General features: G+C 65.8%; 842 protein-coding genes, 6 tRNA genes, 1 other RNA gene, 11 pseudogenes and 3 riboswitches (2 of these 863 running past the window's edge). Of the genes and pseudogenes, 363 read left to right on the plus strand and 497 right to left on the minus strand.

All coding sequences use genetic code 11. The annotated features are described in order from the left end of the window. From ACSFB7_RS01280 to ACSFB7_RS01305, 6 genes are all read left to right on the plus strand, one after another. On the plus strand, positions 1-550 hold the final stretch of the coding sequence (locus ACSFB7_RS01280; RefSeq protein WP_435466318.1) for a dipeptide ABC transporter ATP-binding protein. 1,328 nt of this gene lie to the left of the window's left edge; the window shows 550 of its 1,878 coding nt (coding positions 1,329-1,878); its start codon lies off the left edge, out of view; its stop codon occupies positions 548-550. A gap of 81 nt (positions 551-631) precedes the next feature. Then, entirely contained in the window at positions 632-2,185 is a 1,554-nt protein-coding gene (gsiB, locus tag ACSFB7_RS01285) for a glutathione ABC transporter substrate-binding protein GsiB (RefSeq protein ID WP_435466320.1), read from the plus strand. Positions 2,186-2,265: 80 nt separating this feature from the next. Then, complete coding sequence (gene gsiC, locus ACSFB7_RS01290) at positions 2,266-3,186, plus strand: glutathione ABC transporter permease GsiC (protein WP_435466322.1); 921 nt, start codon at positions 2,266-2,268, stop codon at positions 3,184-3,186. A gap of 10 nt (positions 3,187-3,196) precedes the next feature. Beyond that, positions 3,197-4,123: a glutathione ABC transporter permease GsiD gene (gene gsiD / locus ACSFB7_RS01295; protein ID WP_435466324.1), complete on the plus strand. Its 927-nt coding sequence runs from the start codon at positions 3,197-3,199 to the stop codon at positions 4,121-4,123. Positions 4,124-4,141: 18 nt separating this feature from the next. Continuing rightward, positions 4,142-5,230: a P1 family peptidase gene (locus ACSFB7_RS01300; RefSeq protein ID WP_435466326.1), complete on the plus strand. Its 1,089-nt coding sequence runs from the start codon at positions 4,142-4,144 to the stop codon at positions 5,228-5,230. A 16-nt stretch (positions 5,231-5,246) separates the two neighbouring features. Further along, positions 5,247-6,065, plus strand: a complete 819-nt coding sequence (locus ACSFB7_RS01305; protein ID WP_435466328.1) for a M55 family metallopeptidase — start codon at positions 5,247-5,249, stop codon at positions 6,063-6,065. Between the two features lie 15 nt (positions 6,066-6,080). On the opposite strand, the gene ACSFB7_RS01310 is transcribed toward ACSFB7_RS01305, so the two are convergent. Next, positions 6,081-7,679, minus strand: a complete 1,599-nt coding sequence (locus ACSFB7_RS01310) for a methyl-accepting chemotaxis protein (RefSeq protein WP_435466330.1) — start codon at positions 7,677-7,679, stop codon at positions 6,081-6,083. Between the two features lie 409 nt (positions 7,680-8,088). Between ACSFB7_RS01310 and ACSFB7_RS01315 the strand changes: the two genes are divergently transcribed. The 7 genes from ACSFB7_RS01315 to ACSFB7_RS01345 are packed head-to-tail and all read left to right on the plus strand — an operon-like array spanning position 8,089 to position 14,633. Then, on the plus strand, positions 8,089-9,867 hold the full coding sequence (locus ACSFB7_RS01315; protein ID WP_435466332.1) for a nitrite/sulfite reductase: 1,779 nt from the start codon (positions 8,089-8,091) through the stop codon (positions 9,865-9,867). Then, positions 9,864-10,259, plus strand: coding sequence for a DUF934 domain-containing protein (locus tag ACSFB7_RS01320; protein ID WP_435466334.1), 396 nt, complete (start codon positions 9,864-9,866; stop codon positions 10,257-10,259). The genes ACSFB7_RS01315 and ACSFB7_RS01320 overlap by 4 nt, the downstream gene beginning before the upstream one ends. Before the next feature lie 21 nt (positions 10,260-10,280). Next, positions 10,281-10,901 carry a phosphoadenosine phosphosulfate reductase domain-containing protein gene (locus ACSFB7_RS01325; protein ID WP_435466336.1) on the plus strand — a complete coding sequence of 207 codons (621 nt, stop codon included), beginning with the start codon at positions 10,281-10,283 and terminating at the stop codon, positions 10,899-10,901. Positions 10,902-10,944: 43 nt separating this feature from the next. Further along, positions 10,945-11,898, plus strand: coding sequence for a sulfate adenylyltransferase subunit CysD (gene cysD, locus ACSFB7_RS01330; RefSeq protein WP_435466338.1), 954 nt, complete (start codon positions 10,945-10,947; stop codon positions 11,896-11,898). Beyond that, entirely contained in the window at positions 11,898-13,235 is a 1,338-nt protein-coding gene (locus tag ACSFB7_RS01335) for a sulfate adenylyltransferase subunit 1 (protein WP_435466340.1), read from the plus strand. Before cysD ends, ACSFB7_RS01335 begins: the two co-directional genes overlap by 1 nt. 40 nt (positions 13,236-13,275) lie before the next feature. After that, positions 13,276-13,605, plus strand: coding sequence for a ferredoxin FdxA (fdxA, locus tag ACSFB7_RS01340; protein WP_093240594.1), 330 nt, complete (start codon positions 13,276-13,278; stop codon positions 13,603-13,605). After that, a complete protein-coding gene (locus tag ACSFB7_RS01345; protein ID WP_435466342.1) occupies positions 13,563-14,633 on the plus strand; it encodes an NAD(P)/FAD-dependent oxidoreductase in 1,071 nt (356 codons plus the stop codon). Before fdxA ends, ACSFB7_RS01345 begins: the two co-directional genes overlap by 43 nt. Here the strand turns inward: ACSFB7_RS01345 and ACSFB7_RS01350 are convergent. Beyond that, positions 14,630-15,940 (minus strand): aspartate aminotransferase family protein, encoded by a 1,311-nt coding sequence (locus tag ACSFB7_RS01350; protein WP_435466344.1) that lies wholly within the window; start codon positions 15,938-15,940, stop codon positions 14,630-14,632. The two genes, ACSFB7_RS01345 and ACSFB7_RS01350, sit on opposite strands and share 4 nt — an antisense overlap. 115 nt (positions 15,941-16,055) lie before the next feature. On the opposite strand from ACSFB7_RS01350, the gene ACSFB7_RS01355 reads away from it, so the two are divergent. Then, a complete protein-coding gene (locus ACSFB7_RS01355; protein ID WP_435466346.1) occupies positions 16,056-16,793 on the plus strand; it encodes a TetR/AcrR family transcriptional regulator in 738 nt (245 codons plus the stop codon). On the opposite strand, the gene ACSFB7_RS01360 is transcribed toward ACSFB7_RS01355, so the two are convergent. Then, positions 16,780-18,690: an adenylate/guanylate cyclase domain-containing protein gene (locus tag ACSFB7_RS01360; protein ID WP_435466348.1), complete on the minus strand. Its 1,911-nt coding sequence runs from the start codon at positions 18,688-18,690 to the stop codon at positions 16,780-16,782. The genes ACSFB7_RS01355 and ACSFB7_RS01360 overlap by 14 nt on opposite strands. A 357-nt stretch (positions 18,691-19,047) precedes the next feature. Here ACSFB7_RS01360 and ACSFB7_RS01365 point away from each other — a divergent pair, with 357 nt between their 5' ends. Next, positions 19,048-20,385: a purine-cytosine permease family protein gene (locus ACSFB7_RS01365; RefSeq protein WP_435466350.1), complete on the plus strand. Its 1,338-nt coding sequence runs from the start codon at positions 19,048-19,050 to the stop codon at positions 20,383-20,385. Here the strand turns inward: ACSFB7_RS01365 and thiD are convergent. Continuing rightward, positions 20,330-21,178, minus strand: a complete 849-nt coding sequence (gene thiD / locus ACSFB7_RS01370; protein ID WP_435466352.1) for a bifunctional hydroxymethylpyrimidine kinase/phosphomethylpyrimidine kinase — start codon at positions 21,176-21,178, stop codon at positions 20,330-20,332. The two genes, ACSFB7_RS01365 and thiD, sit on opposite strands and share 56 nt — an antisense overlap. A gap of 140 nt (positions 21,179-21,318) precedes the next feature. Between thiD and ACSFB7_RS01375 the strand changes: the two genes are divergently transcribed. The 7 genes from ACSFB7_RS01375 (at position 21,319) to ACSFB7_RS01405 (ending at position 26,929) form a co-directional block, all read left to right on the plus strand. Next, positions 21,319-22,413: an FAD-dependent oxidoreductase gene (locus ACSFB7_RS01375; protein ID WP_435466354.1), complete on the plus strand. Its 1,095-nt coding sequence runs from the start codon at positions 21,319-21,321 to the stop codon at positions 22,411-22,413. Next, a complete protein-coding gene (thiS, locus tag ACSFB7_RS01380; protein WP_187109749.1) occupies positions 22,410-22,613 on the plus strand; it encodes a sulfur carrier protein ThiS in 204 nt (67 codons plus the stop codon). Before ACSFB7_RS01375 ends, thiS begins: the two co-directional genes overlap by 4 nt. A gap of 22 nt (positions 22,614-22,635) precedes the next feature. Further along, positions 22,636-23,451, plus strand: coding sequence for a thiazole synthase (locus ACSFB7_RS01385; protein ID WP_435466356.1), 816 nt, complete (start codon positions 22,636-22,638; stop codon positions 23,449-23,451). Further along, the gene (thiE, locus tag ACSFB7_RS01390; RefSeq protein WP_435466358.1) at positions 23,448-24,383 is read left to right on the plus strand and encodes a thiamine phosphate synthase; all 936 of its coding nucleotides are present in this window, start codon (positions 23,448-23,450) and stop codon (positions 24,381-24,383) included. The genes ACSFB7_RS01385 and thiE overlap by 4 nt, the downstream gene beginning before the upstream one ends. Before the next feature lie 5 nt (positions 24,384-24,388). Continuing rightward, positions 24,389-26,542, plus strand: coding sequence for a TonB-dependent siderophore receptor (locus ACSFB7_RS01395; protein ID WP_435466360.1), 2,154 nt, complete (start codon positions 24,389-24,391; stop codon positions 26,540-26,542). Positions 26,543-26,625: 83 nt separating this feature from the next. Continuing rightward, positions 26,626-26,701, plus strand: a tRNA-Asn gene (locus ACSFB7_RS01400). Positions 26,702-26,853: 152 nt separating this feature from the next. Continuing rightward, positions 26,854-26,929 (plus strand) — tRNA-Asn (locus ACSFB7_RS01405). A gap of 71 nt (positions 26,930-27,000) precedes the next feature. Here ACSFB7_RS01405 and ACSFB7_RS01410 read toward each other — a convergent pair. After that, positions 27,001-27,318, minus strand: coding sequence for a YnfA family protein (locus tag ACSFB7_RS01410; protein ID WP_435466362.1), 318 nt, complete (start codon positions 27,316-27,318; stop codon positions 27,001-27,003). Between the two features lie 370 nt (positions 27,319-27,688). On the opposite strand from ACSFB7_RS01410, the gene ACSFB7_RS01415 reads away from it, so the two are divergent. After that, positions 27,689-28,090, plus strand: coding sequence for a GreA/GreB family elongation factor (locus ACSFB7_RS01415; protein ID WP_435466364.1), 402 nt, complete (start codon positions 27,689-27,691; stop codon positions 28,088-28,090). A gap of 385 nt (positions 28,091-28,475) precedes the next feature. Continuing rightward, a complete protein-coding gene (locus ACSFB7_RS01420) occupies positions 28,476-29,396 on the plus strand; it encodes a CsgG/HfaB family protein (RefSeq protein WP_435466366.1) in 921 nt (306 codons plus the stop codon). Positions 29,397-29,445: 49 nt separating this feature from the next. Here ACSFB7_RS01420 and ACSFB7_RS01425 read toward each other — a convergent pair whose 3' ends face one another. After that, a complete protein-coding gene (locus ACSFB7_RS01425; RefSeq protein WP_435466368.1) occupies positions 29,446-29,850 on the minus strand; it encodes a GFA family protein in 405 nt (134 codons plus the stop codon). 87 nt (positions 29,851-29,937) lie between these two features. Between ACSFB7_RS01425 and ACSFB7_RS01430 the strand changes: the two genes are divergently transcribed. From ACSFB7_RS01430 to ACSFB7_RS01440, 3 genes are all read left to right on the plus strand, one after another. Beyond that, entirely contained in the window at positions 29,938-30,927 is a 990-nt protein-coding gene (locus tag ACSFB7_RS01430; protein WP_435466370.1) for a helix-turn-helix transcriptional regulator, read from the plus strand. A gap of 172 nt (positions 30,928-31,099) precedes the next feature. Continuing rightward, complete coding sequence (locus ACSFB7_RS01435) at positions 31,100-31,795, plus strand: response regulator (protein ID WP_435466372.1); 696 nt, start codon at positions 31,100-31,102, stop codon at positions 31,793-31,795. Between the two features lie 4 nt (positions 31,796-31,799). Beyond that, positions 31,800-33,665: a sensor histidine kinase gene (locus ACSFB7_RS01440; RefSeq protein WP_435466374.1), complete on the plus strand. Its 1,866-nt coding sequence runs from the start codon at positions 31,800-31,802 to the stop codon at positions 33,663-33,665. A gap of 15 nt (positions 33,666-33,680) precedes the next feature. Here ACSFB7_RS01440 and ACSFB7_RS01445 read toward each other — a convergent pair whose 3' ends face one another. From ACSFB7_RS01445 to ACSFB7_RS01465, 5 genes are all read right to left on the minus strand, one after another. Continuing rightward, positions 33,681-34,022, minus strand: a complete 342-nt coding sequence (locus tag ACSFB7_RS01445; RefSeq protein ID WP_435466376.1) for a hypothetical protein — start codon at positions 34,020-34,022, stop codon at positions 33,681-33,683. A gap of 18 nt (positions 34,023-34,040) precedes the next feature. After that, on the minus strand, positions 34,041-35,525 hold the full coding sequence (locus tag ACSFB7_RS01450) for a DegQ family serine endoprotease (protein WP_435466378.1): 1,485 nt from the start codon (positions 35,523-35,525) through the stop codon (positions 34,041-34,043). A gap of 100 nt (positions 35,526-35,625) precedes the next feature. Next, positions 35,626-36,954, minus strand: a complete 1,329-nt coding sequence (locus ACSFB7_RS01455) for an ATP-binding protein (protein WP_435466380.1) — start codon at positions 36,952-36,954, stop codon at positions 35,626-35,628. Beyond that, positions 36,951-37,610 carry a response regulator gene (locus ACSFB7_RS01460; RefSeq protein WP_435466382.1) on the minus strand — a complete coding sequence of 220 codons (660 nt, stop codon included), beginning with the start codon at positions 37,608-37,610 and terminating at the stop codon, positions 36,951-36,953. The genes ACSFB7_RS01455 and ACSFB7_RS01460 overlap by 4 nt, the downstream gene beginning before the upstream one ends. Positions 37,611-37,661: 51 nt before the next feature. After that, entirely contained in the window at positions 37,662-38,432 is a 771-nt protein-coding gene (locus ACSFB7_RS01465) for an IclR family transcriptional regulator domain-containing protein (protein WP_435466384.1), read from the minus strand. 131 nt (positions 38,433-38,563) lie between these two features. Here ACSFB7_RS01465 and pobA point away from each other — a divergent pair, with 131 nt between their 5' ends. Next, positions 38,564-39,745, plus strand: a complete 1,182-nt coding sequence (gene pobA / locus ACSFB7_RS01470) for a 4-hydroxybenzoate 3-monooxygenase (protein ID WP_435466386.1) — start codon at positions 38,564-38,566, stop codon at positions 39,743-39,745. Here pobA and ACSFB7_RS01475 read toward each other — a convergent pair. From ACSFB7_RS01475 to ACSFB7_RS01490, 4 genes are read right to left on the minus strand one after another with little or no spacing between them, the layout of a single operon-like run. Then, positions 39,742-40,164: an SRPBCC family protein gene (locus ACSFB7_RS01475; protein WP_435466388.1), complete on the minus strand. Its 423-nt coding sequence runs from the start codon at positions 40,162-40,164 to the stop codon at positions 39,742-39,744. The genes pobA and ACSFB7_RS01475 overlap by 4 nt on opposite strands. Positions 40,165-40,179: 15 nt before the next feature. Next, entirely contained in the window at positions 40,180-40,539 is a 360-nt protein-coding gene (locus tag ACSFB7_RS01480) for a VOC family protein (RefSeq protein ID WP_435466390.1), read from the minus strand. Next, the gene (locus tag ACSFB7_RS01485; protein ID WP_435466392.1) at positions 40,518-41,429 is read right to left on the minus strand and encodes a helix-turn-helix transcriptional regulator; all 912 of its coding nucleotides are present in this window, start codon (positions 41,427-41,429) and stop codon (positions 40,518-40,520) included. The genes ACSFB7_RS01480 and ACSFB7_RS01485 overlap by 22 nt, the downstream gene beginning before the upstream one ends. Positions 41,430-41,458: 29 nt before the next feature. Beyond that, on the minus strand, positions 41,459-43,789 hold the full coding sequence (locus ACSFB7_RS01490) for a xanthine dehydrogenase family protein molybdopterin-binding subunit (RefSeq protein WP_435466393.1): 2,331 nt from the start codon (positions 43,787-43,789) through the stop codon (positions 41,459-41,461). Positions 43,790-44,028: 239 nt separating this feature from the next. Between ACSFB7_RS01490 and aat the strand changes: the two genes are divergently transcribed. The 3 genes from aat to ACSFB7_RS01505 are packed head-to-tail and all read left to right on the plus strand — an operon-like array spanning position 44,029 to position 46,400. After that, entirely contained in the window at positions 44,029-44,784 is a 756-nt protein-coding gene (gene aat / locus ACSFB7_RS01495) for a leucyl/phenylalanyl-tRNA--protein transferase (RefSeq protein WP_435466395.1), read from the plus strand. After that, entirely contained in the window at positions 44,781-45,530 is a 750-nt protein-coding gene (locus ACSFB7_RS01500) for an arginyltransferase (protein ID WP_435466397.1), read from the plus strand. Before aat ends, ACSFB7_RS01500 begins: the two co-directional genes overlap by 4 nt. A 30-nt stretch (positions 45,531-45,560) precedes the next feature. Further along, entirely contained in the window at positions 45,561-46,400 is an 840-nt protein-coding gene (locus ACSFB7_RS01505; protein ID WP_435466399.1) for an IclR family transcriptional regulator, read from the plus strand. A gap of 86 nt (positions 46,401-46,486) precedes the next feature. On the opposite strand, the gene ACSFB7_RS01510 is transcribed toward ACSFB7_RS01505, so the two are convergent. The 8 genes from ACSFB7_RS01510 to ACSFB7_RS01545 form a co-directional block, all read right to left on the minus strand. Beyond that, a complete protein-coding gene (locus tag ACSFB7_RS01510; protein WP_435468044.1) occupies positions 46,487-47,707 on the minus strand; it encodes a serine hydrolase in 1,221 nt (406 codons plus the stop codon). Between the two features lie 117 nt (positions 47,708-47,824). Beyond that, positions 47,825-49,363, minus strand: coding sequence for a 2-isopropylmalate synthase (locus ACSFB7_RS01515; RefSeq protein ID WP_435466401.1), 1,539 nt, complete (start codon positions 49,361-49,363; stop codon positions 47,825-47,827). A gap of 51 nt (positions 49,364-49,414) precedes the next feature. Then, complete coding sequence (leuA, locus tag ACSFB7_RS01520) at positions 49,415-51,118, minus strand: 2-isopropylmalate synthase (RefSeq protein ID WP_435466403.1); 1,704 nt, start codon at positions 51,116-51,118, stop codon at positions 49,415-49,417. Positions 51,119-51,325: 207 nt separating this feature from the next. Further along, positions 51,326-52,150 carry a CDP-diacylglycerol--serine O-phosphatidyltransferase gene (gene pssA, locus ACSFB7_RS01525; protein ID WP_435466405.1) on the minus strand — a complete coding sequence of 275 codons (825 nt, stop codon included), beginning with the start codon at positions 52,148-52,150 and terminating at the stop codon, positions 51,326-51,328. A gap of 182 nt (positions 52,151-52,332) precedes the next feature. Continuing rightward, complete coding sequence (gene ilvC / locus ACSFB7_RS01530) at positions 52,333-53,349, minus strand: ketol-acid reductoisomerase (protein ID WP_093240696.1); 1,017 nt, start codon at positions 53,347-53,349, stop codon at positions 52,333-52,335. Positions 53,350-53,398: 49 nt separating this feature from the next. Beyond that, the gene (locus ACSFB7_RS01535) at positions 53,399-53,671 is read right to left on the minus strand and encodes a DUF4282 domain-containing protein (protein WP_435466407.1); all 273 of its coding nucleotides are present in this window, start codon (positions 53,669-53,671) and stop codon (positions 53,399-53,401) included. 55 nt (positions 53,672-53,726) lie between these two features. Then, positions 53,727-54,218, minus strand: coding sequence for an acetolactate synthase small subunit (gene ilvN / locus ACSFB7_RS01540; protein WP_187109719.1), 492 nt, complete (start codon positions 54,216-54,218; stop codon positions 53,727-53,729). 142 nt (positions 54,219-54,360) lie between these two features. Then, entirely contained in the window at positions 54,361-56,145 is a 1,785-nt protein-coding gene (locus tag ACSFB7_RS01545) for an acetolactate synthase 3 catalytic subunit (protein WP_435466409.1), read from the minus strand. A gap of 281 nt (positions 56,146-56,426) precedes the next feature. On the opposite strand from ACSFB7_RS01545, the gene ACSFB7_RS01550 reads away from it, so the two are divergent. Genes ACSFB7_RS01550 through ACSFB7_RS01575 form a run of 6 tightly spaced genes read left to right on the plus strand, consistent with a single transcriptional unit; the run spans position 56,427 to position 59,881 of the window. Next, positions 56,427-56,993, plus strand: a complete 567-nt coding sequence (locus ACSFB7_RS01550) for an RNA polymerase sigma factor (RefSeq protein ID WP_435466411.1) — start codon at positions 56,427-56,429, stop codon at positions 56,991-56,993. Further along, positions 56,990-57,412: a DUF3619 family protein gene (locus tag ACSFB7_RS01555; protein ID WP_435466413.1), complete on the plus strand. Its 423-nt coding sequence runs from the start codon at positions 56,990-56,992 to the stop codon at positions 57,410-57,412. The genes ACSFB7_RS01550 and ACSFB7_RS01555 overlap by 4 nt, the downstream gene beginning before the upstream one ends. 57 nt (positions 57,413-57,469) lie before the next feature. Further along, positions 57,470-58,276 (plus strand): DUF3106 domain-containing protein, encoded by an 807-nt coding sequence (locus tag ACSFB7_RS01560; protein WP_435466415.1) that lies wholly within the window; start codon positions 57,470-57,472, stop codon positions 58,274-58,276. 12 nt (positions 58,277-58,288) lie between these two features. Continuing rightward, positions 58,289-58,855, plus strand: a complete 567-nt coding sequence (locus ACSFB7_RS01565) for an RDD family protein (RefSeq protein WP_435466417.1) — start codon at positions 58,289-58,291, stop codon at positions 58,853-58,855. Then, entirely contained in the window at positions 58,852-59,259 is a 408-nt protein-coding gene (locus tag ACSFB7_RS01570; RefSeq protein ID WP_093240718.1) for a diacylglycerol kinase, read from the plus strand. Before ACSFB7_RS01565 ends, ACSFB7_RS01570 begins: the two co-directional genes overlap by 4 nt. 31 nt (positions 59,260-59,290) lie before the next feature. Further along, the gene (locus ACSFB7_RS01575; protein WP_435466419.1) at positions 59,291-59,881 is read left to right on the plus strand and encodes an LOG family protein; all 591 of its coding nucleotides are present in this window, start codon (positions 59,291-59,293) and stop codon (positions 59,879-59,881) included. Between the two features lie 50 nt (positions 59,882-59,931). Here ACSFB7_RS01575 and ACSFB7_RS01580 read toward each other — a convergent pair whose 3' ends face one another. Both ACSFB7_RS01580 and ACSFB7_RS01585 read right to left on the minus strand, forming a co-directional pair. Continuing rightward, complete coding sequence (locus ACSFB7_RS01580) at positions 59,932-60,270, minus strand: P-II family nitrogen regulator (protein ID WP_013540975.1); 339 nt, start codon at positions 60,268-60,270, stop codon at positions 59,932-59,934. Beyond that, entirely contained in the window at positions 60,267-61,964 is a 1,698-nt protein-coding gene (locus ACSFB7_RS01585) for an NAD+ synthase (RefSeq protein ID WP_435466421.1), read from the minus strand. The genes ACSFB7_RS01580 and ACSFB7_RS01585 overlap by 4 nt, the downstream gene beginning before the upstream one ends. Before the next feature lie 19 nt (positions 61,965-61,983). On the opposite strand from ACSFB7_RS01585, the gene ACSFB7_RS01590 reads away from it, so the two are divergent. After that, the gene (locus ACSFB7_RS01590; RefSeq protein ID WP_435466423.1) at positions 61,984-63,159 is read left to right on the plus strand and encodes a GNAT family N-acetyltransferase; all 1,176 of its coding nucleotides are present in this window, start codon (positions 61,984-61,986) and stop codon (positions 63,157-63,159) included. 114 nt (positions 63,160-63,273) lie between these two features. Here the strand turns inward: ACSFB7_RS01590 and ppa are convergent, their stop codons facing one another. Then, the gene (gene ppa / locus ACSFB7_RS01595; RefSeq protein ID WP_056518061.1) at positions 63,274-63,801 is read right to left on the minus strand and encodes an inorganic diphosphatase; all 528 of its coding nucleotides are present in this window, start codon (positions 63,799-63,801) and stop codon (positions 63,274-63,276) included. A gap of 254 nt (positions 63,802-64,055) precedes the next feature. On the opposite strand from ppa, the gene ACSFB7_RS01600 reads away from it, so the two are divergent. Genes ACSFB7_RS01600 through ACSFB7_RS01635 form a run of 8 tightly spaced genes read left to right on the plus strand, consistent with a single transcriptional unit; the run spans position 64,056 to position 74,449 of the window. Next, positions 64,056-66,572, plus strand: coding sequence for a sodium-translocating pyrophosphatase (locus tag ACSFB7_RS01600; protein ID WP_435466425.1), 2,517 nt, complete (start codon positions 64,056-64,058; stop codon positions 66,570-66,572). Between the two features lies 1 nt (position 66,573). After that, a complete protein-coding gene (locus ACSFB7_RS01605; protein WP_435466427.1) occupies positions 66,574-66,942 on the plus strand; it encodes a nuclear transport factor 2 family protein in 369 nt (122 codons plus the stop codon). Between the two features lie 51 nt (positions 66,943-66,993). After that, positions 66,994-68,895 carry a YhgE/Pip domain-containing protein gene (locus tag ACSFB7_RS01610; protein WP_435466429.1) on the plus strand — a complete coding sequence of 634 codons (1,902 nt, stop codon included), beginning with the start codon at positions 66,994-66,996 and terminating at the stop codon, positions 68,893-68,895. Between the two features lie 48 nt (positions 68,896-68,943). Beyond that, positions 68,944-69,672: a MerR family transcriptional regulator gene (locus ACSFB7_RS01615; protein WP_435466431.1), complete on the plus strand. Its 729-nt coding sequence runs from the start codon at positions 68,944-68,946 to the stop codon at positions 69,670-69,672. 5 nt (positions 69,673-69,677) lie between these two features. Further along, on the plus strand, positions 69,678-71,099 hold the full coding sequence (locus ACSFB7_RS01620; RefSeq protein ID WP_435466433.1) for a TolC family protein: 1,422 nt from the start codon (positions 69,678-69,680) through the stop codon (positions 71,097-71,099). Beyond that, positions 71,099-72,091, plus strand: coding sequence for an HlyD family secretion protein (locus ACSFB7_RS01625; RefSeq protein ID WP_435466435.1), 993 nt, complete (start codon positions 71,099-71,101; stop codon positions 72,089-72,091). Before ACSFB7_RS01620 ends, ACSFB7_RS01625 begins: the two co-directional genes overlap by 1 nt. Positions 72,092-72,110: 19 nt before the next feature. Next, positions 72,111-73,295 (plus strand): ABC transporter permease, encoded by a 1,185-nt coding sequence (locus ACSFB7_RS01630; protein ID WP_435466438.1) that lies wholly within the window; start codon positions 72,111-72,113, stop codon positions 73,293-73,295. After that, entirely contained in the window at positions 73,295-74,449 is a 1,155-nt protein-coding gene (locus ACSFB7_RS01635) for an ABC transporter permease (protein ID WP_435466440.1), read from the plus strand. Before ACSFB7_RS01630 ends, ACSFB7_RS01635 begins: the two co-directional genes overlap by 1 nt. On the opposite strand, the gene ACSFB7_RS01640 is transcribed toward ACSFB7_RS01635, so the two are convergent. Further along, positions 74,446-75,075 (minus strand): TetR/AcrR family transcriptional regulator, encoded by a 630-nt coding sequence (locus tag ACSFB7_RS01640; RefSeq protein WP_435466442.1) that lies wholly within the window; start codon positions 75,073-75,075, stop codon positions 74,446-74,448. The genes ACSFB7_RS01635 and ACSFB7_RS01640 overlap by 4 nt on opposite strands. 129 nt (positions 75,076-75,204) lie before the next feature. Here ACSFB7_RS01640 and ACSFB7_RS01645 point away from each other — a divergent pair, with 129 nt between their 5' ends. Beyond that, positions 75,205-76,047: a metal-dependent hydrolase gene (locus ACSFB7_RS01645; RefSeq protein ID WP_435466444.1), complete on the plus strand. Its 843-nt coding sequence runs from the start codon at positions 75,205-75,207 to the stop codon at positions 76,045-76,047. 1 nt (position 76,048) lies between these two features. On the opposite strand, the gene ACSFB7_RS01650 is transcribed toward ACSFB7_RS01645, so the two are convergent. The 8 genes from ACSFB7_RS01650 to ACSFB7_RS01685 all read right to left on the minus strand — a co-directional run bounded on the left by ACSFB7_RS01650 (position 76,049) and on the right by ACSFB7_RS01685 (position 83,624). After that, positions 76,049-76,630 carry a hypothetical protein gene (locus ACSFB7_RS01650; protein ID WP_435466446.1) on the minus strand — a complete coding sequence of 194 codons (582 nt, stop codon included), beginning with the start codon at positions 76,628-76,630 and terminating at the stop codon, positions 76,049-76,051. A gap of 235 nt (positions 76,631-76,865) precedes the next feature. After that, the gene (locus ACSFB7_RS01655; protein WP_187109700.1) at positions 76,866-77,102 is read right to left on the minus strand and encodes a hypothetical protein; all 237 of its coding nucleotides are present in this window, start codon (positions 77,100-77,102) and stop codon (positions 76,866-76,868) included. Then, positions 77,089-77,460: a hypothetical protein gene (locus ACSFB7_RS01660; RefSeq protein WP_435466448.1), complete on the minus strand. Its 372-nt coding sequence runs from the start codon at positions 77,458-77,460 to the stop codon at positions 77,089-77,091. Before ACSFB7_RS01660 ends, ACSFB7_RS01655 begins: the two co-directional genes overlap by 14 nt. Before the next feature lie 17 nt (positions 77,461-77,477). Continuing rightward, positions 77,478-78,389 carry a DUF6999 family protein gene (locus tag ACSFB7_RS01665; protein ID WP_435466450.1) on the minus strand — a complete coding sequence of 304 codons (912 nt, stop codon included), beginning with the start codon at positions 78,387-78,389 and terminating at the stop codon, positions 77,478-77,480. Beyond that, complete coding sequence (locus tag ACSFB7_RS01670; protein WP_435466452.1) at positions 78,373-80,295, minus strand: iron-containing redox enzyme family protein; 1,923 nt, start codon at positions 80,293-80,295, stop codon at positions 78,373-78,375. The genes ACSFB7_RS01665 and ACSFB7_RS01670 overlap by 17 nt, the downstream gene beginning before the upstream one ends. 4 nt (positions 80,296-80,299) lie before the next feature. After that, positions 80,300-81,247: a fatty acid desaturase gene (locus ACSFB7_RS01675; RefSeq protein WP_435466454.1), complete on the minus strand. Its 948-nt coding sequence runs from the start codon at positions 81,245-81,247 to the stop codon at positions 80,300-80,302. Then, positions 81,231-82,040 (minus strand): sterol desaturase family protein, encoded by an 810-nt coding sequence (locus tag ACSFB7_RS01680; RefSeq protein ID WP_435466456.1) that lies wholly within the window; start codon positions 82,038-82,040, stop codon positions 81,231-81,233. The genes ACSFB7_RS01675 and ACSFB7_RS01680 overlap by 17 nt, the downstream gene beginning before the upstream one ends. A gap of 9 nt (positions 82,041-82,049) precedes the next feature. Continuing rightward, positions 82,050-83,624 carry a phospholipase D family protein gene (locus ACSFB7_RS01685; RefSeq protein WP_435466458.1) on the minus strand — a complete coding sequence of 525 codons (1,575 nt, stop codon included), beginning with the start codon at positions 83,622-83,624 and terminating at the stop codon, positions 82,050-82,052. Positions 83,625-83,755: 131 nt separating this feature from the next. Here ACSFB7_RS01685 and ACSFB7_RS01690 point away from each other — a divergent pair, with 131 nt between their 5' ends. Beyond that, positions 83,756-84,310, plus strand: coding sequence for a peroxiredoxin (locus ACSFB7_RS01690; RefSeq protein ID WP_435466460.1), 555 nt, complete (start codon positions 83,756-83,758; stop codon positions 84,308-84,310). Between the two features lie 55 nt (positions 84,311-84,365). Then, positions 84,366-85,799, plus strand: coding sequence for an aldehyde dehydrogenase family protein (locus ACSFB7_RS01695; protein WP_435466462.1), 1,434 nt, complete (start codon positions 84,366-84,368; stop codon positions 85,797-85,799). 19 nt (positions 85,800-85,818) lie between these two features. Here the strand turns inward: ACSFB7_RS01695 and ACSFB7_RS01700 are convergent, their stop codons facing one another. Next, the gene (locus tag ACSFB7_RS01700; protein WP_435466464.1) at positions 85,819-86,748 is read right to left on the minus strand and encodes a ZIP family metal transporter; all 930 of its coding nucleotides are present in this window, start codon (positions 86,746-86,748) and stop codon (positions 85,819-85,821) included. An 11-nt stretch (positions 86,749-86,759) separates the two neighbouring features. Next, complete coding sequence (locus ACSFB7_RS01705; RefSeq protein ID WP_435466466.1) at positions 86,760-87,395, minus strand: superoxide dismutase; 636 nt, start codon at positions 87,393-87,395, stop codon at positions 86,760-86,762. A gap of 194 nt (positions 87,396-87,589) precedes the next feature. Here ACSFB7_RS01705 and ACSFB7_RS01710 point away from each other — a divergent pair, with 194 nt between their 5' ends. From ACSFB7_RS01710 to moeA, 5 genes are all read left to right on the plus strand, one after another. Beyond that, positions 87,590-88,309: a hypothetical protein gene (locus tag ACSFB7_RS01710; RefSeq protein ID WP_435466467.1), complete on the plus strand. Its 720-nt coding sequence runs from the start codon at positions 87,590-87,592 to the stop codon at positions 88,307-88,309. 86 nt (positions 88,310-88,395) lie between these two features. Then, the gene (locus ACSFB7_RS01715; RefSeq protein WP_435466469.1) at positions 88,396-89,673 is read left to right on the plus strand and encodes a serine hydrolase domain-containing protein; all 1,278 of its coding nucleotides are present in this window, start codon (positions 88,396-88,398) and stop codon (positions 89,671-89,673) included. A 54-nt stretch (positions 89,674-89,727) separates the two neighbouring features. Further along, entirely contained in the window at positions 89,728-90,891 is a 1,164-nt protein-coding gene (gene moaA / locus ACSFB7_RS01720; protein WP_435466471.1) for a GTP 3',8-cyclase MoaA, read from the plus strand. 14 nt (positions 90,892-90,905) lie between these two features. Continuing rightward, positions 90,906-91,547, plus strand: coding sequence for a molybdenum cofactor guanylyltransferase MobA (gene mobA / locus ACSFB7_RS01725; protein WP_435466473.1), 642 nt, complete (start codon positions 90,906-90,908; stop codon positions 91,545-91,547). Further along, positions 91,544-92,860 carry a molybdopterin molybdotransferase MoeA gene (gene moeA / locus ACSFB7_RS01730; RefSeq protein ID WP_435466475.1) on the plus strand — a complete coding sequence of 439 codons (1,317 nt, stop codon included), beginning with the start codon at positions 91,544-91,546 and terminating at the stop codon, positions 92,858-92,860. The genes mobA and moeA overlap by 4 nt, the downstream gene beginning before the upstream one ends. Positions 92,861-92,873: 13 nt before the next feature. On the opposite strand, the gene rnhA is transcribed toward moeA, so the two are convergent. Further along, positions 92,874-93,359: a ribonuclease HI gene (gene rnhA, locus ACSFB7_RS01735; RefSeq protein ID WP_435466477.1), complete on the minus strand. Its 486-nt coding sequence runs from the start codon at positions 93,357-93,359 to the stop codon at positions 92,874-92,876. Between the two features lie 23 nt (positions 93,360-93,382). Then, a complete protein-coding gene (locus ACSFB7_RS01740; RefSeq protein WP_435466479.1) occupies positions 93,383-94,153 on the minus strand; it encodes a class I SAM-dependent methyltransferase in 771 nt (256 codons plus the stop codon). Here ACSFB7_RS01740 and gloB point away from each other — a divergent pair. Further along, positions 94,152-94,931 (plus strand): hydroxyacylglutathione hydrolase, encoded by a 780-nt coding sequence (gene gloB / locus ACSFB7_RS01745; RefSeq protein ID WP_435466481.1) that lies wholly within the window; start codon positions 94,152-94,154, stop codon positions 94,929-94,931. The two genes, ACSFB7_RS01740 and gloB, sit on opposite strands and share 2 nt — an antisense overlap. Further along, a complete protein-coding gene (locus ACSFB7_RS01750; protein ID WP_435466483.1) occupies positions 94,928-96,553 on the plus strand; it encodes a transglycosylase SLT domain-containing protein in 1,626 nt (541 codons plus the stop codon). Before gloB ends, ACSFB7_RS01750 begins: the two co-directional genes overlap by 4 nt. Before the next feature lie 43 nt (positions 96,554-96,596). Here ACSFB7_RS01750 and ACSFB7_RS01755 read toward each other — a convergent pair whose 3' ends face one another. The 8 genes from ACSFB7_RS01755 to dnaX all read right to left on the minus strand — a co-directional run bounded on the left by ACSFB7_RS01755 (position 96,597) and on the right by dnaX (position 104,096). Beyond that, positions 96,597-97,793 (minus strand): low temperature requirement protein A, encoded by a 1,197-nt coding sequence (locus ACSFB7_RS01755; protein ID WP_435466485.1) that lies wholly within the window; start codon positions 97,791-97,793, stop codon positions 96,597-96,599. A gap of 86 nt (positions 97,794-97,879) precedes the next feature. Beyond that, positions 97,880-98,710 carry an ABC transporter permease gene (locus ACSFB7_RS01760; RefSeq protein ID WP_435466487.1) on the minus strand — a complete coding sequence of 277 codons (831 nt, stop codon included), beginning with the start codon at positions 98,708-98,710 and terminating at the stop codon, positions 97,880-97,882. Further along, the gene (locus tag ACSFB7_RS01765; protein WP_435466489.1) at positions 98,710-99,525 is read right to left on the minus strand and encodes an ABC transporter ATP-binding protein; all 816 of its coding nucleotides are present in this window, start codon (positions 99,523-99,525) and stop codon (positions 98,710-98,712) included. Before ACSFB7_RS01765 ends, ACSFB7_RS01760 begins: the two co-directional genes overlap by 1 nt. A 44-nt stretch (positions 99,526-99,569) precedes the next feature. Beyond that, positions 99,570-100,607: an ABC transporter substrate-binding protein gene (locus ACSFB7_RS01770; RefSeq protein WP_435466491.1), complete on the minus strand. Its 1,038-nt coding sequence runs from the start codon at positions 100,605-100,607 to the stop codon at positions 99,570-99,572. Between the two features lie 136 nt (positions 100,608-100,743). Continuing rightward, positions 100,744-101,136, minus strand: a complete 393-nt coding sequence (locus ACSFB7_RS01775; RefSeq protein WP_435466493.1) for an MAPEG family protein — start codon at positions 101,134-101,136, stop codon at positions 100,744-100,746. A 48-nt stretch (positions 101,137-101,184) separates the two neighbouring features. Continuing rightward, positions 101,185-101,775 carry a recombination mediator RecR gene (gene recR, locus ACSFB7_RS01780; protein ID WP_187109678.1) on the minus strand — a complete coding sequence of 197 codons (591 nt, stop codon included), beginning with the start codon at positions 101,773-101,775 and terminating at the stop codon, positions 101,185-101,187. Positions 101,776-101,782: 7 nt separating this feature from the next. Next, a complete protein-coding gene (locus tag ACSFB7_RS01785) occupies positions 101,783-102,115 on the minus strand; it encodes a YbaB/EbfC family nucleoid-associated protein (RefSeq protein ID WP_007836669.1) in 333 nt (110 codons plus the stop codon). 100 nt (positions 102,116-102,215) lie between these two features. Continuing rightward, on the minus strand, positions 102,216-104,096 hold the full coding sequence (gene dnaX / locus ACSFB7_RS01790; protein ID WP_435466494.1) for a DNA polymerase III subunit gamma/tau: 1,881 nt from the start codon (positions 104,094-104,096) through the stop codon (positions 102,216-102,218). A gap of 181 nt (positions 104,097-104,277) precedes the next feature. Here dnaX and ffs point away from each other — a divergent pair. Next, an RNA gene (gene ffs / locus ACSFB7_RS01795) (signal recognition particle sRNA small type) lies at positions 104,278-104,374 on the plus strand. Positions 104,375-104,466: 92 nt separating this feature from the next. Here ffs and ACSFB7_RS01800 read toward each other — a convergent pair. From ACSFB7_RS01800 to ACSFB7_RS01810, 3 genes are read right to left on the minus strand one after another with little or no spacing between them, the layout of a single operon-like run. Further along, positions 104,467-105,705 (minus strand): TIGR03862 family flavoprotein, encoded by a 1,239-nt coding sequence (locus ACSFB7_RS01800; protein ID WP_435466496.1) that lies wholly within the window; start codon positions 105,703-105,705, stop codon positions 104,467-104,469. Continuing rightward, positions 105,702-108,959 (minus strand): UvrD-helicase domain-containing protein, encoded by a 3,258-nt coding sequence (locus tag ACSFB7_RS01805; RefSeq protein ID WP_435466498.1) that lies wholly within the window; start codon positions 108,957-108,959, stop codon positions 105,702-105,704. The genes ACSFB7_RS01800 and ACSFB7_RS01805 overlap by 4 nt, the downstream gene beginning before the upstream one ends. After that, a complete protein-coding gene (locus tag ACSFB7_RS01810; RefSeq protein WP_435466500.1) occupies positions 108,956-111,601 on the minus strand; it encodes a PD-(D/E)XK nuclease family protein in 2,646 nt (881 codons plus the stop codon). The genes ACSFB7_RS01805 and ACSFB7_RS01810 overlap by 4 nt, the downstream gene beginning before the upstream one ends. Before the next feature lie 158 nt (positions 111,602-111,759). Between ACSFB7_RS01810 and trxA the strand changes: the two genes are divergently transcribed. Next, on the plus strand, positions 111,760-112,092 hold the full coding sequence (trxA, locus tag ACSFB7_RS01815) for a thioredoxin TrxA (RefSeq protein ID WP_042578306.1): 333 nt from the start codon (positions 111,760-111,762) through the stop codon (positions 112,090-112,092). A gap of 182 nt (positions 112,093-112,274) precedes the next feature. Then, on the plus strand, positions 112,275-113,540 hold the full coding sequence (rho, locus tag ACSFB7_RS01820; RefSeq protein WP_081266259.1) for a transcription termination factor Rho: 1,266 nt from the start codon (positions 112,275-112,277) through the stop codon (positions 113,538-113,540). Positions 113,541-113,594: 54 nt separating this feature from the next. On the opposite strand, the gene ACSFB7_RS01825 is transcribed toward rho, so the two are convergent. Continuing rightward, complete coding sequence (locus ACSFB7_RS01825; RefSeq protein WP_435466502.1) at positions 113,595-114,662, minus strand: oxidoreductase; 1,068 nt, start codon at positions 114,660-114,662, stop codon at positions 113,595-113,597. Positions 114,663-114,843: 181 nt separating this feature from the next. Between ACSFB7_RS01825 and ACSFB7_RS01830 the strand changes: the two genes are divergently transcribed. The 3 genes from ACSFB7_RS01830 (at position 114,844) to ACSFB7_RS01840 (ending at position 118,260) form a co-directional block, all read left to right on the plus strand. Then, on the plus strand, positions 114,844-115,113 hold the full coding sequence (locus ACSFB7_RS01830) for a type B 50S ribosomal protein L31 (RefSeq protein ID WP_007836661.1): 270 nt from the start codon (positions 114,844-114,846) through the stop codon (positions 115,111-115,113). 76 nt (positions 115,114-115,189) lie between these two features. Continuing rightward, entirely contained in the window at positions 115,190-116,920 is a 1,731-nt protein-coding gene (locus ACSFB7_RS01835) for a hypothetical protein (RefSeq protein WP_435466504.1), read from the plus strand. Beyond that, complete coding sequence (locus ACSFB7_RS01840) at positions 116,917-118,260, plus strand: MATE family efflux transporter (protein WP_435466506.1); 1,344 nt, start codon at positions 116,917-116,919, stop codon at positions 118,258-118,260. Before ACSFB7_RS01835 ends, ACSFB7_RS01840 begins: the two co-directional genes overlap by 4 nt. A 9-nt stretch (positions 118,261-118,269) precedes the next feature. Here ACSFB7_RS01840 and phoR read toward each other — a convergent pair whose 3' ends face one another. Genes phoR through pstS form a run of 7 tightly spaced genes read right to left on the minus strand, consistent with a single transcriptional unit; the run spans position 118,270 to position 124,918 of the window. Continuing rightward, positions 118,270-119,607 carry a phosphate regulon sensor histidine kinase PhoR gene (gene phoR / locus ACSFB7_RS01845; protein WP_435466508.1) on the minus strand — a complete coding sequence of 446 codons (1,338 nt, stop codon included), beginning with the start codon at positions 119,605-119,607 and terminating at the stop codon, positions 118,270-118,272. 44 nt (positions 119,608-119,651) lie between these two features. After that, positions 119,652-120,344 (minus strand): phosphate regulon transcriptional regulator PhoB, encoded by a 693-nt coding sequence (phoB, locus tag ACSFB7_RS01850; protein WP_007836652.1) that lies wholly within the window; start codon positions 120,342-120,344, stop codon positions 119,652-119,654. 27 nt (positions 120,345-120,371) lie between these two features. Beyond that, positions 120,372-121,073: a phosphate signaling complex protein PhoU gene (gene phoU, locus ACSFB7_RS01855; RefSeq protein ID WP_187109659.1), complete on the minus strand. Its 702-nt coding sequence runs from the start codon at positions 121,071-121,073 to the stop codon at positions 120,372-120,374. Between the two features lie 15 nt (positions 121,074-121,088). Next, entirely contained in the window at positions 121,089-121,868 is a 780-nt protein-coding gene (gene pstB, locus ACSFB7_RS01860) for a phosphate ABC transporter ATP-binding protein PstB (protein ID WP_435466510.1), read from the minus strand. A 13-nt stretch (positions 121,869-121,881) separates the two neighbouring features. Next, the gene (gene pstA / locus ACSFB7_RS01865) at positions 121,882-122,766 is read right to left on the minus strand and encodes a phosphate ABC transporter permease PstA (protein WP_435466512.1); all 885 of its coding nucleotides are present in this window, start codon (positions 122,764-122,766) and stop codon (positions 121,882-121,884) included. Further along, on the minus strand, positions 122,763-123,845 hold the full coding sequence (pstC, locus tag ACSFB7_RS01870; RefSeq protein ID WP_435466514.1) for a phosphate ABC transporter permease subunit PstC: 1,083 nt from the start codon (positions 123,843-123,845) through the stop codon (positions 122,763-122,765). The genes pstA and pstC overlap by 4 nt, the downstream gene beginning before the upstream one ends. Positions 123,846-123,880: 35 nt before the next feature. After that, a complete protein-coding gene (gene pstS, locus ACSFB7_RS01875; protein WP_435466516.1) occupies positions 123,881-124,918 on the minus strand; it encodes a phosphate ABC transporter substrate-binding protein PstS in 1,038 nt (345 codons plus the stop codon). 249 nt (positions 124,919-125,167) lie between these two features. Here pstS and ACSFB7_RS01880 point away from each other — a divergent pair, with 249 nt between their 5' ends. Next, positions 125,168-126,688: a Ppx/GppA phosphatase family protein gene (locus ACSFB7_RS01880; protein WP_435466518.1), complete on the plus strand. Its 1,521-nt coding sequence runs from the start codon at positions 125,168-125,170 to the stop codon at positions 126,686-126,688. On the opposite strand, the gene ACSFB7_RS01885 is transcribed toward ACSFB7_RS01880, so the two are convergent. From ACSFB7_RS01885 to ACSFB7_RS01895, 3 genes are read right to left on the minus strand one after another with little or no spacing between them, the layout of a single operon-like run. Beyond that, the gene (locus ACSFB7_RS01885) at positions 126,685-127,146 is read right to left on the minus strand and encodes a SixA phosphatase family protein (RefSeq protein WP_176801147.1); all 462 of its coding nucleotides are present in this window, start codon (positions 127,144-127,146) and stop codon (positions 126,685-126,687) included. The two genes, ACSFB7_RS01880 and ACSFB7_RS01885, sit on opposite strands and share 4 nt — an antisense overlap. 19 nt (positions 127,147-127,165) lie before the next feature. Then, positions 127,166-129,487 (minus strand): polyphosphate kinase 1, encoded by a 2,322-nt coding sequence (ppk1, locus tag ACSFB7_RS01890; protein WP_435466520.1) that lies wholly within the window; start codon positions 129,485-129,487, stop codon positions 127,166-127,168. After that, on the minus strand, positions 129,484-130,365 hold the full coding sequence (locus tag ACSFB7_RS01895) for a GNAT family N-acetyltransferase (protein ID WP_435466522.1): 882 nt from the start codon (positions 130,363-130,365) through the stop codon (positions 129,484-129,486). The genes ppk1 and ACSFB7_RS01895 overlap by 4 nt, the downstream gene beginning before the upstream one ends. 144 nt (positions 130,366-130,509) lie before the next feature. Between ACSFB7_RS01895 and ACSFB7_RS01900 the strand changes: the two genes are divergently transcribed. The 4 genes from ACSFB7_RS01900 to ACSFB7_RS01915 all read left to right on the plus strand — a co-directional run bounded on the left by ACSFB7_RS01900 (position 130,510) and on the right by ACSFB7_RS01915 (position 133,412). Next, positions 130,510-132,189 (plus strand): FAD-dependent oxidoreductase, encoded by a 1,680-nt coding sequence (locus ACSFB7_RS01900; RefSeq protein WP_435466524.1) that lies wholly within the window; start codon positions 130,510-130,512, stop codon positions 132,187-132,189. A 42-nt stretch (positions 132,190-132,231) separates the two neighbouring features. Continuing rightward, positions 132,232-132,495, plus strand: a complete 264-nt coding sequence (locus tag ACSFB7_RS01905; RefSeq protein ID WP_435466526.1) for a UBP-type zinc finger domain-containing protein — start codon at positions 132,232-132,234, stop codon at positions 132,493-132,495. 99 nt (positions 132,496-132,594) lie between these two features. Continuing rightward, a complete protein-coding gene (locus ACSFB7_RS01910) occupies positions 132,595-133,299 on the plus strand; it encodes a glutathione binding-like protein (protein WP_435466528.1) in 705 nt (234 codons plus the stop codon). Between the two features lie 36 nt (positions 133,300-133,335). Continuing rightward, positions 133,336-133,412: transfer RNA gene (locus tag ACSFB7_RS01915), tRNA-Pro, on the plus strand. 166 nt (positions 133,413-133,578) lie between these two features. Here ACSFB7_RS01915 and ACSFB7_RS01920 read toward each other — a convergent pair. The 3 genes from ACSFB7_RS01920 to ACSFB7_RS01930 form a co-directional block, all read right to left on the minus strand. Next, a tRNA-Arg gene (locus ACSFB7_RS01920) sits at positions 133,579-133,655 on the minus strand. After that, on the minus strand, positions 133,646-133,936 hold the full coding sequence (locus ACSFB7_RS01925; protein WP_435466530.1) for a hypothetical protein: 291 nt from the start codon (positions 133,934-133,936) through the stop codon (positions 133,646-133,648). The genes ACSFB7_RS01920 and ACSFB7_RS01925 overlap by 10 nt, the downstream gene beginning before the upstream one ends. 358 nt (positions 133,937-134,294) lie before the next feature. Further along, complete coding sequence (locus ACSFB7_RS01930) at positions 134,295-134,555, minus strand: hypothetical protein (RefSeq protein WP_435466532.1); 261 nt, start codon at positions 134,553-134,555, stop codon at positions 134,295-134,297. 154 nt (positions 134,556-134,709) lie between these two features. Between ACSFB7_RS01930 and ACSFB7_RS01935 the strand changes: the two genes are divergently transcribed. Next, positions 134,710-135,024: a hypothetical protein gene (locus tag ACSFB7_RS01935; protein ID WP_435466534.1), complete on the plus strand. Its 315-nt coding sequence runs from the start codon at positions 134,710-134,712 to the stop codon at positions 135,022-135,024. A gap of 12 nt (positions 135,025-135,036) precedes the next feature. Here the strand turns inward: ACSFB7_RS01935 and ACSFB7_RS01940 are convergent, their stop codons facing one another. Together ACSFB7_RS01940 and ACSFB7_RS01945 are read right to left on the minus strand one after the other, a co-directional pair. Beyond that, on the minus strand, positions 135,037-135,891 hold the full coding sequence (locus ACSFB7_RS01940; RefSeq protein ID WP_435466536.1) for a fumarylacetoacetate hydrolase family protein: 855 nt from the start codon (positions 135,889-135,891) through the stop codon (positions 135,037-135,039). 45 nt (positions 135,892-135,936) lie between these two features. Beyond that, the gene (locus tag ACSFB7_RS01945) at positions 135,937-136,914 is read right to left on the minus strand and encodes a VOC family protein (RefSeq protein WP_435466538.1); all 978 of its coding nucleotides are present in this window, start codon (positions 136,912-136,914) and stop codon (positions 135,937-135,939) included. A gap of 134 nt (positions 136,915-137,048) precedes the next feature. Here ACSFB7_RS01945 and ACSFB7_RS01950 point away from each other — a divergent pair, with 134 nt between their 5' ends. The 3 genes from ACSFB7_RS01950 to ACSFB7_RS01960 all read left to right on the plus strand — a co-directional run bounded on the left by ACSFB7_RS01950 (position 137,049) and on the right by ACSFB7_RS01960 (position 138,600). Beyond that, positions 137,049-137,771: a GntR family transcriptional regulator gene (locus ACSFB7_RS01950; RefSeq protein WP_435466540.1), complete on the plus strand. Its 723-nt coding sequence runs from the start codon at positions 137,049-137,051 to the stop codon at positions 137,769-137,771. A 125-nt stretch (positions 137,772-137,896) separates the two neighbouring features. Beyond that, positions 137,897-138,469, plus strand: a complete 573-nt coding sequence (locus ACSFB7_RS01955; RefSeq protein WP_435466542.1) for a DUF4865 family protein — start codon at positions 137,897-137,899, stop codon at positions 138,467-138,469. Next, on the plus strand, positions 138,466-138,600 hold the full coding sequence (locus ACSFB7_RS01960; protein WP_435466544.1) for a hypothetical protein: 135 nt from the start codon (positions 138,466-138,468) through the stop codon (positions 138,598-138,600). The genes ACSFB7_RS01955 and ACSFB7_RS01960 overlap by 4 nt, the downstream gene beginning before the upstream one ends. Before the next feature lie 24 nt (positions 138,601-138,624). On the opposite strand, the gene ACSFB7_RS01965 is transcribed toward ACSFB7_RS01960, so the two are convergent. Then, positions 138,625-139,476 carry a LysR family transcriptional regulator gene (locus tag ACSFB7_RS01965; protein ID WP_435466546.1) on the minus strand — a complete coding sequence of 284 codons (852 nt, stop codon included), beginning with the start codon at positions 139,474-139,476 and terminating at the stop codon, positions 138,625-138,627. Between the two features lie 116 nt (positions 139,477-139,592). On the opposite strand from ACSFB7_RS01965, the gene ACSFB7_RS01970 reads away from it, so the two are divergent. Further along, positions 139,593-140,738, plus strand: a complete 1,146-nt coding sequence (locus ACSFB7_RS01970; protein ID WP_435466548.1) for a DSD1 family PLP-dependent enzyme — start codon at positions 139,593-139,595, stop codon at positions 140,736-140,738. Positions 140,739-140,866: 128 nt separating this feature from the next. Next, positions 140,867-142,144 carry an acyl-CoA dehydrogenase family protein gene (locus ACSFB7_RS01975; RefSeq protein ID WP_435466550.1) on the plus strand — a complete coding sequence of 426 codons (1,278 nt, stop codon included), beginning with the start codon at positions 140,867-140,869 and terminating at the stop codon, positions 142,142-142,144. Between the two features lie 63 nt (positions 142,145-142,207). Here ACSFB7_RS01975 and ACSFB7_RS01980 read toward each other — a convergent pair whose 3' ends face one another. Both ACSFB7_RS01980 and ACSFB7_RS01985 read right to left on the minus strand, forming a co-directional pair. Beyond that, positions 142,208-142,522: a hypothetical protein gene (locus tag ACSFB7_RS01980; protein WP_435466552.1), complete on the minus strand. Its 315-nt coding sequence runs from the start codon at positions 142,520-142,522 to the stop codon at positions 142,208-142,210. A gap of 421 nt (positions 142,523-142,943) precedes the next feature. Beyond that, positions 142,944-143,777 carry a crotonase/enoyl-CoA hydratase family protein gene (locus ACSFB7_RS01985; RefSeq protein WP_435466554.1) on the minus strand — a complete coding sequence of 278 codons (834 nt, stop codon included), beginning with the start codon at positions 143,775-143,777 and terminating at the stop codon, positions 142,944-142,946. A 92-nt stretch (positions 143,778-143,869) separates the two neighbouring features. On the opposite strand from ACSFB7_RS01985, the gene ACSFB7_RS01990 reads away from it, so the two are divergent. Continuing rightward, positions 143,870-145,735 (plus strand): PhoX family protein, encoded by a 1,866-nt coding sequence (locus ACSFB7_RS01990; protein ID WP_435466556.1) that lies wholly within the window; start codon positions 143,870-143,872, stop codon positions 145,733-145,735. 25 nt (positions 145,736-145,760) lie between these two features. Continuing rightward, positions 145,761-146,150 (plus strand): DUF488 domain-containing protein, encoded by a 390-nt coding sequence (locus ACSFB7_RS01995; protein ID WP_435466558.1) that lies wholly within the window; start codon positions 145,761-145,763, stop codon positions 146,148-146,150. Position 146,151: 1 nt separating this feature from the next. Here the strand turns inward: ACSFB7_RS01995 and ACSFB7_RS02000 are convergent, their stop codons facing one another. Further along, complete coding sequence (locus tag ACSFB7_RS02000; protein WP_435466560.1) at positions 146,152-146,760, minus strand: glutathione S-transferase; 609 nt, start codon at positions 146,758-146,760, stop codon at positions 146,152-146,154. Between the two features lie 129 nt (positions 146,761-146,889). On the opposite strand from ACSFB7_RS02000, the gene ACSFB7_RS02005 reads away from it, so the two are divergent. Next, positions 146,890-147,348, plus strand: coding sequence for an Lrp/AsnC family transcriptional regulator (locus ACSFB7_RS02005; RefSeq protein WP_435466562.1), 459 nt, complete (start codon positions 146,890-146,892; stop codon positions 147,346-147,348). 345 nt (positions 147,349-147,693) lie between these two features. Here ACSFB7_RS02005 and ACSFB7_RS02010 read toward each other — a convergent pair whose 3' ends face one another. Next, positions 147,694-148,596: an SDR family oxidoreductase gene (locus tag ACSFB7_RS02010; protein ID WP_435466564.1), complete on the minus strand. Its 903-nt coding sequence runs from the start codon at positions 148,594-148,596 to the stop codon at positions 147,694-147,696. 166 nt (positions 148,597-148,762) lie between these two features. Here ACSFB7_RS02010 and ACSFB7_RS02015 point away from each other — a divergent pair, with 166 nt between their 5' ends. Next, positions 148,763-149,659 (plus strand): CoA transferase, encoded by an 897-nt coding sequence (locus ACSFB7_RS02015; protein WP_435466566.1) that lies wholly within the window; start codon positions 148,763-148,765, stop codon positions 149,657-149,659. Between the two features lie 24 nt (positions 149,660-149,683). On the opposite strand, the gene ACSFB7_RS02020 is transcribed toward ACSFB7_RS02015, so the two are convergent. Beyond that, positions 149,684-150,604: a hypothetical protein gene (locus tag ACSFB7_RS02020; RefSeq protein ID WP_435466568.1), complete on the minus strand. Its 921-nt coding sequence runs from the start codon at positions 150,602-150,604 to the stop codon at positions 149,684-149,686. 37 nt (positions 150,605-150,641) lie between these two features. After that, positions 150,642-151,547: a DMT family transporter gene (locus ACSFB7_RS02025; RefSeq protein ID WP_435466569.1), complete on the minus strand. Its 906-nt coding sequence runs from the start codon at positions 151,545-151,547 to the stop codon at positions 150,642-150,644. 275 nt (positions 151,548-151,822) lie between these two features. On the opposite strand from ACSFB7_RS02025, the gene ACSFB7_RS02030 reads away from it, so the two are divergent. Together ACSFB7_RS02030 and ACSFB7_RS02035 are read left to right on the plus strand one after the other, a co-directional pair. After that, a complete protein-coding gene (locus ACSFB7_RS02030) occupies positions 151,823-152,203 on the plus strand; it encodes a tautomerase family protein (RefSeq protein ID WP_435466572.1) in 381 nt (126 codons plus the stop codon). Positions 152,204-152,220: 17 nt separating this feature from the next. Continuing rightward, the gene (locus ACSFB7_RS02035; protein WP_435466574.1) at positions 152,221-152,904 is read left to right on the plus strand and encodes a DUF1294 domain-containing protein; all 684 of its coding nucleotides are present in this window, start codon (positions 152,221-152,223) and stop codon (positions 152,902-152,904) included. 2 nt (positions 152,905-152,906) lie between these two features. On the opposite strand, the gene ACSFB7_RS02040 is transcribed toward ACSFB7_RS02035, so the two are convergent. Beyond that, complete coding sequence (locus tag ACSFB7_RS02040; protein ID WP_435466576.1) at positions 152,907-155,303, minus strand: YgiQ family radical SAM protein; 2,397 nt, start codon at positions 155,301-155,303, stop codon at positions 152,907-152,909. A gap of 154 nt (positions 155,304-155,457) precedes the next feature. Here ACSFB7_RS02040 and ACSFB7_RS02045 point away from each other — a divergent pair, with 154 nt between their 5' ends. Continuing rightward, on the plus strand, positions 155,458-156,399 hold the full coding sequence (locus ACSFB7_RS02045) for a bifunctional helix-turn-helix transcriptional regulator/GNAT family N-acetyltransferase (protein WP_435466578.1): 942 nt from the start codon (positions 155,458-155,460) through the stop codon (positions 156,397-156,399). A 130-nt stretch (positions 156,400-156,529) separates the two neighbouring features. On the opposite strand, the gene ACSFB7_RS02050 is transcribed toward ACSFB7_RS02045, so the two are convergent. The 4 genes from ACSFB7_RS02050 to ACSFB7_RS02065 form a co-directional block, all read right to left on the minus strand. After that, positions 156,530-157,312 (minus strand): 3-hydroxybutyrate dehydrogenase, encoded by a 783-nt coding sequence (locus ACSFB7_RS02050; protein ID WP_435466580.1) that lies wholly within the window; start codon positions 157,310-157,312, stop codon positions 156,530-156,532. 43 nt (positions 157,313-157,355) lie between these two features. Next, positions 157,356-158,105 carry an acetoacetate decarboxylase gene (locus tag ACSFB7_RS02055; RefSeq protein WP_435466581.1) on the minus strand — a complete coding sequence of 250 codons (750 nt, stop codon included), beginning with the start codon at positions 158,103-158,105 and terminating at the stop codon, positions 157,356-157,358. 78 nt (positions 158,106-158,183) lie between these two features. Beyond that, positions 158,184-159,389, minus strand: a complete 1,206-nt coding sequence (locus ACSFB7_RS02060) for a patatin-like phospholipase family protein (RefSeq protein ID WP_435466583.1) — start codon at positions 159,387-159,389, stop codon at positions 158,184-158,186. Between the two features lie 65 nt (positions 159,390-159,454). Next, a complete protein-coding gene (locus tag ACSFB7_RS02065; protein WP_435466585.1) occupies positions 159,455-159,904 on the minus strand; it encodes a CHRD domain-containing protein in 450 nt (149 codons plus the stop codon). Between the two features lie 118 nt (positions 159,905-160,022). Between ACSFB7_RS02065 and ACSFB7_RS02070 the strand changes: the two genes are divergently transcribed. Then, positions 160,023-160,574 (plus strand): DUF924 family protein, encoded by a 552-nt coding sequence (locus ACSFB7_RS02070; RefSeq protein WP_435468046.1) that lies wholly within the window; start codon positions 160,023-160,025, stop codon positions 160,572-160,574. A 283-nt stretch (positions 160,575-160,857) separates the two neighbouring features. Here the strand turns inward: ACSFB7_RS02070 and ACSFB7_RS02075 are convergent, their stop codons facing one another. Further along, positions 160,858-161,781 carry a YihY/virulence factor BrkB family protein gene (locus tag ACSFB7_RS02075; protein WP_435466587.1) on the minus strand — a complete coding sequence of 308 codons (924 nt, stop codon included), beginning with the start codon at positions 161,779-161,781 and terminating at the stop codon, positions 160,858-160,860. 81 nt (positions 161,782-161,862) lie between these two features. Here ACSFB7_RS02075 and ACSFB7_RS02080 point away from each other — a divergent pair, with 81 nt between their 5' ends. The 4 genes from ACSFB7_RS02080 to ACSFB7_RS02095 are packed head-to-tail and all read left to right on the plus strand — an operon-like array spanning position 161,863 to position 164,563. After that, a complete protein-coding gene (locus tag ACSFB7_RS02080) occupies positions 161,863-162,459 on the plus strand; it encodes a chromate transporter (RefSeq protein ID WP_435466589.1) in 597 nt (198 codons plus the stop codon). Beyond that, the gene (locus tag ACSFB7_RS02085) at positions 162,456-163,055 is read left to right on the plus strand and encodes a chromate transporter (RefSeq protein WP_435466591.1); all 600 of its coding nucleotides are present in this window, start codon (positions 162,456-162,458) and stop codon (positions 163,053-163,055) included. Before ACSFB7_RS02080 ends, ACSFB7_RS02085 begins: the two co-directional genes overlap by 4 nt. 40 nt (positions 163,056-163,095) lie before the next feature. Beyond that, positions 163,096-164,064, plus strand: a complete 969-nt coding sequence (locus tag ACSFB7_RS02090; RefSeq protein WP_435466593.1) for an aldo/keto reductase — start codon at positions 163,096-163,098, stop codon at positions 164,062-164,064. Between the two features lie 22 nt (positions 164,065-164,086). After that, positions 164,087-164,563: a DUF3237 domain-containing protein gene (locus tag ACSFB7_RS02095; RefSeq protein WP_435466595.1), complete on the plus strand. Its 477-nt coding sequence runs from the start codon at positions 164,087-164,089 to the stop codon at positions 164,561-164,563. Positions 164,564-164,581: 18 nt separating this feature from the next. Here ACSFB7_RS02095 and ACSFB7_RS02100 read toward each other — a convergent pair whose 3' ends face one another. Next, a complete protein-coding gene (locus ACSFB7_RS02100; RefSeq protein WP_435466597.1) occupies positions 164,582-165,265 on the minus strand; it encodes a Crp/Fnr family transcriptional regulator in 684 nt (227 codons plus the stop codon). A 92-nt stretch (positions 165,266-165,357) separates the two neighbouring features. Next, positions 165,358-165,882 (minus strand): GNAT family N-acetyltransferase, encoded by a 525-nt coding sequence (locus tag ACSFB7_RS02105; RefSeq protein WP_435466598.1) that lies wholly within the window; start codon positions 165,880-165,882, stop codon positions 165,358-165,360. Positions 165,883-165,956: 74 nt separating this feature from the next. Here ACSFB7_RS02105 and ACSFB7_RS02110 point away from each other — a divergent pair, with 74 nt between their 5' ends. Then, positions 165,957-166,547, plus strand: coding sequence for a helix-turn-helix domain-containing protein (locus tag ACSFB7_RS02110; RefSeq protein WP_435466599.1), 591 nt, complete (start codon positions 165,957-165,959; stop codon positions 166,545-166,547). A gap of 124 nt (positions 166,548-166,671) precedes the next feature. Then, a complete protein-coding gene (locus ACSFB7_RS02115) occupies positions 166,672-167,874 on the plus strand; it encodes an NAD(P)/FAD-dependent oxidoreductase (RefSeq protein ID WP_435466601.1) in 1,203 nt (400 codons plus the stop codon). Positions 167,875-167,881: 7 nt separating this feature from the next. Here ACSFB7_RS02115 and rlmB read toward each other — a convergent pair whose 3' ends face one another. The 4 genes from rlmB to ACSFB7_RS02135 are packed head-to-tail and all read right to left on the minus strand — an operon-like array spanning position 167,882 to position 170,931. Continuing rightward, entirely contained in the window at positions 167,882-168,628 is a 747-nt protein-coding gene (gene rlmB / locus ACSFB7_RS02120; protein ID WP_093240947.1) for a 23S rRNA (guanosine(2251)-2'-O)-methyltransferase RlmB, read from the minus strand. Positions 168,629-168,673: 45 nt separating this feature from the next. Continuing rightward, on the minus strand, positions 168,674-169,654 hold the full coding sequence (locus ACSFB7_RS02125; RefSeq protein ID WP_435466603.1) for a hypothetical protein: 981 nt from the start codon (positions 169,652-169,654) through the stop codon (positions 168,674-168,676). A gap of 4 nt (positions 169,655-169,658) precedes the next feature. Beyond that, positions 169,659-170,159 carry a hypothetical protein gene (locus tag ACSFB7_RS02130; protein ID WP_435466605.1) on the minus strand — a complete coding sequence of 167 codons (501 nt, stop codon included), beginning with the start codon at positions 170,157-170,159 and terminating at the stop codon, positions 169,659-169,661. A gap of 49 nt (positions 170,160-170,208) precedes the next feature. Continuing rightward, a complete protein-coding gene (locus tag ACSFB7_RS02135; RefSeq protein WP_435466607.1) occupies positions 170,209-170,931 on the minus strand; it encodes an ABC transporter ATP-binding protein in 723 nt (240 codons plus the stop codon). 36 nt (positions 170,932-170,967) lie between these two features. Here ACSFB7_RS02135 and ACSFB7_RS02140 point away from each other — a divergent pair, with 36 nt between their 5' ends. Continuing rightward, entirely contained in the window at positions 170,968-171,600 is a 633-nt protein-coding gene (locus ACSFB7_RS02140) for an arylesterase (RefSeq protein ID WP_435466609.1), read from the plus strand. A 107-nt stretch (positions 171,601-171,707) separates the two neighbouring features. Here ACSFB7_RS02140 and ACSFB7_RS02145 read toward each other — a convergent pair whose 3' ends face one another. Together ACSFB7_RS02145 and ACSFB7_RS02150 are read right to left on the minus strand one after the other, a co-directional pair. Continuing rightward, entirely contained in the window at positions 171,708-171,911 is a 204-nt protein-coding gene (locus tag ACSFB7_RS02145; RefSeq protein ID WP_056521727.1) for a hypothetical protein, read from the minus strand. A 116-nt stretch (positions 171,912-172,027) separates the two neighbouring features. After that, positions 172,028-173,221, minus strand: coding sequence for a PLP-dependent transferase (locus ACSFB7_RS02150; RefSeq protein ID WP_435466611.1), 1,194 nt, complete (start codon positions 173,219-173,221; stop codon positions 172,028-172,030). A 95-nt stretch (positions 173,222-173,316) separates the two neighbouring features. On the opposite strand from ACSFB7_RS02150, the gene ACSFB7_RS02155 reads away from it, so the two are divergent. From ACSFB7_RS02155 to ACSFB7_RS02170, 4 genes are all read left to right on the plus strand, one after another. Further along, positions 173,317-173,655: a DUF5713 family protein gene (locus tag ACSFB7_RS02155; protein WP_435466613.1), complete on the plus strand. Its 339-nt coding sequence runs from the start codon at positions 173,317-173,319 to the stop codon at positions 173,653-173,655. Between the two features lie 74 nt (positions 173,656-173,729). Beyond that, positions 173,730-174,593, plus strand: coding sequence for a helix-turn-helix domain-containing protein (locus ACSFB7_RS02160; protein ID WP_435466615.1), 864 nt, complete (start codon positions 173,730-173,732; stop codon positions 174,591-174,593). Positions 174,594-174,653: 60 nt separating this feature from the next. Further along, a complete protein-coding gene (locus ACSFB7_RS02165) occupies positions 174,654-175,103 on the plus strand; it encodes a VOC family protein (RefSeq protein WP_435466617.1) in 450 nt (149 codons plus the stop codon). 59 nt (positions 175,104-175,162) lie between these two features. Beyond that, positions 175,163-176,113 carry a methyltransferase domain-containing protein gene (locus tag ACSFB7_RS02170; protein WP_435466619.1) on the plus strand — a complete coding sequence of 317 codons (951 nt, stop codon included), beginning with the start codon at positions 175,163-175,165 and terminating at the stop codon, positions 176,111-176,113. A gap of 21 nt (positions 176,114-176,134) precedes the next feature. Here the strand turns inward: ACSFB7_RS02170 and ACSFB7_RS02175 are convergent, their stop codons facing one another. The 20 genes from ACSFB7_RS02175 to ACSFB7_RS02270 all read right to left on the minus strand — a co-directional run bounded on the left by ACSFB7_RS02175 (position 176,135) and on the right by ACSFB7_RS02270 (position 196,742). Then, positions 176,135-176,659 (minus strand): phosphoribosyltransferase, encoded by a 525-nt coding sequence (locus ACSFB7_RS02175; RefSeq protein WP_013542102.1) that lies wholly within the window; start codon positions 176,657-176,659, stop codon positions 176,135-176,137. A 17-nt stretch (positions 176,660-176,676) separates the two neighbouring features. Continuing rightward, entirely contained in the window at positions 176,677-178,008 is a 1,332-nt protein-coding gene (locus tag ACSFB7_RS02180; protein ID WP_435466621.1) for an adenylosuccinate synthase, read from the minus strand. 23 nt (positions 178,009-178,031) lie between these two features. After that, entirely contained in the window at positions 178,032-179,192 is a 1,161-nt protein-coding gene (locus ACSFB7_RS02185) for an ATP phosphoribosyltransferase regulatory subunit (RefSeq protein WP_435466623.1), read from the minus strand. Positions 179,193-179,236: 44 nt separating this feature from the next. Then, positions 179,237-179,425: a DUF2065 domain-containing protein gene (locus tag ACSFB7_RS02190; RefSeq protein ID WP_124462163.1), complete on the minus strand. Its 189-nt coding sequence runs from the start codon at positions 179,423-179,425 to the stop codon at positions 179,237-179,239. Positions 179,426-179,438: 13 nt separating this feature from the next. Further along, positions 179,439-180,338: a protease modulator HflC gene (gene hflC, locus ACSFB7_RS02195; RefSeq protein WP_435466625.1), complete on the minus strand. Its 900-nt coding sequence runs from the start codon at positions 180,336-180,338 to the stop codon at positions 179,439-179,441. A 17-nt stretch (positions 180,339-180,355) separates the two neighbouring features. Next, entirely contained in the window at positions 180,356-181,726 is a 1,371-nt protein-coding gene (hflK, locus tag ACSFB7_RS02200; protein WP_435466627.1) for an FtsH protease activity modulator HflK, read from the minus strand. Positions 181,727-181,800: 74 nt separating this feature from the next. Beyond that, a complete protein-coding gene (hflX, locus tag ACSFB7_RS02205; RefSeq protein ID WP_435466629.1) occupies positions 181,801-182,970 on the minus strand; it encodes a GTPase HflX in 1,170 nt (389 codons plus the stop codon). A 54-nt stretch (positions 182,971-183,024) separates the two neighbouring features. Next, positions 183,025-183,270: an RNA chaperone Hfq gene (gene hfq, locus ACSFB7_RS02210; RefSeq protein ID WP_012747311.1), complete on the minus strand. Its 246-nt coding sequence runs from the start codon at positions 183,268-183,270 to the stop codon at positions 183,025-183,027. Positions 183,271-183,434: 164 nt separating this feature from the next. After that, entirely contained in the window at positions 183,435-184,778 is a 1,344-nt protein-coding gene (gene der / locus ACSFB7_RS02215) for a ribosome biogenesis GTPase Der (protein ID WP_435466631.1), read from the minus strand. A 60-nt stretch (positions 184,779-184,838) separates the two neighbouring features. Further along, positions 184,839-185,981 carry an outer membrane protein assembly factor BamB gene (bamB, locus tag ACSFB7_RS02220; RefSeq protein WP_435466633.1) on the minus strand — a complete coding sequence of 381 codons (1,143 nt, stop codon included), beginning with the start codon at positions 185,979-185,981 and terminating at the stop codon, positions 184,839-184,841. 7 nt (positions 185,982-185,988) lie between these two features. Then, a complete protein-coding gene (locus tag ACSFB7_RS02225; RefSeq protein WP_435466635.1) occupies positions 185,989-186,681 on the minus strand; it encodes a YfgM family protein in 693 nt (230 codons plus the stop codon). A gap of 6 nt (positions 186,682-186,687) precedes the next feature. Beyond that, complete coding sequence (hisS, locus tag ACSFB7_RS02230) at positions 186,688-187,998, minus strand: histidine--tRNA ligase (RefSeq protein ID WP_435466637.1); 1,311 nt, start codon at positions 187,996-187,998, stop codon at positions 186,688-186,690. Positions 187,999-188,013: 15 nt separating this feature from the next. Next, positions 188,014-189,291, minus strand: a complete 1,278-nt coding sequence (gene ispG, locus ACSFB7_RS02235; RefSeq protein ID WP_435466639.1) for a flavodoxin-dependent (E)-4-hydroxy-3-methylbut-2-enyl-diphosphate synthase — start codon at positions 189,289-189,291, stop codon at positions 188,014-188,016. After that, entirely contained in the window at positions 189,288-190,244 is a 957-nt protein-coding gene (locus ACSFB7_RS02240) for a helix-turn-helix domain-containing protein (RefSeq protein ID WP_435466641.1), read from the minus strand. Before ACSFB7_RS02240 ends, ispG begins: the two co-directional genes overlap by 4 nt. Continuing rightward, positions 190,237-191,091, minus strand: coding sequence for a type IV pilus biogenesis/stability protein PilW (gene pilW, locus ACSFB7_RS02245; RefSeq protein ID WP_435466643.1), 855 nt, complete (start codon positions 191,089-191,091; stop codon positions 190,237-190,239). Before pilW ends, ACSFB7_RS02240 begins: the two co-directional genes overlap by 8 nt. Continuing rightward, a complete protein-coding gene (rlmN, locus tag ACSFB7_RS02250) occupies positions 191,088-192,248 on the minus strand; it encodes a dual-specificity RNA methyltransferase RlmN (protein WP_435466645.1) in 1,161 nt (386 codons plus the stop codon). Before rlmN ends, pilW begins: the two co-directional genes overlap by 4 nt. A 21-nt stretch (positions 192,249-192,269) precedes the next feature. Further along, complete coding sequence (gene ndk / locus ACSFB7_RS02255) at positions 192,270-192,695, minus strand: nucleoside-diphosphate kinase (RefSeq protein WP_435466647.1); 426 nt, start codon at positions 192,693-192,695, stop codon at positions 192,270-192,272. 152 nt (positions 192,696-192,847) lie between these two features. Continuing rightward, positions 192,848-194,692, minus strand: coding sequence for a pseudouridine synthase (locus ACSFB7_RS02260; protein WP_435466649.1), 1,845 nt, complete (start codon positions 194,690-194,692; stop codon positions 192,848-192,850). Beyond that, positions 194,689-195,588, minus strand: a complete 900-nt coding sequence (scpB, locus tag ACSFB7_RS02265; protein WP_435466651.1) for an SMC-Scp complex subunit ScpB — start codon at positions 195,586-195,588, stop codon at positions 194,689-194,691. Before scpB ends, ACSFB7_RS02260 begins: the two co-directional genes overlap by 4 nt. Positions 195,589-195,716: 128 nt before the next feature. Then, complete coding sequence (locus tag ACSFB7_RS02270) at positions 195,717-196,742, minus strand: RluA family pseudouridine synthase (RefSeq protein ID WP_435468048.1); 1,026 nt, start codon at positions 196,740-196,742, stop codon at positions 195,717-195,719. A gap of 23 nt (positions 196,743-196,765) precedes the next feature. On the opposite strand from ACSFB7_RS02270, the gene ACSFB7_RS02275 reads away from it, so the two are divergent. Beyond that, positions 196,766-197,572 (plus strand): outer membrane protein assembly factor BamD, encoded by an 807-nt coding sequence (locus ACSFB7_RS02275; protein WP_435466653.1) that lies wholly within the window; start codon positions 196,766-196,768, stop codon positions 197,570-197,572. Positions 197,573-197,665: 93 nt separating this feature from the next. On the opposite strand, the gene ACSFB7_RS02280 is transcribed toward ACSFB7_RS02275, so the two are convergent. Together ACSFB7_RS02280 and ACSFB7_RS02285 are read right to left on the minus strand one after the other, a co-directional pair. Continuing rightward, on the minus strand, positions 197,666-199,726 hold the full coding sequence (locus ACSFB7_RS02280; protein ID WP_435466655.1) for a DNA repair helicase YoaA: 2,061 nt from the start codon (positions 199,724-199,726) through the stop codon (positions 197,666-197,668). Beyond that, positions 199,723-199,926: a DUF465 domain-containing protein gene (locus tag ACSFB7_RS02285; RefSeq protein WP_306878395.1), complete on the minus strand. Its 204-nt coding sequence runs from the start codon at positions 199,924-199,926 to the stop codon at positions 199,723-199,725. Before ACSFB7_RS02285 ends, ACSFB7_RS02280 begins: the two co-directional genes overlap by 4 nt. 107 nt (positions 199,927-200,033) lie before the next feature. Between ACSFB7_RS02285 and ACSFB7_RS02290 the strand changes: the two genes are divergently transcribed. Then, positions 200,034-200,804, plus strand: coding sequence for a PP2C family protein-serine/threonine phosphatase (locus ACSFB7_RS02290; protein WP_435466658.1), 771 nt, complete (start codon positions 200,034-200,036; stop codon positions 200,802-200,804). A 16-nt stretch (positions 200,805-200,820) separates the two neighbouring features. Here ACSFB7_RS02290 and ACSFB7_RS02295 read toward each other — a convergent pair whose 3' ends face one another. The 9 genes from ACSFB7_RS02295 to ACSFB7_RS02335 all read right to left on the minus strand — a co-directional run bounded on the left by ACSFB7_RS02295 (position 200,821) and on the right by ACSFB7_RS02335 (position 212,262). Beyond that, positions 200,821-201,486: a hypothetical protein gene (locus ACSFB7_RS02295; RefSeq protein WP_435466659.1), complete on the minus strand. Its 666-nt coding sequence runs from the start codon at positions 201,484-201,486 to the stop codon at positions 200,821-200,823. Further along, a complete protein-coding gene (gene zapE / locus ACSFB7_RS02300) occupies positions 201,483-202,583 on the minus strand; it encodes a cell division protein ZapE (RefSeq protein WP_435466661.1) in 1,101 nt (366 codons plus the stop codon). Before zapE ends, ACSFB7_RS02295 begins: the two co-directional genes overlap by 4 nt. Positions 202,584-202,587: 4 nt before the next feature. Continuing rightward, a complete protein-coding gene (gene lpdA, locus ACSFB7_RS02305; protein ID WP_435466663.1) occupies positions 202,588-204,018 on the minus strand; it encodes a dihydrolipoyl dehydrogenase in 1,431 nt (476 codons plus the stop codon). A gap of 15 nt (positions 204,019-204,033) precedes the next feature. Then, complete coding sequence (locus ACSFB7_RS02310) at positions 204,034-204,498, minus strand: GNAT family N-acetyltransferase (RefSeq protein ID WP_435466665.1); 465 nt, start codon at positions 204,496-204,498, stop codon at positions 204,034-204,036. A gap of 16 nt (positions 204,499-204,514) precedes the next feature. Further along, on the minus strand, positions 204,515-205,771 hold the full coding sequence (gene odhB, locus ACSFB7_RS02315; RefSeq protein WP_435466667.1) for a 2-oxoglutarate dehydrogenase complex dihydrolipoyllysine-residue succinyltransferase: 1,257 nt from the start codon (positions 205,769-205,771) through the stop codon (positions 204,515-204,517). Positions 205,772-205,825: 54 nt separating this feature from the next. Further along, a complete protein-coding gene (locus tag ACSFB7_RS02320) occupies positions 205,826-208,702 on the minus strand; it encodes a 2-oxoglutarate dehydrogenase E1 component (protein ID WP_435466669.1) in 2,877 nt (958 codons plus the stop codon). A gap of 179 nt (positions 208,703-208,881) precedes the next feature. After that, positions 208,882-210,819 (minus strand): propionate--CoA ligase, encoded by a 1,938-nt coding sequence (locus ACSFB7_RS02325; RefSeq protein WP_435468050.1) that lies wholly within the window; start codon positions 210,817-210,819, stop codon positions 208,882-208,884. 117 nt (positions 210,820-210,936) lie between these two features. After that, on the minus strand, positions 210,937-211,542 hold the full coding sequence (locus tag ACSFB7_RS02330) for an isochorismatase family protein (protein ID WP_435466671.1): 606 nt from the start codon (positions 211,540-211,542) through the stop codon (positions 210,937-210,939). Positions 211,543-211,554: 12 nt separating this feature from the next. Beyond that, entirely contained in the window at positions 211,555-212,262 is a 708-nt protein-coding gene (locus ACSFB7_RS02335) for a TetR/AcrR family transcriptional regulator (protein ID WP_435466673.1), read from the minus strand. A 122-nt stretch (positions 212,263-212,384) separates the two neighbouring features. Between ACSFB7_RS02335 and ACSFB7_RS02340 the strand changes: the two genes are divergently transcribed. Both ACSFB7_RS02340 and ACSFB7_RS02345 read left to right on the plus strand, forming a co-directional pair. After that, on the plus strand, positions 212,385-214,007 hold the full coding sequence (locus tag ACSFB7_RS02340; protein ID WP_435466675.1) for a 4-hydroxyphenylacetate 3-hydroxylase family protein: 1,623 nt from the start codon (positions 212,385-212,387) through the stop codon (positions 214,005-214,007). A 10-nt stretch (positions 214,008-214,017) separates the two neighbouring features. Then, positions 214,018-214,812, plus strand: coding sequence for an alpha/beta hydrolase (locus ACSFB7_RS02345; RefSeq protein ID WP_435466677.1), 795 nt, complete (start codon positions 214,018-214,020; stop codon positions 214,810-214,812). 21 nt (positions 214,813-214,833) lie between these two features. Here the strand turns inward: ACSFB7_RS02345 and ACSFB7_RS02350 are convergent, their stop codons facing one another. Then, on the minus strand, positions 214,834-215,883 hold the full coding sequence (locus ACSFB7_RS02350) for a PQQ-dependent sugar dehydrogenase (RefSeq protein WP_435468052.1): 1,050 nt from the start codon (positions 215,881-215,883) through the stop codon (positions 214,834-214,836). A 322-nt stretch (positions 215,884-216,205) separates the two neighbouring features. Here ACSFB7_RS02350 and ACSFB7_RS02355 point away from each other — a divergent pair, with 322 nt between their 5' ends. Beyond that, complete coding sequence (locus ACSFB7_RS02355) at positions 216,206-216,781, plus strand: C40 family peptidase (RefSeq protein WP_435466679.1); 576 nt, start codon at positions 216,206-216,208, stop codon at positions 216,779-216,781. Between the two features lie 86 nt (positions 216,782-216,867). Here ACSFB7_RS02355 and lpdA (ACSFB7_RS02360) read toward each other — a convergent pair whose 3' ends face one another. From lpdA (ACSFB7_RS02360) to aceE, 4 genes are read right to left on the minus strand one after another with little or no spacing between them, the layout of a single operon-like run. Further along, positions 216,868-218,673 (minus strand): dihydrolipoyl dehydrogenase, encoded by a 1,806-nt coding sequence (gene lpdA / locus ACSFB7_RS02360; protein WP_435466681.1) that lies wholly within the window; start codon positions 218,671-218,673, stop codon positions 216,868-216,870. Next, positions 218,670-219,263, minus strand: a complete 594-nt coding sequence (locus ACSFB7_RS02365; RefSeq protein WP_435466683.1) for an Ntn hydrolase family protein — start codon at positions 219,261-219,263, stop codon at positions 218,670-218,672. Before ACSFB7_RS02365 ends, lpdA (ACSFB7_RS02360) begins: the two co-directional genes overlap by 4 nt. Then, positions 219,260-220,921, minus strand: a complete 1,662-nt coding sequence (gene aceF, locus ACSFB7_RS02370; RefSeq protein ID WP_435466685.1) for a dihydrolipoyllysine-residue acetyltransferase — start codon at positions 220,919-220,921, stop codon at positions 219,260-219,262. Before aceF ends, ACSFB7_RS02365 begins: the two co-directional genes overlap by 4 nt. A gap of 51 nt (positions 220,922-220,972) precedes the next feature. Continuing rightward, the gene (gene aceE, locus ACSFB7_RS02375; RefSeq protein WP_435466687.1) at positions 220,973-223,687 is read right to left on the minus strand and encodes a pyruvate dehydrogenase (acetyl-transferring), homodimeric type; all 2,715 of its coding nucleotides are present in this window, start codon (positions 223,685-223,687) and stop codon (positions 220,973-220,975) included. Positions 223,688-223,906: 219 nt separating this feature from the next. Between aceE and ACSFB7_RS02380 the strand changes: the two genes are divergently transcribed. The 5 genes from ACSFB7_RS02380 (at position 223,907) to ACSFB7_RS02400 (ending at position 230,739) form a co-directional block, all read left to right on the plus strand. Next, positions 223,907-226,447 carry a PAS domain-containing sensor histidine kinase gene (locus tag ACSFB7_RS02380; RefSeq protein WP_435466689.1) on the plus strand — a complete coding sequence of 847 codons (2,541 nt, stop codon included), beginning with the start codon at positions 223,907-223,909 and terminating at the stop codon, positions 226,445-226,447. Further along, positions 226,444-227,076 carry a response regulator transcription factor gene (locus ACSFB7_RS02385; RefSeq protein WP_012747279.1) on the plus strand — a complete coding sequence of 211 codons (633 nt, stop codon included), beginning with the start codon at positions 226,444-226,446 and terminating at the stop codon, positions 227,074-227,076. The genes ACSFB7_RS02380 and ACSFB7_RS02385 overlap by 4 nt, the downstream gene beginning before the upstream one ends. A gap of 76 nt (positions 227,077-227,152) precedes the next feature. Beyond that, positions 227,153-228,004 carry a bifunctional methylenetetrahydrofolate dehydrogenase/methenyltetrahydrofolate cyclohydrolase FolD gene (gene folD / locus ACSFB7_RS02390; RefSeq protein WP_435466691.1) on the plus strand — a complete coding sequence of 284 codons (852 nt, stop codon included), beginning with the start codon at positions 227,153-227,155 and terminating at the stop codon, positions 228,002-228,004. Positions 228,005-228,009: 5 nt separating this feature from the next. Next, a complete protein-coding gene (locus ACSFB7_RS02395) occupies positions 228,010-230,067 on the plus strand; it encodes a M3 family metallopeptidase (RefSeq protein WP_435466693.1) in 2,058 nt (685 codons plus the stop codon). Between the two features lie 30 nt (positions 230,068-230,097). Then, complete coding sequence (locus ACSFB7_RS02400) at positions 230,098-230,739, plus strand: glutaredoxin family protein (RefSeq protein WP_435466694.1); 642 nt, start codon at positions 230,098-230,100, stop codon at positions 230,737-230,739. 21 nt (positions 230,740-230,760) lie between these two features. On the opposite strand, the gene rpiA is transcribed toward ACSFB7_RS02400, so the two are convergent. Next, positions 230,761-231,483: a ribose-5-phosphate isomerase RpiA gene (gene rpiA / locus ACSFB7_RS02405; RefSeq protein ID WP_435466696.1), complete on the minus strand. Its 723-nt coding sequence runs from the start codon at positions 231,481-231,483 to the stop codon at positions 230,761-230,763. A 40-nt stretch (positions 231,484-231,523) separates the two neighbouring features. Here rpiA and ACSFB7_RS02410 point away from each other — a divergent pair, with 40 nt between their 5' ends. After that, entirely contained in the window at positions 231,524-232,603 is a 1,080-nt protein-coding gene (locus tag ACSFB7_RS02410; protein ID WP_435466698.1) for a quinone-dependent dihydroorotate dehydrogenase, read from the plus strand. A gap of 19 nt (positions 232,604-232,622) precedes the next feature. Here the strand turns inward: ACSFB7_RS02410 and ACSFB7_RS02415 are convergent, their stop codons facing one another. From ACSFB7_RS02415 to uvrB, 13 genes are all read right to left on the minus strand, one after another. Further along, complete coding sequence (locus tag ACSFB7_RS02415) at positions 232,623-233,336, minus strand: phage holin family protein (RefSeq protein ID WP_435466700.1); 714 nt, start codon at positions 233,334-233,336, stop codon at positions 232,623-232,625. A gap of 60 nt (positions 233,337-233,396) precedes the next feature. Continuing rightward, positions 233,397-233,693 carry a glycine zipper domain-containing protein gene (locus ACSFB7_RS02420; protein ID WP_187109536.1) on the minus strand — a complete coding sequence of 99 codons (297 nt, stop codon included), beginning with the start codon at positions 233,691-233,693 and terminating at the stop codon, positions 233,397-233,399. A gap of 158 nt (positions 233,694-233,851) precedes the next feature. Next, entirely contained in the window at positions 233,852-234,961 is a 1,110-nt protein-coding gene (locus tag ACSFB7_RS02425; protein ID WP_435466702.1) for an NAD(P)/FAD-dependent oxidoreductase, read from the minus strand. 379 nt (positions 234,962-235,340) lie between these two features. After that, positions 235,341-235,415 (minus strand) — tRNA-Val (locus ACSFB7_RS02430). Positions 235,416-235,490: 75 nt separating this feature from the next. Continuing rightward, positions 235,491-236,198 carry a DNA polymerase III subunit epsilon gene (gene dnaQ, locus ACSFB7_RS02435; RefSeq protein WP_435466704.1) on the minus strand — a complete coding sequence of 236 codons (708 nt, stop codon included), beginning with the start codon at positions 236,196-236,198 and terminating at the stop codon, positions 235,491-235,493. A gap of 12 nt (positions 236,199-236,210) precedes the next feature. After that, a complete protein-coding gene (gene fdx, locus ACSFB7_RS02440) occupies positions 236,211-236,549 on the minus strand; it encodes an ISC system 2Fe-2S type ferredoxin (RefSeq protein ID WP_013542153.1) in 339 nt (112 codons plus the stop codon). Between the two features lie 9 nt (positions 236,550-236,558). Then, positions 236,559-238,418, minus strand: coding sequence for a Fe-S protein assembly chaperone HscA (gene hscA, locus ACSFB7_RS02445; RefSeq protein ID WP_435466706.1), 1,860 nt, complete (start codon positions 238,416-238,418; stop codon positions 236,559-236,561). A 5-nt stretch (positions 238,419-238,423) separates the two neighbouring features. Further along, the gene (hscB, locus tag ACSFB7_RS02450) at positions 238,424-238,942 is read right to left on the minus strand and encodes a Fe-S protein assembly co-chaperone HscB (RefSeq protein ID WP_435466708.1); all 519 of its coding nucleotides are present in this window, start codon (positions 238,940-238,942) and stop codon (positions 238,424-238,426) included. A 63-nt stretch (positions 238,943-239,005) separates the two neighbouring features. Beyond that, positions 239,006-239,329: an iron-sulfur cluster assembly protein IscA gene (iscA, locus tag ACSFB7_RS02455; RefSeq protein WP_007828190.1), complete on the minus strand. Its 324-nt coding sequence runs from the start codon at positions 239,327-239,329 to the stop codon at positions 239,006-239,008. A gap of 1 nt (position 239,330) precedes the next feature. Then, positions 239,331-239,744 (minus strand): Fe-S cluster assembly scaffold IscU, encoded by a 414-nt coding sequence (gene iscU, locus ACSFB7_RS02460; RefSeq protein ID WP_124462626.1) that lies wholly within the window; start codon positions 239,742-239,744, stop codon positions 239,331-239,333. A 50-nt stretch (positions 239,745-239,794) separates the two neighbouring features. Beyond that, the gene (locus ACSFB7_RS02465; RefSeq protein WP_435466710.1) at positions 239,795-241,015 is read right to left on the minus strand and encodes an IscS subfamily cysteine desulfurase; all 1,221 of its coding nucleotides are present in this window, start codon (positions 241,013-241,015) and stop codon (positions 239,795-239,797) included. 77 nt (positions 241,016-241,092) lie between these two features. Then, positions 241,093-241,629 (minus strand): Fe-S cluster assembly transcriptional regulator IscR, encoded by a 537-nt coding sequence (gene iscR / locus ACSFB7_RS02470; protein ID WP_093237517.1) that lies wholly within the window; start codon positions 241,627-241,629, stop codon positions 241,093-241,095. 232 nt (positions 241,630-241,861) lie between these two features. Next, entirely contained in the window at positions 241,862-243,979 is a 2,118-nt protein-coding gene (uvrB, locus tag ACSFB7_RS02475) for an excinuclease ABC subunit UvrB (RefSeq protein WP_435466712.1), read from the minus strand. 105 nt (positions 243,980-244,084) lie between these two features. Here uvrB and ACSFB7_RS02480 point away from each other — a divergent pair, with 105 nt between their 5' ends. The 4 genes from ACSFB7_RS02480 to ACSFB7_RS02495 all read left to right on the plus strand — a co-directional run bounded on the left by ACSFB7_RS02480 (position 244,085) and on the right by ACSFB7_RS02495 (position 248,177). Then, positions 244,085-245,281: an amino acid aminotransferase gene (locus ACSFB7_RS02480; RefSeq protein WP_435466714.1), complete on the plus strand. Its 1,197-nt coding sequence runs from the start codon at positions 244,085-244,087 to the stop codon at positions 245,279-245,281. A 157-nt stretch (positions 245,282-245,438) separates the two neighbouring features. Next, positions 245,439-246,890 carry a polyhydroxyalkanoate depolymerase gene (locus ACSFB7_RS02485; protein WP_435466716.1) on the plus strand — a complete coding sequence of 484 codons (1,452 nt, stop codon included), beginning with the start codon at positions 245,439-245,441 and terminating at the stop codon, positions 246,888-246,890. 22 nt (positions 246,891-246,912) lie between these two features. Then, positions 246,913-247,542 carry an RnfABCDGE type electron transport complex subunit B gene (locus tag ACSFB7_RS02490; protein WP_435466718.1) on the plus strand — a complete coding sequence of 210 codons (630 nt, stop codon included), beginning with the start codon at positions 246,913-246,915 and terminating at the stop codon, positions 247,540-247,542. Continuing rightward, the gene (locus ACSFB7_RS02495; RefSeq protein WP_435466720.1) at positions 247,539-248,177 is read left to right on the plus strand and encodes a LysE family translocator; all 639 of its coding nucleotides are present in this window, start codon (positions 247,539-247,541) and stop codon (positions 248,175-248,177) included. The genes ACSFB7_RS02490 and ACSFB7_RS02495 overlap by 4 nt, the downstream gene beginning before the upstream one ends. 16 nt (positions 248,178-248,193) lie before the next feature. Here the strand turns inward: ACSFB7_RS02495 and yedA are convergent, their stop codons facing one another. Further along, positions 248,194-249,111, minus strand: a complete 918-nt coding sequence (gene yedA, locus ACSFB7_RS02500; protein WP_435466722.1) for a drug/metabolite exporter YedA — start codon at positions 249,109-249,111, stop codon at positions 248,194-248,196. A 116-nt stretch (positions 249,112-249,227) separates the two neighbouring features. Between yedA and ACSFB7_RS02505 the strand changes: the two genes are divergently transcribed. Then, the gene (locus tag ACSFB7_RS02505) at positions 249,228-249,725 is read left to right on the plus strand and encodes an Lrp/AsnC family transcriptional regulator (protein WP_435466724.1); all 498 of its coding nucleotides are present in this window, start codon (positions 249,228-249,230) and stop codon (positions 249,723-249,725) included. Here the strand turns inward: ACSFB7_RS02505 and ACSFB7_RS02510 are convergent. The 7 genes from ACSFB7_RS02510 to scpA are packed head-to-tail and all read right to left on the minus strand — an operon-like array spanning position 249,715 to position 258,607. Beyond that, complete coding sequence (locus ACSFB7_RS02510) at positions 249,715-250,209, minus strand: VOC family protein (RefSeq protein WP_435466726.1); 495 nt, start codon at positions 250,207-250,209, stop codon at positions 249,715-249,717. The genes ACSFB7_RS02505 and ACSFB7_RS02510 overlap by 11 nt on opposite strands. Then, positions 250,206-251,240, minus strand: coding sequence for a biotin synthase BioB (gene bioB / locus ACSFB7_RS02515; RefSeq protein ID WP_435466728.1), 1,035 nt, complete (start codon positions 251,238-251,240; stop codon positions 250,206-250,208). Before bioB ends, ACSFB7_RS02510 begins: the two co-directional genes overlap by 4 nt. Beyond that, positions 251,240-253,288, minus strand: a complete 2,049-nt coding sequence (gene accC / locus ACSFB7_RS02520) for an acetyl-CoA carboxylase biotin carboxylase subunit (protein WP_435466730.1) — start codon at positions 253,286-253,288, stop codon at positions 251,240-251,242. Before accC ends, bioB begins: the two co-directional genes overlap by 1 nt. A gap of 20 nt (positions 253,289-253,308) precedes the next feature. After that, on the minus strand, positions 253,309-254,853 hold the full coding sequence (locus tag ACSFB7_RS02525; protein ID WP_435466732.1) for an acyl-CoA carboxylase subunit beta: 1,545 nt from the start codon (positions 254,851-254,853) through the stop codon (positions 253,309-253,311). Between the two features lie 60 nt (positions 254,854-254,913). Further along, the gene (gene meaB / locus ACSFB7_RS02530) at positions 254,914-255,912 is read right to left on the minus strand and encodes a methylmalonyl Co-A mutase-associated GTPase MeaB (RefSeq protein WP_435468054.1); all 999 of its coding nucleotides are present in this window, start codon (positions 255,910-255,912) and stop codon (positions 254,914-254,916) included. A gap of 44 nt (positions 255,913-255,956) precedes the next feature. After that, positions 255,957-256,430, minus strand: coding sequence for a GNAT family N-acetyltransferase (locus tag ACSFB7_RS02535; protein ID WP_435466734.1), 474 nt, complete (start codon positions 256,428-256,430; stop codon positions 255,957-255,959). 14 nt (positions 256,431-256,444) lie between these two features. After that, a complete protein-coding gene (scpA, locus tag ACSFB7_RS02540) occupies positions 256,445-258,607 on the minus strand; it encodes a methylmalonyl-CoA mutase (protein ID WP_435466736.1) in 2,163 nt (720 codons plus the stop codon). 130 nt (positions 258,608-258,737) lie between these two features. Here scpA and ACSFB7_RS02545 point away from each other — a divergent pair, with 130 nt between their 5' ends. After that, positions 258,738-259,385, plus strand: coding sequence for a GntR family transcriptional regulator (locus ACSFB7_RS02545; RefSeq protein WP_435466738.1), 648 nt, complete (start codon positions 258,738-258,740; stop codon positions 259,383-259,385). A gap of 17 nt (positions 259,386-259,402) precedes the next feature. On the opposite strand, the gene ACSFB7_RS02550 is transcribed toward ACSFB7_RS02545, so the two are convergent. The 3 genes from ACSFB7_RS02550 to ACSFB7_RS02560 form a co-directional block, all read right to left on the minus strand. Continuing rightward, the gene (locus ACSFB7_RS02550) at positions 259,403-260,188 is read right to left on the minus strand and encodes an IclR family transcriptional regulator (RefSeq protein WP_435466740.1); all 786 of its coding nucleotides are present in this window, start codon (positions 260,186-260,188) and stop codon (positions 259,403-259,405) included. Between the two features lie 238 nt (positions 260,189-260,426). Beyond that, positions 260,427-261,479, minus strand: a complete 1,053-nt coding sequence (dusA, locus tag ACSFB7_RS02555) for a tRNA dihydrouridine(20/20a) synthase DusA (RefSeq protein WP_435466742.1) — start codon at positions 261,477-261,479, stop codon at positions 260,427-260,429. Between the two features lie 6 nt (positions 261,480-261,485). Further along, positions 261,486-261,959 (minus strand): hypothetical protein, encoded by a 474-nt coding sequence (locus ACSFB7_RS02560; protein ID WP_435466744.1) that lies wholly within the window; start codon positions 261,957-261,959, stop codon positions 261,486-261,488. Between the two features lie 294 nt (positions 261,960-262,253). Between ACSFB7_RS02560 and ACSFB7_RS02565 the strand changes: the two genes are divergently transcribed. Further along, positions 262,254-262,493, plus strand: a complete 240-nt coding sequence (locus ACSFB7_RS02565) for a hypothetical protein (RefSeq protein ID WP_435466746.1) — start codon at positions 262,254-262,256, stop codon at positions 262,491-262,493. 6 nt (positions 262,494-262,499) lie between these two features. Here ACSFB7_RS02565 and ACSFB7_RS02570 read toward each other — a convergent pair whose 3' ends face one another. Further along, on the minus strand, positions 262,500-263,117 hold the full coding sequence (locus tag ACSFB7_RS02570; protein WP_435466748.1) for an alpha-ketoglutarate-dependent dioxygenase AlkB family protein: 618 nt from the start codon (positions 263,115-263,117) through the stop codon (positions 262,500-262,502). Further along, the gene (locus ACSFB7_RS02575; protein ID WP_435466750.1) at positions 263,114-263,980 is read right to left on the minus strand and encodes a hypothetical protein; all 867 of its coding nucleotides are present in this window, start codon (positions 263,978-263,980) and stop codon (positions 263,114-263,116) included. Before ACSFB7_RS02575 ends, ACSFB7_RS02570 begins: the two co-directional genes overlap by 4 nt. A gap of 868 nt (positions 263,981-264,848) precedes the next feature. On the opposite strand from ACSFB7_RS02575, the gene ACSFB7_RS02580 reads away from it, so the two are divergent. Both ACSFB7_RS02580 and ACSFB7_RS02585 read left to right on the plus strand, forming a co-directional pair. After that, on the plus strand, positions 264,849-265,130 hold the full coding sequence (locus ACSFB7_RS02580) for a DNA methyltransferase (protein WP_435466751.1): 282 nt from the start codon (positions 264,849-264,851) through the stop codon (positions 265,128-265,130). A gap of 59 nt (positions 265,131-265,189) precedes the next feature. Beyond that, positions 265,190-265,453, plus strand: a complete 264-nt coding sequence (locus ACSFB7_RS02585) for a pyocin activator PrtN family protein (RefSeq protein ID WP_435466753.1) — start codon at positions 265,190-265,192, stop codon at positions 265,451-265,453. Between the two features lie 36 nt (positions 265,454-265,489). Here ACSFB7_RS02585 and ACSFB7_RS02590 read toward each other — a convergent pair whose 3' ends face one another. Together ACSFB7_RS02590 and ACSFB7_RS02595 are read right to left on the minus strand one after the other, a co-directional pair. Then, positions 265,490-266,008 carry a hypothetical protein gene (locus tag ACSFB7_RS02590; protein ID WP_435466755.1) on the minus strand — a complete coding sequence of 173 codons (519 nt, stop codon included), beginning with the start codon at positions 266,006-266,008 and terminating at the stop codon, positions 265,490-265,492. A 736-nt stretch (positions 266,009-266,744) separates the two neighbouring features. Continuing rightward, complete coding sequence (locus ACSFB7_RS02595; protein WP_435466757.1) at positions 266,745-268,166, minus strand: MFS transporter; 1,422 nt, start codon at positions 268,164-268,166, stop codon at positions 266,745-266,747. Between the two features lie 139 nt (positions 268,167-268,305). On the opposite strand from ACSFB7_RS02595, the gene ACSFB7_RS02600 reads away from it, so the two are divergent. Continuing rightward, positions 268,306-269,232: a LysR family transcriptional regulator gene (locus ACSFB7_RS02600; protein WP_435468056.1), complete on the plus strand. Its 927-nt coding sequence runs from the start codon at positions 268,306-268,308 to the stop codon at positions 269,230-269,232. 84 nt (positions 269,233-269,316) lie between these two features. On the opposite strand, the gene ACSFB7_RS02605 is transcribed toward ACSFB7_RS02600, so the two are convergent. The 4 genes from ACSFB7_RS02605 to ACSFB7_RS02620 all read right to left on the minus strand — a co-directional run bounded on the left by ACSFB7_RS02605 (position 269,317) and on the right by ACSFB7_RS02620 (position 273,432). Beyond that, positions 269,317-271,173: a sensor histidine kinase gene (locus tag ACSFB7_RS02605; RefSeq protein ID WP_435466759.1), complete on the minus strand. Its 1,857-nt coding sequence runs from the start codon at positions 271,171-271,173 to the stop codon at positions 269,317-269,319. Between the two features lie 177 nt (positions 271,174-271,350). Continuing rightward, positions 271,351-272,154 carry a helix-turn-helix transcriptional regulator gene (locus ACSFB7_RS02610; RefSeq protein WP_435466761.1) on the minus strand — a complete coding sequence of 268 codons (804 nt, stop codon included), beginning with the start codon at positions 272,152-272,154 and terminating at the stop codon, positions 271,351-271,353. Between the two features lie 28 nt (positions 272,155-272,182). Next, positions 272,183-272,962, minus strand: a complete 780-nt coding sequence (locus ACSFB7_RS02615; RefSeq protein WP_435466763.1) for an acetoacetate decarboxylase family protein — start codon at positions 272,960-272,962, stop codon at positions 272,183-272,185. 74 nt (positions 272,963-273,036) lie between these two features. Continuing rightward, positions 273,037-273,432, minus strand: a complete 396-nt coding sequence (locus ACSFB7_RS02620) for a response regulator (RefSeq protein ID WP_435466765.1) — start codon at positions 273,430-273,432, stop codon at positions 273,037-273,039. Between the two features lie 169 nt (positions 273,433-273,601). Here ACSFB7_RS02620 and ACSFB7_RS02625 point away from each other — a divergent pair, with 169 nt between their 5' ends. Further along, a complete protein-coding gene (locus tag ACSFB7_RS02625) occupies positions 273,602-273,988 on the plus strand; it encodes a response regulator (protein WP_435466767.1) in 387 nt (128 codons plus the stop codon). 5 nt (positions 273,989-273,993) lie between these two features. Here the strand turns inward: ACSFB7_RS02625 and gabT are convergent, their stop codons facing one another. From gabT to ACSFB7_RS02640, 3 genes are read right to left on the minus strand one after another with little or no spacing between them, the layout of a single operon-like run. After that, positions 273,994-275,298 carry a 4-aminobutyrate--2-oxoglutarate transaminase gene (gabT, locus tag ACSFB7_RS02630; RefSeq protein ID WP_435466769.1) on the minus strand — a complete coding sequence of 435 codons (1,305 nt, stop codon included), beginning with the start codon at positions 275,296-275,298 and terminating at the stop codon, positions 273,994-273,996. 27 nt (positions 275,299-275,325) lie between these two features. After that, complete coding sequence (locus tag ACSFB7_RS02635) at positions 275,326-276,576, minus strand: serine hydrolase domain-containing protein (protein ID WP_435466771.1); 1,251 nt, start codon at positions 276,574-276,576, stop codon at positions 275,326-275,328. A 14-nt stretch (positions 276,577-276,590) separates the two neighbouring features. Then, complete coding sequence (locus ACSFB7_RS02640) at positions 276,591-277,517, minus strand: GntR family transcriptional regulator (protein ID WP_435466773.1); 927 nt, start codon at positions 277,515-277,517, stop codon at positions 276,591-276,593. A gap of 165 nt (positions 277,518-277,682) precedes the next feature. Here ACSFB7_RS02640 and aptA point away from each other — a divergent pair, with 165 nt between their 5' ends. Genes aptA through ACSFB7_RS02685 form a run of 9 tightly spaced genes read left to right on the plus strand, consistent with a single transcriptional unit; the run spans position 277,683 to position 288,670 of the window. Then, the gene (aptA, locus tag ACSFB7_RS02645) at positions 277,683-279,068 is read left to right on the plus strand and encodes an omega-aminotransferase AptA (RefSeq protein ID WP_435466775.1); all 1,386 of its coding nucleotides are present in this window, start codon (positions 277,683-277,685) and stop codon (positions 279,066-279,068) included. A 41-nt stretch (positions 279,069-279,109) separates the two neighbouring features. After that, positions 279,110-280,201, plus strand: coding sequence for a C45 family autoproteolytic acyltransferase/hydrolase (locus tag ACSFB7_RS02650; RefSeq protein ID WP_435466777.1), 1,092 nt, complete (start codon positions 279,110-279,112; stop codon positions 280,199-280,201). A 29-nt stretch (positions 280,202-280,230) separates the two neighbouring features. After that, complete coding sequence (locus ACSFB7_RS02655) at positions 280,231-281,829, plus strand: ABC transporter substrate-binding protein (protein ID WP_435466779.1); 1,599 nt, start codon at positions 280,231-280,233, stop codon at positions 281,827-281,829. 16 nt (positions 281,830-281,845) lie between these two features. Continuing rightward, positions 281,846-282,790, plus strand: a complete 945-nt coding sequence (locus ACSFB7_RS02660) for an ABC transporter permease (protein WP_435466781.1) — start codon at positions 281,846-281,848, stop codon at positions 282,788-282,790. Positions 282,791-282,792: 2 nt separating this feature from the next. Further along, positions 282,793-283,611 (plus strand): ABC transporter permease, encoded by an 819-nt coding sequence (locus tag ACSFB7_RS02665; protein ID WP_435468058.1) that lies wholly within the window; start codon positions 282,793-282,795, stop codon positions 283,609-283,611. After that, on the plus strand, positions 283,608-285,278 hold the full coding sequence (locus ACSFB7_RS02670) for an ABC transporter ATP-binding protein (protein ID WP_435466783.1): 1,671 nt from the start codon (positions 283,608-283,610) through the stop codon (positions 285,276-285,278). The genes ACSFB7_RS02665 and ACSFB7_RS02670 overlap by 4 nt, the downstream gene beginning before the upstream one ends. Further along, on the plus strand, positions 285,275-286,270 hold the full coding sequence (locus ACSFB7_RS02675; protein WP_435466785.1) for an alpha/beta hydrolase fold domain-containing protein: 996 nt from the start codon (positions 285,275-285,277) through the stop codon (positions 286,268-286,270). Before ACSFB7_RS02670 ends, ACSFB7_RS02675 begins: the two co-directional genes overlap by 4 nt. 7 nt (positions 286,271-286,277) lie before the next feature. Beyond that, positions 286,278-286,916, plus strand: a complete 639-nt coding sequence (locus ACSFB7_RS02680; protein WP_435466787.1) for an FMN-binding negative transcriptional regulator — start codon at positions 286,278-286,280, stop codon at positions 286,914-286,916. A gap of 23 nt (positions 286,917-286,939) precedes the next feature. Continuing rightward, positions 286,940-288,670: a hypothetical protein gene (locus tag ACSFB7_RS02685; protein WP_435466789.1), complete on the plus strand. Its 1,731-nt coding sequence runs from the start codon at positions 286,940-286,942 to the stop codon at positions 288,668-288,670. 27 nt (positions 288,671-288,697) lie between these two features. Here the strand turns inward: ACSFB7_RS02685 and ACSFB7_RS02690 are convergent, their stop codons facing one another. Continuing rightward, a complete protein-coding gene (locus ACSFB7_RS02690; RefSeq protein WP_435466791.1) occupies positions 288,698-289,108 on the minus strand; it encodes a PaaI family thioesterase in 411 nt (136 codons plus the stop codon). A 130-nt stretch (positions 289,109-289,238) separates the two neighbouring features. On the opposite strand from ACSFB7_RS02690, the gene ACSFB7_RS02695 reads away from it, so the two are divergent. Both ACSFB7_RS02695 and ACSFB7_RS02700 read left to right on the plus strand, forming a co-directional pair. Then, entirely contained in the window at positions 289,239-290,798 is a 1,560-nt protein-coding gene (locus ACSFB7_RS02695) for a cation:proton antiporter (RefSeq protein WP_435466793.1), read from the plus strand. A 472-nt stretch (positions 290,799-291,270) separates the two neighbouring features. Further along, positions 291,271-292,482 carry an NHL repeat-containing protein gene (locus ACSFB7_RS02700; RefSeq protein WP_435466795.1) on the plus strand — a complete coding sequence of 404 codons (1,212 nt, stop codon included), beginning with the start codon at positions 291,271-291,273 and terminating at the stop codon, positions 292,480-292,482. A 116-nt stretch (positions 292,483-292,598) separates the two neighbouring features. Here ACSFB7_RS02700 and ilvB read toward each other — a convergent pair whose 3' ends face one another. Continuing rightward, positions 292,599-294,380: a biosynthetic-type acetolactate synthase large subunit gene (gene ilvB / locus ACSFB7_RS02705; RefSeq protein ID WP_435466797.1), complete on the minus strand. Its 1,782-nt coding sequence runs from the start codon at positions 294,378-294,380 to the stop codon at positions 292,599-292,601. A gap of 65 nt (positions 294,381-294,445) precedes the next feature. Between ilvB and ACSFB7_RS02710 the strand changes: the two genes are divergently transcribed. The 6 genes from ACSFB7_RS02710 to ACSFB7_RS02735 all read left to right on the plus strand — a co-directional run bounded on the left by ACSFB7_RS02710 (position 294,446) and on the right by ACSFB7_RS02735 (position 299,579). Further along, on the plus strand, positions 294,446-294,940 hold the full coding sequence (locus ACSFB7_RS02710; protein WP_435466799.1) for an Lrp/AsnC family transcriptional regulator: 495 nt from the start codon (positions 294,446-294,448) through the stop codon (positions 294,938-294,940). Positions 294,941-295,337: 397 nt separating this feature from the next. Beyond that, on the plus strand, positions 295,338-295,970 hold the full coding sequence (locus ACSFB7_RS02715) for a hypothetical protein (protein ID WP_435466801.1): 633 nt from the start codon (positions 295,338-295,340) through the stop codon (positions 295,968-295,970). A gap of 232 nt (positions 295,971-296,202) precedes the next feature. After that, positions 296,203-297,015, plus strand: a complete 813-nt coding sequence (locus tag ACSFB7_RS02720) for a TSUP family transporter (RefSeq protein ID WP_435466803.1) — start codon at positions 296,203-296,205, stop codon at positions 297,013-297,015. A 194-nt stretch (positions 297,016-297,209) separates the two neighbouring features. After that, a complete protein-coding gene (locus tag ACSFB7_RS02725) occupies positions 297,210-298,298 on the plus strand; it encodes an NAD(P)/FAD-dependent oxidoreductase (RefSeq protein WP_435466805.1) in 1,089 nt (362 codons plus the stop codon). A gap of 32 nt (positions 298,299-298,330) precedes the next feature. Next, on the plus strand, positions 298,331-298,840 hold the full coding sequence (locus ACSFB7_RS02730; protein ID WP_435466807.1) for a hypothetical protein: 510 nt from the start codon (positions 298,331-298,333) through the stop codon (positions 298,838-298,840). A 22-nt stretch (positions 298,841-298,862) separates the two neighbouring features. Beyond that, positions 298,863-299,579, plus strand: a complete 717-nt coding sequence (locus ACSFB7_RS02735; protein WP_435466809.1) for an aspartate/glutamate racemase family protein — start codon at positions 298,863-298,865, stop codon at positions 299,577-299,579. A gap of 65 nt (positions 299,580-299,644) precedes the next feature. Here ACSFB7_RS02735 and ACSFB7_RS02740 read toward each other — a convergent pair whose 3' ends face one another. Further along, a complete protein-coding gene (locus ACSFB7_RS02740) occupies positions 299,645-300,445 on the minus strand; it encodes a MetQ/NlpA family ABC transporter substrate-binding protein (protein ID WP_435466811.1) in 801 nt (266 codons plus the stop codon). 234 nt (positions 300,446-300,679) lie between these two features. Further along, positions 300,680-301,657: an OmpA family protein gene (locus tag ACSFB7_RS02745; RefSeq protein WP_435466813.1), complete on the minus strand. Its 978-nt coding sequence runs from the start codon at positions 301,655-301,657 to the stop codon at positions 300,680-300,682. Positions 301,658-301,834: 177 nt separating this feature from the next. Here ACSFB7_RS02745 and ACSFB7_RS02750 point away from each other — a divergent pair, with 177 nt between their 5' ends. From ACSFB7_RS02750 to ACSFB7_RS02765, 4 genes are all read left to right on the plus strand, one after another. Continuing rightward, a complete protein-coding gene (locus tag ACSFB7_RS02750; RefSeq protein ID WP_435466815.1) occupies positions 301,835-303,016 on the plus strand; it encodes a serine hydrolase domain-containing protein in 1,182 nt (393 codons plus the stop codon). A 373-nt stretch (positions 303,017-303,389) separates the two neighbouring features. After that, on the plus strand, positions 303,390-303,662 hold the full coding sequence (locus ACSFB7_RS02755) for a hypothetical protein (protein ID WP_435466817.1): 273 nt from the start codon (positions 303,390-303,392) through the stop codon (positions 303,660-303,662). A gap of 131 nt (positions 303,663-303,793) precedes the next feature. Continuing rightward, a complete protein-coding gene (locus tag ACSFB7_RS02760; RefSeq protein ID WP_435466819.1) occupies positions 303,794-304,804 on the plus strand; it encodes a hypothetical protein in 1,011 nt (336 codons plus the stop codon). Further along, the gene (locus tag ACSFB7_RS02765; RefSeq protein WP_435466821.1) at positions 304,801-305,856 is read left to right on the plus strand and encodes a hypothetical protein; all 1,056 of its coding nucleotides are present in this window, start codon (positions 304,801-304,803) and stop codon (positions 305,854-305,856) included. The genes ACSFB7_RS02760 and ACSFB7_RS02765 overlap by 4 nt, the downstream gene beginning before the upstream one ends. A 125-nt stretch (positions 305,857-305,981) precedes the next feature. On the opposite strand, the gene ACSFB7_RS02770 is transcribed toward ACSFB7_RS02765, so the two are convergent. After that, a complete protein-coding gene (locus ACSFB7_RS02770; RefSeq protein WP_435466823.1) occupies positions 305,982-306,581 on the minus strand; it encodes a DUF308 domain-containing protein in 600 nt (199 codons plus the stop codon). 182 nt (positions 306,582-306,763) lie between these two features. On the opposite strand from ACSFB7_RS02770, the gene ACSFB7_RS02775 reads away from it, so the two are divergent. After that, positions 306,764-308,266 (plus strand): HD domain-containing phosphohydrolase, encoded by a 1,503-nt coding sequence (locus ACSFB7_RS02775; RefSeq protein ID WP_435466825.1) that lies wholly within the window; start codon positions 306,764-306,766, stop codon positions 308,264-308,266. A gap of 189 nt (positions 308,267-308,455) precedes the next feature. Next, entirely contained in the window at positions 308,456-308,836 is a 381-nt protein-coding gene (locus ACSFB7_RS02780) for a VOC family protein (protein WP_435468060.1), read from the plus strand. 27 nt (positions 308,837-308,863) lie between these two features. On the opposite strand, the gene ACSFB7_RS02785 is transcribed toward ACSFB7_RS02780, so the two are convergent. Then, a complete protein-coding gene (locus tag ACSFB7_RS02785; protein WP_435466827.1) occupies positions 308,864-309,496 on the minus strand; it encodes a TetR/AcrR family transcriptional regulator in 633 nt (210 codons plus the stop codon). A gap of 81 nt (positions 309,497-309,577) precedes the next feature. On the opposite strand from ACSFB7_RS02785, the gene ACSFB7_RS02790 reads away from it, so the two are divergent. Both ACSFB7_RS02790 and ACSFB7_RS02795 read left to right on the plus strand, forming a co-directional pair. Continuing rightward, positions 309,578-310,237: an O-methyltransferase gene (locus ACSFB7_RS02790; protein WP_435466829.1), complete on the plus strand. Its 660-nt coding sequence runs from the start codon at positions 309,578-309,580 to the stop codon at positions 310,235-310,237. Between the two features lie 15 nt (positions 310,238-310,252). Beyond that, positions 310,253-311,116: an SDR family oxidoreductase gene (locus tag ACSFB7_RS02795; protein ID WP_435466831.1), complete on the plus strand. Its 864-nt coding sequence runs from the start codon at positions 310,253-310,255 to the stop codon at positions 311,114-311,116. A 339-nt stretch (positions 311,117-311,455) separates the two neighbouring features. Here ACSFB7_RS02795 and ACSFB7_RS02800 read toward each other — a convergent pair whose 3' ends face one another. The 3 genes from ACSFB7_RS02800 to ACSFB7_RS02810 form a co-directional block, all read right to left on the minus strand. Then, entirely contained in the window at positions 311,456-312,352 is an 897-nt protein-coding gene (locus ACSFB7_RS02800) for an HNH endonuclease family protein (RefSeq protein ID WP_435466832.1), read from the minus strand. Continuing rightward, positions 312,349-314,541 (minus strand): AAA family ATPase, encoded by a 2,193-nt coding sequence (locus tag ACSFB7_RS02805; protein ID WP_435466834.1) that lies wholly within the window; start codon positions 314,539-314,541, stop codon positions 312,349-312,351. Before ACSFB7_RS02805 ends, ACSFB7_RS02800 begins: the two co-directional genes overlap by 4 nt. A gap of 329 nt (positions 314,542-314,870) precedes the next feature. Further along, positions 314,871-315,764 carry a LysR family transcriptional regulator gene (locus ACSFB7_RS02810; protein WP_435466836.1) on the minus strand — a complete coding sequence of 298 codons (894 nt, stop codon included), beginning with the start codon at positions 315,762-315,764 and terminating at the stop codon, positions 314,871-314,873. Positions 315,765-315,856: 92 nt separating this feature from the next. On the opposite strand from ACSFB7_RS02810, the gene ACSFB7_RS02815 reads away from it, so the two are divergent. Beyond that, positions 315,857-316,648, plus strand: coding sequence for an NAD(P)H-dependent oxidoreductase (locus ACSFB7_RS02815; protein WP_435466837.1), 792 nt, complete (start codon positions 315,857-315,859; stop codon positions 316,646-316,648). A 4-nt stretch (positions 316,649-316,652) separates the two neighbouring features. On the opposite strand, the gene ACSFB7_RS02820 is transcribed toward ACSFB7_RS02815, so the two are convergent. The 4 genes from ACSFB7_RS02820 to ACSFB7_RS02835 all read right to left on the minus strand — a co-directional run bounded on the left by ACSFB7_RS02820 (position 316,653) and on the right by ACSFB7_RS02835 (position 321,583). Next, positions 316,653-318,746: an alpha/beta hydrolase domain-containing protein gene (locus tag ACSFB7_RS02820; protein ID WP_435466839.1), complete on the minus strand. Its 2,094-nt coding sequence runs from the start codon at positions 318,744-318,746 to the stop codon at positions 316,653-316,655. A 61-nt stretch (positions 318,747-318,807) separates the two neighbouring features. After that, positions 318,808-319,773: a Bug family tripartite tricarboxylate transporter substrate binding protein gene (locus tag ACSFB7_RS02825; protein WP_435466841.1), complete on the minus strand. Its 966-nt coding sequence runs from the start codon at positions 319,771-319,773 to the stop codon at positions 318,808-318,810. A 47-nt stretch (positions 319,774-319,820) separates the two neighbouring features. Beyond that, positions 319,821-320,195 carry an AtuA-related protein gene (locus ACSFB7_RS02830; protein ID WP_435466843.1) on the minus strand — a complete coding sequence of 125 codons (375 nt, stop codon included), beginning with the start codon at positions 320,193-320,195 and terminating at the stop codon, positions 319,821-319,823. Then, entirely contained in the window at positions 320,192-321,583 is a 1,392-nt protein-coding gene (locus tag ACSFB7_RS02835; RefSeq protein WP_435466845.1) for an acyclic terpene utilization AtuA family protein, read from the minus strand. Before ACSFB7_RS02835 ends, ACSFB7_RS02830 begins: the two co-directional genes overlap by 4 nt. A gap of 88 nt (positions 321,584-321,671) precedes the next feature. Between ACSFB7_RS02835 and ACSFB7_RS02840 the strand changes: the two genes are divergently transcribed. Both ACSFB7_RS02840 and ACSFB7_RS02845 read left to right on the plus strand, forming a co-directional pair. After that, entirely contained in the window at positions 321,672-322,589 is a 918-nt protein-coding gene (locus ACSFB7_RS02840; RefSeq protein WP_435466847.1) for a LysR family transcriptional regulator, read from the plus strand. Between the two features lie 88 nt (positions 322,590-322,677). Beyond that, positions 322,678-323,823, plus strand: coding sequence for an aromatic ring-hydroxylating oxygenase subunit alpha (locus ACSFB7_RS02845; protein ID WP_435466849.1), 1,146 nt, complete (start codon positions 322,678-322,680; stop codon positions 323,821-323,823). A gap of 25 nt (positions 323,824-323,848) precedes the next feature. Here ACSFB7_RS02845 and ACSFB7_RS02850 read toward each other — a convergent pair whose 3' ends face one another. After that, entirely contained in the window at positions 323,849-324,532 is a 684-nt protein-coding gene (locus ACSFB7_RS02850) for an FABP family protein (RefSeq protein ID WP_435466851.1), read from the minus strand. A 33-nt stretch (positions 324,533-324,565) separates the two neighbouring features. Beyond that, positions 324,566-325,534, minus strand: coding sequence for a Bug family tripartite tricarboxylate transporter substrate binding protein (locus ACSFB7_RS02855; RefSeq protein WP_435466853.1), 969 nt, complete (start codon positions 325,532-325,534; stop codon positions 324,566-324,568). A gap of 365 nt (positions 325,535-325,899) precedes the next feature. Between ACSFB7_RS02855 and ACSFB7_RS02860 the strand changes: the two genes are divergently transcribed. The 3 genes from ACSFB7_RS02860 to ACSFB7_RS02870 all read left to right on the plus strand — a co-directional run bounded on the left by ACSFB7_RS02860 (position 325,900) and on the right by ACSFB7_RS02870 (position 329,042). Beyond that, positions 325,900-326,289: a DUF427 domain-containing protein gene (locus ACSFB7_RS02860; RefSeq protein ID WP_435466855.1), complete on the plus strand. Its 390-nt coding sequence runs from the start codon at positions 325,900-325,902 to the stop codon at positions 326,287-326,289. Between the two features lie 90 nt (positions 326,290-326,379). Beyond that, complete coding sequence (locus tag ACSFB7_RS02865; RefSeq protein ID WP_435466857.1) at positions 326,380-327,372, plus strand: DUF2157 domain-containing protein; 993 nt, start codon at positions 326,380-326,382, stop codon at positions 327,370-327,372. Next, positions 327,369-329,042 (plus strand): GDYXXLXY domain-containing protein, encoded by a 1,674-nt coding sequence (locus ACSFB7_RS02870; RefSeq protein ID WP_435466859.1) that lies wholly within the window; start codon positions 327,369-327,371, stop codon positions 329,040-329,042. The genes ACSFB7_RS02865 and ACSFB7_RS02870 overlap by 4 nt, the downstream gene beginning before the upstream one ends. Before the next feature lie 22 nt (positions 329,043-329,064). On the opposite strand, the gene ACSFB7_RS02875 is transcribed toward ACSFB7_RS02870, so the two are convergent. Continuing rightward, positions 329,065-329,718: a TetR/AcrR family transcriptional regulator gene (locus ACSFB7_RS02875; RefSeq protein WP_435466861.1), complete on the minus strand. Its 654-nt coding sequence runs from the start codon at positions 329,716-329,718 to the stop codon at positions 329,065-329,067. Between the two features lie 153 nt (positions 329,719-329,871). On the opposite strand from ACSFB7_RS02875, the gene ACSFB7_RS02880 reads away from it, so the two are divergent. From ACSFB7_RS02880 to ACSFB7_RS02915, 8 genes are read left to right on the plus strand one after another with little or no spacing between them, the layout of a single operon-like run. Continuing rightward, complete coding sequence (locus tag ACSFB7_RS02880; RefSeq protein WP_435466863.1) at positions 329,872-330,723, plus strand: uracil-DNA glycosylase family protein; 852 nt, start codon at positions 329,872-329,874, stop codon at positions 330,721-330,723. Positions 330,724-330,731: 8 nt separating this feature from the next. Then, the gene (locus ACSFB7_RS02885) at positions 330,732-332,357 is read left to right on the plus strand and encodes a GMC family oxidoreductase (protein ID WP_435466865.1); all 1,626 of its coding nucleotides are present in this window, start codon (positions 330,732-330,734) and stop codon (positions 332,355-332,357) included. 25 nt (positions 332,358-332,382) lie between these two features. Beyond that, entirely contained in the window at positions 332,383-332,703 is a 321-nt protein-coding gene (locus ACSFB7_RS02890) for an NIPSNAP family protein (RefSeq protein ID WP_435466867.1), read from the plus strand. A gap of 52 nt (positions 332,704-332,755) precedes the next feature. Further along, positions 332,756-333,808, plus strand: a complete 1,053-nt coding sequence (locus ACSFB7_RS02895) for a BMP family ABC transporter substrate-binding protein (protein ID WP_435466869.1) — start codon at positions 332,756-332,758, stop codon at positions 333,806-333,808. A 16-nt stretch (positions 333,809-333,824) separates the two neighbouring features. Continuing rightward, on the plus strand, positions 333,825-335,378 hold the full coding sequence (locus ACSFB7_RS02900; protein WP_435466871.1) for an ABC transporter ATP-binding protein: 1,554 nt from the start codon (positions 333,825-333,827) through the stop codon (positions 335,376-335,378). Further along, positions 335,375-336,424: an ABC transporter permease gene (locus ACSFB7_RS02905; protein WP_435466873.1), complete on the plus strand. Its 1,050-nt coding sequence runs from the start codon at positions 335,375-335,377 to the stop codon at positions 336,422-336,424. Before ACSFB7_RS02900 ends, ACSFB7_RS02905 begins: the two co-directional genes overlap by 4 nt. After that, positions 336,421-337,323, plus strand: a complete 903-nt coding sequence (locus ACSFB7_RS02910; RefSeq protein ID WP_435466875.1) for an ABC transporter permease — start codon at positions 336,421-336,423, stop codon at positions 337,321-337,323. Before ACSFB7_RS02905 ends, ACSFB7_RS02910 begins: the two co-directional genes overlap by 4 nt. A 26-nt stretch (positions 337,324-337,349) precedes the next feature. Further along, on the plus strand, positions 337,350-338,855 hold the full coding sequence (locus ACSFB7_RS02915; protein WP_435466877.1) for an amidohydrolase family protein: 1,506 nt from the start codon (positions 337,350-337,352) through the stop codon (positions 338,853-338,855). A gap of 7 nt (positions 338,856-338,862) precedes the next feature. Here the strand turns inward: ACSFB7_RS02915 and ACSFB7_RS02920 are convergent, their stop codons facing one another. Next, the gene (locus tag ACSFB7_RS02920) at positions 338,863-340,749 is read right to left on the minus strand and encodes a CocE/NonD family hydrolase (RefSeq protein WP_435466879.1); all 1,887 of its coding nucleotides are present in this window, start codon (positions 340,747-340,749) and stop codon (positions 338,863-338,865) included. A 257-nt stretch (positions 340,750-341,006) separates the two neighbouring features. Here ACSFB7_RS02920 and ACSFB7_RS02925 point away from each other — a divergent pair, with 257 nt between their 5' ends. Continuing rightward, positions 341,007-341,426: a hypothetical protein gene (locus ACSFB7_RS02925; protein ID WP_435466880.1), complete on the plus strand. Its 420-nt coding sequence runs from the start codon at positions 341,007-341,009 to the stop codon at positions 341,424-341,426. A 59-nt stretch (positions 341,427-341,485) separates the two neighbouring features. Here ACSFB7_RS02925 and ACSFB7_RS02930 read toward each other — a convergent pair whose 3' ends face one another. Both ACSFB7_RS02930 and ACSFB7_RS02935 read right to left on the minus strand, forming a co-directional pair. After that, positions 341,486-341,905 carry a hypothetical protein gene (locus ACSFB7_RS02930; protein ID WP_435466882.1) on the minus strand — a complete coding sequence of 140 codons (420 nt, stop codon included), beginning with the start codon at positions 341,903-341,905 and terminating at the stop codon, positions 341,486-341,488. 140 nt (positions 341,906-342,045) lie between these two features. After that, positions 342,046-342,867 carry an APH(3'') family aminoglycoside O-phosphotransferase gene (locus ACSFB7_RS02935; RefSeq protein ID WP_435466884.1) on the minus strand — a complete coding sequence of 274 codons (822 nt, stop codon included), beginning with the start codon at positions 342,865-342,867 and terminating at the stop codon, positions 342,046-342,048. 108 nt (positions 342,868-342,975) lie between these two features. Here ACSFB7_RS02935 and ACSFB7_RS02940 point away from each other — a divergent pair, with 108 nt between their 5' ends. The 4 genes from ACSFB7_RS02940 to ACSFB7_RS02955 all read left to right on the plus strand — a co-directional run bounded on the left by ACSFB7_RS02940 (position 342,976) and on the right by ACSFB7_RS02955 (position 346,104). Continuing rightward, entirely contained in the window at positions 342,976-343,368 is a 393-nt protein-coding gene (locus tag ACSFB7_RS02940) for a VOC family protein (RefSeq protein ID WP_435466886.1), read from the plus strand. Positions 343,369-343,433: 65 nt separating this feature from the next. Beyond that, entirely contained in the window at positions 343,434-344,300 is an 867-nt protein-coding gene (locus ACSFB7_RS02945) for a hypothetical protein (RefSeq protein ID WP_435466888.1), read from the plus strand. A gap of 113 nt (positions 344,301-344,413) precedes the next feature. Then, entirely contained in the window at positions 344,414-345,457 is a 1,044-nt protein-coding gene (locus ACSFB7_RS02950) for a PAS domain-containing sensor histidine kinase (RefSeq protein WP_435466890.1), read from the plus strand. 14 nt (positions 345,458-345,471) lie between these two features. Next, positions 345,472-346,104 (plus strand): response regulator, encoded by a 633-nt coding sequence (locus ACSFB7_RS02955; RefSeq protein WP_435466892.1) that lies wholly within the window; start codon positions 345,472-345,474, stop codon positions 346,102-346,104. Between the two features lie 28 nt (positions 346,105-346,132). On the opposite strand, the gene ACSFB7_RS02960 is transcribed toward ACSFB7_RS02955, so the two are convergent. Continuing rightward, on the minus strand, positions 346,133-347,881 hold the full coding sequence (locus tag ACSFB7_RS02960; protein ID WP_435466894.1) for a carboxylesterase/lipase family protein: 1,749 nt from the start codon (positions 347,879-347,881) through the stop codon (positions 346,133-346,135). Positions 347,882-348,081: 200 nt separating this feature from the next. On the opposite strand from ACSFB7_RS02960, the gene ACSFB7_RS02965 reads away from it, so the two are divergent. The 3 genes from ACSFB7_RS02965 (at position 348,082) to ACSFB7_RS02975 (ending at position 350,073) form a co-directional block, all read left to right on the plus strand. Beyond that, the gene (locus ACSFB7_RS02965; RefSeq protein ID WP_435466896.1) at positions 348,082-348,438 is read left to right on the plus strand and encodes a DUF2845 domain-containing protein; all 357 of its coding nucleotides are present in this window, start codon (positions 348,082-348,084) and stop codon (positions 348,436-348,438) included. Positions 348,439-348,500: 62 nt separating this feature from the next. Beyond that, positions 348,501-349,187, plus strand: coding sequence for a class I SAM-dependent methyltransferase (locus tag ACSFB7_RS02970; protein ID WP_435466898.1), 687 nt, complete (start codon positions 348,501-348,503; stop codon positions 349,185-349,187). A 55-nt stretch (positions 349,188-349,242) separates the two neighbouring features. Next, positions 349,243-350,073 carry an AraC family transcriptional regulator gene (locus tag ACSFB7_RS02975; RefSeq protein ID WP_435466900.1) on the plus strand — a complete coding sequence of 277 codons (831 nt, stop codon included), beginning with the start codon at positions 349,243-349,245 and terminating at the stop codon, positions 350,071-350,073. Positions 350,074-350,080: 7 nt separating this feature from the next. Here the strand turns inward: ACSFB7_RS02975 and ACSFB7_RS02980 are convergent, their stop codons facing one another. Next, the gene (locus tag ACSFB7_RS02980) at positions 350,081-350,752 is read right to left on the minus strand and encodes an MSMEG_1061 family FMN-dependent PPOX-type flavoprotein (RefSeq protein ID WP_435466902.1); all 672 of its coding nucleotides are present in this window, start codon (positions 350,750-350,752) and stop codon (positions 350,081-350,083) included. A gap of 102 nt (positions 350,753-350,854) precedes the next feature. Here ACSFB7_RS02980 and ACSFB7_RS02985 point away from each other — a divergent pair, with 102 nt between their 5' ends. Beyond that, entirely contained in the window at positions 350,855-351,643 is a 789-nt protein-coding gene (locus tag ACSFB7_RS02985; RefSeq protein WP_435466904.1) for an AraC family transcriptional regulator, read from the plus strand. 36 nt (positions 351,644-351,679) lie between these two features. Here ACSFB7_RS02985 and ACSFB7_RS02990 read toward each other — a convergent pair whose 3' ends face one another. Then, the gene (locus ACSFB7_RS02990; RefSeq protein ID WP_435466906.1) at positions 351,680-352,216 is read right to left on the minus strand and encodes a GrpB family protein; all 537 of its coding nucleotides are present in this window, start codon (positions 352,214-352,216) and stop codon (positions 351,680-351,682) included. A gap of 83 nt (positions 352,217-352,299) precedes the next feature. On the opposite strand from ACSFB7_RS02990, the gene ACSFB7_RS02995 reads away from it, so the two are divergent. From ACSFB7_RS02995 to argE, 3 genes are read left to right on the plus strand one after another with little or no spacing between them, the layout of a single operon-like run. Next, positions 352,300-353,019, plus strand: a complete 720-nt coding sequence (locus tag ACSFB7_RS02995; protein ID WP_435466908.1) for an alanyl-tRNA editing protein — start codon at positions 352,300-352,302, stop codon at positions 353,017-353,019. Between the two features lie 3 nt (positions 353,020-353,022). Continuing rightward, positions 353,023-353,964, plus strand: coding sequence for a DMT family transporter (locus tag ACSFB7_RS03000; protein WP_435466910.1), 942 nt, complete (start codon positions 353,023-353,025; stop codon positions 353,962-353,964). Positions 353,965-353,983: 19 nt separating this feature from the next. Continuing rightward, positions 353,984-355,105 carry an acetylornithine deacetylase gene (gene argE, locus ACSFB7_RS03005; RefSeq protein WP_435466912.1) on the plus strand — a complete coding sequence of 374 codons (1,122 nt, stop codon included), beginning with the start codon at positions 353,984-353,986 and terminating at the stop codon, positions 355,103-355,105. A gap of 5 nt (positions 355,106-355,110) precedes the next feature. On the opposite strand, the gene ACSFB7_RS03010 is transcribed toward argE, so the two are convergent. Both ACSFB7_RS03010 and ACSFB7_RS03015 read right to left on the minus strand, forming a co-directional pair. Continuing rightward, the gene (locus tag ACSFB7_RS03010) at positions 355,111-355,638 is read right to left on the minus strand and encodes a cupin domain-containing protein (RefSeq protein WP_435466914.1); all 528 of its coding nucleotides are present in this window, start codon (positions 355,636-355,638) and stop codon (positions 355,111-355,113) included. Then, a complete protein-coding gene (locus ACSFB7_RS03015) occupies positions 355,635-356,378 on the minus strand; it encodes an NAD-dependent epimerase/dehydratase family protein (protein ID WP_435466915.1) in 744 nt (247 codons plus the stop codon). Before ACSFB7_RS03015 ends, ACSFB7_RS03010 begins: the two co-directional genes overlap by 4 nt. A 92-nt stretch (positions 356,379-356,470) precedes the next feature. Between ACSFB7_RS03015 and pdxR the strand changes: the two genes are divergently transcribed. Then, positions 356,471-357,901 (plus strand): MocR-like pyridoxine biosynthesis transcription factor PdxR, encoded by a 1,431-nt coding sequence (pdxR, locus tag ACSFB7_RS03020; RefSeq protein WP_435466917.1) that lies wholly within the window; start codon positions 356,471-356,473, stop codon positions 357,899-357,901. Positions 357,902-357,907: 6 nt separating this feature from the next. Here the strand turns inward: pdxR and ACSFB7_RS03025 are convergent, their stop codons facing one another. Then, positions 357,908-359,005 (minus strand): hypothetical protein, encoded by a 1,098-nt coding sequence (locus tag ACSFB7_RS03025; protein ID WP_435466919.1) that lies wholly within the window; start codon positions 359,003-359,005, stop codon positions 357,908-357,910. 135 nt (positions 359,006-359,140) lie between these two features. Between ACSFB7_RS03025 and ACSFB7_RS03030 the strand changes: the two genes are divergently transcribed. The 4 genes from ACSFB7_RS03030 to ACSFB7_RS03045 all read left to right on the plus strand — a co-directional run bounded on the left by ACSFB7_RS03030 (position 359,141) and on the right by ACSFB7_RS03045 (position 367,530). Continuing rightward, complete coding sequence (locus ACSFB7_RS03030) at positions 359,141-362,332, plus strand: hypothetical protein (protein ID WP_435466921.1); 3,192 nt, start codon at positions 359,141-359,143, stop codon at positions 362,330-362,332. Further along, positions 362,329-364,038, plus strand: a complete 1,710-nt coding sequence (locus ACSFB7_RS03035) for an SWIM zinc finger family protein (RefSeq protein WP_435466923.1) — start codon at positions 362,329-362,331, stop codon at positions 364,036-364,038. The genes ACSFB7_RS03030 and ACSFB7_RS03035 overlap by 4 nt, the downstream gene beginning before the upstream one ends. A 285-nt stretch (positions 364,039-364,323) precedes the next feature. Beyond that, positions 364,324-366,285 carry a reverse transcriptase family protein gene (locus tag ACSFB7_RS03040; protein ID WP_435466924.1) on the plus strand — a complete coding sequence of 654 codons (1,962 nt, stop codon included), beginning with the start codon at positions 364,324-364,326 and terminating at the stop codon, positions 366,283-366,285. Positions 366,286-366,327: 42 nt separating this feature from the next. Beyond that, positions 366,328-367,530: a serine hydrolase domain-containing protein gene (locus ACSFB7_RS03045; protein WP_435466926.1), complete on the plus strand. Its 1,203-nt coding sequence runs from the start codon at positions 366,328-366,330 to the stop codon at positions 367,528-367,530. 283 nt (positions 367,531-367,813) lie between these two features. Here ACSFB7_RS03045 and argC read toward each other — a convergent pair whose 3' ends face one another. Further along, positions 367,814-368,746 carry an N-acetyl-gamma-glutamyl-phosphate reductase gene (gene argC, locus ACSFB7_RS03050; RefSeq protein ID WP_435466927.1) on the minus strand — a complete coding sequence of 311 codons (933 nt, stop codon included), beginning with the start codon at positions 368,744-368,746 and terminating at the stop codon, positions 367,814-367,816. Positions 368,747-368,869: 123 nt separating this feature from the next. Here argC and ACSFB7_RS03055 point away from each other — a divergent pair, with 123 nt between their 5' ends. The 7 genes from ACSFB7_RS03055 to ACSFB7_RS03085 all read left to right on the plus strand — a co-directional run bounded on the left by ACSFB7_RS03055 (position 368,870) and on the right by ACSFB7_RS03085 (position 375,727). Continuing rightward, the gene (locus ACSFB7_RS03055; protein WP_435466929.1) at positions 368,870-369,757 is read left to right on the plus strand and encodes a LysR family transcriptional regulator; all 888 of its coding nucleotides are present in this window, start codon (positions 368,870-368,872) and stop codon (positions 369,755-369,757) included. 345 nt (positions 369,758-370,102) lie between these two features. Further along, on the plus strand, positions 370,103-371,206 hold the full coding sequence (locus ACSFB7_RS03060; RefSeq protein ID WP_435466930.1) for a GNAT family N-acetyltransferase: 1,104 nt from the start codon (positions 370,103-370,105) through the stop codon (positions 371,204-371,206). After that, positions 371,203-372,054: a PA4780 family RIO1-like protein kinase gene (locus ACSFB7_RS03065; protein ID WP_187109441.1), complete on the plus strand. Its 852-nt coding sequence runs from the start codon at positions 371,203-371,205 to the stop codon at positions 372,052-372,054. The genes ACSFB7_RS03060 and ACSFB7_RS03065 overlap by 4 nt, the downstream gene beginning before the upstream one ends. A 22-nt stretch (positions 372,055-372,076) precedes the next feature. Continuing rightward, a complete protein-coding gene (locus ACSFB7_RS03070; protein WP_435466933.1) occupies positions 372,077-373,030 on the plus strand; it encodes an ABC transporter substrate-binding protein in 954 nt (317 codons plus the stop codon). 46 nt (positions 373,031-373,076) lie between these two features. Next, the gene (locus tag ACSFB7_RS03075) at positions 373,077-374,300 is read left to right on the plus strand and encodes a GAF domain-containing sensor histidine kinase (protein ID WP_435466935.1); all 1,224 of its coding nucleotides are present in this window, start codon (positions 373,077-373,079) and stop codon (positions 374,298-374,300) included. 39 nt (positions 374,301-374,339) lie between these two features. Then, positions 374,340-375,194, plus strand: a complete 855-nt coding sequence (locus ACSFB7_RS03080) for a GNAT family N-acetyltransferase (protein WP_435466937.1) — start codon at positions 374,340-374,342, stop codon at positions 375,192-375,194. Then, positions 375,191-375,727: an SET domain-containing protein gene (locus ACSFB7_RS03085; protein WP_435466939.1), complete on the plus strand. Its 537-nt coding sequence runs from the start codon at positions 375,191-375,193 to the stop codon at positions 375,725-375,727. Before ACSFB7_RS03080 ends, ACSFB7_RS03085 begins: the two co-directional genes overlap by 4 nt. Before the next feature lie 11 nt (positions 375,728-375,738). Here ACSFB7_RS03085 and ACSFB7_RS03090 read toward each other — a convergent pair whose 3' ends face one another. The 10 genes from ACSFB7_RS03090 to ACSFB7_RS03135 form a co-directional block, all read right to left on the minus strand. Further along, complete coding sequence (locus ACSFB7_RS03090; protein WP_435466941.1) at positions 375,739-376,077, minus strand: DUF1090 family protein; 339 nt, start codon at positions 376,075-376,077, stop codon at positions 375,739-375,741. A gap of 53 nt (positions 376,078-376,130) precedes the next feature. Continuing rightward, the gene (locus ACSFB7_RS03095; protein ID WP_435466943.1) at positions 376,131-376,538 is read right to left on the minus strand and encodes a RidA family protein; all 408 of its coding nucleotides are present in this window, start codon (positions 376,536-376,538) and stop codon (positions 376,131-376,133) included. Between the two features lie 129 nt (positions 376,539-376,667). Next, positions 376,668-377,201: a vWA domain-containing protein gene (locus tag ACSFB7_RS03100; RefSeq protein ID WP_435468062.1), complete on the minus strand. Its 534-nt coding sequence runs from the start codon at positions 377,199-377,201 to the stop codon at positions 376,668-376,670. A gap of 116 nt (positions 377,202-377,317) precedes the next feature. Beyond that, positions 377,318-378,406, minus strand: a complete 1,089-nt coding sequence (locus ACSFB7_RS03105) for a magnesium chelatase ATPase subunit I (RefSeq protein WP_435466945.1) — start codon at positions 378,404-378,406, stop codon at positions 377,318-377,320. Continuing rightward, positions 378,403-382,221: a cobaltochelatase subunit CobN gene (gene cobN / locus ACSFB7_RS03110; RefSeq protein WP_435466947.1), complete on the minus strand. Its 3,819-nt coding sequence runs from the start codon at positions 382,219-382,221 to the stop codon at positions 378,403-378,405. The genes ACSFB7_RS03105 and cobN overlap by 4 nt, the downstream gene beginning before the upstream one ends. 4 nt (positions 382,222-382,225) lie before the next feature. Then, positions 382,226-383,290: a cobalamin biosynthesis protein CobW gene (gene cobW / locus ACSFB7_RS03115; protein WP_435466949.1), complete on the minus strand. Its 1,065-nt coding sequence runs from the start codon at positions 383,288-383,290 to the stop codon at positions 382,226-382,228. Positions 383,291-383,430: 140 nt separating this feature from the next. Beyond that, positions 383,431-384,108 carry an energy-coupling factor ABC transporter permease gene (locus tag ACSFB7_RS03120; RefSeq protein WP_435466951.1) on the minus strand — a complete coding sequence of 226 codons (678 nt, stop codon included), beginning with the start codon at positions 384,106-384,108 and terminating at the stop codon, positions 383,431-383,433. A 41-nt stretch (positions 384,109-384,149) separates the two neighbouring features. Beyond that, complete coding sequence (locus ACSFB7_RS03125) at positions 384,150-385,709, minus strand: PepSY domain-containing protein (protein WP_435466953.1); 1,560 nt, start codon at positions 385,707-385,709, stop codon at positions 384,150-384,152. A gap of 8 nt (positions 385,710-385,717) precedes the next feature. Then, entirely contained in the window at positions 385,718-387,904 is a 2,187-nt protein-coding gene (locus tag ACSFB7_RS03130) for a TonB-dependent receptor (protein WP_435466955.1), read from the minus strand. Between the two features lie 133 nt (positions 387,905-388,037). Next, positions 388,038-388,313: riboswitch (cobalamin riboswitch) on the minus strand. 80 nt (positions 388,314-388,393) lie between these two features. Further along, the gene (locus ACSFB7_RS03135) at positions 388,394-388,615 is read right to left on the minus strand and encodes a hypothetical protein (RefSeq protein WP_435466957.1); all 222 of its coding nucleotides are present in this window, start codon (positions 388,613-388,615) and stop codon (positions 388,394-388,396) included. Between the two features lie 138 nt (positions 388,616-388,753). Here ACSFB7_RS03135 and ACSFB7_RS03140 point away from each other — a divergent pair, with 138 nt between their 5' ends. Continuing rightward, positions 388,754-389,158: a hypothetical protein gene (locus ACSFB7_RS03140; protein ID WP_435466959.1), complete on the plus strand. Its 405-nt coding sequence runs from the start codon at positions 388,754-388,756 to the stop codon at positions 389,156-389,158. A gap of 34 nt (positions 389,159-389,192) precedes the next feature. Here the strand turns inward: ACSFB7_RS03140 and ACSFB7_RS03145 are convergent, their stop codons facing one another. The 3 genes from ACSFB7_RS03145 to phbB all read right to left on the minus strand — a co-directional run bounded on the left by ACSFB7_RS03145 (position 389,193) and on the right by phbB (position 393,503). Further along, the gene (locus ACSFB7_RS03145) at positions 389,193-390,911 is read right to left on the minus strand and encodes a cation:proton antiporter domain-containing protein (protein ID WP_435466961.1); all 1,719 of its coding nucleotides are present in this window, start codon (positions 390,909-390,911) and stop codon (positions 389,193-389,195) included. A 387-nt stretch (positions 390,912-391,298) separates the two neighbouring features. Then, the gene (locus ACSFB7_RS03150) at positions 391,299-392,642 is read right to left on the minus strand and encodes a dicarboxylate/amino acid:cation symporter (protein WP_435466963.1); all 1,344 of its coding nucleotides are present in this window, start codon (positions 392,640-392,642) and stop codon (positions 391,299-391,301) included. Between the two features lie 123 nt (positions 392,643-392,765). After that, positions 392,766-393,503 (minus strand): acetoacetyl-CoA reductase, encoded by a 738-nt coding sequence (gene phbB, locus ACSFB7_RS03155; protein WP_435466965.1) that lies wholly within the window; start codon positions 393,501-393,503, stop codon positions 392,766-392,768. A gap of 195 nt (positions 393,504-393,698) precedes the next feature. On the opposite strand from phbB, the gene ACSFB7_RS03160 reads away from it, so the two are divergent. Both ACSFB7_RS03160 and ACSFB7_RS03165 read left to right on the plus strand, forming a co-directional pair. Next, positions 393,699-394,346, plus strand: a complete 648-nt coding sequence (locus tag ACSFB7_RS03160; RefSeq protein WP_435466967.1) for a DJ-1/PfpI family protein — start codon at positions 393,699-393,701, stop codon at positions 394,344-394,346. Next, the gene (locus tag ACSFB7_RS03165; protein ID WP_435466969.1) at positions 394,343-394,879 is read left to right on the plus strand and encodes a CinA family protein; all 537 of its coding nucleotides are present in this window, start codon (positions 394,343-394,345) and stop codon (positions 394,877-394,879) included. The genes ACSFB7_RS03160 and ACSFB7_RS03165 overlap by 4 nt, the downstream gene beginning before the upstream one ends. On the opposite strand, the gene ACSFB7_RS03170 is transcribed toward ACSFB7_RS03165, so the two are convergent. The 9 genes from ACSFB7_RS03170 to ACSFB7_RS03210 all read right to left on the minus strand — a co-directional run bounded on the left by ACSFB7_RS03170 (position 394,866) and on the right by ACSFB7_RS03210 (position 404,980). Then, on the minus strand, positions 394,866-395,531 hold the full coding sequence (locus tag ACSFB7_RS03170; protein ID WP_435466970.1) for a DUF2894 domain-containing protein: 666 nt from the start codon (positions 395,529-395,531) through the stop codon (positions 394,866-394,868). The two genes, ACSFB7_RS03165 and ACSFB7_RS03170, sit on opposite strands and share 14 nt — an antisense overlap. Positions 395,532-395,562: 31 nt before the next feature. Next, positions 395,563-396,210 (minus strand): OmpA family protein, encoded by a 648-nt coding sequence (locus ACSFB7_RS03175; protein WP_187109423.1) that lies wholly within the window; start codon positions 396,208-396,210, stop codon positions 395,563-395,565. Beyond that, complete coding sequence (locus ACSFB7_RS03180) at positions 396,210-398,996, minus strand: DUF802 domain-containing protein (RefSeq protein WP_435466974.1); 2,787 nt, start codon at positions 398,994-398,996, stop codon at positions 396,210-396,212. Before ACSFB7_RS03180 ends, ACSFB7_RS03175 begins: the two co-directional genes overlap by 1 nt. Positions 398,997-399,006: 10 nt before the next feature. Beyond that, a complete protein-coding gene (locus tag ACSFB7_RS03185) occupies positions 399,007-399,762 on the minus strand; it encodes a DUF3348 domain-containing protein (protein ID WP_435466976.1) in 756 nt (251 codons plus the stop codon). A gap of 142 nt (positions 399,763-399,904) precedes the next feature. Continuing rightward, positions 399,905-400,912 carry a tripartite tricarboxylate transporter substrate-binding protein gene (locus tag ACSFB7_RS03190; RefSeq protein ID WP_435466978.1) on the minus strand — a complete coding sequence of 336 codons (1,008 nt, stop codon included), beginning with the start codon at positions 400,910-400,912 and terminating at the stop codon, positions 399,905-399,907. A gap of 44 nt (positions 400,913-400,956) precedes the next feature. Beyond that, the gene (locus ACSFB7_RS03195; RefSeq protein ID WP_435466980.1) at positions 400,957-401,826 is read right to left on the minus strand and encodes an HpcH/HpaI aldolase/citrate lyase family protein; all 870 of its coding nucleotides are present in this window, start codon (positions 401,824-401,826) and stop codon (positions 400,957-400,959) included. After that, positions 401,823-403,004: a CaiB/BaiF CoA transferase family protein gene (locus ACSFB7_RS03200; protein ID WP_435466982.1), complete on the minus strand. Its 1,182-nt coding sequence runs from the start codon at positions 403,002-403,004 to the stop codon at positions 401,823-401,825. Before ACSFB7_RS03200 ends, ACSFB7_RS03195 begins: the two co-directional genes overlap by 4 nt. 22 nt (positions 403,005-403,026) lie before the next feature. Beyond that, on the minus strand, positions 403,027-403,935 hold the full coding sequence (locus ACSFB7_RS03205; RefSeq protein WP_435466984.1) for an HTD2 family dehydratase: 909 nt from the start codon (positions 403,933-403,935) through the stop codon (positions 403,027-403,029). Positions 403,936-403,942: 7 nt separating this feature from the next. Beyond that, positions 403,943-404,980 carry a tripartite tricarboxylate transporter substrate binding protein gene (locus ACSFB7_RS03210; protein ID WP_435466986.1) on the minus strand — a complete coding sequence of 346 codons (1,038 nt, stop codon included), beginning with the start codon at positions 404,978-404,980 and terminating at the stop codon, positions 403,943-403,945. 92 nt (positions 404,981-405,072) lie between these two features. Here ACSFB7_RS03210 and ACSFB7_RS03215 point away from each other — a divergent pair, with 92 nt between their 5' ends. After that, positions 405,073-405,984, plus strand: coding sequence for a LysR family transcriptional regulator (locus ACSFB7_RS03215; protein WP_435466988.1), 912 nt, complete (start codon positions 405,073-405,075; stop codon positions 405,982-405,984). Positions 405,985-406,545: 561 nt separating this feature from the next. Here ACSFB7_RS03215 and ACSFB7_RS03220 read toward each other — a convergent pair. The 3 genes from ACSFB7_RS03220 to yghU form a co-directional block, all read right to left on the minus strand. Next, on the minus strand, positions 406,546-406,854 hold the full coding sequence (locus ACSFB7_RS03220; protein WP_435466990.1) for a 1-deoxy-D-xylulose-5-phosphate synthase: 309 nt from the start codon (positions 406,852-406,854) through the stop codon (positions 406,546-406,548). 62 nt (positions 406,855-406,916) lie between these two features. Beyond that, positions 406,917-407,507 (minus strand): NADPH-dependent FMN reductase, encoded by a 591-nt coding sequence (locus tag ACSFB7_RS03225; protein ID WP_435466991.1) that lies wholly within the window; start codon positions 407,505-407,507, stop codon positions 406,917-406,919. 17 nt (positions 407,508-407,524) lie between these two features. Beyond that, positions 407,525-408,403, minus strand: coding sequence for a glutathione-dependent disulfide-bond oxidoreductase (gene yghU / locus ACSFB7_RS03230; RefSeq protein ID WP_435466993.1), 879 nt, complete (start codon positions 408,401-408,403; stop codon positions 407,525-407,527). Positions 408,404-408,433: 30 nt separating this feature from the next. Between yghU and ACSFB7_RS03235 the strand changes: the two genes are divergently transcribed. Beyond that, positions 408,434-409,072, plus strand: a complete 639-nt coding sequence (locus ACSFB7_RS03235; protein ID WP_435466995.1) for a glutathione S-transferase family protein — start codon at positions 408,434-408,436, stop codon at positions 409,070-409,072. Positions 409,073-409,108: 36 nt separating this feature from the next. Here the strand turns inward: ACSFB7_RS03235 and ACSFB7_RS03240 are convergent, their stop codons facing one another. Then, a complete protein-coding gene (locus ACSFB7_RS03240) occupies positions 409,109-410,287 on the minus strand; it encodes an acetyl-CoA C-acetyltransferase (protein ID WP_435466997.1) in 1,179 nt (392 codons plus the stop codon). Between the two features lie 42 nt (positions 410,288-410,329). Then, on the minus strand, positions 410,330-412,090 hold the full coding sequence (phaC, locus tag ACSFB7_RS03245; protein ID WP_435466999.1) for a class I poly(R)-hydroxyalkanoic acid synthase: 1,761 nt from the start codon (positions 412,088-412,090) through the stop codon (positions 410,330-410,332). A gap of 113 nt (positions 412,091-412,203) precedes the next feature. Here phaC and ACSFB7_RS03250 point away from each other — a divergent pair, with 113 nt between their 5' ends. Further along, positions 412,204-412,530 (plus strand): hypothetical protein, encoded by a 327-nt coding sequence (locus ACSFB7_RS03250; protein WP_435468064.1) that lies wholly within the window; start codon positions 412,204-412,206, stop codon positions 412,528-412,530. On the opposite strand, the gene pgeF is transcribed toward ACSFB7_RS03250, so the two are convergent. From pgeF to ACSFB7_RS03265, 3 genes are read right to left on the minus strand one after another with little or no spacing between them, the layout of a single operon-like run. Further along, positions 412,462-413,241 (minus strand): peptidoglycan editing factor PgeF, encoded by a 780-nt coding sequence (gene pgeF, locus ACSFB7_RS03255; RefSeq protein WP_435468066.1) that lies wholly within the window; start codon positions 413,239-413,241, stop codon positions 412,462-412,464. The two genes, ACSFB7_RS03250 and pgeF, sit on opposite strands and share 69 nt — an antisense overlap. Before the next feature lie 15 nt (positions 413,242-413,256). Beyond that, entirely contained in the window at positions 413,257-413,895 is a 639-nt protein-coding gene (gene maiA, locus ACSFB7_RS03260) for a maleylacetoacetate isomerase (RefSeq protein ID WP_435467001.1), read from the minus strand. 22 nt (positions 413,896-413,917) lie between these two features. Next, positions 413,918-414,832, minus strand: coding sequence for a tetratricopeptide repeat protein (locus ACSFB7_RS03265; protein WP_435467003.1), 915 nt, complete (start codon positions 414,830-414,832; stop codon positions 413,918-413,920). Between the two features lie 148 nt (positions 414,833-414,980). Here ACSFB7_RS03265 and ACSFB7_RS03270 point away from each other — a divergent pair, with 148 nt between their 5' ends. The 4 genes from ACSFB7_RS03270 (at position 414,981) to ACSFB7_RS03285 (ending at position 417,398) form a co-directional block, all read left to right on the plus strand. Beyond that, positions 414,981-415,682, plus strand: a complete 702-nt coding sequence (locus tag ACSFB7_RS03270; RefSeq protein WP_093237409.1) for a fumarylacetoacetate hydrolase family protein — start codon at positions 414,981-414,983, stop codon at positions 415,680-415,682. A 25-nt stretch (positions 415,683-415,707) separates the two neighbouring features. Further along, a complete protein-coding gene (locus tag ACSFB7_RS03275) occupies positions 415,708-416,259 on the plus strand; it encodes an NUDIX hydrolase (RefSeq protein WP_435467006.1) in 552 nt (183 codons plus the stop codon). An 8-nt stretch (positions 416,260-416,267) separates the two neighbouring features. Then, positions 416,268-416,756, plus strand: coding sequence for a CreA family protein (locus tag ACSFB7_RS03280; RefSeq protein WP_435467008.1), 489 nt, complete (start codon positions 416,268-416,270; stop codon positions 416,754-416,756). A gap of 138 nt (positions 416,757-416,894) precedes the next feature. Then, positions 416,895-417,398: a murein hydrolase activator EnvC family protein gene (locus tag ACSFB7_RS03285; RefSeq protein ID WP_435467009.1), complete on the plus strand. Its 504-nt coding sequence runs from the start codon at positions 416,895-416,897 to the stop codon at positions 417,396-417,398. 56 nt (positions 417,399-417,454) lie between these two features. Here the strand turns inward: ACSFB7_RS03285 and ACSFB7_RS03290 are convergent, their stop codons facing one another. Then, complete coding sequence (locus ACSFB7_RS03290) at positions 417,455-419,371, minus strand: hypothetical protein (RefSeq protein WP_435467011.1); 1,917 nt, start codon at positions 419,369-419,371, stop codon at positions 417,455-417,457. Between the two features lie 260 nt (positions 419,372-419,631). On the opposite strand from ACSFB7_RS03290, the gene ACSFB7_RS03295 reads away from it, so the two are divergent. Next, positions 419,632-419,895 (plus strand): hypothetical protein, encoded by a 264-nt coding sequence (locus ACSFB7_RS03295; RefSeq protein ID WP_435467013.1) that lies wholly within the window; start codon positions 419,632-419,634, stop codon positions 419,893-419,895. 8 nt (positions 419,896-419,903) lie between these two features. On the opposite strand, the gene ACSFB7_RS03300 is transcribed toward ACSFB7_RS03295, so the two are convergent. From ACSFB7_RS03300 to ACSFB7_RS03385, 18 genes are all read right to left on the minus strand, one after another. Beyond that, the gene (locus ACSFB7_RS03300) at positions 419,904-421,529 is read right to left on the minus strand and encodes a phospholipase D-like domain-containing protein (RefSeq protein ID WP_435467015.1); all 1,626 of its coding nucleotides are present in this window, start codon (positions 421,527-421,529) and stop codon (positions 419,904-419,906) included. Positions 421,530-421,599: 70 nt separating this feature from the next. After that, entirely contained in the window at positions 421,600-422,691 is a 1,092-nt protein-coding gene (locus tag ACSFB7_RS03305; protein WP_435467017.1) for a M35 family metalloendopeptidase, read from the minus strand. Between the two features lie 153 nt (positions 422,692-422,844). Next, positions 422,845-423,075 carry a hypothetical protein gene (locus ACSFB7_RS03310; RefSeq protein ID WP_435467019.1) on the minus strand — a complete coding sequence of 77 codons (231 nt, stop codon included), beginning with the start codon at positions 423,073-423,075 and terminating at the stop codon, positions 422,845-422,847. Between the two features lie 72 nt (positions 423,076-423,147). After that, positions 423,148-423,720 carry a sigma-70 family RNA polymerase sigma factor gene (locus tag ACSFB7_RS03315; protein WP_435467021.1) on the minus strand — a complete coding sequence of 191 codons (573 nt, stop codon included), beginning with the start codon at positions 423,718-423,720 and terminating at the stop codon, positions 423,148-423,150. Positions 423,721-423,737: 17 nt separating this feature from the next. After that, the gene (locus tag ACSFB7_RS03320; RefSeq protein ID WP_435467023.1) at positions 423,738-436,535 is read right to left on the minus strand and encodes a filamentous haemagglutinin family protein; all 12,798 of its coding nucleotides are present in this window, start codon (positions 436,533-436,535) and stop codon (positions 423,738-423,740) included. 135 nt (positions 436,536-436,670) lie between these two features. Next, on the minus strand, positions 436,671-437,663 hold the full coding sequence (locus ACSFB7_RS03325) for a FecR family protein (protein ID WP_435467025.1): 993 nt from the start codon (positions 437,661-437,663) through the stop codon (positions 436,671-436,673). A gap of 30 nt (positions 437,664-437,693) precedes the next feature. Beyond that, positions 437,694-438,254: an RNA polymerase sigma factor gene (locus ACSFB7_RS03330; protein WP_435467027.1), complete on the minus strand. Its 561-nt coding sequence runs from the start codon at positions 438,252-438,254 to the stop codon at positions 437,694-437,696. 10 nt (positions 438,255-438,264) lie between these two features. Continuing rightward, positions 438,265-439,017: a TonB C-terminal domain-containing protein gene (locus ACSFB7_RS03335; RefSeq protein ID WP_435467029.1), complete on the minus strand. Its 753-nt coding sequence runs from the start codon at positions 439,015-439,017 to the stop codon at positions 438,265-438,267. 198 nt (positions 439,018-439,215) lie between these two features. Next, positions 439,216-440,163, minus strand: a complete 948-nt coding sequence (locus tag ACSFB7_RS03340) for an NADP-dependent oxidoreductase (protein ID WP_435467031.1) — start codon at positions 440,161-440,163, stop codon at positions 439,216-439,218. Positions 440,164-440,249: 86 nt separating this feature from the next. Beyond that, positions 440,250-440,966 (minus strand): TetR/AcrR family transcriptional regulator, encoded by a 717-nt coding sequence (locus ACSFB7_RS03345; protein ID WP_435467033.1) that lies wholly within the window; start codon positions 440,964-440,966, stop codon positions 440,250-440,252. Positions 440,967-441,186: 220 nt separating this feature from the next. Beyond that, entirely contained in the window at positions 441,187-442,035 is an 849-nt protein-coding gene (locus ACSFB7_RS03350; protein ID WP_435467035.1) for a bifunctional helix-turn-helix transcriptional regulator/GNAT family N-acetyltransferase, read from the minus strand. A gap of 152 nt (positions 442,036-442,187) precedes the next feature. Then, positions 442,188-442,883, minus strand: coding sequence for a hypothetical protein (locus tag ACSFB7_RS03355; protein ID WP_435467037.1), 696 nt, complete (start codon positions 442,881-442,883; stop codon positions 442,188-442,190). Next, a complete protein-coding gene (locus ACSFB7_RS03360) occupies positions 442,861-443,118 on the minus strand; it encodes a hypothetical protein (protein ID WP_435467039.1) in 258 nt (85 codons plus the stop codon). Before ACSFB7_RS03360 ends, ACSFB7_RS03355 begins: the two co-directional genes overlap by 23 nt. A gap of 182 nt (positions 443,119-443,300) precedes the next feature. Beyond that, positions 443,301-444,050, minus strand: coding sequence for a DUF4303 domain-containing protein (locus ACSFB7_RS03365; protein ID WP_435467041.1), 750 nt, complete (start codon positions 444,048-444,050; stop codon positions 443,301-443,303). Between the two features lie 147 nt (positions 444,051-444,197). After that, complete coding sequence (locus tag ACSFB7_RS03370; protein ID WP_435467043.1) at positions 444,198-444,575, minus strand: DUF4288 domain-containing protein; 378 nt, start codon at positions 444,573-444,575, stop codon at positions 444,198-444,200. A 94-nt stretch (positions 444,576-444,669) separates the two neighbouring features. After that, positions 444,670-445,023, minus strand: coding sequence for a hypothetical protein (locus ACSFB7_RS03375; protein WP_435467045.1), 354 nt, complete (start codon positions 445,021-445,023; stop codon positions 444,670-444,672). Between the two features lie 30 nt (positions 445,024-445,053). Further along, complete coding sequence (locus ACSFB7_RS03380) at positions 445,054-445,473, minus strand: hypothetical protein (protein WP_435467047.1); 420 nt, start codon at positions 445,471-445,473, stop codon at positions 445,054-445,056. After that, the gene (locus tag ACSFB7_RS03385) at positions 445,470-446,255 is read right to left on the minus strand and encodes a tRNA-uridine aminocarboxypropyltransferase (RefSeq protein ID WP_435467049.1); all 786 of its coding nucleotides are present in this window, start codon (positions 446,253-446,255) and stop codon (positions 445,470-445,472) included. The genes ACSFB7_RS03380 and ACSFB7_RS03385 overlap by 4 nt, the downstream gene beginning before the upstream one ends. Before the next feature lie 70 nt (positions 446,256-446,325). On the opposite strand from ACSFB7_RS03385, the gene ACSFB7_RS03390 reads away from it, so the two are divergent. From ACSFB7_RS03390 to ACSFB7_RS03415, 6 genes are all read left to right on the plus strand, one after another. Further along, positions 446,326-448,341 (plus strand): sensor histidine kinase, encoded by a 2,016-nt coding sequence (locus ACSFB7_RS03390; RefSeq protein ID WP_435467051.1) that lies wholly within the window; start codon positions 446,326-446,328, stop codon positions 448,339-448,341. 13 nt (positions 448,342-448,354) lie between these two features. Next, the gene (locus tag ACSFB7_RS03395) at positions 448,355-449,575 is read left to right on the plus strand and encodes a helix-turn-helix domain-containing protein (protein WP_435467053.1); all 1,221 of its coding nucleotides are present in this window, start codon (positions 448,355-448,357) and stop codon (positions 449,573-449,575) included. A 47-nt stretch (positions 449,576-449,622) separates the two neighbouring features. Then, entirely contained in the window at positions 449,623-450,303 is a 681-nt protein-coding gene (locus ACSFB7_RS03400; RefSeq protein WP_435467055.1) for a Vgb family protein, read from the plus strand. A gap of 146 nt (positions 450,304-450,449) precedes the next feature. Next, entirely contained in the window at positions 450,450-451,244 is a 795-nt protein-coding gene (locus tag ACSFB7_RS03405; protein WP_435467057.1) for a DUF899 domain-containing protein, read from the plus strand. 7 nt (positions 451,245-451,251) lie between these two features. After that, the gene (locus tag ACSFB7_RS03410) at positions 451,252-451,905 is read left to right on the plus strand and encodes a hypothetical protein (RefSeq protein WP_435467059.1); all 654 of its coding nucleotides are present in this window, start codon (positions 451,252-451,254) and stop codon (positions 451,903-451,905) included. A 125-nt stretch (positions 451,906-452,030) separates the two neighbouring features. After that, positions 452,031-454,046, plus strand: a complete 2,016-nt coding sequence (locus ACSFB7_RS03415) for a lactonase family protein (protein ID WP_435467060.1) — start codon at positions 452,031-452,033, stop codon at positions 454,044-454,046. Between the two features lie 36 nt (positions 454,047-454,082). Here ACSFB7_RS03415 and ACSFB7_RS03420 read toward each other — a convergent pair whose 3' ends face one another. The 5 genes from ACSFB7_RS03420 to ACSFB7_RS03440 form a co-directional block, all read right to left on the minus strand. Further along, positions 454,083-454,937 carry an alpha/beta hydrolase gene (locus ACSFB7_RS03420; RefSeq protein WP_435467062.1) on the minus strand — a complete coding sequence of 285 codons (855 nt, stop codon included), beginning with the start codon at positions 454,935-454,937 and terminating at the stop codon, positions 454,083-454,085. A gap of 154 nt (positions 454,938-455,091) precedes the next feature. Continuing rightward, a complete protein-coding gene (locus tag ACSFB7_RS03425; protein WP_435467064.1) occupies positions 455,092-456,489 on the minus strand; it encodes a trypsin-like peptidase domain-containing protein in 1,398 nt (465 codons plus the stop codon). 12 nt (positions 456,490-456,501) lie between these two features. Further along, a complete protein-coding gene (locus tag ACSFB7_RS03430; RefSeq protein ID WP_435467066.1) occupies positions 456,502-456,966 on the minus strand; it encodes a YbaB/EbfC family DNA-binding protein in 465 nt (154 codons plus the stop codon). 28 nt (positions 456,967-456,994) lie between these two features. After that, entirely contained in the window at positions 456,995-457,672 is a 678-nt protein-coding gene (locus ACSFB7_RS03435; protein WP_435467068.1) for a S1 family peptidase, read from the minus strand. Positions 457,673-457,857: 185 nt separating this feature from the next. Further along, complete coding sequence (locus ACSFB7_RS03440) at positions 457,858-470,364, minus strand: filamentous haemagglutinin family protein (RefSeq protein WP_435467070.1); 12,507 nt, start codon at positions 470,362-470,364, stop codon at positions 457,858-457,860. Positions 470,365-470,651: 287 nt separating this feature from the next. Here ACSFB7_RS03440 and ACSFB7_RS03445 point away from each other — a divergent pair, with 287 nt between their 5' ends. Beyond that, a complete protein-coding gene (locus ACSFB7_RS03445; protein ID WP_435467072.1) occupies positions 470,652-472,136 on the plus strand; it encodes a lactonase family protein in 1,485 nt (494 codons plus the stop codon). A 10-nt stretch (positions 472,137-472,146) separates the two neighbouring features. On the opposite strand, the gene ACSFB7_RS03450 is transcribed toward ACSFB7_RS03445, so the two are convergent. From ACSFB7_RS03450 to ACSFB7_RS03465, 4 genes are all read right to left on the minus strand, one after another. Continuing rightward, positions 472,147-473,133, minus strand: coding sequence for a FecR family protein (locus ACSFB7_RS03450; RefSeq protein WP_435467074.1), 987 nt, complete (start codon positions 473,131-473,133; stop codon positions 472,147-472,149). 14 nt (positions 473,134-473,147) lie between these two features. Continuing rightward, positions 473,148-473,693 carry an RNA polymerase sigma factor gene (locus tag ACSFB7_RS03455; protein WP_435467076.1) on the minus strand — a complete coding sequence of 182 codons (546 nt, stop codon included), beginning with the start codon at positions 473,691-473,693 and terminating at the stop codon, positions 473,148-473,150. Between the two features lie 7 nt (positions 473,694-473,700). Beyond that, positions 473,701-474,327 (minus strand): secretin and TonB N-terminal domain-containing protein, encoded by a 627-nt coding sequence (locus ACSFB7_RS03460; protein WP_435467078.1) that lies wholly within the window; start codon positions 474,325-474,327, stop codon positions 473,701-473,703. A 218-nt stretch (positions 474,328-474,545) separates the two neighbouring features. After that, positions 474,546-475,559 carry a zinc-dependent alcohol dehydrogenase family protein gene (locus ACSFB7_RS03465; RefSeq protein WP_435467080.1) on the minus strand — a complete coding sequence of 338 codons (1,014 nt, stop codon included), beginning with the start codon at positions 475,557-475,559 and terminating at the stop codon, positions 474,546-474,548. Positions 475,560-475,707: 148 nt separating this feature from the next. Between ACSFB7_RS03465 and ACSFB7_RS03470 the strand changes: the two genes are divergently transcribed. From ACSFB7_RS03470 to ACSFB7_RS03485, 4 genes are all read left to right on the plus strand, one after another. Then, entirely contained in the window at positions 475,708-476,613 is a 906-nt protein-coding gene (locus ACSFB7_RS03470; protein WP_435467082.1) for a LysR family transcriptional regulator, read from the plus strand. A 39-nt stretch (positions 476,614-476,652) separates the two neighbouring features. Continuing rightward, a complete protein-coding gene (locus ACSFB7_RS03475; protein WP_435467084.1) occupies positions 476,653-477,009 on the plus strand; it encodes a hypothetical protein in 357 nt (118 codons plus the stop codon). A gap of 60 nt (positions 477,010-477,069) precedes the next feature. Further along, positions 477,070-478,413 carry a DUF6891 domain-containing protein gene (locus ACSFB7_RS03480; RefSeq protein WP_435467086.1) on the plus strand — a complete coding sequence of 448 codons (1,344 nt, stop codon included), beginning with the start codon at positions 477,070-477,072 and terminating at the stop codon, positions 478,411-478,413. Positions 478,414-478,497: 84 nt separating this feature from the next. Further along, positions 478,498-479,382 (plus strand): alpha/beta fold hydrolase, encoded by an 885-nt coding sequence (locus ACSFB7_RS03485; protein WP_435467088.1) that lies wholly within the window; start codon positions 478,498-478,500, stop codon positions 479,380-479,382. A 58-nt stretch (positions 479,383-479,440) separates the two neighbouring features. Here ACSFB7_RS03485 and ACSFB7_RS03490 read toward each other — a convergent pair whose 3' ends face one another. Beyond that, the gene (locus ACSFB7_RS03490; protein WP_435467090.1) at positions 479,441-479,809 is read right to left on the minus strand and encodes a FlxA-like family protein; all 369 of its coding nucleotides are present in this window, start codon (positions 479,807-479,809) and stop codon (positions 479,441-479,443) included. A gap of 125 nt (positions 479,810-479,934) precedes the next feature. Between ACSFB7_RS03490 and ACSFB7_RS03495 the strand changes: the two genes are divergently transcribed. The 3 genes from ACSFB7_RS03495 (at position 479,935) to ACSFB7_RS03505 (ending at position 483,108) form a co-directional block, all read left to right on the plus strand. Next, complete coding sequence (locus ACSFB7_RS03495) at positions 479,935-480,291, plus strand: hypothetical protein (protein WP_435467092.1); 357 nt, start codon at positions 479,935-479,937, stop codon at positions 480,289-480,291. A 16-nt stretch (positions 480,292-480,307) separates the two neighbouring features. Continuing rightward, on the plus strand, positions 480,308-481,522 hold the full coding sequence (locus tag ACSFB7_RS03500) for an acyl-CoA thioesterase/bile acid-CoA:amino acid N-acyltransferase family protein (RefSeq protein ID WP_435467094.1): 1,215 nt from the start codon (positions 480,308-480,310) through the stop codon (positions 481,520-481,522). A gap of 131 nt (positions 481,523-481,653) precedes the next feature. Further along, positions 481,654-483,108, plus strand: a complete 1,455-nt coding sequence (locus tag ACSFB7_RS03505) for a lactonase family protein (RefSeq protein ID WP_435467096.1) — start codon at positions 481,654-481,656, stop codon at positions 483,106-483,108. A gap of 36 nt (positions 483,109-483,144) precedes the next feature. On the opposite strand, the pseudogene ACSFB7_RS37790 reads toward ACSFB7_RS03505, so the two are convergent. Next, a pseudogene (locus ACSFB7_RS37790) lies at positions 483,145-483,258 on the minus strand (hypothetical protein); the annotation flags it as partial. Positions 483,259-483,416: 158 nt separating this feature from the next. On the opposite strand from ACSFB7_RS37790, the gene alkB reads away from it, so the two are divergent. From alkB to ACSFB7_RS03535, 5 genes are all read left to right on the plus strand, one after another. Next, complete coding sequence (alkB, locus tag ACSFB7_RS03515; RefSeq protein WP_435467100.1) at positions 483,417-484,064, plus strand: DNA oxidative demethylase AlkB; 648 nt, start codon at positions 483,417-483,419, stop codon at positions 484,062-484,064. A gap of 5 nt (positions 484,065-484,069) precedes the next feature. Further along, complete coding sequence (locus ACSFB7_RS03520) at positions 484,070-485,893, plus strand: ABC transporter ATP-binding protein (protein WP_435467102.1); 1,824 nt, start codon at positions 484,070-484,072, stop codon at positions 485,891-485,893. Between the two features lie 127 nt (positions 485,894-486,020). Further along, positions 486,021-487,694 (plus strand): alpha/beta fold hydrolase, encoded by a 1,674-nt coding sequence (locus tag ACSFB7_RS03525; protein ID WP_435467104.1) that lies wholly within the window; start codon positions 486,021-486,023, stop codon positions 487,692-487,694. A gap of 63 nt (positions 487,695-487,757) precedes the next feature. Beyond that, complete coding sequence (locus tag ACSFB7_RS03530) at positions 487,758-488,387, plus strand: LysE family translocator (protein ID WP_435467106.1); 630 nt, start codon at positions 487,758-487,760, stop codon at positions 488,385-488,387. Between the two features lie 96 nt (positions 488,388-488,483). Continuing rightward, the gene (locus ACSFB7_RS03535; protein ID WP_435467108.1) at positions 488,484-489,440 is read left to right on the plus strand and encodes a S1C family serine protease; all 957 of its coding nucleotides are present in this window, start codon (positions 488,484-488,486) and stop codon (positions 489,438-489,440) included. Here ACSFB7_RS03535 and ACSFB7_RS03540 read toward each other — a convergent pair. After that, a complete protein-coding gene (locus ACSFB7_RS03540; protein ID WP_435467110.1) occupies positions 489,413-489,808 on the minus strand; it encodes a DUF1090 domain-containing protein in 396 nt (131 codons plus the stop codon). The genes ACSFB7_RS03535 and ACSFB7_RS03540 overlap by 28 nt on opposite strands. 300 nt (positions 489,809-490,108) lie before the next feature. Here ACSFB7_RS03540 and ACSFB7_RS03545 point away from each other — a divergent pair, with 300 nt between their 5' ends. After that, complete coding sequence (locus ACSFB7_RS03545; protein WP_435467112.1) at positions 490,109-491,245, plus strand: MerR family transcriptional regulator; 1,137 nt, start codon at positions 490,109-490,111, stop codon at positions 491,243-491,245. Here ACSFB7_RS03545 and ACSFB7_RS03550 read toward each other — a convergent pair. Both ACSFB7_RS03550 and ACSFB7_RS03555 read right to left on the minus strand, forming a co-directional pair. Beyond that, positions 491,137-491,865, minus strand: a pseudogene (locus ACSFB7_RS03550) (hypothetical protein); the annotation flags it as partial. The gene ACSFB7_RS03545 and the pseudogene ACSFB7_RS03550 sit on opposite strands and share 109 nt — an antisense overlap. Positions 491,866-491,907: 42 nt before the next feature. Continuing rightward, entirely contained in the window at positions 491,908-492,525 is a 618-nt protein-coding gene (locus tag ACSFB7_RS03555) for a DJ-1/PfpI family protein (RefSeq protein ID WP_435467114.1), read from the minus strand. Positions 492,526-492,625: 100 nt separating this feature from the next. On the opposite strand from ACSFB7_RS03555, the gene ACSFB7_RS03560 reads away from it, so the two are divergent. Together ACSFB7_RS03560 and ACSFB7_RS03565 are read left to right on the plus strand one after the other, a co-directional pair. Beyond that, complete coding sequence (locus ACSFB7_RS03560) at positions 492,626-493,960, plus strand: aminotransferase-like domain-containing protein (RefSeq protein ID WP_435467116.1); 1,335 nt, start codon at positions 492,626-492,628, stop codon at positions 493,958-493,960. 43 nt (positions 493,961-494,003) lie between these two features. Next, the gene (locus tag ACSFB7_RS03565; protein WP_435467118.1) at positions 494,004-495,302 is read left to right on the plus strand and encodes an alpha/beta hydrolase family protein; all 1,299 of its coding nucleotides are present in this window, start codon (positions 494,004-494,006) and stop codon (positions 495,300-495,302) included. A 16-nt stretch (positions 495,303-495,318) separates the two neighbouring features. Here ACSFB7_RS03565 and ACSFB7_RS03570 read toward each other — a convergent pair whose 3' ends face one another. Further along, positions 495,319-495,693: a VOC family protein gene (locus tag ACSFB7_RS03570; protein WP_435467120.1), complete on the minus strand. Its 375-nt coding sequence runs from the start codon at positions 495,691-495,693 to the stop codon at positions 495,319-495,321. A 214-nt stretch (positions 495,694-495,907) separates the two neighbouring features. Here ACSFB7_RS03570 and ACSFB7_RS03575 point away from each other — a divergent pair, with 214 nt between their 5' ends. After that, positions 495,908-497,107 carry an MFS transporter gene (locus tag ACSFB7_RS03575; protein WP_435467122.1) on the plus strand — a complete coding sequence of 400 codons (1,200 nt, stop codon included), beginning with the start codon at positions 495,908-495,910 and terminating at the stop codon, positions 497,105-497,107. A gap of 57 nt (positions 497,108-497,164) precedes the next feature. Then, complete coding sequence (locus ACSFB7_RS03580) at positions 497,165-497,920, plus strand: SDR family oxidoreductase (protein WP_435467124.1); 756 nt, start codon at positions 497,165-497,167, stop codon at positions 497,918-497,920. Between the two features lie 13 nt (positions 497,921-497,933). Here the strand turns inward: ACSFB7_RS03580 and ACSFB7_RS03585 are convergent, their stop codons facing one another. The 10 genes from ACSFB7_RS03585 to ACSFB7_RS03630 all read right to left on the minus strand — a co-directional run bounded on the left by ACSFB7_RS03585 (position 497,934) and on the right by ACSFB7_RS03630 (position 509,174). Beyond that, positions 497,934-499,826, minus strand: coding sequence for an NHL repeat-containing protein (locus ACSFB7_RS03585; RefSeq protein WP_435467126.1), 1,893 nt, complete (start codon positions 499,824-499,826; stop codon positions 497,934-497,936). Positions 499,827-500,045: 219 nt separating this feature from the next. Next, complete coding sequence (locus ACSFB7_RS03590) at positions 500,046-500,300, minus strand: hypothetical protein (protein ID WP_435467128.1); 255 nt, start codon at positions 500,298-500,300, stop codon at positions 500,046-500,048. Between the two features lie 8 nt (positions 500,301-500,308). Further along, complete coding sequence (locus ACSFB7_RS03595; protein WP_435467130.1) at positions 500,309-500,848, minus strand: YbjN domain-containing protein; 540 nt, start codon at positions 500,846-500,848, stop codon at positions 500,309-500,311. Positions 500,849-500,873: 25 nt separating this feature from the next. Continuing rightward, positions 500,874-501,818 carry a peptidylprolyl isomerase gene (locus ACSFB7_RS03600; RefSeq protein WP_435467132.1) on the minus strand — a complete coding sequence of 315 codons (945 nt, stop codon included), beginning with the start codon at positions 501,816-501,818 and terminating at the stop codon, positions 500,874-500,876. Then, positions 501,815-502,564, minus strand: coding sequence for a hypothetical protein (locus ACSFB7_RS03605; RefSeq protein WP_435467134.1), 750 nt, complete (start codon positions 502,562-502,564; stop codon positions 501,815-501,817). Before ACSFB7_RS03605 ends, ACSFB7_RS03600 begins: the two co-directional genes overlap by 4 nt. Before the next feature lie 10 nt (positions 502,565-502,574). Then, positions 502,575-504,362: a putative porin gene (locus ACSFB7_RS03610; protein ID WP_435467135.1), complete on the minus strand. Its 1,788-nt coding sequence runs from the start codon at positions 504,360-504,362 to the stop codon at positions 502,575-502,577. Positions 504,363-504,438: 76 nt separating this feature from the next. Continuing rightward, positions 504,439-505,185 carry an energy transducer TonB family protein gene (locus ACSFB7_RS03615; protein ID WP_435467137.1) on the minus strand — a complete coding sequence of 249 codons (747 nt, stop codon included), beginning with the start codon at positions 505,183-505,185 and terminating at the stop codon, positions 504,439-504,441. 10 nt (positions 505,186-505,195) lie between these two features. Continuing rightward, on the minus strand, positions 505,196-505,606 hold the full coding sequence (locus ACSFB7_RS03620) for an ExbD/TolR family protein (RefSeq protein ID WP_093237370.1): 411 nt from the start codon (positions 505,604-505,606) through the stop codon (positions 505,196-505,198). Positions 505,607-505,619: 13 nt separating this feature from the next. Continuing rightward, the gene (locus tag ACSFB7_RS03625; RefSeq protein WP_435467140.1) at positions 505,620-507,428 is read right to left on the minus strand and encodes a DUF2341 domain-containing protein; all 1,809 of its coding nucleotides are present in this window, start codon (positions 507,426-507,428) and stop codon (positions 505,620-505,622) included. A 66-nt stretch (positions 507,429-507,494) separates the two neighbouring features. Further along, positions 507,495-509,174, minus strand: coding sequence for a ShlB/FhaC/HecB family hemolysin secretion/activation protein (locus ACSFB7_RS03630; RefSeq protein ID WP_435467142.1), 1,680 nt, complete (start codon positions 509,172-509,174; stop codon positions 507,495-507,497). 411 nt (positions 509,175-509,585) lie between these two features. Here ACSFB7_RS03630 and ACSFB7_RS03635 point away from each other — a divergent pair, with 411 nt between their 5' ends. Beyond that, entirely contained in the window at positions 509,586-510,152 is a 567-nt protein-coding gene (locus tag ACSFB7_RS03635; RefSeq protein ID WP_435467144.1) for a thioredoxin family protein, read from the plus strand. Positions 510,153-510,501: 349 nt separating this feature from the next. Further along, complete coding sequence (locus ACSFB7_RS03640; RefSeq protein ID WP_435467146.1) at positions 510,502-510,636, plus strand: hypothetical protein; 135 nt, start codon at positions 510,502-510,504, stop codon at positions 510,634-510,636. Positions 510,637-510,647: 11 nt separating this feature from the next. On the opposite strand, the gene ACSFB7_RS03645 is transcribed toward ACSFB7_RS03640, so the two are convergent. The 4 genes from ACSFB7_RS03645 to ACSFB7_RS03660 form a co-directional block, all read right to left on the minus strand. Then, positions 510,648-510,887 (minus strand): putative hemolysin, encoded by a 240-nt coding sequence (locus ACSFB7_RS03645; RefSeq protein ID WP_435467148.1) that lies wholly within the window; start codon positions 510,885-510,887, stop codon positions 510,648-510,650. Positions 510,888-510,939: 52 nt separating this feature from the next. After that, positions 510,940-511,680 carry a response regulator gene (locus ACSFB7_RS03650; protein ID WP_435467150.1) on the minus strand — a complete coding sequence of 247 codons (741 nt, stop codon included), beginning with the start codon at positions 511,678-511,680 and terminating at the stop codon, positions 510,940-510,942. A 152-nt stretch (positions 511,681-511,832) separates the two neighbouring features. Next, complete coding sequence (locus ACSFB7_RS03655) at positions 511,833-512,243, minus strand: OsmC family protein (RefSeq protein WP_435467152.1); 411 nt, start codon at positions 512,241-512,243, stop codon at positions 511,833-511,835. 51 nt (positions 512,244-512,294) lie between these two features. Beyond that, positions 512,295-513,203, minus strand: a complete 909-nt coding sequence (locus ACSFB7_RS03660; protein ID WP_435467154.1) for a LysR family transcriptional regulator — start codon at positions 513,201-513,203, stop codon at positions 512,295-512,297. Between the two features lie 92 nt (positions 513,204-513,295). On the opposite strand from ACSFB7_RS03660, the gene tam reads away from it, so the two are divergent. Next, entirely contained in the window at positions 513,296-514,087 is a 792-nt protein-coding gene (tam, locus tag ACSFB7_RS03665; RefSeq protein WP_435467156.1) for a trans-aconitate 2-methyltransferase, read from the plus strand. Between the two features lie 2 nt (positions 514,088-514,089). Here the strand turns inward: tam and ACSFB7_RS03670 are convergent, their stop codons facing one another. Then, positions 514,090-514,515, minus strand: coding sequence for an organic hydroperoxide resistance protein (locus ACSFB7_RS03670; protein ID WP_435467158.1), 426 nt, complete (start codon positions 514,513-514,515; stop codon positions 514,090-514,092). 60 nt (positions 514,516-514,575) lie between these two features. Beyond that, a complete protein-coding gene (locus tag ACSFB7_RS03675) occupies positions 514,576-515,613 on the minus strand; it encodes an alpha/beta fold hydrolase (protein WP_435467160.1) in 1,038 nt (345 codons plus the stop codon). Positions 515,614-515,889: 276 nt separating this feature from the next. On the opposite strand from ACSFB7_RS03675, the gene ACSFB7_RS03680 reads away from it, so the two are divergent. The 3 genes from ACSFB7_RS03680 (at position 515,890) to ACSFB7_RS03690 (ending at position 519,651) form a co-directional block, all read left to right on the plus strand. Beyond that, positions 515,890-517,278 (plus strand): ATP-binding protein, encoded by a 1,389-nt coding sequence (locus ACSFB7_RS03680; RefSeq protein WP_435467162.1) that lies wholly within the window; start codon positions 515,890-515,892, stop codon positions 517,276-517,278. Positions 517,279-517,378: 100 nt separating this feature from the next. Continuing rightward, entirely contained in the window at positions 517,379-519,175 is a 1,797-nt protein-coding gene (locus ACSFB7_RS03685; RefSeq protein WP_435467164.1) for a cytochrome c biogenesis protein DipZ, read from the plus strand. 95 nt (positions 519,176-519,270) lie between these two features. After that, positions 519,271-519,651, plus strand: a complete 381-nt coding sequence (locus tag ACSFB7_RS03690) for a hypothetical protein (RefSeq protein WP_435467166.1) — start codon at positions 519,271-519,273, stop codon at positions 519,649-519,651. 458 nt (positions 519,652-520,109) lie between these two features. On the opposite strand, the gene ACSFB7_RS03695 is transcribed toward ACSFB7_RS03690, so the two are convergent. Further along, positions 520,110-520,364: a hypothetical protein gene (locus ACSFB7_RS03695; protein WP_435467168.1), complete on the minus strand. Its 255-nt coding sequence runs from the start codon at positions 520,362-520,364 to the stop codon at positions 520,110-520,112. Positions 520,365-520,594: 230 nt separating this feature from the next. Here ACSFB7_RS03695 and ACSFB7_RS03700 point away from each other — a divergent pair, with 230 nt between their 5' ends. After that, the gene (locus ACSFB7_RS03700; protein ID WP_435467170.1) at positions 520,595-521,773 is read left to right on the plus strand and encodes a GGDEF domain-containing protein; all 1,179 of its coding nucleotides are present in this window, start codon (positions 520,595-520,597) and stop codon (positions 521,771-521,773) included. A 25-nt stretch (positions 521,774-521,798) separates the two neighbouring features. On the opposite strand, the gene ACSFB7_RS03705 is transcribed toward ACSFB7_RS03700, so the two are convergent. From ACSFB7_RS03705 to ACSFB7_RS03720, 4 genes are all read right to left on the minus strand, one after another. Then, on the minus strand, positions 521,799-522,167 hold the full coding sequence (locus tag ACSFB7_RS03705; protein WP_435467172.1) for a hypothetical protein: 369 nt from the start codon (positions 522,165-522,167) through the stop codon (positions 521,799-521,801). 137 nt (positions 522,168-522,304) lie between these two features. Further along, positions 522,305-522,580 (minus strand): hypothetical protein, encoded by a 276-nt coding sequence (locus ACSFB7_RS03710; RefSeq protein ID WP_435467174.1) that lies wholly within the window; start codon positions 522,578-522,580, stop codon positions 522,305-522,307. Between the two features lie 236 nt (positions 522,581-522,816). Beyond that, positions 522,817-523,056 carry a hypothetical protein gene (locus ACSFB7_RS03715; RefSeq protein ID WP_435467176.1) on the minus strand — a complete coding sequence of 80 codons (240 nt, stop codon included), beginning with the start codon at positions 523,054-523,056 and terminating at the stop codon, positions 522,817-522,819. Between the two features lie 76 nt (positions 523,057-523,132). Beyond that, on the minus strand, positions 523,133-524,356 hold the full coding sequence (locus tag ACSFB7_RS03720; protein WP_435468068.1) for a diaminopropionate ammonia-lyase: 1,224 nt from the start codon (positions 524,354-524,356) through the stop codon (positions 523,133-523,135). Between the two features lie 113 nt (positions 524,357-524,469). Here ACSFB7_RS03720 and ACSFB7_RS03725 point away from each other — a divergent pair, with 113 nt between their 5' ends. After that, positions 524,470-524,955 (plus strand): Lrp/AsnC family transcriptional regulator, encoded by a 486-nt coding sequence (locus tag ACSFB7_RS03725; protein ID WP_435467178.1) that lies wholly within the window; start codon positions 524,470-524,472, stop codon positions 524,953-524,955. A 46-nt stretch (positions 524,956-525,001) separates the two neighbouring features. On the opposite strand, the gene ACSFB7_RS03730 is transcribed toward ACSFB7_RS03725, so the two are convergent. Genes ACSFB7_RS03730 through ACSFB7_RS03740 form a run of 3 tightly spaced genes read right to left on the minus strand, consistent with a single transcriptional unit; the run spans position 525,002 to position 527,471 of the window. Next, entirely contained in the window at positions 525,002-525,802 is an 801-nt protein-coding gene (locus ACSFB7_RS03730; RefSeq protein ID WP_435467180.1) for an aldolase, read from the minus strand. 10 nt (positions 525,803-525,812) lie between these two features. Then, entirely contained in the window at positions 525,813-526,463 is a 651-nt protein-coding gene (locus ACSFB7_RS03735; RefSeq protein WP_435467182.1) for a glutathione S-transferase family protein, read from the minus strand. 15 nt (positions 526,464-526,478) lie between these two features. Further along, entirely contained in the window at positions 526,479-527,471 is a 993-nt protein-coding gene (locus tag ACSFB7_RS03740; RefSeq protein ID WP_435467184.1) for a Bug family tripartite tricarboxylate transporter substrate binding protein, read from the minus strand. 96 nt (positions 527,472-527,567) lie between these two features. Here ACSFB7_RS03740 and ACSFB7_RS03745 point away from each other — a divergent pair, with 96 nt between their 5' ends. Further along, positions 527,568-528,098, plus strand: a complete 531-nt coding sequence (locus ACSFB7_RS03745) for a helix-turn-helix domain-containing protein (protein ID WP_435467185.1) — start codon at positions 527,568-527,570, stop codon at positions 528,096-528,098. A gap of 6 nt (positions 528,099-528,104) precedes the next feature. Here the strand turns inward: ACSFB7_RS03745 and ACSFB7_RS03750 are convergent, their stop codons facing one another. Beyond that, positions 528,105-528,536: a GNAT family N-acetyltransferase gene (locus tag ACSFB7_RS03750; RefSeq protein WP_435467187.1), complete on the minus strand. Its 432-nt coding sequence runs from the start codon at positions 528,534-528,536 to the stop codon at positions 528,105-528,107. 50 nt (positions 528,537-528,586) lie between these two features. Beyond that, complete coding sequence (locus ACSFB7_RS03755; protein WP_435467189.1) at positions 528,587-529,465, minus strand: LysR family transcriptional regulator; 879 nt, start codon at positions 529,463-529,465, stop codon at positions 528,587-528,589. A 72-nt stretch (positions 529,466-529,537) separates the two neighbouring features. Here ACSFB7_RS03755 and ACSFB7_RS03760 point away from each other — a divergent pair, with 72 nt between their 5' ends. The 3 genes from ACSFB7_RS03760 (at position 529,538) to ACSFB7_RS03770 (ending at position 532,153) form a co-directional block, all read left to right on the plus strand. Continuing rightward, positions 529,538-530,074: a GNAT family N-acetyltransferase gene (locus ACSFB7_RS03760; RefSeq protein WP_435467191.1), complete on the plus strand. Its 537-nt coding sequence runs from the start codon at positions 529,538-529,540 to the stop codon at positions 530,072-530,074. Positions 530,075-530,077: 3 nt separating this feature from the next. Continuing rightward, positions 530,078-531,592, plus strand: a complete 1,515-nt coding sequence (locus ACSFB7_RS03765; protein WP_435467193.1) for an MFS transporter — start codon at positions 530,078-530,080, stop codon at positions 531,590-531,592. Positions 531,593-531,784: 192 nt separating this feature from the next. Further along, entirely contained in the window at positions 531,785-532,153 is a 369-nt protein-coding gene (locus ACSFB7_RS03770) for a DUF3761 domain-containing protein (protein ID WP_435467195.1), read from the plus strand. A 67-nt stretch (positions 532,154-532,220) separates the two neighbouring features. Here ACSFB7_RS03770 and ACSFB7_RS03775 read toward each other — a convergent pair whose 3' ends face one another. Continuing rightward, positions 532,221-532,589, minus strand: a complete 369-nt coding sequence (locus ACSFB7_RS03775) for a hypothetical protein (RefSeq protein WP_435467197.1) — start codon at positions 532,587-532,589, stop codon at positions 532,221-532,223. Between the two features lie 849 nt (positions 532,590-533,438). Here ACSFB7_RS03775 and ACSFB7_RS03780 point away from each other — a divergent pair. Next, entirely contained in the window at positions 533,439-533,627 is a 189-nt protein-coding gene (locus ACSFB7_RS03780; RefSeq protein WP_435467199.1) for a hypothetical protein, read from the plus strand. A 91-nt stretch (positions 533,628-533,718) separates the two neighbouring features. Here ACSFB7_RS03780 and ACSFB7_RS03785 read toward each other — a convergent pair whose 3' ends face one another. The 5 genes and pseudogenes from ACSFB7_RS03785 to ACSFB7_RS03805 form a co-directional block, all read right to left on the minus strand. Next, positions 533,719-533,994 carry a hypothetical protein gene (locus ACSFB7_RS03785; protein WP_435467201.1) on the minus strand — a complete coding sequence of 92 codons (276 nt, stop codon included), beginning with the start codon at positions 533,992-533,994 and terminating at the stop codon, positions 533,719-533,721. A gap of 269 nt (positions 533,995-534,263) precedes the next feature. Next, positions 534,264-534,656, minus strand: a complete 393-nt coding sequence (locus tag ACSFB7_RS03790) for a YadA-like family protein (RefSeq protein ID WP_435468070.1) — start codon at positions 534,654-534,656, stop codon at positions 534,264-534,266. Beyond that, positions 534,651-537,278, minus strand: a pseudogene (locus ACSFB7_RS03795) (YadA family autotransporter adhesin); the annotation flags it as partial. The gene ACSFB7_RS03790 and the pseudogene ACSFB7_RS03795, both read right to left, overlap by 6 nt. 258 nt (positions 537,279-537,536) lie before the next feature. Next, positions 537,537-537,632 (minus strand): annotated as a pseudogene (locus tag ACSFB7_RS03800) (ESPR-type extended signal peptide-containing protein); the annotation flags it as partial. 133 nt (positions 537,633-537,765) lie between these two features. Then, positions 537,766-538,063 (minus strand): annotated as a pseudogene (locus ACSFB7_RS03805) (IS3 family transposase); the annotation flags it as partial. A gap of 185 nt (positions 538,064-538,248) precedes the next feature. On the opposite strand from ACSFB7_RS03805, the gene ACSFB7_RS03810 reads away from it, so the two are divergent. From ACSFB7_RS03810 to ACSFB7_RS03820, 3 genes are all read left to right on the plus strand, one after another. Continuing rightward, entirely contained in the window at positions 538,249-539,412 is a 1,164-nt protein-coding gene (locus ACSFB7_RS03810) for an ABC transporter substrate-binding protein (protein ID WP_435467203.1), read from the plus strand. 248 nt (positions 539,413-539,660) lie between these two features. Continuing rightward, a complete protein-coding gene (locus ACSFB7_RS03815; RefSeq protein ID WP_435467205.1) occupies positions 539,661-540,092 on the plus strand; it encodes a hypothetical protein in 432 nt (143 codons plus the stop codon). Between the two features lie 110 nt (positions 540,093-540,202). Continuing rightward, the gene (locus tag ACSFB7_RS03820) at positions 540,203-540,715 is read left to right on the plus strand and encodes a hypothetical protein (protein ID WP_435467207.1); all 513 of its coding nucleotides are present in this window, start codon (positions 540,203-540,205) and stop codon (positions 540,713-540,715) included. A gap of 21 nt (positions 540,716-540,736) precedes the next feature. Here ACSFB7_RS03820 and ACSFB7_RS03825 read toward each other — a convergent pair whose 3' ends face one another. The 8 genes from ACSFB7_RS03825 to ACSFB7_RS03860 all read right to left on the minus strand — a co-directional run bounded on the left by ACSFB7_RS03825 (position 540,737) and on the right by ACSFB7_RS03860 (position 547,061). Further along, entirely contained in the window at positions 540,737-541,153 is a 417-nt protein-coding gene (locus ACSFB7_RS03825) for a hypothetical protein (protein WP_435467209.1), read from the minus strand. A 332-nt stretch (positions 541,154-541,485) separates the two neighbouring features. After that, complete coding sequence (locus ACSFB7_RS03830; protein WP_435467211.1) at positions 541,486-542,214, minus strand: TetR/AcrR family transcriptional regulator; 729 nt, start codon at positions 542,212-542,214, stop codon at positions 541,486-541,488. 216 nt (positions 542,215-542,430) lie between these two features. After that, entirely contained in the window at positions 542,431-543,312 is an 882-nt protein-coding gene (locus tag ACSFB7_RS03835; RefSeq protein WP_435467213.1) for an amidohydrolase family protein, read from the minus strand. Next, entirely contained in the window at positions 543,312-544,226 is a 915-nt protein-coding gene (locus tag ACSFB7_RS03840) for a VOC family protein (protein ID WP_435467215.1), read from the minus strand. Before ACSFB7_RS03840 ends, ACSFB7_RS03835 begins: the two co-directional genes overlap by 1 nt. 13 nt (positions 544,227-544,239) lie before the next feature. Next, positions 544,240-545,136 (minus strand): fumarylacetoacetate hydrolase family protein, encoded by an 897-nt coding sequence (locus tag ACSFB7_RS03845; protein ID WP_435467217.1) that lies wholly within the window; start codon positions 545,134-545,136, stop codon positions 544,240-544,242. Positions 545,137-545,146: 10 nt separating this feature from the next. Next, entirely contained in the window at positions 545,147-545,542 is a 396-nt protein-coding gene (locus tag ACSFB7_RS03850; RefSeq protein ID WP_435467219.1) for a RidA family protein, read from the minus strand. Between the two features lie 17 nt (positions 545,543-545,559). Further along, positions 545,560-546,657, minus strand: coding sequence for an Ldh family oxidoreductase (locus tag ACSFB7_RS03855; protein WP_435467221.1), 1,098 nt, complete (start codon positions 546,655-546,657; stop codon positions 545,560-545,562). After that, positions 546,654-547,061 carry a cupin domain-containing protein gene (locus ACSFB7_RS03860; protein ID WP_435467223.1) on the minus strand — a complete coding sequence of 136 codons (408 nt, stop codon included), beginning with the start codon at positions 547,059-547,061 and terminating at the stop codon, positions 546,654-546,656. The genes ACSFB7_RS03855 and ACSFB7_RS03860 overlap by 4 nt, the downstream gene beginning before the upstream one ends. 109 nt (positions 547,062-547,170) lie before the next feature. Between ACSFB7_RS03860 and ACSFB7_RS03865 the strand changes: the two genes are divergently transcribed. Beyond that, entirely contained in the window at positions 547,171-547,845 is a 675-nt protein-coding gene (locus ACSFB7_RS03865) for a GntR family transcriptional regulator (RefSeq protein ID WP_435467225.1), read from the plus strand. A gap of 20 nt (positions 547,846-547,865) precedes the next feature. On the opposite strand, the gene ACSFB7_RS03870 is transcribed toward ACSFB7_RS03865, so the two are convergent. From ACSFB7_RS03870 to ACSFB7_RS03880, 3 genes are read right to left on the minus strand one after another with little or no spacing between them, the layout of a single operon-like run. Continuing rightward, positions 547,866-548,834, minus strand: a complete 969-nt coding sequence (locus tag ACSFB7_RS03870) for a Bug family tripartite tricarboxylate transporter substrate binding protein (protein ID WP_435467227.1) — start codon at positions 548,832-548,834, stop codon at positions 547,866-547,868. A 13-nt stretch (positions 548,835-548,847) separates the two neighbouring features. Further along, positions 548,848-549,618, minus strand: a complete 771-nt coding sequence (locus ACSFB7_RS03875; protein WP_435467229.1) for an ABC transporter permease — start codon at positions 549,616-549,618, stop codon at positions 548,848-548,850. Continuing rightward, a complete protein-coding gene (locus ACSFB7_RS03880) occupies positions 549,615-550,337 on the minus strand; it encodes an ABC transporter ATP-binding protein (protein WP_435467231.1) in 723 nt (240 codons plus the stop codon). The genes ACSFB7_RS03875 and ACSFB7_RS03880 overlap by 4 nt, the downstream gene beginning before the upstream one ends. A gap of 166 nt (positions 550,338-550,503) precedes the next feature. Here ACSFB7_RS03880 and ACSFB7_RS03885 point away from each other — a divergent pair, with 166 nt between their 5' ends. The 3 genes from ACSFB7_RS03885 to ACSFB7_RS03895 are packed head-to-tail and all read left to right on the plus strand — an operon-like array spanning position 550,504 to position 553,911. Continuing rightward, positions 550,504-551,514: an ABC transporter substrate-binding protein gene (locus ACSFB7_RS03885; RefSeq protein WP_435467233.1), complete on the plus strand. Its 1,011-nt coding sequence runs from the start codon at positions 550,504-550,506 to the stop codon at positions 551,512-551,514. A gap of 43 nt (positions 551,515-551,557) precedes the next feature. After that, a complete protein-coding gene (locus ACSFB7_RS03890; protein WP_435467235.1) occupies positions 551,558-553,174 on the plus strand; it encodes an FAD-dependent monooxygenase in 1,617 nt (538 codons plus the stop codon). A gap of 5 nt (positions 553,175-553,179) precedes the next feature. Then, the gene (locus ACSFB7_RS03895; protein WP_435467237.1) at positions 553,180-553,911 is read left to right on the plus strand and encodes an SDR family NAD(P)-dependent oxidoreductase; all 732 of its coding nucleotides are present in this window, start codon (positions 553,180-553,182) and stop codon (positions 553,909-553,911) included. A gap of 54 nt (positions 553,912-553,965) precedes the next feature. Here the strand turns inward: ACSFB7_RS03895 and ACSFB7_RS03900 are convergent, their stop codons facing one another. The 45 genes and pseudogenes from ACSFB7_RS03900 to ACSFB7_RS04115 form a co-directional block, all read right to left on the minus strand. Continuing rightward, a complete protein-coding gene (locus ACSFB7_RS03900; protein WP_435467239.1) occupies positions 553,966-555,495 on the minus strand; it encodes an ankyrin repeat domain-containing protein in 1,530 nt (509 codons plus the stop codon). Between the two features lie 520 nt (positions 555,496-556,015). After that, positions 556,016-558,598, minus strand: coding sequence for a hypothetical protein (locus ACSFB7_RS03905; RefSeq protein WP_435467241.1), 2,583 nt, complete (start codon positions 558,596-558,598; stop codon positions 556,016-556,018). A 3-nt stretch (positions 558,599-558,601) separates the two neighbouring features. Further along, the gene (locus tag ACSFB7_RS03910; RefSeq protein ID WP_435467243.1) at positions 558,602-559,930 is read right to left on the minus strand and encodes a hypothetical protein; all 1,329 of its coding nucleotides are present in this window, start codon (positions 559,928-559,930) and stop codon (positions 558,602-558,604) included. Between the two features lie 93 nt (positions 559,931-560,023). Further along, a pseudogene (locus ACSFB7_RS37795) lies at positions 560,024-560,164 on the minus strand (competence protein CoiA family protein); the annotation flags it as partial. Further along, positions 560,164-561,366: a Druantia anti-phage system protein DruA gene (locus tag ACSFB7_RS03915; RefSeq protein ID WP_435467245.1), complete on the minus strand. Its 1,203-nt coding sequence runs from the start codon at positions 561,364-561,366 to the stop codon at positions 560,164-560,166. The pseudogene ACSFB7_RS37795 and the gene ACSFB7_RS03915, both read right to left, overlap by 1 nt. Next, positions 561,363-566,615 carry a DEAD/DEAH box helicase gene (locus ACSFB7_RS03920; protein ID WP_435467247.1) on the minus strand — a complete coding sequence of 1,751 codons (5,253 nt, stop codon included), beginning with the start codon at positions 566,613-566,615 and terminating at the stop codon, positions 561,363-561,365. The genes ACSFB7_RS03915 and ACSFB7_RS03920 overlap by 4 nt, the downstream gene beginning before the upstream one ends. After that, complete coding sequence (locus tag ACSFB7_RS03925) at positions 566,608-567,537, minus strand: hypothetical protein (protein ID WP_435467249.1); 930 nt, start codon at positions 567,535-567,537, stop codon at positions 566,608-566,610. The genes ACSFB7_RS03920 and ACSFB7_RS03925 overlap by 8 nt, the downstream gene beginning before the upstream one ends. Before the next feature lie 128 nt (positions 567,538-567,665). Continuing rightward, positions 567,666-569,618 (minus strand): DUF3732 domain-containing protein, encoded by a 1,953-nt coding sequence (locus tag ACSFB7_RS03930; RefSeq protein WP_435467251.1) that lies wholly within the window; start codon positions 569,616-569,618, stop codon positions 567,666-567,668. Further along, positions 569,615-570,130, minus strand: coding sequence for a three component ABC system middle component (locus tag ACSFB7_RS03935; RefSeq protein WP_435467253.1), 516 nt, complete (start codon positions 570,128-570,130; stop codon positions 569,615-569,617). Before ACSFB7_RS03935 ends, ACSFB7_RS03930 begins: the two co-directional genes overlap by 4 nt. Further along, positions 570,127-571,338, minus strand: a complete 1,212-nt coding sequence (locus ACSFB7_RS03940) for an ABC-three component system protein (protein ID WP_435467255.1) — start codon at positions 571,336-571,338, stop codon at positions 570,127-570,129. Before ACSFB7_RS03940 ends, ACSFB7_RS03935 begins: the two co-directional genes overlap by 4 nt. A gap of 131 nt (positions 571,339-571,469) precedes the next feature. Then, positions 571,470-571,601 carry a hypothetical protein gene (locus tag ACSFB7_RS03945; RefSeq protein WP_435468072.1) on the minus strand — a complete coding sequence of 44 codons (132 nt, stop codon included), beginning with the start codon at positions 571,599-571,601 and terminating at the stop codon, positions 571,470-571,472. 120 nt (positions 571,602-571,721) lie between these two features. After that, positions 571,722-572,054, minus strand: a pseudogene (locus tag ACSFB7_RS03950) (TrbI/VirB10 family protein); the annotation flags it as partial. Between the two features lie 169 nt (positions 572,055-572,223). After that, the gene (locus ACSFB7_RS03955; RefSeq protein ID WP_435467257.1) at positions 572,224-572,361 is read right to left on the minus strand and encodes a hypothetical protein; all 138 of its coding nucleotides are present in this window, start codon (positions 572,359-572,361) and stop codon (positions 572,224-572,226) included. A 16-nt stretch (positions 572,362-572,377) separates the two neighbouring features. Next, the gene (locus ACSFB7_RS03960) at positions 572,378-572,605 is read right to left on the minus strand and encodes a hypothetical protein (RefSeq protein ID WP_435467259.1); all 228 of its coding nucleotides are present in this window, start codon (positions 572,603-572,605) and stop codon (positions 572,378-572,380) included. 204 nt (positions 572,606-572,809) lie between these two features. Beyond that, positions 572,810-573,055 carry a DUF2274 domain-containing protein gene (locus ACSFB7_RS03965; RefSeq protein ID WP_435467261.1) on the minus strand — a complete coding sequence of 82 codons (246 nt, stop codon included), beginning with the start codon at positions 573,053-573,055 and terminating at the stop codon, positions 572,810-572,812. Continuing rightward, positions 573,052-574,323 (minus strand): TraB/TrbI/VirB10 family type IV secretion system protein, encoded by a 1,272-nt coding sequence (locus tag ACSFB7_RS03970; protein WP_435467263.1) that lies wholly within the window; start codon positions 574,321-574,323, stop codon positions 573,052-573,054. The genes ACSFB7_RS03965 and ACSFB7_RS03970 overlap by 4 nt, the downstream gene beginning before the upstream one ends. Further along, positions 574,320-575,330: a P-type conjugative transfer protein TrbG gene (gene trbG / locus ACSFB7_RS03975; RefSeq protein WP_435467265.1), complete on the minus strand. Its 1,011-nt coding sequence runs from the start codon at positions 575,328-575,330 to the stop codon at positions 574,320-574,322. The genes ACSFB7_RS03970 and trbG overlap by 4 nt, the downstream gene beginning before the upstream one ends. After that, on the minus strand, positions 575,327-576,040 hold the full coding sequence (gene trbF, locus ACSFB7_RS03980) for a conjugal transfer protein TrbF (protein WP_435467266.1): 714 nt from the start codon (positions 576,038-576,040) through the stop codon (positions 575,327-575,329). The genes trbG and trbF overlap by 4 nt, the downstream gene beginning before the upstream one ends. Before the next feature lie 25 nt (positions 576,041-576,065). Next, positions 576,066-577,439, minus strand: a complete 1,374-nt coding sequence (trbL, locus tag ACSFB7_RS03985) for a P-type conjugative transfer protein TrbL (RefSeq protein WP_435467268.1) — start codon at positions 577,437-577,439, stop codon at positions 576,066-576,068. Next, a complete protein-coding gene (locus ACSFB7_RS03990) occupies positions 577,436-577,711 on the minus strand; it encodes an EexN family lipoprotein (protein WP_435467270.1) in 276 nt (91 codons plus the stop codon). The genes trbL and ACSFB7_RS03990 overlap by 4 nt, the downstream gene beginning before the upstream one ends. A 12-nt stretch (positions 577,712-577,723) precedes the next feature. Next, the gene (gene trbJ / locus ACSFB7_RS03995; protein ID WP_435467272.1) at positions 577,724-578,488 is read right to left on the minus strand and encodes a P-type conjugative transfer protein TrbJ; all 765 of its coding nucleotides are present in this window, start codon (positions 578,486-578,488) and stop codon (positions 577,724-577,726) included. Then, entirely contained in the window at positions 578,485-580,935 is a 2,451-nt protein-coding gene (gene trbE, locus ACSFB7_RS04000) for a conjugal transfer protein TrbE (protein WP_435467274.1), read from the minus strand. The genes trbJ and trbE overlap by 4 nt, the downstream gene beginning before the upstream one ends. Positions 580,936-580,945: 10 nt before the next feature. Then, positions 580,946-581,230: a VirB3 family type IV secretion system protein gene (locus ACSFB7_RS04005; protein WP_435467276.1), complete on the minus strand. Its 285-nt coding sequence runs from the start codon at positions 581,228-581,230 to the stop codon at positions 580,946-580,948. Further along, entirely contained in the window at positions 581,227-581,559 is a 333-nt protein-coding gene (locus ACSFB7_RS04010) for a TrbC/VirB2 family type IV secretion system protein (protein WP_435467278.1), read from the minus strand. Before ACSFB7_RS04010 ends, ACSFB7_RS04005 begins: the two co-directional genes overlap by 4 nt. Then, positions 581,556-582,605 (minus strand): P-type conjugative transfer ATPase TrbB, encoded by a 1,050-nt coding sequence (gene trbB / locus ACSFB7_RS04015; RefSeq protein ID WP_435467280.1) that lies wholly within the window; start codon positions 582,603-582,605, stop codon positions 581,556-581,558. Before trbB ends, ACSFB7_RS04010 begins: the two co-directional genes overlap by 4 nt. After that, entirely contained in the window at positions 582,589-583,065 is a 477-nt protein-coding gene (locus ACSFB7_RS04020) for a CopG family transcriptional regulator (RefSeq protein WP_435467281.1), read from the minus strand. The genes trbB and ACSFB7_RS04020 overlap by 17 nt, the downstream gene beginning before the upstream one ends. Beyond that, on the minus strand, positions 583,062-585,065 hold the full coding sequence (locus ACSFB7_RS04025; RefSeq protein ID WP_435467283.1) for a conjugal transfer protein TraG: 2,004 nt from the start codon (positions 585,063-585,065) through the stop codon (positions 583,062-583,064). The genes ACSFB7_RS04020 and ACSFB7_RS04025 overlap by 4 nt, the downstream gene beginning before the upstream one ends. A 282-nt stretch (positions 585,066-585,347) precedes the next feature. Continuing rightward, positions 585,348-586,235 carry a LysR family transcriptional regulator gene (locus ACSFB7_RS04030; RefSeq protein ID WP_435467285.1) on the minus strand — a complete coding sequence of 296 codons (888 nt, stop codon included), beginning with the start codon at positions 586,233-586,235 and terminating at the stop codon, positions 585,348-585,350. Between the two features lie 85 nt (positions 586,236-586,320). Beyond that, positions 586,321-587,088 (minus strand): amino acid ABC transporter ATP-binding protein, encoded by a 768-nt coding sequence (locus ACSFB7_RS04035; protein ID WP_435467287.1) that lies wholly within the window; start codon positions 587,086-587,088, stop codon positions 586,321-586,323. Then, positions 587,085-587,735 (minus strand): amino acid ABC transporter permease, encoded by a 651-nt coding sequence (locus ACSFB7_RS04040; protein WP_435467289.1) that lies wholly within the window; start codon positions 587,733-587,735, stop codon positions 587,085-587,087. Before ACSFB7_RS04040 ends, ACSFB7_RS04035 begins: the two co-directional genes overlap by 4 nt. A 102-nt stretch (positions 587,736-587,837) precedes the next feature. Next, complete coding sequence (locus tag ACSFB7_RS04045; RefSeq protein ID WP_435467291.1) at positions 587,838-588,668, minus strand: transporter substrate-binding domain-containing protein; 831 nt, start codon at positions 588,666-588,668, stop codon at positions 587,838-587,840. A gap of 33 nt (positions 588,669-588,701) precedes the next feature. Continuing rightward, positions 588,702-589,682: a Bug family tripartite tricarboxylate transporter substrate binding protein gene (locus tag ACSFB7_RS04050; RefSeq protein WP_435467293.1), complete on the minus strand. Its 981-nt coding sequence runs from the start codon at positions 589,680-589,682 to the stop codon at positions 588,702-588,704. Positions 589,683-589,703: 21 nt separating this feature from the next. Next, positions 589,704-590,867, minus strand: coding sequence for a pyridoxal-phosphate dependent enzyme (locus ACSFB7_RS04055; protein ID WP_435467295.1), 1,164 nt, complete (start codon positions 590,865-590,867; stop codon positions 589,704-589,706). A 107-nt stretch (positions 590,868-590,974) separates the two neighbouring features. Beyond that, positions 590,975-592,174, minus strand: coding sequence for a M24 family metallopeptidase (locus ACSFB7_RS04060; RefSeq protein WP_435467297.1), 1,200 nt, complete (start codon positions 592,172-592,174; stop codon positions 590,975-590,977). Between the two features lie 7 nt (positions 592,175-592,181). Further along, positions 592,182-593,006, minus strand: coding sequence for an IclR family transcriptional regulator (locus tag ACSFB7_RS04065; protein WP_435467299.1), 825 nt, complete (start codon positions 593,004-593,006; stop codon positions 592,182-592,184). A 247-nt stretch (positions 593,007-593,253) separates the two neighbouring features. Then, positions 593,254-595,014 (minus strand): DUF3363 domain-containing protein, encoded by a 1,761-nt coding sequence (locus ACSFB7_RS04070; protein WP_435467301.1) that lies wholly within the window; start codon positions 595,012-595,014, stop codon positions 593,254-593,256. 663 nt (positions 595,015-595,677) lie between these two features. Next, positions 595,678-596,199: a S26 family signal peptidase gene (locus ACSFB7_RS04075; RefSeq protein ID WP_435467303.1), complete on the minus strand. Its 522-nt coding sequence runs from the start codon at positions 596,197-596,199 to the stop codon at positions 595,678-595,680. Further along, positions 596,196-596,645 carry a DUF2840 domain-containing protein gene (locus ACSFB7_RS04080; RefSeq protein ID WP_435468074.1) on the minus strand — a complete coding sequence of 150 codons (450 nt, stop codon included), beginning with the start codon at positions 596,643-596,645 and terminating at the stop codon, positions 596,196-596,198. Before ACSFB7_RS04080 ends, ACSFB7_RS04075 begins: the two co-directional genes overlap by 4 nt. A gap of 65 nt (positions 596,646-596,710) precedes the next feature. Continuing rightward, on the minus strand, positions 596,711-596,974 hold the full coding sequence (locus tag ACSFB7_RS04085) for a chromosome partitioning protein ParB (RefSeq protein ID WP_435467305.1): 264 nt from the start codon (positions 596,972-596,974) through the stop codon (positions 596,711-596,713). Beyond that, positions 596,971-597,705, minus strand: coding sequence for a ParA family partition ATPase (gene parA, locus ACSFB7_RS04090; protein ID WP_435467307.1), 735 nt, complete (start codon positions 597,703-597,705; stop codon positions 596,971-596,973). The genes ACSFB7_RS04085 and parA overlap by 4 nt, the downstream gene beginning before the upstream one ends. A gap of 140 nt (positions 597,706-597,845) precedes the next feature. Next, positions 597,846-598,733 (minus strand): replication initiator protein A, encoded by an 888-nt coding sequence (locus ACSFB7_RS04095; protein WP_435467309.1) that lies wholly within the window; start codon positions 598,731-598,733, stop codon positions 597,846-597,848. 42 nt (positions 598,734-598,775) lie between these two features. Next, positions 598,776-599,072: a helix-turn-helix transcriptional regulator gene (locus ACSFB7_RS04100; RefSeq protein WP_435467311.1), complete on the minus strand. Its 297-nt coding sequence runs from the start codon at positions 599,070-599,072 to the stop codon at positions 598,776-598,778. A 92-nt stretch (positions 599,073-599,164) separates the two neighbouring features. After that, positions 599,165-599,701 (minus strand): DUF2285 domain-containing protein, encoded by a 537-nt coding sequence (locus ACSFB7_RS04105; protein ID WP_435467313.1) that lies wholly within the window; start codon positions 599,699-599,701, stop codon positions 599,165-599,167. Between the two features lie 13 nt (positions 599,702-599,714). After that, positions 599,715-599,966, minus strand: coding sequence for a transcriptional regulator domain-containing protein (locus tag ACSFB7_RS04110; RefSeq protein WP_435467315.1), 252 nt, complete (start codon positions 599,964-599,966; stop codon positions 599,715-599,717). A gap of 102 nt (positions 599,967-600,068) precedes the next feature. Beyond that, entirely contained in the window at positions 600,069-600,410 is a 342-nt protein-coding gene (locus ACSFB7_RS04115; RefSeq protein ID WP_435467317.1) for a DUF2958 domain-containing protein, read from the minus strand. Between the two features lie 131 nt (positions 600,411-600,541). Here ACSFB7_RS04115 and ACSFB7_RS04120 point away from each other — a divergent pair, with 131 nt between their 5' ends. Further along, positions 600,542-600,826 (plus strand): helix-turn-helix domain-containing protein, encoded by a 285-nt coding sequence (locus tag ACSFB7_RS04120; protein ID WP_435467319.1) that lies wholly within the window; start codon positions 600,542-600,544, stop codon positions 600,824-600,826. A 73-nt stretch (positions 600,827-600,899) separates the two neighbouring features. On the opposite strand, the gene ACSFB7_RS04125 is transcribed toward ACSFB7_RS04120, so the two are convergent. The 3 genes from ACSFB7_RS04125 to istA all read right to left on the minus strand — a co-directional run bounded on the left by ACSFB7_RS04125 (position 600,900) and on the right by istA (position 604,435). Next, positions 600,900-601,241 (minus strand): DUF2958 domain-containing protein, encoded by a 342-nt coding sequence (locus ACSFB7_RS04125; protein ID WP_435467321.1) that lies wholly within the window; start codon positions 601,239-601,241, stop codon positions 600,900-600,902. Between the two features lie 903 nt (positions 601,242-602,144). Further along, positions 602,145-602,897: an IS21-like element helper ATPase IstB gene (gene istB / locus ACSFB7_RS04130; RefSeq protein WP_435467323.1), complete on the minus strand. Its 753-nt coding sequence runs from the start codon at positions 602,895-602,897 to the stop codon at positions 602,145-602,147. Beyond that, complete coding sequence (istA, locus tag ACSFB7_RS04135; RefSeq protein ID WP_435467325.1) at positions 602,894-604,435, minus strand: IS21 family transposase; 1,542 nt, start codon at positions 604,433-604,435, stop codon at positions 602,894-602,896. Before istA ends, istB begins: the two co-directional genes overlap by 4 nt. A gap of 590 nt (positions 604,436-605,025) precedes the next feature. Between istA and ACSFB7_RS04140 the strand changes: the two genes are divergently transcribed. After that, positions 605,026-605,781 carry a hypothetical protein gene (locus tag ACSFB7_RS04140; RefSeq protein ID WP_435467326.1) on the plus strand — a complete coding sequence of 252 codons (756 nt, stop codon included), beginning with the start codon at positions 605,026-605,028 and terminating at the stop codon, positions 605,779-605,781. Positions 605,782-605,914: 133 nt separating this feature from the next. Here the strand turns inward: ACSFB7_RS04140 and ACSFB7_RS04145 are convergent, their stop codons facing one another. The 12 genes from ACSFB7_RS04145 to ACSFB7_RS04200 form a co-directional block, all read right to left on the minus strand. Further along, a complete protein-coding gene (locus ACSFB7_RS04145) occupies positions 605,915-607,111 on the minus strand; it encodes an MFS transporter (protein ID WP_435467328.1) in 1,197 nt (398 codons plus the stop codon). Between the two features lie 11 nt (positions 607,112-607,122). Beyond that, positions 607,123-607,836 carry an arsenical resistance protein ArsH gene (gene arsH / locus ACSFB7_RS04150; protein ID WP_435467330.1) on the minus strand — a complete coding sequence of 238 codons (714 nt, stop codon included), beginning with the start codon at positions 607,834-607,836 and terminating at the stop codon, positions 607,123-607,125. Continuing rightward, the gene (gene arsB, locus ACSFB7_RS04155) at positions 607,826-608,884 is read right to left on the minus strand and encodes an ACR3 family arsenite efflux transporter (RefSeq protein WP_435467332.1); all 1,059 of its coding nucleotides are present in this window, start codon (positions 608,882-608,884) and stop codon (positions 607,826-607,828) included. Before arsB ends, arsH begins: the two co-directional genes overlap by 11 nt. Before the next feature lie 4 nt (positions 608,885-608,888). Further along, on the minus strand, positions 608,889-609,377 hold the full coding sequence (locus ACSFB7_RS04160; RefSeq protein WP_435467334.1) for an arsenate reductase ArsC: 489 nt from the start codon (positions 609,375-609,377) through the stop codon (positions 608,889-608,891). Beyond that, a complete protein-coding gene (locus ACSFB7_RS04165) occupies positions 609,374-609,883 on the minus strand; it encodes an arsenate reductase ArsC (RefSeq protein ID WP_435467336.1) in 510 nt (169 codons plus the stop codon). Before ACSFB7_RS04165 ends, ACSFB7_RS04160 begins: the two co-directional genes overlap by 4 nt. Then, entirely contained in the window at positions 609,876-610,376 is a 501-nt protein-coding gene (gene arsN2, locus ACSFB7_RS04170; RefSeq protein WP_435467338.1) for an arsenic resistance N-acetyltransferase ArsN2, read from the minus strand. Before arsN2 ends, ACSFB7_RS04165 begins: the two co-directional genes overlap by 8 nt. 10 nt (positions 610,377-610,386) lie before the next feature. Then, positions 610,387-610,866 carry an ArsI/CadI family heavy metal resistance metalloenzyme gene (locus tag ACSFB7_RS04175; RefSeq protein ID WP_435467340.1) on the minus strand — a complete coding sequence of 160 codons (480 nt, stop codon included), beginning with the start codon at positions 610,864-610,866 and terminating at the stop codon, positions 610,387-610,389. A gap of 11 nt (positions 610,867-610,877) precedes the next feature. Then, on the minus strand, positions 610,878-611,201 hold the full coding sequence (locus ACSFB7_RS04180; RefSeq protein ID WP_435467342.1) for an ArsR/SmtB family transcription factor: 324 nt from the start codon (positions 611,199-611,201) through the stop codon (positions 610,878-610,880). A 211-nt stretch (positions 611,202-611,412) separates the two neighbouring features. Beyond that, entirely contained in the window at positions 611,413-612,039 is a 627-nt protein-coding gene (locus tag ACSFB7_RS04185; RefSeq protein ID WP_435467344.1) for a superoxide dismutase, read from the minus strand. Between the two features lie 168 nt (positions 612,040-612,207). Next, the gene (locus tag ACSFB7_RS04190; RefSeq protein WP_435467346.1) at positions 612,208-612,645 is read right to left on the minus strand and encodes a chromate resistance protein ChrB domain-containing protein; all 438 of its coding nucleotides are present in this window, start codon (positions 612,643-612,645) and stop codon (positions 612,208-612,210) included. Further along, on the minus strand, positions 612,626-613,861 hold the full coding sequence (locus ACSFB7_RS04195; protein WP_435467348.1) for a chromate transporter: 1,236 nt from the start codon (positions 613,859-613,861) through the stop codon (positions 612,626-612,628). The genes ACSFB7_RS04190 and ACSFB7_RS04195 overlap by 20 nt, the downstream gene beginning before the upstream one ends. Positions 613,862-613,875: 14 nt before the next feature. Further along, positions 613,876-614,862 carry a chromate resistance protein ChrB domain-containing protein gene (locus tag ACSFB7_RS04200; protein ID WP_435467350.1) on the minus strand — a complete coding sequence of 329 codons (987 nt, stop codon included), beginning with the start codon at positions 614,860-614,862 and terminating at the stop codon, positions 613,876-613,878. Between the two features lie 65 nt (positions 614,863-614,927). Here ACSFB7_RS04200 and ACSFB7_RS04205 point away from each other — a divergent pair, with 65 nt between their 5' ends. Beyond that, positions 614,928-616,190, plus strand: coding sequence for an MFS transporter (locus tag ACSFB7_RS04205; RefSeq protein WP_435467352.1), 1,263 nt, complete (start codon positions 614,928-614,930; stop codon positions 616,188-616,190). Between the two features lie 99 nt (positions 616,191-616,289). Beyond that, entirely contained in the window at positions 616,290-616,454 is a 165-nt protein-coding gene (locus ACSFB7_RS04210) for a hypothetical protein (protein WP_435467354.1), read from the plus strand. An 8-nt stretch (positions 616,455-616,462) separates the two neighbouring features. Here ACSFB7_RS04210 and ACSFB7_RS04215 read toward each other — a convergent pair whose 3' ends face one another. The 13 genes from ACSFB7_RS04215 to ACSFB7_RS04275 all read right to left on the minus strand — a co-directional run bounded on the left by ACSFB7_RS04215 (position 616,463) and on the right by ACSFB7_RS04275 (position 628,385). Further along, positions 616,463-617,593 carry a nickel/cobalt efflux transporter gene (locus ACSFB7_RS04215; protein WP_435468076.1) on the minus strand — a complete coding sequence of 377 codons (1,131 nt, stop codon included), beginning with the start codon at positions 617,591-617,593 and terminating at the stop codon, positions 616,463-616,465. A 214-nt stretch (positions 617,594-617,807) separates the two neighbouring features. Beyond that, positions 617,808-618,155 carry a DUF6488 family protein gene (locus ACSFB7_RS04220; protein ID WP_435467355.1) on the minus strand — a complete coding sequence of 116 codons (348 nt, stop codon included), beginning with the start codon at positions 618,153-618,155 and terminating at the stop codon, positions 617,808-617,810. 25 nt (positions 618,156-618,180) lie between these two features. Beyond that, positions 618,181-618,984 carry a HupE/UreJ family protein gene (locus ACSFB7_RS04225; protein WP_435467357.1) on the minus strand — a complete coding sequence of 268 codons (804 nt, stop codon included), beginning with the start codon at positions 618,982-618,984 and terminating at the stop codon, positions 618,181-618,183. Positions 618,985-619,036: 52 nt separating this feature from the next. Then, a complete protein-coding gene (locus ACSFB7_RS04230; protein ID WP_435467359.1) occupies positions 619,037-620,275 on the minus strand; it encodes a TolC family protein in 1,239 nt (412 codons plus the stop codon). Further along, a complete protein-coding gene (locus ACSFB7_RS04235) occupies positions 620,272-620,574 on the minus strand; it encodes a DUF3240 family protein (RefSeq protein WP_435467361.1) in 303 nt (100 codons plus the stop codon). The genes ACSFB7_RS04230 and ACSFB7_RS04235 overlap by 4 nt, the downstream gene beginning before the upstream one ends. Further along, positions 620,567-623,671 (minus strand): efflux RND transporter permease subunit, encoded by a 3,105-nt coding sequence (locus ACSFB7_RS04240; protein WP_435467363.1) that lies wholly within the window; start codon positions 623,669-623,671, stop codon positions 620,567-620,569. The genes ACSFB7_RS04235 and ACSFB7_RS04240 overlap by 8 nt, the downstream gene beginning before the upstream one ends. Position 623,672: 1 nt before the next feature. Next, positions 623,673-624,800 carry an efflux RND transporter periplasmic adaptor subunit gene (locus ACSFB7_RS04245; protein WP_435467365.1) on the minus strand — a complete coding sequence of 376 codons (1,128 nt, stop codon included), beginning with the start codon at positions 624,798-624,800 and terminating at the stop codon, positions 623,673-623,675. Between the two features lie 80 nt (positions 624,801-624,880). Next, a complete protein-coding gene (locus ACSFB7_RS04250) occupies positions 624,881-625,369 on the minus strand; it encodes a hypothetical protein (RefSeq protein WP_435467367.1) in 489 nt (162 codons plus the stop codon). Beyond that, entirely contained in the window at positions 625,366-625,641 is a 276-nt protein-coding gene (locus tag ACSFB7_RS04255) for a metal-sensing transcriptional repressor (RefSeq protein WP_435467369.1), read from the minus strand. Before ACSFB7_RS04255 ends, ACSFB7_RS04250 begins: the two co-directional genes overlap by 4 nt. A gap of 137 nt (positions 625,642-625,778) precedes the next feature. Beyond that, positions 625,779-625,904, minus strand: a complete 126-nt coding sequence (locus ACSFB7_RS04260) for a YHYH domain-containing protein (RefSeq protein WP_159273336.1) — start codon at positions 625,902-625,904, stop codon at positions 625,779-625,781. 127 nt (positions 625,905-626,031) lie between these two features. Further along, the gene (locus ACSFB7_RS04265; RefSeq protein ID WP_435467371.1) at positions 626,032-626,907 is read right to left on the minus strand and encodes a DUF4238 domain-containing protein; all 876 of its coding nucleotides are present in this window, start codon (positions 626,905-626,907) and stop codon (positions 626,032-626,034) included. Between the two features lie 66 nt (positions 626,908-626,973). Continuing rightward, the gene (locus ACSFB7_RS04270; RefSeq protein ID WP_435467373.1) at positions 626,974-627,552 is read right to left on the minus strand and encodes a hypothetical protein; all 579 of its coding nucleotides are present in this window, start codon (positions 627,550-627,552) and stop codon (positions 626,974-626,976) included. After that, entirely contained in the window at positions 627,549-628,385 is an 837-nt protein-coding gene (locus ACSFB7_RS04275) for a hypothetical protein (protein WP_435467375.1), read from the minus strand. Before ACSFB7_RS04275 ends, ACSFB7_RS04270 begins: the two co-directional genes overlap by 4 nt. 283 nt (positions 628,386-628,668) lie before the next feature. Between ACSFB7_RS04275 and ACSFB7_RS04280 the strand changes: the two genes are divergently transcribed. Further along, positions 628,669-631,089 (plus strand): NACHT domain-containing protein, encoded by a 2,421-nt coding sequence (locus ACSFB7_RS04280; RefSeq protein WP_435467377.1) that lies wholly within the window; start codon positions 628,669-628,671, stop codon positions 631,087-631,089. Positions 631,090-631,138: 49 nt separating this feature from the next. Here the strand turns inward: ACSFB7_RS04280 and ACSFB7_RS04285 are convergent, their stop codons facing one another. The 8 genes from ACSFB7_RS04285 to ACSFB7_RS04320 are packed head-to-tail and all read right to left on the minus strand — an operon-like array spanning position 631,139 to position 636,023. Next, the gene (locus ACSFB7_RS04285; protein ID WP_435467379.1) at positions 631,139-631,999 is read right to left on the minus strand and encodes a metallophosphoesterase; all 861 of its coding nucleotides are present in this window, start codon (positions 631,997-631,999) and stop codon (positions 631,139-631,141) included. Beyond that, complete coding sequence (locus ACSFB7_RS04290) at positions 631,996-632,448, minus strand: HAD domain-containing protein (protein ID WP_435467381.1); 453 nt, start codon at positions 632,446-632,448, stop codon at positions 631,996-631,998. The genes ACSFB7_RS04285 and ACSFB7_RS04290 overlap by 4 nt, the downstream gene beginning before the upstream one ends. A 31-nt stretch (positions 632,449-632,479) precedes the next feature. Next, positions 632,480-633,424, minus strand: a complete 945-nt coding sequence (locus ACSFB7_RS04295) for a metallophosphoesterase (protein WP_435467383.1) — start codon at positions 633,422-633,424, stop codon at positions 632,480-632,482. A gap of 1 nt (position 633,425) precedes the next feature. Continuing rightward, the gene (locus ACSFB7_RS04300) at positions 633,426-633,950 is read right to left on the minus strand and encodes an HAD domain-containing protein (RefSeq protein ID WP_435467385.1); all 525 of its coding nucleotides are present in this window, start codon (positions 633,948-633,950) and stop codon (positions 633,426-633,428) included. 20 nt (positions 633,951-633,970) lie between these two features. After that, positions 633,971-634,354 (minus strand): DUF2384 domain-containing protein, encoded by a 384-nt coding sequence (locus tag ACSFB7_RS04305; RefSeq protein ID WP_435467387.1) that lies wholly within the window; start codon positions 634,352-634,354, stop codon positions 633,971-633,973. 32 nt (positions 634,355-634,386) lie between these two features. Continuing rightward, positions 634,387-635,217, minus strand: a complete 831-nt coding sequence (locus ACSFB7_RS04310) for a metallophosphoesterase (RefSeq protein ID WP_435467389.1) — start codon at positions 635,215-635,217, stop codon at positions 634,387-634,389. 30 nt (positions 635,218-635,247) lie between these two features. Beyond that, a complete protein-coding gene (locus ACSFB7_RS04315; RefSeq protein WP_435467391.1) occupies positions 635,248-635,688 on the minus strand; it encodes a hypothetical protein in 441 nt (146 codons plus the stop codon). Between the two features lie 2 nt (positions 635,689-635,690). After that, entirely contained in the window at positions 635,691-636,023 is a 333-nt protein-coding gene (locus tag ACSFB7_RS04320; protein ID WP_435467392.1) for a hypothetical protein, read from the minus strand. 147 nt (positions 636,024-636,170) lie between these two features. On the opposite strand from ACSFB7_RS04320, the gene ACSFB7_RS04325 reads away from it, so the two are divergent. Continuing rightward, on the plus strand, positions 636,171-636,479 hold the full coding sequence (locus ACSFB7_RS04325) for a helix-turn-helix domain-containing protein (protein ID WP_435467394.1): 309 nt from the start codon (positions 636,171-636,173) through the stop codon (positions 636,477-636,479). A gap of 316 nt (positions 636,480-636,795) precedes the next feature. Here ACSFB7_RS04325 and ACSFB7_RS04330 read toward each other — a convergent pair whose 3' ends face one another. Both ACSFB7_RS04330 and ACSFB7_RS04335 read right to left on the minus strand, forming a co-directional pair. Further along, positions 636,796-637,029, minus strand: a complete 234-nt coding sequence (locus tag ACSFB7_RS04330) for a hypothetical protein (RefSeq protein ID WP_435467395.1) — start codon at positions 637,027-637,029, stop codon at positions 636,796-636,798. A 201-nt stretch (positions 637,030-637,230) separates the two neighbouring features. After that, entirely contained in the window at positions 637,231-637,539 is a 309-nt protein-coding gene (locus ACSFB7_RS04335) for a DUF736 domain-containing protein (RefSeq protein ID WP_435467397.1), read from the minus strand. Positions 637,540-637,727: 188 nt separating this feature from the next. Between ACSFB7_RS04335 and ACSFB7_RS04340 the strand changes: the two genes are divergently transcribed. Then, complete coding sequence (locus ACSFB7_RS04340; protein ID WP_435467399.1) at positions 637,728-638,024, plus strand: hypothetical protein; 297 nt, start codon at positions 637,728-637,730, stop codon at positions 638,022-638,024. A 17-nt stretch (positions 638,025-638,041) separates the two neighbouring features. Here the strand turns inward: ACSFB7_RS04340 and ACSFB7_RS04345 are convergent, their stop codons facing one another. The 3 genes from ACSFB7_RS04345 to ACSFB7_RS04355 form a co-directional block, all read right to left on the minus strand. Beyond that, positions 638,042-638,503, minus strand: a complete 462-nt coding sequence (locus ACSFB7_RS04345; RefSeq protein ID WP_435467400.1) for a thioesterase family protein — start codon at positions 638,501-638,503, stop codon at positions 638,042-638,044. Between the two features lie 293 nt (positions 638,504-638,796). Continuing rightward, on the minus strand, positions 638,797-640,824 hold the full coding sequence (locus ACSFB7_RS04350; RefSeq protein WP_435467402.1) for a ParB/RepB/Spo0J family partition protein: 2,028 nt from the start codon (positions 640,822-640,824) through the stop codon (positions 638,797-638,799). Positions 640,825-640,901: 77 nt separating this feature from the next. Beyond that, the gene (locus ACSFB7_RS04355; RefSeq protein ID WP_435467404.1) at positions 640,902-641,729 is read right to left on the minus strand and encodes a DUF932 domain-containing protein; all 828 of its coding nucleotides are present in this window, start codon (positions 641,727-641,729) and stop codon (positions 640,902-640,904) included. A gap of 542 nt (positions 641,730-642,271) precedes the next feature. Here ACSFB7_RS04355 and ACSFB7_RS04360 point away from each other — a divergent pair. Then, the gene (locus ACSFB7_RS04360) at positions 642,272-643,090 is read left to right on the plus strand and encodes an NYN domain-containing protein (RefSeq protein WP_435467406.1); all 819 of its coding nucleotides are present in this window, start codon (positions 642,272-642,274) and stop codon (positions 643,088-643,090) included. A 128-nt stretch (positions 643,091-643,218) separates the two neighbouring features. Here the strand turns inward: ACSFB7_RS04360 and ACSFB7_RS04365 are convergent, their stop codons facing one another. Next, positions 643,219-643,971: a hypothetical protein gene (locus ACSFB7_RS04365; protein ID WP_435467407.1), complete on the minus strand. Its 753-nt coding sequence runs from the start codon at positions 643,969-643,971 to the stop codon at positions 643,219-643,221. A gap of 344 nt (positions 643,972-644,315) precedes the next feature. On the opposite strand from ACSFB7_RS04365, the gene ACSFB7_RS04370 reads away from it, so the two are divergent. Further along, entirely contained in the window at positions 644,316-645,281 is a 966-nt protein-coding gene (locus ACSFB7_RS04370) for a hypothetical protein (RefSeq protein WP_435467409.1), read from the plus strand. A gap of 61 nt (positions 645,282-645,342) precedes the next feature. Here ACSFB7_RS04370 and ACSFB7_RS04375 read toward each other — a convergent pair. Next, a pseudogene (locus tag ACSFB7_RS04375) lies at positions 645,343-645,648 on the minus strand (DUF2817 domain-containing protein); the annotation flags it as partial. A 269-nt stretch (positions 645,649-645,917) separates the two neighbouring features. On the opposite strand from ACSFB7_RS04375, the gene ACSFB7_RS04380 reads away from it, so the two are divergent. From ACSFB7_RS04380 to ACSFB7_RS04390, 3 genes are all read left to right on the plus strand, one after another. After that, on the plus strand, positions 645,918-647,156 hold the full coding sequence (locus ACSFB7_RS04380; protein WP_435467411.1) for a hypothetical protein: 1,239 nt from the start codon (positions 645,918-645,920) through the stop codon (positions 647,154-647,156). Between the two features lie 55 nt (positions 647,157-647,211). Continuing rightward, on the plus strand, positions 647,212-647,652 hold the full coding sequence (locus tag ACSFB7_RS04385; RefSeq protein ID WP_435467413.1) for a hypothetical protein: 441 nt from the start codon (positions 647,212-647,214) through the stop codon (positions 647,650-647,652). Positions 647,653-647,852: 200 nt separating this feature from the next. Further along, positions 647,853-648,191 (plus strand): helix-turn-helix transcriptional regulator, encoded by a 339-nt coding sequence (locus tag ACSFB7_RS04390; protein WP_435467415.1) that lies wholly within the window; start codon positions 647,853-647,855, stop codon positions 648,189-648,191. Positions 648,192-648,484: 293 nt separating this feature from the next. Here the strand turns inward: ACSFB7_RS04390 and ACSFB7_RS04395 are convergent, their stop codons facing one another. The 3 genes from ACSFB7_RS04395 to ACSFB7_RS04405 are packed head-to-tail and all read right to left on the minus strand — an operon-like array spanning position 648,485 to position 651,355. After that, on the minus strand, positions 648,485-649,417 hold the full coding sequence (locus tag ACSFB7_RS04395) for an electron transfer flavoprotein subunit alpha/FixB family protein (RefSeq protein WP_435467417.1): 933 nt from the start codon (positions 649,415-649,417) through the stop codon (positions 648,485-648,487). After that, positions 649,414-650,169, minus strand: coding sequence for an electron transfer flavoprotein subunit beta/FixA family protein (locus ACSFB7_RS04400; RefSeq protein ID WP_435467419.1), 756 nt, complete (start codon positions 650,167-650,169; stop codon positions 649,414-649,416). The genes ACSFB7_RS04395 and ACSFB7_RS04400 overlap by 4 nt, the downstream gene beginning before the upstream one ends. A gap of 16 nt (positions 650,170-650,185) precedes the next feature. Beyond that, complete coding sequence (locus ACSFB7_RS04405) at positions 650,186-651,355, minus strand: CaiB/BaiF CoA transferase family protein (RefSeq protein WP_435467421.1); 1,170 nt, start codon at positions 651,353-651,355, stop codon at positions 650,186-650,188. 225 nt (positions 651,356-651,580) lie between these two features. Between ACSFB7_RS04405 and ACSFB7_RS04410 the strand changes: the two genes are divergently transcribed. From ACSFB7_RS04410 to ACSFB7_RS04445, 8 genes are all read left to right on the plus strand, one after another. After that, positions 651,581-654,400: a helix-turn-helix transcriptional regulator gene (locus tag ACSFB7_RS04410; RefSeq protein WP_435467423.1), complete on the plus strand. Its 2,820-nt coding sequence runs from the start codon at positions 651,581-651,583 to the stop codon at positions 654,398-654,400. A 245-nt stretch (positions 654,401-654,645) separates the two neighbouring features. Continuing rightward, positions 654,646-655,785, plus strand: coding sequence for an acyl-CoA dehydrogenase family protein (locus tag ACSFB7_RS04415; RefSeq protein WP_435467424.1), 1,140 nt, complete (start codon positions 654,646-654,648; stop codon positions 655,783-655,785). Between the two features lie 23 nt (positions 655,786-655,808). Beyond that, on the plus strand, positions 655,809-656,999 hold the full coding sequence (locus tag ACSFB7_RS04420) for a lipid-transfer protein (RefSeq protein WP_435467426.1): 1,191 nt from the start codon (positions 655,809-655,811) through the stop codon (positions 656,997-656,999). Further along, on the plus strand, positions 656,996-657,436 hold the full coding sequence (locus tag ACSFB7_RS04425; RefSeq protein ID WP_435467428.1) for a MaoC family dehydratase N-terminal domain-containing protein: 441 nt from the start codon (positions 656,996-656,998) through the stop codon (positions 657,434-657,436). Before ACSFB7_RS04420 ends, ACSFB7_RS04425 begins: the two co-directional genes overlap by 4 nt. Before the next feature lie 20 nt (positions 657,437-657,456). Continuing rightward, the gene (locus tag ACSFB7_RS04430) at positions 657,457-657,873 is read left to right on the plus strand and encodes a MaoC family dehydratase (RefSeq protein WP_435467429.1); all 417 of its coding nucleotides are present in this window, start codon (positions 657,457-657,459) and stop codon (positions 657,871-657,873) included. Positions 657,874-657,899: 26 nt separating this feature from the next. Then, positions 657,900-658,724, plus strand: coding sequence for an SDR family NAD(P)-dependent oxidoreductase (locus tag ACSFB7_RS04435; RefSeq protein WP_435467430.1), 825 nt, complete (start codon positions 657,900-657,902; stop codon positions 658,722-658,724). 85 nt (positions 658,725-658,809) lie between these two features. Further along, the gene (locus ACSFB7_RS04440; RefSeq protein ID WP_435467431.1) at positions 658,810-660,693 is read left to right on the plus strand and encodes a feruloyl-CoA synthase; all 1,884 of its coding nucleotides are present in this window, start codon (positions 658,810-658,812) and stop codon (positions 660,691-660,693) included. Positions 660,694-660,739: 46 nt separating this feature from the next. Continuing rightward, complete coding sequence (locus ACSFB7_RS04445; protein WP_435467432.1) at positions 660,740-661,723, plus strand: Bug family tripartite tricarboxylate transporter substrate binding protein; 984 nt, start codon at positions 660,740-660,742, stop codon at positions 661,721-661,723. 45 nt (positions 661,724-661,768) lie between these two features. Here ACSFB7_RS04445 and ACSFB7_RS04450 read toward each other — a convergent pair whose 3' ends face one another. The 3 genes from ACSFB7_RS04450 to ACSFB7_RS04460 all read right to left on the minus strand — a co-directional run bounded on the left by ACSFB7_RS04450 (position 661,769) and on the right by ACSFB7_RS04460 (position 665,171). Then, positions 661,769-663,346 carry an AMP-binding protein gene (locus ACSFB7_RS04450; RefSeq protein ID WP_435467434.1) on the minus strand — a complete coding sequence of 526 codons (1,578 nt, stop codon included), beginning with the start codon at positions 663,344-663,346 and terminating at the stop codon, positions 661,769-661,771. Between the two features lie 16 nt (positions 663,347-663,362). Next, positions 663,363-664,208: a sulfatase-like hydrolase/transferase gene (locus tag ACSFB7_RS04455; RefSeq protein ID WP_435468078.1), complete on the minus strand. Its 846-nt coding sequence runs from the start codon at positions 664,206-664,208 to the stop codon at positions 663,363-663,365. A gap of 87 nt (positions 664,209-664,295) precedes the next feature. Further along, a complete protein-coding gene (locus ACSFB7_RS04460; protein WP_435467436.1) occupies positions 664,296-665,171 on the minus strand; it encodes a LysR family transcriptional regulator in 876 nt (291 codons plus the stop codon). A 433-nt stretch (positions 665,172-665,604) separates the two neighbouring features. On the opposite strand from ACSFB7_RS04460, the gene ACSFB7_RS04465 reads away from it, so the two are divergent. From ACSFB7_RS04465 to ACSFB7_RS04495, 7 genes and pseudogenes are all read left to right on the plus strand, one after another. Beyond that, complete coding sequence (locus tag ACSFB7_RS04465) at positions 665,605-666,570, plus strand: agmatinase (protein ID WP_435467438.1); 966 nt, start codon at positions 665,605-665,607, stop codon at positions 666,568-666,570. Between the two features lie 16 nt (positions 666,571-666,586). Continuing rightward, positions 666,587-667,381, plus strand: coding sequence for an ectoine/hydroxyectoine ABC transporter ATP-binding protein EhuA (gene ehuA / locus ACSFB7_RS04470; protein WP_435468080.1), 795 nt, complete (start codon positions 666,587-666,589; stop codon positions 667,379-667,381). Between the two features lie 20 nt (positions 667,382-667,401). Further along, a complete protein-coding gene (ehuB, locus tag ACSFB7_RS04475; protein ID WP_435467440.1) occupies positions 667,402-668,229 on the plus strand; it encodes an ectoine/hydroxyectoine ABC transporter substrate-binding protein EhuB in 828 nt (275 codons plus the stop codon). Positions 668,230-668,259: 30 nt separating this feature from the next. After that, positions 668,260-668,904, plus strand: a complete 645-nt coding sequence (ehuC, locus tag ACSFB7_RS04480; RefSeq protein WP_435467442.1) for an ectoine/hydroxyectoine ABC transporter permease subunit EhuC — start codon at positions 668,260-668,262, stop codon at positions 668,902-668,904. Then, a complete protein-coding gene (ehuD, locus tag ACSFB7_RS04485) occupies positions 668,904-669,575 on the plus strand; it encodes an ectoine/hydroxyectoine ABC transporter permease subunit EhuD (protein ID WP_435467444.1) in 672 nt (223 codons plus the stop codon). The genes ehuC and ehuD overlap by 1 nt, the downstream gene beginning before the upstream one ends. Before the next feature lie 10 nt (positions 669,576-669,585). After that, the gene (locus ACSFB7_RS04490) at positions 669,586-670,551 is read left to right on the plus strand and encodes a DUF6282 family protein (protein ID WP_435467446.1); all 966 of its coding nucleotides are present in this window, start codon (positions 669,586-669,588) and stop codon (positions 670,549-670,551) included. 490 nt (positions 670,552-671,041) lie between these two features. Continuing rightward, a pseudogene (locus ACSFB7_RS04495) lies at positions 671,042-672,125 on the plus strand (IS630 family transposase). 293 nt (positions 672,126-672,418) lie between these two features. Here the strand turns inward: ACSFB7_RS04495 and ACSFB7_RS04500 are convergent. Continuing rightward, positions 672,419-675,226, minus strand: coding sequence for a winged helix-turn-helix domain-containing protein (locus tag ACSFB7_RS04500; RefSeq protein ID WP_435467448.1), 2,808 nt, complete (start codon positions 675,224-675,226; stop codon positions 672,419-672,421). Between the two features lie 95 nt (positions 675,227-675,321). Between ACSFB7_RS04500 and ACSFB7_RS04505 the strand changes: the two genes are divergently transcribed. Genes ACSFB7_RS04505 through ACSFB7_RS04545 form a run of 9 tightly spaced genes read left to right on the plus strand, consistent with a single transcriptional unit; the run spans position 675,322 to position 684,904 of the window. Further along, positions 675,322-676,461 (plus strand): acyl-CoA dehydrogenase family protein, encoded by a 1,140-nt coding sequence (locus ACSFB7_RS04505; RefSeq protein WP_435467450.1) that lies wholly within the window; start codon positions 675,322-675,324, stop codon positions 676,459-676,461. 29 nt (positions 676,462-676,490) lie between these two features. Next, positions 676,491-677,678: a lipid-transfer protein gene (locus tag ACSFB7_RS04510; RefSeq protein ID WP_435467452.1), complete on the plus strand. Its 1,188-nt coding sequence runs from the start codon at positions 676,491-676,493 to the stop codon at positions 677,676-677,678. A gap of 1 nt (position 677,679) precedes the next feature. Continuing rightward, positions 677,680-678,852 (plus strand): acyl-CoA dehydrogenase family protein, encoded by a 1,173-nt coding sequence (locus ACSFB7_RS04515; RefSeq protein ID WP_435467454.1) that lies wholly within the window; start codon positions 677,680-677,682, stop codon positions 678,850-678,852. 3 nt (positions 678,853-678,855) lie between these two features. Next, positions 678,856-679,980, plus strand: a complete 1,125-nt coding sequence (locus tag ACSFB7_RS04520; protein ID WP_435467456.1) for an acyl-CoA dehydrogenase family protein — start codon at positions 678,856-678,858, stop codon at positions 679,978-679,980. A gap of 25 nt (positions 679,981-680,005) precedes the next feature. Continuing rightward, the gene (locus ACSFB7_RS04525) at positions 680,006-680,998 is read left to right on the plus strand and encodes a Bug family tripartite tricarboxylate transporter substrate binding protein (protein WP_435467458.1); all 993 of its coding nucleotides are present in this window, start codon (positions 680,006-680,008) and stop codon (positions 680,996-680,998) included. Positions 680,999-681,012: 14 nt separating this feature from the next. After that, positions 681,013-681,948, plus strand: a complete 936-nt coding sequence (locus ACSFB7_RS04530) for an SDR family oxidoreductase (RefSeq protein WP_435467460.1) — start codon at positions 681,013-681,015, stop codon at positions 681,946-681,948. Position 681,949: 1 nt separating this feature from the next. Further along, positions 681,950-683,113, plus strand: a complete 1,164-nt coding sequence (locus ACSFB7_RS04535) for an acyl-CoA dehydrogenase family protein (RefSeq protein ID WP_435467462.1) — start codon at positions 681,950-681,952, stop codon at positions 683,111-683,113. 19 nt (positions 683,114-683,132) lie between these two features. Beyond that, positions 683,133-684,116, plus strand: coding sequence for an acyl-CoA dehydrogenase family protein (locus tag ACSFB7_RS04540; RefSeq protein WP_435467464.1), 984 nt, complete (start codon positions 683,133-683,135; stop codon positions 684,114-684,116). Continuing rightward, entirely contained in the window at positions 684,116-684,904 is a 789-nt protein-coding gene (locus ACSFB7_RS04545; protein WP_435467466.1) for a crotonase/enoyl-CoA hydratase family protein, read from the plus strand. Before ACSFB7_RS04540 ends, ACSFB7_RS04545 begins: the two co-directional genes overlap by 1 nt. Positions 684,905-684,970: 66 nt before the next feature. Here the strand turns inward: ACSFB7_RS04545 and ACSFB7_RS04550 are convergent, their stop codons facing one another. The 4 genes from ACSFB7_RS04550 to ACSFB7_RS04565 are packed head-to-tail and all read right to left on the minus strand — an operon-like array spanning position 684,971 to position 691,120. Next, complete coding sequence (locus tag ACSFB7_RS04550) at positions 684,971-685,978, minus strand: NAD(P)H-dependent flavin oxidoreductase (RefSeq protein ID WP_435467468.1); 1,008 nt, start codon at positions 685,976-685,978, stop codon at positions 684,971-684,973. A gap of 4 nt (positions 685,979-685,982) precedes the next feature. After that, positions 685,983-687,773 (minus strand): acyl-CoA dehydrogenase, encoded by a 1,791-nt coding sequence (locus ACSFB7_RS04555; protein ID WP_435467470.1) that lies wholly within the window; start codon positions 687,771-687,773, stop codon positions 685,983-685,985. A 3-nt stretch (positions 687,774-687,776) separates the two neighbouring features. Continuing rightward, on the minus strand, positions 687,777-689,330 hold the full coding sequence (locus ACSFB7_RS04560) for a long-chain-fatty-acid--CoA ligase (protein WP_435467471.1): 1,554 nt from the start codon (positions 689,328-689,330) through the stop codon (positions 687,777-687,779). Positions 689,331-689,347: 17 nt separating this feature from the next. Continuing rightward, positions 689,348-691,120 carry a long-chain fatty acid--CoA ligase gene (locus ACSFB7_RS04565; protein WP_435467473.1) on the minus strand — a complete coding sequence of 591 codons (1,773 nt, stop codon included), beginning with the start codon at positions 691,118-691,120 and terminating at the stop codon, positions 689,348-689,350. A gap of 191 nt (positions 691,121-691,311) precedes the next feature. On the opposite strand from ACSFB7_RS04565, the gene ACSFB7_RS04570 reads away from it, so the two are divergent. Next, the gene (locus ACSFB7_RS04570; RefSeq protein ID WP_435467474.1) at positions 691,312-691,896 is read left to right on the plus strand and encodes a DUF2889 domain-containing protein; all 585 of its coding nucleotides are present in this window, start codon (positions 691,312-691,314) and stop codon (positions 691,894-691,896) included. Positions 691,897-691,920: 24 nt separating this feature from the next. On the opposite strand, the gene ACSFB7_RS04575 is transcribed toward ACSFB7_RS04570, so the two are convergent. Next, entirely contained in the window at positions 691,921-692,802 is an 882-nt protein-coding gene (locus ACSFB7_RS04575; protein ID WP_435467476.1) for a LysR family transcriptional regulator, read from the minus strand. A 123-nt stretch (positions 692,803-692,925) separates the two neighbouring features. Between ACSFB7_RS04575 and ACSFB7_RS04580 the strand changes: the two genes are divergently transcribed. The 10 genes from ACSFB7_RS04580 to ACSFB7_RS04625 all read left to right on the plus strand — a co-directional run bounded on the left by ACSFB7_RS04580 (position 692,926) and on the right by ACSFB7_RS04625 (position 700,641). Beyond that, entirely contained in the window at positions 692,926-693,303 is a 378-nt protein-coding gene (locus ACSFB7_RS04580) for a YybH family protein (RefSeq protein ID WP_435467478.1), read from the plus strand. An 11-nt stretch (positions 693,304-693,314) separates the two neighbouring features. Next, the gene (locus tag ACSFB7_RS04585) at positions 693,315-694,301 is read left to right on the plus strand and encodes a zinc-binding dehydrogenase (protein WP_435467480.1); all 987 of its coding nucleotides are present in this window, start codon (positions 693,315-693,317) and stop codon (positions 694,299-694,301) included. A 36-nt stretch (positions 694,302-694,337) separates the two neighbouring features. Beyond that, positions 694,338-694,832 carry a YybH family protein gene (locus ACSFB7_RS04590; RefSeq protein ID WP_435467482.1) on the plus strand — a complete coding sequence of 165 codons (495 nt, stop codon included), beginning with the start codon at positions 694,338-694,340 and terminating at the stop codon, positions 694,830-694,832. A gap of 14 nt (positions 694,833-694,846) precedes the next feature. After that, positions 694,847-695,272, plus strand: coding sequence for a DoxX family protein (locus tag ACSFB7_RS04595; RefSeq protein ID WP_435467484.1), 426 nt, complete (start codon positions 694,847-694,849; stop codon positions 695,270-695,272). 39 nt (positions 695,273-695,311) lie between these two features. Then, positions 695,312-696,262: an NmrA/HSCARG family protein gene (locus tag ACSFB7_RS04600; protein WP_435467486.1), complete on the plus strand. Its 951-nt coding sequence runs from the start codon at positions 695,312-695,314 to the stop codon at positions 696,260-696,262. Positions 696,263-696,273: 11 nt separating this feature from the next. After that, a complete protein-coding gene (locus ACSFB7_RS04605) occupies positions 696,274-697,287 on the plus strand; it encodes a zinc-binding alcohol dehydrogenase family protein (RefSeq protein ID WP_435467488.1) in 1,014 nt (337 codons plus the stop codon). Beyond that, positions 697,284-698,339 carry an NADPH:quinone reductase gene (locus ACSFB7_RS04610; RefSeq protein WP_435467490.1) on the plus strand — a complete coding sequence of 352 codons (1,056 nt, stop codon included), beginning with the start codon at positions 697,284-697,286 and terminating at the stop codon, positions 698,337-698,339. Before ACSFB7_RS04605 ends, ACSFB7_RS04610 begins: the two co-directional genes overlap by 4 nt. A gap of 123 nt (positions 698,340-698,462) precedes the next feature. Then, positions 698,463-699,512 carry an AraC family transcriptional regulator gene (locus ACSFB7_RS04615; protein WP_435467492.1) on the plus strand — a complete coding sequence of 350 codons (1,050 nt, stop codon included), beginning with the start codon at positions 698,463-698,465 and terminating at the stop codon, positions 699,510-699,512. 176 nt (positions 699,513-699,688) lie between these two features. Further along, positions 699,689-700,375: an alpha/beta hydrolase gene (locus ACSFB7_RS04620; RefSeq protein ID WP_435467494.1), complete on the plus strand. Its 687-nt coding sequence runs from the start codon at positions 699,689-699,691 to the stop codon at positions 700,373-700,375. Between the two features lie 164 nt (positions 700,376-700,539). Further along, the gene (locus ACSFB7_RS04625) at positions 700,540-700,641 is read left to right on the plus strand and encodes a helix-turn-helix transcriptional regulator (protein ID WP_435468082.1); all 102 of its coding nucleotides are present in this window, start codon (positions 700,540-700,542) and stop codon (positions 700,639-700,641) included. 49 nt (positions 700,642-700,690) lie between these two features. Here ACSFB7_RS04625 and ACSFB7_RS04630 read toward each other — a convergent pair whose 3' ends face one another. The 12 genes from ACSFB7_RS04630 to ACSFB7_RS04685 form a co-directional block, all read right to left on the minus strand. Continuing rightward, a complete protein-coding gene (locus ACSFB7_RS04630; protein ID WP_435467495.1) occupies positions 700,691-701,941 on the minus strand; it encodes a tyrosine-type recombinase/integrase in 1,251 nt (416 codons plus the stop codon). 192 nt (positions 701,942-702,133) lie between these two features. Further along, positions 702,134-702,210, minus strand: a tRNA-Pro gene (locus ACSFB7_RS04635). Between the two features lie 26 nt (positions 702,211-702,236). Further along, positions 702,237-702,692, minus strand: a complete 456-nt coding sequence (locus ACSFB7_RS04640) for a MerR family transcriptional regulator (protein ID WP_435467497.1) — start codon at positions 702,690-702,692, stop codon at positions 702,237-702,239. Between the two features lie 64 nt (positions 702,693-702,756). Then, a complete protein-coding gene (locus ACSFB7_RS04645) occupies positions 702,757-703,128 on the minus strand; it encodes an integration host factor subunit alpha (RefSeq protein ID WP_435467499.1) in 372 nt (123 codons plus the stop codon). 2 nt (positions 703,129-703,130) lie between these two features. Next, positions 703,131-705,572, minus strand: coding sequence for a phenylalanine--tRNA ligase subunit beta (gene pheT, locus ACSFB7_RS04650; protein ID WP_435467501.1), 2,442 nt, complete (start codon positions 705,570-705,572; stop codon positions 703,131-703,133). Between the two features lie 58 nt (positions 705,573-705,630). Beyond that, entirely contained in the window at positions 705,631-706,707 is a 1,077-nt protein-coding gene (gene pheS / locus ACSFB7_RS04655; protein ID WP_435467503.1) for a phenylalanine--tRNA ligase subunit alpha, read from the minus strand. 114 nt (positions 706,708-706,821) lie between these two features. Further along, a complete protein-coding gene (gene rplT / locus ACSFB7_RS04660; protein ID WP_007832499.1) occupies positions 706,822-707,181 on the minus strand; it encodes a 50S ribosomal protein L20 in 360 nt (119 codons plus the stop codon). A gap of 24 nt (positions 707,182-707,205) precedes the next feature. Further along, positions 707,206-707,409, minus strand: a complete 204-nt coding sequence (rpmI, locus tag ACSFB7_RS04665; protein WP_007832497.1) for a 50S ribosomal protein L35 — start codon at positions 707,407-707,409, stop codon at positions 707,206-707,208. A gap of 154 nt (positions 707,410-707,563) precedes the next feature. Further along, complete coding sequence (gene infC, locus ACSFB7_RS04670; RefSeq protein WP_187114405.1) at positions 707,564-708,187, minus strand: translation initiation factor IF-3; 624 nt, start codon at positions 708,185-708,187, stop codon at positions 707,564-707,566. 101 nt (positions 708,188-708,288) lie between these two features. Then, positions 708,289-710,196: a threonine--tRNA ligase gene (gene thrS / locus ACSFB7_RS04675; RefSeq protein ID WP_435467505.1), complete on the minus strand. Its 1,908-nt coding sequence runs from the start codon at positions 710,194-710,196 to the stop codon at positions 708,289-708,291. 397 nt (positions 710,197-710,593) lie between these two features. After that, positions 710,594-711,925 (minus strand): isocitrate lyase, encoded by a 1,332-nt coding sequence (gene aceA / locus ACSFB7_RS04680; protein ID WP_435467507.1) that lies wholly within the window; start codon positions 711,923-711,925, stop codon positions 710,594-710,596. Positions 711,926-712,131: 206 nt separating this feature from the next. Then, entirely contained in the window at positions 712,132-712,545 is a 414-nt protein-coding gene (locus ACSFB7_RS04685) for a gamma-glutamylcyclotransferase family protein (RefSeq protein WP_435467509.1), read from the minus strand. A gap of 35 nt (positions 712,546-712,580) precedes the next feature. On the opposite strand from ACSFB7_RS04685, the gene ACSFB7_RS04690 reads away from it, so the two are divergent. After that, complete coding sequence (locus ACSFB7_RS04690; protein WP_435467511.1) at positions 712,581-713,504, plus strand: DMT family transporter; 924 nt, start codon at positions 712,581-712,583, stop codon at positions 713,502-713,504. Between the two features lie 155 nt (positions 713,505-713,659). Next, complete coding sequence (locus tag ACSFB7_RS04695) at positions 713,660-714,109, plus strand: SWIB/MDM2 domain-containing protein (RefSeq protein WP_124459573.1); 450 nt, start codon at positions 713,660-713,662, stop codon at positions 714,107-714,109. Positions 714,110-714,149: 40 nt separating this feature from the next. Here ACSFB7_RS04695 and ACSFB7_RS04700 read toward each other — a convergent pair whose 3' ends face one another. Further along, positions 714,150-714,929: an AraC family transcriptional regulator gene (locus tag ACSFB7_RS04700; protein WP_435467513.1), complete on the minus strand. Its 780-nt coding sequence runs from the start codon at positions 714,927-714,929 to the stop codon at positions 714,150-714,152. A gap of 121 nt (positions 714,930-715,050) precedes the next feature. Here ACSFB7_RS04700 and ACSFB7_RS04705 point away from each other — a divergent pair, with 121 nt between their 5' ends. After that, on the plus strand, positions 715,051-715,347 hold the full coding sequence (locus tag ACSFB7_RS04705; protein ID WP_435467515.1) for a hypothetical protein: 297 nt from the start codon (positions 715,051-715,053) through the stop codon (positions 715,345-715,347). Here the strand turns inward: ACSFB7_RS04705 and ACSFB7_RS04710 are convergent. After that, positions 715,310-717,037, minus strand: coding sequence for a thiamine pyrophosphate-binding protein (locus ACSFB7_RS04710; protein WP_435467517.1), 1,728 nt, complete (start codon positions 717,035-717,037; stop codon positions 715,310-715,312). The genes ACSFB7_RS04705 and ACSFB7_RS04710 overlap by 38 nt on opposite strands. A 94-nt stretch (positions 717,038-717,131) precedes the next feature. On the opposite strand from ACSFB7_RS04710, the gene ACSFB7_RS04715 reads away from it, so the two are divergent. The 9 genes from ACSFB7_RS04715 (at position 717,132) to ACSFB7_RS04755 (ending at position 726,352) form a co-directional block, all read left to right on the plus strand. After that, a complete protein-coding gene (locus ACSFB7_RS04715; RefSeq protein ID WP_435467519.1) occupies positions 717,132-717,788 on the plus strand; it encodes a TetR/AcrR family transcriptional regulator in 657 nt (218 codons plus the stop codon). A gap of 141 nt (positions 717,789-717,929) precedes the next feature. Beyond that, a complete protein-coding gene (locus tag ACSFB7_RS04720; RefSeq protein WP_435467521.1) occupies positions 717,930-718,925 on the plus strand; it encodes a tripartite tricarboxylate transporter substrate binding protein in 996 nt (331 codons plus the stop codon). A gap of 32 nt (positions 718,926-718,957) precedes the next feature. Beyond that, positions 718,958-719,731, plus strand: coding sequence for an ABC transporter permease (locus tag ACSFB7_RS04725; protein WP_435467523.1), 774 nt, complete (start codon positions 718,958-718,960; stop codon positions 719,729-719,731). Positions 719,732-719,771: 40 nt separating this feature from the next. After that, the gene (locus tag ACSFB7_RS04730) at positions 719,772-720,776 is read left to right on the plus strand and encodes an ABC transporter substrate-binding protein (protein ID WP_435467525.1); all 1,005 of its coding nucleotides are present in this window, start codon (positions 719,772-719,774) and stop codon (positions 720,774-720,776) included. A 54-nt stretch (positions 720,777-720,830) separates the two neighbouring features. After that, positions 720,831-721,610 (plus strand): ABC transporter ATP-binding protein, encoded by a 780-nt coding sequence (locus ACSFB7_RS04735; RefSeq protein WP_435467527.1) that lies wholly within the window; start codon positions 720,831-720,833, stop codon positions 721,608-721,610. Between the two features lie 5 nt (positions 721,611-721,615). After that, positions 721,616-723,049: an enolase C-terminal domain-like protein gene (locus ACSFB7_RS04740; RefSeq protein WP_435467529.1), complete on the plus strand. Its 1,434-nt coding sequence runs from the start codon at positions 721,616-721,618 to the stop codon at positions 723,047-723,049. Between the two features lie 51 nt (positions 723,050-723,100). Next, positions 723,101-724,264 (plus strand): Gfo/Idh/MocA family protein, encoded by a 1,164-nt coding sequence (locus ACSFB7_RS04745; protein WP_206174280.1) that lies wholly within the window; start codon positions 723,101-723,103, stop codon positions 724,262-724,264. 13 nt (positions 724,265-724,277) lie between these two features. After that, positions 724,278-725,465: a dihydrodipicolinate synthase family protein gene (locus ACSFB7_RS04750; RefSeq protein WP_435467532.1), complete on the plus strand. Its 1,188-nt coding sequence runs from the start codon at positions 724,278-724,280 to the stop codon at positions 725,463-725,465. Between the two features lie 8 nt (positions 725,466-725,473). Continuing rightward, a complete protein-coding gene (locus ACSFB7_RS04755) occupies positions 725,474-726,352 on the plus strand; it encodes a sugar phosphate isomerase/epimerase family protein (RefSeq protein WP_435467534.1) in 879 nt (292 codons plus the stop codon). Between the two features lie 331 nt (positions 726,353-726,683). On the opposite strand, the gene ACSFB7_RS04760 is transcribed toward ACSFB7_RS04755, so the two are convergent. Then, positions 726,684-727,679 (minus strand): sialic acid TRAP transporter substrate-binding protein SiaP, encoded by a 996-nt coding sequence (locus tag ACSFB7_RS04760; RefSeq protein ID WP_435467535.1) that lies wholly within the window; start codon positions 727,677-727,679, stop codon positions 726,684-726,686. 247 nt (positions 727,680-727,926) lie between these two features. On the opposite strand from ACSFB7_RS04760, the gene ACSFB7_RS04765 reads away from it, so the two are divergent. The 3 genes from ACSFB7_RS04765 (at position 727,927) to trhA (ending at position 730,704) form a co-directional block, all read left to right on the plus strand. Then, on the plus strand, positions 727,927-728,451 hold the full coding sequence (locus ACSFB7_RS04765; RefSeq protein WP_435467537.1) for an O-acetyl-ADP-ribose deacetylase: 525 nt from the start codon (positions 727,927-727,929) through the stop codon (positions 728,449-728,451). 196 nt (positions 728,452-728,647) lie between these two features. After that, positions 728,648-730,045 carry a glycerophosphodiester phosphodiesterase family protein gene (locus ACSFB7_RS04770; RefSeq protein WP_435467539.1) on the plus strand — a complete coding sequence of 466 codons (1,398 nt, stop codon included), beginning with the start codon at positions 728,648-728,650 and terminating at the stop codon, positions 730,043-730,045. Between the two features lie 35 nt (positions 730,046-730,080). Continuing rightward, positions 730,081-730,704 carry a PAQR family membrane homeostasis protein TrhA gene (gene trhA, locus ACSFB7_RS04775; protein WP_435467541.1) on the plus strand — a complete coding sequence of 208 codons (624 nt, stop codon included), beginning with the start codon at positions 730,081-730,083 and terminating at the stop codon, positions 730,702-730,704. 42 nt (positions 730,705-730,746) lie between these two features. Here the strand turns inward: trhA and ACSFB7_RS04780 are convergent, their stop codons facing one another. Both ACSFB7_RS04780 and bla read right to left on the minus strand, forming a co-directional pair. Further along, positions 730,747-731,361 carry a DUF4337 domain-containing protein gene (locus ACSFB7_RS04780; protein ID WP_435468084.1) on the minus strand — a complete coding sequence of 205 codons (615 nt, stop codon included), beginning with the start codon at positions 731,359-731,361 and terminating at the stop codon, positions 730,747-730,749. A gap of 100 nt (positions 731,362-731,461) precedes the next feature. Then, positions 731,462-732,352, minus strand: coding sequence for a class A beta-lactamase (bla, locus tag ACSFB7_RS04785; protein ID WP_435467542.1), 891 nt, complete (start codon positions 732,350-732,352; stop codon positions 731,462-731,464). A gap of 177 nt (positions 732,353-732,529) precedes the next feature. Between bla and ACSFB7_RS04790 the strand changes: the two genes are divergently transcribed. The 6 genes from ACSFB7_RS04790 to ACSFB7_RS04815 all read left to right on the plus strand — a co-directional run bounded on the left by ACSFB7_RS04790 (position 732,530) and on the right by ACSFB7_RS04815 (position 739,092). Further along, a complete protein-coding gene (locus ACSFB7_RS04790; protein ID WP_435467544.1) occupies positions 732,530-732,871 on the plus strand; it encodes an ArsR/SmtB family transcription factor in 342 nt (113 codons plus the stop codon). A gap of 40 nt (positions 732,872-732,911) precedes the next feature. Continuing rightward, the gene (locus ACSFB7_RS04795) at positions 732,912-733,445 is read left to right on the plus strand and encodes an SRPBCC family protein (RefSeq protein WP_435467546.1); all 534 of its coding nucleotides are present in this window, start codon (positions 732,912-732,914) and stop codon (positions 733,443-733,445) included. 275 nt (positions 733,446-733,720) lie between these two features. After that, a complete protein-coding gene (locus ACSFB7_RS04800) occupies positions 733,721-735,787 on the plus strand; it encodes a LamG-like jellyroll fold domain-containing protein (RefSeq protein WP_435467548.1) in 2,067 nt (688 codons plus the stop codon). A 12-nt stretch (positions 735,788-735,799) separates the two neighbouring features. Then, positions 735,800-736,090 carry a hypothetical protein gene (locus ACSFB7_RS04805; RefSeq protein ID WP_435467550.1) on the plus strand — a complete coding sequence of 97 codons (291 nt, stop codon included), beginning with the start codon at positions 735,800-735,802 and terminating at the stop codon, positions 736,088-736,090. Between the two features lie 8 nt (positions 736,091-736,098). Beyond that, the gene (locus ACSFB7_RS04810) at positions 736,099-738,213 is read left to right on the plus strand and encodes a phosphocholine-specific phospholipase C (RefSeq protein WP_435467552.1); all 2,115 of its coding nucleotides are present in this window, start codon (positions 736,099-736,101) and stop codon (positions 738,211-738,213) included. A 102-nt stretch (positions 738,214-738,315) separates the two neighbouring features. Further along, positions 738,316-739,092, plus strand: coding sequence for a DeoR/GlpR family DNA-binding transcription regulator (locus tag ACSFB7_RS04815; RefSeq protein ID WP_435467554.1), 777 nt, complete (start codon positions 738,316-738,318; stop codon positions 739,090-739,092). A 12-nt stretch (positions 739,093-739,104) separates the two neighbouring features. Here ACSFB7_RS04815 and ACSFB7_RS04820 read toward each other — a convergent pair. The 3 genes and pseudogenes from ACSFB7_RS04820 to ACSFB7_RS04830 form a co-directional block, all read right to left on the minus strand. Beyond that, positions 739,105-740,052: pseudogene (locus tag ACSFB7_RS04820) on the minus strand (Bug family tripartite tricarboxylate transporter substrate binding protein). A 62-nt stretch (positions 740,053-740,114) separates the two neighbouring features. Further along, on the minus strand, positions 740,115-741,059 hold the full coding sequence (locus ACSFB7_RS04825; RefSeq protein ID WP_435467556.1) for a hydroxymethylglutaryl-CoA lyase: 945 nt from the start codon (positions 741,057-741,059) through the stop codon (positions 740,115-740,117). Continuing rightward, a complete protein-coding gene (locus ACSFB7_RS04830) occupies positions 741,052-742,203 on the minus strand; it encodes a CaiB/BaiF CoA transferase family protein (RefSeq protein WP_435467558.1) in 1,152 nt (383 codons plus the stop codon). The genes ACSFB7_RS04825 and ACSFB7_RS04830 overlap by 8 nt, the downstream gene beginning before the upstream one ends. Positions 742,204-742,358: 155 nt before the next feature. On the opposite strand from ACSFB7_RS04830, the gene ACSFB7_RS04835 reads away from it, so the two are divergent. The 8 genes from ACSFB7_RS04835 to ACSFB7_RS04870 all read left to right on the plus strand — a co-directional run bounded on the left by ACSFB7_RS04835 (position 742,359) and on the right by ACSFB7_RS04870 (position 749,886). After that, positions 742,359-743,258 carry a LysR family transcriptional regulator gene (locus ACSFB7_RS04835; RefSeq protein WP_435467560.1) on the plus strand — a complete coding sequence of 300 codons (900 nt, stop codon included), beginning with the start codon at positions 742,359-742,361 and terminating at the stop codon, positions 743,256-743,258. Positions 743,259-743,292: 34 nt separating this feature from the next. Continuing rightward, a complete protein-coding gene (locus tag ACSFB7_RS04840) occupies positions 743,293-744,033 on the plus strand; it encodes a glutamine amidotransferase (protein ID WP_435467562.1) in 741 nt (246 codons plus the stop codon). Between the two features lie 121 nt (positions 744,034-744,154). Beyond that, on the plus strand, positions 744,155-744,793 hold the full coding sequence (locus ACSFB7_RS04845) for a CDP-alcohol phosphatidyltransferase family protein (protein ID WP_435467564.1): 639 nt from the start codon (positions 744,155-744,157) through the stop codon (positions 744,791-744,793). A 39-nt stretch (positions 744,794-744,832) separates the two neighbouring features. Beyond that, positions 744,833-745,408, plus strand: a complete 576-nt coding sequence (locus ACSFB7_RS04850; RefSeq protein WP_435467566.1) for a glutathione S-transferase family protein — start codon at positions 744,833-744,835, stop codon at positions 745,406-745,408. An 89-nt stretch (positions 745,409-745,497) separates the two neighbouring features. Beyond that, positions 745,498-747,900, plus strand: coding sequence for a penicillin acylase family protein (locus tag ACSFB7_RS04855; RefSeq protein WP_435467568.1), 2,403 nt, complete (start codon positions 745,498-745,500; stop codon positions 747,898-747,900). Positions 747,901-747,904: 4 nt separating this feature from the next. Further along, on the plus strand, positions 747,905-748,552 hold the full coding sequence (locus ACSFB7_RS04860) for a histidine phosphatase family protein (RefSeq protein WP_435467570.1): 648 nt from the start codon (positions 747,905-747,907) through the stop codon (positions 748,550-748,552). 51 nt (positions 748,553-748,603) lie between these two features. Beyond that, positions 748,604-749,566 carry a DnaJ C-terminal domain-containing protein gene (locus ACSFB7_RS04865; RefSeq protein ID WP_435467572.1) on the plus strand — a complete coding sequence of 321 codons (963 nt, stop codon included), beginning with the start codon at positions 748,604-748,606 and terminating at the stop codon, positions 749,564-749,566. 2 nt (positions 749,567-749,568) lie between these two features. Beyond that, complete coding sequence (locus ACSFB7_RS04870; protein WP_435467574.1) at positions 749,569-749,886, plus strand: chaperone modulator CbpM; 318 nt, start codon at positions 749,569-749,571, stop codon at positions 749,884-749,886. Positions 749,887-749,922: 36 nt separating this feature from the next. Here the strand turns inward: ACSFB7_RS04870 and ACSFB7_RS04875 are convergent, their stop codons facing one another. After that, positions 749,923-751,662, minus strand: a complete 1,740-nt coding sequence (locus ACSFB7_RS04875; RefSeq protein WP_435467576.1) for a dipeptidase — start codon at positions 751,660-751,662, stop codon at positions 749,923-749,925. Between the two features lie 182 nt (positions 751,663-751,844). After that, positions 751,845-753,581: a dipeptidase gene (locus ACSFB7_RS04880; protein ID WP_435467578.1), complete on the minus strand. Its 1,737-nt coding sequence runs from the start codon at positions 753,579-753,581 to the stop codon at positions 751,845-751,847. A gap of 58 nt (positions 753,582-753,639) precedes the next feature. Here ACSFB7_RS04880 and ACSFB7_RS04885 point away from each other — a divergent pair, with 58 nt between their 5' ends. Beyond that, a complete protein-coding gene (locus ACSFB7_RS04885) occupies positions 753,640-754,215 on the plus strand; it encodes a DNA-3-methyladenine glycosylase I (RefSeq protein WP_435467580.1) in 576 nt (191 codons plus the stop codon). Positions 754,216-754,308: 93 nt separating this feature from the next. Here ACSFB7_RS04885 and ACSFB7_RS04890 read toward each other — a convergent pair whose 3' ends face one another. From ACSFB7_RS04890 to ACSFB7_RS04900, 3 genes and pseudogenes are all read right to left on the minus strand, one after another. Then, on the minus strand, positions 754,309-754,662 hold the full coding sequence (locus tag ACSFB7_RS04890) for an alpha/beta hydrolase (protein WP_435467582.1): 354 nt from the start codon (positions 754,660-754,662) through the stop codon (positions 754,309-754,311). Between the two features lie 164 nt (positions 754,663-754,826). Then, a pseudogene (locus ACSFB7_RS04895) lies at positions 754,827-755,017 on the minus strand (carboxyvinyl-carboxyphosphonate phosphorylmutase); the annotation flags it as partial. Between the two features lie 10 nt (positions 755,018-755,027). After that, a complete protein-coding gene (locus ACSFB7_RS04900) occupies positions 755,028-755,948 on the minus strand; it encodes a tripartite tricarboxylate transporter substrate binding protein (RefSeq protein WP_435468086.1) in 921 nt (306 codons plus the stop codon). 292 nt (positions 755,949-756,240) lie between these two features. Between ACSFB7_RS04900 and ACSFB7_RS04905 the strand changes: the two genes are divergently transcribed. Continuing rightward, on the plus strand, positions 756,241-757,755 hold the full coding sequence (locus ACSFB7_RS04905; RefSeq protein WP_435467584.1) for a short-chain fatty acyl-CoA regulator family protein: 1,515 nt from the start codon (positions 756,241-756,243) through the stop codon (positions 757,753-757,755). Here ACSFB7_RS04905 and ACSFB7_RS04910 read toward each other — a convergent pair. From ACSFB7_RS04910 to gcvA, 4 genes are all read right to left on the minus strand, one after another. Beyond that, positions 757,697-758,551 carry a hypothetical protein gene (locus ACSFB7_RS04910; protein ID WP_435467586.1) on the minus strand — a complete coding sequence of 285 codons (855 nt, stop codon included), beginning with the start codon at positions 758,549-758,551 and terminating at the stop codon, positions 757,697-757,699. The two genes, ACSFB7_RS04905 and ACSFB7_RS04910, sit on opposite strands and share 59 nt — an antisense overlap. Positions 758,552-758,784: 233 nt before the next feature. Then, positions 758,785-759,534 carry a hypothetical protein gene (locus ACSFB7_RS04915; RefSeq protein ID WP_435467588.1) on the minus strand — a complete coding sequence of 250 codons (750 nt, stop codon included), beginning with the start codon at positions 759,532-759,534 and terminating at the stop codon, positions 758,785-758,787. Beyond that, positions 759,531-760,202 (minus strand): DUF1345 domain-containing protein, encoded by a 672-nt coding sequence (locus tag ACSFB7_RS04920; RefSeq protein ID WP_435467590.1) that lies wholly within the window; start codon positions 760,200-760,202, stop codon positions 759,531-759,533. The genes ACSFB7_RS04915 and ACSFB7_RS04920 overlap by 4 nt, the downstream gene beginning before the upstream one ends. Positions 760,203-760,226: 24 nt before the next feature. Next, positions 760,227-761,207: a transcriptional regulator GcvA gene (gene gcvA / locus ACSFB7_RS04925; protein WP_435467592.1), complete on the minus strand. Its 981-nt coding sequence runs from the start codon at positions 761,205-761,207 to the stop codon at positions 760,227-760,229. A gap of 96 nt (positions 761,208-761,303) precedes the next feature. On the opposite strand from gcvA, the gene ACSFB7_RS04930 reads away from it, so the two are divergent. From ACSFB7_RS04930 to ACSFB7_RS04940, 3 genes are read left to right on the plus strand one after another with little or no spacing between them, the layout of a single operon-like run. Beyond that, positions 761,304-762,758, plus strand: a complete 1,455-nt coding sequence (locus ACSFB7_RS04930; RefSeq protein ID WP_435467594.1) for an amidase — start codon at positions 761,304-761,306, stop codon at positions 762,756-762,758. A gap of 12 nt (positions 762,759-762,770) precedes the next feature. Further along, a complete protein-coding gene (locus ACSFB7_RS04935) occupies positions 762,771-764,093 on the plus strand; it encodes an MCT family MFS transporter (protein ID WP_435467596.1) in 1,323 nt (440 codons plus the stop codon). 10 nt (positions 764,094-764,103) lie between these two features. Continuing rightward, the gene (locus ACSFB7_RS04940) at positions 764,104-764,226 is read left to right on the plus strand and encodes a hypothetical protein (protein ID WP_435467598.1); all 123 of its coding nucleotides are present in this window, start codon (positions 764,104-764,106) and stop codon (positions 764,224-764,226) included. Positions 764,227-764,276: 50 nt separating this feature from the next. On the opposite strand, the gene mmsB is transcribed toward ACSFB7_RS04940, so the two are convergent. Genes mmsB through ACSFB7_RS04965 form a run of 5 tightly spaced genes read right to left on the minus strand, consistent with a single transcriptional unit; the run spans position 764,277 to position 769,430 of the window. Continuing rightward, a complete protein-coding gene (gene mmsB / locus ACSFB7_RS04945) occupies positions 764,277-765,173 on the minus strand; it encodes a 3-hydroxyisobutyrate dehydrogenase (RefSeq protein WP_435467600.1) in 897 nt (298 codons plus the stop codon). Between the two features lie 44 nt (positions 765,174-765,217). Beyond that, positions 765,218-766,333, minus strand: coding sequence for an enoyl-CoA hydratase/isomerase family protein (locus ACSFB7_RS04950; protein WP_435467602.1), 1,116 nt, complete (start codon positions 766,331-766,333; stop codon positions 765,218-765,220). 27 nt (positions 766,334-766,360) lie between these two features. Next, the gene (locus tag ACSFB7_RS04955; protein ID WP_435467604.1) at positions 766,361-767,515 is read right to left on the minus strand and encodes an acyl-CoA dehydrogenase family protein; all 1,155 of its coding nucleotides are present in this window, start codon (positions 767,513-767,515) and stop codon (positions 766,361-766,363) included. Continuing rightward, positions 767,512-767,910 (minus strand): lysozyme inhibitor LprI family protein, encoded by a 399-nt coding sequence (locus tag ACSFB7_RS04960; RefSeq protein WP_435467606.1) that lies wholly within the window; start codon positions 767,908-767,910, stop codon positions 767,512-767,514. Before ACSFB7_RS04960 ends, ACSFB7_RS04955 begins: the two co-directional genes overlap by 4 nt. Continuing rightward, complete coding sequence (locus tag ACSFB7_RS04965; RefSeq protein WP_435467608.1) at positions 767,907-769,430, minus strand: CoA-acylating methylmalonate-semialdehyde dehydrogenase; 1,524 nt, start codon at positions 769,428-769,430, stop codon at positions 767,907-767,909. Before ACSFB7_RS04965 ends, ACSFB7_RS04960 begins: the two co-directional genes overlap by 4 nt. A 173-nt stretch (positions 769,431-769,603) precedes the next feature. Here ACSFB7_RS04965 and ACSFB7_RS04970 point away from each other — a divergent pair, with 173 nt between their 5' ends. Further along, a complete protein-coding gene (locus ACSFB7_RS04970; protein WP_435467610.1) occupies positions 769,604-770,515 on the plus strand; it encodes a LysR family transcriptional regulator in 912 nt (303 codons plus the stop codon). 68 nt (positions 770,516-770,583) lie between these two features. On the opposite strand, the gene ACSFB7_RS04975 is transcribed toward ACSFB7_RS04970, so the two are convergent. Next, entirely contained in the window at positions 770,584-770,760 is a 177-nt protein-coding gene (locus ACSFB7_RS04975) for a hypothetical protein (protein ID WP_435467612.1), read from the minus strand. A 29-nt stretch (positions 770,761-770,789) separates the two neighbouring features. Here ACSFB7_RS04975 and ACSFB7_RS04980 point away from each other — a divergent pair, with 29 nt between their 5' ends. From ACSFB7_RS04980 to ACSFB7_RS04995, 4 genes are all read left to right on the plus strand, one after another. After that, on the plus strand, positions 770,790-771,575 hold the full coding sequence (locus tag ACSFB7_RS04980) for a winged helix-turn-helix domain-containing protein (RefSeq protein ID WP_435467614.1): 786 nt from the start codon (positions 770,790-770,792) through the stop codon (positions 771,573-771,575). A gap of 88 nt (positions 771,576-771,663) precedes the next feature. Continuing rightward, positions 771,664-772,917: a YadA family autotransporter adhesin gene (locus ACSFB7_RS04985; RefSeq protein WP_435467616.1), complete on the plus strand. Its 1,254-nt coding sequence runs from the start codon at positions 771,664-771,666 to the stop codon at positions 772,915-772,917. A gap of 478 nt (positions 772,918-773,395) precedes the next feature. Continuing rightward, on the plus strand, positions 773,396-774,238 hold the full coding sequence (locus tag ACSFB7_RS04990) for a helix-turn-helix domain-containing protein (RefSeq protein ID WP_435467618.1): 843 nt from the start codon (positions 773,396-773,398) through the stop codon (positions 774,236-774,238). Positions 774,239-774,313: 75 nt separating this feature from the next. Next, positions 774,314-775,483, plus strand: a complete 1,170-nt coding sequence (locus ACSFB7_RS04995; protein WP_435467620.1) for a pyridoxal phosphate-dependent aminotransferase — start codon at positions 774,314-774,316, stop codon at positions 775,481-775,483. Between the two features lie 7 nt (positions 775,484-775,490). Here ACSFB7_RS04995 and ACSFB7_RS05000 read toward each other — a convergent pair whose 3' ends face one another. The 4 genes from ACSFB7_RS05000 to ACSFB7_RS05015 all read right to left on the minus strand — a co-directional run bounded on the left by ACSFB7_RS05000 (position 775,491) and on the right by ACSFB7_RS05015 (position 779,491). Continuing rightward, positions 775,491-776,567: a DUF4241 domain-containing protein gene (locus ACSFB7_RS05000; RefSeq protein ID WP_435467622.1), complete on the minus strand. Its 1,077-nt coding sequence runs from the start codon at positions 776,565-776,567 to the stop codon at positions 775,491-775,493. A 16-nt stretch (positions 776,568-776,583) separates the two neighbouring features. Then, the gene (locus ACSFB7_RS05005) at positions 776,584-777,975 is read right to left on the minus strand and encodes a CoA transferase (protein WP_435467624.1); all 1,392 of its coding nucleotides are present in this window, start codon (positions 777,973-777,975) and stop codon (positions 776,584-776,586) included. Positions 777,976-778,047: 72 nt separating this feature from the next. Next, entirely contained in the window at positions 778,048-778,686 is a 639-nt protein-coding gene (locus ACSFB7_RS05010; protein ID WP_435467626.1) for a 3-oxoacid CoA-transferase subunit B, read from the minus strand. A 1-nt stretch (position 778,687) separates the two neighbouring features. Then, on the minus strand, positions 778,688-779,491 hold the full coding sequence (locus ACSFB7_RS05015; protein WP_435467628.1) for a CoA transferase subunit A: 804 nt from the start codon (positions 779,489-779,491) through the stop codon (positions 778,688-778,690). A gap of 93 nt (positions 779,492-779,584) precedes the next feature. Between ACSFB7_RS05015 and ACSFB7_RS05020 the strand changes: the two genes are divergently transcribed. After that, on the plus strand, positions 779,585-780,151 hold the full coding sequence (locus tag ACSFB7_RS05020; protein WP_435467630.1) for a LuxR C-terminal-related transcriptional regulator: 567 nt from the start codon (positions 779,585-779,587) through the stop codon (positions 780,149-780,151). A 184-nt stretch (positions 780,152-780,335) separates the two neighbouring features. Here the strand turns inward: ACSFB7_RS05020 and ACSFB7_RS05025 are convergent, their stop codons facing one another. Beyond that, on the minus strand, positions 780,336-780,809 hold the full coding sequence (locus ACSFB7_RS05025) for a GNAT family N-acetyltransferase (RefSeq protein WP_435467632.1): 474 nt from the start codon (positions 780,807-780,809) through the stop codon (positions 780,336-780,338). A gap of 180 nt (positions 780,810-780,989) precedes the next feature. On the opposite strand from ACSFB7_RS05025, the gene ACSFB7_RS05030 reads away from it, so the two are divergent. The 6 genes from ACSFB7_RS05030 to ACSFB7_RS05055 all read left to right on the plus strand — a co-directional run bounded on the left by ACSFB7_RS05030 (position 780,990) and on the right by ACSFB7_RS05055 (position 785,171). Further along, on the plus strand, positions 780,990-781,136 hold the full coding sequence (locus tag ACSFB7_RS05030; RefSeq protein WP_394476943.1) for a hypothetical protein: 147 nt from the start codon (positions 780,990-780,992) through the stop codon (positions 781,134-781,136). Between the two features lie 83 nt (positions 781,137-781,219). Beyond that, on the plus strand, positions 781,220-781,690 hold the full coding sequence (locus ACSFB7_RS05035; RefSeq protein ID WP_435467634.1) for an ASCH domain-containing protein: 471 nt from the start codon (positions 781,220-781,222) through the stop codon (positions 781,688-781,690). Between the two features lie 66 nt (positions 781,691-781,756). Continuing rightward, the gene (locus ACSFB7_RS05040) at positions 781,757-782,869 is read left to right on the plus strand and encodes a T6SS immunity protein Tli3 family protein (protein ID WP_435467636.1); all 1,113 of its coding nucleotides are present in this window, start codon (positions 781,757-781,759) and stop codon (positions 782,867-782,869) included. Positions 782,870-782,949: 80 nt separating this feature from the next. Continuing rightward, complete coding sequence (locus tag ACSFB7_RS05045; RefSeq protein WP_435467638.1) at positions 782,950-783,957, plus strand: hypothetical protein; 1,008 nt, start codon at positions 782,950-782,952, stop codon at positions 783,955-783,957. A 4-nt stretch (positions 783,958-783,961) separates the two neighbouring features. Further along, on the plus strand, positions 783,962-784,561 hold the full coding sequence (locus tag ACSFB7_RS05050; protein WP_435467640.1) for a hypothetical protein: 600 nt from the start codon (positions 783,962-783,964) through the stop codon (positions 784,559-784,561). Then, a complete protein-coding gene (locus ACSFB7_RS05055) occupies positions 784,551-785,171 on the plus strand; it encodes a hypothetical protein (RefSeq protein WP_435467642.1) in 621 nt (206 codons plus the stop codon). Before ACSFB7_RS05050 ends, ACSFB7_RS05055 begins: the two co-directional genes overlap by 11 nt. Positions 785,172-785,192: 21 nt before the next feature. On the opposite strand, the gene ACSFB7_RS05060 is transcribed toward ACSFB7_RS05055, so the two are convergent. The 13 genes from ACSFB7_RS05060 to ACSFB7_RS05120 all read right to left on the minus strand — a co-directional run bounded on the left by ACSFB7_RS05060 (position 785,193) and on the right by ACSFB7_RS05120 (position 800,591). Beyond that, on the minus strand, positions 785,193-786,158 hold the full coding sequence (locus ACSFB7_RS05060; RefSeq protein WP_435467644.1) for a Bug family tripartite tricarboxylate transporter substrate binding protein: 966 nt from the start codon (positions 786,156-786,158) through the stop codon (positions 785,193-785,195). A 46-nt stretch (positions 786,159-786,204) separates the two neighbouring features. Further along, positions 786,205-786,585 carry a VOC family protein gene (locus ACSFB7_RS05065; protein WP_435467646.1) on the minus strand — a complete coding sequence of 127 codons (381 nt, stop codon included), beginning with the start codon at positions 786,583-786,585 and terminating at the stop codon, positions 786,205-786,207. Beyond that, positions 786,582-787,565 (minus strand): hydroxymethylglutaryl-CoA lyase, encoded by a 984-nt coding sequence (locus ACSFB7_RS05070; protein ID WP_435467648.1) that lies wholly within the window; start codon positions 787,563-787,565, stop codon positions 786,582-786,584. Before ACSFB7_RS05070 ends, ACSFB7_RS05065 begins: the two co-directional genes overlap by 4 nt. Beyond that, a complete protein-coding gene (locus tag ACSFB7_RS05075) occupies positions 787,562-788,734 on the minus strand; it encodes a CaiB/BaiF CoA transferase family protein (protein WP_435467650.1) in 1,173 nt (390 codons plus the stop codon). Before ACSFB7_RS05075 ends, ACSFB7_RS05070 begins: the two co-directional genes overlap by 4 nt. A 116-nt stretch (positions 788,735-788,850) precedes the next feature. After that, the gene (locus ACSFB7_RS05080) at positions 788,851-789,627 is read right to left on the minus strand and encodes a magnesium transporter CorA family protein (RefSeq protein ID WP_435467651.1); all 777 of its coding nucleotides are present in this window, start codon (positions 789,625-789,627) and stop codon (positions 788,851-788,853) included. Then, positions 789,624-790,352 (minus strand): phospholipase D-like domain-containing protein, encoded by a 729-nt coding sequence (locus tag ACSFB7_RS05085; protein ID WP_435467653.1) that lies wholly within the window; start codon positions 790,350-790,352, stop codon positions 789,624-789,626. Before ACSFB7_RS05085 ends, ACSFB7_RS05080 begins: the two co-directional genes overlap by 4 nt. A gap of 1 nt (position 790,353) precedes the next feature. Then, positions 790,354-795,600 carry a DNA repair ATPase gene (locus tag ACSFB7_RS05090; protein WP_435467655.1) on the minus strand — a complete coding sequence of 1,749 codons (5,247 nt, stop codon included), beginning with the start codon at positions 795,598-795,600 and terminating at the stop codon, positions 790,354-790,356. A 12-nt stretch (positions 795,601-795,612) separates the two neighbouring features. Next, on the minus strand, positions 795,613-796,158 hold the full coding sequence (locus tag ACSFB7_RS05095) for a TFIIB-type zinc ribbon-containing protein (protein WP_435467657.1): 546 nt from the start codon (positions 796,156-796,158) through the stop codon (positions 795,613-795,615). Between the two features lie 13 nt (positions 796,159-796,171). Continuing rightward, positions 796,172-798,340 carry a flotillin family protein gene (locus ACSFB7_RS05100; RefSeq protein ID WP_435467659.1) on the minus strand — a complete coding sequence of 723 codons (2,169 nt, stop codon included), beginning with the start codon at positions 798,338-798,340 and terminating at the stop codon, positions 796,172-796,174. A 61-nt stretch (positions 798,341-798,401) separates the two neighbouring features. Next, positions 798,402-799,052 (minus strand): ubiquinone biosynthesis protein, encoded by a 651-nt coding sequence (locus tag ACSFB7_RS05105; RefSeq protein WP_435467661.1) that lies wholly within the window; start codon positions 799,050-799,052, stop codon positions 798,402-798,404. A gap of 34 nt (positions 799,053-799,086) precedes the next feature. Continuing rightward, complete coding sequence (locus ACSFB7_RS05110) at positions 799,087-799,446, minus strand: hypothetical protein (protein ID WP_435467663.1); 360 nt, start codon at positions 799,444-799,446, stop codon at positions 799,087-799,089. Further along, the gene (locus tag ACSFB7_RS05115; RefSeq protein WP_435467665.1) at positions 799,443-800,159 is read right to left on the minus strand and encodes a PspA/IM30 family protein; all 717 of its coding nucleotides are present in this window, start codon (positions 800,157-800,159) and stop codon (positions 799,443-799,445) included. Before ACSFB7_RS05115 ends, ACSFB7_RS05110 begins: the two co-directional genes overlap by 4 nt. Before the next feature lie 15 nt (positions 800,160-800,174). After that, entirely contained in the window at positions 800,175-800,591 is a 417-nt protein-coding gene (locus ACSFB7_RS05120) for a YjfI family protein (protein ID WP_187109236.1), read from the minus strand. 140 nt (positions 800,592-800,731) lie between these two features. Between ACSFB7_RS05120 and ACSFB7_RS05125 the strand changes: the two genes are divergently transcribed. Together ACSFB7_RS05125 and ACSFB7_RS05130 are read left to right on the plus strand one after the other, a co-directional pair. After that, entirely contained in the window at positions 800,732-801,652 is a 921-nt protein-coding gene (locus ACSFB7_RS05125) for a LysR family transcriptional regulator (protein WP_435467667.1), read from the plus strand. Further along, positions 801,649-802,863, plus strand: a complete 1,215-nt coding sequence (locus tag ACSFB7_RS05130) for a hypothetical protein (RefSeq protein ID WP_435467669.1) — start codon at positions 801,649-801,651, stop codon at positions 802,861-802,863. The genes ACSFB7_RS05125 and ACSFB7_RS05130 overlap by 4 nt, the downstream gene beginning before the upstream one ends. Positions 802,864-802,890: 27 nt before the next feature. On the opposite strand, the gene ACSFB7_RS05135 is transcribed toward ACSFB7_RS05130, so the two are convergent. The 11 genes from ACSFB7_RS05135 to adh form a co-directional block, all read right to left on the minus strand. Further along, the gene (locus ACSFB7_RS05135; protein ID WP_435467671.1) at positions 802,891-803,511 is read right to left on the minus strand and encodes an ANTAR domain-containing response regulator; all 621 of its coding nucleotides are present in this window, start codon (positions 803,509-803,511) and stop codon (positions 802,891-802,893) included. 4 nt (positions 803,512-803,515) lie between these two features. Beyond that, complete coding sequence (locus ACSFB7_RS05140; RefSeq protein ID WP_435467673.1) at positions 803,516-804,664, minus strand: transporter substrate-binding domain-containing protein; 1,149 nt, start codon at positions 804,662-804,664, stop codon at positions 803,516-803,518. 86 nt (positions 804,665-804,750) lie between these two features. After that, positions 804,751-805,458 carry an ABC transporter ATP-binding protein gene (locus ACSFB7_RS05145; RefSeq protein WP_435467675.1) on the minus strand — a complete coding sequence of 236 codons (708 nt, stop codon included), beginning with the start codon at positions 805,456-805,458 and terminating at the stop codon, positions 804,751-804,753. Continuing rightward, positions 805,455-807,248 (minus strand): ABC transporter permease subunit, encoded by a 1,794-nt coding sequence (locus ACSFB7_RS05150; protein ID WP_435467677.1) that lies wholly within the window; start codon positions 807,246-807,248, stop codon positions 805,455-805,457. Before ACSFB7_RS05150 ends, ACSFB7_RS05145 begins: the two co-directional genes overlap by 4 nt. Positions 807,249-807,258: 10 nt before the next feature. Next, complete coding sequence (locus ACSFB7_RS05155) at positions 807,259-808,092, minus strand: branched-chain amino acid ABC transporter permease (RefSeq protein WP_435467679.1); 834 nt, start codon at positions 808,090-808,092, stop codon at positions 807,259-807,261. A gap of 30 nt (positions 808,093-808,122) precedes the next feature. Continuing rightward, positions 808,123-809,283 (minus strand): substrate-binding protein, encoded by a 1,161-nt coding sequence (locus ACSFB7_RS05160; protein WP_435467681.1) that lies wholly within the window; start codon positions 809,281-809,283, stop codon positions 808,123-808,125. A gap of 68 nt (positions 809,284-809,351) precedes the next feature. After that, a complete protein-coding gene (locus tag ACSFB7_RS05165) occupies positions 809,352-810,236 on the minus strand; it encodes a nitrilase family protein (RefSeq protein WP_435467683.1) in 885 nt (294 codons plus the stop codon). 183 nt (positions 810,237-810,419) lie between these two features. Then, the gene (locus tag ACSFB7_RS05170; RefSeq protein WP_435467685.1) at positions 810,420-810,629 is read right to left on the minus strand and encodes a TOBE domain-containing protein; all 210 of its coding nucleotides are present in this window, start codon (positions 810,627-810,629) and stop codon (positions 810,420-810,422) included. A gap of 54 nt (positions 810,630-810,683) precedes the next feature. Next, a complete protein-coding gene (locus tag ACSFB7_RS05175; protein WP_435467687.1) occupies positions 810,684-812,021 on the minus strand; it encodes a DUF2325 domain-containing protein in 1,338 nt (445 codons plus the stop codon). Positions 812,022-812,097: 76 nt separating this feature from the next. Continuing rightward, on the minus strand, positions 812,098-812,475 hold the full coding sequence (locus ACSFB7_RS05180; RefSeq protein WP_435467689.1) for a DUF779 domain-containing protein: 378 nt from the start codon (positions 812,473-812,475) through the stop codon (positions 812,098-812,100). Between the two features lie 79 nt (positions 812,476-812,554). Further along, entirely contained in the window at positions 812,555-814,075 is a 1,521-nt protein-coding gene (adh, locus tag ACSFB7_RS05185) for an aldehyde dehydrogenase (RefSeq protein WP_435467691.1), read from the minus strand. A gap of 244 nt (positions 814,076-814,319) precedes the next feature. Here adh and ACSFB7_RS05190 point away from each other — a divergent pair, with 244 nt between their 5' ends. The 5 genes from ACSFB7_RS05190 (at position 814,320) to ACSFB7_RS05210 (ending at position 820,275) form a co-directional block, all read left to right on the plus strand. Further along, positions 814,320-816,221 carry a sigma-54-dependent Fis family transcriptional regulator gene (locus ACSFB7_RS05190; protein WP_435467693.1) on the plus strand — a complete coding sequence of 634 codons (1,902 nt, stop codon included), beginning with the start codon at positions 814,320-814,322 and terminating at the stop codon, positions 816,219-816,221. 21 nt (positions 816,222-816,242) lie between these two features. Continuing rightward, entirely contained in the window at positions 816,243-816,638 is a 396-nt protein-coding gene (locus ACSFB7_RS05195) for a gamma-glutamylcyclotransferase family protein (protein ID WP_435467695.1), read from the plus strand. Positions 816,639-816,706: 68 nt separating this feature from the next. After that, positions 816,707-817,549, plus strand: coding sequence for a class I SAM-dependent methyltransferase (locus ACSFB7_RS05200; protein ID WP_435467697.1), 843 nt, complete (start codon positions 816,707-816,709; stop codon positions 817,547-817,549). 244 nt (positions 817,550-817,793) lie between these two features. After that, complete coding sequence (locus ACSFB7_RS05205) at positions 817,794-819,392, plus strand: OpgD/OpgG family glucan biosynthesis protein (protein WP_435467699.1); 1,599 nt, start codon at positions 817,794-817,796, stop codon at positions 819,390-819,392. 127 nt (positions 819,393-819,519) lie between these two features. Further along, positions 819,520-820,275, plus strand: a complete 756-nt coding sequence (locus ACSFB7_RS05210) for an SDR family oxidoreductase (RefSeq protein WP_435467701.1) — start codon at positions 819,520-819,522, stop codon at positions 820,273-820,275. 4 nt (positions 820,276-820,279) lie between these two features. On the opposite strand, the gene ACSFB7_RS05215 is transcribed toward ACSFB7_RS05210, so the two are convergent. Further along, entirely contained in the window at positions 820,280-820,690 is a 411-nt protein-coding gene (locus tag ACSFB7_RS05215) for an FKBP-type peptidyl-prolyl cis-trans isomerase (protein ID WP_093237242.1), read from the minus strand. A gap of 145 nt (positions 820,691-820,835) precedes the next feature. Here ACSFB7_RS05215 and eat point away from each other — a divergent pair, with 145 nt between their 5' ends. From eat to ACSFB7_RS05240, 5 genes are all read left to right on the plus strand, one after another. Beyond that, the gene (eat, locus tag ACSFB7_RS05220; protein ID WP_435467703.1) at positions 820,836-822,248 is read left to right on the plus strand and encodes an ethanolamine permease; all 1,413 of its coding nucleotides are present in this window, start codon (positions 820,836-820,838) and stop codon (positions 822,246-822,248) included. Between the two features lie 7 nt (positions 822,249-822,255). Continuing rightward, positions 822,256-823,650: an ethanolamine ammonia-lyase subunit EutB gene (locus ACSFB7_RS05225; protein WP_435467705.1), complete on the plus strand. Its 1,395-nt coding sequence runs from the start codon at positions 822,256-822,258 to the stop codon at positions 823,648-823,650. Further along, positions 823,647-824,429, plus strand: a complete 783-nt coding sequence (gene eutC, locus ACSFB7_RS05230) for an ethanolamine ammonia-lyase subunit EutC (protein ID WP_435467707.1) — start codon at positions 823,647-823,649, stop codon at positions 824,427-824,429. The genes ACSFB7_RS05225 and eutC overlap by 4 nt, the downstream gene beginning before the upstream one ends. Positions 824,430-824,508: 79 nt before the next feature. Next, the gene (locus tag ACSFB7_RS05235; protein ID WP_435467709.1) at positions 824,509-825,060 is read left to right on the plus strand and encodes a cysteine hydrolase family protein; all 552 of its coding nucleotides are present in this window, start codon (positions 824,509-824,511) and stop codon (positions 825,058-825,060) included. A 256-nt stretch (positions 825,061-825,316) separates the two neighbouring features. Further along, on the plus strand, positions 825,317-826,579 hold the full coding sequence (locus ACSFB7_RS05240) for an HAD family hydrolase (RefSeq protein WP_435467711.1): 1,263 nt from the start codon (positions 825,317-825,319) through the stop codon (positions 826,577-826,579). A gap of 18 nt (positions 826,580-826,597) precedes the next feature. Here ACSFB7_RS05240 and ACSFB7_RS05245 read toward each other — a convergent pair whose 3' ends face one another. Both ACSFB7_RS05245 and ACSFB7_RS05250 read right to left on the minus strand, forming a co-directional pair. Continuing rightward, positions 826,598-827,005 (minus strand): VOC family protein, encoded by a 408-nt coding sequence (locus ACSFB7_RS05245; RefSeq protein ID WP_435467713.1) that lies wholly within the window; start codon positions 827,003-827,005, stop codon positions 826,598-826,600. A gap of 18 nt (positions 827,006-827,023) precedes the next feature. After that, positions 827,024-827,776: an SDR family NAD(P)-dependent oxidoreductase gene (locus tag ACSFB7_RS05250; RefSeq protein WP_435467715.1), complete on the minus strand. Its 753-nt coding sequence runs from the start codon at positions 827,774-827,776 to the stop codon at positions 827,024-827,026. A gap of 137 nt (positions 827,777-827,913) precedes the next feature. Between ACSFB7_RS05250 and ACSFB7_RS05255 the strand changes: the two genes are divergently transcribed. Beyond that, a complete protein-coding gene (locus tag ACSFB7_RS05255; RefSeq protein ID WP_435467717.1) occupies positions 827,914-828,801 on the plus strand; it encodes an AraC family transcriptional regulator in 888 nt (295 codons plus the stop codon). 28 nt (positions 828,802-828,829) lie between these two features. On the opposite strand, the gene ACSFB7_RS05260 is transcribed toward ACSFB7_RS05255, so the two are convergent. The 3 genes from ACSFB7_RS05260 to ACSFB7_RS05270 are packed head-to-tail and all read right to left on the minus strand — an operon-like array spanning position 828,830 to position 832,750. Further along, entirely contained in the window at positions 828,830-830,215 is a 1,386-nt protein-coding gene (locus ACSFB7_RS05260; RefSeq protein WP_435467719.1) for a c-type cytochrome, read from the minus strand. Continuing rightward, positions 830,212-831,984: a GMC family oxidoreductase gene (locus tag ACSFB7_RS05265; RefSeq protein WP_435467721.1), complete on the minus strand. Its 1,773-nt coding sequence runs from the start codon at positions 831,982-831,984 to the stop codon at positions 830,212-830,214. Before ACSFB7_RS05265 ends, ACSFB7_RS05260 begins: the two co-directional genes overlap by 4 nt. 13 nt (positions 831,985-831,997) lie before the next feature. Next, the gene (locus ACSFB7_RS05270) at positions 831,998-832,750 is read right to left on the minus strand and encodes a gluconate 2-dehydrogenase subunit 3 family protein (protein ID WP_435467723.1); all 753 of its coding nucleotides are present in this window, start codon (positions 832,748-832,750) and stop codon (positions 831,998-832,000) included. A 163-nt stretch (positions 832,751-832,913) separates the two neighbouring features. On the opposite strand from ACSFB7_RS05270, the gene ACSFB7_RS05275 reads away from it, so the two are divergent. Then, the gene (locus ACSFB7_RS05275; protein WP_093237232.1) at positions 832,914-833,495 is read left to right on the plus strand and encodes a peroxidase-related enzyme; all 582 of its coding nucleotides are present in this window, start codon (positions 832,914-832,916) and stop codon (positions 833,493-833,495) included. A 304-nt stretch (positions 833,496-833,799) separates the two neighbouring features. On the opposite strand, the gene ACSFB7_RS05280 is transcribed toward ACSFB7_RS05275, so the two are convergent. The 3 genes from ACSFB7_RS05280 to ACSFB7_RS05290 form a co-directional block, all read right to left on the minus strand. Then, complete coding sequence (locus tag ACSFB7_RS05280; RefSeq protein WP_435467725.1) at positions 833,800-835,551, minus strand: phosphoethanolamine transferase; 1,752 nt, start codon at positions 835,549-835,551, stop codon at positions 833,800-833,802. A 70-nt stretch (positions 835,552-835,621) separates the two neighbouring features. Continuing rightward, on the minus strand, positions 835,622-836,191 hold the full coding sequence (locus ACSFB7_RS05285; RefSeq protein ID WP_435467726.1) for a phosphatase PAP2 family protein: 570 nt from the start codon (positions 836,189-836,191) through the stop codon (positions 835,622-835,624). Further along, on the minus strand, positions 836,178-836,882 hold the full coding sequence (locus ACSFB7_RS05290; protein WP_435467728.1) for a phosphatase PAP2 family protein: 705 nt from the start codon (positions 836,880-836,882) through the stop codon (positions 836,178-836,180). The genes ACSFB7_RS05285 and ACSFB7_RS05290 overlap by 14 nt, the downstream gene beginning before the upstream one ends. 142 nt (positions 836,883-837,024) lie before the next feature. On the opposite strand from ACSFB7_RS05290, the gene ACSFB7_RS05295 reads away from it, so the two are divergent. Together ACSFB7_RS05295 and ACSFB7_RS05300 are read left to right on the plus strand one after the other, a co-directional pair. Beyond that, on the plus strand, positions 837,025-837,699 hold the full coding sequence (locus ACSFB7_RS05295) for a winged helix-turn-helix domain-containing protein (protein ID WP_435467730.1): 675 nt from the start codon (positions 837,025-837,027) through the stop codon (positions 837,697-837,699). Continuing rightward, on the plus strand, positions 837,696-839,048 hold the full coding sequence (locus ACSFB7_RS05300; protein ID WP_435467732.1) for a sensor histidine kinase: 1,353 nt from the start codon (positions 837,696-837,698) through the stop codon (positions 839,046-839,048). Before ACSFB7_RS05295 ends, ACSFB7_RS05300 begins: the two co-directional genes overlap by 4 nt. A gap of 11 nt (positions 839,049-839,059) precedes the next feature. On the opposite strand, the gene ACSFB7_RS05305 is transcribed toward ACSFB7_RS05300, so the two are convergent. The 4 genes from ACSFB7_RS05305 to ACSFB7_RS05320 form a co-directional block, all read right to left on the minus strand. Further along, positions 839,060-839,761 carry a M949_RS01915 family surface polysaccharide biosynthesis protein gene (locus ACSFB7_RS05305; protein WP_435467734.1) on the minus strand — a complete coding sequence of 234 codons (702 nt, stop codon included), beginning with the start codon at positions 839,759-839,761 and terminating at the stop codon, positions 839,060-839,062. Positions 839,762-839,767: 6 nt separating this feature from the next. After that, positions 839,768-840,190: an acyl-CoA thioesterase gene (locus ACSFB7_RS05310; protein ID WP_435467736.1), complete on the minus strand. Its 423-nt coding sequence runs from the start codon at positions 840,188-840,190 to the stop codon at positions 839,768-839,770. Then, entirely contained in the window at positions 840,187-841,077 is an 891-nt protein-coding gene (locus tag ACSFB7_RS05315; RefSeq protein WP_435468088.1) for a DMT family transporter, read from the minus strand. Before ACSFB7_RS05315 ends, ACSFB7_RS05310 begins: the two co-directional genes overlap by 4 nt. A gap of 182 nt (positions 841,078-841,259) precedes the next feature. After that, positions 841,260-842,042 carry an SDR family oxidoreductase gene (locus ACSFB7_RS05320; protein WP_435467738.1) on the minus strand — a complete coding sequence of 261 codons (783 nt, stop codon included), beginning with the start codon at positions 842,040-842,042 and terminating at the stop codon, positions 841,260-841,262. 140 nt (positions 842,043-842,182) lie between these two features. Here ACSFB7_RS05320 and ACSFB7_RS05325 point away from each other — a divergent pair, with 140 nt between their 5' ends. After that, positions 842,183-843,880, plus strand: a complete 1,698-nt coding sequence (locus ACSFB7_RS05325) for an electron transfer flavoprotein-ubiquinone oxidoreductase (protein ID WP_435467740.1) — start codon at positions 842,183-842,185, stop codon at positions 843,878-843,880. Here ACSFB7_RS05325 and ACSFB7_RS05330 read toward each other — a convergent pair. The 4 genes from ACSFB7_RS05330 to ACSFB7_RS05345 form a co-directional block, all read right to left on the minus strand. After that, on the minus strand, positions 843,865-844,332 hold the full coding sequence (locus ACSFB7_RS05330) for a hypothetical protein (RefSeq protein ID WP_435467742.1): 468 nt from the start codon (positions 844,330-844,332) through the stop codon (positions 843,865-843,867). The two genes, ACSFB7_RS05325 and ACSFB7_RS05330, sit on opposite strands and share 16 nt — an antisense overlap. Before the next feature lie 38 nt (positions 844,333-844,370). After that, positions 844,371-844,613 carry a hypothetical protein gene (locus ACSFB7_RS05335; protein WP_435467744.1) on the minus strand — a complete coding sequence of 81 codons (243 nt, stop codon included), beginning with the start codon at positions 844,611-844,613 and terminating at the stop codon, positions 844,371-844,373. A gap of 64 nt (positions 844,614-844,677) precedes the next feature. Beyond that, complete coding sequence (locus tag ACSFB7_RS05340) at positions 844,678-844,956, minus strand: hypothetical protein (protein ID WP_435467746.1); 279 nt, start codon at positions 844,954-844,956, stop codon at positions 844,678-844,680. An 80-nt stretch (positions 844,957-845,036) separates the two neighbouring features. Beyond that, complete coding sequence (locus tag ACSFB7_RS05345) at positions 845,037-845,906, minus strand: NHL repeat-containing protein (RefSeq protein ID WP_435467748.1); 870 nt, start codon at positions 845,904-845,906, stop codon at positions 845,037-845,039. 167 nt (positions 845,907-846,073) lie between these two features. On the opposite strand from ACSFB7_RS05345, the gene denD reads away from it, so the two are divergent. The 4 genes from denD to ACSFB7_RS05365 all read left to right on the plus strand — a co-directional run bounded on the left by denD (position 846,074) and on the right by ACSFB7_RS05365 (position 850,019). Then, the gene (gene denD, locus ACSFB7_RS05350) at positions 846,074-847,093 is read left to right on the plus strand and encodes a D-erythronate dehydrogenase (RefSeq protein ID WP_435467750.1); all 1,020 of its coding nucleotides are present in this window, start codon (positions 846,074-846,076) and stop codon (positions 847,091-847,093) included. A 45-nt stretch (positions 847,094-847,138) separates the two neighbouring features. Next, entirely contained in the window at positions 847,139-848,113 is a 975-nt protein-coding gene (locus ACSFB7_RS05355; RefSeq protein ID WP_435467752.1) for a TRAP transporter substrate-binding protein, read from the plus strand. A gap of 90 nt (positions 848,114-848,203) precedes the next feature. Further along, positions 848,204-848,716: a TRAP transporter small permease gene (locus ACSFB7_RS05360; RefSeq protein ID WP_435467753.1), complete on the plus strand. Its 513-nt coding sequence runs from the start codon at positions 848,204-848,206 to the stop codon at positions 848,714-848,716. A 10-nt stretch (positions 848,717-848,726) separates the two neighbouring features. Further along, a complete protein-coding gene (locus tag ACSFB7_RS05365; RefSeq protein WP_435467755.1) occupies positions 848,727-850,019 on the plus strand; it encodes a TRAP transporter large permease in 1,293 nt (430 codons plus the stop codon). 12 nt (positions 850,020-850,031) lie between these two features. On the opposite strand, the gene ACSFB7_RS05370 is transcribed toward ACSFB7_RS05365, so the two are convergent. Then, the gene (locus ACSFB7_RS05370; protein WP_435467757.1) at positions 850,032-850,811 is read right to left on the minus strand and encodes an AraC family transcriptional regulator; all 780 of its coding nucleotides are present in this window, start codon (positions 850,809-850,811) and stop codon (positions 850,032-850,034) included. 97 nt (positions 850,812-850,908) lie between these two features. Between ACSFB7_RS05370 and ACSFB7_RS05375 the strand changes: the two genes are divergently transcribed. The 7 genes from ACSFB7_RS05375 to ACSFB7_RS05405 all read left to right on the plus strand — a co-directional run bounded on the left by ACSFB7_RS05375 (position 850,909) and on the right by ACSFB7_RS05405 (position 859,000). Next, positions 850,909-852,105 (plus strand): MFS transporter, encoded by a 1,197-nt coding sequence (locus tag ACSFB7_RS05375; protein ID WP_435467759.1) that lies wholly within the window; start codon positions 850,909-850,911, stop codon positions 852,103-852,105. A gap of 87 nt (positions 852,106-852,192) precedes the next feature. Then, positions 852,193-852,708, plus strand: a complete 516-nt coding sequence (locus tag ACSFB7_RS05380) for a L,D-transpeptidase Cds6 family protein (RefSeq protein ID WP_435467761.1) — start codon at positions 852,193-852,195, stop codon at positions 852,706-852,708. A gap of 112 nt (positions 852,709-852,820) precedes the next feature. After that, entirely contained in the window at positions 852,821-853,384 is a 564-nt protein-coding gene (locus ACSFB7_RS05385) for a hypothetical protein (RefSeq protein ID WP_435467763.1), read from the plus strand. A gap of 34 nt (positions 853,385-853,418) precedes the next feature. Next, positions 853,419-853,509, plus strand: a riboswitch (glycine riboswitch). A gap of 12 nt (positions 853,510-853,521) precedes the next feature. Then, positions 853,522-853,633: riboswitch (glycine riboswitch) on the plus strand. Between the two features lie 47 nt (positions 853,634-853,680). Continuing rightward, positions 853,681-854,853, plus strand: coding sequence for a glycine cleavage system aminomethyltransferase GcvT (gene gcvT, locus ACSFB7_RS05390; RefSeq protein ID WP_435468090.1), 1,173 nt, complete (start codon positions 853,681-853,683; stop codon positions 854,851-854,853). Between the two features lie 63 nt (positions 854,854-854,916). After that, complete coding sequence (gene gcvH / locus ACSFB7_RS05395) at positions 854,917-855,288, plus strand: glycine cleavage system protein GcvH (protein ID WP_435467765.1); 372 nt, start codon at positions 854,917-854,919, stop codon at positions 855,286-855,288. Between the two features lie 51 nt (positions 855,289-855,339). Then, the gene (gene gcvP / locus ACSFB7_RS05400; RefSeq protein ID WP_435467767.1) at positions 855,340-858,249 is read left to right on the plus strand and encodes an aminomethyl-transferring glycine dehydrogenase; all 2,910 of its coding nucleotides are present in this window, start codon (positions 855,340-855,342) and stop codon (positions 858,247-858,249) included. A 19-nt stretch (positions 858,250-858,268) separates the two neighbouring features. Beyond that, positions 858,269-859,000 (plus strand): Crp/Fnr family transcriptional regulator, encoded by a 732-nt coding sequence (locus ACSFB7_RS05405; RefSeq protein WP_435467769.1) that lies wholly within the window; start codon positions 858,269-858,271, stop codon positions 858,998-859,000. Here ACSFB7_RS05405 and ACSFB7_RS05410 read toward each other — a convergent pair. The 3 genes from ACSFB7_RS05410 to ACSFB7_RS05420 form a co-directional block, all read right to left on the minus strand. After that, positions 858,943-860,541 carry an alpha/beta fold hydrolase gene (locus ACSFB7_RS05410; protein ID WP_435467771.1) on the minus strand — a complete coding sequence of 533 codons (1,599 nt, stop codon included), beginning with the start codon at positions 860,539-860,541 and terminating at the stop codon, positions 858,943-858,945. The two genes, ACSFB7_RS05405 and ACSFB7_RS05410, sit on opposite strands and share 58 nt — an antisense overlap. 98 nt (positions 860,542-860,639) lie before the next feature. Then, a complete protein-coding gene (locus ACSFB7_RS05415) occupies positions 860,640-861,548 on the minus strand; it encodes a DUF3014 domain-containing protein (protein WP_435467773.1) in 909 nt (302 codons plus the stop codon). A gap of 116 nt (positions 861,549-861,664) precedes the next feature. Then, positions 861,665-862,777 (minus strand): DUF2855 family protein, encoded by a 1,113-nt coding sequence (locus ACSFB7_RS05420; protein WP_435467774.1) that lies wholly within the window; start codon positions 862,775-862,777, stop codon positions 861,665-861,667. Between the two features lie 50 nt (positions 862,778-862,827). On the opposite strand from ACSFB7_RS05420, the gene ACSFB7_RS05425 reads away from it, so the two are divergent. Then, on the plus strand, positions 862,828-863,448 hold the full coding sequence (locus tag ACSFB7_RS05425; RefSeq protein WP_435467776.1) for a TetR/AcrR family transcriptional regulator: 621 nt from the start codon (positions 862,828-862,830) through the stop codon (positions 863,446-863,448). Here ACSFB7_RS05425 and ACSFB7_RS05430 read toward each other — a convergent pair. Both ACSFB7_RS05430 and ACSFB7_RS05435 read right to left on the minus strand, forming a co-directional pair. After that, entirely contained in the window at positions 863,423-864,100 is a 678-nt protein-coding gene (locus tag ACSFB7_RS05430; protein WP_435467778.1) for an alpha/beta hydrolase, read from the minus strand. The genes ACSFB7_RS05425 and ACSFB7_RS05430 overlap by 26 nt on opposite strands. 13 nt (positions 864,101-864,113) lie before the next feature. Then, complete coding sequence (locus tag ACSFB7_RS05435; RefSeq protein ID WP_435467780.1) at positions 864,114-865,166, minus strand: NAD(P)H-dependent flavin oxidoreductase; 1,053 nt, start codon at positions 865,164-865,166, stop codon at positions 864,114-864,116. Positions 865,167-865,268: 102 nt separating this feature from the next. Here ACSFB7_RS05435 and ACSFB7_RS05440 point away from each other — a divergent pair, with 102 nt between their 5' ends. The 3 genes from ACSFB7_RS05440 (at position 865,269) to ACSFB7_RS05450 (ending at position 867,922) form a co-directional block, all read left to right on the plus strand. Further along, positions 865,269-866,234 (plus strand): hypothetical protein, encoded by a 966-nt coding sequence (locus ACSFB7_RS05440; RefSeq protein WP_435467782.1) that lies wholly within the window; start codon positions 865,269-865,271, stop codon positions 866,232-866,234. 31 nt (positions 866,235-866,265) lie between these two features. Further along, positions 866,266-866,946 (plus strand): helix-turn-helix domain-containing protein, encoded by a 681-nt coding sequence (locus ACSFB7_RS05445; protein WP_435467784.1) that lies wholly within the window; start codon positions 866,266-866,268, stop codon positions 866,944-866,946. A 73-nt stretch (positions 866,947-867,019) separates the two neighbouring features. Then, positions 867,020-867,922 (plus strand): DMT family transporter, encoded by a 903-nt coding sequence (locus ACSFB7_RS05450; RefSeq protein ID WP_435467786.1) that lies wholly within the window; start codon positions 867,020-867,022, stop codon positions 867,920-867,922. A gap of 16 nt (positions 867,923-867,938) precedes the next feature. Here ACSFB7_RS05450 and ACSFB7_RS05455 read toward each other — a convergent pair whose 3' ends face one another. Both ACSFB7_RS05455 and ACSFB7_RS05460 read right to left on the minus strand, forming a co-directional pair. Beyond that, positions 867,939-869,240, minus strand: a complete 1,302-nt coding sequence (locus tag ACSFB7_RS05455) for a UDP-N-acetylglucosamine 1-carboxyvinyltransferase (RefSeq protein ID WP_435467788.1) — start codon at positions 869,238-869,240, stop codon at positions 867,939-867,941. Between the two features lie 212 nt (positions 869,241-869,452). After that, positions 869,453-874,618 (minus strand): autotransporter domain-containing protein, encoded by a 5,166-nt coding sequence (locus ACSFB7_RS05460; protein ID WP_435467790.1) that lies wholly within the window; start codon positions 874,616-874,618, stop codon positions 869,453-869,455. A 123-nt stretch (positions 874,619-874,741) separates the two neighbouring features. Here ACSFB7_RS05460 and ACSFB7_RS05465 point away from each other — a divergent pair, with 123 nt between their 5' ends. Both ACSFB7_RS05465 and ACSFB7_RS05470 read left to right on the plus strand, forming a co-directional pair. After that, positions 874,742-875,026, plus strand: coding sequence for a hypothetical protein (locus ACSFB7_RS05465; RefSeq protein WP_435467792.1), 285 nt, complete (start codon positions 874,742-874,744; stop codon positions 875,024-875,026). Between the two features lie 61 nt (positions 875,027-875,087). Beyond that, entirely contained in the window at positions 875,088-875,504 is a 417-nt protein-coding gene (locus ACSFB7_RS05470) for a GFA family protein (protein ID WP_435467794.1), read from the plus strand. Positions 875,505-875,547: 43 nt separating this feature from the next. On the opposite strand, the gene ACSFB7_RS05475 is transcribed toward ACSFB7_RS05470, so the two are convergent. Next, positions 875,548-876,348 (minus strand): alpha/beta hydrolase, encoded by an 801-nt coding sequence (locus ACSFB7_RS05475; protein ID WP_435467796.1) that lies wholly within the window; start codon positions 876,346-876,348, stop codon positions 875,548-875,550. A 190-nt stretch (positions 876,349-876,538) separates the two neighbouring features. On the opposite strand from ACSFB7_RS05475, the gene ACSFB7_RS05480 reads away from it, so the two are divergent. Next, the gene (locus ACSFB7_RS05480) at positions 876,539-876,970 is read left to right on the plus strand and encodes a hypothetical protein (RefSeq protein WP_435467798.1); all 432 of its coding nucleotides are present in this window, start codon (positions 876,539-876,541) and stop codon (positions 876,968-876,970) included. A gap of 38 nt (positions 876,971-877,008) precedes the next feature. On the opposite strand, the gene ACSFB7_RS05485 is transcribed toward ACSFB7_RS05480, so the two are convergent. The 3 genes from ACSFB7_RS05485 to ACSFB7_RS05495 all read right to left on the minus strand — a co-directional run bounded on the left by ACSFB7_RS05485 (position 877,009) and on the right by ACSFB7_RS05495 (position 880,454). Beyond that, positions 877,009-877,236 (minus strand): hypothetical protein, encoded by a 228-nt coding sequence (locus ACSFB7_RS05485; RefSeq protein ID WP_435467800.1) that lies wholly within the window; start codon positions 877,234-877,236, stop codon positions 877,009-877,011. 463 nt (positions 877,237-877,699) lie between these two features. Next, on the minus strand, positions 877,700-879,022 hold the full coding sequence (locus ACSFB7_RS05490) for an MFS transporter (protein ID WP_435467802.1): 1,323 nt from the start codon (positions 879,020-879,022) through the stop codon (positions 877,700-877,702). A 31-nt stretch (positions 879,023-879,053) separates the two neighbouring features. After that, the gene (locus ACSFB7_RS05495) at positions 879,054-880,454 is read right to left on the minus strand and encodes an amidohydrolase family protein (protein ID WP_435467804.1); all 1,401 of its coding nucleotides are present in this window, start codon (positions 880,452-880,454) and stop codon (positions 879,054-879,056) included. An 84-nt stretch (positions 880,455-880,538) separates the two neighbouring features. Here ACSFB7_RS05495 and ACSFB7_RS05500 point away from each other — a divergent pair, with 84 nt between their 5' ends. Together ACSFB7_RS05500 and ACSFB7_RS05505 are read left to right on the plus strand one after the other, a co-directional pair. Continuing rightward, a complete protein-coding gene (locus tag ACSFB7_RS05500) occupies positions 880,539-881,489 on the plus strand; it encodes a LysR family transcriptional regulator (protein ID WP_435467806.1) in 951 nt (316 codons plus the stop codon). A 165-nt stretch (positions 881,490-881,654) separates the two neighbouring features. Then, the gene (locus tag ACSFB7_RS05505; RefSeq protein ID WP_435467808.1) at positions 881,655-882,056 is read left to right on the plus strand and encodes a hypothetical protein; all 402 of its coding nucleotides are present in this window, start codon (positions 881,655-881,657) and stop codon (positions 882,054-882,056) included. Positions 882,057-882,115: 59 nt separating this feature from the next. Here ACSFB7_RS05505 and ACSFB7_RS05510 read toward each other — a convergent pair whose 3' ends face one another. From ACSFB7_RS05510 to ACSFB7_RS05565, 12 genes are all read right to left on the minus strand, one after another. Then, positions 882,116-883,327: a DUF1501 domain-containing protein gene (locus ACSFB7_RS05510; RefSeq protein WP_435467810.1), complete on the minus strand. Its 1,212-nt coding sequence runs from the start codon at positions 883,325-883,327 to the stop codon at positions 882,116-882,118. A 161-nt stretch (positions 883,328-883,488) separates the two neighbouring features. Continuing rightward, positions 883,489-885,078: a DUF1800 domain-containing protein gene (locus ACSFB7_RS05515; RefSeq protein WP_435467812.1), complete on the minus strand. Its 1,590-nt coding sequence runs from the start codon at positions 885,076-885,078 to the stop codon at positions 883,489-883,491. 5 nt (positions 885,079-885,083) lie between these two features. Continuing rightward, positions 885,084-885,563 (minus strand): hypothetical protein, encoded by a 480-nt coding sequence (locus tag ACSFB7_RS05520; RefSeq protein WP_435467814.1) that lies wholly within the window; start codon positions 885,561-885,563, stop codon positions 885,084-885,086. A gap of 120 nt (positions 885,564-885,683) precedes the next feature. Continuing rightward, positions 885,684-886,358 carry a DsbA family oxidoreductase gene (locus ACSFB7_RS05525; protein ID WP_435467816.1) on the minus strand — a complete coding sequence of 225 codons (675 nt, stop codon included), beginning with the start codon at positions 886,356-886,358 and terminating at the stop codon, positions 885,684-885,686. Between the two features lie 46 nt (positions 886,359-886,404). After that, the gene (locus ACSFB7_RS05530) at positions 886,405-887,814 is read right to left on the minus strand and encodes an MFS transporter (protein WP_435467818.1); all 1,410 of its coding nucleotides are present in this window, start codon (positions 887,812-887,814) and stop codon (positions 886,405-886,407) included. Between the two features lie 34 nt (positions 887,815-887,848). After that, the gene (locus ACSFB7_RS05535) at positions 887,849-889,750 is read right to left on the minus strand and encodes a bifunctional sugar phosphate isomerase/epimerase/4-hydroxyphenylpyruvate dioxygenase family protein (protein WP_435467820.1); all 1,902 of its coding nucleotides are present in this window, start codon (positions 889,748-889,750) and stop codon (positions 887,849-887,851) included. A 134-nt stretch (positions 889,751-889,884) separates the two neighbouring features. Next, complete coding sequence (locus ACSFB7_RS05540) at positions 889,885-890,649, minus strand: alpha/beta fold hydrolase (RefSeq protein ID WP_435467822.1); 765 nt, start codon at positions 890,647-890,649, stop codon at positions 889,885-889,887. Continuing rightward, the gene (locus ACSFB7_RS05545; protein WP_435467824.1) at positions 890,646-891,872 is read right to left on the minus strand and encodes a multidrug effflux MFS transporter; all 1,227 of its coding nucleotides are present in this window, start codon (positions 891,870-891,872) and stop codon (positions 890,646-890,648) included. Before ACSFB7_RS05545 ends, ACSFB7_RS05540 begins: the two co-directional genes overlap by 4 nt. After that, positions 891,869-892,315, minus strand: coding sequence for a carboxymuconolactone decarboxylase family protein (locus ACSFB7_RS05550; protein WP_435467826.1), 447 nt, complete (start codon positions 892,313-892,315; stop codon positions 891,869-891,871). Before ACSFB7_RS05550 ends, ACSFB7_RS05545 begins: the two co-directional genes overlap by 4 nt. Beyond that, positions 892,312-893,529 carry a 3-carboxy-cis,cis-muconate cycloisomerase gene (gene pcaB, locus ACSFB7_RS05555; protein WP_435467828.1) on the minus strand — a complete coding sequence of 406 codons (1,218 nt, stop codon included), beginning with the start codon at positions 893,527-893,529 and terminating at the stop codon, positions 892,312-892,314. Before pcaB ends, ACSFB7_RS05550 begins: the two co-directional genes overlap by 4 nt. Before the next feature lie 16 nt (positions 893,530-893,545). Further along, positions 893,546-894,379: a shikimate dehydrogenase family protein gene (locus tag ACSFB7_RS05560; RefSeq protein ID WP_435467830.1), complete on the minus strand. Its 834-nt coding sequence runs from the start codon at positions 894,377-894,379 to the stop codon at positions 893,546-893,548. 27 nt (positions 894,380-894,406) lie between these two features. Continuing rightward, a complete protein-coding gene (locus tag ACSFB7_RS05565) occupies positions 894,407-895,330 on the minus strand; it encodes a shikimate dehydrogenase family protein (protein ID WP_435467832.1) in 924 nt (307 codons plus the stop codon). 200 nt (positions 895,331-895,530) lie between these two features. Between ACSFB7_RS05565 and ACSFB7_RS05570 the strand changes: the two genes are divergently transcribed. Continuing rightward, positions 895,531-896,131, plus strand: partial view of an IclR family transcriptional regulator domain-containing protein gene (locus tag ACSFB7_RS05570; protein WP_435467834.1) — the 5' portion only. The gene runs 185 nt beyond the window's last position; only the first 601 of its 786 coding nucleotides appear in the window; its start codon is at positions 895,531-895,533; its stop codon lies off the right edge, out of view.

Consider the following 896,131-nt stretch of genomic DNA (forward strand, 5'->3'; position numbering starts at 1 on the left):
AGCGCAGCAGCGCGTGGACTGGCTGCTGCAGAAGGTCGGCCTGCCGCCCGAGGTGGCGCAGCGCTATCCGCACGAATTCTCCGGCGGCCAGCGCCAGCGCATTGCCATTGCACGCGCCTTGGCGCTGAACCCGAAGGTGGTGGTGGCCGATGAATCGGTGTCCGCGCTGGACGTGTCGATCCAGGCGCAGATCGTCAACCTCATGCTCGACCTGCAGCGCGAGCTGGGCGTGGCCTTTCTCTTCATCTCGCACGACATGGCGGTGGTCGAACGCATCAGCCACCGCGTGGCCGTGATGTACCTGGGCCAGATCGTCGAGATCGGCCCGCGCCGCGCGGTGTTCGAGGCACCGCAGCACGCCTACACCCGCAAGCTGATGGCGGCGGTGCCGGTGGCCGACCCGTCGCGCCGCCACAAGCCGCGCGCGCTGCTCGAAGGCGAGATTCCCAGCCCGATCCGCGCGGTCGGCGACGAGCCCGATGTTCCGCCGCTGGTGCAGGTCGCGCCCGGCCACTTCGTGGCACGGCATGCCATCGGCGGCGCTTTCTGAGCCTCCGACCTTCTGAACCCGAACCGTTTTTCATCCCGCAGGCCCTCCTGCTTTTTTCCACGAACCGACTGGAGTTCTTCCATGAAGCAACCTTCTTCCTCCCTGCGATGGGCATCCGCACTGCTGGGCCTGGCCGCCATTGCCGCTTCGGGCACGGCGCTGGCCGCCAAAGACGTGGTGCTGGCCATCGGCTACCAGCCGGAAACGCTGGACCCGTACAACACCAACACGACCATCACCACGGCCGTGACCAAGACCTTCTATGAAGGCCTGTTCCAGTTCGACAAGGACCTGAAGGTGCAGAACGTGCTCGCCGAGAGCTACGACGTGTCCAAGGACGGCCTGGTCTACACGATCAAGCTGCGCACCGGCGTGAAGTTCCACGACGGCACCGACTTCAACGCGGAAGCCGTGAAGGTCACGCTCGACCGCGTGCTCAACCAGGACAACAAGCTGCTGCGCTACAACCAGTTCAACCGCGTCGGCAAGGTCGAGGCAGTGAACCCCAGCACCGTGCGCATCACGCTGAAGGAGCCCTTCGGCCCCTTCATCAACTCGCTGGCCCATGCATCGGCCGCGATGATCTCGCCGACCGCGCTGAAGAAGTGGGGCAACAAGGACATCGCCTTCCACCCCGTGGGCACGGGCCCCTTCGAGTTCGTCGAATGGAAGCAGACCGACGCGGTCAAGGCGAAGAAGTTCGACGGCTACTGGAAGAAGGGCTACCCGAAGGTCGACAACCTGCAGTGGAAGCCGGTGCTCGAGAACAACACGCGCGCCGCCATGCTGCAGACCGGCGAAGCCGACTTCGCCTTCCCGATTCCCTACGAGCAGGCCGAGCTGCTAAAGAAGAGCGACAAGCTCGAAGTGGTGGCCTCGCCTTCGATCATCACGCGCTTCCTGGCATTCAACATGCTGCAAAAGCCCTATGACAACCCGAAGGTGCGCGAGGCCATCGGCTACGCCATCAACAAGGAGGCGCTGGCCAAGGTCGCGTTCGGCGGCTATGCCTTCCCCGCGCAAGGCGTGATGCCGCAGGGCGTGAAGTTCGCCGAGAAGATGGCGCCCATTCCCTACGACGTGAAGAAGGCCAAGGAACTGCTGGCCGAAGCCGGCTACCCCAACGGCTTCGAGTCGGTGCTGTGGAGCGCCTACAACAACACGACCAGCCAGAAGACGATTCAGTTCGTGCAGCAGCAGCTCGCGCAAGTGGGCATCAAGCTGCAGGTGCAGGCGCTCGAAGTGGGCCAGCGCACCGAGCTGGTCGATGCATGGCCCGACGCGAAGACGGCCAAGGTCCGCATGTACTACACGGGCTGGTCGTCGTCGACCGGTGAAGCCGACTGGGGCCTGCGCCCGCTGTTCGCTTCCGAGTCGTGGGCACCGAAGCTCAACAACATGTCGTTCTACAAGAGCGACGTGGTCGACGGCGCACTGGCCAAGGCGCTGGTGACGGTGGACGACAAGGAAAAGGCAGCGCTGTACAAGACCGCGCAGGACGAGATCCGCAAGGACCTGCCGCGCGTGCCGCTGGTGACCGAGCAGAACCTGTCGGCGCACGCCAAGCGCCTGTCGGGTGTGTTCGTGATGCCCGACGCGAACATCAACATCGACGCCCTCGCGGTGTCGAACTGATCGCGCGCTCTTCGTTTCCTGACTGACTGTCCGGCGGGCGGCGGCCTCCTGCTGCCGCCCTTTCGCGACAACCGTACCCCATGCTGAATTACTTCCTCAAACGACTGTTGGGCCTGATCCCGACACTGCTCATCGTGGCAGTGCTGGTGTTCCTGTTCGTCCACATGCTCCCCGGCGACCCGGCGCGCCTTGCCGCCGGACAGGACGCCGACGAGCAGACCGTGGCCATGGTGCGCCAGGAGCTGGGCCTCGACAAACCGCTGCCACAGCAGTTCGTGAGCTTCTTCACCCACATGGTGCAAGGCGACTTCGGCACATCGATCCGCACGCGGCGGCCGGTGTCGACGGAGATTGCCGAGCGCTTCTTCCCGACGGTGATGCTGACCATCACCAGCATGGTGTGGGCGGTGATCTTCGGCATGGGGATCGGCATCGTCTCGGCGGTGTACCGCAACAAATGGCCCGACCGGCTGGGCATGACGCTCGCCGTGTCCGGCATCTCATTCCCGGCATTTGCCCTGGGCATGCTGCTGATGCAGATCTTCTCGGTCCAACTCGGCTGGCTGCCCACCGTGGGTGCCTCCACCTGGAAGCACTACATCCTGCCCTCGATCACGCTGGGCGCGGCCGTCGCGGCCGTGATGGCGCGCTTCACGCGCGCATCCTTCGTCGAAGTGATCCAGGAAGACTTCGTGCGCACCGCGCGTGCCAAGGGCGTGCACGAAACCAGCGTGGTGTTCAAGCACACGCTGCGCAATGCGCTGATTCCGGTGGTCACGATGATGGGCCTGCAGTTCGGCTTTCTGCTGGGCGGCTCCATTCTTGTGGAGGCGGTCTTCAACTGGCCGGGCCTGGGCCGCCTGCTGGTGGACGCGGTGCAGATGCGCGACTACCCCGTCATCCAGACGCTGGTGCTGCTGTTCTCGCTCGAATTCATCCTGATCAACCTCGTGGTCGATGTGCTGTACGGCTACATCAACCCGACCATCCGCTACAAGTGAGCAAGCAGCCATGACGCAAGCTACCGGCGTGCCTGCCGAATCCATCGTTCCACTGTCCCCCGTTGCCGTTGCGCTGACCGCCGGCAAGGTCCGCACGCCCTGGGGCGAATGCTGGCGCCGCTTCAAGAAGCAGCCGCTGGGCATCGTGGCGGCCATCTTCGTGCTGCTGCTGGTGCTCATCGCGGTGTTCTCGCCGTGGATCGTGCCCTTCGACCCCGAGAACTTCTTCGACTACGACATGCTGAACAGCGGGCCTTCGGCCACGCACTGGTTCGGCGTCGATCCGCTGGGCCGCGACATCTTCAGCCGCATCCTGGCGGGCACGCGCATCTCGCTGGCGGCCGGCTTCCTGTCGGTGCTGGTGGGCGGCTTCATCGGCACCGCCTTCGGCCTGCTCGCGGGCTACTACGAAGGCTGGTGGGACCGCATCGTGATGCGCATCTCGGACGTGCTGTTCGCCTTCCCCGGCATCCTGCTGGCGCTGGGCGTGGTGGCCATCCTGGGCAGCAGCATGACCAACGTGGTGGTGGCGGTGTCGGTGTTCAGCGTGCCGGCCTTTGCGCGCCTCGTGCGCGGCAACACGCTGGTGCTCAAGCAGCAGACCTACATCGAGGCCGAGCGCAGCATCGGCGCATCGGACTGGACCATCATCGTGCGGCACATCCTGCCGGGCACCATCTCGTCGATCGTGGTGTATTTCTCGATGCGCGTGGGCACCTCGATCATCACGGCGGCCAGCCTTTCGTTCCTGGGCATGGGCGCGCAGCCGCCGACGCCCGAGTGGGGCGCGATGCTCAACGAAGCACGCGCCGACATGGTGACCTCGCCGCATGTGGCGCTGTTCCCCAGCCTGGCCATCTTCTTCACCGTGCTCGCCTTCAACCTGCTGGGCGATGCCCTGCGCGACGCGCTCGATCCGAAGATCGACCGCCAGTAAGTTCTTCTTTTTCTCTTCATGGCTTCCACGACGCAGACCCCGCTGCCCACCGCCCTGCCCTTCATCGGCCACCTGCTCCAGGGCGAACGCAACACCATCACCGATGTCGCGGGCGTCACGGTCGGCCACCAGACGCTGGACGACGGCGACGTGCAGACCGGCGTGACGGTCATCCGGCCGCATGCGGGCGACGCATTCCGCGACAAGGTGCCGGCGGCAGCGGTGGTGCTCAACGGTTTCGGCAAGAGCGTGGGGCTGGTGCAGCTCGCCGAACTCGGCGTGCTCGAAACGCCGATCGCGTTGACGAACACCTTCTCGGTCGGCACCGTGGGCACGGCGCAGATTCGCCAGTGCGCTGCCGCCAACCCCGAGACCGGACGGGCGCTGCCCACGGTCAATCCGCTGGTCTTCGAGTGCAACGACGGCTTTCTGAACGACATCCAGCGGATGGCGGTGACGGAGGCCGACTACCTGCGCGCCTTCGACACCGCCGCCGCCGACTTCGCGCAGGGTTCGGTCGGCGCGGGGCGCGGCATGTCGAGCTTCCAGCTCAAGGGCGGCATCGGCAGCGCCTCGCGGCGGGTGTCGTCGCGCGACGGCGGCCTGCACACGGTCGGCGCACTGGTGCTGGCCAACTACGGGCGCCAGCCGCAGATGCTGCTGGCGGGCCATGCGGTCGGCGAGCGGCTGGCAGCGCTGCAGGCATCGCGCAACGCCGCGGCTTCGGGCGAACCCGAGAAGGGCTCGATCATCATCGTCGTCGCCACCGACGCGCCGCTCGATGCGCGCCAACTGCGCCGGCTCGCGCTTCGCGCGGGCGCAGGGCTGGCCCGCACGGGCTCGGTCTTCGGCCATGGCAGCGGCGACATCGTGCTGGCTTTCTCGACCGCCTACACCGTGCCCGACCGCATCGAGCGGCCGATGCCGGCCGTGGCGATGCTGCACGACGGGCTGCTCGATGGGCTGTTCCAGGCTGCGGCCGACAGCACCGAGCAGGCTATTCTTCATGCGCTGTGGCGCGCGACGCCCGTCACGGGCCGCGACGGCAACCACCGCGCCGCGCTCGGCGAGTTGCTGCCGGCGTCTTCCCTTTCACCCCTCGTCTGAGGAAACCCTTCGCCCCATGAAAGTCCTGATCTCCACCGACATCGAAGGCGTTGCCGGCGTCTACCACCCCGAGCAGACGCGCCAGGGCAATCCGGAATACGAACGCGCCCGCCTGCTGATGGCGCACGAGGCCAACGCGGCCATTGCCGGTGCATTCGACGCAGGCGCCACCGACGTGCTGGTGAACGACTCGCACGGCGGCTTTCGCAACATGCCGCCCGACGTGCTCGATGCGCGTGCGCGCGTGGTGCAGGGCAAGCCGCGCTACCTGAGCATGGTGGCGGGCGTGGATGAAGGCGTGGACGCGGTCTGCATGGTGGGCTACCACTCGCGCGCACAGGGGCGCGGCATCCTCGCGCACACGATCAACGGCTTTGCCTTTGCCGGCATCTGGTTCGGCGAGCAGGAGCTGGGCGAAGCCGGCGTCTATGGCGCGCTGGCCGGCGAGTACGGGGCCCCGGTGGTGATGGGCAGCGGCGACGACGTGTTCATCGCCGAGAACCGGCCGCTGTTTCCGCACGCGACCTTCGTGCAGACCAAGCGCGCCACGGGAAACAACAGCGGCGTGTCGCTGTCGCCCGAGCAGTCGCGGCATGCGATTCGCGCGGGGGTTGAAGAGGCACTGGCTGCGCGTGCCAATGCCAAGCCGCTGGTTTTCAAGGGACCGCAGACCGTCAGGCTGCGCTGCCAGTCGCCCGCGCTGGCCGACCTGTTCTGCCAGTGGCCGAACTTCGAGCGCGTCGACGGCGTGACCTTGCGCTTCACCGCCGAGACGGTCGAGGCGGCAGTGCGCATGCTGAACTGCTGCTCGGCGATGTCGACGATGCTGCGCTGAAGCGCAGCTCGACGATCAGCCCGCGTAGCCCAGGGCCGGGGCTGCGCTCCGGCCGCCTTGGCCGCCCTGCTCCAGTTTGAACTCGCCGACGATCTTCGACAGGCTGCCCGCCTGTTCCTGAAGCGACTGCGCGGCAGCCGAGGCTTCTTCGACCAATGCAGCGTTCTGCTGCGTCGCCTGGTCCATCTGCGTGATGGCCTGGTTGATCTGCTCGATGCCCGAGGTCTGCTCCTGGCTCGCCGCGCTGATCTCGCCCATGATGTCGGTCACGCGCTTCACGCTGCCGACGATCTCGTCCATGGTGCGGCCCGCATCGGCCACCTGCCTGCTGCCCTCCTCGACCTTCTCGACGGAGTTGCCAATCAGCGTCTTGATCTCCTTGGCCGCTGCGGCCGAGCGCTGCGCAAGGCTTCGCACCTCGGAGGCGACCACCGCGAAGCCGCGCCCCTGGTCACCGGCACGGGCCGCTTCGACGGCTGCATTCAGCGCCAGGATGTTGGTCTGGAAGGCGATGCCGTCGATCACGCCGATGATGTCGACGATCTTCTTCGACGACGCATTGATCGAGCCCATGGTGTCGACCACTTGCGACACCACGCTGCCGCCCTTCACCGCCACTTCAGAAGCGGACGTAGCCAACTGGTTGGCCTGGCGCGCGTTGTCGGCGTTCTGCTTGACGGTCGAGGTGAGTTCCTCGATGGATGCGGCGGTCTGCTCCAGTGAACTCGCCTGCGCTTCGGTGCGCGACGACAGATCGTGGTTGCCCATCGCGATCTGGGTGCTGGCGGTCGAGACGTTCATCACCACGCCATGCACCTGCATCAGCGAGCCCTGCAAGGCCGAGCGCATCAGGTCCAGGGCACGCAGCAGGCGGCCGGTTTCGTCCTTGGCGTAGCCCGACTGGGGTGTGCCCGTCAGGTCCATGTCGGCAATCGCCTCGGCAATGGTTTCGGCACTGCGCAACGGTTGCGTGATGCTGCGTGCCAGCAGCCACGCCAGCAGCGCGCCCAGGACCAGGCTCACGGCGGAGCAGACGATCAGCAGCGTGCGGGTCTGCGCCTGCAGGTCGTTGGCGCGGGCGGCGGCGGCATCGAGCTGCTCGCGCTGCATGTCCACGACCTGCTGCACGCCGGCCAGATAGCTGGTCGACGTGGGCTGGAACTGTTCCTCGAATGCACGGCTGGCGCCAGCCAGGTCGCCGACCTGCTTGAGCTTGCTCACTTCTTCGCGCGAAGCCAGGTAGGCCTTGCGCAGGTTGCCGACCTTCTCGAACAGCTCGCGCTCGGCGGGCTTGACCAGCTTGGTCTCGATGAATTTCTGCAGCTCGGTAGTGTCCTTGATCGACTTGGCGGTTGCGGGCGCGAAGTACTCGATCAGGCTGGTGTCGCCGCTCTTGGCGATGGCCGCCGCGCGCTGCACGCCCGAGGTGGTGTGGCGCAGCCAGTCGGAGCCCGCGCGCTCGGTCTTCACGTTGTCCTGGATCATGGCGTCGATCTCCAGGCTCAGTTGCTGCAGCTTCAGCACTGCCGCAACGCTGGTGGCCAGAAAGAGCGCCAGGATGGCGCCCAGCACGATGGCAAGGCGCTTGCCAATCGAGACATTGCTCAAGAACATGATCGAACTCCAGAACGCAAGGGAAACGGAAAGACGGGCGCAAGAGGCGCGGCGCCGTCGAAGCTGAAAGAAAAGAGCGACCCCGTGGCCGCTCTCCATGGCTGGATATCGGCAGCCCGGGTGAAAACTTTAGGCAGGCGCCATCCAAGCGCGTTGCAGCCTGCCGCCCACCTGCCTGCCGAAACCTCGTTCTGTTCCTAGAATTCCCGGGTCAGCCGGCCCCACGCCGGCGTCCGCGCCTTATCCGGAATAAGCATCCAACCGTCCGGAAACCCGCATGGGCATTGGTGAATATGCTTATCCGGATAAGGCGCGAACCAAAAAATAGTTTGTTTCCATAAGGCCCGCTTTCAGAATCTCGGCTTCTTGCTGGGGCGCTGGACGCACTGCACTTCAAGACACACGCACGATGTACCAATACACAGAATTCGATCGCCAATTCGTTCACCAACGGGCTGCCCAGTTCCGAGACCAGCTCGAGCGCTGGCAAAAGGGCCGCCTGCACGAGGACGAGTTCCGCCCGCTGCGGCTGCAAAACGGCTGGTATGTCCAGCGCTACGCGCCGATGCTGCGCGTGGCCGTGCCTTATGGCGAGCTGTCGAGCCGCCAGTTGCGCGTGCTGGCAAAGATCGCCCGCGAATACGACGAGCCCGAAGCCGAGGTCTACAAGAAGGCCATCGAGACGCAGGGCCTGCTCGGCAGCCTGAAGCTGCCCACCCACTACGCCCATTTTTCGACGCGCCAGAACGTCCAGTTCAATTGGATTCCGCTGGCCAAATCAGCCGACGTGATGGACCTGCTGGCCTCGGTCGACATGCACGGCATCCAGACCAGCGGCAATTGCATCCGCAACATCACCAGCGACGAACGCGCCGGCATTGCCATCGACGAGATCGCCGACCCGCGCCCCTTCGCGGAAATCATGCGCCAGTGGAGCACGCTGCACCCTGAGTTCGCGTTCCTGCCGCGCAAGTTCAAGATCGCCATCACCGGCGCCACCGAAGACCGTGCCGCCACCGGCTGGCACGACGTGGGCCTGCACGTGGTGAAGAACGAAGCCGGCGAAATCGGCTTCCGCGTGCAAGTCGGCGGCGGCATGGGCCGCACGCCGATCATCGGCACCGTGCTGCGCGAGTTCCTGCCCTGGCAGCAGATCATGAATTACCTCGAAGCGGTGATCCGTGTCTACAACCGCTATGGCCGCCGCGACAACATCTACAAGGCGCGCATCAAGATCCTGGTGAAGGCCGAAGGCCAGCGCTACATCGACGACGTGGACGCCGAGTACAAGCAGATCCTCGAACACGACGGCGCACCGCACACCATCACGCAGGAAGAGTACGACCGCGTGGCCGCCTCCTTCGTGCCGCCGACGCTGGCCACCCGCGTGCTGCAAAGCGCCGAGAAGACCGATGCCGAGCTGCGCACCCACGCCGCCGACGACGTGCAGTTCGCCCGCTGGCTCGCCCGCAACGTCGCGCCGCACAAGAACCCCGCGCTGCGCGCCGTCACGCTGTCGTTCAAGCGCCTGAAGCAGGCGCCCGGCGATGCGTCGGCCGACCAGCTCGACACGCTCGCGCTGCTGGCCGATCGTTTCTCGGCCGGCGAAGCCCGCGTGACGCACGACCAGAACGTGGTGTTGCCCTGGGTGCATGCCGAAGACCTGCATGCGCTGTGGCTCGCCGCGCGCGAAGCCGGCTTTGCCAGCGCCAACGTGCACCTGCTGACCGACATGATCGCCTGCCCCGGCGGCGACTTCTGCGCGCTGGCCAATGCGCGTTCGATCCCGATTGCCGAAGCCATCACCGAGCGTTACCAGGACCTCGACGAACTCGACGACCTGGGCGAGATCGACCTGCACATCAGCGGCTGCATCAACTCCTGCGGCCACCACCACAGCGGCCACATCGGCATCCTGGGTGTCGATAAAGACGGCAAGGAGTGGTACCAGGTCACGCTGGGCGGCTCGGACGGCTCCGCGCTCAGCGGCACGCCGCAGGCCGGCAAGGCGGTCGGCCCCTCGTTCTCGGCGGCCGAAGTGCCGGGCGTGATCGAGGCCGTGCTCACCACCTACCGCGACACCCGCGAAGGCGGCGAGACCTTCATCGACACGCTGCGCCGCGTGGGGCCGGACCCGTTCAAGGCCGCGGCCAACGGTGCGCGATTCAAGGTGGAGGAAGCAGCATGAACAAGACTTTGAACATCCTTGCCGCCGAAGACCACATCGACGACGGCGACCCGAAGGTGCTGCAACTGGCCAATGATGCCGATCCGCTCGCCATCGAGGTGTGCCTTGCCGACATCGAACGCATCGACCTGAACTTTCCGAAGTTCACTGATGGCCGCGCCTACAGCCAGGCCTTTTTGCTGCGCCGCCGCCTGGGCTTCACGGGCGACATCCGCGCCACGGGTGACGTGTTGATCGACCAGTTGGTGCAGATGGAGCGCACCGGTTTTTCGAGCGCCGTGCTGAAGGAAGGTGTGGACGCCTCCGACGCGCAGCGCCAGTTCGACCGCTTTTCCGCCTTCTACCAAGGCGACGCGGTGCAGACCGCGCCGCACTTCGCGGCCGGCAACTGAGCCCGTACGGAAATCTTCGACATGAGCATTGACCTCGCACGCATCAACACCGACCTCGGCCGCAACGCCGAAGGCCTGGTGGACTGGGCCATCGGCCTGGGCCAGCCCGCAATCATCACCACCAACTTCCGCCCTTTCGAGGCGGTGATCCTGCACATGGTCACACGCGCCAAGCGCGATGTTCCCGTGGTCTGGATGGACAACGGCTACAACACCGAAGCCACCTACCGCTTTGCCGATGAAGTGACGAAGCAACTGGGCCTGGACCTGCACATCTACCTGCCGCGCCGCTCGCGCGCGCATCGCGAAGCTGTGGAAGGTGCGACGCCGGCGCTCGACGATCCGCGCCATGCCGCTTTCACCGAAGAAGTGAAGCTGGAGCCCTTTGCCCGCGCGCTGCGCGAGACGGCACCGAAGGTCTGGTTCACCGCACTGCGGGCCACCGACACGGCCGTGCGCGCGCAGATGGACCCGGTCAGCGTCAACCCCGACGGGCTGATCAAGGTCGCGCCGCTGCTGCACTGGTCGTCCAAGGAGTTGTACGAATACTGCGAAGCGCATGGCCTGCCGAACAACTTCGACTACGTGGACCCGACCAAGGGCGAAGACAACCGCGAGTGCGGCTTGCATCTCTCGCATTGAGCGCCAACGCCTCACCGACCTTCCGCATTCAGCACACCACCCGATGAACGCCCGTACCGAAACCGAATTGCTGCTGCCGCACATGCACTCTCCCGCGCACCTGTCCAACACGCACCTGGATGCGCTGGAGGAAGAAACCATCTTCATCCTGCGCGAAGTGGCGGCCGCCTTCGAGCGCCCCACCCTGCTGTTCTCGGGCGGCAAGGATTCGCTGGTGCTGCTGAAGTGCGCGGAAAAGGCTTTCGGCGTCGGCCGCATTCCCTACCCGTTGCTGATGATCGACACGGGCCACAACTTCCCCGAAGTGACGGCCTACCGCGACCAGCGCGCCAAGGAACTGGGCGCCGAGCTGATCGTGCGCAATGTCGAAGACTCGATGAAGCGCGGCACCGTGCGCCTGGCGCACCCGGGCGAATCGCGCAACGCGCACCAGTCGGTGACGCTGCTCGAAGCGATTGAAGAATTCCGCTTCGACGCGCTGATCGGCGGCGCCCGCCGCGACGAAGAAAAGGCGCGCGCCAAGGAACGCATCTTTTCGCACCGCGACTCTTTCGGCCAATGGCAGCCCAAGGACCAGCGCCCCGAGCTGTGGACGCTGTTCAACACGCGCCTTGCCCCAGGCGAGCACTTCCGCGTGTTCCCGATCTCGAACTGGACCGAACTCGACGTGTGGCAATACATCGAGCGCGAACACGTCGGCCTGCCGTCGATCTACTACACGCACAAGCGTGAAGTGGTCGAACGCCGTGGCCTGCTGGTGCCCGTGACCGAGCTGACCCCGCCGCGCGACGGCGAAACCGTGCAAGTGCGCGACGTTCGCTTTCGCACCGTGGGCGACATCACGACCACCTGCCCGGTCGAGAGCCTTGCGGCCGATGCCGGCGACGTGGTGCTGGAGACGCTGTCGGTTGACGTCAGCGAACGCGGCGCCACCCGGATGGACGACATGACCTCCGAAGCATCGATGGAAAAACGAAAGAAAGACGGTTACTTCTGATGAGCGCGACGACTGCAATCCCCGTCACCACCGACATCCACGGCGACACCGGCACCGCCCTGCGCTTCATCACCTGCGGCTCGGTCGACGACGGCAAGAGCACGCTCATCGGCCGCCTGCTGGTGGACAGCAAGACCGTGCTGCAGGACCAGCTCGCCGGTGTGCAGCGCGGCGGTGAAACCGACCTGGCCCTGCTGACCGACGGCCTCTCGGCCGAGCGCGAACAGGGCATCACGATCGACGTGGCGTATCGCTACTTCTCGACCGCCAAGCGCAAGTTCATCATCGGCGACGCGCCGGGCCATGAGCAGTACACACGCAACATGGTCACCGCCGCCTCGGCCGCCGATGCCGCCGTGGTGCTGGTCGATGCGACCAAGCTGGCCTGGGCCGCCGAAGTGGAAGACGGCACCGTGGTCAAGCGCGAGCTGCTGCCGCAGACGCGCCGCCACACGCTGCTGGCCCACCTGCTGCGCGTGCAGTCGATCGTGTTCGCGGTCAACAAGCTTGACGCCATTGGCGACGCGGGCCTGGCCTTCGAGCGCATCTCGACCGCGCTGAACGCCTTTGCCGAAGCGGCCGGCGTGCAAGTCGCGGGCATCGTGCCGATCTCCGCGCTCAAGGGCTGGAATGTGGCCACGCGCCATGCCGACTGGGTCGGCTACGAAGGCCCAAGCCTGCTCGAACTGCTCGAAGACCTGCCGGTCACCGCGCAGGACGAGGCCGTGCCCTTCGCCTTCCCGGTGCAGTGGGTCGAAAAATTCTCTTCCTCGGCCGACACCTCGCAGGGCCGCCGCGTGTTCTGGGGCCGCGTCGCCTCGGGCCATGTGGAACCCGGCCAGCGCGTGACCGTGCTGCCGAGCAATCAGACCGCCACCGTCGCCCAGGTGCTGAGCCACACGCGCCAGCCGAAGTCGGTGCATGCGGGCCACAGCGCCGGCATCGTGCTCGACCGCGAAGTCGACGTGTCGCGCGGCGACTGGCTGCTGGCGCCCGAGGCTTTCGAGCCAGTGCGCGAGATCACCGCCACCGTGGCCTGGCTCGACGACGAGCCGCTGGTCGCGGGCCGCGTGTACTGGGCGCTGCAGGGCCACCGCTGGGTCAAGGCCAAGGTGGCGCGCATCGTCGACCGCGTGAACATCACCACGCTCGAATCGGAGCCCGCCACGCAACTGGAAGCCAATTCCATCGGCGACGTGGTGCTCGCGCTGCAGCAGCCGCTGGCCGTGCTGCCCTTCACGCAATCGCGTGCGCTGGGCTCCCTTGTGCTGGTCGATACGGCCTCCCACAAGACCGCTGCTGCCGTGCTCGTGCAGCCTGCCGCCGCAAAGGCCTAAAATCTCGGGTTTTCCCCGACCCACTGACGTTAAAAGACAAATGACCCACGTCGTCTCCGAAGCCTGCATCCGTTGCAAATACACCGACTGTGTGGACGTTTGTCCCGTGGACTGCTTCCGCGAAGGTCCCAACATGCTGGTGATCGACCCGGACGAGTGCATCGATTGCGCGGTCTGCATCCCCGAATGCCCGGTCAACGCGATCTACGCCGAGGAAGACCTCCCGGCCAACCAGATCGCCTTCATCAAGATCAACGCCGAGCTGGCCGTCGCCGACGGCTGGAAGAGCATCACCAAGCGCAAGCCCGCACTGCCTGATGCCGAAGAGTGGAAAGACAAGACCGACAAGGTTGGGGAGCTGGTGCGCTGAACCAGCCCACCGCGCCCGTCGAAACCGACGCACTGATCGTCGGCGCCGGCCCTGTCGGGCTGTTCCAGGCCTTTCAACTCGGCCTGCTTGAGATCTCCTGCCACATCGTCGATGCACTGCCCGCCGCTGGCGGCCAGTGCGTGGCGCTGTATGGCCACAAGCCCATCTACGACATTCCCGGCACGCCCGTGACCAGCGGACGCGAACTCGCGCAATCGCTGTTGCAGCAAGTCGCGCCGTTCAAGCCGCAGTTCCACTTCGGTGAGCAAGTCGCCACGCTGGCCCGCCAGGACGATGGCCGGCTGCTGATGACCACGTCGGCCGGCACGTCTTTCCTGGCGAAGACCGTGTTCATCGCGGCGGGTGTCGGGGCTTTCGTGCCCAAGCGCATTGCCGTCGAAGGCATCGAGCGTTTTGAAGGCGCATCGCTTTTCTATCACCCCGATTCGCTGGACCGCTTCGCCGGCCAGACGGTGGTGGTCAACGGTGGCGACGACATCGCGCTGGAAACCGCCATTGCCCTCACGAGCACGGCCAGGCAAGTCACGCTGGTTCACCGGCGCGACGGCTTCCAGGCCGATGAAGCCACCGTCGCATCGATGCGTGCGCTGGTCGCTGCGGGCAAGCTGGCCTTCAAGGTCGGCCAGCCGACGGCCTTCGACGGCAAGCAACTGCAGATCACCACGCCCGACGCCACCACCGTCGACCTGCCGCTCGACGCACTGGTCGCCTGTCTCGGCATTTCTCCGCGCCTCGGCCCGATTGCCGAGTGGGGCCTGGAACTCGAGCGCAAGCAGGTGCCCGTCGACACCGAGAAATACGAAACGCGCGAGCGTGGCGTGTTCGCGGTGGGTGACATCAACACCTATCCGGGCAAGAAGAAGCTCATCGTCTGCGGCTTCCATGAAGCCACGCTGGCCGCCTGGGGCGCCACGGCCATCGTGTTCCCGGGCAAGGCCGTGCCGCTGCAGTACACGACCACCAGCACCCGCCTGCACGAACTGCTGGGCGTGACCGTTCCGCGCTAGGCAGTTGCCGCTGCCGCCAGCAGCGGCCGGTACTCGCCGATGAAGCTGCCGATGGCCGCGACGAAACGGTCGATGTCCGCATCCGTCACCGGCAACGACAGCACGACAAAACCGCGTGGCGAGGTGTAGATGCCCTGGCCGATCAGGTGAAAGAACAGCAGTTGCCGCAGGCGCCCGTCGACCACCGCCAGGTCTTCGGACCGCAACACTTCGCCCTTCGCGAAATGCGCGTTCATCAGCGAACCCACGCCGGTGAACTGCATGACCACGCCCTCTTTGGCACACAGCGCGTTGAGGCGCGCGCGCATGGCGTCGCCCCTATCCGCCAACTCGCCGGCCGCCTCGGGCGTGAACAGTTTCGTCAGGCCCGCATAGCCAGCCGCCATCGTCATCACGTTGTTGTTGAAGGTGCCTGAGTGCGCGAGCGGCCCAGTGCGCGGGTCGAACAGCGCCATCACGTCGCGGCGCCCGCCGAATGCGCCGAAGGACATGCCGCCGCCGATGTACTTGCCCAGCGTCGTCAGGTCGGAGCGGATGCCCAGCTTGTTGGCCAGCCCATGCGGCGCCAGGCGTGAGGTCATGACTTCGTCGAAGACCAGCAATGCGCCGACCCGCGTAGCCCCGTCACGCAATGCCTGCAGGAAGTCGAGGCGCCCCGGAATGCAGCCGCTCGCACCCTGCATCGGCTCGACCAGGATCGCGGCGATCTCCGGGCCATGCGCATCGATCTGCTCGCGCGCCGCCTGCGCATCGTTGTAGGGCAGCACCAGAAAGTCGAAAGGCACCGTCGTCGGCGACGGCTTGGCGCCAAAGCCCAGCACGCCGCCGTGATAGCCGCCGGAGAACACCACGACCTTGCGGCGCCCCGTGAAGTGCAGCGCGGCAGTGAGCGCCATCAGGTTCGCCTCGGTGCCCGAGTTGGTGAAACGCAGCTGCTCGACCTGCGGAAAGCGCTCACAGATGGTTCGGGCCAGCTTCCCTTCGAGCAGGTTGTGGCCCGTGAGGTTGATGCCGCTCTTCATCGCCTCGATGACCGCATCGCGGATCTCCGGCGCCGAGTGGCCGTAAACGCCGGCCGTGTACTCGGCGATGAAATCGGTATAGCGGTGGCCGTCTGCGTCCCACAGCGCAGCCCCCTCGCCCCTGGCGATGGTCAGCGGAAACGGTGCGTAGAACAGCACCGAGCGGCTGTTGGCGCCGGGCATGTAGCGCGCCTGTTCCTCGAACTGGCGCAGGCTCGCCGGGTTGCTGTCGGTGAAGCGCTGGTGCGCCTTCTCAAGGGCCTTGTCGATCGCGGTGTCGGTCATGGAAGATGTCCTCTCGATGGTGGTGCGCCCGGGCGTTTGCGGCGCGTTTAATTGATCAATGCTCAATTAATATTATTTATACGATTAATTGATCGACTGCACAATGGCGGCTTCCATGAAAAAAACACCTGCCAAGCCCCCGCCCAGGACCGCCGGTCGCCCCGCGGGCGGCGCTGCGTTGACCAAACAGCGCATCGCCGAAGCGGCGCTGGAATACATCGACGAGTTCGGCCTCGGCGCATTCAGCATGCGCGAGATCGCGACGCGGCTGGGCGTCTATCCGGCCACGGTGCACTGGCATGTGAGCACGCGCGAGGCGCTGCTCGCCGAAGTGGCAGCCACGGTGATGGCCCAAGTCACACCGCCAGCAGGCAAGCTGACATGGCAGGCATGGATCGCCGAACTGTTCCGCCGCTGCCGCGCCACCGTGCGGCGTCACCCGAACGTGGCGCAATTGCTGGGCGCCCAGTTGGTGTCGAACGGCAGCCTGCCGATCGAGCTGGTCGAGGGCGTGCTGGCAGTGCTGGTCGAAGCCGGCTTCGAGGGCGAATCGCTGCTGGAGGCCTACAACTGCGTGGTCGCGGCCATGCTGGGCTTCGTGACGATGGAGTTCTCGCCCCTGCCCTGCGACAACACGCAGGCCTGGGCCGAGGAACTGCGCGAGCGCGTCCACACGATTCGCCCGCTCGACCACCCGGTGCTCACGCGCCACCTGCCGTTGCTGGCCAACAAGGCCTTCATCGTGCGCTGGGACAACGGCACGACGGTGCCGCTGGACAGCAGCTTCGAGCGGCATGTGCAGATCACCATCGACGGACTGGAAGCCTTCGCCAGCAGGGTCAGGACGGCGTAGGCTCCACCAGCTCGTAGAGCACCATCCGCGTCTGTCGCCCGCGCAGCTCCACCAGTTCCTCGATGCGGCGGGTGGCGAGCCGCCCTTGCAGCCCCGCGAACGTTTCCTCCGAAATCAGCGTGCGCGTGCCCAGTTGCTTGTTGGTGCCTTCGATGCGGCTCGCGACGTTGATCACATCGCCCAGGGCCGTGTACGACAGGCGATCGCTGGAGCCGAGCACGCCCGCGACCGCGAGGCCCGTGTGGATGCCGATGCGCGTGCGGAACTCATGCAAGCCTTCGCCGCGCCACTTCTGGTTGAGTTCGTTCATCTCGGCGTGCAGTTCCAGCGACGCCACGCAGGCCTGGTACTCCGCATCCGGCAAGTCGGCCGGCGCGCCCCACAGCACCATGATGCCGTCGCCCATGAACTTGTCGACCACGCCGCCATGCCGCGCGAACACGCGCGTGGCGAGGTTGAAGTACTCGGTCAACTGGTGCATCAGCACATCGGCCTGCATCGATTCCGAGATGCTGGTGAAGCCTTCCACGTCGGTGAACATCGCGGTGATGCGGCGCGGCGAACCGCTGGGCGCGAGCGTGTGGCCTTCGGCGATGAGCTGCTTGATCACGTCCACCGGCACGAACTTGCTGAAGGCCTTGAGGCTGCGCGCGGAATCGTCCAGCGCCTGGTTGAGGTGCTGGATTTCGAGCACCCGGCTCTTCTCGAGCGGGAGGTTGTCCAACTCCAGCCGCCCGATGCGACGGGCGGTGTGCGAGAGGTTCTCGATCGGCGCGGTCACCAGCTTCGACAGGCGCAGCGAAATGAAGAGCGCCATGGCCAGGAAGCTCAGCGTCAGGAGCAGCGACCAGAGCACGTTGCGATGCAGGCCGCCCAGCAGTGCGTCTTCGGGTTCCCAACTGACGAGCCGCCAGCCCGTCGCCGCAATGATCGATGTCTGCACCCGGTAGCGCTCCCCGTCGTGGTCGAGGGTGAAGGCCGTGTCTTCGGTCCAGCCCCGGCTGCCGTTGGCCAGCATGTGCGCGTGCAGCGCGCCGAGCACGCCACCCTCGGGGTCTTCCAGCACGCGGACCGCATGGGGCTGGTCGCCGCGCGCGATCACGTGGTGGTCGGCACTCAGCAACGCGCTGTGGCCATGGCCGGTGCCGCCGAACAGCCGCACCAGGCTGGAGAGATGCCCCAGCGACACGTCGGCGGCCACCACCAGCGTCTGGGGCGCGCCTTCGTCGTTGCGGCGGAGGCTCGGCCGCGCGTGGCTGATGCCGAGTTCTTTTTCCGCGGGCAGCATGAAAGGCGCGGTCCATACCGCGTGCTGCGCCTTCTCGGCCTGCAGGTACTCCTCGTCTTGCGTCGGGTCGTCGTCGCTGCGAAAGGCCTCGATGCGGGTCGTTGCATAGCGCTGCCTCGGGTCGCTGTCGCCGTCTGAATCGGGTGGCTGCTTGTATTCCCACGTCTCCGTGCTGAACGTCGGGTCGCGCAGGACCTGCCGCACCGCCGGCACGGGCTGGCGCAGCGCCATCATCTGGTGGCCGTCGTCGCTGGTCACGCCGATGCTGTCGATCTCGGGCGTCTGCTCCAGCGCGGTCCAGAGCAGTTCGGCGGTCTGGTCGCCGTCATGGCCCGCCGGATGCAGGCTGGGCGTGTGGGCGATGGCGCGCACCAGCGCTTCGGTCTTGGCGAGGAAGGCCAGCACGTTGTCTTCGACCCGGTCGTGGTTGACCTTGTGCGCCGACTCGCCGACCTTGGACACCAACTGCTCCGCCCCCCAGTAGCCGAAAGCCACCAGCAGCAGCGATTGCACCAGCGCGACGGCGCAGATGATGGTGCCGACATCGACCCTGAAGCGCCGCATGCGCGTTCGCGAAGTGTCGGGGCCGGCCGGCGAAGGCCCTGCCATGTCCGAGCGCCTGAAATCATCACCTGCCATACGGTGTTCCTCCCACGCATTGAAACGCGCGCTTCCCTTGTTATTGGCCTTGATTTTCTCCCGTCCGCAGTATGGCCATGGCGCGCGCGGCGGCGCACTTTCCGGCAAGGGATAAAATCCGCCCCGCGCCGCAGTTCGCTGCGGTGCATTGCTAGGGGTGTCGAGCCGGAATCCGTTCCGGGGCTGACTGAGAGAGTCCCTTTGAACCTGACTGAGGTAATCCTCGCGCAGGGAAGCTGGTCCGGCGGCCTGTCGCGTTGTCTCGCGCGACGGCCGAGCCGCTGGAGCCTCGCCCACCTGCCAAACCTTTTGCACTGGAGCAAACGGATGGCACACGACAACAACAACGAATCTTCCCGCGCCAACGAGGCGCTCACGCCGCTGCCTGCGTCCAAGCGCGTCTTCGGCTGGCACGACCACGCCTCGCTGTGGTTCAGCCTGGGCGTCGGGCTGCTGGTCATGCAGATCGGCGCCTACCTGGTGCCGGCGGTGGGCACGCGCGACGCGGCCATCGCGATCGTGCTGGGCTCGTGTCTCGGCGCCGGCCTGCTGGCCTGGACTGCGCGCCTGGGCTGCGAAAGCGGCCTGGCCAGCGCGGGCCTGATGCATGCCACCTACGGCAGCGCCTTCGCGCGGTTGCCGGTGCTGCTCAACATCGTGCAACTGGTGGGCTGGACCACCTTCGAGCTGGTGATCATGCGCGAGGGCACGCAGGCCATCGGCCAACTGGCTTTCGGCCCGTCGCTCGGCTCCTTCTGGGGCGGCGTGCTGACCACGCTGCTGTGGGGCGCGGTGCTGCTGGCGCTGCTTGCAGGCTCGATGGTCAAGCTGGTGCGGCGCTTCGTCAGCCGCTTCGGCCTGCCGCTGGTGGTGCTGTCGTTGCTGTGGCTCAGTTGGCAGTTCGCGACGCGGCTGCAGGCCAAGGGGCTGGACGCCTTCTGGGCGCGGCCGGGCGACGGCAGCATGGGCATGTTCGGCGCGCTCGATCTGGTGATCGCGATGCCGGTGTCATGGCTGCCGCTGGTGGCCGACTATGCGCGGCACGGCAAGCGCAGCGCGGGTGGGCTGGGCGGCGCGTTCAGCGGCACATGGATCGGCTACGCACTGGCCAACATCTGGTGCTACGCGTTGGGCGTGATGGTGGTGAGCGTGGCCGAGCCGGGCGTCAGCCTCGTCACCGCGTTGCTGCTCGCGCAGGGCGGGCTGGTGGCACTGGGCCTGATCCTCATCGACGAACTCGACAACGCCTACGGCGATGTCTACTCGGGCTCGGTCTCCACCCACAGCCTGCTGCCGCGCTGGAGCGTGCGGCGCTGGGGCCTGCTGCTGGCCACGCTGTGCATTGCGCTGGCGCTGGTGCTGCCGATGCACACGCTCGAACCCTTCCTGCTGCTGCTGAGTTCGGTGTTCGTGCCGCTGTACGGCGTGATCCTCGGACGCCTGGGCAGTGGGCAGTCGGTGGTGGTGACGACCGGCACGCGCCAGGTCGACTTCAGCGCAGCGCTGATCTGGATCGCCGGCATCGCGGCGTACCACGCCCTTGCCAAGTGGGCGCCGCAGCTCGGCTCGGCGCTGCCGACGCTGGCTGCGACCTTCGTGCTTGCGTGGCTCAGCCGCCCGTCACGGGCAGGCGGTACGTCGGCACTGGCGCAAAGCCGTGGTTGAGCGGACCATGGCCCGCGCCGATCTGCACGTTCGCGCCGGCGGCCATCGCGCCGAGGATGTACGTGCGCGCCTTCTCCACTGCCTCGGGCAAGGCAAAGCCCAGTGCCAGATGCGCCGCGATGGCGGACGACAGCGTGCAGCCGGTGCCATGCAGGTTGCGGCTGGCGATGCGCTTCGAGGCCAGGCGTTTGCGAGCACCGCCGGACTGCAGCAGCACGTCGACCACGTCGTCGCCCGGCAGATGTCCGCCCTTGAGCAGCACAGCCTTCGCGCCGAGCGCCAGCAGTTCATCGGCGGCGCCATCGAGCGCATCCACCCCGTCGATGGCATGGCCGATCAGCAAGGCCGCCTCGTCCAGATTGGGCGTGACGACCAGCGTGCGCGGGAACAGCTCGCGCACCAACACCTGCACGGTCTCGGCGGCTATCAAACGGTCGCCGCTGGTGGCAACCATGACCGGATCGAGCACCACGTTCTTCAATTGATAGCGGTCGATGGCCCAGGCCACGACTTCCACCACCTCGGGCGTATGCAGCATGCCGAGCTTGACGGCATCGACGCCGATGTCCTCGACCACCGCCTGGATCTGCGCCTTCAGAAAATCGGGCGGCACGCCGTGAATGCCCGACACGCCCAGCGTGTTCTGCGCGGTGAGCGCGGTGATGGCCGTCATGCCGTAGCAGCCGAGGGCCGCGAAGGTCTTGAGGTCGGCCTGGATGCCGGCGCCACCGCCGCTGTCGGAGCCGGCGATGGAGAGCACGCGTGCGTAGCGCTGGGTAGGTCCTTGGGTCATGCCGAAAATTATCGGCGACCTGCCTTGCCTTGCTCCCGCCCCTTCCGGGGGAGGGCTGGGGTGGGGGCACGCGGCGTCTCCATCGGGCGCTCTGCCTGCCCCCATCCCAACCTTCCCCCAGAGGGGGAAGGAGCAAGACCATGAACCTGCCATTTCAATCAGTCGCCATCCTCGGCGCGGGCCTCATGGGTCGGCTGCTGGCGGTCTCGCTGGCACAGGCCGGCTGCAAGGTCGACCTGTACGAAGCAGGCAGCGCCGATGCCGAAGGCGCGGCGGCGCGCGTGGCCGCCGCCATGCTCGCGCCGCTGGCCGAATCGGCCGTGGCGCCGGTCTCGGTCGTGCGCATGGGGCAGCACGCGCTATCGCGCTGGCCCGAACTGCTGGCCTCGCTGGCGCAACCAGTGTTCTTCCAGCGCGAAGGCACGCTGGTGCTCTGGCACCGGCAAGATGCCGCCGAAGCCTCGCGGCTTGCGCGTGTGCTCGCCACGACCGGTGCGCAGGTGCCCGAACTCGCACCGATGCAGACGCTCGACGCGGCAGCCATCGCCACGCTGGAGCCTTCGCTGGGCCAGCGTTTCGCGCAGGGCCTGTTCCTGCCAGGCGAAGGCCAGCTCGACAACCGCGCCCTGCTTGCGTCGCTGCTCGCCACCTTGCAGGCGAGCCCGAACGTCCGCCTGCACTGGCAATCGCCGCGCGCACCGGCGGACTTCTCACCGGGTCAACCGGGCCAGCCCGACTGGGTGATCGACTGCCGCGGCCTGGGCGCCAAGCCCCAGTGGCAGGCGCTGCGCGGCGTGCGCGGCGAAGTGATCCGCGTGCATGCGCCCGAAGTGACGCTGAAGCGCCCCACTCGCCTCGTGCATCCGCGCTATCCGCTCTACATCGCGCCCAAGCCCGGCAACCTCTTCGTGATCGGCGCGACCGAGATCGAGTCGGACGACATGTCGCCCGCCAGCGTGCGCTCCACGCTCGAACTGCTGAGCGCTGCCTACGCCGTGCACAGCGGTTTTGCCGAAGCACGCATCGTGGAGATCGCCACCCAATGCCGTCCCACGCTGCCCGACAACCTGCCGGCCATCCAACAGCCGCAGCCGCGCGTGCTGCAGATCAACGGCCTGTACCGCCACGGCTTCATGATCGCGCCCGCCCTGCTCGACGCCACGATGGAGCTGCTCTCGCACGGCCACGCCACGCTCGCGCGCAGCTTCGGCATGGCGACCTCCGACAACGCATGACGATGAACATCCTGATCAACGACAAGCCCTTTGCGCTGCCCGACAGCGCCACGCTCACCGATGCGCTGGCCGCACTGAATGCCACGCCGCCGTTTGCGGTGGCCGTGAACCGCGAGTTCGTGCCGCGCTCGGCCTACGCGGCGCGCACGCTGCAACCCGACGACCGCATCGAGGTGATTCGCCCTGTGACGGGCGGCTGAACGAACGATGGAGACAACACCCATGACGAACAACACGAACGATCCCCTGGTCCTCTACGGCGAGACTTTTCAAAGCCGGCTGCTGCTCGGCACCGCGCGCTACCCATCGCCGGACCTGCTCGAAGCGGCTGTGAAGCGTGCCAAGCCCGCGATGCTGACCGCCTCGCTGCGCCGCCAGACAGCAAACCAGGGCTCGGGCAACAGCGACCTCGGCAACGGTTTCTGGGAACTGCTGCGCAACCTGGCCGTGCCGGTGCTGCCCAACACCGCCGGCTGCCACAGCGTGCAGGAAGTCGTCGCCACCGCGCAGATGGCGCGCGAGCTGTTCGACACGCCATGGATCAAGCTCGAATTGATCGGCGACGACTACACGCTGCAGCCCGACACGCTGAACCTTGTCGATGCCGCATCGCAACTGATCCGCGACGGCTTCAAGGTGCTGCCCTATTGCACGGAAGACCTGGTGCTGTGCCAGCGATTGGTCGATGTCGGCTGCCAGGCCGTGATGCCCTGGGCTGCACCCATCGGCACAGGCCGCGGGCCGATCAATCCCTACGCGCTGCAGGTGCTGCGCGACCGGCTCAAGGTGCCGATGCTGGTCGATGCGGGCCTCGGTCTTCCGTCGCACGCCTGCCAGGTGATGGAGTGGGGATACGACGGCGTGCTGCTCAACACGGCAGTCGCCTTGGCGCAGGACCCTGTGGCCATGGCTGGTGCTTTCGCCGATGCCGTGCAGGCAGGCCGCACGGCGTATCGCGCCGGCGCCATGGCCGCGCAGGACGCGGCGCAGCCGAGCACGCCAGTGCTCGGCACGCCCTTCTGGCACCACGCGCCATGAGCACCACTCACGACGCCCGCGCCATTGCGCACGCCATCGTCGCGGCCCACGGGTTGCGCTTCGGTGCCATCACCTCGGCGCCTGTCAGCGCGCCGACCTTCTATTCAGACGATGCGGTCTATCGCGGCGCCAAGCAGGCCTGCACGGCCCTTGGCTTCATCGAGATCGATGCCGAATGCCTTGCCCACGCCTGGCGCGCGCAAACCGAACGGCTCGGCCAGTTCGATGCGGCGCTGTGGCCCGACAGCCTGGCCGACTTCGGCCTGCGGCCGTTTCCGCCCGCTGCACGCGACGATGCCTTTCCGCCCTGCCCCGAACGGCTCGGCCTCTACGCCGTGTTGCCCGATGCAGCATGGGTGGGCCGCATGGCGCGCGCCGGTGTGCCGACCGTGCAGTTGCGCTTCAAGTCCGACGACGCGGCCGCCATCGAACGCGAAGTGCGCGCGGCCGTCGAGGCCGTGCAAGGCACCAGCGCCCTGCTCTTCATCAACGACCACTGGCAAGTGGCCATCGCTGCAGGCGCCTATGGCATTCACCTCGGGCAGGAGGACCTCGATGCGCTCTCGCCTGAAAAGCTGCAGCAGTTGCGCGCTTCCGGCCTGCGCCTGGGTGTCAGCACCCATGGCTACGCCGAGATGGTTCGCGCCGATGCCGTGAGCCCGAGCTACATCGCGATGGGTGCGGTGTACCCGACGACGCTCAAAAGAATGGCAACAGCACCGCAGGGCGTGGCCCGGCTCGCGGCCTATGCGCGCCTGCTGCGCGGCTACCCGCAGGTCGGCATCGGCGGCATCGACGCCGTGCGACTGCCCGAAGTGCTGGCCACCGGCGTCGGCTCGGTCGCCGTGGTGCGCGCGCTGGTCGCGGCCGAAGACCCCGAGGCCACGGCCGCGCAATGGATGGCCGCCCTGGGCGCCGCCGCAGGCAACTGAACAGAATGAACCAACGACTCCTCCCTTCCCTTTCATCCATCCAGCCGCTCTCTCCCGTTTCACGTGCGATCGCCGTTGTGTTTCTTGCGACCGTTTGCAGCGCACATGCGCAGCAGGCGTCGCTGCCCGAAGTCACCGTCAATGAAGGCGCGGCCGCGCCGCAAGCGGACATCAGCGGCTTCGGCGACGTGCCGCTGCGCGAGCTGCCGATCTCGGCCACGGTGATCGACAGCAAGCAACTGCGCGCCAGCGGTGCACGCCGGCTGGCTGACCTCACGCAGTTCGACGCATCGGTCACCGACGCCTACAACTCCGCCGGTTATTGGGACTACCTGACGGTGCGCGGCTTCGTGCTCGACAACCGCTTCAACTACCGGCGCGAAGGTCTGCCGATCAGCGCGGAGACATCGATCCCGCTGGACAACAAGGAACGCGTCGAAATCCTGCGCGGCACCAGCGGCATCCAGGCCGGCACCAGCGCGCCGGGCGGGCTGGTCAACTACGTCGTCAAGCGGCCGACCGAGCAGGACCTGCGCGTGGTGCGCATCGAAACCACCAGCCGCGGCAGCGTGCTGGGCGCCATCGACCTTGGCGGGCGCTTCGGCGAAAACCGCCAGTTCGGCTACCGGCTCAACGTGGCGAGCGAGAACCTCAAGCCACTGACACACGACCTCGACGGCAACCGCAACCTGTTCTCGCTCGCGGCCGACTGGCGCATCACGCGCGACTCGGTGCTGGAGTTCGAGATCGAGCAAAGCCGCAAGACGCAGCCGAGCCAGAACGGCTACAGCCTGCTGGGCAGTGTGCTGCCCGCGCCGGTCGATCCGCGCATCAACCTCAACAACCAGCCGTGGTCGCAGCCCTCGGTGTTCAAGGCAGTGACGGGCACGGTGCGTTTCAGCCAGGCGATCAACACCGACTGGCGCTGGAGCGCGCAGATCGGCCAGCAGCGCCTGAAGAGCGACGACCGGCTGGCCTATGCCTTCGGTTGCACCGCCGAAGGCAACTACGACCGCTATTGCTCCGACGGCACCTTCGACGTCTACGACTTCCGCAGCGAGAACGAGCGCCGCACGCTGACCGCGGGCAGTCTCAACCTCAAGGGCAACGTGATGACCGGCAGCGTGCGGCACGAGCTGGGCTTCGGCCTGCTGCAAAGCCGCGTGCGCAACCGCTTCCAGAACCAGGCCTACAACTACGCGGGCACCGGCAACATCTGGGCCACGGCCATGGTGCCGCCGAACCCCGACGCCACCACGCCGCAGACCAACCGCGATGAGCGCTCGACCGAGCTCTCGGTGCAGGATGCGATCCGCTGGAACGACCGCTTCACCACCTGGCTCGGTGCGCGCCACACGCGGCTGGATCGCAGCAGCATCGGCAACGACGGCTCGAACCCGACCGGCTACAAGCAGGGCGTGACCACGCCGTGGCTCGCCGCAAGTTTCGCTATCCAGCCGGGGTTGCTCGCTTATGCAAGCTGGGGCCGGGGTGTCGAATCGCAGGTCGTGCCGAACAAGAGTTCGCAGTACAGCAATGCCGGCCAGGCGCTGCCCGCGCTGCGCTCGCGCCAATGGGAACTGGGCCTGAAGGGTGGCAACGATGCCTTCAACTGGCAACTCGCGTGGTTCGACATCTCGCGGCCGATGACCAACCTCGACCTGTGCAGCGGTCTTTGCGAAGTGCGCAACGATGGCCGCGCGGTGCATCGCGGCCTCGAAGCCGGCGCGCAGTGGAACCAGGGGCCCTGGCGTGTCGGCGGCAGCGTCACGCTGATCGATGCGAAGCGACGCGACAGCGTGGCCAATCCGGCGCTCAACGGCCAGTCGCCCACCAACGTGCCCAAGCAGGTGTTGCGCGCACAGACCGCCTACCGCTTCGCATCGGTGCCGGGCCTTGAACTGGCGGGGCAGCTTTCGTATGAAGGCCGCCGCAACGTGCTGCCCGATGGCTCTGTCACGCTGCCTTCATGGACGCGTGTCGATGCCGTGCTGCGCTACGACACGAAGATGCGCGGTGCCAATGCGACCTGGACGCTGGCGGTCGACAACCTGTTCGATCGGCGCTACTGGAAGGAGTCGCCCTATCAGTTCAGCCACGTCTATCTGTTCCCGGGTGCGCCGCGCACTTTGCGTCTCGGGTTGAGCATTGCGCTTTGAACACAACGCACGCCGGAAATTTAGCGGGGCAGTGACGCGCAGTTGAGAAGGCCCAAAAAACCACGCTATAATCTAAGGCTTGTTCCTCGATAGCTCAGTTGGTAGAGCGCCGGACTGTTAATCCGTAGGTCCCTGGTTCGAGCCCAGGTCGAGGAGCCACTACAAGCCGCAAGGCAACTGGATGCCCCGCTATTCAAACGTAGCGGGGCATTTTCATTTGCGGCTTCGCGACGAACATGCATTGCTTCTTGAAAAAATGAAGTCGTCGTGTCCGGAATCGACAATTTCATTGAATATAATTTAAGGCTTGTTCCTCGATAGCTCAGTTGGTAGAGCGCCGGACTGTTAATCCGTAGGTCCCTGGTTCGAGCCCAGGTCGAGGAGCCAAAACAAACCCTCGTGGTTCTTGGATGCCCCGCTACTCACAAGGTAGCGGGGCATTTTCTTTGGTGCCTCGCCTATCGCGGCTGGAACGCGATCAGCCCCATGCCGACAAAGCACACCGCGACGCCTGCCACGTCCCACGGTGTCGGTCGAATGCCGTCGACGGCCCAGAGCCACGCGATCGCCACGCCGATGTACACGCCGCCATACGCCGCATAGACGCGACCCGCTGCCGCGTCATGCAGCGTCAACAGCCACGCGAAGGCTGCAAGGCTGATGGCTGCCGGCACCAGCAGCCAGGCCGAACGATCCTGCTTGAACCAGAGGTAGGGCAAGTAGCAGCCGACGATTTCCGCGAGCGCTGTCGCCACATAAAGAAGAAAGGTCCGCATTCGCCGATTGTGCGGGCCGCTTCATGCGCATCGCTCTTCAGCTCTTTGCGCTTATCGGCAAGGCACGTGAGGCCATTGCTTGATGGCCCTATCCAGCACACCTACACTCGTTCGAATGGTCTTCCCGTCCTCGTCCCGCAAACACCCTGCATGCGCAGCCCTGCCCTTGGCAGCGGCCGGCCGTCGCGCGGGTGCTGTCGTTGCGGCGGCCACGACGGCCATCCGACGTACCTCCGCACTTTCCTGAGCCCGGCGGTCCGCTACTTCCCTTCTTGTTGCGCGAACCATTGACCGCCGGGCACCCTCCGCGCGGTAGCGACTTCGCCTGTTCCACTTCGCAGGGCGGCGTCGCATTCAATTGGAGTGCTTCATGCTTGCAACCATTCACGGGGAGCGCACGCTCACCGAACTCGACGTCGCCCGTCTCAACAAACTGAACGGCAGCCAGCTTCCGCCGGTGCTTGCGGATCTTCTGGATCTGGCGGAGGTCCTGCCATCGCGCGAGGTGCCCGCGGACATCGTGACGATGTACTCGCAGATCGAAATCGAAGACCCGGCCACGCATCAGACGCAGAAGATCACCCTCTGCTACCCCGCCGACGCGGAGCCTGCGTCCGGCTTCATCTCGGTGCTCTCGCCCGTGGGCATCGGCCTGCTCGGCGTGAAGGCCGGCACGCTGGCGCGGTGGCAGATGCCCAACGGCGCGCAAGGCGCGGCGCGCGTGGTCGCGATTCTTTTCCAGCCCGAGGCCAGCGGCGACTACACGACCTGAGACGTGGCGCGCGCCCACCGTGACGCGCATGTTTTAAAAAGTTTCCTGAGTAATAATCGCCACGCTCCGCTTGCCACCCCGGGCAATTTCCTGTTCGGCGTTGGGGCTGGAGCGACCGAGGAACGGGTTGCTGGACACCCCGCACATCCCCGTTTCGGACACTGGTCGAAGAGCCCCCGCGGTAAAGGGCCACCCGACCAGGCCACGCACGCAAGACCATGACTTTCGGCACTGGTGTGCCGGGCTCCCGGGCCGTATCGTCGCGCGGCCGTTGGCGGCGCGTCGGATCGGGAGGTCGTGCAGGCCCCCTGCAGTTCCCTCTTCGGTTCTCGACGCGTGATGCCCGCCACGGGCACCGCATTGTTTTCACTTGATAGATCGGGACATGGCTTTTTCTAAACTCTCTCTCGCGAGCGCGCTCGCCGGCCTGCTGGTCCTTTCGGGCTGCCAGACGATGGACATGCAAATGGGCAGCCAGTCGGCCAAGACCGTGGCCACCGGCAGCGCGGCCGGCGCGGCCACTTCGGGCGAAAGCAGCCAGCTCGAGCGCTGCGACTCCCCGCTGGGCACCGTCTCGCTGATCGAGAACGTGAATGCCGGCTGGTACACGGTGCTCACCGGCGAATACAAGCTGCCGCCCACCGCCAACCTGCTGCGCCTGCTGGTGCAGCAATCGAACTGCTTCGTGGTGGTCGAGCGCGGCGCCGCCGGCATGAACGCCATGACGCGCGAGCGCGCGCTGATGCAGTCGGGCGAAATGCGCGGCGGCAGCAACTTCGGTCGCGGCCAGATGGTGGCGTCCGACTACGGCCTGTCGCCCGAGATCGTGTTCAGCAACAGCGACGCCGGCGGCATCGGCGGTGCGCTCGGTGGCCTGGTGGGTGGTGGCCGTGGCCGCGCGCTGGCCCAGCTCGGTGCCAACCTGCAGACCAAGGAAGCCAGCGCGCTGCTGACGCTGATCGATAACCGCTCGGGCGTGCAGGTCGCTGCGGCCGAAGGCAGCGCGTCCAAGACCGACTTCGGCGGCTTCGCCAACCTGAGCGGCATCTCCGGCGCTGGCGGCATCGGTGGCTACACGCGCACCCCGCAAGGCAAGGTGATCGCGGCCGCCTTCATGGACGCCTTCAACCAGATGGTTCGTTCACTGCGCAACTACAAGGCGCAGACCGTGCGCGGCCAGGGCCTCGGCGGCGGTGGCCGCCTGGGCGTGGACGGCAGCGCAGCGCCGTCGCAAACCTCGGCGCCGAGCACGTCCAAGGGACGCCGCACCAGGCAGCAGCAACAGCAACAGCAACAACAGCAGTAAGCACACAAACGGGTCCGCCGCCGGCCGACCCGCCGCCTTTGCCTGCAATTCAGAGGTGGCGGATTTCCGCCGGCTGCTCGAACCAGTTGTTGTTGCGCCCGTCCATGTAGCGAACGGGCGCCGTTGCAAGCTCTTCCAGCGTCGCGTCGTCCAGGCAGGCCACGTTCACGCTGACATACGCACCGCCGATTTCGGGAACATTGCCACGCCCGAACGGCCGGATGCCGCAGTGCCTGCAGAACAGGTGCTCGGCGCTGCGCGTGTTGAACTGGTAGCTCGACAGATCCTCTTCTCCCGACACCAGCGTGAAGGCTTCGGGCTTCATGGTCACGCCCCATCCCCTGGCCTTGGTGCAGATGGAGCAATTGCATTTGCCAGTGCCTTCGGCAAGATCGATCAGCGCCTGAAAGCGCACCTTGCCGCAGTGGCAACTGCCGTTGTATGTCTTCTTCATGGGTCGTGTCCGTTGGATTGAAAGAGACGCCAAGGCTACGGGCCATTGCGGACAGATGCTGTCCTCGATCACAGGCATCATGCGGACATGCTGTCTGCCTCCGCACGCCTGATCCGGCTTCTTTCGTTGTTCCAGGCCCAGCGCGCATGGACGGGCGCGGGCCTGGCCGCCCGGCTCGAAATCACCGAGCGCACCTTGCGCCGCGACGTCGATCGCCTTCGCAGCCTGGGCTACACGGTCGACTCCACCTCCGGCGTGGCCGGCGGCTACCGGCTGGGCGCAGGCACCGCCCTGCCCCCGTTGATGCTCGAAGATGAAGAGGCCATTGCCGTCGCGCTCGCCCTGGGCAACCCGGCCGGCTCCGCGGGCGACATCGAGAACGCATCGATGCGCGCACTGGCCAAGCTCGAACAACTGATGCCGCCCCGCCTGCGCCGCCGCCTGGACAGCGTGCGCTCGTCGGTGGTGCCGGTGGCGCGTGGCAAGTCGTCCGTGCGCCTGAAAGCCGTCGCCTTCCTGGCCGAAGCCTGCACCGACCGGCTCGTGCTGCGCTTCGGCTACCGCGACCACAACGACACCGCCACCGCCCGCACGGCGGAGCCGCATCGGGTGGTGCAGACGGGGCAGCGCTGGTACCTGCTGGCCTGGGACACGGTGCGCGAGGACTGGCGCACCTTTCGCCTGGACCGCATCGTCGAGCCCGAGCCCACCGGCGCCCGCTTCACACCCCGCAGGCTGCCACACGGCGATATGGCGGCCTACATGGCGCACGCGCTCGACGTGTCGCCCTACCTGCATCACGCCAGCGTCGTGGTGCATGCACCGCTCAAGGCGATCGAAGCCCGGATGGGCTGGGTGGGCGGCGTGCCGCAGGCCATCGATGAAGGGTCCACGCGCATCGCCACCGGCGCCAACTCGCTCGACGGGCTGGCCGTCTGGCTCGGCTGCCTGGGACACGACTTCGAGGTGGAGTCGCCCCCGGAGCTGGTCGAGCACCTGGCGCGCGTCGCCGAACGGCTCGGCAAGGCGGCGGCGCGCCAGCCCGGAAAAGCCGCGCTCCGCCTCCCCCATCTATAGGATGTGCAGGGGTCCGACCGGACCCTACCCTCGGCGTCATTCAGCAAAACGCCCGCCAGGGAATCTCCATGCGCATCGCCTTCCCGTCCTGTATGAGCGCATACAGCTTTCCCGCATCGGGCATCCCCTTGCGCGCCTTCCAGGACAGGCTCGATCCACGCCGGGCGGGCGCATGACGATGGCGACACAGGTCGCGCTGGTCGAGGACGACACCGGCATGCGCGAGCGCATCGCGCGGGTCGTCGATGCAGACCCGTCGCTGACCCTGGCCTACAGCGCCTCCAACGCGCTCGACATCCTGGCCTGGCTGGTCGACAACCCGGTGGACGTGCTGCTGGTCGACCTCGGCCTGCCCGACCACCCCGGCCTGCAGGTCATCAGCCAGTGCCGCCACATGCAGCCGGCGTGCGCGGTGATGGTGCTGTCGATCTTCGGCGACGAGGCCAACATGGTCCAGGCCTTCGAGGCCGGCGCCAGCGGCTACCTGCTCAAGGACGGCACCGAAGCCGACCTGGCCACCCACATCCGCCATCTGCGCGCGGGCGGCTCGCCCATGTCGCCGGTGATCGCGCGGCAGTTGCTGCGCCGCTGGCAGACCCGCGCCGGCACGCCGCCTGAACCCGTCGGTGCCCGGCCCTCCAGCGCCGCGGCCTATGGCGCCAGCACGGCGTCCGAGCGCCTGTCGCCGCGCGAGTTCGAGGTGCTCGACCTCGTGTCTCGTGGTTTCACCTATGTCGAAGTCGGCGTGCAGATGGGAGTCTCGGCGTCGACCGTCCAAACCCATATCCGCAATATCTACGGCAAGCTGGATGTGCACAACAAATCGGAAGCCGTGTTCGAGGCCCGCAATCTCGGCTGGCTTCCCTAGTCCCGTGACAGCCGGGGGATTCCATCGCCTGCTGCTCACGGTGCTGCTGCTGTTGGCCGCATTGATGTGGCATTCCGCGCATGCGGCCAAGGCCGCCCAGGCAATGGACGTGACCTCCGCCAAGGCCACCCTCGAACCCGATGGCCTTCCCGCCCAGGTGCGCCGCGTGCAACTGCCGTTTCGCTGGGACCACGAGTTCCCGGGCCTTGGCGGCAGGGCCAGCTACCGCATCGACCTGCCCGCAGCGGCGGTGCCTGCCGGCGAACCTTCAGCCCTGCTGCTGTCGGGCGTGGGCAACCAGGTGGCGGTGCTGTTCAACGATGCCCTCGTCGCCAGCTTCGGCACGCTGGGCGATCCCGAATACGACGCGGCCAAGGGCAACCAACTGGTTCCCGTGGCGGCCGCCCTGCACCGCGAGGGCCAGGCGCAGGCGCTCGTCATTCGCACCACCATCCAGCGCCAGCGCGGTGCAGGGCTGGCCAGCATCCGCTACGGCACCGAGGCCTCGCTCGCATCGCTCTACCGCGAGCAGCAGAACTGGCGCAACACCTCGGCCATCGTCTATGCGGTCAGCCTGCTGCTGATGGGCGGCATGGCCGGCGGCCTGTGGCTGCGCCAGCGCGATGCGCTCTACGGCTGCTTCGCGCTGGCCGCGCTGTCGGGCGTGACGCGCAACCTCGACCGCGTGTGGCCCGAGGTGCCGGTGCCATGGCCGCTCTGGGGCGCGGTGGTGGCCGTTTGCTACGCAATGCACATCGGCCTCATCGCGCGCTTCGTGCTGCTGGTGCTGGACCGCAACCCGCCCTGGCTGGTGCGCTCGATCTACACCGCGCTCGCGCTGTCGGTGACGCTGGCCTGCGCCTCCTTCGCCTTTGCGTTGCCCAAGCTGTGGACCGGCGGTCTCGTCGTCCTGCAGGCGATCAGCATCGTCTGCCTGCCCTATGTGATCCATGGTGCGCTGGTGGCGCGGCGGCGCATCGCGGGCGTGCTGATGGCCGCCGGCACGCTCGCCATCCTGGCCGGCGCGCACGACCTGCTGCTGGTGCGCATGGGCCTCTTCGGCGGCGCCTACTACACGCTCACGCCGCATGCGATGTTCTTCTTCGTGATGATCCTGGCCGGCCTGGTGGTCGAGCGCTACAGCCGCACCGTGGCCGACTACGGCGCGCTCAACGCCAACCTCGCGGCCCGCGTCGCCGAGCGCGAAGAGCAGTTGCGCGGCGCCTTCGAAACCGTGCGTCAGCAACAGCAGGAACAGGCGGTGCTGCTGGAGCGCCAGCGCATCATGCGGGAGATCCACGACGGCGTGGGCTCGCAACTGGTGGGCCTGCTCAACGTGGTGACCCAGGCCACGCCCGACCGTGGCGTGGTCGAGGAACACGTGAAGCTCGCGCTGGACGAAATGCGCATGGCCGTTGATTCGCTGCAGCCCACGCACGACGACCTGCCGACCGTGCTGGCCACCTTGCGCTATCGCCTGCAACCGCGCCTGGACGCCGCCGGCATCGAGCTGGTGTGGGACGTCGCCGTGATCCCCACCGTCGCGCCCTTCGCCGCGCAGGCGGCCCTGCAACTGCAGCGCATCCTGCTGGAAGCCTTCACCAACGTGCTCAAGCACGCATCGGCCACGCGCATCGTGATGCATGCGAGCTGGCATGGCGACGAAACACCGCCGCTGGTGCGCATCGTGCTCACGGACAACGGACGTGGCCTGCCTGCAGCACCCGCAAGCGGCCGGGCGACGGGGCACGGCATCACCAACATGCGGGCACGCGCCCAGTCCATCGGCGCGCGGCTGCACATCGAAACCGCCGACGAGCGAACGGGCGGAACGCGCGTGCTGCTCGACTGGCCCTGCGTGCTGCCCTGACGGGTCGCTGCTGCGTCAGCGCAGCGCAAACGCAAGCGTGACCGCGCCCAGCGCCAGCAGTGCCAGTCCGGCAATAAAGACCATCTCGCCCCAGGCCTCCAGCCGTGCACCCGATATGCGCGTGCGCATGGAGATGAAAGACAGCAACGCGCTGGCCAGGAAGACCAGCGCGTCGACAGCCAGCAAGCGATCGATCAACAGCCGCATGTCGTCGCGCGGCCCGAGGTGGCCGATCGACATCACGGTCATGCACACGCCGATCATCGTGGCCGACGTGGGCAGGATGTGCGCTGAAAGGCCGCCGGCAGGCGCACGCTCCTGGATCACTTCGTGCGGCAGCTTGCCAGGCGGCTTCATCCGACCGTAGCCCTGTCGTCAACCAATTCGGACGGGCACGAAGATCTTGTCTTCGCCGCGCTGGATCAGCAGCGCCACCGACTTGTTGGTGGCCTTTGCCACCACTTCGCGCACCTGCTCCAGGCTCTGGGCCGGCGTGCCGTTGATGGCCAGCAGCACGTCGCCTGCCTGCACACCGGCCTGCGCCGAGGGGCCCGCCGCGTCTTCGATCAGCAACCCGCTTTCAACGCCGGCTTCACGCTTTTCCTGCGGCTGCAGGGGGCGCAGCGCCAGGCCCAGCTTGCCCTGGCCCGTGGCGGTGTCGGCCTTCGCGACCTGCGCCGGCTTGTCGCTGGCGTCGCCGAGCTTCGCCTGCAGCTCCTGCCGCTCGCCCTGGCGCCACACTTCGAGCGTGACCTTCTTGCCCGGCGCCTGCTGGCCGATCACCGCGGGCAGGTCGCCCGAAGACACGATGGCCTGGCCATCGACCTTGCGGATCACGTCGCCCGCCTTCAGGCCCGCCTTGTCGCCGGGGCCGCCCTTCTCGATGTTCGAGACCAGCGCGCCCTCAGGCTTGTCGAGCTTGAACGAATCGGCAAAGGCCTGATTCACTTCCTGCACCGCCACGCCGAGGCGGCCGTGCGTGGCCTTGCCGGTGGCGACGATCTGGTCCTTCACCTGGATCGCCACGTCGATCGGAATGGCGAACGACAGGCCCTGGTAGCCGCCGCTGCGGCTGTAGATCTGCGAGTTGATGCCGACCACCTCGCCGCGCGTGTTCAGCAGCGGGCCACCGGAGTTGCCGGGGTTCACGGCCACGTCGGTCTGGATGAAGGGCACGTAGCTGTCGTCGGGCAGCGAGCGGCCCTTGGCGCTGACCACGCCGGCCGTCACGGTGTTCTCGAAGCCGAAGGGCGAGCCGATGGCCAGCACCCATTCGCCGACCTTCAGGTCCTTGGTGTTGCCCAGTGCGAGCACCGGCAGGTTCTTCGCGTCGATCTTGAGCACGGCGATGTCGGTCTTGGCATCGGCACCGAGCACCTTGGCGCGGAACTCGCGGCGGTCGGTCAGCTTGACGGTGACCTCCTTCGCGTCCTTCACGACGTGGGCGTTGGTGATGATGATGCCGTTCGGGTCCACGATGAAGCCCGAGCCTTCGGCGCGCACCGGCACGTCGCGTTGCTGCTGCTGACCGCGCGGGTTCATCTGGCCCTGGAAGCGGCGGAAGAACTGGAACATCGGATCGTCGGGGTCCATGCCCTGGATCTCGGCGGCGGCCTGGTCGTCCGAGGCCTTCATGGTGCCGGTCACGCTGATGTTGACCACGGCCGGGCCGTCACGCGAGGTGATGGTCGAGAAGTCGGGCAGCGTGACCATGGCCGCGGGCGCCGACGTCGTGGCGGTGGTTGCCGGTGCATTCACGGCACGGGCGCTGGTGTAGGCACCGGCACCGACGGCGCCGATCACACCTGCGCTCGCCAGTGCAATCACCAGGGCGCGGGGCGAAGTCAGACGGGTGTTCATTTGTCGGTTCCTTTCAATGCGTATGGACGCAAACACGATGAAAGGAATGTCGTTGCCCTGACTTAAGCGCCGCTTAAACGGCGCTGCTTTCGCCAACGCCTCAGGCGTGCACCGGAAAGCGCACCCGCACGCGCAGGCCGCCCAGGCTCGGCGAGGCGTCGAGCGCCACCGTGGCGCCGTGCAGCTCGGCAATCGACTTGACGATGGCCAGGCCCAGGCCGCTGCCCGGTGCCTGCGTTTCGCCCGAACGGTAGAAGCGATCGAGCACGCGCTCGCGCTCGGCCTCGGGCAGGCCCGGACCGCTGTCTTCGACGCTGAGCTCGACCGCGTCGTCGAGCCGGGCGATGCCGATGTCGACACGGCCTTCGAGGGGCGTGTACTTGACCGCGTTCTCCAGCAGGTTGCGCAGCAGCATGCGCAAGGCCTCGGACTGGCCACTGACCACGGCGACATCGGCATGGTTGATGCCGATGTCGATGCCGCGCGCCTGCGCGGCGGCCACGGCGTCGGACACGGCCAGGCGTGCGACCTCGGACAGGTCGACTGGCTCCGGCTTCGCACCGGCTGCCATGCTGGCCTCGTGGCGGGCCAGCGCGAGCATCTGCTCGACCAGTCGCGTGGCGCGGTCGATGCCTGCGACCAGCCGGCTCACGGCGAGGTCTCGCGATGCACCATCCGGCGCGCGCTGCAGGCCCTGTACCTGCAGCTTCAGCGCCGCGAGCGGAGACCGCAACTCATGCGCCGCATCGGCGACGAAGTGCTTCTGCGCATCGAAGGCATGCCGCACGCGGTCGAACAGCAGGTTCAGCTCCTGCACCAACGGTCGCACTTCATCGGGCAGGTCTTCTTCGCTCACGGGCGACAGGTCGTCCGCCTGCCGCGACGCCACCTGCGTGCGCACACGTGCCACCGGCGCAAGTGATCGGCTCACGACCCACCACACAACCAGCATCAGCAAGGGCGCCATCAGCGCCACCGGCGCGATGGTTCGCAGCGCCAGCGTGCCGGCCATGCTGCGCCGCGCCGCCATGTCCTGCGCCACCTGGATCACCAGCCCGCGCGTCTGCATCGAGAACACACGGTAGGTGGTGCCGCGCGCATGCACGTCGGCAAAGCCCAGCACCGCGAGCTGCGGCAGCGCGGCCTGCTCGGCCGACTCGAAGACGCGCACGCCGTCAGCGGTCCACACCTGCACGACGAAGTCGAAATTCTGTTCGCCGCTGCCGATGCCGCCGACAGCCGCGCTCGGCGGCAGGCCCGAGCGCAATGACATCGCCATCTGCTGCATGTGGTAATCGAAGATGTCGTCGGCTTCGCTGAGCACCGTGCGATAGGCCACGAGCGCCTGCGCACCCGCGGCCAGCACGATGGCCGCGAGCAGGAACCACAACAGCCGCGCGCGCAGCGATCCGGTCAGGCTGCGCCTCATACCTTCGGCACCATGTAGCCGACGCCGCGCACGTTGCGGATCAGTTCGGCACCGAGCTTCTTGCGCAGGCCATGCACGTACACCTCGACGGCGTTGCTGCTGATCTCGTCTTTCCAGCTGTAGAGTTTTTCTTCGAGCTGCGCCCGCGAAAGCACCATGCCGGGCCGCGCCAGCAGCGGCTCCAGCACCGCCCATTCGCGGGCCGAGAGCACGACAGGCTGGCCGCCCACCGTGACTTCGCGCGTGGCCGGGTTGATGCTCACGCCCATGTGCTCGTACACCGGCTCCGCGCGGCCCGCGGCGCGGCGCAGCAAGGCGCGAATGCGGGCCAGCAGTTCATCGAGGTCATAGGGCTTGAGCACGTAGTCGTCGGCACCGGCGTCGAGCCCTTCGATACGCTGCTGCACCGAGTCGCGCGCAGTGGCGATCAGCACCGGCATGCGCTGCTTGCGCGCGCGCAGGTTGCGCAGCACCTCCAGGCCGTCGCGCCTGGGCACGCCCAGGTCGAGCATCACGAGGTCGTATTGCTGGGTGCGCAATGCCGACTCGGCGGCCTCGCCGTCTTTCACCCAATCCACCGCGTATTGCTCGGCGCGCAGCAGGTCGAGCACGGCCTCGCCGATCATCACGTCGTCTTCGAGAAGCAGGAGTCGCATGGTTGTGTTCCGTTTTCAGGCTTCGAGGCAGAGCTTGCGGCGAAGTTCAGTTCAGAGCAGGGAGCGGACCTCGCGCGCGGCCTCGAACAGCAGCGGCAGCATGTCGCGCTGCAAGGCCTCTTCCTGGTAGCGCGTGCCCGACAGCACCACGTTGAGCGCGGCCACCGTGTGGCCCTGCATGTCGCGCAGCGGCACCGCCAGCGCCTGCACGCCAAGCTCGTGTTCTTCGCTCGCGAAGCAATGGTCGTCCTTGCGTGCGCGCGCGATCAGTTGGCGCAGGCCGCGCGCCAGCGTCACGGTGTGCGGCGTCAGCCGCGCGAGGTGGCGGCCCTTGAGCCACTGCGTGAACTGGGTGGGCGGCAAGGCGGCCAGCAGCACGCGGCCAGTGGACGTGGCATGGGCCGGCAGCCGCGCACCAAGGTGCAGGCCATAGGCCAGCACGCGGGTCGGCGTGCCGTAGCTGCCGCTGCGCGCGACGATCACCACCTCTTCGCCGTCGAGCACCACCGCGGAGAACGATTCACCGGTCTGCGCCGCGAGCCGGTTCAGCGTGGGCTGCAACGCACGCGGCAGGCGCGACGAGGCCAGGTAGCTGCCCGAGAAACGCAGCACCTTGGGCGCCATCCAGAAATAGCTGCCATCTGTTTCGAGATAGCCCAGATGGGCCAGCGTCAGCAGGTGCCTGCGGGCGGCGGCCCGCGTGAGGCCGGCACGCTCGGCGGCCAGGGTGGCATTGAGGCGCTGGCGCTCGGTGTCGAAGCTCTCCAGCACCGCCATTCCCTTGGCAATGCCCTCGATGAAATCAGCCTTGGCGATGGTCATTCGTGGTTCTGTCGAAGTGTTTGCGCGATCATCGCGCACGCGTTCGCATGATCGCACAGAGCCTCGCACACCGCCGCGCCAAAACGCCGGGTGCGCCCTACGCTCAGCAAAACCATCCCGGAGACACGAACATGCGCACCCAGGTCGCCATCATCGGCGCAGGCCCCGCCGGCCTTCTGCTCGGCCAATTGCTGCACAAGGCAGGCATCGACAACGTCATCGTCGAACGCCAGAGCGGCGACTACGTGCTGGGCCGCATCCGCGCCGGCGTGCTGGAGCAAGTCACGATGGACCTGCTGGCGCGTGCCGATGTCGACACCCGCGCCAAGGCCGAGGGCCTGCCGCACGAAGGCATCGAGCTGCTGTTCAAGGGCGCGCGCCATCGCATCGACATGCACGGCCTCACGGGCGGCAAGCAGGTCACGGTGTACGGCCAGACCGAAGTGACGCGCGACCTGATGGAAGCACGCACGGCCGAGGGCCTTGCCACCATCTACAGCGCGGCGAACGTCAGCCTGCACGATTTCGATTCGGCCAGGCCGCGCGTGCGCTACGAGAAGGACGGGCAAACACACGAGATCGAATGCGACTTCATCGCCGGCTGCGATGGCTACCACGGCGTGAGCCGCGCGAGCGTGCCGGCCGATGCGATTCAGACCTACGAGAAGGTCTACCCCTTCGGCTGGCTGGGCGTGCTGGCCGACGTGCCGCCGGTGTCGCACGAGTTGATCTACGCGAACACCGAGCGCGGCTTTGCGCTGTGCAGCATGCGCAGTGCCACGCGCTCGCGCTACTACGTGCAGGTGCCGACCGAAGAGCGCGTTGAAAACTGGAGCGATGAAGCCTTCTGGAACGAACTGCGCGCGCGGCTGGACCCCGAGGCCCGCGAACAACTGGTGACTGGCCCTTCACTCGAAAAAAGCATCGCGCCGCTGCGCAGCTTCGTTGCCGAGCCGATGCGCTTCGGCTCGCTGTTCCTGGCCGGCGACGCCGCGCACATCGTGCCGCCCACCGGTGCCAAGGGGCTGAACCTTGCGACCGCCGACGTGGGCTATCTCTCGCGTGCGCTCGAAATCTTCTACAGCGAAAAATCGGCCTCGGCACTCGACCGCTACTCCGACCTCTGCCTGCGCCGCGTGTGGAAGGCCGAGCGCTTCTCGTGGTGGTTCACCTCGCTGATGCACCGCTTTCCCGAAACCGGCGCCTTCGGCCAGAAGATCCAGGAAGCCGAACTCGACTACCTGGTGCACTCGAAAGCGGCGTCGACCGCGCTGGCAGAAAACTACGTCGGCCTGCCGCTCGAAGACTTCTAGGCGAGCGGCGTCGCGGGAACGCTGCGCCCTTCGAGCGTGGCTTTCATCGCCTGGCCGCCCTGCACCATCATCGGCTCGATGTAGGCGGCCCATGTGTCCGGCAGCACATCGGTGATCCAGACGAAGCGCGTGCGCCCTTCGCCCTGTGCGAACACCTGCGCCGATGCATGGTGGTGGCTGGCCTTGCCGTCGGTGACGGTGTAGGCCAGGCGGCGGTTGGCCTCGTCGAGGCCGACCAGCATCTCGCGCGCCACGAGGCCGTTGGCAAAGCTGACGATGCGGGCGCCCGTGCCGTCGAGCTTGCATCCGGTCAGAAAGCCCGGTGCCAGGCGCGTGTGCACGGCGCCGAAGTCGCGCAATGCATCCCACACCTGCGCCACATCCGCCTCGACGATGAATTCCTTGTAGATCGTTGCCATGGTCTTGCGCGCGCCTCAGGGGCAGACGGCCTCGACGTTGTTGCCGTCCGGATCGATCAGGAAGGCCGCGTAGTAGGTCGGGCTGTAGTCGGCGCGCGGACCGGCACCGCCGTTGTCGGTGCCGCCGGCCTTCAGGCCCGCCTTGTGGAAGGCCGCGACGGCCTTGTGGTCCTTGGCACGGAACGCGATGTGGGTGCCCGGCCCCTTCGCGCCCTTGGCCGCATAGAGCCACAGCGCAGGCGCTTCGGCCGGGCCGATGCCCGCATAGCTGTCGTCGTGCGAACCCAGCACATGGCCGAGTGGCGCAAGCGCTGCCTCGTAGAAACGGCGGCTTGCGGCGAGGTCCGCGACTTTCAATCCGATGTGGTCGTACATGATGGCTTCCTGCTCGATGTGTGAATCAGGCGGTCATCATGGAAGAGCGCGGCGATGCGGTCTTGGAAAATCTTGCGGTCGCCCTTGGCGGCCTGCCGAAAGCCGCGTGGCGACACGCCGGCCGCACGGTGGAAGGTGCGCACGAAATTGCTGAGGTCGGCAAAGCCAACGTCGAAGGCCACGTCGGTCACGGGGCGCTCGTCGTCCGCGAGCAGGCGCGCGGCGTGGCGCAGCCGGGAGCGCACGAGGTATTGGTGCGGCGTTACGCCGAGCACTTGCGAGAACAGGCGCAGGAAGTGGAACGAACTCAGGCCCGCTTCGGACGCGGCGCCGTCGAGGCCGATGTCGTCGTGGGAGTTGGCGTCGATCCACATGGCCGCATCCACCGCGCGGCGACGGTCGCGCGCACCAGCGGATTGCAGCGACGACGGCTTGCCGCGCCCGCCCACCACTTCGACAAAACGGCTGGCGAACCACATGCCCAGTTCGTCCAGTCCGACATCGCTCTGGCCCTCGGCCGCGACCTGGGCGAGTTCGCCCAGCACCATGAGTTCAGGCAGCGGCGGCAGGCCGGCGGTGCGCCAGGTGCGCTGGTCGCCGCCGATCAGGTCGACGAAACCGGGCGACAGGTGAAAGGCCAGGCATTCGTCGCCGCAGATGTGATGGTCGTGCGTGCAGACGTATTCGTCGCCCGGGCAACCCACCAGCACCGAGCCGGCGACCAGCTCATAGGCGTTGCCGCGCGTGCGATAGCCGAAGCTGCCCTTGCGCACGTACGAGACCGAGTAGTCCGTGTGCACCTCGGTGAACGGCTGCGCACCGGGGCCCGCGTCGCAGCGGTAGCTCGATACGCGGATCGGGTCGGTCTGCAGTTCGGTGGTGACGAGCATCGCGTTTCACCCTGCGGCGAGCGTTCTTCCTAGTCGACGGTCTGCATGGCCTGCCAGACGCGCGACGGGCTCAGCGGCATGTGCAGGCGCGGTGCCCGCGTTGCCAGGCCGTTGCGGGCGAAGGCATCGGCCACCGCATTGACGATGGCCGGCGTCGCACCGATGGTGCCGAGTTCGCCCACGCCCTTCACGCCCAGCGGGTTGTTGGTGCACGGCGTCGATTCGTCCATTTCCATGTTGAACATGGTGCTGACGATGTCGGCACGCGGGGCGGCGTAGTCCATCAGGCTGCCGGTGACGGGCTGGCCGGTTTCATGGTCGTACACCACCTGCTCGTACAGCGCCTGCCCGATGCCCTGCACCGCACCGCCTTCGAGCTGGCCGCGCACGATCATCGGGTTGATGACGCGACCCACGTCGTTGACGGAGCTGTAGGCCACCACGCTGATCTCACCGGTGGGCGGGTCGATCTCGATCTCGCAGATGTGGCAGCCGTTGGGCCAGGTCGGGCCGGCCACGGTGCTGGTGGAGTCCACGAAGATTTCGCGCTCTGGCTGCTTGCCGGCGAGCGTGAAGAGGTCGAGTTCGAGGTCGGTGCCGGCCACGGTGAAGACGCCGCGGCTGTAGGTGATGTCGTCGAGGGCGGCTTCGAATTCCTGCGCTGCGAGTTCGCGTGCCTTGTCGATGGTGCGCTCGGCGCCGATGCGCACGGCCGAGCCACCGGTGAACAGCGAACGCGAGCCGGCGCTGCCGAAGCCGTCGCCGCGGTCGGTGTCGCCGAGCACCACGCGCACCTTGTCGATCGGCACGCCGAAGGCATCGACCGCCAGTTGCGCGAGCGACGTGGCAATGCCCTGCCCCATGGCATTGACGGCGGAGAACACCTCGATCACGCCGTCGGCCTGCACCGAGACCGTGACGCGCTCCTCGAACACATTGCCGCCCGTCCATTCGAGGAAGGTGGCGATGCCAAGGCCGCGATGCTTGCCGTGGCTGGCTGAATCGGCCGCGCGGGCCTCGAAGCCCTCCCAGTCGGCGAGCGCCAGTGCCTGGTCCATCACCGACTCGAAATTGCCGGTGTCGTAAGTCTGCGCCATCGGGTTCTTGTACGGCATCTGCTCGGGGCGGATGAAGTTGCGCCGGCGCAGCACGATGCGGTCGATGCCGGTCTGGCGTGCGGCCTCGTCCATCAGGCGCTCGATGGTGAAGATGGCTTCGGGGCGGCCCGCGCCGCGGTAGGCGCCCGTGGGGGCGGTGTTGGTGAGCACGGCCTTGAAGTGGAAGTCGATGGTCTGGATGTCGTAGACGCTGGTCTGCACCCAGGGGCCGATCAGCAACTGGATTGCGACGCCGGTGCCGGTGGCATAGGCGCCCACGTTGGCCAGCGTCTTGATGCGCAGGGCCAGGATCTTGCCGTTGGCGTCGAGCGCCATTTCGGCACGCGCTTCGATGTCTCGGCCGTGCGCGCTCGACAGGAATTCTTCGCTGCGGTCGGCCACCCACTTGACCGGTCGCTTGACCTGCAGGGCTGCGAAGGCGACCGCGATGTCTTCGGGGTAGGCGCCGGTCTTCATGCCGAAACCGCCGCCCACGTCGCCCACCACCACGCGCACTTTTTCCTTGGCAAGGCCGATGGCCGCGCACACGGAATCGCGCACGCCCGAAGGCATCTGCGTGCTCATGCGGATCGTGAGGCGATCGGTCTCGGCGTCGTGCGCCGCGAGCACCGAACGCGGCTCGATGGTCAGCGCGACCACGCGCTGGTTGTTCACGTCGAGCGCGACCACATGGCTGGCCTTTGCAAAGGCGGCGGTTGCGGCCTCGCTGCTGCCGTGCCGCATCTCGGCGGCGATGTTGCCGGAGGCTTCCTCGCACAACTGTGGTGCATCTTCGGCCGTGGCGCTTGCGAGGTCGACCACCATGGGCAGGTCTTCGTAGTCGACCAGGATGGCTTCGGTCGCATCGCGCGCCTGCTGGATCGTGTCGGCAATGACCGCTGCCACCGCCTCGCCGACGAAGCGCGTGCGCTCGTGGGCGATGGCATGGCGTGGCGGGCTGGCGCTGTCGGTGCCGTCCGCGCGCTTGAAGCCCGCGGCCCCCGGCATGGGCTTGACGCCGGCCGTGGCCAGGTCGGCACCGGTGATCACGCGCAACACGCCGGGCATGGCGGAGGCCGCGCTGGTGTCGATCGAGAGGATGCGTGCGTGCGGGTAGGCGGAGCGAAGAAAAACGAGATGCGCCTGGTCGGGGAGCGTGACGTCGTCTGTGTAGTGTCCGGCACCTGCCAGCAGGCTTTCGTCTTCGAGGCGGCGCACCGCCTGGCCGCTGCCGAAGCGCGTGGGGTTGGGTTCAGTGGTCAACGTGGTCCTCTTGTGCTGGTCCCCGGCGCGAAACACATGCCTGCCGGATCCGCTTTGGGTGCTGCGAATGCAAGCTGTGCACTATATGGTCTTCGACGGGTCTTGTGGGTGTGTCGTGCCAACGGTAGCAACGCCCGGGCCTCAGTCTGCTGGACCGACCCGTGACGTACGCAATTTTCCCTCAACTGGATTCAGCTTTTTGCGAAGCCGTTTTAGCGAAGCCGTGTATACCTACGACCATGCAACAACTGCCCTGGCTCGAACCCGGAGATGCCCTGCCAGACCCCGCCTCGGCGTGGGGCGTGGCCGACCCTGTGCCCGGCCTTCTCGCGGCCGGCGGCGCACTGGATGTCGATACTTTGATGCAGGCCTACAGCCACTGCGTCTTTCCGTGGTTCAGCGAAGACCAGCCGATCCTCTGGTGGAGCCCGGACCCGCGCATGGTGCTGCAGGTGGCGCAGTTCAAGCTGCACCGTTCGCTTCGCAAGACCCTGACCCGATTTGCGGAAACGCCCGGCTGCGAGGTGCGCATCGACCATGACTTCGCCTCGGTCATCGAGGCCTGTTCGCGCTCGCCGCGCGTGGGCCAGTCGGGCACCTGGATCGTGCCGGACATGGTGAAGGCCTATACGAATTTGCACAAGGCCGGCCATGCGCACAGCGTCGAAACCTGGATCGATGGCAAGCTCGCGGGCGGCCTGTATTGCGTGGCACTGGGCCGCGCGGTGTTCGGCGAATCGATGTTCACCCGCCAACCCGATGCCTCGAAGATCGCGCTGGCGGCGCTGGTGTCGCTGTGCCGGCACTTCGGCGTCCAGATGATCGATTGCCAGCAGAACACCGCCCATCTGGCGAGCCTCGGCGCCCACGAGATGGCACGCAAGCGCTTCGTCGCGCATGTGGCGGCCGCGCGTCAGCAAGAGGCCCCACGGTGGCGATTCGAGCCCGTATACTGGAACGAACTCCTGTCCGCGCGACCTCCTCTTTCGACGTGACGCACCTCAAGGATCTCCCGCTTCACACGCTGCAGTTCTATGCGACGGCGCCCTATCCCTGCAGCTATCTGCCGGATCGCCAGGCCCGCTCGCAGGTGGCCACGCCCAGCCACCTGATCCACAACGACGCGTATTCCGACCTCGTGCTCAGCGGCTTCCGCCGCAGCGGCATGTTCACCTACCGCCCCTACTGCGACGGCTGCCGCGCGTGCATCCCATTGCGGGTGCTGGCGAACGAATTCCGTCCCACGCGCAGCCAGCGGCGTGCGGTGAAACAGCATTCCGACCTGCAGGCGCGCGTGCTCAAGCTCTGCTTCATGCCCGAGCACTACCAGCTCTACCTGCGCTACCAGAACGGTCGCCACGCAGGCGGCGGCATGGACCACGACAGCATCGACCAGTACACCCAGTTCCTGCTGCAAAGCCGGGTCAATTCGCGGCTGGTGGAGTTTCGCGAAACGCTGCCCGACGGCAGTGCCGGTGCGCTTCGGATGGTTTCCATCCTCGATGTGCTGAACGACGGCATTTCAGCCGTCTACACCTTCTATGAGCCCGACACGAGCGCTGGCTACGGCACCTACAGCGTGCTCTGGCAGATCGAGCAGGCGCGCAAGCTCGGCCTGCCGCACGTCTACCTCGGCTACTGGATCGAGCAAAGCTCGAAGATGAACTACAAGGCGCGCTTTTCCCCCCACGAAGTGTTGGTGGATGGACACTGGCAGGCATCAGGCGATTTCACAAGGTAAAATGGCGCTCGGTCATCACCGCACAGCGCCATGAGAAAAAACCAATCCGACGTTCCCGCCGTTCCCGTGATCCAGGTGATCGAGCGGATGTTTTCGCTGATCGATGTCCTGGCATCGCGCGAGGAAGCCATTTCGCTGAAGGAGATCAGCGAAAAGACTGGGCTCCATCCTTCCACCACGCACCGCATCCTCAATGACCTGGCGGTCGGCCGCTTCGTCGACCGGCCCGAGGCCGGCAGTTACCGGCTCGGCATGCGCCTGCTGGAGCTGGGCAATCTGGTCAAGGGTCGCCTCAACGTGCGGGACGCCGCGCTGGGCCCGATGCGCGAGTTGCACAAGCTCACGCAGCAGCCCGTCAACCTGAGCATGCGCCAGGGCGACGAGATCGTGTACATCGAGCGCTCCTACAGCGAGCGCTCGGGCATGCAGGTGGTGCGCGCCATCGGTGGGCGGGCCGCCCTGCACCTCACATCGACCGGCAAGCTGTTCCTGGCAGCCGACGATCCGCAGCGCGTGCGCAGCTACGCAACGCGCACGGGCCTCGCTGGCCACACCCGCAACAGCATCACGCAACTGCTGGCGCTCGAACGGGAACTGTCGAAGGCACGCCAGTACGGCATTGCCCGCGACAACGAAGAACTCGAACTGGGTGTGCGCTGCATGGCCGCCGGCATCTACGACGACCAGGGCAAGCTGGTGGCGGGCCTGTCGATTTCCGCGCCGGCCGACCGGCTGGACGAAGGCTGGCTGCCCAAGCTTCAGGCGACGGCCAATGAAATCTCGGGGGCGCTCGGGTTCAAGGACGGGATGTCCGCCACGCCAGCCCCTGCGGCGGGCAACAGCTCTTCGGCAGCGGGCACAGGTGCCTGATCGGCCCCTTCGACCTGGGGCATCCATCCGGTCAAGCAAATAAAAAGGCCCGCGATGCGGGCCTTTTTATTTCTTCTAGACGTCTCTCAACCAGCAACCTGGAAGCTGGCGTTGCGCGAGGAAACCGCCGGCGAACCCACAGCATGCGTGGCCTCGACCCAGCGACGCACGCGCTCCGCATCGGCAATCCGGCTGAATTTGCCGGCCGAATCCAGGAACACCATGATCAACTTGCGCCCGGCAACCTTGGCCTGCATCACAAGGCACTGGCCGGCTTCGGAGATGTAGCCCGTCTTCTGCACGCCGATTTCCCAATCCGGGCTCTTCACGAGGCGATTGGTGGTGTTGAACTGCAGCACGCGGTTGCCGACCTCGACCTGGTACTCAGGCGACGTGGAAAGCGAGCGCACCGTGGCATCGGAGTAAGCGGCATTGACCAGCAGCGCCAGGTCTTGCGCGCTCGACTGGTTGCGGCTCGACAGGCCGGTGGGCTCCACATAGCGCGTGTCCTTCATGCCGAGCATCTTCGCCTTGGCATTCATGATGCTCACGAAGGTCGTCAGGCCCCCCGGGTAGGTACGGCCCAGCGCGTGTGCCGCACGGTTTTCGCTCGACATCAGCGCCAGATGCAGCAGTTCGCCGCGCGACAGCGTGGTGCCGACCGTCAGGCGCGAGCTGCTTCGCTTTTCGGTGTCGACGTCGTCCTGGGTGATGGTGATCAGCTCTTCGTTCGGCAGATGGGCTTCACTGATGAGCAGGCCGGTCATCAGCTTGGTGAGCGATGCAATCGGCAGCACGGCGTGGTCGTTCTTGCTGAACAGCACCTCATGCGTGTCCTGGTCGATCACCAGTGCAACGCTCGACTTCAGGTCGAGCACGTCGTCGGTGCCATGCAAGCCAGCCATCTGGCCGAAGGACTGACGGGCAGGCGCCTCGACGCGCACAACCGAGCGGCGCTGCACGGCCACCACGGTCTTGCCATTCTTCTTGTGGATGGTGGCAACCACATTGCGGCCACCACGAACGGTTTTTTCTGCTCTCTCAGCCTTTTCGGCGCGGCCGCCGCGCTTGGCGACAACAGCCGTAGCGCCACGTGCAGCCTTGGCCGATGCAGTGCGCTTGACCTCGACCGGCACCGGACCCTTCGCCTTCTTGGCGACGGCGGTCTTGGCGGCGGTGGGCTTTTCTTTCTTCGCTGCCTGGGCGCCAGGCAGCAAAAACGCCGTGGCACAGAGCGCGACGGCGATGAATTTGAACGCGGGTAGAAACCGCTGGCTGGAAACTCGGCGGAGACGGGCTTCAGGCATTAATAAATCTCCAGCGGCGACAAACGAGAACCGCAGTGTATCGAAATCAAAAAAGACACGCAATATCAGTTACTTGCATCCTCTTCTTCAATCGAATACCAAGGAACGCCTGAAAACCTAACCTTGCGCTGCAACTCTCTCAGCTTGGCTCTGTAACTTGTTGAGCGCACTCAAATAAGCTTTAGCCGAAGCGACCACGATGTCCGGGTCTGCGCCCACACCGTTGACCACCCGCCCTGCGTTTTGTAACCGGACTGTAACTTCTCCTTGGCTTTCCGTCGAGCCACTGATGGCGTTTACAGAGTAAAGAACCATCTCGGCGCCGCTCTTGACGTGCGACTCGATCGCCTTGAGGGAAGCATCGACCGGGCCATTCCCGTCGGACTCGCCGGTCACTTCCTTGCCCTGGACCGTGAAAACGACCTTCGCCTGGGGGCGCTCGCCGGTTTCGCTGTGCTGGGAGAGAGAAACGAAAGCAAACTGCTCACCAACGTTCGACACCTCTTCCGCGCTGACGAGCGCGAGGATGTCTTCGTCAAAAATTTCGGACTTGCGATCGGCCAGCTCCTTGAAGCGCGAAAACGCTGCGTTGATGTCGGCCTCGCTGCCCATGGTCACGCCAAGCTCATTCAGGCGCTGCTTGAAGGCGTTGCGGCCGCTGAGCTTGCCCAGCACGATCTTGTTGGCGGCCCAGCCCACGTCTTCGGCCCGCATGATCTCGTAGGTGTCGCGCGCCTTGAGCACGCCGTCCTGATGGATCCCCGAGGCATGCGCGAAGGCGTTGGCACCCACCACGGCCTTGTTGGGCTGCACGACGAAGCCGGTCGTCTGGCTCACCATGCGGCTCGCGGCCACGATGTGCTGGGTGTCGATGCGCAGGTCGAGCCCGAAATAGTCCTTGCGGGTCTTGACCGCCATGACGACTTCTTCGAGCGAGCAGTTGCCCGCGCGCTCGCCCAGGCCATTGATGGTGCATTCCACCTGCCGCGCGCCGCCGATCTTCACGCCGGCCAGCGAGTTCGCCACCGCCATGCCGAGGTCGTTGTGGCAGTGCACCGACCAGATCGCCTTGTCGCTGTTGGGCACGCGCTCGCGCAGCATCTTGATGAAGTTGCCGTAGAGCTCGGGAATGGCGTAGCCGACGGTGTCGGGCACATTGATGGTGGTGGCGCCTTCGTTGATCACGGTCTCGATCACGCGGCACAGAAAATCCGGGTCGCTGCGGTAGCCGTCTTCGGGACTGAACTCCACGTCGGCCACCAGGTTGCGCGCAAAGCGCACGGCCAGCTTGGCCTGTTCATGCACCTCGTCGGGCGACATGCGGAGCTTCTTTTCCATGTGCAACGGCGAAGTCGCGATGAAGGTGTGGATGCGGCCGCGTGCCGCGCCCTTCAGGGCCTCGGCTGCCCGCGCGATGTCGCGGTCGTTGGCGCGAGAGAGGCCGCACACGGTGGCGTCCTTGATCACATCGGCAATCGCCTTGACGGCTTCGAAGTCGCCGTTCGAGCTGGCGGGGAAGCCGGCTTCGATGACATCGACCTTGAGCCGCTCCAGCTGCTTGGCAATGCGCATCTTCTCGTCGCGCGTCATCGAGGCGCCGGGCGATTGCTCGCCGTCGCGCAAGGTGGTGTCGAAAATTATGAGTTGGTCAGTCATCGTGAATCTCCTTTGTTCGTTTCCACCTTGCGCACCCCGTGAAGGGCAGCGTCAGGCGACTTCAACCGCCGATTGTGCGCTGTGCGCGCCTCGGCTCCGGGCCCGCTCCACGCCCGAGAGGATGGCCTTGAGCGATGCCGAGATCACATTCGCGTCAATGCCGACACCGAACAGGGTCTGCGTCTCATCGATGCGCAACTCGAGGTACGCCACCGATTTCGCGTCGGCACCGGCGCCGATGGCGTGCTGGTGGTAGTCCATCACGCGCACCGTATGGCCGGTGGCCTTGTTCAGTGCCTGCGTGAAGGCATCGATCGGTCCGTTGCCGCGGCCTTCGATGGCGCGAGTCTCGCCGTCCCAGGGCAGGTCGCCACGCAGAACCACGGTGGCATTGGCGCCCTCGCCCTCTTCCTCGATCACGCGGTGCTGCAGCGAGTGGGCGGTGTCGATGCCGTATTCGCGCACGAAGAGATCCCAGAGATCTGCCGCTGTGAGCTCCTTGCCGGCCACGTCCATCACGCGCTGCACGGTCTGCATGAATTCCATCTGCAGGCGACGCGGCATCTCGATGCCGTATTCGCTTTCGAGCAGGTAGGCCATGCCGCCCTTGCCAGATTGGCTGTTGACGCGGATCACGGCTTCGTAGCTGCGGCCCACGTCCTTCGGGTCGATGGGGAGGTAGGGCATGTCCCAAATGTCCCCGTCCTTGCGTGCGGCGAAGGCCTTCTTGATCGCATCCTGGTGCGAACCCGAGAACGAGGTGTAGACAAGGTCACCCACGTACGGGTGGCGCGGATGCACCGGGATCTGGTTGCAGTGCTCGACCGTGGCGCGAATCTCGTCGATGCTCGAGAAGTCGAGCTCGGGCGATACGCCTTGCGTGTAGAGGTTGAGCGCAACGTTCACGAGGTCGAGGTTGCCAGTGCGCTCACCGTTGCCGAAGAGGCAGCCTTCGATGCGCTCGGCGCCAGCCATCAACGCCAGTTCGCCTGCCGCCGTGCCAGTGCCGCGGTCGTTGTGCGGGTGCACGCACAGCACGATGGAGTCGCGGCGTGCAAGGTTGCGATGCATCCACTCGATCATGTCCGCAAAGATATTCGGCGTGGAATGCTCGACCGTGGTGGGCAGGTTGACGATGCACTTGCGCTCGGGCGTCGGCGCCCAGACGTCGGTGACCGCATCGACGACGCGCTTGGAAAAGACCACGTCGGTGCCCGAGAACATTTCAGGCGAGTACTGGAAGGTCCACTTCGTGGCCGGCTGCTTGGCGGCGAAGTCGTTGAACATGCGCGCGTGGCTGCTGGCGAGTTCGACGATCTGGTCTTCGTTCATACCGAGCACCACGCGGCGCATCACCGGGGCCACGGCGTTGTAGAGGTGGACGATGGCGCGCGGGGCGCCTTGCAGCGATTCGAAGGTGCGGGCGATGAGGTGGTCGCGTGCCTGCGTCAACACCTGGATCGTCACGTCGTCGGGAATGCGGTCTTCCTCGATGAGCTTGCGCACGAAGTCGAATTCGACCTGCGATGCGGAGGGAAAGCCGACTTCGATTTCCTTGAAGCCGATGGCCACCAGGGTCTCGAACATGCGCATCTTGCGGGCGATGTCCATCGGCTCGACCAGCGCCTGGTTGCCATCACGCAGATCGGTCGACAGCCAGATCGGGGCCTTGGTCAGCACGGCATCGGGCCAGGTGCGGTCCTTGAGGCCGATCGGGGCGAATGCGCGGTATTTGGCTTGAGGTTGCTTGAGCATGTCGATTTCTCTGTGATGGTTGGTAATCAACCAGCAACCCCAAAAACAAACGGCCCGTTGCTGGTGCGAACGGGCCGTGGTGAGGGATTTGCGCGTGCGCTACCGTCTCCGCCCGTGAGGGAGGGCTAGTAGGGCCAGCAGCGAAATCTTGGTCATGAGGGTTGCGAATGTAGCACAGCCTTTGCGGGCCTGGGAAGGCCCGGTGCCTCAGTTGTGCAGGCCGCGCTCGTCAGGTTCTTCGGTCGACGTGCTGATCACGCTGGCCGGCTGGCCCTTGGCCTTGCGCCAACCGTAGACCACATAGCCGCTCAGGCCATAGATCACGAAGAGGCTGAACAGCACGGTCGGCGGATGGATGTTGATGACGGCGATGCCGAGCGCGATCAGCACGATCGCGGCAAAGGGCACGCTCTTCTTCATCTGGATGTCCTTGAAGCTGTAGAACGGTGCGTTGGTGACCATCGTGAGACCCGCATAGAGCGTGAACGCGAAAGTGACCCAGGTGATCTGCGTCCACGAGAGATACAGCACCTCGCCGCCACGCTTGCCCCACTCGTCCACCAGCCAGATGAATCCGGCCACCAGTGCTGCAGCCGCAGGCGACGGCAAGCCCTGGAACCAGCGCTTGTCGACCACGCTGGTGTTGACGTTGAAACGCGCCAGCCGCAGTGCCGCGCAGGCGCAGTACACGAAGGCCGCAATCCAGCCCCAGCGCCCGAGGCCCTTGAGCGACCACTCGTAGGCGATCAGCGCAGGCGCGGCGCCGAACGACACCATGTCGGACAGCGAATCCATCTGCTCGCCGAACGCGCTTTGCGTGTTGGTCATGCGCGCGACGCGGCCATCGAGGCTGTCGAGAATCATCGCGGCGAACACGCCGAGCGCCGCGAGATCGAAGCGCGCGTTCATGGCCATCACGACCGAATAAAAACCGCCGAACAACGCCGCCAGCGTGAACAGGTTCGGCAGGATGTAGATGCCCTTGCGGCGTTTGCGCGGTTGCACCTCGTCGGGAACCGTATCGTCATGCATTGAATTTGCCTCCGTCCCTCATGGGCACTGCGCGGTCAGCTATCCATTCGATAGCATCTTGATCTGTGAGTCGCATGGTTCGCAGTGTAGTTCAGGGGATGCTTTGCCCCCGTCAAACAAAAGGGCCACCGCGACGGGTGGCCCTTGGGAAACGGGTGCCGAAGCACCCTTTGCCAGCAGGATCAGTTGCGGGTCTGGTCGACCAGCTTGTTCTTCTTGATCCAGGGCATCATCGCGCGCAGCTTTTCGCCGACCACTTCGATCTGGTGCTCTGCACCCAGGCGACGGCGGCTGATCAGCGTGGGCTGGCCGGCGGCGGCTTCGAGCACGAAGCTCTTGGCGTATTCGCCGGTCTGGATGTCCTTGAGCACTTGCTTCATGACCTTCTTGGTCTCGTCGGTCACGATGCGCGGGCCCGTGACGTACTCGCCGTATTCGGCGTTGTTCGAGATCGAGTAGTTCATGTTGGCGATGCCGCCTTCATAGATCAGGTCGACGATGAGCTTGAGCTCATGCAGGCATTCGAAGTACGCCATTTCGGGGGCGTAGCCGGCTTCCACCAGCGTTTCGAAACCAGCCTTGATCAGCTCGACCGTGCCGCCGCACAGAACCGCTTGTTCGCCGAACAGGTCGGTCTCGGTTTCTTCGCGGAAGTTGGTCTCGATGATGCCGGCCTTGCCGCCGCCGTTGGCGGTGGCGTAGCTCAGCGCGAGGTCACGCGCCTTGCCGGTCTTGTCCTGGTGCACGGCCACGAGGTGGGGCACGCCGCCGCCTTGCGTGTACGTGCTGCGCACCGTATGGCCCGGGGCCTTGGGAGCGACCATCCACACGTCGAGGTCGGCGCGCGGCTGCACGAAACCATAGTGCACGTTGAAGCCGTGCGCGAAGACGAGCGAGGCGCCTTCCTTGATGTGTGGGGCCACGTCGTTCTTGTAGACGTTGGCGATCTGCTCGTCGGGCAGCAGGATCATGACCACGTCAGCCGACTTCACGGCATCGGCGACTTCGGCGACCTGCAGGCCGGCCTTGCCGACCTTGTCCCACGAAGCACCACCCTTGCGCAGGCCGACCACGACCTTGACGCCGCTGTCGTTCAGGTTCTGCGCATGCGCGTGACCTTGCGACCCGTAACCGATGATTGCGACCGTCTTGCCCTTGATGAGGCTGAGATCCGCGTCCTTGTCGTAGTAAACCTTCATATGCGTCTTTCCTATTTAATCTCTGGCACCCCCAAGGGGTGCCGTTCACTCACAGTTGGCCGGAAGAATTCCGGTCCTTCATTTGCTGATTGATCGACACGAGGTTGTCGTGAATGCGGAACAGCAGGATCAGCAATTCGCTGTAGACGCGAACCATGATCGCGCCGAAAACCAGAATGGCGAGGCCGGTAAGAACCCCTCTGAGGCCGCCGCTGAAAAGCGCGCCGACCCCGGAAACCAGTACCACCAGCAGTCCCAGGAAATACAGTATCCGGATGACGATGGGGGTCACCATCTTGTCGAAGCCCAGCAAGTCTTGCATTACCTTCTCCTCATGTCGTGTTGATGAACGATGAAACTGAGGGGATCTTCACCCCCTACACGCGCAGGATGCGCTCGCCGCGCCCGATGCCGCTGGCACCGGTGCGGACAGTCTCGAGGATAGCGCTACGGTCGATCGCTTCCAGAAAAGCGTCGTTCTTGCCGTGGTCGCCGGTGAGTTCGATGGTGTAGCTCTTGTCGGTCACGTCGATGATCCGGCCTCGAAAAATCTCGGCCATGCGCATCATTTCTTCGCGCTCCTTGCCCACCGCGCGCACCTTCACCATCATGAGCTCTCGCTCGGTGTAGGCGCCTTCGGTCAGGTCGACAACCTTCACGACTTCGATGAGGCGATTCAGGTGCTTGGTGATCTGCTCGATCACGTCGTCGGAACCGGCAGTGACGATCGTCATGCGCGAGAGGCTCGGGTCCTCGGTCGGCGCAACGGTCAGCGATTCGATGTTGTAGCCACGGGCCGAGAAAAGGCCCACCACGCGGGAAAGAGCACCCGGCTCGTTTTCCAGCAGCACTGCAATGATGTGTTTCATGTTTGCGCGACTCCTCTTTTCGCCTACGCGGAAGCTTTCGCTTTCGCCGCCCTCCCCCGCGCACGGTAATGCGCGGGCTTGGCGGGCAATAGATTCGTCAGTAAGAGTTGAACGGACTAGCGAACGAACAAGGGAACCGGGATCAGAGATCCTCGGAACCCAGGAGCATCTCGGTGATGCCCATGCCGGCCTTCACCATCGGGAACACGTTCTCGGTGGGGTCGGTACGGAAATCCATGAACACCGTGCGGTCCTTGAGCTTGCGTGCTTCGCGCAGCGCAGGCTCCACGTCTTGTGGACGCTCGATCAGCATGCCGACGTGGCCGTAGGCCTCAGCGAGCTTCACGAAGTTGGGCAGCGCGTCCATGTAGCTGTGGCTGTAGCGGCCGGAGTATTCGATCTCCTGCCACTGGCGCACCATGCCCAGGTAGCGGTTGTTCAGCGAGCAGATCTTGATCGGCGTGTTGTATTGCAGGCAGGTGGAGAGTTCCTGGATGCACATCTGCACCGAGCCTTCACCGGTGATGGTGAACACTTCCGAATCGGGCTTGGCGAGCTTGATGCCCATGGCGTAGGGAATGCCCACGCCCATGGTGCCCAGGCCGCCCGAGTTGATCCAGCGACGCGGCTCGTCGAAGCGGTAGTACTGCGCGGCCCACATCTGGTGCTGGCCGACGTCGGACGTGATGTAGGCATCGGCGTCCTTGGTCATGTTCCAGAGCGTCTCGACCACGAACTGCGGCTTGATCACGTCCTTGTTGCCGCGGTCGTACTTGAGGCAGTCGCGCGAGCGCCATGCTTCGATGGTCTTCCACCAGTCGGCCAATGCGCCGCCGTCGGGCTTGGTCGTGCTCTCGCGGATCATCGAGATCAGTTCGGTGAGCACGTCCTTCACGTCGCCGACGATCGGAATATCGACCTTCACGCGCTTGGAAATGCTCGACGGATCGATGTCGATGTGGATGATCTTGCGTTCGTTCTGCGCGAAGTGCTTGGGGTTGCCGATCACGCGGTCGTCGAAGCGCGCGCCCACGGCCAGCAGCACGTCGCAGTTCTGCATCGCGTTGTTGGCTTCGATGGTGCCGTGCATGCCCAGCATGCCGAGGAACTTGCGGTCGCTCGCCGGATAGGCACCCAGGCCCATCAGCGTGTTCGTGACCGGGTAGCCGAGCATGTCGACCAGCGTACGCAGCTCGTTGCAGGCATTGCCCAGCAGCACGCCGCCGCCGGTGTAGATGTACGGGCGCTTGGCCGTCAGCAGCAACTGCAGTGCCTTGCGGATCTGGCCGCCGTGGCCCTTGCGCACCGGGTTGTACGAGCGCATCTCGACCTTGTCGGGATAGCCGGCGTAAGGCGTCTTCTTGAAGGAAACGTCTTTCGGCACGTCCACCACCACCGGGCCCGGACGGCCGCTGCGTGCAATGTGGAAGGCCTTCTTCATCGTCATGGCCAGATCCTTCGGATCCTTGACGAGGAAGTTGTGCTTGACGATGGGGCGGGTGATGCCGACCGTGTCGCATTCCTGGAAAGCATCGAGGCCGATGGCTGCCGTTGGCACCTGGCCCGAGATGATCACCATCGGGATCGAGTCCATGTACGCGGTCGCGATGCCGGTGACCGCATTGGTCAGGCCGGGGCCGGAGGTGACCAGCGCCACGCCGACTTCACCAGTCGCACGTGCATAGCCGTCGGCCGCGTGGACTGCCGCCTGTTCGTGGCGCACCAGCACATGCTGGATGGTGTCCTGCTTGTAGAACGCGTCGTAGATGTAGAGAACCGCGCCGCCGGGATAGCCCCAGACGTACTGAACGCCTTCGGCCTGCAGTGCCTTGACCAGCACTTCAGCGCCCATGAGTTCTTGCGTGGCATTGCCGGCGCCGGAAGACGCAGCGGCTGCGGAGATGATTTCCGCCTTTGAGATTTCCATGATCAACCTTTGTCTATTTCGGGAACGAAATACCTTGGGTGCCCCTTGCCAACCCTTGTGAGGTCGCGCCAGGACTTGAGGCCATAGCCATGAGCGGACTGATGTTCCGCCGGACCTTGACCCGTTTGCCTTTTGACTTGCAGCGCGGATTATGACATTTCCGCGCGTTCAGATTCGCTTCAGCTGTCGTGTAAAGACACAAAGGCATAATCGCCGACGGTAAACATACGCGATCGCTAGACACCTCTTCCCCATGCGGCGCGCCCTGCGCCCCTTCTCGCTTGGCCACTGAACAAGAACTCTCCGACTTCCTGAAAAGCGTCGAACGACGCGCTTTCAAGCGCTCGGTCTATCACGTGCGGGACGAAGAAGCGGCGCTCGACATCGTGCAGGACAGCATGATGAAGCTGGCGCAGCACTACGGCGACAAGCCGGTCAACGAACTGCCGATGCTGTTCCAGCGCATCCTGTCGAACTGCACGCTCGACTGGTTCCGCCGCCAGAAAACCCGTCGCGCCCTTTTCTCCAATCTCAGCGACTTCGAGTCGGTCGACGACGACGGCGATTTCGATCTGCTGGAGAACTTCGTCTCGCCCACCGACTCTAGGGAAACGGAGAGTGCCGAAGACACGACCCGCCGCGCCCAGGTCTTCCACGAGATCGAGGAACAGATCGCGGCGCTGCCGGGCCGTCAACGCGAGGCTTTCCTGATGCGTTACTGGGAGGAAATGGACGTTGCCGAGACGGCCGCCGCGATGGGCTGCTCCGAAGGCAGCGTCAAAACCCATTGTTCGCGAGCCGTTCACGCTCTCAGCAAGGCGCTCAAGGCCAAGGGAATATCGCTATGAACACTAAGGTTCCAACCTCTTCATCCGCCGCCGAAGATCAGTTCGGTCAGCGTCTGGCTGCCCGCCTGTCGAGCGGCAACCGCGAGCTGTCGCACGACATCGGCGAACGCCTGCGCGTAGCCCGCGCACAGGCCGTGGCCGCGCGCAAGCTGCCGCCGCAGTTGCGCGCTGCACCTGTCGTGGTGCAGTCGGGCCGTACGCTCACGCTGGGCGGCAGTTGGTGGACCCGCATCGGTTCGGTGGTGCCGCTGATCGCGCTCGTGGCCGGACTCATCACCATCAGCGTGATGCAGGACGACGACCGCGCTACCGAACTGGCTGAAGTGGATTCCGCGCTCCTCACGGGTGACTTGCCCCCTGCTGCCTATACCGATCCCGGTTTCGCCCAATTCCTGAAGGCCGACAGCGCCTCCGACTGAACTTTCACCGAACGAATGCGACGCCGCTCCTCCCCCAGCGCAAACACTCCCCGCCCGTTGCGCCCGCTCCCGGCGGGCGCAGTCGTTTGGGCAGGCGCGCTTGCAGCCGCGGCTTTCAGCCTGACGCTTGCCAGCGCCCAGACCCGCCCCGAGGCGGCGGTCAAGGCCGCAGGCAACCCGGCATCGGCCGCCTCTTCCGCGGCTGCCACCAGCCCCAAGGCTGTTTCTCCAACCAAGCCGCTCTGGAGCGAACTCACCGCAGAGCAGCAATTGGCCCTCAAGCCGCTGGCTCCGCACTGGAACACGCTGAACGCCGGGCAAAAGCGCAAATGGCTGGCCCTGTCGCGCAATTTCGCAAACATGTCGGCCGACGACCAGGTCACGCTGCACAGCCGAATGATCGAATGGGCTGCACTGAGCAACCAGCAACGCACCCAGGCTCGCCTGAATTTCGCCGAGGTCAAACGCATCCCGGCCGATGAGCGCAAGGCCAAATGGGAGCAATACCAGGCCTTGAGCGAAGAAGAAAAGCGCAAGCTCGCCGAGCGCGCGCCAACCAAGCCACGCGGCGCGGCCATTCCGGTGCGACCGGTTTCTTCCCAGAAACTCGTGCCCGTGCCGGCTGTCACGCCTGGCGGACAGCACACGCCGAGAATCCTGCTGGCACCACCTCCGTCGCCGCCCGCCCCGACGACGATCATGGTTGCAACCCCGCCGGAACGCACGCCAGCGACGGCCACGCCCGCGGTCGTCATCGTGCCGGCAGCGCCGGCACCCGCCAACGTCACGTCCCCACCGGTCCCGGCGGAAGCCCAGGTGCCAGCGCCCTCTTCGGCGACCGAGCCGCCTTCTTCCGCCCCCTGATCCAAGGCTTCGATGGTTTCCAGTACGCCCGAGGCTTCGGGATCCAATCAGCCCGTTTCGCCCGTTCCTCCTTCAGCCAGCGCTCCTGTTTCGATAGTGCCCAGCCTGTGGCGTCGCATGGCCTGCTGGCTCTATGAAGGCATGCTGCTCTTTGCGGTGGTGTTCGTTTCGGGCTGGCTGTTCAGCACGCTGGGCCAGATGCGCGACGCCATGGACTCGCGCCGGCACCTGTTCCAGGCGTTCCTGTTCGTGGTGTTCGGCGTGTACTTCGTCTGGTTCTGGGCCAAGGGCCAGACACTCGCGATGAAAACCTGGAACATCCGCATCGTCGACGTCCAGGGCCACCCCGTCAGCCAGCGCCGCGCCCTCGCGCGCTACCTGCTGAGCTGGGTCTGGTTCCTGCCGCCACTGGCAGCCATCGCCCCCTTCAAGCTGTCGGGCGGCGAATCGACACTCCTGATCTTTGGCTGGGTCGCCGTCTGGGCCCTGCTTGCACGCTTTCACCCCGACCGCCAGTTCTGGCACGACGCCTGGGCCGGTACACGGCTTGTCACCTCCCAACCGATGAGCCGCCGATGAGTGCCTTGCCCAATCTCCCCGATCCCGCCGTCAACCCGCAGAAGGCCCGCAAGGGTTTCGAGCGCGTCTGGCACGCCACGCTGATCTCGCTGCACGGCCTGCGCGCCGGCTGGAGCGAGCCCGCCTTCCGCCAGGAAGCCGTCCTGTCGATCGTGATGATCCCGGCCTCTTTCTGGCTCGGGCGCAGTTGGGTCGAGGTGGCGCTGCTCGCGGGCAGCGCAATCCTGGTGATGATCGTCGAGCTGCTCAACACCGCCGTGGAAGCCGCCATCGACCGCATCGGCCCCGAATGGCACGACCTCTCCAAGCGCGCCAAGGACATGGGCAGCGCAGCCGTGCTGCTCTCGCTCACGCTGTGCGGTGGCATCTGGGCGGCAGCGCTCTGGCAACGCTTCGTGTCATGAGAAGGCCCGCCAGCTGCGGCATGATGGCGGGATGAATCCTGAATTTTCGATCTGCGTGTATTGCGGCTCGCGTCCCGGCGAGCGCCCCGAGTTTTCCCAGGCCGCGCAAGCGGTCGGCCAGTGGATCGGCCAGCACGGCGGCCAACTGGTCTACGGCGGCGGTCGCACCGGCCTGATGGGCACGGTGGCCGAGGCCACCCGCCAGGCCGGCGGCCGCGTGGTCGGCATCATTCCCAAGGCGCTGGTCGACAAGGAGCTGGCCAACCCGCTGTGCGACGAGCTGCATGTGGTCGACACCATGCACGAACGCAAGGCCATGATGGGCGAGCGCGCCGATGCCTTCGTTGCGCTGCCGGGCGGCATCGGCACTTTCGAGGAATTGTTCGAGATCTGGACCTGGCGCCAGCTCGGCTATCACGACAAGCCCACCGGCATCCTCAACACCGCCGGCTATTACGACGGCTTGCTGGGCTTCCTGGCGCACAGCGTGCGCGAGGGCTTCATGGGCGAATGGCAGATGGAGCTGATCCGCACCGGCACCGACGCGACCGAACTGCTGACGACATTGCGCGCTGAAGTGCCATTGCATCCGCGCGAAGACAGGTTGTCGGAAAACCTCTGACGCCTGCCTTCAACGACAAAGCCCCCGCAAGGGGGCTTTTTTGCGCCTTGTCAGACTGCGTTTTCGTTCTCTTCGCCAGTGCGGATGCGCACGATGCGCTCGACGGCGGTGACAAAGATCTTCCCGTCGCCGATTTTCCCGGTGCGTGCGGAATTGACGATGGCCTCGATGCAGCGCTCCACGTCGCCCTCGTTGACGACCACTTCGACCTTCATCTTGGGCAGGAAGTCGACCACGTACTCGGCGCCGCGGTAAAGCTCGGTGTGGCCCTTCTGGCGGCCGAAGCCCTTGACTTCGGTCACGGTCAGGCCGGTGACGCCCACTTCGGCCAAGGCCTCGCGCACGTCCTCGAGCTTGAAGGGTTTGACGATGGCGGTGATCTGCTTCATGGGTTTTGTGCTCCGGCGGTTTCGTTGAATTTGCTGGTGATAGGGTAACGCCAATCCTTGCCGAAGCTTCGATGGGTGACCCGGATGCCTACCGGCGCCTGGCGCCGCTTGTATTCGTTGATCCTGATGAGCCGCGCAACCCGTTCGACCACCGCGCGGTCGTAGCCCGCGGCAATGATCTCGTCAATGCCCTCGTCGTCCTGCATGTAGCGTGCCAGGATGCCGTCGAGGATGTCGTAGGGCGGCAGGCTGTCCTGGTCCGTCTGGTCGGGCCGCAGCTCCGCGCTCGGGGGACGGGTGATGATGCGCTCGGGAATCGGCTCGGTGCCTGTGCCGTACGGATCGTGGACATTGCGCCAGCGCGCCAGAGCGAACACGGTGGTCTTGAGCAGGTCCTTGATGACCGCAAAGCCACCCGCCATGTCCCCGTAGAGCGTGCAATAGCCGGTCGCCATCTCGCTCTTGTTGCCGGTGGTCAGCACGATCGATCCGAACTTGTTCGACAGGCCCATCAGCAGCGTGCCGCGGATGCGGGCCTGGATGTTCTCTTCGGCCGTGTCCTCGGGCTGCCCCTTGAACTCGCCGGCCAGCGCGTCCTTGAAGGATTCGAAGGTGTGCCTGATCGAGATTTCGTCGTAGCGCACGCCAAGCCGCCCCGCCATGTCGCGCGCGTCGATCCAGCTGATGTCCGCGGTGTAAGGCGAAGGCATCATCACCGCGCGCACCTTGTCCTTGCCCAGTGCATCGACGGCGATGGCAAGCACCAATGCGGAGTCGATGCCGCCCGAGAGCCCCAGGATGGCGCCCGGAAAGCCGTTCTTGCCGACGTAGTCGCGCACGCCCAGCACCAATGCGTCCCAGAGCTGCGCCTCGGCCTCGCGTGGGGCCGCGATGGCGCCGGGCTCGGCCATGATGCCAACGCCGCCCTGCGCCGCTCGCTCGAGCTGCGCAAACACCACCTGCTCGCGAAAGCTCTCGGCCTGCAAGGCCACCGCGCCATCGGCCTGCAGCGCGAAGGAGGCACCGTCGAACACCACCTCGTCCTGCCCGCCGACCAGATGCGCGTAGACCAGCGGCAGACCCACGGCACGTGCCCGGTCGGCCATGCGCGCCACACGCTCGCCTTCCTTGCCCACGTGATACGGCGATGCATTGATCACCGCCAGCACCTCGGCGCCGGATTCGCGGGCCAGCTCGGCCGGCTGGTCGAACCATGCGTCTTCGCAGATCAGCAGGCCGACCGAGACACCGCCCGCCTCGAACACGCAGGTGCCCTGCCCCGGCGTGAAATAGCGTCGCTCGTCGAACACCTGGTAGTTCGGCAACTCGCGCTTGGCGTAGGTCTCGAGGATGCGGCCTTCCTTGATCACGCTGGCCGCGTTGTGGCGCCTCTGCACCGCCACCGACCGGCTGCGCAGGCTGCCGCCGGTCGGATGCCCCACCACCACGACCATGTCTTTGAGGTCGGCCAGCGCAGTGGCAATGCCTTTCACGGCATCATCACAGGCTTCGGTGAAGGCGGGACGGAGGAACAGGTCCTCCGCTGCATAGCCGGCAATCGAGAGTTCCGGCGTCAACAAAAGGCGCGCGCCTTGCGCATGCGCAAAGCGTGCGGCGTCGACGATCTTTTTCGCGTTGCCGACGAGGTCGCCCACCACAAAATTGAGTTGCGCGATGGCGAGCTTGAGCGTCATACAGAAGGAAGAAAAAGGCTTGAACGATTATGTCATTCGGGTTCTGGCGTCGCCGTCGGACGTGAGCCCGCAAGCCTGGAACGCGCTGCTGGCCGCCGAGGCCGAACCCTCGCCGTTCATGCGCCACGAATATCTGTCGGCACTGCATGAAAGCGGCAGCGCCTCGCCCGCCAGCGGATGGATGCCGCAGTTCGTGACGCTGTGGCGCGGCAAGCGGCTCGAAGCGGCCTGCCCGTTCTACATCAAGGACCATTCCTACGGCGAGTACGTCTTCGACTGGGCCTGGGCCAACGCCTACGAGCAACACGGCCTGGCCTACTACCCCAAGGCCGTGGTCGCGGTGCCTTTCACCCCGGTGCCCGGCACGCGGCTGCTGGCGCGCAACGCCGAGAGCCGCACGCTGCTGGTGCAGGCACTGGTCGCCCTGTGCAAGCAGGAAGAACTGTCGTCGCTGCACCTGCTGTTCGGCGCCGACGCGGACATCGCCGCCTGCACCGAAGCCGGGCTGATGCTGCGCAACACGGTCCAGTTCCACTGGACGAACGTGGCCCCCATACCCGGCGGCGAAACGGCCTACCCCGACTTCGACGCCTTCCTCGCGAGCCTGGCCCACGACAAGCGCAAGAAGATCCGCCAGGAGCGCCGCAAGGTGGCCGATGCCGGCGTGAGTTTTCGCTGGTCGCGCGGCGCCGACATTTCCACAGCCGACTGGGATTTTTTCTACCGCTGCTACGAACGCACCTACCGCGAGCACGGCAATCCGCCCTACCTCACGCGCGACTTCTTCCAGCGCATGGCCGACACGATGCCCGAGGCTTGGCTCCTTTTCATCGCCGAGCGCAACGGCAAGCCCATGGCCTCCAGCCTGATCGCCCTCTCTACACAAGAGGACGAGGCGCTCGTCGCCTACGGCCGTTATTGGGGAGCATTGGAGCGCGTCGACTGCCTGCATTTCGAGGCCTGCTACTACCAGCCGTTGGCGTGGTGCATCGCGCATGGCGCGAAGCGCTTCGAGGGCGGTGCCCAGGGCGAGCACAAGATGGCGCGGGCGTTGATGCCGGTGAAGACGACCAGCGCGCACTGGCTGGCGCATCCGGCGTTCTCGGATGCCGTGGAGCGCTTTCTCGAACGCGAGGGCGCGGGCATCGAAAACTACATGGACCACCTGGGCGAACGCAGCCCGTTCAAGGCTTAGGTTCGCCCCAGGTTTCACGCACTTCGTGTCGCGTCAACTCCCTCGATCGGGAGCAGCACCCGCAGCCCGGCAAAGCCGGTTCCGCGGTGCTCAACGAATCACGAAGATGCGGATTTACTTCTTGTACGCCGCGATGCCGTCCAGGATTTCCTTCTTGGCGGCGTCGATGCCTTCCCAGCCCAGCACCTTGACCCACTTGCCGGCTTCCAGGTCCTTGTAGTGCTCGAAGAAGTGGCTGATGGCCTTCAGGCGCATCGGGTTCACGTCGTCGACCGACTTCCAGTGGCTGTAGATCGGCAGCACTTTGTCGGTGGGCACGGCCAGCACCTTGCCGTCGACGCCGGCTTCGTCTTCCATCATCAGGATGCCGAGCGGACGGCAGGGCACCACCACGCCGGGCAGCAGCGGGTATGGCGCGATCACCAGCACGTCGACCGGGTCGCCGTCGCCCGACAGCGTCTGCGGCACGTAGCCGTAGTTGGCGGGGTAGTACATCGCCGTCGTCATGAAGCGGTCGACGAAGATCGCGCCGGACTCCTTGTCCACTTCGTACTTGATCGGATCGGCGTTCATCGGGATTTCGATCACGACATTGAAGGCGTCGGGAACGTTCTTGCCGGGGGAGACTTTGTCGAAGGACATGACGTTTTTCGAGTAGTTGAAAAGTATGAGAGGGACGGGGACAAACCCTGAGTTTACTTTCCGTGTCACGGCGCGGTCGCACACGCCCGCGTTTTTGCCTGTAAATTGCAACCGTTGGCCAATCGGCTCCGCACCTCGGTGCAGCGAGCTTCGAGGAAGCAACGCGACGGAAAACCTGGGTCCCGTACGCGTTGCGCGCAGGATCCATGCTGTCCGTCTCCACAAGTCGCAACGAACGAATGGAGAAGCAAAGCATGATCGGCAACACCCCCCTGATACTGGCAGTCGTCTGCGGCCTCGTGGCCGTGGGCTATGGTTTCTGGGCCCGAAGTTGGATTCTTGCCAAGGACCCGGGCAACGCGCGAATACAGGAAATCGCCGCCGCGATCCAGGCCGGCGCCTCGGCCTACCTCGCCAAGCAATACACCACCATCGCGGTGGTCGGCATCATCCTGGCGATCCTCATCGGCCTGTTCCTGGACCTGACCACGGCCGTGGGCTTCATCGTCGGCGCCGTGCTCTCGGGCGCCTGCGGCTTCATCGGCATGAACGTGTCGGTGCGCGCCAATGTGCGCACCGCACAGGCGGCCACGCACGGCATCGGCCCGGCGCTCGACGTGGCGTTCCGCGGCGGCGCCATCACCGGCATGCTGGTGGTGGGCCTGGGCCTGCTGGGCGTCTCGGGCTTCTACTGGTTCCTGGCCGGCAGCACGCCAACGGCCGACCACAGCCTGGCGGCCATCCTCAACCCGCTGATCGGCTTTGCCTTCGGTTCCTCGCTGATCTCGATCTTCGCGCGGCTGGGCGGCGGCATCTTCACCAAGGGCGCCGACGTCGGCGCCGACCTGGTGGGCAAGGTCGAGGCCGGCATTCCGGAAGACGACCCGCGCAACCCGGCGGTGATTGCCGACAACGTGGGTGACAACGTCGGCGACTGCGCCGGCATGGCCGCCGACCTGTTCGAGACCTACGCGGTCACGCTGATCGCCACCATGGTGCTGGGCGCGCTGATGGTCACCGGGGCGCCGACCAACGCGGTGCTGTACCCGCTCGCGCTGGGCGGCGTGTCGATCATCGCGTCGATCATCGGCTGCTTCTTCGTGAAGGCCTCGCCGGGCATGGTCAACGTGATGCCGGCGCTCTACAAGGGCCTGGCGGTGGCGGGCATCCTGTCGCTGATCGCGTTCTGGTTCGTCACCAGCTGGATCATTCCCGACAACGCGATCGCACCCAGTGGCAGCCAGCTCAAGCTGTTCGGCGCCTGCTTCGTGGGCCTGGCGCTGACGGCCGCGCTGGTGTGGATCACCGAGTACTACACCGGCACGCAATACAAGCCCGTGCAGCACATTGCACAGGCCTCGACCACGGGCCACGGCACCAACATCATCGCGGGCCTGGGCGTGTCGATGCGTTCGACGGCATGGCCGGTGATCTTCGTGTGCATCGCGATCCTGGCTTCGTACTCGCTCGCGGGCCTCTTCGGCATTGCGGTGGCCGCCACCTCGATGCTGAGCATGGCCGGCATCGTGGTCGCGCTCGACGCCTACGGCCCCATCACGGACAACGCCGGCGGCATTGCCGAAATGAGCGACCTGCCCGCCAGCGTGCGCGCCGTGACCGACCCGCTCGACGCGGTCGGCAACACGACCAAGGCCGTGACCAAGGGCTACGCCATCGGCTCGGCCGGCCTCGCCTCGCTGGTGCTGTTCGCCGACTACACCCACAAGCTGGAGAGCTTCGGGCTGAACATCAGCTTCAACCTGAGCGACCCGATGGTGATCGTCGGCCTCTTCATCGGCGGCCTGATCCCCTACCTGTTCGGCGCGATGGCGATGGAGGCCGTGGGCCGCGCAGCCGGTGCGGTGGTGGAAGAAGTGCGCCGCCAGTTCCGCGAGATCCCCGGCATCATGGAAGGCACCGGCAAGCCCGAGTACGGCAAGGCCGTGGGCATGCTGACCGGCGCGGCCATCAAGGAAATGATGATCCCCTCGCTGCTGCCGGTGGTGGTGCCGATTCTTGTCGGCCTGCTGCTCGGGCCGAAGGCACTGGGCGGCCTGCTGATGGGCACCATCGTCACGGGTCTCTTCGTCGCCATCTCGATGTGCACGGGCGGCGGCGCCTGGGACAACGCCAAGAAGTACATCGAAGACGGCCACCACGGCGGCAAGGGCTCCGAGGCGCACAAGGCGGCCGTTACGGGTGACACCGTGGGCGACCCCTACAAGGACACCGCCGGCCCGGCCGTGAATCCGCTGATCAAGATCATCAACATCGTGGCGCTGCTGATCGTGCCGCTGGTCGTGAAATTCCACGCCGGTGATGCGGCGGCTGCCGTGCCCACCAAGGTGGAAACGCCTCCGGCCGTGACCGCGCCCGCCGCCATGGCACCGGCCACCACACCGGCTGCAACCATCGCCTCGGCGGCCGTGACGGCCACCGAAGCCGCCGCAGTGAAGGTCGAGAACGGCGTGGTGAAGTTCTACTTCGCCAGCGCCAGCGCCGAGGTCGCGCCCAATGCCAAGGAAGCATTGGCCGACGTCATCAAGGCCGTGCAAAGCGGCAGCACCGTGCTCGTGAGCGGCTACCACGACGCCAGCGGCGACCCGGCGAAAAACGCCGAACTCGCCAAGCAGCGCGCGATGGCCGTGAGCGAGGCGCTCAAGGCGGCCGGCGCGCCCGAAGACAAGATCGAGCTTGCCAAGCCCGAGCAATCGCAGGCCGACGGGCCGCCTTCCGAAGCCCGCCGCGTGGAAGTCAAAGTAAAGTCCTGAGATGCCCACTGCCGCACGACTCGAATCCTTCATCGCCGCTGTCGAAGGCGGCGCGCATGCCCAGGCCATCGAGGACTACTACACCGAAGACGCCACCATGCGCGAGAACCAGGCCGAACCGCGGCGCGGCCGCAGCACGCTGGTGGCGCAGGAAACGGCCGTGCTCGCGCGCACCGAGTCGGTCACCAGCACCTGCGTGCGGCCGGTGCTGGTGAACGGCGACCATGTGGCGATTCACTGGGTCTTCGAGTTCAGCTTCAAGGACGGCGGCGCAATGCGCATGGAAGAGATCGCGTGGCAGCGCTGGGAGGGCGAGCGCATCGCCGAGGAACAGTTCTTCTACGACCCGGCGCAACGAAAGCCGGGCTGAAGACTTTGCACGCACCCATCGCCATGGCGCTGAAGACCGTCTGAGAGCCCCATGCGATACCTCCGCGCACTGATCACCGGCACGCTGACCATCGCGCGCGCCGAACTGGCGATCGTTCGGCGTTTTCCGCGCATCCTGCTGGCCGTGGTGGCCGTGGGCGTGGTGCCGGCCATCTATGCGCTGATCTATCTCACGAGCGTCTGGGACCCGGCCGGCCACACGGCCGACCTGCCCGCGGCCATCGTGAACGAGGACCGCGGCGTCACCTACATGTCGCACTCGGTCAACGTCGGCGACGAACTGACGCGCACCCTGCTCGCCAAGCGCGCCTTCGGCTTTCGGGTGATGACCGATGCTGCGGCCGCGCACGCCGAGGTGCGGCGCGGCACGCTGGCCTTTGCGCTGTTCATTCCTGCCGACTTCAGCGCCGACGCGGTGCCGGGCACCCAGCGCGGTGCCGGGCAACTGGTGGTCTACACCTCGGAAGGCAACAACTACAGCTCGGCCGGATTGGCCCGCCGCTTCGCGGGCGAGCTGGGCCACCAGGTCAACGAGATGCTCAACGAGCAGCGCTGGGGCCTGGTGCTGAACGCGGCCTCCGGCTCGCAGGCGCGGCTCGACAAGCTCAAGCAGGCGCTGCTGGAGCTGCGCGACGGCAGCCAGGCGCTTGCCAACGGCGCTGCCCAGTACAGCGCCGCGGCTCAGCAGGTCGGCGGCGGGTTCAAGCAGGTCAACGGCGGCATCCGGACCATCCAGTCGAAGCTGCCGGCCGACGCGGACCTGCGGGCGCTCAAGAGTGGCGCGCAGCAGCTCACGGCCGGCCAGCACGAACTGGGCAGCGGTCTCGCGCAGATCGGCGACGGCCTCGAGCTGCTCAACGGCGGCGCCGGCCAGTTGGGCGACGGCGCACGCCGGTTGCAGAAGGAATCGGCCGACATTCCCTTCGTCGGCGACCGCCTCGCCAAGGGCGCCGGAGAACTTGCCGCCGGCGCGGACAAGCTGCACGGCGGTCTCGGACAGGCACAGGCCGCACTGGGCAAGGCAGAAGAAGGCAACCAGAAACTTGCCACCGGCGCTTCGGCCCTCGAAGGCGGCGTCAGCAAGCTCACCGATGGCATGGGCGCGTTGTCCGCCGGCATCCGCACCATGGCCGGCAAGCTGCCTGAAGACCGCAAGCTCGACGAATTCGTTCAGGGCGGCGCGCAACTGGCGCAGGGCGCGCAGCGGCTGCTGACCGGCGTGCGCACCATCGAAGCCGCTCTGCCCGCTTCCATCACCCGCATCCAGGGCAGCGCCTCGGGGCTGGCCGACTCGGTCGAGCCGAAGGTCGAGGTGGTGGCGCCGGTGGCCAACAACGGCAGCGCTTTCGTGCCGAACATGGTGTCGGTCGCGTTGTGGATCGGCGCCGTGATGGCCGGCTACCTGTTCAACATCCGCATCGTGCTGGTGGACCACACCCACTATCCGAAGCTCGCAAAGGCCCTGGGCAAGATCACCGTGCCGGCGCTCATCGTGCTGCTGCAGGTGGCGCTGGTGCTGGCCACGCTGCTGGGCGTGCTGGAGGTGCAGGCGCCGCGGGTAGGGGCGCTGGCGCTCACGATGGCGCTGGCCTCGCTGGTGTTTTTGGTGGTGCTGTTCGCGATCCTGCATGTGTTCGGTGATTTCGGCCGCATCCTGACCGTGCTGCTGCTCACGCTGCAGTTGTCCGCCGGTGGCGGCGTGTTGCCGGTGGAACTGTCGGCCGGCTTCTTTCGCACCGTCCATAGCTGGCTGCCGTTCAGTTGGGTGGTGCAGGCCTTCCGCGCCGTGATGTTCGGCGCCTTCGACGACGGGTGGGCGCATGCCTGCGGCGTGGTGGTGCTGTCGGGCGCGGTGGCTGTCGGACTGATGGCGATCTTCGGCAAGTGGAAGGAAGTGCTGCTGCCGGACTACAAGCCGACGATCCAGGTTTGAGCAGGCCCGGGTTATGCAACATTTTCGATGTCACATAGAATTTGTCGAATGACCGCACCCGCCAAGCCCACCGCCGATGCCACCCAGGAGCTCTCCATCGAGGCCCTGGCAGCGCGCACAGGCGTCACGGTGCGCAACATCCGCGCCTACACCACGGCGGGGCTGCTGCCGCCGCCCAGGCTGCGGGGCCGCCTCGGGCTGTACGGGGACGACCATGCGCAGCGCCTGGCGCTGATTCGCGAACTGCGCGACCAGGGCTTCGGCATCGAGGCGATCCGCCGCATCTTCGGGCGCGCCCCGGCCTCGGCCTGGGGCGATCTGGTTGCCGTGGCGCGTTCCGTATCGGGCAGCCTGTTTGCCTCGGAAACGCCGGTCGTGGTGTCAGCCAAGGCACTCGCCGTCAAGTGGAAAGGCCAGATGACGCCCGCCCTGCTCGTGCGCGCCGCCAAGGCCGGCCTCATGCGCGAACTGCCCGACGGCCAGGTGCAGATGCTGAGCCCCGCGCTCGGCCAGATCGCGGAGCAACTGGCCGCCCTCGGCCTGCCGCTCGAAGAAGTGATCGGCATGCAGGAAACCATGGCCCGCACGCTGCGAACCACCGCGCGCCATTGGCTGCGCACGCTGGCCGACAGTCTTTTGTCGGGCGATGCGATCGACGCCGAACGCACCGCCCAACTGCTTGAAAAGGCGCGGCCGCTGGCCACCGGCGCGGTGCAGGCCGCGTTCCCCGTGATCCTGCAGCAAGAGCTCGACGCCCTGCTGCGCAAGGCCGCCTGAACCCGATGACAAGCCCCCGCCACGCCCTCCTCCACACCCTGCTGCTGTTGCCGGCCCTGGCCGGCGGCGCGGCCTTCGCGCAAGCCCGCGGCGACACGCTGGCGCTGAGCTTCGACGCGGCCCGCGCCCGCATGATCGAGCGCTCCGACAAGCTGGCGGCCGCGCACGCAGCGGTCGAATCCAAGGAGCTGCAGAGCCAGGGCCTGAAGGGCCTGGGTGGCCCGTCCATCAGCGTCTCGGGGCTGGCCTATGCGTACAACGCCAACCTGAACCTCGACCTCGATCCGCTCAACCAGAAGCTCGGGCAACTCGGCCAAGCGCTGCCGTCGCCCATCCAGGGCCTCATCTCGCAGATGCCGATTCCGCAGCTGCCCAACAGCTACACGATCAACCGGCACGACACCGGCTCCAACGCGTCGATTTCGGCGATCTGGCCGATCTACGTCGGTGGCGCGACGGACGCGGTGCGCGGCTTCGTGTCGGCGCAAACACGCGAAGCACAGGCCGATGCCGACCAGGCCGGCCACGAGGTCGACACGCTGCTGGTGCAGCGCTACTTCGGCGCCCAGCTCGCGCAGCGCGCGGCCACGCTGCGCGCGCAGGCCGAACGCACCATCGCGCAGCACGACTCGGCCGCGCAGAAGATGCTCGCGGCCGGTGTGATCTCGCGCGTGGAGCGCCTGCAAGCCAGCGCCGCGTATGAAGAAGCGCGGCGCAACGCGCGCAAGGCCGAGAACGATGCGGCACTGGCCGCCGTGGCGCTCGCGCGCACGGTGCGCGCCGATGGCAGCGTGGCACCGCAAACACCGCTCTTCCTCATCAGCACGCCCATCGAGCCGCTGGGCTACTTCATCGACTCGGCGCTCACGCGCCACCCGGGGCTGGACAAGGTCGCGGCCAAGAAGTCGCAGGCCGAGCAACTGCATGAAGGCGAAGAAGCCTTGCGCCGCCCGCAGGTCATTGCCTTCGGCACGCGCCAGATCAAGGGCAGCAACGCCGACTGGGTGGCCGGCCTGGGCGTGCGCTGGACGCTCTATGACTCCGTCGACCGCGACGCGCTCTCGGCCTCTTCGATGAAGAAGGTCGAGCAGGCCGAACGCACCGACGCGCAGGCGCGCAGCGACATCTCGCTGCTGGTCGAGCGCAACTGGCGCGCGCTTGAAAACGCGCGGCGCCAGTACCTGGAAATGAAGGCCTCGGTCGAGCTGGCGCAGGAAGTCGTCAAGCTGCGCACCTCGGGCCTGCGCGAAGGCACGAGCACCACGCTCGATCTGATCGACGCCGAAACCAATCAAGCCAAGGTGCTGACCGAGCGTGCGCAAGCCGCCAACGACTACGTGCAGGCGCTCGCGCAACTGCTCGAAAGCGCGGGCCTTTCCGACAAGTTTTCCGACTACATCGCGCGCGCCGACGTGAGGGTGAATTGATGATGAGTGCCAAGACCCGAAAACTGATCGCGATCCTCGCCGCCCTGCTGGTGCTGGCGCTGCTCATCTGGGGCTTCTGGCGCGCGTCGCAGCCCGCGCCCGAGGTGTTCCAGGGCCAGATGGAAGCGCGCGAGACCGACGTGGCCGGCAAGGTGACGGCGCGCATCGCCGAAGTGCTGGTGAAGGAAGGCGACCGCATCCCCGCCGGTGCCGTGCTGGTGCGCATGGACAGCCCTGAGGTGCGGGCCAAGCTCGCGCAAGCCACCGCCGCCGAACAGGCCGCGCAGGCCGTGGCCGAGAAGGCGCAGAACGGTGCTCGCCCGCAAGAGGTCGAGATGGCGCGCATGCAATGGCAGCGTGCCGAAACCGCGGCCCAACTGGCGCAGACCTCGTTCCGCCGTGTCGACGGTCTGGCCCGTGAAGGCCTGGTGGCCGACCAGAAACGCGACGAGGCCGAAGCCAACTGGAAGGCCTCGCGCGACGCCGCCATCGCGGCAAAGGCGCAGTACGACATGGCGCGCAGCGGCGCCCGCCCCGAAGACAAGGCCGCGGCCAGTGCGCAGGCACGCCAGGTCGCCGGTGTGGTGGCCGAAGCCGAAGCTGCCAAGGCCGAAACCGAATTGCGCAGCCCCGTAGGCGGCGAAGTGGCCAAGGTGCTGGCCAAGGTCGGCGAGCTGTCGCCGCAGGGCGTGGCGGTGGTCACGGTGGTCGACCTGAGCGACCAATGGGTGGTGCTCAACGTGCGCGAAGACCGGCTCGCCCGCTTCGCGCTCGGCAACGAATTCGATGCACGCCTGCCCGCGCTGGCGAGCGACGGCAACAAGCGCGAGGCCCGCTTCAAGGTCTACTACAGCGCCGTCATGCCCGACTTCGCCACCTGGCGCGCAACGCGCGGCGGTGCCGGCTTCGACGTGCGCACCTTCGAGGTTCGCGCGCGGCCGCTCAAGCCCATCGAAGGCGCACGCCCCGGCATGAGCGTGCTGGTCGACTGAGCCCGCACGGCGCCGCCCGATGAGCCTCCGAGGCTTTTCCGCAGCCAGTGCCCGGCGCGAGTTCTCGCTGCTGCGCACCCGCCCCTGGGATCTGGCCATGATCTCGTGGGTGCCGCTGCTCGCGGTCTGGCTGATCTGGTGGATCTTCTCGGCCGGCCTGCCCGAACGCCTGCCGATCGGCGTGCTCGACCAGGACCACTCGGTGCTCTCACGCCAACTGGTGCGCTTTCTCGATGCCACGCCCGGTTTGCGCGTGGTGCGGCAGTTCGACGACGAAGGCGCGATGTCGCGCGCGCTCACCAGCGGTGCGGTCGATGCGGCGGTGCAGTTGCCGCGCGACCTGAGCCGCGACGTCAAGCAGGGCCGTGTCGGCCAGGTCCTGCTGCTGCACAACGCGCAGCTCGGCACGCATTCGAGCCTGATCCAGCGCGACGTGCGCACCGCCGTCGGCACCGTGTCGGCCGGCGTCGAACTCACGGTGCGCAACAAGCGCGGCGAATCGATGACGTCGGCGCGCGTGAGCATGGAGCCGATCAAGGCGAGCATGGTGGCGCTGTTCAACACCTCGACCGACTACGAACAATTTCTTGGCGCCGCGCTCATTCCGGCGCTGCTGCACATCCTGGCGATGACGGCCGGCGCCTGGGCCGTGGGCCGCGAGCTGCGCGACCGCAGCATCGCGCAGTGGCTCGGCGCCGCGCCGCGCTGGCACGAGGCGCTGGCCGCGCTGGCGGGCAAGCTCGCGCTGCCGTTCGCCAGCCTTTCCGCGGTGGGGATCGCGGCGATGCTGTGGATCACGGCCGGGCGCGGATGGCATCCGGTCGGCTCCGTGGGGTGGACGCTCTTTGCGCTGGTGGTGTTCCTTGCGCTGTCGATCGCACTGGGTGCCTTTGCCGCCAGCCTCACGCGGTCGTTGCGCACGGCGCTGTCGGCCACCGGCTTCATCACCGCGCCGGCCTTCGCGTTCGGTGGCGTGGGCTTTCCGCTGGTCGCTATGCCGTTCTTCGCGCAGGCGTGGGCCAACCTGCTGCCCTACACGCACTACATCCGCGTGCAGATGGAACAGTTGCAGATGGGCGCGCCGCTTGCCTACTCGGCGGCGACACCGCTGTGGATGGTGCTGGGCACGGCCGTGCTGCTTGCCGTGTCGGCCCGTGCGCTGGTGCGCGCCGCCGGGGCGCCCGACACCTGGGGTGGCCGCTGATGACGAACGATGCGAGCCGCACCCGCCTGGGCGCCGCCTGGCGCGACACCGCGCTGGCGGTGCTGCGCGACAAGGGCGTGCTGCTGATCATGCTGCTCGCGCCCATCATCTACGGCTTCTTCTACCCGTGGCCCTATGGCACGCAGGCGGTGACGCGCGTGCCGGTGGCAGTGGTCGACCAGGACCACAGCGGGCTGTCGCGGCAGATCGCGCGCTTTGCCATGGCCAATCCGCGCCTCGACGTGCGGATGGTCACGGCCGATGTGCACGAGGCGCAGCAGGCGCTCTGGCGCGGCGATATCGAGGGCTATGCGCTGCTGCCGGCCGACCTCAAGCGCAACGTGTTGCGCGGCACGTCGGCGGTGGTCACCATCGAGGGCAACGGCGCCTATGCGCTGCTGAACAAGGCGGTGCTGTACGGCTTCTCGGAGGCGGTCGGCACGGTCTCGGCGGGTGTCGAGATCCGCAAGCTGCAGGCCGGCGGCCAGAGTGCGATTCAGGCGGCGCGCAGCCGCAGCCCGCTCAACACGCAGCTCGTCGCGCTGTTCAACCCGACCGAAGGCTATGGCAGCTACGTGGTGCCGGCAGTGGCGCTGCTGATCCTGCAACAGACGCTGCTGATGGGTGCCGCGATGCTGGCCGGCACCTGGGCCGAGGCCGGGCGGCTGCGCGCTTCCACGAGTGCGTGGCTGGGGCGCCTGGGCGCGCTGTCGGTGTTCGGGGTTCTCAGCGGCCTCTTCTACTTCGGCTGGGTGTTCTTTCTGCAGGACTACCCGCGCGGCGGCAATCCGTGGGGGGCGCTGGTCCTGCTCGTGTTCTACGTGCCTGCGATCTGCACGCTCGGCCTGCTGCTGGGCTGCTGGTTCCGCGATCGCGAACGGGCCTTGCAAGTGCTGCTGTTCACTGCATTGCCAATGGCTTTCTTATCGGGCTTCTCGTGGCCTGTGGAGGCGTTGCCAGAGCCGCTGCAGGTGCTGCGGTGGGTCTTCCCGAGCACCTCCGGCATTCAGGCCTCTTTGCGCCTCAACCAGATGGGTGCGCCGCTGCATGACGTGCTGCCCTATCTGGCTGTGCTGCTGTCGTTGACGCTCGCGGGGCTGCTGACGCTGTGGCTCGCCGCCACGCCGCGCGCCGCCGACAAGAAGCGCCTTTAACGCTGGCTCTCGGCGGCCACCGCGCGCACCAGCCGCGTGGCCGCACCGACCAGTTCGCGCAGATCGCCTGCACGGTCCTGCTCGATCGACTGCAGCACCAGTTCATTGATGCCGCCGACCACCGTCATCGCCATCTCGTTCGTCAGGTGTGCTGCCGGGCCGTCCGCGCCACCGCTGCTGTTGATCGCGATCTGGATGAAATTGGCGATCTCGTCGTTCACCCGGCGGCGCACCACCAGGCCCGGCATGCCCAAGCCCAGGATCTCGACGAAGAGCGTGCGCAGCAGCACCGGGTCTTGCGCCAGATAGTCGAAGTACGCGGTCATCGCCTGCTCCACCTGCGCATGCCAGGGCTGCACAGGGTCGAAAGCCTCGCTCACCGCCTGCAGCGCGAGCCGGCTCGCGGTTTCGTAAAGCGCGATCAGGCACTCGGTCTTGGTGCTGAAGTGCTCGTAGAACGTACGGCGCGAGACGGCGGCCTCGCGCACGATGTCGGCAATGGTGGTTTCGGCATAACCCTTGGCTGCCACAGCCTGCGCCATGCCCTGGAGCAGGCGGGCGTAATGTTCGTTGGCCGGGCCTTCAGCAGGCTTGGTGTCGGCCTTTTTTTCGATGGTTGTGCTCATGAATGGCACATTTTCCTACGTTTCGGTACTTGACAGTACCAGTCTGCGATTGCACCATGGCGGCACTCGGTACGCAGTTGTACCAATCGTCCATCCCACGCATCCCGTGCCTTTTCGAGGATTGTTTTCATGACTGAACTCGTTGTCCGCCGCCTTCTGATCGATCTGCAATCGCCGTTTGCCCGCGACTGGTGCGGCGGCGATGCATTCTCGACCGCTTTCTTCAACGCCCTGTCGATGAGTTTTCCTTTCGGCGAGCAGTTCTTCATCGACGCCGTGCGCGACGCAGTGGCGACCCTGCCCCCCGAGACACAGGAAAAATACCGCGCCGACGTGCGCGGTTTCATTGGCCAGGAAGCCACGCATCGCCGCATCCACTCGCTGTTCAACGCCCATCTCGAAAGCCAGGGCCTGGTGGACGGCTGGACCGCGCGCGCCGGCAAGCGCATGACCTTGATGGAAGGCGCCGATCCGCGCCATGCACTGGCGGTGACCGCCGCCACCGAGCACTTCACCGCGATGTTTGCCGAATGGCTGCTGGCGCGGCCCGAAGTGCTCGACGGCGCCGAGCCCCGCCTGCGCACCATGTGGCTGTGGCACAGCGCCGAGGAGCTGGAGCACAAGAGCGTCGCCTTCGACATCTACAAGGCCGCGGATGGCTCCGAGGCCTGGCGCAAGCGCTGGTTCCGCCGCGTGACGCTCATGTTCCTCGGCGACCTGATGCACCAGACCGTCGACAACCTGCGCCACGAAAAGCAGTTGTGGAAATGGTCGACCTGGAAGAGCGCCGCGCGCATCCTGTTGAGCCGCAATGGCCTGCTGCGCGGCAACCTGAGCGGCTGGCGCAGCTACCTGCGCGCGGACTTCCACCCGGCGCAGCAAGACAGCAGCCTGTCGACCCGCTGGCTGGTGGACAACCGCGCGCAGTACACGCCGGTGGGCGCCGCGCCCGAAGCGGCCGCCGCCCGGTAAATCAGAAAAAGGTGGCGCGGTGCGTGTCGCCGCGGCCGGCCTGGTCGGGGCGCAGGTTCAGGTCATGCAGGGTGTCGAAGTCCGACGGGGCGTCGGGCACGCGCATCACCACTTCCAGCTCATGCATCGACGTCACCCAGCGGCCGGCCGGCGATTCGGCCGGTTCGTCGTTGGCGAACACGCCGTCACGGATGTAGAGCGTTTCGCCTTCAGGGCGCTCGCCATGAAGCTCGATCAGGCGCGCGATCGAGAAGTTGTACGTCACCAGCTTCTCGCGCGTCTTGCGGTCCTTGCCACCGCAGTTGAAGGAGCCTTCAGCGGCGATGACGATGCAGGAGCCGTCGACGCCCCCGTCCACGTCGATCTCGTTGCCCGAACGCCAGATGGCGTTGGGCAGGCGCACCCGGACCTTGTCGATCACGAGGTCACGTTGCTTGTTGAGAGTGCCCAGGGGCGGGACGAGCGAACGCAACTGCCGCAGTCGCTCGGCGAAGTTGTCGTCCATCAGGAATTCGACATGATGGGTCGCGCTGCCGGATGAGCGCTTGACCACCTGCATGACGACATGGCGCGGCTTGCTCATGGCTGAACCCCTTTGCGAGCGTTGTGATCCGCGCCCGATGCGGGGCGCCAATGGCTTTGCTGCAAATTCATTGGAAATCGACTACAGATTAGAACTTTAGAATAAATGCAAATTGATGCATCATTTGTTTCCAACTGTATATCGATTGGGCCCGATGTGGAAGCCAATCGGCGACAAGCTCGCGCGGAAATGTCGCCAAAACGTCTCCCCGCTGTGATAGCAGGAAGAGCGTTGTTTATTCCGCTGCCAATGCCTCGTCGAGCGCCTTGCACGAAGGCGCGCAAACCGTCTGGGATTTTCCGAGCACCTGGCGGGTGCGCAGTTGCGAGCGAATGCGGTGCTTGCCGCACATGAAGCAGGACATGGTCGCGCCGCTGAACGACGCCGAGGCGCGAAATGGCGAACCCGGCGTCTTGGTCTTGTAGCGCAGGCCGTCCGCCACCACTGCCGTCTTCACTTCACCCTTCGCCATGCGTCTTGTCCTTGTTGTTTGGTTCGGCACTGCGCATCGCGCGTGCAATGGCTTCCCTGGCGCTGACTTCAGCCGCTAGAGAAGCGTCGAGCGCCGAGCGGCACAGCCCGGCGTGTTGATAGTTGAGATTTTCGTAGACTTCGGACGCGGCCGGATAGGCATCGAGCAGGCGGCCCAGATCGGCGCCCTGTTCGACATCTTCAAACTCGTGGACGAGGTGCTCGACCACCGAGCGGTACTGCTCGGCGCCGACGGGCACGGGGCTGTGCTCGAGCTTCTCCAGCAGTTGAGCCAGCACGTGGGTCACTGCCAGATCGGTCTTGGGCGACGGATTTCGGGTCGTGTTCATGGTTTGCATCTGGGGGCAGCATACGCCTATGCAAGTGGCTGCTCGTACAGGGATGTCTCGGCCTCCCCTGCTTTCTGCGCCACCTGCATCCGCTGGAGCAGGCTGTGGAGCATCTCGGTCGACAGACCGTGGATCACCAGCCGGTGCCCCGCGCGCAGGGTGGACAGCGGCACCAGCGGATGCTTGTTGTTGACCAGGATCAGGTGTTCGGGCGCATCCAGCAGGGTCGCCGTGTAGATGCCGATGGTTTCGTCCAATTGCAAGGAATTGGCCGCGCGCCAGAAATCGTTGTCGGTCAGCATCAACTGGTAGAGCGGCGTGAAAAGCTCGATGGCGCTTTGCAGGTCGAGAAAGTTGAGCTTGCCGTGCGGCATGTCTTCCAGCCGCAGCCCCGGCTCCTTGATCATCGAGAAATCGACCTTTTCGGCCTTGCACAGCGCCAGCCCCTTCTCGCGCAGCGCCGTGTTCAGGCGAATCACGAAGTTGAAGAGGTTCAGGTCGTGCTTGAGGAACATCTCGTCCTTCAGCGCGTCGATGTCCGCCGGCTCGAGCGGGTTCGTGGCCACCGGCGCAGGCGAATTGCGCCCGATGAAGGCCAGCACCTGCGAACCCAGGTGAAAGTGCCGCAGGATCAGCCAGTTGGCCTCGGGCGACACGAAACGCGTCAGCCCCCAAGCCAGGAAGCGGTGCAGCAGCTTCGAGTGCGACCAGTTGCGCGGCACGAACACCTTGACGATCTGGATCAGGATGATCGTCAGCCGCGCCAGCGGCCGTAAAAAAGGCAGCAGGTACTGCCGCGAGCCCGAGCTCGAATCGGCCAGCCACGCCGACTTGACGTTGTCCGGCAGCGGCGTGCTCTGGTCGAGGTAAAGCGCGAGCCACGGGCTGGGGTCGCGCTCGTCGTGTGCCTGGGTCAAGAATTCAGGCGTTCGGCTCATGGGTCATTCGCTCCGTGATGTGCTGGAACTGCATCAGATACAGCGCGGCCGTGTGGCGCGCCGTGTCGATGATCTGGCGGGCGGCGCGGGCCTGCCCTTCCACGGCCATGACCATCTCGACCGCCACGAGCCAGCGGCTCAGGTGGTTCTCGTCGTTGTGGCCGTGGTATTCGAGAAAGCGGAAGGCATCGGGCGGCAGCTTCAGGCCCGCCTTGATGAGCGGCAGCAGCGCCGGCACGATGCGCTGGCCCGTGCCTTCGATGATGTAGATGGCGCCCAGCAGGCCGATCGGATCGCGCGTGGCAGCCAGCCCGTGCAGGTAGGCATTGAGCGCCTCGCCGCCCGGGTTGCGGCGCAGTTCACCGATCTGCTGGACCGTGCCGCCGGCCTTCTTGTAGTCGTCGAACAGGATATTGAAGTCGTTCTGCTCTTCGCCTGCATGCACGTCGATCAGCGAGGCCAGCATCTGGTACGGCTCGCTCAGCGAGGCCGCGCCTTCGCGCATCCACAGACTGCCTTCGCGCACCTGCGGCACCCACTGCTCCATCCAGTTCAGGTAGTCGGGCAAGGCGAAGCGGCGCTCGCGGATCTGGCGGATCAGCGGCGTGCGCCATACGCGCGAGCGGTAGTCGTGCCAGATGGCAGCCAGTTCCGTCAGCAAGGCGCCGAGGCCTTCGGGCGCGGCGGCCGGATCGTGCGGGGGCGCGATGACGAGGTCGTCGTCGGGCACCGCCGCAGCCGTTGCACGGAGCGCCACGGCGGTTGGTACCGCATCGACCGCCTCGACTTCGAGCAGCATGTACGCCGCCATGAAGCGGCCCGACTCGGGCACATAGCAGAAGATCTGCTCGCCGGGCTTCAGCGTCTTGGTGTGCAGGAATTCGGCCAGCATCACGAGGATCGACGCCGCCCCCGTGTTGCCGCGCCATGCCAGGTTGCTCCACCAGCGTTCGCGCGGAATCGACAGGTCGGCCTTTGCCATCAGGTCTTCGACCACCGGAATGAATTTTTCCGACGAGTAGTGGCACAGGAAGTGATCGACCCGCTTCGGATCGACCCAGCCGTCGCGCACCAGCCCCGCGTATTCGTGGATGCCGATGTCGAACAGGTGCGGCAGCAGGCGGATGTCCTGCCGCAGCGACAGCGCACCGGCAGCTTCCGCCTCGGCCCACGAGCCGAAGTCGAGGTGGCCGCGCGCACGGTCTTCGGTCAGGCCGAGCTGCATGCAGACCGGGTAATCGCCCGAGAACGCACGCTGATGCACCCACTTCAGCTTCAGGCGCAGCCCTGGCACGCCGGCCAGTGCAGGCGTGCCATCGGACAACAGCAACGCGCCCGCACCATCGGACAGCATCCAGCGCAGGAAGTGCGAGTCGAAGTCGGTCTCGTAGCCGCGCGCCGCAAAACGCGAGCGCTTGAAAAGCCGCGACGGCATCTCGCTCGCCACCGCCATCGCCGTGCGGTGCGCGCCCAGCTCGATGCCCTGCGCGGCCGTCTGGATCGCGGAGACACCTGCGGCGCAGATGCCGTGCACCGAATGCGTTTCCATCGGCTGCGCCGCAAGTTCGCCCTGGATCATGTTGGCGAAGCCGGGCATCAAGGTGTCGCCACCCGACGATCCGCTGGCCAGCAGCGACACGCGCGACAGCTCGGCCCCGCCGCGCCGCAGGCAGTCGCGGATCGCGCCGGCAGCCAGTTGCGCATTGGTGTGCTGCGTCACGCCTTCGGCGTCGATGGCGTAGTGCCGCGTCAGGATGCCGTTCTCCGCCAGGATGCGCCGCTTGATGCGCTCCGACATGCGGTTGAGCGGTGCGATGTACGCATCCATGCGCTCGTTGGGAATGGGTTCGCCCGGCATGAAGTAGCCGGCGCTTTCAAGGTAGACGCGTTGAAATGGAACAGGCATGGGTTCAGGTAATTGAAGAATCGGGAGGCATCAGCGAGCGGCTGCGAAAGCGCGGCCACACGGCCCCCAGCACGAACACCCGCAGCATGTACGGCACCAGCCCGCCCTCGTTGAGCACGGGCGCAACCCGCGCGCGGTAGCGCGTGTGATGCAGGTGCGTGAGCTCGGACCAATGGGCATGCGGGTTCTCGTGATGTGCGGTGTGCAGGCCGATGTTGAACAGCAAGGGGTTCACCAGCCCCTCGAAATTGCGCGCGTAGTTCAGTCCGCTCCCAGGGGTATCGTCCAACGCCTCTTTGCGCGGCGTCTTGCGGCCGTCCGCATGCGCGTGTTGCAGGTAGTTGGTCGCCAGCAGCCAGTGCAGGCCATGCAACTGCGGCACGATCACGAACAGCAGCGCCTTGCGCCAGTCGAGCGCCAGCAGAGCGGCCCAGCTCGCCAGCCATAGTGCGTACTGCGCCATGCAATAGCGCCAGGCGCCGGGCTGATGCTTGCGCAGCCTCGCGAGCCAGTCGAAAAACACCGGCACCAGCACCCAGACCGCCTGGAACGGGTGCAGCAGGTAGCCCCACAGATGGTTCGTGTCGCCGCCGAAACGGTAGGTGCGCGCCACGTCCTTCGGCCCGTGTCGGTAGCGATGGTGATTGGCCACGTGCGCGGGCCAGAACACGAAGGTCGGGTGCCCTTGCAGCAGCGTGATCCAGAAGTCGGTCAGCCGGTTCATGCGGCGCCCGCGCCACATGCGCAGGTGCACGTGGTTGTGGTGGATCACGCCGATGCCGAGCGTGAGGAAGAGCATCAGCGCATACAGCAGCACGTTGAAGCCGTGCACCCACTGCCACGCCGCGAGCGCGGGCAGCGCCACGAGATAGGCCAGGCTCTGCCAGTCGCGCCAATGCCGAAGGCGCGGCAAGTGCGGCAGGCGACGGCGCGCGTCAGGCGGTCGCGCCATGCTGCTCTGTTTGGGGTTGCTGCTGTTGCCTTTGCAGTTGCTTGTCGCGGAAGGCCTGGAAAAGTGGCTCGGCCGCGTCAGCCGCGATGCGGGTGCGGAACAGCCGGTCCATGAAGGTGAACTGGAAACCGTAGTTGCCGTTGTGAACGGCGTGGTGCAAATGATGGCGGCGGCTCGCGGCAAACCAGTGGCTGTACGACACCCGGGTGAAGAAGTCGTAGTTCGAGTGCCCGACGCAATTGAAGAAGAGGCTGAACACCGGCACCGCCGCCAGCGACCAGAAGCTGAAGTCGTGCACCACCATCGGCAGCAGGATCACGTTGCCCAGCATCAGCGCTTCGATGGGATGAAAGCTGTACGTGGCCCACGGCGTGGTCACGAACGAACGGTGATGCGGTCCGTGAAAGCGCCGCAGCAAACGCGTGTGCAGCAAACGATGGTTGATCCAGAAATGCACGTCGTTCCAGACCGCGAGCACCAGGATCTCGACGGCGATCTGCCGCCAGCCCGCATCAGCATCGAGCCGCGCCCAGCCCAGTTGCAGCAAGCCCCACGGAAACACCATGCCGAGCCCGAAGATCAGCACCGAGATGCTCGACTGCCCCAATTCGCGCCGCAGTTGCCCCGGCTGCAGCGGCCGCGGATCGAGCGCGCGCCCGATGCCGAGCGCCGGCAGCACCCGCTTGGTCAGCAGCCAGGTGATGCCGCCGAAACCGAAGTAGATGCCGCCGAAAAAAAGCACGCCCCACAGCATGACCTGCAGGGCGGACAGCGAAGTGAAGGTCTGTGCCATCCCCCGAGGCTACAACAGCATCTCGGGAACGATCGGCGCAATGAGCATGTTGTAGAAGCGCTTGAAGAAACCCGACTCGGGTTCGGCGGTCAGGATCACCTCTTTCTCGCCGTCGTTGGTCAGCCACTGCAGCGTGCCGGTGCCCTTGGCCAGCCTCAGCCGGTAGGAGTTCTGCAGCTTGCTGATGTTGATGACGCGCAGCATCTCGCGCGCCAGTTGCGGGCTGTCGACCACCAGCCCCATCTCGGTGTTCTGGCTGGCCGAGCGCGGATCGAGGTTCATCGAGCCGATGAAGATGCGCTCCTTGTCGATGGCCGCGGTCTTGGCATGCAGCCGGCCGAGCGACTTGCCGAACATGCCGAAGCGCTCGCCCGCGCTGGTGCGCTGCGGGCTCAGCTCGTACAGGTCGGCGCCGCCTTGCAGCAGCCGCTCGCGGTAGCGCGCATAGCCGGTGTGCACCAGCGGCTCGTCGTTGGCGGCCAGCGAATTGGTCAGCAGCGTGACCTTGATCTTGCGCCTGGACAGGTCCTCGAATGCCACCATGCCGCGCTCGCCCGGCACGAGGTACGGCGAGGTCAGGTCGACCTCGGACTTGGCGTCGAGCAGCAAGGCCCACACCTTCATCGTCACGCTGGTGGAGATGGCCTCGTCGGCCGTCATGGTTGCGGGCTTGGTGGGCGGGTCGGCAATGGCGCTGGCCACGCCCCACAGCAGGCCCATGCGGCCGCCATCGAGTTCCTCGGCGATGGGGCCGTAACCCAGGATGTCGGACGGCGGCAGCACGATCTTCGGCGGCGGCGCGGCCATGCCGACCCAGTTGTCGAAGTCGTCGGTACCGGGCTTGTGGCCGCCCTCGCCCGTCACGATGTCGGCGATGGGCCAGACCTGCACGCTGTTCCAGTAGGCATCGAAGATCGATTCGAGCTGTGGCACCACCTTGCCGACCACCAGCGCGTCCATGTCGATGAAGTTCTGCGCCTCGCTCAACACGAAATATTCTTCGGCGATGTTGCGCCCGCCCACCACCGCCATCACGCCATCGGCAATGAAGAGCTTGTTGTGCATGCGGTGGTTGAGCCGGTTGATCTCGAACGGCGAGGCCACGAAGCGCGAAAGGAGTCCGTTGCGGCCGCAGCAGAAGGGGTTGAACAGCCGCACCTCGACATTGGGCGTTTCGGACAGCGCCAGCAGCAGTTGCTGGCTGTTGACGGTGTACAGGTCATCGACCAGCACCCGCACTTTCACGCCCCGGGCCGCGGCTTCCCGCAGCGTGCGCAGCAGCAGGCGGCCGACGGCATCGTTTTCAAGCTGGTAGTACTGCACCACCAGCGAGCGCTGGGCGCGCTGGGCCAGTTGGATGCGCGCGTCCAGCGAATAAACGCCCAGCGGCATCAGGCGAAAGCCCGAATGTTCGCCGGGCGGCGTGGAGGCGGCGGCGATCTTCGCCAGCGGGGTCGACGGATCGGCCGGGGCCGCCTGCTCGGCGGGCCGCTCGCGCGCCGGGGGCAAGGAGCCGCAGGCGCCGAGCGCCGCAATCAGCACGCCCGCAAGCGCGATGCGCAGAAGATAAATACAGGCGTTCATGAGGGTGGTTCCTGTGCTTCGTTTTTGTCAGCCGTTGCCTTGAATACGCCCACCGGTCGAAGCCGGTTTCACATGCCCCTTCGAACGATGCGGAGCCTAGAATTCGCCCCAAACCGCTTCGGAGTTACATCATGGCCCGATCGACCTTCTCGCGCATCGCCTTGATGACAGTTTTTGCAGCCCTGGCCCATCCCGCCTGGGCCGCCCTGGACATCGGCGACCCCGTGCCCCGGTTCACCGCCAACGCGGCGCTGGGCGGCAAGACCTTCCGCTATTCATTGGCCGACGCGCTCTCCAAGGGGCCGGTGGTGGTGTACTTTTTTCCGGCGGCCGATTCCAACGACTGCTCGATCGAAGCCCATGCCTTCGCCGAGGCGGTCGACCAGTTCACCGCGTTGGGCGCCACCGTGATCGGCGTGTCGGCGGACGACATCGGCACGCTGGCGAAGTTCTCGGTCAAGTCCTGCCAGAACCGCTTTCCCGTGGCGTCGGACGAATCGAAAGCTGTGATCCAGGGCTTCGATGCATTGATGCAGACGCGGCCGGATTTTGCCAACCGCCTGTCGTACGTGATCGCGCCGGACGGCAAGGTCGCCTACTACTACCAGAACCTGAATCCGGACAAGCATGTGGAACGCATGCTGAACGCGGTGCGGGCCCTGCCAAAGGCCACGGCGGCGAAGTAAGGACAGCCGGCCCGGCGGCCACGGATTCCGCGTGCTTCGCGCAAAATCGGGCCCCATGCAGCTCAACTACATCGCCAACGCGGACGTTCCGTCCTCCTCCGGCCGCACCCTGCCGGTCATCGACCCCTCCGACGGTCAGCCCTTCGACGAAATCCAGCGCAGCAACGCGGCAGACATCGACTCGGCCGTGCGCGCCGCGCGCGACTGCTTCGAGGGCGTGTGGCACAAGGTCAGCGGCGCCGACCGCAGCCGCCTGCTCTACAAGCTGTCGCAAAAGATCGCCGAGCACGTTGACGAACTCGCGCTGATCGAGCAGCGCGACTGCGGCAAGCCGGTGAAGCAGGCGCGCGCCGATGCGGTGGCGCTGGTGCGCTATTTCGAGTTCTACGCCGGTGCCTGCGACAAGCTGCACGGCGAGACCATTCCCTACCAGGACGGCTACAGCGTCTTCACCTGGCGCGAGCCGCACGGCGTGACCGGCCACATCATTCCGTGGAACTACCCGATGCAGATCTTCGGGCGCAGCGTGGGCGGTGCGCTGGCGGCGGGCAACGTATGCGTGGTGAAGCCGGCCGAAGACGCCTGCCTTTCGCTGATTCGCGTGGCGCAACTGGCGGCCGAAGTCGGCTTTCCGGCCGGCGCGCTCAACATCGTGACGGGCTACGGCCATGAAGTGGGCGACGCGCTCGCGCGGCACGAAGGCATCGACCACATCAGCTTCACCGGCAGCCCGAAGATCGGCACGCTGATCCAGCAGGTGGCGGCCGAGCGGCATTGCCCCGTCACGCTGGAGCTGGGCGGCAAGAGCCCGCAGATCATCTTTGCGGATGCGGACCTGGACGCGGCCATTCCGGTGGTCATCAACGCCATCGTGCAGAACGCCGGCCAGACCTGCTCGGCCGGCTCGCGCGTGCTGATCCAGCGCGACATCTACGAGCCGCTGCTCGAACGCCTGGGCCATGCATTCGAGGCTTTGCGCGTCGGTCCGGCGGCGATGGACCTCGATGTCGGTCCACTGATCCGCCAGGCGCAGCAGCAGCGCGTGTGGGATTTCTTGAGCGATGCGCAGCATGCCGGCATTCCGATGGTGGCGCAGGGTGTGGTCGTCGAAGAGGCGCCCGAAACCGGCTTCTACCAGGCCCCCACGCTGCTGCGTGACGTGCCGGTGAATCACCGGCTGGCGCAAGAAGAAGTGTTCGGTCCGGTGCTGGCTGCGATGCAGTTCGCCGATGAAGACGAAGCTGTCGCACTCGCCAACGCCACCCAGTTCGGCCTCGTTGCCGGCGTGTGGACGGCCGACGGATCGCGCCAGTTCCGCATGGCCAGGCGCGTGCGCAGCGGGCAGGTGTTCATCAACAACTACGGCGCGGGCGGTGGCGTCGAGTTGCCCTTCGGCGGCGTGAAGTCGTCAGGCTACGGCCGCGAAAAGGGCTTCGAGGCGCTGTACGGGTTCACCACGCTGAAGACCGTGGCCGTCAAACACGGCTGAACGCCGGCTCGCGCCGGGTTCAGCCCAGCGCGGTGTCGAGCAGCATCATCAGCACGAAGCCGATCATCAGCCCGCTGGTGGCAAAGGCTTCATGCCCCTTGCGGTGCGACTCGGGAATGATCTCGTGGCTGATCACGAACAGCATCGCGCCCGCCGCAAAGCCCAGGCCCCAGGGCAGCAGCATCACCGAATGGCCGACCACGGCCGCGCCCAGCACGGCACCCAGCGGCTCGACCAGACCTGACGCCATGCCGATCAGCACCGCGAACATCCGGCTGTAGCCCGCCGCCAGCAGCGCCACCGCCACGACCAAGCCTTCGGGCACGTCCTGGATCGCGATGCCGGTGGCCAGCGCATCGGCCCGCAAGCCGTTGTTGGCCGCATAGCCGACGCCGATGGCCAGCCCCTCCGGCACGTTGTGCAGCGCAATCGCGAACACGAAGAGCCAGGTGCGGCGCAGTTGCTTGGCCGACTGTCCTTCGCGCCCCTTGATGAAGTGCTCGTGCGGCAGCACGCGGTCCATCACCATGAGCACGAGACCACCCAGCAGGATGGCCGAGCCGATCACGCCGCCGGCAGCCCACGGGCCGCCGCCGAAGACGCCCACGTTCTTCGCCGCTTCCAGCCCGGGAATGATCAACGAGAAGGCGCTGGCCGCCAGCATGACGCCGGCGCCGAAGCCGAACAGCGTGTCCTGCAGCCGCTCCGGCAGCTTCTGCGAGAACACCACCGGCAGCGTGCCGAGCGCGGTGGCCAATGCCGCCACCGAGCCGCCGAGCAAGGCGTTCCAGACGATCGGGTCGGCGCGCACGAACTGCCAGAACTGCGACACGAGCACCAGCACGCCGGCGGCGACGATGGCCAGCCCGATCCATTCGCGCACCGAATACGCCGGCCGTGGCCGCACCGGTACGGCAAGAAGCTGCTGCTGTTGCGGCTCGTCGTTCATTCGTGCGTCCTTCAGCCGCCGATGGCTGCGGCGTAGCGCCGGGCCACCTCGGTCCAGTTCACCACGTTGTAGAAGGCCGCGATGTATTCGGGGCGGCGGTTCTGGTACTTGAGGTAGTACGCGTGCTCCCACACGTCGAGCCCCAGGATCGGCGTGTTGCCGGAGCCGAAGCCCAGCATCAGCGGGCTGTCCTGGTTGCCGCTGCTTTCGACGGCCAGCTTGCCGCCCCTGGCGACCGACAGCCAGGCCCAGCCGCTGCCGAAGCGGGTGAGCGCGGCCTTGGTGAAGGCCTCCTTGAAAGCGTCGAAACCGCCCAGGTCAGCGTCGATGGCCTTGGCGAGCGCACCCGTGGGAACACCGCCGCCGCCCTGGCCGGCGGGCGCCATCACGGTCCAGAACAGGCTGTGGTTGGCATGGCCGCCGCCGTTGTTGCGCACCGGCGCGCGCAGCGCCTCGGGCAGCTTCTCGACGCCGACGATCAGTTCCTCGACCGACAGGCCTTCGTGCGGCGTGTCCTTCAGGGCCGCATTCAGGTTGTTCACATAGGTCTGGTGGTGCTTGCTGTGATGGATTTCCATCGTCTGCGCGTCGATGTGGGGTTCGAGCGCATCGAAGGCATAGGGCAAGGCTGGGAGGGTGTACGGCACGGTTCGGAAGCTCCTTGGTTGGAAGAGCCCTTTGCGTTGTCCACGTGCTGCGTACTCAGGCGTCCAGATGATAGTAATTCGCATTGGCGACGTCAAGACATCCATGCATCCGATGGCGCAAACCGGCCAGTGCCCGCAGGCACCTTGTGACGGTCGATACACTGCACGCGGCACCTCTTTCCGGGAGATACAACATGCGTCTCGCAGACACCTCCGTCACGATGAAGCTCAAGAAAAGCGCCCTGCCCCTTGCCCTGCTGCTCTGCGCCGGCCTTGCCGGCGCGCAGACCGCCACGCCGCCGGCCGGCGAGTACATCTACGAGGGCGGCAGCGGCGCGTTGCGCGTCAAGCCCGACGGGCATTTCAACATCACCACCATCGGCGCCAACGCCCACACCTGTGCCCTCGACGGCGCCATCGTGCGCGGCAAGGCCAAGATCGGCGACTCGGGCTGCGTGGTGAACTTCGCCACCAGCGCCGACAAGGTGCAGGTCAGCACCAACGGCGCGGAGCAGTGCCGCGAAAACTGCGGCATGCGCGCCGGCTTCGAGGGCACCTACACCCGCCCCACCCCGGCCTGCACCGACAAGGCCGTGGCGAACTCCCGCAAGGCCTTCAAGCGCCAGTACGACGCCAAGGACTACTCCATCGCCCTGGCCACCCTGTCCCCCGTGCTCTCGGAATGCGACAAGACCCTCGACTGGATCACCAAGGGCTGGATGCGCAACGACATCGCGCTGACGCAGTTCAAGCTCAATGACCGCGCGGCCTGCCTCAAGACGCTGCAGCCGCTGGCCGAGGACGCCGCCCGTACCGACGACGGCATCAAGGACAACTACCCGCCCGCCGACGCCGAAATCTTCCTGCCCGTGGTCCGCGCCACGCGCACGAACCTGAAGCTCTGCCGCGGATAGCCTCGCTGATCACCCGTGCAGGGCAACAGGCGGCACCCAAGACCGCCGTGCCGAATTTCCATTCACAACAAGACGGAGACAACACCATGAAGTTTTTCAAGCGCAGCCTCTGCGCAGCCGTGCTGGGCCTGGCCCTTCCCCTGCTTGCCGCAGCACAGGCATTGCCCACGGCAACGCCCGAGCAGGTCGGCCTGTCCACCCCGCGCCTGCAGATGCTCAGCGACGTGCTCAAGGCCGACGTGGCCGCCGGCAAGATCCCCGGCGCGGTGCTGCTGGTGGCGCGCCAGGGCAAGGTCGCCTGGTTCGAGCCGGTCGGCAAGCTCGACCCTGCCAGCGGCGTGGCCATGCCGCGCGACGGCATCTTCCGCATCTATTCGATGAGCAAGCCCATCACCACCGTCGCGGCGATGATGCTGGTGGAAGACGGCCGCCTGAAGCTCGACGACCCGATTGCCACCTACCTCCCCGAATACGCCCGCATGACCGTCGGCGTCGAAAAGCCGGGGCCTGAGGGCAAGCCGGTGCTCGACACCGTGCCCGCGCGCCGCCCGATCACCGTGCAAGACCTCATGCGCCACACCTCGGGCCTGACCTACGGCTTCTTCGGCCCGGGCATCGTCAAGCAGGCCTACAACGCGGCCAACCTGGGCGCAGACGATCCGACCAATGCCGAGTTCTCGCAACGGCTCGCCAAGCTGCCGTTGGCCTACCAGCCCGGCACGACCTGGGAATACAGCCACTCCACCGACATCCTCGGCCGCGTGGTCGAGGTGGTGTCGGGCCAGTCGCTCTACCAGTTCGAGAAGAGCCGCCTGCTCGACCCGCTGGGCATGAAGGACACCAGCTACTACGTGCCCGAGCCGGCACGCCAGCCGCGCATTGCCGAGCCGCTGTCCAATGACCGCAGCTTCGGCGTGGGGGCCGACTTCAACGACCCGCGTGTCGTGCGCAAGCTCGAATCGGGCGGCGGCGGGCTGGTGTCGACGGCGAGCGACTACGCCCGCTTTCTGCAGATGCTGCTCAATGGCGGCTCGCTCGACGGCAAGCGTTACCTCGGGCCGCGCACCCTGGCGCTGATGACGGCCGACCATTCCAACGCCGGTGCCGGCATCGTGCCCGGCCCGCTCTACCTGCCGGGCCCCGGCTACGGCTTCGGCCTGGGCTTTGCCGTGCGCCGCAACGACGGCGAGGCGCCCTACCCGGCAGCCGGCGGCGAATACAACTGGGGCGGCGCGGGCGGCACCTACATGTGGGTCGATCCGAAGAACGAGATGTTCGTCGTGCTCATGCTGCAGTCGCCCAAGTACCGCACGCACTACCGCAGCCTCACGCGCGACATGGTCTACGCGGCCATGCTCAAGTAGCCTGCGCTGCGCCGGCCCTTGGTCGATGGCGCAAAATCGGCGTTCGCCTCCACCATGAAGAACAGCAGCAGCACCGTCATCCCGATCACCGAGGTCGGCCATTTGCGCCCCGCCGTTGCGGTGCCCGAAGTGGCCGTGCCCGCCACCGGCCTGCTGCTCGACCGCCTCGGCCGCCCCCTGACCGACCTGCGCATCAGCGTGACCGACCGCTGCAACTTCCGCTGCAGCTACTGCATGCCGAAGGACGTGTTCGACAAGGACTACAAGTACCTGCCGCACAGCGCGCTGCTGAGCTTCGAGGAAATGACGCGCCTGGCCCGGCTGTTCGCGGCGCATGGCGTGCGCAAGATCCGACTGACCGGCGGCGAGCCGCTGCTGCGCAAGAACATCGAGCGGCTGATCGAACAGCTCGCCGAGATCCGCACGCCCGGCGGCGAGCCGCTGGAACTCACGCTCACCACCAACGGATCGCTGCTGGCACGCAAGGCCGCCGCACTCAAGGCCGCGGGCCTGCAGCGCGTGACGGTGAGCCTGGACAGCCTCGACGACGCCGTGTTCCGCCACATGAACGACGTCGACTTTCCGGTGGCCGACGTGCTCGCCGGCATCGACGCCGCGCAGGCCGCGGGCCTCGGGCCGATCAAGGTCAACATGGTGGTCAAGCGCGGCGCCAACGAGCAGGAAATCCTGCCGATGGCACGCTACTTCCGCGAGCACCACGGTGGCAGCGTGGTGCTGCGCTTCATCGAATACATGGACGTGGGCGCCACCAACGGCTGGCGCATGGACGAGGTGCTGCCCTCGGCCGACGTCATCGCACGCATCGCCGCCGAATTCCCGATGGTGCCGCTCGAGGCCAGCACGCCCGGCGAAACCGCCCAGCGCTGGGCCTACGCGGACGGCGGCGGCGAGCTCGGCGTGATCAGCAGCGTGACCCAGGCCTTCTGCCACGACTGCAGCCGCGCGCGCCTGTCGACCGAAGGCAAGCTGTACCTGTGCCTCTTCGCCAGCGCCGGCCATGACCTGCGCCCGCTGCTGCGCGGCACCGCCAGCGACGACGAGATTTCATCCGCCATCGGCCACATCTGGCAGGGCCGCGCCGACCGCTATTCCGAGCTGCGCGCGCTGCGCGGCCCGGACAACCACCACAACGACAACGACAGCAATGCCAACGGCAAGGCACCGCGCCGCGTCGAGATGAGCTACATCGGCGGATGACGCAGGCGACCGCCATGCCTGCGCATGCCATCGCACCCGCCGACATCACCGGCCTGCTGCTGGCCGGCGGACGTGGCAGTCGCATGGGCGGCGTCGACAAGGGCCTGCAGCTTTTCAACGGCGAGCCGCTGGCACGGCATGCGATGCGAAGGCTGGCCCCGCAGGTCGGGCAGCTCATGGTCAATGCCAACCGCAACCTGGCCGAGTACGAGGCGTTCGGCGTGCCAGTGTGGCCCGACAGCCTGGCCGACTACCCCGGGCCACTCGCAGGCTTCCTGACCGGCCTTGCGCACTGCACCACGCCCTGGCTGCTGACCGTGCCTTGCGACACGCCGCTGTTTCCGCTCGACCTGGCGGCCCGCCTCGCCGAAGCGATGGCCGCCAGCGACGCCGAGATCGCCATGGTCAGCGCACCGGAAGCCGCAGCCGACAACGCCACGCCGCCCGTGCTGCGCCCCCAGCCCGTCTTCTGCCTCCTGCGCGCCGACCTGCACGACAGCCTGCGCCGCTTCACCGAAGCCGGCGGCCGCAAGGTCCACGCATGGATCGCGCAGCACCGCACCGTGACCGTGCCCTTCGACCGGCCCGGCGACGCGCCCGACGCCTTCTTCAACGCCAACACCCTGGCCGAACTGCACGCACTCGAAAACCGATGAGCCGCATCGCAGACATTGCCGCCGCCCTTGCGGCCTATGACGCCGCCGACCTGAGCGTCGATGCGGTGCACGCCTTTCTTTCAGAACTGACCGCATCGGCCGTCGTGACGCAGCGCGAGAGCGTTCCGCTGTTCGAGGCCCTGGGCCGCGTGCTGGCCGAAGACATCGTCTCGCCCATCAGCGTGCCGCCGCACGACAACTCGGCAATGGACGGCTATGCCTTCGACGGCGCCGTGCTGCCGCAGGACGCGCCCATCGACGCCTCCATCAACCTGCGCGTGGTGGGCACGGCGCTGGCCGGCTCGGCCTGGCGCGGCGCGCTCGGCGCTGGCGATGCGGTCCGCATCATGACCGGCGCGATGATGCCGGCCGGCCTCGACACCGTGATCCCGCAGGAGTTCTGCAACGTCAACGGCGACCGCGTGAGCTTTCCGGCCAAGGTGCTGCGCCGCGGCGACAACCGGCGCTTTGCTGGCGAAGACCTGATGCAGGGACAGCCTGCGTTGCGACGCGGCGAGCGGCTGTCGCCCGCCGCGCTGGGCATGGTCGCCAGCCTCGGCCTGCCGGACGTGCCCGCGCTGCGCCGGTTGCGCGTCGCCTACTTCTCGACCGGCGACGAAATCCTGAGCCTGGGCGACGCACCGCGCGAAGGCGCCGTGTACGACAGCAACCGCTACACCGTGTTCGGCCTGCTCACGCGGCTCGGCTGCGAAGTGATCGACCTCGGCCTCGTGCGCGACGACCCCGCCACGCTGGCCGCCACGCTGCAACGCGCCGCGCGCGAAGCCGATGCCATCGTCACCAGCGGCGGCGTCAGCGCAGGCGCGGCCGACCACACGCGCGACGTGATGCAGCAACTGGGCGACATGGCCTTCTGGCGCGTGGCCATGCGCCCCGGCCGGCCGCTGGCCGTGGGGCTGATTCCGCGTGAAGAGGCCTCGTCACCGCAACCCGCCGTGCTGTTTGGCCTGCCGGGCAATCCGGTGGCGGTGATGGTGACTTTTCTCGCCTTCGTGCGGCCGGCGCTGCTGCGCATGATGGGGTGCCACGAAGCCGCTGCGGCACCGCCGCCGCTGCTGCGGGCACGCAGTGCGAGCGCGATCCGCAAGAAGCCGGGCCGCACCGAGTACCAGCGCGGATTCGTCAAAGCCGTGGCGGGCTCAATGCCCGAGGTGTGCGTTGCGGGCAACCAGGGCTCGGGCGTCCTGAGTTCGATGCTCGAAGCCAACGGGCTCGTGGTGCTGCATCACGACCAAGGCCCCGTCGCAGCAGGCGACGAGGTGGACGTGATGATGTTCGACGGGGTGATCTGACCCGTCGGATGCGTCAGATTCGGCCGAGCGCCTTGTCGACGCCCTTGTTGGCCAGCATGTCGGCGCGTTCGTTGCCCGGGTCGCCCGAGTGGCCCTTAACCCAGCGCCATTCGATCTGGTGACCGCCCTCGGCCACCAGCTTGTCGAGCCGCTGCCAAAGCTCGACGTTCTTCACCGGCTGCTTGCTGGCCGTCATCCAGCCCTTGGCCTTCCAGCCGCGGATCCATTCGGTAATGCCCTTGCGCACATACTGACTGTCGAGGTACAGCAGCACCTTGCAGGGCCGCTTGAGCGCGGCCAGGCCCTCGATGACGGCGGTCAGCTCCATGCGGTTGTTGGTGGTGTTGAGTTCACCGCCGAACAGGTCTTTCTCGGTAGCGCCCGACTTGAGCCACGCACCCCAGCCCCCGGGGCCCGGGTTGCCTTTGCACGCGCCATCGGTGTAGATCACGACTTCATCATTCAAACTGGCTTTTCCTTCTGCTTTCGATTCGATCATTCATTCAATTCATTCGTTTTTCTTCAATTCTTGCCGGCCTCGTTGCGATGCACCTTGCCGGTGATCGGCACGGGCGCCGTCGCGCGGGCACCGGCGCGGCGCCAGTCGGCGCTCAGCAGGCGCATGCCGCGCACCCGCTTGACCGCGACCAGGAAGTACGCCGCGCCAAAGATCGGCCACCAGCGCTCGCCGGCCGCGTCCATCCAGCGCGAACGCTCCAGCCAGGCTTCGCTGCGCACGGAAGGCCGGTAGATGCCGAAACGGCCCGATTCCACCTCGAAGCTCAGCAGCCGCAACCAGTCGCGCATGCGCCAGTAGCCGATGAACTCCCCGCCTTCCGGCAGGAACAGGTCACCTATTCCGAGCTTGCGGTAGATGTGCGCACGGCGCTGCCGCATGCCCCAGAGGCTGGTCGGGTTCAGCCCGCAGATCACCACGCGGCCTTCCGGCACCAGCACCCGCTCGACCTCGCGCAGCGTGGCGTGCGGGTCGGGGCTCAGCTCCAGCGCATGCGGCATCACCACCAGGTCGAGGCTGTTGGCCGCGAACGGGAGTGCCGCAAAGTCGGTCAGCAGCGTCGCCTTGCCGGCGCGGGCCGGGTCGTCCAGCGCCAGCCAGCGATGCGGCATGCGGTTGGCGCGCAGGCCATCGACCTCGGCCGCGCCCAGTTGCAGCGCGTGATAGCCGAACACATCGGCCACCGCCTGGTCGAACTGGGCCTGCTCCCACGCCAGCAGGTAGCGGCCGGGGGGGGTCGCGAACCAATCCTGCAAACCTATAATTTGACCGCTCATGACCCTCGTTCCGCTGCCTGCCTTCGCTGACAACTACATCTGGATGCTGCACGACGGGTCCAACGCGATCGTGGTGGACCCGGGCGATGCCCAACCGGTGTTCGATGCGCTGACGCGCCACAAGCTGCAGCTGGCCGCGATTCTAGTCACGCACCATCACGCCGATCACACGGGCGGCGTGGCCGTGCTGCATGCCGCCACGGGCGCACCGGTGTGGGGTCCCGCACGCGAACGCATTCCCGAGCCTTTCACCCCGCTTTCGCAGGGCGACACCGCCGAGGTGCTCGGCCTGCGCTTCCAGGTCATCGACGTGCCGGGCCATACGGCCGGCCACATCGCCTACTTTCTGCCGGCAACTGCGGCGCAGGCACCGCTGCTGTTCTGCGGCGACACGCTGTTCTCCGGCGGCTGCGGGCGCCTGTTCGAAGGCACACCCGCGCAGATGCTGGCCTCGCTCGACGCGCTCTCGGCACTGCCGGGCGACACGCGCGTGTGCTGCGCCCACGAATACACACTTGCTAACCTGCGTTTCGCCCGTGCGGTGGAACCCGCCAACGACGATCTGACTCAGTACAACGCGCGCTGCGAAAGCCTGCGCGCGCAGGGGCAGCCCACGCTGCCGTCGCAACTGGCGACCGAACGCCAGATCAACCCCTTTCTTCGCAGCCGCGAAGCCACTGTCCTTCGAGCGGTGCGTGCCCATGCCGAGCTTTCCGCCGATGCCGGCGAAGCCGATGTATTTGCCGCGCTGCGCCAATGGAAAAACGACTTCCGATGAAACTTATCGCTGCCACCTGCCTTGCAGGTTCCCTGGTGCTCGCGGGCTGCGCGAGCACCGACAACAGCTCCACCCCCTCCTCCACCCAAGCCGGCGGCACCGGCGCCCGAGTCGCAGGCAGCGCGTCCCCGGTGTACCCCCGCGACGCCCTCTCACCCCTGTCCAGCGGCCGGGCCCAATCGCAGAGCGTGGTCTCGCTCGCGCCGCCGACCGACATGTGGGACCGCATCCGCCGCGGCTTCAAGATGCCCAACCTCGAGAGCGACCTGGTGCGTGACCGCGAGCAGTGGTATGCCAGCCGGCCCGACTACATCCAGCGCATGACCGAGCGCTCGAACAAGTACATGTTCCACATCGTCGAGGAACTCGAGCGGCGCAACATGCCGACCGAACTCGCGCTGCTGCCCTACATCGAGAGCGCATTCAACCCGCAGGCCGTGTCCAGCGCGCGCGCCGCGGGCATGTGGCAGTTCATGCCGGCCACCGGCAGCGACTTCGACCTGAAGCAGAACATCTTCCGCGACGACCGCCGCGACGTGCTCGCCTCGACCCGCGCCGCGCTCGACTACCTGCAAAAGCTCTACGGCATGTTCGGCGACTGGCAACTGGCCCTGGCCGCCTACAACTGGGGCGAAGGCAGCGTGAGCCGCGCCATCGCCAAGAACCAGCGCCTGGGCCTGCCCACCACCTACAGCGACCTGACGATGCCGGCCGAGACCCGGCTCTACGTGCCCAAGCTGCAGGCTGTGAAGAACATCGTTGCCAATCCGCAGGCGTTCAACACCGAACTTCCGCTGATCGCCAACCACCCCTACTTCCAGACCGTCTCGCTCACACGCGACCTCGACGTGGAACTGGCGGCCAAGCTGGCTGACGTGCGGCTCGACGACTTCCGCGCACTCAACCCGGCCGCGCACAAGCCGGTACTGATCGCGGCCGGCACGCCGCAGATCCTGCTGCCATGGGACAACGCGGCCGTGTTCCAGCGCAACTTCGACGCGTATGCGCAAGGCCAGTACGCGAGCTGGACGGCCTGGGTGGTGCCCACCACCATGACGGTTGCCGATGCGGCCCAGCGCTCGGGCATGAGCGAAGCCGACCTGCGCGCAATCAACAACGTGCCGCCGCGCATGCTGATCAAGACGGGCTCGACACTCATCGTGCCGCGCGGCGCCCGCGTGAAGGAAGACGTGGCCGCCGTGGTGGCCGACGAGGGCCACCTGAGCTTCCAGCCAGAGATCGTCAACCGCCGCACCACGGTGAAGGCCGGGCGCAACGACAGTGTGGCGAGCATCGCGCACCGCTACAACCTCAAGCCCACCAATGTCGCCGAGTGGAACGACGTGAAGCCCAATCACGCATTCAAGCGTGGCTACAGCGTGGTGGTGTATCTGCCGATCCGCGCGACGGTCGCGGCCCGTGCGGGTGCCGGTGTGTCGGTGGCTGCCCGCGGCGGCCACAACACCGCAGCGGCGCCCACCAAGCGCGCAGGCGCGGCCCCCGTCAAGGCCGTGGTAGCGCGGACACCGCGTGGCGGCAACGTCGTGAAGGTGCCTGCAAGCAACAAGCAGCAGGTCGTGCGCGAGAAGCGCGGCGGCACGCCGGCGAAGAAGAAGCACTGATGCGGAAAGCCCGCCAGGGCACGGCCCCGACGGGCGTTGACGTTCAGTGCTGCGGATGCGACGACTCCGCAGCCCATGCCCGACGACGCACCACGGCTTCCAGCGCCGCCACGGCGATCATCACCACCGTCGTGAGCGTGCCCACCACCAGCATCGACAGGTGCGGCGCGAAGATCGCCAGCACCGCGAGCAAGGCCAGCCCGTAGAGATGCGACTGCGGCAGGAAGCCGCGCACCACGCGCTTGAACAGCGCATTGCCGAACAGGTAGAGCGCAGGGCCGCCGAGCAAGGCCCCGAGGTACTTCCACTCCGCGTGATGCGAGCCTTCGGCGATCACCAGTTCGTCCGCCACGGCCGACACGATGATGCCCGCCACCAGGATCACATGCGTGTAGTGGAACTTGGCGCCCACGCCACCGGGGTCGCTCGAATGCTCGATGACATGCGTGGCCTCCTTGGCGCTGGTGTCGAAGTACATCCACCACATCGCCAGGCTGCCCGCGAAGCTCACGAGCAGCGCGAACAAGTCCATCGAATGCCATTCGGCGTGGTGCCCGAACGCGATGCCTGTGGCCAGCACCGATTCGCCCAGCGCCACGATCACGAACAACTGGCAGCGCTCGGCCAGATGGCCGCCGTCGATGGTCCAGTCGGCGGTCGACGAACGCCCCAGCCCCGGAAACCGCAGCCCAATCATCGGCGCGATGTACTCGCACAGCACGCCGCCGAACCAGAGCAGCAGGCGCGTCTGCCCTTCCGCAAAGCCGCCCGAGATCCAGAACACGGCGGCCACGCAGTTCCAGGCCAGCAGACGCCGGAAGTTGGGCGCCAGCGCGTGGTCGCGCCCCACCGCCATCAGCATGCAGAAGGTGCGTCCGACCTGGATACCCGCGAAGCACAGCGCGAACACCAGGCCACGTTCGGCAAAGGCACCGGGCAAGGCCGAGGCCATCACCAATGCCAGCAGCATCACCCCAAACAGCATGCCCCGGATGCGCAGCGAACCAGGGTTGAACCAGTTGGTAGCCCAGGCCGTGTACTGCCAGCCGAGCCAGACCGCGAACCACATCACCAGCGTCTGGAGCGCGCCCAGCAGCGTCAGATGGTCCAGCAGGTAGTGGGACAGTTGCGTGACTGAAAACGCATAGACCAGATCGAAGAAAAGCTCTTCGTTCAACACCCTGGCCGACTCGCCACGCGTGCGCAAGGTGCTCGCGTGCCCGTTCTTGTTGTGGTTCAAGATTCACCCCCGTAAGTCGTTGTTGCGCCCTTTCGCGCGGGCGCGATCATCGCACGGTGAGGACTCCGGGCCGATACGCTCAGGCGCTACAACTTCTCGGTTTCGCCGGTCTTGGGTTGCCACTTCATGAGGCGCTTTTCGATCAGGCCGACGATGCCATCGAGCACCAGTGCAAAGGCCGTGAGCACCACGATGCCGGCGAACACGGTGTTGACGTCGAAGGTGCCTTCGGCCTGCAGGATCAGATAGCCCACGCCGCGCGCCGAGCCCAGGTACTCGCCCACCACCGCACCGACGAAAGCCAGCCCGACGGAGGTGTGCAGGCTGGAGAACACCCAGCTCGTCGCGCTCGGCAAGTACACGGTGCGCAGCAGTTGCCGCTGGTTGGCGCCCAGCATCTTCGCGTTGGCCAGCACCACCGGGCTCACCTCGCGCACGCCCTGGTAGACGTTGAAGAACACGATGAAGAACACCAGTGTGACGGCCAGCGCCACCTTGCTCCAGATGCCCAGGCCGAACCACAGCGCGAAGATGGGCGCGAGGATCACGCGCGGCATCGAGTTCGCGGCCTTGATGTAGGGGTCGAGAATCATGCTCGCCGTGGGCGCCAGCGCCAGCCAGAGCCCGCAGGCCAACCCGAGCACGGTGCCGATGCCGAAGGCCAGCACCGTCTCGAGCAGCGTGGTGCCCAGGTGCAGGTAGATGTCGGCGTTGCCCTTCAACCCTTCGGGAAACAGCGCATTGGGTGGCACCTCGAACGGCAGGAACCAGCTCCAGATGCGGCCTGCCACCTGGATCGGCTCGCCGACGAAGAAGGCGAACTGCTGGTTGCGTGAAGCCAGGTGCCAGCCCACCAGAATCACCACCAGCAGCGCCAGTTGCCAGAAGCGCGCGTTGCGTTCGTTCAGGCGCGACATCACGCGGCCTTCTTCAGTTGCTGCGCGTAGCCCTTGAGCACTTCATCGCGCAGCACCTCCCAGATTTGCGTATGCAGTTCGACGAAGCGCGGCTGCGTGCGAACCTCGGCCACGTCGCGCGGGCGCGCGAGGTCGATGGCGAACTCACCGATCGGATGCGTCGCCGGGCCGGCCGACAGCACCACCACGCGGTCGCTCATCGCAATCGCTTCATCGAGGTCGTGCGTGATGAAGAGCACGGCCTTCTTCTTCGCGCTCCAGAGGTCCAGCACCTCGTTTTCCATCAGTTGGCGCGTCTGGATGTCGAGCGCGCTGAAGGGCTCGTCCATGAGGATGATGTCGGGGTCGAGCACCAGCGTCTGCGCCAATGCCACACGCTTGCGCATGCCGCCCGAGAGCTGATGCGGATAGCGGTCGCCGAAGCCCGTGAGCCCCACGCGCGACAGCCACGCCTCGGCCTGCTTGCGCGCTTCGGCATCGGGCACGCCGCGGTACTGCAGGCCCACCATCACGTTGTCGATGGCGCTGCGCCACGGCATCAACGCCTCGGTCTGGAACATGTAGCCGGCGCGTGCGTTGACCCCCGCGAGCGTCTTGCCGAAAACCTTGACCGTGCCCGACGAAGGTTCGAGCAGCCCGGCCCCCACGTTCAGCAGCGTCGACTTGCCGCAGCCCGTAGGGCCGACCACCGAGACGAACTCCCCCGCCCGGATGCGCAGCGTGGTGTCGGCCACGGCCGTATAGCGCTGGCCCGGGTCGTCCTTCGAGTGGAAGGTGCAACTGATGGAAAGGAGTTCGAGTGCGTAGTCGGACATGGCATAAAAAACCCGGCCTGAGCCGGGTCGCGGGACGTTCGCAGTCAGGCTTTGAACCTGTCTTTCGCGCGCCTTGCAAAATCGTTGGTGTAGGTCTTGGCGAGGTCGATCTTGTCGGCCTTCACGGAGGTGTCGAAGCTGGCGATGGCGGTGAGCGCCGTCTTGGGGCCGTCGGTCGGCACGAGGCCGTCGGTGGCGATGGATTCGCGCACCTTGTCGAAAGACGCAAGGTACAGCGCCCGGTCGCCGAGCAGGTAGGTCTCGGGCACGGTCTTGATGATGTCGCCGGGCCCCGCCGTCTGCAGCCACTTGAGCCCGTGCACGATGGCATTGGCCAGCGCCTGGCAGGTGTTGGGATTCTTCTGGATGAACTCGCTCGACGCATAGAGGCAGGCCGCGGGCATCGTGCCGCCGAACACCTGCTGCGTGCCCTTGAGCGTGCGCGTGTCGCTGATGATCTTCACGTCGCCCTTCTGCTCGAGCATCGTCATCACCGGGTCGGTGTTGCTGATGGCGTCGATCTGGCCCGAGCGCAATGCCGTGAGCGCACCGGCCGCCACGCCCACGCCGATGAAGCTCACGTCGCTGGCCTTGAGACCACCGCGCGAGAGCACGAGGTTCGCCACCATGTTGGTCGACGAGCCCGGTGCCGAGACACCGATCTTCTTGCCCTTGAGATCGGCAATGCCGGTGTAGCCCGCCATGTTCTTGGTCGACACGCCCACTGCGATCTGCGGTGCGCGGCCCTGGAGAACGAAGGCCTGGAAGAACTGGTTCTTGGCCTGCAGGTTGATGGTGTGTTCGTACGCGCCCGAGCACACATCGGCCGAGCCGCCGACCACGGCCTGCAGCGCGCGTGCGCCGCCGGCGAAGTCGGAGATTTCCACATCGAGACCTTCGGCCTTGAAGTAGCCGAGCTGTTCGGAGATGGTGAGCGGCAGGTAATAGAACGCCGCCTTGCCGCCGACCGCGATGGAGATCTTCGTCTTCTCCAGCTTCGCCTGCTGCGCAAAGACACGCGGCAAGGCGATCGTTGCGGCGGCAATGGCGGAAGCGGAAATGAGGGTACGGCGGTGAAGCATGAAACGGTGCCTGCGGGCTCTTTGATTCTTGTGAACTGAATCGAGCTTAGGGGCGCCCTCACGCGCCTGCATCGGGGTCATCCCGTGCGGGTTTTCACGTAAGCACGAAGGCCTCTCGCGGGCCTGCGACGCGCGTCTATCGCGCGAGGAAAAAGATCGCGATGTTGACGATGAACGCGAGGGCCCAGACCGCGCTGCGCGCAGCGGGAATGCCCTTGATGTAGAGGCCGAGATAGATCACGCGCAGCACCACATAAGCCACCGAGAGCATGTCGAGCCGCGCCTGCGCCACACCGAGTTGATGCGCGATGACCACCGCGCCGATGAAGAGCGGCAGGCCCTCGAAGCTGTTGGCCTGCGCGCTGTTGGCGCGTGCACGCCAGCCGCTTTGCTTTGCAGCCCAGTCGCGCGGATGCATGTTGTCACGCGGGCTGAAGCTGCCCGCCTTGGCGATCCATGCCGCAAGGTACGGCAGGCCGCAGGCGATGAACACGCACCAGTAGGCTACCGTGAGCAAAGAAAAAGTCATGTCGATTTGTCTCCGTTGCGCTGCGCGCGCGGCGCCCTCTTCAGGCCTCTAGCGGCGGTCTACCAATGCATGCGCGATGGTGCCGAGGTCCACGTATTCAAGCTCGCTGCCGGCTGGCACGCCACGCGCAAGACGCGTCACGTTGAGCCCGCGCTGCTTGAGCGTTTCACCGATCACATGCGCGGTGGCTTCGCCTTCCGCGGTGAAGTTGGTGGCGAGGATCACTTCGCTCACCGTGCCGTCGAGTGCGCGGTCGAAGAGCTTCTGCAGGCCGATGTCCTTGGGCCCGATGCCGTCGAGCGGACTGAGCTTGCCCATCAGCACGAAGTAGTAGCCGCGGAATGCGCCGGTGCGTTCGAGCGCGGCCTGGTCGGCGGGCGTCTCGACCACGCAGAGCTTGCTGCCGTCACGCCGCGAGTCCATGCAGACGCTGCAGATGCGCGCTTCGGTGAAGGTGTTGCAAAGCTCGCAATGCTGCACATTGCCGGCTGCCTGCTGCAATGCCCGCGCGAGCAACTGCGCGCCCTCGCGGTCGTGCTGCAGCAAATGAAACGCCATGCGCGAGGCCGACTTGATGCCGACGCCGGGCAGGCGTCGCAGCGCATCGACCAATGCGTCCAGCGAACTGGCGTCGGCCATCAGCCGCTTAGAACGGCAGCTTCATGCCGGGCGGAAGGCCCGGCATGCCAGCGGTGAGCTTGCCCATCTTCTGCTCGCTGGTTTCTTCCGCCTTGCGCACGGCGGCGTTGAAAGCGGCAGCCACGAGGTCTTCGAGCATGTCCTTGTCATCGGCCAGCAGGCTGGGGTCGATGGTGATGCGCTTGACGTCGTGCTTGCAGGTCATGACGACCTTGACCAGGCCGGCGCCGGATTCGCCCTCGACCTCGATGTGCGCCAGTTCTTCCTGGGCCTTCTTGAGGTTGTCCTGCATTGCCTGCGCCTGCTTCATGAGGCCGGCCAGTTGTCCTTTGTTGAACATCGTTGGTCCTGATTGGTTGGAAAGTGGTGGAAGGATAAGAGAGATGGCGGTCGCAGCGGAGTGCCACAAGGGCCGGCCCGGGATTGTTGCCGTGAACGGGTCAGGCCGGTTTCAGCGTTCCGGGCACGATCTTCGCATCGAAGTCGCGCATCAGCGCCTGCACTTCGGGGTCGCTGTGGATGGCCTCCTCGGCCACACGCTGGCGCTCGTCGGCCGCCTGCTTGTTGCGCCGCGCGGGGCTGTCGACCACGCCGCCGATCTCGATGACCAGCTTGACGTCATGGCCAAGCGCATTCAATGCGGCGGTCAGCTTTTCGCGGCTGGAAGGCTGGTTGAGCGTTTCGCGCTCGATGCGCAGCATCCACTGGTCGGTGTCGCGCGCCACCAGTTGCGACTGCAGGGCCAGCTCGCGGGCCAGGGCCGCGATGGCTTCCGAGGCGACCAGTTGAGTGACCGTGGCGAACCAGAAGTCACCGTCTTCACTGGTCGGAATGGGGGTGAAAGTGCCGCGCGACTCTTCGCCGCGAGGTGCATCGCGCGCACCGGGCGGCGGCTGCACGCGAATCGGGACGCCGACGACCTTGGCGGGGGCGTCCGTCGTGGTCTCCACACGAGGCGCAGCTTGCCGCAGGGGTTCGTCGACGACCGAGAGGCGATGCCCGGCCGGGACCGAAGCAGGTTGTTGCGCGACCGCTGGCGCCGGGACCGGGGGAGTCGGCGCTGGTGCGACCGGCGGTGATTCGGCTTCAGGGCGAGCTACGGGCGCAGGTGCCGGAACAGGGGCCGCGGTACGCGCCGGAGTGGCCGGCGCCGCGACCGCAGCTTCATTCAGAGTTTTTTTTTCCGGGGAAGCTGTTGAGGCAGCCGCGTTGGAGGGCTTGAAGGCCAACAGCCGCAGCAGAACCATGGTCAGCGCCGCGTATTCATCGGGCGCCAGGCCCAGCTCGCCACGGCCGTGCAGGCACAGGCTGTAGAGCAATTGCGTTTCGTCGGCCGGCATCAGCGATGCAAGGCGCGCGGTGTCTGCCGCGTCGGGGTCGGTCGCCGAATCTGCCGACTCCGCCCGCGAAGGCACGGCTTGCAGTACGGCCATGGCCTGCAGCACCGCCGTCATTTCTTCGAGCGTGGAAGCGGCGGACATGCCGTCACGGCGCAGCGCCTCGGAGGTGTCGACCACCGTCTTGCCGTCGCCCTGCGCGAGCGCCTCGATCAGCTTGAACACATGGCCGCGGTCGACGCTGCCGAGCATCTGGCGCACGCCGGTTTCGATCAGTTCGCCATTGCCGAAAGCGATGGCCTGGTCGGTGAGCGACAGCGCATCGCGCATCGAACCGCGCGCGGCCCGCGCCAGGAGGCGCAGCGCCTGCGGCTCGGCAGGTACCTGCTCGGTCTGCAGCACGCTGGTCAGGTGTTCGAGGATCGTCTCCGGCGCCATCGGCCGCAGATTGAACTGCAGGCAACGCGACAGCACCGTGACCGGGACCTTCTGCGGATCGGTGGTCGCGAGCACGAACTTGAGGTACTCGGGCGGCTCTTCGAGCGTCTTCAACATCGCGTTGAACGCGGTGTTGGTGAGCATGTGCACTTCGTCGATCATGAAGACCTTGAAGCGCCCCTGCACTGGCTTGTAGACGGCTTGTTCGAGCAGCGACTGCACTTCGTCGACGCCACGGTTCGAGGCCGCATCGAGCTCGGTGTAATCGACGAAGCGGCCCGAATCGATATCGCGGCAGGCCTGGCAGACACCGCACGGCGTGGCCGTGATGCCACCCTGCCCGTCCGGGCCTTGGCAGTTGAGCGACTTCGCCAGGATGCGCGACACCGTGGTCTTGCCGACACCCCGCGTGCCGGTGAAAAGATAGGCGTGATGCAGGCGCTGCGTGGTCAACGCGTTCTCGAGCGCCTGGACCACATGCCCCTGACCGACCATCTCACCGAAGGTTTTCGGACGGAACTTGCGAGCGAGCACGAGATAAGACATTGCGGGCATTCTAAAAGGCGCAGCGCCCCTCTCCCGCCCGACCCCGCAATCAAAAGAAGGCTGTCTTCTTCGTGAGACACCGGCAGGCCGGCTTTGTCCGGGCCACCGATGCCGCTCCCTCAGCAAGGGATTGGCGAAGCGACACGAAAGTGCGCGCGACCTGCGGGTTAGAATGCGGGCTGACGGGCCTCCCTGCATGGTGAAGTGGCCAACCGGGTCAGGTGGGGAACCAAGCAGCCCTAACTGCGTAGTCAGTGCCAGGGGTAAGGCTCGTCAACCTCTTCAGCAGCCTCGTTTCATTCCAATGCGAAATGAAACGGGGTTTGCAAAAACTCTCAGCGATAAAAAATCATCCAACGGCACGAGGCCTTCACAGGCCCAGCCGCTGGATCGCGCCGCGCGCAGCCGCCGCGCCGCTCGCCATCGAGGCTGTCATCAGATAGCCGCCGGTCGGCGCCTCCCAGTCCAGCATCTCCCCTGCCGCGAACACGCCGGGCAATGCGTTGGCCATGAGCTGCGCGTCGAGCGCATCGAAGCGCACACCGCCCGCAGTGCTGATCGCCTCATCGATGGAACGCGTTGCAACCAGTCGCAACGGCACCGCCTTGATCGTTGCAGCCAGTTGTGCGGGATCTTGCATCGCCTCGCGGCTCAGCACCTCGTGCAGCACGCTGGCCTTGATGCCTTCGAGCCCGAGCCGACTCTTGAGGTGGCTGCTCAGGGAGCGTGCGCCGCGCGGGTGCGTCACCGCGGCCAGCACCTGTTCCGCGCTGCGATCCGGCAGCAGGTCCAGCAACAGCGTCGCGCTGCCCTGTGCGGCGATCTCGTCGCGCAACAGCGCCGACGCCGCATAGATCAGGCTGCCCTCGATGCCCGTAGCGGTCACCACGAACTCGCCCTTGCGCGCAAACCCGCGTCCCTGGCTGTCAGTGAACGAAATGGCGACCGACTTGAAGGGCTGGCCCGCGAAACGGCTGGAGAAATGCTCGCTCCAGCCACTGCCGTCGAAGCCGCAATTGGCAGGCAGCAACGGCGCGACATCCACGCCCTGCGTCTGCAGCCACGGCGCCCATGCGCCATCCGAGCCCAGTCGCGCCCAGCTTGCACCGCCCAGTGCCAGCACCACGGCATCGGCCTTCGCCGTGACCTCGCCAGCCGGTGTCGCGAAACGCAAGGCGGCGGCGTCGAACGGCCCGTCACCCAGCCAGCGATGACGCATATGGAACCGTGCACCCGCCGCGCGCAGCCGCTGCAGCCATGCACGCAGCAGCGGCGCAGCCTTCATGTCCGTCGGAAACACCCGGCCCGACGTGCCGACGAAAGTCTCGATGCCCAAGCCGCCCGCCCATTCGCGCACCTGCTGCGGCCCGAACTGCGCGAGCATCGCCTCGAGCTGCGAGCGGCGCTCGCCGAAGCGGCTCATGAACACATCGAAGGGCTCCGAATGCGTGAGATTCAACCCACCACGGCCGGCCAGCAAGAACTTGCGGCCCACCGAGGGCATCGCGTCATACACATGCACTTGCGCGCCGGACGCGCTGAGAACTTCAGCCGCCATCAAGCCGGCGGGTCCGCCGCCGATCACGGCGACGACAGGAGAAACAGTCATTCGAGATTTACCAGTTCGCCCTGCCCGGTGAGGAACGCGACGCGGACCGTGGCACCAGGGTAGGCATGTTGCACTGCCGCGCGATAGCGCTGCATCTGTGCGATCAGCGCCGCGTCCCGTTCGGGGCGCGCGGCAGATTTGTAGTCGAGGATCCACCAGGCACCGCTGGCGCGCTCGCGCACCAGGCGGTCGATGCGCAAGGTCTCCCCTTCATGGACCAGCGTGACTTCGTTGCCATGCCAGTCGACCCTGCGATCGTCCCACACCCAGGCACCGGCGCCCGCGCGGATGCGTTCGGCCAGCGTCGCAGCGCCGCGCGCTTGCTGGGCATCGAGCATGAATTCTCGTGCGGCGGCGCGCACGTGAGCCGGTGGCAGCGGCTCGCCCGGCACGGCCCATTCGAGCAACCGGTGCATGGCCTGGCCGAAAGCCGCTGCGCGCGCATCGACCGTGGCATCCGCTGCCTTCTTCGTGAACGGTTGCTCCACGGTGGACTCGGGCAGTACGGGCATCCGCTTCATCGAGAAGCTCGCGGCACCTGTCTCGACGGGCAGTGCGATCAGCGGCTCGTCGGCTTCGGTGGGCTCGCACAGCGGCTCCAGCCGCGCCCACCAACTGCCTTCGTTGGCACGCGCCGGCCGGACCGACGACAACACCAGCCGCTCGCGCGCCCGTGTGGTCGCAACGTACAGGCCATTGAGTTCTTCGCGATGGCGCGCGCGCTGCTCTTCTTCGAGCAACGACGCCGCACAGGCGGGCGGCGTCTTCTCGCTCGCAAGAAACACGAAGCGCGTCGGCGCGCTGTCGCTGCCCTTCCATTCGACCAGCGCGCCCATGGTCTGCGCGCGCGGTGGCGCCGCATCGCAATCGAGCATCAGGACGGTGTCCGCTTCCAGCCCCTTCGCACCGTGCACGGTCAGCAACTGCACCGCATCGGGCGCGGCGACGGACGGCGCACGCACGCCGCCGGCACGCAGGGCACGCACCAGCGCGTAAGGCGTCGCGAAGCGTGCGCCCTCGATGTCGAGCGACGCCGACAGCAGGCCGCGCAGATTGGCCAGCGCGCCCTGGCGCATGGCAGCGGGCACCGCGGCGCCGAACTTCGCGAGCACGTCACCGTCGTGAAAGATCGCATCGAGCGCATCGTGAGGAGGCAGCGACACCAACCAGCGCTGCCATTTCTTGAGCTTGACACCAGCCTCGACCAACACCGGCGGCAGGCCCTCGCCCTTCTGGATCAAGCCGAACCAGCTCGCCGAAGAGCGTTCGCGCTGGCGCAATGCCAGTTGCACCAAGGCTTCGTCATCGACACCGAACAGCGGCGACTTGAGTGCCTGCGCCAGCGAGAGGTCGTGCGCGGGCGAGACCAGCGCATCGATCAGCGCGACCACGTCCTGCACTTCCGGTGCATCGTGCAGTTCGTTCTTCTCGGGCTGCTGCACGGGAATGTGGCGCTGCCGCAGCGCGTCCTGCATGGCGGACAGGCGACTACGCCGGCGCGCCAGCACCATGATCTGCCGCGGTGGCGTGCCGTCGGCGATGCGTTGCACGACCCAGCGCGCGGCCTGCTCGCATTCCTTCTGCAGCAATTGCTCTTCGGGCAGCACGCGCGGCGTGACGAGGCTGTCGCGCCAGTGCAGCATGCCGTCGTCGGCAGGCGCCGCTTCGGCGGCCGAACCGAGTGCATCGCGGTCGATGGCCGGCAGCTTGAGCAATTCACCGTCGTCGCCGCGCTCGGTGGTGTGGGCGCGAAAGCCGTCGAACTCGCCCGCGTCCTGCGCGGCCAGCATCGCCTGATTGACCAGCCCGATGACCGCGCGCGTGTTGCGGTGGGTGTGATCGCAATTGAGCAATTCGCCGTCGAGCCCTTCGCGCACGAACTTCTTGGCCGCAATGAACACCTGCGGCTCGGCGCGCCGGAAGCGGTAGATGCTCTGCTTCGGGTCGCCCACGATGAAGACGCGCGGCGCGCGGCCTTGCGCACCGGTGTACGCGCTGAGCCAGCCGTAGAGCGCCTGCCATTGCAGCGGATTGGTGTCCTGGAACTCGTCGATCAGCAGATGTGCGACGCGCGCATCGAGCCGTTCCTGCACCCAGCCCGACAGGGCCGATTGGCCCAGCAGCAACTGCGCGGCCTGTTCGACGTCGTTCATGTCGACCCAGCCGTGCGCACGCTTCACTTCGGCGAAAGCAGCGATCAGGATGCGCGTGAGCCGCGCCATGCGTTGCTGAAAAAGCCATGCCGCGTGCTGCGCCTGCGCGGCGCTGTATTCGATGGCATGACCCTGCGCGATGCGCACCTGCTCCAGGCCGGCGAGCTTTTCGCTGAACTTGCGCGCCTCGCCCTTTTGCGTCAGCAGTGCATCGAGCACGCCCTGTGCATCGCGGGCGCCGATGGCCTGCTCCAGCTCGCTGCCCTTGGCCGAGAAAGTGGGCGCGCTGGCACGGCCCAACGCTTGCGCGGCGGCCCGCAGTGCATCGCTGATGGCCGGCGTGTCGAACAGGACCTGGGCCGGATCGGCCGCACCGGCATAGGACGGGAACAGAACGCCGACGGGTTGCACCCCGTTGTCGACGACGTCATTGGCATCGGCGAGCGAGAACTCGACACGCTTGGACAGCGCCTCGCCCAACGCCTTGGCCGTCTGCGAGCGGCCGTGCGTGGCGACGACGGCGTAGTAGTCGGCCAGTGCATTCTTGTCTGCCGTGACGGCCTCGAAGAACGGACGCCAGGTGTGGTTTCGTGCCTCGGCGTCGTCTTCGAGCAGTTCGTAGTTGGACGGCAGGCCCAGTTCGCGCAGCACCGCCAGCGGCGCGTTGCGCAGAAGGCCAGCAAACCAGGCGTGGAAAGTACGGAACTGCACCGGCCGGCCGCCTTCGAGCAGGCGCCTGTAGAGACCCTTCAGACGCGGCACTGCGGCGAGCGCTGCTGCGGGATCGACACCACGCATCACAAGCTGCTTCACCAGTTCCTCAACGGGCAGTTCAGCGAACTGCTCCAGCCACTGATCGAGCCGCTCGCGCATTTCGCCGGCGGCCTTCTTGGTGAAGGTGATCGCCAGAATCTCGTGCGGCTCGCAGGCCGATTCGCCCTCTTCGAGCAGCGCGCGCAGGATGCGCGACACCAGCATCCAGGTCTTGCCTGCGCCGGCACAGGCCTCGACCGCGACCGATCGGCGCGGGTCGCAGGCGACGGTGTAGAAGGCCTCGCGCGTGACGTGCTTGCCGTTGTGTTCGTAGGCTGCGCCACTCATTTCGTATCGCCTCCATCCGCCGGGCCGCCCCAAGGGGGAGGCGCCTCCCCCTCGGGGGGTGGCGAAGCACACGCAGTGGCAAGCCGGGGGGTCTCATCGCTCCAGAAATCTTTTCTGCAGAGGCCGCGCGCCGCGCAGTAGTCGCAGACCGCGCCCTCCCCCAGCGGCGGCAGCGCCGCGCCCTGCGCAATGCGGGTGAAGTCGCTGATGATGCCGGCCACCAACGCGTCCCTCGCCTCCACCACCGCAGGTTGCTCGACGGTCTGCGTGCCGGAAGACTTTTCACCCACGTTCACATAGGCTGCGCGCAAGGTGTCGTCGGCCACCAGGGCCGCATAGAAAGCGAGCTGCGTGTCTTCGGTCGGATCCTTCACGCGCTCCTTGGAAAGGGTGGCGGACTCGGTCTTGTAGTCGATCACGAAGGCCTGGCCGTCGGCGACGCGATCGATGCGGTCGAGCCGGCCGATCAGTCGCAAGTCGCCCAACGGCTGTTCTTTCCAGGGCTCGGCCTCGACGAAGACGGCCCCGCTCGCCTCGTGCTTGACGAGCCAGGCCAGATAACCGTCGCGCACCGCCGGCCAGGCGGCGGCGAATGGCAGGAACTCGGCATCCGACAGGCCGAGTTCCTGTGTGGCGCGCTGGGTTGCGGCTTCGATGAGTGCCGTGCGCTCCTGCGCGTCTTGCGTCGGGGCTTCGAGCAGCGCCTCGTGGAAATGGCCCAGCACGGCGTGCAGCCAGTTGCCGAAGTCGCGCTTGTCGATCTCGGCATCGAGCTCGTCGGCACTGCGCAGCCCCAGTTGCCGCAACGCGAAGAAGCGATAGGGGCAACGGCGCAGGTCTTCGTACACGCTGGTCGAGATGTTCTGCAGCGGCAGCAGCGCGCCCGAAGGCGTCGGGTACGCGGTGGGCTGCACGAGAACCTCGCGCGGCGTGCGCGGGTCGGCGGCGGGCCGCAAGGCGTGGTCAAGGTGCAGCGCCTGCACCAGCGGGCTCGGGCGCACCGGTTCGCCGGTGGCGTCGGACTGGCGCCAAAGGAGTTCGCAGGAAGGGTTGTGCAGCGCTGCGGCCCACGCTGCGCGCTGCGCGGCTTCGAGCGCATCGCGCGAAGGCAGGCCCAGATCAGCACGCTGTGCCGCGCTCCAGTTGCCAGGCGGCTCGGGCGACGCGGGCAGGCGCCGGTCGTCGCAACCGGGAATGACCACCGCGCCGAATGCACGGCCCAGCAGTTGATAGAGCGGCAAGACCACGACCTTCGGTGCCTGGTCGCCGGCGGGCGGCACGAAGCTGGCGTCTTCGAGTACATCGCGCACCCAGGCGGTGAACTCGGCGAGCGTGTGACGGCCGCCGGGGAAATCGTCGTCATCGCCGTGGGCGTCTGCATCGAGCCACAGTGCGGCGATTACCTTGCCACCGGCGAGGTCGTCGGCGAGGGGCTCCCATTGCTCGCCGGCCTCCAGAAGCTCGCGCAGGGCACGCAGCCATTCGGCCAGGGGCCGCGAGCGGATCATGGGTGCGCGGCGTGCCTCGATGGCCTCGGTGAAGGGCCGCAGCGTCGCGTCCTTCATTTCTTCGGTGCGCGCCACCAGGGCGCACCAGGTCGACCAGTCGCGCAGGCCCTCGCGTCGAAGGCGTATTTCGAGCGACTGAACTGCCAGCGCGTCGCCACTGGCGCCGCTCTTGAGCCATTCGAGCACCTGGTCGCTGCCGGCGTCGTGGGCGCAGGCGCGCAGCGCGCTCATCAGCGCAGCGGCGGCGCGCGTGGTCGAGAGCTTCCAGCCGGTTTCGTCATGCGTGACGATGCCCTGCGCCTTCAACTGGGCACTGATGCGGCGCGTGAGCGCGCGGTCGGTGGCGACCAGCGCGACCGGTGCGCGGTCTTCCGCGAGGTGGCGCAGCACGCAGGCTGCGGCCAGTTCGGCTTCGTCTTCGGGGTCGAGGGCGACATGCGACGCGACGGGCTCGACCAATGCGTTGGCAGGCACCAGCGAGAGATGAAGGGCACGGTCGCCCCACAGGGTGCACAGGGACTGCGTCAGCGGATCGGTCTGGAAGCCCTCGAGCACGATCAGCGCATCGACCTGATCGCGCGTGCTATCGCGCAGCAGTACGTCGGTGGCAAAGCCCGAGTTCGCGGCCCAGGCGACGGCGATGCGGATCAGCGCGCTTTCGGTACGAAACCATTCGGACTCGCTGCCTGCCTCGGCCACTTGCGAAGCGCTCTGCGCCCATTCGGCACTGCGCTCTTCAGGCGACACGGCGGCTGCCAACGGTGCAAGCTGATAGACCAGCTCGACCACGCGGCCTGCCAGGGCGAAGCGTTCGGCATTGAAGCCAGCCTGCGACAACAGTGCCTGCGCCGTGACCAGGTCACGCGCCATGTCGTGCGCGATGTCGTAGCCAGTCGGCACAAAACCACCTGCGCTGCGCGCCCAGTTGTGCGTGGTCTCGAAGCGCGGCACGAAGCCGGGACTGCCGCAACGGGCCCACATGCTGCGCGCAACACCCATCAATTGCGCATAGGGCACGAGCACGACGGTGCGCGCTGCATGCAGCTGGCGCTCGGCGAGCGCGCGGACGATCCGCGCGACGACGCCATCGGCGGGATCGCACCACAGGGCCTGTACAGGGTGGCCTTCGTTCATGTTCTATCGAGGGGTTGGAGAGCGCTGGAAGGTGACCCGCAAAGGGCTTTGGCTATCGGCGCCATAGCGTCTGCGCACGGCACGCCACCCCTTGGTTTCTGTCACAATGACCTGCACTTTAGCTGCACCGAAACTCTCTGCGCACAAGGACCCATCACATGGCCAGCGAACTCATCAAACACATCTCCGATTCCTCCTTCGAGGCCGACGTGCTCAAGTCCTCCCAGCCCGTGCTGGTCGACTACTGGGCTGAATGGTGCGGCCCCTGCAAGATGATCGCCCCGATCCTCGACGAAGTGTCTGCCACCTACGAAGGCAAGCTGCAAATCGCCAAGCTGAATGTCGACGAAAACCGCGACATCCCCGCCAAGTTCGGCATTCGTGGCATTCCCACGCTGATGCTGTTCAAGGACGGTCAACTGGCCGCCACCAAGGTCGGCGCGATGAGCAAGGCGCAACTCACGGCCTTCATCGACCAGCAACTCGCCTGAGCGACATTTGATCCGGCCGACGCGCAATGCGTTGGCCGGAGCGTTTTTTACTGTCATAATCTCCCACAGATCACCGGCCCTTTCTGGCAACCGGTTCGAGTTCCCCGGTTAGTGAAGCAGTTCTCGCTTCACATCAAACCTCCCCCCGTTTTCCGTTCGATTACCCCGCGAGGGGTCATTCCATGCACTTAAACGAACTCAAGGCACTCCACGTGTCTGAAGTCCTCAAGCAGGCTGAAGCGCTTGAGATCGAAAACGTCGGCCGCATGCGCAAGCAGGAGCTGATGTTCGCGATCATCAAGAAGCGCGCAAAGGCCGGTGAACAGGTCTTCGCCGACGGTGTGCTCGAAATCCTGCCCGACGGCTTCGGCTTTCTGCGCAGCCCCGACACCAGCTTCACCGCAAGCACCGACGACATCTACATCTCGCCCAGCCAGGTGCGGCGCTTCAACCTGCACACCGGCGACATGATCGAAGGTGAAGTGCGCACGCCCAAGGACGGCGAGCGCTACTTCGCGCTGACGAAGCTGGACAAGGTCAACGACGGCCCGCCCGAGCAGAACAAGCACAAGGTGATGTTCGAGAACCTGACGCCGCTGTTCCCCAAGGAACAGATGAAGCTCGAGCGCGACGGCATCAAGGGCGAAGAGAACATCACCGGCCGCATCATCGACATCATCGCCCCCATCGGCAAAGGCCAGCGCGCCCTGCTCGTGGCACCGCCCAAGAGCGGCAAGACGGTGATGATGCAGCACATCGCCCACGCGATCAGTGCCAACTACCCCGACGTCCACATGATGGTGCTGCTCGTCGACGAGCGCCCTGAAGAAGTGACCGAAATGCAGCGCACGGTGAAGGGCGAAGTCATTGCTTCGACCTTCGACGAGCCCGCAGCGCGCCACGTGCACGTTGCCGAAATGGTGATCGAGCGCGCCAAGCGCCTGGTCGAACTCAAGAAGGACGTGGTGATCCTGCTGGACTCGATCACGCGTCTGGCCCGCGCCTACAACAACGTCGTGCCCTCGTCGGGCAAGGTGCTGACGGGCGGTGTCGATTCCAACGCACTGCAGCGCCCCAAGCGCTTCCTGGGCGCCGCGCGCAACGTGGAAGAAGGCGGCTCGCTGACCATCATCGGCACCGCGCTGATCGACACCGGCAGCCGCATGGACGAAGTGATCTTCGAAGAGTTCAAGGGCACCGGCAACTCCGAAATCCACCTGGACCGCCGCCTGTACGAAAAGCGCGTGTTCCCCTCGATCCAGCTCAACCGCAGCGGCACGCGCCGCGAAGAGTTGCTGCTGGCACCCGAGATCCTTCAGAAGACCCGCATCCTGCGCCAGCTCATGTACAACATGGACGAGATCGAGTCGATGGAGCTGATGCTCAAGAACATGAAGGCGACCAAGACCAATGTCGAGTTCTTCGACATGATGCGTCGCGGCGGCTGAGCACCAAGCTCTGTCGCAAAAGCGCGTTGCCCTTCGCGGGGCAACGCGCTTTTTTCATGGGCGCGATGTATGGATTGCGCGGCCCTCGAGGGCGCTCTGGCGACCGATGTCGAGCAACTCCATCAACGCGACGGCCTGCTCGGGCGGCACGGGATTGGGGCCGATGCCAAGAATGGCGTCACGCACCGCGGCGTAGTAGTCGACATAGTTTCCCGGCCGGGTCGGCAAGGCACGGCTCTTCGGCGCGCCGTTGTTGTCGTACACCGTGATCTCGCCATCGAGCGGATCGGCGCCCCACCCTGCTGCCGGCGGCCGTTGGCCCGCTCGCAGCGCGTCTTCTTGCGTATCGACGCCATGCTTGACGTAGCTGCCGCGTATGCCGTGCACGATGTAGCGCGGCGCCGCATGGGCGGCCAGCGTAGTGGCATGCAAGACCACGCGCAGCGGCGCATGGGGGCCGCTTTCATAGCGCAGCACCGCGTGGAAGTAGTCTTCGACCAACGCACCATCGCGCAGGACAGCCGTGTCGAGCTGCAGCGTGTCGGGCCGACCGAAGAGCTGCACAGCCTGATCGACCAGATGGGAGCCAAGGTCCACCCACAGGCCCGATCCGGGCACCGCCTGCTCACGCCAACGCTCCCGCACTTCGGGCCGAAAACGGTCGAAATGCGATTCCAGATACACCGGCCGGCCCAGTTCGCCGCTCGCCAGCACGTCCTTGAGCGTCAGGAAATCGGCATCAAAACGTCGGTTCTGATAGACCGCCAGCACGCGACTGTTGCGTTTAGACAACAATTCGAGTTCCCTGGCTTCGGCCACATCGAGCGTGAAAGGCTTGTCCACCACCACGTGTTTTCCTGCCTCCAGGGCCGCTTTCGCGACCGGATGATGCTGGGCATTCGGCGTGGCAACCACGACCAGGTCGATATCCGCTCGCGCCAGCAGCGCCGGAACGTCAGGCACCACCGCGACGCCCGGCCAGTCCGCTTGGACCTTCTGCGGTTGCGAACTCGCAACCGCCGCCAGTTCGAGCCCCGGCACGGCCGAAAGCACCGGCGCGTGGAAGGTCTGACCGGCAAAACCGTAGCCGACGAGGCCGGCGCGCAAGGGTGTGGAGGTCATGGGAGGCTCGGTTTTCTCGAAAATGGGTCAGTATGCGATAATCGAGGGCTCCGCGAAAAGTGCGGCTGGGCAGCGTCGCCCGGCTTCCTTCATCCCTGAAGGACGGCGCGCCAGATTGCTGGCACACCGGTGGCTCTCGCATCGACCGCGCATTGATTCCAACAGCGCAAAAGGAAAGACCATGGCAAAAGAAGGCATCCACCCCAATTACCGCGAAATCCTGTTCGTCGACATGTCGAACGGCTTCAAGTTCGTGACCCGTTCGTGCGCGAACACCAAGGAAATGGGCAAGACCGACGACGGTCGCGAGCTGCCCCTGTTCAAGCTCGACACCACGAGCGAATCGCACCCGTTCTACACCGGCACGCAGAAGTCGGTCGACAACATGGGCGGTCGCGTCGAGAAGTTCCGCAACCGCTTCGGCAAGACCACCGGCGCCGCCTCCAAGTAAGGCACGCGCTCTTGCGTCCAGGGCAGCCCGGTTTACCGCGCTGCCCTTTTTCTTTCTGAACCCGGTCTTTCGTCTCTTGAACCTGCCCACTCCCGCGATCGTTGCCCAGAATGCCGTGCGCCGGCTGCCGCGCATTGCGCTGCTGTTGTTGTGCGCGGCCTATCTTCTGCCGGGCCTGGTCGGCCGGGGCCCCTGGAAGAGTGCGGACATCACGGCCTTCGGCTACATGGCCGAGCTGGCCCGCACCAACGAAGGCATTTCGCGCTGGTTCGACCCGATGCTGCTGGGCATGCGTCCGGAAACACCCGCACTGATTCCGTACTGGATCGGCGCCTGGGCCATCAAGATTTCTCCCTCGTGGCTGAACCCCGACCTGGCCGTGCGCATTGCCTTCGCGCTGCTGCTCTGGGGCTCCTTCACCGCCACCTGGTACGCCGTTTACTACCTCGCCCGCACGGCCCGCGCGCAGCCCGTTGCGTTCGCCTTCGGCGGCGAGGCACGCCCGACCGACTACGCACGCGCAATCGCCGACGGCGGCCTGCTGGCGTTGATCGCCTGCCTCGGCCTGGCCCAGCTCGGCCATGAAACCACGCCGGCGCTGACGCAGCTGTATTTCGCTTCGCACCTGTTCTATGGCGTTGCCGCGCTGCCGTACCGCCGCGCCGGCCCGGTGATCGCGCTGGTCGTGGGCACGCTCGGCATCACGCTGAGCGGCGCTCCCACGGTCGGCCTTGCGCTGGCCATCGGCAGCGCGCTGTACATCGCCTACGAACGCCGCCGCACGGCGAAGGCAGGCGCGGACGCCAGCTCCGACGACGGCCCCGGCTACACCCGCGGTGCCCTGGTCACGATGATCGGCGTCACCCTGCTCGCCGCCGTGCTGGTCTTCGCATTGGGCCTGCCGCAATGGAAGATCACGCTGATGGGCAACTCGGTGTTCGGCGACATCCGCAGCCAAGCCAAGCTGCTGCTGTGGTTCACCTGGCCGGTGTGGCCGTTCGCGCTCTGGACGCTCTGGCGCTGGCGACGCCAGCTCTCGGCGCGCCACGTGGCGTTGCCGCTCTGGTTCGCGCTGGTGCCGCTGGCCGCCACCTGGACCACCGATTTCTCCGACCGTTCGCTGCTGCTGGCGCTCCCGGCCTTTGCAACCCTGGCCGCCTTCGCCCTGCCCACCTTCCGCCGCAGCGCACTAGCGTTGATCGACTGGTTCAACGTGCTCCTTTTCAGCAGCCTCGCCGCGCTGGGCTGGCTGTACTGGATCGCCATGCTGACCGGCAAGCCGCCCAAGCCCGCGGCCAGCGTGGCCCGGCTGGTGCCCGGCTTCGTGCCCGAGTTCTCGCCGATCGCCTTCGTGCTCGCGCTGGCCGCGACCATCGCCTGGTGCTGGCTGGTGCGCTGGCGCACCGGGCGACACCGCGCGGCGCTCTGGAAGACGCTGGTGTTGCCGGCCGGCGGCACCGCCCTGTGCTGGATGCTGCTGATGACGCTCTGGCTGCCTCCTATCGACTACGCACGCAGCTATGTGCCGCAGGTGCGCGCCGTGGCCGAGCGGGTCGGGCAGCCTAGCTGCATCGCCGAGTTGGCCCTGAGCCGCCAGCACATCGCAGCGCTGCGCCACCACGGCAACTTCAACCTGAAACCGCTGCTGCTGGGCACCGACTGCCCCTGGCTGCTGGTGAGCCCCGACACCATCGAGCGGCTGCACACCATCATTCCGTTCGATCAATGGCGATTCAGCGGCACCCTGCGTCGTCCCAGCAGCGCGGCCGACGACCTGCTGCTGTACCAGAAGATCACGCCGCAGTGAAAGGCGAGCGGGGCCTGATCGCGCGGCACGCAGGCACCGTGCTGGTCGGCCAGCTGGCCGTGATGGCATTCGGCGTGACCGACACCATCATCGCGGGCCGCTATTCCGAAAACGCGCTGGCCGCCCTCTCGGTCGGCGCTGCCATCTTCATCAGCGTGTATGTCTCGCTGATGGGCGTGCTGCAGGCGCTGCTGCCGGTCTGGGCCGAACTGCACGGCGGCGGGCGCAGCAGCGAGGTGGGCCGTTCCGTGCGGCAGTCGCTGTACCTCGCCGGCATCGCCATCGTGGTCGGCATGGCGGCGCTGCTGTCGCCCGGCGCCGTGCTGCGGCTGACGCAGGTGCCGGCGGAAATGCGCGGCGAGGTCGAGATGTACCTGACGGTGCTGGCCTTCGCCCTCGCACCGTCCCTGTTGTTTCGCCTTTTCAGCACGCTGAGCCAAAGCCTGGGCAAGCCTCAGCTCGTGACCTGGCTGCAACTGGGCTCGCTGTTCGTGAAGCTGCCGTTGTCGATCTGGTTCACCTTCGGCGGCGCGGGCCTGCCGGCGATGGGGCTGGTGGGTTGCGGCTGGGCAACGCTGTGCGTGAATTGGGCCATGCTCATCTGCGCGGTCTGGTTGCTGCGCAGCAGCCCCTTCTATCAGGGCTACCGGCTCTGGGAGCGCATCGAGAAGCCCGACTGGCGCCAGATCCGGCAGTTCGCGCGGCTGGGCGTGCCCGGGGGCCTTGCAGTGCTGGTGGAGGTGACCTCGTTCACGCTGATGGCGCTGTTCATCGCACGCCTGGGCACCGCCGCCGCGGCTGCGCACCAGATCGCCGCGAACCTGATGGCGGTGGCCTACATGGTTCCGCTGTCGCTCTCGATCGCGACCAGCGCGCGCGTGAGCTACTGGCTCGGCGCGGGCGATGCCGCCAAGGCACGCCACACGTGCCGCCTGGGGTTCGAGCTGGCGGTGTTGTGCGCCCTGCTCTTCGCAACCGCGCTGGTCACGCTGCGCTTCCCGCTGGCCAATGTGTACTCGGACAACCCCGCCGTCATTGCGCTGGCCGCGGCGCTGATGCTGCCGGTGGCCGCGTTCCACATGGCCGACGCGATGCAGACGCTCTGCGTGTTCGTGCTGCGCTGCTACCGGGTCACGATGGCGCCGCTGGTCATCTATTGCACGATGCTGTGGGGCCTGGGCCTCGGCGGCAGCTACGTGCTGGCGTACCGCGGGCTGGGCCCCTGGGAGGCCATGCAATCGCCGCTGGCATTCTGGATCATGAGCTCGGCGGCGCTGGCACTGACGGCCCTGATGTTCGGCGCGCTGCTGCGCTGGACGATGGCGAAACGGGCCACCTGACGCAGCACGTCACTTCGCCAGCACACGCGCCTCCCGCACGCGTGCCGCCGGAAACAGCAATGCGAAGCGGGAGCCCTTGCCCACCGTGCTTTCGATGCGCAGCTCGGCCCCATGCCGCTGTGCGATGTGCTTGACAATCGCCAGCCCCAGGCCGGTGCCGCCGGTTTCCCGCGAGCGGCTGCGGTCGATGCGATAGAAGCGCTCGGTCAGCCGTGGAATGTGCTCCGCCGCAATGCCGGGCCCGGTGTCGCGCACCGCGTATTCGCCGCGCCCGTCGGGCAGCACCTTCCAGCTCACGGCCACTTCGCCACCACCCGGCGTGTAGCGGATCGCATTGCTCAGCAGGTTCGACATCGCGCTTTGCAGCTCGGTCGGCGCACCCGACATTTCGGACTCGGCATCGATGGTGAACGACAGCCGATGCCCCAGCGGCGCCAGCCGGCCCGACAGGCCACGGCCTTCGTCCTCGCACTGCGCCAGCAAGGCACGGGTGCGGATCCACTGGTTGCCCGAAGGCGCCGCGCTGCCTTCCAGCCGCGACAGCGTGAGCAGGTCGTTCACCAGCGTTTCCATGCGGTGCGACTGCTGGCCCATCAGCGCGAGATAGCGCGTGCGCTCGTCCGCATCGAGCGGCAGGTTCTGCAGTGTTTCGACAAAACCGGCCAACACGGTCAGCGGCGTGCGGATTTCATGCGACACGTTGGCCACGAAATCGCGCCGCATCGCCTCGGCCTGCTCAAGCGCGGTGATGTCTCGCGTGAGCAGCATCCGGCGGTTGCCCGCGTAGGGATGCACCTGCACCGACAGCCGCACCGGATGGCTGCGCAGGTGCGCATGGCCGGGCCCGGAGGCATCGATGACCACGTCGCGGCTGTAGTTCCACGAAGCCAGATAGGCCACGAAGGCCGGATCGCGCACGAGGTTCGCCAGGTGCTGCGCCAGGTCGCGCTCGGCGTCGATGCCGAACTGGCTGGCCGCCGTCTCGTTGCACCATTCGATGCGGCCCTGCTCATCGAGCAGCACCACGCCGTTGGGCGACGCCTGGATGGCCGCCAGAAATTCCTGCAGCCGCTCTTCGGCCTGGCGGGTCTGCTGCTCGCGGTCGCGCAGCAGCTTGCGGATGCGTTCGGAGAGTTCACCCCACACGCCCGGGCCGCGCGTCGGCAGGCCGGCTGCGTCGTTGCGCAGCACCTGGAGCAGCCGTTCGGCGCGCCAGGCATCCAGCCCCAGCCACAGCACGGCGCCCAGCCAGGCGCCGAGCCAGCCGAACTTCCAGCCAAAAAAGCCGACAGCGCCCGCTCCTATTGCGAGGGACGCTATAAAAAAAGTAGCAATTCGGAAGGGCATGGCGGGCGATTATCCGCGCCCGCAGCCAAGGGACGCCACGGCGTTCAAACCGTGACTTGGGCGGTCAGGCGGTAGCCCGCTCCCCGGACGGTTTCCACCATCGGTGCGGCCGCACCCAGCGACTCGCGCAGGCGCTTGACGTGCACGTCGACCGTGCGCTCTTCGATGTAGACGTGGTCGCCCCACACCTTGTCGAGCAGTTGCGCCCGGCTGTGCACGCGCTCGGCGTGCTGCATCAGGTAGGCCAGCAGCTTGAACTCGGTCGGGCCGACCTTGAGCGCCCCGCCCTGCCAGGTCACGCGATGGGTGGACGTGTCGAGCGCCAGCTCGCCGATCTCGACGCGCTCGGTCACCACTTCCGGCGCACGGCGACGCAGCACCGCGCGGATGCGGGCCAGCATTTCCTGCGTCGAAAAAGGCTTGGTGATGTAGTCGTCGGCACCGGCGTCGAGGCCGGCCACCTTGTCGGGTTCGTCGCCGCGCGCGGTCAGCATCAGGATCGGGATGGCCTTGGTGCGCGGGTCCTTGCGCCACTGGCGCGCGAGCTGCAGGCCGCTTTGGCCGGGCAGCATCCAGTCGAGCAGGATCAGATCGGGAAGGAAGGCGTCGATCTCGCGCTGGGCTGCGGCGCCATCTTCAGACCAGATCGGCTCGAAGCCGTTGTGGCGCAGGTTGACGGCGATCAGCTCGGCGATCGAGGACTCGTCTTCGACGATCAGGACTCGGGGTTTCTTCATGCTTTCTTTGGGAGTCTTTGGCCGCGCTTACTGCAGCGCGGACTCGATTTCTTGCATCGAAGTGTGCCGCACATCGGCACCCTTGACGATGTAGATGATGAACTCGGCGATGTTCTTGGCGTGGTCGCCGATGCGCTCGATGGCCTTGGCCAGGAACAGCAGGTCGAGGCTGGCGGAGATCGTGCGCGGGTCTTCCATCATGTAGGTGACCAGCTTGCGCACGAAGCCGTCGAACTCCTTGTCGATCAGGTCGTCGTCCTTCAGGATCGACAGCGCCGCGGCCGTGTCCAGGCGCGCGAAGGCGTCCAGCGCGGTGCGCAGCAGGCCCGAGGCCAGGTCGGCGGCAATGCGCAGCTCGGTGGTGGGCAGCGCGCGGGCCGAACCGCTCTGGATGATCGACTTGACCATGCGCGCGATCTTGTTGGCCTCGTCGCCCACGCGTTCGAGATTCGCGGTGGTCTTGGAGATGGCGATCAGCAGGCGCAGGTCGCGTGCGGTCGGCTGGCGGCGCGCAATGATCGACGACAGCTCGCGGTCGATGTCGATTTCCATCGCATTGACGCGGTGCTCGGTTTCCATCACGCGGTCGGCCGCTTCGGGGTCGAACTGCAGCAGCGCATACACCGCGGTGTGGATCTGCGACTCGACCATGCCGCCGAGTTCCATCACGCGCGACGAAACGCCGTTGAGCTCGCTGTCGAACTGGCTGGAGAGGTGTTTTTCAGTCATGGTGTCTCCTGGGGATCAACCGAAACGGCCGGTGATGTAGTCCTCGGTCTCCTTGCGCTGCGGCTTGAAGAACATCTGTTCGGTGGCACCGAACTCGATCAGGTCGCCGAGGTACATGTAGGCGGTGTAGTCGCTGCAGCGGGCGGCCTGCTGCATGTTATGCGTGACGATGACCACCGTGTACTCGTTCTTGAGTTCGGCGATCAGCTCTTCGATCTTCGCGGTCGAGATCGGGTCCAGCGCGGAGCACGGCTCGTCGAGCAACAGCACTTCGGGCTTGATCGCGATGCCGCGTGCAATGCACAGGCGCTGCTGCTGGCCGCCGGACAGGCCAGAGCCGCTTTGCTGCAGCTTGTCGCGCACTTCGGTCCACAGGGCGGCCTTCTTCAGGGCCCACTCGACGCGGTCGTCCATTTCGCTGGCGCTCAGGCTCTCGAACAGCTTCACGCCGAAGGCGACGTTGTCGTAGATCGACATCGGGAACGGCGTCGGCTTCTGGAAAACCATGCCGACCTTGGCGCGGATCAGCGCCACGTCCTGCTTGGAGGTGAGCAGGTTCTCGCCGTCCAGGGCAATCGTGCCCTCGGCGCGCTGCTCGGGGTACAGCTCGAACATGCGGTTGAAGGTGCGCAGCAAGGTCGACTTGCCGCAGCCCGACGGGCCGATGAAGGCCGTGACCTTGTTCTCCGGAATCTCGAGGTTGATGCCCTTGAGCGCGTGGAACTTGCCGTAGTAGAAGTTCAGGTCCTTGACCGAGATCTTCGAGCGCGACGGTTGTGCAACGGTATTTGGCATGTGGGCTTCTTCTTTAATGTTTGTTGCGCGTCAGGACCCGCGCCAGGATATTGAGGGCGAGCACGGCGACAGTGATCAGGAACACGCCGGCCCATGCCAGGTGTTGCCAGTTCTCGTACGGGCTCATCGCAAACTTGAAAATCGTGACCGGCAGGCTGGCCATCGGCTGGCTCACGTCGGCGGTCCAGAACTGGTTGTTCAGCGCGGTGAAGAGCAGCGGCGCGGTTTCGCCGGCAATGCGTGCCACGGCCAGCAGCACGCCCGTGACCACACCGGCACGCGCGGCGCGCAGCGTGATGCTCAAAATGACCTTCCACTTCGGCGTGCCGAGCGCGTAGGCCGCTTCGCGCAGGCCCGGCGGCACCAGTTGCAGCATGTTCTCGGTTGTGCGGATCACCACCGGAATCACGATCAGCGCCAGTGCCAGCGCGCCTGCCAGTCCCGAGAAGGACTTGAAGTAGGCCACCACCACCGCATAGACGAACAGGCCGATCACGATCGACGGCGCCGACAGCAGGATGTCGTTGACGAAGCGCGTGACCGAGGCGAGCCAGCCCTTGGAGTTGTACTCGGCCAGGTAGATGCCGGCCATGATGCCGATCGGCGTGCCCACGAAGGTGGCCAGCGACACCATCACGAACGAACCGAAGATCGCATTGGCGATACCACCGGCCTCGTTCGGCGGCGGCGTCATCTCGGTGAAGGTGGCGATGGCGAGGCCGCCGATACCCAGGCGCAGCGTTTCCCAGAGGATCCACACGAGCCAGAACACGCCGAACACCATCGCGGCGAGCGACAGCGTGAGCGCGACCTTGTTGACGCGATTGCGCGAGGCGAACCGGGCCTGGCGCGTTTCGGCGAGCGCCTTGGCGCTCAGCAGGTTTTGCGCGGTACTCATGACTTGGTCCCTTCGCTCTTCTTCATCTGCGCCAGCAGCAGCTTCGACAGCGTCAGCACGACGAAGGTGATGAAGAACAGCACGAGGCCGAGGTACATCAGCGCGGCCTGGTGCAGGCCCGCGCCGGCTTCGGCGAATTCATTGGCAAGTGCCGAGGTGATGCTGTTGGCAGCCTCGAACACGGAAAGCGAATTGAGCTGGTTCATGTTGCCGATCACGAAGGTGACCGCCATCGTTTCACCCAGCGCCCGGCCCAGGCCGAGCATGATGCCGCCGATCACGCCGGCCTTGGTGTACGGCAGCACCACCTTGGAAACGACTTCCCAGGTGGTGGAGCCCAGACCGTAGGCCGACTCCTTGAGCAGCGGCGGGGTCACTTCAAACACATCGCGCATCACCGAGGCGATGAACGGAATGATCATGATCGCCAGGATGATGCCGGCCGACAGAATGCCGATGCCCACCGGCGGGCCGGACACCAGGGCGCCGAGGTACGGCACGCCTGCAAACAGCTTCTGCAGCGGCTGCTGCACCCAGGTCGAAAGAATCGGGCCGAAGACCAGCAGGCCCCACATGCCGTACACGATGGACGGCACGGCGGCGAGCAGTTCAATGGCCGTGCCCAGCGGGCGCTTGAGCCAGTTGGGCGACAGCTCGGTCAGGAACAGCGCAATGCCGAAGCTCACCGGCACCGCGATCACCAGTGCGATGAACGAGGTGGCCAGCGTGCCGTAGATCATCACCAGGCCGCCGTACTCATCCTTCACCGGGTCCCACACGCTGCTCGTGAGAAAGCTGAGGCCGTACTTGGAAATGGCGGGCCAGGCGCCTGCGATCAGCGACAGCAGGATGCCGATGAGCATCGCGAGCGTCAGCAGCGCGGCGCCCTTGGCGGCCCAACCGAACAGCCGGTCGGCCAGGGGGCCGGAACGCGGTGCCTTGACAGGAGGTGGAGGGGCGGTGGCACGACCGCGCTCGGCCGCGAGGTCGAGTGTGGCGGCGGCGGCAGGAAAGGTGGATGACAAGGGTCGCTCCGGCAAAGACGAAAGCGGCGCGTCCTCGAGCGATGAAGTGCTCATGGGCGCGCCGTCCTGGACTGATGGGTGAGATTGGCTTACTTGTACGCGACGGCCTTGCCCGACGCGTCCTTCACTTCACCCCACGACTTGGCGATGGTGGCCTTCACGGCGTCAGGCATCGGCACGTAGTCGAGTTCGTCAGCCGTCTTGTCGCCGCTCTTGTAGGCCCAGTCGAAGAACTTCAGCACGGTGGTGGCGCTGGCGGGCTTGTCCTGCACCTTGTGCAGCAGGATGAAGGTGGCGCCGGTGATGGGCCATGCATCCTTGCCGGCCTGGTTGGTCAGCACTTGATAGAAGCTCTTGTTCCAGTCGGCGCCGGCGGCGGCGGCCTTGAAGGCGGTGTCGTCAGGCGACACGTACGTACCGGCTGCGTTCTGCAGTTGGGCGTAGGTCATCTTGTTCTGCTTGACGTAGGCGTACTCGACGTAGCCGATCGAGTTGGGCAGGCGGTTCACGAAAGCGGCAACGCCTTCATTGCCCTTGCCACCCGCGCCGGTGGGCCAGTTGACGGCCGTGCCTTCGCCGACCTTCGACTTCCACTCGGCGTTGACCTTGCTCAGGTAGTTGGTGAACAGGAAGCTGGTGCCCGAACCGTCAGCACGGCGAACCGGTGCGATGGCGGCGTCCGGCAGGGCCAGCGAACCGTTCAGCGCCTTGATGGCGGGGTCGTTCCACTTGGTGATCTTGCCCAGGTAGATGTCGCCCAGGACCTGGCCGTTGAGCTTCAGTTCGCCGGGCTTGATGCCGGGGATGTTGACCACGGGGATCACGCCGCCGATGACGGTGGGGAACTGCATCAGGCCCTTGGCTTGCAGTTCGTCGTCCTTCAGGGGAGCGTCCGACGCGCCGAAGTCGACGGTCTTGGCTTCGATCTGCTTCAGGCCAGCGCCCGAACCGACCGACTGGTAGTTGATCTTGACGCCGGTGGCCTTGTTGAAGTCGGAAGCCCACTTGGCGTACAGCGGTGCCGGGAAGCTGGCACCAGCGCCGGTCACATCTTGTGCGAAGGCAGGGACTTGGGCGAACGCAGCGGCGATCAGGCCGGCTGCTGCAAATTTGAACGTCGTTTTCATAAAGCTTCCTTTAGAAGTAAGAAGTAGTCCCTTTCGGGCTTGGGACGGACTCTAAAAAGCTTTTGTGACATCGATGTGACACCCCTTCTGTCGAGGGAAAATGCCGCCGCGCCTCCGCCGTTTTGTGTGACGCTGTCACACAACCGTCATGCGCCGCGCCTAGCCTCCAACCCTCCCCGTGATGACACTTGGGCGACGGCGCGTTCTGTCACGGCGCTACGATCAGAGAACCGCCCTCCTCACTACACAATGCAAAACGGCACCCGCCTCGCAGCGGTCGATCTGGGTTCGAACAGCTTCAGGCTGGAAATCGGACAGGTCGACCATGGTCAGATTCACCGCACCGAGTACCTCAAGGAAACCGTGCGCCAGGGCAACGGCCTGGACAGCGCGCGCAACCTCACGCCCGAGGCGATGCAGCGCGGCTGGGACGCACTCGCCCGTTTCGGCGAACGCCTGGCCGGCTTCAAGCGCTCGCAGGTGCGCGCCGTGGCCACGCAGACATTGCGTGAAGCGCGCAACCGCGAAGAATTTCTGTTGCGCGCACGCACCATCCTGGGTTTCGGCATCGACGTGATTCCGGGCCGGGAAGAAGCCCGCCTGATCTACCAGGGCGTGGCACACATGCTCCCGCACACCGACGCCTCCGACCGCGAACGCCGGCTGGTCATCGATATCGGCGGGCGCTCCACTGAAATGATCATCGGCCAGGCGCTGGTGGCCGAGCGGATGGAGTCGTACCGCGTCGGCAGCGTCGCATGGTCGATGAAGCACTTCGGCGAAGGCCTGTTCACCCTGCCCGCCTTCCGCGCCGCCGAAGTCGCTGCCAAGGCCGTGCTCGACGACGCGCTCGCCAGCTACACGCGCGACCAATGGGACGTAGCCTATGGCGCCTCCGGCACCATCGGCGCGGTCGGCGACGTGCTGGCCGCTTCCGGTGGCGAAGTCGGCCTTGTCACGCGCGAAGGCCTCGACTGGCTGCTCGACCGACTGCTCAAGGCCGGCAGCGCCGACAAGCTGCGCATCGACGGCATGCGCGAAGACCGCAAGGCCGTGATCGGCGGCGGCGTGAGCGTGCTGCGCGCGGTGTTCGACCTGCTCGGCATCACCGAAATGAAAGTGGCCCAGGGCGCGCTGCGCCACGGCGTGCTCTACGAATTGCTGGAACGCGACGAGAGCGTGGCCGACATGCGCACCGCCACGGTCGCGCGGCTGGCCAATCGCTTCACGGTCGATGCAGCGCAGGCCAAGCGCGTCGGCGAAACGGCCGCGACCCTGTTCCTGCAGCTGTCCCCCGCGGCACGCGGCGGCAACACATCGAGCCGCGCCGGCCGCGCACTGCGCAAGCTGGGCTGGGCCGCGCAACTGCACGAGATCGGCACGCAGATCTCGCACAGCGACTATCACAAGCACGGCGCCTACATCCTGGACAACACCGATGCGCCCGGCTTCGCCGTCAACGAGATGCATGCGCTCGGCCAGCTCGTGCTGGGCCAGCGCGGCAAGCTGCGCAAGCTCGAAGTGGCGCTGGACGACGAGACCTTCGTGATGCAGTTGCTCGCGCTGCGCTTGGCGGTGATCCTGTGCCATGCGCGCCGCGATCCCGATCCGCAGGCCCTGCACCTTGCGGCGCTGGGTGCCCGCGCCTTCACGATCGCCTGCGCGCCGGATTGGGCCGAGGCCTATCCGCAGTCGGCGCACCTTCTGCGCGAAGAAGTGCTGGCCTGGCAGAAGACCAGCAACTGGCGCGTGGAACTGAGTGGGGCTTAAAGCAGCTCGGGCGACTGCACCGTCACCACGACGGTCTGCACGTCGCCGTCGCGCTCTCGCGTGCGGATCCACCACAGCGCGCCCTTGCGCACCGGGCAGCTGTCCTGCTTGAGGCCGAGCAGCAGCGAGATCGCCTGCCCCACCGAGGGCTGGTGGCCGATCATCAGCACCACCGACTTGCCGTTGGGCCAGCCCGCTGCGCCGAGCAGCGCTTCGGCCGTGGTCTCGGGCGACAGCTCGGAGCGCACCTTGTACTTGCGACCCAGCGCCAGCGCGGTCTGCTCGCAGCGCCGCGCGGGGCTGCAGATGATGCGCGTGCCGTCGGGCAGTTGACGGTCCAGCCAGCTGGCCATGCGCTTGGCCTGCTTCTCGCCGCGTGCGGTGAGCGAGCGCTGCATGTCGTCGCAGCCCTCGGTCCAGTCCTCGGCTTCGGCATGACGCCAGAAGATCAAGTCCATGGTCATCGTCTTTCGGTCTTCAGTTGCTGCTTGCATCACGATGATGCCCTCGCAATGCATAGCGGTTCATGAGGGCGGCCTGCGCGCCGTGGGCCTCGACGGCAGGCGAAGCACCCGCCTCGCCCGCATGCGTGTCATGGTTGACGCGGGTGTAGATGCCGTCACCACCCAGGTCCCAGGCATCGCGCCCGTCATGCAGGTAGGCCACCAGGCATTCGTCGATCAGGCGCTGGCGCAACCCGGGGTCGGTGACGGGCCAGGCCAATTCGATGCGCCGCATCATGTTGCGGTTCATCCAGTCGGCGCTCGACAGGTAGAGCGACTCGTCCTCGCCATTACGGAAATAGAAGACCCGCGAATGCTCGAGAAAGCGGCCGATCACCGAGCGCACGCGCACGTTGTCGGTCAGCCCCGGCACCTGCGCCGGCAGCGTGCAGGCGCCGCGCACGATCAGGTCGATCTTCACGCCCTTCTGTCCTGCGCGGATCAGCGCGCCGATGATCTCTTCATCGGTCAGCGCATTCATCTTGGCGACGATGCGGGTCGGCTGGCCGCTCGCGGCAGCCACGCCCAGCGCATCGATCTGCGTGACGAGGTTCTTGTGCAGGTCGAACGGCGCTAGCCACATGCGGTTGAGCTTGGGCAGGCGGCTCTGGCTCGCGAGGTGGACGAACACGGCCTCCATGTCGGCCGTCAGCAGCGGATCGGCCGTGAGGTGGCTAATGTCGGTGTAGAGCCTGGCGGTGCGCGGGTTGTAGTTGCCGGTGGACAGATGCCCGTAGCGGCGCATCTGCTTGCCCTCGCGGCGCGTCACCAGCAGCATCTTGGCGTGGGTCTTCAGGCCCACCACGCCGTACACCACCTGCGCGCCGATCGACTCGAGCATTTCGGCCCAGTTGATGTTGGCCTCTTCGTCGAAGCGCGCCTTCAGCTCCACCACCACGGTGACTTCCTTGCCGCGGCGCACGGCTTCGCGCAACAGGTCCATCAGCTCGGAGTCGGCACCGGTACGGTAGATGGTCTGCTTGATCGCCAGCACCTGCGGATCGAGCACGGCTTCGCGCAGGAAGGCGAGCACGCCGTCGAAACTCTCGAAGGGCTGGTGAATCAGCACGTCGCCGCGCTGCAGCCGCTCGAAGAACGACTGGGCCGGCGACAGCGTGACGGGGTACGACGCCGGATACGGCGGAAAACGCAGTTGCGGTTCGTCGATCAGGTCGATCAGTTGCGTGAGCCGCGCCAGGTTCACCGGCCCGTGCACGCGGTACAGAGCCTCCGGCGGCAGGTTGAACTGCGCGAGCAGGAAGCTGGCCAGCGACTCGGCACAGCTCGCCGACACCTCCAGGCGCACAGCCTGGCCGTAGTGGCGATGCTGCAGGCCCTGGCGCAACGCGGTGCGCAGGTTCTTCACGTCTTCTTCGTCGACGGCAAGGTCGGAATGGCGCGTCACGCGGAACTGCGAGAAGTCGCCCACCTCACGGCCCGGGAACATGCTCGACAGGTGCGCGCGCACCACGCTCGACAGCGCCACGAACAGCGTCTTGCCGTCCGACACCTTGGCCGGCATGCGGATCAGGCGCGGCAGCACGCGCGGCAGCTTGACGATCTGGATCGGGTTCTCGCGCCCGAAAGCGTCCTTGCCACCGAGCCGCACGATGAAGTTGAGCGACTTGTTCGCCACCTGCGGGAACGGATGCGCCGGGTCCAGCCCGACCGGAATCAGCAGCGGGCGCACTTCGCGCTCGAAATACTCGCTGACCCACTTGCGCTGCGCCGGGTTGCGCTCGCCGTGCGAAATGATGTGGATGCCGTGCTTGGAAAACGTCGGCATCAGCTCGTCGTTGTAGAGCGCGTACTGGCGCGCCACGAGCGTGTGGGCCGCCTCGGCCAATCGCTCGAAAGACTCGACGGTGTAGGTGCCCTTGTGATCGCCGGCGCTGCCCGCAATCAGATGCGGCGCGGCGCGCACTTCAAAGAACTCATCGAGGTTCGACGAGACGATGCACAGGTAGCGAAGGCGCTCGATCAGCGGTACTTCAGGGCGATGCGCCCAGTCGAGTACCCGCTCATTGAATGACAGGATGCTGTGGTCGCGGTCCAGCAGCGTGAACGTGGGCGCCGCGACGTCGGGCGACAGGTCTGCGGGGGCGGATGGCATGGGCACTGATTCTGAAGCAAGCGGCACGGGAGAACACGTAGGCTGAAATATGACAGTGTCAGCTTCGCTTGTGACAGTTGCATGACATTCTCGTGACGCCTCCATGCCCGCCGGTGACACACGGCCGGCGCCCGGTGCAGAAGCGAGCGGCCCGGTGTCGGGCCGGGCGGCCGCTGGCTTCATGCGCCCAGGAAGTGCTTGCGGTAGCGCGCCGGCAGATCATCGATGCGCATCAGCATCGGCAGGTCGGCGGCGTTGAAGTCCGGGTCCCAGGCCGGCGCGCCCAGCACCTTGGCGCCCAGGCGCAGGTAACCCTTGATGAGCGCCGGCGGCTCGACGTCGAGCGTGCTGTCCAGCCGTTCGACCGGCAGCGGCAGGCGGGGCTGCACCTGGTATTGAATAGGTGCCATGTGCTTGGCCGACACCTGGCGCCAGATGCTGGCGGCCGCGTCGCCGTTCGTCACGCCGTTGTGTGACATCGGAATGCTCGCGCAGCCGATCATGGTGTCCAGCTTGTTGCGGTGCATGAAACCGGCCAGCGCGCCCCACAACGCCAGGATCACGCCGCCCTGGCGATGGTCTGGGTGAACACAACTGCGGCCCAGTTCGACCATGCGCTCGCGCAGGTCGCGCAGGCGGGTCAGGTCGAATTCGGTGTCGCTGTAGGTGCTGCCGACGCGGCGGGCCTGTGCTGGCGTGAGCACGCGGTAGGTGCCGATCACCTGTTGCGTCAGCTCGTCGCGCACCAGCAGGTGTTCGCAGAAGTCGTCGAACAGGTCGATGTCGTGGCCGGCCAACGGCGATGAAACACGGGCACCCATTTCACCGACGAACACGTCGTAGCGCAGGCGCTGGGCGGCGCGCACGTCGTCGAGATGACGGGCCCAACCCACGGTGATGCCTTGACGGGCCTCGACGGCCGGCGGCAGGATGACGGCGGCAGGTGCCGGGGGCACCGTGGTGCGGATGGCAGCGACGGTTCCGGTCGCGGGAGCGGGCCACAAGGCCGCGCGCAGCCCGATCTGCGAAAACGGAAATGTCGGGTTGGGCAGTTCTTTCATGGGGAACCCTTTCTGCCGAGGGAGTCTCCGCACCTGCGATGAAGCCGGCATGTCAGGAACATTGCAGCCGCATGACGGTGTTACAGCCCGCTGCCACAGCTTCGGCGTCTAATGCGGTGGATTCGCGAAATGGAGCTTGAAGACATGGCCAACGACGCAAGCGGCACTGGCAACAGCCGCCTTCATCAGACCTTTCCTGTTCTCAGTGACACCGAGATTGCGCGCATCGCGCGCTTTGGCAGCGTGCAGCAGTTCGCGCGCGGCTCGCGGCTGTTTACCGCGGGCGAAACAGGCCCCGGCATGTTCGTGCTGCTCAAGGGCGTCGTGGCTGTCACGCAACGCGACGGGCTCGGTCATGTGGTGCCGATCGTGCGGCAGGGGCCGGGCGAATTCCTGGCCGAAGTCGGCCAGCTGAGCGGCCGCCCTGCCCTGGTCGACGGCCACGCCGATGAAGATGTCGAAGCGCTGCTCGTGTCGCCCCCGCAACTGCGCGCGCTGCTGGTGGCCGAAGCCGATCTTGGCGAGCGCATCACGCGCGCGCTGATCCTGCGGCGCGTGGCGCTGATCGAATCGGGTGCCAGCGGGCCGGTGCTGATCGGGCCGCCGCAGTCGCCCGACATGGCGCGGCTAGAGAACTTCCTGCGCCGCAACGGCTATCCCTATCACGTGGTCGATGCGGTCGAAGACCCGGACGCCGCCGCGCTGCTCACGCAATACGGCGCCAGCCAGCTGCTGGCCGTGTGCCCCGATGGTTCGGTGCTGGTGAACCCGAGCGACGACGCATTGGCGCGCTGCCTGGGCATGGTCGATACCGTCGCGCATGACGAACTGTTCGACGTGGCCGTGGTCGGTGCCGGCCCTGCCGGGCTGGCCACTGCCGTCTACGCCGCCTCCGAAGGCTTGCGCGTGATCGTGCTCGATTGCCGCGCCTTCGGCGGCCAGGCCGGCGCCAGTGCGCGCATCGAGAACTACCTGGGTTTTCCGACGGGCATCTCGGGGCAGGCGCTGGCGGGCCGCGCCTTCGTGCAGGCGCAGAAGTTCGGCGTCGAAATGCTGATTCCCGCCAAGGTCGCGTCGCTGGACTGTTCGCGCAACAACGCGCTCGGCAGCCTGTCCCTTGCACTGGCCGACGGGCGCACGATCAACGCGCGCACGGTGGTCATTGCCAGCGGCGCGCGCTACCGGCGGCCGGGGGTGCCCCGGCTGACCGAGTTCGAGGGCCGCGGCATCTGGTACTGGGCATCGGCCATCGAGGCGAAGATCTGTTCAAAGCAGGAGGTGGCACTGGTCGGTGGCGGCAACTCGGCCGGCCAGGCGGCGGTGTTCTTGTCGCACCACGCGGCCAAGGTCAACGTGCTGGTGCGCGGGCCTTCGCTGGCGGCCAGCATGTCACGCTACCTGATCGACCGCATCGAGGCCACGCCCAACATCTCGCTGCAGCCGTACACCGAACTCGTGCGCCTGCATGGCGGTTCGGACGAAGGCCTCACGGGCGCGACCTGGCGCTGTCACACCACGGGCAACGAGCATGACTGCCCGGCACGCAACATCTTCCTGTTCGTCGGTGCGGAGCCCGAGACCTCGTGGCTCGAAGGCTGCGGCGTGTCGGTCGACAAGCACGGCTTCGTGCTGACCGGCACGGAAGCCAGCAGTGGCTTTCCGGCACGCCCGGCCACGGCACTCGAATCGAGCGTGCCGGGCGTGTTCGCGGTGGGAGATGTGCGCTCGGGTTCGGTCAAGCGCGTGGGCGGCGCCATCGGCGAAGGCGCCGCGGCGGTCGCACTGATTCACCAGCATCTGTCATCGGCCTCGGCCGTTGCCTGAGTCCATTCACACATCAATCACCTCACGACAAGGAGCTTTCCGGTGCCCATCAAAGCCTGCGACCACGTGCCCGCGACCATTGCGCAACCTCACACGCTGAAGGGCTGCGAAGACTGCCTGAAGACGGGCGACACCTGGGTCCATCTGCGCGTGTGCGTGCATTGCGGCCACGTGGGCTGCTGCGACTCCTCGAAGAACCGCCATGCGACCCGGCACTCGAAGGCCGAAGGGCATCCGGTGATCCAGTCCATCGAGCCCGGCGAAGCCTGGATGTGGTGCAACTCGCACGAGAAACAGGTCGGCTGAAGCGCTCGCGGCGGGCCAATTCCCGCGCCTGCACGTGGTTCGATTCGCACGTATATGCTGCGCGCTCGCATCACGTTCACATCCACCGGAGCCCGCGACATGCCCGCATCGCCCATCGAGGTCTATTCATGGCCCACGCCGAACGGCCACAAGATTCACATCATGCTGGAGGAGTGCGGCCTGCCGTACCACGCGCATCCGGTGAACATTGGCAAGGGCGACCAGTTCGCGCCTGAGTTCCTGCAGATCAGCCCCAACAACAAGATCCCCGCCATCACCGACCCCGACGGTCCGGACGGCAAGCCGATATCGCTCTTCGAATCGGGCGCCATCCTCGTCTACCTTGCGGGCAAGACCGGCAAGCTGCTGCCCACCGGCGACCGCGAACGCTACGACGTGCTGCAGTGGCTCATGTTCCAGATGGGCGGCGTCGGCCCGATGCTCGGCCAGGCGCACCACTTCCGCCTGTACGCACCCGAGAAGATCGCCTATGCGATCGAGCGCTACACCAACGAAGCCAAGCGCATCTACGGCGTGATCGACAAGCAACTGTCGAGGAACAAGTTCATCGCCGGCAAGACCTATTCGATTGCCGACATCGCGATTTTTCCGTGGCTGCGCAGCTGGGAAAACCAGGGCATCACCCTTACCGACTACCCGCACCTGAAGGCCTGGTTCGACAGCATCGCCGCGCGCCCCGCCGTGCAGCGCGGCGTGAAAGTGCTGGCCGATTTGCGCCAGCCGATCACAGGCGACAAGGAGCGCGAAGTGCTTTTCGGAAAAACTCAGTACGAGAAGCGCTGAAACCGACCAATTTCCGGGCTAGAATAGAAGGCTTGTCGGGGTGTAGCGCAGCCTGGTAGCGCATCTGGTTTGGGACCAGAGGGTCGAAGGTTCGAATCCTTTCGCCCCGACCAAAAAATGTGAATGCCTGCAATGACTTTTGTCGTTGCAGGCATTTTGCATTTCTGGGTCTGCGTCAATGGGTTGCGATTCTTCAGCGCGGACGGCAGGCGGCCCTGACCGCGTGAAGAGATGCGGGATCTTGATGGGCCAAGGTGACGCCGCGATGGGTCACTCAATTGGCCTGCCCGGAGGGGATCGAACCCCCGACAACCTGCTTAGAAGGCAGGTGCTCTATCCAACTGAGCTACGGGCAGATTTCCGGGTCGGGCAGAAGCGAAAAACGCACGCCGAAGAAAAAATGCAGGGATGGGCGAAGAGATTCGAAACTTCGACCGTCTGGTCCCAATGCAGGGCGACATTCCAAGCAAATCAACGACTTAGCCGCTTCTTCTGCAGACAGGGAAGGCCGGATTCTACCCACTTCTTCGCCTCGATCCTCAGTCAGGCGCATCGCAAAAACACGCGGCGACTCCATGTCGATCGGTGGCATCAATTCAATGAAGGCTGCGCGCGCGACTGCGTTGCCGTCGAGCATTCAGGACCACGTGTTTGTCTGGAAGCAGCCCGTGCAATTGACAGGGCAAAAGCAAACTCAAGCGGCACCGAGCCGCTTTCGGTCGACGCACCGCCGAGCGTCAGCGCCCGTCGTACATCAGCCGCCAGACATTGCACCCGCTCGCGCACTGCGAACCCGGAACGGCCTGCGCGGCAACGACTGGTTCAGCAGAACGGGACAAGTCGGCGGGGCCGCTGTTCGGCGAGGGTGTGCCACCAAACGCGAGGGCGGTCACTCCGGCTGCAACCACTTTTGTAACCATCAACATGTTCGTCTCCAACAGTGGGTCACGCTTCAAACATAGACCTGCAGGAGACAAAAATCGCGGGTACTTACCCTAGAGAAAAGCGCCACCCTCCGCCGTCTCGACCGGATCGTCGGCCTCTTCCCGGGGACCGATATTCAGGTTTTCCGACAGCCCCCTCAGCACGGCATAACCCGCCTGCAAGGCATCGACATACGTGGAGAAGCCCGCAGCTGCTTCCATCAACGGCTCGAACTCCATCGACTGGTCGAAGGACTCGAGCAACACCCAGAAATAGTCGCCGCCGTCGTGCTGGTCCACGGTCAGGGCGATGGAGATCAGTTGGCCTGTCATGCGCACATGGTGGCGCGCTCAAGTGACAGGCCGAAGAAACAAACGCACTGGAAGACTGGTTGTCCAACCGCAGAAAGCGGCCATCGCCAAAGCACTACATCCCTACGCGCGGAAGGCCTTCACGTCGAATCGCGCAATCGGCGAAGCTTGCGGTATGCCCACCGCGAATTCACGGCCGCTTCAACTTTCCGGATGGCGCCTTGCGGCGTCGATCTACACGGCCGTGGGCATCGTGTGCATCCTGGCCTGCGCCGTCATTCCGGAAAGCGACGTGGCCATGCTCGTCGCCATCGTGGGCGGGCTTCCGTGGTCATTGAGCTTGTTGACCCTGGGCCTGTCGCCCGGGGTCGCCCACACCGCGCTGCTGCTGCTCGCCGTCAGTTGGGCGATCAACGCAGCGCTGTTGTGGTGGCTGGCGCTGCGGCAACGGCGGCGGCAGGCGCACCGCATGCCGTCGCATCCGGCATAGCAGCGCAGCGGCTCAGTCCCCGTCGACGACGGGGTTCGACAGAAGGCCCACGCCTTCGATCTCGACTTCGCACACGTCGCCGGCCTTCATGAAGACTTGCGGCTTGCGCGCCAGGCCCACGCCCGAGGGCGTGCCGGCGATGATGATGTCGCCGGGCTGCAGCGCAAACGGCTCGGAGCACACCGACACCAGTGTGGCAACGTCGAAGATCATGTCGCGCGTGTTGGCGTCCTGCAGCACGGTGCCGTTCAGGCGCGTCTGCAGCTTCAGGCCGGCGGCGCCCGCCGGCAGCTCGTCGGCGGTGACGAACTCGGGGCCGAACGAGCCCGAGCGGTCGAAGTTCTTGCCCATCATCCATTGCGCGGACTTGAACTGGTAGTCGCGGATCGAGCCGTCGTTGAACACCGAGTAGCCCGCCACGTGGTTGAGCGCATCGCCCTTGCTGATGTAGCGGCCGGCCTTGCCGATCACCACCAGCAGTTCGCCTTCGTAGTCGAACTGCGTCGACACGTGCGGTCGCACGATCGGCTGGTTGTGGCCGACCCACGACGAGGGAAAGCGATGGAACAGCACCGGGTAGGTCGGCGGATCGAACTTGCTTTCGGCCGCGTGGTCGACGTAGTTCAGGCCGACCGCGATCGCCTTCGACGGCGACTGCACCGGCGGCAGCCAGTCGATGCCGGACAACGGCAGGCGCGTGCGGGCGGTGTCGCCGGCGCGCTTTGCGGCGGCCATGGCGTCGGGGCCGGCGCGCAGCAGTTCATCGAGCGTGGCGGGCAAGCCTTCGGCCGTGAGGTTGACGACTTCCTTGTCGAGACGCAGGCCGAGGGCGGGCTTGCCGTTGTGTTGAAAGGCCAGGAGACGCATGTTGGATTCCTTGTCTGTGATGCGGATTGAACGAAGAGGCGGGAGTCAGGCCTTGGCAGCCTCGATCTCGAAATTGGTGACGAAGTCTTCAGGCACCCTGGGGCCCCAGGCGTAGAAGGAGTCTTCGGGCGGATGGTCGCCGGCGCGCCAGTCGAAATCGCCGGGCACGTAGTCGATGTCGCAGGAGTACTCGCAGTAGCTGCCCCACGGGTCGCGCACGTAGTGGAAGTAGTTCGAGCCCAGCACGTGGCGCCCTACTCCCCAGCCGCGCACGTGGCCGGCGGCGAGCATCTGCTCCATGCCCCGGCCGACCTCGTCGATGCTCGCGACGTCCCAGCTCAGGTGATGCAGGCCGGGGCCGGCCGACTTCGCCATCGCGACCAGGTGGTGATCGCTGCCGTGAACGCCATGCATGAAGACGATGTGGTCGCCCGAACGGTCCGTCACGCGCAGGCCCAGGGCCTCTTCATAGAAGCGGACGGCCTCGGGCACATTGGCGCTGAACAGCAGGATGTGCGAGAGCCGGCGCGGGTGCACCTTGGGAATGCGCGCCCGGTTCAGCGAGGCGCCGGTGCCGGTCGGCGGGCGCGGCTCGATGGCCAGTTCGCTCCGGTCGTCCGGCGTGCTCTTCGCGGCCACGACGATCTGCACCGGATAGCCCTCGGGGTGCCGCACCCACAGGCCGCTGTCGTCGCCCAGCGGATGCGGCGGGCACCGCGGCACGCCCATCCGTTCGATGCGCGCGGCGATGGCGTCGAAGTCTTCCGCGAAGCAGGCGAAGCGCAGGTACTGCAGCTTCTTCACGCCGGGCGCCTGATGCAGCGAGCCCCAAGCATGCGGATGGCCCTCGGTGTACAGGTCGAGCCGGGCGCCCTCGCGCCGCAGCACCAGCCCGAAGGCATCGTAGAAGCGCTCGGCCTCATCGAGGTCGGGCACGGTGAAGACGAAGCTGTCGAGCGAATGAACGCTGTGCAGCGCCGCGCGATGCGGGCTCTTGCGGGTGCGAAGCTGGATCTGGGCCATGTGGTGTGTCTCCAATCGGTTCTGCGCGTTTGCCTGAATAATATATTATTTTGACTTTAACCTATTATTCTTCAATCCAAGGATCATCAGGGTCAACAAGTATGATCGGCCGGTTTCGGAAAAACGGAAGCGCGATGAACGAGAAAACGAAGGGCTTGAGCCAGACACGGCAGGTGTTCACCGAGCTGCGCGCATCCATCGTGGGCGGGCGGTTGCTGCCCGGCTCCAAGCTCAACATCGCCGCGCTGGCCGAAGGACTCGACGTGAGCGCCGGCGCGGTGCGCGAAGGCCTGGCGATGCTGGAAGCCGAAGCGCTGGTGGTATCGGAGCCGGCCCGTGGCTACCGCGTGAGCCCGATCTCGGTGACCGACCTAGAGGAACTGGTGAAGGCGCGCATCGAGATCGAAAAGCTCTGCCTCGCCGAAGCCATTCGCCACGGCGACCTGGCCTGGGAAGGCAGCGTGGTCGCCGCGCACCACCGCCTCACGCGCCTTGCCGAGCGCGACACCGCGATGCCCACCATGCTCAGCACCGACTGGACCGAGGGCCATGCGGAGTTTCACAACGCGCTGGTGGCGGGCTGCCCGAACAGCTGGCTGCTGCGCATGCACCAGATGCTCTACCAGCAGAGCGAGCGCTACCGGCAACTCTCGGCGCCGCTCGCCTTCGAGAAGCGCGACGTGCGCGCTGAACACCAGGCGCTGGTCGATGCAGTGCTTAACCGTGACATCCAGGCGGCGCAAACGCTGATCGCCGAGCACCTGCAGATGACCGGCCGCCTGCTCATCGCCGCGCTGCAGGCAAGCCCACCGTCGAACAAAGACGCGGTGGAAGAACCGCTCAAGCGCCGGCCCTGACGCGGCCTCGGCCGGCTGCGCCGACCATCGCGTTGGCGAATCACAGCTATATCGCGCGCCCTCTTCTGCCGGCGCATGCACAAGCGCAAGCTCTTGTCGATCCATTCACGAGAAGGAGCGACACGATGTTCGCAATGCAGTACGCGCACAGGCTGCCGGCCGACTACGACATGCAGGTGATCCGCCAGCGCGCGGCCCGGCGGGGCCCGCTGTGGGACGACACCGAAGGCCTCGCCTTCAAGGCCTTCGTTTCGCAGGAACGCGGCCGGCACGGTGCCACGGGCCATCTCTATGCGTCGGTCTATCTCTGGCTCGACCCGGCGGCGGCCGTGCGCTTCCTCATGGGGGATCGCTTTCAGAGCGTGATCGATTCCTTCGGGCGGCCGCGCGTGGAAACCTGGCTGCCGCTGGATGCGCGCGCCGGCGCGGGCCGCGCGCAGCAGGCGCATTCGCTTCTTCGACAAGAGCATGCGCTCGATGCGGCGGTGGACCGTGCCGCCGTGCAGGCAGCGGAGGCCGAGGGCAACCGCACGCTGGCTGCGGGGGCGGACACCATCGCAGTCTGGACGGCACTCGACCTCGCTGCATGGCGACTGATCCGGTTCACGCTGTCGGCCCGTGCGCCGGAGCCTGCAGCCGGCGCCACGGTCTACGAAGTGCTGCACCTGGCAAAGCCCGGCATCGGCCAGCTCGCATGACCCGCGCCCGCTCACCTCATCGCTCGGAGATGGTGTTCGCGCATCTCGCGAGCCTCGGCATCGCGGCGGTGTCGATCTGCGGGCTTGCCGCATTGGCGGCAATGGCGGCTCATCGGCTGCTGTCGACGTAGCCGCGTGCGCCTTCGCGTCGCGCGCTACACCGCCGTCGACCGGATCGCCGCCGACAGAGAGCGCAACGCACTGCGCCCTTGCGGATCGGACACGCTGGTGTGCAGCACCACATCGCGCGACGGCAATGGCGGCAGGCCCAGCATCGGTCCCACGTCGATGGTTCCAAGCGGCGCCACGCGCCGCCCCAGTGCGGCGACCGCCAACCCTGCCGAAACCGCGGCACCGACCGTGAGCACGCCACCGCCCACGAACACCTCGGTCCACGGCACCTTGCCTTCGGCCAGCGTGGCGACCGCCATGCTGCGAACGCTGCAAGGCTCGGCCTGCGTGGCCAGCCGCAGCGGCTCGCCCGAGCGATGCACGAAGTCGGGTGCGGCCATCCAGCCGAACTGTTCTTCGAGCAGCAGTTCGCCATCGAGCCGCCGGCTGTCGTGCCGCAGGATGACGACGGCATCGATCCCGCCGCGGTCGAAGGCGTCGAGCAACTCGCGCGATGTGGAGACGCGCACCTCGATCACCACGAGCGGCTCGGCGTCCCTCATCCGCCGCAGCAGCAGCGGCAACTCGGCGCCCACGACGTGGTGGCTCATGCCGACGACCAGCCGGCGCTGTTGCACACCGAAGGACTCGAGTGCGCCGCTGTGCGCGGCCAGCAGCTTGCGCGCCGAGGGCAGGAAGGCCAGCCCCTCGGCCGAGAGCCGCACCGACCGTGGCGTGCGTTCGAGCAGGCGCCGGCCCAACACCTCTTCAAGACGCTTGACCTTGAGGCTGACGGCCGACTGCGCGCTGTCCATGGCTTCGGCCGCACGTGTGAAGCTCTTGAGATCGGCGACCCGCACGAAGGCCTGCACCGCTTCGATGTCGAGCGCCTTCATCGCAGGCCAGCCATTTCACAGACAGGGGTTCGTGCATGCATTTCGATGCGATCATTTCACAGCGCGTCTCTTCCTGCACCGCACCTTCATTCCCCAAAAACCAAGGCCTCTTTCTCATGCCCACTGAATTGCAAGTCAACGCGCCGCTGATCGGCGTTCCCGGCGGCCGCCAGTTGCTCGACACGCCCGCGCTGCTGATCGAGCTGCCCACGATGACGCGCAACATCGAACGCATGGCGGCCTTTGCCAAGGCGCGCGGCATCGGGTTGCGCCCGCACGTGAAGACGCACAAGTCGGTCGAGATCGCGCGGCGCCAGGTCGCGGCCGGCGCCATCGGCGTGAGCTGCGTGACGCTGGGCGAGGCGGAGATCATGGTCGAAGGCGGCATCCCCGGCGTGCTGATCACTTCGCCCGCCGTCACGCCGAGCAAGATCGCGCGGCTGATGAAGCTTGCGCAGCGCGCCCGTCCGGGTGATGTGATGGTGGTGGTCGACAACCCGCGCAATGTGGACGACCTGGCGCAGGCCGCCAGCGCGCTGGCACATCCGCTCGACGTGCTGGTCGACTACGGCGCCGGCTACAACCGCACCGGCGCCGCGACCGAAGCGCAAGTGCTCGAACTGGCGGCGCGCGTGGCCGCCGAGCCGCGCCTGCGGTTGCGCGGGCTGCAGGCCTATGCAGGCAACCTGCAACACATCGTGGAGCGCGACCGGCGCAGCTCGGCGGCGGCAGGCCTGCGTGAAACCGTGGCCGGCATCGTCGCCGCGGCGAAGGCACAAGGCATCCGCTTCGAGATCGTCACCGGTGCCGGCACCGGCACGCACGATCTCGATTCGCAGGAGAACGCGTTCACCGAACTGCAGGCCGGCTCCTACGTCTTCATGGATGCCGAATACACGCACGTGCTCGCCAGCGGCAGACAGCCCTCGCCCTTCGAGGTCTCGCTGCTGGTGCAGACGGCCGTGGTCAGCACCAATGCGGCCGAATGGGTGACGGTCGATGGCGGCAGCAAGTGCTTCTCGACCGACAGCGGCGTGCCGTTGGTGGCGAGTGGCGTCGATCCCGCGAGCCGCTACGCCTTCTTCGGCGACGAGCACGGCAAGTTGATGCTGCCGGCCGGGCCTCGGCCCGCGCTCGGTGCGCGTGTCGAATTCGTCACGCCGCATTGCGACCCGACCGTCAACCTGCATGACGCGTACCACGTGGTCGAAGGCGACACGCTGGTCGCCATCTGGCCGGTGGACGCGCGCGGCAAGCGATAGACAGTAGGCAGCAGGCATCTCCCGGCATAAGAAAACTCGAAAAGCGTATTTCACAGACGGGTGTCGCAGGGGCACAGTCGGCGCCCGTCTCTCTCTTTTCGCGGGCAGTCCCAGGCTGCCCGATCTCCATGGCATCCATCCAAGACACGCCAGACCTCGCCGCGCATGCGACGAGTCCGCGCCACGCTGCAGCCCCCGCGCCTTTTTCTTCGCAGCCACTCGCTGAACGCTTCCGCCCGATCTTCCAGCGCATTGCCGAGCATGCGGCGCAGCGCGAGAACGAACGCGAACTGGCCTACGAGCCGGTGGCCTGGCTCAACGCCGAGCGCTTCGGTGCGCTGCGCGTGCCCCTGCAGTACGGTGGGCTCGGCGCCTCGGTCGAGCAGCTGTACGACCTGCTCATCGAACTCGGCGAGGCCGACTCCAACCTGCCGCAGATCCTGCGCGCGCACTTCGGATTCATCGAGCGTCTGTTCGCGGAAATCGATCCCGCGTTGCACGGTCCGTGGATGCGCCTGGCCGCCGAAGGCGTGATCTTCGGCAACGCCACCACCGAGCTTGGCGACGGCTCGCTCAAGACCATGCAGACCACGCTGAAGCGCGACGGCGATGCGTGGCGGCTGGACGGCGACAAGTACTACAGCACCGGCACGCTGTATGCCGACTGGATCTCGGTGTCGGCCCAACGGCTGAACGACGACGGCAGCAGCGAACGCGTGATCGCGCTCGTGCCTTCAGAAGCAGCCGGCGTGGAGCGCGTCGACGACTGGCGCGGCTTCGGCCAGCGTCTGAGCGCTTCGGGCACCACGCGCTTTCGCAACGTGCGCGTGAAGCCCGAGAACGTGCTGCTGTATGTGCGCGACCAGCCCACGCCGCTTACCGCGCACTTCCAGCTCACGCACCTGGCCACGCTGGCGGGCATCGCGCGCGCCATCGTGCGCGATGCGGTGGCCTTCGTGCAGCCGCGCAAGCGCGTCTACAGCCACGGCAGCGGCGACACGCCGCGCGAAGATCCGCTGGTACAGCAGGTCATCGGGCAGCTCGCGAGCACCGCGTTCATTGCGGCCTCGACCGTGCAGGCCGTGGCACGCGGCCTGGGCGACATCGACCGCTTTCTTCAGCGCGGCGAAACCGTTCCCGAGGGCCTTCTGTTCGAGGTGGAGCTGAACACCGCCAAGGCGCAGGCCGGCATCGTCGACGCGGTGCTGCAGGCCGGCACGCGGCTGTTCGACATCGGTGGTGCTTCAGCGCTGCAGGAAGACCGCCGGCTCGATCGCCACTGGCGCAATGCGCGCACGCTGGCTTCGCACAATCCGACGATCTACAAGGGGCGCGTGGTGGGCGACCATCTGCTCAACGGGGCAAGGCCAACTTTCTATTGGGCTGTGGGCGCGATCGCATCCTGAAGAAGATGCGTGCATGAAGGGGCGCGCGGGGAGTCGGTTTTCAGGTGTGATTGAGCGCCAGGCTCAGACGCGCGGCAACGCCGCCAGGTAGGTGGACACAACGATCGCGGCTGCGCGGTCGAGTTGCAGGATGTCTCCCACCTCGAAGGCGTGCGGTGCGGTGCGTCCACTCGAACCGAGTGGTTTGCGGATCTCGACAAGAACTTCGGCCGCCAATTCGCGGTCGCTGCGCGGCCGGCCATCGGGGTCCATTACCCATTCATCGACTTGGTCGAAGGGAATGCTGCGAAAGACCCCGACGATGGGGATGTACTTGTAGCGATCCTCGCCCACCAGAATGGGCACGCTGAGGTTACAGAAAAACGTGGTCGTCGACATGACGGATCGCCGTCGCTAGGCAAAGTCCTCGATTGTTAATGACTGTGACGCCACGAGCCATCCTCCCGAGGACCGCTCACACGAGAAGGCGTGACCTTCTGCACACAAACTGACTCCATTTTCATTCATCATCCCCTTAAAACAACTACTTTATTCTTACACAAAGACACTCAGAGTGCACTTTTCGGCTTTTTTTGCGCACAGGTAGCAAAAAATGCTCCCGAGTTCGGGGAAAGAACAGGCGCCGACGAGGGCCCGCAAAGGTGGTGGGTGCGAGGTTGCGCGAAGAGCCTGTTCCACGGCAAGTCGTCCTCGGGAATACCCGCCCGGCAACGTGCGGGCGCGCAACACCAGAGAGGGCTCATGCGTGTTTGCAGGCCCCTTTCATATCAACGTCGCGGCGATTACCGCCGAAGGCTCGTCAGGCTGGCGCGTTGAAGCGCGGCGCGCGGCGTTCGATGTTGGCCTTCACGGCCTCGACCTGGTTCGGGCTGCCGATCAATGCCTTCTGCTCGACCGACTCGGCCATCAGCAGCTCTGCAGCGCTCTGCGCCAGCGAGGCATTGAGCAGCCGCTTGCCGGCGCGAATGGCATCAGGGCTCTTGCCTGCGATCTCATGCGCCATCTGCAAGGCTTCGGCCAGCGGGTCGGCCGACAGGCGCGTGGCGAAGCCGATCCGCAAGGCCTCTTCACCCGAGAAAATGCGGCCGGTGAACGTGAGTTCGCGCACCACGTCGCTGCGTGCCAGCTCGCGCATCAGCACCATGCCGGCCATGTCGGGCACCAGTCCCCACTTGATCTCCATGACCGACAGCCTGGTGTCCGGCGCCACGATGCGGATGTCGGCGCCCAGTGCCACCTGAAGCCCGCCGCCAAAGGCCACGCCGTGCACGGCAGCGATGACCGGCACCGGCACTTCGCGCCAGACCATCGCCACATGCTGCGCGGCGTTCGAGATGCCATGCGTGCGCTTGAGCAAGTCGGTGCCCGCAGCGCCCTCGCCCAGCACGTCGGCCGCGCCGCCCTGCTGCTGCATGCGTTCGAAAGACGCCATGTCGAGCCCCGCGCAGAAAGCCTTGCCGCGACCCGAGATCACCACCGCGCGCACCGAGGCATCGCCGCGCAATGCCTCGCCGGACTCGATCAGTGCGTCGAACATCGCCGGATCGAGCGCGTTCATCTTGTCGGCACGTGCGAGCTGCAGTTCCACCACGCCATCGGGGTGGCGGGTCCATTCGATGCGGCGGTCGGTCATGTGGCATGTCTCCTGGGCGGTTCTTTGGGCCAGTATCGCCCGGCATGGCGCTGGGCGATGATGGCGGCTGTCACCTACACAACACCCTCGCCATGCCACTGGACCGCCGCAGCTTTCTTCTTCAATCGGGCTCTGCCGCTGCCGTGGTCGCGCTGTTCGGGCAAGGCTGTGCATCGCCTTCCGCCCCACGCCAGAGCGGAGCGCCCGGCTTCACCAGCGTGCCCGCCTCCCTGCGCGACGCCGTGGTGGTGCCGCCCGAATACGAATGGCAGGTGCTCTACCCCTGGGGCACGCCCGCCGGCATTGCCGGACAGATGCCGGCCTTTGCGCCGGATGCGAGCAACAGCGCCGCCGACCAGGCCGTGCAAGCCGGCATGCACCACGACGGCATGCATTTCTTCGCGCTCGACGCGAGCGGCGAGCGCGGCCTGCTGGTGATGAACCACGAATACACCGACGAGCAGCTGCTGCACACCGACGGCATCAAGAACTGGACGGCGGACAAGGTCCGCAAGTCGCTGCACGCGATGGGCGTTTCGGTGATCGAGATCCGCTGCACGCCTGCCGGCTGGCAGCAGGTGCAGCCCTCGCCCTTCGCACGCCGCGTGCATGGCAACACGCCCATGCGCATCGCAGGCCCCGCCACAGGCACGCCGCTGATGCGTACCGCCGCCAACCCGGCTGGCGACGCGGTGTTCGGCACCTTCGCCAACTGCGCGATGGGCGTCACGCCCTGGGGCACCTACCTGACCTGCGAAGAAAACTTCCACGGCTACTTCGGCGGACCGAAGGAAGCGGCAAAGGGCATGACGGACGCGCAACGCCGCTACGGCACGGTGCCGGGTTCGCAATGGGTCGAGTACTGGCGCTTCGACGAACGTTTCGACCTGAGCCGCCATCCGAACGAGCCGCACCGCTTCGGCTGGGTGGTCGAGATCGACCCGTTCGATCCGACCTCCACGCCCATCAAGCGCACCGCCCTGGGCCGCAAGCGACAGGAAAGCGCCACCTGCACGCTCGCCAAAGATGGCCGCGTGGTCGTCTACATGGGCGACGACTCGCGCTTCGAATACATCTACAAGTTCGTCAGCCGCGACAAGGTGCGCCCCGGCACCGACGCCGCCGCGCGCGCGGCGAACCAGCATCTGCTGGACGAGGGCACGCTCTACGTAGCGCGCTACGACGCAGGAGGCCGCGGCCAGTGGCTCGAACTCGCGCACGGCCGCAACGGGCTCGATGCAGGCGGAGGCTTTGCCGACCAGCCCGAAGTGCTGATCCACGCGCGCCTGGCAGGCGACGCCGTGGGCGGCACGAAGATGGACCGCCCCGAATGGATCGCGGTGCATCCGCAAAGCGGCGAGGTGTACGTCACGCTCACCAACAACAGCCAGCGCGGCGATGCCGGCAAGCCCGCACCCGATGCGGCCAACCCGCGCGCCAACAATCTCTTCGGCGGCATCCTGCGCTGGCGCGAGGACGGCGGCGACGCCGCGAGCACCGCCTTTGCGTGGGACCATTTCGCGCTGGCGGGCGACCCCGCGCAACCGGGCAGCGGCGCGCGCTATCCCTCGGCCGACGTCGACATGTTCGGCAGCCCCGACGGCCTGCACTTCGACAGCGGCGGCCTGCTCTGGATCCAGACCGACATGAGCGGCCAGGTCATCGGCAAGCCACCGTACGCGTCGCTGGGCAACAACCAGATGCTGTGCGCCAACCCCGCCACCGGTCGCATCCAGCGCTTCCTGACGGGGCCGAACGGCTGCGAGATCACCGGCTGCGTGGTCACGCCGGACCGGCGCACGTTGTTCGTCAACATCCAGCATCCGGGCGAAGCGCGCGACGACGGCGGTGCCACAGCGAACAGCGCATGGCCCGATGGCACGACACCGGGCAGCGTGCGGCCTCGCTCAGCCACACTGGCGATCCGTCGGCGCGACGGCGGTATCGTCGGCACCTGAACACAAGACAAAAAAGGACCACGCCATGAGCATCCGCATCGTCCGTCTCGGCACACCACGCGCACCCGGCGAAGGCCTGCGTGTCGGCACCGTCCGTCGCCCGCCGCGCGGCGTTCCAAAGACAGAGTTCGCCTCGCAGGACTGGTACGACGTGTGGTACCCGAACCTCGCGCCTTCCGTCGAGACCATGAAGCAGGCGCAGGAAGCGGAAACGCCCGCGCAATGGAACGCCTTCGTGCGCAAGTTCAAGGCCGAGATGGCCGAGGCCGACGCAAGCCGCAGCCTCGATCTGCTCGCCGCGCTTTCGCACGGCACGTCGCTCGCGGTCGGTTGTTACTGCGAAGACGAATCGCACTGTCACCGATCGGTGCTGCGCGCATTGCTGGCCGAGCGCGGGGCGGACATCGCCAGTTGATTCAGACCTGCGGCGCGGCCAGGAAAACCGGAAGGCTTTCCGCGTGCGCGGAGTACGCCGCCAGCAACGGAAAGTCTCCAGGCGCTACGGCATCTGGCAGCAATAGTTGCGTGAACGCCCAGGCCACGGCGGTTGACACGCCGGCTTGCGTCATCGCGGCTTCCTCGCCCGGCAGCGGATGTGCAGCCACCTCATGTTCGAGCGCCGCGTACGCCGCGATGAGCTGCCCGTGCACCCGGTCGACCCACGGCTGGTGCTGCTTCTCGGCCGGCCGCAGGTTGCGTTCGTAGACGATCTGCACCGTCTTCTCGCACGCGGCCAGCGCCAGCCCGATCACGCGCGTTGCACGAAGCCGTTCAACCGCATCGCGCGGAATCAGGCTGCGGCCGCTGGTTACTTCGGCGTGGTCGATGATCAGCGTCGAATCCATCAGCACCGTGCCGTCTTCACACACCAGCGTGGGCGCCTTCACCACCGGGTTGATCTCGCGAAACTGCTCTAAGGTGCTGAACACCGAGATCGACCGGTGCACGAAGGGAACACCGAGCAGCCGCAGCGAAATGGCGGTGCGCCGCACGAAGGGTGAATCGAGCATGCCGACGAGTTGCATTGTTTCTCCTGAAGAAGGTGCGCCACGATACCGGCCACTGCGCCCGCGCCGAATGGCAATCCATCGAAAATCGGGGCCGCAAACCGATCACCCATCGGTGATCGTCAACGCATTGCCCGGACCGTACACATGAACATCGACAAGAAGGACCGTCTGATCCTCGAAGCCCTGCAAGCCGACGCCCGCCAGAGCCTGGCCGCGCTGGGCAAGCGCATCGGCCTTTCGCAGCCCGCCATGAGCGAGCGTGTGCGCAAGCTGGAAGATGCTGGTGTGATCGAAGGCTACGGCGCCCGCGTCAATTTGCGCGCCTTGGGCGTGGGCCTGCAGGCGATCATCCGCATCGAGACCACGCATGCGGGCATCGCCAAATACCTGAAGCTGTTCGACGCCATGCCCGAGGTGCTGAGCGCCGACCGCGTGACCGGCGAAGACTGCTTCATCGTGCGCTGCGCGATCGCCGGGCCGGCCGACCTGCAGCGCGTGGTGGACGCTCTGGCTGTGGACGGCGCGGTGACCACGTCTCTGGTGCTGTCGAGCCCCGTGAACAAGCACATCACCGTGCATGCGGCGAAGCTGCCGAAGAAATAACGGTCTGTCTTTGCGATTTGTTTGAGGCTTGTTGTTTGGAGGCGCTGCTGTTCAGGGCCGCACTCCCGCCGACACGGTGCTCTTTTTCGCGAATGTCCCCCGCTTCGCTCCTCCTTTATTTCGCGAAAAAGAGCACCGTATCGACGTGAGCGCTCAGAGCAGTCGTTGATCGCAGGATCAATAGCAGCGCGTCCTGTGCGAATGGCACCAGGTGCTCCCCGCAGCGAAATAAAGGAGGAGCGAAGCGGGGGACATTCGCGGAGGGGAGCACCTGGTGTCATTCGCACGCACCCCGAATGAACCCGCACTTCACTCAACAAGGAATCAGCAAGAGCCCCCAGTCGTTCAACGCTGCGCCTTGTCCTTCTGGTTCTGCGCCTCGATGCGTTCGCGCGCAGCCAGCCAATCGGCGTCACTCCACTGACGCAATTCGTAGAAGTTGCCACCGGTGGCCAGCGCATTGCCGCCGTCCATCATGATGCTCTGGCCCGTGAGCCAGTCGCACTGGCCCGGGGCCATGAGGAATGACGCGAGGTTCTGCAGCTCGCTCATGCGGCCGGTGCGCGCCATCGGGTTGTTCTGCTTGCTGCGCGCGCCGGGCTCCTCGCCGGGGTTCAGGCGCTTGCTCATGCCTTCGGTCGGAATCTCGCCGGGGCCCACGGCATTCAGGCGGATGCCGTGGCGCGCCCATTCGACCGCGAGCGACTTGGTCATCACGTCGATTCCGGCCTTGCTCATGGCCGAGGGCACGACGTAGGGGCTGCCGTTGTCGACCCAGGTGGTGATGATGCTCATGACACTGCGGAAGGCATCGCCCTGTTTCCATTCGCCCGACTTGGACTGCGCCACCCAGCGCTTGCCCACGGCCTGCGTCACGTAGAAACTGCCGTGGAAGACGATGTTGGCGACGGCGTCGAAGGCGCGCGGCGAGAGGCTCTCGGTCGGCGACACGAAATTGCCCGCTGCGTTGTTGACCAGTCCGGTGAGGCCGCCACTCTGGAACAGGCTCTCGACCATCTCGTCGACGGCCTGTGCCACGCGGATGTCGACGCCGAAGGTATCGACGCGCCGGTCCGGGAACTGCTGGCGCCATTCGGCCGCCGTTTCCTCGCAGACCGACTGGCGCCGGCCGCAGATGGCCACATCGGCGCCCAGGCTCAGGAAGCGCTCGGCCATCGCACGACCGAGGCCTGTGCCGCCGCCAGTCACGAGGATGCGCTGGCCGCTCATGAGGGAAGCTTCAAACATGATGCGTTGTCTCCTTGTCGTTGCGGCAGCGGCAAGGAAAAGCGCTGCCATCGCGCATGCTACGCGCGAGCCCTGTGCGGTGGCTTGCGGAATCTGGCTCCCGCGCTGCGCGCCCGGGTGAGAATCGCTGCCGTTCGACAGCCCTTTGTTCCTGGATGCACGCCCCATGACAAGCCCTTCTGCCCCTTCCCTGTTGCCGCTTGCGGGCGTGCGCGTCCTGAGCCTTGCGCTCAACCTGCCCGGCCCGGCCGCGCTGCTGCGTTGCCGCGAGATGGGTGCCGACTGCCTGAAGCTCGAACCGCCGGGCGGCGACCCGATGGGGCTCTACAACCGGCCCGCGTATGCCGCGCTGCACGAAGGCATCGCCATCCAGGCTGCGGATCTGAAGACCGAGGCGGGGCAGCAGCAGTTGCACGACGAACTCACGAAAGCGGATGTGCTGCTCACGTCCTTTCGCCCCTCGGCGCTGCGCAAGCTGGGCCTCGACTGGCCCGCGCTGCAGGCGCGCCACCCGTCGCTGTCGCAGGTGGCCATCGTCGGCGCGCCGGGTGAGCGGGCGGAAGAGCCGGGCCACGACCTCACCTACCTGGCCGAAAGCGGCCTCGTGACCGGCACCGAACTGCCGCCCACGCTCTATGCCGACATGGGCGGTGCCCTGCTCGCGAGCGAGGCGGTGCTGAAGGCCATGCTGCTGCGCGCCCGCGCCGGCACAGGTGACAACGACAACAAGGCCGGCGGCGTGTACCTCGAAGTTGCGCTGAACGCCTCGGCCGACTGGCTGGCGCTACCGCGCACCTGGGGCCTGACGCAGCCTTCGGGTGCAGTCGGCGGTGCCCATGCGGGCTACCGCGTCTATCGCTGTGCCGATGGGCGCGTGGCGGTTGCGGCGCTGGAGCCGCATTTCGCGGCGCGCCTTTGCGAAGCGGCGGGCGTGACGTCGCGCGACATGCTGGCACCGGCCACGCACGATGCGCTGGCCGCGTGGCTGGCCGTGCGCACGCGTGCCGAACTGGAGGCCATGGGCCGCGAGCGCGACGTGCCGCTGCTCACGCTGGCCGACTGATCCGCCTCGACGCAGCCGCGTCGTTCAGCGGGCGGGGCCTTCGCGCTTGCGGTCTTCCCGCTTGAGCGCGAGATAGGTGTCGAGATCGACCTCGTGCAGTTGCCGCGGATACTGCTCCGCCGCCGCGAACCAGTAGCGCTCGCGGCGCTCGGCTTGGTCTTGTGCCGGCGCCGCCAGGAAGGCGTCGAGCGTGAGGAAATAGCGCATCGCATTGCGCTCGACCAGCCCGCGCAGGCCACGGATGTACTCTGGCTGGCCGTCCGGGCCCTTGCCGATCGGCGTGAAGCCCACCTTGTCGCGGCCGAAGGTCGCCAGGTAGGCCTGGGTGCCCAGCCGCACCATCATGTTGTGGTCGTAGCTGTAGCTGAAGTGCAGGAAGCTCTTGCGCTCGTCCAGCGCCACGGCTTCGAGCGTGACGCGGTAGTTGCTCGTGCCCAGCGGTCCGCTGGCGGCCGTCATCTCGACCGACAGGTGCTCGGGCGCGGCATTCACGATCCGATAGACGAAGGGCAACTCGAAGGCCTGGTCGACAGGCTTGTCGTAACGCCGCACCACGTAGAGCGTGAGCGTCTCGCGCCCCTGTGGCGACGTGCCCGCGCGGCAACGGCGGTTGTTGATGTGCAGCGCCAGCACGTCGCACCAGCGCGCCGCCCCCTTCAGCGTCGAGCTGATCTCCGAGAGCGAATGGTCGACCACCGCATAGACGTCGCCCTGCAGGCCGCCGGGCGTCTCTTCTGAATCGAGCTGCACGGGGCGCCCGAAGCTGCTGTGATCGAGCTTGTCGCTCATGCGCTGGTGGGTGGCGCGCAAGGTCTGGGCGGGCGTGGTCGACGCAGCCGGCGCGGCCTCGGGCGCCGCCGCCAGCACCGGCAATGCGGCGGAGAACAGCACGGCGCCCGCCAGGGTGCGCATCCACGGGGCCAGCGTACGAAGCGAATGACTCATGGGGTCACACCATACAACGGAGTGCCTCAGTTTGCGCTCAGGCCGCTCCCGTAGCTCCCTGGCGCCTTACCAGGAGGACCATCGCCGCGGCCAACAGCACGGCGCCCGCCCACTGGCGCGGCGCCATCGGCTGCGCCAGCAACAGCGCCGCCAGCACGGCAGCGACCAATGGCTCGATCAGCGTGCCGACCACGGCGGCGGTCGGCGACAACCGGCGTGCGCCCCAGGCAAATGCCAGGTAGGCCACCGAGGTCGTCACCACGCCCGTGTAGCCCACGCCGAGCCATTGCGCCGCGCCTGCCGGCCATGTGATGCCGCCGGGCCACGCGATCACCAGCATGCACAGCGCCGCCACGCTCATGCCCCAGGCCGATGCCGTGACAGCCGGCACCCGCACGGGCATGCGCGCATTGCCGAGCACCACCATCGCGTAGCAGAACGCGGAGCCGAAAGACCAGGCCAGCCCCACCGCATGCCCAGGTGCCAGCGGTCCCCAGCCGGTGGCAGGCATCACGAGCAGCAGCACGCCCACCAGCGCGAGCAGCAGGCCCGCAAGCATGCGCAAGCCGAAGCGCTCGTAGCCGCGCAGCACGGACACCAGCGCGACGATCACCGGCGCGCAGCAGATCGAGATGACCGTCGGCAGTGCCGCACCCAGATGGGCGATGCCGGCGAACCAGCAACTCACGTTGAGCGCCATGGCCGCGCCCGTGGCCACGATCTGGAAGCGCTCGCGCCCTGCCAGGTCGGCCCAGCGCGCATCCGGCTTGGCAGGCGCCCGCCAGTACAGCCACCAGAGCAGCGGCAGCCCCAGCGCGAAGCGCGCCAGCGACAGGCTCTGCGGCGCGATGCCGCCGTCGATCAGGAATTGCGCCACCAGCGCACCGCCGCCCCACAGCGCGCCGGCCAGCAGCACACCGCCCCATGCCAGGGCGGCAGACATTCTTGCGTTCATTGTTGAAAGTTCTCCATGACGCCCGCCGCCTCTTTCTCTTTGCAGAGGGCGGGCAAGACCATCCAGCCGTCATCCGGCCTTGACGAAGAAGGCGGACGGCGGCGACCACTTGCGGGTCTGAGCGCGGCACGAGGCGCGCGTCAGCTGCGGGTCGATGGAGGGGGAGAACGGTACAGAACCATGCCGGCAATCTTAGGCGCTTGCGCGCAGACTAGGGGCCCGGGATGCTCCTACCCTCACCCCATCCCTTTTAGGAAACACACATGCCACTCGTTCGAATTGACCTCTCCAACGACAGCCCCGAGACGCTGGGCACCGCCATCGGCGACCTCATCTACCAGGCGATGAGGGACACCATCAACGTGCCGGAAGACGACAAGTTCCAGATCATTGCGCGACATGGCGCGAGCGAGCTTGTCCGTCCGGCCAGCTACCTTGGCATCGAATACTCGGCAGGCTTCGTGGTGATCCAGATCACGCTGAACCAGGGCCGCTCGGTCGATCTCAAGAAGGCCTTCTACCGGCGCGTGGCCGATGCCCTGCACAGCCAGTTGGGCATCCGGCGCGAGGATGTCTTCATCAACCTGGTTGAGGTGGTGAAGGAGAACTGGTCGTTCGGCAACGGGGAAATGCAGTACGCCTAGCGGCGAAAATCCTGGCGATGAAACGCCAAGGCACGCTCGTTCGATGGGAAAAAGACCGGGGCTTCGGCTTCATTCGGTGCTCCGAAATTTCTGCCGACGTCTTCGTGCATCTGCGCGATTTCGCGGATCGCGGCGCGATACCGCAGGTCGGCATGACGCTGACCTTTGACGAGATTCATGTGGGAGGCAAAGGGCCGCGCGCCGTGGCGGTTCAGGCGGTCGGCGCGACTCAGCAACAGCGGCAACCACCCCGACAACGAGCTTCCGGCTCATCACGCGGGCAAGGCCATCGCAATAACACCGCGCGCGGCCGGGATGCCGTGCCCTCTTCTTCCTCGATGCTGCCAATGGCGATTCTGGGCGTCGGCTACGTCGCACTGCTTGCCTATGGCGTGTGGACTGGGCGCATTCCGCCGATCGCTCTTGGTGTGTTGCTGCTGCTCAACCTGTTGACGTTTTTTGTCTACGGGTTCGACAAGAACGCCGCCGCAACAGGCCGCTGGCGCACCGCTGAAAGCACGCTGCATCTGCTCTCGCTGATCGGCGGCTGGCCGGGTGCATGGTGTGCGCAACGGCTCTTGCGCCACAAGGTTCGCAAGACGAGCTTCATGGCGGCCTACTGGGTGACGGTGCTGGCCCACATCGCGGCGGTGGCAGCCTGGGTCGGCAAGCTCTTGCCAGCCGGCTTGCCGGCTTTCTGAACTCAGCGCGGCTTGCGAATGCTGCCGCGAACCGGGCCGGACGCCTTGCGCGGTGCCGAGCCGTTGTCGCGCGGCGGCAGGCCGGTGTGCTGCGTCAGGATGCGGCCCTTCGAGGGCTTCACCGGCGTCAGCTTGACCGGCGCAGATGCAGCAGCGGGCGCTGTCGTGGAATTCTTGCGGCGCGCGCTCGTGTAGCCGCCATCGGTCAGCGGCTGCCACGTCGGAATCAGGTGGTGCTTGCCATTGCCGATCAGGTCGGCGCGGCCCATGCTCTTCAGCGCCTCGCGCAGCAGCGGCCAGTTGTTGGCGTCGTGATAGCGCAGGAAGGCCTTGTGCAGGCGGCGGCGCTTGTCGCCACGCACGATGTCCACCGTTTCGCTCTCGCGCGTGATCTTGCGCAGCGGGTTCTTGTTGGTGTGGTACATCGTCGTCGCAGTGGCCATGGGCGACGGGTAGAACGTTTGCACCTGGTCGGCGCGGAAGCCGTTCTTCTTGAGCCAGATCGCGAGGTTCATCATGTCCTCGTCGCTGGTGCCCGGGTGCGCGGCGATGAAGTACGGAATGAGGTACTGCTTCTTGCCCGCCTCGGCCGAGAACTTCTCGAACATCTGCTTGAACTTGTCGTAGCTGCCGATGCCGGGCTTCATCATCTTCGTGAGCGGGCCCTGCTCGGTGTGCTCAGGCGCGATCTTGAGATAACCGCCGACGTGGTGCTGCACCAGCTCCTTCACGTACTCGGGCGACTGCACGGCCAGGTCGTAGCGCAGGCCGGAGCCGATCAGGATCTTCTTGATGCCGCGCAGCGCACGCGCGCGGCGGTAGATCTTGATGAGCGGATCGTGGTTCGTGCCCAGGTTCGGGCAGATGCCGGGGTACACGCAACTGGGCTTGCGGCAGGCCGCTTCGATCTCGGGGCTCTTGCAGCCCAGGCGATACATGTTGGCGGTCGGGCCGCCCAGGTCGGAGATGGTGCCGGTGAAGCCGCTCACCGAATCACGGATGGCCTCGACCTCCTTGATGATCGAATCTTCCGAGCGGCTTTGAATGATGCGGCCCTCGTGCTCGGTGATCGAGCAGAAGGTGCAGCCGCCGAAGCAGCCACGCATGATGTTCACGCTGAAGCGGATCATTTCCCACGCGGGGATCTTGGTCGCGCCGTCGTGGCTGCCTTTTTCGTCGGCGTAGCGCGGGTGCGGGCTGCGCGCGTACGGCAGGTCGAACACGTAGTCCATCTCGGCCGTGGTCAGTGGAATGGGCGGCGGGTTGATCCACACGTCGCGCGCCGTGGTGCCCTCGCCGTGTGCCTGCACCAGTGCGCGGGCATTGCCGGGGTTTGTTTCGAGGTGCAGCACGCGGTTGGCGTGGGCATAGAGCACCGGGTCGCTGCGCACCTGTTCGTACGAAGGCAGGCGGATCACCGAGCGGTCTCGTGGCGGCACGCTGATCTTGCCCCGGCTTTGCAGTGCCGGGTTGGGCATGAAGGTCAGCGGCTTGATGGCGGGGTTGACCACCGACTGAAGCGCCGGCGAACCGGCCGTCTCCGCCGCCTTGGCCACATCGTTCGCCTCGTCTTCCTTCGCGCAGGTGGCACCGTTGGCCTTGGCCTGCTCGGACACCATCAGGTACGGGTTGACGTGCGCCTCGACGCGGCCCGGCTCGTCCACGCTGGTGGAGTTGATCTCGAACCAGGCTTCGGGCGTTTCGCGCCGAACGTACGCGGTGCCGCGCACGTCGGTGATCTGCTGCACCGGCTCCTTGGCGGCCAGGCGATGCGCGATCTCGACGATGGCGCGCTCGGCGTTGCCGTACAGCAGCAGGTCGCACTTGGAGTCGACCACGATGGAGCGGCGGACCTTGTCCGACCAGTAGTCGTAGTGGGCGATGCGGCGCAGGCTGCCTTCGATGCCGCCGAGGATGATCGGCACGTCGTTCCAGGCTTCCTTGCAGCGCTGCGAATAGACGATGGCCGCGCGGTCGGGGCGCGAGCCGCCGACGTCGCCGGGCGTGTAGGCGTCGTCGCTGCGGATCTTCCGGTCGGCCGTGTAGCGGTTGATCATCGAATCCATGTTGCCGGCGGTCACGCCGAAGAACAGGTTCGGTTTGCCCAGCACCTTGAAGGGCTCGGCGCTTTGCCAGTCGGGCTGGGCAATGATGCCCACGCGAAAGCCCTGCGCTTCGAGCATGCGGCCGATCACCGACATGCCGAAGCTCGGGTGGTCGACATAGGCGTCGCCCGTCACCACGATGATGTCGCAGCTGTCCCAGCCGAGGGCGTCCATCTCCTTGCGCGTGGTCGGCAGGAATTTGGCCGTGCCAAAACGGGCCGCCCAGTACTTGCGGTAGCTGGTCAGCGGCTTGGCGGCACGCGCGAAAAAGGAGACGTCGACGGGGGCGTTCATCGGTGGGAGTTGACAGCGCCAAGGGCGCGCTGTTGTGGGCAACCCTCGATTTTAGGGTTTTCCAGCATCCCTGTCGCGAAACATCCAGTGGCCGGGCTCGCTTGCGGTTTTCACATGATTGCCAAAGTCAATCATGTGAATGACAATGGCAACCATGTCCACGCCATCAACCACCGTCGATACCGCCGCCGTCAAGGCGATCCGGCAGTTCAACCGCTTCTACACACGCCACATCGGCGCCCTCGACCCCTACCTCGGCAGCCCCATGTCATTGACCGATGTGCGTGTGCTGTACGAACTGGCGCACCGCGAAACAGCGGTTGCCAGCGAGATCGGGCGCGACCTCGGGCTCGATGCCGGCTACATGAGCCGCATCCTGCGGCGCTTCGAGACCGAAGGCTGGCTCACGCGAACACCGGATGCGCGTGATGCACGGCAAAGCGTGTTGCGCCTGACCGACGCCGGCCACGCCGCATTTGCGCCCCTGCAACAGAAATCGCGCGACGAAGCCGCCGCCCTGCTCGCCCCGCTCGCAGCGGGCCAACGCGAGCAACTGATGCAGGCCATGGGCACGATGCAGTCGCTGCTCGACCCGGCCGTCGCGCCCGCCAGGACCCAGACCGCCGTACTGCGCGACCCGGCGCCAGGCGACATCGGCTGGGTGGTGCAGCAGCACGGGGAAATCTATGCGCGCGAATACGGCTGGGGCAGCAAGTTCGAGGCACTGGTGGCGGGCATCGCGAGCGAATTCCTGCTCAAGTTCCAGCCTGAGTGGGAGCACTGCTGGATCGCGGAACTCAACGGCGAGCGCGTGGGCGCGATCTTCGTGGTGCGCAAGTCAGCCACGGTGGCGCAACTGCGATTGCTGATTCTTTCGCCGGCTGCGCGCGGGCTGGGCCTGGGCGGGCGCCTTGTCGACGAATGCATCGCCTTCGCGCGGCGCAAGGGCTACAAGAAGATGGTGCTGTGGACCAACAGTGGCCTGCTGGCCGCGCGCGGCATCTACGCCAAGCGCGGCTTCAAGCTCACGCAATCGGAGCCGCACGAGGGCTACGGCGAGCCGCTCGTGGGTGAGATCTGGGAGCTGAAGCTGTAGCGCCTTGCCTTGCTCCTTCCCCCTCTGGGGGAAGGCTGGGATGGGGGCAGGCAGAGCGCCGGAGATGAAGGCCGTCGTGCCCCCACCCCAACCCTCCCCCGGGAGGGGAGGGAGAAAGAAAGAAAAGCGCTTACTGCATGAACCAGCCGTGGCTCACCACGAGCGACTGGCCGGTCAGCGCATTCGTCGGGAAGCCAGCGAACAGCAGCGCCACGCGCGCCACGTCTTCGGTCGTGGTGAATTCGCCATCGACCGTTTCCTTGAGCATCACGTTCTTGATGACTTCTTCCTCGCTGATGCCCAGCGTCTTGGCCTGCTCGGGAATCTGCTTCTCGACCAGCGGCGTGCGAACGAAGCCCGGGCAGATCACGTTGGCGCGCACGCCATGCTTGGCACCTTCTTTCGCAACCGTCTTGGCCAGGCCGATGAGCCCGTGCTTGGCCGTGACGTAAGGCGCCTTCAGCAACGAGGCTTCCTTGGAGTGCACCGAGCCCATGTAGATCACGCTGCCGCCACGGCCTTGCGCATACATGTGCTTGAGGCACGCCTTGGTGGTGAGGAACGCGCCGTCGAGGTGAATGGCGAGCATCTTCTTCCAGTCAGCGAAGCTGAACTCTTCGACCGGATGAACGATCTGGATGCCGGCGTTGCTGATCAGGATGTCGATACCGCCGAAGGCTGCGGCGCCCTCTTCCACCGACGCATTGACCTGGTCTTCATTGGTCACGTCGACGCCCACGCCGACGGCCTGCGCGCCCGTTGCCTTCAGCTCGGCTGCGGTGGCATCCGCCGCTTCCTTGTTGAGGTCGGCAATGATGATCTTCGCGCCTTCCTGCGCGAAAAGAATGGCGATTTCCTTGCCGATACCGCTGGCCGAGCCGGTGATGTAGGCGACCTTGTCCTTGAGTTGCATGTGAGTCTTCCTTGAGAGTGGAGTTGAGAGGTGTCGACAGGAATCAGGCGAGATAGTCGTGCTCGACCGTGCCGAGTGCAAGCGTCATGTCGGCGATGTAGTGCACGGCCGATTCGACCTTCAGCACCGGCAGTTCGGCTACGGGCGCCAGCGCATGCGGATGCAGTTCGAGCGAACCTGGCCCGCCCCATGCGCCGTGCAGCGTCACGTCGACCATGTGATAGCGCACCAGCTCGCAGATGCGGGCCGTGCCGTCGACGTGCGGAATGATCTTGAGCAGGAAGTTGGGCTGCGCGATGCCCGCAAGGATCGGCGCGGGGTCGAGCGTGCGGTGCTTGAAACCCATCGTGGCCTTGGCCACGCGCACCTTGCCGTAGTCGAGCGTGCCGACGACCACGTCGGTCTCGTAGTCGAGCACCGGCGAGGCGAGCTTCTTCGGAAAACCCCACAACTCGCGCCCGCCTGCAATCGGCGGATGGTCGTTGAGGTACATCGCGTGAACGTACGCGCCCTTCTCCACGCCCTTGGCGGTGCGCAGTTGCACCGGAATCACCTGGCCCGATTCGGTGTAGTCGCCGAAGCCGGTGGAATCGGGCATGCGGATGAATTCGTACTTGACCAGCGGCTCGACCACTTCGAGCGGCTCGGGCACCACGGCGCGCAAGGCGTCCATGTCGGTGCGGTACGTGATGATGAGAAATTCGCGCCGGACAAAGCGATAGGGTCCGGGCGGAAAGGCGGGGCTGGTCAGCGGCATCGCAAAGGCCTGGCGCCGCACATCTTCAATGTTCATGAACATTTCCTCCTGTTGAAGTGGCTACCCAGTCTGGCGCTGGTTTCTTAGTTGAAACTGAACCTGGCTTGTCTTCTCTCAGCGCGACAGGCCGGGCCGCTTGACGCGCCCCGCACCATGCTCGCCCAGGTCGAAGGTGGTGACGCCGTTGACGGTGGCATCGGCGCGCAGCGTCTCGGGATGCGCCAGCGTCACGCGCATGTCGCGCGCGCCCGACTCCCAATGCTCCTCGACCGCGGCGCGCGAGAACTCGTAGTCTTTCGATTCGAGTTCGTAGGGCTTGTCGCGGTAGATCAGGTGAAAGATGTCGATGGGCTCGTGCGTGAGCTGCGACTGCACAGCGAGCACGCTCGGGTCTTTGCGCAGGCTGGCCGGCAGCTTGGTGATCAGGTCGGCAATGGCCTGCTGCAGGTTCATGTTGGCAGCCATCGCATCGGTGTTCATGCGGGTGCGGCTCGAATAGGTGATGTCCTTCTGCCGCTCCATCACGCCCGCCATGGTGCGCGGCATTTCGCCGCGTGCATTGAACAGGTCGACCTGCAGCACCACCAGCGGCTCCGAGCGCGGGTGCATGTCGAGCACGTACTGCAGCGGCGTGTTGGAGACGATGCCGCCATCCCAGTAGTCGTCGCCATCGATGGTGATGGGCGCAAAGCCCGGCGGCAGCGCGCCGCTGGCCATGATGTGCTCGGGGCCGATGCGCTGGCGCGTGTTGTCGAAGTACACCGAATTGCCGGTGCGCACATTGACCGCGCCTACGCTGAAGCGCGCTTCGCAGGCGTTGATGCGATCGAAGTCGACCAGCCGCTCGAGCGTGGTCTTGAGTGCGGAGGTGTCGTAGTAGCTCAGCAGCGGCGCCGCGCCGCCCATCAGCAAGGCCGGCGAATAGCGCGGCTCGAAGAAGCCCGGGATGCCCACCAGCGAGGCCATCGTGGCGCTCCACTGGTTCTGCGTGGCCCGGTCGCCCATCCATGAAGGAAGCCGCTGCGAAGGCCCCGAGGACACCAGGTGCCAGAACTCGCGCAGCCGGTCGACGCGCTGCTCCGGTGCGTTGCCCGCGATCAGCGCCGCGTTGATGGCGCCGATGGAAACGCCTGCAATCCAGTGCGGCTGCAGGTCGGTTTCGCTGAGCGCTGCATACACACCCGCCTGGTAGGCACCGAGCGCCCCGCCACCCTGCAGCACGAGCGCCTTGCGGGCGTTGCGCATGTCTTCGCGGCGAGATGCGAAAGGGTTGAGGGGTTGGGATGCGGCACGGGGTTTCTTCTTCGTTGGTGTCGTCATGCGTTCATTTGACACCAGCCGTGCGACATCAACCTGACCAGGGGTTGTTCACTCCTGGAACGATTTCACATCTTCGGCAGCAACTGCCCGCGAATCTCGCCACCCGCATTGGCCGCGGTATGCACGTTGGCGTACCACTTGCCTGCAACCAGGTCCGCAGCCTGCGCGGGCGTGAGCGTGGCCTGCCCCTCGATCGGACTTGCCGGATTGGCGAAGGGCAACACCACGCCCGCATTGGCACCAGCGGCCGCAGGGCCATGGAAGTGCGCCATCGTGGCCGGGCCGCTCAGGCCGGTGTAGGTGATCTTGTACTTGAGTACGTTCGTATCGCGGTCGAGCCAGGCTTCGGCCAGGCCGCTGCCGCGCGTCATGTTCGGCGGGACTTCGCTGGCGGCGTTCATCGTGCCGCTGAAGCTGGCGACGTTCGACTTCGACATCAGTCCGCAGCCGGCCAGCGCTGCAGCAGCCACTCCGGTCACGAGGGCTGCGCGCAAAAGGGTGCCATATCGGTTCATGAGCGTTATCTCCTGGTTATGAATACGAACACGCCAGCATAGGCAGCCCGCGGGCCATGTGTTGTCGGCCACCACCCCGACTTTGGCCTGCGTTGGGTGCGTGAAAGAGAATGCAACGATGACTTTCAATGCCCTCCCCACCGCCCGCGCCGTGGTCGATTTCTGGCGCGAAGCCGGCCCCGACCGCTGGTTTGCCAAGAACGAAGCTTTCGACGCGGAGTTCATCTCGCGCTTTTCGGCGGCCCACCAGGCTGCGGCCCGCGGTGAACTCGATCACTGGACGCGCGACGCCGAAGGCACGCTGGCACTGCTCGTGTTGCTGGACCAGTTGCCACGCAACGCATGGCGCAACAACCCCCACATGCTCGCCACAGACGGCCTGGCGCTGGCAGTGGCGCACAAGGCGGTGGACGCGGGCTTCGACTTGCAGGCCGATGAAGCGCTGCGCCGGTTCTTCTATCTGCCGTTCATGCACTCGGAAGTGCTTGACGAGCAGGAGCGTTCGGTCGAACTCAATTCGGCACTGGACGACAACACACAACGTTTTGCCGTGCTGCACAGGGATATCGTGGCGCGCTTCGGGCGCTTTCCGCATCGCAACAAGATGCTTGGGCGGCGGTCTACTGTAGAGGAGCAGAAGTTTCTGGATGAAGGTGGCTTTGCGGGCTGACTGGGCGGTTGTCATCCGGGGCTAGTGCGAATGACACCAGGTGCTCCCCTCCGCGAATGTCCCCCGCTTCGCTCCTCCTTTATTTCGCTGCGGGGAGCACCTGGTGTCATTCGCACTGGGACACGCTCTGTGTTTGCGGCCGATCAACGACCGCTCTGTCCAACGCTCACGTCGATACGGGGCTCTTTTTCGCGAAATAAAGGAGGAGCGAAGCGGGGGACATTCGCGAAAAAGAGCACCGTGTCGGCGTGAGCGTCGCCCTGAACAGCAGCGCCCCAAAACCTCAAGCGTCGTTGTGAGCCAACGGCACGTCCCGCGTAGGCGAAGGATTCAGATCGACCGCGCCCTTCGCATCTTTCATCGAGCCGTAGGTACGCGCATAGACCCAGGTGAACTCCGCCCCCAGCAGGAAGATCTGCGCCGAGTAGTACACCCATACCAGCACCACCACCAGCGAGCCCGCCGCACCATAACCCGAGGCCACGCTGCTCTTGCCGATGTACAGGCCGATCAGGTGCTTGCCCACGGTGAACAGCAGCGCCGTGACCGCCGCCCCCACCCACACGTCGCGCCACTGCACCTTGGCGCGCGGCATGATCTTGTAGATCATCGCGAAGATCACGGTGACCATTCCGAAGCTGAAGACGAAGTTGACCACCTGCGCCAGCGTCTCCCAGGCACCGAAGATCGGCGACCACCACTTGCCCAGCGCAGCCAGCGCGGCGCTCGCCACCAGCGACACCATGAGCAGAAAGCCGATGCCCATGATCATGCTGAACGACAGCAGCCGCACGCGCAGCATGTTGAACAGGCCCTTGTTCTTCTCGCGGGCCGGCGCACGCCAGATGCGGTCCAGCGCGTCCTGCAGTTCGCCGAAGACGGTGGTCGCGCCCACCACCAGCAGACCGATGCCGATCACCGTGGCCACGATGCCCTCGGCCGGCTTGTTGACCGCCTTCAGCATGCCCTGCACCGCCGTTGCGCCCTGCTCGCCCATCAGGCCCGAGAGCTGGGCGAAGATCTCGCCGCGCGCCGCCTCCTGCCCGAAGACCAGCCCCGCCACCGCAATCACGATCAGCAGCAGCGGCGCGATGGAAAACACCGTGTAGTAGGCCAGCGCCGCACCCATGCTGGGCGCGTAGTCGTTCGACCAGGAAGCCACGGCGCGTTTGCAGAGATCGAAGAGTGCGCGGATTTGCATGAGCATGGAGTCTCCCTGTGGATTGGCCCGGGGCATGTCGGCCCGGTGCCCGGCATGTTGCAGGTCCGCCTACGATAATCGCTCCACATGCAATCGTCTCCCCCAGCCTCCGGCGCGGTGGCGCCATCCACACCCGCCCAACCCCAGTCGCCGCGCGACCTGTTCGTGTCATTCACCTGGCTTGCGCTGCAGGGCTTCGGCGGCGTTCTCGCCATCGTGCAGCGCGAGATGGTCGAGAAAAAGAAGTGGCTCACGCCCGAGCAGTTCCTCGAAGACTGGGCCGTGGCCCAGGTGATGCCAGGGCCCAACGTGATCAACCTCGCCTTGATGATCGGCGACCGCTACTTCGGCCTGCGCGGCGCCCTCGCCGCCCTGGCGGGCATGCTGACCATTCCACTCGTCGTCATCCTCGCGCTGGCTGTGCTCTATGCGCACTACGCCGGCAACCCGCAGGTGGCGGCCGCGCTGCGCGGCATGGGCGCGGTGTCGGGCGGGCTGATCGCGGCCACCGGCATCAAGCTGGTGCCGCAGTTGCGCAAGCACCCGCTGGGCTTTTCGGTCTGCCTGGCGATCATGGCGCTGGTGTTCCTGGCCATCACGGTGCTCAAGATCCCGCTGGGCTGGGTGCTGCTGGTGCTGGGCGGCGTGGCCTGCGTGTGGACCTGGCGAAAGATCCCGGCATGACCATCGCAATGCAATGGCACGACTGGCTGGCCCTGTTCGGGCAGTACCTGCTGCTTTCACTGCTGTCGATCAGCGGCGCCATCACCACCGTGCCCGACATGCACCGCTTCCTGGTGGCCCAGCATGGCTGGCTCACCGATGCGCAGTTCAGCTCCTCGGTCGCCATCGCTCAGGCCGCGCCGGGGCCCAACGTGCTGTTCGTGGCGCTGATGGGCTGGAACGTGGGGCTCAACGCGGGCGGCGGCATCGGCGCGGGGCCGGGGGCGTGGCTGCTCGGCTTCTTCGGCCTGCTGGTGACCATGATCGGCATCATGCTGCCGAGCACCACGCTGACCTACTTCGCCACGCGCTGGGGCCATCGCAACCGCACCCGCCGCGAGGTGCGCGCCTTCAAGCAGGGCATGGCGCCCGTGGTGGTGGGCCTGCTGATCGCCACCGGCTGGGTGCTGGCCACCGGTAACCATGCCGGCAATGCGCCTGCCTGGCACCTGTGGCTGCTGACCGGTGCGGCTGCGCTTATCGTCTGGCGCACGCGCATCCACCTGCTCTGGCTGCTCGGTGCCGGTGCGGTGCTGGGCGCCATCGGTTTCGTCTGACCCTTTCTTTTTCTCAACGCTTCTTCGGGAACACATCCTCATGTCGCAACTTCGTCCGCTCGGCCGCTCCGGCCTCCTGGTTTCTCCGCTCGCCTTCGGTGGCAACGTGTTCGGCTGGACGGTGGACGAGGCGGCCTCGTTCAAGCTGCTCGACGCCTGGCTCGACGCGGGCTTCAACTTCGTCGACACGGCCGACGTGTACTCGGCCTGGGTGCCGGGTCATACCGGCGGCGAGTCCGAAACCATCATCGGCAAGTGGCTCAAGCAAAGCGGCAAGCGCAACCGCGTGGTGCTGGCCACCAAGGTCGGCAAGCCGATGGGCGAAGGCAAGGTGGGCCTGGCGCCCAAGTACATCCGCGAAGCGGTCGAGGCCTCGCTCAAGCGCCTGCAGACGGACTACATCGACCTCTACCAGTCGCACGACGACGATGCCAACACGCCGCTCGAAGAATCGCTCGGCGCCTTCGACGCGCTGATCAAGGAAGGCAAGGTGCGCGCCATCGGTGCCTCCAACTACACCGCGCCGCGTCTGGCCGAGGCACTCGACGTGTCGGAGCGCCTCGGCATTGCACGCTACGAAAGCCTGCAGCCCCTGTACAACCTGTACGACCGCGCGGTGTTCGAGGATGCCCTCGCGCCGCTGTGCCTGAAGCGCGAAGTGGGCGTGATCAACTTCTACGCGCTGGCCGCCGGATTCCTCACCGGCAAGTACCGCACCGAGGCCGATGCCGCCAAGAGCGCGCGCGGTGCCAACACCACCAAGAAGTACCTGAACCCGCGCGGCCTGCGCATCCTTGATGCGCTCGACCGCGTGGCCCAGCAATACAACGCCAAGCCGGGCCAGGTCGCCATCGCCTGGCAGATCGCACGCCCGGGCGTGACGGCGCCCATCGCCAGCGCCACGTCGATCGCGCAGCTCGAAGAACTCGTGGTGGCCACGCAGCTCAAGCTCGACGCCGGCACCATCGAGATGCTGGACCGCGCCAGCGCCGAAACAGCGGCGGCCTGAACCAGGCAAACGGACGCCGGCAATGAGCATCTTCGATTCGATCGCCACGCCCGCGCTCGAACACTTCGTCGACCTGCGCGTCGAAGTGGGCGTGCCGCAGGCGTTCGGCAGCAGTCCGCGCGGGCTGCACCGTGTCGTGCCCATCACCGGCGGCGAAGCCATCGGCCATGGCTGGCGCGCACGCGTGCTGCCGGGCGGCAGTGACTTCCAGTTGATCGCGAGCAACACCTTTTCCGAACTCGACGCACGCTACGGCCTCGAGACGGATGCGGGCGATCTCGTCTACGTGCAGAACCGCGCCATCCGCTCGGCCCCGCCGGAAGTGATGGCGAAGCTGCTGCGCGGCGAGCCGGTCGATGCGGCGCAGGTCTATTTCCGTTGCAACCCGCGCTTCGAGACCGCATCTCCGGCGCTGAAGTGGATCAACGAACGCATGTTCGTCGGCGCGGGCATCAGGCACCCCGCCGAAGTGCTGATGCGCTTCTTCACGCTGGCCTGACAGCGCCCACCGCGCCGTTCAAACAGCCGGCTGTGTGTATGCCGCGAGACGGTCGCGGTCGAGCAGCTCGACGCCGCGGTAACGCAGGCGCAGCATGCCCTCTTCTTCCCACAGCTTGAGCTGGCGGTTCACGCTCTGGCGCGACACGCCCAGCATGAAGGCCAGGTCTTCCTGCGACACCGCGAGCATCGCCGCCTCGTTGGCGGAAGCCGGGTGCACGTCGACGGTCAGCAGCCGGTGCGCGAGCCGCACGGGCAGCGGCATCAGGATGGCATCGTCGATCCATGCCAGCGCCTGCCGCAGCCGCAGGCAGACCAGTCGCGTGAAGGCCATGTGCACGTCGGGCCGCTCGGCGATGAGGCGATGGAAGTCTTCGGCGCGCACCACGGCCATCTCGGTGTCTTCGACCGCGCAGGTGTCGTAGACGCGCTCGCGCCCCACCAGCAGCGAGACTTCGCCGAACCAGTGGCCGGGCTCCAGCACCCCGATCACCGCCTCGCGCCCGCCCGGCGCCACCACGCTCACGCGCAGCGATCCCGCGATCACGCCGAACAGCGCATCGGGCGACGAGCCCTTGAGGAACAGCGAATCCCCGCGCACAAGGCGCTTGCGATGCGCCACGTCGAGCAGCGTCTGCTGCACGTCATCTGGCAGGCGCATGCGGTCGTCGGCATCGATCGGCTCGGGGGCGGGAGTGGTCATTGCGGGTTTGCCCCGAATCGCAACCGTCTGCACCGGACAGTCTGCGTCGAAGGGGCTGCCGATGGTACGTCCGTACCCGCCGCCGCGCACCGTCAGCCGTCGACCGGGTTCAGCGGCGTGGCAAGGATGCGCTGGTAGAAGGCCACGTCGAGCCAGCGGCCGAACTTGAAGCCGGCCTGCCGCACCGTGCCCGAGTGCTCGAAGCCCAGGCGTTCGTGCAGCCCGATGCTGCCGGCATTCGCCGCGTCGATGGCGCCGACCATGACGTGCACGTCGCGTGCAATGGCCTCGGCGATCAGCGCCTCCATCAACGTGCGGCCCAGGCCCGCGCCGCGGTTTGTGCTGTCGACGTAGACCGAATGCTCCACCGTGTACTTGTAGGCCGGGAAGGCGCGAAAGGCGCCGTAGCTCGCAAAGCCCAGCAGCTTGCCGCTTTCTTCGTCCACCGCGCCGATCACCGGAAAGCCGTTGGCGCGCTTGGTGGTGAACCACGCGACCATGTTCTCGGGGGTGCGCGGCTTGTAGTCGTACAGCGCGGTCGAGGTGACGATGGCTTCGTTGAGGATGGCGAGGATGGCGCCCGAGTGGGCTTCTTCGGTGCAGGGGACGAGACGCATGGTGTTCCTTTCGAGGCTGCATGGACGTTTTGTGGCACGCCCAATCGTTTAATATAGGAGAATAATAATCTCATATGAGAAACACTTCACCTGCCCCGGGCGACCCGGCCGCGAACATCGATGCGCTCATCGCCACCCGCCTGCTGGCCCTGCGGCAGGCGCAAGGGCTCAGCCTCGCCGAGCTGGCCGAGCGCTCGGGCGTCAGCAAGGCGATGATTTCGAAGGTCGAACGCGCACAGAGCAGCCCCACGGCAGTGCTGCTGGGGCGCCTGGCCGCCGGGCTCGGCGTGCCGCTGGCGCAGCTTCTGACCGAGGACAAGGCACAGCCCCAAAGGCTGCGCACGCGAGCCGCGCAGGAAACCTGGCGCGACCCCGAGGCGGGCTACCTGCGCCGGCAGGTCGCGGAGCGCCATGCAGGCAGCGGCGTGGAACTGGTCGAGGTCGAACTGCCGCGCTCCGCGCAGGTCAGCTACCCGCGATGGAGCGGGAAGCCCTATCGCCAGTGCCTGTGGATGCTCGAAGGCGCCTTGCGGGTGGACTATGGCGACGAGCGCTTCGAGCTGGCACCCGGCGACTGCCTCGACTTCGGCGTCGACCGGCCACTAGTCTTCAAGGCGCTCGGGCGCAGCGCCTGCCGCTATTTGCTGGTGGCCAGCCCGGAGTAGTCGCACGGGGGCGTGGGCGCCCGAACGGGAGTTCACACAGGCTTCACGCCGCGCGCACATGGCGTCGCTAACTTCGCATGCACTCCGCAGATCGCGGTGTTCATCGACTTCGGTCAGTTGCCCCATGCCAACTTCATCCAGCTTCTTTTCTCCTCTCGCGCCCTCTTCTTTCGTGACGGCCGGCACGGCCCCTGCACCCAACGCCATACACAGCATCGGCAGCCTCAAGGTCGATCTTCTCGTGGTGGGCGCGAGCTTTGCCGGCCTGGCCTGCGCCCGCGCCGCGGCGCGTGCCGGGCTCAGCGTGATGGTGTTGGAGAAAAAGTCCAGCGCCGGCGCCAAGCTGCACACGACGGGCATCATCGTCAAGGACGCGGTCGACAGCGTGCCGTGGCTGGGCGAAGTTCCGCCTGAACTCGTGCGCCGCATCGACGGCGTGCGGCTCTACGCGCCCAACATGCGCCATGTGGACCTGCACGCGCCCGGCTACTGGTTCTGGGCCACCGACGCGCCCGCGCTGCTCGACTGGATGGTCGATTCCACCCGTGCCTGCGGCGTCGACGTGCGGCTGGGCACGCTCTTCGAGCAGGCACTGTGGGTGAACGGCCGCTGGGAAGTGCCCGTGACGCAGGGCCCATGCATCACGGCCACGTACCTCGTGGGCGCGGACGGTCCGCACTCGCGCGTGGCCAAGGCGCTCGGCCTGTCGCGCAACACGCGCTTCCTGTACGGCGTCGAGCATGAATACCAGGGCGCGCGCATGGCGCCCGACCTGCTGCATTGCTTCATCGACCGCAAGCTGGCGCCGGGCTACATCGGCTGGGCGCTCGACGGTGTGGGCGTGAGCCAGATCGGGCTGGCGCGCCGCATGGTGCACAACGATGCAGGCGCGCTGCGGCTCGACCCGCTGCTGCGCAAGATCGCCTCGGTGGTAACGCCGGGCGACGCGCCACCGGTGGCGGTGCGCGCCGGCATGATCCCTTGCGGCGGCGTGTTGCCGATGGTTGCACGCGAGCGGGCCTTGCTGGTGGGTGATGCGGCCGGCATGGTGTCGCCGGTCACGGCCGGTGGCATCCACACGGCGTTGCAGCACGGTGAGCGCGCGGGCGAGGCGGTGGCGCGCTTCGTGCGCGGCGAGGCCGACGATCCGGCCACCTGGTTCGTGCGCAGCTACCCGAGCTTTCTGCTCAAGCGCACGCTGCGCTGGGCCTTCGACAATTTCCAGAGCGACTGGATGTTCAACCACCTGCTGGGCACGCCGCAGATGCGGCGCGTGGCGGAACTCATCTACTTCCACCGCAAGGGTGGGCCGCCATCGAAGGGCTAACGAAAGTTCAGAGGCTGCGCTGGCGCATCGCCTCGTAGAGGCACACGCCGCTGGCCACCGAGACGTTCAGGCTCTCGACCGCACCGGCCATCGGAATGCTCACCAGCTCGTCGCAGGTCTTGCGGGTGAGCTGGCGCATGCCCTCGCCCTCCGCGCCCAGCACCAGTGCCAGCGGACGCTTGAAGTCGCTCTGGTAGATCGTGCCCGGCGCATCGTCGCTGGTGCCCACGCACCAGATGTTGCGTTCCTTGAGCTCGTTGAGCGTGCGCGCGAGGTTGGTCACCATGAAGTACGGCACGGTCTCGGCCGCGCCGCTCGCCACCTTGGCCACGGTGGCGTTGATGCCGGCCGCATGGTCCTTGGGCGCGATCACCGCGTGCGCGCCGGCACCGTCGGCCACGCGCAGGCAGGCGCCGAGGTTGTGCGGGTCGGTCACGCCGTCGAGCACCAGCAGCAGGGGCACGGTGCCGGCCTCTTCGAGGCCTTCGAGCAGTTCGTCGAGCGAATGGATTTGCGCGGCGGGTTCGACCCGCGCCACCACGCCCTGGTGGCCGTGGCTGCCGCTGAGCTTGGACAGCCGCAGGCCATCGGCCTCGACCAGCCGCACACCGGCTTCTTGCGCGCGGGCGATGAACTGTTTCATGCGCGCATCGCGCCGGCTGGCGTCGAACATCACTTCGAGCACCGATTTGGGCGCGGTCTTGATGCGCACGCCCACGGCATGGAAGCCGAAGATCACTTTAGGGGAAGACATCCTCCGATTATCCCCACCCCCAGGCCTTGACCGACTTCGGGGCCGTCAGGCCAGCGGAAAACCGCTGTTCGCGCGGGTGCGTTCGTCGTGCAGTTCCTGCACCGCTTGCGCGCTGGGATGCAGGCGTGCGGTGTTGCCCACGCTCTCCAGGTACTGGCAGGCGGCATGGCCTTCGGCGGCCTTTTCGTAGCGCGTCACCCAGGCATTGCGCTGCGGCAGCCTGTCGGGCGACACCGGCCAGACGCCGGGCCGCGGCCGCATCGGCTCGCTGATGCCGATGCGCCAGGGCTTGGCACTCAGGCGGGCCCGAAAGCAGTTCTGGTTGCGGCACATGCGCGCATAGACCTTGTCGACGCCCATCAGCTGGAAGCAGTCGGCCACCACCGCGTCATTGGGGCTGAACACGTCATGCATGGCCAGCACCCGGAAGCCCGCCGGCGTGCGGTAGATGCGCAGGTGCCAGTCGGGGTGCTGGTGAAGAAAGCGCCCGATGCGCTCGGCCGCTTGCTTCTCTGGCGTGGGGTTGTCGGTAGGCTCGCCGCGCTTCTTGCGCCGACCGATGGTGTAGGCCACGGCAAAGACGACGAAGAACGCGATCAGCCCACCGAGCCAGGTCCGGGCGGCCCAGCCGCCGACCACGCCGGCGATGAGCGCCGGGAACAGCGCGAAGAGGAACAGGCTGCCACGCAGCGGCTCGTCGAAGTCGATGTCGACGAACAGCACATCGGGCGTGTTCAGGCAGCGCGCGCCATAACTGTTGCGGGTGATGACGGCGTCGCCCTGCCGCTCGATGATTTCCTCGCGGATCGGCACGCCGTTGGCACCGTTGTAGGCCAGCTTGCGTTCGCGGCGGTCGAGCTTTTCGCCGCTGGCGATGCGGTCGAAGGCTTCGCGGGTGCGCTGGTCGGCATGCGCCTGCGCGGCGAGTGGGCTCTCGTCGGACCAGCCGTAGCGGCGCACCGTGAGCTGCTTGCCCGCCACCGGCTCCTGAATGCGGCCTTCGGCCCAGAACTGGGGAACGATCATGGCCTCAGCCCTTTCCGCCGAAGTAGAGCCAGGCCATCGCCACGACCAGCAGGACGATGGCTACCGGCAGCCACTTGTAGCCGCCAGGCTGCACGCGGCCGGGCTCGGCCATCGGGTTGCGCGGCATGTCCGACGGCAGATGGCCGAAGTCGCCGACCGCCGGGTTCTCGTGGTTCTCGACCAGCCGCTTGGCCGCGGCCAGGCCCAGCCCGGTGGCGTCGCGCGTGAGGCGGACGGCCTCGACCTTGTTGCCTTGCGCCAGGGCCGCGAGCGCGGTGGACGGCATCGAGGCGAAGCCCCTGTCTTGCATCGCGACGTCGGGCTCCGCACGGCCCCAGTCGCCCTCCTGCCAGTCCGGTTGGCCCTGCTGGCGATTGGCGTAGCGCTCGACCGCTTCCTTCGAGGACTTGAGGTCCATGCCGGTCTTCTCGCGCACGATCTTGATGGCCTCGATGAGCTGGCCGCGCTGGAGCGCGAGCACCGCCTCGGGGGGTAGCGTATCCATGGGCGTCTCCTCCTCTTGCTTGAATGTGTACTGCTATTTATTTGATAGCTTACAGCGCTGATTCGACGCTCGATACCGGCGTTTTTTCATTCAGCGACACGCGCCCGGCCTCGATGGTGATGCGGCGCTCGCAGCGGGCCGCGATGCCGCGGTCGTGGGTCACGAGCACGAGCGTGGTGCCCAGTTCGCGGTTGAGGTCGAACATCAGCTTCATCACCTGCTCGCCGGTGGCGAAGTCGAGGCTGCCGGTGGGCTCGTCGGCCAGCAGCAAGGCGGGCTGCACCACGAAGGCACGGGCCAGCGCCACGCGCTGCTGCTCGCCGCCCGACAGCACCTTCGGATAGTGGCCCAGCCGCTGGCCCAGGCCGACGCGCCCGAGCATCTCGGTGGCGGCCTTGCGGGCGTCCTTGCGGTTGGCCAGCTCCAGCGGGAGCATCACGTTTTCGAGGGCGCTCAGGTTGCCCAGCAACTGGAAGCTCTGGAACACGAAGCCCACGCGCTGGGCGCGCAGCGCGGCGCGCTCGTCCTCGTCGATGGCGAAGATGTCGTCGCCCGCGAGCTTCACGGTGCCGCGCGTGGGCGTGTCGAGGCCCGCGATGATCGACAGCAAGGTGCTCTTGCCGGAGCCCGAGGCGCCGACGATGGCGGCGGTTTCCCGCGCCCCGAGGGTGAAATCGATGTCCTGCAGAATGTCCAGCGTACCGGTCGAGTCGGTGACGGACTTGAAGACATGCTCGACGGCGACAATGGCATCAGACGGGGGTTGGGACATGGAAAGGCTTTGGTTTTGAATCGACGTGACTTTATCTTGACCACCGCCGCGCTCGGCAGCGCGGGGACATGGACGACCGCAGCGCATGCCCAGGCCACGACGGCGGGCAAGCCGGTGATCCTGGTGCTGGGGGACTCGCTGAGTGCAGAGTACGGCCTCAAGCGCGGCGAGGGCTGGGTACCCTTGCTCGAAAAAAGGCTTGTGCAGCAGAAGATCGCGGCCACCGTGGTCAACGCCAGCATCAGCGGCGACACCAGCTCCGGCGGCCGCGCCCGTTTTCCGGCCCTGCTCACGCAGCACAAGCCCAACTACGTGGTAGTGGAACTCGGCGCCAACGACGCACTGCGCGGCCTGCCGCTCTCGGACACCGAAAGCAACCTGCTGCAGATCACCAAGGCCGCGCAGGCCGCTGGCGCGAAGGTGCTGATCGTCGGCATCCAAGTGCCGCCGAACTATGGCGGCGACTACACGCGGCGCTTCGAGGCGGTGTTCTCGAAGGTGGCCGGCGCGACCAAGGCGGCGCTCGTGCCCTTCCTGCTCAAGGGCGTGGCCGATGCGCCCGATGCGCTCTCGCTGTTTCAGGCCGATCGCATCCATCCCACGGCGGTGGCGCAGCCGCAACTGCTCGACAACGTCTGGCCCGAGCTGCGCAAGCTGTTGCCGAAGTAAGGCCGCAACTCGCCGCGCGGCCCCACGGGTTCCGTGGCGCCGGCAAAGAAAAAGCCGCCGCAGGCACAGGCCTGCGGCGGCTTCTTGAGGGGGATGCCAGGAGCGGATCAACCGTTCTTGGTGGGCAACTCGGGGACCGTGGGGGGATCGCGCTCGAGCGATGCCACGTCGGTCTCCGGATCTCCGGGAGCCAGTCCATCGCTGCTCGGGCTGAGCTTGCGGTTCGCCTTTTCTCGGAGCTTGTCTTCCTTTTTCTTCTTCTTGGCCAGTTCTTTCTGGCGCTTCTCGTAGCCGTAATTTGGTGTTGCCACTGCTTCTCCTTGGGGCGAGGCAGTCACGGTGACTGCGCGTTGGGCTACTGTAAGCGATAACGGTACGTCTTCAGAGCGCCCGGGCGCCGACTTCCCGAGGCGGCCGACGCGCTTTCTTACATCCTCACAAGAGCTTGTTGCAGATCGGCCCGCAGATCGTCCACGTCCTCCAGGCCGATCGAGAAGCGCACGAGCGTGCCCTTGTAGGGCCAGCGCGCCACGCTGGCGTCGCGCATGAGGCCGATGTCGTAAGGCACCACCAGGCTGATCGGCCCGCCCCACGAATAGCCCAGGCGGAACAGTTGCAGGCTGTCGCAGAAGCGGTCGACCTGCTCGGTGCTGTAGCGCTCGTCGAACACCACCGAGAACAGGCCCGCGGCCAGGTCGGTGGCACCACAGAGTGCACGCCAGTGAACGTGGCCCGGCGAGTCCTCCAGCGCCGGGTGCAGCACCTGCGCGATTTCTTCGCAGCCGTTGAGCCAGCCCGCCAGCTCACGCGCCGCGCGATCGTGCGCGGCGTAGCGCAGCGAGATGCTGGGCAGCGAACGCAGCAGCGTTTCCACATCGCCCACGCCGATGCCGAAGCCCATGCGCATGTGCGTGAGCTTGAGCGCGCGGTGCAGCCGCTCGTCGCGCGTGACCACGCTGCCCATCAGCACGTCGCCACCGCCGCTGGGGTACTTGGTGAGCGCGTGCACCGAGATGTCGACGCCCTGCCCGCTGTCGTTGAAATCGAAGGGCGCGAACGCAAGACCCGCGCCCCAGGTGTTGTCGAGCGCCGTCATCACGCCGCGCGCGCGGCAGATGTTCATCAGCGCGGGCAGGTCGGGAAACTCCATCGTCACCGAGCCAGCCGCCTCGACCCACACCAGCCGCGTGCGGTGCGAGATCTTGGCCTCCAGGTCGGCCGGATTCATCGCGTCGTACATGCGATGGGTGATGCCGAAGTTGGCAAGCTCACCGGTGGCCAGCGCCTTGTTGGGGCCGTAGGCGTTGTCGGGAATCAGCACCTCGTCGCCGGTCTTCAGGAACGCGAACGAGACCAGCGAGATGGCTGCCAGGCCGCTGGGCACCAGCAGGCATTCGGTGCCGCCTTCAAGCGTGGCCAGACGCTCTTCGAGCGTAAAGGTGGTTGGCGTGCCGTGCAGGCCGTAGGTGTAGCCGGCCTTGGTTTTCCAGTCGCGCGCGCGCATGGCGGCCACGTCGGCGAAGAACACGGTCGACGCCTTGAACACGCCGGGCTGCGGCGCGGCGAAGGTGTCGGGCGGGGTGTAGGGATGATGAATCAGTGTCGTGGAAGGCTTGCTCATGTGCCCGATGCTAGCGCGACCGTCATATCCCGGAAAACGCCTCGCCCTAGACTGGCGCTCCCGCGCGCATCGCCGGGAAACCAGGAGCCAGTTTCATGCCGATCACGAATCCGCAACTGCTGAACCACCCCTTCCTCCAGGAGATGTACCGGGACGCGTACTTCCCCGATTTCCTGGTGGACAAGTGCAAGCAGATCCTCGTTCGCCTGTGCGAGGCGATCGAAGCGCAGAAGCCTTCGGACGACGCCAGCCTGCTGCGGCTGACCCACGCCGCCACCGAAGAATTCAACGCCATCGCCGAGGAGTTCGAAGAGAACGACAGCGAACTGGAAACCGCCGCACGCGAAGCCATCGCCGCGGACTTCGAGACCATCGCGAAGGCCTACGGCTTCGACATCGACACCGAAGAATTGATCTCGCCGCGCGACTGGTAAGCCGGCCGGCCGATGCCGCGCCCGGCGCACAATGCGCCGATGTGCCACCGCCTGCTTTTCACGGGCCTCACCGCATGCTGCATCTGACACGGCCCCCTGCCCCGCATCTGCGCCCCTTCGTGCGGCTGCTGTGGGCCTCGGCGCCCGACGGCACGCCCGCCGAGCGGCCCGGTGCCCGCGAGCATGTGCTGCCCACCGGCGGCATGCATCTGGTCTTTCGGCTCTCTGGCCCACCACTGAAACTGTTCGACCGCACGGACGACGCACGGGGCCAGACCTTCGGCCACGCGATCATCGGCGGCGCGCGGGCTGCGTTCTATCTGCGTGATGTGTCGGTGACCACACGTTCGGTCGGCGCGCAACTCCAGCCCGGTGCCGCTCGTGCGTTGCTTGGTGCGCCCGAAGACGCGCTCGCCGGGCACCACACGCCGCTCGAAGCCGTGTGGGGCGAACGGCGGGCTGCGGACGCGCTCGAAAGGCTCCATGAGGCGGGCGAACCGGCGCTGCAGTTGCAGGTGTTCGAGGCATTGCTGACGCAACGCGTCGCCGCCTCTCTGCGCACCGGCCTGCATGGCTTGCACCCGGCCGTGGCCGCCACGCTGGGCCCATTGACCTCCTCGAACCCATCGATTTCGGCTTTGGTGGCGGACAGCGGCTACAGCCACCGTCGCTTCATCGCGCTCTTTCGTGGCGCCATCGGCCTCGGCCCCAAGGAATACGCGCGCGTGATGCGTTTCGACCGCGCGCTCGCGCTGGCGGCCGATCCCCTGCAGAACTGGGCCGACGTCGCGCTCGATGCGGGCTACGCCGACCAGGCCCATCTGAGCCGCGAGTTCTCGGCGCTGGCCGGCATGTCGCCGCAGGCCTGGCGGCAGGCTGGCGCGGCATCGCCAAGGCATGTGCCGGCTGCAGCAGGTCAAATTCGTTCAAGACGCTAGCAGCGCGGCGCCCCAGAATCGGCGCCACGACCTGCATCCCCATCGAGAAAGGCAAGCAACATGGCCATCCACGAACTGTTTCCGTACCTGTGCGTGCACGACGCCGGCGCGGCCATCGACTTTTATTGCGATGTGTTCGAGGTAAAGGAAATCTTTCGCCTCACCGAACCCAGCGGCCGCATCGGCCATGCCGAGCTGGACTTCCACAACGGCGCGATCCTGATGATTTCGGACGAATTCGCCGAATGCAACATCTTCAGCGCCAAGACACTTGGCGGCAGCGCCGTCACGCTGCACCTGCATGTCGACAACGCCGATGCGGTGGTGGCCCGCGCCGTTGCTGCCGGCGCAACGCTCGACATGGCGCCGCAGGACCAGTTCTACGGCGAGCGCTCCGGCGTCTTCCGCGATCCCTTCGGCCACCGCTGGAACGTGGGCCACAGCATCGAGAAAATGACGCCTGAAGAGATGCAGCGGCGCTACACCGCGATGTTCGATTCCGCAGGCTGACTCGCCACGGCGCAGCGGCGTCACTAAGATGGCGCCCCCGCACGACATCCCCCAGGACCATGCCGCACGCCCACGAAACGCTTTCCGAGACCGTGCAGCGCCTTTCGCAGGACAGGTTCACCCGCTTCGGCAGCCTGCCGTTGCAGGGCTTCCAGGCGGCACGCGAACGCTTCGTGCGGCTCGACCCGCAGGCGACCCGGTTGCTGCAGATGAAGCGCGGTGAAATGCTGGACCTGCTGGATGACGAAGACATGCGCGAAGAGTGGATCTCGGACCACGCGCGCCGGCTCGGTGAAGTCGCCTACCGGCACAACCAGTTCCTGTCTCCCGCCGACCTCGACAGCTCGCCGGCAGCGCCGATCTACAGGGAACTGCTGGCGCGGCTGCGCGTGACGCTGGCCGCCCCATCCTCCCTGATGCACCTCGACCAGGCCTTGCAGCCCCTGCTGACGGCACACCACGCGGCACTCTGGCGCTGGTCGACCAGCCTGCTGGCGGAGCGTTTCGGAGACTCGCTCGCGCAGCCGGTGTGCAGCGAGTACCGGGCCGAACTCCAGCTGAAGGTGCTGGGCATCGACGTGCGGCAGTTGGCGGAGCCGATCCTCGACCTGGGTTGCGGCGAAGGCGCTCACCTCGTGCGGCACCTGCGTGCACTCGGGCTCGATGCTCGGGGGATCGACCGGCTCGCCGCGCCCGACCATGCCGTGTGGCAAGGCGACTGGCTGGACGCCGATGCGCCCCTTCAGCCGCAAAGCTGGAGCACGGTGATCTCGCACATGGCTTTTTCCAACCACTTTCACCACCAGCACTTGCGGCGCGACGGTTCGGCGGCCACCTATGCGGCGCGCTACATGAAGGTGTTGGAGGCGCTCCGGCCGGGCGGGCGCTTTTTCTACGCGCCGAGCCTGCCGTTCTTCGAAGCGCTGCTGCCGCAGCAGCGTTATCGGGTCGCGCGGCGGCCCGTTGTGGGCAGCGCGATGGAAGCGACCGAAATGCTGCGGCGCACCTGAGCCTGCTGGCTCAGGGCTTGGTCAGACCGACCACTTCTCGAGCAGCTTTTCAGCGCCGAGCGAGTCGTAGCCCTCGAAGGGCTGATGAATCCAGGGGTTCGTTGCCAGGTACTCCACCGAGTAGTCGGGGGTGAAGGTCGACAGCGCCTTGGTCCAGATCACGGCGCTGCGCAGCTCGGTGATTGGCTTGTAGTTGTTGCGCAGCATGTCCATCACCGCGTGCAGCGTGTGGCCCGAGTCGGCCAGGTCGTCGACCAGCAGCACCTTGCCGGCGATCTCGCCCTTGGGCGTGGTGATGAAGCGGGCAATGTCGAGATGGCCCTGCACCGTGCCGGCATCGGCGCGGTACGAGCTGGTCGACATGATCGCCAGCGGCTTGTCGAAGATGCGCGAGAGCACGTCGCCCGGGCGCATGCCACCGCGTGCCAGGCACAGGATGGTGTCGAACTCCCAGCCCGACTGGTGCACCTTGATCGCGAGCTTCTCGATCAGGTTGTGGTACTCGTCGTAGCTGACGTAGAGATGTTTGCCGTCTTCGGTCAACATGGTTCTTCTTTTCCTCTTCAGTCGGCCAGGTAGGGGTGGCGCATCATGATCGTGTGGTCGCGGTCAGGGCTGGTCGACACCATGTGGATCGGCACGCCGGTGACCTGCTCGATGCGCTGCAGGTACAGGCGCGCATTGATCGGCAGCTTGTCGTACTGCGTCACGCCGACGGTGCTGTCGCTCCAGCCTTCGAGGGTTTCGTAGATCGGCGTGCAGCGCTCGATCTCGTCGGCGCCCATCGGCAGGATGTCGGTGATTTCACCGTCGAGTTCGTAGCCGGTGCACAGCTCGAGCTTTTCGAGGCCGTCCAGCACGTCGAGCTTGGTGATGCACAGGCCCGACAGGCCGTTGACTTGCGCCGAGCGCTTGAGCAGCGCGGCATCGAACCAGCCGCAACGGCGGCTGCGGCCGGTAGTCACGCCCTTCTCGGCGCCTACGGTGCTCATGTGATAGCCCGGGGTGCCCGGCGTGGCCCAGTCGAGTTCGGTCGGGAACGGACCGCCACCGACGCGCGTGCAGTACGCCTTGGTGATGCCCAGGATGTAGTGCAGCATGCCCGGGCCCACGCCCGAACCGGCGGCGGCATTGCCGGCCACGCAGTTGCTGGAGGTGACGTACGGATAGGTGCCGTGGTCGACGTCGAGCAGCGTGCCCTGTGCGCCTTCGAACAGCAGGTTGGCGCCGTTGCGGTGCGCGTCGTTCAGCTCGCGCGAGACGTCGGCCATCATGGGCTTGAGCAGCTCGGCGTGCCTCATGGCCTCGTTGAAGACTTCGTCGAAGTCGATCGCCGGAGCGCTCAGCACCTGCGTCAGCACGTGGTTGTGCAGGTCGAGCAGCACGCGCAGCTTGGTCGCGAAGCGATCGGGATGCTTCAGGTCCTGCACGCGCAGCGCGCGGCGGGCGATCTTGTCTTCGTAGGCCGGGCCGATGCCGCGGCCGGTGGTGCCGATCTTCTCGATGCCACCCTTTTCGCGGTAGGCCTCACGGGCGATGTCCAGCGCGGCGTGGAACGGCAGGATCAGCGGGCAGGCCTCGCTGATGCGCAGGCGCGAACGCACTTCGACGCCAGCCTTCTCCAGCCCTTCGATTTCCTCGAACAGCTTGGCAGCCGACAGCACCACGCCGTTGCCGATGTAGCACTTGACGCCGGGCCGCATGATACCGCTCGGGATCAGGTGCAACGCGGTCTTCACGCCGTTGATGACCAGCGTGTGGCCCGCGTTGTGGCCGCCCTGGAAACGGACCACGCCCTGGGCGCTTTCCGTCAGCCAGTCGACCAGCTTGCCTTTGCCTTCGTCGCCCCACTGGGTACCGACGACGACCACGTTTCTTCCGGTGGTTACGCTCATGCTCGTTCCATTACTTCAAAAATTCAGATCGCTCGGACATTCCACTGGCCCGCTTGCTCGACGAGCTCGCGGTCGCAGTGGAATTCATCGATTTCGCTGCCGTGTCCCGGCAGCACGCAGACAACCGTTTCACCGGCCTTGCGCAATTGGGCAATAGCCTGGCGCAGCCCGGCCGCGTCGCTCCAGGGCGCACGAATGGCGGCGCGCAGCGGGCGGGCCGGCAGAACGCCAACCAGCTCGCGCACATCAAGGCTGAAGCCGACGGCCGGACGGTTGCGGCCGAACACCGCGCCGACCTCGTCATAACGACCGCCGCGCACCAGTGAATCGGCCGCGCCCGGCACGTAGATACCGAAGCGCATACCACTGTAGTAGGCATAGCCGCGCAGATCGGCCAGGTCGAAGCTGATCTGGCGACCCGCAACGCCGTTCAGGCCGGCCGCCAGTTGCTTGAGGTCGGCCAGCGCGGCACCGACGCCGGGCGTGCCCTTCAGGGCCTTGGCAGCCTCGTCGAGCACCGACGCGTCGCCGTACAACTGGACCAGCGCACGCAGCCCGTCGCGCGAGGCGACGGGAAAGTCCTTGGTGAGCGATTGCAGCTCGCTCGCATCCTTGGCGGCCAGCGCCGCATGCACGCGAGCCAGCGCCGCGGCATCGACCGGCACGCCGGCGAACAGCGCGCGCACGATGCGGGCATCGGCCAGGTCGACGATCACACCGTCGCGCAAGCCGGCGGCATCGAGACAATCGAGCGCCAGCAGCAGGGTTTCGGTATCGGCCTCGAGGCCGGCATGGCCGTAGATCTCGGCGCCGAACTGCAGCGGTTCACGGGTGGCGTGCGGCCGGTCGGGCCGGGTGTGGAGCACCGGTCCGCAGTAGCACAGGCGGGTCACGCCATCGCGGTTCAGCAAATGGGCATCGATGCGCGCCACCTGGGGGGTGGTGTCGGCACGAAGGCCCATGCTGCGGCCGGAAAGCTGGTCGACAAGCTTGAAGGTTTGAAGGTCGAGCGCCTCGCCGGTGCCGGACAGCAACGACTCGAGATGCTCGAGCAGCGGCGGCATTACCAGCTCGTAGCCATAGCCACGGGCGGTATCGAGCAACTGGCGTCGAAGTTCTTCGATGTGGCGCGCCTCGGAAGGCAGCACATCGGCAATGTGATCCGGAAGGACCCAGGCGGACATGGGAATCGGGGGCGTGGTTAAACCGGGATTCTACCGGGACCGCGCTACCCCAAGACCCAAAGGAGTGCCAAACCCAGCAGGATGCTGCAAAGTCCAAAGAAACGGAGCTGGCCGTCGCGCAGCTGCATGAGCTGCCCGAAGCCGCGCCGCCACCCTCCTGGCGACAAGAAAGGCAGGATGCCTTCGATCACCAGGACGAGCGCCAGCGCGCTCCAGAAAGTGTCGGCGCTCACGGCTCCGAACGAATCAACGACGAGGCGCGCTGGTGGTCGATCCCGAGCTCTGCATGGCGCGGAAGAAGTCGGACGACGGGTCCAGCACCAGCACATCGCTCTTCTTGTTGAAGCTCTGCTTGTAGGCCTCGAGGCTGCGATAGAACTGGGCAAACTGCGGATCGCGGCCAAAAGCCTCGCTGTAGGCCGAAGCGGCCTGGGCATCGCCCTCGCCCTTGATCTTCTGCGCATCGCGGTAGGCGTTCGCCACGATCACCTCGCGCTGCCGGTCAGCATCGGCGCGGATCTTTTCACCTTCGGCAGTACCGGTGGAGCGCAGTTCATTGGCGACGCGCTTGCGCTCCGCCTCCATGCGGCGATAGACCGATTCGGTAATGGCTTCCACATAGTCGACACGCGTGATGCGCACGTCGACAACGTCAACGCCCCAGGGCTTGGCGCCCTTCACGACCGACAGCACCTCGCGTTGCACGTCAGCCATCAGGGCCTCGCGGCGTACCGAGATCAGGTCGCGCACGGTGCGCTTGTTGATGTTTTCCTGGAACGCATTGCGCACCACGCGATTGAGCTGCATGGCACCCGCGTTTTCGTCGAGGCCGACGTTGCGGATGTAGGCCTGCGGGTCGGAGATGCGCCAGCGCACGTACCAGTCGATCACCACGCGCTGCTTTTCAGCGGTGAGCATGGGCTCGGTGTCCAGGCTCGACAGCGTCAGCAGGCGCTTGTCGATGTACGAGACGTTCTGGAATGGCGGCGGCAGCTTGAAGTTGAGGCCGGGCTCGGTAATGACCTGCTTGATCTGGCCGAGAGCGTAGACCACGCCGAACTGGCGCTGGTCGACCACGAAGAGGGTCGAGCTCAGCAGCACGAGCAAGACAAGGATCGACGAGGCAATGAATCCGATTCTGTTCATGTTCTTCTAGGCCTTTTTCAACGCACGTCGCGGTCACGCGAGCGGCCGTCGCGGGCGCGCACGTCGCTGGTCACGGGCGCCACCGGGATCACCGACGACTGGCTCGGCGCGGTGCCGGCAACACTGGGGCTGGCTGCATCGACGGGCGTTGCCGCCGCGCTGTTGCCGCTCATCTGCATCAGCTTGTCGAGCGGCAGATACAACAGGTTCGAGCCCTGCTTGCTGTCGACCAGCACCTTCGTGGTGCTGGCATAGATCTGCTGCATGGCGTCCGTGTACATGCGGTCACGCGTGACCTGCGGTGCCTTCTGGTACTCGGCCAGCACGGCGCTGAAGCGGCCGGCGTCACCTTGTGCCTGCGCCACGATCCGCGCCTTGTAGGCCTCGGATTCTTCCTTGAGGCGCGAAGAAGTACCGGTGGCAAGCGGCACGACGTTGTTGGCGTAGGCCTGGGCGTCGTTCTTGGCGCGCTCGCGCTCCTGGCCAGCCTTGAGCACGTCGTCGAATGCGGCCTGAACCTGTTCAGGCGGACGCACGCCACCCTGCTGCAGATTGATGCCGACGACTTCAACGCCGACCTTGTAGCGATCGAGGATGGTCTGCATGAGTGCGCGCACGCGCGGCGCGATCTGGTCGCGCTCTTCGGCAAGCGCCGCGTCCATCTTCATCTTGCCGACCACTTCGCGCACGGAGCTTTCAGCCACCTGCACGATGGTTTCGGCCGGCGACTTGCTCTCGTAGAGCCAGGCGCGCGCGTCGCTCAGGCGGTACTGCACGGCGAACTTGATTTCGACGATGTTCTCGTCTTCGGTCAGCATGGCCGATTCGCGCAAGCCCGTGGAGCGGACGATTGCGTCGCGGCCCACGTCGGTGGAGCGGATCTGCGTGGTCACGACCACTTCGTGGCGCTGGATCGGGTAAGGCAGGCGCCAGTTGAAACCGGCGCCCACGGTGGTCTTGTAGCGACCGAACTGCGTGACGACGGCCTGCTGGCCTTCGTTCACGATGAAGAAGCCTGTGCCGAGCCAGATCAGGACAGCCACGGCCAACACCAGACCAAGGCCGAATCCTGCGTTTTTCATGTCGGGCTTGAAACCATTGCCACCACCACTGCTGTTGCCGCCACTGGGACGATTGCCACCGCCCTTGCCGCCGCCGAAGAAACCGCCGAGCTTGCGATTGAGGTCGCGCCAGAGTTCGTCGAGGTCGGGCGGGCCCTGGTTGGGGCCTTGACCGCGGGGGCGGTCACCGTTGTTGTTGCCCGAAGGCGGGGGCGGCGTCGGGGCGCCCGGGGGATTGGCATCAGGGGGGCGGTTGCCGGCTGGACGGTCGCCGTTGGAGGACGGCTCGTCGCCGCGACCCCACCGGCCATCGTTCAGATTGAACATGCCTAAAAACCCTCTCCGCGCTGGCTTTGAATTCATTCGCTTTGTTCTCTTGTCAGTGGCGGGATTGTGCCCAATCAATTGCCGGCATCGTGCAATTCAGCGTCTGCCCCAGGGGTCATCGTATCGACTACGGAGCCCGACTGCCGGGCGAGCTCGGCGCGCAGCAATGGCACGCCCTCGCCGCTTTTTGCGCTGAGGAAGATACGGGGGATCTGCACGCCGTCGATTTCCATCTCGTCCTGCAGATGCAGCGGATGCTGTGCGCTTTCAAGAGCATCGAGCTTGTTGAATACCAACAGTTGCGGAACGTCCTCGGCGCCGATGTCGCGCAAGACCGATTGAACCTCGGCCATTTGCTCCGGGTAATGCGGGTTGGAGGCGTCGATCACATGCAGCAGCAGGTCAGCATCGACTGCCTCTTGCAACGTGGCCTTGAACGCGTCGACCAGGCCATGCGGCAGGTCGCGAATGAAGCCCACGGTGTCGGAGATCGACACCTGGCGCCGCGCATCACCGAGGTAGAGGTTGCGCGTGGTGGTGTCGAGCGTGGCGAAGAGCTGGTCGGCCGCATAGGCACGGGCCTTGACGAGCGCATTGAACAGCGACGACTTGCCCGCGTTGGTGTAGCCCACGAGCGAGATGTTGAAGGTCTCGCGTCGCTCGCGCTGCCGGCGTTGCGTACCGCGCTGCTTTTGCACCTTGGCCAGCCGCTCGCGCGTGCGCTTGATCGACTCGTTGATCATCCGGCGATCAAGCTCGATCTGCTTTTCGCCGGGGCCGCCGCGCACACCCGCGCCACCGGTTTGGCGCTCAAGGTGAGACCAGCGACGAACCAGCCGCGTGCTGAGGTACTGCAGGCGAGCAAGCTCCACCTGCAGCTTGCCTTCGTGCGAGCGGGCGCGCTGGGCGAAGATTTCGAGGATGAGGAAGGTGCGGTCATAGACCGCGACATCGAGCTGGCGCTCAAGGTTGCGCTGCTGCGCAGGGCTCAGGGACTGGTCGAAGATGACCTCGCTCGCCCTGTGCATGGCGGCCAGCTCCTTGATCTCTTCGGCCTTGCCGCTGCCAACGAACAATGCCGCATCGGGCGCCTTGCGCTTGCACGAAAGACGGGCGACAGGCGTGAGGCCCGCAGTCTGCGCGAGCAGGCCGAGTTCCTCGAGTTCGCTGTCGAAATGGGGCAGACCGAAGTCAACGCCGACGAGAACGGCGGCGCCTTCCTGGCGTGGGATCAGTTCAGACAAGCGGAATCAGAAATAGGGAAAAAGCGCGGCAGCAAGCCGCCGCGCTCCGCGCGATCAGGCAGCGGCGTCGTCGTTCTCGGCAGCCGAGAAATTGACGGCACGACCCGGCACGATGGTGGAAATGGCGTGCTTGTAGACCATTTGCGTCACTGTATTGCGAAGCAACACGACGTATTGGTCAAAAGACTCGATCTGGCCCTGCAGCTTGATGCCGTTCACCAAATAAATGGAAACCGGCACATGCTCACGACGCAAGGTGTTCAGAAACGGATCTTGCAGAAGTTGCCCTTTATTGCTCACGATATTCTCCGTGTTCAAGAGTAGTTGTTGGAGAGATGACCTTAACACAGGGTTTCTGCGCTGCAGCAATCGGGGTCAAAAGCCTTGAGAAAATAACGGTTCTCAAAAGACGGAACTTCCGGTCCTGCTGCAACTCATTAGCCGCCATCGGCGGCCAAGCCCACTCAATCGTCTTTGTCGACAAACGGGTTCGCCGAGCTCTTGAACTGGATCCGCAAGGGCGTACCCACAAGATCGAACTCCTTGCGAAAGCGCCCTTCGAGAAAGCGCTTGTACGCCTCGGTCACATGCTCCAGCGAATTGCCGTGAATGATGATCACGGGTGGATTCATGCCCCCCTGATGCGCATAGCGCAGCTTGGGACGGAACATGCCACCGCGCTTGGGTGCCTGGAACTGCACCGCTTCCAGCAGCAGCCGGGTCAGCACCGGGGTCGACATCTTGCGTGTGGCCGACTTGTGGGCCTGCGCAATCGCCTGCCAAACCGGGCCCAGCCCCTGGCGCTTGATGGCTGAAATGAAATGCAGCGCCGCAAACTTCAGGAACGGCAACCGGGTTTCGATCTGCCGCTGGATCTGCTCGCGCTGGTAGCTGTCGACCGCGTCCCACTTGTTGATGGCGATCACCACCGCGCGGCCGCTTTCGAGGATGTAGCCGGCGATGTGGGCGTCCTGGTCGGTCACGCCTTGTGTCGCATCGAGCAGCAGCAGCACGACGTTGGCCGATTCGATGGCCTGCAGCGTCTTGACCACCGAGAACTTCTCGATTGCCTCGAACACCTTGCCCTTGCGACGCAGACCCGCCGTGTCGATCAACTCGAAGTGCTGGCCATTGCGCTCGAACGGCACCGAGATGGCGTCACGCGTGGTGCCAGGCATGTCGAATGCCACCAGGCGCTCTTCGCCCAGCCAAGTGTTGATCAGCGTGGATTTGCCTACGTTGGGCCGCCCGGCCACCGCCAGCTTGATCGGCTTGTTGGCATCGTCCTCGTCCGTCTCGTCGTCGGGATCAGGGAGGTTCAGCGGCGCGAGGGCAAGCTCGACCAAGTCGCGCATGCCCTGCCCGTGCGCGGCAGACACGCCGTGCACATCGCCAAAGCCGAGTTCGTAGAAATCCACGAGCTTGGTGCCGTCGTGCATGCCTTCGGCCTTGTTGGCCGCCAGCACGCAGGGCTTGCCGAGCCGGCGCAGTTCATTGGCGATGTCGTGGTCTTGCGCAGAGAGGCCCTCTCGGGCATCCACCACGAAGATCACCACGTCGGCCTCGGCCACGGCCTGCCGCGTCTGCTTGGCCATTTCCTTGTAGATGCCGCTGCCCGCGTCGGGCTCGAAGCCGCCAGTGTCGATCACGATGAACTCGTGCTTGCCCAGGCGGCCATTGCCGTAATGGCGGTCGCGCGTGAGTCCGGCAAAGTCAGCGACGATGGCGTCGCGGGTCTGGGTCAGGCGATTGAACAGCGTCGACTTGCCGACGTTGGGACGCCCGACCAGGGCCACGACCGGCTTCATGGCCGGCCTTTCGATGGCGCGGTTTTCATGGTCGGGCCTTGCGAGTGAGAAAAGAAGAAATTATTCAGGGCGATAGCCAAACACGCCACCCTTGGCAGTCACGACCACAACCGTATTGCCGGCCATGACCGGCGCGACGGTGATGGCGGAGCCATCGGGCGTGACGCGATTGAGCAGTGCGCCGTCTTCGCGCGAAACGAAATGCAGGGAGCCGGTGTTCTCGCCAATGACGAGCGAACGGCCCACGGCCAGCGGCGATGTCAGGTCACGGTTCTTGAAGCGGGTCGATGCCCAGGCGCGTTCGCCGTCGGCACGGCGCCAGGCCACGACGCTGCCGTCGGTCTCGGTTCCGTAGACGAAGCTTTGGTCGCCGCCGACGCCATCCGCGCCCGAGGCCGGCTTGCTCCACACCAGCGCACCGCGCTGGGTTTCGACACAACCGACGCTGGCGTAGTACGCACGCGCGCAGACCGAGTCACCGACGCGGCTCACGCTGCCGGTCAGGTCGACCAGGCGTTCCACGTCGTTCGTGCCACGCGGCGCGGCGATGGGCGATTCCCAGCGCGAGGTGCCGTTGGCCGGGTTGATACCCACCAAGCGGCCACCGATGCCTGCCACGAGCGTGTCGCCCACGGCGATCAGCACGCCCGACTTGCGCAGCACGAGGTTTTCACCGGCGCGTTGCTGGATCCAGAGGCGACGACCGCTTTGGCCGTCCCAGGCGCTGATGCTGCGGTCGGCGGTCTGCACGAACACGCGGCGGCCAGCGACCAGCGGCGCAGTAAAGGCCTGCGCCGACAGCTTCTGCTTCCACAGGACCTTGCCGTTTTGGATGGCGACCAGCTCGTTGCCCGTGGTGACCACCGCGGCCATCGAGCCGTCGCTGCCGACGCCTGCGGCCAGCGGTGCACCAGCGTTGGCGCGCCAGGTTTCGCGACCGGCACGGGCGTCGATGGCAACCACGGTGCCGTCGCTGCCTGCCACGGTCACCGTGTCGCCGCTGACATCGGTGGTGAGCGGAAAGCCGACTTCGGAAATCTTCACCGTCCAGGCTTGGCGCACGCCGATCAGGGACGGGTTGGCGGGAAGCTCGGCCGGCTTCGGCTTGCTGGTGCCGGAACAGGCAGCCAGAAGTGCTACCAAAACAATAGCTGATCCCGCACGCAAGGCGGTCGATTCAGGCATGAAACGCTTGAAATTCATGATGCGGTCAGGGAGTTTTGGAGGCTGCGGGAGTGACAGTAACGACCGGTGCCAGGCTCTTCGGGTCGACACCGACCGCGTTGAGCTTGATCTCGATCAGGCGGCGATAGTCGGAGGCAGCGCCAAGGCCGGTCCAGGCCTTGCGGTATTCAAGCTGGGCTTCGTCGCGCTTGCCTTGGGCCAGGTAGATGTCGCCCTTGCGATCAGCCACCAGCGGTTCGAATTCCGTGGGCACCTTGCCGTCGAGTTGCTTGAGGGCTTCGTCGTACGACTTGCTGTCGAGCAGTTCAGCCGCAAGCCTCAACTTGGCAATCGCCTGGTAGCCCGGGTCGATGGCGCTCTGTGCCACCCAGCCCAGCGCAGCGCGCGATTCTTCGACCTTGCCCTTTTCGTACAACGTCTTGGCGACCAGCAGGCCGGCCTGCTGTGCGTAGGTCGTGCCGGCAAAGCGCTCCTTCATGTCACCCAGTACACGCTGGATGCGCTCGACGTCGCCGGACTGCGTGCTGCGCTCGACCTCGTCGTAGAGCGCCGCGGCCTGTGCAGCCTTGTTGCGCTGGAAGTATTGCCAGCCGTTCCAGGCCACGAAGGCACCGGCGACGAGCAGCACGACCCAGGTGATCAGGGTGCCGTAGGTATTCCAGAAATGCTTGAGCTGGTCGAGCTGTTCCTGTTCTTCGAGGTCGAGATGGGTTGCCATGCGCAGTCAGATGTTGGGAGCCGGCGATTGTAGGGTGGCGGCCCAGGTGGCCACTTCAGCAAGCGTTCGGGAAGTTTGCGCGCCGCTTCCGTCGCGCAGCGCCTTGAGAGTCACTTCACCGCGTGCAAGTTCATCTGCGCCGAAGATCAGGGCGTAGGTGGCGCCGCTGGCGTCGGCTTTTTTCAGTTGAGCCTTCAGGCTGCTGAGACCATCGGCTGTGGCTGCGTGCATCTGCACGCTGACACCGGCTTCACGCAATTGCTGGAGGATGCTCAATACCGTGGGCATTGACGCGGAGTCCGGCACCACTGCGTAAGCATCCGGCGCAGGGGCAGCGACCGCAGCGCCCTGCTCTTTCAGCAGGTCGAGCACGCGTTCAACACCAAGCGCCCAGCCGACGGCTGGTGCGGGCTTGCCGCCGATCTGCGCAATCAGGTCGTCGTAGCGGCCACCAGCGCAGACGGTGCCCTGCGAGCCAAGCCGATCCGTCACGAACTCAAAGACGGTGAGGTTGTAGTAGTCCAGCCCGCGCACGAGACGTGGGTTGATCGTGTAGGCGATGCCGTTGGCCTTGAGGATGGCTTGCACCCCCTCGAAGTGCGCAAGCGACTCCGCACCGAGAAAATCGATCAGCTTCGGCGCCGACTCGACCACGTCTTTCATCGCCGGGTTCTTGGTGTCAAGAATACGCAGCGGGTTGCTGTGCAGACGGCGCTTGCCATCCTCGTCGAGCTTGTCGGCGTGTTTCTCAAAGTGGGCGATGAGTTGGGCGCGGTGTTGTGCGCGCTCAGCCGGCTGCCCAAGACTGTTGAGTTCAAGGCGAACATCGTTCAGACCAATAGCCTTCCAGAGTGCGCTCGCCAACAGGATCAGCTCTGCGTCGACGTCGGGGCCCGCAAAGCCAAGCGCCTCGGCACCGATCTGATGGAACTGACGGAATCGGCCACGCTGCACGTTCTCCCGACGGAACATCGGGCCTGTGTACCAAAGCCGCTTGGGGCCCTCATACAGCATGTTGTGCTCGATCACCGCGCGCACGAGGCCCGCAGTGTTTTCGGGGCGCATCGTCAGATACTCGAACTTGCCGTTCTTGTCGGCGCGATCCTCGAAGGAGTACATCTCCTTTTCGACGATGTCCGTGACTTCACCGATGCCACGAACGAAAAGCGCCGTGCGCTCCAGGATCGGAGTACGGACGTTGCGGTACGCATAGCGCCCCATCAGGTCGCGCACGGTGGCTTCGAGCCACTCCCAACGCGCCGATTCGGGCGGCAATATGTCGTTCATGCCTTTGACGGCATTCAATTTTTCAGCCATGAGTCTGCGGAGGTGTCAGGCAGCGACGGCGTGTTCGCCGCCGAAGCGCTTTTCGATGTAGGTTTCGACGAGTTGATGGAACTCGTTGGCGATATTGTCGCCGCGCAGCGTGAGGGCCTTTTCGCCGTCGATGAAGACCGGCGCGGCGGGCGCTTCGCCCGTGCCGGGAAGGCTGATGCCGATGTCGGCGTGCTTGCTCTCGCCAGGGCCGTTGACGATGCAGCCCATGACGGCCACCTTCATCGTCTCGACGCCCGGATATTTCTTGCGCCAGACCGGCATCTGCATGCGCAGGTAGTCGTCGATCTGCTTGGCCAGTTCCTGGAAGGTCGTGCTCGTGGTGCGGCCGCAGCCCGGGCAGGCCGTGACGCTCGGCACGAAGATGCGCAGGCCCAGGGCCTGGAGGATCTCGGAAGCGATCACCACTTCCTGTGTGCGCGATTCACCCGGCTGCGGCGTGAGCGACACGCGGATCGTGTCGCCAATGCCCTCTTGCAGCAGGATCGACAGCGCCGTGGCCGAAGCCACCGTGCCCTTGGTGCCCATGCCCGCTTCGGTCAGGCCCAGGTGCAGCGGATAGTCGCAGCGCTTGGCAAGCTCGCGGTACACCGAGATCAGGTCTTGCACGCCGCTCACCTTGCAAGACAGGATGACCTGGTTGCCGGCCATGCCCATCGACTCCGCCAGCTTGGCGGACTCGATGGCCGAGGTGATCAGCGCCTCGTACATCACCTGCTTGGCGTCCCATGGCTCGGCACGCTGGCTGTTGATGTCCATCAGGCTGGCAAGCAGTTCCTGGTCGAGGCTGCCCCAGTTCACGCCGATGCGCACCGGCTTGTTCCAGCGCATCGCGGCATCGATCATCTGGCCGAACTGGCGATCGTGCTTGTCGCCCTTGCCGACGTTGCCGGGGTTGATGCGGTACTTGCTCAGCGCCTCGGCGCAGGCCGGATAGTCAGTCAGCAGGCGGTGGCCGTTGTAGTGGAAGTCGCCGATCAGCGGCACGTCGATGCCCATGCGATCGAGCTGCTCGCGGATGTAGGGCACCTGCGCCGCCGCTTCGGGCGTGTTGACGGTGATGCGCACCATCTCCGAACCGGCAATGGCCAGTTCCTTGATCTGGATGGCCGTGCCGATGGCGTCGACCGTGTCGGTGTTCGTCATCGACTGCACGCGCACAGGCGCATCGCCGCCGACAGTGACGACACGCGGGCCCCAGGCCACGCTGGCCTGGCGCGAACGGCGCGCCTTGGGCGCCGCCGATTCAATAGGTTGGGGAGTGCAGTCGGTCACGATGTCACCTCGAAACGCGCCACGCCGCCACCGCGGGTGACAGGCTTCAGATCGTAGGCTTTTCCGCGCACCTGCACATCGACAGCCGACGCGCGGCCGACAACGACAGACAGCGGCAGCGTGCCCGAGAGCCCGACCGTTTCGCCGGCCTTCAGGCTGCGGCGCAGCAACTGCTTGCCGCCGGCTTCGGTCACGGTGATCCAGCATTCTTCGCGTGCGACGAAAACAAGCTGCTGGCTGCTGCTCTCGGCAGGGGCCACGGACGCGGCCAAGGCGGGTGCCGGCGTCATCGCAGCATTGGCGTTGGCCGTCGCAGCAGGGGTATCGCCTGCAGGCGCGCTCGGCGCCACGGCCTGCGCGGGACCGGTCTCGGCAACCACGCCGGGAGCACCGGAAGGCTGGCCATTTGCGGAAGGCTCGGTCGTCGAGCCCGCATCGGACTCACCACGCGCGGTCAGGCGCGACACGGAAGCACCGATCTGATCGAACACCGACTGCGGCAGCCAGAACAGCGCACCCGCGCCCACCAACAGCAGCACCACGACCGTCAACAGTGCGCGCGACGGCAGCCCGCTGGAGCGGCCGCTGCTGTTCCAGCGCGGCGTTCCCGAAGTGATGTTCGTCTTGATCGTGCGATCGGCCACAGCCAGCGACACCTTGTGCGTGCTGGGCAGCTTCGCGAGCACCGGCGCGGGGTCGATGCGCAGTGCGCGACAGACGCTGCTGGCCAGTGCGCGGGCGAAGACCGGATCGGGCAGCGAGGCAATGTCGTCCGCCTCGAGCGCCAGGAGCTTTTGCGGCGGCACCTTCAGCGCGGCCGCCACCATCTCGATGTGCAGGCCATGGGCCTCGCGTGCCTCGCGAAGCATGTCGCCGGCCGTCTTGTGCGTGATGTCGCCTTCCTCGAGCGGCTGCGCCGCGGAAGTGCCGAACTCCGAAACCCGATCAGTCATTGAAATTCCCGCGCTCGTACGCTGATGCCTCCCGCGACTGGGGGAAACGTCGCTGTAGTTGGCCTCCCAACTGTGCAACGGCCTCGCGGTTGTTGAGCTTTCGCTCGATCTTGATGCCGAGCCAGAGCGTCTCGGCACTGGCCGAGGGGCTGTTGTTGACACGGCGGATGTAGAACTGCGCGCGAGACCATTCTTCGCGCTGCGCGAGCACCGAGGCCAGGTTGAAGCCGACCACCGGGTTGCCGGCGTCGATCTCGTAGGCCTGCATCAGGCTGCGCTCTGCCTGCGGGCGCAAGCCGGCCTTGAGCTCGCACACGCCCTGCGTCATCAGCGTCTTGGCGCGGTCGGTGTAGCTGGGCACCGCGAGTGCTTCAGTGAACTGCTGCGCCGCGTCGCCATAGCGGTTCTGCTGGCACAGCAGCCAACCGTAGTTATGGCGGATGTTGGGGTCGCGCGGATTGATGGCGATGGCACGGCGGAAGCTGTCTTCGGCCATGCCGGCATCTTCGAGCCGCATGTAGACCAGGCCGCGCAGGTTGTAGGCGTCGGCGTAGTTCGGGTCGGCGACCAGTGCCTGCTTGATCTCGTCGAGGGCCACGGTGGTCTGGCCGTTCTGGAAATAGCCGGAGGCGAGCTCCATGCGCAGGCGCGCACGGCGCTGCCGGCTGGTCTCGTCAGACTCGGTCACGATCTCCGTGCCCTTGCCCGAACTGCTGTCGGCCAGACTGGTGGTGGTGGTCCGCGTGTTGACGCAGCCCGCGAGCAGAAACGCCACGGCGACGCCGGCAAAGCTTGCGGCCAGCATTCGCTGCGCGCTTGCGGTCGTCATCGGAAAGGCCATGCTCATTGCGTCAATGCTCCTGGGGGGGCGGTCTTGCGGACCGGATGCAAAACAATGGGACGCTCGGTGGTCGCACGGCGCTGGGCCATGCGCTCGGCCGCGCGGGTGCGGTCCTTGACGTCGCCGGCGAGCTGCCCGCAGGCGGCATCGATGTCGTCGCCGCGCGTCTTGCGCACGGTCGTCACGAGGCCGGCTTCGCTCAGCGTCTTGGCGAATGCCAGCACGCGCGGTTGCGGTGAGCGCAGCAAGCCCGAGGCCGGAAACGGATTGAACGGGATCAGGTTGAACTTGCACGACACGCCATGCGTGCGCACCAGCTCGACCAGTTGCTTCGCATGCTCGGGCTGGTCGTTCACGCCGTCGAGCATGCAGTACTCGAAGGTGATGAAGTCGCGCGGTGCGTGCGCCAGATAGCGCTTGCAAGCTTCGAGCAGTTCGGCAATCGGGTACTTGCGATTGAGCGGCACGAGGTCGTCGCGCAGCGCATCGTTGGGCGCATGCAGCGACACGGCCATGGCCACCGGACAATCGGTGCCCAGACGGTCGATCATGGGCACGACGCCGGAAGTCGACACGGTGACCCGGCGGCGCGACAGGCCGTAGGCGTTGTCGTCGAGCATGGTGCGCAATGCAGGCACCAGCGCCGAGTAGTTCTGCAGCGGCTCGCCCATGCCCATCATCACCACGTTGGAGATGACGCGCTCGGTACGCTTGAGGTGCTTGCGAAGGAAATGTTCGGCAAACCACAGCTGGGCGACGATTTCGCCCGTGCTGAGGTTGCGGCTGAAGCCCTGATGCCCGGTCGAGCAAAAGCGGCAACCGACCGCACAGCCGGCCTGAGACGACACGCACAAGGTGCCGCGGTCGTCTTCAGGAATGAATACGGCTTCGACGGCATTGCCATCGCCTACGTCGAACAGCCACTTGATCGTGCCGTCCTTGGATTCGTGCTGCGTGAGAACCGGCAAGGCCTCGACGCGCGCGGTGGTGGCGAGTTTCTCGCGCAGCGACTTGGCCAGATCGGTCATCTGGGTGAAGTCGCTCGCGCCACGCTGGTGAATCCAGCGAAACAGTTGCGTGGCGCGAAATTTCTTCTCGCCGAGTTTTTCGCAGAACGCGGCCAGCCCCTCGAGATCGAATTCGAGCAGGTTGGCCGTGGTCATGGAATCAGTCGGCAAACAGCTTCAGCGTGCGTAGACGTTGAGGCCGGCGAAGAAGAACGAGATTTCGTTCGCGGCGGTTTCAGCGGCGTCCGAGCCGTGCACGGCGTTGGCGTCGATGCTGTCGGCGAAGTCGGCGCGAATGGTGCCGGCGGCGGCCTTCTTCGGATCGGTGGCGCCCATCAGGTCACGGTTCTTGAGGATGGCGTTTTCGCCTTCGAGCACTTGCACGAACACGGGGCCCGAGATCATGAACTCGACCAGGTCCTTGAAGAAGGGACGCTCCTTGTGCACCGAGTAGAACTGTTCGGCTTCGTTGCGCGACAGGTGCACCAGCTTGGCGGCGATGATCTTGAGGCCGGCAGCCTCGAAGCGGGAAACGATCTTGCCGATGACGTTCTTGGCGACGGCGTCGGGCTTGATGATGGAGAGGGTACGTTCGATAGCCATTGAAATGCTTTCTGAGCTTTGATTTTGAAGTGTTTTGTCACAACTGCAACGAGTTTGTTGCGTCGCATATCGACAAAGCCTTTGATTTTAACCGGCGCAGCCCCCGGGATTGGTGAAAACCCCGCGAAAGGCCGCGCTGTAACGGCTGGCTTTCAGCGCCCGCGACGGCGTCCGCCGCCTTGGCCACCCTGGCCGCCGAAGCCACCACCACCGCCGCCGCTACGACGGCCGCCTGGGCCGCCGCGCTGCTCCTTGCGCTGGCGCGAGAAGCTGTCGGCACCGATGTAGCCCAGCGAGGTCTTCATCGGATCGGGCTGGTTGGCACCGCTCGGCTGACTGCCGTCACCCTGCTGACGATTACCCCCGCCTTGCTGGCGATTGCCGCCACCGTTGCCACGACGCGCCTGTCCTTGCGGAGGCCCGCCATTGCCGCCTCCGCGATTGGCACGGCCACCACGGTCGCCGCGCGGCGGGCGACCATCGCCCAATGGACTCGGAATTGGCGCCTCGCGCCCCTCGTCGCGCGAATCACGCATCTCGCGCGGCTGCCCGCCACCCGGCTGACCGCCGTTGCGGCCGCCACGGCGCTTCTTGTTGCGGCCGTTGCGGCCACCACCTTCGGGACCACCCGGGCCACGCTGCGGCGGCCCCTCAGGGCGTGCAGCCGCACCGCCGGAAGCCTGGAACAGCGCACGGATGTCGCGCTCGTCGAGCTCCATCCAGGCACCGCGCTTCAGGCCACGCGGCAGCACCATCGCGCCATAGCGGATACGGATCAGCCGGCTGACCGCATGGCCCACCGACTCGAACAGCCGGCGCACTTCGCGGTTGCGGCCTTCGGAAATGGTCACGCGGTACCAGCAATTCGAGCCTTCGCCACCGCCCTCTTCGATCGTGCCGAACTGGGCCATGCCGTCTTCGAGGCGAACGCCTTCCAGCAGCTTTTTCTTCTCTTCGCTGCTGAGCGCACCCAGCACCCGCACCGCGTATTCACGCTCCAGGCCGAAGCGCGGATGCATGAGCTGGTTGGCCAGATCGCCGGAGCTGCTGAACAGCAGCAGGCCTTCGGTGTTCAGGTCGAGCCGGCCGACCGATTGCCACTTGCCCTGCTGCAGGCGCGGCAGTTTGCGGAACACGGTGGGCCGGTTCTGCGGATCGTCGTGCGTCACCACTTCGCCCACGGGCTTGTGATACGCGATCACGCGCGGCGGTGGCGGTGCGATCCGGTAGCGGATCGGCTTGCCGTTGATCTTGACCTGGTCGCCGTACTGGATTCGCTGGCCGATGTGCGCCGGCTCGTTGTTGACCGAGATGCGGCCCTGGAGGATCAACGCCTCCATTTCGAGTCGCGAGCCGAGACCCGCCTGCGCAAGCACCTTGTGCAGCTTGGGCGAGTCGGCTTCGGGGAGCAGCACGCGCTTGAGCGGCGGCACCTCGGGGCTTTCTTCGTCGGCGTCGAACTGACCCGAAATGACATCGGCAAAGCGGATCGGCTCGGGCGGGAGCGCATTGCGCTGCTCGCGGTCGGCGGCGCGGCGTGCGCGGTCGAGGTCGTCCTCTTCCTCGTCTGGCTCTTCTTCGTCCTCGTCGTCGCCATCGCCCTGATCGTCCCGGCTGTAGCGATCGCTATCTTCCGCACGGGGCGCCTGGCGCGCCGCTTCGACGGGCGCGGGGGCGTGAACCACCTCAGGCGTTTCGTCGACGACGACCGGGGCCGCGGCAACCGCCACGAGCTCGATCACTTCGGGAGCCTCGGCGATTGGCGCAGCCTCCGACGCAACCACGGCTCCGTCGGCAACGGATTGCTCCACCGGTTTCTTCTTGCGCGGGGCACGCGGCTTCTTGGGCTCTTCCGCCTCCACCGGCGCAACGGCTTCAGGCGCTACCGATTCGATAGCGCCATCCGCAGCCTTCTTGGACGTGACCGCCCTTTTCTTCTTCTTGACTTCGGGCTCGACCGGCAGCATTGCCGCGTCGTCGGTGTCGGATGGGCTCATGAGGTTTTTCCGGGAGAAACTGCGTGGGGATCGACCTCGTCCGTGGACGCGGTGTCGGGTTTTGGCTCTGGCTCCGTCTGGAACTCTGGCTCTGAAGCGGGCTCGGCTTCCGGTGCCGGATCGGGCTGCGCAAGGGGTTCGGCAGACGACTCAGCACCAGAAGGGGCCTCGGCGGCGTCGGGCGCTGCGGCGTTTTCGGCAACCTGCGCCTGCGCGGCTTCGATGACTTCGGGCGCGGCCTCGACAACCACCGCGGGCGCATCCCCCGGCTCTTTGTCTTCCTGCGCCACAGGAGGCTGCTCTTCTTCAGTCGCAATGTCCATGGGCAGGTCGGCCTGCTCGCCCGACGCCCGCTCGAGCGCATCGACCAGGGCGGCCTGCTGCGCCGGTGTTTCGATCAACGGAAGCTGGTCGAGCGACGCAAGGCCCAGGTCGTCGAGAAACTGCCGCGTGGTGGCATAGAGCCCCGGCCGGCCGACCGTTTCACGGTGGCCGATGACTTCGACCCAGCCGCGATCCTCAAGCTGCTTGAGGATCAGCGAATTGATCGTGACGCCACGGATGTCCTCCATGTCGCCGCGCGTGGCCGGCTGACGGTAGGCAATGATGGCCAACGTCTCGAGCGCGGCGCGCGTGTAGCGCGGTGGCTTCTCGGGGTGCAGGCGATCGAGGTGGTCGCGCATCTCGGGCCGGCTCTGGAAGCGCCAGCCGCTGCCGACGCTCACAAGCTCCAGGCCGCGTTGCGCCCAGTCTTCCTGCAGTTCTAGCAACAGCACCTTGATGGTGTCCACGCCCAGCTCGTCGTCAAAAAGCACGCGCATGTCGCGCACCGGCAGCGGCTGGCTCGAACAGATCAAGGCGGTTTCAAGAATGCGCTTGGCATCCGCCGTATTCATGGTTCGCGTTATCCGGGAAAAGGCGTCTGGTGGACGCTGGCTCACAAGGATGAAAGGAGGAGGCGCTGCCGGCACTTGGCGAATGCAACGCGGGGCCGGCATCGAGGGCCGGCGAGGCCCTCGGGCCGTCAGGCGCGATTGTAGTCCAGCCCCCAGGACTGCAAAGCCTGGGCAAGGTCGGGCGGCGGCGGCGAGCGGAACTCCATCGGCGCTTGCGTGACGGGATGCACGAAGGCCAGCCTGAAGGCATGGAGCGCCTGGCGTGCCATGCCGACAGCCGGTGCGCCGCCATAAAGCGCGTCGCCGACCAGCGGATGGCCGATGGACGCCATGTGCACGCGGATCTGATGCGTACGACCGGTTTCGAGCGTGCAACGCACCGCGCAGCCATCGGCATGGCTGTCCAGGCGCTCGATCAGCGTGCGCGCGGTCTTGCCCGGATGGCGCTCCAGGTCGACCACGGCCATGCGCAGCCGGTTGCGCGGATCACGGCCGATGGGCGCATCGACCTGCCGGGCGGCGGCGCCGACCCACGGCTTGTGCCCCATCGCCAGATACTGCCGCTTGACCTCGCGCGCGGCGATCAGCGCCACCATGGCATCCATGGCGGCCCGCGTCCGCGCCACGACCATCAGCCCGCTGGTGTCGCGATCGAGCCGATGCACGATGCCGGCGCGCGGCAGCAACACGGCCTTCGGGTCCAGCGCCAGCAGGCCGTTCAGCAGCGTGCCGCTCCAGTGACCCGGCGCCGGATGCACGACCAGCCCGGCCGGCTTGTCGATGATGCGCAGGTGCTCGTCTTCGTGCACCGTGACAAGGTCCATCGCCTCGGGACGAAAGGCCTGGCTCTGGGGCGTAGGCCGCAATTCGATGCGGCCGGCCTGCCCTGCCTTCACGGTGGCCGAGACCTTGGTGAGCGTGCGCCCTTGCAACTCCACCGCGCCGGCCTCGATCAATTGCTGCAGGTAGCTTCGGGAAAACTCGGGCACCAGCGCGGCGAGCGCGCGGTCCAGCCGCTGGCCGTGCTGGGCCGGGTCCACGACGAAGGGTCGCAGCTCGCTGGGCTCGATCGGGTCGGCGCCTTCCTCGTGTTCGGACGCCTCCACGATCTCAGGGGTATTGCCCGAAGGGCCGGTCGATATAATTGAGGGCAACTGTTTCACGAAAGCCGTATGTGATGTTTCGCGCCAAATTATCGGTCCCCACCTGGATCGCGCTCGGCTTAGCGGCTGTGCTTGCAGCCGGCTGCTCTTCCACCAAGGAAGACAAGACCGCCGGCTGGAGTCCCAACCGCATCTATTCCGAAGCCAAGGACGAGTCCGGATCGGGCGCCTACGACAAGGCCGTGCCGCTCTACGAAAAGCTCGAAGGCCGTGCAGCCGGCACGCCGCTCGCACAGCAGGCCCAGCTGGAAAAGGCTTACGCCCAGTACAAGTCGGGCGAAAAGGCGAACGCCATCGCCACCATCGACCGTTTCATGAAGTTGCACCCGGCCAGCCCGGCCCTGGACTACGCGCTCTACCTCAAGGGCGTGATCAACTTCAATGACGACCTCGGCATGTTCGCATTCCTGACGCGCCAGGATCTGTCCGAGCGCGACCAGAAGGCCGCCAAGGAATCGTTCGAGTCCTTCAAGGACCTCGTGACGCGCTTCCCCGATTCGCGCTATGCGCCCGATTCGCGCCAGCGCATGAACTACATCGTGAACTCGCTGGCTCAGTACGAAGTTCACGTGGCCCGCTACTACTACTCGCGCGGCGCCTACCTGGCCGCCATCAACCGCGCGCAGATCGCGCTGGCTGACTACCGCGAAGTGCCGGCGCTCGAAGAAGCCCTGTACATCATGGTCAAATCGTACGACGCCCTGGGCATGAAGGAACTGCGCGACGACGCGCAACGCGTGCTGACCAAGAACTACCCGCAGAGCACGTACCTCGCGAACGGCTTCCGCGGCAAGGACGATCCTTGGTGGAAGGTCTGGTAAGACGAGCTTTCCGGCTCTTCGCTACCCACTCATCCTCGCGTCCCGACGCGTAACGCCAAAGCCTCCCAACGGGAGGCTTTGGTGCTTTTGCGGCTAGCTCTTGAGCGCCTCCAGCGCTGCATTGAAGTCCGACTCGCTGTCCAGACGGCGCATTGGCGGCAGCGCCGCCAGCAACCGGCGCCCATAGCCCATCGCGACCAGGCGCGTATCGCAGATCGCCAGCACGCCACTGTCGGTCTCGCGTCGAATCAACCGCCCTGCCCCCTGCTTCAACGCCACGGCCGCCTCGGGCAGCGAATAGTCGCTGAAAGAGCTGCGCCCCTGGGCTTCGAGGCGCTGCGAGCGCGCCTCGACCAGCGGATCGTTCGGCGGCGGGAACGGCAGCTTGTCGATCACCACCAGTTGCAAGGCGTCGCCCGGCGCATCGAAACCTTCCCAGAACGAAGCCGACGCCACCAGTACACAGCCCGCCCGCCCCGCGCTTGCGCCTTCACGAAAACGATCCATGAGCACACGCTTGGGCAGCTCGCCCTGCACCAGCACTTCGGGCCTCGCCTCCGCTTCGAGCAATTCGAACCGCTGCTTCATCGCATCGCCGATGGTGCGCAAGGCGCGCAGCGTGGTCGTCAGCACTAGTGTCCGACCGCCCAGTTCGGCGGCGCCATGCGCGGCCAGTTCGGCGACGCGCTGGCTGTGCGCCGGATCGTTGGGTTTCGGAAAAGCACGCGGCACATAGAGCGAAGCCTGCGAGGCGTAGTCGAACGGGCTCTGCACACGCAGCACCTCTGCATCGTGCAGGCCGCAGGGCTCGGTGAACCAGCGCAAGGTGGGTTCGTCGCCCAGCGTGGCCGAAGTAAAAACCCAGGCGCGACCGCCATCCTCCTGCACCGGCTCATCGCGCTCTATCTCTTCGCCATAGGCGTCGACCTCGGCCTCGACCTGCGTCTCGGCGATCTTGAGCACGCGCTTGCGCATGGCCTCGGCGATGTCGAGCGGCGACTCGATCAGCCGCAGTTGCGAACCCACATCGACCCAGCGCACCGAGTCGACCTCGCAGGGCAGTGCGAAACGCGCCGTGCGCTTCGCGAGTTGCCGCGCCCGCTCGTGCAGCCGCACGAAATCGGGGGAAATTTCACTGACGGTATCGAGCCCTTCGGCCGCCAGCTCGAAAGAGTGCTGCAGGTCATCGAGCGACTGTTGCCAGGCATCGGGATCGATCCCTTCCGGCGAAGGCCCCAGCCAGCGCAGCTTGGCACCGGGCCACTGCTTGCCGACCACCAGCCGCAACTCGCGCGCGGCGCGCTCGACCCCAGCAACCAGTTGCTGCCAGTCGACCAGCCCCCGCGCATGCTGCAAGCCGGCGCCGAGCATGTCGCGCGCAAAGTCGAGCGCCTGCCCGCTGCCGAGCTGTGCGCCGAGGAACTGCACGCCGGTTTCGTTGAGCTGATGGGCCTCGTCGAACACCACCACACTCACGGTCGGCAGTAGCTCCGCCATGCCGGTCTCGCGCACCGCGAGGTCGGCAAAGAACAGGTGGTGGTTGATGACCACGATGTCGGCCGCCAGCGCCTCGCGCCGGGCCAGATTGACGTGGCAAGGCTTGAACTGCGGGCATTGCGCGCCCAGGCAGTTCTCGCGCGTCGATGTGATCAACGGAATCAGCGGCGAGCGCTCATCGAGCCCCGGCAGCTCGGCCAGGTCGCCCGTGCGCGTGGCCTTCGACCATTGCTCGATCTTGGCCAGCGTACGCAGGCTGCCGCGCTCCGGCAGCGATGCGTCATGGCGCGCCGTGTCCAGGCGGTGCAGGCACAAGTAACTGCCGCGCCCCTTGAGCAGCGCCGTGCGCACCGGCAAGCCGAAAGCCTCGACCAGCCTGGGCAGGTCACGGCCGAACAACTGGTCTTGCAGCGTCTTGGTGGCGGTCGACAGCAGCACTCGCTCGCCGCTCAACAAGGCCGGCACGAGGTACGAAAAAGTCTTGCCCACGCCGGTGCCCGCTTCGACCACCAGCACGCCGCCCTGGTCGATGGTGCGGGCGACCGCCATTGCCATTTCGGTCTGGCCCGAACGTTCGCGGAATTGATCGGCGGCGCGCGACAGCACGCCGTCGAGCGCGAAGGCGTCGCGCACCTTGTCTTCGAGGCTTTCGGTCACGCAGGTTCTCTCGGGTCGAGCAAGTTTTCGACGCGCGTGATCTGGTCGCGCAACGCAAGGCGGCGCTTTTTCAGGCGCCGCAGCAAAAGCTCGTCTTGTGGCGACGCCTCGGCCAAGCGGTCGATGGTGGCATCGAGATCGGCATGCTCGATGCGCAGCTCGATCAGTTGGCGGGAAAGGGAATGAAGATTGGAGTCCAACGGTGGGGAGCGAACGCGGGGTTTTCGCGGCGCATGTTCATTCGATAATACGTCCTGACTCGAATCTTCGAGAAGACAGAAAAACGCGCCTCAGGCGCACACGCCTCATGACTCAAGGCTTTCGACTCGCAGCGGCCACGGGACTCCACAAGGGTGACCGCCCCTACCAGCAAGACCAGGTGCTGATGATGAGCCACCCCCGCATACCCGGCTGCGTGCTGGGTGTCGTGGCCGATGGCATGGGCGGACGCAGCGGCGGACGCAAGGCGTCCGACCAGGTGCTGATGACGGCGCGCCAGCTCTTCACGCGCTACCAGCCCGGCCGCGACAACCCCGAGGCCATGCTCAAGCAGATGCTGGAAGACTCGCACACGGTGATCAAGCTCACCGCCATTTCGAGCGAACAGGAACCGCACAGCACGCTGGCCGCCTTCCTGATGAACCCGAAGGGCGATTGCGCGTGGATTCATGCGGGCGATTCACGCATCTACCACTTCCACGACGGCCAGCTCATCAAGCGCACGCGCGACCATTCGTATGTGCAGGCGCTGATCGATCGCGGCCAGATCAGTGAAGCCGAGGCCAACATCCACCCGCAGGGCAACATCCTGCTCGGCTGCCTGGGCATGACGACCACGCCGCCGCCCGTCGATCCGCACTACATTCCCAAGCTGGAATCGGGCGACGTGTTGATGGCGTGCAGCGACGGGCTCTGGCACTACTTCAGCCCCGAGGAACTGGCGAGCGTGCTCTATGCACAGCCACCGCGCGATGCGGTTGAAATCCTGGTGGGAGAAGCGCGCCGCCGGGCTCGTGGCACCGGCGACAACATCTCGATTGCCGTCCTGAAGCTCGACGCGCTCCCGGCTGCGGCCTGACCGGCCTGCTGCGCCTTCAGCGCGCAGGCGACGAAGCGGCCGGTGCCGGTGGCAACGGCGCACCGCGCGGCTTGGTGCGGTTGGCGTTCTGCCGCTCGCGGCTGGCCCGGTGTTCCTCCGCGCGCTTTTGCTTGCTCTCGTACTGCTGCACGGCAGTCGGCGCCTCGGCGCGGCGTTGCGCGGCCTTGGCCTGCTCGTCGGCATTCGCCTTTTGCTTGGACTCGAACTGGCGCTGGCGCTCGGCATCCGTCCCGGCCGCATTGGCCCGGCTGGTCGCATGGTCGGCGGCCCGCTGCTCGCGCTCTTTCTGGTTCTGGACCGACTGGTCCCGCTTCTCGGGCGAATCTTCCGAACGCGGCGTGCTCGCCTTCTGGTCGAGCTTCTGCAGCTCGGCGGCGCCGCTGCGCTGTCGCTGGATGTCGTTGATGGCGGTTTCCTGCCGCTTGATGTTGGCGGTTTCCGTGCGCCGACGGTCACGGCTCTCGCGCAGGCAGTCTTCGACCGCGAACTTCTTGTAGCAAGCAACCCGCTCCTGCACGAAACGCTGTTCGATGGCCGCCCGCTCGGCAGACAGCCTGCGGCGTTCGGCTTCGAGGTCGGCACTGCCCGAAGCCGCATTGGACTGCGCCCAGAGCGGAAGGCTGGCCAGTGTCATCAGCAGGGCAAGAGCGATTTTTTTCATGTGAGTCGGGTGTCGACGATGCGTCGTTCGAGGGCAAGAAACTCGCTCGACTGCATTTCAGTGAGCCGGGAAACCGTGCGCGGAAACTCGTGCGCCAGCGGGCCCTCGGTGTACAACGCCTCCGGCGGAACCTCGGCCGACATGATGAGCTTCACGCGGCGGTCGTACAAGACGTCGATCAGCCAGGTGAAACGACGTGCTTCAGAGGCCATGCGCACCGGCATGTGCGGCACGTCGGACAGCAGCACCGTGTGGAACTGGCTGGCAATCTCAAGGTAGTCGTTCTGCGAGCGCGGCCCGCCGCACAGCGTCTTGAAGTCGAACCAGACCACGCCGCCGGCCTTGCGCCGGGCACGGATCTCGCGCTGCTCGATGTGCAGCACCGGGTTTTCGTCGGCCGTTTCGGCCAGCTTGTCGAAGGCCTTGCGCATTTCCTTTTCGGACGCCGCATCGTTGGGCGTGAGGTACATGCGCAGTTGCTCGAGCGTGCGGCGCCGGTAGTCGGTGCCGTTGTCCACGCTCAGCACTTCGAGCTTTTCATTGAGCAACGCAATCGCGGGCAGGATGCGGTCGCGATGCAGCCCGCCGGGATACAGGTCGTCGGGCTTGAAATTGGAGGTGGTGACAAAGCCCACGCCGTTCTCGAACAGCGACACCAGCAGCCGATGAAGAATCATCGCGTCCGTGATGTCCGCCACGTGGAACTCGTCGAAGCAGATCAGCTTGTAGCGCTTGGAAATGCGCAGCCCCAGCTCGTCGAGCGGGTTGACGGTGCCCTGCAGCTCGCGCAGTTCGCGGTGCACTTCGCGCATGAACTCGTGAAAGTGCAGGCGCGTCTTGCGCCGCAGCGGCACGGCGTTGAAGAACAGGTCCATCAGGAAGCTCTTGCCCCGCCCGACGCCACCGTACATGTAGACGCCGCGCGGCAGCTCGGGCCGGTTGATGAACTTCTTCAGCGCATTGGAGCGCTGGGCCTTGTACTCGGCCCATTCGTTGGCGCAGCGATCCAGCGCCTCCACGGCACGCAGTTGCGCGGGATCGCTGTGGAACCCGCGCGCAGCGAGTTCCGCCTCGTAGGCCTGTTTGACGCTGGTCAAGAGATCAGAAGTTCAGCGTGCGCTTGTCGACCGCCAGAGCCGCTTCCTTCGTGGCTTCCGACAGCGACGGATGGGCGTGGCAGATGCGCGCGATGTCTTCGGCGCTGGCCTTGAATTCCATCGCCACCACGGCTTCGGAGATCAGTTCGCTGACCTGCGGGCCCACCATGTGCACGCCCAGGATCTCGTCGGTCGCGGCATCGGCCAGGAACTTGACCATGCCGGTCGTGTCGCCCAGCGCGCGTGCGCGGCCGTTCGCCAGGAACGGGAAGGTGCCGGCCTTGTAGGCACGGCCTTCGGCCTTGAGCTGCTGCTCGGTCTGGCCGACCCACGCGATTTCGGGGTGCGTGTAGATCACCCAGGGAATCGTGTTGAAGTTGACATGACCGTGCTGGCCGGCAATGCGCTCGGCCACGGCAACGCCCTCTTCCTCGGCCTTGTGCGCCAGCATCGGGCCGCGCACCACGTCGCCGATGGCCCACACGTTCGGCAGGTTGGTCTTGCAGTCGCCGTCGACGGTGATGGCACCGCGTTCGTCGAGCGCCAGGCCCACGGCATCGGCCGCCAGGCCGATGGTGTTGGGCACGCGGCCGATCGACACGATCAGCTTGTCGACGTCCAGCACCTGGGCCTCGCCCTTGGCGTTGGTCCAGGCGATCGAGACGCCCTTCTTGCCCGACTTGATCTCGCCGACCTTCACGCCCAGTTCGATCTTCAGGCCTTGCTTGTCGAAAGCCTTCTTGGCTTCCTTGGCGATCTGCTCGTCCACCGCGCCCAGGAACGTGGGCAGCGCTTCGAGCACCATCACTTCGGAGCCGAGGCGGCGCCACACCGAACCCATTTCGAGGCCGATCACGCCCGAGCCGATCAGCGCGAGCTTCTTGGGCACGGTGCCGATGCGCAGTGCACCGTCGTTCGAGAGGATGTTTTCTTCGTCGAAGGCCGCACCCGGCAGCGCGCGGGCATTGGAGCCCGTGGCCACGATGATGTGCTTGCCGACGATGGTTTCTTCGGCGGCGCCAGCCACCTTGATCTCGTAGCCGCCTTCAGCGGCCTTCACGAACGAGCCACGGCCGTGGAACGACGTGATCTTGTTCTTCTTGAACAGGTAGGTGATGCCGTCGTTGTTCTGCTTCACGACCTGGTCCTTGCGGGCCAGCATCTTGGCAGTGTCGATCGACAGGCCCGACACGTTGATGCCGTGGTCCGCAAAGCCGTGGCCAGCATGCTCGAAGTGCTCCGACGATTGCAGCAGCGCCTTCGAGGGAATGCAGCCGACGTTGGTGCAGGTGCCGCCGAGTGCGGGGCCGCCCTTGGCGTTCTTCCACTCGTCGATACAGGCCACGTTGAAGCCCAGTTGCGCCGCACGGATCGCGGCGATGTAACCGCCGGGGCCGCCGCCGATGACGATGACGTCGAATTGTTTGGTGGTCATTTGATTCCCGAAAATTTAGTGATGAATGCCCCGCACCATCTCGATGTGCGGTATTCCGTCTTCGTCGTAGGGCTCGCCCACTTTGGTGAAGCCTGCCGACTCATACAACTTCTGCAGGTACGCCTGCGCGCCGATCCGCAGCGCTGCGTTCGGCCAGAACCCGTTCGCATGCAGGAGGCCCCTTTTCAGGAGCTCCTGCCCGATGCCCTGGCCGCGCCAGGCGGAGCCCGTCAGCACGCGTCCGATCGAGGCTTCCTCGTACGACACGCCCGGCGGCAGGAGCCGCAGGTACGCGGCCAATTGCGGCCGACCCTGCTGTGCATCGTCCATTGCGAAGAGGTGGTGGGCCTGCGTGTCCTTGCCGTCCGGATCGAGGTACACGCAGCGCTGCTCCACGACAAAGACCTCGCTGCGCGCCGACAGAATCGCGTAGAGCTCCGACGCCGTCAAAGCGTCGAAAGGCTTGCAATACCACTCCATCGGCAGCGCGCGTGGATCAGATGTCGAACAGCAGGCGCGACGGATCTTCCAGCGCTTCCTTCATGGCGACCAGGCCCAGCACGGCTTCGCGGCCGTCGATGATGCGGTGGTCGTAGCTCATGGCCAGGTAGTTCATCGGGCGGATGACGATCTGGCCGTTTTCCACCACGGCGCGGTCCTTGGTGGCGTGCACGCCGAGGATGGCCGACTGGGGCGGGTTGATGATCGGCGTCGAGAGCATCGAGCCGAAGGTGCCGCCGTTCGAGATCGAGAACGTGCCACCGGTCATGTCTTCGATGCCCAGCTTGCCGTCTTGCGCCTTCTTGCCGAACTCGGCGATCTTCTTCTCGATGTCGGCAAAGCTCATCTGGTCGGCATTGCGCAGGATCGGCACCACCAGGCCACGGGGCGAGCCGACAGCGATGCCGATGTCGAAGTAGCCGTGGTACAGGATGTCGTTGCCGTCGACCGATGCGTTGATCACCGGGTACTTCTTGAGCGCGTGCACCGCGGCCTTCACGAAGAAGCTCATGAAGCCGAGCTTGACGCCGTGTTCCTTGGTGAACGCGTCCTGGAACTTCTTGCGCAGGTCCATGACCGGGGCCATGTTCACTTCGTTGAAGGTCGTGAGGATGGCGTTGGTCGATTGCGATTGCAGCAGGCGCTCGGCGATGCGGGCGCGCAGGCGGCTCATCGGCACGCGCTGTTCCGGGCGCTCGCCCAGATCCGGCGCGCCAGTCGATGCGGCAACTTGCGGCAGCGCGGGCTTGGCAGCCGGCACGGCAACCGTGGCGGCAGGCTTGGCACCCGAAGCGACCGCGCCGAGCACGTCGCCCTTGGTGACGCGGCCGTCCTTGCCGGTGCCGGCAACGTCGCTGGTCTTCAGGTTGTTGTCAGCCAGCAGCTTGGCGGCGGCAGGCATGGCCACGTCGGCCTTCGAACCGCCGGTGGCGGCTGCGGCGGCTGCCGGAGCAGCAGCAGCCGGTGCGGCAGCGGGGGCTGCTGCTGCCGGTGCGGCGGCCGAAGCCTTGCCTTCGGTGTCGATTTTGGCGATCAGCTGATCGGCCACCACGGTGGCGCCATCAGGCTGCACGATCTCGGCCAGCACGCCGGCCGAAGGGGCCGGCACTTCGAGCACGACCTTGTCGGTCTCGATCTCGATCAGGATTTCATCGACGGCGACGGCATCGCCGGCCTTCTTCTTCCAGGTGAGCATGGTGGCTTCGGCCACGGATTCGGAAAGCTGGGGGACTTTGACTTCTACGATAGACATTTGGAGTGAGCTCCGTTTTGTTCTTGAAGGTGTTCGTGTGAAAAGGGACGGGTTTTACTTGGTCAGCACGAAGCCCTTGAGCTTGCCAAATGCGCCATCGACGAGCGCCTTCTGCTGTTCCTGATGCAGGTGCGAGTAGCCCACCGCCGGCGATGCCGAAGCGGCACGGCCGGAATAGCCGAGCTTCTGGCCTTCCTGCATGTTCTCGTGGATGTAGTGCTGCACGAAGAACCAGGCGCCCTGGTTCTGCGGTTCGTCCTGGCACCACACCACGTCGACGAGGTTCGGGTACTTCTTGATCTCGGCGGCAAACGCCTTGTGCGGGAACGGATAGAGCTGCTCGACGCGGATGATCGCCACGTCGTCGGTACCTTGCTCTTCGCGCTTCTTGGCCAGGTCGTAGTAGACCTTGCCCGAACAGGCGACCAGGCGCTTGACCTTCTCGGCCTTCAGGCCCTTGCTGTCCGGAATGACCGTCTGGAAGCTGCCCTTGGTGAACTCGGCCAGCGGCGAGGTCGCGTCCTTGTTGCGCAGCAGCGACTTGGGCGTGAGGATGATCAGCGGCTTGCGCAGGTTGCGCACCATCTGGCGACGCAGCACGTGGAAGATCTGGCTGGCCGTGGTCGGCTGCACCACTTGCATGTTCGTGTCGGCACTCAGTTGCATGAAGCGCTCCAGGCGTGCCGAGCTGTGCTCGGGGCCCTGGCCTTCGTAGCCGTGCGGCAGCATCATGGTCAGGCCGTTGACGCGGCCCCACTTCACTTCGCCCGAGGCGATGAACTGGTCGATCACCACTTGTGCGCCGTTCACGAAGTCGCCGAACTGCGCTTCCCAGATGACCAGCGTGTTCGGGTCGTTCGAGGCGTAGCCGTATTCGAACGCGAGCACGGCTTCTTCCGACAGGATCGAGTCGATGACGACGAACGGCGCCTGGTTTTCAGCGACGTTCTGCAGCGGCGTGTAGGTGCCGGTGTCGAACTTCTCACGGTTCTGGTCGTGCAGCACGGCGTGGCGGTGCGTGAACGTGCCGCGGCCGGAGTCTTCGCCCGACAGGCGAACCGGGTAGCCGCTGGCCACCAGCGAGGCGAAGGCCATGTGCTCGCCCATGCCCCAGTCGACGTTCACGTCGCCGCGGCCCATGGCGGCGCGATCGTCCAGCACCTTCTTCACGAGCGGGTGCACCGTGAAGCCTTGGGGCGGGGTGGTGATCTTCTCCGCTAGGCGCTTCCACTCGGTGGAGGGAATGGCGGTGTCGCCGGCGTCGGTCCACTTCTTGTTGAGGTACGGGCTCCAGTCGACGGCGTACTTGCTCTTGAAGTTGGTGAGCACGGGGTCGACCGTGTTCTTGCCTTCGTCGAAAGCCGCGCGCTGCGCCTTCACCATGTCGTCGCCGAGCGTGTCGCCCAGGCCTTGAGCAGCCAGCTTGTCGGCGTACAGCTTGCGCGTGCCGGGGTGCTGGGCGATCTTCTTGTACATCAGCGGCTGGGTGAGCGAAGGCGTGTCCTGCTCGTTGTGGCCCAGCTTGCGGAAGCAGATGATGTCGACGACCACGTCCTTCTGGAATTCCATGCGGAAGTCCAGCGCGAGCTGGGTGGCGAGCACCACGGCTTCGGGGTCGTCACCGTTCACGTGCAACACCGGTGCCTCGATCATCTTGACGATGTCGGTGCAATACAGCGTCGAGCGGCTGTCGCGCGGGTCGCTGGTGGTGAAGCCGATCTGGTTGTTGATGACGATGTGCACCGTGCCGCCGGTGGAGTAGCCACGGGTTTCGGCCAGCGCCAGCGTTTCCATCACGACGCCCTGGCCTGCGAAGGCGGCGTCGCCGTGCACGATCACGGGCAGCACCTGCTTGCCCAGCGGGTCGGCGCGGCGGTCCATGCGGGCGCGCACCGAGCCTTCGACCACGGGGTTCACGATTTCAAGGTGCGAGGGGTTGAACGCAAGGCTCAGGTGCACCGGGCCGCCGGGGGTGGTCACGTCCGAGCTGAAGCCCTGGTGGTACTTCACGTCGCCGCTGGGCAGTTCTTCGGGGGCGGTGTGGTCGAACTCGGCGAACAGGTCGGCCGGCATCTTGCCGAGCGAGTTGACCAGCACGTTCAGGCGGCCGCGGTGGGCCATGCCGATCACGATTTCCTGCACGCCGTTGATGCCGGCCTGGTTGATCAGTTCGTCCATCGCGACGATGAAGCTTTCGCCGCCTTCGAGCGAGAAGCGCTTCTGGCCGACGTACTTGGTGTGCAGGAAGCGCTCGAGGCCTTCGGCTGCGGTCAGGCGGTTGAGCACGTGCTTCTTCTGCTCTGCGCTGAGCTTCGGATTGGTGCGGGCGCCTTCGAGCCGCAGTTGCCACCAGCGCTTGTGGTTCTGGTCGGTGGTGTACATGTACTCGGCACCCATCGTGCCGCAGTACGTTTCGCGCAAGGCGTTGAGCAGATCGCGCAAGGACATGGTGTCCTTGCCGAAGAATGTGTTGCTGGTGTTGAACACCGTCTCGAGGTCGGCATCGGTGAAGCCGTAGAACGAGGGTTCGAGTTCCGGAATGGCGGGACGCTCGGCGCGCTTGAGCGGGTCGAGGTCGGCCCAGCGGGCGCCGACATTGCGGTAGGCGGCAATCAGCTGCTGGACGGCGGTGCGCTTGCGGCCGAGTTCGGAATCGGCGCCGCTGGCCTGCACCACCTTGGTCGTGCCCTGCTTCGCGCGTTCGGCGAAAGCATTGATGACCGGCAGGTGGGGGACGTCGCGGGTGTTGCTGCCGTCGGCAGCGGGCACGTTCTGCAGGGCGTCAAAATACGAACGCCAGTTGTCAGGCACGCTGCCGGGGTTGGAGAGGTAGTTTTCGTACATCTCTTCGACATAGGGCGCATTGCCGCCGAAGAGGTATGTGTTGCCTTGATAGGCGGTGTACGCCGATGGCGTCGATGAATCGCTCATGATCCGCTGACCTTCGCTTCCCTGAGGGAAGCACTAGCTGGTTTAAGAAACCTTCCGCGACACGGCTGAACCGGTTGGCGGATGCGACTGTGGCTGGGGAAGGGCCTGAGTACCTTGGCATTGTGCCACGTCAACCATATGACGATCAGGTGGGGCTTCGCAACCCCTTCCCCGCTAACTCAGACCGAAGAAAGTAACTGTTTGATCTGCTGCAGCGTGGCCGGATCGTCGATGGTGGTCAGATCGCCCGGATCGCGCTGCTCGCAAACCGCCTGGATGGCACGCCGCAGCAATTTGCCGCTGCGGGTCTTGGGCAGGCCGCTGACGAAGCGTACGCGGGCCGGCCGCGCCAGCGCACCGAGCTGATCGGCCACCACTTTCATGATCTCGCCTTCGAGCTTGAGGGCCTCGTCGGCGTCGGCCACGGCGCGGCCGTCCTTGGGCACGACGAAGGCCATCGCGACCTGGCCCTTGAGCGCATCGGCCACGCCGACCACCGCCACTTCGGCCACGTTGGCATGGCCTGAAATGCTCTCTTCGATCTCGCGCGTGCCGAGCCGGTGGCCCGCGACGTTGATCACGTCGTCGGTGCGGCCCAGGATGTAGAAGTAGCCGTCCGCGTCGCGGATGCCCCAGTCGAAGGTCGAATAGACCATCTTGCCGGGCACGCTCTTCCAGTAGGTGTTGACGAAGCGCGCGTCGTCTTTCCACACGGTCTGCATGAAGCCCGGCGGGGTCGGGCCCTCGACCACGACGACGCCCTTTTCATTCGGGGCGGTCAGTTCCTCGCCGGTCGATTCATGCAGGATCTTGATGCGGTAGCCGTACATCGGAATACCCGGACTGCCGAACTTGCTGGGCTTGGCTTCCACGCCGTTGGCAATGGTGATCATCGGCCAGCCCGATTCGGTCTGCCAGTAGTTGTCGATGATCGGAACGCCCAAGCCTTCGCTGATCCAGCGCGCGGTCGGCTCGTCCAGCGGCTCGCCGGCCAGGAACAGCGCGCGCAGGCTCGACAGGTCGTACTTCTTCAGCAACGCCGGGTCTTGCTTCTTGAGCACGCGCACCGCGGTAGGCGCGCTGAACATCACCGTCACCTTGTACTTCTCGACCAGCCGCCACCAGATGCCGCCGTCGGGCTGTTGGTCGATGCCCTGCGTGGGCAGGCCTTCGTACAGGATGGTCGCCATGCCGGCGATCAGCGGGCCATAGACGATGTAGCTGTGGCCCACGACCCAGCCGATGTCGCTGGTCGAGAAATAGGTTTCGCCGGGCCGGCCGTCGAAGATGTGCTTCATGCTCGCGGCCAGCGCCACGGCATAGCCGCCCACGTCGCGCTGCACGCCCTTGGGCTTGCCCGTCGTGCCGCTCGTGTAGATGGTGTAGCTGATGTCGGTGGAGGCCAGCCACGTGCAAGGCACTTCGGCGTCGAGGTGTTTGTGCCGCAACTCGCCTGCCAGATGGTCGCGTCCCGCTACCAACTCCATAGCAGCGAGCCCACGATCGGTCAGCAGCACCGCCGATGGCTTGTACTTCGACAGCCGGATCGCCTCGTCGAGCAGCGGCTTGTACGCAATGACCTTGCCGCCGCGCGAACCCGCGTCGGCACTCACGATCACCTTCGGTTCGGCATCCTCGATGCGGGTGGCCAGCGAGCCGCTGGCGAAACCGCCGAACACCACGCAGTGGATCGCGCCGATGCGCGCACAGGCCAGCATCGCGAAGGCGGCCTCCGGGATCATCGGCATATAGATCAGCACGCGGTCGCCCTTGCCCACCCCGAGTTCGATCAGGCTGGCGGCCGTGCGCTGCACTTCGGCGTGCAGTTCCTTGAAGCTGTAGCTCTTCTCGACGCCGGTTTCGGTGGAAACGAAGATCAGCGCCGGCTGGTCGCCCCGTTCGGCCAGATGCCGGTCGACCGCGTTGTGGCACAGGTTGGTGGTGCCGCCGACGAACCAGCGCGCAAACGGCGGCTGGCTGGCATCGAGGATCTGTTGCGCGGGCGTACCCCAATCGATCAGCTTCGCTTGTTCGGCCCAGAAGGCCTCGGGCGCGTCCACGGACTGGCGATAGAACTCTTCATAGCGGCTCATCTGGATCTGTCTCCTGTTCTGTATGTATTCCGTTCCGGCGGCATCGCCAAAACTGAATTCATAATTATGGAGACCGATCTTGCAGCAAGCTGACGACCGGAACAACCCGGCCCAGCCCCACTGCTCAGGCGCGGATTCGACTCAGCGGATCAGGGCTTGCAGGTCGCGGAACGCCGGGTGCTCGGCGGTGCGCAGCCACTCGAAGCCGACCATTTCCGTGGTCACCAGTTCGGCGCCGGCGCCGGCGAGCCGGTCGAAAGCGGCATCGCGGTTGCGCTCGGTGCGCGAGCTGCAGGCGTCGGTGACGACCCAGACTTCGAACTCGTCTTCGAGCAGATCAAGGGCCGTCTGCAGCAGGCAGACATGCGCTTCGCAGCCGGCGATCACGATGGTGTTGCGCTCTTCCGCTGCGGCGGCAGGCTTTTGCAGATGCTTGGGCAAGCTGCGGGCATTGCCTTGCGGCACGGCCTTCGCCGGGGCGCGCAGCCATTCGCCGAGTCCTTCTTCCACGCCGCTGAAATGCATCTTGGCCAGGGTTTTCTTGCAGAGCGCGCGGATGTCCGGCAAGTTCTCGCCGAGCTTGGACGGGTTCTGCTCGGTGCCCCAGGTCGGCACGTCGACCCATTGCGCCATCGTTGCGAGGCGCACGGCGTTCTTCGCAACAGCCTCGTTCTCGAAGACCGCCGGCATCAGCCGAGCCTGGTAGTCGACCAGCACGAGTTGGGATTGCGAGGCGTCGAGCAGCATGAACCGTTTCTTTCAGGTGATGTTTGGATTGGGCTGAACCGTACCACTGAAAAGATCGGGTTGGCCGGGGTCGGCGGCATCGTGCGCATCTTCTTGCGCGCCCGGGAAGACGCTGCACCGCAGCACCAGTTGCGAGAGATAGGCCTTGAAGAGCGCGTCTGCCGACTGCCTGAACATGCGAATGCGCCCCGTGTGCTGCATCAGCAGCAGGCCGACGCCATGTGCAAAAAGCGCCGTGTTCTCCTGGAGCGCACTCGCGGCGTCAAGGCCCAGAGCCAGCAGCGCGTCTTCGCAGGGGCGCAGCGCGTCATAGAGGTGGTCGTTGAGTTCGTGGTCCAGCTCGCTGGTCAGCCCGCGGGGCCGCATGCCATGTACCAGATAGAAACCGAGGTCGAGGTCGCGCGAGTTGGCCGCGTAGAAATCGAACCAGGCCTGTGCCCTGACGGCCAGGGTCCTGTCGGGCCGTTGTTTGGAGACCCGCGCCTCGGCCACGGCCGCCCGCAGGCGCAGGAGTGATTCGTCGAGCAAGGCGGCGTAGATCGCCTCCTTGCTGTCGAAGTAGGAATAGATGGCGCCCGGTGTATAGCCGGCCCTTTTCGCGATTTCACGAATGCTCGCGCCCTCGATGCCGGCTTCCGCGAACACCGCACGGGCCGCATCGAGCACCAGCGCGCGGCGCGCATCGGTGAGCGTCTGGCGGCGCAGGAGCTTGGCTTGCATCGGCGGACTATAGCTGCGGCCCGGTCGTCAGTTCACTATTTTTCACATTGATTGAAAAATTGAACGATGTTCAAATAATTGATCAAGCCCCAGAAAAAAGCGAATTCACCGGAGACAACACGATGAACGCCCCACTCCCCACCGCCACCCTGATGTCCGGCGCCGACTACCGCGAGTCGCTGCGCCGCTACCGCCCCACCGTGTTCGTGGACGGCCGCCGCGTCGACAGCGTGGCGGACGAGGCCGCCTTCCAGCCCGGCATCAATGCGATCGCCCTCACCTACGACTACGCGCTCAAGAAGCAATACGAGCCGCTGATGACCGCCGTGCAGCACACCAGCGGCAAGCGGGTGAACCGGCTCTCGCACATCAACACCAGCGCCGGCGACCTGCTCAACAAGCTGGAGGCCGTGCGGCTGGTCTGCCAGGAAACCGGCTGCGCCCAGCGCTACCTGACGCACGACGCGCTCAACGCCATCGCCCAGGTGTCGGCCCGCATCGACGATGCACACGGCAGCACCGAGCACACCGCCCGTTTCCATGAATACCTGCACCGCATCCAGGACGAAGACCTGACCCTCGGCGTCGCCATGACCGACGCCAAGGGCGACCGCAGCCGCCGGCCGCACGAGCAAGCCAATGTCGACAGCTACCTGCACGTGGTGGAGCGCAACGCGCGCGGCATCGTCATCTCGGGCACCAAGGCCATCGTGACCGGCGCGCCCTACGTGCACGAATTGCTGGTCATGCCCTGCCGCAACATGGGCAAGGAAGACGCCGACTTCGCCGTCTGCTGCGCCGTGCCGCTCGATGCGCCCGGCCTCACCATCGTCGCGCGACCGGCCGGCCGCCCTGGCGAAAAGCTCGAACACGGCGATGCCCTGTTCAGCCGCAAGTACGGCCAGAGCACAGGCGCGTGCATGTTCGACAAGGTGTTCGTGCCATGGGAGCGCGTGTTCTACGCGGGCGAATGGGAACACTCAGGCCACCTGACCTACAGCTACGCCACCCACCACCGCCACAGTTGCATCGGCGCCCGCGCCGGCTTCGGCGACCTGCTGATCGGCGCCGGCGCGCTGATGTGCGAGGCCAACGGCTTCGATCCGGGCAAGGAAAGCCACCTGCGCGAGCAGATGGTCGAACTCATCAGCATCACCGAGAGCTTCTTTGCGTGCGGCGTAGCGGCCAGCGTCTACGGCAAGGCCGACGAGCACTGCGAGGTGTTCATGCCAGACCCGGTGTTCAGCAACATCGGCAAGCTGCTGCTGGCCACCAAGATTTATGACATGCACCGCATCGCCCACTACGTGAGCGGCGGCCTGATCGTCACCCTGCCCGGCCCCGACGAAGACCACAACCCCGAGACCGCCGCCCGTCTGTCGGACGTGCTGCGCGCCAACCCGGCGATTCCCTACGAGCAGCGCATCGAGACCGCCCGCTTCATCGAAGACCTGACGGCCGGCTACCAGGGCGGCTGGTACAGCGTGATCAGCCTGCATGGCGGCGGCTCGCCGGCCGCAATGAAGCAGGAGATCTGGCGCAACTACCCGGTCGGCTCCAAGGTCGAGCTGGTCGAACGCATCCTGGAGCGCGGCATCGCGGCCGATGGCTCGCCCGCCGCAGCGCCGCACGACCCGGCACGCGCCATCACGAAGAACCGGCAGCCCGGCAAGTGCTGCGACACCGGCTGCACGACGCCCGGGCAGCCGGTGATGGTCGACCTGCCGGTATCGCTGCGCACCTAAACTGCGCCGGATGAAGATCTTCTCGAAACGGCTTGGCCTTGTCGTGCTGGGTCTTGGCGCTGCATGGCTTGCCTTAGGCTGCGGCGGCGTGCGCAAGACCACTGTGCCGATGGCGACCAGCTTCGAGAAAAGCAGTTGCATGCGCGACGCCGACACGCTGCTGGTGATGCTGCCCGGCGCGCATTCGACGCCTGACGAATTCAAGCGCGAAGGCTTCATCGAGGCCCTGCGCGACAACCGGGTCGCGGCGGACGTGATGCTGGTCGACGCGCACCTCGGCTACTACAACGACAAGACCATCCTCGAGCGCCTGAGCGCGGACGTGATGGCGCCGGCGCGCAGCCAGGGCTATCGCAAGATCTGGATCGTCGGCATCTCGGTCGGCGGCTTCGGCGGGCTGCTCTACGCGCAGACGCACCCCGGCGAGCTCGCGGGGCTGGTGGCGCTCGCGCCCTACCTCGGCGAACGCACGCTGAGCACTGACATCGCCAACGCCGGCGGCATCGCTTCGTGGAAAGGTCCGCTGGTCGATCCGGCCGAAGGCGCTCCACGCACACCGAACGAAACACAACTGTGGCAATGGCTGCGCGGCTATGTCGGCTTCACGCAGACGGCCGCCGCCCGGCCACCGCTCTACCTGGGCTATGGCGCCGACGACCGCTTTGCCTTCAGCCATCGGCTGCTCGCAGCCGCACTTCCTGTGGAGCGCGTCTTCACGACCGAAGGCGGCCACGACTGGCCGGAATGGAAACGCTTGTGGCGCCGCATGCTTCCGACGCTGCCGCTGCAGAGCTGCCCCACCTGAAGCGAAGAGAAAAAACCCGGCTCAGTTCGGCCGCAGGCGCAGCAACTTGCCATCCGCCTCGTCGGTGAGCACGTAGAGCAGCCCGTCGGGCCCCTGCTTCACATCGCGGATGCGCGCCCTGCCCTCGGCCAGCAGCTTGTGTTCGGCCACCACCTTGCCGCCCTTCAGCTCGATGCGGTCAAGATAACCGAACTTGAGCGAGCCCACGAACAGGTTGCCCTTCCAGGCCGGCCCGTAGCGATCGCTGGTCAGGAATGCCATGCCAGACGGCGCAATCGACGGCACCCAGTAATGCAGCGGCTGCTCCATGCCCTCTTTGGCCGTGATGCCGTCGCCGATCTTGCCGCCGCCGTAGTTCTCGCCATAGGTGATGACGGGCCAGCCGTAGTTGCGACCGGGCAGCGGAATGTTGATCTCGTCGCCGCCTTGCGGGCCGTGCTCGGCCATCCAGAAACGGCCATCGGGCGCGAGCGTGGCGCCCTGGCTGTTGCGATGTCCGTAGCTCCAGATTTCGGGCAACGCGCCGGGCTTGCCGACGAAGGGGTTGTCCTTCGGCACCGAGCCGTCCTTGGCGACGCGCACGATCTTGCCCAGGTGGTTGTCCAGCTTCTGAGCGTCTTCCTTGCGGCTGAAGCGATCGCCGAGCGTCAGGAACAAGGTGCCGTCGCGCGCCTCGACGATGCGGCAGCCGAAGTGATTGCGGCTGGCCACCTTGGGTTGCTGGCTGAAGATGACCTTCAAATCTTCAAGCTTGGTGCCGTCGGCCGAGAGATTGGCGCGGGCCAGCGCGGTGCTGTTGGTCGATCCGCTGGCGTCGGGCTCGGAGAAGCAGAAGTACAGCGTCCGATTCTTCTCAAAGCCGGAATCGGCCAGCACGTCGAGCAAGCCGCCCTGCCCGCCCGCCGCAATGGCCGGCAAGCCCGTGATGGGCGCACCGATCTTGCCGTCGGCGCCAACCAGCCTCAGGCGCCCTGGCCGCTCGGTGACCACGAAACGCCCGCCCGGCAGAAAGGTCAGGCCCCATGGGTTCTCCAGGCCGGAAGCCACGGTTTCGGGACGCACCTGCGCCATGACACTGACACAAAACCCCAAACCGGCAACAAGGGCGAGGCGGCGCGCGAGGCCAAAAGATGCCTGAATTTGCAAGTTCATGACTTTTCCGGGTAGTTGGCGCGATCTTGGCGGGATATAGCGACCGAATCCAGAGCAATCGCCAGTTCACACAAGACCGGAAGGCCCATTCGGCGCCAATCACTTATGGGCCATAAACGTCCACCGTTACATTTTTTCTTCCGCGCGATTCAGAATTCTCAAGTAAATCAATGACTTACATATGCAATCGCTAATTCAGTTTAAATTGACATAACCGCGCGTCATCAATATCCTACGCGCCATGCGTTTTTTCGTCCTACCCGCGTCTCTCCTGTTTGCCGTCGCTGCTCATGCAGCCCCTCAACAGGACCGATCAGATGACGAGATGGCCCGCGTACTTGCCGACAAGGGTCTTGTCGGTCAGTTCCAGCAGGTCCGTCAAACCGTCGCAGAACGAACCTCCGATCTGGTGGTCACGGCCATCGGCTTCCTCGGAGTCCCCTATCGCCGCGGCGGCAATTCGGCGGAAGCCGGCTTCGACTGCAGCGGCTTCGTTCGCGCCATGTACAACCAGACGGTGGGCCACATGCTCCCGCGCCGCGCCGAAGAGCAAGCCGCCGCCACCGAGAAGATCGATCGCAGCCAGCTCAAGCCCGGCGACCTCGTGTTCTTCAACACCATGCGCCGCGCCTTCAGCCATGTCGGCATCTATGTCGGCGAAGGCAAGTTCATCCACTCGCCCCGCTCCGGCGCCCAGGTCCGCGTGGAAGACATGAACGGCAGCTACTGGCAACGCCGCTTCGACGGCGCCCGCCGTGTGCTCAGCGGGCCGACAGACGAAGTCAAGGCTGCAGCAGTCGCCAACACCGGCAACTGAGCGCTTCAAGCCCGGACGAAAAAAATCCCGCCGCGGCGGGATTTTTTGTGGGCGCTCGACAAGCGCCCTGTTCACTCACAAAGGGATCAGCCCTTCTTCGCCGGCGGCAGATCCGTGCAAGTACCGTGCGCCACTTCCGCTGCCATGCCGATGCTTTCGCCCAGCGTCGGGTGCGGATGGATGGTCTTGCCGATGTCGATCTCGTCCGCGCCCATTTCGATGGCCAGCGCGATCTCGCCGATCATGTCGCCGGCATGTGTGCCGACGATGCCGCCGCCGAGGATGCGATGCGTCTCGGCATCGAACAGCAGCTTGGTGAAGCCCTCGTCGCGGCCATTGGCGATGGCGCGGCCCGAAGCGGTCCACGGGAAGTGGCCCTTCTTGATCTTGATGCCTTCGGCCTTGGCCTGGTCTTCCGTGAGGCCCACCCACGCCACCTCGGGGTCGGTGTAGGCCACGCTCGGGATCACGCGGGCGTTGAAAGCGGCGCTTGAGAGCTCCTTGTCGCCCTTCTGCTCTCCGGCGATCACCTCGGCTGCCACATGCGCCTCGTGCACCGCCTTGTGCGCCAGCATGGGCTGGCCCACGATGTCGCCGATGGCGAAGATGTGCGGCACGTTGGTGCGCATCTGGATGTCGACCGGAATGAAGCCGCGGTCGCTCACCGCGACGCCGGCCTTCTCGGCTCCGATCTTCTTGCCATTGGGGCTGCGGCCCACGGCCTGCAGCACGAGGTCGTACACCTGCGGCTCCTTCGGTGCGTTCTCGCCCTCGAAGGTGACCTTGATGCCTTCCTTCGTGGCTTCGGCGCCGACCGTCTTGGTCTTCAACATGATGTTGTCGAAGCGCGGTGCGTTCATCTTCTGCCAGACCTTGACGAGGTCGCGGTCGGCGCCCTGCATCAGGCCGTCGAGCATTTCGACCACGTCCAGGCGCGCGCCGAGCGTCGAATACACCGTGCCCATTTCGAGGCCGATGATGCCGCCGCCCAGGATCAGCATGCGCTTGGGGTCGGTGCCCATTTCGAGCGCGCCGGTGGAATCCACGATGCGCGGATCCTTCGGCATGAATGGCAGGCTGACCGACTGCGAGCCGGCCGCGATGATCGCGTTGCGGAACTTGACGGTCTGCTTCTTGCCGTTCGTGTCCCAGCTCGTGCCGGAGGTCTCTTCGACTTCCAGGTGGTACGGGTCGATGAAGTTGCCGACGCCGCGCAGCACCGTCACCTTGCGCATCTTGGCCATGGCCGTGAGGCCGCCGGTGAGCTTGCCCACCACCTTGTTCTTGTGGCCGAGCAGCTTGGCGCGATCGACCGTGGGCGCGGCGAAGCTCACGCCCAGGTCGGCGAAGTGCTTGACCTCATCCATGACCGATGCCACGTGCAGCAGCGCCTTCGAGGGGATGCAGCCGACGTTCAGGCACACGCCGCCGAGCGTGGCGTAGCGTTCGATCAGCACGACCTTGAGGCCCAGGTCGGCCGCGCGGAAGGCGGCCGAGTAGCCGCCGGGGCCGGCACCGAGCACGATCACGTCGCACTCGACATCGACCTTGCCGCCGTAGGTGGACGCTACGGGCGCTGCAACAGGGGCCGATGCCGGAGCAGCAGCCTTGGGTGCAGGAGCCGCTGCGGCAGGCGCAGGCGCTGCAGCAGCACCGTCCACCTCCAGCGTCAGCACGACCGAGCCTTGCTTGACCTTGTCGCCCACCTTGACCGCCAGCGCCTTCACCACGCCGGCCGCCGACGATGGAATCTCCATCGAGGCCTTGTCCGATTCGACCGTGATCAGCGACTGCTCGGCCTTGACCGTGTCGCCGACATTGACCAGCACCTCGATCACCGCGACTTCGTCGAAGTCGCCGATGTCGGGCACCTTGATTTGTTGTTCGCTCATTTGGACACTTTCAGTTTGAGTGTGAGAACGTCGACCGGTGGGGCCGAATTGCGATCGAATTCGCAGGCGGCGGCGATCCCCGCCTCCGCCACGTCGCGCGCGCTGCGCGACTTGATGTCATAGGCCGCGTGCATGCCGCCGAGCGCAAAGCTGCGTCCCGAGCCGATGGCCCAGAACTGCTTGAACTCGAACACCTCGCGGTAGCTGTAGATGCCGTAGATGCCGCTCTGGTTGGCCATCAGCATCGTGAACTGGCTCGACTCGTAGGGCTCGTGCTCGTCTTCCTTGGTCTGCATGAAGAACGAGTCCTTCAGCACCGGATGCAGCATCGTGAAGGTGCGAAAGATCTCGTGCTTGCTGCCGAACAGCAGCTTCTCGCGCTCCTGTGCGGCCAGCGCGTGCTGCAGCACCAGGAAGTGCGCCGCGGCGCCGGCCATGGCAAACAGGCTGGTGCCCGCCGCATCCTCGACGGTGAAGATCTTCTGGTTCGCTTCGGCGTTGTGCGACAGGCGCGTGTCGCCGAAGGTCACCAGAGAATCGGCTGCCATCGTGACCTGGCCACCCTTTCGGACGGCCACTACGGTGGTCATAGCAGGATTCGACGGTAGTCCGCGAGCACCTGGCCCAGGTAGGCGTTGAAACGCGCTGCCAGGGCGCCGTCGATCACGCGGTGGTCATACGACAGCGACAGCGGCAGCGTCAGGCGCGGCACGAACTGCTTGCCGTCCCACACCGGCTTCATCTGGCCCTTGGAGAGGCCGAGGATGGCCACTTCAGGTGCATTGATGATGGGCGTGAAGTGCGTGCCGCCGATGCCGCCGAGCGAGCTGATCGAGAAGCAGCCGCCCTGCATGTCGGCCGAACCGAGCTTGCCGTCGCGCGCCTTCTTGGCGAGTTCGCCCATCTCGGCGCTGATCTGCAGGATGCCTTTTTTGTCGGCATCTTTCAGCACCGGCACCACGAGCCCGTTGGGCGTGTCCGCGGCGAAGCCGATGTTGTAGTACTGCTTGTAGACGAGCTGGTCGCCGTCCAGGCTGGCGTTGAAATCCGGGAATTTCTTCAGCGCAGCAACCACCGCCTTGATCACGAAGGCCAGCATCGTGACCTTGATGCCCGACTTCTCGTTCTCCTTGTTGGTGGAGACGCGGAAGGCCTCGAGCTCGGTGATGTCGGCTTCGTCGTTGTTGGTGACGTGCGGAATCATCACCCAGTTGCGATGCAGGTTCGCGCCGCTGAGCTTCTTGATGCGCGACAGGTCCTTGCGCTCGACCGCGCCGAACTTCGTGAAGTCGACCTTGGGCCATGGGATGAGACCCAGCGCCGCACCGTCTGCACTGCCACCGCCGGCCGGCGCCTTGGCCGCCGAGGCCTTGGTGCTGACCTGGCCGCTCATCACGGCCTTGGTGAAGCTCTGGACGTCTTCCTGCGTGATACGGCCCTTGGGGCCCGAGCCCTTGATTTCTTCGAGCGGCACGCCGAGTTCGCGCGCGAACTTGCGCACCGAAGGCGACGCATGCGGCAGGCTGCCGGTCGGCGCCGTGGTGGGTTCGTGCGGGGCGGCGGCTGCGGCCGGTGCCGGCGAGGCAACCGGCGCAGGTGCGCTGGCCGTCGCGATCGCCGGTGCGGCGGCTGCTGCGGCGGCTTGCGCCGGCGCAGGCGCTGCGGCAACCGCAACGCCTTCGAGCACGGCGATCAGGTCACCGATGTTGACCGTGTCGCCGACCTTGACCTTGAGCTCCTTGAGCACGCCGGCAGCCGACGACGGGATTTCCATCGAGGCCTTGTCCGACTCCACCGTGATCAGCGACTGCTCGGCCGCGACGGTGTCGCCGACCTTCACGAGCAACTCGATGACGGCCACGTCCTTGAAGTCGCCGATGTCCGGCACCTTGATCTCGACCGGGCCCGATGCGGCCTGCGCTGCTGCCGCTGGCGCAGGCGCCGCAGCCACCGGTGCAGGGGCTGCAGCGGCGGGTGCCGCAGCAGGAGCCGGAGCCGCGGCAGCCGCGCCTTCAGCTTCGAGCACGAGCACCACCGAGCCCTCCTTCACCTTGCCGCCGATCTCGACCTTGATTTCCTTGACCACACCGGCGGTCGACGATGGAATTTCCATCGACGCCTTGTCCGATTCCACGGTAATGAGCGACTGCTCGGCCTTGACCGTGTCGCCCACCTTCACCAGCACCTCGATCACCGCGACTTCATCGAAATCGCCGATGTCCGGCACCTTGACTTCCACTGCTGCCATATCGTTTGTCTCCCGCCGTGAGGCGCCGTTTCGTTCGTTAATTGTTGAGGGTCAGGCGTAGAGCGGATTGACCTTGTCGATGTTGATGCCGTACTTCTTGATCGCTTCAACCACCTTGGCCACCGGCACGGTGCCATCTTCGCTCAGCGCCTTGAGTGCGGCCACCACGATGTAGTGACGATTGATTTCAAAGTGCTCGCGCAGCTTGTTGCGGAAGTCGCTGCGGCCGAAGCCGTCGGTGCCCAGCACCTTGTAGGTACGGCCCTTCGGGATGAAGGGGCGGACCTGTTCCGCGTAGGCCTTCATGTAGTCGGTCGATGCGACCACCGGGCCGGCCGAGGACGCAAGCTGCTCGGCCACGAAGGGCACGCGCGGCGTCTGGTCGGGGTGCAGCAGGTTCCAGCGGTCGGCATCCTGGCCGTCACGCGTCAGCTCGTTGAAGCTCGGGCAGCTCCACACGGAAGCCGACACGCCCCAGTCCTTCTCGAGCAACTCTTGCGCCGCGAAGCTTTCGCGCAGGATGGTGCCGCTGCCCAGCAGTTGCACGGTCGGCGCCTTGGCCTTCAGTGCAGGACCCTGCTTGACCAGGTACATGCCCTTGATGATCTGCTCTTCGGTGCCGGGCTGCAGGCCGGGCATCGCGTAGTTCTCGTTCAGCAGCGTGATGTAGTAGTAGACGTTGTCCTGCTTTTCGACCATGCGCTTGAGGCCATGGTGCAGGATCACGCCCACTTCGTGCGCGAAGGTCGGGTCGTAGCTCACGCAGTTCGGGATGGTGTTGGCCAGGATGTGGCTGTGACCGTCTTCGTGCTGCAGGCCTTCGCCGTTGAGCGTGGTGCGTCCCGAAGTGCCACCCAGCAGGAAGCCGCGGGCCTGCATGTCGCCGGCCGCCCAGGCCAGGTCGCCGATGCGCTGGAAACCGAACATCGAGTAGTACACGTAGAACGGCACCATGATGCGGTTGTTCGTGCTGTACGACGTGGCCGCAGCAATCCAGCTCGACATGCCGCCGGCCTCGTTGATGCCTTCCTGCAGGATCTGGCCGGCCTTGTCTTCCTTGTAGTACATGACCTGGTCTTTGTCGACCGGGGTGTACTGCTGGCCATGCGGGTTGTAGATGCCGATCTGGCGGAACAACCCTTCCATGCCGAAGGTGCGGGCTTCGTCCACGAGGATGGGGACGACGCGCGGGCCGAGTGCCTTGTCGCGCAGCAACTGCGTGAGGAAGCGCACATAGGCTTGCGTGGTCGAGATCTCGCGGCCTTCGGCCGTGGGCTCCATCACCGACTTGAAGGTGTCGAGCGAAGGCACCGTGAAGCTCTCGTCGGCCTTGGTACGGCGATGCGGCAGGTAACCGCCGAGGGCCTTGCGGCGCTCGTGCAGGTACTTCATTTCAGGCGTGTCGTCGGCCGGCTTGTAGAACGGCAGTTCGGCGATCTTGCTGTCGGGAATCGGGATGTTGAAGCGATCGCGGAAGGTCATGATGTCCTCGTCGCTGAGCTTCTTCGTCTGGTGGACGTTGTTCTTGCCCTCGCCGATCTTGCCCATGCCGAAGCCCTTGACGGTCTTCACGAGCAGCACCGTGGGCTGGCCCTGGTGGTTGTGAGCGGCGTGGAAGGCGGCGTACACCTTCTGCGAGTCGTGGCCGCCGCGCTGCAGCGCCCAGACTTCGTCGTCGGTCATGTGCTCGACCATCTTCAGCGTGCGCGGGTCACGGCCGAAGAAGTTCTTGCGGACGTAAGCGCCATCGTTGGCCTTGAAGGACTGGTAGTCGCCGTCGTTGCACTCCATCATGATCTTGCGCAGCGCGCCGTCATGGTCCTTCTCGAGCAGGGCGTCCCAGCCCTTGCCCCAGATCAGCTTGACGACATTCCAGCCGGCACCGCGGAACTCGCCTTCGAGTTCCTGGATGATCTTGCCGTTGCCGCGCACCGGGCCGTCCAGGCGCTGCAGGTTGCAGTTGATGACGAAGACCAGGTTGTCGAGGTTCTCGCGCGCGGCCAGGCCGATGGCGCCCAGCGATTCGACTTCGTCCATTTCACCGTCGCCGCAGAACACCCATACCTTGCGGTTCTCGGTGTTGGCGATGCCGCGGGCGTGCAGGTACTTGAGGAAGCGCGCCTGGTAGATGGCCATGAGCGGGCCCAGGCCCATCGACACCGTGGGGAACTGCCAGAACTCGGGCATCAGCTTGGGATGCGGGTAGCTCGACAGACCCTTGCCGTCCACTTCCTGGCGGAAGTTGAGCAGTTGCTCTTCGGTCAGGCGGCCTTCGAGGTAGGCGCGGGCATAGATGCCGGGCGACACGTGGCCCTGGATGTACAGCAGGTCGCCGCCGTGGTTTTCGCTCTCGGCGTGCCAGAAGTGATTGAAGCCGGCGCCGAACATGCTGGCCAGCGAAGCGAAGGAGCCGATGTGGCCGCCCAGGTCACCGCCTTCGGCCGGGTGGTGGCGGTTGGCCTTGACCACCATCGCCATGGCGTTCCAGCGCATGTAGGCGCGCAGTCGCTGTTCGATTTCGAGGTTGCCGGGGCTGCGGGCTTCCATCGAGGGTTCGATGGTGTTGACGTAGCCGGTATTGGCCGAGAACGGCATGTCCACGCTGTTCTGGCGGGCGTGCTCGAGCAGTTGCTCTAGAAGGAAGTGCGCCCGCTCGGGGCCCTCGCTCTGGATGACGGAAGACAGTGCATCCATCCATTCACGGGTCTCCTGGGCGTCCGCGTCATTCGCGGCCGAGCCGAACAGGTTCTCGGGATTTGCCGACATGCTTGTCTCTCCTTTTAGGGCTGTGGCTGTAATTTAGTGCGCTATGCAGCGAACGCGCGGGAGTTTCCCATAGAAATCTCAGAATTTCAAATGGCGCCCGATGATTTCTTAATATGAAATTTCAAAGATCAAGAGGAAGCGCGTGAATGCAACCGCGCCACGAGCAGTGACACCGCGCCTTTTCGACGCTTCGCAGGGGGCATCCCCTAAACTCGGCCCATGCCCTTTTCTTCTCCGCTGGCGGTTGCCCGCAGTGCCGTGAATGCCTCGCCGCTGTCCTGGTGGCGCCGCTGGTGGCGCCGGCAGACGCCGGTGCTGCAGGACGCCGTTGCCATGCTGGCGCCGATGGCGGCCGTGCTTCTCTTTCTCGCAGCGATCGTCTCGGCCTTCTGGTATCTACGCACCGAGGAAGTCGAGCGCGAGCAGGAGTCGGTGCGCCGCGATGTCGAATACGCGCAGCAGCGCATGCGGCTGCGCTTGCTGGAGCGGCAAGAACAACTGATGCGCATCGCGCGCGATGCCTCCAACCGCGAGATCGACCCGATCGAGTTCACGAGCCGGGCCGAGTCGCTGGTCAGCCAGTTCCCCGAGTTGCAGACGATCACCTGGGTCGACGACCGCCGCCGCTTCAAGGCGGGCTACGCGGCGCCCAGCGTTCACCCCGCCCAACAGCATCTGATCGGTGACGTGCTGCGTCCCGGCGACATCGAAAGCAACTACGCCCTGGCGCGCGAGCTGCGCCAGCCGGTGTATTCGCAACCCGTGGCCGGTGGCGATCCGCCCGCGATGCTGCAACTGCACATCCCGCTGTTCGACCAGGGCCTCTTCGCGGGCGTGGTACTCGGCGAGTTTTCGGTCGATGGCCTGCTGCGCTATGGCATGCCCTCAGAGGTACAGGCGCGCTATGCCGTTTCGCTGCTCGACGCCAAGGGCAACGTGATCGCCGGCAACACGGCCAACCTGAAGGACAGCGGCACGCGCCTGCTGCCTTGGACCGAACGGACCAACGAATACGAAGTGCCGGTGTCCCCGGTCGGCAATGCGCTGGTGCTGCGGGCGCAGGCCTACCGCACCTCGCAGGGCGTGGTGGGCAACGGCCTGTTCTGGCTGGTCTGCGCACTGAGCGTGCTCACGAGCTGGATGCTGATCGGCACCTGGCGCCACACCCGACGACGACTGCAGGCGCAGCAACGGCTGGTGGCCGAAACCAACTTCCGCCGCGCCATGGAAAACTCCATGCTGACCGGCATGCGCGTGCTCGACCTGCAAGGCCGCATCACCTACGTGAATGCCGCCTTCTGCGCGATGACGGGATGGAGCGAAGCCGAACTGGTCGGCCAATCGCCACCCTTCCCCTATTGGCTGGAGTCCGACCGCGAGGTGATGAACGAGCGCCTCGAAGAAGAGCTGCACGGGCGCGCCCTGCCCGGCGGCTTCCAGGTGCGCGTGAAGCGCAAGAACGGCAGCGTGTTCAACGCGCGGCTCTATGTGTCGCCTTTGATCGACGCACGCGGCCACCAGACCGGCTGGATGACGTCGATGACCGACATCACCGAGCCCACGCGCATCCGCGAACAGCTCTCGGCGTCCTACGAGCGCTTCACCACGGTGCTCGAAGCGCTGGACGCAGCCGTGTCGGTCGCGCCCATCGGCAGCGAAGAGCTGCTGTTCGCCAACAAGCTGTACCGCCTGTGGTTCGGCTCCGACACCGTGGGCCACCTGGGCATGGTGGCGCAAGCGGGTGTGCCGGCGTCGAACGCGCATGACGAAGGCCTGGACGACGTCGACCCCTACGCCGGCCTGCCGATCGACACGCTCACCGCAGCGCAGACCGCCAATAACGAAATCTTCGTGCCGCACCTGGGCAAGTGGCTCGAAGTGCGTTCGCGCTACCTGACCTGGGTGGACGGCCGGCTCGCGCAACTGGTGATTGCCACCGACATCACGCCGCGCCGTGACGCCGAAGAACAGGCCGCCGCGCAGGCCGATCGCGCGCAGGCCGCAAGCCGCCTCATCACCATGGGCGAAATGGCGTCGAGCGTGGCGCACGAACTCAACCAGCCGCTGACCGCCATCACCAACTACTGCAACGGGATGATGTCGCGCATCAAGGGCCAGACGATCGACAACGACGCGCTGCTCGCCGCGCTGGAGAAAACGTCGAAGCAGGCCCAGCGCGCGGGCCAGATCATCCAGCGCATCCGCTCCTTCGTGAAGCGCAGCGAACCCAATCGCACGCCCGCCGACGTGGCGACCATGGTGAGCGAAGCGGTCGAACTTGCCGGCATCGAACTGCGCCGCCGCAATGTGCGGCTGAACCACTATGTGGCCGCACGGCTGCCAGTGGTGCGCGTCGACCCGATCCTCATCGAGCAGGTGATGGTCAATTTGCTGAAGAACGCGGCCGAGTCCATCGACATCGCCGACCGGCCGCTGGCGCGCCGCAGCGTCGAACTCCGTGTGTTGCCGAAGGTTATCGAAGGCCACAACGCCATCGAATTTTCGGTGCAGGACACCGGCAAGGGCCTGGCACCGGAAGTGATGGACCGGCTCTACGAGGCCTTCTTTTCCACCAAACCGGAAGGCATGGGCATCGGGCTGAATCTGTGCCGCACCATCGTCGAGTCGCACCGCGGCCGGATGCAGGCAGAGAACATCTACAATGGCCCGGATGTGATCGGATGCCGTTTTTCCTTCTGGATTCCGGTGTTGGACGCTATCAGTTCCGTAGCTAGCGACGAGGCAAAGGTACCTGCATGAGTTTGATTCCGAAGAAGGGCACGGTCTACGTCGTCGACGATGACGAAGCCGTACGCGATTCGCTGCAATGGCTGCTCGAAGGCAAGGACTACAGAGTCCGCTGTTTCGATTCCGCCGAATCCTTTCTCTCCCGATACGATCCGCGCGAAGTCGCCTGCTTGATCGTCGACATCCGCATGGCCGGCATGACCGGCCTCGAATTGCAGGATCGGCTGATCGAGCGGCGCTCCCCGCTGCCGATCGTGGTCATCACCGGTCACGGCGACGTGCCGATGGCGGTCGACAGCATGAAGAAGGGTGCGATGGATTTCATCCAGAAGCCCTTCAACGACGAAGAGCTCGTCACGCTGGTCGAGCGCATGCTCGAACATGCGCGCGGCGCCTTCACCCAGCACCAGCAGTCGGCCAGCCGCGACGCGCTGCTGTCCAAGCTCACGGGCCGCGAGGCACAGGTGCTCGAACGCATCGTCGCCGGCCGGCTGAACAAGCAGATTGCCGACGACCTCGGCATCAGCATCAAGACGGTGGAGGCGCACCGCGCCAACATCATGGAAAAGCTCAACGCCAACACCGTGGCCGATCTGCTCAAGATCGCCCTCGGACAGGCCGCACCGGCCGCCAAAGCCTAGAAGCTGTCCGACCGATAGCAATGGATGTCCCCCACGCCTGCGCAAGCGGGCGTTTTTACTTGGAAATTCAAAACCGATGACCGCCCAACTGATCGACGGCAACGCCCTCGCAAAAACCATCCGTGCCGAGGTCGCCGGCCGCACCGCCGCGCTGAAGGCCAGTGGCGTGAACCCGGCCCTCTCCATCATCCTCGTGGGCGACGACCCGGCCAGCCAGGTCTACACCAAGCACAAGGTCAACGACAGCACCGAAACCGGCCTGCAGGCCACGCTGGAGCGCTACCCCGCCGACATGAGCGAGGCCGACCTGCTCGCCCGCGTCCGCGCCCTCAACGACGATCCCAAGGTGCACGGCATCCTGGTGCAACTGCCGCTGCCCAGGCACATGGACAGCCAGAAGGTCATCGAGACGATCTCGCCCGCGAAAGACGTCGACGGCTTCCACGTTGCCAGCGCCGGCGCCCTGATGACCGGCGCGCCCGGCTTCTGGCCCTGCACGCCGCACGGCTGCATGAAGATGCTCGAATCCATCGGCTACGACCTGCGCGGCAAGCATGCCGTGGTCATCGGCCGCAGCAACATCGTCGGCAAGCCGATGGCCATGATGCTGCTGGCCAAGAGCGCGACTGTCACCATCTGCCACAGCGCCACGCAAGACCTGGGCGCCATCACGCGTCAGGCCGATGTGGTCGTGGCGGCCGTGGGCAAGCTCAACCTGCTGACCGCCGACATGGTGAAGCCCGGTGCGGTCGTCATCGACGTGGGCATGAACCGCAAGGCGGACGGCAAGCTGGCCGGCGACGTCGATTTCGAGGGCGTGAAGGAAGTGGCCAGCTGGATCACGCCCGTGCCGGGGGGCGTCGGCCCCATGACCCGCGCCATGCTGCTGGTCAACACCCTTGAAGCCGCGGAACGCGCCGCCAAGTAATTTCCATGGCCATGACGAACAACCCCCTCCTCGACTTCACCGATCTCCCGCTGTTCGACCGCATCAAGCCGGAGCACGTCGCGCCCGCCGTCGATGTGCTGCTTGCCGAAGCCGAGACCGCGCTGCAAACCGTCACGGCGCCGGAGCTTCCGGCCGACTGGAATACGATTTCCAAGGTGCTCGAAGTGGCGTCCGAACGCTTCGGCCGCGCCTGGAGCGCCGTGGGCCATCTCAACGCCGTGGCCGACACGCCCGAGTTGCGCGCCGCCTACAACGAAGCCATGCCTCGCGTGACCGCCTTCTGGACCGGCCTGGGCTCCGACGAGCGGCTGTACGCCAAGTACAAGGCCATCGACGTCGCCACCCTCAATGCCGAGCAGCGCCAGGCGCATCGCAATGCCGTGCGCAACTTCGTGCTGGGCGGCGCCGAACTGCAGGGTGAAGCCAAGAAGCGCTTTGCCGACATCCAGGAACGCCAAGCCGAACTGAGCCAGAAATTCAGCGAAAACGCGCTCGACGCCACCGACGCCTTCGCCTACTACGCCAAGCTGGGCGAACTCGAAGGTGTGCCTGAAGACGTGGTGAGCGCCGCGCGCGCGGCCGCCGATGCCGAAGGCAAGGAAGGCTACAAGCTCACGCTCAAGATGCCGTGCTACCTGCCGGTGATGCAGTTCGCCAGGGGCAGCGCGCTGCGCGAAACGCTCTACCGCGCCTATGTCACGCGTGCCAGCGAATTCGGCGATGCCGCCTTCGACAACACCGCGCTGATCACCGAGATCCTTGCGCTGCGCGAAGAAGAAGCCAAGCTGCTCGGCTACAAGAATTTCGGCGAGTTGTCGGTCGTGCCGAAGATGGCCGAATCGCCCGAGCAGGTCGTCAAGTTCCTGCGCGATCTCGCGACCAAGGCCAAGCCCTATGGCGAGCGCGACCTGGCCGACCTGCGCGCCTTTGCCTCCGAGCAATTGAGCATCACCGATCCGCAGCCCTGGGACTGGAGCTACATCGGCGAGAAGCTCAAGGAAGCGCGCTACGCCTTCAGCGAGCAGGAGGTGAAGCAGTACTTCCCCGCGCCCAAGGTCATGGCCGGCCTGTTCAAGATCGTCGAGACGCTGTTCGAGGTGTCGATCCGCCGCGACAACGCGCCCACGTGGCATCCGAGCGTCGAGTTCTATCGCATCGAACGTGGCGGCCAGAAGGTCGGCCAGTTCTACCTCGACCCCTCCGCCCGCGCCGCCAAGCGCGGTGGCGCCTGGATGGACGACGTGCGTGCCCGCTGGCTGCGCCCCGACAACGGCGTGCTGCAAACGCCGGTGGCGCAGTTGGTCTGCAACTTCGCCAGCGGCGTGGACGGCAAGCCGCCGCTGCTCACGCACGACGACGTGACCACCCTCTTCCACGAGTTCGGCCACGGCCTGCACCACATGCTCACGCAGGTGAACGAGCGCGACGTCTCGGGCATCAGCGGCGTCGAGTGGGACGCGGTCGAGCTGCCGAGCCAGTTCATGGAAAACTTCTGCTGGGAGTGGGACGTGCTCAGCCACATGACGGCCCATGTCGACACCGGCGTGCCGCTGCCGCGCGCGCTGTTCGACAAGATGACCGCCGCCAAGAACTTCCAGAGCGGCCTGCAGACGCTGCGCCAGATCGAGTTCTCGCTGTTCGACATGCTGCTGCACACCGAGTACCACGCGGCCGCCGCCAAGCCGGGCGACGTGATGGCCCTGCTCGGCAAGGTCCGCGCCGAGGTGGCCGTGATGCCCTCGCCGCCGTTCAGCCGCACACCGAATACGTTCAGCCATATTTTCTCGGGCGGCTATGCGGCCGGCTACTACAGCTACAAGTGGGCCGAGGTGCTGAGCGCCGACGCCTACGCGGCCTTCGAGGAAACCGTGGGCGCCGACGGCGAGCCGAACATCGAGACCGGCCGCAAGTACCGCCAGGCCATCCTGGAAGCCGGCGGCAGCCGCAGCGCGATGGATTCGTTCAAGGCCTTCCGCGGCCGCGAGCCCCAGCTTGATGCGCTGCTGCGACACCAGGGCATGGCGCAGGCCCAGCCCGCTTGATGCGGCGCTGAAGCTTGCGATACTCGGGCGATGCATCCGACCACTTACAAATTCTCACTGCATCGCCTGACCGGCCTCGCCCTTGTGCTCGTTGCCGCGGGCGCGATGGCACAGCCGGTCTATCGCCAGGTCGACAAGAACGGCAAGGTCACCTTTTCTGACCGCGCACCCTCGGCCAGCGCCGAGCAGGGCGCAGGCTCGCAAGGCGGCCCCGCCACGTCGACCAGTACAGGGCTCCCATACGAACTGCGCCAGGTGGCGCAGCGCTATCCGGTCACCCTGTACAGCAGTGACGACTGCGCGCCCTGCGGCGAGGCACGCACGCTGCTCACCACCCGTGGCATTCCCTTCGAGGAACGCACGATCAAGAGCAATGAAGAGATCGAGGCGCTGCAACGCCTGAGCGGCCAGACGTCATTGCCGCTGCTCACGATCGGATCGCAGCAACTCAAGGGCTACGCGGATGCCGACTGGTCGAAGTACCTCGACGCGGCCGGCTACCCCAAGAGCAACAGCCTCCCTGCGGGCTACCGCAATGCGCCGGCCCGTCCGTTGATCGCCCAACAGGCGGCGCCTGCTCCGCGCGCTGCGGCAGCGCCGGCGGCACAACCCGCGCCACCGCCCGCATCGAGCGAGCCGAGCCCCAGCAACCCGGCCGGCATCAAGTTCTGATCGGAGGGCGGGTTCGCTGCCTCAGGCGAACTGCATCGTCTTCACGCCCGTGGCCGTGCCCAGCAGGCACACGCTGGCCTTCTGGTGCGCGAAGACGCCGACCGTCACCACGCCCGGCCACTGGCTTACTTCGGACTCGAAGGCGAGCGGATCGCTGATCCGCAGGCCGGTCACGTCGATGATGTGCTGGCCGTTGTCGGTCACCAGCGGCAAGCCGTCTTTCTCGCGCACCTGTGCAATGCCGCCCATGCTCGCGAACTGGCGCATCACGCGCTGCACGGCCATCGGGATCACCTCGACCGGCAGCGGGAAGGCGCCCAGCGTTTCGACCAGCTTGGACGCATCGGCAATGCAGACGAACTGGCGCGACTGGGCCGCGACGATCTTCTCGCGCGTGAGCGCCGCGCCGCCGCCCTTCACCATGAAGCCCCGGTGATCGATTTCGTCGGCGCCGTCGATGTAGACGGCCAGCTCTTCCACCTCGTTGCTGTCGAACACCGGAATGCCCAGCGCACGCAGCCGCTCGGTCGACGCCACCGAGCTGGAGACGGCGCCCTTGATCTGGTCCTTGATCGTGGCCAGCGCATCGATGAACTTGTTGACCGTCGAGCCGGTGCCGACCCCGACGATCTCGCCCTTGACCACGTAGGCCAGCGCGGCAAGGCCGACCTGGGTCTTGAGTTCGTCCTGGGACAGCGCGGCGGAGGCTGCGGGCGCGGAAGATGGGGAGGCGGGTGCGGTCATCGCGGAGAATCCTTGGCTCATTGAAGTCGAGAATTATCCGATGCCCTTGCTGATGCCCTCTTCGCTCTACGGCCTGGCCCGCCCCTTCCTCTTTGGTTTCGACCCCGAACATGCCCACGAACTGACGCTCGACGGACTGGCACGCACCCAGAACACGCCGCTGGCCTGCGCCTATTCAGCCCCGCGCGTGAACGACCCGATCCAGCTCGCCGGGCTGACTTTTCCGAATCGCGTGGGCCTGGCGGCCGGGCTCGACAAGAACGCCCGCTGCATCGACGCCTTCTCGGCCATGGGCTTCGGTTTTGTCGAAGTCGGCACGGTGACGCCGAAAGCGCAGCCCGGCAACCCCAAGCCGCGCATGTTCCGCCTGCCGCAGCGCGATGCGTTGATCAACCGGCTTGGCTTCAACAACGAAGGGCTCGATGCCTTCCTTGCGAATGTGCAGAAGGCGCGCTTTCGCAAGGCCGGCGGCGGCGCGAAGGCGCCGATGCTGCTGGGCCTGAACATCGGCAAGAACGCCGCCACACCGATCGAGCGCGCGGTGGACGACTACCTGGCCTGCCTCGACGGCGTGTACCCGCATGCCGACTACGTGACGATCAATATTTCGAGCCCCAACACGGCCAACCTGCGATCGCTGCAAAGCGACGAGGCGCTCGATGCATTGCTGGGTGCGGTGGCCGAGCGGCGCGAAGTGCTGGCCTCGCGCCACAACAAGCGTTCGCCGCTGTTCGTGAAGATCGCGCCCGATCTGGACGAAGCCCAGGTCGCGGTCATTGCCGCCACCCTGCAGCGCCACGGCATGGACGGCGTGATCGCCACCAACACCACGCTCGCGCGCGATGCGGTGGCCGGCCTGCCGCATGCAGAGGAAGCGGGCGGCCTGTCAGGCGCACCGGTGCGCGAAGCGAGCAACCGGGTCATCGCGCAATTGCGTGCGGCGCTGGGGAAGGATTTCCCGATCATCGGGGTTGGCGGCATCCTGAGTGCGGCCGATGCCAGGTCGAAGATTGCCGCTGGCGCGGACGTGGTGCAGATCTACACGGGGCTGATCTACCGCGGCCCGGGGCTGGTCCGCGAAGCGGCTCAGGCACTGCTGCGGGAACGCAGCAAGGCCTGAGGCTTTTTCGTCGTCTTCTTCAGCGCATGCGCCAGAGGATGGGCGCAATGACGGCCGCCCAGCGCAGCAGGCGCTTCGGGCGGATCACGACAACCGCAGCGGCGGCAACGACACCGGTTGCCACCGGATGCGCCTTCGCGATTCGCAGCGCGGCGGCAGCGGCCGTCTCGTTGGGCGGAGGCCCATCGGCTGCGGCACTCGCGGGTTGCGTCTCGCGCCCGCCCTGCAGCGTCGCAATGCGCTCGCGCTGACGGTCCATGCGTGCCAACAGCTCTTCGCGCGTGGCGGGCCGCGCGGGGCGCGGCTCGTCTTCGTGCTGCTCCGGGTCCTTGCCCAGCCCGAAACGGTCCTGCACCCAGGCCCAGTCGCGTTCGAACTCATGGCGCGTCGGGATGAAGCTGCTGGATGCGTTGCGAAACGTCAGCAGCAAACCGACGGCGGCCACCAACCAGAGCAGGATCCACACACCCGCCACGGACCAAGCGGCAGTGATGCGGTATGGCGTATCCCAAAAATGGACCACCACCGCCATCGACAGCAGGGCCACGGTGACGGTGGTCAACCCCAGCACGGCGACCACGAACACGAGCATCAGCTTCAGGCGCTGCTTCTCGTCTTCCCAGGTCATGCGCAGCAACTGCACCCGGTCTTCGGCCGCCAGAGCGCCTTCGGCGGCGGCAATGCGCAGCCGCCGAATCCGGGCGTCGAGCCCGAACAATGACAGCAGCCTCATGGGCTGACTCCGTCAGTGTGCTGACGAACCGGTCGAATGCTGCTGTGCGCGATCAGGTGATCAGCGGCGGCCAAGCAGCAGGCCCACCAGCACGCCGACGGCCAGTGCGGCACCGGCGATCTGCCATGGTTCGTCGTGAGCGTAGGCGTTGGTGGCGGTGGCCGCGTCGCGCGCCTTCTTGGCTGCGAGCTTGCTTTTCTCGGCAGCAAGCTCGCGCGCGATGGCGAGCTTGGTGTCGATGCGCTGGCGCAGCGCCTTGATGTGGGGAACCGAATCCAGATCCTTGCTGGCCAGCACGCCGCGCACGTCGCTTGCGATGTCTTCGGCTGCTGCTTCAAGATTTTGGGATGCACTCATTGGAATCTTTCCTCCGTGATGACACCGGCACCGCGCCGGCGGCTTCACGCCAGCAAATGGCGTGCTGTCATGTTACAGGCTCAAAAGACCCTCATGCACGACAGATGTGCTGAGTTGTGCCCTCTTCTATCGCGCCGCATGGCGGCGCAATGCGGCCTTCAGGCGCGGACCTCGGCCAGCAAGTGGGCCACATGGCGGCCGATGGCAAGGCTGCTCGTGAGCCCCGGCGATTCGATGCCGAAGAGGTTCACCAGCCCCGGCACGCCATGCGCTTCGGGGCCGTCGATCACGAAGTCGGCCGCCGGCTCGCCGGGGCCTGAAATCTTGGGGCGCATGCCCGCATAGCCCGGGATCAGAGCGCCATCGGGCAAGGCGGGCCAGTACTTGCGCACCTCGGCATAGAAGCCGTCGCCGCGTGCGGGGTCCACCACCAAGTCGTCGGCCGAAGCAACCCACTGCACGTCGGGTCCGAACTTGGCTTGACCACCCAAGTCGACCGTCAGGTGCACACCCAGGCCACCCGGCTCGGGCACGGGGTAGATGAGGCGACCGAACGGCGCCTTGCCCGACAGGGTGAAGTAGTTGCCCTTGGCGAAATACTCGGTAGGAACAGCCGTGGGTGGCAAGCCTTCGAAACGTCGAGCCAGCGCGGGCGCTCCGAGCCCCGCAGCGTTGACCACACTGCGGCAGCGCAGCTTCGTGCCATCTTCCGCGATCAGGATGATCGCTTCGTCGCCGCATTCCGCGCGGGTGATGGGCGACTTCAAGGCCAGCATGCCACCCGCGTTTTCCAGATCACCCAGCAGGCTCAGCATGAGCGCATGGCTGTCGACGATGCCGGTGCTTGGCGAGTGAAGCGCCGCCACGCAATGCAGTTGCGGCTCCATCGCGATCGCCTGTTCGGCTGTGATCTGCACCAGGTCATCGACGCCATTCGCAGCAGCCTTCGCCCGGATGGCTTCGAGCTGGCCGGCCTGCTCGGCCGAAGTCGCCACGATGAGCTTGCCGCAACGCTGGTGCGGCACGCCGCGCTCCGCCGCATAGGCGTACAGCAGTTGCTTGCCCTCCACGCACAGCCTCGCCTTGAGCGAGCCTTGCGGGTAGTAGATGCCCGCGTGAATCACTTCGCTGTTGCGCGAACTGGTCCCGGTGCCAATCGCACCTTCGGTTTCGAGCACCAGCACTTCCCGGCCGTCGAGCGCCAACGCGCGCGCCACGGCCAGCCCCACCACACCACCGCCGATGACGGCGCAATCGATTTCATCCATCGTGCGAGCTTATCGCGGCTCGCGCGCCGAAATCACGATACGGAGGGTGGCGGCTCGGGATCGGTGGGCTCGTCGGGCGTCGGGCTTGGTCCCTCATCAGGCTCGACGGGCAGGTTCGGCGTGACGGGGGTCGGAAGGTCGGGGTGGGTCGCCATGGTCGCTCTCCTTTTCCCGCTGTTCTAGGCTGCTGCAGCATCGCTTGCGCAAGCATCGGACTGGAGTTGCCGTCGGCGCGTGCCGACAGTTCAATCCATGCGCGCTTCCCGGATCGCGTGACGGTTGCGACGACCTGCTCAGGACAAAGCAATTTCCGACAGCCCCAGCCATCGACCAAACAAAAAAAAGCGACCTGGATAATCCAGGTCGCTTTTTAGAAATGTGGTGGGCGGTGGAGGTTTCGAACCTCCGACCCCAGCAGTGTGAATGCTGTGCTCTACCCCTGAGCTAACCGCCCTTGACGCTGCTGTTTGACTGCAGCGTCTTGAAAACGTATCGCGCTGTGCGAAGCCTCAGATTATGCCACAGCTTTTCAAGCGTTTTGGCGAAATACGGTTTTGCCGTTGCTGGATTTATCGAGCTGCGCCAGCACGGCATCGTGCGCGGTCAGCTCATGCTCGGCCGCCATGATCACCGGCAGCTCGAACTGCGTCAGGTCGATGGCGACCACGGGGGTGCCCTGCACCGGCTCGTTCGAGGCCACGTCGATCAGCAGCGCGTCCTGGCCGCGTGTGAGGTTGATGTAGACGTCGGCCAGCAACTGCGCATCGAGCTTGGCGCCGTGGAAGGTGCGGTTCGAGCGGTCGACACCGAAGCGGTCGCACAGCGCATCGAGCGAGTTGCGCTTGCCCGGGTAGACCAGCTTCGCCATGGCCAGCGTGTCGGTCACTTCGCTGACGAAGGTGCGCAGCGGCGGCAGGCCGGCGCGCTCGAATTCCTTGTTGAGGAAGCCAACGTCGAAGGCCGCGTTGTGAATGATCAGCTCGGCCCCGCGCAGGTACTCGATGATGTCGTTGCCCAGCGTTGCAAACTTCGGCTTGTCGCGCAGGAAATCGGTCGTCAGGCCGTGCACCTTGAGCGCGTCTTCATGGCTCTCGCGCTCGGGGTTGAAGTAGATGTGCAGGTCGTTGCCGGTGAGCTTGCGGGCGAACAGCTCGACGCAGCCGAGTTCGATCACCCGGTCGCCGTTTTCAGCGGACAGGCCGGTGGTTTCGGTATCAAGGACGATCTGGCGCGACATACAGTGGCTCTTTCAATGGTTCTCTTTGGCGTGGTTGATCGAGTACTTCGGAATCTCGATCGTCACATTCTCCTGCGCCAGGATCGATTGGCAACTCAGGCGCGATTGCGGCTCCAGGCCCCAGGCGCGGTCGAGCAGGTCTTCTTCGCCCTCTTCCGCTTCGTTGAGCGAGTTGAAACCCTCGCGCACGATCACGTGGCAAGTGGTACAGGCACAGCTCATCTCGCAGGCGTGCTCGATGTTGATGTGGTTGTCGAGCAGCGCCTCGCAGATCGAGGTACCGGCGGGCGCGGTGATCTCGGCGCCTTGCGGGCAGTACTCGGGATGCGGATAGATCTTGATCGTGGGCATGTTGTTGTTCTAGAGAGATTCGACCTTGCGGCCGGCAAGTGCGCGCGCAATGCCCGCGTTCATGCGCTGGGCGGCAAAGGCCTCGGTGTCGTTGGCCAGTGCCTTGGTCACGGCCTCGATGGTGGCGGCTTCATTGCCCTTGATGGCTTCGCGCAATTGCGCCATCGATGCATCGATCACGGCACGCTCACTGTCGTCCAGCAGATCGCCATCGGCGTTCAGCGCGCTTTGCGTGGCGAGCAGCATGCGATCGGCATCGACACGCGCTTCCACCAGCGCGCGGGCCTGAATGTCCTGCTGCGCGGTGGAGAAACTCTCCTGCAGCATGGTCGCGATCTGGTCGTCCGAGAGGCCATATGAAGGCTTGACCGCGACGCTGGCTTCGACACCACTGCCCTGCTCCTTCGCGCTGACACTCAGCAGGCCATCCGCATCGACAGTGAAGGTCACGCGGATGCGCGCCGCGCCGGCGGCCATCGGCGGAATGCCGCGCAGCGTGAAGCGCGCAAGGCTGCGGCAATCGGCCACCAGGTCGCGCTCGCCCTGCACCACGTGCAGTGCAAGAGCGGTCTGGCCGTCCTGGTAGGTGGTGAAGTCCTGAGCCATCGCGGTCGGAATGGTCTGGTTGCGCGGCACGATGCGCTCGACCAGGCCACCCATGGTTTCGATGCCGAGCGACAGTGGGATCACGTCGAGCAGCAGCAGCTCGCCCGCGCCGTTGTTGCCAGCCAGTTGATTGGCCTGGATCGCCGCGCCGAGCGCCACGACTTCGTCGGGGTTCAGGTTGACCAGCGGTTCGCGACCGAAGAAATCGGCGACGGCACGGCGGATCTGCAGCATGCGGGTGGAACCGCCAACCAGCACGATGCCTTGCAGGTCATCAGGCTTGAGCTTCGCGTCGCGCAATGCCTTGCGCACGGCGGCGATGGTTCGGTCGGTGAGCGGCCTCGTTGCCGCATCGAAGTGTTCGCGGGTCAGATCGAGCGAAGCCGTCGTGCCTGCGACTTCCGCGCGAAACGCCACCGACTCCGAATCAGTCAACGCCTCTTTCGCGGCGCGTGCGGCCACCAGCATGGCGGCCTTGTCGTTGTCGCTGTGGGTTTGCAGGCCGGTCTGGCCCAGCACGAAATCTGCGAGCGCGTGGTCGTAGTCGTCGCCGCCGAGCGCCGAATCGCCGCCCGTGGCAATCACTTCGAACACACCTTGCGTGAGCCGCAGGATCGAGATGTCGAAGGTGCCGCCGCCCAGGTCATAGACCGCGTAGACGCCTTCGCTCGCGTTGTCCAGACCGTAGGCGATGGCCGCAGCCGTGGGTTCGCTGATCAGGCGCAGCACGTTGAGACCGGCGAGCTGCGCGGCGTCCTTGGTGGCTTGGCGCTGGCCTTCGTCGAAGTAGGCGGGCACGGTGATGACCGCGCCATAGAGTTCGTCGTCGAAGGTGTCTTCGGCACGAAAACGCAACGTAGCGAGGATCTCGGCGCTAATCTCGACCGGCGATTTTTCACCCGCCTTGGTCTGCACCTTCACCATGCCGCCGTCGCTGCCATCGATGCGGTAGGACATGGCTTCGCGGTTCGCGATGTCGGCAATTCCGCGGCCCATGAGCCGCTTGACGGAAGTGATGGTGTTGGCCGGGTCCTGCGCACGCGCAGCGACCGCATCGAAGCCGATCTGGCGACGGTCGCCGTCGAGGTAGCGCACAGCCGAAGGCAGCAACACGCGGCCCAGGTCGTCGGGCAAGCATTCGGCCACGCCATTGCGCACCGCAGCCACCAACGAATGCGTGGTGCCCAGGTCAATGCCCACGGCAATGCGGCGCTGATGCGGATCGGGCGCCTGGCCGGGTTCGGAAATCTGAAGAAGAGCCATAGGGCTTATTGTCCCAACTGATCGAATTTGGCTTCGACGTCCTGGCCGAAACGCTCAATGAACATGAGGGCTCTCACCTGCTGCGCGGCGCCGGGGTAATCGCCTTTTTCGTCGATCAACCAGTCGAGCGATGAAAGCGCTCGCGCGCGGCTTGCTTCGACCTCTGCATGCAACTTGTCGAGCGCGGCGGTGCTGTCGATGTCGTCGAGCGCCTCGCGCCATTCCATTTGCTGCATGAGGAATGCGGATGGCATCGCCGTGTTGTTCTCTGCATTCAGCGGCGCACCATGAAGCTCGCAGATGTAGCTCGCGCGGCGGATCGGGTCCTTGAGCCTCTGGTAAGCCTCGTTGATGCGCACCGACCATTGCATGGCCACGCGCTGGGCTGCGGCGCCCTGTGCGGCAAAACGGTCTGGATGGGCCTCGCGCTGCAGCTCTTTCCAGCGCGCATCGAGCGCGGCGCGGTCCTGCGCGAAAGTGGCAGGAACGGCGAACAGTTGAAAGTCGGTGTCGTTGAGGTTCATGGCAAGAAAAAACCGCCAGCACATGACATGGTGGCGGCTGTGGTCGCAGTCAGCGACGGCGCATCAGATGCGAAAGCTTTCCCCGCAACCACAACGGTCGCGTTCGTTCGGGTTGATGAACTTGAAGCCCTCGTTCAGGCCTTCGCGCACGAAGTCGAGCTGCGTGCCATCGATGTAGGCCAGGCTCTTCGGGTCGACGAGTACCTTCACGCCATGGTCTTCGAACACCACGTCTTCAGGCGTGAACTCGTCCACGTACTCGAGCTTGTAGGCCAGGCCCGAGCAGCCCGTGGTCTTCACACCCAGCCGCACACCCACGCCCTTGCCTCGTTTGCCGAGGTAGCGGGTAACGTGCCGTGCAGCGGCTTCGGTCAGCGTGACGGCCATGTCAGTGAACAGCTTCGGCTTCGGCCGCTTTGACGCCGTGCTTGGCCTTGTAGTCGCTCACTGCTGCCTTGATGGCGTCTTCGGCCAGGATGGAGCAGTGAATCTTGACGGGCGGCAGAGCCAGCTCTTCGGCGATCTGCGCGTTCTTGAGCGCAGCCGCTTCGTCGAGCGTCTTGCCCTTGACCCATTCGGTCACGAGCGACGAAGAAGCAATGGCGGAGCCACAGCCGTAGGTCTTGAAGCGTGCGTCTTCGATCACGCCGGTTTCCGGGTTGACCTTGATCTGCAGCTTCATGACGTCGCCGCAGGCCGGCGCGCCGACCATGCCGGTGCCTACCGTGTCGTCGCCCTTTTCGAAGGAGCCGACGTTGCGTGGATTTTCGTAGTGGTCGATGACCTTGGATGAATATGCCATGGTGTACCTCTCAAACTTTGTTCAATCGTGGAGCGCTGGGCGGACCTGCTTCAGTGGGCCGACCACTGGATCGTGCTGATGTCGACGCCGTCCTGGAACATCTCCCACAGGGGGCTCAGCTCGCGCAGCTTCGCGACGTTGTGCTTGATGGTCGAAATGGCGTAGTCGATTTCTTCTTCGGTCGTGAAGCGGCCGATGGTCATGCGAAGGCTGCTGTGGGCCAACTCGTCGCTGCGGCCCAGGGCACGCAGAACATAGCTGGGTTCCAGGCTGGCCGAGGTGCAGGCCGAACCCGACGACACCGCCAGGCCCTTGATGCCCATGATCAGCGACTCGCCTTCGACATAGTTGAAGCTCATGTTCAGGTTGTGCGGCACACGATGCTCGAGGTCGCCGTTGATGAACACCTGTTCGACATCCTTCAGGCCGTCGAGCAGACGCTTTTGCAGGCGAGCCGCATGAGCGATGTCGTCCTTCATCTCAAGCTTGGCGATGCGATAGGCCTCGCCCATGCCGACGATCTGGTGCGTGGGCAGCGTGCCCGAACGCATGCCGCGCTCATGGCCACCGCCGTGCATTTGCGCTTCTAGGCGAATGCGCGGCTTGCGGCGCACGTACAGCGCGCCGATGCCCTTGGGGCCGTAGGTCTTGTGCGAGGCGAGGCTCATCAGGTCGATGGGCAGCTTCGTGATGTCGATGTCGACCTTGCCGGTGGCTTGCGCCGAATCGACGTGAAAGATCACGCCCTTTTCGCGGCAGATATTGCCCAGCGCGACCACGTCCTGGATCACGCCGATTTCGTTGTTCACGAAGAGCACGCTGGCCAGGATGGTGTCAGGGCGGATCGCTGCCTTGAACTTCTCGATGTCGACGAGACCGTTTTCCTCGACGTCGAGGTAAGTGACCTCGAAGCCCTGGCGTTCGAGTTCACGCATGGTGTCGAGCACGGCCTTGTGCTCGGTCTTCAGGGTGATCAGGTGCTTGCCCTTGCCCTTGTAGAACTGGGCAGCGCCCTTGAGCGCGAGGTTGATCGACTCGGTCGCACCCGATGTCCACACGATTTCGCGGGGATCGGCATTGATCAGGTCGGCCACCTGGGCACGCGCCTTCTCGACCGCCTCTTCCGCCTCCCAGCCCCAGGCGTGGCTGCGCGACGCCGGGTTGCCGAAGTGTTCGCGCAACCAGGGAATCATGGCGTCGACCACACGCGGGTCAACCGGCGTGGTCGCGCCGTAATCGAGGTAGATCGGGAAATGAGGAGTTACGTCCATGGCTGGCTCGTGCTGGCGTGGGGGGTTATTTTTTAATCTGGGCTGCTCGTGACAGCGCCCGAAGGCGCTATCGAAACTCAGGACTTGGCAAATACGTTGCCGAGGGCAAACACCGAATTCGGCGCATTCACGCGAATCGGCTTGACCACCGGCTGTGCCGAGATCGCACGCTTGACGACCGGCTTGTTCTCGATCTGCACGCCCTTGGCGATCTGATCGTCGACCAGCTTCTGCAGCGTGACGGAATCAAGGAACTCGACCATGCGCTGATTCAGCGAGGCCCACAGTTCGTGCGTCATGCAGCGACCGGCTTCGCCGAGGCAGTTTTCCTTGCCACCGCATTGCGTCGCGTCGATGGGCTCATCAACAGAGACGATGATGTCGGCCACGGTGATGTCCGCCGCCTTGCGGCCGAGGCTGTAGCCGCCGCCGGGGCCACGGGTCGATTCGACCAGTTCGTGACGACGCAGCTTGCCGAACAGTTGCTCGAGGTACGACAGCGAAATCTGCTGCCGCTGGCTGATCGCAGCCAGCGTGACCGGACCGGTGTTCTGACGCAACGCCAGATCGATCATTGCTGTGACCGCAAAACGGCCTTTGGTAGTGAGACGCATCGCAAGCTCCTTCAAGTGCTTACCGTTGAAATGACACCGCGGCCCTGGGCTGCGGTGACTTCGTCTCCGCCCTGCCCGACCCCTGACACTGGTGAACCAGCCGGTAGGAGTCGGTCCTTCATCGCGAAGTTCTTTTTTGTTCTTGAGTATTTCGGTCAAGTATAGCAGAAGCCCTTCAAGTCTGCTGGGGTAAACCCCAGCGGCTGCCGCTTGAAGAACGCGAACCTCTGACCTACTGCGGCAAAACCGCGATGTTGTCGCTTCCGGAGCCGCCAAAAGCCTGCTCCCGCAGCAGCGCCAACTGGTCGCGCACCCGTGCTGCCTTCTCGAATTCAAGATTGCGGGCGTGCTCGAGCATGAGCTTTTCGAGTCGCTTGATTTCCCGGGCGATGTCTTTCTCGCTCATGTCCTCGACCTTGGCGCGTTCCAGGTCGAGCTTGGCCATTTCCTTGCCCGTCTTCTCGCTGTAGACACCGTCGATCAGGTCGCGCACCTGTTTGACGATGCTGCGCGGCGTGATGCCGTTGGCCTCGTTGTGCGCGATCTGCTTCGTGCGGCGGCGCTCGGTTTCCCCGATCGCCTTCTTCATCGACTCGGTCATCTTGTCCGCATAGAGGATGGCCTTGCCATTCAGATTGCGGGCCGCTCGCCCGATGGTCTGGATCAGCGAGCGCTCGGCACGCAGGAAGCCTTCCTTGTCCGCATCGAGGATCGCCACCAGCGACACCTCGGGAATGTCCAGCCCCTCGCGCAGCAGGTTAATGCCCACCAGCACGTCGAACGTGCCCAGGCGCAGGTCCCGCAGGATTTCCACCCGCTCGACCGTGTCGACGTCGCTGTGCAGATAGCGCACCTTCACGCCGTTGTCGCCCAAGTAATCGGTCAGTTGCTCGGCCATGCGCTTGGTCAGTGTGGTGATCAGCACCCGCTCGCCCTTGTCGACACGGATGCGGATCTCCCCCAGCACATCGTCCACCTGATGGGTGGCGGGCCGCACTTCGACCTCCGGGTCGATCAGGCCGGTCGGCCGCACCAGTTGCTCGACGACATTGCCGGAATGGTCCTTCTCGTACTGCGCCGGCGTGGCCGAAACAAAGATGCACTGACGCATCCGCGCCTCGAACTCCTCGAACTTGAGCGGCCGGTTGTCCATCGCGCTCGGCAGGCGAAAGCCGTACTCGACCAGCGTGGTCTTGCGCGCCCGGTCGCCGCTGTACATGGCGTTGAGCTGGCCGATCATCTGATGGCTCTCGTCGAGGAACATCAGCGCGTCCTTCGGCAAGTAGTCGGTCAGCGTGGCGGGTGGCTCACCGGGCGCAGCGCCCGACAGGTGGCGCGTGTAGTTCTCGATGCCTTTGCAATGGCCGATCTCGGCGAGCATTTCAAGGTCGAAGCGGCTGCGCTGCTCCAGCCGTTGCGCCTCGACCAGCTTGCCTGCGCCCACCAGTTCCTTGAGCCGCTCGGCCAGCTCGATCTTGATGGTTTCCACGGCTGCCAGCACCTTGTCGCGCGGCGTGACGTAGTGGCTCGACGGGTACACCGTGAAGCGCGGCACCTTCTGCCGGATGCGCCCGGTCAGCGGGTCGAACAGCTGCAGCGACTCGATCTCGTCATCGAACAGCTCGAATCGGATCGCCAGTTCGCTGTGCTCAGCCGGAAACACGTCGATGGTGTCGCCACGCACGCGGAAAGTGCCCCGCGCGAAGTCCTGTTCATTGCGCGTGTACTGCATGCGGATCAGCCGCGAGATCAGGTCACGCTGGCCGACCTTGTCGCCCACGCGGGCAATCAGCCGCATCTCCATGTAGTCCTCGGGCGTGCCGATGCCGTAGATGGCGCTCACCGTGGCCACGATCACCGTATCGCGCCGCTCCAGCACGCTCTTGGTGGCCGACAGCCGCATCTGCTCGATGTGCTCGTTGATCGACGAGTCCTTCTCGATGAACAAGTCGCGCTGCGGCACGTAGGCTTCGGGCTGGTAGTAGTCGTAGTAGCTCACGAAGTACTCGACCGCGTTCTTCGGGAAAAACTCGCGAAACTCGCTGTAGAGCTGCGCCGCCAGCGTCTTGTTGGGCGCGAACACGATGGCCGGGCGACCCAGCCGCGCGATCACATTGGCCATGGTGAAGGTCTTGCCCGAGCCCGTCACGCCCAGCAGCGTCTGGAACACCTCGCCGTCGATCACGCCCTCGACCAGCCCGTCGATCGCCTTGGGCTGGTCCCCGGCCGGCGGATAGGGCTGGAACAGCTCGAAAGGCGAGTCGGGGTAGCGGATGAATTCGCCCTGTTTCGCCGGCCCGATCGGGTCCAGTTTCTTCAGGTCTGCTATGGCTTCGTTGTTCTCTGGCATGGCTGTTCCCGACAGGTGGCGATGGCGCCGGTAAAATTCAAGGCAACCGGAAAGCGTAGCGCAAGTCCGGTTGCCAGCGAAGCTTTCATCCCAAAGGACCTTTCCATGTCTATGTTCACCGCGGTCGAAATGGCACCGCGCGACCCGATCCTCGGCCTCAACGAGCAATTTGCAGCCGATACCAACCCCAACAAGGTCAATCTCGGCGTCGGCGTTTATTACGACGACAACGGCAAGCTGCCCCTGCTCCAGTGCGTGCAGGCGGCCGAACAGAACATGATGAAGGCCCCATCGGCCCGCGGCTACCTGCCGATCGACGGCATCGTGGCCTACGACAACGCCGTCAAGGGCCTGGTTTTCGGCGTCGACAGCGAACCCGTGCAATCGGGCCGCGTGGCCACCATCCAGGGCATCGGCGGCACCGGCGGCCTGAAGGTCGGCGCCGACTTCCTGAAAAAGATCAACCCCAACGCCAAGGTGCTGATCAGCGACCCGAGCTGGGAAAACCACCGCGCACTGTTCACCAACGCGGGCTTCGAGGTCGAAAGCTACCCCTACTACGACGCGGCCAAGCGCGGCGTCAACTTCGACGGCATGCTGGCCGCCCTGAACGCGGCGCCGGCCGGCACCATCGTCGTGCTGCACGCCTGCTGCCACAACCCGACCGGCTACGACATCACCGCTGCCCAATGGGACCAAGTCGTCGCCGTGGTCAAGGCCAAGGGCCTCGTGCCCTTCCTCGACATGGCCTACCAGGGCTTTGGCTACGGCCTGAAGGAAGACGGCGCGGCCGTCGGCAAGTTCGTCGATGCAGGCCTGACCTTCTTCGTATCGACCTCTTTCTCGAAGAGCTTCAGCCTGTACGGCGAGCGCGTCGGCGCCCTGTCGGTGCTGTGCGAAAACAAGGAAGAAGCCGGCCGCGTGCTGTCGCAGCTCAAGATCGCCATTCGCACCAACTACAGCAACCCGCCGATCCACGGTGGCGCCGTGGTGGCAGCGGTGCTCGGCAACCCCGAACTGCGCGCCCTCTGGGAAAAGGAACTCGGCGAGATGCGCGTGCGCATCAAGGCGATGCGCCAGAAGCTGGTCGACGGCCTCAAGGCCGCCGGCGTGAAGGAAGACATGAGCTTCATCACCACCCAGATCGGCATGTTCAGCTACTCGGGCCTGAGCAAGGACCAGATGGTTCGCCTGCGCAATGAATTCGGCGTGTACGGCACCGACACCGGCCGCATGTGCGTGGCCGCGCTCAACAGCAAGAACATCGACTACGTCTGCGCGTCGATTGCCAAAGTCATCTAGGTGACAGCAAAGTGTGAGGGAATCGTCCCGGCGACGATTCCTTCACGCTATGCAGCAGAAGGACCCTCGCGGCGGGGTCGATGTAGGGGTTAGGCCCCCTGCACCGCAGCGAATGCGCTGATATATTGCACCGCAACATTCCACTCCAAGACCAGCGATGCTTTATCAACTCTACGAAGCCCAGCGTTCCCTGATGGAGCCGTTCTCGGACTTCGCACAAGCGGCCTCCAAACTCTACGGCCAGGGCGCCGTGTGGGGCCAGTTGCCGATGGCACAGCGCATGGCCGCAGGCTACGACCTGCTCTATCGCCTGGGCAAGGACTACGAGAAGCCTGAGTTCAACATCAAGTCGGTCAAGGTCGACGGCGAAGACGTCGTGATCCAGGAAGCCGTCGAACTCGACAAGCCGTTCTGCGAGCTGCGCCGCTTCAAGCGCTTCACCGACGAACCGCACATCCTCAAGACGCTCAAGAGCCAGCCCGTGGTGCTGATCGTGGCGCCCCTGTCGGGCCACTACGCCACGCTGCTGCGCGACACCGTGCGCACCATGCTGCAAGACCACAAGGTCTACATCACCGACTGGAAGAACGCGCGCCTGGTGCCGATGTCCGAAGGCGAATTCCGCCTCGACGACTACATCAACTACGTGCAGGAGTTCATCCGCCTGCTGCAGTCCGAATACGGCAACTGCCACGTGGTCAGCGTGTGCCAGCCCACCGTGCCGGTGCTGGCCGCCGTGTCGCTCATGGCCAGCCGCAAGGAGCCGCTGCCGCTCACGCTGACGATGATGGGCGGCCCCATCGACGCCCGCAAGTCGCCCACAGCGGTCAACAACCTCGCGATGAACAAGAGCTACGAGTGGTTCGAGAACAACGTGATCTACCGCGTGCCGCAAGGCTTCCCCGGTGAAGGCCGCCGCGTGTACCCCGGCTTCCTGCAGCACACCGGCTTCGTGGCCATGAACCCCGACCGCCACGCCACCAGCCACTACGACTACTTCAAGGACCTCATCAAGGGCGATGACGCCAGCGCCGAGGCCCACCGCAAGTTCTATGACGAGTACAACGCCGTGCTCGACATGGACGCCGATTACTACCTCGACACGATCCGCACCGTGTTCCAGCAGTTCGAGCTGGTCAACGGTACCTGGGACGTCAAGAGTCCCGATGGCCAGATCGAGCGCGTGCGTCCGCAGGACATCCGCACGGCCGCGCTGCTGACCGTCGAAGGCGAACTCGACGACATCTCGGGCTCGGGCCAGACCGAAGCCGCGCACAGCCTGTGCACCGGCGTTGCCGACTCCAAGCGCGAGCACTACGAAGTCAAGGGCGCAGGCCACTACGGCATCTTCAGCGGCCGCCGCTGGCGCGACCTGGTCTACCCGAAGCTGGTGAAGTTCATCGCCGCGAACGACCAGCCCCAAAGCCGCGCCAGCGCGCGCGATGGCCTGGCCGCCGAAGACACGGTCAAGCCGGCCCGCAAGACGGCAGCCGTTGCTGCAAGAAAGAGCACCGCCGCGCCAAAGGCCAAGGCAGCCACCGTCGTTGCGGCCGCTCCCGCCAAGAAAGCCGTGGCGCGCAAGAAGCCCGCCACCCGCGCCGCGCGCTGAAACGCGCGCACGCCAACCTCCAGTGAACGGGCTCGCCGCACGCATCAACAACGCACTGCCTCAAACGCAGTGCACACGGTGCGGCTACCCGGATTGCGCAGGCTATGCGCAGGCCGTGGCCGATGGCGAAGCCGGCATCAACCAGTGCCCGCCGGGCGGCGCCGAAGGCATCGAGCGGCTCGCGCTGCTCACGGGCCAGGCGCTCTTGCCGCTCGATCCCCAGTTCGGCACCGAAGGCCCGCGCGCCATGGCTGTCATCGACGAAGCCTGGTGCATTGGCTGCACGCTCTGCCTCGATGCCTGCCCGACCGATGCCATCGTCGGCATCAACAAGCGCATGCACACCGTGATCGAGGCGCACTGCACCGGTTGCGAGCTGTGCATTCCGGTCTGCCCCGTCGATTGCATTTCGCTCGAAGTCGAGACGCCCGGCCGCAGCGGCTGGCAGGCATGGTCGCAAACGCAGGCCGAAGCGGCGCTGCAACGCTACAAGCTTCACGGCGCACATCGCAAGGCGGCCGCCAGCGAAGAGACAAAGGCGCCTGAAGCCGCGCCCCCGCAAGACGCCGACACGCGCAAGCGCTCCATCGTCGAAGCAGCGCTGGCGCGCGCCCGCGCCGCCTCCCAACGCCCACCCGCCGCCAAGCCATGACAACCGACACCCTGCTCATCTACGTGGTCGCTTCGCTCGCGCTGGCCGTGATTCCTGGGCCGACGATGCTGCTGGCCCTGTCCAACGGCATCGACGGCGGCATGCGCCGCGCAAGCTGGGGCATTGCAGGCGCATCGCTCGGCAGCGTCACGCTGATCGCGGTCGTCGCGCTCGGGCTGGGCTCGCTGCTCGCCGCGTCGGAACTGCTCTTCAACGCGATCCGCGTGGCCGGTGTCGCCTACCTCGTCTGGCTGGGCTTCAAGCTCTGGCGCAGCGATGCAACCGACCTGAGCACCGCGCTGGCCAAGTCGAGCATCGAGATTCGCCCGCACGGCCGCATCGCGCTGCTGCGCAGCCTGATGGTGGCTTTGTCGAACCCGAAGACGGTGCTGTTCTTCGCGGCCTTCCTGCCGCAGTTCATCGACATCACGAAGCCGCAGGGCCCGCAGTACCTGCTGCTCGGGGCGATCTTCGTGGTGCTCGACACCTGCGTGATGCTGGCCTACGCTGCCGCCGGCACTCAGGCCGTGCGCTGGCTGTCGCGCCGCGGCCTCAAGGCGCTGAACCGCAGTTGCGCCGTCGGCATGTGGCTGCTGGCGGCAACGCTGGCGTTCTGGCGCCGACCGGGCACCTGAGCGGGGTTCGCCCCCTTCAGCTCCTCTTCGTTCGCTTGAAGAGCAGCAACAACACCCCCGCCAGCACCACGCCCACCGCGTACCACTCGAAGCGCGTGACGGCCTCGTCGGCAATCCACACGCCCAGCAGCATCGCGATCACCGGATTGACGAAGGTGTAGCTCGCCGCCAGTGCGGCCGGCGCTTGCGCGAGCAGCACCATGTACGCGTTGAACGCGATCAGCGAGCCGAACACCACCAGGTAGACCCACGCCGCCACCGCCACGGGTTGCGGCGGCCAGGTCATCGTTTCGCCCGACACGGCGGCCAGCCCCATCAGCACCATGCCGCCGCACAGCATCTCGCTCGCGAAGCCCATGGCACCGGGCGCCAATGGCAGGCTGCGCTGGCTCAACACGCTGCCGAGCGACCAGCAGACGCACGCCACGCAAATTGCGACCAGCCCTTCCGGCGAAGACTTGAAGCCACTGCCCTGCGTGAGCATCAGCACGCCGACAAGCCCGACTGCAATGCCCGCAGCTTCAAGCCGCGTCGGCTTCACGCCCCAGATCAGGTTCAGCAGCGCGATCAGCAACGGAATGACGGCAATGAAAGCCACCACCAGCCCCGAGCCGATCGACACCTCGGCATTGGCCGTACCGCCCATGCCGCCGCCGAGCATCAGCGCCCCGACGATCAAGGCATTGCGCCACTGCACCAGCGTCGGCCACGGCGCGCCGCGCCAGCGCATCCACACCGCGAGCAGCACGCCCGCAAAGAGAAAGCGCGAGCCCATCTGCAGGAACGGCGGAAAGCTGATCAGCGCGTACTTGATGCCCAGGTAGGTCGAGCCCCAGACCACCCAGGTGGCGGCGAGGCAAAGCCACAGCAGGGGTGTCAGCCCACGGCGTGCAAAGGCGGGCCCGGTATGGGCGGGGGACGCGAGTGTCGACATGTCGAGGGTGTCTCTTCTTGGTATTGAATGCCGCTCATGGTATGAAAGCCGCCCACCATCTGCCATGCAGATTTCATGGTTCTGCCCGCACCACACCGTCGATTTAAAGGACTTGCATGGACTTCGCCTTGAACCCCACGCTGGATGCCCACGACACCCGCATCCTGGCCGAACTGCAGAACGATGCGCGCCTGACCATGGCCGAACTCGGCCGCCGCGTGCACCTGAGCCAGCCGGCCGTGACCGAGCGCGTGAAGAAGCTCGAAGCAGCAGGCGTCATCACCGGCTACCGCGCCACGGTCGACCTCACGCGGCTGGGCTACGGCATCCGCGCGATCATCCGCGTCGGCCGTGCCGACTACGACCGCGTGGTCGCGCTGGTGCAGGAAACGCCCGAGTGCATCAATGCCTACAACGTGACCGGTGAAGACAGCTGGATTCTCGAGATCGCGGTGATCGACGTGAGCCACCTCGATGCGGTGGTCACCAAGTTCTGCATCCTCACGGAGACGGCGACCTCGATCATCCTGAACCCGGCGCGCGAGCATCTGCCGATGCTGCCACCTCAGCGTGCGGACGTGAAACCACCGATCAGGAAAGTGCTCAACGCGTAGCAGCGAGCGCGTTGAAAGCCGTCACCACCTCGGGCGGTGCCTGCACCATCTCGATCAGCACGCCCTCGCCCGCGATCGGAAATTCTTCGTTCGCCTTCGGATGCAGAAAGCAGATGTCGAAGCCGGCCGCGCCCTTGCGGATGCCGCCGGGCGCAAAGCGAACACCCTGCGCGGTGAGCCACTCGACGGCCTTGGGCAGGTCGTCGATCCACAGCCCCACGTGGTTGAGCGGCGTGGTGTGCACCGCAGGCTTCTTCTCCGGGTCCAGCGGCTGCATCAGGTCGACCTCGACCTTGAACGGCCCGATGCCCATCGAACAGATGTCCTCGTCGACGTTCTCGCGCTCGCTCTTGAAGGTGCCCGTGACTTCGAGCCCCAGCATGTCGACCCACAGCTTCTGCAGCCGCAGCTTGTCGGGCCCGCCGATGGCGATCTGCTGGATGCCCAGCACCTTGAAGGGACGCGCGGAAGCCGCGCTCGTCATGCGCAGACCTCGACTTTTTCAGTGGTCGTGGTGCGGCGCGACTGCAGGCCCAGCTTGCGCAGCAATTGCACGTCGGCCTCCACATCAGGGTTGCCGGTGACCAGCAGCTTGTCGCCATAGAAGATCGAATTCGCACCGGCCATGAAGCACAGCGCCTGTACCGCATCGCCCATCTGCTGGCGCCCCGCCGACAGCCGCACGCGCGCCGTCGGCATCGTGATGCGCGCGACCGCGATCATGCGCACGAAGTCAAACGGATCGACCGGCTCCGAATCGGCCAGCGGCGTGCCCGGCACGCGCACCAGGCTGTTGATCGGCACCGACTCCGGGTACGGATTCAGGTTGGCCAGTTGAGCGATCAACCCCGCGCGGTGCACCGGTGCCTCGCCCATGCCGACGATGCCGCCGCAGCACACGCTGATGCCCGCGCTGCGCACATGGGCCAGCGTGTCGAGCCGGTCCTGGTAGGTGCGCGTATCGACCACGTCGGTGTAGTACTCGGGCGCGGTGTCGAGGTTGTGGTTGTAGTAGTCCAGGCCAGCAGCTTTGAGCTGGTGTGCATGGTGCGGCTCCAACATGCCCAGCGTGGCGCAGGTCTGCATGCCGAGGCCCTTCACCGCCTCGACCAGCACGGCCACCTTCTCGACGTCGCGGTCCTTGGGTGCCCGCCAAGCGGCGCCCATGCAGAAGCGCGTGGCGCCGGCGTCCTTGGCCGCCTGCGCGGCACGCACCACCTCGTCGACCTCCATGAGTTTCTGCGCCTTCACGCCGGTGTCGAACTCGGCCGACTGCGGGCAGTAGCCGCAGTTCTCGGGGCAGCCACCGGTCTTGACCGACAGCAGCGTGGCCAGCTCGATGTCGCCTTCGGGAAAGTGCTGGCGGTGCACCGTCTGCGCCTCGAACAGCAGGTCCATCAGCGGCTTGTCGAGCAGCGCCTGGATCGCCTCGATCGACCAGGGGCCTTGCGGCGTTGCGACGGCCTTCGCGGGCCGGTGCAGCGTGATCGTCTGTTGCAGGTCGTTGGCACCCATCAGTTGAACTCCAGAATGATTTGATCGACGGCGAGCGATTCGCCCTTGGTGGCGGAGACCTTGCCGACCACGCCGTCCTGCGTGGCGAACAGCACGTTCTCCATCTTCATCGCCTCGATGACGGCCAGCTTCTCGCCGGCCTGCACCTGCTGCCCCGGCTGCACCGACACCTCGACCAGAAGGCCCGGCATCGGCGACATCAGGAACTTGCTCAGGTCCGGCGGTGCCTTGTAGGGCATCAGGTCGAGCAGGCGCGCGCCCAGCGGCGACAGCACCATCGTCTCGATCTGCGTGCCGTCGTGCGACACACGCAGCGCCAGCGGGTTCTTGCCCGCGCCGCGCTCGACCTGCGCGGTGAAGGGCTTGTCATTGACGATGCCCTGCACGCGGATCGCGCCCAGCGCGAAGCTGCTGTCGATCTTGTAGCTCTTGTCGCCCACGGCCACCGCGCTCGCGCCGGTCTTGCCCTGGAAGTCGGACACCGACACCGGATGGTGCACATGCTTGCCTTCCGGCCCCAGCTCCACCACCACGAACTGCTCGCCCACCTTCACGCCGTGGCCTTCGAGCTGACCGCTGATGCCCGAGGCGCGCGCGCGATAACGGCGATGCACATACGCGGCGAGTGCGATGAGGAACGAGGGATCGGCATGCGGCACGTCTTCCGCATGGAAGCCCTTGCCGTAGTGCTCGGCGATGAAGCCGGTGTTGAAGTCACCCGCCACGAATTTCGGATGCGCCAGCAGCGCCGCCTGGAACGGGATGTTGCTGCTGACACCACGAATCACGAAACCGTTGAGCGCCTCGCGCATGCGGGCAATCGCATGCTGGCGGTCCTTGCCGTGCACGATGAGCTTGGCAATCATCGAGTCGTAGTACATCGGGATTTCGCCGCCGTCGTACACGCCGGTGTCCACGCGCACGCCTTGCAGATGCTCGGTGTCGCTTGCGAACATGGTCTCTGCCGGCGGCTGGAACTTCACCAGCCGGCCGGTCGACGGCAGGAAGTTGCGGAACGGGTCTTCTGCATTGATGCGGCACTCGATGGCCCAACCGTCGCGCTTCACTTCGGCTTGCGTCAGCGGCAGCTTCTCGCCGGCCGCCACGCGGATCATCAACTCGACCAGATCGAGCCCCGTGATGCACTCGGTGACCGGATGCTCCACCTGCAGGCGCGTGTTCATTTCCAGGAAGTAGAAGCTCTGGTCCTTGCCGACCACGAACTCCACCGTGCCCGCGCTCTGGTAGTTGACGGCCTTGGCCAGTTGCACCGCCTGCTCGCCCATCGCCTTGCGCGTGGCGTCGCTGATGAAGGGCGAAGGCGCTTCCTCGATCACCTTCTGATGGCGCCGCTGGATCGAGCATTCACGCTCGTTCAGGTAGATCACATTGCCATGCGAATCGCCCAGCACCTGGATCTCGATGTGGCGCGGCTCCTCGACAAATTTCTCGATGAACACGCGGTCATCGCCGAAGCTGTTGCGCGCCTCGTTGCGGCACGAGGTGAAGCCCTCGAAGGCTTCCTTGTCGTTGAAGGCCACGCGCAGGCCCTTGCCGCCGCCGCCGGCCGAAGCCTTGATCATCACCGGGTAGCCGATGTCCTTGGCGATCTCGACGGCACGCTCGGCCGTCTCGATGGCGTCGTTCCAGCCGGGGATGGTGTTGACCTTGGCTTCGTTCGCGAGCTTCTTCGAGGCGATCTTGTCGCCCATCGCCGCGATCGAATAGTGCTTCGGCCCGATGAAGGCAATGCCCTCTTCCTCGACCTTGCGCGCGAAGGCTTCGTTCTCCGAGAGGAAACCGTAGCCCGGATGCACGGCCTCGGCGCCGGTCTGCTTGCAGGCCGCGATGATGCGGTCGGCCTGCAGATAGCTCTCGCGGCTGGGCGCGGCGCCGATGTGCACGGCCTCGTCGGCCAGCTCGACGTGGCGGGCTTCCTTGTCGGCGTCGGAGTAGACGGCGACGGTGAGGATGCCCATCTTCTTGGCGGTCTGGATGACGCGGCAGGCGATTTCGCCGCGATTGGCGATCAGGATCTTCTTGAACATGTTCTTCTTCTCCGTACCGCTCACAGTGGGATGTTCCCGTGCTTGCGCCACGGGTTCTCGAGCTTCTTCTCGCGCAGCATCACCAGCGAGCGGCAGATGCGCTTGCGCGTCTCGTGCGGCAGGATCACGTCGTCGATGTAGCCGCGTGCACTCGCCACGTACGGGTTCGCAAAGCGCGCCTTGTATTCGGCTTCGCGGGCGGCCAGCTTCTCGGGATCGTTCTTGTCTTCACGGAAGATGATTTCCACCGCGCCCTTCGCGCCCATCACCGCGATCTCGGCACGCGGCCAGGCGAGGTTGACGTCGCCGCGCAGATGCTTGGACGCCATCACGTCGTACGCGCCGCCGTAGGCCTTGCGCGTGATGACGGTGATCTTCGGCACCGTGCACTCCGCGTACGCGTAGAGCAGCTTGGCACCGTGCTTGATGATGCCGCCGTACTCCTGCCCCGTGCCGGGCATGAAGCCGGGCACGTCGACAAAGGTGATGACGGGGATGTTGAACGCATCGCAAAAGCGCACGAAGCGTGCGGCCTTGATGCTGCTCTTGATGTCCAGGCAACCCGCCAGCACCAGCGGCTGGTTGGCCACGATGCCGACCGTCTGGCCTTCCATGCGCGCGAAGCCGATCACGATGTTCTTCGCGTAGTCGGGCTGCAGCTCGAAGAAGTCGCCGTCGTCCACCACCTTGAGGATCAGTTCCTTGATGTCGTAGGGCTTGTTCGGGTTGTCCGGCACCAGCGTGTCGAGCGAGTAGTCGGGCCGGTCGGCCGGGTCGCCCTGGCCGTTGTTGCCCAGTCGCACCGGCGGTTTTTCGCGGTTGTTGAGCGGCAGGTAGTTGTACAGGCGGCGCAGCATCATCAGCGCCTCGACGTCGTTCTCGAACGCCATGTCGGCCACGCCGCTGCGCGTGGTGTGGGTGATGGCGCCACCGAGTTCTTCGGCGGTCACGCTCTCGTGCGTCACGGTCTTCACCACGTCGGGGCCGGTCACGAACATGTAGCTGCTGTCCTTCACCATGAAGATGAAGTCGGTCATGGCCGGCGAGTACACCGCACCGCCCGCGCAAGGCCCCATCACCATGCTGATCTGCGGCACCACGCCCGAGGCCATCACGTTGCGCTGGAACACGTCGGCATAGCCGCCCAGCGAGGCCACGCCTTCCTGGATGCGCGCGCCGCCCGAGTCGTTCAGGCCGATGACCGGTGCGCCGACCTTCATGGCCTGGTCCATCACCTTGCAGATCTTCTCGGCATGCGCTTCGCTGAGCGCGCCGCCGAAGACGGTGAAGTCCTGGCTGAACACGAACACCAGGCGGCCGTTGATCATCCCGTAGCCGGTGACCACGCCGTCGCCGGGGATCTTCTGCTCGGCCATGCCGAAGTCGACCGAGCGGTGCTCGACGAACATGTCCCACTCTTCAAAGGTGTTGTCGTCGAGCAGCAGCTCGATGCGCTCGCGCGCCGTGAGCTTGCCCTTGGCGTGCTGCGCGTCGATGCGCTTCTGTCCGCCGCCGAGACGCGCCTTGGCGCGGCGCTGTTCGAGTTGTTCAATCAGTTCTTGCATGGTGTGGTTCCGAAGCTGTGTTCCTGAATTGCGATGCTTTGTCTTGTGTTTCTTGTGGCCTCACGGCCTGGCCGTGATGGCCGCTGCGGCGAGCAGGCTGCGTGCCGCCGTGGAGGCAGGCAGCGTGCCCTGTGCCACCTGTTGCGTGAGCTGGGGCAGCAGCTCGCGCACTTGCGCATGCTGCCTGAAGGCCTGCTTGAGCCCCGCGTCGATGCGCTCCCACATCCACGCGGTCGCCTGCTTCTCGCGGCGCTGCGCGAGCTTGCCGTTGGCCGTCTGCAGTTGCCTGAACTGCAGCACGGCCTCCCAGAAAGCATCGACGCCGGTGCCGGCCAGCGCGCTGAGCTGTAGCACCCTGGGCAGCCAGAAGCGAACTTCCTTGCCGCTGTGGGCGTCATGCACCGCATGCGCGTGGTCCGGGTTGCCCTGATGGCCGAACAGGCGCAGTGCCGAAGTGATCTGCGCCTGCGCACGCGTGGCAGCATCTTTGTCGATGTCGGCCTTGTTGATGACCACGAGGTCGGCCAGTTCCATCACGCCCTTCTTGATCGCCTGCAGGTCGTCGCCGGCATTGGGCAACTGCATCAGCACGAACATGTCGGTCATGCCGGCGACTGCCGTTTCGCTCTGGCCCACGCCTACGGTCTCGACGATCACGATGTCGTAGCCGGCGGCCTCGCACACCAGCATGGCTTCGCGCGTTTTCTCGGCCACGCCGCCGAGCGTGCCGCTCGACGGGCTGGGCCGGATGTAGGCGCGCTCGTGCACCGAGAGCCGTTCCATGCGCGTCTTGTCGCCGAGGATGGAGCCGCCCGAGAGGGTGGACGACGGGTCGATGGTCAGCACCGCCACGCGATGCCCCTTGCCGATCAGCAGCAGCCCCAGCGTTTCAATGAAGGTCGATTTGCCAACGCCCGGCACGCCCGAGATGCCGAGCCGAAACGACTGGCCGGTGCGCGGCAGCAGGGCAGTGAGCAGCTCGTCGGCCTGGGCGCGATGGTCGGTGCGGGTGGATTCGAGCAGCGTGATCGCCTTGGCGATGGCACGGCGCTGCGCCATGCCGGGCGAATCGGTGACGGCGCTTTCCAGCCCCTGCACGGTGTTCAGCACGCGGCCTCCGACGCCACGCGCCAGCGGTAGTGCAGGTCCACGTCCTCTTCGCCTTCGAGCACGAAACCGTGGCGCAGATAGAAGCGGTTGGCGTCGCTGCGCACGAGCGCGGTGAGCTTGATGTCGAGTTGCTTCTCGCGCGCCTGCGCCTTGGCCCAGCGCATCGCCCATTCGCCGATGCCGCGCCCCTGGAAGCCGGTGCGCAGGTACAGATGGTCCAGGCGCAGCGCATCCGCGTCCTCGGGCTTGAGCGTGATGAAGCCGACGCGCTGCTCGCCGTCGAGCACGATGTGATGCATGTACGGCACCACGAAGCCGGCCGACAGGCGTTCGCGCGAGCGCGTGAGGTCGAAGCGGCCGACGCGCTCCAGGCTCGGGCGCATCGCATCGATGCGCACGGCCAGCATGTCCTCGAAATCGCCGGAATCCACCGGCTGCAGCGACAGCCGCGACAAGAGATCGCTCACGTCGGTGCTTTTCTTCAGGCCGCGACCGCCGCGCGAATCTGCTCCAGCACGTCCTTGGCGCTGGCCGGAATGGGCGTGCCCGGTCCGTAGATGCCCTTGACGCCGGCCTCGTACAGAAAGTCGTAGTCCTGCCGCGGGATCACGCCGCCGACGAACACAATGATGTCGTCCGCGCCCTGCTTCTTCAGCTCGTTGATGATGGCGGGCACCAGCGTCTTGTGGCCGGCTGCGAGGGTGCTCACGCCGACGGCATGCACGTCGTTTTCAATCGCCTGTCGCGCGCACTCTTCGGGCGTCTGGAACAGCGGCCCCATGTCCACGTCGAAGCCCAGGTCAGCGAATGCGGTTGCGACGACCTTGGCGCCTCGGTCGTGCCCGTCCTGCCCCAGCTTGGAAATCATCACGCGTGGACGACGGCCCTGCTCTTCGGCAAAGGCGTTGATCTCGGTCTTGAGAGCTTCCCAGCCTTCGGCCGAGTCGTAGGCGGCTGCGTACACACCGGTCACCTTTTGCGTGTCGGCGCGATGGCGGCCGAATGATTTTTCGAGTGCGTCGGAAATCTCGCCCACCGTGGCGCGCAGGCGCACCGCGTCGATGCTCAGCGCGAGCAGGTTGCCGGTGTTGTTCTCGGCGGCTTCGGTCAGCGCGTCGAGCGCGGCCTGCACCTTGGCCGTGTCGCGCGAGGCGCGAATGCTCTGCAGCCGCGCCACCTGCTGATCGCGCACCATCACGTTGTCGATGGACAGGCTGTCGATCGCGTCCTCGTTCTTGAGCTTGTACTTGTTGACGCCGACGATCACGTCCTTGCCCGAGTCGATGCGCGCCTGCTTCTCTGCAGCGGCCGCTTCGATCTTGAGCTTGGCCCAGCCGCTGTCGACGGCCTTGGTCATGCCGCCCATGGCCTCGACCTCTTCGATGATGGCCCAGGCCGCATCGGCCATGTCCTGCGTGAGCTTTTCCATCATGTAGCTGCCGGCCCAGGGATCGACCACGTTCGTGATGTGCGTCTCTTCCTGGATGATGAGCTGCGTGTTGCGCGCAATGCGCGAGCTGAACTCGGTGGGCAGCGCGATCGCTTCGTCGAGCGCGTTGGTGTGCAGCGATTGCGTGCCGCCGAACACCGCAGCCATCGCCTCGATGGTGGTGCGCACGATGTTGTTGTACGGGTCCTGCTCGGTGAGCGACCAACCCGAGGTCTGGCAGTGGGTGCGCAGCATCAGGCTCTTGGGGTTCTTGGGGTTGAACTCCTTCATGATGCGGCACCACAAGAGGCGCGCGGCGCGCATCTTGGCCACTTCAAGATAGAAGTTCATGCCGATGGCCCAGAAGAAGCTCAGGCGCCCGGCGAAGCCGTCGACGTCCAGGCCCTTGGCGAGCGCGGTCTTCACGTATTCCTTGCCGTCGGCCAGCGTGAACGCGAGTTCGAGCGCCTGGTTCGCGCCGGCTTCCTGCATGTGATAGCCGCTGATCGAGATCGAGTTGAACTTGGGCATGTGCTGCGCCGTGTACTCGATGATGTCGCCGATGATCCGCATGCTCGGCCCCGGCGGAAAGATGTACGTGTTGCGGACCATGAACTCCTTGAGGATGTCGTTCTGGATGGTTCCGCTCAACTGGTCCTTTGCCACGCCCTGCTCTTCGGCCGCGACCACATAGCCCGCGAGCACCGGCAGCACGGCACCGTTCATCGTCATCGACACGCTCACCTTGTCGAGCGGGATCTGGTCGAACAGGATCTTCATGTCCTCGACCGAATCGATGGCCACGCCGGCCTTGCCGACGTCGCCGGTCACGCGGGGGTGGTCGCTGTCGTAGCCGCGATGGGTGGCCAGGTCGAAGGCCACGCTCACGCCCTGCCCGCCGGCGGCCAGTGCCTTGCGGTAGAAGGCGTTCGATTCTTCGGCGGTCGAAAAACCCGCGTACTGGCGGATGGTCCAGGGGCGCACCGCGTACATGGTGGCCTGCGGGCCGCGCAGGTAGGGCTCGAAGCCGGGCAGCGTGTCGGTGTACTTCAGGCCCTGCAGGTCGGCCGCCGTGTACAGCGGCTTGACGCTGATGCCGTCGGGCGTGATCCAGTTCAGCGCGTTCACGTCGCCGCCGGGGGCGGACTTGGCAGCGGACTTGGCCCAAGCCTCGAGGTCGGCGGGCTTGAAGGTGGGTTCGGGAGTGCTGCTCATGAAAGGCGCCGCTTTGCTGTTGTCTGTCTGGTGTTCGCAGATTCGCTCGCACGGATTTGCAAGCCGGCCGCGAGTCTAACCCATCCGTAATTATTAATTCAAACACTGTTTTTGAAGTACAGTGCGGCCCATGTCCGCTGTCACACTCACCCCCCGCGCCCTCTATGAAGAGGTGGCCGAGCTGCTGCGCCAGCGGATTTTCCGCCGCGAGCTGGAGCCCGGGAGCTGGATCGACGAACTCAAGCTCGCCGAGGAATACGGCATCAGCCGCACGCCCCTGCGCGAGGCGCTGAAGGTGCTGGCGGCCGAAGGCCTGGTCACGATGAAAGTGCGCCGCGGCGCCTATGTGACCGAGGTGTCCGAGCAGGACCTGGCCGACGTCTACCACCTGCTCTCGCTGCTGGAGAGCGACGCGGCCGGCGTGGTGGCCGAGCGCGCCACCGATGCGCAGCGCGCCGAGCTGAAGGCGCTGCATGCCGAGCTTGAAGCGGCCGCCGCCCCCGGCAAGGAAGACCGCGAGCACTTCTTCGCGCTCAACGAGCGTTTTCACATGCGGCTGCTGGCCATCGCCGACAACAAGTGGCGCGACCAGATGGTGGCCGACCTGCGCAAGGTGATGAAGCTCAATCGCCACAACTCGCTGCTGAAGGCCGGCCGCATTGCCGAATCGCTGGCGGAACACCGTTCCGTGATGGCCGCCATCGAGACGCGCGACGCCGCCACGGCCATGGCGCGCATGCGCGAGCATTTCAGGAACGGCCTGGAAGCAGCGGTCTAGCCGCGCCTTCAGCCGGTTCAGCCGGTGCTGGCCGTCCCGGCCTCGGCCGCGATGCGTTGGGCCGCGACCAGCAGGTGGGGCGCCACGCGCGTCAGCATCATCTCCCGGGGCAGCAGGTAGGCCGGGCCGCCGCAGCTCACCGCATAGCGCTCGCCGCGCGGCCCCTCCAGGGCAAAGCCCAGGGAGTGAATGTGCGGGTGCCACTCGCCGAACGAGCTGCAGTAGCCCTCGCGGGCGTACTCCTCGAGCCCGGCCATCAGCCGTGGCTGCATCACCGGCCAGTTCTCGCCGCTTTCGAGGCGGATGTCTTCTAGCAGCGCCGCCTGCTCGGCGGCAGGCAATGCCGCGAGGTAGGCGCGACCGCCGGCCGAGGTGGCGATGGCCAGTCGCGTGCCGACCTCGATGCGCGAACTGATCACCGCCAGGCGGGGCCGCAGCGAATCGATGACGAGCACGTCCAGCTCGTCGCGCACGCCAAGGTGCACGCTGGCCCCCGCGAATTCGGCCAGTTCCGCCAGATGCGGACGGGCCATCGTCCGCAGGTCGAAATGCCGCAGGTAGCGGCTGCTCATGTCGAGCAGCGCCGGCCCCAGGCTGAAACGCTCGCTGTCTTGCGACTGGCGCAAATAGCCCGCGCCCACCAGTGTCGACGTGAGACGCGACACGGTGGCCTTGGGAATGCCCGTCGTGTCGGCCAATTCCCGGTTGCCCAGCGATGTGCCGGCCATGCCGATCACCTTGAGTAATGCCAAGCCACGTGCCAGCGCGCTCACTTCTTCCTTGCTGCCAACAGCTTCGCTCATATGCATGCAGAACCTTTTTTTGTGTTTCCCTGACGCTCTTTATTCTTCAGCAAAAAGTGGCAGAACAGTCACACTTGTTAGTGAAATGTTTCAAAACACCGTTCTATAAAAAGAAGTCGGAATGCCCGGCGAATGGGCTCCTGCAGCCCTTCGTATGGCGCGCGCGTCCCCACGAAACACGCGTAGGCGCGTCCCGGTCATTCAGGAAGAGGTGTGTGCCGGCTGTGCCGACGCGCGATCAGACGGCCGGTTCGGCGGCCTGAGCCACGGGCTCGTGCGCGAGCGCCATCACCTCGTGCGGCGGGCGCGTCTTGAGCTTGTGATCGCTCCAGACCTGGCGCCAGCGGCGTGCGCCCGGCAGGCCGCTGCGCAGGCCCAGCATGTGCCGCGCAATCGACCACCAGTTGGTGCCGTGTTCGGCGGCATCGCGCACCATGTAGTCGCACATCAGCGACTCGACTTCTTCGCGCGTGAGCGACTGCGGCGCGGCGCCGAAGAACTCGGTGTCCCATTCGGCCAGCCACCAGGGGTTGTGGTACGCCTCGCGCCCGACCATCACACCGTCGAGCAGCCGCAGGTGCTCGTGCACCTGTGCGTTGACCGAGATGCCGCCGTTGATGGAAAAATTCAGCGCCGGAAAGTCATGCTTGAGCCGATGCACCAGCGCGTAGCGCAACGGCGGAATCTCGCGGTTCTGCTTCGGGCTCAGGCCCTGCAGCCACGCATTGCGCGCATGCACGATGAAGGTGTTGCAACCCGCCTCGCTGACCGTGCCGACGAAGTCGCGCACGAACTCGTAGCTCTCGATCTTGTCGATGCCGATGCGGTGCTTGACCGTGATGGGCACGTCCGTCACATCGACCATCGCCTTCACGCAATCGGCCACCAGTTGCGGCTCGTTCATCAGGCAGGCGCCGAAGGCACCGCGCTGCACGCGCTCGCTGGGGCAGCCGCAGTTCAGGTTGATTTCGTCGTAGCCCCACTCTTCGCCGAGCTTGGCGCAATGGGCCAGGTCGTTCGGCTCGCTGCCGCCGAGTTGCAGCGCCACGGGGTGTTCTTCGGCATGAAAGCGAAGGTGACGGGGCACGTCGCCGTGGATCAGCGCACCCGTGGTCACCATCTCGGTGTAGAGCAGCGCATGACGCGACAACAGGCGATGGAAGTATCGGCAATGACGGTCTGTCCAGTCCATCATGGGTGCAACAGACATACGCATTGCCGTGGTCGCGCGGGCTTTCTGAGGAAAATCAAGCACCGGCGCGGATTTAGAAGAGATAGCGTTTGTCGTCATTCGGTGTCATTCAGCGCTGTTTTTTCGGTCCCGGTGGTACATTGCTTGCCACAAATTTGGCATGTACCACAGGAAGCTCCCTGGGGAACCATCACGAAGCGCAAGCGCGCAGACGGAAGCGTAGCGCACATGGCCCGCATCCGAATCAAGGAAGGCGGGGTCGTCGTCCACAGCGAGACAGAAACTTTCGACCGAGAGCCAGTTGCCCGGCTCTGGATGAAGAACCCGGAAGCCGAACTGGCCTAGCTTGGCGCGCTGACGAAGCTCAAAGCAGCTGATCCCACCTTCGCCGAGACGATCCAGAAATATGTCGCTGAGCACCTTAAGGCCATCGGCAAGACCACGGCCCAAGTGCTCAACGCGGTGGCGGCCACCAGCCTTGCAAAGCGGCGTGGCTCGACGATCACCAGCGCCGACTGGGTGCAGTTCGCCAACGACCTTGGCGTCAAACCACAAACGGCCGACAACTACTTCTCTCATGTCTCAGCGGTCTACCAATTGGCTCGGCCTACCTGGGGTTATCAGTTCGACTCCTAGGTGATCCACGATGCGCGCAAGCTATGCCGAGCGCTCGGCCTGACGTCGAGATCCAGGCAACGCGACAGGCGCCCCCCCTCGATGAACTCGACAAGCTCACGACGCTATTCGGCAACTGACGCAAGGGCTCGATCCCCGTGCAGCGGATCGTCTGCTACGCGATCTTCAGCACGCGCAGACAGGACGAGATCACCCACCAAACTTCGAGGTGCCGCAGCACAGGCTAAATGCCGGCGCTTGAAGCGCGGCGCGGCGACGTTCGAGCTGCACCTTGCTCTGGGTCAGCCGCTGTTGACTCCACAGACGCCGGTGAAGGTTTCAGGATGGAAGCAGGAGATCGACAACACAGACTGGCTGTCGATAAAGGTGCAACACGCGATAAGTCCAGATGGAGGCTTCACAACGCATGCTGAATTCAAAATCAGAGCAACCGATGTAGAGCAGTTCCAGTTGCTTGATGAGGGATCGTCGCCGTAACGTCAACTAAGTTGAATTGATTCGCCGAAAAGTCAAATTAACTCTCGGACCACAGGGCTGAGATAACTTTTCTATTCCATGCTTCCAGTTCCGCTGGGTGGCGCCCTTCATGACCAACAGGCTTCCGGAGACAAGTTCAAGCCGAATTGATTTTATATCGAGAATCTTGTGCTTCATTACAAAAATGCGCGTTTCTCCAAAACTGAAAGACGCAATTGTGGGGGCGGGACCAAGCTCAGGTTCGTCATCGCTGTGGAAGCCCATGCTATCCCTATGATCTCTATAAAAGTTCAACAGCACGCTGTTGAACTTTTCATCGGCAGCGCCTTGAACGATGGCGCGAAGCTGTAAAAGGGTATCTGTCCAAGGAAGAGGCTCCAAGTTGATTCCGGAGTAGGAATAGCGGCTCCCCGCATCGCCGAACCATGCGATTAGACGCGGCTGCAAATGCTTTCTTCCCCAAACAGTAACTTCCTCCTGCCGCCACGGGGTCTCTTCAATTAATTCTTTGAGTATTTTTTCTTTTTGCATCGGCGCGCCGAAATCCCGACCAAAGTAAACATCCGCGTCTGGAATGTCCACATGTCTCAACCGCACCTCGTCGTCAAAAAGATCAAACGTCATCTTTTTTTTAGGATGCGCCAGCTGAGTTGGCCCCGGAGCTTGGGCCAAGCAGCAAACCTCTCTTTATAGTCATCAAGGACGTCCGCGCGCTCAGTGTAGCTGGGCGTAAACGTCACATTGGTCGCGCTGCCGACCAGATCGATACAACCTGCTTTTTGCCACTGCGCATCAAAGTAGTCGTTGAAATCTCCGTGACCATTGTCGTCATAGAAAAACAACGCGCCGGGCTTGGCTTCTCGGAATAGCGTTTGCCAGAAATTTGTCACCACGCCATTTTTGTCAAGCGCATATACCTCGGAGACAAAATAGCTTAGCGTGAACACATCAGCCTCAAGGAAGCGCTTTTGCGCACTCCATGAAGCAGGATCTGTAACATCCAATGGTTGGAAGTTCGCATTCAAAGCGACCGAAGCCTGCAACTTATCATCAAGCTCCGTCCACGTGTCTGCCCAAGCCTGCTCCTTGTCAAGCAGATAGACGACCAGTTTTTTCACAGGTTCCGAGGCAGCGTGGTCACTCAAATACTTAAGAACTGCAATTACATCACTTCCCGGTCCCCCACCGATACATGTGAGTCGTGCGCTCTCCGTCTGAAAAACCTTGCCCGCATGGCTACGTAACAACGTCAGCAACTGCACCAAATAGTCCCCGTGTGTTGCTACATACCTGTAAACATAGGCAAATCGTGTGGCGGGGTCGCGGTAACTGATTGGGACCCTTTTTTGATCAGTCAGGAGGCCATAGCTGGAACTCAGGTAGTCGAACTGCTGCTTGATGATCGCATCTGTTTGCGCTCCATGGACCGCAACCGATTCTTTATACAGCGTGTCCAGTGCAATCTTCACAAGTTCAAAAAGGGTCATGAGGTCTCCGTAATTTTGTGTATCTCCATCTTACAGATTTTCAGACAGAGTGGCGGAGCGCTTGCCGCAAAGCGCAGATTAAGCCCCGGCGTAGCTCCAACCGGAATATGCCGATTTGGCTTATCGATCGCTGAACGACGCATGCGGAGTTGCGCCAACCTCCGCGACATTCAACCAGTCCTCGTTAAACTAAATTCGAAGCAGAGCCCAAAGGATCTGCAACCACAATTTACGTAGGCTACCCGACCTTCTGTTTCGCGAGCAAAGAAAGGATCCTCCGAGCTGCGGCCCGATCTTCTTCGTCGGCATGGTTGTAGTTGTCGACCAGCGCCCGTTCTCCTCTGAGCTGAGCGAAGTGCCGTCGTTCGTCGGGGTACGTTGACGCGTCAACACGTACAGCGGGTCGACACCACGTCTGCCGATGGAATGAAGCTTCCTGCGCCGTAATCGGCGTGAAGTCACCCGGCCAAGGCACTTTCGGCGTCGCTGATCCGCGCCACACAGATCCGGCAAAAGCACAACAACGAGTTTCGGATCGTGCCTTGGCGCGAGCCTGCGGGTGCGGCCACAAGCGAGCACGGCACGGGACAGTGCGTCGCCGACCCGAGGCGCGACGGCCCGAGCTTTGGCAAGTCCGCGGTGACGCGCTACGACGAACCCGCCGGCACCGTTATCGCAGGCAGCACCACCGGGCAGGGAGCGTTTGCAGTGGCAGATCCGCGAACGGTATCCAGCGCGCCAAGGGCGACGACTACCTGACTGCCGGGCACTATGGTGTGATCCGATCCCGTGGACCGAGCCCGCTGGGGCCGTCGCCCGGTATCACCACGCCCACGGCAGCCGAAAAGCTGGTCTGCCGGATTCATGAGTGCGACGGCACCGAGCACCGCCCTTCACCACTTTCGAGCTGGCCGCGCTTCAATCGCTGGTCGAGCCCGAGGAGCATTTCGAACTCGAAGGCCTAAGCGACCAGGCATGGCGCGAGCGCATCGGCAACGCAGTGCCGCCGGCAGCTGCTAACGCCATCGCTGAAGAGATGGCCCGCGCCGTGATGCTCGCGTGGAGCGGTGAGACCTTCGCGCTCGGGAGCACGCCGATCTGGGTGCGTAATGTTGCCGTAGCCCTCAGCGTAACCGGTGGCGCGGCATAAAGACAATCTTCTTGCTGATGGCCCAGTCCGGCGCTCGCTCGGTGATTCCGCTGGAGTGAGTGCAGCGCGACTTCTTCAGTCATCTAGAGGTGAAAAAGCTCGCGGCGAAATGCATAACCGGCGAAATCAAGCTGCCCTTGGTGCGCACCGACCCCAGCAGTCAGAAGTCACTCAAAGGCGTCGAGACTCAAGACCTTGCCAGGTATCTTGATGACCTGCCAGCAGGCGGCGCGCAAAAAATTGGAGCAGCTTGCTGCCAGATGACAAGCGGCCCGCACATGCGGGCCGTTTGCTTTTTCAATCGACTTTGCCAAAACTCATGAACCACGCCCAATAACCACGGTCACTCGATGGAGGTGTTAGTCGTACTTTTCCAGTCCCCAGGGGCCCTCGTCCGCGTCCAGCTCGTTGCCTACGCGCTGAATCAAATCATCGGGATATCGCCCGGCAAATTCCTCGCTCAGCTCTTCAGCCATATCGACATCCGGCCAGCTATATCCAGACTCGGACTCCGGATCGTAAAAGGCAAAGTCAATCAGTGGTGTGTACTTCGAGCGAGCCCAACTGCGCATCGAATCGACGGCGTCATCCTCATCGATGATCCTGAAGGCGCGCTCTTCGATGAATGCCCCAAGACCCGGCTTCTTAAGCGCGACCTCTCGCAAGGTGTCCCACGCGGACCAACTTGCTGACTCGACATGCTTGTGCAACAAGGCCCAGTTTTTGAATCCCAGGCCGATGGCAACCTTGTCTTGGTGAAAGATCAAACCGTTGTCATCGGGATCAGTTTTCTGATTAATTTTGGCGAATCGCTTCGCGAAGTCCAGAAACTCCTGCTTCGACAGATAGTCGAGAAAAGAGAACCTAATAGAAGGCATCGTGTATCTCCGGTTAAGAGCGCAGTCAAAAGGGGCACGGCCCGCAGTTCCCACGCGCTCGCAGAGCTACGCGAAAAATTGAAATTAGGAGATGCTTTCGCTTTGCCAGTGCGGGCCGGCCGGCTCTCTCTAGGGAGCACGCCGTGATTTTACGCCCGCTGTGCTTCAGCGCAATAGTGTGAGCAACGCGCTGTCCAGGCCTTCCGACCGCACACGCCGGCGCATGCCGGCAGTCACGATCTCGTGGTCCCACATTAGTGCCACACTGCCAAATCAATTCTCTCTAAATTATTGATTTGAAACGGTTTTCCCCGCTCACCCCATCCAATCCACCACCGGGGCAACGGAAAGTATTTTTTCTTTTAAATTCAATAACTTAGCGCTATCACTCATACACTTAAAACCCCTCGTGTACCCTCCAGACCGTCCGAAGCAGCTTCCGTCCGGCAACTGGCGCGCGCTAGCCGCAAGGGCGTCTATGCGAGCGATACCTTTCACACGAAGGAAGTGCTGAGGGCTCCTCGGCGCTCCAAGGCTTTTACCCTCCATGCACCGAAGACAAAGCTGAAGGACCTCACGCGCGAGCAACTCATCCAGTTCGGCAAAGATCTCGCCAAGGAGGGCACCGACCCTGTCGCCAACAGCATGGACATCGGCCACATCAAGCCGGTAGTTTCTTACGCGGCTGCGATTCAAGGGATCCGCAGCAATGCGCGCCATCGACTTCCGATGCCGGTCACGCGCCCCCGGCGCGTGCAGGGCTCCTCAGCAAGCTCACCGCACTTCCCGCCAAGGCAGCCAGTGCCGCCACCGCCAAGCCCCAGTGCACGGCGCTGTGCGCCGGCAGCAGCCCGAACATCAAGCTCATCATCAGGCTGCCGAGCGTCAACCCCGTGAGTCGGGCGGTGCCTTGCGCGCCACCGGCCGCTCCGCTGCGTTCTGCGGGTGCCGAGAGCAGCATGTTCTGGTTGTTCGGCGTCTGGAAGAAGCCGAAGCCCAGGCCGGCGAGGCCGGTGAACAACGCGATCGGCAAGGTCGCGTCGCCATGCAACGGCCACAGCGCACACAGGGCCAGGCCACTCGCGAAACACGCGCTTCCGACCGCGCACAGCCAGGCGCTCGGCACGCGCCGAGCCAGGCGTGCCGACAGCGGTGCGGCCAGCATCACCGCCAAAGGCCACGGGGTCATCAAGAGGCCGGCGGTCACCGCGCTCTGGCCGAGTTCGTGCTGGATGTAGAACGGCAGCGCCACAAGGCTGGCCATCTGGCCGGTGAAGCAGCACACCGAGGCAATGACCGAGAGCCGAAATGAATGCACGCGCAGCAGGTCGAGCGGGATCAACGGCGCCGCCTTCGGCATTTCGCGCCGCACCAGCAAGACCATGCAAACGACCGACAAGACGAGCAAGCCGCCGCCCTGCAACGGATGCGCCACCAGCCGCTCACTCCCGAGCACGAAGGCGGCGAACATGACCGCGTTGAGCGCGATGCTCCACACGTCGATGTGGCGCATCGAGCGCGCCGGGCTCGGCAACCCAGCACAGGCGGCGAGCACGAGAAGGCCGATCGGCAGGTTCACCGCAAAGAGCCACGGCCAACTCGCCGCGGAGAGTATGAAAGCGCCAAGGGTGGGCCCCGCTGCGGAAGCCGCCGCGACGGCGAGCGCATTCCAGGCGATCGAGCGCGCCAGCAATCGACGCGGATAGGTGAAGCGCAAGAGCGCCAACCCAAGGGGCATCACGGCTGCACTGCCCAGGCCCTGAAGGCACCTCGCGGCCACGAGCCATGGCAGCGATGGAGCCAACGCGCACAACACAGACGCCGCGGTGAACAGCGCGACGCCACCGGCGAACACGCGCCGGTACCCGAACCGCTCGCCGACAGCGGAAGCCGGCAACAGGAACATGACCACGGCCAGTTGGTAGGCGGTGATGATCCAGACGGCATCGGCAGGTGCCGCCTGCAGTTGCCGGGCAATGCCTGGCAACGCGATGTTGGCGATGGCGCCGTCGAGCACCACCAGCACGCCTGCGCCAAGGATCGCGGCGACGGCTGCGAAGCGCCGCGGCAGAGGCAGGCCATCCGCGTTCGCCTCCTGGGCTTCGGCGGTGCGAGGCAGGGTGAAAGAAGAGTTCGGTCGAAGCGTAGATGACAGCATGTTGGGGCAACCGGAAGAGCACGCTCTATTGCGCCAGGCCAGCTTAGGACTGCGCGAATGGCTTGCACAGCGCGTGGCGCGCAGCTTGTCCCTGCACGTGGCGCCTGTCGAAACCATGGCAGCCGTGATAGCTTCGGGCATGCCGACAGAAGCCGACCTGAACCTGCTGTTTGCGTTGAGCGCACTTCTTTCCGAGGGCAGCGTCGCGAAGGCCGCCGAGCGCCTGGGCTTGAGCGAATCGGCCATGAGCCGGGCGCTCGCGCGATTGCGGGAATCGACCGGGGATCAACTGCTCGTGCGAGCCGGTCGCGCGATGGTGCTCACGCCGCATGCAGTGGCACTGCGCGACCGTGTCAGGGAGCTGGTGCAGGAGTCACGCGCGGTGCTTCAGTCCGCTGGCGCGAACATGGACCCTCGCACGCTCCGGCAACTGTTCACCATACGGGCCAACGACGGCTTCATCGAAGGCTTCGCGCATCAGCTCGTGGCTTGCGCCGCGCACGAAGCGCCCGGCGTTCGCCTGCGCTTCGCGCCCAAGCCGGACAAGGACGTTCGCCCTCTGCGCGAGGGATTGATCGATCTGGACGTCGGCGTTCTCGGCGAGTCGGGCCCCGAGGTGCGCGTTCAGGCGCTCTTTCGCGACCGCTTCGTCGGCGCGGTGCGCGAGGGCCATCCCCTGCTCGCCGGGCCCGAGATCACGGCCGAACGCTACGCCGCCTGCAGCCACGTGGTCACTTCACGCCACGGCCGGACCGAGGGGCCGGTGGACGACGCGCTCGCTGCCATGGGGCTGGTGCGCAATGCCGCCGTCGTGGTGCCCAGCTTCAGCACTGCCTTGTCGATAGCGGCCGCGACCGACCTGGTGGCGCTGATACCGTCGTCGTACTTCGAGCACCTGAGGGCACGGGGCACGCTGCGCTCGTTTCCGCTGCCGATACCCACGGAGCAGATCACCGTGTCGCAGATGTGGCATCCGCGTCTTGATCGGGACCCCGCGCACCGGTGGCTGCGCGGGTTGGTACTGAAGATTTGCCGGCCGTTGAATGAGCAAACAGGAGCGCCGTGATTGCATTCAAGCGTCGACCTTGAAGCTCTGCTTCGCAGGGCGGATTCAACCGCGCTCTTGACGCTCGACGCCTGAGGTCTCTCGCTACGGCGCCAACTTCGGGACCATCGCCGCCGACACGGCCAGATGCAAGCAAAGGGAGGTCTCCCCAGGCTGCGAGCTCAGCGTGAGCGTGCACCCGAGCGCGGCGGCGCGCGCGCGCATGTTCGTCAATCCTTTTCCGGCGAACCTGGCGTCTGCATCGAAGCCGCGGCCGTTGTCAGACAGTCTGATCTCGATGGCCTCACCCGTCACACCGTCCGCACTGTCCGCGCCGTCAAGGGGCACCAGGTGCGCGGTCAGGCTGGCCCGCGTCGCGGCCGCGTGCGCCATCATGTTCGCGAACGCTTCGAACAACAGCATCTGCAGCTGGTGGGATTCGCGTGAACTCCAACCGGTCATCATCGGCAGCCGGCTGACATTCCAGTGCAGATCGATGCCGGCCGCCTGCAGGCGCGGTCCCAGCCGGTAGCGCACGCTGCCCAGCGTAGAGGCCACATCGCCCTCATCGGCATGCATGGCGTCCACGGTGAGCTTGAGTTGATCCACCGCGTCGCGCAGGTGCAGCGTGACGTCCTCGCGCGCCGCCCCTGGCTGCTGGGCCATCCGCAGCAGCCCCACGAGTTGCCCGCCAAGACCATCATGCAGGTCCTGCACCAGGCGCTGGCGTTCCTCGAGAGCGCCGCGTGCCTTCTCTCCTTCCCGTTCGCGCGCGAAGGAGGCTTCCAGAGCGGTGTTGCGCTCGGCGAGTTCAGCCTCCAGCGTGAGGTTCATTTCCGCCATCGCCCGGGTGTCCTTGCGCATGCGCTCGGCGATGACCCAGGCCAGCGAAATGGCAAAGCCGACCCAGGCGAAGCGTATCCACGGCACCATCTCATAGGCTTGGGGCGAGGTGCGCATGACCCAGATGTCGCGCGCAGCGCACAACACGATCAACAGCACGGCCAGGCCCAGCACTCGGTGTTCCAGCACGGCGCTGCGCCACGCCACGCGCAACACCACGACCATCATCGCCAGTGCAGCCGCAAGGTTCAGCCCCTGCCACAGCGGCATCAGCCACAGCCAAGGCACAGCAATGCCGAGCCCGGCCACCACCGGAGCCAGCCAGGCCATCAGACCGAAGAGGCGTGCCAGACGGGTGTCGTCGCGCCCCACCACGGCCAGAGCAAAGCGACATATCAGCGGCACAGCGGCCTGGAACGCCGCCAGCGGCAGCACGCCCCACCAGGGCCAGGGCAACGGCGCATGCGTGAACAGCACGCGTGCCGTCTGCACCGACCAGAGCAACTCACCCAGACCGTAGTAGAGGTAGATCGATTCGCGCTGGCGCAGCCACACCAGCAGCGACAGCGCCCCCAGCACGCCGCTCACGATGGTGATGAAGCGCCCACCGCTGATCTGCCAGAACAAGGCGCGCTCGTACAGCGGGTGTATCTCGTCCTCCCGTCCCGCCACCACCGGCGAGAGCCCGCCCTGCCTTGCAGCCTGCGCCGCGATGACGATCTCCACGCGCAGCGGCGACGCTGAGCCCGAGGCCGGCACCACGAAGTATTGCGGTGCGAAGGAGGCATCGTCGTAGGGCCCCGGCGGGAAGGCGCCGAACCGCGTCAGTTCCTGGCCATTCACCGACACACGAAAACTGTTGCCCACGCGCGGCACGAACAGCGCCACAGGCGTGGTGGGGTCGGCCGCCGGTATCTCGAACGAAAACCGCGCCTCGCCATCGACCGCACCTTGCCGCTGGTCCCAGTGATAGGGCAGCGTGACGGTCTGCGGCTCCTGGGTCTCGGCAGGCGCCTGGCCGCGCAGGGCCAGCGTGAGCTGCGCCTGCTCCACAAGCATCACGGCCCGCGCCGGAGCGCTCCACCCCAGTCCCATGACCGCGAGCATCAACAGCAGCAAGCGCCATCCGAGCGCTTCATTTCGTAAACCCATGACGCGGCCACTGTAACTGCATTTACTTACAAGACCTCCGCCGCGAATCAATCAGTGCCGCAAGTTCCCTCGAGTTGGCGAAGCCGCGCAACCCACGCATTCGCGAGCCACATGCAAGGCTCCGGCTTTCTCACGCGCCCCTTGTCACCCGCTGCCGGTCGGCCATGTAGTTGCCGGCGTCACGCCGAAGCAGCGGCGAAACCACCGCGAGAAATGGGCCTGGTCGGTGAAGCCGCACTGCGCCGCCACATCGGCCTGCGCACAGCCTTCGCGCAGGAGCACCTTGGCCCGGCCGATGCGTGCGAGCCGCGCATAGTGGGCCGGCGTCATGCCGACGGCCATGCGGAACAGGCGATGAAAGTGCTCGCGCGACACACCCAGCCGCAACGCCAGCGCGCCGGGGTCGATGCGGCAGGCGTCTTCCAGTTCCAGGGCGCTGCAGACCGCTTCGACGCGGGCATCGCCCATGCGGCGCTCGACGGCCATCAGTTCGCTGCCGGTCTGGGCGTGAATGATCTGCGCCAGCAGGCGGCCGACCTGCTCGCCATCCTGCGACAGCGCGGCGTCGCCCAGCGCATCGGCCGCGGCCTTGTCCTGCCAGACCCCGCGATGCAGCACGCCGCGCCGGTCTTCAGGCCAGCCGAAGCGCGCCGCGACCCACGCATGCGGCACATACAGCATCACCATGCGAAAGCCTTGCGGGCTGACGCCGGCGGTGTGCAACGCGAACGGCGCCATCACGACCAGATCGCCCGCTTGCGCCACCTGCCGTTCGCCACTGCAGGTGAATTCGCAATGGCCTTCGAGGATGGCGCCCACGCTCCACTCCGCATGCCAGTGCAGCTCGAAGCGCGCCTTGGGGTCGGCCGAGAACATCGCCTCGACCTGCGCGCCACCTTCCATCGGCAGGCCGATGACGTGCGAGGCGATGGTGGCGGGTGGATTCATCCCGCCGAGCGTAGCGCCCGCAACAGCATCACGCCGCAAGGGCGCCGCGAACAGTCAGGCCCATCCAGCCTGCGCTGGCCTGCGTCGCCTGCACGTCGCCGAGCAAGGCCAGTTCCTCGACCGGGTGATCGTGAAACTGCAGCGTCGCGCTGCCACCCATCCAGCCCGATTCGACGCGGTCCACGATGTCGGCGCGCAGATAGCGCGGGGTTGCGGGAACATCAGGCCGCGTCAGGTCAGGCCAGCCGATGGCACCGATGGTCGGCGCGGAAAGAAAGCCCAGGCGTTCGGCCTTCTCACCAGTCAGCGTGACCGTCGCATCGACCAGCCGCCGCTCCTTGACGCTGAGGCTCGCGCCGAGCCGGCTCCCCGCAGCCACAGGCGCGGCGGCGGGATGCACCAGCGGCAGGCTGCGCGTCAGCCAGGTCTGGCCGATCTTCTTGGGCCAGCCCTGCAGCCAGCCGCGCAGCAGCGAGATGTCCTGGTCGACGTAGATCAAGGGGCAGAAGAAGCGCGCGTCGCCGCCCTGCCCGGCCTCGACCTCCAGCACCACGATGGTCTCGCGGTACTGCGCATAGACCGGGTCGAGCAGTTCCTGCCCGTCGTTGCCGCAGGACTGCCAGTCCGCGAAATGAACGCAGCCGCGTCCGGTCGGCCGGCCCGCTTCCGGCGGCACCAGCGCACCGCCGCGCGCGGCATCGAATTCAAAGGCGACATTGACGAGCCAGCCGGCGTAGTGCCAGGGCGGCGCCTGCACCAGTGCGCTGCGGCCGGAAGAAGTGAAAGGCGGAGTGAAAGAAGACGGCATCGGATGTTGGCGAGTACAAGACCGTCGCACGATAGGCCTGCCGTCCGGGCCCGTCTTGTACGCCAGTGATCCCGCTATGCCTGCGGCACCATCGCGTGATCGAGCGCATCCGTCAGTTGATCGACCGTGTAGGGCTTGCGCAGCCACGCGGTTCCGCGCATGGCCGTGGCCGGCTGTGCCTGCCCCGTCACGAAGATCACCGGCACGTTGTGCTCACTCAGCAGCTTCTCCGCGAAGTCATGGCCCGACAGCGCGGGCAGGCCGATGTCCACCATCACCACATCGAACGCGCCGTCGAAAAAACGCGCCATCGCGGCCTCGGCGCTTTTCACGCCGGTCGCCCAGTGCCCCAGGGCTTCGAGCAGTTTCAAGGTTGTGGCGAGCGTGTCCACATCGTCCTCCACGAGCAGCACCCGCAGCTTTTGTAGTTGTTGTTGTCGTTCTGGCGATGGAAGCGGTTCGGTTGTCATTGAAATGCATTTTTCCAGACAAACCGTTGCCGTGCGCCGATCACGCCGAACCGGCCCAGGGATCTACGGCAGATGGCGGCGTTGTCTGACTCGACGGCCCGTCCCCAAAGGGACAATGCCTTCCTCGGCCGAGACAAGCCGAAGACAACAACAAGCCCCCTGGCCTTGCATGATGACCCGCATCTACCTGATAGAAGACAACCCCCTGATCGCAGCAACGGTGACCGACGGGCTGCAGGCATTTTCCGAATGCGATGTGGTCGGCGTCGCCACCACTTCCGACGAGGCCATCCACTGGCTCGGTGCCAACCCCCAGGCATGGGATGCGGCGGTGATCGACGTCTTCCTCGCCAAAGGCAACGGACTGACCGTGGCGAACTACCTCAAGCAACACAAGTCGCCGGCCCAGCGCACGGTGGTGCTGATGAACTACGCCAGCTCCGAGGTGCGCGAAGGCGCGCAATCCGCGGGCGTGGACGCGGTCTTCGACAAGTCGCTGCAGCTCGAAGCCTTCTACGATTTCTGCAGGGCGCTGAACATCTCGCCCAGCCGCTGAGTGGCCTACGTCGATGCTGCCGATGCGTCGGCCGCCCTGACCGCGTCGGCCAGCAACGCCAGTCCTTCCTCGAACACCTTGTCGGGAATGGTCAGCGGGAACAGAAAGCGCACGACGTTGCCATGCACACCGCAGGTCAGCAGCAGCAAGCCGCGCTGCAGGCCGGCCGCATGCACGCGCTTCGTGAAATCGGCATCAGGTTCACCACTCTGCGGATCGCGAAACTCCACCGCAACCATCGCGCCGAGCCCGCGCACTTCGCAGATGCGCGGCACCTCGGCCTGCAATGAATGCAGTCGCGCGGTCAGCCGCTCGCCCAGCATGCGGGCACGCGCCACCAGCCCTTCGTCTTCGATGACGCGCATCGTCTCCAGCGCGGCCGCCACCGCAAGCGGGTTGCCTGCATAGGTGCCGCCGATGCTGCCGACCAGCGCGGCGTCCATCACCTCGGCGCGGCCCGTCAGCGCCGACAGCGGAAAGCCACCCGCGAGGCTCTTGGCCATCGTCACCAGATCGGCTTCGACACCGTAGTGCTCCAGCGCGAACAGCTTGCCCGTGCGGCCGAAGCCGGTCTGTATTTCATCGACGATCAGCAGGATGCCGTGCCGGTCGCACACCGCGCGCAGGTGCTCCAGCAGCTTCGGCGGTGCGACATAGAAGCCGCCCTCGCCCTGCACCAGTTCGATGACGATGGCCGCCACGCGCTGCGGATCGACATCGGTCTTGAACAGCCGCTCCAGCGCCGCGATGCTGTCTTCCACCGTCACGCCCAGCGGCGCGGCAGGAAACGGCACATGCCACACATCCGAAGGCATCGGACCGAACCCCGCCTTGTACGGCGCAACCTTGCCGGTGAGCGCCATGCCCATGAAAGTGCGGCCATGAAAGGCACCCGAGAAGGCGACGACACCGCTGCGGCCGGTGGCGACACGCGCCACCTTCATCGCGTTCTCGATGGCTTCGGCACCGGTCGTGAACAGCGCGCTTTTCTTGGCGAAGTCGCCCGGCACCAGCCGGTTGAGCTGCTCGCACACCGCCACGTATTCCTCGTAGGGCGTGACGTGAAAGCAGGTGTGATGAAAGTCGTCGAGCTGCGCGCGCACGGCCGCCACGATGCGCGGATGCCGATGGCCGGTCGCGAGCGTGGCGATGCCGCTTGCAAAATCGACGAAGCGCTGGCCCTCCACGTCCCACAGTTCGGCGTTGTCGGCGCGCGCGGTGAAGTGCGGTGTGAGCGTGCCGATGCCTTGCGCGCAGGCGGCGTTCTTGCGGGCCTGGAGGCTCGCGTTGGTCGTGACTTGGGTGAGCATGAAAGGATCGAAGGTAGAGAAGAAAAATCAGTCGCCGACGAGGTGCATCAGGTGTTCGGCCAGCGCGCGGAAGGCGGGCATCGAGGTCGGCAGGTGCGCATTCGCGGCCAATGGATGCGAGGCGAAACGCGCGACCACCATCTGCGCCACCGGATCGATGTGCAGCGCCTGTCCGTGAATGCCCTGCGCGGTGAAGCTGCCGTGCGCGTCATGCGCCACCCACCACATGTTGCGATAGCTCCAGCCGGCCAGCCGCGTATAGCCCGCGAGCGCGAAGCGGGCCGGGTCGGCGCCCCGGCGAATGTCGGCCACCACGGCCTCGGGCACGATCTGCGTGCCGTTGAAAAAACCGCCGAGCCGCATCATCTCGCCCAGCCGCGCGAGGTCGCGCAGGCCGGTGCACAAGCCGCCGCCCGCAAAGTCTGCGCCCTGCCCATCGACGGCGAAGGCCGCGTCCTGCTCGGCACCCAGTCGCGACCAGATGCGCTCGCCGAGCACCTGTGCGAGCGGCTGCCCTGCGGCGCGGCTGATGAGCCAGCCCAGCACGTCGGTGTTCACGGTGCGATAGGCAAAGGCCTCGCCGTGCGCGCCCTGCCCTTGTTGCACCGTCTGCAGGAACTGCCGGTAACCCTCGGCACCCGCATAGCCTGCGGGACGCGGCAGCAGTTCGCCGGCACGCGCGTGCTTCCACACGCCGGCGTCGGGATCGGCGTAGCCCTCCGAATAGTCGATGGCCGTCGTCATGTCCATCACCTGTCGCACCGTCGCGTCGCCGAATGCACTCGTCGCCAGCTCGGGGATGTAGTGCGTGACCACGGCGTGCTCGTCCAGCATGCCTTCGGCCGCCAGCATCGCGCCGACCGTGCCGACGACGGACTTGGTGACCGACATCGCCATGTGCTGGCCCTGTTCGTCGAGCGCGCCGAAGTAGCGCTCGTAGACGATGCGTCCGCGGTGCAGTACCACCGCGCCATCGGCATGGATGGCATCCAGCGCGCTGCGCCAGTCGGTGCGCGATCCATCGGCCGGCAGGGTGAAGCTCACCGCATCCAGCTCGGGGCGCTCGGCACGTGGCAGCACCGACACCGGGCCGATGCCGCGCGACACGTTGCGGGTCGGCTGCAGTTCGCGCAGGTGCGAGAAGGCCCAGCGGCTTTCCGGGAACTGGAAGATCGATCGATCGCGTGGCCGTTGCGTGGCGGTGCCCGCCGTGGGGAAACCATCGCGCCAGCCATCGGCCAGCGCGGCATTCAGTGCAGTCGTTTCGTTGAGGTTCATGGTGTTGGGGCCGCTCATTCGCCAAGCGCATCCAGGTCGCCCATCACGCGGCGCTCCAGGATGTCGCTGGCACGGCTCAGGTGGGCGTGCATGTGCTTTGCAGCAACTTCGAGCTTGTTCTCCTCGACCGCATCGAGGATCTGCAAATGCTCGCGGCAAGACTTGCGCAGCAGGTCGATGTTCACCAGCGGGTAGTCGGACAGATCGGAAATTCGGCGCAGCCGGTTCTGCTGCTTCACCGCATCGAGGATGAAGCGGTTGCCCGAAGCGCTGGCCAGCAGTTCATGGAACAGCGCATTGGCCTCGAAGAACTCCATCCACGAATGGCGCGATGCATGGGTCAGTAGTGCCTGCTGTTGTTCGCGGCAGGCCAGCAGCCTTTCGTGCTCGACCTTGAAGCCGGGCTCACGCAAGGCCGCGCATTCGACCGTGAGGCGAAAGCGATAGCTCTCGCGCTCGCTCTCGACCGAATCCAGCGTTTCGGTGAACTCCCAGCGCTGGTAGTGGCGCCCGCGCAGCACGCCGTCCTGCAGCAGCGTGGTCATCACGTTTCGCAACAAGGCACGCGGCACGGCGTAGGTCTGCGCGAGTTCAAGCTCGTTGACGCGCGTGGGCAGCTTGCCGGCGAGGCGGTCGCGCAGCAGCCGGTAGTAGAGCGTTTTCTCCTCGTCCTCGGGCATCTCGCGCCGGGCCTGCCCCAGTGCCTCGCGGTCGGCGACCAGCGTGTAGCCGCGGTTGGGCACATGCGCCAGCAGCTCGCGCTCATGCAGAAAGCGCAGCGCGGCGCGCACCGGCGTGCGCGAAATGCCGAGCCGGCCCGCGAGGTCGGACTCGGTCATGTGGCGGCCGTTTTCGTAGCCACCGGCAAGTGCCTGGTCGAGGATGTAGCGGCTCACGCGCTGCGTGAGCGGCGGGATCGACTTGTCCATCTGCTGGGCCATCCATGGTTCTCCCAAAACGCGGGCTGGACGCCGATCATCGCGGCTCTTTTGTATTTTTGGCCTTAAAAAACCATGTACATCTCGCGTCAAAAATACAATTTGAGTTTCAAGATCGGCCCCACGCCGACCCGAGAGACGGGTCGTTTCCACCGGAGAAAACAACTCGTGGCCCAAGCCGACACCCTCTCTTCTTCCCCTGCCCGCAGCGCCGGCGCAGCGAACACGCCCGGCACGCTCGACGCGTTCTGGATGCCCTTCACCCCCAACCGCAAGTTCAAGCAATCCCCGCGCCTGATCGTCGGCAGCGAGGGCCTGTACTACGACCTGGCCGACGGCCGCCGCGTGCTCGACGCCATCGCCGGCCTGTGGTGCGTGAACGCCGGGCACCGCAACCCGCGCATCAGCGCGGCGCTGAAGGCGCAGATCGACGTGCTCGACTACGCCTCGAATTTCCAGATCGGCCACCCCGCCGCCTTCGAGCTGGCCCAGCGCCTCACGCAGCTCGCGCCGGCGGGCATGAACCATGTGTTCTTCACCAACTCGGGCTCGGAGTCGGTCGACACCGCGTTGAAGATCGCGCTGGCCTACCACCGGGCGCGCGGCGACGCGGGCCGCTACCGGCTGATCGGGCGCGAACGCTCGTACCACGGCGTGGGCTTCGGCGGCATCTCGGTGGGCGGCATCGGGCGCCAGCGCAGCACCTTCGGGCCGCTGCTCAACGGCGTCGACCACCTGCCGCACACACTCGACCTGGCGCGCAATGCCTTCTCGCGCGGCGAGCCCGAACACGGCATTGACAAGGCCGACGCGCTCGAAGCCATGCTCGCGCTGCACGACGCCTCGACCGTGGCCGCGGTGATCGTCGAGCCGGTCGCGGGTTCGACGGGCGTGCTGCCGCCGCCGCGCGGGTATCTCAAGCGCCTGCGCGAAATCTGCGACAGGCACGGCGTGCTGCTGATCTTCGACGAGGTCATCACCGGCTTCGGGCGCCTGGGCACCAACTTCGCGGCCGACCTGTTCGGCGTGGTGCCAGACATCATCACCACCGCCAAGGGCCTGACCAACGGCGCGGTGCCCATGGGCGCGGTGCTGACGCGCGACACGGTGCACGACGCCTTCATGCACGGCAGCGTGAGCGCGGTCGAGCTGTCGCACGGCTACACCTACTCGGGCCACCCGCTGGCTTGCGCGGCCGCCATGGCCACGCTCGACGCCTACACCGAAGACGGCCTGATCGCCCAGGCCGCCGAGCTGTCGCCGTACTTCGAAGACGGCCTGCACGCGCTGCGCGGCCTGCCGGGCGTGATCGACATCCGCAACGTGGGCCTGCTCGCGGGCATCGAGCTGCAAGCGTGGGCCTCAGGCCCCGGCACGCATGCGCAGGCCGTGGCGCAGCACTGCCTGGAAAGCGGCGTGCTGGTGCGCTCGGTGGGCGACACCATCGCGCTGTCGCCGCCGTTCACCATCGAACGCCGGCACATCGACCAGATCATCGACAGCCTGCGCGCCGCCATCGCGCAGACTGCACAGGCAACGGACGTGGCGGCCTGAACGCACGGCACGCCACACCGCAAAGACAAGGAGACAAAGACATGGACATCGAATCGTTCCCCCTCTATGACATCGAAGGCGATGCGCGCCAGTGCGGCCAGCAATACGGCCGAGCCGCCGGCGACCGCATCGACCTGAGCCTGCGCACCTACCGCCTGGCCTTCGAGCGCGTGGGCCTCAGTTGGGACCGCACGCGCGCACTGGCACGCCGCTTCATGCCCGTCATCGAGGCCTTCGACGCCGGTATGCTGCGCGAGATCGAGGGCGTGGCCGAAGGCGCGGGCGTGCCGGCCGAAGACATCGTGGCGCTGAACGCGCGCAGCGAAATGCTCTATGCCTTCCAGCAGCTCGAAGCCACCGAGCCGCCCGACGGCTGCACCGGCGTGGTGGTCATGCCGTCCGCCGCGCGCGACGGCAAGCTCATTCATGCGCAGAACTGGGACTGGCGCGTCGAGAGCCTGGAGCTGGGCGTGGTGCTGCGCATCCAGCCGGCCAAGGGCCCTGCGATGCTGACCTTTGCCGAAGCGGGCACGCTGGCACGCGCCGGGCTCAACAGTGCCGGCATCGCCGTCACGGGCAACTTCATCAAGGCCGATGGCGACGGCAAGCAGCAAGGCGTGCCACTGGCGCTGATCCGCCGCGGCATCCTGCAGTCGGAGCTGTACGCCAACGCGCTGGGCGTGGTGTGCCGCAGCGCGCGCTCGATCTCCAACAACATGATCGTCACGCACGCCGAGGGCGAGGCCGTGAGCCTGGAGACCTGCCCCGACCAGGTGTTCTGGCAGCAGCCCGAAGGCGGCATCCTGGTGCACGCCAACCACTTCAAGACACCGGCGGCACTGGCACGCGTGGTGGACCGCAGCCTGGAAACCACGCCCGACTCGCTCTACCGCGACCGCCGCGTGACCGAGGCGCTGCTCAAGCGCGCGGGCGACCTCACCGAGCAGGACGTGCTCGATGCGCTGCAAGACCGTTTCGGCGCACCGCGCGCCGTGTGCCGCAGCCCGAGCGCCGGCCCTGGCGGCGCATCGTCGGCCACCGTGGCAACCATCGTGATGGACCCGGCGGCACGAAAGATGCGCATTGCACCGGCGCCCTTCAAGGCTCACCGCTTCACCGAGTATTCCCTCTGATCCGCCCAGCTTTCGCCAGGAGTGTTGCCATGACCGTGCCCATGCCCCCTTCCCGCCCTCCCGCTGCGGCCCTCGCCGCGCTGCTGGCCCTCGGCCTTGCCGCCGGCGCGGCCTGCGCCCAACCCGGCACTGGCGCCGGCCAGACGATGCGGATACAGATCAACTCCGACATCCGCTCCACCGACCCCGGCGGCAACCGCGACGACAACACCGACAACGTGCTCATCCACGTGGGCGAAGGCCTGGTCGCGCTGCGCGAAGACACCTCCGTCGGCCCGATGCTGGCCAGCAAGATCGACACCTCCGCCGACGGCCTGACCTACACCTTCACGCTGCGCGACGGCGTGAAGTTCCAGAACGGCGCCACGCTCACCGCCGACGACGTGGTGTGGAGCTGGCAGCGCTACCTGCGCCCCACGGGCGGCTGGCGCTGTCTTCCCGAATTCGACGGCAAGGGCATGACCAAGCTGCTGTCGGTGGAAGCACCCAACCCGAAAACGGTGGTGTTCAAGCTCGAACGCGCGAGCGCCCTCTTCCTCACCATGATGGCCCGCCCCGATTGCGGCGGCTCCGCCATCCTGCACCGCAGCTCGGTCGGCGCCGACGGCCAGTGGAAGGAGCCCGTGGGCACCGGCCCCTACAAGATCAAGGAATGGAAGCGCGGCCAGTACATCGAGCTGACCCGCTTCGACGGCTACACCTCGCGCGCCGAGCCGCGCGACGGCCTCACCGGCGGCAAGAAGGCCGAGATCGAAAACCTGCGCTTCGTCGTCATCCCCGATTCGGCCGCCGCCAAGGCCGCGCTCTACAGCGGCGGCATCGACGCCTTCATCAGCCCCAGCCCGTCGGACGTGGTCGAGATGCGCGGGCGCAGCGACGTCGTGGTCGACACCACGCCGGTGATGACCATGGTCGCGCTGCTGCTGCAGACCAACGACCCGGTGCTGAAAGACGTGCGCATTCGCCGCGCGCTGGCACTGGCACTGGACACCCCGGAAATCGCGAAGTCGGTGACCGAGGGCCTGTCGGCCGTCAACAACTCGGCGGTGCCTTCGTCCAGCCCCTTCTACGACGCGGTGCAGGCCACCGGCTTCAAGCGCGACCTGACTGCCGCCAAGAAGCTGCTGGCGGAAGCCGGCTACCGTGGCCAGCCGATCCGCATGATCGCCAACAAGCGCTACGAGGCGCTGTACTCGGCCGCCGTGCTGGTGCAGGCGATGGCGTCCGAGGCCGGCATCAACATCGAGCTGGAAGTGCTCGACTGGGCCACCCAGCTCGACCGCTACACCAAGGGCCAGTACCAGAGCATGGCCTTCATTTATTCGGCGCGCATCGACCCCTCGCTCAACTACGAGATGGTGACGGGCGACAAGGCCACGCAGCCGCGCAAGGTGTGGGACACGCCCTATGCGCAGACCCGCCTGGCCGAGTCGATGGTCTCGCGCGACAAGGCGCGGCGCCAGGTGCTGTTCGATGAAATGCACAAGCAGATGCTGCAGGACGTGCCGATGATCGTACTGTTCAACGCCAGCGACGCCACGGCCATGCGCAAGAGCGTGACGGGCTTCAAGGGCTGGGCCCCGGCCAAGCCGAGGTTCTGGAACGTCCGGCTCGACGCGCGCTCCTGAACGAGGCGCCGCCTTCATGCTCGCCTACCTCCTGCGCCGGATCGCGATGACGATCCCGACGCTGCTGCTGGTGTCGATCGCGGTCTTCACGCTCATGCGGCTGATTCCGGGCGACCCGGTGCAGCTCATGCTCGGCGAAGGCGCCGACCCCGCGCAGCTCGAACTCATGCGCCACCAGATGGGGCTCGACCAGCCCCTGGTCACCCAGTACTTCGTGTGGCTGCGCCATGCGCTGGCGGGTGACCTCGGCGTGTCCACCACCAATGGCCTTGCGGTGCTGCCGCTGATCTGGGAGCGCTTTCATGTGAGCGCCGTCATCGTGCTCACCGCCGTGGCGCTGGCCTCGCTGATCGCGGTGCCGGCGGGCCTGATCGCCGCCTGGCGCAAGGACCGGCCGACCGACCTGGCCATCATCGGCGCGGCCACGCTGATGCTCTCGGTGCCGAGCTTCTGGCTCGGCCTGTTGCTGCTGATGTTCTTCGGCCAGTACCTGCACTGGCTGCCGGTGGTGGGCTACGTGCCCATGTCGGAAGACTTCTCGCAGGGTGTGCTGTATGTGATCTTGCCGATCGTCACGCTGGTGCTGGTCGAGACCGGCGTGCTCACGCGCATGTCGCGCGCCAGCACCATCGAGATCTTGCGGTTGGAGTACGTGACGCACGCGCGCGCCAAGGGCGTGCCCGAGTCGCAGGTGCTGCGGCGCCATGTGCTGCCCAACGCCTTCAACCCCACGCTCACCATGATCGGGCTGATCCTCGGTCACCTGCTGAGCGGCATCGCGGTGCTGGAGACCGTGTTCACGCTGCCCGGCCTCGGCCGCCTGATGATCGATTCGATCTTCGCGCGCGACTACCCGGTGCTGCAGGGCTGCCTGCTGTTCACGGCCTGCATCTACGTCTTCATCAACCTGATCGTGGACATGTGCTATCCCCTCTTCGATCCACGGGTGTCGGTGCAGTGATGATGATGAAGAAGCTCAAGACCCATACCCTCATCGGCGGCGTGCTCATCGGCGTGTTGCTGGTCCTGGCGGTGGTGGCCGCGCTGTGGACACCCTACAACCCGCTGGGCATCGACCTGCGCAGCAAGCTGCAGGCGCCGTCGATGGCGCACTGGCTGGGCACCGACGAGTTCGGCCGCGACGTGGCCAGCCGCGCCATGCGCGCCGCATCGACCAGTTGCCTGGTCGCGCTGCTCACGGTGACGCTGGCCACCGCCATCGGCCTCGTGGTCGGCGTGGTCGCGGGCTTCGTGCGCGGCTGGACCGACCGCGTGCTGATGGCCTTCAACGACACGCTGCTGGCCTTTCCGGGCCTGCTGCTGGCATTGGGCGTGATGGTGATCGTCGGCGCCAACCAGTGGGGCATCGTGCTGGCGCTGAGCATGGCCTATGCACCCTCGGTGGTGCGCGTGGTGCGCGGCACCGTGCTGTCGCTGCGCGAGCGCGAGTACGTCGAGGCCTCGCGCATGATCGGCAACGGCGAGATCTACACCATGTGGCGCCACATCCTGCCCAACTGCGTGGCACCCGTCGCAGTGCTGGCAACCAGCATGTTCGGCTGGGTGCTGCTGTCCGAAAGCGCATTGAGCTTTCTCGGCCTGGGCGTGCCACCGCCGGCGCCTACCTGGGGCAACATGCTGGCGAGCGCGCGCCCCTACATGGCCTCGGCCGTGTGGCTGTGCGTGGTGCCGGGCCTGTGCATCGCGCTCACGCTGCTGGGCATCAACCTGCTGGGCGAATCGCTGCGCGACCGGCTCGATCCGCGGACGGAGAAGTCATGAGCCCATCGAAATCCGTCCAGCCCGTGCTCTCGGTGCGGCAACTGAAGATCGACCTGCACGGCGGCGCCCAGACGCTGGTGCATGAGCTTTCGTTCGATGTGCACCCCGGCGAATTCCTTGCCGTGGTGGGCGAATCGGGCAGCGGCAAGACCATGGCCGCGCGCGCCATCCTGCAACTGCTGCCGCCCGGCATTGCGCAGACCGGCGGGCAGATCGTGTTCGACGGCGAAGACCTGAGCACGCGCGACGTGAAGGCCATGCGCCCGATCCGCGGGCCGGGCATCGGCATGGTGTTCCAGGAGCCGATGGTGTCGCTCAACCCGGTGCACCGCATCGGCGAGCAGATGGCCGAGGGCCTGCGCATGCACACCAAGCTGTCGGCGGGCGAGATTCGCACCCGCTGCCTCGACATGCTGCGCCGCGTGCAGATTGCCGACCCCGAGCGCTGCATGAGCGCCTACCCGCACGAGTTCTCGGGCGGCATGCGCCAACGCATCATGCTGGCCAGCGTGATGCTGCTCAAGCCCCGCCTGCTGATCGCCGACGAGCCGACCACCGCGCTCGACACGCTGAGCCAGCGCGAAGTGCTCGACCTGATGGTCGGCCTCGCGAAGGACCAGGGCACTGCCGTGCTGCTGATCACGCACAACCTCGGCCTTGTGGGGCGCTATGCGCAGCGCGCCATCGTGCTGGAGAAAGGCCGCCTGGTGGAAACCGGCGACGTGCCCGCGATCCTCGTGGCGCCGAAGCAGCCGTACACGCGCAAGCTGGTCGACGCGCTGCCGCGCCGCCAGGCCGCGAAGGCGCAAGCCACCGCAACGCAGCAGCAGCAACCGCTGGTGCAGGTGCGCGGCCTGTGCGTGAGCTACCCCGGCGCGCGCGCTGGCTTCTTCAAGCGACAGCCGCCGGTGCGCGTGATCGACACGCTCGACCTCGACATTCATCCGGGCGAGATGGTCGCGCTGGTGGGCGGCAGCGGCTCGGGCAAGACCACGCTGGGCCGCGCCATCCTGCGGCTCGCGCCGTCGCACAGCGGGCAGATCCTGTTTCGCGGCGAAGACGTGCGCACCGCCGACCGCGCGGCGCTGCATCGCTTCAGGCTGGCCTGCCAGCTCGTGTTCCAGGACCCGTTCTCTTCGCTCGATCCACGCATGCGCGTGCAGGACATCGTGGCCGAGCCGCTGCGCCATCTGCCGTCGCTCGATGCGGCGGCGCGCGTGCGGCGCGTGAAAGAGACGCTGGACGAAGTGGGCCTGGATGGCCTCGGCGCACGCTACCCGCACGAGCTGTCGGGCGGCCAGCGCCAGCGCGTGGCGATTGCGCGCGCGCTGGTGCGCCGGCCCGCCTTCGTGGTGGCCGACGAGCCCGTGTCCGCGCTCGACATGACCATCCAGGCGCAGGTGCTGCGGCTGTTCCAGAGCCTGCAGGCACACCACGGCTTTGCCTGCCTCTTCATCAGCCACGACCTGGCGGCCGTCGAGCAGATCGCCGACCGCGTGGTCGTGATGGAGCGCGGCCGCATCGTGGAGCAAGGCGCGCGCGACGCGGTGTTCGACGACCCGCGCCATGCGTACACGCAGGCGCTGCTCGCGGCCACGCCGAGGCCTCTGGCTTCCCTCGACATCACACCTGCACCAGCAGCCGTTCCCGAGAAAGTTTTCGCGTGACCTCTTCTTCGTCTTCTTCGCCCTACTCCTGGCGGAACCCGAGCGCGCCGCCACCGCTCGATCCGCAGATCATCGAATTCATGCGCCTCATGGGCGCCGACGGCGCGCGCTACCCGAAGCGCCACACCATTCCGATCGCCGAAGGCCGCGCGAATGCCGAGAAGGTGCGCGCGCCCTGGACAGAAGGCGGCCCGGTGATGGCGCACACGGTCGAGCAGGCGGTGCCGACACGCCACGGCGACGTGCGCATCCGCGTGCACTTCCCCCAGACGCGCACGCTGCAAGGCGCGCTGGTCTACATCCACGGCGGCGGCTTCGTACTGTTCAGCCTCGACACGCACGACCGCGTGATGCGCGAGTACGCGGGCCGCGCAGGCATTGCGGTCATCGGCATCGACTACACGCGCGCACCCGAGGCGCAGTTTCCGCAGCCGCACGACGAATGCGTGGACGTGATGCGCTGGCTGCGGGCCAACGCGCAGACCTTCGACATCGACCCTTCGCAGCTCTTCATCGGCGGCGACTCGGCCGGCGCGAACCTCTCGGTCGGCGCCTGCCTCGTATTGCGCGACGCAGGCGATGCGCTGCCGCTGGGCATGCTGCTGAACTACGGCGCCTTCAGCACCGAGCTGTACCGCGAATCGGCGGTGCGCTACGGCGCGGGTGAGTACGGCCTCTCGCTGCACATGATGGTGTGGTTCTACGGGCTGTACCTGCGCAAGCCCGAGGACTTTCGCGATCCGCGCGTGGCCAGCCTCACCGCCCGGCTCGAAGGCTTGCCGCCGGCGTGCATGGCGATCACCGAATGCGATCCGCTGCACGACGACAACATGCTGATGGCCGCGCAACTGCGCGCCGCCGGTGTCGAGGTGACGGACACGCTCTACCCCGGCACCATCCACGGCTTTCTGGAAGCCGTGTCCATCGCCGACGTGGCGGGCCGCGCCTTCGACGATGCGGTGCGCTGGATGCGAGCGCTGGCCGCGCGCTGAGTTGGCCATGTACACGCCCAAGCCGTACATCGAGGACGACCTCGCGACGCTGCACGCCGGCATCCGCGCGTGGAGCTTCGGCACGCTGATCACCGTGGGCCCGTCGGGTGTCAATGCCACGCACCTGCCTTTTCTGCTCGATGCGCAGGAGGATGGCCACGGCCTGCTGACCACGCACCTTGCGAAGAAGAACGCGCAGTACGACGACCTGCGCGCGGGCGCCGAGGCGCTGGCGATCTTCCAGGGGCCGCATGCCTTCATCACGCCCAGTTGGTACGTGAAGCAGAGCACCTTCCCGACCTGGAACTACACCGCCATCCATGCGCGCGGCACGCCGCGCGTGATCGAAGAGCGCATGGCCGTGCATGCCGTGCTGCGCCGCACCGTCGCGCTGTACGACACGCCGCTGGGCGGCAACTGGGACTTCGATGCGATGCCCTTCGATTTCGTGGCGCCGCGCCTGGACATGATCGCGGCGGTGGAGATTCCGGTGCGCGTGCTGGAGGGCAAGTACAAGCTCAACCAGGACCGGTCGGAAGAAGACCGGCTGGGCGTGATCGCCGCGCTGGAGCGGCTGGGCGATCCGCAGGGCGTGGCGGTGGCCGGGCTGATGAAACAGCGGATGGCCGTGTCCGCGGGCGGTTGAGTCACGGCGGCACAATTGTCCGCGTGCCGCTCTTCAAACACAGCCTTTGGGCCAACCTCGTTCTTGCCTTTGCCCTCGCGGCGCCTGTTGCGCGCGCAGCCGACCCGATCCTTCTTGTCACCTCGCCCGCCGCCTTGCAGGCCGCAGAGAAATCGGGCGCCGGCTTCGCCCACTGGGTCGGTGGTGCCGCCGCTTCCAAAGACGGCATCACGAGCAACCAGGCGCTGACGGGTTCACCGTCGTGGTCGTCCATCACCGATCCGCTGCGCGAGAGCATCGCTGGCATCCAGCGGCGCGACAAGCAGGCGGGCGTCGGCATCTCGCGCTATCCGCACCGGCTGTTCGACACACGCTGGCTGGCGAGTCCGAATGCTTTTTTCGAGCTGGTCGGCGTGGTCAACCGCATGGACCGACGGCCCTTTCAAAACGGCGCCTGCGGCGAGACGCGGCTGGTGTACCGCCTCGCCTACCGCACGGCCGCCATGCAGTCGCGCCTGCCGATGACCGTCAACGTCGAACTGCGTGGCGATGCGCCTGATGCCGACGGCAGTTGCGCCAGCAGTGCGCGGCGCTGGCAGCCGCCGCAGCCCGCGACGACGAACGACGAAGCGCTCGGCCGCTGGCTGGTGTCGTCCGACGGCCCGCTCGCGCCGCAGCGCCTGGCGCGCGCGCGCATCGCGCAGGTCACCACCAACCTGCAAAGCGTGCGTTGGCCTTCCGCCGTGCGGCCCGACCTCGGCGGCCATGCCGAGTACATGCTGCGCGCCTTCCGCTGGAATGCAGGTACGCAGCGCTTCGACATCGGCCCGCTGGAAAACACGCCCGACGTCGCGCGCCTGAAAGCCGATGCGCCCTTGCGCAAGGAACTGTTGCAGTGGCTGCAGCAGCCCGCCAACCTGCGCGCGCTGGACGAGGCCACGCTGCAGATCCCCGAGAAATTTCTCGCGACCGAAGCCGTCTCGGTTGCGCCGCGCGGGCAGGAGCGGCTGGCGAACCGGCCCTTTGCACAGGTCTTCCCGACCAGCGAATGGCGGGCGGTGCCAGACAGCCGCACGCTGCAATCACCACAAGCCGTGCTGCGCCGCCTCGACGACCTGAGCTGCGCGGGCTGCCACCAGAGCCGCGCGGTCGCGGGCTTTCATTTGCTTGGCGTGGACCGGCGCGGCGCATCGCGCACCTTCACGACGGGCAACGCACTCGCGGTGCCGCACTCGCCGCATCTGCAAGACGAACTGCTGCGTCGTGGCACCTACGTGAACGCTGCGTTGTCGACACCCAAGCCCGACCCGTTCCGCCCGCTTGCCGAACCCGGCAGCACGAACGCCGCACACGAAAGAGCCACAGTCGGCGCGAGCTGCGAGCCCACCCGCATCACGCAATCCGCCAACCCATGGCTGGACCGTGCCGAGAAACTGCCGCGCACCGCCTGCGAGGGCGTGTTCTCGGTGTGCGAGAAAACCTCGGTCGGCTTTCCCGGTGGCATGTGCTCGGGCCCCTGCGATCCGCTCGACAGGAACGGCACCTGCGGCGGCATCGCAATCCTCAGCGACTTCAACCAGTGCCTGGCCGCGAACAAGCCTTTCGGCGAGTGCCTCGCCAGACACACGCGCCCCGGCAACCTGCGCAGTTGCTCGGCGCAGCAGCCCTGCCGCGACGACTACATCTGCGCGCAGGCTGAAGGCCAACCCGAAGGGCGCGGCGCCTGCATTCCGCCCTACTTCCTGTTCCAGATGCGGGTGGACGGCCACTCCTGACCATCGCTCACTCGTCCGCTCAAGAGATCAGGCGGCCGGATCGAGCACCAGTTGCGTCTGCGTGACGACGGCGCAGAGCTTGCCCTGTTCATTCGTGATCGAGGTCTGCCAGACCATCGTGGTGCGCCCGCGATGCAGCGCCACGCAGGTGCCCGTCACCGTGCTGCCCAGCCGTGCGCCGGCAATGAACTTGGTGCTCGAATCGGTGGTCGTCGTGCGCTTGCCGCCCGACAGGTTGACGACGGTGCCGACCGCGCCCAGCGTATCGGCAAACGCCATCGAGGCACCGCCGTGCAGGATGCCGCCGGCGGTACAGAGGTCTTTTCGCACCTCCATCTGCGCCACCACGCGGTCGGGCTCCAGCACCGTGATGCGGATGCCCATCAGGTCGGGAAAGAGTCCGGCAAACAGCTTCTGGATGTCTGCGATATCGGTCATCGATGTCTCCTTGGATCTTCTTTGGGGGTTCGACAGACTAGCGGAAAGGCTGCAGAAGCACATGCATCGTCCACATCGGCCGAGCCTCTCTTAGTATTCCGTGCACAACATGAAGAACTGAGAGGCCCCGGTGGAGATCTTCGAAAACGTCCTTCTCATGCTGGTCGCGGCGTGCCTGCTGCTGCAGCTCTCGCGCCGCCTCGCGCTGCCCTATCCGTCGCTGCTGGCACTGGCCGGCGTCGGGCTCGGCGCGATGCCCTGGGTGCCGCACATCCATTTCGATCCGCAACTGGCGCTCGCGCTCTTCATTGCACCAGCGCTCCTCGACTCGGCCTTCGACACCTCGCCGCGCGAGCTGCGGCGCAACTGGATGCCGCTGGTCTCGCTGGTGCTGGTGGCCGTGCTGCTGACCACCGCCGTGGTGGCTTGGGCCGGCTGGGCCTTTGCAGGGCTGCCGATTGCCGCGGCCATCACGCTCGGCGCCATCGTCGCGCCACCCGATGCGGTGGCCGCGGCGGCGGTGATGCAGCAGTTCCGCATTCCACGGCGCACGCTGTCGCTCATCAACGGCGAGAGCCTGCTCAACGACGCTGTGGCGCTGCTGGTGTTCGGCGTGGCGGTGTCGGCGGCGGGCGCCGCGCACCAGCCCATTGCCAGCTCGCTGCCGATGCTGCTGGTGGCGGTGCCGGGCGGCGCGGTGGTCGGCGTGCTGCTCGGCAAGGTCTCGCTGCACTTCGTGAGCCCGCTCTTCAGGGGCACGCGCTCGGCCATCATCCTGCAGTTCGTGATGACCTTTGCCGCGTGGATCGTGGCCGAGCGGCTGCGCCTGTCGCCGATCATCTCGGTGGTCGCCTTCGGCATGACGCTGGGCCGCTACGCACCGAGCCGCAATGCGCCACGGGACCGCGTGCAGTCGTATGCGGTGTGGGGTGCGGTGGTGTTCACGCTCAACGTGCTGGCGTTCTTTCTGATGGGGCTGCAGGCGCGCGGCATTCTCGACCGGCTCTCCGGCCCCGCGCTCACGCACGCGCTGCAGTTCGCGGGCCTCGTGCTCGCGCTGGTCATCGGCGTGCGGGTGGTGTGGGTGCTGTTCTACGGGGCGGTGATGCGCATGGTGAAGCACCGGCTGGGCCTCAAGCCCAAGGGCGTGTCGATTCCGTCCAGGCGCATCGGCCTGCTCGTCGGCTGGTCGGGCATGCGCGGCCTGGTCACCATGGCCACGGCCTTTGCGCTGCCGGCGGATTTTCCGGGGCGCGACCTCATCGTGCTGAGCGCGTTCGCCGTCGTGCTCGGCACGCTGGTGATCCAGGGCTTCACCATCGGGCCGCTCATCAAGGCGCTGAAGATCGAACCCGACGCATCGCAGGACAAGGAAGTCTCGCTCGCGCGCACCGCGATGATGGATGCGGCGCTCCTTGCATTGAAGGCTGAACGCGGCGCCGAGGCCGATGCCGTGCGCGACGAATACCGCGCCGCGCGAACCATCGCCGCCGACGAAAGCCAGCCGCAGGCCACGACCGCGCACGACCGCCTGCGCGCCACGGCCATCCGCGCACAGCGTCAGGCGCTCGATGCGCTGCGAGAAAGCGGGCAGATCGAGGACGACACCTACCACCGGCTCGAGGAGGAGATGGACTGGGCGGAGTTGAATGCGATTCCTGCGGACGATGTGCGGCTGCAGAGCGTGTAGCGCTTGCTCCCTCTCTTGCTCCTTCCCCTTCCGGGGGAAGGTTGGGATGGGGGCACGACGGCGTTCAATTCATCGCGGCGCCTGATCGAACGCTGCTTGCCCCCACCCCTGCCCTCCCCCGGAAGGGGAGGGAGAAAAACCGGGCATCAGGCCTCGTCCTCGTACCACCGGTCCTTCACCACCGGCTCGAGGAGGAGATGGCCGACCGCGAAAAATACCCAATTCAGGGGATACCTCAAGACACCGCCGTTAACAATAATTGACATTTAGAAGCCTCCTGCGCGCCCGTCGGCAGGGGGCTTCTTTTTGTCGAGTCATACAACCATAAAGAGGGGTCAAGATGCGTTTCAGTCAAGCAAGTTCGGTCGCGCGAATCGCCGCCGTGGCCGGTGTGGCCATGTTGGTGGCATCGTGCGGCGGGGGTGGAGGTGGTGGTTTTCTGCCGGTGGTCGCACCCCCCCCCCCGCCCGTCGTGAACCATTCCATCGGCGGCACGGTCACCGGCCTTACCGGCCACCTGGTGCTGCAAAACAATGCCGGCGACGACCTCAAGCTGTCGGCCGATGGCAAGTTCACCTTTGCAACGACCCTGGTCGAGGGTTCGGACTACAAGGTCAGCGTCCGTACGCAACCCCTGTGGCAGTTCTGCACCGTCACCAAGAACACTGGCAAGGCCTCGGCCGACGTGAGCGACGTGACGGTGGCCTGCTCGGCCGCGGCGGCCAAGGTCGAGACGTTCGCCGGCGACGGCACCCAGGGCGCCGTCAACGGCAAGGGTACGGCTGCATCGTTCTTGCTGCCTTCCGGCATCGCCTTCACAAAGGATGGTGGTCTGCTCATCGGTGACTGGGGAAACAGTTTCGTGCGCAAGATTTCGCCCGAGGCCGACGTCACTACGTTTGCCGGCGACGGCCCCAACCCGCCGTTCGCAGACCCCACCAACCTCACCGTGGATGCGAACGACACCGTCTTCGTCGCGGACGCCCAAAGCCATCGAATCTTCAAGATCACGCCGACGGGCGATGTGACCACGGTGGCGGGCATCAATGGCACGAACACCACGACCGATGGCAACGGAACCGCCGCCACCTTCAACGCGCCCGTGTCGGTGGCCGTGGATGCTGCCGGCAATCTGTACGTTCTGGAGTATGAAGGCGGCGTCGTTCGCAAGATCGACCCGGCCCTCAATGTCACCACGCTGGCCGGCAGCAGCCCGCCGGGCTTTGCCGACGGCACGGGAAACGCCGCGAAATTCGGGCGCGGCTACAACATTGCCATCGATGCGTCAGGCAACCTCTACGTCGCCGACTCCGAGAACCATCGAATTCGCAAGATCACCCCCGCCGGGGTGGTCACGACACTTGCAGGGACGGGGACGCCCGGCGCCACCGATGGCCCCGGCAACTCCGCGACTTTCTCCGATCCCCGCGGCGTCACTGTCGATGCGGACGGCAATGTCTACGTGGCCGATTTCGGGAACAGCCTGTTGCGCAGGATCACACCGGCAGGGTTGGTCTCCACGCTCGCCGGCCAAAAGGGTACTAGGGGTGGGCAAGACGGCATCGGCGCGGCTGCCACGTTCAATCGGCCGCAAGGGCTCACGATCAACGCGGCGGGCACGCTGTATGTCGCCGACACCTACGGCCAGTTGATCCGCAAGGTCACGCCGGTTCAGGCGCCCTGAGGCGCGCTGCGGCGACGTGCGCCGAGCGCGTCGCCGCGTGTCAGGCCCCTGCCCTCACCCTGGCCCTCCCCCAAAGGGAGAGGGGACAAGACCGCAGGCCTCGGGCCGACCCGCCCTCACTCCCCCTCGTACCACCTGTCCTTCGCCAGCATCACGCGATGGTGCCCGTGCCCCGACGGCATCATCGGAAAGCAGTTCTCCTGCGCCGCCACCTGCACGTCGAGAAAGAACGGGCCCTTGCTCGCCAGGCACTCGGCCAGCGCCTCTTCCAGCTCGGCCGGGTCCGACACGCGCCGCGCGCCCCAGCCGAAGGCCTTGGCCAGCGCCACGAAATCGGGCAGCGCCTCGTTCCAGCTGTGGCTCAGGCGGTTGCCGTGGTTCAGCTCCTGCCACTGGCGCACCATGCCCATGTAGCCGTTGTTGCACAGCACCAGCTTCACCGGCACGCGATGCTGCACGGCAGTCGACAGCTCCTGGATGTTCATGAGCACCGACGCATCGCCGCTCACGCAGACGGTCAGTGCCTCCGGGTGTCCGATCTGCGCGCCGATGGCGGCGGGCAACCCATAGCCCATGGTGCCGGCGCCGCCCGATGTGAGCCAGTGGCGCGGGCTGTCGAAGCGCAGGTACTGCGCGGCCCACATCTGGTGCTGGCCGACGTCGGTCGACACGATCGCATCGCGCCCGCCGATGGCACGTTGCAGCGACGACATCAATTGCTGCGGCAGGATCGAATCGGCGCGCGGCGTGAAGGCCAGGCAGTCTTCGGCGCGCCAGCGTTCGATGCGCTCCCACCACGGTGCAAGCCGTTCGGGCGCAAAGCCCTCGGCCGGCAGCATGGCCAGCAAGGCGTCGACGATGGCGCCGCAATCGCCGACCATCGGCACGTCGACGTGCACCACCTTGTTGATGCTGCCGGGGTCGATGTCGATGTGGATCTTGCGTGCGTGCGGGCAGAACTCGTCGAGCTTGCCGGTCACGCGGTCGTCGAAGCGCGCGCCGATGCACACCACCAGGTCGGCCTCGTGCATCGCAAGGTTGGCTTCCAGCATGCCGTGCATGCCCAGCATGCCGATGAACTTCGGATCAGACGCGGGGAAGGCGCCGAGCCCCATCAGCGTGAGCGTGCACGGGGCATGCAGGCGATGCACGAGCTGGGTGAAGGCCTCGCAGGCGGTCGGGCCCGAGTTGATCAAGCCGCCACCGCCGTAGAGCACCGGCCGGCGTGCCGTCGAGAGCAGGTCGGCCGCGCGCTGCAGCATCGCCTTCGGCGGCAGCGGCGCCCTGCCCGTGCGCAAGGGACGCAGCGGCGCGGGTTCTGCGCCGTGGCTCAGGCGCTGCAGTTGGATGTCCTTCGGCACATCGAGCAGCACTGGACCCGGCCGGCCCGAACTGGCGATTTCCAATGCGCGGCGCACCAGTGCCGGCACGTCGTCGGCCGCGCGCACCTGCCGGTTCCACTTGGTCACGGGGCGCGACATGCCGAGCGCGTCGCTCTCCTGAAAGGCCTGCGTGCCGATGACCGCGGTCGCCACCTGGCCGCTGATGCACAGCACCGGTATCGAATCGCTCATCGCATCGAGCAGCCCGGTGATGGTGTTGCCCACGCCCGGCCCCGAGGTGACCAGCACCACGCCCACACGCCCAGTGCTGCGCGCATAGCCTTCGGCCGCATGCACCGCTGCCTGTTCGTGCCGCACCAGCACGTGGCGCAGCCGGGGTTCACCGTGCAGTGCGTCGTACAGCGGCAGCGCGGCGCCGCCGGGGTAGCCGAAGATGGTGTCGACGCCGCATTCAACCAGCGTGTCGAGCAGGGCCTCGGCCCCGTTGCGCACGCGCGGTGCGGTCTCGGGGTGGAGGGACAGGGAAGGCGTGAGGGGAAGGTCGAGCAGTCGCATGCCGTCAATTCTTCCGGTTTGAGCGCAAAATATGCTTCTTTCTTTTGGCTCTTTGGACCTGATTAATGAAGAACAATCGGCAAACCGGTGGCGACAACGAAGGATCTTTCGACAAGATCGACCTGGCGATCCTGCGGGTGCTGTTGCTCGACTCCCGCAAGACGCTGCAGGAGATCGGCAACGAGGTCGGCCTGTCGCCCACGAGTTGCTGGACGCGCATCAAGAAGCTCGAAGCCTCGGGGGTGATCAAGCGCTACACGGTCGACGTGGACCCGGCCAAGCTGGGCTATCACGACTCGGTGATCGTGCAGGTCACGCTGGAGAGCCACACGGACGAAACGCTGTACGACTTCGGGCGGGTGCTGGCGACGATTCCGGAGATTCAGGAGGCGTACCTGGTGTCCGGGGACTACGACTACTACATCCGCATAGCGGTGCGGGACACGCGGGACTACGAGCGGCTGTTGCGCGAGAAGCTCTACAAGATTCCCGGCATTCGGCATAGCAAGTCGCACTTTGTCTTGCGGGTGCTGAAGGAGAGCAGCGTGCCGGTTATTTGATTTCTTTGTGTTGCGCTTTTTGCGCTGCTGTTCTTTCGGGGCGCGTGCGAATGACACCAGGAGCTCCCCTCCGCGAATGTCCCCCGGGGCGCTGCGCGCCCCTCCTCCTTTATTTCGCTGCGGGGAGCACCTGGTGTCATTCGCACTGGGGCACGCTGCTGGTGAATCACTGATCAACAACTGCTCTGTCCAACGCTCACGTCGATACGGGGCTCTTTTTCGCGAAATAAAGGAGGAGCGAAGCGGGGGACATTCGCGAAAAAGAGCACCGTGTCGGCGTGAGCGTCGCCCTGAACGGCAGCGCCAAAAACGAACAACGCGACGAACAAAAGAACAAGTCTTCATCCAGCAGTGCGAACATCGCCCTGAACTGAAACCTCCCCCAAAGGATCTTCGGATGTTCGACTTCTTCAAGAAAAAACCACCAGCTACCGAACCGCCCCCAGAGTCGAAGGCTCCACAGCCACTGGCCGCCCGCAAAGGACACATCGGCGGCATCGAGGCGCTGACGCTCGACGACACCATGTACTTCTTCGGCTTCGACTTTCGCAGCGACCTCGTCGTGTCGCCGCTGATTCCCGATGCGGCCCTCATGGCACGCTTTGCCGCCGAGCACATGGAACAACGCGACGGCGTGCACGACGAAGCCTACTGGCGCGAACTCGTGGGCTACGCCGTCGAAGGCTCGGAACTGTGCAGCGACGAAACCAGCCGCAGTTTCGACAGCCAGGCGCTGGCCACGACCATTGCCTGCCTCGGCCGCGTGCGCCGCGAAGGCACGCCCGAACCGGGCTTTGCCATCGAATACCACCTGCGCTACCTGCTGGGCGCCGCCGGTGGCTGGGAAGTGCCGGAAGAAGCCGGCGATGAAGATGCCGACGCGTGGATCAGCCTCATCGCCGGTGAAGCGCCTGTGCCCGAGGGCGTGTCGCTGTCCGATGTGGCGGCGCGGTTGCAGAAGCACCTGAACGCGCTGGTCGATGCCGCACCGGGCAACTGGGCAACGCTGTTCGCTGCACTGAAAGCCTGATGCCGCCCGCGCGAACCGGCGCGGGCTCACTGCCGTATCAGTTCGGCCCGCCGCTTCTTCGCTGCGGCCGCTTTCACGAAATGCGCGTCGATTCCCAATCGTCGGGAATCGACGCTTGGGGGCAAGCAAGCCGAACACCATACTGCGCGTCGCCCAGACACCGATGCTCCGATGACAACCTGGCAATCCGGCAGCGTCATCGAAGATCTTTCGTCCCCCTGGCCCCTCGCTCATGGACACACTCGACTTCCTGCTGGGCGATTACTCGCTCTCCATCCTCTGCATCCTCGCGGGTGTCGCATTCCTTGCCGGGGCCTTCGATGCCATTGCCGGCGGCGGCGGACTGGTGACGGTTCCTGCGCTTGTCATTGCGGGCCTCGACCCGGTTTCCGCCATTGCGACGAGCAAGCTGCAAGCGACGCTCGGCGCGGTGTCCTCGACAACGAAATTCGCGCGGGCCGGCTTGATCGAGTGGAAGCGGATCTGGCCGGCGGCCATCCTCGCCTGCCTGGGTTCTATCGCCGGGGCGTTGGTGGTCAGCTCGGTTCCCCAGCAACTGGTCAAGACCGGCCTGCCTTTTCTCTTGATTGCCATGGCGCTCTATTTCGCCTTGTCACCCAAGATGACCGACGACGATGCCGCGCAGAGAATTTCCATGGCCGCCTTTTGCGTGACCGCGGCGGTCGTGATCGGTTTCTACGACGGCGCGTTCGGCCCCGGCACCGGCTCGTTCTTCATGATCGCCTTCGTCCTCCTGCTGGGCTATGGCGTCGTCCGCGCGACGGCCCACACGAAGCTGCTGAACCTTGCGTCGATCCTGGGTTCGCTTTCCATCTATGTCCTTCAAGGCCTCGTGCATTGGCGCATCGGCATCGTGATGGGGTTGGGCGCTTTCATCGGTGCGCAAGTGGGCTCGGGGCTGGCCATTCGGGCTGGCGCAAAACTCATCCGGCCATTGCTCATGGTGGTCTGCTGCGCAATTGCCATCAAGCTGATGGTTGATCCGGCACATCCCGTCTATCGCTGGATTGCAAGCAATACCTGAGAACGCCGACGACTCTGTTACCCAGACTCAGAAATTGATTAATTGGGCTCAGAAGCGAATTTGGAAATCCTGCAAAACGTAAATTTCTATATTCAATTCTTGTCGTTTTCCAGAGCGCAGAATGCGGGCCGCATCTCAATTGAAGCCCGCCTTCTTTTGAAGTTGCAATTCTTCAGCCCTCTCTGGAAATCCTCATGTACGTTGTCATGGGCGCCGGCCTCATCGGCGCTTCTGTTGCCTACTTTCTTTCGCGCGCGGGTGCGCCAGTCACCGTACTCGAGGCTGGTCGCCCGGCAGGCGGCACCAGCGCTTCCACATTCGCCTGGATCAATTCCCACAACAAGAAACCACGGGCCTATCACGACCTGAATGTGGCCGGCATGCATGCGCATGCGCGCCTGCGCGAGCAATTCGATCAGGCGCCCTGGTGGCATGGCGGCGGCAGCATCGAGTGGGAGAGCGGCGACGCCGACGCCTACCGCGACAAGGTCGCGCTCCTGCACGAATGGGGCTATGCCGCGCAATGGATCGACCATGCACAGGTTCGTGAGTTGGAACCGGACATCGATACACAAGCCATCGGTGATGCGCCAGTCGCGTTCTTCCCCGACGATGGCTGGATCGATCCACCGGTGTATTGCCAGTCCCTGCTCACGGCTGCCCGGTCCAATGGCGCCCGGCTGCTGACCGATACGCGCGTGTCGGCATTGCGCCGCCAGGGCTCACGCATCACGGGCGTGACGACGGAACGGGGCGACGTCATCGACGCCGATGTCATCATCAACTGCACAGGGCGTTGGGCGGATCAGCCGGCCCTTGCACAAGCGCAGCGCATCCCATTGGCGCCGTCGGCCGGGCTGATGGTCTTCACGCCCTCCCTGGCCCACGCCGTAAAGCGCGTCATTTTTTCGCCCAAGGTACACATTCGCCCGGACGGCGCAGGCCGCCTGCTGATTTGCCGCAACGACCTGGAGCTGCCCACGAACGCCCGGCCCGCCGACTACCTGCCCGACGCGCAGCGCCTGCTGCAAGCGGCCACCGAGGTCTTGCCGCTGCTGCGAAACGTCGAGGCCGAGGCATTGCGCGTCGGCATTCGTGCCCTGCCCTCGGACGGATTCCCCGCCGTAGGCCCTGCGGCCGGCGTAGAGGGCTACTACAGCGTGGTGACCCACAGCGGCGCAACGCTGGCGCCCTACCTGGGTGAAGCAGCTGCCGACGAAATCCTCCACGGAACACAACACCCCGAGCTGGCCCCCTTCAGGGCCAGCCGGTTTTCTCTTTGACCACCTGGTTTGAAACTCTAGAAAGAAAAGACATGGCAAGACTTCCACTCGTGGAGCGCTCCGAGCTCGACCGCGAAGGCCAACAGGCCTACGACGATGAAATCGCCCGCGTGGGCCGCGTGACCAACATGAAGGGCACCATCCTGCGTTCCCTGCCCGCGCACCGGGCCTATCACGGCTCCTACCTGATCAAGGCCGAGCTGATCGCGCTGCTCGGCAAGCGCGCCTTCAATGTCTACGCGCATGCGATTTCGTCGGCCTCCGACTGCCTGCTCTGCTCGACCTTCTTTCGCCAGGCGCTCAGGGCCGAAGGCATTGCGCCAGGCGAGTTCGTGCCCACCGAAATCGAACAGTTGCTGATCGACCTGGGCAGCACCATCGGCGCCAATCGTGCGCACCAGTTGGACGAAGAAATGTGGCGCCGCATCAAGGCCAACTTCGATGCGTCGGCCATCGTCAACCTGATCGGCTTCGGCGGCACCATGGTGGCGACCAACATCTTCAACAGCCTGCTGGAAGTCGATATCGATGACTACCTTTGACCCCGAACGAACAGGAGCCACGATGACTGAACGCAAGAAGACCTACTACGGCGTGAGTGTCGGCATCCTGATGGTCAAAACCACTTTTCGCCGCTACCTGGGCGATATCGGCCACGCCGGAACCTGGCCCTTCCCCGTGCAATACCGCATCGTCGAAGAAGCCCTGCCGGCGAAGATGACCGAGCTGCACAGCGCCAGCCTGCTGGAGCCCTTCAAGCGCGCCGCGCGTGAGCTGGTCGAAGCCGGTGTCGACGGCATCACCACCACCTGCGGCTTTCTCTCCATTTACCAGCAGGAGCTGGCCGACTACTGCGGCGTGCCGGTGGCCACCAGCAGCCTGCTGCAAGTGCCCATGGTCCAGCGGCTGATTGCCTCCAACCGGCAGGTCGGCATCCTCACCTACAACAGCGATGCGCTCAGTGGCCCTTACCTCTCGGCCGTTGGTATCGCAGCCGACACGCCGGTGTATGGCATGCCCCAGAGTTCCGAATTCGTGCGCTCGATCAAGGAGGGCGACGACCGCGTGCCTTATGCGACCTTGCGCGAAGAGGTGCTGGCACTGGCCGGCAGGATGATTCAGGAAAATCCCCGCATCGGCGCCATCGTTTCCGAGTGCACCAACCTTGCCCCCTTCACCGCGGACATTCAGGAGCGCTTCGGCGTGCCGGTCTATGACACGGTGTCCCTGGTCAACTGGTTCCACGCCGGACTGCGTCCGCGCCGCTATCCAGCGGAGTGAGTGACAAGAAAGAGCACAAAAAAAGGCTTGCCGCGGCAAGCCTTTTTTTGGTCAATGTCCGGCGATTACCAGGACGGAATCACCGTGCCATTGAACCTCGTGATGATCATCTGCTTGATGTGATCGGACTCGAAGATCTTGATGAAGCGGGCGATACGCGGATCGTCCTTGCGGTCAGCGCGTGCCGCCCAGATGATGGTCCACAGGGAGCCCTTGTCTTCCAGCAGCAATGCATCCTTGGGATTGAGCCCCGCCAGCACGCCCTTGTTGAGGCCGACCACGCCCGCATCGATGTCGCCCAGTGCGCGCGGCACCTGCGTCTCACTGAGCGGCACGATCTTCAGCTTCTTGGGGTTCTCCGCGATGTCGAGCAGGCCGGCATTGCTGCCAGCTTCAGGCTTGAGCTTGATCAACCCAGCCTTTTGCAGCAACACCAGGGCGCGGGCTTCATTGGCCGGATCGTTGGGAATGGCAACCGTTGCCCCCTGCGGCAGCTTGTCCAGTGACTTGTACTTGGCCGAATACACACCCGCCGGCGCGATGTAGCTGGGCTTGATCAGCACGATCTTGTTGCCGCGCAACTCGTTCTGCCTCTGCATGTAGGGCACATGCTGGAAGTTGTTCACGTCGACATCCCCGGCCTGCGTGGCCTCGTTGATTTGCGTGGGTTCGGTGAACTCAACGATCTTGACGGGAAAGCCCTGTGCATTCGCGAGCTTGGCTGCTTCCTGCAGGAATTCGCTGTACGGGCCCGGAGATGCGCCGACACGCAGCGGGGCGTCTGCGGCATGGGAAAGTGCCGCTGGAAGTGAAAGAACAAGGAGGGTGCCGAGCAGCACCTTGGAGGCAGAGCGAAAGATATCCACGAAAAGCTTTCTATTTCAGGAAGAAGAGCGTGGAGTTTATTGACGCGATTTATTCAGCAAGAACGCATTTCGAATTCCCATATTCGATTTCTGCGGAATGAATAAATGCCAAACGACCACCATTGTTATCAACGAACATTGACCACCGGAATTAAGTTAACAAATGCAATGGATATGAAATTCAATCCCTATGAATCGGGGAAATGAATTACTTCCAACTTTTTGTTGACGCTCTCAGAGCCGTATCAGCTCGACCCGCCGGTTCTTCGCGCGCCCGGCCTCGTTGTCGTTCGACGCCACCGGCTCGGCCGCTCCTGCGCCACGGGTCGTGAAGCGGCGCGGGTCCACCCCGGCCTTTACCAGCACCGCGATCACCGCCAGCGCGCGGCGCTTCGACAGGTCGTCGTTGTGCTTGCCCTCCCCTTGCGCATCGGTGTGCCCCACCACCGACAGCTTGAGCGGCGGGTTGTTGCGCATCAGCTTGGTCATCTCGTCCAGCGTGGGTTGCGACTCGGGCCGGATCACGTCCTTGTCCAGGTCGAACAAGATGCCGTAGAGGTTGATGCGCCCCGTCTCGGCCAAGCTCTTCTGCATGGCCGAGGCGTCGACGAACACGATCTTGTCGCCCTCCATCGCCTTGGCTTCCACCACGCGCACGAAGGCGTGGTTGCCGACCTCGGCGTTGTGCTCGGCCAGCGCGATGCTGGCGTACACCGTGCCGGTGGGGCCGGTCTTCTTCGCGAGCAGATAACGGCCGCTCACCGAGAAGTAGTTGCGGATGTAGTCGCCGCGGCTGCCCAGGCGCGGCCACTCCGGGTCATCGAAGGCCAGCGCAAAGTCGTAGGGCGAGGTGGTGTCCACGCTGTCGGGCCGCTTCTTGTAGCAAGAGGCGTTGGCCGTGCCGCAGGTAAAAAGAATCTCGAACCCCTTGGCCTTCAAACTGGACTCGTAGTTGCGCTGCACTTCGAGCAGCGAGCGGTCACCCGGCAGCTTGTAGTGATACAGCGAAATCTTGCCTTCGAGCTTCAGCAGATCGGGCTTGCCGCCACCCCAGTTCTGGAACGGCTCCTTGATGAGGCCGACCTCGTCATAGGCCATGACTTTGGTGCCGTCGAGCACCGAGCCTTCGTAGCGGCCGACAAGGGGATGGTCTTTCTCGGGCGGCGCGGCGGCAGAAGCAGAAACGAAGGCGGCCAGCGAAAGCCATGCCATGACAGCGAAGGAGGCAAGCTGTTTCATCTGCACATCCGAAAAGAGCGGCGACACCTTGATGCTAGAGAGTGCGCATGCTGCTGTGCATTCGACGGACGGCCTATGCCGCCCGATGGCTTTGCGCTGCATTCGCGCGCGGTCCACAATCCGCCCCCCCCGTTCAGGAGAAACGCACGCATGCACCAAGGCACGATTCACGGATTCGCACACGACCGCTTCGCAGGCGCAAGAGAAGCCTTCGAAGCCAACTTCGCCAACGGTGAAGAAGAAGAAGAACTCGGCGCCTCGTTCTGCGCCACGGTGAACGGCGAAACGGTGGTCGACCTCTGGAGCGGCTTCGCCGACGAGGCAAAAACCCGGCCGTGGGAGCGCGACACCCTCGTCAACGTCTACTCCGTCACCAAGACCATGACCGCGCTCACGGCGCTGCTGCTGGCCGACCGCGGCGTGCTCGACATCGCGGCGCCCGTTGCGAAGTACTGGCCCGAGTTCGCGGCCAACGGCAAGGCGGGCATCACCGTCGCGCAGTTGCTGAGCCATTCCGCGGGCCTCTCCGGCTGGCGCCCTGCGTGCAGCGGCGAAGACTTCTACGACTGGGACAAGGTGACCTCGATGCTCGCCGCCCAGGCGCCGCTGTGGGAGCCGGGCACGGCCTCGGGCTATCACATCTACACCTTCGGCTTTCTCGTCGGCGAGGTGGTGCGCCGCGTCACCGGCAAGAGCCTGGGCACCGTGTTCCGCGAAGAAATCGCACAGCCGCTGGGCGCGGATTTCTGGATCGGCCTGCCCGCATCGGAAGACCACCGCGTGGCGGACCTCGTGGGCTTTGAAGTGACGCGCAACACGGCCGAGCTGCAGCTCAGCGACATCCAGCGGGTGACCTTCATCGACACGCAGACCGATGTGCCATCGACGCGCACGCGCGCCTGGCGCGGTGCCGAGATTCCGGCGGTGAACGGGCATGGCAATGCACGCTCCATCGCCGAGATTCATGCGCTGCTTGCCAACGGCGGCGTGGCGAAGGGCAAGCGGATCATGTCCGAGGCCGGCTGCCGCAAGGCGCTGCAACAGCAGATCGAAGGGCCCGACCTCGCGATGCGCGGCATGCAGGTGCGCTTCGGCCTGGGCTTTGGTTTGCCCAGCCCGATCCTGTCGCTCTCGCTGCCGAATGCGAACTCGCTTTTCTGGTCGGGCGGTGGTGGATCGTTCGCGCTCATCGACATGGATGCGCGCACGAGCTTCGCCTATGCGATGAACAAGATGCAGCGCGGCATGGTTGGCGACGAGCGTTCGTTTCGCATCATTCGCGCGATGTGGCGGGCACTGGGAATCGGGCCAAACGCTGCTGCATCGCGCTGAACGAACCGGTTGCGCGATGCGGTCTCTGCTCGCGCCGCCGTTGATGCGCGGGATTGCGCCGTCTGTCAGGCCGCCTGCAATGGCGAAGCGGAAACCCGCGCGATCCGAGACTTACTAGCGCATTCAGTTTCCCCGCCCGCGCCGCCCTTCTCTAAAGTAAATGCCCCTGTCGCTCGACGACCCACTGTAGTGGGCAAGGAAGGCATCACACACAACACGCTTTGAAGGATGAACCGCTTCGCCTCGCGGCGGCTATCGGTGCCATGTGCACTCGATGGAAAACGCGGGGCACAAAAGGCGACGGCCGGGATGTGTCAGCACCCCAGCCGTCTAACCACATGACGTGCAAACCTTTTCAGAAAGAGCACTACAAATGGCTAAACGAATTATGGTTGGGCGTCGCACGCCGGCATCCCGCGGCAACTCGACCGACAACACGGACGGGCCCAGCGCGGCGGACCTTCTCGAGAACAAGCTGGCGCAGTTGAAGTCGCTGACGTGGTGCTGCTATGGCGGTGGCATCGATTGGCACCACGGCGCAGGGCCGACGCATCTGGATAACGTGTTCTGGCTCGTGGCGGATCTGGTGGATGAGGCGGGGGAGTTGTTTCAGCAGTGCGAAGGCGAGCGAGGTGCGCGAACTTGATGCGGGCGTGCTCCAACAGGCCACAGCCTGTGGCAGCATGCGGCGGCGGACTCAATCCGCCGCCCGCCGCAAAGCAAAAGCGCCCCCAAAAACGAGGCGTTGGCAATCCATTATTTTTTGAGGGAGCACACATGACGATTACTTCTGGTGTTTGCAAAGCGTTCATTGGCGGGCTCTGCTTACTGGCTGGAATGGCTGTCTTTTCCCAACCGCGACCTCCGCAAAGTTCTTCTGATTTAAGTTACAGAATCGTAAGAACTCCTTTACCTGTCGCCGCCTATAGAAACATCAGTGCTGCCGAATTCAGATTGATGGTCCGCAAGGCTTTTCAGGCATCAGGGTTTTCTTTCATCTCCGTAGACGAACAAAAGAACAAATCGACAATCAATCGATTCAGCCTGATTGTCGATCCGAAAATAAAATTCAAGCCAACGATTCTTGTATCTACCGATGAGTCGCTTGACAGCAGAAGAAGATGCAATCCATGTTTTCTGAGATTTACCGAAGTTGCCAACGCATCAGAAATCGGGGAGCTTCCCTGGATGACGCAATACGACCTGAATGCGCTTCTCATACAAGCAATCGACAAAGCCTACTCGAACATTGAATCCAGCGGGCGCACTTATCAGGACCCTTCATTCAGCTTCAGCTACAAGCCACAATGGGCAGGCGAGCAAAACCTGTTTGGCAACTCCTACATCGGCATCAGCTTGCCCGATCTCAAGGAGCGCATCATCAATGCGTATCGAAAGGCCGGATTTATTTCAATTGAAAAAGAAACCAATCCAAAGGCATCTGAACTCGATATGACTTTCAATTTCCCGATAGATCCGGCCAAGGACGGCGGTGCGGTTTATGAGCTGATTGTTCGCAGCCAATTTGACGAAAACGGGCACTGCTACCCGTGTGAGGTCATCGAACGGTACAACCCATATCAGCGACTTCCGCCGGCGGGTTTATCTGGAGTCCTCGACCGCGCGACCCTTGAATCGAGATTTTCAGCAGCCAGGACTGCGGCATACGAAAGCATCCGAATTGACCTCGAACGCTATTTGAGGCCTCGTTCCAAATTCACGGTGCCAAGCAAACCGGCGCCCCTTGGATCGCCTCCCCTTCCGCCCACTCCAGTGATCGTGACATGACAACCCGGGCACAGCCTGTGTCCGGAAATGCAAGCGTCGCAGCGACGCGGCAAGAGCACTGGCTTATCTTTATCAATGTGTTCGTGGCTCTATCGGCCGGGGCGCTGGCGTCGTTGTCCGCGCCCATGATGCTGGCAGTTCTCTATATTGATATTTGGTTGTTTGCCAATCCCCATATTGTTGCAACCTATTCACGTATTCGCGCAACATCGTCAGGCGTTCGAACCCACTGGGTTTTGATTTTTGTTGCACCGATCTTAATAGCGATAGGCCTCACGATTATTGCTCTTGCATATGAGGCAACCGGGCTGCTGGCCCTCTATTTTGTGCTTCAGGCATTCCATGTGACTCGCCAGAGTTATGGAATAGCAAGACGCTACGATCGTCGATTGCAGGCGCCCTATCAATGGCTGCCTTACTTTCTAATCTATATATTTCCCATGTGGGGATATTTGCATCGCAGCGCACAAGCGCCCAATAGCTTTCTGGGATATCCAATCTGGCTGCCTCCCATCCCGCAAGAGCTGGTTTTTTCAATCGAAGCTGTGGCGATCATTGGTGCGTCGTGCTGGTTTGCGCGTCTGTGGTACTACAAAGATACCGAACGGGCGAATGGCATATTTAACAGCTTCATATTCTCGCATCTGCTAATTTCTGTAGTCAGCTATATCTGGATTAGTGACATCACTCTTGGCTGGCTGGTAGTGAACGTTTGGCACAACATCCAGTACCTGATATTTGTCTACCGCCAACAAGATCGCAATATCAAGACCGGCAACACGGGCATCGAATCAGAGAGCACTTCGGCGCATCGAAAGCCATTGATTGAAGTTCTGAAGCGCCCAACAGTATTTTTTCTGACGTGCGCGATATTTGGAGCCGCTTTTTATGTCCTTGCCGACAAGGCCGGCCACAATCTTCTTTGGCTGGGATTTCCGACCGTCCTTATTGCGCACCTCATTTTGAATTTTCACCATTATTTGGCGGACGGCTTCATATGGAAGCGTCGCCGTGTTGGCAGGCCCAAGAATGAGGTGCTGAGAGCAAACTGAGTTGGGGGCCTGAACCAGTCGGCGCGCAGCAGTACCGACGGGAGCCAGTTGTAGTTTGGGTTGTCTGGCAGTCGATACCCAGGCCCCTCAATGACGCACACCTACGGACCGCTTCGACAGCGGCATCAAGCCTTCTCGGATGCCAAGCCGCCAGCCCTGCCTTTGGACTTGCGAAACAGGATGACAAGCCCGGAGATCAGGAAGTAGACAGCCCCCACCGCCGCATACCCAGCAAACGTCTGCACCACAGGCGCCGCACTCCCCTGCTGCGCCACAAAAAATCCCCCAGCCAGCGCCGACTGCGCCCCGCTCAACATCATCACCCACTGCCCTCGATCGCCTTTGCGCCGGCGAATGGCAGTCGCCAATTGAAGCAGCCCCGCAACGATCGCCCACAGCCCGAAGATCACCAGAATGATCTGCAGCTTGAGCCCCAGCGAAACCGCCACGGCCACAGTGACCAGCGCGCTCATCCAGACGTTCAGAACCTGCGTGGGGTTGGCCTTTGCGCCGCCCGTCATCCGGGCGTCCATCCAGTTGGCCAGCGCATCCCAAGCGGGGTAGACGATCAGCAGCCCGCTCGCGACGATGGGTGACCCCTTGGCGACGGTGAAGGCGAGCGCGACCCATGCGAAGGAAAAGGCGGCGCGAGTGAAGTAGAGCTTGCGCAGCCACGCGGCTCGCTGAAGAAGAAGTAGCAGTTGGGGCTGGTTGGTGTCTGGCATGGCAGTGACGGCGAAGGCCGCGAGATGGGAAAAGGGCAGAAGGAAAAAAGTTGTCGCCCCTCAAGCGAGGCGCATGCAAACAATTCTGTTTCTGCAGCACCAGGTGCGGTATCGGTCGAATGACCGACAGAGGCCCAAAAAAGCGACTGTGCGATGCTGTGCCTTTGCCTCTTCGCCCTCTCATGTCCGACGACACAACCATCGCCGTTTTCGACGCGGTCCGCGCGCTCGCTTTCATCGGCGACCTGAGCATGGGCCAGCCGACCGACCATTCGCTGCGCACCGCGTGGCTCGCCGAAATGATCGCGACGCAAGCCCGATGCGCCCCCTCGCAGGTCGAGGCCGCCCGGCACGTCGCGCTGCTGCGCTGGTCGGGTTGCACGGCCAATGCGCAGGAGTTCGCGGATTTTCTGGATGACGACGTGCAGGGCCGGCAAGCCCTTCTTGCTTCGCAGAAGCCGCGAGCGAAGCAGCAACAACAGCAACAACAGCAACAACAGCAACAACCTCGCAGCGCGCCCATCCCCAACGCGATGCTCGCCATGGCCAGCATCCATTGCGAGATCGCCGGCGACATCGCGAACACGCTGGGCTTGAGCCCCGATACCGAAGCGGCGCTGCGCGCGATCTTCGAGACCTACGACGGCGGCGGCGTGCCCGGTCTTCTGCAAGGCAGCGACGTACCGCTCGCAACCTACGTCGTGGCGCTGGCGAGCGACCTCGAAATCTTCAGCCGCCTGTACGGGCTCGACGAAGCGCTCACGCTGGCGCGCGGACGCGCCGACAGCGTGTACCCTGGCGCTCTTGTCGATGCCAGCGCGCCGTGGGTCTCGACGTGGATGAAAGCGCTGGATTCCGCCACCCCGCCGTGGACCGACGTGGCCGACCAGCCCGCCTCGATGCTTCAACGCGTCGGGTTGGAGTTGGTGGGCGACGTGATCGATCTCAAGCTGCCCTGGATGACGGGTTATTCGCGCCGCGTGGCCCAACTGGCGCGCGATTGCAGCGCGCGTGTCGGCATGGACGAGGCCGTGTGCCACCGCACGTACAAGGCCGGGTTGATCCACGGCATCGGGCGGGCGTCGGTGCCCAACGCGATCTGGAATGCGCCCGAGCCGCTGCCGGCCTCGTCACTCGAACGCCTGCGGCTGGTGCCGTACTGGACCTCCCGCGCCGCCGGGCAGATTGGCGGGCTCGCGGCCGAAGCGGAAATCGCATCCTTCGCCTTCGAGCGGCGCGATGGCTCCGGTTATTTCCGTGGCCGGTCCGGCACGGCGATGCCGCTGGAGGGGCAGATCGTCGCCGCGGCCGAGCGATGGGTTTCCCTTCGCACCCGCCGGCCGTGGCGCGCGGAGTTCACCGAGGCAGAGGCGCTCGACTGCATGAAGCAAGACGTCGAAGCGGGCCGCTTCGACCAGAACGTGGTCGATGCATTGCTCGCCAGCGCGATGTCGCATGCGCCTTCGAAGCCTGTGACGCCGAAGGCGGGCGAGCAGGCGCTGTCAGAGCGCGAACTGGAGGTTCTGCGCTGCATCAGCAAGGGCGAGAACACCAAGGAAGTCGCTCGTGCACTGGGCATCAGTCCGCGCACGGTGCGAACGCATGTCGAGCGCGTGTTCCTCAAGCTCGAATGCTCGACCCGCGCGGCCGCGACGTTGAAGGCGGCGACCCGAGGGCTCATCTGACAAGGCGGTTCTGATCGCCATGTCGATCGCGCAGTAGTTCGTCGGCGCACATGGTGAACGGGCACCGCCGCCACGCCACTGGCATCGCAGCCATTGCCGGCGTAAGCTAATTGCCCGGTCGGCCAGCCAAGGTGAGCCCGCTCCCAAGCGGCAACCGCTGCGCCGAATTGTGCGAAAGGACCTCCCATGCTGTTGTCCGACTCGTCTGTAACGACCATGCTTCCCGTCAGGGACATGGACCGTGCCCGTGCTTTCTACGAGGGCCGCCTGGGCTTGAAACCCGGTGGCTTGCGGCCTGACGGAAAGTTCGTCTACGTGGTGGGCGGCAGCACCCTGTCGCTGTTTCCCAAACCCGAAGGAACCAAGGCCGACCACACGGCGATCAGCTTCCAGGTCGAGGACATTGCCGCCAGCGTCGAGATGCTCAAGCAGGCCGGCGTGGTGTTCGAAGACTACGACTTTCCCGAGCTCAAGACCATCGACCACGTTTGCGTGCTCGGCTCGGAAAAGGCGGCCTGGTTCAAGGACACCGAAGGCAACTACCTCTGCATCCACGAAGACATTGCGTAGAAGGCAAGCGCTGGCGCCAGTGCCGGCTCAGCGCGACGCAAGGCTTTCCATGTAGGCGCAAAGCATGTCGGCCAGCGAGTCCGCCCAGGCCTCGATCTCGGCGTCGGTTCGCGGGCTCTCCGAAAAGTCTTTGCCCACTGTGCTGAGCGTTCTCACGATGAGGTCGCCCGCCATTTCACGCGTGGCATCGGAGGCCGCTGGCAGGGCTTGCGTCATGAACACGCGCACAGATTCGTCGCCGGCGGCGCGCACTTCCTGTGCCTCGGGTGCGTCGCGGTAGAACGGCGCGGAGTCACCGAGCGCGGTTCGCACTTCCGCTTCTTCGCACTCGGAGCGGATGAAGGCGTGCGTGAGCATGCGCAGGCGCTCGAGTGCGGGCCGTTGCGTGTCCCCGAGGATGCCGCGCATCAACTCCGTGGTCTGCTGCCACTCGTCGCTCTGCAGGCGAAACAGGATCGACGCCTTGTTCGGGAAATATTGATAGACCGACCCGACGCTCACGCCGGCCCTCTCGGCCACGCGCGTGGTCGTGAAGCGGTTCACGCCTTCCTTCGCCAAAACCTGAATAGCTGCCTGAAGAATGGCCTGAAGAAGGTCGGCCGAGCGCGCCTGCCTGGGCTTTCTGCGAGAGGAGATGGAGGCATTGGGGCGGTCGGGCATGGGAGGGTTTCGCAACGCGAATAGCAAACATGAAGGGTTCTTCATATTATTTTGCATCTGCTTTTCAAACGAAAGAACCCTGTGACAACGACCTTGACCACTGCCCCCTTGGGCCCCTTGCTGGACCGACTGTTCCTGCAGGCCGCCGCTGTAACCAGCCCTGCCCTGGCCAGCATCAGCCGCGAGGAACGCGAACGGCTGATGCACAGCAAGACCGAATACCTCGACCTCTACAGCCGCATGAAAGATATGTGGCTGCCGGTGTCGCGCGAAACCGGCGTGCTGCTGTACCAACTGGCGCGCAGCACCAACGCGCGCAGCATCATCGAGTTCGGCACCTCCTTCGGCCTGTCGACCCTGTACATGGCCGCGGCGCTGCGTGACAACGGCGGCGGCCGTCTGATCGGCAGCGAGTTCGAGCCGTCGAAGATCGCCAAGGCCCGCGAGCATCTGGCCGAGGGCGGCGTGAGCGACCTGGTCGAGATCCGCGAAGGCGATGCACTGAAGACGCTGGCAAGCGGCCTGCCAGAGTCCATCGACCTGCTGCTGCTCGATGGCGCAAAGGCGCTCTACCCCGACGTGCTGGCACTGGTCGAAAGCCGCCTGCGGCCGGGCGCACTGATCGTGGCGGACAACGCCGACCACAGCCCGGAGTACCTGGCACGCGTGCGCTCGCCCGACGGCGGATACCTGTCGGTGCCGTTCGCCGGCGATGTTGAACTGTCCATGCGCTTGGGCTGAGGAAGGCTCTGCACCATGCATGTCTTTGTCACTGGCGCCACCGGTTGGGTCGGCTCCGTCGTGGTTCAGGAATTGATCGACGCGGGCCATGCGGTCACCGGGCTTGCGCGCTCCGAGCACAAGGCTGTCGCGCTTGCGGCAACGGGTGCGAAGGTTCTGCGCGCCACGCTGGATGACCTCCCGGCTCTGCGTGATGCGGCCGCTGCGGCAGACGCTGTCATCCACACCGCGTTCAATCACGACTTCTCCAGATTCGTGGAGAACTGCGAACAAGACCGCCGCGCAATCGACACCCTCGCAGGGGCACTGGAAGGCTCCGAGCGCCCACTGCTCGTGACCTCGGGTCTGCTCGGGCTGCCGCGCGGCGCAACGGAATCAGACCTGCCCGATGCGGCGTCGCCGCGCAAGTCCGAACCCACCGCGCGTGCGTGGGCCGAACGCGGTGTGCGTGCGGCGACAGTGCGGCTCGCACCGTCTGTTCACGGCCTGGGCGACCACGGCTTCGCGCCGATCCTTGTTCGCCTGGCTCGGGAGAAAGGCGTATCGGCATTTCTTGGCGAAGGCCGGAACTGCTGGTCTGGGGTGTATCGGCAGGATGCGGCGCGGGTCTATCGCCTGGCACTCGAGAAAGGGGTGACCGAATCGGTTTATCACGCGGTAGCTGATGAGCGTGTGGAGTTCAAGGCCATCGCCGAGGTCATCGGTCGTCGCCTGGGGCTACCGACCGGCTCGCGTGAACGCGAGCACTTTGGGTGGTTCGCTGGCATGGCTGGGGCGGAGATGTCGGTATCGAGTGCACGCACGCATGACGTGCTTGGTTGGGAGCCGCAGGGGCCGAGCCTGCTTGTGGATCTAGATCAGGCTGGGTACTGCGGATAGGCGCGGTGCGGGTGCGGAACCCAACGTCTTCGCGACGCGCCAGTGCCGTCTCGGTGACAACTCGCACGTCGACCGGCTGAGTGGCCAGCCACACTGCACTGACGCAGATCAACGCAGTCAGCCTGAAGCTCGCGGACCCGAAAGGCGGCTACGCGGCGGAAACGGACTGCGGCTGGCCGAAGCTAGACCTCCGCATTCGGCCATTTGCAGCCGATCGCAATCGACTGCTTTACGGCGAGTTGGCGAGGGGGCCGCCGCACGATCATCGGCATTGAGCTAGACAATGGCTAAATCCGACGTCTGCGACAACAGGCTGCGCGGTATGCAAGTGCAGTCGGCTCAAGCGATAAAGGTTTGGTACTTTGCTAGCAATCGATCCGACTCTAGCTTCAATAGGTTTGCGACCATAGTGGAGTAGGGTTCGCCAGCTTGCGCATAGAAGTCCAAGGACCAAAACTGTTCAAAGGCTTGGTCTCGCTGCTTGCTGGCAAACGGCTCCGGCATCTGAATCGCGCCGTCGAGCATCTGCTCTATGAATACGATTTGAGCGTACACCTTGCGCATGAGCGAGGTGCGCTCTTCGACTAGGCCTTGGCGGTTCAGCCCGAAGACGCGGTAGGTGTAGTAACCGTGTGGATCGTGTCCGCCGGCAACAAGCTTTGGCCCGATCAGGCTCAGAGCCCTCTCCTCAAGCCACTCTAGGTGATCGGCAGGATCTTGGCTGGTTGGGTCGATAAGGGCGGCGTTCTCTGCGTCATGGTCGTCAGTCTCACAATGGGCGTACGCCGTTCCCAAGATGGGGAACAGGTCGCCTTTTCCCAACTTGAAAAGCCAACCTGGATCCTCGCTGAAGCGATCGTGATCCAGTTGTTCGACGTCGTGATACCGCTGACGGTTGCAATCAATGCAACTTGCCAGGAGATTGGCCCAGCTTGCGGCGAGCCACCAGTATCCAAGGTGTCCGGGGCAATCAGCAACTCTGCCCTTCGGGCGGAAGTGCTCGACGTCAGTTGGCTGCACCGCTCTGATGCTGGACTCACAGTAGGCACATTTACCGTGGAATAGCTCGTTGAGCGCGTATGCCACATCGGGACTTTTGTACGCCTTAAAGTCGAACTCTTCGTCGGGCGTGTCTCGGAAATGCACCTGCGCCTTCGCACGTTCAGTCGCGGCAGGACTATCAGCTGCAGCAAGTGACGCCGGCTCGGGGACGTCCGATCTGCATACATACCTCATTGCAAGCGCTCCGACCTCAATCGGCGAAGGCGGTCGACTATGCTCACCACCATATCTTCGCGCACCTGAGCTCGGTCGACTGATTGAACCGCGTTCGACTCTTCGGAAAAGCGCTTCAGCGCTTCGTTGAAGACCTGCTCAAACGGAGAGTCACCAATCCACCGAAATGACTGGAGGGCCTCGAACTTTCGCACGTTGTCAGCGCCGCCGTCTCTAGGTGACAGTGCAAGGCGGTGAAGGGAGTCCTCGACCTCAGGATCTGCAGTGCTCGCCAAGCCAAAATAGTCCGACGTCAGGAGCTGCTCCGCACGCAAGCCACGCACATCAGGCAACCCTTTAAGAACCTGAATTTCGTGCTCAGAGTTGCGGATCAACACCTGTACTTCACCATCGCGCATGCCCCTGAGGCATAGCGGATCATGCGTGGTCACAATGAACTGTACGAGAGGCATGGCATGGCGGAGGGCAGTCATCACTCGCAGCTTCCAGCGGGGGTGAAGATGAGTTTCGATCTCATCGATGAGTACCAAACCGCGGGCGCTCTCAAGATTCCCCCAGACGTCGATCATCTTGCGCATGACGTCTAGCACCATCGCCATCAACGATCGGTACCCGTCACTAAGGCGCTCCAACGGAGTATCGCGACCGTGAGCTTTCACGAAAAGTCGCCCTTCCTCGTCACGGCCAATGTTGTCTCTCTCTTGGAGTGCCAAGATCTCTCGCATCGCCCTGGCAAGCGCATAGAACTCATTGTCGGAGAGATCCTGAAGCCACCGCCCTGGATGTTGAAGCTTAGCGAAGGGATCGAAAAGGGACTTCAGCTGAGAGGTCGACTGTTTGCGAACACCGTCTTTTCCAAAGAATCGACGAGAGCCGAACGCGAACAGGACTATCGGTAGCTCGCGATCTGCAACGATTTGCTTGCTCAGCGGATCGATGTGCATCGTCAGCGATTCGCCAGTGTCGAATTCGAGCATGACTCGCGGCGTGACTGTGTCATTGAGTTGCCATCCCGTTACTTCGCGCGGTACGTAGTCGTCCACATTGATGCCAATTCGGGCACGCATCGTGGAGTTCATCAGGGCCAACGCGATTGCCTGAAGTGTTGAACTCTTCCCAGTGGAGTTCTCACCCAGCAGCATCATGCAAGGCGCATTGGTAGGAGCGCTCGGATCTACCGGCGGCAGCTCCAGGTTCAAAGCGTGTACACCCTTGAAGTTCTCAATTCGAATGCTTCGAATTTGAGCTGTTGAAGGTCGATCCACTCCCGACCACATCTGCGCAACGCTGTCCGAAACAGGCGGCGCGCCGTATTCCTGTGGAGCCTGCTTTTCTCGCCTTGCCACTCTAAGTACCGATTCCCACGACTGCTCGTCTGCGGCTATGGCAACCTGAATCACGTCCTCGGCGAGCGAGCGGAACAGTGGCTTGGCGGTGCCGGCCTCCGACGCCGCCGCGGTAAAGAGATCAAAGAACAGAATCCGCGTGGCTCCGACGAACTCTGCGTCCTCTTCCATGGCCATCTGGAAGTGCTTGAACGCACTCGCGTTCCTGCGCCCTTGTTCAAGAGCTTCGAGACACTCTTTGAACTTATTCGATCGAGCGACGACCAAGCCCTCCCGATCCAGGGAAAGCACCCGAATGGTGGTGCGACCCACCTCATTTCGTCCCTCCACAGTGCCGTCCATCCAGAATCGCAGGTACTTGCGAGGGTCCGAACTGCACGGGTTAATGAGCAGAGATCGTTCGCTTTCTTCGGCCTCGTTCCAAGTGCAACGGAGCTGAGCCCGGGGCCCGTCTACTGGATAGATATTCGACTTGGAGCGATCGCACCTCATGCACGCCAGGAATAGGTTGTCCCAGTCATAAGCGAGCCAACCATAGTGATCTGGGCTTTCTGCACTCCGCTCGAAGCCTGCAGCGTTGGCGCGCGGTCTGTGATGGTGCACATCCATCGGTTGGAGGCTGCCCGCAGCCGTCTCACAGTAGGCGCATTTCGATAAGAACACCTCGGATAGGGACCGCCGCACGGCGTCGGCAGCCCAAATCTTCTGGTTGAACGCTAGACGCCGCTGAACACGTTCTTGAGTGGGAAGCCGATAGTGCTTGGCGATCTCTTCCTTTGCGACGCGAACGTCGTCGCCATACAAAGACGCAGGAATGTCCTGTCGCCGGCTCACTTTCCTCATCGCACACCTCCCTTGTTCGCACACTAATCCACTCGTAAGCACCCTGAACGGGTCAACCGAACGTTCGCGGTCGATTAGATCGGTCGTCCGGAAATTCGTCCAATCCTACAACGCCTGACATTGAACTCGACAGTGCGAGTAGCAGGTTTCTGGCGGCTCATTTTCCGGACCGAAGGGCTGCTGTGGGCCCAAATGCGACGGTCAAGCGTCGTGACCTAAGTACCAAAATCAATCCGAAAACCGACTTTGACACCCGGAATTCAGAAGGTAATTCCCGTCAATTCCGGCTCAAAGTCCCACCCGACTCGGCCGCATTCACCAAGCCCCTTCTACAAACTCCCCGCAATCCACTCCCTCACCCACCGATGCCCCGCATCCCGATGCCGCCGCTCGTGCCACAGCATCGCCATCTCATACCCCGGCACCTCCAGCGGTGCCTCCACCACCCGCAGCCCCGGTGCGCCGCGCGCCAGCCGCTCGGGCAGCATCGCCACCATGTCGGTCTCGGCCAGCACCGACATCATGAAAAGAAAGTGCGGCACCGACAGCGCCACGCGCCGCGCCAAGCCCTTCTGCGCCAGCACCTCGTCGGTGGGCCCGGCGAAGCCACCACCACCCGGTGACACCACCACATGCTCCAGCGCGCAGAACTGCGCGAGCGTGGGCCGGCGCTTCAGCCGTGGATGCCCTGCCCTCCCCGCCAGCACGTAGCGTTCGTTGAACAGCACGCGCCGGTGCAGCCCGGGCGGCGCGCCCACGCTGGTGTGAAAGAACAGGTCGATCTCCCCCTGCTCCAGTTGTCGCGCCATGCGCGACGGCACTGCCTCCACCACAGCCAGCCGCGTGTTCGGTGCCGCCGCGCGCAGGCCGGCGAGTGCCGGCAACAGGATCGCCGACTCGGCATAGTCGGCCGCAGCCACGCGCCATGTGGTGGTCGCCTCTGCCGGGTCGAAAGGCTTGGTGGGCGCCACCGCGCGGCCCAATGACTCCAGCGCTTCACGCAGCGGCTCGCGCAGTTCGTCGGCGCGCGCGGTGGGTCGCATGCCGCGTTGCGCGGGCACCAGCAGCGGGTCGTTGAACATCTCGCGCAGCTTGGCGAGCTGCACGCTCACCGAAGGCTGCGACAGGTTCAGGCGCTCGGCCGCGCGGGTCACGTTGCGCTCGGCCAGCAGCACGTCGAGGGTGATGAGCAGGTTGAGGTCGATGCGGCTGAAATTGTTCATGGCAATGGCTGGAATTCAAACTATTCATTTCCAATATATCGCCATCTTTTCTAACCTGCGTGCATGTTCTTCATTCCACAGGTTCAGCCGTCATGAAAGTCCTCCTCGTCCACGCCCACCCCGAAGCCCGGTCGCTCAACGGATCGCTGAAAAACTTCATGGTGGAACGCCTCACGCAATCGGGGCACGAAGTGCGCGTGTCCGATCTCTACGCCATGCAATGGAAGGCGCCGTTGGCCGTCGACGACTTTGCGCACGTGGAGCCCGGCGCGCACTTCGATCCGGTCATGGATTCACAGCGCGCCTTCGAAGCCGGCACGCAGCCCGACGACATTGCGGCCGAGCAGGCCAAGCTGCTGTGGGCCGACGCGGTGATCTTCCAGTTTCCGCTCTGGTGGTATTCGATGCCCGCCATCCTCAAGGGCTGGGTCGAGCGCGTGTATGCCTATGGCTTTGCCTACGGCGTGGGCGAGCATTCCGACACGCACTGGGGCGACCGCTTCGGCCAAGGCGTGATGGCGGGCAAGCGCGCGATGCTGGTGGTCACCACCGGCGGTTGGGCGCCGCATTACAGCCCGCGCGGCATCAACGGGCCGATGGACGACCTGCTGTTTCCCATTCACCACGGCATCCTCTACTACCCGGGCTTCGAGGTGCTGCCGCCGTTCGTGGTCTACCGCACGGGCAAGGTCGACGATGCGGCCTATGGGCGCATCACCGAAGACCTCGGCGGCCGGCTCGATGCGCTGTGGACGACGGCGCCGATCGCGTTCCGCCCGCAGAACGCTGGCGACTACGAGATTCCCGCCCTCACTCTGCGGCCCGATGTGGCACCGGGCCGCTCGGGGTTCGCGGCGCACGTTGTGGTTGCTGCCACCGATTGATCGATCAGGGCAGCACGGGGTTGGCCGTCGCGTTCGCAATGGCTGCGTCGGCATCCACGCGCAGCATGAAGCGCCTGGCCACGAGGTCGTTGGCCGCGCTGGTCACGGCGGCGACGTAGCCGGCCTGGTCGGTGTAGCGCTCCTGCAGCGACAGCCGAGGGTCGGTTGTGCCCGCGCGCAGCGCTGCAGTCTTCACGAACGGAAAGTACGAACCGAAGAGCCCCGCCTGGTCGATGGTGCCGGGCTTGTTGGTGGCGTTCCAGCCGGTGTTGGTGCCCACGGGCACGGCCACGTCGATGCTGCGGATGCCGGCGATGTCGTTGCCGTCCGCATCCACCTGCGGCACCAGGATCGCGTAGTCGCGGCCCAGGTACGCGGGCGGCACCTGCGTGGCGATGCCGCTCTCGTCCTGCGGTCGGTAGTTGGGACCCCAGTCGAGCAGCGAATAGGTGTTGACCAGGCCCGTGTAGCTAGCGCCCGGAATGGCCGGAAACTTGACCTGCGCCGGCCGCACCAGCGTGGCGTCCGCGAGCTTGGGCACCTGGTTGTCGGGCGGCGTGGTGCCCTGCACGACCCATTCTTCAAGCCGTTGGTACAGGGCGCGCACGACCGGGATCACGCTGGTGTTCGCATTGGTCATGTAGAGCGCGCCTGCGTTGGTGCCTGGCATCGACGGCAGGCCCAGCAGGTGATGCGTGCTCGCGTAGTAGTAGATGCGCGCGTTGCCCGGCTGCACCAGGTCGGCGGTGCCCCACGCGTCGGTCAGCAGCGGCGAGCCCTGCAGGGTCCAGAACTCCGTGCCGCTGAAGCCGATGAAGAGCTTGGGGCAGGTGCCGCCGGCCTCGCAGCGCGAAAGGATGCCGCCGCGCCGCTGGGCCACGTCGTCCACGTAGTCCTTCGAGAGGCCGCGCGTGCCGGCCTGCCCGAAGGCCGTGTGGTCGGTGCGCACGCCGCCGCCGCCACCGGGAATCGAAAAGCGCATGTTGATGTTGGTCTGCCGCGCCGCGATCTGCGCGAACACGCCGTCGAACACCTTCTGGCCCGCGCGGTCTTCATTGAAGCCCAGGTGCACGAAGGTCTTCATGAAGTTGCCGCACTGCGAGACGCCCGAGGCGATGGTGTTGCGGATCGCCGCGGCCACCGGGTTGGCCGTGCCCGCGGCGTCCCTCGCATCGCGGTGGAAGAAGGTGATCATGTCGCGCAGCGCCGCCAGGCCCAGGCCCATGACCTTCGGGTCTTTCGCGATGTAGACCAGCTCGTACATGTACGCCGGGTCCCATGCGGCCTTGAGGCACACATTGGCTTCGTCGGGCGTGCCGGGGAACGGCGAGCCAGCGCCGCACTTCGCAAACTTCCACTCGCTCGCGGGAATGAGCTGGCGTGCGTCGCCCTCGTTGATGCGGCGCGTGAGCACATAGCCGGGCTTGGTGTTGTCCAGGCTCGCGGTCGCATAGGCCTGCATGGCGGCGTTGAAGGGGCCGCCGGGCAGCGGCAGCGAATCGTTGGTTGCCGCGGTGGGCAGCAGCTCGGCGCGGTAGGTGCCGGTGATGGTGCTACCGTCTGCGTTCTTCGCGACCGGCACATTGAGCGTGAGCTTGCCCGCCGCGGCCGGCACGTCGCCCTGCCACGCGGCCGTGAGGAACACATAACCGCGCGAGGCGAAGTACGGATCGAGGTTGACGATGTTGCCGCGGTTCGGCGCGTCATAACGCAGCACGCCACTGGCCTTGCTCATGTCCTTGGGCTTGAAGAGCACGAAGTCGGAGCTGTACTCGACCTTGCCGTTGGCGTTGAGCGGCGCGAGCTGCAGGTCTTGAATGATCGCGTTGCGCGCGTCCTTCGGATCGACCTCGCCGGTGAAGATGCCGCTGATCTTTTCGTAGGCGCCCACGGTGCCGAAGGTGCCGGGCACGTGTTCGGTCTTCGATATGGCGAGCTTGAATTTCGGCGCGGTGGCGGCCAGGGGTGCCGCCGTGGGAGGCGCGACGGTCGATGGCGGCAGCACGAAGCCCCCGCCCCCGCCGCTTCCACCGCAGGCGCTCAGAAGAATAAGGGCGGCCGAAGCCACCGTGGCAGCCGCAAGGCTCCAGCGTTTCATGGTTTGTCTCCTTCGTTATGGTGTTCTTTGCGCGGCGCCGATCCCCGCTACGGCGATGGCGCTATTCGGCTTCGATGCCGGCGGCCTTCACGATGCGGCCCCACTTCTGCGACTCGGCGGTCTGGAACTTCGCCAGTTCTTCGGGCGAGGTGGTGAACACCTCGGTGCCGGTGGGTTCGTAGAAGGCGGTCTTCGCGGCTTCGCTCTTCGCGGCCTTCACCAGCAGCTCGTTGAGCCGCTTGACCACGGCCGGTGGCGTCTTCGCGGGCGCGTAGGCTGCGAACCAGTAGCCCATTTCGTAGCCCTTCACGCCTGCTTCTGAAATGGTGGGCACGTCGGGTGCCAGCGGCGAACGGGCCGCGCTGGAAATGCCCAGCGCGCGCAGCTTGCCGCCCTTGACCTGCGGCAGGCCGGTGGTGGTGTCGGTGATCATCATGTTGATCTGGTTGCCCAGCAGGTCGGTCACCGCGAGCGTGTTGCTCTTGTAGGGCACGTGCAGCAGCTTGATGTCGGCCACCTGCTGCAGCAACTCGCCGGCCATGCGGCTCGAACTGCTGCCGCTGCCGAAGCTGTACTTGCCCGGGTCCTTCTTCGCGAGTGCAATGAACTCGGCCACGCTCTTCGCGGGGAAGGACGGGTTGACCACCATGATCTGCCCGCCCTTGCCGAGCGCGGCGATGGGTGCGTAGTCTTTCACCGGGTCGTAGGGCAGCTTCTTGAACAGGTGCTCGTTGGCCGCGTGCGTGGTGTTGGTGGTGATCAGCACCGTGTAGCCATCGGCAGGTGCCTTGGCCACGCTCTGCGAGGCGATGAAGCCGCTGGCGCCGGCCTTGTTGTCGATGATGACGGCCTGCTTGGTCTCGGTCGCGATCTGGTTGCCGAGCGCGCGCGCGATCTGGTCGGTGGCGGTGCCGGCCGCGAAGGGCACGACGAAGGTGATGGCTTTTTCGGGGAAGGCCTGTGCGTGGCCGAGCAGTGGCGCAAGGGCCAGTGCGGTGGTCAGCACGGTGAGGGGAAATCGTTTCATTGTTTTGTCTCCGGATGGATGGGTAAGGAAAAAAAGGGATGCCGCCGCTACGGCCCTGCCAGCAACGGCTGGAGCGCGCGCGGTATCTGGATCGGCATGTCGAGCAGCAGGAAAGACAACGCCTTGCCGTGCGCATCGAGGTTCAGCGCGTCGTTGACGCCGCCATCGAGCACCGCGTCGAGCACGAAGTTCATCGCATCCAGTTTCGGCAGCACGAAGCGCTGCACCTGCGAGGGCCTGCGATGCCTGAACTGTTCGGCCACACGCTCGGGCGTGAGCTGTTCAAGCAGCAAGGGGTAGAGGTCGGCGTGCCATGCGATGACGCTGATGTTCGAGCGATCGCCCTTGTCGCCGGTGCGGCCGTGAGCGGCGCGGTAGAGCGGCACCTCGATCGTGTCTGTCGTGTTCGTGGTGTCGTTCATGCCAGCGCCTTTGCATCGAGCAGTTCAAAACGCACCGGCACCGCCTCGCGCGGCAACAGGCAAGACAGCGTGTTGAGCCGAGGCGTGAGCGCGGTGCGCACACCGCCGCCGCCTGCGGGCCCGCAGGTGTAGAGCGCCATGACTTCGCGCGCCAGCCGCTCGGCCTGCGCGCGATCGGCATGCGTGGCGGCGACGCGCAGGCGCACGTCGCGCAGGCCGGCATCTGGCAGGCTCGCGAGCGCGCGGCCGGCGTCGTCGCCGAGGATGCTCAGGGCGCCGATGAGGTCGACGCGCAAGGTCAAGCCATCGAGGCGCTTGCGCAGCACATCGGCCGCAAGCCGCGCGCGCGACTCGGCGCGAGGGCCGGCGTAGGAGATTTCCCCCTCGGCCAGCCAGCCGCCTTCATGGCACACATTGACCTTGTAGCGGCCCGGCCGCTCGTGCCCGCGCACGCCCGACAGTTCGACGCGGTCGACACCGGGCAGCGCACGCACCTCGGCATCACCGATGTTCGCGACCACGTCGGGCGTCAGGTAGGCGGCGGGGTCGTGCACTTCGTAGAGCAGTTGCTCCTTCACCGTGGCCTCGCTCACGAGCCCGCCGGTGCCGTCGGACTTGCCGATGACACAACCCCCATCGGCATCGATCTCTGCAATAGGGAAACCCACCGCCTCCAGGCCCGGCACGTCCTTGTAGCCCGGGTCCGCAAAGTAGCCGCCGCATACCTGCGCGCCGCATTCGAGCAAGTGGCCCGCCATGGTGGCGCGGCCCAGCCGGTCCCAGTCGTCGGCGCGCCAGCCGAAGTGCGACATGGCCGGCCCCACGGTGAGCGACGGGTCGGCCACGCGGCCGCACACCACGATCTGCGCGCCTGCATCGAGCGCGGCGGCAATCGGCTCGGCGCCGATGTACGCATTGGCGCTGACCACGCGCAGGCCATCCATCTGCGCGCCCAGTGCCTCGCGCAGCAAAGCGCGGTGCTCGGGGCCGGAAAGATCATCGCCCTCCACCACCGCGATGCGCGGCGCGCCGGCGCCCAGCTCGCGCGCCATGCGGGCGATGTGCCGGGCGGCGGCGCGCGGGTTGGCGGCGCCGAAGTTGCTGACGATGCGGATGCCGTGCGCCAGGCAGCGCGCGAGCACGGGCCGCAGCATGGCGTCGAGCAGCGGCTCGTAGCCGGCCTCGGGATTGTCGCGGCGGCGCAGTTGCGCCAGTGCCAGCGTGCGTTCGGCCAGCGTCTCGAAGATCAGGAAGGCGCGCTGCTCTTTCGGGCCGTTTTGCAGCCGCGCGATGAGCGTGTCGACCACCGGGCCCGCCGCATCGGTGCGGTCGCCCGAGAAGCCGGCGGCGCATCCGATCAACAGCCTGGGCGATTCATTGGGATTCATTGCCGTGCACTGTAGGCAGGCGCCTGTCATCCGTAAAATCGAAAATCCGGATTGATTGATCTGCTTTTCAAATAACGAAGGCCCGTTGATGAGAAAGACGCCCGACCTCTCCACGCGGCAACTGCGCGCCTTTCTTGCGCTGGTGGAGCACCGCAACTTCACGCGGGCGGCGCAGGCCAGCCACCTGTCGCAACCCGCCTTCAGCGCGCTGATTCGCACGCTCGAAGACGCGGTGGGCACGCGCCTGTTCGACCGCGACACGCGCAGCGTGCAGCTCACGCCCGAAGGCCGGCTGTTCGAAGGCTCGGCGCGGCGGCTGCTCGACGACATGGGCAGCGCGATGGGCGACCTGGCCGACCATGTGGAGCGGCGCAAGGGCCGGGTGCACGTGGCCGCCCTGCCCTCGCTCGCGGCCGGCTGGTTGCCGACCGTGTTCGCGGAATTCATGCAGGCCTGGCCGGGCATCCGCATCGACCTGGACGATGCGCTGTCCGACGCCTGCATTGCGCTCGTGCGCAGCGGCCAGGCCGACTTTGCGCTGGCGGCCTCGGGCGCGGGTGCGGCGGCCGACAGCGACCTGCGCGCGCGCAAGCTCTGCACCGACCGCTTTCACCTGGTGTGCCGCGCCGACCATCCGCTGGCGCACGAGCCGCGCCTGACGCTGAAGAAGATCGCGCCGTGGCCCTTCATCCAGATGGCGCGCAACAGCAGCGTGCGGCAGGCGCTCGATGTGGCGGTGCATCCGCAGCGGCTCAACGCGGTGTTCGAGGTGGAGCATCTGGCCACTGTCATGGGACTGGTCGAAGCGGGCCTGGGCATCAGCGTGGTGCCGGCGCTCACGCTGTTCCACTTTCGCCGCGACACGTTGGCCACGCGCCCGTTGCCGCTGCCCGCGCTCACGCGCACGGTGTACCTGGTGCAGCGCCGCGAAGGCAGTCTTTCAGTGGCCGCGCAAACGCTGCACGACCTCATCGTCGAGCGGCTGGGCACGCTGAAGCTCGACTGAAGCACGCGGCCTGTTCAGGTCCGCCGCAATAATGTCCCGTGCCCCCCGATGGCACGGAGACAACGAACAAGAATGGCGGAGACAGACCATGCAGCATGAAGAACAGATCGCCTTGATCCGGCGCGCGCTCGCGCTGATCGAGACCCATGGCAGCGAACGCGGCGAGCCCGGCATCAGCCCGGTGTCGCGCTACCTCGACCCCGAGCGCCACGAACGCGAGGTGGAACGCATCTTTCGCCGCTACCCGCTGGCGCTGTGCCCTTCGGCATCGCTTGCGAAGGCCGGCGACTCTTTTGCCATCGACGTGGCCGGCCTGCCGCTGGTGCTGGTGCGCGGGCAGGACGGCAAGCTCAACGGCTTCGTCAACGCTTGCCGCCATCGCGGTGCGCGGCTGAAGACGCCGGGCCTGTCGAATCAGCGCGCCCTCATCTGCCCGTACCACAGCTGGACCTACGGGCTCGACGGCACGCTGCGCGGCCGGCCCTCGGGCGAAGACTTTCCGCATGCGCCCGCATCGGGCTGCAGCCTGGCGCGCGTGCCGGTGGCCGAGGCATTGGGCTTTGTGTGGGCCATTCCACGCGTGCTGGCCGAGGGTGAAAGCGCCACGCTCGACATCGACACCTGGCTGGGCCGCTTCGGCTGCGACCTGCGCTCATGGGGCTACGACAGTTGGGTGCCGTTTCATGAGCACGCCTTCGACAACGCGGCCAACTGGAAGATTCCGTTCGAGGCCAATCTGGAGACCTATCACTTCCAGTACGCGCACCGCAACAGCATTGCGGCGCTGTTCTACGACAACCTGCTGATGGCCGACCACGACCGGCAGCACCAGCGCCTGTTTCTGCCCAAGCGCAGCATCGAAGCGTTGCGCGCGCAGCCGCAGCACGACTGGCAGGTGGGGCCGCACTCGAACATCATTTACTACTTCTTTCCGGCGACCTTCATCCTGCATGAAGGCGACCACGCCAACGCGTTCACGGTGCTGCCCGAATCGCCGGGCCGCTCGCGCGTGATCGCGAGCACGCTGATTCCGGAACTGCCGAAAACGGAGAAGTCGATCAACTACTGGCGCAAGAACGTCGCGTCGTTCTGGGGTGCGCTCGACGAAGACTTTGCGCTCGGTGTGTCGTCGCAATCGACGCTGGCCAGCGGCGCGCAGTCTTCGCTGTACTTCGGCGCCACCGAGTGGTGCTCGGCGAAGTTTCATGCGGATGTGGAGGCGGCGCTCGCATAGAGCGCGCCCACCCACATCGCGCGGATCAGGCCGTTGCGTTGCCTTCGGCCGCCGTCGCAGCAGCGGCGGCCTCTGCCATCGCGGCTCGCGCCGTCGGGTTCGGCGTGGGCTCGCCGATCTTGCGCAGCGTGTTGCGGTCGGTGTGGCGAAAGGGCTCTGGCTTGCCGCGAACGCTCATCAGCGTTTCCTGCTCGTACGACCAACTGCCGTCGTCATGGATCGTCACGGCGATGTTGTAGCTGAGCGTCTTGAACGCATGCTCCAGGAAGGGGTTCGACAGGATGCCGTTGGTCTCGGCGCCGCGAATCGCTTCAAGCTTGAAAGACTTCGCATCGGGCTGCGCATGCCCCATGGCCATGGCGGTCTGGCCGCGCGGGATCGACAGCGTCTGGATCAGCGTGCCCGTGGCGGCCTCCCACAGCCAGTAGCCGACCTGGTCGTGAAAGCTCTCGACCTCGTCCGGCTTCACGATGCGCACGTGATAGCGCAGCCCGTAGAAGATTTGCGGCCCGTTGGTCTGTGCATCGATGGGCTGGAACTCGGCGTGCTCGATGTAGACCGAGGTTTCGGGGCCCTCGGCCTTGGGGGCGACGTCCTTGCCGGCGGCGCTGGTCCAGATACCGGCCAGGCCGGTCAGCGGGCCCAGGTTGTTCAGCGTGTAGGGGTCGGGCTCGGCTTCCGTGTAGATGTCTTCGGGATATTCACTCATGGGGGTCCTCCTGGAATTCTGGCGCCCGAAGTATCACCGGTCGAGGCGTATGCCGACCTTGGCGATGATCGCGCCCCACTTGCGGCCTTCGCTGTCGATGAAGGTCTTGAACTCTTCCGGCGAACTGCCGCCCGGCACCAGCCCCTGGTTGGCCAGCAGCTCGCGCACGGCCGGCTCCTGCAGCACCGTGTTGACGTCGGCATTGATGCGCTGCACCACCTCGGGCGGCGTGCCGCTGGCGGTGAAGAAGCCGTTCCATGCCAGCGACTCGAAGCCGGGGTAGCCCGACTCGGCCACGGTGGGCAGGTCTTTCATCAGCTCGGAGCGCGTGGCGCTGGTGACGGCGATGAGCTTCACGCGCTGGCCCTGGATCAACGGCAGCAGCGCGGGCGCAACCGTGAACAGCGCCTGCGTATCGCCCGCCGCCACCGACAGCCCCGCGGGCGGCGAGCCCGAATAGGGAACGTGCACCGCCTCGATGCCCGCCACGCTGCGAAGCAGCTCCATCGTGAGGTGCGACGAGCTGCCCGCCCCCACCGAGGCATAGCTGAACCGGTGGCCCTGTTTCTTCGCCCAGGCCACGAACTCGGGCAGCGTGTTCGCCGGATTGCTGGCCTGCACCGCCAGCACATTGGGCTGCGAGGTCGTGAGCACGATCGGTATGAGGTCGCGTGCCGGCGCGTAGGGCATGCGCGCGTACATGTAGGGGCCGAAGGCAATCGGCCCGTTGAAGCCGATGCCCAGCGTGTAGCCGTCGTGCGGCGCCCTGGCCACCGCCTCCATGCCGATCAAGCCGCCGGCGCCGGCCTTGGTCTCGATCACCACGGGCTGCTTCCACATCACGCGCAACCGGTCGGCCAGCGTGCGCGCGATCACGTCGAGCGAGCTGCCGGCCGGCGCGGGCACGATCACGCGCACGGGTTTCGACGGCCACGCCTGCGCGCTCGCGCCGGCGGCAAGCAGGCTGGCGAGCAGGAAGGTGGCGAGCTTGTTCTTCTTCACTTCGGTCTTTCGGTGGGCACGGGTGGGGTTCGCGCAAAGTTTTATCACCGTTCTTACACCTCCCGCGGCGCGGGCCCGGTCAGGTGGTGGTTCGCCCCGGCCGGGCCGCCCCTGCGCAAGCTCGGTGTTCGTTGCAAACTGAAGCACTACATCGAAATGGCCGCGCTGTCCGAGGCAATCCCCAATGAGACCGCGCAGGCATGAAATGAATCCGAAAGGCTTCCAGAGCCATTCCGATGGGGTCATGGCTTTAACCACTTCGGGAACATGCCGATTTCGCGGGGACTTCAAACCGTCGCGACATCGCGGCAAGATGCGCTTCCGCCGATTCTTGCGTCACCCCGATCCGCTGAAGGAGCTTGCCCATGTTCGCCACGCCCGAACGCACCATCAAGACCCCCGGCCCCGACCACCCGATCGCCATTGCGCGCAATCCGCTGCGCGTGGTGGTGTCGGTCGACGGCATCGTCATCGCCGACACGCGCGACGCGCTGACACTGCGCGAAGCGCACTTCGGAACCGTGCACTACATCCCCCGCAAGGACGTGAAGATGTCCCTGCTGGAACGCACGTCGCATGCAACCTATTGCCCCTACAAGGGCGAGTGCAACTACTACAGCATTCCGGCCGGCGGCGAACGCTCGGTGAATGCGGTGTGGACCTACGAGTCGCCTTACGGTCCGGTCGCGCAGATCAAGGACCACGTGGCCTTCTATCCCGATCGCGTAGGACCGATCGAAGAGCGCGTGCACTAGCAGCCGAAGAAAGCTTCGGCGACACCGGTCCAGCACAGGCGGCTGGACTCACCATGTGGAGAATGGCATCGGCAACCATCCTCCACATCCATGAACATTCGACTCGCACTCTACGAACTGGCCCAGGCCCATCGACTGACGCAGCCGCGGATGCATGCGCTGTTCGCGCTCGCGGAACTCGATGCGCCGCCGCCGCACCTGGCCCAGCGTTTCTGGCGCACGGTCGCGCTGCTTGCCGCCGGGCTCGGCGGCTTCGGCCTGGTGATGTGGGTGGCGGCCAACTGGGGCGCGCTGGGCCGCACCGGGCAGTTCGCACTGCTGCAGGGTTGGGTGCTGCTGACCGCGCTGGCGGCCTGGCGTAGCGCGGCACTGCGAACACCGATGGGCCTGCTGTGCCTGCTGGGCACGGGTGCACTGTTTGCCTACTACGGCCAGACCTACCAGACCGGTGCCGATGCGTGGCAGTTGTTCGCGCTGTGGGCCGTGCTCACCCTGCCGCTGTGCCTGGGCGTGCGTAGCGACGTGCTGTGGTTTCCGTGGGTAATCGTGGCTTGCAGCGCGATCAGCCTCTGGGCCTATACGCACACAGGGCACCGCTGGCGAACCGGCAATCAGGACCTGCCGATTCATCTGGCGAGCTGGGCGTTGGGCGCACTGCTCGTGGTTGCGCTGAGCCCATGGGCGCAACGCTGGGTCGGAACGGCGCAATGGTCGCGCCGGCTGGCCTTGCTGGTCATGGCCGTGACCGTGACGCTGGCCGCGCTGGCGGGCCTGTTCTTTCGCTCCGAAGGCGGGCCCCACTACGTTCTGGGCTTTGCGCTGATGGGTGGCGCCACAGGCCTGCTGATGCAGCAGCGCTGGTTCGACATCGTGGGCCTGAGCGTCGCGGTGCTGTGCGTCGACACCCTGCTGGTCGCCGGCCTCGTGCGCATTCTTTTCCACAGCAGCAGTGGCAGTGACATCGGCCGGCTGCTGCTGACCGGGCTCGCGGCCGCGGGGATATTGGCGGTGTCGGTGGGCTGGGTCATGCGACGGCAGACCGCCGTGCTGGCGGCCGCGCAGCAAGACGGAGCCGCCGCATGACCGCAGCACCATCCCCACTCATGCAACGCGCGATCGACGATGGCCTGCTGCCGCCAGACGCGCAATGGCCCAAGGACGATTCGCGCCCCTGGCCGGTGCTGCTGCTGACCGCGCTCGGCGCCTGGCTGGCCGTGCTGCCGCTGCTGGGCGCCGTGGCCCTGACCTTCGGCAGCGCGCTGCTGAAACAAGGCCCTGCCCTGTACATCTTCGGCCTCATCCTGCTGGCGGCCAGCGTGCTCATCCTGCGCCAGCGCGGCCTGGCGCTGTTCGTCGAACAGTTGTGCCTGCCAGCCATGGTGCTGGGCCTGTGCTGCCTGGGATGGGCGCTGTTCCGCGACAACACGGTCTTTGCCGCTGCGCTGGGCATGTGCGCCGTCAGCCTGGTGCTGGCCTGGCTCACGCCCTTGCACTGGCTGCGCGCTCTGCTGGGCCTGATGCTGGGCGTGTTCCTGATCGTCGCCGCCATGGCCTGGCCGAACGGCAACAAGGCCTTCTGGGATCTGGTGTGGCTCGAGCGCTTCCGCTGGACGTGGTGGCTCTACGCCCATATCGGCCTGGCCGTGTGGCTGCTGGTGCTGTACCTGCTGCCGCGGCTGGCGAGCGCGCGCACCGCCAGCCTGCTGACCAGCCTGGCCGATGGCTGGTGCGTGCAGCTCTTGCTGACGCTGGTGCTGCTGTCGGGTGCCACCTTCATGCTGGGTGGCATGGTCCCGGGCGCCGACATGGGGCAGGAACTGGTCGGCGTCAACGCCGTATCGGGCATGGGCGCCAAGCTGCAGATCCTGGTGTCGGTGCTGTGCGCGGTGGGTGCGGCCGTGCTGCTGGGCCGTTGCTGGCCGGCGCTGCGGCAGATGCCCGTGCTCGGCCTTGGCGTGGCTGTGTTGCTGGCGGTGCTGTGCGGCTTCGTGCCGAACCTCGGCGCGGTCTGCCTCTGCGCTGCGGCACTGGCCGTCACGCGGCGCTGGCGGCTCGCCGCGCTGGGTTGCGCGGCGGCGCTGTGGATCGTGGGCAGCTTCTACTACCAGCTCACGTGGCCGCTGGCGGACAAGGCACTGCTGCTGGTCGCGATCGGTGCCGCGCTGGGCGCGCTGGCCTGGTTGGCGTCGCGCAGCAATGCGTCATCCGCCGATGCAGCCGGCGCTGCGCCCATCGCGCCCGTCACCGGCGTCTGGTGGAAGAACAAGCAGCTCGCGGGCATCGTGCTGGCAGGCGTGGCCACACTGGTGGTGGCCAACATCGCGATCTTCCAGAAAGAGAACACCATCCGCAACGGCCAGCCCGTGTTCGTTCGACTGGCGCCGGTCGATCCGCGCTCGCTCATGCAGGGCGACTACATGCAACTGAACTTCGCGCTGCCCGACCGCTTGCGCTGGGGCGACCACGACAACGGCGACCAGCGGCCCACCGTGCTGGTGCGGCCCAATCCGGCCGTGCCGTCAACCTATACGCTGCATGTGCCCGCTGCCGGTGAGCAGAAGGAGGCCGCCGACCTCGAAGTACCGCTCAGCGCGAAAAACGGCGGCTGGGTCTTCGTGACCGATGCATGGTTCTTCAAGGAAGGCGATGCGGAACGCTTCACGCATGCGCGCTACGGCGAGTTCCGCATCCTGCCCAACGGCTCGGCCCTGCTGGTGGGCATGGCGGATGAGCAGTTGCGGCCGATTCGCTAGCGCTGCGCGCCGCGCCGCAGCCTCAATCGAGCAGCACGCCGCCCAGCACCGTGCTGACGATGCTCTCGAGCGCCTTGTCGTAGTGCGCGGCGCTCATCTTCTTCACCTGCAGCACCGCGTTCACGATGGGCTCGTAGTCGGCATAGAACTGGGTCGAGGCCCAGAGCAGAAACAGAAAGTGCTGCGGGTCGATCTGGCGGATCTTCTTGGCGGCCATCCAGGCCTCGAAGACCTCGATGCTCGCGGCCGTGCTCCTGGCGATGTGCGCGCGGTCCGCCGCTGACAGGAAGGCACCGCCGCGCACCACTTCGTTGGCGAAGAGCCGCGCCTCCAGCGGGTTCTTGCGGCCCAGCTTCAGCTTGGCTTCGACATACGCGCGCAATGCCACGGCGGGCTCGGTCTCGACCTTGAGGATGCGCAGCGCGCTGTCCCACTCTTCCAGCAGCGGCGCGAAGGTGGCGCTGTACAGCTCTTCCTTGGTCGCGTAGTAGTAGTAGACGTTGGCCTTGGGCAGGCCCGCGACGGTGGCGATCTCGGCGATGCGTGCGCCGTCGAAGCCCTTGGCCGCGAACACCTCGCTGGCCGCTTTCAGGATCTTGCGTTTGTTGCCCGCCCTGATCTCTCTGTCCGCGGTGGTTTCCGGCGTCGTGGATGGTGCAGGTTTGGTGTCGCGCATGGGCAATGGTGTCACTTTTTACCGGGAACAAATTCTAGGGGGCGCCTTGCGGGCAGCGGGAAATCACCTAGCAAAAATTTCTGACCAACTCGTCAGTTTATTCTTTAGAATTTCCTGACGAACTGGTCAGTTTTTAGCGTTTGAATGTACTCCATGCCCCAAACCCTGCGCACCGCCCTGCAAGAAACACTGACGGACTGGCCCGCCGATCTGCCCGATGCATGGCGTGCAGTTCTCGCTGACGTGCAGCTTGATTTCGATGGCGTCGATGCAGCCCTGGCGCTGGAAGCCTGGGAGCCCATCTTCCCGGCGCGCAAGGCCCGTCGCCTGCCCGGCATGCCCGCCGGCGCGCACATGCTCAAGGCCTTCGACAGCGTGGCGCCTTCGCAGGTGCGTTGCGTGGTGCTGGGGCAAGACCCGTATCCATCGATCGACATTGCCACCGGCCGCGCCTTCGAGGTCGGCAACGTGGCCGAGTGGCGCGAACTCGACAAGATGTTCACCAGGAGCATCCGCGCCTGGGTGCAGATGGTGGCCGAGGCGCGCACCGGCGATGCCCGCTATGGCGGCGCCTTCGCCAACTGGCCGCACACGTTGCAGGCGCTCGAATCGGGCGCGCTGCCCTTCGAATCGCCCGCGACCTTGAGCGACCGCTGGTGCGAACAAGGCGTGCTGCTGCTCAACACCTCCTTCACGCTCAGCCGTTTCCAAGTCGGCATCGACCCGCACCAGTCCCACGGCCATCTGGTGCTGTGGAAGCCACTGATCGATGCAGTGCTCAACCACCTGCTGGAGCGTGACGAGCCATTGGTCTTCATGGGCTTCGGTGCCTCCGCCGCGCAGGCCCTGCAATCGGCCGGCGTGGTCGAGGGCCGCCGCCGCAACGTCGCCTGCATCCTGCGCGAACACCCCGCCAGCGCCGACGCGGTGCTCGCTCTGCCCAACCCCTTTGCACTGTGCAACGCCTATCTCGCGGAGATGGGCGGCGCTCCCCTGAACTGGTGACTTCTTTCATGAACGACGCGAACGACTACGACTACATCATCGTGGGCGCGGGCTCCGCAGGCTGCGCCCTCGCCGCACGGCTCAGCGCCCGCCCCGCCACGCGCGTGCTGCTGCTCGAAGCGGGTGGCAAGGACTCCAACCCGCTGTTCCGCCTGCCGATGCTGATGGGCAAGCTGTTCCAGTCCGGCATCTACAACTGGCACTTCCACACCGAGCCCGAGCCCAACCTCAACGGCCGCAAGCTCTACTGGCCGCGCGGCAAGGTGCTGGGCGGCACGTCGACCATCAACGGAATGATCTATGTGCGCGGCGGCAAGCAGGACTACGACGGCTGGGCCGCCATGGGCAACCCCGGCTGGTCGTACAAGGACGTGCTGCCGGCCTTCAAGCGCTCCGAAGGCCACATCCAGCGCGAAGGCGTGTTCCACAACACCCAGGGCGAGCTGACGGTGTGCCGCGCGCGCGGCTGGAATGCCTTGCTCGACGTGTTCTGCGAAGCGGGCAAGCAGGCCGGCTACCCGCTGAACGACGACTTCAACGGCCCCACCCAACTGGGCTTCGGGCGCTACGACTTCACCATCAAGAAGGGCAAGCGCTGGTCCACGTCGTTCGCCTTTTTGCGGCCGGCGCTCAAGCGCAGCAACCTCAAGGTCGTCACGCGCGCCCTCACGCACAAGGTGATCGTCGAGAAGTCGAAGGCCGTGGGCGTGGCGTACGAAGTCCAGGGCCAGATGCGCACCGTGCGCGCCCGCAAGGAAGTGATTCTTTGCGCCGGTGTCGTCGGCTCGCCGCATCTGCTGATGCTGTCCGGCATCGGCCCGCGTGCCGAACTGGAGACGCACGACATTCCGGTGCTCAAAGCCCTGCCCGGCGTGGGCGGCAACCTGCAGGACCACGTGGACTGCGTCATGGCCTACGAATGCAAGCAGCCCGTCACGCTCTACAAGGACCTGCGCTTCGACAAGATCGCGTTCTCGGTCGTGCAGGGCATGCTGTTCGGCGAAGGCATCACCACCACCTTTCCCTACGAGGCCGGCGCCTTCATCAAGACCTCGCCCGAGCTTGCGAACCCCGATGTGCAACTGCACTTCATGCCCGCGCTGGAAAAAACAGCCAACCTGTATTTTCCGAACCCGTTCAAGAAGACCAGCATCGAGGCCAAGCACGGCTTCACGCTGCGCGTGGGGCCGGTCAACCCCGACAGCAAGGGCCGCATTCGCCTGCGCTCGGGTCGCCCGACCGACGCACCGCTGATCCAGCCCAACTACCTGGACACCGACTTCGACCGCAAGACCATGGTCAATGCGATCCGCGCGACGCGCCAGGTCATCGACCAACCCGCGTTCGATGCCTACCGCGGCAAGGAGATCGCACCCGGCCCTGAAAAGCAGAGCGATGAAGAGCTGATGGCCTGGCTGCGCGCCACCGCCATGACGACCTTCCACCCGGTCGGCACCTGCAAGATGGGCAACGACGACATGGCGGTGGTCGACCATCGCCTGAAGGTGCACGGCATCGCCAACCTGCGCGTGGCCGACGCTTCGATCATGCCGGTCATCTCCAGCGGCAACACCAATGCACCGGCCATCATGATCGGCGAGAAGTGCGCCGAATTCATCCTGGCCGGCCAGTAGATCCACAGGACAGAAAGAGCACTTGATGATCATCGAACACCGCCTCTATACCTTCCGCCCCGGCACCATCGACCAGTGGCGCGAGAAGTACGAACGCGAGGGCCTGCCGGTGCAGAAACGGCACCTGAACAAGTTCGTGGGCCTCTATGTTTCGGAAATCGGCCGCCTGCACACCACGGTGCTGATCTGGGCCTACGACAGCCTTGCCGACCGCGAGGCCCGGCGCGCCGCGATGTATGCCGACCCCGACTGGCAGTCCTTCATCAAGAGCGTGTGGGCGCTGGACGCCATCCAGAGCCAGGACGTGATGATCATGAATCCCGCACCCAGCTCGCCCACGCCCTGAGTTCCTTGTCTCCCCGCAAGTTCGCCCGTTCTTCAACCCCAGAGATATCCGCATGACAACCAACGCCACCTCTCGCGCCGCCAACCCACGCCGGCAGATTCTGAAAGCTGCAGCCAGCCTGAGCGGTGTGGCCATGGCCAGCGCGCTCTTTCCGTTGATCGCCAACGCCAAGGGCGGGCTGATCGCGCTGGTGCACACGCAGGCCGCGGGCGATGCCAGCGCGGTCGACGCGATGATTGCGCGCCTGAAGCTGCTGGGCAAGGAAACGGGCATGCAGACCCGCGCGATCTACGCCAAGGACCCGTCGACCTACGAGACCATCTTCCGCACGCTGGGCGATGCCGGCGCGGCCGTCATCGTGTCGACCTTCAACGAGGTCACCGAGCCCTTCAAGGCGCTCGCGCCCAAGTACCCGAAGACGCAGTGGCTGCAACTGTTCGGCGACGAGATGAAGCCGGCCATCGCGAACGTGACGACCGTCTCGTATGACTACTACCTGGGCACCTACCTGGCCGGCATCTTTGCGGGGCGCATGTCGACCACCGGCAAGATCGGCTTCATCGGCGGCATGTCGATCCCGCCGCTGAATGCGGACTTCAACGCCTTCAAGGCCGGCGTGCTGTCGGTGCGCAAGGGCGCCACCGTCACGGTGGCCTTCGCGGGCTCGTTCCAGGACCCGGTGAAGGGCCGAGAGATCGCCACGCAGATGTACAACAGCGGCATCGACTTCATCCAGACCGATGCCGCCGCCACCGACGCGGGCATCATCGCTGCCGCCAACGACAAGCCCGGCCGCCTCGTGAGCTGCCTCGACCCGGCGCAGTATCCGCAGGGCACCAAGTCGCTGATCTCCATCGTCAGCCTGCACTTCGGCAAGTCGCTGTACGACGAAGCCTCGCGCATCATGAAGGCTGGCAAGGGCGGCTCGCACCTGCACACCGGCCTGGGCACCGGCGTCGTCGCGCTCGAACTCTCGCCGCTGTTCCAGAAGGACGGCGACAAGGCGGTCGCGGCCAAGGCCGAAGCGACGATGGCCGAGATCCGCACCGCGCAGGCGGCCATCCTCAGCGGCGCGCTGAAGGTGCCGTTCAACACCGTCCTTTGATTCTTCCGGCTGCAGCATGAACAGAAGTTCCTTGAACGGCGCGGCCGCCCCACCGGGCGCCGCGCTGGTCCTCGATGGCGTCACGGTGCAGTACGACACCGTGAAGGCGCTGTCGGATGTTTCCATCGCCTTCGAGCAAGGACTGATTCATGCGGTCGTCGGCCAGAACGGTGCGGGCAAGACCACCTTTGCGCGCGTCTGCTCGGGGCTGGTGAAGCCCACGCACGGGCGCGTGCGCATCGGTGACCACGAGATTCGCACCGGCCATGTGAGCGCGGCGCGCGCAGCCGGCGTGGAGCTGGTGCACCAGAGCTTTGCCCTGCCGGCCTCGTTCACGGTGGCGCAGGCTATGGAGTTCGGCTCGAGCCGGCATCGCGGCCTGTTCACTTCGCGCCAGCTCGAAAAGCGCTGGCAGTCGCACCTGGACGGACTGGGCCTTGCGGTCAGTCCGCGCGAGGTCATTCGCAACCTGCCGATCGAGACGCAGCAAGGCATCGAGATCGCGCGGGCACTGGTGACCGATGCCAGGGTGCTCATCCTCGACGAGCCGACGGCCGTGCTCGCACCCGCCGGTGTAGAGACGCTGTTCGAGCGCATCCGCATATTGAAGAAGCGCGGCGTGACCGTCGTGCTCATCCTGCACAAGATCCGCGAAATGATGGCCATTGCCGACACCGTGAGCGTGCTGCGGCGCGGAGAACATGTCATGGGCCCGGTGCCGTGCGCCTCGATCGGCGCGGCCGACCTGAGCCAGTGGATCATGGGCGACGCCAAGGCACCGTTGCCAGCAGGCAGCGAACCCGTCACCCGAAAGCCCAATCTCGCCGCACCGACCGTCATGCGCATGCACGACCTGTCGACCCGACCCGATGCCGAAGGCGCCGCGCTGGCCCATGTGAGCCTGGACATCCGCGCCGGAGAAATCATCGGCATCGCGGGCGTCGAAGGCAACGGGCAACGCACCCTGGTGCGCGCCATCGCCGCATTGGCGGAAACCGCCAGCGGCACCCTCTCCTTCGACGGCAAGGACCTGACGCACAGCGACCTGGCCACGCGCCGCGCGGCCGGCCTTCGCATCATTCCTTTCGAGCGCAACGTGGAAGGCCTCTCGCTGAACAGCAGCCTGTGGGAAAACTGGGCCATGGGCCGCCTGCTGAAAGACGGCCTGCTGTCCTTCGTGCGGCCGAAGAAGCTGCAGGCCGAGTGCGACTCGGCGCTCACGCAGTGGGACGTGCGCTACGCCACCTGCAGCCAGCCCGCGGGCTCGCTCTCGGGCGGCAATGCGCAGAAGGTGATTTTCGCGCGCGAGGTGGACGACAGCGCCCGCCTCATCATCGCGGCCCAACCCACGCGCGGCCTGGACATCGGCGCCACCGCCTATGTGTGGAAGGCATTGCGCCAGGCACGCGACCGGGGCGCCGCGATCATCCTGATTTCTTCCGACCTCGACGAACTCTTCGACATCAGCGACCGCGTGCTGGTGATGCTGCGCGGGCAGGTCGTCGGCGAGTACAGCGCGCCCTACGACCTGCGCCAGGTCGGCCAGGCGATGGTGGGAGCGCACGCATGACGTCGAACGCCTTGTCTTTGGCGCGCATGCTGCCTGTGCTGCGCGTGCTGCTCTTCGTGTGCTTCGCGCTGCTGCTGTGCGCGCTCGCATTCTTCTGCGCGGGGCTGCCGGTCGGCGAGCTGTTCACCGGCATCCTCGAAGGCGCGTTCCTGCGCGACGGTGCGCTGCACCAGGGCCTGCGCTGGGCCATGCCGCTGTTCATCACCGCGACGGGCGTGGCCATCGCGTTCCGCGCGGGCTTCTTCAACATCGGCGCGCAGGGGCAGTTCTACATCGGCTCGATCTTCGCGGCGTTCACGGCCGAATGGCTGTCGGGCGCACCGGCGTGGATCGTCGTGTCGTGCTGCCTGCTCGCGGGCATGCTGGGTGGCGCGCTGTGGGCCATGTGGCCGGGGCTGCTGCGCCTGCGCTCGGGCACCGACGAAGTCATCACCACGCTGATGGGCAACTTCCTCGCGGGCCTGCTGCTGGTGTACGTGACCTCCGGTCCACTGAAAGACCCGACGGGCTCGGGGCAGCAGGCCTCCAGCCGCCCGATTGCGGATGCGTACCGCATCTCCGATTCGCTGGGCGTGTCGCCGCTCATCATCATCCTGACGCTGCTGGTGTTCGTGCTGTCGTGGCTGCTGGCCAACCGCACGGCGCTGGGCATCGTGGCCAACCTGGCCGGGCGCAATCCGACCATGGTGGCGTGGCAAGGCGCGCGTGTCGGGCGGATCGGCCTGTTCAGCTTTCTCGTGAGCGGTGCGCTGGCCGGGCTGGCCGGCGGCATCGAGCTGCTGGGGCCCAACGGCCGATTGGCAAGCGGCTTCCTGCCCGCGCACGGTTTCACCGCCATCCTGATCGCGCTGGTGGCGCAGTTGTCCATCGTGGGCACCGCCGTCTCCGCGCTCTTCTTCGGCGCGCTGGCGTCGGCCGCGCTGTACCTGCCGGTGATGGTCGGCATGCCGGCAGCGGCCATCGAGGTGATCAACGCCACCATCGCCCTCTTCATCACGTCCCGCGCCAAGTGGCTGGACAAGCTCCTGACCCGAAAGCCGGCATGACAGACACCCTGGTTTCCATCCTCATTTCGGGCACGCCGCTGATCTACGTCACGCTGGCGGGGGTGCTGGCCCAGCGCGCGGGCGTCTGGAACCTGGGCCTCGAAGGGCTGATGATCATTGGCAGTTGCGCGCTGATCGTGGGCATCGTGCAGACCGAATCCTTCGTGCAGGCCATGCTGATCGCCTGCGCGCTGTGCGTGGCGGCCTCGGCACTGCTGTGGTACGTGGTCGAGAAGCTCAAGGCCAACCCGATCATCGCGGGCCTGGGCCTGACCGGGCTGGGCCTTGGCGGCACCTCGCTGGCCATCCAGGCGCTGTACGACAGCGAAGCCACGGTAACGGCGCCCTTCGGCATTCCCAAGCTCAACAGCCTGTTCGACGCCGACCTCGGTCCGCTGGGCAGCCTGTCGGTGTTCGTGCTGTTCATGCCCGTTGCCGTCTGGCTGGTGTGGCTGCTGCTGGAACGCACGCGCCTGGGCTTGCAGATGTCGGCTTCGGGCGAGCATCCGTTCGCGGCGCGCAGCGTGGGCGTGAACCCCAGCCGCATGCGCCTGCTGGCACTGGCGCTCGGCGGCATCCTGTGCGCCATGGGCGGCGCCGAGCTGGCCGGCGGCAGCCTGCAGATCTTTTCGCAGAACATGACGGCCGGCCGCGGCTTCATGGCTTTTGCGGCCGTGATCTTCGGCGCCGGCAGTGCGCTCGGCGCGACAGCGGCGGCGCTGTTCTTCGCCATCGTCTCGGCGCTGGGCATTCGCGCGCAGCTGATCTACGGCGGCGCAATCTCCAACGACCTGCTGCAGGCCCTGCCCTACATCGCCACGGTCTTCGGCGTGTGGCTCAGCACCAAGCTGCGCGGCGGTCTCGGCTCGATCCGGGGCACGGCGGAAATGCGCGACTGAGCGGCACGCATGAGGAGCAGCAACGCATGACCACAGAACCGAAGTCCATCCTGTTCCAGGGCGCGGAAGTCCTGACCATGGCGAAGCCGCATGGCGAGCGCCCCATGCGCGCCGATGTGCTGCTGCAGGGCGGCAAGATCGCGGCCATCGGCAAAGGCCTTGCGGCCCCGGAGTCATGCGAAGTCATCGCGGCGCACGGCAAGCTGCTGATGCCCGGCCTCGTCAACGCGCACACCCATTCGAGCGAGACCTTCTTCAAGGGCCGCTACGAGCAGATGCCGCTGGAAACCTGGCTGCTGTACGCCTACACATACATCTCGGGCGCGCCGATCCCGGACCGCCTGCTCTACCTGCGCACGCTGCTGCTGGCGATGCAGTCGCTGAAGAATGGCGTGACCACGCTGTGCGACGATTTCTTCGACCCGATGGCGCACAGCACCGAGCGGCTCGGCATCGTCTTCCAGGCGTACCGCGACGCCGGCATTCGCGTGAACGTGTCCAGTGCCGTGCTCAACACGCCGGTGCTCGATTCCACGCCCTTCGGCCGCGAGGTGTTTCCGGAACACCTGCGCAACCAACTCAGCTTCGGCGCGCCGACCACGGCCGCCGACTACACCGCCTATTGCCAGGAAGCCTTCAGGCAATTTCACGGACAGGCCGATGGCCGCCTGCGCTTTGCCATCACGCCGTCGGCGCCGCAGCGCTGCACCACCGACATGCTGCAGGCCTGTCACGCGCTGGCCGTGCAGCACGGCGTGCCACTGCACACCCACCTGCTCGAAACCAAGGTGCAGGCCGTGGCCGGCCAGATGTTCTACGGCAAGACGCTGCTGGCCCACATGCGCGACATCGGTGTGCTGGACCGCCACACCACGCTGGCCCATGCCATCTGGATCACCGACGAGGACATCGCGCAGATGGGCCGTGCCGGTTGCTCGGTGGTGCACAACCCGTTGAGCAACCTCAAGCTGGGCTCGGGCCTGGCGCCCATCCGCAAACTGCTGGACGCGGGCGTGGCGATCGGGCTGGGCACCGATGGCCTGTCGTCCAACGACAGTGTCCGCGTGTTCGACCTGATCCGCTTCGCCGCGCTGATGCACAACACCGGCGGCACGCCACCCACGCAATGGCTGAGCGCCATCGAGACGCTGCGCATGGCCACGCTGAACGGCGCCCGCACCGCGATGCTCGACGATGTGACCGGTTCGCTCGAAGTCGGCAAGGCCGCCGACCTCGTGATGCTGGATTTGGACAACGACAACTTCCGGCCGAAGAACGACATCGTCAAGCAGTTGGCCTATTGCGAGAACGGCAGCTCGATCGAACTCGTGATGGTGGCGGGCCGCATCGTCTTTCGCGATGGCCAACTCGCCACGGTGCGCGAGAAGGATGTATGGAGCGAACTGAACCAGCTCCTTCCCGCGTACCTGGAAGAACACGGCCGATGGGAAGTTGCCAACCGGGTGTTCGAGCCTTACTTTTCTGAAGTCATCCGGCGCTGCAAGGCGACCGATATCGGCCTGCAGCGCTAGACAGGCGTCACACCGGCGCCTTCGGCCCGACGCCCGGCGGGACCCGCGCCGGCAACGGAATATCCAGCTTGCGGCAGGGCTGCCGCTGGGTCGCCTTGCAGTCCGGCAAGGCATTGGCATGCGCGTACTTCACATGGCCCAGGACAATGCTCGAGGGCCGGTTCCTGTCATGCCACACGGTATAGGTCGAAGGCGTCTTGCTGCTTCCGAACACCCAGTAGCCAGTCTGCGACGGTGTGTCGATCGTCAGGCGAATGCTGGAGCCCGCGCGAAAGACGTGTGCGAACTTCTGGATCTCCAGTCGCATCTGCGCGGGTTCTTTCGGCACCAGCGGCTTCATGGCCGCTTCGGTGAAATCACCCCAGGGCCGCAACACGCTCGACTTCGCACCGTCCAGTTGCCGCTTTGAAGCGCGCAGCCAGCCGCGCTGCACGAACATCTCCATGCCATCAGGCCGGATCTCCGACACGGTGACCTGCAGATCGGCGTCGTTGGTGGTCGAACTCAGCCAGAGATCGACCGAGCCTTCACCGTAGAAGCTCAGGCTCTCCGGAAGCGCCGCTGTCGTGAAGGTGAGTTGCCCGCCGGGCGTGGTCACCGGCTTCCAGCCTTCCTCGTAGGGGTTGTTGACCGCCGGGCTTTCGACCGGGTACTGGTAGTCGCTGGACGGCACCGGGCTGTCTTCGGTCGGTACGTCGTCCATGGTGCCGCCGGGCTTGAGCCACAGCCGCATCGGCGTCGCCTTGACCGGCAGGCGCTCGAAGGTCGCCACGGCCGTGGGTGTCAGGTCTGGATACTCCCCGGCGCCCTCTGACATCTGCAGCTCCTGCAGCAGATGCACATGCGGCTCGCGCTCGAAACCGTTGGCTTCTCCTTTGAGGAAGTGCGCATAGAAGCGCTTCTGCACATCGAAGATGTAGGCACTCGACTCGCTCGTGTCGTGCGTGCCGTTGGAGCTGATCAACCACATCTTCTCGGGTGCGATGGTTTCCTCGTAGTACCCCATGCGGGGCCCCACTTGTTCGTCCTGCCACGCTTGGGTGCCGAGCGTCGGAATGTCGATGTTGCGGGTGACCAGCATGGCGCTCTTCTTCGCATAGCGCGCGCCGTAGTACGGGTCGTTGTCGAGCCATGTGTTCAGGTCGAGGTCCGGCCGCTTGATCTTCTCGATGTTCTCGGCCACCGTTCTCTCGCATTCCGTGTCGCCATCGAGCGTCCTGGCCATCGTCGCCGCATCCTTCCAGAGGTCTGGGAAACGCGACCACCACAGCGACGGAAAACCGATGTTCTGGATGCCGCCCGGGTAGGCCAGGTCGCGGTATGGGTCGGTCACGTTCTTTCCCGGGGCGATGGCCACAAGCCCCGCTGGCCGCTGTGCCGCCACCCAGAGCTGGTTGAAGCCTGGATAGGAGTAGCCCACCATGCCGACCTTGCCGGTAGACCACGGCTGCTTCGCAGCCCATTCGACCGCGAATGCGCCGGCAGCGCCGATCGTGGCATCGAACAACTGGTCTTCGCCGCTCGAACAGCCCGTGCCGGGCAGGTTGAGGCCCATCACCGCATAGCCCTCGGGCACCCAGCGCTTGGCCTCGCCCGACTGCGACCCCGAGGTATAGCCGTCGTATTCGATCAACACCGGAAAGGCCCCCGTCGCGCGCGGAAGCATCACGCTGTAGCGCATGCGGTTGCCGTCGGGCAGCGTGATGTAGCCCCATTTGCGAAGCGCCCCTTCGCCCCCTCCTTCGGGGGGCGGGGCAGGCGGAGTGCCGCCGCCCCCGATGGCTGGAAAGAACGAAACGCCGGACGAACCACCACCGCAAGCGCTGAGCACGGCCGCAAGAACCACCGACGAAGCGATCGCCAGCCAGCGCCTTCGACAACCAGAAATCTTCATGAATCCGTCTCCATTGAGTGTTGTGTGCCGATGCCCCGACGAGGCATCGGCGCGCAATCTAGCGGCAATGAAAACGGCTGTCGAAATTCATGAAGGGTTGATTAAGGGCGCATGAAGATGGCTTGCTTTTTGCGGGCTGAAGTTGCTCTTTCAAGGGCGCGAGGAGACCAGCTACAGTCGGCCACAAGGACACCCATGCGAGCAATGCATCAAGAAGAAAACCGTCGGTATTCGAGCGACGCACGGATCGCGAACCGTTGCCGCCAATCGCTTCGCGTCAAGGTTTCGCTATGACCCGAAATCGCTGGATCATTGCAGCGCTCGTGTCGGCTGGCGCCACGCTCCTGGCACTCGTCTTCAAAGACGAACTTGCTGCAAGCACCGCCGGAATCATTGCCCTTGTCGTGCTGCTCGCGCCCGCAGCGGTCTGCTTGTACCTGCTCGTGCATGTACTGGGTGAAGGCGCTGTGCTCCTGCTGCTTCTGGGCGCATTCAAGGTGGTGACCTTGGGGCAGGTTCGCATCGGATTCCCCGGCGCAGGCCTGCAGTTCTCCTGGTACGGTTTTTCGCGTGCCGATGACGGTTCGTTGGTGGCCTCCGAGGACGCGATGGCGCTCATCGGCATTGCGACTTACGTGGCCGCGGGCTTGGCCGGGTACTTCATCTTTTGCGGCTGAGCCGCAGTTTCACGAAGCTGCCAAGGTCACGCAACGGCCCGAAGCCGGCACCGTGCCGATCAAAACCCCAGCTTCGTCAATGACCAGGCCACCGTGCCGAGCTGCGCCACGTTGAGCATCATCCCCACGATGTGAAGCCGGCGGAACTGGAAGATCGAGCTGTCGGCCTCGGGAATCGTGTGACGCAAGAAGTCCATGCGCGGGATGATGAGCCAGCGTCGCAGCGCGAACGCCAAGGCCGCGATCAACGCCATGCCGACGGCGAAGACGAACCTGCCGGACCACACATAGCAAAGCGCCGCCGCGCTCCCGGTCAGCATCACGGCGAGGTAGTAGACGTTGAACAGGCCACGGATGAAGCGCGAGTCCAGCGGGGTGTCGTGCTTGAGCACGAGCAACGGCAGCGAGCCCATCATGAAGAAGCCCATCCAGACGAGCAGGATGACCGTTGCAGCAAGAGAAATGACGATGGGAAGCATCTGAACCCTCCGCAGTCGCGAGACACATGGCCCCGGGGCACCAGACCCGGGCCGTCCACCATTCGTGGCCGCATTCTGCTTGCTCCGGCGGATGTTCGCCATAGGTCTCCGCCCTAGCAACTACCCTCTCTTGTGGGCCTTCAATCGCTCACGTCGACACCCCAGGTCAAGGGGTCCAGCCGAAGGTAGAAGTCGAGGCGCCCGTCGTCCAATGCCTGCGCCCCAAAAGTCTCGGACAGGAGCGCCCTGGCGATCAGCGCGTCCTCGGGCCCTTTCCAGCTCTCTCGCGCATTCGCAAGAAAAAGCGAGAAGTCGACATGCCGGTCCGCCGTGCCCAGTCGGCCGAGATCGATCAGCCCCGTGCAGCGCAGCGTCACCGGATCGACCATGAAGTTCGGCATGCATGCATCGCCGTGGCACACGACCAGATCGCGCGCTTCCTGCGCCAGCCGTTCGGGCAACTGCACGCGCAAGGCATCGAGCAGGACTGGTGGCGGAATATCCTGCTGATCAGGGTCAAGAAATTCAGGGTTGACCGCGCCCCTAGCGACCACGTCCGCAGCGCGGTCGAACATCGCGCCGAGCCTGCGCTCGAACGGGCAGCCCGCAGCCGGAACCTCGTGCAATGCCTTCAGCCGTTGCGCCATCGAGGGCCACGCCTTGAGCAGTTCGGCCGCGCTCAATTCGCTGGCCGGCACGCCCGCGACGACGCTCGTGACGAGGCAAGCACCGTGTTCCGATGAACGCCAGTCGAGCACCGTGGCCGAACCGATGTTGAACGGCGCCAGCCATTCGGTGCGGCGGCGCTCTTCTTCAAGCGACGCCGCACCCTCGCCCATCGACACCTTGGCGAATGCCGCGCCGTCGCTGCGCCGGTAGACGGTGTCGCCGGATTCGCCCGATGGCGCGGCAATCCATTGCTTGCCCACTGGCAGCAGCGGAAGAAGATGTTCAGGGTTCATGGGCTTTCTGTTCGCAGGCGCATCGGGTTGAGTTCGCGCAGGTTCTGGGTAGAGTGCGGCTCTGCGGAATCTATACGCCCTCGTTCACCCACACCATCGATCACCCTCATGAAATTCGGCTACACCATCGTCTACGTCCCCGACGTGGCCCAGTCCCTCCAGTTCTTCGAGCAGGCCTTTGGTTTCCAGAGAAAGTTCCTGCATGAATCGGGCACCTATGGCGAGCTGCTCACGGGAGACACCACGCTCTCTTTTGCCTCACACGAGCTGGCCGCATCGAACTTTCCGCAAGGGCATGTGGCCGCATCGGAGTCGGCCAAGCCGCTGGGCATCGAACTCGGCTTTGTCACCGACGACGTGAAGGCTGCGCATGCGCGCGCTGTTGCGGCCGGCGCATCGGAACTCACGCCGCCGACCGCCAAGCCGTGGGGGCAGGTGGTCTCGTACGTTCGTTGCCCCGATGGCACGCTGGTCGAGCTGTGCTCCCCCATCGGCGGTTGAGCCGGCGCATCCGCACACGCGCGCCGCGTTGATCGAGGCCGCCGAAATTCACAGGGAGTAGAACCATGTCGCATCCTGTCTTTCTGAGCAGTTCGACCTTGCCCCGCATGCCACAGGGCAGCCTGAACGAATGGCGCGACTTCTTCGGCCACGGCGGCGAGCTGGAGGCCAATGCCTTCTTTCCGCTGTTCTGGCGCGCGCTCTTCAGCGAAGGCGACATCCGGCATGCGCGCTTCATCGATGAGTACGACATCGACGATGAAGCCTGCGCCATCGAGCGCGAAGAATGCCTGGCGGACTTCGGCGCGGATGCGACGTACCCGTACCTCGTGACCGACAAGCCCTCGGCCCTCGCAAGGCTGGCGAGCCGGCGCGAGAAGATCGTCGCGGCCGTCGGCGAACGCTACCGGCCGATCTACGAAGGCTTCGAGGCGCTGATCGCAGAGGGCTTTGCCGACCACATCCTGCTGCGCACCGTCGGCCTGCCCGATGCGGCCGATGCCGAACAGTGGCTGCGCGCCGACCTCGCCGCGCTGGAGAAGCTGGACGGGAAAGGCGCGCTCGCCGACCTCGCGACCGACCTCAGCCGGCATGACGCGGACCCAGTGTGGCTCCTGTCCGGAATCGGTACATCGGACACATGGTCGTGGCCCACACCGGCGCTGAACACGCTCTTCTCGCGCCCGCAGAAAAAGCCACGCAAGCAACCCGCCGAGCAGCACGACAGTGCCCCGACCCGGCCACGGAAAAGCAAGCCCAGCGGCTGGCTGGATTCCGCACTCGAATGGCTGGCTGCCGTGGTGGCAGCAGGCGCCGCATTGGGCGCCTATGTGTTCACCCAATCCGGCTGGCTGGCGGTGCTGGCGTTTCTCTGCGTCGCGGTCGCGCTGGGCTTCGCCATTGCCAGGGTGCGCAGCAGCCCCAGCGCCTGACGCGCCCTCTGCCGGCCAGGGCTACGGGGAACCCTGCTTCTCGCAAACCCGCAGCAGGCAGTCACGGGCCGCATGCCGCCCTATCATGGCGGCGCCCATCGCTCCCCCGCCACGTGACCGACCTCGAACACGAAAGCCTGCCGGACATGCCCTTCCACACCATCGTGGAACAGATGGTCGCGGGCATCTACGTGATCCAGGACGATTGCTTCGTCTACTGCAACGCCACCTGGGCGGGCATCGCGGGCTACACGGTGCAGGAGGCGACCGGCATGTCGCTGGCGCAGATCGTGCCGCCCGACTTTCTGGAAGTGGTGCGCTCGCGCATCCGCGCCCGCCTTTCGGGCGACCCGCCGAGCATGCACTTCATCACGCGCGGGCTCCATCGCGACGGGCGCGTGCGCTTTGTCGAAGTGCACGGCTCGCGCATCCTCTACCGTGGCCGGCCCGCGGTGATGGGCGTGGGCGTCGACGTGACCGACCGCGTGCACAACGAGGAAGAACTCAAGCGCTCGCGCGAACAGCTCCAGGCGTTGGCGGCCTACACCGCCAACAAGCTCGAAGAGCAGCGCCTCGCGATGGCGCGCGACATCCATGACATGCTCGGCGGCATGCTCACGTCGATCAAGATGGATGCCACACGCATCCAGCGCCGCGCCGAAAACCCCGAGCTGCAATCGCTCACGCAGGGCCTGATCGCGCTGACGCAGCAGACCATCGACACGGTCAAGCAGATTTCCGAAGCACTGCGGCCGAGCGCGCTCGACCACCTCGACCTGTCGGTCGCATTGGCCAACGAGCTGCATGCGTTCACGCGCCGCTCTGGCGTGCAGCATGTGCTGGACACCGACGCGAAGACCTTGCGCCTGCTGCCTCGTCACACGACGGCGGTGTACCGCATCTTCCAGGAGGGCCTGACCAATGTTTCGCGCCACTCGAAGGCGCGCAACGTCGGCGTGACGCTGCGCGTGGAAGACCTGCAACTGCGGCTGGAACTGCACGACGACGGCTGCGGCTTCGACCCCGCCGCGCCCGGCGGCAGCGCACTCGGCCTGCTGAGCATGCGCGAGCGGGCACGCGAGATCGGCGGCGAGCTGCAGATCCACTCGGCGCCGGGCCAGGGCACGCGCCTGAGCCTGCGTGCGCCGCTGCATTGAGGAGGAACGCCACGGTGATCGACATCCTCATGGTCGACGACCACACGATCTTTCGTTCGGGCCTGCAGCGCCTGCTGCTCGACGAGAGCGACATCCGCACCACCGGCGAGGCGGCCAACGGCTCCGAAGCGCTGGAGCAGGTGCGGCACCGCCGCTTCGACGTGGTGCTGCTCGACATCAACATGGAAGGCCGCAACGGCCTCGAGGTGCTGGCCTCGATCCGCGCGGCGCAGCCTGCGCTGCCGGTGCTGATGCTGTCGATGTACGCCGAGGAGCAGTACGCGCTGGTCGCCATCCAGGCCGGTGCGCGCGGCTACATCGCCAAGGACGCGGAGCCGGCCGAACTGGTACTTGCCATACGGCGCGTTGCATCGGGCGGCCAGTACCTGAGCGCGCGTGCCGCGCCATTGGTGAGCGGCCAGCTCGAAGGCCGCGACGAGCGCCCCGCGCACCAGCGGCTGACGGTGCGCGAACACCAGATCATGCTGATGATGCTCAAGGGCATCTCGCTCACGGTGATCGGCGAAGAGATGCTCATCAGCGTGAAGACCGTGAGCACGCACCGCACCAACATCCTTGAAAAACTCGGCGTGGCGAGCACGGCCGAGCTGGTGCTCTACGCCGTGCGCCACGGAATCATCCAGTAGCGCGACGGCGCGACGGCGCGACAGCACTTCAGCGCGGTCCGCTGCGCAGCGGGTCGACCGACTCCGGCAGGTTGTTGAAGTCGATCTGCTGCGAAAGAAAGTCGCGCTGCTGCGGCGACAGCAGCGTGTAGCGCGGCCAGAAGAACAGGTAGTCGTCGGGCGACATGTACGACTGGTTGTCGAAGATCATCCGCTTGTTGCACAGCAGGCAGATGAAGTTGGTCCAGCCGGTCCACGGCGTCTTGCCGTCGAACAGCCGCGTGGGTGCACCATAGCGCGCAAAGCTGGCCGTGTAGTCGATGAACTTGTCCGACAGCGCCTTGCGGCTGTTCGCGTTCGCCGGGCTCCAGGCAAAGCGCATGAAGTTCGGCTCGTCGGTCACGAAGTTGCCGAACAGCGCGGCCACGTCGATCGCGTGGAAGGCGCCGAAGGTGTCTTTCCAGGGCTGCGGCGTGTCGTCCCAGTTGTAGTTGTAGCGGTAGATGTCGCCGTTCTGCAGCCGCAGCACGCGGATGACGTTGTCGATCACGTTGTCCAGCGCATAGGTCAACGCCTCGTGCGTCTGCGTGTAGATCGGGCGGAACTCGGGCTTGATGAGCTGGTTGAAGGTCACGCTGCCGGGCGGTGCGTAGTTGGCCAGGTTCCAGAACTCCTGCTGCGTGGGCTGGCCCATGCCGAACAGGAAGGCGAAGTACGAGCCTTCGTCGTGCGTCGATCCGATCATGATCGGCATCTTGTTGTAGTTGCCCAGCAGCAGGCCCGGCAGGCCGGCGGCGCGGATCACCGTGCCGTCGGTGAAGTGGCCGGGCACCACGGGGCTGGGCGTGAACTTCATGATCTGCGCCGCGCTGGCGTTGCGCAGCAGCGCGGCGATGTCGGCCTGGCTCATGGTCGCGCGCTGCGCGGTGGCCTGTGCCGTGGTCGATGCGCGGCCGGTGTCGACCAGCAGGCTGTCGATCAGCGACTCGGCCGCCAGCGTGCCCACCACCGGCGGATACGCATTGGGAATGCCCGACATGCACACCGCGCGCTGGAACTTGCCTTCGGCCAACGGCGACTGCAGCAGGCCCCAGGTGTTGATGCAACCGGCCGACTGGCCCGCCACCGTCACTTGCCCGGGGTTGCCGCCGAAGGCGCGGGCGTTGGCCTTCACCCAATCGAGCGCGCGCACGAGGTCGAGCGTGGTGAAGTTGCCCGAGTCGTCCAGCGCGTTACCGGTCTTCATGGCCGGGTGGTTGAGCCAGCCCAGCATGCCCATGCGGTACTGCACCGTCACCACCACCATGTTGGCCTTCTGCGCGAGGTAGGCGCCGTCGTAGGTCGGGTCGCGCGCCGTGCCCTTGGTGTTGCTGCCGCCGTGGATCCAGAAAAACACCGGCAGGTTGTCGGCGCTGGAGTTGGGGCGCCACACGTTCAGGTAAAGGCAATCCTCGCTGCCCACGGGCTGGCCGAAGGTCGCGGGGTCGGGCTCGCCGAAGGGGTTGCCGACCTGCGCGCACATGCCGGCCAGCGTGGTGGCGGCGCGCGATCCGCTCCACGGCACCGGCGGCTGCGGCGCGCGCCATCGCAGGTTGCCGACCGGCGGCTGCGCAAAGGGAATGCCCAGGAAGGCCTGCGTGTTGTTGCTGGCGGCCTTGCCGTAGATCTGGCCGGCATCGAGCGTGCGCGTGAGGCTCTGGTTGTAGGCGGCGAGCGCGGGAATCGAAAGGACCGCAAGCGCGCCAATGGCCCATTGGGCAGCGATGCGGACGAGGCGTAACCAATACCGACGGTTCATGTTGTTGTCTCCTCGGGGTGGATGCGACCGGCTCTGACGGCCGGGGTCATCGTCCGATTCTGCGGACCGCAAGGCGCCGGTGGTCTCGGTGTCATCGACGGGGCCCGGGAAGAATTCTCCGATTGACTTCGGGGCCGCAAAGGAACATGAACTCCGGTGCGCGGCTACAGTCACAGGTGATCAAGAAGCCCAAGGAATACATGCGAACCCTCGCCGCGAGCGCCCTCTTCCTGCTTGTCGCCGGCATGCACACCGGCAGCGCATCCGCGCAGTCGCTGAGCTGCGGCGGCACGCTTTCCAGCGTCGGGGACTCCAAGTTCTCGGTGACGCAACGCTGCGGCGAGCCGCTGTCCAAGGAGTTCGTCTGCGTGCCGCGCCCGCAGGTGATCTGGGTGCCCTCGAACTACCCCGGCGCACCGGCCCAGCAGATCGTCACGCAGCAGTGCGTGCCGATGGAAGACTGGGTCTACAACCGCGGCCAGGGCAACTTCCTGGGCATCGTGCGCTTCTACAACGGCGCGGTTGAATCGGTACGTGACGGCGAGAGGGTGCGCTAGGGAAATGCCGGTCCATTGCCGCCGACTATGATCATCGCGACTCAATTTTTCACGCGCGCGAGATGACCACACAGCCACCCGAAACTGTCTTTTCCAACATCTTCGCGTCGAACGCCTGGGGATCGAAAGAGAGCGTGTCCGGCGCGGGTTCCGAACTCACGAACACCGCGCAGATCATCCGGGAACTGCCGCATCTGCTGCGCGAACTTCAGGTCCGCACATTGCTCGACTTGCCGTGTGGAGACTTCAACTGGATGCAGCATGTCGATCTGGCGGGCATCGACTACACCGGCGCCGACATCGTCGAAGAACTCGTGCAGCGGAACACGGAGCGCTTTGCAAGGCCGGGGCGCCGCTTCAGCAAACTGAACCTGCTGGCCGACGACCTGCCGACCGTCGACCTCATCCTCTGCCGCGATTGCCTGTTTCATTTTTCGCACGCCGACACCTTTCATGCCCTGCATGCCGTGGTCGCCAGCCGGTCGAAGTGGTTCCTGACCACCACCTTCACCTATCGCTCATTGCCGCGCAACCAGGACATTCCGACCGGCGGCTGGACACCGATCAATCTCGAAATGGCGCCGTTCAATCTGCCGCCGCCCCGGCGCCTGATCGTGGAAGGCAACGTCACCGAGGCCATCCTTTATCCCTCGGCGAGCGGCCCCCTGCAGTTTCCGCAAAGCGATCGATGCCTGGGCCTGTGGCTGGTGGACGATGTTCGTGAAATGCTGCTGAAGCACGGCCGCTAGGCAAGGGCGCGGCAGCCCGAAGCGCTACCATGGCCCGCGTCGAAAGGAGGTTCCCTTGGCCCGACCCGACCCTCGCAACAAGTCGCGCTACTGGCATGCACCCGCCGTGCCGGGCATGGACATGCTCCATGCCGACTTCACGACGCACAGCTACGCGCCCCATGTCCACGATTCCTTCGTGGTCGCGGCCACCGAGATCGGCGGCTCGGAGTTCACCAGCCGGGGCCGCACGGACACCGCCCACCGGCAGGCGCTGCTGGTCTTCAACCCCACCGAGCCGCATTCGGGCCACATGGGCGGCAGCGAGCGCTGGCGCTACCGGGCCTTCTACCTGGGCGAGGCGGGCATGCATGGCGTGCTGTCGTCGCTGGGCATCGACCAGCCCCGGTACTTCCGCTCGAATGTCTTTCATGACCCGGACCTGATCGCCGGCTTCCTGGAGCTGCACCGCGCCCTCGACGGCGAGCAGGACGCCCTGCGCCATCGCGAACTGCTGGTGGGCAGCTTCGGCGACCTGTTCCAGAGGCACGGGCAGGCGGCGCAGCGCATTCCCCGCGCGCCATCGGATGCGCGCCTGCTGGCCCCGGTGCTCGAACTGATGCACGACTGCCATGCGGAGCGCCTGACGCTGGAGCAGATGGGCGCGGTCGCCAACCTCACGCCATTCCAGTTGATCGGCGCGTTCAAGCGATCCATCGGCCTGACGCCGCACACCTGCCTGACCCAGTTGCGCCTGCGCGCGGCCTTGCGGCGGCTGCAGGCGGGCCAGTCGGTGGTCGATGCGGCGCTCGCTTCGGGCTTCTATGACCAGAGCGCGCTCAACAAGCACTTCAAGCGCACCTTCGGCATGACGCCGCTGCAGTACGTGGCCGCGCGCGCGTCGTGAGCACGGGTCAATACAGGTCGTTGCGCACCCCTTGCGCGTAGTGCGCATCGACCTGTTCGATCTGCGCCTCGTCCATGTGGGCCTGCGCGTCGCCGAGCCTGGCCAGCTCGGCCATCATCTTGCCGACCGAGGGCAGTGCATTGCGGTCGATGCGCGCGTCGTCTTGCCAGAGCCTGGCGCGGTTGATGGCCTTACCGCAATGCAGCAGCACTTCGTCGATCAACACCACGGTCGCGGTCTTGGGCACGCGGTCACCTTCCCTGAGTTCGGCCAGCAACCCGGGGTCGGTCGAGATCCGGCCCCGGCCGTTGATGCGCATGAAGATCTCCAGCCCGGGAAAGAGAAACACCATGCCCAGGCGCTCGTCGCTTTCCAGGTTGCGCAAGGACTCGATCCGGTTGTTGCCGGGCCAGTCGGCATAGGCCACGGTGTTTTCGTCGAGCACGTGCACAAAGCCCGGCGGCCCGCCGCGCGGTGAGGCGTCGAGCCCGCGCGCGCTGCCCGTGGCCAGGCAGAAGAAGGTGGCCGCCTTCAGGTACGCCTCGTGAAACCCGACCAGGCGGTCGAGCACGGCCTTCTGGATTTTTTCCGCTGGCGGATCGTAGAGCGCGTTGAGGTCCGGCGGCACTGGCGCGCCGTCGCCCTGCTGCCCGTGTCGAGGTTGCTGGCTGCCGCTCATCTGTCGATCTCCTGGGGGGTCTTCATGGTCATGCCGATGAAGATAGGGCCGATTCGCTGGCGGCTATAAAGCAGACCAGCCAACCAATATCATGATTCCGCCATGACTGCCCTGAACCTGGACATGCCTGAAAGGGACCAAGCGGACGGCCCCGTTCTTTTCGTCGTGACCGGAAGCAGCGACGAAGAGCATTCGGCCGAACCGCACCGCCACGCCCGCGGGCAGTTGTTCGGCTCGCTGCGCGGCCTGCTGACGGTGGTGCTCGACGAAGGCGTGTGGGTCGTTCCCGCCATCCACGCCGTCTGGCTGCCGCCGAATCACCTGCACGCCGGCAGGACACACGGCCCCTTCAACGGATGGAGCGCCTATGTGGCCGAGCATGCGTGCGAAAGCCTGCCCAAGCGCCCGTGCACGCTGCGCACCTCCGGCCTGCTGCGCGAGGCGGCGCTGCGGGCGAGCACCTGGCCGCCCGGTCCGCTCGACGAGCCCAGGGCACGCGTTGCCGAAGTCATCCTGGATGAAATCCGCACCCTGCCCGTCGAAGCGCTCGGCCTGCCTTCGCCACGCGATCCGCGCCTGCAGAAGATCGCCAAGGCGCTGCTGGCCGACCCGGCCGATGACCGCGACCTCGAAAGCTGGGCGCTCTGGGCCTCGATGAGTTCACGCACCCTGAGCCGCCGCTTCGTGGCGGAGACCGGATTCAACTTCACGGCCTGGCGCCAGCGCGCCCGCCTGATGCGATCGCTCGAGATGCTGGCGGCGGGCATGCCCGTCACCGCGATTGCGCTAGACCTCGGCTATTCCACGGCCAGCGCGTTCATCGGTCTGTTCAGGCGCATGTTCGGTGAAACGCCGGCCGCGTACCGGTCGCATCTGACGCCACCGGCCTGAGCCGACGCCGGCACAAGCAGGCATCAACGAAGAACGTCAGGCCGATCCGATCTGCGCGTGTATCTCCTTGATCATCGCGTCCTTCTCCCGGTTGTAGACCTCCGGATTCACCGGATCGATGGTGTGCGCACGGTCCTTGGCTTCCTCGTACTTCCTGCGCAGGTCAGGCCGTCGTTCGAGAATTTCCATGAACGCCAGGGAGTCTGTGTGCACCGGGTCACCCCGATGGCAGATGTGGATGTTGATGTTGAACCCGCGCCCGTCGTGCTGAACGCATCCGCAGACATAGGGCTTCTCGTCCTTGTCGACCCACACGGCACGCCGGTGAAACCCCAGCGCCTCGAACTCGGCTTGCTCGGCGCGCAGGTCTTGCCTGCCCGTGATGGCGGCAATGTCCACCATGGGTTTTCCGCGCAGGCCGCGAATGGCCGTGCTGCCGATGTGCACGAGTTCCACGCCTGCCAGGCGCTCCTGAACATATTGCCGCACCTGCGCGAACACATCGGCGTACGCGGGGTCGTACGGCAGGATGTTGCGCTGCGACAGGCTCTCGTCAAAGGTGTCGATCTTCATGTGGCCTCCATCTTCATCGTCAATTCTGACCAATAGCATCGCGCGTCGTCCTGCCAAGCTGGCCCCCATCAGCAAGGCAACCCATGACACGACTCTTCTGCCAGGACCATCCCGACACCCTGCGGCTCGACGCCACCGTTCTCAGGACACGGCCCGGCGCCGTTCTTCTTTCTCAGCATCCGTTCTATCCCGGGGGCGGCGGGCAACTGCCGGACCAGGGCATCGTCAGGTGGCACGGTGGCGAGGCATCGGTCACCGGGTTCAGCGAAGAAGGCGGCGCCATCTGGGCCCTGCTTCCTGAAGGCATCGAGGTCACGGGCGAAGTTCAGGCCGAAGTCGATCCGCGGTTCCGGCAGCTCATGCGGGAGCTTCACACCGACCTGCATGTGTTGAACGCGCTTGTCTTCAGGGACTTCGACGGCGCACTGGTCACCGGCGTGCAGATGAACGCGGACGGCACGGCCCGCATCGACTTCGACCTGCCCGATGCGGACAACGACCGCCTTCGGGCGCTGGAGCCCGAACTGAACGACGTGATCGCGCAAGACCTGGCGGTGCAGGCGCACCACCTGTCCCTGACGGCCGCGCACGCAGAAAAAGGCCTGCTGCGCTCGCGCTCGGTGACACCGCCGCCGTCGTCCGAAGGCCTCATCCGCATCATCGAGATCGTGGGCCTCGACCGGCAGGCCTGCGGCGGAACGCACCTGGCCTCGACGGGTGCGTCCCGGCCGGTGAAGATCCTCAAGATCGAGAACAAGGGCCGCTACAACCGACGCATGCGCATCGGGCTGCAAGGCGTGTAGGCGATGCGCAAGACCCTGCTCCAAACCCTCTGGGCGAACCCCGTCTGGCTGCTGTGGGTGCCGCCCGCCTTCTGGGCCGGCAACCTCGTGCTGGGCCGCGCCCTCGGGCCGGTGTTTCCGCCGGTGTCGCTCGCGGTCGGCCGCTGGGTGGTGGCGCTGGTGGCGCTCGCGCCCTTTGTCTGGCTGCAGGCCTGGCAAGAGCGGGAAGTTCTCAAGCGGCACTGGCTGCTCATTGCGGCCTGCGGCGCCTTCGGCATCGCCGGCTACAACGCGCTGGGGTATCTGGCGCTGCAAACGGTTCCGGCCGCGAGCGTGGCGTTTCTCAACTCGACGCTGCCGCTCATGGTGCCGCTGGCCGCGCTGGTGCTCGGCGTCGAACGCATCACATGGAAGGCGCTCGCGGGCATCGCGATCTCGTTCGCCGGCGTGAGCTGGATCGTGGCGCGCGGCGATCTCGCCAGCCTGCTGGCGCTGCGGCTGGGCGGCGGCGAACTGCTCGTGCTGCTGGCCGTCTTCAACTACGCCGTGTACTCGGTGCTGCTGCGGCGCAAGCCGGCCGCGCTGAGCCCGCTGGTGTTCCTGGCCGCGACCATGGCGGCGGGGCTGCTGGTGCTGATGCCGTTCTGGGTCTTCGAGCTGGCGCGCGGCGCGCACATTCCCACGGACATGGCCTCGGTCGGGGCCGTCGTCTACATCGGGCTCTTCGCATCCCTGTTCGCGTTCATCCTCTGGAACCGCTGCGTCGCGATGCTGGGAGCGACGGTGACCGGCGTGTCGTTCCACCTCGTTGCGCTGTTCACCGCGCTGCTGGCCTTCGTTGTGCTGCACGAAGCGGTGCGCAGCTTCCATGTGGTGGGCATCGCGCTGATCCTGCTCGGCTTTCTGGTCACGACGCTGCGGCTGGGCGAACGGGCGGTGCCCGCGCCCGGGCCGTCGCGGCCCTGAGCGCATCGGTTGCCCGCGCATGGACACGGTCGAACTCCTGCGCACGCTGGTCGCCTTCGACACGACCTCGCACCGCTCGAACCTCGAGCTGATCCGCTGGGTGGCCGGCTACCTGCGAGCACACGGCATCGAAGCCCGGCTGGTGCACAGCGACGACGGTGCCAAGGCCAATCTGCTCGCGACCATCGGCCCGCAGGTGTCGGGCGGCATCGTGCTGTCCGGCCATACCGACGTGGTGCCGGTCGACGGGCAGGACTGGCACTCCGATCCCTTCACGCTGACCGAACGCGATGGGCGCTTTCACGGGCGGGGGGCAGCCGACATGAAGGGCTTCATCGCCGCCTGCCTTTGCGCAGTGCCCGTCTGGTGCGGACTGGCGCTGAAGCGGCCCATTCACATCGCGCTGTCTTACGACGAGGAAGTCGGATGCCTCGGCGTTCCCCGCCTCATCGCCGACATGCGCGCGCACATCCCGATGCCCGCGCTGGCCGTCATCGGCGAGCCGACGCAGATGCGCATCGGCCTGGCCCATCGCGGCTTCTACGGCCACAGGACCACCTTTCGGGGGCGGCCCGCGCACTCCGGCGATCCGGCGCTGGGCATCAGCGCGATCGAGCCTGCGGCCTTGCTGATCGCACGGCTGGGCGACCTCGGCCGCACGCTCGCCACACGCGGCCAGCACACCACGTTCAACGTGGGCCGCGTCGATGGCGGAACGGCCATCAACATCGTCCCCGGGTGCTGCGAGGTGCTGTGGGAGTTCCGCCCCACGAACGAGGCCGGCACACGGCGCGTCCGGCGCGAGATCGAACGGATGCTGGCTGCGGTGCCGCCCGACGTGACGGTCGAGACAGCCCAGCTCGCCGGCGTGCCGGCGCTCGCGGCCAGCGACGACGAACTGGCCGCGAACATCGCCCGCACGCTGGGTGCGCTCTGGCCACCGGGCGAGCTTCCGTTCGGCACCGAGGCGGGCTTCTTCCAGCAGGCCGGCATTCCCGCACTGGTCTGCGGGCCGGGCTCGATTGCACAGGCCCATCAGCCCGATGAGTGGATCGCCGCCAGCGAACTCGACGCTGTAGACCGGTTCCTGCGCGGCGTCGGTACATGGGCGAGCGGGCCGGACGGCGCGGCAGCGACCTGAGCGCCTCAGGGCGGCAGCACCAGCGGCCCGCAGTTCTCGTCGGTCACGAACACCGACACCAGCTTCGCGTGCCGCACCGGGTCGGGGTTCTCGGCAAACAGATGCAGCGTGCCCGGCGGCTCGAAGAAGGTCTCGCCCGTCTTGTAGTCGCCCGCGGGGCCACCGGCCAGTTGCGAGCGCACCATGCCTTCGAGCATGAGGACAGTCACCGAGCCGGGGTGCCTGTGGGCCCCCGAGTAAGCCAGCGGCGGAAAGTCGACGATGGCCGTGGTCACCGATTTGCCGGGCACATGCGGCAGCGATTCGCACGACAGCACCTTGACCGAGACCGATGGCCGCGCCGCCGCGCCGGAGCCGGCCGGCACCGGGGGCGATGCGAACATCGGCCGGCTCACCGCACTGCACACGTCGTCGATCCATTGCACCGCCGACTGCTTGCCTGCATGCGGCATCAGCGCCCAGCCTGCGGCGGCCACGGCCAGCAAGGCGAACACGGGGGCCGCGTGGCGGCGCGCAAACGGCGTGGCGTTCATCGCGCGGCTCCTTGCGGCAGACGCCACGCCGCGTTCCAGCCGAGTTCGCGCTTCGCCTTCTCGCTGCTGACCTCGGCGTTGTCTTCGGTGATGTTGAAGATGCCGCCCGGCGGGTGCCGCAGCGCCAGCAACGCCGCCTGGGCGGCCGCCTCCACATGCACCGGGATCGCGCCCTTCGACACGGCCGTCGACGTGCCCGGCCCGTAAAGCTGGCCGTAGCGCAGCACGGTGCCCGTCATGCCCTGCGCGCCCAGCACGCTGCGCTCCAGCGAGGCCACGGCATCGGCATTGAGGCGACGCGGGCTTTCCGGGTCATGGTCGAGCGGCATGTCTTCGGTGAAAGGCCCGGGCCCCGGGGCATAGACCCACGCGATGCTCTGCGCGACCAGCCGCCGCGCACCCGCAGCCTGTGCCGCAGCCACGAGATTGCGCGTGCCCTCGATGCGCAGTCGCGCATTGCGAACCACGGCCTCGGCCATCAGCTTCGGGTCGAGGTCCTTCGGCAGATCAGTGAGCTGGTGGATCACGCCCCAGGGCGCGATGCGCTTGAGCGCAGCCTCCAGCGCCGCCGCATCGAATACATCGACAACGACCGCGTGCGCGCCCTTCGCTTCCAGTGCGCCGGCGCGGTCGGCGCGCCGCGTGCTGCCGTAGACGGTGTAGCCCGCCTCGACCAGCAGCGCGACCAGCACCGACCCCACCGCGCCGGTGGCACCGGCCACGAATATCTTCTCGCTCATTGCATGTCCTTCTTCCAGGCTGTTCATGGAAGCAAGCTTAGGTCTACGATGCACCATCAGAAAGATCCAAGATTCGATCAAATGACTGGGCCATGACGAGCAAGAAGAAATCGACCGACGGCATTCCGAAGCTGGACCGCGCAAGGCAGACACCGCTGTCCCGGCAGGTCTACGAGCGCTTCAGGAGCGCCATCGAACAAGGCACGCTGCACCCGGGCGACCGCGTGGCGTCGGCGCGCAGCCTGGCCAGCGAACTGGGCGTGGCCCGTGGGACCGTCGAGGCGGCCTACAACCAGTTGGCGGGCGAAGGCTATCTGCTGTCGCGGGGACAGGCGGGCACGGTGGTGTCGCCTTCGCTGCCGCAGCATCGGCCTGCACGGCGCGGGCCACGGCGTGCTGATTCACCCACGGATGCGCTCGCGCCAGCAGCCGCGCCGCTGCCCTTGCAGCTCGGCATTCCGGCGCTCGATGCCTTTCCGCGCAAGCTGTGGGCCCGCCTGGCAGCCCGTCGCGTTCGGGCCACCGCCGCCGCCGACATGTTCTATGGCGAGCCGGCCGGCCACCCGCCGTTGCGCGAGGCCATCGCCGCCTACCTGCTGGTGTCGCGCGGCGTGTCGTGCCATCCCTCGCAGGTGTTCGTGACGGGCGGGTATCGCGCGTCGCTCGCGCTCGTCTCTCGCACGCTGCTGAAGAAGGACGACCGCGTGTGGATTGAAGACCCGGGCTTTCCGCCGACGCAGGATGTGCTGCACGCCGCCGGCCATCGCGCGGTGCGCGTGCCGGTGGACGACGAAGGCATGGTCGTCGCGCGCGGCTTGCGCCGGGCGCCGAAGGCCCGCATGGCGATCGTCACGCCGTCGCACCAGGCGCCGCTCGGCGTGTCGATGACGCTGGCGCGCCGGCTGCAGTTGCTCGAATGGGCCTCGCGGGCGAATGCGTGGATCGTCGAGGACGACTACGACGGCGAGTACCGCTACGCCGGCTCGCCGCTGCCGGCGCTCAAGAGCCTCGACGGGCAAGACCGCGTGCTGTATGCGGGCAGCTTCTCGAAGGTGCTCTATCCGGGCTTGTCGTTGGGCTACCTGGTCGTGCCCGAATCGTTGCGCGCGCGCTTTGAAGAGGCTGCGCGAACATGGTCGAACGGATGCCCGCAGATCACGCAGGCGGTTGCCGCCGACTTCCTGCGCGAAGGCCATTTCTCGCGCCACCTGAAGAAGATGCGGCTGCTCTACGCGCGGCGCCGGGCCATGCTGGTGGCCGCATTGCTGAAGGCTTTCGGCGATGCGGTGCGCATCGACCTGCAGAACGGCGGCATGCATTTGATCGCGCGCTTCGATGGACGCAGCGAGAGCGACATGGAACTGGCCGCGCGCGCGCAAAAGGCCGGGCTGAATTGCCAGCCGCTGTCGGAACGCGGCACCGCTGGGGTTTGCGGCGAAGGGCTGCTGATGGGCTTCACCAACGTGGCTTCCAGCGCGCAGGCGCAGCAGTTGGCGACCAGGCTGCGCGCGGCGCTGGCTTGACGGGCCTCAGGCCCCGTCGTCTTCTGCTTCTCCTGCCGCGCTCCGGTCCTTGATGCGCGTGACCTGCGAGAGCACGGCATCCGCCGATGTCATGTCGGGCCGCTGGCCCTTGTAGACCGGCTGCTCGAACTTGCCGCCCGCATAGCGATACAGATAGCGCACCTCGACCAGCGTGCCCACCGGCGGCAGCGCTTCGTTGGGCGGCACCGTCACGTTGCCCAGGTCGACCATCGCACCGGCTTCGTCGCGCAGGCCCACGGCCACCGAGCGCTGCGCGTTGACGCGGATCACTTCGCAGGTCGCGCTGTGGTTGAACTTGAACTTCAGGCTGGTGGTGCTGCGCCCCGCGCTGAACGGCGCGGCGAGCGCCTTGAGCACGTAGCCTTCGCCGTGCGCGGCCAGCAGTGCCGCGGCGCGGGCGCGCTTGCCTTCGGCCGTGAGTTCCAGATCGAGCACCACCATCCACGGCACGAGCCCGGCGATCTTCTGCAGGTGCCCGAAGCGCTCGATGAAAGGCGCGGCACGCAAGTCTTGCCCATCGAGTTCGAGCAGGTCGAAGGCCTTGAAGACATCGCCCACATGCTCGCCCGGAATCACGGTGCGGCCCGCCGGCACGTCGGACGTGCCGACCCATGCCTGCGGAATATCGACGAACAGGCCGCGCCGGTTGGTACCGCGCACCGCCTCGCCTTCGATCAGCAGGATGCGGTTTTCGCCATCGGCCTTTTCCTGCAGGCCCCAACCCGCATCGTCGAAGTAGCGCGCGGCCTGTTCTTCGAGGATCAGCGTGGGCAGTTGCGGCAGCTCGCCGCTCATGCGGCCGGCCAGATCCGTCGCGGTGTAGAGCGCGCCTGATTGATCCGGCGTGTAGCCTTTAGTCGTCTTTTCCTTCACGACCTTGTCGTAGATCTTCAATGCAGCCTCGAAGGCAACGGGGCTGCTGGTCTTGGTGCCCGTGGCGAGCGTGCCGCCACGGCGGCCGTTGCCGTAGTCGACAACCCAGCCCTCGTCCTTGGGGCGCAGATGCACCTGGTAGACCTTGTCCGAGCCCTGGCCCGTGAAGTAGAGAAAGCTCGATTGGGGGAGATGTTCCGTGGTCGCCATGTGGGTGTCTGCCTCGTTGCGGATCTGCCTGCAGGCCGCGATGCTACACACGCCCCGTTCGACGCACGCGCCCGCTAAGATGCGCAGCGGCAACAAGCACGAACAAGATCCAACCGAAGGCAGGGAGGCCTCCGCGTGAAGCGCATTCGCTCCGAGAAATTGATCCGCACGAAGCCGGGCGCGCAAGGCCCCATCGGCTTCAGCACCGTGGAACTGTTCGCCCTGCCGCAAGCGCCGGGCCACGTGGTGCACGTGAGCACGAGCCGCGACGGCGTGCAATGGAAGGAAACGGTCTACACGCCGTCACCGCTGCCGCTGGAGGCCGCCAATGCCGCGTTCGAGCAGGCCGTGGCGGCGCAGATCGCGCAGGGCTACGCCATCGAAGGCAGTGTTCTTCCTCTTGCGCCAGTACCGGCTGTTTCTTCGGCAACCCCTCATCCGGGCGATGCGGTGCTGCTGGCCAGCATCCATCCCGACGCCTGGCGCGTGTTGCCGCCCGTGCGCCAGAGCCGCGTGGTGTGGCGCATCGGCGAACGCCGGCTGGCCGATGCCGTGCCCCGGCTCATCGAATGCATCGAGACCGGTGAACCGCTGCTCGACTACTGCATCGCATGGGCCATCGGCCGCTGCGGCGATGCCGGCGCCTTCGAGGCGATGCGCGAACTCTCGCAACGTGCGCGCACGCCGATGGTCGAACGCGCGGCACGCTGGGCGGCGCTGAACCTCTGGCCTGAAGAACAACGCGCGACGGAAAGCTCCCGCATCGTCGACGACTGGCCTGCTTCGTTGCGCCGTGCATGGACCGGTTTGCAGGCGGCGCCGGCCGAACAGGCCCTGCCGCTGGTCCAGCAGTTGCTGGCAGACCCCGCGCACTGGAACGGATTGAAGTACGACAACTGGATCGAACAGTTGTTCGAGCTGTCGCTGCTCGAAGGCCCCACTGCAAACGGGCCGGCACGCACCGCCGTGCTCGAAATTTCCCACTCCCTGCCACTGGCCGCGCGAACCTTCCGCGCATGGCGCCGGCTCTACAAAGGCGCGGAGTTCGCCGGCGACTACACGCTGCTGGGCCTGCTGCACCAGCGCCTTGAAACACAACGCGCCGCGTTCCGCTCCGGCGGCCGATGGGCGCAGGCCAACGGCCGCTATGTGGAGATCGCCAAGGAAATCGTGCGCCCCGACAGCCGGCTCGCCTACAGCCATCGCACGCGCGACTACCTTCGCCGCCGCACATGGCGCAGCCTGCGCCGGCTGGCATTGACCGGCGCGGCCGACGAACCCGACTGGTTGAAGCTGGCGATGGGCGTGCTGCTCGCCGCCGACGATGCCGACGCCGGCGCGCCCGGCGAGCAACGCGAATCGCGCTGGACCGAGGAACCCCGCAGTTGGTACACCGGCCCCTACAGCCGCTGGCTGGTGCTGATGCAACTGCTGCACCGCCACGACGCCGAATGGGAAGCCCAGCGCGATGGCCTTCAGTGGCGCCGCAGCACGCCGCTGCCCGAGCAGCGCACCCGCCGCACCGAAGCCTGGCCCGAGCGCTGGGACCGCCACCCACAAGCCCTGCTGCAACTGATGCAGCAAGGCCGTTGCGCGGCGGTCCACGCTTTTGCCGCACTCGCGCTGCAAGACAACAAGCCCTTCTGCGAAGCGCTGGAGGTGCCCACGGTCTGGCACCTGCTGGCCAGTACCTGGGCCGACACCGCACGCTTCGCGCTCGTCATCGCGCGCCAGCGCATCACGGCCGGCACGCCTGCCCTGCCCTGGCTGCCCGCGCTGCTGGGCTCGCCGCTGGCTGAAGCGCGCACCTATGCGCTCGAATGCATCGCGCAAGACCCGGGCCTGTACAGCCAGCAGGTCGAACTGCTGCGGATGATGCTGACTTCCGCCGATGCCGAAGTGCGCCGCGCATCGCGCCTGCTGCTGCAGGCCGCCGCACCGAACCTCTCGACGCTCGACGCGCTGTGCGTCGAACTGCTGGCGTGGCTGTCGGCCTGCGATGCCGCACAAGCGGAACTCGACGCCATCTGCGAGAACCTGCAATGGGCGCTGCAAGGCCTGCTGCGCGATGCCGCGGCCAAGGCCCCGCTGCCGCAGCTGCTCGCGCTGTTCGACCATGCCAGCGCCGACGTGGTCGCCACCGCCGCCGAATGGCTGCTGCTGCATCCGGCCTCGGTGCAGGGCTTGCCGCTGGAGGTGCTCACGCGGCTGCTTCAGTCCGACGACGCGCGTCTGCGCGGCGCCGGTGTGCGCCTTTTCACCGCCCTGCCCGACGCCACGCTGGTCAGCCAGCCTGAACTGTTCGCGGCCTTCTGCAGCAGCCCGATGCCCAGCGTGCGCAACGCCGTGGCACCCAAGCTCGCGCAGTTGCTGCCGCAGCATCCGGCCTTTGGCGCCGCGCTGATGCCGCTGCTGCGCGACGAGCTGTTCCGTGCCGAATCGGCGGAAGGCGTTTTCGACTTCCTGCTGCAATGGCTGTGCGGCCCGCTGGCCGACCACACCCGCGCCGGTGAGCCTGCCGTCACGCTGCGGTTGCTCGAAGCGCGCAGCAAGGGCGCGCAGCGGCTGGGCGGCTGGCTGCTGCCGCAGCAGGCGCCCGACAGCTTCGACGTGCTGCAGACCGCGAGCCTTGGCCTGGTCGACACCGCCGCCGCGCGCCGCTGGGCCATGGACCAACTGGCAGCCCGTCCGCAGCGCACGCTGGCCCAGCTCGGCGATGCGCTGCGCATCTTCGACAGCCGCTGGGACGATGCGCGCGAATGGGCCCGCACCTGGTTCGGCACAAACGGCAGCGCCACCGAATGGACGCCGCCGCTGCTGGTGCGCCTGTGCGACCACAAGGACGCGGGCGCCCAGCGCCTGGGCCGCGAACTGCTCACCACTCATTTCGACGTGACCGACGTCACCACCTACATGCTGCAACTGAGCCAGCACCCGTCGCCCGGCATGCAGTTGTTCGTCACCAACTGGCTGGCCTCCGCGGCGAGCCAGAAGGCCGACGTGCTGGCGCGGCTGGAGCCGTACTTTCTCAGCGTGCTGTCGCAGGCCAACCGCGGCCGGCTGGCGAAGGCGCGGGTCATGCAGTTCCTGGCCGCACAGGCAGCGCATTCGGAAGACATCGCACGCATCGTCGCGCGCGTGTTCGCCCGGCAGGCCGTGACCGGCGCCATCACCGAGCGCGCCCAGTACGTGGCCGGGCTGTGCAGCATCCAGGCGTTGTTTCCCGCACTCGACAACCCCTTGCAGACCACGCCCGTGCGCAGCATCGCGCCACGCCGCGCCTTGCCTGCCCTGCCCACCTTGTCGTCGGGAGGGCCCGCCGCATGAGGTTCCAGTACCGTTATTTCGGCCACTCGGGCGTGCAGCACACGGCCAGCAGCACGGCGCTGCAGTTCGCGCCCGACACGCTGCGCGCGCCGGTTCATTTCGTGGCCGAGGTCAATCGCCACCTGCCGTTTCGCGAAGGCATGTCCGCGCTGCACGACGTGGTGGTGGGCGACCTGCGCTTCCAGCCGCGCGACAAGAGCGCGTACCTCGAATGGCTGGCCGGGCAGGAAGGCGACCTGCTCGCGCAGTACATGGCGCGCAGCGACGAACTGAAGGCGCAGATGGCGCCGATCCGCACCGAGCTGGACGAACTGCGCAAGCGCAAGCAGGAAGTGCTCAAGCCCTTCATGGGTGCGCAGAAGCGCTACTTCGACCACATCTACAAGGTCAACCGCGAAGCCTGGTTCGTGCTCGATCCGGTGATCACGGTGCACCCCGACCGCGTGTTCTTCGAGTGCTTCAGCCAGGACGAGTCGAGCTACGGCATGTTCTCGTGCAGTCACGAAATCTTCGACCGCGTGAGCGACCACGCCTTCGGCACCACCAACGTCGACTATTCCGAGACGCTCTACGACGAGTTCCAGAAGATCCGCGACTACAAGTCCACGCGACTGGCCATCGACCCCGGCGGCTTCCAGGTGCAAAGCGGCAACGACCCGGCCTTTCACGAACCGAAGATCGACGTGCCCGACAGCTGGGTGCGCGGCTTCCTGCAGGTCAGCAGCGCGATGCTGCTGCCGGCGCAGCGGCTGCAACTGCATCCGATGGACATCCACAACATCTGCCTGGTGCTGCGCCGTCGCAAGGAACGCGTGGGGCCGCGCTCGCTGCGATTCATCCTGCGGCCGGGGCAGCCGGTGCGCATTCTGTTCGAGCCCTGGGGGCATGAGCTGGTGTGCCCGCGCTCGACGCACAGCGCCACGTCGGACATCGACATCCGCGTCTGGGGCCGGCGCCGCCTGCTGCAACTGGAGCGGCTGGTGCCGGTGGCGCAGGGCTTCACGGTGCACCTGCTGGGCACCGGCATGCCCAGCTTCTGGGTCGCGCAGTTGCCGGGCATGGAGTTCACGCTCGGCCTGTCGGGCTGGACCGCCAACGACTGGGCGAGCAACGGCCACTTCGAGCTGCTGCAGCCGCGCCACACGGTCGACCAGGACAGCCTGCTGCGCGTGTTCGCGGCGCTCGGCGAACGCTGGCGCGCCACCACCGCCGAGCTGGCCGCGGCCACCGGCCTGTCGAGCCTGACCGTGGATGCGGCGCTCGGCAGCTATGTGCAGGCCGGCCGCGTGGTGTACGACCTGGCGCACGGCGTGTGGCGGCTGCGCGAGTTGAGCCGCGAGCCGCTGCCCATGGACAAGCTGCGCTATTCGAGCCCGCAGGAAGAAGCCGCGGCCGAACTGGTGAAGGCACGCCGCGTCAGCAATGTGAAGACGCAGACGCGGCCCGACGGCGCCCTGACGCTGAGCGGCAAGTGCAAGGGCGCGACCGGCCAGCGCGAATACCTCGTGAGCCTGCAGCTCAATGCCGAGCATCGCGTCGACAACGGCGACTGCCAGTGCGATCACTTCTTTCGCCACCACATGCGCCAGGGGCCGTGCGAGCACATGCTCGCGCTGCGCCTGTCGGCCGCGCCGGCGCTGACTGCCGCGCTCTCGAACACTCCCACACAGACGACTGATCCGGAAAGGACCGCACGCATCGACTGATACACTGCTTTTTGCGAACGGAGCGGGAAGGCTCTTGCAATCCGGGTGGCGTATCGCCACCCTCGCACACAGCACTTCCCAAGCGTCACTGGACGTCTCTTCACTGTGCCGTAGGTGCACGGTGGCGCGATGACAGTGCGGCTTCCTCGAAGCTCATCGGCGCCACCGTGCACCTACGGCGTCGAGTGGAGCCCTCCAGTCCCGAGGCTCTTCGACGAGATTCCCGCCCCGTTCGCAATTTTTCTTCTTCAGCAGTGCATCGGCCGATGGCGTCACGCCAAGACCATGCAGCCTCCCGCCTCTTCTTCTTCCGTTCCCGATTCGGCGCTGACACGCGAGCAGCTCTACGAGCGCCTGCGCGGCAGCTCCAAGCAGGAAGTCATCCTCGAGGAAATGCAGCGCCTGGGCTTCTGGCCGCAGGACACGGCGCAGCCCACGGTCGAGTCGCAACTCATCCGCCGCGAAAGCGAACTGCAGACCGCGCTGGGCAAGCTCGGCGAAGAACTGCGCGGCATCTCCGACCGCGACAAGGCCCTGAAGATGATGCGCAAGGAGCGCATGGCCAAGGCCCGCGAACGCCGCGAGGAAACCCGCCAGCGTCTGGCGCAAGGCCGCCACGCCCGCGCCCTTGCATGGCACGAACGGCACCAGCGCGAACTGCTCTACGTGGGCGATGGCGTCTCGGGCGGCCTGAACGAAGCGCAGAGCGACAGCCAGGCGCTGGCCCGCAATGCCCTGCCCGCGCTGAACCACGCGGGCGATCTCGCCACCGCAATGGGCATCGACCTGGGCGAGCTGCGCTTTCTGGCCTGGCACCGCGAGGTGGCGAGCGTGAGCCACTACCAACGCTTCACCATCGCCAAGAAGAGCGGTGGCGAACGCCACATTTCGGCGCCGATGCCGCGCCTGAAGCGCGCGCAGTACTGGGTGCTCGACAACATCCTGGCGAAGATGCCGGTGCACGAGGCGGTGCACGGTTTTCTGCCGGGCCGCTCGATCCTCACGAACGCGGCGCCGCACGTGGGGCAGGACGTGGTGATCAACCTCGACCTGAAAGACTTCTTTCCCTCCATCGGCATGCGTCGCGTGCGCGGCGTGTTCCGCCAGCTCGGCTATTCGTCGCAGGTCGCGAGCCTGCTGGCGCTGGTCTGCACCGAAGCGCCGACCGACGAAGTGCACCTCGACGGCCAGCGCTACTTCGTTGCCCGTGGCGAGCGCGTGCTGCCGCAAGGCGCCCCTACCAGCCCGATGCTGACCAACCTGCTGTGCCGCCGGCTCGATGCGCGGCTTGCCGCGAGCGCGGCCAAGCTGGGTTTTCGCTACACGCGCTATGCGGACGACCTGAGCTTTTCAGCCGACGCGCAACACAGCCGCGACACCGGCAAGCTGCTGTGGCGCGTGAAGCAGATCGTGGCCAGCGAAGGCCTCACGGTGCACCCCGACAAGCTGCAGGTGATGCGCAAGCACCAGCAGCAGCACGTGACCGGCATCGTCGTCAACGACAAGCTCTCGCTCGACCGCGACACGCTGCGGCGCTTTCGCGCGGTGCTGCACCAGGCCGAACGACATGGCCCGCAGGGCCTGCAGTGGAACGGCAACAGCGACGTGATCGACGCGCTGCGTGGGTACGCCAACTTCATCACGATGACGGACGCGGCGCGCGGCGCGCCTTACCTGCAGCGTGTTCGCGCGCTGGCGGCCAAGCACAAGGGCGGCGCGGTGACGATGCCTGTGGCGCAGGATGCATCTCGGCAACAGCCGCAACGGCATCTGGCACCGGGGCAATTCCGCAAGCAGGCCGCTGCAGGCCAGGCACCCTGGCCCGCGTGGTGGCAACCAGCGCAAGCCTCCGCGCCCGTTCTGGAGAAAACAGCCGAGCAACTGGCTGCAGAGAAAAAAGCCAAGCGCGACGCGGAACGTGCACAGGCAGCCGCTGCTGCTGCGGCTGCAGCCCCCGCACCGCGTGCGGTTGCAGCGCCTGCCGCCGCCGCCGCACAGCCGCAAGTCGAACCGGCGGCCCCCGCTCGTGCCCCCGAATCCCCGTTCATCGTCTGGGCCAGCATCATCCTGCAGGGCTTCTATGTGCTGACGTCGATCTTCACCGGCCGCAGCCCCTTGGTGTGGCTGCTGGTGGGCGCCGTGGTGATCGGTAACATCATCCAGCGCCGGTCGGGCTGGATGCGTTTCATCATCGTGCTGATTGCGGCGTCGGGCCTTCTGGGTATCGTGCGCAGCCTGAGCCGGTAACGCGGCGGCCACGCTCGGCCGCGCACCCGACAAGAAGTTCACATGGGCACTCCAACCGAAGCATCGACGCCGACGCCGCATCGCCGACGCGGCCGGAAGGCGGGGCTCATCGTCGCGACGGCCGTCCTGCTCGTCGTTGCGGGAGGCTTCGCGCTCACGGCGGCGATCGGCATGAAAAACCCGGTGTTCCTCGTCCGATTCCTGTTCGCCCCGAGGTCCGAGGTGGAAGTGCTCTACGACACCCGGATGATCGCGGCTTCATCGCAACCCCGGCCCATTCCCGAGCATCTGCAGGCCCTCCCGAAGACCGTGCCGTGGAGAGGCAAGAACGAGGACATGCTGAGCGTGTTGCAGGAGACCCGGACGAATGCGCTGCTGGTCATGTGCCACGGAACACTGGTGAACGAGTGGTATCGCACGCCCGACAAGAAGACGTCTCGCACGTCCTCATGGTCTGTCGCCAAGTCCGTCGTGAGCCTTCTCATCGGGCAGCTTGTCGACGAGGGCAAGCTGTCGGAAGACACCAAGCTCGTGGCCGTGCTTCCGGAATTCGCTGCTGGCGGAAAGTTCGACGACATCACGGTCAGGGACCTGCTCGACATGAAGAGCGGCATCGACATGGCCGAGGACTACTCGGAGTACAAGCCCTTCACCGGCGTCGCCGGCATGCAGTTGACGACCGATCTCCCCGGCTATCTGATGAAGAATCGCGCGCTCGCATTCGCACCGGGCGCGCGGTCGGAATATCGAAGCATCGACGCGCAGTACCTGTCGATGATCGTGGCGCGCTTAGAAGGCGAGCCCTTGGCGAAAGTGCTGGAACATCGCCTGTGGCAGCCGCTCGGCGCACAGGACGCCGCGACGTGGAACCTCGATCACACCGACGGACTTGAAAGAGGGTTCGGCAACCTGAATGCAACGCCGCGCGATTTCGCCAAGCTCGGCCTGTTGGTACTTGCCGATGGCAAGGTTGGCGACCGGACGCTGATCTCACCGGCATGGTTGGCCCGGATCGCCACACCGGTGGCCGAAGCAGAGCCGGGCTGGATGTACGCCGCGCAATGGTGGCACCCACCCGGCTACGAAAAGAACGGCGACTACACCGCAATCGGCGTCTACGGCCAGTATGTCTATGTCAACCCGAGGCACCACGCCGTCATCGCGAAGCTCAGCGACTATGGTGCGCAGCAGGACGAGGCGGAGTTGATCGACGTGTTTCGGGCGGTGGTCGACGGGTGCAAATGATTGGTTTCGGATTCGGGTTCATTCGAGGCGGGTGCGAATGACACCAGGTGCTCCCCTCCGCGAATGTCCCCCGCTTCGCTCCTCCTTTATTTCGCTGCGGGGAGCACCTGGTGTCATTCGCACATGGGCACGCTGCTGGTGAATCGCTGATCAACCACTGCTCTGAGCGCTCACGTCGATACGGGGCTCTTTTTCGCGAAATAAAGGAGGAGCGAAGCGGGGGACATTCGCGAAAAAGAGCACCGTGTCGGCGGGAGCGTCGCCCTGAACAACAGCGTGAAACTCAGCGAACCACGCTCCGCAGCATCAGATCAAGATTCTGCACAGCCGCCCCCGAAGCCCCCTTGCCCAGGTTGTCGAACACGGCAGTCAGCAGCACCTGCCCATGCTGTGCATTGGCAAACACGGAAAGGCGCAACTGGTTGGTGCCGTTCAGCGCTTCGGGACTCAGATGCTCAGCCGCCTCGGCTTCTGCCAGCCCCATCAACTCCACATGCGGCTGGCCCGCGTAGTGCTGCTGCAGACATTGATGCAACTGCTCTGCACTGGTACCAGCAGGCAGCATGCGCAGTTGCAGGGGAATGGTGAGCACGATCCCCTGACGGAACGATCCATACGCAGGCAGGAAGAACGGACGCGCCGACAGCCCCGCATACCGCTCGATCTCGGGCGTGTGCTTGTGCGCCAGGCGCAGGCCATAGACCTGGAAGGCCGGCGCATTGGCACCGGGCGCTTCGTGTTCCTCCACACGAGCCCGCCCGCCACCGGAGTACCCCGACACTGCGTGAATCGCAATCGGGTGGTCCGCAGGCAGCAACCCGGCCTTCACCAGCGGGCGCAGCAGCGCAATCGCGCCTGTGGGGTAGCAGCCAGGGTTCGTCACCCGGTGAGCGTTGGCAATGCGCTCGGCCTGGCCGTCGCCCATCTCGGGGAAACCGTAGACCCACCCCGCATCGGTGCGATGAGCAGAGCTTGCGTCGATCACGCGCACCGCGGGGTTGGTGATGGAGGCCGCCGCTTCGCGCGCGGGCCCGTCGGGCAGGCACAGCACGGCGATGTCGCAGGCGTTGATGGCTTCGGCCCGACGCTGCGGGTTCTTGCGCTCGTCCACCGGCAAGGTCAACAGGCGCAGGTCGGTACGGCCGTTCAGGCGCTCATGGATCTGCAGGCCGGTGGTGCCCTGGTCGCCATCGATGAAAACAAGCGGTGCGCTCATGCGGGGTGCTCCTGGTCGTGCGTTGAAACGGAAGGCAATCGAAGAAGAGCCTGATATTGCGATGCGCCCTAGAATTTGAAAAGTTGAATTTCATAACCTTCAGCGTCAGAATTTCTGAACCACATGCGCGAACTGAACCTGGATCGATTGCGGACCCTCGTCACCATTGCCGAGCTGGGTTCCTTTGCCGAAGCCGCCCGCGTGCTGCACTTGGCAGCGCCCACGGTGAGCCTGCACGTGGCCGACCTGGAAGCCCAGGTGGGCGCCCCGCTGCTGCTGCGCAAGCGCGGCGAGGTGCGCACCACCGGCGTGGGCGAGGCGCTGGTGCAGCGCGCCCAACGCCTGCTGGCGGACGCCGATGAAACGCTGGCCGTGGTGCAGCGCCAGGTGCAAGGCCTAGCCGGCCGCGTGCGGCTGGGCGCCTCCACCGGGGCCATCGCCCACCTGCTGCCGCAGGCGCTGGAGGTGCTGGGCCGCCAGCACCCGGGCATCGACGTGCAGGTGGCGGTACTGACCTCGCAGGACACCATGGCCCGCCTGGCCGGCGGCACGCTGGACGTGGGGCTGGTGGCCTTGCCGCAGTCGCCCGCAGTCGGCGTGCGGGTGGTGCCCTGGCGCCGCGATCCGGTCATGGCCTTCGTGCCGGCCCAGTGGCAGTCGCCCGCGCGGGCCACGCCGCACTGGCTGGCGCGCCAGCCGCTCATCCTCAACGACAAGGGCACCAGCCTCTCGCGACTGACCAGCGAATGGTTCGCGCTGGCGGGCGAGCAGCCCACGGCGCGCATCCAGCTCAACTACAACGACGCCATCAAGAGCCTGGTGGCCGCCGGCTACGGCGCCACGCTGCTGCCGCACGAGGCACTGGATGCCGCGCAAACGAACCCGCGCGTGCGCATGCTGGCGCTGCGCCCCGCGCTGTGGCGACCGCTGGCCATTGCCCACCATGCGGGCGCCATCGAGAAAGCCACGCAGCATGTGCTGGACGTGCTGTGGCAGCAGCGCCAGGCGTGAATCCGCGTGAACCTGCATCGATGCAGGCGCGTGCACCAAAACACCACACCACGCTTCACAGCACGCGGCATCCCCGCTACAGTCGACGCCTCGACAAACAACCCAGACCGGAGGTGCGCGATGGAAAACACTGCAATTCATGCCCCCACTCCTCTACGGTTTGTCGTGCATCCTCGGCACTGACTGCTGACGCACTCCCTGCGTAGCGCGCGCCCCTGACGGGCGCTCCCGGTCCGAGCCTCGCGGCCACTTCGCCGCCGCGACAAACCGCCACCGATTCCAACGTTGCCGCCCGCACGACCTCGTGCTGGCCGCGATCCGTTCATTTCCGAATCAAGGCTCACCATGCTTGAACAACGTGCCGCGCATTCGCGGCATTGCGCAACCACTGTTTTCGATCCCCCGTGCGCGTCCGAGGCGCAGTGGGACAACTTCCTGGGCTACTGGCGCCTTCGCAATGGCGAAGACTTTCCCGGCGACCCCACGGTCAGCGACGCCGATACGCGGCTCAACGTGCTGCGGCCCACGCCCTTGCACGTCGTGCACCGCGTGATGGCCACCGACGAACACGGCCGCTTCATCGGCAGCGTGAGCATGAGCACGCGCCGGGAGGGCACGCCCGATTGGGAAGCTCTCTCGCCTTTCGTCGAGGCCTGGGGCGGCGTGCTGCGCCCCCATCGGCGGCAAGGCGTTGCGAGCACGCTGCTGCGCGCGCTGCTGACGCTGATGGAAACGCAGGCCAAGACCACGGCAACCCTCAGGGCACACCAGCCCGAAGGGCACGCCTTCCTGCGGGCCATCGGTGCGGCCGAGAAGCACCGCGCCATCGAGAACCGCCTGCCTTTCGACGGTCTCGACTGGGACGCGCTGGACCGATGGCAGGCGCAGGCTCTTGCCGCGAGCCCCGGCCTGCGCACCGAGGTCCACGTGGGCCGCGTCCCGATCGAGCGTCTTCAGGCGCTGATGGAGCCCCTGTCAGCGCTGCTCGAAGATGCCCCGACCACCGCACTCGCCCGGGGCCCGATGCGCTATGAGCTGGAGGGATTTCTCGCGTGGTATGCCGATCTCGATCTTCGCGGCGGCGAGCACTTCCTCGTGCTCCTGCTCGATGGCGACGAGCTGGCCGCCGTGTGCGACGCCAGCTGGAATCCGCGCCTTCCCGACCGCATGTGGCAGGCCCTCACGGCGGTCGCCCGTCCCTGGCGCGGCAAGGGCCTGGCCAAGGCCGTGAAGGCCGCCATGCTGCGGCTCGTGCACGAACGCCATCCGCAGGTCGCCATGGCCATCACCAACAACGCAGAGGTCAACGCCCCCATGCTCGCAATCAACCACCAATTGGGCTTTGTCCCCTACAGGCATGATGGGGTCTACCAGATCGGCACGGAAAGCCTGAGGGCCTACCTCTCGAGCCGCCTGCTGGCTTCACGGGAACAGGAGGCCCACCAATGAAAGCACCCCAGAGACTGCAGGCGCTGATCGACGAAGGCCTGATCGACAGCGTGGTGCGCCAGCTCATGAGCGGCAAGGAAGCGATGGTCTACGTCGTGCGCTGCGGCGAAGAAACGCGCTGCGCCAAGGTCTACAAGGAAGCCGACAAGCGCAGCTTTCGCCAGGCCGTCGACTACACCGAGAACCGCCGCGTCAAGAACACGCGCGAGGCGCGCGCCATGGCCAAGGGCACGCGCTTCGGCCGCAAGGTGACCGAGGCCATCTGGCAAAGCGCCGAGGTCGATGCGCTCTACCGCCTGGCCGCCGCCGGCGTGCGCGTGCCGACGCCGCACAACTTCCTTGAAGGCGTGCTGCTGATGGACCTGGTGACCGACGCCAACGGCGATGCCGCGCCGCGCCTGAACGACGTGGTCTTCACGCCCGAAGACGCAGTGCGGCACCACGCCAGCCTGCTGAAGGAAGTGATGCGCATGCTGGGCGCCGGCGTCGTGCACGGCGACTTGTCGGAGTTCAACGTGTTGCTGGCCGAAGACGGCCCGGTCATCATCGACCTGCCGCAGGCCGTGGACGCCGCCGGCAACAACCACGCCAAACGCATGCTGCTGCGCGATGTCGAGAACCTGCGCAACTTCTTCGGCCAGTTCGCGCCCGCACTGCTGAAGACGCACTACGGCGACGAGATCTGGCAGTTGTACGAACGCGGCCTGCTGCGCCCCGAAACGGAACTCACGGGCAGCTTCGTGCGCGAGACCGGCCCGGTCGACCTGAGCAACGTGCTGCGCGAAGTGGACGACGCGCGCATGGAAGAAGCGGCGCGGCTGGTGCGCATGCAGACGCCGCGACAATAGGCGGGCCTCCAACGCCCGTCCGATGAACGCCTCTGCCCTGCCGAACCCCAGCCCGCAACCACAGCCCGGGCGCCAGCCGCTCTCCACCGCCGTTCGACGGATCGCGAAGGCAGCCGCCTTCGTGGCGCTGGGCTTCGGCTCGGCGCATGCGGCCGCCGCCGCGATCCGCCTCGACGACGACCGTGGCACCACGCTCGAATTGCAGGCACCTGCCAAACGCATCGTGTCGCTGATGCCCTCGCTCACCGAGACCGTCTGCGCGCTCGATGCCTGCGACCGGCTGGTGGGCATCGACCGCCATGCCAACTGGCCGGCCTCGGTGAAGGGCCTGCCGCAGGTGGGCGGCATCGACGACGCGAACATCGAGCGCATCGTCGCGCTCAGGCCCGACCTGGTGCTGCTGCGTCCGCGCAGCCGCGCCGCCGAACCGCTGGAACGCCTGGGCATCAAGGTGCTGGCGCTCGACGCCAAGACCCATGCCGACATGCGCCGCGTGATGGAAACCGTGGCCCGCGCCACCGGCCGCCCCGGCGCCGGCGAAGCCTTCTGGCGCAAGCTCGATGCCGGGCTCGACGCGGCCCGTGCGCGCGTGCCCGCCAGCTGGCAGGGACGGCGCGTGTACTTCGAGGTGCACGGCGGCGTCGCTGCAGCGAGCGAAAGCTCCTTCATCGGCGAAACCCTGGCCCGCCTCGGCCTTGCCAACGCCGTGCCCGGCACGCTCGGGCCCTTCCCGAAGATGAGCCCCGAATTCGTGGTGCGCGCCGACCCGGATGTGCTGATGGTCTCGGCGCTCGGCGAAATCTCGGCCATGGCCGCGCGGCCCGGCTGGTCGGCCATGTCCGCCATCAAGCGCGGCCGGGTCTGCAGCTTTGCCTCGGCGCGCTTCGATCTGATGATGCGGCCCGGCCCACGGCTGGACGAGGCGGCCGATGCCATCGTGGGCTGCCTGGCGTCGCTGGGCGACCCGAAGCCTTGACCACGTTCCGCCCACGGCGCAACCCCTGACGTACCATTCCCGAACCTTGAAACCCGCCTCCGCCCCTCTCGCGCCTGTCGCCCTCGTCGACACCGACGAGGCCATCGCGCGGGACGTCGCCGCCGTCGGGCGCATCAGCGCGGTGCCCACGCTGCTCAAGATCATCTGCCAGAACACCGGCATGGGCTTTGCCGCCGTGGCCCGCGTGACCGACGGCACCTGGACCGCCTGCGCGGTGGAAGACACCATCCAGTTCGGCCTGAAGCCCGGCGGCCAGCTCAAGGTGGAGTCCACGCTGTGCAAGGAATCGCGCGCCGCCCGCCTGCCGGTGGTGATCGACCACGCCAGCACCGACCCGGTGTACTTCAACCACCACACGCCGCGCACGTACAACATCGAGAGCTATATCTCGGTGCCCATCATCCACACCAACGGCGAGTACTTCGGCAACCTGTGCGCCATCGACCCCCGGCCCGCCGCGGTGTCGGACCCGCGTGTCGTGGCGATGTTCACCGCCTTCGCCGACCTGATCGCGCGCCAGCTCGAAAACGAAGACCGGCAGGAGCGCACCGAATCGGCCCTGCAGTCCGAACGCGCCACGGCCGAGCTGCGCGAGCAGTTCATCGCGGTGCTCGGGCATGACCTGCGCAATCCGCTGTCTTCGGTGGGCGCGGCGGCCGAACTGCTGATCCGCCGCCAGGCGGAGCCCGACCTCGTCAAGCTCGGCACGCGGCTCAAGTCGAGCACCCGCCGCATGTCGGGGCTGATCGACGACGTGCTCGACTTCGCGCGCGTGCGGCTGGGCTCGGGCATGGGCCTGGTGTTGCGCGAGGTCGACTTCCTGGCCTCGGGGCTCAAGGATGTGATCGACGAAGTGCGGGCCGCCAACCCGACGCTGGACATTCGCGATGAACTCTCGATCAACGGCGTGGTGCGCTGCGACCCGGGGCGCGTGCAGCAAGTGCTGTCGAACCTGCTCGGCAATGCCGTGGCGCATGGCGGGCAAGACGTGCCCATCGTCGTGCGCGCCGCTGTCGCGGGCGACTGGCTGAATCTCTCGGTGTCCAACGGCGGCACGCCGATTTCCCCCGACGACCTGCCGAAGATCTTCCTGCCTTACTGGCGGCCCGAGAACAGCAAGCCGGGTGGTGGGCTGGGACTTGGCCTGTACATCTGCGCGGAAATCGTCGCTGCCCACGGCGGCACGCTGGAAGTCACTTCGTCCGTGGCCGACGGCACCTGTTTCGTGGCGACCCTGCCGGTCGCCTGACCTCACATCCATTCACAGCAGGCAATGAACAAGACTGGCATGGCGCTCGTCCCCGCCACGGACTTCACGCGCGACGAACTCACCGCGCTTTGGAACCAGGCCTACGAGGGTTACTTCGTTCCCATCTCCTTCGACAGGCAACGCTTCGAGCGGCACCTGCGGCGCGGCGAAGTCGACCTGGCGCTGTCCCGCGTTGCCGTGGTCGACGGCGTGGCCTGCGGCATTTCGCTGGCCGGCCGCAGGCAGGGGCGCGCCTATCTCGCGGGCTTCGGCATCGCGAGCACGCACCGGCGGCAAGGGCTGGCCAGGCAACTCATCGAAGCGCAGATCGGCGCCTTTTCGGCGGCGCGCATCGACCAGGCCTTTCTCGAAGTCATCGAACAGAACCCGGCCCGCGTGCTCTACCGGCAGGCCGGCTTCGAGGAGGCACGAACGCTCGACGTTCTTGAATGGGCCCTTGAAGCACGCGCAGCCGCCATCGAAGGCACGCTCGACGCAGCGGAACTCGCAGCCATTCACGACGCCTGCAGCGCACTGTCGCGCCCCACATGGCGACGCGAACTGCCGACCGTGCGCGATGCCATCGCCAACGAAGGCGCGATCACGCTCGGCATGCGGCGCGGCACGGAGGTCGTCGGCTATGCCGTCATGGCGCCGACCGGCGACGCCCAGGGCACGCTGTTCGACGCAGCCGCCATCGACGAAGCCGCTGCCCACGGCCTGCTCGACGCACTGGCCATCGCACGCGCCGGCACCCGCTGGCGGCTGGTCGACGAGCCCGTGCACAGCCCCCTTTCCAACGCAGTGATCGCGCGCGGCGCGACCACTGTCATCCGTCAGATCGAAATGGCGTTGCCCCTCCAATCAGGCAACAACGCCCCGTCCCCCACATGAAGCATCGCAAGCAAACCTCGTCCACGCCTTTCGTCCGGGTGGGCCCCAGCGGCGTCCACGGCCTCGGCGCCTTCGCCACGCGCGACCTGCCGCCCGAAGCCTTTCTCGGCCTTTATGAAGGCCGCCGTTACTCGAAGCAGGAAATCGCCACCAAGGTCTGGGACGACCAGCTCACCTACCTGTTCACGCTGACGAACCAGGAAACCATCGACGGCGCCAAGGGCGGCAACGCCACCCGCCACCTCAACCATTCGTGCGAGCCGAATTGCGAGGCCGTCGAGGAATACGACGATGCGGGCGAGTTGGTGCTCAAGTTCCAGACGCTGGTTTCGGTGGATGCGGGCGACGAGCTGTTCATCGACTATTCGCTGACGGCGGACGACGGCTCGCCGCCATCGAAGTACCCCTGCCACTGCGGCTCGCCGAACTGCCGAGGGACGATGCTGGCGCCTGAAGACGCGGCGGCGGAAAAAGACGGCTCGGCGGCGGCGCCTTCAGACCAGGCCACGCCTTTCAGCACGCTCGTGTCGTAAGGCAGCCGTCGTCAGGACGGCTCGCTCTTCAGGCTGCGCAGTTGAGTCTCGGCGCGGTCCAGCTCCAGGCGCAGCGCCTTGATTTCCTGTTCCAGCTTGTCGATGCGGGCTGCCTTGCTCTGGGTGGGCGGCGGCGCATTGCAACGCGCCTGCAACGCGCTCAATGCATCGGCCAGTTCCCGCCGGCGCAGCATCTGGCCCCTGGAGCGGGCCAGATCCATGTCGCTCTCGAGCGCCGCTTCCTGCGCCTTGCAATCGCCAGCAGCGTCCACCGGCGGCGCGGATTGCGCGAAGGCGGGCATTGCCAGCAGGGTCAATGCAAGGGCCAGGAAGCAGGGTTTCAGACGCATGCCGTACGGTACTCGAACTCACCGGCAGAAAAGTCCTTCAGCCCTTCAGGCCTTCAGGCTGCAGCAGTTGTTCTTGCGATGCACTTGATCTCGAGCAGCCAGTCGGCGCTGCCCAGGCGCGACACCTCGACCAGCGTCTGCGAGATCTGAGGCTCGCCGCCGAACATTCCCGCGCGCAAGGCGAACAGGCCATCGGCATCGGCAAGGAAGCCCTCGATGTCGGTCACGAAAAGCGTTTCGTCCACGATGTCGTCCATGGTCGCGCCGAAGGATTCGAGTACCGTGCGGACGTTGCTGTAGGCCTGCCGCAGTTGCGCGGCCGTGTCGCCGGCACCGATGGTCCGGCCCTCGCCGTCCACGCTCACCTGACCGGACAGGTAGATGGTGTCGCCCACCTGCACACCGTCGGCAATGATTTTCCTGAACGCGCCTTCGCGCACCACGCGCCTTGTTGCTGCCATGTCGTTTCCTTGGGTTGGTTCGGCGGCAGTATCGAAGGGAAGGCGCGCACCGCTTAGCCCTACGGCAGATGAGCTTTTGGCGCGAAGGCCGATCGATGCGCCCGAAGACGCGCGGTCGATGCCTGTGCTTCAACTCGCCCGGTCGGCGACCAGGTAGCCCGCCTGCCAGCGTTCGGCCAACTGCTGCGCGCGGTGCAGCGGAATGCGCGCCGCCTCGAAGTCCACCACGCACGCCACATCGGCGGCTTCGGGCCGTGCGGGGTTTTCGCTGGTGCGGCCGTCGGTCAGCAGCCACAGCCAGCGTTGCCGGGCCTCGCTGCGAACCAGCAGTTGCTCGGCACGCTCCACGCCCAGCGCGAGCGGCGTGCCGCCACCGGCGCCGATGGGCGCGATCCAGTCGTCGTTCCAGGCGCTTGCGCGGCGCGGCGACAGGCGCAGTTCGACCACGTCGCCGGCAAAGCACAGCAACGCGACGTGGTCGCGGCGCTGATACGCCTCTTGCATCAGCGCGAGCAGCAGGCCTTTGGCACGCGCGAGGTTGCCGTCGTTGCGCATCGAGGCCGAGCAATCGAGCAGGAAGCAGTGCAGCGCACCGCTGCGCGCCTGTTGCGGCCGGTGCCGCAGATGCTCCGCGCGCAAAGCGTCCGCGCCACGGGCGACCAGCGTGCGCGGCCAGTCGAAGGCCGTGCCTTTGGCTGCAGCGCCATGCCAGGCGTCCCTTTGCGTGCCCTGCCTCCGGTCACCCTGGCGTGCGCCAGCGGGTGCGGCGTCCCGGAGGCTCAGGCTTTTTTTGGGGCGGCCTGCGAAGGCGTCTGCGACGGAATCAGCGGCCGCAGCGGCTTCACGCGTTCGATGCCGACGGGCTCGGGCGGCATGGCGCCCCAGTCCTGTTCGCCGGCGCTGCCGTTGCCTGTCGCTTGGTGGTTCGGTGCGTTGCCGGTGGCTTGCGAAGAAGGCGCTGGTGCCGGCGCGACAGCAGCGTGCGTACCGGCCGCTTCGGGCTTGCGACGATGCAGCAACACCGCCTCGGCCACGCGCTGCACGTGGTCGGTCGTGATGGCTGTTGTGCCGTCCCATGCGGCCAGCGCACGGGCCGAACGCAGCATCACGAGGTCGGCACGCAATCCATCCACGCCCGCTTCGATGCACAGCGCGCCGACCGCCTCGTGCACCGCATCGCCATAAGGCAAGGCTGATGCATCGGCCACGACGGCGCGCGCACGGACCAGCGCAGCCGCAAGCTCGGCTTCGGCCGACGCATGCGTCGCGCGAAAGCCCTGCGGGTCAACGTCGAACGCAAGCCGCGCGCGCACGATGGCCTGCCGCTCGGCCGCATTCTCGATATTGCGCAGATGCACGCACAGCCCGAAGCGGTCCAGCAGTTGCGGGCGCAAGGTGCCCTCTTCCGGGTTCATGGTGCCGACCAGCACGAAGCGCGCGGCATGCCGGTGCGAGATGCCGTCGCGCTCGACCACGTTGACGCCGCTCGCCGCCGCATCGAGCAGCGAGTCGATCAGCGCATCGGGCAGCAGGTTGATTTCGTCCACATAGAGCACGCCGCCATGCGCGCGCGCCAGCAGGCCGGGCGCGAACTTCAGTTCATGGCCTGCCAGTGCGTGGCCGAGGTCGAGCGTGCCCACGAGGCTTTCGAGGCTGGCGCCCAGCGGCAGCGTGACGAAGGGCGCGCCGGGCAGCAGCTCGGCCAATGCACGCGCTGCAGTGGTCTTGGCCGTGCCGCGCGGACCTTCGATCAGCACGCCGCCAAGACCGGGATCGACCGCCGCCAGCAGCAGCGCCTGACGCAACTGCGGCTGGCCGGCAATCGCGGCGAAGGGAAAAGGCACCGGCATGGGCGCGGCAGTGGTCATCGGGTCGATCCTTCCATCTGCTGCTCGTGATCGAGCAGCAGGTTTTCAAGCTGTTCTTTGTACGCGCCGGGCGACTGCCACAGGCCGCGCTGCATGGCTTCGAGCAGGCGGCTGAGCATGTCGTGCAGCGCGCGCGGATTGTGCGCGTTCACGAAGTCGCGGGTGCCGGCATCGAGCACGTAGGCGTCGGCCACCATCGCGTATTGGTGGTCGCCAACCACGCGCGCGGTGGCGTCGAAGCCGAAGAGGTAATCGACAGTCGCCGCCATCTCGAAGGCGCCCTTGTAGCCGTGGCGCTTGACGCCATCGATCCACTTCGGATTGACCACCCGCGAGCGGATCACGCGGCTGATTTCTTCCTTCAGCGTGCGCACGCGCGGTGCCTGCGGGTTGCCGTGGTCGCCGTGGTACATGGCCGGCTGCTGGCCGCTCAGGTGGCGCACGGCAGCGGCCATGCCGCCCTGGAACTGGTAGTAGTCGTTGGAGTCGAGCAGGTCGTGCTCGCGGCTGTCCTGGTTCTGCATGACGACGTTCATGGTGCGCAGGCGGCGCACCAGCGCATCGGCGGCTGGAACGCCGTCGCTGCCCTGCCCGTAGGCATGGGCGCTGCCGCCGACGTAGGCCTTGGAGAGGTCGTCGTCAGTCTGCCAGTCGCCGTGGTCGAACAGCGGCTGCAGGCCCGAGCCGTAGCTGCCCGGTGCCGAGCCGAACACGCGCCAGCCGGCCTGCAGGCGCGCGGCCTCGGGCGTCTGGCCTTGCGCTTCGAGCGCGGCGGCTTCGCGCAGGATGCGGGCGCGGATCGGGTTGCGCTCGGCGTCTTCGTCTTCCTGCGATGCGACGGCCTGTACGGCCGCGTCGAACATCTGCACCGCATTGGGAAAGGCATCGCGAAAGAAGCCCGAGATGCGCAGCGTGACGTCGATGCGCGGACGCCCGAGCCCGACGGTCGGCAGCACCTCGAAATCGACCACGCGCTGGCTGCCCGGCGCCCACTTGGGCCGCACACCGATCAACGCGAAGGCCTGCGCCAGATCGTCGCCGCCGGTGCGCATGGTGGCCGTGCCCCAGACCGACAGGCCCATCGCCACCGGGTAGTCGCCATGCTCCTGCATGTGGCGTTCGACCAGTTGCGCGGCGGACTTGAGGCCGAGCATCCAGGCCGTGGGCGTGGGGATGGCGCGGGTATCGACCGCGTAGAAGTTGCGGCCGGTCGGCAGCACGTCGGGGCGGCCGCGCGAGGGCGATCCGCTCGGGCCGGATGGCACGAAGCGGCCTTGCAGGGCACGGGAGAGTTGCAGCAGTTCTTGCGCGCCGCAGGCATCGAGCGCTGGTGCGAGGGTCTGTTCGATGCGCGCCATGACTGCAGCGGTCTGCGGCATGCCGGCGGGAATGCCTTCTTCGAGCAGACGTTGCGCCAGCAGCTCCAACCGCTCGCGCGTGTCGCCCTGATGCCGCCACGGATCGCTGCTGACCGATTGCAGCAGCGCGGGGCGCGCGCCCTGCCACGGCTTGGCGGCGTCGATGTCGAGCGGGTCGAAGCTGTCACCCGGCAGCAGGTCACGCGCCAGCGCGCCCAGCAACCCGGCATTCGCACCCGCGCCATCCGCCGCCGGATAGCGCGCGAGCGCCAGCAGCGTGTCGCGCCGCAAGCGCTCTTGCGGCGAGGCGCCGAACACATGCAAGCCGTCGCGGATCTGCGTTTCCTTCAGCTCGCACAGGTAGGCATCGACACGCGCCAGCACGGCATCGTCTTCGGCGCCGGGCATGTCCAATTCATCGACCAGATGCTGTGCCCGCACGGCCGCGAGGATCTGCGCGCGCAGCACCTTGGCGCGCCGCGCGTCGACCAGCAGCGCGTCGTAGTACTCATCGACCTGGCGTTCCAGATCCTGCATCGGGCCATGGTTTTCGGCCCGCGTGAGCGGCGGCATCAGGTGGTCGATGATCACCGCCTGCGTGCGGCGCTTGGCCTGCGCGCCTTCGCCCGGATCGTTGACGATGAAGGGATAAACGTTGGGCAACGGCCCGAGGATCGCATCGGGCCAGCAGGTCTGCGAAAGCGCGATGCTCTTGCCCGGCAGCCATTCGAGGTTGCCGTGCTTGCCCACATGCACCACCGCATCGATGGCGAAGGCATCGCGCAGCCAGAAGTAGAAGGCCAGGTAGCTGTGCGGCGGCACCAGCTCGGCGTCGTGGTAGCTCGCGTAGTCGGCGGCACCGAGCGTGCCCAGTGCGCGCGCCGGCTGGATGCCGACGAACACGCGGCCCAGCCGCAGCCCGGCGATCATGAAGCGGCCCTGCCTGACCATCGGGTCTTGCTCGGGCGCGCCCCAGCGAGCATCGATGGCGGCGGCCATGCCCTCGGGCAAGGCCGCGAGGCGGGTGCGGTAGTCGGCCAGCGCGTAGCTTTGCCACGCAGGGCGTGCGGCCCACTGCGCCGGATCGTTGGCGATGCCCTCCTGCAGCCTCTGCATCAACGCATCGCCATCGGCCGGCAATGCATCGGGCTCGCCGAGCGCATAGCCTTCGTCCTGCATGGCCTGCAGGATCGCGATGACCGAAGCCGGCGTATCGAGCCCCACGCCGCTGCCGATGCGCCCTTCGCTGCCGGGGTAGTTCGCCAGGATCAGCGCGACGCGCTTGTCGGCCGCAGCAACGCGGCGAAGGCGACACCAACGCCGCGCCAGCTCGGCCACGAAGGCAATGCGATCGGGCTCGGGCTGGTAGTTCACCACTTCGGTCTGCGTGAGTTCGCAGCGATGCGACAGGCCCTTGAAGCTCACGGCGCGCGTGATGATGCGGCCGTCCATCTCGGGCAAGGCGATCTGCATGGCGATGTCGCGCGGGCGCAAACCCTGGCTGTCGGCCAGCCAGTCTTCGCGGTTGCCGCCGCTCACGATCACCTGCAGCACCGGCGCGTCGCCGGCCAGTGCGATGGCCTCGCCTTCGTCGTTCTGCGCGCCCTGCCCCAGCGCGGCGAAGGCGGTGGTGTTGAGCACGAGCTGCACGTCATGCTCGCTGCACAGGCCGCGGAATGCGGACATGCACAGCGGGTCTTTCAGCGAATCGAGCGCGACGGGCAGCGGGTTCAGCCCTTCGGCGCTCAGCGCGGCCGCGAGCGCATCGAAGGCGACGGTGTTGCCCGACAGCAGGTGCGAGCGATAGAACACCAGCGCCACCACCGGCGCGCCCGCATGCCAGTCGGCGCGCAGGTCGTCGATGCCGGCCACCGAATGGGCCGCGTCGATGAGGCCGCGCGGCACATGCAGCGCCACCTGCGGCAGGCTGCGCGGCGGCAATGGCGCTTCGCCGTGCTTGAGGCCATGGAAAGCCACCGCGCGCAAGAACTGCATCGCATTGCCCGCGCCGCCGCTGCGCATGTACTGCCAGAGCTGGCGGCTCACTTCGCGCGGCGCGGTGCCGCGCGCGAGCAGGTCTTCGTCCTCCTGCAGGTCGCCCGAGAACATCGCGAGCTGCTGGCCCTTGCGCTTGGCCAGCTTCTCGAGCTGCTGCAAGCCATAGGCCCATGCCGACTCGGCCCCCAGGTGATCGACCACCACCACGCGCGCATGCTGCAGCACCTCGTCGACATACAGGTCGAGCGAGGCCGGCTGGCGCAGGTGCATGAGGTTGGCCAGCCGCAGCGACGGATAGCCGGGGTCGGTGGACGCCAGCGCCGTGCGCGCGGCGGCGAGCAGCGCGAGCGTGGTGTCGGCTGAGCTGAGCACCACGATGTCGCCCGGCGTCTGGTCGAGCCGGGTGACGACGCTGTCGTCTTCGACGAAGCGTCCGGGCTGGGTGCTCAGCAGGTGCATCGGGTCAGGCCGGAACGGCCGTCACGCCCTCCAGCGCCTGGCGCAGCACTGCCGCATCGAGGTCTTCGCCGATGAACACCAGGCGCGTGCGCTGCGCCTCGTCATCGCGCCAGCGGCGGTCGAAGTGGTGGTCGAAGCGGCGGCCCACGCCCTGCACCAAGAGGCGCATCGGCTTGCCGGGAATCGCGACGAAGCCCTTCACACGGTAGATGGCGTGCTGTTCGACCAGCTTGCCGAGCACGGAGAGAAGACTGTCGCGGTCCACTGCAGGCAGCTCGATCACGAGCGAGTCGAACTCGTCGTGGTCATGGTCTTCCTCGTGGTCGTGGTGGCTTTCGCGCAGATGGATGGTGGCTTCGGCCGCACGGCCCTGGCCCAGCAGCAGCGCCAGCGGCAGCTTGCCTTCGGTCGCTGCGACGATCTTCACTTCGGGCGGCAGCTCTTCGCGCACAAGGGCTTCGACACGGATGCGCGCGGCGTCGTCCATCAGGTCGGTCTTGTTGAGCACCACGAGGTCGGCGGCCGAGAGCTGGTCTTCGAACAGCTCGTGCAGCGGCGATTCATGGTCGAGGGTGGGATCGGCGCGGCGGGCTTCGTCCACCGCTTCGGGGTTCGCTGCGAACTGGCCCGCATCGGCAGCGGGCCCATCGACCACGGTGACCACCGAATCGACGGTGAAGATGTTGGCAATGTCCGGCCACTGGAAGGCCTGCACCAGCGGCTTGGGCAGCGCCAGACCCGAGGTCTCGATGATCACGGCATCGATGTCGCCGCGGCGCTCGGCCAGTTGCAGCATCACGGGCAAAAATTCTTCCTGCACGGTGCAGCAGACGCAGCCGTTGGCCAGCTCGTACAGCGCGCCTTCGCGCTCGTTGCCTTCATCGTCGCAGCCGATGCCGCAGCCACGAAGAATCTCGCCGTCGATGCCGAGTTCGCCGAACTCGTTGACGATCACCGCGATGCGGCGGCCTTCGGCGTTGCCGAGGATGTGGCGCAGCAGCGTGGTCTTGCCGCTGCCGAGGAAGCCCGTGACGATGGTGACGGGGATCTTGGCGTTGCTTGGGGTCATGGAATGGATTCTTTCAGGCGCCGATGGCCAGGAGACGGAAGAGCGGGAACCACGGGCCCGGCGGCCCGCCAGCGATCAGCACGAACGCGATCGCCGCAAGGCGATCGGGGTGCCCGCGAGAAAGTGAAGGTGGGCCCGGATCAGACGCTGCTGTACAAGCGGCGTTCGACAAAAGCCGTGCCCTGCAGGCGACGCCAGGCCTTGGCTGCCGCCAGCACACCCAGGTCGACCAGCGGCTCGACCAGCACGATGGTCATGTAGGCAGCGCCGAAGCTGGCGATCTGGCCGATGTTCTCAAGGCCGGTGCCGCGACCGTAGAGCGCCCAGAAGCCGACCCAGACCACGATGCCGCCCTGGTAGGCCACCGACAGCTTGAAAGCCTGCTGGTAGCTCAGGTCCACATAGGCCACGTCCCTGGGAATGATCCGCTGCGCCAGCGCGGCCGTCGCGAACAGGGGCACCAGCAAGGTGGTGACGTTCATGCCGTACTGCGGCAAGTCTTGCGGCTCGAAGAACAGGCTCTGGATCAGCAAGCCGCCCGCCAGGCCGATGGACGCGGGCGCCAGCCCGAACACCAGCAGCAGCGTCGTGCCAAGGATCAGGTGCACCTCTGACACACCCACGGGGTGATGCGGCAGCACTTCGAAGAAGCAGAACACCAGCGCCACGGCAATGGCCGAGCGCAACACCAGGGCGGCCGGGCCGTCTTTCATCAAGGTGTCGAAGGCCACCTTGCCCGTGTAGGCGAGCGCAGCCGCCGCGGTCGCGTAGCTGAGGAATATCTTGGATCCGTCGACGAGACCTGGTTCGATGTGCATCTGGCACCTCCTGAATTGCACCGCAGTGCGAAAGTTGATTGTTAGTTGATGGGCTTGCTCGCGCAAGCCCCGTCGGGAACGCCAGGGCGCGCGCCGCGCTCCCGCAACGAGGGTTTGCGCCGCAACCGGCGCCAGCCGATCACCACGCCGCTGGCCGAGGCCACGGCGCCGATGATCGACAGCAGCCACACCACGATGTCCCAGGCCGGCCGGTACTGGATGAGCCAGGGAAAGTCGAGGCTGTGCGCCGCATTGAAGAGCCAGCGGCGCAAGCGCGAATTGCTGTCGTTGCTGCCGGCCACCTGCCCGCTGGAAGGGTCGATGTAGATCCAGCTGCGCGCGGCGTCGTCGAATTCGAGGCGCCACACCGGCAGCACGCGCTCACGGTGGTGGCCGTACCAGTGGAAGTCTTCGCGCGTCTGCAGCGTCGCCTGCGTCACGGAGGCACCGGGGCGCAGGCGGGCGGCGGCGCGCACGATGTCGTCGCGGCCGATGGTGGCCGGGGCACCCGTTGCGGCGTCGACCACGCGCACACGTGCCTGCGCATCACGCAGTTGCAGCAACGGCCGGCCGTCGAACCACATGAGCAATGCCTCGCGCGGAGCAGCGGCGCCCTCGCCTGCCGGCAGCGACGCCGGCGGCCAGGGGAACGGTGACGACCCCGCGCCGGTGTAGCGCGCCATCGCCGCCGCATCGCCCGGACCGCGCTGGAACCAGCCGTTCGGGTTCATCGACAGCCAGCCGCTGATGATCCAGGTGAGCACGAAGAAACCGCCGATCAGCCCGGCGATGTGGTGCCAGGCCATCCACCCCTTGTAGGGCGTGACGGCGCCATTGCGAAAACGCCGTCGCAGGCGAACCCGCAGGATGCCGATGACGATGCCCGTCACCGCCGAGACGATGCAGGCCGCCGACAGCCACACGACCACCTCGTGCCACAGCGGCGGGTCGGCGCGCAGCGGCGTGAAGTAGATCCAGTGCGGCACCGAGCCCAGCCAGTTCCAGAAGCGCTCCGAACGCGTGGTGTCGCGCACCACTTCGCCGTTGCGCGAGGACACGTACAGCTCGGTGCCGGCCGCGTCGCCGACTTCGATGCGATGCAGCGGACGCAGCGGGTTCAGCCCTTGCGGCACGGTCCACTGGTCGCGCTCCAGCGTCTCGGCCCAATGCGCGCCGGGTTGGCCCGAGAAGCCACGGGCGATGACCTCGGCCTGCGCCGCATCGACCGCGCCGAGCGCATGGCCATTGCGCGCCGAGATGGTGTGCCTCCCACCGCGTGCATCGGTGATGCGCCAGACGAGTTCAGGCGCACTGCCGCCCTGCACTTCCAGCACCATGCGGCGCGGCGGTTGCACACGCGCGGCCGGGGGCAGCACTTCCAGCGCGGCGGATGGCGACACCACCGCCTGCTCGAAGCGCAAGGGCCCGAGGCCTGCCAGCCGTTCTTCGTCGGTGAGCGTGGGGTAGCCCACGTACATCATCACCACGCCCGAGACGAACCACATGACGAACAGCAGGCAGCCGCCGATGCCCAGCCACCGGTGCGTCCAGTAGAGGCAGTGGCGAAGCCGGGGCCAGGCGCGGCGCCATGCGGAGGTCATGCTCTTGCTCAGAAGTTGACCAGCGCCGACAGCTCGAACGAACGCGGCCGGCCCAGCAGCCACTGGTTGCCGCCGTTCGAGAACGACAACGGGTACTTGCGATTGCTCAGGTTGTAGGCGCGCAGCGCGAGCTTCGTCGACGGGTTCACCTGCCAGCTCACGCCGCCGTCGGCCACGGTGTAGGCGCCGATCTTGCGCGAGTTGGCCGTGTCGACCTGCCGCGAGCCCACGTAGCGCACGCCGAAGTCGGCTTCCCATTGCGGCAGGAAGCGCCAGTTCAGCCAGAGGTTTGCCGCCGATTCCGGTACGCCGGACGGCGTGTTGCCCGCGCGCGAGACCAGCGACTTGCCGACCACTTCGTTGAAGTCGTCATAACGCGCGCGCAGCCGGGCCACGTTGGCTTCGAGCCGCAGCGTCGAGGTCAGCGCCAGGTCGAGCGTGGCCTCGATGCCTTCGGACGACTGCTTGCCGATCTGCTGGGTCTTGCTCGGGTCGCTGGCGTCACGCGACAGCAGCTTGGTCTTTTCGATGCGGTAGGCGGCCACGGTCCAGGCGCCACGGCCCTCGGCCAGTTGGCGCTTGTAGCCCACCTCGACCTGCCGGCCGGTGCTCAGGTCGAACGGCACCTGCGTGGCCGAGGTGCTGATCAGCGAAGTCAGCGGATCGGCCGCGCGCGCCACCTGGGCATAGAACGACTGCGAGGCGTCGGGCGTGTACACCACGCCGAGGCGGCCGGTGGCGTACTCGAAGGTCTTGTCCAGCCGGCTCGACGGGTTCTGCTGGTCGACGCGCGACACCTTCGCGTGGTCCCAGCGCAGGCTGCCCACCACCGACCACTGTTCGTTGAAGGCCAGCTTGTCTTCGGTGAAGAAGGCGTAGGTGCTGGTCTTGGTCTTGTAGCGCGGCAGGTAGGCCACGGGCGACGCGTAGTAGCCGGGCTGGAACACGAAGGGGTTGACCACCGAGCGGCCGCCATAGGGCGTGTCGCTCGAACCCAGGAAGTCGATGCGGTTCATGTCGAAGCCCACCAGCACCTGGTTGGCCATGCCGAACAGCGAGTGCCGGAAGGTGGCGTCGGTGCGGTTGCCGATCTGCTCCTGGTCGTGGCCGATCTCCAGGTAGTCGCCACGCAAGACCTGGCGGGTGGTGGCGTTGAAGGTGTAGGTCTCGCTGTTGCGCCAGTGGCGCTTGCTCTCCAACCGGTAGAGCTGGTTGCGCACGGTGACCGCATCGTTCGGCGTCCACTGGGCGTCGAGCCGGGTCCACTTGTCGCGGTACTTCAGCTCCGCGTCGTCCGGGTTGTAGTTCTGGCGCAGCGTCTGGTCGTTCAGGCGCCCGTCGATCAGTGGCACGCCGTAGTAGCGCTGCGGCGACTGGCGACCCTCGTCGTGCGACAGCGTGAACTGCAGTTGCGGCGACACGTCCAGCCGCACGGCCGCGCCCACGGCCAGGCTCTCGGCCTCGCCGCGCGCCATGAAGCCGTTGGTCTTGCGATGGCTGATGTCGAAGCGGTACGAGAGCTTGTCGTTGATCGCACCGCCGCTGCCGAAGGCGACCTGTCGCGTGGCGTCGGAGCCGTACGCCACGAGCGCTTCGTTCTGGATCGGGCCGCGCGTGGGCTTCTTGGGCACGACGTTGATCGCGCCGCCGATGGCGCCTTCGCCGAACATCACCGAGGCCGCGCCGCGCAGCACCTCGATGCGGTCGACCGACCAGGTGTCGAACGGAAAGGTGACGGTGCCCGCGCCCGCGTACAGGCGCGTGCCGTCGAACAGTTGCATCACCGAACCGTGGCCCGAAAAGCCGCGCGCCGCCATCGACGTGCCGCCGTTGCCGGGGGCGGGCGAACCGGTGATGCCGGTGGCGCGGGTGGCCGCGTCGATCACCGAGACATCGCCGCGCGCGCGGATGGTGTCGCCGCTCAGCACTTCGATGCTGGCCGGCGTCTCCAGCGGCGTCAGGCCGAGGCGGCTGCCGGTGTGCGCGGGTTCGTCGATGGCCAGCGGCGTGTGCCGGCTGGCCTCGACCTGCACGGGGGTCAGGCTGTTACCGCCCGTGCCCGCCGTTTCTCCGCCCGTCTGCGCAAAGGCAGCAACCGGCCCGAAAGCCAGGCCCAGCCCCAGTGAAAGACCCGAAAGACGCGCCCATGGCAGTGGCGCGCCCGTGCGATCGCGCGCTGGCGATGCTTGACCCATTTGAATTCCCCTCCGACCTGCGTCCCCGCAGGCTCCTGACCGATCGAGGACGCGGGAAGAGCTGAGAACGGGCGGTGCCGGTGCACGCGAAGGCGGCGCAAACGGCAGGCCCGGACACGCACTCCCGCAGCGTCCGAAGGCGGTTGCGAAGGCCGGTATCCGGGCTCGCGGAGTGCTTCGATGCGCAAGAAAAAATGCGCACCGGAGCCGAAACCCTCGCCTTCCCACGCCGAAGCGCAGTGGCTGCACATGCCGAAAAAGAGGCACATGCGTGAGGGTTTCCAGATCCGCTGACCGTTGCGGGGGCAGCGCAGGAATGGCCGTGTCAGTGACGACGCGACGCACCTGCTTCCCGTTTAACCCCGAGACCCATGAATGGCATGCGGGGCACCTTCGAACCGTGGTGACCGGTGCAGTTAAGAAAAATTAACACACCGGAACCGCGGAATTATAGGTTTCGGACTGTTTCCAAGGTCCGCCGCCGGGGGCTCAGCGCGTTTTGCCGTCCGGCCCGAACAGCCGCCGCATCACCGCCACGCCCGCCACCAGCGCGTTCGAATAGGTGGCATAGGGCTCGAGAGCGGCTTCCAGCGGCATGTAGACGTGGGTGGTTTCGCCGGGCGTGTCGTCCACCGCTTCCATCAGGACCCAATAGAACTCGCCCTCCTCCAGTTCGTGGACGGTGAGTGCGATGTTTCTGGCGGAGGGCATGGCAAATGCAGGTGGAATCTCACTGTTGAATGAGCGAGCAACACACGCGGTTGACAGTTGCCGGACTTCTCCTACAGCGCTTGTGTGCAACGCGACCTAATGTTGTAGCCAGGGTCCTCATGGAAACCAGGAGGCAGCATGAAGCAGTTCATTCTTGAAACCCGCATGCGATCGAGCGTCGGCGGCGCTTTCTATCCGACCGGCTACTCGATGGTGATGTTCCCCAGCGCGGAAGACGCTGACCGCATCGGCCACCGCCTGATCGAAAAAGGCATGAGCGGCGACGAGGTCTATCTGCTTCCCGCGGAGACGGTGCTGGCCGAGATCACGCCGACCGTGAAGACCCACAGCGATCCCCTGCCCTCGCCCGGCACCGACGCGGCCACGGTACGCGAGTTCACCAAGCTGGCGCGCGACGGCCACACGGGCCTGCTGGTCAAGACCAAGGACGGCGCCACGGCCGAGCGGCTGATGGAACTGGTGCGAACCGTGCCCTATTCCATCGCCCAGCGTTATCGGCTGCTGGTCATCGAAGACCTCTGACTCTGAATCCGGGCCTCTGGGCCGGCGTGGGTCGTCAAGCCGCGTGGGCCGGCATGGCCATCGACACGGCCCGCTGCACCACGTCACGGGCCATCGCCTGGGCCAGTTCATGCTCGCCGAGGAAGACGGTGACGGAAGTGTCCTGCGTCAGCAACTGGGCTTCCTGCTCGTTGTGACTGCGGATCACGGTCTGGATCGTCGGGTTGAGCGTGCGCGCGGTCTCGATCATCTGGCGCACGTTCAGCGTGTCGGGCGTGGCGACCACGAGCACGCGGGCCCGCGCAACATGCGCCTGGATCAGCACCGCCGGATCGGCCGCGTCGCCCCACACCGCCGCAATGCCGCCTTCGCGCAGCTTTTCGACCAGCTCACGGTTCTGTTCGGCCACCACATAGGGAATGTCGTGCGCCTCGAGTTCGGCCGCGATGCGGCGCCCGACGCGGCCATAGCCGACCAGCACCACCTGCCGCGACAGGTACTTGGCCTCGGTGGTCATGGGCAGCTCGGCCAGCGGATCGTCGCGCGATTCAAGTCCACGCGCGAATGACGAATGCGCGTGCAGCCATTTCTGCATGGGCGCGATCAGGCTGAACCACAGCGGGTTGGTCGCGATGGAAATGAGTGCGCCCGCCAGCACCAGGCTTTGCCCCTCCACCGGCAACACGCCGAGCGACACGCCCAGGCCGGCCAGGATGAACGAGAACTCGCCGATCTGCGCCAGGCTCGCGCTCACCGTGAGCGCGGTGCCCAGCGGGTAGCGAAACACCAGCACCAGCGCGCAGGCCGCGATCGACTTGCCCAGCACGATCACCAGCACCACCGCCAGCACCTGCAGCGGCCGCTCGATCAGCACCGAGGGGTCGAACAGCATGCCGACCGACACGAAGAACAGCACGGCAAAAGCGTCGCGCAGCGGCAGCGACTCTTGCGCGGCGCGGTGGCTGAACTCCGACTCGCGCATCACCATGCCGGCGAAGAAGGCACCGAGCGCGAACGACACGCCGAACAGCGCCGCCGAGGCAAAGGCGATGCTCACTGCCGCAGCCACCACGCACAGCGTGAACAGCTCGCGCGAGCCGGTGCGCGTGACCTGCCAGAGGATCCAGGGGAAAACCCGCCGCCCGACCACCAGCATCAGCGCGACGAAGCCGCCGACCTGCAGCAGCGTGAGCCCGAGCGTCTGCCACAGCGGGGCCACCGCTTCGCCCGGCGCCGCGCCGTGGCCGCCCAGCGTGCTGGCCAGCGGCGGCATCAGCACGAGCACCAGCACCATCGCCAGGTCTTCGACCACGAGCCAGCCGACGGCGATGCGGCCGGTGAATGAATCCAGGATGCCCAGGCTTTCGAGCGCGCGCAGCAGCACGACGGTGCTTGCCACCGAGAGCGCGAGGCCGAACACCAGTGCCTCGCCCCAGGTCCAGCCCCACCACAGGGCGAGCGCTCCGCCGAGCAGCGTGGCGACCGCGATCTGCGCCAGCGCGCCGGGCAGCGCGATCTTGCGCACCGCCAGCAGGTCGTCGAGAGAAAAATGAAGGCCGACGCCGAACATGAGCAGCATCACGCCGATTTCGGCAAGCTGTGCGGCGATCTCGGCATCGGCCACGAAGCCCGGTGTGAAGGGGCCGATGATCACGCCCGCCAACAGGTAGCCCACCAGCGCCGGCAACCGCAACTTGGCTGCGAAGAAGCCGAACACGAGCGCCAGCCCGAGGCCAGCGGCGATCGTGTTGATGAGGGAAACGCTGTGGGGCATCGCCGCATTTTGCAGGAACGATGCCTACCCCTTCGTGTCAGCCGGCCATCCTTGTGATGTCGCCTTGTGCTGTGTTACTGGGCGCTTGGGGTCGGGGTCATTCGGGTTCATTCGGGGCGCGTGCGAATGACACCAGGAGCTCCCCTCCGCGAATGTCCCCCGCTTCGCTCCTCCTTTATTTCGCTGCGGGGAGCACCTGGTGTCATTCGCACAGGACGCGCTGCTGGTTTGCACCGATCAACCAGTGCTCTGAGCGCTCACGTCGATACGGGGCTCTTTTTCGCGAAATAAAGGAGGAGCGAAGCGGGGGACATTCGCGAAAAAGAGCACCGTGTCGGCGGGAGCGCAGCCCTGAACAGCAGCGCTCCCAAACGAACAGCGGTAGTCCTAACCGGCCATCTTCCCGGCGCGAGCCCCCTCAAGCACCTCAGGCTCCTGCGCCTCAATCCAGGTCTCGTTGTTGAGCCCCGCATGCAGCCGGTTCTCGTCCAGCTCGTTGGTCCACTTGGCGACCACGATGGTGGCCACGCCGTTGCCGATCAGGTTGGTCAACGCGCGCGCCTCCGACATGAAGCGGTCGATACCCAGGATCAGCGCCAGCCCCGCCACCGGCACATGCCCCACCGCAGAGAGCGTGGCCGCCAGCACGATGAAGCCGCTGCCCGTGACACCTGCCGCGCCCTTCGAGGTCAGCAGCAACACCGCCAGCAGCGTGATCTCCTGCACCAGCGTCATCGGCGTGTTGGTGGCCTGCGCGATGAACACCGCCGCCATCGTCAAATAGATCGAAGTGCCGTCGAGGTTGAACGAATAGCCCGTCGGAATCACCAGACCCACGCAGGTCTTGTTCGCGCCCAGGTTCTCCATCTTCTCCATCATGCGCGGCAGCACCGATTCGCTCGACGACGTGCCCAGCACGATCAGCAGCTCTTCCTTGATGTACTTGATGAACTTCCAGATGCTGAAGCCGTGAAAGCGCGCAATGAGCCCCAGCACCACGAAGATGAACAACAGGCAGGTCAGGTAGAACGTGCCCATCAGCTTGCCCAGCGAGAACAGGCTGCCCACGCCGTACTTGCCGATGGTGAAAGCCATCGCGCCGAAGGCACCGATGGGCGCCAGCTTCATGATGTAGTTGACGATGCCGAAGAGCACGTGCGAGCCCTTCTCGATCACGTCGAACACCAGCGTGCCGCGGCCGCCGAACTTGTGCAGCGCAAAGCCGAACAGCACCGCGATCAACAGCACCTGCAGGATCTCGCCCTTGGCGAAGGCATCGACCAGCGTGTTGGGAATGATGTTCAGGATGAAGTCGACCGTGCCCGTCATCTTGCCGGGGCCGGTGTACGAGGCCAGCGCCTTGGTGTCCAGCGTGGCCGGGTCGATGTTCATGCCCGCGCCGGGCTTGAGCACATTGACCAGCACCAGCCCGACCACCAGCGCGATGCTGCTGACGACCTCGAAGTACAGCAGCGCAAGACCGCCGGTCTTGCCCACCTTCTTCATGTCCTCCATGCCCGCGATGCCGACCACGACGGTGCAGAAGATGATCGGCGCAATGATCATCTTGATCAGCTTGATGAAGCCGTCGCCCAGCGGCTTCATGGCCTCCCCGATCGCGGGATAGAAGTGGCCCAGCAGCACGCCGATGATCACCGCGGTGATCACCTGCACGTAGAGGGATCGGTACAGAGGGAGCTTTTTGGCGGATGTACTTGTTGTGTTTTCCATGGTGCCTCCGAAGGGTTCGGAACTTTAGGATGCGACCGGCCGACTTTTCATTGGTAGAAGCCACATCCGCGAACAAAAAAACCCGCCGAGGCGGGTTTTTTAATCAGGTGCAGGTCAGCATGCTCAGTGCATGTGAAGGCCGCCGTTGACCGAGAAGTCGGCCCCCGTCGAGTAGCCGCCTTCGTCGGTCGCCAGCCACGCGATGATCGAAGCAATCTCGCTCGGCTCGCCCAGTCGCTTGACCGGGATGGTGGCCACGATCTTGTCGAGCACTTCCTGGCGGATGGCCTTGACCATGTCGGTGCCGATGTAGCCCGGGCTCACGGTGTTGACCGTCACGCCCTTGGCCGCCAGCTCCTGCGCCAGCGCCATCGTGAAGCCGTGCATGCCGGCCTTGGCCGCCGAGTAGTTGGTCTGGCCCGCCTGGCCCTTGGCGCCGTTGACCGAGCTGATGTTGATGATGCGGCCCCAACCCTTTTCCACCATGTCGCCCACCACCTGCTTGGTGACGTTGAACATGCTGTTGAGGTTGGTCTCGATCACCGCGCTCCAGTCCTCGGGCGTCATCTTGAGGAACATGCGGTCGCGCGTGATGCCGGCGTTGTTGACCAGCACGTCGATCGGGCCATGCGCTGCCTTGGCGGCGGAAAAGGCCTCGACGGTGGATTGCCAGTCGCCGACATTGCCGACGGAGGCGTGGAACTCGAAGCCTTCGGCTTTCTGTTCGGCGAGCCACTTGGCATGGTCGCGTGTAGGACCGCAACCGGCGATCACGGTGAACCCGTCGTTGTGCAGACGTTGGCAGATGGCTGTTCCGATGCCACCCATGCCTCCGGTGACATATGCAACTTTCTTGCTCATGAAATTTCCTTGATGTGTACTTGGCAAAAGCCTGAACGGCCGCCTTCACTCTAGCCATTTTCACGCCATCGAACTCTGAGGAAAACACTGAGCCAAGCTTGCAACCAGCTGTCACGAAGACGTGGCGCGGCGCTCGCCTCTATGCTTTGGCCTGTACGCACTTGCACAGACCTCACCACCAAGGAGTTCAAAAGTATGAATTTCGGGATCATCGTATTTCCCGATGTCGAGGAACTCGACTTCGTCGGCCCCTGGGAAATGCTCACCATGTGGAGCAAGCTGGCGGCGGGGCCCGCCAACTGCCTGATCGTCGCCGAGAAGCGCGAGCCGGTGGTCTGTGCCAAGGGCTTGTCCATCAACCCGCACGTGTCTTTCGCCGACTGCCCGCCGCTCGACTACCTGCTGGTGCCGGGTGGCATGGGCACGCGCCGCGAGGTGGACAACCCCGAGATGGTGCGCTTTTTGGCCGCGCAAGCGCCGGGCTGCAAGGCGCTGCTGTCGGTGTGCACCGGCGCCTTCGTGCTGCATGCGGCCGGCCTGCTCTCTGGCAAGACCGCGACCACGCATTGGGGATCGCTCGACCGCCTGCGCGCGCTGCGCGACGTGAAGGTGGTCGAGCAGCGCTTCGTGCAGGACGGCGATGTCTGGACATCGGCCGGCGTGTCGGCCGGCACCGACCTGATGCTGGCCTTCATTGCCCACACCGCCGGCGAGGAAGCCGCCGCCAAGGTGCAGTTGCAGGCCGAGTACTACCCGGCGGACACGATCTACGGCAGCACGGCCAGCCATGAACGGGCGCCGGCCTATCTGCGGCGGCCCGTCAAGCGCCCCGGAACGCCATGAGCGCTGCTGCGCCCAACCTCGAACCGCTTGCCGTGCTCGCTGCCCGCGTCGGCGCCACGCTGCGCGAGCGGCGCCAGACGGTGGCGGTCGCCGAATCGTCGGCCGGCGGCCTCGTGTCGGCGGCGCTGCTGGCCATACCGGGCGCGTCGGCGTTCTTCCTGGGCGGCGCGGTCGTCTATTCGCGGCGCGCCGGCAAGGCGCTGCTGGGGCTTACGCGTGAGGACATGGGGGACATGCGCGGCGAAACCGAGCCCTATGCCCGCTTCATCGCCGCCAGGATGCGCGACAGCCATCGCGCGACATGGGGCATCTGCGAAAGCGGCGCGGCCGGACCGTCGGGCAGCCCGTATGGCGATGCGCCAGGGCATGTATGCGTGGCCGTCGCCGGTGCGATCACAGTCAGCCGGACGATCGAGACGGGCGATACAGACCGCCCGGCGAACATGGAAGTGTTCGCACGGCAGTTGCTCAGGCTGTTCGACGAAACGCTGCAGGCCCCCGAGGCAGCGACAGCCAGCATCAACCAGCCTTAGCGCGCCCTGCCGTCTTCTTTGCGCTCTCGGCGCGCGGGGCATTGGCACCTGCCGAGGCAGCGCCCGCGCTGTTCACCTGATCGACCCACAGCAGGGTGTCGACATACGCCATGAACCGGTTCAGGTACTCGGGCGACAGGTCGCGCATCAGCGTGAGCGACCGGTGCACGAGGTGGTGCGAGTTGAGCGGGCCGGCGTTCTCCGGCACCTTGGCCAGCGACTGCGTCACCCGTCGCTCGGCGCTGAGCCTTGACCACGTGTTCCTGAAATACCTGAGCGTCTTCTGTTCGCCGGAGGGCGTGAGGCTGGCCACCGCATCGCCGGGCGCCGGGCCGTCCCCGTGGGCCGACACGCGGCCGATGTGATCGACGAGTTCCGCGAGCGCGCCGCGTTGAGGCTGTGCGTCCTGCCGCGCTGCGGCTGCCTGCGGTGCCACGGAACCATCAACGCCCTCAGCCCTTGCGATGCCTTCACCATAGGCCACGAGCAACCGGGCCAGCTTGTCATCCAGGATGCGCCGCGCATCGCCTTGCTGATCGGACGTGCGCCGGGCCAGCGCCTCGATGAAACGAAAGCGCACAGGGTCGACGCGGTGATCGCCACGCGCGCGCCATGCATCAAGCATCGCGCCGGGGTCCATGGTCTCAGCCATGGATGCCGTGCCGGTTGCGCCTGCGTCGTCGTTACTCACGGGGCTTCTGTGCTGCGCTCGACGGCCGGGGCGTCGGCGCCATTTCCACGCGCCGGTTGCGGGACCGGCCATCGGCATCCGCATTCGACGCCACCGCCTGCTCGGCGCCGAAGGCTGCAGCGAATATCGAGGACGACGGCAGGCCTTCTTCAATCAACGCCCGCGTCACCGTCAGCGCGCGCTGGGCCGACAGCTCCCAGTTGTCGGCGAACTGGCGGTTGCCGCCGCGCACCTGCCGGTCATCGGTGAAGCCGCTGACCATCAGGATCTCGTCGCGAGACTGGAGGTACGCGGTCAGCGGCGCGGACAGGCTCTTGAGCAACTGGCGGCCTTCAGGTTGCAGCTCCGCAGAGTTGAGAGCAAACAGCACGTTGCCGCTGATGCCGATGCGCCCGTTGTTCAGCGTCACCCGGCCCGCAGCGAGCGGCCCTGCCAGGGCCTGCTCCAGCGTCTGCAGCCGCTTCGCCTCGATCTGTCGTTGCTTGACCTCGGCTTCGAGCTTGTTCGCCAGTTCGAGCTGCATGCCGATCACGCACACCAGGATCAGCACGAAGGCGCCCAGCAGCCCCGCCATCAGGTCGCCGAAGACGGCCCACACGGGAACCGTCGGCTCGACGCCTGCGTCGATGTCCTCGGTCATCACGCTTCGCTGCCCGCCGCGATCCGCCGGCTGGCCAGTTGCTGCAGGTCTTCCACGATCTGCTTTTGCGACATGATGCTCAGGTCGATCACTTCCCTCGCCTGCGCCACGTAGTAGGCCAACTGCTCGTCACTGCGCGCAATCGACTTGCCCAGCGTGCCTTCGATGCGTTGCAGATGCGCCCCCAGCTTGTCGTTGGATTCGGTGAAGAGCTGCACGGCGAAACCGAAGGCCTCGCCCAGGCTCGCCACCTCGACGGCGCTGCCGGTGATCTGCGCGGCGACCTCGGCCATCTTTCCGGTTTCCGCATCGACCTTGTCGGTGAAGCGCGTGCCCACGCGGTCCAGCAGGTCCGCCGATGCGGCAACCAGTGCGTCGATGGCCGTGCGCTGTTCGGTGGAGGCATGGTTCACCGCATTGAGCAGCGTCTCCAGCGTGCCGAGGATGCGGCTGCGCTCTTCCAGCATCGTGTTGTCGCGCGCCATGCTGTCGGTCAGCTTCTGGCGCAGCTCGCCGATCACTTCGGCCGCAGCGCGCGGCGCTTCCGACGCAGCCTGCATGAGCTGGCCGATTTCAGCGATGGTGCTCTTGGCGCTGGCTTCCGTCTGGGTGGAAATCTCGCGGGCGGTTTCGGCGAGCGTCCTGCAGATTTCCTGCTGCTGGTTCTCGCTGCGAACGCCGGCCTGCTGCCACTCCTGCTGCAGCGACGTGGCCATGGCTTCGAGCGTCTGGGTCCAGGCGGCGAGCCGCTCCTGGTCACGCGATGCCATCTCCGTCTGCAGGTCGGTGTGAGCCTGGCTCACCGTTTGAAGCAGCGACACCGAGCGCTGCTCGAAGTCGGTTTGCTTTCCGCGCAGCTCGGCGATCATTTCCGCCGCGGCGCGTGGCGCCTCCGAGGCGGTCTGCATGAGCTGGCTGATTTCGGCGATCGTGCTCTTCGCGTGTGCGTCCGCCTGGGCGGAGATCTGGCTGGCGGTCTCGGCGAGCGTCCTGCAGATTTCCTGCTGCTGGTTCTCGCCGCGCATGCCGGCCTGCTGCCATTCTTGCTGCAGCGACGTGGCCATGGCTTCGAGCGTCTGGGTCCAGGCGGCGAGCCGTTGCTGGTCACGCGACGCCATTTCCGTCTGCAGGTCGGTGTGGGCCTGGCCCACCGTCTGCAGCAGCGACACCGAGCGCTGCTCGAAGTCGGCCTGCTTGCCGCGCAGCTCGGCGATCACTTCGGCTGCGGCGCGCGGCGCTTCCGACGCGGCGCTCACGAGCTGGCCGATCTCGGCGATCGTGTTTTTCGCATGCGCTTCGGTCTGGACGGTGATTTCCCGGGCGGTTTCCGCGAGCGTCCTGCAGATTTCCTGCTGCTGGCTTTCGTTGCGCGCGCCGGCCTGTTGCCATTCCTGCTGCAGCGACACCGCCATCGCTTCGAGCGACTGGGTCCAGACCGCGAGCCGCTGCTGGTCGCGCGACGCCATCTGCGTCTGCAGGTCGGTGTGGGCCTGCCCGACCGTGTGCAGCAGCGACGCCGAGTGCTGCTCGAAAGTGGCCGAAGCGGCCGTCAGGGCACGGTGCGTGTCGCCCGACAGGGTCTGGCTCGCGCGCTCGTGCTGCGCCAGCGCCTCGCGCCAGTTGTCCGACATGCTGCCGACCGTGGCTTCGAGACGGGCGGAGACGTTGTCCACCAGCGAGGCCGAGCGTTGCTCGAAGGTCTCGGCGAACTGGCCGAGCGAGTTGCGCAGGTCTTTGGACACTTCCTCGCTCGCGCGCTGATGCCCATCGAGCGCGCTCTTCCAGATGTCGGCCACGGTGGCGGTGCTGGCTTCGAAGCGGCTCGACAGGCCGTCCAGTTGCCGCTGCACGCTGTGCCCGACGGTGTCGTGCAGCGCGGCGGTTTCACGTGCGATGCCGGCCATGGTGGCTTCGACGACCGGCTGGATGGTCGCGCCGGCGATGCGCGCGCCTTCGGTCAGGCTCTGCTTGAGCGAATGATCGACGGAGGTGGCCAGGCTGGCGTAGGCGGCCTCGGCCTTGCCGTGGAAGTTGTCCTGGCTGGAGATCAGGCGCTCGTTCAGCGCATGGTTCTGCTGCGCCATCGCTTCCATCATGAGCTGCAGCCGGTCGACCAGCGCCGGCATCGCCTGGCCCTGTGCCTGCAGCAGCTTGAAGGACTCTTCGCGCTGGTGCGCCAGCGAGAAGACGCGCAAGGTGGTCGCGATCCGTGTGTCGAGCAACTGCGCGGTCTGCAGCCTGTCGCGGCGGCACAGGGCGGACACGAGGCCGAGCATGGCGGACGCGGCCACACCGGCCAGCGAGGTGCCGAACGCCACGCCCAGGCCCTTGACCGGGGCCGCCAGCGAAGCGCGCATGGCCTGCAGGTCCGTCGCATGTTCCAGCGCCGAGCCGGTGCCGTTCAGCGTGACCACCATGCCGAGGAAGGTGCCCAGCATCCCGAGCAGCACCAGCAGCCCTGCGAGGTACGGCGTCAGGGCCGGGCCGGGCAGGCCGACGCGCTCACCTTCGACGCGCAGGCGCACCGCGTTGCGCAGCGAAGGATGCAACTGGTCGAGCCATTGGCCCAGGCTCGCCGGAGGCTGGGGCATGTCGGTCACGGCATGCGACAGGGTGCCAGTGGCCTGCTGGAAGCGGTGCAGTTCCAGCGCACCCATCAGGTAGAACGCGCCGATGAGCAGCGTGATCAACAGCGCCAGCGGGTTGGAGCCGATGTACCCGACGGCGACCCAGCACACGGCGGCCAAGCCTACGAAGAATGCGGCGTAGTGAAGAAATCTTTTCATGGGGGTCTGGTTAACTGGTGCGCAGGGCTTCGAGCAGCCCTTCGACCGGTTGCAATCGGATATCGAGTTCAGCGAGCAGCACGTCTTGCATGTGTTTGCAAAAAACGTTCAGCCACTCGGTGGACGGGGCTTCGCTGTCGGGTTCGGCCGGCGCTTGTGTGTCGTCCGGCGCCGGCTGGGCGGCCTGGCGCAGGCGCTCGAAATGCGTTCCAAGCAGCACGGGCACGGTCGCCAGCAAGCGGCGCTCCTGGGCCGCCAGCGCCTGTTCCATGACCACATCGACGGCGGCGAGCCGGGCCATGGCGGGCGATCTGACCGCCAATGTGGCCCGCACGCGCGCGCGCAACGGGGCAATGCGCGTTTCCATGGCCTGCTGCCGGGTGAGGTAGCGTCGGCGATAGGGGGCGAAAGCGGGTGCGGCGTCCACGGGCGTGTCGCCGGCAGGTGCGGCGGCCGCAAGCGGGTTGCCCCGCTTCTTGACGACCGTGGGTGCGCTGTCTTCGGCGATGGCCTGTGTCAATGCAGCGCGCACGCGGGTGAATTCGGTTTCTTCGGCGCTGCCGGACGCACGCGCGCTGGACTGCACGGCCGCCGGACTGCCGTCCAGCGCCGCGGACAGCGAGATGGCGTCGGTCCAGCCGAACCATTGGCTCAATCGGTCCGCAGTGCCTTGTCTGGATTCGCGGACGTCGATGTCGGTCAGTCGAGAAAGGAGGCGAACGAGCGTCGAGCCGTGAAAAACTGTGCGCTGTGAAGCTTGCGCCATACCGCCCGAACGAAAAACTCGGCAGTCTACACTGGAGAAACGCGGCCGAGCCTCACCCCCGCCCAGCAGAGGTAACCTTGCGTGACATCCTGCCAGGCACCGGCACCCGCCTCGATGGCGGCAGCGTCGGCGCCTCCCCGGATCAGTCCGCCTGCACCCCCGCCGCGCGGATCACCTTGCCCCATTTGTCGATCTCTGCCGCGAGGTGCGTGCGCAGCGCCTCGGGCGTGACCTTGTCCATCGGCGCGGCCTCGGTGCTCAGTTCGGCAAAGCGCTTCTTGACCATGTCGTCCTGCAGCGCGGCGCGCAAGGCAATGTTCAGCTTCTCGATCACGGCCGGCGGCGTGCCCTTGGGCGCGTAGATGCCGTGCCACACCTTCACGTCAAAGCCTTTCAGGCCCTGCTCGTCGAGCGTCGGAATATTCGGCATGCTCGACAGCCGCTTGGGCGTGGTCACCCCGAACACCTTCACGCGGTTGCCGTCCTTGATGACCGGCGCGGTCTGCGTGGTCTGGTCGCACAGCAGATCGACCTGCCCGCCCATGAGGTCGTTGAGCGCGGGGCCGGCGCCCTTGTAGGGAATGGTCGTGAGCTGCACGCCGATCTGATGCATGAACAGCAGGCCGCAAAGCTGCGACACCGCGCCTGTGCCGGCGTTGGCGAGCGTGACCTTGTCCTTGTTCGCCTTCACGTAGGCCAGCAGCTCCTGGAAGTTGTTGGCCGGAAAGTCCTTGCGCGAGAGCAGCGTCATCGGCACGTCCATCACCTGGCCGACGTATTCGAAGTCTTTCAGCGGGTCGTAGTTGAGCTTCTTGTAGAGCGCCGGCGCGGTGGCCATGCCCATGTGGTGGATCAGGATGGTGTAGCCGTTGGGCGCCGCCTTGGCCACGCGCGTGGGCGCGATGGTGCCGCCCGCGCCCACCGTGTTCTCGACGATCACGGTCTGCCCGAGCGACTTGCCCATGGGAATGGCAAGCATGCGCGCCACCACGTCGGTCGGGCCGCCGGCCGAGTACGGCACGACCATGACGATGGGCTTGTCGGGCCAGGCTGCCTCGGCCATTGCGGGCGATTGGCCGGCCAGCAGGCATGCGCCCAGCGATGCCGCGAGCAGGCTGCGGACCTTCCAGTTCTTCTTCGTTGCTGTCACTTCGTTGTCTCCTTTGGTTATTGGGAATCTGCTGCCGCCGCGGCTCAGGGCGGGGCCTGTGCGTCGAGTGCCAACAGGCGTTGCGCCAGCCGCACCACGGGCGCGTCGACCATGCGGCCGTCGAGGCTGACCACGCCGCCGCCTGCGGCCTGAGTAGCGTCGATCACGCGGCGGGCCCATGCCAGCTCTTCAGCACTGGGGCCGAGCGCGGCGTGCGCGGGTGCGACCTGATCGGGGTGAATGCACAGCTTGGCTCCGAAGCCGCCGCGCCGGGCACGCGCAACATCGGCAGCAAGGCGTTGCGCATTGCGCCAGTCGGGCGTCACGCCATCGATGGGTGCGGGCAGGCCCGCCCGACGCGAGGCCAGCAACAGCGCCAGGCGCACGGGCACCAGCTCGGCTTCGTCCGTATCGCAGGCGAGCCCCAGGTCGGCCTGGAAGTCGAGGTTGCCGAAGGCGAGCCGCAGCACTTGCGGGCCTGCGGCCAGTTCGTTGATCGCCTCAAGACCGGCGGCCGATTCGATCAATGGCACGAGCACGCCCTGCGGGCCGACGGCCTGTGCCAGTTGCCGCAGATCGGCAACCTGTTCGGCCTTCGGCAGCACGACGCCGGCGATGAGCCCCTGCGCCACCAACTCGCCGACCGCCGCACGGTCGTCGTCGTGCCACGGCGTACCGCTTGCGTTGATACGCACCAGCAGGCGCTTGCGGTCCGCCCCGGGCAGCGCGGCGAACGAAGCGGCCAGCCCCGCACGAGCGGTCGCCTTGCGCTCGGGCGCCACGGCATCTTCAAGATCGACGATCACGCCGCCCGCCCCCGTCGCCAGCGCACGGGCGTGGCGCTCGGGCCGGTCGGCCGGCACGAAAAGGAAGGTGCGCGCCAGTGCCAAAGGCGTACTGATCACCCCGCTCACACCGCCCTCGCCTCGCGCAGCGCCGCAATGTCCGCATCGCTGCGCCCGAGGCCGCGCAGGATCGCTTCGGTGTGCTCGCCGACCGCCGGCACCGGGTCCATGCGGTAGTCGAAGGCACTCTGCCGCCCCGCCGGCAACAGGGCCGGAATATCGCCCGCCGGCGAACCCACCTGCCGCCAGCGCTCGCGCGCCTGCAGCTGCGGATGCGCCCAGAGGCCGGCCATGTCGTTCATGCGCGCGTTGGCGATCTGCGCTGCATCGAGGCGTTCGAGCACCTGCGCGGTGCTCAGCGCGCCGAAGGTCTCGACGATCACCGCGCGCAAGGCTTCGCGGTTCTCGTTGCGCCGCGCGTTGCTGTCGAAGCGCACATCGGTCGCCAGTCCGGCCTGCAGCAAGACCTTCTCGCAGAACGCGCGCCACTCGCGCTCGTTCTGCAGGCCCAGCATCACCGTGCCGCCATCGCCTGCGGGGAACGGCCCGTACGGATAGATCGTCGCGTGCGATGCGGCGCTGCGCGGCGGCGGCGGCGCGCCGTCGTAGGCGTAGTACATCGGGTAGCCCATCCACTCGGCGAGCGATTCGAGCATCGACACGTCGATGTGCGAGCCCTTGCCGGTCTTGCCGCGCTGGAGCAGCGCCGCCAGGATGCCGGTGTACGCATACATGCCGGCCGCGATGTCGGCGATGGAGTTGCCCGACTTGCACGGATCGTCGGGCGTGCCCGTGACCGACAGAAAGCCCGCCTCGCTCTGGATCAGCAGGTCGTAGGCCTTCTTGTCGCGGTACGGCCCGTCTTCGCCATAGCCCGAGATGTCGCAGACGATGAGCTTCGGATGTTTAACCTGCAGCGCCGCTGCGCCGAGCCCCATGCGCGCCGCCGCGCCCGGTGCGAGGTTTTGCACCAGCACGTCGGCATCGGCCACCAGCTCTTGCAGCACGGCCAGCGCGGCGGGCTGCTTCAGGTCGAGCGTGATGCTTTCCTTGGAGCGGTTCACCCACACGAAGTGCGAGGCCTCGCCAAGCACGCGTCCGTCGTAGGCCCGTGCGAAGTCGCCGTCGCCGGGCCGCTCCACCTTGATGACGCGGGCGCCGAGGTCGGCCAGTTGCCGGGTGCAGAACGGTGCCGCGATCGCATGTTCGAGCGACACGACGGTGATGCCATCCAGAGGTCTTGTCATGTGTCTTTCCTCCTTCTTGTTTTCAGGCCAGCACGGCCGTGGCCTGCATCGTGAGCCAGCCATCGGCGTCTTCGCCCCAGAGGCTGAAGGTCTTGCCGTCATTGCTGCCTTCGGCCGGCTTGCCATGCACGCGGAACGGCGCGATGTCGAAGGTCGGGCGCACGGCGCGGAACTCGAAGCGCGCCAGTTGCGCGCCCGGCACGTTGCGGCGCAGCAGGTCGACCAGCAAGGTCGCGATCAGCGGGCCGTGCACGATCAGGCCCGGATAGCCCTCGACCTGCGTCACGTAGCGGCGGTCGTAGTGGATGCGGTGGCCGTTGAAGGTCAGCGCCGAGTAGCGGAACAGCAGCACGTCGTCGGGGACGATGTCGCGGCTGAAGGTGGCGTCCTTCGGTGCCGGCGTCGGTGGTGGTGCTTTCTCGCCGGGTTCGGCGGCGGCGCGGTACACGATGTCGTGTTCCTCGGTCAGCGCCAGGCCGCGTTCGTTGCGCACCTCATGGCGCACGAGCACGAACACCAGCTCGCCGCTGCGGCCGGCCTTGTGGGTGACCGACACGATGGTCGACGTGCGCTCGATCTTGTCGCCCACCTGCAGCGGATTGCCCGGCTCCCAGTTCAGGCGCCCGCCGGCCCACATGCGGCGCGGCAGCGGCACGGGCGGCAGGAAGCCACCGCGCTTGGCATGGCCGTCCTCGCCGATCTCGGACTGACGGTGGTGCGGAAGAAAGTACAGCCAGTGCCACAGCGCGGGCAGATGCGTGCCGGCCACGGGCAATGGGTCGTCGCGGTCGAGCGTGGCCGAGAACGCACGCACGGGCGTGGCGTTGATGTCGTCGGTCAGCGTTTCGCTGCGGCCCTGCCAGGCCTGCAGCTTTGCCAGTGCTTCGCCGTCGATCAGCGGGGAGGATTTTTCAGGGTGGGTATTGCTCATGGCTTCTTCAATCGACCGCAGCGCCGGAGGCCTTGACGATGCGTGCCCACTTGGCCAGGTCGTCCTGCAGCAGTTTCGAAAATTGATCGGGCGAGGTGGGCGGCGCGATCTCGACGCCCTGCTGCTCGAGCTTGTCGCGCAGGTCCTTCGCGGCGAGTGCCTTGCGCGTGGCTTCCTGCAGCGTGGCCAGCACATCGGCCGGCACGCCTGCGGGCGCGAACAGGCCGATCCACAGCGTGCCGTTGTAGCCCGGCACCGCCTCGGCAATGGTGGGCACGTCGGGCAGCACCGGCGAGCGCCTGTCGCCGCTCACCGCCAGCGCGCGTAACTTGCCGGCCTTGATGTGCGCGAGCGCCGAAGGCAGGCTCGCGAACACGATCGGCAACTGCCCGCCCAGCACGTCGTTGAGCGCAGGCGCCACGCCCTTGTAGGGCACGTGCTGCAGCGAGATGCCGGCCATGCTGTTGAGCATTTCACCCAGCAGATGGTTGAGCGTGCCGTTGCCGGCCGAGGCGTACTGGTAGTTGGCGCCCTTCTGCCGCGCGAGCTTCAGGAATTCGCTGAAGTCTTTCGCCGGAAACGACGGGTTGACCAGCAGCACGTTGGGCACCGCGCCGATCAGGCCGACCGGCTTGAAGTCCTTCACCGGGTCGAAGCCCGGGTTCTTGTAGAGCGCCGGGTTGATCGCCTGGCTGCTGCTGATCGTCATGAGCAGCGTGTAGCCGTCCTTCGGCCCCTTGGCGACGAGCTGCGTGCCGATGTTGCCGCCGGCACCGGGCCGGTTGTCGACCACCACGCTCGCGTTATTCAGCACCTCGCCCAGCTTCTGGCCGACGAGGCGCCCGACGATGTCGTTGGTGCCGCCGGCCGCCTGCGGCACCACGAGCGTGACGGGGCGCGAGGGGTATGGCTCGGCGCTCGCCGGGCCCGCGTGGACCAGAGTGGCTGCGGCGACAAAAGCCAGCAGTGCGAATGCGCGAAAGCGCTTGTTGGCAGAGCAGCGGACTTTGAAGCCGTTGCTTGCTGGTTCGTGTTGTGTCTCCATGCCCGCATGGTCGTGCGCCCTCCCCGCGCGCGCAATCTGCGATTTCAAAAGCCAGTCTTTTGAAATCCCGAAGGCTTGGCTACCATCGCCCGATGCTTTTCGACCTCACCGACCTGCGGCTGTTCGTGGCCACCGCCGAGCTGGGCAACCTCACCCGCGCGGCCGAGCGGCAGCACCTGTCGCTGGCGGCGGCCAGCGCGCGCATCAAGGCGCTCGAAACCCAGGCAGGCCTGCAATTGCTGCAGCGCGAGGCACGCGGCGTGCGCCTGCTGCCACCGGGCGAAGCCTTCCTGCACCACGCGCGGCTGGTGCTGCGCCAGACCGAGCAACTGCGCGCCGACCTGCTCGAATACGGCGGCGGCCTGCGTGGCCACCTGCGCGTGTTCGCCAACACCACGGCCGTGACCGACTTCCTGCCCGAGATCCTGCCGGGCTTTCTGGCGCGCAACCCGCGCATCAACGTCGACCTTCAGGAAAAACCGAATGCTCAGATCCCGCGCGGCGTGCTCGACGGCCGCGCCGACATCGGCATCGTGGCCGGCCGCGTCGACACGCTCGGGCTGGAGGCCATTCACTTCAGCACCGACCGGCTGGTGCTCGTGACGTCGAGCCAGCACCGCTTCGCGAAGCGCCGCGAGATTTCATTCGTGGAAACGCTGGACGAAGACGCCATCGGCATGCAGCAAGGCAGCACGCTGCAGGCCTTCCTGGCGCAGATCACCGACAACCTCGGCAAGCGGCAGAAGCTGCGCATCCAGCTCGGCAGCTTCGATGCCATGTGCCGGATGATCGGCAGCGGCGTGGGCATTGGCGTGGTGCCCGAGTCGGCCGCGCGGCGCAACCAGGAAAGCATGCAACTCGCGCTGATCGAACTCAGCGACGCGTGGTGCGTGCGGGAGCGCTATCTGCTTGTGCGGGACCGGGCGGCGCTGCCGATCTATGCGCAGGCGCTGGTCGAGACGCTGTGCCGGCACTACGCGGGACAGCAGACCGAATCGGCCTGAGCGCCGCCGCGAGGCTGGAAAAACAGCCACTTGCAGCCGGATTGTGAACAAGTCCGTGCCGTCCCCATTTTCCGTGGACAACTTTGGGGGTAACTCAGGAGGAGCCTTGTAAAAGCAATTTAACTCGTTGTTTTACAAGGATATTCCTTAGTTTGCTCAAAATTTGAGCAGTGAACAAGATTGGCCGCCTCCGGGGTGCCGATTAGTCCCAAATGGCTCGAAAGTCGGGTTCGGCTCGGTTTTTTTGAACACAAAAGACTCCATAGAACTTCGACTTGCCGGCGAAGCCCGGGAAAACCCGCTTCATCCCCATTTTCAGTGCACAACTTTGGGGATAACTCATGCGAAGCCTTGTAAAGAGTTTCCAAGTCGTTGTTTTATAAAGGGAATAGTCAGAATGCCTAAATTTTGAGCGGTGAACAAGATGGCCGAGCACCGACAAATGAGGCTTGCATTGCGGGCTATCGGCCGTCGCGGTACGCGAAGACCTGCACCGGGTCCAGGCCCAAGCCGTTGTCGCTCTTACTGCGGTGCAGTGCGCCCCTCAGTTGCAGCCCTCGTTCATTGCTGCGCTGATTGATGCGGCACCGCGAGACCTCGGATTCCCGACCAGTACGCTTCCAGGACGTCGGCATCGACCACGGGCCGCACATGGGTTGCATAGAGCGCGTCGTTCCCGTCTTTTCGCGGGCCCGAAATCCAGTAGTGGTCCCCGGTCTCGACGTCGAAGTAGTTGGACTTGAAGCCAATTCCCTTGAGGCTTCGAAATGCTTTCTGCCCGTAATACAGCGTTGCACCTGACTTGGAGAAGGTGACACGGCCGATTCGAGCCGGCCCCGTCAGGCCACCCGCTTTCGATTCGATGTACATGATCCGGTCCTTCATCCTCATCCCCTTCGGTGCGACTGCGCCTGCTCGGCGCTCAGGTGTATTCAGTAAGGCGGTGCCTTGCGCGCCCGTTGCTCCCGCGCAGCTTCAGTCCACCACGCAAGGTCTTCCGCAAACCGGCCGAACGACCGCTCAAGCGATTCGCCCGCCGGCCCCGTCGGCTTTGCGTTCGCATCCAGCGTCTGCGAAATCGGCCCGACCGCCAGCGTGCTCGACACAACGACCATGCCCATCTCCGACAGGATCGAATGCCACACGGTGCCCGAGCGGACGCCGGAAAAGCGGCCCGCCGAATAGCTCGCGATGGCTGCCGGCCGCCAGAACCACTCTTCGAGGAAATGGTCGGTCAGGTTCTTCAGGCCCGGCTGCGGCCCCCAGTTGTATTCCCCGGTGACGAAGATGAAGGCGTCGGCCGTGCGGATCTTTTCGGCCAGGGCTTCCATGGCCGCAGGCGCCGTGCCCTTGGGGTATTCCTTGTACATGCGGTCGAGCATGGGCAGGTCGACCTCTTTCGCATCGATCAGCTCTGCATCGTCGCCACGCGCCCGGATGCCCGAGACGATGTAGTCCGCCAGCCGCACGCCCATGCGGTCGGAACGGTACGAACCATAGAAGACCAGGATCCTGTCGCTCATGGTTGCAGGCCTCGCGCTCAGGTGGGTGTTTCCAACTTGTCTTGCGTCCGGGTCGCGAAGTCGCCGGCGTCGTGGCGCTCGTGCAGTTGGCTGCTCGGCTGGCCCCATGCGCGATTGACCATGCGGCCGCGCTGCACCGCCGGGCGCTGCGCGATCTCGTCGGTCCAACGCAGCACGTTCTTGTATTCGCTCACCTGCAGGAATTCGCCCGACTCGTACAGCTGCCCCTTGGCGAGCGTGCCGTACCAAGGCCAGACGGCGATGTCGGCGATGGTGTAGTCGTTGCCTGCCAGGTAGCGGCTCTCGGCCAGCCGTCGGTCGAGCACGTCGAGCTGGCGCTTGACCTCCATGGCGAAGCGGTCGATGGCGTATTCGATCTTCGTCGGCGCATAGGCATAGAAGTGCCCGAAGCCGCCACCCAGGTACGGCGCGCTGCCCATCTGCCAGAACAGCCACGACAGGCATTCGGCGCGGGCCGCCCGTTCGGTCGGCAGAAAGGCACCGCCGAACTTTTCGGCCAGGTACTGCAGGATCGCGCCGGACTCGAACACGCGAATGGGTGTGTCGCCGCTGCGGTCCATCAGCGCGGGAATCTTGGAGTTCGGGTTCACCGCCACGAAGCCGCTGCCGAACTGGTCGCCTTCGCTGATGCGGATCAGCCATGCGTCGTACTCGGCGCCGGTATGGCCCAGCGCCAGCAGTTCTTCCAGCATCACCGTCACTTTCACACCATTGGGCGTCGCCAGCGAATAGAGTTGCAGCGGGTGCCGCCCCACCGGCAGGTCCTTCTCGTGCGTGGCGCCGGCAATCGGGCGATTGATGTTCGCGAAGCGGCCACCGCTTTCCTTGTTCCAGGACCAGACGGTGGGCGGCGTGTAGGCCGTGGTGCCATTCATGCGATGTGTTCCCGAGGAGTTGGACGGACGATGATCATTCTCTACGACTGCGCAACCGCACCCAGCCCGCGGCGCGCGCGCATCCTGCTGGCCGAAAAGGGCATTGCCCACGAGACCATGCAGGTAGACCTCGCTCGTGGTGAGCAAATGGGCGACGCCTACCGCGCGATCAATCCGCAATGCACGGTGCCGGCACTGCGCATCGATGATGAAGACGGGTTGCTGCTGACCGACAACGCCGCCATCGCGGCATGGCTGGAGGCCCGCTATCCGCAGCCACCACTGATGGGCAGCACGCCACGGGAAAAAGCCGAGATCGCCAGTTGGAACTGGCGCATCGAATTCGAAGGCCTGCTGGCCATCGCCGAGACGCTGCGCAACGGCTCGCCCGCCATGGCCGACCGGGCGCTGCCCGGGCCGGTGAACTACGCCCAGATACCCGAGCTGGCGCAGCGCGGACTGGCGCGGGTGAATCACTTCTTCGAGACGCTGAACGAACGGCTGGCCGGCCGCGACTTCATCGCTGCCGACCGGTTCAGCATTGCCGACATCACCGCAGTGGTGGCGGTGGACTTTGCCCGCGTGGTGCGGGTCAAGCCCGGGGAGCAGCATCCTGACTTGCTGCGTTGGCGCGCGGCCATGGCACTACGGCCGTCGATGTCGCGCTGAGCGGCAACGACGACGGGGCGCCAGGCCCCCTGCCGATCAGCGTTCGATGGTCAGTGCCACGCCCATGCCGCCGCCGATGCACAGCGAGGCAATGCCCTTCTTGGCGTTCTGGCGTTGCATTTCATGCAGCAGCGTCACCAGGATGCGGCAGCCCGACGCGCCGATGGGGTGGCCGATGGCGATGGCGCCGCCGTTCACGTTCACCTTGTTCACGTCCCAGCCCATTTCGCGGTTCACGGCGCAGGCCTGTGCGGCAAAGGCTTCGTTGATTTCGAGCAGGTCGAGGTCGGCGGCCTTCCAGCCGGCGCGCTGCAGTGCCTTGGTCGAGGCGGGCACCGGGCCCATGCCCATGATGGCGGGGTCGAGGCCGGCGGTGGCGTAACTGGCGATGCGGCCCAGGGGCTTCAGGCCCAGCGCGGCGGCCTTCTTGGCCGTCATCACCATCACGGCGGCTGCCCCGTCGTTCAGGCCCGAGGCATTGCCCGCGGTCACGCCGCCGGCCTTGTCGAAAGCGGGGCGCAGGCCGGCCAGCACTTCGGCGCTGGTCTTGCGGTTGATGAACTCGTCCTGGTTGAAGACGATGGGGTCGCCCTTCTTCTGCGGAATGCTCACGCCGACGATTTCGTCCTTGAACTTGCCGGCGTCCTGCGCGGCGGCGGCCTTGGTCTGGCTGCCCAGCGCCAGTTCGTCTTGCGCGGCACGGTCGATGCCGAACTTCTTGGCCACGTTCTCGGCGGTGATGCCCATGTGGTACTGGTTGTAGACGTCCCACAGGCCGTCCACGATCATGGTGTCGACCAGCTTCCAGTCGCCCATGCGCTGGCCGTTGCGCGAGTTGGGCAGCACGTGCGGTGCGGCGCTCATGTTTTCCTGGCCGCCGGCGATGACGATCTCGCTGTCGCCCGTGGCCACGGCCTGCGCCGCCAGCATCACGGCCTTCAGGCCCGAGCCGCACACGGCGTTGATGGTGAGCGCCGGCGTTTCCTTGGTGCCGCCGCCCTTGAGCCATGCCTGGCGCGCGGGGTTCTGGCCGGCACCGGCCGCCAGCACCTGGCCCATGATGGCCTCACCCACCTGGTCGGCCGTGAGGTTGGCACGCGCAATCACTTCCTTGATGACGATGGCGCCCAGCTCCGTGGCCGAGATGCCCGCGAGCGAGCCGCCGAATTTGCCGACCGCCGTGCGCGCTGCCGAAACGATGACGATGTCTTCCATGAGGTTCTCCGTTGAGGTGATTTGAAATCTGAGGATGAGGGGTCAGGCCCGTGCCTTGACGTATCGGCCCGGTGCCGGCTCGCTCGCCTGGTAGTCCTTGCCCTTGCCGTAGGCCTTGGGCGCCGGTACCTGCTTGCCCGCGTGGCCCTTGAGCCATTGTGCCCAGTCGGTCCACCAGCTGCCGGGGTGCTCCTGCGCGCCCGTGAGCCACTCGGCCTGCGTTTTCGGCAGCTTGCCGTCTTCGCGAATCCAGTGGCTGCGCTTGTTCTTCGCTGGCGGATTGATCACGCCGGCAATGTGGCCCGATGCGCCCATGACGAAGCGCTTCTTGCCCGGCAGCAACTGCGTCGACGCATACGCGCCGCCGATGGGCACGATGTGGTCTTCGCGCGAGCCGTAGATGTAGGCCGGAATGTCGATCTTGCCCAAGTCGATTTTTTCGCCGCACACCGTGAGCGCATTCGGCTTCGCGAGCTTGTTCTCAAGGTAGGTGTTGCGCAGGTACCAGGCATAGAAAGGGCCCGGCAGGTTGGTGGCGTCGCTGTTCCAGTACAGCAGGTCGAAGGGCGGCGGGGTCTCGCCCTTGAGGTAGTTGCCGACCACGTAGTTCCACACGAGGTCGTTCGGCCGCAGAAAACTGAAGGTCGAGGCCAGGTCGCCGCCGGGCAGCAGCCCGCCCTTGCCGAGCTGCATTTCGCGGTAGGCCACCATGGTCTCGTCCACGAAGATGTCGAGGATGCCGGTGTCGCTGAAGTCGAGAAAGGTGGTCAGCAGCGTGACCGACGCGGCCGGTTTCTCGCCGCGCGCCGCGAGCACGGCCAGCGCGGTGCTCAGGATGGTGCCGCCCACGCAGAAGCCCAGCGTGTTGATCTGCTTGCTGCCGCTGATTTCCTGCGCGACGTGGATCGCCTTGATGGCGGCGTTCTCGATGTACTCGTCCCACGTGGCCTTGTCGAGCGACTCGTCGGGGTTGCGCCAGCTCACCACGAACACACGGTGGCCTTGCTCATTGGCATAGCGGATCAGCGAGTTCTCGGGCTGCAGGTCGAGGATGTAGAACTTGTTGATGCAAGGCGGCACCAGCAGGAACGGCCGTTCGTACACCTTGGCGGTGAGCGGCTTGTATTCGAGCAACTGGAACAGCTCGTTCTCGAACACCACGGCGCCCTCGGTGGTGGCCACGTTGCGCCCCACTTCGAAGGCGCTTTCGTCGGTCATGCTGAGGTGGCCCTGCTTGACGTCGTTCAGCAGATTCTGGATGCCCTTGGCGATGCTCTCGCCCTGGCTGTCTATGGCCTTCTTTTGCGCTTCGGCATTGAAGGCGAGCGAGTTGCTGGGCGACGACGCCGCCATCCATTGCTCGACCGCGAAGCGCATGCGCGCCTTGGTTTTTTCGTCGGCGTCGATGGATTCGGCCATGCTGAGCATGGTGCGGCCGTTGAGCAGGTACACGGCGGCAGAGAAAGCCGCCAGCGGGTTGCTGCCCCAGGCTTCGCTGGCAAAGCGCTTGTCGCCCTCGGGCTTTGCGTGCAGACCGTTGCGCCAGAGTTCGGCGGCTTCCGTCACGTACTGCTGCTGGATGGCCTGCAGCTTTTCGGGGGCTATGGAGAACTTGGGCAGCTCGGGCATCTTGGCCGACTGCGGCATCTGCGGCATTTGCCACAGCGGACTGCCGCCGACGTTGAAGGCCGAGCCTCCTTGCGTGGCGGACTGCTGGAAAGATTCCAGCGCCTGGGTCCATCCCTGCGAAAGTGCCTTCTGGAAGGGCGCGAATGCATCCGCCCCCGTCGCTTGTTGCTTCATCATGTCTCCTGGTCCTCGCCTGAGTCGAATCCGGATGGGTGCGTGTTTTGAGTATCCTGCATTCGCACGGCACCGACAACGCCGCTCTTTCCCCTTACCGACTGAAACCTGTTTTGTTCATCCATCTGATCGTCATCGGCTGGCTCTACGTTGTCGTGATGATGGCGGTGGCCGAAGCCACCAACACCACCGGCACCGTGCTGGGCGCCATCTTCACATTTCTTTTGTACGGTTTGGCGCCGGTGGCACTGGTGGTTTACCTGATGGGCGCGCCGGCCCGCCGTCGCGCGATCAAGCAGCGTGAGGCCCAGGCACAGGAAGACGCGCGCCGTGCCGCCGCTGCCAAGGCGGCAGCGGCCGTTGCAGCAAGCTCAAGCCTTCCAGACCAGGGCGGCGAAGCGCCCGCTGATGCCGTCGCGCCGGTGCGAAAAGAAACGTGACGGGTTGGTGACGGTGCACCAGCCGTCGCTGCCATCGTTGCCGTAGACCGCGTCGACGCCCGCCGCGCGCAGCCGTTGGCGGGCCAGCGCGGGCAGGTCGGCCAGCCATTTGCCGGGTGCAGGCGCGGACCGGAAGCAGGCTGCGGCTTCGGGCGCGTGGGCCTCGAAAGCGGCCTTGACCTCGGGGCCGACCTCGAAAGCCTTCGGGCCGATGCAGGGTCCGAGCCACGCTATGACTTTGCTAGCGCCATGCGTTGAACCAGCTTCCGATTCGGGCATGAAGCTTCTGGCGGTCTGTTCGAGCACGCCACCGGCAAGGCCGCGCCAGCCGGCGTGCGCGGCAGCCACCCGCTCGCCGGCCTCGTCGGTGAAAAGCACGGGCAGGCAATCGGCCACCATGATCGTGCAGGCCAGGCCGATGGCCGTTGCGGTGCAGGCATCGGCCGCCGTGCCGTCGCGCACGATGTCCTGATCGGCGTCGAGCGCCACGACGCCGGTGCCGTGCACTTGTTGCAGAAAGACCGGCCGCGCGCCGATGGCCTGCCGCAGGCGATCGCGGTTCGTGGCCACATCCGCCGCCAGGTCACCCACGTGATCGCCGAGGTTCAGGCTTTCGTAGCGCCCCTGCGAAACACCACCATCCCGCGTGGTGCACACGGCCCGCACGTTCGACGGCGCGGGCCATTCCGGCACGAGCCAGTGCGCGTGCATGGGGGCGGCGCTCAATCAGGCTTCCGCGTCGGGCGCCTGCGAAGGCTGCGCGCGCTGGAAGGCGTCCAGCGCCATGCAGGCCTCGAAGGCGGCCATGCTGCGCGGCAGGCCGCTGAAGTCGCAGTCGAAGCGGCGGCCGTTGAAGACCTGCGGCACCAGGCAGCAGTCGGCCAGGGTCGGCGTGTTGCCGTAGCAGAAGGTGCTGCCGGGGTACTGCTCGAGCTGGCGCTCGAAGGCCAGCATGCCGTCGCGCACCCAGTGGCGATACCAGGCGTTCTTGGCTTCGTCGTCGAGCTTCAGGTCCTTCACGAGGTACTTGAGCACGCGCAGGTTGTTGAGCGGGTGGATCTCGCAGGCAATGGATTGCGCCAGTGCGCGCACATGGGCGCGGCCCACGGGGTCGCTGGGCAGCAGCGGCGGCTCGGGGTGCGTTTCGTCGAGGTATTCGATGATGGCCATCGACTGCGAGAAGCGCTCGCCCTCGTCTTCGAGCAACGGCACGAGCTTGTCGGCCGAGAGGGCGGCGTACGGGCCGGTGCGATGGTCGCCGCGCGCGATATGCACGGGAACGTAGTCGAAATCGAGGCCCTTCAACTGAAGGGCGATGCGCACGCGGAACGAGGAGGAGGAGCGGAAATAGTTATGCAGCTTCATGATTTCCCAAGCATAGCGCCCGTCATGAGCGCGCGACAGCCGGCAGCACGCAACGCAGGTCGTGCAGCCCGGCTTTCGGGGTGGTGGTAACGCGCCATTCTTCAAGGATGCGCAGGGCCGCCGCTTCCTCCCGGGAAGCGATGCCGATGCGCCAGGGGCCTGTCTCGCCTGGGGCTTCGCCGGGCGGGTGGTCGTGTCCCTCGCCGTAGGGACGGCCTTCGGAGCAGGCCTTGCAAAGAATCTGCATGCTGGTGCTCCAGTTCTCGGCGCTGCCGCCGGCTGCCTCGAAGCGCTTGATCAACACGTCGATGTCTGCGCTTGTCGCATCCTCGATCAAGACCTCGTAGGTCGCGTAATCGGAAGGGGCAATCAGCTCCAGCGCATCGAACACCGGCACCTCGCGCTCGCCGCGCAGGCGGTAGCCGTTGGCCGCGCCGTCGTGCAGCACGAGGTCGCCGTAGCGGTGTCCGCTGGCGGGCGTCGGCACATTGCGCAGGATGGCCCGCGCCGGGTCGATGCGGTCCGACCAGACGACCTCGCTGGCTTCGTCGCCATGCACGCGGATCGGCGTCAGGCCGATGAAGAAGTCGACCGGCCCGTCGCCATCGGGCACGCCGATGCCGTAGCGCTGCCACGCGCGCCGTGCCGTGGCCCAGTCGCCCAGCGCCGTGGCGGCGATGCCGAGGTTCCACAGCGCGCCTTCGTTGCCGGGATCGCGGCGCACCGCTTCTGCATTGGCAGCCAGCGAGGCGGCCCAGTCGCCGCGGTACTTGTGGATCAGGCCGGCATTGAACCAGGGCACAGCCCACTGCGGATGGGCCTGGCCGGCCTGCAGATAGGCGTGCAGCGCGCCGTCCTGGTCGCCGTCTTCGTCGCGCTGGCGACCGAGTTCGTTGAGGGCGGTGGCTTTGCCGGCTTTGCCGAGTCGAAGGGGCATGGTGAAAGGGAGAAAGGAACGAAGAACGGCGCGGGGCGTCTATTGTGGTCCGCCCGCCGATCCCGGTGGGCCGCCAAGGCAACCCCGCCCTGCCTCTGGCACACTGCCGGTCTCCCCCACAGGTTTCGCTGACAAAGGACACGTCGCAATGGCTTCCGAGTTTGTTTTCGCCCCGCCCGCCACGGTTTCGATTCCGGTGGTCGGCCAGCCCGCCCGCTTTCCCGTGCACCGCATCTACTGCGTGGGCCGCAACTACGAAGATCACGCCAAGGAAATGGGTTTCACCGGCCGCGAGCCGCCCTTCTTCTTCATGAAGCCCGCCGACGCGGTGGTGGTGGTCGATGCGGGCCAGACCGGCACCATGGCCTACCCCACGCTCACCAAGAACCTGCATCACGAGATCGAACTCGTGGTCGCCATCGGCACCGGCGGTAAAAACATCAAGGCGGCCGATGCGCACAAGCACATCTACGGCTACGCCGTCGGCCTGGACATGACGCGCCGCGACCTGCAGAACGACATGAAAAAGCAGGGCCGCCCCTGGGACATCGGCAAGAGCTTCGAGCAGAGCGCGCCCATCGGCCCGATCGTGCCCGTGGCACAGGCCGGTGATGCCGAAAAGGCAGAAATCTCCGTGCAGGTCAACGGTACCGACCGCCAGCGCAGCAACGTGAGCAAGCTGATCTGGAACGTGGCCGAAACCATCGAGCACCTCTCGGCCGCCTGGGAACTGCAACCCGGCGACCTGATCTTCACCGGCACGCCCGAAGGCGTGGCCGCCGTGGTGGCCGGCGACACCCTGGTGGGTGAAGTGGCGGGCCTGCCGAAGCTGACCGTCAAGGTCGTCTGAAGAACGAAGACACGAAGACGGCCACATGCTCCTGCGCGTACCCATCAAGCATTGCAAGAACTGCGGCACCGCGGTGGTCTACCGCATTCCGGACGACGGCGACACCAAGCCGCGCGCCGTCTGCCCGGCCTGCCACACGATCCACTACGAGAACCCGCTGAACGTGGTGGGCACCATCCCCGTGCTGGGCGACAAGGTGCTGCTGTGCAAGCGCAACATCGAGCCGCGCTGGGGCAAGTGGACGCTGCCCGCCGGCTTCATGGAGCTGGAAGAATCGACCGCCCAGGGCGCCGCCCGCGAGACGACGGAAGAGGCCGGTGCCAATTTCGAGATGGAAGGCCTGTTCGCGGTGATCAGCGTGGTGCGCGTGGGCCAGGTCCACCTGTTCTACCGCGCCCGCCTGCTCGACGACCGCTTCGATCCGGGCCACGAGACCATCGAGGCCCGGCTCTTCGCCGAGGAAGAAATTCCCTGGGACGAGATCGCCTTTCGCACCGTGCGCGAAGCACTGGAGCGTTTCTTCGAAGACCGGCGGCGCGGCAATTTCGACCGCGTGCACGAACTCAGCATCGTTTGAAATCACACATGAACAAGACACTTCGCGCCACCCTCCTGTGCGGCGCCGGCCTGGGCTTTGCGCTGGCGGCATCCGCGGCCAAGGCGGACACGGTGGGCGAAGTCGACACCGCCTTCAAGCTCATCGGCCCCGACCACAAGATCGTGATCGAAGCCTATGACGACCCCAAGGTCAGCGGCGTGACCTGCTATGTCTCGCGTGCCAAGACCGGCGGCATTGCCGGCGCCTTCGGCGTGGCCGAGGACAAGGCCGAAGCTTCCATCGCCTGCCGCCAGGTCGGCCCGGTCAGCATCACGCAGCCGCTGCCCAAACGCGAAGAGGTCTACAGCGAACGGCTGTCGGTGCTCTTCAAGCGCCTGCGCGTGGTGCGCATGGTCGATCCCAAGCGCAACACGCTGGTCTACCTGACCTACTCCGACCTGCTGATCGACGGCTCGCCCAAGAACAGCGTGACGGCGGTGCCCATCGATCGCGGCACGCCGATCCCGCTCAAGTAGCGGCGGCCCTCAATGGCCCTTCGCGCCAGGTTCTTCTCAAAGGGTCGGCGCACGAGTTTGCTAGCATCGTCCGGTCGGCGCGCCCTGCGGGCCGAACCGAAGGAACCCTCCTCAACGAATCCGTTCCAACACAGCGCCATGCACCTTCAGACTTTTGTTTTCCGTTCCGCTGCCGCAGCGCTGATGGCCGCGAGCCTCGCAGCCTGCACAACGGTCGATCTCACGCCCCAACGCACCGGCCCCGGCGTCGCGCCACCGGTGCAGCGCCAGGCGCTGTTCATCCGGCCCGCGAGTGGCAACGTCATCTCGCGCTTCGACGGCGTGAGCAACAAGGGCATCGACATCGCCGGCAACCTGGGCGATGCGGTCGTCGCCTCGGCCGATGGCCGCGTGGTGTACGTGGGTGGCGAGCTGCCCGCCTACGGCAACATGGTGATCGTCAAGCACAACGAGACCTACCTCACGGCCTACGCCCACCTGAGCGCCATCCTCGTGAAGGAAAACGCGGTGGTGCGCCAGGGCGAGAAAATCGCCGAGATGGGCAAGAGCAACGCTGATCGCGTGAAGCTGCGCTTCGAGATCCGCAAGAACGGCAACGCCGTCAATCCGGAGCCCTATCTCAACGGGCTGCTGCAGCAGTAGGCTTCCCTACTCTCCCCTCATAAAAAAAGCCCCCTTTCGGGGGCTTTTTCAATGCATCAGTTCTGAGCCCTCACCACGATGTCGCGCCAGTTCGCGTCATAGGTGCTGACGAACATGTTCCGGTAGACGACCGGACCCGATGCGGCCGGAAGGTTGAAGGTCTTCGATGCGGTGCCCGCGCTGGCTGGCGCCAGGTCGACCCGGTCCGTCGCGCTGGCGGTCGGGCCCGTGGTCAGGTTCAGGAAGAACTCGGCCGCAAAGCCGGGGTTCAGGCCCGTCGCGCTGATCGTGAAATCGCTGCCACCGCTGTACGAAGACAGGGCCGGCGTGGTCGTGAAAGCCGGGAAGGCGACGGCCGAAGTCTCCGCCAGCGTGAGCGGCCGGCCATGGAAGCGGTGCTTGTAGATGATGTCGAAGCCGCCGCGCTGCGCGACCGTCACGCCGTCGCTCAGGTACGCCGTGAAGGTGTACTCGGGGCTTGCCGGAATCGCCGCGATGTCGCTGTCCGACATGGCCACGAAGCCGGGCGGAAGGTTGTTGCTGCTGCAGTTCGACGTCAGGTAGAAGAAGTTGTTGTTGCTGGAGCCCTGCAGCGGCCAGTAGCCGCCAAGCGACGGTCGCATGTGACGCAGGCCGCCCGAAGGAAGCCCCGGCCCGGTGACGACCACCGAAGCGATGTTGCCGCTGTTGTTGGTGTTCGTGTCCTGGATCAGGAACTGGAATGCGGAACTCACGCAGCCCGTCGCGTTGTCCTTGATGGCCTGCACATGCGGGTTGAGGTCCAGCACGCGCCCGTCGCCGCGCAGGCGCCAGGTGCCGTCGGTGCCCTTCACGATCTGCATGCCCTGGTTGTTGCTGAAGGCCACGCCGTTCTTGTCCTTGTGCGTGAATTCGACAAAGGCGCGCGGGCTCTGGTTGTTGGCGTCGATGGTGTAGTTGATCTTCTGGATCACCACGTCCGCGAAGCTGGCGCCGACGAGGTTCACGTCCGCCACCGATTCATTGACGAAGTCGGTCGCGGTCATGTCGGAAGAACGGAAGTCGTAGGCGCCGGTGACGGGATCGGTGCTGGTCAGCAACGGCGTCAGGTCGCCCGGCGACGCCAGGCCGTTCGCGAACTTGCCCGTGAAGTCCGACAGCACCTTGCGGATCAGCGTGATGTCGTCCGCCGCTGTGGCCATGCCAGCGCCGCTCATCGGCGTGGTCGCGGTTTCGGCCGCGGCCTTCACGGCCAGGTCGTCCACCAGTTGCTGCTGCGTCACGATGTTGGTGATGGTCGCCACGTTGGTCGCCGGGTCCACGCTCACGCGCAGCACGTCGAGCGCCTTGTCCAGCGCGCTCGACAACGGCGTGAAGGCGGTGCGCAGCAGGTCGATGCTCGCGTCCACGCCCATGGCCAGCAGCACCGGCAGCAGCTTGGCTTTCAGGCCTTCGGACTCGGCCTTCAGCTGGTCCGCCGTCAGCGAGCCGAAGTCGCCGCCGTCGAAGTACTTGTCGGCCAGCCGGCCCGCGATGTTGGCCACCACGAGGTCGGTCAGCGGCGTGATGTTGATGGTGCCGTTGGCATCGGCGGACGTGGCCGCCGAATGGATCACCGTGCGCTGGCCGCCCACCGTGCCTTCGGCGCGAAAGACGAAGGGCCCGGTCATGCCGGTCACGTCGACCTTGTAGCTGCCGTCGGTCGACAGCGGCACTGTCTTGGTGGCGCCCTTCGCGTCCTTCACGGTCACGCTGCCCGACAGCGGCAGGCCGGCGGCCGCCGTGCCCGAGAAGCCCTGGGCCACGGCCGGCGGATCGCTCGCCGGCGGCGGGGTGTTGCCACCGCCGACGGGAAAGCCGGCGAACCCGCCACCGCCGCCACCCCCGCCCCCACCGCAGGCGACGAGCGAGATCAGGAGCGCCACGGCGCATGCGCAGCGCGTCGTCCTGTAGAACTGGGTTGAAGCAGCCGGGGTCGTGGAATTTGTTTTCATGGAGGGTTCTGGATGAAAGGGGTCAAACAAAAGAATCAACTCGTCACACGAGCGTTGCGATTCTTCGATGACCCCCTCCTGCCCACCATCCTCTGTTTTATGGATGCCGCTGCGCCGCTTGTTGTGAATGCATGGCCTCAGGAGCCATTCATCAGGCGTTCATGATCCCTTCAGCTTGCGCCCCGGGTGCGGCCCTAAGCTTTGCGCCACCGAGGCCGGGCACCTTTTGCAGCCCGCCCTCGAAACGGAGGAGAAGAATTTTGCGTCTGCTTGCTTGGGGCGGTATGTTGGCCTTGTTGTGCCTTGCCGGTTGCGAGACCAATCGCCACAGCCGGGATCGTGACTACGAGTACTACGGCGCCCCGCCCTCGCGCCCCTACTACGACTCCGACCGGGAACCACCTGCCCGCGACAGGCCGCGGCTGAGCGACATGCAGCAACGTGCCTACGACAACTGCATCGTGCTGCCCACGCACCTCGACCGCGCCAGGTGCCGTGCGACGGTCATGTCGACCGTTCGTTAGGGTTTGCTCTAGAGCAGGCTCTCGGGCACCAGCGGTGCCAGCAGCTCCAGCTTCCAGCGCGCCCAGAAATGCGTTTCGGGCTCGGTGTGCAGGATGGTGTCGGCCGCATCCCCCGAAGCCGGGCTCACCCATTCGATGGCACCGCTCGGCCCCAACTGCAACTGGTAGGCACCGTCCAGCCGGATGAAGCCGATCAGGCTGGTGAGTTGCTGTGCAATCTGCGGGCTGAAGATGAAGAGGCCGATCTCGGTGTTGTGCAGCATCGAGCGCGGGTCGAAATTCATCGAGCCGATGAACACGATCTTGCGGTCGATCACGGCCGACTTGCCGTGCAGCCGCCCGCTGGCCGAGCCGTACATGCCGAAGCGCTTGGTCTGCTCCACCCGCTTGGGGCTGAGCTCGTACAGCTCCACGCCCAGCCGCAGCATCTGGGCGCGGTAGCGGCGATAGCCGATGTGCACCAGCGATTCGTCGGTGGCGGCCAGCGAGTTGGTCACGATGCTGTAGCTCACGCCGTTGCCGCGCACGAGGCGGATCGTCTCCATGCCGCCGCGCCCGGGAATCAGGTAGGGCGTGGTCTGCATGATCTCGTTCTCGGCGCCGCGCAGGTAGCGCTGCAGGTTGTAGAGCACGCTGTCCTTCGACTCGTCAGCCGGCAGGCCGCGGCCCTCTTCCGTGGGCGCGAGCGCCTTGTCGGGCGGATCGGCATACGCCTCGGCGCGCGCCCAGATGAGCTTGAGCACGCCCGCATCCAGGTCCTTGGCGAGCGGGTTGTTGCCCAGCAGGTCGGTGGAGCCAGGCTCCTCGGGATGCAGTTCCGCCGGCCCGGTGGTCAGCCGGTCGAAACGCTCGCGCAGCTGCTGCGGTGTTTCGTTGCCCGAGGCCACCAGTGACTCGATCGGGTAGACGTACGGGCTGTTCCAGTACATGTCGAACAGCGACGACAGCCTGGGCACCACCGCGCCCGCCACCAGCGTGTCGATGTCGATGAAGTTCGAGCCGCCGTCGCGCAGGAAGTACTCGTTGGCCATGTTCCGCCCGCCCATCACCGCCACCGTGTTGTCCACCACGTACAGCTTGTTGTGCATGCGGCGGTGGATGCGATCGAAGTCCAGGAAGGACGCGGCCAGCCGCGTGCCGAAGCGGTCGCGCCCCGCGGGGAACGGGTTGAACAGCCGCACCTCGACATTCGGATGCGAAGCGAAGCTGGTGAACAGCGGATCGGCGCCGGCGGTGTAGAGGTCGTCCACCAGCAGCCGCACGCGCACGCCCCGGTCGGCCGCGTCGGCCAGCGCTCGCAACAGATAGCGCCCGGTCTCGTCGTTCTGCACGAGGTAGTACTGCACGTCGATGGAGCGCTGCGCGCGGCGTGCCAGTTCGATGCGCGCATGCAGCGAGAACTGCGGCATCGGCAGCAGTCGGAAGCCGCTGAGCGGTTCGCCGGGCGGCGCGGCGGCCTGCACGAGACGGCCTAGCGTTGTGTCGGCGCCGTTCGTGATCGCCGTGGAGGGCTTGCGCTGCACGTCGGTGGGCAAGCCTGCGCAGCCGGCAAGGAACAGCGCGGCGATGCCGGCGAGCAGCCACGCGAGCCACCGGGCGCGCGAGGTGTCAGCAGCCCGGCGGGGAAAGTGCATGGGAGAAAGAACGGAACGTGGGGTTGAAAAGGCTCGCGGTTTCTACCACGCGGCCGGCCCGCCTGCCACGTCAGCTTGTTTCGGGCGCGAGCGCCAGCAGCGTGTCTTCGAGGTAGTACTGCAGCGAGTCCGCATTGGCCACGGCAAGGTCCGGCCGCAGGCGCGCGAGCCGCTGGCAGCACTCGACGCCGTATTCGTGGTCCAGCGAGTCGCTGTAGCCGTGCGAGATCTCGTGTGCGAGGGTTCCGGCGCGTGAGTCCTTGCCGGACTCGGCCTCCTGGAAAAACGGGGGACACACCGCCAGCAGGTCATTGCGGCCTTGCTCGCTCGACTTCCTGAAGAACGCGATCACGTCGGGCTTCGGCCCCTGCGCCACGACATAGATCACGAAGTTCTTGCAGAGCGACTGCCCCTTGACCCCGCCGATCAGCCGCGTCACCTGCGTTGCGCGCTCGGGCGTGTAGGTACCGAACCATCTTCTGTAGTTCGCGTCGTCCCGGACATCGATGCGGGCCATCATCCGCTGGAGCAGCCGCAGCATGGCGGCCAGCACGACCTCGCGCTGGCCGTCGCTGCCCTTCTCAACCCTCGCCTGTCCATAGACGGCGCGGCCCATCACGCAGTAGACCGGCTCGTCGTAGTAGGCGTCGCCCATGCACAACGGCGCCGTGCAATGCGGAGGGATGGCGGCGTTGACCGCCTGCGCCGCAGGAAACAGGTGGCTGGTGTCCACCGGAGACAAGCGGTGGCTGCCGCTCTCCAGCGCGACGGGAATCGCCGCCATCTTGCAAGGCGCAAGGTCTTCGGGCAGCGCGCCGACCACGCCCCTGAATGTCTGTTCGCGCAGCGAGACGCGGTAGACGCCGTCGGCCGCGAGCGCGTAGTTTTCGGCAACGTTCACCACGGCCCGCACCGTCTCGCCGGGCGCCAGGCTGATGAGGCTGGTTTGCGGATCGAAGCTGTACTTGGCCTGGGCGCCCCGGTAGCCTGCGGGCCCCAGCCCCTGTGCCTCGACCACCAGCCCGGCGGGGCACAAGGGGTCGAAGGGGGTCATCCAATACAGAAAGTGAACCGTGTCCGAGCCCGTGTTGGTCAGCGAAAAGGCAAGGCTCGTCGAAAGCGCGGCATCGGCCGCGTCCGCATTCACGCGCAGTTCCAGCATGTGCAGGTCTCCTCGTTTTCTTTTTCTGCCCCACGGCGCGGCGCGCCGGCGGCGGGCGGATTACAGCAGCGTCTACGGCGGGCATGACTGGGATATGTCTGCATAGCCACACATGCGGCTTTCAGCGAAGCGGCTGCGGCCGCCGCCGTGAACTCAGTGCTTGTGCACCGTCCCCCACTGCCGCACGAAATGGTCGGCGCGCAGCGTGGCGCGTTCGAGCGCTGCGTCCCACGACAACTGCTGCGTGATCACCAGCGCGCAGCGCGGAATGCCGCTCAGGCTCAGCTCGGCGATGCCGGCGTAAGTGCCGCTCGGCGTTCGCTTGAGCTCGATCCAACACTTCCAGCCTGCTGGTACTGCGATGTCGAGCCTTGCGGTGTCCATGGTGGAGTCACCGTAAACCTTTTATTTGCAAAAATCAATTATTTGAAAACTTGAGTATTAGTTTCCATCGATTCATGCCGCAATCTGCCGCCCCACCGGCAGCCGCAACAACGCCTGCCGCAGCGTGGTATCCACCCGCCGCAGCGACAGGCCATGCCGCACCGCCACCTCCTGGCGCGTCAGCTCATGCACGCGCAGCGCCACCAGAATGTCTTGATGCCGGTTCGGCAGCCCCCGCATCGCGCGCTCGACCGCCTTCAGGTCGGAACGCGCTTCGGCGATCAGCTCCGGGCCGGGTGCCTGGTCGACGAGGTGTTCGAGCGTGTCTTGCGCATCGCCGGCGTACTGCCAGGGGCGGTCGGCACGCACGCGGTCCATCGCGGCGTTGCAGGCCACGCGATAGATGTAGGCCACCGGGCTCTGCACGGCGTCCGCATAAGCTGCATCGCCCAGCCGCAGCCAGGCGTCGTGCAGGCCTTCGGTGGCCGCATCGACGCAGCCCAGGTGCCGCGCGAGCCGCCGGTGCAACTGCGCGTAGTTCGCCACCAGCAGCGCCTGGAAATCCGGCGGTGCAGCGGCAACGGCGGCGGCAGCAGCCGTTCCCCCTGCGGCATCGCCGCAGGGCACACAAGACAACGACATCATGGCGGCGATGTCGTCGGCTAGCGTCCGCGCGGCAGGCCGCGGCGCTCGTTCTCGCTCAGGCGCGCAATCTGCGCGTCGGTCAACGCACCGTGTCCCACCATCTGGATGAAGCCTGACGGGTCGTAGCTCGCCTGCTCGGCCGGCTTGCGCCTGACTTCACCGGCACCCGGCGCACCACCCGCGGGCTCGTCGCCGAAGCCCAGCACGCGCACCGTGAACACCGACGGCAAGGCCTGCCGCTGCGCCGCGCGATCGCGTTGCATCGCGTCCTGCGCCGCCGCCGAAGCCTGCGAGGCGGCCGCGCTGGCGTTGGTCAGCGCACCGACGTTCACCGCCGCCACGGTCGGTATGCCCGTCGATGTGCCCTTGACCACGATGTTGTCGGCGTTCGCCACCTGCAGCGCCGCGAGGTTGACGTTGCCCGACACGCGAATGCCCGCCTCGCCCGCGTCGATGGTGCCCAGCGGCGCGATCAGGTCGATGTCGCCGGCCGGCACTTCCGGAATCGGCGCCAGCGTCGCGATGCCGGCCCCGGTGCTCGGCACCTGCGACGACAGCGTGACGTTGCCCCAGGCGTCGTACACGCGCTTGGGCGGCGTGTAGACCACCGTGGTCTTCGAGCCGCGTCCGGCGTTGATGTCGCCCTCGGCCGACCAGCCCAGGATGCCGCCGCCGAAGGTGGTCATGATGCGGCTCTGGCCCAGCAGGATGCTGCCTCGCGAGTAGATCGCGATGTCGCCCGCGCCCTGCGTCAGCACGCCCGAACTGGCTGGTGGTGCCGCCCCCTCGACGCCGTAGACCTGGCGTCCGCCCGGCGTCAGCATCTGGATGTCGCCGCCGAACAGCGTGCGCACGAAGCCGCTTCGCGCGAAGGTGTAGGAGATGTTGTCGACGAGATTCGTCCGCATGCCGCGGAACATCGTGATGTCACCGCGGTAGTCGATGCGCTTGCCGTCCGCGCCCGCCTCGGGGAACAGCGCGGCGATGGCGTTGCGCCCGCGCAGGTAGCTGCCGAAGCGCGCGCCGTTCGCATCGTTGTACTCGCGCCCGCCGGCCTGAAGCTCGGCGAAATAGACCTTGCGCGCAAAGATGCGCTGCTGCGCGGCCGGCAACGCATCGAAGAAGGCCTGCGCCTCGGCAGTCGTGCCATGGAAGCCGAACCCGTTGTCCTTGTCGGCCAGCCACTCGCGCAACTCGGCCTCGTAGGTCTTCACGACCTTGCCCGGCTGGTCGGCCAGCGGCGTGCCGCGCTGCGCGCGGTTGTCCGCATCCAGATAGCGCGCCAGAAAGCCGCTGTAGTCGGCGCCCTGCGCGCCCACGCCAGCCAGCATCGCGATGCTCGCGCCCGGCCGGTGGTCGCCCGGCACCACCGGGCCCAGGCTGTTCACGCCCGCGCGGTCTTCCATCTGGATGTGGCGGCCCGCGGTGACCTCCAGCGTGCCGGGGCCGACGACGCTGAAGTTGCCGTAGAGGATGTCGCGCCCGGCCGAGACCACCGACACGTCGCCCGGGTCGTTGTGCGCAATCAGGTTGCCCGAGGTCACGTAGGTGGCCTCGAAGCCGGTGCCCGTGCTCGGCCCCTGGCCGATGGGCGTGCCGCTGCCGACGATGTCGCGCCCGGCCATCATCCACACCGGCTGCGCGGCCTCGTAGTAGGTCTGGCCGGCACGCGTCGGGTCGTTGGACTGGAACTCGTTGATGCGGCCTGTCGCCACGCCCACCAGGTCGCCGTTCACCGCATAGAAGCGCACGGGTTCGCTGCCGTGCGCGCTGCCCGCCGACACGGTGTTGGCCCCGAGCGCGAACAGCGGCCGTCCGCTCTCGACACGGTTGCCGACGCGGGACAGGTTGCCCACCTTGGTGCCGTCCGCCAGCGTGCCCTGGAAGGCCGGATGGAAAGGCGTGGCCATGGCGCTTTCCGCCGCACCCGACGGGCTGACGGTGAAGCCGTTGCCGTAGATCGAGTCGCGGGCAAGAAACTCCAGCAGGCTGTTGGCCGACGGTGCGAGCACCAGCGCGCCGGTCGAGCCGGTCGAACTCGACGTGACCGCGCTGCCGTAGTAGAGGCTGCCGCTGGCCGCGACCGCGCTCAGGATCGACGGGTAGACGTGCGCCATGTCGGTCGGCAGAGCGCCCGCATTGGGCATCTGCGGCGTCAGGTCGCCGCCGGCCGAGAACAGGCGAATGGCGGTGTTCGGCGTCCACAGCGTGAACCAGCTCTCGCCACTGCCCGCGCCGGCGGCGCTGGTGAAGGGCGTGGCGTTGCGCGCAACGGCGCGGCCCGCGTCGTTGGCACCCGTCACGACCAGGTCGCCGCGCGTGCCCAGGTTGAAGCTCGCATCGCCCGGCACCAGCAGGACGCCGCCCTGCGTCACCGCGCGCCCGGGCGAGAACGGGTCCAGAGCCCGGGTGTCTCGCTCGGACAGCAGGCCCGGGTACGGCGCATAGCGCAAGGACTGGGTGCCGAGCGCGCCAGCCTGCAACTGCACGTTGCCACGCAGGTTGACGATGCTGCCGTTGAGCACCGAACTGCTCTGGATGTCATCGAGCGGATCGAGCGCGAAGGGGTTGAGTGCGCCGCCAACGCGCAGGCTCAGGTCGCCGCCACCCGTGAGCGCCAGGCTGCCGTCGGCCAGCACGCGACCGGTGCTGCCCACCGCCAGCACCAGGCCCTCGCTGCGCCGGTTGTCGGTGCCGGTGCGCACAGCCGCGCCGCGCTGCGACACGACGCCCGCGTTGCCGCCCACGTCCACGCGCAGGTCGCCGCCGCCCAGCGTGCCGAAACCGGTGAAGCCGGCCAGCGTGTCGGTCGTGCCGTGCGTGACGTAGCTGCCGAAGTTGATCCACCATGCCGTCGGCTGGTCGCTGCCCGCGCCGAACGTGCCGCCGCTGCCCTGGCGCCACAGCCAATTGGCTGTTTCGGGCGTGGTCATGCCCCCGTCCGCCGGATTGGGGCGATTGACGCCGCTCAAGCTGATGGCCTGCATCAGGTCGCCGGTCAGGTTGCCGCCGGCCTGCAGCGTCAGGTTGCCACCGCCGGCCGGGTACCAGGCGCGCGCCAGGCTCTCCGGGCCGCCATCGACGAGCTTCTCGTAGCCCGCGTTGCCATCCGCCAGCACCGTGCCCTTGCTGCCCACGGCGCGTGGCAGGTTGTACGGGTCGCCAGCCCGCGTGGCCTGCGAAGACGCACCGGCCGTGTACACGCCATACAGCGAGTTCATCGACAGGTTGCCCGCTGCTCGCAGGTCGAGGTCGGCGGCGCCGGTGCGCAGCACGCTGAAGCGTGTGCTGCCGGGCAGGTGCTCGTATTCGACGACCGCGCTGGAGGCGCAATGCAATGGCGAGGTGGAGCAGTAGTAGGCGGCACTCTGATTGGGGTCGCCGGTGGCTTCGCGCAGCCACTCGTCGCTGATGGGCTGGCCCGCCACGACCTCGGGCATTCCGATTTCATCGGCCGCGGCCTGTGTCCAGGTGTAGGCGGAAATCGGCTTGCAGTAATCCGGGAAGTCCGCGCAGAAAGCTGCCACGGTCTTGAAGCGCCCCTCGGTGAGCTGCGCGACGACCTCGTCGGTGATCTTCTCGCCCAGGGTGACACCCACGTCGTCGGCGGCGTACTGCGTCCACGCGAACGAGCCCTTGAACGGCAGCGCTTTGGCAAACAGGCCGTAGTGCGTGTCAGCCATGCGCAGGTCGCCCGCCACCGGGTGCTGCTGCAGCGTGCGCCCATCGGCCGCGCCGAGGTCGGCGCCGGCCGCAAGTTGAAGCGACCACGACTGCGATCCCTCGGGCAGCATCCTGGCCGCGCCCCACAGCCGCCCTTCGCCCGCGGGCCGCAGCTCGACCGACTTGGCGTCGCCGGGCAGCTTGATGTTGGTCGCCGAGGGCAGCAGCGCGCCGACCGGCAAGGGCGTGTTGCCGTTCATCACGTAGCGCGTGCCGGCACCCGGCAGCACCACGCCCTTGGGCCAGACCAGCGCCGCCAGCGTGGCGTTGGACGGCAGGCGCATGCCCGCGTCGAAGCGCGTGCCCTGCGGCAGCGTCACGGCCTCGCCGACGATGCTGCCGACCGCGTGAATGACCTTGCCCGAGGCATCGCGCACATTGGCCGCGAGCACCGTGCCCGCGGGCACCAGCATCGACACCGCCAGTTCGCTCGGCACGGGAATCACCGTGCCCGCGCTGAAGACGCGCGACTGCACCGGCAGGTCGAAGTTCAGCGCGCCGCCGCCCTCGAACACCGTGCCGTCGCCCAGCACCACGCCGGCGCGCGGGATCACCGTGTCGGCGCCAAGGAAGTTGACGCCCGCCAGCAGCAGCCAGCCCTTGTCGTCCGGCGTGGGCGGCGGCGGCGCGAAGCCGTCGTTGATGCTGCCGAAGATGTCGAGGTTGCCGGCCGCGCGAATGCGCAGCATGCCGACTTCGCCCGAGCCGTAGACACCGGTTTTCTGCGTGTGCGGGTTCAGGCTCGCGTAGCGGTAGCCCGACAGGTCCAGGTCGCCCGACACCACGATGTCGCCGCCCGGATTGGTCGTGGCATTGCTCACGATCTCCACGCCGGGGCGCAAGTGGAAGGCATCGGCATAGGCCGGGTTGCGCAGGCCGGCCAGCTTGCCGTTCACCAGGCTCGCGCGGGCCAGCGCGGCATCGATGAACAGCGTGTTGGCGGCGTGCGTGCCGTCGAGCCAGGCCTGGTCGATCTGCTGGTAGGGGCGGCCGCTTGCGGCCGGCGTGGCGATCAGCGGTGCGTTGTCGTAGCGCTGCATGGCGTTGACCGCGATGGAACGCGCGCTGCGGATGTCGAGCGCGCCGCGCGCGTCGATGGCACTGTCGCCATAGACCGCCGCGTCGGGCGTGTTCGGCAGGCCGTTGGCCCCGATGCGCGGTGCCGACAGCTCGAGCGTGCCGCGCGCGCGGCCGTCGTTCTGGCCCGGCTGCGTGCCCACGGTCGCGCCCGTGCCGTGGCGCAGGTCGATGCGCGCGCCGTCGGCCAGCGTCAGCACGCCGGCCTGCGTGCTCAGGTCGACGATGGCGCGGTTGGGCGAATCGATGATCTTGCCGTAGCTGTCCACGCGCAGCACCGTGCCGTGGGCGTCGAGCATGGCCGAGCCGGACACCGTCAGTGCGTTCTTCGCGGCCAGGTAGATGCGGCCCACGCGCTCGCCGCTGGCGTCGATGGTGCCGTTCACCGTGAGGCTGCCGTTGTCGACGGACACGTTCACTTCGCCGGCCTTCAGGCCGTCGCCGATGGTGAGATCGCCCTGCTTGAGCTGGAAGGTGCGCGTGCCGAACACGCCGCCTGCGTTCAGGCGCTGGTTGAGCGCCGCGAACTGCGTGTCGAGCGAGCCCGCGTCGCCCAGCCGCTGCGCGCGGATCTCCACGCCGCCCGCCAGGTAAGGCACCCGCGTGCCGCCTGCGTCGTAATGGCCGCTGCTGTTGCCGCGCAGCGTGCCCTGCAGGTCGACCACGCCGGCCTGCTCGCCCAGCGCCACCACCTTGAGCGTGCCGGCACGGTTGTTCTCGGCCGACAGGTCGATCACCGAGCCCGCAGCCTGCCGCACGTTGCCGTGCAGGCTCTCCAGCGTGAGGTCGCCGCCCCAGCCGTACTTGCGCACGTCGTTGAAATCGATCTTGCGGCCGGCCAGGTCGAGCTGCGCGCGCCCGGTCAGCGTGAGGTCGTTGTCGGCGGTGATCACCAGCTTGCCGCTGGGCAGCGCCACCGTGCTGTCGATGCGCACGTCGCGGCCCGCGAGCCGCAGTTCGGCGCCCAGCGCGGCGTCGGCCACCGGCATGGCCGCGGGGGCGATGCTGGTCACGCGCAGGTCGCCGCCCGCCGTGATGCGGTTGACCGAACCGGCCGCGCCCGTCAGCAGCGGTGTATCGATGGCGAGGTTGCCGCCGCTGTAGGCGTAGCCCTTGCCGGCTTCATACACGCCCTGCGACTGGTAGACCGAGAGGCTGCCCTTGTTGTTGGCCGTGATGCGGTCGCTGGCTGTGAGCCGCACGTCGGCGAAGCCCAGCGCCAGCCGTGCGTCGTCGCTGGTGCCCGTGGGCTGCGCGCCCGGGCCGTAGCCGAATTCGATGCGCGCGGCCTCGATGGCCAGCGTGCCGCTGCCCGTGCCCGCGCCGCCCGCGACCACCGTCGCAGGCGCCTGCGGCGCACCCTGCCAGATCAGGTGGCCGGTGCGGATGGTGGCCACGTCGTTCGCACCGCCCGCGCCGTAGATGGCTGGCGTGCCCAGCACCAGCCGCGCCAGCGTGGACTTGCCGGTCGCCGGGTCGATGGTGTCGAGCGAACTGGTGCCGAAGAAGCGCAGGCCGCCGCTCGCGTTGAGCTCCAGCGTCTCCAGCGCCGGGGCGCCGTACTTCGTGTCGCCGCGCAGCAGGCGCTGGAGCACGGTCTGGTTCAGCACCAGGCCGGACGACAGCGTGTGGCGCGCGGCGGCATCCGCCAGCACCGCGCTGTCGCCGACGTTGATGCCCTGCACCGCCAGCCGCAGGTGGCGCGTGCCGTAGCGCACCGTGTCGTCGAGCACAAAACGGTCGGGCGTGGACAGCGCGATGGTGCCTTCGGAGTACAGCTCCGTCTGGCCACCGCAGGGCGATACGGTGCAGACGCCCACCTGCAGGCTGCGGTTGCCCAGCCTGTCGACGCTGGGCGGCACCGGCAGCATGCTGAGCACGCCGTTGGACACGGCCACCAGGTTGCCGGCCGAGCCGCCATAGATGAAGCCGTTCGCCGAGTCGTAGGCGGCACGGCCCTTGCCGATCGTGTTGATGGCCGAGCCCTGCTCGATCACGAGGTGGCTGGGGAATTCGGTGTTGGTGGAATCCGCCAGCAGGAACACCTCCGGTGCCGACAGCACCGCGCCGTGCCGCAGTGCCAGCTCGTTCGTGCCGGTGTTGAAGCGCACGATGTTGCCGCCCTGGCCATAGGCCACGTACTGCAGCCCGCCGAGCATGAGCCGCGATGCGCCCATGGCATTGAGCGCGTCGGCGCTCAGCGTCACGCCGTCGAAGCCGGGCGTTGCCGCCGTGCCCGGCACGATTTCGATCTTGGCGTGAGTGCCCGAACCCGCGAACACGGCCACCGCGCCGCCATAGCCGCCTTCGGCCGGATTGAAGCGGCCGGTGCCGTCGAAGCGCAATGCATCGGCACCGACGCCGGAGTCCGGCGTGAAGCGCAGCAGCAGCGTGCGCACGTCCGCCGGCGCCATCGCGCGCGGCACGCCCTGCCGCGCGGCATCGCTCAGGATGAATTTGTTGTAGCTGGTCTCGTCGTACTGCGAATAGGTGCGCAGCACGGACGCCGGCGTGAGGATGGCCTGGCGGAACAGCGTGTCGCCGATGGCCGTGCGGGCCACGCCCAGTTGTGCGGCAGCCGTCCACGAGCCGTTGCGCATCAGGCTGGCGGCCGTGGCCGCACCCTGCGCACCGGCGCTGCCGTTGAGCTCGACGCGGAACGCGCCGGGCAGCAAGGCATAGGTCGACGGCAGCAGCGTGTAAGTGCCGGCGGGCAGCCCCGGCACACCCTGCCCCAGCGTGATCTGCTGGCCGACCACCGGGTCGACCGCGCCGCGCTCGTTGGCAACGGGCGCCTGGGGCGCCTGCACGCCGGGCACGATCGCGTAGACCGGATTGGTTGCCAGGCCCGGCAGGCTGAAACTGCCGTTGGCCGCGTTGCGCACCAGCGGGTTGTAGCGCGCGTCGGTCGAGCCGCCGCGCCCGCCGATGAAGCCGGTGCCCGTGAGTTCGCCGCCGCCCGACAGGTCCAGCACCGCGCCGGCCTGCACGTTGGCGCTCGCGCCGCTCAACGTGAGGCCGACCGCCAGCACCTGGCCGCTCGAGTTGGCGCCACCCACGCCGACCAGCGCGACCTTCGCGCCGTCGTAGAGGTAGTTGATGCCGTCGACCGTGCCGCCGTAGGGCATCCGCAAACCGTTGCCGCTGACCGAGGTCAGGCTGCCCGGCAGGAAGTCGATGCGCTTCGTGTTCTCGTCGCCGATGCGCAGGCTGCCCAGCGGCGCGCGCAGCACGCCGGCCTGCTCGATCACCCCGGCACCGATCAGCAGGCCGCCGAAGACCGCATACGGCACCTGCGGCGCGGCCCGGCCATGGCTTTCGATGCGCAGCACGCGGTCGGTCGCGTAGCCACCAGCACGGGGCAGCGCACCCGCGTAGATCGCGGCCGAGATGCCGGTGGCCGGATAGATCTGCGCGGCCTGCAGCGTGAGGTCGCCCGGGGTCGACAGGATGGTCGTGGGCATGCCGTTCACCGTGGGCGGCTGGTCCGACAGAAAACGCAGGTCGCCTTCGCTGCGCAGCGTGGTCTGGCCGAAGCCGCGCCGCTCGACCTTCAGGCCGGGCGCGGGGTTCGGGCCACCGGCCTGCGGCGACATGGCGATGCTGCCATTGACGCCGGCCATCGAGACCAGCGAGCGCACGTCGATGAGCCCGGCGCGCACTTCCAGTTGCGCCTTCGAGGGCAGCCACTCGCCGGTGCCGGCGGGGCCGTAGCGGCCCCGGGTGCTGTCCTGCGAAGAGAGCTGCGTGATGCCGGCCAGCCGCACGTACGGGGCTTCCAGCGTCACGCGCGCGTCGTCGCGCGCGTTGTTGGCCAGCATGAGCGGGCCGTAGATCGACAGGCTCTGGCCGAGCCGCAGGTTGACGTCGTCCTCCAGGCTGACGCCGCCCGCGGAGAGCAGCGCGAGCGTGTCGAAGCCGCCCTTCGCGACGGTGTCCACGCCCAGCCGGCCATGGCCGTAGACCAGTGCCGCATCGGCCGCGCCGGGCGCCAGGCCCGACGGCAGGTCCGACGCGCCCTGCAGCCCGCCGACCACCAGGTCGCGAAAGCCGCGCACCGCGTTCTCGGCCAGCGTGTATTGCGCCGGGCCGGAACTCGTGCGCACCTCGGGCGATTGCAGCGCCACCTGCAGCGTGCCGCCGGCCGCGCCCGCGCCGCCCGAACGTGCCCGCAGCTCGCCATCGAGGTACAGGCCATTGTTCGACGCCAGCGTGATGCGTCCGCCGCGGCTTGCGACCTCGACCGCACCGGCGCCCGTCAGGTCGAGCACGGCCGACGCGCCCGATGCATCGAGCAGCGCGCCCTGGCGCACGACCACGAAGCCGTTGGCCGCGCTGCCGGAGCCGTTCGTCTCGTCGATCTCGCCGCCGACGACGATGCTGCCGCCGTCGCGCACGTTGCCGTAGCGCCGGCCCCGCACGTCGAGCGCGGTCGCGGCCGTGGCCGACACGTCGATCACGGCCCGCTCGCCGATCCAGATCGAGCGGTTGTGCGCCACGTCCACGGCGCGTTCGGCCTCCGGCTTCGCGAGGTCCACGCTCTTGAGCGAGATGCTGCCGCCACGCGCCAGCAGCCGCCCCTGCAGCGTGAGCTGGCCGGCGCTGGCGACCTGGATCGACTGCCCCGCATCGACCGCGATCTGCGCGTCGTGCCCGATCACGAGGGCCACCTTCGGCAGATCGGCCGCGAGCGTCTGCGCGGTGCCCGCCTGCAGGCTCAGGCTCGCGCCCGCGCGCTGCTTGAGCACGCCCTTGGTGGCGTCTTCGGTGTACAGCGGCGGCGTCCACAACTGCAGCGCCTCGCGGGCATCGGTGCCGGTCGCGATGTCCTTCGCGTCGGGAGCCGTGCGCAACACCGGCATCGTCACATCGATGCGCGTGCCGTCGGCCACCACGAGACCACCGTCGCCGATGAGTTCGTAGCGGCTGAAGCCCTTGTCGAAGAAGCTGCCGGCCAGCATGAGCGTGCCGGCTTCGATGGCAGCCGCCTCGTCGCTGCCCACGCGGATGCGGGTGCTCTCCAGGTTCAGCGTGCCGCCGCCCGACGTTCCCCAGCCGCGCAGTGCGCCATCGATGGCCAGCATGCCATTGCGTTCGCCCGATCCGGCATTGGCCTGCAGCCGGACATCGCCGCCCTTGCCGCCCTGCTGCGACTTGCCGTCGGCCAGCAAGGCCGCGCCGGACGACACGTCGATGACGCTGCCTTCGGCCAGCCGCACGTCGCCGATGCTGCGGATCGACACGCTGCCGCCGTTGCGCCAGGCCATGTCGCCGGTGGCGACCGGATCGAGCAGCAGATTGCTCCAGAGACCGCGCGCATCGAGCACCGCGCCCGCGGCCACCGTGACGCCCGGACGCACGCCCTTGGGCGTCAAGGCATAGGTGGTGTCGTTGATGTAGTTGGTGCTGGCCTGCGCGAGCACGTCGCCCAGCCGGATGCTGCCGCCATGCGCCGTCAGCCCCGCGTGCACATCGACCTTCGGGCCGTAGAGCGCGATGTCGCCGCCGTTGCCGAGCTTGAGCGCCGAGTCGACCGTGATCGAGTCCGTGGCCGCGATGCGCAGCGCGCCCAGCGAGAAGCCGTTGAGCAATGCGGTGTCGAGGTACAGCGTGTCCCGGCGCGCGGCCGGCAGGGCCGTCGCGAGATCGAGCCCGCTGGCGATGCCCCCGGCTGCATCCGCGCCGGTGCCCAGCACCACGTCCTTCACGCCCGCGGCTTCGAGCCGGCGATGAATCAGGCCGGTGCTCTTGTCGTAGAGGCCGGCATAGCTGCCCACCACCAGTTGCGCGCCGCGCGCGGCCGCGTTCTGCGACTGGTTGTAGCTGTCGAGCGCGGCTTGCGGCGCCTGTGTCTGGCGCACGCCCTGGAAGGTGTTGCCCGCGATGTCGCCTTCGATCACCGCGCTGCGCGTGCCCACCACCAGCAAGCCGGCGTCGCGGCCCACCGTGTAGCCGCTTTCCAGTTTTCTCTGCGGCCCGATCAGCGGGTTGTAGAAGTACCCCGTGGCACTCTTGCCCCAGCGCTGGTGCTCGTCCTCGAAGCCCTTGTACACACCGGTGTAGCGCAGGTCGCCCGGCGCCTTGTTCACCTCGTACAGCCGCCCGTCGGCGCCCTTGAGCCAGGTCTGGTTGAGAAAGCCGCCCTGCACGTTGATCGTGCCGCCCGAGAGATTGATGTTCGAGCCGGCCTGCGTCACGACCTCGTTGCCGCCGAAGTTCACCATGCCGCCCTGCGCCATCCACTCGCCGACCGAGTGCGCCTGCGTGCCCAGGTAGCCCGAGACTTCGAGCAGGCCGCCGGCCGTGTACCAACGGTCGCTGGTGTAGCCGTTGGTGCCCTTGGGCACGAGCACAAGGCTGCGACGGTCGATCCACACGTCGTTGCTGTTCAGGGACTTGCCATCGCGGTTGATGGGCGCGTCGCGCTGCTCGTTGCCCTGTACGTTGACCTTGACGTTGTTGCTCTCCATGGCCAGGCTCACGCCCACGGCACCGGAGACGTCGATCTTCGCGCGATCGCGCACCAGGCTGCGTTTGGCCGCGTTGACCATCACCTGCCCGCCGGTCGCCAGCGTCAGTGAATCGCCCTCGAAGTCGACCGTGCCGCCGCTGGTGACTTCCACGCGCGAACGATCGCGCCTATCGTTGCCCGCGCTGGCAATGCTGCCGTCCACATCCACCGCCGGCGCCATGAGGCTGCTGCGCTGGCTGTCGAGCGCCGACGCGGCGCCGGTGTCCAGCAACACTGCCGTGGTGCTGCCCGCGCCCAGCGTCACCGCCCCCTGCGTGCCCACCGCATTGAGATGCACGGTGCCGCGCGCATGAACTGACGTGCTGGAAAGCACGACGCCTTCTTGCCGCACCTCGCGACCGGCGAGCGTGATGTCGCCCGTGGTCGCCGCGATCAACCCGGTGTTGGCGACCTTGCCGGCGGTGCTGTCGGCCTTCAGGGTCACGGCCACTTCGTTGCCGCGCGTGGTCGAGGCCTGGTTGCCGTCGGTGCCCATGCCCCTGCGGATGGTGAAGCTGTCGCCCGCCGCCAGCAGGGTCTGGCCGTTGGGCGTGGTGATGGCTCCGGCATTGCGCACCTCGGCGCCCATCAGCAGCACATAGCCGCCACCCTGCGTGACGCTGGCGGGCACGGCGGTGTCGATGCGCGCACCGGCCTGCACCTCGACCTTGCCCAGCGCGTCCTTGAAGTTGGGGGTGTTGCCGCTCGCGTAGATGCCGTTGGCCTTGAAGCCCGCCTCGTCGATGCTGGTGGCCGCGGCCACCAGGTTGCGCGTGTCGACCTGACTGGTGCCGCTGAACACGATGCCGTTGCGGTTGGCCACCATCACCGTGCCGTCGGCCTTGATGCGACCCTGGATCTGGCTCGGCCGCGCCTGCGGGTCGTTCACCTTGTTGAGCACCGCCCAGTCCTTCTGCTGCGCGAAGGCCACCGTGGTGTTCTTGCCGACGTTGAAGGTCTCCCAGTTCAGGATCGCCCTGTCGGCCGTCTGCTCGACGGTGACCACGGTGCGGCCGTCGACGTTCTTCTGCGAATCGGCGCCCAGCGGACGCGCGTTGAGCCAGCCGGCCGTCAGCGAATTGGTGTCGACCTTCAGGCCGCCTTCGGCCAGGCCGTCGGGCACCGAGGGATCGTTCTGCGCGGCCGCGCGCGCGGCGGCCTGTGCCGCCTGCTGCGCCGCGATGCCGCGTGCCGCCAGGTTCAGGTTGCTGATCGACTGCCTGAGCTGTTCATTGGCGCGCTGCTGCTGGCCGGCCGGACTCGCGAGGCTGGATGCGGGCAGCCCGTTGGGCAGCATGCCGGTGGCCGTCGCCGTGGCCTGCGCGGCGCCCTTGGCGTTGAACCAGGCCGGGCTGAAGGCGCGCTGCTGCGCGTGCGCCGGCGCCGTGGCCGCGCCGGCCGCCAATGCCAGCGCCATCGCTTGCGCCAGTGGCGAAATCCGGAAGCTCATCGCATGCACGACAGCGCCCTGCTTGCGCTTGCCGTGTCCCTCGTGTGTGTTCATCTGTCGCCCAGTAATGAATGGAATGCACCGGCACTGAATCTGTGCCGCTTACTGGAGAGACCGGGGACCGCAAACAAAACCGCTAACTTTTTCAATCCTGACCGTGCACGGGGGCCAATCAAGCTGTCACAAACATCAGCTAAGCAGCAGCACGCCGCCGGGCAGCGCGCGCGCATCGAGGTCGTACGAACGCTGGATCTGCACCAGCACCGTGTCGAGCGCCGCAATGGAAAAACGGCCGCTGACCTCGCGGTCTTTGAGGCGCTTGGCCAGCAGCACCACGCGGCCCGGCCGGTAGCGGTTGATTTCTTCGACCACGCGCGCCAGCGGCGTCTGCCGGAACACCAGCACGCCGGTGCGCCATGCCGACACGTCCGCCGGCTGGATGGCCGCGACCTTGCCGAGCGAGTCGGCGTTGTAGACCAGTTGCTGCCCCGCCTCCACCACGCGCACGCCCGCTGCATGCGCCACGCGCACGCGGCCTTCGATGCAGGTCACGCAGGCGCTGCCGTCGAGATAGCGCACCTCGAAGCGCCCGGCGTCGGCCTCGCTGCGGCCCGCGCCCGCGACCACACTGAAGGCCTGCCGCGTGGAAGACATGTCGACCGCCGCTTCGCCCGCGATCAGGTCGATGCCGACCGTGCGGCCCTCGACGGCCTGGCGCTGCACGCTGGTCTGCGTGTTCAACGTCAGGTCGATGCCCTCGGCCAGCACCACCGAACGCTGCTCGCCGGTGGCCGTGCGGAAGTCGGCGTTCCATTCGCTCACCGGCGCCCACAGGCCGAGCGGCGGATACATCGCGGCAATGCCGGCCACGCCCGCCGCACTGGCAGCCGCGCCGAGAAAAGCGCGGCGCGCGACCAGCGGCCGACGCCCCGCCTGCCGATGGCTCGACAGCAGCGCCGGGTTGTTCGCCATCATCTGGCCGATGGCCGGATCGAGCGCCTTCCACAGCCGCTTCGCTTCGGCGAAGGCCGATGAATGCAGCGGGCTGCTGTCCTGCCAGCGGCGAAAGCCCTCGATGTCGCGCTGCCTGGCTTCGCCGGACGTGAGCCGGCGCAGCCATGCCTGCGCTTCGCGCCGGACCTGATCCGCGTTGTCGGGCTCGCCGTTGTGTGTCATATCCATGAGACTGTTCTGGGCGCTGGGAACCGCACTTTATTTTTCATGCGGTGTGGACGTTGACGTCGATGCTGACGTGGGCATGGCGGGCGGACGGCCCATGCGGGCGGCGCAGTAATCGTGCGCGTCCTTGAGTTCCTTCTCGACCGTGCGCAGCGAAATGCCGAGCCGCGCCGCCACCTCGCGCTGCGGCAGATGTTCCCAGCGCACCATCACCAATATCTGCCGGCGCCGTGCCGGCATGCGCTCGATCAGCGCGGCCAGCGCGGCCATCTCGGAGCGGTCTTCCGCGATCTGCGCGGGGCCGGGTGCCGGGTCGTGTGCCTCTTCGAGCACCGCGTCGATTTCCTCGGCGGTGGCCAGCCGGCCCTGCCGGCTCGACTGGTCGTAGGCCAGGTTGACGGCCACGCGCAGCAGGTACGAAGCCGGGTCGCGCACGCCGTCGATGTCGTCGCGGCTTTCCAGACGCAGCCAGGTGTCCTGCAGCGCATCGCTCGCCTGGTCGGCGTTGCCGAGCCGGCGCGCAAGGCGCTGCTTCAGGTCGTCATAGCGCGCGACAAGAAAGTTGCGCAGCGCGGGCAGCGCGTTCTCGGGCATCGCGGGCGGCTCAGTGCCGCGCCGCCGGGCATTCGAGCCCCGGCGTCTGCGAGCGCGGAAGAATCAGCATCGTGAGCGGCTGCGCCATGTCGGGCGGCGGTGGCTGTTCGATGCGGATCTGCCGCAGGGTGTCGAGGATCGCGCCGTCGCGCGTGCGGTCGCCGCTGGTGTGCAGCAGGAAGGCGTTGGCGATGCGGCCGGTGCCGTCGATCACGAAGCGCATGGCGGTGCGGTAGCTGCCGGGCGCGGTGCGCGGGTTGCCGCAGAAGGCTTCCCAGATGCGGGTCTGGACGAGGCCGTCGTAGCTGCCGTGCACGGGCGTTGCGGATGCGGTGTCGGGCATCGCGCGGGCCGCGGGCTGCGCGGCATCGTTCGCTGCGGGCTTGAGCACGAAGACGGCGCTCGACCCGATGCTGGTGTAGTCGGCGACGAGGCCGGTGCCCTGCAGCAGCGTGTGCAAGGCCTCGGTCGGCGTGGCCGATGCCTGCACCGGCGACGAGCTGCGCCCGGCCACCAGCGCCGCGTCGAAGAACACCGGCAGCCCCGTCGCAAGGCCGTACTGCTCCAGCGCAGTTGCCAACGGCTGCCGCGCGATGTCGAAGCGGATGCGCTCGTCGGCGCGATCGCCATGCGGCGCCGCCACACCGGTCTGCGCCCGCACATCCAGGGCGGCCAGCGTCATGCAGCCCGCCAGTGCGAGTGCGACGGCGGGCGCAGCGAAGCCGCGTGCCAATGGGAAAGTGAAGGGAGGTTCATGCCGCATGAGATCGTCGATACGCCCGGCGAAGGCCGCCGCCCGGCGGGGGCATGTTCAAGCGGATGCTAGTGACGATTCGTGACGCTCGAATGACTTCGGGATGGCCCCGGTGCGCCGCGCCATCGCGTCGAAGCGCTGCAAATGAAAAAACCGCCGGATGGCGGTTTCTTGAGGCAGACGGCTTGCGCCGTCGCTGGATCAGCGTCAGGGCACCAGGACGATCTTGCCCCGCAGGCCACCCTGCATCAGCATCGCGTGCGCCTGGGCGACGTCCGCGAGCGGCAGCCTGCGCGACACAGGTATCTCGCGCCCCTTCTCCACCAGCCCGTGCGCAAAGCGCTCCAGGCGCGGCCCGTCGAACTGGACGATCACCGGCGCGAAGCGCTCCGCCGCATCCGCAGGCGGCGTGACGAATGGCAGGACCACAGAGCCGAAGCGGCCGGTTGGCGACAGGTGGGCGAACAGTTGCTCGGCCGCTGCGCCGCCGACGGTATCGGCGATGTGGTCGAAAGGACCAGCCTCTTTCAAAGCCGCCGCGTCGGAAAGATCGATGACCGCTTCCACCGGAAGATCGGCAACGGTATCTCTGCTGTTCGCGCGCACGCCCGCATAGACGATGGCGCCCGCATCGAGCGCGGCGAACACCGCTGCGCGGCCCACCGATCCGCCTGCGCCGGTCACCAGTACCTTTTCGCCGGCCTGTGGCTTGACGCCCTGCTCGATGAGTTGAACGCCGGTCAGCACGCCCGTGGGCAAGGCGGCGGCCCCTGCCAGATCGATGCCGTCCGGCAGCTTGGCGAACGCGTTGGCCTTGGCGACCGCCCATTGCGCGTAGGCGCCTGTCACCAGCAGGCCGATCACGCGATCACCGGGCGCGAATGCGGAAACGTCCGAGCCGACTGCCTCCACGACGCCTGACACATCGCTGCCCAGACAGGCCGGAAAGGTCAGCGGCACGTATTCCTGCACGTAGCCTTCCCGCAGGTGAATGTCGAACGGATTGACGGCAGCCCCTGCCACCCGCACGCGAATTTCGCCCGGGCCGGGAGGGCGGATTTCAATTTCTTCGATGCGGAGTTGCTCCGCACCTCCATAGCCATGGATCACTACAGCAGTCGAAGACTGTGACTGTGCCGGCGTTATTGTTTTCATGATTGCATCCCTTCTTTCGGTTGTGGTTGACGGTACGTTTTTTGATATCGCTGGATTGAAGATATGGCTGCGCGCAGCCCGCAGGACTACTCGTCCAGAAGAATGCGAAAGATCCGCTGCACGACCTTGGTGGTGGCCGTCTTGCTCATCGACGGGTTGCAGAGCGCGCGAACATCGAGGCCATCGAACAGCGCCGTCATGACTGCGATGCGCGCATCGAGTTCTGATCTGGGCAGCTTCTTCAGCGCGGGCAATTGCAGGAAGAGTTCGCGCATCTTGCTGCGCAGGACCTTGTCGGCCTGCTGGATCGCGGCGGCAATCACGGGGTTGCGCGATGCCTCGGCAAAGATTTCCAGGCCAAGGCCGCCGAGTCCTTCGTTCCGCTCCACGGACATGCCCGTCTTGACCTGGGCCGCCACCGCTTCCACCACCCCGACGGATTGGCTGGCTTGCGCCATCCGGCTCACCAGCTCGAGCGTCTCATGCAGGTACTGCTCGACGATGCCCGTGACGATCGCTTCCTTGTTCTCGAAGTAGTGATAGATGTGGCCGATGCTCATGCCCGAAGCCTGCGAGACGCGCTGAATGCTGGTGCCGTGAAAACCGTGTTCCCGGAAGCAGGCGTTGGCTGCATTCAGGACCTGCTGGCGACGTGCTTCGCTTCGTTCGGGTCTTGAGGTTTCGGGTGAAGTGCTCGTGGCTTTGATCTTTGATTGCATGGCATGCCTTGTTCGTTCCGGCATCCATTGCAGGGGCTGCGTACGGATCGGGATTTCGTCGACGGGGCGAATTAGAACACCCATTCTAGAATGATCATTCTATTTTTCGGCGCGGCTTTCCCCTTCGGAAAATGCGGCAAATCAGAGAGGCATCCTGGCGCCGGCTTCACGCGTGCTTTGCGCCCGCCCCCAACTGCTCCCGTTGAAAAGCGCCAGGCAGTTCCGTACCCTTCATCCAGAATGGATCGACATTGGTATTGGCATCGACAGATGCCTTCGGCGGTCCGTTCGCCGATGCGATGAGCTACGCCCCGGTCAGCAGTTCTTTTTCAAACCAGTGGTGCGCATAGGGCTCGGAATTGAATGCGGGCACCTCGCGGTAGCCCAATCGCCGGTACAGCGCAATCGCTTCGCGCAACGTGCGATTCGTCTCCAGGCGGATCACACGAACGCCGGACTTGTGCGCGTGGCTTTCCGCTTCTGCAAGCAACCTCGCGCCGACGCCGAGCCCTCGCGCTTCCGAAGAAATCCACATCCTCTTCAGCTCGGCAGGTTCATTGCCATGAAGTTTCAGCGCGACGCAACCGACCGGCCGGTCGCGCAATCGGGCAACGATCAATGCGCCTCGCGGTGCCATCAAATCAGCAGTCGAGGCCGACAGGCTGAGCGCGGGGTCGAAGCCGGTTTCAAAGCGCTCGGCAAGTTCGGCGAAGTACTGCGCAAAGCACCAGCGAGCATCCTCGCTCGAGGGATCAGTGATCTCGAATCGCACGAAGGACGCGCTCAACAATCTTTCCACTTCGGCCATCGCGGCGACCAGCGCGGTGCGCTGACGCTCACGCAGCGGCGCCAGCATGTCGGCCGCAACGGTGTCGGATCGGCGATCCAGCTCCGCCCTTTCCTTCAGGCCGGCCTTCGTGAGTTCGGCGCGCCGGACCCGGCGATCACCCGGATGGGCCTGCACGGTGAGCAAGCCTTGTTTCTGCAAGGAAGCCAGGGTTCGGCTCAGGTAACCGGAGTCGAGGGACAGACGGGTTCGCAGAGCGCGCAGTTCCGCACCCTCTTCGCCTATTTCCCAAAGCAATCGCGATTCGCCCATCGGACGGGCAAGCCCCAGAAACCGTTCGTCCATCGCGCCGATGGTCTGCGCCACGGTGCGATTGAAGCGACGGATTTGATCGATGTGGGGTGACCGCATGATTTCTGACTCTAGTCAGAGATTAATGAAGCGTCAAGCTGTGAGACGCCTTGCAGGCCCGCCGATGCGCGGTCGAATCCGGCTCCAGATGGAACCGACGAAAACGGTCACCCGCGCGTGAACCCGACCACCGCATCCCGCGGTCGTCGAATGACTGTCTTCGGTGCCGACGGCCGCTGAAGCACGAAGCACGATTGCTCCGCCAGTGCATAAAACTCTTCGGTCCATGGCGCCGCGCCGAGCCTGCCAAGAAGCGCCGCCATCAACGACTCGTTGAGCCGGTCGTGCACGCGGCGAGCAAGGTAGGAGTCGGTGTTCTCCTGCGGCAAGACCGGGCCGGCTTCACCAAACGACCATTTGCTGTCTTGCCTTGTCACATGCACCGACCGCTCGACCACGGCGGTGTCCACGAGGCGCCGATGGGTGAAGAGCGCGCCGGGCTGAAAGACCGTCGTCGAATCATGGGCGCTCCAATGGATCGAGGTCAGGCCGTGATTCTTCGTGAGGCAGGCGCACAGCGCGTCGTATCCGCTGCACAGGAAGCTGTTGTTCCACAGCACGGTCCACTCGGAGTTCGTCGGAAGAACCAGGAAGTGGGTCGGCACGTTGGCAAATTCGGCCACCGCTCCAAACGCCTCGTCCAGATCGGCGTACCGGGACCAGGCCGTCGCCAGCGTCTCGCCGCCAACGAAGCGGGTGACTTCCGCCTCTACCGCCGCCGCGACCTGACGGACTGTTCCATGCACCAGGTCCAATGACTGGGTGGTCGGCCACCATCGCTCAAGGGTTTGGCTGCGCAACATTGTTCAGGGTGGAAAAGGATGGAACACCGCAACTGCCGATGTCGCCAGCAAACCACCGGAAGTAGTTCGTCTTTTTGTCCACACTGGCTCGTACAAAGAGAAAGCCGAATTCTGCATTGCACTGCGCATCGACAGGAATCCCGGCGGCTCTCAGCGCCTCGATTTCCTCGCTGGCGCTCATGTCACCCGGCAGCTTCAAGCTGACGATCGCGCTGTGGAATGCCTTTGTTCCCATTTGCTTTTCCCCTTTTCACAGGGAGGCAAGTGGACATCGAAACCGCACCGGATTGCCATACCCGATTCAGTCTAGGTCGATCGGTGAATCCGGCCATCCGCAGGCGGCCAGAGCGTGATCCGCCAGAGAGCGCTGCGCAAGGCGGTGGCGGCGGAGCAAGCATGCTGACCTCAAGCAAGGCCTCATTCGCACAGCTTGATCCAGCGTTCGAGTCGACGCACCACGCCCAGCGTGTTGAGTCGGCCGATCGAGCCTTCCATGTCCTCCGTGCCTTCGCTTTGGCACAGCAGCACCACCTCTTCGCGCACGTCGCCGGTGCCGAAGAAACCTTCGCGATCGAGTTGCTCCATCGCGGCGATGCAGGCCTCGAAGAGCCCGGCATACAAGACGTCGAATTCAACGTTGCAGGGCAAGTCGTCGCGATGGCAAAGCAGGATCATGCGGTAGGCGATGTCGAAAAATTCGCCGCCCTCCGTGTAGGGCCACTCGGCGGAGCACCAGACTTCGCTTTCATCGTCCATCTCGCCCGGTGCGCCCAAAGCGAGATTGCTGGCGGCGTGAACGATGGTCATTGCGCCGTCATCGCTGCCGAGCGCGAAGAGACGGATCGTCTCGTCGGGGTGCGCCGCGCGGATGGCCTGGAAGGCGCGGCGAGCGCCTTCGCGAATCTCGGCGGTGAGCAGGGGAAAGTCGATGCGGTCGGGGTCGTGCGTGCCTTGGCTCACCCGCCTGTAGCCCTGGGCCTCGATCTCGCCGCCGCGCTGCGCGAGGGCATCTTTCGCGGCCTGCGGACTGGCGAACTCGGTGACCATGCTGCGCCCCATGGTCTTCGCCTTGCCGTGCGCGGACCACAGCGAACTGCCGAATTGGCGCAGTTCGTGGAAGTCGGTGGGCACCTCGTTGTCGAAGCGGTAGAACAGTGACCAGGTCATGGGCGCAAGACTCCTTCTTCTGGCGGACTGTAGCCGGTTGAATTGCCCGAGCGCCGCTGCCTCCATGGTCATTCCTGCAGCCACATCGGCGTTGCCGACAAGCGGACATCCTTCTTGTGACTTCGCCGCGTCGCCGCTGGCAGCCCACTACTGCCGGAACGAACCCTTCATCCCGACCATTTGCTTGAGGTTCTTGAGCTTTCGAGGCGCGCGCTCGGTCCACAGAATTTCCGCGCCATCACCCAGCTTCTCGTAGATTGGAAGAACACTCGTGATACCCACCAACTTCCATTGGACAGGCACGCCATCCGGGCCACCCTTGTATGGTTTCGCGTTCTCGCGAGCAACCGTTATGCCCTTTTCGTAGGCATCGTCAAGGGTTCGGGCGCGGACAAGAATCGTGTTCTCCCACGACAGGAATCGTGCTTCGTTGTCGTCTTTCCTGTCGTCATTCAGCTCCACAAAGCGAAGCAGGTAAGACACCACATACCAGCCGACAGGAGAGTGGTTTTTGTCGTTTTTCATGCAAGTAAAAAAGTGTGCATCCATCTGCGCAGATGTGGCCGACTGCAGTCAGACGACTGCCGACGCGAAGCTGGTTTAACCCCGGGCCAAAAAGCTACGAGCACCTGCACTCCGTCGGCCCTGTGCCGCGCATGCCGGCCGTTTGCTCCCAGCGGTAGATGTTGACCATTGACCCCTTCTTCCCCAACGTGGCGCAGTGCTCGATACAACCTTGCTCAGCCGATGGCAGCAAATTGACGCAATACATGATGGCCGCAACCAACGCCATGAAAGCGCCAAAGCCGAATGCGACCTGGAGACCGATTGGGATCGAGTGCTTGGTGTTCATGATTGTCGACGTTTGAATTGAGCGGCCAACGAAACCGATCTTCAACTGCGCAGAGGCTGCCAGCGCGGTGGCGCCCAGGGCGCAGGCCACAAGGACCGAACGAAGGCGATGGATCATCATCGTGCTTCTGTTTCTTGTAGATGAATCGGCTCAGCCGCCGGAAGCAGAGCGATGGCGGCGAGCAAGCCACAGCACCGAAGCCAGCATCAGCACAAGCCCGCTGACAGCCTCGGACCAGATGGTGATGTTCGTTGCGAGCGTGTGCTCGGAGCAAAGGGCCAGCGTGTAGTGCGCAAGGCCGTCGAGGCCCAGGGCCCCGTAGGCGCCAACCAGAACAACGCCCAATGCATGAAGACCGAGCCGGGCGACAAGCAAGCCGGCAACGCCCAGGCTGGTGATGGCCAGCCAGGCGAGGTACACACTCTCCCGGGTCAGCCAGGCCGGCATGTTGGGATAGAAGGCGATGAACTCGGCGTTATGGGCAAAGTGCGCCAGGCTGGCGACGAAATACACCGCGGCGAGCACCCAAATGTGCATGGGGAAAAGTGGTCTCTTGTGCATGGCGTTCATTGTGTGGCAAGCGAAAAATCGGCTGCGTGCCCTTCGCGGGACAAGGCAAACACCTCGCGCAATCGCTGGTGCGCGGCGCCATCCCACGCAATGGGCTGCTGGTTCTTCGCACGCAGATAGTGGTGGGTGAACACCGCCAGGTAGGCCTGCAGCGTCTGCTCGGCCACATGCTCGCCCGCCAGGCGCATGCACAGCGCGGCCACCTCGCTGGTGCAGAAGTGGTCATCGCGGCCGGAGTTGCGCAGCTTGTACTGCGATGTCTGTTCCGGCTCCAGGCTCAGCACCGGCAGCGCGTCCAGGTACGGGCTTCGGCTGAACATCTTGCGTGCCTCGGCCCAGGTTCCGTCCAGCAGGATGAACAGCGGGCGTTTTCCGGTCTCGCCATGAACGGGCCCGGGCTCGGGCGACTGGACGCTGCGCACCACCCGCCCGGGCGCCGCGTACTGCCCCGGAAACACCACATAGGGCTGCCACTGCGGATCGCCCAGCAGCGCCAGAAGCGCGGGATCGGTTTCGGTACGCGCCCAGCCGAAGGCGAAGGTATCGGCCACCACGTCGGCAATCAGCCAGCCCGTGTTGCTCGGCTTGAGCGGCTCGATGTCGGCCATGAGCAGGCACACGCCTGCACGCGTGTCCACCGACGGGCGCAGGCTGCACATGCAGTGGGTGGGCAGGAGCCGGCAGCCCCCGCAGCGCTCGCGCTTGAAGCCGCCACGGGCAAGAAAAGGCTTGGCACTGCGCGCCAATCGGGCGGCGCGCAGGAGGGAAACGGCGTGGGGCATGGTGAAGATTCTCGGGCATGCCTTCACCGCGACAGGATGCCGGGCCGGCCCAAGACATAATTGTGTCCTGATGAAACAATCCTGCGTTGCCCCTAGCCGTCGTACCACGCTGGGCAGCCAAGGCTGTGGGTGGGTTGCCCGATGGATCGTCGCGAAGCTGTGGCTGGTGTTGTCGCTGTTCGCCTTGCCTTGCGCGCACGCCGATGACTTGCCGGCAACGCGCGATGGCGCCGTCCATTTCACGCAGGCCGAATTGCTGTCCGTTCCCGGCGTGGGCTATTCCCCCGCCCCGCGGCTTGCCCAAGACGCCGGGCTGCCGGCCGACGGATGGAAGCTGGTCAGCCTCCCGCACACGGCCCCGCGCGAACTGGTGCCCACATCGTCGGGCGCCGTGCAAACCGTCTCCGACTGGTACCGCCTCGACCTGAGCAAGCTGCCGCCATCGACACAGCAGCGCCTTCTCTACCTTCCGCGCTGGAAGACGCTGGGCCACATCGCGGTGTACGGCGACGGCGTCCTGCTCTACCAGTCGCATGGCAGCCCCGTGCACAACGGCTTCAACCGTCCGCTGCTGCTGCCGTTGAACGCGACGGCCAACACGCCTGCGCCGACGACCGTGCTGATTCGCGTCAACCGCCTGCGCAGCAGCGGGAGCGGATTCTCGACCTTGTGGGTGGGCGACCAGGGTTCGTTGAACTGGCGCTACCAGATTCGCCAGTTGCTGCAGGTGCAGTTGCCGTTCATGGGCAGCGCCGCGTTCCTGGCGGTCGGCCTTTTCGCGTTCGCGGTGTGGCTGGGCAAGAAGCGCGAGTCGCTCTACCTGCTGTTCTTCGCCATCTCGGCCGCCGCCTTCCTGCGGATGCTTCACTACTTCGTGAGCGGCGAGTACCTCCCGCTCTCGGACGAATGGTTCGAATGGATCACCGTGGCGTCCATGCTCTGGCTGATCATCCTCATCCACCTGTTCCTGCAACGCCTGCACAAGCAGCCCTCGGCCTGGTTGACCTATTTTTCGCTGGGCCTGACGCTGGTCTGCAACATCGCGACGCTGCCGCATGTGTCGGCGTCGATCACCAGCCTCTACCTGTTCACGCCGCTGCTCAACCTGGTGGTGTTGCCCATCGCGGTGCTGATCTTCGCGGTGAACCTGCGCAAGGCGCTGCGCGCGAAATTTCCCGAAGGCCGGCTGGTGGCGGGCTGGGCCGTGCTGACCGTCGCGTTCACCTCCTATGACGGGCTGCTGCAGAACAACCTTGTCAGCGCGGAGAGCGTGTACACCTCGCCCTACGTCATCATCGGCCTGTTCTTCATCTTTTCGTACATCATGTTCCAGCGCTACACCGACGCATTCGCCGAAGTGGGCCGCCTGAACACCGGGCTGGCCCAGCGCCTGCAGGAGCGCGAAGCCGAACTGGAGCAAAGCTACCAGCGGCTGCGCGTCATCGAAAACCAGCACATGCTCAGCGCCGAGCGCCGCCGCCTCATGCAGGACATGCACGACGGCCTGGGCTCGTCGCTGACCAGCGCCATCCGCTCCGTGGAGCGAGGCGCCATGAACGACGCCGAAATCTCCGGCGTGCTCAAGGGCTGCATGGACGACCTGAAGCTGGCGATCGATTCCATGGAAAGCGTGGACGCCGATCTGCTCCTGCTGCTGGCAACCTTGCGCTTTCGGCTGGCGCCGCGCATCGAGAGCGCCGGCGTTGCGCTGCGCTGGGACGTGCAGACCGTGCCCGAGCTGCCCTGGCTGGACCCGAGCAGCGCGCTGCACATCCTGCGGATCATGCAGGAGTGCATCGCCAACGTGCTGCGCCACACGCGGGCCACCATCATCACCTTCAGCACCGCGACGGATGGCGAGGGCGTGCGCGTGGTGATCGAAGACAACGGCACGGGCTTCGCCGTGGACGAGGCCCTGCACCGCAATGGCCGGGGGCTGCGCAACCAGCAGCAGCGCGCGCTGGCGATCGGCGGCACCGTGAGCTGGGAATCGGGCGGCACCGGCACCCGCTTCACGCTCTGGCTGCCGCTTCAGATCGGGGTCGAAGCCGACAAGGCCATGGGCGCCTTGCAAGCCCGGGGCTGATCGCACCGCGTCCATGGACTCCCTGATCGCCGCTTCCGCACGCGCCCTGGCTGCCGGCGATGCACTCGGCGCCCTCAAGCGGGTTGCCCTGCGCGACGATCCACCGGCACTGGCCCTGCGCGGCATCGCCATGGCCCAGCTCGGCGAGCATCCGCGTGCGCGCGAACTGCTGCGGCGCGCGGCCCGCGGTTTCGGTGCCCACGAGGAACTGGCACGCGCGCGCTGCGTCGTCGCCGAAGCCGAAGTGGCGCTGGCCATGCGCGACATCGGCGGCTCGCCGCGCGCACTGGTGGCGGCCGCGGCCACGCTCGAAGCACATGGCGACCGCGCCAACGCGCTGCAGGCACGGCTCATCGCGGCGCGCAAGCTCCTGCTGATCGGCCGCCTCGACGAAGCCACGGCCGCATTGGCACAGCTCGATGTGCGTGGCCTGCCGCCATCGCTCGCCGCAGTGGCCGAACTGGCGGCGGCAGAACTCTCGCTGCGCTCCCTGCACGTTGACGCGGCACGCCAATCACTCGCCCGCGCACACGAGGCAGCCGACCGCGCGCGCGTGCCGGCACTCGTGGCCGAGGTGGCGGAAGCGCAAGCCGCGCTCGGTCGCCCCGCCGCCCGGCGCCTTCTCGCCGATGGCGAACAGCCGCTGCGCCTCGACGAAGTCGCAGTGCTGCTGGCCTCGAACACACTGGTGGTCGACGCCTGCCGTCGCGGCGTGGGCACCGGCGACACATGGCGGCCGTTGGCACGACGGCCGGTGCTGTTCGCGCTGGCTCGCGCACTCGCCGAGGCCTGGCCCGGCGACATCGACCGCGAAGCCCTGATCGCCTGCGCCTTCCGCACCCGCCACCCCGACGAAACGCATCGGGCCCGCCTGCGGGTCGAAATCGGCCGGCTGCGCGCGCTCATCAAGCCGCTCGCGCAAATCGAGGCCACTGCGCAGGGCTTCGTGCTCAAGCCGCTCGGCGAGCGCGATGTGGTCGTGCTGGCGCCTCCCATCGACGGCGACCAGGGCGCGCTGGTGGCGCTGCTCTCCGACGGCGCGGCCTGGTCGACCTCGGCCCTGGCGTTGGCCCTTGGCGCCAGCCAGCGCACCGTGCAGCGCGCGCTGGCCGAGCTGGAAGCCGCCGGGCGCGTGCGCGCCATCGGACGGGCGCGGGCGCAGCGCTGGCTGGCGCCGCCGCTGGCCGGATTCACGACGATCTTGTTACTCCCCTCCGCGCTGCCGATTGAATAGAGTTGTGCCCAAGGCGCCGATCCGAGGCGCACCACCAGGAGCCGACGATGACCAGCAAGACAGCCAGCAAGAACCGTGTCGAGGCCACCGTGCAAGCGGCCGAGATCGTGCGCGAATACGGCCCCTTCGCCGATGCCGCCAACGTGGGCGGCGTGACCCACGACGGCCAGCGCGTCTGGGCCGCCATCGGTGCCCAGCTCATCGCCTTCGATCCTGAAAGCGGCGAGACCACGCGCACGCTGGACCACGCGGCCGACGCCGGCACCGCCTTCGACGGCACGCACCTGTACCAGATCGCCGAGCAGCGCATCGACAAGATCGACCCGGTCACCGGCAACGTGCTCGCCTCGATTCCCGCGCCCGGCCACGGGACCGATTCAGGCCTCACCTGGGCCGAAGGCAGCCTGTGGGTGGGGCAGTACCGCGACCGCAAGATCCACCAGATCGATCCGGCCACCGGCGCGGTCTTGCGCACCATCGAGTCCAACCGCTTCGTCACCGGAGTGACCTGGGTCGACGGCGAGCTGTGGCACGCCACCTGGGAAGGCGACGAAAGCGAGTTGCGCCGCATCGACCCCGAAAGCGGCACCGTGCTCGAGCGGCTCGAAATGCCGCGCGGCATCAACGTAAGCGGCCTCGAATCCGACGGCGCCGGCCTCTTCTACTGCGGCGGTGGAGGCAGCGGAAAAGTCCGCGCCGTGCGGCGCCCGAAGGCCACCAGGACCTGATCCCCAACCAGCGCGCAAGCTGACGACGCACCCGCGCTGACAACCCCCTTCCGGTCGACCGACCGAAGACGAGCGCGCCGACCGCCAGGCAGGCGGAGCCGCGCATGGACAACCCTCGCACAGCCCATCGGGCCAAGGAGAAATTCATGAACACCGCCACTGCCGAAACAGGCATCCTGAAGAACCACCCCGTCGTGTCGAAAGACAAGTGGCTTGCCCAGCGCAAGGCACTGCTGTCGCGCGAAAAGGAACTGACGCACCTGCGCGACCAGATCGCCCGCGAGCGCCGCGCCTTGCCGTGGACGCGCGTCGAGAAGAACTACGTCTTCGACACACCCGAGGGCCGGCGCGCGCTGGCCGACCTTTTCGAAGGCCGCCGCCAGTTGCTGGTGCAGCACTTCATGCTCGGCCCCGATTGGGAGCAAGGCTGCCCGAGCTGCTCGTTCATGTCCGACCACCTCGAAGGCATGAACGTGCACCTGGCGCACCGCGACATCACACTGCTGGTCGTCTCGCGCGCGCCGCTGGCCGAGATCGAGCGCTTTCGCGAGCGCATGGGCTGGCAGTTCAAGTGGGTGTCGGCGCACGACAGCGACTTCAACTACGACTTCGCCGTCAGCTTCAAGCCGCAGGAATGGGCCGAGGGCAAGGGCGAGGTTCTCTACAACTACAGCGTGCGGCCCTTCCCCGCGCAGGAAGCGCCCGGCATCAGCGTGTTCTACAAGGACGACGCGGGCGAGGTCTTCCACACCTACTCGACCTACGAGCGCGGCGTGGAAGTGATGATGGGCACCTACAACCTGGTCGACCTCACGCCCAAGGGGCGCGACGAGCACAACCCGCTCTACCCCATGGACTGGGTGCGGCACCACGACCGCTACGAGCCGGCGCCCATCGCGTCAAAGCCCGAGGCCGGTTCGTGCTGCCACGCGTCCGACTGAACGCATCATGGCCAACCTCTGGCCGTGGCTGGTGGTCGCAGGGGTCGGCGCCCTTCACGGGCTGAACCCCGCCACCGGCTGGATGTGGGCCGCCGCCTGGGGCGTTCGCTCGCACGACCGGGCGCAAGCGCTGCGCGCGCTGTGGCCGATCGCTGTCGGGCACGCCGCATCGATCGCGCTGGTAGCCGGCGCCGTGGCCCTCGGCCTGTCGATGGACCGGCTTGTGCTGCAGGTGCTGGCGGGCGGGCTGTTCGTCGTTGCGGTGATGGTTCACCTGTGGGGACGCACGGCGCGGCGTGTGCACGCACCGGCGGGACATGCCGGGCTGGCGCTGTGGTCCTTCATGATGGCCACCGCGCACGGCGCCGGGCTGATGCTCGTGCCGGCGCTGGTGCCGCTGTGCATGGGAGACGCATCGGCGCGGGAGATCACCGCATCGGGCTCGCTGATGCTGGCGCTCGCGGCGGTCGGGGTTCACACGGCGGCGATGCTGGCCGTCACCGGGCTGGTTGCGACGGGGGTTTGTCGCGGCTTCGACACGGGCGGGCGCTGGCTCAAGCGGTTGCGCAACGCCGTCCTTGTTCGGGCAACGTCGGATCTTCGAAGCCAGGGGCGCGGTGCGCAAAAGCAGCCGGGCCTGCAGGGGCCTGAGCGCAACTGACGGATCTCGACGACGGGTGCGATTCACTGCACCTGTCATCGCACTTGTCATTGGACTTTAGTCCAATGCGCAGCGCAGCCGGACTGCCTAGGATCGCGGCCTCACTCCGTCCCACAGGCTGCGCCATGCCCACGCTCTTGCTTTCATCCAGCCACGCCCGTGCGCTGTTCTCCGTGTTGGGCAATGCCTGTACCTTCTTGCTCCACTCGATCGCAAGAGCGGGCCTGATGGCTCTGTTCGTCCTTGTGGGCGCCGTGCTCGCGGGCTGCGGTGGCAGCGGCAGTGGCGGTGCCGGCCTCCCGTTCTTGCCTGTCGCGCCACCGGAGACACCGCCAACGCCTCCCGTCGCCACCTACCCTGTCAGCGGCACTGTCGCGGGGCTGAAGGGCAGCGGACTGGTGCTGCAAAACAATGCGGGCGACGACTTGCCCGTCGCAGCCAACGGCGTTGTCCGCTTCGCCGTTCCCATGGCCAGCAGCGCAAGGTATGCAGTGACGGTGAAGGCCCAGCCGACGAATCCCGCCCAGACCTGCACCGTCAACAACGGCAGCGGCACCGTGGTGGACGTGGCGATTGCCGATGTCGCCGTGGTGTGTTCGGTCAACAGCTACAAGGTCGGTGGCACCGTCACGGGCCTGCAGGGTGGCGGACTCGTCTTGCAGAACAACGCCGCGGACGACCTCGCCATTCCGGCCGACGGCACCTTTGAATTCGCCGCGCCCGTCGCCAGCGGAGCCGGCTACGCGGTGACGGTGAAGACACAGCCCACGGCGCCTTCGCAGACCTGCACCGTCAACAATGCCGGCGCCACGGTGGGCGATGCCGATATGAAAACCGTGAAGGTCATCTGCACGACCAACAGCTACACCGTCAGCGGCACGATCAGCGGATTGAGGGGGCGCGGTCTGGTGCTGCAGAACAACGCGGGCGATGACCTCGCCTTGTCCTATTCGCTCAACGGCACTTTCAGCTTCGCCACGCCGGTGGCCAGCGGAGCAGGTTATGCGGTGACCGTGAAAACCCAACCCCGGTTCCTGAGCCAGACATGCACGGTCGTCAATGGCAGTGGGACGGTGGGGGCCGCGGCCGTCACTTCGGTGGTCGTGCATTGCCCGGTATCCGCCCCGAACCTGGCGCGCTTTGCCTACGCGGTAAATCAGGGGGGCGATACCGTTTCGGCCTACACCGTCGACGCCGCCACGGGCGCCTTGAGCCCGATGGCCGTGCCGACGGTGGCGACAGGGGTCTCCCCGATCTCCGTCACCGTGGACCCCAAGGGCCGGTTTGCCTATGTGGCAAATCTCAACTCCAGCACTGTCTCGGCCTACACCATCGATACCGGCACCGGCGCCCTGAGCCCGATGGCCGTCCCGATGGTGGCGACAGGGCTCTCCCCGGTCTCCGTCGCCGTGGACCCCGCGAGCAGGTTTACCTACGTGGTGAATCAGCTTTCCAACACCGTGTCGGCCTACACCATCGATGCCCTCACTGGTGCCCTGAGCCCGGTGGCCGGGCCGACTGTGGCGACAGGGATCTCCCCGTTCTCCGTCACCGTGGACCCCAGGGGTCAGTTTGCCTACGTGGCGAACGTCAACTCCGCCACTGTGTCGGCCTACACCATCGATGCCGTCACTGGCGCCCTGAGCCCGGTGGCCGGACCGACTGTGACCACAGGGCTCCGCCCCGCCTCCGTCACCGTGGACCCCACGGGTCGGTTCGTCTACGTAACGAATCTCGACTCCAGCACTGTGTCGGCCTACGTCATCGATGCCGCCACGGGCGCCCTGAATCCGATGGCCGGGCCGGCGGTGGCGACAGAAAACGCCCCTTCCGCCGTCACCGTGGACCCCACTGGCCGGTTTGCCTATGTGGCAAATTGGTATTCCAACACCGTGTCGGCATACACCATCGATGCCGTCACGGGCGCCCTGAGTCCGATGACCCCGCCGACGGTGGCGACAGAAAGCATCCCTTCCGCCGTCACCGTAGACCCCTCGGGCCGGTTTGCCTATGTGGCGAATATCAATTCCCAGTCCCTGTCGGCTTACACCATCGATGCCGCCACGGGCGCCCTGAGTCCGATGACCCCACCGACGGTGGCGGCAGGGCTCTTCTCAAGGAGCATTGCGCTTTCAAGGTAGTCGTGCTGGCCTGAAGTCCAGGCCAGGTCAGTGCCGCTACGCAGCCGCCTCGATCGCCGCAGCCACACGCTCCGGAAGAATCGCCGTCAACGCAAAGTCGATCAGATGGAGCCAGGTCGCTTCAAGCTCCATGATGTTGTAGTGGTCCGAGTCGGGAATCGTCTGCACGCTGACGGGCGTCGGCCATGCGGCAATGAGTTTTTCGGAACGCTCGTGCGGCACGACATCGTCTTGCGCGGCCAGCAGCACCTGGGTGATGGCTGCGACTTCCGCGCTGTGCGTGAGCGAGTCGAATCGGTTGCGCAGCAGCAGCGACAACGGCACCAGCGGAAAGCGTCGCTTCGCCACCTCCAGCAAGGTGTCGTAGGGCGTGACCAGTTGCAGGCTCGCGAAGTTCTGCCGCGCCACCAGTTGAATGGCCACGCCGGTTCCCAGGCTGCGGCCCACGACGTGCAGGCGCGCATGCGGGAAGGCCCGGCGCAGGTGGTTGGCGAACTGCACCGCGTCTTCGACGGACGCGATCTCCGAAGGATTCCCTTGCGAATCGGCCACGCCCCGGTAGTTGATCGCGGCAAAGCCAAAGCCCTGCGGAAGCCAGTGCAGCATCTGCGCGGTGGCGCGCACGTCTTCGCTGCGGCCCGCGAAGTAGATGAACAGGTCTTGCAGCGCATCTTCGCCATCGGGGTGGTAGACGTACCCACGGACCATGCCGCCGGGCACGATGTGGGAATAGGTCGAGAAGTCGTCGGACAGATGAACAACGGGCATCTTTCGCGCGTTGAACAAGATGTCGCCCTGGCGCGTGGCCAGCAGGGTCCAGTACGCCGCGAGGCTTCCGATGGCAGCCGCGGATGCCGACAGGGCAATGCGGAAGACTTTGTTGGATGACAAGGTGGTGGGCTCCGGGGTCGAGGGAATGGGATGGGATCGGATGAATGGCGCCTAGTTTCGCCTCGTTCTTCCGTGCGAACGCCCGTGACCCTGATGGCGCCTGCAACACGGCCGCTTTTCCCACACGCGGTGCCGCCCTCTTCCTACTTCGTCCTCAGCAACGCGACATGTCCGCCCGCGCGCAGATCGGCACGAAGATGCGCGTGCTGCCGCGCTGCACCAGCAAGGCCGCGGAGCCGTCCGCCACGTCCAGTTCCTGCACCAGCGCCTCGGCGCTGTCGATGGGCTGGCCGTTGAGCGCGATGATCAGGTCGCCCGGCTGCACGCCCGCGCGCGAGGCGGCCGCGTTCACGCGTTGCACCAGCAAGCCGCCCTCCACGCGCAGGAACTGCCGCTCGGCAGGCGCCAGCGGCCGCACCGCGAAACCCAGCCGCGACGGCGCCGATGCCGCATCGGCGGCAACCGCCTGCAGGCGCGGCGTGTCGAAGCCCTCCACCTTCACTTCAAGCACCTGCTCCGCGCGCTCGCGCCACACCATCAGGCGGATGGTCTCCCCCGGCGCCTGGTCGGCGATGAAGCCCAGCGCATCGGCAGCCTGCACCACCTCGCGGCCCTGCACAGAAAGAATCACGTCGCCCGACTTCAGGCCGCCCCGGTCGGCCGCGCCGCGCGGCTCGACGTAGTTGACCAGCGCACCGGCCGGTCGCGGCAGGCGGAAGGTGTCGGCCAGCGCCTGCCCCACCTCCTGCACGGACACGCCGATGCGCCCGCGCGTGACGGTGCCGCTCGACAGCAACTGGTCCTTGATGCGCATGGCCGCGTCGATGGGAATGGCGAACGACAGGCCCTGGTAGCCACCGCTGCGGCTGTAGATGCGCGAGTTGATGCCGATGACTTCGCCGCGCAGGTTGAACAGCGGCCCGCCCGAGTTGCCGGGGTTGATGGGCACGTCGGTCTGCAAGAACTGCATGTATTCGGCGCCCGGCAGCAGCCGCCCCTTGGCGCTGACGATGCCGGCCGTGACCGAGTTGCCGAAGCCGTAGGGCGAGCCGATGGCCACCACGCCGTCGCCGGGCTCGACGCTGGCCGGCTCGCCGATGCGCACGGTCGGCAGGCCGCTCGCGTCGATCTTGAGCAGCGCCACGTCGGCCACCGCATCGAGCCCGATCAGCCGCGCCTTGAACTCGCGCCGGTCGGGCAGCTTGACGTTGATCTGCGTGCCGCGCGCCACCACGTGCGCGTTGGTCAGGATGAGCCCGTCGGCGCTCACGATGAAGCCGGTGCCCAGGCTGCTTTCGTCCATGCCGCCCTGCTGCGGCAGCGTGCCCGGCGCGGGCACCAGCCAGCGGTCGCTGTAGCGGCGCACCGGCACCGAGGGCCGCTCCACGCCGATGTGAACCACGGCCGGGCCATAGGTCTTGACCAGTTGCGCAAGCCCCGAAGCCGGCCACGGCATCGCGGCCTGCAGCGACAGGCAGGGCATCAGGCCGGCGAAGGCCAACGCCGCTGCCACGCCGGCACGGCGCCAGCCACCGGCGCGCGACGTCCTCATGCGCGACACCGTTCAGGTGTTGGTGACGAAGCTCAGCGTGAGCTGCAACACCATCGGCTGGCGCATGTCGCGCGGCGGCGCTTCGGCCAGCGGCTGCGCGGTGAGCAGCGCGCGCAGGTCGGCGTCGGCCTGCGCATTGCCCAGCGAGTCGAAGGCCACGCGCTCGACCTTGCCGTTGGCGGCCACCCACACGCGCACCACCACCGGCGCGGGCGGCACGGACTGGCCTTCCTTCAGCATGCGCTCCTGCATCCAGGCGTGCAGGCGCACCACGGTTTCGTTGGCCGGGTCGCTCAGCGACGACTGCAACTGGTTGCCCGCGAGGTTGGCGTAGCTGACCCAGTGCTGCGGCACCTGCTGCTGCGTTTGCGCCGGAGCAGCGATGGGCACGGTGGCGCTCGCAAGGCCCAGTCCGAGCCAGCCCAGTGCCAGGCGCAGGCGGCCCCAGCGGGGCCGCGTTGTGGGAGAAGCGTTCATGGGTCTTTCGAAAAAATGAAATGTGAGGTCAGCCGCAGAGCACACCGACCGACAGGGTCGACGCCCTGGCCGCCGGCGATTGCATCGGGCTCAACTGGGGACTGTCGCTCTCGGTGAAGGCGATGCCGTGACTGTCCAGGAACTGCCGCACCTGCGACGCGGGCACCGCGCGCACCTGGGTCGCGCCGCCCTTCACGCCGGCCGCCGATGCCGCGCGGCTCAGGGTGGTCATGCCCGAGGCATGCGGCGCGGCGGCCACGCGCTCCACCACCACGCCGAGCAGCAGGCCGTCGGCGCCCAGCACCGCGCTGCCGCTGGCGCCCGGCTGCACGCCCGACAGCAGTTGCAGGCCTTCGGCGCCGGGCACGGTCATCGCGTTGCTGAGCAGGGCCGCGCGGTCGGGCAGGCGCTGCAGCACGGCATAGGCCTCGGCGAACACGCCGATGCTGCGGCCGGGCGCGGCATCGGTGCGCGAGAGCGTGGCGCTCAGGTAGGGCTTGAGCGTGGTGCGCAGCACCGCGAGGTCAAGCTCGGGGCTGGCCGCGATCACCGTGGCCTGCGCCACCTGCGCGCCCTTGACGGCAAAGAGCGTGCGGCAGTCCGACACCGCATGCCGCGCGGTCAGCACGTCGCCGGCTTCGTTGAGGAAGACGCCGCTGGCGTTGGTGTCCGGCGGCGATGCCGGGTTGGCAACGGCCGCCGCCATGGAGAAAAGAAGACGCGCTGACAACAGCAGACGAAGGCAGGCGGATGAAGGTGCGGAAGGCATGAAGGCACAAAGGCGGTCGCGAAGGCGCTGCATCTAAGACGAAGCGCGACACGCGCGACTGCCGTTTGTCACAAAAGCTTCATGTAAAGACCTTTCCGCCCCTCATCCTCCGCCCTTCGCCTTCACTGCCCCAGCAGGCGCCGCTCCTGCGGCGTCAGCTTCGCCTTCTGCGCATCGCCCAGCGGCCCGCGGCCCAGCACCTGCACGGGGCTGTTCAAGTCGTAGCCCACCTTGGTGGCCACCGCGCCGTGCGGCTCGGGCGCCGCTGCGCCCTCGCCCGCGCCCTCGTTGCCGAAGCCCAGCACGCGCACCGTGAACACCGACGGCAGGCTCTGGCGCGCCGCCGCGCGATCGCGCTGCATCGCATCCTGTGCCGCCGCCGTGGCCTGCGAGGCGGCGGCGCTGGCGTTGGTCAGCGCACCGACGTTCACCGATGCCACCACCGGCAGCCCGGCCGACTCGCCCTTCACCTGGATGTTGGCCGCGTTCACCACCTGCAGCGCAGCGAGGTTGACGCTGCCCGACACGCGGATGCCCGCCTCGCCGGCGTCGATGGTGCCCAGCGGCGCGATCAGGTCCATGTCGCCCGCCGGCACTTCCGGAATGGGCGCGAGCGTTGCCAGCCCGGCCCCCGAGCTGGGCACCTGCGACGACAGCTTCACGTTGCCCACGTTGTCGTACACGCGCTTGGGCGGCGTGTAGACCAGCGTGGTCTTGGAGCCGCGCCCGGCGTTGATGTCGCCCTTCTCGGACCAGGCCAGCACGTCGCCGCCGAAGGTGGTCATGACCCGCGACAGGCCCAGCAGCAGGCTGCCTTCGCTGAACAACTGGATGTTGCCCATGCCCTGCGTGATCACGCCCGCGCTGCCCGGCGGCACCGCGCCCTGAACGCCCACCACGATCTGCCCGCCCGGCGCCAGCATCTGGATGTCGCCGCCGAAATCGGTGTGCACGCCCGAGGGGCCGTACATGATGATGTCGCCCTTGCGCACGATCTCCTGGCCGGCGGCGTCGAGGTCGGGGAACAGCGTGGCGATCATGCCGCGCCCACGCAGGTAGCTGCCGTAGCGCGGGCCGTTCACGTCGTTGTATTCGCGGCCACCGGCGCGCAGCTCGGCAAAGTACACGCTGCGCAAGAACACGCGCTGCTGCTCCGGCGCCAGCGTCTTGAAGTACGCCTGCGCACTGCCCGGGTCCTTCGCGTCCTTGCTGGTGGCGGCGAAGCCGTAGCGCTCGGCCAGCCATGCGGCCAGCTCGACTTCGTAGGTCTTCACCACGCGGTCCGGCTGGCTGGCCAGCGACTCGCCGGGGCCCGATGCGGCGCGCTTGGCGGGGTCGAGATAACGCTCGGCGATGGCCGAGAAGTCCAGCTCGCCGGCACCCATGCCGGCCATCATCGAAATGCTGGCGCCGGGGCGGGTGTCGCCCTCGGCCAGCGCGCCCTTGCTCACCACGCTGGCGCGGTCGTCCTGCGTGATGTGGCGGCCGGCCGAAATCTCCAGCGCACCGGGGCCCGCGACCCGCACGTTCGCATAGAGGATGTCGCGTCCGGCCTGGATCAGCGAGACGTCGCGCGGGTCGTTGTTGACGATCAGCGCGTCGGTGCCGACGATGTCGCGCCCGGCGCGGATGCGCGCCGGCGCGGCCGAGCGGTTCCAGGTATCGACGGTCGGGAGGCCGGCAGCCGTCACTTTCCGGGCCGTGCCGCTGGCCAGCCCGAGGATGTCGCCCTTGACCGCATAGAACAGCGATGGCGGCGCATCGGCCGCGTGCAGCGCACGGCTGCCCAGCGTGTCCGGCCCGAAGGCGAACAGCGGGAAGTTGTCGACCGCCCCGTAGTTCGGCACGGCGGGCGACCCGATCATCGAGCCTTCCGAACTGGTGTTGTAGACCACCGGCCGCTGGAGATTGTCGTAGCCCACGAACGCGGGCGCCAACGGCGTCGGCAGCGGCGTGACCGCGCCCGACATGCCGACCGGGTAGCCACCGCCGAACAGCGAGTTGCCCGCCAGGAACTCGAGCGCGCCCGAAGGCGACGGCGCGAGCACCAGCGCGCGGCCGGGAGCCTCCACGGCCGGCGCGGCCGAGAAGCCGAAGTACAGGCTGCCCGAGGCCGCCGTCGCGCGCAGGATCGACGGGTAGACCGTGACGTTGTCGCTCATGTTGATGCTGCCCCCGTACCTGCCGCCAGGCTGCAAGTTGGCGAGGTCGGTGCCGGGCGTGAGATTACCGCCGGCGCTGAACAGGTTGATCGCGGTGCGGTCGGTCCACAGCGTGAACCAGCTCTGGCCGATGCCGTAGTCCTGGCCGCCGAACCTGAAGGCCGAGCTGTTCGGCACCCGCGCGCGGCCCGCGTCGACCACGCTCGTGAGCACCAGGTCGCCCGGCGTGTCCAGGTACATCGCCGAATCGCCCGGCACGAGCACGATGCCCGCATTGGCGATGCCGATGGTCGAGGTGAACGGGTCGATGGAGCGCGTGTCCATCGCATCGCCTTCCTGGCCCGGAAGCGAACGCTCGGCCTTGCGGTACCTCAGCTCGATGCCGCCGATGGCGGTGGCGGACACGGCGGTCGTGCCACGCAGGTTGACCAGCGCGCCGTTGAGGTCCTGGTACTGCGCGTTGGAGCCAGAGCTCGCGTACTGCGCCGCGGCAAGGTTCGGATTGATCACGCCGCCGACGCGCAGTTGCAAGTCGCCGCCGCCGGTGAGCGTCATCTGGCCGTTCGCGTCGACGCGGCCGGTGCTGCCGACTGCCGCCACGATGGCTTCGCTGCGCTGCCAGATCTGGCCGTTGCCCAGCCGCGTGGTCAGGCCGGCGTCGCCGCCCGCGCGCAACGTCAGGTTGCCGCCGCCCAGCGTGCCCATGCCGGTGAAGCCCACCAGGTAGGGCTCGGGGCTGCTGTCGGCACTGAACTGCTGGGCGGCCGGCAGCGCATACGCGCCGAAATTGATCCACCAGGCCGTCGCGATGCGGTCGCTGCCGGCCAGGGCCGTGCCCGAGCCCTGTCGCCACAGCCAGCTGCCCACCGCGGCGCTCGGCACCTGCGCGCGCTCGCCCGAGAAATTGCCCCAGACATCGCCGGTGACGTTGCCACCCACCGCGATGTCGAGATTGCCGCCGTGCTCGGGGTACCAGGCCTGGTAGGCCGCGAGCGCGGCGCCGTAGTCCGCCGTCTGCGGGCCGATCACCGAGCCGCCGACGGCGTTGCCGCGCGGCAGGTTGAAGGGGTCCAGGCCGTTGGCGTCGAGCAGCGGCGCGGAGCGCGTGCCGGCCGTGTAGACGCCGAAGGGCGACTCCATGACGAGGTTGCCGGCCGCTGCCAGGCCCAGGTCGCCGGTGCCGGTGCGCAGCACGCTGAACATCGGCGACAACGGCGTGTACTTGGTGACATCCTTGACGGGGTTGATGACGTCCGTGCAGATGCCCGGCCCCCACTCGCAGACGGTGACGTATTCCGGAGCGACCGGCGTTCCCTCGATGAAGCTCGCGTCCCAGTCAACGGCTTTGGGGCCCCAGAGATGGGAAATGCGCAGCGGGTCGATCACGCAGGTGCCCGCACCACCCCAGTCGCAGTAGCCCGCCTCGAAATCCAGCGGGTCCATCGGCGTTCCCTCGTCGTGGCCCCACATCGGCCCGTTCGGACCCCACACGAAGCCGCTGCCGCCCGGCGTGAGCCTGACGTCGTACATCGCGTGGCTGTCGGCCAGGATGAGCGAGCCATGCTTTGCGGGATCGACCGCGCGGCGGTCTGCCGAGTCCAGGTCGGCGCCGGCCGTGAGTTGCAGGCTCCAGCTGCTGGCGCCCTGCCCCAGCATCGGTGCCACGGCCCAGTTGCGCCCCTGTACGCCGTCGATCACGGGCCGCAGGTTGACGGCTTCGTCGTTCGGCAACTGGACATCGGTCATCGACGGAATCAGCGCGCCGCGCGCCAGTGCGATGGTGCCGTCGGCCTTCATCGCGACCGGCATGCGCACGCCCTTGGGCCACACCAGCGCCTGCACGCTGGCGTCGCCGCCCAGGGAGGTGCCGGCGCCCAGCTTCATGCCGCTGTCGAGCACCACGGCCTCGCCCAGTACCGTGCCGGCCTTCAGGCGGATGGTGCGGCCGTCGGCGTAGTAGACGTTGGCGCGCAGCACCGTGCCGGCAGGCAGCGTGTAGGCCGCACCCAGCGTCACGGTCACCGGCAGCACCGTGCCGGCGGGCAGCACCATGGCTTCGGCGGGCACGTCGTAGTTCAGCAGCGCGTCCTTGGGGAATACGGTGCCCTTGTCGAGCACCACGCCGTCGATCGGCACGACGATGTCGCCGCCGTCGGGCGTGAACGGAATGCCGAACTTCGAGCGCTGCTCGGTCAGGTACCAGCCCTTGTCGTCGGGCGTGGCCGGCGGCGGCGCAAAGCCGTCGTTGATGCTGCCGTAGATGTTGAGGTTGCCGCCCGCGCGGACCACCAGCACGCCGGGCTCGCCGAAGCCGCGCCGCGCCGGGTCGTTGCGGTTGGCGCCGGGGCCGTAGCGGTAGGCCGAGAGGTCGATGTCGCCGACCACGCTCAGGTCGCCGTCGGCCGTCTTGCTGACGATCTCCACGCCGGGGCGCAGGTGGTAGCTGCCCAGGCCCGCCAGGCGCGCCGACAGCGATGTGTTGGCCAGCGCCTTGTCGATGAAGGCGCTGTTGTCCGGGTCGACGACGTCGTCGAAGAACTTCTGCGTGATGAGCTGCGGCGTGCGGCCAGTCACGTCGGGCGCCAAGGCGTACGGCAGGTCGCTGTAGGTACGGAAGGCGTTGACCGCGATGCTCTTGGCGCCCTGGATCGCGGGCGTGCCGTTGACGGTGACCGCCACGTCGTCGTCGCCGCGACGTGGTGCGTTCAGCGACAGCGTGCCGCGTGGCGCGCCGTCGTTGCCCTGCTGCGCGCTCACGCCGGTGCCCGCGCGCAGGTCGATGTTCGCGCCGCTGCCCAGCGTCAATGTGCCGCGGATGGTGCTGAGGTCGACGATGGCCCGGTTCGGGCTGTCGATGATCTTGCCGTAGCTGTCCACGCGCAGGCCCGTGCCGTGCGCATCGAGCGTGCCGTTCACCGTGAGGTCGCCCTTCGCCGCCAGGCGGATCGAGCCGACCTGGAAGCCGCTGGCGTCGATGCGGCCGTTCACCGTGAGGCTGCCGCCGTCCACCGTCACCTCGACCTGGCGCGCCTTCACTTCGTCGCCGATGGCGAGGTCGCCCTGCTTGATCTGGAAGCGCCGCGCGCCGGTCACGCCGCCTTCGTTCAGGCGCTTGTTGAGGCCCGCGAAGTCGGCCACGCTCTGGCCGCGCACATTGATCTCGGCCGCGTCGTAGGGCACGACCGTGCCACCCGCGTCATAAGTGCCGCTGGCGCTGCCGAGAATCCGGCCGCCCAGCTCGACGCGGCCCGCGCCGGCGCCCAGCGCCGTGGCCTGCATCGTGCCGCCGCGGTTGTACGTGGCCGACAGGTCGATCACCGAACCCGCCGCCTGCGTGATGTTGCCCGCCGTGCTCGACACCTCCAGGTCGCCGCCGCGGCTGTAGCGCGTCTGCTCGAAGAACTTCACCGCCTGGCCCGACAGGTCGATGCGCGAATTGGCGGTCAAGCTCACATCGCCGGTGGCCGTGAGCTGCAGCTTGCCCGAGGGCAGGCCGACCGTGCCGTCGATGGTGATGTTGCGGCCCGCGAGCGCCAGTTGCGCGCCCAGCGCCGCGTTGCCGGCCGGCTGCCCGCCGCCCACCGGAGCGCTCACGACGATGTCGCCGCCCGCCGTGATGCGGTTGTTCGAGCCGGCCTCGCCGGTGAGCAACGGCGCGCGCAGGTTCAACTGGCCGCCGCTGTAGTCGTAGCCCTTGCCGTCCACGTACTCGCCCTGCCGGTGGTACACGTCCAGCGTGCCCTTGTCGTTGGCGGTGATGCGCTCGCTCGCATTCAGGTTGACTACGGCGAAGCCCAGCGCCAGCCGGTCCGCCGAGAAGCCGGCGTTGGGCTGCGTGTTGGGGCCGTGGCCCAGCACGATGCGCGAGGCCGACACATCGAGCGTGCCATTGCCCAGCAGGCTGCCGATGGCACCGCCCGGCGCGTTCGGGCCGGGGAAGACCTCGCCGCTGCCAGGCGGGCGCGGCGTCAGTCCGGTCCAGATGAATTCGCCGGTGGTGATCTTCGCTGTGTCGCCCGCGCCGCCGTAGCCGTAGATGGCCGGCGTGCCCAGCACCAGCCGCTCGATGGACGACACGCCGGTCACGGGGTCGAGCGTGTCCAGCGACACCCCGCCGTAGATGTTGACCGACTCGCGCGCGTTCAGCACCAGCGTCTCGACCGCCGGCACGCCCTCGCCCTTGTTGCCGGCCAGCAGGTTCGCCAGGATGCCCTGGTTCAGCGACAGGCCCAACGGCAGTTGCTGGTTCGCAGCCGCCTGCTGCAGCGCCGCTTCGCTGCCCAGGTTGACCGAGGACACGGCCAGCACCAGGTTCTTGGCGCCGTAGCGCACGTTGTCGGCCAACGTGAACGAGCGGTTGGTGGCCACGGCCAGCGTGCCCTGGCCGTACAGCGTGGTGTGGCCGGTGCAGGCGCCGCTCGGGCATTCGCCGATCTGGATGGTGACGGGCGTGGCCTCGCTGACGGGAGGCATCAGGTTGATCCAGCCGTTCGACAGTCCCACCACCGCGGTGCGGCCCGCCGAGAACACCACGCCGTCGGTGGAGTCGTAGGCCGGCGCGCCCGCGCCGAGCGTGTTCAGCGATGCGCCCTGCTCCACCTGGATGCCCTCGCCGTAGCCGCCGGCCACGAGGAAGATTTCCGCGCCGCGCAAGGTCGCGCCGCTGCGCACGACGATGTGGCCGGTATTCGACTTGAAGGTCGCGAAGTTGTCCGCGTAGCCCAGGTCGATCCTGCCGCCCACGATCATCCGTGGCGCGCCGAAGGCGTTCAGCTGGCCGGCCTGCACCGACGCGCCTGCGAACCCGGCCGTGCGCCCGGCGCCAGGCGCCGTCACCTCGATGCCCGTGGCGTTCACCCAGAGCGTGCCGCCGAAGCCCGCGCTGCCGGCCGCCGGATTGAACAGCGCCTTGCCGTCGAACTGCAGCATCGACACGCCGTCCTTCGGCTTGGAATAGAAGTAGTCGAGCTGCAGGTTGCGGGCGTCGGCCGCGATCTCGCCGCGCACGCCGCCACGGCGCGCCGCATCGGCCGTCACGAAGGCGTCGTAGCCCATGGTGTTGTAGGTGGCGTTCTGCTTCACCGCCGCCGCCGGCGTGATGACGAGCTGGCTGCCCAACGAAGACTTCACCGCCGTGTTGGCGATGCCCAGGTGCCCGCTCGCCACATGCGAGCCGTTGCCCACCGGCAGCGGCGCGGTCGGCAGCGCGCTTTCGGCGCCCAGTTCCACGCGGAAGGCACCGGGCAGCAGCGCGTAGGTGGAAGGCATCAGCGTGTAGGTGCCGGCCTTGAGCCCGGCCACGTCGGCATCGAGCGTGATCTGCCGGCCGATGGCCGGCTCCGATGCGCCCGCGTCCGGCGACACCGGCGCGTAACTGCCCTTGAAGCCCGGCACGATGGCGTAGACGCCGTTGCCCGCCTTGCTGAAGGTGTTGGCGGGGTTGGCATTGGCCAGCGGCGTGCGCAGCACGTCGACCGAGCCGCCGCGGCCGGTGATGAAGCCGGCGCCCGTGAGTTCGCCGCCGCCCGACAGGTCGAGCAACGCGCCCGCTTGCCCGACCACGCTGTCGCCCGTCAGCAAGATGCCGCTGGTGCCGATGGCGCGCTTGTCGATGGGCTTGCCCGCGTAGCTGTAGCCGATGCCGTCGGTCGTGCCGCCGTAGGGCATGAGCAGGCCGGCGCCGCTGACCGAGGTGATGCTGCCCGGCAGCAACTCGAGCAGGCTGGCGCGCGCCTCGTAGGTGCTGCGGCCGTCCTGCCCCAGGATCAGGTTGCCCAGCGGGGCGCGCACGATGCCGCCCTGGCGCACCGTGTCGCCGCCGAGCGCCAGGATGCCGAAGGCCGACTGCGGCATGGCCACCTCGCCTTCGACCTGCCGGCGGATGTCCAGCACGCGGCCCTTGTCGTAGCCCGCGACGATCTGCGCATTGACGCCGGTGGCCGGGTAGATCTGCGCGGCGGTGATTGTCAGGTCGCCCTTCGTGGCCAGCTCGGTCGTGGTCGCGCCGAGCAGGCCGAGCGTCGGCGTGCCGCCCAGCATGCGCAGGTCGCCCCGGCTGGTCATGTTCACCTTGTCGAAGCCGCGGCGGTCGACCACCAGCGCGGGCCCGGTCTTCATGGCGATCTCGCCATGCGCGCCAAAGCCCACGCGGTCGCGGATGTCGATCTGGTCGGCCTCGGCCGTGAACACCGCATCGCTCTTGCGGGTCGATGCGCCCTGGCGCCAGGTGGTGGCGTAGAGCACTTCGCCGTCCTGCTTGGGCGCGTTGGTCGTGCCGGCCAGCCGCAGGTAGGAGGACGCGAGCCGCACTTGCGAATCGGCCGCCGCACCGTCGGCCAGCGCGAAGCTGCCGGCGTAGATGCGCATGCTCTGCGCGGTCGACAGGTCGGCGTTGCCGTCGAAGCTCAGCAGGCCGTTGACCAGCAGCGACAGGTTGCCGAAGCCGCCTGCCTGCACCTGGTCGACACTCAGCCGGCCCTTGCCGTAGGCCAGTGCCGCGTCGATCTGCCCCGGCTTGAGCGTCGCGGGCAATCCGCTGGGCTGCTGTGTCTGCGACAGCACCAGTTCGCGCGGTTGCCGGACCTCGTTGTCGACGGGGTTGAGCTTCGAGAACACCGGCGTCTCGAGCGCCACCGCCAGCGTGCCGCCTGCGGCGTTGGCGCCGCCCGCGCGGGCGCGCAGCGTGCCGTCGAGGTAGAGGCTGTGCGCCGACTTGAGCACGATGCTGCCGCCGTCGCTGGCGACATCGAGCGCCTGCCAGCGGCCATCGGCGGGCACATCGATCGTCGTGCTGCTGCCCGAGGCATCGAGCACCGCGCCGGGCCGGATCACCAGCGCCAGATCGAGCGCCTTGGCCGCGCCCTTGGCTTCCCAGTCGAGCGCGCCGCCGATGGAAATGGTGCCGCCCTTGCGCACCGTGCCGTAGCGCCGGCCGCTCGCATCCACGCCGGTCTGCGCGCGTGCCGCCACGTCGAGCACCGCGCCCTCGCCGATCCACACCGAGCGGTTGTGCGCCTGCAGCGACGTGCTGTTCGGCATCGTGAATTCGGGCGCCTCGATGTCGATGGCGATGCTGCCGCCCCAGGCGTTGAGCCGGCCATCGACCACGAAGCTGCTCTTGCCGCCACCGAGCAGGCGGATCGAACGGCCCGGATCGACCGTCACCACCGAGCCCGCGCCGATGACGACGTCGCCGCCTTCGTTGACGCGGCGCTGCGCGCGCAGCACGAGGTCGGCGCCCTGGCGCTGCACCACCTGCCGGTTGGGCACGTCCTGCTGCAGCAGCGGCGGGGTCCAGAGTTGCAGCGCGACGCCGCCTTCGTTGCCCGCCGATGTGTCGGGTGCGATGCGATAGACCGGCATTGCCACGTCGAGCTGCGCGCCCGGTGTCACCGACAGTCCCTTGTGGCCGTTGAGGTCGTAGCTGGCAAAGCCAGACTGCAGGCGCGATGCATCGAGCACCAGCACCGACGTGTCGGCCACATCCGCAATGAACGGGTCCGGCCCGATGGCCAACGCGTTGCCCGTCTCGATCTTCAGCGTGCCGCCGCCGCTCACGCCGTGCCCGCGGATCTCGCCGCCCAGCGACAGCAGACCCTTGGCATCGGTGGGCGTGCCGGCCGAATCGGCCACCAGCGCCACGCTGCCGCCCTTGCCGCCCTTCTGCTTGCCCTTGGCCAGCAGCGCCGCGCCGGAAGACACGTCGATCAGGCTGCCGGTCTCGATCATCACGTCGTGCGTCGATTCGATGCGCACCGTGCCGCCGTCGAGGGCCGCGAGCACGGCCGTGTCTTCGGGAGACGTGCCCACGTCGACGCGTCGCCCGCGCAGGTCGAGCGTGGCGCCGTCGCGCAGCGTGACCGACGACGCGTTCTTCTTTGCCAGCGCGCGCGGCGGGGTACCGTCCACGGGCGAGACGAAGATGTTGCCAGCCTCCAGCTTGCCGCCGCGCGCCGTGATGTTGGCGCCGATGTCGATGAACGCGCCGAGCAGGCTCACCTGGCCGCCGTCGGCGAGCGTCAGGGCCTTCTCGACCTTGATGGTGCCGAGCGTGCCGATGTCCACCACCGACAGGTGCTGCGCATTCAGGTGCACGCTGTCCAGCCACAGCGTGCCGATGCGGTCGGCGGCCAGCGCGTCGGCCGCGGCCATCTGCTGCATTGCCTGTGCGATGTCACCGAAACGCACGTCGGTGTCGAACAGGTCCACGCGGCCCAGCGCCGAGTAGCGGCCCACAGCCAGTGCGCCGCCGCGTGCCACCGCCGTCTGTGCCTGCCTGTAGCCGTCTTCGACGGCATCGCGTGCCCGCGTCTGCCGCGCGCCGTTGAACACGTCGCCCGCGATGTCGCCTTCGAGCACCGCCGTGGACGCGCTCACCACCAGCCGGCCCGCATCGCGCCCGACCGTGTAGCCGTTTTCCAGCAGGCGCTGCGGCCCGATCAGCGGGTTGTAGAAGTACTCGGTGTTCTTCTTGCCCCAGCGCGCGTGCTCCGACTCGAAGCCCTTGTAGACGCCCTCGAACACCATGTCCGACGGCGCCTTGTCCAGGCTGTACAGCCGGCCGTCGCTGCCCTTGAGCCAGGTCTGGTTGATGAAGCCGGTCTGCACGTTCAGCGTGCCGCCCGACAGGTTGACGCTGGAGCCCGCCTGCGTGACCACTTCCTTGCCGCCCAGCACCACGGTGCCGCCCTGCGCGGCCCATTCGCCGATGCCATGGCCCTGGTTGCCCAGGTAGCCGCCGACTTCGAGCAGGCCGCCCGCCGCATACCAGCGCTCGCCTTCGTAGCCACCCACGCCGGGCGCCACGCGCACCAGCTTGCGCCGGTCGATCCACACGTCGCTGTTGAAGAGCTTGCCGCTCTCGCGATTCAAGGGCGAGTCGCGCAGCTCGTTGCCCTGCACGTTGACCTTGACGTTGTTCGATTCCATCGCCACGTTCACGCCCACCGCGCCGGACACGTCGAGCCGCGCCTTGTCGGCCACGAAGCCGCGGCGCGCTGCGCTGGCGGCGATCTGCCCGCCGGTGGCGAGCGTGAGCGATTCGCCCTCGAAGCGGATGTCGCCGCCCGAGACGATCTCGATGCGCGACTGGTCGCGGCGGTCCGACAGCTTCGAGAGGTTGTCGAACAGGCCCGCCGGCGCGAGCGCGCGCAGTGCGTCCTGCGCGGCCGAGTCTTTCAAAAGCGCATCGCGCTGGCTGTCGAGCGCGCTGGCCTTGCCGTCGTCCTCGATCAGCACGGCCGTGACGGCGCCCTTGCCCACCGCCACGCTGCCGAGCGTGTCGGCGGCCGAGTTCAGCAGGTGCACCGTGCCGCGCGCGTTGACGGTGGTGCTGGCCACGGCCACGCCGTCCTGCCGCACCTCGCGGCCCGCGAGCGTGATGTCGCCTTCGCGCGCGGTGATCAAGCCGGTGTTGCTCACCTTGCCCGCGGTGCTGCCGGGCTCGAACTGCGGCGCCACTTCATTGCCGCGCGTGGTCGAGAAGGTGTTGCCCTCGGTGCCCACGCCCTTGCGGATCACGAAGCTGTCGCCCGCCGCCATCTGCGTCTGGCCCTTGCGGGTGGCGATCTCGCCCGCGTTCGACACCTCCTTGCCGAGCAGCAGCACATAGCCGCCGCCCTGCGTGACGGAGCCGGGCTCCTTCGTGGTGATTCGTGCGCCCGCCTGCACTTCGACCTTGCCCAGGTCTTCCTTCAGCGTGGTGAAGCTCGGCGCGTTGCCGTTGGAATAGATGCCGCCGGTGGTGAACTGCGAGTCCTTGATGTTCGCCGCAGCCGCCACCAGGTTGCGCGTGTCGACCTGGCTGCTGCCGCTGAACACCACGCCGTTGCGGTTGGCGATGAGCACCGTGCCGTCGCCCTTGATCTGCCCCTGGATCTGCGACGGGCGCGCGGCCGGATCGTTCACGCGGTTGAGCACCGCCCAGTCGGCCTGCTGCCTGAATTCGACCGTGGTGTTGCGCCCGACGTTGAAGGTCTCCCAGTTCAGGATGGCCTTGTCGCCGGTCTGCTGCACCGTCACCGTGGTGCGGCCCGCGGCCGTGCCGGCCGTCGGCGCGTTCGCGTTGTGCCAGCCGGCCGTGAGGCTGTTGGTGTCGACCTTCAGGCCGCCTTCGACCAGGCCGTCGGGCACGTCGGTGCCGTTGTTCTGCGCGGCCAGCCGTGCCGCGGCTTGCGCGGCCTGCTGCGCGGCAATCGCCTGCGCCGCGAGGTTCAGGTTGCCGATGGAGCGTTGCAGTTGTTCATTGGCTTTCTGCTGCTGCGCCAGCGGGTTCGTCAGCATCGAGGCCGGCGTGCCGTTCGGCAGGTAGCCCGTGGCCGCCGCCGTGCCCTGCGCCACGTTCTTCTGCGCCATCCATGCCGCGCTGAACGCGCGCTGTGCCTGTGCGTTGCCGGCGATGCCCGCCATGGCCAGTGCGATGGCGACCGCGTGCGCGACCGGTGCGCGGCGGAATGTCTGTTTGCTCATTTCATACCCCAGAGGAAAACCCGTTCGCGTGATTGCGTGGCACGGCGGTGTTGCACCGCGCCCTGGTTAAGAGACCGGGCTCGCCGGATGCGACCGACACGGCGGAGGCAAAAGACAGGAAAAATTTGCGGGGGTATGCGAGCGGCTGCATTTTTCACACCGGTGTCATGGTGCGCGGGCAAAGAGGCCTTTCGACACCGTCTACCTGTTCTCGGGGATGGCTTCGGAAAGCATCCTTCGATAGTCTGCGCGCTCGTCGTGACACGCGTCACTCGCCGACCATCGCAATGCCTTCGCTTTCCGCTTTTTTGCACCGGGCCCCGGCCTTCGCAGCACCTTCATTGCCACGCTGCGCGCGTCGCGCCGGCCACGCCCTTGTCGCGGCCTTCACGCTTGCGCTCGGTGCCTGTGGCGGCGGAGGGGGCGGCGGCGGGACCGGCTTCTTTCCGGGCTTCCCTGCGTCCTCCGCACCCGCGCCTGCGCCGGCCCCTGAAGCCTCGCCGCCGCCCGCACCGCCACCGGCGCCGACCTATTCCGTGAGCGGGACTGTCAGCGGCCTGCTGGGCACCGGCCTGGTGTTGCAGAACAACGCAGGCGACGACCTGCCCATCGCGGCCGATGGTCGCTTCAGCTTTGCGACACCGCTTGCCGGCGGTGCGGGCTACGCCGTGTCGGTCAAGTCGCAATCGAAGATCCTCACGCGCGTGTGCAGCGTGAGCAACGGCAGCGGAACGATCGCGGCGGCGGCCGTGAGCGACGTGCAGGTCGTCTGCGCCCAGCCTCCCTCGCGCTTTGCCTATGTGTTGAACGGCGACGGCAACAACGTGTCGGCCTACACCATCGATGCGGCGTCGGGCGCGCTGCGCCCGGCAACGACGTTGTCCGTGCCGAGTCCGAACGGGTTGGCCGTCGACCCCTTGGGCCGCTTCGTCTATGTGTCGAGCATCCCGGGCAACAGCGTGTCGACGTACGCCATCGATCGCACGACGGGCGACTTGCACACCACTGCCGCACCCGCCGTGGCAATGTGGAGCACCACGTTGGGGATGGCGGTAGACCCGACGGGCCGCTTCGCCTACTTCGTGAATCTGGCGGGCAACAACGTGCTGGCCTTCAACATCGACGCCGATACGGGCGCGCTGAGTGCCATGGCGGCGGTGCCAACCGGCAGGTCGCCCTACAGCCTTGCCATCGACCCGACGGGCCGCTTCGCCTATGTGGTGAACACCGGCGACGCCACCGTGTCGGCATTCGGCATCGATGCCGCATCCGGCGCGCTGAGTCCCATCGCCACCGTCGCGGCCGGGTCCGGTTCCCACGACATTGCCGTGGACCCCTCGGGCCGCTTTGCCTACGTGGTGAACCAGGGCGACCGGAACATCATGACGTACAGCATCGATCCCGTGTCGGGTGCGCTGGCGCCGCTCGCGGCACCCTGGCCAGTGACAGGCAGCGCGCCGTTCAGCATCACCATGGACCCGAAGGGACGCTTTGCCTACGTGACGAACCTGGACACCCGCAATGTGTCGGCCTACACCCTGGATGCATCGACCGGTGCACCGACCCCTGCGACGCCGGCGGCCATTTCCACGGGAAACCGGCCCGCTTCGGTTGCGATCGACGCGGGCGGCAAGTTCGCCTACGTGGCGGACAACACGGACAACAACGTGACGATCTACACCGTCGATGCAGTGTCGGGTGTGCTGGGCCCCCAGTCGGCATTGACAGTCCCGGTCGGGCTGGCGCCGAGCAAGATCGTCCTGTCGAGGTGAACCCGGAGGATCAGCCGAGCAGCACGATGCCGGCCGGCAACGTCGTCACCTTGGCGCCGTAGCTGGCGCCGATCAGGGTCTCGATGCGCGCGAGCTGTTCGAGCCGCAGCCGCGCCTGCACCTTGCGCCGGCCCAGCTCGGCATTGGTCACGATCAGCCGACCGGGGCGGTAGCGGTTGATCTCCTCGACCACGGCCGCGAGCGGCGTGTCGTTGAACACCAGCACGCGGTCGCGCCATGCGTTGACGGTGGACAGGTCGGGCGCGCGCGCCACTTGCGCGCCGCGCTGGCCGTAGCTGATCTGCTGCGCCTCTTTCGCGACCAGCACGCGGCCACCATAGTTCAGCTCGACCGAACCGGCCATGCAGGTCACGCACACCTCGGGCCCGGTGGCGCGCACATTGAAGCGGCTCGCGGCGGAAGCCACGAGCCGGCCGCCGCCGACCGTCATCGTGAACGGCGCGGCGCGCGATGCATCGAGCAGCACCTGCGCCTCGCCGTTCAGCAGGTCGAGCGTGGCCGCTTCTCCTTCGGCCGCGCGCGACAGGTTGAAGCTGGTCTGCGTGTTCATCTCGACCACCGCCGCGTCGGCCAGCACCACCTGCCGCTGCTCGCCGGTGCCGGTGCTGTAGTCGGCCGTCATGTCCGACAGCGCGGGCCACAGCCGGCCCGGTGGCCGCACCACGACGAAGGCGGCCGCGCCGGCCGCGAGCGCGGCGCCGAGGATGTAGCGGCGATTCGGCTGCGCTCGCGCGATGACGGCCGCGCGCGGCGGCTGTGCGGCGCGCATGCGCTGCGCCACGGCTTCGGCCGCGGGCCGCGCCACGTCCCACACGCGGGTCATCTCGGCCATCACCTGTGCATGCAGCGGGCTTTGGGCGCACCAGCGCTTGAAGTCCTGCGCGTCCACCGTCGTGGCCCGGCCGGACGTGAGGCGCACGAGCCAGTCTTGCGCCTGCGCCTGGAGCGCGGCGCGGTCGTCGTCGGGGGTGTTCACGGCCAGCATCTCTTCTAAGACTGTTTTCCGGCCCCGGGACCGAACCGCTGGATCACATCGCGCCCCAATTTCCCGGCGCAATGCACCAGCGCGGCCTTCACTTCGCGCTCGACGATCCGCACCGACACGCCGTAGCGCAGCGCGATGTCCTTGTGCGGCGTCTCGTCCACGCGCGAGGCCAGGAAGATTTCGCGGCGGCGGCGCGGCAGCTCTTCGAGGGCCCGTTCCAGCGCCTGCACTTCGCTGCGGGCTTCGGACAGCCGCGCCGGGTCCTGGCTTTCATCGGCAAAGTGCAGCAGCTCCTCGACCTCCACGAAGTCGAGCAGCCGCCCGTTCGAGATACGCCGGTCTTCGGCCACGTTCGACGCGATGCGCAGCAGGTAGGCCATCGGGCTTTGCACCGGACCGGGGTCGCTCATGCGGTTCACGCGCAGCCAGGTTTCATGCAGCACGTCGTCGGCCACGTCCTCGGAGCCGAGGCGGCGGCGCAGCCGGTTCCTGAAGTCGAGGTAGCGGCTCGTCAGCAGGTTGCGCAGGAAGCCGGGGGTGTCTTGCTCCACGGCGGCCTCAGGACGCGGCGGGCGCCACGCCCGCGCACACGTCGGTGCTGCGCCCGGTGCGGGGCAGCAGCAGGATCGTGAGGGGTTCGTCGGGCGTGCCGTCCTTGGGCGGGCTCAGCACCAGCGTGCTCATCGCGGCTTCGAGCGCCGCATCGCGCTGCGCAACGCCGCTCGAGCCGAGCACGCGCGCGCGCCGCACGTGGCCGGCCGGGCCGACCCACAACTGCACCAGCGCGCGGTAGCCGCCGGGCTGCACACGCGGCCAGCGGCACAGCGTGCGCTCCAGCGCCTGCTGCACGATGCGCGCGTTGCCGTCGGCTGCGGGTTCGATCGCTGATGGCGCCGCGGGCGCGGCCACCGGGGGCTGCACCGGCGCATCGGTCTCGACAAGGGTGAAGCTGGTGTCGTCGGCATAACGTGCCACCAGGCGCGTGCCCGCCAGCATCTGGTGCAGCGCATCGCGCGGCGCCAGTTCTCCGCGCACCGGCATCGATTCGAGTCCGCTCGCGAGTTGCCCGTCGAAGAACACCGACTGCCCGCTCGCCTGCGCGAAGGCCTGCAACGCCGAAGCCAGCGGCTGCGCGGGAATGTCGAAGCTCACGCGATCGGCAACGGCGGCGAAGGATGCACCCAAGGACAGGATTCCGAAAATCAAGGTCAAGACGCTCACCCACCACCGCGACCGAGCAATGCACCACATGCCTGGTCCTGTCACGAAATGGAATTTGCTGCGGGCCAGCGAGAACCGTGGCCGTACTACTTTTTGTCGACCGGATGCTAGTGAGGATTTGTGACAGGTTGAATGCAATGCGCCCGCCAAGGCGCACTGCCGCTTGCCGTTCGCCGAGCCGCTCAGACCGTGAGGACGACCTTGCCGATGTGCCCCGCGCGCTCCAGGTATTGATGCGCCTGCACCACGTCATCGAACGCGAAGGCACGGTCGATGCGCACCTGCAGCGTGCCGGCGGCCAGGCCCGCGTCGATGAAAGCCAATGCCCGGCCGTGTGCCGCTTCATCGCGCGGCAATGCCATGGTGGGCGCGCCCGTGAACTCCAGGACCTTGTAGACATGGAAGTGCCAGCTCTTGCGGAACTGCGCGATGGCCGGGTACGCGAACTGCGCTCCGCCCGACAGGCCGTACAGCACGTACCAGCCGCGCTGCGCGACGACATCGCCCAGGCGCGCGAGGTCCGCGCCGCCCACGCCGTCGTACACCAGTTCGACGCCGCGCCCATCGGTGAGCGCCAATACGCGCCCGACCACGTCTTCGTCCTGCGTCACGACCACATGCGCTGCGCCCGCGTCGAGCAATGCCTGGCGCTTGGTGCCCGTGCGGGTGGTGGCGATGGCGCGGATGCCCGCGGCGCGCGCCATCTGCAGCGCCGCGATGCCGGTTCCCGACGATGCGCCCGTGACGAGCATGGCTTGGCCGCGCTGCAGGCGGGCCATCTCGAACATGGGGAAGTAGCCCGTCAGGTAGGCCATGTAGGCGCCGGCGGCCTGCGCGGCCGACAGGTTGGCGGGGTGGCGCACCACATGCGTCGCCGGAAACAGGATGCTGTCGCCATAGGTCGGGTAGCGCCCCTGGCCCGCGCCGGGCAACACCGCCACACGGTCGCCGACGGCAAGGCCTTCGACACCCTCGCCCACTGCGTCGATGACGCCGGCCGCCTCGTTGCCCAGCCCGGCCGGCAGGGTCGCGTCTTCGATGTACATGTTCTCGCGCCACAGCGCGTCGGCCCGGTTCAGGCCGATCGCCTGCACCGCGATGCGCACCTCGCCCTCGGCGGGTGCGGGCGTCTCGCTGCCCTCGATCTTCAGAACGTCGGCGCCGCCGAACGCGTGAAAGCGAACCCTCTTGCTCATATGCAAATCTCCACTCTTGAAAGACCGGTGACCACGGAATTGAAGCCACCGACACATCCAATCTAGAGGCCGTGGCGTCATCAAGGAAATCGATTGATGGGATATTCGCCATGCATCCAATCGATACCTCTTCATTCAGAGAGCGTGCATGAAACCGATCGAACTCGGCCGCATCGACCTGAACCTGCTCACGGTGCTGGCGGCACTCATGCGGGAGCGGCACGTCAGCCGGGCCGCGCAGCGGCTGAACCTGGGCCAGCCGGCGGTGAGCCATGCGCTGGCGCGGCTGCGCGACCTCACCGGCGACCCGCTGCTGGTACGCCAGGGTCGCGTGATGGAGCCCACCGAGCGCGCGCTGGCGCTGATGCAAGGGCTGGGGCCGGCGCTCGAACAGATCGAGGCCACGTTCCGCGCGCAGGCCGACTTCGAGCCCGAACGCGCCGCCCCGGTCTTTCGCATCGGCCTGACCGACGACCTGCAGATCGCGATGCTGCCGCGCCTGCTGCGCGCGCTCAGCGCCGAAGTGCCGCGCGCCAAGCTGGTGACGCTGACCGTCTGCTATCGCAATGCGCCGCGCTACCTTGACGAAGGACGTGTGAGTGCGGTCATGGCCTTCCTGAAAGACCTGCCGGCCAGCGCCAAGGTGCGCAAGGCGCGCACCGCGCGCTTCGCCGTGCTGCGCGCCGACACCGCCGCCGGCAGGTTGTCGCTCGACGACTACTGCCGCCGGCGCCATGTGCTCGTGACCTATGCCGGCGACCTGTGCGGCACCGTCGACGAAACGCTCGACGAACTGGGGCGCCAACGCGACGTGGCTTTTTCAGTGCCGCAGTTCGGCAGCCTGCCCGCCGTGCTGGCCGGCACCGAACTGCTGGCCACGGTGCCGGAACACGTGGCGCAGGCACTGGCCGCGCAAGGCGGCGGATTGCGCCAGGAAGCCTTGCCGTTCGAGAGCCCGAGCTACCAGATCAGGCTGGCCTGGCGCGCGGTGACCGACAAGGATTCGGCGCAGGCGTGGCTGCGCAAGGCGATGCTGCGGGCGTTCAATGATTGAGGTGGCTGGTGCTGCAGCACAATCGGCCGGATCACCGCCATGGCTCAAGCCCCTCGCTTCCGTGAAGACAACCCCATGAAGGCCCGCTGGCGACTGGGCCTGAACGTTGCACTCTGGGCTTGCGTCATTCCCATCGACACCCTTTTCACGAAGATGGCGGCGTACCTGCGCAGCGAGACGCTGCTGGAACTGTCGGAGTCGATCGGACGCTCGGGCATCGCGAGCGCCATTCATCTGGCATGGGCAGGCCTGATCTATTGGTACTGCGTGCCACGCACGCCCAGGCTCGCGCAGCGCGTCGCCTACCTTCTGGTTTTCTGCGCAGGGATGTTGGGCGCACTGGCGCTTGCACTGCTGCTCAGCCTTGCCATCAACCGTGCGATTGCCGTCGGCTGATACAGCACGAAGCGCCGAGGCAGAATGCGCCGAGGATCAACGATCCGGGGAGGTTCGACCATGGCCAATCGCAGCTATCTGTTCTCCATCGACAAGGTGCCCTCGCAGTACAGCGACCGGCCCGATCGCATCGTCGGCCTTTCGGAATGGGCCTACGACATTCCACTGGCCTACCTGCTGCTCATCTCCGAAGGAACCCGCGCCTGCGCATCGCTTTCCTTCCGGCCCAACGACGAAGGCGCTGCAAGCGATCCGCCGCTGGCACTGATCGGCGATGCCAAGGGCGGACTTGCCCGCCTCATGCGCTTTCTCGATCTGCTGGCAACGACGTCCAACGCGGCCGGCAACGCCGAATTTCTGGCGGCGCGCGAACAGGCCAAGGCGTTCCTCGCATCGCGGGAGCTTGGCTACTATTTTCTGGAGACGGCCGAGATCGACAGCATGTCGGACAGGCCGTTCCGCAGCAGCATCGACGAAAGCCTGGCCAATGTGCGCCACTACGCGCAGTTGGTGGACGGCCTGACGCCGCAGAACATCGAGCAAGCCATCGCGCCCGATGGGCCGCTCGCGGGTGTCCTGTCGGAACGCGGAAAGTTCGAAGAGCGCGAATTGCCGACGCTGGGCATCGGCTTCTGGTCGGAAGTTCTCTATCTGGCACCGCGCACCAGAGCGGATGTGCCCGTCGACCCAACGCCTTCGACGCCGAAACCCGCGACCTCGCCCAGGCCATCGCCCACACCATCGCCCTCGCCCGCACCCAAGGCAGCGTCGCTGATGAACAGGTTCCGTGGCTGGCTGGGCGGCGCGGCGCCGGCCACCACCCTTGGTGCGAAAGAGCAAGAAGACCTTCGCGAGTTCGTGCACAAGAGCGTGTGGGGCGGCTTCACCACCAAGGCCGACATCAAGGAAGACAGCCGCTACTACATAGGCGAACGCGAGTGGACCGAAGGCGATCTCGCGTTTCTCGACAGCCTCGTCGAAGCCGAATGGCAAAAGAAGAAATCCGCCGAAGCCACGTGGCCCGAAGAGACCGACTGGGACCGCCTGGACTTCGCGTTCTTCCGGCTCGACTCGTCGGGGATCATTGCGTATCACAACGCCGGCAATACGCAGGACGAAGGTTGGGAAGACTGCAACGAGGAGTGGCGCGAGCGCGGAGGAAAAAGCGCGGGCCTTCAGGGCGCGGTCTTCTATCACGGGCAGGACCTGGATCACGTTGTCAAAGGCGGCCCGCTGCTGCTGACCTTCGGTGCCACGCAAGACTCTGACCTCACCTCGATGGAGGTTGCAAGGCGCGCCGTCGATACCTTGCAATCGGCCGGATTCAACGTGACCATGCCGGCCGACGAGCGTCAGCGCATCGAAGTCGGCGGGCTCGACTGGAAGAAGCGCAGTCCGGATTGAATGCCGGCAAGAAGGCTCGACGCCAATGTCCGGCGCAACCGGCTTTTAAGATAACTAACAACTCGCCACCCTCAAGGACACCGCATGCCAAACACAGAGACACACTTCGATCTGACCGCCAACGACGGCCGCAAGCTGGAGGCCCACCGCTGGCAGGGCCCGACGCAGCGCGCCATCATCCAATTGGCGCATGGCATGGGCGAGCATTCGCTGCGTTACCGGCCCTTGGCCGATGCGTTGACGCAGGCCGGCTACGTCGTCTACGCGAATGAGCATCGCGGCCATGGCAAGGACGCCGCGGCGCGCGGCGAGCTTGGCGAGTTCGGTCCGCGCGCATTCGCCGGGCTGGTGGACGACATGGCACTGCTGAGTCACCACGTTCGCGGCGTGCATCCCGGCTTGCCGCTGATTCTTGTCGGCCACAGCATGGGGTCGTTCGCCACGCAGTACTACCTGGCCCAACACAGCGCGCTGCTGTCCGGCGCGGTGCTCTCGGGCACCACGGCGCTCGATCTGCTGGGCACCGCGTTGCAGGCCGGCTTTCGGCTGGAAGACATGAACGCGGCGCTGCCGGATGTGCGCACGCCCTTCGACTGGCTCAGCCGCGACCCGGCCCAGGTCGATGCCTACATCGCCGATCCGCTGTGCGGGTTCACGGTCTCGGCCGAGGGCCTGGGCTCGATGTTCGCGAACCTCGCCGACCTCGCGCCCGCCGCCCTGCGCACGCGCATCCGGGCCGACCTGCCGCTGTACCTGTTCATCGGCGACGAGGACCCGGTCAGCAACAAGGCCGAGTGGTTCTACCCGCTGGTGCAACGCTACCGCGAAGCCGGGCTGCGCGACGTGTCATGCCACGTGTTCGGTGGCGCGCGCCACGAGACGCTGAACGAGACCAACCGCGAGGAAGTCTTCGCTGTGCTGCTGGCCTGGATCGCGCGGGTGGTGGGCCACAACGGCAACAAAGGCTGAGGGCGACGGGCGGGTCTGCCTGCCGCCCTTTTTTCTTCTTTCTTCTTTCTTCGCGTCGTCAGGCTTCCACGTTCAGCACCGAGCCGATCGGCACGCCGCTCGCATTGACGCGTGCCCTGTCGGGCTTTGGCGTGTTGTCTTCCGATGTCTTGCCCGTCCCGCCGATCTGGGCTGTCGCGCTCTGCAGCGCGCCGGCCGCGCGCAATGCATTCAACTGCGCCTGCAGCATGGCGATCTGGCTCGCCATGGCCTGCAGTTGCTGTTGAAGCGCCTTGCGCGGCTCGCCTTCGGGCGTCGAGAGCAGAAGGCCCTGCTTTTCCTTCATCTGCTCCTGTACGCCCGCGATCTGGCGCTGGATCTTCGCCATCTCCGCGTTGACGTTGGGCCCGCTCCCCGCGCTGCCCGTGGCACCGATTGCAGTCAGCATCTTGTTCCTTGGTTGGTGACGTAAAAGAGGACTATCGGCATCGCGGGCCAAAAATGAAGGGCACGGATACTTCAAGGCCCTGCTCACACCCCAAAACCATCGCGATTCGCGCGGCTTCCACGCAGATGACAAAGAAGATTTCAACCACGGCGCGTTTTCTTGCGCTCCCGCTGGCGTTCATTTCGCCCGGCATCGCCCTCGCCGCCTCGTTGTCCGGAACGCTCACCGGCGGAGGCGGAATCGATGACCTGCGCGTCATCGTCCGATCGGCCAACGGCCAGCAGGTCGAGGCGTACTGCGACGGCAAATGCGGCGACTGGTTCGACGAGGACAAGGAAACCGAAGGCTCCCGCCTCAAGAAAAAGCTGCTGGGCAAGCAGGTGCTTCTCGACTACCGGAGAGAGCCGAACCGGGACAGGGTGGCCGGCCCGGGTGCGAACGATCCGCTGGACTTCGTCAAGAAGATCGAACTGCTGAAGTAAGAAGAAGGCACACGGCATGCAACTCGACCCGCTCCCTTCCGATTGCCTTGTCGACCACACGCTGGTCATTCGCGTTCGCGGCCTGTCCGCCGGCGCCCTGCTGACCGCCCGGCTCTACAGCGCCGGCTACGACGGCAGCGTGTACTTGTCGCAAGCCACGTTCGCGGCCGACGCCGATGGCGTGGTGGACCTTTCGCGCCAGGCCCCGGTCTCGGAGTCGTACCAAGGCGTCGATGCAATGGGGCTGTTCTGGTCGCGCGCACTGGCGAGCGGGCCTGCGGCGGCGGCATGCGGCGACGCAAGCAAAGACCCGTTCACGGTGACGTTGAAGCTCACAAGCGACGACACCGCCGAGTCCATAGCCCACACCATCAAGAGAACGTTCACGACAGCAGATGTCAGCTCGCGCGACGTGCGCGAAGACGGTCTGGTCGGCCGCATGTTCGAGCCTGCGCACTCGCACTTTCGCGGCGCCGTGCTTGTCGTCGGAGGCTCCGGCGGAGGGTTGGCGTGGTCACAGGAGGTGGCCAGCCTTCTGTCTTCCCACGGCTACGCCGCGTTCGCGCTGGCGTACTTTGCCGCTGAAGGGCTGCCCCCGATGCTCGACCGGATTCCGCTCGAATACTTCGGCACCGCGCTGACCTGGCTGGCTGCACAGCCGGGCGTTGCGGCAGGCCCGATTGCAGTGGTCGGCGCTTCGCGGGGCGGCGAACTCGCGCTGCTGCTCGGAGCGACCTTTCCCGCCGTTCGAGCGGTCGTTGCCTATGTTCCCAGTGGCGTCGTGTGGGGCGCCTATCCGGCGAGCGGCCACGGTGCGTGGACCCTGGAAGGCCAAGAGATCGCCTACGCGAACGATGACGAGTGGGAGAAGACACCCAGGGATGCCGCCTATCTCGAAAGGGTGTCCATTCCCGTGGAAAAAATCGGCGGCCCCGTGCTGATGATCTCGGGTGCCGATGACAAGATGTGGCCCTCCAGCGAATTGGCAGAGATCGCCTTCCAGCGCCTGAAACACGCGGCCTTCCCTCACCGGTTCGAGCATCTGAGCTATCCGGGCGCCGGGCACCACATAGGTTGGCCCAACGTGTTCACGACGATGACGAAGTTCAAGCATCCCACGTCCGGAGAGGATTTGGACATGGGTGGCACGCCGCAGAGCACTGCACATGCACGGCAGGACTCGTGGACCCGCATGCTCGAATTCCTGCGAGCGGCTTTGGCTGGCGGTTGAAGGCCGGCCTTGCGCATCGACAGCATCTTTTTCCACTCCGTCATATAGAACATTTGAGCGACAAGCGCCCTTGAAACCGCTTCCTAGAATCGCGCGGCCGGCCTCCAGCCCTCCGTCAGAAAGCGTTTCAAATGCAGCCGATTTCGCGCCCTCTCGCCCTCTTTTCTTCCTTCGATGTACGGGCCACAACCCGCCGCGCGGCCGCCGGGGCATTGATCTTCGTGCTGGCTTCCTGCGGCGGTGGTGGTGGTTCCAACGGCCTCGGCTTCCTGCCTCCTGTTGCACCACCCGCCCCCGTCGCCCCGCCCCAGACCATCGGCGGCACTGTCAGCGGCCTGATGGGCACCGGCCTCGTGCTGCAGAACAACGCGGGCGATGACCTGGCCATCGCGGCCAACGGCAGCTTCAGCTTTGCCACGCAGATTGCCGATGGCGCGAGCTATGCAGTCACGGTCAAGACGCAGCCCAGGCTTGCGACCCTCGTGTGCACCGTCACCGCCAACGGCAGCGGCAAGGTGGCCGGAGCGGCCGTGAGCAACGTGGCCGTGCGCTGTGCGCCGCCTGCGGCCCGGTTTGCCTACGTGGTGAATTTCGACTCGAAGGACGTGTCGGGCTACACCCTCGATGCCGGCACGGGCGCCCTTAGCCCGATGGCCGTGCCGACGTTTCCCGTGGGAGCAGAGCCCATCGACATCAGCGTGGACCCCTTGGGCCGGTTTCTCTACGTGGCCAATCCCAACGACGGCTCCGTGTCGGGCTTCCTCATCGACGCCGGCACCGGCGCGCTCACGCCGATGGCCGTGCCGAAGGTCGTGGCTGTCGCCGGCAGTGCGCCCTACAGCGTCGTCGTGCACCCCACGGGCCGGTTCGCCTACGTATCGGACGTGAATGCCACCAATACGGTGTCGGCCTACACTATCGATGCCAGCACGGGCGCCTTCAGCCCCGCAGGCGTGCCACTGGTCTCCGCGGGCACGGGCACCCCCATCGTCACGGTCGATCCCACGGGCCGGTTTGCCTATGCGACGAACCTCGGCTCGAACACCGTGTCGGCCTTCAACATCAATCCCGACACGGGCGTCCTCACCCGGATGGCCAAGCCCACGATTGACGCGGGGCCCAGCCCCTATGGCATCACCGTGGACCCCACGGGCCGGTTCGCGTACGTGGCGAACACCGGGGACACCTTTCTGTCGGCTTATGCCATCGACGCCAGCTCCGGTGCCCTGAGCCCGCTGGCCGTGCCGACGATTGCTTCAGGGCAGACGCCCTTCTCCATCGGCGTGGACCCCACGGGCCGCTTTGCCTATGCCGCGAACATCGACTCCGACAGTGTGTCGGCCTACAACATCAATACCAGCACCGGCGTACTGAGCGCGATGAGCGTGCCGTCGATTACCACCGTCGGGTCCCAACCCATCTCCGTCAAGGTGGACCCCACGGGCCGCTTTGCGTACGTGGTGAACTTCGCTCTCGGCAACCTGTCGGCCTACAACGTCGATGCCGGCACAGGCGCGTTCAGCCCGATGAGCAAGCCGACAGTCGATGCGGGAACGAGCCCGCAGGTCCTCGTGTTCTCCAGGTAGTCAGCAGTCAGCGCGTTGCACAGGGGTCGCGGCCGCTCACCCCTGAGCCCATCTCATCGGTATGAAGGCGATGCCTCGCGTTTCAACGCGAGGCCCTGTCGCGGGAAGCCAAAGCGCTTTGGCCAATCCCCTGCGCTGGAACGGCTCGGCGACGAAGAGGTGAAAGAGATGCGTGCGCGAGCGAAAGAATCAGCGCGCTGATGGCGGGTACGTCGTCCTTGGTGGCCTTGCGGATGTGCATGGGCGGCATGTCGTGTGATCGGGCGGTCATCGGATCGACTGCAGCCAACCGACGCGACAATGCCCCCATGACGCTCGACCTGTTCGACGACCCGCCCCGCGAAGCGCGTGAACCACTCGGCCCCGGCGCCTTCGTGCTGCCCGGTTTCGCCCTGCCCTTCGCGGGCGAATTGCTCCCCGCGATCCATGCGCTGCAAGAAGACGCGCCATTCCGCCATCTCGTGACACCCGGCGGCTTCACCATGTCCGTCGCGTTGACCAACTGCGGCGCGCTCGGCTGGACCAGCGACCGGCGCGGCTATCGCTACAGCCCGACAGATCCCGACACCGGCCGCCCCTGGCCAGCCATGCCCGAGGCGTTCACGCGCCTGGCCCGCGAGGCCGCCGCAGCAGCCGGCTTCGACGGCTTCGCGCCCGACGCCTGCCTGGTCAACCGCTATGCGCCCGGTGCGCGGCTTTCGATGCATCAGGACAAGGACGAGCGCGACTACGGCGCGCCCATCGTCTCGGTGTCGCTCGGCATGCCTGCCGTCTTTCTCTTCGGCGGACTCGCGCGCGGCGACAGGGCGGTGCGTGTGCCGCTGCAGCATGGCGACGTCGTGGTCTGGGGCGGCGAAGACCGGCTGCGTTACCACGGCGTGCTGCCGCTGAAGGACGCACCGCATCCGGTGCTGGGCCCCGTGCGCATCAACCTCACGTTTCGCAAGGCGGGCTGACGCGCATGCAAGAGAAGAAGAAGAAAAAAGAAGACGATCCGCGCAACGCGATGCTCGAACTCTATGCCGCGCTGTGGCACTTCGCGGCCGGTGCGCGCGGGCAGTTGCTGGGGGCCACGGCGCTGCTGGCCACCTCGCAGATCATTCGCCTCACGCTGCCCTATCTCGCAGGGCAGGCGATCAACGCGCTGCAGCGCAGCGAGCTGGGCACGGCCGGTCGTTGGATCGGCACGCTGGCCGCGGTGTATGTCGGCGCGTGGGTGCTGCATGGGCCGGGTCGCATCCTCGAGCGCAATGTCGGCATGAAGGTGCGCGAGACATTGGCCGACGAACTCTATGCACGCATCGCCGCCGCGCCGCTGGCCTGGCACGACGGCCACCATTCGGGCGAGCTGCAGCATCGCGTGCACCAGGCCAGCCGCGCGCTTGCGGACTTTGCGCAGAACCAGTTCATCTGGCTCACCAACGCGGTCAACTTCGTCGGGCCGCTGGTGGCGCTGGCGCTGCTGTCGCGCACCAGCGGCGCGACGGCGCTGGCGGGCTATGTGCTGATCGGCCTTGTCATCGTGCGCATCGACCGCGCGCTGATGAAGCTGGCGCGCGCCGAGAACGACGCCGACCGGCGCTACGTGGCCGCGCTGCTCGACTTCCTGGGCAATGCCTCGACGGTGATCGGGCTGCGCCTGCAGGGTGCCTCGCGCCTGCTACTGCGCCGGCGCATGGCGGCGATCTCATTGCCGCTCAAGCGCACGGTGGTGCTGAACGAAGGCAAGTGGTTCGCGGTCGACCTGATGGGCCTGGCGCTGACCTGGGGGCTGGTGGTCATCTATGTGTGGCAGGCGCGCACGCCGGGACAGGCGGTGATGCTGGGCGCGGTGTTCATGATCTACCAGTACGCGCAGCAGGCGGCCGGCGTGGTGACTTCCGTGGCGGCCAACTTCCAGTTCTTCGCGCGCATGCACACCGACTACAGCAGCGCGGCGCCGATCTGGCAGGCACCGCCCGGCGAAGCCATTTCCGCCACGCCCGAGCAGGTGCCGCAGCGCGAGCGGATCGATGCAGATGCAACGTGGACGGGCCTCGGCGTTCAGTCGCTGCAATGGAACTACGCGCCACGCGACACCACCGCCGATGGAGCAGCCACGACCGCGCGCAGCGGGCTGCACGACGTGTCGCTCACGCTGCGCCGTGGCGAGCGCATCGCGCTGGTCGGCCCCAGCGGCGGCGGCAAGAGCACGCTGCTGCGCGTGCTCGCCGGCCTCTATGCGCCGCAGGGCGGCACGCTGTCGCTCGACGGCCGGCCGGTCGACTGGCCGCAACTGCGCCGGCTTGCCACATTGATCCCGCAAGAGACCGAGCTCTTCGAGGCCAGCGTGCGCGAGAACCTTGCCTTCGGCCAACCGGCCAGCGACGACGCGCTGCTGGCGGCCCTGCACACGAGCACCTTCGACGAAGTGCTGAAGGCCACGCACGGCGACCTCGACACGGCCGTGTCGGAGCGCGGCTTCAACCTGTCGGGCGGACAGCGCCAGCGCCTGTGCCTTGCGCGCGGCGTGCTCGCGGCGCAGGGCAGCTCGCTGCTGCTGCTCGACGAGCCGACCAGTGCGCTCGATGCCGCCACCGAAGCGCGCGTGCTGGAGCGCATCGCCAACGCGTTCCCGAACGCCTGCGTGATCGCATCGATCCATCGCCTGAGCCTGCTGGAGCGTTTCGACACGGTGATCGTGATGGAGGCCGGCCACGTGCTCGACGCGGGCCCGCGCGATGCGGTGCTGGCGCGGCAACCATTGCTGCAGCGCATGGTCGCGCCGGCCGCGAGCGGAACCTGAACCGCCGCGCCGCGCTCCAACGCCGCCTGAACCCGCCGAACCCGGCCTACAGACACACGGCGCCCGCGCCCTACCATTGCGGGCTGCAACACACCGACTCATGACACACAAGGCAACGCGCACAAAGATGGTCACACTCCGCAAACCGGCAACGCATTGGGCCCTGCTGGGCGTTGGCGCAGTGATGGCACTGGCCGGCTGCACGGCCACCAGCGAAGCACAACGGCAGGCCACCAACAGCAAGCCGCCGCCCACCGATTGCACGGCCTGGGTCGGCACCGACCGCAACGCCATGATGGGCGGCTACCTGCTGCCGCAAGGCTCCAAGGGCAGCGGCACCAAGGTGTGCGTGCCGGTGATGATGACGGCCAACCCCACGCCTACCGACTACGCCGGTGGCGACTACCACGTCAGCGAATTCACCGACGACAAGCTCAAGGCCCGCTGGCGCGCCTGCAAGGAAGACCCGGACTGCTTCAAGCGCATCGATGCGCAGATGCAGCGCTGGCTGCCGCCGAACAAGGAGCGCGCCACGCGCTCGACCGGCGTGGTCGATCCGTCCGGCAAGATCGATCCCGAAGGCCAGGTCGACCTGCGGCAGATCCGCCGCCCCGCCTTCTTCGCGAAGGCGCCCTACCGCGAAGGCATTGCCGAGGCCGATGGCCGCACCTACATCGTCGAGTTCAGCGCGCCGCGCGACGCCTTCGAGCGCATCGACCTGAAGATGACCGACCCGATCAAGCTGCGCGGCTGGTACATCGAAGGCGCCGGCGTGGACGACGGCAAGGGCAAGAAGGTGCGCGCGCTGGCGATCATGGCGCCGGGTGGCGGCGGGCAGCTCACGGCCATCCAGCATCCGGACGAAGCCTCGTACCGCATCGACGAGAAGACGGGCAAGACCATTCCCATCAGCTTTCCCAATGCCACCACCGAGACCATGGGCCAGCGCTGGTGGCGCGAGAACCTGTATGCGCTGAACCAGGCGGGCTACGACGTGCTGGCCTACGACCGGCGCGGCGAGGGCCTCTCGGGCGGCTTCAGCGACACCAACACGCTGGAGCAAGGCGAAGACGTGTTCCGCGCGCTGGCGGCACTGGAAGACGGGCGCGGCCTGCGCATCCTCACGCCGTCGGGCGAACTGCTCGAAGGGCCCGCCACCAAGGGCCGGCTGCTGGCGGGCATGAAGTCGACCGAGATTCCGCTGGTGCTCGGCGGCTACTCGCGCGGCTCGATGTCGACCGCCTGGGCCATGACCAGGAACTACGTGGCCCAGTGCAGCTTCGACATGCCCGAGCCCAGCTGCACGCCGCCCAAGGGGCTGAAGAACATCCGGGGCGCCATCCTGCTGTCTTCGTTTGCCAGCGGCGCGGGCTACGTGGGCGACTCGCCCGACCTGGCCGACCGCAACCTCTTCCTGGGCGGCATGGCGGCGGACCATCACATCGTCTTCTATCCCAACTCGGCCACGCTCGCGGGCATGGACCGCTGGCCCACCGCCTTCTTCGGCAAGGGCCTGTGGGACCGCGCCGAATCGCTCGAAGGCACCGTGGCCGCCTACAACCGCATTCGCGGCGTGAAAGAGATCGTGCTGGCGCGCGGACCGCACTCGATCGAGACCTGGCCCGAGTCCGACCGCGCCTACCTGCGCGAGCGCATGGTGGCCTATGCGAAGACGGTGATCGTGGGCAAGGGCAAGCTGCCGGGCGCCCGGCCGTGGACCAATTTCAAGTCGCTGGTGGCGACCACGCCCGATTCGTGGGAACCGTCGTCCAAGCCCAAGGCAACGCCGCCCGGCCGCTGAACGGCAACACCGTCAGAATCGCGCAACCGGCCCAGCCCCTGCGGCCCACCAAGGACAAGCCCCATGTTTCCCCATGACGTTCTCCTCGCCTACATCGCCGCCTGCCTGGTGGTCGTGATGGCGCCGGGCCCCGACAACATCCTGGCGATCAGCCGTGGGCTGAGCCAGGGCAAGGCGGCCGCCACGCTGTCGTCCATCGGCGCGGGACTGGGGATCATGTGCCACACGGTGGCTGCGGCGCTGGGCCTGTCGCTGGTGATCCAGGCCTCGCCCGTGGCGTTCTGGGCCGTCAAGGCGGTGGGCGGGCTGTACCTGCTGTGGCTGGGCTACAAGGCGCTGGCCTCGCGCAACCTGATCTCGTTCGAGCCCAGCGCGCACCAGTCGCTGCGCAAGGTGTTCCTGACGGGGTTGATGTCGAACGTGCTCAACCCGAAGCCGGGCCTGTTCGTGCTGGCGTTCCTGCCCCAGTTCGTCAGCGCGGGCCGGGGCCCGGTGGCGCTGCAGATGCTGGTCTACGGCGCGATCTTCGCCGTGCTCACTGCCCTGATCTTCACGGTGCTCGGATGCTTCGCCTTCAAGCTGTCGGCGTGGCTGCGGCGGCATCCGCGCGTGGGCACCGGGCTGAACCTGGGCGCGGGACTGACCTTCATCGCGGCGGGGCTGTCGGTGCTGGCGCTCAAGCAGCGCGCCTGAGCGGCTGCGGCCGTGGCAGCCCCAGCTCCCACGGGTTGAAAACACCCGGCCCGCCGCCATTTCACAAGGAGATCACGCGACCGAAAGAGGTGCTTCATGGGCGCACGCGACGAATTCCTTCTCGACTCCTACTCCGCCACCGTCACGCAGGTGGCGCACACCGCCAGCGCGGCGGTGGCACACATCAAGGTCCGCAAACAGGCGCAGCGCGGCAACGCGGGCGGCCAGGGCAGCGGCTCCGGCTTTCTCTTCACGCCCGACGGGTTTTCGCTGACCAACGCGCATGTGGTCGAGGGCGCGAGCGAACTGCGGGCCGCGTTTGCCGACGGCACCGAAAGCGCTGCCCGCCTCGTGGGCATGGACGCATCGACCGACATCGCGGTGCTGCGCATCGAGTCGAACCCCGGCGCCTTCCTGCCGCTGGGAAGCTCGGCGGCCCTGCTGCCCGGCCAGATCGCGGTGGCGGTCGGCAATCCGCTGGGCTTCGATTTCACCGTGACCGCGGGCATCGTGAGCGCGCTGGGCCGCAGCCTGCCCTCGCGCGGCGGCCGGATGATCGAAGACGTGATCCAGACCGACGTGGCGCTCAACCCCGGCAACTCGGGCGGCCCGCTGCTGGACAGCGCGGCGCAGGTCATCGGCGTGAACACAGCCGTGATTCCTTCGGCGCAGGGGTTGAGCTTTGCGGTGGCCATCGACACCGCGCGCTGGGTGGCGGGTGAGCTGATGCGCCATGGCACCGTGCGCCGCGGCAGGCTGGGCGTGCAGTGCGCGGCCGTCGCACTGCCCCGGCGCTGGGTGCGCGAGAACGAATGGCCGGTTGCGACCGGCCTGCGCGTGGTCGAAGTGGTGGCCGGCTCGGCCGCGGCGCGCGACGGGCTGCGCAGCGGCGACATCCTGGTCGGCTGCGACGGCACGCCGCTCGCGCAGCTGTCCGACCTGCTCAAGCGGCTGGCGGGCGAAGGCTATGGACGGCCGCTGCTGCTCAAGCTGTTGCGGCCCGTGGCCGGGACGTTGATGCCGTTCTACTTGACGGTGGCGCCCGGCGGCTGAGCCTTGACGCGCTCCAACTCGGCCTTGGCTTCGTCGAGCTTGGCCTGGCGGCGCGCGATCTTCTTCGCATTGCCGTCGTGCTGCGCCGTGTCGAGGTCGCGCTGGCGTTGCGCCACTTTCTGTTCCTCGGCCCGCACCTTCTTCGCGTGGGCTGCCGACAGTTTTGCATCGCTGCAGTGGTGCTGGTTCTGGGCGAGCGCGCGTTCCAGCCCGCGCACTTTTTCCGTCAGGCCTTTTTCGCGCGCGGCCGCGATGTCGTTGCTGATTTCCTGGCGCTTCGCTTCGCAGGTGCCGGCCGCCGGCTGGGCGAACGCCGAAGCCGAAGCCGTCGCCATGACGAAGATCAGTGAAAGGTATGCAGTCTTCATGTCGGTCTTTCCTCGTTGTTGATTTTTTTGAATCCGGCGCCGGCGTCTTTCGACCGGCGCCACGACGGCGCGTCGGGTCTGGTTGCCAACGCACCTGCGCCGCAGTAATGTGCTGCGGCGCCACTGCACCCTAACCGAACTCCGGCAGAAAGACACCACTGCCGGCCTTCATCAACGGCGCCGCCTGACTTGCCGGTGCGCACGCCCGTGAATGGGACGGGTGGCCCGTGACCCACTTGACCCGGCCCTTGGGGCCGCCTCGATAAAGGCAATATCCGGTCAACCCATCGAGGTGCTTTCTTGAACTCTTCCTCCCGATTCCTGAACCCCGCCGAAGCCGCAAGGCGCCTCGGCGTCTCCGCCAAGGCGCTGCGGCTGTACGAGCAGCGTGGGCTGGTGGCTCCCGCGCGCAACGCGGCCGGATGGCGGTCTTATGGCCCCGACCAGATGGCCCGTGGCGCCGAGATCGTGGCCCTGCGCGCGCTCGGCCTCAGCCTCGCCCAGGTCGCGCGCGTGCTGGATGGCGACGCCGAGGGACTGGAGCCCGCGTTGGCTGCGCACCAGACAACGCTTGAAGCGCGTGCCCGTCAGCTCGCAGGCACCATCGAGACGGTCCGCAGCCTGCGGGCCGATCTCGCACGGGGCCAGACGCCGACCGTCGAGGCATTGACGCATCTGCTGGCGCCCACAGCAAAGCTTGAAGTCGAATTCGAGCTGCCCTGGCCCTGGGGTGGTGAACTGTTCATGTTGCGCGACATACGGCCGCTGAACTACATCGTCGGCCCCTTGGGCAGCGGCAAGACGCGGTTGGCCTTGCGTCTGGCCGAGGTTCTGCCGGATGCCGCGTTCATGGGTCTGGAGCGGGAAGAAGACGGCAGCGCGACAACGCAACTGGACGCCGACCCGGCCCTCCGATTGCGCGTCGACCGGGCCCTGGCGTGGCTCATCGAGGACGGCGCAACGGCATCCGATGCATTGATCGCACTGCTTGCAGGACTGGAAGCCGAAGGCCCGGCCGTGCTGGTCGTCGACATGGTGGAACAAGGGCTGGACCACGCCACGCAACAGGCTGTCATCGCCCATCTGCGTCGCCGTGGGCCTGATGGCCGTCCGCTCTTCCTGCTCACGCGCTCCTGTGTGATCCTGGACCTCGCGGCCGTCGGCGCGCACGAGTCGATCATCTTCTGCCCCGCCAATCACAGCCCTCCGACCCGTGTCGATCCCTTGCCGGGTGCGCCGGGCTACGAGGCTGTCGCAAGCTGCCTGGCCTCTCCCGAGGTGCGGGCGCGAACGCAGGGTGTCATCGCGTGGCGGCCTCAGTCGGGGCTGCACCAGCGGCCTGAATCGGGGCACAGAACGGCGCGCTCGCCGTTCACCCAGATGGCCTCTTCTTCGAGCTGCGACGAGGTCGAAGGATCGACATCGAAGACAACCTGAAGCGCGCGCGCCACGTGAGCATCTTCGATCGGCAGCTCCCATGTCAGGAACAGTTGGGTGCAGTCCTTGTCTGCCGCGAAGTCGGTCGCATCGAAACCGCTGCTGCCGCGCCGGATGACGGCATGCGGCTGGCCGGTATCGAACACCACGGCAGTGCCCCTCGTCAGCGGAAAACGATGGCCTGACGAGGGGAAGTGCAAGTCCAGCCCCTTGTCCTCGCTCAGGAAGAGATTGCAGAAGGCCGCGCTGCCGTATTGCGCGCCGTCGTGGTGGTACTTGGCGCCGCGACACGCCATGAGCGCAATGTCGCTGGCGGCAAGCACTTCAGGCAGCCCCTGCATGTGCGTCCAATCGGACATGGTCTGCACGCAGTGCCTGTAGTCCGGCCAGCGCGTGCGTGCGCGCGCCAAGGACAAGGGCTCGACGTCTCCGGGCTCCAGCATGAGGCGCGTGGCGATCTCCCTTTCGCAATCCGCCATGAGGCGCGCGGGAAGCACGGGCACATCGAGCGTGGCGCACAGCACGACGTCGCTCACGCTTCGGCTGCGGAGGTTGTCGCCGCTCCAGAAATAGGAGGTCAGGCGGTCTCGCACACGATGCGATGGCGGGGAGCTGTTCATCCGGCGCAGTGTAGTCAGGCTGCGCCGGCGATGCGGCCGGCCTTACACCGTCGCGGGCGCCGCTTCGAGGTACGGCGTGATGTTCCGCATCGCACGCTCAACGTAGTCTTCTTTCTCACCCACCGGCGCGACGTAGTGCATCGCTTCACGCGCTTCATCGAGCCCCACCAGCCGCGCGATGACCCACGCAGCCAGGTACTGCGAAGCCAGGCAACCGCCCGCCGTGGCCACGTTGCCCCTGGCCACGAACGGCTGGTTCAGCACCGAGACGCCGGCGGCTTCGACCCAGGGCTTGGTCGTCAGGTCGGTGCACGCCGGCACATCGGCGAGCAAGCCCAGCTTTGCCAGCACGAGCGTGCCGGAGCACTGCGCGGCCAGCAGTTGCCGGGAAGGGTCGAGCCGCAGTTGCGCCATCAGCGCCGCGTCGGCGACGACCTCTCGCGTGCGTATGCCGCTGCCGACGATGACCGCATCCGCCGCGCTCGCCTCGTGCAGCGAAGCCTGTGCTTCGAGCACCACGCCGTTCATGGAACGCACGCGCGGCACCGGGCTCGCGAGGGAGACTCGCCAGCCCGGCTTCTTGATGCGGTTGAGGATGCCGAGCGCGATGATCGAGTCGAGTTCGTTGAAACCTTCGAAGGTGAGGATGGCGATGTGCATGGGGTCGATTTCTCCGTGCCGGATGAAGTGGAATGAAGGTCGGTACATCGTAGACAGTGCAGTCAATACAATCAAAAAATTGTCATGGATACATTGCGCGATGACTCAAGCCCGGTACAAGCAGTTGGTCGATGCGCTCGCCGCACAAATCCGCTCCGGCAGCCTGCCGCCGGGCACGCGTTTGCCCACGCTGCGCAAGCTCGCCGCGCAGAAGGGCCTGGCCCTGGCCACCGCAAGCCGTGTCTATGCGGAGCTGCAGGCGATGGGCCTGGTGAGCGGCGAGACGGGTCGCGGCACCTTCGTCAGGGAGACGCTCCTTCCCCGTGACCAGGGCATCGACCAGCATGCCGTGGCATCGGGCGTGGTCGACCTGAACTTCAACTACCCGTCGCTGCCCGGCCAGGCCGAGTTGCTGCGCACGGGCCTGCGCCAGCTCGCCGCGGCAGGCGACCTGGAAGCCCTGTTGCGCTACCAGCCGCACGGAGGCCGGCCGCACGAGCGGGCCACCATGGCGCGGCATCTCGCGGGCAAGGGTGTCTCGGTGAGCGCCGACCAGGTGATGATCGTGAGCGGTGCCCAGCATGGGCTGGCAATCACCGTCATGGCGCTGCTGCAGCCCGGTGATGTGGTAGCAACCGATGCGCTCACCTACCCGGGCTTCAAGGTGCTTGCGGAAGCGCATCGGCTCGAACTGGCACCGGTGCCCGCAGCCGGGCACGGCCCCGACCTCGACGCGCTCGAACGGTTGTGCAAGAGCCGCAAGGTGCGGGCCGTCTATGTGATGCCGACGCTGCACAACCCGCTCGGCTGGGTGATGAGCGCGAGCCGGCGGCGGCAGCTCGTGTCGATCGCGCGCCGGCATGGGCTGCTCATCATCGAGGACGCCGCCTACGCCTTTCTGGCGGAAGACCCGCCCGCTCCATTGGCTGCATTGGCGCCCGAATCGACGGTCTATGTCTCGGGCCTTTCAAAGAGCATCGCGACCGGCTTGCGCGTCGGCTTCGTGGCCGCACCGGTGGCATGGGTGCCCCAGCTCGAACGCGCGATCCGGGCCACGACCTGGAACACGCCCGGCGTGATGACCGCGCTGGCATGCGGCTGGCTCGACGACGGCACGGTCGCCCGCCTCGAAACCGAGAAGCGCCACGACGCAAGGGCCCGGCAGGCCATCGCCACCAACGCGCTGGCCGGACTGCGGTGCGTTCGCCATCCCGCGTCGTACTTCGTGTGGGTTCCCATGGCGGAAGAGGTTCGCGCCGACCAGGTTGCGGCGGCGCTCATGCGCGATGGGATCTCGGTGTCGACGGCCGAGCCTTTTTTGACGTCGGCTCATGTGCCGCATGCCATTCGTCTCGCGTTGGGATCGGTCCCGCTGGACATGCTCGGCGATGCGCTCACGAAGGTCCGGCGCGCGATCGATGCGCGCACCCTTTGAGCACCACCCATCGGCTAGAGTCTTCGCGCTGCAGGAACAACACATGCCCAAAAAACACCGCACATGGATTCTTGCGACAGCCGCCTGGCTGCTCGCTGCCACCACCACCACCGCCGGCGCACAGACGGCCTGGCCGGACTACATGCCGCGCCTGCAACCCGCCGTGTCTGAAAGCCCCATCGCCGCAGTCTTGCCCGAGGGCGGAACGATGGTGCCGCCCGACCCCGCGCTTGCGGCCGCGCGCAAACGCTGGCACGGCCTGTGGCAAGGCTGGGCATGCGGCGGCATGCAGTGCGACGTGCGCATCGCCATCGAGCAGGTGTCGACCGAGCGGGCCACCGTGGCCTATGCCGGTGCCAATGCATTGCAGGGACTCATCACCGACCGCGCCGAAGGTGTGTTCGAAGGCGAAGAGCTGGCCGTTCGCCTGCGCACCGGTTCACGCCTCGTGCTGCGCCTGCGGGCCGATGGCGACATGGAGATGTCGCTGTGGAAGCCGGACACGCAACTGCTCTCGGCCGGCGTGCTGACGCAAAAGCCGTTGGCCTCCACCTACACGCGCACCATCGAACGCGTGCCCACACCATGGAGCGACAACGGCAAGGCGCAGACGCTCGAAATGGTCGTGTACCGCCCGCCGGGCACCGGCCCGTTTCCGACGCTAATCTTTCACCACGGCTCGACCGGCCGGGGCAACCGGCCCGAATGGTTCAAGCTGACCTGGACCAGCCCGGACATCGCGCGCTACTTCACGGCCAAGGGCTGGCAGGTGCTGTTCCCCCAGCGGCGCGGTCGCGGGCAATCCGATGGCCTGTACGACGAAGGCTTCGAGGCCGATCGCTCGGCCGGCTATTCATGCCAGCCCACGCGCGCGCTGGCCGGTTTCGATCGCGCGGTGGAGGACCTCGATGTGGTGATGCCGCAGGTGCTCGCGCGCCCCGATGTCGATGCCAAGCGCCTGATGATCGGCGGCGTATCGCGCGGCGGCATCCTCGCCGTGGGCTATGCCGGCATGCACCCCGGGACGTTCACGGGCGTGATCAACTTCGTCGGCGGCTGGGTCGGCGACGCCTGCCCCAAGGCGAACGAAGTGAACCCGTTGCTCATGCGAAGAGGCGCGGCCTTCAAGCAGCCGATGCTGTGGCTCTATGGCGATCACGACCCGTTCTACACACTGCGCCACAGCCGCGCCAACTTCGACAGCTTCACCGCAGCGGGTGGCCGTGGCGAGTTCCTGACTTTCGACGCACCGCCCGGCCGCGACGGGCATGCGCTGTACACCGAGCCTTCGCTCTGGCAGCCCGCCGTCGATCGCTACCTTGCCGGAATCGACCGGCACTGAGGCCAATCAACAAGACTCACGCGGACGAAGCGGCGCGATAGGCCCGGCTTGAAACGCTGACAGAATTTTTGTCGGGGTCCTTCGCGTTGGCGAAGGCATAGCCGTTGGCCTGGTGAATGGCACCGAACTTCAGTCCGCGCGTTGCGGCATCCGCGACGAAGGCCGCCACGTCGCGCACCTGAAAGGTCAGCTTCACGCCCACCTGGCCCAGCGTCACCGACTTCGCGGCCTGGTGGATCAGGATGCCTGCGCCGCCATGCGGCGCATGCAATTCGATGAGGCCTTCGTGCACCTCGCCGTTCGTGACAAAGCCGAAGTGCCTTGCATAGAAGTCGGCCGACTTCTTCATGTCGCGGGCGTAGATGAGCACGGTGGCGAGTGGTGATTCCATGCGGCGATGGTAAGGCGCCGACTCGGCCGCGCAGCCCACCCACAGGCCGTTGCGCGTTTGCCAAGAAGGTGTTGACGCTGGCACAACACCCACGTTATATTCGCCGCCGCAGTTGCCGCAAGGTGGCTGTCGTAAGCGTTACCGTCATCCAACGCGTCCCTTGTCGAGAGGATCCCAGCTGGGAATATCTCGATCAATAAAGACGCGCCTTGGCATGACATCAATCTCCTCCCCTTCCGTATCCGCTCGCCCGTTCGAGACCTCCGCTTTCACGGGGCTCGCTCCCGTGGTGCTCGCGGTCTTCCTCGGATTCCTCGCAATCAGCGTCCCTCTGGCGGCGCTGTCGCTCGAGGTCCGCAACCACCTGGGCTTCGGCTCGGTCACCATCGGCTGGGTGATCGGCGCCCAGTCGCTGGCCACGCTGCTCACCCGCCATCAGGCGGGCACGCTGTGCGACCAGCGCGGCCCCCGCGCCGCCGTTCTTCTTGGACTTCCACTGACCGCCTGCTCGGGCCTGGCCTATGGCCTGTCGAGCGCTCTGCCGATGGACCCGGTTGCCAAGCTCGCCGTTCTGCTCATCGGACGCCTGATGGCGGGCCTCGGCGAGAGCCTGTTTCTGACAGGGCTGATGAGTTGGGGCATCGCACGCATGGGCGTCGCCCGTACCGGCAAGGTCATGTCCTGGACGGGCATTGCGATCTACGCCGCGCTCGGGCTCGGCGCGCCGCTGGGGCTGGCCGTGCAATCGGCATACGGCTTCGTCGGCGTCGGTGTTCTTGCGCTGCTCACGCCGATGCTGGGCTGGGCCATCGCCCTGCGCCTTGCGCCTGTTGCCGCCGCCGGTGGACAGCGCGTGCCCTTCCATCGCGTGCTCGGCCTGATCTGGCGGCCGGGCCTCGTGCTGGCATTGGCCACGGTGCCCTATGCCGCGATGGCGGCCTTTCTCACGCTCGACTACGCGGCGCACGGTTGGCCGCACGCCGGCACGGCGCTGCTCGGCTTCGCTGCCGCCTACGTTCTTGTGCGCCTGGTCGGCTCGGGGCTTCCTGACCGCTTCGGCGCCACGAAGGTCGCCGTGGGTTCGCTGATCTTCGAGGCCGTCGGGCAGCTGCTGATCTGGTGTGCCCCCGGGCCGGGAATGGCCGTGCTGGGCGCGACGCTGACCGGCCTGGGCTTCTCCCTCGTGTTCCCGTCGATGGGCGTGCTGGCGACCCGTTCGGTTCCGCCCGAACAGCGCGGCCGTGCGGTGGGCAACTTCATCGCCTTCGCCGACATCGCACTGGGCGTGACCGGACCCGTGGTCGGATTCGCGACGCAGTGGTTCGGCATCTCGACGGCCTTCCTCGTGGGTGCCGGTGCGACTTGCGCGGCCTTGTGCCTGCTGCCCGCCATCCGGCTCAACCGCGGCGCATAGCGCTACACACCCCATGCATACGACGACCTCAACGCAAACCACAAACAACAGCAAATCATGAAGACCACAGGCAACACCATCCTCATCACCGGCGCCACCAGCGGCATCGGCCGCGCGCTCGCCGAAGCGTTCCACGACAACGGCAACCGCGTCATCGTCTGCGGGCGCCGGCAGGCCCTGCTCGACGAGATGACGGCGCGCCGACCCGGCCTGATCGGCATGCCGCTCGATCTCGACGACCCGGCTTCATTGCCACGCGTGGCCGAAGACGTTCGCGCGCGCTTTCCCGAACTCAATGTGCTCATCGCCAACGCCGGCATCTCGCGGGCGGAAGACATGGCGGCAGACGGCTGGGATGCATCGGACGCGCAGTCGATCGTGGACACGAACATCATGGGCGTGCTGCGCGTGACGGCAGCGCTCCTGCCGCTGCTGAAAGGGCAACCCGACGCGGCCATCATGGCGACCAGCTCCAACCTTGCCTTCGTGCCCCGCGCCGACTTTCCGGCCTACTGCGCCAGCAAGGCATTCCTGCATTCGTGGCTTCAATCGATGCGCCATCAACTGCGCAAGGTTCCCATCGAAGTGCTCGAGCTGGCACCGCCCTATGTGCAGACGGAACTCACGGGCGACAGCCAGGCATCCGACCCGCGCGCCATGCCGCTCGCCGTGTACGTGGCCGAAGTCATGCAGTTGCTGGCGGCCAAGGATCACCCCTGGGGCGAAGTGCTGGTCGAGCGCGACAGGGCCCGGCGCTGGGCCGAGCGGGACGGTCGCTATGTCGCTACTTTTGCTGCGATGAATCCGGGCTGAAGCCGGCGGCCCCTCAAGGCGTCGCCGATATCCTGCGGATCCTCGACCTGTAGCTCTCCAGCACGAACAGTTCGTTCTCGGCCCCCTGGACCACTGCATCTTGCGTGTCGAATTGCGCGACGGAGCCTTCACCATCAACCTGCCCCCGGGTGCCTGAACCAGCCAGTGTCGACAACTGGCCGGAGGGCGAGATCTGCCGGATCAGCCCATAGCTCATGTCCCCGATATAGACATTGCCCGCCGCGTCCGCGCCCACCGAACCGGGGTACATGAAGAACCCGTTCAAGGCAGGACTCATGAGCGTCGTGACATCGCCCGCTGGTGTGATCTTGCGCACCATGTAGTTGAACGAATCCGCCACATACACATTGCCTGCCCCGTCGGCCGCGATCCCTTGCGGGTAGTTGAACGAAGCTGACGCGCCGTTGCCATCGGCGGAGCCTGGCGTCTGCGAACCTGCCAGCAAGGAGACAACGCCAGTGGGAGTGATCTTCCGGATGAGATGAGTGGAGTCAACCACATAGAGGTTGCCGGCGGGGTCCGCCGTCATGGACCGCGGACTGACAAGCACACCCGGTCCCACAAGATTCGTCACGGTGCCGGTGGGCGTGACCTTCCAGATTCCGTTCGGGTCGGCGACGTAGATGTTGCCGCCGGTGATGGCAATGCCCCCCAAGCCGCTGAATCTTGCCGATATGGCGTTGGCGTCCACCACGCCGGAGCGGCTGATCTTCAGGATCCGGGAGGATTCGATGGCATAGACATTTCCATCCGGATCGGCTGCGAGCTGCGCGATGTACGACAAACCGGTCGTGATCGTCGAGACGTACACATGCCGCGTGCAGGCCACCGCCACATTGCTGATAGCAGCACCGGCCAAGGTACCGCTGCCCTGGCTGAGCACGCAATCGTGCCAGGCCGGCGGTGGACCCATCGTGACCGCATAGGCCGCCGTGTCGGCCACCGGCGTGGCAAAACTGAAGGCGCCATTGGTCGACACGGCCACGTCGTCTGTGCCGTTGTTGCGCAGCACCACGGCGGCTCCGCCCACCAGCCCGCTCACGGTGCCGCCCACCGTGAAGGACTGTGTGGCACAAACGAGCGACACGTTGGTGATGTTGTGGTCCGTCACGATGCCGCTACCGTTGACGACGCTGCAGATCTGGCTCGGCGTGCGCGGCTGCGCCCTGACAGTCACCACGTAGCTGGCGCCACTGGCCACCGGCATTGCGAGGCGAAAGGCACCGCCGGGGGCGCTGACGGCCAGGTCGTCGCTCGCGTTGTTCTGCAACACGAGGCCGCTGCCAGCCAACCCGCTCACGGTGCCGCTCACCGTGAAGGACTGAGTCGCGCAGACGACCTTCACGTTCGTGACGTCGCTGCCCGCCATGGTGCCGCTGGCGTTGCCTACGCTGCAGATCTGGCTCGGGGTGCGCGGCTGTGCCTTGACCGTCACCACATAACTGCCGCCGCTGGCCACCGGCACTGCGAAGCGAAAGGCACCACCGGGCGCGCTGATGGCCAGGTCGTCGCCCGCGCTGTTCTGCAACACAAGGCCGCTGCCGGCCAACCCGGTCACGGTGCCGCTGACCGAGAAGCTCTGCGTCGAGCAGATCACCGTCAGGTCTGTGACGTCGCCGGTGCCGACAACACCCGATGCGTTCGCGACCGTGCACACCTGGCTCGGCCCGGTGGGTTGCGTTTTGACGGTCACGGCATAGGCCGTGCCGGTGGGCAGTGTCGGGCTGAAGGTGACCGAGCCGTCGGCCGTCACCGCCAGGTCATTGCCTGCGCTGTTCTGCAAGACGAGTCCGCTGCCCAACAGGCCGCTGACCTTTGCAGCCAGGGCGAACCTGGCGGCAGGTGGAGCAGGCGAATCAGGCTGCGCGGGTGGCGTGGGCAACATGGGCAACGCCGGCGAGGAAGCCCCCCCGCCTCCGCCGCATCCCCCAAGAAGAACGGCAAGCACGAAGGCGGCGCTGGAGAAAGAAACGCGCCGGAGGCCGGCCAAATGAAATTGGGTCATCACGTCGTGACTGAAACTATTTGTCACGAGGTTACTGACCCACACGACGAAGCCACACCCATGAATTGGGTAGGCCCGTGCATATCGAAGCCCTCGCCCTCAGGCAGCGCCGTCTTCCGGATGCCTCCACGCAGGCGCATGCGCCCGCCGCGCCGCATTGAGTTCAGCCATCGAGATGTGCAGCTCCGCCATGGTCTGCACCAGCAGTTCGAGCAGCGCGGTGCGCTGCCGCAACCGCACGGTCTCGGCGCGGCGCGCGCGCTGCGCCTGCCGCGCGACGGCCTGGATGGCACGGCTGGTCGGCGAATCATGAAGGTCCACCGACGACGGACTGGAAGCGGCGCTGGCTGGCATCTGCTGGATCACGCGGCGGCGGACACACCCGCAGCGTCGCCGGCCTCTGCGTTCGCGGCGTCGCCACGGGTTTCCGAGGCGGGGCCGTAGTTGCGCAGGTGCAGGAAGAACTCGCCCATCATCTGCATCCACAGGCGCACGGCGAAGGCCAGGTAGGCGTGGCTCACGCCGCCGGCCACCACCACGTCCATCTCCAGCACGACGAAGTCGCCGTGCTGTGCCACGCGTGCAAAGCGCTTGGTGCGGTGCCACGAAGCCAGCACGGCCTCGGGCAGCGTGCCGCCCTGCACATGCAGCGGGCAGCTCAGCGTGAAGTCGGTGTACTGCGTGGTGGTGACGGGGTTGCCCCACAGCACCTGGAAGCCGATGCCGTGGCTCGCGCTGTGCAGGCGCACGACGCCGTCTTGTTCGATGGTGGTCACGGCGGCGCCGGCGGCCTTGATGGCGTCCGACACCTGCTCGGGCGTGACGGCGTCCAGCAGGTCGAGGGGGGGAGCCGCCGCGATGTCGGTGGCTTCGGTGGTGATGTTCGTCGTTGTGTTGTTCATGTTGTGACCCTGTTGGATGAGCTGGTTAGTTGGTTTTCTTGATGGCGGCATCGAGCGCGGCGGCGTCGATGCTCAGGTTCGTGGCGGGCGCCACTTGCGCGAGATACGCCTGCACGAGTTGCTGCTGGCGCTGCTGGCGCAAGGCGGCCTGCAGTTGCGGCTTCACTTCGTCGAGCGTGGCGGTGCGCGCGGGCTGGATGTCGAGCAGCTTCACGACATGAAAGCCCGCCTCGGCCTGCACCGGTTCGCTGACCTGGCCGGGCTTGAGCTTGGCGATGGTGTCGCGCAGTTCGGGCAGCATGCGCGCGAGCGGCAAGGTATCGACCTCGCCGCCGCGCTCGGCGCTGCGCTTGTCCTGCGAACTGGCGCGCGCCACGGCAGCGAAGTCGCCGGCGCGGGCCTGGCGTGCGAGCTTGCCCGCCTCTTCGCGCACCTTGGCAACGGCGGCCGCGTCGCGGCTGGGCGTGGCCAGGAAGATCTGCGCCACGTGGTAGGCGGCCGGCAGGTTGAAGCCGGTCTTGCCCTGCTCGTAGGCGGCCTTGACTTCAGCATCGGACGGAAAACCCGCCGGCACCTGGCTCACCGATTCGAGATAGCTCGTGCTCACGATGCGCGCGCTGATCTCGCGCGTGGCGGCGTCGATCTTCGCCTTGACGTCGGCCCGCTCGGCCCAGCCCTTGGCGCGCGCGTCGCGCAGCACGGCTTCGCTCAGCAGGCGCTGGCGCAGCCAGCCGTCGAGCGTGGCGCGGTCGGCCTTGACGGCGGCGCGCTCGGCTTCGGGCAGGGTCTGCAGCAGCTTCTCGACTTCGTCCTGCCCCACCGTGACTTCGCCCAGGCGGGCCACCACGGTGTTGCCGGGTGCGGGTGCCTGCGCGCCGGCCATGCCGACCGACGACACCAGCAGCACGCCGGCAGCGGCGCGCAGCCGTTGTGCAAGCGCGCCAGAGGAAGACCTGATTTTTCGTGTCATTGCTTTTCTCCCGAAGCGGGTGCGGCTGCGGATGCAGCAGCGGCGGCGGCAGGTGCCGGCGCATTCACCGCACGCGCATCGAACTTGCCTTCGTACAGCTTGTCGCCGTACTGCTGCGCGATCTGCTCGAACTTGACGCGGCTCTGCGCGGCGAACGGTTGGCGCGATGCCAGCACGCTGCCCAGGTCCACCGTCTCATAGGCACGCAAGATCTCCTGCCCCACGGCATAGAGCTGCGTGTTCTTGGCCTCGCACTGCGTCATGGCGGTGCGGTGCGTCGCGGCCTCGGTGGCCAGGCGCTGGCGCTCGGACTCGGAGGCGCGCGCCATCTTCAGCAGGTCGTCATACGCGCCACGGTACTGCGCGACCTGCGCTGTGGCCTTCTCGCTTGTGGCCTGCGCCTGCTGGCGCAACTGCTGGCTGCCCGCGCTGGCCTGCGAGCGCGCCTGGCGTTCGGCCGCCAGTTGCGACTGGCTTTGCGCAAGCTCCTTCTTCAGCGCCTCGACATCGGATTTGGCCGGCGCCGCGGCGCCCGAACCACCCGCGGCCGGCGTGCCCGCGGGCTGCCCCGCCTTGAGCGCGGCCAGCTCGTTCTGTGCCTGCTGGAGCTGCGTGGTCGTCACGCGCAACTGCGCGCGAAGCCGCTCCTCCATGCTCTGGCCCTGCTGCTGTTGCTGTGCGTGGGTCACGCCGGCCGTGGCGGCAAGCGTCGCCAGCACCAGCGCCGGGAAGATTTTTCTGGACACGGCAAGCTCCTTAGAAACGCGCATTGAATTCGAGCTGCAGGGTGTCGATGGCCAGCGGCGGTCCGTAGACGGCCTTGGTCGAGATCCAGCGGCCGGTGAACCACATGTTCTTGTCGATCGCGTACGAACCGCCCAGGAAGTAGCCGCGTGCATTGGTGCCGCCGCCGTGGAAGGTCGAGTCGTTGTAGCCGTCGGGCATCGAGTCGGGCTCGATGCGCTTGTAGCCGGCCAGCACGTTCCAGTCGCCGCGTGCCGACGGTGCCGGCTTGCCGTAGGTGGCCTGCACCATGTAGGCGTTGCCGCCGCTCTTGAAGTCGGCCTTGCTGGTGCCGCCGGTGGCGCCGAAGTTGTTGACGATGGCGCCGCGAATGCCCGCGCGGTTCCAGATGTCGTTGGCGTCGTACGCGGTGTTCTTCACGAAGTTCGCGTCCAGGCGCAGGTTGTTGCCGGCAACGGCCGTGTCCCAGCGCAGGTTCAGGTCGATCAGGCGGAACTTCGAGGCCAGGCCCACATACTGCGGCTGCGGCGTGCCGGCCGGGTTGAGCGGGTCCAGCGAGATGTCGCGCAGCAGCATGAGCGTGTTGCCCTTCTGCATGAAGGCCGGGCGCGACCAGTCGGTGCTGCAGCCATCGGCGCCGGCATACAGCGCGCAGGGCTGCGAGACCTTGCCGCTGATGTTGTTGAAGTTGTAGTACGCGAGCGCGCCGCGCAGGCGGTTGTCCGCGTCGATCTTCCACTCGGCGCCGGCCTGCGCGCCGAAGAGCCACTTGTTCTCGCTCTTCATCTTGGCCTGGCTGCGGCTGGGCGAATTGTCCGACGAGTATTCCAGCGGGATCAGCCCCAGCGTGCCGAACAGCGTGAGGTCCTTGTTCGACGCGAGCTTCTTCTCGAACTGCGCGGCAATGCCGTCGAAGTTCAGGTCGCTGGAGTACAGCAGGTCGGTCGACATGAAGGGGTTGCCGAAGCGGCCGGCCGTCACGGTGAGCCAGTCGACCGGCTTGTGCGAGATCCACATCTGGTCGAGCCACACGCTCTTCTTGGAGAGGCCGCCGCCCAGCGTCTGCGTGGTCGACACCGGGCTCTCGTCGCTGCCCGAGGCCAGGCGGATGCCGGCTTTGGTGTTCTCGGTGAGGTCGGCGTACACGCCCAGCCGCGCGCGGGCGCGGAACAGGTTCTTGCGGTCCTGGCGCGTGTTCAGGATCGACGGCAGCGCCAGGTTGGTGTTCGGGTTGACGTCGTAGCCCGTGCTCTTGTTCAGCTCGGCCCAGTTGATCTCGATGTTGCTGTTGTTGCCGGCGTAGTTGCGCGACTCGTTGCGCACGCGCACGTCGCCTTCGACGCGGATGCGCTTGCTCCACTCGGGCGTTTCGTTGGGCGCGGCCCAGCCTTCGTCCTTGGCCTGCGCCATGACCTGTGCCTTGACCTCGTCGCGGATCTGGTCGCGCACGGTCTGCGAGATGTAGGGCACGCGCACGTCACCGGCTTCGAGCCGCACGCCGCCGGCCACGCTGGCCGATGCGGCGGTGGTGGCGGCCGACATGCGTTGTGCCTGCTGCGCGGCCAGGGCTTCGGTCTGGGCCTGGGCCAGCAGGGCTTCGCCCACGTCCTTGGCAAGCGTGCCGCTCTGAATGAGGCCGCGGATCAGCTTGACCATGGCGGATTCGGCGGGCGCCGCGGCGGTTTGCGCGTTGGCGCCGGTGGCCGCGAAGACGAACACGGAGGCCACGGCCGCCGCGAGCGCGCATTTGCGCAGGGTCGGCATGGCGCCCCGGCTCTGGATGTTTTTGAGATGGTTCATCGCTTCGTTCACAGGATTGAATGGGACAGGCGGAGCGCGGCGCTCGCCGCGGTGGTGGTCACTCGGGTCGCTGGGGTCATGGCCGGCGCCCCTTCATGGACACGCGCATCGGAAAGCGCAGCGAGGCCGGCGGCTTCTCGTCGATGCGGTCGAGGGCGCGCACCATGGCGAGCACCGCTTCGTCGGATTCGGGCGTGCCGGTGCTGCGCACCAGTTGCACCCGCGCGGTCTTGCCGTCGGCGCCGAGCCACAGGTCGATCTGGATGTCGTCGAACACGAGCTGGCGGGTGCGCGGGTCACGCGACAAGGCCTGCTGCAACATGCTCGAGACGTACCGTGCATACGAGCCGCTGCCCAGGCCGCCGCCGGCACCGGTGCCGCTCATGCCGCCGCCGCTGCCGGCCTGGATGCCGAAGGCGTCGTTGCCGGCCTGGCCGGCGCTGTCCATGGTCACCGGGTCGCCCAGGTCCTTCGAGGGGCTGGGCGGCGCGTCGTCCTTGGGCGGCTCCAGCGGCTCGACCGGCTTGGGCTCTTTCTCGACCACTTCGGGCTTGATCTTTTCCGGCTCGGGCTCGGGCAGCTTCTCGGGCTCTGGCGGCGGTGGCGGTGGAGGCGGCAGCATCAGCATCGGCGCATCGGCCACCACGCGCTTCTTGCTCGCGGTGTCCGACAGCAGATGCCATACCAGGGCCACCAGCGCGGCGACGATCGCCGCGCCGATGACCACCCCGCCCCAGCGGCGCCACAGCCCGTGCGTCCCGGCCTTCCCGCCCGCGCGGTGCGCGGCGGCGGGAAGAAGAGAAGTCGGATCGCGAGGTTTCACTCTGCGTTCCTCACTTCTGCTTGCCGGTCACGAGGCCGATCTGGTTCAGCTCGATGCGGCGCAGCAGGTCCAGCACATCGACCACCTTCGCGTACTGCACGCTGGCATCGCCGCGCACGATCACGGGGAAGTCGGGCGACAAGGCCTTCTCGGTGCGCAGGCGCTCTTCCAGCTCCGGCAGCGTGACCGGGTAGGCATCGAGGAACACGTTGCCCGCGTTGTCGATCGTGATGGCCTTGGTCTTGGGCTTCTCCAGCGCCACCGAGGCGCTGGCCTTCGGCAGGTCGACCTTGATGCCGGGAATGCTGGCGTTGCTGGTGAGGATGAAGATCACCAGCACCACCAGCAGCACGTCCACGAAGGGCGTGATGTTGATGCCGCCCGTTCGCCTGCGGGGCGAGAACTTGGCTGGGGTTGCCATGGTCGTGCGCTCCTCAGGCCCGTGCCCGGGCCTGCGCCAGCGGAACCGCGCGGCCTTCGCCCTGCTCTTCGGCCAGGCGCGTGACGAACTCGTCGACGAACACGGCCATGTCGGCGGTGATCGCGTCCGAGCGCGAGGCGAGCCAGTTGTAGCCGAACAGCGCGGGAATCGCGACGCCCAGGCCGGCGGCGGTACACAGCAGCGCGGCCGCCATGCCCGGTGCCACCGAGTTGATGTCCACCGCGCCGGCCATGGCCGCCACGACGAACACCAGCATGATGCCGATCACGGTGCCGAACAGGCCCACGTAAGGCGCGCCTTCGATGGTGGTCGAGAGCCAGTTCATGCGCTTGGACATGCGCTCGATCTCGCGCACCATCACGCCGTCCATGGCGGCGCGGATGGCGCCGATGGTGGCGCTGGACACGGCGCTCAGGTCGTAGCCGCGGTCGTGGCGGCGGCGCATTTCGTCCACGGCCACTTCATACAGGCGCCACAGCGACGAATCGGCACGCACCTCTTGCGGCACGGTGTTGTTCACGGCCAGGCGATCGAGCGGCAAGCCGGCGGCTTCGCGGAAGTGCTCGATGAAGGTGGTGTTGGCGCGCGAGGTGGCGCCGTAGTGGCGGCCCTTGGCGATCATGATGGCCCACGAGACGGCCATCATCAGGCCCAGCAGGCCCACGACGATCCATGCGTCCAGCGGCATCGCGGCCAGGATGAAGCCGAAGTGGCTCTTGCCGGCCTGCTGCTCGTCGGCACCGAACACGGTCAGGCGCGACTCGGCGCCTTGCGACACGGCATCGGCCAGCAGCAGTGCATCGGCGCGTGCCACCTTCGACAGGCGCACTTCGTCGATGGCGCCGGTGAACGCGCCGAAAGCGGCGGCGGGTTGCGCGCCTTGCGCCACCGGCAGGCTGCCCGGTGCATCGGCGCCGAGGGCCGCGGCGGTGTTCAGCGCGGGCAGCTTGGCGGCCAGCGACACGGTGGGACGGCCGCCCACATACAGCGCGACGCTGTCGCCTTCGGCCTTCACCGCAAGGTGCGACCACTGGCCGGCCTGGATCGGCTGGCCGGGCGTGCTGCGCTGGCCGTTGACCTGCACGAAGGGCACGCCCTGGTCGATGCCGACCACGAGTTCGCCGGCGCCGTCGCGGCGGGCATAGATCGCCTGGCGGGCGCCGAGCTGGTCGGGCTTGACCCATGCGGAGAACGTCAGCGCGCCACCGGCCTGCACGGCGAGCGACGGCGTGGCGGGCAGCATCAGCGCGCCGTTGCCGAGCTGCGCGCCCCGGCCGATGACGGTGCCTTCGACCGGCACGGCCGAGGTCTGGCCGTTGTTGGCGTAGGCGGTGGTGTCGCGCGGTGGCACGGCGCCTTCGGCGAAGTGGTAGACCAGCGTGTAGTCGGGGTCGAAGCTGCGCTGGCCGTTGCCCGAGGCCGGGGCCTTCGGGTTGCCGTAGTACATCCACAGCTTCTGCGGCGTGCCGGCCGAGACGTTGGGCACGTCGACCCAGATCAGCGCAATGCCCAGCAGCGGATCGAACTGTTCGATCTGGTGGTTCAGCACGGTCTTGTCATCGCCCGCGATGAAGCGCAGGTCGGCACCGGTCTCGCTCACACCCTCGAACTTGAAGTTGCCGGTGTGCAGGCGAACCAGCACCGGCACGCGGCCGGCATCGCTGCCGATGGCACCGGCCTGCGGGCCGCCGTCGATGGTGACGGGCTTGCGGTAAGACCACTCGGCTTGCCACCAGGCGTGGGCCAGGCCGGGCAAGAGCGTGCTCATCAACGTGAGCACGATAAAAAGAATTCGTCGCATGACAGGGTTCTCCGAAAAACTCGTAGAGAGAAAAAAGATAGAAAGAAAAGGTGGCGGCCGCGTGGATCAGTAGTTCGCGGTGAAGCTGAAATTCACGCGCGGGTCGTGCTTCTTGGTGCGCGGTCCGTCCGTGAGCGGATAGCCGACATCGACGCGGCCCGAGAAGTACTGGGTGATCTTGAAAGTGGTGCCCAGGCCCACCGAATACAGCGAGAAGCGCTCGGCCTGCTCAGGCAGCGGGCTCTTCAGGCGCAGCCGCGCCGCATCGGCGAAGGCATACACGCGCCAGTTCTCGACCAGCGGCCCCAGGAAGGTCAGCGGCTGGCTGCGCACTTCGAGCGAGCCGACCACGCCGTAGTCGCCGGTGGCTTCGGCCGAGAGGTAGCCGCGCACAGAGTTCATGCCGCCGCCGGCGATCTGCTCGCTGGACACCAGCGGCGAATCGGTCATCTGGCCGTTGAAGCGGAAGGCCAGTTGCTGGCCGCCATCGAAGGTGTGCGTGCCGTTCAGGTCGGTCTTGAGCACCATGAAGCTGGGCGAAGACTTGTAGCGCTTGTAGTCGAACGCGGCCCAGTCGCTGGTGTAGCCAAAGGAGCTGCTGGTGCCCACCACCAGCGAGATGCCCACGCCGTACTGGCTCTTGTCCGTCTGGCGAAAGCCCGAGTACGACAGCGTGATCGGCGCGTACTTCAGCGGCACCGTGTCGCCGGTGCCCTTCAGGCGCAGCGCTTCCTGGTTGTTCTTGAGGTCCACGCCCACGCTGAACGCGTGCCACCAGTTGCCGGTGTTCGGCACGGTGTAGGTGGCCTTCACGCCGATGGAGTGGCCCTTGCCGAGCACGCTGGTGCCGCCGACGGTGGCCACGTTGCTGTCGGACTTGTAGGCATTGGCCTCCAGGCTCCAGTTGGTGCCCGGCAGCGGCGCCGTGTAGGAAGCCGAGAACACCTTGGTCTGGCTCAGGTCCTGCGGCGCGCCGAAGAAACTGATGGAGGCGCTGTGGCCCATCTGCCAGAGGTTGTCGTGGCCGATCGATGCGGTGGCGCGCAGCTTGCGCGTGTCGGCGCTGTAGTCGTTGTTCAGGCCGACGCTGGCGCGCCACGGGCTGCTGTCGTCGACCTTCAGGTCCACGTCCATGGTGCCGGGCATCGTGCCCTGGCGCACCAGCGGCATCACCTGGCGCTTGGGGCTGCGGTTGAGCGCGGTGAGCTCGGCCTGCGCGGTCGTGAAATTGGGCACGCCGCCTTCCTTGAGCGCGGGCACCTGGTCGCGCACGTCGACCGGCGAGTTGTACTCGGCGCCGACCACGCGCACGCGGCCCACGCGGGTTTCATTGACCTGCAGGAACACCACGCCCTGCGTGACCTGCTGTTCGGGCAGGTCGACATACACCGACTGGTAGCCGGCCGCCTGGTAGGCCGCGAGCAGCGCGTCGCGTGCGCCCTCCACGTCTTTCAGCGTGCGCTCGGGGCCGAGAAAAGGCGTGACCGCCTTCTCGATGGCGCGGGCGTCGAGCACGGTGTTGCCGCGCACGATGTATTCGGCAATATCGACCTTGCGGGTCGATTCGGGTGTCGCGGCCGGCGTGGCAACCGGCGTGGTGCTCGAGGGTGTGGCCGCCGAAGCGGGTGGGGTTGAGGATGGTGCGGCGGGTGCGGATGCCTGGGCAAAGGCGGCCCCTTGGGCACCTATCGCCATCACTGCCACCCACACCGCTCTCCAGCAATTCGGTGGGGCGTTCTTCTTCATGTCATGCATTTACAGCTCGGTTCTCAAAGATGAAGCTCGCTTGGCAACGGCGCATGAGGCAGAGCCTTCATGTCGCTGTTGCGTACGGTTATCTAGACGCGCGGCGTGCGCGGCGACTGTCGTTTGTCACGAAAACTTCATCAAGAAATTGGCACTCGGTCCGCCGCGATGGGTTTTCCTGCGCGTAAGAAGAATGGTCTCGACGTAGGAGCCTCGTCTTTGTGACACCACGATGAAATTGGCGGCGCATCGTGTTCGACGCGAGTTAGGAAGCGCGGTCGCGAAACGTTGTGTGTCGACGTCCCATGACGGATACACAGGCATACGGTCTGCGCGCCGGAGGAGGACTGCGCGACGAAGAATCAGGTCCGTTCAAGAACCCGACCGTCACTCTCCTCTGGAGGAATCAACATGCGCCTTCGTTCTCTCGCCGCCTTCTTCGCCGTGGTCGTCGCTGCCTCCGCGGCCGCCCTCACGCTGACCTTCGCCGCGCCGCCGCTGAGCGGCGACGTTCCCGCCGCCGAGGCGTTGCCCGCGCCCGAATTCCAGAACATCGACACGTGGCTCAACACGCAGCCGCTGAAGTTGAGCGAGTTGCGCGGCAAGGTGGTGTTGGTCGACTTCTGGACCTACACCTGCATCAACTGCCTGAACCACCTGCCCTACGTGAAAGACTGGAACGCGAAGTACAAGGACCAGGGCCTGGTCGTCGTGGGCGTGCACACGCCGGAGTTCGCGTTCGAGAAGTCGACGAAGAACGTGCAGGATGCGGTCCAGCGGCTGCAGATCCAACACGCGGTGGCGCAGGACAACAGCTATGGCACCTGGAAGGCGTTCAAGAACCAGTACTGGCCGGCCGTGTACCTGATCGACAAGCAAGGCAAGGTCGTCTATTCGCACTTCGGCGAGGGCAGCTATGGCACGACCGAGAAGAAGATTCAGGCGCTGCTGGCGGAACCTTCGATGGCGGGGTCCTAGGGCGCTCTTTTATTCGTCACGTTGTGCGGTTGATGCGCTGCTGCTGTTCAGGGCGGCGCTCACGCCGACACGGTGCTCTTTTTCGCGAATGTCCCCCGCTTCGCTCCTCCTTTATTTCGCGAAAAAGAGCCCCGTATCGACGCGAGCGCTCAGAGCACTTGTTGATCGGCTGCAAGCGCAGAGCGTGCCCTTGTGCGAATGACACCAGGTGCTCCCCGCAGCGAAATAAAGGAGGAGCGAAGCGGGGGACATTCGCGGAGGGGAGCACCTGGTGTCATTCGCACCCGCCCCGAATGAACCCGACCCCGAACACGAACCCGAATCCGAGCCCCAAAAAGGAGTCACTGATATGAAGAAGCTCTGGCTAGCCCTGCTCTTCCTGACCGGCGGCATCGCGCACGAGATACGCAACCCGGTGAACTGCCAGTGCATCTCCGCGCGACAAGCCGACGGCCCCCGCGTGCGTACGCGCAAGCCGTCGTAACGCAGCGAGCCCTACTTCGCAGGATGGTCGCGCCGGAAAAGCTCCCACTCTTCGATCTGCTTGCCATCCGGAAGCTGGCAGATGCCGTATTGGCCTTTGTCGTTCGACCTCATCAGGGTCGTTCCCCCAAGGCTCTTGCAATAGACCGATGCAGGATTGGCCATGCCGACCGGCGGTGGTTTCGGCGGCTCAGGCTGAGCGCATGCGGTAACCAGGAGAGCACCCAATGGCAACAAGAGAGCTTTGATCATTTCGCGAGTGTAGGCTCGCGACCGCACCGCCGAGGACCGGTAAGTGAGTCCGTCAGTCCAGCGCCTCGACCGACGATGCAAGAACATAGCCCTCGCTTCGCACCGTCTTGATGTAGCGCGGCTCACGCGCATCGTCTCGCAGACGCTGGCGCAGACGACTCACGAGCAGGTCGATCGACCGCTCGAACAACTCCGCCTCACGGCCCTGGGTCAGGCTCAGCAACTGGTCGCGGCTCAACACCTTTTGCGGATGGTCGAGAAACACGCGCAGCAGCCGGTATTCGGCACCGCTCAGCGCCACCATCACACCGCTGTCGTCGAGCAGATGGCGCGCGGTGGTGTCCACCTGCCATTCGCCGAACGCCAGCTTCGAGGCGGCTTCGGTCGAGCGCATGTTCGGCGGCAGCATGCGCGTGCGGCGCAGCACCGCACGCATGCGCGCAAGCAGTTCGCGGGCGGAGAAGGGCTTGGCCAGGTAGTCGTCGGCGCCCATCTCCAGGCCGAGGATGCGGTCGGCCTCTTCGCTGCGGGCCGTGAGCATCAGGATCGGCGTGGCCTTGAATTTTCCTGTGCGCAGGTCGCGGCACAGCGTCAGCCCGTCTTCACCCGGCAGCATCAGGTCGAGGATGATGAGGTCGAACGGGCCCGACTCTTCCAGCGCCGCGCGCATGTGGCGGCCCGTGGGCACCGCGACCACGCGCAGGCCATTCTTGACCAGGTAGGTGGTGAGCAGCTCGCGGATTTCCCGGTCGTCGTCGACGATGAGGATGTGGTCGGAGGTCTTGGGCGTCATGGCGGTGCGATGGGGCGCCGGAGGGCGCGATAGCCGCAATGTATGCCGGCTGGCGCGCGGAACAAGCGGGTTTGTATGCCTGTGTATCTGGCGGCCTGGGCCGCCACACTACGTTGCGTGAACCTGCGGCACCGGTTCATTGCGTTGTTCAATCAACCCGCTGCGGGCCCGCGCTCGCTCGTGATCTCCGCGCCCTCGCGCATCGTCTTCGTCACCGGCGTGTTGGCCACCACTTCAAGCAGGCGCTCCCACTGGGCATCGCTCAACGGCGCATCGGAGTGAAGAACCCTGCGGATGTGCGCCTTGCCGTCTGCGTCTTTGGTCAGCGTGAGTTCCGCACGGAACTCGCCCAGCTCCCAGCCCTTGCGCTTCGCATACATGCGCAGCGTGATGGCGGTGCAGGCCGACAGCGCCGCCAGGTAGTAGTCGTAGGGCGCGGGGCCGAGGCCCTGTCCGCCCAGGGCGGCGGGCTCGTCCGCGATGAGTTCGAACTTGCCCACCGCGATGCGATGGCTGTAGTCGGTTCCCGTGGAAACGATGGTGGCTGTGGTGCCATGGCTCATGTGTCGGCTCCTTGAAATATTTGGTGGATGGGTGGCAGCCCGGATCATCGATCAGGTCTGCCCGTTCTGCTTTCGCGAGGCCTGCGCCTTGATCATGTCGTAGAGCGCCTGCGCCGCCGGCGACAGGTGCGCGGTCTTGCGGGCCATCAGCACCAGCGTGCGCGAGACCACCGGATCGACCAGCTCCACGATGCGGATGTCGGGATAGGCGCCCGCCTGCACCGCCAGCCGGGGCACGATGGCGGCGGCCACCTGCTGGGCGACCAGCCCGACGGCGGTGGAACTGCGCTGGACTTCATAGAAGGTCTGCAGGCCGAGCGCGCTCTTGTCCAGGGCCATGTCCAGCAGGTCGCGGTTGCCATTCACCTGGCCGGCGAAGATCAGCGGAAAGTCCTTCAACTGGCGCCACGCGATTCTTCGGCGCTTTGCCAGCGGATGGCTCTGGTGACAGATCAGCACGTACTTGTCTTCGAGCAGCGGCACGCTCGACAGCTCGGGCGGATGCGAACCGGATATGCCGATGCCGAATTCGACTTCGCGGTGCAGCACCGCATCGGTCACGGCCGACGTGGCGTGGTCGAGGATCTTGATGCGGTTCTGCGGATAGCGCGCCGAATAGGCCCGCATGATCTTCGGCAGGAACTGCACGCCCGCCGTCGGCACGCAGGCAATGGACACATCGCCGCGCTCGGCCTTGCCGCTTTCGCGGATCTCCAGCAAGGCGTCTGTCAGTTCGACCAGTTGGCGGCGCGCCTGCGGCAGGAAGTTCTGGCCGATGGTCGACAGCCCGACGGAGCGCGTCGTGCGCTCGACCAGCGCCACGCCCAGAAACTCTTCGAGCTTGCGCAGCCGCTGCGTGATGGCCGTCTGCGTCACGCTCAGATGATCGGCCGCAGCCTGGAAGCTGCCCCGCTCTGCAATCGCGACGAAAGCCTGAATACCCAGGATGTCGATTTTCATGAGCGATTTGAATGAATGGCCGAAATAAATTCATTTTACGAAGATGGGTGCGCTGCGCAAACTGCCGGTACCCACTTCAAGAAATGCCTCAGATGACTGCCTCTACCCCCGACGCCACCAGCGGCGACTGGTCCGCCAAGCAATACACCGCCTTCGAGAACGAACGCACCCGGCCAGTCCGCGATCTCGTGGCCGCCATTCATTCTCAAAACGTTCGGCTGGCCGTCGACCTGGGCTGCGGACCGGGCAACTCCACCGACGTGCTCGCCCAGCGCTTTCCCGATGCGGCGGTCACCGGCATGGACAGCTCCGAAGACATGGTGACGGCCGCGCGAAAGCGCCTGCCCGGCATCGGCTTCGAGGTTTCGGACATCGAGCGCTGGAACCCGTCGCAGGCCTTCGACGTGATCCTGGCGAACGCTTCGCTGCAATGGCTGCCGGACCATGCCTCGCTGTATCCGCGCCTCGCAAGCAAGCTCGCACCGGGCGGCAGCCTCGCGATACAGACGCCCGACAACCTGGAAGAGCCCGCGCACCGGCTGGCGCGCGAAGTCGCGGCATCGCGCCGCTGGGCCGCGAAGATCGGCGACGTGAAGCACCCGGCGCGGCACAGCGCGGCGTACTACTACGCGTTGCTGCGGTCGCATGTCGGCCAGGTGGATGTGTGGCGCACCACCTACTTCCACCCGCTCGCCGGCGCTGCGGCGGTGGTGGAATGGTTCAAGGGCTCGGCGCTGCTGCCCTACCTGGCGCGGCTGAACGCGGACGAGAAGGCCGCGTTCATCGCGCAATACCAGGCCGAGATTGCAAAGGCCTACCCCGCACTGGACGACGGCACGGTGCTGCTGCCTTTTCCAAGGCTGTTCATCGTCGCGGTTCGGTGAACTCAGGCGATCGAGAACTCGACCTCGATGTTGCCCCGCGTCGCATTCGAGTAGGGGCAGGTCTGGTGGGCGCCTTCCACCAGTTGCTGCTTCTGCGCGGCGTCGAGCCCCGGCAGCGTGATGGCCAGCTTGACGGCCAATGCATAGGCCGCATCGCCTTCCGTCTTGCCGAGCGACACGCTGGCGTCCACCGCCACGTCTTCCGGCAGCTTGATGCCGAGCCGGCCTCCGGCCAGCCGCATCGCGCCGATGAAGCAGGCCGAGTAGCCGATGCCGAACAACTGTTCGGGGTTGGTGCCGGGCTTGCCTGAGCCGGGTGGGCTGAGCCTGACGTCGAGCGCACCGTCGCTGGCCTTGCCCGCGCCCTCGCGGCCGCCGGTGGTGTGGGTGGATGCGGTGTACAGCACTTTGTCGAGCTTCATGGTCATGGTGGTTCCTTTGGAGTGAGTCAGGGTGGGTCGGGAGAAAGAGAAAAAAAGAGAGTCGGTTCAGCCGCGCGCGGAGGCGAGTTTCCAGACCGCATCGGCAAACACCTGCGGCGTTTCCTGCGGCACGTTGTGGCCCGCGTTCACGACGATGTGCGTGCGCGGTCCGGTGAACTTCGCGGCATAGGCCTTGCCGTCGGTGGCAGGCACCACGCCGTCGGAGTCGCCGTCCATGGTGATGGTGGGAACGGCAATCGTCGGGAAGGTGGCGAGGCGCTTTTCGAGGTCTTCGTACGGCGCAAAGCCTTCCGCGAGACCGAGGCGCCAGCGGTAGTTGTGGATCACGATGCTCACGTAGTCGGGGTTGTCGAAGGACGCGGCGCTGCGCTCGAAGGTGGCGTCGTCGTAGTTCCACTTCGGCGAATTGGTGGTCCACAGGATGCGCGCGATGTCGCGCCGGTTCGCTTCCAGCCCGAGGCGGCCGCGCTCCGTGGCGAAGTAGTACTGGTACCACCAGCCCAGCTCCACCTTGGCAGGCAGCGGCAGCTTGTTGCCGGGGCGGTTGGTCATGATGTAGCCGTTGACCGACAGCAGCCCCAGGCAACGCTCTGGCCACAGCGCCGCGATGATGCAGGCGGTGCGCGCGCCCCAGTCGTAGCCAACCATCACGGCGCGGTCGATGCCGAGCGCGTCGAGCAGCGCGATCTGGTCCAGTGCCACGGCCGCCTGCTGCGCGGAGCGCGGGTTGGCACTGTCGAGAAAGCGGGTGCTGCCATGGCCGCGCAGGTGCGGCACGATGACGCGGCAGCCCCTTGCGGCCAGCAGCGGCGCGACCTCGGCATAGCTGTGGATGTCGTAGGGATAGCCGTGCATCAGCAGCACGGGAATGCCGTCGGCCGGGCCGGCTTCGTAGTAGCCGACATCGAGTTCGCCGGCCTTGATCTGGCGGATCGGTTCGAGCCTTGGCGGCTTGCCGGATGAACCGGTGGGCCGAGCCCCGGCCGCCTGGGCGGTGCCCATGAATGCCAGCTCGATGGCCGCCAGGCTCGCGGCGGCGCCTCCCAGCAAGAAGCGGCGTTGACGATTGATGGGTGCAGACATGCGCGTTCCTTCGTATGCGTTGAGTGATCTCATCGCCAGGGCACCGGGTGGGGTGCGGCTGGCGATGGCCTCATTGGATTCGCCGCATGTATTCGCGATGTGTCCTGGAAGGGGCCCTCTTGTATGACCGTGTATGCCGACGCGGCGAGATACACGGGCATACAAAAAACGGAAACCGCGACCGCGCGGGTAATGTTCCATGTCGTTTGCGGGGTTCAACACACTGCAATACAAACAAACGGCGCCAGTGGCGGACACGGGTCTATAAACCAGCCCATGCCCACATCAGCCGACCTCCACGCCCTCCCCGCCGGCGCCGGCCTGCAGGTGCCCGTTCGCGACAACAACTGGCGCCGGCTGGTGCCGCGTTCGCTGTTCTCGCGGGTGACGCTGATCATCGTGATCGGCCTGGCGATTGCGCAGTTGCTGACCTTCGCGGCCATTCGCTATGAGCGAGACATGGCGCTGCGCGAGCTGATGATGATCGGCATCGAGCGCGACATCGCCAGTTCGGTCGCCATCCTCGACCGCCTGCCCGCCGCCGAACGCGCGAGCTGGCTGGAGCGGCTGGAGCGGCGCAACTACCGCTTCGTGCTGGGCGGCAGTGCGCAGGGAATCGCGCCGCAGTCCGTGCTGCTGCAGCAGTTCGCCACGGCCATCGCCGATGCGATGCGACCCTTCGAGATCGTGAAGATCGGGCAGGTGACACAACCCGCCGAGAGCCTGCAGATCCAGGTGCGGCTGAGCGACGGCTCTTCGGTGGTTGTGCATGCGCGGCGGGTGAGCATGCCGGTGTCGCGCTGGGTGATGTGGCTGCTGGCGATCCAGCTGGTGGTGCTGGCCCTGTGCGCCTGGTTCGCCGTGCGGCTGGTGACGCGGCCGCTGGCCGATCTTGCGGCGGCTGCCGACGAACTGGGGCCCGATCTCAAGGCCCAGACGCTGATGGAAGACGGGCCGACCGAGGTGGCGCATGCGGCACGCGCGTTCAACGCCATGCAGCGTCGCATCGCCGGCTACATGGCCGAGCGCGTGGAGATTCTTGCGGCCATCTCGCACGACCTGCAGACGCCGATCACCCGCATGCGCCTGCGCACCGACCTGATGGACAGCGACCACGACCGCGACAAGTTCCGGCAGGACCTCGACGCGATGCACACGCTGGTGCGCGAAGGCGTGACCTACGCGCGCACGCTCCACGGCGCCACCGAGCCGGCCTGCCGCATCGATGCCGACGCGCTGTTCGAGAGCATGGTGGCCGACTACGAAGACTCGGGGCAGGCGGTGCGGCTCGAAGGCCGCACCGGCGAGCCCATCGTGACGCGCCCGAACGCGCTGCGCCGGATCCTGGCTAACCTGATCGACAACGCGCTGAATTTCGGCAGCGATGTGCGCCTGCAGGTACGTGCGGACAGCGACCGGCTGGTTCTTGCCGTGATCGACAACGGCCCCGGCATTCCACCGGACCAGTTGGAGAACGTGCTCAAGCCCTTCTACCGTCTGGAAGGTTCGCGCAACCGCGGCACCGGCGGCACCGGGCTGGGCCTGGCCATCGCGCACCAGCTCGCGATGGCGATGGGCGCGGAACTGACGCTGCGCAACCGCAGCGAAGGCGGGCTGGAAGCCCGGTTGACGCTGACGAACACCCGCGCTGCACCGCCGGGCTGAGCCGCACCCGATTTCTTTCTGAAAAGCGGCTCGTTCGTCGAGGCCGTGAAGACCTTGCTCGCCCTGTCGTTTTCATCCATTCATCGCAGAGAACCACACCATGCTCATCCTCCTCGTTGCCTACCTGGGTGGCGTGCTCACCATCCTGAGCCCGTGCATCCTGCCCGTGCTCCCCTTCGTGTTCGCACGCGCCGACCGCCCGTTCCGCTCGCACGGGCTGCCCTTGCTGCTGGGCATGGCGCTGGCCTTTGCCGCCATCGCCACGCTGGCGGCGGTGGGCGGCGGCTGGGTGGTGGCGCTGAACCAGTACGGGCGCCATGCGGCGATCGCGCTGCTGGCGGTGTTCGGCGTCACGCTGCTGTTTCCGTCGGTGGCGCAGCGGCTGAGCCGGCCGCTGGTTGCGCTGGGCAACCGGTTGTCGCAGCGGCAGCCGGACAGTGCCGCGACAAAGCCCTCGGTTTTCGCGCCGCTGCTGCTCGGCGTTGGCACCGGCCTGCTGTGGGCGCCGTGCGCGGGGCCGATCCTCGGGCTGATCCTGACCGGCGCGGCGCTCAACGGCGCGAGCGTCGGCACCTCGCTGTTGCTGCTGGCCTATGCCGCCGGTGCGTGCACTTCGCTGGCGGCGGCGCTGCTCTTCAGCGGGCGCGTGTTCTCGGTGATGAAGGGCTCGTTGCGCACCGGTGAATGGGTGCGGCGCGCGGCCGGTGTCGCGGTGCTGGCAGGCGTCGGTGCCATCGCGCTGGGGCTGGACACAGGGTTGCTCAGCCAGCTCTCCGCCAACACGACGTCGGCGCTGGAGCAGGCGCTTGTCGAGAAGATCAATGCGCCGAAGCCGTCGCCTCTGCCCGCCGCGCAGGTGCCGGCGTCATTGGCATCCGGCCTGATGTTGACATCGGCACTGCAGGAGCCGAAGAAGCCTGCGCTGCCGCTCGGCGTCGAGGGCTCGTTTCCCTCGCTCGCCGGTGCGATCGAATGGATCAACTCGCCCCCGCTGACGCCCGAGAGCTTGCGCGGCAAGGTCGTGCTCGTCGACTTCTGGACTTACTCGTGCATCAACTGCCTGCGCACCCTGCCCTATGTCCGCGCATGGGCCGAGAAGTACAAGGACGCGGGCCTGGTCGTCATCGGCGTGCACACGCCCGAGTTCGCGTTCGAGAAGCTGCCGTCCAACGTGCGCCGGGCGACGAAGGACCTGGGCGTCGGCTTCCCGGTGGCCGTCGACAGCAACTATGCGATCTGGCGTGCGTTCGGCAACCAGTCGTGGCCCGCCTTCTATTTCATCGATGCGCAGGGGCGCATCCGCCATCAACAGGTCGGGGAGAACCGGTATGCGAAGTCGGAGCAGGTCATCCAGCAACTGCTGGCCGAGGCCGGGCGCCCGGATGTGCCGGCCCGCCTGGTTTCACCGCAAGGCCAGGGCACGCAGGCCGCGCCCGATGCGTCGCCTGCGCTGTCGGGCGAGACCTACCTGGGCTATGAACGCGCGCACAACTTCGCCTCGCCCGGCGGCCTCGCGAGCGACCGTGCCCGCGTCTACCCGAGCGCACCTTCGCTGCGAACCGATCAATGGGCGTTGAGCGGTGAATGGACCGTGGGGAGCGAACGCGCGGTGCTGGCCCGCCCCGGCGGGCGCATCGCCTATCGCTTTCAGGCGCGCGACCTGCACCTGGTGCTGGGTCCGTCGGCCGATGGAAAGCCCGTGCGCTTCAGGGTGCGGGTGGACGGCAAGCCGCCGCTGGCGGACCACGGCGCCGACACGGATGCGGAAGGCAACGGCGTCATCGACGCGCAACGGCTCTATCAACTCGTGCGCCAGTCGGTGAACGGCAAGGACCGGCTGTTCGAGATCGAGTTTCTCGATGCCGGTGCGCAAGCCTATGTGTTCACCTTCGGTTGAGGCGGCCGGCGCCGTCTTGCGGCTGACTTGCGCGCTGCCTAGACTGACAGGTTCGCCGCCGTCCCGGCCGGCCAAACGAACGAAGGGGAGTGAGGATGCGCGCAGGTCTCTTGTATGGCGCCATGGCGTTGCTGGCATTCGGTGCCCACGGTGCCGCGATGGCACAGGACGCGCCGGTCGCGAAGGCGGAAGACACGGGCGCGGACAGTTGCGTGGAAGTGGTCGTCAATGGCGAGCGCACGCCGTCTTATGCCTGCCTCACGCAGAAGCTGCGTCCCACCCCGCCGCCGCGCTCACCCGACGGGGAGCAGCCGGGCATGGCGTCGGAAGCCATCACGCAACGGCCATCGAACCAGCTCGGGCTGTTCAACCGGGCAGCGACCGAACATCGCATGGGCAACACCTTCGGCACGTCGGTGTACCCGCAACGGCCGCCGGCGGTGGCGCCGGCTTCACCGCTGATCACGCGGCCTTGAGTCAGGCTCGGGTGGTTTCCTGAACGCGTTTTCGATGCGCGTGCGGAAGGCGACTGCTCAAAGGTGCCGGGCCACGAGCACCACGGCCCCGGCAAGCGAAATGGCGCCACCCACGAATTTTCTGAATGTGTTCACGATGTTCTCCGTCAGTAAGCGTCGATGGTGCCGCTTCGATGGGCTTCCTGGGTTTGGCAATCCTCATGCGCGCGATAGCAAAACCCGGAGCAAACACCAAGATTCGGATAGGCCATCGCTATCTGATACAATCGCGCTTCGTCCGGATTCGCTCCGGATGTTGCCTGGCCAGGCAAGCCGAATCTCACACCGGCGCGTCGAAGTCACTACGACGAAAAAAACAACAGGTGGCTTCCGCAATTGAACATTTGCCGTAACCGTGGACCGCGTGAGAGTTCACGACCACATTCCAAAGCCCGCCTCGTGCGGGCTTTTTCATTGGTTCACTCGAACAGCATCCTCGATTCGGCGTCCAGCAGGGGCAGCCGCTCCCTCGCGAACTGGCTGGCCCGCAGGCGAACGCGCGCCAGCGCGGCGTCCAGCGAAGGCTGCTGCATGAACACGAGCACGCCCCACTTGAGCCCCTGCAGGTTCAGCTCCGCGACACCCGCATAGCGGCCATTGCTGGTCTGCTTGATGTCGATCCGGCTGGACCAGCCATCGGGCAGCTCGACGAGGAGTTGCTGTGCTGCGTTCATGGCGCCAAGAATAGGTCCCGGCCTTCGCCAGCCCAAGGAAATAGTTCCTTGGTATTAACATTTGTTTTGGATTGCTTGCAATCTCATGCATGCTGGGTCGTGCCCGCTTTCGGGCGTTGCGTCGAATCGATATCCTCCAACCTTCTCAAGACACAGTCGACAGAGATCTTCGCCACGCCCGGGAGGCCGGCACACGCCGCTGCGCGACGCAAAAAAACACATAGAGCAACATGGGCTACCTGCCTTACCTCTTCGATCCCCGCTCCACCATCCTGCTGGCGGGTCTGATGGGCATCATGATGTCGCTGGTGTTGTTCTTCATGCGCCGCAGCTACCCGCCCAGCATCCGGGGGCTGAGCGAATGGTCCCGGGCGCCGCTGATCGCGTTTGTCAGCACCCTGCTGTTCGCCGCGCGCGGCTTCATGCCCGACTTCGCCACGATCGTCATTGCCAACATGGTGCTGTTCCAGGCCTGTGTCATCTACTACGCGGGAAGCCAGCAGTTTCTGCTGGGCCGTAGCGACACCCGGGGCTGGACGGCGCTGAACCTGCTGCTGGGCGTGCTCATGTTCTGGTTCAGCGGCATCAAGCCGGACTTCGAAGCGCGCCTGGCCATCGTCACCTTCGCGGTGGCGCTGCTGTTCTTCTTCCACGCCCTGCTCTACATGCGGCACAAGGGCTCGGTGTACGGCATGCGGCTGATGATCGGGCTGCTGCTGGCCCAGTCGCTGGTGGCCGGCTTGCGCTTCGTTTCGGTGATCCTGGGAATGGCCGGCACCAACATCATGGAAGCGACGTGGATCCAGTCGGTCTACATCTCCATGTATTCCTTCAGCGTGCTGTTTCTGTCCATTGCCGTCGTGCTGATGGCCACCGACCGCGTGCACACCGAGTTCGAGTACCTTGCCACCCGCGACCCGCTCACCGGCGTGCTGAACCGGCGCGCACTGCTCGACGCCTGTCTGGCCGAATTCGCCGCGAGCCACGGAACACTGGGGCGACCCGCCGCGATGCTGATGGTGGACCTGGATCACTTCAAGAGCATCAACGACCGCTTCGGCCACCAGATGGGCGATGCGGTGCTGCGCGAGGCGGTCAGCCGCATGCAGCGGGTGATCGGCGCGCAGGGCCTGCTCGGGCGCTATGGCGGCGAAGAATTCGTCGTGCTGCTGCCCCACACGACGATGGCCGATGCCATGGCCATCGCAGCGCGCCTGAAGGAGGGCATCGACGAGCCCCTGCCGCCCGATTCACCAGCGTATGCGGTCGGCTCGTTCGCCGTCAGCATCGGCGTGGCGACCAGCGACGGCATCAAGGACGTCGACGAAGTGCTGGCCCAGGCCGACGAGGCGCTGTATCGCGCCAAGGCGCTGGGGCGCGGCCGTGTGATCGCCACGGCCACAGCTTGACAGGCCAGCGAAGCCGGCGAATCGATCAGTCGTCGCGGTCTTCGTGGTAGCGGCGATAGTGTTCGCGCGCCCACTCCCGGCGGCGCCATTCCCGGCGTTCGGCGCGACGTTCATCCCAGCGGGATTCGCGCTCGTAGTACCCGGGGGCCGGCGCGTAGTAAGACGGCGGCTGGTAGCGCACGGGCGGCGCGGGCTGGTAGTAGATGGGTGCCGGCCGCGAATACACAGGCGCCGGCTCGTAGTACACCGGGGCGGGTTGGCTCACCACGACACCGGGCACGGTCACGCCGATGGACCAGCTCGGGCCGGCATTCGCCGAGACCGCAGCGCACAGTGCGCCGACTGCGATCGCACTTGCGGCAGCCAGCTTGAGAAAGGTTCGATGAGCAATCACGTCGTCTCCTGAAGGACGGGAACAATCCCGATGGGAAGACAACGCCCTGCCCTTTGTAGCCGCGCACATCTCGCGTGTGAAGAGAGTGCCTAAATGTCACACGACGCCCGGGTCGTCAGCCTCGCCTCAGGCGGGGTTCACCCCAATCCGGAGCGCTTGCAGTCGAAAACCGCGCTTTGCTCGACTGCGCGCAGTGCAGGCACCTTGTTCACGAAGCTGACTCCCGCACTGATCAGATGCCACTCGCCCGCCTTGAACAGCTTGAAGAGGCTCATGACTTCCACGCCCGGGCCGGGAATCGAATTGAAGACGTAGATGGGCTCGCCGGATTGGGTGTCGTCCATGCTCACCAGCTCGCCCCTCATCTTGCCCATGGTCTCGGCGTCCTTCGTCTTGGAGCGCATCGTGTCCATGAGCACAGTCCGCGAATGCTCGTCGATCGAGATCTTGCGAACCCAGTGAAAGGAGCCGGCCCCTGCGCTGGGGCCTGGAACGCACGTGATCGTTCCCGCAGTTGCAGCGCCTGCAGCCGAAAGAAGCAAAAGCAGGAGGCCCGAAAGCCGCCCGGTCCGAATGAGCATGTCGCGCCCTCCTCAGGTTTGAGCAGGACGGACTTTAGCGCCAGGCCGCCGCAGCGGCCTCATTGGCCTCAGGACTTCTTGGCGTGCGGCTTGGCGTGATGGTGCTTCGCCTGATGCTTGTGCGCCTTGGGCGCGTGCTCGTGCATGGCCATCGGCTTTTCCGCGGGACGCGACTGCAGTTCCCGGGCATGGTTCTCCACTGCGGCAGCGCGGGCCGGGTCCGTGCTCACGCGGACTCCGCTGTCGGACTGCGCGAACGCGCTCGCCGCACCAAGCAGAACGGTCAGGGTAACAAGAAGCTTTTTCATGTGATTCCATCCAGGGTGAGGGAGACGGCCTCCCGCGCCTTCAACGGATGACCTGTGCCGGCTGTTGACGAGGCGATCAAACGCTCCTGGTCTGCGCCCATTCGTGCTGCGCCTGCAGGACCTCGTCGGCGCTCCGGCCCAGAAGCTGTGCATAGACGCCGGGCGCGGTCGCGCCTTCGGTGTTGATCAGCAGCACCTTCGAGTCGGCGTCGAGTGCGGCCTGTTGGCGCCACTCGGGCGAGAGCGCAATCATCTGCAGCGCCGCCGCGCCGGCAGCCCCCGATTCGCCGCTGACGATGGGCCGGTCGAGCCTGGAACCTTGCGCAAGCCATCGCATGGCTTCCACGGCGTGGTTGTCTTCGATGACTGCAAAGCAATCCGCCGAAGGCTCCAGAAAGCGCCAGGCCAGCGTGGATGTTTCCCCGCAGGCAAGGCCCGCCATCACCGAGTCGACACTGCCGGTTGCCACGGACGGACGGCCCTGGAGCGCGCTCTGCATCAGGCAGTCGGCCTGGCGCGGTTCTGCGACGATGAAGGCCGGCCGTTGTGCGCCGAACTTCTCCCAGAAGTAGCTCACGACTCCGGCGGCCAAGCCACCGACGCCACCCTGCAGAACCACATGCGTGAAGGGACACGCTTGCGACATCGAATCCACCTGCTCCAGCAGCTCGTCGATCATGGTTCCGTAGCCCTGCATCACGTCGCGGGGAACGTCTTCATAGCCCGGATAAGCGGTGTCCGAGATGACCTGCCAGCCATGCTGCTCGGCCAGGTGCGCCGCGTGCGCGACGGAGGCGTCGTAGTTCCCTTCGATGCGAATGACCTCGGCGCCGAACATCGCGATCGCGTGCTCGCGCTCCGGGCTGACATGCTTGTGCAGGACGATCACGCAGCGCACGCCCGCACTGCGAGCGGCGGCGGCGAGCGCGCGGCCGTGGTTGCCGTCGGTGGCGCTGATGACGACCAGGTCCGCCAGATGGCTGCGGTGCGCACCGGCCAGCACCTCTTCAGGCGCCCATGAAGGATGGCTGCGAACAATCAAGCGAACGAGCGCTGCAGGCGCGCCGAGCGCCTTGAAGCTGCCCAGCGACGAACGCACGGATTCGTCTTTGACATGGACCTCGGCAACGTCCAGCCTGCGAGCCAGATCCGGCAGGCGCCACAGCGGTGTGGGCCGCGGCGAGAGCAGGTCCCAGCGCGAAAGCCAGGACCGGGTGTGACGAGCTTCGGCAATGCTCATGATGCTTTGCAGCGCGTTGGGATACGCGCCTCGAAGGGCTCTTGGGTTGTTGACCAGCATGGCGAAATTCCTGGGGTGATGCGCATAATCGTAGGCGTGCGGCTCGCGAATTTCTTCTCGTTGGCGCATGCGCATATGCAATCCCTCCTCGCTTTTTCCTCCTGTTTCGACGCATGACCACACGACTGGATGCCTACGATCTGAAGCTGCTCGAACTGGTCCAGCAGGACGCGCGCATTCCGCAAGGCGAGTTGGGCCAGCAGGTCAATCTGTCGACCGCTGCGGTGAACCGCAGACTGAAGCGCATGGCGGACGAAGGCGTCATCGAGCGCCATGCCGCGATCATCAATCCCGATGCGGTGGGCTGCGAGTTGACGGTGATCGTCGAAGTGAAGGTCGAGAGCGAACGCGTCGACCTGCTGGATGCGATGAAGCGCACGTTCCAGGCCTGCCCGCAGATTCAGCAGTGCTACTACGTGGCGGGCGACTGCGATTTCGTGCTGATCTTTGCGGTCAGGAGCATGACCCAATACACCCGGCTGACGCGCGAACTCTTCTTCGAGAACAACAACGTCAAGCGCTTCAACACGCTGGTGGCGATGAGCCGGGTCAAGGTCGGGCTGAACGTGCCCTTGTCGGAAGAGGCCGAGGCGGCCTGAAGCACGGCGCGGGCGCTTCAGGCCACCGGTGAGTGGCGATCTTCGTTCAGGCCTTGCGCACGCAATCCGCGTTGCGCGGATCTTTCAGCGAACGCCGCGCGTAGTAGTCGAACGCAACCGTGTTGCGGCGAGGCCGCAGGATCCAGTCGTGCGCTTCCCTGGCCAGCTCCGGATCGATGGGCTGGATCTTGCCCGCGGCCGATGCCAGCAGTTGCATGCGCGCCGCGCGCTCGAAAGCAATCGACAGAACGCAGGCCTCTTCCACCGTGCTGCCCGCCACGAGCATCCCGTGGTGCGACAGCAGCAGCGCACGCTTGCTGCCGAGCGCGGAAGCGATGAACTCGCCCTCCTCGTTGCCCACGGGAATGCCCGGCCACTTGCCGACGAAAGCCACGTCGTCATAGAGTACGCAGTTGTCCATGTGGGAGATGACCAGCGGCTCTTCGAGCATGCCCAGCGCGGACGCGTGCGCGGCATGCGTGTGGATGATGCAACTGACATCGGGGCGCGCACGGTAGACCCACGAGTGGAAGCGGTTGGCCGGGTTGGGCATGCCACCGCCTTCGAGCACGTTCAGGTCTTCGTCGACCCGCAGCAGGTTGTCTTCGGTGATCTCGTCGAAGCCCAGCCCCAGCCGCTGCGTGAGGAACTCTCCCGGCATGCCCGTGCGGGCCGTGATCTGTCCGGCCAGGCCGGAGTCGTGTCCGTTGTCGAAAAGAATGCGGCAGGTCAGGGCCAGCTTCTGGCGCAGCGTGTAGGTGCTGTCGGCGAGGTGCGCATCCATCTGTGCGTACGACTGCTGGATCAGCTCGCCCTTGTCGAGTTGGAAAGAGTCTTGCGATGCCATGGCGTTGTCCTTATGCAGATTCGCTGGTGGAAAAGTTCTTCTCGGGCGCACCGGGAAAGAGCGGCTGGTAACCCGGCAGTTGCTCGATTCTGGCGAGCCACGCAGTGATGGCTGGAAAGGCCTGGAGTTCGATGCCGCCCATCGGTGCAAGGCGCGTGTAGGGATAGAGCGCCACGTCGGCAATGCTCGGCGCATCCGTCGTGGCGACCCAGCCCGTGGTGCCCTGCCGCGACAACTGCGCCTCCAGGATCTGCAGCGACTGCCTGGCCTCGTGCGCGAAACGAGCGAACTCTTCGCTGGCCGGATCGCGGTCGCGGTGCAGTGCGAGGTGCAGGCGCAGTTGCGCGAGTGGCTTCATGTGCCGTTCCTGCTCGAAGGACAGCCATGCCAGTACCTGCGCTTGTCGGGCGGCGTCGCCCGGCCACCAGGAGCTGCCCTGCGCCAGGAAATAAAGAATCGCCATCGATTCGCCCAGGTGCGTGCCGTTGTCCAGCGCGAGCACCGGGACCTGGCCCATCGGCGCGATCGCGAGAAAGCCCGGGCTTCGCAGGTCGCCGCGATCGATGGAAAGCGTTTCGCGCTCCAGCGAGATGCCGAGAAAGCCGGCGAGCAGCCTCACCTTCCAAGCGTTGCCCGAGCGCTGGGTGTCATGGAGCTTCATGTCGCGCACCCCGCCTCAATCCAGCTTCGTGCCCGCAGCCTTGATGACCTTGCTCCACTTCGCGGTTTCGCTTTTGACGTGGGCAAGGTACGCCGGTACGCCGGTGGTCATCGGCTCGATGCCGAGTTCGGCCAGCCGTGCGACCACTGCGGGGCGCTTCAGCGCACGGGCGAGCGCCTGGTTGAGGATCTCGACCTGCGCCTGTGACGTGCCGGCCGGCGCGACGATCGCGTTCCACGAGCCGATCTGGAAGTCGGGCAGCCCTTGTTCGGTGCTGGTCGGCAGATCAGGCACCGCGGCATTGCGATGGTTCGCGGCGATGGCCAGCATCTTGAGACGCCCGGTCTTCGCCTGCGGCTGGATGACGGGAATGGCGTCGATGACGATCTGCACCTGGCCGCCCATGACTGCGTTCACCGCCTCGGCGCCACTCTTGAAGGGGACGTGCACGATGTCCGTCTGGGTGGCCAGCTTGAACAGCTCGATGCCCAGGTGGGGCGAGCTGCCATTGCCTGCGGAGCCGAAGTTCAACTTGCCCGGATGCGCCTTGGCGTAGGCGACCAAACCCTTCAGGTCGCTCACGCCGTCGATGCCGTTGACGGCCAGCACGTACGGCGAGTTGCTCACGAGCGAGACAGGCGTGAAGGACGCCGGGTCGTAGTTGAGCTTGTTGTAGAGCATCTTGTTGACCACCTGCGTGCCCACCGTTCCCAGCAGCAAGGTGTAGCCGTCGGGCTGGGCCTGCGCGACAGCCTGTGCGGCAATGGCGCCGCCGGCTCCCGCCTTGTTGTCGATGATGACCGACTGCTTCAGTTCTTCGCCCAGATGCTGGCCGATGAGCCGTCCGGCCACATCGGTGATGCCACCCGCGCCGAATGGAATCACGAGACGAATCGGCTTGCTGGGATAGGCCGGCTGCGCATGGGCCACGGAAGCGGACACCAGCAACGCGAACGCCCCGGCGAACGAGCTGACAAACAAAGCCCGAAGGCGTGTGCGTACCGACATACCATACTCCTCAGATAGCGGGCCAGCCCCGCAACGATTGTTCAAATCAGGAAACCAAGATGATTTTAGGACACAAGTGTCCTAAAAGAAAAGCGTATGTCCATCAAACTGAAGTTGCTTCGCGTCCAGGCCGGATTGACGCTCGAAGAGCTGGCCCAGGCAACGGACCTGACCCGCAGCTATGTATCGAAACTGGAAAGAGGCATCTCGACGCCGTCCGTCGGCGCAGCGCTGAAGCTGGCCAAGGCGCTGCATGTGCAGGTCGAGGAAGTGTTCGCGGAGTCGTCCGACAGCGACCCCGTGCTCATCAGCCGCGCGGAGACCAAGTCGACCGACGCGCGCGCCAAAACGCCGCGCGTTGTTTCAGGCGCCTCGCCCGATCGACGGATGATCGCGTTCGTGCTGACGCCCACCGAGCAGCCCGTGCGCAACCATCCCATGAGCCATCACAAGGGCGAAGAGCTGCTGTACGTGCTCAAGGGCCGCGTCAGCCTTCAGCTTGCCGGCCGCGTGGAGCTGCTCAATGCCGGCGACAGCGCGCACTTCAACTCGAGCATTCCCCACAAGATCACGTCAGTGGGCAAGCAGCAGGCCTCCGTGCTGCTCGTCGTGGCGCAAGAGGAATAGGCGAAGCTACGAGCCGGAGCGGTACGCGTCCGGCACATAGCGCTCCATGAGCGTTTGCGGTTTGGCCGGCGGCGTAAAGCCGAACTTCTCGTACAGCCCATGCGCGGTGCTCGTGGCCAGCATGAACCGCCTGAGGCCCTGGAGCTGCGGGTGCGACATGACTGCAGCCATGAGCGCGGCGCTGTAGCCCTTGCCCCGGTGCTGCGGCAGCACGAAGACATCGACGAGGTAGGCAAACGTGGCGCGGTCGGAAATCACGCGCGCATAGGCGACCTGGGCCTCGCCGACAAAGCCCCCGAAGTTCAGGGAGTTCTCGACGGATCTGCGCACCGTCTCGAAGGGAATCTGTCGGGCCCAGGGCGTCTCTTCAGACAGAAAGCGGTGAATGAGCACCACGTCCTGGTCGTGGATGTCGGTGGAGATGCGCAAGGGTTCCATCAGGGCACTCAGGTCGTTGGCGAAGTCGACATCGTAGGGCCGACAGCCTCTCACTCGGAGCTGTCGAGCAGCAGTTCGGTGAAGCGCTGCTGCACGTACAGGGCCGTTGCCCCCAGCGAGCGCCCCTGCAGCCAGAGCATGCGCACGGACAGACGGGGCAGCGCCAGCGAGGGGCAAGGCACTTCCTGCAAGGCCTTGCGAAAGCCCTCGTAGCGCGCGATGTTGACGGGCAGCACGGCCCAGCCGAGGTTGTCGGCCACCATCTCGGCCGTGCTGTAGAAGCTGTCGGATCGCCAGACCCTGGGGCTGTAGGCCACCTCGTGCACATCGTCGGCGTGCATCAGCAGTTGCCGATGGCGCACGAGGTCCTTGCGACGGACCGTGCGGCCATCGGCCAGTGGATGGTCGCTTGCCACGAACACGCCCTGCGGCACGCTGCCGATGTGCCGCAGGTCGAACGAGGGCCGCACGGGGCCGCGGTCGAAATGGAACGCGACGCTGGCGCGTTCCTGCTCCACATAGTCGGCCACCTCGGTGGCCGTGCCATTGAGCACGGTGAGTTCGAGGCTGGGGAATTTCGCCGAGATCTCGCGCATGAGCGTGCCGATGGCCGTGTACGGCAAGGCCTCGTCGAAGGCCAGGGACAGCGCGGCCTCGTTCCCCGCGTTCAGCGAGCGGGCGCGCTGGTCCAGTTGTTCGGCCTGGCGCAGCAGCTCGCGCGCTTCGAGCAACAGCACCCGCCCCGCTTCGGACAACTGCGCATTCCTGCGCGAGCGGTCGAAGAGCGCCACGCCCAGGTCGACCTCCAGCAGCCCGATGGCGGTGCTGACGGCCGATTGCGCCTTGCCCAGATGCCGCGCAGCCGCAGAAAACGAGCCGCAGTCGGCGGTCGTCACGAATTGGCGGAGTTGATCGACTGTCCATTCCATGGGCTCTATCCATCACTTTTATAGATGGACTTCATCTTTATTCATCCATTTTAATGGCGCAACATGCGGTCCATGACGATTTCTCGTACTCACACAGCACCGTTCAAGCTGAGCTGGTGCACCGATCCCTCCCAGGTCGAGGCCATCGCCGCCTTGTTCATGCGGCAGCTCAGCGCCCACTACATCTCGCACTCCGAACTGCAGGAACAGCGCGCCGTTGCCATCGGCGAATGGCGCCCTGACCTTCCACAAGTCTTGCTGGCCCAGGTGCGTCACGCCCTGGCTCAACCACTGGCGACGTCGACCACGCTGGTCGCGACCGCGCGCAGCGGCGATTCGCTGGCCGGCATCGCGCTGGTGTCGATCGACGAGGCCAAGGTCGCGTCCCGCGCCTTCGCCACCCTCGACGACCTGGTCGTCGATCCGCAATTCCAGGGCACGGGCCTGGGCACGCAGATGTTCGACTGGCTCTGCACCGAACTGCGGCAGCGCGGCATCGAGCGGCTCTTTCTCGAAAGCGGCATCGGCAATGAAGACGCGCATCGCTTCTTCAAGGCACGCGGGTGCACGCCCGTCTCCGTCACGATGCTCAAGGAACTGAAGGCCTGAGCCATGACACACACCGCAAAGAAATGGATCACGCTGGTGATCGTCTCGATGGCGCTGCTGCTGATCGTGGTCGACATGACCGTGCTCTACACGGCGCTGCCCAAGCTCACGCACGACCTGGCCGCATCGGCCTCCGCCAAGCTCTGGATCATCAACGCGTACACCGTCGTCGTCTCCGGCCTGCTGCTGGGCATGGGCGCGCTGGGCGACCGCGTGGGCTACAGACGCATGTTCATCGCGGGGCTGGCCGTCTTCGGCGTGGCCTCGTTGTGTGCGGCCTATGCGCCGACGTCGGGCGCCCTCATTGCGGCGCGCGCATTGCTGGGCGTGGGCGCCTCGATGATGATGCCGGCCACGCTGGCCATCATCCGGCTGACCTTCACCGACGAGCGCGAACGCGCCGTTGCCATCGGCGTGTGGGCATCGGTGGCATCCGGCGGAGCCGCGCTCGGGCCGGTGGTCGGCGGCATCCTGCTGGAGTACTTCTGGTGGGGCTCGGTCTTTCTCATCAACGTGCCGGTGGTGATCCTGGCGTTGGTGCTGGGCTTGTGGCTGCTTCCGCGCCAACGCCCGAGCGGCAACCGGCCGTGGGACTTCATCGGTTCGGTGCAGGTGCTGGCGGCGCTGATGTGCCTGGTATTGACGATCAAGGAATTCGCCAAGGTCGCGCCGTCGGGCACCACGGCCGCGGTGACCGGAGCGCTGGCCGCCATTGCCATGTTCTTTTTCGTGCGACGCCAGCGGCGCAGCGCGGCACCGCTGATCGACTTCCGCCTGTTTCGCAATCCGTATTTCTCGGGCGGCGTGATCGCAGCCGTCGTGGCGTCTGTCGCCTTGATCGGTGTCGAGCTTGTCTTCAGCCAGCGGCTGCAACTGGTGACCGGCCTGACACCGCTGCAAGCGGGCCTGACGATCCTGCCGCTCCCGCTGGCCGCCTTCGTGGCGGGCCCGATCGCGGGGCTGATGCTGGCGCGCGTGGGTTCGCGCCGCATCATCCTGCTGGGTCTGCTCACCACGGCGCTGGCGCTGTGCGGACTGGCACTGTTTGCCGATGCGCATGGCATGCGCAAGCTGGCCGTTCTGGTTCTTCTGGGACTGGGCGTCGGCGTGACCATCACGGCCGCCTCCAACGCGATCATGAACAACGCGCCGCTGGAGCATGCGGGCATGGCCGCGTCGATCGAGGAAGTCTCGTACGAACTGGGCGGCGTGCTGGGCGTTGCCCTGCTGGGCAGCGTGCTTTCGTCGAGCTACACGGCCGCGATGGCCATTCCCGAAGGCCTGGCTGTTCCCGCGTCGGCCAGTGACGGCATCGATGCCGCGCTGCTCGCGGCCGAGACGCTGCCGACGCAGGTTGCGTCGCAACTCATCGCGCTCGCGCACACGGCATTCGACCAGGCTTTCTTTGCCGTGTTGGCCGTGGCCGTGCTGATCGTGGTCGCGGCCGCAGGCTCGGTCGCCGCCCTGGGGTGGTGGGCCAGGCCGCGGCGGGCGCGCGCCGAAGAGTGCGTGTCTTGAGTGCGCTCAAGCGCTCGTCGCGGATGGCGCCAGGCAAGCCGTCCGCGAACGATGAGATATCTGCGTAGTTCTTAAGTAAGCCTCGCGCGCAACCGCTGGTTACAGAGCGGCTGAACAGTCAGTCAACCAACGCACAGGGCGCACGTTGGTTGCAACATGCACGTCTTTCCGTGCGAACCTCGAGGGGCAATCTTGAAAAAATCTCTGATCCTGTTGGCTGTTGGTACCGTCTTCGCTGCATCCGTCTTCGCGCAGAAGCCTGCCGCTCCTGCTGCTGCAGCAGCGACGCCTGCGCCGGCGACTCAAACTGCTCCTGCTGCCGCTCCCGCTGCTGCTCCAGCGGCACCAGCCGCCGCCGCTCCCGCAGCAAAGCCGGCGGCAACTACTGCCGCAGCAGCAGCGCCTGCAGCAGGTGCCACGGCGGGCCAGGTCTGGGTCAACGGCAAGGTCTATCACTGCGCGAACGACAAGTACTTCGGCAAGACCAAGCACGGTTCGTACATGTCCGAAGCCGACGCAAAGGCCAAGGGCGCGCACGTCGCGCACGGCAAGGCCTGCTGATATCCGGCCCATCCATCTGCTCGCAAAGAAGCCCTCATAGTGAGGGCTTCTTTTTTGCTGGAGGCGCCTAGGCCACGCGCCCCAGTGCAAAGCCTGCTTCTTCGCTCGCTTCACGCGGAAGCTCTGCCAGGAAGGTCGCCACGATGATCGCGGCGGCGCGGTCAAATTCGATGACCTCGCGCACGCTCAGATGCAATGGGGCTGTCTTGCCCGTAGGCCCGAGCGGTCGACGCAGTTCCAGCAGAACTTCGGCCGCCAGATCTCGATCGGTGCGCGGCCGACCATCTGATTGCATCACCCATCGATCGAGCTGGTCGTGTGGAAGACGGCGGAAGATGCCGAAGACCGGGACGTATTGATGACGATCTTCGTCCAGCCGGATTGGAATGTTGAAGCGGCACAAGAATGTGCTCGCCTCAGGTAAGACTTCACTCATCGCTCCCATCGCATCACCTGCTCTTTCATTGTGGAAAGAGTGTGCGGCGGCGAGCCGTGTATTGGGAGTAGGCCACCGCCGACATTGCGACCGGCGGCGCGAAACTCATCGTTTTTGGCGACCCAAGCGAGGACTAGTTCACGCTTGCAAACATTGCGCCCAGAGCCTGCATGCAGCCTCGCCAGCAAGCGAAGGCTGTGCTCTGCTGCTATTACTGCAACGGCGTAGCGGTTCGGGTGCGCCGCAACTCACGCCTTCCCAGGCGAGTGAACTCGGTCACCGTGGCCGCTGGTGGCTCGGTCGCTGCAGAGTGAACCGAAGGCAGGATCGCCTTCACATGGCCGTCTTGAACCAGGGCCTGAACGGCGGCGACGCCGCTTGCTCCTGCAACCGTGGCGGGAAGCGATTGACCGGCGAGATATCGAAGTAGTGAGTGGCGCATTTTTCTGGCCTGCATCGCAACAGGTACATCAGGGGATTTGCGACGACTGCCAGCATCGAGGAACCGCAGTCAAGAGCGAGTGCAAGTGCCTCCTCTACCAACGCCAACAGATCGTCGGGGTCAGTATCGTTTGCCAACCTTAGGTTTGGCTAAAGACGCACTCACCTGCGCGCGCACTACATCACGCTTGTCTGCTTGTTTCCGTCGTGCTGTCTCTTGTGCAACACGACGCATGGCATAACCGGGGTGCTGTCGGTCACGACTGCATTCGCTGATCGAACCCGTTTATCTCACCCGCTTCGGCGGATGATTTTTGGCCGCGAATCACGCAACCCGATCTGATTGCGGACGGGCTGTGAACATCAATTTTCATGAGGCTCCCCTCATCAACCGGAGGAGAAAGAAAAATGGCATCGGTCGTTGACCTGCGATACAAAAAGCTCAGCTTGGCGATCAGTAAAGCCAGATCAGAACTGGCAAATTCTCGGACTGCGCAGTCAGCAGAAATTCACCGAGCCAACGTGCGTCAACACCTCGCCGAGGCGCTTGCGCTTGTGGACACATTGCTCAAGGAGCATCGCGCCAAGAAGGGTTGAGCGCTGCGCTCCATCGAGGTGAACGCGTCCATGCACATCGGCATGGACCCTGATGATTCCGCGCGTGCGCTCCTGGTGGAGCGCAGGACGTTCAGTCGTCCGTTTCGGTCTCTGACTCGTCTTCGTCCGCATCCTCTTCAGCGCGGCGAACCGTCACAAAATTCGATGCGTCTTCCACGAATGCCATGAGCTTTTCGTCAGGCGCCATCCCGCGAACTTCGGTCTGAGGACCATCGCCATTCCTGTAGTCGACCTGGACCAGCGCAAAGCAGGCCAAGGGTTCTTCCATCTCGCCTTCTTCACCTCCGTCGTAAACAGCGACCCACCCATCGGCGGGCATGATTTGCAGGATCTTCACTTCTTCCATCGATACACTCCAGGCTCAAAAAAATGCGTTGTGCCTTGCAGCATATCGCATGAAAACGAGCCCTTTGAGTGCTCTCCGCTCGTTGTTGCGCGGTACTCGATCGGCGCAATCGAGCCCTTGATAGCTCTTGACCTCGATCAGCCACGCCTGCGAGGAACACGACTTCGTGCTGCTCACCCCAAAGAGCGGGCAGCCCAGTCGCTCAGGGCTCGGTCGCGTTGGCCTGTAGCTCGCAGATGCTGCCGGTCGCGAGGAGTCGATTCGCCGCATCACCAGGAGTAGCCGACTCCGCCGTTCACCAACACCTTGCTGCCCGAAGACGTGCCAAGGCCGAACCTGACAACCACGCGATCATTGATGCGCGCACTGCCGCCAATCGCCATTGCCGAGTACCCGGCGTAGTTGGCAACGCCCAGTCCGACAGTGAACTGCTTGCCCGATTCAAGCGGTGGCATGCCCGCCATCGCTGCGGCCATGGCGATGCCGCTGTAGGCAATCCTGGCGACGTTGCCGATGTTGCCCTGCACCTCCTGCAACTGCTGGACATTGACCGCGTCGCCGGGCAGCACGCCGGGCGCAACGTTGGAGATGCGCGTGCCGCCCGGCGCCTGGCCATTGCCCAGAACGAGGCTGCTGTAGTTGATCGAACCATCCGCATTCATCGCGTACTGCGCACTGCCCGCCGCCACTGCATTGGACGTGGCGCGCAGCTGCGCGACGTTGGCTGCATCGCTGTCTGCCGTGCCGGCGGCCACACCCGTGATCTGGCGGAACTGACCGTTGGTTGCATCGCCCACGGACATGGCGGCTTGCGTGCTGGTCGTGGCCTTGATGGCCGCTTGCTGCTGTGCATTCGCGCTGGCGGGGATGTAGCCGGCGACGCCCGCTGCCGTGGAGGCGACCGAGTTCGCCCCCAGTGCCACGCCGCCGCTCTGCGTAACCACCGCGCCGAAGCCGATGGCCGTGCCCTGCGAGACGTTCTGCGCCTTGCTCAGCACCGTGCCGCCGGCGTCCGCGTTGTCGCCGAATGCCGCGCCGCCGTTGCCCGCGCGAGAGTCGACGCCGAAAGCCTGCGAGCCTGTGGCCAGCGCGCCGGAACCTATCGCGATGGCATTGGCACCTGTCGCCTGGGCGCCGAAGCCGATCGCGATCGCACCGTCGGCCGTCGCCTTCGCACTGTTGCCGGCGGCAAAGGAACTGGCACCGCTGGCGACCGCCTGCGGGCCGATCGCCATGGCGTCCTTGCCACTGGCCACCGCTTCACTGCCCGTCGAGTTGGACTGAAAGTACTTGGTGCCCGTGCCGTACATCGTGTTGACCGTCGTGCTCAGGCTGCTGATGCTGCCTGTGACGATGCTCAGGCCCGTGGAGGTCGAGGTCGACAGGCTCGCAACGCCGCTGCCAGCGCTGCCCACGCTGGTCGACAGGCTGTTCAGGCTGCTGTTGGTGGTGCTCAGGCCGGTGGACAGGCTCGAGATACCGCTGATGGCCGTGCTCAGGCCGCTCGATGTGGAAGTCGACAGGCTGTTGATGTTGCTGGTCGTTGCGCTCAAGCCGGTCGACAGGCTGCCGATGCCGCTGCTGACGGTGCTCAAGCCGCTCGATGTGGAGGTCGACAAGCTGTCGATGCTGCTCGTTGCTGTGCTCAGACCACTCGACGCCGAAGTCGACAGGCTATTGATGCTGCTCGTGGCAGCGCTCAGGCCGCTCGACGTGGACGTCGAAAGACTGTTCAGGTTGCTGTTCGTCGTGCTCAGGCCGGAAGACAGGTTCGATATCCCGCTGGTGGCAGTGCTCAAGCCGGTGGAAAGGCTGGCGATGCCGCTGTTGGCTGTGCTCAAGCCCGTGGACAAGCTGCCGATGCCACTGGTCGCCGTGCTCAAGCCCGACGACATCGAGGTCGACAGGCTGACAACGTTGGTGTTCGTCGTGCTCAGGCCTGTGGACAGGCTGGAGATGCCGCTGGTGGCTGTGCTCAGGCCGCTCGATGTGGAGGTCGACAAGCTGTCGATGCTGCTCGTCGCCGTGCTCAGACCACTCGAAGCCGAGGTCGACAGGCTGCTGATGCTGCTCGTTGCTGTGCTCAAACCGGACGACGTGGATGTCGAGAGGCTGTCCACGCTGCTGTTGGTCGTACTCAAGCCCGTGGACAAACTGCCGATTCCGCTGGTCGCAGTGCTCAGGCCAGACGACGTTGAAGTCGACAAGCTGACCACGTTGTTGTTCGTTGTGCTCAGCCCAGTGGACAGGCTGGCGATGCCACTGTTGGCGGTGCTCAGGCCCGTCGACAAACTGCCGATGCTGCTCGTTGCTGTGCTCAAGCCGGACGATGTGGATGTCGACAGGCTGTCCACGTTGCTGTTGGTCGTGCTCAGGCCAGTGGACAGGCTGGAGATGCCGCTGGTTGCGGTGCTCAGGCCGCTCGATGTGGAGGTCGACAGGCTGTCTTCGTTGCTGTTCGCCGTACTCAAGCCAGTGGACAGGCTACCAATACCGCTGGTTGCTGTGCTCAGGCCCGACGATGTGGATGTCGACAGGCTGCCTATGTTGCTGTTGGCCGTACTCAAGCCAGTGGACAGGCTGCCGATGCCGCTGGTTGCTGTGCTCAGGCCACTCGACGTCGACGTCGAAAGACTGCTTACGCTGCTATTGGTTGTGCTCAGACCAGTGGACAGACTGGAGATTCCACTGGTTGCAGTGCTCAGGCCGCTCGACGTAGAAGTCGACAAGCTGTCCATGTTGCTGTTGACCGTGCTCAAGCCAGTGGACAGGCTGGAGATACCGCTGGTGGCAGTGCTCAAGCCGCTCGACAGGCTGCCGATGCTGCTGCCAGCGGTGCTCAGACCACTCGACGTCGATGTCGAAAGACTGCCGACGCTGCTGTTGGTTGTGCTCAGCCCAGTAGACAGACTGGAGAGTCCACTGGTTGCAGTGCTCAGGCCGCTCGACGTAGAAGTCGACAGGCTGTCCACGTTGCTGTTGGTCGTACTCAAGCCCGTGGACAGGCTTCCGATGCCGCTGGTCGCAGTGCTCAGCCCCGTCGAGGTGGATGAGCTGACCGATTGCACTTGCCCGAACGATGCAGCATCCGTCGGGTCAACCCCATTTGCCAAATTGATGATTCGCTGATTATTCAGCGAGGTTATTCCGTTGAGCGAGATTCCAGATGGCCCGTAGAGCGTAATTGTTCCCGGATTGCTATTTGCGGTGCCGCCAACCCACATATATGCTGAAGTTCCGGTAATGCCTCCTCCGCCGGCGGCGTCTGCCTCCGACAAGATCAATCCCGTTCTAGTGCCATTGCAGCTATTTTCCCCTTGGCTCGCCGAGTTATAAAACTGCCATGAACCACCGCCTCCTACACTCCCGAACATGGTCCAGTTGTTATTGGTACTGCCGTTGTAGCACAGGGAAATTCTGGCGCCCCAGGAAGTGCTTGGCCCCAATGTCATGAACAATAAAATTACTGCGGGGCTGATGGTCTTTTCAAAGACCAGTCTTTCATTTTCTTTTCGTGAAGCTCTCCGGAAAGCTTGCTGCCGTGAAGTAGATAGGCTTTTACCCCTACTCATCTCGGAAGTGACGACCCATATCAATTTGACGCGACTCCAAATCACCTTGTAAAGCCGATTCATCATCGATCCTCTCGATCAATTAGAGATACGCTGCAACGCCTAGGAATTATTCAAATAAACGCCCACAACCAATCAATCACTTATCGACAAAGCTATTGAAAGAAGGTCGATTTCCAGAAACTCCTGGAGATTCATTTACTGATTTCCGGCTTGGCTCCCGCGCCTCGAACTCGCGCTGCAGATGGTTCGGCGCGATGTGGTTTCCAGCCTTGCTGTGCTACCCCCGTCGGCCTGCAGCACTCGCGACGGGTTTGTCGGTTGGATGCCTTCATCAAACGCGCAGTCCGACTGGCACCGCATTGCTCACCAGCCGCTCTCAGGTCGAGCCATACCCGTGAGCTGCCGCACGTGCGATCGCCGAGAGCGGCGCTCTCGCGGATGCCGCGTGCAAGACGACGCACGTCGGCCTGGCTGCGCTCGCTCGGCGCTCTGCCGCTGCCCGCCTTCGGGCAGTACGGCTCGATCGCGCTCCAAAACTGCGCCTCGTGTTCTGCGTCAAAGCTCATAATTGACAACGTAAACTTACAGTGTTTATCATGCGCCCAAGCCTCCCGAAGAGTCGGAAAAAAGTGTGCTTTCGGTAGGTTGGTGTGACTTCACTTCGTCAAAAGGAGCACAGATGACGGGCTGGACACTGCAAGCGCCTCCAGGGGCCCGACGCCGCCAACTGCTGGCCGCGTGTGCCACGGCCTCCCTGTTGCCCATGACGAGGGCCGCACCGCGCGACAACGAGAACGCCGGCGACATCCTGATCGGACAGAGCGCGCCACTCAGCGGTCTGATGGCCGAGGTGGCGGGCGCCAATCGCCGCGGCGAAGCAGCAGCCATCGAAGACCTCAACGCCCGTGGCGGCATCAACGGCCGCAAGATCAAAGTCCTGCAACTCGATGACGCCTTCGAAGCGCAAGCCGCGCTTGCGAACACCCGGCAGTTGGTGGAGAAGGACAAGGTCGTCGCCCTGTGGGCCTACACCGGCACATCGGCCGTGGCCGCCGTGCTTCCTTACGTCGAAAGCGCCAAGGTGCCGCTGATCGCCGTGTACACCGGCAGCCCGGCCTTGCGGGCGAAGAAAAATCCGTACTTCTTCACCGCCTCGGCCAGCTATGCCGACGAGTTGGTCGCCATCGTGCGAACCATGGTGACGATGCAGGCCAAGCGCATTGCCGTCGTCTACCAGGACAACCCCTTCGGAAATCTGCTGCTGCCGCTCGCAAACAAGATCGCGCAGGAAGAAGGCGCCACCGTGCTCGACGCGCACCCGCTGCAGGTCGACGGCAACAACGCGGACGAAGTGAGCAAGGCCGTCGGGCAAACGCAGCCTTCCACCGTGTTGTTGATCGCCGCCGGCCCGGCCGTGCTGGCCTACGCGAAGGCTCACCGCCGGCTTCGCGGCGCGTGGCTGTGCGTGATGTCGCTGGGCGTCGCCTCGTCGACGGTCAAGGCTCTCGGGGAAGACGCACGCGGTCTTGCCGCAGCGCGCACGACACCATTTCCTGGCCGCCAGACAACGCCGCTGATGCGCGACTTTCACGCGAGCATGGCCAAGCGCGGTCTGCCGGCCGATTACGACCACCTCATCGGCTACATGTACGCACGCGTGCTGATCGAAGCGCTTCGGCTTGCGAGCCCGCGCCTTTCGAGCGAGAGCATCGCCAGGAGCCTTGAGCGGGCAAGCCGGCTCGATCTCGGCGGCTTCGAGCTGAACTTCGGCCCCGCCCAACACCACGGCAGCAACTTCGTGGAGATCACCATGATCGGCAGCGGTGGCCGGATCCTGCGCTGACCATCATGCAAGACGCAGCCTCCAGACCCAGCGGCAGCCAACCCACTGTGCGCGACACGTCGTTCGACTTTGCGGGCAACAAGGGATTGCAGCGCGTGGTGGGAAGCGGAGGCTCGCCGACGGTGCACAGCGACGCGCTTGCCGGACCGCTGCGGCATTCACGGGGTCGTTCCCCGTGGCAACGCCCATTCGGTTTCCGACGGCGAACCGTTGCCGCAACGCCATCGAGGCTACACAAGGGGTCTGCCATGGACAACGCACCGCAGGGCGTTTTTTCAGCCCACATCAGACTCCCCGTACTGGTCGGACCAGGCAACGCAGTCCACATTTCAGCGATCGTCGCCTTCCGCCAGATCGATCCCGCCGCGATCGACGCGTGGCTGATGCCCGGCGGAAGGCCGCGCAGCGATCGCGAGCTGGCTGCCGACGTTCTTCTGGAGATTCGGGAAGTCGGCCGGAACATCTTTGTGCCGCCGCGCAACCTCGATCCGGCGCGAATCGTGCAGGTCGATCAGGCGGCGTCCCTGATCGTGTCGAGCTTTCTTTCGCTGTTGCCTCGGCCTGAGCCAGGCCCTGAACCGATCATCACCATCCAGTCATTGCGACGCTGCGTTTTCGCCAGCGCGACAGTAAGGCTGAACAACTTGCCCATCTGGCCGCCCGGCTTGAACCGCGCATGACGGCCCGGCAATCCGACCCGCCGGCCGCGACGCTCGCTGGCAAGGGCATTCGGAAACGCAAGCCCCTTGAAAGCCCTTTGGTCATGCGCTGAAACCGCCCCCCTCTTGCCATGCGAATGAAGAGAGTGAGAGAAGACCCGGGGCGCGATGAAGAGCACGGCGAATGGCTTGACTTCCGCCTGCGTGAAGGCCGGGTCCGCATCGCGGCAAGGATCAGCCGCAAGGCCATGGAAGATCATTTCGGTGCGAAGGACGATGGGCCCTCCTTGCTCAGCATCTACGTGATCAACGCGGAAGTCATTCATCAGAAGGTTCGCGCCAAGATGAAGGCCGGCGGCTCCTGCTCGCTCGAAACTCCCATGGAGTTGCGCTCGCTGGATTTTCTTCTCCCCTCCGGCGCGTCTCTTTCCATCCCCCGCGCCCCAGGTCAAATGACCGACGACGAAACTCAGAATTTTCTGGCGCAGGTCGCCCGGCCCAGCCGGCAAGGCGCATCCGGTTCGGGCAACTACGTGCATTGGAAAGGCGACATCAAGCGCGTAGGGCTGACCGGCATTTTTTCGGCCGACCAACTGGAGGCCATGGCGGCCTGGATGCGCCGAGCATTGAAGGTCGAGCCCTGACTCGTCCATGCGGCCGACCAGCTACCCCGCTGTGTCGAGAAAAAAAGGCGGACCGTCGCGTGCTGGCTGTTCGGCGAGGGCCACCGGCTGGTTTGCCAGCAAGCGATCAAGGTAGCGATTGCGCTGCTCGATTTGCGCATGCGACTCCGTGTCAATTTGAACCGCGCCGTTGTGCTCGGCAACGATCGCTTGCACCTGCGTGACGAAGGCGACGAGCAACGCACGCGTGGATTCGGGGACGTCGGCCAGCGGCAGCGGCGATGTGCCTGCGAGCGACGCCAGGAGGTCCCAAAGGGCTTGGAGCACACGGTTGCTGTGCTGTTCAGTCATGCCCTGCCCCGACCCGTCTGCGTACAGCTCGAACCCGAAGTCGATGGACTGCCGGCGAGCGCTCTTGTGCCACGCATGGATGTCTCCTGTGGAATGGTTTTGATGCATCGTGCGCGCCGCCTTCCGCATGGCCAGTCGAGCTGATTTGGCGAATATAAACGCTGTAAATTTACATAGTCAATCCATCGAAAACGAGCATACGAAACGTGATTGATGATGCAGATTCATGGTGTTGATTCACCTGCTCGTCCGCCTAGTGCGAGCGTTGCGCTGCCGGTAGACCACGACGGGTTGTTCAACCGCTGCGGCTCACCAACGACAAGTGCGCCTACTTCTCGCACGCGCCTCACGCTCACGGCGATCAAGCAACTGAAATGCGTTTGACGATGCAGTTCAAAAGGGAGCGCATCACGGTGCCGCCGTTGCGGCGAGGCACCTAACTAACTGCTGCGTGCCGTGCGCTTCGTGGCTTGGCTGCCCCGAACCGCTCCTGCCTTCTGCTTCGTGGCCTTCGCGGTCTTTGCAGCGGTCTTGCCACCGGCAACTCGCGAGCCTGCCTTTGCAGGAGAGGCACGAAGGGGGCTCGTTCCACTGGAAATCAGGCGAAAGGCTTCATGAACCATCTTGTCGAACTGCTCTCGAGTGCTGGGGGGTCGGCCCGTCATCCGAAGCACGATAAAGCCATGCAACTGCGCGAAGAACATGAAGGCCAGTTGTTCAGGGTCGCCTTCCTGGTAACCGTCCTCGACCAATTTCTGAACATACCCATACCCCACCTTCCGCGCACGCTCATTGGCCCGCACGAATTCGGGGTACTCGTTTTCATCCGATTGGTAGAGGTCGAAGATCAACCGATAAGACTCGGGCTCCTCGAACGCGAAGTCCACGAAGGCCTTCAGGTGAGCTTTCGTCCAGTCCAGGCCGTCATCCTTGCGCGTGGCTTCGAGCCTGTCGCAGAAACGGTCGAGGATGGCTACGCGCACTGTCGCGAGAATCTCGTTCTTGTTCTTGAAGTATCTGTATGGCGTTGTCGCGCTGCAACCCATTCCTGCGGCCAATGAGCGCATCGTCACCGCCGCCACCCCACTGCCAAGGAACTGACGCTCGGCTTCCGCGCAGAGGCGGTTGCGGAATTCCTGGATCTCGGCGTCTGAAAGTGGGGTCGGCATGCCAATCCGAAGCGGGAAGATGGAGGCAACCGGAAGAACAAGCTGAGGGTGACCTGGTCAAGCCCCTGTTGCTCAAGACGCGTAACAAGCGTTGCGCAAATCAATCCAGTTGGTTGGATTGATCTTAGCAGGCGACCGTCAGCCATCCCCGCGCACGCACAGAGCGGCGCCCGCTTCCAGTTTTTTGCACCTCGCCCCCGCGCGGCGGACGCTCGATCAATCGCTGCCGGTGCCCATCGGAAAAGGCCAATCGGAGCCATACAGCACATGGCGCTCACCGAAGATCGTCTTTGCCAGTTCCAGCGCTTGCGGCTGGTGGGCAATGGTGTCGGCATGGAAGCGCCGGGCCGCTTGCAGCGGGCGCTCCACATCGACATCGACGCCGGGTCGTCGGGTTGCAAAACCGCGCTCCATCCGCCCCACCAGCGAAGTGAAGATGCCGCCCGCATGCGCCAGGCAGAAGCGGATGGACGGATACCGGGCCGGCACGCCCGCCATCACCAGGTGCGATGCGGCAACGCCGGTCTCGATGGGGTTGCCGACGAGGTTCTCGAGATAGAACGCCGCCAGCCGCGGGTCAGCACATGTGCCCGGGTGCAGGAAGACAAAGCTCGCGCGCTCGTCGAGCCATTGCCAGAGCCCGGCGTACTCTTTGCGCGAGTAGACGATGTCGGAGTGACCGCCCGCCGCCAGTGCAACGCCTTCGTAATTGCCGGCCTCGCAGTCCGCCCGCAATGCATCGAAGAGTTCCGGATGCTCCAGGGGAATGTAGAAAAGCGCGCCCAGCCGACCTTGGCTGGCATTCGCAATCGCCAGCAACTCCGAGTTTGCATAGCGCACCCAGGCGAGCGCATCGCTCGCCGAAAGGCCTTGCCGATAGAGCGGTGGCGGAATGGATACCAGCGCGCGTGCGATCCCCCGCGCATCCATGTGCGCAATGAGGCGCTCGCTGTGAAAGAGATCCTTCATCGCAACGCGGTGCCCGTCGAGAAGCAGCGCCTCTTCGGCTTGCCTCCACTCGACGCCGGCAAGCGTCGCCAGCCTTGGCGCGTTGATCGGCGCCAGGTGGGCATGCACGTCCAGGTCGATCTTGGTCATCATCGCGGCTCGAGGTTGGCGTTCATTTCCTTGCCCCAGAACTCGGGCGCCCAGTCCGGCCAGATGTACGGCAGACCCTTCCACTCGCGCGATTGCCATGCTTCGCTGATCTTGTCCATGTCGCTGTAGTACTCGACCCAGCTGCCCCACGGGTCCCGCGTGTAGTAGAACAAGTTCGAAGCCAGGGCATGCCGGCCCAGACCGAAGCCTTCGGTGTAACCGGCCTTCCGCATCTGCATCGCACCGAAGCCGATGTCGTCGATGGAGTCGACATGGAAGCTGCTGTGCTGAAACCCACGGTGCGTGCTCGGAATCAGGCCGAAGCAATGATGGTCGCGGATGCCGGTCCCACCGGACAGAAAGGCGACCTTGCCTGGCACCTTGTCGGTGATGCGCAGCCCCAGCGCATTGCAATAGAAGGCCTCGACGCGGTCGTAGTCGTGGGTGAACATCAGCAAGTGGCCGAGCTTGCGGGGACGGATCTCCGTATGCAGCTCCTGCCACAAATGGCGATCGACGCGCGGCTGGATGACGACCGGCGCCAATGCCAGCACGGGCGGCTCGGAGCGCACAGGCACCAGGTTGACCCATGTGCCCCATGGGTCCTCGAACCACAGGCCCTCGCGAACCCCGCCGAAGGGCGGCGTGGCAGGCGTCACGCCGAACTTTCGCAGTTGCTCGTCGAAGCGGGCCAGGTCCTGGTCCCGGACAGCGAACGACAGGTGATGCAACCGCTTCTGCGCACCTTTGACAACGACCAGCTCGGCCGGCCCAGCCTGCGCCGTGCGCAGTTGCAGCGCGCCACCCGCCGGGTCGCAGGCAAGGCCGAAGGCCGTGTAGAACTTCTCTGCAACGGACAGGTCGGGCACCTCCAATCCATAGCCGGCAAGGGTTTGAACTCTCAGGGTTTCCATCGGATTTCTTTCTTCAGCGACGATATTCGCTCAGATCGGACGCGCGAACCGTGTTGCGCAATTCACCCAGTCCGGTCGCACGCGTGACGAGCGTATCGCCTTGCGCAAGAAACACGGGCGGGGTTCGTGCATTGCCGATGCCGCTGGGCGTGCCCGTCAGCAGGATGTCGCCGGGGTGCAGCGTCATGCCGGCCGAAAGCTCCGCGATCAATTCCTCGATCGGGAACGCCATGTCCGAGATGCCCGCCTTCTGCATGAGCTTGCCGTTGAGTTCGAATTCGATCGTGACATTCTTCAGGTCGACATCGTCGCGCAAGCTTATCCAAGGACCCAGCGGCATGGTGCCGTCGATGCTCTTGCCCTTGAACCATTGGCCGCCATGCCGGCGCTGCAGATCGCGCTGCGAGACGTCGTTGGCCAGGCAATAGCCGAACACGTGCGCCATGGCACGCTCCTTCGGAATGCTGCGACCGGCCTTGCCGATGACCACGACCACCTCGGCTTCGTAGTCCCATTTGGCCGAGAGCTTGGCATCGAAGGCGATGTCGTCGTTCGGCCCGATGGTCACGTCGGGTGCCTTGGTGAAGAAGGTCGGCGCATCGGGCTTGGGCACGTCCTGGCCTTCGCGCTTGCCTTCGCTTTCATAAAAGTGGTCCCAGTAATTCCAGCCGGTGCACAGCACATCGCGCCGAAAGCGCCGGATGGGCGCCAGCACGGTCACATCCGCCAGGCGGAACGTCTGCGCTTGCGGGTCGCGGGAAGCCGCCTCGACCGCGCTCATGGCTGCACTTCCACCGGCAATGATGCTCACCAGATCGCCAAGATACGGCGGCAGGATGTAGCCGCCATGGTCACTGGTCAGGCAGGCCACGCGCTCCTGGTCACCGGCCTTGATGGTTCCGATCTTCATGGCGAGTCCTTCAATCGGGAATCACCGCGATGGCGCTGATCTCGATCAGGTAGTCGGGCTTGACCATCTTGGCCACCTCGACCATCGTCGATGCCGGCACCGGGGCTTCGAAGTACTCGCGCCGCACGCGATGAATGATGTCGAAGTGCTCGATGTTCCGAACGTAGACGTCGACCCGGCAGATGTCCTTGATCGCACCGCCCGCCGCCTCGCAGGCGGCCTTCAGGTTTTCGCACACCTGGCGCGTCTGCGCCTCGATGTCGCCGATGCCGGTGATCGTGCCGTCCGCGGCCCGCGCAGTCATGCCGGAGATGAAGAGCAGGCGGCCGCGCGCCTCGGCCATCGTGGCGTGCGAGAAGTGGCCGTTCGGTTGTGCCAGCTTGGGCGACGAGATTTGTTCTTTCATGAGGGTTCCTTTTTTATTCAATGGGTTGAAGCGGCAAGACGCTCGTTGCGGCCAGCCTGCTGTGCCAGTTGGTTGAGCTTGTCCACCAGCTGCGAAGGCAATGGGCATGCGGTCGAGCGCTGCTCGCGCCGCAGACGCTCGAGATCGCCGGGCGCAAAGAGCGTCTGGGTTCCGGCGGCCTTGGCCGAGTTCCGGATTTCGTCGGCAAGCTCGCTGACCGCTGGGCCGATGCCGACGCCGTGACCAACACGGCTTGCGTCGATGGCGATGAAGGCGTGCGAGCAGTCGTAGTGCTTGGCGGCATCGCCGTAGAGCGGCTGCACCGCCGAGCCGAAAGCGCCGCCGGACAGCGCGCCGCAGAGTAGATCGACGGCCACCGCAAGGCCGAAGCCCTTGGGCCCCGCTGCCGGCAGCAACATGCCCGAGATCGCTTCGGCGGCGGACGTGGTGGCATTGCCTTGCGCGTCGGTCGCCCAGCCTTCGGGAATGGCCTGGCCCTTTGCATCGGCCAGCCTGATCCGGCCCATGGCCGTGGCGCTCATGGCCATGTCGACCACGAGCGCATCGCCGCTGGCCGAAGGAAAGGCAATCGACATGGGGTTGTTGCCCACGACCCGCTGTGCCCCGCCGGGCGCAGGCATCAGAGGACGCGTGTTGGAGAACGCGAACCCGACCATGCCCTGCTGCGCAAATTGCTTCGACCAGAAGGCGGCCGTGCCGAAATGAAAGGCGTGGCGCACCGTCACCACGGCCACGCCATGCACGCGCGCGCGCTCGACGGCCACGTCCACGGCCAGCCTGGACGACACCTGCCCGAGCGCATGCGAAGCGGTCATGACGACCATGCCGCCGTGGTCTTCCACGATCTGCGGTACGGCGTCGGCCACCACGCCGCCCGCGCGCAGCCGCTCCACATAGAGCGGAAGAAGCGCGACGCCGTGCGAGCTGACACCTTCCACCTCGGCAGCGACCAGCGACTGCGCGGTGATTTCCGCACCGGGTGCGGGAACGCCATTGCCGACGAGGATCGCGTGCAGCAACGCAGTGACTTCCGCGACCGGCACCAGCACATCGGAAGATGGCGAGGCCGAAGTCGATGGATGGGTTGCGCTCAATGGGCGTCCCTCTCGTCGGTGTACCAATCCGGCTTCTGCGGGTAGTGAGGGCCGTCGTAGATCTCGACCACGATGGTTTCCTCGTGGGCCCATGTCGGCCCGTGCACGTTGCCCTTCGGGTTGCAATAGAACGAGCCACCGATCAGCACCACGCCAGTGGCCGTGTACTCGTATTTGCCCGAGAGGCAGTACATGGACTGGTTCGATGCGTGCGAGTGCGGCTGCGGAATGCCAGCGCCCTTTTCGAACTTGATGAGCGCCACGGATGCGCCCGTCTGCTCGTCGCGGAAGAGCATTTTCTCGTGGACGCCTTTGAGCGATTTTTCGCGCCAGGGCATGTTGGCTGTCTGAAGAAGGATCTCTTCGACCCCCTGCGGATGGGCAGATTTGACTTGCTCCGTCATGTTGTTCCTTTGAATTGATCCAGTCTCTAAAATATTAACTGAAATATCACAAGGTTGTCAAACGTGGTGCACCACCGATTAGGATGTGCACCAAAGAGAGCAGAAATTCATGGCCACAAAGTCAGCACCGCCCCACAGCCCACCCGCGCTGTCTCTCAGCGAGAGGGCCTATCAGGAACTCAAACACCGCATCCTCACGCTGCAGTTGCGCCCGGGTGCGTTTCTCAACGAACTGGCGCTTTCCGAGCTGCTGGGCATCGGGCGCATGCCGGTCCACCAGGCCGTCCACCGGCTGCAATCCGAAGGGCTCGTGGAAGTCATTCCGCGCAAGGGCCTGGTCATCCGCCCCGACTCGCTGAAGGACATGCTGTCCCTGCTGGAAGCACGGCTGGCAATGGAGCCCAACATCACCGCGCTGGCGGCGGAGCGCGCCACCAAGGAGCAGGTCGCGGCCCTGAAGAAGCTGGTGATGGAGTCCAAGAAGATCGTGAGCCAGAGCGAGCGCCTGAGCTTCATGAAGCTCGATCGCGCCTTCCACGGCCTGATCGCGGATGCGGCCGGCAACAAGATCCTTGCCGACGCACAGCGCCCGCTGCACGAGCGCTCCGAGCTGATCTGGCACCTGCGCGTCATGAAAGAAGACGGCCTGGTGATCAACCAGCACGAACACATGAACATCTTCTCGGCGATTGCCGAACACGACGGCAATGCAGCGCGCAAGGCGATGGAGGAGCACCTTCATTCGCTGCACAACCGCATTCTTGCGGGCACGATGGACACCTGAAGCCCGGCGCCGGTTGCGCGTCAGTCGAGGCGCGCTCCCGACACTCGGATCACCTCGCGCCACTTTCTCGCTTCCTGCCTGATGTAGTCGTCGAAAGCGGCCGCCCTGCCCGGCCGCAGTTCCACGCCAATGTCCGCGAAACGGCTTTGGACGGACGGCACGCGCAAGGTCTCGCCAATTGCTTCGCTCAACTTCTCGATCACATCGGGCGGCGTGCGCGCGGGCGCCACGATGCCGAACCACGGCGTTGCCACGAAACCCGGCACGCCGAACTCCGACACGGTGGGAATGGAAGGCGCAGCCGCCAGCCGCTGCGCTTCACCGACCGCGATGGCACGCAGCGCGCCGCTGCGCACCAGCGGCAGGCTCGACGCAGCGTTGTCGAACATCATCAGGACATGGCCTGCCATCAGGTCGTTCAGTGCGGGCGCACTGCCCTTGTACGGCACGTGCGTGGCCTGGAAGCCCGCCCTCGACTTCAGCAGTTCCATTGCCAGATGGCCCGACGACGCATTGCCCTGTGAAGCGAAGTTGGCCTTCGACGGATTCGCCTTGATGTACGCGAGCAGTTGCCGCAGGTCGTGCACAGGCACGGCCGCCGGAACAACCAGCAACAGCGGGGCAACCCCGACCAGCGAGACCGGCGCGAAGGCCGTCTCCGGATCGAAGGGCAATGAGGCATAGAGGCTTGCGTTCACCGCCAGCGGACCGGGGGCCGACATGAGCAAGGTGTAGCCGTCGGCCGGACTCTTGGCGACGAGGTCCGCAGCCAGATTGCCGTTGGCCCCGGGCCTGTTGTCGATGACCACCGGCTGCCCGAAGCGCTGCGACAGCCCCTGCCCGACGGCGCGCGCCAGAAGATCCGCCGTGCCTCCCGGCGGATACGCGACGACGAGGCGAATCGCTTTCGCCGGATAGTCCACCTGTTGGCCGGATGCAGGCACCGACAGTCCGAGAGCAAGCAGCGCTGACAGGAAAAAGCGAAGCATCGCAGCGCTTCCTTCAGTGCTTGACGAGGACCGGTGGCAGCCAGGGCGACAAGGCCCGCTCCACCAGCACCACCAGCACGTAGGCGATCACGCCCAGCAGGGACAACGCGAACAGCGCCGCGAATGCGAGCGCGGTGTTGATCTGCGACGTGGCACTCAGCAGCAGGAAGCCCAGGCCGTCGCTTGCACCGACGAACTCCCCGATCACCGCGCCGATGACCGCGAGCGTGACCGCCACCTTGGCCCCCGTGATGACGAACGGCAGCGCCGCGGGGAACTGGACCATCGAGAACACCTGCCAGCGCGACGACCGCAAGCTGCGCGACAACTCGAGCAGTTCGCGTGGGGTCGACTGCAATCCAGCCGCCGTGTCGACCACGATCGGAAAGAAGGCCACCAGCCAGGCGATCGCCAGCTTGGACTCGATGCCCGTGCCGAGCCAGACGAGCAGGATGGGCGCCAGCGCCACCTTGGGCACCGACTGCAAGGCCACCAGCAAGGGATAGAACATCATGTTCATCCAGCGCGACGTGGACACGGCCACGGCAATGGGAATGCCCAGGACCAATGCCAATACGAAGCCGTACATCGTGGCCTTGAAGGTGACCCACCCTTCCAGCAGCAGCGTGTCCCAGTGCTGCGCAATGGCCAGGAGCACCGCCCACGGCGTGGGCAGCACCGCTGCCGGCAGCTTCAGGAAGGTACACAGCAATTGCCAGACGGCGATGACCAGTAAGGCGCCCAAGGCTGGATAAGCGAATCGCTCGAAGGAAGAACGGTTCATGCTGCCACCTCCGCTTCCGCGTTCGAAACGCTCACCATGCCCAGCGCCTCGCTGGCCACGCGCTCCGCGTTCGAGAACTCCGGAGAGAACCGCGTCATCTGCGTGCGCGGATAAGGCAGCGAGACAGGAATCTCGCGGATCACGCGCGCAGGTCGCCGGCTGAACACGAGCACCTTGTCGGCCAGATAGACCGCCTCGGCGATCGAATGCGTCACGAACAGCACAGCGGCGCCAGTCTCCTTGCGGACCTTCAACAGCAGGTCGTTCATCTCGAGCCTGGTGAATTCATCGAGCGCTCCGAAGGGCTCGTCCATCAGCAGCAGCTTGGGGGCGTGGATCAGCGCGCGGCACAACGAAACCCGCTGCTGCATGCCGCCCGAAAGCTGGTGAGGCCGCGCCGTCTCGAAATCTCCGAGCCCGACCAGGCCCAGCAGCTCCGAGGCCCTGGTGCGCGCGGCGCTGTCATTGCGCCGCAGCACGTCCATCGGGAAGAGCACGTTGTCCATCACGCTGCGCCAGGGCATCAGGCTCGGCGCCTGAAAGACGAAGCCGTAGTCCCCGTAGGGCCCATCGACATCGTTCCCACCGATCTGCACCGTGCCGGAGGTTCGCGGCACCAACCCCGCCACGATTCGCAGCAGCGTGGTCTTTCCACAGCCGCTGGGGCCCAGCAGCGACACGAACTCTCCCGCCTCGAAGTCGAAGCTCGCGTCGTCCAAAGCGACCAATTCTTCCCGAGCGCCCTTGCCAAGCTCACTGCGCGCGAAAACCTTCCTCGCCGCCCGGACCATTCCATATGCCATCGCAAATTCCTTATGTAGTCAAACCTAGTACGCAGCAATATCATGTGATATATTACAAACCAAGTCAACACAGGAGATCCCGATGAAGTTCGCCAAGCAACTGATCGCGGCAGCCATGGCGGCATGCACTTTGTGTGCCCCGATGGCCCAGGCCCAGACCCAGGAAAAAGAGGTTCGGTTCGCCCTGGACTTCATACCCCTCGGACGACACGCCCCTTGGTATGTCGCCCTGTCGAAGGGCTACTTCAAGCAGGAGAACCTCAACGTCACCATTCTTCCGACCAAGGGCACCGCCGATGCGGTGCGCTACGTGGAGTCGGGTCTGGCGGAGTTCGGCTTCATCGACGTTCCGAGCCTGGTGGCGAGCGGCAGCGCGGGCAAGTCCACCAAGATCGTGGCGAGCGTCTACCAGAAAGCTCCCTACTGCGTGTTCAGCCTGAACCCCGGCGCGAACGTGTCGTCGCCCAAGGACATGGTCGGACTGGAACTCGGGTCGAGCAGCGCGTCCTTCATGCCGCGCATCTTCGCGGCCTTCATGCGCATGAACGGCCTGGACGCCTCGACACTGAAGATCGTCAACATCGATGGCGCCGCCCGCGTGCCGATGCTGATCGCGCGCAAGGTCCCGGCCATCGACCAGTTCATCATGGGTGAGCCGTCCATCCGCCGCGCGACAGGCGATGCGCAGCCCAAGTGCCTGCTCCTGAGCGACTACGGGCTGGACATCTACGCCAACAGCATTGGCGTGAAGGACGAGTTCCTGAAGAACAATCCGGAAGCGGTTCGCGGCTTCGTGCGCGCGGCGTTCCGTGGATGGAAGGACGCGCTGGCCAACCCCGACGAAGCCGCCCGAATCCAGACCCAGTACATGAAGGCGCTCGACCCGAAGATCATTGCCGAAGAGCTGCGCATTCTTCAGCGGATCACGGTCACGCCCGAAGTCACGGCCAACGGCTTCGGCACAGTCAACCCCGAAAAGATGGCGCGCACCGTTCAGTTCATCAACGACAACGTCGACGTGGCGGGTACGAAGCTCAACGCGAAAGACATCTACGTCGAGGGCTTCCTGCCCTCCCCGCCCATCAAGCCCTGAAGCACGTGCAAAGAATCAAGAATATGGCGCACAGGCCCGCCCAATGACGCACCGAGACATGCAAGACCCCAATCCACATCAACTGCCCGTGGCCATCGTCGGCGCCGGCCCCATCGGGCTCACCACCGCACTGGGACTGGCCTACTACGGCATTCCTTCAGTCGTCTACGAAGACGACCTTCATCTCTCGTCGGACACCAAGGCCGGCACGCTCCTGAGCCGCACGCTCGAGATCTTCCGGCGCTACGGCGTGGCGGACGACGTGCTGGCGCAGGCGCTGCGGGTCGACGAGATCGGAGAGATCGACAAGCGGACGCAGAAGTCGACCTTCCCGGTGCTTCTGGACGCCCTGTCGCAGGAGACCCGCTACCCCTTCGTGATCAACCTGCCGCAGCAGGACCTCGAGCCGATTCTCGGCAGAGCGCTGGAGCGCACCGGACTCATCCAGCTCAAGATGGGGCACAGGCTTCTGAGCTACGAGGACCAGGACAACGGCGCTGTGCTCAAGGTGCAGACCGCGAACGGCGTCATCGAGGAACGGGCCGCCTTCCTGCTCGCCTGCGACGGCGGACGCAGCACGGTGCGCGAGCAAATGGGCATCGTGGTCGAGGGAAGCTCGCTGCCCGTCAAATATGCGCTGGTCGATCTGCTCGTCGACCTCGACCTGGAAAATCCGCGCGACTATCCGTACCTCGCCTACTTCGCCGATCCGGTCGAGTGGATGGTGCTGGTGCGCCATCCGCACTGCTGGCGCTTTCTCTATCCGATGGCCGAAGGCGCCGAAGATCCGACCGAGGAAGAGCTGCGCGACAAGTCGCTGTCGTTCATCGGCGAGGTCGCCAACGTCAAGGTGCTCAACAAGGTGACGTACCGCGTACACCACCGGGTGGCCACCGAGTGGCATCGCGGGCGCGTGTTCCTCATGGGCGACGCGGCGCACCTGATCACGCCGATGTGGGCCCTGGGCCTCAATACCGGCGCCCTCGATGCGTCGAATCTTCCATGGCGCCTCTCGTGGCTCCTGCGTGGCTGGGCCACCGAAAAGATCCTGGACGGCTACGAGCGCGAGCAACGCCCCCTGGCCATCCATGGCTCCGGCGAGATGGCGGAGGCGGCGCGCCTTTCGATGTCCAAGCGGGGCGATGTCGTGACGGCCATGTCGGACAACAACTGGAGCAACGCCTACACGCGCACCATGCTTGGCGTGAAGCTGGATGTGAACGGCATCGACGAGTGGTCGATGGTGACGCGCAGCACATGCCCCGCGGTGACGGCGGGCGATCGCCTGCCGGACTACCTGGTCCATGCGCCAAACGGGCGCCAGGTGCGCATACACGATCAGTGCGCCGGCCAGTTCACCGCACTCTATTTCAGCGATGCACGCCGTCGGCCCGAAGTGCCGGTCAACGATTCACCGGCACTGCGGCACTACGTGGTGTCTCGCTACGACGCCCCGCACGACTCCGGACTGCGCGACCGCAGCCTGCTCGATCCGGGCAACGCGTTTTTCAAGCGCCTCGGCATCCCTGCCGATACGCTGGTGCTGGTGCGGCCCGACGAGCACATCGCGGCCATCGTGCCCATGCGGGGGGGCGATGGCATTGACGCCCGGCATCTGTACGAGCAGATCACCGGCCTCCCACCCTTTGTCCAGAAGTGAACGCCATGAACGTCAGCTACGATTTTTCGGGAAGGACAGTGATCGTCGCAGGTGCCGCATCCGGCATCGGCCGCGCCACGGCCCTGGCCTGCCTGGCAGCCAACGCACACGTGATGGCGGTCGACATCGATGCCGAGGGACTGCGCTCGCTGGAAGGCGGACGCTGCATCACCCGGGTGACGGATATCGCCGACGCACGCGCGGTGCAACAGGCGGTCGAAGACCTGTGCGCACAGCACGGCCGCATCGACGCCGCCGTGCTGACCAGCGCCATCCAGCGACGCACGCCGATCGACGAGCTGTCCGACGCCGAGTGGCAGCGGCATCTCGACGTCAACCTCTCGGGTGTCTTCTATTTCCTGCGCGCGTTGTTCCCGGTCATGAAGGCGCAACGCTCGGGCTCCATCGTGGCCTTTACATCGGGCCTGGCCAGCAACGGATGGCCGGGCGCGGCTGCGTATGCCGCAACCAAGGCGGGCATCGTGGGCCTGGTCAAATCCGCCGCGCATGAGCTGCGGTCTCATGGCGTGCGCATCAATGCGGTGTCGCCCGGTTTGGTGGCCACGCCCGTCTTCCTGCAATCCGCAAGCACCGAGGAACTGGCGATGTACGAGCGGTCGCTGGGCGTGTCGTCGCCCGAAGAAGTCGTGCCCACGCTGCTTCACCTGATCTCCGATGGCGCGGCGACGATTTCGGGCAATGTGATTGAACGCCGGCTCATACCGCGGGCAGCTTGAGATCGAGTGTCGGGCGCGGCTCGCTCTGGCTGGAGGCGCGTGACGCTTTTCGTCTCAGGGCTGGTTTAGCTTGAGCAATGCCTTCCAGGCAGCCGATGACCCGTCGCGCGATGGCGCTCGCGCCGTCAACAACGCTTGCGCCGATGCGTGAGGCGGGTAGTTGCTTCGCAGTGTCGGGTCGGCACCGGCGGCAACCAGCAGCCGCGCGATCTTCAGGTTCCCGCGCTCCACGGCGCGCATCAATGCGCTGCCCATCCAGAACCCTGATGGTGGCAGAGCCCTCTCGGTGAAAAGGATTGGCGCATGCGGCAACGTGGCGACGGGAGGCGTGGCCTGTGGTGCCGTTTGCGAACTTGATCCCGCGACGGTTGGGGCTCCATCGCAAGGAGACGGCAACACATGGACGAGACGAGGAAGCCCCGACGATGTGTGCGGCTGCGGCGACAAGTAGCTGCGCAGCGGCGCAGGGGTCTGGTAGTTCACGTCGATGCCCAACGCCAGCAAGGCGCGTACGGCCTCGGTGTTGTCGGCATTCACCGCGGAGGCCAACGGCGTCATGCGCCCGCAGGCGGTGGACTCGAAGGCACGATAGGCGGCCAGGGCTTGTGCAGGCTTCCGCTGCAGAAGCAGCATGTAGATCCGCGCCTCGGCCGAAGCGTCCGGGTCAAGAGAGGGCCAGGACGACTGGCCCAGTGCCTGGTGCAGCAGGCGTGCCGCTTGCAGGTGACCATCGGCTGCCGCAGCGCGCAGGGCGCTCTCGGTGGCGGGCAATCCCCGCGCAAGAAGAAGGCGAACGATCCTGGCATCGCCGTGCCCGGCCGCCGCGTCCAGCGCGTTGTGCCCATCCGAATTGGTGCCACGCACCGCGTCCGGGGCCATGACCGCCAGGAGCTGCCGAGCACTTTCCAAGCTGCCGCTGCCGGCTACGCTCTCCAGTGCCGAGACGCCATGCGCATCCCGCACGTCAGGATTGGCACCGGCAGCCAACAGCATTCGCACACGGGCCGGGTCGTGCGCATGCTCGATCAGTGGCGGGTGCGTAGTCACAGCATCGGGGTTGGCACCACCGGCCAGCAGCGCCTGGATGGCCCAGGTCGTGCGCGCGAAGAACAATGGAAGTCCACCGTTGCGATCAGGCGTGTCGGGGTTCGCGCCGGCCTCCAACAGCAGCGTCAGAGTCTGGCGATAGTCGATGGCATGCGTGTCGCTGACACCATCAGTGTCGGCGAATTTGGCCGCACGAAACAGCGCCGTCTCGCCGTCGTGCTCGTTGCGGTAATGGACGTCGGCATGTTGCCGCAGCAGGAACTTCACCATCTGCGCGTTGCCCTGCTGGGCAGCCTTCATGAGCGGGGAGTCGCCGAGATTGAAGCCGTAGCCCTGCACATCGTTGACGCTGAAGCCCCGCGCGAGAAAGGCCTCGACTTCGCGGATGCGGCCGCGTTCCACGGCATCGAAGAACGGTATCTGCGCCTGCACGGATTTCGTGTCGTGCACGGGCCCTGCCTCGGCCGAGTGCACGGACGCGCTGATCATGAGGCCGACCACGAGAGTGATCTGCCGGATCGTGCCGTTCAGAGTCATGCGGGAGATGTTCCAGGGCGGCTTGTGCATTCGGCGAATGGGTCGTGCTTTTCGATGAAGCAACGATCATTCTGAGGCAATGCTCGCTGACTCACGCACAAGCTGGAGGCTGGCATCGGGGAACGTGGAGAAGAGTGCAAACCTCTTGGTTTGTCAAAACACCCGCTCATTTGTCACGCACAAAGAAAAACGGCCTACGCCTTGTGAGCGTAAGCCGTTGTTCTATCTACTGATTTTGGTGTGAAACCGATCTAAAGATTGGCTGCACCCCGCATGAATGCTGGCTTTGACCAATTCGGAAAAACTTTCGTACCCCCTTTTGTACCCCCACCGTACTTTGTGTGGTTTATGCACCTCATGATGGACTTGGACACCGAGGACATGGTGGACAGTTCATATGTGAAGCGACTCCCCAACGAGAACGCGACGATGTTGATTCCATCCAGAAGTGCCCCGCTGAGCCCGACAAACCAACAGTTTCAAAGACTGGAGCTTCGGCATGTAGTTTGCAGCTTCCTGCTTACTCCTCCCCCGCATTCGATAATGACCGAACCTGCGCCGCATCGAGCACCGACAGGATCAAAGCAGCCTCGTCCAGGGCCATAGACCGCAGTTGGTTGAGCGCGCTCGTCCCTGCTGGCTTCCACAAGCGCCCAAACCATCCGCCCGCCTCGTCCGACGTCGAGATCTCTTCCAACCGCACCACCACATCACTCTCCTGAAGGAATGTTGGAATGCGGTCCAGCGACACCCTGAGCGATATTGACTCCACAACCAACGGCAGGGGCAAGGCCGCGAGGCCACCCGAGATAGATATCAGCGCTCTCGTAGCAATACCCTTACCGCCGATTCCCGATAGTCTGCGTTGCACCACATCAATAAGTGGCCTGGCATAGACATCCATCGGTGAGAGATTTGCATCCACGATGGCAAACGAGTCGGGCGCATCGGCCAGGACATTTCTGACTATGCTGTCGTCAGTAACTCCGATTCCACACTCCAAGACCTTGCTGGTGCCCGTGCCCTCGCCCAACCACAACTCGGCAGCGATTCGCGAGGCAAGTCCCTCGATGATCAGGATGAGGCCACACTCGTGCGCTAGTTTCCCCACAGCCTCAATCCCTTTGGCGCATTTCGGCGTCACGCCGAGAGCGCGGAGCGTCTCGATCACGGGAGCGGAACCGCCGTTCACCGCCCGCGGAGCAATAGCTGCCTCCGTAGCACCGGCCCGCATCAGCGGAGTAGGCACGTCCGCTATCGTCGCCGCGATCGGTCTTTCCACCAATTCATCAATTAGCGCCTTAAACACCGCTACTTGGCCGAGCGTTCCCAAGGCATCGCCACGGGCCTTGTCGAACGCGCCGCGAATTGCCTTTGTAACTGCCGGCGCGATGGCTTTCTGCTCCTTTTCCGCTCGTCGTTGCTGTTCAACCAATTCGGCGTGTTGGCGCTGCAACTGCTCCACACTCTTGTGCAGTTGCTCCTTCTTTACAACCAGCGCCTCGACCCGGTCCGTCACCAGTTCGTCGACCCGTGCCTCAATCTTAGGATTGCGCATCACCTCGTCGAGCAGGACGGTCATCGCTCCCTCATGCTCTTCGATCGCGCCAAGTTCCGCCCGCAGCCGGGCCGATCGAGCGGTATTCAGCCGAGCCTCGCCTGAAGCGAGCAGTTCCTGAAGCTTCCGGATTTGCGCGCTCGTAGGCTTGTCTTTCTGACTTGCAAGCAGCTTCTTTAGGCTCGACCCTAGCGCTTCGCATTCATAGATCTCCGATGGGGGCAGCGGACCTGGAACCAGCATTCGCCCTTCAAATCGAAACGCCGACAGCCCGCGCCAAGACGGCAGGCCGGCCTCGAAGCTTTCATCTCGTCCTAAGTCCTTCCCCGACGGGCACCCGACAATCAACTCGTCGCGCAGCATGAAGAGCGATGTCTTGGCGAGAGCCGGACCACCTACCTCTACCTGATGCTTGATGTACCCCCGCACCGAGTCGTACTCGGTCGAGGCAAACGGAACGTGGCGCACTTCATAGACAGGCGTTTTGTCTGAGGCGATGTGAAAGTTAGTTTGATAGCCGGCGCTAGAGCCTTTGTTTTGAGCGACCCGCCAAATTCCAATCTCCCCGCGCTTCGGTTGCTTGGGTGCATCCCGACCAGTTGAGAAGGCGATCAGGTCGCCCGAATAGTGGAAGAGTTTCTCGCGATCGGCGCTTCTGGACAGCGATGTCCACGGCCCGCTCGCAGAGCGAATGGCAAACGGCTGCACAAAAACTGCTGTCTCCGGAAAATCCCTCGTACAGACGGCAATGACCTCGTCTCGGTCAAAGTCGAAATTCACGGCCCCATTCGGGTCCGAAAAACGCTGGATCTGAAGCCCGCGCGGAGCGCTACTAGAGAGAGAGCGCGCGACCGCGCTCCTACTGGCGTAGTCCGCCAGATGCGAATGCATCTCCGGCAGATCCTCCAGCGCCTCAAGTGCAATCTCTACGTCGTCGTCCTGACCACTGCGCACGGCGTACAGACCGGCCACAAACGATGCGACCGTCGGTGGCAACGACGAGAGATGCTCGTCCGGATCTCGGCCCTCGGTCAGCGCCACCAGCGCGGCCCCCAACTTAGCAGGGGCCCACTCTGCGCCAGTTCCATTTATCGGTGGAATTGCCGTCTCCTTCACCTCTGACTCTTCTGCAAGATTCCCTGTTTGCTGGGGCCTGAGAAAGGACAACAGCTCAGGCGCCGGATCAGCTTCGAACAAGTGCACGAGGCAGGAGCGGGCCAATCTCTTGGCCTCGTCGTCCGGGGGACTTTCCCCCACGTCCTCGTACATGCGCAGCGTACCCACAAGTTCTGTCACTGTCTCCGGATCGAGCATCGTCAAGTTCTCGGCGAACCACTTCTGCAAGACGCGATCTGTGGTCGCTGGCAAGCCATGTGTCAACATGCGCACGCGGGCAGGCTTGCCGTGTGGAAGGTTCTGTACTTTTGCGCGCTTCTGAATGAGTTGGATGCGGCTGTCAGCGAAGAACCGTCGCAGTTCATCGTCATCCGTACCCCACTCCAGTAGCTGGGCAAAACGCTTCTTGTCGATCCCGGCGTATGCCATCTGCTAAGCCCTCCGCTCTCGTTCTTGATCTTTTGCCGCCTGGATATAGGGCATCAGCGAACTCGTCATGATGGGCCCCAGCCGATACAAGTTTGCGCGACAAGGGTCCGAGAAGTAACGCCGGATGCACTCCAGTCCTTCTCTACCGAATCTTTTCGCCACTAGGCCCTCCACCCAAAGCCTCGTTGCAGCGGGCAGCTTCGTCTTCGCGAGGCCCTGTATTTGGCGGTCTCCCATCTCCGGTGAAACGACGGCGGCACGTCGCAGTTCGCCGAAGCTTCCCGCATACAACAATTTTGCGGCACCACGTGCCGCGGAGAGAAGCGAGCCCTCCTGCCGCCAATCATCATTCAGCCGCGAGACATACGCGGCGATTCGTGCGCTACCGCACTCGACGTTGACCTCTCTACATAGCAAGTCGGCTGGCGCAACAGGTACATCAGCAAATAGATCCCATACCGCATCGCCAGCCATTGCAACCAAGCCGGCCGGCCTGAACAACTCGCAGGGTTCCACTCGGAAGACAACTTGCTCACTGCCGTCTATCGATACAGTGCAGTCCTGACCACCAGCGGGCAGTCCCTTGAGTTGGACCCACTCATCGGCCACTTCGGCCACCACACTCGACGCCGAGCCAGCAGGCGTATGGACGGTAACCTTTCCAGTTGCACTTCTACGCAGAAGTATCGCCTCCGGCGACTCGGGATACACATATGTCCCGTCAAGCTCGATGTGATGGGGCGAAGGTTGCACCACGAAGAGCCGGGGACGCCCGCTACGAATGCTTCGTCCGAGGAACTCCGCAATTTGGGCGGGCAACAACGGTCTTGAGGCAGCGAGAGCCAGTGGCAGCGCCATTTCATAGCTGTGCCACCCACCGAATTTCTGTCCCGGCTTCCAGTCGAGCACTGCGCCAAGCTCATTCGGCGGTGCGACCACGCCTCTTGCCAGCAGCCGATAGCGCGCGCCCCATTCCAAGGGCTCATCGCCGAAAACATATCGCCCTCCTTTCTCTCCGGCATAGAAGAGATTGCGATCAGCGGCAAATGCACCCAATTGTTCAGAAAGATGGGCGGCGAGCGACAGTAAATCACCGGAACCGATACTGGTGGCCAGCGGAAATTGTGGTGCAAGCGGAACAAGGCGTGCGGTATGAAGATCGGCGACTTGGTACGCGCGATGCCCCAGCCCTGACTGAATCACAACACTACCTGTCGCCGCACTTCCGAGTTCAGTGGAGGGTATGCGCAACCACAGCGCCAGCGAGTCAAGTTCCGGCTGATAGTCCAAGAACAGGCCGCAACTCAACGACTCCCGCTTGAGGCGGCTCACGGGTGCAGCGACAGTTGTTCGCAACACCGACACGGCGACAGCCGCGGGCGGCGGAAAGTAGTTGTCGCAGTCCGGCTTTGCCCGATGACTGAAATGCGCGAAGTGCGGCCTGCGCTCCCCGCCGGCGCGCCGACGTACCGGCTCCCCGCATGATGGGCAAACCAACCCGAACGCCGATATACCGCCTTTCCAGGCAGGCACATCGTTTCCTAGGTGATCTCGTGCCCAGTCCACTACCCGGTCCGATTCACCCGCGCCACCGCCATGTGCGTGTCGGTACCGTCCAGTTCACGCAAGAACCGCTCGCTGCGCCACAGCCGGAACTCTGGCATCCGCTCCGCCCGAGGAACGACCCACCGAGTCATAGCTGCCTGCCCCATCTGATGCACCGTTGGCAGTTGGCCATACCGAACGCGCTTGTGCTCTCCCCGAAGGAACTGAAGAGCATTGTCGGCAAGCGAGCAGAAAAAGATCTCGCGCGTCAACCCATGTCGCGCCATATCAGGATCAAGCCCCAGCAGGCCAAGCGCCTTCCGGATCAGGCGCAGTCGATAGTTTGGTCCTTGCCCGTAGTTGTGCGAATCAGCATAAGGATCCTTCCTTGCCCTCAGATAGCCACGCAGGTCATCGAACAATTCGTCTGAAATATGAAAGTGGCCCCAGCCAGATGTCGAGCCGATCGAATCAAATATCGATTGACCATCAATTCGCAGGCGGTTGTACAGCGATGACCGGCCGAGCGCGGATGTCGTGGTAACAGCGACAAGCCGCGCGTGCTTGCTCTGCCCAGATATCACCCCGACGGAATCGTGGTACTTTTCTTTGAAAGTATCGACGACCTCCTGGGTACGTATAAGCGACGCGATGAGCTTGCCGCCCAGCAGCATGTTGTACGGAGGCACGGCGCCTAGAGCGTACGCATCCATCAGATTCACGAGCGAATCCACTCGCCTATGATGGTCCCAACCGATGAACTCGTCGCGAGCGCGAAGATTGAAAACCGCATCGCCTAGCGCGAACAGGCCGATCAGCTTGTTATGGTGGTCATCCCAGACCAGAAACCGCAAGCGACGGCCGTACCCTTCGGAGATGGGAATCCTCCAGTAGTAGCTGGCGAGGCGAAAGAGGTTCGACTGCCAAGTACCGGACCGCACAACCTCGATGCGCGGCCTGATCCGCGCAACGTCGAGATCGGTGCCTGATGCGAAGTGTTGGATCAGTTGACCCGCGCGGTCCGCTATCCAGGTCCGGTTGGCGTCAAGGCGCGAGTCACGCTGATGCGCGTGCATGTCGCGATAGCTCTGCTTGTCGAGGCTGGGCGGCAGTAACGTACCGTCCGGAGCCTTCAGGAACCCAAGCCGCTTGAAATGTGCTCGGACCTTCCGCTTCAGGCGAGCCTCATCGCCAGGAAGTGCAATGACCAGGCCGCCGCTCATGCGACCACACCAAATGCGCCCGGCAGATCGCGTGACAGTTCAAACGGCGAGAAGGCAAATCGGTCGGAAGCCGGGACGTAACCATAGTGCTCGGGGCTCACGAGTGATGGATACGAGAACAACTCGACCCGCCGCCCCTCGTTGACAACCGTGTAAGGCACATCAGGCGAACTTGTCATGCTCCATCCCGCCAGCTCCATCATGTTGCGAAGCGATTCCAGCGCGCCGCGCTGTTCATCCGCCGAAGGCCTGTCCGGCAAAGCGCCGTCTCGGATGAAGCGCAGAAGGTCCAACGCCAAGTGTCGATCCAGTATGGAGTGGTGGAAGCGATTTCCATAGTGACGCAGGCATTTGTCGCAAGAAGACGAGCATGCGCATCGACTTAGCAGGGTCTCGGCGCGCGTCATCACGCCCGAAAAAAGTTCCCCGGCCTGTGTGGCATAACCCGCGCCGCCCGACAGCGTGTCGTAAACGAAGATGTCTGCGAGGTGATCATCCCCCAGACGGATGAATCGAAAACCGGCGTTGATCTCACGAATGTCGATGTCGAGTTCCTGACTGATACCAAGTACAAATGCCTCCGCGAGGGACTGCATCGCATCCGCAATCGGCTGACGCTCGGTAGGTCGAACGGGATCGAAGCGCAGGGGACGCGCCAGCGGAAGGCGAACAACGAGCACATCCGAGGCGAAGCAGTATCCAAGGTACACCTGCTCGAACTGTCCGGTGCAGCGTGCCGGAGAACGCGCAGGGAGGAAGTAGTCCCGTTCATGCGGTCCTACACGCTGAGGATCGGATGCGGCCTTGCCGCATCGATTGCAGACAAGGAAGCCGGGGTACTGGCCGTTGTCCTCTTCACCCTTGTTCACCATGACCAGTTGCTGGTTCCGCGCGAAGCCAATATCGCTATGAATGCCGAGCTTGCGCAGTTCGAACACCTGATTGCCCGCGGGCAGGGAAAGCTGTGCACTGGTTGCGCTTGTGAAGACCTGCTCGTCGTCGAACTCGTCGACCTCTCTTCGTCCTTCCGGATAGACGACCTGCGGCTCGATCACCGACGCCGCCTGCAATACTGCCGTGCGGCACAGCGGGCACGGCTCGCCTTCTGGTGCTGCGGATCGAAATCCGGAAGTGAACTGACAGTCGGGACAATGCACATAAAAGCGCCGCTCGGCAAACAATCGTTCGGCCCTATCGACAACGGCGCTCGATCCATTCGCGGCGACTGTCCCAACGCGATATGTCTTCTTGTCAACGACAACGAAGCGACCCGGCGCGTACTCGGACAGCGCCACATTCAAACCCTGCTGTGGCCGTTGCACAACTTTGGGCTGTGTGAAATTGCCCCGCCGTTCTAGTCCCTCGATTTGCAACGCACACAGATCGCGTGGAAATGCATACGAAGGAAGGAAGCCCTGGGCGAACAGGAACTCGATTAGTTTCTCCTCAGCCGGGTCCAACTCATGCACATCCGCGGGCCTCACCTCTTCCAGCCATCGCACGAAGTCCGTCGCGACATCTGCCGGAGATGTCTTGAACGAATCCGGAAGCCATTGGTGCATCGCCGTGAGGCATTCCTTCGCAGCAGGCGCGTTTGCGATCCACTCCGCGAATGCGACCAGACTGAATGGTCCATTGCCGGTGTAGAAGTTAATCGTTTCGCCCAAGACGGAAAACACATCCCCGCTCGCCGAACCGAACGGCTGCGCGTGGAAGTACGCCTGGATCAGTTGCGCGCGTACATGCCGCTCAATGAGCTTCGGATTTTCCGTGTCCACGCCGGGCAATGTCGGCTCACCGGAGATGATCGGCTCGGGATTTTCGAAGTAGTGATTGTCGTGTGGGCTGTTCTGGGCATAGGTGACCACGGTGGACACGGCGGAGCCCCTCCGCCCGGCACGACCGGCGCGCTGCTGATAGTTCTGCCTAAGAGGCGGCACATTTCGCAGCCCCACAGCGACCAGCGAGCCGATATCGATACCGACCTCCATCGTCGTCGTGCTGCTAAGCACGTCGATCGACGTATCGGTTGGGCTCACCAGGATGTCGCGAAACCGGCGTTCGAATTCTTCAATGGTCGTAGTGGAGTCGTCCACATCCCGGTAGGAAAGCTGAGCCGTGTGCTCCTCTACCGAGAGATTGAACGGTGTAGTTCTGCCCTGCAGAATGTCATTTACCGGGTCTCGAAAGAATGCCTTTCTTGCTCGCAGGTACTGCGTCGCGCCAGGTCGAACGGCGCTGATCCCGTCGGCCAGACAGTTGGGGCAGTGACCCCACCACTCAATGGGTGAGACGGTCGCACACTGGCCGCATTGATACCAGTCACGCTGTTCCGAGGCTAGTTCCAGCGCGATGCGCCCTGGCACTATGAAGAAGCCCGAGCTTCCAGGACGAGCTTGGCACAAAGCTTCCGTCAATGCGCCAAATATTCGATCCAAGTCCGGCATGCGTTCGCGAAGGAACGCCTGCTGCGGAGCGGAGAATCCGCCATTCCTGTCCAGTCCGCCCCCGAGAGGGTAGCCCGCCGCCTGCGATCGAACTCCTTGCGGCAAGTCCGCATCCACGGCGAACTCGCTGGCGAAACTCTGAATCCATGCCGTCCAGACTCGCTGCAACTGGACCTCTTCAATCCCCGGAAGCGACGCGATAATTTGCCGACGCGCCCGTGCGACCGGAACAATATGGGAGAGCGTCAGCGCGCTCACCGAATAAAACGCTGACCCAAGGTGTCGAAGCAACAGTGAACTGAACCGAGGGGGCTTTGCGGAAGGCGGCTCGTCTAGCGCCTCTTTCAAATGCCCTTGATAGTACCGGCGGTGATCCAACACATCGCGCTGCAATTGCTCGCGGTCGCTGCCGTCGAACAGAAACAGCGAGTTCTTCGCTAGCACGTGCAGCAGTGCGACGTACATCGGCATGCCCAACGTTGCCTCGCGTCCGATGCCTCGCAGTTCCAGCGCGGCTAGAAGAAGTAGCTGGCGGAAGACATCGTTCTCGATTTCTCGCGGAATGTCTCTTGCCAGTCGCGCCGCCTTCTGTCTGCCATCTGAAAACAGAAGCGACTTGCGACCACCGTTTGGCGAGCTATCAGACTTCTCCTGCGTAATCGGCTGTAGTTCGACCTGCGTTCGAATCAATTGGGCAAATGGTGCTTCGCCCTTGGTGGCCAAATCCATGATCTTGGTCGAGCCTGCGCGCCACCGACGTGTGCACACCGGGCACTCTCGGTCGAAAGACAGCACCCGTTGTCCGGAGACGGGAACAAGCCCATCGGGACGAAGCAGCGCGAGGTATTGGCCCAGTTCGGCCTCGCTAGGTGGAACCTGAACCAGTCTACCGGTAGCCTTGTGAAGCCACACCTGCGTGCCTTCCATGCGCCCGTGTGCGCCACGTGCGCGACGATCGACTTCCACCAGAAAGTGGGCTTCCACCAGGCCGCCTGCACCCCATAGACCGTTCGAGGGTTCATGCCATAGGAACGTACCAATCTGATCCTGCACATACCCCCTTATGAACGCCGCCCCGCAATCGCGATGCGTCAGTACTTCGTACACCCGTGAACCGCACGCGCACCGCAGGATCGGCGCGGAATAAGTTTTCCCCAGGATCGCCATCTCCAGCGTGGCTCTACCCGTACAAGCTGAATCCGCGCACGCGAAGATGCCCGCAAGGCCGCGAAAAAAAAGGTGCGAGCGCACGGGTGCAAACACCCGCCCGCTGTCCTTCTCTTTGGCGAACGACATCAGCGCCAACATTGCCTCCATCGCCTCTGGTGCCTTGTTGGAACCGGGGAAGGCCAGTGCCGCAACGGCCCGCAGTTGCCGGGGCTGGGCCGTCACCAAGTTCGCGATCAACGCGGCCGGCCCGAACGACTCCAACCATTCATAAATAATTTGTCGAAGCCCCGCCTGGTCGCCCTGACCGGCCGGCGTCGTCTCTCCCAACGCCCCCAACAACGCGCGGAACCCCTCGCCCGCTATTACCGGGTTCGCAACAGAGTTGTGCAGCGCGGTGATGTCATACGCCGCGAGCGCAGCAGCTTCGCTGGTCGTAGCTGAGCGCTCTCCCTTTTTCGTCAGTTGCTCGCCCTTGATGAGTTTGAACTCGCGGCCTTGCGATCCAAGTCCGCTCAAATCAGCCGCAAACGACTTCATTCGAGCAACCGCCTCCGCCGACTTGCCGAGGCTCGCGCTGGTCAGGATGTACTTGACGCGCTCTCGCGGAACACCAAGGCGAGCGTGCAGCCTTCGTAAGAGATATGCGACCTCAGCTCCCCCGGAGCCGCGATACATGTGCGCCTCGTCGAGCACCACGGTAAAGACGTTCAATTTGTCGGCGGCCAGCCATGCCGCCGTTTGCTCGAAGATGCTTCGCTCAATCGGTCGCAGAAGCATGTACTCCAGCATCGAGTAGTTCGTGATCAGCAGGTCCGGGCAGCGTGTCTGCATTTCACTGCGCGAAAGCATTTCCGAATCATTGGGACCTGTCACGAACGAAGACGTTGCATATTCATCCAAGTCCTTCGCCGGCCACTTTCCTTCCCGGTCCAGGCGGCGCCGCGCTTCCTCTGGAAGGTCGAGGTAAGCGCGTTGAACGAGCGGGCGCAGTCGCGATTGATCTCGTGCTCTGCTCGGGACTCCCGCGTACGGCGTCCGGCTTGTGTACATGCCGAAGGTGGCCCGGCCTGGCCGCGCGCCTCGAATATGCTCGGCAACGTCATCCTGACCCAGGAGGCGCCGGAGCCGTGAGAGCTGATCATTGACCAGCGCGTTCATCGGATAGAGCAGCAGCGCACGGCATCCGGGCCTTAACCAGGAGTTCGATCGCTCCGCTGACTCCACGGCCAATGATCCGAGAATTGGCATAAGAAAGCATTCCGTCTTCCCGGAGCCGGTGCCGGTAGCGACAATGACCTCCTCTCCGCGCCCCAGGAATGCCTCAAGGGAATCTGCCTGATGTTTGTAGGGGCGATCGGGAATGCCGGTGCTACGCCATCTCGCGGCGAGTTCGAGAACTGCCTTTGCCGCCGCAGGAATCTGCATCTGCGCGTAGTTGGGACCAGCGACGTAGAAAGGCGTCGCCTCGATGCGCGGCTCCTGAAACGTGACACCCTCCGTCTCAAGGAGCCCATTGCGTCCTTCGATCAGGCCTTCATTCCAAATGTGGTATTGCGCCTCCAGGTACCGATGGAACGTGCCCTTCATTCCATCGAAGACGGCGCGAGCAGAGTAGGTTTTGGGTTCACTCATGGTGGGCAGTCTCGCATTCGAGTTCTTGAAGTGAAGCTTGCAGTGCAGGCAGAGCCTCGGGGGTTCGGCACGTCCACGTGCGACCGAACGATCGCGTGTCGGCATCGCACAGAGCGATGAGCAAACGCCGCATTGCCGTGGGTGCGCCGAGTGGCAGCGAAATGGAAACTGCGTCCTGCGACGTCTCTATCTTGATAGTCAAAGCCCGGTTCTGCAGTGCAGCAAGGCCGAATTGCATTCGGATTGGTTCTCGGACCGGGGGGCCTTCGAGGAACGCCGACCGGACCTGGTGCCGTCCCAGGAAGTACCGGTAGCGCGTCGCGCCAGTTCTCGCCCGGAATAGTCCCACTCCATGCCAGTTGCATGCGACGCCATCACCGAGTCGGACCCACGCCGGCTCCTGGAAACGTCCCATCGCACCTTTGCCGGTTCTTGTGCCGAACGCCTCTACGCCCTCGTCCACAACAGACGCCGCAAACTGTTGCATCGCAAGCTCAATGGCGGTTCGTGCCCAGGCACTCGCATTGTGTCCGTCGTGACCGCGCCAGGCCTCTGCCGACTGTCTTGGCAGATTACCGATCTCATCGGCGTCCGCCACCCTGGCGGCGCCGGCCCGGCGCACGCTGCTAAAGTAACGGCGCAACTCTGCCGTCGGATTGACCCCGACGAGAAGGCAGTGGCCACCCCCTAGATCGACCACGCGCGTGGGGGCTGGAATCCAATACCCGTTGTCCAGCGGTTCCGCTTCCCTTAGAAACTTCAGTGTTCCCAGCGCGTCCGCCATTGTCGCCGCGATGCCCGCGCGATCGAACTTGTCCTGGAGCCGTGTGACATGTACTTCGCGGGCCGTGTTAGTGGCGACGAAGCTCATGGAGCATAGGGTCCCTCTTGCAAATTCAAGTGGATCGATGAGCGGCGTCATAGAGTGGCTCGATAGGTAACCAACGATTTGAAGGCCTGCATCAAGCCCTGACGTAGCAGTACCTTGAGGTAATGCCCCATCTCAACCATTGGACTGAGCCTCGCCCGCAGGTCCAGATGGGTCGTTGATCATGCGACGCTGCTCACGGGCCAATCCTCCGGCACCAGTTTCAAACCATCCCGCCAGCGCTCACGCAACGCGGCTTGAAAACGCACGTCGTCACTGAAATCAGGGTGATCGGTGATGATGACCTGAAACTTCCCCTGGAGGCTCTCGACGACATCGAAGATCAGTCCGAACAGACCTTTCACAGCCTTTCGATCAGAATCGAGCTTCTCCTGCGACACGCCATCGCGCGGCACGGCGTCGGGTGAGAAGTGCGCCTGTGACAGTTGGTCCAGCAACAGGAATGACGGGACCGGTCGCTGCCTGTTCGCGAACCAGGTATGCAGCGCCAGGTGCGCAACGATGTGATAACCGACGTGATTCTCGCCACTACCGATCTCGGACATCGGAACGAATCTCTCGGGCGTGTCGGCGACGATGGTCAGTGCCCGCGGATCCAGCCGGAGCGGGCTGTCGGAATACTCTAGGCCGATCCGCTGCGCATAGTCAGACAGATAGCGATTCACGTTCGACAGGCACGACTCCAGCTTCTGCTGAATCACATCGGCACTGACGGCTTGATCGAGTTGCTTCTCTTGCGCCTTCAGTTCGTCAAGTCGACGTTGCTGCGCAGTAAGGTCCGGCATCTGCGGGATATTCTCGACATACAGGCTGATACGCCCCAAGACCATCGCACGTCGCGCCTCGATGTCGGTCGCGAGTTGCAGGCGTTGACTCGACCGCTTGACCGCTGTCAGCAGTTCCCGGTTGCCATCCATCCGTCGGCGGACATCGATCAGCTTTGCCTCGACCTCCTGGATGGCCGATTCGATGCGAGGGGTTGCTGAGTCCATCGCGCCGCTGCGCTCGCCGATGTACTCCTGTGCAGCACGCAGATCTCCAATCGATGGCGCACTCGATTCTTCGGGCAAACCCTGCAGACACAACGGGCACGCATGCCCATCCACGCCGTGCTCGAACACCGAAACGGCGTGCAGCCGGGCCGCATGCTCTCCGGCCTCCAAAGAAAACCCTTTGGAACTACCCTCGAACGCGCGAGCTCTATCCAGCGTAGATGTCAAACCGCGCTGCTCCTGAACCAGGACATTCCGTTCGGCGGACAGCCGGCGAAATTCAACGTCGTCGGCCCCCTCCGTAAGCGCGCTTGGAACCGGGGAGCTTTGAAGCACACGCATGGCCTCGATCTTCTCTTGCCACGACGCACCGTCATCAAGCGACGTCAGGCCTGCCGCCTTGGCCTCGGCCAGCAGCGTGTCAGCGCGCGTTACGCCCTCGCCGCGAATCGCCGAGGCCTCGGCCAGTCGCCTTTCGATCTGGCGCACTTCGGCGCGAACCTTCTTCAACTCCTGCTGTTTGGCGACATAGTCGTCGGTCACCGCACCCAAAAAGTACGGCAGTGTGTCCTTGATTGCCAGCGCAACGAACCGATCGCTCGAGCCATGAAACAGGTGGCGTCGCTGCGCAATCTCGTTCTGCGACTGCAGGCAGAACGTCAACGCATGGCTGATGGTCGCTGCCAATGCCGCTCTTGTCTGTCCCGCCGGCGGCTCGTGCAGATAATCCGACATTCCGACCCAGGAAGCGAGCAAGGATCGCAATCCCTCTCTGTTCGTCGTCTGGCGAAGCTCTCCCGCGGCCGGAATGGGCACCTCGATATCCGTCTTGACGTAGACCGATTCGCTGGACTTGGCATCGCCGACAGGGACTTGCCGAGCGACAAACGCTTGTCCTCGCTGCGTTTGAAGCAACAAGCCGAACCAAGACACGTTGCGCCGAACCTTCCCCTCGGGAACGTCGCATTCCGACGCGCCGAAGCAATATTCGATGATGCCGAGAATGGCGGACTTGCCTGTGCGCGAGTCGCCTGAAATGATGTTAACGCGCCCCGGCTCAAGCGGGACGTTTCTCGAACGCCCATCGTGGCTGAACGCGACGATGGCCCTGATTTGAATCATGCTTGTATTCCCAACATCGCCATCACCGTCGATGGCGTTCCTCCTTTGTGCAGCCAGCGTCCCACGAAGTGGGCCTGGTTGACACAATCCCTGACGTCGGCGCTTGATTGTTTTAAGTAGCCGTTCATTTTTTTGCTCGCACCCTGCTCGCTTGTGACATAGCGGCCGCGCATCGTCAGGGCGCCATGCTGTGCACCGAACAGCAATGCCTCGCGCACGTAAGGTCTGAGTACGACGACGCCCTTGGCCACCGCAGAACGCTCCAGTGGATGGTCCTGAACCCAGGTGGCGAGCGAGGTTCGCACAGTACTTGGCAACTGCCGTCGGGTCTGTCCGCGCAAAACGAAGCTTGCGCCGACGAACGCTAGCTCGATGGGCAGCGCGGCCGTCGCGTCGTTCGCCGCAGCGGCTTCGGCTTGATATCCCTTAGCCGAATGCCACAGCACCACCGCGCAAAACGCAGGATTCAGCAGGTTGCGCTGCTCGATGGTCCTGGCATGCCATTCGGTCATGGCGCAGCTCCGTCAGCGGGCGCATCGAAGATCGCTTGCATGCGGGCCTCGAAGTCGGGATGCCAGCCCAACCGCCGATCTTCGGCGAGCATGTGGAACGAACCTCGGCAGACCCAAGGAACGTTGAGACCGGATCGGATCGGGAGCGGCGCGTCTTCTGCCCATTTGAGAATGGCACGTCCCGCCTTCGCCATCTCATCGTCTCCCGAATCCTCGCCCAACTCATCGCAGACCTGGTCGCGCAGCAAAGCCCATTCCGAAAGCAGACGTTGGTCATACTGGCGCAGATCGGCATCGAACAGGAGATCGTCCCGCGTCCAAGCTGAACGCTGACGAAAGGCCTGAAGGTAGCTGGTGATCGCATTTCGGATTCGACGCGGGCCGGCACCAACCATCTCGACCTGCCGATAGAACGGCCTGTTGGCGAACTCCGGCAACTGTTCGAGCGCCACCATCAACGCGTCGATCTCACCATCGATCGGCAACGTGTCGCGCTTCAGCGACTCCTGAATATCTGAGATCTGGGCATCGATTTCCGCCCGAGGAATGCCGGCGCCGCCATGGACAAGTTCGTGGATCACTCGCTTGAACCACCAGCCCTCGACCATCTGAACCGAAAGCTCCTGATGGTGGAGAGAGACGTGATAAAGCTCGGCCTGCAACTGCGCGTTGATTGCGTCTGCATCGGGCTGGCCGGATATCACGTAGATGCAGCGCAACAACTGCTCGCGATCTGCCTCGTCTAATGCCAAGAACGCGTCGAATGCATCTTTCAAGTCCGCGTTCGTCGACGTCGCCGCGGCATGCTTCAGTCTTGTGGATGCTGCCTTGACATCTCTCCCCTCCCCCTCCTGGCCAAGTGCCGCACATGCAGTACCGGTCGAAGTCGTTGAGGTGGAGATCAGGAACTTCGCTGCCGTGATTGGCACTTCGCCACTCGACCGACCGACCATCCAAATCCGCAGCGTCTTCCACAAGTCAGGACTGAGATCACCCAAACCGGAAGAGGTATGGATCGAGTGCTTGGTCTGTAGCACGGCGATCGGATCGCCGTTGGCTTCAAAACTCACGTCATCAAGTGTTTCCACGCTGACCGAAAAATCCCCGACTCGGCTCTGTCGAATGGCCCACAGCAACGCCACCCGCACTTGGTAGAGATACCCGAGCATCGAGGCACCGGCATTGAATGTCGAGACGGCATCGGCCAACTTCAGTCCCCCTTTTGTTTTCTCTGCTCTATTTATCCGGCCGAGTCTCGACCGCCTGTCCGACGGGCTCGATATCAACCGACGCGCATCCTTGAGAACCAAGAGCAGTTGCTCAAGCTGGTTTCATTCTGTCACAATGCGCGACCCTCACCCAGTTTCAGGCGCCCCACTTTGCCGCTCAGCGCTCTGAAACCTCGATCCCGTGCAATGAAGGCCGCCAACATATGCGGCATCAGCGCCACCGCATCCACCGGCCCATGCAGTTGGCTGTGCACCTCGGCGTAGGTATCGAGCTGTGCCTTCAGTTCGACCGGCTGTGATGGTCAGCTTCACGCTGTCCGCACGCGGCAGTGCGCCCAGGCTCAAGCGATCTGCACCCTTGCTCATTGCGAACTCCCGCGCGTAAAAGTCAGCGGCCGATACAGCCGCAAGGCGAGATCCTTGTTCACCATCACTCGCATCGGGAATCCTGGCCGGACCGTCAGCGTCGGCAGGATGCTCGCGTTGCGCTTCGTCATCTCCTGTCCGACCTGGTTCACCGTGTCCTGGGCACCTTCGCGCATTTCAATCACGGTGCGATTGCCGTCCTGATCTATTCGGCTCTGCGGCACCGCCAACTCAGCCCCGACGCCGAGCGGCGTCGACAGCGTCGCGCCCGCCAGGATCCGATCCCAGTGCCAGTCGACCGCGTCCTCCAACCCGGCGTAGCCCGCCGGGCCGACCTTGTGCATCGCGCCCAACGGGGGCTCCAGAGCAATATGGCCAAGGATCTCCGGATATCGGAACTCGCAGATGCGCTCGCGGTCAGCGACAGAACGCTCATCCGGCGTTTTCGCACCGTCGTCGCCCAGGGTGCGCCGCGATAGCACAGCGTATGCGTTTCCATCAGATCACGCCCTCCTCATGCAGCCGGGCCTGTTCGTCTGCATCGAGCGAGAGCCAGTCGCCGAACACCTCCGCATTGTCCTCGCCGATCCCGCCGCCGGGGCTGTGGATCGCTCCGGGATCGCGCAGAAGTTGCAACTCAGTTACTTTATGTTCAGCCACCCGCCTTCGCACGTTCGTCGATGACGTGTTGCAATGCGGCCTCGAGTGTCGGCCAGTTCCTGAAAATATGCACTTTTTCGAGATCATCAAAGCGCGCACCGAACTCCTCCAGTGCGGTCGAAAACCCTTTGGTGCTGCCAAGTAACGCGGGCTGCGCGTGCCCGGAGTTTGGCGAGAACTCGCGGACCATGCATCCAAGCTGCGCGGCCAGGGCTTGCACCTTCTCGGTGCCGCTGGGAGGGGGAGAAGCATTTGGAAATTTTTGACAAAGCGCTTGTGCGGCCCCTCCCATTGGGCGCCTAGTTTTCGCAGCGCCCCATGGCGGGCTACCGCAACACCTAGGCCGGGACGCTCAAGACGAGCCTGCCGAAACCGGCCACACCCGCCTGTGAGAACCGGACCACCCGCACGTCGGATGCGCGCCCTACGTGCTCGCAGCCACCTTCCCGGCCTTGCCTTGCATCGCTTTGAAGCCGCGGTCCCGGGCGATGAATGCGCCGAGCATGTGCGGAATCAACGTCACCGCATCCACCGGTCCATGCAGTTGGCTGTGGACCTTGGCATAGGCATCGAGCTGAGCCTTCAAATCTACCGACACTGCGATAGTCAGCTTCACCGCTTCCGAGCGCGGAAGTGCTCCAAGGCCAAGCCGGCTCGCTGACTTGTTCATTGCGAACCTCCCCGTTCAAAAAACAATGGCTGATACGGCCTCAGGATCAAATCCTTGCTCACCATCACCTGCATCGGGAACCCGGGCCGGATCGTCAGCGTCGGCTGGATGCTCGCATTGCGCTTCGTGATCTCCTGCCCCACCTGATTGACCGAATCCTGTGCGCCCTCCCGAATGGCAATCACCATCCGGTTGCCGCTGCGGTCCGTGCGGCTCTCGGGCGCTGAGAGTTCCGCTCCGATGCCGAGCAGCGTGGACAGCGCCGCCCCCGCCAGGATGCGACCCCAGTGCCAATCGACACCGTCTTCCAGCCCCGCGTAGCCGGCCGGATCGATTCCCGGCAAACGATCAAGCGCCACCGAAGACGTGTCCGGCAGGATCAGCCGCGTCCAAACCAGCAGGACGCGGCGTTGCCCGAAAGAAACTTGGCTGTCGTAGCGCCCGATCAGGCGCGAGCTCTGGGGAATCAGCAGATGGCGCCCCGTAGCCGTGTCGTAGACCGCCTCGGTCACGGTGGCGATCACCTGCCCGGGCAGATCCGAATTGATCCCCGTCACCAGCGCCGCCGGAATGACCGTACCCGCCATCACCTGATACGGCGATGCGGGCAGTTGCAAGCCGCCAGGGTTGCGCATTGCACCGTCCCCGGCCTTTGCCAGAAAGGCCTCTTTCGCGTCCTGCCGGTTCTGCACCATCGTCGGATCGGCCGATTGCGCAGCAGGCGGCGTCACGCCGGCCATTACATTGAACGGCTCCCGATTCGCACTCATGTTCGGCGCTGCCGTCGCCGAAGAGGCTACAGCAGCAGCCCTACCACCCACGCCGTTTCCCGCCCCTCGGAAGAACACGGAAGACCGCGCGGCCTCCTCAGCGGCAAGCTGCTCCGGGTCGACGCCTGGTGAAGCCATCCGCGGCTCCATCGGCTGCTGCGATTTCACGAAGGCCTGCCCGAGGTCGCCCGGCATCGGGTCGCCGAGCACGGGAGGGGTCGGCTTCACCGCCGGCGTAAGCCCGGCATAGTCTTTCGGCAGCCGATCCAGTTCGTCCGACCGCGCGACACGATCGACGTTGAAGAGTTCCGGCTGCGAAGTTCGAGAGCGCTGCTGCGACTGTAGCGACCACAGCGTGCCACCCAGCACCGCGGCGGCGAGCGTGCCCGCGCCGAGCACCAGCATGCGCCGGCTCAGACGCACGACGGGGCGCGGCTGCGCGCGAAGTGCCATGGTTTCCGGGTCGACCTTGACCGGTGGCGCATCGGTCTGGCTCATGATCCGTTCCGACCGGTTCCGTCCGCGCGCTCGATGCGCACGACCTGCGGCTTGCCGCCCTTGTACCCACCCAGCCTCAGTTCGGCCGCACCGAAGAGCCGGTCCACCACGTAATACGGCGAGCGGAAGCGATAGTTCACGAGTTGCCCGTCCCCCTGCGCGCCGATCACGAACAGCGGCGGCAACTCGCCCTGCGCGATGCCGCCAGGGAACTGGATGTAGACCCGCTGACCGTCGTCGAAGGCCTGCAGAGGTTTCCACGAGGGCGCGTCGCCGCTGATCGCGTACCGGAAACGGATCTGCTCCAGAGACAGCCCCGAATCCACCGGCTCGGCCGCTCGAGCCTCGCGCGCCTGCTTTTGCAGTGCAAGCATCCGATCCTTCGGGTAGTCCCACGACACCGAAGCCATCCAAACCTGCGGCGTGGAGGACAGCTCCAGCAGGTAGGTGCGCCGATTCGTGGTGATCACGAGGTTGGTCTTGAGGCTCACTCGCGTGGGCTTCACCAGGATGTTCACACGCGAGCTGGCACCCGCGCCACTGGCGGTGTCCCCTACGATCCACCGGACGGTGTCACCGGCCGAGACGGTCACCAGCTCCTCGCCCTCCTGCAGCGCGATCACGGTCACCCGCCCTGGGCTCGTGTACACCTGATACAGCGCCCCGTCGTCATAGGGCCAGACCTGGATGGCATTCACGTAGCCCTCACGGGTCGGAGCAATGCGCGCCTCTTCATTCGCACGCGAGACGCGGAGCTTTTCGTCTGCAGGCTCCGGCTGGGGCTTCGCGTCTGGCCCGGTCGACAGTGGCTTCAACTGCGCCGGCAGCGGCAAGAGTTTGGGCACCTGCACGACCTCGACAGGCTTGGGCGGTTCTGGTTGCAGCTGCGCCGCCACCGCGACAGGTTCATCCAGCGAGATCTCGGGGGCAGGCTTTCCCTGTGTGGCGCACCCAGCGAGGGCCAGCAAGATCAAAGGGAATACGGCTTTGTGCAAATGTGCTTTCATGGCTTTGCTCCTTTGGTGGTGTCCATCGTTTCCAGTTCGCGACTCCAGGACAGGCCGTTGACATAGATGCCCAGCGGGTTCTTGCGCAGCCGCTCCTCGGTGCGGGGCGCCTGCAGGACGACGACCAGGACTGCGGTCCAGCGCTCCAGGCCCGCCGCTTCGCCGTTGGCATAGCGCCGCTCCGTCCAGCGCACTTGGAATGACGAATCGCTGGCACGCACCACACTGTTGATCTGCACCGTCACCGAGCTCTGTCCGATGCGCGAGAAAGGATCGTTCGCGCGCGCGTAGTCGTTCAGGGTCGCCGCGCCCCGGTCCGTCGTGTATTCGTAGGCCTGGAGCCAGTTCTGCCGCACCACGATCGGATCGATGGAAAGAGAGCGCACATCGGTCACGAAGCGCGCGAGGTGGAACGCGACCTGCGCGTCATTGGGCTTGTAGGGCGAGGCGGCTTCACCCACCGCGCGCACCTGCCCCGCGTGGTCCACCTCGACGACATAGGGCGTCACGATGGACTGGGCCGAACGCCAGACGAGGCCGCCGGCCATCATCAGCGCCAGGCCCAGACACCCGAAGGCCATGAACCGCCAATTCTTCGCCTGCACGCGCGCACTGCCGATGCGCTGGTCCCAGACCTGTGCCGCTGCTTGATAAGGGGTGACGGGTACAGGCGTGTCCGAGTACCGCACCCGGGGTCGCTGGAATCGCATATATGGTTCTCCTCAAGAGATCGGGTCAGGCGTTGGAGTTGTCGTGCAGGCTCGGACTGGCACCGCTGCCGCCGTGATCTCCCGAGCGCAAGGTGTGGGCCGCCGTGGTGGCCGCGTGGGCGACCTGCTGTTTGCGGCGCATCTGTCTGGCCCATGCGGGCTCTGCCGCCGGCGAACCGGTCGCGGTGGCATCGGTCGCAAACGAAGGCGCAGCGGCCGGCGCAGCCGCATCGGCCACATAGTTCGCCACCCGATCCTTGACCGCCTTGGCGCCCGATGCGACGTGCTGGCCGGCAGCACCGGCGCCGGCTTTGGCGACATTGGCAAGACCCGCGCCGGCAGCACGGATGCCACCGCCTCCCGACGCGGCGGCGCCCGCCTGGTAGGCCGATTTCGCGCCACTCGCCAGAGCGCTGGCAGAGCGCGCGGCCGAGGCACCGCCGGCAACGGCCGCACGTCCAGCGCCTGGCGCCATGCGTGCGCCGGCGGCCACCGCCGAACCGGCCCCAGCCACGGCCGCACCTGCGGCCACCGCGAGACCCGCGACACCGACCGCCGTTCCCGCTGCCGACCCGGCGCCAAGCTGCGGCGCGCCCGACACCAATCCGGTCGCGATGCCCGGCCCGAAGATGCCCAAGCCCAGCATCGCCAATGCAGCGAGCATGATGACCAGCGCATGGTCGATGGAAGGCTCCGTACCCGGCGCAACCGTGAACTCGGAGAACAGGCCCGTGCCGATGCCCACGATCACGGCCAGCACCAGGATCTTGATGCCCGACGACACCACGTTGCCCAGTACTTTCTCGGCCAGGAATGCCGTCTTGTTCCACAGCGCGAACGGCACCAGCACGAAGCCCGCCAGCGTCGTCAGCTTGAACTCGATCAGGCTGACGAAGAGCTGCACCGCGAGCACGAAGAAGCTCACGATCAGAACCAGCCAGGCCAGGAACAGCACGGCGATGGTGTCGAGGTTGGCGAATACTTCAGGAAACCCCGTCAACTCGCCGATCTGCGCCATGATGGGTTGGCCCGCATCCAGACCGACCTTGGCAAGCTGGCCCGGCTGCAGCAGTTGCGCCGATGTGAGCCCCGAGCCGGACGCCGTCAAACCCAGTCCACTGAATGACCGGAACACGATGCCGGCCAGCCAGTTGAAGTTGTTCAGGATGTAGGCGAAGGCACCGACGTAGAGCGTCTTCTTCAGCAGTTTGGCGATCACGTCGTCACCACCGCCGCCGCTGGCATTGCTCATGGCCCAGAACAGGCCCGCCAGCGTCATATCGATCGCGACCAGCGTGGCCGTCAGGAAAGCAACTTCTCCGCCCAACAGCCCAAAGCCGGAATCGATGTAGCGCGAGAAGACATCGAGAAAGCGGTCGATCACCGCGACGTCGTTCATGGCGCGGAAGCCTGCGAGGCCCCGGGAGCGGCAGGCTTTGGCGTGTAAGGCGTTCCCTGGCCCAAGAAGCGCTGTCGCGTCGCCTCGACCACCGCATGGCACTGGGCATCGCCCACCTTGTCATGGTCGGCCTTGCACTGTGCGCGCAATGCCCTCAGGCGCGCGGGGTTGGCCAGGAGGGATTCCACGGACTCGATGGCGGCCGGCTTGTCGCAGGCCGCCATCAGCACGGCCGAGGCCAACACCGAACTCACGATCAGAAGCTGTTTCATGACCGCATTCCTTCAGCTGCCGTAGAAGTTGACCGCGTGCGGCGTGTAGGCCGTGCCGCCCCCCTGGAAGCGCCGACGCACCTCGCGGGCGCGCTCCTGCACCGCCACCTGTCGTGCCTGCTCCAGGGCCACGGCGCGGTCCTGGGTGACCTGCAACTGCTGCGCCTGCATGGACTGGCGGGCCTGCAGGGCCAGCAGCTGATTGGTCGCCTGCGTGGCCTGCAACGCGCCGACTGCCGACTGACTGCGGCTCACCAGATCGGTCAGCACGCGCTCGTCGGAGGCGAAGTTCTGCACCGCCTGGGATTGCACCTTGGTCACGGTGCGCAGCGCCTCGAGCGAATTCGTCCAGCGCTTGCGCGCATCGAGCGCCATCTGGTTGCCCGAGATGGAGGCCGAATAGGCATCGGGATACAACCGCTTGAACTCGCCCTCCATCTGCGAAACGTTGAAGGCCAGGCCCTGCGCCTGCTGGATGAGCTGATGGGTCGCCGACAGTGCCGCGCGCAGTTCGCCGAGCGAGCTGAAGTCCAGGTTCGTCAGATTCTTGGCCTGGTTGCTCAGCATCTGGGCCTGGTTCTGGAGTTGCTTGATCTGGTTGTTGATCTGCTCCAGCGTGTTGGCCGCGGTGAGGATGTTCTGCGCCAGGTTCGAAGGATCGAGCACGATGTCGCCGATGCCGAGGAACGCATGCGCCGGCTGGGCAATGCCGAAGGCGATCGCGCTGACAGCAACGAGCGCAGCGACCCGGTGGGCGAAGGGGGATTTGTGATTCATGACGATTTCTCCTGCGAGGTTGAAGAAGGGAATGAAAAAGAAGGAACCAGATCGGCAGCCCAACCCAGCCCGCAATGACGCAGCCACGCGGCCGCGAACTCCGAGACTTGCACTGACGCCGGCAGGTCGTTGCACAGCTTGTCGATCAGCCGTTGGTCCTCGGGCGTGGATGCCCCGGCGAATGCCAGCGCCACCGGCCCGAGCCCCAGATCGAAGAGCCGGTTGCCCAGTCGCGACTGGTAGTAGTAGTCACGCTTGGGCTGTGCGGTCGCGACGATCTCTATCTGCCGCGAGTTCAATCCGAAGCCTTCATAGATCACCCGGATTTGCGGTTCGCTCGCCTGCGGATTCGGCAGGAAGATGCGGCTGGCGCAGCTCTCCACGATCGCCGGCGCGATGCTCGAATCCTTGATGTCGGCCAACGACTGCGTCGAGAAGATGACCGAGACGTTCTTCTTGCGCAGCGTCTTGAGCCACCGGCGAATGCGTGAGGCGAACACCGGCTCGTCAAGAAACAGCCAGGCCTCGTCGAGGATGAGCAGGGTCGGCGCACCATCGAATCGCTCGTCAAAGCGCGCAAACAGATAACCCAGCACGGCCAGCGTCGCCGCCTTGCTGTGCATCAGCTCTTCCATCTCGAAGCCTTGCACCGAGGCGGACCCGAGCCTGTCGCGATCGGCATCCAGCAGCTTGCCGTGCGCGCCCCCAAGCACATAGGGTTGCAGGGCCTGGCGCAGCACGTTCGATTGCAGCAGCACCGACAGTCCGGTCATCGTGCGCTGCTCGCTGGGCGCACTGGCCAGGCTGTTCAGCGCCGACCAGATCGCATCCTTCTCGGACGGCCCGACAGCCACGCCTTCCTGCACCAGCCGTCCCACGATCCACTCGGCTGCCCAGGTGCGGTGGCCGTCCTGGTCGATGCGTGCCAGCGGCTGAAAGGCGATCGCCCCGTCACTGCCCAGGTCGTAGTGCTCGCCGCCCAGCCCGAGAATCGTGGCCCGCATCGAGCGGCCCATATCGAACGCGAAGACGCGCGAACCGGCATAACGCCGAAACTGCATCGCCAGCGTCGCAAGCAGCACCGACTTGCCCATGCCGGTCGGGCCGACCACCAACGTATGGCCCACATCGCCGATGTGCGTCACGAGCCGGAACGGCGTGGCGCCGTCGGTGCGCGTGACGATCAGCGGCGGGCCATCGAGATGCGCATTGCGCTGCGGCCCCGCCCACACGGCCGACACCGGCATCATGTGCGCCAGGTTCAGCGTCGACACGATGGGCTGGCGCACGTTTGCGTAGGCATGGCCGGGAATGGACGACAGCCACGCATCCACGGCATTGAGGGTTTCCGGGATCGTGACGAAGCCCCTGCCCTGGATCGTGCGTTCGGCCGCCCGCAATTTCTCATCGGCCGCGGTCGCGTCGGCATCGAGCACCGTCACGGTGGCCGTGACGTAGCCGAAGGAAACCTGGTCGCCGCCCAGTTCCTGCAAGGCGGCATCGGCGTCCGCCGCCTTGTTCGAGGCGTCCGAGTCGACCAGCGGGCTTTCCTGCTGGAAGATGGTTTCACGCAGCAGCGCCACGATGTTCTTGCGCTTGGCGAACCACTGGCGCCGCAGACGCCCCAGCGCCTTCTCCGACTCGGCCTTGTCCAGACACAGGAAGCGGGTACTCCAGCGGTAGGCAAAGCCCAAACGGTTGAGATCGTCCAGCAGCCCCGGCCAGCTCGATGTCGGAAAACCTCGTACCGACAGGACGCGCAGATGCTGGCCCCCCAGCATCGGCGCCAGGCCGCCGGTCAGCGGCTCGTCGCTCAGCAGTGCGTCGAGATACATCGCCACCTCGGGCACAGCCACCGCATGGGTGCGCGTGGACACGCAGCTGTGCAGGTAGGTCAGCGTCTGGCCGTCGTCGAGCCAGTGAATTTCCGGCATCACGCCTTCGAGCAGCCCGAAGAAGCGCTCGGTCTCGGAGACGAAGGCCTCGAGGCGTTCGCGCCAATCCACGCCCTGCGTCTGGACGTTCTCGTAGAGCAGGCCCGCGGCGCGCGCCTTCGATTCTTCGGGCGGCAGGTACACCAGCGTCAGGTGATAGCGGCTCTCGAAGTGGCTGGCGTCTTCCTCGAACGCGGCACGGCGCTCCTCGTCGACCAGCCAGGACAGCGGCTCGGGAAAGGTCGACACGGGATAGCCGGCTGCTTCCCGCCGCTCGGCCTCTACGAACAACGCCCAGCCCGAACCCAACCGGCGCAGGGCGTTGTTCAGCCGCGCCGAGGTGGCAACCAGTTCTCCCTGTGTCGCGCTGTCCAAATCCGGTCCCCGAAACTGCGCCGTGCGCTGGAAGGCACCGTCCTTGTTGAGCACGACCCCAGGCGCGACCAGGCCAGCCCATGGGAGCCAGTCGGCCAGCAGCGCGGGGCGCTTGCGGTATTCCGCGAGGTTCATCACGGCCGTGTCCTCACACGTCCAGCAGCTGTCGCTGCTTGATATGCCGCGCGAACACCTGCATGAATTGCGGGTCCAGCCGCGCGCCCCACACGGCGAGTGAATGCCCGACGACCCACAGCGCGATCCCCGGCAGCCACAGCTGCAGGCCGAGCCCGACCGCCGCGGCAAGCGTGCCGTTGGCGATCGCCACGGTGCGCGGCGCGCCTGCGAGCAGGATGGGCTCCGTCAAGGACCGGTGCAGCGGGATCTCGAAACCGCTGACCGAGCCGGATGCAGGAACGTTGACGGTGCTCATGCCAGCACCGCCCCGCCGCTGAAGCTGAAGAAGGTCAGGAAGAACGAAGATGCGGCAAAGGCAATAGAGAGGCCGAAGACGATCTGTATCAGCTTGCGAAAGCCCCCCGACGTATCGCCGAAGGCCAGCGTCAACCCGGTGGCGATGATGATGATCACCGCCACGATCTTGGCGACCGGGCCCTGGATCGAGTCCAGGATCGACTGCAGGGGGGCCTCCCACGGCATGTTCGAGCCGGCCGCGTGCGCGGGCAACGCACTGACCAGCAGCAGCGCCTCAAGGGCGGCAAGGTAGGCAAGCGATTTCACGGAAATACGCGGACGCGTCATGACGATTCTCCAGAGTCGGGTGAAGGAGTAGCTGTGGTGGAAGAAGAGAGCAAAGGAAAGCCGGCCACCAGCGAGGTATCGAGCTGGTAGCCCCGGCTGTCGTGGCCGACGACGCGCGCGATCTCCCGCACGCGTCGGGCGCGACCGCGGCCGGCGATGAAGACAATGACGTTGACCGTCTCGGCAATGAGGGCGCGCGGCACGGTCACCGAGACTTCCTGCACCAATTGCTCCAGGCGCGTCAACGCGCCTCGAGCAGAGCCCGCGTGCACCGTGGCGATGCCGCCGGGGTGCCCGGTGCCCCAGGCCTTGAGCAGGTCCAGCGCCTCGGCGCCGCGCACCTCGCCCACGACGATGCGGTCCGGCCGCAGACGCAAGGTGGCGCGTACCAGGTCGGCCATGGTGCTGACACCTGGCTCTGTGCGCATGCCGACGTGGTCATCGGATCGGCATTGCAACTCCACGGTGTCCTCGAGGATGAGCACACGGTCACGGGTCTCGGCGATCTCGTCGAGCAGCGCGTTGGCGAGCGTGGTCTTGCCGGTGCTGGTGCCGCCGGCCACCACGATGTTCTGGCGCTCGCGCACCGCCCGCCGCAGAAATTCGGCCTGCTCGACGGTCAAGATGCCGTCGGCCACGTAGCGCGCGAGATTCATGATGCGCAGCGCCCGCTTGCGAATGGCAAAGGACGGCGCACGAACCACGGGCGGCAAGACGCCCAGAAAGCGCTCGCCGGTCTCAGGCAGTTCGGCCGAGAGGATCGGCGCTCCCGCATGCACCTCCGTGCGCACATGCGTTGCCACCAGCCGGATGATCCGTTCGGCCACGGCGGGCGGGATCGCTGTGCCAGTGGGCTCGCGGCCCGTGCCAAGCCGGTCTACCCACAGCGAGCCGTCCGGATTCAGCAGCACCTCCACGACCTCCGGATCCTCCAGCGCCTTCGCGATCTCCGGGCCCATGGCCGTGCGCAGCATGCGGATGCGCCGCGCCAGCGATGCGTCCCCGGGCGTCTTATCCGCCGAAAGCGGTTCAGGCGTCAGACTCACGATCGGTCTCCTGGGATTCAATGATGGGTTCCACGTCGAGGCCAGCAGACGCGTCGGGCGCGATGTCTTCATGGACTTCGCGCACCAGGCTGCGTCCGCGCTGGATGTGGCGGGCCAGTTGCTCGATGAACTGGGCGTAGCGGCTACGCCCCTGCGCGCGAGCGGCCTCCTGTTGGCCCTCGGGCACGGGCAGCGAGACCGTGAGGAAATAGCGGATGTACAAAGCGAGCGTCTCGATCAACACGTTCTGGTCGCGCTCCAGGCGGTCGAACTGTCGCGAGAGGCGGTCCAGGCGTTTTGCCAATGCCGCCTCGCGCTGGTCGGCCGCATCGGGCGAGAGAAACGAAGCCAGCGCCGCTGCGATCACGGCCGACTTGGACACCCCCTTCAGTGCCGAGACCTGGTCCAGTCGCTTCGCGTGCGCTGGTTCGATGAAGATGTTCAGGCGCGCACGAGTCACAGCGCGATCCCGTCGTCCGGGTCCAGGGCCGCAAGCCGTGCGGTGCGCATCAGTTGCCTGTCCACGTCCTTCGGACGCAGTGGCACGTCGTCATCGTCGTCGAGCACCAGCAACCGATCGTCCTCGGGCAATGCCGGCATATCGACCGAGACATCCAGCTCAGGCCTGATCTGATGGCCGCCCTCATCGGCCAAACCACCGGCATCGCGAGAAGACAGAGACTCGGGGACAGGCAACGCAGCGAGCCCACTCCAATCGTCCGGGCGTGCGGCCGGCCGGTCCATGTAGACGTTCGCGACAAGCGTCGGCGCGGGCAACAAGCGAGAGGTGAAGTTCCGGTCCTGGTAGTACCGCAGCTTTTTGGCCCTGATCGGCGGATGGCCCGAGACCATCACCACCGCGTCATCGGGCGGCAGTTGCATCACCTCGCCGGGCGTGAGCAGTGGCCGCGCCGTTTCCTGGCGCGACACCATCAGATGGCCGAGCCAGGGTGCCAGCCGATGGCCAGCATAGTTGCGCTGCGCGCGCAGTTCGGTGGCAGTGCCCAGCGCCTCGGAGATGCGCTTGGCCGTGCGCTCGTCATTGGTCGCGAACGCGATGCGCACATGACAGTTGTCGAGGATCGAATGGTTCTGGCCGTAGGCCTTGTCGATCTGGTTGAGAGACTGCGCGATCAGGTAGGCCCGCAGACCGTAGCCAGCCATGAAGGCCAGCGCCGACTCGAAGAAGTCCAGCCGCCCCAGGGCCGGGAACTCGTCGAGCATGAGGAGCAGTTTGTGACGGCGCGCAATTCCGTCCGAGCCATCGAGCGATTCGGTGAGACGCCGGCCGATCTGATTGAGGATCAGCCGGATCAGCGGCTTGGTACGACTGATGTCAGAAGGTGGCACCACGAGGTACAGCGATACGGGATGCTCCGCAGAAATCAGGTCGGCAATGCGCCAGTCACAACGAGATGTCACCTCCGCCACCGTGGGGTCGCGGTACAGCCCAAGAAACGACATGGCGGTAGACAGCACCCCCGAGCGCTCGTTCTCACTCTTGTTGAGAACTTCACGTGCCGCGGATGCGACGACCGGGTGCGGTACCCCGCCCTGCTCACCGGCCAGATGCTGCGTGGTCATCATGCGGTGCAGCGTCACCTCGAACGGACACGCGGGATCGGACAGGAAATTGGCCACGCCGCGCAGCGTCTTGTCGGCGCCTGCGTAGAGCACGTGCAGGATCGCGCCGACCAGGAGCGCGTGGCTGGTCTTCTCCCAATGGTTGCGGCGTTCGAGCGCTCCCTCGGGATCAACCAGAATGTCCGCGATGTTCTGCACGTCGCGCACCTCGTGCACGCCACGACGCACTTCTAACAATGGGTTGTAAGCGGCCGAGCGCGCGTCAGTCGGGTTGAACAGCAGGCAATGCGAGAACCGCGCGCGCCAGCCGGCCGTGAGCGACCAGTTCTCGCCTTTGATGTCGTGGATCACGGCAGAAGCGCACCAGGACAGTAGCGTGGGCACCACGAGCCCGGCGCCTTTGCCCGAGCGCGTGGGCGCGAACACCATCACGTGTTCCGGGCCGTTGTGGCGCAGGTACGCAACGACCTTTCCGTTTAGTTTGCCCAGGAAGACGCCCGTTGCGCGGATCAGGCCAGCCTGCTGGATCTCATCGGCATCTGCCCAACGAGCGGAGCCGTAGGTTGTGACCCGCTTGGCCAGACGTGAACGCCAGACCGCCATGCCGATGGCTGCGCCGGTGGCGAGCAGGCCGCTCGATGCCGCGATGGTGCCGCCGCGCAGAAACACGCCGGGCGCATAGGCGTCGTAGAAGTACCACCACTCGAAGAGCTTCCAGGGCTCGTAGACCGGCACGTTGGAAACGTCGAACCATGCGGGTCCGAGCCTAGCCTCATAGCCCAGCGCATAAGCCGTCCATTGCGTGGCCGTCCACGCACCGCCCAAGGCCACGACCAGCACCACGAAGATCTGTCCGAACAGGATGCCTGTGGGCATCGTCCACCTCCTATACGTCACGGTTTCTCCTTGCGCGCGTCCTAGTTCCAGCACGCGCGTGCCGCAGCGGCATCGCGTGCTCGAGTCTGGAATCGGATCGCCGCGACGCACACCCGTCAGTGCGTGGTGCGGCGTACGCTGGCGGGTTCGTGAAGACGCAGGTGGCTGGCCCCGATCAACGCTGCCGACAGGCCGTGGAGTGCACAGCATCACAAGGGATGCGCGACCTGTCCAAGGCCGATGGCGCGGTGCAAGACCTCATTGAGCCAAGCCGTGTAACGATCAATCCAAATTCTTGGCGTGCGTCAGAAAACGTTGCAGCTCGTCTGTCAAGCCGGAGCGCCGGTGCTTGTGCAGCACGTGAGTGACTATGCGTTCGTCTTCCTGGAGCGGCACGGCGACGACGTCCACGCGGTGCAGAGTGGCGACGTGACCGGCATCGGCAAGACCGACCCCCATGCCGGCGGCGATGCGGGTGACGTAGCCGGTGAGACTACAGGCTTCGCCCGCGATCGTGGGCGCCGGGCTGTATCGCTGCACGATGGCTCGCATCTGCTGCACGAGTCCCGGCTGCCGGTCCGACTTGCAAGAGATCAACGGGAAGCACAGCAGGTCAGCCAGTGACAGCGATTCAAACGAAGCCAGCTCGTGCCCGACCGGCAGCAGTGCCATCAGCGGATAGCTCCAGGCCGGCTCCTGCGCCAGGGCATCGTCGTTAGGCAGACCAAAGGAGATGCCGGCATCGACCTCTTCGCGCCGCAACGCAGCAGCCAGTTCGTCGGCGTTCATCTCTGAGAGTTCGAGCGGCGTCTCCGGCGCCAGCGCCTGCCAACCGGCGAAGCATTCGGACAGCTTGGGCAGCGCGATACCATCTGCCACGCCGATGCGCAGCGGCGCGCGGTAGCGGGCATCGGTCGCACGCACGACGCGTCGCGTTCGTTCCAGCCGGAGGAAGAGCTGGTGGGCTTCCTTGAGCAGGCGTGCGCCGGCTGGCGTGAGGCGCAGCTTGCGCGGCATGCGCACGAACAGCAGCACGCCCAGTTGGCCTTCCAGATCACGGATGGTGCGCGAGAGCGGTGTCTGATCGATGTGGATGCGCTCGGCGGCGCGGCGAAAGCTCAGTTCCTCGGCAACGGCAATGAAGTGACGCAGATGTCGCAGCTCAATCATCGTGGCGCGTCACCAGTGAACCAAGTAGGAAAGTGCGCTGCGGCGGATTATTGATATCGGCATCAGCGCACGGCGGAGTGCCGGCTCAGCAAATACGCCCCAGAAACTGGACGCTGCGCTCACTCGCCTGCGGCCCGAAAAAATGCGCCGGCGTGGTGTCTTCAACGATGTGGCCGCCTTCCATGAAAACGATGCGGTCGGCCACTTCCTGCGCGAAACGCGTTTCGTGGGTGACCACCAGCATGGTCATGCCCTTGCCGGCGAGATCGCGCATAACCTTCAGCACTTCGCCGCGCAGCTCGGGGTCGAGCGCCGACGTAGGCTCGTCGAACAGGATCACTTCCGGATCCATCGCCAGGGCGCGCGCGATCGCCACACGCTGCTTTTGCCCGCCCGACAGGCGGCCGGGGTATTCGCCGGCCTTCTCCAGCAAGCCGACCTGCGCGAGCAGTTCCCGCCCGCGCACGTTAGCCACCGCGCGCTTAACGCCGCGCACCGACACCAGCCCTTCGACAACGTTGTCCAGCGCCGTCATGTGGCCGAACAGATTGAACGACTGGAACACCATCGCTGTCTTCTTGCGGATGTCTGTGATCCGGCCTCGCTCGGCTCGACCGGGCTTTGCCCCCGCGTCGGACACCTCAATGCCGCACACCGACACGCTACCGCGATCGGGCAGCTCAAGGAAGTTCAGCGAACGGATGAACGTCGTCTTGCCTGAGCCTGACGGGCCCATGATGACCACCACTTCACCCTTCGAGACAGTGAGGTCGATGTTGCGCAGGACATGGTTATCGCCGAAGTTCTTGGCGAGACCACGCACCCGCACGGTCGTGTTGGCTTGTCCGTTCATTGGTAACGCCTCGAAAGCCGGCCTTCCAGCCAGGTTTGTAGGAAGGTGAGGGTCTGGTTGATGACCCAATAAATGGCGCCGACAATCAGGAACATCTCCATGTACCGAAAGGTGGTGGCGCCGATCTGATCGGCCACACGGGTGAGCTCGACCACGGTGACGGTGGAAGCCAGCGAGGTGTCCTTCATCAGCGCGATCAGGCGGCTGCCCACAGGCGGCAGCGCGATGCGGAAGGCTTGCGGCAGCACTACGCGGAACAGCGTTTTCCAGTAGCCCATGCCCATGGACCACGCCGCCTCCCACTGGCCTTTGTCGACGGCCACGATCCCGGAGCGGAAGTTCTCGCTCAGGTAGGCAGCCGCGAACAGGCTGAGCGCCAGCAGCGCGGCGGGGATGGGGCCGATCACGATGCCGTACGCCGGCAGGCCGAAATAGATCAGCAGGATCTGAATCAGCAGCGGCGTGCCGCGGAAGACGGACACGTACGTGAAGGCGAACCACCGCAGCGGCGTGAAAGGCGAAATTCTTGCCAACGCGATCAGCAGCCCGAGTGCGCAGCCGAGAAAGAAAGCCGACAGGCCCAGCCCGAGGGTGACGAGGACAGCCTTCTCCAGCAGCGGCAAGGCCCTGAGGAACAGTTCATACATGTGTTTTGCTCCTTTGCCCATTCATCGCGGCGCCTGGACCGCATCGCAGCCGTCGAGTGCCGCACCCCAGTCAGCGATACGCGCTTCTGGGACTTCAAAGCTCTATTGCTTTTGTGCCTTGGCGATCTCCGCCGACATGTCGTAGCTGACACCGACCCAGCGCCGGGACAAGCGGTCGATGGTACCGTCGGCGTGCATTTCAGAGATGGCCTTGTTGACTGCCTGCATCAGTGCTGGCTGGTTTCTCGGCATGGCCGCAGCCGAGAGCTGGTAGGTCAGGATAGGACCGACTTCTTTGATCGGCAGTTTGTTCACTGTGGCGTATTTCATTCCGCCAAAGTGCGAATTAATGGTGGCATCAATGCGGCCAATGGCCAAGTCGTTAAACACCAATCCGCCATTGTCATAGGTAACGATTTCGGAGTCCTTCAGGTTAGCGCGCGACCACGACTCGTTGCTGGTGCCGGTGGAGACGCCAATGCGCTTGCCCTTGAGATCAGGCTTATCTTTGATGTCGTTATTGACGGCCCGCACGAAGATGCGGAAGTCCTCCACACCATAAGGCGAGCTAAAGTCGACCTGCTTCGCGCGCTCCACCGTCGGTGTCAGGTCGTTCATAACCAAGTCGTACTTGTCGGCCTTCAAGCCCTCTATGAAATTCTTCAACAGATCGGCAATGAATTCGACGCGGGCCACGCCAATGCGCTTTGCTACCTCCTTGGCCACCTCCACGTCATAGCCCGAAGGTTGATTCTTGTCGTCGAGCAGGCTCCAGGGCGGACTGCTTTGGGTATTGGCAATGCGGATCACGCCCGCCGCTCGTGTGGTGGCAAGGATGTCCTTGCTCTGGGCCCATGTCAGGCTGCCGCTGCACAGCGCGCTGACAATGAAGGTCGAGAGTATGGCGTAACGACCCAGGGATAGCATGTTCATGCGACGGCTTTCGGTTAAGGGGTGTCGTCTGACTTATTCGAACTTGATCTGGGCTGTTGTGATAACTTTTTCCCAACGACTAACGTCTTCTGCCATGAAGATGCGGAGCGCACCAGGCGTGCTCGGCGCTGCATCCATACCCAACTCGGAAAGTTTTGCACGAATGTCAGCGTCTCCAAGTGCAGCTCGAATCTCACGGTTCAAAATGTCAATCACATTTGCTGGCGTCCCCGCGGTTGTGAGAAACCCATACCAACTCTGATAGGCGAACGCTGGAAGACCGGATTCGGCGACCGTCGGAACACCGGGCAGGATCTTGCTTCTCACATTCGAGCCTACGGCGAGTGCCCTGATTTTTCCGCTCTTAATCAGAGGTACGACGGCCGGATCAGCAAAGGCGACATCCACCTGACCGCTCATCAAGGCTGGCATGATGGCCCCGCCGCTCTGAAAAGGTACGTGTAGCATTTCGATGCCTGCGGACTGTTTGAGCATTTCACCAGCTAGATGCTGAGAGTTCCCGACACCGCCTGACGCGTAGGTGAGCATTCCCGGCTTGGCTTTCGCCATGGCGATGAGGGCGCTGACATCCTTGATCGGAGACTGCGCACCCGTCACAAGCAGTGGGGAAATGACCACCCCCATCGAGATCGGAACCAAGTCTTTCATGGGGTTGAAGCTAAGTTTCCGATCTGAGGCCGCAGCGATGGTTGTCGATGGCGTACCGATCAGCAGCGCATAGCCGTCGGCGGGAGAGCGAACGACATTCTCGGTGCCAATCAAGCCGCTGGCACCCACACGGTTCTCCACAAAAACGGGGGCCTTCAATGAAATAGACATTTTGTTGGCGACCAGGCGTGCCAACACGTCGGGCGCCGACCCAGGACCAAAGGGAACAACGATGCGGATGGGTCGGGTGGGGAACGCATCCGAGGCGAAGGCGGCGTTCGGCATCGACATGGAGAGCAATGGGACGATGAGCGCGAGACATGCGCTTCTGAAAATCTTCTTCACAAGGGGCTCCTGATTCTCTAGCTAGCAAATAGAGAGGAAGGTCTGGACATCGCCTAGCGCGGCGTTCGTTCGGGAGAGGATTTGCTCGACGCTGCCCGAGTCGATAGGGAGATCTGACCACTCCGATGTCGACCTGCCGGTGTCCTTTAACCCTGATGCGGTGGCGAGACACACCACGCTGTCAGCGGATTTGATTACCCCGGTAGCTCGAAGGTGCTGCACTGCGAGGAAAGGCATGACGCTCGCCAGTTCGAGGAACAGTCCTTCCTGTGAGGCCAATCGCTCCTGCATAGCGATCAGGCCGTCGTTGCCCACCTTGACGGCGAGACCATCGGTCTGTCGAAGCGACCAGAGTGCCTGATAGGTGCTTTGAGTCGCCGCAACGGAGGCAGCGAGCGGCTCAAAGCTGGCTGGCGCCGGCTCCACGATATCGCTCCCCTTATGCAGCGCGTTGTTCAGAGAGCCATGGGCTTCTGCCGCGATGAGCCGCGGCAAGGCATCTATCTTTCCCGCATCCAAAAGATCCATGAACCCTTGGCAAACGCCAGCCAGCGCATCGCCGTAGCAGACTGGCAGTGCCATCCAGTCCGGCGCCCTCCCCAGATCTGCGTAGACCTCGTATGCGATGGTCTTGTAACCCTCGATGCCGATGGCTGAGCTACCAACAACTGGTGATGTGTAGGGCGACGTGACGTACCAACCACTCTGTTCGGCCCCCGCCTTCAAATACGGCCATCGCTGGGACTTATCGGCCATAAGCACAGCGTGCGCTCCAAACTTGCGAATCTGCGTCAACATCGGTCCTGAGGCACCAGCCATGGAAGCAACCACGCAGGCCATGCCCGCCTTGGCCGCATAGGCTGCCAAGGAAGCCCCGGCGTTCCCGGAAGAGGCTGTCGCCACTACGGTGGCGCCAATCTGCTTCGCATGAGAGACGGCGAGCGTGCTGAGACGATCTTTGTAAGACTGTGTTGGGTTGCGCGTCTCGTCTTTTACGTAGAGGTGCTGAAGGCTCAGCGCGCGGCCCAGCCTTACCGCAGCGGTCAGCGGGGTCGAGCCTTCTCCCAAGCTTATGGCATTGCAGGCTTGGACCGGAAGCACAGCGGCATAGCGCCACAATCCACCATCTTTCGAAGGAGCGCATTCAATATCGAAATCGTGGCGAATCCCGGAGGTATAGCGCACTCGGAGATTAGACGGCTTCGTCGAAGCGCAGGCAGGACAGCCTGCTCCGCGGTACTCAAGGGGGTATTGCGCATTGCATCGAAGACAACGCAGGCAGGCATCGACGCTCATGGCAAGACGATCAGGCCGCCGTCGTTCTCGTGAAGCAGCTCAACACCTGTCGCGCGGACGACGACGGTGTTCTCGACCTGCAAGCCGCACCATCCCAGTTCGTAGTAAGGCGTCTCGACACACATCACCATGCCTTCTTCGATCAACTGATCGTTGCCAGGTGCGAGATTGGGAACGTCATAGCCATCGACGCCGATCCCATGACCAACGTGGCTCCTAGCGTAGTGCGGAATCCCGGCTTTACGTGTTGCCTGTACGGCAATGTCGAACACCGTGGAAGCCTTGACGCCGGGTCTTATCGCTTCGAACGCCGACATCACACCGACATGCAGAGCCCGGTGGTACTTCAAAACCCGCGGATCGGGATTTCCGAAGGTCGCGATTCTTGCAATGTCGGCGCGGTAATGCCTGTACCGCCCGCCTACGTCAAAGCGAATGACATCGCCGCGCTGAAGCGTTGCCTCGGAGGGGTGCACGTTCGGCATCGCGCTGCGCGCAGCGAAGCCGATACACCCGAGGACCGGCGTGGCATCATTCTGGACAGTCTGAGTATGGAAAGCGCGGGCCATCTCGATCTCGCTAATTCCGAGTCGCGCCTGCTTCAATGCTGCGTGCACGGATCGTTCAGCGATCGTCGCTACAGCCCGGAGCCGCCGAACCTCCTCCGCGGTCTTGACTGCCCGAATCCTTCGGAACAGTTCGGTCGCCGGAACCAGCGATGCATCAGGAAGCTCTTGGGCCAGGTGATCCCATTGTCCCGGCAGGAGCCCCAACTCATCCACGGCCAATGTGGCCTTTGCCAACCCACCGGCGCGAATCGAATCGACGAGAGCGCCTAACGCGCTCTTTCCATCGGGTAGTGCATAGAGTTTTTGCTGCCGCGAGTCGAGCGCACTCATTGGGCGGTCGGCCGCATCCACATGGAAGTAGCCGAATCTCGTGACGTTCGGCACCCACACATCATCCTGGTCAGCCAGTTGATCCAGTAGCGAAGTCGGAGCGATGATTCGCGAGGCCTCGAGTTCCTGGACAGGCAAGATGACGAACGCTTGCGGCCCGCGTCGAATCCATTGAGAGAGCGCCCAATAGCCACTCGCATAGGTCACGTTCTCCGGCGATGTCGCGACGAACGCGTTGATGCCGCCCTGGCGTCCAACCTGGATCAACCGATCCTTATTCAGAAGACTTTCGTTCATAGAGTTCTCAGTGATGTTTGGAGACTCTCGCGTCAGCGCCTGAGCCATGAATGGGCGCGAGCTGTTCCGTTGAAGCTGGGGAATATCCGAGAGCACCAGAGCACTTCGCCGCCGCGCGCACGATGAGGTCGGCCAGCGCGGACCATTCCTTCTTGCCGTGCTGTGCTGCGAGGAAGGCAACGCTGATCGCAGCGATAGCGGCTGCCCGACTGTTTCGGATCACTGCCCCGATGGACACGACGCCCACTTCGTTCTCTTCATCCGAGATCGCATAGCCGCGTTTGCGGATGATTTCGAGTTCGAGTGCAAGTGCTTCCGCATCGGTGATCGTCTTCGCGGTTCGTGCCGCGTAGGGCGCGGGGCCGAGGACGGTCCGCGCTTCTTCGGTCGACATTTCGGCGACGAGGGCCTTGCCCATCGCCGTCGAATGCGCCAGTACTCGTGAGCCCGCTTCGGCTCGAATCGCAATCGCTCCGCTACTTTGAACGGTATGCAAGTACACAACGCTGTTCTGTTGGACGACCCCGAGATAGCCATTGAGCTGTCGGTGGTCTGCCAGCAGTTTCAGCTCGGCCGCTGCATTCACGTACAGAGCATCGCTACGAACCATTGACGATCCGATTGCAAGAGCTCGGTACCCGAGCCGATATCGCCGCGTTTCGACGACTTGTTGCAGGTATCCAGCTTCGATCAGTGTGTTCGCCAAGCGCTGGGCAATCGATGGGCTGATGTCCAGGGCGCGCGCCAGTTCACGAATGCCCATTGGCTCCGCGCTGACGTCAATCGCGTCGAGCATCGCGAGCCCTCGAGACAAAGATTGATTGGTTGACATTTGTTCCTATAATTGGTACAGTGTGCCGATAAATGAATTATGCGAGTCTTGCTCGTTGCTTGTCAAGGACGGGCGCGCATCGTTGCGCGCCCACGCCTGCAGGGTTCGGTTCAACCGACGCAGGCGAGACAACGGTAGATTCGTAGTGCGCCGCGCCAAATCCAGGGCTGCGATTTCCCCACGCCTCTAACGAGCTAGATATGCCGCCGACGAAGCTGCGTTTAGCGCAGGGCTCCGGACATGTCCTCTACAAGGACGGGCTTCGTTGCCGCTGGAAATTCCATGTCACAGCCCCACCACGAACAACGCCTGAAACATCCATGCCGAGCTTGGCCTCGATCACAGGCCGCCAAGGCACCAGACTGAACCTCATGCCGTCGTCGAGCATGGCAAACCGGCCGCTGACAAGCTGAATGGATCGGCGGTAGACGCCATGAACCTGCTGGCCATCCTGCAGTGGGCGGTAGATCGCACTGGTCTGGGTCTGCAGCTTTTTGCCCGCCGATGCCAGCTCGCGATCGCGCAACGTAACGAGCAGATTGCGGGCAAGGATCACCCGCTGGCCTTGTCGTTGCGCGAGACTTTGCTCTGCAAGGAAGTCCACACGGCGGTGCAACGCATCGCGTGCCTGAGCGCCAAAGCCCTGCGCCACCAGTCCCCTGCCGTCATCCACAAGTTGCCTGTCTAACCAAGTGGCACCTATCGCGTTGACCTGCCGCTGGATGGGCAAGTACGACCGCAACTCGATGGTCGATTCCGACGCTCTCCGTATGTCATATTGGCGGGCTTTCTGTTTCAAGTCGGGCGGAATCTGCCAGACGCCCTCGGTGAGGCGCTCCACGATGCCGGCGCGGCGCAGCGCTTCGAGGCGCCGCACATGCGCATTCACGGTGAGCTGCGGATTACGAGCGCTCGCTTGATTGAGATGCACGAGGTGATCGGCCGTCCGATAAACGCCATCTTTGGCGGCGATCGCGATGTTGCGGTCCACCCCCCTTTCCTGCCCATGTGGCCTGTACTCCACAATCCCATCAAGGGGCAGTGCAGCTAAGTCGAAACCTGTTGAAAGCTTCAGATAGTGCGCTCGGCCGTCGATGGCATCGACCACCAGGTAGCCGCTGTCGTGCAGTTCATCGGTCAGACCCTTGGCCGCGATACGACCAATGATCGGCGTTGCCGGACTGGCTTCCATCGCCAACTCTCGCTGCTCCCCCTTCATCGCCCGATGCATCGTGCGCAGGATGTCGCCGCGCTCGCCCAGGGCAGTCAAGGTCTTCTCCATGCCCGGCACCAGCCGCCAGCGGTTCGCGTCGATCCGTTCCGCCAGCGCCATGGCCTCGAGTCGCTGCAGCCGCGCGCGCAGCACGTTCCAGCGCTGGTGGTCTTCCGGCTGGCCTGCCAGATCCACAATCTCCAAAGTGGCCTGCCGAAGCAGCGCCCGATCTAAGCTGGTGAGTCGTTCAAGATCAACCTCCCGCTGCAGGCTTTGCCGTATCTCGGTCTCGGTGCGCGGCCCCAGCCATTCGGTCGTGATCTCACTGGCACGCATGCGCATACCGTGGGCCATGTAGTCTGGAGCGATTACCAGATCCTGGCCTTTGCGTTCGCTACCGACTCGGCCACGCAGGACGATGTGGGTATGCGGATTGTCCGTGTCCCAATGATCCACAGCCACCCAGTCCAGCGGTGTTTCCAGGTCGACTGCCATACGTCGCATGAACTCGCGCGTGAAGCCACGCAAGTCCTCGAGCTCCATCGCGTCTTCCGCCGAGACGATGAAGCGGAACTGGTGACGGTCACCCCGACCACGCTCTTCGAAGCTCTTGAGGTCAACGGTGTCCGCGTCGGCGCTATAGGCCTGTCCGCGCTGCCCGTCACGCGTGGTGCCGTCGCGCTCGATGTAGCGCAGGTGCGTCGATACAAACTTTGAACCGGCCTTCTTCAGCACCACGAAGCGGGACTTGATGCTGACGCGTCGAGCATTGGCGACCAACCTGCGGCCGGCCATGCCAGCGGCCACCCGGCCCCGGCCAAAAGTCGATGCGGGGCGCGCGCCCCGCGCACTCGAAGCCTTGGAGCCCGACTTCGACACCCCCTTGAGAACCTGCGAGACAAGGCGACGCGGACGTGGACCGGAGCGGGATCTCGGAGCGGCGGGCCGAACGCGAAAACGGTCGTCATCACTGGAGGCCATGGCGGAAACCCCGGCGCAGCATGGCGCAGTGGATCGAAGACGGCACCCGGCAAAGCTCGCAACCAAGCGCCCAGGCGTACCCGAACGGCACGCTCAGCAGCACGTGGCGTGCCGCGCCAAACCCACGTGCAGACTGGCTTGGTAGGCCAAGGCGTGCCAGTCCTTTTATCTTGCCCTCCGTCTCCGCCTCCCGCATCCGCTCCCTGCTTCGACCTGGCGCCAGTCGCGCACCAAGTGCGCAACGCTGCCCGAGAGGCAGCGCGAGTGCAGCATGTGCTGCACGCTGGCGCCGAGCTCCCTGCACGTCGGAGTGCCACCTTGGTGCGGGGTCGGCGGCATTTCGGTTGCACGTTCGGCGCAAAGTTGGCTGCAGCATCCAAGCGCGAATGATGCAGACTCGTCGCACGAACGAAGGCATGCCGGAGCGATGTGCCGTGCAGCGCCGCGGGAAACTGAACTGCAAGAGGATCCGAAACCTCATGGCACGCCCCACGTCCACAGCGGCCGCGCGACACCGAGCACGGCAGACGCCGCGACCGGCCCGAAATAGCGGCTGTCGAACGACGCCGGACTCGTATCGCTGAGCAGGAACAACTCTTTCCCGACGAGGCGCCGACACTGCCGCCAGACAGGTATCAGCCGGTGTTCGCCGTCATGCGTCCGTGCGGTTGCCATGACTGCACCGTCGATGTGTACGACGTGGCCCCGCACGCATACCGACTGCGGTGCCACGGCCCCGATACGCTTGAGGATCGGCACGCCAGCCGGCAGGTAGCCTCGCTGCGCGGCCAGCGTGGCCGCATCGGCGGGGATCCGCGCCAGCACGATGCTGCCGACGTGCAACGATCCAGGGGATCTGGCGCCGTTGATTCGATACCAGCCGCGCGGCACGCTGTCGCTCGGGTTGTAGACGATGGCTACCGGCATCGTCACCACGGCAGGCGCACATAGCGCGGCCATGCTGAGGCTCATGCATGCGAAAAGCATACGGTGCCTCATTGCAGCGCCTCGCGTGCGAGGTGCGCCGTGTGCCGCTCGGCGGTGTATTCGGGCAGTGGCTGGCGTGCGGCCAGCCGGTTGGCAGCTGTGCGCCAATAGGTCACCGCCACGACACAAGGATTGATGCCAAGGCTTTCGATGGCATCGATTGCCTCGAGCACTGCTTTGACTTGTGGCTCTCCATCGGCCCTCAGCAGGATGCATGCTCCGGGCACCACGCCAGCGACGCGTTGTGCACCGTCGAACGGCATCGGTGCCTGCAACACCATGAGCTGCCACAGCGCCGTGCCGTAGTCGTTACCGATCCACTTCACACGGCAGCAGACTGCACCGGGCTCGAACACAGCAACGCGCCGCCAGCGATCCAGAACGGCCTCGCGCTCCGGCCTGCCGAAGCGCAGCCAGACGTTCACGCGATGCTCGACGAAAGCGAGGGAGACACGCATATGCGCGGGGCGCGACGGCAACGCGCGCTGAGGCGAGGGTTGCGCAAAATGGTCATTCAGGTGTGTCAAGACGTTCCCCGGTCGAACTCCCGCTCCAGCAACTCCCGCAGCATGTTGGCCGCGGTGATACCGCGCTTGAACGCAGTCACCTTGATGCGACCACGCAGCGCAGGTGTCACATCGATGGTGAGGCGCGCGGTGTAGATCGATGCCTTCGCCGGTGCATCGGGCTCGTCGGCTCGCCGCACCCAAGCTGACGCCGGATCGGTCGCAGGCTTGCGGCCGATCGATGCACGCCGTTGCTGCGAAACGGCGGGTGGCGCGGTCATTGCAGCAGTTCCCGCACCGCCTGCGCAAGCGCAGAAATTTCGCGTGCCGCCGCGCATCGAGGTGCCACTTCGCACGCGAGTCGGCCCGCAGCCACGCTGTCGGCGAAGACGATGCGCTGCGAGATTTCAGCGGGCAGCGCAGCGAACGGCTGGTCGGCGAGCGCGCTGCGCGCCTCGCGCCCGATCACCGTTCCGACCACACGCCGATTGATCACGAAGGCCGCGCGCAACTGCGGCCGGAACACCTTGGCCTCCGTAATCAGTTGCACCATCTCATGACTGGCCCAGACGTCGTAGGCGCTCGGCTGCACCGGAATCAGCACCAGGTCCGCGGCCAGCAACGCGGAGCGCGCAAGTGCCGCGACCCGCGGCGGGCCATCGATCACGACGTAGTCGGCCTGTAAGGCGATCTGCGGCGCTTCCTGGTGCAGCGAGTCCCTCGCCAGCCCAAAGACGCCGTAGAGCCGCTCCTGACCGTTCTGAAGCCGCCGTTGTGCCCAGTCCAATGCCGAGCCCTGTGGATCGGCATCGAGCAGCGTCACACGATCTCCCGTCATCGCAAGTTCACCAGCGAGGTGCGTGGCCAGTGTCGTCTTGCCGGCACCGCCCTTCTGATTCAGCAGCGCGATCACCTTGCCCGGGCTGGCTTGCCTTTCTGGTCGACGGTTTTCGGACGCCCCGGTTGAGGCATTGCCTGTTTCTTGAGCAGCGCCGATTTCTCTTTTATCCATAAGTTATGAATTCAGTTAGAGAGTTAAGGGAGCTCGAAACCGTTGCCGGGCGTGGCTTGGCGGCCGGTTCGTGCGTGTGATTACCCGAGCCGTTTGCGGGCGATTACCCGAGTGGCGTGCGGGCGATTACCCGAGCCCACTCACAGGTTCTCCACAGACTGTTCAACATCTGCGGTGGATAAGTCGCTGCATGGCATGCCCCTGGGCCAGCTCCGGAAACGCAGCCAGTCGGTGTTCCCGGCGCGGTCGATTGCGAGCCAGTAGCCCGGCAAGGACTGGCGCCGGACCAGGCGTCGCAGGTGCAACGCGAAGTCGCTGTACCGCTGCAGGCTCGCGGATTTCAGATGCAGATGCCGCAGATCGAATTTCCAGCCGTCTTGCTGCCGGCCTCCGTGCTTGCGCACCAGCCGATACAGCCAACGCTCGATACCGCCTGAAAGCCGGAAATACGCCGGATCCAGGGTGAGCACGAGGGCGTTGTCCATGACACCCGAGAAGAACCAATCGGCCAGGATCAGCTCGATGCCTTCGGAGCGGCCGTCATGACGGATGTGCTCCTTCCACTCATTGATCCACGAGAAGCGGTGCAGCCGCTTGCCACCATTGAGACGATCCGGTTGGCGAATAGACGTGGCCACCGTGGTCGACTGCAGCCGGTCCAGCGCCAGCTTGAGCATCCGGTAGTCGGTCAGCCCTGTTCCGCGTTGCACGAAACGCAGGATTTCGTGGGGCGTGGCGACCATCAGCCGCGATGGGGCAATGCCGTCATCGCGAGCCTGCACGATCTGGCTGGCAGCCCAGATCAGCACGTCGGCATCCCAGATCGTGGCAATGCCATGTTCGGGCACGCCTTCGACCGTGAGAGAAACGCTGCCGGCCGCAAAACGAATTGGCACTGTGCGGCGCGACTTCGCCAGAGAGAAGAATGGATAGGCCATCAGGTCCTGTGAATCTCGCGGCGCCAGATCGCTGGCCGGCAGCGCGCGGAACAGCGGCAGCTGTGCGCGTTCGCTGGGGGGACTCACCATGGTCGTCTTGCCTTGTGGATAGATCGGCAGATGGACGCGCGGTCAGCGCACCGATTCCCGCTGCACGTAGCCGGGATCCGAGGTCATGCCGTAGGTGTGGCTGTCGGCCCATGCGCGCAAGTCCGCGGCCGCGTAGACCACACGCGCGCCGAACTTCCGAAAACGCGGCCCACCACCCAGCACGCGTTGCTTCTCCAGTGTGCGCGGCGACAGCCGCAGGAACGCGCCGGCCTCGTCGGTCGTCAGGAACTCGGGGTTGGCGGATGCCGCAGGCACGGCGGCGGGCTGCGGCGCAACCGCTGCTGCCGTGCGGGAAGGGAACGAACTGCCAACTGCCATGAAGACCTCCATCGCTGTGGGTAGGCCGCAAACCAATCGCGGCCCGATGGAGGCAGTCTCGGGAGTTGGGCTCAATCCGAGCAGGGAGATATTCAGCGCACCTCGTCGTCTCCGGGGTGCTTCCCCGCAGCACGACGCACGCTGGCCAATGCCAGATAGCCGCCGGTCATGTAGGCCTGTGCTCGCCGCAGCAGGTGTCGAACCTGCGCGCGCAGGTCGCCATCTTCATGCCAACGCAGCACCGCAGCCTGAAGACCAAAGAGCGCCTGAGCGACGTCGCGGTGTGAAGCGCCGGCTTGCGCTGCGTCGAGCCCTTGAAGGGCGCGCAGGTGCAGCAAGGCTGCCCGTGTCACCGCCCGCACCGGCGGCACGGGCGGCGCTTGGCCGCCCAAGACCTGAGCCTGCGCATTGAATGCATCGAGCTGCCCGCGCAGCCCCGATATCAACGGCACGGCGCAGGCGTAGGCTGCGCCATGCGCAAGATCGCCGGCCAGCGAGACGCGCAGGCGCTGCGCGGACAACTCAGCGGTGAGGAGCAGGTCGGCATCGCCAAGCATCAGGCGCTTGCGGCCGGGCACGCTCCACAAGTCGAAACGATCTGTGGCATCGCGTGTGCGCGATGCACGCACATGCAGCAGTCCGTCAGCGGACGAGAGCCATTGTGGGTGTGCCTCGCGAGCATCCAGGCGTGGGTCTTCGGCGACATCGCAACCCCCAACGCTGGAACCAGGAAGTTCGCCGCCGCTCCGATGCGCCGTACTCAGCGCGGTACTGTGGATTGCGGCGCAGGTATTCCCACGCGAGCGCGGCGCCGTCGAGGTCCAGCGTGTAGAGATAGGCAGCCGACACGCTCCAGGTCGCGCGTGGCAGATCGTCGATATCGCGCATCTTCATGGCAAGACTCCTTTCGAACGAAGGAAGCTGCCACAACGTCCGTTCAGCCGGGTCGCCTTTGCGGCGATCTCTCATCGCGCGAACGGCAAGGATCAATGCGCATCAGTCGTTGATCGATCCGTCGCGCTTCGCATTGGCCACATAGGCCGAAAGCGGCTGGCGGGCCTTGAAGTTTGGATCGACCACGATGCGCAAACCCTTGGGGCCCCGCACACCCTCGAATGCCGACAAGCTCACATGATCCAACGCGGGAGACCCGATCCCCGCATCGCACAGGCCATAGGCCTTGTCGCCATCGGCATCCAGCTCGGTGAGCAGCCAGACAAGCCCCGCATCCAGAGTGTGAAGCTTGACAACAGGCAACGGATCGAGAGCTTCACCGCGAGCACGGGCCGCCCCATTGGTCAGCATCTGAATACGCTGCTCATCGGTGAGGAATGCCATGGGTTCTCCTGAAGGCCGTGGTGCTACTTTGTCGGAGAGATCCGATGCGAAGTCTTGCTCATCTCGGCATCACGATCTGCTGAGTTTGTTTCACCTATTTTGTACCATACAAGCGGGTGCATAAAGAACACATGACGACGAAATTCGTTGTCATGCGTTCCAACCAAGATCCCGCTCTGCTTCGAGCGTTCGCCGCCGAGATCAAGGCTCGGCGTGCGGCATCGTCGCTCAGTCAGGAGGGGTTGGCATTTGCATCCGGCATTACACGAACATTCGTCGCTAAATTGGAGTTGGGGCAGACCAGCCCTTCGCTGACAACATTGTTCCGGCTGGCCGACGGTCTGGAAGCCGGCCCAGATGAAATGATTCAATCTACGATGAAGCGATACAAGAAAGAACAGAAGGCGGCGAGATGACGGTCGAGAGAACTCATCTCCGGCCCCTTGGACGTTCTAGAAGGCGCTACCGTACGGCAGCGCCTGTGGCAGGCTACGCCACGATACGCCCTGCCAGCCGCGCCTCACGCGCGTAGCCGCTCAGCGGCTTGTCGGCAAAGAAGTAAAGATCACGCTCGATGGGCAGCCCCCACTTCCCGCGCAACCCCTCCAGTTCCGCCAGGCTCACATAGCCCAGTTCGGGAAAGCCTTGCCCGAGATCGCAGAGTCCAAACGCGGTGTCTTCAGAATCGAGTTCGGTCAGCAACCACGTCGCGCCTGCGTTGGGCGTGAACAACTTGACTACGGGCAGCGGGTCGAAGTGGGGGGTCTCGGTCGATTTCTGGCCATTGGCCAGCAACTGCTCGCGTTGTTCGTCGGTAAGAAGCTTCGTCATGGTCTTTCCTTGAAAGGATGCAGGGCGGAATTGCCCAAGACCGAAGCCGCACGGCGCAGCGCAGCTGTCAGGGTTCGCAGACGGCCACCGGCCGCAAGCGCACGACGTGCGCGCAGACCTTGACGGCGAGAACGCCGTGCAACGATGCAGGGAACAGCAAGCCAACCCCCTCCCCTGCCTTCCCCTTGGGCAAGCGGAGCGCGCAGGCCCGAAACGAAGTGAAGGCCGCAGGCGTCAGGGATGGAAGCCCGAAGGGACGAGACGCCGCCGGCGGCTCGATGCGCAGCACGACAGCGCGGCCCGGCGCCGCCGGGAGACGCACAAATGTCTTCAACGCCGAACCGCATGCACGCCAACTCGTAAAACCTGCGACGCATCTCTGCACAAACCCACGAATCCTCAGAACCATTTCCGCACATCCACTGCGACCCGAGCATCCGTAGAACCGCAGAGTCGGAATGACGACGACCCACAGATCAGGAAATCAGGAAACACGGATTGGCGCCATTCCGTACTTGCGGAATTCAATGCAGACCCGCAGCAGCAAAACGGCCCGCGACAAAGCGCGGGCCGTTGATGCAATGAACCCAGGGATGAAGCGCCCCGCCGACTGGCGGGGCACCGGGTGCGTATTCCGGTCCTAGATGAGCACCCATTCCGGTTTGACCTGAGCACCCATTCCGGTTTGACCTGAGCACCCATTCCGGTTTGACCTGAGCATCCATTCCGGTTTGACCTGAGCACCCATTCCGGTTTGACCTGAGCATCCATTCCGGTTTGACCTGAGCATCCATTCCGGTTTGACCTGAGCACCCATTCCGGTTTGACCTGAGCACCTGTTCCGGTTTGATCTGTGCACCCCGCCAATTTCCCGCGGGGCTCCTCACTTTGCGGTGCTAGCTCTTAGGCCTCCTCGAGCCGCTTTCGTCCCTGCAACTTCCGCATCGACTCGCCCTTCAACTGAATTCGATGTGCCTGATGGACGACGCGATCGAGTACCGCGTCAGCAACGGTTGGGTCGGGAAAAAAGGAATGCCATTTGTCAGTTGGGTACTGCGAAGTAATGAGAAGGGATCCTGTCCTCATACGCCGATCAACAACGTCTAGCAGAACCTGAGCAGCGGACGCCGACATCTCGCCGATCCCGAAATCATCAAGGATGAGAAGGCTCGGCTTGCTGAGCGTGAGTTTCAGCTTGGGTAGCGATCCATCATGCACAGCCTCTCCAATGGCAGTGTAGAGATCACTGGTTCGATAAAATGCAACAGGAATTTTTAGACGGCATGCTTGATGCCCAAAAGCACACGCGAGCCATGTCTTCCCGACTCCTGTGGCCCCGACGACAATAAGATTCTGTTGTCTCCTGATCCACCCGCATGAGGACAAAGTAGAAAGCAAGGCCTTGTCCAAACCTCTGGTTGGCCGGTTGTCGATTTCTTCGAATGCCGCTTTGTCGGGAAGTGCGGCGACTCGTACAAGTTGGGACAGTTTGCGATTCTCTCGGCCAGCTACTTCCGAATCGACCAAGAGCGCAAATCGCTCATCGAATGTATGTTGTTGGAGCTTTGGCTGTTCGGCCTGCAGTTCGTACGCCTGTGCCATGGTCGTCAATTTGATTTCGCGCAAACGCGCGCAAGTCTGTTCGATCGTGCTCATGATTCTTCTCCGTAGTATTGGGGTCCGCGCACGTTGTCATGCGTAGGACGAGGCTTTGCTTCGGGTTCCTGTTGGGCGCGCAGATCTGCCTCCTTCGTCAAGATGGAGGAGATGCTGCGCAATGACGTGATGTTGAGAGGAAGCGCATAGGCGCAGACCGCCTCGAACCGCGCTTCCCCATGCTCCGACGCGAGAGTGCGCATGCGCTGCGCAGCCTTGATGCCGTTGGCGACATCGCTGCGCTCTTGGACATGATGAAGGATCATGCGCATGGCATGAGGACCGACGCCTTCAGCCCACTTCATCAGGGCGCGAGGCTCACCGTCAAGAACGCGCTGGTGGGCAATGGGCCGATGTTCTTGAACGGTGCTCACATCGCCTGCGTTCTTGAGAAGCGTGTGCAGTGCGACACGGCGCCCCTTGAAGAAAATCTCCATCATCGAGGTCGTGATGCGCAAGTCGACACGCTCGCGGGTGAGCGCAAACGGCACCGAATACAAGCACTTCCGGTGCTCGACATGGTGGTCTTCGCCCACCCGTACTTCGTAGCGCCAATCGCAGAGTTCATACGATCGATCTGGCAAAGGCTGCAATGCGGACTTGTCTGCGGCCTCAAAGCGCTCTCGCCGACAGCCAGCCATCTTCTTGAAGCGGTGCTCGTTCAACGCAATCGTCAACCGACGAAGCTCGGCATTGAGTTCCTCCAAGCTGAAGAACACGCGATTGCGAAGCTTGAAGAGCATCCAACGCTGCGCAATCTGAACTCCCACTTCCGCCTTTGCCTTTTGCTTTGGCTTTCGCGGCCGAGCAGGAAGAGCTGCAGTGTTGTAGTGACGAAGCATCTCGTCGTAGTCGGGGTTGATCAAGACTTGATCTCGCCCATGTCGCAGAACCGCCGACTTGAGGTTGTCGCTGACCACCCACTTCGGGGTTCCGCCGAGCGCCTCAAAGCAATTGCAATGGCAGATCACCCAGTCGGCGATAGTTTGACTGGCGACAGCCTGAACATAGGTGAAATTAGAGTGCCCCATGACGGCAACGAAGATCTGTGCGAACGTCGAGTCGCCACCTTTGGCATCCCGGATTTCCACAGTCTGTCCCGCGAAGTCGACGAAGAGCTTCTCGCCAGGAACATGCGTTCGCCGCATCACCACGTGCTGTTCCTTGAGCCACAGCCTGTAGAGCGCGGTGAACTGCGAGTACGCGATTCCGTTTGGATTTACCTCACGCCACTCTTGCCAGAGCTGTTCGAGGGTGGCGCTCGGACGCTGCATCTCGGCATGAATCCACTGCCAATTGGGCGCGGGCCGATGTGGCTGTTTGGACTTATCCTCCGTTCCAAGATTTCGACACCATTGTTCGTCGTCCAACTCTTTCAGCATCTGCCAATCGAGGGATCGTGCGATCAGGAGGCTTCTGACGGTCTTGACGGTATCTGCAGAGACGCCAGCGCTCCTGGCGATGAAACGGTTTGATTCCGAGGGTGAGTGAAAGTGCAGGCGTACGATCTCTCGCTGCTTGCGGACAGGGAGCTTCATTCGCTACCTCCGAGCCATGTGACCACCGGAGGTAGGCAGCCAGGATGAGGTTAGCCCCGGCATCCGCGGTACTTGACGCACGGAATTCGCCGACCGATACTCCTGCCATACATATACAAACCTGTCTGGCGCGGCCGGACGCTTTAGCCCGTGGTTGCAGCCTCGGGCTTTCGCGTTTTTGGGCACTGTTCTTAGTGAGTCTCTATAGGCTGGCCTTTCTTGGATTCGGCGGCGCTCGAGAGACGAGCCCTTGCGAGCCAGGCCGCAACGTCGCTCGTCAGAGCGAAATACCCCCGTCGATGGGGTAAGTTGAACAAGGAAACAGAGACCTGCCCGCGTTTCTGGGCCTGTCGCAGGCTTGCCGATGTGTTGTGCCCCAAGGACGTCACCAGGGTCCGCCCTCCCAGCAGAGGACCATGTTTGGCCTCGAGCGCTTCCCGCAGCTCCGCGTGAAGTTGGTCGAATGAAGACGGGGCCAACTCGGGTGGCGGCATGAGACCCTTTCCGGTACAGCGATGTCTCGTAGTGTTCGCTGGAGTTCGCTTCGGGTCCACCTCGCAAGAAACTCGGAATTTCTGTACGCTTCCGGGATGGCCTTCGCTCTCAAACGGTCACGCGTTGGGCGTCCTTGCCGCGATCCGGTGGATCAGCTACGCACGCAGATGTGGTTCTGGGCGTCCCTCTTCAGGAGCGGCCTGCCTTCCGCCGACGCCCTTGAACGCCTGTTGCAGCCAGAACTCCTCCGCTCGTGCGCGGACGGAGTAGTGCGCTCCAGCAAGTTTTTTCGATACAAGGATGGCTCGAGAGTCCCCAGTCGAATCGCAGGCAAGGCGTCCCCCGTTGACCTTGCCGAGAAAGCTTTTCCTGGAACCGCGATCTATTTCAACTCCGTCATATGGGATCTGATCAGAGGTCGGCGCCTCACGCTCGAGGAGGCCAACGATCTGCTTTGGGCCATGTCTGACGAAGTGCGCTACGTGATCTTCGAATCGAAGCACGCGTTGATCGAACCGCTTAGAAGGCTGAACAAGCGGCTCTATTACCTCAACGACGAGGTATCGCAAGCGCTCGCCCAACTCGGAACGTTCGAGGCTTTGACGGCTGTGGTGGTGTTTATGGCCAAAGCGGAAGCAAGCCCTCCCTCGCCGGGGCTTAGGCAAGCGGCGCAACTCTGCTATCTGCGTATGCAGAAAAATTTGCTGAAGAACCCGGAGATCGCCCCCGCGATTGAGGAGGTGTTTGTACGGATCGATGAATTTTTTCTCGAGTGGGTCGGCATTGACGACCAGATGCAACTGGCATTGCCCATGGAATCTAGACTTCGGCGCGAGTGGAAGCTCCAGTAGCGCTTGCATCTTCCCGACATTTCTCCAGTTGCGTGCGCAGAACTTCTGCATGCCGTTTGCACGGCCCCAACCCACCATAAAGCCGCACGCGTGGTGGTCTCGCGTACTGCCTTGATTGCTCCGAGAACTACCCTCAACGAGCCTCGATTACGAAAGCGACCCTCTTCATATCGAATGTCATGACCACCAACGCTAGGCACGCGGACAAACCGAGCATGGCAGAGAACCACAGCGCACCGGCTCCCCACTGCTCTACCGCGATGCCAAATAGAAACGGTGCGCCGGCTTGGACGACGCGCGCCGGCACCATCAGAAATCCCTGGCGCTGCCCGTAGCCCTTGGCACCGAAGACCAGGAGCGGAAGGGTCCCGATAGCGATGGTCAGGATGCCGTTGCCCAAGCCGTGCAGCACCGCGAACCCGGCAGCGGCTGAAGTGCCGAACAGACCAAGGCAGAGCGCGCCCAACGGGTGAGCCAGCGTGGCCAACCGGGCCGACAACAGCGGATGCGCGCGCTTGAGGAAGGTGAATTCAATCACCCGCCCTGCCACCTGGGCAGGTCCGACCAGCGCGGCGATGCCCACCGCCGCGGCCAATGTTGCGCCGCTGGCCAGCAGCAGTTCCGGAAGGTGCGCAGCCATCGCCGTGCTGATGAACCAGGTCACGGCAAAGACATAGGCCATCAGGACGGCGGCGCGCCGCTGCTGTGCTGAAGAGAACCCGGTACCGACGTTCTGCGCGGCGGTGGCGGACTTTTGCGTGGGGGCGGCTTGAGAAGCACGTGGCAGCAGCATGTTGAGTGGCAGGCCAATCAACAGATGCATGGCGGCCCAGGCAAGGCACGCCCCGCGCCAACCCACCTTGCTTTCCAGATAGGCTGACAGTGGCCAGCCCACAGTGCTCGCAAAGCCTGCGAACAAGGTGATGCCGGTGATGGCGCGTCGCGCATCTTGGCCGTGCAAGCGCACTACGGTGGCGAACGCGGCCTCGTAGAGCCCACTGCCCATGGCTAGGCCCATCAACGCCCAGGCGGCAAAGATGTGGACTGCAGAGCTGGCCTGGCTCAATGCGGCCAGCCCTGCCGCAAACACCAGGTTGCTGGCAATGAGAACCGATCGCCCACCCAGACGGTCGATGCGCCGGCCTGCGACGGGCCCGATGCCGGCTGCGACGAGGAGCGCCACCGAGAAGGCGCCGAAGACCGTGGACGTGGAGATCCCGATGTCCTTGCCGATGGCACCAGCCAGAACCGCCGGAAGGTAGTACGACGAGGCCCACGCTAGGGTCTGCGCCACCCCTAGCACCACCGTAGTCGTTGTCCTGCGCTGCACTCTGGCTTCGCTCAGATGCTGCGCAGGTTCACGCGTTTAGAAAGAGCTTCGGCGCTCTCCCGACGCTCGCTGTAGCGGTCGACCAGGTAAGCGGCGGAGTCACGCGTGAGGAGCGTGAACTTCACCAGCTCTTCCATCACGTCGACTACGCGGTCGTAGTAGGGCGAGGGCTTCATGCGACCGTTTTCCTCGAACTCAAGGAAGGCCTTGGCCACCGAGGACTGGTTGGGGATCGTGATCATGCGCATCCACCGGCCGAGTACGCGCAGTTGGTTCACGGCGTTGAAGGACTGCGAGCCTCCCGACACTTCCATGACCGCGAGGGTCTTGCCTTGCGTGGGTCGCACCGAGCCGACGGCTAGCGGTATCCAGTCGATCTGCGCCTTCATGATCCCGGTCATCGCGCCGTGGCGCTCGGGCGAAGTCCAAACCATTCCCTCTGCCCACTGGGCGAGTTCGCGCAGTTCCGCCACCCTAGGGTGGTCGTCGGGCTCCGAGTCTGGCAGTGGCATGCCCCGAGGATCGAATATCCGCGTTTCGGCGCCGAGCGCGCGAAGCAGCCTTGCGGCTTCTTCGGTCAGCAAGCGGCTGTAGGAGCGCTCGCGAACCGAGCCGTACAGAAGCAGGATGCGCGGCGCATGCGTCGAGCGCTGCGCCGGCAGCAGCAGATTCAGATCCGCCTTCTCGAACAACTCGGGATCTACATTCGGCAGTTCACGACTCATACCACCCTCGCGACGAGTTCACGACTTTCACCACCGCCAGCATGATCGGCACTTCGATCAGCACGCCGACCACAGTAGCCAGCGCTGCGCCCGAGTGAAAGCCGAACAGGCTGATGGCTGCGGCCACCGCCAGCTCGAAGAAGTTGGATGCGCCGATCAGCGCTGAAGGGCATGCGATGTTGTGCTTCTCGCCGAGCTTGCGGTTGAGCCAGTAGGCCAATCCGGAGTTCAGCACCACCTGGATCAGGATCGGCACCGCGAGCATCGCGATCACCAAGGGCTGCTTGATGATGGCCTCTCCTTGGAAAGCGAACAACAGCACGAGCGTCAGCAGCAGCGCGGCGATCGACCAGGGGCCGATGCGATGCATGGCTCGCTCGAACGCAGCCGGCCCGCCCTTGAGCAGTTGCTTGCGCAGCACCTGCGCGAAGATCACCGGCAGCACGATGTAGAGCGCCACCGAGGTGATGAGCGTGTCCCATGGCACTGTGATCGCCGACAGGCCCAGCAGCAGCCCGACGATGGGCGCGAAGGCGAACACCATGATGGCGTCGTTCAATGCGACTTGCGACAGCGTGAAGACCGGATCGCCACCGGTCAGGCGGCTCCAGACGAAGACCATCGCCGTGCAGGGCGCGGCGGCTAGCAGGATCAGGCCGGCCACGTAGCTGTCGAGCTGGTCGGCCGGCAGTGAGCCGGCGAACACCTGGCGCACAAAGAGCCAGGCCAGGAAGGCCATCGAGAACGGCTTCACGGCCCAGTTGATAAACAGCGTCACGCCGATGCCGCGCCAGTGGTTCTTTACCTCGGCAAGGGCCGCGAAGTCGACGCGCAGCAACATCGGGATGATCATCACCCAAATCAGCACACCCACCGGAATGTTGACCTTGGCGACTTCGAGGCGGCCGACGGCCTGGAACACGGCCGGGAACAACTGCCCCAATGCGATGCCGACGACGATGCAGAGGAACACCCAGACCGTCAGGTAGCGCTCGAAGACGCTCATGGGGGCCGCGCTGGCGCGCGGGCTTTCGATGACTGCGCTCATGGTGTCAGTTCGCAGAGATGCGCTTCAGCCGCTCTTGCAGCTCGGCGTCGCTCATCGCTTCCGGGTTATCGAGTGCGAGCAGTTGCAGCATGCGGTAGGAGATCGCCTGGCGCGTCAGCTCGAAGGCTTGCCGTTTGGCGTCGTCGTCGCCCTCGGTATTCGACGGGTCCGGATATCCCCAATGCACCTTGACCCGTGTGCCCGGCCAGTAGGGGCAGGCCTCCTGCGCGGCGCTGTCGCAGACGGTGATGACCACATGCATGACCGGCGTGGCAAATTCGTTCCAGCTCTTGCTGCGAAAGCCCTCGGTGTTCACGCCGGCCGCCTGCAGCACCTCGATGGCGAACGGGTTGATTCTTCCGCTGGGCGCGCTGCCGGCGCTGAACGCCTTCACGTCCTTGCCGAGCTTCTGGGCCCAGTGGTTGAGCATGCCCTCGGCCAGCACGCTGCGGGCCGAATTGTGGGTGCAGAGGATGAGTACGTTGAGCGTCATTGCGGTGCCTTCTGAGCCTTGCCGATGTCGCGGATCTCGCGCTGGATGGCCATGGAGTCGAGCCGGGCCAAGGGCAACGCCAGCATCAGCTCGATTCGGCGCTTCAGCGTGAGGGCGGTGTCCATGAACTGGCGCTCGGTGGCCTCCTCCGTTCCCGCGAAGGCCGCGGGGTCCACTACGCCCCAATGCGCGGTCATGGGCTGGCCGGGCCACACCGGGCAGACCTCACCCGCAGCCTTGTCGCAGACGGTGAGCACGAAATCCATCGCCGGCGCACCGGGCTTCGCGAATTCATCCCAGTTCTTGCTGCGGTAGCCGGTGGTGGGAAGGTGCATCTTGTCCAAGGTCAGCAATGCGTAGGCGTTGACCTTGCCGGCTGGATGACTGCCGGCCGAGTAGGCCTTGAATCGCCCTTTGCCCAGCTCGTTGAGCAGGCCCTCGGCCAGGATGGAACGCGCAGCGTTGCCCGTGCAGATGAAGAGGACGTTGTAGGTCTTGTCAGCCATGACGATTTTTCTCGGTGGAAGTCGTAGTGATCTCTTTGAACATGCAGACGGCCGAGGCCGGACACAGGCTCTTGAATTCGCTGCTGGCATGCACGGATGCCGGCAGCGCGGTGCGGTCGCAGCGCTCGAAGCCTCGAGCCTCGAAGAATGGCTCTGCCGTGGTGGTCAGGATGCAGAGGCGATTCACGCCTTTCGACGCGGCGAAGGCTTCCATGGTCTGCAGGGCTTGGTCGCCCACACCATTGCCACGTGCATCGGCGCGAACCGCGAGGGAGCGGAGCAAGGCGGTGTCGCCGAAGCGCTCCAGACCGACGCAGGCAAGAATCCCTTCGTCGCCGGCGCGGCTCACGAAGAAGGCCTCCATGTGCTCCTCCCGAAGATCGGACTCGGGAAGGCCGGCATCCCGCAGAAGGGACCGCACGGGCGACAGAGACGCTGCTTCTGCGCGAACGAACAGCGATCTGACCAACGATTCGGACGGCTCTTGGGGCATGGTGCGACCCTCAGCAGCAGGCGCCCGTGGCCTTGCCAGAAGCGTTGACCGGGATGCCTCGAACGGCGTCAAGCGCGCAGCAGGCAGACTCGACTTTGGCAACGGGCTTGGATTGGCCGTAGACCGGCACGGTGCCGTCCAAGGTCTTGAAATGCTCCCATGCGATCCCCTGCGGATCGGTGACCCAGTGCTTCTCGCTGCGCGCATAACAGCACACGGTCTCGCCTTCATCGAGCAGCGTGCGGTCGGCGGCCTGGCCGCGAGCCTTCAACTCGGCGAGTTCTTCGTCGTCCTCGGTCTGGATCCCGAGATGGTCGATGCCCTTGCCGTGTCCGACCGTGGAGATCGCGAAGTTGACGCGCGGGTCGTCGAGCATCCACTTCGCATAGTCAGCCTCTACCCGCAAGGGGGGCGCTGCAAAGAGGTTGGAGTAGAAGGCGATGCTCTTGGCCAAGTCATCGACGTGAAGATGGACGTGGAAGCGCTTCATTGGGTTCTCCTTCAGCATTCACAGGCAGTGGTGCTGGCAGGCAGACAAGCCTCGCCCTGACAGCAGTTCTCGGTGAGGTAGCCGAGCAGCGCGTTCATCTGCTCGAACACCGCGCGATAGATCAGGTTCCGACCCTCGCGCTCTTGGTTGACCAAGCCGGCGTGCGTCAGCTCCTTGAGGTGGAACGACAGGCTCGTCGGAGGCACCTCGAGTTGATCCGCGAGCACGCCTGGCGTGAGGCCGGCCGGACCGGCAACGACGAGCGCACGAAAGACCCGCAGCCGCACAGGTTGGGCCAGAGCAGCCAAGGCTTGGATGACGTTCTTTTCTTCCATAATTCAATATTAATTGAATTATGGAAATAATTCAAGAAACTTTAAATTGATGAGTATCAGTGTCGGAGTTCGAAGGGGGCGGGCAATCCGCCACCGGCCTGCGGCGTACGCCAGCCAACCCCCAAGTGTCCAGCCGCCGACGCCTCGCAGCGAGCATCGTCTTCGATTTGCAGACAGATCAGCGAGCAAGATGCTCCACCTCGCGATGACCTCACGTCTTCGTCGCGCCGCTGACCGCCAGCCGTTCTGCGATCTTTTCCCACTGGACGTTCTGGAAGAAGGCGTCGATGTACTTCGCGGCTGCCGCACCAAAGTCCATCTGGTAGGCGTGCTCGTACATGTCCACCACCAGGATCGGGGTCGTGGCTGCTGGCCCGTGCGCGTGGTCGGCCATCCAGTAGTTCTCGAGCTGCCGCGTGTGCTGGTTGAAGCCCAGCACCACCCAACCTGATCCGCCACCCAAGCCTGCGGCGATACGGCGGAACTCCGTCTCCCAGACATCGAAGCTGCCGAACGCCTTTGCGATCACCTGACGCTCGCTCGCGCCAGCCTGGCCACTGCCGCCAAGGTTGTCGAAGTACTGCTCATGCAGCACCACCGAACCGGTACGCAGCAGATGCTCGCGCTTGAGATCGTTATAGACGTAGGGCTGGAGTTCCTTGTCGGCCAGCGCTTCGCCCAGGCGCTTCTTCACTACGGCCAGGGCTTTCACCGAGCCGCCGTAGTTGTTCTCCCAGTGCGAGCGGATCAGCCGCTCTGAGATGTTGCTGAGCTTGGCGAGGTCGAATGGCAAGGGCTTGAGGGTGCCGCTGCTCTGGAAAGCTGGTGCGCTGGTCATGGAGGGCTCCTTCGAAGGATCGGTTGCAGCCAAGGCGGTGGCGGACAGCGCAAGGGATCCCGCGCCTGCGGCTGCAGTCGCGACGAAGTCTCTCCGCGTGGAGTTCGGTTCGTGGTTCATCTGGTCCTCGGTCCGAGCGTGTGCCCGGAAGTGGTCGGTCGCCGGCGGTCACGTGTTCGTCTGGGTCTGGCGCGACTGGCACCAGGCATACAGAGCGTCGTACATCACGAGACCGTGCCGCAGCATCTCGTGATCGTTCGCGAAGTTCTGAGACAGTCCTTGCGAAATTGCATAGAGCCCGGCTGACTCGGGCGTCAGGTCCAGGCATGAGGTGTCGGCACCGCGCACGATCACGGCCAAACGGTGCAATGCCGGGTCATCGAGTTGGTGCTTCCGGAGGAAGGCGTCGAAGCTGCAGAGCTTGCCCACATGGGTCATCTCGACGCCGGGAACGTCGTAGGGCACGGCGCCGGTTTGATCGGCCACCTTGCGCACCTGGTCGTTGGGCACGTAGAGGAACTCGGGCTCGTCGTCGATAAACCGCGCGATCAGCCACGGGCAGGCGATGCGATCGATCTTCGGATGTTCACGGGTGACCCATTTCATGCGAGACCTCCTGCGGGAGTGAACGACTCAGTGGTGCCCGAGCAAGGGGGGACAGAACGAGTCCGGCCAAGGCAGCGATCAGCACGATGATCGGCTCGGGAAATTTCTTGAAGCGCCACAGCACCGCGATGGTGATGACCGCCAGCGCCGCGGAGATCCAGTCGGTGATCGAGCGTTGCCCGATGACGATCACCGCCCCCGTGATTGCGCCGATGGCCGCGGCCGTCACGCCGTCGACAAACGCGACGATGGCGGGCCGCTTGCCGTACTTCTTGAAATACGGCGCCGGCAGCACGGTGAACAGGTAGCAGGGAACGAAGGTCGCGATGGCCGCGACCATCGCGCCCCAGAAGCCACCGACCAGGTACCCGATGAAGCCCGTGGTGATGACCACTGGGCCGGGCGTGATCATCGCCACGGCGACGGCGTCGACGAACTGGCGGTCGGTCAACCAGGCGTACTCCTTCACCACCCCGCCGTAGAGAAACGGCACGATGGCCAGACCGCTGCCGAAGACGAAGGTGCCGGCGTAGGCGAAGTACGCGCCGATCTGGCCCAGCTTGTGCCAGTCGATCGTGTCGAGTGCGAACCAGGCCGCGATGGGCGCTGCAAAGCTGTGGAGGTTGCGGCCGAACTTCGGCGGCGCGCGCCACAGCCACACCAGAACACCAGCGCCGAGAAACACCCAGACGACTTCGGACTTCGTGATCACCGTGACCGACGCGCTGACCAGGAAGATCGCCCACAACAATTTGTCCTTGCCGATGTTCTTGGTTGTGAGCTTGTAGGCGCTCATCGCGATGATGCCGATCACCGCTGCACCGACCCCGTAGAACACCGCCTGCATCCAGCCGATACCTCCGTAGGCGACATAGGCAGCGCCCAGGGCCACCACCATGAAGAACGAAGGAAGCACGAAGGCCAGACCAACGATCGTGGCGCCGATCACACGGTGGTGGACGTAGCCCAGGTAGATGGCGAGCTGAGCCGCCAGCGGGCCCGGCATCAATTGCGCGAGCGCCAGTCCTTCCTTGTAGTCGCTCTCCGTGATCCACCCGCGCCGCTCGACCAGGTCCCGGTACATGTAGCCCGCGAGTGCGACTGGGCCACCGAATCCCCAGGTGCCCAGGGCGAGCATGTAGCGCACGAGCTGCCAGAGGGTGTAGCGCGCCGAGGCGGGTGCACTGGCCATGTCCTTCGAGGTGATGTCGCTCATGTCGATGTCCCGCTTCACGCCTTGGCGCGCGTGCCTTCGCGCCCGAAGTGCGCGTACAGCGAATCCAGCACACCTCCGATCTCGGTGAGCAAGGCGTCGTCATCCGTCAGGCGCTCGCGCGCGCCGGCGAGCACCGCTTCGAATCCGGCGCCTTCGGCGACTGGGTTGGCGCCCATGTCCAGCGAACGCACCATCGCGCCCATGCGCATGAGGGCTGCATCCTCTTCAAGTCCGAAGCTCGCCATCAGGGTTTCGAAGCTCACTCGCTCCCCGACGTGGGTGAAGGCAGCGCCGTCGAAGTCGAAGCCCAGCGCTCTGCGCGGGCAGTCACTCGTTTTGGCGAGCCAGACGAACTGCGCGCCCGGATCGATGAAACGGCGAATCAGCCAGGCGCTGGCCACCCGGTCGACCCACAGGCGCCGGCGTGTCGCCCACAAACGACCCTGGTAGTCGGCGATGTCCAGGCGCGGAATCTGCCCTTCGGTTTCGTGCGGCTCGTCGGGCGAGAGCACGCGGTCGACCCGCTGGTTGAAATCGGTCCACGCTGCTTCGGCTTCAAGGCTTGCCTCGCCCGGGAAGAAGTCGGTTGCCGTGAGCGCCTCGTAGTCGCGGCGCAGCTTCTTCTGCAGGCGCGTGAGTTCTGCGACACCCAGCGAAGACAGGGTTGCCGCGGTCTCTTTCCAGGTCTTGGTAAGTGCCGCGTAGTCCGCGCTGCGATCAAAGAGTTGCGGGTAGGCACCAGCGTCGGCCGCATTCGCCGGCGTGATCGCCATGAGCCAAGCGCTGCCGCCTTCACGCGTGCATTCATCGGCCAATTCCTGCAGGGCGTCCCGGTGCATCGAGGTGCCAGGCAGCAGATAAGCGCCGTCGCGCAAGGCCGCACACCCCATGGCCTTGAGGGCTCTCCAGATGCGCATGCGCGCTGTGGCGCCCTGGGTGGGCAACGAAACAACCAGCAATAACCATTCGCGGGTGTCGGCGGTAGCGTCGGAACTTCTCATGTAGCGAATAATACATTTATGTCTCTATCTCTACAAAGACAATTGCCCATGCTGGCGAAAGAACGATGAGCACCACTCCCTTGACGCACTCACGTCTGGGCCTATCGCGTCTGCTGCCTGTTGGCGTCGACCCGGGGGCCTTGCCGCTGCTCGTTGCCCGAGGCCTGCGCGCGTTCGGCGACGGGTACATGGCGGTGCTGCTGCCGGCCTACCTGCTGTCGATCGGGCTGGGAACGCTGGAGGTGGGCCTCGTGAGCACGGCGACGATGCTGGGCTCGGCGCTGGCCACGCTGGCGGTCGGCGCCTGGGGGTACCGCTTCGCCGGCGGTCGACTGCTGCGCGGCGCTGCCTTGCTGATGGCCGCCACGGGCTTGGGCTTCGCAGGTTTGGCATCGTTCTGGCCCCTGCTGGTCGTCGCACTGGTCGGCACACTCAACCCGAGCTCCGGCGACGTGAGCGTTTTCCTGCCGCTGGAACATGCTCGCCTGGCTGCAGCGGCTCAGGGCCACGCGAGGACCGCGCTGTTTGCACGCTACAGCCTCGTGGGCGCGCTGTGCGCCGCGCTGGGGGCCTTGGCCGCCGCCGTGCCCGACTGGCTGGTGCGGCACAGCGAACTCGCGAGCCTGGACGCGTTGCGGGGGATGTTCGTTGTGTACGCCGCGATCGGGCTGACCGTCTTCTGGCTCTATCGGCGCCTGCCGGCACACACCTCAGTCAGCAATACGGACAGCCCTCTTGTCGCACCAGCACCGCTCGGGCCGTCACGTCGCGTGGTGGTGCGACTGGCGGCGCTCTTCAGCGTCGATGCCTTTGCCGGTGGCTTGACGGTCAACGCGCTGATGTCGCTGTGGCTGCTTGAGCGGTTCGGCTTCTCGCTCACCCAGGCTGGTGTGTTTTTCTTTTGGACCGGCCTGCTGAGCGCGGCATCGCAACTCGCAGCGCCAGTGGTGGCGCAGCGCATCGGATTGCTCAACACCATGGTCTTCACGCACCTCCCGGCCAACGTCTGCCTGGTGCTGGCCGCGCTGTCGCCCAACCTGCCGATCGCGCTGGGCTTATTGACAATCCGCAGCGCACTGTCGTCGATGGATGTTCCCACGCGGACGGCTTACGTGATGGCTGTCGTGACGCCAGCCGAGCGTGCCGCGGCAGCGAGTTTCACGGCGGTGCCCCGGAGCCTGGCAGCGGCCATCAGTCCGACGATCAGCGGAGCGCTCTTCGCCGCCGGATGGATTTCGCTGCCGCTCATCGCGTGTGGCCTGCTCAAGATCACCTACGACCTCACGCTCTGGCGTGCCATGCGACGGGATCGACTGGATGGGGAGTAGGTACGCAAGGTGCTCTTGATCTGGAGCGCTTCGACAGGCCAGAAACACCTGTGCGCGCGTGCCTTTTACGCCGGATAGCGAACGATCACAATGATCGTCATGAGAAGCCTGCCGGATGATTCTTCAGGCAGCCGCTCGAAGATGCGGACTGCATTTCGCCAGATCGAGCGGGCTGTCGCATCGGTGCTGCGGGTCATCGGCGCCGCGGCATTGATCGGCTGGGTCGTTGTCGAGCTTTACGTCAAAGTGGTCACTGCGGACTGACTGCGGCTCTAGACCACGCCAGCGGCGTGCAGCGACTGAACACCGTGATAGCCGACGTAGAGCCCGACCAGAATGATCAGGGCGCTCGACGCATAAGGAGCCCTGCGCGCGAAAGTTCCGAAGCCGGAGAAGCGTTTCGACGCGTGCTTCACGCCCAGGGCAGCGACGACTCCAGCCGCAACCATCGTGATCGCCAAGCCGATGCTGAAGCAGAGCACCAGGGACGCTCCGAGAGTGAAGCGCTTGAGTTGCAGGCACAGCAGCAGCACCGTGATGGCCGCAGGACAGGGAATCAGGCCTCCCGTGAGCCCGAAGCCGATGATCTGCCCGGTGGTGACATCGCGGCTCGCAAAGCGACGCTTGATGTCGTTGGCGTGCGCCCGTTCGTGCGCGTCCTGAAAGCCAGGGTCCGAGACATCCAGGCCGTGGCCCCCGTGATCATGGCCGTGCTCCACAAATTCCACATCAAAGCTGTGCGCATGGCCGCCGTGCGCAATCGACAGCCGGACCGTGAACTCGTGCGGCTCGGGAATCTCGTCGACCGATTCAAGATAGCCGCCCTTGCTGGCCAGAACGAACGCCTGGCGCTCCCCGCTGGGGCGTTGCGTTTCGAGGGTGACGGTCTGGCCTTGCGGCACGGTTTCATGGCCCTCGAATCGGACGCGGAATCGAGGCGGAACTCCATCTTCGAAGACTTCCAGGTCAACGATCCCATGGCCGGTATCGATGCGGCGCTTCTCTTCGCCATGGCCGTGATGTTCATGCCCATGGTCGTGATCTGTTTCGATCCGCTCGCGTTGCTGCTCGCGATAGGTCCGCCAGAGCATCCAGAGCGCGATCGCGATGATCAGCACCGCCGACGCCACCTGAAAGTAGGGCTCGGTCTCCTCGGCACTCCAGTTGCGCCCAAGGTAGAGACCACCCATCGCGACGGCCCAGACGACGGCCGTGTGCGAGAGCGTCGCAGCGAGCCCAAGCAAGACGGCTTGTCCAACCGTCCCGCGGACTGCCACGATGAAGGCGGCCATCATCGTCTTCGAATGCCCGGGCTCCAGGCCATGCAGGGCACCAAGAAGGATGGCGGACGGGATGAAGACCCAGGCGTTTCCAGATTGAAGAAGTTGAGCGAAGTTTTCCAATTTTGTCCTTCCATGCTGACGAGAATCAGCCATGCGCAGTGGCCTTATCCTATCCCCCCCCATAGGATAAGACAACGAATCCCGGGCGCGCTGTGCGGACTAAGAGATCAAGCGACGCGCACGCCGTCGAGTGGAAAAAGGCCAGTTCCGACAAGGCGGTTGGCCAGAGGCCTGTATTTCGATGCGCGTCCTCGATCCGCCACCTGCCCGTCGTCTATCTGCCGGTGAAGTTCGAGGCGATGTAGTTGCCCGGCAGGCTCATGAAGACATAGAGCGTGCTCTTGTCGGCATCCGTCACGACGGCGTTCTTGAAGCTCACCTTCCACTCCTTGCCTTTCTTGCCGTCGATCTGCTCGGTTTTCTCGACCTTGACGGCTTCCCAGCTCTTGTCGATCTTCCCGCTGCTGACGAGCGCGGCCTTGCGTTGAGACGCGCAGTCGACGACCGTCTTCTCCGATGCGGGTGTGTTGCCGTGAAAGTGGCAGCTCGAACCTTCGGCGGCCGAGGCTGATCCAGCGGTCAGCGCCAGCAGTGAGGCGGCGGCAATTGCAAATTTCTTCATTGATCTCATCCTTTCGTGATGCGGTTTAGTCGAGGGAATCCCTGCCAGGATCGGCAGTCTTTCCAATCTCCATGTCCTCGTGCGCGTGGTTGTGCTCTTGGTCAGGGAAACGGAAACCGTTGGGATCTGAGTCGTGCTGGTAGCCATGCAGTTGCATGAGCAGCAGCAACACGCCGGCGTAAACCAGCGCAAGGTTGGCGGCGAAGCTGAAGCGCCGGAACGAGGGGCGATGACGCCAGAGCGCCAGCAGCGCGACCATCACGGCCAACGCGGCGATCTGGCCGATCTCGACACCAAGGTTGAAGCTCAGGATGCGGATCAGCATCGAGGTGCTGTCATCGCCGAGCGGCAGCTGCTGCAGCCGCGTGGACAACCCGAAGCCGTGCAGCAGTCCGAAGCCGAACACTGCAACCAACAGGTTGGGCGACTTCATGTCGAAATACTTCTGGAAGCCGCCGTTGTTGTCGAAGCCCTTGTAGATGACGCTGATCGCGATGATGGCGTCGATCAGGTAGTAGTTCCAGGTGATCTTGAAGTACGTCGCGAACACCAGGGTGATGCAGTGGCCCAGCGTGAAGACGGTGACGAACTTGGCCACGTCCTTGAAACTCGTGAGGAAGAACACCACGCCGAAAAGGAATAGCAGGTGGTCATAGCCGGTGAGCATGTGCGTGGCACCAAGGCCGACGTACTGCAGGTAGCCGCCGCTGAGCATGCGCTGGCGGTCGGCTTCGGAGATGCCATGCGCGAGCACGTCAAAGGGCAGACCGATCAGCAGCGCCAGCACAGCGAGCGCCAGCAGAGCAAGTTTCCGGTGAGGGATCAACATCAAATCTCTTTCAATGGGTACAGGTTCGAAAAATGGACGAGGCAAGGCGCACTCACTCGAGCGCCAGGTCCCAGATCAGGTGCGAGTCGACGAGGAGCCGATAGGACGCGCGCAGCGCATCGGCACGCGCTTCGAGCGCGGCGCGAGACGCCTCGAGGAACTGGCGACGGGCCAGCAGCAGCGATTGCAGGTCCGCCTCTCCCAGCGAGTACGCGCGCTGCGTGAGTCGCGCGCTCTCGCCGGTGGCCGCTGCGCCTCGCTCGGCGAGTTGCCAGCGCGCGAGATAGCCGGTGGCGTCCGCGTAGGTCTCGGCCACGGCCGCTTCCAGCTCTCGCTTCTGCCGATCGACGGCGGCACGCGCGACCTCGACCTCCTGCAGCGCCTGCTTCATGCGCTCATCGCGGTAGGTGCCGCTCAACGGAATGCTGACGCTGACGCCCACGATGCGCTCCTTGCGAAACGCCTCCGACGCCGCGAAGACACCGACAGTCGGATCGGGCACGCGGTCGGCCGAGGCGCGTGAGGCGGCCAGCTCGGCCTTGCGCAACTGACCTTCTGCGATGCGCAATGGATCGGCGGCTTCCAGCACGCGCTCCAGCCACCGGGCTTCCGCCTCCGCCGGCGGACGCGGATCGGTCATCGGTTGCGCGGGCAGTTGGGCACCCGGAAACCGAACGCGCAGCTTGGCCCGTGCCTTGGCGAGATTGGAGGCCGCCAGGCTCGCCTGGCGCTCCACGTCCGCGAAGTCGGCCGTCGCCACGCTGACATCCAGCGCCGAGGCGTCGCCCGCCTTCTTGCGGCTTTCCACGGCCTTCAGGTTGGCCTGCGCAAAGGACTGCTGCTCCTGGAAGAGTTTCTGGGTCTGTGTCGCAGAGAGCCCGTCGATCCACAGATCCAGCAGGGAGCGGGCCGCCTCGTGGATGGCCTCGCCAACCTTGGCCTGCGCGATGACCTGCTCCATTTCACCGAGCTGGCGGTCGAGGTCCGCCTTGCCGTTGATGCGAATGGGGCGCTCGAGCTGCGCATGCCACTCCTTCGAGGCAGGGCCACCCTCGTCGAAGCTGCGCCGCTGCACGGCGAGCCGGGTGGTCCATTCGTTCGGCGATGCGGCAATCATGGCTGCCGAATGGCCCGCAGCCGCCTGGACGCTGCGGGCCTCGCGGACGACCGGATCCTGCTCGATCCACTGACGCGCGGAAACGGTGGGAGGCAGGTCGGGCGGCGTCGCCTGGTTTTCGGCGAGCACGGGCAAGGCCCAGGCGATCATTGCGATCCCGGTCCACAACTTCATTTGATTTCTCCCTCGAAGGCCACGGGCGAGGCCCAGTAGCGGATGCCGGTGCCGGCAAAGTCGCGTTGAAAACGCTCGAGCAGTTGCGTCAGGACCTCCCCGCTCAGCAGGACCTGGATCTGCATCGCGCGGCTGCGGCCCATGACCTGTTCCTGCGCACTCAACCGTCCGTGGGGCGCGCCGTGGCTGTGAATCTGGACGCTGGTGAACACCTCGCTGTCTTCGCTCTCCAGCAAGGCGTCGAGCAACTTTTCCTCGACCGCGGGCGGGCAGATCAGGTTCAGGCAGTACTCATGCATGACGCACCTCCAGCGTTGGGTCGTCGCGCTGATCGCGCGCGTAGGCGAACCGCAGGTACAGCAGCGGTAGAAGAATCAGCGTCAGGGCGGTGGCCGTGATCAAGCCGCCGATCACCACGATCGCCAGCGGGCGCTGGATCTCGGAGCCCGGCCCGCTGGTGAAAAGCAGGGGCACCAGGCTGAACGCGGTGATCGCCGCCGTCATCAGCACCGGCCGAAGTCGCCGTCGAGCACCCTGCGTGACGCAGGTGACTAGGTCATGGCCCTCGGCGCGCAGCTGGTTGAAGTAGCTCACCAGCACCACGCCGTTGAGCACCGCGATGCCCAGCAGCGCGATGAAGCCGACCGAGGCCGGCACCGACAGGTACTCGCCGGTGACCCAGAGCCCGAAGATGCCGCCCACGAGCGCGAACGGGATGTTGCTGAGCACCAGCAGGGCCTGGCGCACCGACCCGAAGGTGGTGAACAGGATCAGGAAGATGAAGCCGATCGCGAGCGGCACCACGAGGGTGAGCCGCGCCGCGGCGCGCTGCTGGTTTTCGAACTGGCCACCCCAGCTGATGCGGTAGCCGGTGGGCAGCTTCACTTCCGCCGCCACCTTGGCTTTGGCCTCGTCGACGAAGCCGACCAGGTCGCGTCCCGTGACATTGGCGATCACCACGCTGTAGCGGCTGCCCATCTCGCGGTCGATCTTCACCGGGCCGCTCTCGCGCGTCAGGATGGCCAAAGTTTCGAGCGGAACGCTCTGGCCATCGGACGTCGTGATGCGCAGGGCCGCAAACTCCGCCGGCGAGATCTTCACGCTGTCGGGGCCGCGAATCACGATGGGGATACGCCGGTTGCCGTCGATCACAGTGCCGGCGCGCTGACCCTCGATCTGAACCCGCAAGGCATCCTGCACGTCTTCCACCGACAGGCCGTAGCGCCCCGCGCTCAGGCGGTCGACGACCACCCGCAGGTACTGCACGCCATCGTTCTCGACGGTGTACACGTCCTGGTTGCCCGGCACCGTCTTCATCAGCGTCTCGACCTGGCCCGCCAGCTCGTTGAGCTTGTCGAGTTCGGGGCCGAAGATCTTGATGGCCAGGTCGCCGCGCACGCCGATGATCATTTCGGACACGCGCATGTCGATCGGCTGGGTGAAGCTGTAGCTGATGCCAGGCATCTGGTCGAGCACCTCGCGGATCCGGGCGATCAGCGCGTCCTTGTTGGCCAGCTTCCACTCGGCACGCGGCTTGAGCACGAGGAAGGTGTCGGTCTGGTTCAGGCCCATCGGATCGAGCCCGATTTCGTCGGAGCCGGCCCGCGCCACCACGCCGGTGATCTCCGGGATCTGGTTCATGAGCGCCTGATGGATCTTCAGATCCAGTGCAGCCGTTTCCTCCAGGCTCACCGAGGGGAGCTTCTCGATGCCCACGATGATGTCGCCCTCGTCCATCGCCGGCAGGAAGGTCTTGCCGACCTGGGTATAGACGCCTGCGGCCACCGCAAGCATGACGCCGGCCACGATGAACACGACCTTCTGGTGGCCCAGCGCCCAGCCGAGCACCGGTTCGTAGAGCTTGAGCAGCTTGCGCGGCAGCCACGGATCTTCGTGCGCGACCTTCTTCAGCAGGAATGACGACAGCACCGGGATGACCGTGAGCGACAGCACGAGCGAGCTGAACAGCGCGAACACGATGGTCATCGCCACGGGCACGAAGTACTTGCCTTCCAGGCCCTGCAGCGTCAGGAGCGGCAGGAACACGGTCACGATGATCAGGATGCCGGCGGAGACCGGCACCGACACCTCGCGCACCGAGCGCAGCACCACATGCAGCCGCGGCAGCTTGCTGTCCTCCTTCTCGCGGCTGATGTGCTGCACGATGTTCTCGACCACCACGACCGCGGCGTCCACCAGCATGCCCAGCGCGATGGCCAGGCCGCCCAGGCTCATCAGGTTGGCCGACATGCCGACAGCGCGCATCAGGATGAAGGTGCTCAGTGCGGACAGCGGCAGGATGACGGCGACCGCCACGGCGGCGCGCACGTTGCCGAGGAAGGCGCCCAGCAGCGCCAGCACGATGACCGTCGCCTCGATCAGCGCGGTGGACACCGTGCCGACGGCCTTCTTCACGAGCTCTGCGCGGTTGTAGAAGACCTTGATCTCCACGCCCTTGGGCAGGGTGGGCTTGAGCTCTTCGAGCTTCGTCGTCACGCCCTCGACCACTTTCTGGGCATTGGCGCCTGCGAGCCCGAGCACCAGGCCCTCGACCGCTTCGGCCTTGCCGTCCTTGGTCACGACACCGTAGCGCGTGACGCTGCCATCGCGCACCTGCGCCACGTCGCCCAGCCGCGCGATGTTGCCGTCCTTGCGGCTGATCACGATGGCGCGCAGGTCGTCCGCGGTTTTGATGTTCCCTTCGCTGCGCACCAGCAGCACTTCGCCGCCTTCGCCGAGCCGGCCTGCACCGTCGTTACGGTTGTTGGCTTCGATCGCGCTCTTGAGTTGCGCCGTCGACACGCCCAGCGCCGCCAGCTTGACGGGGTCCGGCACCACCTCGAAGCTGCGCACCTTGCCGCCCAGCGCGTTCACGTCAGCCACGCCCGGCACGGCACGCAAGGCCGGGCGAATCACCCAGTCGAGCAGGCTGCGCCGGTCCTCCAGCGACATCCCGTCGGCCTCGACGGTGAACATGAACATTTCACCCAACGGGGTGGTGACAGGCGCCATGCCGCCGCTGATACCGGCGGGCAGATCAGCGGAGATATTGGCCAGGCGCTCGGACACCTGCTGGCGGGCCCAGTAGATGTCGGTGCCGTCCTGGAAGTCCACCGTCACGTCCACGAGGCCGTACTTGGACACCGAGCGCAGCATGCGCTGCTGCGGTATGCCGAGCATCTCGACCTCGATCGGGCCGGCAATGCGGCTTTCGATTTCTTCCGGCGTCATGCCGGGCGCTTTCATGATGACCTTGACCTGCGTGCTGGACACGTCGGGGAAGGCATCGATCGGCAGATTGCGGAAGGCATACCAGCCAAAGCCCGCAAGCAGAGCGGTCGCGAGCAGCACGAACAGGCGCTGCGACAGCGCGAACTGAACAAGGCGGTTGAGCATGTCAGTTGCTTCCGCTCTTGCCGAGCCATGCCGCCTTCAAAGCGATCACCGAACCGGTCGCCACCTGCTGGCCTGCGCGCAGGTTGCCCGTGACTTGGACCGATTGGCCCGCACTGGAGATGACATTGACCGGCTGCGCGACGAAGCCCTTTTCGGTTCGGACGAACACGTAGGCCTTGTCATCCTGGCGGGCAATCGCTGGCAGGGGCAATGCCCAGCCGGCGGTGTTTTCCGCGAACGGAACCTTGACCTGCACGACTTCGCCGGGGCGCAGCAGCTCGCCGCCGCCCACCACTCGGGCGCGTAGCGTGACTGTCTGGTTGTCGCTTACGGTGGCACCGATCGACATCGGCGTCGCGCTGGCTTCTCGCCCGACTACCGTGATCGAGCCGGCGGCCTTGCTTGAGAGCGCCTGCTGTTGGCGATCGGATGGAATCTGGATGTCGAGCCAGAGCTGCGACGTGTTGACCAGGCGCAGCAGGGAATCAGAGCCCTGCACGCGCTGCCCGGCTTTCACATCCAGGCCGACGACCGTTCCAGCGCTTCTGGCGCGCACGACAAGGCCGTCCTGCAGGTTGCCAGCGTCGCCCATCTTCCGAATGGCTGCAGGGTCAACCCCGGCCAGGCGCAAGGAGGCTTCGGCAAACCGCAGGCGGGCCGCGGCCTCCTGATTGGCCGCATTGGCCTCCTGGACACGCCGCTCAGGAATGATCCCTTCGGAGAAAAGCTGGCGTTCGCGCGCGGCCGTCTGTCCGGTCAGCCTGGCCTTGCTGGCCGCCTCCAACAGCTTGAGCTGCAGGTCGCCGTACTCCGGGCTGCTCAGGCGCAGCAGCGGCTGGCCGGCCTTGACGGGCTGCTGCTCGTCGACGAGCAGTTCTTCCACCCGCCCGCCGAATGGCGCGCTGATGACCTGGTTGCCGCTGGGGGGCACCACCACGCGGGCGGGATAGGCCATGCCGCCGATCGCCGATGGCTTTTCCAGCGGTGCAAGCGTGATGCCAAGGGCCCGCATCTGTGCGGCAGACACCGGGAATTCGGCGGTCGACGGCGTCGCCGCAAAGGCGCTGGCCACCATGAGAAAACTGGACGCGCAGCCGAGCGCGGCACGGCGGGCGAGCAAATAAGACATAGAAACTCCACGAGAAAGCGATCCCGCCGCGCAGTCAGGCGACGAGGAGAAGGCAGCGCCGCAATGGCGCCACCAGGGCTTCAGACGTGGAGTGAGGGCGGCGCGCGGCCGTCAGGAGGAACGGTTCGGAACAGCGGGATGGGCACCCGCTCCCGACCAGGGCGCCAGCGCACCAGCGCTTCAGCCACGGGCTGCGTGAGGAGCCCGAACAAAACGAACAGCGGCACAAGTGCTAGAAGCTTCGGCGCGGAGTCCGGACTGGCGAGTTGGATCGGCGCGCCTTGCAGCGCCGACATCGAATGTCCGCCACCGTGATCTGCATTGTCCGAATCGGCATGCAGCGAAAGATCGTCGTCTGGAGCCGCTTGCTCGAAGGACGAGTGACCCACATCAGGCTGGCTGGCGTGGCTTGAGTAGCCCTCGGGGCCGCTTTCGTGGTGATGCGCGTGGAACGGCGAACTGATCAGGTCCACGGCGATGACCAGCACCAGCAGCCAGCGCATGAGAGACATCAGCCCGGCCTTGAGAGGGGCGACCGGCTCCGGCAGCTGGATGGCGTGCGCGTTCACAGGTACTTCGTGATGTCTTTGAATTCGGCGATGGCCGTGCCGAAATCGCGAGGCGACTTGGCGACCTCTTTGAGGCAGTGATCCAGGTGGTCGTGGATCAGCAGCTTCTTGGCTGCGCTGATCGCTTTTTCGACCGCGTGCAGCTGTTGTGCGATGTCCGCGCAGTCGCGCCCGCTCACCATCATCTCGATGACGTTCTGCAGGTGCCCGTCTGCGCGCTTGAGGCGCTTGACCAGATCCGGGTGACTTTGGTGGAGGTGTTCGCCGTGCACCACCGTATCCTATCAGGGGGGATACGAAACACTCGAAAGAGGTACGAGCTACGAAGGGGAATTCGTGGTGACGGAATGCTTGGTGGGAACGGCGAGCCCGGGCCTTTGCAGTCCCTTGCTCGCTCGGAACCGACGGCTCAGTGGCAGTGCCTGGTGCCGGTTGCCTTTTCCTGATGGCAGCCGTTCTTGTCCGTACCGCCGGAATGAGCCCAGGCCCCAACGCTCAGCACCAGAGCGATCAATGCGAACGCGATCTTCTTCATTTCGTTCTCCTCACCCAAAAGCGGGCGAGGCCAGTCTCGACGAATGTGAGTAAATGTTATTAGGGGTTTGCCCGTGAGCAACTTCGTCGCAGCCTCGCACGTTTTTCTGGGTCGACGGCCGCAGCTGTCACGCATCCGGGATTTGCCGAAGGTGGCGGTCGATGAAGCGCCTCTGGCTTTCGTCGCGCGCCATTACGTAGCGAGACGCAAAGGTCAAAGACTCTCGATTCGCCCGCTTCACAAAGGCCTCATCGCTTAGACCCAGCCATTCGCGCCGTGTCGCGCCGCCGCGCTCGGTGTAAAGGAACATCTTGTAAGGCGACAGCGGGAGCGCGACCACAAACCTGGATTCCAACGATCCCCGATAAATGATCGGGTGGTCCCCTATCAGCAAGGTGAAGGGGCAACCGGGGTCTACGGTTCGAATGTCCCATCGACCCCGCAGCATCTCGTCATAGAGACGAGGCTGCTGAATGAAAGCGGGTAGACCACCGCGCGATAACTGGTCGTACGCCTGCGGCATGAACTGTTGCACCCACTCGCGAGTGTCGAGCGTCGTCGTGAGACCAGCTTGGCGCGCATAGTCTGGATCTGCATCGAGTTGCTCGTCCAGAGCCTTTCGCGCCATCACTTCAATGGCGCGCATCGTACGCGGCACGCGCATGTACTGTGCAACAAGAAACTGGGCCCAATAGCCGCTGTCCTCTTCGGTCATGGCTTCTCGGCCACCCGCGAGCATGATCTTGTGCACGACCGAACCTGGATCATCGATATGCGGGCCAAAGAAATCGCGTTCGATCTTGACTTCGCGTTCGCCGCTGCGCAGATCCTTCGTGGTGTAAATGTTCCACCCGAAAGCCGCGCCATTGGCTGAGCTTCGCTTCGCGGTCAGCTTGCCGGCGTATTGGCGTTCGAACAGAGTCAGCTTGCAGTCTGGTCCACAGTGCCATTCGCGCAGCAGAAATTGGGGCACGTAATGGTTGCGGGCATAGTCGTTTCCCATATCACAGAGCTGCGCTGTCAACCAAGGACAGAAGAGCGCACGTTGGCCACATAGCGCGCGAATGCATCACGCAGTGCTCCCCAACTGTTTGCGCCAGAAGTCGTCCGCTTCTTCGCAGGCCACAAACATCGCCAGCATCGTCGACTTCCACCATGCCGCCGCATTTACGAAGGTGTGAAGGTCATCATCGGAGAGCTCAAGAGACTCGGCCGATTTTGGATGCGTCACCTTGTTTCGAATCTCCGTCGCTTTGCGCATGGCACTCCAGCCTGAGCCACCAAGGTCTGGCTGGAAATCTGCACCATGATTCTTCACATAGCAACGGATGGAAAACAAAAGGCTTTGCGGAAATGGGAGGTACTGCTCCGTGGTTTTTGGACGCCCTCTTTCATCAACAGAATGGCGCTCTTCCTTGAGCAGTGACAATTCGACCGCAGTAAGAAGATTTGTCCCCTCCAATGAGGCGATCGAAATCTGCCGCAGTTGATAGGACAGCCCTTCGACCAAGGCAAAGTGCGCTCTCACAAGCGCCCGTTGAGCGTACGCAGTGTTTGCTTGGCGTCCGTAGGCAAGCGCGGCATCCAAATCGGAGTTCAAGATCGCCCAGACGGCTTTGAGTTGGGCAACGGCCTCAGCGCGTGTCATGCAATAGGTCCAAGGGTAGTAAACGCTGGCGACACAATGCGAGGAATAGTTCGCCGATGGATCGGGCACCGATCGAGATCTCGCGCGAAATAGTACTGATGCGAAAGCTCGGCAAATAGGCGATTTATTTGAGCGACCTCCAAAGGGTTGACACGACGGTCCTCGCTGCCCAGCGATAGGCAAATGGTCGGAGAAACAGGAACTAGCGCGACCTCGACGACGTTGTCCGGAACAAGAAACTCAGCCTCGTCCGATCTGAGAATCCCCCAAGCTGCGCCTGCCCAACGGCGTGCCAATTGCATGGTGTGAATCCGTACCTTCAGGCCTGCCAGTACTCTACTTGGCATCGTTGCGCCGAGCGCGTAGCTGTAGCCGTTCGCTTCCAGATTCTCCGCGTCATTCTTGGATAGCGGCGCGCCGGGTATGAGGCCGGTCACGGTGGTTGGAGGAGGAGGATTCCGCCGCGCTTCAAAACGTGCACACCAAAGCGCTCGGAACTGCGTGGCTACTTCACCTGCTTGAGCGCCAAGCGTTCTTATGTCACCTTGTACGATTCTGTTGGCCAAATCGTCGAAAGCGATTTCTGTTGTTCGAGCGCCCAGTGTTTCGGTCCCCTGGTCCCACACGCGCTGAGCACAAAACCGCTCGTTCGTTGGTGAGAGCCTTCGCACCTTGGCATCGCGAAAAATGAACGCTTGAACTTGCGATTTCGGGTCACAAAAGCGCGCGATGCACGCCCGAGGAAACACATGCTGTCCAATCGCGAACTGATGGGGATTCCTCACCCCATTCTTGACCTGAGGTTCTTCGAAGTACGGATTGTCACGACGCATCGCAGTCATTTTCCTTGATAGTTGCCTCGCGTGCGAACGCCCGGCTTGCCCCCCGGAACATGCCGCGCCAGCCACGGAGCTGTTCACTCGGTCTTCTCTGGGGCAGGTGCTGAGGCGTGGTGACCTAGACCTTCCGGATTCCTTTGTGCGAGGTATCACAACTACCGTGTTCCTACAGTTCGGTCCTGCCGGTCGTTGCCCGAGCCGATCGCCGGGTACAGTGTGTACCGTTCAATCGGGCAGTCGATTCGCCGGTCGGGCGAGACTTTGAGACGGAGACCAAATGGTAAGCACCCTGGAAGTTGGCGACAAATTCCGCGACGCGGTAGCAGCCATGCTTCGCACGCAATTTTTGGACGTGGCGACTGAGCAGCTCATTGCCGGGACGAAAGTCGACATCACCTTCACCGAACACCATTGGGGCAAAGCTCAGATCTGCGCGGTGGAGTGCAAAAACTACGACCATGCTCTAACAAAGGCGGATCTCCAGGAGATATTCTCCAAGTACGAACCGATGATTCAGAGCAGGTCGGTCCACCGCGTGCTTGTGGTCAGTCGTCGCCCTATCAGTGCAGCAGCCGAAGGTTACTTGGCCGCTTTGCCTACCTATACCCACCTGACTTTCGAAGTACTCGCAGAGCAGCTTTTTGGAATTCGTGGCGTTGTTGAACATTTGCGGGAAACCGGCAAACAAGGTTCTAACCGCTACATCGAGGCACGGTTTGATGAACACAACGAACCCGCGTTCGAAGCCATCGAAAACTGGATTTCCTCACCAGAAACGCCAGCGCTTGCAATCCTTGGGGGATACGGGCAGGGAAAGACCAGTCTCGCGGAGCAAGTGGCTGCATACGCGGCCGAAAAATATCTCGCCGACCCTACGAATCGGATACCAATCCTGATCCGCTTGGGGGAGGTTGTGCACGAAACACAACTTGAGGGTCTGTTCGGCAAGGAGTTCACCGCAAAGTACAACCTCCCGCGATACCACTTCGGGACGCTGATGCATCTGAACGAACTCGGAAGGCTGCTCATCATCCTCGACGGATTCGACGAGATGAAGCATGCGATGAGCGCGCATGATTTCGAAGCTAACTTTAGAGAGTTCAACCGTCTTTTGATCGGCAGTGCCAAAGTGATGCTGCTCGGCCGACCGAGCGCTCTTCCCTCCGAAGAGCGCGAGCTCGTCTTTCGAGGACGAAAAAGGATTGGAAATACGACGGTTCAGTCGCCGCACTACAAGCCTTGGTTGGAATGGAAGCTCTCGTTCTTTACCCACGAAGAGGCGAACCAACTGCTGCTGAGAATGTTGTCGACTACGCTTGCTCAGAGCGAATCCTCAGATTTCATCCGTCTACGCACGGAAGACGTCATGAATCACGTGCCGCATGATCTGCTGAAACGGCCCGTGCACGTAGTGCTAATTGCCGAGGCGGCAGCTGATCCATCCTTTGATTTCAAAGGGTTTGATGAATATGCACTGTATTCACACTTCGTAAAGGAAATGGTCAAGCGTGATCAGATTCACAAGCGCGCTCGCAGAGAAATTCCCTTTGAAGACAGGCTGACTTTTCAGCGCGATCTCGCATGGTGGGCGTGGGCAAGAGCGGGTGTGAGCCAAGGGAGCTTCTTTCGGGACAAGGTTCCGCCAGACCTCTTGGAAGCTCTTCCAGATGGTGGGTCCACCGACCTCGACAGCAAGAGAAGCGAGTACATCGTTTCCACGCTCACCGACGAGAAGGAAACCGGTGTCCTGTATTTCTCGCACCGATCGTTTCAAGAGTTCCTCGTTGCGGAACGTATGACGATGGTGAGCAACACCTCTACGCATGCCGCTTACTCGCGTTTTCTAAACCCGGAGATCAGCAACTTCATAGCGCTTGCACCCGATAAAAGTTTCCTTGACCGGTGGTACATGACGCTCGGTGAACAGGCCGGACTTGTTGGCCTTAACTACCTCGCGATATTCGCCAGGTCCCGCGAATTCATGGCGCGGCTGTGGGCACAGGTTGATCCCGGCTTGGCTTTGCCCGCTTCCACGTTGGTCATCCTCTTGTTGGCGTTCGTGGAGAAGACGGTACCGTCTGAATGGTCGACGGAGTATCGGCGTCTGTTGAGGGACGAAATCGAATCTGGAACTGAAAGCAGCGCTGCCGTTGCAGTTCTGAGCTACCTTTCGCTATTTGAGGCTCAGAAAGGCGATGTACTCGCGGCAAGCGAGCTTGTCTCTTCAATACTTGTTCGTACGCTCAACTTTGCAGCGGCGAACAGAATCGGTGCCCAGCAATCGGGACCGGAGCTCCTGATTCCCACGAAGAGCCAGGATTTTCTGACCAAGTGGGTCGAACGTGACCTGAGGCGCGAGGACCGTACGGCAGACCGTGCCTTGGTATGGCAAGTAGGAGCGGGACACTCAAGTACTCTTTGGGAGGTAACTGTTGGGCATTTGGAAGAAGTGCTCTTGTTGCCCAATGACATCGACGACGGCTGGAGGCTCATCCCGTTGATGGACGAGGAGCCTGCTCTAGATGAGGTTGAACTACCTATCTCTATCGTACTTCGGCAAATTCCGCAGCAAGCGCGAACTGAGTACGCCAAGTTTCTAAACGCGTCCCATCGAAATTTCAAAATCGTGGGCACCGATCGCCGAGGAGCGGCCGCCGGTCGGCATCGAGTAGCCGCGTCATTTAGCACGCGGCCTTAGCGTACCTAGAGAGAATATCCTGCGCTTGCAGCTTGAAATGCTCTCGATCTCATGATTGAACAGTTTCGCGAGCTGTTTCAATGACCGGAGCTTTCGTGTCGATGACCAGACTAGGATCGAACGCCTTGTTCTCGATCCTGCCGCTCCAGTTCACGTAGCCGCGGGGATTGCTCACGACTCGGCAAGAACGCACTCGATAGTCGAACTGCTGATGCGTGTGCCCATGCACCCAGAGTACGGGCACATCGAAGAAGGTTTCCGGGAGCTCGGTGACGAAGGCGCCTGAGGACCAGTCATCGACGTAGCGCTGCGCCAGTGAGCCGCGATGAGGCGCGTGGTGCGTCACGACAACTGTCTGTCCGGCGAACGGTTCCGAAAGCCTTTCTCGCAGCCACGCGCGCTGCCCCTGGTGAATCTTCAGCGTGTCTGCCGCCTGGAGCTTTCTTCCTTGTTTGTAGCGCCATGTATCGGGCTCTGCCGATTCGTCCGCCGTGCGGATCAGCGCGTAGTCGTTCAGCAGATTGGTCGCCATCTTCATGGCGCGCCCGACATCGCTGATCGGACCCTCAGGCGTCTCGATGACGAGCGCGAAGTCGGTCCACAGCGTCGCGCCGAGAAAGCGCACACCGTCGACCACCAGCTCGTCACTGTCGAGCAGATGAACATTACTGCCTTCGGCTTCGCGGCGCGCTTCGGCCAGTGTCGTGTCCAACCGTCCGTCGTAGTACTCGTGATTTCCGAGCAGATAGATCACCGGCTTGCCGCGAAAGCGATCCGCCGCCCACTGGACCGCACGCTTGGCCGGTGAATGAATGTCGCCGGCGAGGATGACGACATCGAATTCGAGATCGGGCTCCGGCTCGAAGGGTGCGAACTCGAGGTGGAGATCGGAGAGGATCAGTACTTTCATCGAGGTACTCCTTCAAAACGCGCACGAAGCTCGGCACTTGCCTTGTCGTCGAAGCCGGTGAACGAGCCGCACACCACCAGATCTTCCTTGCAGTGGTCGAACTGCCAGTAGGCGTCGTCGAGCGCGACCCAGGGCTCGTCGACCGCATCGTGAAGCTGGAGCCAGGCGAGGATTTCTCCTTCGCGCTGCCTGTACGGCGGCGGAAGACCGAAGCCCGAATGAGGCGTGGCTCCAAGTATCCGGGCCCGGATGTCGCTGGAGAAGGGCTTCAGCAAGGTCTTGTAGAGAAGTTGCTCACGCCAGGACGAGCTGATCACGATCTTCACCTGCGGGAATTCGCGTAGCAGCGCTTCAAGCCGCGGCAGGAAGCAGAAGTCGGCACCGCCGTTGAGGATGTGATCCTCCCCTTCGGGATGCAGCACGCCGTCAAAGTCGAGGAACAGGATCACCCTGACCCTCTCAATCCGTTTCTATCGAGCCTCATACGACACCTCCATGTTGGATGGCAATGAGCATCGATCGGAGCTTGTCTGAGCCGCCTCCGGCTACGAGCGCTGCGGGCGTCTGGCCATCCAGTAGCTGGTGCGGCTTGGCTAGCCAAGCTTGGGCCTCTGCGCCGAAGACCTGAGCAGCGAGATCCAACAAATCTTGTGGAAGACCATTCGACTCAATCTGCCCCTGCGACTCCAGCGGCCATGCCAGGTGCGAGCCCATGTCGACCCCAAAGGCGCGGAACGGTGCTGCAGCACTCTGCATCCCTTCCGCAAGATAGTCATGACGCTCGTGATGGTGACCGTGGACTACGAGCTGGACGCCGAGCGCCTCGGCGAGCTCGTCGACCGCCTGCCAGCCGTGCGGGTGCGCTGCTGGCGCCTCGTGCGTCACCAGAATGTCGGCGGGACCGCTACGCAGCAGTTGCAGGTAGTCGGCCGGGAAGATGGAGGATCGGTGCTTGCGGGAAATGCCATCGCGCCACCGTTCTTCGCGTTTCATAGTTCGACGCATGGCGTCGCTTGACCGGAAAGCGGCCTTCTCGATCGGCTGCCGCGGGTCCCAGATCTTGCTGCGGAAGATGCCGCCCAGGCCCGCTATCTTGTACCCGGCGATCTCGACGATGCGTCCATGAAGATTGCGGCCGGCGAGTTGGGATTCAAACAGATTATCGAAATCTTCGACGGTATCAGTGTCATGGTTCCCGTGGATAAACCAGACCTCAGTGAGCTCCAAGATTGGCCCCAACTCGACGTGCAGGGGTTGGCGCGCCTGGATGTCGCCCAGCAACACAATCGCCTCGGGCCGAAAGTGCTCGACCGCGGCGATCACAGGCTCGAGATCCCCGTGCGGGTCGCCGAAGAACATCAGCTTGGGCTTCGATTGCTCGTGTTCGGATTGCACAGGGAGATCCGATGAGAGGAGTGGCTTCATTTCATTTGTCGAGCGGTAAGCATCGACGGGCTGCGAAACGAAGGAAATGTGAGCGCAGCTCCTGGAAGCTGTCTTGATCGAACGCCCGCACGGGATCGGTGAGTACAAGCTGCGCGAAGCCTGCTTCAAAGCTCTCAGGCCAATCGTCAAGTGCGACCCACTCTGCGTCGCCGTGGCCGTTCCCATCGAGCCAGGCCTGGATCTCTCGCTGGCGACGGTGGTGCACGACCACATCTGGGTCCATCTGCGGCGTCGCTCCGATGATCCGATGCCGGATGTCATCGCTGAAATAGCGCTGCAGCTGCTCGATGCTTTCGGCCAGCCGCCAATCCGACGAGATGACGACATCGACTGACTCGAACTCGCGAAGAAGCTCCTCCAGAAGCGGCAAATGGCTGAAGAACCTGCTGCTGAACGAGTAGTCCGTCCCGACGGGATGAAGAACACCATCGACATCCAGGAACAGCAGATCGTTGGAGTCACCCGTGCGGCCGGAGACATCATGAATCGGCATTGCTTCCACCATAGGTAGATGGCGGTGTTCCATCACCCAACAAACCCCGCCTGGAAGGACTCCAGCAGATCGATCACCTCGGTGGCTCGTCCCCCAGCCACCATTGACTCGGCTGTCTTGTAGGCGAACGCCGCCAGCGGCTCGTTCCTATACCAGAAGATGGCGGCCTGAAGGTCATCTCCAGAGGCCTCTGCCACCGCAGCCAGCACGTGCAGGCTCATGCGGATATGGGACTGGACGCTTTCTGCCGCAGGTGCGCGAATGACCGTACTTCGGTGGACGTGCGCGTGGCCGGCGAAGGAATCGATATCCATGCCCATCATCTCGATGAACTTCAGCGGCGACAGAATCTGGTGGCCGTCCGAGCTTTCATGCAGGACAGCGGTGAGCTCGACCCCACGGATTGTGGCGGTCAAGATCTTGCCCCCAGTAGAAACAGTGGAGCCTCTCATAGGTCGATCACCAACCCGGGATTGAAGTCCTTGTTCTCGAATTCCCCGTGCCAGTTCAGGTAGCCGCGCGGATTGCACATCACCCGACAGGCGCCGACCCAGTAGGCGAAGCTGTCGTGCGTATGCCCGTGTACCCAGAGAGATGGCACCTCGAAGAACTCGGGCAGCATTTCGTTAACGAAGCCGCCCGAGGCCCATTCCTCGGCGAACCGTGGTGCCAATGACTGGCGGTGGGGAGCATGGTGGGTGACGACCACTGTGGGCCCGTCGAACGGCTCGGCGAGCTTCCTGCGCAGCCAGGAGCGATGCCGCCTGTGGAGCTGCAAGGTGTCCATCGGCACCAGTCGCCTCGTGCCCCGGGAGTTGGAGGTCAACGGATCGTCGATGCGGATGGCCGAGTAGTCGGCCAGGTAGCGCGAGCACGCCGTCATCGAGCGATAGCGGTCCGACAGAAGGCGCACTGGCTGCCCCGCAAAGCCGGGGTTGTCGATACGCAGGCGAAAGTCCGTCCACAGGGTGCAGCCGAGGAAACGCACACCGGCGATCACGACATCGTCGCAATCGAGGAATTGAATGTCGTGCTCCTTGGCCTGGCGTCGCATCTCGAGCAGTTCCTGATCCAGGACGGACTCGTAGTACTCGTGGTTGCCCGCGATCTGCACGATCGGCTTGTTGCCGAACCGGGCGGGGTTGCGCAGCCAGCGCGCAGCGACGCGCCCAGGTGCCACGATGTCGCCCGCCAGGACGGCCACGTCGTAGTCCAGATCCTTCGCGACCTCGAAGGTCTCGAACTCCGCATGCAGGTCCGAAAGGATGAGCAGCTTCACATCGGTAGGCCCATTTCTTCAGCAGCGCATTCAGGGCATCAGGATCGAGAGCTTGGCGTTCCATGCCTCGCCGTCGGACTTGGAGGGCACGGCGACGCGGATCGTCGGACGGTCGAAGTCACTGGTCTCGAAGAGGAAGTGCACGTGCTGAAAGCGAAACACCGGGTTTGCGGGATATTCGGTCCACTTGAGCTGCCAAGTTTTGAAGTACTCGAAATCGACCGTCTGGGCTTTCTTTCCGCGAACGACGATGCAGGCTTTGCGGGCATCCGGATCGAACAGGATGCACGTTTCATCCCAATCGCCCAGCATGCGGCGCGGGTCGACCGGGAAGAATGTCGCGCCAGATGTTTGGCCTTGGGCCCGGAGCAACTGCTCGCGTCCGGACTGAATGAAGCGCGGGGAGGCGATCCAGACCCAGTAGAAGAGAACCAAGACGACAGCGAGGGCTAGCAGGAGAGGGATTTCCATGCTCAGTTGACCGGCCAGATCTGATGCCGAATGCTGAACGAAGTGCGCATGTCGTAGTGTGTGAACTGCGCTCCGCTCTCATCTTCGAGGACCAGGTGTTCGACTTGATCGGCATCGGCGGTGGTTGCCGACCAGATCTTTCGGATGTCTCGAATTTCCCAACGATCACGATTGCTTTCCTTCGGCGCCAGATACTGAAGGTGTCGCAGCGACTGCGGCCCCACGCTCTCGAAGAGATCGAGGAAGTCGCTCTCATAGATCAGCAGAGCTCGCTCCGGGACCTCGAGGTCGTCTTCATGCACCACCCACGTCGGAAAGAAGAAGGGGATCGACAAGTTCAGCTGGATTGCTCTCCAACATCTCGCACCAGGCCCGGCCAGCATGGAAGAGATCCTCACCTCATGCGAATCCATCGTCAGAAACATAAAAATGAGCCCTATAGGTTGTAGCCCTATGGGATTCTAAATGACGCAATAGAGGGGATGAAATCTGCGGCACACCGCCCCCCTCAATCCGACTTCGGACGCGCGTTGCGTGTGGTCCGCAAGGCCAAGGGATTGCCGCAGGAATCGTTCGATCAGGTGTCGAGCCGGACCTACATCTCTTCGTTGGAGCGAGGACTGAAGCAGCCTACCGTTGCCAAGGTCGGCGAACTGGCTGCGGTTCTGGGTGTCCACCCGTTAACGCTCTTGGCGCTTTCCTATCTGCGCCACCCTACGCCCGTGTCCGTGCAAAAGCTCACTGCTCATCTGATCGAGGAGATCGATGAGCTGAATCTCCTGACGCGATGAGGCGATCGGGCCACGGCGGGGGAATTCGGTGGCGCACTGTCGCCGACAGCCGGCGCGATTTTCGATGCCTATCGCTCTGCGTTGTCGGTCAGACCCGGCCTCGCAAATCGAAGCACGTTGCAACGTGAATAGGCTGCGCGATCTGTTGTGCCTGCAAGGCTCGAAAGGTTGGACGGCAATACGTAAGCACGCTGATGCAGCGCACGGCCATCCAGGCGCTGTACAGCAACTCAACACGACCTGAGCGTGCGGTGTTCGCGTCCCTTCTGGGGGCCTAGACATCGAGCGTGCCAACTAGGTCTGGACACTGGACCACCTACGTGCCGATGGAGGGGCTGGGTGTATCAGGCGGTGGTGCTGGACTGGGCGAGCCACTGAGTGATTGCGCATCGCGATCGAGGCCGACTTTTAAGTTGCCGCTGAGCAGGAGGCGTTCGAGCGCTGAGAAGCGTCGCAGATCGTCGACACGGACCAGGGCAGCCGGTTCAGTAACGCCGAGTTCATCGCCGAGGTGGTGCGCATCCCGATGAAGGTTGAACCATGAGTACATGGCTCAACCGGGGCGCCTCCGGCGGCCTGGCAGGGGCCTGAAGATTGAAAAATTAAACTCACAGCCCATCCCTATCTCAGCTCAAAGAGTGTTCAGGCGAGCAGAGCCGACTCCATCTTCCGATGCTCATGATCACCAGACACGGTGACCATGTTCCCAGACTGAGTGCTCAAATGCACTGGAATACGCACCGGGCGACGATCAGTCGCCCTTGCTGCGCGACCAGATCAGGTTGTGCGCGCCGTCATCGCCCTCGACCAGGCGGGCATAGATGGTCGCCGGGAACGACGGGTCGTCCAGCGTCACCGACAGGTAGGGCCGGTCCGCCTTGCTGACCTTCTTCCATGCCGCGCCGATCTCGAAGCCGGTGCCCGCCACGATGCGGTAGTCCGGGGCGTTCTCGCTTTCCTTGTCGCTGGGAGTGATCTTGACCTTGACGTTGAGCGTCAGGGTGCGCACCGTACCGGCGAAGCCGCTGTTCTGTGCAGTGAAGATGCCGATGTTGGCCATGATGAAGTCCTTTCGAAGTTGACCAGGTCCGCGCCCATCGCGGCCTTGGCGTGATCCGCACGGCGCGGGTCCGGGCGCGTCGCACCGAAGGCCGCAACGCGAGTGGAGGACCGGTAGGCCCGAGAAATTTGCCTCGCGAGGAAGCTGCGCAGCAGCGGGGAAATTTGTCGGGTCGCACGGTTGCGGCGATGAAGCCCGAGGCGAAGCGCAACGAAGAGAAGCGCCGCCGTGCCCGCGCCAGGATTCACGGCAAATACAAGGCCGTGGGCGTGAACCTGATCCCGAAAGGACACCACGTGGTCCAGGCACCGACACCGCTGCAACGACTTTCCGGCACGGACCCGGACGCAGTCCAGCTCCGCGCCAGCCGACCAGGAAAGCGCCACCGGAACGCCCACAGCATCGACGCAGCAGGCGTGGTCGGCATCGACGGCATGAAGAAGGTCATGGCCCCAGCGCGAGGGTCCGAGCGTGACGTTGGATGACCCGTCGTTCCCGGCCGTCAGCCCTTCCGCTCGCCGCGGGCGACCTCAAGCGCATCGATCTTCGTGGCGATACGCGACTCGATGCTCGCCCGGTGGGCCGCCACCAGCGTGACTGTCCCGTCGAGCACGAGCTCGTGCTCGTCATGCGCCTGGACCCGGAACGTGGCGCTGCGCTCGCCCAGTCCCTCGACCCATCCCCGTACGCGCAAGCGTGTCGCCGGTGGAATGGGGCCGCGATGCTCGATATGCACGGTGCGGCCCACGACCACCTCCACCGTCGTGTCGACGTGCACCTGCATTTCGCGGATGCAGATGGACTCGACCACCGCGACCAGGTAGCCGGTCGCCAGACATTCGATCAAGGTCTGTGCATAGTCACCGCCATGCGGCAGTCTCGCAAACAAAGATCGCGCCGTCTGGTCTTTCGGCACCGCATAGGTTTCCTGAAAGCAGATTTCGCTGACGCCTTGTTGATTCATGGGGAGGGAATGCAAGAGTGAAATGATCGAACTCTCCAAATCCGGGAGAGATGGGCAGGCATCCGGATCGGGGCTCCCCCGATGCTCACGCGACGCGCTGGCGCGGCCCACCCAACGGGGCATGCCGGGGCGTACCACGGCGCAGGGAATTCCGATCACTTGGAACACTCAACGCCGCACGGCACCTCCATCACCCGCCGCCGTCGCACCCAAAGAAAAAACGCGCGCGGCATACTTGCCGCGCGCGTTCGCGCTCGCACATCAAGACCCCGGCCGCAGCCGGGGCCTCATGCCTAGGCGATGGTCGCCAGTTCCTTGTGGTCTTCAGCCTCGCCTTCGGCGGCGGCTTCATCCGTTTCCCGTTCCGCCTCGATCCCCGCCGGCAAGGCCGTTTCAGGGGTCGGTTCTAAAGTGCCCCTGAACATCACCGGCAGCCACCCGGTCCCGGCTGCGAGCCTTTCAGCCTCGCTCGCAATCTCTGCCTTCTTGAGCTTGGACAGCCGGGTCACGTGCTCAGGCGCGAAGGCCAGCACGGCCTCCAATGCCTTGGCCTTGGACACATGCGAGAAATAGCCCTCGGCGCTCGGCGTCCACCAGTCGTGCATGTCGAGGCTCACGGCCTCGGCCAATCCGGCGGCGGGCACCTCGTCCTCGCGGGACGCCAGCACGCTGACCGTGGAAGCCACGCACACCGCCAGCAGCGACAGCAGTTCGCCTTGCGGCAGGGTCAGCAGTTCGGCAAAGAGTGCCTTGGGCTCTTTGGGCAAGCGCGCCGCCCACGCCTCGCGGACCTTGCCCATGCCCACCGCCGCAGGAGAGTCCCCCACATCCGGGGCATGCTGCGTCAGCCCGTCCTGCGGGGTGGCGATGATGTCGATGGGCGAGCCACCCGAACCGTAGCTGTCGAAGACCACGCGCAGCGCGAGCCGATGCACCACGGCCACCAGCGCCACCTGCGGATGCCGGGCGACCTCGGCCTGCAAGGCCGCCGTGCGATGGGCACTCAGCCGCTTCGCCAGCTTTTCCGAGATACCCGGCTTGGCCGGTTCATCGGCATCACCACCACCATGGCCGTTGCGCTCCCCGCCTGCCTCGCTGGCCTCTTGCCGCTCCTGCGCCCGCAGCGCCTTGGCCTGCTCCTCGCGCAGCAGCCCCCTGTGCACCACCACGCCGCCCATGTGGTCCACCGACACCACGGCACCGGCCATTTCCATCACACCGGCCGGGTAGACCGTCAGGGTCTGCTCGATGGCTTCCAGTTCGTTGCCGAGGCAGTCCAGCTCCTCCTGCAGCGCGCGCACGCCATCGTCGCTCAGCTCCGCATCCTCGTCATCGAGCCTGTCCTGCAGCTCGCTCTGTCTCCCTTCGAGCTTGGCGATGCGCTTGGCCTCGGTCTTGTTCGGGTCGCAGCGCGTGCGCCGCGCCCGCTGGAACACGTGCAGCTCGGCAGCCGTGGCGCGCGGCGCGACCTCCACCCAACCCCAGCCCTCCAGTTGGACCTGTTCGACGACAGCCGCGAGCTTGTGACGCGCGAGCGTTTCCAGCAATCCGGCATCCGTGAGATAGCCGCCTTGCAGTTCGTCTGAGAACAGGTCGCGGCGCATGCCGCCCCCGGCGGCCTCGTAAGCCTCCAGCCCGACGAAGCGCACCAGTGCATCACGGCCGGCATCGATCTCTTCAGAGGTCAGATGGTCGCGCAGCGCCTCGGGGCTGCGCTGCCACGCCGGACTGTCGTAAAAAGCGGCCTCCTGCGCCCCGTGGTCATCAGTGATGGCGAGCGCCATCAACTGCTCGAGGGTCGCGGCACCGGACTGATAGTCCGCCAGCAAGCGCGGCGAGACGTTGGCGAGCCTCAGGCGCCGCTGCACCACCAAGGGCGTCACGCCGAAATCGGCGGCAATGTCTTCCACGGGCCGGCCTTCGGCCACGAGGTCCTTCCAGGCGAACAGTTCCTCGATGGGCGACATGGCCTCGCGTTGCACGTTCTCGGTCAGGCTGACGGTGCGGGCCGCATCGTCAGGCACGAGCAGGGAATGCACCTCATGGTCCTTCGCCAGCTTGCGGCGCTTGACCAGCAGCTTCAACGCGGCCAGACGCCGCCGCCCGGCCACCACCTCGTAGTGCTCGCCATCGGACTCGGCCACCACGGTGAGGTTTTGCAGTAGGCCGACGCGGGCGATGCTCGCGGCCAGTTCGGGAATCGACGTGCCGCCGCTCTTGCGCACGTTGCGGCTCGAAGGCCGCAGCTTGGACAGCGGGATCAGCAGCAGTTCCTGCGAGGCTGCGACGGCGTTGGTTTCTTCAAAAGTAGCGGTGTTCATGGTGTAGCTCCTGTCGGGAAAGATGGAAATGGCGGAGAAGCGAATGGAGAGGCTGCGCGCCCCTCCGGGCTTGGGATTCAGGCTTTGAGCTGGCGCATGCCATCGGCCAGCAGCCACAGGGCGCGGTTCAGTCGCAGGTTCTGGTCGATGCCCTGCACCGGGCGCGTGCTCTGGCGGCGACCGCTGGCGGCGCGCCCGTTCAACCCGCCCTTGATGAGGTTTTCCTGCGTGCGGTTGAACACGCTCCACAGGTCGCGGCGGTCGTCGTCCGTGCGGCGCGGCATCAGGATTTGGGTTTCCGTGATCGGCGCGGGCTTGTCCGGGTCGTCGTACTTGAGGGTCAGCGCGGCGCGGGCGAACACCTCCGATTCACCGGCGTCCAGCGTGATCGCCTGCATGGATTCGCGGGATTCCTGCGCCCGGTCGAAGCCGCCCAAGACCTCATATGCACCTTCGACAACGTGGCCCGTCACGTCGCCCTTGTGATGTACGCGCACATCCGCCACGGTGTCGCCGCACACCAGCCCGTTCTGGCAGACGAAGCGGAACATGCCCGCCAGCATCTGGTAGCTGCTGGTGCCGTCGTGCGAGTTGAGCAAGATGATTTCGTTGGCCTCGCGGCCGTTGATCTGGCTGGCATGGCGCAGCCGGATCATGTGCTTGGTGAAGTCGCGCCGCCCTTCCTGCCGCACGCGGGTCTGGCACACCATGAAGGGCTCGAAGCCCTCCCCTCTCAGTTCGGTCAGCACGGTGGCCGTGGGGATGTAGCTGTAGCGTTCCGAGCGGCTGCCGTGGGGCGCGACCGCGAAGATGGACGGGGCCACGGCCCTGATCTGGTCATCCGACAAGGGATGTTCCGAACGCAGCACCGGCGAATGCGGCGCGAAACGGGAAGCGAGTTGCATGATCTTTCTCCAATGAAGTTGGCTGTTGAACAACCCCCACCGGATTCCTAGATTCGGAGCCCTCTTCGGGTCTTCCGGTGGGGTCGGCACGAAGAACCCGGTTGGCCTCGTTGCCACCGTCTTTCCTGAGTTCATCGCCCGCGACGGTCAGGAGCGCGCGGCCGGGTGCGGTCAAGGAAGAAAGCGCCAGGGTGGTGCGGCCCGCAGCGCAGCGAGGACACGGCCTGGCGCGCCTTGACGGCACCCGGCCGCGGGCTACAGTCGCGCACAAGGTGATGAGGTCAGGAAAGATGGCTGGACAGGCAACGGCCGCCTTCGTCGCCAACCCCACGCAAGCGAAGCGCGCAGGCCCGGATCAACGAGCCGGGCCGTAGGCGTCAGCCGAGCAGCGCGAGGGAACGATGGAAGCCCAAAGGGGCCAGACGCCAAGGGTGGCTCGATGCGCAAGCACGACAGCGCGGCCGGCCATCACCGCCTTGGCCGGCGATGCCCGGAATCGGCTACCGTTATGACCAGTTCAACCCAGCAGCACAAAACCCCGGATGAGCACCACCCCAACGACAACAGAGACACGCGTGGCCGTCCTGGTCGACTGCGACAACGTGCCGCCCGACATCCTCGAACACGCGCTGCGCATGGTGGCGCAGTTCGGCCGCGTCGTGCTGCGCCGCGGCTACGGCAACCAGGGCACGCTGGCCAACAAATGGCAGGACGCCCTGGTGCGTCTGGCCTTTACACCCTGCCTGCAGTACCAGTACGCCGCCGGCAAGAACACCGCGGACATCGCCCTGGCGCTCGATGCGCTGGAAGCGCTCTTCGACCAACGGGCCGACACCTTCTGTCTGGTCACCAGCGACTCCGACTTCGCCTACCTGTGCCGCAAGCTGCGCGAACGCGGCGCCACCGTCTGCATCGTCGGTGAGCCCAAGACGCCTGACGCGCTGCGCAATGCCAGCGACCAATTCTTCGAATGGACGCGTCCCGAGCCACCGGCGGAAGCGGTCGTCGAGGCCGCGCCGAAGGCCACTGCGAAAGCCGAGCCTGCCAAGGCCGATCCGCCAAGGCAGGAGCCACCCAAGCCAGCGGCCAAGCGCAGGCCGCGCTTCGTCGTCGAAGCCGTGTCGCTGCTGGCCAGCGACACGTCCGAAGGCAAAGTGGGCCTGGGCGTCCTGGGCCAGTACCTCAAGCGCACCGACCCCGCCTTCTCACCCCAGACCTACGGCCATTCGGGACTGCTGAACATGGTCAAGACCTACGGCCTGCTGGCGCCACAGCAGGAGGAAGGCGGCCACTGGTCGGTGAGCCTCTCGCCAAGGCCCGAGGCTGCGAGCGCGCCGGAGGGCAACGCGCACAACCCCTGACTCGTGCATCAAACCGCCCGCGCTTTGGGCCTCACGCTAGGGCAGTCTCATTGCGAGGAACTGCGCGACACCGCTCACGGCGACCGCCGTGTGCAATCGGTAGATCAGCCACGATGTCCAATCCCCGGTCACATGATGACGTGCCCGCGATCTCCGTAACCGAAAGGTTCCACCTGCAGTTCCGCCAATTCTTCAAGCAGAGACTTGCGACAATTGAACGAGTTGTCGCACGACTGCATCCATGCACCGCGCTGACGCTCCACCCAGGTTGTGCCGAAGGCATCGCCAGCATCAAAGCCAGCGCCATACGCGCGAACCTTGTCTCCCTTCGGATTCACCGCCGCGTGCACCGAAAGCTCGTCGAAGCCCGCATCGGCGACGGCGCCACGCGCAGACAACCCGTTGGGAAGCACGAACTCGAACAATTCGCCGCGCCGCATGTTGTCTGGGAAGCGGTTGTCCCCAGGACGCAATGTGCACAGTTTCTGCTCGATCGCCGCATTGACCGCGCACACCATCAGGTTGCGCCAAGCCTTCTGCCGAGTAGTCCTGTAGTCGATCTCGTAGGCTGTGTAGGGTCTGGTCGAGACGATACCCGCTGACCCCAGTTGATTGCAGACCGCGAACTCGAAGTCGAACTCTGCATCGTCCTCATAGCCCAACTGGACCAAGCGCGCGACGAAGCGCGACGCGTCCAGCAAAACGAAGGGACGATCTTGCTCCGGGCCGACCATTGCCGCCTGCATCGAGGCGTACGTACGAAAGCCCAGGCTGAAAGCCAGGGCCTCGCTCAGATGCGAAGACTTGACCTCATCGTACTGGTCAAGGAGCCATTTCTTGAGAGCTGCGAGGGGAACCTCGCAAAGGGGCGTGGCTGCCATACGGCACTCCAATCTGCAAGGTCGAAGTCCCCCGATTACGCATCGACCCGGATTGAAGTCCGTTCGGTGGCAAGGTGATGTGTCTGCTTTAACCCGGGAACAGGTTCGGCCCAGACGCCCGTGCGGATGATAAGGATTTCTTGATCGCTACGCAAAGTCGAGCAACCCAAGCCGCGATTGACCCTGCAAAGCGAGGTAAACCGAGGAGACGCTGGGCATGCTCTACTTTCCCGACAAGTTCACCATCAATCCGACATGCTCGATATCGACGCCACCTTCAGAGCCGCACTGGTCAACGTCCGACGGCAAGCTACTCTAGCGAGTTGCGTGTCGGGGATGGAACGATGAGCAACATACGATTTGTCGGACACACAGGCGAACTCATATCACTCGGACGTCTGCATCCGAAGTCGATGTTCGTGTTGGATGCAAACACCGTGCTGAACCTCGTCCGGCATGTGGATCAGCAGTCTCGGCTTGACGAAGCACACATGCGGCTCCTTCGAGAGACGCGACAGCGTGTCCGCCGTCAATGGACCGAGCGCTTTCGGTTTCTTCCCGTGGATCCGGTGCTGGCACTGATGGAACTCACGCGACAGGATATTGCCCCAGACTACGCGGCGTACTTGGCCAAGTTCGAGCACTTCTTCGCCAGCGTCTACGGCGTGGGCGACTATGATCGAAGTTGGGTTCAACTCACGTATGAACCTGTCCTCCAGTTGACCTGTTTTGTCCACCGGTCCATCAGCCAAACGCTTCAGCAAGTTCTGGCTGCCGCCCCTGCCGAGGGAGGACTTGACCGCCCGACCATTCTCAAGCGCATTGATGACTTCCTCGCCTGGATCGTTCAAGAGCGAGACAACCTCGCGATGATCGGTGGTCCCTTGCTCCAGTTGGCGGTGTACGCCATCGCCGGGTCGCCCGAGGCGCATAGATTTCTAAAGCTGGCTCGGGTCCCCAGAGATGGGTTGGAGGCGGTTGCGCGCAACGTAGCCTGGGACCTCACGCATTGGGTGAATCTTGAGTTTCACTATCACCATGCCAAGTACCCTTCGACCGTGGTCTGCACCTCGGATCAGGCCTTGGCCGACTTTCTTCTGACCAGACGCAATCTCGGGCCGCGCAGTGGGCGAGATGCCGTGCTCCATACCAATGCGGTCAACTCCTATGGTGAACTCACCCTGCCAAAGCTGTCGCGGCTGGACCGGTCCTCGCTTGGAGACGACATCGCACAGCGGCTTGTACTGTTCTGGCAGCGAATTGGCGAGGATCCTCGGGATGAAATCATGTTCGCCGCCTTCGAACAATGAGCAAGGGACGCATGACTGCAGTAGCGTCCGCCGACCGGTCGCATGCAGAGTCGAAGCGAAGAGCATTCGCCGGCAGCGGCGCATTGAAATCGATGTGGTTTCGGTTGCGGTCGATGTTGTCCTTGTTGGTGCGGTGCAGGTGCGAGAAGCCGTGCGGGTTGACGGCATGCACCAGCAGCAGCGCCACGCCGGCCTGCTGCAACCGCGCGAGCAGGTCCTCGTCGTGCAGCGTCGCGACCTGTGCGCCCGATCCGCAGAAGCCCTCGGGGCCGTGCGTGCCCAAGGTCACGAGCAGGAGCTTCTTTGCATCGATCGCGCCGCGCAGCACAACGTCGGTCGCGAGTTCCTCGCCGAGCGCGCCACGGTGCAGCGCAGCAGTCAGGGTTAGACAGACGGCCAAAGGACGCTAGCGTGCGCAGCACGCGCAGACCTTGACGGCGAGAACAGTGTGCAAAGATGAACGGAACAGCAAGCCGCCCCATCACGCGCTCCCACCCGACTGGGCAAGCACAGCGCACAGTGGTTCTTTTTGAGGGAGGGTGCCTGATGTCGATCACGATGGCCAGAGGCCCGGTTTTCAGGCGTCCCCCAACGGCTTCGCCGTGGCCCGCCTCTTGACTGACGATGGAGATGTGCGTGAAACGATCCGAACTGTATGCGTTGGTCTGGCAGACACCGCTTCGCCATCTGGGGCCGAATCTCGGCCTGTCCGATGTCGGACTCTCCAAGCTCTGCCGCCGATACAACATCCCTGTTCCGCCCGTCGGCTATTGGACCCGTCTCGCGGCCGGCAAGATCTGTGTGCAGACCCCACTGCCGCCTTCCGACGTCGATCACGAAGTCCACCTGCCGGAGAAAGACACCACGGTGGCCCGTTCCTCCGACGCCACGAGGGTCCAGCAGGTCCAGCGAGCGTTTTCCCGGGCGAAGGACGCCGTCGTCCTGCAACCCATCGATGTCCCGCCCTCACTCGACCACTGCCATGCGCTGGTGGCGAAGACCGCTCGCTTCTTCCGGTCCATCGAGCGCGACGAGGCGAAGTTGGCGGCAGAGGCGGAAGAAGCCAGACGACTGCGCAGACCCTTCTTCGGCGCCATCACGAGCCACAAGATGTCCTCGGGCCGGTACGTCGCCGGCGGCGGCTGCCTGCGCATCACCGCGACCCTGACCCACATCGACTGGATCCTCCGTTTCCACGAAGCACTCATCCGTGGACTGATCGCCGGAGGCTGTCAGGTTGTCGCTGGCCGGGGAGACGCATCGAACACGGTTGAGATCCGGCGCGCAGGCGGCGCCATCAAGCTGAATTTCTCCGAACAGGTGGAGAAGATTGCTCAACCCAAGCACCAGGATTTCCTCTTTCATCGAGATGAGTACAAAGCCCTCGATGGCTACAAGCTGAAGCTGGAGAGAGACTGGCACGTGATCGCCCGCCAGTGGACGGGCAGCCGCGAACAGCTGGAACAACAACTCCCAGAGATCACGCGCGCCCTGATCGCATTCCCGGAAGCCGAAGCACTCAGGTCCAAACTGCTTGCTGATGAAGCCGCCATCCGACGAAAACAGGAGCGGGAAGCAGCCCGGGTACACAACATCGCGATGGCCGCAGAGCAGGCGCGTGCGCAACGCGGCGAGGCGCGGGCGAATCAACTGCCTCGCGCCGTCGCGGTCGGCCAATCTCTGACGACCTATCACAGTGTCCTGAATGTGCTGTCGCGCCTGGAGAGGATCGCCAGCGATCAACCCGAGGATGACGCACTGCACACATGGATCGCCCTTCTGCGAAGCAGTCTCAAGGACCCCGTGCATGAGTTGGCCGACGCTTTGCGCACCGAAGCGGCGCAGCCGGAACGGCCGCTCTGGTGGCCGGAATGAATCCCATCCCCTCCCCCACATTACCCCACCTTCGCAGAAATGATCGGAACCCAACATGGCCGAAAACCGCCGAATCCTTGCGCACGTTCTCATCGAGATGAACCCGCTCGCGGGCCAGGGCGCGGAGGCCACCAAGGCCGCACTGCGATCGGCCATTCAGGTAGGGTTGAATGCCCAGGTTCTGGAGCTGCACGTCTACCCGATCGCCGCGGAAGATGGTGCACGTCATGTGAAGGCACAGATACCGCACTCAGAACCCTCGGACCGTGACCAGGTCGTCGAAGAGTATGTGCACAGCGGCATGCGGGTGCAGATTTTTCGCAATGCAGGGCCCAAATCGCCGCCCACCTACTTCGCCGTGGTCGTGAACCCGGACGTGAAGAACCCCAGCGGAGCGGTTCTCCACGCAAAGTCTTACGCCGAACTGAAGCAAGTCGCCGAAGCACGCGCCGAGCGCAAGGCGTTCCTGCTGAAAAGGAAGAAGGAAAGTCGTTGAGAGAAATTGGCCGTGCACCCGCCTCGGCCAGAGAGCATGACCGCTCGCTATGCACTGAACGCCCTTCCTCGATTCCCACGCCTTCGCCGCAGTGCGCCTCGCCTCGCTATGGCAAGTTGGTGTCAGCAGACGTCCCTGGCAACCTATGGACATTCCGCAACGGCATTGGACGCGCTGCGAAAGAACCGAAAGGCATGCCCATGCGAGCCCAAACCAACCATGAATCGAGCGCGTGCATCGCCGCCGACCCTACCGCTCAACGAGCCATGCAGGCGGCTCATCTGCTGCAGGAGGCGCTCACGCTCCTTCGCGCAGACGCAACACTGCTGCCAGTGCAGACGACGAAGCGCGCCCCAGACAGGCTGCTGCGTCTGCCTGAAGTCGAGCGCCTCACCGGCCTGCGCAGGTCGACCATCTACGAGCAGATGCGCAAGGGGATCTTTCCGCGCTCGGTGAAAGCCGGTCAACGCACCGCAGCATGGCCAGAGAGCGCCGTGCAATCGTGGATCGCAGATCGCATGAACGGGCGCACGACTTGATTCGATAAACCGGACCGCGCCGCTCGGACGGCGCGAACCTGCCCTTGGCAAGCCGTCGAGACAGCGCATTATTGGTTTCCATCCGGAAGTGATCCACCGGTCAAATGCGCGTGGAAATCTACACGATGGCGGGCCGTCGCTTGCAAGGCATTGCTGGTGGCCTGCCGATCTGGCGCAGACAGGGGCGCGCTGCGTGCGCCACGCTCTGCGCTTGAAGTTCGCACCGCCTGCGCAGCGCGCACTTCAAGCAAACATTGCCGAAGAAGTGCCATGGGCGCAGTCCCGCATTCGCCTCAGAGCGCGCCCACGATCTCAGGCACGGCCGTGAACAGGTCAGCTTCAAGGCCGTAGTCCGCCACGCTGAAGATCGGTGCTTCCGGGTCCTTGTTGATCGCGACGATCACCTTCGAATCCTTCATGCCGGCCAGGTGTTGGATCGCGCCGCTGATGCCCACCGCGATGTACAGCGCGGGCGCGACCACCTTGCCCGTCTGGCCGACCTGCCAGTCGTTGGGCGCATAGCCGGCGTCCACTGCGGCGCGGCTGGCGCCGAGCGCCGCGCCGAGCTTGTCGGCCAGCGGCGTCAACACCTCGCCGAACTTTTCGCCGGAGCCCAGCGCGCGCCCGCCCGAGACCACGATCTTTGCGGCCGTCAGTTCCGGGCGATCGCTCTTCGTCACTTCGCGGCCCACCAGGCTCGCGGCGTGGGTGTCGGCCACGGCCGCTATTTGTTCGATGACGGCCGTGCCACCGAAGGCTGCAGCCGCGTCGAAGCCCGTGCCACGCACCGTCAGGACTTTCACCGCATCAGTGCTCTGCACCGTGGCGACAGCGTTGCCGGCGTAGATCGGCCGCTCGAAGGTGTCCGGCGAGATGACACGGGTGATTTCTGAGACCTGCGCCACGTCGAGCGTGGCCGCCACGCGCGGCGCCACGTTCTTGCCGTGGGCCGTCGCCGGAAACAGCAAGTGGCTGTAGCCGTCGGCCAGGGCGAGCACCTGGGCTGCGACGTTCTCAACGAGCAGGTCGGCCAGTTGCGGTGCATCCGCGTGCAGCACCTTGGCGACGCCGGCGATCTGCGACGCAGCCTGTGCCGCGCCAGCCGCATCGTGCCCGGCCACCAGCACGTGGACGTCGGTGCTGCAGGCCAGGGCCGCAGTGACGGTGTTGCGTGTGGCGCTCTTCAGTGCGCCGTGGTCGTGTTCGGCAATAACAAGTACGGTCATGGCTGGATCACCTTCGCTTCGTTCTTCAGCTTGTCGATCAAGGTCGACACGTCGGGCACCTTGATGCCGGCGCCGCGCCGTGGCGGCTCGGCGACCTTCAGGGTTTTCAGGCGTGGCGCGACGTCAACACCGAGTTCCACGGGCGTCGTCGTGACAAGCGGCTTCTTCTTGGCCTTCATGATGTTGGGCAAGGTCACGTAGCGCGGCTCATTCAGGCGCAGGTCGGTGGTGATCACTGCGGGAAGTCGGAACTTCACGGTTTCCAGGCCGCCGTCGACTTCGCGCGTCACGGTGGCGGCGCCGTCGGCAATCTCGACCTTCGAGGCGAAGGTGGCTTGCGGCACATCGAGCAGCGCGGCCAGCATCTGGCCGGTCTGGTTGCAGTCGTCGTCGATGGCCTGCTTGCCCAGGATGACCAGCTCGGGCCTCTCTCGGTCGACCAGCGCCTTCAGCAGTTTGGCGACGGCGAGCGGTTGCAGCTCCTGCGCGCATTCGACCAGCACGGCGCGGTCGGCGCCGATAGCCATGGCGGTGCGCAGCGTCTCCTGGCATTGCGCGACCCCGCAAGACACCACGACGATCTCGGTCACCACACCCTTCTCTTTCAGGCGCACCGCCTCCTCGACCGCGATCTCGTCGAAGGGGTTCATGCTCATCTTCACATTGGCGAGATTCACGCCGGTTCCGTTGGCGCCGACTTGCGCCTTCACGTTCGCGTCCAAGACGCGCTTCACTGCGACCAGTGCCTTCACTTGCTGTACTCCATCATCAGGTTGCTGTCGGGTCTGCCTTCAGGCCCAGTCCCTGCTGTTGCAGGCGGCCGATGGCATCGGAATCAAAGCCCCAGTCGCGCAGGGCAGCGGCGCCGTGCTCGCCGCGCGCCGGGGCGCTTTTCGGCAGCGCCGAAGGCGTGGCCGAAAAGCGCGGCGCCGGGCCGGGCTGCATGACGCCGCCCACTTCCACGAAGCTGCCGCGCGCGCGGTGCTGGGCATGGTTGGGCGCTTCGGCAAAGCCGAGCACGGGCGCGACGCAGGCGTCGCTGCCATCGAACACCGCGCACCACTGGGCGCGCGTGCGGCTCGCAAAGGCACGCTCGAAGGTCTTGCGCAGGCGAGGCCAGCCAGCACGGTCGTGTTGCCTGGGCAGATCGGCATTGGCGAGCCCCAGCTTGTCGAGCAGCTCCGCATAAAAGCGCGCTTCGACCGCGCCGACCGTCATGTAGTGGCCGTCGCTGGTGAGGTAGCTGTCGTACCACGGTGCGCCGCCGTCAAGCCAGTTGCTGCCCCGCTCTTCCTGCCAGCTGCCCGCGGCGATCATTCCCCAGAACACCGAACCGAGCTGGGCCGCACCTTCGATCATGGCCGCGTCGACCACCTGCCCGGCACCACCGCGCTGCACGTTCAGCATGGCGGCCAGCACACCCATGGCCAGCAGCATGCCGCCGCCGCCATAGTCGCCCACCAGGTTGAGCGGCACCGTCGGCTTGCCGCCGGCCGGCCCGATGGCCGAGAGCACGCCCGACAGCGCGATGTAGTTCAGGTCGTGCCCGGCACGCTCGGCCAGCGGACCGGTCTGGCCCCAGCCGGTCATGCGGCCATAGACCAGCCGCGGATTGCGCGCCAACGCCACGTCCGGGCCAAGGCCCAGGCGCTCCATCGCGCCGGGCCTGAAGCCTTCGATGACCACGTCGGCCCGCTCGATCAGATCGAGCGCAACGGCCACTGCCGCGGGTTGCTTGAGGTCGAGCGTGACCGAGCGGCGGCCCCGGCCGGTGATGTCGATGCGCGGACCGCTCGACTTGGGGCCAAGGTCCGCGTGGGCCACCGGCCGGTCGATGCGGATCACGTCGGCGCCCATGTCGGCGAGCAGCATGGTGCCGAAGGGCCCGGGGCCGATGGCCTCGAACTCCAGGACCCGAATGCCGGACAAAACACCCATGGAAGTCTCCAGTTCGTTGCAGGATGAACCCGGCCCATGCCGGGCGAATGGCGCGCCGCGTCCAGGAACGCAGGCCCGTCGATTCGATGCGATGAAGTAGAGCAGAGCCCCGTGCGCATCACCCCTACCCGCATTGGGTAGTGCCCCACCGCAGCGGTGCTGCGCGCTTATGCTGCAGCACAATCCACGGCGATGTTGGTCCTCTGGACCGCCCTGCACTCATCCATGCCACCGCGCCCCGCCCACTCAGCCACGCAGCCGGCCTTGCCTGAGGCGGCGGCGCAACGCTCGGGCGTGGGCATCGTCGGTCGCGAGCGCCTGCTGGCACGCCTGCTCGAGGCGCGGCGCCTGCGTTGCATCGTCGTCACCGGGCCCGCCGGCGCAGGCAAGTCCACGCTCATCGCGGCCTGGCGCCAGAGCATCGTTCCGCTGGGCTTCGACATCGCCTGGTTCTCGCCCAGCGCGCAGGACGACGAACCCGCGCGCTTCCTCGAAGGCCTGCTCGCCAGCGTGGCGCGGGTCGATCCGCCGCCGTTGCGCGAGGGTGCCTTGTGGAACACCGCAGGCCTCGACACCGACCCCGACGCCATCGAGCGGCTGATCATTTCGCTGGTACGCGGCGTCGCGGCACATCCGCGCGATCTGGCGCTGGTGCTCGACGACCTGCATCACCTGCGCCACCCAGCGATCCTCGACGCGCTGCAATGGCTGCTGGACTATGCCCCGCCCAACCTGCACCTGGTGCTCGCCTCGCGCGGCAGCGTGCGGCTGTCGCTCGACCGGCTGCGCAGCCAGGCACAAACCCTGGAACTCGACCAACGCGACCTGCGCTTCACGGCGGCGGAGAGCGCCCAGTTCCTGAAGTCGCAACTGGGCGAGATCGATGCCCGCACGGCCCGTGGCCTGCACGAACTCAGCGAAGGCTGGGTGGCCGGCCTTCGCCTCTTCACGCTTGACTGGAAAAGGAAGCGGCAGGAACCCGGCACGCCAGAAGCGGGCAAGCCGTTCGCCGGCCTGCCGACACGCGATGCGGTCGCCCTGACCCGGTATTTCGAGCAGGAGGTGTGCTCGCACCTGTCACCCGACGAACTCGAGATGCTCGTGCACGCCGCGCCCTGCCAACGCGTGTGCGCGCCGCTGTGTGCCGCGCTCGTCGGGGCGCCGGACCGCGTCGCCGAATTGGCGACGCTGCTCGTGCGGCTCGAAAGCGAAGATCTCTTTGTCGTCCGCGTCGAGAACCAGCCTGCCGAGACCTGGTATCGCCTGCATCCGCTGCTGCGTGAAGCGCTGCTGACCCGCTTTGCCGCCATCGGCGAGCCTGCGCGCCAAGCCGTGCACGCGCGCGCCTTTGCCTGGTTTCGCGATCGCGGCCTGCTGCAGGACGCAGTGCGCCATGCCGTGCAGTCGGGTGAACCGGCGCAGGCCGCGGCGCTGGTCGACCAGTGCGCTCAGTCGCTCATCGTGCGCGGCGAACGGCGGGAGCTTGCGGCGCTGCTGCGCCAGCTTCCACCGGAGCAGCTCCAGCGCAGCTTCAGCATGCGCCTGTGGCTGGTGCGCACACAGTTCTTCGAGCGCGACCTGGATGCCTGCACCCGGACCCTCGACGAACTGGCGCGCCAGTTGCCGATGGATGCCGCCGCCCACCGCTTCCACGTTGCGGCCCTGCAAGCCGCGCTGGCGCTGCAGCGCGACGACACCGACACAGCCCTGACGATGCTGCCGCAACTGCTGCAGGTGCCGCCTGACGCCGATCCGCTGGCCGTCGGGGTGCGCCACAACATCCTGTCGTGGCTCTACGTGCAGCAGGGGGAATACGAACAGGCCCGCCGCGTGCAGCTCGAAGCCTCGCCGCTGATGGTCGACGGCGCACCGCTCGTGGCCACCGCCGCCGGCAGCCTGCAAGGTCGCGGCATGGTCGGCCTGAGCTATGCGATGGAAGGAAAGATGACGCAGGCCGAGCGCGTCCTGCGCGCCGTGGCGGCCGAAGCCGAACAGGCCGGCAAGGCCTGCGCCGATTCGCGCTACCTTGCGCTCAGCCTGCTCACCGACGTGCTCTATGAGCTCGACGATGCCCGGCAGGCGCGTGCGCTGCTCGAGGACAAGGTCGACATCCTGGAGCGCATCGCGATTCCCGACGCGGTGCTGCGTGTGTACCGGGTGCTGGCCGCAGCCGACTGGCAGGCCGGCGACCCGGCCGGCGCCTTCGCCCACCTGGAGCGGCTGGAGGCCTACGCCACGCGTCATCAACTGGACCGCCTGCTCGCACACCGCCTGGCCGACGAAGTGAATTGCCGTCTGCTGCTCGGCGAGCTGATGGCTGCCGAGGCGGCCCTGGCCCGGCTGGAGGCGATCGACGCGCGCCATGCGGACTCGCCCGCCTCGGGATCGCTCAGCGAGATCGGCGAGGTGACACAGCGCTCACGCATCCGGCTGGCCGTGACCCTGGGCGAATTCGAGAGCGCCGCCGTGCAGCTCGCCAGCCTGCTCACCCGCTGCGAGGCACGCGGACAGCAGCGCACCGTGGTGCATCTGCTGATCCGCAGTGCAGCGGTCGACGCCCACCTCGGGCGCGGCGAATCCGCCCGCCTGAAGCTGCTCGATGCGCTGCAGCGCGGGCACCGGCTCGGCCTGCTGCGCAGCCTGATCGATGCCGATCCGGCTGCGCGCAGGATGCTGGGTGAACTCGCCCAGACCGAACTTCTCGATCCGGTGCTGGCCTTCTATGTGGAGCGCCTGCTGGCCATCCGCACACGGCCCTGCGCCACCTCGGATGACGCCAGGACCAACGCCAAGCCAAGCGCGCGCGGCACCGCGCCGGCCGGCCTGGAGGCCTTCAGCGAACGCGAGATCGAGATGCTGCGCCTGCTCGCGCAAGCCATGCCCAACAAGAAGATCGCCCGCGCCCTTGGCCTGTCGCCCGAGACGGTCAAGTGGTACCTCAGCCGCATCTACGGCAAGCTGCGCGTGTCCGGCCGCGACGAGGCGGTCGCGCGGGTGCGAGACCTCGGGTGGGACGCCGAGGGCACCGCCGCAGCACCGGCCTGACGCACCCGCCCCACTTCGGGCGGGCTGCCTGTACGCACCCACGTCGACCATCGGCCTCCCCAAGCAAGGAGGCTGCATCACGAGCGAAGCCATTGCCCTGCCGATGGCGCCGCGCTGCGAGCCGGTTGCCCGCGACCGAAGCCCCACCCCGGGGTCAACCCGCCCCCCATCGGGAGTGGTGGCCGCGCGCCCCCTCGGATTTACCTTTGAGTCCTGCCACGCGCATCCCCTCAGGAGACAAATCCGTGAACGTGACCCGCAACGTCTTTCGAGACGACCATGAGATGTACCGCGAGACGGTGCGCCGCTTCCTGGAGCGCGAATGCAAGCCGCGCCAGGCCGCCTGGGACCAGGCCGGCCAGGTCGACCGCGAGACCTGGCTGAAGGCCGGCCGCGAAGGCCTGCTGTGCGCCTCGCTTCCCGAGGAATACGGCGGCGGCGGCGGCGACTTCGGCCACGCGGCCGTATTCGGCGAAGAGATGGCGCGCTCCGGCGTGAGCGGCCCGGCCTTCGGCATGCACTCGGACATCATCGCGCCCTACATCCTGCGTGCCGGCAACGAGGAGCAAAAGCGCAAGTGGCTGCCCGGCGCGGCTTCCGGCGAGATCATCCTGGCCATCGCCATGACCGAGCCGGGCACCGGCAGCGACCTGAAGGCGGTGCGCACCACGGCCGTGCGCGAAGGCGACGAGTACGTCATCAACGGCAGCAAGACCTTCATCAGCAACGGCCTGACGGCCGACCTGATCATCGTGGTCTGCAAGACCGACCCGGCTGCCGGTGCCAAGGGCATCAGCCTGATCGTCGTCGAGGCCACGCGCGCGGGCTTTCGGCGCGGCCGCAAGCTGGAGAAGGTCGGCCAGCATGCGCAAGACACAGCCGAGCTTTTCTTCGACAACGTGCGCGTGCCGGTGGCCAACCGCCTGGGCGAGGAAGGCAAGGGCTTCGCCTACCTGATGGGCGAACTGCCGCAGGAGCGCTTCACCATCGCCGTCTCGGCCGCCGCGCGGCTGGAGCGCGCGCTGGAAAACACGCTGGCCTATGTGAAGGAGCGCCGCGCCTTCGACCAGACCGTGTGGGACTTCCAGAACACCAAGTTCAAGCTGGCCGACGTGAAGGCGCAGGCGGTGGCCGTGCGCACGCTGATCGACCACTACATCGGCGAGCACATGCGCCGCCGCCTCACGCTGGAAGAAGCGGCCATTGCCAAGCTCTTCGCCACCGAGACGCTGGGCAAGGCGCTCGACGAGATGGTGCAGCTGCACGGCGGCTACGGCTACATGCTGGAGTACCCGATCGCGCGCGACTTCGTCGACATGCGCGTCACGCGCATCTACGGCGGCACCAGCGAAGTGATGCGCGAGCTCATCGCCCGAAAACTCTGATTCAAACCACCCCGAGGAACTACATGACAAACAAGGTTTTCGTCGCCGGCGTCGGCATGATTCCGTTCAAGAAGCCCGGCACCAGCGAGCCTTACGACGTGATGGGCGAACAGGCCATTCGCATGGCGCTGTCCGATGCCGGCCTGGACTTCAGCGACGTGCAGCAAGCGTATGCCGGCTACGTCTACGGGGACTCCACCTGCGGCCAGAAGGCGCTGTACCGCGTCGGCATGACCGGCATCCCGGTGCTCAACGTCAACAACAACTGCGCCACCGGTTCGTCGGCGCTGTTCCTCGCGCGCCAGGCGGTGCAAAGCGGCGCGGTCGAATGCGCGCTCGCCTTCGGCTTCGAGCAGATGAACCCGGGTGCGCTGAAGTCCCGTTGGGACGACCGCGCACCGGCGCTCGAGCGTGCGCAGAAGGTGGTCGATGAATTGGTCGGCCGGCCCGAGATTCCCTCGGCCATCCGCCAGTTCGCCGGCGCCGGCCAGGCCCACATGCAGAAGTACGGCACCAAGCTGGAAACCTTCGCGAAGATCCGTGCCAAGGCCAGCCGCCACGCCGCGAACAACCCGCTCGCCGTGTTCCGCAACATCGTGACGACCGAGGACGTCATGGCCTCGCCCATGCTGTGGGACGGCGTGATCACCCGCCTCATGGCTTGCCCGCCGACATGCGGCGGCGCAGCGGCGATCGTGGTCTCCGAAGCATTCGCCCGCAAGCGCGGCCTGCGCACGGACGTGGTCATCGCCGGTCAGGCCATGGCCACCGATCTGCCCAGCACCTACGACGCCAAGGACATGATCCGCGTCGTCGGCTTCGACATGACGGCCCTTGCCGCAAAGCAGGCCTACGAGCAGGCCGGCGTCGGACCGCGGGACATCGATGTGATCGAGCTGCACGACTGCTTTGCGCAGAACGAGCTGCTCACCTACGAGGGTCTGGGCCTGTGCGGCGAAGGCGAAGCCGAGAAGCTGGTCAACGACGGCGACAACACCTACGGCGGCCGCTGGGTCACCAACCCCTCGGGGGGCCTGCTGTCCAAGGGCCACCCGCTGGGCGCCACCGGCCTGGCGCAGTGCTACGAACTCACGCACCAGTTGCGCGGCACCGCGGACAAGCGCCAGGTCGCGGGCGCCAAGGTCGCGCTGCAGCACAACCTGGGCCTGGGCGGCGCCGGCGTGGTCACCATCTACCAGAAGGTGTCGGCATGATCGACAAGAAACACATCGGCATGAAGCTGCCGGTCTACAAGGCCACGGCCGAGGCGGGGCAACTGCGCTTCTTCGCCAAGTCCATCGGCGAGACCGACCCGGTCTACCTCGACGAATCGGCCGCGCGCGACGCCGGGCACCCGGGCCTGCCGCTGCCGCCGACCTTCCTGTTCTCGCTGGAGTTGCAGATTCCTTCGAGCGCCTGGCGCGAGACGCTGGGCATCGTGACCTCGCGCATCCTGCACGGCGAAGAGAGCTTCAGCTACCACCGCATGGCCTACGCCGGCGACACGCTGCAGTTCGAGACGCACATCGCCGACATCTACGACAAAAAGGGCGGCGCGCTGAGCTTCGTGGAGCGCAAGTCGCGCGTCACCAACCAGCGCGGCGAGCACGTGGCGGACCTGCGCAGCGTGCTGGTCCACAAGAACGCATGAAGAAGACAGGAACACACACCATGAGCCAACCCGCATTCGCAAGCCTCGACGTCGGCGACGCCCTGCCCGGGCTGCAACTGCCGGCCATCAGCCGCACCACGCTGGCCCTGTTCGCGGGCGCCTCGGGCGACCACAACCAGATTCACATCGACCTCGACTACGCCCGCAAGGCCGGCATGCCCGACGTGTTCGCGCACGGCATGTTGTCGATGGCCTACCTGGGACGCCTGCTCACGCAGTGGGTCGACCAGCGGCGACTGCGCAGCTTCGGCGTGCGCTTCACCGGCATCACGCACCTGGGCCACCAGATCACCTGCGCGGGCAAGGTGGTCGAGAAGTTCGAGGTGGATGGCGAGCAGCGCGTGAGGCTCGAAATCGAAACGCGCAACCAGTACGGCGAGACCAAGATCGTTGGCGATGCCGTGGTCGCGCTCTGAACATCAAATTTTTTGGAGATAGACACATGGGAACTCTCGACGGCAAGGTGGCACTGGTCACCGGTTCGGGTCGCGGCATCGGCCAGGCCATTGCCATGAAGCTGGCCAGCCAGGGCGCGCGCATCGTGGTCAACGACCTGGACGCCGATCCGGCGCAAGAGACGGTCGAGCTGCTGAAGAAGAGCGGCGCGCAGGCCGTGGCCTGCGCGGGCAACGTCAGCGCACCCGACTTCGCAGAGCGCTACATCAAGGCGGCGATGGACAACTTCAAGGGCATCGACATCATCGTCAACAACGCCGGCTTCACCTGGGACGATGTGATCCAGCGCATGACGGACGAGCAATGGCACGCCATCGTCGACTGCCACATGACGGCACCCTTCCGCATCCTGCGCGCGGCCTACCCGGTCATCAAGGCACAGGCGCAGGCGGACCAGGAAAAGGGCATCGAGGTGTACCGCAAGGTGGTCAACGTCTCGTCGACCTCGGCGCTCAACGGCAATGCCGGCCAGATGAACTACTCGTCGGCCAAGGCCGGCGTGATCGGCATGACGCGGGCGCTAAGTCGCGAGTGGGGCCGCTTCAAGGTCAACGTGAACGCCGTGGCGTTCGGCCTCATCCACACCCGCATGACCAATGCCGACGCCAAGGCCGGTGCCACCGTGAACATCGAGGGCCGCGACATCCGCGTGGGCCTGAACCCCGAGCTGCTCAAGTCGCACGCGCAGCGCAACCCGCTGGGCCGGGGCGGCACGCCGGAAGAAGCGGCCGGCGCGGTGTACCTGTTCTGCCTGCCCGAGTCGAACTACATCACCGGCCAGGTCGTGGCGGTGGCCGGCTCGCCGCAATAAGCGCGCGCCGAGTGGGGATGGCAGCGGGTGGAACAAAAAACCCGCTGCCTCGCGTTGGTCAGAAAAACCCGGAGACACAACAAGCATGACAACCCTCGCCGCCGAATCACCCATTGCGCCAGCCGCCGTGCGCTACCGGGCCGTGCCGTATGCGATACGCAAGGCCATCTGCGAGCGACGCGCCGACGGCACGCTGATCCTGCGCTCCCCGCTCACACCCAAGGCCACCGGTCGCACGGGCTTTGCGGGCTTCATCCCCCATTGGGCCGACCGCCGCGGCGACCTGCCTGCCTTTTGCGAACGCGACGCGCAAGGCGAGTGGAAGCGCATCACCTGGCGCAGCCTGTGGCAGCAGGTGCAGACCATCGGCGCAGCCTTGCTGGAGTTGGGCCTGGGCCAGGGTCGTCCGCTGGTGGTGCTCTCACCCAACTCGCTGGAGCAACTCGTGCTGCTGCTGGCGGCCGAATACGTCGGTGTGCCGGTCGCGCCGGTGTCACCCGCCTATTCGCTGCTGAGCCGCGACTTCGCGCGCCTGAAGGGCGTGTGCGAACTCGTGCCCCCGTCTGCGCTGTTCGTGCAGGACGCCGTCACCTTCGAACGCGCGATCGCTGCGGTCGGCGGCACCGGCGTATCGGTGATCGCGGTGCAAGGCGCCACGCAGGGCGCGTTGTCCTGGCAAGCGCTGTCGAACGTCGAACTCACGGTGCAGCGCCGTGACAAGGTGGCCGCCGCGCACGCGGCCATCCGCCCGGAGGACATCGCCAAGATTCTTTTCACCTCAGGCTCCACCGGCGTGCCCAAGGGCGTGCCCATCAGCTACCGCAACCTGCAGGCGACAGCGGCAAACCTGTCGGACATGTACGCCAGCCTCGGCGAGCAGGACGAGCCGCCCGTCTTTCTCGACTGGCTGCCCTGGCACCACGCCCTTGGCGGCGTGCTCAACCTCGGCCGTGCGGTATTGCTCGGCGCCACGCACTACATCGACGACGGCAAACCACTGCCCGGCCTGTTCGATCGCACGGTGCGCAACCTGCGCGAAATCTCACCCACACTGCTGACCAGCGTGCCTTCGGCCTGGACCATGCTGGCGGCCGAACTCGAGCGCGATCCGCAGCTGGCGCGCAGCGTGTTCGCCCGGGTCATCAATTTCGGGTACGGCGGCGCCAGCCTGCCCAAGGACGTCAACGAGCGCATCCAGCGCGTGGCCGAACGCACCGTGGGCGAGCGCATCGTGTTCGGCACCGGTCTGGCCTCGACCGAAACCGCTGGCGTCGGCACTTACCGCATGTGGGCTTGCGACGACCTCGCCAACATCGGTGCGCCTGCGCCCGGCACAGAGGTCAAGCTGGTGCCGCTGGAAGGCGACCGCTACGAGATCCGGGTGCGCGGCGCCCACAACTTCAGCGGCTACGTCGCGCGGCCCGACCTCACGGCGGCGGCGTTCGACGAAGAAGGCTTCTTCAAGCTCGGCGACGCGGTGCGCCTTGTCGATGTCGACGACCCCGCCAAGGGCATGCGCTTCGACGGTCGCGTGGCGGAAGACTTCAAGCTGGTCACCGGCACCTGGGTGCGCACCGGCGCCATCCGCCTCGAACTGGTCGAGCGTTGCGCGCCGCTGATCTCCGACGCAGTCATCTGCGGCCACGACCAGAACTACGTTGCCGCGCTGGCCTGGCCCAACGTGGCCGCCTGCCAGCGTTTGCTGCCCGAACTCGCGGGCCTGAACGCCGCCGAGTTGGTGGCCCATCCCGTCCTGGTCGCGGCCATTGCCGAGCGCCTGTGTCGGGACGCCGGCAGCGCCAGCCTGCGCGTCGAGCGCCTGCTGCTGATGGCCGAGCCGCCGTCGATGGACGCCAACGAAATCGCGGACAAGGGCTACGTCAACCAGGCGGCGACGCGCTTGCGCCGGGCCCAGCTGGTGGAGCAGCTGCTCCATCCGCAGCCGGGCCCGCAGGTTGCACGCGCCTGAGAGTCGCGCGAGCTTCGCCAAAAAAATTATCAGAACCGGAGACACCATGCGCATCGCTTTCAATTTCACCAAGGGACTCGTCGGCATCACCGCCATCGCCTGCAGCGCCCTCGCCTTCTCGCAGGACTACCCGATGCGGCCCATCACGCTGGTCGTTCCGGCTCCGCCGGCCGGCGCGACCGACGTGCTGGCCCGTGTGATGGCGGATGAGCTGGGCAAGCGCCTGGGGCAGACGGTCATCGTGGACAACAAGCCCGGCGCCTCCGGTCTGCTTGGCGCCTCGGTGGTGGCACGTTCCGCGCCCGACGGCTACACGCTGTTCTTCTCGCACGCCACGCCGATCTACTACGCGCCCTACATGTTCGCGAAGGTTCCCTACGACGTGCGGCGCGACTTCGCCTTCATCACCGAGATCTGCTCGGCCAGCCTGGTGTTCGCGGTCGGCAAGGACGTGCCGGTGCACAACATGAAGGAGCTGGTGAGCTGGGCCCAGGCCAACAAGGGCAAGGTCAACTACGGCTCCTTCGGTGTCGGCTCATCGAGCCACCTGCTGATGGCGTACCTGAGCGAATCGCGCAACCTCGACATGGTTCACGCCGCCTACAAGGGCGAAGCACCGATGATCCAGGACATCCTCGGCGGCCAGATTCCGATGGGCATCGGCACCCTGGGCACGATGGCCCCGCACATCGCCACCGGCCGCCTGCGCCCGCTGGCCATCGTCGGCAACAAGCGCCTGCCCGAGCTGCCCAACGTGCCCACCATGGTCGAGGCCGGATTCCCGGACGAGGAATTCAATCCGGTCGGCGGCGTGATGCTGACCGCGCCTGCCAAGACCCCCGCACCAGTCCTTGCACGACTGGAGAAAGAGGCTCGCGCGGTCGTGCAGACGGCGGCCATGAAGGCGCGTTTCCAGGCCTTTGGCCTGGTGGGCATGGGCAACAGCTCGGCCGAATTCAAAAAGAACTTCGAGGCCAGCGGCCCGGTGATCCAGAAGCTGGTGCAGGTGTCGGGCGCGAAGGTGGATTGAAGAGGATGGAATGCAAACGGCCGTTGCTCGCGGCCGTTTGTCCATCTATCCGACCTGCCTGTCCTGCCCCGCCCAGTACCTGGCACGCAGCGCCTTCTTGTCCACCTTGTCGAGCGCGGTCAGCGGCAACGCATCGGCGAACACCACCACCTTGGGCGCCTGCACCACGCCCTTGCGATCGGTGACGAAGGCGATCAGTTCGGCGGCCTCGACTTGCGCGCCATCCTTCAGCACCACCACCGCCATCACCGCCTCGCCCCACTTCTCGTGCGGCACGCCAATGACCGCCGACAGGGCGATGGCCGGATGCTGCGCAAGGCAGCTTTCCACCTCGCTGGAGTACACGTTGAAGCCGCCGCTGATGATCATGTCCTTGGCGCGATCGACCAGGTAGAGGTACCCGTCGGCATCGCGGCGCGCCATGTCGCCGGTGTGCAGCCAGTCGCCGGCGAAGGCCTTGGCCGTTTCTTCGGGCCGGTCGAGGTAACCCGACATCACCAGCGGGCCGCGCACGCACAGCTCGCCGATCTCACCCACCGGCACCTCGACATGGTGGGCATCGAGCAGGCGCACCTGATTGCCCGGCAGGCTGCGGCCACAACTGCCCAACAACTGGGATCGTTCGAGATCGTGCTCGTCGCGGCGCAAATAGCTGATGGTCATGGGCGCCTCGGCCTGGCCGTAGACCTGTGCGAACACCGGCCCGAGCCGGCCAAGCGCCTGCCGCAACCGCGCAGGTGCCATCGGCGCGGCGCCGTAGAGCACCAGGCGCAGGCTTGTGAGGTCGTGCGCATCCAGCGCGTGGGGCGCATCGAGCAGGCCGTAGATCTGCGTGGGCACCAGAAAGGTGGTGGTGATGCGCTCGGCCGCTACCGCCTGCAAAAAGCCGTCGGCCGTGAAGCGTTCGAGCAGATGCACCGTGCCGCCTTGCAGAAAGGTCGTGAGGATCATCGCGCCCGCTGCGTGCGACACCGGCGTCGCCGCCAGAAAGCGCACCTCTTGCGGCCATTCCCAGCACGCGAGCTGCTGCAAGGCCGATGTCACCACCGTGCGGTGGTGATGCACGATGCCCTTGGACTTTCCGGTGGTGCCACCGCTGTAGGCGATCTTGAGGATGTCGTCCGGCCGCACGTCGAGCGCGATGTCGCTGCCGTCCAGGCCGTTCGATGCGGCCAGCAGGTCGCTGCCGTAGGGGGCCGGCCCCAGCGTCAATACATGCGGCACGAGATTGCGCTGCGCCAGCGCCTGACCGCGCTCGGCATGGCGCGGCACGTCGATCACCAGCGCCTTGACCTTCGCGTCGACCAGAATGAAAGCCTGGTCATCTTCAGAGCCCAGCGGATGCAGCGGCGTGTTGACCAACCCCATCAGGTGCGCCGCGATGATGGTCACCACCGACTCGGGCCGATTGGTCGCCAGCACGGCAATGCCGTCCTGCCGCTGCAGGCCCATGGCCTGGAAGCAGCGCACCATGCGATGGCAGCTTTGCTCCAGTTGGCGGTAGCTCATGCGTACGTCGCCGCCAACCAACGCCTCGCGGGTGGCGAAGGCCTTGAACGCGGACCGGTAGAGCTCAGCGAAGGTCGAGCCTTGGTGGAGGATGGGGCTGGGCGATGGGTGCATGGTGGCCGGGCTTTCATTACTCGCGTCTGCTGTCGGAAATCAACAAGCAGGTTCGAGTAAGCCGCCTGAACGAGATTGTTCGACCACCCTTTTCAGGGGGCTCCCCAAACGCTTGCCCAGCCGACTTCGATCCGATGGTGTGGTACTCCGACAGGACCAAACGGTTTGGCCGCAACGGGCCGAAAACAGACTGTGCTCGGGCGCAAGCCGTGCTCTTCGATAAGTCGTGGCCGACCGCGTCCAGAATCGAGTTGTAGACGTCCACATGGCTGACTGCTGCGGTCTCCGTCTTGCTTGGCGTCGCGTTAGGTCCGCTGATGATCAGCGGAATTCCAACGGATTCCGAGTACATCGTGCTCTTGCCCCAAAGCCCGCGCGCGCCGGCGTTGTCGCCGTGGTCGCTGATGTAGATGATGTAGATGATGTAGATGATGCGCGTATCGTCCACCAAGCCGGCTTCCTGCAGCGCCTCCAGGACTCGGCCGATGTTCGCGTCCAGATAGGAGATCAGGCCGTAGTAGCCGGCAAGCGCTCGCCGAACGTCGCTCTCGTCCTTGAAGTGATTCTTGTAGCCGGAGAGGCGTGCATATTGCTGGATGAAGGGATGCGCCGACTCGTCGACGCCGAATCTGTACGCCTTGGGCATCTTGAGCGGCATGCCGCTGTACAGATCAAAGTACTCTGCCGGCACCGTCAAGGGGAAATGCGGTGCCACAAGTGAAACCATGAGAACCCACGGTTTCTCGTCCCCTCGGCTTCCAACCTCCTTCCCCTTCGATCTCAACCAAGCTGTCGCCGACTTGGTGATTTCCCCGTCGTAACGCGTGTAGTCCGAGTCGCCAGCCCTAGCGGACCGGAGCATGTTCGATCCATCGCCCCAGGGGCAGAGATCGGCGGAATTCAACACGCATTCGGCACTTTTGCGCGAAGGCGCTCCCAAACGGCGTTCTTATGTGTCGGCGTGAAGGCCTCGAAGAATTTCGAGAAACAACTTCACGCGTTGCGTCAGTGGCCGCGACGCCTCGGTCATTGCGCAGATCGTGTTCTGAAATGCCGGTCCCTTGGGCACCAATTCGAGCGCGTGCCGCTTCGCCACAAGCTTGGCATAGTGTTCAGGGAGAAGACCGGCATAGTTGCCTGTGGCAATGAGCACGCCGATTGCCTCAAGCCCGCCAGCGTCCGGTCCGCGCTCGAAGCCGTATTCTGCGATCGCCTGTTCAACGAACGGGTGTGGACGGTAGACGAGCGGAAGCGAGCGTTTCCGCTCGGGCCCATCGGCTTTGGCGACATAGACGCGGTGCACTTCGACAAAGAGCTTCTGGTAGTCGAACACACGGTCCTTTTTGTACATACCACGGACCGCCACTTCGACCCGGCGTTCGCGCAACGCATCGTTCAGTTGGGCAAAGTTCATCACCGTCAGTGCCGGCTGTACATCCGAAGCTTGCCGTCGCAGTGCGGCCAGGGCCTCGGGGATTCGACAGTGATCGTGGGTGATGACGTGTTCGGTCATGCCGATGCACAGGGTGCCGGATAGCACCCCCCTCACCGCGTCAATTTCCGGGCGAATGAGCTCCAGCGACTTGATCGCCTTGGAGGCCAGATCGACGGCCACGGTGCCAGCGCTGCTGAGCTTGAACCCGCCCGGTCCGCGTTCGCAGAGCCGTACACCCAGACGCTCTTCAACCTCTCGGACGTGCCGGCTGATCGAAGCTTTTGACAGGTTGAGCCGATGCTCGGCGGCTGCAAAGCCACCTGCCTCAGCGACGGCGCAAAAGATGCGGAGCGAGCGCAGATCGCGCTCGTTGAAGTCCAGGCGGCTCATCTCGCAAAGTATCGCTTTTTGCAACCATAGCGTCAAAAGAATCGTTTTCCATTTGACAGGGTGATGACTACAGTCGGCGCATTCCTACACCCGTCGGCAAAAGGCAAATGACGAATCGCCCTCCACGTAACGCGATCAAGGCTGTGTTCGGGGCCTCGATTTCCGCTTGTTTGCCCAGTCCCGCGCTGGCAGAAGGCGGTGCTTTGTGGCCACAAGCGTCGGCATCGCTGAGAGCGCACACGCGGTTTGCGTCCAGTTGTTCGGTCGGCCTCGTCCGCCCGCTCGGCCTACCTGGAGTTTCTCGGTGTCACGGCTCTCATCCATTGGGGCCGCAGCGTGCTCATGAAGGAAGCGGCACTTCATGAATAAGAACTTGCGCTGCCCGAGCCGCTGCTGACCACACAAATTCGCCCCCTTAACGGAGAAACACCCCATGGAAACTTTGACAACTGCTCCGCGCGTCGGTCACGCAACATTGCTCTACTCGGAGCTTGTGACCGACCTCGAGAACCTGCGTGCGCATATCGCCATTCTCGGTATGCCCTTCGGTTCGGCTTACGGCGCGCGGTCCTTTACCAACGACCAGACCAACGCGCCGCAGGCCATTCGCGATGTCACTGATCGCATCGTGCGCGCTCCCGGCCACTACGACTTCGACATTGAAGGCCCGCTTCTGCAAGGCCGATCTGACATCCGCTTCGTCGACTGCGGCGATGTCATTCCGGATTTGAAACTGCCCGGCGACCACTACCGGCGCGTCGAACTGGCAGTGCGTCAGATCTTGAAAGGCGGCGGCCTCCCCATCATTCTTGGTGGCGATCACGGGATCACCACACCTGTTCTGCGAGCGTATGACCAGACAGGGCCGATTACTCTTGTGCACATCGATGCCCATCTGGACTGGCGGGACGAGGTCAATGGCGTCAAGGACGGCTTGTCCAGTCCTATCCGTCGCGCTTCAGAGATGCGGCATGTTGCGGGCATCGTGCAGATCGGTCTTCGCGCGCAAGGCAGCGGTCGACCTGAAGACTACGACACCGCAGTCCGCTACGGCGCGCAATTGATCAGCGCCTACGAGTTGCACGAGATTGGTATGGAGGCCGTGCTGGCGCGCATACCAGATGGTGGCAATTACTACCTCTCGATCGACGCCGATGGGATGGACCCCACGATCATGCCGGCCGTCGACGGGCCAGCGCCGGGTGGGGTGAATTTTGTGCAGGCACGCCAACTCATCCACGGCCTGGTCAAAAAGGGACGCGTTGTCGGCATGGACATTGTCGAGATTCAACCTTCAAAGGACAACGCAAGCAAGCTCACCTGCGTAACGGCTGGGCGTTTGATCGTCAATCTGATTGGGTCGGCCATCAAAGCCGGTTATTTCCCTCGTGAGCACTGATTCGTCTCCCCAGCCAGTGGCTGGGGCCCAACCGTTCATACGCTTTGATGGCGTAGTGAAGCGGTATGGGACTTCCGTAGTGCTGGACAACCTGCACCTTGGCATTCATGAGGGCGAGAAACTGTCGCTCATTGGCCCAAGCGGTTCCGGCAAGACGACGATCTTGCGGATTCTCATGACGCTCGAAAAAATCGAACGCGGTCATGTATGGATCGAAGACAAGCCGCTTTGGCACATGCCCAAACAAGGGCAACTCGTACCGGCAGACGAACGGCATCTGGCGTTGATGCGCGCACAGATTGGAATGGTCTTCCAGCACTTCAACCTATTCCCTCACATGACGGCCCGCGAAAACATCTCGCGGCCTCAACGGATCGTGAAGGGAACGGACAAAGCGGTAGCTGACAAAATCGCGATGGAACTCTTGGATCGTGTGGGGCTCGCGGCCAAGGCTGACAACTACCCGTCAATGCTGTCAGGCGGTCAAAAACAGCGGGTCGCCATTGCGCGCGCACTGGCAATGCAGCCACGGATCATGTTGTTTGACGAGGTCACGTCAGCGCTCGATCCGGAAGTGGTCGACGAAGTTCTGCAAGTGCTTCGGAACATCTCGCGCGAAAGCCGTATGACGATGCTCATGGTGACCCATGAGATGAGCTTCGCCAGGGAATTCTCCGATCGGGTTCTCTTTCTTGACGGCGGAAAAATTGTTGAGCAGGGTCCGCCCGACCAGCTCTTCCACGCTCCTCGGGAGCCACGAACCAAATCTTTTCTGAAAAAGATCGCTGCCGCAGGGCATCGCGTTGACTAACCACCCACGGAGTTATCAAAATGCTGAAGTTCATTGCAGTCGCGCTCGCCGCGTTCGTATCCCTGTCTCCATCATTGACGGCAGCTCAAGCACAGCCTCAGGTAAAGGAGAAGATGAGCGTGGGCCTGGCCCACGAGCCTCCCTACACAAACTATCAGGCCGGCGGAACGCTGAGCGGTGCAGCACCGGATCTGCTCTTTCGCATCATGAAGGATTTCGGTGTCAAGGAACTCGATCCGAAAGTCCTGGAATTCGGCGCAATGATCCCCAGTCTCCAGGCTGGTCGCGTGGACGTGATCTCCACGGGTTTGTACATCAATCCGCAGCGCTGCAAGGCCGTGTTGTTCTCCGAGCCTGACCTGTGTACGACGGAGGGCTTTATCGTCGCCAAGGGCAACCCGAAGGCCATCAAGTCGTTCGCTGATGTGGCAGCGAACGAGAGCGTCCGTTACGGGGTCTGCGGAGGCTGTTCGGCAGAGAAGCGCGCTACGGAATCAGGGGTGCCGAGAAGCCGGATAACGGTTGCACCTGACCACCAGAGCGGAATCAAGATGCTGCTCGACGGCCGGATCGATGTGTACGCTGCGCCAGATTTGGCTTTGCGCTCTGCCGCTACCTCCATGGGCGTCATGGATCGCTTTGAAGTTCTGGTGGTTGCCAATGAGCCGGCCAAGTGTTCCGGTATCGCGTTCAGGACTGATCAGAAGGGCCTGCGTGATATGGTTGATCAAAAGCTCAAGGCGCTCAAAGACTCGGGCGAATACGACCAGATCGTTTCGAAGTACGGGTTTGATCCCAAGCTTGCCAAGGCGACCTCGCGGACAACCTTGTGCGGCGGCGCGAACTAAGCCGCTGAGGCGATCAAGCAGGAGCGTGCCATGGACATCCTCGCCAAATTTGCGCAAGCAACGTACGTAACCGTCCAGATCACGTTGGGCGCGGCTCTTCTTGCCTGGCTCGTATCGTTCGTTGCTGGCCTGTGCAAACTCTCAAGCTCACGATTCATCTCGTGGCCGGTCACAGGAATCGTGGAGGCGATCCGTGGCACTTCCTGCTACGTGCAACTGTTTTGGCTGTACTTCGTTCTGCCCTTGGTGGGTGTCGAGATCAGTGCGATGGCTGTCGCAATCCTTGCCATCGGGTTGAATATTGGCTGCTACGGTTCTGAGGTGGTGAGAAGCTCCATCCTTGCCGTTCCTCGCGGCCTGCGAGAGGCAGCGCGCGCGCTTAACATGAATGGCGTGCAGACGATGGTCAACGTCGTGATACCCAATGCGTTTCCGCGCATGCTCCCGCCCATGTGCAACCTCATGGTCGATCTTCTGAAGATCACGCCGATCGTGTCACTAGTGACGATCGCGGATCTGACTTTCTTGGGTCAGATCTACCGGCAGGAGACGGGAAGTCCCTTGAAGGGGTTCGGCATTCTGATGGTGATTTACTTCTTGCTGTCCACCCTCATCATTCATGCGTTCAAGCGCTTGGAGATCTGGGCGAGCAAGGGTTTCGAAGGAACACGATGATGATGTTGTGGGACCCTCAAACGGCAGCAGAAGTGTTGCCGCGCCTAATGCGAGGACTGGTCGTCACCGCACAGGTAACCTTCTTTGCCACGATCTTGGCCCTGTGCGTCGGGCTATTTCTGGCGGTTGTATCGCGATCCTCCTCGTCGCTGGTGAGGAGATCCGCCTACGGGTTTATGGAGGCGATCCGGCGCACGCCGCTGTTGATCCAACTTTTCTTCGCGTTCTACGTCTTGCCTGAGGTCGGCGTTCGGCTGGAGCCGGTCGTCTGCGGCGTACTGGTTCTTGGCCTGCACATCGGCTGCTACATGGCCGAGGTTTACAGGGCGGGAATTGACGGCGTGAACCGTGGGCAGTGGGAGGCAGCAAGAGCACTGAATTTTTCAACGTACAGGCAATGGACAGCCGTCGTCTTGCCTCAGGCCATTCCGCCTATGGTTCCCGCCTTGGGAAACTACTTGATCATGATGTTCAAGGAAAGCGCGTTGCTCTCGGCGATCGCAGTGCTCGACCTGATGGGTGAGGCGCGTGTCTTCTCAAATGAGAGCTACCGCTACGTCGAGGCCATGACGTTGGTAGGCGCCATTTATCTGGCGATCAGCATTCCAAGTGCGGTCGCTGTTCGGTATCTTGAGCACAAAATTTCTCGGTTCAACGGTTCTGCCGGCTAGCGATCCCATCATGTTTGATTCCTACAGCCAAGCACACGATCTCCTCGCGCGGATTGGCGTCGTGGAGACCCACTACCACGTGGGGCCCGAGCTGGTTGCCCGTCGCTACGACGTGCAATCGCTTGCCGAAGCCGCGCGCCCGTTCGGAGCTGCGCTGGTGCTGAAAAATCACACCTTCTCCACCACTCCTCTTGCCGCTCTGGCGCGTGCCCGCCACGGTGTCAGGTTCTATGGTGGCGTCGTCCTCAACAGCTATGTTGGTGGGCTCAATCCCGCTGCAGTGTCGAGTGCGGTGTCAGGCAACAAGGCGGATGTGCAAGGTAGGCAGCCGGATGACGCACCAATCGTCGTCTGGATGCCGACTGTTGATGCCGTGTCGCATGTGAAAGTCCATGGTTTCGGGTTTGATCCGAACTGGTCGGGTTGTTGTGGATCGGAGCCTGCCAAGTTTTCTGCAGATGACCTTGGCGGACAAAGGCCGGTTGTCGCATTTGCTGAAGATTTGCGCCCTATGCCCGAGCTGATCGAAGTCTTGAAGACCATTGCCCGGCACAACTGCGTGCTGGCCACAGGGCATCTTTCCGCTGCCGAGGTTATGCAGCTTGTGCCGCTGGCCATTTCGTTGGGCGTCAAAAGAGTCATCGTCACCCACCCGCATTATCCCTCGGTCGGACTGACTGACGATCAGCTGTGCGCGCTCGTCAAGCACGACGGTGTGTACGTCGAGCACTGTTTTGCGATCCATACCCAGGATGGTGTGCAGCTCGAAGCTTTCGCGGATTCGATCCGCGCCACGGGACATGAGCGGGTGTTGTTGTCGACAGATTTCGGCCAGGTTAACAGCGATACGTTCCCAGCGGGTACGGTGATTTATGCCTTGGAACTGGGAAAACTGTTGCGTGGCGCAATGGACACGTCCGAATTCCTCTCGATGTTTTCTGCAAACGGGTTTGCCGCGTTAGGGATTGAGCAATAGGCGGAAAACCACCGGAACCTGAGGCCTGCCTTATCAAGGCTGCGCGCATGCATACATGATTGTCCATCGAGCAAGCCGCACACAGGTGTGCAGACCGTTGAACATCATCCAAGAGGGGGCTTGCAAAAGGCGTCGGGGCCATACATGCACAAGTACATCCGCAGCATGCGCTCCAATCGCACTGACGGTCGACTGTTGCCCGTCTTCGGATAGTGCGGACTCGATCACGCAGCAGAGCTGTGCCCACGGAACGATCTGCTCTATCGTCGCCTGGAACGTGTCACGCTTTGTCGCCCTGTGGTACTTCGCGTACTGCGCGTTCTCTTCGGCGGCCATAGCAAGGTTCTGTTGCTGCATGCAAAGCAGACGCAGATCGCATGCCAACAGGGGACTTGATCAGCGCAGCCCTAGTGTTGCGAGTTAGAAGTTCGTTGAACTACTCGTGATCGCCAGGGTCTCTCGTGTACCGTGTGTACCCGACGAGGCAGCAATGAGCGGAAGATCTAAAGCGACACTGGTTCTGACAGATGCGGAGCGCGAAGAGCTCAAGGCGCTGACGCTGCGACGCAAGACAGCGCAGGCCCTGGCGCTGCGAGCGCGCATCGTGCTGGCCTGCGCCGACGGACAGGACAATAAGGTGGTTGCAGCACGCCAGTGCGTCACACCGCAGATGGTGAGCAAGTGGCGAGCACGGTTTGTCGAACAACGTCTGGATAGCCTGTTGGACGCGCCGCGCTCTGGTGCGCCAAGAACCATTGACGATGCCCGCGTTGACGCGGTGATCGCCAAGACGCTGGAGAGCGTGCCGCGCGGCGCGACGCACTGGAGTACGCGCACCATGGCCAGCGCGAGCGGGCTTTCGCAGACGGCCGTCTCGCGCATCTGGCGCGCCTTCGGCCTGCAGCCGCACCGCCAGGAGACGTTCAAGCTGTCGACCGACCCGATGTTTGTCGAGAAGGTGCGACATCGTCGGGCTGTACATGGATCCGCCCTTGATGGCGATGGTGCTGTGCGTGGACGAGAAGAGCCAGATCCAGGCTCTGGATCGCACACAGCCCTTACTGCCGCTTGCCCCCGGCATTCCCGAGCGGCGCACCCACGACTACGAACGTCACGGCACAACCACGCTGTTCGCAGCCCTGGACATCGCTACAGGCTCGGTCATTGGCCAGATGCATCGGCGCCACCGCAGCGGCGAGTTCCTGCAATTCTTGCGAACCGTCGAGGCCAGCGTGCCAGCGGTGCTGGACATCCATTTGGTCATGGACAACTACGGCACACACAAGACGGCTTCGATCAGATCATGGCTGGCCCGACATCCGCGCATTCACGTGCACTTCACGCCGACTTCGGCGTCGTGGCTGAACCAGGTCGAGCGCTGGTTTGCAACGCTCACGCAGCGCTGCATTCGTCGAGGCACGCATCGCTCCACGCGACAGCTCGAGCAGACCATCCGGGAGTACTTGGACATCAACAACGCCAAGCCGAAGCCCTTCATATGGTCGAAGACTGCCGACGACATCCTTGCCAGCGTCGAGAGGTTTTGTCTGCGAACTTCTAACTCACCACACTAGGGGCGTTGCACTTCCGGTTGCTACTGGCCTGGTGTTAGCGCCAGGCCAATCGTGACCAGCAGAGGTGCTCGGCGCCGAGAAAATTCGTGGCATAGCCATCGTGGCACGGGCGCAGTAGCGAAAGACATATCGCAGTTCATTCGGTATGAGAAACTCATTCCCATCTCTCCTTCTTTGCGCGTAGGTGCCTCCGCGCTTGTCTTCTTTGCAACGGAAGCCGCCTTCAACGTCGGCACAACCAACATCTGCAATCAGTCTGATTCAGACATCCCAGTGCAGAAACGAGAAGGCCCCTATCCCTGCCTCCCCCGCATCCACGCCACGGCCTCATCCCGCCCCGCCACCCCCAGCTTCGCGTAGATGTTCTTCAGATGCCACTTCACGGTGTCAGTGGACAGTCCCAGCGCCAGCGCGATCTTCTTGTTGGGCATCGCCTGCGCCAGCAAACTCAGCACATCGCGTTCGCGTTCGCTCAACGGCTCAACGGGGCTCCTGGAGGTATCGGGCGCTACGCCCGCCGAGGCCATTGCATCGGAAGGCACGAGCACCTGCCGCCCGTACTGCGCCTGCGCCAGGCGCTCCGCATAGAAGCCGAGCACCGGGTCCAGCAACGCGTCCTTGGCGACTTCCGAAACCAGCGTCATCACGGCCGGGTCTGCGTCGAGCAGGCTGCGCACCAGGCCCAGCCGGTGTCCGCTGCGCAAGGCTGCCAGCGTGTATTCCCTCGCGGCATCCGCCCTGCCCCGCCGCCGCTCGATCAATGCCTGCAGCAGCTTCATCTGCGCGACCAATCGCTGTCTTCCGCGCAGTTCGATGTTCGCCATCAGCACGTCGATTCTGCGCGCCGCATCGTCCGTGTCGCCGCGGACCATGGCCCAGCGGATGCGTGCGCGCTCCACTACCACGGCGATTTCGCCAAGTGCGCTGTGCACGGCATCAGCATGCCGCGCGTCGATCTCGTTCGCGCGCAATAACGCTGCCTCCGCAGCGGCCGGATCGCCCATCTGCAAACGGTAGTGCACCTGCATCGTCAGGCTGTGGACCAGCAAGCGGTCCAGGCCCAGCGCGGCGCTGTAGTCTTCCAGCCGCTCGAGGTAGGACATGCCTTCCAGTCTGCGCCCGGCGACCCAGTGGGCCGCCGCCAGAGAGCGGTGCACGCGCAGCACCGAGTCGGGAATGGACACGCGCTCCAGCGCGTCCACGCGGTCTTCGAGCAGCGCGAGCGCGGCCTCGGTCTCGCCGTGTTCGTACAGCACCTCGCCCAGCAGCGCCGTCGACAAGTAGGTGGCATCGACGCATGCGCTTCCACCTTCATTGGCCTCGCGCAGCACCTCGCGGTAGATGCGCTCGGCCTGTGTCATGCGGCCTTCCATGGCGTAGCTCAGGCCGACCAGGCTTCGGCCCTGCAGCGTGCCCGACGAGCTGCCGCGCAGCGACTCTCCGTCGATCAGGCGAATCGGGTTGTCTTGCTGCACGCGGCGCGCGCGCTCGTAGTCGCCGCGGTGCATGTACAGCCAGGACAGGATGTTGTCGCGTGCCCCCGTTGCCAGCGCGTCCGCGCCTTCGGGCGCCGACTGCAGGCGCGGCAGCAGCGCCATGGCAGCGTCGGTGTCGTCGCGCTGCAAAGCCAGCGAGGCTTCGAGCAGCGTGAGCCAGTAGTGGCTGATGGCGTCGTCCGGCGGAATGTCCGGCCGCAGGCGCGCGATGTTGGCGGAAAAGGCATCCAGCTCCCGCGCGAACAGCTCGATGCGGATCATCCACAACCGCAGCCCGATGCGCGCCTGCACTTCGGCGGGCGGCAGTTGGCGCACCAGGCCGATCAGCTTGCGCAGTTCGCCGCGCACGGCCAGGCCATGGGCAGACTTTTCCACCAGCGCCGCAGCGGCCGCGCCCTCGCCCGCCGCGACGGCCTGGCGCACCGCCTCGTCGATGAGGCCATGGTCGCGAAACCACTGCCAGGCGATGCGGTGCACCTCGCGTTGCCCGGCTTCGCTGCGCTGCCTCAAGCGCCCGCGCAGCGTTTCGCGCAGCAGCGGGTGCAGGCGAAACCAGGTCTCGCGCTCGGCGCTGGTTTCGATCGGCACGATGAACAGGTTCTCGGCTTCCAGCCGCGCCAGCAACGGTGCCATGGCGGCGTCGTCCACGGGCCGGCCCAGCAAGACCGCGCACAGCGGTGCGCAAAAGCGGCTGCAGGCCGACACGCTGATCAGCAATTCGAGATCGGCCGGCGCCAGGCGCGACAGCACTTCTTTCTCGAAATAGGCGGCAAAGGCCTGCGGGTCTTGCACGTGCGCGCGCACGAAGTCGCCCGGCACCTGGCCCGCGCCCAGCTCCCGCCGGCGCTTCTTCCAGTTGATGGCCAGCAATTGCAGGCCGGCGGCCCAGCCATCACACAGCTCGTGCAGGGCCAAGGCGTCTCGCGGCGCGATGCTGCCCAGTTGCGACTGCAGGAAGCGTTCGGATTCGGCCGGAGAAAAGCGCAGGTCGCGCACGTCGATCTCCAGCACCTGGCCCTCGGCGCGCAGGCGATCCAGCGACAGCGGCAGCGCTGCGCGCGAGGCGATGGCCAGATGCAGGTTGGCCGGGGCGTAGTCCAGCAGCCACTGCAGCGCCTCGTGGATGCGCTCATCCATCAGGTGCTGCAGATCGTCCAGCACCAGCACCAGTTCGCGCGGATGAGCGGCAATGCCGCGCACCAGGGCAATCAGGGCACGCTCCACGGCTTCGCTGTCGACACCGCGACCGGCGTAGTCGGCCGCCTCCTGCGTGGCGACCGGCGCCACATGCGCCACGCTGGCCAGCAGGTAGTCGAGCAGGCGGGTGGGCTCGTTGTCCTCGGGAGTCAACGTGAACCAGGCCACGTCGAAGCCCAGCGGCAGCAGCGCCTGGCGCCAGGCGACCAGGGTGGTGGTCTTGCCGCAGCCGGCCGGGCCCTGCAGCACCACGCAACGGCGGCGGCGCCCCTCCATCAGCCGGGCCAGCAATGCCTCTCGCGCCACCGCGCGCACGGCGCTGCGGGGCGGGACCATTTTGGTGGTGACCAGGGCCTTGAGCGCGGAGGCTTCAGGCGAGCGCGAATGGGAATGTGGCTTGTTCTGCATGTCTCTGCCCGGCATTGTGGCGCGCTGCCACCCGATCGGGGTAGTGGGGTTGCGAGGGGGGACTCCCAGAATTGCGCCAAGACAAGGAGCCCCCCGTGAATATCAACCGCACCGTCTACCGCGACGATCACGAGATGCTGCGCGACACCGCACGGCGATTTTTCGAACGCGAATGCCTGCCGCGCCAAGCCGCGTGGGACGCGGCCGGCCGCACCGACCGCGAAACCTGGCTCAAGGCCGGCCGCGAAGGCCTGCTGTGCGTCACCGTGCCGACCGCGTACGGCGGCGGCGGTGGCGATTTCGGCCACTCCTGCGTGCTGGCCGAAGAGCTGCACCGCTCGGGCGTCTCGGGCTTCAGCCTGTCGGTGCACTCGGACATCACCGCGCCCTACATCGTGCGCTTCGGCACCGAGGAACAAAAGCAGCGCTGGCTGCCCAAGATCTGCCGCGGCGAAACCATCATGGCCATTGCCATGACCGAACCGGGCACGGGCTCCGACCTGAAGTCCATCCGCACCAGCGCCGTGCGCGACGGCGACGAATACATCATCAACGGCAGCAAGACCTTCATCAGCAACGGCCTGAACTGCGACATGGTGCTGGTGGCCTGCAAGACCGATCCCAACGCCGGCAGCAAGGGCGTGAGCCTGATCATGGTCGAGGCCGACCGCGCGGGCTTTCGTCGCGGGCGCAAGCTCGACAAGGTGGGCCAGCCGGCAGCCGATACCACCGAGCTGTTCTTCGACAACGTGCGCGTGCCGGCCGACAACCTGCTGGGCGAAGAGAACAAGGGCTTCGTCTGCCTGATGCAGGAGCTGGCGCAGGAGCGCCTGATCATCGCCGTGTACAGCGTCGCCAAGCTCGAGCGCCTGCTGGAGCAGACGCTCGAATACGTGAAGGAGCGCAAGGCCTTCGACGGCACGGTGTGGGACTTCCAGAACACCAAGTTCAAGCTGGCCGACATCAAGACGCAAGCGGTGGCGGCCCGCACGCTGGTCGACTACTACATCGGCGAGCACATACGCCGGCGCATCAGCGTGCAGGAGGCGGCGATTGCCAAGCTCTTCGCCACCGAGACGCTGTGGAAGTGCATCGACGACATGGTGCAGCTGCACGGTGGCTACGGCTACATGCTGGAGTACCCGATTGCCCGCGCCTTCACCGACTACCGCATCACGCGCGTGTTCGGCGGCAGCAACGAAACGCAACGCGACCTCATCTCCAGAAAACTCTGAACTCAAGGCCCTCACAGGACACGCATCACATGACCGAAAAAGTAATCGTCGCCGGCGTCGGCATGATCCCCTTCGCCAAGCCGGGCAAAAGCCTGAGCTACACAGAGATGGGCGCCGAGGCCACGCGCCGCGCGCTGGCCGACGCGGGCATTGGCTACGACGCAGTGCAGGAAGCCTACGTGGGCTACGTCTACGGCGACTCCACCTCGGGCCAGACGGCGCTGTACGAGGTCGGCATGACCGGCATCCCGGTCGTCAACGTCAACAACAACTGTTCGACCGGCTCCACCGCGCTGTACCTGGCGCGCAAGGCCATCGCTTCGGGCGACGCGGACTGCGTGCTTGCGCTGGGCTTCGAGCAGATGCAGGCCGGCGCGCTCAAGTCGCACTGGGACGACCGCCCGCCCACGCGCGAGCGCTTCCTGCCGGTGCTGCGCGGCCTGACGGCCGACATGGACGGCATGCCGCAGGCCCTGCGCACCTTCGGCGGCGCCGGCCGTGAATACATGGAGCGCTACGGCTGCAGCATGGAGACCTTTGCCGCGGTGCGCGCCAAGGCCAGCCGCCATGCGGCCAACAACCCACTGGCCCTGTTCCGCAAGATCGTGACGACCGAAGAAGTCATGAACGACACCGTGCTGCTGCCCGGCGTGATGACGCGCCTGATGGCCTGCCCGCCCACCTGCGGCGGCGCGGCGGCACTGCTGGTGTCGGAGCGCTTCGCGAAGAAGCACGGACTGCGCACCGACGTGCAGATCCTCGCGCAGGCCATGGCCACCGATCCGGTGCAGTCGTTCGAGCCGCCATCGATGCTGAGCTGGATCGGCACGCACATGACGCATGCCGCCGTCACGCGCGTGTACGAGGCGGCCGGTGTCGGCCCCGAAGACATCGACGTGTGCGAGCTGCACGACTGCTTCGCGCAGAACGAGGTCATCAGCTACGAGACCCTGGGCTTCTGCCCCGAAGGCGGCGCCGAGAAGTTCGTCAACGACGGCGACAACACCTACGGCGGCAAGGTCGTCATCAACCCCTCGGGCGGCCTGCTGTCCAAGGGCCACCCGCTGGGCGCCACCGGCCTGGCGCAGTGCTACGAGCTGACGCACCAACTGCGCGGCAGCGCGGACCAGCGCCAGGTCGAAGGTGCGCGGCTGGGGCTGCAGCACAACGTGGGCCTGGGCGGCGCCTGCGTCGTGACCCTCTACGGCAAGAACTGACATGGACCTGCAGCTCAGCCCCAGCGAACTCGCCTTTCGCGACGAGGTCCGCGCCTTCATCGCCGAGCGCCTGCCCGCTGACATCCGCGCGCGCCTGCGCCGTGGCCATGCGCCGCGCAAGCAGGACACGGTGGCCTGGCAGCGCATCCTTCACGAGCGCGGCTGGGCTGCGCCGCATTGGCCTGCCGAGTACGGTGGCGCCGGCCTGGGCACCACCGAGCGGCTGGTCCTGCTCGAAGAACTGCAGCGCGCCGGGGCGCCCCTGCCGCTGCCCTTCAACATCGCGATGCTCGGCCCGGTGCTGCTGCGCTTTGGCACCGAAGCGCAGAAGCGCTTCTTCCTGCCCCAGCTCGCGCGGCTCGACCTGTGGTTCTGCCAGGGCTTCTCGGAACCGGATTCGGGCTCTGACCTGGCCTCGCTGCGCACGCGCGCGGTGCGCGATGGCGATCACTACGTCGTCGATGGCCAGAAGATCTGGACCACCTCGGCCCATCACGCCGACTGGATCTTCGCGCTGGTGCGAACGGAGCAGACGGCGCGCAAGCAGGACGGCATCTCCTTCCTGCTGATCGACATGAAGACGCCGGGCGTTTCAGTGCGGCCGATCGTGTCGATCGACGGTCAGCAGCATCTCAATGAAGTCTTCTTCGACAAGGTGCGCGTGCCGCTCGCCAACCTCGTCGGCGAGGAAGGCCGTGGCTGGGACTGCGCCAAGTACCTGCTGGCAAGCGAACGCACCAACATCGCCAACGTGGGCCTGTGCTGGGAGCGCCTGGACGCCGCCCGCGAACTCGCGGCGGCCACGCGTCAGGGCGACAAGTGCCTGCTCGACGACCCCAAGCTGGCCACCGACATCGCCGAGCTGGGCGCGGAAATCCGCGCGCTCGAGCTGACCAACTGGCGCTTCCTGCTCGACCCCGAGATCGGGCGCAAGAACCCGGGCTTTGCCTCGGTGCTCAAGCTCAAGGGCTCGGAGCTGATGCAGTCGCTGACCACGCTGATCGCGCGCATTGCCGGCCCCAGCGGGCTGGAGCGCCGCGACGCGGAAGGCGATGCCGCGTTGCATCCGCTCGTGGCCGCCGCCCCGCGCTATTTCTTCTACCGCGCAGCCACCATCTACGGCGGCTCCAGCGAGGTCCAGAAGGACATTCTGGCCAAGACGCTCCTGGGATAAGCCATGCAATTCGATCTGAACGAAGACCAGCAGGCGCTGGCGCAAAGCCTGTCGCGACTGCTGGACGACCACTACGGTTTCGAGAAGCGCCGCGCCATCGCCCATTCGCCGGCCGGTTGGAGCGAAGCGGCCTGGGGCCAATTGGCCGAACTGGGCGTGACGGCGCTGGGCATTCCCGAAGCCTTCGGCGGCCTGGGCGGCGGCGCGGGCGACCGGCTGCCGGTGATGCAGGCCTTCGGCCGCGCGCTGCTGCTCGAACCGTATCTGGCCTCCAGCGTGCTCGCGGCGACGGCCGTGCTGTCGGCCGGCAGCGAGGCGCAGAAAGACCGCCTGCTGCCTTCTCTGGCTCAAGGCAGCATTCGGATGGCCTGGGCGCACGATGAAGCGCCAGGGCGCCACGCGCCGCTGTGGGTCGAGACCCGTGCGCGGCGCGATGGCGACCGGTGGCGCCTCGATGGCACCAAGTCGCTTGTGCTTCACGCGAGTGCGGCGAGCCGTTTCGTGGTGAGCGCGCGTGTGAGCGGCGAGCCGGCCGACGCAGACGGCCTGGCGCTCTTTCTCGTCGATGCCGCCGATGCGACGCTGCGCACCTATCGCCTGATCGACGACACGCCGGCCGGCGAACTCACCCTTGACGGTGCCACCGCCGAACCCTTGGGCGACGCCGCAGACCACGCACGCGCCGCAGCCGCCCTCCACGCCACCGTCGCCGCCGGCACCGCCGCCGTCTGCGCCGACATGGTCGGCGTCATGGAGGCGGCCTTTGCGCTCACCACCGCCTACGTCAACACACGCAAGCAGTTCGGCCGACTGATCGGCGAGTACCAGGCGCTGCGCCATCGCGTGGCCGAGATGGCCGTCGCGCTCGAGATGGCGCGCAGCATGGCGATTGCCGCGGCGGTGGCGGTCGATGACCCGGCCTCAGCCCACGCCGCCACCGACCTGCCGCGCGCCAAGCTGGCCATCGGCCGCCACGCGCGGGCGCTGTGCCAGCAGGCGATCCAGTCGCACGGCGGCATCGGAATGACCGAGGAATACGCCGTCGGCCACTGCCTGCGCCGCATCCACGTGCTCGACCAGCTGTTCGGCGACGCGGACGCGCAGGCCGCGCGCCTCGCTCGCATGTAGTTCAAATCCCCAGGAGACAAAAAACATGAAACGCCTCAAGACCTTCCGCCTGATGGGCGCCGCACTGACTTCGTTGTTGGCCCTGGCCCTGCCGCTTCAGCAGGCGCAGGCCACCGACTCCTTCCCGTCGCGCCAGGTGCGCTTCATCGTTCCTCTGGGCCCGGGCAGCGGCTCGGACACGATCACGCGCCTGGTCGCCAAGCTCGTCATGCCGGAACTCGGTGGCCAGTCCACCTTCATCGAGAACAAGCCGGGCGCAGACTCGGTGCTGGCGGTGCAGACCCTGCTGACTTCACCGGCCGACGGCTACAGCGTGCTCATGCTCTCGCCTTCGTCGATGGTGATCAACCCGCTGATCAACGACAACCTGCCGTACGACGCGCAGAAAGATCTGCGTCCCCTGGCCACCATGCTGCGCAGCGCGGCGGTGCTGGTGACCGGCGCCAATTCGCCCTACAAGACCTACGCCGAAGCCATGGCAGCGGCCAGGAAGAGCCTCAAGAACGTGAGCATGGCCAGCTACAGCAACCACTACCGCATCGGCTCGCTGATGCTGCAGCACGGCGCGGGCGTCGAGTTCAACTACATCCCCTACAAGTCGCCCGGGCAGGTCCAGAGCGACCTGATGGGTGGCCAGGTCGATCTGGCCCTGCTCGACATCGGTGGCGCGTTGCCGCTGATCGCTGCGGGCAAGGTGCGGCCGCTGGCCGTGACCGGCAAGGAACGCCACCCCAAGCTGCCCAACGTGCCCACGGTGCGCGAGAGCGGCCTGCCGAACTACGACCTGTACGTATGGATCGGCCTGGGCGTTGCCGCCAAGACGCCCGAGCCTGCCGTCAAGACACTGGAAGCGGCGCTTCTGAAGGCCATGTCGCAGCCGGAGTTCCGCACTTACGTGACGGAGACTGCGGGCGCGGAAGTGTTCACCGTCGGTGGCAAGGAAATGGGCGAAATGATTACCTCGGAAAGAGCCCGCTATCGCGCCCTTTCCAAGCAAGTCGACCTTTCGCAGAAATGATGGAGCCATTGGAAATGAAGCAGCTTTGCAAGGACCGCGTGGTCGTGATCACCGGCGCAGGCCGTGGCATCGGCCGCGAGTACGCACTCGAATTCGCGCGCCAGGGCGCCAAGGTCGTGGTCAATGACCTCGGCGGGCGCGGCGACGGCAGCCCCGGCTCGGCCATCAGCCCGGCGCTGGAAGTTGTGGCCCTGATCGAAGCCCTGGGTGGACAGGCCATTGCCAACGGCGACGACGTGGCCGACTGGGCCGGCGCCAAACGCATGATCGATGCGGCCATCGACACCTTCGGCGGGCTCGACGTGCTGGTCAACAACGCCGGCATCCTGCGAGACCGCACACTGGTCAACATGGACGAGGAAGACTGGGACGCTGTGATCCGCGTGCACATGCGCGGCACCTTCGCGCCCTCTCGGCACGCGGCGGCCTACTGGCGCAGCGAATCGAAGGCGGGCCGCCAGCGCGACGCGCGGATCATCAACACCAGTTCGTCCTCTGGCCTGTACTGCAATGCCGGCCAGTCGAACTACGGCGCGGCCAAGGCCGGCATCGCCGCCCTGTCGGTGATTGCCTCGCGCGAGCTGGACCGCTACGGTGTGACGGTGAACGCCATCTACCCGACCGCCATGAGCCGCCTGACAGAAGACATCTTCGCCAGCCCCAAGTGGCAGGCGATCCGCAACGAGGCGCCCGACTTCGATCCACTGGACCCTTCGAACGTTGCGCCGCTGGTGGCGTGGCTGGGCAGCAGCGAGTCGCGCGACATCACCGGGCGTGTGTTCGGCGCACGCGGTGGCCGCATCACGGTGGCCGAGGGCTGGCACGCCGGCCCGCGCATCGAGAAGCAAGGGCGCTGGACGGTCGAGGAACTCGGTGGTCTGATCCCTGAGCTGGTGAAAAAGGCCGCGCCCAACGCGCTGACCACCGGCGAGATTCCCACGGAGAACTAGCATGAGCCAACTGCTCGAGGCCTTTCGCCTCGCCAGGCTTCCCGACGAGGCCGAAGCATTCCGCCACGAAGTGCGCGCCTTCCTGGCGACGAACCTGGAACCTGCGCCACCTGTCGTGCGTGCGCGCACATGGATGGGCTTCGATGCGGCGTTCAGCCGGCGGCTCGCGCAGCGCGGCTGGGTCGGCATCACCTTGCCCGCCTCTTATGGCGGCGCGGGGCTCGACGCCTTCCGCCGCTTCGTGCTCGTCGAAGAAATGCTCGCGGCCGGTGTGCCCGTGGCAGCCCATTGGATTGCCGACAGGCAAAGCGGCCCGCTGATCAACAAGTTCGGTACCGAGGCACAAAAAGACTTCTATCTGCCGCGCATCTGCCGTGGCGAAGCCTTCTTCTGCATCGGCATGAGCGAGCCCAACGCGGGCTCCGACCTGGCCAGCGTGCGCACGCGTGCCACTCGCGTGGAAGGCGGCTGGCGCCTGACCGGCCGCAAGATCTGGACGACCAACGCGCAGCGCTCGCACTTCATGATTGCGCTGGTGCGTACCTCCGGCGCGCCGGAAGACCGGCAAGGCGGGTTGTCGCAATTGATCGTCGACCTCTCGCTGCCCGGCATCCAGATACGCCCCATCGTCGACCTGACGGGCGACGCGCATTTCTCGGAAGTGAGCTTCGACGATGTCTTCCTCAAGGAGGACGCGCTGATCGGCGACGAAGGCAGCGGCTGGATGCAGGTGAACGCCGAGCTGGCCTTCGAACGCAGCGGACCCGAGAGGCTGTATTCGAGCGTGGTGCTGCTCGACACCTGGACGCAGAGCCTGCGCAAGACCGGCTTCACGCCGGCCGACGCCACGCTGCTCGGCAACTTCACCACCCAGCTCGCCACCTTGCGCAGCCTGTCGGTGGCCGTGACCACCAAGCTGGCGCGCGGCGAAAGCCCCGTGGTCGAAGCGGCGCTGGTCAAGGACATCGGCACCGAGTTCGAGCAGGCCATCCCCGCCGCCATCGAAGCGGCCGTGGCGGCCGACCCGACGCGCGCGGCCGATGTCGATGCGGACCTGCATCGCGCGATCGCCTACCTGAGCCAGATCTCGCCGACCTTCTCGCTGCGCGGCGGCACGCGCGAGATTCTGCGCGGCATGATCGCGCGCGGCCTGGGCCTGCGCTGAGCCACAAGGAGACAAGAACATGTTTACAGAAGCCATCGAGGCGATCCTCGTTGACCAGTGCACGCCAGCCACCATCCGGGCCATCGAGAACGGCGGTTCGGCCACAGCGCTTTGGGGCGCGTTGGCCGAGAGCGGATTCCTTGAACTGATGGCGAGCGAGAAAGCCGGCGGCGCCGGGCTCGACCTGGACGCGGTCTTCCCCATCTTCGTGGCCTTCGGCCGGCATGCAGTGCCGGTGCCAGCGGCGCAGAGCATCGCGGCAAGGGCGCTGCTGGGAGACGTGGCAGCGCCGCAAGGCATGGTCACGCTCGCGGGCCATGCGCGGCGCGAGCACGACGGTTCGGTCAGCGCTGGCCACGTGGCGTTCGGTGCGATTGCCGACCACGTGCTCGCGAACATCGAAGGGCGGCTCGTGCTGCTCGACGGCGCACTCGCGCAACGCACGATGACCGGCATTCGCGGAAGCCTCGGCGCGTCGCTGCGCTGGGCCGGCGACGCGGTCGGTGCGCCGGTCGGCGACAACGGCGCGCAGGTCGCGGTGTTCAGCGCGGCACTGCACGCCGCCGCCATCGCAGGCGCCATGGAGCGCATGTTCTCGATGACGCTGGGCTACTGCAACGACCGGGTGCAGTTCGGCAAGGCCATCGGCAAGTTCCAGGCCGTCCAGCACCAGTTGGGCGTGATGGCCGAGCATGTCGCGAGCGCGGGCGTGGCGGCCGAACTGGCCTTCCGGGCCGGCGAAAAAATTCCGTCCCCACTCGCCGCCGCCACCGCGAAGGCGCGCACCAGTGCGTCTGTGCCGCTCGTTGCATCGACGGCGCATGCGCTGCACGGCGCCATCGGCGTCACCGAAGAATTCGACCTCCAGCTCTACAGCCGCCGTTTGCACGAATGGCGCATGGCCGACGGCTCGGAGGCCTACTGGAACCGCATCGTCGGTGAAGCGCTGCTCGGCAACGCAACGCCCTCGGTCCTGCAATTCGTGATGGAGGAGATCCTTTGATGAGCAATTTTCTGAACTACGAGCAAGAGGGCCACATCGTCACCCTGACGATGAACGACCCCGAGCGCCGCAACCCCCTGACCGGCAACACGGCCGTGCCGGAATTTCTGGCCGCCATCGACCGCATCCATGCCGATCATTCGGTGCGCGCGGTGATCCTTACCGGTGCGGGCTCGGCCTTTTCGTCGGGCGGCAACGTGCGCGACATGGGCCGCTACAGCGAAATGCCGGCGATGGAACTGCGCCGCGAATACCGCCTGGGCATCCAGAAGCTGCCGCTGGCGCTGTTCAACCTCGAGGTGCCGGTGATCGCGGCGGTGAACGGCCATGCCATCGGCGCGGGGCTCGACCTGGCCTGCATGTGCGACATCCGAGTGGCCGCTGAAGAGGCCAAGTTTGCCGAGAGCTTCGTCAAGCTGGGCATCATCCCCGGCGACGGCGGCGCATGGCTGCTGCCGCGCATCATCGGCCTGTCGCGTGCGACCGAGCTGACCCTGACCGGCCAGACCATCGACGCGCGCCAGGCCGCAGAGTGGAACCTGGTGTCGCGCGTGGTGCCGCGCGATCAGCTGTTGCCCACGGCCCGCACGATTGCCGAGCAGATTGCCGCCAACCCGCCGCACGCCGTGCGCCTGGCCAAGCGGCTGCTGCGCGAGGCGCTGCATTCGCGCCTCGATACGCTGCTGGAGATGTCGGCGGCCTTCCAGGTGATTTCGCATCAGACGGAAGATCACCACGAAGCCGTGGCCGCCTTCGTCGAGAAGCGCAAGCCGGAGTTTCGGGGCTGAGGTCTGTGGGCATTGCTGCGCGGGTTGTGCGCGCGGCAACGGCACACGCGCCAAGTGCACGTTGATCTACCGAACGACCTCGGGCTCGGCGACCTGTTGTCGCGCAAATGCACCTGCCGCCCGCGCGGCATCGCGCATCAGTCGCTCCACGATCCGCGCTGCCGGCACGATCTCGTCGGCAAAGGCTCCGCCCGGACCGAAGGAGACGATGCCGCCGTCCACGTCGCCCTCGACATACACGCGCTGGCGCGTGCGCGAGGACAGGATCAGGTCGCCGAACTCGGCATGGCTGCGCACGCCTTGCGCCTCCAGGCGGCGCACTTCGCGTGCCGTTTCGTTGTGCAGCACGTGCCAGGTGTCGCCAATCGATCCCAGGATGGCCGTCGAGCCCTCGGGACCGATCTCGACGATGCGTTGCTTCAGGGCCTCGTGGGCACGTATCTCTTGCGCCACCAGGAAGCGGCTGCCCATCACCACGCCGTCGGCGCCCAAGGCCAGGGCCGCCGCAATCTGCCGCCCGCTGCCGATGCCGCCGCCGAGCACCAGCGGCAGTTGCACCTGCTCCAGCGCAAAGGCGCCGTTGACGAACGCAGACAGCGGATTGGCGCCCGGGTGGCCGCCCTCCTCGCAACCGACCAATGCGATGGCGTCAACGCCCAGGCGCGCCGCGCTGTGGGCGTGGCGCACGCTCGGGCATTTGTGCATCAACAGACCGCCGCCGCGATGGATCGGCTCGACAAGCGACTCGGGCGAGTCGCCGGCACTCTCGAAATGACGAACACCCTCCTCCAATGCGATCTCGATCCAGCCTGGCACCTTCACGTTGGCGCCCGCGCGGCGCGACAGCGTCAGGTTGACGCCGAAGGCCTTGCCATCGGTCAGCGCACGACATCGGCGCAGGTCGGCACGAAAGTCGTCCAGCACATCGAAGGACCGGGCCGTGATGAAACCCATCGCGCCGGCATTAACAACAGCCGCAACGATGTCCGACTGGCCCAGGTGGTGCATCCCCCCGAGCAGGATTGGATGGCGGATGCCGAACAGTTCGGTGATACGGGTGCGAAAGATCGCCATGGCTTCAGAAAGCGTCGAGCGCCAGGGCCGTGACGCTCTCGGCGCCATCGACGATGCTGTCGCGAATGCCCGGCACCTTGTTCAGGATGTGCTCGGCATAGAAACGCGCGGTGGCGATCTTGGCCAGCATGAAGTCGGTGTCGAAGCTTCGCGAAGCCAGGTCCTGGGCAATGATCAGCGAGCGTGCGAGCTGCCAGCCGGCCACGAGGTTGCCCGCGAGCATCAGGTACGGCACGCTGCCCGAGAACACGGCGTTCGGCGAGGCCTTGGTCTGGCCGGCGACGAAATCGACCACGTCGATGAAAGCCAGGCGCGCGGCCGTCAGGCGCTTGAGCACCGCGGCAGCCGCCGGGTGATCGCTCTTGGCCAGTTCGGCTTCGGTCTTCTCGATCTGCGCGGCAATGGCCTTCGCTGTCTGGCCACCGTCGCGCGCGGTCTTGCGGCCCACGAGGTCGTTGGCCTGGATCGCGGTGGTGCCTTCGTAGATCGTGAGGATCTTGGCATCGCGGTAGTACTGCGCCGCGCCCGTCTCTTCGATGAAGCCCATGCCGCCGTGCACCTGCACGCCGAGCGAGGTCACTTCCAGGCTCATCTCGGTGCTGTAGCCCTTGACCAGCGGCACCATGAATTCGTAGAAGGCCTGGTTCTGCTTGCGTGCATCGGCATCGGGGTGGTGATGCGCGGCGTCGTAGGCGGCAGCGGCCACCGAGGCCATCGCGCGGCAGCCTTCGGTGTAAGCGCGCATCGTCATCAGCATGCGCTTGACGTCGGGGTGATGAATGATGGGTGCGCTGGCGTTGATCGAACCATCGACCGGGCGGCTCTGCACGCGGTCCTTGGCGTAGGCCACGGCGTGCTGGTAGGAGCGCTCGGCAATCGCGATGCCCTGCATGCCCACGGCGTAGCGGGCCGAGTTCATCATGATGAACATGTATTCGAGGCCACGGTTCTCCTGGCCCACGAGGTAGCCGATGGCGCCGCCGTTGTCGCCGTACTGCAGCACGGCGGTCGGCGAGGCCTTGATGCCCATCTTGTGCTCAATGCTCACGCAGTGCACGTCGTTGCGCTCGCCCAGCGCACCGTCCTTGCCGACCATGAACTTCGGCACCACGAACAGGCTGATGCCCTTCACGCCTTCGGGCGCGCCGCTCACGCGGGCCAGCACGAGGTGCACGATGTTCTCGGCCATGTCGTGCTCACCGTAGGTGATGAAGATCTTGGTGCCGAACACCTTGTAGGTGCCGTCGGGCTGCGGCTCGGCGCGGCTGCGCACCATGGCCAGGTCGCTGCCGGCCTGCGGCTCGGTGAGGTTCATCGTGCCGGTCCACTGGCCGCTCACGAGTTTTTCGAGGTACACGGCCTTCAGCTCGTCAGAGCCGGCGGTGAGCAGCGCCTCGATGGCGCCGTCGCTCAGGAGCGGGCACAGCGCGAAGCTCATGTTGGCCGAGTTGAGCATTTCGCCGCAGGCCGCGCCGATGGTCTTGGGCAGGCCCTGGCCGCCGAAGTCGGTCGGATGCTGCAGGCCTTGCCAGCCGCCCGACACGTACTGCGCAAAGGCGTCCTTGAAGCCCGGCGTGGTGGTGACCGCGCCGTCCTTGAACGACGAGGGGTTGCGGTCGCCCGGGATGTTCAGCGGCGCCACCACGTCCTGGTTGAAACGCGCGCACTCTTCAAGAACAGCCTGCGCGGTTTCGAGGCCGGCGTCTTCGAAGCCGGGCAGCTTGGCGATCTCGCCGATGTTGGCCAGGTGTTCGATGTCGAACAGCATGTCCTTGAGAGGGGCGGTGTAGCTCATGGATCAGCTCACCTGGCGAGACTGCCCCGCCCAATGGGGCTCACGCAATTCGCGCTTCAGCACTTTGCCTGCGGCGGAGAGCGGCAGGGCCTCGCGGAACTCGATGCTCTTGGGGCACTTGTAGCCCGCGATGGCGCTGCGGCAATGCGCATGAAGGTCCACGTCGTCGAGTTGCGCGCCGGGCTTGCGTACCACCACTGCGTGCACCGCCTCACCCCACTGTGCGTGCGGTACCGCGATGACGGCGCAGGCCTGCACGGCCGGATGCCGCGCGATCACATTCTCGACCTCGGCCGAATACACGTTCTCGCCGCCGCTCACGATCATGTCCTTGAGGCGATCGACGATGAAGACGTGGCCGCCCGCGTCCATGCGGGCGCCATCGCCGGTGTAGAGCCATCCGTCGCGTAGGGCGCGCGCCGTTTCCTCCGGTTTTTTCCAGTAGCCGAGCATGACATTGGACCCGCGCACGATGAGTTCACCGACTTCGCCACGAGGCAGCTCCTTGCCGCCCGCATCGACCACCTTCACGACGACCCCGAAGTTGGCCCGCCCCGCCGACCGTGACAGGCCCGACGTGCGGCCTCCGGCGCCGTGGTTCTGCGGCGGGTTCGAAGTCGCGCCACCAAGTTCGGTCATTCCATAGGAATGTGTGAAGGCGACGCCGGGCAGCAAAGCCATCGCGCGCTCGAGCACCGGCTCGGCAATCGGCGAGGTGCCATAGACCATGCGCTTCAAGCTGCCCAGGTCGAAGCAGTCGAATTCGGGGTGGGTGATGAGGGCCTGCAGCATGGTGGGCACCAGCAGCACGTCGGTCACGCGTTCGCGCTCGATGGTCTGCAGCACCTCGCGAGCGTCGAAGGCGGTGGCCAGCACGTGCGTTTCACCCGCGATGAACTGCACCAGCGCGCGGCCGATGCCGCCCATGTGAAACAGCGGTGCCACGTGCAGCGCAACGCTGCCGTCCGGCATCGGTGTCTGCGCAAAGCGCTGGATGCCGATGGACCACAAGGTCCAATGGCTGTGCATCACCCCCTTGGGAAACCCGGTGGTGCCGCCTGTGTACAGGATGCAGGCCAGGTCGGTGCCGGCGCGGTCCGCATCCTCGACCGGCGCACTGGCTTCGATCAGCGCCTGGAGAGACGGCATGCCTTCGGGCGCGCGGCCCTCGCCGGCGTAGACGAAGACCGGTGCCCGCCTGGCGCTGGCCCGAATGCCTTCGACGCGATCGAGAAAGTGGTCGTCGACCACCAGGATGCCGGTGTCGCAGTCGTCCAGCGAATAGACGATCTCGGGCACGCTCCAGCGCGTATTGACCGGATTGAGCACGCCGCCGCCCCACCAGACACCCATCAGGACTTCGAGCCAACGGTCGGAGTTCACGCCCAGCATGCCCACTCGGTCGCTCGGCTTCATGCCGAGGGCCTGCAACACGCCCGCCAGGCGCGCCACGCGGTCGCCGAATTCTCGAAAGCTCTGGCGCCGCTGGTAAAAGACGGTGGCAATCTGCTCGGGCGTGGCCTGGATCGAGCGCCGCAGTGCAAGTGTCATGGACATGGTGGCGGTACTTTCGATCAGTGGGCGGGTGCGGCTTCTTCGGCTTCGGTGGCCTGCCCGGCGCACGCTTCCTGCTCCTGCAGTTCGCGCCAGGCGATCTTTCCGGTGGCGGACTTCGGCAGCGCCTGGACGATCTGCACGATGCGCGGTGCCTTGTACGCCGCCATGTGCTCGCGGCACCAGGCCAGCAGGCTGGTGCTGTCCTCACGGCAGCCGTCGCGCAGCGCGACCACGGCCTTGACCGTTTCGCCGCGCCGCGCATCGGGCGCGGCAATCACGCAGGCTTCGAGGATCGACGGGTGCGTGTGCAGCGTGGCCTCGACCTCGGCCGGCCAGACCTTGAAGCCCGAGGCATTGATCATCCGCTTCAGGCGGTCGCGCATGAAGAAGTAGCCTTCTTCGTCCATGCTGGCGAGGTCGCCGGTGCGAAAGAAGCGTTTGCCGTCGCGCACAAAGAAGCTCTCGGCGTTGGCCTGCGCATGGTTCCAGTAGCCCAGCATGATCTGCGCGGCGTGCACCACGATCTCGCCGACTTCGCCTTGCGGCAGCGGCGCCAGCGTTTGCGGATCGACGATGCGCAGATCGACACCGAAGGTGGGCACGCCCAGGCAGCCCTTCTTGGGCTTGTGCATCGGGTTGGCACACAGGAAGTTGGCGCTTTCGGTCAGGCCATAGCCTTCGACGTAGTCCAGCCCGTAGCGGTTCTTGAGGATGTCGTTCACGTGCTGCGGCGTGGCAGCACCACCGCCGGTGACCACCGTCAGGCTCGACAGGTCGCGCTGCTCGATGCCAGGCTGCGCGAAGAAGTCGACCAGCATGGCCGGCAGCGCGGCCCAGAAGCTCACCCGATGGCGCTCGATCAGCAGTGCTGCGGCCTCCCGGTCCCAGCGTGGCATCAGCACGATGGTGCCGCCCCAGAAGATGGCCGAATTGACGTTGTTCTGCAGGCCCAGCAGGTGAAACAGCGGCGCCACTGCGAGGTACACGGACGATGGATGGGTACGGCGCCATAGTGAGGAACCGACGCAGGAGGTCATCACCGTGCGGTGCGTGTGCACGCAGGCCTTGGGCTTGCCGGTGGTGCCCGAGGTGTAGGGCAGCATGCACAGGTCATCGGGGCCAGCGCGGTGGAGCTGCGGCACATGGTCCTGCGCCAGTGCGGCCTGCCAGGACACGGCGGCCGGCGGCAGCGCGACATCGGCCATGCGCGCGCGCACCCAGTCGGGCGGCGCAAGGGCAAGGTCGCCATCCTCATCGCCGAGCGCGTCGCCATAGGCATGCACCACGAGCTGTCGCAGCGCGCCGGTGCCCACCAGGGGCGCCACGCGTTCGAGCAGTTCGCTGGCCACGAAGGCAACCACCGCGCCGCTGTCCTGCACGATGTGTTCGAGCTCCTCGCGCAGGAGCATGGCATTGACCGGCACGAAAACTGCGTCGGCCCGCAGGATGGCAAAGTAAGCGGCGATGAACTGCGGGCAGTTCTGGCTGAATACGATCACGCGATCACCGGGCGCCACCTGGCACCCATGCTGCAGGTAGCCCGCCATGGCTTCAGCCTCGGCCAGCAGCTCGGCATAGCGAACGGCCTTGTCGAAGAACTGCACTGCGGTCTTGGCCGGGTAACGACGGGCCGAGGTCTCGAGGTTGCAGAAAAGACTGGTTTCGGGGATGTGTGCCTCGCGAGGCAGGCCGCCACGGGCGCGCGCCGGCTCGATGCGCAGGGCGCCGCTCGGGCGCTCGGTGACGCCGGCAGGCGTGGGGCAAGGGTGTGTGGCGCTGGATGCCTGCATGGTGTCGTCCGGGTCGGCCTCGTCTCTGGAATGAAGGCGAGTAGAACGCGCTTCCTCATCGACGCGGCCACCCCGATCGGGTGGCCCTGCCGACCCGGCCCCGAGGCCGCCGACCACCCGCCGGGGGTAGTGCCGACACGGCACGGCTTGCCGACCATGGGCCTGCCCACTGCATAGGACACACACGAACCATGACGGATTGCTTTACACCTGCCGCCCCCGCGCGACGCCTGCTCCACACGCGCGAGATCGTCTGCCACGGCTACCTGCGCGACGACGGCCTGGTCGATGTGGAGAGCACGATGCGCGACATCTCGCCCCACGGCTCCGACCTCTTCTTCAAGCCACTGGGTGCGGGCGAAGATCTGCACCGCATGCGCGTGGTCCTGACGGTCGACGCCAAGCTGGTGATTCGCCAGGTGCGGGTGCACTCCGAAGCCGCTCCAACGCCCTGGTGCGCCGAGAGCAATGCCATCTACGACGCACTGGTCGGCCTGACGATCGGCCCAGGCTTCAGCGGGAAAGTCCGCGCGCTGGTGGGTGGCGCCAAGGGCTGCACCCATCTCACGGAGCTGATGGGCCCGGCCGCCACGACCGCCATGCAGACACTGTTTGCCCTGGGCCGCGAGAAGGGTGGGATGCGCGCCGCCCACGCCCGGCCCGGCGCCCTGCCCCAGCCCGCGCTCGTCAACACCTGCCAGGCGTACCGCGACGGCAGCCAAGCACTCCAAGCCATCTGGCCACTGCACCGGCGCGCGCCTCAGCCGCAGGCTTAGACAGCGCTGTCGCCCTCGTCGACCTCAGGACACGCCTAGGTGACGCGGCAGATGGTTCTGGCAATAGTCCAGGTACGCCCGGACGATCCTGGACGGGTGACGGTGCGACGGATAGAGCAGATGGACCTGTTGCTCAGGCAGGCGATGCTTGGGCAGCAGCGCAAGCAGTTGTCCGTCCTTGATGCCTTGTGCCGCCAGGAACGGTGGCAGCTCCGTCACAACCTCGCCGGCCAACGCCCGGCTGCGCAAGTGCAGGTAGCTGTTGGTGGACAGCACCGGCTTGGGCTCCAGCGTCTGTTCGCCGAGTTGCCAGGTGCCACGGGCGCTCACATCCCTGCACCAGACAGCACAAGGAAAGCGGTGCAGATCGTCGGGTGAGGTGGGCTTGCCCAGGCGCTGCACCAGTCCAGCGCCCGCGACGAGCACATGGCGGTAAGTGATCATGTGCCGCGCGACCATGGACTCGTGCACGATGGTGCCGACTCTCAACGCGACATCGATGCCATCCTGGACGAGGTCGACCCGACGCTCGGTGGTATAGACGGACAACTCGATCTCGGGGTACTGCTGCTGGAAAGCACTGAGCAACGCCCACCAGGGCTCGAAGCCCGGCGGCAGGGACAGCCGCAAGCGCCCCTTGAGCCGCGCCTGGTCGCTCATCACGGCCTGCTCACCCTCGGCCAACGCCTCAATGCCGCGGCTCGCGTGCTCGTACAACCGCATGCCCGCTTCGGTCAGGCTCGTGCCCCGCGCCGAGCGCTCGAGCAACTGCACATTCAGCTCACGCTCAAGCTCGCGTATGCGGCGGCTCAAGGTGGGCAACGGAACATCCATGCGCTGGGCCGCGGCCGACAAGCTGCCGGCCTGCACCACGCCGACGAACATCTGTGCTGCGTTGAGGTCCATTCGGTCCTTCCAAATATGGAAGGGAAGTTACCAGAAATACATCTTCCGCGTCATAAGCGAGCGACCTAAAGTTGAGCCAAGCAGCAGGAAAACCCGGCTGCCAACCACCTTCAGGAGCTTACCGTGACCATCGAATCCACACTCAAGGCCTATGAGGCCGCCCTCAACACCAACGGCATCGACGCCATCCTCGACCTGTACGGTCGCGAACCGGTGTTCATGCCGCAGAACGCGCCCGCACTCGTCGGACGGGACGCGGTGCGCGCCGGCTATCAGCAAGTGTTCAGCACGCTCAAGCTCAGCGTTGCCTTTACGGTGCACGAGATCCAGGAAGCCGGCGACTGGGCCTGGGTTCGCACCAGTTCCGCTGGCCGCACACGCATCCTTGCCGCCGGCATCGAAGTGACGGAAGGCAACAACGAGCTGTTCGTGTTTCGACGCGAAGACGGCGACTGGAAGATCCACCGCTACCTGTTCGCCACCAACCAGCCGCGCGCTTGAGGAGCACCGCCATGAAAGCCTATGTGATCGAACAAGCCGGCGGCCCGGAAGTGCTCCAGTTGCGCGACATTCCGTCGCCGCAACCCACGGCCAACGAGGTGCAGATCCGCGTGCGCGCATTCGGCCTCAACCGCGCCGAAACCTATCTGAGGGCGGGCAAGATGGGCGCCATCACCGCGCCGCGTGTGCCCGGCATCGAGGCCGTCGGTGAAGTCGTCCTCGACCCCGCTGGCGTCTTTCGCACCGGCCAGCGTGTGGCCACCGCAATGGGCGGCATGCAGTTCAGCCGCAACGGCAGCTATGCCGAGCAGGTGACCGTGTTGCGCGACAACGTGATCGCGCTCGACGACATCCCGCTGTCGTGGGAAGAGCTTGCAGCACTGCCGGAGGCGTATCTCACCATCTGGGGTGCGCTGGACAAGACGCTTGCGATTCAGCCCGGCCAGACCCTACTGGTTCGTGGCGCAACATCTTCCGTCGGCATGGCTGCCGTCACCTATGCCAAGGCACGAGGCCTGAAGGTGATCGCCACCACGCGAGCGGAAGCCAACGTCGCACGGCTGCGCGAGCTGGGCTCGGATGAAGTCATCGTCGACCAGGGCGAGATTGCTTCGTCCGTTCGCCAGATCGTTCCTGCAGGCGTGGACCTTGCACTCGAAGTCGTGGGGGCATCGACCCTGCGCGACACGATAAAGGCATTGAAGCCGTTCGGCGCTGTCTCGGTCGTCGGACTTCTCGGCGGTCCCCCTGTGCTTGAGCAATTCCACCTGATGCAGGACCTGCCCGACGCCAAGCGCTTGAACTTCTTCCCGAGCGGTCTGCTCGGAACGGCGGCCCTGCCCCTGTCGAACGCACCGCTGCGGTGGGTTGCCGAACAAGTCGTCGCCGGACGCATTCCGTCACTGCGCTCGAGGACCTTCGACTTCGACGACGTGCGCCATGCCCACAGCCTGATCGAAAGCGACCGCGCGCTCGGCAAGCTCGTCGTGCGCCTTTGAGTTCCATCTTCCCAAGATCTTTCTCAGGAGCCCTCCATGTATGCCCTTTTCCGCACCCTCCTGGCGACCACAGCGTTGATCGCCGCACTCCCGGCGACCTCACTCGCGGCACCCTCTGCCTCGGGCAAAGCGACCACGACCGCGATCAGTCAGCAGCTCCACCGCTACGAGCAGGCACTCAACACCTCGGACGTCGACAGCGTCATGGCGCTGTATGCCGACGATGCCGTGTTCATGCCGCAGAACAGCCTTCCGGCGGTGGGCCGCGACGCAGTGCGTGCGGCGTATCGGCAGGTGTTCGCAGGGATCAAGCTCGACGTTCGCTTTCAGGTCGACGAGATCCGCCAGCTTTCCCGGGACTGGGCCTATGCGCGCACCCGGTCGAGCGGCACCACAACGCCGCTCTCCGGCAATCAGCCGCCCGGGGCCGAGGCGAACCAAGAGCTATTCATGTTCCATCGAGACGCTGACGGCCAATGGCGCTTTGCCCGCTATATCTTCTCGACCACCAACACCCCTGCACAGCGCTGAAAAACGGAACAGCCATGAACACCTCTTTGAATTCGACCTCCACGCAACTTTACCCCTACCCCATGGCAGCCGCGCGCGTGCTGTTGGCCATGATCTTCGTGTTGTCCGGTCTGTCCAAAATCGGCGCGATCGACGGCACCCGCGGCTATATGGAGGCGATGCATGTGCCGGGTGCGCTGCTATGGCCGACCCTCCTCTTCGAGGTGGGAGCGGGCGTGCTGATCATCGTCGGCTACCGCACCCGCCTCGTCGCTGGGCTGCTCGCCGGCTTCTGCTTGATCTCTGCCGCGGTTTTTCACAACCAGTTCACTGACCAGATCCAGTTGTTCATGTTTCTCAAGAACGTCTCGATCGCCGGCGGGTTTGTTCTGCTGGCCTGCGTCGGCGCAGGCGCATTGAGCCTTGATGCTCGAGCACAGAAAGCACCTGGTCTCAACTGAGCCCATCTTCTCTATCTTCAATCCGAAACGGAACATCACATGTCTGACAAGAAAATCATCGCCGTCGTCGGTGCCACCGGCGCCCAGGGCAGCGGACTGGTCCGCGCCATCCTGAACGACAAGAACAGCGCCTTCGCGGTCCGCGCGATTACACGCTACCCCGACAGCGACGACGCAGAGGTGCTTCGCGATCTAGGCGCCGAAGTCGTTGCGGCGGATGTCGACGACGCCGAGAGCCTGGAGCGCGCCTTCAAGGGCACATACGGGGTCTATTGCGTGACCTTCTTCTGGGCGCATTTCGACACCGCGCTGGAAATCGCGCAAGCGCGCCGGATGGCTGAAGCGGCCAAGACCGCTGGCGTGCAGCACGTCATCTGGTCCACGCTCGAGGACACGCGCCGGTGGATCCCGCTCTCCGACAATCGGATGCCAACGCTGCAGGGCCAGTACAAGGTGCCGCACATGGACGCCAAGGGCGAAGCCAACCAGATCTTCACCAACCTTGGTCTGCCGGTGACCTTCCTGTTGACGTCGTTCTACTGGGAGAACCTGATCCACTTTGGACTGAATCCAAAAAAGGGACCGGACGGGAAGCTTTACTTTACGATGCCAATGGGCACCCGTAAGCTGCCTGGCATTGCCGTGGAAGACATCGGCAAGTCGGCCTATGGCATCTTCAAGCACGGCCGCGAATTCATCGGCAAGACTGTCGGCGTCGCTGGTGAGCATTTGAGTGGGGCCCAGATGGCCGCCGCGCTCGGCACGGCACTGGGCCAGGAAGTCATCCACAACGACGTCTCTCCCGATGCGTTCCGCGCCTTCGGCTTCCCCGGCGCAGAGGATCTGGGCAACATGTTTCAGTTCAAGCACGACTTCAACGAGGAATTCCGCGCAAATCGCGATCCTGTTGTCGCACGGACCATCAATCCCACGCTACAGACGTTCGATGCGTGGCTCGATCAGAACAAGGAGCGCATTCCCCTCCAGTAAGGAGATACGAAATGGCGAATACGATGCGAGCGGCAGTGTTGCGCGAGCCTGGGCCAGTGGAGAACCTGGTGATCCGACACTTGCCGGTGCCGCAGCCGAGCCCCGGCTGGGTACGGATTGCGGTGAAGGCGTTCGGCTTGAACCGGTCCGAACTGCACACCCGGCTCGGTTTCTCCGAGGGCGTCACCTTTCCGCGCGTGCTCGGGATCGAGGCGGTCGGTGTCGTCGACGCCGCGCCTGGCAGCGACCTGCAGGTCGGCCAGCAAGTGGCCACTATGCTTGGCGGCATGGGGCGCGCCTTCGATGGCGGCTATGCCGAATACGTCGTCGTGCCCCGCGGCCAGGTGATCTCTTTCGAGTCGGCATTGCCCTGGGCCACGCTCGGTGCCATCCCGGAAACGTTGCAAACCGCGCATGGATCCCTCGGTATCGGGCTGGATCTGCGAGCAGGACAGACCCTGCTTATCCGCGGTGGTACTTCGGCGCTGGGCCTCATGGCCGCCAAATTGGCGAAGGATCGGGGGGCCACGGTGTTGGCCACGACTCGCCAGCCCGAGCGGGCTGCGGCGCTGCAAGCGCACGGCGTGGATCATGTGATCGTCGACGATGGCCAGGTCGCCGGAGCGGTGCGCCAGATCGTGCCCGAGGGCGTGGATGCCGCACTTGAACTCGTCGGCACACCTGCGCTACCCGATACCTTGCGCGCCACGCGCCTGCACGGCACCGTGTGTTTCACGGGCATGCTGTCCAATCATTGGACCGTGGACCAGTTCTACCCCATCGACTACATCCCGCGCGGCGTCAGGCTGACGGCCTACGCCGGCGGCGCCGACGACTTGCCTGCACCGGTGTTGCAGGCCTATCTGAACCGTTTGGCTGCAGGCACCGTTGCGATCGGGCCGTCGCACGTATACGCTCTGGACGACATCGCCCTCGCCCATGCCGACATGGAACACAATCGCGTCTTCGGCAAGCTGGTGGGTGTGACCGACGCAGTTCTACAACCAAATCAAAGGGCAACATGAAAGCGGCCTGGTATGAACAAAGAGGCGTAGCCCGCGATGTGCTGGTGGTGGGCGAGATGTCCGAGCCGGTGCCCGCCAAGGGTGAGGTGCGCATCCGGCTGGCGTTTTCCGGCATCAACCCGGGTGACGTCAAGAAGCGTGGCGGCTGGCAGGGCGCTCCGATGCCGTATCCGAGGGTCGTGCCGCACAGCGACGGCGCCGGGGTGATCGACGCCGTGGGTGCGGGCGTATCCACAGCGCGCGTCGGTCAGACCGTCTGGTGTTACGGCGCTCAGTCCTACCGCGCCTTTGGCACCGCGGCCGAACAGGTTGTGGTGCCTTCCGCGCTGGCCGTGCCCTTGCCCGATGCTTTTGGGTTGCAGCCCGACCTGCTCGAACAGGCGGCGTGCCTTGGCATTGCCGGCATCACTGGATATCGGGCTGTGTTTGTGGGCGGTCCGGTGGCGGGACTGAACGTGCTGGTGTGGGGCGCCGCATCGGGCGTTGGCGCCGTGGCCTTGCAGATGGCACACCGCGCCGGCGCCCGAGTGATGGCCGTAGTGCGTCACCGTGAACAGTTGCAAGTTGTGCGCGCGATGGGCGCAACCGAGGCCTGGCTGGCCGACGATCCAGCACTGGTGGATCTGATCCGCGCGGCTGCGCCTCAAGGCGTTCACCGCATCGCCGAAGTCGACTTCGCGGCGCACATCGACACCGACGCTGCCGTCATCGCCATCGGCGGCGTCATCAGCGCTTATTACTCTTCGGCCGAACGCCCTGCCATTCCATACTGGAAACTCGGTTTCGCAGACGTGTCGTTGCACTTGCTGGGCAGCGACGACTTCCCGCCGGCCGTGAAAGCTGAAGCCGCGCGCGAGTTGACTGCAGCGCTGGTCGAGGGTTCGCTGCGTGCATCCATCGCCGCACGGCTATCGCTGGCCGACATCGCACAGGCACACGAGCAGGTGGAACGTGGTGTGGGTGGGCGTGTGCTGCTGAGCTTCAACACCGGTGCGCTTGAACAGCCCATCGAACGACACGGCCACACTGCTCTCCGGCAATCAGTCGCCTAGGTCCGAAGCGAACCAGGGGCTGTTCGTGCTCGATCGAGAAGCTGATGGTCGATGACGCTTTGCTCGGTACATTTTGTCGAGCACCAACTCCCACTGCTCGCTGACCTTGCATTCTCTTCCTCGATGAGCGTCCTCGCCTCTTGCGAGAAGCTGCGCGCAGCAGCTGATCGCCTTGCCCCATTTCCGATCACCGCCATGTCCATGTCCACACCTTCGCCCGCGACGGCGCTTGCGCACCCCGGCCAGCCGGAGCGCGACCCGCTCTCGGACCTGCTGGACCTCGTCCACATCCGCGGCGAGATGGCCCTGACCTGCACGCCCGAGACGCCCTTCGTCCTGTCATTTCCCGCCGGAGCGTCCAGCATGCACGCCGTGACGCAAGGCACGGTGACAGTGCGCATCGAAGGCATGGCCGATCCGATCCGGCTCGGGCCCGGCGAACTGATCCTTTTGCCGCATGGCACGGCGCACGTGATCGAAGCCGGCGAGGCCCGCACCGTCGTCGGCATCGCGGACGCCTTGCAGTCCGGCTTCGACCGCGCGCGCAGCGCGCTCGGCCAGGGCTCCTCGCCGGCATGGTTCTGGGGCAGCTTCACGTTCGACAGCGCGATCTCTCGACGCCTGCTGGACACACTGCCAGTTGCGATCACGCTGCGTGAGCTGAACGAACGGCCGCTCGAATGGTTCCAGCTGTGCTGGGAGATCATGGTCGACGAGACCCGGCGGCGGCTGCCCGGCGGCAGCGTGATGGTGTCGCGGCTGCTCGACATCGTGTTCGTGAAAGTCATCCGACGCTGGGCTGAACAGGATGCCGCCGCGCCGCACTGGTTGACGGCGTCTCTCGATCCGCGGATCGCCAGCGTGCTGTCGGCGATCCATGCCGCCCCCGCGCGTCCCTGGCAGGTCGCAGATCTTGCGGAGATCGCCGGGATGTCCAGATCGTCGTTCGCCACCCGCTTCGAGTCGTTGCTCAAACAGCCCCCCGGGGCCTATCTGACCGCCTGGCGGCTCGACAAGGCGACCGAACGCCTGCGCAATACATCCAGGTCGATCCTGTGGATCGCTGAAGACGTGGGTTACGAATCGGACGCGGCCTTCAGCCGCGCATTCCGTGAGCGCTTCGGGTTGTCACCTTCGCAGTGGCGAAAGCAGGTACGGGCCGCGACCGACTGAAGGTCACGCGTCGCACCGCTCGGCGTTCGTGCAAAGCTTTTTGGAGTTTGGGTCATTCCAGCCGCGATCCGCACCACCAATAATGATCGCCATTCGTTGATTTGGTCTCATCCGCCGGCGGACCAAGTTGCGTCGAAACAGCCGGCGATCAACCTTGATCGAATGGGAGTGACATCGTGAGCAACAAACCAACGGTTGTTTTGGTCCATGGTTTCTGGGGCGGTGCAGCGCACTGGCACAACGTCATCATCGAACTCCTGCGCAAGGGCCACACAGCCATCCGCGCGGTCGAGCTGCCACTGACCTCGCTGGCCGACGATGCCGAGCGCACGCGCAAGATGGTGGCGCAGGTGCAAGGCCCTGTTCTGCTGGTTGGCCATTCATATGGTGGCGCCGTGATCACGCAGGTTGGCGACATGCCCAACGTGGTCGGGCTGGTCTACATCGCCGCCTTCGCGCCCGACGCTGGCGAAAGCCCCGGCGGCATCACGCAAGAACACCCGCCGGTGGCCGTGCCCAATTTGGCGCCCGACAGCGATGGCTACCTGTGGGTCAAGCCCGAGAAATACCACGAGAGCTTCTGCCAGGACCTGAGTGCGGAAGAAGGCCTGGTGATGGGCCTGACGCAGAAGGCGCCACTGGCCAGCACCTTCGGCGACACGATCACCGCACCCGCGTGGAAGAAGAAGCCGTCGTGGTATCAGATTTCGAGCGAGGACCGGATGATCGCGCCAGTCAACCAGCAGCGCATGTCGGCGCGGCTCGGCGCGAAGAAGGTCATCACGCTGGCAGCCAGCCACGCGTCGCTGGCGTCGATGCCGGCGGAAGTGGCGGCGCTGATCCACGAAGCCGCAAGCACGTAAGACCGCGTTGCTTTAGGCACGGCTGGCTTGAACAGGCTCGAAGGACCGAACCCACCGAAAAGCACTGCTGGCGTCGGCGAGGGAGAAGTATCGCGATCATGTTGATTTCCATGCGGACGTGACGCTGTGGGGCAAACAAGCTTGAAAATCCGCAGCGCAGAGGCATCTTTCCGCACTCAGTGAAAGCTGGGCAGCGCACCGCGGCGTGGCCAGAGAGCGCCGTGCAATCGTGGATCGCGGAGCGCATGGATGGACGCATACCTTGATTAAGTGATCCGGACCCGCCGCCATGCCATCACGCGGCGGGCGCCCTTCTCACACGGCTGCGTTCAGTTCAACCGCAGAAGAACTCGCCTTGGTCGCCAACACGTCCAGATAGTTCGCCCACCGCTGGAGCATCAAGGTGCGCTGCTTGAGGTACTGCGTACGGTTGTAGGCGCGCCCATTGGCGTCCTTAACAGCGTGTGCCAGCTGAGCTTCGATCACCAGCGGGTCGATCTCCAGCGTTTCGGCCAGCAAGGTCCGGGCCGTCGCCCGGAAGCCATGAACCGTCTGCACAGTCGGCCCATACCCTAAGGTCAGAAGCGCTGCGCGCAGGGTGTTGTCCGAGATCGGTCTTTCATGACTGCGCTCGCCCGGGAAGACAAACGCACCATGCCCCGTAATCGGGTGAAGCTTGCGCAGCAACTCCACTGCCTGCTTGGGCAGAGGCACCACGTGCGGATCACCATGCTGCTTGCCGTCGATGCGCCGCTTCATCCGCGCAGCGGGCACAGTCCAGAGCGCTCCGCCGAGATCGATCTCGGCCCAGGCGGCCGCTCGAAGCTCGTTCGGGCGTTGAAAAAGCATGGGTGCCAGTTGAAGGGCCGTACGCACGATGGCTCCGCCTTGGTAGCTCCGGATGACGCGTATCAGCGTACCTAGTTGGGCCGGATCCGTTATCGCCGCGAAATGCCGTTTCTTGTGGGGCGTGAGAGCCCCTTTGAGATCCGCCGTGATATCACGCGGCGCCCGCGCAGTCGCCACCGCGTAGCGCCACACCGCGCGTGCCGTCATCAGCACGCGGCTGGCTACATCGAGAGCGCCACGCTCCTCGACACGACGCAGGGCCGCCAACAACTCGATGGCCTCGATTTCGCTGATGCGACGAGCAGCGAAGTACGGAAACAGATCTTTTTCGAGGTTGCGTTTCTCGCGCGTGGCGTAGTGGCCGCTCCAGCGCGTATGGTGCTTGTCGAACCATTCGAGCGCCGTCTCTCGAAAGGTGTCGCCCGTGTTCACTGCCGCCTTGAGCTTGACGACCTGCCTCGCCTGAATGGGGTTGATCCCGGCTGCTTTCAGCGCCTTGGCCGCATCACGCGCCTTGCGCGCCGCAGCGAGGCTCACGCCGGGATAGGAGCCCAGGGCGAACTTCTTTTCAACCCCTTCGATCCTGAACTTCCAGAACCATCGGCGAGAGCCCGAGGCCGAGACTTCCAGATAAAGGCCGCCGGTATCGGCGTAGCGTGCTTGCTTGCGGTCAGGCGGACAGGCGGCATTGCGGCATGCAGCATCGGTTATCGGCATGGGGTACATCCAAGGGTTGGGGGTACAAAACTGCCGTTTCCGGGGATTCCTGGGGTCCGTACCCCCCGTTGTACCCCCTGCTGATCCTGGCAGTCACCGAATTTCAGTGTATGCCTCTGGACGCCGTTCGCCCAGTTTCCCAATGAAAAAGGGCGTCCGGTGGATGAAACCGGACGCCCTTGGACGTTTTGTTGGTCGGTGTGAAAGGATTCGAACCTTCGACCCCTTGCACCCCATGCAAGTGCGCTACCAGGCTGCGCCACACACCGAAGCTCTCGATTATAGCGGGCGAAATTCAGTGTCCGATGGTCAACAGCTCACGAATTTCAAAGAGTTCACGTCGAAGGTGCAGCAACTGTGACAGGTCGGCCGTGCGCGGCGTGGTCTGTTCGGGGCTGTCCTGCACGGCAGCATCGAATTCTTCCTGGTCGATCTCGATCGCTTCCATGCCTTCGAGCGGTACCTCACCGGCCTTGCGACGGTCGCGCTCGCCTTGCACGAGCTCTTGCAACTTGTTGCGCGCGCCGCTGATCGTGAAGCCCTGGTCGTAGAGCAGGTCGCGGATGCGCCGGATCATGAGCACTTCGTGGTGCTGGTAGTAGCGACGGTTGCCGCGTCGCTTCATCGGGCGCAGTTGCGTGAACTCCTGCTCCCAGTAGCGCAACACGTGCGGCTTGACGCCACAGAGTTCGCCGACCTCACCAATGGTGAAGTAGCGTTTGACAGGAATCGGCGGGAGGGTTTTCTCCATTGAAATCAAGACGGTGCGCGGGAAACCTCAGAGATTACTCTACGCAACCGCGCAGCACCAAGCACTATTCGGCGCCCAGGCTCCACTCGACTTCGGAAGCGCTTCCCTGATCGATGCTGCCGTGGATCTGCTCCTTGAGTTTCGCGCTCGCATGGAAGGTCGCGACGCGGCGCTCGCCGATGGGAATGGCTTCGCCGGTGCGCGGGTTGCGACCCGGCCGAGGAGCCTTCACGCGGATCTGGAAGTTGCCGAAGCCCGAGATCTTGACGTCATCGCCCTCGATCAGGCTGCCGGCCACAAGCTCGAAAAAAGCTTCGACCATGTCCTTGGACTCACGCTTGTTCAGCCCGATCTGCTCGAACAGCAGATCGGCCAGATGCGCCTTCGTGAGCGCCGGCGTTTCGAGGGCTTCGAGCGTGAATTCGGCAGCGTTCATCTTCATCCTCTCAAGCGGCCGCCCAGCTTGGCGCCCAATTGTTCGACGATTGCACGGACAGCGGGCTCGACCTGTTCGTCGGTCAACGTCGCGCTGTCGTCCTGGAAGCTCAGGCGAACCGCCATGCTCTTCTCGCCCTGCGCCAGTGCGCCGGGTGCAGCCACGGCACCATCGCGCAGCGGCTGCGGACGGTAGATGTCGAACAACGCCGCATCACGCAGCAGGCCTTGGGCAGCCGAAGCGGCGCGGATGGCCTGCATCAGCGCATCGTGCGAAACAGACTCGGCCACGACGACCGCGATGTCGCGCTCGACGGCCTGGTGCTTCGGCACCGGCTGCGCCACCGGCACAGGACGCGCCATGACCGCATCGAGGTCGAGTTCAAACAGCACTGGCGCATGGGCAAAGTCCCACTTCTGGCGCCAGCGCGGATGCAGTTCGCCGACGAAGCCAATGGCCTTGCCATCGACCAGCACGCGGGCCGAGCGGCCCGGATGCAGCGCAGGATGTTCGGCCGCCTCGAAGATCGGCACCAGGGGTGCGAGCAAGGCTTCAACGTCGCCCTTGACGTCGTAGAAGTCGACGCGCGGCGCCTTGCCATCCCAGTGCGATTCGTCGGCGTCGCCCCAGGCAAGCCCTGCCACGCGCATCGGCTGGTTGACGCCACGCACGGTGCTGTCGGTGGTGACGACGCTGTCGTCACGCATGAACACGCGGCCCAGCTCGAACACGCGCACACGCGGTGCCTTGCGGTCGAGGTTGAACTTGAGCACCTGCAGCAGCGAGCCCAGCAGCGACGAGCGCATCACGCTCATCTGGCTGGCAATGGGGTTCAGCAGCTTGACCGGGTTGGCGTTGCCCGCGAGGTCTTGCTCCCAGTGCGCTTCCACGAAGCTGAAGTTGATCGTTTCTTGATACCCCAGCGCCGCGACGCTGCGACGCACCGCGAAACGGCTGCGTTGCGCTTCAGTCCGCACGCGGGCCGTGATGGGCGCAAGCGGTGCCGTGGTCGGCAGGTTGTTGAAGCCGATCAGACGTGCGACTTCCTCGATCAGGTCTTCTTCGATCAGCAGGTCGAACCGGTGCGGCGGCGGCGCAACCGTCAGGGTGCCTTCGCCTTCCGTGATGGCAAAGCCGAGGCGATTCAACGCATCCGCGCATTGCGCCTGCGTCAGCGGCATGCCGATCACGCGCGCGGCACGCGCCACGCGCAGCGTGACAGGTGCGGCTTCGGGCACGTGCAGCTTCTGGTCGTCCATCGCGCCGGCCTGGCCGCCGCATATTTCGATGATCAGTTGCGTGATGCGCTCGATGATTTGCACAGTGCGGCTCGGGTCCACGCCGCGCTCGTAGCGGTGGCCGGCATCGGTCGAGAAGTTGAAGCGACGCGAACGGCCCTGCACTGCTTCAGGCCACCAGAATGCGGCCTCGACGTAGATGTTGCGCGTGTCGTCCGACACCGAGGTGGCATCGCCGCCCATGATGCCGGCCAGCGATTCGACTTCGCGGTCATCCGCAATCACGCCGACCTTGTCGTCGACGGTGATGGTCGTTCCATTGAGCAGCTTGAGCTGTTCGCCCGCCTTGCCCCAGCGCACCGTGAGGCCGCCATGGATCTTGTCGAGATCGAAGATGTGACTGGGCTGGCCGTACTCGAACATCACGTAGTTCGAGATGTCGACCAGCGGCGTCACGCTGCGCTGGCCGCAGCGCGCGAGGCGCTCGACCATCCAGGCCGGCGTGGCGACCTTGGTGTTCACGCCGCGCACGATGCGGCCGGAAAAGCGGCCGCAGAGTTCAGGCGCTTCGACCTTGACCGGCAGCACATCGGCAAACGATGCCGTCACCGGTGCAATGACGGGTGTCTTGAGCGGTGCGCCGGTGAGCGCGGCCAATTCGCGCGCGACACCGTAGACGCTGAGGCCGTGCGCCAGATTGGGCGTGAGCTTGAGCGTCAGCAGCGCATCGTCAAGCTTGAGCACATCGCGCACGTCGGCCCCAATGGGCGCATCCGCGTCGAGTTCGAGCAGGCCGCCATGGTCTTCGCTCAGCTTCAGTTCGCGCGCCGAGCACAGCATGCCCTGGCTTTCGACGCCACGCAGCTTGCCGAGCTTGATGAGGAAAGGCTTGCCGTCTTCGCCCGGTGGCAGTTCGGCGCCGACCAGCGCACAAGGCACCTTGATGCCGACACGCGCATTGGGTGCGCCGCACACGATGTTGAGCAAGGCGCCCTGCCCCACATCGACCTGGCACACGCGCAGGCGATCGGCATTCGGATGCTGCTCAGCTTCCTTGATTTCGCCGACCACGATGCGCGTGAAAGGCGGCGCCACCGGTCGGCGCTCTTCAACCTCGAAGCCGCCCATGGTGAGCGTTTCGGCCAGTGTGGCGCTGTCGAGGGGCGGGTTGCAGAACTCGCGCAGCCAGGATTCCGGGAATTGCATCTCTTCGATCTCGATCTGTTTTTTCTGGTGTGGAAAGGCGTGTCAGTGCGTCAGTGCATCACTGGAACTGCGAGAGAAAACGCAGGTCGCCGTCGAAGAAGAGGCGCAGGTCGTTCACGCCATAGCGCAGCATCGTGAGCCGGTCAGGGCCCATGCCGAAGGCAAAGCCGATATAGCGCTCGGGGTCGAGGCCCATGTTGCGCACCACGTTCGGATGCACCTGGCCGGCACCGGACACTTCGAGCCAGCGGCCGGCCAACGGGCCGCTCGCGAACTGGATGTCGATCTCGGCGCTGGGCTCGGTGAACGGGAAGAAGCTCGGGCGAAAGCGCAGCACGAGGTCATCGCGCTCGAAGAATGTGCGGCAGAAGTCGGTGAAGACGACCTTCAGGTCCTTGAAGCTCACGTTCTCGCCGAGCCACAGGCCTTCGCACTGGTGGAACATGGGCGAGTGAGTGGCATCGCTGTCGACGCGGTAGGTGCGGCCGGGTGCGATCACGCGGATTTCAGGCGCCTTCACGGTGCCGGTGGTATCGGCTGCAGCAGCGGCAAACTCGGCCGCGTACTTCTTGATGTGCTGATGCGCGTAGCGCACCTGCATCGGGCTGGTGTGCGGACGCAGGTTGTAGGGAATGCCGTCGTCGCCATTGAGGTCGACGTAGAAGGTGTCCTGCATCGAACGCGCAGGATGGTTCGGCGGGTTGTTGAGCGAGGTGAAGCTGTGCCAGTCGCTCTCGATCTCGGGGCCATCGGCCACGTCGAAACCCATGCTCGAGAAAATCTCCTCGATGCGTTCCAGGGTGCGGCTCACGGGGTGCAGGCCACCGGAGACGTGACGGCGACCGGGCAGGCTCACGTCGAGGGCTTCGGCGCGCAGTTGCAGCGAAAGCTCTTCGTCGGCCAGTTGCTGGCGGCGCTCGGTGAGTGCGGCCTCGATGGCCTGCTTGGCCACGTTGATCGCGGCGCCGCGGGACTTCTTCTCTTCGACACTCAGCGCGGCCATGCCCTTCATCAGCTCCGTGATGCGGCCCGACTTGCCGAGGAACTGAGCCTTGGCGTTTTCAAGCTCGGCGGGCGTTTTCGCTTCGGCGAAGGCGGCGCGTGCGGTGTCGACAAGGGAGTCCAACTCGTTCATAGCAACAAAAATCTTCGAGGGGGAAATAAAAAAGAGCTGGAGCCTTTTCAAGCGCCAGCCCTTGAGCCGTGGGCGCAGGAAGCTGCCCGAAGGCAGCACCCCTGCTGTGCAGAATCAAGCAGCCAGCTTGGCCTTGACCTGCTCCACGATGCCGGCAAAAGCTGCCTTGTCGTGCACGGCGATGTCCGCAAGCATCTTGCGGTCGATCTCGATACCGGCCTTGCGGATACCGTTGGCGAACTGGCTGTAGGTCAGGCCCAGTTCACGCGAGGCGGCGTTGATACGCGCGATCCACAGCTGACGGAACACGCGCTTCTTGGTACGGCGGTCACGGTAGGCGTATTGGCCTGCCTTCATCACCGCCTGTTTGGCGACGCGGAAGACATTGCCGCGGCGACCGCGGAAACCCTTGGCGAGTGCGAGAACTTTCTTGTGGCGGGCGCGAGCCGTTACACCACGTTTGACGCGAGGCATGTGTGTACTCCTTGTTCGTCTGAGTTAAATGCCACGGCCGGGCAGCATGGCGGCGACAGAAACCATGTTGGTCTCATGCACTGCGACTGCACCACGCAGGTGACGCTTGTTCTTGGTGGTCTTCTTCGTCAAGATGTGACGCTTGAAGGCTTGACCGCGCTTGACGGTGCCACCGGGACGAACGCGGAAACGTTTTTTCGCGCTGCTCTTGGTCTTCATTTTGGGCATGTGAATGCTCCTATCGTTTGTGCTCGTGAGGCGCCGCGAATACTTCACGGACTTGTTGGCCCCGAGACACTTCTTTATCTCGCCCCTGCCTGCGCTTCTTTCAAAGCGCCGGCAACGGCGAAATCCCTTCAAAACCTCGTCTACTGCAAACGCCTCAGGCGGTTGCCGCGGGCGCCGTTGCCGGCGCAGCTTCTGCTGCCGGCTTGGGAGCACCGCCACCGACCTTCTTGCGGCCCGGCGCGATCATCATGATCATCTGCCGACCTTCCAGCTTCGGGAACTGCTCGACCATGATCAGGTCGCCCAGTTCGTCGCGGATGCGCTGCAAGAGTGCCAAGCCGAGTTCCTGGTGCGTGATCTCGCGGCCGCGAAAGCGCAGCGTGATCTTGCATTTGTCACCTTCTTCAAGAAAGCGCTTGATGTTGCGCATCTTGATGTTGTAGTCGCCATCGTCGGTACCGGGCCGGAACTTGATTTCCTTGACCTCGATGACCTTCTGCTTCGACTTCGCCTCGGCTGCCTTCTTCTGCTCGTGGTACTTGAACTTGCCGTACTCGATCAGGCGGCATACCGGCGGGTTGGCCGCCGCGACGACCTCCACCAGATCCACATCGGCCTCGCCAGCAAGGCGCAAGGCCTCCGAGAGACTCATAACACCCATTGGCTCGTTTTCCGGGCCTACAAGGCGGACTTCCGGGGCCATGATTTCCCGGTTCAGGCGGTGTTGGCGTTCCTCGCGGTGGCGGCGGTCGCGAAATGCAGTAGCGATGGTCAGAATCCTTCAAAATTTGCTACAAAATCTGTAGCGAACGCCGGTCAGTCCTCGCGGACAAGCGGCACGATTTGGCAGAGAAACATATGAGGTGTTTCAGAGACAAATCAACGCTTGTCAGCAACATCCTGGACGAGCCGTTGCACGAACGATTCGAGGGACATTGCACCGAGGTCTTGATTGCCCCGGGCGCGCACTGCGACGGCACCTGCTTCCTTCTCTTTGTCGCCTACGACAACGATGTAAGGGAGCTTTTGCAACGAATGCTTCCGTATTTTATACGTAATCTTTTCGTTGTGCAGGTCAAGCTGAACCCTAAGCCCTTGATTTTGCAGCGTTTTCGCAACTTGCGCAGCGTAATCGGCCTGTCCTTCGCTGATATTGAGCACCGCAACCTGCACCGGAGCGAGCCATGCGGGCATGGCGCCGGAGTGGTGTTCGATCAGCATGCCGATGAAGCGCTCCAGGCTGCCCACGATGGCGCGATGCAGCATGACGGGGTGGGCCCGGCCGCTTGATTCCGTCACATATTCGCCGCCCAGGCGCTCTGCCGTGTTGAAGTCGACCTGCATCGTGCCGCACTGCCACTGGCGTCCGATGGCGTCGCGCAGCGTGTATTCGATCTTGGGGCCATAGAAGGCGCCATCACCGGGCGAGATGATGAAGTCGACGCCCGAGCGGCGCAGCGACTCCATCACCGCGTGCTCGGCCTTGTCCCACAGCTCGTCGGAGCCGACGCGGTTTTCGGGCCGCGTGGCGACCTTGTAGAGGATGTCCGTGAAGCCGAAGTCGGCGTAGACCTTCTGCAACTGCTCCGTGTAGGCGATGCATTCGTCAAGAATCTGGTCTTCCGTGCAGAAGATGTGCCCATCGTCCTGCGTGAAGCCGCGCACGCGCATGATGCCGTGCAGCGCACCGCTGGGCTCGTTGCGATGGCACTGGCCGAACTCACCGTAGCGCAGCGGCAGGTCGCGGTAGCTGCGCAGGTCGCTCTTGAAGATCAGCACGTGGCCTGGGCAGTTCATCGGCTTGAGCGCGTACTCGCGCTTCTCCGACTCCGTCGTGAACATGTTGTCGCGGTAGTTCTGCCAGTGGCCCGTCTTCTCCCAGAGGCTCTTGTCGAGGATCTGCGGACCCTTCACTTCCCAGTAGCCCGTATCGCGGTAGATGCCGCGCATGTACTGCTCGACCTGCTGCCAGATCGCCCAGCCCTTGGGATGCCAGAACACCACGCCCGGCGCCACTTCGTCGATGTGGAACAGGTCGAGTTCCTTGCCCAGCTTGCGGTGGTCGCGCTTCTCGGCTTCCTCGATGCGCTGGATGTACTGGTCGAGCTGCTTCTTGTCGGCCCAGGCCGTACCGTAGATGCGCTGCAGTTGCTCGTTCTTGGCATCGCCACGCCAGTAGGCGCCGGCCAGCTTCGTGAGCTTGAAAACCTTCAGGAAGCGCGTGTTCGGCACGTGCGGGCCGCGGCACATGTCGACGTATTCCTGGTGGTAGTACAGGCCCATGGCCTGTTCGTCGGGCATGTCCTCAACAAGGCGCAGCTTGTAGTCTTCGCCGCGCGACTTGAACACCTCGATCACCTCGGCGCGCGGCGTCATCTTCTTGACGACGTCGTAGTCCTGCGCGATCAGCTCGCGCATGCGCGCTTCGATGGCGGCCATGTCCTCGGGCGTGAAGGGGCGCTCGTACGAGATGTCGTAGTAGAAGCCTTCATCGATCACCGGTCCGATCACCATCTTGGCCGTCGGGTAGAGCTGCTTCACCGCATGGCCGACCAAGTGGGCCGTCGAGTGGCGAATGATCTCCAGGCCCTCGTCGTCCTTGGGCGTGATGATCTGGAGCTTCGCGTCGTGGTCGATGACGTCGCTGGCATCGACGAGTCGGCCGTCGACCTTGCCAGCCACCGTCATCTTGGCGAGTCCGGGTCCGATGGACTGGGCAACCTGAGCCACCGAAACCGGGCCAGGGAACTCACGGCGGGAGTTGTCGGGGAGCGTGATCTGGATCATGTGAAAACCTCGGGAGAAAAACAAAAAAGCGCGGTGATCGACCGCGCTTTGCTTGGTTTGAAGCTGGAAGAAACCAGCGTGCGCGGGCTACCGGCCTTTTCCTTCGAAGAAGAAAAAGCCGCTGAATCCTTGCGGTGTAGTTCGCGGTGTCATAACCAAGGTGCCTTTCTCGCTCTTGTTGAGTGCAGAGGCCCAGATTCTAGCTTCTGCTTGCCCAGGCCGCAGCAGCAGCTTCCTTGAGCTCTGGCAACTCGGCACCAGCACTTGGGCCGCCGCGCGCAAGATGCGGCTCGAAACTTGGCAAACACACCAGCAAGTGCCCACAAAAAAGCCCGGCGCATGGCCGGGCTGAAGGTGACAGCGAAATATCTGTCGACTACCTATCGATCCGCACAGATCAGTGGAACTGTTCTTCCTCGGTCGAACCCGTCAGCGCCTTCACGCTGGACGAGCCGCCCTGGATCACGGTGGTCACGTCGTCGAAGTAACCCGCGCCCACTTCCTGCTGGTGCGACACGAAGGTGTAGCCCTTTTCGCGTGCGGCGAACTCGGGTTCCTGCACCATGTTCACGTAGTGCTTCATGCCTTCGCCGTTTGCATATGCATGGGCGAACTGGAAGGTGTTGAACCAGTTGATGTGGATGCCGGCCAGCGTGATGAACTGGTACTTGTAGCCCAGTGCCGACAGGTCTTCCTGGAACGAGGCGATCTGCTTGTCGTCGAGGTTCTTCTTCCAATTGAAGGAAGGCGAGCAGTTGTACGACAGCAGCTTGCCGGGGCAGGCAGCGTGCACGGCTTGCGCGAATTCGCGGGCGAAGCCGATGTCCGGCACGCCGGTTTCGCACCACACCAGGTCGGCGTAGGGGGCGTAGGCCACGCCGCGGCTGATGGCTTGCTCCAGCCCGTTCTTGACGCGGTAGAAGCCTTCTTGCGTGCGCTCGCCCGTCAGGAAAGGCTTGTCGTTGGCGTCGTGGTCGGAGGTGATCAGGTTGGCCGCTTCCGCATCGGTGCGGGCCAGCACGATGGTCGACACGCCCATCACGTCGGCAGCGAAACGCGCCGAGATCAGCTTCTCGCAGGCTTCCTGCGTAGGCACCAGCACCTTGCCCCCCATGTGGCCGCACTTCTTCACGGCAGCCAACTGGTCTTCGAAGTGCACGCCGGCAGCGCCCGAAGCGATCATGTTCTTCATCAGCTCGAAGGCGTTCAGCACGCCGCCGAAACCGGCTTCAGCGTCGGCCACGATCGGCAGGAAATAGTCGATGAACTCCTTGTCGCCCGGATTGACACCGCGGCCCCACTGGATTTCGTCGGCGCGCTTGAAGGTGTTGTTGATGCGGCGGACCATGGTGGGCACCGAGTCGTAGGCGTACAGCGACTGGTCGGGGTACATGGTTTCAGACGTGTTGCCGTCGGCGGCAACTTGCCAGCCCGACAGGTACACGGCTTCCAGGCCGGCCTTGGCTTGCTGCATGGCCTGACCGGCGGAGATGGCGCCGAACGCGTTCACGTAGCCCTTCTTGGCGCCGCCGTTGATCTTGCTCCAGAGCTTTTCGGCGCCGCGCTTGGCCAGCGTGTGCTCGATGGGGAACGAGCCGCGCAGGCGCACGACGTCGGCTGCGCTGTAGCCGCGCTTGACGCCCTTCCAGCGCGGATTGGTGGCCCAGTCTTTTTCGAGGGCGGCAATCTGTTGTTCGCGGCTCAGTTGTTCTGTGAGGGTCTGGGGCATGGTCTCTCCGTGAGGTTGATTGAAGGTTGGGCGCTGCGGCCGTGGAGTTACTGTAATTCGATCCTCGACTCTTATGTCTTATAGAAGACATATTTTTCGATCAACAAAATCAACAGGTTACGGAGATATTTCTCAATGTAAAATTATTTTTCTCATATCGAGAAAAAATATTGCGGCGCAGCAGCGATGGATTTCGCAATGCGCAATCAATCTTTCGGTGGTGAAAACGGCGCCTCGCGAGCAGCCGCATGTGCGATCCAGTCACCGCTCTCGATCACGCCGCTGCCCGCGATTCGCGTCGGGTGTATTTCGTAGACGAGGCAGTCGAGCCATTGCGCGCCGATCGCCACACGCACCTGGCGCTTGATGTATTCCCCCGAGTCGTCATCGGCCACTTCTTCGAGACGATCAAGTGCCGCCTCGACTTCAGGCTCGATGCGATAGATCTCGCCCATCACCCGCCCTGCCCCACCCAGCACGACGCCCGGATACGCACCAAGGTCGTACAGCGTGCCGGCGATGCGCCCCTCGCCGACGAACTCAGGCACCGGCCTGAAGCGGGCGATGTCGTTGCGCCCCCGCCGACGCAGCGTGCCGTAAACAAAAACGTGGGGCATCATCGATCCGCTCTGTGCAACAACAAAACTCCAGTCTATTGAACTCCGCTGCCCCCGCATCCGGTCGCCTCGTGGCCTATGGCTGCCTGGCCTTGAGCATGTCGCTCGTCGGCGGCTACGTCGCCCTCTCCAAGCCTCTCGTGGCTGCTTTTCCCGTACTGCTGCTTGCATGGCTGCGCTTCGGCATCGCGGCGCTGGCCATGCCGCACTGGCTGAAGCGCGCACCGAACGAGCCGCCGATGACGAGGCACACGCGCTGGCTGGTGTTCCTCGAATCCTTCCTGGGCAACTTCCTGTTCTCGATCTGCATGCTGTTCGGCGTGAGCATGACGAGCGCGGTCTCTGCGGGCGTGATCATGGCGTCGATTCCCGCGGCGGTGGCCGTGGCGAGCTGGCTCTTCCTGCGCGAGCGCATCACCGTGCGCATCGGCATGGCCATCGCGTGCGCCGCACTCGGCATCGGCCTGCTTGCGCTCTCCCCCACGCACGCGCCCGCATCGCCCGACGCGATGAAGTCGTCGATGCCCTGGCTCGGCAACCTGCTGGTGTTCTGCGCGGTGCTCTGCGAGACCGCCTATGCGGTGATCGGCAAGTCGCTCACGGGACGCCTCGGCCCCAAGCGCATCGCGTCGCTCATCAACCTCTGGGGCTTCGTGCTCTCCATGCCCTTCGGCATCTGGCTGGCCCTGCAGTTCGACTTCACGGCGGTGCGCCCGGGCACATGGGCCTTGCTCGTGGCCTACGCACTGGCCGCAAGCATCTGGACGGTGTGGCTCTGGATGACCGGACTGCGCCATGTACCGGCTGCACAAGCGGGTGTTTTCGCTGTGCTGCTGCCCATCAGCGCGGCCCTTGTCGGCGTGCTCGTGCTCGGTGAAAACCTCTCCTCGCCACAGCTGGTTGCGTTCGTCATCGCACTCGTGGGCGTGGTGCTTGCGACATGGCCCGGTCGCCGAACGTGAAAAACAAGGCTTCTCCCCTCTGAAAAAACAACAGCTCCCAATGAAAAAAGCGCTTTTTCCCTTGGAAACGCGTTTTTTCTCATTTAGCATCCGCATTGCCACTGGAGACGCAAGTTTTTCATTGGTGAGTGTTCAACCAAAAAAGGAAATCAACCATGGCAACTGCAAAGAAGGCTCCGGCCAAGAAAGCTCCGGCAAAGAAGGCTGCGGCTCCCGCAAAGAAGGCTGCTCCGGCAAAGAAGGCCGCCGCACCTGCGAAGAAGGCTGCGGCTCCTGCAAAGAAGGCTGCACCGGCGAAGAAGGCTGCTCCTGCAAAGAAGGCCGCTCCCGCAAAGAAGGCTGCTCCCGCCAAGAAGCGCACGCCCAACGCCGCGTTCATGAAGGCCCTGACCCCCAGCCCGGCACTGGCCGCTGTGGTCGGCTCGACGCCGCTGCCGCGTACCGCTGTCGTGAGCAAGCTGTGGGACTACATCAAGAAGAACAACCTTCAAGACAAGGCCAACAAGCGCAACATCAACGCCGACGCCAAGCTGAAGGAAATCTTCGGCAAGGCTCAGGTTTCGATGTTCGAACTGGCCGCGCTGATTGGCAAGCACGTCAAGTAAGCGCTCAGGGGCCTTGCGCTCCTGAATCAAAAAGCCGGCTTCATGCCGGCTTTTTTTTCGCCTGCAGAAGGGCTGCGCCCTCCACGAAGAAACGCGCCGGCGTGCGTCCGAAGTGCTTGCGGAAGGTTTCGATAAAGGCACTCACCGAGCTGTAGCCGACCGTCAACGCGACGGTCGTCACCGACTCGCCAAGGCTCAGCAACTCCACCGCCTTCAGCAAACGCGCCTGCTGGCGCCATTGCGCAAAGCTCAGCCCGGTCTCCGTTGCGAAGCGGCGGGTCAGCGTCCTGCGCGCCATGCCGATGCGATCGGCCCACTGGTCGATGGTGTCGGTCGAGGCCGGATCGTTCGCCAGCGCCGAAGCCATCGTGGCAAGCCGCTTGTCCTGCGGCATCGGCAGGTGCAGCGATGGCCTTTCGCTCGCGGCGAGTTCGTCGATCAGCACAGCGACAAGGCGGGCACGGCGCGCCGCGAACACAACCGATGACGCATCGAGCGATGTCATTCGGTCCACCAGCCCCTGCAGCAGCGGCGTGACCGCAAACACGTGCGGTCCGTCTGGCAAGGCCGCTGCCATGGCCGCATCGATGTGCAGGCTCCAGCCCGCGGTGGCACCGAAGCTCTGCGCCGCATGCGCGCAGCGCGGCGCGATCCAGCCGATCCAGCCCGGTGGCTGCACCCAACGCCCCGAAGGCGTCTCTATGACCTGCAGGCCCTCGCGCAAGGCGAACAACTGGCCGTCCTCATGGGCGTGGTAGCCGGTGACGCGCGGCGCCTCGTAGGCGTTGATCCAGAGCTTGACCGGGGTTTCAGCAGCCATGCGCCCTGCCTTGCGGCGATATGGCCCGCACGCGGTATCGATTGGCCCGGCCCCGCAAGACCCGGGCGCCCCTGCTGCCTAGCATCGACCTCATCTTCACAACGCCTTCAAAGGAACGCTCATGCAAGCTCAGGATGTATTGCCCGACGGACAGGACTTCGTCGTCAGGAATGGCCTCACGTTGCGCAAGGGGTCGGTCGGCGCCTTCCTCGTCAACGCGCAGTTGCTGCAAGACCCGAACGCCACGCCGGAAGCGCGACAGGCCGCAGAACAAGACCTGATCGCGCTGCTGCCCGCCCTCGAAGCACTGGGTCTGTTCGACGTGTTCGAGCTGCGCTCGCCGGCCTTGCGCGACGAGGTGGCCCGTCATCGCGCGGCGCTCAACCTTGCGCCTGCGACTGCTTCGCCGCACGCGTGATCGACGCCAGCGTGCCGCGCGTGGTGATCACCTCGGGGTCGAGCGGAATCTCGATCAGCGTGCCGGTGTCGGCCGCCAGCGCGCGCAGCAGCGCAGCCTCGAACTGCGACGTTTCGGTCACCCGCTCGGCCGCATAACCGTAAGCCCGCGCGAGCCCGCAGAAATCGGGGTTGCGCAGCGCGGTGCCGCTGGTGCGTTCGGGGTATTCGCGCTCCTGGTGCATGCGGATCGTGCCGAACATGCCGTTGTTCAGCAGCACGATGATGCTTTTGCCGCCGTGCTGCGAGGCTGTCGCCAGCTCCTGCCCCGTCATCAGGAAATCGCCGTCGCCCGCAATCGTGAAGGCCACGCGCCCGGTCGCCAGGTTGGCCGCGATGCCCGCGGGCACGCCATAGCCCATCGCGCCACTGGTCGGCGCCAGTTGCGTCTTGCAGCCCTTCGTCAGCCCGTGATAGCGGAAGTAGCGGTGCACCCAACTCGCGAAGTTACCGGCCCCATTGGTGATGGCCGCGTCCGGCGGCAGGTGCTTCTGCAGCAGCGCAACCACGGCCGCCATGTCGACCGCGCCACGCGGCGCTTCCACCGGCATGCCGGCCAGCGCCTGCGGCACGCAGTTGGCCTCGTAGTCCGCATGCGCCTGCTCGGTCCACTCTTCCCACGGCAACACGGGCGGCGCGCTCAGCACTTCAAGGCTGCGCGCGGCGGCACTCATGCCCGCGTTGATCGCCAGGTCGGCCTGATAGACGCGGTTCAGTTCCTCGGCGCTCGCATGGATGTGCACCAGTGTCTGCTTCGCCTTGGGCGCTTCGAGCAGCGTGTAGCCGCCGGTCGTCATCTCGCCCAGGCGCGGCCCGATGGCAAGGATCAGGTCGGCATCTTTCACGCGTTGCGCGAGCTTCGGATTGATCGCGATGCCGACATCGCCCGCATACAGCGGATGGTGGTTGTCGAAAGTATCTTGATAGCGGAAGGCGTTTGTCACCGGCAGGCGCCAGTTCTCTGCAAAGCGCTGCAGCGCCTGCGCGGCCTGCGTCGTCCAGCCGCCACCGCCGGCAATCACCAGCGGGCGCTGCGACTTCAGCAGCAGCTCGCGCAAGGTGCGCAGCGCGCCGGGGTCGCTCCACGGCTGCACCGGCTCGACACGCGGCAACGGCCGCGCCGTGGTCTCGGTGCGCAGCATGTCTTCAGGCAACACCAGCACCACAGGCCCCGGCCGCCCGTTCATCGCCGTGGCAAAGGCGCGCGCCACGTACTCCGGAATGCGGTTCGCATCGTCGATGCGCTCCACGCGCTTGGCGAATCCCTTCGTGCTCGGTCCGAAGAAGCTGCCATAGTCGACTTCCTGAAAAGCCTCGCGGTCGCGGAAGTCGCTGCCGACATCGCCCACGAACAGCACCATCGGCGTCGAATCCTGAAAAGCGTTGTGCACGCCAATCGACGCATTGGTCGCGCCCGGCCCGCGCGTCACGAAGCACACGCCCGGCCGTCCGGTGAGCTTGCCGTGCGCATCGGCCATGAAAGCCGCGCCGCCCTCCTGCCGGTTGACGATGAAGCGCGCGCGATCGCGGTAGGCATGAAAGCCGTCGAGCACCGCCAGAAAGCTTTCGCCCGGCACGCCAAACGCGATCTCCATGCCCTGCGCGACGAGGCACTCGACGATCAGGTGGCCTGCGGGTTGTGATGTACTCATGAGAAGTCGAACCTCAGCTGCAAATGTCTCCGGCAATTATGTGCGCCCGCCCTTCACGTCTTGCGTTAATTCCCCAATTGGTTAAATTCGCGCCATGAAGGCCTCCAAGGATTCCGCCACCGAAACGATCGAGCCGCGCTCGCGCGATGCCGATCGTTCGCAGCTCGCCATCCTCGCGTCGGCGCGCGACGAGTTCTCCGCGCGCGGGCTGGCCGGTGCGCGCATGGACAGCATCGCGGAGCGCGCGGGCCTGAACAAGCGCCTCATCTACTACTACTTCGGGAGCAAGGACGACCTGTTCCTCGCGGTGCTGGAGCGCACCTACGCCGACATCCGCGAAGCCGAGCAGCGGCTGCACCTCGATGAGATCGAACCAGTCGAAGCCATTCGCCAACTGGTCTCCTTCACCTGGCACTACTACCTGGAGCACCCCGAGTTCATTACGCTGCTCAACAGCGAGAACCTGCATTGCGCCGCGCACCTGAAGCGCTCCGACCGCATCCAGGAAATGAACTCGCCGCTGGTGCAACTGCTCGACACCGTGCTGGAGCGCGGCAAGAAGGACAACCTGTTCCGCGCAGGTGTCGACCCGGTGCAGCTGTACATCTCCATCGCGTCGCTCTGCTATTTCTACCTCTCGAACAACCACACGCTCTCGGCCATCTTCGGCCGCGACCTGCGTGCGCCCAAGGCGATGGCGCAACGCCTCTCGCACATGACCGACCTGGTCCTGGGCTACGTCCTTCACTGAGCCGGCAGGCTCATCCAGCACCTCGGGTATCTACTAGGCAGCGGCGGTTGACGCTGCGCGGCGGGCCTTTCTAAAATCGTTAATTCACTTATTGGTGAATTGATCGATCCAAGAAAGCGGCCCGACCGCGCGGAGACAACCTTGAAGCAACTTGCACGCACCACCGCCGTGACCGCACTCGCGGCGCTGACCAGCCTGGCCGCCCTGCTGCCGGGCGCCGCTTCCGCGCAGAACAACGGCTACCCCACCAAGCCGATCCGCGTGATCGTTCCCTTCGCGGCGGGCAGCACCACCGACATCATTGCCCGCGCCATTGCCGACAAGATGGGCACCAGCATGGGCCAGGTGCTGGTGATCGACAACCGCGGCGGCGCCAGCGGCACCATCGGCCAGCAGGCGGTGGCCACGGCCGCACCCGACGGCTACACGATCATGATTCACTCGTCTTCGCACACGGTGAGCCCCTCGACCTTCGCCAAGCTGCCCTTCGACACGGTGCACGACTTCGCGGGCATCACGCCGATTTCGTCGCTTCCCAACGCGCTGGTCATCTCGCCCTCGAAGAACATCAAGACGCTGCCGCAATTGCTGGCCGCGGCCCGCGCCAAGCCCGGCAGCATGAACTTCGCTTCGGCCGGCCAGGGCAGCGCCACGCACCTGAACGCAGAGAAGTTCAAGATGGCCGCGAAGATCGATGCGACCAACATCCCCTTCAAGGGATCGGGCGAGGCCGTGACCGAAGTGCTCTCAGGCCGCGTCGACTACTACTTCTCGCCCATCGCCCCGGTGATCGGCCAGATCAAGGAAGGCCAGTTGCTGGCGCTGGCCGTCGGCTCGCCCAAGCGCGCGGCCGCGCTGCCCGACGTGCCGACCACCACCGAGGCCGGCGTGCCCGGCTCCGAATTCAACTTCTGGATCGGGATGATGGCGCCCGCCAAGACGCCGCGCGACGTCGTCGATCGCCTGCACGCCGAGGTGACCAAGGCCCTGGCCACGCCCGAGGTGAAAGAGCGCTTTCTCAAGCTCGGCGCCGATGCCTGGACGCTCAAGCCCGCGCAGTTCGATGCCTACATCAAGGACGAGATCGCCAGCAACGCCGAACTCGTGAAGGCCGCCGGCCTTTCCGTTCAACAGTAAGCCAGCCCGCAAAGAAAGCCCCGGCCCCCGCCATGCTCCGCAAGCTCCTGCTCTCCCCGGCCCTGCGCCCTTTCATCCTGATCCTGTTGCTGCTGGTGCTGTGGGACCTGGCGATCCGCCTCTTCAAGATTCCGGCCTACCTCGTGCCGCCGCCGTGGGAGGTCGTGAAGCAACTGATGGCCGAATGGCCGCGCCTGCTCAGCGAAAGCTGGAAGACCACGCTGGCCACGCTCGGCGGCTTCGGCCTGACCATCCTGATCGGCATTCCGATGGCGATGGTGATTGCCTACTCGCGCGTGGTCGAGTCGTACGTGTACCCGCTGCTGGTGTTCTCGCAGAGCATTCCGAAGGTGGCGATTGCGCCACTGTTCGTGGTGTGGTTCGGCTTCGGCATCTTCCCGAAGGTGATCAGCGCCTTCCTGCTGGGCTTCTTCCCGGTGGTGGTGTCGACCGTGATGGGCTTCAAGTCGGTCGAGCCCGACATGCTCGATCTCTCGCGCTCGATGGGCGCGAGCCGCCTGCAGACCTTCTTCAAGATCAGCCTGCCGCAGGCGCTGCCGCAGATCTTCAGCGGCTTGAAGGTGTCCGTCACGCTGGCCGTGGTGGGCGCGGTGGTCGGTGAATTCGTCGGCTCCAACTCGGGCATCGGCTACGTGCTGCAAGTAGCCAACGGCAACTTCGACCTGCCCCTGATGTTCGCCGCGCTGGTCGTGCTGTCGAGCATCGGCGTCATTCTTTTCGTCGCGGTCGATCTCATCGAGCGCGTGATGATTCCGTGGCACGCCTCGCAGCGCCACGCCCACTGAGTTCCTTCGCCACACACCAACAAAGTCTGGAGACAAAACCATGAAGAAACTGCTTCCCTCGCTGCTCGCCGCCGCGGCGCTCGCCACCTTTGCCATCGCCCCTGCGCACGCACAGGGAGACAAGCCCAAGGACAAGGTCACGCTGATGCTCAACTGGTACCTGTACAGCGAGCACGCGCCCTTCTTCCTGGGCAAGGAAAAGGGCTTCTATGCCGACGAAGGCATCGACCTCGACATCCAGGAAGGCCGCGGCTCCGCCGTCACCGCGCAGGCGGTGGCGGCCAAGTCCGCCACCTTCGGCTACATCGACGTCACCACCATGATCAAGGCCGCCGCCAAGGGCGCGCCGCTGAAGTCGACCGGCGTGCTGTTCCAGGTGAGCCCGATGTCGGTCATGGGCTTCACCGAGAAGAACATCAAGACGCCGAAGGACATCATCGGCAAGACCGTGGCCGTGACGCCCGGCGACTCGATGTCGCAGATGTGGCCGCTGTTCCTGAAGGTCAACAACATCAAGCCCGACCAGGTGAAGATCGTCTCGGGCGACGGCCAGACCAAGCTCAATGCGGTCACCAACGGCCAGGCCGACCTGCTGCTGGGCTACGTGATGGACCAGGCCATCAAGCTGCAGGACGCCACCGGCAAGCCCGTGACGCCGATCCGCTTTGCCGACTCGGGCGTCAACCAGATCAGCTCCGGGATCATCACCAACAAGAATCTGCTGACCGAGAACCCCGACCTCGTGAAGCGCTTCATGCGCGCCTCGACCAAGGCGGCCGAAGCTGCAGAGAAGAGCCCGGAAGCAGCAGTGGACGCGATGCTCAAGGCCAACCCGAAGGCCGGCGTGCGCGACACGCTGATCGTCGGCATGAAGCAGAGCGTGGCGCTCTTTCACACGAAGGAAACGGCCAACCAGCGCCCCTACCGCGTGACGATGAAAAACGTCGGCGAATCGCTCGACCTGCTGGTGCAGTACGGCGGCATGGATGCATCCACGCGCGGCAAGCCCGAGGACTACGTGACGCTCGATTTTTTGCCGAACTGATCCCGCCTCGCTCCTTTTTGCGCGCTCGCTGCAGCTTCAACCTTCCACGTACCCATGTCCCAAGTTCCCCTGATCGAAGCGCGCGGCGTCTCGAAGATCTATCCCAGCAAGGACGGCCCCGTCGAGTCGCTCAAGCCGCTCGACTTTGCCATCGAGGAAGGCGAGTTCGTCTCGGTCGTCGGCCCCTCGGGTTGCGGCAAGAGCACGCTGCTCAAGATGGTGGCGGGCCTGCTGCCGATCAGCGGCGGTGAACTCACGCTGGCCGGCAAGCCGATCAAGGGCCCGCAGAAGGACGTGGGCATCGTGTTCCAGAGCGCGGTGCTGCTGCCCTGGCGCAGCGTGGAAGACAACATCCTGCTGCAGGCTGAGATGCGCCATCTGCCCATGGACGCCGCCAAGGCGCGCGCCCGCGAGTTGATGGAGATGGCCGGCCTCAAGGGCTTCGAGAGCAAGTACCCGTGGCAGTTGTCGGGCGGCATGCAGCAGCGCGCGTCCATCTGCCGCGCGCTGCTGCACGACCCGTCGGTGCTGCTGATGGACGAGCCCTTCGGCGCGCTCGACGCGATGACGCGCGAGAAGATGAACCTGGAGCTGCAGCGCATCTGGATGGCCTCGAAGAAGACCGTGATGCTGATCACCCACAGCATCCCCGAAGCCATCTTCCTGTCGGACCGCGTGATCGTGATGAGCGAGCGGCCCGGCTCGATTGCCGCCGTGTACGACATCGACCTGCCCCGCGCCCGCACGCTCGACATGATGGCCTCGGCCGAGTTCGGCGCGTACACGAAGCTGGTGCGCGCGCATTTCTTCTCCCAGGGCATCCTGGACCACTGAGCGGCATGATGGACGCGATCCGCTTTCACGTCGAAGAGATCCGCTTCGCCGAACGCAACGTGGCGCTGCGGCTGCCGTTCCGCTTCGGCGCGGCCACCGTCACCGCCTGCCCGCAGGTTTATGTGAAGGCCCGCATCCGCCTGCCGGACGGCCGCACGGCCGAAGGCTGCGCCGCCGAGATGATGGTGCCCAAGTGGTTCGACAAGAACCCCGCGCTGACCAACGAACAGAACTTCGAGCAACTGCGCTTTGCCCTGCGCGATGCGCGCGAGGCCTACACCGGCGAGGCCGATGCGCAGACCGCGTGGACGCACTTCGCATCGAACTACGCCTCGCTGCAGGCGCGTGCAAAAGCCAAGGGCTTGCAACCGCTGGTCGCAAGCTACGGCCCCGCGCTGATCGACCGTGCCCTGCTCGACGCGCTGTGCCTGCACAGCGGCACCAGCTTTACGACGGCGATGAGCGGCAACCTCTGCGGCATCGACATCGCCGGCAGCGGACTGGCCGATGACCTGGCCGGCTTCGACATGCCCGCCTTCCTTGCGCGACAGGCACCGCGCAATCGCATCGCCGCACGCCACACGGTCGGCCTGGCCGATGCCATCGACGATGCCGAGGCCCCGCCCGATGCACCCGCCGACGGCATGCCGACAACGCTTACCACCGCCGTGCGCCGCTACGGCCTCACGCACTTCAAGCTCAAACTGTGCGGTGACACGGCACAAGACATCGACCGGCTCGAACGCATCGCCCGCGTGATCGACGGCCATGCGCAACTGGTCACGCTCGATGGCAACGAACAGTACGCCGACGCGGACGCCTTTGCGGTCTTTCTCGACCGCATGCTGTCGACGCCCGTGTTGTGGAAGCTCGCGCAGAAGACGGTTTTCGTCGAACAGCCGATCCGCCGCGACGCAGCACTGCAGCGCGACGTATCGGCACTGGGCAAGCGCATTCCGCTGCTGATCGACGAATCCGACGCCACGCTCGACGCCTTCGTGCAGGCCCGCGCGCTGGGCTACACGGGCGTATCGAGCAAGAGCTGCAAGGGCTTCTACAAGTCGATCGTCAACGCCGCGCGCTGCGCGCACTGGAATGCGGCCTCCGACAAGCCCCGCTACTTTCTCTCGGGCGAAGACCTGACCATGCAGGCAGGCATCGGCGTGCAGCAAGACCTTGCGCTGGTCGCCTGGCTTGGCCTCTCGCATGTCGAGCGCAACGGCCATCACTACGTCAACGGCCTCGCTGCCGCGCCCGAGGCCGAGCAGCAGGCCTTGCTGAAGCTGCACCCGGGCCTCTATGAACCGAGCGACGGCGCCGTGCGCCTCGCCATCCGCGATGGACAGCTCGACCTGTCCTCGCTCGCCACCGCGCCCGGCTTTGCCACCGGCCAATCCGGCGCCGGCATCTCGTGGGACGCCATGCGTTCCCTTTACTGAAGCACCCTTCTCTCTCTGTCAGTCTCTCTCGCATCTCAAGGAAGAAAAACGATGGCCACCCAACGTCTAGGAATCATCATGCACGGCGTCACCGGCCGCATGGGCATGAACCAGCATCTGATCCGCTCCATCTGCGCCATCCGAGCACAGGGCGGCGTCACACTGTCGAACGGCGACAAGGTCATGCCCGACCCCATCCTCATCGGCCGCAACGCCGAGAAGATGGAAGCGCTCGCCAAGGCCCACAACATCGCACGCTGGGGCACCGACCTCGACAAGGCGCTGGAGAACAAGGACGACACCATCTTCTTCGACGCCGGCACCACGCAGATGCGCCCCACGCTGCTGGCCAAGGCCATCCGCGCCGGCAAGCACGTGTACTGCGAAAAGCCGATCGCCACCAACCTGAACGAAGCCGTCGAGATCGCACGCCTGGCCGAAGGCTCGGGCCTGAAGCATGGCGCGGTGCAAGACAAGCTCTTTTTGCCCGGCCTGCGCAAGCTCGACATGCTGCGCCGCGCCGGCTTCTTCGGCCGCATGCTCAGCGTGCGCCTGGAGTTCGGCTACTGGGTGTTCGAAGGCGACCTGCAGCCCATCCAGCGTCCGAGCTGGAACTACCGCAAGGAAGACGGCGGCGGCATGATCCTGGACATGATGTGCCACTGGCGCTACGTGCTGGACAACCTGTTCGGCGAGGTGAAGTCGGTGTCGTGCATCGGCGCCACGCACATCCCCAAGCGCTGGGACGAAGCCGGCAAACCGTATGAAGCCACCGCCGACGACGCAGCCTACGCCACCTGCGAGCTGACCGGCCACAACGGCGAGCCCGTCATCGCGCAGATCAACATGAGCTGGGTCACGCGCGTGCGCCGCGACGACCTCGTGACCTTCCACGTCGACGGCACCGACGGCTCCGCGGTGGCGGGCCTGTCGAGCTGCCGCGCTCAGTCGCGCGTGGCCACGCCGCGCCCGGTGTGGAACCCCGACGAAAAGCAGATGATGAATTTCTTCGACCAGTGGCAGGAAATTCCGGACTCGCAGGTCTACGACAACGGCTTCAAGATCCAGTGGGAGCACTTCATTCGCCACGTGGTCGAGAACGAGCCTTACAAGTGGACGCTGCCCGAAGGCGCCAAGGGCGTGCAGCTGGTCGAAGCCGCGCTCGAATCGTGGAAAGACCGCCGCTGGGTCGATGTGCCCGCGCTGAAGGTCTGAAGAAGAACAAGCCATGGCACTTTCGCTGACCCTTCCCACCGCGAGCGGATCGCTCGCGCCCTACGCGCTGCGCGGCACCGCGCCGGCCAAGCCCGATGCGGGCGTGAAGTTCAACCGCATCGTCTACTCGGCCGCGCACGTCGTGGCCGACCCGCTCGCGGCCATCGACCCGTGGCTGCAATGCGCGGTCGACTGGGACACCACCATCGCCTACCGCCGCCACCTGTTCTCGCTGGGCCTGGGCGTGGCCGAGGCCATGGACACCGCACAGCGCGGCATGGGCCTGGACTGGCCGACTTCGCTCGAACTGATCCGCCGCTCGCTCGACGCGGCGAAGGACGTGCCCGGCGCGCTGGTGGCTTCGGGCTGCGGCACCGACCACCTGAACATCGACGACGTGAAGAGCGTCGACGATGTGATCCGCGGCTACGAAGAACAGATGGCCGCCATCGAAGCGCTAGGCGGCAAGCTGATCGTGATGGCCAGCCGCGCCCTGGCCCGCGTGGCGAAAAGCCCCGCCGACTACGAGCGCGTGTACGACCGCATCCTGAGCCAGGCGAAGCAGCCGGTGGTGCTGCACTGGCTGGGCGACATGTTCGACCCCGCACTGGCAGGCTACTGGGGCACGAAGGATGTCGATGCGGCCATGGACACGGCGCTGGGCATCATCGCCGCGCACCCCGACAAGGTCGACGGCATCAAGATCTCCCTGCTCGACAAGGGCAAGGAGATCGCGATGCGCCGGCGGCTGCCAAGCGGCGTTCGCATGTACACCGGCGACGACTTCAACTACGCCGAGCTGATTGCGGGCGACGGCTTCGGCAGCGAACCAATGCACGGCAAGAGCGATGCGCTGCTGGGCATCTTCGACGCCATCGCACCGGCAGCGAGTGCCGCGTTGGGCGCACTGGCCCAGGGCAACACCGAGAAGTTCCACGCGATCCTCGGCCCCACGGTGCCGCTGTCGCGCCACATCTTCGCGGCGCCCACGCGCTTCTACAAGACGGGCGTGGTGTTCATGGCGTGGCTCAACGGCCATCAGAAGCACTTCACGATGGTCGGCGGCCAGCAGAGCACGCGCTCGCTGCCGCACTTCGCCGAACTGTTCCGGCTGGCCGATGCGGCCAACCTGCTGGAGCAGCCGGAGCTGGCGGTGCAGCGCATGAAGACGCTGCTCGCGCTGCACGGCGTGGAAGGTTGAGCGAGCCCATGCGCGACTTCTCGCAGAACCACGACTGGCTGTCGATCAACACCGCCACGGTGCGCAAGCAACAGGGCGCCGAGGTGCCGCTGGACCGCATCATCGACCAGTGCGCCGAACGCGGCATCCGCGCGATCAGCCCCTGGCGCGACCAGGTGGCGGCCGTCGGGCTCGACAAGGTAGCGAAGCAGCTGAAGGCGCACAACATCGGCCTCTCGGGCTACTGCCGTGGCGGCTTCTTCCCCGCTGCCGATGCAGCAGGCCTGAAGGCCGCGCTGGACGACAACCGCCGTGCCATCGACGAAGCGAAGACGCTCGACGCGCCCTGCCTCGTGCTGGTGGTCGGAGCCCTGCCCGGCGCGCTCGACGGCAAGGCAGCCTACAAGGACATTGCCCGCGCGCGCGGCGAGGTGCGCGATGGCATTGCCGCGTCACTCGAATACGCACGCGAAGTCGGCATGCCGCTCGCCATCGAACCGTTGCACCCGATGCAGGCGGCCGACCGTGCGTGCATCAACACGCTGGAACACGCGCTCGATATCTGCGACGAACTCGACGCGGGCAAGAGCGGCATGCTGGGCGTGGCGCTCGACATCTATCACGTCTGGTGGGACCCGAAGTTGCAGCAGCAGATCGCCCGCGCGGGCCGCGAGCGTTTGCTGGCGTATCACGTCTGCGACTGGCTCACGCCTACGCGCGACCTGCTTTCCGATCGCGGGATGATGGGGGACGGCGTGGTCGAGCTGAGGAAGATCCGCGGCTGGGTTGAAGAGGCGGGCTTTGCGGGGTTCAGCGAGGTCGAGATCTTCTCGAATCTCGACTGGTGGCAACGGCCGGGTAGCGAAACGCTCGACGTGTGTATCGAGCGGCACAAGCAAGCCGTCTAGGTTTCGTTGCCGTTGCATGTGCTCGCGGTGCTTTTGTTCAGGGCGAGTGCGAATGACACCAGGCGCTCCCCTCCGCGAATGTCCCCCGCTTCGCTCCTCCTTTATTTCGCTGCGGGGAGCACCTGGTGCCATTCGCACGTGGACACGCGGCTGGTGTACCGCTGATCAACCACTGCTCTGTCCAACGCTCGCGCCGATACGGGGCTCTTTTTCGCGAAATAAAGGAGGAGCGAAGCGGGGGACATTCGCGAAAAAGAGCACCGTGTCGGCGTGAGCGTCGCCCTGAACAGCAGCAGCGAAAAAACAAGCACAACGCGATGAAAAAAGCGCCCTAGTTCGCCCCAGTCGCCAAAGCCTGCAGCCGCGCATAGTCGCCCGGCCGCGCACCCAATTGCTCCGGCGTCGAACGCTTGACGATCCGCTCCAGGAAGAGCTGCCGGTTGACCGGCGAAACCGTCATGCCCTTGCTGCGCAGGAACTGCTCGTCTTCCAGCTCGCCCGCGATCACGCCGACGTTGGTCCACTTCGCGGTTTCCACCAGCGTCTTCTCCACCATCGCCTGCTGCGGCGGCGTCAGCTTGGCCCACGCCGCCTTGCCGATCACGATGCCCAGCGTGTCGTACACGTGGGCCGTCAGTTGCACGTACTTCTGCACTTCGTACAGCTTCTTCGCCTTGACCGTGCCCAACGGGTTTTCTTGCGCCTCGACCTCGCCCTTCTTCAGCGCGTTGTAGAGATTCATGAAAGGCAGCGTCACCGGCTTGGCATCGAGCGCAGTGGCGAACAACTGGTAGGCCGATGCATCGGGCACATACAGGCGCAGGTCGCGAAAGTCTTCAGGTCGCAGCAGTGGCTTGGTCGACGTGACCTGCCGGGCGCCGTAGTACACAGAAGCCACCATCCGGTTCCCGCTCTTCGCGTTGTAGCCCTTCATCAAGTCCGCCAGCAGCGGACTCGCGAGGTACTTGCGCATGTGGTCGAGGTCCTTGAAGGCGAAGGGATAGCTTCCCAGGCTCAACGGCGGATAGCCCTCGGCCAGCGTGGCTTGGCCGACGTAGGCGATCTGCATCGAGTCGTTCGCCAGCATCAGCGGATAGTCGGCCTCCTGCCCCAGCTTGGAAGACGCCACCACCTCGATCTTGATCTTGCCGTCGGACTGCTCCGCGATCTTGCGGGCCGCCAGCTCCGCCTGCTGATGGAAGATGCTGGTCGGCTCGTACACATGGCCCCACTTCAACTGCAGCACCTGCGCCTGCGCGGCCATTGCGCTGCCCGCCGCCAGCAGCAACAGGATTGCGGCTCGGCGCCACGGCAAGATGTTTTTCATGGACTCTCCCTCGGGTTGAGAACAGCCCTGCCCCTTGCAAGATCGGCGCCATCGCCCGGGGCGGACACCGGGCGACAACCCCGGCGAGCGAATCGTAAGGATATGCAACAGGGGCTGGAAGCGGGTTTGCCCGACCCGGGTTTGCGCTGCCTGACGCCTTCCGGCTCGGGCTGCTTGCGGGCGCGATGCCGGTAGATGGCGCGAACCGCGATCACCGGCGCCACTCGCTACGATGGCGAGCCCAACCATGACAACCGCCCTTCGCGCCATTCGCGCCGACATCACGACACTGCAGGTCGATGCCATCGTCAACGCAGCCAACTCCTCATTGCTTGGCGGCGGTGGCGTGGACGGCGCGATCCATCGCGCGGCAGGCCCCGACCTCGTGCATGAATGCCGCCTGCTCGGCGGCTGCAAGACCGGCAATGCCAAGCTGACCAAAGGCTATCGACTGCCGGCCAGATACATCATTCACACGGTGGGCCCGGTGTGGCGTGGCGGGACGGCAGGAGAGCCCGAGCTGCTCGCGTCGTGCTATCAGCGCTCGATGGCGCTTGCGCTCGAACACGGCGTCGGCAGCATTGCATTTCCGAGCATCAGCACAGGCATCTACGGCTATCCCGTCGAGCTGGCGGCCGGGCTTGCCGTGCGCACTGTGCGCGCCGCGGTCCAGGGAACGACATCGATCCGGGAGGTCGTCTTCTGCTGCTTCTCGCCGGGCGACCTCGCGGTCTACGAAGCGGCACTTCGCGGCGAAACCGGTCAGCAGTGAGCACATGCGCGAGGCAGGGCTGGCAAACGTCAGGCGCATCGATGGCGCGTTCTTCCAGCCCGTGCTGGCAGGCACCCAGCCTGGGCGCTGAGATTCAACTCGGCTGCCACACAGGCAGCCCGCCGGTCACCGTGCCGTCACGGGCCAAACCTAGCATCCGCCGGCCTTTGGACCTCTTCAAACAATCGAAAACACCATGACAAAGACCGTTCGCGCGCCCGCGCTCCGACCCCTGCGCGCCGCCGCGCTGGCCCTGGGCGGCAGCCTCGTCCTTGCTGCCTGCGGCGGTGGTGGCGACGGCATCTCGTTTCCAACGCCGGCGCCCACGCCGCTGGCCACGCTCGATGGCGCCAAGCCGCTGGTCATCGGTCATCGCGGCCTGCCCGGCCTGTTCCCTGAAGAAACCAGGGCCTCCTACGAAGGCGCGGCCGATGCCGGCGCGGATTCGCTCGAAACCGACCTGCATCTCACCAAGGACTGCGTGCTCGTCGCCCGCCACAACCCCTGGCTCAGCGACAACACCAACATCGCGGACGTTGCCAAGACCAACAGCACCGTCGCAGCCCGCAAGCGCACCGTGCCGCCCGTGCTGGTCAACGTGAAGTACCCGGTGACACCCGAGAACGGCCCGGCGCAATACAAGAGCGACCTGACCGACCCCAACGATCCGAAGTCCGTGCTCAAGTCGCTGGTTGTCGATGGCGAGGACCACACCAACGACTGGTCGATCACCGACTTCACGATGGCCGAACTCAAGCAGTGGATTGCCGGCACCACCTACGACGCCAGGGACCAGCGCCCCACCAACCTCAACGGCAAGCTGCCGATCCTGAGCTTCCAGGAAATCATCGACATCGCCAAGGCCAAGAGCGACGCCACCGGCCGCACGCTCACTGTGTACCCGGAGACCAAGAACCCGATCTGGAACAACGCGCAGGCCATCGCCAACGGCTGCGGCCCGGCGGGCAGCCATCCGCTGGAAGACGCGCTGCTCAAGATCATGAAATCGAACGACCTGAACCGCAAGGACGCACCGATCTTCGTGCAGAGCTTCGAGCCCGAGAGCCTGAAGTACCTGCGCTCGGCCGGCATGCAGGCCCGCGCGGTGCAACTGGTGGACGGCAACGACGTCGACTACAAGACCGGCGCGATGATCTACGTCACCAACGACGACTACACCTTCGTCGACGGCCGCCCCTACAGCTGGACTCTGGCCGGCAATCCGAAGTTCTTCGGCGAGATGCTCACGCCCGCCGGGCTGGCCAACGTCAAGACTTATGCCGACGGCATTGGCCCGTGGAAGCCGCAGGTCATGGCGCACACCATCGTGCCCTTCACCGCCACCAACAAGGGCCTGGCCGACGTGAACACCGTCAAGCCCACGAGCCTGATCGCCGACGCCCACAAGGCCGGCCTGTTCGTGCACAGCTACACCTTCCGCAACGAAGCCAAGTACCTCGCAGGCCTGTACAAGGGCGACCCGACGGCCGAGTACCTCTTGTATTTCCGCGCGGGCATCGACGGCGTGTTCTCCGACTTCGCCAACACCGCTTTTGCGGCGCGCAGCGCCTACCTGAAGGAAACGGGCCGCTGACGCGAAACAGCGCGGCAGGCGGCACACATCTCACCATGTACCGAGGCGAACGGCTCAACGGATACAGCCACCTGTTCGGCCTGCTGCTTGCACTGGCCGCGACCGCTCTGCTGCTCGTCAAGACCGTGCCCACCGGCGACCCCGCGCGCATCGCGGGAGCGCTGGTGTTCTCGCTCTCGGCCGTGGTGCTGTATGCGGCATCCACGCTTTTCCACAGCACGCGCGGCCGTCTCAAGCGGGTGTGGGAGCAGGCCGACCATTGCGCGATCTACCTGCTGATCGCCGGGACCTACACGCCCTTTGCGCTGGTCACGCTGCAGGGCGTGTGGGGCGGACTGTTGCTCGCCACGATCTGGGGCGCGGCGCTCTTCGGCATCTGGCGCGAGCTGGCACCGGCGAAGGACAACGCACCCAAGAAGCCTTCGCTGCCGCTGTACATCGGCATGGGGTGGCTCGGCGTTCTGGCCGCTGTGCCGTTGGCCGCGCGGCTCGAAGGCGCGGGGCTGGCGTGGCTGCTGATCGGCGGCGTGCTCTACACCGCCGGCACCGTCTTTTATCGCAACCGCCAGGGGTTCAGGCATGCGCATGGTGCGTGGCACCTGTTCGTGCTGGCAGGGACGGCGAGCCACTACGTGGCTGTGGGATGGTTCGTGCTGTAGCCAACGCGCTTTGAAAGAGGCTGGCCCGGCGCCGTCAGGGCGCTAGATGTGAAGCGCCGCCAATACGCCCACTGCCAGCCCGGCAACCGCCACGCCGAACATGGCGCGCTCCAGCCACTTCTTCTTCGTCAGCAGGGCAATGGCGGCAAGCGCGATCGACACCTGAAGGACCGTGGTGGCCTGGGCCCAGCGATGGTGCTGGTGCATCTGCTCATCGGACTGCGAATCCCAGCGGCTCGCTTCGCTCTCCAGTTTTCTGGCCGCGGCCTGGATCTCGGTTTTTTCCTGTTCATAGCGCGCCACCTTGTCCTGCCAGCCCTTCCTGCGCTCGTCGCTCGACGTGTCGCGCGCGAACTCGGCCAGCGCCTGCTTGGTGCTTTTCGACTGGAAGTAATTCCACTGGTTCGACGCCTCGGTCTTCTTGATCGCGGCGTTGTTCTTGTAGATCCCGGCGTTCGCCTGCGTGGCGCCGCCCATGTACGAAAAGATCGCGCCGACGGTGGCGATGACCGCGGTGCACACCGCGATCTTGCTCGTCATGCTCATGCCGCCGGCATGCTTTTCCGCTTTGTCGCCGTGACTGTTGTGATCGCCGGATGCGGCGTGTTCAAGTTCGTGGTCGTGCGGGCCGTGCACGTGAAAGCCGTGTCCTGACATGGAGTCCTTGTTGAAGTCGCGGGGAAGAGCGCGCGCGAGTATGCCCGGTCCGGCAGTCGGCCTTGTGACTGCCGGCTCGCCGCCCCTCCTCGGAACGATCTCAGCCCGCCAGCGCGGCAACCACGATGCGCGTGGCCGAGGCAATGACATCGTTGCGCGCCTTCGCATCCTTCTCCGGGAACGTCAGGTAAACCGCGATCACCAGCGGCGCCGCACCGGCCGGCGGCCACAGCACGCCGATGTCGTTGGTGGTGCCGTAGTCGCCGGACCCGGTCTTGTCGCCCACCTTCCAGCCCGCGGGCACGCCGGCCAGGAAGCGTTCCTTGCCGGTGGTGTTGCCCAGCAGCCAGGTCTGGAGCTGCTCGCGCTGCGCTGCGCCCAATGCATCGCCCAGCACCAGTCGCTGCACGCTGTCGGCCATGGCAGCCGGCGTGGTGGTGTCGCGCAGGTCGCCGGGAATGGCGGTGTTCAGTTCGGTCTCCCATCGATCGAGCCTGAAGGTCTGGTCGCCGATGCTGCGCGCGAACGCTGTCAATGCGGGCGGCCCGCCCAGTATCTTCAGCAGCAGGTTGGCTGCGCCGTTGTCGCTGTACTGCGCGGTGGCCGCACACAGCTCGGCCACCGTCATGCCGGTGGCGATGTTCTTCTCGGTGACCGGCGAATAGCTGACGAGGTCGCCCTTGCTGTAGTTCACGCGGCGCGCGAACAGGCTGGCGTCCTTCGCGCTGCGCTCGAGGATGGCGGCGGACAGCATCAGCTTGAAGGTGCTGCAGAACGGAAAGCGCTCGTGCGCCCGGTGCTGCACGCGCGCACCGCTGCCGGTGTTGAAGGCCACCACGCCGAGGCGGCCGCCCGAGGCACTTTCGAGCGCGGCAAGTTGCGCCTCGGCCGATGACTGCGGCCCCTTCTGCGACCACGCGGAGCAGGCGCTGGCCAGGGGCAGCACGGAAGCGGCGAGCAACAGGGTGCGACGCTGGACGGGAGAGTTCATTCGTTTTTCTTTCTTGGACGGGGTGGATGAAGTGATGAAACGCATCGTAGGAGCGCGGCCTTCGGTATTCCAGCAACCCGCAAGCGTTGTGCGTCCCGGGTGTATCCCCTGTAACGGCAAGGGCTTCATTTAACCGATGAGTTGAATGAATCGGCAAGGGCATCTATATTCAACCTCATGGTTGAACTAGACGACGAACGGCTCGACGCCGTATTCCAGGCCCTGGCCGACAGCACGCGTCGCACCATGCTGCAGTTGCTGTCCCATGGGGAGTGCAGCGTGGGCGAATTGGGCGCGCCGTTTCGCATGTCTTTCGCGGGGGCCTCCAAGCATGTGAAGACATTGGAGCGCGCGGGCCTCGTCTCGCGCACCGTGCACGGCCGCGCGCACGTCTGCCGACTGGAGCCGGCAGCACTGGCTTCGGCCAACGCCTGGCTGCGCCACTGCGAAAGCTTCTGGAACCACCATCTGGACGCACTCGCGCAGGAGCTGCAGCGAGACGCCGGGTCCCCCGAGTGATCTTCTTTCTTCTTCCCTCACACCCAAGGAGCACAAGCACATGAAGACCAAGCACAGCCTCGGCCAACTGATCGAGCCCGGCACCCTGCGGATGGAGCGCACGCTGGCCGCGCCCATCGAACGTGTCTGGGCCTATCTCACCGACCCCGACAAGCGCGCCACATGGCTGGCCGGCGGCACCATGACACAAGAGATCGGCGGCGTCTTCGAGCTGCGCTTCGAACACACGAGGCTCACCGACGAGGAAGCGCCCGAGCGCTTCGCGGGCTACCGCAAGCCCCATCTGCAGAAGTCGCGGCTGCTTCGAAGCGAGCCGCCGACGCTGTTGACGATCAGTTGGGACGAAGACCCGGCGCCATCGGAAGTCACGTTCGAACTCACGCCTGAAGGCAACGGCACGCGGCTCGTGCTCACGCATCGACGCCTGGCCGACCGCAAGGAAACGCTCAGCGTCGCGGGAGGCTGGCATGCGCATCTGGATGTGCTCATCGATGTGCTGCAGGGGGACAGGCCGCAAGGTTTCTGGACGAATCTGGAGGCAGTCGAGAAGGCGTACGAAGCGCACATCCGCTGACCGCGCGAACGGGCGCGACGTTCTCCTGCACGGGGCCTTCGGGCCCCGTTTCATTTGGAAACCAAGCTTTTATCGAAGTTGTCAAAGCACTGTCACTTGAGGCACGCACCATCCGCGGCATTGGTTGCGTTTGTGGCATTTATTGCAAATCACTGACATCTGCACAACTGCAGGTGAATGCAATTTGCGAATTTCCGCAAACGGCCACGTGGTCATTCGTGGCCGGGCAGATCCTGTCGATCTGTCCGGCGTCTTCCTCTTGCCGGAGTTCCCTGATGAAAACACTGAGAGGCCGCCTCGCGCGCGCCGCCCTGAGCTTGAGCCCGTTGCTTCTGCTGGCCGCCTGTGGCGGCGGTGGAGGCTCGACGCCCGCCTTCCCCTTTCCGCCCGCACCGGCGCCCGCGCCGGCCCCTGCGCCCGCTCCTGCCCCCGGCCCTGCACCGCAAGGCAAGGCGCTGGTCATCGGCATCGACGGCGTGCAGTACGACGCCTTGCAACAGGCGCTGGCCGGCGCCCGCATGCCGTCGCTGCAAGGGCTCGGCACGGTGCTCCCCGCCTACACCGGCGGCATCAAGGGCAAGACCACGCAACAGCAGCCGACCGACGGCCCCGCATGGGCCACGCTGCTGACGGGCACATGGGCCGATCGCCACGAGATCCGCTCCAACTACGACGGCCAGAGCTTCAAGGCCGACACCGTCTTCAAGCTGCTCAAGCAAAGCCGCGCCACGGCGCGTACCGCCGCCATCGCAAGCTGGAGCGGCCTGCCGCAACTGCTGCGCGCCGACAAGGCCGCGGGCTACCTGGACCTGGCGAAGGACTGCGAAGGCAACGACAGTTGCGTGTCGTCCGAAGCATCGGCGGCCATCGAGGGCGGCAGCTACGACCTGATCGTGGCCGACTACCAGGGCCCCGCACAGGTGGCGGACGTGGCCGGCTACGGCAACGACTACCAGAACGCGCTGGCACAGGTCGACGCGCAGATCACGAAGCTCAAGGCCTCGCTCGCCAAGCGCCGCGCGGCGCAGCCGAATGAAGACTGGATGGTGATCGTCACCACCACGCACGGCCTGGGTGCGACCGGCGTGGCCGACGGCATTCCGGTGCCGTCGAACCTTGCGACGGTCATCGCGCTCAACAAGCCCGTCAACCTGGCAATGGCTGCGCCCGCTGCATTGCCCGTCGCCATCGAGCCCTGGTACGCCTACGCGGCAGCAACCGACATCGCTCCCACCGTGTTGACGCATCTCTCGGCACGCCCTGCAGCCGACAAGTACGTCATCGACGGCAGTCCGCTGGCCGGTGCGGCCGGTGTGCGCCAGCTCTCCGCCGCGACGAACAAGAAGTCCAACGGCATCCAACTGGCATGGACCCTGCCCTCGACGCCCGCCGCCATCACGGTGATGCGCGACGGCACGGCCGTGGCAACACTGCCAGGCAACGCGCTCGGGTTCGAAGACACCACCATGGCACCTGCGGCCAGTGGCTTCTTCACCTACAACTACACGGTGGTCACCGACCAGGTGCCGGTGTCGCTGCGTGCCACGCTCAAGTACGTGAAGCCCGTGGTCCTGTTGCCCAGCGTGGCCACAGGACTCACGCACCTGTTCGCGCTGAAGAAAACGCTGGCCGACCGCATCGACGGCACGCAGCTCTTCACGCCCTGGGTGAGCGGCGCCCTGCCCGTCTACACCGCTGCGGGCGATGGCCCGTTCGGCGGCACGGACACTGCGCTGCAATCGACCAACTACGCCGGCCCGACCGTCTGCACGGCCTGCGACGGCGGCTACCGCATTCCCACTGCCAGCGTCACCAGCACCACCGCGCCCTTCACCTTCGGCTTCTGGTTCCGCTCGGACGCTACCCGCTCGGGCATGCCGATCGTGTCGAACAAGAACTGGAAAAGCGGCGACAACGCAGGCCTGGCCATCGGCCAGTACGGCGGCGCGGTGCGGTTCAACATCGGCCGCGGCGGTGCACGCCTGGGTGACAAGGATCTGAGCCTCAGTGCCAACACCTGGGCGTATGTCGCCATGGCTGTCGACGTACCCGGCCTGAAGGTGACGTACTACATGTACGACCCCGTCTACGGCATGCAGAGCATTTCGGCAACGCTGACCGCTGAATTCGTCGCCGCGCTCAACGGCCTGAACGGCAGCTTCACGCTGAACGAAGACGGCGACGGTGGCTACGGCCCCAACTACCGCAACGGCAACGCGAGCAACACCATCGGCGGCCGCTTCGACTTCGGCGAATTCAGCACCTGGAAGCGCGCGCTGACCGCGACGGAGATCGAGTCGATCGCCCGCTCCGGCACCTCGCTGACCACGCTGGTTCCCTGATCGGAGACACGCATGCACAACGAACCCACGCACACCCTGCGCCAGGCCGCCGGCCGCCGCATCTTCCTTGCGGTCGCGACGCTTGTCGCCGCCACCGCACTGAGCGCCTGCGGCGGCGGCAGCGGAGGGGGCGGCTTCAACGTCCCCGTCACACCGGGCACCACCGCCCCTCAGCCCGGCGTGGTGCTCACCCCCAACGACCCGGCCACCGCCGGGCCGCCCCCGGACGCCGTGACGCCACCCGGCACCACGCCCGACCAACCACCCGCCCGTCGTCCCGAGACGGTGCGTTGCGCCCCCTGAGACCGCCCATGACAGACAAGCACACTTCCAGTTCCCGGCGCGGCTTCCTGCGCGGCGCAGCCACCACCGCAGGCGCCGCTGCCGCATTCAGCCTGTTGCCTCCCGGCATCCGCCGGGCCCTGGCCGCGCCGGCCGCGCAGGAGACCAGCACCATCACCGACGTCAAGCACGTGGTGATCTTCATGCAGGAGAACCGCTCCTTCGACCACTACTTCGGCACGCTGCGCGGCGTGCGCGGTTTCGGCGATCGCTTTCCGGTGCCGCTGTCCAACGGCCAGTCGGTCTGGAACCAGCCGGCCGCCACGGGCGCCGGAACCTTCCTGCCCCTTCACTTCGACACCACGCTCAACAATGCGCAGATCGGTCTTGGCCAGAACCACAGCTGGTCCGACGGACAACAGGCCTGGAACGGCGGACGCATGAACCAGTGGGTGGCGGCCAAGAGCGCGCGTGCGCTGGGCTACTACCAGCAGCCCGACATTCCCTATCAGTTCGCGCTGGCCAATGCCTTCACCATCTGCGACGCCTACCACTGCAGCGAACTCACCGGCACCAACTCCAACCGCCTCTTTCTCTGGACCGGCACCAACGACCCGCTGGGCCTGGGTGGCGGCCCGGCCATCGACAACACCAACGAAGACCTGGCCAATGCGCCGGGCTACAGCTGGACCACCTACCCCGAACGGCTGGAAGCAGCAGGCGTGACCTGGCAGATCTACCAGGACATGAATGACAACTACACCGACAGCCCGGTCGAAGGCTTCACCAACTACCGCAACGCCTACTACGCCACGAAGCCGACCGACGCGCAGAAAACGTTGAAGGCGCGCGCACTGACCACCCGCTCGCTGGCCGACCTGACTTCCGACGTGATGAACGACCAACTGCCACAGGTCAGCTGGATCGTGGCCCCGGCCAAGTATTCGGAACACCCCGGTCCGTCGTCCCCGGTGTGGGGCGCCGCGTACACCGAGGAAGTGCTCATGGCATTGACCTCCAGGCTCGACGTGTGGAGCAAGACCGTGCTCTTCATCATGTTCGACGAGAACGACGGCTACTTCGACCACATGCCGCCACCGGCCATTCCATCGCTCAACGCCGACGGCAGCGACGCCGGCATGAGCACCGTGTCGACGCTGGGCGAACGCAACGACCTGAAGGCCCCCTACAAGGGCTCACCGTTCGGCATGGGCTGGCGCGTGCCGATGTATGTGGTGTCGCCGTGGAGCAAGGGTGGCTGGGTCAATTCGCAGGTCTTCGACCACACCTCCGTCGTGCGTTTCCTGGAGCAACGCTTCGGCGTGATGGAGCCCAACATCAGCGCATGGCGGCGCGCGGTCAGTGGCGACCTCACATCCTGCTTCAACTTCGCGACCCCCAACGCCGACCTGCCCGCACGGCCGGCCATCGACAGAACGACGGCCGATGCAATCATCACGCAGCAAAAGAAACTCCCTGCAGTGCCGGTCCCGCTGGCCGGCACCGGCACGATGGCGCTGCAAGACACCGGCGTGCGCTACTCGCGCGCGCTGCCCTACGAACTGCACACCAGCGGCCGGCCCGACGTCGACGGGCAAAAGTACTGGCTGGTGTTCGGCAACACCGGCCAGGCCGGTGCCGTCTTTCATGTCTACAACCACCTGTCGCTGGGCGACGTGCCGCGCCGCTACACGGTGGAGCCCGGCAAGCAGCTCAACGACAGCTGGGCGCCGACTTCGGACGGAAGCTATGACCTGTCGGTGTTCGGGCCCAACGGCTACTTTCGCCGCTTCCGCGGCAAGCTGCCGACCACCCTCGCTGGCGGTGTCGGCCTGCCCGAAATCCGCGTCTGCTACGACACGGCCAATGGCGACGTGCACCTGGAGATGCACAACATCGGCAACATCAGTTGCAATGTGACGGTGACGCCGAGCGCCTACCGCACCGACGGTCCGTGGAACTTCGCCCTCGCGCCCGGCCAGATCGTGGTGCAGAAATGGGACCTCGCGTTCAGCAAGCATTGGTACGACTTCAGCGTGTCGGCCAATGTCGGCGACGGCACGAGCTACCTGCGGCGCTTTTCCGGCCGCGTGGAAACCGGCACGGACGGCATCAGCGATCCGGCGATGGGCGTGTTGTCCTGACGCGAAATTCACTGCATTGCCGCCCGCGCGCGAGCTGCGGTCGGCACAATGGCGCCGGTCTTCGGACCGACGCCATTCCTTCTTTCACACTCCGGCATTTCCATGCTCCAAGAAGAACGATTCCTGCGCATTCGCAGCCTGCTCGCCACTTTCTCGCGCCTGAGCGTCGACCGCATCGTGCAGGACCTCGCTGTATCGCGCGAGACGGTGCGTCGCGACCTGCTCGAACTCGAAGGCCTGGGCGAACTGCGCCGTGTGCACGGTGGTGCCATCGCCACCAGCGCGGAGCCTGAACCCCCGTTGGCCGTGCGGCTGGTTGCACGGCAGCGGGAAAAGCGCGCCATCGCCAAGGCCGCCATTGCGCTGCTGCAGCCGGGGCAGACGGTTTTTCTGGATGCGGGCAGCACCACGTCGATCCTTGCGGAAGAGATCGCCACGCTCAGCGGCATGACGGTCATCACCAACTCGCTGAGCATCGCGCTCAAGCTCGCGGGTGCCAGCGAGGGGCGCCTGACGGGCAACCGGACCATCCTGCTGGGTGGCGAGATCGACGTGAAGACCCAGGCCACGCTCGGCGACATCACGGTCGAAAAAATCCGCCGCTATCGCGCCGACGTGGCCCTGCTGTCGCCGGTGGGCCTGCATGCCAAGTACGGCGCGATGAGCTTCGAACACCCCGAAGCCGCGGTCGCGCGGGCCATGGCCGAGCAGGCGCAGCAGGTGGTCATCGTGGCCGACCACGCAAAGATCGGCCAGGCCAGCCGCGTGACCTACAGGCGCACTGCCGAGATCGACGTCGTGGTTACCGACGCCAAGTCGCGCGAACTGCCCGGCCTGCCGGCGCTGCGCAAGGCGTGCAACAAGCTGATCATTGCCTGAGGGACCGGGGCGCTACTCGGGCTCGATGCCCGCGGCCCGGATCACCTGCCCCCACTTGCGCGACTCGGCCGCCTGGAACACCGCCAGGCCTTCGGGCGTGCTGGTGACCGCTTCGCCGCTGGTGGTCGCCTGGTAGGCCACGACGGCGGGTGCGGCCGACACCTTGATCATCATTTCGTTGAGCTTGTTCGTGATGGTGGCCGGTGCGCCGGGCGGCAGGTACACCGCCGTCCAGTACGACATGTCGTAGCCCTTGACGCCGGCCTCTTCCACCGTGGGCAGCACCGGCACCGCGGCCAGTCGCTTGTTGCCGCTCACGGCCAGTGCGCGCAGCTTGCCGCTCTTGACCTGCGGCAATGCAGTCGGCGCGTCGGCGAACATGAAGTCGACCTGCCCGCCCAGCAGGTCGGTGATGGCCATGGGGTTGCTCTTCTAAGGCACGTTCACCACGTCGATGCCCGCCATCTGCTTGAGCGATTCGCTGGCCACGCGGCTGGATGAACTGCCGCTGCCGAAGTTGAGCTTGCCGGGCGACTTCTTCGCGGCCGCGATCAGGTCGGCCACCGACTTGATCGACGAATCCGAATTCACCAGCAGCAACATGTGGCCTTTGGACAGCAGCGTGACCGGGGTGAAGTCTTTCACCGGGTCGTAGGGCAGCTTCTTGAACAGGTGCTCGTTGGCCGCGTGCGTGGTGTTGGTCGTCATCAGCATCGTGTAGCCGTCGGGCACCGCCTTCGCCACGTACTGCGCGGCAATGAAGCCGCTGGCGCCGGCCCGGTTGTCGACGATGACGGGCACCTTGTATTCCGCACCCAGCGCCTGCGCCATGCTGCGCGCCTGCTGGTCGGTGCCGCTGCCGGCCGCGAAGGGCACGACGATGGTGATGGGCTTGGCGGGGTATGGCTGGGCCTGCGCTGGAGCGGCGAAGAGCATGGCCGCAGCCATTGCCATCGGCATGCCAAGTTGTGGGAAGTAGGTCAGCACGGTTTTGTCTCCTGTGGAATTTTCTTTGAATGAAGTCAGTGCCGGAACCTGCCCAGCGTGCCGGCGCGCATGAGCTTCCCGGGCAGCGGATGGCCCACGATCTCTTCGGCGAGCCGCGCGCATTCGATCAGCGCCTCGAGATCGACACCGGTGTCGATGCCCATCTCCTCGCACATGAACGCGAGGTCTTCGGTGCAGATGTTGCCGGCCGCACCGGTGTGCCCGGCGAACGGGCAGCCGCCCAGGCCCGCACAGGCGCTGTCGAAGGTGTCGATGCCCATCTGCAGGCCCATCAGTGCATTGGCCATCGCGGTGCCGCGCGTGTCATGCAGGTGCAGCCCGAGCCGCAGCGACGGCCAACGCTCGCGCACGGCCCCTACCACCGATGCGATCGCGTTCGGGTGGGCCCAGCCCACGGTATCGGCCAGCCGCAGGATCGGCAGTTGCAGGCCAAATTCGTCCATCAGGCCCAGCAATTGCGACACGCGCTCGACCACCGTGGCGGGAGAAATCGCGCCTTCGAGGTTGCAGCCGAAGGCGGTCGTGACGATGCCCCGGGTCACCGCAATTGCATGCTCGACGCAGAACGCCAACGTGGCGCGCTGTGCATCGAGCAGCGCGGCTGTTCCCTTGCCGTTGTTGCGCACCGAGAAGGCTTCGGATGCGCCGAGGCTCAGCGTGCCTTCGATGTCGAGCGGGGTTTCCATCGCGCGCTGCATGCCGCGCTGGTTGAGCCACAAGCCGGTGTAGCGCACGCCCTCTCGCTTGCGGATCGAGCGGGCGACGATCTCCGCGTCGGCCATGCCGGGCACACGTGCGGGGTTGACGAAAGACACGCACTGGATTTCTTCGAGCCCCGTGAGGGCCAGCGCTTCGATCAGGCGCACCTTGTCGGCCGACGCGATCGGCCCGGCCTCCATCTGGAAGCCTTCGCGCGGGCCTTCTTCATGCAGATGCACGCGACGTGGAAGATCAGACATCCGTGCCTCCTTGCGGCACCGGCGCGCCGAACTCCAGGTTGTGCTGGCCCAGGCGCGGTGCGACCGCGCGGTGTGCGGGCCGCACGCCGTCGATGGACAACGGCAACGCCGTCAGCCTGAAGTCCTCGCCCGGCACGGCCTGCAGCATGCCGAGCGCCTCGACCTGCGGATGCGCGATGGCTTCGGGCACGGTGTGCACGGGCGCACAGGGCACCCCGGCGGCGGTGAACCTCGCCGTCCATTGCGCGCGGGTCTGTGCGCGAAGCAGCGGCACGATCTGCTCGAACAAGGCTGCCTTGTGGCGCAGCCTGAGCCTGTTGGTTGCAAAGCGCTCGTCGGTGGTCCAGTCGTCGCGCCCGAGTTCGTGCGCGAATTTGGCAAAGAGCCGGTCGTTGCCGCAGCAGATCAGCAAGGGCGCATCGGCCGTATCGAAAGCCTCGTAGGGAACGAAGCCCGGATGGCCCGAGCGGTGGCGCTCCGGCAGGCGCCCTTCGTTGGCATAGGCATCGGCCTTCTGGCCGGTCCAGATCAGCGCGGTTTCCAGCAGCGAGGCGCTGACCACACCGCCCTTGCCCGTGAGGTGCCGACGCTGCAGCAGCGCCAGCGCACCGATCACGGCCCACATGCCCGTGCCCTGGTCGCAGACCGAAGCGCCGGTGCGCATCGGCGGATCGTCGGGGCCGCCGTTGATGCTCGACAGCCCGCTGAAGGCCTGTATGAGCGGCTCGTAGCCCGGCTGCATGCTCAGTGGCCCGGTGTGGCCGAAGGCGGAAATCTCGCAATAGATCAGGCGCGGATAACGCGCGCACAGCGTCGGCCCGTCGATGTGCATCGAGCGGGTGACGCCGGGGCGCAGGTTGTGGATCAGGATGTCGGCATCGGCCGCGAGCCGCCCGAAGACCTCCATGCCCTCGGCGCTTTTGAGGTCGATGGCGACGGACTTCTTGCCTCGGTTGAACACATGGAAGTTGAGCGCATCGCCGTGGCGAAAGGCCGGCCCCATGTGGCGCGCGTCGTCGCCGCCTTCGATGCGTTCGAGCTTGATCACATCGGCCCCGAGGTCCGCAAGGATCGCGCCCGCAAACGGCCCCGCCAGCACCTGCCCGAGTTCCAGCACCCGGATGCCTTCCAGTATTTTTTCCATGCTTGCTTTCACAGGCCCGCTCGATGCCCCGGGGCCTTTGTCTCCATCGATGGCTGTGAAGTCTGGTCTTCGCTCATTGATATGGGAAGGACAATATTTCTATATCTGTGATACCTTGAATGGATCAATCGGAAAGAAGGCGCAGGAGACGGCCGGTGCGAGTCGACATCACATTGCAGCAACTGGAAGCCTTCGTCGAAGTCGCCAGGACATCGAACTTCCGCGCCGCAGCACAGGCGCTGCATGTATCGCAACCGGCACTGAGCCGCACCGTGCGCATCATCGAAACGCTGGCCGGTGCGCGGCTGTTCGACCGAGACACCCGGCACGTGGAACTCACGCCGGCCGGGCGCGAGTTGCTGCCGATTGCGCTGCGCATTCTTGAAAACTTCAACAGCTCGTTCAGCGAGCTGTCGCAGTTTCTCGAAGGCCGCAGCGGCCACCTGACGATTGCCGCACTGCCGTCGACCGGCGTTGCGCTGTTGCCGAAGGCCATCGCCGAGTTCCGCACGCTGTATCCGCAGGTTGCGTTTTCGCTGATCGAAGGACCGGCCGAACAGGTGCGCTCGGCGGTCGATGAAGGGCGCGCCGACTTCGGCATCAGCGTGCGCCCCGGCCCGCAGGAGCCGATGCTCTACCGGCACCTGATCGACGACCCCTTCGTGCTGCTGTGCCGGCACGACGATCCGCTGGCGGGCCGCGCCTCGGCGGCGTGGTCGGTCTTCACGGGCCGGCCTTTCATTGCCAGCGGCTTCAGGAGCAGCATCCGCCCGATCACCGATGCGGCCTTCCTGCAGCGCGGCCTGCAGGTGGTGCCGGCGCTCGAATACCCGAGCGTGGCCGCTGCGGGCGCGCTCGTTGCGGCCGGGCTGGGGCTGACCGCATTGCCCCGGCTCGCGCTGCAGCTCACGAAGAACGACGAACTGGTCACGGTACCGCTGCAGCGCCCTGCGATGTCGCGGCCGATCGGACTGATCACGCGGGCGGGCCGCTCGCCGTCGCCGGTGGGGCGCGCCTTCATGGACCTGCTGCACCGCCGCGAAGCCACTCGCTGAAATCGACGCCTGCGGCTGCGGCATGATCTCGGGCATGGACAACAAGTACCCGCTTCCACTCGTCATCGTCAAGCTCGGAGACACCTTCGCGGCCCTTCGCGCTGAACGCGGCGACTTCGAGAACTGGATCGCCGACGGCCTGGCCTCGCAGACGCTGCCGATGCTGGTGGTCGATCCGCGCCGGGGCGACGCCCTGCCCACGCCCGAAGCCGTGTCCGGCGTGGTCATCACCGGTTCGCATGCGATGGTGTCGCACCGGGAACCGTGGAGCGAAACAACGGCCGCATGGCTCGCGCAACTCGTGGCGCATGGCACGCCGGTGCTGGGCATCTGCTACGGGCATCAGTTGCTCGCGCATGCGCTCGGCGGCGAGGCGGGCAACCATCCGCGGGGCGCGGAGGTCGGCACGGTCACCGTCACGCTGAATGAAGCCGCCGCCACCGATCCGCTGCTGCGCGGCCTGCCCGCACAGTTTCCGGCCAACGTGGTGCACTGGCAGAGCGCGCTGCGCCTGCCCGAGGGCGCGGTGCGGCTGGCCGGCAGCGAGCACGAGCCAGTGCAGGCCTTTCGCATCGGCGAACAGGCCTGGGGCGTGCAGTTCCATCCCGAGTTCGATGCCGATGCGATGCGCGGCTACATCGACATGCTGGCCGCCGACCTGAAAGCCGAGGGCACCGACCCCGTCGCGCTGCGCGAGCGCGTGATCGCCACCGACAGCGCCGCGCAAGTGCTCGGGCGCTTCGCCCGGATTGCCGAAGCGCGCCAGGGCGCCTGACACCCGCGCTTTCCCGGCATTGCGGTATAGGACCGCGACTACAAAATATGCCCGGTGCCTGGGTTAAGGTGCGGGGCATTTCCCGGGCACCGACGCCCAGACGACCCAGCATCTTTCTCTCATGAACTCTCCCGATTCCGCACCGGTCCGCAAGCATTTCTCGATGATCCGGGGCTTCCACCTGGCCGACGCGTTCACGCTCGGCAACGCAGCCTGCGGCGTGGGCGCGGTGTTTCTTGCCATGGCCTTCATGGCGAGCCAGTCGCTCGCGCAGTTCCTCTGGGCGGCAGCCCTTGCGCCGGCCGCCTTCATCTTCGACGTGTTCGACGGCCGCATCGCGCGCTGGCGCCAGACGCATTCGGCGCTCGGGCGTGAGCTGGACTCGCTGGCCGACATCATCTCGTTCGGCGTGGCACCCGCCGCGCTGGCCTTCGCCGCCGGCCTGAACGGCGGCTGGGACTGCGTGCTGCTGATCTATTTCGTGGGCTGCGGCGTGAGCCGGCTCGCGCGCTACAACGTCACGGCCGAGGCACTGTCCGAAGGCGCCGACAAGGTGAAGTATTTCGAAGGCACGCCCATTCCGACCAGCGTGGTGCTGGTGGGCGTGCTCGCGTATGCGGCATGGCAGGGCCGCATCGGCGAAACCGTGTGGGGCGGCGCCTGGGTCATCGGCCCGTGGCAGTTGCATCCGCTCGTGCTGCTGTTCGCGCTTTCGGGCACGCTGATGATCAGCAAGACCCTGCGCATTCCCAAGTTCTGATCCGCCCCCTCGTACCGACGAACAAGGAGACACAACGCCATGAAGCTGTATTTCGATCCGCAAAGCCGCTCGCAAGTCGCCAAATGGATGCTCGATGAAGCAGGCGTCGACTACGAGATCGTGCCCACGCTCATCAGGAACAAGGCGCACAAGAGCCCCGAGTTCCTCAAGATCAACCCGGCCGGCAAGGTCCCGGCGCTGGTCGACGGCCGCACGCACGTTTTCGAGAACGCGGCCATCTGCATGTACATCGCCGAGAAGTTTCCACACAAGCGGCTGGCCCCCTTCATCGGCTCGCCGGATCGCGGGCGCTACCTGTCGCTGATGGTCTATTCGACCGCGCAGCTCGAACCCGCGATGGGCGACAGCCTGCTGAAGATCCGCAGCAACAACAGCGCGCGCGGCTGGACCAACTTCGAGCAGGCCAAGGACGCGGTCGAGCGCGAACTGGGCGATGGCCCCTACCTGTTCGGCGCGCAGTTCACGGCGGCCGACGTGATGATCGGCTCGATGTTCATCTGGCACCGCGCCTTCGGCGGCCGCCTGAACCGTCCGAAGATCGACGCCTACGTCAATCGCCTGCTGGCCCGCCCCAAGGGCATGAAGTTCGGCTGAAAACCGCGCGGCGTGCCGCGCTGGCGACACTGCGCGGTGGCGGGCACGCCTTTTAATCGGCTTCCTGTCTTTTCAACCATGCCCGCACCATGACATCGAAGAACAACACCTCGCGTACCCGGTTTTCGTTGACGGCCCTGTCCCTGGGCCTGGTCGCCCTGCTCGCCGGCTGTGCCAGCACGCCGCCGCCCGGCTCGCGCAGCGTGACCATCGAGCGCACCACCTTCGGCATCGCGCACATCACGGCGCCTGACTACGAAGGCCTGGCCTACGGCACTGCCTACGCGCAGGCACAAGACAACATCTGCCAGACCGCCGAGCACCTGCTGACGCTGCGCGGCGAGCGTTCGCAGTTCCTCGGCGCGCAGAACACCGGCGACCTCGGCCTGGGTCGCATGCCCAACGCGCAGATCGACCTGTTCATCCGCTATCACATGGACGATGCCGCGCTGGCGCGTGCCGGCGCCACCACCAGTCCCGACGTGAAGGCCGCGCTGCGCGGCTACGTGGAGGGCTACAACCGCTACCTGCAGGATGTGGGCGCCAACGGCCTGCCCGCCGATTGCCGCGGCAAGCCGTGGGTGCGCCCGATGACCGCAGCCGACCTGTCGCGTGCCACCGAGAACTCGATGATCCAGGGCGGCCTGGGTGCGCTGGCCGGCACCGTGCTGGCGGCCGTGCCGCCCGCAGCGGGCACGAAGACCGGCGCGGCGCCGGTCGACCTGAAAGAAGCCGTGGCCGAGATCGGCCGCCACAGCTTCAACGCCAACCCCGAAGGCGGCGAGCTGGGCTCCAACGGCTGGGCCTTCGGACGCAACGCCACGCCCGACGGCAAGGGCCTGCTGCTGGGCAACCCGCACTTTCCATGGACCGGCACCAACCGCTTCTGGGAAATGCATCTCACCATTCCCGGCAAGCTCGACGTGATGGGCGCCACCGGCGGCCTGAGCCCGGTGGTGGCGATCGGTTTCAACAAGGACGTGGCCTGGACGCATACCGTGTCGACGGGCAAGCGCTTCACGCTGTACGAGCTGAAGCTCGATCCGAACGACCCCACCGTGTACTGGGTCGACGGCCAGCCGAAGAAGATGGTGGCGCGCACCGTCGTGCTGCCGGCCGCGGCCACGGGCGGCGGGGCACCGGTGCAGCACACCTTCTATTCGACCGACTGGGGCCCCGTCATTTCGCTGCCGCGCGCCGGCCTCGGCTGGACCGCGCAGAAGGCCTATGCAATCCGCGATGCCAACACGCTCAACATGCGCTCGGCCGACAGCTGGATGAAGATGGCGCTGGCCCGCAACGTGGGCGAACTGCGCACCGCCATGGGCAACCAGGGCATGCCGTGGATCAACACCATCGCCGCCGACCGCGACGGCAATGCGATGTACGCCGACCTGTCGGTGGTGCCCGATGTATCGGCCGAGATGCTCAAGGCCTGCGCGCCCTCGCCCGCTGCAGCGGCGCTGCTCAATGCGGCTGGCCTGCCAGTGCTCGACGGCTCGCGCAGCGCCTGCGCGTGGAACCGCGACAGCACGGCCGCCGCGCCGGGCATCATCGCGCCGGCCCGCATGCCGGTGGTCATCACGCCGGACTACGTGCAGAACAGCAACGACAGCTTCTGGCTCAGCAACCCCGAGACGGCGCCGATGGCGGGCGTCTCCCCGCTGGTCGGCCCGACCGGCGTGCCGCAGCGGCTGCGCACGCGCAGCGCGATCATGGAAATCCGGGGACGCCTGGCGGGCAACGACGGCCTGCCCGGCAACCGCATGGGGGCGGCCGAGCTGCGCAGCGTGATCTTTCGCGACAAGAACCTCGCCGGCATGCTGGTGATGGACGACCTGCAGGCCGCCTGCAAGGCCGGTGGCAGCGCGCTGAATGCCGACCAGGCCCTGGGCTGCCGCGTGCTGTCGGCCTGGGACCGCACCAGCAACGCCGACTCCAAGGGCGCGGCGCTGTTCCGCGAGTTCTGGCGCAAGACCAAGGACGTGCCGAAGGTCTGGCGCGTGCCCTTCGATCCGGCCCAGCCGGTGGCAACGCCGGCCGGCCTCGACATGGCCACGCCGGCCACGCGCGATGCTGTGTTCAAGGCGCTCGGCGATGCGGTCGGCGTGGTCCGCACGGCCGGCTTTGCGGCCGACGTGCCGCTGGGCGTGCCGCAGTCGCGCACGGTGCGCGGCCAGAAGATCGCGCTGCACGGTGGCGACGAATTCGAGGGCGTGCTCAACAAGCTCGAATCGCAGGGCCAGTCGTTCATCGACACCAAGGGCTACAACGTCAACTACGGCAGCAGCTACATGCAGGTCGTGACCTTCGACGCGAACGGCCCGGTGGCCCAAGGCCTGCTGACCTATGGCCAGAGCAGCGATCTTTCGTCGCCGCGTGCCTACGACCAGTTGCCGCTGTTCGCGGCCAAGCAGTGGCATCCGCTGCCCTTCCACCCAGCCGATGTGAAGGCGCAACGCGAAGGCGCGCCGCTGCAGCTTGCATACTGAAGCCATGTCACCACAGACCCAGCCCTCCCACACCGCCGCCGGCGGCCTCGACCAACTGGTGCGGATCGCGGCGGCGCAGCCGCTGTCGCCGGCCTGCGAGCACTTCTACTTCCTGCGCCACGGCCAGACCGGCCGCAATGCGCAGCGCATCTTCCAGGACGTCGACGAGCCGCTCAGCGAACTCGGCCTGCAGCAGGCGGCCCGCGCCGCGGACCTGCTGGCCGGCGAGCCGATCCGCACCATCGTCTGCAGCGATGCCCGGCGCGCCTTCGACACGGCGCACACGGTGGGCGCGGCACTGAAGCTGGAGCCGACCCGGCAGGCCGCGCTGCGCGAGCGCAACTTCGGCGCGCTGATCGGCACGTCGTCCGCCAACATCGACTGGGCCTGCGAACCCGAAGGCGGCGAGACGCTGACGCAGTTCGTCACCCGCAAGCGGGCCGCGCTCGACGCAGCGCTGCAGCAACAGCCCGGCCCGGTGCTGGTGGTGGCGCACGGCGGCACGCTCTATGCGCTGGCCGCGCTGCTCTGCGTGCCCATCGACTTCGAGCTGCTCGGCAACGCGCAGCCATTGCGTTTTGAACGCCACGGCCCCACATGGGCCATAACGCCGCTGCTGCGGCATGCCGACGGCGAAGCGGCCCTGGCCTAGGTCAGCCACCCGCGTCCTGTACGCCGTCCAACGAACGAACCGCCACACACCATGGAATTCAAGGACTACTACAGCGCCCTTGGCATCGAGCGCACCGCGTCGGACGACGAGGTGCGCAAGGCCTACAGGAAGCTCGCCCGCAAGTACCACCCCGACGTCAGCAAGGAGCCCGACGCCGAGACGCGCATGCGCGACATCAACGAGGCCAAGGACGTGCTGGGCGACAAGGAAAAGCGCGCGGCCTATGACGCGCTGGCCGACCGTGTCGCGCGCGGCGGCCATCCCGAAGGCGACTTCCAGCCGCCGCCCGGCTGGGACGCGGGCTACGAGTTTCATCGCGGTCCGCGCCAGGGGCCGGCCGACCATGCCGACTTCAGCGAGTTCTTTTCCTCGATGTTCGGCGAGGCCGAGCGGCGCGGCGCCACGCGGCAGAACTACCGCGCACGCGGCGAAGACCACCATGCGGCCATCGAGATCACGCTCGAAGACACGCTCAACGGCGCCGAGCGCGAGATCACGCTGCGCGCGCAAACACTCGATGCGCAGGGCCGTCCGCAGTTGGAGAACCGCACGCTCAGCGTGAAGATTCCGCCCGGCGTGCATCCGGGGCAGTTCATCCGCCTCGCGGGCCAGGGCATGCCCGGCCACGGCGGCGAAGCGGCCGGCGACCTGTACCTCGAAGTGCGCCTCGCGCCGCACAAGCTCTATCGCGTGGAAGAACGCGACCTCTACATGACGCTGCCGGTCACACCGACCGAAGCCGCGCTGGGCGCGCAGGTGCAGGTGCCAACACCGACCGGCGGCGTGGTCGAGGTGACCGTGCCGCGCAACGCGCGCAATGGCCTGAAGCTGCGGCTCAAGGGCCGTGGCATCGCGGGCAAGACGCCCGGCGACCTGTACCTGCTGCTCGACATCGCGCTGCCGCCCGCCGACGGCGACGAAGCGCGCAAGGCCTACGAGCAACTGGCGCAGGCCACGGCATCGTTCAACCCACGCCAGCATCTGGGAGTCTGAGCATGGCGAATTTCACCGTCACAACCGCCACCGCCATCAGCGCCTCGCAACCGCTCGCACCGAGCGAGCTGGCCCATGCCGTCGGCGCCGACACCGCCTGGGTGGTGCAACTGGTCGAGGTCGGCATCGTGCAGGTCACGACCACCGACACGCAACCCGAGCACTGGCAATTCTCCAGCGCCGACCTTCAGCATGCGCTCGAAGCGCGCCGGCTGGAGCGCGACTTCGGCGTGGGCCTCGATGCCGCCGCGCTGATCCTCGACCTGCAGCACGAAGTGCGGCGGCTCAAGGGCATGCTGCAGGCACGCGGCCTGCGCTGACCGCCGGCCTTCGGCCTCAGGCCAAGGCCAGCGCGACTACTGCATCTGCTGCAGGTTGCCGATGCGCACCAGCATCTCGGTGAACATCTGCAGGTCGGCGTCGAGGTCGGGCACCTCCTTGTATTCCTTGGCGTTGTGCCCCGTGTACTTCTTGCCGGGCATGCCGGGGCCGAAGCTGATCGCGTTGGGCATCTGCTTGGCGGTGGTGGCACCGGCGGCGGACACCGGCTTGGCTTCGAGGCCGGTGGTGTCGCCGTAGATGTTGAGCAGGGTCGAGAGCCACTGGCCCGATGGGTCGCGTGCCATCCAGTTGCCCTGGTCGTACTTGATCTCGACCGTGGCCTTGTTCGCCGCGGCCCAGTCGTTGATCTTCGCGGTCACCTGCGCCTTGAGTTCTTCGGGCGTGCGACCGCGCGGCATGCGCGTGTTGACCGCCACGACCACACGGCCATCGGCGCCCGTGCGGATCAGGTTGGGAGAAAAGGTCAGCGGGCCCATGAAGTCGTCCTTGTAGCCCAGGCCGATCTTCTCGCCGAGGTAGCCGGTGCCATAGAGCGTGTCGACGTACTTCACCGCCTTCAGGAACTGGTTGTCGGCCAGCGTGACGCCCGACTCCTGCAGGAACAGGCCCAGCCGTGGCAGCGGGTTCACGCCATTCTGGGGCTCCGAGCCGTGGGCCGAAGTGCCGGTGACCTTGATGTCGATGCTGTCCACGCCGCGCGAGATCGCGATCGCGAACTTGCCGCCATGCGGTTCGTACTTCTGCAGGAAGGCGGGCCTGGCTGCTTCGAGCTTCGCGGCCACGGCCGCGAGATCGCCACCCTTGAGCGTGGCGGTGGCGGTCTGCGAGATCGCGTTGACCGCGGCGGCCGCGCCCATGTCGGTGATTGCGGTGACGGTGCCATCGGTCTTTTCCGCGGGGAAGAACACGCTCAGCGAGCCCGCGCCCTTCTCGGCCACGACGGCAGGGTAGCCGCTGTCGAGCACGATGTTGTAGGCGGGCAGCGTGGTCTTGCCTCGGTAGTACTCCATCGCGTCGCCGCCGGTTTCCTCGGTGGTCTCGATCATCAGGCGCATGCTGCGCTGGATCGGGATGCCGCTCTCCTTCACCGTCTTCATCGCATAGAGCACGGCAGCGATCGAGCCCTTGTCGTCGATGGTGCCGCGGCCGTAGAGGCGATCGCCCACGCGAACCATCGTGAACGGATCGAGTCGCGTGCCGTCGTCGAGCACCCACTCGGACAGCACGGCAGGCACCACGTCGGAGTGCGTGAGGATGCCGAACTCTTCGGTGCCCTTGCCCTTCAGGCTCACTTCGAAGATGCGGTTGTCGACGTTGCGGTAGGCGAGCCCGAAATCTTTCGCCGTCTTCTCGATCAGCTTGCCGAAATCGATGATCGTCGGGTTCTCGTGCGGCGGGATCTGCACGTTGCGCGCCGTCGGCAGCGCCACCATGGCACCGAGGCTCGCGATCACCGCCTTCTGGTTGTGCAGGCGGTTGTACAGGCCCAGCAGGCGCGCGATGTTGGTGAGGTCGTCGCCGGCCAGCGCCGCCTTCTTGCGGTAGGCGGCCACGGCAGGTTTCAGCGTCGGGTTCGCCTTCTCGGCCTGGGTCAGGAATGCGTTGAAGCTGGGCGCGGGCTTGCCGCCTTGCCAGGCCGCGGCGAGCTGATCGAGCGCGGGTTTCTTGAGCGTCTCTGCGAAGGCCGGTGCGGTAAGGCCTGCTGCCATGAGGCCCACGGTAAGGACCGGCAACGAGAAGCGAGATGGCTGCATGAGCGTGACTCCCTGTTCACAAAAATGAAGCCTTCGACGATACCCGAGCCATGCGTTGCGACATGGCCGTTCGCACTACGAAGAAACGGTGCAAGGCCGTCCGAATGTGCGACTTTGGCGTGCGATTTCGAGGATGCGCAAGCCGGGGCATTCGCATGTGCCCCAACTTGATCGCGAACCCGCTACTGCATCAGCCGCAGGTTGCCGATGCGCACCAGCATCTCGGTGAACATCTGCATGTCGGCGTCGAGGTCGGGCACTTCCTTGTATTCCTTGGCGTTGTGCGCCGTGTACTTCTTGCCGGGCATCGCGGGACCGAAGTTGATCGCATTGGGCATCAGCTTGGCCGTGGTGCTGCCGGCGGTGGGCACGGGCTTGGCTTCGAGGCCGGTGGTGTCGCCGTAGATGTCGAGCAGCGTCGACAGCCAGGCGCCCTTGGGGTCGCGTGCCATCCAGTTGCCTTGGTCATAGTTGACTTCGAGCTTCACCTGGTTGGCTACGGCCCAGCCGTTGATCTTTTCAGCCACCTGGGCCTTCAGTTCGTCGGGCGTGCGGCCGCGCGGCATGCGCACGTTGACCGTGACTTCGAGCCTGCCGTCGGCACCCATGCGGATCAGGTTGGGCGAGAAGGTCAGCGGGCCCATGAAGTCGTCCTTGTAGCCCAGGCCCATCTTCTCGCCGAGATAGCCGGTGCCGTAGAGCGCGTCGATGTACTTCACCGCCTTCAGGTAGTGGTTGGCGGCCAGCGGCACGCCGGACTCCTGCAGGAACAAGGCAAGACGCGGCAACGGGTTCACGCCCTCTTCGGGACGCGAGCCATGGGCCGAGACACCTGAGACCTTCAACTCGATGCTGTCGGTGCCGCGCGCAATGTCGATGGAGAACTTGCCGCCCTGCCCTTCGTACTTCTGCAGGAAGGCAGGCTTGGTCGCTTCGAGCTTCGCAGCCACAGCCGCGAGGTCGCCGCCCTTGAGCGTGGCGGTGGCGGTCTGCGAGATGGCATTGGCCGATGCCGCGCCGGCCATCGCCGTGATGGCCGTTGCCGCGCCATCGGTCGCTTCAGCCGGAAACAGCACCTTCAGCGCGCCCGAGCCCTTCTCGGCCACCACCGCCGGGTACTTGCTGTCGAGCACGATGTTGTAGGCGGGCAGTTGCGTCTTCGTGCGGTAGTACTGCATCGCGTCGCCGCCGGTTTCCTCGGTGGTCTCGATCATGAGGCGGACGCTGCGGTCGATGGGCAGGCCGCTGTCCTTCACGGCCTTCATGGCGTAGAGCACGGCAGCAATCGAGCCCTTGTCGTCGATGGTGCCCCGGCCGTAGAGGTAGTCGCCCACGCGGGCCATCTTGAATGGGTCCAGGCGCGTGCCGTCGTCCAGCACCCATTCGGAGAGCACCGCGGGCACCACGTCAGCGTGCGTGAGGATGCCGAATTCTTCGCTGCCCTTGCCCTTCAGGCTGACTTCGAAGATGCGGTTGTCGACGTTGCGAAAGGCCAACCCGAAATCGCCCGCCATCTTCTCGACCAGCTTGCCGAACTCGATGATCGGCGGGCTTTCATGCGGCGGCACCTGCACGTTGCGCACCGTGGGAATCGCCACCATGGCGCCGATGCTCGCGATCACGGCCTGCTGGTTCTGCAGGCGGTTGTACAGGCCCAACAGGCGCGCGATGTTGACGAGGTCGTCGCCGGCCAGCGGCGCCTTGCTTCGGTAGGCCGCCACGGCTGGCTGCACCGCCGGGTTCGCTTTCGCGGCTTGCGCCAGGAACGCGTTGAAATCGACAGGCGCCTTGGCGCCCTGCCATGCCGCGGCAAGCTGGTCGAGCGCGGGCTTCTTGAGCGTTTCGGCGAACGCGGGCGCACCAAGGCCGAGCGCGACGCCCAACGAAAGGGCCGACAATGAAAAACGAGATTGCTGCATCAGGGTGACTCCCTCATTCTGAAAACACGCCAACGATAGCCCAGCGAAGAACCGAACCATGAGCACCCAAAGCCCCACCAAGATCCGCTGCGCCTGGGCCCAGACCGACCCGTTGCTGGCCGACTACCACGACGCCGAATGGGGCGTGCCCGAGCACGACAGCCGCGCACTGTGGGAAAAGCTGATGCTCGACGGCTTCCAGGCCGGCCTGTCGTGGCTGACCATCCTGCGCAAGCGCGATGCGTTCCGCAAGGCCTTCAAGGGTTTCGTCCCGGAGAAGATCGTCAAGTTCACGGCCGCCGATGTCGACCGCTTGATGCAGGACGCCGGCATCGTGCGCTCGCGCTCGAAGATCGAGGCCACCATCAGCAATGCGCGTGCCTACCTTGCCATGCAGGCGGCTGGCGAGGATTTTTCGGAATTCGTCTGGGGCATGGCGGGCGGCAAGCCCATCGTCAACCGCACCGGCAGCGTGCCGACGAAGACACCGCTGTCGGAAGAAATGTCGGCCGCGCTCAAGAAGCGCGGCTTCAAGTTCGTGGGGCCGGTCATCGTCTATGCGTGGATGCAGGCCACGGGCATCGTGGACGACCATGCGGCCGATTGCCACCGGCACGGCGCCAAGCGCAAGTAAATACCGTCCCCTCAAACGAAAAACCGGACCAGGCTTTCGCCGGGTCCGGTTTTTCTTTGGCTTGTGACCTGAAGCGGCTTGCGCCGCGACAAATTACAGGCCGGCTTGACGCGTGAAGCTCAGGCTCTTGGCTTGCGCGGGGATCACGCTGCCAGCGAAGGTTTCAGGGCGCAGGTTCTGGCCCGGTGCGTGTGCAGCGGCAACAGCCTGGCTGCGGATGGTGGCGCGGTCAACCGAAGCGGCCAGCACGGGGGTTGCGGTCGACGCAGCGCCGCCGTTGTCGCCGTACACGTTGCCGGCACGGGCAGCTGCCACAGCTTGGGGCGCCACGTCGGCGCGGCTGTAGCCGGAAGTCACGGAATGCACGCCTTCATAGGTTTCTGCATGGGCGCCAGCGGCGGCGAGCAGGGACAGGGCAGCGGCGGCGAGGATGTTCGAGGTCTTCATTTCATTTCCTTCTTGATTGGGCTTTGAGGTGCCCTGAAGTTTGCACCACGATTCCAAGGGAAAACCCTACTCAATCGAATCGCAGTGTTCATGAAATTGAAACAATGACGCGGAACTTTCTGACGAGGCTAACTCAAGTGCCCTTTCCATCGCCGAAAACGCGGCTAGTTTGCATACTTTTTCTCTAGATCGTCAAGCGGAGGTTTGCCGACCGGGCGCCGACTTCAGCAAAAGGTGCTACCCGTGCCGGGTCTTCGTCCAGGCGACGGGTGTCGCGCAGCACAGTCGATGCACGTTGCATGCCAGCGACCGTGCCCTGCAATGCGGCATTGGCGTCAAGCACGAAGCCGCAGCCCGGCTACCCCTCAGTCTTCCTTCATGCCCGTGGCCTTGACCACGCCACCGAGCCGCGCCCGCTCTTCCTCGACAAACTTGGTGAAGCTCGCACGCGTGCCGCCGATGGGCTCGATGCCCATGTCCTTCAGGCGCTTGACCGTCTCCGGCGATTTCATGGCCGCGTCGATTGCGGCAGCCATCTTGTCCATGATCGCGTCGGGCGTGCCGCGCGGTGCGTGCACGCCGGCCCAGTGCGCGATGCGGATCTCGGGGAAGCCCTCTTCCGCCGCCGTCGGCAGATCAGGGTAGGCCGAGATGCGCTGCGTCCACGTGCCCGCCAGCGCCTTCAGCTTGCCGCTCTTGACGTACGGCAGCACCACGATGCTGGCCTCCGATGTGGCCTCGACCTGGCTGCCGAGCACCGCGGTGATCGACTCCGACCCGCTCTTGTAGGGCACCACGTCGAGCTTGCTGCCGTACTTCGTCTCCAGGATGCCTTCGACGAAATGCGGCGTGCTGCCCGTGCCGGCCGTCGCCCAGTGGAAGCCGTTGCCGGCCTTCTTCGATGCGGCGACGAATTCCTTCAAGTCTTTGTAGGGCGCGTTGGCCGGCACCACGATCACCGAGGGCGCGAGCGCAATCATGGCCACGGGCACCAGCGCATCGTCCTTGTACGGCATGTTCTTCTTGATCATGCTGTTCGACACCACGCCGGCCGCGCTCACCAGGAAGGTGTAGCCATCGGGCGCGCTCTTGGCGACCACATCGGCACCGAGGATGGCGCCGGCGCCGGGCTTGTTGTCGATGATGACCGGCTGGCCGAGTTGCTTCGACGCGCCCTCGGCCGCCGCGCGCGCCATCAGGTCATTGGCGCCGCCTGCGGAAAAAGGAACGACGAGCCGGATCGGCTTGGTCGGCCACGCCTGGGCAGCAGCCCCCTGGGCAAGCATCGAAACGGCAAGCCCGACGGCGAGCGAGGCAAAGCGGATGGGAAACATCTTGTTCTCCTGTGTTTTAGTGGCTGTGAAGAAGCGCGGCGAACCGGCCTTTTCATGATGCCATGGCCCCTTGTCCAAGGCCGCCCACAGCACCGGCGCCCGGCATCGATCACTGCGTTTTGCATAATTCGCAATTTCCGCAAGACCCTGCCCATAATGAAGTCCTGATCCAGCAAATGCTTGCGAAGCATTTGCCCTCAAATTTGCGAATCTTGCGAACAAAATTCGAACACGGGATCGAACGATGAAAAAGACCTTCATGGGCGTGCGCCTGCGAAGCCTGCGCGAAGAGCGTGGCCTGAGCCAGCTCGCGCTCGCGCAGCAGCTCGGCCTGTCGCCCAGCTACCTGAATCAGATCGAGCAGAACCAGCGACCGCTCACCGTGCCGGTGCTGCTGCGCCTGCATGCCACGCTGGGGGTCGACATCCAGGCCTTCTCGGAAGACGAAGAAGCGCGCCTCATCGCCAGCCTGCGCGAAGCGCTGGCCGACAACCCCGGCGGCGATGCCGTCGCGCTTGCCGAGCTGCGCGAGGTCGCCACGCAGATGCCGGCCGTGGGCCGCGCGCTGGTGGCGCTGCACCAGCGCCATCGCGACGCCATGGAGCAGCTCGAAGCCCTGGCCGGCGAACTCGGCGACGGCCGCGGCGACCTCGCCCGCCTGCCGCAGGCACGGCCGATGCCGTTCGAGGAAGTGCGCGACTTTTTCTTCGCGCACCAGAACCACATCGCGCCCCTCGACGAAGCAGCCGAAGCCTTCGCCGCGCAATGGAAGCTGCGCGAAGGCAACCCCGGCGACCGCCTCGCGCACCGGCTGCTGGAAACGCATGGCGTGCACGTGGTGCCTGCGGAAGACGGCGACGCGGGCGCACAGCGACGCTTCGACCCTGCCTCGCGCGTGCTGCGGCTCTCGCCCCACCTGGAGCCCGGCCAGCATGCCTTCCAGCTAGCCACGCAGTTGGCCTTCTTCGAGGTCGGCGACATGCTCGACGAACTCGTGGCTGCTGCGCCGCTCTCGAGCGACACGGCCCGTTCGCTGGCACGCATCGGGCTTGCCAACTACTTCGCCGCCGCGCTGCTGCTGCCTTATGGCGAATTCCTCGAAACCGCCGAGCACCTGCGCTACGACATCGACCAGTTGGCGCGCCGCTTCGGCGTGGGCTTCGAGACCATCTGCCACCGCCTGAGTTCGCTGCAGCGGCCCGAGGCGCGCGGCGTGCCCTTCTTCCTGATTCGCGTCGACCGCGCGGGCAACATCTCGAAGCGGCAATCGGCCACGCACTTCCACTTCTCGAAGACCGGCGGCACCTGCCCGCTATGGAACGTGTACGAGGCCTTCGCGCAGCCGGGCCGCGTGCTCACGCAGCTCGCGCGCATGCCCGATGGCCGCGCCTACCTGTGGATCGCGCGCACCGTCTCGCACGGCTATCGCGGCTACGGTTCACCCAACAAGACTTTTTCGATCGGCCTGGGCTGCGACATCAGCCATGCCACGCGGCTCGTCTACTCCAAGGGCATGGACCTGCGCGACCCCGACGTTCCCACGCCCATCGGCGCGGGCTGCAAGGTGTGCGAGCGCGAGACTTGCCCGCAGCGCGCCTTTCCCTTCGTCGGCCGGTCGCTCGACGTGGACGAGAACCAGAGCCGCTTCATGCCCTATGCCGCAGTGCCCGACAAGCACGGCACCGCGCGAGCCACCAGCCTCAAGAGCGCGGCCAGGCGCGCAGCATCGTCCGGATCGCCACCGCGCCGCTCGCCTTGACTTCGGCGCGGTAGGTGCCCAGCAGCGCTTCGCGTTCGGCCGCGGCCTGCGGCTCGTTGCGCCATGCAAGCAGCGCCGCCACGTCCTCGTCGGGCAGCGCGGCGAGCAGCACCAGCGTCACCTGCCGCTCGACCTCGCGCGCCACGATCAGCAGGTTGCGCGCATGTGTCGAAGTCACGCCGCGTGACCACAGCGTGTCGAGGGCCGAATCGAGGGTGCTGTTCGGCAGCGAGGTGAACTGGCCGCCGTTGCCGCGCGCCAGTTGCTTCACGACCGCAACCAGCAGCAGTTGATTCGAGAAGTCGACTTCGCGCATCTCGGCCACGGCCATGCGCCCGAGCAACTCGACGCGCGCGGGGTCGGTCAGCCGGGCCTGTTGCAGGTTGATGAACTCGGATTTGGCGGCATCGTTCTTCGCGGCGTAGTCGATGCGCAGTTGCGCAAGGCGGGCCACAGCGGCCAGCACTTGCGGGCTAGGCGCGGCGCCGCCCTTGCCGGCCGTCGCCACTTCCTGCCGGATCGCGCCCACCGAGGCATTGACATCGAAGGCACGCGCTGCGGCCACGTCCAGCGCCTTGAGCGCCTTGTCCGCGATGGCCAAGTCATCAGGCTCGAGCTGTTCGCGCACGCCGCGCACCACGGCACCCGGCCCATAGAAGGACTGATAGCGCGTCTGCACTCCTTCGAACTGCAACAGGGCTTGCGCGCGGTCTTGCGCCCAACCCATCAAGGGGGCCAACAGCAGCAAGAGCAACAGGGAGAAACGGAACGAAGACAGGCGGGTCAGGGAATGCATGGCGCCATTATTGGCGCGCCGCGCATTCCCCCGGTTTCCCGTCAGGCGGACTCCAGCTCCTTGCGCAGCAGGGCAGGCCTTCGCGGATGGCGGGTTCGTCGATTTCGGTTTTGCTCCTTCCCCTCCCGGGGGGAAGGCCGGGATGGGGGCAGGCCTCGAATGAAGCGCCGCGCTTATCGGAAGCGCTGTCGAGCCCCCACCCTACCCTCCCCCAGCGGGGGAGGGAAAAAGCACTAGAACCGCGTGCCGACCGACAGCCGCACCATGTTCTGCGACGTGAAATTCACCTTCGGGTCATAGGCCGCTCGAACGAACCAGCGCGGCCAGTCGTAGGTGACGGTCAGGCCGGTGCGGCGGATGAACTGGCCATCCACCGTGCCCTGCTTGGCCAGCAAATCAACGGTCAGGCGCTGGCGATCGGGCAAGGGCACGCGGTAGACAAGGTGCACGTCCTGCTGGTCGGGGTTCATGCGGTTGTCGCGGATCAGCGAGAGCGACAGCGCCGTGCCGTCCGGCCACTTGTAGCCGCCATAGACCGTGTACGAATCGTTGGGGTCGAAATTGAGGTTCGCGTAGTTGCGAAGGTTCGTGCGCCCCAGCCCCGTGCCGACGAACCAGCTGTCGCCCGTCTCGACCGCGAGGCTGCCACCCACGAAGCCACCCGAAGCGGCTTGCAACGAAGGCAGCACCCGTACCGGCCCCAGCGTGAAGGTGTGGTCCCACCCCACGCGGGGCTGGGCGAAGTCGAGCACCGGCGAGCGGAACCAGCCGACCCAGACATTGCCGTCGCCATAGGTGTAGCGCAGGTTCATGTCGAGCCCCGGCCCTGGAGGCAGGCCACCACCGGACACACGGTAGGCGCCGATGGTGAGCTTGAACGGTAGCTCGGCCGGCTCATCGTCGGCCCAGGCAGACGGCGCAAGACATGGCACGACGGCAACGGCGAAGAGGCAGGCGAATCGACGGTATGGAATGGCGCTCAAAACATGCTCGCGCCGATGTTGATGAGCAACGCGAGCACCGTCGTGTTGAAGAGATACGCCAGGATGCAATGGACCGAGCCGATGCGGCGCATCGGCCGCGAGACGAAGGACACATCCGCCGTCTGCCCCGAGGTGCCGATCACCGCCGAGAAATAGAAGAAGTCGCCATATAGCGGCGGCTCGTCGTCCGGGAACTGGATGCCGGGGTTGTGCCCATGGCACTTCGCGGCGTAGTAGTCGTGCGCGTAGTGCAGCGTGAACATGACCTGCGTGAAAGCCCACGAAGACATCACCGTCAAGCCCGCGAGCGTGATGTGCGCGACCTTCTCCACGCCGTGCATGTCCTTCACCACTGCAAGCTCGGCCGCGATGGCCACCAGGCTCGCGATGGCGGACAACACCACCAGCACGAGGATGACGATCTGCCCTTCATCCTGCAGTTGCGCGCGGTGGCGCATGTGCTGCGGCGAAGACCGGATCATCATGGTCGCCGCGAGCAGCACGTACAGGCATGCCCCGGTGTTCCATGCGATCAGCAGGCGCGTGACGAGGTGCGTGTCGAGCGCCGAGGGCAGCAGGATACCCACCGCGATGGCGATGGCCGTGGCAATGAAGAGCCGCGGCCGTGCGGCCATCTGGCGAAGAAGTCGGTGTCGTGGGAGTTTCATGAAATGTTCGACAAGGCTGCGCCGTCAGGACGACGGCGCGGGCGCTTTGCCCTTGAATGTCGACGAACTTCTCTTGCGGCCACCTGACGAAGCGCGCTTTGCCGGCGCAGCAGCGGGCGCATTGCGCGCGACTTCGAGCAGCCAGTCACGAAAGGCCACGACTTTCGGCCGCACCTCGCTGCTTTCCGGATAGACGAGGTAATAGGCGAAGTCTTCCAGCCACGTCACGTCCGAAAGCTGCACGAGCCGGCCTTCGGCGATCTCCGATGCAACTACGGCCAAGGGCAGCAGTGCGGCACCCTGCCCTGCGAGCACCGACTTCAGCAGCAGGCCGGAATCATCGAAGGACGGGCCGCGCGCCGGCCCTGTGTCGTCGATGCCTTGCGCCTGGAACCACAGGGCCCAGCCCTTGCGCTCGGCATCGTTCACGCGTGGCCACCGCGTGAGATCGGTCGGCGCTACCGGCATGCCAAGGCTCTTGACCAGCGCGGGCGCGGCGACGGGCACGATCTCCACCGTCAGCACGCGCCGGCTGCTCAGGCCCGGATAGCGGCCAAGGCCGTGGCGGATCGCGACGTCGACGCCGTCTCGCGAAAAATCGGCGAGCGCGCTGCTGGTCAGCACCTGCAGGTCGATATCGGGATGCGCGTCCTGGAAAGACTTCAGGCGCGGCACCAGCCACGCGGAAGCGAAGAACGGCGTGGCGCTCACGGTGAGGATGCCAGTTTCCGGCGGCACGGCAATGCGCCGGGTCGCGTCGCTGATCTGCCGGAATGCATTGCGCACGGGCGGCAGATAGGCCTGCCCCGCATCGGTGAGGAAGATGCCCCGGTTCACGCGACGGAAGAGATCGACGCCCAGATGCAGCTCCAGCGTCTTGATCAGTTGGCTCACTGCGCCGGGCGTCACGCTCAGCTCGTCCGCCGCGTTCTTGACCGACAGATGGCGCGCGGTCGCCTCGAAGGCGCGCAGCGCGTTGAGTGGTGGAAGCTGGTGCTCGGTCATTTAGTTAATCTGATCTGAAACTTGCAGAAAATCTGGTTTGCACGCGGCGCAAGGAAGGCGGAATATTGGCACAACCAAGCCCAAAGAGAAACTACCTTGCTGCGCTCACCCGATCTTCAAAGCCTTAGATATTCTGATTCTCCCGATGCCACCGAAAGCGGCGGTCTTCACTACCTCGAAATCACCGAGCTGGCCGAACGCATCCGCACACGCCAGACCTCGCCCGTCGCGGCCACGCGCGCACAACTCGATCGCATCGCAGCCCTCGACGGCACGCTCCGCAGCTACGCGCTGGTGATGGCCGACGCCGCGATGGCGCAGGCCGAAGCGGCAGAAGCCGAGATCGCAGCGGGCCTGTATCGCGGCCCGCTGCACGGTGTGCCCATCGCGGTGAAGGACCTGTGCCACACCGCAGGCTTCGCCACGGCGGCCGGCATGGCGATCCACAAGCAACACATCCCGACCGAAGACGCGACCGTGGTGCGACGCCTGAAGGACGCGGGCGCGGTGCTGCTGGGCAAGCTGCAGCTCACCGAAGGCGCGTACTCGGACCATCACCCGTCCATCGTGTCGCCGGTCAATCCGTGGAATGCGGACCACTGGCCCGGCATGTCGTCCAGCGGCTCGGGCGTGGCAACGGCCGCCGGTCTGTGCCATGGCTCACTGGGCTCCGACACCGGCGGGTCGATCCGCTTTCCCTGCGCGGCCAACGGCCTGACCGGCATCAAGCCGAGCTGGGGCCGCGTGAGCCGACATGGCGTGTTCGAGCTGGCCGCATCGCTGGACCATGTGGGCCCGATGGCCCGCAGCGCAGTCGATGCGGGTGTGCTGCTCGGCGTGATCGCGGGCAGCGACGCGAGCGACCCCACCGCTGCGCCCGACCCGGTGCCGGACTTCATCGCCGCCGCGAGGCAGGACGCGCGAGGGCTGCGTATCGGCATCGATCCCGCGTGGAACGGCGACGGTGTGGATGCAGAAACGCAAGCCGTGTTGAAGCAAGCGGCAGAAGCCTTCCGCGCGCTCGGCGCCCACGTCATCGAACTGCGCCTTCCAGACACGACACAGGCGGTGGCCGACTGGTTTCCCCTCTGCGCGGTGGAAGCCGCCGTGGCACACGAGGCCACCTACCCGTCGCGCAAGGACGCCTACGGCCCGGTGCTCGCATCGGTCATCGAGGCCGGCCTTGCGGTGCACGGCGCCGATCTCCAGAAGATCATGCTTCGCCGCATGAACCTGCGCGGGCGCGTCGCCGCCCTGTTCGACAGGGTCGACCTGCTGCTGGTACCGGTGCAGCCCTTCGCATCGCCCACCGTCGCCATGATGCAGAAATTGGGCGAAACGCCGACACTGGTGTCGGCCCTGCTGCGCTACACCTGCCCTTTCGACATGACCGGCCACCCGACGATCACGCTGCCCGGTGGCGCGACCGGTACTGGCATGCCGCTCGCCTTCCAGCTCGTTGCGGCGCACATGGCCGAAGCGACGCTGGTTCGCGCTGGCGCCGCGTTCCAGCGCATCACCGCCTGGCATCGTCGCCACCCGTTGGACTGAATGAAGAACAACATGAAAACCACACAGCCAGACTCATCCTCCGCCACACCCGGCACCGGCCTCTTCCGTGGCTGGCTGGTGGTCGCGGGCGCTTTCGCCGTGACCTTCGTCGGCTTCGGCTGCGCCTACACCTTCAGCGCCTTTCTCGAATCGCTGCAGAAAGACTTCGGCGCCTCGCGCGGCTCGGTCTCGCTCGTGTTCTCGCTCGCGGGCTTTCTCTACTTCGGGCTGGGCGTGCTGAGCGGTCCGCTGGCCGACCGCTGGGGATCGCGGCGGTTGGCCGTGGCGGGCATGGTGCTGGTGGGGCTGGGACTGGCCGTTGCCAGCCAGGCGCAGAGCCTGACGCAGATCTACCTGGCCTACGGGCTGGGTGTCGGGCTCGGGGTCGGCGCTTCGTATGTGCCGGTGCTGGGCGCGGTGCAGCGCTGGTTCGTCAAGCGGCGCGGCTTTGCATCAGGGCTGGCGGTAGGCGGCATCGGCGTCGGCACGCTGGTGATGCCACCGCTCGCGTCCTTCCTCATCGAGCAGTTGGGGTGGCGGCATGCCTACCTGGCACTCGGCGTTCTTGCGGCGGTGGTGGGCGTGGGCATGGCGCTGCTGATCGAGAACGACCCGCGCGATCGCGGGCTCGGGCCGGACGGCGATCCACCGCAGCCGCAGGCCGCATCGGCCAGGCCTGAAGGCTTCACGGTGCGCGACGCCATCCGATCAAGGCGCTTCGCCGGCCTGTACGCCGCCTGCCTGATCAGCTCGTTCGGACTGTTCGTACCGTTCGTGCACCTGGTGCCGTATGCGCTCGACCATGGCGTGGCTTCGACTTCCGCCGTGCTGCTGCTGGGCGCGATCGGCGTCGGCAGCACGGCCGGGCGGTTTTTCCTCGGCGGGCTGGCCGACCGCATGGGGCGGCCGCACACCATGCTGCTGATGTCCACCGGCATGGCGCTGTCGCTGCTCGTGTGGGCGGTATCGGGCGGGTTCTGGGGGCTGGCTGTCTTCGCGTTCGCCTACGGCGTGTTCTACGGCGGTTTCGTAGCGCTGCTGCCGGCACTGGTGATGGACTACTTCGGCGGTCGCAACATCAGCGCGATCATCGGCGTGCTCTACACCAGCGTGGCGGTCGGCACCCTGATCGGGCCGAGCGCCGCGGGCTTTGCCTTCGACATCAGCCACAGCTACATGCTGCCGATTCTCTTCAGCGTGGGGGCGAATCTTGTGGCGGCGGTCATCATGGGCGCGATGTCGAGGCTGGACGCTTCTTCTTCTGCAAAGCTTGCCTCACCCACCCCGGCGGGGGGTACAGTCGGGAATGACTGCACAACCGCCCGCCATTCCTAATCCGCCTCCCGTGGCTGTTCCTGAAGAAATCATCACGGAGACCCAGGCGTTCACGCGTGCCTGGGTTCTGTTCTTCGTGCTGTTCGTCGTCGTGATCGGCGTTCTGTGGGCCGTTCAGTCCCGCTTCGGCTGAACGCCGGCCACACCCGACCACTTCTCTCATCTCCTCTCGCCTGAAGAGATTCAGGACGCCTTCTGCAGCGACTTCAGCACGCTCGAGAAATCGAGCGCGCCATGGCCCGCGAGGCTGTGCGCCGCATACAGGCTGCGCGCCAGGCCACCCAATGGCGTGGCGGCGCGCACCGAGGTCGCATTTTCCTGGGCCAGCCCCAGGTCCTTGAGCATCAGGTCCGTGCCGAAACCACCCGCGTAGTTCTTCGACGCGGGCGAGGTTTCCATCACGCCCGGCATCGGGTTGTACTTTTCGAGCGCCCAGTTGCCGCCCGAGCTGCGGCGCATGATTTCAGACAGCACCTTGGGATCGAGCCCATTGGCCACGCCGAGCGCCAGCGCCTCCGAGGTGCCGATCATCAGGATGCCGAGCAGCATGTTGTTGCAGATCTTCGCGGTCTGACCCGCGCCCGCCGCGCCGGCGTGGAAGATGTTCGCGCCCATCTTTTCCAGTACCGGCCGTGCGCGCTCCAGGTCTTTCGTTTCACCACCGACCATGAAGGTCAGCGTGCCAGCGATCGCACCGCCGGTGCCGCCCGACACGGGCGCATCGATCATCGCCACGCCCTTGGCGGCGGCCGCTTCGGCCACCTTGCGCGACGTGGCGGCGGCGATGGTGCTGCTGTCGATCACCAGCGTGCCGGCCTTGATGCTGTCGAGCAGGCCGGGCTTGCCCGCGCCGCCGAGGAACAGGCCTTCGACATGCGCGCTGGCCGGCAGCATGCTGATGACGACCTCGGCATCGGCCACCGTCTCGGCCGCCGACTTGGCAATCGGCAGGCCTTCGGCGCCGAACTTCTTGCAGGCTTCCACCGAGAGGTCGAAGGCGCTGAGCGTGTGGCCTGCCTTGAGCAGGTTCATGGCCATCGGGCCGCCCATGTTGCCCAGGCCGATGAATGCGATCTTCATGTGTCTTGTCTCCGTTGTTCTGTGTGCAGGGTAGTGGGGTCGTCTTAGACCAGCGATGCCAGCTCGACCGGCATCTCGCCACGCGGGCGCAGATGGTCTTCGATGAATGCGGGCGTGATCTCTTCGAGCGTGGCCGGACTCCAGCGCGGGTTGCGGTCCTTGTCGACCAGCACCGCGCGGATGCCTTCGGCAAAGTCCTTGTGCGCGCAGAAGCCCAGCGACGCCCAGTATTCGAGGCGGAACACTTCGGCCAGCGACATGCGGTGCACGCGCTGCCACAGCTCGAAGCTCAGGGCGGCCGAACTGGGCGCGCCCTTGGTGAAGGTCTTGGCGGCGGTCTGCAGCCATGAGTCGTCGCTTTGCAGCGCGCGCAGGCGCTTGGCGATGTCGAGCAGGTCGTCGCCGGCCATCAGCGCGTTGATGGTGTCGTAGTGCTCGCGCACCTTCGATGCCGGCATCTCGGCGCCCTCGCCCGCTTTCGCGAGGATGCGCGACAGCGTGGCGCGGTCGGCCTTGCCTTCACCGGCCCACGCCGTGGCAGCGATGGCCTCGATCACCTCGCCCTTGCGTTCCTGCGGCACCAGCACGTCGGCCAGTCCGCAGAAGATGGTGTCGTGCGCGTTGATGTTGGCGGCAGTGAGCGCCAAAAACAGCCCCGTGCGGCCGGGCGTGCGGCGCAGGAACCAGCTGCCGCCCACATCGGGGTACAGGCCGATGTTGATCTCGGGCATGGCGATGCGGCTTTGCAGCGTCACCACGCGGTGCGAGGCGCCGGCCATGAGGCCCACGCCGCCGCCCATCACGATGCCGTGGCTCCAGCACAGGAAGGGCTTGGGGAAGGTGTGGATCAGGTGGTCCAGCTCGTACTCTTCGCGGAAGAAGTCTTCGGCGTAGGTGTTGCGCGCGGGGCCGCAGTCGAGCAGCGTCTGGTAGAGCTGGCGCAGGTCGCCGCCGGCACAGAAAGCCTTCTCGCCCGCCGCCTGCATCAGCACGCCGACGATGCCGGCGTCTTTCGCCCATTCGCGCAGCTTGGGCGTGAGCAGGCGCACCATGTCCACCGACAGCGCATTGAGCGAGGCCGGGGCATTGAGCGTGGCCACGCCGAAGCGCTGGCCGCCGGCGGTCTTGATTTCGTCGAAGAGAACTACGTTGTCGGTCATTGTTTTCAGGTCCTGGATGCGGCGCGTTCAGCGGATATCGCTGTCGCCTTCCAGCAATTTTCGCGCAACGATGACGCGCATGATTTCGTTGGTGCCTTCGAGGATCTGGTGCACGCGTGCATCGCGCACCAGTCGCTCCAAAGGGAACTCGCTGAGGTAGCCGTAGCCGCCGTGCAACTGCAGCGCGTCGTTGCAGACGTTGAAGCCCGCATCGGTTGCAAAGCGCTTGGCCATCGCGCAATAGGTGCTCGCATCCGCGTGGCCGGCATCGAGCTTCGATGCGGCGAGCCGCACCATCTGCCGCGCGGCGACCAGTTCGGTCGCCATGTCGGCCAGCTTGAACTGCAGCGCCTGGAAGCTCGCGAGCGGCTTGCCGAACTGCTGGCGCTCATGCAGGTAGCGGCGTGCCGCGTCGAGCGCACCCTGCGCCGCGCCCACCGAGCAGGTCGCGATGTTGATGCGCCCGCCGTCGAGCCCCTTCATGGCAATGCGAAAGCCCTCGCCTTCCTTGCCCAGCAGGTGGTCGGCCGGAATGCGCACGCTGTCGAAGTTGATGGTGCGCGTGGGCTGGCTGTTCCAGCCCATCTTGTGTTCCTTCTTGCCGTAGCTCACGCCGGGCGCATCGGCCGGCACCGCGAAGGCCGAGATGCCGCTCGCGCCCGCACCGCCCGTGCGTGCCATCAGCACCAGCACGTCGGTCGAACCCGCACCGGAGATGAAGGCCTTGCCGCCGTTGATGACGTACTCGGCGCCCTGCAGCTCGGCGCGCGTCTTGAGCGAGCCCGCGTCCGAGCCGGCACCCGGCTCGGTGAGGCAGTACGACGCGAGCTTGCGCCCGCTCGTGAGGTCTTCGCCCCACTGCGCCGCCACCGCATCGGTCGCCCAGGTGCCGAGCATCCACGTCGCCATGTTGTGGATCGTGATGAAGGCCGTGGTCGAGGGGTCGACCGCAGCCATCTCCTCGAACACCAACGCCGAATCGAGCCGCGGCAGGCCAAGGCCGCCGATGCGCTCGGGCGCATACAGCCCGCAGAAGCCCAGCTCGCCAGCCTTGGCGATGGCCTCCTTAGGAAAGATCGCCTCGGCGTCCCACTGCGCGGCATGCGGCGCGAACTCGGCCTGGGCAAAGTCGCGCGCGCTCTGCGCAAAGGCGTTCTGTTCTTCGGACAGTTCGAAGTTCATTGTTCGCGACCCTTCCAGCGGTCCAGTTCAGCGGTACGTTTGCGCGTCGATTTCTCCAGGCAGGAGTTGAACACCAGCGGCCAGATGGAGCCGCCTTCGTTCGCTCTCGAAGCCAACTTGCACGCAGGGTCGCGGCCCTTGAGCCAGGCCCGCTGCTCGTTGCGCAGCGCCACGCGCATCTGCGGCGACAGCGTCTTCATCACCTCGCCGTAGCGGATGTTGAGCACCGCATCGGCCGCACGAAAATCGCGCAGCGCGCAGTCGTTCATCTGCTGCTGGTTCCCGTTCATGTTGCAGTCGAGCGGCTCGTCATAGGTGGCCGCCTGCGCACTGCCGGCAAGCAATGCGACCGTCGCCACCGCGCCCCAGGCCGCAACGCGAAGCCCTTGCCTCATTTGAGGCTGATCGTGGTGTTGACGCCGTGCGAGACGGTGCTGTCGTCGAACCAGCGTGCCGTCACGGTCTTGGTCTGCGTGTAGAACATGATGACCTGCTTGCCGTACGGGCCCAGGTCGCCGAGCTTGGAGGCGCGCGAGCCGGTGAACGAGAACATCGGCACCGGCACCGGAATCGGCACGTTGATGCCGACCTGGCCCACGTCGATGTCTTCCTGGAAGCGGCGTGCCGCGGCACCCGACTGCGTGAAGATCGCCGTGCCGTTGCCGTTCGGGTTGCTGTTGATCAGGTCGATGGCTTCGTCGATGGTCTCGGCATCAGAAATGCACAGCACCGGGCCGAACACTTCCTGGTCATAGATCGTCATGCCGGGCTTCACGCCGGTGAAGATCGTCGGGCCGACGAAGTTGCCCTTCTCGTAGCCGGGCACAGTGGGCTTGCGGCCGTCGAGCACGAGCCTGGCGCCGTCGGCTTCACCGCGTTCGATGAGGCTGTTCACGCGGTCATAGGCGGCGCAGGACACCAGCGGCCCCACGTCCACGCCCTTGTCGGTGCCCGCGCCGATCTTCAGCGTCTTGGCCTTGGCAATGAGTTCGGGCACCCAGTTGCGCGCCTCGCCCACCAGCACCGCGACCGACACGGCCATGCAGCGTTGGCCGGCGGCACCGAAGCTCGCACCGGCGAGCGCATTGAGCGTCTGCTCCTTGTTTGCGTCGGGCATCACGATGGCGTGGTTCTTCGCGCCCATCATGCATTGCGCGCGCTTGCCGGCCAGCGTGGCGCGGTTGTAGACGTGCGTGCCGACCTTGGTCGAGCCGACGAAGCTGATCGCCTTGATGTCCTTGTGATCGCAGATGCCGTTGACGATGGCTTCGCCACCATGCACCACGTTCAGCACGCCGGGCGGAACGCCGGCTTCGAGCGCCAGTTCACACAGGCGCATGGTGACCATCGGGTCTTGCTCGGAGGGCTTGAGCACGAAGGTGTTGCCGGTGACGATGGCCATCGGGAACATCCACAGCGGGATCATTGCGGGGAAGTTGAATGGCGTGATGCCGGCGCACACGCCCAGCGGCTGCAGCAGCGTGTAGGTGTCGACGCCGTTGGCCACGTTGTTGGCCAACTCGCCCAGTTGCAGGTTGCCGATGTTCGATGCGTGCTCGACCACTTCGAGGCCACGGAACACGTCGCCTTCGGCGTCCGGCAGGGTCTTGCCCTGTTCGGCCGTGAGAATGGCGGCCAGCTCGCCCATGTTCTCGCGAATGAGCTGCTGCAGCTTCAGGAAGATGCGGGCGCGCGTGCCGATGGGCGTCTTGCGCCAGGTCTTGAAGGCTTCCTTGGCCGAGGCCACGGCCGCGTCGAGTTCGGCGGGCGTTGCGAAAGGCACGCGGGCCAGCACCTGCTGCGTGGCCGGATTGACGACGTCGCGCCATTCGGTGGTCTTGGATTCGACGAGCTTGCCGCCGATCAAGAGCTTGACGGTGGCGACCTGGGTCGAAGGCGTGGTGGTGGCGTCCATTGGGTTTGTCTCCTGTGAATCTCGGGAAATCGATGCCGGTCTCGAGGCGGCGCAGCCCGCATCCTAGCTTTGCAGATTTGCCATGACAATAGACAAATATGCGCCACGGCTTTGCAAATTTGCAGAGCCTTGCACCGGGCGGCGCCGAATGGCATCTGGAGACACGCACGCACATGGACTGGGACAACCTGCGCTACTTTCTGGAGCTGGCCCGCTCAGGCACGCTGATGAGCGCAGCACGCCGGCTGGAGGTGGACCACACCACGGTGGCGCGGCGCATTCAGGCACTGGAGAAGGAAGTCGGCGCCCCGCTCTTTTCGCGTGAATCGGGCGGCCATCGGCTCACCGAAGCGGGTCGGCGCTTGCAACCACAAGTCGAAGCGATGGAGAGCGCCTTTCAGGCAGTAGAGAGCACCGCGCCGGCTTCGCACGAAGGCCTGTCGGGGCTGGTGCGCATCGGCGCCACCGAAGGCTTCGGCACGGTGGTGCTGGCGCCGCAGCTCGCGCTGTTCGCGGTGCAACACCCGAAGCTCACCATCGACCTGCTCGCGATGCCGCGGCTCGTGCACCTGTCGCGGCGCGAGGCCGACATCGTCATCTCGCTCGAGCGGCCTGCGCGCGGACCCGTCGTCGTCACCAAGCTCACCGACTACACGCTGCGCCTGTACGCCTCCAAGCAGTACCTGGCCGCGCACAAGCCGATCAAGACGCGCGAAGACCTGCGCGGCCACACCTTCATCAGCTACGTGGACGACCTGCTGTTCAGCAAGGAGCTGCAGTACCTCGACGAACTGCACCGCCCCGACACGTTTGCGCTGCGCAGCACCAGCGTGCTCGCGCAGCACCGGGCGGTGGCGGCGGGCGCCGGCATCGCGGTGCTGCCGGCCTTCATCGCAGAGAGCGACAGCACGCTGAAGCCCGTGCTGCCGGGGCAGGCGAACTTCACGCGCACGTTCTGGATGTCGATGCCGGCGGAGACCAAGCATCTGGTGCGAATGCAGGCCACGTGGGAGTTCCTGCGGCAGACGGCCGAGGCGCATCGCAAGCACCTGCTGCTCGACCACCCGGCAGACGCCCCCCGCTGACGCGAGCGGGCTTCGTGCCCACTGCCCCGGCCTTCGGGGCAAGCTGAATCGCGCATCGCGCGCGCATTTCAGCCTACTTTGCGCAGAACAGCTGAGACCGAATATCTCCGCGCATCCACGATCACCTCGTCACTGAACGGCCACTGCAGGCCTTCGATCAGGGGAGGGATCCATCCGAAGAAACAACGCGTGCCGGGCTTCATTGCCGGCGCCGGAGGCATCGCCACGCCGATCCCTTCATTCATTCAAATTCAAAGCGGATTGCGCACTCGCCATGTACAGATCCATTTCTGTCGCCCTCGTCAGCAATGAAGAGGCATCGGGCTTCACGACACCGCATGCCCAGCTCACCTGGATGGGCTATGCACCGGCACTGTTCGCCACCGCCGGCGATCTTCTGTCTGCACTGGCCGCCGGCTGTCGATTCAACCTGCTGGTACTGATGCTGCGAAGCGAGAGCCGGCCGGACGGGCTCCTTTGCGTCTGCGGCGTGCTTGGCATTCCCGTTCTTCTCATCGTCCAGAACCCGCTGTCGGGCTGCGACCTGCTTTCGTTGAACGATGGCTTCGTGCACAGCCACATCGTTGCGCTGCCGGCTTCGCGCCTGTCGACCGAAGCGCTGGACGAAGGCATACAGACGCTGCTTCAACCGACAGGTATCGCGCAGCACGCTGCCAAGCCGGATGGCTTGGTCTGGGGCGACTATCGCTTTGCCGCAGACGGCTCTCTGCGGGTGCGGCACCGCAGCCGCGATGTTCGCCTTCAACCGCGTCAGTTTGCCTTTGCGGTGGCGCTTTTCCAGAACATGGGGCGCGTGCTGACCCGGGACGAACTCCTGGCCTCGGTCTGGGGAGGCAACCCCAATGGCACCACGGCACGACCGATCGATGTCTGCGCAGCGAACCTGCGAAGAAAGCTGGCGCTGTGCAGCGAGAACGGCTTTGTGCTGCGCAGTGTGTACGGCAAAGGCTATTCGCTCATTGCCGTGCGTCCTTTGCCCGATGGCGTTGACGGTGACGCGCGGGCAGCCCGAGCCCACTTCCCGGGAAGCCATGCCTGACGTCGTGCGCCCACCGATGCCGCACCGCCGCCGCTACCAGATTCTCGCGATGTGGCGCGCCCCATCGCCATGAACGTCTGGCGCAGCCGTGCCCGTCATCTCTTTCCTTTCTCCCTCCCTCTCTGTTTATCCACAACTCATAGATCCAATGAACAAGACCCATCAAACCCTTCGGAACAACGCACTCGACACGTCGATGCCCGCCTGCGCAACAGCTTCGCAACGAAGCCAAGGCAACACATCGAAAGTAGCTGCGGCCGTCTTTCTGCTGGCCGTTGGCACGGGCTTCGCCACGACAGCCACAGCCGCCTATGAAGCAGGCGGCGGAATTGCACTGGATGAGACAGGCGTGGCCATCGGTTCCGAAGATCCTTCGTCGGGTGGCAATCCAGCCACAGCCGACGGCCCCTACGCCATTTCAGTGGGATCTTTTGCCACGGCGACCGGAGAACAGGCAACTGCAGTGGGTGCGAGTGCCAATGCCAACGGAACGGGTGCGACGGCTTTGGGCACATTTGCCAACGCGAGCGGAAGGGGCGCAACTGCATCGGGCTCGACCTCCATTGCCAACGGCAATGGTGCAACCGCCCAGGGCTTGCTGTCCCGCGCCACCGGCAATGGCGCGACCGCATCCGGCGCATATGCCAACGCCAACGGAGTCGGAGCGACAGCGACCGGTGCGCGGGCCAACGCCAACGGCGCCGGAGCAACTGCATATGGCCCAGGCGCCAAGGCCAACGGGGCCAGCGCCCTCGCAGTGGGCGAGAACGCCGCTGCAACCGGGGCGAACGCACTGAGCGTCGGCCCCGGTTCGAGCGCCAATGGCGACAACGCGACAGCCATCGGTTTTCGCGCCATGGCGCTGCAGGCCACGGGTGTCGCACTCGGTGCAGGTTCGGTCGCCGATCGGGCCGGCATGAGCGGACAGGCCGAGGCCTTCTCGGGCGTTCCGGTCGGCTCCACCCAAGGCGCGTTGTCGGTAGGCAGCGTGGGCAATGAGCGCCAGATCACCAACGTCGCCGGCGGAACCCAGCCGACCGATGCTGTCAACGTGCGGCAATTGACCGCCGCGCAGAACCAGTTGCAAAGCCAGCTCGATGGCACCCGCCGCATCGCCTACTCCGGCGTGGCCATGGCCACTGCGATGAGCACACTGCCGCAGGCGATGACGCCAGGCAAGGCCTTGCTGTCCGTGGGCGTGGGCAGCTATTCCGGCTACAGCGCGCTTGCGTTCGGCTACTCGGCACGCTCGCAGGGCGGCAAATGGATCTACAAGGTCAACGGAGCGCTCAGCGGCGAGAAGTTCAACGTTGGCCTGGGCGTGGGATACGAGTTCGATTGACCGGCGCGCCCCAAGGGCCGGCTTCGGCATCCCCAGGAAGCGGCCCTTGAGACACCGGGCGGCGCGCATGCGGCGAGATCGAGCGTTGTCGAGGATTCCGTTGTAAACGGCATCACTCCCACCTCGAAATTTATCGCAACATGGTTGCGTCAAATCCCCCCAAATGTAAAACTATTGTTGTATTTATAAAAACAGCGCCACAAGCGAACGGAGGGCAAATGACCACCTATCCCAGCAGCCATTGGCTTGCTTCGATCTTCTTCGACGCCGCTTCATGACAGCACGCGACTGAAAACCCCTTCACGCGCTCCAGTTCCGCTGCATTCAGGAAGTCCACCGGGTGATGTCACAGACAGACGTCGAATCCGCTCGAGAGAAAGCCCGCGAAGAGCAGCGCCTGTCCGAGGCGACGGCAGAGTGGCGGCGGCGCAATGGCGCCGCCCTCTTTCCCAGCAGCGACGGCCTGGGATGGAAGTCGATGCATGTCGCCGGGCGTCATTGGCGCCCCTTCGAATTCGGGACCGTTCCCGCCGTCAAAGACACGCTGATCGGCATGTATCTCGACAGCCATATGGTGCTGGACCGAAAGATCGAAAGCTCGCGCTGGACGCAGCGCAACCCGCAAAAACATGCGCTGCAGTTGATTCCGCCCAACGTGTTTGCAGACATGCGGCTGCACACCCCCGGCGACTCCATACAGATCTATCTGAATGCCGACGTCGTGCAGCAAACCGCACAGGGCCTGACCAAGGGCGACCCTGCGCGGCTTGAATTCAGGCCGCTCTTCGGCGAGATGGACCCCGCGCTGTCGCAGCTCATATGGGTCGCCCGCAGTGCGATGACGCTTCCGGCCTCGGTCTCCATTCCACATGCGGACACCGTGGCCAGCGCCCTGGCAACGCACCTGATTCAATACCACTCGAATGCAGCGATAGACATTCCCTCGCTGGCCACGACCGCGCTGGGCCGGCCGCAAGTGGAGGCGGTTTTTTGCCACATACATTCGCACCTGCACGAGGCCATGTCGCTGGTGGAGCTTGCCTGCATTGCAGGCTTGAGCGTTGCGCAGCTTGTTCGTCAATTCAAATGCGCGACAGGCATGGCACCGCACCAATACATCATGCGGGCTCGCGTGGAAAGGGCCAAGTCGATGCTCGAACACGAGCACGAGTCCATCGCCGACATCTCGATCGACTGCGGCTTCGACAGCCAGTCCAGCCTGACACGCGTCTTCAAGCGATTCTTCAAGATCACACCGCACGCCTATCGCGTGGCACACAGCCGGCGATTTTTCTGCACGGGGCTTCGGAATCGGGTTTGACTCAAAATGGCTCTCCAGGCGCATGTCCATGAAGAACCCGGTGCAGGCAGGGCCTGGCCACAGCAAGGAGTCCGAATGCCACGTCATCGTCCCGCACGGCTCGAACACATCGCAGGCATCGGCGTCGACCGCATGGGCGCCATCGCCGACGATGCAGACGGCGCGCCCTTTCTCCGGCTCGAGAACCTCGACGTCGACATCCCGCCCGACCCCGAAGCCATCGCGCGCACGGTACGCGCCGCATCGGAAGATGCGGACAACAGCTACCTGCCCTTCGTCGGCCAATCGCGCCTGCGCGAGGTGGCGGCACGGCATGTGTCTGCGCTCTCGGGCGTGGCCTACAGCGGCGCGCGCAACTGCGTGATCTCCGCCGGCGGACTCTCGGGCATCCTCAACGCACTGCTCGCGACGGTCGAGGTGGGCGACGAAGTGCTGGTGACCGACCCGACCTACGCTGGCCTGCTCAACCGCATCCGGCTGGCGGGCGGCACGCCGAAGTACGTGCCCTTCGGTTTCAACCCCGGGGGCGAATGGAAGCTCGACCGCACGGCGCTGCACGCTGCCGTCGGGCCGCGCGTGCGCGTGATGCTGCTGATGTCGCCGTCGATGCCGACGGGTGGCTACTTCGACGCAGACGACTGGCGCGCCATCGCCACGCTCTGCGTGCAGCACGACCTGACGCTCATCCTCGACACGGCCATGGAACGGCTGCTGTACGACGGCCGCAAGGTGATCCACCCCGCCGGCCTGCCCGGCATGGCGGAGCGCACGATCACGGTGGGCTCATCGGCCAAGGAGCTGCGCATGATCGGCTGGCGCGTGGGCTGGACCGTCGCGCCCGAGTCGTACATGCCCGACCTGGTGGCCGTGTCGCTCGCGAACGTGGTGGTGCCGGTGGGCATCGCGCAGGATGCGGTGGCGACGGCGCTCGAACAATCGGCGCACACGCTCGCGCCCTATGTGGGTGAGCTGGAGCGGCGACGGGACACTGTGCTCGGTGAACTGAAGGGCTTGCCGGTGGGTGTTCCGGCGGGTGGCTGGTCGCTGCTGCTGCGGGCCAGTGACTTCGGCATCGATGGGCAGACGCTGTCGGAGCGGCTGTTGAAGTCGCGCGTCTGCGCGACGGCGATGCAAGGCTGGGGGCAGATACATGGTGCGCAGTACCTGCGCTTCGTGTTTTCCAACGAGCCGGTGGAGCGGCTGCGCGGGCTGGGCGACAAGGTGCGCGCGGCGCTGGGTGCCTAGCGGCGACTCAGGAGAACAGGCGCTTCCAGAGACTCTTGCCCGTGGCAGCCGCTGGCGCAGCAGCCGCCGCTTCTTCCGCTGCCTGAAGCAGCTCGATCAGCCCCGGCACGCGCGGCTTCTTGAGCCGGCGCGCGTAGACGAGATAGCTTTCTTCGTCGTCACCGGTATAGAACTGAGGCGGCATCGGCAGCGACGGCATCGAGCCCAGCAGCATGCGCAGCGCGTCGAGTTGGTTCATGCGGATGGCGCTGGTGATCGCGGTTTCGCCCAGCGACGGAATGATCTCGTTGGCGCCCGCGAGGCCCCCATCGAGCAGCGGCCGGATGGCAGCCAGGTCGCCGGCAATGGCGGCCTCGCCCAGCGCATCGAGGGCGGCCAGCTTCTCCGGTGACAGGCTGGCCTTGTAGGCGTCGCTGCGCTTGTCGTTCTCGTCGCGCGCATCGCCGCCGGTCATCGTCATGAAATCGGTCACCAGCGCCACGGGCTCGCCGGCTGCATCGAGCGCCCAGAAGCTCGGGTAGCTGCCGTCGCCCCAGCCCGAACTGAAGATCAGGATGTTGTTTGCGGTGCCCGCCCCTTGCGGGTAATGGTTGGCAATGTCGGCCGTGCCCAGTTCCTCGGCGAGCACGTCGTCGTAGTAGTTGAAATGGACAGACTTTTCGGATTCGCGCGCCTCGCGCTCGGCCATGGCCTTCGCGGCATCGGCGTCCATGAAACAGCCTACGCCGGCATCGACGGGGTAGCCGAAGAACTCGTCGTCTCCGAGTCCCTCTGACGATTGCCCCTCGAGGAGCGCCGGCTCCCAGCGCAGATCGGCAACCTGCTGGCCACCTCGCTCACGCAGCCAAAGCACCGCCAGCGCATGCCGGCCCTTGTCGTGCAGCACCTCGACGGGAAATGCGCCGCGCCCGCTCACGCTGCGCGTGAACGCCTCGCGCTCGGGTTGCACCAACGGATCGCAGGCCACGATCCGGCCGCTTGTGATTTTCAGTACGCCGCAGGGCTGGCGATACAGATGACGCACGCTCAGTGCCTCATCGCCCTGGAAAACGGCTTGGAGATTATCGATGTCGAGATAGGCCATGCAACCAGTTTCGCATTCATTCGATGACAGCCGGCCACGCAGGCGCGTGGCTGCCCGGAGGCATCGACGGACGCGGCCACGCGGCGGGCGTGCGCGACAGCATCGCGCTGTGTCGCAACGCGGCCAGTTCGCCGAAGCCCGAGGCGGTGGTCTCGATGTGGGGCGCAAGGCTGGGCCGGGCGATGGAAAGCCCATCCGGCACACGCCCCAGGCCGCGCAGCCACTGGCCCGTCTGCGCCAGCGACACCTGCACATGCCAACTGCCGCCCTCTTGCTGCTGCCGCCAGAGCGCGGCGGCGGCACCGAAGGCGATCAGAGCGCCGGTGGCTTCGTCCAGGATCTGCATGGGCAACGGCTTCGGCTTGCCGTCGCCGGCCGCTTCGCCTTCGGCATGGTTGAAGCCCATGGCGGTCTGCACCAGCGAATCGAATCCGCGCCTGGCGGCCCAAGGCCCCTGCGTGCCGTAGGCCGTGAGTGACACGCACACGATGCCCGGCCGCTGCGCCGCCAATGCCGCAGGGCCGAAGCCCAGCGCGTCGATGCCGCCGGGCCGGTAGCCCTGCACGAAGACATGCGCGTCGCCGACTAGCCGCTGCAGTGCCGTACGCCCTTCGTCGGTTTGAAGATCGACATGCGCCGACAGCTTGCCCCGGCTTGTGTCGGCGATGGCCTCGATGTTCGGCAGGTTCGGTGAGTTGACCAGCAACACATCGGCGCCATAGGCCGCCAGCGCGCGACCACCAACCGGGCCCGCGAGGATGCGCGTGAGATCGAGCACGCGCAGCCCGCTCAGCGGGCGCTGGTCCTCGCGCAGCGGTGGCAGCGCCAGTGGCGGCGCGTCGCCGATGCGATCGATGGTGAAGAGCGGTTGCGCCGCGATGGCCTGCCCCTGCGGCGTGGCGTCCCATTCATCAAAACGCCGCAGCGCGGTCGCCACCAGTCCGCGAGCGGAGGCAGCATCTTCGAAGTCGATCGCGCGCCATCCGGCCATGGCCGCTTCGGCTTCCGCACGCGTGGCGGTGGCCGGATCCAGCCCCAGCAGGCGCAACGCGCCTTCGCGGTGGTGCGCGAAATTCGCATGCACGCGCACCCAGCCATCCGTGCAGCGATACAGCCCCGAGAAGGTGTCCCATGTCTCGGGCACGCGGCCATCGACGCTGAACCAGCCCGTGCATTCGAGCGCCGCATGCTGCATGTCGACGCCGACCTGCTGGCGCGGCGTGCCGCGCACGTGACCCAGCTCGCAGGCTGCCAGCGCGGCGGCCGCGATGGTGCTCTGCGCGGCCATGCCGACGGCGAAGGACGACGGCAGCACCGGGTCGGCACTCGTGAGCCGTGCGAACTGCAGGGCCTCGGCGGGAAGTTGGGCCCGCTGCCAGATACCGGCCAGCGCATCACTCGAATTCATTGCACACCTCCAAAGAAAAAAGCAGGGCCCGCTTTCGCTGCCCTGCCCTTTGTCGTCGTTGTATCGATCGCCTTACTGGATCAGCTTGGCACCCGTCTTGGCCTGCAGCGCATCGAAGCTCACGCCGGGCGCGAGTTCGATCACCTTCAGGCCCTCGGGCACCACGTCCATCACGGCCAGGTCGGTGATGATGCGGTCGACCACACCCACGCCGGTCAGCGGCAAGCTGCACTTTTCGAGGATCTTCAGGTCCTCGGTGCCGTCCTTCTTCTTGGCCACGTGTTCCATCAGCACGATCACGCGCTTCACGCCGGCCACGAGGTCCATGGCGCCGCCCATGCCCTTGACCATCTTGCCGGGGATCATCCAGTTCGCGAGGTCGCCCTTGGCGCTGACCTGCATGGCACCCAGGATCGACAGGTTGATCTTGCCGCCACGAATCATCGCGAAGCTGTCATGGCTGCCGAAGATGGCGCTGCCGGGCAGCGTGGTCACGGTCTGCTTGCCGGCGTTGATCAGGTCGGCGTCGACCTGGTCCTCGGTCGGGAACGGGCCGATGCCGAGCATGCCGTTCTCGCTCTGCAGCCAGACTTCCTTCGTGCCGGTGTGGTTGGCCACCAGCGTCGGGATGCCGATGCCGAGGTTGACGTAGAAGCCGTCTTCGAGTTCTTGGGCGGCACGGGCCGCCATCTGGTCTTGGGTCCAGGGCATCTCAGGCTCCTTCTTTCTTGTTGACGACCGTGGCGGGCGTTTCGCTGCCGGCTGCGGCGGCCTGGGCAATGGCGGTCTGGGCCTCGACCTTGGCGGCGACGGCATCGACCGATGCGCTCACGGTGCGCTTTTCAATGCGCTTTTCGGGGTTGGCGTTCAGCACGATGCGGTGCACGTAGATGCCCGGCAGGTGGATGTCGTCAGGGGCCAGCTCGCCCACTTCGACGATCTTCTCGACCTCGACGATGCAGACCTTGCCGGCCATGGCGGCGGCCGGGTTGAAGTTGCGCGCCGTCAGGCGAAAGCGCAGGTTGCCCGACTTGTCGGCCACGTCGGCCTTGACCAGCGCCACGTCGGGCACCAGCGAATGTTCCATGACGTAGGTTTCGCCGCCGAACTCGCGCAGCTCCTTGCCCTCAGCCACTTGCGTGCCGACGCCGGTCTTGGTGAAGAAGGCCGGGATGCCCGCGCCGCCGGCGCGCAGCTTTTCGGCCAGCGTGCCCTGGGGCGTGAACTCGAGCTGCAGTTCGCCCGCGAGGTACTGGCGCTCGAACTCCTTGTTCTCGCCCACGTACGACGCGATCATCTTCTTGATCTGGCGCGTCTCGAGCAGCTTGCCGAGGCCGAAGCCGTCGACGCCCGCGTTGTTCGAGATGACGGTGAGGTTCTGCACGTTGGTGTCCTTCAGCGCGTCGATCAGCGCTTCGGGAATGCCGCACAGGCCGAAGCCGCCGACCGCGAGCGTCTGCCCGTCGGCCACGACCCCCTTGAGTGCCGCGTCTGCGGAGGGATAAATCTTGTTCACTCGGGCTCCTTGATGGATGAATGGAGAGTGGTGGGAAAGCCTTCAACGATACTACCTACTCATATACGTAGTATTTCGTAATGGTGACACCCGATGCCCGAGATCGATTACCGGCTGGCTTTTGAACACGCACCTGTCGGCATGGTGGTTTCGAGCAACCGCACCATCGTCGCGTGCAATGCGCGCGTGTGCGAGATTTTCGGCGCAACGCCCTCTGCGCTGGTGGGGCATTCGTTCAGCATCCTGTACCCGAGCGTGGCCGAGTTCGAGCGCATCGGCAAGCGGATGGAGCCCTTTCTGAACGCCAGCGGCCACTACGCCGACAACCGCATGATGAAGCGGCTGGGCGGCCTGCACGGCGCGATCGCGGGCGAGACCTTCTGGTGCCACGTCACGGGCCACGCAATGAACCGTGCGGCGCCGCACGAGGCCGGCATCTGGACCTTCGAGGATCTGGGATCGCGCCGCGCGGACTCGGCGCAACTGACACCGCGCGAACGAGAAGTGGCGGCGCAGGTGATGCGCGGCCTGACCTCGAAGGAGATCGGCAAGGCGCTCGACATCAGCCATCGCACCGTCGAGTTGCATCGGGCTCGGTTGATGCGCAAGTACGCTGCTGCGACTACGGCTGAGCTGGTGCAGAAGCTGATTGCTGGGTAGTTCTGGGCGTTGTTGTTCTTCGGGGCAGGTTCATTCAGGGCGAGTGCGAATGACACCAGGAGCTCCCCTCCGCGAATGTCCCCCGCTTCGCTCCTCCTTTATTTCGCTGCGGGGAGCACCTGGTGTCATTCGCACAGGGGCACGCTGCTGGTGATCGCCGATCAACAACTGCTCTGCCCAACGCTTAAGAAGCGCCCCTGAGCACCATCTCCATCCGAATCATGTCCCGCAAAGGAATGCCGCCCTGCTTCGTCGCTTTGCCCCATCGGCGCACGAAGAAGTCGAAGTCCACACCGACGATGCGAAAGCCAAAGCGCTGGTAGAAGGCCAGCTCACGCAAGCTGCTGTTGCCGGTGCCGACTTCGAGCCGGTGCGCGCCGCGTTGCGTGGCAAGCGACTTCGCCTTCTTCAGCATCGCGGTGCCGATCCCCTGGCCCTTGCGCGCATCGGCCACGGCGATGTTCATGATTTCCCAGGTGTCGGCGCGGGTTTCCATCAAGACCATCTGGCCGACGACCTCACCGGCCTGCTCGACAAGCCATTGCTCGCCCCGTGCCAGGTACTTCTCGACCTCCGCGCGTGGACCGTCTGCATCGAACAGAAGCGTCCAGGGCACCGCATCGGCCGGCGTGGCCTTTCGCATCTTCAATCCGGTCATTCGTTCACTCCTTTTCATGCCCCCAATTCTGAGGTGGCCCCAAAAGTTCCAGGCCGATGCCGCCGGATCGTTGCGAAAACGGAAACGCCGTGTCCCCGAAAGCCCCGTGCCGACCTGCCGCTGGAAGCCTATCTTTGCAGTCATGCGAACAGACGGTTCGCAACCACTCAGGAGTTTGATATGTCCACACCTCTTCATTCCGAAAAGAACCTGCTGCAACCAGCCATCCTGTCGATGGCACAGGCCCGCGCATTGGCCACGCACCAGTTGCCCATGACGCTGACACTCGCGGCGATCATCCTGTCTGTGCTCGGCGTCAAGCCCTGACCATGGCTTGATCCACTCGGGTGCCCCGTGCCGCCGGCCTGTCAGTTGTGGCAGGCTCGGCGTTCTTCCATGGGCCATCCGACATGAACATCCCCTCCGGCATCCTCCCCTTCTGGACGCGGTTCCAGGCCGCCACCGGCGCCGACGCTTCCGCCCGTTTTTGCGAAGCCTTTCACTTCGACGACAACGAAGCCGGCGCCGTCGAACTTGCACGGCTCGTGTTGGACGGAAAGAAGCGCGGCACCGCCAGCCTCGAATGGTCATTCGCAGTCACCGGCAGGCCGCGGCCCAAGCCCGGTGACCTGAGCGTGGTGACCGACTGGCAAGGCAAGCCCCTGTGCGTGATCGAAACCCGCAGCGTGGTGGTCATGCCCTTCGATGAAGTCGGCGAAGACTTCGCAGCCATCGAGGCCGAAGGCGACGGCTCGTTGCGCTACTGGCGGGAAGGCCACTGGGAATACTTCAGCGGTGAATGCGAACGCATCGGCAAGAAGCCCGACCTGCGCATGCCGGTGTTGTGCGAGCAGTTCGAGGTCGTCTACCAGGAAGACTGAAAGGGCAGGCTCCTGCGTTCTCCCGATATGCTGTGGCTGCGAGCCACCAGTCCTCGCGAGAACAACATGAAGAAAAAAACCTGCCTTTCCGCACTGGCCGCTGCATTGCTGCTGCTCGCCGGATGCACCAACCAGAACGTCTATCCCTCCCCCGCCCTGGCAGGCGCCGGCGGCATCGTCAACAAGATCGACGACAAGCACTACTTCGTCGCCGAGCCGGACAAGGGCAACCCCTGCGCCGCGCCCAACATTCACTACGTCGATCAGGTCGCGAGATCGCGCCAGCTCGCGATCGACTGGGACACCGTCAAGGGCTACACCCTGCCGGGCGATCGCCGGGAGAAGTTGGCACGCAGCATCCGGGCCGCGCAGCCCACCTGCCCCAAGCCGTACCGGATCGAGTCGCAGAACATCATCCGGACTTACGAAGGCACGAAGACGCTCGAAGCCCGGGGGTTCGTGCTGTACTGGCTCGAAGGCGATGTCATTCACTTCAAGGCCTTGCAGTTCAGTGCCGAGCGGGACGGCAGCGTGGGTACGAAGTTGTCCGTTCCCTACGTGCTCGACTTCCGGTACTGGGACGAACTGAACCCCAATGCGGACCGCGACGCCCCCGAAAAGGGCGAGGCCTACCGGGGCCCGGTCGCCGCGCCGCAGGTCGTCTACCGGATCGACGACAACCGCTACTTCGAGTTCGTGCCACGGCAGTCCTACTTCTGCATCACGGGCACGCTGATGTATGTGGACCGGCAACAAGACATCCGCACCAAGGTCGAGGACTGGGGCCGCAACGAGTACTCCGGCAGGGACAACCGCCTCGTCGTCGACGCCGCCAACACCCGCTATCTGCTCGCGCCGTGGCGAGACAACATATCGGGCGTTTCCTCTGGCGGCGGCGGCGCCCGGACCCATCTGTCCTACTCGGCCGACGGCGGCAGGACATGGCAATCCAGAAGCCCGACCGGACGGGGTGGTCGCATGGCCTACATCCACGATGACAACCTCTACCTGGTGCTCGATGACGAAGCCTGGATCGCGAACCTCCCCACGCCGGAAATTCCGGGATGGAATTGGGAGAAGAACTGGGCAAAGTTCAAATTGAAAGAGCGCTCGCTTCCTGCCGTCGGCAAGTGGCCCATCGACAAGCAGTTTCATTGCAAGGGCAATGGCAACGAATGAACGGGCCCAGCGAACGACCCGGCCGACAAACGCCCTCCCACTTCAACCACACGCCTTGCCGGTCGCCGGCCCTCATGCCCTTGAAAAATCGTCTCGCGACCGCCGCCATCATCCTGGCGGCCGTCATGCTCAGCGCCTGCTCCACCGTGGTCCGAACCGTCAATGACGGCCTGGAGTATTCGTACGTCGTGGCCCATCCCATCCGGGGCCCCGAATATGTTCTGAGCGACCTCGGCGGCGAGCGGTATCTGCTGGCACAGCAATCCCTCGACTATCGCGGCCAGATGTCGAAGGACATCCGCTACTTCGATCGCCGCACGGGCGTGCTGACGCCGATGGGGAGACTGTTCCTGAACAGCGGGGACAACATCCCCATCGGCTACTCGAGCGATGACCCCGAAGTCGTGGTCTTTCTTGAAAATGGCATCTCGCGCGACCTGCAGAAAGAGTGCCTTCGCGCCTCGACGCTGGAAGAAAGAAAAAAGACCCACTGCAACTACATCCGCGTCGAGTTGTCGATGGATGGCGGCAGGTCATTTGCCTTGAGGCATGTAGAAATTCCAACGCTCGTGAACGCCACCAACAGCGAAAACAATTTCGCGTTTGCAGAAGTTCGCAACCAAATGCTCTATGTGGGCATCAGGGCCAACAACGGCGACAGCCGGCACACGGAGGTCGCACTCAGTCGCCTGTTGACACGCCCGGGGTACTACGGCGTCATTGTTGCGGCACCACTGCCTCCGAAGAGCAGCGAGCCCACCCCTCGCATCAACAATCCACGCCTCACCGCGGATCGGTTGACCGGCAAGACATTGCTGGACTACCCCGTCCCGTCGGTGAGAAACACCATGCGCGCGACGCCAAAGTCCCTCGATCTGCAATACGGCATCGCCATCCACGCGAGCGAAAGACGCAAGTACGTGGATGGGCTGAGGGCCGACTATCCGGAATGGGCCAAACGGCAAAAACTGGACATTCCCGAAGACCCCCGGGAAGAAAACGCCGACGAACGAAAGAAGCGCGCCGCAGCCTTGCCTGCATGGCGCGACGACCCCATCGAGTGGATTCGTTTCGGCGAAGGCGGTTGAAGCCATGAGAGAAGTCGTTCCCATCGAACAGGATCACCGCGCGCGTGCGATCAAAGTGCTCGAAGGCCCGCTCGACAACTTCCGCGTTGCCGTCACCACGTCGATGGACATCGGCCGCGTGCGGTTCGGCCTCGAAGGCATCGTGGTGGACGCCCGCCTGCGCGAGCAGAACACCACGCCCGAAATTCTTCAAGCTCTGGCCGAGCAGCACACGCCGGTCGTGGCCGGTGTTTTCGAGATGCGCGACGGCACGCACACACTCGACTGGCTGCTGCCGCAAGGCGCACAGCAACCCATCGCGCCCGACCCGCCGCAGGTGCGCACCGAAAAAGAATGGCGCTCGCTGCCCCGTGCACTGCGGTGGGCCACGGCCAGTGGACTGATCGGGGCCGTCGCGATTTTCCTGGGATTCACGATCACGTCTGCCTGGAATTTTCCGCTCCTGATCGTCGGCGCCCTGGCCGTGGCGACCTTGATGTTCTCGCTGTTCCAGATCGCCTTTTCCTTCGGCGCCCTTTGGGAGGGCTTCCGCCGCAGGCACACCTATCAATTGATGGCGTCGCTGATGGCGAAGTACTGCGGAGCGCAAGCTCATGGCCGATGAACTGCCCGACATCCAGCGCGTCGAAGGACGACTGAAGAAGCTGACAGCAAAGTCGCTCTACAGGCGCGGCAATGCCTACAGCTTCGATGTCGATGGCCAATCGATGTGGTTCTGCACCAGCGAGCGCTCGTGGCAACCGAGCGCGCCCTTCCTGGCCGAAGGGGACCGCGTCGAGCTGGCCGTGCTGAATGCGCCACTCACGCCCACCGGCGAGCGCCGGGTGTACGCCTTGCGCAACCTCGAAGACGACTGTGTCTATGTCGCGCACTTCACCTGGCAAGGCAATTCGGCGCCCTACGCCGCGACACGCATCCCGCCCGGAAGCGAACACCGCTACGTCCTGGCACTGACCGCCCTGTTGCTTGCCCTTCTCGTCATAGGCGCCTGCATTGGCGCGACGGCGGGAAGAACAAGCCAGCCGACGCCCTGGCTCTTTCTGGGCAGCCTGTGCGTCGGCACATGGCTGCTCTTCGCGGTTCCGCTGTACGCCATTCGCTGGCGCTGGAAAGCCGGGTTCCCCACACGCAGGCAACGCGTCATGCAGGCCGTCTATCGATGCCTGGACCTGGGCTCGCCGCTGTCGCCGAAGAGGCCCGTTCAGGCCGTATAGCGGGCAGCAAGAGGGCCGACGTCAATCGGGCTTGATGTCCGCCGCCTTGATCACCTTCGACCATGTCGCCAGTTCCTGATCGACAAACTTGCCCAGCGTCGCCGAGTCCATGTAAGTCGCGAAGGCGCCCTGCTCGTCCACCTTCTTGCGGAACGACTCGCTCTCGACGATCTTCTTGATCTCGGCACTCAGCTTGCTGACGATCTCTGGCGGCGTCTTCGCCGGTGCGAACACCGCGAACCACGACTCCACCTCATAGCCCGGCAGCCCCGCCTCGGCCGAGGTCGGCACGTTCGGCATCGACGGATGCCGCTTGCTGCCCGTGTACGCCAGCGCCTTGATGCGCCCGCCGGCAAAGTGGCCGATGACCGAGGGCGGCGTGGTGATGAACATGTCGACGTTGCCCGAGATCAGGTCATTGATCGCCGGGCCCGAGCCCTTGTAGGGCACGTGCGTCATCGGCTGCTTCGTCTGGCGCGACAGCAGCTCGCCGGCGATGTGCTGTATCGATCCGTTGCCCGACGATGCGAAGAAGAGACCGCCCTCCTTCTTCTTGCCGTACTCGATCAGCTCCTTCATCGAAGTCACCGGCAGCTTGCCGCTCACGGCGACGACGTGCGGCGCACGCATCACCATCGCGACCGGCACGAAGTCCCTGGTGGGGCTCCACTTGATCTGCGGAAAGAGCGCGGGATTGCCCACGTGGTAGCCCGAGTACTGCATCAGCAGCGTGTAGCCGTCGGGCGCGGCGCGCGCCACGAACTCGGTGCCGATGTTGCCGCTGGCCCCGGGCTTGTTCTCGATCACGATGGGCTGGCCCAGCGCGCGCTGCAAGGGGTCACTGACCAGCCGCGCCATGATGTCGGTGGAGCCCGCGGGCGCGGTCGGCACGATGAAGGTGATCGGTTTCGAGGGCCAGGTGTCGGCGCTTGACGCAGAGGCGGCCAGCACAAGGCAGACCGCGAGAAGGCGGTGAACAGGTTTCATGGTTTGTCTCCGGTTTTTTATATTGACTGTCTTCGGGCTGCGCGCTTCAGGGCGCCAGCTCCGATATCTCGATGAGATTCAGGTCGGGGTCGCGCACATAGACCGAGCGGATGCGCGAGGTGGCCCCCGTTCGCATCACCGGCCCTTCGATGATCGGCACGCCCAGGCCTTCGAGGCGCGAGACGACTTCATCGAGCGGCACGCTGGCTATGAAGCACAGGTCCAGCGAGCCCGGCGTCGGCAGTTGCGCCTTGGGCTCGAACTCGTGCCCCTTCACATGCAGGTTGATCTTCTGCTGGCCGAAGCGGAAGGCCCTGCGCCCGGCGCCGAAGCTCTCCAGCGTCATGCCCATCACGTCGACATAGAAACGGATGCAGGCGTCCTCGTGGGCGGTGGTCAGCACCAGGTGGTCCAGATGATCGATCATGCGTGTGGCTCCTTGTGTTCTCGCGCCTGGGCCCGAGCGACGATGTCGTTGAAATCCTGTGACGGTGCGTGCCGCGTCAGCCGATGGCCCGAGCGTGAAACCTGGCTCGACAACCCGTGCTGCACCAACGACTCCAGTTCTGCGGCAGCCACAATCAATCCGTCCAGGTCCATGCCGGTGTCGTAGCCCATGCACTGCAGCATGTGCACCACGTCCTCCGTCGCGACATTGCCGGTGGCACCCGGCGCGTAGGGACAGCCGCCGATGCCGCCCAGCGACATGTCGAGCCGCCGGATGCCCGCCTCGACTGCGGCCACCGTGTTCACAAGGCCCATGCCGCGCGTGTTGTGAAAGTGCGCCGTCCACGCCAGCGCCGGCCATCGTGCGATCACGGCCTCGCAGACCGTTTGCACCTGCGTCGGGTACGCCATGCCGGTCGTGTCGCACAGCGTGATGCCCTGCACTTGCAGCGCGGCGAAGCGGTCGATCCAGCCGAGCACAGCGGCCAACGGCACTTCGCCCTCCATCGGGCAGCCGAACACGCAGGACAGCGAAACGTTCACCGGCACGCCGGCCTGCTTCGCCAATGCGATGACTCCGGCCAGTTGCGCGAACGACTGCTCGCGCGTCATGCGCAGGTTGGCAAGGTTGTGCGTCTCGCTCACCGACATGACGATGTTGAATTCGTCGATGCGGCTTTCGAGCGCGCGTTCGGCCCCGCGCAGGTTCGGCACCAGCGCGGTGTAGACCACACCCGGGCGGCGGGCGATGCGCTGCATCACCTCTTCGCCGTCGCGCAGCGCGGGGATCGCCTTGGCCGAGGTGAACGAGGTGACCTCCAGCTTGGCGTAGCCGAGCGCGCTCAACCTGTCGATCAGCGCGATCTTGTCGTTGGTGGGGATGAAGCGGCTTTCCATCTGGAAGCCGTCGCGCGTGGCCACCTCATTGATGAAGAGCCGCGTGCCTTTTCCTGTTTTCATGCGGCCTTGCTTTCGGTGCGGCGCGCGGGCCAGCCCGTGCCTTGAAGATCGCCGCTGTGCTCACCCAGCCTGGGTGCGGCATGCGCGATGCGGCCGGGCGTGGCGCTGAGCTTGGGCACCACGCCCGGCACCTTGAGCAGGCGGCCATCGGAGCCTCGCGCCTCGACGATCATCTCGCGCGCCAGGTACTGCGGGTCCGTCGCGATGTCGGCGACCGTGTAGATGCGCCCCGCCGGCACGCCGGCCGCATCGAGCACGGCCAGCGCCTCGTCGCGGCTGCGCTGCAAGGTCCAGGCTTCGATGGCGGCGTCGATCTCTTCCACCCGCAGCACACGCCCGTCGTTGTGCACCAGTTGCGGGTCGCTCTCCAGGTCCGTGCGGCCGATGGCGCGCATCAGGCGGCGAAAGATGCTGTCGCCATTTCCAGCCACCAGCACATAGTGGCCGTCGTTGCAGCGGTAGGCGTTGGTCGGTGCGATGCCGGGCAGCGCGCTGCCGGCGCGCTCGCGCACGGCACCGAAGGCGTCGTACTCGGGCAGCAGGCTTTCCATCACGTTGAAAACCGACTCGTAGAGCGCCACGTCGATGAACTGGCCTTCGCCGCCATGCGCGGTGCGGTGGTGCAGCGCCGTCAGCACGCCGATCACGCCATGCAGCGCCGCCAGCGTGTCGCCCAGCGACACGCCCACGCGCACCGGCACCCGCCCCGGTTCGCCGCTGAGGTAGCGCAGCCCACCCATCGATTCGCCGAGCACGCCGAAGCCCGGCTTGTCGCGGTAGGGCCCGGTCTGCCCATAGCCCGAGATGCGCAGCATGATGAGCCGCGGGTTGAGCGCATGCAGTTGCTCCCAGCCCAGACCCCAGCCTTCGAGCGTGCCGGGCTTGAAGTTCTCGATCAGCACGTCGGCTTCGAGCGCCAGTGCGCGCACGGCCTCTTGCCCTTCGGTGCTGCGCAGGTCGAGGCACACCGAACGCTTGTTGCGCGACTGCACCTCCCACCACACCGAGCTGCCGTCGCGCAGCAGCCGCCATTTGCGCAGCGGGTCGCCAACGCCGGCCGGCTCGACCTTGATCACGTCGGCGCCGAACTCCGCCAGCGTCTTGCCGGCGAACGGGCCGGCAATGAGCTGGCCCAGCTCCAACACCTTCAGTCCTTCGAGTGCATTCATGTCCGCGTCTGTCTCCATGTGGGTTGCCCCCACTCTAGAAACAGATCGCGACGAACGGAATTGCTTTGATGGCAGCAGGTCTTCGCGAAACGCGAAGACCCGTGCGCGCCCGGCTACTACTTCTTCTTCGGTGGCGCGAGCCGGGTTGCCGCTGCGGCAACAGGCGCATCAGGTGCCTTGACCCATCCGCGCAGCAGCACGCCCATGAAGAGGCCGGCCGCGAAGATCGCCCAGTACACCCAGGTCGGCATGTTCTCCACGCCGCTGTGCATGTTCATGCCGAAGGCGGCGCCAATCGCCATCAGCGGAAAGGTCAGCGCCGCAATGGTGTTGAGCTTGTGCTGCGCGCGGCTGACCTCCATGGCCGCGCGCGCCTGCGACTCGGCCGCATGCGCGAGCCGGTAGTCGAGCGACATGCGGGTGTCGGCCAGCAGCAGTTCGAGGCCGCGCCCGATCTCCACCGCACGGTCGCGCAGGTCGGTCACCAATGCATCGCCCGGCACGGCCTCGCGTGCCGCCTGTAGCGTGGCCTGCAGGTTCAGCGCCGCGCGCAACAGCGGGATCAGCGGCCCGAGGATCTGGAACAGCGCCTCCGAGGTCTCGGCGGCCTCGTGCCGGATCTCGAAGGTGCTCAGCGCCGCGCGATAGCTTTCGAGCAGCTTGCCGAAAGCCTTGTCGCCGGGGTTGTTGCCCTTGTGCAGCCAGGTGCCGTCGGGCTTGCGCAGGAACACGGCCGGCTTGCGCTCCGCGCCGGTGCCGGTGGGCGGCTCGTGCAGGATCACCATCAGGTGGTTCTGCTCGTGAATGACGCGCTGCGCGCCGTAGCTGGAGGTGCCCAGCCGCTGCTGCAGCTCGGGCGGCAGTTCCCAGTCGTAGTCGATTCGTCTTGTCATCGCGAGGCCTGCAGCTCTTTCCACAAGGTGTCGAATTCGTCGGCGAAGCGGCGCACGAGCGGCGGGTCGTTGCTCAGCACCAGGTTCTCTTCGTTGTAGTCGCTGGCGCTTCGCGTCCAGTTGTAGCTGCCGTTGAGCAGCCGGGCGCCATCGAAGATCGCGAACTTGTGGTGCATGTGGGCATCGGTGCGGTCCACCGCCACCGGAATGCCGGCGGCGCGAAGCTGGCCGATGTCGCTGCCCAGGTCGAACTCCTTGTCGTTGTCCGAGATCACGCGCAGCGACACGCCGCGCCGGTGCGCGGCCAGGATCTCGGCGGTGATGCGGTCGTCCGACAGCGTGAACACGCACAGGTCGATCGCACGGCGCGCCGACCTCAGTTGCTGGTTGATCGCCTGCAGGCAGGCGGTTCCCGGGCTGAAGAAGGCCTGAGAACGCACCGCCACGTTGTCGGGCGAGCGGCCGGTGTCGATGGCGCGCACCACGCCTTCGAGCCACTTGAGCAGGGACAGTTGCTCCGGATCGGCGGTGCGGGCGCGCACCAGGTCGAAGGCGCGGTTGCGAAGCTGGCGCAGCCCGTCTTCGGGCGGCGAGGCTTCGCGCAGCGTGTGCACCAGCACGCGACGCTCGTCGTCGCTCAGGCGCGCGTCGGCCATGGTGGCGTCGAGCTGTGCCAGCAGCTCGGGCAGCGCGGCCTGCGGTTCGGGGGAAGGTACGGCGGCCATGTCAGTGGTCCTTGTCCGGTTTGGGTGTGCGCTTGGGCGCGGCGCGCAAGGCCTGCGCCTCGGCAGACAAGCGCGCCATGTCCCGCGTGATCGAGCGGTCGAGGTCGAGCCGGCGTTCGGTGGCGGTCACCAGCGGCAGGATCAGCTCGCGGTAGGTCACGGCGATCTGCAGCATGGCGTCGGCCAGGCGCTGGCTTTCGCTCGGGCCTTCGGGCGCAGGCTGGGGTTGGGGCTTGAGCGCATCGACCGCGCGCGCCACGTCGAGCATGCTGCTCGCGATGCGCTGGCTGCCGTCCACGTCGGCGCCGCCGAGCTTGCGCTGGCGCACGAACTCGTCGCAGATGGACTTCCAGCGCGCGGCCTCTTCGGCCGTCGGGCTGCCGAGCAACTGGGCAAGCCGCAGCAGGTTTTCTTCGGCGCCGGTGGTCAGGGTCTGCGCCTCGCCGCGGTAGTGGTCGCGCAGCAGCGCATCGAGCTCGTCGTCGCGCATCAGCGCGGTGATCTTGCCCGCGAGCTTGGTCATGTTGCGGTAGCTGCCCTGCAGCTTGAACGGCGGCGCCATGCGGTAGGCCTCCTGCTGCGCGGCCGACTCGATGTACGCAAGGTTGACCTTGAGCAGCAGGTCGCGTGCACGGAACAACCGCAGCAGCAACGCCTTGATCTCTTCGAGTTCGACCGCGCTGTAGGCATGCGACAGCGCGCTGCTCGGCACCTCGTGGCCCTGCGCCATCTTCACCAGCAGTTGCACGTCCTTCGGGTCGCGCGAGGCCAGCGGCATCAGCGTGGGGTTGGACGTGAGGCTGTTCTCGATGTACGAAAGCGCGAAGGCGGCTTCGCGGCCCGAGAGCACGTCGCCAAGGTTGTAGATGTCGGCGCGGTTGGCCAACATGTCCGGGATCTTGAACACGTCGCCCGACTCGGTGTACGGATTGCCCGCCATCACGATCGCGAAGCGCTTGCCCCGCATGTCGTAGCTGCGCGGCTCGCCGTTCCACACGCCCTCGATGCGACGCGTGCCGTCGGCCAGCGCAATGAACTTCTGGAGAAACTCGGGGCTGGTGTGCTGGATGTCGTCCAGATACAGCATCACGTTGCTGCCCATCGCAAGGCCCAGGTTGAGCTTTTCCAGCTCCTGCCGCGCCGCGCTGTTGGGCGCGTTGGCCGGGTCGATGGCGGTCACGCCATGGCCCAGTGCCGGGCAGTTGATGCGCACGAAGATCAGGCCCAAGCGGTCGGCCACGTACTCCATCAGCGTGGTCTTGCCGTAGCCGGGCGGCGAGATCAGCAGCAGCAGGCCCATGCGGTCGGTGCGGCTGCCCTCGCCGGCCGAGCCGATCTGCTTGGCAAGGTTGTCGCCAATGATCGGCAGGTACAGCTCGTCGATGAGCTGGTTGCGTACGAAGGTCGACAGCGGCTTGGCCTGGAACTGGCTGAGCTTGAGCCGCGCCTTCTCGCGTTCGAGCAATTCGTGGCGCAAGCTGTGCAACTCCTCGTAGCCCGGCACCGCGTGCGTGGTGTGGAACAGGAAGCGGCGCCAGAAGTCGTTGAGGTTCAACGTCATGCGGCCTTCGACCACGCGCGAATGTTCGCTACGCAGCCCGTCGACCGTGCGATCGAGCGCCACGTTGACGCGGGTGCGCTGCAGCGGCATGGCGAGCACGCTGGCCGCATCGTCCACCCAGTCGACCGATTGCGGGGCCTGGTGGATGGCGTAGGCACGCACCCAGTCGCGCGCCAGGCGCCAGCGTTCGGCCGGCGGCGCCGCGTCCAGGTCCTGCTGCCATGCCTCGCGACGGCCGCCGCGTTCGAGTTCGCGCAGCAGCGCGGCCGCAAGGTCTTCGCCTGCGCCCGACACGGCCCACGCCTGGCCGCCGTTCGGGCCCGCGAGTTCACGCGACAGGTAGGCCGCGGCCTGATCGCACAAGGTCGCGACGCGGCCCTGGTGCGCGTCGCGCTCTTCGTCGCTGGCCGTTTCCGCCAGAGGCAGAAGGTCGGGCAGCACATCGCGCGCGAAGTGAATCAACGAACGTGCCGTGTCGGCTTCGAGCTGTTCCAGCGCATCGCGCCGGCCGAACAGGGTGTTCATCTGCATCGCGGCACGCGCGCGCCGCAGCAGCGATTCGCGGTGCGCGATCAGGTGGCCGTGCTGCCAGTACAGCAAGGCCAGCGCGCGTTCGGTCGGGCCCCAGGCCAGCAGGCCCGCCTGGTCCTGCATGGCAACGAGCGCGGCCAACAGGCGCAGCGCGTCGTCGTCGTGAATGCCCTTCTGGTAGCCCTCTTGATAACGCGCGGCTGCGAAGCGGCGAACCATCTCCAGCAACTGCGGATGCAACGGGTCTTCGGCCAGCAGCGTCAGCACTTCGGCCCAACTGCGCTCGGCCTTGCCGTCGAGCAATGCTTCCAGCAGGCGGCCGGCCAGGTATTCGGCGCGCGACAGCTCGGGGGTTTCGGACACCAGCGACTGGTTCCAGTAGCGCTGCAACGGCAGCAGCCGGGGTTCGTCCACCGGGCTCTGGTAGTCGGTGCCGGTGACCTGGTAGGCCATGCCTTCGTCGCGGGCCACCAGCGTCAGGTCGATCGGCTGGCGGTGCACGGTGAAGGCATGCCGGCCCAGGCGCAACGTGTCGCCGCCCTCGCTCACCAGTTCGCGCTTGTCGCGCACGGAGCGCAGGGCCTGGTCGCGCGCGGTCTTCAGACGGGTGTCGAGTTCGTCGGCCTGCACGGCGGCGCCCAGCGTGCGCAGGTCGGCAATCAGCGTGTGCAGCTTGCCGATCATCGGATCGGCCGCGAAGTAGCTGTGGACCTGACTCAGCTCGGCGAGCTGCGCCACACGGCGCGGAATGCCGTCGAGGATGCGCCCGGCCGCATTGACCACGCCTTGCGCACGGCGTTGCTGGCCTTCGACCAGGCTCTGGCGCCGGGCAGACAGCGCTTCGTACACCGTCTCGCGCTTCTCGGCGATGTCGGCCAGGAAGTCTTCCTGCTCGGCAAAGCGGCCTTCGATTTCTTCCAGTTGCGCCAGCAGGCGCGTGAGCGCGTCGTCGCACTTCTCGGGCGTGTCGGCGAACTCCAGCGCGTTTTCGACCGCCTGGCTGAACAGCTTGAACTGCGCGCCGAACTCGGCCCGCGCTTCTGTTGCGCCCAGCGACTTGCGCCGCGCGCGTGCATCGGCGCGCATGCGGTTGATGTCCGCATAGATCAGCGAGATGCGGTCGAGGATGGACGTGCGAATGACCGCATCGCCGCCCGGCAGGCTGCCGAGCTGTTCGGTCAGCAGGTCGAGGCCGGCGGCTTGCTCGTCGAGCGTCGCGAGCATCTGGCCCAGGGCCGGCGAGGTCGCAAGGTTCGGCAGTTCGACGGCGAGTCTGTCCAGCGCCTGCCGCTGGCCGTTGAATGCCGTGTCGGCCGCCAGGAACTGCATCGCACGCTCGCCGATGCGCTGCTGCTCGGTCTGAAGCGCCGCGTCCATGGCGGTAATGCGCGGCAGGTCGGCGTAGCGCAGCTCCTTGAGCATCTGCAACGCGCCACGGCGTTCGCGCAGCCGTGCCAATGCCTTCACGAAGTCGTCGGGTGCGCGCCAGATCGTGCTGGCGATGTCGACCAGCAGCGCATGCTGCTCGTCTTCGGCACGCTGCAGCGCACGCGCGGTCTCGCGGCGGATGGTGTCGACTTTTTCGAACTCGGCCAGCGTGCTGCGCGCCACATCGGCGATGCTCTTCAGCTCGGCCATGAGGCCGGTCGCTTCGGGGGCATCGAGCCAGAAATAGGCGTCGCTGACACGCGTGCACTGGCGGATCAGGTCTTCGTAGGCGGCGCGCGTGGGCGCCTGCTCGCGCACCGCGCGGGCAATGCCCATCAGGTCGGACACGCCGCGCACCAGCTCGGCATTGCCGATCTTGCCGAAGAAGCCGGTGGCGGGCGGCTGCGCGCTGACATGCTCTTCGCTGGCAAACGGCGTCTGCCAGAGCTGCATCGGGTGCACGCGCGTCGGCTCGCCGTCGTTGTCGTGGAACACCAGGATGCGGCCGTCGGCAAAGCGCGCGTAGCCGTTGGCGATGATCGGCGTCGCGAGCTTCTTGTCGATCAGGTTGTAGTTGAAGATCGCGTAACGCCCCGGCTTCGGGTCGTAGAAGATGTACGCCACGTCTTCGCCGTTGGGCGAGCGCAGCATGCGCTTGAAGCGCAGGTTCTCGACCGTCTCGGCCGGCAGGTCGAAGCGCTTGTGCTCGCCCGACTGCAGGTAGTAGCCGCCCGGAAAAATGATGCCGTGGTCTTCGGGCAACTGCACGCACGAGCCACCGATGGCGTCGATGCGCTCGACCTGCTGCGTGCGGATGTTGAACACCAGGTAGCGCGTGACCTGCTCGCGGTAGGGCTTCACGCGCAGCAATATCAGCATGCCCAGCTTGGCCCATGCGATCTCGGCGTCGGTCAGCGACTGGCTCTTGTCTTCCACCGGCTCGTTGTAGATGCCCAGGCCGGTTTCGGTGTTGTTCTCGATCTTGACGGTGAGGTCGCCGCCGAGCGTTTCGACGAACACCGTGTCGAGCACGTTCACATGCGGGTGCTTGCCGCCCACGTGGTCTTCACGCGTGGCGATGGTCCACTCGAAATCGTGGCTCGCGGGCAAGGCGATGTCGCGCTCGCCGCGGTTGTCGATGTAGTTGATGCTGCCGTCGCGCTCGATGGCCCAGCGGAACACGCGCACGTCGTGCAGTTGCTGGCCGATCTGGAAAGCGGCGAGCAGCTTGTCCTGCGTCACGCGCAACTGCAGCAGCGTGGCCTGCTTGTAGTAGGCGTACAGCTCGCGGAAGTCGGAGGCGAAGCGCGTGTCTTCGAGGAAGGTGCCGGCCAGCGGCACGGGCTGCAGCTCGTCGCTGTCGCCACCTTCTCCCGGCGACACCAGCCGATACAGGCCGAACACGTCGCCCACCGCCGTTTCCTTGCGCAGGCCGATGAAGACGTTGTAGCCGAACAGCAGCAGGTCGCCGATGCGCACGAGGTCGCGCGCCACGGCGTTGTTCTCGGTGCGTGCGCGGGTGCGCAAAATCAGCGCCTGATCGGATCGACCGAACTCGGCCAGCCGTTGCTCGTTGAGCCCCTGCGTCTTCTTCAGCAGGCCCTCGCCCTGGGTTTCCAGCCGCTTCTTCAGCAGGTCGTAGCTGCCGCTGCCGGACACCAGGGCCTCGGTCTGGTCAGTGGGGACTTGCGCGCCGGCCGGCGCGCCCGTTTCTTCCGTTGGTTGCATAGATCGGCGCGGTCAGTCCGCGCGCAGCAGTGCGAGCAGTTCGTCGCGGTGAGGCTGGGTGTCGAGCCAGCCGCGGATGCGGTCCAGCTCGTCGATGCATTCATTGCCGTAGCGGCGGCGCAGCGCGGCAAGCCGCACCTCGCGCACTTCCTCGGTCTGCAGGCGGCGCTGCCAGCCGTCGGACAGCAGTTCATCGAGCCGGCCCGCCAGGCCGCGGCTGACGATGGCGCGCCACTCGCCCGGGTCGAACCACAGGTTCTGGCAGGCCACGCAGCGGTCGATGCGAAAGTCGGGCCCGGCGCTGACGCGCAGGCGCTGCATGAGGCGGTCGCACGCGGGGCAGTGGCGCACCGCCGTGGCGTCGAACACCTCGATCACTTCGTCGTCGACGGCCTCGGGCACCCGGCTCGCGTCGGCGGCCTTCCAGGCGCGCCAGTCGTCCATGGCCATCACCATGCCGTTGCAGTCGGTGCAATGCACCGCCAGCAGGGCCTCGGCCAGCGCCACGGGCTGCATGGCCGTGTGCGCGGAACAACTGCACTTCAGGTTCGGGTTCATCGCGCGCGCCGCTTCAGTTGCGGAAGGTGGAGATCAGGTTCTGCAGGGCGGTCTTCTGGCTTTCGCTGCCGTCGCTGGCGATCTTGCTCATCAGCGAAGCCACGCTGAGGTTCTGGATCTCGCCGGACGAACTGCCGAGCGCACCGACGATGTCGCGCACATCCTTCACCACGTCGCGGTCGCCCGAGAGCTGGTCCTTGAAGGCCACCTGCAGCGCGTTGCTCTTGGAGATGACGCCGTCGATGCCCTTGCCCACGGAGAGCGAGCGCACGAAGCTGTCGAAGTAATCGCCCGAGCCGCCCACGATGTCGATCTTGGCGTTGGAAAGCGCGGTGCCCAGCACTTCGGCCTGTTCCTTGGCAATGGACGTTTGCGCGTCGATGCCCTTCATGGTTTCGATGTGCGACTTCTCCAGGCGCATGCGGAACTCTTCGTGGTCCCGCGTTTCGGGGCTCATGGACTTCATGGCCTCGAACTTCTCGTGCAGGCCCTTGGCCTCGGCGTTGAAGCGGGCTTCGATCACCTGCGCATCGGCCTGGCCCGACTTCAGCGTGGCCTCGGCATCGGCCGTGCGCACGCTCACCTCGGCAAGGCCGAGCTTTTCCTTGCCCGAAGCTTCTGCATCGAACTTGGCGCGCATGCCGGCGGCTTCAGCCTGCGAGCGTGCCTCGATCACCTGTGCATCGGCCTGGCCGGCCTTGAGGATGGCGTCGGCATCGGCGGAACGGATGTGCACTTCGGCCAGGCCGAGCTTTTCCTTGCCCGAGGCTTCGGCCTCGAAGCTGGCAAGCCGCGCCTGCGCGGTGGCGACTTCCACCTTGGCGGCGGCAAGGCCCGGTGCGGCGGTAATCGCTTCCACGCCTTCGGCTTCGCGCTTCTTCGATTCGGCGTCGCGCTCGGCCACCTTGAGCTTGGCGTCGGCCAACGTGAGTTCTTCGGCCGCCTTGTGGCGTGCGCGCTTTTCCTGGGTTTCGGCCGCCTTGACGTCGATCACCATTTTTTCTTCGGCCTGGCCCTCGGCCATGATCACGACCGACTTCTTGGTGCGCTCGGCCTCGGCCACCACACGCAGTTCCTTGATGGCTTCTTCCTGCTCGGCCACCGTGCGCTCGACCACGATGCGCTCGCGGATCACGTCGGCAATCGCCTTCTTCTGCACTTCGACGGCCTTGTCCTTCTCGATGCGCTGCAGCGTCACTTCTTTCTCGCGGTCGACGATCTCCAGGTCGCGGGCACGCGTGACCTTTTCTTCTTCGATGGCCACCGCGCGCTTGCGGTTGTTCTCGGCGACTTCCTTTTCGCGCTGCACGTTTTCCTGTTGCACCGACACGGTCTGCTCGGACAGCAGGCGCGCGGTTTCGGACTTGGTGCGCTCTTCGGACTGGATCTTGGAGGTCTCGGCTTCTTCGCGGGCGCGCACGCTGGCAATTTCGCGGTGCTGGCGCGAGGTGGCATCGGCCTGCTGGCGTTCGAGTTCGAGCAAAGCCTCTTGTGTCTCGACGTTCTTCTTCTTGATCTGCATTTCCTCGTTGCGGCGCAGCTCGTTGGTGCGCACATGCTCGACCGCCGTCAGCTCGGTGATCTTCTTGATGCCCTGCGCATCGAGGATGTTGTTGGCGTCAAGCTCGGACAGCGGCGTTTGTTCGAGGAAGTCGATGGCCGCGTCTTCGAGCACGTAGCCCGAGAGGTCGTTGCCGATCTGGCTGATGATCTGGTCGCGAAAACCGTCGCGCGCCTGATAAAGGTCGACGAACTCCATCGACTTGCCGACCGTCTTGAGCGCTTCGGAAAACTTGGCCGAGAACAGCTCTTCGAGCGTCTCGTGGTTCGAAGCCCGCGCGCAGCCGATGCCCTGCGCCACCTTCAGCACGTCGTCGGCCGTCTTGTTGACGCGCACGAAGAACTTCACCTTGATGTCCGCGCGGATGTTGTCGCGGCAGATCAGGCCTTCATTGCCGGAGCGGTCGATCTCGATGGTCTTGACCGAGATGTCCATCAGCTCGGCCTTGTGGATGATGGGGTAGACCATCCGCCCGGTGAAGGTCACCTCCGGCTCGGCGCGCAGCGTGTTCACGATGAGCGCGTGGCCCTGTTCGATCTTGCGATAGAACTTGGCGAACATCGCGAACAGGCCGAGCAGGACAACGGCCAGTATGACGACGGCAAAGAGGATGGGCTCCATTTTTTCTCCAGAATTGCTTTGAGAGCGAAAGAACAGTTGATGGGTGAAGTCGCGCGGTCGGTCAGACGGTGTCGTCGTGCGGCGCGATCAGGTAGCGCGCAGCCACCTCGTCGTATTCGATGATCAGCGCTTGCGAGCCGCGCTTGAGCGTGTTGGGCACGGGCGCCCATACGCGGATGTTCAGGCTGGCGCCGCGGCGCGCCACTTCGGCGCGGCCGTCTTTTTCGTTCACCGCGCCGGTGACGACGCGGCACAACTGGCCGACCAGCGCCGCGTTGGTCACGGCCGTGTGGCTCACGAACAGGCCGCGCAGCGGGCGGATGGCCACGGCCGTGACGGGAATGGCAATGACGGCGCTGGCCACCAGCAGCACGGTGCCGGCCAGCAGCTTGAGCGGCATCGTCGGCACCAGCGGCAGCAGCCATTCGCCGCCGAGGCAGCACACCGTCCACGACACCAGCACCAGCAGGCTCACGGCCACCGAGAACGGCACGCCGTTCAGGCCGAAAGCCACCACGTAGCTGGCAATGTGGCCGATGTCGCTGCTGTCGCCATCGGCGTGCGTGTGGACGTGCACATCGAAGTCGATGCCGCTGTGCTCGATGTCGACCATGCCGAGCACTGCAAGCACCCAGTAGATCACCACGACGCCCAGCAATACCGTGTAGATCGCGGTGGGGTAACCCGTCACCGCTCCCATGAAATCGCCCATTGATCCTCCCGCGTGCGGGTTGTTGTTCGTTGTTCTATCTGCGGCCCGGCTTCCCTGTGCCGGTGCCCTTCTTTCCACTGCTGGCGAATGCGATCAGGTCGCGCGTGGCCCTCTCCTTGATGGCCAGGCGGTCTTCAGGTGCAAGACCATAGCGCGCCGCCAGGAACTCGTAGTCTGCCGCATTGAGCGACACGGTCAGCCGGGGCCGCTTGGGCTTGGATGTGGTGGCGAGGCCGAGCACCTGCCGGATCTGGTCGGACGTGGACACATGCTGCGCGAAGGCCGCCGTGCGCACGGCTTCCAGCACGGCCTCTTCCACGTCGAACGCCACCTGCACGGCGCGTATCGCCTCATCCGAGCCTTGCCAGCGAACCGGCTTGACCCGCACGGTCATTGCGAGGCCGGGCCCGACGGGTTGTTGGCCTGACGGGCGCGAATGCGCTCCATCACCTTGCCGGCGCGATCGGCTTCGGTGCCGATGCCCGCGGCGGCCAGCTTCTTTTCAAGCGCGCTGTGGCCGAGTTCGTTTTCGAGCGACTGGCTCGCCGTCATGCGGTCGGCCAGGTCTTCGTGGCGCGCGCGGATGCGCTCCAGCGACTCGCGCGCATTGGCCAGGCGCGAACCGCCGCTGCCGATGTTCTCGGAGATCGATTGCGTCGCGCGATAGACGCTCTCGGTGGTCTTGGCAATGCCGATCTCGCGCTCGTGCTCGCGGATGCGCGCCTCGGCCGACTTGATCAGCTCCTTGAGGCGGGACACCTGCAGCGCGTAGGACGCGTGCGCCTTGGCCTGCTCTTCAAGCTCCTGCTCGAGCGCGCCGACCTTGGCCGCCACGTCGAGCGCCAGGCCTTCCTGCGTCTTGTTGAGCGCTTCGAGTGCCAAGCCTTCATAGCGCGTGGCTTCGTTCTTCAGGCGCTCGATCTCGCGGGCCGATTGCATCTCCTTGGCCATCACGCCGGTGAGATCGCCCTTGGCCTTCTCGATGCTGTGCTTGGCATCGATGATTTCCTGTTCGTAGATGCGCGTGGCGTTGCTGTCGACCACGCTTTCGCCGATTTCGCGTGCGCTGCCGCGCAGCAAGGTGACCAGCTTCTTGATGACTGTCATGGTGATCTTCTCCGCTTAGTTCAGGAATTCGGACAAGGCGTCGAGGGCATCGAGCGCGTTGTCACTGAGCACGGCCACTTCGCGTGCAATATCTTCGACGCTCGCATCGCGCCCCAGCGCGCCGGTGAGCACGTAGCGGCCATCGACACGGCCGAAGGACGAGAGCGGCACCGAAGGGTTCAGGTCGAGCAGCGATTCGAGCAGCTCGGTACGGCGCGCGGGCTTCACTTCTTCCTCGGTCCAGAGGTAGCAGATGCAGATGATCTGCATGTCCGAACTGGTGATGAAGATCGGCAGCTCGTCGCGCCCCTCGATGCTCACCTGGACCACCGGCGTGCTGCCCGGAATGGGCTGCAACTGCACCGGCAGGCCTCCCATCGCGGCGCCGGCCAGCGTGTCCAGTCCCTTGAGTTGATCGAGCAGTGATTGCATACCTCTCCTTGTGGTTGAGTACCGATGGAAGCGGGCGGGCTTCGATGGGTTCAATGTAGGCGCTCCGACATAACATGTCAAACGAGTTATTTGGTTCACCTCATGACTTAAGGCACTTGCACGCTCTCTAGAATCCGCCGATGGCAAGTCCCATCAACCCGGCCCGCGTCGACTTCGTCACGCTGCGCCTCTTCTGCGCCGTCGCGCAATCCGGCAGCATCACCAAGGGCGCGGAGGCCTGTCACCTCGCGCTGTCGGCGGCGAGCCGGCGGCTCTCCGACTTCGAGGCGGCCACGGGATCGAAGCTCCTCGAACGCAGTTCGCAAGGCATCGCGCTCACGCCCGCGGGCCACGTGGCCATGCAGCATGCGATGCGCTTGTTCCAGGGTTTCGAGCAGTTCAGCAACGAACTCAACGACTACTCGAGCGGCGTGCGCGGCCACGTCCGGCTGTGGGCCAACATGTCGGCGCTGACCGAGTTTCTGCCCACGACGCTTGCCGCCTTTCTCGGCCAGCATCCCGACATCCGCGTCGAGGTCGAAGAGCAACTGAGCGGCGACATCGTGCGCGCGCTGGTCGACGGCCTGGCCGATGTCGGCGTGTTCGCCGAGAACACGCCCGCCTACGGCCTCGACGTCGCGCCCTTCCAGACCGACGAGCTCGTGGTTCTGTGCGCCAGGCAACACCCGCTGGCCCGCACACGCGCAAGGCAGGTCGACTTCAAGACGTGCCTGGCGCATGAATTCGTCGGCTTGAACCGCAGCAGTTCACTGCTGGAACTCACATCGCGCGCCGCCGAGCAGGCCGGCATTCCGATGCGACTGCGCGTGCAGGTGCGCAGCTTCGATGCGATGTGCCACATGATCGCGGCCAACCTCGGAATCGGCGTGGTGCCGCTGGCCGCATGCAAGGCGCAGGTCACGGCGCTGGACCTGAAGGTGGTGCGGCTCAAGGAAGCGTGGGCTACGCGGCGGCTGCTGATGGCGACGAAGACCGGGGCGGCACTCGCACCGGCGGCGAAACTGCTGGCCGAGCATCTTCTGCAACAGGCCGGAACATGACAGTGTCAGACCTGCTTTTACCGCTCGGCGCGTGTGCCCTCCTGCTTGCCACCAACGTCTACATGGCACGACGCATTCGTGCGATCGACGAGATTCCGCTCCGCAAGAACCTGCTGCTCATACTGGTCTGGGTCCTTCCTTTCATGGGCGCATTCATGGCATGGATCCACCTGCCCAGGCAGCCCCGTGCACCGAGAGCTGTTGCAGGACCACGGCCTGACGGTTTTTCGACCGAGGAGGCACTGGGGGAGCTCGTGCTCGACGAGGAGCATTCATTTCCGCTGATCACCCATATGTGCATCAGCAACGGACTCCCCTTTCTCGATTGGCAGGCGCTGCATGCATGGGCAGGCTCGATGAACGATGCACATCGCGAGCGCCTCGCCATCGAACAAGGGCAACGCGCGTGGCTGCTTCATCTCAGGGACGCGCTGGGACCTCACTTCCACCTGTACGAATCGGAGGGGGCCTTTGTGCTGTCATCGCTGGAAGACACGGTCGTGGTGGCGACGGCTGCATATGTGGCGTCCACCCGCAAGCGAATCCAGCATGTTCTCGCCGGCGTCGCGTATTTCGAGGAACACCACAAGAGCATCCTGCTGGTCGTCGACGATGAAGAGACGTACTACCGCTACGTGTCGAACTACTACCCGGAGGGCGGCGAATTTGCCCTCAGCGGCGGCATGTTCATCAATGCGGGTTGCGCCCATTTCCTGGTCAAGCGGGCCGAGCTCTCGGCCATTGAACCCGTCATTGCGCACGAGATGACGCACAACGCCCTCGCGCATCTGAAGCTGCCGAGATGGCTCGACGAAGGGCTGGCCGTCAACACCGAAAGAAGGCTCACCGGTGCCATCCCCTCACTCGCCACGCCTCGAGAATTGCAGCGCATGCATCTGAGGTTCTGGGGCGAAACGGAAATTCAGGAGTTCTGGTCCGGCCAGTCCTTCTTCAGGACGGACGACGGCAACCTTCTGTCCTACGAACTCGCGCGCATTCTCGTCGAGCAGATGGGGCGAGACTGGGCGTTGTTCGCGCGCTTCGCATCGAATGCGAAGCGCGATGACGGCGGCGCCGAAGCGGCTCGAGACATTTTCGGCACAGACCTTGGCGCCTATGTCTGCGCCCTGCTCGAACGGGAGGCCGACCCTCGCTGGTCGCCCAACCCGGCGGCCTGGTTCACGCACGAGCCGGAAGACAGCCCCGCCTGATTGCGCATCGGCTCAGGCGACCAACCCTCATCCCCCACCGCGCACCCGCCCCAGCCCCAGCTTCTCCATCGCCTCGTGCGCCTCCACCACCATCAGCGCCACCTCCGCCACGCTGACCCGCAGGGTCGTCGCGCGTGCGCGCATGTGCTCGTAGGCCTTGGCCTCCGTCAGCGCCTGTGTTTCGACCAGCATCCGGATCGCCTTCTCGATCTGCCGGCGTGACTTGATCGTGTCTTCCAGCTTGCTGACCTTGCTCTGCAGGCGCTCCTGGTAGCCGCGCGACGAGCGCGCCAGCACCAGCGTGCTCAGCACGCCCGACGAGCGGAACGGGCGGGTCAGCACGCCATGCGCGCTGGTGTCCAGCAGCAGTTTCAGCGTGGTCGGGTTCTCGTAGTCGGACAACGCGATCAGCGTCGCTTCGACCGCGCTGGCGCACCAGCTCGTGCTGTCCTGCAGCTCCTGCGACACCTGGAAGAAGATCACGTCGCAGCCCGTGGGCGGCGCGGCGGGAAAGGGCCAGATGATCTTGAGCCGGCAGCCGATGCGCTTGAGCTGGTCGAGAAGAATGTCGCGGTCTTCGCCCGGCGGATACACCACCGCGACGCAGACGCTGCGCAGGTCATCGTAGAGGCGACGCAAACTGCTCATGACATCAACTCAGCCAGAACTCGGAAAACCCGAAGGTCGACAGGTAAGGGTCGGGCTTGACCGGCCCCGCGCCCTCCCACAGCAGATCGAACTGCCCGTCGCTGCGGCACACGCCGATGCGGGGTGTCAGAAAGCTGTGGTTGTTCTCCGCGTCGATCGACAGCGGCCCCTCGGGCGACTCGAAGCGCACCGTGCGCACGGCGTTGACGAGCTTGCGTGTATCGAGGCTGCCGCTGCGCTCCAGCGCCCGCGCGAACAAATGCACCTGGCTGTAGGCCGCCTCGGACCACATGCTGGTGGGCCGGTCGCCGAAGCGCTTGCGCCACAGCGCGCTGAAGCGGTCGTTGCTCTCGTTCTTCAGAGAACTGAAGTACGTGGCCGAGGTGATGTGCCCCGCGCAAGCCTCCACACCGGTCATGCGGACCTCTTCTTCCACCATCGACAGGCTGGCGATCGGCATGCGCTGCGGGTCGAGCCCGTGCTCGCGGTAGATCTGGTACAGGCGCCGGGCCGACTGGCCGACGATGGTGCAGAAGATGACGTCGGGCTGCGCATCGGCAATGTCGCGCATGACGTCCTGCAACTGCGCCTCGGTGGCTTCCAGCGGCACATAGACCTCGTCGAGAATTTCGCCGCCGTGCTGCTCGACCATCTCGCGCATCACGCGGTTCGACTCGCGCGGAAAGATGTAGTCGGCGCCGATCAGGAAGAAGCGGCGCCCCCTGTTCTTCAACAGGTAGGCCGCAAGCTGCACGCTGTTCTGGTTGGGCACCGCACCGGTGTAGATGACGTTGGCCGAGTACTCGAAGCCCTCGTAGAACGAGCAATACCAAAGCAGCGCGTTGTTGCGCTCGATCACCGGCAGCACAGCCTTGCGGCTCGACGAACGCGAGCAGCCGAAGATCACGTTGACTTCGTCCTCCAGCAGCAGCCGGGTCGCAAGCCGGCGGTATTCATCGGCATCGCCCTTGGGGTCGTAGGCGACCGGCAGCAACGGCCGATCGAGCACGCCACCCAGTCCGTTGATCTCCTCGATGGCCAACGCGGTGCCGAAGAAATGCTCGGATTCGGTCACGCCAGTGGCGCCCGAACGCGAATGCAGCACGCCGATGCGCCAGCCATCGTCGGCAGGGGCGGGTTTCTCAGTCTTCATCGGCTTTCTCCATCGTCATTCAAACAAGGGGGCGCATACGGTACGCCCTCCCGAACCGCGAGCACGATCCGTGCCTTCGCGCCGGGTCACACCCGAAGATGCTCGAACACGGCCCCGGTGGCGCCACCGGCCTTCGCATCGCCTTCATCGACCAGCTCGCCTTGCTTCAACACCACGTAGCGATCGGCGACCTGCAATGCGAACGGCACGTTCTGCTCGACGATCAGCATCGTGGTGCCCCGCCGGGCCCGTTCTTCGAGCAGTGCACGGGCCAGGCGATCGATGACCGAGGGCTGGAGCCCTTCGGTGATCTCGTCGAGCAGGATCACCGAGGGCCGCATCATCAGTGCGCGCGCCAGCAGCAGCATCTTCTGCTCGCCACCGGAGAGCGTACCGGCATCCTGACGCAGGCGGGTCTTGAAGACCGGGAACAGCGGATCGATGTCGGCAAAGCGCTCGTCGAACGAAGACTCCTTTTCCAGCCCGAGCCGCAGGTTGTCGCGAATGCTCAGGTCGGCAAACAGCGCGTGCTCCTGCGCCGCATAGGCGATGCCCTGGCGGGCGATGCGGTGCGGCGGCTGCCGCGTGATGTCGTGCCCCTTCAGGTGGACGTGGCCGCTTTTCTTGGGCAGGTAGCCCATCACGGTCTTCAGCAGGGTGCTCTTGCCCATGCCGTTCTTTCCCAACAGTGCCACGGCCTCGCCGGCCGCAATGTCCAGCGACAGGCCGCGCAGCACCACGGAAGCGCCATAGCCGCTGGTCAGGCGCTCCAGCTTCAGCGCCGGCGTGCTCATGCGGCCTCCTGCGGTGCGTGGGCGCTGCCCGCGTAGATGGTCTTCACCAGCGGCGAATTCACCACCTCCTCGAAGCTGCCCTGCATCACGATGGTTCCCTGGTGCAGCACCACGATGCGCGTGGCGATCTGCTCGACAAAATCAAGGTCGTGCTCGACCAGCAGGCAGCACAGCCCGTGGCGGTGCGCGAGCGAGGACAACACCTCGCCGATCTGCGAGCGCTCGGTCTTGGTCAGCCCCGCGGTGGGCTCGTCGAGCAGCACGATGCGCGGCTCCAGCGCCAGCACCATCGCCAGTTCGAGCGCTTGTTGTTCGCCATGCGAAAGGTCGCGCGCAACGGTGGACAGCTTGGCGTCGAGCCCGGTGGTGCGCACCACATCGAGGGCATAGGCCGGCAGGCGCAGCGCGGCGTCTTGCCGAAGCAGCGAGGGCCGCTCGAGCAGCGTGCCCGCGATGCGCAGGCATTGCGCCACCGTCAGCGACTCGAAGATGTTGGCGTTCTGGAACTTGCGGCCCAGCCCGAAGCGCACGCAGTCTTCGGGCGGCAGCGCGCGAATGTCATGGCCGCACAGCACCACGGTGCCGGCACTGCGTTCGGCGCCGTCGCTCATGCAGCGCATCAGCGTGGTCTTGCCCGCCCCGTTCGGACCGATCAGCCCGACCAGTTCGCCGGCATGGGCGTCCAGGTCGATGCCTTCCAGCACCTTGAGCGCACCGTAGTGCTTTGCCACCTGTTGCATGTGCAAGGCCGGTGCCGACGTCTGCACGGCAACGTTCCTCGGCTGGCGCTCCTGAAGCATCGGCTCGCGCGCGGCGATGCGGCCCAGCCCGAACGGCTTGAGCAGCAACGGCACCAGCCCCTGCGGCAACAGCACGATCACCAGCACGAAGGCCACGCCGACGATCAGTTGCCATGCGAAGGGCATGTAGCCGCCCAGATAGGCCGTGGCCACGTTGATCAGCACTGCGCCGATCAACGGCCCCCATAACGTGCCGCGCCCACCCAGCGCAACCCAGATGATCAGCTCGGTGCCCAGCGCGAAACCGGTCAGCTCGGGCGCCGCCACGCCACTGAAGGCGCCGTAGCCGAAGCCCGCGATCCCCGCGACCACCGCCATGACGGTCAGCAGCGCGATCTTGACCATGGCCGTCGGAATGCCGAGGTAGGTGCAGCGCGATTCGTTGTCGCGGATGGCGGCCAGCACCCGGCCCGCATCGCTGCGCACCAGCAACCAGCCCAGCACGCCGAACACGGCCAGCATGCCGCCCGCCACCCAGTACCAGGCCTCGATCGAAAGATCGAAGCTCTCGTAGCCGGTCAGGCCCGAGCTGGAGCCTGTCCACTGGCCGCCCGACAGCAGCAGTTGCGTGAGCACGATCGGCAAGACCAGCGAGATGACCGTCGCGAAGAACGGCGAAGCCCCTCGATAGAAAGACAACCAGCCCACCAGCGCCCCGACCGCCGCACTGACGGCGATGGCCGCGCCCAGCGCCAGCACCGCCGTTGAAGCACTGAAGCCGCCATGCGTGAACACCAGCCCCGCCGCATAGGCACCGATGCCGAAGAAGGCTGACTGCCCGAAGCTCAGGTAGCCCGTATAGCCCCAGAGCAGGTCGACGGTGATCGCGGCGATGGCGAAGAAGAAGGCCTTGATGAGGATGTTGAGCAGGTAGGTGTCGAACACCCACGGCCCGGCCACGATCAGCACCAACCCGATGCCGCCCAGCACCGTCAGCCCACGGCCGGAGCGCAGCGTGGCGCGCAATGAAGAAGGCGCCGTGGAAGCCATTGCAATGCTCTCAGCCACGCGCGAACCCCTTCGGGCGAATGCGCAGCGTGACCGCCGCAAGCACCGCGATGGTCAGCCCGCCGAGCACCGGGTTGGCATACGTGCTCACCAGCACCTGGCAGGCACCGAACACCACGCAGGTCAGCAGCAGGCTCGGCATCGAGTGGCCCGAGACCATGACCAGCATGAAGGCGCTCACCAGCCAGGGCAGCCCCATGTTCGGATCGACGCTCGACAGCGGCGTGATCATGGTGCCCGCCAGCGTGCCCAGCCCGGCGCCCAGGCTGAAGGTGATGAAGCGCACGCGCCCCGCATGAATGCCCAGCCCGCTGGCCAGTTCCTCGTTCATGATCACAGCGCGCGTGCGGATGCCGAAGCGCGTGCCGTTCAGCAGGCCCGCAAGCAGCAGGCACATCGCGATGGCAATCGGCACCAGCAGCAGGCGATAGGCCGAATAGTCCACGCCGCCGATCGACCACGTGCCCGCCAGCGGCGCATCGACAAACTGCACCTCGCGCCCGAACGCCATCACGATCAGTTGCCCGACGACGATGCCCAACCCCCAGGTCGCAAGGATCGCGTCGAGCGGCCGCTTGTAGAGCGGCTTGACGATCAGCCACTCCACCAGCATGCCGGCCACCACGCCGACCACCAGCGCCAGCGGCCAGCTCAGCCACGGATCGAGCTTGAGCTGGGTCACCACATAGCTCGCGTAGCCGCCGAGCGTGAGCAGCGCGCCATGCGCAAAATTGACGATCTTCATGACCCCGAAGATCATCATCAGCCCGGCGGTGACGATGAACAGCATCGCCGCGGTCGTGAGCAAATCCAGCAACAACACCATGTAGCGGCCTCTGACTCTTGGTCTGCGACGTTATTTCAGGTTCGGGCATTGCGCGCCGGGATCGACGCTCGCGAAGGTCTCCAGGATCTTGATCGATCCGTCCGCCTGCACCTGCCCCAGGCGCATCGACAGCGGCGTGTGACGGCTCTTGTTCATCGACACCGCACCGCGCGGGCCGGTGAACGACACCTCGCCCAGCGCCTTGACCACCTGGGCCGCATCGACCGAGCCGGCCTTTTCAACCGCCGCCTTGTAGAGAAAGAAGGCCTCGTACTGCGGCTCCGACAGCTCGTTGGGCGTCTTCAGGTCGGCGCCGAACTTCTTCTTCATCGCATCGAGAAACCTCTTGTTCTCGGGAATGTCGATGCCCGTCAGGTACGAAGCCGACATGTACATGCCGCTGGCCACGTCGCCCATCGTCTTCGCCGTGCCCTCGTCGATCGCGAGGTTGCCGTAGGGCAGCGTGAGGCCCGCGCCCTTCAGTTGCTTGGCCAGCGACACATTGGGCGCGCCGCCCGCGGTGGCGCTGATGAGTGCGTCGGGCTTGGCGGCGCGCAGCTTCGAGATCACCGAGGTCCAGTCGCTGCCGTCGATCGGCAGGTATTCCTCGCCCACCACCTTGCCGCCCTTCTGCTCGATGTACTTGCGGGTGAAGTCGAGCATGCCCCGGCCGAAGGCGTAGTCGTTGCCGACCAGGAAGAAGGTCTTGGCGCTCTTGCTCTTGAGGAAGTAGTCGACCACCGGCGCCACCTGCTGCTCGGGCACCCAGCCGTTCACGTACATCCAGTTGTTGCACGAGCGCCCTTCGTAGAACGAGGTGTAGATGTACGGCACCTTGCCCTTGCTCACCACCGGCAACGCGGCATTGCGCGCGGCGCTGTTTTCCATCGCGATGATGGCGGCCACCTTCTTCTGGAACACCAGCGTGTCGAAGGCCTTCTGCGCGCCGACGGCACCGGAGGCGTCGTCCACGATCTCCAGTTCGACCTTGCGCCCGAGGATGCCGCCGGCCGCATTGATCTCGTCGACCGCAAGCTGCGACGATTGCACCGCAGCGGGCGCTACGACGCTGTTGGCACCCGACAGGCCGACCGCCACGCCGATACGAAGCGGGTCGGCGGCCTGGGCATTGGCGCCCAGCAGGACTGCGGCCGTCAGGGCGCCGAGGCGCAGGAGGGAAGTGATCTTCATGTTCAAGGTCCTCTCGAGGTTCGATGGAAAGTTTTTGAGTGAGTGACAGCAGAAAAAAAGCGAAGGGGTCAGTGCCGTGGCAGCGGCCAGCCTGTCCCCAGCATCGGGTCGTAGATGTCGTCGCGGCGGTCGCGCAGCACATCGTTGAATGCGTTCAGATGGCGCGCCTGGCGCGACGCCTTGAGGTTGATACGTGCATAAAGAATCTCCTCGCCATCGTGCGAGGCGGGCCCGGCAAGAGGCCAACCCTGTGCCCCCACGATGAGGCTCTGCCCGACAAAAGGCTGCCCCCGCTCGGTGCCCGTGCGGTTGGCGCACACGATGTTCAGCCCGTTGCTGTGGGCACTGGCCATTGCCAGCGTGGTGGCCATGGCCGGGCGGTCCTCGGGTTGCTGCGGCATGGGCACCCAGTTGGTCGGCATGCAGACGATGTCCACGCCCTGCATCGCCAGCAGGCGGTATGCCTCAGGGAACCAGCCGTCGTAGCAGATCAGCACGCCCAGCCGGCCCAGTTCGGTGTGAAACACCGGCAGCCCCTTGTTGCCGGGTTCGAAGAACAGGTGCTCGTCGCCCCACAGGTGCAGCTTGCGGTAGGTACCGAGCCAGCCACGCGGGCCGAGCACGGCCGCCGCGTTGTAGAGCCGGTCGTCTTCGCGCTCGGCGATGCCCGCGACCACGTGCACATTGCAGCGGTGGGCCACCTCGGCCCAGGCCTGCGTGCTCGGCCCATCGGGCACGGGCTCGGCCAGCGCGAAGGCTTCGGCACGGCTGGCAAACACGTAGCCGCTGTTGGCCAGCTCGGGCAACACCACGATCGACGCGCCCTGCGCGGCCGCCTGCTCGATCAGTTGCACCGATCGCGCGACGTTGGCGGCCGTGTGGCCCACATGCGGCTCCATCTGCACACTCGCCACGACGAGGTCCGGAAAACCCTGGCTTTCTTCCACAGTCATTCAAGCTCCAAAAAGCAAAAAGCCCTCGACCCCGCTTGCGCGTTGTTCGAGGGCTTTCATAGCCGGTATGTGAAGCAGCAATGTTGCTGCCCGACGCACTCAAAGGCGAGTGCTGTCGTGGGGCTGGAGATTAGAAGAAGGTATTCGCGGTGTCAAATGGAATTTTGGGCGATGCTGCGAATTTCAGTCGGTGCCGACCATCACGCTCGATGCCTTGATCACCGCATAGGCCTTGCCGCCTTCGGTCAGTGCGAGTGCCTGGGCCGAGCTGCTGGTGATGGTCGAGACGACCTGCACGCCGGCTGCGATCTCCAGCGTGACCTCGGTCGTGACCGGGCCACGGACGATGGAAATGACCTTGCCGGACAGGACGTTGCGTGCGCTGATTTTCATGAAGTTCTCCTTGGTTGGGTTGAGCACGCCAGTCTATCGGCGGCGCCGTTTCTCTCAACCGTGCCTTGGGCAGATCGATCTGTCCAATGAGGGACTGGACCCACCGACATCGGCCGGCGGCCCCGAGAAAGCCGCAGCGAAACACCCAATGCCCGCGCTGCGCAAGGGCACGTAGCGCACCTGCTGACGCATGCAGATGCGCTTGATGTTGTCGACCGATTCATGGTCGATGCAGTCCACCGGAAAGACCACCACCTGCGCCCAGGAAACGGCGGATGCCAGCAGCCCGGCCCGGTCTTCGAGCCCGCCACCGTGGCGCCGGAACTCTCCGCCTTGGCGCTGCACGAGGTCGCGGATGGCGGGCATGGTGCTCGGCCGGCCGCCGACGTAGAGCACACGCAAGCCCTGCAACTGCCGGTCGAGGTCGGCGCCGGCACCCGATGCGGCTTCGCCGGTGTTGAGCTTCAGTTGCGCCTCGGCGGCGGCAAGCTCGCGCCCCAGCGCAATCGCATGCTGGCGCAGGTGTTCGAGTTCTTCCGCGAGCCGGTTCGCCTCGGCCACGGCCCCCACCGCAGCCTGCTCCGCGCGCTCGCGCCGGCCTGTCTGCACGGCGATGAGCGAAGCGGCACGCTCACCCTCTTCCGCGCGCGCCCGCGCCGCGAGGGCCAGGTCCGCAGCTTCGAGCGGAATGGCGCTGCGTGCGTTGCCGGCTTCGATCAGCTCGTGCCTTAGCCCGGCGATGGTCTTGTCCCTCTCCTCCAGCAGTTCCAGCGAGCGGACCTGATGCCGGTCCAGCCGCTCGCGCAATTCGGCGTTGTCGCGCTCCAGCGCCACCAGCCGGCGAATATCCGCCCGGTTGGCCGCGCCCACGAGGTGCGACAGCATGTGCACGTCGCCGAAGACCCGCTGCCGCAGTTCGGCCGTGGCCTTGCGGTGCATCAGCACGGCCCAGTACGCGCCTGGAATTTCCCCCTGCCGCAACGCGTCTTCCCAGCAGACGGCAAGCGCCGGCGCGTCGTGGACCTTCGACAGGCGCTGGATCACCGGCGCATGGCGATGGTCCAGCGCCTTCTGCAACGCCTTGGTGACTGCGGTGTTCTGCGTCGCGAGCCGGACGGCATCGTGGTGGATCTCCAGGTCGCTCGCCCCCTCCACATCCGCAAACCGCGCGATGAGCTTGCGAAGCTCCGCAGTCGTCAGGCAGGTCCCGATGACCGAGCAATAAAAGTTCGTATCGAGATCGGAAAGCCGGACACGTCCGCCCGGCGCTGTGTCTTCGCCGTCTTCCGGCGGCTCGCAACAACTGGCGGCCTTGCGAAACACGGCGCGGCCGTCCGCCGCATCCACGGGAGCGGCCGAAGAAGAAAGAAGTTTGAAGGGCGGATGGAGCATGCGCCACGCAATATACGGTGCAACATAGCGAATGCCAAGCGGCCGGACCAGCTGTTACCCCCTCAAAGGAATGTGCCTACCGGGCTTCTTCCGCTTCGAGCACGGCCCATTCATCGTCCGTGAACAGCCGCGAACGGGTCAAAAAGCGCACGCCCTCCGGCCCTTCCAGCGAGAACATGCCGCCGCGCCCCGGCACCACGTCGATGATCAGTTGCGTGTGCTGCCAGTACTCGAACTGCGGCCCGCTGATGTAGAACGGCGTGCCGCCGATGTGGCCCAGCAAGCGGTCGTAGTCGCCCACGATGAACTCGCCGCGGGCGTAGCACATGGGCGCGCTGCCGTCGCAGCAACCGCCCGACTGGTGAAACATCAGCGGACCATGCTTGCCGACCAGCTTCTCGATGAGCGCCAGCGCCGCGTCGGTCGCGGTCACGCGCAGGACTTCTTGCGTCATGGTGGCTTTCTTGCGGATGTCGATGTGCCCCGCACGGGCTTCATGCAAAGCGCGTGCGGGGCGACCATGCCTGCTGCGATCAGAAGAAGCCCAGCTTGTTCTCGCTGTAGCTCACCAGCAGGTTCTTGGTCTGCTGGTAGTGGTCGAGCATCATCTTGTGGTTCTCGCGCCCGATGCCCGATTGCTTGTAGCCACCGAAGGCCGCATGTGCCGGATAGTGGTGGTAGCAGTTGGTCCACACGCGGCCGGCCTGGATGCCGCGGCCCATGCGGAAGGCGCGGTTCATGTCGCGGCTCCACACGCCGGCGCCCAGGCCGTAGAGCGTGTCGTTGGCAATGGAAAGCGCTTCTTCTTCGTCCTTGAAGGTGGTGACCGACACGACGGGGCCGAAGATCTCTTCCTGGAAGATGCGCATCTTGTTGTGGCCCTTGAACACGGTCGGCTGCACGTAGTAGCCATCGGCCAGGTCGCCTTCGAGCCTGGCGCGTTCGCCACCGATCAGCACCTTCGCGCCCTCCTGCCGGCCGATGTCGAGGTACGACAGGATCTTCTCCAGCTGTTCGCTCGACGCCTGTGCGCCGATCATCGTGTCCATCGCCAGCGGGCTGCCCTGCTTGATGGCGGCCACGCGCTTCAGCGCGCGCTCCATGAAGCGGTCGTAGATCGACTCCTGGATCAGTGCGCGGCTCGGGCAGGTGCAGACCTCGCCCTGGTTCAGCGCGAACATCGCGAAGCCTTCGAGCGCCTTGTCGAAGAAGCTGTCGTCCTTGTCCATCACGTCGGCGAAGAAGATGTTGGGCGACTTGCCGCCCAGCTCCAGCGTGACCGGAATCAGGTTCTGGCTCGCGTACTGCGAGATCAGCCGGCCGGTGGTGGTCTCACCGGTGAAGGCGATCTTGCCGATGCGGTTGCTCGACGCCAGCGGCTTGCCCGCCTCCACGCCGAAGCCGTTGACCACGTTCAGCACGCCCGGCGGCAGCAGGTCGGCGATGAGCTCCATCAGCACCAGGATCGACACCGGCGTCTGCTCGGCCGGCTTCAGCACCACGCAGTTGCCGGCCGCGAGCGCGGGTGCCAGCTTCCACACCGCCATCAGGATCGGGAAGTTCCACGGAATGATCTGGCCGACCACGCCGATGGGCTCGTGGAAGTGGTATGCGAAGGTCTCGTGGTCGATCTCGCTGATGCCGCCTTCCTGCGCGCGGATGCACGAAGCGAAGTAGCGGAAGTGGTCGACCGCCAGTGGCAGGTCGGCCGCCATGGTTTCGCGCAGCGGCTTGCCGTTGTCCCAGGTCTCGGCGGCGGCCAGCATCGGCAGGTTTTCCTGGATGCGGTCGGCGATCTTGTTCAGGATGTTGGCGCGTTCGGTGGTCGAGCTGCGGCCCCAGGCGCCCTTGGCCTTGTGCGCAGCATCGAGCGCGCGGTCGACGTCGGCCGCCGTGGAGCGCGGCACCTCGCAAAAGACCTTGCCTGTGACCGGCGTGATGTTCTCGAAGTACTGGTTGTCCACGGGCGCGACCCATTCGCCGCCGATGAAATTGCCGTAGCGCTTTTTGAACGGCACCGCGGTGCCGAATTTGCCCGGTTCAAGCATGTCCATGACGTGTCTCCATGTGCTGTTGGTGGTGGCGCCGCGACATGCGGCGACCCGCATGGACAACCGCAAGCCACGTACCCGCGCGGATCGGGACATTCCCTGAGTACTTCCTCGTGGCAACAGGCTGTCGCAGAGGGTTTCCATTCGCAATCTGCGACATGCACGCGCGAACATAGCGACTAGGATGTCGCACAAGGCGAATACGACGCGGCGAACGACACGAAACGGGAACCCACCGGAGACACGCATGAGTGAAGCGCAGTTGCCATCGGTCAGAGTGGAGCAGGCCCGCGAGCTGTTCTTCGGGCAGGGCCGCGACCCCGCGCCGTGGATCGCGCCGCACATCTCGCGCTCGTGGCAGCGCAGCCGCCCGCTCGATACCCAGTACATCGACCCCGAGCCGATGGCGCTGGCGTTGTTGAGCGAACGGCGCGAGCAGGCGATGCGGCTGCTCAACTGCGCGCAGCCCGAACTCGACGGCCTGGCCGAGCATGCGGTCGGCAACGGCTGCGTGGTGATCCTGTCTGACGCGAGCGGACTCATCCTCGAAGAAATCGGCAGCCCCGACTTTCTGCCCAAGGCCGAGCGCATCGCGCTGCAGCCGGGCGTGGAATGGTCGGAAAACCATCGCGGCACCAATGCCATCGGCACCGCGCTGGCCGAACGCGAAGCGCTGATGGTGCTGGGCGGCGAACACTACCTGGCGCAGAACGGCGCACTGGGCTGTGCGGCGGCGCCCATCTTCACCGGGCGCGGCGAACTGGCGGGCGCGCTGGACATCTCGGGCGAAACCGTGCGCGTGAACCAGCACGCGCTGGGCCTCGTTCGCATGGCCGCGCAGCAGGTCGAACACCGGATGATGCTGGCCGAGGCCGGCGGCCATGTGCTGCGCTTTCATGCGCGGCCGGCGCTGATCGGCACCGCGCGCGAAGGCCTCATCGTGATCGATGGCGGGCGGATCGTCGCGGCCAACCGCGTCGCGCTCGAACTGTTCGGCCGCTCGTGGGAAGGCCTGCTCGACCTCGACGCCCAGGAGTTCCTCGGCGCGAACTGGCCGCGCATGGAGCACCGTCGCAGCCTGCTCACCTTGCCGGGCGGCCGGCAGATCGCCACCGTGATGGAGCGCTCGACCACGCCGGGCGGCTCGCGCACAACGAGCCGGCGCACGCATGCGCCCACGGGCCAGGCCGCACCCGAGGCCGACGACGTGCAGCCGCTGCTGGAGCGTGCCGTGCGGGTATTGAATGAAGGCGTTCCTGTGCTGGTGAACGGCGAGACCGGCAGCGGCAAGGAAGTGTTCTCGCGCCGCCTGCATGCCGCGAGCCGCCGCAGCGCGGGCCCCTTCGTGGCGGTCGATTGCGCCTCGCTGCCCGAGACGCTGATCGAGTCCGAGCTGTTCGGCTACGAGGAAGGCGCCTTCACCGGCGCCCGGCGCAAGGGCATGGCGGGCCGCATCCGCGAAGCCCACGGCGGCGTGCTGTTCCTCGATGAGATCGCCGAGATACCGCTCGCGCTGCAGACGCGCCTTTTGCGCGTGCTCGAAGAGCGCGTGGTCACACCGCTCGGCGGCGGCCAGGGCGTGGCGGTCGATTTCGACCTGGTCTGCGCCACGCACGGCGACCTGCCCGCGCTGGTGAAGGCCGGGCGCTTCCGGGCCGACCTGATGTACCGCGTGGCGGGCTTCAGCGTCTGCCTGCCTTCACTGAGTCAACGCGCCGACCGGCATGCGCTGATCGCGCGGCTGTTCCTCGAATCGGGCGGCGCGGCCAAGCACCTGCGGCTGGAAAGCGATGCACTCGAAGCGCTCACCGCGTACCGGTGGCCGGGCAATGTGCGGGAGCTGCGCAGCACGCTGCGCGCCATCGTCGCGCTGTCCAACCCCGGCGATTCGGTGCACGTCCGCACGCTGCCGGCGCATCTGCACGGCACGCCGCCATCGCAGTTGCAGGAAGACGCGGCCATCGATGCCCGGCCCGCGCAACAACAGCACACGGCCGAGCCGCTGGTGGCCATCACGCGCCATGCCATCGACGAGGCGCTCAAGGCCAGCGACCATGATGTGGCCAAGGCGGCGCGCCGCCTCGGCGTTCACCGCAGCACCATCTACCGCCACCTCGCGCGCCAGCGAGGCAAGCCACCGATTCCATGAACCTGATGAGTACCTTTGCCCATGACCAGACCTGAAGACGGAAACACCCAAATAGCCACCACCGCCACGGAACAACTTTTCTCCTACGGCACGCTGCAACTGCAGTCGGTGCAACTGGCCACCTTCGGCCGCAAGCTGGCCGGCCAGCTCGACCGGCTGCCGGGCTATCGCCTGGAACAGCTCGAGATCAAGGACGCGGCCGTGGTCGCCACCAGCGGCAAGACCCACCACCCCATCGTTGCTCCCAGCAGCGCGCCACAAGACGGCGTGGACGGCGCCGTCTTCGCCGTCACGCCGGCCGAGCTGGCGCATGCCGACGCCTACGAGGTGGCGGACTATCGGCGCGAGCGCGTCACCCTGGCATCGGGCCTGCAAGCCTGGGCCTACGTGGACGCGCGCTCCGCGCCGGCCGGCTGAACGAAAGTCTGACTTGCCGGTTGTCGCCGGAGCCGCCAGACTTTGTGCATGGCCTTGTTCCCGCATTCATGACAACCCGCAAACCCGCACGGCGCCTGTCGGCCGTTCCTTCGACCCTGCGAATTCCCCTTGCCGCGCGGGCTTCTGGCGATGCGATGTTTCCGAAGGTGGCCGTGCGCGACGCTTATGCCGCCGGCATCCTGGAGCAGATCCGCGACGACGGGCAGCCGCTGCCGGAAGACCGGGCCACCATCTACGGCATCCTCGCGCGCACGCGGCGCTTTCGCAGCCTGGCGCAAGACTTCCTGAAGCAGAACCCGGGCGCCCGCGTGGTCAACATGGGTTGCGGCCTGAGCCATTACTTCCAGTGGCTGGACGACGGCAAGTCGCGCATGACCGATGCCGACCTGCCCGAAGTGCTCGAGTTGCGCCGCGAGCTGATTCCCGAGACCCATCCACGCCATGACGTCTGCGAACTCGACCTGACCGCGCCCGACTGGTGGGAGCAACTGTCGCTGCCGCGCACGCGCAAGGCCCAGCCGGTCTTTCTCTTCACCGAAGGCGTGCTGATGTACCTGAAGCCCGAGCAGGTGCAGGCGGTGTTCGCCACTTTCGGCGAACGCGCGCCCGCGGGCTCGGTGCTGGCCTTCGACGCCATGTGCTGGCTGGCCGTGGGGCGTGCCAGGCAGCACCCCTCCGTGCGCACCACCGGCGCGGAGTTCCGATGGGGGCTGCGCCGGCCCGCCGAACTGACGCGCTCCCATCCGCGCCTGCGCCTGGACGCCACCTACCGGGTGCTGGAGGGCATGGGCCTGCCCTTCACGCTGTTCGCGCCGATGGTCCTGCTGCTGCTCGGCGTGCCGATCTATGCGGTCTACGCGCTGGCCGCCGCAGACCCTGTCGATACATAAACGCACAATTTTCCGCATCGCCGGCTTTGTCCGGCCCCGATTGCGCGGAATGGCTGACGCGGCGCGGCCTGCGGCCCCGTCAAGCTGGGCGCTGTTCCCCGTCGCGGAAAATCCTGCGCGTGCCTGGCCCCACCCGGCTGCATTAGGATGATTTTTCCGGGAGCAGGTACCACCAAAGGCCGCCTGCCCGCGTCGCTCCTTTGTTCCCCGTGTTCCCCAAAGACTCGCAACCCTCAAGAACCACATGCTTGATCGTCGATCCTTCCTTGCCGCCGGCAGTGCCGCCGCCGCACTCGCCGCCCTCGGACTGCCCACCGAGGCGCTGGCCGCCAACGGCCTGCAACTGAGCCAGCCCTCGCCTTTTTCCTTCGACAGCCTGCTGGCCGAGGCCCAGCGCCTGGCCGCGCAACCCTATGCGGCCGCGAAACCGCTCGCGCCCGACGTGCTAGAGCGCATCGACTACGACGCCCACGGCAAGATCAAGTTCGACCCCGCCAATGCGCTGTTCCGCGAAGGCCCGGGTGCCTTTCCGGTCACCTTCTTCCACCTGGGCCGCTTCTTCCAGACGCCCGTGCGCATGCACGTGCTCGAAAACTCCGACGGCGATGCCTTCGCGCGCGAAGTGCTCTACAGCCCCGACTATTTCTCGATGCCGCCCGACAGCCCGGCGCGCGCGCTGCCGCCCGGCGCAGGCTTCGCTGGCTTTCGCCTGCAGGAAAGCCGGCTGGGCGACCAGAGCAAGCTCGACTGGCAGAAGAACGACTGGGTCGCCTTTCTCGGCGCCTCGTACTTCCGCGCCATCGGCGAGCTGTACCAATATGGCCTGTCGGCGCGCGGCATCGCGCTCGATGTGGCGGTGCCCGACAAGCCCGAAGAATTCCCCAACTTCACGCGCTTCTATTTCGAGACGCCCGCGCCTGGCAACACCACCTCGATGACCGTCTACGCCCTGCTCGAAGGGCCGAGCATCACCGGCGTCTTCAAGTTCGTGATGCAGCGCGGCAAGGCCGTCATCATGGACATCGATTCGCGCCTGTTCCTGCGTCGCGACGTCTCTCGCCTGGGGCTGGTGCCGCTGACCTCGATGTACTGGTATTCGGAAACCATCAAGCCCACCGCCATCGACTGGCGGCCCGAGGTGCACGACTCCGACGGCCTGGCCATCTGGAACGGTGCCGGCGAGCGCATCTGGCGCCCGCTCAACAACCCGACGCAAACCCGCGCCTCGGCTTTCGCCGACACCAAGCCGCGCGGCTTCGGCCTGCTGCAGCGCGACCGCGCCTTCGACCACTACCAGGACGGCGTCAACTATGAGAAGCGCCCCAGCCTGTGGATCGAACCGCTGGGCGACTGGGGCGAAGGCTCGGTGCAACTGATCGAGATTCCGACCGACGACGAGATCCACGACAACATCGTCGCCTTCTGGGTGCCCAAGGCCGATGCCAAGGCCGGTGCGAGCTACAGCCTGCAGTACCGCCTGCACTGGACGGACCAGGAGCCCTTTCCGTCACCACTGGCCCACTGCGTGGCCACGCGCATCGGACGCGGCGGACAGCCGGGCCAGCCGCGTCCGCAGGGCGTGCGCAAGTTCATGGTCGAGTTCATCGGTGCGCCGCTCGCCACCGTGCCCTTCGGTGTGAAGCCCGAGGTGGTGCTGGCCGCCCCGCGCGGCAAGTTCTCGTATGTGTTTGCCGAAGCCGTGCCCAACGGCGTGCCCGGCCACTGGCGCGCGCAGTTCGACTTCACGCCCGAAGGCACGGAGCCGATCGACATGCGGCTGTATCTGAAGAACGGGGACCAGACGTTGACGGAGACGTGGCTCTACCAGTACCAGCCGGGCTGAGGCCGCCGGATTGTTGGTGATTCGGAAATAGACAAGTGACGCCGGGCGCCTTGGTGCGCGTGGGGTGCGCACCCAAACTTCCTTGCCTCGTCAACGCTGCACTTGCAGCAAATCCAAGGAAGAAGTCATGTCCCAACTCAAGCTCAACGACAAGATCGCCCTCGTCACCGGCGGCACCAGCGGCATCGGCCTGGCCACCGCGCAGCGCTTCGTGGCCGAAGGCGCCCATGTGTTCATCACGGGCCGCCGCCAGGCCGAACTCGATGCGGCCGTGAAGGCCATCGGTCGCAACGTGACCGGCGTGCTCGGCGATGTGTCGAAGCTCGCCGACCTCGACCGCCTCTACGCCACCATCAAGGAACAGAAAGGCCGGCTCGACGTGCTGTTCGCCAACGCCGGCGGCGGCAGCCTGCTGCCGTTGGGGCAGATCACCGAGGAGCAGTTCGACAACACCTTCGGCACCAACGTGCGCGGCCTGCTCTTCACCGTGCAGAAGGCGCTGCCGCTGATGCCCAGGGGTTCGTCGATCATCCTCAACGCATCGATCACCAGCATCAAGGGCATGCCGTCATTCAGCGTCTACAGCGCGACCAAGGCGGCCGTGCGCAGCTTCGCGCGAAGCTGGACGGTGGACTTGAAGGATGCCGGCATCCGCGTCAACGCGGTCAGCCCGGGCGTGGTGCCGACCCCGGCCTACGACCTGCTGGGCCTCACGCCGGAGCAGGTGCAAGGCTTCATCGAGGTCCAGGCACAAGGCATTCCGCTGGGCCGGGTCGGAACACCCGACGAGATTGCCAAGGCCGTGGTGTTCCTGGCCTCCGACGACAGCAGCTTCGTGAACGGCACGGAACTGTTCGTCGACGGCGGCATGGCGCAGATCTAGCCGATCAGCGCTTGGTGACCGACACCAGCTCCACTTCGAAGTTCAGCGTGGCGTTCGGCGGAATCACGCCGCCGGCGCCGCGCGCACCGTAGGCAATCGACGGCGGGCAGGTCAGCTTGGCCTTGCCGCCGGGCTTCATCTTCTGCACGCCTTCGGTCCAGCACGGGATCACGCCGTTGAGCGGGAACTCGGTGGGTTCGCCGCGCTTGTAGGAGCTGTCGAATTCCTTGCCGGTGTCGGGGAAGGTGCCGCGGTAGTGCACCTTGACCGTGTCCGTGGCGGCGGGCGATGCGCCGGTGCCTTCCTTGAGCGACTGGTAGATCAGGCCGCTGGGCGTGGTCACCGGGGCAGATTGCGCAAAGGCTGCGGGGATGGCGAAGACGGACACGAGAGCGGCACAGAAAAAAGACTTCACGAAACACCTCGGGGATTGAAAGACCCCGATTATGGCCAGCGCCCGCGTCGCCTCCATGTAGCCCGATGTAGCGCGATGTAGCTCGTGGAACGGCCCTTGCTTTGCTGGATGTGCACTGTCAACATTCACGAAGAGAGGACGTCGCATGAACTCCACCGAAGCCACGCCAGCCGCGCACACCGGCACCGGCCATCTCAAGAAGGTGCTCGGCCCCATCCAGCTCTGGGGCATCGCGGTGGGCCTTGTCATCTCGGGCGAGTACTTTGGTTGGAGCTACGGCTGGAACACGGCCGGCACGCTCGGCTTTCTGGTGGCCACGGTGCTGGTGGCGACCATGTACACCACCTTCATCTTCAGCTTCACCGAACTGTCGACGGCCATCCCGCATGCGGGCGGGCCCTTCGCCTATGCGCGGCGCGCGTTCGGGCCGCATGGCGGTTTTGTCGCGGGCTTTGCGACGCTGATCGAATTCGTCTTTGCACCACCGGCCATCGCGCTGGCCATCGGGGCCTACCTCAACGTACAGTTCCCGGGCATCAACCCGAAGTGGTTCGCGCTCGGCGCGTACGTCATCTTCATCGGGCTCAACTGGATCGGCGTGGGCATCGCGGCGGCCTTCGAGCTGTTCGTCACGGTGCTGGCCATCGTCGAGTTGCTGGTGTTCATGGGCGTGGTCACGCCGGGCTGGACCATGGCGAACTTCGTGGCCAACGGCTGGGCCGGCGGCAGCGTGCTGAACGGCGCGGCCATCTCGGGCATCTTCGCGTCGATCCCGTTCGCGATCTGGTTCTTTCTGGCCATCGAGGGCGCGGCCATGGCGGCCGAAGAGGCACGCGATCCGCACCGCACCATTCCCATCGCCTACACCACGGGCATCGTCACGCTGGTGGTGCTGGCCTTCGGCGTGATGATCTTCGCGGGCGGCGTGGGCGATTGGCGCAAGCTCGCGAACATCAACGACCCGCTGCCACAGGCCATGAAAGCGGTGGTGGGCGACAACAGCGGCTGGCTGCACATGCTGGTGTGGATCGGGCTGTTCGGGCTCATCGCTTCGTTCCACGGAATCATCATGGGCTACTCGCGCCAGATCTTCGCGCTGGCGCGCGCGGGCTACCTGCCGCGCTACTTCGCCGGCCTGAGCCCGCGCTTCGACACGCCACACCGCGCGCTGCTGGCGGGTGGGGTCATCGGCGTCATCGCCATCTTCAGCGACGAGTGGGTGCAGTTCGGCGGCCAGACGCTCACCGCCAACATCGTGACCATGGCGGTGCTCGGCGCGATCGTGATGTACCTGATCTCGATGGCCGCGCTGTTCAAGCTGCGCCGCACCGAGCCCGACCTGCTGCGCACCTACCGCGCGCCCTTCTACCCCGTGTTCCCGGCCATCGCGCTCGGACTGGGCGTGGTGTGCCTGGGCGCGATGGTGTGGTTCAACTTCATGCTGACCGTGCTGTTCCTGGTGCTGATGGGCGCGGCCTATGGCTACTTCCTGCTGACCTCGGCGCAGCGCAAGGCAGCCGCGCCGGACGAGATGCTGTCCTCGACCAACGCCGCCTGACAGAAAGATGCGCTACCGCACCACCATCGACCAACAGGTCTTCGCCTTCGACGACCTGCGGCAGGTCATGGCCTTCGCCAGCCCCGCGCGCTCGGGCGACTACCTCGCGGGCATCGGCGCGGCCACCGCGCAGCAGCGCATGGCGGCGCGCCATGTGCTGGCCGACACGCCACTCAAGCAGTTCCTGACCGAAGCGCTGATTCCCTACGAGAGCGACAACATCACGCGGCTCATCATCGACAGCCAGGACGCGCAGGCCTTCGCGCCGGTGTCGCACCTCACGGTCGGCGACTTCCGCAACTGGCTGCTGTCCGAAGCGGCCACCACCGCCACGCTCACCGCGCTGGCGCCGGGCCTCACGCCCGAGATGGTGGCGGCCGTGTCCAAGCTCATGCGCAACCAGGACCTGGTGTCGGTCGCGAAGAAGTGCTGCGTGGTCACGCGGTTTCGCGACACCATCGGCCTGCCCGGCCACCTGGCCGTGCGCCTGCAGCCCAACCACCCGACCGACGACCTGCGCGGCGTGGCCGCCTCCACGCTCGACGGGCTGCTCTACGGCGCGGGCGATGCGGTGATCGGCCTCAACCCGGCTTCGGACAGCATGCCGGTGCTGGGCCAGTTGCTGCGCATGCTCGACGAGGTCATTCAGCGCTTCGAGATTCCCACGCAAAGCTGCGTGCTCACGCACGTGACCAACACGCTCAGGCTCGCGGAAGCGGGGGCACCGGTCGACCTCGTGTTCCAGTCCATCGCCGGCACCGAGAAGGCGAACCTCTCGTTCGGCGTCACGCCCGAGCTGCTCGACGAAGCCTATGCAGCGGCGCTGTCGCTCCAGCGCGGCACCATCGGCAACAACGTCATGTACTTCGAGACGGGCCAGGGCAGCGCGCTGTCGGCCAATGCCAACTTCGGCGTCGATCAGCAGACCTGCGAGGTGCGCGCCTATGCATTGGCGCGGCGCTACAAGCCCTTTCTCATCAACACCGTGGTCGGCTTCATCGGGCCGGAGTATCTGTACGACGGCAAGCAGATCATTCGCGCCGGGCTCGAAGACCACTTCAGCGGCAAGCTGCTGGGCCTGCCCATCGGCTGCGACATCTGCTACACCAACCACGCCGAAGCCGACCATGACGACATGGACAACCTGCTCGTGCTGCTGGGCACGGCGGGCATCAACTTCATCATGGGCATTCCAGGTGCCGACGACGTGATGCTCAACTACCAGAGCACCTCGTTCCACGACGCGCTGTTTCTGCGAGAAACACTGGGCCTGAAGCGCGCGCCCGAGTTCGAGGCCTGGCTGCAGCGCATGCAGATCACCAATGCCGCGGGGCAACTCGCGCCGCCTTCTGCCAACAAGCTGCTGGCCGGCATGGGCGGGCTGACCGCACTCACGTCATGAGCGAATCAGTCACACCCAACCCCTGGGCGCAATGGCGTTCGGCCACGCCCGCGCGCCTGGCGCTCGGCCGTGCCGGCGCCGGCATGCCCACCGACGAAACACTGCGCTTCGGCTGGGCGCATGCGATGGCGCGCGACGCGATCCATGCGGCGCTCGACGTCGATGCGCTCGACGCCACCTTGAGCGCGCAGCACTGGGAAGTGGCACGCGCCCGCAGCCGCGCCGCCGACCGCACCACCTACCTGCGACGCCCCGACCTGGGCCGCCAGCTCGACGAAGACGACGGCGGCCGGCTGCGTGCCATCGGACGCTACGGCTGCGATGTCTGTATCGTCATCGGCGACGGTCTTTCTTCACTCGCGGTGGCGCGCCACGCCGCGCCGTTGCTCGCAGCGTTGCGCTCTCACCTGCCGGCCGAAACACGCTTCTCGCCCGTGGTCATCGCCACGCAGGCCCGCGTGGCACTGGCCGACGAGGTGGGCGAACTGTTCGGCGCCATGCTCTCGGTCATGCTGATCGGCGAGCGGCCGGGCCTGAGTTCGCCTGACAGCCTGGGCATCTACCTGACCCATTCGCCGAAGCGCGGCCTGCACGATGCCGAGCGCAACTGCATCTCGAACGTGCGGCCCGAAGGCCTGCCCTGCGAAGCCGCCGCATTCAAGCTGGCATGGCTGATGCGTGAATCGCTGCGGCTGGGGCTGACCGGCGTCGGGCTCAAGGACGAGAGCGATCTCGCGGTGCTCGAGCGGCACGACGCGCGAAGACCAGGGCTGCCTTGAGGCCTCGTTCCAGATTGAAAAGTGCCTCGCCAGAAATGTGGTCGGCGTGGGGCCGGTACTATAAAAAGAGGAGAGAAAAATGACGCGCTCTGGCGATCCCGTTGCACTCATCATCATCGACATGCAAAAAGGCATGTCTACCGCAGGACCGCGCAACAACCCTGAAGCCGAATCTCATATCGCCCAACTGCTGCACCGTTGGCGCGAGTGCAGTCGACCTGTTGTTCACGTGCGCCATCTGTCGCGCACACCGGGGTCACCATTTTGGCCCGGTCAATCGGGCGTTGAGTTTCAAGAGTTGCTGGCTCCTTTGGCGCGCGAACATGTGGTGGACAAGCACGTCACGGATGCATTCGCCCAAAGTGGCCTGGAGCGCTGGCTGCATCAACGCGACATACGCTCCTTGGTATTTGTCGGCGTGAGCACGAATAATTCTGTCGAAGCGACCGTCCGCAGCGCTTCGTGCCTGGGCTTCGACTGCAAGGTGGTAGCCGACGCCTGCTACACCTACGACCGGCCCGATATCGATGGGAAGCCCCGGTCGGCTGACGACATACACCGCGTGGCATTGGCCAATTTGAGCGGCGAGTACGCTCAAGTGATATGGAGCGCCGACCTGCTTCAGTCGTAAGCGGTCATGCGCCAGCGTCTATCGCATAAGTCAGTCCTCGGCCCACCAAAGCTCCAACGCGAAGCATCGATTGCCGGACGCACGCGCCATGTAGATGTTGGCGCTCTGCCGCCTTGCGCCCACTGAAGCCACCTTCCAGGCAGCTCGCGCACAGCCTGGCACGGCTGATGCGTAGGTCGACGCGAAACTGTCACGAGCGTTTCGTACGCTCGTCATTTTTTCGCCCGCTCCTCCAAAACTACAGGAAAAACCACAAATGCAACGCCGACTCGTCCTTCTCACGCCGATGGCCGCCGCGCTCGTCGCCGCCGGCTGCGCCAGCCTCTCGCCTGCCAAGGGCCTGACGCCCGGCCACTGGGACGCCTTCAACCGCGCGCAGATCGAGGGCCTGATTGCCGGCCTCGGCAAGAACAGCGCGGGCTACAACGCCGCCAAGCCGCCCTATGTGGTGTTCGACTGGGACAACACCAGCGTCTTCCTCGACATCGAAGAAGCCTCGCTGATTTACCAGCTCGAAAACCTCGCCTTCGGCGCCACGCCCGCGCAGCTCGAAACGGCGCTGCGCAAGAACATCCCCAAGAAAGACTTCCTGCCCGCGTACAACAACGCGGCCGGCCAGCCCGTCAACATCGACCGCGTGGTGCCCGACATCGTGGCCAGCTACACCTGGCTCTACCAGAACTACAAGGGCCTGAAGGGCGACCAGTCGCTGGCCGTGGTGGCATTGAGCCCGCATTACTCGGCCTTCACGACCAAGGTGCGCTATCTCTACGAAGCCATCGGCGACACCTTCGACCACGACACGGCCTACCCCTGGGTGACGTACCTGTTCGCGGGCATGACCGAGGCGCAGGTGCGCAAGCTCACGGCCGACACCGTGGCATGGCAACTGAAGGAGCCTGTCGCCAAGGTCAAGTGGACCTCGCCTGCCGCGCTGCCGGGCCGTGCGGGCGTGGTCTCGGTGAGCTGGAAGAACGGCCTCAGGCTGCAACCCGAAATGCAGGAGCTGTACGCCGCCTTCCGCAACGCGGGCTTCGACGCGTGGGTGTGCTCGGCGTCGTTCGTCGACGTGATCAAGGAGATCTCGTCGAACCCCGCCTTCGGCTACAACAACCCGCCCGAGCGCGTGCTGGCGATGGAACTGGAGCGCGACGCCAACGGCCTGATCCAGCCCGAGTTCCGCCGTGGCTACGACCAGACGCAGGGGCCGGGCAAGACGAAGAACATCCAGCGCTTCCTGGTCACCAAGTACGGCTACGGCCCGAGCTTCGTGGCCGGCGACAGCGAGGGCGACCAGAACATGATGGCCGACTTCGCCGACACGAAGAAGGTGCTGATCGTGAACCGCCTGCGCGACCCGAAGACCGACATCGGCAAGTTCTCGGCGATGGCGGTGCAGAACTACGGCAAGGCCGACACGCGCTATCTGCTGCAGGGGCGTGACGACAACACGGGTGCGTGGGTGCCGTCGCAGTTGCACACGCCACTGGGCGCGACGCAGGGCAAGGCGCTGAAGTAACGCCGACCCCTGCCCCGGTCAAGGCCGGGGTGGGTGTTGCCAGCTCTTGTAGACGAACTCCAGGCTGTATCCGTCGGGGTCCAGCACATTGGCCGCGTAGTAGCGCGGGTCGTAGTGCAGCCGCGCGCCCGGCGCGCCGTTGTCGGTTGCGCCGGCCGCCATGGCCGCTGCATACGCGGCATCGACCTGCGACGTGTCGGCACCGACAAAGCCGATGTGTGCAGCGCGCCCGTCCGCGCTGCCCTCTTGCAGCCAGAAGAACACGCGCCCGCCCGCGCCGAAGCCCTTCAGGTCCGGGTGGCCCGGCGGGCCGTCCTTGCCGTCGTAGTCGAGCTGGTGGCCGATGCCGAGCGGTGCGAGTGCCGCGGTATAGAACGCGACCGAGCGCGCGATGTCGCTGACCGTCAGGAAGATGTGATCGAGCATGTTGTTCGTTCCCTGGTTTCAGATGTTGTAGCCACCCGCAACTTCGATGTTCTGCGCGTTGACCCAGGCATTGTCTTCAGACAGCAGGCTCGCGACGACGCGGCCGACATCGTCGGGCACGCCGATGCGCCCGAGCGCCGTCTGTCCGGCGAGCAGTTCGACGAACTCCGGGCTCTGGTCCAGGGCCTCGCTGGTCATGTCGGTGCGGATCGCACCCGGAGAAACCGAGTTCGCACGAATGCGGCGCGGGCCGAACTCCTTGGCCATGCAACGCGTGAGCACTTCCAGCCCGCCCTTGAACGACGCATAGGGCGCAGTGCCCGGCGTTGCCACGCGGGTGGTCGCGCTGGTCATGTTGATGATCTGGCCGCCATCGGCCATCAGCGGCAGCAGCGCCTGGGTCAGGAAGAACGGGCCTTTCAGGTGCACGTTCAGCAGGCCGTCGAACTCGGCCTCGGTGACGGTCTCGATCGGGTTGAAGGCGCCGTAGCCTGCGTTGTTGACCAGTGCGTCGAAGCGCTCCCGCCCCCACGTCGACTTCAGCGCGGCGGCGACCTTGTCGCGAAAGGCCGCAAAAGAGGCCACCTTGCCGACGTCCAGCGCCAGAGCCACCGCCTTGCCACCCGCCGCATCGATCTGCCGAACGACTTCTTCGGCACCGGCCGGGTGGCTGTTGTAGGTCAGGATGACGCCCATGCCGCGCCTGGCGGCGTTGATGGCGGCGCTGGCGCCGAGGCCCCGGCTTGCGCCCGTGATGATGACTACGCCCATGTGTTTTCTCCGTCTGCAAAGTGATGGATCAACGATAGGTGGCGAGCGCTTCACGGGCCTGCCCTTTCCTGCCTCGATCCTGCCTATTCCTGCTTTCGCACTTGCGACGCCGTTGGCTTTGCGGTGTGATGCCAGCCATGGAAGAACAACTGAAAGAGCTTCGGCGGCTGGCATCGGCGAAGGCCAGGAACCGGATGACGGAGACCGGCATCCCCCGCGTGTCGATGGTGCAGGGCAAGATTCCGGAGCACGAGCTGAACGCCGTGTACGACCCGATGATCAACCTGATCCTGCAGGGCAGCAAGTCGATGACGGTGGGAAGCAAGACCCTTCACTACTCGCCGGCCAGCTACTTCGTGATGTCGGTCGAGCTGCCGGCGGTGGGCACGGTGCGGCCCGCGAAAACCGGCGAGCCTTACCTCGCCGTCGCCCTGACGCTGACACCGGCGACGGTCGGCGCCCTGATGGCCGACTTGCCTGAATTTGCCTGCGCCGAGAAGACGAGCGCCGGCTTCTCGGTGGTGTCCGTCACCCCGGAACTGATGGATGCGTGGGTTCGCATGCTGCGGCTGATGGAACGCCCCGCGGACATTCCGGCATTGGCGCCGGTGTACGAGCGCGAGATTCTCTATCGCGTTCTGCAGGGCCCGCACGGCGGCATGCTGCGCGACATTGCCTCCCCCGACAGCGCCATCGCGCGCGTGACGCTGGCAATCCAGCGGATTCGCCGCGACTTCGCTGAACCCCTGCGGGTCGAGACGTTGGCACAGGTGGCGGCCATGAGCGAATCCGCATTCCACCGGCATTTCAAGGCCGTCACGGCTTTGAGCCCGTTGCAGTTCCAGAAGCGCGTGCGCCTGTTGCAGGCCCGCACGCTGCTGCGGGTCGGCGGCAAGAGCGTCACCTCGACCGCCTTCGAGGTCGGCTACGAAAGCCCGACGCAGTTCAGCCGCGAATACGCTCGTGCGTTCGGCCTGCCGCCAGGGCGCGACGCGCAGAAGCTGCTGGCCACGCACGCGCCCTGAGCGCGAGTACCCTGCCCGCCAACGACCCTCAGTTCGCCTTGGCCGTCGCCACCGGCTTCAGCGACTCGCGCACCTTGGCCACCTGCGCGGCCGTGACCGCTTCGCCCTGGTTGCCCCAGCTCGAACGCGCAAAGCTCAGCACGCTGGCCACGTCGGCGTCGGTCAGGCGCCAGCCGAAGTCGGGCATGGCGATGGGCGACGGCGCCTGCGTGGTGCTCGGCATGGTCGAGCCCGCGAGCACGAGGCGGATCAGCGAGGTCGGGTCTTTCGCATTCACGACGCTGTTGCCCGCGAGCGCGGGAAAGGTCTTGTTGGCGCCGGTGCCGTCCGAGCGATGGCAGGCGTTGCAGTTGTTCAGGTAGACCATCGCCCCGCTGTTGCCCTCGACGGTGCCGTTGCGCAGCGCCAGCGCGGTCGGGTGCTGCGGCGCGGCCGCGACCAGCGAGGCCTGCGATGGCGCGGGCGGCGCATCAGGCTTGGCCCCGAGCGACTGGAGATAGCTGGCCACGGCCTGCAGGTCTTGCGTCGACATGTGCTGCGTGCTGTTCTGCACCACGTCGACCATGGCGCCGAACGCGGCCGTGTGGCCGGTGCGCCCGGTCTGCAGGTACTGCACGATGTCTTCCGACGACCACTGCGCCATGGTCGGCCGGTCGGTGTGGCGCAGCGGCTGCGCGTACCAGCCGTCGATGATCGCGCCCGACAGGAACAGCTCGCCCTTCTTGTCGGTGGCCGCCTTCACGCCACCGAGCATGCTGCGCGGCGTGTGGCAGTCGCCGCAATGGCCCAGGCCCTGCACCAGATAGGCGCCACGGTTCCATTCGGCGCTGCGCGCGGTGTCGGGCTGGTAGACGCCCTTGTCCAGATAGAGCCAGTTCCAGCCCATCATCAGCCCGCGCATGCTGAAGGGCCACGGCAGTTTCGTCGGTGGCGGCTTCTGCGCCACCGGCTGCACGCCGTTGCGGAAGAAGACGAACAGCGCATGCATGTCCTCGTCGTTCACGCGGGCGAAGGAGGTGTACGGCATCGCCGGGTACAGGCGATGGCCGTCCTTGGCGACGCCTTCGCGCAGCGCGCGTGCGAACTCGGCTTCGGTGTAGGCGCCGATGCCGGCTTCGGGGTCGGGCGAGATGTTGGTCGAGACGATGGTGCCGAACGGCGTCTTCATCGGCAGGCCGCCGCCGAACGCCGGCTTGCCGGGAGCGGTGTGGCAACTGACGCAATCGCCGGCGCGGGCGAGGTAGCGGCCGTGTTCGAGCACGGGGTCGGTGGTGACTGCAGGTGCAGCGGCGGTGGTCGTGACTGCGGCTGCTGCGGACACCGGTTCTCCGGCCTTCTGCGCCACCGCCCATGCGGCCACGCACAGCAATGCCACGGCTGCGGCCACGCCAGCGGAAACACGCCGCGCGTTCATGCCAGCGCTCCCGGGTTCTTCAGGTACTGCTCGCGGATCGCCCTGGCCGACCAGTAGGCCAGCGCGCCCACCATGCCGGTCGGGTTGTAGCCGAAGTTCTGCGGGAATGCGCTCGCGCCCATCACGAACACATTGGGCACGCCCCATACCTGCAGGAAGCGGTTGACGGCACTGGTGGTGGGGTCGGTGCCCATCGGCGCGCCGCCGGTGTTGTGGGTCGACTGGTAGTAGCGCACGTCGTAGTGCGCGCCGGCCTTCTGGAAATTCATCTTCATCTGCCTGGGCCCCATGGCCTTGGCGATCTGCTCGACCTTGGTGCCGATGAACTGCGTCATCGCGAGGTCGTTGGCCTTCCAGTCGAAGGTCATGCGCAGCAGCGGCTGGCCGTGCACGTCCTTGTAGGTCGGGTCCAGGTCGAGGTAGTTGTCGCGGTAGGCCATCACCGAGCCCTGGCTGCCGACGCCGGCCTGGTAGATGTAGTTTTCCTTCGCGGCCTTCTTCCAGCCCGCACCCCAGTTCGGCGCGCCCGGCGGCAGGCTCAGTTGCTGGATCGGCCGGCCTCCGGTGTTGATGCAGTTGATGCTGGCGCCGCCGACAAACCCCAGCGGGCCGTGGTCGAAGTTGTCGCCGTCGAAGTCGTCGATCACGGTGCCACTGGCGCCCGCGCCGACGAAGGGGTTCATCGGCTGGTCCTTGTCGAAGAACAGGCTGGCGCCGCCGTTGAGCTGGTAGGCGTAGTTGCGCCCGACCACGCCCTGCCCCGTCGCTGGGTCGTACTTCTTGCCGATGTTCGACATCAGCAGCAGGCGCACGTTGTGGAACTGGTAGGCGCACAGCACCACCAGATCGGCCGGCTGCTCGACCTCGTTGCCCTCGGCGTCGATGTATGAAACGCCGGTGGCGCGCTTGCCGTCGGGCGACATGTTCACGCGCAGCACATGCGACCGGGTGCGCAGCTCGAAGTTGGGCCGCTTCATCAGCACCGGCAGCAGCGTGGTTTGCGGCGATGCCTTCGAGTACATGTAGCAGCCGTAGCGCTCGCAGAAGCCGCAGAAGTTGCAGGGCCCGAGCTGCGCGCCGTGCGGGTTGGTGTAGGCGCGCGAGGCATTGGCCGCCGCCTGCGGAAACGGGTGGTAGCCCAGCTCGCGCGCGGCCTTGTCGAACAGCTTGGCGCTGTTGACCGAGGCCAGTGGTGGCAGCGGAAATTCGTTGGCGCGCGCGCCCTCGAAGGGGTTGCCGCCGGCCTGGATCTGGCCGCGGATGTTGCCGGCCTTGCCCGAGGTGCCGCAGATTTTTTCGAACTGGTCGAAGTGCGGCTCCAGCTCTTCATAGCTCACGCCGAAGTCCTGGATGGTCATGCCTTCGGGAATGAACTTCTTGCCGTAGCGTTCTTCGTAGTTGCTGCGGATGCGCAGGTCGCTGGGCAGCGGACGCCAGTGGTGGCCGTTCCAGTGCACGCCCGCGCCACCCACGCCGTCGCCCGGCAGGAAGGACGCGAGCTGCCGGTACGGCACGGCGATCTCGGCCGGCGTGTGGCGGATGGTGACGGTCTCGCGCGAGAGGTTCTGGAACAGCTTGCCGCGAATGCCGTAGCTCAGCTCGTCGGTGATGCGCGGGTACGCAAAGTCGGGCTGCGTGTCGCGGTTTTCGCCGCGTTCCAGCGCCAGCACTTTCAGGCCGGCGGCAGTGAGTTCCATGCCCATGATCGCGCCGGTCCAGCCGAAGCCGACCAGCACCGCATCGACACTTGGCTTCTTGATGTTTGCCATGGTGATGCGCCCTTCAGCCTTGCGGGCCGGCGATGCTCACCGGCGGCAGGTTGTACTTGACGCCGGGCCGGTCGACCCAGTCGGCGTAGTCGGCGCGCGCGCCTGGAAAACCGATCATCTTCCAGGCCGCGGCGTTCTTGTTGCCGCCGTGGATCGGGTCGCTGAAGTAGCCCTCCTTGGTGTTCTGCAGCAGGAAGCCGAAGAAGTCGGTGGCGCCCACGCCTTCGAGCACGATGCCGCCACCCTCTAGCCCCCGGAGCACCTCGTCCTGCTGCACCGCGGTGAGCTGCGCGAAAGCCTTGTCGCTGTATTGCTTGCGGCAGTAGACGTCGGTGGCCGAGATGCCCGCGCGGTACACCTCGCGCGGCGGCATCTTCTTCTGGTAGCCGAACAGCGGCGACACCTCGACGAACGGCCCCTGCATGTACCAGGTGGCGGCATGGCCGAAGGCGCCTTCCATCTGCCGGTCGATGAACTCGGGCACGCCGGCCTCGATGGCGCCGGGGCCGGTGTCGTCGGAGGGAATCAGCCGGGCCACCGCCGCCTGGATGAACGTCCATTCGGTGGCGTTGAAGTAGACCGGTGTGTAGGGTGCGCCGGGCGGGGCTGCTGCAGCGGGGTTGGGTGCCGGGGCGGGTGCGGGTGCGGTGGTTTGCGCCAGCGTCACGCCGGTGATGCCGCCTGCACCGAAGGCCGTGGCGGCGGGCACGATGGCGATGGATCGGCGCAGGAAGCCACGCCGGTCCGCAAAGGACTCGTCTTTCATCGCGTTGTGGGCGGTACGGGCCGCCTTGTTGTTGTGCGAGCCTTCATCATGGCGGTGATCCCCGCCATGCCGTGTAGGAAAGCGGCTTGCCTATGATGGATTCGTCGCAGCCCCTTTCAGGGGCCTTTCAACACCCGACAGACCGTAAAAACCAGGAGACAAGATGACCGCAGCCCGCTACCCCCTTGCCGAACTCAAAGACCTGCCGGAGGACATCCGCACCGCGATCCTCGCCGTGCAGGAGAAGGCCGGCTTCGTGCCCAACGTGTTCCTCGGCCTTGCGCGCCGGCCGGCCGAGTGGCGCGCTTTCTTCGCGTACCACGACGCGCTGATGCTGAAGGAGGAAGGCTCGCTGACCAAGGGCGACCGCGAGATGATCGTCACGACCACCAGTGCGGCCAACCAGTGCCTGTACTGCGTGGTGGCGCACGGTGCGCTGCTGCGCATCTATGAAAAGAAGCCGCTGGTGGCTGATCAGGTGGCGGTGAACTATCGCAAGGCCGACATCACGCCGCGCCAGCGCGCGATGCTCGACTTCGCGATGAAGGTCTGCGACCGTTCACACGAGATCGACGACAGCGACTTCCCACCGCTGCATGCGCACGGCTTCGATGACGAGGACATCTGGGACATTGCGGCCATCACTGCCTTCTTCGGCCTGAGCAATCGTCTGGCGAGCTTCAGCGGCATGCAGCCCAACAACGAGTTCTTCCTGATGGGGCGGTTGCCGCGCGAGAAGAAGTGAGTTGTCGTGGCGCCGGGTCATTCAGGGCGAGTGCGAATGACACCAGGTGCTCCCCTCCGCGAATGTCCCCCGCTTCGCTCCTCCTTTATTTCGCTGCGGGGAACACCTGGTGTCATTCGCACTGGGCACGCTGCTGGTTTGCGCTGATCAACGACCGCTCTGAGCGCTCACGTCGATACGGGGCTCTTTTTCGCGAAATAAAGGAGGAGCGAAGCGGGGGACATTCGCGAAAAAGAGCACCGTGTCGGCGTGAGTGCCGCCCTGAACAGCAGCGTCAAGAATCACGCCCAGCGTAAACCAAGGCTCAGCCCTTGGCCCGGCACGAAGCCAGTGCATCCAGGGCAGGCTTGTAGGTAGGCGTGGCCACATCCATCACACCGAGCACCGTGTGAAAAAGGTTGTCATGCGTGAGCGGCGCATCGAGCCCCGCCTCCATGCACGACTTCGAGAGCTTGCGGCGCTCGGTCATGCCTTCGCTGAACCAGGTGACCATCGGCACGTGCTTTTGTGCATCGGGCGCGAAGCTGTAGGGCACGCCATGCAGGAACAGGCCGTACTCGCCGAGCGACTCGCCATGGTCGCTCACGTACAGCAACGCCGGGTCGTACTGCTTCGACTGCGCCTTGAGCCAGTCGATGGTCTGGCCCAGGAAGTGGTCGGTCTGCGCGATCGAGTTGTCGTACACGTTCATCAGCTCGGCATGGCCGCACTCGGCCAGCGCGTTGGTCTTGCACTCGGGCGTGAAGCGCTTGAGCTCCGGCGCGGAACGCTTGTAGTAAGCCGGGCCATGGCTGCCCATCTGGTGCATCACCAGCACGATGCCCTTGGCGCGGCGCTCGGCCGGCAGCGCGGCAATGCGCTCGTCGAGCCCCTTGAGCATCACGTCGTCGAGGCATTCGTCACCGTCGCACAACGCCTTCTTGGTGGCAGGGTCCAGGTTCGCGAAAGCCGAGGCGTTGGGAATGCGCTCGCACACGCCCTTGCAACCGGCCTGGTTGTCGAGCCAGAACACGGCAAGACCCGCGGCCTGCAGCACATCGACCAGGTTTTCGTAGTCGTCCTTGCGCGATTCGTAGCCCTCCTTGCCCAACGGCGAGAACATGCACGGCACCGAGGCCAACGTGTTGGTGCCGCAGGAACGCACTTCGCGATAGCTCAGCACGCCGCGCTTGGCCAGTTCGGGCGTGGTGTCGCGGGCGTAGCCGTTCAGGGCGAAGTGATCGGCGCGCGCCGTTTCGCCCACCACCACCACGAACAGCGGCGGCCGTGCCTGCGACGCATAGCTTGCGCCCAGCGTCGTGCCGGCGGTGATGGGAATGAGCTTGCCGCTGTGCTTGAACATCGGCTTGATGAACACGGAAGCGGTGGAATACAGGCTCGCGATCGGGTTCATCATGTAGCGCAGATGAACGTTGTTGCGCATCAGCGGCGCAAGCTGCCGGTTCATCGACACGACGGTGACCAGCGCCACGACCACGGCCAGCAACAGCAGTGCCACGTTGCGCCAGAGCTTCGAGAAGATCCGCTGCGGCGCGATGCGCACCCGCCACAACGCCCATCCGGCGGGCAGCGCCACCACGAGCACGTTGAAGGCCATGCGCCAGCTCATCAGGTCGCGCGCCTCGTTCGGATCGGTCTGCAGCGCGTTGGCGATCATGGTGGGGTCCATCACCACCCGGTACGCGAGCATGTAGTGCTGCACCACGGCGGCCAGCACGACCACGAGAAACCACAACGGCTTCAGCCAGCGCGACCACGCCGTGAACGACAGGATGGCCACCGAGCCGCACAGCGTGAGCATGCTCATCGCAACGACGGTGGGCATGTAGGTGCTCGGCGCACCGCCGATGCGGGCCAGCTCGTTCCACAGCGGCCAGTTGGTGGTCAGCACCAGATAAAGGCTGAGCCACAGGATGACCGCCTGCAACGAACGCGGCCGGTCCAGCCATCGGTTCAGGCGCGGCCAGAACGCCTGCGGGGTTGACGAATTCAGCGAATCGGGCTCGGAGAAGCTCCCTTGCTGGACGGGTACCGGATCAATGCGCAAAACAGACATCCAACTAATGTAGGAACGGTGGCTGAAGGCAGCCTGAACCGCCCATCGATTCCAGGTTCATTCCGAGACTTCAGACACGCTTGACCCTGGATCGCCGGCGAACCAGCGGGCTTCGGCTGACACTGAATGCCAACGGGCGGCTGATGTAGCGCTCCACCAGGAGCGACACCAGCGCGCCGAGCATCATCGCCGCTAACACATCGGAGGGAAAGTGCAGCCCCAGGTACAGGCGGCTCCATGCCACCACCGCGGCCAGCGCCAGCGCCGCCAGCATCGGCGCGCGCCATGGCAGGCACCACAGCGAGAAGGCCGCGGCAAAGGTGCCGGCCACATGCAGACTCGGAAAACCCGGGCGCATACCCTGCGGCACCCACTGGATGCCCAGGCCGTAGAAGGCGGGCCGGGGAATCGGAACCAGCGAGCGGAACACGTTCACGATCACCCACACCAGCACGACGCTGACGAGCCCCGTGAAGAAGACGTGGCGCCAGCGGCGGTCGAACAGCGCGCCCACGCCGACCGCCAGCGCCAGCAGCGCCGGCAGGAAGTCGGAGGCGAAGCTGGCGAATTGCAGGCTCCACGCAGGCACCGAGGGGCCTGCGTTGATCAGCCCGAACAGGGTGACGTCAAGACCCTGCATGGGCGGGCACTGCCGGTTTCAGGATGCGCGGATTGAAGCGCGTCACCACCACGTCGATGGCAAAGCCCACGACCCAGCAGACCCAGGCCGTCCAGAGGGTGTGGCTCGTGTAGTGGGCGCCGCGCATCTGTTGCGTCACGCCCAGCGCCAGCCCCAGGACCAGCACCACGCCGAGCCAGATCGATGCCGCGCGGGGCGACACCCGGCGCAGCACGAAGTAGCCGCCCAGATAGGCAAAGGCCGCAGAGGCGTGGCCGGCCGGGAAGCACCCGCCGGGACCGCCGTCGCCGACGCCCCATGACCAGTGCGACACATACCGCGCCACGCCGCCGAATTCCTTCAAATCCCAGGGGCAACTGGTCTGGCTGGCCTGCTTGATCAGGCTGACGGCCAGCACCGAGGCCAGCACCGTCAGCGCCATCTGCACCCGGTCGCCCCGGGTCAGGCGGCGCAGGATGCCGAACGGCCAGCGGATCGCGGCGAGCAGCACGAACAGGACGATCCAGCTCAGGTCCCGGGCGCCTTCATGCATGACATGAACCATGAAAGGGTTCTCGCGCCAGGGAAAACCGTAGGGCGTTCCCGCCAGGCGTGCCAGCGGCAGGTCCCAGCCCAGAACGTCCCAAACCATCAATGCAACCAGTGCGAGCAGGGTCAGGACCCCCAGGCGGAAATTCGGGAAACGTGTCATGGACAAAGGCAGGACAGGAAAACAACGGTAAGCCTACGTTCACGGAATGAACATAAGCTGAAGGGGGCTGAGCCTAATCTGACAATGGGGGTGGCCGCAATTCGACAGCGCTAGACTTCTTTTTTTGCAAAAAGGACACGGCGTGCGGATATTGCTGGTCGAAGATGACACTTCCCTCGCGGACGCCGTGTGCAGCTACCTGCTCGCCAAGGCCTTCGTGGTCGACGTGGCGCCCGGCCTTGCCGAGGCACGCGGCGCCCTGCTTTCGGTGCAGTACGCGGCGGTGCTGCTCGACCTGCACCTGGGCGACGGCGACGGCCTCTCGCTGCTGCCGCAGGTGCGCGCCCTGCCCGAGCGCCCCATCGTCATCGTGCTGACCGCGCGCGACCAGGTCACCGACCGCATCCGCGGCCTCGACGCAGGCGCCGACGACTACCTCATCAAGCCCTACGACCCGGCCGAGCTGCTGGCCCGCCTGCGCGCGGTCGAGCGGCGGCGCAGCGCCAGCAGCTCGCCGGTGCTGCAGCTCGGCACGCTGGAGATCGACCTGTCGCACGACATGGTGCGCAAGGGCGGCACGCCCATCACCCTGACCCAGAAGGAATGGGCGCTGCTGCGCGTGATGGCCACCCGCCCCGAACGCATCCATACCCGCGAGAACCTCGCCGCCGCGCTCTACGGTTTCGGCGACGAAGCCGACAGCAACACGCTCGAAGTCTTCATCAGCCGCCTGCGGCGCAAGCTCGGGCGCAACCACATCCAGACGCTGCGCGGCCTCGGCTATCGCCTGTCGGTCTCCGCGGACGAGGACGAATGAGTTCGACCAGAGCCATGCCCGGCCGCGACTCGCTGGCCGGGCGCCTGACCCGCACGCTGATCGTTTGGGTCGGCGGCGTCTGGCTGCTGTGCGTGCTGGCCGTGGTCTGGTATGTGGACCGCGAGATCAACCACAACTTCGACAACGAGCTGGTCGAGGTGTCGCACCGCATGTTCGAGATGGCGGTGCAGGAACTCGACCGGCTGCAGCACACCGACGGCAAGGCGCCCGCGGCGCCGCTGATCGCGCCCAAGCAGCTGTTCTCGGAAGACGCCGTGATGTACCAGATCGTGGACGTCCACGAGCATGTGCTGCTGCGCTCGGCCGAGGCCCCCGTCGGCGCCTTCGACGTGCCGCTGGCCGCCGGCTTCGCCAACAACCAGACCTGGCGCATCTACTCCGTGCGGCACCCCACGCTGGGCCTGTACTTTCAGGTGGCCGACCCGCTCGACGAACGCCGCCGCGCGCTGAACCGCACCTTGTTCGGCCTGATCATTCCGCTGGGCGCCGTGCTGCCGCTGCTGGCGCTGGTGCTGCGCAACGTCGCGCGCACCGAGCTGCGCGTGCTGCAGCAGCTCGCGGGCGAAATCGAAAAACGCAACGGCGCCGACCTGCGCCCCATCACCTTGCCAGGCCTGCCGCAGGAACTGCGCTCGGTGGGCGACAACGTCAACCGGCTGCTGGAGCGCCTGTCGCAGTCACTGGACGTCGAGCGCGCGCTCGCCGCCAACGCGGCGCACGAGCTGCGAACCCCGCTGGCCGCGGCCCGCCTGCGCCTGCAGACCGCGCTGGAACACGACCTGCGGCGCAACGACGTGCAGGCCGCGCTCGATGCGCTGCAGACGCTGAGCCACCGCGCCGAAAAGCTGCTGCAGCTCTCGCGCGCGGAATCGGGGGCGTCGCTGGCCCGCGCGCGGGTCGACCTGGTCCAGCTCGCCGGCACCGTGGTGCAGGAGTTCTGGCAAGACCCGCGAACCAACGAGCGCCTGTCCCTCAGGGTGCCCGACAGCGCGGCACCGGTGGCGCTGGGCGATGTCGACGCGCTGGCGATCGCCCTGCGCAACCTGGTGGAGAACGCCCTGCGCTACGGCGGCGACCGCGTGCAGGTCGAGGTGATGGCGCCCTGCACGCTCGCCGTGCGCGACTTCGGCGCCGGCGTCGATGCAGCGCAACTGCAGAAACTGAAGCAGCGCCACGCGCGGCACGGCTCCGACCGCACGGGCTACGGGCTCGGCCTGTCGATCGTGAGCACGATCGTCGAGAAGCACAACGCGAAGCTCGAACTGGCCTCGCCGCCGGCGGGTGCGGCGCATGGCTTCGAGGCGCGCATCGTGCTGCAGCCGGCCTGACCTGCGGCGCGTCAGCGACCGGCGGCCTCTTTCCTGGGCACGAAATCGTAGGAGTTGTCGAAGCCGAATTGCTTGCCCCGGTACATGGCTGCCATCTTCTTGACCAGGTGCTGCTGCACCACCTTCGGCAACGCAAAGTAGTTGCTGTTGGCGGTGGTCTTGCGGTCGCCGTCCAGGTCGCCGGTGATCGCGTGAATGGTCGCCTTCTTGCCCCTGTGGAAGGTGACGATCTTGATACCACCCGAGAAGTCGTCGGTGCTGATGCTGTCGGTATCGACGAGAGGGAAGAAGCGGTACACGAGGATGGGGTCGACCAGTCCGTCGCCGTCGATGTCGGTCAGCTCGATGAGTTTGGAGCGGAAGTTGATGCCGCCGTCGTCTTTGCCGGCGAAGTCGCGGATGGCCCATTGCCGCGTCAGCACCTTGCCGCCGTCCACCTTGTAGAGCGCGGCCTGGAGGGTGGAGGACAGTTGCTCCGAAGAAAACGGCCGGTCTTGCTTTTCGCCGAGCAGCAACGCGTAGCTGCCGGACTTGTCGGTGTAGCAAAAGCGCTTGAACACGGGGAGATCGAAGCCGGCCGTCTTCAGTGCGTCGGCGCCGAGGTATGGCGCGTTGGCGGGGCACTCGTTCTTGTCGTCCTTGGTCGCTTGCGCCCAGCTCCCGGCGGCCCACAGCGCGAGGAATGCGAACGCGAGGGTTTTCTTCAGCCTCATCGCGCCCTACTCGCTCACCACCGTTCGCAGCCAGTCGGGCAGCGGCAGCGCCTTCTGCTTCGGAAAGTCGACCCAGATGGTGGTGGCGCCGCCCGCCGCGCAGATCACGTCGGGCGCTTCGGCGCGCGCCATCGTGGCCCAGCTCTCGAAGGTGGTGCGGCCCGGGTCGCTCACGTACATCTTGAGCAGCACGTCGCCCGGGTATTCGATCTGGCGGTAGAAATTGCAGAAGGCGTTGACGATCACCATGCCCTCGCCGCCCGGCCTGGGCTCGATGCCGAGCGAGCGGACCCAGTCGATGCGCGCGGTTTCGAGGTAACGAAAGTAGGTGCCGTTGTTCAGGTGCCCCATCGCATCCATGTCGCCCCAGCGAATGGGGATCGACATTTCAAACACGAACTTCTTCTTTTCGGGGATTTCGATTCTCATCGGTGCGCCTTGATGGATGCCAGGATGCCCAGGACGAACAGCAGCGCCGCCACCCATTCGGTGGCCTGCGGCCAGCGGCCGTCCCAAATGAAGGAATAGAGCAAGGCGAACAGCGTCTCGCTCACGATCAGTTGGCCGCACAGGCTGGCAGACAAACGCTGGCTTGCCACGTTCCAGAGGATGGTGGCCAGCCACGACGAGCCGAAGCCGCTGGCCAGCGCAATCCAGATGAAGAACATGCCGTCGGGCTGTGTCCGCAGCGTGGCCACGTCGCTGCCCGCGACCGCCCACAGCAGCAAGGCGCCCAGGCCGGTCGCGATGCCGAGCCAGTTGGCCCAGTCGGCGGCATTGAGTTCCGTGTGCCGCTGCAGCCAGGCGGCGTTGAGGAGGCCATACACGGTCCAGCTCGCCATGGCGGCCAGTGCCAGCGCGATGCCCCAGCCGAAGCGCGCGCCACCTGCGCCATCCGCGCCATGCTGCGCCGACCAGGCGCCCCAGATCATCAGCGCAATGCCGGCGCCGGTCAGCACCAGCCCCGGCAGCAGCGCCCGCATGCGCAGGCCCGCGGGCCGGCCGAGCAGCATCATCCAGACGGGAATCGTGCCGATGATGAGGCTGGGCACCTCGGTGCCCGCCGCCTCGATGCCGAAGGCCAGCAGCAGGTAATAGCCGCTGAAGCCCAGCACGCTGAGCCCGAGCGCCGCGAGCGCCTGTCGCCCGTTGGGCCAGCGCACGGCAGCCGGCCGCCCGAACACCGCCAGCGCGGAGACGGCGCCAAACACGGCGAAGCGTGCGGCTGTGATGTCCACCATGCCGAAGTGGCCCACCATGCGCGGCGCCACGAAGGTCAGTCCCCAGAGCGCGCCTGCAGCCAGGCCGGCGGCAATGCCGATCCAGGCTCGCGGGGTCACAAGGTATGGATGAATCTGGCGTGGCCGAGCAGCCCGCCCAGGCGCGCCCAATCAAGGCGCAAAGCGCAGCCATAGCTCGGGCTATGGCGAGCATTTGCAACGCCGAGTGGGCGTGTCTGGGCGGGATGAGCGGGCATGGCGGGTTCGTTCATACCTTGTTAGAGCGCGAATCCGTCGTCGGCCGCGATGACCGCGCCATTCACGAAATGGCTTTGCCCGCTGGCCAGCAGCACGATCAGCCCGTCGAGGTCTTCGGGCTTGCCCACGCGCTTGCGCGGCAGCATGCTCACCAGCTTGGCGCCGGCGTCGGTGGTCCAGACCTCTTCATTCAGCTCGGTGGAGATGTAGCCGGGGCACAGCGCATTCACGTTGATGCCGAAGCGGCCCCACTCCAGCGCCATGGCCTTCGTCATCTGCACCACCGCCGACTTGCCCATGCAATAGGCGCCGAGATTCGGCACCACCTTGAGCGCAGCCACCGAGGCGATGTTGATGATGCGCCCGCCGATGTAGGTGCCCGGCGCCGAACCGTCGGCGCGTGCCAGCATGCGCTTGCCCACTTCCTGCGCGACGAAGAAGGCGCCCTTCACGTTGGTGTCGAAGATGAAGTCGTAGTCGTCGGGCGTCACGTCCTGCAGCCGCTGGCGCACGTTCACGCCCGAGTTGTTGACCAGGATGTCGATGGCGCCGACCTCGGTCTCGGCACGCGCCACGGCCGCCTTGATGCTGCCGATGTCGGTCACGTCCAGTTCGACCACGTGGGCGTCGCCGCCCTCGCCTTCGATGCGTGCGCGCAGCTCCTTGAGCTTCTCGACGCGGCGGCTTGCCAGCACCACCGCGGCGCCGGCGCGTGCCAGCGTTTTTGCGAACTGGGCACCCAGCCCACTGGAGGCGCCAGTGACGAAGGCCACGCGGCCGGAGAGATCGATGCTGTAAGCCATGAACTGAATCCTGTGGAGTCGCGCAGGTGACGCAAGAAGCCCCGTCCAACAGTGACACGGACCGCCCGTGGACGCCGCATAAAATGCCCCGCAACCCGGGATGCCCCGCGCCTCGAAAAATCATTATCGACCCAACCCACATGACCCACGACGAAATCCTCGCCCAGTTCGGCCCTCGCGAAGCCATGGAATACGACGTGGTCGTGGTCGGTGGCGGCCCGGCCGGCCTCTCGACCGCGATCCGGCTCAAGCAACTGGCCGCGCAGCACGAAAAAGAGATCTCTGTCGTGGTGCTCGAGAAGGGCTCCGAGCCCGGCGCGCACATCCTGTCGGGCGCCATCATGGACCCGCGCGCGCTCAACGAATTGCTGCCCGACTGGAAGGAACTGGGCGCGCCGCTGAACCAGCCCGTGACCGACGACGCCATGGTGTTCCTCGGCGAAAAATCAGGCCTGCGCACGCCCAACGCCCTGCTGCCGGCCTGCTTCCAGAACCACGGCAACTACATCATCAGCCTGGGCACCTTCACCAAGTGGCTGGCGCAACAGGCCGAGAACCTGGGTGTCGAAATCTTCCCCGGCTTCCCGGCCGCCGAAGTGCTCTACAACGAAGACGGCTCGGTGCGCGGTGTCGCCACCGGCAACATGGGCGTGGGCAAAGATGGCGAGCCCACCGAGAACTTCCAGCTCGGCATGGAACTGCTGGGCAAGTACACGGTGTTCGCCGAAGGCGCGCGCGGCCACCTGGGCCGCCAGCTCATCGCCAAATTCAAGCTCGACGAAGGCAAGGACCCGCAGACCTACGGCCTGGGCGTCAAGGAAGTGTGGGAGATCGACCCCAAGCGCCATCAGCCCGGCTTCGTGCTGCACACCGCCGGCTGGCCGATGAAGAGCGACACCTACGGCGGCGCCTTCCTCTATCACATGGAGGACAACAAGGTCACGATGGGCTTCATCACCGGCCTGGACTACAGCAACCCGTACCTGAGCCCGTTCGAGGAAATGCAGCGCTGGAAGCTGCACCCCAACATCCGCTGGTACCTCGAAGGCGACGAAGCCCAGGGCATCAAGCCGGCCAAGCGCATCGGCTACGGCGCGCGCGCCATCACGGCCGGCGGCCTGATGTCGCTGCCCAAGACCGTGTTCCCGGGCGGCGCGCTGGTCGGCTGCGAAGCCGGCTACCTGAACGTGAGCCGCATCAAGGGCAGCCACGCCGCCATCAAGACCGGCATGCTCGCGGCCGAAGCCGCCTTCGAGGCCGTGACGGCCGGCCGCCAGCACGACGAACTGACCGCCTACCCGGCCGCGTTCGAGAAGAGCTGGCTGCACGCCGAGCTGAAGAAGGCGCGCAACTTCAAGGCCTGGTTCAAGAAGGGCCTGCTCGTCGCGACCTTCATGAACGGCATCGAGCAGTGGCTGCTCAAGGGCCACATTCCATGGACGCTGCGCCGCAACAAGCCCGACCACCTGTACCTGAAGCCCGCGGCCGAGTGCAAGCCCATCACCTATCCGAAGCCGGACGGCAAGCTCACCTTCGACCGCCTCTCCAGCGTGTTCATCAGCAACACCAACCACGAAGAACAGCAGCCGGCCCACCTGACGCTCAAGGATGCGACGGTGCCGGTCAACGTCAACCTCGAGAAGTTCGCCGGCCCGGAAAGCCGCTACTGCCCGGCCGGCGTCTACGAATTCGTGGGCACCGACGACGGCAAGCAGCGCCTGCAGATCAACGCGCAGAACTGCGTGCACTGCAAGACCTGCGACATCAAGGACCCGACGCAGAACATCGTGTGGGTCACGCCTGAAGGCGGTGGTGGTCCGAACTACGTGGGGATGTGATCCTGCGGGGACCGTGAGCTGACGAACTGCTTGGCCCGCAGCTTGGCGCGCGCAACCGCCGCGTCCAGCGAGGGCTGCTGCATGATCACGAGCGATCCCCTGCTGTAGCCGTGGTGCGCGATCTCGGCGACGCCCGCATAGCTGCCGCTGGCCGTCTGCTTGAAGCAGAACGCGCACGACCAACCCCCACGCAAATCGACGGAGATTTCTGTCGCCACATCCGGGCGCAGCGTTTCACCGCTCCAGTGGGGACCGAGCACAGATATTTCCTTGTTGTTGTTTGAATCGCGAGGGGGCAGAACACGGATTGCGGACTGCGGGCCGATGGCTTGGTGCGTCCTGCAACGCCAGCGCCTGAAGCTCACCTGCCGGAAGAAGATGAGCGGTGATACAGCCACTGCCTGCTTGCGTTTTGCGCGCGCCAGTTTCGCTGACTGGCAAATGGCGTCCATCCCCTGAACTGGGTATAGCGGCCGCCGGCGCCGCCCACTCACGCAGCAGGTGCGACGAACTTGCGTGCGATCAGGCCCGCCACGACAGCGCCGACGATGGCGCCGGGCAGCGAGAAGCCCGCGCCCGCCAGGCCGGCGAGCGCTCCCGCGCATCCACCCAGAAAAATCCACGACAGCAACGTCCGCCTGCGCCGGTAGCGCGGCGAAGGCTTCTGCGCGTACATGCCGTTCGCCACGAGCCAGGCCACGGCAACGAGCCACAAGACCATGACCGTGAACATCCGTGTCTCCTGTCGATGAAAGTCGAGTCGAACGAGCCTGCGGCGAAGCAGGCGGCGGACCGTGTCAGTCCAGGTTCGGAAAGCCGCTGCGCGGCAGTTCGGCCCGCTCTCCGTCCGCGGGCATGCCGCGTTCAGCCACGGTCATCGCCACCGCTTTCGCGATGAGGTCGGCGTGGGAGGTGAAGGACTCGATCATCTCGTCGTCGAAGTCCATGCTCGAGCAGGCCAGGTCCGAGAGGATGTCGATCGGCACCAGGAAGAGCCCCTGCGCACCGTCGGTGCTGGCCGTGAACTGCACGCCGTCGGTGGACGCCTGCAGGCCGGTCATTTCAACTTTGCTCATCAACGGGTCCTTTGGAAGAAAAGACGAAAGCCACGGGCGTGACCGGCATCGAGCATGCCACACCGCCCTTTGCCTCGTCGTCAGGCCAGCGCCGGCCCGATGCGCTCGTACTTCGTCACGCAGTGCAGGCCATGCCCCTGCTCGGCAACGAAGAGGCTGCCGTCGGCCGCGCCCCACAGGCCGTGGCCGTACACGCCGAAGCTGCGAAAGCGGCCACGCACCGCACCCGACATGTCGAGACGGGTCACGCGCGGCGCCTGCTCGGTCACGAACACGTCACTGCCGTCGGACCAGATGTCCATCGGGCGCAACAGGCCGGTCCATTGCGCGAGGTAGCGCCCCTCGCGGTCGAAGAGCTGGACCCTGTCGTTGTCGCGGTCGCACACGGCCACGCGGTCGTCGGCCAGCACCCAGACGCCATGCGGCGTGGAGAACTCGCCCGGCCCCTGCCCCACGCCGCCCCATGTGCCGATGTGCTCGCCGCCCGCCGAAAAGCGATGCACGCAGGCGTTGCCGTAGCCGTCGCTCACGTAGATCTCGCCATCGGGTGCCACCGCCACATCGGTCGGGTGATTGAAGGGCGCGCCCCAGCGCGGCGTGTTGAAGCCGCCCAGCTCGAAGCGCGGCTTCAGCGACGCATCGAGCGCCAGCACCTGGTGCGCGTCGTACGACACCAGGTAGACGTTGTCCGCCGCATCGATGAACAGGCCGTGGCCGCTCGTCAGCCGCGGGTTCTCGTACACCTCGTCGAGCTGGCCATCGGCGCGGTAGATCAGCAACTGCGGCGCCGTGCGCTGAAGCACGAACACGCGGCCCCGGCTGTCGAGCGCAAGCTGGCTGATGACGCCGACCGCGCCGCGCGGCGACGGCTTCTGCCAGGGCCGCACCATGCGGTAGTTCGACTTTCCGTCGGTCATGAAAAAGACGGGTTCTTCAACGGCATGGTTCATGGCGGGGTTGCGCGGTGCGCGGGCAAGCGGGTTGCGATGGTCCGAGACTAATGAGACGGCGGCCTGCCGTCCAAACAGTTTTTCTTGTGGCGCGAGGGCAGTTTTTCTTCACGCAGCACGAATCCGGCGAGCGCACTTATCCTCGCCGTTCACAGGAGACAAACCGCATGCACATCGTCATCACCGGCGGCGCCGGCTTCCTCGGCGCACGCCTGGCCCGCACCCTGCTCGAACAGGGCCGGCTTTCCCTTGCGGGCGCGCCCGCCAAAGCCATCGAACGCATCACGCTCGTGGACCGTGCGCCGCCACCGCCCGACCTGGCGGCCGATGCGCGCGTCACCGCCATCACCGGCGACCTCAATGCGCAGCTCGCCGCCGATGCCGACGCCACGGCCTGGCGCGAAGCCCATGCCATCTTCCATCTGGCCGCCGCCGTGAGCGGCGAATGCGAGGCCGACTTCGACCTCGGCATGCGCAGCAACTTCGCCGCCACGCACGCATTGCTCGAAAAGCTGCGCACGCTCGGCACGAAGCCGGTGCTGGTGTTCGCCAGTTCGCTCGCCGTGTTCGGCGACTCGCCCGAGCAGCCGCTGCCGAAGGTGATCGAAGACCACACGCTGCCGACACCGCAGACCAGCTACGGCATCCAGAAGTTCATTGGTGAACAGCTCGTGGCCGATTTCACGCGCAAGGGCTTCGTGCGCGGGCGCAGCGTGCGCTTGATGACGGTGAGCGTGCGGCCGGGCAAGCCCAATGGCGCGGCCTCGGGCTTCTTCAGCGGAATGATCCGCGAGCCGCTGGCCGGACTGCGCGCGGCCTGCCCCGTGCCCGACGAAACACCGGTGGCCATCGCCTCGCCGGCGCGCACCATCGAAGGCATCCTGCGCGCGGCCGAGGCCAGCGATGCGCAATGGGGCCCGCGCACCGCGCTGAACCTGCCCTCGCTCGCCACCACGGTCGGCGAGATGGCGGCGGCGCTCGAGCGCGTGGCCGGCAAAACGGCCACCGCCCTGCTCGACCGCACGCCCGACCCGGCCATCCAGCGCATCGTGAAGACATGGCCGGGGCACATCGAGACTGTCCGCGCGAGAGCGCTGGGGCTCACGTCCGACGAAAACTTCGAGGCGGTGATTCGCGCCTACGTCCGTGAAAATCCCGACGCGGTGAAGCTTGCGATTGCGGCATAGTCCAGTGCGCCTGACGCGCACCTGACTACAAATCCCGGAGACACCATGAAACTCGGCCACATCGCCGCCGCCTGCCTTTCGCTCGCCCTGGGCACTTCTGCCTTTGCCCAGCAACCGACCGTCCTGAAGATCGGCTACGCGACCTCCAAGGAGTCGCACTACGGCGTCGGCTCCACGGTGTTCTGCGAAGAGATCGAAAAGGGCACCCAGGGCCGCTTCAAGTGCCAGCACTTCGCCAACTCGGCGCTGGGCGGCGAGCGCGAGCAGATCGAGGCGATCCAGTTCGGCACGCAAGACCTGCTGAACACCTCGACCGGCCCGGTGGGCAACTTCGTGCCCGAGGTCAAGATCGTCGACATCCCCTTCCTGTTTCGCGACTACGAGCACGCGCGCAAGGTGATGGACGGCCCCATCGGCCAGGACATCCTGACCAAGTTCCCGAGCAAGGGCATCATCGCGCTGGCCTGGACCGAGAACGGCTTTCGCCACATGACGAACAGCAAGCGCGACATCGTCAAGCCCGCCGATGCGGCCGGCCTGAAGATGCGCACGATGGAAAACAAGGTGCACATGGACGGCTACCGCACCTTCGGCATCCTGCCGACGCCCATGGCCTTCCCCGAGCTGTTCGGCGCGCTGCAGCAGGGCACGGTCGACGGCCAGGAAAACCCGATCCCGGTGATCCTGGCCTCGAAGTTCTCGCAGGTGCAAAAGCACCTGTCGCTCACGGGCCATGTGTATTCGCCGGCGCTGCTGCTGCTCTCGCCCAAGGTCTGGAACAAGCTCTCGGATGCCGACAAGAAGGTGTTCACCGACGCCGCGAAAAAGGCCTCCGTTGCCCAGCGCAAGAAGGTCAACGACGACGAGAACAACGGCATTGCCCAGCTCGAAAAAGACGGCATGAAGGTCACGCGCACCGTCGACGGCGCCGCCTTCCGCGACGCACTCAAGCCGGCCTACGTGGGCTACGCCAAGGAGTTCGGCGCGGACAACATCAAGAAGATCTCGGACGTCAGGTAAGCCACCGCGCCACCGACTTTCCGCTCCCGCGCCCGGCCCGCTTCAGTGCGCCGGGCGCTTCGTTTTTCCGACCGAACCGAGAACACCCCCGTGCAAGCTTTCGAGCGCTATTTCCTTGCCGCCAACCGCTGGGCGCTGATCCTGCTGCTGGCCGCCATGTCGGTCATCATCTTCACCAACGTCGCCCTGCGCTACCTCACGAACCAGTCGCTCGAATGGGCCGAGGAGGTGTCGCGCCACATGATGATCTGGCTCACCTTCCTGGGCGCCGGGCCGGTGCTGCGCTACGGCGGCCACATCGCGGTCGAGAACCTGCAGGACGCGCTGCCGCGCGCGGGCGCCATCGCGGTGCGCGCCTTCGTCGCCGCGCTGCTGTTCGCGTTCTTCGGCTTCATGGTCTGGTATGGCTGGCTGTACATGCAGCGCACCATGTTCCAGCTCACGGCCGTGACACAGATTCCCTTTGCCTACATCTACAGCGCCATGATGATCGGCGGCGTGCTGCTGATCGTGCACTGGCTGCTGGTGGTGCGCGGCTACGTGCTGCGGCGCGAGTTCGCGTCGGACGCGCACTTCGACGCCAACGCCTCGGCGTCGCTGTAAGGACACGACCATGGATGCCAGCATTGTCCTGATCGTTTCCGCCTGCGTGTTCCTGGCCATCGGCGTGCCGGTGGCCTTTGCGCTCGGCCTGTCCACGGCCGCCACGCTGATCCTGGCGGAGAACTACCCGCTGCTCGTGCTGCTGAAGGAAACCTTCACCGGCATCGACAGCTTTCCGCTGATGGCGGTGCCCTTCTTCATCCTCGCGGCCGAGCTGATGAGCGGCGGCTCGCTCACCGAGGTGCTGCTGCGCTTTGCCGGCCAGTTCGTCGGGCACCGGCGCGGCGGCATGGGCTACACCAACGTGGTGTCGCTGACCTTCTTCTCGGGCATCTCGGGCTCGGCGCTGGCCGATGCGGCGGGGCCGGGCTCGATGCTCATCAAGATGATGGACAAGGCCGGCTACGACCGCTCGTACGCGGCGGCGCTGACGGCCTCGACCGCAATCGTGGGGCCGATCATTCCGCCCTCGATCATCATGATCATCTATGCGCTGCAGGACGAGACGGTCTCGGTCGGCACGCTGTTCGCGGCCGGCATCCTGCCGGGCATCCTGATCGCGGTGGCGATGTGCGCGGTCAACTTCTATGTGTCGAAGAAGCGCAACTACAAGGGCGACGGGCAAACGCCGCCGCTGCGCGAGATCCTGCGCACGACGTGGAAGGCGATTCCCGCCATCTTGCTGCCAGTGGTCATCCTGGGTGGCATGCGCGCCGGCTGGTTCACGCCGACCGAAGCCTCGGTGGTGGCGGTGTTCTATGCGCTGGTGTGCGGCAAGTTCGTCTACCGCACGCTCGAATGGAAGGCGCTGCCCGACATTCTTTCGCGCTCGGCTTTGCTGTCGGCCTCGGTGCTGATCATCATCGGCCTGTCGGCCTCGTTCGCGTGGATTCTCACCATCGAAGGCATTCCGCAGCAGATGGCCGAATGGCTGATCGGCATGAACCTCTCGCCGTGGATGTTCCTGATCATCGTCAACGTGTTCCTGCTGCTGTTCGGCATCTTCATCGAGCCGCTGCCGGGCGTGATGGTGCTGGCGCCGATCCTTGCGCCGGTGGCCATGAAGCTGGGCGTCGACCCGGTGCACTTCGCGATGATCGTGATCTTCAACCTCACGCTCGGCATGATCACGCCGCCGGTGGGCGGGCTGCTGTTCGTGACCTGCAACGTGTCGAAGGTGCCGATGTCGGCGCTGGTGAAGGAGCTGGTGCCCTTCCTGTGGGCGCACGGCGCGGTGCTGGTCATCCTGACCTTCGTGCCGGCGCTCAGCACCTGGCTGCCGCACGCGCTCGGGTTCAAGTAGCGGCGCCGCCGCTCATTCGTCCTGGTGGAGATAGAGGCTCGGCGGCACACCGAGCGTGCGCCGGAACATCGCGGTGAAGGCGCTCGGGCTCTCGTAGCCGTGCGCCAGCGCCACCTCAAGAATCGACGCGCCAGCCGCCAGTTGCGGCAGGCTCAGCAGCAGCCGCGCCTGCCGGCACCACGCGCCGAAGTTCATGCCGGTCTCGCGCTGGAACAGGCGCGCGAGCGTGCGGGTGTTCATGTGCAGCCGCAGCGCCCAGTCGTCGAGCGTCGCGGGCAGTGACGGGTCGCGCACCAGTTCTTCGCACAGCAGCGCCAGCCGGGCGTGGCGCGGCATCGGCACATGCAGAGACAGCACGGGTGCCGCCTCGATCTCGTCGAGGATCAGCTCCATCACGCGCTCGTCGCGGCTGCCCGGCGCGTAGTCCAGCGGCAGCGACACGGCCGCGACGATCAGTTGCCGGAGCAGTGCGCCCACGCGGATCACGCGGCACTCGCGCCCCATGTCGGCCCGCGTGCCGGGTTCCACGAAAACCGTGCGCATCTTCACCTCGCCCGCCATGCGGATCTGGTGCTCCATGCCCGGCGGCACCCAGACGCCACGGCCGGGCGGCACCACCCAGCTGCCGGCCACGGCGCCGACGATCATCACGCCCGAGATCGCATGAATGAGTTGGCCGCGCCGGTGCGTGTGCGGCGGAATGAAGGCGTCGCCGTCGGGGTCGGTCGCCAGCACCGCGACCGCGCGCGGGGTCGACTCACCGTGTTCCGGGCGCAGATTCAGTTTGTCCATTTCTCGACGATGCTTGTTGATTCGTAGCGAGAACATCTTCGCACGGCTTCCTACGATGCCCTTCCTCTCAGGAATTCATCATCAAGGAAGCGATCGAATGAACAAGCGCCGACTCGGGCTGCTCACCGGCACCCATGCCGTCAATGACCTCTACCAGGGCCTCGTGCCCGCCCTGCTGCCCTTCATGGTGCTGGAGCGCGGCTACAGCTACACGGCCGTCAGCGGGCTGATGCTGGCGGCCACCGGGCTGTCGAGCGTGGTGCAGCCGCTGTTCGGCCTGTACGCCGACCGCCATCCGCGCAGCTGGCTGGTGCCGACGGGCTTTCTGGTGGCGGCACTGGGCGTGGTGCTGGCGGGCGTCAGCCAGAGCTACCTGCTGACCTGGATCGCGATTGCGCTGTGCGGGCTGGGCATTGCGGCCTACCACCCACCCGCAACGGTGGCGGCGCGTGCGGCCGGTGGTGCGTCGCAAAAGGCGATGAGCGTGTTCTCGGTGGGCGGCACCATCGGCGCCTCGTTCGCACCCTTGCTGGCGGCCACGGTGGTCGGCGGCGGTGGCCTGTCGCGCAGCTACCTGCTGGGCGTGCCGGCGGTGGCGATGGGCGTGGTGTGGGTCGTGGCCAATGCGCGGCGCGGCGCGGGCGCAGCAGCAGCGGCGGCATTGGCCCGCAAGCAGGCCGGCAGCGAGCTGCTGAAGCCCCACAACGACTGGCGCGCCTTCAGCCTGCTGGTGGCGACCATCGTGGGCTGGTCGATTCCCTATGTGACGGTGCTGTCGATGCTCTCGCTGCGCATCACGCGTGACCTGCATGGCACCTCCTTCCAGGGCGCAGCGGCACTCACCTGCTTCACCGCCGCGGGCGCGGTGGGCGTGCTGCTCGGCGGCTGGCTCGGCGACCGGCTCGGGCGCATGGGCACCATCCGCAGCGGCTACCTGCTGGCATTGCCGGCCCTTGCATGCCTGGTGCTCGCGCCGACGGCCGGCTGGGCGCTGGTCTGCACCGCGCTGCTCGGCCTGGCGATGTTCCTGCCGTTCGCGGCACAGGTCACGCTGGCGCAGGACTACCTGCCGCGCAACCCGGCCACGGCCAGCGGCATCACGCTCGGGCTGGCGCTGTCGGTGGGCGGGCTGGTGTCGCCGCTGTTCGGCATGCTGTCGGATGCGCGCGGCCTGGGTGTCACGCTGACGGCAGTGCTCTGCGTGCTGTGCGTCGCGACGGTGCTGGCCTTGCGGCTGCGCAACCGGCCACCGGTGATCGCGCCGGCCGACCTCGAAGGGGCCGCGACCGCCTGAACGGGCGTCGATTCGGTCCGGGGCGGGTTCGCTGCCAGAATCGGCGTCGCTTTCAACGCTGATAACTGACAAAGAGGGAACCGCGCCATGAATCGATTCGTCACCTGTCTTCTTGCCGGGGGCCTGCTGTCCACGGCGGCCTTTGCCGCCACGCCGGCAGCGACCACCACGCCGCCGGCCGCACCGGCAACGCCTGCGGCAGCCACACCGGCACCGCCGCCCGCACCGGCGCCAGCCGCAGCACCTGCGGCGGCACCCAATGCCGGCATCGCCGAAGTGGAAACCGCCGTGCGTGCCTGGGCCGCCGCCTGGTCCGCCCGCGACGTGGACCGCTACCTTGCCGCCTATGCGCCGGACTTCACGCCGGCCCGCAACCAGGACCGCAAGCGCTGGGAGGCCGAGCGCCGCACCCGCATCACGGGCAAGTCGAAGATCAGCGTGACCATCGACGACCTGGTGATCAGCGTCAGCGGCCAGACCGCCAGCGCCCGCTTCAAGCAGGTCTACCGCGCCGACAAGCTGAACCACACCGACCGCAAGACGCTGGAGTTGCAACGCGTGGGCAACCAGTGGCTGATCCGCAAGGAAAGCATCGGCGCCTGACCTGCGCCCAGAGGCCTGTTGGCGATTTGTCCCTGTAAGTGAAACAGGTTCATGAAGATGTCACCGCCAGCCACGATGCTGCAGCCCTCGATCTCCGAAAGCTGTGGCTGCCATGTTTCCCACCAAGACCGACAAGGCGCGCGACGAACTCCAGGGCGGCCAGCGCACGCTCAGCCAGCGTGAGCGCGCGCTGCTGCTGATGGCCGACGGTCGGCGCTCGCTGACCGACTTCAGCCCGCTGTTCACGAACCGGGGCGAAGCCGAGCAGGCGATCCATGCCCTGGTGCAGCGGGGCTATCTGGAAGACCCGCAAGCCGCCGCCATGGCCGCCGCGCAAGCGGCGGCACAGGCTGCAGCGGCCGCGCAACCCGCGCCGCTGCCCGCCGCCGAGCCGATCCACATCGCGACCTCCACCGACACCTTCGACGGCAAGCGTTCGCTGGCGACCACGCGCATGTTTTTGTTCGACATCTGCGAGCGCATGTTCGTGCGGCGCGACCCCAAGTTCGCGCTGCAGATGCGCGACGCCCTGCGCGAAGCCCGCGACCGCGAGGCCATGCTGACCATCGCCGCGCTGATGCTCAGCGAAATCGAGAAAAGCGCCGGGGCGGAACGGGCCGAATCGCTGCGCGAGCGCATCGACAAACTGTTGCCTCCGGCCGAGGTCGTGCACTGAAGCCCGAAGCCGCGGCCCGCGCGATCCACTACACTCGCCCGGGTCAGGAGAGAGCCCCGCGCGACGGGGCCGCCGAAGGCGCAGGGGTTTCCCGAACGCTCAGGCAAAAGGACTGACAAGGCGCCGGTGCAAACCGGCGTTTCCTTGCTGGAGAGAGGCCATTGCATGCATGCATTGCACCGGCCCACCGAAGGAGCAAACCCCGATCGTGGGGCGAATCTCTCAGGTAAAGAGGACAGCAGGGGTAGCCCGTGGCGTTGCAGCCATGGATTTCGACTGCCCCTTTGGAGTGCCTCCTGGTGACTTCCTCCGCTTCCGCCGCCCCACTTCTCAAGACGCCGCTCTACGACCTGCACGTGGAGCTTGGCGCCCGCATGGTTCCGTTTGCCGGCTACTCGATGCCGGTGCAATACCCCGCCGGCCTGATGGCCGAGCACAAGCACACGCGCGATGCGGCCGGCCTGTTCGACATCTCGCACATGGGCCAGTTGCGGCTGGTCGGGCCCGACGCGGCCGCCGCCTTCGAGACCCTGATGCCCGTCGACGTGATCGACCTGCCCGCCGGCAAGCAGCGCTACGGCCTGCTGCTGAACGACGACGGCGGCATCCTCGACGACCTGATGTTCTTCAACGAAGGCAACGGCTCGATCTTCGTGATCGTGAACGGCGCCTGCAAGGTCGATGACATCGCCCACATCCAGCGCCGGATCGGCGCGCGCTGCGAGGTTCAACCGCTGCCCGACCACGCCCTGCTCGCGCTGCAGGGCCCGCAGGCCGCCGCCACGCTGGCGCGGCTGTCGCCCGGCATCGAGCGCTTCGTGTTCATGACCGGCGGCGCGGTGCAGATCGGCGGCATTGCCGCCTTCGTCACCCGCAGCGGCTACACCGGCGAAGACGGCTTCGAGATCTCGGTGGCCGCCAAGGACGCCGACGCCCTCGCCCGCCTGCTGCTGGCCCAGCCCGAAGTGAAACCCATCGGCCTGGGCGCACGCAATTCGCTGCGGCTCGAAGCCGGCCTGTGCCTGTACGGCAACGACATCGACACCACCACCACGCCGGTCGAGGCCTCGCTGAACTGGGCGATGCAGAAGGTGCGCCGCGCGGGCGGTGCGCGCGAAGGCGGCTTTCCGGGCGCGGCAAAGATCCTGGCGCAGCTCGCCGCCGCCACCGCTGGCGCCGCCGGCCACACCGACCACGACACGCTCAAGCGCAAGCGCGTCGGCCTTGTCGCCCTCGAACGCATCCCGGTGCGCGACGGTACGCTGCTGCAGTCCTTCGAGGGCCAGGACATCGGCGTCGTCACCAGCGGCCTGCTCGGCCCGACGGCCGACCGCTGCATCGCCATGGGCTATGTGGCCACCGCCTTCGCCGAACCCGGCACGCGCGTGCAGGCCATCGTGCGCGGCAAGCCCGTGCCGATGGAAGTCTCGACCATGCCTTTCGTGCCCACCCGCTACTACCGCGGCTGAGCAACGGCAGACCCGGCTAGGCTCTGCACCCCGATCATCATTTTTTCCACGAGGAGTTTTCTCATGAGCATCAAGTACACCAAGGACCACGAATGGGTGTCGACCGAGGGCGGTGCCGTCACCGTCGGCATCACCGTGCACGCGCAGGATGCGCTGGGCGACGTGGTGTTCGTCGACCTGCCTGAAGTCGGCAAGACCTTCGCGCAAGGCGAAGTTGCCGGCGTCGTCGAATCGGTGAAAGCCGCCGCCGACGTGTTCATGCCCGTGTCGGGCGAGATCATCGAAGTCAACGAAGCGCTGCGCGCCGACCCGTCGCTGGCCAACAGCGACCCGCTGGCCAGCGGCTGGTTCTTCAAGGTCAAGCTGAGCGAGCCCGCGCAGCTCGACGCGCTGCTCGACGCCGCCACTTACGACAAGTTCGCCGCCGAATCCTGATCCGCTGAGTTCTTCAGCCACCTTCCTTCTTCTCCCCAAGCCTTCACCGCCATGCCGATTCCCGCCCTTCCCTCTTTGCAAGAACTAGAGAACGCCGAAGAATTCCTCGCCCGCCACATCGGTATCGATGCAGCGGACGAGGCGCGCATGCTGCCGGTGATCGGCTCGGAAACGCGCGCGGAACTCATCGACGGCATCGTGCCCGCGGCCATCCGCCGCGCACGGCCGATGCGCCTGCCCGCACCGGTGACCGAAGCCGATGCGCTGGCCGAACTGAAGGCGCTGGCGTCGAAGAACAAGGTGTTCAAGAGCTTCATCGGCCAGGGCTACTACGGCACGCACACGCCCGGCGTGATCCTGCGCAACGTGCTTGAAAACCCCGCCTGGTACACCGCCTACACGCCCTACCAGGCCGAGATTTCGCAGGGCCGCATGGAAGCCCTGCTCAACTTCCAGACGATGGTATGCGACCTCACGGGCATGGCCATCGCCAACGCATCGATGCTCGACGAAGCCACGGCCGCCGCCGAGGCGATGACGCTGGCCAAGCGCAGCGTGAAGAGCAAAAGCAACGTCTTCCTGGTGTCGGGCGACTGCCATCCGCAGACCATCGAAGTCATCAAGACGCGCGCCGCGCCGCTGGGCATCGAGGTCAAGGTCAGCACCGTGTCGGAAACGCTGCCGCACCTGATGGTGAGCGGCGCCTTCTTCGGCGTGCTCGCGCAGTACCCCGCCACCACCGGCCATGTGCACGACCTGCGCCCGCTCGCGGGCCATGCGCACCAGTGCGACGCCGCCTTCATCGTCGCGGCCGACCTGCTGGCGCTGACCTTGCTCGCGCCTCCGGGTGAATGGGACGCCGACATCGTCTGCGGCACCACGCAGCGCTTCGGCATGCCGCTGTGCAACGGTGGCCCGCACGCCGCCTACCTGGCCTGCCGCGATTCGTTCAAGCGCTCGCTGCCGGGCCGCCTCGTCGGCGTGAGTGTCGACACGCACGGCCAACCCGCCTATCGCCTGGCACTGCAAACGCGGGAGCAGCACATCCGCCGCGAAAAAGCCACGTCCAACATCTGTACCGCGCAGGTGCTGCCGGCCGTCGTCGCCAGCATGTACGCCGTGTACCACGGGCCCGATGGCCTGACGCGCATCGCGCAGCGCGTGGCCGCGCTCACCGCCATCCTGGCGCAAGGCCTCGTGCAAATGGGCCGCGAGCCGGTCAACAGCACCGCCTTCGACTCGCTGACGATCCGCACCGGCGACGACACGCCGAAGATCATCGAACGCGCCTACGCCGCCGGCGTCAACCTGCGCCAGCGCCTGCAGCAGCACCTGGGCATTTCGCTCGACGAGACCAGCACGCGCGCCGACGTCGAAACACTGTGGGCGCTGTTCGTTCCAGTCGGCACGCCGATGCCGCGCTTCGACGACCTCGCCGGCAACGCCACGCCGCTGATCCCCGAAGACCTGCGCCGCACCAGCGCGTTTCTCACGCACCCGGTGTTCAACACGCACAAGAGCGAAACCGCGATGCTGCGCTACATCCGCAGCCTGTCCGACAAGGACCTCGCGCTCGACCGCAGCATGATCCCGCTGGGCAGCTGCACGATGAAGCTCAACGCGACCAGCGAGATGATTCCGATCACCTGGCCCGAGTTCGCGAACATCCACCCGTTCGCGCCGGCCGACCAGCTCCAGGGCTATGCGCAGCTCGATGCGCAACTGCGCGCCTGGCTGTGCGAGGCAACCGGCTATGCGGGCATCAGCCTGCAGCCCAACGCCGGTTCGCAAGGCGAGTACGCCGGCCTGCTGGCCATCCGCTCCTTCCACGAAGCCAAGGGCCAGGGCCATCGCAATATCTGCCTGATTCCGTCGTCGGCCCACGGCACCAACCCCGCGAGCGCGCAGATGGTGGGCCTGCAGGTGGTGGTGACGGCCTGCGATGCGCAGGGCAACGTCGACATGGACGACCTGAAGCGTGCCTGCGAAAAGCACAGCGCCCACCTGGCGGCCGTGATGATCACCTACCCGAGCACGCACGGCGTGTTCGAGACCCGCGTGAAAGAGCTGTGCGAGCTGGTGCATGAACACGGCGGCCGCGTGTACGTCGATGGCGCCAACATGAACGCGCTGGTCGGCGTGGCCGCGCCAGGCGAGTTCGGCGGCGACGTGAGCCACCTGAACCTGCACAAGACCTTCTGCATTCCGCACGGCGGTGGCGGCCCCGGCGTCGGCCCGGTGTGCGTGGTCGAAGACCTCGTGCCCTACCTGCCGGGCCATGCAACGGCCGGCGTGGCATCGCACGGCGTGGGCGCCGTGTCTGCCGCACCGCTGGGCAACGCGGCCGTGCTGCCGATCAGCTGGATGTACTGCCGCATGATGGGCGCCAAGGGCCTGCAGGCCGCGACCGAAACCGCCATCCTGAGCGCCAACTACATCAGCGCGCGCCTGAAGGACCACTACCCCACGCTGTACGCGAGCCCCAACGGCCATGTTGCGCACGAGTGCATCCTGGACCTGCGCCCGCTCAAAGACACCAGCGGCGTGACCGCCGAAGACGTGGCCAAGCGCCTGATCGACTACGGCTTCCACGCGCCCACACTGAGCTTCCCCGTGCCCGGTACGCTGATGGTCGAGCCGACCGAGAGCGAGCCGCTGGCCGAACTCGACCGCTTCATCGACGCGATGATCGCCATTCGCGGCGAGATCCGCCGCATCGAAGAAGGCGTGTGGCCGAAGGAAGACAACCCGCTCAAGCATGCGCCGCACACCGCGGCCAGCCTGCTCGGCACCGAGTGGTCGCATCCGTACTCGCGCGAACTCGGCGCGTTCCCGCTGGCCGAACTCAAGCTGGCCAAGTACTGGCCGCCGATCGGCCGCGTCGACAACGTGTATGGCGACCGCAACCTGTTCTGCAGTTGCGTGCCGGTGGGCGACTACAAGGAAACCGAAGAAGCCTGACGCCGGCGGCGGCTGGCGCATGAACCCGGAGGAAGTCGCATCGCTCAAGTCGCGCTGGCGCGGCTGCGTGTGGGCCCACACGCTGAGCGATGCCGAAGGCGCCGCGCTGCTGCCTCAGTTGCGCTTCATCGAACTGGCCGCGGGCCAGCCGATCTGGCACCGTGGCGACGCGGCCGACTGCTGGGTCGGCATGGGGCGCGGCAGCATGAAGCTGTGCACCACCTCGGCCTCAGGCAAGGCCGTGACCTTCATGGGGCAGGCCTTCAGTTGGGTCGGCGAGGTCGAACTGATCCGCGACGTGCCGCGCATCTGCGACGCGGTCGCGCTGTCGGACGCTGTGATCATCAAGATGCCCAAGGCCGCGTTCTTCCACCTGCTGGAGAGCAACCCCGCCTTCAACCGCTTCGTGCTGCGGTTGCTGAGCGAGCGGCTGACGCAGTCGATGGCCGTCACGCTGTCCGACCGCACGCTGGACCCTGTCGCCAAGGTGGCGCAGAGCCTGGCCTCGCTGTTCAGCCCTTCCGCCTTTCCGCCGCGCTCGCTGGAGCTGCAGGTGTCGCAGGCGGAGCTGGCGATCTACTGCAACATGTCGCGCTCGCGCCTGAACGCGGCGCTGCGGCAGTTGGAGGCCGAAGGGCTGCTCACGCTCGGCTATCAGGTCGTCACGCTCACGCGGCTCGATGCGCTGCGTGACTACTGCGGCGCTGCGTCGGTGACCAGCGGCAACCACACCCGGCCCGAGACCGCATAGGCATTGCCGGCGACGATGCCGGCCACCGGCGCGCCCGACGTGGGCGCCCAGCCGTACTGCGGATGCGTCGCGAACAGCGCCACGCCCAGCTCGTCGCCCGGCTGCATGCGCGCAGCCACGCCACCGAGCGCAATGCGCTGGCGGCCCGGCGGCACGGGCACCACCTGATCGGACAGCAGCACCACCTGATCGGACAGCAGCACCACCTCGCCGCCGCGCTTGCGCAGCGCAAGGCCCACCAGCGCCACACCCGGGCCGGCCTTGCCCTGCACGTCGAGTTCGGCTTCGGGCACGCCGGCCAGCACCGCACTGGCACCCTGCCGCGCCAACACATCGGCCGGCAGCGCAACGAACCGGGGGCCGGCCATGCCGGCGGGCACATCGGTCAACGGCAGCGCTGCACCGACCTGCGCTGCGACAGGCACCGCGCCTTGATAAGCCGAGCCGTCGTCCAGTGCGATGCATGTGGCCGGTACCGACGACAGCCCTGCGGCCGCGTCGCGCAGCTTGGCATCGAGCCAGGTCGCCATCGCCTCCATCGCGTCGAGATTGCCGCAGCGCGCCGGCTTCTCGCGCTGCCCCGCGCGCGGGTTCACATGGCCCGAGCGCAGCACCATCAGCCGCACGTCGCCGCCGCCGGATTTGAGGTAGCGCCAGTTGCGCAGGCCGTCGCCCATGTCGAACAGCACGTCTTCGCTGGCCTGCACGACCAGCGCATCGACACGCCGCACCGGCTGCCCGGCCCAGCTCGCACCCGAAGGGCCGTGCGCCTGATAGGCGTCGCGCAGGCGCGGTGCGTCGGCACCGAGGTCGGACCATGCCCAGGCGCCCGGCTTGGGCGCCTGCTCGCACAGGGGCCGCAGCAGGCCACCGTCGCGCACCTTGCCGCGCTGGGCCATGAAGCATTCGAACTGCACGAAGCCCTCTTTCAACACGCCCTGGGGTGCGAGCGAATGCTGCAGGTCGTACCAGGTCATCGACGGAATCACCGTGGTGATGCGCGGCTCCAGTTGCGCGAGCTGCATCTGGTAGCCGCCACCGTACGAGCCACCGATGCTGCCGATGCGCGAATGCCCGTCCACGCCCTTGCGCAGCGGCAGCTCGCGCTCGGCCCAGTCGATCAGGCTGCGGATGTCGGCAATCTCGGCCTGCGGGTCCATGATGCGGCTGTCGCCGCCGCTGTCGCCATGGCCCCGGTGGTCGAAGCTGATGACGGCATAGCCGTGCTCCACCAGCGTGGGCACCAGCCGGTCGAGCCGCGACCAGTAGCTCGCGGCCGGGTCGGTGTCGCGTGGCGGCATCGCCTGCAGGCGACCGAGCCCGAAGCCGCTCGCATGCAGCACCAGCGGATAGCCGCCTTCAGGCTTGCGATCGGGCAGGAAGAGCGTGAACGCGACCTTGGTACCTGTGGCACCGTTCGCCAGCGGATCGGCCACCGGCGACTGCGTGGAAAGCTGCTGCACGGTGGCCGCCTGCGCGCAGGGCGCCGTGCCGAAAAGAACCGCCGCGCTCAGTGCCGCGGCCCGGATGATGGCCTTCATTTCTTGTTCCTCGTTGCGTGTCTCGAAGCACGCGACTCTAGGAACGAAGGCGGCGGCCAATTGTCCCGGCGGGAACAAAGGCCGGCGTCAATCCGGCACTACTGCTGCTTCTTCTTTTTGGCGATGTCGGCCGTGGCGATCTGCTGGCGCAGCCCACGCAGGCTGGCCTTCACCTTGCGCTCGTTCTCCGGGCCCATGCGCACCATGATCTTCTGGCCCGACGACAGCGATTCGAGCTTGGGATCGACATACTCGTAGCGCACCCACGGCCGCGTCGAAGGCACGTCGCCCTTCACCTCGATCAACCGCACCTGCACCGGGCCCGAGGGCTCGGGTGCCTGCAGCAGGTGGTCGATGACCGCGATGAGCCGGTCGTTGAAGTAGCGCCCCGGGTAGCCCAGCTCTTCATACGCCTGCTGGAACAGCGGATAGAGCTTGGCGTACACCGCCGCCGCCTTGGCCGGATCGACCGACTCGGCCAGCAGCACGATGCCGTTGTAGCGCGCGGCATTGTTGGCCGCGATGGTCTGCGTGCCTCCTTGCGGGCCTTCGGTGATGAAGCGCTGGCCCGTCGGCTGCACCGGCCATGCACTGGCGGGCGCATGCTCACGCGTGAGGTTGTCGATGGTGGCGACAAAGCGCCGCACCATGTCGTCGGAACGCAGGAAGGTGCTCGCGTTCTTGCTGCCGAGCAGCTCGGCCAGTGCCTTCATCACGCGCGAATCGGATTCGGCGAGCTTGGGCAAGGCCGCATCGGGCGGCGCGAGCGCATCGACCGGGTTCTGCGGGCCGGTGGGTTCGGCGGCCGGTGGTGGCGCGGGCGTGTCGTTGGGCACGGCCGCGACCGGCACCGGTTCGGGCGGCTTGACCTGTTGTTGCTGCTGGTACCAGCGCCAGCCGAAGAAGGCCGCCGCCAGCACCAGCAGGGCGATGACGACGATGGTCCCCATGGGGGCCTCGCGGCGGGGTCTGAATTCGGGGGCGTCGCGCGTGTCGCTGTCGGACATGAGGTCGGTTTCCTTTTGCGAAGTCTGCAGTGGCAGACGGGCTATGGTGCACCAATAAAGGCCGCACCACGGCCACATCCTCGTAACGCACTGTGACGCGCCGACCGCGCGGAAGTTCAGCCGATCTCGATGACGTGCGCCTCGCGCGGGTCGACCTTGCCCGCATGCAGGTTCGCGATCACCGCCTGCGCATGCGCGAAGCCCTCACCGTGTGCCAGCGTCATCCAGCGGTTGCCGGGTCGGCTCAGCTCGGCGATGAAGTTGCCTTGCGCTTCGTTGAAACGGCGGTTGACTTCCTCCGGGCCCCAGTCAGCATTCCGCTTGCGGATCTGCACGGGCGCGAAGTAGAGCTGGGGCGTCGGGCCGGGCAGCGCGTCGGTGTTGCCGAGAAACTCTGTCTTCTGCGCCGAGCCTGCGTAGCAGTCGTACACCAGCGCGTCGCCGAAGTGATGATGAATGGTGGCGCGCAGATCGTCGTTGCCCGAGAAGTCGATGTAGAGCGTGGGCACGTCGGCCGGCAGCGTGGTGATCTCTTCGTAGCTCAAGGTGCGGTCGTAACAGCCCAGCCCTTCCACGAAGGCGCGGTTGCCGGCCGAGGTGGCGGCGATCAGTTTCAGGCCTTCGCGCTTGTCGAGGCAGAACGCGGTGCCGAAGGCGGTCTTGCTGGACGCACTCGACACCACCACCTGCGTCGCGCCGAAGAAGCCGTTGTCCTCCAGAAAATCCGCCAGCATGAACGAGGTGATGAAGAGCGGGCGCACCAGCATCTGGTAGTTCTCCAACCCGGCGACATAGCCGACGTCATTGCTGCAGCGCATGTACTGGTTGTAGGCCGACACCAGTTCGCTGCGATGCGCCGCGCCGTCGTAGAAGCCGCGCGCCGTCACGCGCACCGGCTGCATGCGCAGATGGCTCGCGATGGGGAAGTAACCGTAGAAGCGCTCGCCCACGGCCACACCCTCCACGTTCGACGCCGCCACATCGGCAAAGCCCCAGGCCGGCATGTGGCCCCAGTCGGCATCGCCGGTGGGAAAGAACTGCCAGTACTTCATCACCGCATCACCGAAGGCGGCGTAGGTGATGTTGTTGGTGGTCAGCGAGAAGCGGCCGATCTTCATCAGCACCTCGCCGGGCTGCAGCGCGCCGTCGTCGGGAGTGGCCAGCACACGGGTCGTGCCGAGTGCGTTCTTGCGCGTTTGGAGGCGGGTTAAAGTGAATGCGTTGTTCATTCGCAAACTGTATGGCGCCCCGTCCCTCGACGGGTTCGGAAAACCAGTCGATGCCCGCCGCACCCCGCTCCAAGCCCCTGAAACGCCCCACGCAGGCACGCAGCAAGTTCACCGTGCAGGCGATCTACGACGCCTTTGTTCGGATTTGGACCGCGCACGGATGGGAAGGCGTGACCACACGCGCCGTGGCGCTCGAAACCGGTATTGCCGTCGGCACGCTCTACGACTACTTTCCCGACAAGGAAGCCCTGCTCTCGGGCTATGTGCGCCATTGCGTCGAAGCACTGCTCGCGCGCATCGATGCCGAAGTGATGGCGCCCATCGACCTCGCATGGAGCGAGCGGGTGCAACGGCTGGTGCGCCTGACCTGCGATGCGCAGCTCGAAGGCCTGCCCGCGTTCGATCACGAGATGCTGATGCTCGAACACCGCGTGGCCGAGCCCAAGCACCATCGCCGGGTGTACGACGAACTCGCGGCGCGCTGGCTGCAGGCTTTCGCGGCCTGCAAGGATCTGCAGCCGCAGCCCTCGCCCGCCACCATCCACGCGCTGTTGACCGCCGCCTGGGGCGGCCGGCGCTACCGGCTGCTGGTGCAGCCCGAGGGTGACGATTGCGACGACTGGGTCGGCGAGATGCAGGCGATCGTCATGGCGCGCCTGCTGGCGCGCTGAGCGACTGCAGCCACGCCAGCGAGCCCTGCAGCTCGGCCGGGCGGATCTCGTGCGCGCCCGGAAAGTCCGAACCCGACAACGCCAGCGGCAGCGTGCGCGCCAGCTCGCGCGTGGCCTGCGCGGCACTGGGCGGAATCACGTTGTCGGCGCTGCCGTGGCTCACCCACAGCGCCTTGCCCTCGAAGGCCTCGGGCGGCGCGATGTGCGGCACCACCTGCGAGAGCAGCCGGCTGTGCCACACCATCGCGGCACGCACGCTCTCGGGTTTTGTCAGCAGCAGCGACAGCGCCATGATCCCGCCCTGGCTGAAGCCGCCGACCACGACGCGCTCGGGCGGCACGCCGAGTTGCTTGCCGGCCGAGGCGATCATCTCGCCGACCAGAAAGCGGCTTTCGCGCTCCTGCTCTTCGTTGATCTGGCGCTCGCCGTTGGCCAGTATCTGGAACTCGAACCACGCATAGGCATCGGGCGACAACACATAGGGCGCGCGCAGGCTCAGCACATGGAACTGCGGCGGCATCAGGCGCGCCAGCCCGAACAGGTCCTGCTCGTTGCTGCCGACGCCGTGCATCAGCACCAGCAGCCAGGGTTCGCGCACCTGGGGTTGCGCGGCGTGTTCCAGGAACTTGAGGGGCAGGTGAACTTGGGTCATGGAGGGGAAGAGTTCAGAGCGATGCAGAAAAACCTTGGGCCAGCGCGCGCGTGACTTCGGCCGACGGCAGCTCGCGGCAGCCGGTCGCGTTCTGGCCCGACCACAGCGGAGAAAAATCGCCGCTGCCCTTGGCTTCGGCCTTGGCGCGCAGCGGCGCGATGGCCGAGGTGGCGAGCGGAAATTCAGGTGCCGCCGCGCCGATGGGCCCCAGCTCGCGCATCACGCGATTGACGATCCCGCGTGCCGGCCGGCCCGTGAACAGGTTGGTCAGCGCCGTGTGGCGCGCGGCCTCGCTCTTGAGCGCCGCGCGATGCAGCGCGCTGGTCGTGGCTTCGGGCGTCAGCATGTAGGCGGTGCCGATCTGCACGCCCGCCGCGCCCAGCGCCATGGCCGCGGCCACGCCGTTCGCATCCGCGATGCCGCCGGCCGCGATCACCGGCAGCTTGATGACGCGCACCAGTTGCGGCAGCAGCGCGAAGGTGCCGAGCTGCTTCGTCAGGTCGTGCGAAAGAAAGTGCCCGCGATGGCCGCCCGCTTCGAGCCCCTGCGCAATGACCGCATCGGCGCCATGCGCTTCGAGCCACAGCGCTTCGTCGAGCGTGGTGGCCGATGCCAGCACCTTGGCGCCCCAGCCGCGCACCTGCGCCAGCAACGCCTCGGGCGGCAGCCCGAAATGAAAGCTCACCACGCGCGGCTTGAACTCGGCCAAGAGGTCGGCCACCTCGGCGCTGAACGGGTTGCGGCCCGGCCCGGCCGGGATGCTGGCGGCGTCGATGCCGTACTCGGCGTAGTACGGTGCCAGTGCGGCGCGCCAGGTGGCTTCGCGTTCGGCGCTGGGCTCGGGCGGCGTGTGGCAGAAGAAGTTGACGTTGTAGGGCTTGTCGGTGCCGGCACGGATCGCGGCGAGTTCGCTGCGCATGGTGTCGGCGCTCAGCATGGCGCCGGGCAATGAGCCCAGCCCACCTGCATTGCTGACCGCAATCGCCATCGCGCTGCCTTGCACGCCGGCCATCGGCGCCTGGATCAGGGGAAGTTCGGTACCGAGAATCTGCTTCAGCGTCGTCATGCGAAAGGTTCCTTGTGTGTCGATGCCGGCCATTCTCCCGCCAAGCCGGTGGTCGCCTTGGCGGCGGGGTCATGGCCGGGCGGCTTCGGCACAATCGCGGGCATGCACAGCCCGCTCGTTTCCAGCTCCGTTCTCTCGCGCACCCTGCTTGCAGGCGCCATCGCCGTGCTTTTCGGCGTTGCCGGCTGCTCGCAGGAAGAAGACAGCAGCGCTTCTTCCGCCACCACGGCGGAAGACGTTGCGGCAACAGCCACCACGGAAACCGCACCAGCCCCCACCAATTCGGCCACGCTCAAGCGCGGTGAACTCATGGCGCTGGTCTTCCCCGGCTGGGAAGACAAGGACGACAGCCGCGGCGGCGCCGTGCAACTGCCGGACATCGGCAACGACGGCAAGCCCGTGAAGGGCAGCGAGGCCGAGCAGCAAGCCAACGTGTCGCCGCGCGAGGTGGTGCGCCTGGACGACACGCACGCCGTGATGCTGACCGAGACCGTGCCGCTCGACGACCAGGGCCAGCCCATCAGCAGCCACGTGGCCGGTGCCTGGCTCGGTGCCTACTTCTTCGAGCAGGGCGCCGACGGATGGACGCTCGCCAAGCGCAGCGACGGCGTCGACTACCTCGGCTTCATGGGCAACATCGGCCAGACCAGGGTGGAGCGCATCGCGCCCCAGCGCTTCGTGCTGACCACCACCAGCGGCAGTTGCTGGCAGGGCAACTGCGGCACCTGGTTCTCGGTCTACGAACTGGGAGCCAGCACGGTGCACGAACTGGTCACCAGCATCCCGCTGTCGGCGACGAACAGCGGCGCTGACGAGGCCTGCGAACAGGTGCTGCAAAACAAGCGCCCGGAGACCCCGGCGCGCGGCAACTGCTTCGACGTGGACGGCACGCCCGAGTTTGTACTCGGCACCGACGACGAGCCGGGCGACATGCGCATCGTGTTCAGCGGCGCGCAAACAACCGGCACCAGCAACCGCGCCCAGACCGTCGATCGCACGGTGGTCTACACCTATCGCAAGGGTACTTATGTGCCGGGCGAGGGGCGCAACCCCGTGCCGGGGTTCTAGCAGGCACACCCACAGCGGCAAGCACCATCCCATGCGCACGCAGACACCTTCCTCCCCCGGAACCGTCTACAGCGTGCGCAACTACACGGGCGAGTACGCCGGCCACGACCATTCGCATGCGCAGATCATGTTCGCGCTGGACGGCCGCATGGAGCTGGAGATCGGCGGCCGCGCCGCCTTCACCGACACCTCCTGCGGAATGATCATTCCGGCGGGCATGGCGCACACCTTCATGTCGCCGCGCGGCGTGCGCATGGTGGTCATCGACACGCCCGACGACGCGGGCGTCGACCGCATGCGGCGCTTTGCGGTCACTGCCGCATGCCGGAACGACGTCGATCCTGCCCGGGCCGCGCAGCATCTGGCGCACGTGCTGGAAGCGCCGTCGATCCTCGCGCGCCGCAGCATCGACCTGGCACGGCTCGACACCGCCCTCGGCCCCGCACTGCACGAGCCCTGGAACACCGCGCGCATGGCTGCCCTCTTCTTCCTGAGTCCGCAGCGCTTTCATGCGCGGCTGCTCGAATTGACGGGGCTGTCCCCGCAGGCCTACCTCCGCTCGCGCCGGCTCGATGCGGCCCAGCGCCTTCTGCGCAGCGGCCTGCCGTTGGAAGCGGCGGCCCTTCGCGTGGGCTATCGCTCGGCCAGCGCCCTCGGCTTTGCGCTGCGGCGCGACCGCCAGTCGGGCGCAAGGCGCACACGCGCAGCCTGACCCACAGCGCCCAACACGCAAGGTCGAGAGTCTCTCGACATTTGAAAAGGCCACCGGGCCCGAGGATGCGCGCATGACGAAGAACGCATCCATGCTCGGCGCCGGCATGGTGGTTGCCGCCGCCGCCCTCTGGGGCACCACCGGAACCGCCCAGAGCTTTGCGCCCGCGCACACATCGCCCTACTGGATCGGCACGCTGCGCATGGCCATCGCCACCTTGTTCTTTGCCGCGTTCATCGGCTGGCGCCGGCATCGCGGTGAACAGCTCGCGCTGTCGATGGCACCGGCCACATGGCGATGGCTTCTGCTCGCGGGCCTGTGCATCGCCGGCTACAACCTGAGCTTCTTCGCGGGCGTCAAGGCCACGGGCGTGGCCATCGGCACCGCGATTGCCGTGGGCAGCGGGCCTGCGTGGGCCGGGCTGCTTCAGTCGCTCGTGTACCGCAAGCCACCGGCACCCGCGTGGTGGATGGGCACGCTGCTCGCCATCGGCGGCGGCTGCCTGATGGTGATGCCGGGAATGGGCAGCGGCCTGCATATCGACCTGGCCGGGCTGGCGCTGTGCCTGACCTCCGGGCTTTGCTACGCGATCTACACGCTGGTCAGCCAACGCCTCGTGAGCAAGTCGCCGCCTGCGACGGTCACGCTGTGGGTCTTCGCGATCGCTTCCGCCGCTGCGATACCGGGTGCGTTTTTGATCTCCGGTCCCTTTTCGACCACGCCTGCCGGCTGGGCCATCGTGGGCTACCTGGGCCTCGTGTCGACCGGCGTTGCCTACCTGCTGTTCAGCCACGCGCTGCGGCACATCTCCGGCGCCTCGGGCGTCACGCTGGCATTGGCCGAGCCCGTCACCGCCTTCGTGCTGGCCATCCTCGTGGTGCATGAGCGCCCGGCCCCTTCGGCCTTTGCCGGGCTCGCGATGGTGCTGGCAGGCCTGCTGATCGTGGTGTGGACCGAAGCGCGCAGGGCGCGCTGAATGAACGGCCCGCTGTTTATTCCTCGCTGGTCCACTCCACCTGCACGCCCAGGCTGCGCAGGTTCTCGACGAAGCGCGGATGCGCGCGCCGGATCGGCGTGGCGTTGCGGATCTCCGAGCGGCCCTCGATGCTCGCCGCCACCATGAACAGCGCGATCGCCACGCGGATGATGTAGGGGCTCTCCACCACCGCCGGCGTCAGCGGATTGCCGCCGAAAGTGATGAGCCGGTGCGGGTCTGACGAGAACACATGCGCCCCGAACTTCGACAGCTCGCCCGTCCAGCCCAGCGCGCCGTCGTACACCTTGTTCCAGAACATCGCATTGCCCTGCGCACGCACGCCCAGCGCAATGAAGATCGGCAGCAGGTCCACCGGAAAGTAAGGCCACGGCGCCGCTTCGACCTTGGTCAGCACATTGCTCGTGAAAGGCGTCTGCACCTTCAGCGGGCCGCTGCGGATGGCGCGCGACCAACCGTCTTCGTGCGTGATCTGCACGCCGAACTTGGCGAAAGTGCGGTCGATCAGCGGAAAGTTTTCTGGCGCGCTGTTGCGCACAACCACGTCGCCGCCGGTGATGGCGCCCAGCGCCAGGAAGGTCGTGATCTCGTGGAAGTCTTCGTCGAAGCGGAACTCGCCGCCCTTCAGCGCGCCGCCGCCATGCACCGTCACCCGCGACGTGCCCATGCCTTCGATGCGCACGCCGATCATGCTCATGAAGCGGCAGAACTCCTGCACATGCGGCTCCGACGCGGCATTGGTCAGCGTCGAAGTGCCGTCCGCCGCAGCGGCGCACAGCACGAAGTTCTCGGTGGTGGTGACCGATGCGTAATCGAGCCAGTGGTCCGTAGGCGTCAGCCGGCCCGCGCTGTGCACCAGCAGCGAGCCTTCGGTGCGCTCGACCTTGCCGCCGAAACGCTGGAACACCTCCACGTGCGGATCGATCTCGCGAACGCCCAACGTGCAGCCCTTGACGTTGTCTTCGAGACGCGCCACGCCGAAGCGCGCCAGCAGCGGCGGCACCAGCATGATGGAAGAGCGCATTTCTTCGGGCAGCCGGTGCAGCGCCGCGTCGAACACCGTCTCGCGGTGGTGCAGCTCCAGCGTGCCCGTCGCATGGTCCATGTGCACGTCGCTGCCCAGGGTGCGGAAGATGTCGAGGATCTTGCGCACGTCGGTGATGTCGGGCACGCCATGCAGGCGCAAGGGCTCGTAGGTGAGCAAGGTGGCGCAGAGCACCGGGAGCACGGCGTTCTTGTTGGCGGAGGGGGTGATGCGGCCGCGAAGCGGTGTGCCGCCGTGCACGATGAGGTTGGACATGAAGAAGGGGGAAGCGGAAGAAGCGGAAATGGGGCTGCGGACAAATCCGCCACCGGACGCCGGCACTTTACCGGCGGAAAGCGCCTCTTTCGCGCCGAAGTTGTAAGAACTTCAAAGCAGAACGCAGCCGGTGCCTCGACGGCAGCGGCTGCGTTTGCATTGCCCACGAGGGCCAAGGCGCCCTGCGCCCCGGCTCCCGGACGGTCAGGCCCTTAGAACTTCCACAGCAGGTTCGCCTTGAGCCCGTGGTCCTTCACGCCGCTGCCGAACTGGCCGTTGTACGACACGCCCAGCGTCAGGTCCTGCTTGATTGCGAAGTCGAGCCCCGCTTCCACCACCGCGGCGTTCTTCGCCACCGGCACGCCGGTCACGGTGAACGCATTGCCGCCCATGAACGCCAGTGCTGCCGTGGGCGTCACGTCGCCGAAGGCATGGCGCCAGCCCAGCATGCCGCGCAGCGTGGCCGCCGTGCCGCCCAGCTCCAGCTTCGTGCTGGCGCGCAGGCCGAGCGTGGTGAAGGTGGTGCTGCCCGATTCGCTCCTGCCGCTCAGGCCAGCCAGGCTGGCGCGCTCGGTGAAGCCGCCTGTGCGCAGGTTCACGTGCGCCAGGTTGGCAAAGGGCTCCAGCGCCACGGTGCCCGCATCCATGCGCCAGCCCAGTTCGCCGAAGACCTGCGTGGTGCCCGCGTGGTAGCTGGCCTCGGGTGTGCCGCCCAGGCCGGTGAAGGCGATACGGCGGCGCGTGTCGATGCTGTGGTGGGTGTAGCTGGCGCCGGTGCGCAGGGCCAGCGCGCCCCACTCGGTGCCGCCATACAGGCCCAGGTGATAGCTGTCGATCTTGGCGGACGACTGCCGATCGTCCACGCTCACGCTGCTGCTGCCCGCGCCGCCCAGCACGCCCAGGCGCCAGTCGCCGAAGCGGCGGTCGGCGCCGACCAGCACGCCACGCGTGTCGCGCTTGGCCTTGGCCGCATTGCCGTCGCCCTTGGTGTCGCCCCATGAGCCATAGGCGCGCGTCCACAGGCCACCGTCCGCACCCTCGACCGTCTTCAGGTCGCCGGTTGCGCCCGCGCCGCCCTGCGTCTGGCGCAGCCGGTCGGCGCCGGCTTCACGCACGAAACGGCTGTCTTCGATGAGCGCCGAGCGCACCGATGCATGCAGTTCGCCCGAGAGTTGATCGAAGGCCAGGCGGGCCGTCGGCGCATCGAGTTGCACCACTGCGTTGTAGAGCAGGCCACCGCCCAGGCTGTCGAGCGCCGCGCCCGACGCACGCTGGTTGAGCGTGATGCCCACCGCCGGGAACGCCACTGTGTTGCGCACCAGGCTCAGCATGACGTCGCCGCCCTTGTAGCTCAGCGACGGATCGAGGAACGCGAAGTTCGACGACACGCTGCCGAAAGTACCCACACGCGTGCCCGAGGTGAGGATGGTGTACGTGGTGGTCGGGCTCCACTTGCCGTCGGCCGCCAGCACGATCACCGAGGCACCGCCCAGCGTGGCCGTGCCGGTCACGCGCAGCAGGTCGCTCGCGCCGCTGGGGTCGGTCTCGACCTGGTAGCGCGAACCCGGCGCAAAGGTGAAGTCGCCGTTGACGGTGAGCGTGCCGATGGAGTTGCCCGGCGCCAGCGTGGCGCCGCTCGCCAACACCGTGCTGCCCACGCTGCCGCTGCCCTTCAGCGTCCCGCCCGACTCGATGTTCAGCGTGCCGCCGAGCGAGCCGTTCACCGACAGCACGCCGCCCGTCACCTGCAGGCTGCCGGTGAAGGCCGACCCGTTGCCCGTGTAGCGCACCGCGCCGGCGCCTGACTTGGTCAGGCTGCCCTTGCCCGAGAGGTCGTTGACCATCGTGGCGTCGGTGGGCTGCTCGATCACCAGCGCGCTGTCGTTGACGATGGCGCCAGTGCCGAAGCTGTTGGCGCCGCCGATCAGCGTGCCCGCCGCGATGCGCGTGCCGCCGGTGTAGCTGTTGACCGCCGACAGGTGCAGCGTGCCGGTGCCGTCCTTGGTCAGCGCACCGCTGCCCGAGACCTGCCCGCCGATCTGCAGCGTGGTGCCGGTGTCGGTGCGCAGCGTGCCGCCAGGGCCCGACAGCACGACCGCGCGCGCCGTGGCCATGCTGGCCGTGGTCTGCAGCGTGCCGCCGGCGAGCGTGAGCGCACCGCTCGCGTCGCCGAGGCTCGCGTCGGCCCCCACCACCAGCGTGCCCTGGGCGATGGTCCACGGCGTGACCTGCGTGGTGCTGCCGGTCAGCGTCCAGGTGGCGTCGCCGGACTTGCGGAACTGCCCGAAGCCGCGGTACTGCCCGTCGGGTCCGGCGGACGCCACGTCGAAGCTGCTGTCGTCCGAGCCGCCCAGCGCCAGCGTGTCGGCCGTGCTGTGGGCCAGCACCAGGCCGGTGATGTCCGAGCTGCGCTCGATGGTGAGGCTGTTGACACCGCCCGTGAAGGCGATGGCCGGCGCCAGGGTTTGGCCGTCGCCCGAGTAACCGGCGTAAATGTTGCCAGCGTTGGTCACCTGCAGGTTCGAGCCCGTGATGCCCGCGCCGCCGGCGCCAGCCACGCCGGGAGTGCCGACGCTGTAGACGACAGTGCTGCCGCTGCTGCCGTCTCCGATGTTCTCGTGCTGGAGGACTGCAGTGGCGCCCAGGCCGCCGTAGCCGCCCTCGACCGTGCCGCGGTTCACCACCGTCGAGTTGTCAGCCGCGATGCCGGCACCGCCAGTGCCGCCGTTGCCGCCCGTGGCGCGCAGCGTGGCTGCCTGCACGGCCGTGTTCGACTGGCTGTTGGCCTTGGCGCTGCCGCCGTCGCCCGCCCGGCCGCCGGACACGTTGCCTTCGTTGAGGAACAGGCTCACGCCGCGCAGGCTTGCGCCATTACCGCCGTTGCCACCGTTGCCGCCGACGGCCACTGCGCTGGCCTGCGCCATGTTGAGCGAGGCCGCCGCGGCCTGCGCGCCGGACCCGTTGCCGCCCATGCCGCCATACAGCTCCCCGCTGTCCCGGTTGTTGGCCGTGCCGCCTGCCATCAGCACCAGGGCGCTGCCGCCAGTACCGCCCGTGTTGCCGGTGGCGCTGGCGGTGGTCGGCCCCTGCGGGCTCGTTGCGAGCGCAAAGCTTTGCGTGGGGGTAGAAGGAGCCGCCATGGCCATGAAGTCCGGCGGTGGCGGCGTGACTCCCGCGCCCATTCCGCCCTGGACGAGGCCACGGTTTTCCACCGTGGCGGCCCCACCGAAATAGACACCTGCGCCGCCGCTGGCGCCGACCGCACCGATGACCGTGGCCGTCGCGGGACTTGTAATCGTGCCGTTCGCGGGCTCCATGCCCGTGGCGAGGATCCCTGCAAAAGCGGCGCCCAAACTCGAAACACCGCCGTCCCCGCCGCGCAGCTCGCCCTCGTTGACCAGCGAGCCTGCGCCCGTGTAGGCCACGCTCGCGCCGCCGGTGCCGCCCGCGGCGTTGGTGATCGTGCTGCTGGCCGCGCCAAAGCTCAGGCTCGCACCCACCAGCGATCCGGCGTCGCCGCCGTGGCCTCCGCGGATGAAGTTGTTGTTCTGCAAACCGCCAGTACCCGTCAGCAGGACGCCGTGTCCACCGTTGCCACCGGCGCCACCCGCGCCGGTGAAAACTTGCGCCGAGGTTTCGCCGAACGTCGAGACCAGGATGGCCGTGCTGGAAGTCCGGATGCCCGCGATGCCGATGTCCGCTTCGGGCTGGCTGCCGCCTCCACGCCCCCCGCCCCCACCGGCGATGTAGCCGCTGTTGACGATGGTCTCGCCCGACGCCGTCGTGACGCCTGAGCCGCCAGCACCGCCTGCGCCCACGACGACATTGAGGCTCATCGACGCGGCCGCGACCGCAGGTAGCGGCGCCAGCCCACCGCCACTGAAGACGGTGATGGCGCCGCCGCTCCCGCCCCGGCCGCCGGCGGAAGTGCCGCCGTTTTCAACGGTCAGTGTTCCACCGGTGAGGGTCACCCCCGTGGCGCCGGCACCGCCCATGGCGCCGGTCACGCTCGATATGCCCCCCGCTCGCAATTCCGTGGTGCTTGCGCTGCCTCCCGCGCCGCCGCGTACGTAGCCCTCATCCTCCAACACCAGCCTGCCACCGGAGACCGCCAGCGCCACCGTGCCCGCGCCGCCGTTCTGGCCGACGGAACCTCCCGGCGTCGAAATGGCCGGAGTCTCCTGGCCGTCCACGCCGACGATCAACCCGCCTGCGCCGTCGCCATCGCCCAGCCGCAGCGTGCCTTCGCGCACCAGCCCCGTGATGGTCATGTCGTACGCGCTGCCGGTCAGGGTCCAGGTCGAGCTGCCGGTCTTTTCATAGGCCTCGAAGCCCTGGAACTTGCCATTCACCATGTCAGTCATGTTGAAGGCGCCCGACTCCGTGCCGCCGAATGCGAGCGTGTCGAAGCTGCCGTTGGCGAGCACATTGCCATTGAGCTGCGAGCCGGCACGCAGTTCGAGCCGGTTGGTGCCGCCGGTGAACCGGATGGCACTGGCCTGCGTGCTCCCGTCGCCCGAGAACCCGCCCGAGATCGTGCCGCTGTTGATGACGTTGAGGTTGCTGCCGACGATGCCGGTACCGCCCAGCGACACGAAGGAGGCGGCCGCTGCGTCCGCGTCGGCGCCCTCGCCGGCACCGCCGCGAGCGCCGATGCTGGGCAGCGGAATGCCGCTGCTCCCGATGCCTGCGCGGCCGCCGTTGCCGCCCGTGATCGAACCCGCATTGGAGATAGTGGTTGTTGTCCCCTCCGGCGCGACGACCAGCAAGCCCGCGCCACCGCCGCCGCCGTAGCCAGCGCCGGCCGGGAACGTCGGCGGAGCCAAAAAGTCGCCACCTCGGCCACCGCTGCCACCTGCCAGCGCGCCCCCTGCCTCGATCCGGACGTCACCGTGGGCGATGGTGCTGGCACCGCCTCCGCCTGCACCCGAGCCCGATTGGGGATCGAACGGGGCTGCGCCATTGCCGCCATTCCCGGCTGCAATCGTCGACGTGACCGGCACCGGCCCCAGGAACACTGAGCCGCCACCGCCACCCCCACCTGGAATCACGCCCGGTATCGGCGACGGCATACCGTCGCCGCCGTTCATGCCTGGGGCACCGCCCGCCCCGCCCGTCCCGAAAAAACCGAAACCGCCCGTACCGCCCTGGCCCGTCACGCTGCTGCCGGTAGTTCCCAAAATCGGCGATCCAGGAAAGCCGGCGTCGCCGCCATTGCCACCCGCGAACGCCGACATGCTGGCGATCACGAGCGATGCCGCGCCCAGCGTGAGCGCTGCGGTGCGGTGGCTCTTCTTTCCGCGCGCGCGGCTGTTTTCGGAGACGGCGACCCAGGCGCCCAATGAGGCGTTCCAGAGGCTACGGTGAGCTTTGTTCATATTTGTTAATTCCTTGCGCAGGGAAGAAAGCCGCACAAGAAGCGTGCAGCTCGTTAGAAAGTGTTTATTTTTGTGAACTATTTGTTTCCCGACCATCACCCGAACAGGGGATACGGGACAAACATGCACACGCATGCGGCGCGTGGCGGCGGGCCGTGCACCAATGACGCGGGGCACTCGCAAGGTCTCGCGCAGGAGAGATTTATCTCGGCGTATTTATTTTTGTGGCGTGTTGGCGCCGCGCTGCCGAAAGCAATCGCGCCCATGTTGCTCACGCTGCACCGGGCTGACTACCGGCTATCGATGAAGGTCGGAATCACAGAACACATGACTGTCGACGCAATTCACGACGAACTTGTTACTCCCCGCCGTACAACCGCCACGACTAGATTTGCTCTTGCCCAGTGACATCCGCCCCTTCATCGGGCCGGATCGCACCCCCTCGATGACTTTGAAAAGGACAAGAGAAATGAGCCAGCAGGCCTACACCGGCGGTTGCGCATGCGGCGCCATCCGCTACGAGATTTCCGCCGAGCCGATCTTCCAGAACCACTGTCAGTGTCTCGACTGCCAACACAAGAGCGGCACCGGCCACGGCTCGTACCTCACCTTTGCGCGCGGCGCCGTGAAGCACAGCGGCCACGCCACGCTGTGGGGCATCGTCGCCGACAGCGGCAACGTCAAGACCCGCGCGTTCTGCCCCACCTGCGGCTCGCCCGTGTACATGACCTTTGCGGCGATGCCCGACATCTTCACCGTGCACGCCGCGAGCCTCGACGAGCCCGAGCGATTTCAGCCGCAACTGGTCACGTATGCGGTGCGCGGGCACGCTTGGGATACTCAAGACCCGGCGTTGCCGAAGTTCGACAAGATGCCACCGATGTGACGATCAAGGCAAACGCCTGCCGATCGACTGAAGCGCCCGGCGTCTACTTGCCCAATATCCAGCCCGCGATCTTCTCAACAACTTCGCGATCAAGCCCATTGAAGCCGTGATACGCCATCGCCTCGCACGGGTCGCCGCTGCTTTCTCCGCCCTTGAAGCTCAGCAGCTCTTTCTTCGGTGAGCTCTCAAGCTTCGCCATGAGCCCGGGCACGCTGGCGAACGGGCACGACGGGCAGGCGTCCTGCTCGTGATGCACCACGAGCACCGGTACCCTGATCTTTTCCAGCGGCATCGCCGGAACGGGTCGGCCGGCCTTGTCGATGAGGATGGTCGAACTCAGCACGATGCCGTCCGGGCCTTCAGGGCCGGCAAGCTCCGTGGCGACATACGCCGCGGACTGCGTCCCGCGGCTGGTGCCCACCAGCCACACAGGCGCCTTCGATTGCTCGCGCATCCATGCAATGACCGCCTTCACGTCTGCCACGTGCTCCGGCTTCTGGCGAAACCCGGCAAGGTACGGCGGGCTTTGCCGGTCCGACGGCGCATCAATCACCGCGACCATGAGCCCCTGGTCCGCAAACAACTGCCGCGTGCGAACAAGGAAGTTTCCGCCGCCCCACTTGAGCGAACCATTGGGAAAGATCTGCAGCCCGCCGTGCCCGCCCGCGAACAGGATCACCGCCGCCTTTGCTGGTGTTGTCGTTGGCGGCGACAGCACCAGCATTCGCTGCGTCACCCCGGGCCGGGTGGGAATGTCGACCACCTTCTGGGTGCTCTGCGCCTGGACTTGCGAGACCAGCGCCATCAGAAAAACTGCGATCCAGTGCCTGGCAAGGTTGCACATCGACGATCTCCTTCGCGTGCGTTCACCGATCCCTGATGCGTCACGCAGGGATGTTACTCACGCTCGACGGAATCGGGGGCGTGCTTCGGCCGCGCAGGCACATCCGGATGGCGGCTGCGCGCTATAGGTTGGCTTGCGTGAAGCAGCGCGAAATTTGCGCAGACGACATGCTGAAGAGCTTGCGAGCAGCTTGCTCGCCCTCTTTTCATCGTTCTCTATCTCTCACAGAAAGAAGCCGGCCATGTTGATTGATGTCTCGCGCGCACCCTTTGTCTTCATCAGGGCGGAAGTGGAATCCAATGCCTCCATCGAGGCGCAATTCGAGCAACTGCTCGACAAGGAGCAACCGTTCGTTCTGATCACCAACCATGGGGAAGACGACCACCACGACGAGACGCCCGAGGAGCGCAAGCAGAAGGCCCTTCTCTTCAAGAAGATCAAGGCACGCTTGGCCACGCTGTGCCGGGGAATGATCGTTCTTGAAGGAGACAAGCCCACGTCTGCGCCGGCCCGCCTGATAGCGACGACGGCAAGCAAGGTCTTCGGCTTCGCGGTCGCGTTCGTGTCCAGTGAGGAAGACGCCATCCGGCAAGGCACGGAGCTGCTGGCCAAGCCCAGGTGATGGACTGCGACGGCTCGCTCGCTCGATCGATCGATCGCCTATCGGCTCACCGTGTTCGCTGTCAGTGCCTCGCACTGCGCTTCGATCCGCGCATGCAGGAGGCCGAGCGATACCGACAGAAGCCGCTGCAGCGAGCCGCACTGGCATCTGTCGAAAAGCGGCGCGGGGTCCGCGTCGGACGCTGCCGCATCGCATCGGTCTTCATCCCATTCGAGCAACTGGGACAGCAACTGCGCGCCTTGCACCATGTCGCGTGCGTCGTTCACGAATGCGGCCTGGCTTTGCAGGGAAGGGGCGAGCAGATCGCCCTGAACCCACTCGAAGGGTTTGAACTGGGCGGTGGGTCGATAGGGTGCGCAAGCGCAACGGGCGTCGGTGCTTGCGTCGTTTGAAGAAGCATGGGCCATGGGCCTCCCAAGGATGTCGATTTGCAGAAACCGACGCACCCGCTGTCAAACGAGGGCGGCAGCTCGAACGGGTTGACAGACCGGGACATCCTTGCGGAAACCGGCAGGGCGCGAGCCCTCCCGTTCGAGCCGCCTAAAAAGGAAGCGCAAACGAAAAAGCCGCAGACCACGTGCGGTGACTGCGGCTTTCGTCGCAGGATGTCAACGGGCTGTCAAACCCGGCCCCGCTCATCACGAGACGGAGGCAATGTAAGCGGTGTCGATGGCGGACGTCAAGCTTGAAAAACCGGCGGCATTGCGACGATGCCGCCGGGCGGACCCATCAGTTTTCTTCGACGGCAAAGCGCTTGGAGGCCAGCAACGTAAACAAGGTCACGCAGCCCATCGCCATCAGGTACGCCGGTACGGGCCAGATGGCCCCGTCCGCCTTCATGACCATCCAGGCTGAAACGGCCGGAGCCGGCCCGGCGCCGATGACCGATGCCGCCACGTAGCCGATCGAGATGCCGCTGTAGCGCACCTGCACCGGAAAGAGTTGCGCCGTCATGGCGGCGCTGACCGCGTAGGCACAGCTTGCGCCCAGGTAGCACACAGGTGCGGCCAGCAAAAAGAGAAAGATGTTCCCCGAGCTTGCCATCCAGAACATCGGATAGGCGAGCACGATCGTGTAGACCGTGCCGGTGAGCGCAACGCGCCGGCGCCCCAGGCGATCGGCCAGCACGCCCCACACAGGGAAGGTGAGCATCGAACTCACGCTGAACAGCGCACCCGCCAACAGGGCCTGCGACTGGGTAAAGCCGACCTGCTTGGCATAGATGAGCTGCATGTACACCAGCACGATGAACACACCGCTGGCGCCCATGAAGTTGATGCCGATGGCCAGCAGGATCTCGCGCGGATGCTGGCTGATCAATTCAACGATCGGCCGTTTGGCGACCTTCTTGTCTTTCTTCAGCTTCTCGAACTCGGGCGTTTCCGAAACGTTGAGTCGAATCCACAAGCCAATGGCAATCAGCACAGCCGAAAACAGGAACGGAATTCGCCAGGCCCATTGGCGAAAAGCGTCGGGCGAATAGATCATGGTGACGATCAGGAAGGCCACCGATGCAAACAGCGATCCGCTGGGCGAACCCAGTTGCACGAAGGTGCCGAACAGCGTCTTGCGTCCGGCAGGCGCATGCTCGATCGACATGAGCGCCGCACCGCCCCACTCTCCCGCCGCCGCAATGCCCTGAACCGCGCGCAACGCCACCAGAAGAATCGGTGCCCAGATGCCGATGGTCTCGTAGGTGGGAAGAAAGCCGATCGCCAGTGTGGCGATGCCCATCATCAGCAGCGTGATGACCAGGCTCTTCTTGCGTCCGATCTTGTCGCCGTAGTGGCTGAAGATCAAAGTGCCGATGGGCCTGGCGACATAGCCGACACCGTAGGTCGCAAGTGCCAGGATGGTGGAGACGGCGGGGTTGCCGCCCGGAAAGAAGATCTGGCCGAAGACCAGCGCGGCCGCCGTTCCGTAGATGAAGAAGTCATACCACTCGATCGTTGTTCCGGCCCAGGAAGCGAATGCCGCTCTCCAGGCTTCCCGGTGGGGATGCGCCTTGGCGGCGGCGGGCGTATCGATGTTCGGGTTGGATTGAGCTGACATGGTTTCTTGCCTGGTCTTGAAGGGGTGTCGGTCAATGCGCCGCAGTCTCGTCGTAGCCCTGGATGCGTCGCGAAAGCCGCTGATGCCGCTCCAGCATTTCAGGCAGGCCCGCCACGGTGAGATTGCCGTTCTCGATGATCGGCTTGCCCGCAATGACGGTATGGCGCGCCCGGTTGGGGCCCGACATGAACAAGGCACGCACGGGGTCGCCGACCGCACCCGCATAGGAGGGCCCGTCCACCGGCCAGGCGACGATGTCGCCGACACAGCCCACCGACAGTTCGCCAAGCTCTCCGGTGCGTCGCAGAACCGCCGCGCCGCCACGGGTGGCGATCTCGATGGCCTCGCGGTCGCTCATGCCACCCATGCGGGGAGCGCCGGGACGCAGACGCTGCAGCCCCAGCATGGTCCTGGCTTCCAGCCAGAGCGAAGCGCTGTCGCTGGACGAAGAGCCGTCGCAGCCAAGCCCGACCTTGACGCCGGCATCGCGCATCTCACGCACCGGCGTAATGACGCCGTTGCGCCCGCCCATCATGAACACCGTGCTGGGGCAATGCGACACGCCCACGCCCCATTCGGCCAGCTTGCCGATGTCTTCGTTGTTCGCATACATGACGTGGGCACCCCAGGCGCGGTCGGACGCCAGGCCGAGCCGCTTGAAGTTGTCGATCGGGTGGCAACCGAAATGCTGCTGGCAGAACTCGTCCTCGAGATGCGATTCGGCCAGGTGCATGTGAAAGCCGACGTCGTGCTTCTCCGACAGATCGGCCAGGCGCTTGAGCAACTGCGGGGTCGTGGTGAAGATGGCGGCCGGGCCGATCGCGATGCGCACCATCGCCCCATGCGAGCGGTCGTGGTACTTGGCGATCAGCCGCTCGCAGTCGGCAATGATGGTCTCGTCGTCCTGCACCACCGAGTCGGGCGGCAGTCCACCGTCTTTCTCCGACATGTTCATCGCCCCCCGGGTGGGATGGAAGCGAAAGCCCAGCTCCTGCGCCGCGCGAATTTCCGCGTCGATCAGGTTCGGCTTGGGGTGGACGTACAGCATGTCCGACGTGGTGGTCGTTCCGCCCATGGCCAGTTCCACCAACCCGACCCAGGCAGAGACATAGACCGCTTCCTCGTCCAGGCGGGCAAACATCGGATAGAGGGTCTTGAGCCAGTAGAAGAAATCACCGCCGTGCGACTCTGGGTTGCTGCGGGTGAGGTTCTGGAAGATGTGGTGGTGCGTGTTGATGAACCCCGGCGTCACGATGCAGCCGCTGGCATCGAGCCGGCGCGTGGCCTCGGGCTTGGGGTCGGTGGCGCCGCCCACGCCCGTGATCAGCCCGTTTGTGACGGCCACCCAGCCGTCGGGAATTTCTCGCCGCTCGTCGTCCATCGTGACAAGGGTCCGGGCGTTTTCGATGATCAGGTCAACGATGGCTTTCATGTACTCGCTTTCGTGAGGGGGCGGTTTCGTCACGGGATTCTGGTAAGTACACTGCCCTCAAACAAGCATCGATTTGAGAGCGCCATGAACACATTTGAGCATCGCTTGCCACGCCGCCCCATGTTCCGGCCCGCGTTGCGCTTCGTCGAACAGATCGCGCGCGACGGTTCGATGCGCAAGGCCGCGGAGAACCTGCACATCGCCTCCTCCGCGGTGAACAGGCAGCTTCTGGCGCTGGAAGAAGAATTGGGCGTTCAGCTCTTCGAGCGCCTGCCACGGGGCGTGCGGCCGAGCGCGGCAGGAGAAGTCCTGCTGGCCTGGGTGCGTCGGTGGGACCAAGAGACGACGCTCTTGCACCAGCAACTGGATGTGCTGCAGCACGGAGCTGGCGGCACTGTGCGCATCGCCTCCACCGAAGCGATCATCGAAGCGGTGTTGCCTTCGGTGATCGCGCGCATACGCAGCCGCATGCCGCGCATCTCCTTCGACCTGGAGACGGGCGATACCCACTGGGTGGTTGCCCAGATGCGCACGCAGGAAGCGGACGTAGGCATTGCCTTCAACCCGGCGCCCACCCGGGGCGTGAGGGTGTTGGGCAGCCTGCAGTACCGCATCGGCGTGGTGATGCCGCCCGACCATCCGCTTGCGAAGTCCAGCGCGTTGACCCTGGACGATTGCGCACCGTTCCCCTTGATCCTGCCCTCCGAGCAATGGCTGGCGGGCTCGGTGCTGCGAGACACCTTCTCATCGCGCGCCGGCACGCTCAATGTCGTGGCTCGTGTCAGCCGCTCGAGCGCAATCCGGGCACTGGCGCGCTCCGGCGTGGGTTTGGCGTTCCTGTCGCCGATGGAGGTGGACTACGAAGTCCAACGCAACCTGCTGAAGTACGTTCCGCTACTGAATCCGCAGACACCGATCGGCCACTTGCGGCTGCTGGTACCTTCGCGCGCATCCGCGACCGGCCACACCGCATTTGCGGTGGAGAGCCTTCGCCAGGCCATCTTTGAAAATGAAAATGAAAGGGATGCGATTTAGCGGGTTGATGGATGCGGCGGGAGCCACACTGCACCGGAGCGAAATGGCGAGAATCCCCTTCGCCGGCGTTTTTCAGTCCGTAGAAAAAGGCCGCCAGATCGCACTCAAGAATTCCAAACAATAAGCATCGATGGATGTTGCAACGCAACGGATTGACAGATAGAGATGCCGATTTCTGCACGCAAGCTCCGCGCCGATGAGTCGCTTACTCCGGCCCTCCTCCAGTCTTTGATGAGGAAGATTTTTCCGAAGAAGAACGAATACGGCGAGGCCTCGTATGAAGAGCTCTTGCCCGAACTCGCGAGATTCAACATCAAGACACGAGGGCAGTTTGCAGCGCTCATGACTCATCATCGAAAGCGACTCATGCGAATCGACAGTGAGCCGCTCGATGCATGGCATGAGCGTCACTACCGCGCGGAACTGGGCGACCAGTTTGTGAGTGATGCTCTTCGCCGTCAGTACTGGTTTTCTTATCCCGCGCTGATTCGCATCGCGCTTGAATTGAAGTTTGGGGACGAGGCCATCGTCTACGACCGCCTCGCAGTACCGCCAACGACGACCTAAGGCGCGTTGCAGCACTTTGAGTGCTGCGCCATCCGTGGCGTGATCCGGCGGCGCGGTCACTAGACCAGTTGCAAATCCTTCGGCGCCACCCCATCAAACACCTTCCCCAACTGCGCAGGCGACAACCCATACATCCGCTTGAACAGCCCCCCGAACACCGCCCGGTATTCATTCAGCACCGGATAGTCCCGGTTCTGGAACAGCGTGGCCTGCGTCAGCGCCTGCTGCTCGCCGACGATGTGCCCGCCCGCTTGCGCCGACAGCCCACCGCCTAGCACCCAGTAAACAGTGCCATGCCCGTGGTCCGTTCCGCGATTGCCGTTCTCGCGGAAGGTGCGGCCGAACTCGCTGATGACGACCACGACGGTCTGGCGCCACGCGTCGTCGCCCATCTCCTGCGCGAAGCCGGCAACGCCGCGGCCCAGTTCTTCAAAGCGGTTGGCCAGGTAGCCGGTGCCCGCGCCCTGCCCCACGTGCGTGTCCCAGCCGCCGATGTCGACAAAGCCCAGGTCGAAGCGGTCGCGCATCAGCAATGCCATGCGGCGCGCGACCAGCTCGAAGCCCTTGGCGGTCATGGCGTTGCGGCTGGCCGCGTCCATCTCGGCCTGCACGGCGCGCGTGACTTCATCACGCACCTGGAAGCCCTCGGCCACGGGTTGCGCCAGCGATGTGTTGCGGTACATGGCCGAGATGACCTGGCTTTGCCTTGCGTCGAGCGCCGAGCGCGCATTGCCCGCGATCGCCATGTTGGCGGCCTTGGCAGTGCCGCGCAGCGAGATCGGCAACTGGTCGGTAAATGCGATGGGCGACACGTCGGTGACCGGGCCCGCGCCGAGCACGCCGGCCAGCCGGTTGAGAAAGCCCGAGCGGTAGTCGCGGCGCTTGTCGAGGGCCTGGCCCAGTTCGATGGAGTCTTGCGTTTCGAAGTGGCTGCGCGTGAGGTCGTCGGTGCCGGCGAAGGCGATGAACGACGCCTGCTTCTGCTGGAACATCGGCATCACACTCTGCGCCAGCGCGGGGTGCAGGCCCCAGTTGCTGTCGAGCGGCAGTGCGCCGTTCGGTTGGCCGGGGCGCGCGATGGCGATGTTGGGGCGTGACGCGTAATAAAAGTCGCTGGAGGTCGGCACGAGCAGGTTGCTGCAGTCGTAGGCGCCCCGCAAGAACACGACCAGCAGCTTGGCGCCTTCGGCCGCGGGTGCGGCCATCAACTGGCCGGCGGCACCCGCGAACGGGGCGGCGGCCATGAGCTTCAAGAGTTCTCGACGTTGCATGACGGTTGTCCTTTCTTCTTGCCTTGCGCCTTCCCCCTTTGGGGGAAGGTTGGGATGGGGGCACGGCGGCGTTTGTTGTTGCCTTGGCGCTTTATCGAACGCCGCTTGCCCCCACCCCTGCCCTCCCCCAGCGGGAGAGGGAGAAAAACCAAATACCTCGATCAGCGGCGCATCAGCTCGGGCGAGGCCAGCAGGAAGGTGTTCCATTCCTGCGGGTTCTTCGCCTGTGCCAGTGCCTCACGCGTGTCCGCGCCCAGCCCGCCCTGCATCGCACGCACCGCGCGTGAATCGGCCAGTTGCGGAAAGGCCGGCTTCTCCAGCGGTGCCTTGTCGTCGGTGCGGAACAGCACCGCGCCGTTGGCGCCGATGGCGCGCGCAATCTCGAAGCGCGTGTTCATCTGGCCCGCGCTGGCCCAGGCCGCTTCATTGAGCGGATAGCCGTCGGGCGTTTCGTGCCCATACAGCGGCTCGCCCATGCGGGTGATCCAGTTCAGCATCGGGCCGACGTTCTGCACCACGCGGTCGTCGTACGCGAGCCGCACGCCGGCCATCACGTAGTGCACCGGGTCGCGGAACTTGTGGCCCAGCGATGCGGCGAACTCGGGCGACTCGAACAGGGCCTTGAGCGTGATCGCGATGTCGCCATCGCTGCGCGTGAAGGCAGCGGCCATGCGATCGACCAGCGCCTGCGGCGGCTCGTCGGCCACGAAGTACACGGCCAGCTTGCGCGAGATGAAACGCGCGGTGGCCGGCGCGCGCGCCAGCCGGTCGAGTGCTTCATCGGCCTCGGCCAGACCATGCCGCTGGATCGGCTGGCCCAGCAGCGTCTTGGGGCCGTAGTCGTGCCGGTTCGGGTTGAACTCGAACAAGCCCCTGCGCACGTAGTCCGCACGCACGGCCGGCCGCACGTTGGGCAGCGGCGCATCGAGCGGCTGAAAGCTCACGCCCACGCCGGTGAGCACGCGCGCCAGCTCCTGCACGTCGGCCTGCGAATAGCCGCTGCCCACGCCCAGCGTGTGCAGCTCCATCAGCTCGCGTGCGTAGTTCTCGTTGATGCGGTTGGCGGCGTTCTGCGCGTTGTCTAGGTAGCGCAGCATGGCCGGGTGGTGCAGCGTGGCGCCGAGCAGGTCGCGGAACTTGCCGAGCGCATGCGGGCGGATGGCGTTCTCTTCGTAGTCGCCCACCATCGCGCGGATGTTGTCCTTGCGCAGGTTGACGTTGAAGTGGTTCATCCAGAACCAGGTCACCTGCTCCTGCAGCTGGTTCGGCGAGTAGAGCGCGCGCAGCACGAAGCGTTGCTGCGCTTCGCGCGCGAGCCTGTTGAGTTCCTGCTGGTAGGCCTGCCGCGCGGTCTTCTTCTGCTCTTCGTCGGGCAGCGCGTCGGCGGCCCTGCGCTGGGCTTCGAGCCCGAGCACGAGCTGGTCGAGCGGCGTGTGCGAGATCGTCATTGCGTCGATCTGCGCTTGCGCTGCGGGCGGCAGCGGCACGGGGCGTGGATTGAGCTGATCGCGCATCCACAGGGCGAGGCCGCGCTGGGTGAGCTGCGCATCGCTGCTGGCGTTGGCACCCCAGCTCACGCGATCGAGCCAGCGCAGGCGCGTGGCCTCGTTCACCGGCGTGGAAGGCAGCGAGACCGAGACCAGCGGGCGCTGGTTACCCGGCGCGGTTGCGCAGGCTGCAAGCAGCGCCAGCGCGCAGGCACCGAGCGCGAGCGACGCGCGGCGATGCAAGGAAAAGCCGGAGGCTGTCACCGGCCTCACTCCCGGCGCATGTCGTGATGGCGCACATCACCAATGGCGTGTTGCGCAACGTTGAGCGCCACGTCGACGTGCGCCAGTCCGCGTTGCTGGAACACGCGCGAGCGCGGGTCGTCTTCTTCGCGCGCCACGTCCGAACGCACCTTGCGCAGCAGGTCGATGGCGGCATGCAGGCGGCCTTCGCGCGGCAGCCAGACGTCGGTGGGTTCGCGCCACTCGATGGGCTTGCCGTCGAGCCATGCGGCGCGTTGCAGGTCGCCGATGGCGGCGTTGATCTCGTCATGCACCACCATCTCGTCGCGCGAGACCTGTCCGTCTTCAGGCCGGCGGTGATCGACTTGCCACGCGGCCGTGCGCAGGTCGGACAAGGCATGAAGATAGAACGGATGCTTGCCGTATTCGTCCGCCAGTGCAGGCAGGGAGACCGCGGCCATGAGGACCAGTGCGGCGGTGGCGGAGAGTAGGCTTTTCTTCTTCATTGGAGCTCCTGACGGTAACGGTGGCTGAGGATGCTCTCCTCAACCACCGTGCAGTGCTCCACGTTGACGCTCTTTACGTTCGTAACGGCGCGCAAAGTTGCGGCCGTTTGCACCCCCAGGTCAGGCGGTGGACAGGGTCGATGGTGCAGCGCCGGCAATCTGCCGCAGAGCCCGCTCGAACACCTCGACCGGCTGGCCACCGGAGATGAGGTGCTGGTCGTTGATGATGATCGCGGGCACCGAGTGAATGCCGGCGTCGGTGTACATGCGTTCGCGCTCGCGGGTCTCGGTCGCGAACTCGTCGCTTGCCAGAATCTCGCGGGCGCGTGCCGCGTCGAGTCCGGCCTCGGTGGCGGCGCGCACCAGCACTTCGGTGTCTGATGGGTTCTGGCTGTCGGTGAAGTAGGCCTTCAGCAGCAGCTTCTTCAGCGCTGCCTGCTTGGCGGGGCTTTCAAGCTCGGCCCAATGCAGCAGGCGATGCGCGTCGAAGGTGTTGTACACACGGGGCCGGCCTTCGGCGCTGAACTCGAAGCCCACGGCCGCGCCGCGCTGGCGGATCATCTCGCGCGATTGCGCCTGCTGTTCGCGCGTGGAGCCGTACTTCTGGTTCAGGTGTTCGAAGGTGTCCTGGCCTTCGGGTGGCATCTGCGGGTTCAGCTCGAAGGGCTGGAAGTGCAGTTCCACCGACACATCCGGTGCCACGCGCTGGATGGCCGCTTCGAGCGAACTCAGGCCAACAGCGCACCAGGGGCAGGACACATCGGAGACGAAATCGATCTTCAGGTGGGAGGTCATGGCGCCATTCTTCACGGCGCCACAACCCTTTGCGCCGGCAAGGTTTTCAGGCGGCGGCCTTGGCCATGCGGGCGTCCACCAGCGTCTGCTCGCGCAGGCGGTCGTATTCCTGCTTGTCGACCGGCACGGCATCGGGCTTGCCCAGGTCGTTCATGCGGATGCGGTAGGTTTCCCGTGCGCTCATGGCAGCCAGTGCCGCGAGCACCGTCACCGCGAAGGTGATGGCACCGACGGTGAGCCACACATTGGTCGAGCCCGGAGGCGCCACGGCAGCGAACAGTGCGGGCAGCAGCGCGGTGATGGTGGTGCCGATGTTCTGCGAGATGGCCATGGCCGACACGCGGTTGCGGGTGCGGAACAGCTCCGGATAGAAGCTCGGGAAGGTCGCGTTGTAGCCCTGGTAGACGATGCCCCACATCAGCAGCGACATGGCAATGGCCAGCGGCACGTTGCGGATGCTGATGGCATACAGGTACACGAAGGACAGCAGGCCCGAAGCCAGCGCACCCACGATGATCGGCGGCTTGCGGCCGATGCGGTCCGACAGGTTGCCCACGTACGGGATCACCAGCACCGCGAGGATGTTGCCCAGCACCGGAATCCACAGGTACACGTCTTTCTGGAAGCCGATGCCGTAGGCGGCCTGCACGGCATAGGCCGCGCCGAACACGGTGGCCACCACCGGAATGACGTTCATCAGCGCCATGCAGACCACGCGCAGCATGTCGGCCCAGCTGTCGGTGAAGGCCTGCACGATGGGCGACTTCGGCAGCTCGCCCTTCTTGTCGACTTCGGCGAAGGCCGGTGTTTCATCGACCTCGCGGCGAATGATGTAGCCGGCCACGATGACCAGGAAGCTCAGCAGGAACGGAATGCGCCAGCCCCATGAGTTGAAGGCCTCTTCGGGCATGTAGTGCGCCAGCGGCAGGAAGACGGCGGCCGCCAGGATCTGGCCGGCCTGCACGCCCTGCAGCGTGAAGCTCGCGAAGAAGCCGCGACGACCGAAGGGTGCGTGCTCAAGAATCATCGAGCTGGCGCCCGAGATTTCACCGGCCACCGCAAAGCCTTGCACGAGGCGCAGCAGCACCAGCAGCGCGGGAGCCAGCAGGCCGACCTGGTCGTAGGTCGGCAGCAGGCCGACGGCCACGGTCGAGAAACCCATCAGGAACATGCACAGCACCAGCACCTGCTTGCGGCCATGCGTGTCGCCCCAGTGGCCGAGCACGAAGGCGCCGATGGGTCGTGCGACATAGCCCACGCCATAGGTCGCGAGCGACGCGATGATGGCGGTCTTGGGGTCGCCCTTGGGAAAGAAGATCTGCGGAAAGATCAGCGCCGCGGCGGTGGCGTAGATGAAGAAGTCGTAGTACTCCAGCGCCGAGCCGATCCAGCCGCTTGCCGCGGCCTTCTTCGACTGGTGCCTGCCTTGCGGCTCATGGGCTGTGGTGTTGGCCATGTGTTGTGTCTCCAGTGTTGACGAAAAAAATCAATCAGTCCTGCGCTTGCGAAGCCATGCGCGCCGGTGCGTTGAGGGCACCGTAGGCGTCGTAGTTGCCTACGCGCTGTGCGACCTCGAAGAACAGTCCCCCCTCGAAACTCTCGGTATAGGTATGCAGGTAGTCGCCGGCCGGCGAGCGGTCGAACAGCACGCCCGCCGCGCGCATGCGCGCCAGCAGCTCGGGCGCGATGTCGATGCGCGTCGCAAGGTCGTCGTAGTAGTTGTCGGAGATGGGCACGAAGCGCGTGCCGTTGGCGCGCAGCTTGTCGACCGAATCGAAGATGTCTTCGCAGCTGAGCGCAATGTGGTGCACCGCGCCGCCGCCCGTCACGCTCAGCGTGCGCGCGGTGCGGGTGCGCTGGCTCAGCGACACGTTGAGCACGAGGCGCAGGCGGCGGTCGGCGTTGGCCACGCCACGGCTGCGGATGAGGCCGAAGGGGTCGGCCAGCTCCAGGCTTTCACCGGGCTCCAGGCCGAGCACGGCGCGCGTGAACAGCACCCAGGTGTCGAGCTGGTCGAGGGCAAGGCCGAGCGCCACGTGGTCGATGCGCTGCAGGCCGGCGTCGTTGGCAGCATCGCTTTCGTTTTCTTCTTCATCGAGGATGAAGTCGGCTTCGTACAGCCCGTTCGGGCCCAGCGCCTCGGGCACGAAATGAATGAGGTTGCCGCCCGGCGCGATGACGGCCGGCACGCGCATCTCGTTCGGGCCGACCGGGCTGTCGTGCCGCTGCGAGCGCATGGCGGTGGCACGGCCCACGGCCGCGAGCGGGTCGGCACAGCGCACGCCGAGCGCGCAGACCGAGGTGCCGTGCGCGTCGAAGCGGCTGCGCGCAAAAGAGTCTGGCTGCGCGTTGACGATGAGGTGCGTCTCGCCCTGCCGGTACAGCGTCACGGCCTTGGAGCGGTGCCTGCCGACGCGGCGAAAGCCCAGTTGCCGCAGCAGCGTGCCCAGCGTTTCGGCCGAAGCCTCGTCGGCCGCGAACTCGATGAACGACAGGCCCGAAAGTGCAGGCACCGCCGGCGGATAAAACAGCTCGACGCGCTGCGGCTGCGCAGGCGCATTCGTGGGAGCCGAGGCCAGCCGCTGGCGCGTTTCGCTTTCGAGGTACAGCAGCGAGCGCATCGCATCGACGGCGGTGCGGCGGTTGGGCGTCTCGCGAAAGATGTCGTTGAAGATTTCCAGCGACAGCGGCCCGGTGTAGCCGGCCAGCAGCACCTTCTCGAAGAAGCCGACCACGTCGAAATCGCCCTGCCCCGGAAACGAGCGGTGGTGGCGCGCCCACTGCAGCACGTCCATGGCGAGCAGCGGCGCATCGGCCATCTGCAGAAAGAAGATTTTGTCGCCCGGAATGTCGACGATGCCGGCCGGGTCGTCCTTCAGCGAGAGCGTGTGAAAGCTGTCGAGGATCAACCCGAGGTGCGGGTGGTTCGCCCGCTTCACGATGTCCCAGGCCTGGCCGTAGAGCGATGTGTGGCGGCCCCAGGCCAGCGCCTCGAAGCCCACGCGCAGGTTGCGGCGCGCGGCGCGCTCGGCCAGCTCATGCAGTTGCGCGGCAGCCAGCGCCGGGTCGTTGACGGCCAGCGGCGAGGTGTTGGAGCAGCACAGCACCATCGGTGCACCCATCGCCTCCATCAGGTCGAACTTGCGCTCGGCGCGCTCCAGGCTGCGGCGGAACTGCGGCTCGGGCATGCCCTCGAAATCGCGGAAGGGCTGGTAGAGGTCGATCGACAGGCCCAGGTCGGCAACGATGCCGCGCAGTTCGGTGGCCGTGCCCTTGAAGTTGATGAAGTCGGCCTCGAACAGCTCGATGCCATCGAAGCCCGCGGCAGCGACGGCTTCGAGCTTCTGGCGAAGGGTGCCGCTGAGCGACACGGTGGCAATGGAGCGGTGCATGGGGGTGGACTTTAGGAACACCCGGGCCGCGCCACAATCTATTCGACGTTCGTCTGATCGATTATCGAACGCCAGCGTTCAGTATTCGGACGAAATACGGGATACACCTAGGTCAAGGGACCCGCCGGCAAGCCTCAAAGGCTGCGCCAGAAATCGATCAGCAGTTGCGTGAACTCGGCCGGGCGCTCGACCGCGCTCACGTGCGCCGCGTCGATGGTCGCCAGGCGGGCGCCCGGAATGGCGGCTGCCACGGCCTCGGACATGGCCATCGGCGTGGCCTCGTCCTGCAGCCCGCCGATCACCAGCGTGGGCACGGCGATGCGGTGGTTGCTGTCGCGAAAGTCGATGGCCGCCACGGCGTTGCAGCTCTCGATGTAGCCCTGTGCGTCGGTGCGCACCAGCACGTCGTGCAGCGCCTTCGCCGCGATGGCGCCTTCGGGCGTGGCGGCAAAGGCCGGCGTGAGCCAGCGCGCCACGGCGCCGGGCGCGATGGCGGCCACGCCCTTGGCGTTGACCATTTCGGCGCGCGCACGCCACGGCGATTGGTCGGGGTAGTGCGCCGACGAATTGGCGATCACCACGGTCTTGAGCAGCTCGGGGTGCCGCACCGCCAGTGCCTGCGCGGTCATGCCGCCCATCGACAGGCCGACGAAGTGCACGGGCTCGCCGTCCGCCTCGCGTGCGATGAGGTCGGCCGCGTCCTGCGCCAGCGTCTCGATGCGCAGCGCGCCGGGCACCACCTCGGACGCGCCGTGGTTGCGGTGGTCGTAGCGGATCACCGTGTGGGCGCGCGCCAGTCGCGCGGCCACGCCGTCCCACATGTGCAGGTCGCAACCGAGCGCATGGCTGAGCACGACGATCGGGCCATCGCCCTCGCGAACGACATTCAAACGGGTCATGGTGAGCTTTCCTTTATCGGGTGTTGATGAAGACGCGGCAGCCACAGGAACGCAATGGCCATCAGCACGCTGCCCGCAAGCAGCATCGGCACGACCATCGGCCAGGCGCCGTGCGAAAAATCGGCATCGACAAAACGCGCGGCCAATTGCCCCGCGCAGAACGCGACCATCATCATGCCGAAGCCGGACCACGACACGGCCCGGCCCGCAAGATGCGGCAGGTCACCCACCGCGCCGGCCTGCCCGCACGGTTGATGGATGCCGTGGCCCAGGCAGTACACCGCATGGCCGAAGAGCAAGGGCACGGCGCTCAGCGGCATCAGCCAGCAGCCCAGCGCCTGGATGACGGCGCCAGCGAGGCTCAGTGAAGCGCCGAGCCGCACCGTGCGCACCGGCCCATAGCGGCGCAACAGGCTGCGGCACATGGTGGTGCTGAAGATGTAGACCAGCGAGCCGCCGGCCGGAATCCAGCCGTACATGGCGGGCGACCAGCCGAGGTAGCCGATGTAGACCATCGGCGACAGCAGCAGGAAGCAGAACAGCCCGCCATAGGTCGTCGCCGCCACCGAGGCCCAAGCCCTGAAGGACCGGCTGGCGAACACGGCGCGCGTGCTGCCGCGCGGCGCGGACGATTCGCCACCGGCCATCGGCTTGCGCGTTTCACCGAAGGAGCGCCAGCACAGCGCGAACAGCAGCAGCGAATAGACCGCCATCGCGACCATCACCCAGCGCCACCCCGCGCCCTGCACCAGCCACGCGCCGAGCAGCGGCGCCACCAGCCCGACCATGCCCAGCCCCGTGAGACCACGCGCCATGACATGCGGGCCTTCGTGCGCGGGATAGAGATCGCGCACCGCCGCGCGCGAGCACACGAGGATGGCGGCCATCGAAAAGCCCTGCACCGTGCGCCAGCCGGCGAGCACCGCGACGCTGCCCGCGAAGGCGCCGCCGAAGGCTGCGATCACGTAGCAGGCGAGTCCGGCCAGCAGCACGGGCCTTCGGCCGAAGCGGTCGGCCAGCGGCCCGCACAGCAACTGCGCAAAGCCGAAGGCCAGCACGAACAGCGTGAGGCTGGTGCTGGCCGAGCCCAGCTCCTTCGCGATGGCGGGGAGCGCGGGCAGGTAGCTGTCGGTGGCCACCGGTTGCGCCGCCAGCAGCAGCGGCAGCAGCAAGGTGAAGCTGACGTCGAAGCGGCCCCTCTTCGGGGCTGGCGGCGCGTTCACCGCGCCGCAGGCGCAGCGGGCGAAGCGGGCGTTGAGGGCAGCAGGCCCTTCTCGCGCAGGATGTTCGTGGCAATGCCGAAGGCATGGTTGGCCACCGGCACGCCGCAGTAGATGGCGGCCATCATGATCACTTCCTTGATGTCTTCGGGCGTGAGGCGCGACTCGGGCGGCCCGTCGAGCGCGGCGCGCACGTGCATCGCGAACTCTTCATACGCGTGGATGCCCAGCATCATCGACAGCACCATGTAGCGGCGCGTCTTGTCGCCGAGCGCGGGGCGACCCCAGATGTCGTTCCACGCGTGGCGCGTGATCAGTTCCTGGAACTCGGCGTTGAATTCGTTGCGGTTGGCCAGCGACTTGTCGACCCAGGCATCGCCGAGCACGCGGCGGCGATTGAGCAGGCCGTCTTCGTAGTCGTTGCGCGGGGTTTCGGGGGCGGTCATTGAGAGAGTTCCTTGTTGTTTTCCGAGAGCTTGGCTTGCAGCGCTTTCACTTCCGCGAGCGCGATCTGGCCGGCGTTGATGGCGAGCGCGGGGTCGAACCATTCGTCGGCCGCGTCGCGCGGCAGCTCGGCGCGCAGGCGGTCGATGTTGGCGCGCATGCGCACCGCATCGACCTGCAGGCCGGGCAATGCACCGGCCATGGCGCGCACGCTCCCGTGCGCCGACATCAGCAGTTGCGGCCATTCGGCCAGCTCGGCCTGCCATGCGCCGAGCGCGCGTTCGTGCTGCTGAGGCATGGCGCCGAGCAACGCGGCCACGCGCTGCGGTGCGCGGTGCGCGGCGGCGATGGCGACCATCGAGGCGACAGGATTGCGCTTGTGCGGCATGGCAGACGAACCGCCGCGGCCGGGCTCGCTGGGCTCGGCGACTTCGGCGACTTCGTACTGGCCGAGCAGCGCGATGTCGACGGCGATCTTGCCGAGGCTGCCGGTGACGAGGCCCAGCTCGCAGCCGAGCGCCACCCATTCGTCGCGCTGCGTGTGCCACGTGGCGCCGGGGTCGCCCAGGCCCAGTTCCTTGGCCATGCGCTGGCGCACGGCCGCGCCCTGCCCCTTCATCTGTGCCAGCGTGCCGACTGCGCCGCCGAGCTGCAACTGCAGCGCGTGCTTCGCCGCGTCGCGCAGGCGGATGCGGCTGCGCACCAGCGGCGCGGCCCAGCCCGCGCACTTGAAGCCGAAGCTGGTGACCGAGGCCGGCTGCATCAGCGTGCGCGCGAGCATCGGCGTTTCAGCATGCGTGGTGGCCAGGCGCAGCAAGGCGTCGGCCGCCTTGGCGAGATCGGCCTCGACGAGCGCCACCGCCTCGCGCGTGACCAGCGCCATCGCGCTGTCGATCACGTCCTGGCTGGTGCTGCCGAAGTGCACGAAGGGCACGGCGTCGGCATTGAACAGGCCCACGGCTTCGCGCAGCGCCTTGACCAGCGGGATCGCGACGCTGCCGGCACGGCCGCTTTCGCGAACGATCTTGGCCACGTCGAACAGCTCGACCTTGCAACTGCCGACGATCGAATGCGCGGCGCTTTCGGGGATCAGCCCTTCGGCGGATTGCGCACGCGCGAGTGCGGCTTCGAAGCGAAGCATCGCGTCGACAAACGCGCGGTCGCTGAATGCGCCGAGCGTTTCGGATGTGGAAAGAAAACCTTCAAAAATACTCATGCGGTGACCTGAACTTTCAATATTTCAATTGGGCCACGGCACGCAATTCCTCCGGGGACGCTGTGCCAAAACCGAAGAACTCCAGGTAGGCCGGAATCATCTCGAAGAGCATGTCGGTGCCGACCTGCACCTGGCAGCCCTTGGCTTTCGCGGCCTGCAGCAGCGGCGTGTATTCGGTCTTCATCACGACCTCGCCGACGAAGGTGTCGGGGCCGATGCGGTCCACGTCGAAGGGCAGCGGGTCGCCCTCTTTCATGCCGAGCGGCGTGGCGTTGACGACCACGTCGAAACCGGCGGGGTCTTTCGAGCCCGTGGTCACTTTCATCTGCGGATAGTTTTCGCGCAGGCGCGCGGCCAGCGCATTCGCCGATGCATCGCTCATGTCGAACAGCATCAGCTCGGCCGCACCGGCCGCCGCGATCGACGCCGCAATGGCCGAGCCCACGCCGCCGGTGCCCGACACCAGCACGCGCGTGCCCTTGAACAGCCGCCCCTTGCGCTCCACGCCGCGCACGAAGCCGGCACCGTCGAACTGGTCGCCCAGCAGCGTGCCGTCGGGCCGCTTGAGGATGGCGTTGCAGGCGCCCGCGACGCGCGCAGTCGGCGTCACTTCGTCGACCAGCGTCATCGTCGTGACCTTGTGCGGCATGGTGACCAGCGCGCCGCGAAGGTTCGAGAACTTGAAGATCTGCGGCAGCGAGGCTGCGTAGTCCTCGGGCTTCACGCCCATCGGCACCACCACCGCATCAATGCCCTGCTTGTCGAACCAGGGGTTGTAGATCATCGGCGCCTTGAAGGCCTCGGTCGGGTAGCCGAGGTGGGCGATGAGCGTTGTCTTGCCGGAAATCATGGGACTCGTTTCAATGAAGGAATGGGGTCAGGCGACGTTGGCTGAGTGGTATCGGATCGGCTGTGCGATCTCGCCGTGCATGGCCGGCGGATAGACGATCTCGCGCAAAAAATTCGCATCGGCCCGCAGCGCCGTGGCCGCATCGGCATGACCGAAGTAGCGCAGGTAGTGCGGCATCTGCTGGATCAGCATCTCGAAGCCGGCCTGCGCATGCAGCCCGCGTGCACGGGCCGCGCGCACCAGCGGCGTGGGCTGGTTGCGCAGAAGAATGTCGAACAGCGCCGCATGGCTGTCCATGCGCGCCACGTCGAGCGGCAACGCATCACCCTCGACCAGCCCCAGCGGCGTGGCGTTGATGACAAGGTCGTAGCCCTCGGGCGCGTTGCTGTCGACCGCAACCACCGTGGCGTCGAAGAAGGCATCGAGCTTGGCAGCCACGCCGGCCGCCTTGCCGGCCGCGCTGTCGTAGAAGGCGATGTGCTCCGCGCCATTCACCGTGCCGCCTTCGGCCAGCGCCACGCCGATGGCCGCGGCGCTCACGCCCGCGCCGAGGATCAGCACGCGCTTGCCGCGAAAGGGGGTGTTGTAGTGATCGAGCGCACCGATGAGGCCTTCGCCGTCGAACAGGTCGCCTTCGAGTTGGTCGCCCTCGATGCGTCGCACCACGTTGACCGAGCCCGCCACCCGCCCGAACAGGCCGCAGCCGTCGAGCAGGTCGACCACCAGCGGCTTGTGCGGTGGCGCGATCACCATGCCGCGCACATTGCGCGCAAGAAAGGCCGACCTGAAGAACACCGCGAAGTCGCGCACCGGCACCTGCATGGGCAGCAGCACGGCGTCGATGCCGAAGCGCTCGAAGGTGGCGTTGAACATGCGCGGCAGGCGCACGTTGCGAACCGGATCGCCCGGGATCAGATACGCCTGGGTGCTGCCGCTGATGGAATGGCTCATGTGCTTGCTTTCCGTTCGTCAATCGCTCTTTGAGAGGCCGGATGCCGAGCTTTATAGTCCGATCCTCTCCTTTGCGCAGCCCTGGATGGGCTCAAACGTACGATCATCGATCTTTAAAAATCGTTAATCGTTCAAACCAAGGGTTTTCACCGTCACTTCATGCTGCTTCAAAACCGCCCGCCGCAGGCACACTTCCGCCCATGAGCAAGGACGATTCGACCCCGCCCACCGGCCTGGACAAGCGCGACTGGATCGCCGGCCTGGAGCGCGGCGTGAGCATCATCGAGGCCTTCGACGATGCCAACCCGCGCCTGACCGCCAGCCAGGCCGGCCAGCGCACGGACATGACGCGCACCGCCGCAAGGCGCTACCTGCTGACGCTGCAGCACATGGGCTATGTGGCGAGCGACGGCAAGCTGTTCTGGCTCACGCCGCGCGTGCTGCGCCTGGGCCGCTCGTACCTGGAATCGGCCCGCCTGCCGCGCGTGGTGCAGCCCTTTCTGCAGCGCGTGGCGGCCGGCACCAACGAGATCGCCTACCTCAGCGTGATGGACGGCGACGAGGTGATCTACATCGCCCGCAACGGCCCCAACCGCAGCATGAGCACCGGCTACGTGCTGGGCGCGCGCGTGCCGGCGCAGGTGACGGCCGCGGGCATGCTGATGCTGGCCTTGCGCAGCGACGCGGAGCTGAACGAGTGGCTGACGACGCGGCAGCTGCAGGTGTTCACCCCGCACACCATCGCGAGCATGGAGCGCATGAAGCTCGAACTCGCGCGCATCCGGGCGCAGGGCTGGGCGC

The sequence above is a fragment of the Variovorax raffinosi genome (assembly GCF_051216615.1).
Taxonomy (GTDB): Bacteria; Pseudomonadota; Gammaproteobacteria; order Burkholderiales; family Burkholderiaceae_C; genus Variovorax.

Excerpts from the sequence above, each read along its gene's own strand:
- ACSFB7_RS04810 (WP_435467552.1), top strand. The coding sequence starts at position 736,099 with ATGACAGACAAGCACACTTCCAGTTCCCGGCGCGGCTTCCTGCGCGGC.
- ACSFB7_RS04935 (WP_435467596.1), top strand. The coding sequence starts at position 762,771 with ATGAAAACCACACAGCCAGACTCATCCTCCGCCACACCCGGCACCGGC.
- ACSFB7_RS01360 (WP_435466348.1), bottom strand. The coding sequence starts at position 18,690 with ATGGCAGGGCCTTCGCCGGCCGGCCCCGACACTTCGCGAACGCGCATG.
- ACSFB7_RS02610 (WP_435466761.1), bottom strand. The coding sequence starts at position 272,154 with ATGAATCCACCCGCCACCATCGCCTCGCACGTCATCGGCCTGCCGATG.
- ACSFB7_RS02290 (WP_435466658.1), top strand. The coding sequence starts at position 200,034 with ATGACTCAAGGCTTTCGACTCGCAGCGGCCACGGGACTCCACAAGGGT.
- ACSFB7_RS05075 (WP_435467650.1), bottom strand. The coding sequence starts at position 788,734 with ATGAATGCACTCGAAGGACTGAAGGTGTTGGAGCTGGGCCAGCTCATT.
- ACSFB7_RS04965 (WP_435467608.1), bottom strand. The coding sequence starts at position 769,430 with ATGGACGCCACCACCACGCCTTCGACCCAGGTCGCCACCGTCAAGCTC.
- ACSFB7_RS01895 (WP_435466522.1), bottom strand. The coding sequence starts at position 130,365 with ATGAAAGAACTGCCCAACCCGACATTTCCGTTTTCGCAGATCGGGCTG.
- ACSFB7_RS04825 (WP_435467556.1), bottom strand. The coding sequence starts at position 741,059 with ATGTCTGATCTTCCACGTCGCGTGCATCTGCATGAAGAAGGCCCGCGC.
- ACSFB7_RS03180 (WP_435466974.1), bottom strand. The coding sequence starts at position 398,996 with ATGAAAAGATTTCTTCACTACGCCGCATTCTTCGTAGGCTTGGCCGCC.
- ACSFB7_RS02415 (WP_435466700.1), bottom strand. The coding sequence starts at position 233,336 with ATGAGGCTGCTGTCATTGTTCGGGCTCGACGCCCGGATTCGGCGGCTG.
- ACSFB7_RS02355 (WP_435466679.1), top strand. The coding sequence starts at position 216,206 with ATGCGTTTTTTCGTCCTACCCGCGTCTCTCCTGTTTGCCGTCGCTGCT.
- ACSFB7_RS04970 (WP_435467610.1), top strand. The coding sequence starts at position 769,604 with ATGGACTGGGACAACCTGCGCTACTTTCTGGAGCTGGCCCGCTCAGGC.
- ACSFB7_RS04390 (WP_435467415.1), top strand. The coding sequence starts at position 647,853 with ATGCGAGCCCAAACCAACCATGAATCGAGCGCGTGCATCGCCGCCGAC.
- ACSFB7_RS02815 (WP_435466837.1), top strand. The coding sequence starts at position 315,857 with ATGAAAGTCCTCCTCGTCCACGCCCACCCCGAAGCCCGGTCGCTCAAC.
- ACSFB7_RS01625 (WP_435466435.1), top strand. The coding sequence starts at position 71,099 with ATGATGAGTGCCAAGACCCGAAAACTGATCGCGATCCTCGCCGCCCTG.
- phoB (WP_007836652.1), bottom strand. The coding sequence starts at position 120,344 with ATGAAGAAACCCCGAGTCCTGATCGTCGAAGACGAGTCCTCGATCGCC.
- gcvA (WP_435467592.1), bottom strand. The coding sequence starts at position 761,207 with ATGACCGAGCACCAGCTTCCACCACTCAACGCGCTGCGCGCCTTCGAG.
- ACSFB7_RS03965 (WP_435467261.1), bottom strand. The coding sequence starts at position 573,055 with ATGAACAAGTCAGCGAGCCGGCTTGGCCTTGGAGCACTTCCGCGCTCG.
- ACSFB7_RS05320 (WP_435467738.1), bottom strand. The coding sequence starts at position 842,042 with ATGGCTTACAGCATCGATCTCTCCGGCCGCGTGGCCTTCGTCACTGGC.
- ACSFB7_RS03710 (WP_435467174.1), bottom strand. The coding sequence starts at position 522,580 with ATGGACACGATGCGCTCCAAGACGAAGGACGCCGAGACCATGGGCAAG.
- ACSFB7_RS05235 (WP_435467709.1), top strand. The coding sequence starts at position 824,509 with ATGACGCGCTCTGGCGATCCCGTTGCACTCATCATCATCGACATGCAA.
- ACSFB7_RS03745 (WP_435467185.1), top strand. The coding sequence starts at position 527,568 with ATGTCCATCAAACTGAAGTTGCTTCGCGTCCAGGCCGGATTGACGCTC.
- ACSFB7_RS02650 (WP_435466777.1), top strand. The coding sequence starts at position 279,110 with ATGGACATCGAATCGTTCCCCCTCTATGACATCGAAGGCGATGCGCGC.
- ACSFB7_RS03560 (WP_435467116.1), top strand. The coding sequence starts at position 492,626 with ATGACTCAAGCCCGGTACAAGCAGTTGGTCGATGCGCTCGCCGCACAA.
- ACSFB7_RS05160 (WP_435467681.1), bottom strand. The coding sequence starts at position 809,283 with ATGAAGATCACTTCCCTCCTGCGCCTCGGCGCCCTGACGGCCGCAGTC.
- ACSFB7_RS01960 (WP_435466544.1), top strand. The coding sequence starts at position 138,466 with ATGACCCGCGCCCGCTCACCTCATCGCTCGGAGATGGTGTTCGCGCAT.
- ACSFB7_RS04005 (WP_435467276.1), bottom strand. The coding sequence starts at position 581,230 with ATGAGCACCGTCAACGTTCCTGCATCCGGCTCGGTCAGCGGTTTCGAG.
- ACSFB7_RS05450 (WP_435467786.1), top strand. The coding sequence starts at position 867,020 with ATGACGAAGAACGCATCCATGCTCGGCGCCGGCATGGTGGTTGCCGCC.
- pcaB (WP_435467828.1), bottom strand. The coding sequence starts at position 893,529 with ATGAGTATTTTTGAAGGTTTTCTTTCCACATCCGAAACGCTCGGCGCA.
- rlmN (WP_435466645.1), bottom strand. The coding sequence starts at position 192,248 with ATGACCACGGCCAACCTGCTCGAATTCGATCTCGAGGGGCTGGCCGCG.
- ACSFB7_RS03140 (WP_435466959.1), top strand. The coding sequence starts at position 388,754 with ATGAAGCAGTTCATTCTTGAAACCCGCATGCGATCGAGCGTCGGCGGC.
- ACSFB7_RS02165 (WP_435466617.1), top strand. The coding sequence starts at position 174,654 with ATGGCCATCCACGAACTGTTTCCGTACCTGTGCGTGCACGACGCCGGC.
- ACSFB7_RS03280 (WP_435467008.1), top strand. The coding sequence starts at position 416,268 with ATGAACAAGACACTTCGCGCCACCCTCCTGTGCGGCGCCGGCCTGGGC.
- ACSFB7_RS02820 (WP_435466839.1), bottom strand. The coding sequence starts at position 318,746 with ATGAAACGCTGGAGCCTTGCGGCTGCCACGGTGGCTTCGGCCGCCCTT.
- ACSFB7_RS02930 (WP_435466882.1), bottom strand. The coding sequence starts at position 341,905 with ATGCTTCCCATCGTCATTTCTCTTGCTGCAACGGTCATCCTGCTCGTC.
- ACSFB7_RS04440 (WP_435467431.1), top strand. The coding sequence starts at position 658,810 with ATGACAACCCTCGCCGCCGAATCACCCATTGCGCCAGCCGCCGTGCGC.
- ACSFB7_RS01455 (WP_435466380.1), bottom strand. The coding sequence starts at position 36,954 with ATGAGGCGCAGCCTGACCGGATCGCTGCGCGCGCGGCTGTTGTGGTTC.
- ACSFB7_RS05540 (WP_435467822.1), bottom strand. The coding sequence starts at position 890,649 with ATGACCCGTTTGAATGTCGTTCGCGAGGGCGATGGCCCGATCGTCGTG.
- ACSFB7_RS04180 (WP_435467342.1), bottom strand. The coding sequence starts at position 611,201 with ATGGAAGAAAAGAACGTCATCCAAGCCTTGGCTGCTCTGGCCCAACCT.
- ACSFB7_RS03660 (WP_435467154.1), bottom strand. The coding sequence starts at position 513,203 with ATGAAAATCGACATCCTGGGTATTCAGGCTTTCGTCGCGATTGCAGAG.
- ACSFB7_RS05475 (WP_435467796.1), bottom strand. The coding sequence starts at position 876,348 with ATGTGCAACCTTGCCAGGCACTGGATCGCAGTTTTTCTGATGGCGCTG.
- ACSFB7_RS04645 (WP_435467499.1), bottom strand. The coding sequence starts at position 703,128 with ATGAACGCTGCCGAATTCACGCTCGAAGCCCTCGAAACGCCGGCGCTC.
- ACSFB7_RS05150 (WP_435467677.1), bottom strand. The coding sequence starts at position 807,248 with ATGGCTTCCACGGCGCCTTCTTCATTGCGCGCCACGCTGCGCTCCGGC.
- ACSFB7_RS03620 (WP_093237370.1), bottom strand. The coding sequence starts at position 505,606 with ATGGCAACCCCAGCCAAGTTCTCGCCCCGCAGGCGAACGGGCGGCATC.
- ACSFB7_RS02100 (WP_435466597.1), bottom strand. The coding sequence starts at position 165,265 with ATGACCACTCCCGCCCCCGAGCCGATCGATGCCGACGACCGCATGCGC.
- ACSFB7_RS05505 (WP_435467808.1), top strand. The coding sequence starts at position 881,655 with ATGCCGATTTCTGCACGCAAGCTCCGCGCCGATGAGTCGCTTACTCCG.
- ACSFB7_RS02485 (WP_435466716.1), top strand. The coding sequence starts at position 245,439 with ATGCTTTATCAACTCTACGAAGCCCAGCGTTCCCTGATGGAGCCGTTC.
- ACSFB7_RS03670 (WP_435467158.1), bottom strand. The coding sequence starts at position 514,515 with ATGACCATGAAGCTCGACAAAGTGCTGTACACCGCATCCACCCACACC.
- ACSFB7_RS04425 (WP_435467428.1), top strand. The coding sequence starts at position 656,996 with ATGATCGACAAGAAACACATCGGCATGAAGCTGCCGGTCTACAAGGCC.
- ACSFB7_RS03440 (WP_435467070.1), bottom strand. The coding sequence starts at position 470,364 with ATGAGCAAACAGACATTCCGCCGCGCACCGGTCGCGCACGCGGTCGCC.
- bioB (WP_435466728.1), bottom strand. The coding sequence starts at position 251,240 with ATGGGTGCCAACGACCTGCAACAGACGATCACGCTGCACCGGCCCGCG.
- ACSFB7_RS04705 (WP_435467515.1), top strand. The coding sequence starts at position 715,051 with ATGCAAGCTCAGGATGTATTGCCCGACGGACAGGACTTCGTCGTCAGG.
- scpB (WP_435466651.1), bottom strand. The coding sequence starts at position 195,588 with ATGAATACGGCGGATGCCAAGCGCATTCTTGAAACCGCCTTGATCTGT.
- ACSFB7_RS03860 (WP_435467223.1), bottom strand. The coding sequence starts at position 547,061 with ATGACGGAGCAAGTCAAATCTGCCCATCCGCAGGGGGTCGAAGAGATC.
- ACSFB7_RS05285 (WP_435467726.1), bottom strand. The coding sequence starts at position 836,191 with ATGCAGGGTCTTGACGTCACCCTGTTCGGGCTGATCAACGCAGGCCCC.
- ACSFB7_RS04330 (WP_435467395.1), bottom strand. The coding sequence starts at position 637,029 with ATGTACTCATGGTTCAACCTTCATCGGGATGCGCACCACCTCGGCGAT.
- phoR (WP_435466508.1), bottom strand. The coding sequence starts at position 119,607 with ATGCCCTTCCGAATTGCTACTTTTTTTATAGCGTCCCTCGCAATAGGA.
- ACSFB7_RS04075 (WP_435467303.1), bottom strand. The coding sequence starts at position 596,199 with ATGAGGCACCGTATGCTTTTCGCATGCATGAGCCTCAGCATGGCCGCG.
- ACSFB7_RS01300 (WP_435466326.1), top strand. The coding sequence starts at position 4,142 with ATGGCTTCCACGACGCAGACCCCGCTGCCCACCGCCCTGCCCTTCATC.
- ACSFB7_RS05205 (WP_435467699.1), top strand. The coding sequence starts at position 817,794 with ATGCTTGATCGTCGATCCTTCCTTGCCGCCGGCAGTGCCGCCGCCGCA.
- ACSFB7_RS04910 (WP_435467586.1), bottom strand. The coding sequence starts at position 758,551 with ATGCATTCCCTGACCCGCCTGTCTTCGTTCCGTTTCTCCCTGTTGCTC.
- ACSFB7_RS05140 (WP_435467673.1), bottom strand. The coding sequence starts at position 804,664 with ATGAAGACTGAGAAACCCGCCCCTGCCGACGATGGCTGGCGCATCGGC.
- ACSFB7_RS01655 (WP_187109700.1), bottom strand. The coding sequence starts at position 77,102 with ATGGCGAAGGGTGAAGTGAAGACGGCAGTGGTGGCGGACGGCCTGCGC.
- ACSFB7_RS04850 (WP_435467566.1), top strand. The coding sequence starts at position 744,833 with ATGAAGCTGTATTTCGATCCGCAAAGCCGCTCGCAAGTCGCCAAATGG.
- ACSFB7_RS03400 (WP_435467055.1), top strand. The coding sequence starts at position 449,623 with ATGACCAGCAAGACAGCCAGCAAGAACCGTGTCGAGGCCACCGTGCAA.
- arsB (WP_435467332.1), bottom strand. The coding sequence starts at position 608,884 with ATGAGCGCAGTCATCGAAAGCCCGCGCGCCAGCGCGGCCCCCATGAGC.
- ACSFB7_RS04240 (WP_435467363.1), bottom strand. The coding sequence starts at position 623,671 with ATGCTCAACCGCCTTGTTCAGTTCGCGCTGTCGCAGCGCCTGTTCGTG.
- ACSFB7_RS03525 (WP_435467104.1), top strand. The coding sequence starts at position 486,021 with ATGGTCACACTCCGCAAACCGGCAACGCATTGGGCCCTGCTGGGCGTT.
- ACSFB7_RS03600 (WP_435467132.1), bottom strand. The coding sequence starts at position 501,818 with ATGACACGAAAAATCAGGTCTTCCTCTGGCGCGCTTGCACAACGGCTG.
- ACSFB7_RS04175 (WP_435467340.1), bottom strand. The coding sequence starts at position 610,866 with ATGAAGCGCTTCCACGTCCATCTTCACGTCGATGACTTGGCCAAGAGC.
- ACSFB7_RS04545 (WP_435467466.1), top strand. The coding sequence starts at position 684,116 with ATGAGCAATTTTCTGAACTACGAGCAAGAGGGCCACATCGTCACCCTG.
- ACSFB7_RS02640 (WP_435466773.1), bottom strand. The coding sequence starts at position 277,517 with ATGGCCCAGCAGATGGACAAGTCGATCCCGCCGCTCACGCAGCGCGTG.
- ACSFB7_RS01545 (WP_435466409.1), bottom strand. The coding sequence starts at position 56,145 with ATGGAAATCTCAAAGGCGGAAATCATCTCCGCAGCCGCTGCGTCTTCC.
- ACSFB7_RS04725 (WP_435467523.1), top strand. The coding sequence starts at position 718,958 with ATGCTCCGCAAGCTCCTGCTCTCCCCGGCCCTGCGCCCTTTCATCCTG.
- ACSFB7_RS04500 (WP_435467448.1), bottom strand. The coding sequence starts at position 675,226 with ATGCAGAACAAGCCACATTCCCATTCGCGCTCGCCTGAAGCCTCCGCG.
- ACSFB7_RS01645 (WP_435466444.1), top strand. The coding sequence starts at position 75,205 with ATGACTGAACTCGTTGTCCGCCGCCTTCTGATCGATCTGCAATCGCCG.
- ACSFB7_RS03925 (WP_435467249.1), bottom strand. The coding sequence starts at position 567,537 with ATGACGCCGCTCATCGATCCACTTGAATTTGCAAGAGGGACCCTATGC.
- ACSFB7_RS03335 (WP_435467029.1), bottom strand. The coding sequence starts at position 439,017 with ATGCGGCATGAACCTCCCTTCACTTTCCCATTGGCACGCGGCTTCGCT.
- ACSFB7_RS02715 (WP_435466801.1), top strand. The coding sequence starts at position 295,338 with ATGTTCGACTTCTTCAAGAAAAAACCACCAGCTACCGAACCGCCCCCA.
- ACSFB7_RS04245 (WP_435467365.1), bottom strand. The coding sequence starts at position 624,800 with ATGTCTTATTTGCTCGCCCGCCGTGCCGCGCTCGGCTGCGCGTCCAGT.
- ACSFB7_RS02130 (WP_435466605.1), bottom strand. The coding sequence starts at position 170,159 with ATGGATACGCTACCCCCCGAGGCGGTGCTCGCGCTCCAGCGCGGCCAG.
- ACSFB7_RS05440 (WP_435467782.1), top strand. The coding sequence starts at position 865,269 with ATGCACAGCCCGCTCGTTTCCAGCTCCGTTCTCTCGCGCACCCTGCTT.
- ACSFB7_RS03235 (WP_435466995.1), top strand. The coding sequence starts at position 408,434 with ATGATCATTCTCTACGACTGCGCAACCGCACCCAGCCCGCGGCGCGCG.
- ACSFB7_RS05415 (WP_435467773.1), bottom strand. The coding sequence starts at position 861,548 with ATGTCCGACAGCGACACGCGCGACGCCCCCGAATTCAGACCCCGCCGC.
- ACSFB7_RS02125 (WP_435466603.1), bottom strand. The coding sequence starts at position 169,654 with ATGATCGTTCCCCAGTTCTGGGCCGAAGGCCGCATTCAGGAGCCGGTG.
- ACSFB7_RS05125 (WP_435467667.1), top strand. The coding sequence starts at position 800,732 with ATGGCAAGTCCCATCAACCCGGCCCGCGTCGACTTCGTCACGCTGCGC.
- ACSFB7_RS03445 (WP_435467072.1), top strand. The coding sequence starts at position 470,652 with ATGCCTTCGCTTTCCGCTTTTTTGCACCGGGCCCCGGCCTTCGCAGCA.
- ACSFB7_RS02055 (WP_435466581.1), bottom strand. The coding sequence starts at position 158,105 with ATGAACATTGAAGATGTGCGGCGCCAGGCCTTTGCGATGCCGCTGACC.
- ACSFB7_RS02095 (WP_435466595.1), top strand. The coding sequence starts at position 164,087 with ATGAGCATCTTCGATTCGATCGCCACGCCCGCGCTCGAACACTTCGTC.
- ACSFB7_RS04295 (WP_435467383.1), bottom strand. The coding sequence starts at position 633,424 with ATGAAGCCACTCCTCTCATCGGATCTCCCTGTGCAATCCGAACACGAG.
- ACSFB7_RS03680 (WP_435467162.1), top strand. The coding sequence starts at position 515,890 with ATGCCCACATCAGCCGACCTCCACGCCCTCCCCGCCGGCGCCGGCCTG.
- ACSFB7_RS04195 (WP_435467348.1), bottom strand. The coding sequence starts at position 613,861 with ATGAGCGACATCACCTCGAAGGACATGGCCAGTGCACCCGCCTCGGCG.
- ACSFB7_RS04490 (WP_435467446.1), top strand. The coding sequence starts at position 669,586 with ATGTTTGATTCCTACAGCCAAGCACACGATCTCCTCGCGCGGATTGGC.
- ACSFB7_RS03370 (WP_435467043.1), bottom strand. The coding sequence starts at position 444,575 with ATGAAAAACGACAAAAACCACTCTCCTGTCGGCTGGTATGTGGTGTCT.
- ACSFB7_RS05155 (WP_435467679.1), bottom strand. The coding sequence starts at position 808,092 with ATGGTGTTGTTGCTGGATTTGCTCACGACCGCGGCGATGCTGTTCATC.
- ACSFB7_RS04560 (WP_435467471.1), bottom strand. The coding sequence starts at position 689,330 with ATGTCCATGACACTTGCACTGCGGCGCTCGATCCAGGCCACGCCCGAG.
- ACSFB7_RS05465 (WP_435467792.1), top strand. The coding sequence starts at position 874,742 with ATGCACACGCATGCGGCGCGTGGCGGCGGGCCGTGCACCAATGACGCG.
- ACSFB7_RS03330 (WP_435467027.1), bottom strand. The coding sequence starts at position 438,254 with ATGCCCGAGAACGCGCTGCCCGCGCTGCGCAACTTTCTTGTCGCGCGC.
- uvrB (WP_435466712.1), bottom strand. The coding sequence starts at position 243,979 with ATGCCAGAGAACAACGAAGCCATAGCAGACCTGAAGAAACTGGACCCG.
- ACSFB7_RS02160 (WP_435466615.1), top strand. The coding sequence starts at position 173,730 with ATGCTGCATCTGACACGGCCCCCTGCCCCGCATCTGCGCCCCTTCGTG.
- ACSFB7_RS03480 (WP_435467086.1), top strand. The coding sequence starts at position 477,070 with ATGGCCAATCGCAGCTATCTGTTCTCCATCGACAAGGTGCCCTCGCAG.
- ACSFB7_RS03590 (WP_435467128.1), bottom strand. The coding sequence starts at position 500,300 with ATGCCAGCCAGCGCCGCTTCCAGTCCGTCGTCGGTGGACCTTCATGAT.
- ACSFB7_RS04115 (WP_435467317.1), bottom strand. The coding sequence starts at position 600,410 with ATGGCATTCCTCACCGATGAGCAGCGTATTCAGATGCTGACCAATGGG.
- istB (WP_435467323.1), bottom strand. The coding sequence starts at position 602,897 with ATGAGCACGATCGAACAGACTTGCGCGCGTTTGCGCGAAATCAAATTG.
- ACSFB7_RS05305 (WP_435467734.1), bottom strand. The coding sequence starts at position 839,761 with ATGAGGCTGAAGAAAACCCTCGCGTTCGCATTCCTCGCGCTGTGGGCC.
- ACSFB7_RS04955 (WP_435467604.1), bottom strand. The coding sequence starts at position 767,515 with ATGAACTTCGAACTGTCCGAAGAACAGAACGCCTTTGCGCAGAGCGCG.
- ACSFB7_RS03385 (WP_435467049.1), bottom strand. The coding sequence starts at position 446,255 with ATGCCCCACGCCGTTTCCCTCCTGCGCGCCGCCCGATTGGCGCGCAGT.
- hflK (WP_435466627.1), bottom strand. The coding sequence starts at position 181,726 with ATGTTCAATCTGAACGATGGCCGGTGGGGTCGCGGCGACGAGCCGTCC.
- ACSFB7_RS03160 (WP_435466967.1), top strand. The coding sequence starts at position 393,699 with ATGAATTTCGGGATCATCGTATTTCCCGATGTCGAGGAACTCGACTTC.
- ACSFB7_RS01395 (WP_435466360.1), top strand. The coding sequence starts at position 24,389 with ATGAACCAACGACTCCTCCCTTCCCTTTCATCCATCCAGCCGCTCTCT.
- pheT (WP_435467501.1), bottom strand. The coding sequence starts at position 705,572 with ATGCAATTCCCGGAATCCTGGCTGCGCGAGTTCTGCAACCCGCCCCTC.
- ACSFB7_RS03875 (WP_435467229.1), bottom strand. The coding sequence starts at position 549,618 with ATGAACCGTTCTTCCTTCGAGCGATTCGCTTATCCAGCCTTGGGCGCC.
- ACSFB7_RS02935 (WP_435466884.1), bottom strand. The coding sequence starts at position 342,867 with ATGAACCCTGAACATCTTCTTCCGCTGCTGCCAGTGGGCAAGCAATGG.
- ACSFB7_RS05210 (WP_435467701.1), top strand. The coding sequence starts at position 819,520 with ATGTCCCAACTCAAGCTCAACGACAAGATCGCCCTCGTCACCGGCGGC.
- ACSFB7_RS01615 (WP_435466431.1), top strand. The coding sequence starts at position 68,944 with ATGACCGCACCCGCCAAGCCCACCGCCGATGCCACCCAGGAGCTCTCC.
- ACSFB7_RS05490 (WP_435467802.1), bottom strand. The coding sequence starts at position 879,022 with ATGTCAGCTCAATCCAACCCGAACATCGATACGCCCGCCGCCGCCAAG.
- ACSFB7_RS04695 (WP_124459573.1), top strand. The coding sequence starts at position 713,660 with ATGGCAACTGCAAAGAAGGCTCCGGCCAAGAAAGCTCCGGCAAAGAAG.
- ACSFB7_RS02045 (WP_435466578.1), top strand. The coding sequence starts at position 155,458 with ATGTCCACGCCATCAACCACCGTCGATACCGCCGCCGTCAAGGCGATC.
- ACSFB7_RS05000 (WP_435467622.1), bottom strand. The coding sequence starts at position 776,567 with ATGGCCTATCTCGACATCGATAATCTCCAAGCCGTTTTCCAGGGCGAT.
- thrS (WP_435467505.1), bottom strand. The coding sequence starts at position 710,196 with ATGATCCAGATCACGCTCCCCGACAACTCCCGCCGTGAGTTCCCTGGC.
- ACSFB7_RS02240 (WP_435466641.1), bottom strand. The coding sequence starts at position 190,244 with ATGACTGATCGGGTTTCGGAGTTCGGCACTTCCGCGGCGCAGCCGCTC.
- ACSFB7_RS01385 (WP_435466356.1), top strand. The coding sequence starts at position 22,636 with ATGACGAACAACACGAACGATCCCCTGGTCCTCTACGGCGAGACTTTT.
- ACSFB7_RS05560 (WP_435467830.1), bottom strand. The coding sequence starts at position 894,379 with ATGATTTCCGGCAAGACAACGCTCATCGCCCACCTCGGCTACCCGACC.
- ACSFB7_RS03845 (WP_435467217.1), bottom strand. The coding sequence starts at position 545,136 with ATGAAGATCGGAACCATCAAGGCCGGTGACCAGGAGCGCGTGGCCTGC.
- eat (WP_435467703.1), top strand. The coding sequence starts at position 820,836 with ATGAACTCCACCGAAGCCACGCCAGCCGCGCACACCGGCACCGGCCAT.
- hscA (WP_435466706.1), bottom strand. The coding sequence starts at position 238,418 with ATGGCTCTTCTTCAGATTTCCGAACCCGGCCAGGCGCCCGATCCGCAT.
- ACSFB7_RS03835 (WP_435467213.1), bottom strand. The coding sequence starts at position 543,312 with ATGACCAAGATCGACCTGGACGTGCATGCCCACCTGGCGCCGATCAAC.
- iscA (WP_007828190.1), bottom strand. The coding sequence starts at position 239,329 with ATGGCCGTCACGCTGACCGAAGCCGCTGCACGGCACGTTACCCGCTAC.
- der (WP_435466631.1), bottom strand. The coding sequence starts at position 184,778 with ATGAAGCCGGTCGTGGCCCTGGTCGGGCGTCCCAACGTCGGCAAGTCG.
- ACSFB7_RS02550 (WP_435466740.1), bottom strand. The coding sequence starts at position 260,188 with ATGAGCGAAGCTGTTGGCAGCAAGGAAGAAGTGAGCGCGCTGGCACGT.
- ACSFB7_RS02960 (WP_435466894.1), bottom strand. The coding sequence starts at position 347,881 with ATGAACCGTCGGTATTGGTTACGCCTCGTCCGCATCGCTGCCCAATGG.
- ACSFB7_RS02785 (WP_435466827.1), bottom strand. The coding sequence starts at position 309,496 with ATGCCCGACCGCCCCAATGCCTCCATCTCCTCTCGCAGAAAGCCCAGG.
- ACSFB7_RS02425 (WP_435466702.1), bottom strand. The coding sequence starts at position 234,961 with ATGGATGAAATCGATTGCGCCGTCATCGGCGGTGGTGTGGTGGGGCTG.
- ACSFB7_RS04860 (WP_435467570.1), top strand. The coding sequence starts at position 747,905 with ATGTCACCACAGACCCAGCCCTCCCACACCGCCGCCGGCGGCCTCGAC.
- ACSFB7_RS05270 (WP_435467723.1), bottom strand. The coding sequence starts at position 832,750 with ATGAAAGACGAGTCCTTTGCGGACCGGCGTGGCTTCCTGCGCCGATCC.
- ACSFB7_RS05510 (WP_435467810.1), bottom strand. The coding sequence starts at position 883,327 with ATGCAACGTCGAGAACTCTTGAAGCTCATGGCCGCCGCCCCGTTCGCG.
- ACSFB7_RS01315 (WP_435466332.1), top strand. The coding sequence starts at position 8,089 with ATGTACCAATACACAGAATTCGATCGCCAATTCGTTCACCAACGGGCT.
- ACSFB7_RS03840 (WP_435467215.1), bottom strand. The coding sequence starts at position 544,226 with ATGGAAACCCTGAGAGTTCAAACCCTTGCCGGCTATGGATTGGAGGTG.
- denD (WP_435467750.1), top strand. The coding sequence starts at position 846,074 with ATGCACATCGTCATCACCGGCGGCGCCGGCTTCCTCGGCGCACGCCTG.
- ACSFB7_RS04185 (WP_435467344.1), bottom strand. The coding sequence starts at position 612,039 with ATGACCAGCGCACCAGCTTTCCAGAGCAGCGGCACCCTCAAGCCCTTG.
- mobA (WP_435466473.1), top strand. The coding sequence starts at position 90,906 with ATGCCTGCGCATGCCATCGCACCCGCCGACATCACCGGCCTGCTGCTG.
- trbG (WP_435467265.1), bottom strand. The coding sequence starts at position 575,330 with ATGAAAGCACATTTGCACAAAGCCGTATTCCCTTTGATCTTGCTGGCC.
- ACSFB7_RS02995 (WP_435466908.1), top strand. The coding sequence starts at position 352,300 with ATGACACGACTCTTCTGCCAGGACCATCCCGACACCCTGCGGCTCGAC.
- ACSFB7_RS05500 (WP_435467806.1), top strand. The coding sequence starts at position 880,539 with ATGAACACATTTGAGCATCGCTTGCCACGCCGCCCCATGTTCCGGCCC.
- ACSFB7_RS01775 (WP_435466493.1), bottom strand. The coding sequence starts at position 101,136 with ATGACTTTTTCTTTGCTCACGGTAGCCTACTGGTGCGTGTTCATCGCC.
- ACSFB7_RS02980 (WP_435466902.1), bottom strand. The coding sequence starts at position 350,752 with ATGAGCGGCAGCCAGCAACCTCGACACGGGCAGCAGGGCGACGGCGCG.
- ACSFB7_RS05120 (WP_187109236.1), bottom strand. The coding sequence starts at position 800,591 with ATGCAATCACTGCTCGATCAACTCAAGGGACTGGACACGCTGGCCGGC.
- ACSFB7_RS03410 (WP_435467059.1), top strand. The coding sequence starts at position 451,252 with ATGGCCAACCTCTGGCCGTGGCTGGTGGTCGCAGGGGTCGGCGCCCTT.
- ACSFB7_RS02175 (WP_013542102.1), bottom strand. The coding sequence starts at position 176,659 with ATGTTGACCGAAGACGGCAAACATCTCTACGTCAGCTACGACGAGTAC.
- ACSFB7_RS04520 (WP_435467456.1), top strand. The coding sequence starts at position 678,856 with ATGCAATTCGATCTGAACGAAGACCAGCAGGCGCTGGCGCAAAGCCTG.
- ACSFB7_RS03850 (WP_435467219.1), bottom strand. The coding sequence starts at position 545,542 with ATGAAAGAACAAATCTCGTCGCCCAAGCTGGCACAACCGAACGGCCAC.
- alkB (WP_435467100.1), top strand. The coding sequence starts at position 483,417 with ATGACGCTCGACCTGTTCGACGACCCGCCCCGCGAAGCGCGTGAACCA.
- ACSFB7_RS02895 (WP_435466869.1), top strand. The coding sequence starts at position 332,756 with ATGACAACCAACGCCACCTCTCGCGCCGCCAACCCACGCCGGCAGATT.
- pdxR (WP_435466917.1), top strand. The coding sequence starts at position 356,471 with ATGACGAGCAAGAAGAAATCGACCGACGGCATTCCGAAGCTGGACCGC.
- ACSFB7_RS04530 (WP_435467460.1), top strand. The coding sequence starts at position 681,013 with ATGAAGCAGCTTTGCAAGGACCGCGTGGTCGTGATCACCGGCGCAGGC.
- ACSFB7_RS05065 (WP_435467646.1), bottom strand. The coding sequence starts at position 786,585 with ATGATCGATCATCTGGACCACCTGGTGCTGACCACCGCCCACGAGGAC.
- ACSFB7_RS03325 (WP_435467025.1), bottom strand. The coding sequence starts at position 437,663 with ATGGATATGACACACAACGGCGAGCCCGACAACGCGGATCAGGTCCGG.
- ACSFB7_RS03650 (WP_435467150.1), bottom strand. The coding sequence starts at position 511,680 with ATGACGCCCAAGACCTCCGACCACATCCTCATCGTCGACGACGACCGG.
- ACSFB7_RS02150 (WP_435466611.1), bottom strand. The coding sequence starts at position 173,221 with ATGAGCAAGCCTTCCACGACACTGATTCATCATCCCTACACCCCGCCC.
- ACSFB7_RS03010 (WP_435466914.1), bottom strand. The coding sequence starts at position 355,638 with ATGAACGCCACGCCGTTTGCGCGCCGCCACGCGGCCCCCGTGTTCGCC.
- ACSFB7_RS03045 (WP_435466926.1), top strand. The coding sequence starts at position 366,328 with ATGGGCACTCCAACCGAAGCATCGACGCCGACGCCGCATCGCCGACGC.
- ACSFB7_RS03415 (WP_435467060.1), top strand. The coding sequence starts at position 452,031 with ATGCCCACGCTCTTGCTTTCATCCAGCCACGCCCGTGCGCTGTTCTCC.
- ppa (WP_056518061.1), bottom strand. The coding sequence starts at position 63,801 with ATGTCCTTCGACAAAGTCTCCCCCGGCAAGAACGTTCCCGACGCCTTC.
- gloB (WP_435466481.1), top strand. The coding sequence starts at position 94,152 with ATGACCCTCGTTCCGCTGCCTGCCTTCGCTGACAACTACATCTGGATG.
- ACSFB7_RS01935 (WP_435466534.1), top strand. The coding sequence starts at position 134,710 with ATGCCCACCGCGAATTCACGGCCGCTTCAACTTTCCGGATGGCGCCTT.
- iscU (WP_124462626.1), bottom strand. The coding sequence starts at position 239,744 with ATGGCATATTCATCCAAGGTCATCGACCACTACGAAAATCCACGCAAC.
- gabT (WP_435466769.1), bottom strand. The coding sequence starts at position 275,298 with ATGCTCACCCAAGTCACGACCAACGCGAGCCTCCAGGCCCGCAAGAAC.
- ndk (WP_435466647.1), bottom strand. The coding sequence starts at position 192,695 with ATGGCTATCGAACGTACCCTCTCCATCATCAAGCCCGACGCCGTCGCC.
- recR (WP_187109678.1), bottom strand. The coding sequence starts at position 101,775 with ATGGCCGACGCCAGTTCGCTGGACGCATTGGTCGATGCGCTGCGACGC.
- ACSFB7_RS02655 (WP_435466779.1), top strand. The coding sequence starts at position 280,231 with ATGACCGTGCCCATGCCCCCTTCCCGCCCTCCCGCTGCGGCCCTCGCC.
- ACSFB7_RS02010 (WP_435466564.1), bottom strand. The coding sequence starts at position 148,596 with ATGTTTGAAGCTTCCCTCATGAGCGGCCAGCGCATCCTCGTGACTGGC.
- ACSFB7_RS03870 (WP_435467227.1), bottom strand. The coding sequence starts at position 548,834 with ATGCTTCGCTTTTTCCTGTCAGCGCTGCTTGCTCTCGGACTGTCGGTG.
- ACSFB7_RS01925 (WP_435466530.1), bottom strand. The coding sequence starts at position 133,936 with ATGCTCGACGGCAACGCAGTCGCGCGCGCAGCCTTCATTGAATTGATG.
- ACSFB7_RS03025 (WP_435466919.1), bottom strand. The coding sequence starts at position 359,005 with ATGGCGACCACGGAACATCTCCCCCAATCGAGCTTTCTCTACTTCACG.
- argE (WP_435466912.1), top strand. The coding sequence starts at position 353,984 with ATGGACACGGTCGAACTCCTGCGCACGCTGGTCGCCTTCGACACGACC.
- ACSFB7_RS04045 (WP_435467291.1), bottom strand. The coding sequence starts at position 588,668 with ATGAACATGCTATCCCTGGGTCGTTACGCCATACTCTCGACCTTCATT.
- ACSFB7_RS05405 (WP_435467769.1), top strand. The coding sequence starts at position 858,269 with ATGAACCCGGAGGAAGTCGCATCGCTCAAGTCGCGCTGGCGCGGCTGC.
- ACSFB7_RS05380 (WP_435467761.1), top strand. The coding sequence starts at position 852,193 with ATGAATCGATTCGTCACCTGTCTTCTTGCCGGGGGCCTGCTGTCCACG.
- ACSFB7_RS04365 (WP_435467407.1), bottom strand. The coding sequence starts at position 643,971 with ATGGCAGCCACGCCCCTTTGCGAGGTTCCCCTCGCAGCTCTCAAGAAA.
- ACSFB7_RS01665 (WP_435466450.1), bottom strand. The coding sequence starts at position 78,389 with ATGAGCCGAACGCCTGAATTCTTGACCCAGGCACACGACGAGCGCGAC.
- ACSFB7_RS01930 (WP_435466532.1), bottom strand. The coding sequence starts at position 134,555 with ATGACAGGCCAACTGATCTCCATCGCCCTGACCGTGGACCAGCACGAC.
- ACSFB7_RS03135 (WP_435466957.1), bottom strand. The coding sequence starts at position 388,615 with ATGCCCTCCGCCAGAAACATCGCACTCACCGTCCACGAACTGGAGGAG.
- ACSFB7_RS02465 (WP_435466710.1), bottom strand. The coding sequence starts at position 241,015 with ATGGACGTAACTCCTCATTTCCCGATCTACCTCGATTACGGCGCGACC.
- ACSFB7_RS03125 (WP_435466953.1), bottom strand. The coding sequence starts at position 385,709 with ATGACCTCCGCATGGCGCCGCGCCTGGCCCCGGCTTCGCCACTGCCTC.
- ACSFB7_RS04235 (WP_435467361.1), bottom strand. The coding sequence starts at position 620,574 with ATGCATGAGTACTGCCTGAACCTGATCTGCCCGCCCGCGGTCGAGGAA.
- ACSFB7_RS04585 (WP_435467480.1), top strand. The coding sequence starts at position 693,315 with ATGAAAGCCTATGTGATCGAACAAGCCGGCGGCCCGGAAGTGCTCCAG.
- ACSFB7_RS03285 (WP_435467009.1), top strand. The coding sequence starts at position 416,895 with ATGCACCTTCAGACTTTTGTTTTCCGTTCCGCTGCCGCAGCGCTGATG.
- ACSFB7_RS03555 (WP_435467114.1), bottom strand. The coding sequence starts at position 492,525 with ATGCACATCGCCATCCTCACCTTCGAAGGTTTCAACGAACTCGACTCG.
- ACSFB7_RS01620 (WP_435466433.1), top strand. The coding sequence starts at position 69,678 with ATGACAAGCCCCCGCCACGCCCTCCTCCACACCCTGCTGCTGTTGCCG.
- ACSFB7_RS04865 (WP_435467572.1), top strand. The coding sequence starts at position 748,604 with ATGGAATTCAAGGACTACTACAGCGCCCTTGGCATCGAGCGCACCGCG.
- ACSFB7_RS03830 (WP_435467211.1), bottom strand. The coding sequence starts at position 542,214 with ATGCCGACCCCACTTTCAGACGCCGAGATCCAGGAATTCCGCAACCGC.
- ACSFB7_RS04110 (WP_435467315.1), bottom strand. The coding sequence starts at position 599,966 with ATGAAGATGCGCGATATCGACGATCTGCCACGCGCGACCTGGAGCGTG.
- ACSFB7_RS05180 (WP_435467689.1), bottom strand. The coding sequence starts at position 812,475 with ATGACGCAAGAAGTCCTGCGCGTGACCGCGACCGACGCGGCGCTGGCG.
- ACSFB7_RS01785 (WP_007836669.1), bottom strand. The coding sequence starts at position 102,115 with ATGTTCAACAAAGGACAACTGGCCGGCCTCATGAAGCAGGCGCAGGCA.
- argC (WP_435466927.1), bottom strand. The coding sequence starts at position 368,746 with ATGAGCGCACCGCTTGTTTTCATCGATGGCGACCAGGGCACCACCGGC.
- pobA (WP_435466386.1), top strand. The coding sequence starts at position 38,564 with ATGCGCACCCAGGTCGCCATCATCGGCGCAGGCCCCGCCGGCCTTCTG.
- ACSFB7_RS04450 (WP_435467434.1), bottom strand. The coding sequence starts at position 663,346 with ATGCACCCATCGCCCAGCCCCATCCTCCACCAAGGCTCGACCTTCGCT.
- ACSFB7_RS03365 (WP_435467041.1), bottom strand. The coding sequence starts at position 444,050 with ATGACCTGGTCACTGTTCTACCGCTTCGACAACGAGGTGCCCACCGAC.
- ACSFB7_RS05030 (WP_394476943.1), top strand. The coding sequence starts at position 780,990 with ATGTCCACACCTCTTCATTCCGAAAAGAACCTGCTGCAACCAGCCATC.
- ACSFB7_RS04280 (WP_435467377.1), top strand. The coding sequence starts at position 628,669 with ATGGTAAGCACCCTGGAAGTTGGCGACAAATTCCGCGACGCGGTAGCA.
- ACSFB7_RS02000 (WP_435466560.1), bottom strand. The coding sequence starts at position 146,760 with ATGCAACTCGTCGGCATGCTCGATTCACCCTTCGTGCGGCGCACCGCC.
- ehuD (WP_435467444.1), top strand. The coding sequence starts at position 668,904 with ATGATGTTGTGGGACCCTCAAACGGCAGCAGAAGTGTTGCCGCGCCTA.
- maiA (WP_435467001.1), bottom strand. The coding sequence starts at position 413,895 with ATGAAGCTGCATAACTATTTCCGCTCCTCCTCCTCGTTCCGCGTGCGC.
- ACSFB7_RS01800 (WP_435466496.1), bottom strand. The coding sequence starts at position 105,705 with ATGACTGTTTCTCCTGTCGTCGCCGTGATCGGCGGCGGACCCGCCGGC.
- ACSFB7_RS04880 (WP_435467578.1), bottom strand. The coding sequence starts at position 753,581 with ATGCAGCAATCTCGTTTTTCATTGTCGGCCCTTTCGTTGGGCGTCGCG.
- ACSFB7_RS03890 (WP_435467235.1), top strand. The coding sequence starts at position 551,558 with ATGACGCACCGAGACATGCAAGACCCCAATCCACATCAACTGCCCGTG.
- ACSFB7_RS04080 (WP_435468074.1), bottom strand. The coding sequence starts at position 596,645 with ATGCGTGTCTCCCTCGCTTTCGTCGAGCATCGCGTGAACGTCTGGCTG.
- gcvP (WP_435467767.1), top strand. The coding sequence starts at position 855,340 with ATGCCGATTCCCGCCCTTCCCTCTTTGCAAGAACTAGAGAACGCCGAA.
- ACSFB7_RS03790 (WP_435468070.1), bottom strand. The coding sequence starts at position 534,656 with ATGAATGCGGATGGTTCGATCAACTACAGCAGCCTCGTTCTGGGCAAT.
- ACSFB7_RS03085 (WP_435466939.1), top strand. The coding sequence starts at position 375,191 with ATGAAGCATCGCAAGCAAACCTCGTCCACGCCTTTCGTCCGGGTGGGC.
- ACSFB7_RS05245 (WP_435467713.1), bottom strand. The coding sequence starts at position 827,005 with ATGCTCGATCACATCTTCCTGACGGTCAGCGACATCGCGCGCTCGGTC.
- ACSFB7_RS01650 (WP_435466446.1), bottom strand. The coding sequence starts at position 76,630 with ATGAGCAAGCCGCGCCATGTCGTCATGCAGGTGGTCAAGCGCTCATCC.
- ACSFB7_RS04220 (WP_435467355.1), bottom strand. The coding sequence starts at position 618,155 with ATGAAGAAATTTGCAATTGCCGCCGCCTCACTGCTGGCGCTGACCGCT.
- ACSFB7_RS02480 (WP_435466714.1), top strand. The coding sequence starts at position 244,085 with ATGTCTATGTTCACCGCGGTCGAAATGGCACCGCGCGACCCGATCCTC.
- ACSFB7_RS03505 (WP_435467096.1), top strand. The coding sequence starts at position 481,654 with ATGCAGCCGATTTCGCGCCCTCTCGCCCTCTTTTCTTCCTTCGATGTA.
- ACSFB7_RS03540 (WP_435467110.1), bottom strand. The coding sequence starts at position 489,808 with ATGAAGACTGCATACCTTTCACTGATCTTCGTCATGGCGACGGCTTCG.
- ACSFB7_RS01675 (WP_435466454.1), bottom strand. The coding sequence starts at position 81,247 with ATGGCGCGACCGCCTGACGCGCGCCGTCGCCTGCCGCACTTGCCGCGC.
- ACSFB7_RS01970 (WP_435466548.1), top strand. The coding sequence starts at position 139,593 with ATGCCCACTGAATTGCAAGTCAACGCGCCGCTGATCGGCGTTCCCGGC.
- ACSFB7_RS02885 (WP_435466865.1), top strand. The coding sequence starts at position 330,732 with ATGAACGACGCGAACGACTACGACTACATCATCGTGGGCGCGGGCTCC.
- ACSFB7_RS02765 (WP_435466821.1), top strand. The coding sequence starts at position 304,801 with ATGACAACCCGGGCACAGCCTGTGTCCGGAAATGCAAGCGTCGCAGCG.
- ACSFB7_RS01580 (WP_013540975.1), bottom strand. The coding sequence starts at position 60,270 with ATGAAGCAGATCACCGCCATCGTCAAACCCTTCAAGCTCGAGGACGTG.
- ACSFB7_RS02545 (WP_435466738.1), top strand. The coding sequence starts at position 258,738 with ATGTCCGCTGTCACACTCACCCCCCGCGCCCTCTATGAAGAGGTGGCC.
- ACSFB7_RS04855 (WP_435467568.1), top strand. The coding sequence starts at position 745,498 with ATGACATCGAAGAACAACACCTCGCGTACCCGGTTTTCGTTGACGGCC.
- ACSFB7_RS04630 (WP_435467495.1), bottom strand. The coding sequence starts at position 701,941 with ATGCCGATAACCGATGCTGCATGCCGCAATGCCGCCTGTCCGCCTGAC.
- ACSFB7_RS03715 (WP_435467176.1), bottom strand. The coding sequence starts at position 523,056 with ATGAAAAAGCTTCTTGTTACCCTGACCGTTCTGCTTGGTGCGGCGAGC.
- ehuB (WP_435467440.1), top strand. The coding sequence starts at position 667,402 with ATGCTGAAGTTCATTGCAGTCGCGCTCGCCGCGTTCGTATCCCTGTCT.
- ACSFB7_RS02570 (WP_435466748.1), bottom strand. The coding sequence starts at position 263,117 with ATGACGTTTGATCTTTTTGACGACGAGGTGCGGTTGAGACATGTGGAC.
- hflC (WP_435466625.1), bottom strand. The coding sequence starts at position 180,338 with ATGAACAGAATCGGATTCATTGCCTCGTCGATCCTTGTCTTGCTCGTG.
- ACSFB7_RS02900 (WP_435466871.1), top strand. The coding sequence starts at position 333,825 with ATGAACAGAAGTTCCTTGAACGGCGCGGCCGCCCCACCGGGCGCCGCG.
- ACSFB7_RS05460 (WP_435467790.1), bottom strand. The coding sequence starts at position 874,618 with ATGAACAAAGCTCACCGTAGCCTCTGGAACGCCTCATTGGGCGCCTGG.
- ACSFB7_RS03015 (WP_435466915.1), bottom strand. The coding sequence starts at position 356,378 with ATGAGCGAGAAGATATTCGTGGCCGGTGCCACCGGCGCGGTGGGGTCG.
- ACSFB7_RS05115 (WP_435467665.1), bottom strand. The coding sequence starts at position 800,159 with ATGACAGTCATCAAGAAGCTGGTCACCTTGCTGCGCGGCAGCGCACGC.
- ACSFB7_RS05100 (WP_435467659.1), bottom strand. The coding sequence starts at position 798,340 with ATGGAGCCCATCCTCTTTGCCGTCGTCATACTGGCCGTTGTCCTGCTC.
- ACSFB7_RS04165 (WP_435467336.1), bottom strand. The coding sequence starts at position 609,883 with ATGGCTGACAAGACCTACAACGTCCTCTTCATCTGCACGGGCAACGCT.
- ACSFB7_RS03640 (WP_435467146.1), top strand. The coding sequence starts at position 510,502 with ATGAAGAAGCTCTGGCTAGCCCTGCTCTTCCTGACCGGCGGCATCGCG.
- ACSFB7_RS02615 (WP_435466763.1), bottom strand. The coding sequence starts at position 272,962 with ATGCCGTCTTCTTTCACTCCGCCTTTCACTTCTTCCGGCCGCAGCGCA.
- ACSFB7_RS04410 (WP_435467423.1), top strand. The coding sequence starts at position 651,581 with ATGCCACCGCGCCCCGCCCACTCAGCCACGCAGCCGGCCTTGCCTGAG.
- ACSFB7_RS04465 (WP_435467438.1), top strand. The coding sequence starts at position 665,605 with ATGGAAACTTTGACAACTGCTCCGCGCGTCGGTCACGCAACATTGCTC.
- ACSFB7_RS02115 (WP_435466601.1), top strand. The coding sequence starts at position 166,672 with ATGCCAACTTCATCCAGCTTCTTTTCTCCTCTCGCGCCCTCTTCTTTC.
- yedA (WP_435466722.1), bottom strand. The coding sequence starts at position 249,111 with ATGTCGACACTCGCGTCCCCCGCCCATACCGGGCCCGCCTTTGCACGC.
- pssA (WP_435466405.1), bottom strand. The coding sequence starts at position 52,150 with ATGCATGACGATACGGTTCCCGACGAGGTGCAACCGCGCAAACGCCGC.
- ACSFB7_RS03210 (WP_435466986.1), bottom strand. The coding sequence starts at position 404,980 with ATGGAGACACAACACGAACCAGCAAGCAACGGCTTCAAAGTCCGCTGC.
- ACSFB7_RS03205 (WP_435466984.1), bottom strand. The coding sequence starts at position 403,935 with ATGAGCAATACCCACCCTGAAAAATCCTCCCCGCTGATCGACGGCGAA.
- ACSFB7_RS04040 (WP_435467289.1), bottom strand. The coding sequence starts at position 587,735 with ATGTATGAACTGTTCCTCAGGGCCTTGCCGCTGCTGGAGAAGGCTGTC.
- ACSFB7_RS05370 (WP_435467757.1), bottom strand. The coding sequence starts at position 850,811 with ATGGACAAACTGAATCTGCGCCCGGAACACGGTGAGTCGACCCCGCGC.
- trxA (WP_042578306.1), top strand. The coding sequence starts at position 111,760 with ATGGCCAGCGAACTCATCAAACACATCTCCGATTCCTCCTTCGAGGCC.
- moaA (WP_435466471.1), top strand. The coding sequence starts at position 89,728 with ATGAAGAACAGCAGCAGCACCGTCATCCCGATCACCGAGGTCGGCCAT.
- ACSFB7_RS04035 (WP_435467287.1), bottom strand. The coding sequence starts at position 587,088 with ATGAACGGACAAGCCAACACGACCGTGCGGGTGCGTGGTCTCGCCAAG.
- ACSFB7_RS05035 (WP_435467634.1), top strand. The coding sequence starts at position 781,220 with ATGAACATCCCCTCCGGCATCCTCCCCTTCTGGACGCGGTTCCAGGCC.
- ACSFB7_RS05355 (WP_435467752.1), top strand. The coding sequence starts at position 847,139 with ATGAAACTCGGCCACATCGCCGCCGCCTGCCTTTCGCTCGCCCTGGGC.
- ACSFB7_RS01365 (WP_435466350.1), top strand. The coding sequence starts at position 19,048 with ATGGCACACGACAACAACAACGAATCTTCCCGCGCCAACGAGGCGCTC.
- ACSFB7_RS05470 (WP_435467794.1), top strand. The coding sequence starts at position 875,088 with ATGAGCCAGCAGGCCTACACCGGCGGTTGCGCATGCGGCGCCATCCGC.
- ACSFB7_RS02510 (WP_435466726.1), bottom strand. The coding sequence starts at position 250,209 with ATGACGAGCGCGGCTTCCGCGCGTCCCTTCAAGGTGCTGGGCATCCAG.
- ACSFB7_RS04715 (WP_435467519.1), top strand. The coding sequence starts at position 717,132 with ATGAAGGCCTCCAAGGATTCCGCCACCGAAACGATCGAGCCGCGCTCG.
- ACSFB7_RS02660 (WP_435466781.1), top strand. The coding sequence starts at position 281,846 with ATGCTCGCCTACCTCCTGCGCCGGATCGCGATGACGATCCCGACGCTG.
- ACSFB7_RS02335 (WP_435466673.1), bottom strand. The coding sequence starts at position 212,262 with ATGCAAGCCAAGCTCCTGCGCCGCCAGACGCTCACCGATGCGCGCCGC.
- ACSFB7_RS03655 (WP_435467152.1), bottom strand. The coding sequence starts at position 512,243 with ATGAGCCATGGCACCACAGCCACCATCGTTTCCACGGGAACCGACTAC.
- ACSFB7_RS02970 (WP_435466898.1), top strand. The coding sequence starts at position 348,501 with ATGACCACACAGCCACCCGAAACTGTCTTTTCCAACATCTTCGCGTCG.
- parA (WP_435467307.1), bottom strand. The coding sequence starts at position 597,705 with ATGGATAAAAGAGAAATCGGCGCTGCTCAAGAAACAGGCAATGCCTCA.
- ACSFB7_RS04095 (WP_435467309.1), bottom strand. The coding sequence starts at position 598,733 with ATGGTGAGTCCCCCCAGCGAACGCGCACAGCTGCCGCTGTTCCGCGCG.
- ACSFB7_RS04030 (WP_435467285.1), bottom strand. The coding sequence starts at position 586,235 with ATGATTGAGCTGCGACATCTGCGTCACTTCATTGCCGTTGCCGAGGAA.
- hscB (WP_435466708.1), bottom strand. The coding sequence starts at position 238,942 with ATGAACCTCAACGACACCGACTTTCAACTGTTCGCCGTTCCTGCCACT.
- ACSFB7_RS03080 (WP_435466937.1), top strand. The coding sequence starts at position 374,340 with ATGGCGCTCGTCCCCGCCACGGACTTCACGCGCGACGAACTCACCGCG.
- ACSFB7_RS03095 (WP_435466943.1), bottom strand. The coding sequence starts at position 376,538 with ATGGCAGCAACAAGGCGCGTGGTGCGCGAAGGCGCGTTCAGGAAAATC.
- ACSFB7_RS04800 (WP_435467548.1), top strand. The coding sequence starts at position 733,721 with ATGAAAACACTGAGAGGCCGCCTCGCGCGCGCCGCCCTGAGCTTGAGC.
- ACSFB7_RS04070 (WP_435467301.1), bottom strand. The coding sequence starts at position 595,014 with ATGGCCGGCCGCAGGTTGGTCGCCAATGCTCGACGCGTCAGCATCAAG.
- thiE (WP_435466358.1), top strand. The coding sequence starts at position 23,448 with ATGAGCACCACTCACGACGCCCGCGCCATTGCGCACGCCATCGTCGCG.
- ACSFB7_RS02870 (WP_435466859.1), top strand. The coding sequence starts at position 327,369 with ATGACCGCAGCACCATCCCCACTCATGCAACGCGCGATCGACGATGGC.
- ACSFB7_RS04200 (WP_435467350.1), bottom strand. The coding sequence starts at position 614,862 with ATGAGAAGTTCCGACGCTACCGCCGACACCCGCGAATGGTTATTGCTG.
- ACSFB7_RS02105 (WP_435466598.1), bottom strand. The coding sequence starts at position 165,882 with ATGCGTCTCGTCCCCTGCACCGAAGAAGCCCACTCGGGCGCCATCCTC.
- ACSFB7_RS03240 (WP_435466997.1), bottom strand. The coding sequence starts at position 410,287 with ATGGAAGACATCGTCATCGTTTCGGCAGCGCGCACGGCGGTCGGCAAA.
- ACSFB7_RS04060 (WP_435467297.1), bottom strand. The coding sequence starts at position 592,174 with ATGAACGAAAGTCTTCTGAATAAGGATCGGTTGATCCAGGTTGGACGC.
- ACSFB7_RS04745 (WP_206174280.1), top strand. The coding sequence starts at position 723,101 with ATGGCCACCCAACGTCTAGGAATCATCATGCACGGCGTCACCGGCCGC.
- ACSFB7_RS01950 (WP_435466540.1), top strand. The coding sequence starts at position 137,049 with ATGAACGAGAAAACGAAGGGCTTGAGCCAGACACGGCAGGTGTTCACC.
- ACSFB7_RS02965 (WP_435466896.1), top strand. The coding sequence starts at position 348,082 with ATGCGAACCCTCGCCGCGAGCGCCCTCTTCCTGCTTGTCGCCGGCATG.
- ACSFB7_RS02625 (WP_435466767.1), top strand. The coding sequence starts at position 273,602 with ATGATGACCCGCATCTACCTGATAGAAGACAACCCCCTGATCGCAGCA.
- ACSFB7_RS05365 (WP_435467755.1), top strand. The coding sequence starts at position 848,727 with ATGGATGCCAGCATTGTCCTGATCGTTTCCGCCTGCGTGTTCCTGGCC.
- ACSFB7_RS02770 (WP_435466823.1), bottom strand. The coding sequence starts at position 306,581 with ATGCCAGACACCAACCAGCCCCAACTGCTACTTCTTCTTCAGCGAGCC.
- ACSFB7_RS04335 (WP_435467397.1), bottom strand. The coding sequence starts at position 637,539 with ATGGCCAACATCGGCATCTTCACTGCACAGAACAGCGGCTTCGCCGGT.
- ACSFB7_RS01695 (WP_435466462.1), top strand. The coding sequence starts at position 84,366 with ATGCAGCTCAACTACATCGCCAACGCGGACGTTCCGTCCTCCTCCGGC.
- ACSFB7_RS04160 (WP_435467334.1), bottom strand. The coding sequence starts at position 609,377 with ATGACGCTCAACGTACTCATCCTCTGCACCCACAATTCGGCCCGCAGC.
- ACSFB7_RS05225 (WP_435467705.1), top strand. The coding sequence starts at position 822,256 with ATGCGCTACCGCACCACCATCGACCAACAGGTCTTCGCCTTCGACGAC.
- ACSFB7_RS01965 (WP_435466546.1), bottom strand. The coding sequence starts at position 139,476 with ATGAAGGCGCTCGACATCGAAGCGGTGCAGGCCTTCGTGCGGGTCGCC.
- ACSFB7_RS05430 (WP_435467778.1), bottom strand. The coding sequence starts at position 864,100 with ATGACCCAAGTTCACCTGCCCCTCAAGTTCCTGGAACACGCCGCGCAA.
- ACSFB7_RS02760 (WP_435466819.1), top strand. The coding sequence starts at position 303,794 with ATGACGATTACTTCTGGTGTTTGCAAAGCGTTCATTGGCGGGCTCTGC.
- ACSFB7_RS03685 (WP_435467164.1), top strand. The coding sequence starts at position 517,379 with ATGCTCATCCTCCTCGTTGCCTACCTGGGTGGCGTGCTCACCATCCTG.
- ACSFB7_RS01465 (WP_435466384.1), bottom strand. The coding sequence starts at position 38,432 with ATGACCATCGCCAAGGCTGATTTCATCGAGGGCATTGCCAAGGGAATG.
- ACSFB7_RS02875 (WP_435466861.1), bottom strand. The coding sequence starts at position 329,718 with ATGCGCGACACCAAACCTGCACCATCCACGACGCCGGAAACCACCGCG.
- ACSFB7_RS03265 (WP_435467003.1), bottom strand. The coding sequence starts at position 414,832 with ATGCCCCTTCGACTCGGCAAAGCCGGCAAAGCCACCGCCCTCAACGAA.
- ACSFB7_RS04445 (WP_435467432.1), top strand. The coding sequence starts at position 660,740 with ATGCGCATCGCTTTCAATTTCACCAAGGGACTCGTCGGCATCACCGCC.
- ACSFB7_RS02385 (WP_012747279.1), top strand. The coding sequence starts at position 226,444 with ATGAGTTTGATTCCGAAGAAGGGCACGGTCTACGTCGTCGACGATGAC.
- ACSFB7_RS03000 (WP_435466910.1), top strand. The coding sequence starts at position 353,023 with ATGCGCAAGACCCTGCTCCAAACCCTCTGGGCGAACCCCGTCTGGCTG.
- ACSFB7_RS02575 (WP_435466750.1), bottom strand. The coding sequence starts at position 263,980 with ATGACCCTTTTTGAACTTGTGAAGATTGCACTGGACACGCTGTATAAA.
- ACSFB7_RS05090 (WP_435467655.1), bottom strand. The coding sequence starts at position 795,600 with ATGCAACCAACGGAAGAAACGGGCGCGCCGGCCGGCGCGCAAGTCCCC.
- dnaX (WP_435466494.1), bottom strand. The coding sequence starts at position 104,096 with ATGTCTTATCTCGTGCTCGCTCGCAAGTTCCGTCCGAAAACCTTCGGT.
- ACSFB7_RS02735 (WP_435466809.1), top strand. The coding sequence starts at position 298,863 with ATGACTGAACGCAAGAAGACCTACTACGGCGTGAGTGTCGGCATCCTG.
- gsiB (WP_435466320.1), top strand. The coding sequence starts at position 632 with ATGAAGCAACCTTCTTCCTCCCTGCGATGGGCATCCGCACTGCTGGGC.
- ACSFB7_RS02050 (WP_435466580.1), bottom strand. The coding sequence starts at position 157,312 with ATGCAACTCAAGGACAAGGTCGCCTACATCACCGGCTCGGCCAGCGGT.
- ACSFB7_RS04535 (WP_435467462.1), top strand. The coding sequence starts at position 681,950 with ATGAGCCAACTGCTCGAGGCCTTTCGCCTCGCCAGGCTTCCCGACGAG.
- ACSFB7_RS03375 (WP_435467045.1), bottom strand. The coding sequence starts at position 445,023 with ATGATGATCCATCGCCTTCGTTCGGTCCTTGTGGCCTGCGCCCTGGGC.
- ACSFB7_RS04590 (WP_435467482.1), top strand. The coding sequence starts at position 694,338 with ATGTATGCCCTTTTCCGCACCCTCCTGGCGACCACAGCGTTGATCGCC.
- ACSFB7_RS04640 (WP_435467497.1), bottom strand. The coding sequence starts at position 702,692 with ATGGAGAAAACCCTCCCGCCGATTCCTGTCAAACGCTACTTCACCATT.
- ACSFB7_RS05345 (WP_435467748.1), bottom strand. The coding sequence starts at position 845,906 with ATGAACCATGCCGTTGAAGAACCCGTCTTTTTCATGACCGACGGAAAG.
- ACSFB7_RS01415 (WP_435466364.1), top strand. The coding sequence starts at position 27,689 with ATGCTTGCAACCATTCACGGGGAGCGCACGCTCACCGAACTCGACGTC.
- ACSFB7_RS05300 (WP_435467732.1), top strand. The coding sequence starts at position 837,696 with ATGAGTTCGACCAGAGCCATGCCCGGCCGCGACTCGCTGGCCGGGCGC.
- ACSFB7_RS03740 (WP_435467184.1), bottom strand. The coding sequence starts at position 527,471 with ATGTCGGTACGCACACGCCTTCGGGCTTTGTTTGTCAGCTCGTTCGCC.
- ACSFB7_RS01355 (WP_435466346.1), top strand. The coding sequence starts at position 16,056 with ATGAAAAAAACACCTGCCAAGCCCCCGCCCAGGACCGCCGGTCGCCCC.
- ACSFB7_RS03730 (WP_435467180.1), bottom strand. The coding sequence starts at position 525,802 with ATGGCATCGCAAGACTCTTTCCAACTCGACAAGGGCGAGCTGATCCAG.
- ACSFB7_RS02340 (WP_435466675.1), top strand. The coding sequence starts at position 212,385 with ATGAACGCCCCACTCCCCACCGCCACCCTGATGTCCGGCGCCGACTAC.
- ACSFB7_RS03725 (WP_435467178.1), top strand. The coding sequence starts at position 524,470 with ATGACCACACGACTGGATGCCTACGATCTGAAGCTGCTCGAACTGGTC.
- ACSFB7_RS02850 (WP_435466851.1), bottom strand. The coding sequence starts at position 324,532 with ATGAGTGAATATCCCGAAGACATCTACACGGAAGCCGAGCCCGACCCC.
- ACSFB7_RS03610 (WP_435467135.1), bottom strand. The coding sequence starts at position 504,362 with ATGAACCATCTCAAAAACATCCAGAGCCGGGGCGCCATGCCGACCCTG.
- ACSFB7_RS04100 (WP_435467311.1), bottom strand. The coding sequence starts at position 599,072 with ATGGCAGTTGGCAGTTCGTTCCCTTCCCGCACGGCAGCAGCGGTTGCG.
- ACSFB7_RS04430 (WP_435467429.1), top strand. The coding sequence starts at position 657,457 with ATGAGCCAACCCGCATTCGCAAGCCTCGACGTCGGCGACGCCCTGCCC.
- ACSFB7_RS01980 (WP_435466552.1), bottom strand. The coding sequence starts at position 142,522 with ATGTCGACGACCACGTTTTTCTGTAACCTCAGCGTGCCCATTCTGGTG.
- ACSFB7_RS01485 (WP_435466392.1), bottom strand. The coding sequence starts at position 41,429 with ATGCTCGTCACCACCGAACTGCAGACCGACCCGATCCGCGTATCGAGC.
- ACSFB7_RS03645 (WP_435467148.1), bottom strand. The coding sequence starts at position 510,887 with ATGATCAAAGCTCTCTTGTTGCCATTGGGTGCTCTCCTGGTTACCGCA.
- ACSFB7_RS02680 (WP_435466787.1), top strand. The coding sequence starts at position 286,278 with ATGTACACGCCCAAGCCGTACATCGAGGACGACCTCGCGACGCTGCAC.
- ACSFB7_RS04990 (WP_435467618.1), top strand. The coding sequence starts at position 773,396 with ATGCATGTCGCCGGGCGTCATTGGCGCCCCTTCGAATTCGGGACCGTT.
- ACSFB7_RS04755 (WP_435467534.1), top strand. The coding sequence starts at position 725,474 with ATGCGCGACTTCTCGCAGAACCACGACTGGCTGTCGATCAACACCGCC.
- folD (WP_435466691.1), top strand. The coding sequence starts at position 227,153 with ATGACCGCCCAACTGATCGACGGCAACGCCCTCGCAAAAACCATCCGT.
- ACSFB7_RS01425 (WP_435466368.1), bottom strand. The coding sequence starts at position 29,850 with ATGAAGAAGACATACAACGGCAGTTGCCACTGCGGCAAGGTGCGCTTT.
- ACSFB7_RS01715 (WP_435466469.1), top strand. The coding sequence starts at position 88,396 with ATGAAGTTTTTCAAGCGCAGCCTCTGCGCAGCCGTGCTGGGCCTGGCC.
- ACSFB7_RS01535 (WP_435466407.1), bottom strand. The coding sequence starts at position 53,671 with ATGCAAGACTTGCTGGGCTTCGACAAGATGGTGACCCCCATCGTCATC.
- ACSFB7_RS04360 (WP_435467406.1), top strand. The coding sequence starts at position 642,272 with ATGAGCACCACCCCAACGACAACAGAGACACGCGTGGCCGTCCTGGTC.
- ACSFB7_RS02915 (WP_435466877.1), top strand. The coding sequence starts at position 337,350 with ATGACCACAGAACCGAAGTCCATCCTGTTCCAGGGCGCGGAAGTCCTG.
- arsN2 (WP_435467338.1), bottom strand. The coding sequence starts at position 610,376 with ATGCCCCAAGAGCCGTCCGAATCGTTGGTCAGATCGCTGTTCGTTCGC.
- ACSFB7_RS01435 (WP_435466372.1), top strand. The coding sequence starts at position 31,100 with ATGACGATGGCGACACAGGTCGCGCTGGTCGAGGACGACACCGGCATG.
- ACSFB7_RS02985 (WP_435466904.1), top strand. The coding sequence starts at position 350,855 with ATGACTGCCCTGAACCTGGACATGCCTGAAAGGGACCAAGCGGACGGC.
- ACSFB7_RS02845 (WP_435466849.1), top strand. The coding sequence starts at position 322,678 with ATGCAGCATGAAGAACAGATCGCCTTGATCCGGCGCGCGCTCGCGCTG.
- ACSFB7_RS05250 (WP_435467715.1), bottom strand. The coding sequence starts at position 827,776 with ATGGGCGTAGTCATCATCACGGGCGCAAGCCGGGGCCTCGGCGCCAGC.
- ACSFB7_RS05255 (WP_435467717.1), top strand. The coding sequence starts at position 827,914 with ATGGAAGAACAACTGAAAGAGCTTCGGCGGCTGGCATCGGCGAAGGCC.
- ACSFB7_RS03635 (WP_435467144.1), top strand. The coding sequence starts at position 509,586 with ATGCGCCTTCGTTCTCTCGCCGCCTTCTTCGCCGTGGTCGTCGCTGCC.
- ACSFB7_RS02380 (WP_435466689.1), top strand. The coding sequence starts at position 223,907 with ATGCCCTTTTCTTCTCCGCTGGCGGTTGCCCGCAGTGCCGTGAATGCC.
- ACSFB7_RS05195 (WP_435467695.1), top strand. The coding sequence starts at position 816,243 with ATGACCAGACCTGAAGACGGAAACACCCAAATAGCCACCACCGCCACG.
- ppk1 (WP_435466520.1), bottom strand. The coding sequence starts at position 129,487 with ATGAAGCCAGCGGCCGCCCGGCCCGACACCGGGCCGCTCGCTTCTGCA.
- ACSFB7_RS04845 (WP_435467564.1), top strand. The coding sequence starts at position 744,155 with ATGAACTCTCCCGATTCCGCACCGGTCCGCAAGCATTTCTCGATGATC.
- ACSFB7_RS01885 (WP_176801147.1), bottom strand. The coding sequence starts at position 127,146 with ATGGACTTGATCTTCTGGCGTCATGCCGAAGCCGAGGACTGGACCGAG.
- ACSFB7_RS03815 (WP_435467205.1), top strand. The coding sequence starts at position 539,661 with ATGGACAACGCACCGCAGGGCGTTTTTTCAGCCCACATCAGACTCCCC.
- ACSFB7_RS02910 (WP_435466875.1), top strand. The coding sequence starts at position 336,421 with ATGACAGACACCCTGGTTTCCATCCTCATTTCGGGCACGCCGCTGATC.
- ACSFB7_RS05170 (WP_435467685.1), bottom strand. The coding sequence starts at position 810,629 with ATGAAAATCAGCGCACGCAACGTCCTGTCCGGCAAGGTCATTTCCATC.
- lpdA (WP_435466681.1), bottom strand. The coding sequence starts at position 218,673 with ATGAGCGAACAACAAATCAAGGTGCCCGACATCGGCGACTTCGACGAA.
- ACSFB7_RS03150 (WP_435466963.1), bottom strand. The coding sequence starts at position 392,642 with ATGGAAAACACAACAAGTACATCCGCCAAAAAGCTCCCTCTGTACCGA.
- ACSFB7_RS02060 (WP_435466583.1), bottom strand. The coding sequence starts at position 159,389 with ATGACGACACCAACGAAGAAGAAACCCCGTGCCGCATCCCAACCCCTC.
- ACSFB7_RS03675 (WP_435467160.1), bottom strand. The coding sequence starts at position 515,613 with ATGTCTGCACCCATCAATCGTCAACGCCGCTTCTTGCTGGGAGGCGCC.
- ACSFB7_RS04700 (WP_435467513.1), bottom strand. The coding sequence starts at position 714,929 with ATGGCTGCTGAAACCCCGGTCAAGCTCTGGATCAACGCCTACGAGGCG.
- ACSFB7_RS03810 (WP_435467203.1), top strand. The coding sequence starts at position 538,249 with ATGACGGGCTGGACACTGCAAGCGCCTCCAGGGGCCCGACGCCGCCAA.
- scpA (WP_435466736.1), bottom strand. The coding sequence starts at position 258,607 with ATGAGCAGCACTCCCGAACCCACCTTCAAGCCCGCCGACCTCGAGGCT.
- ACSFB7_RS04125 (WP_435467321.1), bottom strand. The coding sequence starts at position 601,241 with ATGACGAAGCTTCTTACCGACGAACAACGCGAGCAGTTGCTGGCCAAT.
- gcvH (WP_435467765.1), top strand. The coding sequence starts at position 854,917 with ATGAGCATCAAGTACACCAAGGACCACGAATGGGTGTCGACCGAGGGC.
- ACSFB7_RS03165 (WP_435466969.1), top strand. The coding sequence starts at position 394,343 with ATGAGCGCTGCTGCGCCCAACCTCGAACCGCTTGCCGTGCTCGCTGCC.
- ACSFB7_RS04600 (WP_435467486.1), top strand. The coding sequence starts at position 695,312 with ATGTCTGACAAGAAAATCATCGCCGTCGTCGGTGCCACCGGCGCCCAG.
- ACSFB7_RS03750 (WP_435467187.1), bottom strand. The coding sequence starts at position 528,536 with ATGGAACCCTTGCGCATCTCCACCGACATCCACGACCAGGACGTGGTG.
- ACSFB7_RS05135 (WP_435467671.1), bottom strand. The coding sequence starts at position 803,511 with ATGAGCAGTTTGCGTCGCCTCTACGATGACCTGCGCAGCGTCTGCGTC.
- ACSFB7_RS02670 (WP_435466783.1), top strand. The coding sequence starts at position 283,608 with ATGAGCCCATCGAAATCCGTCCAGCCCGTGCTCTCGGTGCGGCAACTG.
- ACSFB7_RS02065 (WP_435466585.1), bottom strand. The coding sequence starts at position 159,904 with ATGAACCGATATGGCACCCTTTTGCGCGCAGCCCTCGTGACCGGAGTG.
- ehuC (WP_435467442.1), top strand. The coding sequence starts at position 668,260 with ATGGACATCCTCGCCAAATTTGCGCAAGCAACGTACGTAACCGTCCAG.
- ACSFB7_RS03380 (WP_435467047.1), bottom strand. The coding sequence starts at position 445,473 with ATGAACGCCATGCACAAGAGACCACTTTTCCCCATGCACATTTGGGTG.
- ACSFB7_RS03935 (WP_435467253.1), bottom strand. The coding sequence starts at position 570,130 with ATGACCGAATGGCATGCCAGGACCATCGAGCAGCGCAACCTGCTGAAT.
- ACSFB7_RS04870 (WP_435467574.1), top strand. The coding sequence starts at position 749,569 with ATGGCGAATTTCACCGTCACAACCGCCACCGCCATCAGCGCCTCGCAA.
- ACSFB7_RS04405 (WP_435467421.1), bottom strand. The coding sequence starts at position 651,355 with ATGGGTGTTTTGTCCGGCATTCGGGTCCTGGAGTTCGAGGCCATCGGC.
- ACSFB7_RS03885 (WP_435467233.1), top strand. The coding sequence starts at position 550,504 with ATGAAGTTCGCCAAGCAACTGATCGCGGCAGCCATGGCGGCATGCACT.
- ACSFB7_RS05175 (WP_435467687.1), bottom strand. The coding sequence starts at position 812,021 with ATGCTCCATCCGCCCTTCAAACTTCTTTCTTCTTCGGCCGCTCCCGTG.
- ACSFB7_RS05165 (WP_435467683.1), bottom strand. The coding sequence starts at position 810,236 with ATGACTGTGGAAGAAAGCCAGGGTTTTCCGGACCTCGTCGTGGCGAGT.
- ACSFB7_RS04510 (WP_435467452.1), top strand. The coding sequence starts at position 676,491 with ATGACCGAAAAAGTAATCGTCGCCGGCGTCGGCATGATCCCCTTCGCC.
- ACSFB7_RS02810 (WP_435466836.1), bottom strand. The coding sequence starts at position 315,764 with ATGAACAATTTCAGCCGCATCGACCTCAACCTGCTCATCACCCTCGAC.
- ACSFB7_RS05145 (WP_435467675.1), bottom strand. The coding sequence starts at position 805,458 with ATGAGCACGCCGGCGCTGAAGCTGGAGCGCCTGACCAGCGGCTATGGC.
- ACSFB7_RS05200 (WP_435467697.1), top strand. The coding sequence starts at position 816,707 with ATGACAACCCGCAAACCCGCACGGCGCCTGTCGGCCGTTCCTTCGACC.
- ACSFB7_RS03175 (WP_187109423.1), bottom strand. The coding sequence starts at position 396,210 with ATGACCGAGGACATCGACGCAGGCGTCGAGCCGACGGTTCCCGTGTGG.
- ACSFB7_RS02525 (WP_435466732.1), bottom strand. The coding sequence starts at position 254,853 with ATGCAAGAACTGATTGAACAACTCGAACAGCGCCGCGCCAAGGCGCGT.
- ACSFB7_RS04790 (WP_435467544.1), top strand. The coding sequence starts at position 732,530 with ATGGTTGAACTAGACGACGAACGGCTCGACGCCGTATTCCAGGCCCTG.
- ACSFB7_RS03200 (WP_435466982.1), bottom strand. The coding sequence starts at position 403,004 with ATGACAAGACCTCTGGATGGCATCACCGTCGTGTCGCTCGAACATGCG.
- ACSFB7_RS01995 (WP_435466558.1), top strand. The coding sequence starts at position 145,761 with ATGAGCATCCGCATCGTCCGTCTCGGCACACCACGCGCACCCGGCGAA.
- ACSFB7_RS05240 (WP_435467711.1), top strand. The coding sequence starts at position 825,317 with ATGCAACGCCGACTCGTCCTTCTCACGCCGATGGCCGCCGCGCTCGTC.
- rho (WP_081266259.1), top strand. The coding sequence starts at position 112,275 with ATGCACTTAAACGAACTCAAGGCACTCCACGTGTCTGAAGTCCTCAAG.
- rnhA (WP_435466477.1), bottom strand. The coding sequence starts at position 93,359 with ATGATCGAATCGAAAGCAGAAGGAAAAGCCAGTTTGAATGATGAAGTC.
- ACSFB7_RS02395 (WP_435466693.1), top strand. The coding sequence starts at position 228,010 with ATGGCCATGACGAACAACCCCCTCCTCGACTTCACCGATCTCCCGCTG.
- ACSFB7_RS03530 (WP_435467106.1), top strand. The coding sequence starts at position 487,758 with ATGTTTCCCCATGACGTTCTCCTCGCCTACATCGCCGCCTGCCTGGTG.
- ACSFB7_RS03990 (WP_435467270.1), bottom strand. The coding sequence starts at position 577,711 with ATGAAACAGCTTCTGATCGTGAGTTCGGTGTTGGCCTCGGCCGTGCTG.
- ACSFB7_RS03340 (WP_435467031.1), bottom strand. The coding sequence starts at position 440,163 with ATGAAAACAATAACGCCGGCACAGTCACAGTCTTCGACTGCTGTAGTG.
- ACSFB7_RS02155 (WP_435466613.1), top strand. The coding sequence starts at position 173,317 with ATGCCGATCACGAATCCGCAACTGCTGAACCACCCCTTCCTCCAGGAG.
- ACSFB7_RS05385 (WP_435467763.1), top strand. The coding sequence starts at position 852,821 with ATGTTTCCCACCAAGACCGACAAGGCGCGCGACGAACTCCAGGGCGGC.
- ilvN (WP_187109719.1), bottom strand. The coding sequence starts at position 54,218 with ATGAAACACATCATTGCAGTGCTGCTGGAAAACGAGCCGGGTGCTCTT.
- ACSFB7_RS02420 (WP_187109536.1), bottom strand. The coding sequence starts at position 233,693 with ATGAGTGCATCCCAAAATCTTGAAGCAGCAGCCGAAGACATCGCAAGC.
- ACSFB7_RS02345 (WP_435466677.1), top strand. The coding sequence starts at position 214,018 with ATGAAGATCTTCTCGAAACGGCTTGGCCTTGTCGTGCTGGGTCTTGGC.
- ACSFB7_RS05005 (WP_435467624.1), bottom strand. The coding sequence starts at position 777,975 with ATGAATTCGAGTGATGCGCTGGCCGGTATCTGGCAGCGGGCCCAACTT.
- ACSFB7_RS03930 (WP_435467251.1), bottom strand. The coding sequence starts at position 569,618 with ATGATTCAAATCAGGGCCATCGTCGCGTTCAGCCACGATGGGCGTTCG.
- lpdA (WP_435466663.1), bottom strand. The coding sequence starts at position 204,018 with ATGACCACCAAACAATTCGACGTCATCGTCATCGGCGGCGGCCCCGGC.
- rplT (WP_007832499.1), bottom strand. The coding sequence starts at position 707,181 with ATGCCTCGCGTCAAACGTGGTGTAACGGCTCGCGCCCGCCACAAGAAA.
- ACSFB7_RS04565 (WP_435467473.1), bottom strand. The coding sequence starts at position 691,120 with ATGCAGGCATCCAGCGCCACACACCCTTGCCCCACGCCTGCCGGCGTC.
- ACSFB7_RS02560 (WP_435466744.1), bottom strand. The coding sequence starts at position 261,959 with ATGAGAGAAGTAGTTGTCGGCCGTTTGTGGTTTGACGCCAAGGTCGTT.
- ACSFB7_RS01985 (WP_435466554.1), bottom strand. The coding sequence starts at position 143,777 with ATGACCGACCGCCGCATCGAATGGACCCGCCACCCCGATGGCGTGGTG.
- ACSFB7_RS02945 (WP_435466888.1), top strand. The coding sequence starts at position 343,434 with ATGTCGCATCCTGTCTTTCTGAGCAGTTCGACCTTGCCCCGCATGCCA.
- dnaQ (WP_435466704.1), bottom strand. The coding sequence starts at position 236,198 with ATGTCGCGCCAGATCGTCCTTGATACCGAAACCACCGGCCTGTCCGCT.
- ACSFB7_RS04750 (WP_435467532.1), top strand. The coding sequence starts at position 724,278 with ATGGCACTTTCGCTGACCCTTCCCACCGCGAGCGGATCGCTCGCGCCC.
- ACSFB7_RS04300 (WP_435467385.1), bottom strand. The coding sequence starts at position 633,950 with ATGGTGGAAGCAATGCCGATTCATGATGTCTCCGGCCGCACGGGTGAC.
- ACSFB7_RS01445 (WP_435466376.1), bottom strand. The coding sequence starts at position 34,022 with ATGAAGCCGCCTGGCAAGCTGCCGCACGAAGTGATCCAGGAGCGTGCG.
- ACSFB7_RS01680 (WP_435466456.1), bottom strand. The coding sequence starts at position 82,040 with ATGGCACAGACCTTCACTTCGCTGTCCGCCCTGCAGGTCATGCTGTGG.
- yghU (WP_435466993.1), bottom strand. The coding sequence starts at position 408,403 with ATGAATGGCACCACGGCCTACACGCCGCCCACCGTCTGGTCCTGGAAC.
- ACSFB7_RS03580 (WP_435467124.1), top strand. The coding sequence starts at position 497,165 with ATGAAGACCACAGGCAACACCATCCTCATCACCGGCGCCACCAGCGGC.
- ACSFB7_RS04260 (WP_159273336.1), bottom strand. The coding sequence starts at position 625,904 with ATGAAGAAGATCGCGTTCGCATTGATCGCTCTGGTGCTGAGCGTTGGG.
- cobW (WP_435466949.1), bottom strand. The coding sequence starts at position 383,290 with ATGACCCCAAGCAACGCCAAGATCCCCGTCACCATCGTCACGGGCTTC.
- ACSFB7_RS02665 (WP_435468058.1), top strand. The coding sequence starts at position 282,793 with ATGATGAAGAAGCTCAAGACCCATACCCTCATCGGCGGCGTGCTCATC.
- ACSFB7_RS02590 (WP_435466755.1), bottom strand. The coding sequence starts at position 266,008 with ATGCCTTCTATTAGGTTCTCTTTTCTCGACTATCTGTCGAAGCAGGAG.
- trbL (WP_435467268.1), bottom strand. The coding sequence starts at position 577,439 with ATGAACGACGTCGCGGTGATCGACCGCTTTCTCGATGTCTTCTCGCGC.
- ACSFB7_RS02495 (WP_435466720.1), top strand. The coding sequence starts at position 247,539 with ATGACAACCGACACCCTGCTCATCTACGTGGTCGCTTCGCTCGCGCTG.
- ACSFB7_RS02090 (WP_435466593.1), top strand. The coding sequence starts at position 163,096 with ATGTCGCAACTTCGTCCGCTCGGCCGCTCCGGCCTCCTGGTTTCTCCG.
- ACSFB7_RS04710 (WP_435467517.1), bottom strand. The coding sequence starts at position 717,037 with ATGAGTACATCACAACCCGCAGGCCACCTGATCGTCGAGTGCCTCGTC.
- pheS (WP_435467503.1), bottom strand. The coding sequence starts at position 706,707 with ATGAACGAGTTGGACTCCCTTGTCGACACCGCACGCGCCGCCTTCGCC.
- ACSFB7_RS01450 (WP_435466378.1), bottom strand. The coding sequence starts at position 35,525 with ATGAACACCCGTCTGACTTCGCCCCGCGCCCTGGTGATTGCACTGGCG.
- ACSFB7_RS04555 (WP_435467470.1), bottom strand. The coding sequence starts at position 687,773 with ATGAGCTACACCGCCCCTCTCAAGGACATGCTGTTCGACATCGAACAC.
- ACSFB7_RS05310 (WP_435467736.1), bottom strand. The coding sequence starts at position 840,190 with ATGAGAATCGAAATCCCCGAAAAGAAGAAGTTCGTGTTTGAAATGTCG.
- ACSFB7_RS04120 (WP_435467319.1), top strand. The coding sequence starts at position 600,542 with ATGACGACGAAATTCGTTGTCATGCGTTCCAACCAAGATCCCGCTCTG.
- ACSFB7_RS02185 (WP_435466623.1), bottom strand. The coding sequence starts at position 179,192 with ATGTCCGCCTGGGTCCTTCCGGATCACATTGCCGATGTGCTGCCTTCC.
- ACSFB7_RS01640 (WP_435466442.1), bottom strand. The coding sequence starts at position 75,075 with ATGAGCACAACCATCGAAAAAAAGGCCGACACCAAGCCTGCTGAAGGC.
- ACSFB7_RS05095 (WP_435467657.1), bottom strand. The coding sequence starts at position 796,158 with ATGAACCCGAACCTGAAGTGCAGTTGTTCCGCGCACACGGCCATGCAG.
- ACSFB7_RS05070 (WP_435467648.1), bottom strand. The coding sequence starts at position 787,565 with ATGAAAACAGGAAAAGGCACGCGGCTCTTCATCAATGAGGTGGCCACG.
- ACSFB7_RS02330 (WP_435466671.1), bottom strand. The coding sequence starts at position 211,542 with ATGCTGCTCGACGCCTCGCAATCCCAACTCGTGCTGGTCGACTACCAG.
- ACSFB7_RS04975 (WP_435467612.1), bottom strand. The coding sequence starts at position 770,760 with ATGAATGAAGGGATCGGCGTGGCGATGCCTCCGGCGCCGGCAATGAAG.
- pstB (WP_435466510.1), bottom strand. The coding sequence starts at position 121,868 with ATGCCAAATACCGTTGCACAACCGTCGCGCTCGAAGATCTCGGTCAAG.
- cysD (WP_435466338.1), top strand. The coding sequence starts at position 10,945 with ATGAACGCCCGTACCGAAACCGAATTGCTGCTGCCGCACATGCACTCT.
- ACSFB7_RS04355 (WP_435467404.1), bottom strand. The coding sequence starts at position 641,729 with ATGCAACTCGCTTCCCGTTTCGCGCCGCATTCGCCGGTGCTGCGTTCG.
- ACSFB7_RS02310 (WP_435466665.1), bottom strand. The coding sequence starts at position 204,498 with ATGGAGTGGTATTGCAAGCCTTTCGACGCTTTGACGGCGTCGGAGCTC.
- ACSFB7_RS05025 (WP_435467632.1), bottom strand. The coding sequence starts at position 780,809 with ATGACCGGATTGAAGATGCGAAAGGCCACGCCGGCCGATGCGGTGCCC.
- ilvC (WP_093240696.1), bottom strand. The coding sequence starts at position 53,349 with ATGAAGGTTTACTACGACAAGGACGCGGATCTCAGCCTCATCAAGGGC.
- ACSFB7_RS01585 (WP_435466421.1), bottom strand. The coding sequence starts at position 61,964 with ATGACGCTCAAGCTCGCCATCGCGCAACTCAATTTTGTGGTGGGCGAC.
- ACSFB7_RS04770 (WP_435467539.1), top strand. The coding sequence starts at position 728,648 with ATGACAAAGACCGTTCGCGCGCCCGCGCTCCGACCCCTGCGCGCCGCC.
- ACSFB7_RS04275 (WP_435467375.1), bottom strand. The coding sequence starts at position 628,385 with ATGCGTCGTGACAATCCGTACTTCGAAGAACCTCAGGTCAAGAATGGG.
- ACSFB7_RS02755 (WP_435466817.1), top strand. The coding sequence starts at position 303,390 with ATGGCTAAACGAATTATGGTTGGGCGTCGCACGCCGGCATCCCGCGGC.
- ACSFB7_RS02805 (WP_435466834.1), bottom strand. The coding sequence starts at position 314,541 with ATGAGGAAAGTGAGCCGGCGACAGGACATTCCTGCGTCTTTGTATGGC.
- ACSFB7_RS03355 (WP_435467037.1), bottom strand. The coding sequence starts at position 442,883 with ATGTTGCGCAGCCAAACCCTTGAGCGATGGTGGCCGACCACCCAGTCA.
- ACSFB7_RS05085 (WP_435467653.1), bottom strand. The coding sequence starts at position 790,352 with ATGGCCGCCGTACCTTCCCCCGAACCGCAGGCCGCGCTGCCCGAGCTG.
- ACSFB7_RS02775 (WP_435466825.1), top strand. The coding sequence starts at position 306,764 with ATGTCCGACGACACAACCATCGCCGTTTTCGACGCGGTCCGCGCGCTC.
- phoU (WP_187109659.1), bottom strand. The coding sequence starts at position 121,073 with ATGACTGAAAAACACCTCTCCAGCCAGTTCGACAGCGAGCTCAACGGC.
- ACSFB7_RS01510 (WP_435468044.1), bottom strand. The coding sequence starts at position 47,707 with ATGCCTGAAGCCCGTCTCCGCCGAGTTTCCAGCCAGCGGTTTCTACCC.
- ACSFB7_RS04780 (WP_435468084.1), bottom strand. The coding sequence starts at position 731,361 with ATGTCAGGACACGGCTTTCACGTGCACGGCCCGCACGACCACGAACTT.
- ACSFB7_RS03570 (WP_435467120.1), bottom strand. The coding sequence starts at position 495,693 with ATGGAATCACCACTCGCCACCGTGCTCATCTACGCCCGCGACATGAAG.
- ACSFB7_RS03105 (WP_435466945.1), bottom strand. The coding sequence starts at position 378,406 with ATGACCACTGCCGCGCCCATGCCGGTGCCTTTTCCCTTCGCCGCGATT.
- thiS (WP_187109749.1), top strand. The coding sequence starts at position 22,410 with ATGACGATGAACATCCTGATCAACGACAAGCCCTTTGCGCTGCCCGAC.
- ACSFB7_RS02080 (WP_435466589.1), top strand. The coding sequence starts at position 161,863 with ATGCAATCGTCTCCCCCAGCCTCCGGCGCGGTGGCGCCATCCACACCC.
- ACSFB7_RS02075 (WP_435466587.1), bottom strand. The coding sequence starts at position 161,781 with ATGCTCATGCAAATCCGCGCACTCTTCGATCTCTGCAAACGCGCCGTG.
- ACSFB7_RS02015 (WP_435466566.1), top strand. The coding sequence starts at position 148,763 with ATGACAAGCCCTTCTGCCCCTTCCCTGTTGCCGCTTGCGGGCGTGCGC.
- ACSFB7_RS02990 (WP_435466906.1), bottom strand. The coding sequence starts at position 352,216 with ATGAAGATCGACACCTTTGACGAGAGCCTGTCGCAGCGCAACATCCTG.
- ACSFB7_RS02410 (WP_435466698.1), top strand. The coding sequence starts at position 231,524 with ATGCCCTTGCTGATGCCCTCTTCGCTCTACGGCCTGGCCCGCCCCTTC.
- dusA (WP_435466742.1), bottom strand. The coding sequence starts at position 261,479 with ATGACGACAAACGCTATCTCTTCTAAATCCGCGCCGGTGCTTGATTTT.
- ACSFB7_RS03895 (WP_435467237.1), top strand. The coding sequence starts at position 553,180 with ATGAACGTCAGCTACGATTTTTCGGGAAGGACAGTGATCGTCGCAGGT.
- ACSFB7_RS01635 (WP_435466440.1), top strand. The coding sequence starts at position 73,295 with ATGACGAACGATGCGAGCCGCACCCGCCTGGGCGCCGCCTGGCGCGAC.
- ACSFB7_RS05010 (WP_435467626.1), bottom strand. The coding sequence starts at position 778,686 with ATGCCCTGGACCCAAGACCAGATGGCGGCCCGTGCCGCCCAAGAACTC.
- ACSFB7_RS03405 (WP_435467057.1), top strand. The coding sequence starts at position 450,450 with ATGAACACCGCCACTGCCGAAACAGGCATCCTGAAGAACCACCCCGTC.
- ACSFB7_RS05050 (WP_435467640.1), top strand. The coding sequence starts at position 783,962 with ATGAGAGAAGTCGTTCCCATCGAACAGGATCACCGCGCGCGTGCGATC.
- ACSFB7_RS01940 (WP_435466536.1), bottom strand. The coding sequence starts at position 135,891 with ATGCGTCTCCTGGCCTTTCAACACAACGGCAAGCCCGCCCTCGGCCTG.
- ACSFB7_RS02005 (WP_435466562.1), top strand. The coding sequence starts at position 146,890 with ATGAACATCGACAAGAAGGACCGTCTGATCCTCGAAGCCCTGCAAGCC.
- ACSFB7_RS04395 (WP_435467417.1), bottom strand. The coding sequence starts at position 649,417 with ATGACCGTACTTGTTATTGCCGAACACGACCACGGCGCACTGAAGAGC.
- arsH (WP_435467330.1), bottom strand. The coding sequence starts at position 607,836 with ATGAGTCGTGAACTGCCGAATGTAGATCCCGAGTTGTTCGAGAAGGCG.
- ACSFB7_RS04190 (WP_435467346.1), bottom strand. The coding sequence starts at position 612,645 with ATGAAATGGGTCACCCGTGAACATCCGAAGATCGATCGCATCGCCTGC.
- ACSFB7_RS01575 (WP_435466419.1), top strand. The coding sequence starts at position 59,291 with ATGAATCCTGAATTTTCGATCTGCGTGTATTGCGGCTCGCGTCCCGGC.
- ACSFB7_RS01420 (WP_435466366.1), top strand. The coding sequence starts at position 28,476 with ATGGCTTTTTCTAAACTCTCTCTCGCGAGCGCGCTCGCCGGCCTGCTG.
- ACSFB7_RS01555 (WP_435466413.1), top strand. The coding sequence starts at position 56,990 with ATGAACACTAAGGTTCCAACCTCTTCATCCGCCGCCGAAGATCAGTTC.
- ACSFB7_RS03225 (WP_435466991.1), bottom strand. The coding sequence starts at position 407,507 with ATGAGCGACAGGATCCTGGTCTTCTATGGTTCGTACCGTTCCGACCGC.
- ACSFB7_RS05275 (WP_093237232.1), top strand. The coding sequence starts at position 832,914 with ATGACCGCAGCCCGCTACCCCCTTGCCGAACTCAAAGACCTGCCGGAG.
- ACSFB7_RS04065 (WP_435467299.1), bottom strand. The coding sequence starts at position 593,006 with ATGTCAACCAATCAATCTTTGTCTCGAGGGCTCGCGATGCTCGACGCG.
- ACSFB7_RS01760 (WP_435466487.1), bottom strand. The coding sequence starts at position 98,710 with ATGTCGCGCCTGAACGAACGCAACGCGCGCTTCTGGCAACTGGCGCTG.
- ACSFB7_RS01600 (WP_435466425.1), top strand. The coding sequence starts at position 64,056 with ATGATCGGCAACACCCCCCTGATACTGGCAGTCGTCTGCGGCCTCGTG.
- ACSFB7_RS03500 (WP_435467094.1), top strand. The coding sequence starts at position 480,308 with ATGCAACTCGACCCGCTCCCTTCCGATTGCCTTGTCGACCACACGCTG.
- ACSFB7_RS04980 (WP_435467614.1), top strand. The coding sequence starts at position 770,790 with ATGTACAGATCCATTTCTGTCGCCCTCGTCAGCAATGAAGAGGCATCG.
- tam (WP_435467156.1), top strand. The coding sequence starts at position 513,296 with ATGACTGCCTCTACCCCCGACGCCACCAGCGGCGACTGGTCCGCCAAG.
- ilvB (WP_435466797.1), bottom strand. The coding sequence starts at position 294,380 with ATGCGACTGCTCGACCTTCCCCTCACGCCTTCCCTGTCCCTCCACCCC.
- ACSFB7_RS04270 (WP_435467373.1), bottom strand. The coding sequence starts at position 627,552 with ATGACACGCGCTGAGGCCGTTGCCCAACTCAAAGCCGTCTGGGCGATC.
- ACSFB7_RS04460 (WP_435467436.1), bottom strand. The coding sequence starts at position 665,171 with ATGAGCCGCCTGGACTTCAACGAGCGCGATCTGCGCTCGCTCCGCATC.
- ACSFB7_RS03765 (WP_435467193.1), top strand. The coding sequence starts at position 530,078 with ATGACACACACCGCAAAGAAATGGATCACGCTGGTGATCGTCTCGATG.
- ACSFB7_RS01310 (WP_435466330.1), bottom strand. The coding sequence starts at position 7,679 with ATGTTCTTGAGCAATGTCTCGATTGGCAAGCGCCTTGCCATCGTGCTG.
- ACSFB7_RS01770 (WP_435466491.1), bottom strand. The coding sequence starts at position 100,607 with ATGCTTCACCGCCGTACCCTCATTTCCGCTTCCGCCATTGCCGCCGCA.
- ACSFB7_RS02830 (WP_435466843.1), bottom strand. The coding sequence starts at position 320,195 with ATGAACGACACCACGAACACGACAGACACGATCGAGGTGCCGCTCTAC.
- ACSFB7_RS03090 (WP_435466941.1), bottom strand. The coding sequence starts at position 376,077 with ATGCGTCTGAAACCCTGCTTCCTGGCCCTTGCATTGACCCTGCTGGCA.
- ACSFB7_RS03435 (WP_435467068.1), bottom strand. The coding sequence starts at position 457,672 with ATGGCGGCGGCCGTTGCCAACCCGGCATCGCCGCCGGACACCAACGCC.
- ACSFB7_RS03425 (WP_435467064.1), bottom strand. The coding sequence starts at position 456,489 with ATGAGGACGTCGCGCGCCGGTGGCTGGCGCCGTGCCGGCGTGGCAGCG.
- ACSFB7_RS02865 (WP_435466857.1), top strand. The coding sequence starts at position 326,380 with ATGAACATTCGACTCGCACTCTACGAACTGGCCCAGGCCCATCGACTG.
- ACSFB7_RS01880 (WP_435466518.1), top strand. The coding sequence starts at position 125,168 with ATGCAAAACGGCACCCGCCTCGCAGCGGTCGATCTGGGTTCGAACAGC.
- ACSFB7_RS01805 (WP_435466498.1), bottom strand. The coding sequence starts at position 108,959 with ATGAGTGGCGCAGCCTACGAACACAACGGCAAGCACGTCACGCGCGAG.
- ACSFB7_RS01325 (WP_435466336.1), top strand. The coding sequence starts at position 10,281 with ATGAGCATTGACCTCGCACGCATCAACACCGACCTCGGCCGCAACGCC.
- ACSFB7_RS01320 (WP_435466334.1), top strand. The coding sequence starts at position 9,864 with ATGAACAAGACTTTGAACATCCTTGCCGCCGAAGACCACATCGACGAC.
- ACSFB7_RS04025 (WP_435467283.1), bottom strand. The coding sequence starts at position 585,065 with ATGCCCACAGGCATCCTGTTCGGACAGATCTTCGTGGTGCTGGTCGTG.
- ACSFB7_RS03720 (WP_435468068.1), bottom strand. The coding sequence starts at position 524,356 with ATGCTGGTCAACAACCCAAGAGCCCTTCGAGGCGCGTATCCCAACGCG.
- fdx (WP_013542153.1), bottom strand. The coding sequence starts at position 236,549 with ATGCCCACGATCAAGATCTATCCGCATCCCGAGTACTGCCCGCAAGGC.
- ACSFB7_RS02840 (WP_435466847.1), top strand. The coding sequence starts at position 321,672 with ATGAGAAAGACGCCCGACCTCTCCACGCGGCAACTGCGCGCCTTTCTT.
- ACSFB7_RS01630 (WP_435466438.1), top strand. The coding sequence starts at position 72,111 with ATGAGCCTCCGAGGCTTTTCCGCAGCCAGTGCCCGGCGCGAGTTCTCG.
- ACSFB7_RS01740 (WP_435466479.1), bottom strand. The coding sequence starts at position 94,153 with ATGAGCGGTCAAATTATAGGTTTGCAGGATTGGTTCGCGACCCCCCCC.
- ACSFB7_RS03300 (WP_435467015.1), bottom strand. The coding sequence starts at position 421,529 with ATGCACTTTCCCCGCCGGGCTGCTGACACCTCGCGCGCCCGGTGGCTC.
- ACSFB7_RS02170 (WP_435466619.1), top strand. The coding sequence starts at position 175,163 with ATGCCGCACGCCCACGAAACGCTTTCCGAGACCGTGCAGCGCCTTTCG.
- ACSFB7_RS05445 (WP_435467784.1), top strand. The coding sequence starts at position 866,266 with ATGCGCACGCAGACACCTTCCTCCCCCGGAACCGTCTACAGCGTGCGC.
- ACSFB7_RS01765 (WP_435466489.1), bottom strand. The coding sequence starts at position 99,525 with ATGTCCGACTACGCACTCGAACTCCTTTCCATCAGTTGCACCTTCCAC.
- ACSFB7_RS03170 (WP_435466970.1), bottom strand. The coding sequence starts at position 395,531 with ATGGCTGAGACCATGGACCCCGGCGCGATGCTTGATGCATGGCGCGCG.
- ACSFB7_RS03065 (WP_187109441.1), top strand. The coding sequence starts at position 371,203 with ATGAAAGCACCCCAGAGACTGCAGGCGCTGATCGACGAAGGCCTGATC.
- ACSFB7_RS02710 (WP_435466799.1), top strand. The coding sequence starts at position 294,446 with ATGAAGAACAATCGGCAAACCGGTGGCGACAACGAAGGATCTTTCGAC.
- ACSFB7_RS04805 (WP_435467550.1), top strand. The coding sequence starts at position 735,800 with ATGCACAACGAACCCACGCACACCCTGCGCCAGGCCGCCGGCCGCCGC.
- ACSFB7_RS02800 (WP_435466832.1), bottom strand. The coding sequence starts at position 312,352 with ATGAGGTATGTATGCAGATCGGACGTCCCCGAGCCGGCGTCACTTGCT.
- ACSFB7_RS05495 (WP_435467804.1), bottom strand. The coding sequence starts at position 880,454 with ATGAAAGCCATCGTTGACCTGATCATCGAAAACGCCCGGACCCTTGTC.
- ACSFB7_RS03185 (WP_435466976.1), bottom strand. The coding sequence starts at position 399,762 with ATGGCGCAAGCTTCACAGCGCACAGTTTTTCACGGCTCGACGCTCGTT.
- ACSFB7_RS04420 (WP_435467426.1), top strand. The coding sequence starts at position 655,809 with ATGACAAACAAGGTTTTCGTCGCCGGCGTCGGCATGATTCCGTTCAAG.
- ACSFB7_RS05375 (WP_435467759.1), top strand. The coding sequence starts at position 850,909 with ATGAACAAGCGCCGACTCGGGCTGCTCACCGGCACCCATGCCGTCAAT.
- ACSFB7_RS03475 (WP_435467084.1), top strand. The coding sequence starts at position 476,653 with ATGGCTCAAGCCCCTCGCTTCCGTGAAGACAACCCCATGAAGGCCCGC.
- ACSFB7_RS04285 (WP_435467379.1), bottom strand. The coding sequence starts at position 631,999 with ATGAAAGTACTGATCCTCTCCGATCTCCACCTCGAGTTCGCACCCTTC.
- trbF (WP_435467266.1), bottom strand. The coding sequence starts at position 576,040 with ATGCGATTCCAGCGACCCCGGGTGCGGTACTCGGACACGCCTGTACCC.
- ACSFB7_RS03390 (WP_435467051.1), top strand. The coding sequence starts at position 446,326 with ATGAAACAATCCTGCGTTGCCCCTAGCCGTCGTACCACGCTGGGCAGC.
- ACSFB7_RS03735 (WP_435467182.1), bottom strand. The coding sequence starts at position 526,463 with ATGAAGCTCCATGACACCCAGCGCTCGGGCAACGCTTGGAAGGTGAGG.
- gsiC (WP_435466322.1), top strand. The coding sequence starts at position 2,266 with ATGCTGAATTACTTCCTCAAACGACTGTTGGGCCTGATCCCGACACTG.
- ACSFB7_RS03290 (WP_435467011.1), bottom strand. The coding sequence starts at position 419,371 with ATGAAAACAAATTCCACGACCCCGGCTGCTTCAACCCAGTTCTACAGG.
- ACSFB7_RS02600 (WP_435468056.1), top strand. The coding sequence starts at position 268,306 with ATGCCGACAGAAGCCGACCTGAACCTGCTGTTTGCGTTGAGCGCACTT.
- ACSFB7_RS03055 (WP_435466929.1), top strand. The coding sequence starts at position 368,870 with ATGCGCGAACTGAACCTGGATCGATTGCGGACCCTCGTCACCATTGCC.
- ACSFB7_RS01430 (WP_435466370.1), top strand. The coding sequence starts at position 29,938 with ATGCTGTCTGCCTCCGCACGCCTGATCCGGCTTCTTTCGTTGTTCCAG.
- phbB (WP_435466965.1), bottom strand. The coding sequence starts at position 393,503 with ATGAGCAAGAAAGTTGCATATGTCACCGGAGGCATGGGTGGCATCGGA.
- ACSFB7_RS04605 (WP_435467488.1), top strand. The coding sequence starts at position 696,274 with ATGGCGAATACGATGCGAGCGGCAGTGTTGCGCGAGCCTGGGCCAGTG.
- ACSFB7_RS05060 (WP_435467644.1), bottom strand. The coding sequence starts at position 786,158 with ATGAAACCTGTTCACCGCCTTCTCGCGGTCTGCCTTGTGCTGGCCGCC.
- ACSFB7_RS02070 (WP_435468046.1), top strand. The coding sequence starts at position 160,023 with ATGACTTTCAATGCCCTCCCCACCGCCCGCGCCGTGGTCGATTTCTGG.
- ACSFB7_RS04010 (WP_435467278.1), bottom strand. The coding sequence starts at position 581,559 with ATGACGCGTCCGCGTATTTCCGTGAAATCGCTTGCCTACCTTGCCGCC.
- ACSFB7_RS04550 (WP_435467468.1), bottom strand. The coding sequence starts at position 685,978 with ATGGCGATCTTTCGCACCCGTATCACCGAACTGTTCGGCATCCGCCAT.
- ACSFB7_RS03035 (WP_435466923.1), top strand. The coding sequence starts at position 362,329 with ATGAGGTTCCAGTACCGTTATTTCGGCCACTCGGGCGTGCAGCACACG.
- ACSFB7_RS02690 (WP_435466791.1), bottom strand. The coding sequence starts at position 289,108 with ATGACCGATATCGCAGACATCCAGAAGCTGTTTGCCGGACTCTTTCCC.
- ACSFB7_RS01710 (WP_435466467.1), top strand. The coding sequence starts at position 87,590 with ATGCGTCTCGCAGACACCTCCGTCACGATGAAGCTCAAGAAAAGCGCC.
- rlmB (WP_093240947.1), bottom strand. The coding sequence starts at position 168,628 with ATGTCTTCCCCTAAAGTGATCTTCGGCTTCCATGCCGTGGGCGTGCGC.
- ACSFB7_RS02720 (WP_435466803.1), top strand. The coding sequence starts at position 296,203 with ATGGACACACTCGACTTCCTGCTGGGCGATTACTCGCTCTCCATCCTC.
- istA (WP_435467325.1), bottom strand. The coding sequence starts at position 604,435 with ATGAAGCTCCCTGTCCGCAAGCAGCGAGAGATCGTACGCCTGCACTTT.
- thiD (WP_435466352.1), bottom strand. The coding sequence starts at position 21,178 with ATGACCCAAGGACCTACCCAGCGCTACGCACGCGTGCTCTCCATCGCC.
- ACSFB7_RS05055 (WP_435467642.1), top strand. The coding sequence starts at position 784,551 with ATGGCCGATGAACTGCCCGACATCCAGCGCGTCGAAGGACGACTGAAG.
- ACSFB7_RS05335 (WP_435467744.1), bottom strand. The coding sequence starts at position 844,613 with ATGTTCACGGTCATGGTCTTGTGGCTCGTTGCCGTGGCCTGGCTCGTG.
- hisS (WP_435466637.1), bottom strand. The coding sequence starts at position 187,998 with ATGGCTGAAAAATTGAATGCCGTCAAAGGCATGAACGACATATTGCCG.
- ACSFB7_RS02040 (WP_435466576.1), bottom strand. The coding sequence starts at position 155,303 with ATGAACGCCCCCGTCGACGTCTCCTTTTTCGCGCGTGCCGCCAAGCCG.
- ACSFB7_RS02940 (WP_435466886.1), top strand. The coding sequence starts at position 342,976 with ATGAAATTCGGCTACACCATCGTCTACGTCCCCGACGTGGCCCAGTCC.
- ACSFB7_RS01955 (WP_435466542.1), top strand. The coding sequence starts at position 137,897 with ATGTTCGCAATGCAGTACGCGCACAGGCTGCCGGCCGACTACGACATG.
- ACSFB7_RS03630 (WP_435467142.1), bottom strand. The coding sequence starts at position 509,174 with ATGAAGAAGAACGCCCCACCGAATTGCTGGAGAGCGGTGTGGGTGGCA.
- ACSFB7_RS01900 (WP_435466524.1), top strand. The coding sequence starts at position 130,510 with ATGGCCAACGACGCAAGCGGCACTGGCAACAGCCGCCTTCATCAGACC.
- ACSFB7_RS02825 (WP_435466841.1), bottom strand. The coding sequence starts at position 319,773 with ATGAAACGATTTCCCCTCACCGTGCTGACCACCGCACTGGCCCTTGCG.
- ACSFB7_RS04350 (WP_435467402.1), bottom strand. The coding sequence starts at position 640,824 with ATGAACACCGCTACTTTTGAAGAAACCAACGCCGTCGCAGCCTCGCAG.
- ACSFB7_RS03495 (WP_435467092.1), top strand. The coding sequence starts at position 479,935 with ATGACAAAGAAGATTTCAACCACGGCGCGTTTTCTTGCGCTCCCGCTG.
- ACSFB7_RS01830 (WP_007836661.1), top strand. The coding sequence starts at position 114,844 with ATGGCAAAAGAAGGCATCCACCCCAATTACCGCGAAATCCTGTTCGTC.
- trbJ (WP_435467272.1), bottom strand. The coding sequence starts at position 578,488 with ATGAATCACAAATCCCCCTTCGCCCACCGGGTCGCTGCGCTCGTTGCT.
- phaC (WP_435466999.1), bottom strand. The coding sequence starts at position 412,090 with ATGAAGCAACAAGCGACGGGGGCGGATGCATTCGCGCCCTTCCAGAAG.
- ACSFB7_RS02085 (WP_435466591.1), top strand. The coding sequence starts at position 162,456 with ATGACCATCGCAATGCAATGGCACGACTGGCTGGCCCTGTTCGGGCAG.
- ACSFB7_RS03485 (WP_435467088.1), top strand. The coding sequence starts at position 478,498 with ATGCCAAACACAGAGACACACTTCGATCTGACCGCCAACGACGGCCGC.
- ACSFB7_RS01825 (WP_435466502.1), bottom strand. The coding sequence starts at position 114,662 with ATGACCTCCACACCCTTGCGCGCCGGCCTCGTCGGCTACGGTTTTGCC.
- ACSFB7_RS01335 (WP_435466340.1), top strand. The coding sequence starts at position 11,898 with ATGAGCGCGACGACTGCAATCCCCGTCACCACCGACATCCACGGCGAC.
- ACSFB7_RS04435 (WP_435467430.1), top strand. The coding sequence starts at position 657,900 with ATGGGAACTCTCGACGGCAAGGTGGCACTGGTCACCGGTTCGGGTCGC.
- ACSFB7_RS03310 (WP_435467019.1), bottom strand. The coding sequence starts at position 423,075 with ATGGACACCGCAAGGCTCGACATCGCAGTACCAGCAGGCTGGAAGTGT.
- ACSFB7_RS05330 (WP_435467742.1), bottom strand. The coding sequence starts at position 844,332 with ATGGACGCCATTTGCCAGTCAGCGAAACTGGCGCGCGCAAAACGCAAG.
- ACSFB7_RS04830 (WP_435467558.1), bottom strand. The coding sequence starts at position 742,203 with ATGGAAAAAATACTGGAAGGCATCCGGGTGCTGGAACTCGGGCAGGTG.
- ACSFB7_RS05080 (WP_435467651.1), bottom strand. The coding sequence starts at position 789,627 with ATGACAAGACGAATCGACTACGACTGGGAACTGCCGCCCGAGCTGCAG.
- rpmI (WP_007832497.1), bottom strand. The coding sequence starts at position 707,409 with ATGCCCAAAATGAAGACCAAGAGCAGCGCGAAAAAACGTTTCCGCGTT.
- ACSFB7_RS01515 (WP_435466401.1), bottom strand. The coding sequence starts at position 49,363 with ATGACTGACCAACTCATAATTTTCGACACCACCTTGCGCGACGGCGAG.
- ACSFB7_RS03520 (WP_435467102.1), top strand. The coding sequence starts at position 484,070 with ATGCAAGAGAAGAAGAAGAAAAAAGAAGACGATCCGCGCAACGCGATG.
- ACSFB7_RS01990 (WP_435466556.1), top strand. The coding sequence starts at position 143,870 with ATGCCACTGGACCGCCGCAGCTTTCTTCTTCAATCGGGCTCTGCCGCT.
- ACSFB7_RS03360 (WP_435467039.1), bottom strand. The coding sequence starts at position 443,118 with ATGGGAACAAAGGCATTCCACAGCGCGATCGTCAGCTTGAAGCTGCCG.
- ACSFB7_RS03040 (WP_435466924.1), top strand. The coding sequence starts at position 364,324 with ATGCAGCCTCCCGCCTCTTCTTCTTCCGTTCCCGATTCGGCGCTGACA.
- ACSFB7_RS05435 (WP_435467780.1), bottom strand. The coding sequence starts at position 865,166 with ATGACGACGCTGAAGCAGATTCTCGGTACCGAACTTCCCCTGATCCAG.
- ACSFB7_RS05530 (WP_435467818.1), bottom strand. The coding sequence starts at position 887,814 with ATGGCCAACACCACAGCCCATGAGCCGCAAGGCAGGCACCAGTCGAAG.
- ACSFB7_RS02730 (WP_435466807.1), top strand. The coding sequence starts at position 298,331 with ATGGCAAGACTTCCACTCGTGGAGCGCTCCGAGCTCGACCGCGAAGGC.
- ACSFB7_RS05040 (WP_435467636.1), top strand. The coding sequence starts at position 781,757 with ATGAAGAAAAAAACCTGCCTTTCCGCACTGGCCGCTGCATTGCTGCTG.
- ACSFB7_RS01375 (WP_435466354.1), top strand. The coding sequence starts at position 21,319 with ATGAACCTGCCATTTCAATCAGTCGCCATCCTCGGCGCGGGCCTCATG.
- aceE (WP_435466687.1), bottom strand. The coding sequence starts at position 223,687 with ATGTCGGCAAATCCCGAGAACCTGTTCGGCTCGGCCGCGAATGACGCG.
- ACSFB7_RS02860 (WP_435466855.1), top strand. The coding sequence starts at position 325,900 with ATGTTCGCCACGCCCGAACGCACCATCAAGACCCCCGGCCCCGACCAC.
- ACSFB7_RS03275 (WP_435467006.1), top strand. The coding sequence starts at position 415,708 with ATGCTCCTGCGCGTACCCATCAAGCATTGCAAGAACTGCGGCACCGCG.
- ACSFB7_RS01670 (WP_435466452.1), bottom strand. The coding sequence starts at position 80,295 with ATGCCTGTTCCATTTCAACGCGTCTACCTTGAAAGCGCCGGCTACTTC.
- gsiD (WP_435466324.1), top strand. The coding sequence starts at position 3,197 with ATGACGCAAGCTACCGGCGTGCCTGCCGAATCCATCGTTCCACTGTCC.
- ACSFB7_RS01350 (WP_435466344.1), bottom strand. The coding sequence starts at position 15,940 with ATGACCGACACCGCGATCGACAAGGCCCTTGAGAAGGCGCACCAGCGC.
- ACSFB7_RS03315 (WP_435467021.1), bottom strand. The coding sequence starts at position 423,720 with ATGATGTCGTTGTCTTGTGTGCCCTGCGGCGATGCCGCAGGGGGAACG.
- ACSFB7_RS01480 (WP_435466390.1), bottom strand. The coding sequence starts at position 40,539 with ATGTACGACCACATCGGATTGAAAGTCGCGGACCTCGCCGCAAGCCGC.
- aceA (WP_435467507.1), bottom strand. The coding sequence starts at position 711,925 with ATGCCCCAGACCCTCACAGAACAACTGAGCCGCGAACAACAGATTGCC.
- ACSFB7_RS02745 (WP_435466813.1), bottom strand. The coding sequence starts at position 301,657 with ATGGCATGGCTTTCGCTGGCCGCCTTCGTTTCTGCTTCTGCCGCCGCG.
- ACSFB7_RS01505 (WP_435466399.1), top strand. The coding sequence starts at position 45,561 with ATGAGAAAAAACCAATCCGACGTTCCCGCCGTTCCCGTGATCCAGGTG.
- odhB (WP_435466667.1), bottom strand. The coding sequence starts at position 205,771 with ATGTCTATCGTAGAAGTCAAAGTCCCCCAGCTTTCCGAATCCGTGGCC.
- ACSFB7_RS03120 (WP_435466951.1), bottom strand. The coding sequence starts at position 384,108 with ATGCACATCGAACCAGGTCTCGTCGACGGATCCAAGATATTCCTCAGC.
- ACSFB7_RS01305 (WP_435466328.1), top strand. The coding sequence starts at position 5,247 with ATGAAAGTCCTGATCTCCACCGACATCGAAGGCGTTGCCGGCGTCTAC.
- ACSFB7_RS02180 (WP_435466621.1), bottom strand. The coding sequence starts at position 178,008 with ATGAGCGTAACCACCGGAAGAAACGTGGTCGTCGTCGGTACCCAGTGG.
- ACSFB7_RS04735 (WP_435467527.1), top strand. The coding sequence starts at position 720,831 with ATGTCCCAAGTTCCCCTGATCGAAGCGCGCGGCGTCTCGAAGATCTAT.
- ACSFB7_RS03775 (WP_435467197.1), bottom strand. The coding sequence starts at position 532,589 with ATGAGTGAAGTCTTACCTGAGGCGAGCACATTCTTGTGCCGCTTCAAC.
- ACSFB7_RS03070 (WP_435466933.1), top strand. The coding sequence starts at position 372,077 with ATGAACGCCTCTGCCCTGCCGAACCCCAGCCCGCAACCACAGCCCGGG.
- ACSFB7_RS02030 (WP_435466572.1), top strand. The coding sequence starts at position 151,823 with ATGCCACTCGTTCGAATTGACCTCTCCAACGACAGCCCCGAGACGCTG.
- aat (WP_435466395.1), top strand. The coding sequence starts at position 44,029 with ATGCAACAACTGCCCTGGCTCGAACCCGGAGATGCCCTGCCAGACCCC.
- ACSFB7_RS01610 (WP_435466429.1), top strand. The coding sequence starts at position 66,994 with ATGCGATACCTCCGCGCACTGATCACCGGCACGCTGACCATCGCGCGC.
- pgeF (WP_435468066.1), bottom strand. The coding sequence starts at position 413,241 with ATGCACGCGCACTGGCTCGTGCCGGAATGGCCCGCGCCGTCGAACGTG.
- ACSFB7_RS04595 (WP_435467484.1), top strand. The coding sequence starts at position 694,847 with ATGAACACCTCTTTGAATTCGACCTCCACGCAACTTTACCCCTACCCC.
- ACSFB7_RS03700 (WP_435467170.1), top strand. The coding sequence starts at position 520,595 with ATGGGCTACCTGCCTTACCTCTTCGATCCCCGCTCCACCATCCTGCTG.
- ACSFB7_RS04950 (WP_435467602.1), bottom strand. The coding sequence starts at position 766,333 with ATGACCGACAACGTAGTTCTCTTCGACGAAATCAAGACCGCCGGCGGC.
- ACSFB7_RS02025 (WP_435466569.1), bottom strand. The coding sequence starts at position 151,547 with ATGTCTGCCGCCCTGGCATGGGGCGGTGTGCTGCTGGCCGGCGCGCTG.
- ACSFB7_RS05265 (WP_435467721.1), bottom strand. The coding sequence starts at position 831,984 with ATGGCAAACATCAAGAAGCCAAGTGTCGATGCGGTGCTGGTCGGCTTC.
- accC (WP_435466730.1), bottom strand. The coding sequence starts at position 253,288 with ATGTTCAAGAAGATCCTGATCGCCAATCGCGGCGAAATCGCCTGCCGC.
- ACSFB7_RS03130 (WP_435466955.1), bottom strand. The coding sequence starts at position 387,904 with ATGGGTCAAGCATCGCCAGCGCGCGATCGCACGGGCGCGCCACTGCCA.
- ACSFB7_RS01700 (WP_435466464.1), bottom strand. The coding sequence starts at position 86,748 with ATGAACGACGAGCCGCAACAGCAGCAGCTTCTTGCCGTACCGGTGCGG.
- ACSFB7_RS03575 (WP_435467122.1), top strand. The coding sequence starts at position 495,908 with ATGACATCAATCTCCTCCCCTTCCGTATCCGCTCGCCCGTTCGAGACC.
- ACSFB7_RS01605 (WP_435466427.1), top strand. The coding sequence starts at position 66,574 with ATGCCCACTGCCGCACGACTCGAATCCTTCATCGCCGCTGTCGAAGGC.
- ACSFB7_RS05105 (WP_435467661.1), bottom strand. The coding sequence starts at position 799,052 with ATGGGCGATTTCATGGGAGCGGTGACGGGTTACCCCACCGCGATCTAC.
- ACSFB7_RS04345 (WP_435467400.1), bottom strand. The coding sequence starts at position 638,503 with ATGAATCAACAAGGCGTCAGCGAAATCTGCTTTCAGGAAACCTATGCG.
- eutC (WP_435467707.1), top strand. The coding sequence starts at position 823,647 with ATGAGCGAATCAGTCACACCCAACCCCTGGGCGCAATGGCGTTCGGCC.
- ACSFB7_RS04540 (WP_435467464.1), top strand. The coding sequence starts at position 683,133 with ATGTTTACAGAAGCCATCGAGGCGATCCTCGTTGACCAGTGCACGCCA.
- ACSFB7_RS01810 (WP_435466500.1), bottom strand. The coding sequence starts at position 111,601 with ATGAACGAAGGCCACCCTGTACAGGCCCTGTGGTGCGATCCCGCCGAT.
- ACSFB7_RS04230 (WP_435467359.1), bottom strand. The coding sequence starts at position 620,275 with ATGAAGTTGTGGACCGGGATCGCAATGATCGCCTGGGCCTTGCCCGTG.
- ACSFB7_RS02620 (WP_435466765.1), bottom strand. The coding sequence starts at position 273,432 with ATGACAACCGAACCGCTTCCATCGCCAGAACGACAACAACAACTACAA.
- ACSFB7_RS04960 (WP_435467606.1), bottom strand. The coding sequence starts at position 767,910 with ATGAGGCAAGGGCTTCGCGTTGCGGCCTGGGGCGCGGTGGCGACGGTC.
- ACSFB7_RS05340 (WP_435467746.1), bottom strand. The coding sequence starts at position 844,956 with ATGAGCAAAGTTGAAATGACCGGCCTGCAGGCGTCCACCGACGGCGTG.
- ACSFB7_RS02225 (WP_435466635.1), bottom strand. The coding sequence starts at position 186,681 with ATGGCAACCCATCTCGACCTCGAAGAACAGGAACAGCTCGACCAGCTC.
- ACSFB7_RS01945 (WP_435466538.1), bottom strand. The coding sequence starts at position 136,914 with ATGGCCCAGATCCAGCTTCGCACCCGCAAGAGCCCGCATCGCGCGGCG.
- ACSFB7_RS03395 (WP_435467053.1), top strand. The coding sequence starts at position 448,355 with ATGGACTCCCTGATCGCCGCTTCCGCACGCGCCCTGGCTGCCGGCGAT.
- ACSFB7_RS04265 (WP_435467371.1), bottom strand. The coding sequence starts at position 626,907 with ATGGGAAACGACTATGCCCGCAACCATTACGTGCCCCAATTTCTGCTG.
- ACSFB7_RS02920 (WP_435466879.1), bottom strand. The coding sequence starts at position 340,749 with ATGAAGATTTCTGGTTGTCGAAGGCGCTGGCTGGCGATCGCTTCGTCG.
- ACSFB7_RS03785 (WP_435467201.1), bottom strand. The coding sequence starts at position 533,994 with ATGGAAGAAGTGAAGATCCTGCAAATCATGCCCGCCGATGGGTGGGTC.
- ACSFB7_RS02365 (WP_435466683.1), bottom strand. The coding sequence starts at position 219,263 with ATGACCACCGTAGTGGCCGTCCGAAAGGGTGGCCAGGTCACGATGGCA.
- pstC (WP_435466514.1), bottom strand. The coding sequence starts at position 123,845 with ATGAGCACTTCATCGCTCGAGGACGCGCCGCTTTCGTCTTTGCCGGAG.
- ACSFB7_RS03905 (WP_435467241.1), bottom strand. The coding sequence starts at position 558,598 with ATGGCATACGCCGGGATCGACAAGAAGCGTTTTGCCCAGCTACTGGAG.
- ACSFB7_RS04225 (WP_435467357.1), bottom strand. The coding sequence starts at position 618,984 with ATGTTGATCCCTCACCGGAAACTTGCTCTGCTGGCGCTCGCTGTGCTG.
- ACSFB7_RS01685 (WP_435466458.1), bottom strand. The coding sequence starts at position 83,624 with ATGAACGCCTGTATTTATCTTCTGCGCATCGCGCTTGCGGGCGTGCTG.
- ACSFB7_RS02020 (WP_435466568.1), bottom strand. The coding sequence starts at position 150,604 with ATGAGTCATTCGCTTCGTACGCTGGCCCCGTGGATGCGCACCCTGGCG.
- ACSFB7_RS02135 (WP_435466607.1), bottom strand. The coding sequence starts at position 170,931 with ATGTCCCAACCCCCGTCTGATGCCATTGTCGCCGTCGAGCATGTCTTC.
- ACSFB7_RS04765 (WP_435467537.1), top strand. The coding sequence starts at position 727,927 with ATGACAACCGCCCTTCGCGCCATTCGCGCCGACATCACGACACTGCAG.
- ACSFB7_RS03695 (WP_435467168.1), bottom strand. The coding sequence starts at position 520,364 with ATGAACGCAGCACAGCAACTCCTCGTCGAGCTGCCCGATGGCTGGTCC.
- ACSFB7_RS04210 (WP_435467354.1), top strand. The coding sequence starts at position 616,290 with ATGAGAAGCCTGCCGGATGATTCTTCAGGCAGCCGCTCGAAGATGCGG.
- ACSFB7_RS02110 (WP_435466599.1), top strand. The coding sequence starts at position 165,957 with ATGAGAAACACTTCACCTGCCCCGGGCGACCCGGCCGCGAACATCGAT.
- ACSFB7_RS04900 (WP_435468086.1), bottom strand. The coding sequence starts at position 755,948 with ATGCTTGCCCAGGGGGCTGCTGCCCAGGCGTGGCCGACCAAGCCGATC.
- ACSFB7_RS02880 (WP_435466863.1), top strand. The coding sequence starts at position 329,872 with ATGCCCCAAACCCTGCGCACCGCCCTGCAAGAAACACTGACGGACTGG.
- ACSFB7_RS04885 (WP_435467580.1), top strand. The coding sequence starts at position 753,640 with ATGAGCACCCAAAGCCCCACCAAGATCCGCTGCGCCTGGGCCCAGACC.
- ACSFB7_RS01975 (WP_435466550.1), top strand. The coding sequence starts at position 140,867 with ATGGCATCCATCCAAGACACGCCAGACCTCGCCGCGCATGCGACGAGT.
- ACSFB7_RS05280 (WP_435467725.1), bottom strand. The coding sequence starts at position 835,551 with ATGTCTGTTTTGCGCATTGATCCGGTACCCGTCCAGCAAGGGAGCTTC.
- ACSFB7_RS05525 (WP_435467816.1), bottom strand. The coding sequence starts at position 886,358 with ATGACCTCCCACCTGAAGATCGATTTCGTCTCCGATGTGTCCTGCCCC.
- ACSFB7_RS03900 (WP_435467239.1), bottom strand. The coding sequence starts at position 555,495 with ATGACTCTGAACGGCACGATCCGGCAGATCACTCTCGTGGTCGGCCTC.
- pilW (WP_435466643.1), bottom strand. The coding sequence starts at position 191,091 with ATGAGCATGGCCTTTCCGATGACGACCGCAAGCGCGCAGCGAATGCTG.
- ACSFB7_RS05260 (WP_435467719.1), bottom strand. The coding sequence starts at position 830,215 with ATGAACGCGCGGCGTGTTTCCGCTGGCGTGGCCGCAGCCGTGGCATTG.
- fdxA (WP_093240594.1), top strand. The coding sequence starts at position 13,276 with ATGACCCACGTCGTCTCCGAAGCCTGCATCCGTTGCAAATACACCGAC.
- ACSFB7_RS05425 (WP_435467776.1), top strand. The coding sequence starts at position 862,828 with ATGCCCGCCGCACCCCGCTCCAAGCCCCTGAAACGCCCCACGCAGGCA.
- pstA (WP_435466512.1), bottom strand. The coding sequence starts at position 122,766 with ATGAGTACCGCGCAAAACCTGCTGAGCGCCAAGGCGCTCGCCGAAACG.
- ACSFB7_RS03585 (WP_435467126.1), bottom strand. The coding sequence starts at position 499,826 with ATGTTGCCCACGCCACCCGCGCAGCCTGATTCGCCTGCTCCACCTGCC.
- ACSFB7_RS02635 (WP_435466771.1), bottom strand. The coding sequence starts at position 276,576 with ATGAACCTCAACGAAACGACTGCACTGAATGCCGCGCTGGCCGATGGC.
- trhA (WP_435467541.1), top strand. The coding sequence starts at position 730,081 with ATGTACCGAGGCGAACGGCTCAACGGATACAGCCACCTGTTCGGCCTG.
- ACSFB7_RS02725 (WP_435466805.1), top strand. The coding sequence starts at position 297,210 with ATGTACGTTGTCATGGGCGCCGGCCTCATCGGCGCTTCTGTTGCCTAC.
- ACSFB7_RS02400 (WP_435466694.1), top strand. The coding sequence starts at position 230,098 with ATGCATCCGACCACTTACAAATTCTCACTGCATCGCCTGACCGGCCTC.
- ACSFB7_RS04685 (WP_435467509.1), bottom strand. The coding sequence starts at position 712,545 with ATGATGCCCCACGTTTTTGTTTACGGCACGCTGCGTCGGCGGGGGCGC.
- ACSFB7_RS02595 (WP_435466757.1), bottom strand. The coding sequence starts at position 268,166 with ATGCTGTCATCTACGCTTCGACCGAACTCTTCTTTCACCCTGCCTCGC.
- ACSFB7_RS04760 (WP_435467535.1), bottom strand. The coding sequence starts at position 727,679 with ATGAAAAACATCTTGCCGTGGCGCCGAGCCGCAATCCTGTTGCTGCTG.
- ACSFB7_RS03565 (WP_435467118.1), top strand. The coding sequence starts at position 494,004 with ATGCCCAAAAAACACCGCACATGGATTCTTGCGACAGCCGCCTGGCTG.
- ACSFB7_RS01660 (WP_435466448.1), bottom strand. The coding sequence starts at position 77,460 with ATGCAAACCATGAACACGACCCGAAATCCGTCGCCCAAGACCGATCTG.
- ACSFB7_RS02260 (WP_435466649.1), bottom strand. The coding sequence starts at position 194,692 with ATGAGCCCATCCGACACCGACGACGCGGCAATGCTGCCGGTCGAGCCC.
- ACSFB7_RS05565 (WP_435467832.1), bottom strand. The coding sequence starts at position 895,330 with ATGAGCCATTCCATCAGCGGCAGCACCCAGGCGTATCTGATCCCGGGC.
- ACSFB7_RS04205 (WP_435467352.1), top strand. The coding sequence starts at position 614,928 with ATGAGCACCACTCCCTTGACGCACTCACGTCTGGGCCTATCGCGTCTG.
- ACSFB7_RS04315 (WP_435467391.1), bottom strand. The coding sequence starts at position 635,688 with ATGGAAATCCCTCTCCTGCTAGCCCTCGCTGTCGTCTTGGTTCTCTTC.
- ACSFB7_RS05520 (WP_435467814.1), bottom strand. The coding sequence starts at position 885,563 with ATGAAGAAGAAAAGCCTACTCTCCGCCACCGCCGCACTGGTCCTCATG.
- ACSFB7_RS04570 (WP_435467474.1), top strand. The coding sequence starts at position 691,312 with ATGACGGATTGCTTTACACCTGCCGCCCCCGCGCGACGCCTGCTCCAC.
- ACSFB7_RS03215 (WP_435466988.1), top strand. The coding sequence starts at position 405,073 with ATGCTTTTCGACCTCACCGACCTGCGGCTGTTCGTGGCCACCGCCGAG.
- ACSFB7_RS03320 (WP_435467023.1), bottom strand. The coding sequence starts at position 436,535 with ATGAACACACACGAGGGACACGGCAAGCGCAAGCAGGGCGCTGTCGTG.
- ACSFB7_RS03920 (WP_435467247.1), bottom strand. The coding sequence starts at position 566,615 with ATGAGTGAACCCAAAACCTACTCTGCTCGCGCCGTCTTCGATGGAATG.
- ACSFB7_RS04085 (WP_435467305.1), bottom strand. The coding sequence starts at position 596,974 with ATGACCGCGCCACCCGCCGTTTCGCAGCAACGGCGTGCATCGATCGGC.
- ACSFB7_RS05410 (WP_435467771.1), bottom strand. The coding sequence starts at position 860,541 with ATGAAGGCCATCATCCGGGCCGCGGCACTGAGCGCGGCGGTTCTTTTC.
- ACSFB7_RS03690 (WP_435467166.1), top strand. The coding sequence starts at position 519,271 with ATGCGCGCAGGTCTCTTGTATGGCGCCATGGCGTTGCTGGCATTCGGT.
- mmsB (WP_435467600.1), bottom strand. The coding sequence starts at position 765,173 with ATGAAGATCGCATTCATCGGCCTGGGCAACATGGGCGGCCCGATGGCC.
- ACSFB7_RS02835 (WP_435466845.1), bottom strand. The coding sequence starts at position 321,583 with ATGAATCCCAATGAATCGCCCAGGCTGTTGATCGGATGCGCCGCCGGC.
- ACSFB7_RS02905 (WP_435466873.1), top strand. The coding sequence starts at position 335,375 with ATGACGTCGAACGCCTTGTCTTTGGCGCGCATGCTGCCTGTGCTGCGC.
- ACSFB7_RS02505 (WP_435466724.1), top strand. The coding sequence starts at position 249,228 with ATGGACTTCGCCTTGAACCCCACGCTGGATGCCCACGACACCCGCATC.
- ACSFB7_RS02275 (WP_435466653.1), top strand. The coding sequence starts at position 196,766 with ATGTTTCGCGCCAAATTATCGGTCCCCACCTGGATCGCGCTCGGCTTA.
- ACSFB7_RS04525 (WP_435467458.1), top strand. The coding sequence starts at position 680,006 with ATGAAACGCCTCAAGACCTTCCGCCTGATGGGCGCCGCACTGACTTCG.
- ACSFB7_RS02890 (WP_435466867.1), top strand. The coding sequence starts at position 332,383 with ATGATCATCGAACACCGCCTCTATACCTTCCGCCCCGGCACCATCGAC.
- ACSFB7_RS05420 (WP_435467774.1), bottom strand. The coding sequence starts at position 862,777 with ATGAACAACGCATTCACTTTAACCCGCCTCCAAACGCGCAAGAACGCA.
- ACSFB7_RS03270 (WP_093237409.1), top strand. The coding sequence starts at position 414,981 with ATGGCTTCCGAGTTTGTTTTCGCCCCGCCCGCCACGGTTTCGATTCCG.
- pstS (WP_435466516.1), bottom strand. The coding sequence starts at position 124,918 with ATGAAAACGACGTTCAAATTTGCAGCAGCCGGCCTGATCGCCGCTGCG.
- ACSFB7_RS04575 (WP_435467476.1), bottom strand. The coding sequence starts at position 692,802 with ATGGACCTCAACGCAGCACAGATGTTCGTCGGCGTGGTGCAGGCCGGC.
- ACSFB7_RS05455 (WP_435467788.1), bottom strand. The coding sequence starts at position 869,240 with ATGTCCAACCTCATCGTGCACGGCGGCACACCGCTTCGCGGCCGCATC.
- rpiA (WP_435466696.1), bottom strand. The coding sequence starts at position 231,483 with ATGACCGCACCCGCCTCCCCATCTTCCGCGCCCGCAGCCTCCGCCGCG.
- ACSFB7_RS01410 (WP_435466362.1), bottom strand. The coding sequence starts at position 27,318 with ATGCGGACCTTTCTTCTTTATGTGGCGACAGCGCTCGCGGAAATCGTC.
- aceF (WP_435466685.1), bottom strand. The coding sequence starts at position 220,921 with ATGGCAGCAGTGGAAGTCAAGGTGCCGGACATCGGCGATTTCGATGAA.
- ACSFB7_RS03825 (WP_435467209.1), bottom strand. The coding sequence starts at position 541,153 with ATGCATCAAAACCATTCCACAGGAGACATCCATGCGTGGCACAAGAGC.
- ACSFB7_RS02795 (WP_435466831.1), top strand. The coding sequence starts at position 310,253 with ATGCATGTCTTTGTCACTGGCGCCACCGGTTGGGTCGGCTCCGTCGTG.
- ACSFB7_RS01750 (WP_435466483.1), top strand. The coding sequence starts at position 94,928 with ATGAAACTTATCGCTGCCACCTGCCTTGCAGGTTCCCTGGTGCTCGCG.
- moeA (WP_435466475.1), top strand. The coding sequence starts at position 91,544 with ATGAGCCGCATCGCAGACATTGCCGCCGCCCTTGCGGCCTATGACGCC.
- ACSFB7_RS05550 (WP_435467826.1), bottom strand. The coding sequence starts at position 892,315 with ATGACCGCCCCCGAAACCCCGCGCAACGACTACGAAGACGGCCTGCTC.
- adh (WP_435467691.1), bottom strand. The coding sequence starts at position 814,075 with ATGGACATGCTTGAACCGGGCAAATTCGGCACCGCGGTGCCGTTCAAA.
- ACSFB7_RS03915 (WP_435467245.1), bottom strand. The coding sequence starts at position 561,366 with ATGAGCGGCGGCCTGGTCATTGCACTTCCTGGCGATGAGGCTCGCCTG.
- ACSFB7_RS03145 (WP_435466961.1), bottom strand. The coding sequence starts at position 390,911 with ATGCCCCACAGCGTTTCCCTCATCAACACGATCGCCGCTGGCCTCGGG.
- ACSFB7_RS03535 (WP_435467108.1), top strand. The coding sequence starts at position 488,484 with ATGGGCGCACGCGACGAATTCCTTCTCGACTCCTACTCCGCCACCGTC.
- ACSFB7_RS04370 (WP_435467409.1), top strand. The coding sequence starts at position 644,316 with ATGAGCAACATACGATTTGTCGGACACACAGGCGAACTCATATCACTC.
- ACSFB7_RS03305 (WP_435467017.1), bottom strand. The coding sequence starts at position 422,691 with ATGCTGGAACTGCGCGTGAATGCGGACGCGGCCGATGCCGCGCTTTCG.
- ACSFB7_RS01570 (WP_093240718.1), top strand. The coding sequence starts at position 58,852 with ATGAGTGCCTTGCCCAATCTCCCCGATCCCGCCGTCAACCCGCAGAAG.
- ACSFB7_RS05290 (WP_435467728.1), bottom strand. The coding sequence starts at position 836,882 with ATGACACGTTTCCCGAATTTCCGCCTGGGGGTCCTGACCCTGCTCGCA.
- ACSFB7_RS04515 (WP_435467454.1), top strand. The coding sequence starts at position 677,680 with ATGGACCTGCAGCTCAGCCCCAGCGAACTCGCCTTTCGCGACGAGGTC.
- ACSFB7_RS03760 (WP_435467191.1), top strand. The coding sequence starts at position 529,538 with ATGACGATTTCTCGTACTCACACAGCACCGTTCAAGCTGAGCTGGTGC.
- ACSFB7_RS04890 (WP_435467582.1), bottom strand. The coding sequence starts at position 754,662 with ATGAAGACCTCGAACATCCTCGCCGCCGCTGCCCTGTCCCTGCTCGCC.
- ACSFB7_RS01475 (WP_435466388.1), bottom strand. The coding sequence starts at position 40,164 with ATGGCAACGATCTACAAGGAATTCATCGTCGAGGCGGATGTGGCGCAG.
- ACSFB7_RS05110 (WP_435467663.1), bottom strand. The coding sequence starts at position 799,446 with ATGACCGTGCGGGTCAAGCCGGTTCGCTGGCAAGGCTCGGATGAGGCG.
- ACSFB7_RS03970 (WP_435467263.1), bottom strand. The coding sequence starts at position 574,323 with ATGAGCCAGACCGATGCGCCACCGGTCAAGGTCGACCCGGAAACCATG.
- ACSFB7_RS04875 (WP_435467576.1), bottom strand. The coding sequence starts at position 751,662 with ATGCAGCCATCTCGCTTCTCGTTGCCGGTCCTTACCGTGGGCCTCATG.
- ACSFB7_RS03490 (WP_435467090.1), bottom strand. The coding sequence starts at position 479,809 with ATGCTGACTGCAATCGGTGCCACGGGCAGCGCGGGGAGCGGGCCCAAC.
- ACSFB7_RS05190 (WP_435467693.1), top strand. The coding sequence starts at position 814,320 with ATGAGTGAAGCGCAGTTGCCATCGGTCAGAGTGGAGCAGGCCCGCGAG.
- cobN (WP_435466947.1), bottom strand. The coding sequence starts at position 382,221 with ATGCACCTGCTGAGCACCCAGCCCGGACGCTTCGTCGAAGACGACAGC.
- ACSFB7_RS03060 (WP_435466930.1), top strand. The coding sequence starts at position 370,103 with ATGCTTGAACAACGTGCCGCGCATTCGCGGCATTGCGCAACCACTGTT.
- ACSFB7_RS04455 (WP_435468078.1), bottom strand. The coding sequence starts at position 664,208 with ATGCTCCGGTCCGCTAGGGCTGGCGACTCGGACTACACGCGTTACGAC.
- ACSFB7_RS02750 (WP_435466815.1), top strand. The coding sequence starts at position 301,835 with ATGCACCAAGGCACGATTCACGGATTCGCACACGACCGCTTCGCAGGC.
- ACSFB7_RS01910 (WP_435466528.1), top strand. The coding sequence starts at position 132,595 with ATGCCCGCATCGCCCATCGAGGTCTATTCATGGCCCACGCCGAACGGC.
- ACSFB7_RS03820 (WP_435467207.1), top strand. The coding sequence starts at position 540,203 with ATGCGAATGAAGAGAGTGAGAGAAGACCCGGGGCGCGATGAAGAGCAC.
- ACSFB7_RS03865 (WP_435467225.1), top strand. The coding sequence starts at position 547,171 with ATGGCCACAAAGTCAGCACCGCCCCACAGCCCACCCGCGCTGTCTCTC.
- ACSFB7_RS04740 (WP_435467529.1), top strand. The coding sequence starts at position 721,616 with ATGATGGACGCGATCCGCTTTCACGTCGAAGAGATCCGCTTCGCCGAA.
- ACSFB7_RS04385 (WP_435467413.1), top strand. The coding sequence starts at position 647,212 with ATGGCCGAAAACCGCCGAATCCTTGCGCACGTTCTCATCGAGATGAAC.
- ACSFB7_RS04615 (WP_435467492.1), top strand. The coding sequence starts at position 698,463 with ATGAGCGTCCTCGCCTCTTGCGAGAAGCTGCGCGCAGCAGCTGATCGC.
- ACSFB7_RS04340 (WP_435467399.1), top strand. The coding sequence starts at position 637,728 with ATGAAGCCCGAGGCGAAGCGCAACGAAGAGAAGCGCCGCCGTGCCCGC.
- ACSFB7_RS03465 (WP_435467080.1), bottom strand. The coding sequence starts at position 475,559 with ATGAGCAAGAGGGTTCGCTTTCACGCGTTCGGCGGCGCCGACGTTCTG.
- ACSFB7_RS01460 (WP_435466382.1), bottom strand. The coding sequence starts at position 37,610 with ATGCGACTCCTGCTTCTCGAAGACGACGTGATGATCGGCGAGGCCGTG.
- ACSFB7_RS02320 (WP_435466669.1), bottom strand. The coding sequence starts at position 208,702 with ATGAGCGATTCATCGACGCCATCGGCGTACACCGCCTATCAAGGCAAC.
- ACSFB7_RS02295 (WP_435466659.1), bottom strand. The coding sequence starts at position 201,486 with ATGAAAAAAATCGCTCTTGCCCTGCTGATGACACTGGCCAGCCTTCCG.
- meaB (WP_435468054.1), bottom strand. The coding sequence starts at position 255,912 with ATGGCGCAGCGCCGTGCCATCGCCAAGGCGATCACGCTGCTCGAATCC.
- ACSFB7_RS01690 (WP_435466460.1), top strand. The coding sequence starts at position 83,756 with ATGGCCCGATCGACCTTCTCGCGCATCGCCTTGATGACAGTTTTTGCA.
- bla (WP_435467542.1), bottom strand. The coding sequence starts at position 732,352 with ATGAACTCTCCCGTCCAGCGTCGCACCCTGTTGCTCGCCGCTTCCGTG.
- ACSFB7_RS03625 (WP_435467140.1), bottom strand. The coding sequence starts at position 507,428 with ATGCGACGAATTCTTTTTATCGTGCTCACGTTGATGAGCACGCTCTTG.
- ACSFB7_RS05535 (WP_435467820.1), bottom strand. The coding sequence starts at position 889,750 with ATGCACCGCTCCATTGCCACCGTGTCGCTCAGCGGCACCCTTCGCCAG.
- ACSFB7_RS03430 (WP_435467066.1), bottom strand. The coding sequence starts at position 456,966 with ATGAACGCTTCTCCCACAACGCGGCCCCGCTGGGGCCGCCTGCGCCTG.
- ACSFB7_RS03595 (WP_435467130.1), bottom strand. The coding sequence starts at position 500,848 with ATGAACAACACAACGACGAACATCACCACCGAAGCCACCGACATCGCG.
- ACSFB7_RS04325 (WP_435467394.1), top strand. The coding sequence starts at position 636,171 with ATGAAATCTGCGGCACACCGCCCCCCTCAATCCGACTTCGGACGCGCG.
- ACSFB7_RS04920 (WP_435467590.1), bottom strand. The coding sequence starts at position 760,202 with ATGAAACTCCCACGACACCGACTTCTTCGCCAGATGGCCGCACGGCCG.
- ACSFB7_RS05130 (WP_435467669.1), top strand. The coding sequence starts at position 801,649 with ATGACAGTGTCAGACCTGCTTTTACCGCTCGGCGCGTGTGCCCTCCTG.
- ACSFB7_RS04905 (WP_435467584.1), top strand. The coding sequence starts at position 756,241 with ATGAAAAAGACCTTCATGGGCGTGCGCCTGCGAAGCCTGCGCGAAGAG.
- ACSFB7_RS03470 (WP_435467082.1), top strand. The coding sequence starts at position 475,708 with ATGAAACCGATCGAACTCGGCCGCATCGACCTGAACCTGCTCACGGTG.
- ACSFB7_RS04140 (WP_435467326.1), top strand. The coding sequence starts at position 605,026 with ATGGCCTTCGCTCTCAAACGGTCACGCGTTGGGCGTCCTTGCCGCGAT.
- ACSFB7_RS04840 (WP_435467562.1), top strand. The coding sequence starts at position 743,293 with ATGGACAACAAGTACCCGCTTCCACTCGTCATCGTCAAGCTCGGAGAC.
- leuA (WP_435466403.1), bottom strand. The coding sequence starts at position 51,118 with ATGCTCAAGCAACCTCAAGCCAAATACCGCGCATTCGCCCCGATCGGC.
- ACSFB7_RS05020 (WP_435467630.1), top strand. The coding sequence starts at position 779,585 with ATGCCCGAGATCGATTACCGGCTGGCTTTTGAACACGCACCTGTCGGC.
- bamB (WP_435466633.1), bottom strand. The coding sequence starts at position 185,981 with ATGAATTTCAAGCGTTTCATGCCTGAATCGACCGCCTTGCGTGCGGGA.
- ACSFB7_RS01565 (WP_435466417.1), top strand. The coding sequence starts at position 58,289 with ATGGTTTCCAGTACGCCCGAGGCTTCGGGATCCAATCAGCCCGTTTCG.
- ACSFB7_RS04795 (WP_435467546.1), top strand. The coding sequence starts at position 732,912 with ATGAAGACCAAGCACAGCCTCGGCCAACTGATCGAGCCCGGCACCCTG.
- ACSFB7_RS04815 (WP_435467554.1), top strand. The coding sequence starts at position 738,316 with ATGCTCCAAGAAGAACGATTCCTGCGCATTCGCAGCCTGCTCGCCACT.
- iscR (WP_093237517.1), bottom strand. The coding sequence starts at position 241,629 with ATGCGTCTCACTACCAAAGGCCGTTTTGCGGTCACAGCAATGATCGAT.
- ACSFB7_RS03755 (WP_435467189.1), bottom strand. The coding sequence starts at position 529,465 with ATGGAATGGACAGTCGATCAACTCCGCCAATTCGTGACGACCGCCGAC.
- ACSFB7_RS04730 (WP_435467525.1), top strand. The coding sequence starts at position 719,772 with ATGAAGAAACTGCTTCCCTCGCTGCTCGCCGCCGCGGCGCTCGCCACC.
- ACSFB7_RS04610 (WP_435467490.1), top strand. The coding sequence starts at position 697,284 with ATGAAAGCGGCCTGGTATGAACAAAGAGGCGTAGCCCGCGATGTGCTG.
- ACSFB7_RS03780 (WP_435467199.1), top strand. The coding sequence starts at position 533,439 with ATGGCATCGGTCGTTGACCTGCGATACAAAAAGCTCAGCTTGGCGATC.
- ACSFB7_RS02350 (WP_435468052.1), bottom strand. The coding sequence starts at position 215,883 with ATGGCGCAGGTGCGTCCCGAAACCGTGGCTTCCGGCCTGGAGAACCCA.
- ACSFB7_RS03345 (WP_435467033.1), bottom strand. The coding sequence starts at position 440,966 with ATGGGTGTTCTAATTCGCCCCGTCGACGAAATCCCGATCCGTACGCAG.
- ACSFB7_RS02035 (WP_435466574.1), top strand. The coding sequence starts at position 152,221 with ATGAAACGCCAAGGCACGCTCGTTCGATGGGAAAAAGACCGGGGCTTC.
- ACSFB7_RS03220 (WP_435466990.1), bottom strand. The coding sequence starts at position 406,854 with ATGTACATCGAATCGAAAGCGGGTGGCCTGACGGGGCCGGCTCGAATC.
- ACSFB7_RS05325 (WP_435467740.1), top strand. The coding sequence starts at position 842,183 with ATGACCCACGACGAAATCCTCGCCCAGTTCGGCCCTCGCGAAGCCATG.
- ACSFB7_RS04995 (WP_435467620.1), top strand. The coding sequence starts at position 774,314 with ATGCCACGTCATCGTCCCGCACGGCTCGAACACATCGCAGGCATCGGC.